The 904234-nt window shown below is 63.5% G+C and carries 867 protein-coding genes, 6 tRNA genes, 11 pseudogenes and 2 riboswitches (2 of these 886 only partly in view); of the genes and pseudogenes, 364 read left to right on the top strand and 520 right to left on the bottom strand.

The annotated features are described in order from the left end of the window. Nucleotides 1-685, top strand: the 3' portion of a protein-coding gene (gene rsmA / locus AIOL_RS09745; RefSeq protein WP_049642804.1) for a 16S rRNA (adenine(1518)-N(6)/adenine(1519)-N(6))-dimethyltransferase RsmA. Its footprint begins 152 nt before the window's first position; 685 of the gene's 837 nt are visible here — the last part of the coding sequence; its start codon lies off the left edge, out of view; the stop codon is at nt 683-685. A gap of 184 nt (nt 686-869) precedes the next feature. On the opposite strand, the gene AIOL_RS09740 is transcribed toward rsmA, so the two are convergent. Beyond that, nucleotides 870-2072 (bottom strand): MFS transporter, encoded by a 1203-nt coding sequence (locus AIOL_RS09740; RefSeq protein ID WP_049642803.1) that lies wholly within the window; start codon nt 2070-2072, stop codon nt 870-872. A gap of 82 nt (nt 2073-2154) precedes the next feature. Further along, complete coding sequence (locus AIOL_RS25875) at nt 2155-2370, bottom strand: hypothetical protein (RefSeq protein ID WP_235438955.1); 216 nt, start codon at nt 2368-2370, stop codon at nt 2155-2157. 4 nt (nt 2371-2374) lie between these two features. Here AIOL_RS25875 and AIOL_RS09735 point away from each other — a divergent pair, with 4 nt between their 5' ends. Further along, a complete protein-coding gene (locus AIOL_RS09735) occupies nt 2375-3340 on the top strand; it encodes a hypothetical protein (RefSeq protein WP_235438953.1) in 966 nt (321 codons plus the stop codon). A gap of 217 nt (nt 3341-3557) precedes the next feature. Beyond that, nucleotides 3558-4106: a hypothetical protein gene (locus AIOL_RS09730; protein WP_049642801.1), complete on the top strand. Its 549-nt coding sequence runs from the start codon at nt 3558-3560 to the stop codon at nt 4104-4106. A gap of 27 nt (nt 4107-4133) precedes the next feature. Here the strand turns inward: AIOL_RS09730 and AIOL_RS09725 are convergent, their stop codons facing one another. Next, entirely contained in the window at nt 4134-4910 is a 777-nt protein-coding gene (locus AIOL_RS09725) for a polysaccharide lyase (RefSeq protein ID WP_160314452.1), read from the bottom strand. Nucleotides 4911-4946: 36 nt separating this feature from the next. Further along, on the bottom strand, nt 4947-6098 hold the full coding sequence (locus AIOL_RS09720) for a deoxyguanosinetriphosphate triphosphohydrolase (protein WP_049645363.1): 1152 nt from the start codon (nt 6096-6098) through the stop codon (nt 4947-4949). A 77-nt stretch (nt 6099-6175) separates the two neighbouring features. Between AIOL_RS09720 and AIOL_RS09715 the strand changes: the two genes are divergently transcribed. The 3 genes from AIOL_RS09715 to xth all read left to right on the top strand — a co-directional run bounded on the left by AIOL_RS09715 (nt 6176) and on the right by xth (nt 8814). Continuing rightward, nucleotides 6176-6499: a HesB/IscA family protein gene (locus AIOL_RS09715; RefSeq protein ID WP_049645362.1), complete on the top strand. Its 324-nt coding sequence runs from the start codon at nt 6176-6178 to the stop codon at nt 6497-6499. 137 nt (nt 6500-6636) lie between these two features. After that, entirely contained in the window at nt 6637-7815 is a 1179-nt protein-coding gene (locus tag AIOL_RS09710; RefSeq protein ID WP_049642799.1) for a BaiN/RdsA family NAD(P)/FAD-dependent oxidoreductase, read from the top strand. Between the two features lie 219 nt (nt 7816-8034). Continuing rightward, nucleotides 8035-8814, top strand: a complete 780-nt coding sequence (xth, locus tag AIOL_RS09705; protein WP_049642798.1) for an exodeoxyribonuclease III — start codon at nt 8035-8037, stop codon at nt 8812-8814. Nucleotides 8815-8932: 118 nt separating this feature from the next. Here xth and AIOL_RS24360 read toward each other — a convergent pair whose 3' ends face one another. Then, a complete protein-coding gene (locus AIOL_RS24360; protein ID WP_082152511.1) occupies nt 8933-9538 on the bottom strand; it encodes a sulfotransferase family protein in 606 nt (201 codons plus the stop codon). A gap of 170 nt (nt 9539-9708) precedes the next feature. Then, nucleotides 9709-11550 (bottom strand): ABCB family ABC transporter ATP-binding protein/permease, encoded by a 1842-nt coding sequence (locus AIOL_RS09700; RefSeq protein WP_049642797.1) that lies wholly within the window; start codon nt 11548-11550, stop codon nt 9709-9711. A gap of 119 nt (nt 11551-11669) precedes the next feature. On the opposite strand from AIOL_RS09700, the gene AIOL_RS09695 reads away from it, so the two are divergent. Continuing rightward, the gene (locus tag AIOL_RS09695; protein WP_049642796.1) at nt 11670-13532 is read left to right on the top strand and encodes an SLC13 family permease; all 1863 of its coding nucleotides are present in this window, start codon (nt 11670-11672) and stop codon (nt 13530-13532) included. 62 nt (nt 13533-13594) lie between these two features. On the opposite strand, the gene AIOL_RS09690 is transcribed toward AIOL_RS09695, so the two are convergent. Beyond that, a complete protein-coding gene (locus AIOL_RS09690; RefSeq protein WP_152912458.1) occupies nt 13595-14344 on the bottom strand; it encodes a translation initiation factor 3 in 750 nt (249 codons plus the stop codon). A 239-nt stretch (nt 14345-14583) separates the two neighbouring features. Here AIOL_RS09690 and infC point away from each other — a divergent pair, with 239 nt between their 5' ends. The 3 genes from infC to AIOL_RS09675 all read left to right on the top strand — a co-directional run bounded on the left by infC (nt 14584) and on the right by AIOL_RS09675 (nt 16773). Beyond that, on the top strand, nt 14584-15075 hold the full coding sequence (gene infC / locus AIOL_RS09685; RefSeq protein WP_235438951.1) for a translation initiation factor IF-3: 492 nt from the start codon (nt 14584-14586) through the stop codon (nt 15073-15075). A 4-nt stretch (nt 15076-15079) separates the two neighbouring features. Next, entirely contained in the window at nt 15080-15745 is a 666-nt protein-coding gene (locus AIOL_RS09680) for a DUF938 domain-containing protein (RefSeq protein WP_200898748.1), read from the top strand. 323 nt (nt 15746-16068) lie between these two features. Next, entirely contained in the window at nt 16069-16773 is a 705-nt protein-coding gene (locus AIOL_RS09675) for a DUF899 domain-containing protein (RefSeq protein WP_049642794.1), read from the top strand. Here AIOL_RS09675 and dusA read toward each other — a convergent pair. Continuing rightward, nucleotides 16770-17792, bottom strand: coding sequence for a tRNA dihydrouridine(20/20a) synthase DusA (gene dusA / locus AIOL_RS09670; RefSeq protein WP_049642793.1), 1023 nt, complete (start codon nt 17790-17792; stop codon nt 16770-16772). The two genes, AIOL_RS09675 and dusA, sit on opposite strands and share 4 nt — an antisense overlap. 110 nt (nt 17793-17902) lie before the next feature. Here dusA and AIOL_RS09665 point away from each other — a divergent pair, with 110 nt between their 5' ends. After that, nucleotides 17903-19045, top strand: a complete 1143-nt coding sequence (locus tag AIOL_RS09665; RefSeq protein ID WP_049642792.1) for a site-specific integrase — start codon at nt 17903-17905, stop codon at nt 19043-19045. A gap of 52 nt (nt 19046-19097) precedes the next feature. On the opposite strand, the gene AIOL_RS09660 is transcribed toward AIOL_RS09665, so the two are convergent. The 38 genes from AIOL_RS09660 to AIOL_RS09485 form a co-directional block, all read right to left on the bottom strand. Then, nucleotides 19098-19550 carry a hypothetical protein gene (locus tag AIOL_RS09660; RefSeq protein ID WP_049642791.1) on the bottom strand — a complete coding sequence of 151 codons (453 nt, stop codon included), beginning with the start codon at nt 19548-19550 and terminating at the stop codon, nt 19098-19100. Further along, the gene (locus AIOL_RS25870) at nt 19547-19756 is read right to left on the bottom strand and encodes a hypothetical protein (RefSeq protein WP_152912457.1); all 210 of its coding nucleotides are present in this window, start codon (nt 19754-19756) and stop codon (nt 19547-19549) included. Before AIOL_RS25870 ends, AIOL_RS09660 begins: the two co-directional genes overlap by 4 nt. A gap of 31 nt (nt 19757-19787) precedes the next feature. Then, nucleotides 19788-20150, bottom strand: a complete 363-nt coding sequence (locus AIOL_RS09655) for a hypothetical protein (protein ID WP_049642790.1) — start codon at nt 20148-20150, stop codon at nt 19788-19790. Beyond that, nucleotides 20147-20407, bottom strand: a complete 261-nt coding sequence (locus tag AIOL_RS09650; RefSeq protein WP_049642789.1) for a hypothetical protein — start codon at nt 20405-20407, stop codon at nt 20147-20149. Before AIOL_RS09650 ends, AIOL_RS09655 begins: the two co-directional genes overlap by 4 nt. Before the next feature lies 1 nt (nt 20408). Continuing rightward, complete coding sequence (locus AIOL_RS09645; protein WP_049642788.1) at nt 20409-21098, bottom strand: NlpC/P60 family protein; 690 nt, start codon at nt 21096-21098, stop codon at nt 20409-20411. A 68-nt stretch (nt 21099-21166) separates the two neighbouring features. Next, nucleotides 21167-21595 (bottom strand): hypothetical protein, encoded by a 429-nt coding sequence (locus tag AIOL_RS09640; RefSeq protein WP_049642787.1) that lies wholly within the window; start codon nt 21593-21595, stop codon nt 21167-21169. 62 nt (nt 21596-21657) lie between these two features. Further along, nucleotides 21658-22695, bottom strand: a complete 1038-nt coding sequence (locus AIOL_RS09635) for a hypothetical protein (RefSeq protein WP_049642786.1) — start codon at nt 22693-22695, stop codon at nt 21658-21660. Between the two features lie 72 nt (nt 22696-22767). Then, complete coding sequence (locus AIOL_RS09630) at nt 22768-23061, bottom strand: hypothetical protein (RefSeq protein ID WP_049642785.1); 294 nt, start codon at nt 23059-23061, stop codon at nt 22768-22770. Further along, nucleotides 23058-23399 carry a hypothetical protein gene (locus AIOL_RS09625; RefSeq protein WP_152912456.1) on the bottom strand — a complete coding sequence of 114 codons (342 nt, stop codon included), beginning with the start codon at nt 23397-23399 and terminating at the stop codon, nt 23058-23060. The genes AIOL_RS09630 and AIOL_RS09625 overlap by 4 nt, the downstream gene beginning before the upstream one ends. A 14-nt stretch (nt 23400-23413) precedes the next feature. Further along, on the bottom strand, nt 23414-25825 hold the full coding sequence (locus AIOL_RS09620) for a host specificity protein J (protein ID WP_160314451.1): 2412 nt from the start codon (nt 25823-25825) through the stop codon (nt 23414-23416). 8 nt (nt 25826-25833) lie between these two features. Next, the gene (locus AIOL_RS09615) at nt 25834-26421 is read right to left on the bottom strand and encodes a tail assembly protein (RefSeq protein ID WP_082152510.1); all 588 of its coding nucleotides are present in this window, start codon (nt 26419-26421) and stop codon (nt 25834-25836) included. A gap of 1 nt (nt 26422) precedes the next feature. Further along, nucleotides 26423-27202, bottom strand: coding sequence for a C40 family peptidase (locus AIOL_RS09610; RefSeq protein WP_082152509.1), 780 nt, complete (start codon nt 27200-27202; stop codon nt 26423-26425). Further along, nucleotides 27202-27966, bottom strand: coding sequence for a phage minor tail protein L (locus AIOL_RS09605; protein ID WP_049642780.1), 765 nt, complete (start codon nt 27964-27966; stop codon nt 27202-27204). The genes AIOL_RS09610 and AIOL_RS09605 overlap by 1 nt, the downstream gene beginning before the upstream one ends. Beyond that, nucleotides 27966-28325 carry a phage tail protein gene (locus AIOL_RS24355; RefSeq protein ID WP_082152508.1) on the bottom strand — a complete coding sequence of 120 codons (360 nt, stop codon included), beginning with the start codon at nt 28323-28325 and terminating at the stop codon, nt 27966-27968. The genes AIOL_RS09605 and AIOL_RS24355 overlap by 1 nt, the downstream gene beginning before the upstream one ends. Then, nucleotides 28325-31666, bottom strand: coding sequence for a glycoside hydrolase family protein (locus AIOL_RS09595; RefSeq protein WP_152912454.1), 3342 nt, complete (start codon nt 31664-31666; stop codon nt 28325-28327). Before AIOL_RS09595 ends, AIOL_RS24355 begins: the two co-directional genes overlap by 1 nt. After that, nucleotides 31663-32205, bottom strand: coding sequence for a gene transfer agent family protein (locus tag AIOL_RS09590; protein WP_049642777.1), 543 nt, complete (start codon nt 32203-32205; stop codon nt 31663-31665). The genes AIOL_RS09595 and AIOL_RS09590 overlap by 4 nt, the downstream gene beginning before the upstream one ends. Beyond that, a complete protein-coding gene (locus AIOL_RS09585; protein WP_049642776.1) occupies nt 32205-32651 on the bottom strand; it encodes a hypothetical protein in 447 nt (148 codons plus the stop codon). Before AIOL_RS09585 ends, AIOL_RS09590 begins: the two co-directional genes overlap by 1 nt. Before the next feature lie 121 nt (nt 32652-32772). Next, the gene (locus AIOL_RS09580; RefSeq protein WP_049642775.1) at nt 32773-33186 is read right to left on the bottom strand and encodes a DUF3168 domain-containing protein; all 414 of its coding nucleotides are present in this window, start codon (nt 33184-33186) and stop codon (nt 32773-32775) included. After that, a complete protein-coding gene (locus tag AIOL_RS09575) occupies nt 33183-33575 on the bottom strand; it encodes an HK97-gp10 family putative phage morphogenesis protein (RefSeq protein WP_200898747.1) in 393 nt (130 codons plus the stop codon). Before AIOL_RS09575 ends, AIOL_RS09580 begins: the two co-directional genes overlap by 4 nt. 13 nt (nt 33576-33588) lie before the next feature. Beyond that, nucleotides 33589-33927, bottom strand: coding sequence for a head-tail adaptor protein (locus AIOL_RS23935; protein WP_053101229.1), 339 nt, complete (start codon nt 33925-33927; stop codon nt 33589-33591). Between the two features lie 4 nt (nt 33928-33931). Beyond that, complete coding sequence (locus AIOL_RS24350; RefSeq protein WP_082152507.1) at nt 33932-34522, bottom strand: head-tail connector protein; 591 nt, start codon at nt 34520-34522, stop codon at nt 33932-33934. After that, nucleotides 34512-35180: a hypothetical protein gene (locus AIOL_RS09560; protein WP_152912453.1), complete on the bottom strand. Its 669-nt coding sequence runs from the start codon at nt 35178-35180 to the stop codon at nt 34512-34514. The genes AIOL_RS24350 and AIOL_RS09560 overlap by 11 nt, the downstream gene beginning before the upstream one ends. Before the next feature lie 72 nt (nt 35181-35252). Next, on the bottom strand, nt 35253-36500 hold the full coding sequence (locus tag AIOL_RS09555; protein ID WP_049642771.1) for a phage major capsid protein: 1248 nt from the start codon (nt 36498-36500) through the stop codon (nt 35253-35255). Between the two features lie 66 nt (nt 36501-36566). After that, nucleotides 36567-37304 carry a head maturation protease, ClpP-related gene (locus AIOL_RS09550; protein ID WP_049642770.1) on the bottom strand — a complete coding sequence of 246 codons (738 nt, stop codon included), beginning with the start codon at nt 37302-37304 and terminating at the stop codon, nt 36567-36569. Beyond that, on the bottom strand, nt 37304-38644 hold the full coding sequence (locus tag AIOL_RS09545; RefSeq protein ID WP_082152506.1) for a phage portal protein: 1341 nt from the start codon (nt 38642-38644) through the stop codon (nt 37304-37306). Before AIOL_RS09545 ends, AIOL_RS09550 begins: the two co-directional genes overlap by 1 nt. Continuing rightward, entirely contained in the window at nt 38637-40418 is a 1782-nt protein-coding gene (locus AIOL_RS09540; protein ID WP_049642768.1) for a terminase large subunit, read from the bottom strand. Before AIOL_RS09540 ends, AIOL_RS09545 begins: the two co-directional genes overlap by 8 nt. A 3-nt stretch (nt 40419-40421) precedes the next feature. Continuing rightward, nucleotides 40422-40871 carry a hypothetical protein gene (locus AIOL_RS09535; protein ID WP_152912452.1) on the bottom strand — a complete coding sequence of 150 codons (450 nt, stop codon included), beginning with the start codon at nt 40869-40871 and terminating at the stop codon, nt 40422-40424. A gap of 629 nt (nt 40872-41500) precedes the next feature. After that, entirely contained in the window at nt 41501-42274 is a 774-nt protein-coding gene (locus AIOL_RS09530; RefSeq protein WP_049642766.1) for a hypothetical protein, read from the bottom strand. Continuing rightward, on the bottom strand, nt 42271-42852 hold the full coding sequence (locus AIOL_RS09525; protein WP_152912451.1) for a hypothetical protein: 582 nt from the start codon (nt 42850-42852) through the stop codon (nt 42271-42273). The genes AIOL_RS09530 and AIOL_RS09525 overlap by 4 nt, the downstream gene beginning before the upstream one ends. A 205-nt stretch (nt 42853-43057) precedes the next feature. Further along, nucleotides 43058-43678 (bottom strand): hypothetical protein, encoded by a 621-nt coding sequence (locus AIOL_RS09520; RefSeq protein ID WP_049642764.1) that lies wholly within the window; start codon nt 43676-43678, stop codon nt 43058-43060. Further along, the gene (locus AIOL_RS09515) at nt 43675-43989 is read right to left on the bottom strand and encodes a hypothetical protein (RefSeq protein ID WP_049642763.1); all 315 of its coding nucleotides are present in this window, start codon (nt 43987-43989) and stop codon (nt 43675-43677) included. Before AIOL_RS09515 ends, AIOL_RS09520 begins: the two co-directional genes overlap by 4 nt. After that, a complete protein-coding gene (locus AIOL_RS24975; protein WP_152912450.1) occupies nt 43989-44375 on the bottom strand; it encodes a hypothetical protein in 387 nt (128 codons plus the stop codon). Before AIOL_RS24975 ends, AIOL_RS09515 begins: the two co-directional genes overlap by 1 nt. Then, nucleotides 44372-45241, bottom strand: coding sequence for a DNA-methyltransferase (locus AIOL_RS09510; protein WP_049642762.1), 870 nt, complete (start codon nt 45239-45241; stop codon nt 44372-44374). Before AIOL_RS09510 ends, AIOL_RS24975 begins: the two co-directional genes overlap by 4 nt. Further along, entirely contained in the window at nt 45241-45474 is a 234-nt protein-coding gene (locus tag AIOL_RS09505) for a hypothetical protein (RefSeq protein ID WP_152912449.1), read from the bottom strand. The genes AIOL_RS09510 and AIOL_RS09505 overlap by 1 nt, the downstream gene beginning before the upstream one ends. 22 nt (nt 45475-45496) lie before the next feature. Continuing rightward, on the bottom strand, nt 45497-45835 hold the full coding sequence (locus tag AIOL_RS09500; protein WP_049642760.1) for a hypothetical protein: 339 nt from the start codon (nt 45833-45835) through the stop codon (nt 45497-45499). Then, nucleotides 45832-46344: a DUF1937 family protein gene (locus tag AIOL_RS09495; RefSeq protein WP_235438949.1), complete on the bottom strand. Its 513-nt coding sequence runs from the start codon at nt 46342-46344 to the stop codon at nt 45832-45834. Before AIOL_RS09495 ends, AIOL_RS09500 begins: the two co-directional genes overlap by 4 nt. Then, nucleotides 46344-46784 (bottom strand): hypothetical protein, encoded by a 441-nt coding sequence (locus tag AIOL_RS09490; protein ID WP_049642758.1) that lies wholly within the window; start codon nt 46782-46784, stop codon nt 46344-46346. The genes AIOL_RS09495 and AIOL_RS09490 overlap by 1 nt, the downstream gene beginning before the upstream one ends. Nucleotides 46785-46856: 72 nt before the next feature. Then, the gene (locus AIOL_RS09485; protein ID WP_049642757.1) at nt 46857-47072 is read right to left on the bottom strand and encodes a hypothetical protein; all 216 of its coding nucleotides are present in this window, start codon (nt 47070-47072) and stop codon (nt 46857-46859) included. 86 nt (nt 47073-47158) lie between these two features. Between AIOL_RS09485 and AIOL_RS09480 the strand changes: the two genes are divergently transcribed. From AIOL_RS09480 to AIOL_RS09410, 15 genes and pseudogenes are all read left to right on the top strand, one after another. Beyond that, on the top strand, nt 47159-47533 hold the full coding sequence (locus AIOL_RS09480) for a helix-turn-helix domain-containing protein (protein WP_049642756.1): 375 nt from the start codon (nt 47159-47161) through the stop codon (nt 47531-47533). A 172-nt stretch (nt 47534-47705) separates the two neighbouring features. Beyond that, complete coding sequence (locus tag AIOL_RS09475) at nt 47706-48152, top strand: YbjQ family protein (RefSeq protein ID WP_049642755.1); 447 nt, start codon at nt 47706-47708, stop codon at nt 48150-48152. Nucleotides 48153-48347: 195 nt separating this feature from the next. Continuing rightward, the gene (locus AIOL_RS09470; protein WP_152912448.1) at nt 48348-48704 is read left to right on the top strand and encodes a hypothetical protein; all 357 of its coding nucleotides are present in this window, start codon (nt 48348-48350) and stop codon (nt 48702-48704) included. Beyond that, nucleotides 48704-48919 carry a hypothetical protein gene (locus tag AIOL_RS09465; RefSeq protein ID WP_049642753.1) on the top strand — a complete coding sequence of 72 codons (216 nt, stop codon included), beginning with the start codon at nt 48704-48706 and terminating at the stop codon, nt 48917-48919. The genes AIOL_RS09470 and AIOL_RS09465 overlap by 1 nt, the downstream gene beginning before the upstream one ends. Then, entirely contained in the window at nt 48916-49275 is a 360-nt protein-coding gene (locus AIOL_RS09460; RefSeq protein WP_053101227.1) for a hypothetical protein, read from the top strand. Before AIOL_RS09465 ends, AIOL_RS09460 begins: the two co-directional genes overlap by 4 nt. 328 nt (nt 49276-49603) lie before the next feature. Then, on the top strand, nt 49604-49846 hold the full coding sequence (locus tag AIOL_RS09455) for a hypothetical protein (RefSeq protein ID WP_235438947.1): 243 nt from the start codon (nt 49604-49606) through the stop codon (nt 49844-49846). A 17-nt stretch (nt 49847-49863) separates the two neighbouring features. Continuing rightward, the gene (locus AIOL_RS09450; RefSeq protein ID WP_049642751.1) at nt 49864-50286 is read left to right on the top strand and encodes a hypothetical protein; all 423 of its coding nucleotides are present in this window, start codon (nt 49864-49866) and stop codon (nt 50284-50286) included. Nucleotides 50287-50319: 33 nt separating this feature from the next. Next, entirely contained in the window at nt 50320-50895 is a 576-nt protein-coding gene (locus tag AIOL_RS09445) for a DUF2303 family protein (RefSeq protein ID WP_082152503.1), read from the top strand. Between the two features lie 142 nt (nt 50896-51037). Beyond that, nucleotides 51038-51250 (top strand): annotated as a pseudogene (locus AIOL_RS25710) (DUF2303 family protein); the annotation flags it as partial. Nucleotides 51251-51311: 61 nt separating this feature from the next. Next, nucleotides 51312-52013, top strand: a complete 702-nt coding sequence (locus tag AIOL_RS25705) for a hypothetical protein (protein WP_049642748.1) — start codon at nt 51312-51314, stop codon at nt 52011-52013. Nucleotides 52014-52057: 44 nt separating this feature from the next. Beyond that, nucleotides 52058-52339: a hypothetical protein gene (locus AIOL_RS09430; RefSeq protein WP_152912446.1), complete on the top strand. Its 282-nt coding sequence runs from the start codon at nt 52058-52060 to the stop codon at nt 52337-52339. Next, on the top strand, nt 52339-52599 hold the full coding sequence (locus tag AIOL_RS09425) for a pyocin activator PrtN family protein (protein WP_049642746.1): 261 nt from the start codon (nt 52339-52341) through the stop codon (nt 52597-52599). Before AIOL_RS09430 ends, AIOL_RS09425 begins: the two co-directional genes overlap by 1 nt. After that, entirely contained in the window at nt 52592-53572 is a 981-nt protein-coding gene (locus tag AIOL_RS09420; protein ID WP_049642745.1) for a phosphoadenosine phosphosulfate reductase domain-containing protein, read from the top strand. The genes AIOL_RS09425 and AIOL_RS09420 overlap by 8 nt, the downstream gene beginning before the upstream one ends. Next, the gene (locus AIOL_RS09415) at nt 53569-53874 is read left to right on the top strand and encodes a hypothetical protein (RefSeq protein ID WP_049642744.1); all 306 of its coding nucleotides are present in this window, start codon (nt 53569-53571) and stop codon (nt 53872-53874) included. Before AIOL_RS09420 ends, AIOL_RS09415 begins: the two co-directional genes overlap by 4 nt. Before the next feature lie 108 nt (nt 53875-53982). Beyond that, nucleotides 53983-55026 (top strand): IS110 family transposase, encoded by a 1044-nt coding sequence (locus tag AIOL_RS09410; RefSeq protein ID WP_049641827.1) that lies wholly within the window; start codon nt 53983-53985, stop codon nt 55024-55026. Nucleotides 55027-55846: 820 nt separating this feature from the next. Here AIOL_RS09410 and AIOL_RS09405 read toward each other — a convergent pair. After that, complete coding sequence (locus AIOL_RS09405) at nt 55847-56464, bottom strand: Lrp/AsnC family transcriptional regulator (protein WP_235438945.1); 618 nt, start codon at nt 56462-56464, stop codon at nt 55847-55849. Here AIOL_RS09405 and AIOL_RS09400 point away from each other — a divergent pair. Next, a complete protein-coding gene (locus AIOL_RS09400) occupies nt 56463-57482 on the top strand; it encodes a 1-aminocyclopropane-1-carboxylate deaminase (RefSeq protein WP_049642743.1) in 1020 nt (339 codons plus the stop codon). The genes AIOL_RS09405 and AIOL_RS09400 overlap by 2 nt on opposite strands. Nucleotides 57483-57531: 49 nt before the next feature. Then, the gene (locus AIOL_RS09395) at nt 57532-59916 is read left to right on the top strand and encodes a 1-deoxy-D-xylulose-5-phosphate synthase N-terminal domain-containing protein (protein ID WP_049642742.1); all 2385 of its coding nucleotides are present in this window, start codon (nt 57532-57534) and stop codon (nt 59914-59916) included. 188 nt (nt 59917-60104) lie between these two features. Here AIOL_RS09395 and purC read toward each other — a convergent pair whose 3' ends face one another. Continuing rightward, entirely contained in the window at nt 60105-60866 is a 762-nt protein-coding gene (purC, locus tag AIOL_RS09390) for a phosphoribosylaminoimidazolesuccinocarboxamide synthase (RefSeq protein ID WP_049642741.1), read from the bottom strand. A gap of 153 nt (nt 60867-61019) precedes the next feature. Here purC and AIOL_RS09385 point away from each other — a divergent pair, with 153 nt between their 5' ends. The 4 genes from AIOL_RS09385 (at nt 61020) to AIOL_RS09370 (ending at nt 64837) form a co-directional block, all read left to right on the top strand. After that, nucleotides 61020-61334, top strand: a complete 315-nt coding sequence (locus AIOL_RS09385) for a DUF1476 domain-containing protein (protein ID WP_049642740.1) — start codon at nt 61020-61022, stop codon at nt 61332-61334. A gap of 156 nt (nt 61335-61490) precedes the next feature. Next, a complete protein-coding gene (locus AIOL_RS09380) occupies nt 61491-63395 on the top strand; it encodes a phosphatidylglycerol lysyltransferase domain-containing protein (protein WP_049642739.1) in 1905 nt (634 codons plus the stop codon). A gap of 110 nt (nt 63396-63505) precedes the next feature. After that, complete coding sequence (gene bmt / locus AIOL_RS09375) at nt 63506-64519, top strand: betaine--homocysteine S-methyltransferase (protein ID WP_049642738.1); 1014 nt, start codon at nt 63506-63508, stop codon at nt 64517-64519. A 54-nt stretch (nt 64520-64573) separates the two neighbouring features. Beyond that, nucleotides 64574-64837, top strand: coding sequence for a hypothetical protein (locus AIOL_RS09370; protein ID WP_049642737.1), 264 nt, complete (start codon nt 64574-64576; stop codon nt 64835-64837). 137 nt (nt 64838-64974) lie between these two features. Here the strand turns inward: AIOL_RS09370 and AIOL_RS09365 are convergent, their stop codons facing one another. Further along, the gene (locus AIOL_RS09365; protein ID WP_049642736.1) at nt 64975-66063 is read right to left on the bottom strand and encodes a PA0069 family radical SAM protein; all 1089 of its coding nucleotides are present in this window, start codon (nt 66061-66063) and stop codon (nt 64975-64977) included. Between the two features lie 168 nt (nt 66064-66231). Between AIOL_RS09365 and AIOL_RS09360 the strand changes: the two genes are divergently transcribed. After that, nucleotides 66232-66936, top strand: coding sequence for a corrinoid protein (locus tag AIOL_RS09360; protein WP_049642735.1), 705 nt, complete (start codon nt 66232-66234; stop codon nt 66934-66936). A gap of 2 nt (nt 66937-66938) precedes the next feature. Here the strand turns inward: AIOL_RS09360 and AIOL_RS09355 are convergent, their stop codons facing one another. Further along, nucleotides 66939-67577 carry a TetR/AcrR family transcriptional regulator gene (locus AIOL_RS09355; RefSeq protein ID WP_082152502.1) on the bottom strand — a complete coding sequence of 213 codons (639 nt, stop codon included), beginning with the start codon at nt 67575-67577 and terminating at the stop codon, nt 66939-66941. 172 nt (nt 67578-67749) lie between these two features. Between AIOL_RS09355 and AIOL_RS09350 the strand changes: the two genes are divergently transcribed. Together AIOL_RS09350 and AIOL_RS09345 are read left to right on the top strand one after the other, a co-directional pair. After that, nucleotides 67750-67932: a hypothetical protein gene (locus tag AIOL_RS09350; RefSeq protein WP_049642734.1), complete on the top strand. Its 183-nt coding sequence runs from the start codon at nt 67750-67752 to the stop codon at nt 67930-67932. Continuing rightward, nucleotides 67929-68570: a DUF1638 domain-containing protein gene (locus AIOL_RS09345; protein WP_049642733.1), complete on the top strand. Its 642-nt coding sequence runs from the start codon at nt 67929-67931 to the stop codon at nt 68568-68570. The genes AIOL_RS09350 and AIOL_RS09345 overlap by 4 nt, the downstream gene beginning before the upstream one ends. On the opposite strand, the gene AIOL_RS09340 is transcribed toward AIOL_RS09345, so the two are convergent. Then, a complete protein-coding gene (locus AIOL_RS09340; RefSeq protein ID WP_049642732.1) occupies nt 68567-68983 on the bottom strand; it encodes a SufE family protein in 417 nt (138 codons plus the stop codon). The two genes, AIOL_RS09345 and AIOL_RS09340, sit on opposite strands and share 4 nt — an antisense overlap. 118 nt (nt 68984-69101) lie before the next feature. On the opposite strand from AIOL_RS09340, the gene AIOL_RS09335 reads away from it, so the two are divergent. From AIOL_RS09335 to AIOL_RS09320, 4 genes are all read left to right on the top strand, one after another. Next, a complete protein-coding gene (locus tag AIOL_RS09335; RefSeq protein ID WP_049642731.1) occupies nt 69102-69560 on the top strand; it encodes a hypothetical protein in 459 nt (152 codons plus the stop codon). A 9-nt stretch (nt 69561-69569) separates the two neighbouring features. Beyond that, nucleotides 69570-69926: a hypothetical protein gene (locus AIOL_RS09330; protein WP_049642730.1), complete on the top strand. Its 357-nt coding sequence runs from the start codon at nt 69570-69572 to the stop codon at nt 69924-69926. Next, nucleotides 69923-70804, top strand: a complete 882-nt coding sequence (locus tag AIOL_RS09325) for a DMT family transporter (protein WP_049642729.1) — start codon at nt 69923-69925, stop codon at nt 70802-70804. Before AIOL_RS09330 ends, AIOL_RS09325 begins: the two co-directional genes overlap by 4 nt. 119 nt (nt 70805-70923) lie before the next feature. Then, entirely contained in the window at nt 70924-72069 is a 1146-nt protein-coding gene (locus tag AIOL_RS09320) for an OmpP1/FadL family transporter (protein WP_082152501.1), read from the top strand. Nucleotides 72070-72224: 155 nt separating this feature from the next. Here AIOL_RS09320 and rnd read toward each other — a convergent pair whose 3' ends face one another. The 3 genes from rnd to purM all read right to left on the bottom strand — a co-directional run bounded on the left by rnd (nt 72225) and on the right by purM (nt 75091). Continuing rightward, complete coding sequence (rnd, locus tag AIOL_RS09315) at nt 72225-73379, bottom strand: ribonuclease D (protein ID WP_049642728.1); 1155 nt, start codon at nt 73377-73379, stop codon at nt 72225-72227. Between the two features lie 69 nt (nt 73380-73448). Beyond that, nucleotides 73449-74045, bottom strand: a complete 597-nt coding sequence (gene purN / locus AIOL_RS09310; RefSeq protein WP_049642727.1) for a phosphoribosylglycinamide formyltransferase — start codon at nt 74043-74045, stop codon at nt 73449-73451. After that, a complete protein-coding gene (purM, locus tag AIOL_RS09305) occupies nt 74042-75091 on the bottom strand; it encodes a phosphoribosylformylglycinamidine cyclo-ligase (protein WP_049642726.1) in 1050 nt (349 codons plus the stop codon). The genes purN and purM overlap by 4 nt, the downstream gene beginning before the upstream one ends. Nucleotides 75092-75228: 137 nt before the next feature. Here purM and AIOL_RS09300 point away from each other — a divergent pair, with 137 nt between their 5' ends. Beyond that, nucleotides 75229-75870 carry a thermonuclease family protein gene (locus AIOL_RS09300; RefSeq protein WP_049642725.1) on the top strand — a complete coding sequence of 214 codons (642 nt, stop codon included), beginning with the start codon at nt 75229-75231 and terminating at the stop codon, nt 75868-75870. 54 nt (nt 75871-75924) lie between these two features. Beyond that, a tRNA-Ile gene (locus AIOL_RS09295) sits at nt 75925-76001 on the top strand. A 116-nt stretch (nt 76002-76117) separates the two neighbouring features. Here AIOL_RS09295 and AIOL_RS09290 read toward each other — a convergent pair. From AIOL_RS09290 to AIOL_RS25480, 8 genes and pseudogenes are all read right to left on the bottom strand, one after another. Continuing rightward, nucleotides 76118-77350, bottom strand: coding sequence for an NAD(P)-binding domain-containing protein (locus AIOL_RS09290; protein WP_160314446.1), 1233 nt, complete (start codon nt 77348-77350; stop codon nt 76118-76120). Nucleotides 77351-77361: 11 nt separating this feature from the next. After that, complete coding sequence (locus tag AIOL_RS09285) at nt 77362-78006, bottom strand: aspartate/glutamate racemase family protein (RefSeq protein WP_049642723.1); 645 nt, start codon at nt 78004-78006, stop codon at nt 77362-77364. A 17-nt stretch (nt 78007-78023) separates the two neighbouring features. Next, nucleotides 78024-78134 (bottom strand): annotated as a pseudogene (locus tag AIOL_RS25865) (IS6 family transposase); the annotation flags it as partial. A gap of 143 nt (nt 78135-78277) precedes the next feature. Beyond that, nucleotides 78278-78628 (bottom strand): DsrE family protein, encoded by a 351-nt coding sequence (locus tag AIOL_RS09280; RefSeq protein WP_049642722.1) that lies wholly within the window; start codon nt 78626-78628, stop codon nt 78278-78280. A gap of 193 nt (nt 78629-78821) precedes the next feature. Then, a complete protein-coding gene (locus AIOL_RS09275; protein ID WP_082152791.1) occupies nt 78822-79973 on the bottom strand; it encodes a cysteine desulfurase family protein in 1152 nt (383 codons plus the stop codon). Nucleotides 79974-80055: 82 nt separating this feature from the next. After that, nucleotides 80056-81501: a pyridoxal phosphate-dependent decarboxylase family protein gene (locus AIOL_RS09270; protein WP_053101225.1), complete on the bottom strand. Its 1446-nt coding sequence runs from the start codon at nt 81499-81501 to the stop codon at nt 80056-80058. Continuing rightward, nucleotides 81483-83039, bottom strand: a complete 1557-nt coding sequence (locus AIOL_RS09265; protein ID WP_326973093.1) for a cysteine synthase — start codon at nt 83037-83039, stop codon at nt 81483-81485. Before AIOL_RS09265 ends, AIOL_RS09270 begins: the two co-directional genes overlap by 19 nt. Before the next feature lie 31 nt (nt 83040-83070). Beyond that, entirely contained in the window at nt 83071-83238 is a 168-nt protein-coding gene (locus AIOL_RS25480; protein WP_160314444.1) for a hypothetical protein, read from the bottom strand. A gap of 66 nt (nt 83239-83304) precedes the next feature. On the opposite strand from AIOL_RS25480, the gene AIOL_RS09260 reads away from it, so the two are divergent. Then, complete coding sequence (locus AIOL_RS09260) at nt 83305-85377, top strand: BTAD domain-containing putative transcriptional regulator (RefSeq protein WP_152912445.1); 2073 nt, start codon at nt 83305-83307, stop codon at nt 85375-85377. Nucleotides 85378-85541: 164 nt separating this feature from the next. Here AIOL_RS09260 and AIOL_RS26415 read toward each other — a convergent pair whose 3' ends face one another. The 4 genes from AIOL_RS26415 to AIOL_RS09245 all read right to left on the bottom strand — a co-directional run bounded on the left by AIOL_RS26415 (nt 85542) and on the right by AIOL_RS09245 (nt 88710). After that, nucleotides 85542-86114 carry a transposase gene (locus AIOL_RS26415; protein WP_394298938.1) on the bottom strand — a complete coding sequence of 191 codons (573 nt, stop codon included), beginning with the start codon at nt 86112-86114 and terminating at the stop codon, nt 85542-85544. 24 nt (nt 86115-86138) lie between these two features. After that, nucleotides 86139-86435 (bottom strand): helix-turn-helix domain-containing protein, encoded by a 297-nt coding sequence (locus tag AIOL_RS26410; RefSeq protein ID WP_394298937.1) that lies wholly within the window; start codon nt 86433-86435, stop codon nt 86139-86141. Between the two features lie 95 nt (nt 86436-86530). Continuing rightward, on the bottom strand, nt 86531-87403 hold the full coding sequence (locus AIOL_RS09250) for a hypothetical protein (protein WP_049642719.1): 873 nt from the start codon (nt 87401-87403) through the stop codon (nt 86531-86533). Further along, nucleotides 87400-88710, bottom strand: coding sequence for a hypothetical protein (locus AIOL_RS09245; RefSeq protein WP_049642718.1), 1311 nt, complete (start codon nt 88708-88710; stop codon nt 87400-87402). The genes AIOL_RS09250 and AIOL_RS09245 overlap by 4 nt, the downstream gene beginning before the upstream one ends. A gap of 84 nt (nt 88711-88794) precedes the next feature. On the opposite strand from AIOL_RS09245, the gene AIOL_RS09240 reads away from it, so the two are divergent. Together AIOL_RS09240 and AIOL_RS09235 are read left to right on the top strand one after the other, a co-directional pair. Then, a complete protein-coding gene (locus AIOL_RS09240) occupies nt 88795-90924 on the top strand; it encodes a hypothetical protein (protein WP_049642717.1) in 2130 nt (709 codons plus the stop codon). An 82-nt stretch (nt 90925-91006) separates the two neighbouring features. After that, nucleotides 91007-92833, top strand: coding sequence for a hypothetical protein (locus AIOL_RS09235; protein ID WP_152912443.1), 1827 nt, complete (start codon nt 91007-91009; stop codon nt 92831-92833). A 35-nt stretch (nt 92834-92868) separates the two neighbouring features. Here the strand turns inward: AIOL_RS09235 and AIOL_RS09230 are convergent, their stop codons facing one another. From AIOL_RS09230 to AIOL_RS09215, 4 genes are read right to left on the bottom strand one after another with little or no spacing between them, the layout of a single operon-like run. Further along, nucleotides 92869-95457 (bottom strand): hypothetical protein, encoded by a 2589-nt coding sequence (locus AIOL_RS09230; protein ID WP_152912442.1) that lies wholly within the window; start codon nt 95455-95457, stop codon nt 92869-92871. Further along, nucleotides 95454-98993 (bottom strand): hypothetical protein, encoded by a 3540-nt coding sequence (locus tag AIOL_RS09225; RefSeq protein ID WP_152912441.1) that lies wholly within the window; start codon nt 98991-98993, stop codon nt 95454-95456. Before AIOL_RS09225 ends, AIOL_RS09230 begins: the two co-directional genes overlap by 4 nt. Further along, a complete protein-coding gene (locus AIOL_RS09220; RefSeq protein ID WP_049642713.1) occupies nt 98963-101002 on the bottom strand; it encodes a hypothetical protein in 2040 nt (679 codons plus the stop codon). Before AIOL_RS09220 ends, AIOL_RS09225 begins: the two co-directional genes overlap by 31 nt. Beyond that, entirely contained in the window at nt 100999-104415 is a 3417-nt protein-coding gene (locus AIOL_RS09215; RefSeq protein ID WP_049642712.1) for a tubulin-like doman-containing protein, read from the bottom strand. Before AIOL_RS09215 ends, AIOL_RS09220 begins: the two co-directional genes overlap by 4 nt. 220 nt (nt 104416-104635) lie before the next feature. On the opposite strand from AIOL_RS09215, the gene AIOL_RS24960 reads away from it, so the two are divergent. After that, nucleotides 104636-107155 (top strand): vWA domain-containing protein, encoded by a 2520-nt coding sequence (locus tag AIOL_RS24960; RefSeq protein WP_160314441.1) that lies wholly within the window; start codon nt 104636-104638, stop codon nt 107153-107155. Nucleotides 107156-107212: 57 nt separating this feature from the next. On the opposite strand, the gene AIOL_RS26315 is transcribed toward AIOL_RS24960, so the two are convergent. Continuing rightward, nucleotides 107213-107377, bottom strand: coding sequence for an integrase core domain-containing protein (locus tag AIOL_RS26315; RefSeq protein WP_082152498.1), 165 nt, complete (start codon nt 107375-107377; stop codon nt 107213-107215). 76 nt (nt 107378-107453) lie between these two features. Between AIOL_RS26315 and AIOL_RS09205 the strand changes: the two are divergent. Both AIOL_RS09205 and AIOL_RS26120 read left to right on the top strand, forming a co-directional pair. Continuing rightward, nucleotides 107454-107955 (top strand): annotated as a pseudogene (locus AIOL_RS09205) (transposase); the annotation flags it as partial. A 625-nt stretch (nt 107956-108580) separates the two neighbouring features. Then, entirely contained in the window at nt 108581-108712 is a 132-nt protein-coding gene (locus AIOL_RS26120; RefSeq protein WP_268760199.1) for a hypothetical protein, read from the top strand. Nucleotides 108713-108731: 19 nt separating this feature from the next. Here AIOL_RS26120 and AIOL_RS09200 read toward each other — a convergent pair whose 3' ends face one another. From AIOL_RS09200 to AIOL_RS09175, 6 genes are all read right to left on the bottom strand, one after another. Continuing rightward, nucleotides 108732-110057 carry a glycoside hydrolase family 28 protein gene (locus tag AIOL_RS09200; protein ID WP_049642710.1) on the bottom strand — a complete coding sequence of 442 codons (1326 nt, stop codon included), beginning with the start codon at nt 110055-110057 and terminating at the stop codon, nt 108732-108734. Nucleotide 110058: 1 nt separating this feature from the next. Beyond that, nucleotides 110059-111195 carry an HAD family hydrolase gene (locus tag AIOL_RS09195; RefSeq protein WP_152912438.1) on the bottom strand — a complete coding sequence of 379 codons (1137 nt, stop codon included), beginning with the start codon at nt 111193-111195 and terminating at the stop codon, nt 110059-110061. Between the two features lie 50 nt (nt 111196-111245). Next, entirely contained in the window at nt 111246-112979 is a 1734-nt protein-coding gene (locus AIOL_RS09190; protein ID WP_160314438.1) for an ABC transporter ATP-binding protein, read from the bottom strand. A gap of 10 nt (nt 112980-112989) precedes the next feature. Then, nucleotides 112990-114102 (bottom strand): ABC transporter permease, encoded by a 1113-nt coding sequence (locus AIOL_RS09185; protein WP_049642707.1) that lies wholly within the window; start codon nt 114100-114102, stop codon nt 112990-112992. A gap of 10 nt (nt 114103-114112) precedes the next feature. Next, a complete protein-coding gene (locus tag AIOL_RS09180; protein WP_049642706.1) occupies nt 114113-115099 on the bottom strand; it encodes an ABC transporter permease in 987 nt (328 codons plus the stop codon). 138 nt (nt 115100-115237) lie between these two features. Further along, complete coding sequence (locus tag AIOL_RS09175; protein WP_049642705.1) at nt 115238-117136, bottom strand: ABC transporter substrate-binding protein; 1899 nt, start codon at nt 117134-117136, stop codon at nt 115238-115240. 247 nt (nt 117137-117383) lie between these two features. Between AIOL_RS09175 and AIOL_RS09170 the strand changes: the two genes are divergently transcribed. After that, entirely contained in the window at nt 117384-118421 is a 1038-nt protein-coding gene (locus AIOL_RS09170) for a LacI family DNA-binding transcriptional regulator (protein ID WP_049642704.1), read from the top strand. 24 nt (nt 118422-118445) lie between these two features. On the opposite strand, the gene bglB is transcribed toward AIOL_RS09170, so the two are convergent. From bglB to AIOL_RS09095, 14 genes are all read right to left on the bottom strand, one after another. Continuing rightward, entirely contained in the window at nt 118446-119498 is a 1053-nt protein-coding gene (gene bglB, locus AIOL_RS09165; RefSeq protein ID WP_200898745.1) for a beta-galactosidase BglB, read from the bottom strand. Then, complete coding sequence (locus AIOL_RS09160; protein ID WP_152912437.1) at nt 119488-121866, bottom strand: hypothetical protein; 2379 nt, start codon at nt 121864-121866, stop codon at nt 119488-119490. The genes bglB and AIOL_RS09160 overlap by 11 nt, the downstream gene beginning before the upstream one ends. A gap of 633 nt (nt 121867-122499) precedes the next feature. After that, nucleotides 122500-123711, bottom strand: a complete 1212-nt coding sequence (locus AIOL_RS09155; protein WP_049642701.1) for a cysteine desulfurase — start codon at nt 123709-123711, stop codon at nt 122500-122502. Next, nucleotides 123711-124325: a YIP1 family protein gene (locus tag AIOL_RS09150; protein ID WP_049642700.1), complete on the bottom strand. Its 615-nt coding sequence runs from the start codon at nt 124323-124325 to the stop codon at nt 123711-123713. The genes AIOL_RS09155 and AIOL_RS09150 overlap by 1 nt, the downstream gene beginning before the upstream one ends. Next, nucleotides 124322-124810 (bottom strand): hypothetical protein, encoded by a 489-nt coding sequence (locus AIOL_RS09145; protein WP_049642699.1) that lies wholly within the window; start codon nt 124808-124810, stop codon nt 124322-124324. Before AIOL_RS09145 ends, AIOL_RS09150 begins: the two co-directional genes overlap by 4 nt. After that, nucleotides 124811-126100 (bottom strand): SufB/SufD family protein, encoded by a 1290-nt coding sequence (locus AIOL_RS09140; protein WP_049642698.1) that lies wholly within the window; start codon nt 126098-126100, stop codon nt 124811-124813. It lies immediately after the preceding gene. A gap of 1 nt (nt 126101) precedes the next feature. Beyond that, the gene (gene sufC, locus AIOL_RS09135) at nt 126102-126857 is read right to left on the bottom strand and encodes a Fe-S cluster assembly ATPase SufC (protein WP_049642697.1); all 756 of its coding nucleotides are present in this window, start codon (nt 126855-126857) and stop codon (nt 126102-126104) included. Between the two features lie 35 nt (nt 126858-126892). Then, nucleotides 126893-127810: an FkbM family methyltransferase gene (locus tag AIOL_RS09130; protein ID WP_049642696.1), complete on the bottom strand. Its 918-nt coding sequence runs from the start codon at nt 127808-127810 to the stop codon at nt 126893-126895. Beyond that, nucleotides 127810-128004 (bottom strand): hypothetical protein, encoded by a 195-nt coding sequence (locus tag AIOL_RS09125; protein ID WP_049642695.1) that lies wholly within the window; start codon nt 128002-128004, stop codon nt 127810-127812. Before AIOL_RS09125 ends, AIOL_RS09130 begins: the two co-directional genes overlap by 1 nt. Beyond that, a complete protein-coding gene (locus tag AIOL_RS09120) occupies nt 128004-128765 on the bottom strand; it encodes an FkbM family methyltransferase (RefSeq protein WP_049642694.1) in 762 nt (253 codons plus the stop codon). Before AIOL_RS09120 ends, AIOL_RS09125 begins: the two co-directional genes overlap by 1 nt. Before the next feature lie 29 nt (nt 128766-128794). Beyond that, the gene (locus AIOL_RS09115) at nt 128795-129253 is read right to left on the bottom strand and encodes a hypothetical protein (protein WP_049642693.1); all 459 of its coding nucleotides are present in this window, start codon (nt 129251-129253) and stop codon (nt 128795-128797) included. Nucleotides 129254-129263: 10 nt separating this feature from the next. Beyond that, a complete protein-coding gene (sufB, locus tag AIOL_RS09110; RefSeq protein WP_049642692.1) occupies nt 129264-130775 on the bottom strand; it encodes a Fe-S cluster assembly protein SufB in 1512 nt (503 codons plus the stop codon). Between the two features lie 13 nt (nt 130776-130788). After that, nucleotides 130789-131793 (bottom strand): cysteine desulfurase family protein, encoded by a 1005-nt coding sequence (locus tag AIOL_RS09105; protein WP_049642691.1) that lies wholly within the window; start codon nt 131791-131793, stop codon nt 130789-130791. Between the two features lie 444 nt (nt 131794-132237). Continuing rightward, nucleotides 132238-132699: a Fe-S cluster assembly transcriptional regulator IscR gene (locus AIOL_RS09095; RefSeq protein ID WP_049642689.1), complete on the bottom strand. Its 462-nt coding sequence runs from the start codon at nt 132697-132699 to the stop codon at nt 132238-132240. Between the two features lie 180 nt (nt 132700-132879). On the opposite strand from AIOL_RS09095, the gene AIOL_RS09090 reads away from it, so the two are divergent. Continuing rightward, a complete protein-coding gene (locus AIOL_RS09090; protein ID WP_049642688.1) occupies nt 132880-133533 on the top strand; it encodes an alpha/beta hydrolase in 654 nt (217 codons plus the stop codon). A gap of 81 nt (nt 133534-133614) precedes the next feature. On the opposite strand, the gene AIOL_RS09085 is transcribed toward AIOL_RS09090, so the two are convergent. Next, the gene (locus AIOL_RS09085) at nt 133615-134409 is read right to left on the bottom strand and encodes a class II glutamine amidotransferase (protein ID WP_049642687.1); all 795 of its coding nucleotides are present in this window, start codon (nt 134407-134409) and stop codon (nt 133615-133617) included. 3 nt (nt 134410-134412) lie between these two features. Further along, complete coding sequence (locus tag AIOL_RS09080) at nt 134413-134619, bottom strand: DUF6356 family protein (protein ID WP_049642686.1); 207 nt, start codon at nt 134617-134619, stop codon at nt 134413-134415. Between the two features lie 111 nt (nt 134620-134730). On the opposite strand from AIOL_RS09080, the gene AIOL_RS09075 reads away from it, so the two are divergent. Then, entirely contained in the window at nt 134731-135189 is a 459-nt protein-coding gene (locus AIOL_RS09075) for an Lrp/AsnC family transcriptional regulator (protein WP_049645352.1), read from the top strand. A gap of 79 nt (nt 135190-135268) precedes the next feature. Further along, nucleotides 135269-137089 carry a translational GTPase TypA gene (gene typA, locus AIOL_RS09070; RefSeq protein ID WP_049642685.1) on the top strand — a complete coding sequence of 607 codons (1821 nt, stop codon included), beginning with the start codon at nt 135269-135271 and terminating at the stop codon, nt 137087-137089. Between the two features lie 173 nt (nt 137090-137262). Here typA and AIOL_RS09065 read toward each other — a convergent pair whose 3' ends face one another. The 8 genes from AIOL_RS09065 to AIOL_RS09030 form a co-directional block, all read right to left on the bottom strand. Continuing rightward, the gene (locus tag AIOL_RS09065; RefSeq protein WP_049642684.1) at nt 137263-137736 is read right to left on the bottom strand and encodes an MOSC domain-containing protein; all 474 of its coding nucleotides are present in this window, start codon (nt 137734-137736) and stop codon (nt 137263-137265) included. Then, nucleotides 137733-138017, bottom strand: coding sequence for a DUF1330 domain-containing protein (locus AIOL_RS09060; protein WP_049642683.1), 285 nt, complete (start codon nt 138015-138017; stop codon nt 137733-137735). The genes AIOL_RS09065 and AIOL_RS09060 overlap by 4 nt, the downstream gene beginning before the upstream one ends. Nucleotides 138018-138020: 3 nt before the next feature. Further along, nucleotides 138021-140663, bottom strand: a complete 2643-nt coding sequence (alaS, locus tag AIOL_RS09055) for an alanine--tRNA ligase (RefSeq protein ID WP_049642682.1) — start codon at nt 140661-140663, stop codon at nt 138021-138023. A 421-nt stretch (nt 140664-141084) separates the two neighbouring features. Continuing rightward, complete coding sequence (gene recA, locus AIOL_RS09050; RefSeq protein WP_049642681.1) at nt 141085-142167, bottom strand: recombinase RecA; 1083 nt, start codon at nt 142165-142167, stop codon at nt 141085-141087. Between the two features lie 223 nt (nt 142168-142390). Beyond that, complete coding sequence (locus AIOL_RS09045) at nt 142391-144682, bottom strand: hybrid sensor histidine kinase/response regulator (RefSeq protein ID WP_053101360.1); 2292 nt, start codon at nt 144680-144682, stop codon at nt 142391-142393. 89 nt (nt 144683-144771) lie between these two features. Next, nucleotides 144772-145932: an RsmB/NOP family class I SAM-dependent RNA methyltransferase gene (locus tag AIOL_RS09040; protein WP_049642680.1), complete on the bottom strand. Its 1161-nt coding sequence runs from the start codon at nt 145930-145932 to the stop codon at nt 144772-144774. Nucleotides 145933-146113: 181 nt separating this feature from the next. Next, on the bottom strand, nt 146114-147562 hold the full coding sequence (gene guaB, locus AIOL_RS09035) for an IMP dehydrogenase (protein WP_049642679.1): 1449 nt from the start codon (nt 147560-147562) through the stop codon (nt 146114-146116). Between the two features lie 69 nt (nt 147563-147631). Continuing rightward, nucleotides 147632-148588: a TDT family transporter gene (locus tag AIOL_RS09030; protein WP_160314437.1), complete on the bottom strand. Its 957-nt coding sequence runs from the start codon at nt 148586-148588 to the stop codon at nt 147632-147634. A gap of 106 nt (nt 148589-148694) precedes the next feature. Between AIOL_RS09030 and speB the strand changes: the two genes are divergently transcribed. Further along, on the top strand, nt 148695-149657 hold the full coding sequence (gene speB, locus AIOL_RS09025; protein ID WP_049645350.1) for an agmatinase: 963 nt from the start codon (nt 148695-148697) through the stop codon (nt 149655-149657). Nucleotides 149658-149740: 83 nt separating this feature from the next. Further along, the gene (locus tag AIOL_RS09020) at nt 149741-150589 is read left to right on the top strand and encodes a hypothetical protein (RefSeq protein ID WP_049642677.1); all 849 of its coding nucleotides are present in this window, start codon (nt 149741-149743) and stop codon (nt 150587-150589) included. Between the two features lie 17 nt (nt 150590-150606). Here AIOL_RS09020 and AIOL_RS09015 read toward each other — a convergent pair whose 3' ends face one another. From AIOL_RS09015 to AIOL_RS09000, 4 genes are all read right to left on the bottom strand, one after another. Beyond that, entirely contained in the window at nt 150607-151452 is an 846-nt protein-coding gene (locus AIOL_RS09015; RefSeq protein ID WP_049642676.1) for a hypothetical protein, read from the bottom strand. Further along, nucleotides 151442-152005 (bottom strand): hypothetical protein, encoded by a 564-nt coding sequence (locus AIOL_RS09010; protein WP_049642675.1) that lies wholly within the window; start codon nt 152003-152005, stop codon nt 151442-151444. The genes AIOL_RS09015 and AIOL_RS09010 overlap by 11 nt, the downstream gene beginning before the upstream one ends. A gap of 36 nt (nt 152006-152041) precedes the next feature. Next, nucleotides 152042-153001, bottom strand: coding sequence for a lipoyl synthase (gene lipA, locus AIOL_RS09005; protein WP_049642674.1), 960 nt, complete (start codon nt 152999-153001; stop codon nt 152042-152044). Between the two features lie 63 nt (nt 153002-153064). After that, the gene (locus tag AIOL_RS09000) at nt 153065-153991 is read right to left on the bottom strand and encodes a hydrogen peroxide-inducible genes activator (protein ID WP_049642673.1); all 927 of its coding nucleotides are present in this window, start codon (nt 153989-153991) and stop codon (nt 153065-153067) included. A gap of 110 nt (nt 153992-154101) precedes the next feature. On the opposite strand from AIOL_RS09000, the gene katG reads away from it, so the two are divergent. After that, the gene (gene katG / locus AIOL_RS08995; protein ID WP_049642672.1) at nt 154102-156285 is read left to right on the top strand and encodes a catalase/peroxidase HPI; all 2184 of its coding nucleotides are present in this window, start codon (nt 154102-154104) and stop codon (nt 156283-156285) included. 440 nt (nt 156286-156725) lie between these two features. On the opposite strand, the gene AIOL_RS08990 is transcribed toward katG, so the two are convergent. From AIOL_RS08990 to AIOL_RS26210, 3 genes and pseudogenes are all read right to left on the bottom strand, one after another. Beyond that, nucleotides 156726-157352, bottom strand: a complete 627-nt coding sequence (locus tag AIOL_RS08990) for a glutathione S-transferase family protein (RefSeq protein ID WP_049642671.1) — start codon at nt 157350-157352, stop codon at nt 156726-156728. Nucleotides 157353-157503: 151 nt separating this feature from the next. Next, the gene (locus AIOL_RS08985; RefSeq protein WP_326973176.1) at nt 157504-158361 is read right to left on the bottom strand and encodes a DUF6456 domain-containing protein; all 858 of its coding nucleotides are present in this window, start codon (nt 158359-158361) and stop codon (nt 157504-157506) included. Between the two features lie 111 nt (nt 158362-158472). Further along, nucleotides 158473-158532, bottom strand: a pseudogene (locus tag AIOL_RS26210) (hypothetical protein); the annotation flags it as partial. A gap of 359 nt (nt 158533-158891) precedes the next feature. Between AIOL_RS26210 and AIOL_RS08980 the strand changes: the two are divergent. After that, nucleotides 158892-159185, top strand: coding sequence for a DUF6477 family protein (locus tag AIOL_RS08980; protein ID WP_049642669.1), 294 nt, complete (start codon nt 158892-158894; stop codon nt 159183-159185). A gap of 7 nt (nt 159186-159192) precedes the next feature. On the opposite strand, the gene AIOL_RS08975 is transcribed toward AIOL_RS08980, so the two are convergent. Then, entirely contained in the window at nt 159193-160725 is a 1533-nt protein-coding gene (locus AIOL_RS08975; protein WP_049642668.1) for a trimethylamine methyltransferase family protein, read from the bottom strand. A 589-nt stretch (nt 160726-161314) separates the two neighbouring features. Here AIOL_RS08975 and AIOL_RS08970 point away from each other — a divergent pair. The 9 genes from AIOL_RS08970 to AIOL_RS08935 all read left to right on the top strand — a co-directional run bounded on the left by AIOL_RS08970 (nt 161315) and on the right by AIOL_RS08935 (nt 168398). Next, on the top strand, nt 161315-161713 hold the full coding sequence (locus tag AIOL_RS08970; protein ID WP_049642667.1) for a hypothetical protein: 399 nt from the start codon (nt 161315-161317) through the stop codon (nt 161711-161713). Further along, nucleotides 161710-162252 (top strand): hypothetical protein, encoded by a 543-nt coding sequence (locus tag AIOL_RS08965; RefSeq protein WP_152912436.1) that lies wholly within the window; start codon nt 161710-161712, stop codon nt 162250-162252. Before AIOL_RS08970 ends, AIOL_RS08965 begins: the two co-directional genes overlap by 4 nt. A gap of 440 nt (nt 162253-162692) precedes the next feature. Then, complete coding sequence (guaA, locus tag AIOL_RS08960; RefSeq protein WP_049642665.1) at nt 162693-164261, top strand: glutamine-hydrolyzing GMP synthase; 1569 nt, start codon at nt 162693-162695, stop codon at nt 164259-164261. Between the two features lie 36 nt (nt 164262-164297). Further along, nucleotides 164298-164909: an FkbM family methyltransferase gene (locus tag AIOL_RS08955; RefSeq protein WP_049642664.1), complete on the top strand. Its 612-nt coding sequence runs from the start codon at nt 164298-164300 to the stop codon at nt 164907-164909. After that, the gene (locus AIOL_RS26115) at nt 164902-165027 is read left to right on the top strand and encodes a hypothetical protein (RefSeq protein WP_268760198.1); all 126 of its coding nucleotides are present in this window, start codon (nt 164902-164904) and stop codon (nt 165025-165027) included. Before AIOL_RS08955 ends, AIOL_RS26115 begins: the two co-directional genes overlap by 8 nt. A gap of 66 nt (nt 165028-165093) precedes the next feature. Further along, entirely contained in the window at nt 165094-165699 is a 606-nt protein-coding gene (locus AIOL_RS08950; RefSeq protein ID WP_049642663.1) for a YdcF family protein, read from the top strand. A 162-nt stretch (nt 165700-165861) separates the two neighbouring features. Beyond that, complete coding sequence (locus AIOL_RS24320; RefSeq protein ID WP_082152493.1) at nt 165862-166683, top strand: protein-L-isoaspartate O-methyltransferase family protein; 822 nt, start codon at nt 165862-165864, stop codon at nt 166681-166683. Nucleotides 166684-166770: 87 nt separating this feature from the next. Beyond that, nucleotides 166771-167397 (top strand): SH3 domain-containing protein, encoded by a 627-nt coding sequence (locus AIOL_RS08940; RefSeq protein ID WP_049642661.1) that lies wholly within the window; start codon nt 166771-166773, stop codon nt 167395-167397. A 98-nt stretch (nt 167398-167495) separates the two neighbouring features. After that, nucleotides 167496-168398 (top strand): DMT family transporter, encoded by a 903-nt coding sequence (locus tag AIOL_RS08935; RefSeq protein ID WP_049642660.1) that lies wholly within the window; start codon nt 167496-167498, stop codon nt 168396-168398. Here the strand turns inward: AIOL_RS08935 and AIOL_RS08930 are convergent. After that, nucleotides 168378-169277 (bottom strand): fatty acid desaturase, encoded by a 900-nt coding sequence (locus tag AIOL_RS08930; protein ID WP_049642659.1) that lies wholly within the window; start codon nt 169275-169277, stop codon nt 168378-168380. The genes AIOL_RS08935 and AIOL_RS08930 overlap by 21 nt on opposite strands. Before the next feature lie 83 nt (nt 169278-169360). Here AIOL_RS08930 and AIOL_RS08925 point away from each other — a divergent pair, with 83 nt between their 5' ends. From AIOL_RS08925 to AIOL_RS08880, 11 genes are all read left to right on the top strand, one after another. Next, complete coding sequence (locus AIOL_RS08925) at nt 169361-170557, top strand: alpha/beta fold hydrolase (RefSeq protein ID WP_049642658.1); 1197 nt, start codon at nt 169361-169363, stop codon at nt 170555-170557. After that, the gene (locus AIOL_RS08920) at nt 170514-171470 is read left to right on the top strand and encodes an ABC transporter permease (RefSeq protein ID WP_049642657.1); all 957 of its coding nucleotides are present in this window, start codon (nt 170514-170516) and stop codon (nt 171468-171470) included. The genes AIOL_RS08925 and AIOL_RS08920 overlap by 44 nt, the downstream gene beginning before the upstream one ends. Further along, complete coding sequence (locus tag AIOL_RS08915; protein ID WP_049642656.1) at nt 171467-172288, top strand: ABC transporter permease; 822 nt, start codon at nt 171467-171469, stop codon at nt 172286-172288. The genes AIOL_RS08920 and AIOL_RS08915 overlap by 4 nt, the downstream gene beginning before the upstream one ends. Nucleotides 172289-172397: 109 nt before the next feature. Beyond that, nucleotides 172398-173966 carry an ABC transporter ATP-binding protein gene (locus tag AIOL_RS08910; protein ID WP_049642655.1) on the top strand — a complete coding sequence of 523 codons (1569 nt, stop codon included), beginning with the start codon at nt 172398-172400 and terminating at the stop codon, nt 173964-173966. A 555-nt stretch (nt 173967-174521) separates the two neighbouring features. Further along, entirely contained in the window at nt 174522-174731 is a 210-nt protein-coding gene (gene rpmF, locus AIOL_RS24315) for a 50S ribosomal protein L32 (RefSeq protein ID WP_082152492.1), read from the top strand. A gap of 24 nt (nt 174732-174755) precedes the next feature. Further along, nucleotides 174756-175871, top strand: a complete 1116-nt coding sequence (gene plsX, locus AIOL_RS08905; RefSeq protein WP_049642654.1) for a phosphate acyltransferase PlsX — start codon at nt 174756-174758, stop codon at nt 175869-175871. Then, nucleotides 175868-176839 (top strand): beta-ketoacyl-ACP synthase III, encoded by a 972-nt coding sequence (locus AIOL_RS08900; RefSeq protein WP_049642653.1) that lies wholly within the window; start codon nt 175868-175870, stop codon nt 176837-176839. Before plsX ends, AIOL_RS08900 begins: the two co-directional genes overlap by 4 nt. 90 nt (nt 176840-176929) lie before the next feature. Next, nucleotides 176930-177232, top strand: coding sequence for an integration host factor subunit alpha (gene ihfA / locus AIOL_RS08895; RefSeq protein ID WP_049642652.1), 303 nt, complete (start codon nt 176930-176932; stop codon nt 177230-177232). Between the two features lie 12 nt (nt 177233-177244). After that, a complete protein-coding gene (locus AIOL_RS24310) occupies nt 177245-178222 on the top strand; it encodes a MerR family transcriptional regulator (protein WP_082152491.1) in 978 nt (325 codons plus the stop codon). A gap of 213 nt (nt 178223-178435) precedes the next feature. Then, nucleotides 178436-178512, top strand: a tRNA-Pro gene (locus tag AIOL_RS08885). 285 nt (nt 178513-178797) lie between these two features. Beyond that, nucleotides 178798-179874, top strand: coding sequence for a 2'-deoxycytidine 5'-triphosphate deaminase (locus AIOL_RS08880; protein WP_200898744.1), 1077 nt, complete (start codon nt 178798-178800; stop codon nt 179872-179874). 255 nt (nt 179875-180129) lie between these two features. Here the strand turns inward: AIOL_RS08880 and AIOL_RS08875 are convergent, their stop codons facing one another. From AIOL_RS08875 to AIOL_RS08855, 5 genes are all read right to left on the bottom strand, one after another. Next, a complete protein-coding gene (locus AIOL_RS08875) occupies nt 180130-181179 on the bottom strand; it encodes an ABC transporter ATP-binding protein (protein WP_049642650.1) in 1050 nt (349 codons plus the stop codon). Next, complete coding sequence (locus tag AIOL_RS08870; protein WP_049642649.1) at nt 181179-182450, bottom strand: MGH1-like glycoside hydrolase domain-containing protein; 1272 nt, start codon at nt 182448-182450, stop codon at nt 181179-181181. Before AIOL_RS08870 ends, AIOL_RS08875 begins: the two co-directional genes overlap by 1 nt. Continuing rightward, entirely contained in the window at nt 182447-183661 is a 1215-nt protein-coding gene (locus AIOL_RS08865; protein WP_049645348.1) for a carbohydrate ABC transporter permease, read from the bottom strand. The genes AIOL_RS08870 and AIOL_RS08865 overlap by 4 nt, the downstream gene beginning before the upstream one ends. Continuing rightward, nucleotides 183661-184905 carry a sugar ABC transporter permease gene (locus AIOL_RS08860; protein ID WP_049642648.1) on the bottom strand — a complete coding sequence of 415 codons (1245 nt, stop codon included), beginning with the start codon at nt 184903-184905 and terminating at the stop codon, nt 183661-183663. The genes AIOL_RS08865 and AIOL_RS08860 overlap by 1 nt, the downstream gene beginning before the upstream one ends. A 78-nt stretch (nt 184906-184983) precedes the next feature. After that, nucleotides 184984-186333 (bottom strand): ABC transporter substrate-binding protein, encoded by a 1350-nt coding sequence (locus AIOL_RS08855; RefSeq protein ID WP_053101220.1) that lies wholly within the window; start codon nt 186331-186333, stop codon nt 184984-184986. A 326-nt stretch (nt 186334-186659) separates the two neighbouring features. Between AIOL_RS08855 and AIOL_RS08850 the strand changes: the two genes are divergently transcribed. After that, on the top strand, nt 186660-187673 hold the full coding sequence (locus AIOL_RS08850) for a LacI family DNA-binding transcriptional regulator (protein ID WP_049642647.1): 1014 nt from the start codon (nt 186660-186662) through the stop codon (nt 187671-187673). Between the two features lie 192 nt (nt 187674-187865). On the opposite strand, the gene AIOL_RS08845 is transcribed toward AIOL_RS08850, so the two are convergent. The 10 genes from AIOL_RS08845 to AIOL_RS08800 form a co-directional block, all read right to left on the bottom strand. Beyond that, nucleotides 187866-188474 (bottom strand): carboxymuconolactone decarboxylase family protein, encoded by a 609-nt coding sequence (locus tag AIOL_RS08845; RefSeq protein ID WP_049642646.1) that lies wholly within the window; start codon nt 188472-188474, stop codon nt 187866-187868. A gap of 109 nt (nt 188475-188583) precedes the next feature. Continuing rightward, complete coding sequence (locus AIOL_RS08840; RefSeq protein ID WP_049642645.1) at nt 188584-189489, bottom strand: phytanoyl-CoA dioxygenase family protein; 906 nt, start codon at nt 189487-189489, stop codon at nt 188584-188586. 10 nt (nt 189490-189499) lie between these two features. Next, a complete protein-coding gene (locus AIOL_RS08835) occupies nt 189500-190507 on the bottom strand; it encodes a Gfo/Idh/MocA family protein (RefSeq protein ID WP_049642644.1) in 1008 nt (335 codons plus the stop codon). Nucleotides 190508-190864: 357 nt separating this feature from the next. Continuing rightward, nucleotides 190865-192364, bottom strand: a complete 1500-nt coding sequence (locus tag AIOL_RS08830) for a UxaA family hydrolase (RefSeq protein ID WP_049642643.1) — start codon at nt 192362-192364, stop codon at nt 190865-190867. A 9-nt stretch (nt 192365-192373) separates the two neighbouring features. After that, nucleotides 192374-193321, bottom strand: coding sequence for a phytanoyl-CoA dioxygenase family protein (locus AIOL_RS08825; protein WP_049642642.1), 948 nt, complete (start codon nt 193319-193321; stop codon nt 192374-192376). 69 nt (nt 193322-193390) lie between these two features. Then, the gene (locus AIOL_RS25850; protein ID WP_049642641.1) at nt 193391-195289 is read right to left on the bottom strand and encodes a TRAP transporter large permease; all 1899 of its coding nucleotides are present in this window, start codon (nt 195287-195289) and stop codon (nt 193391-193393) included. Further along, nucleotides 195289-196134: a TRAP transporter small permease subunit gene (locus AIOL_RS08815; RefSeq protein WP_049642640.1), complete on the bottom strand. Its 846-nt coding sequence runs from the start codon at nt 196132-196134 to the stop codon at nt 195289-195291. The genes AIOL_RS25850 and AIOL_RS08815 overlap by 1 nt, the downstream gene beginning before the upstream one ends. A 24-nt stretch (nt 196135-196158) precedes the next feature. Continuing rightward, nucleotides 196159-196863, bottom strand: coding sequence for a hypothetical protein (locus AIOL_RS08810; RefSeq protein ID WP_152912435.1), 705 nt, complete (start codon nt 196861-196863; stop codon nt 196159-196161). Nucleotides 196864-196918: 55 nt separating this feature from the next. Then, nucleotides 196919-198085, bottom strand: coding sequence for a mandelate racemase/muconate lactonizing enzyme family protein (locus AIOL_RS08805; protein WP_049642638.1), 1167 nt, complete (start codon nt 198083-198085; stop codon nt 196919-196921). 161 nt (nt 198086-198246) lie between these two features. Beyond that, entirely contained in the window at nt 198247-199260 is a 1014-nt protein-coding gene (locus AIOL_RS08800; protein WP_049642637.1) for a TRAP transporter substrate-binding protein, read from the bottom strand. A gap of 191 nt (nt 199261-199451) precedes the next feature. Between AIOL_RS08800 and AIOL_RS08795 the strand changes: the two genes are divergently transcribed. Further along, entirely contained in the window at nt 199452-200114 is a 663-nt protein-coding gene (locus tag AIOL_RS08795; protein ID WP_235438943.1) for a GntR family transcriptional regulator, read from the top strand. A 97-nt stretch (nt 200115-200211) separates the two neighbouring features. Then, nucleotides 200212-200865, top strand: a complete 654-nt coding sequence (locus tag AIOL_RS08790) for a pyridoxamine 5'-phosphate oxidase family protein (protein ID WP_049642635.1) — start codon at nt 200212-200214, stop codon at nt 200863-200865. A 72-nt stretch (nt 200866-200937) separates the two neighbouring features. Here the strand turns inward: AIOL_RS08790 and AIOL_RS08785 are convergent, their stop codons facing one another. Beyond that, nucleotides 200938-201879: a GlxA family transcriptional regulator gene (locus AIOL_RS08785; protein WP_049642634.1), complete on the bottom strand. Its 942-nt coding sequence runs from the start codon at nt 201877-201879 to the stop codon at nt 200938-200940. A gap of 85 nt (nt 201880-201964) precedes the next feature. On the opposite strand from AIOL_RS08785, the gene AIOL_RS08780 reads away from it, so the two are divergent. The 5 genes from AIOL_RS08780 (at nt 201965) to AIOL_RS08755 (ending at nt 216074) form a co-directional block, all read left to right on the top strand. After that, nucleotides 201965-203215 carry a sarcosine oxidase subunit beta family protein gene (locus AIOL_RS08780; RefSeq protein WP_049645346.1) on the top strand — a complete coding sequence of 417 codons (1251 nt, stop codon included), beginning with the start codon at nt 201965-201967 and terminating at the stop codon, nt 203213-203215. Nucleotides 203216-203291: 76 nt separating this feature from the next. After that, a complete protein-coding gene (locus AIOL_RS08775; RefSeq protein WP_049642633.1) occupies nt 203292-203576 on the top strand; it encodes a sarcosine oxidase subunit delta in 285 nt (94 codons plus the stop codon). Next, complete coding sequence (locus AIOL_RS08770) at nt 203573-206470, top strand: sarcosine oxidase subunit alpha family protein (protein WP_049642632.1); 2898 nt, start codon at nt 203573-203575, stop codon at nt 206468-206470. Before AIOL_RS08775 ends, AIOL_RS08770 begins: the two co-directional genes overlap by 4 nt. Further along, complete coding sequence (locus AIOL_RS08765; protein WP_049642631.1) at nt 206463-207014, top strand: sarcosine oxidase subunit gamma; 552 nt, start codon at nt 206463-206465, stop codon at nt 207012-207014. Before AIOL_RS08770 ends, AIOL_RS08765 begins: the two co-directional genes overlap by 8 nt. A 237-nt stretch (nt 207015-207251) precedes the next feature. Then, nucleotides 207252-216074, top strand: coding sequence for a DUF7933 domain-containing protein (locus tag AIOL_RS08755; protein WP_082152490.1), 8823 nt, complete (start codon nt 207252-207254; stop codon nt 216072-216074). 177 nt (nt 216075-216251) lie between these two features. Here AIOL_RS08755 and AIOL_RS08750 read toward each other — a convergent pair whose 3' ends face one another. The 3 genes from AIOL_RS08750 to AIOL_RS08740 all read right to left on the bottom strand — a co-directional run bounded on the left by AIOL_RS08750 (nt 216252) and on the right by AIOL_RS08740 (nt 218721). Then, a complete protein-coding gene (locus tag AIOL_RS08750; protein WP_082152489.1) occupies nt 216252-217307 on the bottom strand; it encodes a GGDEF domain-containing protein in 1056 nt (351 codons plus the stop codon). Continuing rightward, a complete protein-coding gene (locus AIOL_RS08745) occupies nt 217304-217888 on the bottom strand; it encodes a heme NO-binding domain-containing protein (protein WP_049645344.1) in 585 nt (194 codons plus the stop codon). The genes AIOL_RS08750 and AIOL_RS08745 overlap by 4 nt, the downstream gene beginning before the upstream one ends. 140 nt (nt 217889-218028) lie before the next feature. Continuing rightward, entirely contained in the window at nt 218029-218721 is a 693-nt protein-coding gene (locus tag AIOL_RS08740; protein ID WP_049642628.1) for a M48 family metallopeptidase, read from the bottom strand. A 145-nt stretch (nt 218722-218866) separates the two neighbouring features. On the opposite strand from AIOL_RS08740, the gene AIOL_RS08735 reads away from it, so the two are divergent. Together AIOL_RS08735 and AIOL_RS08730 are read left to right on the top strand one after the other, a co-directional pair. Beyond that, nucleotides 218867-219109, top strand: a complete 243-nt coding sequence (locus AIOL_RS08735; RefSeq protein ID WP_049642627.1) for a hypothetical protein — start codon at nt 218867-218869, stop codon at nt 219107-219109. Nucleotides 219110-219131: 22 nt separating this feature from the next. Further along, the gene (locus tag AIOL_RS08730) at nt 219132-220553 is read left to right on the top strand and encodes an FAD-binding oxidoreductase (protein WP_049642626.1); all 1422 of its coding nucleotides are present in this window, start codon (nt 219132-219134) and stop codon (nt 220551-220553) included. Nucleotides 220554-220590: 37 nt separating this feature from the next. On the opposite strand, the gene AIOL_RS08725 is transcribed toward AIOL_RS08730, so the two are convergent. Beyond that, a complete protein-coding gene (locus AIOL_RS08725) occupies nt 220591-221757 on the bottom strand; it encodes an amidohydrolase family protein (RefSeq protein ID WP_049642625.1) in 1167 nt (388 codons plus the stop codon). 242 nt (nt 221758-221999) lie between these two features. Between AIOL_RS08725 and AIOL_RS08720 the strand changes: the two genes are divergently transcribed. Next, nucleotides 222000-223748, top strand: a complete 1749-nt coding sequence (locus tag AIOL_RS08720; RefSeq protein ID WP_049642624.1) for an FAD-dependent monooxygenase — start codon at nt 222000-222002, stop codon at nt 223746-223748. A 362-nt stretch (nt 223749-224110) separates the two neighbouring features. Then, complete coding sequence (locus AIOL_RS08715; protein WP_082152488.1) at nt 224111-225214, top strand: Gfo/Idh/MocA family protein; 1104 nt, start codon at nt 224111-224113, stop codon at nt 225212-225214. Between the two features lie 56 nt (nt 225215-225270). Here AIOL_RS08715 and uraH read toward each other — a convergent pair whose 3' ends face one another. After that, nucleotides 225271-225621: a hydroxyisourate hydrolase gene (gene uraH / locus AIOL_RS08710; RefSeq protein ID WP_049642622.1), complete on the bottom strand. Its 351-nt coding sequence runs from the start codon at nt 225619-225621 to the stop codon at nt 225271-225273. A gap of 55 nt (nt 225622-225676) precedes the next feature. On the opposite strand from uraH, the gene puuE reads away from it, so the two are divergent. Continuing rightward, nucleotides 225677-227101 (top strand): allantoinase PuuE, encoded by a 1425-nt coding sequence (puuE, locus tag AIOL_RS08705; protein ID WP_049642621.1) that lies wholly within the window; start codon nt 225677-225679, stop codon nt 227099-227101. Beyond that, nucleotides 227098-227913, top strand: coding sequence for a bifunctional allantoicase/(S)-ureidoglycine aminohydrolase (locus AIOL_RS08700; protein WP_049642620.1), 816 nt, complete (start codon nt 227098-227100; stop codon nt 227911-227913). Before puuE ends, AIOL_RS08700 begins: the two co-directional genes overlap by 4 nt. A gap of 274 nt (nt 227914-228187) precedes the next feature. Here AIOL_RS08700 and AIOL_RS08695 read toward each other — a convergent pair whose 3' ends face one another. Further along, nucleotides 228188-229597 (bottom strand): FAD-binding oxidoreductase, encoded by a 1410-nt coding sequence (locus tag AIOL_RS08695; RefSeq protein WP_049642619.1) that lies wholly within the window; start codon nt 229595-229597, stop codon nt 228188-228190. A 66-nt stretch (nt 229598-229663) separates the two neighbouring features. Next, nucleotides 229664-229876: a hypothetical protein gene (locus tag AIOL_RS24945; RefSeq protein WP_152912434.1), complete on the bottom strand. Its 213-nt coding sequence runs from the start codon at nt 229874-229876 to the stop codon at nt 229664-229666. A 21-nt stretch (nt 229877-229897) separates the two neighbouring features. Here AIOL_RS24945 and AIOL_RS08690 point away from each other — a divergent pair, with 21 nt between their 5' ends. The 3 genes from AIOL_RS08690 (at nt 229898) to AIOL_RS08680 (ending at nt 232758) form a co-directional block, all read left to right on the top strand. Next, nucleotides 229898-230776 (top strand): LysR family transcriptional regulator, encoded by an 879-nt coding sequence (locus tag AIOL_RS08690; RefSeq protein WP_049645343.1) that lies wholly within the window; start codon nt 229898-229900, stop codon nt 230774-230776. Between the two features lie 25 nt (nt 230777-230801). Beyond that, nucleotides 230802-231464, top strand: a complete 663-nt coding sequence (locus tag AIOL_RS08685) for a DNA-3-methyladenine glycosylase I (protein WP_049645342.1) — start codon at nt 230802-230804, stop codon at nt 231462-231464. Between the two features lie 508 nt (nt 231465-231972). Further along, nucleotides 231973-232758 carry a DNA-3-methyladenine glycosylase I gene (locus tag AIOL_RS08680; protein WP_152912433.1) on the top strand — a complete coding sequence of 262 codons (786 nt, stop codon included), beginning with the start codon at nt 231973-231975 and terminating at the stop codon, nt 232756-232758. Here AIOL_RS08680 and AIOL_RS24940 read toward each other — a convergent pair. Next, entirely contained in the window at nt 232755-232919 is a 165-nt protein-coding gene (locus AIOL_RS24940) for a DUF4344 domain-containing metallopeptidase (protein ID WP_160314434.1), read from the bottom strand. The two genes, AIOL_RS08680 and AIOL_RS24940, sit on opposite strands and share 4 nt — an antisense overlap. Before the next feature lie 177 nt (nt 232920-233096). Next, nucleotides 233097-234350, bottom strand: a complete 1254-nt coding sequence (gene trpB / locus AIOL_RS08675; RefSeq protein WP_049642617.1) for a tryptophan synthase subunit beta — start codon at nt 234348-234350, stop codon at nt 233097-233099. 246 nt (nt 234351-234596) lie between these two features. Here trpB and AIOL_RS08670 point away from each other — a divergent pair, with 246 nt between their 5' ends. Next, a complete protein-coding gene (locus tag AIOL_RS08670; RefSeq protein ID WP_049642616.1) occupies nt 234597-236810 on the top strand; it encodes an NADP-dependent isocitrate dehydrogenase in 2214 nt (737 codons plus the stop codon). A gap of 87 nt (nt 236811-236897) precedes the next feature. On the opposite strand, the gene AIOL_RS08665 is transcribed toward AIOL_RS08670, so the two are convergent. Then, complete coding sequence (locus AIOL_RS08665) at nt 236898-237218, bottom strand: EthD family reductase (RefSeq protein ID WP_049642615.1); 321 nt, start codon at nt 237216-237218, stop codon at nt 236898-236900. A gap of 289 nt (nt 237219-237507) precedes the next feature. Between AIOL_RS08665 and AIOL_RS08660 the strand changes: the two genes are divergently transcribed. Continuing rightward, entirely contained in the window at nt 237508-238002 is a 495-nt protein-coding gene (locus AIOL_RS08660; RefSeq protein WP_049645341.1) for a DUF2244 domain-containing protein, read from the top strand. A 13-nt stretch (nt 238003-238015) separates the two neighbouring features. Next, the gene (locus AIOL_RS08655) at nt 238016-238990 is read left to right on the top strand and encodes a hypothetical protein (RefSeq protein WP_049642614.1); all 975 of its coding nucleotides are present in this window, start codon (nt 238016-238018) and stop codon (nt 238988-238990) included. A 181-nt stretch (nt 238991-239171) separates the two neighbouring features. Here AIOL_RS08655 and AIOL_RS08650 read toward each other — a convergent pair whose 3' ends face one another. Further along, nucleotides 239172-239630, bottom strand: a complete 459-nt coding sequence (locus tag AIOL_RS08650; protein ID WP_049642613.1) for a GatB/YqeY domain-containing protein — start codon at nt 239628-239630, stop codon at nt 239172-239174. Between the two features lie 187 nt (nt 239631-239817). Here AIOL_RS08650 and carA point away from each other — a divergent pair, with 187 nt between their 5' ends. Continuing rightward, complete coding sequence (gene carA / locus AIOL_RS08645) at nt 239818-241002, top strand: glutamine-hydrolyzing carbamoyl-phosphate synthase small subunit (RefSeq protein WP_049642612.1); 1185 nt, start codon at nt 239818-239820, stop codon at nt 241000-241002. A gap of 62 nt (nt 241003-241064) precedes the next feature. Continuing rightward, nucleotides 241065-243008, top strand: coding sequence for a glycosyltransferase (locus AIOL_RS08640; RefSeq protein WP_049642611.1), 1944 nt, complete (start codon nt 241065-241067; stop codon nt 243006-243008). Here the strand turns inward: AIOL_RS08640 and AIOL_RS08635 are convergent. Further along, nucleotides 242971-243609: a GntR family transcriptional regulator gene (locus AIOL_RS08635; protein ID WP_049642610.1), complete on the bottom strand. Its 639-nt coding sequence runs from the start codon at nt 243607-243609 to the stop codon at nt 242971-242973. The two genes, AIOL_RS08640 and AIOL_RS08635, sit on opposite strands and share 38 nt — an antisense overlap. A 114-nt stretch (nt 243610-243723) precedes the next feature. Here AIOL_RS08635 and AIOL_RS08630 point away from each other — a divergent pair, with 114 nt between their 5' ends. Both AIOL_RS08630 and AIOL_RS08625 read left to right on the top strand, forming a co-directional pair. Next, nucleotides 243724-244392 (top strand): pyrimidine 5'-nucleotidase, encoded by a 669-nt coding sequence (locus AIOL_RS08630; protein ID WP_049642609.1) that lies wholly within the window; start codon nt 243724-243726, stop codon nt 244390-244392. A gap of 9 nt (nt 244393-244401) precedes the next feature. Then, on the top strand, nt 244402-245577 hold the full coding sequence (locus AIOL_RS08625) for an FAD-dependent oxidoreductase (protein ID WP_049642608.1): 1176 nt from the start codon (nt 244402-244404) through the stop codon (nt 245575-245577). Between the two features lie 162 nt (nt 245578-245739). On the opposite strand, the gene AIOL_RS08620 is transcribed toward AIOL_RS08625, so the two are convergent. From AIOL_RS08620 to AIOL_RS08600, 5 genes are all read right to left on the bottom strand, one after another. Further along, the gene (locus tag AIOL_RS08620; protein ID WP_049642607.1) at nt 245740-246867 is read right to left on the bottom strand and encodes an alanine--glyoxylate aminotransferase family protein; all 1128 of its coding nucleotides are present in this window, start codon (nt 246865-246867) and stop codon (nt 245740-245742) included. Nucleotides 246868-247046: 179 nt separating this feature from the next. Continuing rightward, nucleotides 247047-247352: a PilZ domain-containing protein gene (locus AIOL_RS08615; protein ID WP_160314433.1), complete on the bottom strand. Its 306-nt coding sequence runs from the start codon at nt 247350-247352 to the stop codon at nt 247047-247049. A 94-nt stretch (nt 247353-247446) separates the two neighbouring features. Continuing rightward, complete coding sequence (locus AIOL_RS08610; RefSeq protein WP_049642605.1) at nt 247447-247812, bottom strand: cupin; 366 nt, start codon at nt 247810-247812, stop codon at nt 247447-247449. A 30-nt stretch (nt 247813-247842) separates the two neighbouring features. Continuing rightward, nucleotides 247843-248295 carry an Lrp/AsnC family transcriptional regulator gene (locus tag AIOL_RS08605; RefSeq protein ID WP_049642604.1) on the bottom strand — a complete coding sequence of 151 codons (453 nt, stop codon included), beginning with the start codon at nt 248293-248295 and terminating at the stop codon, nt 247843-247845. Next, on the bottom strand, nt 248292-248747 hold the full coding sequence (locus AIOL_RS08600) for an Lrp/AsnC family transcriptional regulator (protein WP_049642603.1): 456 nt from the start codon (nt 248745-248747) through the stop codon (nt 248292-248294). Before AIOL_RS08600 ends, AIOL_RS08605 begins: the two co-directional genes overlap by 4 nt. A 131-nt stretch (nt 248748-248878) precedes the next feature. On the opposite strand from AIOL_RS08600, the gene ilvC reads away from it, so the two are divergent. The 3 genes from ilvC (at nt 248879) to AIOL_RS08585 (ending at nt 251988) form a co-directional block, all read left to right on the top strand. Continuing rightward, nucleotides 248879-249901 (top strand): ketol-acid reductoisomerase, encoded by a 1023-nt coding sequence (gene ilvC, locus AIOL_RS08595; protein WP_049642602.1) that lies wholly within the window; start codon nt 248879-248881, stop codon nt 249899-249901. Nucleotides 249902-249905: 4 nt separating this feature from the next. After that, complete coding sequence (locus tag AIOL_RS08590) at nt 249906-250544, top strand: GNAT family N-acetyltransferase (RefSeq protein WP_082152487.1); 639 nt, start codon at nt 249906-249908, stop codon at nt 250542-250544. A 523-nt stretch (nt 250545-251067) separates the two neighbouring features. Continuing rightward, on the top strand, nt 251068-251988 hold the full coding sequence (locus tag AIOL_RS08585; RefSeq protein ID WP_049642600.1) for a DMT family transporter: 921 nt from the start codon (nt 251068-251070) through the stop codon (nt 251986-251988). Between the two features lie 107 nt (nt 251989-252095). Here AIOL_RS08585 and glmM read toward each other — a convergent pair whose 3' ends face one another. From glmM to AIOL_RS08545, 8 genes are all read right to left on the bottom strand, one after another. Then, nucleotides 252096-253451 (bottom strand): phosphoglucosamine mutase, encoded by a 1356-nt coding sequence (glmM, locus tag AIOL_RS08580; RefSeq protein ID WP_049642599.1) that lies wholly within the window; start codon nt 253449-253451, stop codon nt 252096-252098. Between the two features lie 14 nt (nt 253452-253465). Next, nucleotides 253466-254485, bottom strand: a complete 1020-nt coding sequence (gene folP / locus AIOL_RS08575; protein WP_394298923.1) for a dihydropteroate synthase — start codon at nt 254483-254485, stop codon at nt 253466-253468. Between the two features lie 2 nt (nt 254486-254487). Continuing rightward, nucleotides 254488-255399: a dihydroneopterin aldolase gene (locus tag AIOL_RS08570; RefSeq protein WP_049642598.1), complete on the bottom strand. Its 912-nt coding sequence runs from the start codon at nt 255397-255399 to the stop codon at nt 254488-254490. Nucleotides 255400-255485: 86 nt separating this feature from the next. Continuing rightward, on the bottom strand, nt 255486-256187 hold the full coding sequence (locus tag AIOL_RS08565) for a cell wall hydrolase (protein ID WP_235438936.1): 702 nt from the start codon (nt 256185-256187) through the stop codon (nt 255486-255488). A gap of 186 nt (nt 256188-256373) precedes the next feature. Further along, a complete protein-coding gene (gene ppdK, locus AIOL_RS08560; RefSeq protein WP_049642597.1) occupies nt 256374-258929 on the bottom strand; it encodes a pyruvate, phosphate dikinase in 2556 nt (851 codons plus the stop codon). A gap of 132 nt (nt 258930-259061) precedes the next feature. Then, a complete protein-coding gene (gene glyS / locus AIOL_RS08555; RefSeq protein ID WP_394298936.1) occupies nt 259062-261107 on the bottom strand; it encodes a glycine--tRNA ligase subunit beta in 2046 nt (681 codons plus the stop codon). A 103-nt stretch (nt 261108-261210) separates the two neighbouring features. Further along, nucleotides 261211-261894, bottom strand: coding sequence for an FkbM family methyltransferase (locus AIOL_RS08550; protein WP_160314432.1), 684 nt, complete (start codon nt 261892-261894; stop codon nt 261211-261213). Between the two features lie 4 nt (nt 261895-261898). Beyond that, on the bottom strand, nt 261899-262258 hold the full coding sequence (locus AIOL_RS08545) for a DUF6446 family protein (protein WP_235438934.1): 360 nt from the start codon (nt 262256-262258) through the stop codon (nt 261899-261901). A gap of 195 nt (nt 262259-262453) precedes the next feature. Here AIOL_RS08545 and AIOL_RS08540 point away from each other — a divergent pair, with 195 nt between their 5' ends. Next, nucleotides 262454-263281, top strand: a complete 828-nt coding sequence (locus AIOL_RS08540) for a glycosyltransferase (protein ID WP_049642594.1) — start codon at nt 262454-262456, stop codon at nt 263279-263281. 252 nt (nt 263282-263533) lie between these two features. Here AIOL_RS08540 and AIOL_RS08535 read toward each other — a convergent pair whose 3' ends face one another. Together AIOL_RS08535 and AIOL_RS25470 are read right to left on the bottom strand one after the other, a co-directional pair. Beyond that, the gene (locus AIOL_RS08535) at nt 263534-264457 is read right to left on the bottom strand and encodes a glycine--tRNA ligase subunit alpha (protein ID WP_049642593.1); all 924 of its coding nucleotides are present in this window, start codon (nt 264455-264457) and stop codon (nt 263534-263536) included. 65 nt (nt 264458-264522) lie between these two features. Beyond that, entirely contained in the window at nt 264523-265260 is a 738-nt protein-coding gene (locus AIOL_RS25470; RefSeq protein WP_160314431.1) for a glycosyltransferase family 25 protein, read from the bottom strand. A gap of 72 nt (nt 265261-265332) precedes the next feature. Between AIOL_RS25470 and AIOL_RS25465 the strand changes: the two genes are divergently transcribed. Both AIOL_RS25465 and AIOL_RS08520 read left to right on the top strand, forming a co-directional pair. After that, nucleotides 265333-266328 (top strand): hypothetical protein, encoded by a 996-nt coding sequence (locus tag AIOL_RS25465; protein WP_049642591.1) that lies wholly within the window; start codon nt 265333-265335, stop codon nt 266326-266328. A 177-nt stretch (nt 266329-266505) separates the two neighbouring features. Further along, nucleotides 266506-268293, top strand: a complete 1788-nt coding sequence (locus tag AIOL_RS08520) for a serine protease (protein WP_049642590.1) — start codon at nt 266506-266508, stop codon at nt 268291-268293. A 21-nt stretch (nt 268294-268314) separates the two neighbouring features. Here AIOL_RS08520 and AIOL_RS08515 read toward each other — a convergent pair whose 3' ends face one another. Then, nucleotides 268315-269901 (bottom strand): thiamine pyrophosphate-binding protein, encoded by a 1587-nt coding sequence (locus AIOL_RS08515; RefSeq protein WP_082152484.1) that lies wholly within the window; start codon nt 269899-269901, stop codon nt 268315-268317. Then, nucleotides 269901-271346, bottom strand: coding sequence for a TrkH family potassium uptake protein (locus AIOL_RS08510; protein WP_049642588.1), 1446 nt, complete (start codon nt 271344-271346; stop codon nt 269901-269903). The genes AIOL_RS08515 and AIOL_RS08510 overlap by 1 nt, the downstream gene beginning before the upstream one ends. Nucleotides 271347-271769: 423 nt before the next feature. On the opposite strand from AIOL_RS08510, the gene AIOL_RS08505 reads away from it, so the two are divergent. The 3 genes from AIOL_RS08505 to AIOL_RS08490 all read left to right on the top strand — a co-directional run bounded on the left by AIOL_RS08505 (nt 271770) and on the right by AIOL_RS08490 (nt 273973). Then, the gene (locus tag AIOL_RS08505) at nt 271770-272399 is read left to right on the top strand and encodes a hypothetical protein (protein WP_049642587.1); all 630 of its coding nucleotides are present in this window, start codon (nt 271770-271772) and stop codon (nt 272397-272399) included. Between the two features lie 33 nt (nt 272400-272432). Further along, nucleotides 272433-273391, top strand: a protein-coding gene (locus AIOL_RS24295; RefSeq protein ID WP_152912289.1) for an IS630 family transposase whose coding sequence is annotated in 2 segments (ribosomal slippage) — nt 272433-272774 and nt 272777-273391 — 957 coding nt in all. Because the reading frame shifts where the segments join, the coding sequence is not laid out codon by codon here. A 15-nt stretch (nt 273392-273406) separates the two neighbouring features. Beyond that, nucleotides 273407-273973, top strand: a complete 567-nt coding sequence (locus tag AIOL_RS08490; protein WP_049642586.1) for a hypothetical protein — start codon at nt 273407-273409, stop codon at nt 273971-273973. Nucleotides 273974-274013: 40 nt separating this feature from the next. Here the strand turns inward: AIOL_RS08490 and AIOL_RS08485 are convergent, their stop codons facing one another. Further along, nucleotides 274014-274877 carry an N-formylglutamate amidohydrolase gene (locus AIOL_RS08485; protein ID WP_049642585.1) on the bottom strand — a complete coding sequence of 288 codons (864 nt, stop codon included), beginning with the start codon at nt 274875-274877 and terminating at the stop codon, nt 274014-274016. Between the two features lie 115 nt (nt 274878-274992). Between AIOL_RS08485 and AIOL_RS08480 the strand changes: the two genes are divergently transcribed. Beyond that, nucleotides 274993-275067 (top strand) — tRNA-Val (locus AIOL_RS08480). 66 nt (nt 275068-275133) lie between these two features. Further along, nucleotides 275134-275259 carry a type B 50S ribosomal protein L36 gene (gene ykgO, locus AIOL_RS24290; RefSeq protein WP_005850168.1) on the top strand — a complete coding sequence of 42 codons (126 nt, stop codon included), beginning with the start codon at nt 275134-275136 and terminating at the stop codon, nt 275257-275259. 226 nt (nt 275260-275485) lie between these two features. Here the strand turns inward: ykgO and AIOL_RS08475 are convergent, their stop codons facing one another. From AIOL_RS08475 to argS, 6 genes are all read right to left on the bottom strand, one after another. After that, nucleotides 275486-275677: a hypothetical protein gene (locus tag AIOL_RS08475; RefSeq protein WP_152912429.1), complete on the bottom strand. Its 192-nt coding sequence runs from the start codon at nt 275675-275677 to the stop codon at nt 275486-275488. Between the two features lie 176 nt (nt 275678-275853). Beyond that, the gene (scpB, locus tag AIOL_RS08470) at nt 275854-276537 is read right to left on the bottom strand and encodes an SMC-Scp complex subunit ScpB (protein WP_049642583.1); all 684 of its coding nucleotides are present in this window, start codon (nt 276535-276537) and stop codon (nt 275854-275856) included. Then, the gene (locus AIOL_RS08465) at nt 276530-277333 is read right to left on the bottom strand and encodes a segregation and condensation protein A (RefSeq protein ID WP_049645338.1); all 804 of its coding nucleotides are present in this window, start codon (nt 277331-277333) and stop codon (nt 276530-276532) included. Before AIOL_RS08465 ends, scpB begins: the two co-directional genes overlap by 8 nt. Before the next feature lie 13 nt (nt 277334-277346). Continuing rightward, nucleotides 277347-278372 (bottom strand): glycoside hydrolase family 3 N-terminal domain-containing protein, encoded by a 1026-nt coding sequence (locus AIOL_RS08460; RefSeq protein WP_049642582.1) that lies wholly within the window; start codon nt 278370-278372, stop codon nt 277347-277349. Then, nucleotides 278372-279280, bottom strand: coding sequence for an SPOR domain-containing protein (locus AIOL_RS08455; protein ID WP_049642581.1), 909 nt, complete (start codon nt 279278-279280; stop codon nt 278372-278374). Before AIOL_RS08455 ends, AIOL_RS08460 begins: the two co-directional genes overlap by 1 nt. Before the next feature lie 94 nt (nt 279281-279374). Further along, a complete protein-coding gene (gene argS, locus AIOL_RS08450) occupies nt 279375-281093 on the bottom strand; it encodes an arginine--tRNA ligase (RefSeq protein WP_049642580.1) in 1719 nt (572 codons plus the stop codon). Nucleotides 281094-281724: 631 nt separating this feature from the next. Here argS and AIOL_RS08445 point away from each other — a divergent pair. From AIOL_RS08445 to AIOL_RS08435, 3 genes are all read left to right on the top strand, one after another. Continuing rightward, on the top strand, nt 281725-283113 hold the full coding sequence (locus AIOL_RS08445; RefSeq protein WP_049642579.1) for a trypsin-like peptidase domain-containing protein: 1389 nt from the start codon (nt 281725-281727) through the stop codon (nt 283111-283113). A 355-nt stretch (nt 283114-283468) separates the two neighbouring features. Then, the gene (locus AIOL_RS08440; RefSeq protein ID WP_082152483.1) at nt 283469-284827 is read left to right on the top strand and encodes an O-acetylhomoserine aminocarboxypropyltransferase/cysteine synthase family protein; all 1359 of its coding nucleotides are present in this window, start codon (nt 283469-283471) and stop codon (nt 284825-284827) included. Nucleotides 284828-284968: 141 nt separating this feature from the next. Then, nucleotides 284969-286795 carry a putative bifunctional diguanylate cyclase/phosphodiesterase gene (locus AIOL_RS08435; RefSeq protein WP_160314429.1) on the top strand — a complete coding sequence of 609 codons (1827 nt, stop codon included), beginning with the start codon at nt 284969-284971 and terminating at the stop codon, nt 286793-286795. A 57-nt stretch (nt 286796-286852) separates the two neighbouring features. On the opposite strand, the gene AIOL_RS08430 is transcribed toward AIOL_RS08435, so the two are convergent. From AIOL_RS08430 to prfA, 3 genes are all read right to left on the bottom strand, one after another. Continuing rightward, nucleotides 286853-287536, bottom strand: coding sequence for a DUF4167 domain-containing protein (locus AIOL_RS08430; protein WP_049642577.1), 684 nt, complete (start codon nt 287534-287536; stop codon nt 286853-286855). A 226-nt stretch (nt 287537-287762) separates the two neighbouring features. Then, nucleotides 287763-288605: a peptide chain release factor N(5)-glutamine methyltransferase gene (prmC, locus tag AIOL_RS08425; protein ID WP_049642576.1), complete on the bottom strand. Its 843-nt coding sequence runs from the start codon at nt 288603-288605 to the stop codon at nt 287763-287765. Continuing rightward, nucleotides 288602-289651 carry a peptide chain release factor 1 gene (gene prfA, locus AIOL_RS08420; RefSeq protein ID WP_049642575.1) on the bottom strand — a complete coding sequence of 350 codons (1050 nt, stop codon included), beginning with the start codon at nt 289649-289651 and terminating at the stop codon, nt 288602-288604. Before prfA ends, prmC begins: the two co-directional genes overlap by 4 nt. A gap of 92 nt (nt 289652-289743) precedes the next feature. On the opposite strand from prfA, the gene AIOL_RS08415 reads away from it, so the two are divergent. After that, complete coding sequence (locus AIOL_RS08415; RefSeq protein ID WP_049642574.1) at nt 289744-290025, top strand: hypothetical protein; 282 nt, start codon at nt 289744-289746, stop codon at nt 290023-290025. A gap of 155 nt (nt 290026-290180) precedes the next feature. On the opposite strand, the gene AIOL_RS08410 is transcribed toward AIOL_RS08415, so the two are convergent. The 3 genes from AIOL_RS08410 to AIOL_RS08400 form a co-directional block, all read right to left on the bottom strand. Beyond that, nucleotides 290181-291659, bottom strand: a complete 1479-nt coding sequence (locus AIOL_RS08410) for a carboxypeptidase M32 (protein WP_049642573.1) — start codon at nt 291657-291659, stop codon at nt 290181-290183. Next, entirely contained in the window at nt 291659-292804 is a 1146-nt protein-coding gene (ctaA, locus tag AIOL_RS08405; RefSeq protein ID WP_049642572.1) for a heme A synthase, read from the bottom strand. Before ctaA ends, AIOL_RS08410 begins: the two co-directional genes overlap by 1 nt. Nucleotides 292805-293224: 420 nt before the next feature. Next, nucleotides 293225-293953, bottom strand: coding sequence for an RNA methyltransferase (locus AIOL_RS08400; RefSeq protein WP_049645336.1), 729 nt, complete (start codon nt 293951-293953; stop codon nt 293225-293227). Between the two features lie 126 nt (nt 293954-294079). Between AIOL_RS08400 and AIOL_RS08395 the strand changes: the two genes are divergently transcribed. After that, on the top strand, nt 294080-294697 hold the full coding sequence (locus AIOL_RS08395) for a thiamine phosphate synthase (protein WP_049642571.1): 618 nt from the start codon (nt 294080-294082) through the stop codon (nt 294695-294697). Here the strand turns inward: AIOL_RS08395 and AIOL_RS08390 are convergent. The 3 genes from AIOL_RS08390 to AIOL_RS24285 form a co-directional block, all read right to left on the bottom strand. Next, nucleotides 294680-295513, bottom strand: coding sequence for a lysophospholipid acyltransferase family protein (locus tag AIOL_RS08390; RefSeq protein ID WP_049642570.1), 834 nt, complete (start codon nt 295511-295513; stop codon nt 294680-294682). The two genes, AIOL_RS08395 and AIOL_RS08390, sit on opposite strands and share 18 nt — an antisense overlap. After that, entirely contained in the window at nt 295510-296286 is a 777-nt protein-coding gene (locus AIOL_RS08385; protein ID WP_049642569.1) for a GNAT family N-acetyltransferase, read from the bottom strand. Before AIOL_RS08385 ends, AIOL_RS08390 begins: the two co-directional genes overlap by 4 nt. Nucleotides 296287-296427: 141 nt before the next feature. Continuing rightward, nucleotides 296428-296610: a DUF3553 domain-containing protein gene (locus AIOL_RS24285; protein WP_082152481.1), complete on the bottom strand. Its 183-nt coding sequence runs from the start codon at nt 296608-296610 to the stop codon at nt 296428-296430. A gap of 24 nt (nt 296611-296634) precedes the next feature. Between AIOL_RS24285 and AIOL_RS08380 the strand changes: the two genes are divergently transcribed. Further along, nucleotides 296635-297234 (top strand): histidine phosphotransferase family protein, encoded by a 600-nt coding sequence (locus AIOL_RS08380; RefSeq protein WP_049642568.1) that lies wholly within the window; start codon nt 296635-296637, stop codon nt 297232-297234. Between the two features lie 3 nt (nt 297235-297237). On the opposite strand, the gene AIOL_RS08375 is transcribed toward AIOL_RS08380, so the two are convergent. Beyond that, nucleotides 297238-298356 carry an anhydro-N-acetylmuramic acid kinase gene (locus AIOL_RS08375; protein WP_049642567.1) on the bottom strand — a complete coding sequence of 373 codons (1119 nt, stop codon included), beginning with the start codon at nt 298354-298356 and terminating at the stop codon, nt 297238-297240. Between the two features lie 58 nt (nt 298357-298414). Here AIOL_RS08375 and tyrS point away from each other — a divergent pair, with 58 nt between their 5' ends. From tyrS to AIOL_RS08355, 4 genes and pseudogenes are all read left to right on the top strand, one after another. Then, the gene (gene tyrS / locus AIOL_RS08370; RefSeq protein ID WP_049642566.1) at nt 298415-299668 is read left to right on the top strand and encodes a tyrosine--tRNA ligase; all 1254 of its coding nucleotides are present in this window, start codon (nt 298415-298417) and stop codon (nt 299666-299668) included. Nucleotides 299669-299713: 45 nt separating this feature from the next. After that, nucleotides 299714-299968, top strand: a pseudogene (locus AIOL_RS08365) (tyrosine--tRNA ligase); the annotation flags it as partial. A gap of 102 nt (nt 299969-300070) precedes the next feature. Then, the gene (locus AIOL_RS08360) at nt 300071-300268 is read left to right on the top strand and encodes a hypothetical protein (RefSeq protein ID WP_049642564.1); all 198 of its coding nucleotides are present in this window, start codon (nt 300071-300073) and stop codon (nt 300266-300268) included. Between the two features lie 181 nt (nt 300269-300449). Then, nucleotides 300450-301298, top strand: coding sequence for a hypothetical protein (locus AIOL_RS08355; protein ID WP_049642563.1), 849 nt, complete (start codon nt 300450-300452; stop codon nt 301296-301298). Nucleotides 301299-301332: 34 nt separating this feature from the next. Here the strand turns inward: AIOL_RS08355 and AIOL_RS08350 are convergent, their stop codons facing one another. The 3 genes from AIOL_RS08350 to AIOL_RS08340 form a co-directional block, all read right to left on the bottom strand. Then, a complete protein-coding gene (locus tag AIOL_RS08350; RefSeq protein ID WP_200898743.1) occupies nt 301333-302625 on the bottom strand; it encodes a hydroxymethylglutaryl-CoA reductase, degradative in 1293 nt (430 codons plus the stop codon). Nucleotides 302626-302780: 155 nt separating this feature from the next. After that, entirely contained in the window at nt 302781-303752 is a 972-nt protein-coding gene (locus AIOL_RS08345) for a DUF3179 domain-containing protein (RefSeq protein WP_049642561.1), read from the bottom strand. A 92-nt stretch (nt 303753-303844) separates the two neighbouring features. Then, nucleotides 303845-304369, bottom strand: a complete 525-nt coding sequence (locus AIOL_RS08340) for a peptidylprolyl isomerase (RefSeq protein ID WP_082152788.1) — start codon at nt 304367-304369, stop codon at nt 303845-303847. A 121-nt stretch (nt 304370-304490) separates the two neighbouring features. Here AIOL_RS08340 and AIOL_RS08335 point away from each other — a divergent pair, with 121 nt between their 5' ends. Both AIOL_RS08335 and AIOL_RS08330 read left to right on the top strand, forming a co-directional pair. Then, entirely contained in the window at nt 304491-305681 is a 1191-nt protein-coding gene (locus AIOL_RS08335; RefSeq protein ID WP_049645334.1) for a phosphoglycerate kinase, read from the top strand. A 58-nt stretch (nt 305682-305739) separates the two neighbouring features. Further along, nucleotides 305740-307326, top strand: a complete 1587-nt coding sequence (locus AIOL_RS08330; RefSeq protein ID WP_049642560.1) for a hypothetical protein — start codon at nt 305740-305742, stop codon at nt 307324-307326. Between the two features lie 4 nt (nt 307327-307330). Here the strand turns inward: AIOL_RS08330 and AIOL_RS08325 are convergent, their stop codons facing one another. The 4 genes from AIOL_RS08325 to AIOL_RS25460 all read right to left on the bottom strand — a co-directional run bounded on the left by AIOL_RS08325 (nt 307331) and on the right by AIOL_RS25460 (nt 310473). Next, nucleotides 307331-307897: an RSP_2648 family PIN domain-containing protein gene (locus tag AIOL_RS08325; protein ID WP_268760194.1), complete on the bottom strand. Its 567-nt coding sequence runs from the start codon at nt 307895-307897 to the stop codon at nt 307331-307333. Between the two features lie 343 nt (nt 307898-308240). Beyond that, nucleotides 308241-309443 (bottom strand): RSP_2647 family RNA methyltransferase, encoded by a 1203-nt coding sequence (locus AIOL_RS08320; protein WP_049642558.1) that lies wholly within the window; start codon nt 309441-309443, stop codon nt 308241-308243. Nucleotides 309444-309480: 37 nt separating this feature from the next. Beyond that, a complete protein-coding gene (locus tag AIOL_RS08315; RefSeq protein WP_049642557.1) occupies nt 309481-310176 on the bottom strand; it encodes a DUF6778 family protein in 696 nt (231 codons plus the stop codon). 138 nt (nt 310177-310314) lie between these two features. Then, complete coding sequence (locus AIOL_RS25460) at nt 310315-310473, bottom strand: RSP_7527 family protein (RefSeq protein ID WP_160314428.1); 159 nt, start codon at nt 310471-310473, stop codon at nt 310315-310317. Between the two features lie 211 nt (nt 310474-310684). Between AIOL_RS25460 and edd the strand changes: the two genes are divergently transcribed. Both edd and eda read left to right on the top strand, forming a co-directional pair. Continuing rightward, nucleotides 310685-312484, top strand: a complete 1800-nt coding sequence (gene edd / locus AIOL_RS08305) for a phosphogluconate dehydratase (protein WP_049642555.1) — start codon at nt 310685-310687, stop codon at nt 312482-312484. A gap of 13 nt (nt 312485-312497) precedes the next feature. Next, a complete protein-coding gene (eda, locus tag AIOL_RS08300; RefSeq protein ID WP_049645333.1) occupies nt 312498-313133 on the top strand; it encodes a bifunctional 4-hydroxy-2-oxoglutarate aldolase/2-dehydro-3-deoxy-phosphogluconate aldolase in 636 nt (211 codons plus the stop codon). Nucleotides 313134-313443: 310 nt separating this feature from the next. On the opposite strand, the gene AIOL_RS08295 is transcribed toward eda, so the two are convergent. Next, entirely contained in the window at nt 313444-314340 is an 897-nt protein-coding gene (locus AIOL_RS08295) for a LysR family transcriptional regulator (RefSeq protein ID WP_049642554.1), read from the bottom strand. Nucleotides 314341-314446: 106 nt separating this feature from the next. On the opposite strand from AIOL_RS08295, the gene AIOL_RS08290 reads away from it, so the two are divergent. From AIOL_RS08290 to AIOL_RS08265, 6 genes are all read left to right on the top strand, one after another. Continuing rightward, the gene (locus AIOL_RS08290; RefSeq protein ID WP_049642553.1) at nt 314447-315946 is read left to right on the top strand and encodes a CoA-acylating methylmalonate-semialdehyde dehydrogenase; all 1500 of its coding nucleotides are present in this window, start codon (nt 314447-314449) and stop codon (nt 315944-315946) included. 154 nt (nt 315947-316100) lie between these two features. Further along, complete coding sequence (locus AIOL_RS08285; RefSeq protein WP_049642552.1) at nt 316101-316430, top strand: cupredoxin domain-containing protein; 330 nt, start codon at nt 316101-316103, stop codon at nt 316428-316430. 72 nt (nt 316431-316502) lie between these two features. Beyond that, nucleotides 316503-317681, top strand: a complete 1179-nt coding sequence (locus tag AIOL_RS08280; RefSeq protein WP_049642551.1) for an acyl-CoA dehydrogenase family protein — start codon at nt 316503-316505, stop codon at nt 317679-317681. 57 nt (nt 317682-317738) lie between these two features. After that, nucleotides 317739-318761: an enoyl-CoA hydratase/isomerase family protein gene (locus AIOL_RS08275; RefSeq protein ID WP_049642550.1), complete on the top strand. Its 1023-nt coding sequence runs from the start codon at nt 317739-317741 to the stop codon at nt 318759-318761. 1 nt (nt 318762) lies between these two features. Beyond that, nucleotides 318763-319638, top strand: coding sequence for a 3-hydroxyisobutyrate dehydrogenase (gene mmsB / locus AIOL_RS08270; protein ID WP_049642549.1), 876 nt, complete (start codon nt 318763-318765; stop codon nt 319636-319638). A 195-nt stretch (nt 319639-319833) separates the two neighbouring features. Beyond that, nucleotides 319834-321006: a cytochrome P450 gene (locus AIOL_RS08265; RefSeq protein WP_049645332.1), complete on the top strand. Its 1173-nt coding sequence runs from the start codon at nt 319834-319836 to the stop codon at nt 321004-321006. 59 nt (nt 321007-321065) lie between these two features. On the opposite strand, the pseudogene AIOL_RS08260 reads toward AIOL_RS08265, so the two are convergent. After that, a pseudogene (locus AIOL_RS08260) lies at nt 321066-321376 on the bottom strand (Lrp/AsnC family transcriptional regulator); the annotation flags it as partial. Between the two features lie 17 nt (nt 321377-321393). Here AIOL_RS08260 and AIOL_RS08255 point away from each other — a divergent pair. Beyond that, complete coding sequence (locus tag AIOL_RS08255; RefSeq protein ID WP_152912428.1) at nt 321394-321699, top strand: hypothetical protein; 306 nt, start codon at nt 321394-321396, stop codon at nt 321697-321699. 128 nt (nt 321700-321827) lie between these two features. Here the strand turns inward: AIOL_RS08255 and AIOL_RS08250 are convergent, their stop codons facing one another. Next, the gene (locus tag AIOL_RS08250) at nt 321828-322289 is read right to left on the bottom strand and encodes an Lrp/AsnC family transcriptional regulator (RefSeq protein ID WP_049642548.1); all 462 of its coding nucleotides are present in this window, start codon (nt 322287-322289) and stop codon (nt 321828-321830) included. A 138-nt stretch (nt 322290-322427) separates the two neighbouring features. Between AIOL_RS08250 and cysG the strand changes: the two genes are divergently transcribed. The 6 genes from cysG to AIOL_RS08220 all read left to right on the top strand — a co-directional run bounded on the left by cysG (nt 322428) and on the right by AIOL_RS08220 (nt 328103). Then, a complete protein-coding gene (cysG, locus tag AIOL_RS08245; protein ID WP_049645329.1) occupies nt 322428-323813 on the top strand; it encodes a siroheme synthase CysG in 1386 nt (461 codons plus the stop codon). Next, on the top strand, nt 323813-324115 hold the full coding sequence (locus AIOL_RS08240) for a DUF2849 domain-containing protein (RefSeq protein ID WP_049642547.1): 303 nt from the start codon (nt 323813-323815) through the stop codon (nt 324113-324115). Before cysG ends, AIOL_RS08240 begins: the two co-directional genes overlap by 1 nt. 70 nt (nt 324116-324185) lie before the next feature. Beyond that, on the top strand, nt 324186-325853 hold the full coding sequence (locus AIOL_RS08235) for a nitrite/sulfite reductase (protein WP_049642546.1): 1668 nt from the start codon (nt 324186-324188) through the stop codon (nt 325851-325853). Next, nucleotides 325843-326607, top strand: a complete 765-nt coding sequence (locus tag AIOL_RS08230) for a phosphoadenylyl-sulfate reductase (protein WP_049642545.1) — start codon at nt 325843-325845, stop codon at nt 326605-326607. Before AIOL_RS08235 ends, AIOL_RS08230 begins: the two co-directional genes overlap by 11 nt. A 211-nt stretch (nt 326608-326818) precedes the next feature. After that, on the top strand, nt 326819-327187 hold the full coding sequence (locus tag AIOL_RS08225; protein ID WP_049642544.1) for a DUF934 domain-containing protein: 369 nt from the start codon (nt 326819-326821) through the stop codon (nt 327185-327187). Nucleotides 327188-327257: 70 nt separating this feature from the next. Then, nucleotides 327258-328103: a ferredoxin--NADP reductase gene (locus AIOL_RS08220; RefSeq protein WP_394298922.1), complete on the top strand. Its 846-nt coding sequence runs from the start codon at nt 327258-327260 to the stop codon at nt 328101-328103. Here AIOL_RS08220 and AIOL_RS08215 read toward each other — a convergent pair. Beyond that, the gene (locus AIOL_RS08215) at nt 328100-329272 is read right to left on the bottom strand and encodes a winged helix-turn-helix domain-containing protein (protein WP_049642542.1); all 1173 of its coding nucleotides are present in this window, start codon (nt 329270-329272) and stop codon (nt 328100-328102) included. The two genes, AIOL_RS08220 and AIOL_RS08215, sit on opposite strands and share 4 nt — an antisense overlap. Nucleotides 329273-329359: 87 nt before the next feature. On the opposite strand from AIOL_RS08215, the gene AIOL_RS08210 reads away from it, so the two are divergent. Then, nucleotides 329360-330022, top strand: coding sequence for a TIGR02453 family protein (locus AIOL_RS08210; RefSeq protein WP_082152787.1), 663 nt, complete (start codon nt 329360-329362; stop codon nt 330020-330022). Nucleotides 330023-330249: 227 nt separating this feature from the next. On the opposite strand, the gene AIOL_RS08205 is transcribed toward AIOL_RS08210, so the two are convergent. After that, nucleotides 330250-332592 (bottom strand): heavy metal translocating P-type ATPase, encoded by a 2343-nt coding sequence (locus AIOL_RS08205; RefSeq protein WP_049642540.1) that lies wholly within the window; start codon nt 332590-332592, stop codon nt 330250-330252. A 121-nt stretch (nt 332593-332713) separates the two neighbouring features. On the opposite strand from AIOL_RS08205, the gene AIOL_RS08200 reads away from it, so the two are divergent. After that, complete coding sequence (locus AIOL_RS08200) at nt 332714-334066, top strand: aminotransferase class III-fold pyridoxal phosphate-dependent enzyme (protein ID WP_049642539.1); 1353 nt, start codon at nt 332714-332716, stop codon at nt 334064-334066. Nucleotides 334067-334123: 57 nt separating this feature from the next. On the opposite strand, the gene AIOL_RS08195 is transcribed toward AIOL_RS08200, so the two are convergent. Together AIOL_RS08195 and AIOL_RS08190 are read right to left on the bottom strand one after the other, a co-directional pair. Continuing rightward, nucleotides 334124-334621 (bottom strand): anthrone oxygenase family protein, encoded by a 498-nt coding sequence (locus AIOL_RS08195; protein WP_049642538.1) that lies wholly within the window; start codon nt 334619-334621, stop codon nt 334124-334126. Between the two features lie 20 nt (nt 334622-334641). Further along, nucleotides 334642-335271, bottom strand: coding sequence for an NAD(P)-dependent oxidoreductase (locus AIOL_RS08190; RefSeq protein ID WP_049642537.1), 630 nt, complete (start codon nt 335269-335271; stop codon nt 334642-334644). A 77-nt stretch (nt 335272-335348) separates the two neighbouring features. Here AIOL_RS08190 and AIOL_RS08185 point away from each other — a divergent pair, with 77 nt between their 5' ends. Then, nucleotides 335349-335948, top strand: a complete 600-nt coding sequence (locus AIOL_RS08185; protein ID WP_049642536.1) for a TetR/AcrR family transcriptional regulator — start codon at nt 335349-335351, stop codon at nt 335946-335948. A 224-nt stretch (nt 335949-336172) separates the two neighbouring features. Here the strand turns inward: AIOL_RS08185 and AIOL_RS08180 are convergent. The 4 genes from AIOL_RS08180 to pdxH form a co-directional block, all read right to left on the bottom strand. Further along, nucleotides 336173-336249: transfer RNA gene (locus AIOL_RS08180), tRNA-Pro, on the bottom strand. Between the two features lie 101 nt (nt 336250-336350). Then, nucleotides 336351-336815 carry a DUF192 domain-containing protein gene (locus AIOL_RS08175; protein ID WP_049642535.1) on the bottom strand — a complete coding sequence of 155 codons (465 nt, stop codon included), beginning with the start codon at nt 336813-336815 and terminating at the stop codon, nt 336351-336353. After that, nucleotides 336812-337348: a cold-shock protein gene (locus AIOL_RS08170; RefSeq protein ID WP_049642534.1), complete on the bottom strand. Its 537-nt coding sequence runs from the start codon at nt 337346-337348 to the stop codon at nt 336812-336814. Before AIOL_RS08170 ends, AIOL_RS08175 begins: the two co-directional genes overlap by 4 nt. A gap of 123 nt (nt 337349-337471) precedes the next feature. Further along, on the bottom strand, nt 337472-338077 hold the full coding sequence (pdxH, locus tag AIOL_RS08165) for a pyridoxamine 5'-phosphate oxidase (protein WP_049645328.1): 606 nt from the start codon (nt 338075-338077) through the stop codon (nt 337472-337474). Between the two features lie 271 nt (nt 338078-338348). Between pdxH and fabI the strand changes: the two genes are divergently transcribed. Genes fabI through trpE form a run of 5 tightly spaced genes read left to right on the top strand, consistent with a single transcriptional unit; the run spans nt 338349 to nt 344300 of the window. Continuing rightward, nucleotides 338349-339155 (top strand): enoyl-ACP reductase FabI, encoded by an 807-nt coding sequence (gene fabI / locus AIOL_RS08160; protein ID WP_049642533.1) that lies wholly within the window; start codon nt 338349-338351, stop codon nt 339153-339155. A gap of 12 nt (nt 339156-339167) precedes the next feature. Further along, nucleotides 339168-339686, top strand: a complete 519-nt coding sequence (gpt, locus tag AIOL_RS08155) for a xanthine phosphoribosyltransferase (RefSeq protein ID WP_049642532.1) — start codon at nt 339168-339170, stop codon at nt 339684-339686. 27 nt (nt 339687-339713) lie between these two features. Next, entirely contained in the window at nt 339714-340898 is a 1185-nt protein-coding gene (locus AIOL_RS08150) for an aminotransferase (RefSeq protein WP_049642531.1), read from the top strand. A gap of 51 nt (nt 340899-340949) precedes the next feature. Next, nucleotides 340950-342788, top strand: a complete 1839-nt coding sequence (locus AIOL_RS08145) for a peptidylprolyl isomerase (RefSeq protein WP_049642530.1) — start codon at nt 340950-340952, stop codon at nt 342786-342788. Next, nucleotides 342789-344300 (top strand): anthranilate synthase component I, encoded by a 1512-nt coding sequence (gene trpE, locus AIOL_RS08140; RefSeq protein ID WP_049642529.1) that lies wholly within the window; start codon nt 342789-342791, stop codon nt 344298-344300. A gap of 241 nt (nt 344301-344541) precedes the next feature. Here the strand turns inward: trpE and AIOL_RS08135 are convergent, their stop codons facing one another. Both AIOL_RS08135 and AIOL_RS08130 read right to left on the bottom strand, forming a co-directional pair. Beyond that, entirely contained in the window at nt 344542-346506 is a 1965-nt protein-coding gene (locus AIOL_RS08135; RefSeq protein ID WP_049642528.1) for an oxidoreductase, read from the bottom strand. Nucleotides 346507-346612: 106 nt separating this feature from the next. Continuing rightward, the gene (locus tag AIOL_RS08130; protein WP_160314427.1) at nt 346613-348088 is read right to left on the bottom strand and encodes a divergent polysaccharide deacteylase family protein; all 1476 of its coding nucleotides are present in this window, start codon (nt 348086-348088) and stop codon (nt 346613-346615) included. 129 nt (nt 348089-348217) lie between these two features. On the opposite strand from AIOL_RS08130, the gene AIOL_RS08125 reads away from it, so the two are divergent. From AIOL_RS08125 to lexA, 7 genes are all read left to right on the top strand, one after another. Next, nucleotides 348218-348799 (top strand): anthranilate synthase component II, encoded by a 582-nt coding sequence (locus AIOL_RS08125; protein WP_049642526.1) that lies wholly within the window; start codon nt 348218-348220, stop codon nt 348797-348799. After that, on the top strand, nt 348796-349812 hold the full coding sequence (gene trpD, locus AIOL_RS08120; protein WP_049642525.1) for an anthranilate phosphoribosyltransferase: 1017 nt from the start codon (nt 348796-348798) through the stop codon (nt 349810-349812). The genes AIOL_RS08125 and trpD overlap by 4 nt, the downstream gene beginning before the upstream one ends. Nucleotides 349813-350242: 430 nt before the next feature. After that, nucleotides 350243-350908 carry a uracil-DNA glycosylase gene (locus AIOL_RS08115; protein ID WP_049642524.1) on the top strand — a complete coding sequence of 222 codons (666 nt, stop codon included), beginning with the start codon at nt 350243-350245 and terminating at the stop codon, nt 350906-350908. A gap of 21 nt (nt 350909-350929) precedes the next feature. Then, complete coding sequence (trpC, locus tag AIOL_RS08110; protein WP_049642523.1) at nt 350930-351733, top strand: indole-3-glycerol phosphate synthase TrpC; 804 nt, start codon at nt 350930-350932, stop codon at nt 351731-351733. Further along, nucleotides 351730-352203 carry a cyclic pyranopterin monophosphate synthase MoaC gene (gene moaC, locus AIOL_RS08105; protein WP_049642522.1) on the top strand — a complete coding sequence of 158 codons (474 nt, stop codon included), beginning with the start codon at nt 351730-351732 and terminating at the stop codon, nt 352201-352203. Before trpC ends, moaC begins: the two co-directional genes overlap by 4 nt. After that, nucleotides 352200-353360: a molybdopterin molybdotransferase MoeA gene (locus AIOL_RS08100; RefSeq protein WP_049642521.1), complete on the top strand. Its 1161-nt coding sequence runs from the start codon at nt 352200-352202 to the stop codon at nt 353358-353360. The genes moaC and AIOL_RS08100 overlap by 4 nt, the downstream gene beginning before the upstream one ends. A 293-nt stretch (nt 353361-353653) precedes the next feature. After that, nucleotides 353654-354349, top strand: coding sequence for a transcriptional repressor LexA (lexA, locus tag AIOL_RS08095; RefSeq protein ID WP_049642520.1), 696 nt, complete (start codon nt 353654-353656; stop codon nt 354347-354349). Here the strand turns inward: lexA and AIOL_RS08090 are convergent, their stop codons facing one another. After that, on the bottom strand, nt 354350-356377 hold the full coding sequence (locus tag AIOL_RS08090; RefSeq protein ID WP_049642519.1) for a ComEC/Rec2 family competence protein: 2028 nt from the start codon (nt 356375-356377) through the stop codon (nt 354350-354352). It abuts the gene before it with no gap. A 181-nt stretch (nt 356378-356558) separates the two neighbouring features. Between AIOL_RS08090 and gltX the strand changes: the two genes are divergently transcribed. From gltX to AIOL_RS08065, 5 genes are all read left to right on the top strand, one after another. Further along, on the top strand, nt 356559-357965 hold the full coding sequence (gltX, locus tag AIOL_RS08085) for a glutamate--tRNA ligase (RefSeq protein WP_049642518.1): 1407 nt from the start codon (nt 356559-356561) through the stop codon (nt 357963-357965). A gap of 67 nt (nt 357966-358032) precedes the next feature. Next, nucleotides 358033-359325 (top strand): citrate synthase, encoded by a 1293-nt coding sequence (gene gltA, locus AIOL_RS08080; RefSeq protein ID WP_049642517.1) that lies wholly within the window; start codon nt 358033-358035, stop codon nt 359323-359325. A 16-nt stretch (nt 359326-359341) separates the two neighbouring features. Next, entirely contained in the window at nt 359342-359860 is a 519-nt protein-coding gene (locus tag AIOL_RS08075; protein WP_049642516.1) for a GNAT family N-acetyltransferase, read from the top strand. Nucleotides 359861-360042: 182 nt separating this feature from the next. Further along, nucleotides 360043-360513 (top strand): hypothetical protein, encoded by a 471-nt coding sequence (locus AIOL_RS08070; protein WP_152912427.1) that lies wholly within the window; start codon nt 360043-360045, stop codon nt 360511-360513. Nucleotides 360514-360603: 90 nt separating this feature from the next. Further along, nucleotides 360604-361269 carry a hypothetical protein gene (locus tag AIOL_RS08065; protein ID WP_049642514.1) on the top strand — a complete coding sequence of 222 codons (666 nt, stop codon included), beginning with the start codon at nt 360604-360606 and terminating at the stop codon, nt 361267-361269. A gap of 34 nt (nt 361270-361303) precedes the next feature. On the opposite strand, the gene AIOL_RS08060 is transcribed toward AIOL_RS08065, so the two are convergent. From AIOL_RS08060 to AIOL_RS08050, 3 genes are all read right to left on the bottom strand, one after another. Beyond that, a complete protein-coding gene (locus AIOL_RS08060; protein WP_049642513.1) occupies nt 361304-362323 on the bottom strand; it encodes a molybdopterin-binding protein in 1020 nt (339 codons plus the stop codon). Beyond that, nucleotides 362320-363297 carry an XdhC family protein gene (locus AIOL_RS08055; protein WP_049642512.1) on the bottom strand — a complete coding sequence of 326 codons (978 nt, stop codon included), beginning with the start codon at nt 363295-363297 and terminating at the stop codon, nt 362320-362322. The genes AIOL_RS08060 and AIOL_RS08055 overlap by 4 nt, the downstream gene beginning before the upstream one ends. An 89-nt stretch (nt 363298-363386) precedes the next feature. After that, entirely contained in the window at nt 363387-364115 is a 729-nt protein-coding gene (locus AIOL_RS08050; RefSeq protein ID WP_049642511.1) for a DUF4386 domain-containing protein, read from the bottom strand. Between the two features lie 267 nt (nt 364116-364382). On the opposite strand from AIOL_RS08050, the gene AIOL_RS08045 reads away from it, so the two are divergent. Genes AIOL_RS08045 through AIOL_RS08035 form a run of 3 tightly spaced genes read left to right on the top strand, consistent with a single transcriptional unit; the run spans nt 364383 to nt 366992 of the window. After that, nucleotides 364383-365567, top strand: a complete 1185-nt coding sequence (locus AIOL_RS08045; RefSeq protein ID WP_049645327.1) for a pyridoxal phosphate-dependent aminotransferase — start codon at nt 364383-364385, stop codon at nt 365565-365567. Nucleotides 365568-365570: 3 nt separating this feature from the next. Then, the gene (locus AIOL_RS08040) at nt 365571-366170 is read left to right on the top strand and encodes a methylated-DNA--[protein]-cysteine S-methyltransferase (RefSeq protein WP_053101216.1); all 600 of its coding nucleotides are present in this window, start codon (nt 365571-365573) and stop codon (nt 366168-366170) included. A 9-nt stretch (nt 366171-366179) separates the two neighbouring features. Next, on the top strand, nt 366180-366992 hold the full coding sequence (locus AIOL_RS08035; RefSeq protein WP_049642510.1) for an isocitrate lyase/PEP mutase family protein: 813 nt from the start codon (nt 366180-366182) through the stop codon (nt 366990-366992). Nucleotides 366993-367283: 291 nt separating this feature from the next. Here the strand turns inward: AIOL_RS08035 and AIOL_RS08030 are convergent, their stop codons facing one another. Next, nucleotides 367284-368846, bottom strand: a complete 1563-nt coding sequence (locus tag AIOL_RS08030; RefSeq protein ID WP_049642509.1) for an acetolactate synthase large subunit — start codon at nt 368844-368846, stop codon at nt 367284-367286. An 81-nt stretch (nt 368847-368927) separates the two neighbouring features. On the opposite strand from AIOL_RS08030, the gene AIOL_RS08025 reads away from it, so the two are divergent. Continuing rightward, nucleotides 368928-369344 (top strand): VOC family protein, encoded by a 417-nt coding sequence (locus AIOL_RS08025; RefSeq protein WP_049642508.1) that lies wholly within the window; start codon nt 368928-368930, stop codon nt 369342-369344. Between the two features lie 223 nt (nt 369345-369567). On the opposite strand, the gene AIOL_RS24930 is transcribed toward AIOL_RS08025, so the two are convergent. The 7 genes from AIOL_RS24930 to AIOL_RS07990 all read right to left on the bottom strand — a co-directional run bounded on the left by AIOL_RS24930 (nt 369568) and on the right by AIOL_RS07990 (nt 378178). After that, nucleotides 369568-370680: a hypothetical protein gene (locus AIOL_RS24930; protein ID WP_152912426.1), complete on the bottom strand. Its 1113-nt coding sequence runs from the start codon at nt 370678-370680 to the stop codon at nt 369568-369570. Between the two features lie 187 nt (nt 370681-370867). Beyond that, nucleotides 370868-372808, bottom strand: a complete 1941-nt coding sequence (gene acs, locus AIOL_RS08015; RefSeq protein WP_049642506.1) for an acetate--CoA ligase — start codon at nt 372806-372808, stop codon at nt 370868-370870. A gap of 123 nt (nt 372809-372931) precedes the next feature. Continuing rightward, the gene (locus AIOL_RS08010) at nt 372932-373714 is read right to left on the bottom strand and encodes an ABC transporter ATP-binding protein (protein WP_049642505.1); all 783 of its coding nucleotides are present in this window, start codon (nt 373712-373714) and stop codon (nt 372932-372934) included. Continuing rightward, nucleotides 373714-374469 (bottom strand): ABC transporter ATP-binding protein, encoded by a 756-nt coding sequence (locus AIOL_RS08005; RefSeq protein ID WP_049642504.1) that lies wholly within the window; start codon nt 374467-374469, stop codon nt 373714-373716. The genes AIOL_RS08010 and AIOL_RS08005 overlap by 1 nt, the downstream gene beginning before the upstream one ends. Before the next feature lie 12 nt (nt 374470-374481). Further along, complete coding sequence (locus AIOL_RS08000; RefSeq protein ID WP_049642503.1) at nt 374482-375693, bottom strand: branched-chain amino acid ABC transporter permease; 1212 nt, start codon at nt 375691-375693, stop codon at nt 374482-374484. Between the two features lie 4 nt (nt 375694-375697). Continuing rightward, a complete protein-coding gene (locus tag AIOL_RS07995) occupies nt 375698-376720 on the bottom strand; it encodes a branched-chain amino acid ABC transporter permease (RefSeq protein WP_049642502.1) in 1023 nt (340 codons plus the stop codon). 105 nt (nt 376721-376825) lie between these two features. Then, nucleotides 376826-378178, bottom strand: coding sequence for a substrate-binding protein (locus AIOL_RS07990; RefSeq protein WP_049642501.1), 1353 nt, complete (start codon nt 378176-378178; stop codon nt 376826-376828). Nucleotides 378179-378401: 223 nt separating this feature from the next. On the opposite strand from AIOL_RS07990, the gene AIOL_RS07985 reads away from it, so the two are divergent. Then, entirely contained in the window at nt 378402-379718 is a 1317-nt protein-coding gene (locus AIOL_RS07985; RefSeq protein WP_049642500.1) for a helix-turn-helix transcriptional regulator, read from the top strand. Between the two features lie 46 nt (nt 379719-379764). Here AIOL_RS07985 and AIOL_RS07980 read toward each other — a convergent pair whose 3' ends face one another. Then, nucleotides 379765-380820, bottom strand: a complete 1056-nt coding sequence (locus AIOL_RS07980) for an AbrB family transcriptional regulator (protein WP_160314426.1) — start codon at nt 380818-380820, stop codon at nt 379765-379767. A gap of 154 nt (nt 380821-380974) precedes the next feature. On the opposite strand from AIOL_RS07980, the gene AIOL_RS07975 reads away from it, so the two are divergent. Continuing rightward, on the top strand, nt 380975-381289 hold the full coding sequence (locus AIOL_RS07975) for a bactofilin family protein (protein WP_049642498.1): 315 nt from the start codon (nt 380975-380977) through the stop codon (nt 381287-381289). Nucleotides 381290-381411: 122 nt separating this feature from the next. Next, nucleotides 381412-382263, top strand: a complete 852-nt coding sequence (locus tag AIOL_RS07970; protein ID WP_268760187.1) for a DMT family transporter — start codon at nt 381412-381414, stop codon at nt 382261-382263. A gap of 263 nt (nt 382264-382526) precedes the next feature. On the opposite strand, the gene AIOL_RS07965 is transcribed toward AIOL_RS07970, so the two are convergent. The 3 genes from AIOL_RS07965 to AIOL_RS07955 all read right to left on the bottom strand — a co-directional run bounded on the left by AIOL_RS07965 (nt 382527) and on the right by AIOL_RS07955 (nt 386005). Continuing rightward, nucleotides 382527-383318, bottom strand: a complete 792-nt coding sequence (locus tag AIOL_RS07965; protein WP_049642496.1) for a dimethylarginine dimethylaminohydrolase family protein — start codon at nt 383316-383318, stop codon at nt 382527-382529. After that, nucleotides 383315-385120 carry an ABC-F family ATP-binding cassette domain-containing protein gene (locus AIOL_RS07960; RefSeq protein ID WP_049642495.1) on the bottom strand — a complete coding sequence of 602 codons (1806 nt, stop codon included), beginning with the start codon at nt 385118-385120 and terminating at the stop codon, nt 383315-383317. The genes AIOL_RS07965 and AIOL_RS07960 overlap by 4 nt, the downstream gene beginning before the upstream one ends. Nucleotides 385121-385258: 138 nt before the next feature. Then, on the bottom strand, nt 385259-386005 hold the full coding sequence (locus tag AIOL_RS07955) for a GNAT family N-acetyltransferase (protein WP_049642494.1): 747 nt from the start codon (nt 386003-386005) through the stop codon (nt 385259-385261). 90 nt (nt 386006-386095) lie between these two features. Here AIOL_RS07955 and msrB point away from each other — a divergent pair, with 90 nt between their 5' ends. After that, entirely contained in the window at nt 386096-386509 is a 414-nt protein-coding gene (gene msrB / locus AIOL_RS07950; protein WP_049642493.1) for a peptide-methionine (R)-S-oxide reductase MsrB, read from the top strand. A 27-nt stretch (nt 386510-386536) separates the two neighbouring features. On the opposite strand, the gene AIOL_RS07945 is transcribed toward msrB, so the two are convergent. Then, the gene (locus tag AIOL_RS07945; RefSeq protein ID WP_049642492.1) at nt 386537-386992 is read right to left on the bottom strand and encodes an outer membrane protein assembly factor BamE; all 456 of its coding nucleotides are present in this window, start codon (nt 386990-386992) and stop codon (nt 386537-386539) included. Between the two features lie 82 nt (nt 386993-387074). On the opposite strand from AIOL_RS07945, the gene AIOL_RS07940 reads away from it, so the two are divergent. Continuing rightward, entirely contained in the window at nt 387075-387632 is a 558-nt protein-coding gene (locus AIOL_RS07940) for a YceD family protein (RefSeq protein ID WP_235438930.1), read from the top strand. A gap of 39 nt (nt 387633-387671) precedes the next feature. Here the strand turns inward: AIOL_RS07940 and AIOL_RS07935 are convergent, their stop codons facing one another. From AIOL_RS07935 to AIOL_RS07880, 12 genes are all read right to left on the bottom strand, one after another. After that, the gene (locus AIOL_RS07935) at nt 387672-388724 is read right to left on the bottom strand and encodes a Hint domain-containing protein (protein WP_049642491.1); all 1053 of its coding nucleotides are present in this window, start codon (nt 388722-388724) and stop codon (nt 387672-387674) included. A 229-nt stretch (nt 388725-388953) separates the two neighbouring features. Beyond that, the gene (locus tag AIOL_RS07930) at nt 388954-389730 is read right to left on the bottom strand and encodes an enoyl-CoA hydratase-related protein (RefSeq protein WP_049642490.1); all 777 of its coding nucleotides are present in this window, start codon (nt 389728-389730) and stop codon (nt 388954-388956) included. A 409-nt stretch (nt 389731-390139) separates the two neighbouring features. Beyond that, a complete protein-coding gene (locus AIOL_RS07925; protein ID WP_049642489.1) occupies nt 390140-390589 on the bottom strand; it encodes a cytochrome c-type biogenesis protein in 450 nt (149 codons plus the stop codon). Between the two features lie 169 nt (nt 390590-390758). Beyond that, nucleotides 390759-392717, bottom strand: coding sequence for a heme lyase CcmF/NrfE family subunit (locus AIOL_RS07920; protein WP_049642488.1), 1959 nt, complete (start codon nt 392715-392717; stop codon nt 390759-390761). Nucleotides 392718-392896: 179 nt separating this feature from the next. Continuing rightward, the gene (locus AIOL_RS07915; RefSeq protein WP_049642487.1) at nt 392897-393109 is read right to left on the bottom strand and encodes a hemolysin XhlA family protein; all 213 of its coding nucleotides are present in this window, start codon (nt 393107-393109) and stop codon (nt 392897-392899) included. Further along, nucleotides 393099-393632, bottom strand: coding sequence for a holin family protein (locus AIOL_RS07910; RefSeq protein WP_049642486.1), 534 nt, complete (start codon nt 393630-393632; stop codon nt 393099-393101). The genes AIOL_RS07915 and AIOL_RS07910 overlap by 11 nt, the downstream gene beginning before the upstream one ends. Further along, entirely contained in the window at nt 393623-394234 is a 612-nt protein-coding gene (locus AIOL_RS07905) for a holin-associated N-acetylmuramidase (RefSeq protein ID WP_049645324.1), read from the bottom strand. The genes AIOL_RS07910 and AIOL_RS07905 overlap by 10 nt, the downstream gene beginning before the upstream one ends. Nucleotides 394235-394323: 89 nt before the next feature. Then, complete coding sequence (ccmE, locus tag AIOL_RS07900; protein WP_049642485.1) at nt 394324-394767, bottom strand: cytochrome c maturation protein CcmE; 444 nt, start codon at nt 394765-394767, stop codon at nt 394324-394326. Between the two features lie 449 nt (nt 394768-395216). After that, complete coding sequence (gene argC / locus AIOL_RS07895) at nt 395217-396245, bottom strand: N-acetyl-gamma-glutamyl-phosphate reductase (protein WP_049642484.1); 1029 nt, start codon at nt 396243-396245, stop codon at nt 395217-395219. A gap of 71 nt (nt 396246-396316) precedes the next feature. Then, complete coding sequence (locus AIOL_RS07890) at nt 396317-397129, bottom strand: glutamate racemase (protein ID WP_049642483.1); 813 nt, start codon at nt 397127-397129, stop codon at nt 396317-396319. Nucleotides 397130-397135: 6 nt separating this feature from the next. Then, nucleotides 397136-398035, bottom strand: a complete 900-nt coding sequence (locus AIOL_RS07885) for a lysophospholipid acyltransferase family protein (protein WP_235438929.1) — start codon at nt 398033-398035, stop codon at nt 397136-397138. Nucleotides 398036-398272: 237 nt separating this feature from the next. Beyond that, nucleotides 398273-401659 carry an indolepyruvate ferredoxin oxidoreductase family protein gene (locus AIOL_RS07880; protein WP_049642481.1) on the bottom strand — a complete coding sequence of 1129 codons (3387 nt, stop codon included), beginning with the start codon at nt 401657-401659 and terminating at the stop codon, nt 398273-398275. A 160-nt stretch (nt 401660-401819) separates the two neighbouring features. Here AIOL_RS07880 and AIOL_RS07875 point away from each other — a divergent pair, with 160 nt between their 5' ends. Continuing rightward, a complete protein-coding gene (locus AIOL_RS07875; RefSeq protein WP_049645323.1) occupies nt 401820-402713 on the top strand; it encodes a LysR family transcriptional regulator in 894 nt (297 codons plus the stop codon). Nucleotides 402714-402902: 189 nt separating this feature from the next. Here the strand turns inward: AIOL_RS07875 and AIOL_RS07870 are convergent, their stop codons facing one another. Further along, nucleotides 402903-403232, bottom strand: a complete 330-nt coding sequence (locus tag AIOL_RS07870) for a hypothetical protein (protein WP_049642480.1) — start codon at nt 403230-403232, stop codon at nt 402903-402905. A gap of 111 nt (nt 403233-403343) precedes the next feature. Here AIOL_RS07870 and purL point away from each other — a divergent pair, with 111 nt between their 5' ends. The 8 genes from purL (at nt 403344) to grxD (ending at nt 412402) form a co-directional block, all read left to right on the top strand. After that, a complete protein-coding gene (gene purL, locus AIOL_RS07865; protein ID WP_049642479.1) occupies nt 403344-405506 on the top strand; it encodes a phosphoribosylformylglycinamidine synthase subunit PurL in 2163 nt (720 codons plus the stop codon). Between the two features lie 307 nt (nt 405507-405813). Further along, nucleotides 405814-406449 carry a CatA-like O-acetyltransferase gene (locus AIOL_RS07860; protein ID WP_049642478.1) on the top strand — a complete coding sequence of 212 codons (636 nt, stop codon included), beginning with the start codon at nt 405814-405816 and terminating at the stop codon, nt 406447-406449. A gap of 49 nt (nt 406450-406498) precedes the next feature. Next, a complete protein-coding gene (locus AIOL_RS07855; RefSeq protein WP_049642477.1) occupies nt 406499-406735 on the top strand; it encodes a BolA family protein in 237 nt (78 codons plus the stop codon). 177 nt (nt 406736-406912) lie between these two features. Next, nucleotides 406913-408319 (top strand): pyridoxal phosphate-dependent decarboxylase family protein, encoded by a 1407-nt coding sequence (locus tag AIOL_RS07850; RefSeq protein WP_049642476.1) that lies wholly within the window; start codon nt 406913-406915, stop codon nt 408317-408319. 112 nt (nt 408320-408431) lie between these two features. Then, nucleotides 408432-409118 carry a hypothetical protein gene (locus AIOL_RS07845; protein ID WP_049642475.1) on the top strand — a complete coding sequence of 229 codons (687 nt, stop codon included), beginning with the start codon at nt 408432-408434 and terminating at the stop codon, nt 409116-409118. Between the two features lie 239 nt (nt 409119-409357). After that, complete coding sequence (locus AIOL_RS07840) at nt 409358-410896, top strand: trimethylamine methyltransferase family protein (RefSeq protein ID WP_049642474.1); 1539 nt, start codon at nt 409358-409360, stop codon at nt 410894-410896. A gap of 63 nt (nt 410897-410959) precedes the next feature. Further along, nucleotides 410960-411712: an HpcH/HpaI aldolase family protein gene (locus AIOL_RS07835; protein WP_049642473.1), complete on the top strand. Its 753-nt coding sequence runs from the start codon at nt 410960-410962 to the stop codon at nt 411710-411712. Nucleotides 411713-412042: 330 nt separating this feature from the next. After that, nucleotides 412043-412402, top strand: coding sequence for a Grx4 family monothiol glutaredoxin (gene grxD / locus AIOL_RS07830; protein WP_049642472.1), 360 nt, complete (start codon nt 412043-412045; stop codon nt 412400-412402). Between the two features lie 203 nt (nt 412403-412605). Here grxD and AIOL_RS07825 read toward each other — a convergent pair whose 3' ends face one another. Next, nucleotides 412606-413007, bottom strand: a complete 402-nt coding sequence (locus AIOL_RS07825) for a cell division protein ZapA (RefSeq protein ID WP_049642471.1) — start codon at nt 413005-413007, stop codon at nt 412606-412608. Next, nucleotides 413000-413506 (bottom strand): hypothetical protein, encoded by a 507-nt coding sequence (locus tag AIOL_RS07820; protein WP_049642470.1) that lies wholly within the window; start codon nt 413504-413506, stop codon nt 413000-413002. Before AIOL_RS07820 ends, AIOL_RS07825 begins: the two co-directional genes overlap by 8 nt. A 231-nt stretch (nt 413507-413737) precedes the next feature. Between AIOL_RS07820 and tkt the strand changes: the two genes are divergently transcribed. The 4 genes from tkt to gap (AIOL_RS07800) all read left to right on the top strand — a co-directional run bounded on the left by tkt (nt 413738) and on the right by gap (AIOL_RS07800) (nt 419009). Beyond that, on the top strand, nt 413738-415759 hold the full coding sequence (gene tkt, locus AIOL_RS07815) for a transketolase (RefSeq protein ID WP_049642469.1): 2022 nt from the start codon (nt 413738-413740) through the stop codon (nt 415757-415759). Nucleotides 415760-416088: 329 nt separating this feature from the next. Further along, nucleotides 416089-417090 (top strand): type I glyceraldehyde-3-phosphate dehydrogenase, encoded by a 1002-nt coding sequence (gap, locus tag AIOL_RS07810; RefSeq protein ID WP_049642468.1) that lies wholly within the window; start codon nt 416089-416091, stop codon nt 417088-417090. A gap of 663 nt (nt 417091-417753) precedes the next feature. After that, nucleotides 417754-417897 (top strand): hypothetical protein, encoded by a 144-nt coding sequence (locus tag AIOL_RS25700; protein ID WP_049642467.1) that lies wholly within the window; start codon nt 417754-417756, stop codon nt 417895-417897. Between the two features lie 107 nt (nt 417898-418004). Then, on the top strand, nt 418005-419009 hold the full coding sequence (gene gap / locus AIOL_RS07800; RefSeq protein WP_049642466.1) for a type I glyceraldehyde-3-phosphate dehydrogenase: 1005 nt from the start codon (nt 418005-418007) through the stop codon (nt 419007-419009). Nucleotides 419010-419129: 120 nt separating this feature from the next. Here gap (AIOL_RS07800) and AIOL_RS07795 read toward each other — a convergent pair whose 3' ends face one another. The 6 genes from AIOL_RS07795 to AIOL_RS07770 all read right to left on the bottom strand — a co-directional run bounded on the left by AIOL_RS07795 (nt 419130) and on the right by AIOL_RS07770 (nt 424659). Next, nucleotides 419130-419417, bottom strand: coding sequence for an SH3 domain-containing protein (locus AIOL_RS07795; protein WP_049642465.1), 288 nt, complete (start codon nt 419415-419417; stop codon nt 419130-419132). A gap of 94 nt (nt 419418-419511) precedes the next feature. Then, on the bottom strand, nt 419512-420288 hold the full coding sequence (locus AIOL_RS07790) for an alpha/beta hydrolase (RefSeq protein WP_152912425.1): 777 nt from the start codon (nt 420286-420288) through the stop codon (nt 419512-419514). 6 nt (nt 420289-420294) lie between these two features. Continuing rightward, the gene (gene coaD, locus AIOL_RS07785) at nt 420295-420780 is read right to left on the bottom strand and encodes a pantetheine-phosphate adenylyltransferase (protein WP_049642463.1); all 486 of its coding nucleotides are present in this window, start codon (nt 420778-420780) and stop codon (nt 420295-420297) included. Between the two features lie 249 nt (nt 420781-421029). After that, nucleotides 421030-421464: a CBS domain-containing protein gene (locus AIOL_RS07780; RefSeq protein WP_049642462.1), complete on the bottom strand. Its 435-nt coding sequence runs from the start codon at nt 421462-421464 to the stop codon at nt 421030-421032. Nucleotides 421465-421581: 117 nt separating this feature from the next. Further along, nucleotides 421582-421848, bottom strand: coding sequence for a hypothetical protein (locus tag AIOL_RS07775; RefSeq protein ID WP_049642461.1), 267 nt, complete (start codon nt 421846-421848; stop codon nt 421582-421584). Between the two features lie 30 nt (nt 421849-421878). Further along, a complete protein-coding gene (locus AIOL_RS07770) occupies nt 421879-424659 on the bottom strand; it encodes a bifunctional [glutamine synthetase] adenylyltransferase/[glutamine synthetase]-adenylyl-L-tyrosine phosphorylase (protein WP_049645322.1) in 2781 nt (926 codons plus the stop codon). Between the two features lie 78 nt (nt 424660-424737). Here AIOL_RS07770 and AIOL_RS07765 point away from each other — a divergent pair, with 78 nt between their 5' ends. From AIOL_RS07765 to AIOL_RS07740, 6 genes are all read left to right on the top strand, one after another. Continuing rightward, nucleotides 424738-425220, top strand: coding sequence for a YbaK/EbsC family protein (locus AIOL_RS07765; RefSeq protein ID WP_049642460.1), 483 nt, complete (start codon nt 424738-424740; stop codon nt 425218-425220). 180 nt (nt 425221-425400) lie between these two features. Next, nucleotides 425401-426399 carry a pyruvate dehydrogenase (acetyl-transferring) E1 component subunit alpha gene (gene pdhA, locus AIOL_RS07760; RefSeq protein WP_049645321.1) on the top strand — a complete coding sequence of 333 codons (999 nt, stop codon included), beginning with the start codon at nt 425401-425403 and terminating at the stop codon, nt 426397-426399. After that, a complete protein-coding gene (locus AIOL_RS07755; protein WP_049642459.1) occupies nt 426399-427778 on the top strand; it encodes a pyruvate dehydrogenase complex E1 component subunit beta in 1380 nt (459 codons plus the stop codon). The genes pdhA and AIOL_RS07755 overlap by 1 nt, the downstream gene beginning before the upstream one ends. A gap of 7 nt (nt 427779-427785) precedes the next feature. Next, a complete protein-coding gene (locus AIOL_RS07750) occupies nt 427786-428046 on the top strand; it encodes a hypothetical protein (protein WP_049642458.1) in 261 nt (86 codons plus the stop codon). 1 nt (nt 428047) lies between these two features. Next, on the top strand, nt 428048-429355 hold the full coding sequence (locus AIOL_RS07745) for a pyruvate dehydrogenase complex dihydrolipoamide acetyltransferase (protein WP_049642457.1): 1308 nt from the start codon (nt 428048-428050) through the stop codon (nt 429353-429355). Nucleotides 429356-429486: 131 nt separating this feature from the next. Beyond that, the gene (locus AIOL_RS07740) at nt 429487-429972 is read left to right on the top strand and encodes a cupin domain-containing protein (RefSeq protein WP_049642456.1); all 486 of its coding nucleotides are present in this window, start codon (nt 429487-429489) and stop codon (nt 429970-429972) included. A 5-nt stretch (nt 429973-429977) separates the two neighbouring features. Here AIOL_RS07740 and cysE read toward each other — a convergent pair whose 3' ends face one another. Continuing rightward, a complete protein-coding gene (gene cysE, locus AIOL_RS07735; protein WP_049642455.1) occupies nt 429978-430799 on the bottom strand; it encodes a serine O-acetyltransferase in 822 nt (273 codons plus the stop codon). Between the two features lie 86 nt (nt 430800-430885). On the opposite strand from cysE, the gene AIOL_RS07730 reads away from it, so the two are divergent. Continuing rightward, nucleotides 430886-431224, top strand: a complete 339-nt coding sequence (locus AIOL_RS07730) for a TraR/DksA family transcriptional regulator (protein ID WP_049642454.1) — start codon at nt 430886-430888, stop codon at nt 431222-431224. Here the strand turns inward: AIOL_RS07730 and AIOL_RS26445 are convergent. The 23 genes from AIOL_RS26445 to AIOL_RS07620 form a co-directional block, all read right to left on the bottom strand. Beyond that, nucleotides 431166-431477, bottom strand: coding sequence for a DUF7742 family protein (locus tag AIOL_RS26445; RefSeq protein ID WP_449240103.1), 312 nt, complete (start codon nt 431475-431477; stop codon nt 431166-431168). The two genes, AIOL_RS07730 and AIOL_RS26445, sit on opposite strands and share 59 nt — an antisense overlap. Before the next feature lie 145 nt (nt 431478-431622). Further along, the gene (locus AIOL_RS07725; protein WP_049642453.1) at nt 431623-432333 is read right to left on the bottom strand and encodes a DUF2793 domain-containing protein; all 711 of its coding nucleotides are present in this window, start codon (nt 432331-432333) and stop codon (nt 431623-431625) included. Beyond that, the gene (locus AIOL_RS07720; RefSeq protein WP_049642452.1) at nt 432326-436255 is read right to left on the bottom strand and encodes a baseplate multidomain protein megatron; all 3930 of its coding nucleotides are present in this window, start codon (nt 436253-436255) and stop codon (nt 432326-432328) included. The genes AIOL_RS07725 and AIOL_RS07720 overlap by 8 nt, the downstream gene beginning before the upstream one ends. Further along, complete coding sequence (locus AIOL_RS07715; RefSeq protein WP_049642451.1) at nt 436255-436695, bottom strand: peptidase; 441 nt, start codon at nt 436693-436695, stop codon at nt 436255-436257. Before AIOL_RS07715 ends, AIOL_RS07720 begins: the two co-directional genes overlap by 1 nt. Next, nucleotides 436685-437596 (bottom strand): DUF2163 domain-containing protein, encoded by a 912-nt coding sequence (locus tag AIOL_RS07710; RefSeq protein WP_049642450.1) that lies wholly within the window; start codon nt 437594-437596, stop codon nt 436685-436687. The genes AIOL_RS07715 and AIOL_RS07710 overlap by 11 nt, the downstream gene beginning before the upstream one ends. Then, complete coding sequence (locus AIOL_RS07705) at nt 437596-438228, bottom strand: DUF2460 domain-containing protein (RefSeq protein ID WP_049642449.1); 633 nt, start codon at nt 438226-438228, stop codon at nt 437596-437598. Before AIOL_RS07705 ends, AIOL_RS07710 begins: the two co-directional genes overlap by 1 nt. A gap of 63 nt (nt 438229-438291) precedes the next feature. Further along, nucleotides 438292-438933, bottom strand: coding sequence for a phage tail tape measure protein (locus AIOL_RS07700; protein ID WP_049642448.1), 642 nt, complete (start codon nt 438931-438933; stop codon nt 438292-438294). After that, nucleotides 438926-439135, bottom strand: coding sequence for a rcc01693 family protein (locus tag AIOL_RS07695; RefSeq protein WP_049642447.1), 210 nt, complete (start codon nt 439133-439135; stop codon nt 438926-438928). The genes AIOL_RS07700 and AIOL_RS07695 overlap by 8 nt, the downstream gene beginning before the upstream one ends. Then, nucleotides 439128-439442, bottom strand: a complete 315-nt coding sequence (locus AIOL_RS07690; protein ID WP_049642446.1) for a gene transfer agent family protein — start codon at nt 439440-439442, stop codon at nt 439128-439130. Before AIOL_RS07690 ends, AIOL_RS07695 begins: the two co-directional genes overlap by 8 nt. Before the next feature lie 17 nt (nt 439443-439459). Next, nucleotides 439460-439873, bottom strand: coding sequence for a phage major tail protein, TP901-1 family (locus AIOL_RS07685; RefSeq protein WP_049642445.1), 414 nt, complete (start codon nt 439871-439873; stop codon nt 439460-439462). A gap of 28 nt (nt 439874-439901) precedes the next feature. After that, nucleotides 439902-440312 (bottom strand): DUF3168 domain-containing protein, encoded by a 411-nt coding sequence (locus AIOL_RS07680; protein ID WP_049642444.1) that lies wholly within the window; start codon nt 440310-440312, stop codon nt 439902-439904. Next, a complete protein-coding gene (locus tag AIOL_RS07675; protein WP_049642443.1) occupies nt 440309-440650 on the bottom strand; it encodes a head-tail adaptor protein in 342 nt (113 codons plus the stop codon). The genes AIOL_RS07680 and AIOL_RS07675 overlap by 4 nt, the downstream gene beginning before the upstream one ends. Next, the gene (locus tag AIOL_RS07670; RefSeq protein ID WP_049642442.1) at nt 440647-441246 is read right to left on the bottom strand and encodes a head-tail connector protein; all 600 of its coding nucleotides are present in this window, start codon (nt 441244-441246) and stop codon (nt 440647-440649) included. Before AIOL_RS07670 ends, AIOL_RS07675 begins: the two co-directional genes overlap by 4 nt. A gap of 158 nt (nt 441247-441404) precedes the next feature. Further along, nucleotides 441405-442607: a phage major capsid protein gene (locus tag AIOL_RS07665; RefSeq protein ID WP_049645320.1), complete on the bottom strand. Its 1203-nt coding sequence runs from the start codon at nt 442605-442607 to the stop codon at nt 441405-441407. 40 nt (nt 442608-442647) lie between these two features. Next, nucleotides 442648-443214, bottom strand: a complete 567-nt coding sequence (locus AIOL_RS07660; protein WP_049642441.1) for an HK97 family phage prohead protease — start codon at nt 443212-443214, stop codon at nt 442648-442650. Nucleotides 443215-443284: 70 nt separating this feature from the next. Further along, on the bottom strand, nt 443285-444460 hold the full coding sequence (locus tag AIOL_RS07655) for a phage portal protein (RefSeq protein ID WP_049645319.1): 1176 nt from the start codon (nt 444458-444460) through the stop codon (nt 443285-443287). A gap of 190 nt (nt 444461-444650) precedes the next feature. Next, nucleotides 444651-446024 carry a DNA-packaging protein gene (locus AIOL_RS07650; RefSeq protein ID WP_082152474.1) on the bottom strand — a complete coding sequence of 458 codons (1374 nt, stop codon included), beginning with the start codon at nt 446022-446024 and terminating at the stop codon, nt 444651-444653. Beyond that, a complete protein-coding gene (locus AIOL_RS07645; RefSeq protein WP_049642440.1) occupies nt 445948-446274 on the bottom strand; it encodes a hypothetical protein in 327 nt (108 codons plus the stop codon). The genes AIOL_RS07650 and AIOL_RS07645 overlap by 77 nt, the downstream gene beginning before the upstream one ends. A 232-nt stretch (nt 446275-446506) precedes the next feature. Beyond that, nucleotides 446507-447661 carry an endolytic transglycosylase MltG gene (gene mltG, locus AIOL_RS07640; RefSeq protein WP_049642439.1) on the bottom strand — a complete coding sequence of 385 codons (1155 nt, stop codon included), beginning with the start codon at nt 447659-447661 and terminating at the stop codon, nt 446507-446509. Nucleotides 447662-447769: 108 nt separating this feature from the next. Next, nucleotides 447770-449029 (bottom strand): beta-ketoacyl-ACP synthase II, encoded by a 1260-nt coding sequence (gene fabF, locus AIOL_RS07635; RefSeq protein WP_049642438.1) that lies wholly within the window; start codon nt 449027-449029, stop codon nt 447770-447772. 145 nt (nt 449030-449174) lie between these two features. After that, nucleotides 449175-449408, bottom strand: a complete 234-nt coding sequence (locus AIOL_RS07630) for an acyl carrier protein (protein WP_049642437.1) — start codon at nt 449406-449408, stop codon at nt 449175-449177. 183 nt (nt 449409-449591) lie between these two features. Continuing rightward, nucleotides 449592-450329, bottom strand: coding sequence for a 3-oxoacyl-[acyl-carrier-protein] reductase (gene fabG / locus AIOL_RS07625; protein WP_049642436.1), 738 nt, complete (start codon nt 450327-450329; stop codon nt 449592-449594). A gap of 105 nt (nt 450330-450434) precedes the next feature. Further along, a complete protein-coding gene (locus AIOL_RS07620) occupies nt 450435-451337 on the bottom strand; it encodes a hypothetical protein (RefSeq protein ID WP_235438926.1) in 903 nt (300 codons plus the stop codon). A gap of 351 nt (nt 451338-451688) precedes the next feature. Between AIOL_RS07620 and AIOL_RS07615 the strand changes: the two genes are divergently transcribed. The 4 genes from AIOL_RS07615 to AIOL_RS07605 are packed head-to-tail and all read left to right on the top strand — an operon-like array spanning nt 451689 to nt 454485. Beyond that, on the top strand, nt 451689-452270 hold the full coding sequence (locus tag AIOL_RS07615) for an alginate O-acetyltransferase AlgF (protein WP_049642434.1): 582 nt from the start codon (nt 451689-451691) through the stop codon (nt 452268-452270). Between the two features lie 4 nt (nt 452271-452274). Beyond that, a complete protein-coding gene (locus AIOL_RS25695) occupies nt 452275-452550 on the top strand; it encodes a hypothetical protein (protein ID WP_200898742.1) in 276 nt (91 codons plus the stop codon). Then, nucleotides 452534-453649 carry an MBOAT family O-acyltransferase gene (locus tag AIOL_RS07610; protein ID WP_200898741.1) on the top strand — a complete coding sequence of 372 codons (1116 nt, stop codon included), beginning with the start codon at nt 452534-452536 and terminating at the stop codon, nt 453647-453649. Before AIOL_RS25695 ends, AIOL_RS07610 begins: the two co-directional genes overlap by 17 nt. Nucleotides 453650-453657: 8 nt before the next feature. Beyond that, complete coding sequence (locus AIOL_RS07605; RefSeq protein ID WP_049642433.1) at nt 453658-454485, top strand: alginate O-acetyltransferase AlgX-related protein; 828 nt, start codon at nt 453658-453660, stop codon at nt 454483-454485. Here the strand turns inward: AIOL_RS07605 and AIOL_RS26440 are convergent. Further along, nucleotides 454436-454585, bottom strand: a pseudogene (locus AIOL_RS26440) (IS30 family transposase); the annotation flags it as partial. The gene AIOL_RS07605 and the pseudogene AIOL_RS26440 sit on opposite strands and share 50 nt — an antisense overlap. Before the next feature lie 160 nt (nt 454586-454745). Here AIOL_RS26440 and AIOL_RS07600 point away from each other — a divergent pair. Further along, entirely contained in the window at nt 454746-455528 is a 783-nt protein-coding gene (locus AIOL_RS07600; protein WP_049642432.1) for an alpha/beta fold hydrolase, read from the top strand. Between the two features lie 449 nt (nt 455529-455977). Here the strand turns inward: AIOL_RS07600 and AIOL_RS07595 are convergent, their stop codons facing one another. From AIOL_RS07595 to AIOL_RS07555, 9 genes and pseudogenes are all read right to left on the bottom strand, one after another. After that, nucleotides 455978-457180, bottom strand: coding sequence for an ABC transporter permease (locus AIOL_RS07595; protein WP_049642431.1), 1203 nt, complete (start codon nt 457178-457180; stop codon nt 455978-455980). Between the two features lie 5 nt (nt 457181-457185). Further along, on the bottom strand, nt 457186-458328 hold the full coding sequence (locus AIOL_RS07590) for an ABC transporter permease (RefSeq protein WP_049642430.1): 1143 nt from the start codon (nt 458326-458328) through the stop codon (nt 457186-457188). Further along, entirely contained in the window at nt 458325-459035 is a 711-nt protein-coding gene (locus AIOL_RS07585; protein ID WP_200898740.1) for an ABC transporter ATP-binding protein, read from the bottom strand. Before AIOL_RS07585 ends, AIOL_RS07590 begins: the two co-directional genes overlap by 4 nt. Then, a complete protein-coding gene (locus AIOL_RS07580; protein WP_049642429.1) occupies nt 459032-460027 on the bottom strand; it encodes an efflux RND transporter periplasmic adaptor subunit in 996 nt (331 codons plus the stop codon). The genes AIOL_RS07585 and AIOL_RS07580 overlap by 4 nt, the downstream gene beginning before the upstream one ends. 207 nt (nt 460028-460234) lie before the next feature. Further along, on the bottom strand, nt 460235-461290 hold the full coding sequence (locus AIOL_RS07575; RefSeq protein WP_049642428.1) for a helix-turn-helix domain-containing protein: 1056 nt from the start codon (nt 461288-461290) through the stop codon (nt 460235-460237). Nucleotides 461291-462285: 995 nt separating this feature from the next. Next, the gene (locus AIOL_RS07570; RefSeq protein WP_152912424.1) at nt 462286-463710 is read right to left on the bottom strand and encodes a hypothetical protein; all 1425 of its coding nucleotides are present in this window, start codon (nt 463708-463710) and stop codon (nt 462286-462288) included. A 109-nt stretch (nt 463711-463819) separates the two neighbouring features. Next, nucleotides 463820-464179, bottom strand: a complete 360-nt coding sequence (locus AIOL_RS07565; RefSeq protein WP_049642426.1) for a DCC1-like thiol-disulfide oxidoreductase family protein — start codon at nt 464177-464179, stop codon at nt 463820-463822. Continuing rightward, on the bottom strand, nt 464163-465227 hold the full coding sequence (locus AIOL_RS07560) for an acyltransferase family protein (protein ID WP_049642425.1): 1065 nt from the start codon (nt 465225-465227) through the stop codon (nt 464163-464165). Before AIOL_RS07560 ends, AIOL_RS07565 begins: the two co-directional genes overlap by 17 nt. Nucleotides 465228-466194: 967 nt before the next feature. Next, a pseudogene (locus tag AIOL_RS07555) lies at nt 466195-467190 on the bottom strand (IS110 family transposase); the annotation flags it as partial. 456 nt (nt 467191-467646) lie between these two features. Between AIOL_RS07555 and AIOL_RS07550 the strand changes: the two are divergent. Together AIOL_RS07550 and AIOL_RS07545 are read left to right on the top strand one after the other, a co-directional pair. Continuing rightward, nucleotides 467647-468039, top strand: a complete 393-nt coding sequence (locus AIOL_RS07550) for a TadE/TadG family type IV pilus assembly protein (RefSeq protein ID WP_160314424.1) — start codon at nt 467647-467649, stop codon at nt 468037-468039. Beyond that, nucleotides 468039-469208 (top strand): TadG family pilus assembly protein, encoded by a 1170-nt coding sequence (locus tag AIOL_RS07545; protein ID WP_082152470.1) that lies wholly within the window; start codon nt 468039-468041, stop codon nt 469206-469208. The genes AIOL_RS07550 and AIOL_RS07545 overlap by 1 nt, the downstream gene beginning before the upstream one ends. An 805-nt stretch (nt 469209-470013) precedes the next feature. Here AIOL_RS07545 and AIOL_RS24915 read toward each other — a convergent pair. The 5 genes from AIOL_RS24915 to AIOL_RS07535 all read right to left on the bottom strand — a co-directional run bounded on the left by AIOL_RS24915 (nt 470014) and on the right by AIOL_RS07535 (nt 473014). Next, nucleotides 470014-470376, bottom strand: coding sequence for a hypothetical protein (locus tag AIOL_RS24915; protein ID WP_152912422.1), 363 nt, complete (start codon nt 470374-470376; stop codon nt 470014-470016). A gap of 102 nt (nt 470377-470478) precedes the next feature. Beyond that, complete coding sequence (locus tag AIOL_RS24910; protein WP_152912421.1) at nt 470479-471123, bottom strand: hypothetical protein; 645 nt, start codon at nt 471121-471123, stop codon at nt 470479-470481. Next, entirely contained in the window at nt 471113-471322 is a 210-nt protein-coding gene (locus AIOL_RS24905) for a hypothetical protein (RefSeq protein ID WP_152912420.1), read from the bottom strand. The genes AIOL_RS24910 and AIOL_RS24905 overlap by 11 nt, the downstream gene beginning before the upstream one ends. A 325-nt stretch (nt 471323-471647) precedes the next feature. Next, a complete protein-coding gene (locus AIOL_RS07540) occupies nt 471648-472223 on the bottom strand; it encodes a YceI family protein (protein ID WP_049642422.1) in 576 nt (191 codons plus the stop codon). A gap of 143 nt (nt 472224-472366) precedes the next feature. Then, nucleotides 472367-473014 (bottom strand): hypothetical protein, encoded by a 648-nt coding sequence (locus tag AIOL_RS07535; protein ID WP_152912419.1) that lies wholly within the window; start codon nt 473012-473014, stop codon nt 472367-472369. Between the two features lie 224 nt (nt 473015-473238). Between AIOL_RS07535 and rpsF the strand changes: the two genes are divergently transcribed. From rpsF to AIOL_RS07510, 5 genes are all read left to right on the top strand, one after another. Beyond that, nucleotides 473239-473592 (top strand): 30S ribosomal protein S6, encoded by a 354-nt coding sequence (gene rpsF, locus AIOL_RS07530; RefSeq protein ID WP_049642420.1) that lies wholly within the window; start codon nt 473239-473241, stop codon nt 473590-473592. A gap of 19 nt (nt 473593-473611) precedes the next feature. Beyond that, nucleotides 473612-473839, top strand: coding sequence for a 30S ribosomal protein S18 (rpsR, locus tag AIOL_RS07525; RefSeq protein ID WP_013961325.1), 228 nt, complete (start codon nt 473612-473614; stop codon nt 473837-473839). 11 nt (nt 473840-473850) lie between these two features. Then, nucleotides 473851-474492: a 50S ribosomal protein L9 gene (gene rplI, locus AIOL_RS07520; RefSeq protein ID WP_049642419.1), complete on the top strand. Its 642-nt coding sequence runs from the start codon at nt 473851-473853 to the stop codon at nt 474490-474492. Between the two features lie 196 nt (nt 474493-474688). Further along, nucleotides 474689-475321 carry an alternative oxidase gene (locus AIOL_RS07515; RefSeq protein ID WP_049642418.1) on the top strand — a complete coding sequence of 211 codons (633 nt, stop codon included), beginning with the start codon at nt 474689-474691 and terminating at the stop codon, nt 475319-475321. 135 nt (nt 475322-475456) lie between these two features. Beyond that, the gene (locus AIOL_RS07510; protein WP_049642417.1) at nt 475457-477403 is read left to right on the top strand and encodes a sensor histidine kinase; all 1947 of its coding nucleotides are present in this window, start codon (nt 475457-475459) and stop codon (nt 477401-477403) included. 302 nt (nt 477404-477705) lie between these two features. Here AIOL_RS07510 and AIOL_RS07505 read toward each other — a convergent pair whose 3' ends face one another. The 11 genes from AIOL_RS07505 to AIOL_RS07460 form a co-directional block, all read right to left on the bottom strand. Then, complete coding sequence (locus tag AIOL_RS07505) at nt 477706-479064, bottom strand: sigma-54-dependent transcriptional regulator (protein ID WP_049642416.1); 1359 nt, start codon at nt 479062-479064, stop codon at nt 477706-477708. After that, a complete protein-coding gene (locus AIOL_RS26110) occupies nt 479061-479186 on the bottom strand; it encodes a hypothetical protein (protein ID WP_268760185.1) in 126 nt (41 codons plus the stop codon). Before AIOL_RS26110 ends, AIOL_RS07505 begins: the two co-directional genes overlap by 4 nt. A 4-nt stretch (nt 479187-479190) precedes the next feature. Beyond that, the gene (locus AIOL_RS07500) at nt 479191-480483 is read right to left on the bottom strand and encodes a c-type cytochrome (protein WP_049645316.1); all 1293 of its coding nucleotides are present in this window, start codon (nt 480481-480483) and stop codon (nt 479191-479193) included. A gap of 139 nt (nt 480484-480622) precedes the next feature. Beyond that, nucleotides 480623-481840: a formate dehydrogenase subunit gamma gene (locus AIOL_RS07495; RefSeq protein WP_049642415.1), complete on the bottom strand. Its 1218-nt coding sequence runs from the start codon at nt 481838-481840 to the stop codon at nt 480623-480625. Nucleotides 481841-481876: 36 nt separating this feature from the next. Continuing rightward, nucleotides 481877-482578 (bottom strand): FKBP-type peptidyl-prolyl cis-trans isomerase, encoded by a 702-nt coding sequence (locus tag AIOL_RS07490; protein ID WP_082152468.1) that lies wholly within the window; start codon nt 482576-482578, stop codon nt 481877-481879. A gap of 175 nt (nt 482579-482753) precedes the next feature. Then, nucleotides 482754-483347, bottom strand: coding sequence for a formate dehydrogenase FDH3 subunit beta (fdh3B, locus tag AIOL_RS07485; RefSeq protein WP_049642414.1), 594 nt, complete (start codon nt 483345-483347; stop codon nt 482754-482756). 12 nt (nt 483348-483359) lie between these two features. Next, the gene (locus tag AIOL_RS07480; protein WP_049642413.1) at nt 483360-486263 is read right to left on the bottom strand and encodes a formate dehydrogenase subunit alpha; all 2904 of its coding nucleotides are present in this window, start codon (nt 486261-486263) and stop codon (nt 483360-483362) included. 209 nt (nt 486264-486472) lie between these two features. Next, nucleotides 486473-486658, bottom strand: coding sequence for a twin-arginine translocation pathway signal protein (locus tag AIOL_RS07475; RefSeq protein ID WP_049642412.1), 186 nt, complete (start codon nt 486656-486658; stop codon nt 486473-486475). 57 nt (nt 486659-486715) lie between these two features. Then, the gene (locus tag AIOL_RS07470; protein WP_049642411.1) at nt 486716-487327 is read right to left on the bottom strand and encodes a TorD/DmsD family molecular chaperone; all 612 of its coding nucleotides are present in this window, start codon (nt 487325-487327) and stop codon (nt 486716-486718) included. Continuing rightward, a complete protein-coding gene (locus tag AIOL_RS07465) occupies nt 487324-487953 on the bottom strand; it encodes a DUF3306 domain-containing protein (protein ID WP_326973085.1) in 630 nt (209 codons plus the stop codon). Before AIOL_RS07465 ends, AIOL_RS07470 begins: the two co-directional genes overlap by 4 nt. Next, nucleotides 487950-488489: a DUF3305 domain-containing protein gene (locus tag AIOL_RS07460; protein WP_049642410.1), complete on the bottom strand. Its 540-nt coding sequence runs from the start codon at nt 488487-488489 to the stop codon at nt 487950-487952. Before AIOL_RS07460 ends, AIOL_RS07465 begins: the two co-directional genes overlap by 4 nt. A gap of 369 nt (nt 488490-488858) precedes the next feature. Here AIOL_RS07460 and AIOL_RS07455 point away from each other — a divergent pair, with 369 nt between their 5' ends. Continuing rightward, nucleotides 488859-490796, top strand: a complete 1938-nt coding sequence (locus AIOL_RS07455) for a 4Fe-4S binding protein (RefSeq protein ID WP_049642409.1) — start codon at nt 488859-488861, stop codon at nt 490794-490796. 188 nt (nt 490797-490984) lie between these two features. Here AIOL_RS07455 and AIOL_RS07450 read toward each other — a convergent pair whose 3' ends face one another. Further along, nucleotides 490985-491725 carry a hypothetical protein gene (locus AIOL_RS07450; protein WP_049642408.1) on the bottom strand — a complete coding sequence of 247 codons (741 nt, stop codon included), beginning with the start codon at nt 491723-491725 and terminating at the stop codon, nt 490985-490987. Between the two features lie 56 nt (nt 491726-491781). Between AIOL_RS07450 and AIOL_RS07445 the strand changes: the two genes are divergently transcribed. From AIOL_RS07445 to AIOL_RS26105, 8 genes are all read left to right on the top strand, one after another. After that, the gene (locus tag AIOL_RS07445) at nt 491782-491973 is read left to right on the top strand and encodes a DUF6494 family protein (RefSeq protein WP_049642407.1); all 192 of its coding nucleotides are present in this window, start codon (nt 491782-491784) and stop codon (nt 491971-491973) included. Beyond that, a complete protein-coding gene (locus AIOL_RS07440; protein ID WP_049642406.1) occupies nt 491974-493032 on the top strand; it encodes an Mrp/NBP35 family ATP-binding protein in 1059 nt (352 codons plus the stop codon). Then, a complete protein-coding gene (locus tag AIOL_RS07435; RefSeq protein WP_049642405.1) occupies nt 493029-493736 on the top strand; it encodes a biotin/lipoate--protein ligase family protein in 708 nt (235 codons plus the stop codon). Before AIOL_RS07440 ends, AIOL_RS07435 begins: the two co-directional genes overlap by 4 nt. Further along, a complete protein-coding gene (locus AIOL_RS07430; RefSeq protein ID WP_049642404.1) occupies nt 493733-494212 on the top strand; it encodes a DUF6505 family protein in 480 nt (159 codons plus the stop codon). Before AIOL_RS07435 ends, AIOL_RS07430 begins: the two co-directional genes overlap by 4 nt. Nucleotides 494213-494395: 183 nt before the next feature. Further along, nucleotides 494396-495844 (top strand): tetratricopeptide repeat-containing sulfotransferase family protein, encoded by a 1449-nt coding sequence (locus AIOL_RS07425; RefSeq protein ID WP_049642403.1) that lies wholly within the window; start codon nt 494396-494398, stop codon nt 495842-495844. A 460-nt stretch (nt 495845-496304) separates the two neighbouring features. Then, complete coding sequence (locus AIOL_RS07420; protein ID WP_082152467.1) at nt 496305-497342, top strand: zinc-dependent alcohol dehydrogenase; 1038 nt, start codon at nt 496305-496307, stop codon at nt 497340-497342. Then, entirely contained in the window at nt 497342-498109 is a 768-nt protein-coding gene (locus AIOL_RS07415) for an SDR family oxidoreductase (RefSeq protein ID WP_049642402.1), read from the top strand. The genes AIOL_RS07420 and AIOL_RS07415 overlap by 1 nt, the downstream gene beginning before the upstream one ends. Before the next feature lie 104 nt (nt 498110-498213). Then, complete coding sequence (locus tag AIOL_RS26105; protein ID WP_049642401.1) at nt 498214-498855, top strand: methyl-accepting chemotaxis protein; 642 nt, start codon at nt 498214-498216, stop codon at nt 498853-498855. 162 nt (nt 498856-499017) lie between these two features. Here the strand turns inward: AIOL_RS26105 and folE2 are convergent. Beyond that, nucleotides 499018-500016, bottom strand: a pseudogene (folE2, locus tag AIOL_RS07405) (GTP cyclohydrolase FolE2); the annotation flags it as partial. Nucleotides 500017-500351: 335 nt separating this feature from the next. Beyond that, the gene (metZ, locus tag AIOL_RS07400) at nt 500352-501533 is read right to left on the bottom strand and encodes an O-succinylhomoserine sulfhydrylase (protein WP_049642399.1); all 1182 of its coding nucleotides are present in this window, start codon (nt 501531-501533) and stop codon (nt 500352-500354) included. 48 nt (nt 501534-501581) lie between these two features. After that, nucleotides 501582-501660, bottom strand: a riboswitch (SAM riboswitch). A 117-nt stretch (nt 501661-501777) separates the two neighbouring features. Here metZ and AIOL_RS07395 point away from each other — a divergent pair. Next, nucleotides 501778-502725, top strand: coding sequence for an alpha/beta fold hydrolase (locus AIOL_RS07395; RefSeq protein ID WP_082152466.1), 948 nt, complete (start codon nt 501778-501780; stop codon nt 502723-502725). Between the two features lie 228 nt (nt 502726-502953). Here the strand turns inward: AIOL_RS07395 and AIOL_RS07390 are convergent, their stop codons facing one another. The 5 genes from AIOL_RS07390 to AIOL_RS07370 form a co-directional block, all read right to left on the bottom strand. After that, nucleotides 502954-503586: an inner membrane-spanning protein YciB gene (locus AIOL_RS07390; RefSeq protein WP_049642397.1), complete on the bottom strand. Its 633-nt coding sequence runs from the start codon at nt 503584-503586 to the stop codon at nt 502954-502956. After that, nucleotides 503583-504482, bottom strand: coding sequence for a DMT family transporter (locus AIOL_RS07385; RefSeq protein WP_049642396.1), 900 nt, complete (start codon nt 504480-504482; stop codon nt 503583-503585). The genes AIOL_RS07390 and AIOL_RS07385 overlap by 4 nt, the downstream gene beginning before the upstream one ends. Before the next feature lie 181 nt (nt 504483-504663). After that, nucleotides 504664-506313 carry a Na/Pi cotransporter family protein gene (locus AIOL_RS07380; protein WP_152912418.1) on the bottom strand — a complete coding sequence of 550 codons (1650 nt, stop codon included), beginning with the start codon at nt 506311-506313 and terminating at the stop codon, nt 504664-504666. Nucleotides 506314-506688: 375 nt separating this feature from the next. Continuing rightward, nucleotides 506689-508023, bottom strand: a complete 1335-nt coding sequence (gene ftsY / locus AIOL_RS07375; RefSeq protein ID WP_049642394.1) for a signal recognition particle-docking protein FtsY — start codon at nt 508021-508023, stop codon at nt 506689-506691. Nucleotides 508024-508086: 63 nt separating this feature from the next. Then, nucleotides 508087-508752, bottom strand: a complete 666-nt coding sequence (locus AIOL_RS07370; protein WP_082152464.1) for a lysoplasmalogenase family protein — start codon at nt 508750-508752, stop codon at nt 508087-508089. 93 nt (nt 508753-508845) lie between these two features. On the opposite strand from AIOL_RS07370, the gene AIOL_RS07365 reads away from it, so the two are divergent. Together AIOL_RS07365 and AIOL_RS07360 are read left to right on the top strand one after the other, a co-directional pair. Continuing rightward, complete coding sequence (locus tag AIOL_RS07365; protein ID WP_326973084.1) at nt 508846-509898, top strand: alkane 1-monooxygenase; 1053 nt, start codon at nt 508846-508848, stop codon at nt 509896-509898. A 56-nt stretch (nt 509899-509954) separates the two neighbouring features. After that, nucleotides 509955-510344, top strand: coding sequence for a hypothetical protein (locus AIOL_RS07360; protein ID WP_049645311.1), 390 nt, complete (start codon nt 509955-509957; stop codon nt 510342-510344). A 346-nt stretch (nt 510345-510690) separates the two neighbouring features. Here the strand turns inward: AIOL_RS07360 and AIOL_RS07355 are convergent, their stop codons facing one another. The 11 genes from AIOL_RS07355 to AIOL_RS07305 all read right to left on the bottom strand — a co-directional run bounded on the left by AIOL_RS07355 (nt 510691) and on the right by AIOL_RS07305 (nt 521861). After that, complete coding sequence (locus AIOL_RS07355; RefSeq protein ID WP_049642392.1) at nt 510691-511476, bottom strand: crotonase/enoyl-CoA hydratase family protein; 786 nt, start codon at nt 511474-511476, stop codon at nt 510691-510693. Then, the gene (locus AIOL_RS07350) at nt 511466-511981 is read right to left on the bottom strand and encodes a DUF6653 family protein (protein ID WP_049642391.1); all 516 of its coding nucleotides are present in this window, start codon (nt 511979-511981) and stop codon (nt 511466-511468) included. Before AIOL_RS07350 ends, AIOL_RS07355 begins: the two co-directional genes overlap by 11 nt. A 3-nt stretch (nt 511982-511984) precedes the next feature. After that, nucleotides 511985-512836 (bottom strand): hydroxymethylglutaryl-CoA lyase, encoded by an 852-nt coding sequence (locus AIOL_RS07345; RefSeq protein ID WP_049642390.1) that lies wholly within the window; start codon nt 512834-512836, stop codon nt 511985-511987. A 265-nt stretch (nt 512837-513101) separates the two neighbouring features. Next, nucleotides 513102-513758 (bottom strand): glutathione S-transferase family protein, encoded by a 657-nt coding sequence (locus AIOL_RS07340; protein ID WP_049642389.1) that lies wholly within the window; start codon nt 513756-513758, stop codon nt 513102-513104. Further along, a complete protein-coding gene (locus AIOL_RS07335; RefSeq protein WP_049642388.1) occupies nt 513755-514384 on the bottom strand; it encodes a glutathione S-transferase family protein in 630 nt (209 codons plus the stop codon). The genes AIOL_RS07340 and AIOL_RS07335 overlap by 4 nt, the downstream gene beginning before the upstream one ends. After that, nucleotides 514381-516333, bottom strand: coding sequence for an acetyl/propionyl/methylcrotonyl-CoA carboxylase subunit alpha (locus AIOL_RS07330; RefSeq protein ID WP_049642387.1), 1953 nt, complete (start codon nt 516331-516333; stop codon nt 514381-514383). The genes AIOL_RS07335 and AIOL_RS07330 overlap by 4 nt, the downstream gene beginning before the upstream one ends. A 222-nt stretch (nt 516334-516555) precedes the next feature. Then, nucleotides 516556-518154, bottom strand: coding sequence for a carboxyl transferase domain-containing protein (locus tag AIOL_RS07325; RefSeq protein WP_049642386.1), 1599 nt, complete (start codon nt 518152-518154; stop codon nt 516556-516558). Between the two features lie 3 nt (nt 518155-518157). After that, a complete protein-coding gene (locus AIOL_RS07320; RefSeq protein ID WP_049642385.1) occupies nt 518158-518673 on the bottom strand; it encodes a hypothetical protein in 516 nt (171 codons plus the stop codon). Then, nucleotides 518673-519167 (bottom strand): lysozyme inhibitor LprI family protein, encoded by a 495-nt coding sequence (locus AIOL_RS07315; protein ID WP_049642384.1) that lies wholly within the window; start codon nt 519165-519167, stop codon nt 518673-518675. The genes AIOL_RS07320 and AIOL_RS07315 overlap by 1 nt, the downstream gene beginning before the upstream one ends. Before the next feature lie 179 nt (nt 519168-519346). Then, nucleotides 519347-520510 carry an isovaleryl-CoA dehydrogenase gene (locus AIOL_RS07310; protein WP_049642383.1) on the bottom strand — a complete coding sequence of 388 codons (1164 nt, stop codon included), beginning with the start codon at nt 520508-520510 and terminating at the stop codon, nt 519347-519349. A 145-nt stretch (nt 520511-520655) separates the two neighbouring features. Next, nucleotides 520656-521861: a DegT/DnrJ/EryC1/StrS family aminotransferase gene (locus tag AIOL_RS07305; protein ID WP_049642382.1), complete on the bottom strand. Its 1206-nt coding sequence runs from the start codon at nt 521859-521861 to the stop codon at nt 520656-520658. Nucleotides 521862-521967: 106 nt separating this feature from the next. Here AIOL_RS07305 and AIOL_RS07300 point away from each other — a divergent pair, with 106 nt between their 5' ends. Further along, nucleotides 521968-523275 carry an MmgE/PrpD family protein gene (locus tag AIOL_RS07300; RefSeq protein WP_049645310.1) on the top strand — a complete coding sequence of 436 codons (1308 nt, stop codon included), beginning with the start codon at nt 521968-521970 and terminating at the stop codon, nt 523273-523275. Here AIOL_RS07300 and AIOL_RS07295 read toward each other — a convergent pair. Next, nucleotides 523260-523913 (bottom strand): HAD-IA family hydrolase, encoded by a 654-nt coding sequence (locus tag AIOL_RS07295; protein WP_049645309.1) that lies wholly within the window; start codon nt 523911-523913, stop codon nt 523260-523262. The two genes, AIOL_RS07300 and AIOL_RS07295, sit on opposite strands and share 16 nt — an antisense overlap. A 125-nt stretch (nt 523914-524038) precedes the next feature. Between AIOL_RS07295 and glmU the strand changes: the two genes are divergently transcribed. From glmU to AIOL_RS07275, 4 genes are read left to right on the top strand one after another with little or no spacing between them, the layout of a single operon-like run. After that, entirely contained in the window at nt 524039-525391 is a 1353-nt protein-coding gene (glmU, locus tag AIOL_RS07290) for a bifunctional UDP-N-acetylglucosamine diphosphorylase/glucosamine-1-phosphate N-acetyltransferase GlmU (RefSeq protein WP_049645308.1), read from the top strand. A 2-nt stretch (nt 525392-525393) separates the two neighbouring features. Beyond that, nucleotides 525394-527208, top strand: coding sequence for a glutamine--fructose-6-phosphate transaminase (isomerizing) (gene glmS / locus AIOL_RS07285; protein WP_049642381.1), 1815 nt, complete (start codon nt 525394-525396; stop codon nt 527206-527208). A gap of 26 nt (nt 527209-527234) precedes the next feature. Continuing rightward, nucleotides 527235-527783 (top strand): pyridoxamine 5'-phosphate oxidase family protein, encoded by a 549-nt coding sequence (locus AIOL_RS07280; protein ID WP_049642380.1) that lies wholly within the window; start codon nt 527235-527237, stop codon nt 527781-527783. Then, the gene (locus AIOL_RS07275; RefSeq protein WP_049642379.1) at nt 527773-528453 is read left to right on the top strand and encodes a DNA alkylation repair protein; all 681 of its coding nucleotides are present in this window, start codon (nt 527773-527775) and stop codon (nt 528451-528453) included. The genes AIOL_RS07280 and AIOL_RS07275 overlap by 11 nt, the downstream gene beginning before the upstream one ends. Before the next feature lie 42 nt (nt 528454-528495). On the opposite strand, the gene lon is transcribed toward AIOL_RS07275, so the two are convergent. Next, nucleotides 528496-530907 carry an endopeptidase La gene (gene lon / locus AIOL_RS07270; protein WP_049645307.1) on the bottom strand — a complete coding sequence of 804 codons (2412 nt, stop codon included), beginning with the start codon at nt 530905-530907 and terminating at the stop codon, nt 528496-528498. Nucleotides 530908-531185: 278 nt separating this feature from the next. On the opposite strand from lon, the gene AIOL_RS07265 reads away from it, so the two are divergent. The 4 genes from AIOL_RS07265 to AIOL_RS07250 all read left to right on the top strand — a co-directional run bounded on the left by AIOL_RS07265 (nt 531186) and on the right by AIOL_RS07250 (nt 532928). Further along, nucleotides 531186-531551, top strand: coding sequence for an SUF system Fe-S cluster assembly protein (locus tag AIOL_RS07265; RefSeq protein WP_049642378.1), 366 nt, complete (start codon nt 531186-531188; stop codon nt 531549-531551). Beyond that, complete coding sequence (locus tag AIOL_RS07260) at nt 531551-531928, top strand: HesB/IscA family protein (RefSeq protein WP_049642377.1); 378 nt, start codon at nt 531551-531553, stop codon at nt 531926-531928. Before AIOL_RS07265 ends, AIOL_RS07260 begins: the two co-directional genes overlap by 1 nt. Continuing rightward, nucleotides 531928-532257 (top strand): TfoX/Sxy family protein, encoded by a 330-nt coding sequence (locus tag AIOL_RS07255; protein ID WP_049642376.1) that lies wholly within the window; start codon nt 531928-531930, stop codon nt 532255-532257. The genes AIOL_RS07260 and AIOL_RS07255 overlap by 1 nt, the downstream gene beginning before the upstream one ends. A gap of 128 nt (nt 532258-532385) precedes the next feature. Beyond that, nucleotides 532386-532928, top strand: coding sequence for a hypothetical protein (locus AIOL_RS07250; protein ID WP_049642375.1), 543 nt, complete (start codon nt 532386-532388; stop codon nt 532926-532928). Between the two features lie 102 nt (nt 532929-533030). Here AIOL_RS07250 and AIOL_RS07245 read toward each other — a convergent pair whose 3' ends face one another. The 5 genes from AIOL_RS07245 to AIOL_RS07225 all read right to left on the bottom strand — a co-directional run bounded on the left by AIOL_RS07245 (nt 533031) and on the right by AIOL_RS07225 (nt 538697). Continuing rightward, entirely contained in the window at nt 533031-535442 is a 2412-nt protein-coding gene (locus AIOL_RS07245; protein WP_049642374.1) for a GcvT family protein, read from the bottom strand. Between the two features lie 18 nt (nt 535443-535460). Next, nucleotides 535461-535670, bottom strand: a complete 210-nt coding sequence (locus tag AIOL_RS07240) for a hypothetical protein (protein ID WP_049642373.1) — start codon at nt 535668-535670, stop codon at nt 535461-535463. Further along, nucleotides 535667-536821, bottom strand: coding sequence for an aromatic ring-hydroxylating oxygenase subunit alpha (locus AIOL_RS07235; protein WP_049642372.1), 1155 nt, complete (start codon nt 536819-536821; stop codon nt 535667-535669). Before AIOL_RS07235 ends, AIOL_RS07240 begins: the two co-directional genes overlap by 4 nt. A gap of 85 nt (nt 536822-536906) precedes the next feature. Then, nucleotides 536907-538004, bottom strand: coding sequence for a Gfo/Idh/MocA family protein (locus AIOL_RS07230; RefSeq protein ID WP_082152463.1), 1098 nt, complete (start codon nt 538002-538004; stop codon nt 536907-536909). Beyond that, nucleotides 538005-538697: a GntR family transcriptional regulator gene (locus AIOL_RS07225; protein WP_049642371.1), complete on the bottom strand. Its 693-nt coding sequence runs from the start codon at nt 538695-538697 to the stop codon at nt 538005-538007. It abuts the gene before it with no gap. Between the two features lie 85 nt (nt 538698-538782). On the opposite strand from AIOL_RS07225, the gene AIOL_RS07220 reads away from it, so the two are divergent. The 19 genes from AIOL_RS07220 (at nt 538783) to tolB (ending at nt 559806) form a co-directional block, all read left to right on the top strand. Beyond that, nucleotides 538783-539937 (top strand): LLM class flavin-dependent oxidoreductase, encoded by a 1155-nt coding sequence (locus AIOL_RS07220; protein ID WP_049642370.1) that lies wholly within the window; start codon nt 538783-538785, stop codon nt 539935-539937. Continuing rightward, nucleotides 539937-540827, top strand: coding sequence for an aldo/keto reductase (locus tag AIOL_RS07215; protein ID WP_049642369.1), 891 nt, complete (start codon nt 539937-539939; stop codon nt 540825-540827). Before AIOL_RS07220 ends, AIOL_RS07215 begins: the two co-directional genes overlap by 1 nt. A gap of 26 nt (nt 540828-540853) precedes the next feature. After that, complete coding sequence (locus AIOL_RS07210) at nt 540854-541348, top strand: flavin reductase family protein (protein ID WP_049645305.1); 495 nt, start codon at nt 540854-540856, stop codon at nt 541346-541348. 479 nt (nt 541349-541827) lie between these two features. Further along, nucleotides 541828-542496 carry an ABC transporter ATP-binding protein gene (locus AIOL_RS07205; protein ID WP_049642368.1) on the top strand — a complete coding sequence of 223 codons (669 nt, stop codon included), beginning with the start codon at nt 541828-541830 and terminating at the stop codon, nt 542494-542496. Further along, the gene (locus AIOL_RS07200) at nt 542496-544901 is read left to right on the top strand and encodes an ABC transporter permease (protein ID WP_049642367.1); all 2406 of its coding nucleotides are present in this window, start codon (nt 542496-542498) and stop codon (nt 544899-544901) included. The genes AIOL_RS07205 and AIOL_RS07200 overlap by 1 nt, the downstream gene beginning before the upstream one ends. Beyond that, a complete protein-coding gene (locus tag AIOL_RS07195; protein ID WP_049642366.1) occupies nt 544891-545913 on the top strand; it encodes a lipocalin-like domain-containing protein in 1023 nt (340 codons plus the stop codon). Before AIOL_RS07200 ends, AIOL_RS07195 begins: the two co-directional genes overlap by 11 nt. Continuing rightward, nucleotides 545906-546451: a pyridoxamine 5'-phosphate oxidase family protein gene (locus AIOL_RS07190; RefSeq protein WP_049642365.1), complete on the top strand. Its 546-nt coding sequence runs from the start codon at nt 545906-545908 to the stop codon at nt 546449-546451. Before AIOL_RS07195 ends, AIOL_RS07190 begins: the two co-directional genes overlap by 8 nt. A gap of 81 nt (nt 546452-546532) precedes the next feature. Beyond that, on the top strand, nt 546533-548680 hold the full coding sequence (gene selD / locus AIOL_RS07185; RefSeq protein WP_235438919.1) for a selenide, water dikinase SelD: 2148 nt from the start codon (nt 546533-546535) through the stop codon (nt 548678-548680). Between the two features lie 66 nt (nt 548681-548746). Next, a complete protein-coding gene (locus AIOL_RS07180; protein WP_049642364.1) occupies nt 548747-549355 on the top strand; it encodes an NAD(P)H-dependent oxidoreductase in 609 nt (202 codons plus the stop codon). A 4-nt stretch (nt 549356-549359) separates the two neighbouring features. Next, complete coding sequence (locus AIOL_RS07175; protein WP_049642363.1) at nt 549360-551366, top strand: cation:proton antiporter domain-containing protein; 2007 nt, start codon at nt 549360-549362, stop codon at nt 551364-551366. 123 nt (nt 551367-551489) lie between these two features. Continuing rightward, nucleotides 551490-552536 (top strand): tRNA 2-selenouridine(34) synthase MnmH, encoded by a 1047-nt coding sequence (mnmH, locus tag AIOL_RS07170; protein ID WP_049642362.1) that lies wholly within the window; start codon nt 551490-551492, stop codon nt 552534-552536. Between the two features lie 424 nt (nt 552537-552960). Further along, the gene (gene miaB, locus AIOL_RS07165; protein WP_049642361.1) at nt 552961-554295 is read left to right on the top strand and encodes a tRNA (N6-isopentenyl adenosine(37)-C2)-methylthiotransferase MiaB; all 1335 of its coding nucleotides are present in this window, start codon (nt 552961-552963) and stop codon (nt 554293-554295) included. A 271-nt stretch (nt 554296-554566) separates the two neighbouring features. Then, the gene (locus tag AIOL_RS07160; protein WP_049642360.1) at nt 554567-554896 is read left to right on the top strand and encodes a hypothetical protein; all 330 of its coding nucleotides are present in this window, start codon (nt 554567-554569) and stop codon (nt 554894-554896) included. A gap of 178 nt (nt 554897-555074) precedes the next feature. Beyond that, a complete protein-coding gene (locus AIOL_RS07155) occupies nt 555075-555698 on the top strand; it encodes a hypothetical protein (protein ID WP_049645303.1) in 624 nt (207 codons plus the stop codon). 8 nt (nt 555699-555706) lie between these two features. Next, nucleotides 555707-556090 carry a tol-pal system-associated acyl-CoA thioesterase gene (ybgC, locus tag AIOL_RS07150; protein ID WP_394298935.1) on the top strand — a complete coding sequence of 128 codons (384 nt, stop codon included), beginning with the start codon at nt 555707-555709 and terminating at the stop codon, nt 556088-556090. Between the two features lie 107 nt (nt 556091-556197). After that, on the top strand, nt 556198-556869 hold the full coding sequence (tolQ, locus tag AIOL_RS07145) for a protein TolQ (protein WP_049642358.1): 672 nt from the start codon (nt 556198-556200) through the stop codon (nt 556867-556869). Further along, entirely contained in the window at nt 556870-557352 is a 483-nt protein-coding gene (gene tolR / locus AIOL_RS07140) for a protein TolR (protein WP_049642357.1), read from the top strand. 10 nt (nt 557353-557362) lie between these two features. Further along, a complete protein-coding gene (locus tag AIOL_RS07135) occupies nt 557363-558490 on the top strand; it encodes a hypothetical protein (RefSeq protein WP_082152462.1) in 1128 nt (375 codons plus the stop codon). Further along, a complete protein-coding gene (gene tolB / locus AIOL_RS07130; RefSeq protein ID WP_049642355.1) occupies nt 558487-559806 on the top strand; it encodes a Tol-Pal system beta propeller repeat protein TolB in 1320 nt (439 codons plus the stop codon). The genes AIOL_RS07135 and tolB overlap by 4 nt, the downstream gene beginning before the upstream one ends. A 92-nt stretch (nt 559807-559898) precedes the next feature. On the opposite strand, the gene AIOL_RS07125 is transcribed toward tolB, so the two are convergent. Next, nucleotides 559899-560999 (bottom strand): hypothetical protein, encoded by a 1101-nt coding sequence (locus AIOL_RS07125; protein ID WP_152912416.1) that lies wholly within the window; start codon nt 560997-560999, stop codon nt 559899-559901. A 186-nt stretch (nt 561000-561185) separates the two neighbouring features. Between AIOL_RS07125 and AIOL_RS07120 the strand changes: the two genes are divergently transcribed. Further along, a complete protein-coding gene (locus AIOL_RS07120) occupies nt 561186-562298 on the top strand; it encodes a flavin-containing monooxygenase (RefSeq protein WP_049642353.1) in 1113 nt (370 codons plus the stop codon). Nucleotides 562299-562344: 46 nt separating this feature from the next. Here AIOL_RS07120 and AIOL_RS07115 read toward each other — a convergent pair whose 3' ends face one another. Together AIOL_RS07115 and AIOL_RS07105 are read right to left on the bottom strand one after the other, a co-directional pair. After that, on the bottom strand, nt 562345-563403 hold the full coding sequence (locus tag AIOL_RS07115; protein WP_049642352.1) for an aspartate-semialdehyde dehydrogenase: 1059 nt from the start codon (nt 563401-563403) through the stop codon (nt 562345-562347). A gap of 350 nt (nt 563404-563753) precedes the next feature. Next, nucleotides 563754-565124: a hypothetical protein gene (locus AIOL_RS07105; RefSeq protein ID WP_049642350.1), complete on the bottom strand. Its 1371-nt coding sequence runs from the start codon at nt 565122-565124 to the stop codon at nt 563754-563756. Nucleotides 565125-565739: 615 nt separating this feature from the next. On the opposite strand from AIOL_RS07105, the gene ileS reads away from it, so the two are divergent. Beyond that, nucleotides 565740-568709, top strand: a complete 2970-nt coding sequence (gene ileS / locus AIOL_RS07100; protein WP_049642349.1) for an isoleucine--tRNA ligase — start codon at nt 565740-565742, stop codon at nt 568707-568709. Continuing rightward, nucleotides 568706-569182 (top strand): methylated-DNA--[protein]-cysteine S-methyltransferase, encoded by a 477-nt coding sequence (locus AIOL_RS07095; RefSeq protein ID WP_049642348.1) that lies wholly within the window; start codon nt 568706-568708, stop codon nt 569180-569182. Before ileS ends, AIOL_RS07095 begins: the two co-directional genes overlap by 4 nt. 191 nt (nt 569183-569373) lie before the next feature. Here the strand turns inward: AIOL_RS07095 and AIOL_RS07090 are convergent, their stop codons facing one another. The 8 genes from AIOL_RS07090 to ybeY form a co-directional block, all read right to left on the bottom strand. Then, nucleotides 569374-570075 carry a CDP-alcohol phosphatidyltransferase family protein gene (locus AIOL_RS07090; protein WP_049645302.1) on the bottom strand — a complete coding sequence of 234 codons (702 nt, stop codon included), beginning with the start codon at nt 570073-570075 and terminating at the stop codon, nt 569374-569376. 339 nt (nt 570076-570414) lie between these two features. After that, entirely contained in the window at nt 570415-571314 is a 900-nt protein-coding gene (locus AIOL_RS07085; protein ID WP_049642347.1) for a tyrosine recombinase XerC, read from the bottom strand. 41 nt (nt 571315-571355) lie between these two features. Continuing rightward, nucleotides 571356-572066: a DUF484 family protein gene (locus AIOL_RS07080; RefSeq protein ID WP_049642346.1), complete on the bottom strand. Its 711-nt coding sequence runs from the start codon at nt 572064-572066 to the stop codon at nt 571356-571358. Nucleotides 572067-572230: 164 nt separating this feature from the next. Continuing rightward, nucleotides 572231-572944 (bottom strand): tRNA (guanosine(46)-N7)-methyltransferase TrmB, encoded by a 714-nt coding sequence (gene trmB / locus AIOL_RS07075; RefSeq protein ID WP_152912415.1) that lies wholly within the window; start codon nt 572942-572944, stop codon nt 572231-572233. Nucleotides 572945-573125: 181 nt separating this feature from the next. Continuing rightward, the gene (metK, locus tag AIOL_RS07070) at nt 573126-574292 is read right to left on the bottom strand and encodes a methionine adenosyltransferase (protein WP_049642344.1); all 1167 of its coding nucleotides are present in this window, start codon (nt 574290-574292) and stop codon (nt 573126-573128) included. Between the two features lie 3 nt (nt 574293-574295). Further along, nucleotides 574296-574345, bottom strand: a riboswitch (SAM-SAH riboswitch). A 12-nt stretch (nt 574346-574357) separates the two neighbouring features. Next, complete coding sequence (lnt, locus tag AIOL_RS07065) at nt 574358-575857, bottom strand: apolipoprotein N-acyltransferase (protein ID WP_049642343.1); 1500 nt, start codon at nt 575855-575857, stop codon at nt 574358-574360. Nucleotides 575858-575934: 77 nt separating this feature from the next. Further along, the gene (locus AIOL_RS07060; RefSeq protein WP_394298921.1) at nt 575935-576675 is read right to left on the bottom strand and encodes a transporter associated domain-containing protein; all 741 of its coding nucleotides are present in this window, start codon (nt 576673-576675) and stop codon (nt 575935-575937) included. Nucleotides 576676-576864: 189 nt separating this feature from the next. Next, on the bottom strand, nt 576865-577326 hold the full coding sequence (gene ybeY, locus AIOL_RS07055; protein ID WP_049645301.1) for an rRNA maturation RNase YbeY: 462 nt from the start codon (nt 577324-577326) through the stop codon (nt 576865-576867). A 116-nt stretch (nt 577327-577442) separates the two neighbouring features. Between ybeY and AIOL_RS07050 the strand changes: the two genes are divergently transcribed. Continuing rightward, complete coding sequence (locus AIOL_RS07050) at nt 577443-577712, top strand: hypothetical protein (protein WP_049642341.1); 270 nt, start codon at nt 577443-577445, stop codon at nt 577710-577712. Nucleotides 577713-577971: 259 nt separating this feature from the next. On the opposite strand, the gene AIOL_RS07045 is transcribed toward AIOL_RS07050, so the two are convergent. The 7 genes from AIOL_RS07045 to AIOL_RS07015 form a co-directional block, all read right to left on the bottom strand. Continuing rightward, nucleotides 577972-578271 carry a hypothetical protein gene (locus AIOL_RS07045; RefSeq protein ID WP_049642340.1) on the bottom strand — a complete coding sequence of 100 codons (300 nt, stop codon included), beginning with the start codon at nt 578269-578271 and terminating at the stop codon, nt 577972-577974. Nucleotides 578272-578295: 24 nt separating this feature from the next. After that, nucleotides 578296-578811 (bottom strand): OmpA family protein, encoded by a 516-nt coding sequence (locus AIOL_RS07040; protein ID WP_049642339.1) that lies wholly within the window; start codon nt 578809-578811, stop codon nt 578296-578298. A gap of 522 nt (nt 578812-579333) precedes the next feature. After that, a complete protein-coding gene (locus AIOL_RS07035; RefSeq protein WP_049642338.1) occupies nt 579334-580206 on the bottom strand; it encodes a 50S ribosomal protein L11 methyltransferase in 873 nt (290 codons plus the stop codon). Nucleotides 580207-580250: 44 nt separating this feature from the next. Further along, nucleotides 580251-580796, bottom strand: a complete 546-nt coding sequence (locus tag AIOL_RS07030) for a sugar O-acetyltransferase (RefSeq protein WP_049642337.1) — start codon at nt 580794-580796, stop codon at nt 580251-580253. Then, nucleotides 580793-581443, bottom strand: a complete 651-nt coding sequence (msrA, locus tag AIOL_RS07025) for a peptide-methionine (S)-S-oxide reductase MsrA (RefSeq protein WP_049642336.1) — start codon at nt 581441-581443, stop codon at nt 580793-580795. The genes AIOL_RS07030 and msrA overlap by 4 nt, the downstream gene beginning before the upstream one ends. 189 nt (nt 581444-581632) lie before the next feature. Continuing rightward, complete coding sequence (locus AIOL_RS07020; protein WP_049642335.1) at nt 581633-582412, bottom strand: gamma-glutamyl-gamma-aminobutyrate hydrolase family protein; 780 nt, start codon at nt 582410-582412, stop codon at nt 581633-581635. Between the two features lie 137 nt (nt 582413-582549). Then, nucleotides 582550-583101 carry a hypothetical protein gene (locus AIOL_RS07015; protein WP_049642334.1) on the bottom strand — a complete coding sequence of 184 codons (552 nt, stop codon included), beginning with the start codon at nt 583099-583101 and terminating at the stop codon, nt 582550-582552. 775 nt (nt 583102-583876) lie between these two features. Between AIOL_RS07015 and pepN the strand changes: the two genes are divergently transcribed. Beyond that, nucleotides 583877-586417, top strand: coding sequence for an aminopeptidase N (pepN, locus tag AIOL_RS07010; RefSeq protein WP_049642333.1), 2541 nt, complete (start codon nt 583877-583879; stop codon nt 586415-586417). Nucleotides 586418-586486: 69 nt separating this feature from the next. Beyond that, on the top strand, nt 586487-587017 hold the full coding sequence (locus tag AIOL_RS07005; RefSeq protein ID WP_049642332.1) for a hypothetical protein: 531 nt from the start codon (nt 586487-586489) through the stop codon (nt 587015-587017). A 200-nt stretch (nt 587018-587217) separates the two neighbouring features. On the opposite strand, the gene AIOL_RS07000 is transcribed toward AIOL_RS07005, so the two are convergent. The 4 genes from AIOL_RS07000 to AIOL_RS06985 all read right to left on the bottom strand — a co-directional run bounded on the left by AIOL_RS07000 (nt 587218) and on the right by AIOL_RS06985 (nt 590731). Further along, nucleotides 587218-587781, bottom strand: coding sequence for a transglycosylase SLT domain-containing protein (locus AIOL_RS07000; protein ID WP_049642331.1), 564 nt, complete (start codon nt 587779-587781; stop codon nt 587218-587220). 94 nt (nt 587782-587875) lie between these two features. Beyond that, nucleotides 587876-588874: a YcjF family protein gene (locus tag AIOL_RS06995; protein ID WP_049642330.1), complete on the bottom strand. Its 999-nt coding sequence runs from the start codon at nt 588872-588874 to the stop codon at nt 587876-587878. Further along, nucleotides 588871-589308 (bottom strand): GNAT family N-acetyltransferase, encoded by a 438-nt coding sequence (locus AIOL_RS06990; protein ID WP_049642329.1) that lies wholly within the window; start codon nt 589306-589308, stop codon nt 588871-588873. Before AIOL_RS06990 ends, AIOL_RS06995 begins: the two co-directional genes overlap by 4 nt. 10 nt (nt 589309-589318) lie before the next feature. Next, the gene (locus AIOL_RS06985; RefSeq protein WP_049642328.1) at nt 589319-590731 is read right to left on the bottom strand and encodes a YcjX family GTP-binding protein; all 1413 of its coding nucleotides are present in this window, start codon (nt 590729-590731) and stop codon (nt 589319-589321) included. A gap of 68 nt (nt 590732-590799) precedes the next feature. On the opposite strand from AIOL_RS06985, the gene truA reads away from it, so the two are divergent. After that, entirely contained in the window at nt 590800-591564 is a 765-nt protein-coding gene (truA, locus tag AIOL_RS06980) for a tRNA pseudouridine(38-40) synthase TruA (protein WP_049642327.1), read from the top strand. A 115-nt stretch (nt 591565-591679) separates the two neighbouring features. Here truA and AIOL_RS06975 read toward each other — a convergent pair whose 3' ends face one another. The 7 genes from AIOL_RS06975 to AIOL_RS06945 form a co-directional block, all read right to left on the bottom strand. Further along, on the bottom strand, nt 591680-594682 hold the full coding sequence (locus AIOL_RS06975) for an FG-GAP-like repeat-containing protein (RefSeq protein ID WP_049642326.1): 3003 nt from the start codon (nt 594680-594682) through the stop codon (nt 591680-591682). Between the two features lie 32 nt (nt 594683-594714). Further along, entirely contained in the window at nt 594715-595140 is a 426-nt protein-coding gene (locus AIOL_RS06970; protein ID WP_049642325.1) for a hypothetical protein, read from the bottom strand. Nucleotides 595141-595256: 116 nt separating this feature from the next. Continuing rightward, nucleotides 595257-596447, bottom strand: a complete 1191-nt coding sequence (locus tag AIOL_RS24900) for a tetratricopeptide repeat protein (RefSeq protein WP_049642324.1) — start codon at nt 596445-596447, stop codon at nt 595257-595259. After that, nucleotides 596444-597592, bottom strand: coding sequence for a tetratricopeptide repeat protein (locus tag AIOL_RS06960; RefSeq protein WP_268760227.1), 1149 nt, complete (start codon nt 597590-597592; stop codon nt 596444-596446). Before AIOL_RS06960 ends, AIOL_RS24900 begins: the two co-directional genes overlap by 4 nt. 30 nt (nt 597593-597622) lie before the next feature. Further along, a complete protein-coding gene (locus AIOL_RS06955) occupies nt 597623-597970 on the bottom strand; it encodes a sel1 repeat family protein (RefSeq protein WP_152912412.1) in 348 nt (115 codons plus the stop codon). Between the two features lie 94 nt (nt 597971-598064). Further along, on the bottom strand, nt 598065-598808 hold the full coding sequence (locus tag AIOL_RS06950) for a prepilin peptidase (protein WP_049642321.1): 744 nt from the start codon (nt 598806-598808) through the stop codon (nt 598065-598067). A gap of 20 nt (nt 598809-598828) precedes the next feature. Further along, nucleotides 598829-599350 carry a hypothetical protein gene (locus AIOL_RS06945; protein ID WP_152912411.1) on the bottom strand — a complete coding sequence of 174 codons (522 nt, stop codon included), beginning with the start codon at nt 599348-599350 and terminating at the stop codon, nt 598829-598831. 190 nt (nt 599351-599540) lie between these two features. On the opposite strand from AIOL_RS06945, the gene parA reads away from it, so the two are divergent. The 3 genes from parA (at nt 599541) to AIOL_RS06930 (ending at nt 603224) form a co-directional block, all read left to right on the top strand. Further along, nucleotides 599541-600179 (top strand): ParA family partition ATPase, encoded by a 639-nt coding sequence (gene parA, locus AIOL_RS06940; RefSeq protein ID WP_049642319.1) that lies wholly within the window; start codon nt 599541-599543, stop codon nt 600177-600179. Nucleotides 600180-600327: 148 nt separating this feature from the next. Then, entirely contained in the window at nt 600328-601008 is a 681-nt protein-coding gene (locus AIOL_RS06935) for an HdaA/DnaA family protein (RefSeq protein ID WP_049642318.1), read from the top strand. A 41-nt stretch (nt 601009-601049) separates the two neighbouring features. Next, nucleotides 601050-603224 (top strand): RNA degradosome polyphosphate kinase, encoded by a 2175-nt coding sequence (locus tag AIOL_RS06930; protein ID WP_049642317.1) that lies wholly within the window; start codon nt 601050-601052, stop codon nt 603222-603224. A 46-nt stretch (nt 603225-603270) separates the two neighbouring features. Here the strand turns inward: AIOL_RS06930 and AIOL_RS06925 are convergent, their stop codons facing one another. Then, complete coding sequence (locus AIOL_RS06925; protein WP_049645300.1) at nt 603271-604410, bottom strand: pyridoxal phosphate-dependent aminotransferase; 1140 nt, start codon at nt 604408-604410, stop codon at nt 603271-603273. Between the two features lie 54 nt (nt 604411-604464). Between AIOL_RS06925 and AIOL_RS06920 the strand changes: the two genes are divergently transcribed. Together AIOL_RS06920 and AIOL_RS06915 are read left to right on the top strand one after the other, a co-directional pair. Then, entirely contained in the window at nt 604465-605811 is a 1347-nt protein-coding gene (locus AIOL_RS06920) for a M48 family metalloprotease (RefSeq protein ID WP_053101214.1), read from the top strand. A 17-nt stretch (nt 605812-605828) separates the two neighbouring features. Then, a complete protein-coding gene (locus tag AIOL_RS06915) occupies nt 605829-606575 on the top strand; it encodes a DsbA family protein (protein ID WP_049642316.1) in 747 nt (248 codons plus the stop codon). Between the two features lie 6 nt (nt 606576-606581). On the opposite strand, the gene ispG is transcribed toward AIOL_RS06915, so the two are convergent. From ispG to AIOL_RS06895, 4 genes are all read right to left on the bottom strand, one after another. Continuing rightward, nucleotides 606582-607706, bottom strand: coding sequence for a flavodoxin-dependent (E)-4-hydroxy-3-methylbut-2-enyl-diphosphate synthase (gene ispG / locus AIOL_RS06910; protein ID WP_049642315.1), 1125 nt, complete (start codon nt 607704-607706; stop codon nt 606582-606584). 565 nt (nt 607707-608271) lie between these two features. Next, nucleotides 608272-609534 (bottom strand): helix-turn-helix domain-containing protein, encoded by a 1263-nt coding sequence (locus AIOL_RS06905; RefSeq protein ID WP_235438918.1) that lies wholly within the window; start codon nt 609532-609534, stop codon nt 608272-608274. Between the two features lie 83 nt (nt 609535-609617). After that, nucleotides 609618-610841 carry a 5-aminolevulinate synthase gene (gene hemA / locus AIOL_RS06900; protein ID WP_049642313.1) on the bottom strand — a complete coding sequence of 408 codons (1224 nt, stop codon included), beginning with the start codon at nt 610839-610841 and terminating at the stop codon, nt 609618-609620. A gap of 152 nt (nt 610842-610993) precedes the next feature. Beyond that, on the bottom strand, nt 610994-611638 hold the full coding sequence (locus AIOL_RS06895; protein ID WP_152912410.1) for a hypothetical protein: 645 nt from the start codon (nt 611636-611638) through the stop codon (nt 610994-610996). 255 nt (nt 611639-611893) lie between these two features. Between AIOL_RS06895 and AIOL_RS06890 the strand changes: the two genes are divergently transcribed. After that, the gene (locus tag AIOL_RS06890; RefSeq protein WP_049642311.1) at nt 611894-613285 is read left to right on the top strand and encodes a M20/M25/M40 family metallo-hydrolase; all 1392 of its coding nucleotides are present in this window, start codon (nt 611894-611896) and stop codon (nt 613283-613285) included. Here AIOL_RS06890 and AIOL_RS06885 read toward each other — a convergent pair. Next, nucleotides 613282-615579 carry a Hint domain-containing protein gene (locus tag AIOL_RS06885; RefSeq protein WP_049642310.1) on the bottom strand — a complete coding sequence of 766 codons (2298 nt, stop codon included), beginning with the start codon at nt 615577-615579 and terminating at the stop codon, nt 613282-613284. The two genes, AIOL_RS06890 and AIOL_RS06885, sit on opposite strands and share 4 nt — an antisense overlap. 165 nt (nt 615580-615744) lie before the next feature. Between AIOL_RS06885 and AIOL_RS25830 the strand changes: the two are divergent. From AIOL_RS25830 to AIOL_RS06850, 7 genes and pseudogenes are all read left to right on the top strand, one after another. Beyond that, nucleotides 615745-615911, top strand: a pseudogene (locus tag AIOL_RS25830) (cobaltochelatase subunit CobS); the annotation flags it as partial. A 153-nt stretch (nt 615912-616064) separates the two neighbouring features. Then, nucleotides 616065-617087, top strand: a complete 1023-nt coding sequence (locus AIOL_RS06875; RefSeq protein ID WP_049642308.1) for a hypothetical protein — start codon at nt 616065-616067, stop codon at nt 617085-617087. A 104-nt stretch (nt 617088-617191) separates the two neighbouring features. Continuing rightward, on the top strand, nt 617192-618175 hold the full coding sequence (gene cobS / locus AIOL_RS06870) for a cobaltochelatase subunit CobS (protein ID WP_049642307.1): 984 nt from the start codon (nt 617192-617194) through the stop codon (nt 618173-618175). A gap of 56 nt (nt 618176-618231) precedes the next feature. Beyond that, nucleotides 618232-619158, top strand: a complete 927-nt coding sequence (locus AIOL_RS06865) for a ketopantoate reductase family protein (protein ID WP_049642306.1) — start codon at nt 618232-618234, stop codon at nt 619156-619158. Between the two features lie 118 nt (nt 619159-619276). Beyond that, the gene (locus tag AIOL_RS06860) at nt 619277-619669 is read left to right on the top strand and encodes a hypothetical protein (protein ID WP_049642305.1); all 393 of its coding nucleotides are present in this window, start codon (nt 619277-619279) and stop codon (nt 619667-619669) included. 370 nt (nt 619670-620039) lie between these two features. Next, complete coding sequence (locus AIOL_RS24890) at nt 620040-620330, top strand: hypothetical protein (RefSeq protein WP_152912409.1); 291 nt, start codon at nt 620040-620042, stop codon at nt 620328-620330. Nucleotides 620331-620572: 242 nt separating this feature from the next. After that, nucleotides 620573-621025 (top strand): MucR family transcriptional regulator, encoded by a 453-nt coding sequence (locus tag AIOL_RS06850; RefSeq protein WP_049642304.1) that lies wholly within the window; start codon nt 620573-620575, stop codon nt 621023-621025. A 206-nt stretch (nt 621026-621231) separates the two neighbouring features. Here AIOL_RS06850 and recQ read toward each other — a convergent pair whose 3' ends face one another. Further along, on the bottom strand, nt 621232-623067 hold the full coding sequence (gene recQ, locus AIOL_RS06845) for a DNA helicase RecQ (protein WP_049642303.1): 1836 nt from the start codon (nt 623065-623067) through the stop codon (nt 621232-621234). 568 nt (nt 623068-623635) lie between these two features. On the opposite strand from recQ, the gene AIOL_RS06840 reads away from it, so the two are divergent. Beyond that, the gene (locus tag AIOL_RS06840) at nt 623636-624046 is read left to right on the top strand and encodes a hypothetical protein (RefSeq protein WP_049642302.1); all 411 of its coding nucleotides are present in this window, start codon (nt 623636-623638) and stop codon (nt 624044-624046) included. 263 nt (nt 624047-624309) lie between these two features. Here AIOL_RS06840 and AIOL_RS06835 read toward each other — a convergent pair whose 3' ends face one another. Further along, nucleotides 624310-625683 carry an FAD-binding oxidoreductase gene (locus tag AIOL_RS06835; RefSeq protein ID WP_049642301.1) on the bottom strand — a complete coding sequence of 458 codons (1374 nt, stop codon included), beginning with the start codon at nt 625681-625683 and terminating at the stop codon, nt 624310-624312. A gap of 89 nt (nt 625684-625772) precedes the next feature. On the opposite strand from AIOL_RS06835, the gene AIOL_RS06830 reads away from it, so the two are divergent. Beyond that, complete coding sequence (locus AIOL_RS06830; protein ID WP_049642300.1) at nt 625773-627458, top strand: chloride channel protein; 1686 nt, start codon at nt 625773-625775, stop codon at nt 627456-627458. Nucleotides 627459-627474: 16 nt separating this feature from the next. Here the strand turns inward: AIOL_RS06830 and AIOL_RS06825 are convergent, their stop codons facing one another. The 5 genes from AIOL_RS06825 to soxR all read right to left on the bottom strand — a co-directional run bounded on the left by AIOL_RS06825 (nt 627475) and on the right by soxR (nt 630635). Continuing rightward, a complete protein-coding gene (locus AIOL_RS06825) occupies nt 627475-627897 on the bottom strand; it encodes a GNAT family N-acetyltransferase (protein ID WP_152912408.1) in 423 nt (140 codons plus the stop codon). Nucleotides 627898-627980: 83 nt separating this feature from the next. Beyond that, complete coding sequence (locus tag AIOL_RS06820) at nt 627981-628922, bottom strand: pirin family protein (RefSeq protein WP_049642298.1); 942 nt, start codon at nt 628920-628922, stop codon at nt 627981-627983. Nucleotides 628923-629003: 81 nt separating this feature from the next. Beyond that, nucleotides 629004-629981, bottom strand: a complete 978-nt coding sequence (locus AIOL_RS06815; RefSeq protein ID WP_049642297.1) for a DMT family transporter — start codon at nt 629979-629981, stop codon at nt 629004-629006. A 68-nt stretch (nt 629982-630049) separates the two neighbouring features. Beyond that, nucleotides 630050-630125, bottom strand: a tRNA-Val gene (locus AIOL_RS06810). Nucleotides 630126-630161: 36 nt separating this feature from the next. After that, nucleotides 630162-630635: a redox-sensitive transcriptional activator SoxR gene (soxR, locus tag AIOL_RS06805; RefSeq protein WP_049642296.1), complete on the bottom strand. Its 474-nt coding sequence runs from the start codon at nt 630633-630635 to the stop codon at nt 630162-630164. Nucleotides 630636-630713: 78 nt separating this feature from the next. Between soxR and AIOL_RS25455 the strand changes: the two genes are divergently transcribed. Next, nucleotides 630714-630854, top strand: a complete 141-nt coding sequence (locus AIOL_RS25455; RefSeq protein WP_160314421.1) for a hypothetical protein — start codon at nt 630714-630716, stop codon at nt 630852-630854. A gap of 21 nt (nt 630855-630875) precedes the next feature. On the opposite strand, the gene AIOL_RS06800 is transcribed toward AIOL_RS25455, so the two are convergent. The 3 genes from AIOL_RS06800 to AIOL_RS06790 all read right to left on the bottom strand — a co-directional run bounded on the left by AIOL_RS06800 (nt 630876) and on the right by AIOL_RS06790 (nt 632072). After that, nucleotides 630876-631460 carry a histidine phosphatase family protein gene (locus tag AIOL_RS06800; protein WP_049642295.1) on the bottom strand — a complete coding sequence of 195 codons (585 nt, stop codon included), beginning with the start codon at nt 631458-631460 and terminating at the stop codon, nt 630876-630878. Nucleotides 631461-631588: 128 nt separating this feature from the next. Then, nucleotides 631589-631663, bottom strand: a tRNA-Val gene (locus AIOL_RS06795). 19 nt (nt 631664-631682) lie between these two features. Beyond that, on the bottom strand, nt 631683-632072 hold the full coding sequence (locus tag AIOL_RS06790) for an HU family DNA-binding protein (RefSeq protein WP_235438917.1): 390 nt from the start codon (nt 632070-632072) through the stop codon (nt 631683-631685). Between the two features lie 404 nt (nt 632073-632476). Here AIOL_RS06790 and AIOL_RS06785 point away from each other — a divergent pair, with 404 nt between their 5' ends. Continuing rightward, nucleotides 632477-633094 (top strand): hypothetical protein, encoded by a 618-nt coding sequence (locus AIOL_RS06785; RefSeq protein ID WP_049642293.1) that lies wholly within the window; start codon nt 632477-632479, stop codon nt 633092-633094. On the opposite strand, the gene AIOL_RS06780 is transcribed toward AIOL_RS06785, so the two are convergent. From AIOL_RS06780 to AIOL_RS23925, 3 genes are all read right to left on the bottom strand, one after another. Further along, the gene (locus AIOL_RS06780) at nt 633053-633766 is read right to left on the bottom strand and encodes a hypothetical protein (RefSeq protein WP_049642292.1); all 714 of its coding nucleotides are present in this window, start codon (nt 633764-633766) and stop codon (nt 633053-633055) included. The two genes, AIOL_RS06785 and AIOL_RS06780, sit on opposite strands and share 42 nt — an antisense overlap. Before the next feature lie 311 nt (nt 633767-634077). Then, nucleotides 634078-635688, bottom strand: a complete 1611-nt coding sequence (locus tag AIOL_RS06775; RefSeq protein WP_049642291.1) for an AMP-binding protein — start codon at nt 635686-635688, stop codon at nt 634078-634080. Between the two features lie 383 nt (nt 635689-636071). Continuing rightward, nucleotides 636072-636551, bottom strand: a complete 480-nt coding sequence (locus tag AIOL_RS23925; protein WP_053101207.1) for a hypothetical protein — start codon at nt 636549-636551, stop codon at nt 636072-636074. An 86-nt stretch (nt 636552-636637) separates the two neighbouring features. On the opposite strand from AIOL_RS23925, the gene moaA reads away from it, so the two are divergent. Next, nucleotides 636638-637645: a GTP 3',8-cyclase MoaA gene (gene moaA, locus AIOL_RS06765; RefSeq protein ID WP_049642290.1), complete on the top strand. Its 1008-nt coding sequence runs from the start codon at nt 636638-636640 to the stop codon at nt 637643-637645. A gap of 216 nt (nt 637646-637861) precedes the next feature. Here moaA and AIOL_RS06760 read toward each other — a convergent pair whose 3' ends face one another. The 8 genes from AIOL_RS06760 to AIOL_RS06725 form a co-directional block, all read right to left on the bottom strand. After that, a complete protein-coding gene (locus AIOL_RS06760) occupies nt 637862-639394 on the bottom strand; it encodes a hypothetical protein (protein ID WP_152912407.1) in 1533 nt (510 codons plus the stop codon). 510 nt (nt 639395-639904) lie between these two features. Next, nucleotides 639905-640768 (bottom strand): helix-turn-helix transcriptional regulator, encoded by an 864-nt coding sequence (locus AIOL_RS06755; protein WP_160314420.1) that lies wholly within the window; start codon nt 640766-640768, stop codon nt 639905-639907. A 257-nt stretch (nt 640769-641025) separates the two neighbouring features. Continuing rightward, nucleotides 641026-642309, bottom strand: coding sequence for a hypothetical protein (locus AIOL_RS06750; protein ID WP_152912406.1), 1284 nt, complete (start codon nt 642307-642309; stop codon nt 641026-641028). Nucleotides 642310-642383: 74 nt separating this feature from the next. After that, a complete protein-coding gene (locus AIOL_RS06745; protein WP_049642286.1) occupies nt 642384-643673 on the bottom strand; it encodes a hypothetical protein in 1290 nt (429 codons plus the stop codon). Between the two features lie 25 nt (nt 643674-643698). Continuing rightward, nucleotides 643699-644670 carry a hypothetical protein gene (locus AIOL_RS06740; RefSeq protein ID WP_049642285.1) on the bottom strand — a complete coding sequence of 324 codons (972 nt, stop codon included), beginning with the start codon at nt 644668-644670 and terminating at the stop codon, nt 643699-643701. Nucleotides 644671-644845: 175 nt separating this feature from the next. Continuing rightward, nucleotides 644846-645124: a hypothetical protein gene (locus tag AIOL_RS06735; RefSeq protein WP_152912405.1), complete on the bottom strand. Its 279-nt coding sequence runs from the start codon at nt 645122-645124 to the stop codon at nt 644846-644848. Nucleotides 645125-645137: 13 nt separating this feature from the next. Then, nucleotides 645138-645485 (bottom strand): hypothetical protein, encoded by a 348-nt coding sequence (locus AIOL_RS06730; RefSeq protein ID WP_049642283.1) that lies wholly within the window; start codon nt 645483-645485, stop codon nt 645138-645140. Further along, the gene (locus AIOL_RS06725) at nt 645482-646075 is read right to left on the bottom strand and encodes a hypothetical protein (RefSeq protein ID WP_152912404.1); all 594 of its coding nucleotides are present in this window, start codon (nt 646073-646075) and stop codon (nt 645482-645484) included. Before AIOL_RS06725 ends, AIOL_RS06730 begins: the two co-directional genes overlap by 4 nt. 255 nt (nt 646076-646330) lie before the next feature. Here AIOL_RS06725 and AIOL_RS06720 point away from each other — a divergent pair, with 255 nt between their 5' ends. After that, the gene (locus AIOL_RS06720) at nt 646331-647113 is read left to right on the top strand and encodes a tetratricopeptide repeat protein (RefSeq protein WP_049642281.1); all 783 of its coding nucleotides are present in this window, start codon (nt 646331-646333) and stop codon (nt 647111-647113) included. Nucleotides 647114-647118: 5 nt separating this feature from the next. Here the strand turns inward: AIOL_RS06720 and AIOL_RS06715 are convergent, their stop codons facing one another. The 7 genes from AIOL_RS06715 to AIOL_RS06685 are packed head-to-tail and all read right to left on the bottom strand — an operon-like array spanning nt 647119 to nt 652745. After that, nucleotides 647119-648150 (bottom strand): EscU/YscU/HrcU family type III secretion system export apparatus switch protein, encoded by a 1032-nt coding sequence (locus AIOL_RS06715; protein ID WP_049642280.1) that lies wholly within the window; start codon nt 648148-648150, stop codon nt 647119-647121. 3 nt (nt 648151-648153) lie between these two features. Further along, a complete protein-coding gene (gene sctT, locus AIOL_RS06710) occupies nt 648154-648978 on the bottom strand; it encodes a type III secretion system export apparatus subunit SctT (protein WP_049642279.1) in 825 nt (274 codons plus the stop codon). Continuing rightward, a complete protein-coding gene (sctS, locus tag AIOL_RS06705) occupies nt 648978-649232 on the bottom strand; it encodes a type III secretion system export apparatus subunit SctS (protein WP_049642278.1) in 255 nt (84 codons plus the stop codon). Before sctS ends, sctT begins: the two co-directional genes overlap by 1 nt. Nucleotides 649233-649241: 9 nt before the next feature. Continuing rightward, the gene (gene sctR / locus AIOL_RS06700; RefSeq protein ID WP_082152456.1) at nt 649242-649898 is read right to left on the bottom strand and encodes a type III secretion system export apparatus subunit SctR; all 657 of its coding nucleotides are present in this window, start codon (nt 649896-649898) and stop codon (nt 649242-649244) included. A gap of 10 nt (nt 649899-649908) precedes the next feature. Further along, on the bottom strand, nt 649909-650961 hold the full coding sequence (locus AIOL_RS06695; RefSeq protein WP_082152455.1) for a FliM/FliN family flagellar motor switch protein: 1053 nt from the start codon (nt 650959-650961) through the stop codon (nt 649909-649911). Nucleotides 650962-650970: 9 nt separating this feature from the next. Further along, nucleotides 650971-651426 (bottom strand): type III secretion system stalk subunit SctO, encoded by a 456-nt coding sequence (gene sctO, locus AIOL_RS06690; RefSeq protein ID WP_049642275.1) that lies wholly within the window; start codon nt 651424-651426, stop codon nt 650971-650973. Beyond that, nucleotides 651423-652745, bottom strand: a complete 1323-nt coding sequence (locus tag AIOL_RS06685; protein ID WP_082152454.1) for a FliI/YscN family ATPase — start codon at nt 652743-652745, stop codon at nt 651423-651425. The genes sctO and AIOL_RS06685 overlap by 4 nt, the downstream gene beginning before the upstream one ends. Before the next feature lie 544 nt (nt 652746-653289). On the opposite strand from AIOL_RS06685, the gene AIOL_RS06680 reads away from it, so the two are divergent. Genes AIOL_RS06680 through AIOL_RS06630 form a run of 12 tightly spaced genes read left to right on the top strand, consistent with a single transcriptional unit; the run spans nt 653290 to nt 661501 of the window. Then, entirely contained in the window at nt 653290-653544 is a 255-nt protein-coding gene (locus AIOL_RS06680; RefSeq protein ID WP_152912403.1) for an EscE/YscE/SsaE family type III secretion system needle protein co-chaperone, read from the top strand. A gap of 59 nt (nt 653545-653603) precedes the next feature. Further along, nucleotides 653604-653804, top strand: a complete 201-nt coding sequence (locus AIOL_RS24885; protein WP_152912402.1) for a hypothetical protein — start codon at nt 653604-653606, stop codon at nt 653802-653804. 43 nt (nt 653805-653847) lie between these two features. Then, the gene (locus tag AIOL_RS06675) at nt 653848-654903 is read left to right on the top strand and encodes a SctD/MshK family protein (RefSeq protein WP_049642273.1); all 1056 of its coding nucleotides are present in this window, start codon (nt 653848-653850) and stop codon (nt 654901-654903) included. Then, on the top strand, nt 654903-655313 hold the full coding sequence (locus AIOL_RS06670; RefSeq protein WP_049642272.1) for a hypothetical protein: 411 nt from the start codon (nt 654903-654905) through the stop codon (nt 655311-655313). The genes AIOL_RS06675 and AIOL_RS06670 overlap by 1 nt, the downstream gene beginning before the upstream one ends. Nucleotides 655314-655316: 3 nt before the next feature. After that, nucleotides 655317-655652: a hypothetical protein gene (locus AIOL_RS06665; RefSeq protein ID WP_049642271.1), complete on the top strand. Its 336-nt coding sequence runs from the start codon at nt 655317-655319 to the stop codon at nt 655650-655652. Beyond that, entirely contained in the window at nt 655649-657691 is a 2043-nt protein-coding gene (sctV, locus tag AIOL_RS06660) for a type III secretion system export apparatus subunit SctV (RefSeq protein ID WP_049642270.1), read from the top strand. The genes AIOL_RS06665 and sctV overlap by 4 nt, the downstream gene beginning before the upstream one ends. Next, on the top strand, nt 657688-658830 hold the full coding sequence (locus AIOL_RS06655) for a type II and III secretion system protein family protein (RefSeq protein WP_082152453.1): 1143 nt from the start codon (nt 657688-657690) through the stop codon (nt 658828-658830). The genes sctV and AIOL_RS06655 overlap by 4 nt, the downstream gene beginning before the upstream one ends. Then, nucleotides 658827-659060, top strand: coding sequence for a hypothetical protein (locus AIOL_RS06650; RefSeq protein WP_152912401.1), 234 nt, complete (start codon nt 658827-658829; stop codon nt 659058-659060). Before AIOL_RS06655 ends, AIOL_RS06650 begins: the two co-directional genes overlap by 4 nt. 40 nt (nt 659061-659100) lie before the next feature. Next, nucleotides 659101-659430 (top strand): hypothetical protein, encoded by a 330-nt coding sequence (locus tag AIOL_RS06645; RefSeq protein WP_049642267.1) that lies wholly within the window; start codon nt 659101-659103, stop codon nt 659428-659430. Between the two features lie 4 nt (nt 659431-659434). Beyond that, a complete protein-coding gene (gene sctJ, locus AIOL_RS06640; RefSeq protein ID WP_049642266.1) occupies nt 659435-660313 on the top strand; it encodes a type III secretion system inner membrane ring lipoprotein SctJ in 879 nt (292 codons plus the stop codon). After that, complete coding sequence (locus tag AIOL_RS06635) at nt 660310-660909, top strand: hypothetical protein (RefSeq protein ID WP_049642265.1); 600 nt, start codon at nt 660310-660312, stop codon at nt 660907-660909. The genes sctJ and AIOL_RS06635 overlap by 4 nt, the downstream gene beginning before the upstream one ends. A gap of 10 nt (nt 660910-660919) precedes the next feature. Further along, the gene (locus tag AIOL_RS06630; protein WP_049642264.1) at nt 660920-661501 is read left to right on the top strand and encodes a FliH/SctL family protein; all 582 of its coding nucleotides are present in this window, start codon (nt 660920-660922) and stop codon (nt 661499-661501) included. A gap of 32 nt (nt 661502-661533) precedes the next feature. Here the strand turns inward: AIOL_RS06630 and AIOL_RS06625 are convergent, their stop codons facing one another. Further along, nucleotides 661534-662067 (bottom strand): hypothetical protein, encoded by a 534-nt coding sequence (locus tag AIOL_RS06625; protein WP_160314419.1) that lies wholly within the window; start codon nt 662065-662067, stop codon nt 661534-661536. Between the two features lie 394 nt (nt 662068-662461). Between AIOL_RS06625 and AIOL_RS06620 the strand changes: the two genes are divergently transcribed. From AIOL_RS06620 to AIOL_RS06610, 3 genes are all read left to right on the top strand, one after another. Continuing rightward, nucleotides 662462-663868: a hypothetical protein gene (locus tag AIOL_RS06620; protein WP_049642262.1), complete on the top strand. Its 1407-nt coding sequence runs from the start codon at nt 662462-662464 to the stop codon at nt 663866-663868. A 73-nt stretch (nt 663869-663941) separates the two neighbouring features. Beyond that, nucleotides 663942-665576: a radical SAM/SPASM domain-containing protein gene (locus AIOL_RS06615; protein WP_160314418.1), complete on the top strand. Its 1635-nt coding sequence runs from the start codon at nt 663942-663944 to the stop codon at nt 665574-665576. Next, complete coding sequence (locus tag AIOL_RS06610; protein ID WP_049642260.1) at nt 665573-666454, top strand: hypothetical protein; 882 nt, start codon at nt 665573-665575, stop codon at nt 666452-666454. The genes AIOL_RS06615 and AIOL_RS06610 overlap by 4 nt, the downstream gene beginning before the upstream one ends. 332 nt (nt 666455-666786) lie before the next feature. On the opposite strand, the gene AIOL_RS06605 is transcribed toward AIOL_RS06610, so the two are convergent. Together AIOL_RS06605 and AIOL_RS06600 are read right to left on the bottom strand one after the other, a co-directional pair. Next, a complete protein-coding gene (locus AIOL_RS06605) occupies nt 666787-667587 on the bottom strand; it encodes a hypothetical protein (RefSeq protein ID WP_049642259.1) in 801 nt (266 codons plus the stop codon). 157 nt (nt 667588-667744) lie between these two features. Then, nucleotides 667745-668908, bottom strand: coding sequence for a M20 aminoacylase family protein (locus AIOL_RS06600; protein WP_049642258.1), 1164 nt, complete (start codon nt 668906-668908; stop codon nt 667745-667747). Nucleotides 668909-669007: 99 nt separating this feature from the next. Between AIOL_RS06600 and AIOL_RS06595 the strand changes: the two genes are divergently transcribed. Next, the gene (locus AIOL_RS06595) at nt 669008-670120 is read left to right on the top strand and encodes a M20 aminoacylase family protein (RefSeq protein ID WP_235438916.1); all 1113 of its coding nucleotides are present in this window, start codon (nt 669008-669010) and stop codon (nt 670118-670120) included. Nucleotides 670121-670253: 133 nt separating this feature from the next. Here the strand turns inward: AIOL_RS06595 and argE are convergent, their stop codons facing one another. Continuing rightward, a complete protein-coding gene (gene argE / locus AIOL_RS06590) occupies nt 670254-671408 on the bottom strand; it encodes an acetylornithine deacetylase (RefSeq protein ID WP_049642256.1) in 1155 nt (384 codons plus the stop codon). A gap of 221 nt (nt 671409-671629) precedes the next feature. Continuing rightward, entirely contained in the window at nt 671630-673453 is a 1824-nt protein-coding gene (locus AIOL_RS06585) for an ABC transporter ATP-binding protein (RefSeq protein WP_049642255.1), read from the bottom strand. Nucleotides 673454-673754: 301 nt separating this feature from the next. Between AIOL_RS06585 and AIOL_RS06580 the strand changes: the two are divergent. From AIOL_RS06580 to AIOL_RS06570, 3 genes and pseudogenes are all read left to right on the top strand, one after another. Beyond that, nucleotides 673755-675469 (top strand): annotated as a pseudogene (locus AIOL_RS06580) (peptide ABC transporter substrate-binding protein). A 77-nt stretch (nt 675470-675546) separates the two neighbouring features. Continuing rightward, a complete protein-coding gene (locus AIOL_RS06575; RefSeq protein ID WP_049642254.1) occupies nt 675547-676548 on the top strand; it encodes an ABC transporter permease in 1002 nt (333 codons plus the stop codon). Then, on the top strand, nt 676541-677512 hold the full coding sequence (locus AIOL_RS06570; RefSeq protein WP_049642253.1) for an ABC transporter permease: 972 nt from the start codon (nt 676541-676543) through the stop codon (nt 677510-677512). Before AIOL_RS06575 ends, AIOL_RS06570 begins: the two co-directional genes overlap by 8 nt. Nucleotides 677513-677546: 34 nt before the next feature. Here the strand turns inward: AIOL_RS06570 and AIOL_RS06565 are convergent, their stop codons facing one another. Beyond that, a complete protein-coding gene (locus AIOL_RS06565; protein WP_049642252.1) occupies nt 677547-678827 on the bottom strand; it encodes a DUF3422 family protein in 1281 nt (426 codons plus the stop codon). Between the two features lie 112 nt (nt 678828-678939). On the opposite strand from AIOL_RS06565, the gene AIOL_RS06560 reads away from it, so the two are divergent. Together AIOL_RS06560 and AIOL_RS06555 are read left to right on the top strand one after the other, a co-directional pair. Continuing rightward, on the top strand, nt 678940-679893 hold the full coding sequence (locus AIOL_RS06560; protein WP_049642251.1) for an NAD(P)-dependent oxidoreductase: 954 nt from the start codon (nt 678940-678942) through the stop codon (nt 679891-679893). A gap of 427 nt (nt 679894-680320) precedes the next feature. After that, a complete protein-coding gene (locus AIOL_RS06555; protein ID WP_049642250.1) occupies nt 680321-681664 on the top strand; it encodes an AAA family ATPase in 1344 nt (447 codons plus the stop codon). An 87-nt stretch (nt 681665-681751) separates the two neighbouring features. Here the strand turns inward: AIOL_RS06555 and AIOL_RS06550 are convergent, their stop codons facing one another. Continuing rightward, nucleotides 681752-682615 carry a glutathione S-transferase family protein gene (locus AIOL_RS06550; RefSeq protein WP_049642249.1) on the bottom strand — a complete coding sequence of 288 codons (864 nt, stop codon included), beginning with the start codon at nt 682613-682615 and terminating at the stop codon, nt 681752-681754. 78 nt (nt 682616-682693) lie between these two features. On the opposite strand from AIOL_RS06550, the gene AIOL_RS06545 reads away from it, so the two are divergent. Further along, nucleotides 682694-683248 (top strand): pseudouridine synthase, encoded by a 555-nt coding sequence (locus AIOL_RS06545; RefSeq protein ID WP_049642248.1) that lies wholly within the window; start codon nt 682694-682696, stop codon nt 683246-683248. 139 nt (nt 683249-683387) lie between these two features. Then, on the top strand, nt 683388-684440 hold the full coding sequence (locus tag AIOL_RS06540; protein ID WP_082152451.1) for a LacI family DNA-binding transcriptional regulator: 1053 nt from the start codon (nt 683388-683390) through the stop codon (nt 684438-684440). A gap of 121 nt (nt 684441-684561) precedes the next feature. On the opposite strand, the gene AIOL_RS06535 is transcribed toward AIOL_RS06540, so the two are convergent. The 5 genes from AIOL_RS06535 to AIOL_RS06515 form a co-directional block, all read right to left on the bottom strand. Beyond that, a complete protein-coding gene (locus AIOL_RS06535; protein ID WP_049642246.1) occupies nt 684562-685026 on the bottom strand; it encodes a cupin domain-containing protein in 465 nt (154 codons plus the stop codon). A 162-nt stretch (nt 685027-685188) separates the two neighbouring features. Beyond that, nucleotides 685189-686553, bottom strand: a complete 1365-nt coding sequence (locus AIOL_RS06530; RefSeq protein ID WP_049642245.1) for a multicopper oxidase family protein — start codon at nt 686551-686553, stop codon at nt 685189-685191. Nucleotides 686554-686685: 132 nt separating this feature from the next. Next, complete coding sequence (locus AIOL_RS06525) at nt 686686-687207, bottom strand: DUF4262 domain-containing protein (RefSeq protein WP_049642244.1); 522 nt, start codon at nt 687205-687207, stop codon at nt 686686-686688. Then, nucleotides 687207-688634, bottom strand: a complete 1428-nt coding sequence (locus AIOL_RS06520; protein ID WP_049642243.1) for an NAD(P)(+) transhydrogenase (Re/Si-specific) subunit beta — start codon at nt 688632-688634, stop codon at nt 687207-687209. The genes AIOL_RS06525 and AIOL_RS06520 overlap by 1 nt, the downstream gene beginning before the upstream one ends. Before the next feature lie 16 nt (nt 688635-688650). Continuing rightward, complete coding sequence (locus AIOL_RS06515) at nt 688651-690222, bottom strand: Re/Si-specific NAD(P)(+) transhydrogenase subunit alpha (RefSeq protein ID WP_049642242.1); 1572 nt, start codon at nt 690220-690222, stop codon at nt 688651-688653. Between the two features lie 251 nt (nt 690223-690473). On the opposite strand from AIOL_RS06515, the gene AIOL_RS06510 reads away from it, so the two are divergent. After that, nucleotides 690474-691229, top strand: a complete 756-nt coding sequence (locus tag AIOL_RS06510) for an SDR family NAD(P)-dependent oxidoreductase (RefSeq protein WP_049642241.1) — start codon at nt 690474-690476, stop codon at nt 691227-691229. Nucleotides 691230-691248: 19 nt separating this feature from the next. Continuing rightward, entirely contained in the window at nt 691249-691614 is a 366-nt protein-coding gene (locus AIOL_RS06505; protein ID WP_049642240.1) for an MmcQ/YjbR family DNA-binding protein, read from the top strand. A gap of 7 nt (nt 691615-691621) precedes the next feature. Here AIOL_RS06505 and AIOL_RS06500 read toward each other — a convergent pair whose 3' ends face one another. Together AIOL_RS06500 and mgtE are read right to left on the bottom strand one after the other, a co-directional pair. Next, nucleotides 691622-692164, bottom strand: a complete 543-nt coding sequence (locus AIOL_RS06500) for a 5-formyltetrahydrofolate cyclo-ligase (RefSeq protein ID WP_049642239.1) — start codon at nt 692162-692164, stop codon at nt 691622-691624. Continuing rightward, complete coding sequence (mgtE, locus tag AIOL_RS06495; RefSeq protein WP_049642238.1) at nt 692161-693546, bottom strand: magnesium transporter; 1386 nt, start codon at nt 693544-693546, stop codon at nt 692161-692163. Before mgtE ends, AIOL_RS06500 begins: the two co-directional genes overlap by 4 nt. 166 nt (nt 693547-693712) lie before the next feature. On the opposite strand from mgtE, the gene guaD reads away from it, so the two are divergent. Beyond that, nucleotides 693713-694999: a guanine deaminase gene (gene guaD, locus AIOL_RS06490; RefSeq protein ID WP_049642237.1), complete on the top strand. Its 1287-nt coding sequence runs from the start codon at nt 693713-693715 to the stop codon at nt 694997-694999. Between the two features lie 309 nt (nt 695000-695308). Here guaD and AIOL_RS06485 read toward each other — a convergent pair whose 3' ends face one another. The 3 genes from AIOL_RS06485 to AIOL_RS06475 all read right to left on the bottom strand — a co-directional run bounded on the left by AIOL_RS06485 (nt 695309) and on the right by AIOL_RS06475 (nt 697883). After that, entirely contained in the window at nt 695309-696643 is a 1335-nt protein-coding gene (locus AIOL_RS06485; RefSeq protein ID WP_049642236.1) for an 8-oxoguanine deaminase, read from the bottom strand. Beyond that, a complete protein-coding gene (gene hisN / locus AIOL_RS06480) occupies nt 696636-697445 on the bottom strand; it encodes a histidinol-phosphatase (RefSeq protein WP_049645295.1) in 810 nt (269 codons plus the stop codon). The genes AIOL_RS06485 and hisN overlap by 8 nt, the downstream gene beginning before the upstream one ends. A gap of 63 nt (nt 697446-697508) precedes the next feature. Then, nucleotides 697509-697883, bottom strand: coding sequence for a helix-turn-helix domain-containing protein (locus tag AIOL_RS06475; protein WP_049645294.1), 375 nt, complete (start codon nt 697881-697883; stop codon nt 697509-697511). Between the two features lie 312 nt (nt 697884-698195). Between AIOL_RS06475 and AIOL_RS06470 the strand changes: the two genes are divergently transcribed. Then, the gene (locus AIOL_RS06470) at nt 698196-699161 is read left to right on the top strand and encodes an NADPH:quinone oxidoreductase family protein (protein ID WP_049642235.1); all 966 of its coding nucleotides are present in this window, start codon (nt 698196-698198) and stop codon (nt 699159-699161) included. A 9-nt stretch (nt 699162-699170) separates the two neighbouring features. Here AIOL_RS06470 and AIOL_RS06465 read toward each other — a convergent pair whose 3' ends face one another. Next, nucleotides 699171-700055, bottom strand: coding sequence for a LysR family transcriptional regulator (locus AIOL_RS06465; protein WP_049642234.1), 885 nt, complete (start codon nt 700053-700055; stop codon nt 699171-699173). 184 nt (nt 700056-700239) lie between these two features. Between AIOL_RS06465 and AIOL_RS06460 the strand changes: the two genes are divergently transcribed. The 3 genes from AIOL_RS06460 to AIOL_RS06450 all read left to right on the top strand — a co-directional run bounded on the left by AIOL_RS06460 (nt 700240) and on the right by AIOL_RS06450 (nt 701791). Then, nucleotides 700240-700398, top strand: coding sequence for a DUF1127 domain-containing protein (locus AIOL_RS06460; protein ID WP_235438913.1), 159 nt, complete (start codon nt 700240-700242; stop codon nt 700396-700398). A 108-nt stretch (nt 700399-700506) separates the two neighbouring features. Beyond that, the gene (locus tag AIOL_RS06455) at nt 700507-701310 is read left to right on the top strand and encodes a Bax inhibitor-1/YccA family protein (RefSeq protein WP_049642232.1); all 804 of its coding nucleotides are present in this window, start codon (nt 700507-700509) and stop codon (nt 701308-701310) included. 79 nt (nt 701311-701389) lie between these two features. Continuing rightward, on the top strand, nt 701390-701791 hold the full coding sequence (locus tag AIOL_RS06450) for an MAPEG family protein (RefSeq protein ID WP_049642231.1): 402 nt from the start codon (nt 701390-701392) through the stop codon (nt 701789-701791). Between the two features lie 21 nt (nt 701792-701812). Here the strand turns inward: AIOL_RS06450 and AIOL_RS06445 are convergent, their stop codons facing one another. Next, on the bottom strand, nt 701813-702532 hold the full coding sequence (locus AIOL_RS06445; protein ID WP_049642230.1) for a haloacid dehalogenase type II: 720 nt from the start codon (nt 702530-702532) through the stop codon (nt 701813-701815). Continuing rightward, nucleotides 702529-702999, bottom strand: coding sequence for a MarR family winged helix-turn-helix transcriptional regulator (locus AIOL_RS06440; protein ID WP_049642229.1), 471 nt, complete (start codon nt 702997-702999; stop codon nt 702529-702531). The genes AIOL_RS06445 and AIOL_RS06440 overlap by 4 nt, the downstream gene beginning before the upstream one ends. Before the next feature lie 240 nt (nt 703000-703239). Here AIOL_RS06440 and AIOL_RS06435 point away from each other — a divergent pair, with 240 nt between their 5' ends. The 3 genes from AIOL_RS06435 to AIOL_RS06425 all read left to right on the top strand — a co-directional run bounded on the left by AIOL_RS06435 (nt 703240) and on the right by AIOL_RS06425 (nt 706706). After that, nucleotides 703240-704718 (top strand): aldehyde dehydrogenase, encoded by a 1479-nt coding sequence (locus AIOL_RS06435; RefSeq protein WP_049642228.1) that lies wholly within the window; start codon nt 703240-703242, stop codon nt 704716-704718. Between the two features lie 363 nt (nt 704719-705081). Further along, nucleotides 705082-706332, top strand: a complete 1251-nt coding sequence (locus AIOL_RS06430; protein WP_049642227.1) for an MFS transporter — start codon at nt 705082-705084, stop codon at nt 706330-706332. Further along, nucleotides 706329-706706 (top strand): cupin domain-containing protein, encoded by a 378-nt coding sequence (locus AIOL_RS06425; RefSeq protein WP_200898739.1) that lies wholly within the window; start codon nt 706329-706331, stop codon nt 706704-706706. Before AIOL_RS06430 ends, AIOL_RS06425 begins: the two co-directional genes overlap by 4 nt. Before the next feature lie 117 nt (nt 706707-706823). Here the strand turns inward: AIOL_RS06425 and AIOL_RS06420 are convergent, their stop codons facing one another. From AIOL_RS06420 to AIOL_RS25450, 6 genes are all read right to left on the bottom strand, one after another. Beyond that, complete coding sequence (locus AIOL_RS06420; RefSeq protein ID WP_049642226.1) at nt 706824-707312, bottom strand: GNAT family N-acetyltransferase; 489 nt, start codon at nt 707310-707312, stop codon at nt 706824-706826. Nucleotides 707313-707315: 3 nt separating this feature from the next. Beyond that, entirely contained in the window at nt 707316-707735 is a 420-nt protein-coding gene (locus AIOL_RS06415; RefSeq protein WP_049642225.1) for an HIT family protein, read from the bottom strand. A gap of 72 nt (nt 707736-707807) precedes the next feature. After that, nucleotides 707808-707975 carry a 50S ribosomal protein L33 gene (rpmG, locus tag AIOL_RS06410; protein ID WP_009572866.1) on the bottom strand — a complete coding sequence of 56 codons (168 nt, stop codon included), beginning with the start codon at nt 707973-707975 and terminating at the stop codon, nt 707808-707810. 101 nt (nt 707976-708076) lie between these two features. Beyond that, entirely contained in the window at nt 708077-708415 is a 339-nt protein-coding gene (locus AIOL_RS06405; RefSeq protein WP_152912399.1) for a hypothetical protein, read from the bottom strand. Nucleotides 708416-708734: 319 nt separating this feature from the next. After that, nucleotides 708735-708902, bottom strand: coding sequence for a hemin uptake protein HemP (gene hemP / locus AIOL_RS24260; RefSeq protein WP_082152449.1), 168 nt, complete (start codon nt 708900-708902; stop codon nt 708735-708737). Further along, nucleotides 708893-709045, bottom strand: a complete 153-nt coding sequence (locus AIOL_RS25450; protein ID WP_160314416.1) for a hypothetical protein — start codon at nt 709043-709045, stop codon at nt 708893-708895. The genes hemP and AIOL_RS25450 overlap by 10 nt, the downstream gene beginning before the upstream one ends. Before the next feature lie 235 nt (nt 709046-709280). Here AIOL_RS25450 and AIOL_RS06400 point away from each other — a divergent pair, with 235 nt between their 5' ends. From AIOL_RS06400 to AIOL_RS06385, 4 genes are all read left to right on the top strand, one after another. Further along, entirely contained in the window at nt 709281-710303 is a 1023-nt protein-coding gene (locus tag AIOL_RS06400) for a glutathione S-transferase C-terminal domain-containing protein (protein WP_049642223.1), read from the top strand. A 73-nt stretch (nt 710304-710376) separates the two neighbouring features. Further along, a complete protein-coding gene (locus AIOL_RS06395) occupies nt 710377-710760 on the top strand; it encodes a YciI family protein (RefSeq protein ID WP_049642222.1) in 384 nt (127 codons plus the stop codon). 113 nt (nt 710761-710873) lie between these two features. Next, on the top strand, nt 710874-711509 hold the full coding sequence (locus tag AIOL_RS06390) for a GntR family transcriptional regulator (protein ID WP_049642221.1): 636 nt from the start codon (nt 710874-710876) through the stop codon (nt 711507-711509). Then, on the top strand, nt 711506-712531 hold the full coding sequence (locus AIOL_RS06385; RefSeq protein WP_049642220.1) for an AbrB family transcriptional regulator: 1026 nt from the start codon (nt 711506-711508) through the stop codon (nt 712529-712531). The genes AIOL_RS06390 and AIOL_RS06385 overlap by 4 nt, the downstream gene beginning before the upstream one ends. Nucleotides 712532-712766: 235 nt before the next feature. Here AIOL_RS06385 and AIOL_RS06380 read toward each other — a convergent pair whose 3' ends face one another. Together AIOL_RS06380 and AIOL_RS06375 are read right to left on the bottom strand one after the other, a co-directional pair. Beyond that, nucleotides 712767-713966 carry an FAD-dependent oxidoreductase gene (locus AIOL_RS06380; protein WP_049642219.1) on the bottom strand — a complete coding sequence of 400 codons (1200 nt, stop codon included), beginning with the start codon at nt 713964-713966 and terminating at the stop codon, nt 712767-712769. Between the two features lie 37 nt (nt 713967-714003). Next, nucleotides 714004-715206: a pyridoxal phosphate-dependent aminotransferase gene (locus tag AIOL_RS06375; protein ID WP_049645292.1), complete on the bottom strand. Its 1203-nt coding sequence runs from the start codon at nt 715204-715206 to the stop codon at nt 714004-714006. 92 nt (nt 715207-715298) lie between these two features. On the opposite strand from AIOL_RS06375, the gene AIOL_RS06370 reads away from it, so the two are divergent. From AIOL_RS06370 to AIOL_RS06360, 3 genes are all read left to right on the top strand, one after another. Beyond that, complete coding sequence (locus AIOL_RS06370) at nt 715299-715727, top strand: helix-turn-helix domain-containing protein (RefSeq protein WP_049642218.1); 429 nt, start codon at nt 715299-715301, stop codon at nt 715725-715727. A 38-nt stretch (nt 715728-715765) separates the two neighbouring features. Next, nucleotides 715766-715987 (top strand): succinate dehydrogenase assembly factor 2, encoded by a 222-nt coding sequence (locus AIOL_RS06365; RefSeq protein ID WP_049645291.1) that lies wholly within the window; start codon nt 715766-715768, stop codon nt 715985-715987. Nucleotides 715988-716081: 94 nt separating this feature from the next. Then, on the top strand, nt 716082-716579 hold the full coding sequence (locus tag AIOL_RS06360; RefSeq protein WP_049642217.1) for a MarR family winged helix-turn-helix transcriptional regulator: 498 nt from the start codon (nt 716082-716084) through the stop codon (nt 716577-716579). A gap of 338 nt (nt 716580-716917) precedes the next feature. Here the strand turns inward: AIOL_RS06360 and AIOL_RS06355 are convergent, their stop codons facing one another. From AIOL_RS06355 to AIOL_RS06345, 3 genes are read right to left on the bottom strand one after another with little or no spacing between them, the layout of a single operon-like run. Then, complete coding sequence (locus AIOL_RS06355) at nt 716918-717619, bottom strand: DUF1194 domain-containing protein (RefSeq protein WP_326973083.1); 702 nt, start codon at nt 717617-717619, stop codon at nt 716918-716920. Between the two features lie 9 nt (nt 717620-717628). Continuing rightward, nucleotides 717629-718264, bottom strand: a complete 636-nt coding sequence (locus tag AIOL_RS06350) for a DUF1194 domain-containing protein (RefSeq protein WP_326973082.1) — start codon at nt 718262-718264, stop codon at nt 717629-717631. Nucleotides 718265-718320: 56 nt separating this feature from the next. After that, nucleotides 718321-718749: a VOC family protein gene (locus AIOL_RS06345; RefSeq protein ID WP_049642214.1), complete on the bottom strand. Its 429-nt coding sequence runs from the start codon at nt 718747-718749 to the stop codon at nt 718321-718323. Between the two features lie 268 nt (nt 718750-719017). Here AIOL_RS06345 and AIOL_RS06340 point away from each other — a divergent pair, with 268 nt between their 5' ends. The 6 genes from AIOL_RS06340 to AIOL_RS06315 all read left to right on the top strand — a co-directional run bounded on the left by AIOL_RS06340 (nt 719018) and on the right by AIOL_RS06315 (nt 725514). Then, the gene (locus tag AIOL_RS06340; protein WP_049642213.1) at nt 719018-719902 is read left to right on the top strand and encodes a 2-dehydro-3-deoxygalactonokinase; all 885 of its coding nucleotides are present in this window, start codon (nt 719018-719020) and stop codon (nt 719900-719902) included. A gap of 1 nt (nt 719903) precedes the next feature. Continuing rightward, nucleotides 719904-720506, top strand: coding sequence for a 2-dehydro-3-deoxy-6-phosphogalactonate aldolase (locus AIOL_RS06335; RefSeq protein ID WP_049642212.1), 603 nt, complete (start codon nt 719904-719906; stop codon nt 720504-720506). Next, nucleotides 720503-721351, top strand: coding sequence for an SMP-30/gluconolactonase/LRE family protein (locus AIOL_RS06330; protein WP_049642211.1), 849 nt, complete (start codon nt 720503-720505; stop codon nt 721349-721351). Before AIOL_RS06335 ends, AIOL_RS06330 begins: the two co-directional genes overlap by 4 nt. 195 nt (nt 721352-721546) lie before the next feature. Then, complete coding sequence (locus AIOL_RS06325; RefSeq protein ID WP_049642210.1) at nt 721547-723442, top strand: beta-galactosidase; 1896 nt, start codon at nt 721547-721549, stop codon at nt 723440-723442. Then, nucleotides 723439-724389 (top strand): aldose epimerase family protein, encoded by a 951-nt coding sequence (locus AIOL_RS06320; RefSeq protein ID WP_152912398.1) that lies wholly within the window; start codon nt 723439-723441, stop codon nt 724387-724389. Before AIOL_RS06325 ends, AIOL_RS06320 begins: the two co-directional genes overlap by 4 nt. A gap of 153 nt (nt 724390-724542) precedes the next feature. Then, nucleotides 724543-725514, top strand: coding sequence for a Hint domain-containing protein (locus tag AIOL_RS06315; RefSeq protein WP_049642209.1), 972 nt, complete (start codon nt 724543-724545; stop codon nt 725512-725514). Here the strand turns inward: AIOL_RS06315 and AIOL_RS06310 are convergent, their stop codons facing one another. Then, nucleotides 725515-726732 (bottom strand): urate hydroxylase PuuD, encoded by a 1218-nt coding sequence (locus AIOL_RS06310; RefSeq protein ID WP_049642208.1) that lies wholly within the window; start codon nt 726730-726732, stop codon nt 725515-725517. 262 nt (nt 726733-726994) lie between these two features. Between AIOL_RS06310 and AIOL_RS06305 the strand changes: the two genes are divergently transcribed. Continuing rightward, nucleotides 726995-727411: a hypothetical protein gene (locus tag AIOL_RS06305; RefSeq protein ID WP_152912397.1), complete on the top strand. Its 417-nt coding sequence runs from the start codon at nt 726995-726997 to the stop codon at nt 727409-727411. 250 nt (nt 727412-727661) lie between these two features. Here the strand turns inward: AIOL_RS06305 and AIOL_RS06300 are convergent, their stop codons facing one another. From AIOL_RS06300 to AIOL_RS06285, 4 genes are read right to left on the bottom strand one after another with little or no spacing between them, the layout of a single operon-like run. Beyond that, nucleotides 727662-729023: a phosphomannomutase/phosphoglucomutase gene (locus AIOL_RS06300; RefSeq protein WP_049642206.1), complete on the bottom strand. Its 1362-nt coding sequence runs from the start codon at nt 729021-729023 to the stop codon at nt 727662-727664. Nucleotides 729024-729056: 33 nt separating this feature from the next. After that, nucleotides 729057-729764, bottom strand: coding sequence for an RlmE family RNA methyltransferase (locus AIOL_RS06295; protein WP_049642205.1), 708 nt, complete (start codon nt 729762-729764; stop codon nt 729057-729059). Nucleotides 729765-729794: 30 nt separating this feature from the next. After that, nucleotides 729795-730229: a GNAT family N-acetyltransferase gene (locus tag AIOL_RS06290; RefSeq protein WP_049642204.1), complete on the bottom strand. Its 435-nt coding sequence runs from the start codon at nt 730227-730229 to the stop codon at nt 729795-729797. Nucleotides 730230-730278: 49 nt separating this feature from the next. Continuing rightward, a complete protein-coding gene (locus tag AIOL_RS06285; protein WP_049642203.1) occupies nt 730279-731391 on the bottom strand; it encodes a Ppx/GppA phosphatase family protein in 1113 nt (370 codons plus the stop codon). A 152-nt stretch (nt 731392-731543) separates the two neighbouring features. Here AIOL_RS06285 and AIOL_RS25825 point away from each other — a divergent pair, with 152 nt between their 5' ends. The 3 genes from AIOL_RS25825 to AIOL_RS06270 all read left to right on the top strand — a co-directional run bounded on the left by AIOL_RS25825 (nt 731544) and on the right by AIOL_RS06270 (nt 733406). Continuing rightward, nucleotides 731544-731738 (top strand): hypothetical protein, encoded by a 195-nt coding sequence (locus AIOL_RS25825; RefSeq protein WP_049642202.1) that lies wholly within the window; start codon nt 731544-731546, stop codon nt 731736-731738. A 415-nt stretch (nt 731739-732153) separates the two neighbouring features. Beyond that, the gene (locus tag AIOL_RS06275; RefSeq protein ID WP_049645289.1) at nt 732154-732450 is read left to right on the top strand and encodes a virulence factor; all 297 of its coding nucleotides are present in this window, start codon (nt 732154-732156) and stop codon (nt 732448-732450) included. Between the two features lie 29 nt (nt 732451-732479). Next, nucleotides 732480-733406 carry a methylenetetrahydrofolate reductase gene (locus AIOL_RS06270; protein ID WP_049645288.1) on the top strand — a complete coding sequence of 309 codons (927 nt, stop codon included), beginning with the start codon at nt 732480-732482 and terminating at the stop codon, nt 733404-733406. Between the two features lie 42 nt (nt 733407-733448). Here AIOL_RS06270 and AIOL_RS06265 read toward each other — a convergent pair whose 3' ends face one another. The 8 genes from AIOL_RS06265 to AIOL_RS06230 all read right to left on the bottom strand — a co-directional run bounded on the left by AIOL_RS06265 (nt 733449) and on the right by AIOL_RS06230 (nt 742334). Continuing rightward, entirely contained in the window at nt 733449-734402 is a 954-nt protein-coding gene (locus AIOL_RS06265; protein ID WP_049642201.1) for a nuclear transport factor 2 family protein, read from the bottom strand. Nucleotides 734403-734482: 80 nt separating this feature from the next. Next, complete coding sequence (locus AIOL_RS06260; RefSeq protein ID WP_049642200.1) at nt 734483-735238, bottom strand: SDR family NAD(P)-dependent oxidoreductase; 756 nt, start codon at nt 735236-735238, stop codon at nt 734483-734485. Further along, nucleotides 735235-735888, bottom strand: coding sequence for a hypothetical protein (locus tag AIOL_RS06255; protein WP_049642199.1), 654 nt, complete (start codon nt 735886-735888; stop codon nt 735235-735237). The genes AIOL_RS06260 and AIOL_RS06255 overlap by 4 nt, the downstream gene beginning before the upstream one ends. Continuing rightward, the gene (locus AIOL_RS06250) at nt 735885-736313 is read right to left on the bottom strand and encodes a VOC family protein (protein ID WP_049642198.1); all 429 of its coding nucleotides are present in this window, start codon (nt 736311-736313) and stop codon (nt 735885-735887) included. Before AIOL_RS06250 ends, AIOL_RS06255 begins: the two co-directional genes overlap by 4 nt. A 363-nt stretch (nt 736314-736676) precedes the next feature. Next, on the bottom strand, nt 736677-737564 hold the full coding sequence (locus AIOL_RS06245) for an alpha/beta hydrolase (protein ID WP_053101205.1): 888 nt from the start codon (nt 737562-737564) through the stop codon (nt 736677-736679). Then, complete coding sequence (locus AIOL_RS06240) at nt 737561-738901, bottom strand: MFS transporter (RefSeq protein ID WP_049642197.1); 1341 nt, start codon at nt 738899-738901, stop codon at nt 737561-737563. The genes AIOL_RS06245 and AIOL_RS06240 overlap by 4 nt, the downstream gene beginning before the upstream one ends. Nucleotides 738902-738968: 67 nt before the next feature. Beyond that, a complete protein-coding gene (locus tag AIOL_RS06235; protein WP_049642196.1) occupies nt 738969-739721 on the bottom strand; it encodes an alpha/beta fold hydrolase in 753 nt (250 codons plus the stop codon). Between the two features lie 225 nt (nt 739722-739946). Further along, complete coding sequence (locus AIOL_RS06230) at nt 739947-742334, bottom strand: hypothetical protein (protein WP_049642195.1); 2388 nt, start codon at nt 742332-742334, stop codon at nt 739947-739949. A 186-nt stretch (nt 742335-742520) separates the two neighbouring features. Between AIOL_RS06230 and thrS the strand changes: the two genes are divergently transcribed. From thrS to AIOL_RS06205, 5 genes are all read left to right on the top strand, one after another. Continuing rightward, nucleotides 742521-744467 (top strand): threonine--tRNA ligase, encoded by a 1947-nt coding sequence (gene thrS, locus AIOL_RS06225; RefSeq protein WP_049645286.1) that lies wholly within the window; start codon nt 742521-742523, stop codon nt 744465-744467. A 363-nt stretch (nt 744468-744830) separates the two neighbouring features. Continuing rightward, nucleotides 744831-745133, top strand: coding sequence for a BufA1 family periplasmic bufferin-type metallophore (locus tag AIOL_RS06220; RefSeq protein ID WP_049642194.1), 303 nt, complete (start codon nt 744831-744833; stop codon nt 745131-745133). A 127-nt stretch (nt 745134-745260) separates the two neighbouring features. Further along, nucleotides 745261-746121, top strand: coding sequence for an MNIO family bufferin maturase (gene bufB, locus AIOL_RS06215; protein WP_049642193.1), 861 nt, complete (start codon nt 745261-745263; stop codon nt 746119-746121). 4 nt (nt 746122-746125) lie between these two features. Beyond that, entirely contained in the window at nt 746126-746887 is a 762-nt protein-coding gene (locus tag AIOL_RS06210) for an HvfC/BufC N-terminal domain-containing protein (RefSeq protein ID WP_049642192.1), read from the top strand. Then, complete coding sequence (locus AIOL_RS06205) at nt 746884-747438, top strand: DoxX family membrane protein (RefSeq protein WP_049642191.1); 555 nt, start codon at nt 746884-746886, stop codon at nt 747436-747438. Before AIOL_RS06210 ends, AIOL_RS06205 begins: the two co-directional genes overlap by 4 nt. Here AIOL_RS06205 and AIOL_RS06200 read toward each other — a convergent pair. Further along, the gene (locus AIOL_RS06200) at nt 747427-747753 is read right to left on the bottom strand and encodes an arsenate reductase family protein (RefSeq protein ID WP_049642190.1); all 327 of its coding nucleotides are present in this window, start codon (nt 747751-747753) and stop codon (nt 747427-747429) included. The genes AIOL_RS06205 and AIOL_RS06200 overlap by 12 nt on opposite strands. Before the next feature lie 211 nt (nt 747754-747964). Between AIOL_RS06200 and AIOL_RS06195 the strand changes: the two genes are divergently transcribed. Next, nucleotides 747965-748171 carry a cold-shock protein gene (locus AIOL_RS06195; protein ID WP_049642189.1) on the top strand — a complete coding sequence of 69 codons (207 nt, stop codon included), beginning with the start codon at nt 747965-747967 and terminating at the stop codon, nt 748169-748171. Between the two features lie 59 nt (nt 748172-748230). Here the strand turns inward: AIOL_RS06195 and AIOL_RS06190 are convergent, their stop codons facing one another. The 3 genes from AIOL_RS06190 to AIOL_RS06180 all read right to left on the bottom strand — a co-directional run bounded on the left by AIOL_RS06190 (nt 748231) and on the right by AIOL_RS06180 (nt 749421). Beyond that, the gene (locus AIOL_RS06190) at nt 748231-748512 is read right to left on the bottom strand and encodes a hypothetical protein (RefSeq protein ID WP_152912396.1); all 282 of its coding nucleotides are present in this window, start codon (nt 748510-748512) and stop codon (nt 748231-748233) included. A gap of 174 nt (nt 748513-748686) precedes the next feature. Then, a complete protein-coding gene (locus tag AIOL_RS06185) occupies nt 748687-748971 on the bottom strand; it encodes a hypothetical protein (RefSeq protein ID WP_053101203.1) in 285 nt (94 codons plus the stop codon). 162 nt (nt 748972-749133) lie between these two features. Then, a complete protein-coding gene (locus tag AIOL_RS06180) occupies nt 749134-749421 on the bottom strand; it encodes a hypothetical protein (RefSeq protein ID WP_152912395.1) in 288 nt (95 codons plus the stop codon). Nucleotides 749422-749611: 190 nt separating this feature from the next. On the opposite strand from AIOL_RS06180, the gene AIOL_RS06175 reads away from it, so the two are divergent. Both AIOL_RS06175 and AIOL_RS24255 read left to right on the top strand, forming a co-directional pair. Then, nucleotides 749612-750070: a YHS domain-containing (seleno)protein gene (locus AIOL_RS06175; protein ID WP_049642186.1), complete on the top strand. Its 459-nt coding sequence runs from the start codon at nt 749612-749614 to the stop codon at nt 750068-750070. 363 nt (nt 750071-750433) lie between these two features. Continuing rightward, entirely contained in the window at nt 750434-751861 is a 1428-nt protein-coding gene (locus AIOL_RS24255) for an ATP-dependent nuclease (protein ID WP_082152448.1), read from the top strand. Here the strand turns inward: AIOL_RS24255 and thyX are convergent. The 3 genes from thyX to AIOL_RS06155 all read right to left on the bottom strand — a co-directional run bounded on the left by thyX (nt 751858) and on the right by AIOL_RS06155 (nt 754480). Continuing rightward, on the bottom strand, nt 751858-752766 hold the full coding sequence (gene thyX / locus AIOL_RS06165) for an FAD-dependent thymidylate synthase (RefSeq protein ID WP_049642184.1): 909 nt from the start codon (nt 752764-752766) through the stop codon (nt 751858-751860). The two genes, AIOL_RS24255 and thyX, sit on opposite strands and share 4 nt — an antisense overlap. A gap of 74 nt (nt 752767-752840) precedes the next feature. After that, nucleotides 752841-753065 (bottom strand): hypothetical protein, encoded by a 225-nt coding sequence (locus tag AIOL_RS06160; protein ID WP_049642183.1) that lies wholly within the window; start codon nt 753063-753065, stop codon nt 752841-752843. A 2-nt stretch (nt 753066-753067) separates the two neighbouring features. After that, nucleotides 753068-754480 carry a S8 family peptidase gene (locus tag AIOL_RS06155; RefSeq protein ID WP_160314415.1) on the bottom strand — a complete coding sequence of 471 codons (1413 nt, stop codon included), beginning with the start codon at nt 754478-754480 and terminating at the stop codon, nt 753068-753070. Between the two features lie 312 nt (nt 754481-754792). Between AIOL_RS06155 and AIOL_RS06150 the strand changes: the two genes are divergently transcribed. Together AIOL_RS06150 and AIOL_RS06145 are read left to right on the top strand one after the other, a co-directional pair. Further along, the gene (locus tag AIOL_RS06150; RefSeq protein WP_049642181.1) at nt 754793-755737 is read left to right on the top strand and encodes a hypothetical protein; all 945 of its coding nucleotides are present in this window, start codon (nt 754793-754795) and stop codon (nt 755735-755737) included. Beyond that, entirely contained in the window at nt 755706-757163 is a 1458-nt protein-coding gene (locus tag AIOL_RS06145; protein WP_049642180.1) for a hypothetical protein, read from the top strand. Before AIOL_RS06150 ends, AIOL_RS06145 begins: the two co-directional genes overlap by 32 nt. 256 nt (nt 757164-757419) lie before the next feature. Here the strand turns inward: AIOL_RS06145 and AIOL_RS06140 are convergent, their stop codons facing one another. The 4 genes from AIOL_RS06140 to AIOL_RS06125 form a co-directional block, all read right to left on the bottom strand. Then, on the bottom strand, nt 757420-757950 hold the full coding sequence (locus AIOL_RS06140; RefSeq protein WP_049642179.1) for a hypothetical protein: 531 nt from the start codon (nt 757948-757950) through the stop codon (nt 757420-757422). Beyond that, a complete protein-coding gene (locus AIOL_RS23920) occupies nt 757947-758705 on the bottom strand; it encodes a hypothetical protein (RefSeq protein WP_053101200.1) in 759 nt (252 codons plus the stop codon). Before AIOL_RS23920 ends, AIOL_RS06140 begins: the two co-directional genes overlap by 4 nt. Before the next feature lie 106 nt (nt 758706-758811). After that, entirely contained in the window at nt 758812-759303 is a 492-nt protein-coding gene (locus AIOL_RS06130) for a hypothetical protein (protein ID WP_152912391.1), read from the bottom strand. Between the two features lie 306 nt (nt 759304-759609). Further along, nucleotides 759610-760335 (bottom strand): 16S rRNA (uracil(1498)-N(3))-methyltransferase, encoded by a 726-nt coding sequence (locus AIOL_RS06125; RefSeq protein ID WP_049642177.1) that lies wholly within the window; start codon nt 760333-760335, stop codon nt 759610-759612. A 20-nt stretch (nt 760336-760355) separates the two neighbouring features. Here AIOL_RS06125 and ubiA point away from each other — a divergent pair, with 20 nt between their 5' ends. The 3 genes from ubiA (at nt 760356) to AIOL_RS06110 (ending at nt 763746) form a co-directional block, all read left to right on the top strand. After that, the gene (gene ubiA, locus AIOL_RS06120; protein ID WP_049642176.1) at nt 760356-761372 is read left to right on the top strand and encodes a 4-hydroxybenzoate octaprenyltransferase; all 1017 of its coding nucleotides are present in this window, start codon (nt 760356-760358) and stop codon (nt 761370-761372) included. Nucleotides 761373-761438: 66 nt separating this feature from the next. Next, nucleotides 761439-763427, top strand: a complete 1989-nt coding sequence (locus AIOL_RS06115; RefSeq protein WP_049642175.1) for an OmpA family protein — start codon at nt 761439-761441, stop codon at nt 763425-763427. Next, on the top strand, nt 763420-763746 hold the full coding sequence (locus tag AIOL_RS06110; RefSeq protein WP_049642174.1) for a hypothetical protein: 327 nt from the start codon (nt 763420-763422) through the stop codon (nt 763744-763746). The genes AIOL_RS06115 and AIOL_RS06110 overlap by 8 nt, the downstream gene beginning before the upstream one ends. Before the next feature lie 15 nt (nt 763747-763761). On the opposite strand, the gene AIOL_RS25445 is transcribed toward AIOL_RS06110, so the two are convergent. The 13 genes from AIOL_RS25445 to AIOL_RS06050 form a co-directional block, all read right to left on the bottom strand. Further along, entirely contained in the window at nt 763762-763917 is a 156-nt protein-coding gene (locus AIOL_RS25445) for a hypothetical protein (RefSeq protein WP_160314413.1), read from the bottom strand. Between the two features lie 204 nt (nt 763918-764121). Next, the gene (locus AIOL_RS06105; RefSeq protein WP_049642173.1) at nt 764122-764559 is read right to left on the bottom strand and encodes a molybdenum cofactor biosynthesis protein MoaE; all 438 of its coding nucleotides are present in this window, start codon (nt 764557-764559) and stop codon (nt 764122-764124) included. A 4-nt stretch (nt 764560-764563) separates the two neighbouring features. Beyond that, on the bottom strand, nt 764564-764812 hold the full coding sequence (moaD, locus tag AIOL_RS06100) for a molybdopterin converting factor subunit 1 (RefSeq protein ID WP_049642172.1): 249 nt from the start codon (nt 764810-764812) through the stop codon (nt 764564-764566). After that, nucleotides 764805-765482, bottom strand: coding sequence for a CDP-diacylglycerol--glycerol-3-phosphate 3-phosphatidyltransferase (gene pgsA / locus AIOL_RS06095; protein WP_049642171.1), 678 nt, complete (start codon nt 765480-765482; stop codon nt 764805-764807). The genes moaD and pgsA overlap by 8 nt, the downstream gene beginning before the upstream one ends. Before the next feature lie 80 nt (nt 765483-765562). Then, a complete protein-coding gene (locus AIOL_RS06090; protein WP_152912390.1) occupies nt 765563-766939 on the bottom strand; it encodes a sensor histidine kinase in 1377 nt (458 codons plus the stop codon). Nucleotides 766940-767051: 112 nt separating this feature from the next. Continuing rightward, nucleotides 767052-768938, bottom strand: coding sequence for an excinuclease ABC subunit UvrC (gene uvrC, locus AIOL_RS06085; protein WP_049642169.1), 1887 nt, complete (start codon nt 768936-768938; stop codon nt 767052-767054). 423 nt (nt 768939-769361) lie between these two features. Next, nucleotides 769362-770141 carry an SDR family oxidoreductase gene (locus AIOL_RS06080; protein WP_049645283.1) on the bottom strand — a complete coding sequence of 260 codons (780 nt, stop codon included), beginning with the start codon at nt 770139-770141 and terminating at the stop codon, nt 769362-769364. A 24-nt stretch (nt 770142-770165) separates the two neighbouring features. Further along, entirely contained in the window at nt 770166-771092 is a 927-nt protein-coding gene (locus AIOL_RS06075) for a calcium/sodium antiporter (protein ID WP_049642168.1), read from the bottom strand. Between the two features lie 7 nt (nt 771093-771099). Beyond that, complete coding sequence (locus AIOL_RS25440; protein WP_160314412.1) at nt 771100-771261, bottom strand: hypothetical protein; 162 nt, start codon at nt 771259-771261, stop codon at nt 771100-771102. Continuing rightward, a complete protein-coding gene (locus tag AIOL_RS06065) occupies nt 771258-772064 on the bottom strand; it encodes a S49 family peptidase (protein WP_049642167.1) in 807 nt (268 codons plus the stop codon). The genes AIOL_RS25440 and AIOL_RS06065 overlap by 4 nt, the downstream gene beginning before the upstream one ends. 334 nt (nt 772065-772398) lie before the next feature. Next, the gene (locus tag AIOL_RS06060; protein WP_049642166.1) at nt 772399-775059 is read right to left on the bottom strand and encodes a TRAP transporter large permease subunit; all 2661 of its coding nucleotides are present in this window, start codon (nt 775057-775059) and stop codon (nt 772399-772401) included. Nucleotides 775060-775074: 15 nt separating this feature from the next. After that, on the bottom strand, nt 775075-776067 hold the full coding sequence (locus AIOL_RS06055) for a TRAP transporter small permease subunit (RefSeq protein ID WP_049642165.1): 993 nt from the start codon (nt 776065-776067) through the stop codon (nt 775075-775077). A 125-nt stretch (nt 776068-776192) separates the two neighbouring features. After that, a complete protein-coding gene (locus AIOL_RS06050) occupies nt 776193-777281 on the bottom strand; it encodes a TRAP transporter substrate-binding protein (RefSeq protein WP_049642164.1) in 1089 nt (362 codons plus the stop codon). A gap of 440 nt (nt 777282-777721) precedes the next feature. Between AIOL_RS06050 and AIOL_RS06045 the strand changes: the two genes are divergently transcribed. Then, complete coding sequence (locus tag AIOL_RS06045) at nt 777722-778786, top strand: cupin domain-containing protein (RefSeq protein WP_049642163.1); 1065 nt, start codon at nt 777722-777724, stop codon at nt 778784-778786. Between the two features lie 303 nt (nt 778787-779089). Here AIOL_RS06045 and AIOL_RS06040 read toward each other — a convergent pair whose 3' ends face one another. Both AIOL_RS06040 and AIOL_RS06035 read right to left on the bottom strand, forming a co-directional pair. Beyond that, entirely contained in the window at nt 779090-779983 is an 894-nt protein-coding gene (locus tag AIOL_RS06040) for a sugar kinase (protein WP_049642162.1), read from the bottom strand. Continuing rightward, a complete protein-coding gene (locus AIOL_RS06035; RefSeq protein ID WP_049645281.1) occupies nt 779984-780871 on the bottom strand; it encodes an NAD(P)-dependent oxidoreductase in 888 nt (295 codons plus the stop codon). 106 nt (nt 780872-780977) lie between these two features. Between AIOL_RS06035 and AIOL_RS06030 the strand changes: the two genes are divergently transcribed. Together AIOL_RS06030 and AIOL_RS06025 are read left to right on the top strand one after the other, a co-directional pair. Then, nucleotides 780978-782078, top strand: coding sequence for a serine hydrolase domain-containing protein (locus tag AIOL_RS06030; protein WP_049642161.1), 1101 nt, complete (start codon nt 780978-780980; stop codon nt 782076-782078). A gap of 200 nt (nt 782079-782278) precedes the next feature. Then, a complete protein-coding gene (locus tag AIOL_RS06025) occupies nt 782279-783865 on the top strand; it encodes a SulP family inorganic anion transporter (RefSeq protein WP_049645280.1) in 1587 nt (528 codons plus the stop codon). Between the two features lie 508 nt (nt 783866-784373). Here the strand turns inward: AIOL_RS06025 and betA are convergent. The 7 genes from betA to AIOL_RS05995 all read right to left on the bottom strand — a co-directional run bounded on the left by betA (nt 784374) and on the right by AIOL_RS05995 (nt 790888). Beyond that, complete coding sequence (betA, locus tag AIOL_RS06020; RefSeq protein ID WP_049642160.1) at nt 784374-786029, bottom strand: choline dehydrogenase; 1656 nt, start codon at nt 786027-786029, stop codon at nt 784374-784376. A gap of 3 nt (nt 786030-786032) precedes the next feature. Continuing rightward, nucleotides 786033-786677, bottom strand: a complete 645-nt coding sequence (locus AIOL_RS06015; RefSeq protein ID WP_049642159.1) for a glutathione S-transferase family protein — start codon at nt 786675-786677, stop codon at nt 786033-786035. Nucleotides 786678-787023: 346 nt separating this feature from the next. After that, nucleotides 787024-788187 (bottom strand): alpha-hydroxy acid oxidase, encoded by a 1164-nt coding sequence (locus tag AIOL_RS06010; RefSeq protein ID WP_049642158.1) that lies wholly within the window; start codon nt 788185-788187, stop codon nt 787024-787026. A 108-nt stretch (nt 788188-788295) separates the two neighbouring features. Beyond that, nucleotides 788296-788754, bottom strand: a complete 459-nt coding sequence (locus AIOL_RS06005) for a thiol-disulfide oxidoreductase DCC family protein (protein ID WP_049642157.1) — start codon at nt 788752-788754, stop codon at nt 788296-788298. A 12-nt stretch (nt 788755-788766) separates the two neighbouring features. Then, complete coding sequence (locus AIOL_RS26100; RefSeq protein WP_268760182.1) at nt 788767-788895, bottom strand: hypothetical protein; 129 nt, start codon at nt 788893-788895, stop codon at nt 788767-788769. Nucleotides 788896-788910: 15 nt separating this feature from the next. After that, nucleotides 788911-789375 (bottom strand): DNA polymerase III subunit chi, encoded by a 465-nt coding sequence (locus tag AIOL_RS06000; protein WP_049642156.1) that lies wholly within the window; start codon nt 789373-789375, stop codon nt 788911-788913. 40 nt (nt 789376-789415) lie between these two features. Beyond that, nucleotides 789416-790888, bottom strand: a complete 1473-nt coding sequence (locus AIOL_RS05995) for a leucyl aminopeptidase (RefSeq protein ID WP_049642155.1) — start codon at nt 790886-790888, stop codon at nt 789416-789418. 184 nt (nt 790889-791072) lie between these two features. Here AIOL_RS05995 and lptF point away from each other — a divergent pair, with 184 nt between their 5' ends. The 5 genes from lptF to pdxA are packed head-to-tail and all read left to right on the top strand — an operon-like array spanning nt 791073 to nt 797695. Next, on the top strand, nt 791073-792215 hold the full coding sequence (gene lptF / locus AIOL_RS05990; RefSeq protein WP_049642154.1) for an LPS export ABC transporter permease LptF: 1143 nt from the start codon (nt 791073-791075) through the stop codon (nt 792213-792215). After that, a complete protein-coding gene (lptG, locus tag AIOL_RS05985) occupies nt 792212-793309 on the top strand; it encodes an LPS export ABC transporter permease LptG (protein WP_049642153.1) in 1098 nt (365 codons plus the stop codon). Before lptF ends, lptG begins: the two co-directional genes overlap by 4 nt. Next, nucleotides 793306-795477: an LPS-assembly protein LptD gene (locus AIOL_RS05980; RefSeq protein WP_049642152.1), complete on the top strand. Its 2172-nt coding sequence runs from the start codon at nt 793306-793308 to the stop codon at nt 795475-795477. The genes lptG and AIOL_RS05980 overlap by 4 nt, the downstream gene beginning before the upstream one ends. Before the next feature lie 8 nt (nt 795478-795485). Then, nucleotides 795486-796727, top strand: coding sequence for a peptidylprolyl isomerase (locus AIOL_RS05975; protein ID WP_152912389.1), 1242 nt, complete (start codon nt 795486-795488; stop codon nt 796725-796727). Further along, complete coding sequence (gene pdxA, locus AIOL_RS05970) at nt 796724-797695, top strand: 4-hydroxythreonine-4-phosphate dehydrogenase PdxA (protein ID WP_049642150.1); 972 nt, start codon at nt 796724-796726, stop codon at nt 797693-797695. The genes AIOL_RS05975 and pdxA overlap by 4 nt, the downstream gene beginning before the upstream one ends. A 388-nt stretch (nt 797696-798083) precedes the next feature. Here the strand turns inward: pdxA and ccmB are convergent, their stop codons facing one another. Genes ccmB through yajC form a run of 7 tightly spaced genes read right to left on the bottom strand, consistent with a single transcriptional unit; the run spans nt 798084 to nt 803474 of the window. Next, complete coding sequence (ccmB, locus tag AIOL_RS05965; protein ID WP_049642149.1) at nt 798084-798740, bottom strand: heme exporter protein CcmB; 657 nt, start codon at nt 798738-798740, stop codon at nt 798084-798086. Next, the gene (ccmA, locus tag AIOL_RS05960) at nt 798737-799345 is read right to left on the bottom strand and encodes a heme ABC exporter ATP-binding protein CcmA (protein ID WP_049642148.1); all 609 of its coding nucleotides are present in this window, start codon (nt 799343-799345) and stop codon (nt 798737-798739) included. The genes ccmB and ccmA overlap by 4 nt, the downstream gene beginning before the upstream one ends. Continuing rightward, nucleotides 799342-799695 carry an Mth938-like domain-containing protein gene (locus AIOL_RS05955; RefSeq protein ID WP_049642147.1) on the bottom strand — a complete coding sequence of 118 codons (354 nt, stop codon included), beginning with the start codon at nt 799693-799695 and terminating at the stop codon, nt 799342-799344. The genes ccmA and AIOL_RS05955 overlap by 4 nt, the downstream gene beginning before the upstream one ends. A 3-nt stretch (nt 799696-799698) precedes the next feature. Continuing rightward, nucleotides 799699-800442: a sulfite exporter TauE/SafE family protein gene (locus AIOL_RS05950; RefSeq protein WP_235438911.1), complete on the bottom strand. Its 744-nt coding sequence runs from the start codon at nt 800440-800442 to the stop codon at nt 799699-799701. Between the two features lie 52 nt (nt 800443-800494). Continuing rightward, a complete protein-coding gene (gene secF / locus AIOL_RS05945) occupies nt 800495-801463 on the bottom strand; it encodes a protein translocase subunit SecF (RefSeq protein WP_049642146.1) in 969 nt (322 codons plus the stop codon). A 10-nt stretch (nt 801464-801473) separates the two neighbouring features. Then, on the bottom strand, nt 801474-803147 hold the full coding sequence (secD, locus tag AIOL_RS05940; protein WP_049642145.1) for a protein translocase subunit SecD: 1674 nt from the start codon (nt 803145-803147) through the stop codon (nt 801474-801476). Between the two features lie 12 nt (nt 803148-803159). Beyond that, nucleotides 803160-803474 carry a preprotein translocase subunit YajC gene (yajC, locus tag AIOL_RS05935; RefSeq protein WP_049642144.1) on the bottom strand — a complete coding sequence of 105 codons (315 nt, stop codon included), beginning with the start codon at nt 803472-803474 and terminating at the stop codon, nt 803160-803162. 234 nt (nt 803475-803708) lie between these two features. On the opposite strand from yajC, the gene AIOL_RS05930 reads away from it, so the two are divergent. From AIOL_RS05930 to AIOL_RS24880, 4 genes are all read left to right on the top strand, one after another. Continuing rightward, nucleotides 803709-805613, top strand: a complete 1905-nt coding sequence (locus AIOL_RS05930) for a pentapeptide repeat-containing protein (RefSeq protein WP_049642143.1) — start codon at nt 803709-803711, stop codon at nt 805611-805613. A gap of 117 nt (nt 805614-805730) precedes the next feature. Then, nucleotides 805731-807020, top strand: a complete 1290-nt coding sequence (gene serS, locus AIOL_RS05925) for a serine--tRNA ligase (protein WP_049642142.1) — start codon at nt 805731-805733, stop codon at nt 807018-807020. Nucleotides 807021-807025: 5 nt separating this feature from the next. Further along, nucleotides 807026-807685, top strand: coding sequence for a phytanoyl-CoA dioxygenase family protein (locus AIOL_RS05920; RefSeq protein WP_049642141.1), 660 nt, complete (start codon nt 807026-807028; stop codon nt 807683-807685). 486 nt (nt 807686-808171) lie between these two features. Then, complete coding sequence (locus AIOL_RS24880; RefSeq protein ID WP_152912388.1) at nt 808172-808567, top strand: hypothetical protein; 396 nt, start codon at nt 808172-808174, stop codon at nt 808565-808567. 545 nt (nt 808568-809112) lie between these two features. Here AIOL_RS24880 and AIOL_RS05915 read toward each other — a convergent pair. From AIOL_RS05915 to AIOL_RS05895, 5 genes are all read right to left on the bottom strand, one after another. Further along, nucleotides 809113-810696 (bottom strand): chemotaxis protein CheW, encoded by a 1584-nt coding sequence (locus AIOL_RS05915; protein WP_049642140.1) that lies wholly within the window; start codon nt 810694-810696, stop codon nt 809113-809115. Next, nucleotides 810693-811178, bottom strand: coding sequence for a chemotaxis protein CheD (locus AIOL_RS05910; protein WP_049642139.1), 486 nt, complete (start codon nt 811176-811178; stop codon nt 810693-810695). The genes AIOL_RS05915 and AIOL_RS05910 overlap by 4 nt, the downstream gene beginning before the upstream one ends. A gap of 4 nt (nt 811179-811182) precedes the next feature. Further along, nucleotides 811183-812019, bottom strand: coding sequence for a CheR family methyltransferase (locus tag AIOL_RS05905; protein WP_049642138.1), 837 nt, complete (start codon nt 812017-812019; stop codon nt 811183-811185). A 29-nt stretch (nt 812020-812048) separates the two neighbouring features. After that, nucleotides 812049-813947: a methyl-accepting chemotaxis protein gene (locus AIOL_RS05900; RefSeq protein ID WP_049642137.1), complete on the bottom strand. Its 1899-nt coding sequence runs from the start codon at nt 813945-813947 to the stop codon at nt 812049-812051. 182 nt (nt 813948-814129) lie between these two features. Beyond that, nucleotides 814130-815692 carry a sulfatase family protein gene (locus AIOL_RS05895; protein ID WP_049642136.1) on the bottom strand — a complete coding sequence of 521 codons (1563 nt, stop codon included), beginning with the start codon at nt 815690-815692 and terminating at the stop codon, nt 814130-814132. A 189-nt stretch (nt 815693-815881) separates the two neighbouring features. Between AIOL_RS05895 and AIOL_RS05890 the strand changes: the two genes are divergently transcribed. Further along, a complete protein-coding gene (locus AIOL_RS05890; RefSeq protein ID WP_049642135.1) occupies nt 815882-816070 on the top strand; it encodes a hypothetical protein in 189 nt (62 codons plus the stop codon). 3 nt (nt 816071-816073) lie between these two features. Here the strand turns inward: AIOL_RS05890 and AIOL_RS05885 are convergent, their stop codons facing one another. The 3 genes from AIOL_RS05885 to AIOL_RS05875 are packed head-to-tail and all read right to left on the bottom strand — an operon-like array spanning nt 816074 to nt 817806. Then, nucleotides 816074-816595: a CBS domain-containing protein gene (locus AIOL_RS05885; RefSeq protein WP_049642134.1), complete on the bottom strand. Its 522-nt coding sequence runs from the start codon at nt 816593-816595 to the stop codon at nt 816074-816076. A gap of 20 nt (nt 816596-816615) precedes the next feature. Then, nucleotides 816616-816861, bottom strand: coding sequence for a (Na+)-NQR maturation NqrM (nqrM, locus tag AIOL_RS05880; RefSeq protein ID WP_049642133.1), 246 nt, complete (start codon nt 816859-816861; stop codon nt 816616-816618). A gap of 18 nt (nt 816862-816879) precedes the next feature. Then, nucleotides 816880-817806: an FAD:protein FMN transferase gene (locus tag AIOL_RS05875; RefSeq protein WP_326973081.1), complete on the bottom strand. Its 927-nt coding sequence runs from the start codon at nt 817804-817806 to the stop codon at nt 816880-816882. 275 nt (nt 817807-818081) lie between these two features. Here AIOL_RS05875 and AIOL_RS05870 point away from each other — a divergent pair, with 275 nt between their 5' ends. Genes AIOL_RS05870 through nqrF form a run of 6 tightly spaced genes read left to right on the top strand, consistent with a single transcriptional unit; the run spans nt 818082 to nt 823930 of the window. Beyond that, on the top strand, nt 818082-819428 hold the full coding sequence (locus tag AIOL_RS05870) for a Na(+)-translocating NADH-quinone reductase subunit A (protein ID WP_049642131.1): 1347 nt from the start codon (nt 818082-818084) through the stop codon (nt 819426-819428). A 3-nt stretch (nt 819429-819431) separates the two neighbouring features. Further along, nucleotides 819432-820631 carry an NADH:ubiquinone reductase (Na(+)-transporting) subunit B gene (locus AIOL_RS05865; RefSeq protein WP_049642130.1) on the top strand — a complete coding sequence of 400 codons (1200 nt, stop codon included), beginning with the start codon at nt 819432-819434 and terminating at the stop codon, nt 820629-820631. Then, nucleotides 820624-821436 (top strand): Na(+)-translocating NADH-quinone reductase subunit C, encoded by an 813-nt coding sequence (locus tag AIOL_RS05860; RefSeq protein ID WP_049642129.1) that lies wholly within the window; start codon nt 820624-820626, stop codon nt 821434-821436. The genes AIOL_RS05865 and AIOL_RS05860 overlap by 8 nt, the downstream gene beginning before the upstream one ends. Then, nucleotides 821436-822089: an NADH:ubiquinone reductase (Na(+)-transporting) subunit D gene (locus AIOL_RS05855; RefSeq protein ID WP_049642128.1), complete on the top strand. Its 654-nt coding sequence runs from the start codon at nt 821436-821438 to the stop codon at nt 822087-822089. Before AIOL_RS05860 ends, AIOL_RS05855 begins: the two co-directional genes overlap by 1 nt. Continuing rightward, a complete protein-coding gene (nqrE, locus tag AIOL_RS05850; RefSeq protein ID WP_049642127.1) occupies nt 822089-822697 on the top strand; it encodes an NADH:ubiquinone reductase (Na(+)-transporting) subunit E in 609 nt (202 codons plus the stop codon). Before AIOL_RS05855 ends, nqrE begins: the two co-directional genes overlap by 1 nt. 12 nt (nt 822698-822709) lie before the next feature. After that, the gene (nqrF, locus tag AIOL_RS05845; protein ID WP_049642126.1) at nt 822710-823930 is read left to right on the top strand and encodes an NADH:ubiquinone reductase (Na(+)-transporting) subunit F; all 1221 of its coding nucleotides are present in this window, start codon (nt 822710-822712) and stop codon (nt 823928-823930) included. A gap of 169 nt (nt 823931-824099) precedes the next feature. On the opposite strand, the gene AIOL_RS05840 is transcribed toward nqrF, so the two are convergent. After that, nucleotides 824100-824771, bottom strand: coding sequence for a LysE family translocator (locus AIOL_RS05840; protein WP_152912387.1), 672 nt, complete (start codon nt 824769-824771; stop codon nt 824100-824102). A 210-nt stretch (nt 824772-824981) separates the two neighbouring features. On the opposite strand from AIOL_RS05840, the gene AIOL_RS24250 reads away from it, so the two are divergent. After that, nucleotides 824982-825176, top strand: coding sequence for a DUF1289 domain-containing protein (locus AIOL_RS24250; protein ID WP_082152435.1), 195 nt, complete (start codon nt 824982-824984; stop codon nt 825174-825176). A gap of 149 nt (nt 825177-825325) precedes the next feature. Then, nucleotides 825326-826366, top strand: coding sequence for an IS110 family transposase (locus AIOL_RS05835; protein ID WP_049641990.1), 1041 nt, complete (start codon nt 825326-825328; stop codon nt 826364-826366). A gap of 275 nt (nt 826367-826641) precedes the next feature. Here AIOL_RS05835 and AIOL_RS05830 read toward each other — a convergent pair whose 3' ends face one another. Beyond that, nucleotides 826642-826851 (bottom strand): DUF2218 domain-containing protein, encoded by a 210-nt coding sequence (locus AIOL_RS05830; RefSeq protein WP_235438910.1) that lies wholly within the window; start codon nt 826849-826851, stop codon nt 826642-826644. 200 nt (nt 826852-827051) lie between these two features. On the opposite strand from AIOL_RS05830, the gene AIOL_RS05825 reads away from it, so the two are divergent. The 5 genes from AIOL_RS05825 to AIOL_RS24875 all read left to right on the top strand — a co-directional run bounded on the left by AIOL_RS05825 (nt 827052) and on the right by AIOL_RS24875 (nt 831183). Continuing rightward, on the top strand, nt 827052-827942 hold the full coding sequence (locus AIOL_RS05825; RefSeq protein ID WP_049642124.1) for a siderophore ABC transporter substrate-binding protein: 891 nt from the start codon (nt 827052-827054) through the stop codon (nt 827940-827942). Beyond that, nucleotides 827943-828902, top strand: coding sequence for an ABC transporter permease (locus AIOL_RS05820; RefSeq protein ID WP_235438909.1), 960 nt, complete (start codon nt 827943-827945; stop codon nt 828900-828902). A 49-nt stretch (nt 828903-828951) separates the two neighbouring features. Continuing rightward, a complete protein-coding gene (locus AIOL_RS05815) occupies nt 828952-829836 on the top strand; it encodes an iron chelate uptake ABC transporter family permease subunit (RefSeq protein ID WP_235438908.1) in 885 nt (294 codons plus the stop codon). After that, nucleotides 829833-830585: an iron ABC transporter ATP-binding protein gene (locus AIOL_RS05810; RefSeq protein ID WP_049642122.1), complete on the top strand. Its 753-nt coding sequence runs from the start codon at nt 829833-829835 to the stop codon at nt 830583-830585. Before AIOL_RS05815 ends, AIOL_RS05810 begins: the two co-directional genes overlap by 4 nt. Before the next feature lie 358 nt (nt 830586-830943). After that, nucleotides 830944-831183, top strand: coding sequence for a hypothetical protein (locus tag AIOL_RS24875; protein ID WP_152912386.1), 240 nt, complete (start codon nt 830944-830946; stop codon nt 831181-831183). A 458-nt stretch (nt 831184-831641) separates the two neighbouring features. Here the strand turns inward: AIOL_RS24875 and AIOL_RS05800 are convergent, their stop codons facing one another. From AIOL_RS05800 to AIOL_RS05780, 5 genes are all read right to left on the bottom strand, one after another. Next, nucleotides 831642-832274: a tyrosine-type recombinase/integrase gene (locus tag AIOL_RS05800; protein WP_049642120.1), complete on the bottom strand. Its 633-nt coding sequence runs from the start codon at nt 832272-832274 to the stop codon at nt 831642-831644. A 222-nt stretch (nt 832275-832496) separates the two neighbouring features. Then, nucleotides 832497-833594, bottom strand: a complete 1098-nt coding sequence (locus tag AIOL_RS05795) for an Ig-like domain-containing protein (RefSeq protein ID WP_049642119.1) — start codon at nt 833592-833594, stop codon at nt 832497-832499. Between the two features lie 4 nt (nt 833595-833598). After that, nucleotides 833599-834825, bottom strand: a complete 1227-nt coding sequence (locus AIOL_RS05790; RefSeq protein WP_152912385.1) for a hypothetical protein — start codon at nt 834823-834825, stop codon at nt 833599-833601. Between the two features lie 65 nt (nt 834826-834890). Next, on the bottom strand, nt 834891-835778 hold the full coding sequence (locus tag AIOL_RS05785) for an MBL fold metallo-hydrolase (RefSeq protein WP_082152444.1): 888 nt from the start codon (nt 835776-835778) through the stop codon (nt 834891-834893). Between the two features lie 22 nt (nt 835779-835800). After that, complete coding sequence (locus tag AIOL_RS05780; RefSeq protein WP_049642116.1) at nt 835801-836085, bottom strand: DUF2218 domain-containing protein; 285 nt, start codon at nt 836083-836085, stop codon at nt 835801-835803. 95 nt (nt 836086-836180) lie between these two features. Between AIOL_RS05780 and AIOL_RS05775 the strand changes: the two genes are divergently transcribed. Beyond that, nucleotides 836181-837125, top strand: coding sequence for a LysR family transcriptional regulator (locus tag AIOL_RS05775; protein WP_049642115.1), 945 nt, complete (start codon nt 836181-836183; stop codon nt 837123-837125). A 148-nt stretch (nt 837126-837273) separates the two neighbouring features. Here AIOL_RS05775 and AIOL_RS05770 read toward each other — a convergent pair whose 3' ends face one another. After that, nucleotides 837274-840066, bottom strand: coding sequence for a bifunctional aconitate hydratase 2/2-methylisocitrate dehydratase (locus AIOL_RS05770; protein ID WP_049642114.1), 2793 nt, complete (start codon nt 840064-840066; stop codon nt 837274-837276). 287 nt (nt 840067-840353) lie between these two features. On the opposite strand from AIOL_RS05770, the gene AIOL_RS05765 reads away from it, so the two are divergent. Next, a complete protein-coding gene (locus AIOL_RS05765; protein WP_049642113.1) occupies nt 840354-841388 on the top strand; it encodes a GlxA family transcriptional regulator in 1035 nt (344 codons plus the stop codon). Here the strand turns inward: AIOL_RS05765 and AIOL_RS05760 are convergent. From AIOL_RS05760 to AIOL_RS05745, 4 genes are read right to left on the bottom strand one after another with little or no spacing between them, the layout of a single operon-like run. Further along, nucleotides 841366-842298 (bottom strand): 3-hydroxyacyl-CoA dehydrogenase family protein, encoded by a 933-nt coding sequence (locus AIOL_RS05760; protein WP_049642112.1) that lies wholly within the window; start codon nt 842296-842298, stop codon nt 841366-841368. The two genes, AIOL_RS05765 and AIOL_RS05760, sit on opposite strands and share 23 nt — an antisense overlap. After that, nucleotides 842298-842999, bottom strand: a complete 702-nt coding sequence (locus AIOL_RS05755; protein ID WP_326973175.1) for an SDR family NAD(P)-dependent oxidoreductase — start codon at nt 842997-842999, stop codon at nt 842298-842300. Before AIOL_RS05755 ends, AIOL_RS05760 begins: the two co-directional genes overlap by 1 nt. Nucleotides 843000-843046: 47 nt before the next feature. After that, on the bottom strand, nt 843047-843850 hold the full coding sequence (locus tag AIOL_RS05750; protein ID WP_049642111.1) for an SDR family NAD(P)-dependent oxidoreductase: 804 nt from the start codon (nt 843848-843850) through the stop codon (nt 843047-843049). Next, a complete protein-coding gene (locus tag AIOL_RS05745) occupies nt 843850-844974 on the bottom strand; it encodes an aromatic ring-hydroxylating oxygenase subunit alpha (RefSeq protein WP_049642110.1) in 1125 nt (374 codons plus the stop codon). The genes AIOL_RS05750 and AIOL_RS05745 overlap by 1 nt, the downstream gene beginning before the upstream one ends. A 218-nt stretch (nt 844975-845192) precedes the next feature. Between AIOL_RS05745 and AIOL_RS05740 the strand changes: the two genes are divergently transcribed. Continuing rightward, nucleotides 845193-846239, top strand: coding sequence for a calcium-binding protein (locus AIOL_RS05740; protein WP_152912384.1), 1047 nt, complete (start codon nt 845193-845195; stop codon nt 846237-846239). A gap of 359 nt (nt 846240-846598) precedes the next feature. On the opposite strand, the gene AIOL_RS05735 is transcribed toward AIOL_RS05740, so the two are convergent. From AIOL_RS05735 to AIOL_RS05700, 8 genes are all read right to left on the bottom strand, one after another. Then, nucleotides 846599-847210 (bottom strand): TIGR02466 family protein, encoded by a 612-nt coding sequence (locus tag AIOL_RS05735; RefSeq protein ID WP_049642108.1) that lies wholly within the window; start codon nt 847208-847210, stop codon nt 846599-846601. A 69-nt stretch (nt 847211-847279) separates the two neighbouring features. Continuing rightward, nucleotides 847280-848347 carry a hypothetical protein gene (locus AIOL_RS05730; protein ID WP_049642107.1) on the bottom strand — a complete coding sequence of 356 codons (1068 nt, stop codon included), beginning with the start codon at nt 848345-848347 and terminating at the stop codon, nt 847280-847282. Nucleotides 848348-848474: 127 nt separating this feature from the next. Continuing rightward, complete coding sequence (gene rplP, locus AIOL_RS05725; RefSeq protein ID WP_049642106.1) at nt 848475-848888, bottom strand: 50S ribosomal protein L16; 414 nt, start codon at nt 848886-848888, stop codon at nt 848475-848477. 12 nt (nt 848889-848900) lie between these two features. Continuing rightward, nucleotides 848901-849617 (bottom strand): 30S ribosomal protein S3, encoded by a 717-nt coding sequence (gene rpsC / locus AIOL_RS05720; RefSeq protein ID WP_049642105.1) that lies wholly within the window; start codon nt 849615-849617, stop codon nt 848901-848903. Continuing rightward, nucleotides 849617-849997, bottom strand: a complete 381-nt coding sequence (gene rplV, locus AIOL_RS05715; RefSeq protein ID WP_049642104.1) for a 50S ribosomal protein L22 — start codon at nt 849995-849997, stop codon at nt 849617-849619. The genes rpsC and rplV overlap by 1 nt, the downstream gene beginning before the upstream one ends. 3 nt (nt 849998-850000) lie before the next feature. Then, nucleotides 850001-850279, bottom strand: coding sequence for a 30S ribosomal protein S19 (gene rpsS, locus AIOL_RS05710; RefSeq protein ID WP_049642103.1), 279 nt, complete (start codon nt 850277-850279; stop codon nt 850001-850003). 3 nt (nt 850280-850282) lie between these two features. Next, on the bottom strand, nt 850283-851125 hold the full coding sequence (gene rplB / locus AIOL_RS05705) for a 50S ribosomal protein L2 (RefSeq protein WP_049642102.1): 843 nt from the start codon (nt 851123-851125) through the stop codon (nt 850283-850285). Nucleotides 851126-851523: 398 nt separating this feature from the next. Further along, the gene (locus AIOL_RS05700) at nt 851524-852210 is read right to left on the bottom strand and encodes a class I SAM-dependent methyltransferase (RefSeq protein WP_152912383.1); all 687 of its coding nucleotides are present in this window, start codon (nt 852208-852210) and stop codon (nt 851524-851526) included. 107 nt (nt 852211-852317) lie between these two features. Between AIOL_RS05700 and AIOL_RS25820 the strand changes: the two genes are divergently transcribed. Next, the gene (locus AIOL_RS25820) at nt 852318-852515 is read left to right on the top strand and encodes a hypothetical protein (RefSeq protein ID WP_049642100.1); all 198 of its coding nucleotides are present in this window, start codon (nt 852318-852320) and stop codon (nt 852513-852515) included. 84 nt (nt 852516-852599) lie between these two features. On the opposite strand, the gene AIOL_RS05690 is transcribed toward AIOL_RS25820, so the two are convergent. From AIOL_RS05690 to AIOL_RS05525, 34 genes are all read right to left on the bottom strand, one after another. After that, nucleotides 852600-852896: a 50S ribosomal protein L23 gene (locus AIOL_RS05690; protein ID WP_049642099.1), complete on the bottom strand. Its 297-nt coding sequence runs from the start codon at nt 852894-852896 to the stop codon at nt 852600-852602. Next, nucleotides 852893-853510 carry a 50S ribosomal protein L4 gene (gene rplD / locus AIOL_RS05685; protein ID WP_049642098.1) on the bottom strand — a complete coding sequence of 206 codons (618 nt, stop codon included), beginning with the start codon at nt 853508-853510 and terminating at the stop codon, nt 852893-852895. Before rplD ends, AIOL_RS05690 begins: the two co-directional genes overlap by 4 nt. After that, complete coding sequence (gene rplC / locus AIOL_RS05680; RefSeq protein WP_049642097.1) at nt 853500-854243, bottom strand: 50S ribosomal protein L3; 744 nt, start codon at nt 854241-854243, stop codon at nt 853500-853502. The genes rplD and rplC overlap by 11 nt, the downstream gene beginning before the upstream one ends. A gap of 15 nt (nt 854244-854258) precedes the next feature. Beyond that, complete coding sequence (rpsJ, locus tag AIOL_RS05675) at nt 854259-854567, bottom strand: 30S ribosomal protein S10 (protein WP_035248435.1); 309 nt, start codon at nt 854565-854567, stop codon at nt 854259-854261. A gap of 165 nt (nt 854568-854732) precedes the next feature. Next, complete coding sequence (gene tuf / locus AIOL_RS05670) at nt 854733-855908, bottom strand: elongation factor Tu (protein WP_049644791.1); 1176 nt, start codon at nt 855906-855908, stop codon at nt 854733-854735. Nucleotides 855909-855968: 60 nt separating this feature from the next. Beyond that, complete coding sequence (gene fusA / locus AIOL_RS05665; RefSeq protein ID WP_049642096.1) at nt 855969-858086, bottom strand: elongation factor G; 2118 nt, start codon at nt 858084-858086, stop codon at nt 855969-855971. Between the two features lie 35 nt (nt 858087-858121). Continuing rightward, nucleotides 858122-858592, bottom strand: coding sequence for a 30S ribosomal protein S7 (rpsG, locus tag AIOL_RS05660; RefSeq protein WP_049642095.1), 471 nt, complete (start codon nt 858590-858592; stop codon nt 858122-858124). Nucleotides 858593-858604: 12 nt separating this feature from the next. Beyond that, nucleotides 858605-858976 (bottom strand): 30S ribosomal protein S12, encoded by a 372-nt coding sequence (gene rpsL, locus AIOL_RS05655; protein ID WP_049642094.1) that lies wholly within the window; start codon nt 858974-858976, stop codon nt 858605-858607. Between the two features lie 336 nt (nt 858977-859312). Beyond that, nucleotides 859313-860134 (bottom strand): glycosyltransferase, encoded by an 822-nt coding sequence (locus AIOL_RS05650; RefSeq protein ID WP_049642093.1) that lies wholly within the window; start codon nt 860132-860134, stop codon nt 859313-859315. Between the two features lie 52 nt (nt 860135-860186). Next, the gene (locus AIOL_RS05645) at nt 860187-861071 is read right to left on the bottom strand and encodes a DMT family transporter (RefSeq protein ID WP_049642092.1); all 885 of its coding nucleotides are present in this window, start codon (nt 861069-861071) and stop codon (nt 860187-860189) included. Nucleotides 861072-861430: 359 nt separating this feature from the next. Then, nucleotides 861431-865690, bottom strand: coding sequence for a DNA-directed RNA polymerase subunit beta' (gene rpoC, locus AIOL_RS05640; RefSeq protein WP_049642091.1), 4260 nt, complete (start codon nt 865688-865690; stop codon nt 861431-861433). Continuing rightward, nucleotides 865687-866265 (bottom strand): hypothetical protein, encoded by a 579-nt coding sequence (locus AIOL_RS05635; protein ID WP_049642090.1) that lies wholly within the window; start codon nt 866263-866265, stop codon nt 865687-865689. The genes rpoC and AIOL_RS05635 overlap by 4 nt, the downstream gene beginning before the upstream one ends. After that, complete coding sequence (gene rpoB, locus AIOL_RS05630; RefSeq protein WP_049642089.1) at nt 866262-870422, bottom strand: DNA-directed RNA polymerase subunit beta; 4161 nt, start codon at nt 870420-870422, stop codon at nt 866262-866264. The genes AIOL_RS05635 and rpoB overlap by 4 nt, the downstream gene beginning before the upstream one ends. 500 nt (nt 870423-870922) lie before the next feature. Beyond that, a complete protein-coding gene (gene derI / locus AIOL_RS05625; protein WP_049642088.1) occupies nt 870923-871378 on the bottom strand; it encodes a D-erythrulose-4-phosphate isomerase in 456 nt (151 codons plus the stop codon). Between the two features lie 18 nt (nt 871379-871396). Then, entirely contained in the window at nt 871397-872161 is a 765-nt protein-coding gene (locus AIOL_RS05620; RefSeq protein ID WP_049642087.1) for a triose-phosphate isomerase, read from the bottom strand. Then, complete coding sequence (locus tag AIOL_RS05615; RefSeq protein ID WP_049642086.1) at nt 872158-872340, bottom strand: hypothetical protein; 183 nt, start codon at nt 872338-872340, stop codon at nt 872158-872160. The genes AIOL_RS05620 and AIOL_RS05615 overlap by 4 nt, the downstream gene beginning before the upstream one ends. 4 nt (nt 872341-872344) lie before the next feature. After that, on the bottom strand, nt 872345-873277 hold the full coding sequence (locus AIOL_RS05610) for a sugar phosphate isomerase/epimerase family protein (protein WP_049642085.1): 933 nt from the start codon (nt 873275-873277) through the stop codon (nt 872345-872347). 12 nt (nt 873278-873289) lie between these two features. Next, nucleotides 873290-874120, bottom strand: coding sequence for a TIGR01459 family HAD-type hydrolase (locus AIOL_RS05605; RefSeq protein WP_049642084.1), 831 nt, complete (start codon nt 874118-874120; stop codon nt 873290-873292). After that, entirely contained in the window at nt 874117-875370 is a 1254-nt protein-coding gene (locus AIOL_RS05600; protein ID WP_049642083.1) for an FGGY-family carbohydrate kinase, read from the bottom strand. The genes AIOL_RS05605 and AIOL_RS05600 overlap by 4 nt, the downstream gene beginning before the upstream one ends. After that, complete coding sequence (locus AIOL_RS05595) at nt 875363-876373, bottom strand: class II aldolase/adducin family protein (protein WP_049642082.1); 1011 nt, start codon at nt 876371-876373, stop codon at nt 875363-875365. The genes AIOL_RS05600 and AIOL_RS05595 overlap by 8 nt, the downstream gene beginning before the upstream one ends. A gap of 12 nt (nt 876374-876385) precedes the next feature. After that, nucleotides 876386-877891: a glycerol-3-phosphate dehydrogenase gene (locus tag AIOL_RS05590; protein WP_049642081.1), complete on the bottom strand. Its 1506-nt coding sequence runs from the start codon at nt 877889-877891 to the stop codon at nt 876386-876388. 209 nt (nt 877892-878100) lie between these two features. Beyond that, nucleotides 878101-879141, bottom strand: a complete 1041-nt coding sequence (locus AIOL_RS05585) for a 2-hydroxyacid dehydrogenase (RefSeq protein ID WP_049642080.1) — start codon at nt 879139-879141, stop codon at nt 878101-878103. Next, nucleotides 879134-880699 (bottom strand): FGGY-family carbohydrate kinase, encoded by a 1566-nt coding sequence (locus AIOL_RS05580; protein ID WP_049642079.1) that lies wholly within the window; start codon nt 880697-880699, stop codon nt 879134-879136. The genes AIOL_RS05585 and AIOL_RS05580 overlap by 8 nt, the downstream gene beginning before the upstream one ends. Then, a complete protein-coding gene (locus AIOL_RS05575) occupies nt 880700-881824 on the bottom strand; it encodes an ABC transporter ATP-binding protein (protein WP_049642078.1) in 1125 nt (374 codons plus the stop codon). Then, a complete protein-coding gene (locus AIOL_RS05570; protein ID WP_049642077.1) occupies nt 881821-882921 on the bottom strand; it encodes an ABC transporter ATP-binding protein in 1101 nt (366 codons plus the stop codon). The genes AIOL_RS05575 and AIOL_RS05570 overlap by 4 nt, the downstream gene beginning before the upstream one ends. Nucleotides 882922-882927: 6 nt before the next feature. Continuing rightward, the gene (locus tag AIOL_RS05565) at nt 882928-883785 is read right to left on the bottom strand and encodes a carbohydrate ABC transporter permease (RefSeq protein ID WP_049642076.1); all 858 of its coding nucleotides are present in this window, start codon (nt 883783-883785) and stop codon (nt 882928-882930) included. Next, nucleotides 883786-884706: a carbohydrate ABC transporter permease gene (locus AIOL_RS05560; RefSeq protein WP_049642075.1), complete on the bottom strand. Its 921-nt coding sequence runs from the start codon at nt 884704-884706 to the stop codon at nt 883786-883788. Nucleotides 884707-884817: 111 nt separating this feature from the next. Next, entirely contained in the window at nt 884818-886260 is a 1443-nt protein-coding gene (locus tag AIOL_RS05555) for an extracellular solute-binding protein (protein WP_049642074.1), read from the bottom strand. 33 nt (nt 886261-886293) lie between these two features. Continuing rightward, nucleotides 886294-887238 carry a sugar-binding transcriptional regulator gene (locus AIOL_RS05550; protein WP_235438906.1) on the bottom strand — a complete coding sequence of 315 codons (945 nt, stop codon included), beginning with the start codon at nt 887236-887238 and terminating at the stop codon, nt 886294-886296. 267 nt (nt 887239-887505) lie between these two features. Continuing rightward, nucleotides 887506-888234 carry an SDR family oxidoreductase gene (locus AIOL_RS05545; protein WP_049642072.1) on the bottom strand — a complete coding sequence of 243 codons (729 nt, stop codon included), beginning with the start codon at nt 888232-888234 and terminating at the stop codon, nt 887506-887508. A 20-nt stretch (nt 888235-888254) separates the two neighbouring features. After that, nucleotides 888255-889013: an SDR family NAD(P)-dependent oxidoreductase gene (locus AIOL_RS05540; RefSeq protein ID WP_049642071.1), complete on the bottom strand. Its 759-nt coding sequence runs from the start codon at nt 889011-889013 to the stop codon at nt 888255-888257. 3 nt (nt 889014-889016) lie between these two features. Further along, nucleotides 889017-889301 carry a class II D-tagatose-bisphosphate aldolase non-catalytic subunit gene (locus tag AIOL_RS05535; protein WP_049642070.1) on the bottom strand — a complete coding sequence of 95 codons (285 nt, stop codon included), beginning with the start codon at nt 889299-889301 and terminating at the stop codon, nt 889017-889019. Then, entirely contained in the window at nt 889298-890278 is a 981-nt protein-coding gene (locus AIOL_RS05530; protein ID WP_200898737.1) for a tagatose kinase, read from the bottom strand. The genes AIOL_RS05535 and AIOL_RS05530 overlap by 4 nt, the downstream gene beginning before the upstream one ends. Nucleotides 890279-890327: 49 nt before the next feature. Then, nucleotides 890328-891308 carry a sugar-binding transcriptional regulator gene (locus AIOL_RS05525; protein ID WP_049642068.1) on the bottom strand — a complete coding sequence of 327 codons (981 nt, stop codon included), beginning with the start codon at nt 891306-891308 and terminating at the stop codon, nt 890328-890330. A gap of 210 nt (nt 891309-891518) precedes the next feature. On the opposite strand from AIOL_RS05525, the gene AIOL_RS05520 reads away from it, so the two are divergent. From AIOL_RS05520 to AIOL_RS05495, 6 genes are all read left to right on the top strand, one after another. Continuing rightward, a complete protein-coding gene (locus AIOL_RS05520; RefSeq protein WP_235438904.1) occupies nt 891519-892958 on the top strand; it encodes an extracellular solute-binding protein in 1440 nt (479 codons plus the stop codon). 130 nt (nt 892959-893088) lie between these two features. After that, entirely contained in the window at nt 893089-893964 is an 876-nt protein-coding gene (locus AIOL_RS05515) for a carbohydrate ABC transporter permease (RefSeq protein ID WP_049642066.1), read from the top strand. Between the two features lie 4 nt (nt 893965-893968). After that, nucleotides 893969-894805, top strand: coding sequence for a carbohydrate ABC transporter permease (locus AIOL_RS05510; protein ID WP_049642065.1), 837 nt, complete (start codon nt 893969-893971; stop codon nt 894803-894805). A gap of 4 nt (nt 894806-894809) precedes the next feature. After that, nucleotides 894810-895058, top strand: a complete 249-nt coding sequence (locus AIOL_RS05505) for a DUF2160 family membrane protein (RefSeq protein ID WP_082152443.1) — start codon at nt 894810-894812, stop codon at nt 895056-895058. A 3-nt stretch (nt 895059-895061) separates the two neighbouring features. Beyond that, on the top strand, nt 895062-896114 hold the full coding sequence (locus tag AIOL_RS05500; protein WP_049642064.1) for an NAD(P)-dependent alcohol dehydrogenase: 1053 nt from the start codon (nt 895062-895064) through the stop codon (nt 896112-896114). A gap of 13 nt (nt 896115-896127) precedes the next feature. Further along, nucleotides 896128-897189 (top strand): ABC transporter ATP-binding protein, encoded by a 1062-nt coding sequence (locus AIOL_RS05495; RefSeq protein WP_049642063.1) that lies wholly within the window; start codon nt 896128-896130, stop codon nt 897187-897189. A 785-nt stretch (nt 897190-897974) separates the two neighbouring features. Here the strand turns inward: AIOL_RS05495 and AIOL_RS05490 are convergent. Genes AIOL_RS05490 through AIOL_RS05480 form a run of 3 tightly spaced genes read right to left on the bottom strand, consistent with a single transcriptional unit; the run spans nt 897975 to nt 900948 of the window. Further along, entirely contained in the window at nt 897975-899582 is a 1608-nt protein-coding gene (locus AIOL_RS05490) for a dipeptide ABC transporter ATP-binding protein (RefSeq protein ID WP_049642062.1), read from the bottom strand. Further along, nucleotides 899582-900439 (bottom strand): ABC transporter permease, encoded by an 858-nt coding sequence (locus tag AIOL_RS05485; protein WP_049642061.1) that lies wholly within the window; start codon nt 900437-900439, stop codon nt 899582-899584. The genes AIOL_RS05490 and AIOL_RS05485 overlap by 1 nt, the downstream gene beginning before the upstream one ends. Further along, entirely contained in the window at nt 900436-900948 is a 513-nt protein-coding gene (locus AIOL_RS05480; protein ID WP_235438902.1) for an ABC transporter permease, read from the bottom strand. Before AIOL_RS05480 ends, AIOL_RS05485 begins: the two co-directional genes overlap by 4 nt. Before the next feature lie 185 nt (nt 900949-901133). Between AIOL_RS05480 and AIOL_RS05475 the strand changes: the two genes are divergently transcribed. Next, a complete protein-coding gene (locus AIOL_RS05475) occupies nt 901134-902177 on the top strand; it encodes an IS110 family transposase (protein WP_049641827.1) in 1044 nt (347 codons plus the stop codon). Nucleotides 902178-902598: 421 nt separating this feature from the next. Here AIOL_RS05475 and AIOL_RS05470 read toward each other — a convergent pair whose 3' ends face one another. Beyond that, nucleotides 902599-903087, bottom strand: a complete 489-nt coding sequence (locus AIOL_RS05470; protein ID WP_049645275.1) for an ABC transporter permease — start codon at nt 903085-903087, stop codon at nt 902599-902601. Then, nucleotides 903087-904234: the 3' portion of an ABC transporter substrate-binding protein gene (locus tag AIOL_RS05465; protein ID WP_049645274.1), read on the bottom strand. 454 nt of this gene lie beyond the right edge of the window; 1148 of the gene's 1602 nt are visible here — the last part of the coding sequence; its start codon lies beyond the right edge, outside the window; the stop codon is at nt 903087-903089. The genes AIOL_RS05470 and AIOL_RS05465 overlap by 1 nt, the downstream gene beginning before the upstream one ends.

Here is a 904234-nt window from a genome sequence, read left to right as displayed (position 1 = left end):
CGAGGTCGGCCCCGGCCCCGGCGGGCTGACCCGCGGGCTCCTGGCGGAGGGCGCGCGCAAGGTGCTGGCGGTCGAGAAGGACACGCGCTGCCTGCCGGCGCTGGCCGAGATCGCCGCCGCCTATCCCGGCAGGCTGGAGGTGGTGAATGGCGACGCGCTGGAGCTCGACCCGCTGGCGCATCTGACGCCGCCGATCAAGGTGGTGGCGAACCTGCCCTATAACGTCGGCACCGAGCTCTTGGTGCGCTGGTTGACCCCCGCCGCCTGGCCGCCCACCTGGAGCAGCCTGACCCTGATGTTCCAGCGCGAGGTGGCGCAGCGCATTGTGGCCGCGCCGGGCAGCAAGGCCTATGGGCGGCTGGCGCTCTTGGCGCAGTGGCGCACCAGGCCGCGCATTGTCATGGACCTGCCGCCCGAGGCCTTCACCCCCGCGCCGAAAGTCCGCTCTGCCGTGGTGCATCTCGAGGCGCTGCCCGAGCCACGTTTTCCGGCCGATCCCAAAGTCTTAGAGCGCGTTGTTGCGGCGGGTTTCAACCAGCGCCGCAAGATGCTGCGGGCCTCGCTGAAGGGGTTGGCGCCGCATATCGAGGAGGTCCTGGAAAGCGTCGGCATCGACCCGACCGCGCGGGCCGAGACGCTGTCGCTAGAGCAATTCTGCGCGCTTGCGCGGGCGTTGCAGCGGTGATGCCTGGTGCGACGCCGATTTCTTGAAGAAATCGGCAAAACTCTGAATTCAGAGTTTTGGACGCGCGTCGCCCGCGATCCGCCATCTTTCAAAAGCGTTACACCGATCCTCGCGCAACCAACTTCCTTGGAAGGAAGTTGCAAATCTCTTGCAAGAGATTTGGTCCGGCCGCGCGCGATCCGCTCTAGCGCAGCCCGCCCGCGATCCGCACCGCCTCGGGACGCGCCCGCAAGCGCAGCATCGCCCAGGCGCCCAGGATCGGCCCCGGCACCAGCACCAGGAAGGTCCAGCGCCAGCCCACCGTCTCGGCGATCTGCGGCACCAGCCAGATGGTGAAGATCGTGATCGCAAACCCCACGCCCATCTGGAAGGCCAGCGCCGAGCCGACAAAGCTCTGATCCGCCAGCTCGGTGACCGCCGCCGAGAACTGCGCGCTGTCGGCCACCACCGTCAGCCCCCAGAGCAAGGCGATGACCAGGAACGCCCAGGGCGCGCCGATGAACACCCCGATCAACAACGCGCACATGCCCGAGACCGCCATCGCCAGCGCGGTGGTGTAGCAGCGCCCGATCCGGTCCGCCAGCAACCCCGCCAGGACGCATCCCGGCGCCCCCATCGCGATCACGGCGAAGACCAGAACGGAGGCATTCCAGCCCCACTCGCCATGGGCGGTCGCCGCGCTGGCATAGGCCAGGAACCAGCCCCACATCGCGTAAAGCTCCCACATGTGGCCAAAATACCCCAAATTCGCCAGCATCACCGGGCGGTTGCGCAGGATCGCGCCCACCTGGCGCGGGTCCACTTTCGCCCTGGCGAACCCATGCGGGCCCTCGACCAGCGCAAAGGCAAAGATCAGCGCCGCAACCAGGCAGGCCAGCGAGGCCACGGCGACGACCAGCCGCCAATCCACGCCTGCGCCGGCAGCGCGCACCAGATGCGGCAGCGCGGATCCCAGGGTCAAGGCCCCAACCATGGCGCCCATGGCAAAGCCGCGCCCCTTCTGGAACCAGGTGGCGATGAACTTGAGCGATGGCGGATAGATCGCCGCCAAGGCCACCCCCGTTAGGCATCGCGCCGCGATAGCGGCGCCGCCGCCCGGCTCAAAAAGCAGCACGGCATTGGCAATTGCCGCGAGCAGCGCGGCCCCGGCCATCAGCCGCGTCAGCGGCACCACATCGGCGATGGCCAGGAGGCTTGAGACCAGCGCCCCCACCACGAACCCAAGCTGCACCGCATTTGTCAGCCACCCGGCCTGCTGCGCGCTGAGCCCCCAGGCGGCGACCAGCTCTGGCGCCACCGCGGTGGCCGAGAACCAGGTGGTCAGCGCCAGCACCACGGCCAGCCCGGTCAGCACCAGAGCGCGCCAGCGCGCGCCGGCCTCACTCATATCCGCTGCTCGTGTGGGTGTCCCGCATCCTCATCCAGATAGCAATCCAGCAAAGCCCACCACTTGGCAAGCCATTGCCGGGTTACGTTTGTTGCAGGATCGCGCCGCGGGCGTACTCAGCCCATTCCGGGGTGCCCTCGCGGATGAATACACCAACACATGATGGCGCGCAGTTTACGTGGGGTTCGTCCGCGCGCAACGCTGGCGGCGCAGGCGCAATTGTGTCTATAAAGGAAACAATTAAACCAAAGAGCAGCGGCAGCATGGCCAAGAGACCCGAAAATAGTAAAGATTTCAATGTTATGATCGTCGGACAGGCCGGGCGGCTGCAATATGAGGCGGTGCTCTTCGCGGCCAGCCTGCGGCACGCTGACCCCGGCTTCAAAGGCCGCTTGATCCTGGCCGAGCCGCAGCAGGGCGGCAAGTGGCCCAACAACCCCACCATCCGCAACCCCGAGATCCGCGCCCTGCTGGAGATGCTCGACGTCGAGATCCGCCCCTTCGAGGCGCGCCATTTCGGCGAGGGCTACCCGCCAGGCAACAAGATCGAGGCGCTGCAGGTGCTGCCCGAGGGCGAGCCCTTTGTCTTCTTCGACACCGACACGCTTGTGACCGGCGCCCTGAGCCAGGTGCCGTTCGATTTCGACCGCCCCTGCGCCTCGCTGCGCCGCGAGGGCACCTGGCCCGAGCCCGAGCTATATGGCCCCGGCTACGCCGAGATCTGGGGCGCGCTCTACGACAAGTTCGACCTGGATATCACCCCCACCATCGACGAGAGCGAGCCCGAGGAGTTCTGGCGCCGGTTCATGTATTTTAACGCCGGTTGGTTCTTTTATAGCTGCCCGAAGGCGTTCGGCGCGCGCTTTTTGGAGTACACGCTGGCGATCCGCCAGGACCCGCCTAAGGAGCTGATCGGACAGGCGCTTTTCCCCTGGCTGGACCAGATCGCCCTGCCCCTGGTGATCCATTCCCTTGGCGGCGCGCGGCGGACCATCCCAGAGGGTCTTCTGGACGGCGATGTAACCTGCCACTACCGCGTCTTCCCGCTGCTTTACGCCCGCGAAACGGACCGCGTGGTGGACATACTCGAGACCGTGTCGGCGCCCAACAAGATCAAGAAGGTCCTGAAGGCCTACGAGCCGATCAAGAAGATGGTCTATCAGCGCAAGGGGCACAAGGTGCGCGCGCTGTTTGACCGCGAGCACCTGCCCGGGCGCGAGCAGATGATCCGCAACCAGATCAAGAAGGCCAATCTCTGGATGCGCTGAGCCATGCGGCGGTGACCCGGTGATCGCGAAATCCTCTCGGATGGTGCTGATATAGCCCTTGCCTTGCCTTTTTGGGGGGGTCGTTGCCGGCACAGGCAAGATCGGAATGGTTACCTCTTTCTCCCACCCGCGGGATAAGTTAACGATTTATTCACCATTAAGTTGTGCAACCATTGGTAACGCCACGCCGAACCTCAACACATGAAAGGGATACCACATGCGACTGGTTCTATCGACTTTCCTGTCTCTGGGCCTCGCCGCCACGGCCTTCGCCGCCGAGCTTGCCGCGCCGCAGGGCCGCGTTCTGCTGACCGTGGCCGGCGACCTGCCCGCCGGAAACACCGACCCGCTGAAACCCGAGGCGGTCAACGTGTCCGGCTTCTTGGGGATTGAGTACGACAAAGCGGTCGCCTTCGATGACGCCATGCTAAGCGGGCTGTCCCAGCACGAGATCGCGGCAAAGCTTCTGGATACGGGCCGCGAGGTCACCTATTCCGGGCCGCGCCTCAGCGATGTGCTGGCCGCCGCCGGGGCGGAAGGCAAGCTGGCCAGCCCCACCGCGCTGGACGGCTATAGCGCCGAGCTGAGCTGGGACACCATCAAGCAGCACGAGCCCATCCTGGCCACCCATGCCGACGGCCGCCCGCTGGAGATCGGCAAGCTCGGCCCCGCGATGATCGTCTTCCCGGTGATCGACGACAAGGAGGCCTATGCGGAGTTCAGCGCGATGGAAGTGTTCGCGACCTTCTATATCGGCATCGAATAGCCGGTAGAGTGCACCGACGGCGCGCCCCTAAGGGATCGCAACCGAGGCCGCGCTTGGGCCGCGCCGAACCTCATCGAAGTAGATCACTTGCGTAGGCACCGTGGGGTTCACCCGCGCGCGATACTTGTCCAGGCCAGTTCGATAAAGCCCGAACTTGAACTTCGGCGCTACATTTCGGTTCAGGTTACGTCCTTGATGTTGGTGCACCAGCTTGTCCCCAAGCCACACCTGGATCACGCCGGAATCCTTTGCGGACCAAACCGCTCGCACGCGAAAATCGTGCCAGCGTCCACGCAGGCGGCTATTCGGTATGACCGTCTTGATCACCATCGGCTTGGGCGGCGCGCGGTCGTCGCTCTGCTGCGTCCTGGGATCGTCTTGCACCAGAATAAGCCCTTCGCGCCACATCTCGAACCCTAGCGTGATCTCGCCCGACCCTTTGCTATCCTGAAACTGCGCCAAAATCGTGCCCGAGGGGTCAATATGCGGCGTGCCCTTGGGAACCATGACGGAGAACGCATACCACTGCTCGCGTTCGGTCTTTATCGCCTTTTCATCGCTGATCTCGCTGCGCTCGCGCTGGCCTTTGCAGTCGTTGTAATTGCGGTTACCGGCGCATTGCCCGTTTGCGACCACAAAGGCGAGCGCCTTGGACCCGGCACGCACGGGGTGCTCTGGTGCCCGTACCGTCTTGGCCTTATTCTTAGAGTTCGCGTGGCGGATCTTAATCCCCTCCGCGGTGTCGGCCAGGGCCGAAAGCGGCAGGAAACACGTGAGGATGATCGCGAAGACTCGGAGTCTCAACCTAGCCTCTCCTGGCAGTTGACAGGTATTTGTATGTTAAGTGGCTCGGTTCTTTTCGGCAAGCCGCTCGTACTCCTGCAGCGCGAAACGGTCCGTCATGCCCGCGATGTAGTCCAGCACGATGCGCGCCAGCGCGGTCTCGCCGGTCGCGGCCGCCACGTCCTTGCGCCACTGCTTGGGCAGCAGGTCGGTCTGCGCCATGAAGAGCGGGAACAGCGCATCCACGGCCTTGGTCACCTCCTGGCGCATCTTCACCACCTCTGGCGCGCGGTACATGCGGTGGAACAGGAACTTGCGCGTGACCTGCAGCTTCTCCCAGACCTCGTCGGAGAACCGCACCATGGGCCGGCCCGCCTCGCGCACGTCCTGGGCGTCCTTGGGCGCGAGATCCGCCAGGCGCTGCGTCGCCTGCCCGATCACATCCTCGACCAGGAGCCCAAAGAACCGCCGCAGCGCCTCGTGCCGCCTGCGGTAGTAGTTCAGCCCCGGATAGAGCCGGTCGACCTCGGCAAAGCAGCCATCCAGCAGCGGCAGCTCGGCCAGCTCGTCGGTCGAGAAGAGTTCCGCCCGCAAGCCGTCATGCAGGTCGTGGCTGTTATAGGCGATGTCGTCGCTGAGCGCGGCCACCTGCGCCTCGGCGCTGGCATGGGTGTGCAGCTCTAGGTCGTGGCGGGCGTTGTACTCGGCCAGCGCATAGGGGATGTCGCCCGTGACCGGGCCATTATGTTTCGCAATGCCTTCAAGGGCTTCCCAGGTGAGGTTCAGGCCGTCGAAATCGGCGTAGTGCCGCTCTAGCGAGGTGACGATGCGGATCGCCTGCGCGTTGTGGTCGAACCCGCCATAGGGCGCCATCAGCCGCTGCAGCGCGTCCTCGCCGGTATGCCCGAAGGGCGGGTGGCCCAGATCATGGGCCAGCGCCACCGCCTCGGTCAGCTCGACATTCAGCCCCAAGGCCCCCGCGATGGTGCGCGCCACCTGCGCCACCTCAATAGAATGCGTCAGCCTGGTGCGGAAGTAGTCCCCCTCATGCTCGATGAAGACCTGCGTCTTGTGCTTGAGCCGCCGGAAGGCGCTGGCATGGATGATCCGGTCCCGGTCGCGCTGATAGCAGGACCGGAAGGTCGAGAGATCCTCGGGGAAGAGCCGCCCGCGCGAGGTTTCCTCCCGCGCCGCGTAATCTTGTGTCATCTGCGCGCCATTCTTGTCGTCCTGTCCCAGGGAGACTATATTGCGCCTAAGTTGAAACCCCAATGACGGAATGCGCGATGCTCCTGCCGCCGAAAGTCACACCCCGCGCCTTTGAGCGCCTGGCCGAGATCGGCGCCGCGGCCCAGGGCAAGGCCCTGCGCGTGGCCGTTGAGGGCGGCGGCTGCTCGGGCTTCCAATACGAGATCGACCTGGGCGAGCCCGCCGATGGCGACCTGGTGCTTGAGGGCGCCGGCGAGTCGGTGGTGGTCGACGAGGTGTCCCTGCCCTTTTTGGCGGACGCGGTGATCGATTTCTCCGAGGAGCTGATCGGCGCGCGATTCGTGATCGAGAACCCCAACGCCACCTCAAGCTGCGGCTGCGGGACCAGCTTTTCGATCTGAACGTGATCCAATTGAGTTCGCTGCGCTCACGCATGTTTAGCCCTTACGGGCGATGGGCGCCTCTCCGCGACGTCGCGCGCCCGGGCGGCGCAACAAGCCGCTAGGCAAGCCGCGCCGCTTCCGCAATAAGCGGCGCGATGCAATACGACACGATCATCATCGGCGCCGGCGCCGCTGGCATGTTCTGCGCCGCCCATTGCGGCGGGCGCGTGCTGGTGGTGGACCACGCCAAGGCCCCCGGCGAGAAGATCCGCATCTCTGGCGGCGGGCGCTGCAACTTCACCAACATGTATTGCGGGCCGGAGAATTTCCTCTCCGAGAACCCGCATTTCGCCAAATCCGCCCTGGCGCGCTACACGCAGTGGGACTTCATCGACCTGGTGGCGCGCCACGGCATCGCCTATCACGAGAAGACCCTGGGGCAGCTCTTCTGCGACGGCTCCGCCAAAGAGATCATCGCCATGCTGCGGGCGATGATGGCGCGCGCCGAGCTGCGGCTGCAGGTCTCGGTGACGGGGGTCGAGCAGCTGGGTGGGCAGTACCGCGTCGGCCTCAGCGACGGCACCGTGGCCCATGCCGACAACCTTGTGGTGGCCTGCGGCGGCAAGTCGATCCCCAAGATGGGCGCGACCGGCTTTGCCTATGACATCGCGCGGCAGTTCGGGCACCGGGTGACCGAGACCCGCGCGGGGCTCGTGCCCTTCGTGTTCTCGCCCGACGTGATGGCGGCGCTAAAGCCGCTCGCCGGTGTCGCCACCCCGGCCAGGGTGCGCGCCGGTGCGGGCTCCTTTCAGGAGGCGATCCTGGTGACGCATCGGGGTCTGTCGGGCCCGGCCTGCCTGCAAGCGTCCAGCTACTGGGCCGAGGGGGAGGCGATCTCTGTTGATCTGGACCCCGAGGGGGCTTTGCTGGGCCGGTTCCGAGAGGTTCGCGCCCGGCAGGGGCGCCGCGGCGTGACGGGCGTGCTGTCCGAGCACCTGCCGGAGCGGCTGGCGCGCCACATGGCCACCGAGGCGGGCCTTGTTGGCAACGTCGCCGATCTGAGCGACGCAAGGCTGGAGGAGGTTGTCGCCGGGCTGCGCGACTGGCAGCTCAAGCCCGTCGGCACCGAGGGCTACCGCACCGCGGAGGTCACCTTGGGCGGGGTGGACACGGCGGGGCTGAGCTCGAAGACGATGGAATCCAAGACTGTTCCGAGGCTCTACTTCATCGGGGAATGCGTGGATGTCACTGGCTGGCTTGGGGGGTATAATTTCCAATGGGCCTGGTCCTCGGCCTTTGCCGCGGCGACAGCGATCACGCAGCGGGCCGCATAGACCCCAGGATTGCATCCCGCGCGCGGCCCAAATTTCTTTTTGGAAGAAATTTGCCAAACTCTTTAAAGAGTTTGGTCACCCCCCCTTCGCCCCACATCTCGTTCGAAACCGCCCCGCGCCCATTTCCTTGCAAGGAAATGGCAAGTCTCTTCCAAGAGACTTGGACCGCCGCACGGTTTCGCCTTGATCCCCTCCCCGCAACCCGTCAGGTTCGCGGCCATGAAAATCGCGACCTTCAACATCAACGGCATCAAGGCGCGGGCCCAGGCCCTGCCCGATTGGCTGGACGAGGCGCAGCCCGACGTGGCGCTGCTGCAAGAGATCAAATCGGTGGACGAGGCCTTCCCCCGCGAGCTCTTTGAGGAGCGCGGCTATAACGTCGAGACGCACGGCCAGAAGAGCTTTAACGGCGTGGCCATCCTGTCGAAATACCCGCTGGAGGACGTCACCCGCGGGCTGCCCGGCGATGACAGCGACGCGCAGGCGCGCTGGATCGAGGCCACGGTGGTGAACGAGCGCGCGGTGCGCATCTGTGGGCTCTACCTGCCCAATGGCAACCCGGCGCCGGGGCCGAAATACGACTATAAACTTGCCTGGATGAAGCGCCTGAAGGCGCGCGCGCAAGAGCTTATGGCATCAGAAGAAATCGCGCTTATGGCGGGGGATTACAACGTCATACCGCAACCCGAGGACGCCGCCCGCCCGGAGGCCTGGGTCGAGGACGCGCTGCACCTGCCGCAGACCCGCGCCGCCTTCCAAGAGATCGTGAACCTGGGCTTCACTGAGGCCTTCCGCGCCCGCAACCAGGCGCCGGGGCAGTACTCGTTCTGGGATTACCAAGCCGGGGCGTGGCAGCGCAATGACGGCATCCGCATCGACCATTTCCTGCTGACGCCGCAGGCCGCGGATTTGCTAACCGACTGCCAGATCGACGCCCATGTAAGGGACCGCGAGAAACCCTCTGACCACGTGCCGGTTTGGATCGAGCTGGACGCATAGACCAGCGGATTTTGGCGGCGGTGCCAAGTCTATTCAACGGAAGCGTTGGGTCTGCTTTGAACCCTTTTAGCGGACCAAGGGACTCACCCACGACATGCCTGAAAAGGGCAATGGCGCGTTAGTCCGGTTCTGGTCGATGTGCAGGCTTGAACGAAGCGCCTGCGTTGGAGCTGGGATAGGGCGCGTCAGGAATGGCTACTCCAAGGTGCTTACACAGCGGTTTCCATCCATCACCCAGATTGTGAATTAACAACCGTTCTTTCGGAACCGTATCAAGAACCTCGCGAACATGCGCCTTGTAAACCGAGATACAGTGGTCGCGATCAAGCGGACGTTTGTCAAAGGTAAGATCCATCAGGCCTCGGGCCAAATCAGTCCCAGGCAAATGTTTCACCACCTTAAGCAGCGTCTTTTCATAGCTCAGCCACCAGCTTTCCGGGCTTCGATGGGTCAGAATTACACGCGCGTCCGGAAATGCGTCTATGAGATCACGCCAATAGAGCACGGAGGGCCAGTCCACCGCAGCCTGAAACCCTTCGAACAGCCGTTCCCAGTCCGGGGCTTGCCCCCGGACGGCGACATCTGCCCATAGTCTCATCTGAGTGTCGTCACGATACACTTGACGCATATGATGGCATGGATCGAAACCAAGCATTTCCAGGGCAAACCGCATTGACTCAGTGCCCGTCCGACCGAAACCAGTTCCGATGACCGCCAAAGTCATAGTTCGCGTCCTCCCAAAACGATAAGTGGCGCTAGTCTTGCATGTTAGGGAGCGGCTATCTAGTCAGCCATCTTAGCACGTCGGATGACCGCTTCGTCCCGCTAATCGTCGGGGTGTGAACTACAGACGACTTATAGCCACTTGAGCACTTACGCAGCGATGCAGCCCAGCTAGGCCGCGTCCTCCTCGGCCATCTGGCGGTGCCAGAGCGCGGCGTAGCGCCCGTTCTCTTCCAGCAAAGCGTCATGGCTGCCCACCTCGGCGATCACGCCGTCCTGCAGCACCACGATCCGGTCCGCGTGCACGATCGTTGACAGCCGGTGCGCGATGGTTAGCACCGTGCGCCCCTGCCCCATCTCGCGCAGCTCGTGCTGGATCTCGGCCTCAGTCTCGCTGTCCAGCGCGCTGGTCGCCTCGTCCAGCAGCAGGATCGGCGGGTTCTTTAGGAGCGTGCGCGCGATGCCCACGCGCTGCTTCTCGCCGCCCGAGAGCTTTAGCCCGCGCTCGCCCACCGTGGTCTCGTAGCCATCCGGCAGGCTGCTGATGAAGTCGTGGATCTTGGCCGCCTTCGCCGCGGCCTCGATCTCGGACCGGCTGGCCTCGGGGCGGCCATAGGCGATGTTGTAAAAGATCGTGTCGTTGAACAGCACCGTGTCCTGCGGCACCACCCCGATCTGGGCGTGCAGGCTTTCCTGGGTGACGTCCCGCACGTCCTGGCCGTCGATGCGCAGCGCGCCCCCGTTCACGTCATAGAAGCGGAACAGAAGCCGCCCGATGGTAGACTTGCCCGAGCCGGAGGGACCGACGATGGCGACCGTCTCGCCCGCTCGCACGGACAGCGACACGCCCTTGAGGATCGGCCGCGCCGCCTCGTAGCCAAAGACCACATCTTCCAGCGCGACCTGGCCCGCGGACACGTCCAGATCCTTGGCCCCCGGCTTGTCGGCAACCTCCTGCGGCTGGTCCAGCAGGTCGAACATCTCGCCCATATCCACCAGCGCCTGCCGGATCTCGCGATAGACCGTGCCCAGGAAGTTCAGCGGCATGGTGATCTGGATCATATAGGCGTTCACCATGACGAAATCGCCCACCGTCAGCGTGCCGTTCTGCACCCCCATCGCCGCCATCACCATCACCACCACAAGCCCCGTGGTGATCAAAAAGCTCTGCCCGAAATTCAGGAAGGCCAGCGAGTAAGAGGTCCGCAGCGCCGCCTTCTCGTAAAGCCGCATCGCGCCGTCATAGCGCCCCGCCTCGCGCGCCTCGGCGCCGAAATACTTCACCGTCTCAAAGTTCAGCAGGCTGTCGATGGCCTTCTGGTTGGCGTCGGTGTCCTGGTCGTTCATCTCCTTGCGGATCTGCACCCGCCACTCGGTGACCTTGAAGGTGAACCAGATATAGAGCGCGATGGTCAGCCCGATCACCAGCAGGTACCAGGCGTCCAGATACCAGGCCAGAAAGCCCGCGATCATCATGAGCTCTAGGATCAGCGGCCCGATGGAGAACAGCAGGAACCGCAGCAGGAACTCCACGCCCTTGACGCCGCGCTCCATGATCCGGCTGAGCCCGCCCGTCTTGCGCGTGATGTGGTAGCGCATCGAGAGCCGGTGGATATGCTGGAACGTCTCCAGCGCCAGCCGCCGCAGCGCGCGCTGGCCCACCCGCGCAAAGATCACGTCGCGCAGCTGCTGAAAGCCCACATTCATCAGCCGCGCCAGGCCGTAGGCGACGGTCAGGCCGACCGCCCCCAGGGCCAGCATCGCCGCGGGCCCGTCCAGATCCCCCGCCAAGGCGTCGACCGCGAATTTGTACAAAAGCGGCGAGCCCGTCGCCACCAGCTTGGACGCGATCAACGCCAGCATGGCGAACACCACCCGGTACTTCACCCACGCGTATCCCGGCTCTGACGGCCACAGATAGGGCGTCACACGGCGCACCGTTCGCCAGCCGCGCGCGCGCTGGGCGGCGGCTTGCTCCTTGTCATAGGAAGGCGGGGATGTGGTGCGTCGCATTGCGGCTACACCTATGTGTCCGGATTGCGAAATGCCAGCCTACCGGCGCCCTGCGATGTTTCTTTTTCAACCGCTTGATGCAACTATCCGGCACCAAACGACGAATGACGGGGTAAATCTTGGAAGCACTCGGCTTGACCTTTGAGATGTTGGTGGTCCTAGGGGTCCTGGCCTTCACGATCATGCTGTTTGTGACCGAGGTCGTGCGGGTGGACGTCGCCGCGATTCTGGTCATGGTGCTGCTGGGCTGCTTGACGATGCTGCCGGGGCTGGAGAACCTGGTGGACGTGCGCCATCTCTTCGACGGGTTCGGTTCCAACGCCGTGGTCTCGATCATCGCGGTGATGATCATCGGCGCGGGGCTGGACCGCACCGGCGTGATGAGCACCGTGGCGGCCTGGATCTCGAAGGTGGGCGGCGCCACCGAGAGCCGGATCATCGTGCTGATCTCGTCCACCGTGGGCGTGATCTCGAGCTTTATGCAGAATGTGGGCGCGGCGGCGCTGTTCCTGCCGGTGGTCAACCGGGTCTCGGTGCGCACCGGGCTGCCGATGTCGCGCCTGCTGATGCCGATGGGGTTCTGCGCCATCCTGGGCGGCACGATGACCATGGTGGGCTCGTCGCCCCTGATCCTGCTGAACGATTTAATCCTGTCGATCAACGGCTCCATCGGGGAGGAGTTCCAGATGGAGACCTTTGAGCTTCTGTCGGTCTTCCCCGTCGGCATCGCTTTGGTGGCCACCGGGCTTTTATACTTCGTGATCTTCGGGCGCTTCGTGCTGCCCACCGTGGCCGAGCATGAGGGCGCCAGCGCGCAGTCCACCCTGGACTACGTGAACGCCACCTACGGGCTGGACGGCACCATCCACGAGGTGCGCGTGCCCCTGGGCAGCCTGCTGGTCGGGCACACGATCGACGACATTCAGCAGGCCTTTGAGCTGCAGATCGTGGCCACGCATTTCCAGGGCCGCACCTACCCCGCCCCGCCGCGCGACACCGTGCTAGAGGCCCCCGCCGTCCTGGCCATCATCGCCGACCATCAGGCCATCGAGGAGTTCAAGATCAGCTTTGGCCTGACCGAGAGCACCGGGCTTGACGAGTTCGCCGCCACGCTGGGCGCCGACAAGGCCGGCATCGCCGAGGTGGTGATCCCGCCCGGCTCTGGCAATATCGGCAAGTCGATGCGCGAGATCTGGCTGCGCAAGGTCTATGGCCTCTCCCCCATCGCGATCCATCGCGGCGGCGAGACCATGCAGCGCGACGAGGCCAGCTTTGGCGACCTGACGTTCCAGGCCGGCGACACGCTGGTCTGCCACACGCCCTGGGAGGCCCTGGTGCGCTTAGAGAAGGACCGCGATTTTGTGGTCGTCACCACCGAGTTCCCGCATGAGGACCTGCGCCCCAAGAAACTGGGCTGGGCGCTGCTGTTCTTTGCCATCGCGCTGTCGCTGATCCTCTTCACCGACCTGCGGCTGTCTTTGTGCCTGCTGGTCGGCGCCGCAGGGATGATCGTCACCCAGGTCCTGTCGATTGACGAGGCCTACGAGTCGGTGAGCTGGAACACCGTGTTCCTCTTGGCCAGCCTGATCCCGCTGGGCCAGGCGGTGCAGGTCTCGGGCACGGCAGAGTGGATCGCCAACCAGGTCCTCTTTGTGCTGGACGGGATGCCGATCTGGGTGATCCAGGCCAGCGTGGCGGTGCTGGCGACCTTCTTTACTTTGGTGATGTCCAATGTGGGCGCCACGGTGCTGCTGGTGCCGCTGGCGGTGAACATCGCCATCGGGGCGGGCGGCAACCCGGCGCTTTTCGCGCTGACCGTGGCGATCTCGACATCGAACTCGTTCCTGATCCCCACGCACCAGGTGAACGCGCTGATCATGGGGCCGGGCGGCTACCGCGTGACGGATTTCATGCGCGCCGGCGGGATCATGACGCTGCTGTTCCTGGTGGTGTCGATGGGGATGCTGAACTTGGTGTTCTAGCGGGGGGCGCGACGCCCGGTGGCCCGTATGGAACCACCGCGCGCCGCCTAGGCTGTCAACGCTTAGAGGCCCAGGGCCTTGCTGGCCCGCGCCAGAGCCGCCTTGAGCAGCTCGGGATTGTCAGCCGCCGCCTCGATGGCGGTCTTCAGCGTGGCTTTTTCCAGCACGCCGAGCGAGGAGCCGTCGACATAGTCCAGCGTCTTGTCCAGAGCGAAACCTTCCGTCGTGAAGAGCGCGGCGGGATCGGCCTCAGCGGCGGGCGCTTCGGTGGAAGCTTCCTCCGTTGTGGTTTCCTCAGAAGCGGGCGCCTGGGTGCTAACCTCTTCGGTCCCGGTGTCTTCGGTGGCGCCGGTGACGCGCTCTAACGCCGTGCCGACACTCTCGCCCGCGGTGCCCGTGACGCTCTCGACCGCGTTTCCGACGCTCTCGGCGACGCCTTCCGCAATTGCTCCGGCGGCTTCTCCTGCGTTTTCGGTCACGGTTTCCGTCACCGTTTCAGTCACGGTTTCGACCACATCGTCGACCACGGCCTCGGCCTCATCGACCACGGTCTCAACCGCCTCTTGCGCGGCTTCCGCGGCGCCTTCGACGGCCTCTTCGGCCTGCTCGGTCACCGTTTCAATCACCTCCTCGACCGGGGTGGTCTCTTGCGGGTCCTCCGCCACGTCCTCGGCGGGCGCCTCGGGCTCTGGCGCGGGCGTTTCCGCAACCGGCTCTGGGGCCTGGGGCTCTGGCGTGTTCGATTGGAAGAAAATCACTCCGATGACAATGGCGGCCCCAACGACTAGGCCAATGATTAGATTTCTGTTCATACTACGTCCCTTGAACTCAAACGCCGCCAAACACCGGCGGCACGCAGGCGCCCTATGTCAGCGGCGCCAACCGCGTTGCAAGCAGAAACCGCCCGCGCGCAGGCGCAGCGGCCAGATTCCGGTTGAACCGGCGGGGTTCCGCCCGTATCTTAGGGTCTCGACGCCGCAATGATATAAGGACGACAGCCATAGCTCGCAGACCCCACAACGCCCCGCCGCAACGAGACACAGGACCCCGTGTGAACGACCGGATCAGGGCGCCCGAGATCAGACTGATTGGAGCTGAAGGCGAGAATGTCGGCGTGGTGCCGCCCAGCCGTGCCATGGTGCTGGCCGAGCAGGCCGGGCTGGACCTGGTGGAGATCTCGCCCAACGCGACCCTGCCCGTCTGCAAGATTATGGACTTCGGCAAGTTCAAATACGAACAGCAAAAGCGCGAGAGCGAGGCCCGCAAAAAGCAGAAGACCATCGAGGTCAAAGAGGTCAAGTTCCGCCCCAACACCGACACGCATGACTACGACGTCAAGATGCGCAACGTGTTCAAATTCCTCGAGAATGGCGACAAGGTGAAGGTCACCCTGCGCTTCCGGGGCCGGGAGATGGCACACCAGAACCTGGGCCGCGAACTGCTGGAGCGCGTCGCCGAAGACGTGGTGGAGCTGGGCAAGGTCGAGAACATGCCCAAGATGGAAGGCCGCCAGATGGTCATGATGATCGGACCGCTGAAGTAACGCCTTGACCACACCGACCAGCACCCACCAAGCCATCTACAAGACCGAGGAAGGGGCGCCCGACGGGCGCCTTTCTTCACCCGTGTTCGAGCGCAACAGCCCACCGATTGTGGCGGCACTTGTGCCGCTGCTGGGCGCGTGCCGGGGCACCGTCCTAGAGATCGGCTCTGGCACCGGGCAGCACGCGGGCGCGTGCCAGCTCGCCTTCCCGCAGCTCACCTGGCAACCCAGCGACCGAGAGCCGCAGCACCGCGCCTCGATCGCCGCCTGGCGTGCGCAGCTGCGGCTGGAGCCGCGCGCGGCCCTGGACATTGACGCCGCGACCGATTGGGCGCCCCTTGTGGCAGATCTCGCCCCCCTGGACGCGGTCATCGCGATGAACGTGATCCATATCGCGCCCTTCGCCGTGGCCAAGGGCATCCTGCGCGGCGCGGCGCGGACCCTGGGGTCGGGCGGGCTCTGCCTGCTCTATGGCCCGTTCAAGGAAGACGGCGCCCATACCGGCGCGGGCAATGCCACCTTTGACGAGCGCCTGCGCGCGGAGAACCCCGCCTGGGGCATCAGAGATATCGGCGAGGTGGCAGAGATGGCCGCCGCCGAAGGTTTCGCGCCCCCGGATGTGACGGTGATGCCCGCCAACAACCGCCTGGTTACGCTCCACCTTAGTTAGTGCGCCCCGCGGACGGTATTGGCCTGGGGCTGGCATTTTCGCGCTACAATTTTCTTCCAAGAAAATTGCGAAACTCTTGCAAGAGTTTCTTCAGCGCGCCCCAAAATGACCGCTCTATCGCAACCTCTTTCCGGCGCGCGGGGCCACTTTCCTTAGAAGGAAAGTGCAAATCTCTTGCAAGAGATTTGGCGCGCCCAAAAGACTGCTGTAGCCCAGAAACACCGGTTCTCTTAAGGAGCTACTAACTGAGCCCCAGCGCCTCTAGACTTTATTTCACATTTTGGTTAATCAATATCCATCCATCAAGAATAGGAGATTTCCCGATGCAAAAAATTGCCGCCTCCAAAGACGACTGGGTCACAGCAAGAACCGCGTTCCTCGCGAAAGAAAAAGCACATACCCGCGAGCGGGACGCCCTCGCCGAAGCCCGCCGCGCCCTGCCCGCCTTAAAGGTCCAACCTGGCTACAGCTTCACGGGGCCTGACGGCAGGATGTCTCTCAGGGATCTTTTCGGAGACAAGACGCAGCTGGCCGTCTTCCATTTTATGTTCGGCGACGGTTGGGCGGAGGGCTGCCCCAGCTGCTCTTTCTGGGCCGATAACCTAGACGGGGTCGGCGTGCATCTGGCGCATCGGGACCTGGCGCTGGTGGCGGTGTCGTCGGCGCCCTACCCTGACCTGGCCGCCTATCGGGCGCGCATGGGGTGGTCCTTTCCCTGGGTCAGCGCGCACGGATCTAGCTTCAACAGCGACATGGGCGTGAGCTTCACGCAAGCTGAGATCGACGCGGGCACGGCCATGTATAACTACGCGCCCAAGGGTTTCCCCTCGACCGAGGCGCCGGGATTTACCTTCTACCGGCGCGAGGGCGATGACATCTATTTGACCTACGCCACCTATGGGCGCGGTTTGGATCACTTTAACGGCGCCTACCAACTGCTTGATCTTGCGCCGAAAGGACGGGGCGAGGCCGACCTGCCCTGGCCGATGGCCTGGCTGCGCCGGCATGACCAGTATGACGCGCTTTAGACCGCCAACGCGCGGTGCGGGTCGCGCACGGGCTCAAGGGCGGCGTCGATGACCTCAAGGCCTGCGCTGGCCCCATGGCCCTGCTCTGACAGAACGCGCCGCCAGCCGCGCGCGCCGGGAAGCCCGGCAAACAGGCCCAGCATATGCCGCGCGACCTGGTGCAGGCGCCCGCCCTCGGCCAGATGCGCGGCGATATAGGGGCGCATGGCGTCAACCACCTCGAACCGGTCGAGCGGCGGCGTTGTCTCGCCGAAGATGCGTTGATCGGCGTCCAGAAGAACATCCGCGGGCGTGTGGTAGGCCGCGCGGCCGATCATCACCCCGTCCATGCAAGCGGCCAGATGCGTCTCAACCTCGTTAAGGCTGCTCACGCCGCCATTGATCGAGAGGTGCATGTCCGGGAAGTCGCGCTTCATCTGATAGACAAGCTGGTAGTCCAGGGGCGGGATCTCGCGGTTTTCCTTGGGCGATAGCCCCTGCAGCCAGGCCTTGCGCGCGTGGATCGCCATGCGGCGCACCCCCGCGCCGCGCATGGTCTCGATGAAGGCGGGCAAGATCTCGGCGGGCTCCTGGTCGTCGACGCCGATGCGGCATTTGACAGTGACCTCAGCGGGTTGCGCGGCGATCATCGCAGCGACGCAATCCGCAACAAGCGCCGGGTTCTCCATCAGCACAGCGCCAAAACAGCCCGACTGCACCCGGTCGGACGGGCAGCCGATATTGAGGTTGATCTCGTCATAGCCCTCGTCGGCGGCCATGCGCGCGGCCTCGGCCAGCTCCTTTGGCTCCGAGCCGCCAAGCTGCACCGCGACCGGGTGCTCGGCTGGATCGAACCGCAACAAATGCCGCGCCCCACCACGCACCAGCGCGGGCGCGGTCACCATCTCGGTGTAAAGCAGCGTCCGTTTGGACATAAGCCGGTGCAGATAACGGCAATGCCGGTCCGTCCAATCCATCATCGGCGCAACGCTCAAACGCGCCGCCCTGTAAATGTCTGATTTTTCTACCTTTTTATTCATATTCTTCAGTTTTCAACACGCCCGTTTAGCGCTTATTTTTGCTTGTTTTTGCCTATTTTGTGCTATTGGGACAAAAAAAGTTGTTCCGATTCTCGAAAAGTTGTTCCGCTATGGCCCATATCATCGAACGCAAGCGCAAAGACGGCTCTGTCGCTTATCTCGCACAGATAGCCATAAAAAGGAAAGGAAAATGGGTGCATCGGGAAGCCCGCAGCTTCGACCGGAAATCCGCCGCCAGCGCTTGGCTGAAGAAACGAATGAAGGAAATCGAAGCCGCCGGTGAAGACCTGTCATCGATCCGCAACCGGGGTCGCACCCTTGCAGATGCAATCGACAGATACACCCGTGAAAGCGTGAAAGAGATTGGCCGGACGAAAGCACAGGTGCTGCGGGCAATCTGCGAATATGACATCGCAGACATGGCCTGCAGCGACATTCAAAGCCACGACATTGTCGCCTTCGCCAAGGAAATCGGCGCAACGCGCACCCCATCCACCGTCAGCAACTACCTTTCACACCTTGGCGCTGTCTTCGCATTGGCACGGCCAGCATGGGGCATGGAATTAGATCAGCAGGCGATGAAAGATGCCTTTGTGGTCTGCAGTCGGCTGGGAATCACTGGAAAGGGCCGCAGCCGCGACCGTCGCCCGACATTGGATGAACTGGACGCCCTACTAACCTTCTTTGAAGACAAGCACACCCGCAGGCCCAGTTCGCTGCCCATGCACAGGGTTGTGGGCTTCGCCCTGTTCTCGACACGGCGACAGGAAGAAATCACGCGGGTTGCATGGGACGGCTTAGACACTGAACACAGCCGGGTGTTCATCACCGACATGAAGCACCCCGGCGACAAGATCGGCAACGATGTCTGGTGTGACCTTCCAGAACACGCGCTGAAGATCGCATTGGCGATGCCACGCAACAAAGACATGGTCTTTCCATATCACAGTGACACCATTAGCGCGTCATTCACGCGGGCGTGTAAGTTTTTGGGGATAGAAGACCTGCGCTTTCATGATCTGCGTCATGAAGGCGTGTCGCGGCTCTTCGAAACAGGACTTTCGATTCCGCAGGTTGCCGCCGTGTCCGGGCATCGCTCATGGTCTTCTCTTCAGCGATACACCCATATCAAACAGACGGGCGACAAATATGAAGGTTGGGAATGGCTGGATCGGCTCACCGTGCCACTACCAAAGAAAAAGGCGCAGCGGATTGCAAATCCAAAGGCATCCATAAACAAAACAGCCACTTAGGTGACTGCAGTTATCAGGACAAACACTGAACAAGCCGTGAACCTGACAACCTCTACTTTACCCGCTTATCCCAGGTCACGACATCAAACAGAAACTGCGGTGAGACGCGCTGTGGGTTGGGCAGGCCAAGCGCCGCTGCGCAAATCTCCGAACAAAACCAGCGCGATTCATCGTGACGGCCAAGGGCCAGCACCTGCGACAACAGAATGCCATTGTAGTCATACTGCGCGCCGATGCGGTCGCGGATGAATTGGGCGGGCTTATCGGCATCGATCCTCAGTTCGACCAAATCCCAGCTTTCCGGTTTCAGCAGGATGCGCTTGGCGCGGACACCGCCATCCCGTCCCGACGATGACAGGCACTGCGCGGTGTCGCCATGCTGTGCGCTGCCCGGTATCAGCTCCACATGACTGTAGACGCCGCCCGTGGCGAAACGGATGGCCCCGTCCTGCAGGCGCTGCCAGCGGGTCTTTCCTAGACCCTTGTAGAATGCCAGCGTGATCATTGAACCGCCCTCGCCGACGCATCAGTGCGCTGCTGGTCATACCAATCCGCACAGCGGCGCGTTCGGGCGTTCTGACGGGACAAGGCTTCATCCAGCTTCAGCACAGCCACATCCAGCCTATCGCCTTCGGTGATGCCGCCACGGGATGTGCGGCGGCAATCGTCGGGATACTCCGGCCAGATCGCAGCGGCGCGGGCTTCGCCCACAGCCTCGCCAGCGGCTTGGATACGGGCGCTGTCAGTTCGAGCGCAAGCGGCGCAGAAGATCGGTATCAACAACACCATCAGGATTGACTTGGGTTTCATGTTCAAACGCCTCCAATTCCGTGGCGAAGCGCAGGGCCTCGCCTTCCGCCACTTGAATCCGTTCCTGCAGCGCCCGATTGGCCTCAGCTGCAGCGGCCATGCGACGGCGCAGGGCGTCCAGTTCAGCCTGCGCCGCTGTCAGTTCGAATTGCTGGACAAAGCCTTCACGGGCAGCGTTGATTGCCTGCCGCTTGTCATAGACATGCCAACCCCACAGCAGAGCGCACAGCACCACGGCCAGACCGGCGCGACTGGACAGAAGCCGCCAGCCAAAGCGCAGACCAAGCCCCATCATTCGAGCGGCCCACCATTGTCAGCGCCAAAGCGGGTCTGGGTACTGAACCATTCCATGCCATGGGCAGCAGCCAGATTGATAAACACGGGCCAAAGTGCTGCGGACAGGATGGCTTGGGTGCCATCCACCGGGGCAGATGCGGCCTCTCTGACCGACATCCACACGAATGCCGCGCACCACAGCAGGAACACGGCCCATGCCTGTTCGCGCTTGCCCGATCTGCCGCCGATCACAAAGCGACCAAAATGCTTCAGCATGTCACGCCTCGTTTGTGGTGGTTTGGACACCTGCAGCGCTGACCTGCAGCCGCCTGCCAGACATCGGGAAGTCATTGGGCCAGCGCGCGGTCAGCAGACGCGATTTGGCGATGCGCGACACGGTGACAGCGTTCGATTGGTTGCCGCCCAGCACATGGAAATGGGTGGCGTCTTCGCCGTGATAGAAGCCCACATGCCCTTTCCAACCGGACTTGCTGCCCCGCCAAAAGGTCAGGATGGCTCCGAACTGCGGCTTGCAAGGCTGGCCGAACTTCCCCCAGTTGCGCGCGCCAAGCGGGTTTTCAGGGATGGCAATGTCGGAATCCCAGTGGCGCAGGCAGGTGGCGACAAAGGCCCCGCACCACGGCACGTCGCGCGGATCGATCCAACTGACCGATTTATCGAACCAGCTGCGCAAGCGGCTGTAGTTGCGCGCCTCATGCAGGCCCCGCACATCCGCCGCATGGGCCATCCACGGCAGTGCGGGCTGATCGGCTGCAGGTTGTTGTTTGCGGCCCATCAGGGCCTTTTGGGTCAGCGGCCCCAGATAGGGACGTGGCTTCAGGCCAACGCTACGCTTGAAGGCCACGATGGCTGCATCCGTTTTCGGGCCGCGCACCCCGTCAATCGGGCCGGGGTCAAAGCCTAGTTCTTTCAGCCGCGCCTGCACGGCCATCCAGTCGATGTTCATATCAATCTCCCACGAAAAAGGCCCGCACGATGGCGGGCCTTTGGTTTCGGGTTGGTGAAGTGCTGAGCCTATTCAGGCGGCGTCAGCGCTTCGGTCACAGCGGTGGCGCGGGTCTCGATCTCGGCAATCGTCGCCTCGATCCCCTTGGCCATGAAAGGCAACTTCACGTCGCCCGCCTCGACCTTGGCCAAGAAATCCGCTGACATGGCCGCAAACGGCTCTGCAGCGGCGCGGACTTCAGCCAGTGAACCCGCCGTGGACAGCTTCGCCACCAGCGATGCAAGGCCAAAGACGGCCAGCGCCGCCGCATCGGACGTGGTGCCCAGCCTGCTGAGGCTGTCACCCGCGCGTTCATCAATGCGCTGGCGAATTTGAGCGCGGATTTCATCAGGGCCGTAGGACACTTCCACGCCCAAAGGGAGTTCATCGGGAAAGTCCGCCAAATCCATGGCAGGCCCTTCATAGACGGTGCGTCCGTCTGGCAGTGTGATCTTCATGTTCGATCTCCAACTTCAAGGAATTGTTATGCGCGGCCAAAGACATTCAGCCGCGCTGCTGATCAGGTTTGGTTCAGGAAATAGGTGTCGTGCATCAAGAAGAGCGGGCTACGCGACACCTTGCCCGCAGACACCCATGGCCCGACGACCCAAATCTTCTGATTGTTGCCAGTGAATACGATGCGAAACGCATCAATATGGGCAAATCGGGTTTCGCTCCAAACAACATCTTCATGGACCATGCCAGCGTCCAAATCATGATAGTTCACCGAAATGCCGGACGCGCTGACCTGCGCGGCAATAAAGCCCGAACTATGCACCCCGCGCACTGGACGGTTGGGCAAGAGCGTTGCACGACCAGACCCGGACGCACCTTTCGAGCCAGTGATTTCAATGACATTGAAACTGTATTTCGGCGTCCCGGCATTCTGTGTGAACCCCGCAATCTCTGCCGGAATATCGGCGTGATCGGGGGCCAAAACCCGCTGTGTCACAACAGCTTCGGAATCGTTTGGAACATAGATACCGAGGGGCGAAACAAAGCCTCCATTGCTATCCGTGTCCAACGCACGCGCATTGCGCAGCAGATTGACCGCTGGATATTCTGCCCGCGCACCATCGGCAAAGGCATCCACCCGATCTTCAAGCCGCCCTTCCAAGCTGCCCACGTCGATTTCATTGGCAGAGGCCCGCGCAGACTGTGCCGCCATCTCAGCGCGCACTGCAGCATCCAGCACCTGACCCTCGACACCTTGTGCGCGCAGAACACCTGCCCCCAGAAGTTCGGCCAGATCAGCCGGACCAACTTCGGGCACCTGCAGCTTGCCAAACTCATAGGTGACCGCTTTGCCGTTTTCGTCGTTGGCATAGGCCCGCACATCGTAATGCGTGTTCTCGAACCCATTGGCATTCGGCCACAGATCGACGGCCACAGACCCGTCATTGCCGCTGACCACGTCAACCGGGGTGCGCACCAAAGCGGTGTTGGACCCCACATCCGCTGCCGTATGCGACAGCACAAAACGGAGGGTTGCGCCCGAAAGGGCAACACCATCCGGTCCCCGCAGGATGCCCTGCAGGGTTGTCGTTTGAAGCGCCATTGCTTCCTCCTTTTCATATATGCCGGAACCCCGGCAGGGACTTCAGCAGGTCACCCCGCCAAATTCTTCGCGTCAGCCTCGATCCGGGTCGGGGCCGTAGACAAAGGCCAGCCGCACCGCGACCACGCCCAAAGTGAATGTCAAAACCGTCTTGCCGAACAGCAGCGATGCGGGCAGCGCCGCTGCCAGTTCATCAACATGGCCGAACAGCAGACTGCCCAGCGTAGACATGGCCAAAAGCGCATAGCCGGTGGAAATCGTCTTCCCGAACGGCTCACGACCCGTGGCGTTTTGATGCGACAGCCACCAGCAGACTGCGACCAGCGCGACCGACACGGCCATATCGAACAGATCCAGGGCGGTCATTTCTTCACCATAAGCCGGTCTTGCATGGCTTTCACGGCCAATTCGCCACCGGACCCCATCAGGAAACCCGCCGCGAGATAGGACAGCGCACCCGCGCCGGTCATGGAGTCGATGACGTGGGCCAATACCCCACCAAGAAACACGGCAGACAACGCGCCGCTGATCCCTTGAATGACCCGCCGTTTCCACTGTTCTTCCGGCGCAAGGACCGCGCGAAAAAACGCACCCCCGACCCCAGCAAAAGCCAGCAAGGCCAGTTGTTCGCGCATGTTGTTGAATAGCTCTGCCAAGCTGTTTTGATCAGACATCTGCCCGCCTTTTTGTTGTTGATCCTTCATGGACGGCGCGCCCGTCACGCAATCCGATACCAAAGCGCCAGCACATCCGCTTCAGCGATCTGCATCGCCTGCCATGTGCCTGCGGGCCTGTCTGTGCCGCCCGGTTCATAGCAAAGCGTCGACCCATCTGCTGTCTGGCCCTGCTGCACGGCCACGCTGGAACACAGCATCGCATAGGTGTTGACCGCACCCGCTACGAGCGGGGCACTTTGCTGTTCAGCGCTGGCAGGCTTGGCCACGATGAAGGGCTTGGTGGCAAAATGCGATGTCACCCCAAGGTGGTTTTCGGCTGCGACGTGAACCGCAAACGCACCCGTCTGTGCGGACAAAAGCGGAATGTCGATTGCTTGGGTGCCGACCTCGCGGATATGGGTGCGAATGCCATCAGCGTCGGTCAGATCGACCCGGTAGCGCGCCACGGGTGATGCCCCGCCACGTTCCCAACCCACAGTGACCACAAAGCCCGCAGGCACATCGCGCCAAACAACCTGCACCGAAATGTTCTGCGGCGCAGCTGGCGGCGATGCGTCGGGCAAAAGGAAGGGCGCATCGTCATCGGCACGGATGCCCTGTTCCACACGGGCGAATTTGCCCGGATCATCTTCCAGCGCCACGATGTTGAACAGGTGACCTTCCGGGGTGTTCGACATGGCACGGAACTGGCGCGGCGGCAAATCCGACGCGGTCAGCACAAAGACACATCCGACCTTGATCGTCGGCGGAACCTGCGCCTGCAGCGTCAGGATAGTCGCCAGATCATCATCACCCGCATTGCTGCCCGCGACAGCGTATTCCCGGAACTCGCCCACCTCATTGGCCAGCAGTAGCGTGTGCGTCTCGCCAGCCCGCAGCAAGACGGGTGCATCGACCTCAATGTCGCGACGGTGCGCACTGATCGACAGAACACGGCCCCCCAGACGAAAACCGACCCGATGCTTGTCAGAAATCAGGATTTTGTCACCGGGCCGCAGCGCCGCATGATCAAAGCCCGCCTGATAGTTCACCGTTTCGCGCTGCGTGGTATTGGTGTCGACCAGCCATTTCGCATCGCGCAAGGCACCGCCCCGACTGGTTTGGAACGGCAAGGTGATGTCCGCTTGCCGCCGCCCATAGCGCTGGATGGCATCGGTGTCTTCAAAGACGATGCCCGCCTTGACCCGGAAATGGTCCGACTTGTCGCGGTAGCTGGCCACTACAGCCGTTTTTCGCGCCGTCAGCCCTGTGCCCGCATAGTTGAACGCACCATCGACCACATTGGCATTGGTGACAATCTTGACCGGATCACTGGGCGCATCCTGCACCGGAACCACAGCACCCGCGCCCCAATAGGTGACACCCCGAAACGCCGCCGAAAGCTGGGTGATGACCTGATAGGCCGCTTCGCGGGTGTTCATCACCCCGTTCATCGTAAAACGGGGCTCTAGCCCGCCCAGACCGTCATCGACCAGTTCATCGCAATACTTGCCGATTTGGTAGATGCGCCACTTGTCCACCAGTTCCGGCGCGATGCGTTCTCCAAGGCCCCATCGGTCTTCAAGAAACACCGTATAGGTGAAGAACGCCGGGTTATCGGTGAAAGCCAGCTTGAACGTGCCGTCCCAGATGCTGGTGTCGTCATATTCCCGCGTTTCCGGGTCATAATTGCTGGGCACCCAGCATTTCATTCCCTTCAGCCGATAGGACCGGGTGGGCACCCGACCGCCAAAGGCTTGCGCAGGAACCGCCAACGCCACATAGGCCGTGTTTGGGTAGCACAGCTTGGCGTCGATTATTTCGGTGTAGGACACGAAATAGATGACATCCTGAATGCTCGACACATCCGAATCCGGCATGGTGCGGCGCACCCGGATGGACACCGGGCGGACCTCTGGCAGTTCGACGCGGTAGCTGCGCTGATAGCCTGACGTGGTCTTGCCTGTGATCGAATACGCCCCGATCTCTTCCCAGCCCGCGCTGCCCGCCTGCATATCAATGGCAAAGGTGACCGTCGCGCCGGTCAGATCGCCGTTCTCGACATTCAGCGTCGACAAAGCCGACAAGCCGATCTTGATGCGAATGGCGTCAACATCCGCCGCCGCAATGGTGCGGGCAACGGGCAATGCCTCTTCGACCTCGACGCCGACATTCACTTCCGTCTCGACCGCTGAAAATCCGGGCACCGGCTCTTGATCCGGGGTGCCTGTGCGCAGCCAATATTCAACGCCCTCGAAATTGAACGACCCGTCTTCATTCTGAAGCGGCGTTTGATCGAAATAAATGCACTTGGCCGGGAAGTCTTCATCGGCCCAACCAGCGATTTCGCCTTCTGAGACGGCGTCAATCACATAGGCCGTCGAATCTGCCAGCAGGTTGTCCGGGTCTTCAATCGGTGTGCGCGTGGACCCGCCACCACCTTTCCCGCCTTTACGCCCGCCAATCGGTGTCAAATCAGTCATCACACTCGATCCTCGACATGAATGGCGGCGGAAATGACCACAGATCCAACCTCACATTCCCCCACCAGAACCGGCACCGGCACACCGGGCGTGGTGACGTTCACCGTACTGTTGAACAGGTCAGATGTGGGTTGTTCGCGGCTCTCATAGTCAGAGGCTCTTTGCGGGGCCAACATCTGAGACACACCGCCCAGAACCATCGCAACACCAACCTGCGCGACGATACCCGACACCGCCTTGCCCGCGATGGCCCAGCCCCCCGGAATGGCGAAGGACGCCGCAATCAAAAGGCCACCCAGAATGACCTTGCCCAACCCCTGACGCTTGGCCCCAATCGCCCGCGGAACAATGTGCAGCACCGCTTCATCGGTGGTGAAGGCCACATGCAGTTCCTGTGGCGACTGGTCCCGCCCGTCGATCTCTGCCCCCCGGAACACCTGATAGTAGCGGTCGCGGACATGCGCTTCGAACCCCTTCAGCATAGTGCAAAGCGCGCGCACAGCTTCTGCCGGGCTATCAACGGCCAGCCGGAATTCTTGGCCAAAGGTATCCCCCAAGGCCCCGTGAAGATGAATTGTTCGGATCATGTCAGCCCTTGGGTCGCAGCCAGTGGGTGATGTGTTTCAGTTTGCGGGCAATCGGTTCCCGATGGGACAGGTTGCCGTGCATGTGTTCCAACAGAAGGCCGTCACCCAGATAGATGCCCGCGTGATTGGGCACCTTGGACCGCACGGCCATCAGGTAGGCATCGCCCGGTCGCGCCAACTCTGCATATTCCTGCGGCGCGGTTGACAGGACTTCAAAGCCCTGCGCTTCCAGATTGTCCAGATAGAGGCCACCGGGCGTTTCGGGCGATGCCCACCATTCCCACTGTCGCGCAAACGCCGGAAGCGACGGCCCACCTTGTTCGGCGTAGTAGTCCGCCACCAGCGAATAGCAGTCGCTGACACCATGCAGAAACGCACGGGGCACATGCAGCCCATCGTGGAACACCGGCGGACGCGGCGCACCCCAGTGACACGCCAGTTCTGCACCATCGTCGCCCGGCACAAGGATGGCCCACGGGACGCCCGTTTCGATCTGCGCCGCCATATCCGCTTCAGACGGCCACCACGGCCCGCCGGGATGGGAATGGACAACGCCTTCCAGATCGCCCGCTGTATAGGCTTGCGCCAGATCCTTGGTCGGTACTTCAAAGGCGACCGAAGGGTCTTCTGCGACATTCTCGCAGGGCACAAATCTACCCGCGCGCACCAGCCCACAGGCTTCATTGGGCCGGGCTGCTGAAGCCCAAGCGCCCGCATCACGCAAAACATCCGCCGTGAACGGTGCGCACGGCTTTCGAAAGAACTCAGGATGAAACATCATTACCCCGTGCGGAATTTACCGGCCCCCGGAAAGCCGCCATAGGGCAGCTTGGCCGTAGCCCCAAATCTCAGTTTGCAGTCGGACAGTTGCCGCCCACATCGATCCTGCCCCGGCTCTGACACCGGATCGCCATTGGCATCGAAATAAGAAGCGCCCACGTAGGGACACGTCGCATTGGAATAGTCGAAGCCGCCATCGGCCAGCGCCCGGCGATAGGTCCACTGACAGTAGTTCAGCACCTGCCGACGCGGCAGATACACGTCTTCCAGATCCAGCGCCGACTGCAGTTGGAATTCGATCATGTCAGGCGTCTGATTAACCTTGCGGGCGACCGTATAGACCTCGACCCCCATATGAGCCTGCGGGTTCGGTTCCGAACCGTCATCCAAGAACTTGCGCAGGGTCTGCACCCGATGGACTTGCGCGCCCAGCAAATCGTCATGGGCCTCGACCATCGACATCAGATAGGCCGCGACTGACACCTGATCCCCGTCTTCGCGCGCCATCAAGAAGCGCACAGTCGGTTGCGGCAAGGTGCCACCAGCCGACCATTCCCAGCCTTCAGACTCGAACGGGATGACCGCATAGGTTTCGCCACCAAAGGCAGGCTGAACCTGCGCACCGTCCGCACCCGGCACAGGTGTCGGCGCGAAGCGGTACACATCGCCACCGATCACGCGCGCATCAACCGTGAACAGTTCAACGACATCATCGACCGCAAAGCCTTCCAACTCGCGGCGCATTGGGTCTTCAAACGTATCCATCAGACGATATCGAACTCTTGCCGGAAGGTCGCACGGATGCGCCACATGCGCTGACCGTTAAGATACCCCAAAGGAGACCGATTCCACTCAGCGCAAGACCAGATCAGTTCCTTGCCAGCCCACGGCAACTGATAGCGGAACGCTTCAACACCGCGCCGGTCAGTCAGGAAACTGTCGATATAGTCTGCTAAGTCTGCAGGCACATCCCATTGAACGGGAACTGACTGCACAATTGCATTTGGACCAGTGCCTGACCGCTGCGAATAGCCACCCTCGAATTCAGCGCGCCTGACACCTGCAGTCTTTTCGACCGGGGACTGATACAGTTGCGGACATTCCGCAGGGGCAAAGGTCAACATCACACACCTGCCTTTCGCTGATAGCGCGTGTCGATAACACCACCGGGGCGCATCGACTGACCAAGCTGCTGATTGAAAATCGAAACCATGACACCCCGCACAGCATCGGCAGTTTCACCCGCAACTTCCTGCGGCTGATCGCTTTGGGTGTGGACCTCGACCGACAGATTGATGTCACCCGATGACCCCATCATCACAGAGGGCGCGCCGCCGCCCACCAGACCGCCAGACGCATATTTCTGCGCCATGCCGAAATTCAGGGCATCCAGCAGCGGGCGATGTTTCTTGGTGGCCTCCGCGTTCATGACATATTCGCCATTGGACAGCATGGCAGGCACAAGGTCCGCACGCGGGCCACCCGGCCCGGTCACATACCCGCCCGACGCCAAGCGCTGCACCAGGCCACCATCCTTCAAGCCAAAGATCGAAGAAAAGATGCCCCCAAGAAGACCGCCACCGCCGCCGCCAAATGGACCAGACCCAAACAGTGCCGCTTCCAGTGCCGCGCGGGCCAGCATCTTGGCCACATTGGCCAGTACGTCCGCGAAGTCTTCGCCCGCGATAATGGCATCCAGCAGGCTGTCTTTGATGCTCTGGCCCAGATCGGCCAACTGCTGTTCCTGTTGCGCCAGACGCTCGTTTTGCGCCTCTTGCTCTTCCTTGGCCGCAACCACCCGACCGATTGCATCGGCCTGTTCGCGGATCAGTTCGGCATAGGTCTTTTCTTGCCCCGCCAGACGTTCATTCAAATCGATCCCACGCCGCTTGGCATCCTGCGTCAGCATATATTCCGCGCGCAGGCGCGCTTGCTCTGACGCGCTCTTCCCGATCAGAGCTGCTTCGAATTCGGCATCGGAAAGCTGCTGTTGTGCCGCCTCGACCAGCCCCTGTCGCAATTCCAACGCCCGTTCACGCTGTTCGATTTCACGTTCAAGCGCCCGCTGGCGTTCATCATCAGCCCGCTTTTCTTCAGCCTCTGCCGCCCGGCGCGCTTCGGCCAATTCACGTTCCTGACGCAGTGCTGCTTCCTCGACCCCCACACCATTGGAAAAGACCTGCGCTTCGGTCAGGCGACGGTCACGGTTGATGCCGCCGTTATGTCCAGCAAGCCCCCGAATGGCATTTGCGATTTCGTCTGAACTGCCAGACCGGACCACACTGGAAATCCCAGCACCTTCCGCGCCGATGGACCCGTAGTTGTAGGCAACACTGGTCAGCGCGGCCTGCTGGGCCGGGTTGAATTGGTTCCAACGGGCCATACCGATTTCATCAATGATGCCGCGCTGGAATTCGACAATGCGCCGAGCCAGATCGCGGTTGGCATCCTCGACACTAACGGTCATGCCCTGTGTGACGCGGCGCACCGACCCATCCGACAGCGTGACTGTGTCAGACCCGTAGCCCGCCCGATAAATGGGCGGACCCACACGATTGCCTTCGCCGTCGCGCCTGCCATCATCATAGGCACTGGAACTGAAACCCTCGAAACGGCGCAACAGCGCGGCAGAAGCCGTCTGACCATCAGATGACCCAGCAAGCGTTCCAAACACCGAACGCCATTCGTCTGGCACCTTGAATTCGGTGAACATGTCACGGGCTAACCCCAGCTTTTGCAGCAACCGATCAACAGCACCCAAGACGATGTCGAACTGGCCCTCAAGATTGTCCAGACGCACTCCATCCAGCTTCGCACCCTCTTCAGTGGCATCAGTGATCAAGCCAAGAAGTGTTTCGATGGCTGCGCGCGTTTCCCCACCTTCATCTGCCGGAATATGGGCCAGTAATTCCCGCATTTCACGGGCCTGTTCATTCAGTTCGCGGATGCGGGTTTCATGATCCCCGATCCGGGCAATCTCTTCATCAATCGCAGCGATGACCGCTTCAGCATCTGCCAACGCCTGATCATTGCCATCGGCGCGGGCGCTGTCGCGCATAGCCAACGCCGCATCCCGATCAGCTGCCAGTTCTTTCAGGCGCGCAGTGTCACGCGCATATTTCTCGACCAACTCCGAAAAGCGAAGCCCTGCTGCCCCAGCACCATCGCCCGTTTCATCAAGAGCCGTATCCAGACGGTCCAAGGCCGCAACCGCTTGCCGCAATTCACTTTCCACCGGGGCAAAGCCATCCGCCAATTTCGCCGCGTCGGCATTGTCCAGACCCTGCAGCCTCTCGCGCAGTTCATCGACAGCAACCAGCGCAGCGCGAATATCCCCCGATTCCGCGCCCGCACGAAACTGTTCAAACAGATCGACAACACCCTGCGCCTGATCTGCACTGACGCCGAAATCTAGTTCAATGTCTCTCAACGTGCCCAGCTCTTCCAAAAGGGCTTTCTGCTCTTCAACAAACTGCAAGTTATATTGCACGTTGATGCTCGCTTCGATCTGCGACTCCGCAGCCGAAATTTCGCGCTGAATTTCTGCGGCGATTTCATCACGACCGGACATGGCATCCTGAAGGCGGTCGATAAACGGGTTTTCCTCAATGAACTTCTGGATGGCCGTATCCGCCGCACCGATAGCCTGTTCTTCTTTCAGACGCGCCAAGGCGCGTGTCAGGTCGATGACCTCATCCGTGACTACCCCATACATTTTCTGAAGCTGTTCCAAGTCGGTGATCAGATCCGCCGCCTCATTCACATCTGCAACTGCTGTCGCAAACAGGTCCATGGCATCAGCGAAATCTTTGACTTCATCCTTCGCCTTGTCCGCCTCTTCACCTGTCTTCAGAAAATGCCCTGCCAGCGGGAACAAAACAGCAGCGACGGTCCCGGCCACAGCCCCAAACGCGCCAAAACCCGCCAGCAACTGCGGAAGCTGCTGCCCCATGATGCGCATGGGGGATGTGCCCATTTCGAACTGGACGGCCATGTCACCGACTTGGTTTGCCGCGTTCTGGATCATGAACCGCCCGTTGCGGCTGATGGTCCCCGTCCGCGCAACCGCCGTTCCGGTTTGCATGGCGCTGGTTTTCACAGCGTCATATTGCGCCTTCAGCAATTTCATGGCGCGGGCATGTTCTTTGGTGGTGATCTCCCCATATTTCAGGGCATCGGCCAACTTCTTTTCACCCTGCTGAAAGCGCTGTGTCGCAGCGAACACCGGGTCCATGGAAGCCATCAGGCTTTCATAACCCTTGCGGCGCTTGTCCAGTTCCCGCTGAATCGCATTGGCAGATGCCGATGCCGACTTCTGGGTCTTGCGCTCCATGTCGGAAAAGCGCTGTTCCATGCCGGTCGACATCTTCTTGGCTACACCATAGGCGCGTGAAAGCTGCTTTTCAAACTTGGCCAGCGATGCTTCCAACCGGACAGCAAGAAGTTGGGATTCACCCTCAGTCATGCGCCTTCCTTCGGCTCATACTTGTCCAGAATGGACAGGAATTCGTCTTCGCTCAGATGGTCAATCGGCGCATCTGGACGCGATGCGTTGTAGCCCCGCATCATGTTCACATAGTCGGAATAGCGCAGCCCCCGCACATCCTGCGGTGACATGTTGAACACCCGGCTGATCTGCGACACTTCGCTGAACTTGATCGGTTCTGGCGTGTCACCGTCAGATTTCTGTTCAGGCTCTTCCACGCCAACCATCAGGCTGGCCAGCAAATCGCTGGCAATGCCTGCATTGTCAGAAAGCCCGATCTTGTCGAAATGGGCATTCATCAGGCGCTTCGCGTCGATCACGCTTTCGCCGCCACCGATCAGGCCGATGCGCAACGTTTCATGCACATCCATGACAGAAAACTGACCACTGGCCAGCTTCTGGAACGTGACGCCAATGGCCTGTTTGGCCAATGCCTCTTCCAGATCCATGATCAGGCCAAGGCGTAGGCGGAAAAGACGCTCCTTTCCCGCCCAGTAGCGAATGACTTCACCGCCCATCAGGCTGCGTCAGTCCATTCGCGCTTGCCAGCGCCCTGCAGGTTCGCCGTGAAGTTCACCACGCCATGGCCCTCATTGCCGAATTCCAGCTGCTGCAGCATCATCGGCACGATCCAATGACCGCCATTGTTCGCGGCACTTTCGTCCATGAACAGCTTGACGTTCTTCACAGTGCCGCCATCGGCCCATTCACGCCATGTCGGCCACGCTTCCATGGCAACAGTCCCAGCGATGGTCGCGGACGTGTCCTGACTTTCCAGATAGCGGATGATGGTGGGTACCACGTCAAGCGGGTTGGCGCAGTCCAACACAGTGGTTTCGCCCAGATTGTTGGTCAGTGTCACGTTGCGAGAGTTAGCCCCGCAGGTGAAGGCGAAGGTTTCGTTTTGCTCTGCACCGTCACCCAATTGAATGACGAAGCGATGCGTCTGTTTTCCAGTGCCCATGGATCAATCCTTTCTTACTGGCTCTGCTGATTGAACGGACAGGCATGAAGCCGCCGCCCTGCTGTCGCCACCGCTTCGGTGACTTGGCATTTGATAAATCGCCATCTAACTGGCGCGAAATTCAGGTCTGGTCTTCCAGTTCAAATTCGAACTGCAGGATGGCGTGAGTAACGCCGTCTTTCGGATCGGGAATGATCCGGGATAGCGTGAGGTGCCCACGCACAAAGGCATTCTGATCAAGCGGCAACACCGCCTCACTGAACAAGTGCTTCAAACGATGGACGATGTCTTTGCATTCGACACGACCAACAGCGCGCGACCAGACATCCAACTGCACAACGTGTTTTTCGGCGCGCAAGCCCTCGAACTCCCCCAGATCCATCGTAGAAGGCCCAAAACTCACATAAGCCGTGACAGCGCCATAGGGGTCTTCGGGGACACCGTCATAGATGCCACCAATAAGCGCCATCAGACCTGCATCAACTTCGACCGCCGCCACGATGGCCCCCTGCAGTTCTACGTCAGGTGCGGTCATTGCATTCCCTTCTTGATGGCCTTGTTGATGTCCCGCGTGATGCGGCTGCGAACCCGGCGGCGCAGGCTGCGATAGGCCGGGAAAAAATATGGATGGGCGCGCTGATTTTGCGTCCCGAATTCTTGCCACGCCGCATAGAACGCATCGTCATTCCCAGCATAGACCGTGATGCGCAATGTGCCGTATTCCTGCCCGCCGACCGCGCCCAAAACCAGCGAACCCTTTGGGGCATCGCCCCATGTCCATCCGATGCTGTCACGCAGATCACCGCTGTCCACCGGGGCCAGCGACCGCGCCATATCCACGATTTCCTGCGCACCCTTTTCCAGCGCCGCCGTGGCCGATTTCCTTACCTCTTCCGGGACGGTTTGCGTGAACTTCCGGCGCAAGGCTTCCAGCCCCTTAACCACCGATCGGAACCGCCTCGACCAAGATTTCCAAGAACATCCGATCATCGGTCGGGCGCGGCTGCTCTTTGACTTCATAGGCACGGCCACCCGCAACGACCCGCCAGTGCGGCGCGATGGTCTTTGCCTGCGCAGTGCTACGCAACGTCAGGATAGCTGGCTGCTTTGACGCCAACCGCGATTCAATCACACCTTCGCCGCCACGCAGAAAGCGGAAACCACCCCAATCTCGGAAGACCTCCTGAAAGTCACCGCGTTTGTTGCCATAACCGTCATCAGCCTCGACACGCTCTTGCAGGCTGCAGACATGATCCAGATCCGTAATCTTCATCATTCACCTACATCGCAAACCGGCGATAACGCGCAGTCAGACGATCAACGCCGCGCATGATTTCGTCGGTCACACCATCTTCAGCACTCGCGCCACGGCAGTGAAAGAAATGCGCCATCAGAACCTTGGCTGCATCAATGATGTCGCCCGGAACAGATTCCACGTCAGGCCAACCAGCTGTGAAGCGCACTTCAACAGCATCTGGTCGGTCAGCCACTTGTGGCCAGCTGCTTCCAGAAAGAAGGGCAACGCGCCATTCGCGACCACGCTTGACCAACTGATAGTTCTGCGGTGCAAAAGTTCCTGTTTGCCCATCCGGGCCTGTGGAGCGGATTTCATCAACGGATGCGATGCGCGCAAAAGGCATGCGCAAAACCTGCGCGCCAAAGGATGCCCCCTTCATCGCCCATTGCTGTGCGACCAATGGAAAACCAAGACCACCAAAACCATCTTCATCCACATCCAAGAATGCAGACGCAGTGGAAATCGCCGCCTCGACCTCGCCACCAGTTTCATCGCTCAGGATGCGAAGATAATCCTTCGCATCCTGAAGTTCGATCAGATCGGCACCGCCACCTGAAATCCGCTCAAGCCACATGGTTTGCGCCTAAGTCCAGCTTCAACTGCGGCTCTGCCGAACCGTCGTCCGAAACATCAATCTGTTCCGGGAACATGTCGATCAGCGACAGAACCTCCCCCAGAAGCGCAACAGCTTCATCATCCAGCACGTCGCCGCTGTCCGGGTCAGGCTGGATCATGTCACGCAGCTTTTCAGCCTGCGCGCGCGCCGCCTGCATCTGCAATGCGGCCATCTGAAGTTCACCAGCCAGCGATGCAGTCTCTTTTTGCGCAAGATTGCGCTCTTCAATCGCCGCGTCACGGGCAGACAGCGCAGCCCGCGCAGTTTCGCCCTGAACCTTTATCTGGTCCATGACCTTCGGATCGTCATCAGTTGGTTCGCAATAACCTTCCGATTTCCAAGCCTCATACACATGCGGGGGAAGCCACGTTGTATCATGCGGCTTCAGGCTATAACGCCCGCCTTCGACCGCCGTTTTCATCTTCACAAAGATGCCTTCAGCGACAATGCCTTCCTTGGACATCGCGTCGAATTCCTTCTGCGGCAATTCCAACCGCCGCCCTTCGGTCAAGTTGACAGATTCATCACCTTCACCAGTCGCGCAATCCCGCAGCGCAAACGCCACAATCATCTTGCCTGCATCCTTGGCGGATGCCGCCGTTTTCTTAGCTGCCATTGTCAGCACCCTTTCTGTCAAAAGAAACCGCCGCCCGATCAAACGAGCGACGGCGTTTCAGTTCTTCGCCAATTAGGCGGCGGCGTGACGCATCTTCTTGATGGCCGCGTTGTTCGCCGCGATGGTCTTGCCATCGGTGCGAAGCATCGCAAGGAAGCCGACCTGACCCTTCTTGGTGTAGGCCGAGTCCGTGAACCGGAACAGCGTGATGTCCATCACGTCGCGGACCAGATACTTCGACATGTCACCGAAGAGCATGGAGTCAGCACCAGCAGCAGGTTCCGCCATGTCCTGATTGACGGTGTAACCGTAGTTCAGGATTTCGGCAGGCGCTTCACTGGAAATGCCCGGCACCCAGATCGGACGGCCCTCGCCATCCTTCATCTTCTTGGCCACCTTCAAAGCGGTGTCATGGAACATCCACGACCCGTCCCGGCGATAGATCGGATCAACCGAGTGTTCCAGCTCGACAAAGTCATCATAGGTGAAGCTGTCGACCAAACCCACTGCCGTGGTGTGACCCAGACCAGCACCGTTCACAATGCCCGTAGGCTTGCCGTTGCCGTCACCAATGGTGTAGCCGCGATTGGTCAGACGCGACAGCCGCGCCGCCAAAAGGCCATTCAGCATACCTTCCAGATTGCCGATTCCGGCATCCTGCAGCAGGGCAAACGGAATGGCCACAACCTTGGAACTGGCCAAATGCGCGCCGATGGAAATGGTGCCAAAGGAAACATCGCCATCCGCAGCCGCCGCATTTTCGGCAAGCCATTCACCCATCACTGCGGTTTCATCCACTGTCGGCCACTGGATGTTTTCACCGCTGGCCGTGGACTGCACATTCGCAACAGAACGGACACCGCCATATTCAGCCATGGCTTCCAGAAGGACGCCGCTGAACGTGGTCGGCACCAGATAGCCGCCTTCGCTGTCAACGCCGGTCGACTGTGCATTCTGAACCTGACGGCCATATTCGGCCAGGACGTTTTCAGGCAAGCGGTTGACGGCATTTTCACCGCCGCGAACATAGGCATCAAACACCATGGCCCGGACTTCATCGCCGGGGCGCGCAGGCTGCTGGCAACCGGAATTCTGATTGCCCGTAGGCGTGTCAGGGTCACTGGCCTCAGATTGCAGGCGGGCTTCTAGATCCAGCTGCTGCTGTTCCGCCTTGATCTTCGCGTCGATGCGCTCGATGTCGGCATAGATTTCATCAATCCGTTTCTGGTCGAACTCGCCAGTGGTTTCGTCCAGAATGTTCCGCGCTTCTTTCGCCAGCGCGTCACGCTGCTTTCGCAGTTCGGCAATGGTCTTGGGCATTCCCAATCCTCCATAAAAAAACCCGGCCAAAGCCGGGCGGTTTCGGTTTTGCGGACGCGCCGCAGGTCAGGGCGCAGTGCGTTCGAAGAACTCCAACTTGCGCATCTGGGCAGCACGATGTGCAGCCGCAGCTTTGTCGCCCGCATCCGGCGCATCTGCCGGGGGCGTTTTCTTCGGGGCATTCTTGTAAATGCTCAGGTCGAAACGGTCATTAGGACCGCCTTGCTTGTCATAGACGCGGTCGACCAAACCCATGTCCAAGGCTTCATCAGCCTCGAACCACGTTTCTTCATTCATCAGTTCGATGAATTCATCATCTGACTTGCCAGTTTTGGCGGCGTAGTCACGGCGGATACCATTGTCGATCTTCAACAGCAGATCCGCGCCTTTCTGATGCTCACGGTTGTCACCGATGGTCCAACCCCAAGCATTGTGGATCATGATCTGCGCGCCCTGCGCGATTTCGATCTCATCCCCGCCCATCATCAAATAAGATGCAGCCGACGCAGCAACACCGTCGATATGAACCACGACGCGGGCGCTGTGCTGCTCAAGAGCGGTTTTCATTGCTCGGGCCATGAACACATCACCTCCCGGACAATCCAAGCGCAGATGAATGACATCCGCCTCGATCCCATTCAGTTCGGTGCGGAATTCCGCAGAAGTCACACCCCAATAGCCGATGGCATCATATAGCATGACCTCGACCGCTGAATTGTCATCATCCATAGCCCGAACCTGCAGGCCATTGGCTTTCCCGTCTTTGGCCTGCAATGCGCGGGCCATGATTTCCTTGAAGTTCATCAGGATTCCTCTCGGCTGGTTTGGAAATATGGCGCGGGCGGTTGCGCGCCGCCGTCATCCGCCTCTTCCCCTTTGTCCGATCCGCCTTTGGGAACCGGGCGAAACACCTTATCGGCTTCCGGGTCATCAAGCGGCGCATCGCCCTCCTGTTCCCGAATTTCATTTTGCGACTTCCAGCCGGGATGCTGTGTGCCGCCCAAGGCGATTTTGTTCATCTCATAGCGCGCGCCGATGTCGGCCCGCAGCAGCGAGTCCAAATTGAACTTGATGCCAACGCCCGCCAGACGCTCTTCGCGGGTCAGCAGCTTGCGGGCCAATTCAGCCTCAAACCGCTTCACATGTTTGCGCAGGCCCAGAATGTAGAACTGGGCTGTCTGGGCATTGATCCCCGTACCCCAGCTGGTCGACTTTTCCGTCTCACCGATCAGATGCGGCGGAACACCATAGGCGCGTGCAACGTCCAGCACCTGAAAGGCGCGTGACTGGAACAGCTGCGCTGTTTCCGGGTCAGTCATCAAGCTGACGAATTTGCCGCCCTCTGCCAGAACAGCAGGCAAGTGCGAATTCTGCACCCCTGCCATTTTGCGCATCCAGTATTGGCGAACTTCATCTGCGACCTTTTCATCGACCTTGCCTTCATAGGTGATGTAGCCGCTTGGGGTGCCGCCCTGCTTGTAGAACAGACGGGCATATTCATCCGCGTCCAGCCCGATCCCGATGGACCGCCCAAAGCACTTCAGCGGTGACAGGGCTTCCAGCCCCTTCATCGTGGCCGATGCCCGGAAATGCAGGATGTCATCCTGATCACGGCCATAGGTCTTGCCGTCTTCCGTGATCTGATAAGCCGCCCGTGCGCCGCGCAGCCACGGCTTTACCATGGCGTCGAACAGCGGGCGCAAACCAATAGCTTCCCCCCGGCCATTGCGGATGATTTCCGCATAAGCGTTGCCTTCCAGAAAGGCCAAGGCGAACAAGCCTTCAAAGAACACTTCCGCAGAAAACAACGGATGCGGATCAACATGCACCAGATAATGCGCGGCATGATCGTTCAGGATTTCACTGCCCTTTGAAGCACCCTTATGGACCACCCGCACCGGCAATGTGCCGATTGTGCCCGCCAGCAGTGAGACACACCCGAACACAGCGGTCAGCTTCATAGCCGATTCCCGCGTGACAACGTCTTTCCCCATGAACCCGAAGAATTCCTGCCATTCCTCGACACTGGCCGAAGACTGCAGATTCATCGGCATGCGGTCAGGCTCTGCCGGGGCAGCGACAGCCGGTTCGACGCGGGGCGCTTCAGCAGCCTTTGGTCGCGATCCGAATATCCGTTCAAACATCAACAAATCCTCGCGTCACAACGCCCTTGCTTTCGCCTTCCTCGACAACCTGACACAGCGGCCACAAGCCATTGATCAGTGCATCGATCCCGTCGATCTTGTCTTCCGGTGCCAGTTTGGTCGGGAAAATGTAGTCCCCGCCCGGCACCTGTTTCAGCAGCGTATTGCCTGCCATCCACGTCAGAACCGCGTTGCCGTCATGCAGCAACCGATGATCATCAACAGCGGCAATCAGCTTGTTGAACGGCTCATTCGTGTTTGCAGCCCGCTTGCGCAGTTCGACGGCCAAAATCCCGGCCTCATCCCATGTCGCCGCCATCTGCTGCGCGAACTGCGCGTCATACACGACCATTTCTGCGTCCAAGACTGGAAGATCGCCCCAGCCCCATTCGTTTCGCGGATCATGGTCAGCGCCATGGCCGCACAACTGCATGACCAAGGCTTCAACCAATCGCAGATCCAGTTCAGCGCCGGGCGTTGTCTTGATCAGCCGCTTCTGCGCCCAACCCCAAAGATGTTCATTGCCCGGTGCATCCACGACCTTCTGCGGAAGGCAGTGCCAGCTGAATGCGGTCATCGGACCTTTCGCCGGATCATCTTCATCCGGGAAAATCACCACCACGCTTGACGGGTCATGGCGTGTGGCAAGGTCGACGCCGATGTAACAGCGTCGCCCGGCAAAATCTTCGATCTTCAGCGACGTGTCTTCGCCCGCGCGCCAGCCCTCCATGTCGATGGCCGATGCACCCACACTGGTCCAAATATCCAAGTGCTTGCGCAGGAACTCACCCATTGCCGCTGGGCTTGCCGCTGCTTTCTTCCATTCGTCCTGCATGTACTGCAGCGACTTGGCTGCGTGCAGGGAAGGATTGGCCTTTTCCCAAGCGACCGGATCGCCCGGATCATCCCCTTCATCGGCTTCGAAGATCAGCCCGAAATAGCTGTCATCCTCGAATGTCCCGTCCAAAATGCGCTGCAGATATTTCCGCTGTTCATAGCAGATCCCCGCAGTGTTGTAGCCCGCCGTGGTGATCGCAATCAGCAAAGGCTGTTCGCGGGCACCCAAAGCGCTGGCCATCGAATCCCACACATCGCGCTTTTCGTGTTCATGCAATTCATCGACAATCGCACAGTGCGGGTTTTTACCATCCTTCGACTTGGTCTGACTGGCAATCGGTTGGAAAACCGCCGCAGGGTCCGCCGTCTTGATTTTGTGTTCTTCCACATGCAGGCCAAGCAATTCATCAAGCCCCATGCCTTCGGCCCGGCCCGTCATCGCCATGACACGCGCTGCATCAAACACGATGCGGGCCTGATGGGTCGACGCCGCAGCCGAATAGACCTTCGCGCCCGGCTCACCATCCGGCCCCAGAAAGTAAAGACCGACGCCCGCCAGCAGCGTCGATTTTCCGTTCTTGCGCGGAACCTCGACATAGGCCGTGCGGAACCGACGAATGCCGGTGACCATGTGACGCCAACCGCCGATCTGACTGATCAGGAATGCCTGCCACCCCAGAAGAGTGATGGTTTCATTGCGCGCTGCCCAAGCCCCTTCGATATGGGGCAAGGCTTCCATGAAAGCGCACATATGTTCCGACGCCTCCATGTCGAAGACATATGGAAACTGGTCAGTGCCCGCGCGCTTCAGATCGGCCCGGAACCGCTTGCAGGCTTGCTTGATCCGCTTACAGCTGGGCTGCTTGTTCGACAGAATGTCATCGACCCAATCCAGCGCGCGCAGCGTGATCGGTGTTTCGACAGATGCGTCCAGCATGAATCAGGCGCGGCCCTTTTTCGCCATCGGCTTGAACGGCATCACCTTGGCCCCGCCACCATCTTCGGGCGGCTGATCATCCAGCAGATCCATGAAGGATGTCTGGGCAGACATGCCGTTCTTGGCCCGTGCATAGGGTGTGGCCAGCAGTTCGCGTTCCAGCGTCAGTAGCTTGTTTTCATGAAAGGCCCGGCTTTGCTCTTTCCCCGAAAGGTAGTTGCTGGCCGTGGCCTCGAATTCTTCTGCGGCGATTTCAGCAGACAGCCGATCATAGGCCGCGCGGTGCGCAGCGTAGCGAACCACGATGCCGAAGACCGCTTCATCCAGAACCCGATCACGACGCAGAACAGCCAGTAGGCTTTCACCGTGCTTGCGCTCTTCCTCTTCGAAGTGTTCGGGCCATCCACCCAGAAGGGTGACCAGCCGTTCCATGCCTGATGCCGGTGCGGTCATGAGACCCCCCCCTTAAACTTTCACGCGCAAAAATCTGATTACCGCCGCCGGTCCCCTGCGCTCAGGCTGTGGACTTTTGATCCCCCCTACCTGCGCGCCGTTCGGCCCGCTGCTTCTTGATGTCGTGGCAGGTCTTGCACAACGACTGCAGTTCACCGAACCAGAACAAGCCATGATCACCATTGTGCGGGACAACATGGTCCGCGATGGTGGCCAACTGCTTTGAATGCTCCGGGCACAGCGCGCACAAAGGTTCCGCCGCAAGCTGCCGGGCGCGCCGCCCATCCGGGCCGCACCATGCTTTGCGCTTATACCATTTGCGATAGGGAAGACTGGCCCGCTTTGCGTCCGCTGGCCGGTCTCTGTCCCTCTTGTCTTGCGCCGCGTGGGCTTCACAGTATGCCGACCCAAGATCGACCAGCCGGGAACAGCCCGGATGTGCGCAGGGTTTCTTCGGCACTGCAAATCCTTCGATGTGACGGAAGCACCAAACGAAAAACGCCCGACCAGATGTTGGCGGGCGTTCTTGTTGATGATGCACATTTAGTAGGCTGCTGACGTACTAAGCGTCAAGAACTATTTTATAAGCCACTGATCCTATAGTGAAAATCCGCGCTTTAATTGATTCCCTAAAAGACAGGAAGGCACCCAGTTCCGAAATGCGCCACAGATGCCCCGCCGCGCCGCACAGGCCCCATCATCCGGTCAAGGGCTTCGCGCAATGCAACCTGCAACGCCTTGATATGCTTGGCCTGTGCAGTCTCACCTTCCCGAACCCAGCCATGCGCGCGCAAAACATCTGTGATGCTGCCGTCTTCAATGCAGACAATGTCGACCAGCCGCCGGTCCATGATGCTGGCCCGCGACTCTCGATCCGAAGGTCGGATGCGCCGCACCACCATTGCCGACCCGCTGCCGATGCGCTTGCGCAGCACACCGATGCGTTCCCGATCACGCAACACCGCATCCATGAAATCACTGCCACTGCCCGCGCTGCGCTGTGACAGGCTTTCCAGCGATGAACACTTCACACCCGCGCTTTCGTGTTTCTCGACCAGATCCCGATAGAACCGGCCCATAGCCACCTGCGCCGGACTGAACGGGGATGCCCTCTTGTGCCGCGCCGCCATTGCCGCCATCACATCAAAGCTGTCAGCCCGCTGCAGCGTCTTGCGCCCCAGAAAACCAGCCGCCTTCATTTCAAAGTCATCATCGCCTTTCGGATAAGATGCCATCATGTCCAGCATCCGCACAGGTCCACGCGCCGGGGCCATCGGGATTTCCGGTCCAACCTCTGATGGGACAAAGCCCATGGCCCGGACCTCTGCCATCCGCGCGTGTTCTTCAATGCCTGTCTTCCGTTCGATCTGCGTGACCGCCGCCGCAATTCGGTCCCTGTTCATGCTGCTGCCCTTTCTTGTTTTGCTTTGATGATGTCCAGACAGCGCCGCCGCGTGTCCATGTAGCCCTGAAGCCATGCCAGATCGCGCGGGCTGGCCCGGCCATCTTCCCGGTCGCGCTCGACCTGCGCGCGCTTGCGCCTGTTGTCATCAGCCTGTTCGCGGATGCCGATGATGGAATAGTCATTGGGCGGCGCGCCGTATTTCTTCAGATAGAAGAACAGTTCAACCACATAGCCACCGGACAGCGCCGCATCACCCGCACCCGATTGCAGATAGGACCGCACCAGACGGGACTCCGATGCAGGTGGTTCTTGCAGCCGCCGCGCCCAGTTTGTGATCGACACTTCAGCAGGCCAAATGTTTTTCTTCGGACCTTCGGCATAGCGCTCGACAACTTCAGCCAATGCTGCCAGCCGATCTGCAGCCATATAGGCCAGACGCGCTTCCAGACTGTCCAGCATCTTCTGATGATCTTCGACCTTCTGGCCACGCTTGCGCACCATGCCCCTGCTGACCAATGGGTCAATCAGGTTCACCCCGACCCGTTCCTTACCGTCTTTCAGTTCCTGACCTTCCACTGCCCATCCCCCTTTTTCTCTGCAATTCCGACTTATCCACAGGCACAGCCGTTCAAAACTTGGCGCTGCCGGTAATGTCTTTTCTTTTCATTTCTTCTCTTTTCCTTTCAGCCGCGCGGTTTTTGGAAGAAATGAAAACTTCCAAAACAGCCAAATTCCTTCCGCGTTTTTTTTCAAAACTTCCGGCGGAAGGTTTGGGGAAGGTTTAGCGACGTGATGACAGGTCATTCACAGCCTCTTTCACACGCCTCAGCGTGGCGCTGCCGCCCGGATAGTGCTGGGCAATCCAGTCGCTTATGTCATTGACCAAGTCATCGCTGCGGGCGAGATGCGCCATGCTTTGCTGGGCCTTCAGGTGACCAACGATTGTGCCCAGCCGTTTGCGCATCCGATCATCGGCATTCTTGGCGGCATTCGCCCGACTGCCACTGAGCGCATCAAGAACAAAGTCCCTGACAACCGGATGCGCCCAACGGATTTCACCGTTGTCACATTGAGTCAGATACCAGTTCCTAAGCGGCGACAACTCACGCTTCAACAGACTCTGAAACTTGTCAGTCGACATGTGCAGCATGAAGGCCAAATCAGATTCATCGGTTGGCAAAGTGCCGATGGGCGTTTCGTCCTGACACTTGAAGAACAGTTCCATCGCGTAGAAGCCGACTTCAGGGTCTTTATAGGCTTTCTTTCGCGTGTCGCTTCCCCGCCACCGCTTCAGATGCCACGGCAGAAAATAGTGCGCATCCAAACGGTCTGCAGATGAAATCGGATAGATGTCGATGTCATCGGCATCGACAAGCTGAAGGGCACCACCTGAAGCACTCACAGTAGATCCCTCCAATTTCCGGCAATCTGATCATCCAGCGCGTAGGCCAAGTCACAGACAATCGTGCCACCAGCGTCCAAGCCGTAGGTTTCCCACGAGTCAGGATTACGCCCGAACCGGCGCGCAACATGGCCATCCAAGACAAAGCCGAATTGACTGAAGATCGCCCGAACGCGACGGTGCGGACCATGCCACGCAATTCGCCAAAAGGGCGGTTTTGCAAGCAGCCCCATCCAATCAAAAGGATGCGGAAACGCCCGTGACAATTCGTGGTAAAGGCGCTCAATCGCCTGTTGCTCTGCAGCATCCATCACTGCCCCCTTTCTGCTGCGCGGGCTTGCCGATCTGCCAACCATGCGGATTGCACTTGGCTAACATGCCGCCGTGCTGAGCGGGTCAGATCGCGGATGCCCGCGTCATGTTGTTCATATTTGCCCATGCGCCAAATCAGCGCCGACAAGGCCATGCGGTGGCCCCACTTGCGCAATTCTGCCGTGCCTGCGCGCTCACAGGCTGTGCAGCAGTAAATCTGCCAGCTGCGGCGCGGCTCAAATGCTGCCCCGCAGGATGGGTTAAAGCAGATCCCGCCCTGCCATGGGCTGGACGCCGCCAATTCCTGATGCGCGAAAGACCGGAAGTCTTCCGGCTCACTATGCCGTGCCACGGCATTTCCAGTTGTGGGCAGCAGCAGGGTCATAGCGCCAAAGACTCCTGCCGGGCGCTCACAGGCGCGCTGACGGGCATTTCCATCTGGTTGCGTTCTGCTGCTTCCGCGACACGGGCGCAGGCCACATCAAACCACTTTGGGTCTTTCTCGATCCCGATGGCGGCGCGACCCGTTCGGGCTGCGGCCACGATGGTGGACCCAGACCCCATGAACGGGTCGATGACCAGATCACCCGGATCGGTCGAATTGCCCATCCAATACGCCATCAGCGCCACGGGCTTTTCCGTTGCGTGTGGGCGGCGCTGATCTGGCGGCACATCTGCACCCAAAAACAGGTGCGACACATCCTGCTGTGGACAGCGGATCAGTGCCCTTGATGAACAGTCGGTGATGCGCCGGGCGCGGCCCTTATAGAGATACAGCCCGAATTCGCAGTTCGGCATATACCAGCGGTTTGGCGTGGCCGTAAGTTTGACCCAGACCAGCAGGCGGTGGAAGCCAAAGCCTGCCGCATCGAACGCGGCACGGGCGGCACCCTCTTCCCGATCTGACGTCATGATGATAGCATCCGCATCATCGGCCAGCGCACCATAGATCAGCGGGGCCATATCGGCCCATTCGACCATGTCGAACAACTCGCCTGAATTGTCATAGGCATCCTTGGCGAAACAGCCGCCCATTTCGCCCGTGCTATTGCCGCCAGACGTGATGCGATAGGGCGGGTCAGACAGGCATAGCTTGGCGCGTGACTCCAACGCAGGCAGCACATCACGCATGTCACCCAAGATCAGGCGGCAGCTGCCAATGGTGATGTCGCGCTGAATAGCCGCCCTCTCGGGCTGATGCTGCGCATCACCCTGCCGGGCCAACGCTGATCTGTTCAGATCATCTTGCATCACACCAACCCCGCCATCTGGAACTGGCGGCGAACGCCCCACAAAACCCAAGCGCCATCCAGCCCGGCCAAAGCACAGGCCATGAAGAAATCACGCGACCCAAACCAGCGGCGGGCGCTGTCAATCTCATGGGGTCGATCTGCCATGCGTGGCGACACGGCCAAGCGCAGCTGCTCTTCGATCACCGCACACCAAAGCGCCCGGCAAGCGCGCGGGCAAAGGTCATGTTCCATGATCTGATTGGCATTGCGGTCATCAAAACTCACGCGGCACCCCCAATCGCAAGGAAGGCTTGCCTTCGCGTGTGATGACCATGCCTTCGCGAAATACCGTGATGGGCAAGCCAAGCGGACAATCGAACAGAACGAAACACCAGCGGCCATCGGCCAAGCGGCAGACGAAAATGCGCCGCCCACTGCGGCTGACCCGCGCCACAGGGCGCAGCAGCTTCCAGTCTTCCGCCGCCAAGGCATAGGCCAAAGCGCGCCACAGGGTCAGGGCGTCCAGCCCCCCCCCGAAGCGCTCTTCCAGCCGCTTGGCAAAGTGATTGAAGATCCGGCGCTGGCTTTCTGCGGTCGCGGTCATGGCGTTCATTCATCACCCCCGAATTCTTCGCCGGGCTTGATCAGGAACACGCGCCGCTGCGTCCGCAGGGCCTCGCAAACCTCGACCCAAATGCCGTCGCTGTATTCCCAGCCGGAAATCGGCGGCACGATGACGGTGCCGGATGCGTTCAAAAGCGGGCGGCACCAGCCTTCCCAGAACTGCACATCCAGCGGGTCAAGCTGCTGGTCGATGAAATCGGCATGCACCATTTCCACCGCCTGAATGATCGGTGACACGGCGGTGATACCTTCCAGTGCCAATAACCGTGCCCACCGGGCTGCGCGCACCGCACATTCCAGTGACTCGGTCGGGTCAAACTCGCCATCGTCATAGCGGGCAATTTTGGAATAGGGGGTGGCCAGATAGGACAGCCGACCACGACAATGGCTGATCACATCCGCCAGCCGCGCATCCCGGTGAAACAGACAGGCCCCCGCATAAGCATCCAATGCAGGGGCGTCCCAGTTGCGCACATGAGGCAGGTCGAAGTCAGACATCATTCCGCCGCCTCCGCCGCATCAATGATGTCGGTCAGCACCTGACGCGCAGCACGCATATGCGCGATGACTTCCGCGCGCTCTTCCGCTGTCAGGCTTTCGCCGCCGGGGCTTAGGTGTGAAAAAGCCCGGATCAGCGACGAATGGGCTTGCCCACTGGCCACCGTACTTTGCGCCGCCAGTTCCTTCAGGCACCCCGCGCGAACGCCTTCACGGCCCGTGCGTTCGAACATGCGGTTGGTCAGCGGGAAGGCCCCGACAAAGTCTTCGACTGCAACCGCAGCATCAACCGTGACGCCAATCTGACCGGAACACATCTTGCTGACCGTGCCCTTACACCCAACGCCATAGCGGGCCTCCAAAACCGCCGCGACCGCTTCGACGCCGCCAGCGCGGCGAACAAGGCCATCGAAAATGCCGCGCGTTACCGGATCAGCCATCGGAAACCTCGTTTCCTTTGCCGTTCACGCGCAACGCCCGACAATCGGGATATGAGACATCAAGCCCAACCATCATTCCGCCGCCACCTGATCCGTTCCCGCAGGCGCAGGGTTGTCGGCCATGTATTGGCGGATTTTGTTCGCATCCCGATTCAGCGCGGCCAAACGGCGCTGGTGTCGCGCCACATAGCGGCTGTCATTCAGCGCCCGAACACAGACCGTGGACGGCTTCAGGCCCGTCGCGCGGCAATAGTCTTCAAGTTCTTTAATGATCGTTTCATGGGTCATGCCTCCATTTATTGGAAACAAACCCAATCAGTCAATGGGTTCCTTTCCAATGGCCGTTGGAAAACTACCCAAGTAGTATCAGCAGCATGAAAACATTCGCAGAAGCACTTCGGGAACACATTAAACGCACTGGCGCGACAGTCACCCAAATCGCGCGCGGGTCGGGCGTGAACCGTGACGCCCTCTATGCGTTGAAACAGGGCAAATCGCAGAACATGATCGTCGATGACGCAATTCGTGTCGCCAACTACTTCGGGCTTACCGTGGAAGAGTTCATGGGGCTTTCCCCTGCGCAGGTCCGCGACCAGCTTGCGGAACAGATCGACCGCCTGACACCGCAAGAGCAAGCGATACTGGAAGCGTCCTTAACTGCAATTCTCTCTCAGCGCGCCGATGCCGATCAGGTAGCGCCGCAAGATGCAGCGACAGCAAAGCAGCCTGCCGATCAGAAAGGCGACTGATTAATGCTGTGTTGCCGAAACCTTTACGAGAATCTACCATAAACAGAACATTACCAGAACAACCGCAAGAGGCAAACAGATGTCTGCATGCCATGGCTGCTACAATCAATTTAACTTTTCCGACTTAAATTCAAATGGTTACTGCAAGACATGCGCGGAAGAACGCGCACGTATGAAGGAACGCCTTTCCGCCGGGGTGCCGCAGGAAGAGCCAAAACCGAAGCGCCCCACACCGATGACGCGCCAAGAACGTCGCTCCAAAATGGTGATGACAACTGAAGCGGCTTTGGACATTCCGATCACGCGAAGGCTTGGCATCGTCACCGCTGAGGCTGTTGTAGGCATGAACATCATCAAAGACATGATGCAGGAAGTCCGCGACCTAGTAGGCGGTCGCAGCAAGACCCAACAGAGCGCCATGCGCGACATCAAGGAAGAACTGTTCGACCGGCTGCGGGATGATGCAGCCCGCCTGAACGCAGACATGGTTGTCGGTGTGGATCTTCGGTTTTCCGACTTCGGCAGCAGGGGAAACGCCATTCTGGCAACCGCCATCGGCACAGCCGTTCAGGTGCAAAAAGGACTGACCAGCGAATCCCGCAACAACCCACCACAGTAAACTGAAAGTGCGGATTTTGGGATCATTCCCAATTTAGGATTGACATTGGGAACATTCCCAATCTAGTTTCGGCCTCACCTAGTCGGAGGCCAACATGCGTTTTCATAACCCCAGCATACCACAGCGACAGGCTGACGCCCGGTCGATCATCACCGACCCAAAGCCAGACCATACGGCCAGCTTGCGCCTTCTGGCATGGGCAACCCTGAAAGCAGAGCGCGGCCAGACCGTTTGCCAGCGCCGCCTTCAGACCAAGCCAATCCAAGCAGATCGGCAGGTGGCGTGATGTCCAAACGCAAGCCCCTGAATGACACCGCCGGATATGTGGCAAGCCTTAAAACGCCATTTGGCTATGTCATGATCACCGACCGCGACAAGGGCGGCGATTGGATCGACAGCGAAGAACGCTGGGTGGTTTCCGCTTTCGATCATCAGTTGGCAAATCTGGCCTTGATCGAAGCCAGCAGTCTGCGGCGCGCCCGCGAGATCATGAAGGACGCCCGCCGGGATGGCTTTGCCACCGACTGGATCGACTTTTCGGAGGCAGCATAATGACCGATCTGCCCCAGTCCGCCCGCTTCTGGATGATCTGCCGGAAACCCACCGGCCCACAATCCAAGACCGAACCGCGCGCCCGGTATGAAACGCGCGCCGACGCCGCTGAAGCCGCACAGAAGGTGGCCGATCAGACTGGCAAGCGGATGCTCATTCTTGAACCCGTGGGTGAAATCGCACCCCGCGACAAAAATCAGGGGAACTTGCTATGAGTTTTCACGCCCAATTTGACCGCCTGCATGCCTTTTTACTGAACCTCGAATGCCTCGACATGGCAGGCCAGCGCGATGCGTTCATGAACGAAGTCATGGAAAGCGGTGGCAGCTATGTGCCCCCTGCTGGCGATGACTGGTCCAGCCATCTGTTCGAAATCTCATTGCATGGCGTGGTGGCCTATGGGTCATCCGAAGATGAAGCCATCCGCAACTGGAAGAAAGTCGCCCGCGCGCAGGTGCCGCTGGTCGAAGATGATGGCTTCATCACGGTCCACCCACCGTTCCCCAATCCGCGCAACCACGCGGAAGAGATTGCCAACGCCCAAGCGGCGGTTGGCGCAGGTGCATCCTGATGGGTGCGCATTTCCGATTTCTCCCAACCGGCGACCGCCTGTTTGCAGGTAAACTGGCCGGGCGCGGTCTGCTCGACGTGCCCGGCCTCTTTTCCTCAATCCGTCGCGGGCGTTTGGGACACGCCCCAGCCGGGGCGCGCGCAGCTGCCACCACTCACGATGAAACCCTGCGCGCGCCCACATTGGCGGTCGACAAAACCGCGACATTCCACTGCCCTTTGTGGCCGGGGTGCGGATGCCCCGGCGGAATGATGCGCCCGGAATGCCCCGGCCTGAAAGCACGGGTGGGTGTGGAATGAATGCACCTGTCCGCAAACGCTTTGACGACATGGACCCGGCCCAACAGGCAGGCATCCTGTGCAATGACCCACGCTTTCAGCAATTCGCAGCCAGCCGCTGCGGCATGCGCGGCCAGCAGTTCAGCACCAGCGCTGCCGCGCAATATCTGCGCGACTGCTGCCAGATCGACAGCCGCAAGCAGCTGACCACCAGCGAAGCGGCCCAACAGAAGTTCCAGATCCTGCGCACCGAATTCGACGCATGGACCGGCAAAATCGCAACCCCACGATAGAAAGGACCACGCCCGTGATGGCCAAAAAGAAAGATGAATCCGCCGAAGTTGTCGTGTCAGACGCACACGACCCCTATGCAATCCGCACCATTGAACACCTGTTCTCACTGTTCGATGGCGGCGATTTCCTTGCCGAAGTGCTGGAAGGGCACCGCCAGCTGCAGATTGACATGCTGGAACACAAGGAACTGCACGGCACCAAAGGTTGCAAAGGGTCCATGACCATCACCGTCAACTATGCGCTTGGCAAACAGGGTGACGTGGACATGGGCGCGACCGTCAATTTCAACGCCCCCAAAGCACCCCCTGCATCCGCATCGGCCTTCATCGACGAAAACGGGCAGATGACACTCTACAGCCCGCTCATGAAGCGCATGCACGGCGGTGTGCGCGATGTCACCCCGCACGACCCGGAAACGGGCGAAGTGCGCGACGTTTAACCCCGAAAACCAACCCCAAAAAAGGAACTGACCATGTCAGACAAGACTGAAATTCCGCAAATCCAGATGTCCACCGAAGGTGAGGTTGTCCGCGACCTTATGGCGGACATCGGACACCATGACCCCATCGAAACACCCGAAGGGCTGGACCTTACCAAATCGCACCTGATCACGCTTCCAAACCACCGGAAGGTCGAAAACCTCTTCGACGATCACCAAGCGGCGGCAGAGTTTCTGAAGCCCGCCCGGCGCAAAGGCACGGCCCGCTTTGCCGATCTGCAAAGCATCATCGCATGGGCCAACCGCTTCAAAGGCGACACATCGGCGCTGTTTGCCAATCCCGACATGGAAGCGCCGACGCTGACCTGCATTGCGGACTATCACGCCGCTGGCGCGGTCGACGTGACCACGGCTACAGGTGATGCCAGCGCGCGCCATTGCCACCCGCGGGCCATCTATGACTTTCCGCTGTCGGAAGAGTGGAAGGCATGGATGGGCGTGTCAGGTGAACCGCTCAAGAAAGACAATCTGGGCGAATTCATCGAAGCATGGTCCAGAACAACGCGGGGCGGCACCCAGTTCGACGGATTTCAGCTACTGGACAGCTGACCCAGCTGCTGGCGATGTCCAAGCAGTTTCAGGTGCATGAAACCAGCAACCTGACGGTAAAGACCAACCGGGACAGCGGTGAACAGGAAATCCAGTTTGTCAATGAACACAAAGCCCCGGACGGCAAGCCGCTGCAAATCCCGAGCATATCATCATCGCCATCCCCGTCTTCATGGGCGGCGCGCCTTATCGGATGCCTGTGCGCTTCCGCTATCGCAAGCTGGGCGGCGAAGTGCGGTTCATCCTGTCGATCTTCAATCCCGAAAAAGCGTTCGAAGCCGCCTTCAAGGAAGCGGTCGAAGCCGCAACCACCGAAACCGATCTGCCCACATTCATGGGCACCCCCGAAAGCTGATTTCTCTTTCTGGCCCCCCGGCAACGGGGGCCAGCGACGGAAATCAGAAAGGAATAGAGCAATGGGCAAACCGGCCTTCGTCCTCGACGCGGCCCGCATGTTCCGGGCAATGAAGATCGCCAGCGCAGACCCTTCACGTCACTTCCTTCAGGGGGTGCGCATCGAACCTATCGACGGCGGCGGCGTTTGGATGATCGCCACCAATGGCGCAATCATGCTGATTCAGCGCGATAGCGAAGGGCATGCAGATCACGCGGCCACCTTGGCTGTAACAGCACCGAAGGTTGAACCCATCTTTCACGATGATGGAACCTTCGAAGGCGACTATCACTGGTGCGGCGCTGAAATCGCTGTGGCCGCACTGGAACCCGGTGAAACCGTAGCCGCATCGGCAAGCTGGCAGATCGGATCGCCCAGCCCGCACGTCCTTGTCGAACGGCTGGAGGACAAATTCCCCGACTGGCGCAAAGCGATAGGAAAACCCGCAAAAAGGGACACGATGGGCCGTAAGTTTGACCCAAGGCAGGATGCAAACGGCGGCTTCATAACCCGATACCTCGATCCTCTGATCGACAATCGCCACTCATTTCGACTGCACGGCAATCTGGATGACATGAATCAGATGTTTCTGACCTATGCCGACGATACAGATAGCCTTGGCGTCTTGATGAAATGCGAAATCCGTGGCGAGAAGTGCCAACCAGACGCCATGCTGACAGCCATTGGGCGCAGTGATCTGGTTGCCGCGAAAACGGTTCACTGATCGCCATGGTCAAGACAGTCGAAATCGGCCACGAAGATGATCAGATGATCAACCAACTGGAAGCCAACATGGCCCAGTTCCTGATGGCCTATTCTGCGGCAACAGGCATCAACTACTGGTCATTGATGCTGATGGTTTTCGACATCAGCCATGGCGCACTGGCCCATGTCGACCGGCCCGCCACAGCCTCATTGCTGGACGCCACGGCGAAGATGACCAAGGCCAAGGCAAACCCGCCCGCGCTGATCGACCGCCGCCGCAAGGCCATGATCCGCCTTCTGGAACGGGGCGATTTTCTGTCATCCGCACCGCAAGGAACAGCCTGATGAACACCGCATTCCTTCTGATGGCCAAATACAACGGCACACCGATCATCCCGGCGCAGCAGGTGTGCGATGACTTCTTTCCGCACCTGACGCTGGTGAAGTTCCTGCGGAAGATCAGCGATGGCCAGATCCCGCTTCCACTGGTGCGCATAGAAGCCAGCCAGAAGAGCGCCAAGGGCGTCCACCTGCAGGACTTGGCCGAATACCTCGACGCGCGCCGTAGCGAAGCACAGCGCGAATTCCAGCAGATGTATGGGTGAAAACTTGACGCAACACATCGTCAATATCAGTGGCGGGAAAGATAGTGCGTCCTGCTACATGCTGGCCATTATGCGCGGGAAGCCCTTCAGGGCAGTGACAGCGGACACCGGCCACGAAAACGAAATCACATATGATTGGATCAGCAAGCTATCCGCGCGGACGGGTGGCCCTGAAGTCGAAGTGGCCAAAGCTGATTTCTCAGATCGCATCGCGCGAAAGCGGACCTTGGTTCAAACCAAATGGGTTTCCGAAGGTGTTGCAGATGAAATCATTCAGGCTGCGCTGGATGTTTTGCACCCCACCGGCATTCCCTTCTTGGACCTGTGCATCTGGAAGGGCCGCTTTCCTTCTGTCAAAGGGCAATTCTGCACAGAACACCTGAAAGCAGAACCAATTTTTGATCAGGTGTTCGCCCCAGCCCTAGCGCAAGGGAATGTGGTGTCATGGCAGGGTGAACGCCGCGCCGAAAGCCCAAACCGCGCAAAACTGCCGCGCCACCACCGCGTCAGATATGGCGGATTAGCCGATCTGCACATCTGGCGACCCATTTTACATTGGTCCGCCGCCAACACGTTTGCGCTGCATGACTATTTCGGACTGCAACCCAATCCCTTGTATCGGATGGGAATGGGCCGGGTCGGATGCTTCCCTTGCATCAACGCACAAAAAGGCGAACTGGCCGCTATCTTTAAGCGCTTTCCTGATGTGCTAGAAAAGCTGCGCCAGTTTGAGTTGCTGGTCTCGAAGGCCAGCAAGCGCGGCCAAGCAACCTTCTATGCCGCCTCGACCACCCCACAGGGAAAACGCCTTGTAGCAGCGCAGAAACAGGGGCTGCGCCTTGATGAACATCTGCCCGGCATTGATGACATCGAAGCATGGTCCAGAACAACGCGGGGCGGCACCCAGTTCGACGGATTTCAGCTACTGGACAGCGACAGCCTGTGCAGCAGCCAATACGGCCTATGCGAATGAAATTGGCAGATTGCCCCAGCTTCACCTACCGAATCTGGATTGCAGGTGACTACGCAACCGCTCACGCGGCCTGCAGGGCCTTCTGCATGAAAGGCTTTTGCGTCAGCCTTCAGGCAACAGATTACATCTACACGATGGGCGCGGAAGCGGGCATCTGCATCACCCTGATCAACTACCCCCGCTTCCCGGCAGATCAGGAAAGCATCGAAACCACTGCAATCGAACTGGGTCATCACCTTTGTGAAAGCCTTCATCAAGATACCGTAATGGGCCTCGGCGCGAATCTCGGTCGTTACGCTTGAAGCGGTGTCGCAGAGAGGGTGTCGTTGCCCTTTGATACGCATGATGCGTGTCTACGAGGTCTTGCCAGATGGCGCGCCTCAATTCCAAAGAATAGAAAGGACAACGACATGGATATCTTTATCGGACTGGACGTCTCTCTGGCAAGCACGGCTGTTTGCGTGCTCGGTGATCGCGGCAAGATCCTGAAGGAAACTGACGTCGCCAGCGAGCCGGAAGTGTTGGTCAGCTTCCTCAAGGCCTTGCCCTGCGAGATTACCGGGATTGGCCTGGAAGCGGGTCCACTGTCCCAATGGCTTCACAAGGGGCTGACCGAGGCCGGGCTACCCGCGATCCTGATGGAAACGCGGCAAGTGAAGGCGGCGCTGAAAGCAAGCCCGATCAAGACGGATCGGCGGGATGCACAGGGGATCGCGCATCTCCTGCAGATGGGTTGGTTCAGCGCCGTGCACTGCAAGTCGGTTCCTGCTCAGGAAACACGCGTGTTGCTGACGGCGCGCAAGGCGATCCAGAAGGTACTGATCCAGTTGGAACTGTCGGTGCGGGGCGTGTTGCGCAACTTTGGCCTGAAGATGGGACCCGTCTCGAAAGGTCGCTATGACCAGCGGGTCAGGGACCTGGCGGCGGGCAATACTGTGCTGAAAGCGGCTATTGAGCCGATCCTGCGTGCCCGCGCAGAGCTGCGAAGGGAACTTGCGGGGTTCGAGAAGATGGTGCGCGATCAGGCGAAGATCGATCCGATCTGTCGCCTGCTGATGACCATGCCCGGTGTGGGTGCCGTCGTTGCGCTGACGGTGAAGGCCGCGATCGATGATCCCACACGCTTCAAACGATCTCGTGATGTTGGCCCCTGGGTCGGGCTGACGCCGGGGCGGGATGAATCCGGCGAGCGGTCCATTGTGGGCGCGATCACCAAGGTCGGAGACGCAGGTCTCCGGGCGGCGCTCTACCAGGCGGCCAACGTGATGCTGCATCATGGCGGCCCGAACTGGCTCAAGTCCTGGGCGCTGCGCCTTGCCGAGCGTCGTGGGAAGAGACGTGCCACCGTGGCGCTGGCCCGTCGCATCGGCGTGGTGCTGCACCGGATGTGGGTGGATGGAACCGGGTTCCGCTTCACCCGTGACGAGGCGATGGCGCTCCGGCAGAACGCCTGAGCGCCCCGCATCCATGATTGAAATGTTTTCAGCACAAGGAGCGTTCGGCCGCACCTGACGGTGCCGGCCCACCAGTGTCCCAGCCGGGACGCGGTCCCCGATGATGTACGCAAGCTGCCATCTGCCGACCCGTTCCAGGGTTGAGCGCGCCCTGAAGATCGACACTCGGGAGCCGAACCGGACAAGGTATGAAGTTGGCAGCCATTGCGCTGACCACGGACGGAAGCACGAGCCCGGCGCAGACACATCACGGTGAGCAGGCATGCCGACAGGCGAGGCCAACAACACTGGCATATTCCCCATCGCCACAGCACAATCACTCCGCTGTGAACCTCACTGCGCCTGGCAGGCACCCCGGAAACCTTCGTCGGTTCCCGGGTTTTTGAGGGTGAAAACGCTGTCCTTGACATCAACTGGCCCATTACGGAAGGCAGCTTCACTGTAGAAGGACCAGCCCGAACCCGGTGGTTCAGCAGGCGACCGCAGGACCAATAAACAGCAATTTCAAGCCAATCGGGACAACATCTAGAACAACACGAGCCTGAACAACGCTACAAGACATTGATCTTTATGTTATTATTTTACAGCGCAATCCCATCCATCATGGGGGCCACGCTTAAACGCGCTGCTGTTTGTGCGTTATTTGTCAATGCGTTAGGTCCATTTTACCTTAAGCAGCGTGTAGCGTTACTTCCCCTGAATTCGCCGAGTTCCCGAGAGTTTTCGGTGGCTGTCGATTCGAGCGTGCCACCGTGTATCATATCTCGCAGGCCCAGAAAGAGGCCCAAAAACGGGCCAATCCGCTGCCGAGCCCCCGCGCTTAGAAAGCCAGCGGCGCATTCTCCTTGATCTCTTTGAGAACAAAAAACGTCCTGATCTGACGCACACCCGGCAACGCAATCAGCATCTTGTTGTGCATCGTATTGAAATCATTCATGTCGCTCACCCGGATTTTCAACAGATAGTCGAAATCTCCGGCAACCAGATGACAGTCCAGCAGCTCTTTCATGTCCGACACGGCCTCTTCAAAGGCGGCAAAGCTTTCTGGCGTGGAGCGGTCGAGAACGACGCCGACCATCACCAGGGTTCCGAGTTCGACCGAGGAGGGGTTCACATGGCCCATAACCTTCGAGATGTGGCCCGCTTCGAACAACGCCTGGGTGCGTCGATGGCAGGTCGCGGGACTTACATTCACCGAACTTGCAAGCTCGGCATTGGTTAGTCGCCCATCCGCCTGAAGGTGGCGAAGTATGTTGCGGTCGATTCGATCCAGCGCTGGCATGAGGGATTCTTCCGTTTTCTTCCACATTGCCTCTTTAAGGCAGAAAAGAGAGGCGTTGAAATGAATAAACTGAATAATCTGGCGCGCCAGTTCGAAAGCACCTTCCACGGTGTTTTTGATAACACTGCTGGAAACGCAAAACAGGAGATTGTCCATGTCGCTACTCGACAAATTCGAACGCTACCCGCTGACCTTCGGAAAAACCGCCATCGAGCATCTGCCGCGTCTGACCGAAGCGGTGGGCGCTGATGTCGAGTTTTATGCCAAGCGCGAAGACTGCAACTCTGGCCTGGCCTTTGGTGGCAACAAGCTGCGCAAGCTGGAATACATCGTGCCTGACGCCATCGCCAGCGGCGCGGATACGCTGGTGTCCATCGGCGGGGTGCAATCGAACCACACGCGTATGGTGGCGGCGACGGCGGCCAAGATCGGCATGAAATGCGTGGTGATCCAGGAAAAATGGGTGCCGCATCACGATGCCGTTTATGATCGGGTCGGCAATATCATGTTGACCCGCCTGATGGGCGCCGACAGCCGTCTGGTCGATGACGGTTTTGACATCGGCATCCGCAAAAGCTGGGAGGATGCGATCAAATCCGTCGAGGATGCTGGCGGCAAGCCCTATCCCATCCCAGCGGGCGCCTCGGTGCATAAATACGGCGCGCTTGGCTATATCGGCTTTGCTGAAGAAGTGGCCGAGCAGGAAGCGGAGCTGGGCTTTAAATTCGACTATATCGTGGTCTGCGTTGTCACCGGGTCGACCCAGGCCGGCATGATCGTGGGCTTCGCGGCACAGGATCGCGCCGACCGTGTGATCGGCATCGATGCCTCGGGCACGCTGGATCAGACCAAGGCCCAGGTGCGCGATATCGTGGACAACACGGCAGAGCTGGTCGGCCTTGGCCGCGAGGTGCGCGACGAAGAGATCCACATCAACCCTGATTATGCCTATCCGGCCTATGGTGTTCCCTCGGAGGAAACCAACGACGCGATCCGCCTGGCGGCAAAGACCGAAGCCATGATGACCGACCCGGTCTATGAGGGCAAATCCATGCAGGGCATGATCGATCTGGCGCAGAAAGGGTTCTTCCCGAAAGGCTCCAAGGTTCTCTACGCCCATCTGGGCGGCGCGCCTGCGCTGAACGGCTACAGCTATTACTACAAAGACGGCTGACCCCGCACCCAAACCCGAAACATAACGCACACCTAAGGAAGGTCGCCTGATGTCGAACACCCATCTGAAAACCATCGAACAACGGCTGTTGTGGCTGTCGCATTGGATGATCCACAATGCCAATCACATCCGCCCCAAGACCGATGGCATCAAGATTGGTGGGCATCAGGCGTCTTCCGCCTCGATGGTGTCGATTATGACCGCGCTCTATTTCTCGGCCCTTCGTCCCGAGGACCGAGTTGCTGTCAAGCCGCATGCCTCGCCGGTCTTCCACGCAATGCAATATCTGATGGGCAATCAGACGCGCGAGAAGATGGAGAACTTTCGTGGCTTTGGCGGCGTGCAAAGCTATCCAAGCCGCACCAAGGATATTGACGACGTGGATTTCTCGACCGGGTCGGTTGGCCTGGGTGTTGGGATCACGGCGCTTGCCTCGCTGGTGCAGGATTTCATTAAGGCAAAGTCATGGGGCGCGGAAACAGAGCTTGGCCGGATGGTTGCCCTTGTGGGCGATGCCGAGATGGATGAAGGCAACATCTACGAGGTGTTACAGGAGGGCTGGAAGAACGAGCTTCGCAACACCTGGTGGATCATTGATTACAATCGCCAGTCCCTGGACGGGATCGTGCGTGAAGGTCTGTTCGAGCGGATCGAGAAGATCTTTGAGGCCTTTGGCTGGGATGTTGTCAAAGTCAAATACGGCACGCTACAGCGCGCCGCCTTTCTGGAGCCCGGCGGAGAGAAGCTGCGCGCCTGGATAGATGCCTGCCCCAATGCCGAATATGCGGCACTGACCTATATGGGCGGCGAGGTCTGGCGACAGCGCCTGATGGATGATCTGGGCGATCAGGGAGACGTCACCGCCCTGCTTGAGAGACGCAGCGATGTCGAGCTGGCGGACCTGATGGAAAACCTTGGCGGCAATTGCGTTGAGACCATGGCCGAAACCTTTGCGGCCATCGATCACGACCGCCCCACCTGCTTTCTTGCCTATACGATCAAGGGTTGGGGGACGCCGATTGCGGGCCACAAAGACAATCACGGCGGGTTAATGACCAAGGCCCAGATGGCCGCGTGGCAAAAGAACATGGGCGTCGCTGAAGGACAGGAATGGGAGCCGTTCGCCGCGGTGGATGACGAAAACGGGCTGAAATCCTTCCTCTCTGCTGTGCCGTTCTTTGCCAAAGGGACCCGGCGCTACGCCGACACCAAACTGCCGGTGCCGCCCATCGCGTTCGCAACAGACCGTGAGACATCGACACAGGCCGCCTTTGGCAAGATCCTTGATGAGATGTCCAAGGGCGACAGCGACCTTGCGGCGCGGATCATGACCACCTCGCCAGATGTCACGGGCACTACAGGTCTTGGGGCCTTTGTGAACCGGCGCAAGCTCTTTGCCCGCGAGTCACAAAAAGACGCGTTCATCGAACACCGCATTCCTTCCACGGCCAAATGGAACTTCGCGCCAGAGGGCCAGCATCTTGAGCTCGGCATCGCAGAGATGAACCTGTTTCTGCTTCTGGGGGCGGCGGGGCTTGCCCATAGCCTCTGGGGCAAACGGATCATTCCCATCGGAACCGTGTATGATCCTTTCGTTCACAGGGGTTTGGATGCGCTGAACTATGCCTGCTATCAGGACGCGCGCTTCATGATCGTCGGCACCCCGTCCGGTGTCACGCTCGCGCCTGAAGGCGGGGCGCATCAATCCATCGGCACATCCCTGACCGGCATGGCGCAAGATGGGCTGGCAAGCTTCGAGCCTGCCTTTGCGGACGAACTGGCCGTCATCATGGAATGGGCGTTTGATTACATGCAGCGCGATGGGGGCGGCGACCCCGATGAACGCACATGGCTGCGCGATGAGACGGGCGGATCAGTTTACCTGCGCCTGACGACAAAACCTCTGGAGCAACCGGGCAAGCGCGCCGATGACGACTTTCGACAGGGCGCGATTGACGGGGCTTACTGGCTGCGCAAACCGGGACCGAATTGCGAGATCGTGATTGCCTACCAAGGGGCCGTCGCCAACGAGGCAATAGAGGCCGCCGGTCGCCTATCCGAGACGCATCGGGATATCGGAGTTCTTGCCGTGACCTCCGCGGATCGTCTGAACGCAGGCTGGACCGCCGCCCAACGCAGTCGCGCGCGCGGCCAGAGACAGGCGACGTGCCATGCCGAAAAACTCCTGCTCGGCCTACCCGGTCATTGCAAGATACTGACCGTTCTTGATGGGCATCCCGCGACATTGTCCTGGCTGGGAGCCGTTGCCGGGCACAGAACCATCCCCTTGGGTGTTGAACACTTCGGGCAGACCGGAACGATTGGTGATCTCTATAGCCATTTCGGCATCAACCGTGATGCAATCGTTGAGGAAGCCCGCAAAGCGCTGCCCACGGGCCTGGAAATCGCCCAGTCCATGCGCGCAGCTATCTAGCCTGAGTGTGACGCTCCGGCATAGCGGCGCCACATGCCGGGCCCGTTTTGTCCAACCAATGTCGCCGCTAATCCTGAGACGCTCGGCGTTGCCAATGACGCGGTCGAGCGTCTTGCACGGCACCGGAAATCGGTAGGGCTCTTGATCAATGCAGAGCCAGGCGCCCCCGCGCAGGGGGCGCTTGTCGCCTAGTTGATGACGTGGGGCTTTACCGCGTGGGTGACGTTCGACGGCAGCACGCCCAGGCGCCGCGCGACCTCGGTATAGGCATCCGCCAGCGAGCCCAGATCGCGCCGGAACACGTCCTTGTCCAGCTTCTGGCCGGTCTCGATGTCCCACAGCCGGCAGCTATCGGGCGAGATCTCGTCGGCCACGATCAGCCGCTGGAAATCGCCGTCCCATACCCGGCCGATCTCAATCTTGAAATCCACCAGCTTGATGCCCACGCCCAGCATCATGCCGGACAGAAAGTCGTTCACCCGCAGCGCCAGCGCCACAATGTCGTCCAGGTCCTGCTGGCTGGCCCAACCGAAGGCGATGATGTATTCCTCGGGCACCAGCGGGTCGCCCAGGCTGTCATCCTTATAGCTGAACTCGATGATCGGGCGCGGCAGCTGCGTGCCCTCCTCGATCCCCATGCGCTTGGACATGGAGCCCGCGGCATAGTTGCGCACGATGACCTCCAGCGGGATGATCTCGACCGCGCGGATCAGCTGCTCGCGCATGTTCAGCCGCTTGATGAAATGCGTCGGCACGCCGATATGGTTGAGGCCCTTCATGAAGAACTCGCTCAGGCGGTTGTTCAGCACGCCCTTGCCGTCGATGACGTCCTTCTTCTCGGCGTTATACGCCGTGGCATCGTCCTTGAAATACTGAACGAATGTTCCGGGCTCGGGGCCCTCATAGAGGATCTTTGCCTTGCCCTCGTAGATCTTCTTTCGCCGCGCCATGGGGTCTCCGATCGGTGGGGCCAGGGATGCGTGCGGCCCCTCTATTGGCGCGCTATAGGCCAAGACGTGGGCACCCGCAAGGCAAGCCCCTTGCAGAGTGGCCCCACGGGGGTCATATCCTTAGGCAACACCATTAAATTTGCGAGGAATCCCATGTCGACCTTTGAAGACCGCCAGAACGCCTTTGAATCCAAATTCGCCCATGACGCCGAGATGCAATTCAAAGCCGAGGCCCGGCGCAACAAGCTTTTGGGGCTTTGGGCCGCCGCGCTGCTGGGCAAATCCGGCGACGACGCCGAGGCCTACGCCAAGGAGGTGATCCGCGCGGATTTCGAGGAGGCCGGCGATGACGACGTGCTGCGCAAGGTGGCGGGCGACCTGGGCGACAAGTCCGACGCGACCGCGATTCGCGCCAAGATGACCGAGCTTATGGCCGAGGCGAAGGCGCAGTTGCTCGACGAGCTATGAATTCGTAAGCACTCCTTTCGAAACCCTAATAACCGCTAGAATCGGACGGAATTGGCGCCTCGCCGCCCCGCCCTGCCGCATTGTCGCCATGGTTGATTAACCTTGTAGTAAGGAATTTTACCCACCCTCCCTGACATGCCGTAAAGGGAGGGTGTTATGCGTGCCAAGAGTATACCGATAGAGCGGGATGACGGCGCCTGCCTGCGCGCCCTCCTCTCCAAGCAAGTTATCCCCTGCGCCCTTCTTTTCCTGTTCGGATGGATCATCTGGCAGAAATCGGGCGAGCTGGACTTTACCGCGATCCGCACGCAGGTCGGGGCGATCTCGCATTGGCAATGGGGCCTGGCGACCGCGGGCGCCGCACTCAGCTTCTGGGCGATTGGGCGCATGGATGCGGTCGTGCATCGGCTGCTGGATACCGGCGTGGGCGACCGCGCGGCGCAGCTGTCCGGCGTGGCCTCGGTCGCCACCGCGCAGATCACCGGCTTCGGCCTTTTGACCGGCACCCTGGCGCGCTGGCGGGTGCTGCCGGGGATCGGGTTGTGGAAGGCCGCGCAGATCACCGCCGCCGTGTCGATCACCTTCATGGTGGCGCTTGGCGGGCTGACCGCCGTGATGATCCTGCTGGCGGGGCCGGAGCTGGCCTGGAGCAAGCCCGCCGCCGTGTTGGGGCTGTTCTTTATTGCCGGGCTGGTGGCCGCGACCATCTGGAAGCCGCGTTGGCTGTTGAAGGCGGACCTGCCGCCGCTGCGCGCGCAAGCCACGCTGGCGGGGCTGGCGCTGCTTGATACGATGGCGGCGGCGCTGGCGCTTTACGTGCTGATGCCCGCGGATGTGGTGCCCGCGCCGATGGTCTTTTATGCGGTGTTCCTCATGGCGCTGGGGGTCGGCCTGCTGGGCACGACGCCGGGCGGGCTGGGGCCCTTCGAGATGATGATGCTGGCCTGCTTCACCCAGATCCCCGACGCCACGATCCTGGCCGCCATCGCCGCCTACCGCATCGTCTACTTTGCGCTGCCCGCCGCGCTGGCCGTGGTGGTGCTGGTCGCGGGGCCCTGGCTGCGGCTCTGCCAGGAGGTGCCGCGCGCGGCGCGCGTGCAATCGGGGCGCAAGACCGCGGACCGGCCCGTGGCCATGGGCGCGCTGACCTTCAACGCGCAGCGCGCCGAGTCCGGCCTGCTGCGCCAGGGCGAGCTGGACCTGTTGGTGAATGACCAGGACCACGCCGTCTCGTTGGTGGCGCCCGCGGGCCAGAGCCTGATCATGCTCACCGACCCCCTGAACCACAAGCACCCCACCGCCGAGACCCTGCACACGCTGAGATCCGCCGCCGCCAGCCGCTTTCTTGTGCCCTGCCTCTACAAATGCAACGCCCGCACCGCCGTGGCCGCGCGCCGCGCCGGGTGGCGGCTACTGCAGGTGAGCCAAGAGGCCGTTGTGGACCCCGCGCGGTTCGACCTGGGCGCGCGCGGCTGCCGGCAGCTGCGCCGCTATCTGCGCAAGGCCGCCGATGTCGTGATCGAGGACGTCACCGTCAACCCGCCCCTGCGCGAGATGCGCCAGCTTTCCAGGGCCTGGGCCGCCGGGCGCAAGGGGGCACGCGGCTTCTCAATGGGCCTCTTTGACGAGACATATGTGCGCGCGCAGCACGTCTACGCGGCGCGCCTGGACGGCAAATTGGTGGGCTTTGTAAGCTTCCACGAAAGCTGGCGCGAGCGCACGCTTGACCTGATGTGCATGGGCGCCCAGGCGCCCACGGGCACAGCGCACGCGCTCATCCACGCGGCGATCCTGGGCGCAAAGGCGGATGGGCTGGCGCGGCTGTCGCTTGCCGCGGTGCCCGGTCTGTCGGACCGGCTACGCCTGCCAAGCACCCTGGCGGGCCGGTTCCATCGCCTGTCGGGCGCCGAGGGGCTACGGCGTTTTAAGTCATGCTTTGACCCGCGCTGGGAGCCGCTCTACTTGGCCGCGCCTGGGGCGCTCAGCTTGGCGCTTGCGGGCGTGGACCTTATAGACCGGATCACGCGCCCACGGGCCCAACTTTATGCGCGGCGCTCATAATCTATATCGAAGTTATGAATTTGCCTAATCGGTACGGCGCTGTCATCTGAGGTAGCAACGCTACCTCACGCGCGCGCCGGCGCGAGCTCGAGCAAAGGAACCCCCGAGGCATGACCAGTACCCTTTTTGACGACCTACTTGCGCGCCGCGATTGGCTGTTGGCCGATGGCGCGACCGGTACGAACCTGTTCAATCTCGGCCTTGGGCCTGGGGACCCACCGGAGTTCTGGAACGAGGACGAGCCGGACAAGATCCGCGCGCTTTACCGCGGCTCCGTCGACGCGGGCAGCGATCTGTTCCTGACCAACAGCTTTGGCTCGAATGCCTCGCGGCTGAAGCTCCACCAGGCGCAGGACCGCGCGTATGAGCTGTCAAAGCTGGCCGCCGAGCTGGGGCGCGAGGTCGCGGATGCCGAGAGCCGTCCCATCGTGGTCGCCGGCTCCATGGGCCCCACCGGAGAGATCATGGCGCCGATGGGCTCGCTGACGCATGAGATTGCGGTTGAGATGTTCCACGAGCAGGCCGAGGGCCTGAAGGCGGGCGGCGCGGATGTGCTCTGGGTCGAGACGATCTCGGCCTTTGAAGAGCTAAAGGCCGCCTCCGAGGCCTGCGGCATGGCCGGTATGCCCTGGGTCGGCACGATGAGCTTTGACACCGCCGGGCGCACCATGATGGGGGTCACCTCTGCGGATCTGGCCAAGCAGGTCGAGAAGTTGCCGCATAAACCTGCGGCCTTTGGGGCCAATTGCGGCGTGGGTGCGAGCGACCTGCTGCGCACGGTGCTGGGCTTTTCGGCGCAGGGCACCGAGCGGCCCATCGTTGCCAAGGGCAATGCCGGGATCCCGAAATATGTCGACGGGCATATCCACTATGATGGCACGCCCGAGCTGATGGCGGATTACGCCGTGCTGGCCCGCGACTGCGGCGCTAAGATCATTGGCGGATGCTGCGGCACCGCGCCGGCTCACCTGCGCCAGATGCGTGAGGCGCTAGAGACGCGCCCGTCGAACGGGCGCCCCTCGCTGGAGGTGATCGCGGATACGCTGGGCGGGTTCTCCTCGGCAGATGACGGAACCGGCGATGCGCCGCCAAAGCCAGAGCGCCGCCGTCGGCGGCGGGGCTGAGCCGAGCCGCCGGGTTTAACCGACTGTTTACCGCGAATGTGACATGCTCTCTTTATGAGAGACGCATTCGCCCCTGCCCTTCGCAACCGCCCGACATCGCCAGCTCACCTGAGCCCGGAACGATGGATCATCCACCTCTTTAGCTCGCAGGCCGCCGCCAGCGGCGGCGTTGTGCGGCGCAAGTCCGCGGATGTTGAACGCATCGTTGGTTGGCCACGCTTCCGCCAGGAATTGAGCAAGCGCGGCTACCGCGCTGTGATCAACGCGGGACAGGTCGTGATCTTTTGCAACAAAGAGCCCGTTCGAATTTTCGAGTGACGCCCAAATCTCTTGCAAGAGATTTGCCAGAGCCTTCCAAGGCTCTGGTGAGGCGCGCGGAAGCTCACTGACTTGGCGCCAAAACCAATCCCTTCCAAGGGATTGGCAAAAGCCTTTGAAGGCTTTTGGGCCGCGTTCTAAAACAGGCTCAGCTGATCGCCAACACGTTCCGGAACGCGGAACTCATCCACTCGCAGCGCCGGAATTTTCCTCGCCAAACCAAGCCGTTGCGACGTCACCTTAAACCTCTGTGCCAGCAGTTCTGCGAATACGCCCTCGCCGCACATACGCTTGCCCCATTCGGGGTCGTAATCCTGCCCGCCATGGGTATCGCGCACCAGCCCCATCACGCGGTCGGCGCGGTCAGGGTAGTGCTCGGCCAGCCAATCCCGAAACAGCCCCGCGACCTCGCGCGGCAGGCGCAGCAGGACGTAGCTTGCCGCCGTCGCCCCCGCCTCCTTGCCCGCGGTCAGGATCGCCTCCAGCTCGTGATCGGTCAGCCCGGGCACCATCGGCGAGGCCATGACGCGCACCGGGCAGCCCGCCTCGACCAAGCGCTTGATGGTGCGCAGCCGCCGCGCGGGCGCCGGCACGCGCGGCTCCATCCGTCGCGACAATTCCGAGCCCAGCGTGGTCACCGAGATGCCCACGCGGGCCAGGCCCATTCGCCCCATCTCGCCCAGGATATCCAGGTCGCGCTCGATCAGCGTGCCCTTGGTTACGACGGCCACGGGGTGGCGATGCGCGTGCAGGACCTCCAGCAGGCCACGCATGATCCGCATCTCGCGCTCCACCGGCTGGTACGGGTCCGTGTTGGTGCCGATCGCGATCACCTTGGGGCGGTAGCTTTTGCGCGCCAGTTCCTTTTCCAGGATCTGCGGCGCGTCGGGACGCGCGATCAGCTTGGTCTCGAAGTCGAGCCCCGGCGACAGGCCCAGATAGGCGTGGCTGGGGCGCGCGAAGCAGTAGATGCAGCCATGCTCGCAGCCGCGATAGGGGTTGATCGAGCGGTCAAAGTCCAGATCGGGCGAGCTGTTCTTGGTGATCACGCTGCGCGGGCGCTCCACCGAGACCTCGGTGCGCAGCACCGGCCGGCCCTCGTCGCGCGCCCAGCCGTCATCCTCGAACACCCTTTGCGTCGCCTCGAATCGCACATCCGGGTTGCCCGCCGCCGCGCGCCCGCGCCGCTGGTCCTGGCTCAGCTGGTTGGTTCCTGGAATCTCCATGCTGCAACTAGAACATAAAGAGAACATTAATCAACCGCTAACCCGAAACGGTATATGCGATGGTCGGAAGCGACACGATGGATGTCGCAACTTGTCGAGTGCTGCGGTATCATTGCAGGAATAAGGGCTTAAATCACGCGCAGGCTTGCGCTTTTTGAAGGTGTCCCCATGGCTGACGAAGAAGACGACATCATCCTGAGCGAGCTGGACGACGAGGAACTCGTCGCACAGATGTTTGACGACCTATATGACGGCCTCAAGGAGGAGATCGAGGAGGGTGTGAACATCCTGCTTGAGCGCAAGTGGGAGCCCTATCGCATCCTGACCGAGGCGCTGGTGGGCGGCATGACCATCGTCGGCAACGACTTCCGCGACGGCATCCTTTTCGTGCCAGAGGTTCTGTTGGCCGCGAATGCCATGAAGGGCGGGATGGCGATCCTAAAGCCGCTGCTGATCGCAACCGGCGCGCCCCGCGTGGGCAAGATGGTGATCGGCACGGTCAAGGGCGACATCCATGACATCGGCAAGAACCTTGTCAGCATGATGATGGAGGGCGCCGGTTTCGAGGTGGTCGATCTGGGCATCAACAACCCGGTTGAGAACTACTTGGACGCGCTGGAGACCGAAGAGCCCGATATCCTTGGCATGTCCGCCCTGCTCACCACCACAATGCCCTACATGAAGGTGGTGATCGACACGATGGTCGAGAAGGGCATCCGCGACGACTACATCGTCCTGGTAGGTGGCGCGCCGCTGAACGAGGAATTCGGCAAGGCGATCGGCGCGGATGCCTATTGCCGCGACGCCGCCGTGGCGGTGGAAACCGCCAAGGAATTCGTGGCGCGCAAACACAACCAAATGGCGGCGGGCTAAGGCTAGGCCGCCTCAGCTGCGACGCTTAAGGCACCCGTTTCGGGTGCCTTTTTCGTGCCCGCCGCATGGTTCGGAAGCAGCCAGGCCCGCAGATAGGGGCGCAGGCGCGCGGCCAGGCCGATCTGGTTATGCAGCGCGCAAAACTCCAACGCCATGGATTGCAGCGCAAAGGCCTGCACGCCCTCGGCCAGCAAGCGCCGCGTGACATCGGTGCGAAAGGGCGCGCCCGACAGCCAGTCCGAGATCACATCGTAAAGCCGCTGGAACGCGATGGCCAAAGGGCCAAGATTGGCGATCCCCATTGCGGTGGAGTGCCGCGCGATCACGTCAAAGACATAGCGCTCCTGCGTCATCAGCGACCAGGCCGGCATCAGCGCCGCGATGAACCCGTCCAGGTCATGTGGCGGCGGCGCGGCCTCTAGCCGCTGAAGCTCTGCCTCCAGGCGCGCGGCGATCAGTTCCTCGATCAAGATCTCTTTGTCGGCGAAATGCGCAAAGAAGGTGCCCTTGGCGACCCCTGCCCGCCTCACCACGGCGTCGACGCGCAGGCCCTCAAAGCCCTGCGCGGCGATCTCGTCCTCGGCGGCGGCGATCAGGCGATTGCGGGTGCGGCGGCTGCGCGCCTGGGCTGGTTGGCTCATCTCGGGCCTCGGCGGTTAAATGACCACGGTCAAATCTGGTCAACTCGGGCGCAAGCGGTATCGCAAAATGGGTTTAGGACCCCTTAACGCGCCGGGAAATTCGCCCCGCAGGTCGCCCTTAGCCTTAAAATCCGCACTCAAGCCCCTTATCTTGCCAGCAAAGGAGCCGGGCATGCCTGCATATCGATTCGCGATCCTCATCGCCCTTGTGATCTGTGCCGCTGGCGTCACCGTGGCGTTCGGCTGGTGGCTCAGCGCGCAGCTTGGCGTGGCGCTGCCCGGTGCTGGCATCGCGGTCACCGCGGTCGCGGGCGTCGCACTTGCCGCGCGGCTGTTCTTTCGACGCGCGCCATGAAGCTCTCGGACGACAGGCTGACCCAGCACGGGCTTGCGCTTGAGGCGCCGCGCGGCAAGGTTCTGTTGATCGCCTGCGGCGCTCTGGCGCGCGAGATCCTGGCGGTCACAAAGGGCAACGGATGGGACCATATGGACCTGACCTGCCTTCCCGCGATCTACCACAACCATCCCGAAAAGATCTGCGGCGCGGTGCGCGACGCGGTGGAAAAGAACCGCGGCAGCTACGGCGCCATCCATGTGGTCTATGCCGATTGCGGCACTGGCGGGCAGCTTGAAAGGCTCTGCCAAGAGCTGGGCGTCGAGATGGTCGCCGGTCCGCATTGCTACTCTTTCTTTCAGGGAAATGAATATTTTGCGGCGGGAAGTTCAGACGAATTCACCGCGTTCTACCTGACGGATTTCCTGGTCCGCCAGTTCGACGCCTTCGTCTGGAAGCCCCTGGGGCTGGAGAAGCATCCCGAGCTGCGGGACATGTATTTCGGCAATTATGAAAAGCTAGTCTATCAGGCGCAGATTGACGACCCGGCGCTGACGGAGAAGGCCCGGGACTGCGCGCAGCGCCTGGGGCTCGCCTTCGAGCGGCGCTTTACCGGCTATGGCGACCTGAGCACGACGCTAGAGAAATGGGCCGGTTAAGCCGCCGCCGCCGCTGCGACCTGCTGGATGCGCTGCACCATCGCCTTTAGCCCGTTGGAGCGCTGCGATGACAGGTGGTCCTCTAGGTCAAGGCGTTTCAGCTCGGCCACCGCGTCGATCTTGCCGATCTCGGCCACCGGCAGGCCCGAGTAAAGCGCCACGAGCACCGCGATCAGCCCGCGCACGATCATCGCGTCGCTGTCGCCGCGAAAGCTCAGCACGCCACCATCCGAGATCTCGGGGACGATCCAGACCTGGCTGGCGCAACCATCCACCTTGGTTGCAGGCACGCGGAACGCGTCCTCGAGCGGCGGCATCGCCTTGCCCATGTCGATGACATGGCCATAGCGCTCCTCCCAGTCGCCCAGGAATTCAAACGTCTCGACGAGTTCCTCAAATTCCGCGCTGGCCATTGTCGCTCCCTTTCACCAATGGCGAGGTAATCCGGCCGGTGCAAAAGGTCCAGAGCATCGTTCCCTTTTCAAGCCACGCCGCATCGGCTAACCCTGTGGCGACGGCAAGGGGAGTGATATGGGCAAGCAATTCATACTGGCGCTATGCGTCGCGGGAATCGTGGCGGGCTGCAGCCGCATATCGGAATCACGCCTAAACCCGTTCAACTGGTTTGGCCGCAGCCAAGAGGCCGAGGTCGTGACCACCGCCCCCGACGCCGACCCGCGCCCATTGGTGCGCCAGATTGTCAGCCTACGGGTCGAGCAGGTGCCCGGCGGCGCCATCGTGCGCGCCACGGGCCTGCCGGAACAGCAAGGCTATTTCGACGGGGCGCTTATTCCCGTCGGTCGCGAGGTCGCCGAGAACGGCGCGCTGAACTACGAGTTCCGGGTGAACCCGCCCTTCGAGCAGACCCGCGTCAGCACGCCACGCTCGCGCGAGGTCATTGTTGGGCGCTTCGTGTCGGATCAGACGCTGGCTGGCGCGCAGCAGATCCGCGTGAGCGCTGCCGAGAACGCGCTGGTGGTGCGCCGCTGAGGCCCGCCCATGCGCTTGAACACCTGCCTCGCGGCCCTTGCCCTTAGCCTAAGCACCCTGCCCGCCTGGTCGCAGAGCTACATATGCTCGGGGCAAGCGCCCAATTGGCGCGTTGAGTTCGACGCCGTCCAGGGGCGCTTTTCCTTCCCCGCCCCGACCGACATGGATGTGATGCTCGTGACGACGGCAGAGGGCGCCGCCGATGGCTGGCCCCGCGCATTCACCCTGATCGGCGAGCGCGACACCGCGATCGTCCTGATCGAACAGGAGGCCTGCGGCGCGCAGCCCCTGCGCGCCCATGTCATGACCCAGCGCGGGCAGACGCCGATCCTCTTGACGGGCTGCTGCACAGCCGCCGCGGAATGACGCTTTCGGCCCCGGCCCGCGCCGCGGTCTGGATGACCGGCGCGATCCTGTCATTCACCGCGATGGCCGTGTCCGGGCGCGAGCTGGCGGGGATGCACGACACGTTCGAGATCATGACCTACCGCTCGCTCTTGGGGGTCGTGATGGTGCTTGCGGTCGCTGGATGGGCGGGCACGCTGGGCCAGATCACAACCCGGCGGCTTTGGCTGCATGGGCTGCGCAACCTGTTCCACTTCATCGGGCAGAACCTGTGGTTCTTCGCGGTGGGCGTCGGCACGGTGCCCCTGGCGCAGATCTTCGCCTTCGAGTTCACCACGCCTATCTGGGCGACCTTCCTGGCCGCCCTGTTTTTGGGCGAGCGCCTGACCCGGATCCGGCTCGCCGCGGCCGCCCTTGGCTTTGCGGGCGCCATGATCGTCGCGCAGCCGGGCGCGGATTTCGAGCTTAGCCCCGGGCTTGTCGCGGCGGCCCTGGCGGCCATCGGGTTCGCCGGAACTGCGGTCTGCACGCGGTCCCTGGTGAGGACCGAGACGATCACCTGCGTGCTGTTCTATCTGACGGTGATTCAGGCGGTGCTGGGGCTTGGCACCGCGTTCATGGATGGCGCCATGGCGCCGCCAAGCGGAGCCTCGCTGCCCTGGCTGATGCTGGTGGCGGTCTGCGGGCTGGTGGCGCATTTCTGCGTCACCAAGGCGCTGACGCTGGCGCCCGCGGGGGTCGTTATGACGATGGATTTCGCCCGCCTGCCGATCATCGCGGTGGTCGGAATGCTGTTTTATGCCGAGCCGTTTTTGCTTGCCGTCTTCCTCGGCGGGGCGTTCATCTTTGCCGCAAATGCCCTGAATATCCGAAATGAGGCACGTTCCCCGTCCAAATAGTGGCGCGAAAGACACGCTTCTTCGGTGTGGCAAATCGATTACGCGGGGTAAGACTATGGAATCTGCCTGGTACTGAAGTTTAATGGGCGCAGAACATAAATCATGCTTGGGAAGAGGACATGATGCGCTACCCACTCACAGCTACAGTGATATCCGCCGCACTGCTTACCGGCCATTTGGCCAATGCGGGCGGACTTGACAGAACCGGCCTTCCGATCGGGATCATCTTTCAAGATGGTAACTATGCCGAGATCACTTTCGCCAACACTAGCCCCTCCGTCACGGGCACAGACCTTCTTGGCAATCCAATCGGCAATGTCGGTGCCAGCTTTCGGAGTTTCGGCGGCGGGATCAAGTTGGATCTGTCGGACAGCATCTCTGTCGCATTGATTGCCGAGGAGCCCTATGGCTCGGACGTCACCTACCCGGGCTCCGGGGCCGCCACGCTTCTGGGCGGAACCTCGGCAGTTGCTAGCTCGCAGTCGCTGACCGCCGTGGGGCGGTACAAGTTCAACGAACGCTTCAGCGCCCACGCGGGTGTGCGTCACCAGAGCATCGAAGGCGACATCACGCTCTCGGGTCTCGCCTATGGTGGCCTGAGCGGCTACAACGTGGCCCTTAGCAAAGGCTCTGGAACCGGCTTCCTCGTCGGGGCCGCCTATGAGATCCCGGAATACGCCCTGCGCGTGGCCGTGACGTACAACTCCAAGATCGACCACGACTTGCCGTTTGTAGAAACCAACCTCCCGTCACCGCCACTCCCCCCGACGATTGCTGGGACGACGACGGTGACTTCTCCGGCATCGATCAACCTCGATGTGCAGACCGGCATCAACGAGAACACCCTTCTGTTCGGGTCCGTCCGATACGCCAAATGGTCGGACCTTAAGATCTCACCGACGGGCTTTGACGCCGCTGTGGACCCCACGATCCCCGGCTCCTCCATCAGCGACATTGAGGATTCTTTCAATTACACAGTCGGTGTCGGTCGCAAGATTAACGAGCAGTTCTCTGTGTCGGCCAGCGTGGGCTACGAGCCGGAGGGCACTGATGATTTGGTCTCGCCGCTCGCGCCGTCGAACGGAAATTGGTCCATCGGCCTTGGGGCGCAATACAAGACCGAAGCCGTGACGATCTCTGGCGGTGTTCGCTATACGAAGCTTGGCGACGCCCGCCCCGAAACCGGCACTCCGGACACGGCTCGGGCCAATTTTACCGACAACTCTGCGGTTAGCGTTGGGATGAAGATTGGCTTTAACTTCTGAGCCCAGCCTACGAAACGTAGGGCCTTTCCGATAGCGCCCGTCGTACCGAACCCCGCCCCTCACCCGGGCGGGGTTTTTCGCTCTCGCATGTACGTTTGGAAGGATTGGGCCGGGCCTTGGGCGCGCCCCAGACACCCGCGTAGCGGCGGTCTGGGTTAAAGCTCGATCACGTCGACCTTTTCGCCTTTGACCGCCAGGCCGACCTCGCCATTGCACAGCCGCAGCGCGTCCGCGCCGAACACATCGCGCCGCCAGCCGGTCAGTGCCAACCCGTCGCGCTCGCCGCCGGCGATGGCGTCCAGGTCCGAGGCCGTGGCGATAAGCTTTTGCGCCACGCCCACATTCTCGGCCTTGGCCTTCAGCAGCACCCGCAAAAGGTCGGCCAGCGCCGGGTTCACCGGCGCGTTATCCGCCGGGCGTGACGATCTTGGCAGCTTCTGGGGCGGCGCGCTCGCCGCGGCGGCCACCGCCGCCAGGATGCCGTCAGCGATATCGCCGCGCCGCGCCTCGCGCAGCAGCAGGCGCGAGCGGCCCAGGTCCTGATGCGACTTGGGCTTGGTCGAGGCCAGCTCTAGCAGCGCATCATCCTTGAACACCCGGTTGCGCGGCACGTTTTTGGTCTGCGCGTAGCGCTCGCGGAACTCGGCGAGATGCTGCACCATGCTCATGAACTTGGCAGAGTTCGTGCGGGTCTTGATGCGCCGCCAGGCCTCTTCGGGGGTGACCACATAGGTCTCGGGCGTGCGCAGGACCTGCATCTCTTCCTCGACCCATGGGGTGCGGCCGGACTCGGCCAATTGCTTGGCCAGCGCCTCGTAGATCACCCGCAGATGGGTGACGTCCGCCAGGGCGTAGGTCTTTTGCGCATCGGTCAGCGGGCGGCGCGACCAATCGGTGAAACGCGACGTCTTATCAAGCGGTTGCCGCGCGATCTTGCGCACCAGGGTCTCGTAGCCCACCTGCTCGCCAAAGCCGCAGACCATCGCCGCGACCTGGGTGTCAAACAGAGGCTCGGGGATCACCCCGCCTTCGATAAAGAAGATCTCGAGGTCCTGGCGCGCGGCGTGGAACACCTTGACCACGCCGGGCGCCACCAGCAGCTCGTAAAGCGGCGCCAGGGACAGCCCCTCGACCAGCGGATCCAGCAGCACGGCCTCGCCGTCGTCACCGGGCAGCGCCAGCTGCACCAGGCACAACTTGGAGTAATAGGTGCGCTCCCGCAGGAATTCGGTGTCAATCGTCACATAGGGCCCGTCCTTGGCACGGGCACAGAACTCGGCAAGCTCTTCAGTTGATTTGAGTGTTTTCATTCCGCCGCCATGACCGAAAGGGCCTAAAGTACCAGCCGCTATAGGCAAAATTGCGGAGAATGGGAAGCCTTAGGGCAGGAAAATCGGCGTGTGGTCGCCCACCGCGAAACGGCGCAGCACCGCGGGGTACAGGATGTGCTCCTGCCGCAGCACCCGGGCGGCCAGAATTTCGTCGGTATCCCCGGGTTCAACCGGAATGCGGGACTGGCCCAGAATGGGGCCCTCGTCCAGCTCTGGCGTGACCAGATGCACGGTGCAGCCATGCTCCGCGTCGCCCGCTTCCAAGGCCCGCGCATGGGTGCGCAACCCGCGATAGAGCGGCAGAAGCGAGGGGTGGATATTGATCATCCGGCCCGAGAATTGGCGGACGAACCCCTCGGTGAGCACGCGCATGAACCCCGCGAGGCAGTAGATGTCCGGCGCGTGGGGCTCTAGCTGTGCAAGCAAGGCGGCCTCGAACGCGGGCCGATCCCCGCCGAAGGGGCGATGGTCCACGACCTCTGTTGCCACCCCCCGCGCGGCGGCCTTGGCCAGCCCGCCCGCGCTGGGGTTGTTCGACACCACCACCGCCGGCACGGCGGCGTGGCCCGGCTTTGCCATGTCGTCCAGCAGGGCCTCCATGTTCGAGCCGCCGCCCGACACAAAGATCGCGACCCGCTTGGTCACAGCAGCGCGCCCTCGAAGCGCACGCCGCCCTGCCCAGCCTCGACGCGGCCCAGGGGGACAACGCTTTCGCCGGCCTCGCGCAGCGCATGCGCGACGGCCTCTGCGGCCTCCGGCGCCACCACCACGACCATGCCGATCCCGGCGTTGAAGGTCTTCAGCAGCTCCGCATCGGCAAGCCCGCCCTGCCCGGCCAGCCAGCGGAACACCGGCGGCAGCTCCCAGGCGCTCAGGTCGACGCATATCGACAGCCCCTCTGGCAAGACCCGCGGCAGGTTCTCGGTCAGCCCGCCGCCGGTGATATGGGCAAGCCCATGCACGCCGCCCGCCGCGATCGCCGCCAGCGCGGGTTTCACGTAAAGCCGCGTCGGCGCCAGCAGGGCGGCGCCCAGCGTCGCCTCGCCCCAGGGGCAATCTGCGTCCCAGTCGAGCCCCGCGACCTCGACGATCTTGCGCACCAGCGAATAGCCGTTGGAATGCACGCCGTTAGAGCCCAGCCCCAACAGAATATCGCCCTCGGCCACGCCCACCGGCAGCGCCGTGCCGCGCTCCATCGCGCCCACCGCAAAGCCCGCCAGATCGAAATCCCCCGCCTCATACATGCCAGGCATCTCGGCGGTCTCACCGCCGATCAGCGCGCATCCAGAGGCCACGCAGCCCTCAGCGATCCCCTCGATGACCCGCGCCGCGGCGTCCACGTCCAGCGCGCCCGTGGCGAAGTAATCGAGGAAAAACAGCGGCTCGGCGCCCTGGCAGACCAGGTCGTTGACGCACATCGCCACCAGGTCGATGCCCACGGTGTCGAAATAGCCAGTGTCGATGGCGATGCGCAGCTTGGTGCCCACCCCATCGGTGGCGGCGACCAGCACGGGGTCGTCATAACCGGCGGCCTTCAGATCAAAGAGCCCGCCAAAGCCGCCCAGCCCGGCCATAACGCCGGCCCGGTTGGTGCGCTTGGCGGCGGGCTTTATCCGCTCCACCAGGGCGTTTCCGGCGTCGATATCGACGCCCGCCTGTGCATAGGTCAGCCCGTTTTTCTGCTCGCTCATGGATCGCCTCCGGCTTGGTTGCGCCCCGATATCGGAAGGCGGCGCGCGTGTCTATGCGGCACGGGCGGCGGGTCGCGTCTTAACCAAGGTTAACAAATGATTAAAATCCAGGCCGATTCTCCTGTACCATTGCCCCTATGCGATTGATTCTTGTGCTTGCAGCTCTTGCGTGCTGGTCCGCTGGCCCGGCCGGGGCCCAAGACCTGCGCGTCATCGACGGTGATACCTTCGAGATGCGCGGCGAGATCCACCGCATCAACGGCATAGACGCCCCCGAGCACGGGCAGAAATGCGGCAAGTGGGCCTGCGGCAAGGCCGCGACCGACGCCCTGGCCGAGCTGTTGACCGGCGCCCGGGTCGACTGCGTGATCCACGGGCGTGACGCTTATGGGCGCGCCATCTCGACCTGCGTTGTCAACGGCGAGGACATCGGCAAGCTGCTGGTCGAACGCGGCGTGGCCTGGGCCTTCCTGCGCTTCTCGGACGCCTACGCCCAGCAGCAATTGGACGCCAAGTCCCGCAAACTCGGCATCTGGTCCGGGGATTATCAGACCGCCTGGGATTTCCGCGCCGAGCGTTGGTCGGCGGCGGCGCGCGCTGACGATGCCCCCGAGGGCTGCCCCATCAAAGGCAACATCTCTAAGAATGGCCGCATTTACCACGCGCCCTGGTCGCCGTGGTATTCGCGCACGCGGATCAATACCGCCAAAGGAGAGCGCTGGTTCTGCAACGAGGCCGAGGCCCGCCGCGCCGGCTGGCGCGCACCCTATTGGCGCTGACAATTCCGCAGCGATTGACGGCCTCGTAATTTCTGATAGCTATGCGATTCAGGCGGGCCTGTAGCTCAATTGGTTAGAGCAGAGCGCTCATAACGCTTTGGTTGCGGGTTCAAGTCCTGCCGGGCCTACCAGATTTTCAACGACTTAACGCCGGACAACGGGTGGCTTTAAGATCCGTTGAACCTAACATCGCCATTGTTTAGAGATTCCACCTGTTTCGCTACAGAGACATGCTGCCAGGCGATGGTCAAACACCTCGAAGCCCACTCGTTTGTCGGAGCAAGTGATCTGCAATTTCGTTGGCATCCTTCATTGCGCCACCAATGAATGTCGAGCTAGGGCGGATCATTGACGGCAGGCCAAGTGCGTAAAGTCCGGGCAAGACATACCCACCGTCATGCACGAGCGTGCCGTGCTCGTCGAATACAGGTAAGTCTAGCCAAGAATAATCTGGCTTGAGGCCGCTGGCCCAGATGACCGTCCCGAATTCACCGGTGTTGAGATCGAAGACGCCAAGTGAAGGGCTCGAAAACTGTATTGGGTCGGGTGCAGTGGGCGATATTGCAAGGCAGTCGTGATCTGTTTCTTCAATGAACCGATCAATCTCGGCCAGAAGCGCGAAAAGATCCGAGTCCGACGTGCTGCAGTCCTTCTCTCGATTGTTGTCCAATTCAATCAGGCCGTCCTGTATACCTGCAACACGTCCGACAATCTGCACACCGTCGCGTTGCAGCGTGTTAATGTCCAGTTGCTCTCCCGCGACCAGTTGAAACGAAGGCTCGTGACGCACAGCTTGCAGATTTTCGAAGCTGGTATAGTGGCGATCCAACATTCCGGTTTCTGTCAACCAATAAAGGATATCGCGACCGCGATAGCTGCGTGGCAACCTGAAGTGACGTCCCGCCGACAGGGTCACGGACCGTCCGGCCTTCGCGAGCTCGTTTGCGATCTGCGCGCCTGAGGCGGAAGCGCCGATGACCAAAACGCGCCCTTTGGGAATGTCATCTGCGCGCTTGTAGGTTTGAGTGTTGAATTGCGCGATCCTGTCAGGGATTTCTACCGCATAGGTCGGTATATGCGGTTTGGCGAACGCGCCGTTGGCAAGAATGACATTTTGAGATCGGAAGGTTCCACTGGTGGTCTCCGCTTTGAAGCCTTCGGTGTCCTGCGACAGGCGCGTGACCTCGGTGTCCGTCCAAATGGAGCCCGAGAGGTTTTGAGCAGCGCTGTCAAATTCTGATAGTAATTCCGCAACCGTCATGAACCCGTCGGGATCAGTGCCGACGTACCTTTCACCGTTCACGGTGTTCATCCAATTGGGCGTCAGCATACGCAGGCTGTCCCATCGCTCGGTGCGCCAACTGTTCGCAATCTGGCCGCGTTCGAGCACGATATTGTCAATGCCGCGTGCCTCTAGCGCAGCGCTGGCGGCAAGACCGCATTGGCCCGCGCCGATGATGATCGTGGTCGCTTGGATCATGTTGATCCGTGTCATCTCTGTACCAGGTCGACCACAGCATCAAGGACGCGATAATCTGGATCAATTCCGCTGAAGGCAAGGCCTAGATCAGTGCCTGCCATCAGCACGGCATCCGCCTCTTGTTCAGTGCAAAGCTTGCGTCCCTCTTCGATGAAAAGCGTTCGCGCGGCATCTGAATACTGCCCAGACATTGCCATTTCAATGTAGGTCATTCCGACCTGGTCGAAGTCTTCGGGAACGACAGTCCTTGTCGCACCAAGTTGGCCGTAAAGGTGTGTTGCCATCACGGATAGGCTGCCCAACAGACCGATGGTCTTCAGGCCTTGAGCCTCACAAAATCGATCAATCGGGTCGATTGCGCTGACCAGTTGGACCGAGGTCAAACTCTGCGCCTCTTGGAAGCAGAAGTGCCCAGTGAGCACCGAGATCGTCACAACGTCGCATCCTGCCGCGCCTAGCCGGTCAGCGTGGTCGGCCAAGACGGCACCTTGCACGGCTCGGTTGTCGACTGTTGCATTGGCCAGCAGAACTTTGATGTCAGCATGTGCGATGGTCAGGGACAGCGGTCGTTCCGCGCGTTGAAAGGAACGCACAAGCTTGTCGTAGTATGACAGGGTCGCTGCCGGTCCGATCCCGCCGATCAATCCAATATGCATGGCATGGTTCCTTTCCCAAGGTCTTCAACATTGCGAAGTGACAATGGCAACCGAACATACATCATCACCGCAAGCCGAATGATTTCTGGGCTGGTTTTGAAGTATCGGAGTGGGGAGCGCTTTGTCATCCGACGACGCGACAAATTCGCGTCCGACGCCTCAAGCTGGTTTAATCTGACAGCACCCTCCTGCCTTTTGAAGAGGGGTGTTGTTCTGAGGCCAGACCACACAAAGCATGATCTGGCCTCAGAGCTGAGTGAATTGAGCGATTTTACATCAGCACCTGCCCACCGTCTTCGAGGAAGCCCATAGTGTGGCCGGCGCCACCGATTTCTGCGCCGTCAATCAGGTCGTCTTGCGAGATGCCTTTGACATCGGCGCATGCCTTGCAGACCCAGATAACGCCGCCCTTTTCAACGAAACCGTTGATCAGTTCCATGATCGGCGCGTAGCCCTCGGCTTGCCAGGCGTCGGCCTTGCCGTTGACGGCGAGGTTCAAAGCCGCGTTTGCCAGAAAGATCCGCGCGGCGCCTTTTCCGGCTGCGGCGTTGGCAACTATGAATGCGACGGTTGCTTTTTCCAGGTCGTCGTTTCCCCAAGCGTTGTTGATCAAAAATGCCATTGTTTTTCTCCTAATGAATAGCGTGTTTCGATGACTGCAATTTGCCCCAGCACTGTGAGATGAGAGTAAGTTCAGGGAGAAATCAGACCGCAGTTTTGCGTCAATTGCGTGATTTCAGCGTGAGACCGTCGTATCTTACAAAAAAACCGGCCACGGGGGCCGGTCTTTGATCGCAACATATTGATTTTTATATCTACATCGCAGAGTCCAGCCTGGCGACGACGTGATCAATTTCGGCCTTCGTCGTCTCGGGTCCGAGCGAAAACCGGATCGTTCCAACCCCGATTTCCATTGACTTTCCCATGGCAATCAAAACGTGCGACATGTCCACACAACCTGCGTGACATGCGCTGCCGGTTGTCGCCGCCACATGAGGCATTTTCGCTAGGATTTCTGCCCCGACAAAGCCAGGAAAACTTACGCTCAATGTGTTGGGAACACGTTTCTGGACGTGCCCATTGAGGACAACCCTCGCGCCGAATTTTTGCTGAAGCGCGCCCCAAAAATAGTCTCGCATTGATCTAATCGCGTTTGGGTTCTTGTCATGAGCGACCCGCGCCGCCGCCCCAAGTCCGGATGCAAGAAGCGCGGATTCGGTCCCTGCGCGGCGCCCATTTTCGTGACCTGCGCCATGCAGCAAAGGGGTGAGTTTTTGGCCGCGTCGCACATAGAGCGCACCGATCCCATTTGGCGCTCCGAACTTATGGCCGGCCAATGATAGAAGATCGACGCCAAGCGACTTTACATCAACCGGGATCTTTCCAACGGCCTGCGCCGCGTCGGTATGAAGCGGAATACATCTGCGATTGGCAATTTCTCCAATCTCCGCAATCGGTTGAATTGTGCCGACTTCGTTATTGGCCAACATGATTGAAATCAGTTGTGTTTTGTCGGTGATCGCAGCCTCGACCGCGCGGGGGTCGACTATGCCGTCTGAGCTGACGGGCACCACAGTCACTTTCATCCCCTGCGCCCGCATCGCGCGGACTGGCTTTGCAACGGCATCATGTTCGATCGCACTGGTAATGATGTGGCCCGGCTTCGCAGAACAAACTCCCTTAATGGCCATGTTGTTGGCCTCGGTTGCGCCGGAAGTAAAAACGATCTCATCAGGCTCTGCTGCGATCAGTTTAGCGACGCTTTCGCGCGCATTTTCGATGACCGCTTTTGCAGAATGTGACGCCCAATGGCCGCTGGATGGATTGCCATAATCGTTGGCAAGAAATGGCATCATGGCCTTGATCGCGTCGGGATGGGTCGGGGTGCTGCCATTGTGATCGAGATAGATCATTGTGTCGGTGACCGCTTTGGCCGCAATGGGTGTTGGCTCAAGAAAATCGCGCATCTGAATGTCCTTTGATGTGTTGTCTTGGGACAATTCAAACGTGCTGCACTCAATTCGGCGTATGCTACATGTGAATTTGCTGTTAATTCTTCGCAAATACCGGGTTTTCCAGAACTTGTTTCAACGAGCTGCGTATCGCCTTGGATAGGAACTGCGTTTGGCTTGCCCCAGTTCCCTTGGTGATAAGCGAAAAACGCAACACGGTTCGGCCTTTCCATTCGGCAGTTCTAACAAACACGCCGTGATCGGAGTTAAGTATTCCGGCCAAGCTTTTTGTCATTGCGCATGGGTCAGCGAATTCGTGCGAAACAGCAAGGATGATCTGGTTCAACGTAACAGAGCCGATGACATAAACACCCGGGATTGCGTCAATTTGTTCGGCCAAGCCACGCGCGGATTCACAGTGCTCCGCGACAAGATCGCGGATGCCGCTTTTCCCCAGTGATCGCATGATGGCCCAAGCCGCAAATCCACGCGCCCGGCGCGACAATTCGGGGTTAAACTCGGTCGGATTGCGCCCGTCCTCATCGGCTTGGTTCAAGTAACCCGCAGATATGTCCATCGCTCGTTTGTGCGCTTGCGCATCTTTGACAATTGCGAACCCGGAATCGTAAGGGATTTGTAGCCACTTATGCCCATCCACCGACCAACTGTCAGCCCGCTCCAGTCCGCGCGTCAGATGCGCCATTTCCGGAAGTACGCGCGCCCAAAGCCCGAATGCGCCATCAACATGCAGCCAAGCGTTGTGCTCTTGGGCTAGGTCGGCAATCAGCTCGAAATTCTCAAATCCGCCGGAATTGATATGACCGGCCGTTGCAATGATAATTTTGGGGCCAACGGTTTGCACCATCGCCATTTTGAGGTCTTCAGTCGACATAAGCCCATCAGCATCGGATGGAATGCGCACAAGATTGGCCTCTCCAAAGCCGAGGTGACGTAGGGCAGCAAGGTTTGATGCGTGACTATCGTCGCTAATGTAGATTTGAATAAGCGGCGCGCTTTGAAGACCGTTTTGTTCGAAATCATGGCCTTGTCGGGCCAAGACTGTCGTGCGTGCGGCAGCCAAGGCAACAAACCCCGCCATTGTCGCGCCCGTTACAAACCCAACCGAACACGAGCGCGGCAAATCAAGAAGATCGAGAAGCCACTCGCTCACGGCCTCTTCGGCAATCGCGGCTGCGGGCGATGTTTGAAAGATCGCCGCGTTTTGCCCCCAAATAGATGTCAGCCAGTCCGCAGCAACGCCCACAGGGTCAGACCCACCCATAACCCAAGCATAGAAATTCGGATCGGTGTTTCCGACCAAGCCGGGTTCGGCAGCAGCTATCAATTGATCGATCACCGCCTCGCCCGGAGTAGGCATCTCGGGCAGAGGCTTACAGAACTGATCTCGAAGCTGCTGCGTGGTGGCTGTCGGATGCAATGGGCGCGGTTGACACCGAAAGGTCTGGCCATAGGCGGCAGCGCGCTCCAGCGGGAGTTGCTTACTCACTTTGATATGATCCTGTCTCACCGCGGGTGCAGCCATGTTGGAAGGAAGCCATAGGCATCCCGGGTCATGTTGGGATCGAATTTGACGTCGGCCTTGGCCAAGCGCGTCTTCAGTGAACCGTCATTGAACGCATCAAACGTTTCAGTAGCACCACCAATATGCTCACCGCCCACGAATATTTGCGGGATCGTTGGCGCGCCCGTCTTATCAAGCAAGACGGCGCGAATATCGGTGCCCAGCCCGTCCTTTTGATAAGCAACCGAGTCGAGATCAACCGTCTCGTAAGCGATCCCGGCGGCGTCAAACATTTTGCGCACCGACCAGCAGAATTCGCACCACTCCAAGGCGTACATAAGCACAGGCTTTTCCAGGATTGTCTTTTCCACCAGATCGACGATCTCGGGCTTGGTTTCGACCTTTGCAGGTGCCGCCGCTGCGCCGCCTCCGGACACGTCGAAGCGGTAGCCTTGGGTCGAGCGCGAGATATCGACCTCTTCCGCTGACATCGTCGTTTCGACATCTTCGAACAGCGTGGTCGTCATATAGCGCTCGCCGGTATCCGGCAGCATAGCGAGGATTTTCGAACCCGCTGGCGCTTGTTCCGCGACCTTCAGGGCTGCCGCAAATGTTGCGCCGCTGCTTATGCCGCAAAAGATGCCCTCATTGGCTGCCAATTGGCGTGCCGCTTGCAATGCATCGGCGCCCCCGACGGGTTGGAATGCGTCGATCAGTTCCTGTGATTGCGCATCTTCGGCCAGCTTCGGAATGAAATCGGGCGACCAGCCCTGCATCAGATGCGGACGGAACATGGGGTGGCTCTTTGCAGGACGGCCTGCGTCGTCGCGGTCTTGAAGCACACCACTTGACAGAATTGGCACATTGTCCGGTTCGGTCAGAACAATTTGCGTATCAGGGCTGCGCTCTCTGAGAACACGGCCGACACCTTTCAACGTGCCACCGGTTCCAAATCCGGTCACCCAGTAGTCCAAGCCACCAGCGCCAAAATCGTTCAGGATCTCAACGGCCGTTGTGCGGGAATGCATGTCAGCATTCGCTTCGTTTTCGAACTGACGCGCCAGGTACCAACCATGTTTCGCAGCCAGTTCTTCTGCCTTTGCGACCATGCCCGACCCCTTTTCAGAGGCGGGAGTCAGAACGACCCTGGCGCCCAGGAACCGCATCAGTTGGCGACGCTCGACGCTGAAATTCTCGGCCATGGTGATGACAAGGGGATAACCCTTTTGGGCGCAAACCATGGCAAGACCGATGCCTGTGTTGCCACTTGTGGCCTCTACCACCGTTTGTCCGGGCTTCAGTTCACCGCTCGCTTCAGCGGCCTCGATGGCTGCCAATGCAAACCGATCCTTAACCGAGCCAAGAGGATTGAACGCTTCAAGCTTCACGTAAAGCTCGACATGTTTTGGCCCGATGTTATTGACCCGAACAACGGGCGTATTGCCGATGGTTTCAAGTATTGAGTTTTTTGGGCCTGGCATTGGATTTGCCTCCTGCGTTGTCGGGCGTCCGACAGGGTCGTGGACTTTAAGTTGTTTCATTGAAAATGCCTGGGTCATTTGAATTTCCCTTGTTCCAAGTTTCTAATAATTAGGCGATCAATGGAAGACCGCAGTGCACGATAATCGCTGCAAGACCTGTCAGACCCACGATGATCGCTGTGGTCTTGCGGCGACGTTTGGGCCATTGGGAGTATGGACCAAATACGTCTTCGGTCTTCAGTGCTGGCGTCTTTTCGTGCCGGTTTGTCATGAACATAATGCTTTCCTCGTTCGGTGTATCTTGATGCCAACTGTTTGACGCCGACATGGTGCGCAGGCGTGATTGCCACGTGAGTTCCTGCGTGATTTCTCCATAAAAAGAGGCTTTGCGTTCGTTTTTCGCGGCTTTTGGGCAATTGCTCAGCCCATGTCGGGCGTGTACGCTGCAAGTTGGGGGAGTGAGCGGCGCATGATTTCAATCAATCTATTTGGCAAACTTTCAGTGAAAAACGCGCAGGGCGACGCAATAGATATCGCTGGCAACAAATCCCTCTGCCTCATCGCTTACCTCGCGCTCAATATGGAAATGCCACCGACGCGTGATCGTCTCATGGCGCTATTTTGGGGTGACAGGTTTACCGATCAGGCCCGGCAAAGCCTGCGTCAAGCCATCGCAAAGTTGAAAAAGACACTCTCGGAGTCGGGAGAAGATGTTCTCATCACCTCGCAGGACAGGATTGGATTTGATCCTAAGGCCGTGAAGGTTGATGCCGATCAATTTGAAACCTTCGCTCAAGGCGGCACGCCTGAGGCCACCAGAAAGGCCATAGCGCTGATGTCTGGGCCGCTGCTTGACGGGCTTTATGGTCAGCAGGCGGAATTTGACGACTGGCTCGCATCGGAACGGCAGCGGATTTCGACGATCTCGTTGTCGGTTCTTGAACGCGCAGCAGAGCAGCAGCTCAAACTTGGGGACACGCGCGGTGCGACAGAATTGGCGCGACGCTTGGTAAACATCGATCCGCTTCGGGATGCGGGGCAAGTTGTGCTGATCCGTATTCTGGCGCAACAGGGTGAACGTGCCGCAGCAATCAAACAGTTCAATGCTTACAACGCGACCTTGCAAAAGGAGCTTGGGGTTTCTGCCGGGCCCGGCCTGTTGCAGGTCGTGAACGAAATCAAAGGTGAAACGGGTGGTGCAAAGGTTTCCGATCCGATCGCCAAAGCAGAGGCGCCAAGCAGAAAAGGCAACACGTCTTCAAGAACCTCCATCGGTGTTTCACAGTTTCAGCTGGTTGGAGCGGAAACAGACGCAGCTTTTTTGACCGCTGGCCTCTCGGCGGATATCACGACAAACTTGTCCCGGTTCAGTTGGCTTGATGTGAAATCCAACTTGACGGATGACGCCGCTGAAAGTCATGACGCCGATTTTATTGTGCATGGAACCCTCCGTTCGCAAGGACAACAGTTCCGCCTCAATGTGCAATTGGCAGAAACTAAATCCGGGCGTTATGTCTGGGCGTCACGTTATGATCGGATCGGCGACGATCTTTTTGATATACAGGACGAACTATCGGCAACTATCGCGGCGTCGTTGGAGGCTGAACTTGAACGACTTGCCGGTCGAAGTATGCGTGAGTTGGCACTCGAGGATATGAATTCCTGGGAGTGCTACCACCGCGGTCTAGCCATTCAGTACGAATTCGACGCGAAAACGAATTTAGCAGCACAACAGCATTTCCGACGCGCTATAGAACTCGATCCTAACTTCGGGCTGGCCTATGCAAGGCTGTCTTACGCGATGGTTATCTCGGCGATCTATTTTGAAGCCGACAACGTTGCTGACCTTTTGGAAGAAGCACAAGGCTTCGCAATCAAAGCGGCGCGTTTGGAGCCGGATGACGCAGTTGCAAGGTTTGCACTTGGTCGCGTGCGTTTGGCCCGCGGAGACTATGGCCGCTCAATCACCGATCTCAAGTCTGTAATTGATCTCAATCCTGGCATGGCGCAAGCACACTGCGGCCTCGGGGATTCTATGGCTTACTCCGGACAGCTTGATGAAGCGATCGCGTGCTTCGAGGAAGCCGTTCGGATCAGCCCGTCGGACCCCTACCGTTGGGCTTTTTTGAATTATGGTGCCACTGCATTCTTGTTTAAAGGCGACTATGAGTCTGCCGCCAAATGGGCCACTGAGGCCGAAGCGGTTCCCAATGCGCATTATTGGGCGACCGCCATCCGTGCCGCAGCACTTGCGCATATGGGGCAGCTAGATCAGGCCCGCAGCGCGATTGATGATTTGCTACGTCAGCGCCCAGGAATCTCATGTGATTTTGTGCGCGAACGGCTGTTCTATCTAACGGACCCAGAACAGATCAATGTCTACATTTCGGGGCTGCAGAAGGCAGGTTTGTCATAGATTCAGGCGGGTTAGGTGGCAAACTCATCAAAAACAAAGAAATCTGACCCGTCGCGATCTAAATTGGTAGCCAAAAATCCGTAAAAAAGTACTGTCGTCGTCATGTAAAGTGGGACGTCAGAGCAGCTTGAGCATTGGAGGCTCTGGTTCGTTTGTGTGATTGATTATGCTGCTTGTTTTTGGTGTTGCAAGCGGAGCGTTCGGAGTGGCAATTTCTTGATCTTTTCCCTTTCTCTGAGAATGGCTTTGTCGCGCCCGAGGTAGACGTCGGCGGGCGTGACGTTGTTCAGGCTCTCGTGGTAACGCTGGTTGTTGTAATACTGGACGAAGGCCCCGATCTGGCGTTCGAGATCATCGGGCAGATAGTAATTCTGCAGCAAAACCCAGGTCTTCATGGTCTGGTGCCAACGTTCAATTTTTCCTTGGGCCTGCGGGTGGAACGGTGCCCCACGAACGTGGCTCATTTTCTGATCCTTCAGCCATTTTGCGAGATCGCCAGAGATGTAGCACGAGCCGTCGCCCATTGGGCTCGAACCAATGGCGCCTTCAATGGGCAACTCGCTGAGCAGGCGGGGCTTGTGGCGCATAACCGCCTGATCGCAGCCTGAAGCTTTCAAGGCCAACCCGATCGTGTCCGTCACATCCTCGGCCCGCATGTTTGTGCAGAGCTTCCAAGAGATGATGTAGCGGCTGTAATCATCCATTATCGTGCTAAGATAATACCACCCCCAGCCGATGATTCAGAGATAAAGTTGGAGGGATCAGGAAAGGCCCCAGTGGAGCGTTTCCCCCGAACAACGCTTCTCGTCTGTGTATTTGACCGCTAAATCCCGCGTCGTCAGCGCCTCATACTCCAATGCGAACTCGATCAGATCGTCGCGTTTGTCCTGAGGAATGCGGTTCCAGACAGATTTCGGACGAGGTGAGCGATCCGCCAAAGCATCAAAGCCGCCTTCAGCATATCGGTCATACCAGCGGTAGAAGGTACTGCGGGGAATGCCCAGCATATCGAGGATCCGCTTTGCGTGCAGATGGGAGCCCTCAACGGTGCGGATGATCTCCAGTTTCTCGGATGCAATGCTTGTTATTGATCTACACTCCTTGGTGTGCTCGACAAGAGCAGAAATGTCGGATCAATTCGTGCGCTCTAAGGCTAAACACATCTCTCGCGAATGTAACTTGGTGTCCCGCAACCGTAGTACTGGACGTCAAAAGGGTTTTTTCTATTTTCCGGAACCTCTTGCATACCAATGGTAAAGTTCAAACTATGCCCGAAATCCTCTGCGCCCACATTGAGATAGCGAGAAATGAGGAGTGTCTCGAGGGTGGGCTGAAACTCCAGGTCAATCTCATCATCCACATCCGGCACCCCATTTTCGACTGCCTCAAATATCTCGGCCTGGTTCTCTTTTTGGACCAGGATGCGCCACCAATCATATAAGTCCTGGATATGGTTATTGACCGAATACTCTACCTTTGGGAGAGCTTCACGATCCGACAAGGTCTCGACAATTGGCAAGACATTCGGATCTTTGGTTTCAGCACAAAGCGGTTGGAACAAGCGTCTTACAATGATTGGAGCTACCGCAATAACCCGCTCGTCTGCCGGACTGCACCAGCAAACCATATGTGAAAATGTTCGGCTTTGTGCCCGCGTGCCGTCTTCGGCCCAGGGCATTATTCGAGCGAAAGCATGATAAGGGGCACCATCGACATCAATGGTTCGAAAAATGAACCCGCCGACCGATTGCCACTGCGGCAAAACACTTGCTTTGGCGTCGATCCAACCGGGAAGCAAATTCGCCAGCCTGCACTGATAAACAAGCTCCTCCGAAGCGCCTTTAGTTATCCCCGTGAATCGATGCTCGTACTTGCCTACGATCACGCCATTAGGATCGTTGCCCTGCATAAGCTTACCGTAAGTAAAACTGTGAAATCTGAAGAGATTTATGTCGTACGGATCACCCTTAATCGCCGGCTCAAATTTGTCAGCCGAGTCTTCCTTAATAAAGTGACCGTGTATCATGGGGCACCTAACACATCAGCAAGATCAAAGGCCAGCGGTCCGGTCACCAAACCCGTGGCAGCGAAATAAAAAGGGGATCCCAAGTTAAAGGGGTACCAAAGTGACTGTGGCACCTTCGACGGCAAAGGATCAGGGAAATGGTCACGAAGCTCCGCATTCGCCACGTGGTCAGCCGCGTGAATCTGGCGAGTCAGCAGGCCCTGGAAGTCTTTGGCAGGGTAAAAGTTCGACGCGCCGTTGCCGCCGACAAACCCGTAAGTCGAGCAGGGGAACACGTAGACCTTCAAATTCCTTCGGTTTGCTACGGCGCTTTGCAACTCTTCCAGCGCAAAAAACGTTTCGGTGTAGCCAGATTTGCGAATGCGTCGCATCGCGGCCTCTGAACTTGTCGCATTTTTATAGGCGTTTCGACCCAAGTTCAGAAAGGCTAGCTCATATTTCGACAGACAAACGGCGATGTGCTCTAACTTGGTCTCATTGGCAAAAGCTTGCTGCTTGAACAGATTTTCAAGCCCGTCAATCTCTCGATCTTGAATTTCATCCTCATGGTCATCCTTATCTGCGTGGCGGCTGCGCCATGGCAAACAAATCACCGCTCCAATTGAGTCAAGAAGCGCGTCGTAATGCGCGTGGATGAAATTTCTTTCTTCTTTTTGGAGTTCGTACCGGTACCTGCCCATGGTCAGGTCGCCACCACGACCGTCTATGACCTTAAAGATTGTTCGTTTGTGTTCCGGCTCAGGCCTTTCGTCAAGAACCGCCTCTTTCCTGGGCCATCCCCAACCGTTATTTTCCTTTTGCGTGTCCACGCCGTCAAACACCGTAACAGATATTGTCATCTGATATTCAATGAGTTCCTGGGTAGCCGTGTTGCCAGATGGTTTTGCGAGCAACATCTCATCGAAGCGGTCCCGAAGGGCTCGCACTTCTGGGGTAGCCAGCGAGCCATCTTCTCCCTCGAGCGTAAAACTTCCTCTGGACACCCGATTGGGTCCGTTGGGGTGCCTCAAGTCATCACCAACCTTCCCAGAGAATCCGATCGCCGCGAGGATATGAGACTTTCCAGACTGAGTTGGCCCAACAAAAGTTACTGTTGCTTTTTTGCCGGCTTCGGTTTCTAGCTCTGTTTTTATTGCCGGCTCTTCAAAATCAGGCCGGCGCTTGCTTTCGCTTTCGTCTATTCCCGGCTCATCGGTGCTTTTGGCCTGGCTAGGCTCAACTTCTTCCGCGTGCACGTCCGACTTGCGCCAGCGGACATCATCGTCGTTTGGTTCCTCATTCGGCGCATTTGACTGTTGCTCTGCCATACAGACGTTATGTTTCTTTTAAAAAATGACTGACGCGTTTAGTGTACTGTAGACACAGAGTATCAACCAATTACTTTATTTTGCATGCAGTTTTATTTCGACAAGATTGACCAAAACCGCGCACTTTTGATCGTTGGGCGACCCGACGTTGAAAGCGATACGGACCACTTGATTGCCGCATGGCGTTTTGAGGGGTCGGCCAAACACGACCGGCAATCGCGTGTCCTATGCGTAGCGCCTAACATAAACTCAGACGAAAGCCAGATCATTGCGGTTGTCCCACTGAATCTGCGCGAAACCGACCAAGTCAAAATTGCGCCGGTCACAAAAGACTCGCGTTTTGATCGAACCTTCCCACCTATCGTTATCAACTTAGACGCGTCGGGCGAAAGCTATAGCGGCGCACAAATGATCACGCGAACGGCTTGGCATGTGACTGCTGCCGAGACGCCTGAATTGCAGCTGGAAAGTATAGGACCTGACTATGAATGGCTGGAAGACAACCCAGAAGTAATTTCATACGTTTCAGAGACTTCAGCTGCAAAACTCCGCCCCGGAAAACCGCTTGGAAACATAGCGTTCACGCCGCGTATTCGTATCACAACATCTCGGATCGACCTTCCAGACGACAGCGAGACTGAAAGCGAAGTTCGGTCCATCGTCGCCGACGAGTTGATGAAGCTGACTCTCACAGCGCAGCTATATGACGATGATGTCGATGTCGGCGAAGAGTTCGATTTGCATTTTGAGCACTTCTTGGCATCAGCGGATGTTTGCCCATTACTCGCGGACCAAGAAGCGATCCGCACGACACAAGAATTCGAACCCATCAGGTTGAATCCGGAAGTATCAGGACTGTCTGTAACCAGGAAAATGGTCAGGACAGACCCCAACGGCGACCCGCTCGGAATCGGCTTTTTGGACCGTATCGCAATTACCACACGTGAAGATTGCGTGTTGGAGTATTGGGTAGATAATCGGCTTAAATTTCAGAATTCGCATGGGTTGTTGGTGCTTTGCCACCTCGGCGGCGGCCGATTTACGCAGGAGACCCGCAAGGTCCGCACTTATTTGCATGACGAACTCATGGCAAATCGCAACCGCAATTTATCGCTTTTAGACCGCGTTCAGGATAACTTGGTCATGCCGCGAGAGAGCAGCACGCAGCAACTTAGCCATCCGCTTCAGTTCGCGTGCTTTGAACTTTGCAAATTCTTGTACTCGACGCCGCAAAATGTCGAAATCATTCCCTATTCAGTCGATCATTTTATCGACCGCCCCAGTTTGTTCTTTGCACTGAAGCATCCCAAGTTTGCCGAATATGCAGAGTTCCACGCCGAAATACAGTTTGATAATGAAGCGAGTGAAGAGATCATTCGTGAACTTTCAACAGCGATTCTTACGGAAACGCTGACCGCCTCATCTGGAGTCTTGCCGATTACAGTTGAAGCATGGTGTGCAATACCGAAACAGTACGCATGGAGCCTCTACGAAGCAGTGTTGAACGGAGATGCGGTTGAAATGATCAAACTCGGTGTTGAATTTGATCGAGAAAACCCGCGAATTTTCCTGAAGCAGTTTGCACGCAATAAAGACAGGTTAGCTAAGTTAACGCAAGACAAGGGAAGCCCCGCTCGGATACTGGCTGTGGAAGCGGTCAATGAGTTTCAACCACTAACAGATCGGTTGGCAGCGCTGTTGGCACGTGATCATTTATGGGATACTGTCGAGAAGATAGCGCTGCAGGCCGGTAAGGATTCAAAGTTATTTGTGAACAAGGGCGTTAAGAACGTCAAACGCCCGCGAAGTGGCGTTTCTGAGTTGGAAAACGACATATCTATACTTCACGAGGTCTTGCGCGAACATGTCCGAAAGAAAACTGCCGACACAATTTCAAGAATTTTGAGCGAACAAGACAAAGAGGGTGAGTTCGACTTGGAAACGACAAAAACTGTTATTCAAAGTTGGTTCGTTAATGATCATGTGCAAGACTTCAGCGCCTTACAGAGCCTGTTGGACAGACTAAGTATTTCGACGAAAACTGAGGATTTAGTTGAAACCTACACGAAGAATGGAGCACTTCCTCACGACATGTCGGTGCCCACGGTCAAAGGAAGCCAGTTTCACTGGTACGAACGCGAAGTTGGCACGGCACTCGCAAAGGAGCTGTTGGATATGTTAAAACAGAGAGCAGCGCCAGAAAGCGTCACCTGACGGGAAATCGCATGTGGTGAGAAATTTATCAATCTATTTTCGTCCGGGGCATATTGTCACCACGGTCCTATTCATCGCATCCTTGGCTCTTTCGGTGGCCTCTGCTGTAACGACTTACTTGGGGCTTAACAGTTTTACCGAGTTTTTCCTTGTTTCCGCAGGAGGCACATTCGGCATTCAAAGCCTCTTGTTCGCAATCAGTTGGTGGCTTGGCCAGAACTGGCGGCGCGGCTTTGGCTACATTTCCGTAGGCGCGATCGTCTTTTTGACTTGCGCGAGCGTTTCGGTCTTTTTCTCTTTCGCGTCTCTCTACGTGGCAATTGACAACGGTCGTAGCGATGAATCTGCCAAGTTGCGCATGCGGAGCCTGTTGAACTCGTTAGAGGTAGAACTCGAGGACAAAGTCGAAGCCAATCTCGCCGCTCAAAAGGGAAACTTTGTGGCTGATGATCCTACGCAGGCATGGATCCAGAACATATCGGAAGTCTTGAGCCTCGCTCGAGCTGCGCCGCAAAAACTGGAAACCGCGGCCCGGAACGAGCGGGATGAAAAACTACGCGAGCGCTTGGCGCAAGAAACGGAACTCCTACGTGTCGAGGCGGAAATCATTGCTGCCACCACTTCAAACGAATCATTCGCTGCGCAGGTCGCCCAATTGCAGTCACGATTAAACGACGCGAAAGCCGCTCGGGAGAGGTTAGAAGACGATATAGTTCAATTAACCAACGCAATTGATGCCAACCAATTGCGCCGAGATGATGAAGCGAGTCGCGGCGGATGTGGACCCAAATGCAAAGACATTGAAGAGGAAATGGAAGATCAAAGGCGGGATTTGATTGGGCTCGAAGCCAATCTAAGTCGCGCTGTCGAAGTAGAGGCCGCGCGTAAGCGCGAGGTTGACGACGTTGCAAATTCCAGCATCCAAGGCGCAGAGTTGGCACGGCTTAACGGTGAAAAGGCTGTCTACAACGCTCGAGTAAAAGAAATCGATCGAGATCTCGCGCTCATCGACGCCAAACTGGATCAGCCCGTGCTCGGCAACGTCGCTACGATCGAAGAGAAGTTGAACCGCTTTGCTGGATTGGATTTCAGCAAGTTCAACGAGACGGTTTCGGAATGCGACGACCTTCGTCAGAAACTGATTGATTCAAAGGCTGCAGACCCCTCGGTCATCCCAACTTGCCGTGGTTCAGCGTTGGTTGGAGAGATCCAGAAAATCGGCGATCAAGCAAAGATACTCGACACGCTGCGCCAGGATTGCGACATGCAGAAGGTCATTGGAAAGGGCCTGAGTTTTGCGCAGATGAACGAATTTGGCGCGATGTGTATCTCGCGCGCTCAGATCGTTGACCCGGACATTACGGCGATGCAAGATAATTTATTTCAGATAGCTCAAAGCCGCGGCCCAAATGCACATCCATTCGCCAAGACGCAGGCCGCCTTGTTTGTGGATAAGGACCCCCTTGCTTACCTCGCTCTGGCGCTTGCGATTGCAATCGATGCACTCATTCTCCTTTGTGCTTTGATCGGTACAAACGTCGGCAAGTCTCAACTCGTGCGCTCTGTCCAATACATGTTGGCACATCGGAACGACGACCCAAAGGAGGCTGACCTCCAAATGGTGCAGGAACCGCAGGACCGGCAAAACCGCCTTTTGTTCGAACACGCTGTGGAGTGGATCACCGCGCGTGGCGAGGGTAATTATGTTCTTGATGAGACCCGCGAGACACGGATGTTCAAGTTCCCCACTTCGCTTGTTGATCAGATGCGGGCGGTTCTTAGGGATCAAGATGGCTCAAACTCAGATATTGGCGCCCCGACCAACGCTGGTACAGGTAGCGCGCCTCCATCAGGTACGAGCAAACCCCAGGGTCCAGCGGGGAGAGTGCGAAAAATTAAGCGCCCGTAACACGATGCCGGGAAACGGAGATGCTTGTTGAAGCGCTAACGTGCTTCGCTAATATCTCGGAATAGGCGGATCTTTTCGCCGAAGCCATCTTTGCGTTGGAACTCTTCAAGCCACCCGATTGCGACCTGATCTTTCTTAGGGTTGTCCTCGCGGAATTCCTCAAGGTCGTCGTAGGTATCCGAGACATAGCCCAGATTGCTCCCAGTCAACAGCAAAAGGCACCCTCCCCTACGCGCCTGCAACGCAATGCCGCCAACGCTTGTGCGCTCGTGTGGCACACCAAAGATGGGCCATGCCAGCACTTTGAAGAAAGTCCGGTTGCGGCCTCGCAGGTGCTGCTTTTTAGTCACCTCGGAGTTATCGTCAATCTCGGCAATGGAGCGTTTCGGAAATCGCTGTGTCGCCAACCCGTTCAGCAGCGCTTTTAGAAGGTAAAGAAAGATCAGTATGGCCAGCAGAATTAACAGGCAACTTGTGATCGCCTCCCGCGCAGTCACGGTGACTTGCAGAGTTTGGCTTGGGCTCCGTGCTTGCTGCAATCCATTGCCATCATCGAACTCTACAAAGACCTGGATCGGTGCGTCGCGGAAATAGAGAATACAAGGGCACCACCAGGCGGTGGTGGGATAGGCCGATACAAGATCGCCATTGACCTCTGCAATGATACCAACCCCAAGCGGGGCATTCGTGATGACCTCTATGTTCTTTCCAATTTCCGGGCTGCTCAGTGCGTCTCGAATCTGGAAATCTAAACCGTTTATTTTCCCTGTGGTCTTGTGTTTATTCTCGCGCAGTTCGGTCCCATTCATAGGCAATGGGGTGGTGCCGGTTGGATCTTTGGAATGGCCGGCTGGGTTCAACACAACCGGCGCCACAACAGGCAGAATGGTGCCAGTCGCCTCAACTTCACCGATTACGGGGCTTGCGGCACGCGCCGCCAAAACGAAAGGCCACGTCTTGACTTGGTTGCCGCTTGTGATTGCGCTCCCGTCCACAACCAAGGTCAGACTCTCGGAAACTGGGACGGTATCACTCGGCTCCAAAATGTCTCCGTTTGCGCGCTGCAGTTCCGCCCAGCCTGGCAATTCACTCAATGTCATCGAGTATTCAACGGCTAGGCCAGTGGCATCATGAACGCTGATCACGGCTATGCGTTGCAAAGCGGATGTGCCGCCCGCCAACACGTCAAAGGTAATGTTGCCGGATCCGTCCTGGTTCGTCGGCACAATTGATATCGACATTTCGGCACGTCGATCCAGCACCCGCACGTTGATCGACTTGCTCGTGGGTGAAACGAACCCAGGCCAGCGAAGCACTGATCGCAAGGTGTGCTCGCCCACCTGAGTGAATGTGGCTTTTCCCTCCGCACGGTCGGCCGCGTCGTTCCGCGGCATTGGAATGGATGTTTGCGCATCGGTTGGATCACGCACATCGGTTTTGAACCGGGCATTGGAATCGATTTCCGAAAAAGGCACCGGAGTGGTTGTCGATTTCTCGGAATAAACTTGGGACTGAAGATCATACTCGGCATCCAAGGTGACTTCGATGACACCATCTGCGCCCGGTTGTAACATCTGACCGCTGGGGTCAAAGAGCCGCAAATCGACCACTGCATCGGCTTCGAAAAGTAGAAAGGATCCATTGTTTAGTTGCCGATCATATTCCAGCGTATGTTTTCCAGGCGAAAGCGCAGGGCGAAAAACGAAATGTTGGGTGTAGCCCTTTACGATTTTGTTCCATCCTGAGGCCCGGTCTGGTTCAGTCATGCCAGAATCAAAACTGAACGTGTCTGTTGCGGTGAACGAAGTCGAAGTAACACTAGGCGGCGGGCTTCCATCTTCGCTAGAGGAAACCGCAACGATGCGCGAAATGGAGAACGGGCTCTCCAGCGTCATCGTGGCACCTGACTTGCGGATGTTGTTGGCTTGGCCAAGGTCTTCCGTACCGGAAATACGAGCTGTGATGGCTTTGACGGCCTCGAACATCGCGTCGAAATTCGTAACATTGTGAAATCCATCGTCAGCCGAACCGTTGAAACTTGTGTTCAAGAAAGGGAACACATCTTGATCTCGAACGGACTGCACAAAACTGTCGCTATCGGAGGGATTTATCAGGACGAACTCGCTGCGGATCGGGCCTTTGGCGTCGCGCAGAGCGGCTTGGACCTGCCGCTGGAAACGGTTAAAGTCGCCACCGAATTGGCCATCCGTTATGACGACGAGATATACTTCTTCACCGTCCCTTTGCGCCGCCAAGATGGCATCAAGCATATCGCCGACCATCTTTATCGGAGTATTCCCCCCGCCCGATGTGAATTGCCGTTCGATCGTTTGAATGGCAGACTGCTGGGCACCGGTGGTATTGATGCCCGGCGATGACGGCCGAGATTGATTCAAACGCCCGTAGAACAGACGGTCTGGGTCATTTGGGTCGTTCCCCTCTAGGGTCGAAACGATAAACTGTGCCCCGAATGTCGGCAGATGCACAGTGCCCGCATTCGTCATGGAACCGGAATCATCATAGACGATCCCAATCACACGGGCCTGGGCTGCTTGTAAAAATACAATTGAAACAAGGACTAACCAAAGTAGAGTTCGCCACCGAAATAAAAGGCGGAAACTCATGCCCGCATCCAATCTAAAGCCGCTTCGAATTCGAATTGGCTAGCTACGCCCGCGGTGCCAAATGCATAGGGGTTTTCGGCATTGGGTATTTCCGCCAACCAAGCCAAATACTCTATCCAAATACGCTCTATTGTTGGCCACGTATGTTCCATGGCACGAACCACCCCCAGGTCCAGGCTCGCATCCTCAAACACAAGCAGGTCAATTCTATCCGACTTGGAATTGGCTTGTATCTGGTCGGGGTCAATGGACGTTTGCTCGCCAATAAATCCGTCGCCAAATAAGTCTCCGTATTTTTGCGACCAATCCAACGGAATGCCAATTTGTTCGTCTGGTTCCTCGTCCGGTTCACTAAAGTGAGGGTACGTAAGGTCCACATAGGCGTCCAGGTCCTCATCATGACGAATGCCCGACGATACATCTGCGCGGCGCATTTTAGGGAATTTAGGTTTAGCTTGAGGCGAAATCACTGCGATCCGATGCGCCTCTTTTGGAAAAAGCGAGGCAATCATGTCGTTCAGAGTTGCCGCAAGCGTGAAAGCCACCTTTTTGCGAATTTCCGGCGCCTTAGTATCCTTTTGATTTGAGAGGTTGACGGTTGACAGCACCAAACAAGGCTGATGAATGCGCGAAATCTTCACGCCGGTCGGTGTCCCCTGCCAATCGTCGTTGCCTCCCATGGCACTATAATCGATATGCTGTGCCTCCCCGAACGGCACATTATGTTCATGTCCGTAGCGCCCAAAGGTCTCGCGTTGGAAACTCAGGTGGACAAGCCTACGGGCGGTCTGACCAGGAGAAGGCCGCCTTTGATCCCCTTTCTCAATTAAGATCGCTGGGTATTTCTTTACGTCCTCAGCATAGTCGGTGCCCACAAATCGCTGATGCTCATTCAGAATTATGTAGTTTCGGCAAAATTTCACCAACGGGCGTGCATAATACCCTTCGGCCCGCGGGTCCTCGTCGCGAACCAAAATCTCGGTTTCAACCTGGAATGGTTCCTCAATACTCTTTACGCTCTTGACCTGAAAGGTGCCCCGACCAAACGAGAGGTAAGTGTTTTTTGCATAAGTCAGTCCATAGTCACCTGTGTAGATGTTTGCTATTGGGCGCCTGTGATCGCCTTCGGCCTCCCAATTGACTCGAGCAAGATAAAAGTTCTTGGGTGGCTCAGCATGATCCAACGCTATACTGCTTTTTCGATCATCAGGGTCCAGATCGCGTTTCACCTTGAGATCAAGTCCCAGAACACGCAGAAACAAAAACTCTAACCCGCGCTGTGAAGACGTCGCCCCGAGTTTTTTCAAGAGAGAAGGTGTTAGATCAGATGTCTCTCTATACAGAATGTTATGAATGCGGCGTTCAGCTACGCCGCCGCGCGATAAGGCGTCATATAGTTCGATGGCGACCTGTTTCACTCCGTGGCGCGGCCGAGGTTGGATCGGCTTTAGGTCCTCATTGGCCGTAAGATCATACGATTTTTCGCGATTTTCGCTTTGAAGTTTGTGGAACAAGAAATCCCGCATGGGATACCAGCTCGACACGATGTGGATCATAGTGTCGCCGCTATGCTCGAAATTCTTGTATCGCTGGATCGCATCAAAGATATTTGAGAAATCTTCTTGGAATACCACCTGTCCGACAGCCTTCCCGCGAAAAAGGCTAAACGGCTGAGCGCGTTGCACCATTCCAGCAAGCTTGCGGTAGTTACGTTTTGCACGGCCCTGAAGGACGGAAAACCACCTGTGCCGCCAATCACTCAACCTAATACGACCCGAGGGGTCATAGATGGCAGCCTGGAACCTTTGCGCAAAAGTGTTCAATAGCAATAGAGGCAATGTCTCAGAAAGTGGATTTTGTTCCTTTGTCAGCCCAGCGAACTTGGTGACACGTGCCATAAGTCCGCTTGAGTGTCGCCAAAGAAGCCAGAAGCGCCGGGTTTGGGCTGGGCCGGTAGAAGAGTACGGATTGAATGCATCTACGTCGTTGACCTGGAATAGATTTCTAAGCGTCTCTAGAAGCCCTTGCCGACCGTCGGATTGGCAATAAACCGAAACTTCTCTTTCGTCGGTCAAGCGGCGCAACCTTTGAATTTGTAAGGATATTACACCTGAGTCTAGCCGCTGAAATTCTACAAAGATGATGCAACGGATCCGCCTTAGTGCTTCATAGACCGAGTCCTGCGGCCCGCTAATGGCGTCCGCCAACTCAAACTCTGACCCTACGATCACGTTGTATTCTATGTCAGTTGCGGCGGTGCCGTCGCCCATAAATCGCACATTCTGCGTTACAGCAAAGACGGTCCCGCCCATCGAACCGCTGATATTCGAAATCAATTGTCGTCCGACATCGTCCGGATAATACAGTTCGTCTTCCACCGGCCGCTGGTCATCATGCTGACTTTGCGGACAAAGTATCAAGACCGTACCACCGTAGTCTTTCGTAACCTTTACGAGCTTTGCCAGGAAATCAAAGTCAGAGTCCGTTAACGTGCCTTCTTTCAATCTATAGAGCTTTTTCCCGACGCTAAAGGCTCCAAGGCCTGCCGCCGCCGCTTGGCGACCATGAGCCTCTTGAGCATTATACTCGGGCAAATCCGGGTCTGGGACAAATTCTTTCGAAAAGAGCCAGTCGGAATGACCATGCGACGTTTTATAGTCTGCAAAAAGCTGGGCTAGGCTATCGTCCTCCTCGGTTTCCGCGGCTTTCTGAAATCGCTCCACAAACCTATCAAAACGCCCCTTCTGCCGCACCGCATTAGTGAGTTCGCCGGTAAAAATAATCAGCCCGGCCCAATAGATATGCAAAATATCATCACGGATGCCCTGCCCTCGAAAACTAAGTGGGATAGACGTAATATGGTCCCATGCATAAGTGGCCAAACAGACACCCAATATACCGACGCTGATGCGATAAAAATACAGTGTCGCTGTTTTTACAGAACGGGTGTCAAACCACCATATGATGCCTTCGGCTTCGAAGCTGTCTTTCGAGGCTGCGGGATCCTCCTCATCTTCTTGCTCGTCAGAGGCCGTCGCCATCCTCCAAAAGACTGCCACCAGTTGAATCGCCCCAACCAAAAACAGCCGGACGACAACGTACGCGGCCACCAAAACCAAGTTCGCAAAGAACGCTAAACCGCCTACGCCCGCACCTACGGACAGTGGGTTGGAGATCATATCGTCGAAATTCGCCCAAGCGTTTTTGAATGTGACTGCTAGATTGGTTGCCCAATTAACGCCGAACACAGAACCAATCCAAGAGATTGCGGCATCGATTGATGCCCCTAGATTTCCGAAAAGGCTTTCGACAAAATTGGATACTTCAATTGGCGGTACGTTATCCACGTGGAACCAAATTGATATCAGCAAAAAGGCCATTGCGCCGATGACAACCCGAGGCAAGCGCTGATGACCCAAAGACATGCGAAAAGCCAGAGAAACAACAAACCACCATATGACGAAGGCAAAAACCGCAAATAGGTATTCAGCAAAAGCCGCCATTCTCAGGTGTTCCAATTCTCCAAAGATTGCCACTCGATCTCTATGTTTTCAAAGAGAATATCTGTAGTGATGGGACGCTCGTTCCCGAACATGGCGTCCCGAATAATAATTTCACGCCGCTTCAACTTTGGTACACTCTTGAAGTAATCCGGGATCCAGCGATGTGTCATTGCTTCGTCCTTTAGGATTTTCGCAGCGCGGTCAGGTAGTTCTGGTCGATCGCTTGAGGTTACCGCTTTCTGCGCCGCCGTTGACAACTGCAGCGCCGCTTCGGCTTCTGCGAACTTTTTCGCTTTGGTTCGTGCCTCTTGTCCTTCAATACATTGTAGCAACGCGTTGCGCAGTTGTAACCCACGCGCGCGTCGCCGATACTCTACGATATCGTGCAACAACTGACTGTATTCAGAGGCTACTTTTGCCGCACGGTCAACGAGGGCCGCATGCGCCCGTCGCGCCTGTTTTTGGTATCGGCGGAACGCCAACTTCGCGGCAAGCAGAAGAAAAGTGATAACCAACACGACGATGAAAATCAGATCAAATGAAGGCACATTGGGGTCTCGCTGCATCGCCAGAGCGAAGAATTGCCATACATCATAGTCGCTTAGCTTTGGCCCCGTGCTGCCGTTCCTTAAGGCAGGTTTAATATACGTCCCCCACATATAGGAGAATCCAACCGCATAAACGGCTAGACACACCCCGGCATATGTCGCGAAACAAAAGAGCCGCGTCGGCAAGCGTCTTGCGGCCGTCATCAATGCGTCATGCGCTCTCCAAAAACCCACCAGAGAACGCGCTGTTCCGAGTTGCTTCAGATCTAGCCCGTCGATAACTTTTTCGTTCTCAACCAATTCATCAATGCGTGGGTCACTCTCCAAACTAAAATAGCTTCCAATTCTCTCACGGAGCTCACTGACCTGCCCCGCTCTTTCGTTGCAGCTATCCTTGACCATTCGAGATAGGCTATTCTCGATGGCATTTACCAAGTTCTGTCGAAACTGGATTGGCGGAAAAATGATAGTGTCGATAAGCTCCCGCACATCTGCTTCTGTGCGTATGCCCTCAACCCCGTCATAACGCGCTGCTTCAACTTCGGAAGCCACGCGTTCTCGGACTGCTACCAGAGTTCCTCTGCTGTATTCTCTGCTCGCTTTGTCCAAATTGGAAAGTAGATCAGCCGACTTGAACCTCGGTGCCACGCCCACGATGTCGAATGGCTTAGTTTCCAACGGATCAACGCCAGATTTCTCCAGCGCAGTGACTCCTTCTTCAACCTGATCGATAATGTCAGCCAGCCCGGTGAACGCGGCACTGTCCCTTGCCGCAGAAGTAGTCTCACCTATGCCGGCTTCTCTCTTGCCTTGGACAGAGATGCAAAAGTTGTAACGAAGCAAGTTCGCCCGTGTGGCTTCGGAATTAGGAACGGTGAGCACGAAGGCATTGCGCGCCGCCCCCGTAAACAACATTTTAGCTTCAATGTCAGAATCGATCCGAGTTAACATGTCCAAGATTAAACGGACGCCCAGGTCAACTTCGCGTATATGCCGGTTGTCCCCTAATGCGACGATTGCGTCGATATTAGAGTCACCATCAATGAAGTTAACTGCAGCGTCACGCTGAATCGCGTTGTCTGGCCGCGACACACAAATCCCAATGAAGGGAATCTGCTGGGCTTGTCGTTCAGACTGCCTATCAATTACTTCATTGACATTCGCGATGGCAGTCTGTGCCACCGGGTCCGCCTCGTTTGTGTCTGTTGGAGTAAGATCGGCGATTTCATCGACAATAAGCGCGACGACTACTCGATTTTCATAATCCGTGTCAAAAAGAGAATGGTCAAGTACCTCGTCCGCGATTGTCTTCGGATCACGCTCGATCTGCTTCGGCCAGTCTTGCCATATCTCGTCATGCGCCCATTCTTGGTTTGCAGTCGAGTCAATCAGTGTTACCCCGCTTTCTGCGGGGAAAAGATCCACCGCATCGGTTCGAGCGAACCTTACGAAATTGAACTTCTTGGCAAGGTTGATGACCAATATACGGGTCATGCGGTACCTCGGCTTGCATAATATGCATCCATCGCCTGCCCAAAAGCCATTTCGAGCGCACGATGAGTTTCGCTACCGACATGTTTGCCAATGAGTTCCAACGAGGCGTGCCGAGTGCCCTCTACCAGGCGTTCCGCCTCTTGATTGCGTCCAACAATACCGAGATCACCGCGGTATTTTTCAACGATCTCACCCACAAGCTGAGCCCAGGCCTTTAGGCTTTCGGCGGTCTTCTTATCGCGCTGATCGGCATCAATTCGGTTCGTGCTGATTTCGAGCAATGTTGTAACAAACTCGGCATTAACTATACTCTCAAACGCAAAGGATTCATCATATGAATCGACAGGCCGCCGCATCTTGTCCGCCATAGTCAGCAGCGTCTCGTCCCAATACGCCAAAGCATCATCGGCCAGTGAGGCCTTGCGTTCGAATTCGCGGGTCGCCAGATACCAGTCCGCACCCTGGCAGAGGACATCTCGCACGCCATTGGTCTTCCGCTTCCCCACAGAGTTGTAGACAATTGCCGAGTTCCCATATTCGACCTCAACATTTAGTACGCCCAAACCGCGCGCGATGACCAATCCTTTGCTGATCTTGCTTACAAGGCTGTCCGCAACATCGGGGTCAATCTCAGGCAAAACGCCCGGCAAGTGCCAATCCCGGTGGATGTGCGGTGTAAACTGCCCAGTCTTCTTTTCAGAAGTTGCGTCGGCTATGAGACCCTCAATCATCTTCTCATATTCAACGTAGTACGACCCTTTGTTGCCGGGGATTCCCATGACGATGTCTTGCGTAGACAGTTTGGAAAGTTGGTTAAGATCCAGATTGACTAAGGTGTTAACGCATGTGAGTTCTTGGACCGAAAATTCTTCCAGAACGACGGGTGCTTCGCCTTGGTTCAACGTGAACATCTCTTGGAACATTGCTGGATCGTTGATCTGCTGCTCAAGAAGAGGATTGACAGACCAGAACATAATGCGTTGCCCGTTTCGGGACGGATCTTTGATCCCCAAGAGCGGCGTCGATTGTGCGCTGACCACGCGCACGATGTCCCGCAACTTGATGCGCCAGTCTTCACCCATCAATGCCGCTTCATTCTGTACGGCCTGCACAACGGTCATGTCATAAACTGATTTGTTCTCTTGAGTAACGCGTTGGCGCGCATAACCGTCGATCACAGTGTCTTGGAACAACTGCCTAATATTGGTAGGTTCTTCTGCGTTCACATTTTTTTTGTCCAACCGGTACTTACGGTATATTGCGTCCGTCAGACTCTCGTTCATCCCGGCCTCGTCACCGACCCCAGCAACACGCTCCGACATGGTCTCCCACAGCGCTTGCTTGGCCTTTGACGATCCGTAGACCCAATAGTTGCCATCCAAAGATGCCAGGGAATCGTAGGTATGCTCTTGCTCGGTGCAAGCCTTTTCAAGCTCAACGATCAGGCTCTCTATCTCGGTGAACACGCCCGTAACAATCTCTTCGAGCGCGTCAATCTCCTTGCGAAGTTCACGCAGCATGCCCAACTCAATTGCCTCTTCCGCAAAGCGACGCATCGCTTTTAGAGAGTTGTTGTAATATGTTACGTACTCTTCCACGAAGGCACCGGTTTGATTGCGCCCTATGAGTTTACCGATACCCTTGCCTTTGACCGCCTCCGTTGCCTTTTCCAGAACACCCGCGGTGCCGCGTTGGCTACGGGTCTTGTCCGGCTCTTCTTCAAAAACGTTGGCAAAACGGAATAGCTTTTGACGCTGCTCGCTCGGGTCCAAACCTTCCAACCGTTCCTCAATCAATTGCTGCAGGCGGTATAGGAAGGCTCGGACCTGAACAACATGCGGCCCGTTCTTTACGATATGGGATTGGATGTGATGATCGGCCCATTGGGCCTGACCCAGAGTATCTGCGAAAGAGAGGGAGTTGGTCAGAATATCACGCGGCTTATCCCGCAACACCTCATCGAGCTTGGCGAGGTCACGATCAAGCCCTCGCTCGAGATCTTTAACATCGCCCGCAAGAGAAGCCGGATTTCCCAACGTTTCCGGTACGATATTGGCCTTAGTTCCTGCGCCGTTCAAGTCTTTGCTATCCCAAAAATCGACAGAGACCTTGGCCAAAAGAGCTTTGAGGAACTCCGTGGGCATTGAGACCTCACGCACGTTCCCACGCTCGTCCTCGATCTTTGGGTTGAGATTTTCATTGATGGCAACAAAAAACGCGCTGCGTTCTGACTTTGCCAAACGGTCGAGATCCTCCAGATAGCTGTCGCGCTTTCTGGGCTCTGCCGATAGAACGTTTCCCGCGGCACGCTGCTGTTGGTAGTTGCGAACTTTCTCGTTGTATTGCTTGTCAAGACGAGTCCAGTCACCAGACAGCATTTCAAGCGCAAACCGATATGTAAGGTATGATCCATTATGCTCTGAGGGGTATATGATCGATGACAGCCCGACACCGGAGTAGATGTTGTGAATGCCTTCGGCCGCAGCAAAGAGGAGCGCGCGCGTATCATTCACCTCGATTGACCGCATTCGCCCCCCGATGGGAGAAAAAATCTGCTGATAGACGGCGCGCTCGCACATGGTGATGTAGGACGGCAAGGACCGCCCCAAAGACCGGCCGTCTACCGACTCAAAATCTATTAATGTCACACTTTCGAACGGAAAATTGGAGGTGCCGATAAATTGGTCGGGCGCGTATTCATATTTGAAGTTAAGATTTTTCTGCTTACCTTCTGCAAGCACATTCACAGCGTTCAGTTCCTTAAGGGCTGCATATCCCCCGCCTTTTACATTCGGGATCTGATCTACCGGCAAATTCGCAGCATTCGTGTAGACGTCCGGCATCAAGAAAATCCCTCGGATATCAATCTCGATGTTCCGCGCGGCCTGCTTGAGCATCATAGCAATCTGAATGAACGAGCCCGAGCCCGTGGCACCCGCGATCGAGCCGACCATCATAACGTTGATAAAGCCCTGAAAGTTCTCTGTGTTGTCCATGCGTGCTAGCGAGGAAAACACATTGGAAACTTGCTGCTCCATAGACTTGGAGGCTTGCGCCGTAAAGAACCCCATGTGAGACAGCATGCGAATCTGCCCAGCACCCTCAATCAAGGATTTATTCAAGAACCGCTGCGGCAAAGTGTTCTCATCCACCATAAAATCCGCAGTCAACGCGTGATGTTTGTGGATATAGTCGCGAATGCGGTCCTTCGACGAGAAACGAAATCGATTCGAGGGCTCGATGGCCTTTAGCTTGTTCATATCATTGAGATCAGTGTCGAAGCCAAGAACGGCAAGCTTGCCAGACAACCCCGTCTCTTGTGTCAGAGCTCTGCGGTAAACGCGTTCGGCTATACGGCAACCGGTTCCACCCACGCCTATCAGCACCGTAGGCCTAAAGGATTGATCGACCATGCTAATCCCTTTCAAAATTGTGTTTCTCAATAGCTAAGCGCTGTACTTATTAACTAAAAGTGCGTTAGCGATATCGTCCAGAACTTTTGACAGTGTTTCGCGGGTACTTAAGAATTGCAAGTCGTCAGCTCGGTGTTCGCTTTGAATAGCTTTCATTCAAAGTGCGCGAATGCCTCCAGTCCGGATCAAATTATGCGCCTGTACAGCCAGAAAAACTTGGATGCTTTGGAATTTTATGGAAACATGCAATGTGTTCCTGAAGACAGAAGATTGTTGGGTTGGATTCTTGAACCGATATTTTGAACGTGTGGCGCTTCTCGTAGCTTTTTTTGGGGTCTGTCTTGGTCAGGCAGCTACCGCTGACCTGTTCCCGAACCCGCATGTTACAATAATGTATTTGGATCTGAGGTTGGCCCACGGCGACGAACAACGACAGGCAGAACTGGCACAGTACATTGAGCAACACGCAGTTGGGCAGCGAGTGAGGCTGGAGACAATTACACATCCTCGTCCGCTTAACACAACCGTGACGGCAATTAAGAGTCCACCCGGAAAAGAGATGATCGCGAATTGGCTTTCGAATAACGCAAGGCGTGCGAATGCTAACCGAAGGGTATATCTCGTCAATCTAAACAAGCGCTTTCACGATTACCTACGAGAGCTTGAGGACGAACCTGACATCATTGCAAGTACCGAACCTCGCGCCAACATTCATTTTGTCGCCGCCAAAACAGAAATAGCGATTCCGGGAAAATACGTTTCGATGGATACTCATGAGGTCTCTGAATATTGCATGGTCCAGTCGATCGCGTCGAACGACGCGGCCGCAGAGATAGACCGCTGGGGCATAAAGGCGATCGGCCATATGCCCGGCGGCGCCATTCCCAACGGGAATGTGGGGCGCGCCTATGCCGCAATGATCTCACAAAACAACCCCGCCGGCTCCGGCCCAGTCCGCGAGTTTCTTGGGTTCGGCGACATGACATGCCCCGACGTGCCCCCGGTGAAGCCGCCGTTCCAAGCTTTGAACACCAGCGGCCCATGTTCCGCCGCGCCCGCTCAACCGGCCTCTGCGCCCTTCAATTGCGCGGCATCGGCAACCACTCCTATCACACCTCCCCATAAACCGCCTAGAACCACGCCAATTGTGCAAACAAGCCCGCCAGTTTCACCTGCGACAGGGCCCGCAACAGTGCCCAGTCAACCGCAAGGCAAGACATTCCTCAAGTCGGTCTCCGACTTGGCAATCAGACAAGGAAATGCCACCGTCACTTTGGTAACAACTGAACCTTTTGGGAAATCCAAAAAAGGGGAAACCCCCGCCGCGATCACGTTCGCGAGCAATAACATTCAAGCGAAACTGGGCCTAGGATCCGGCGGGATTGGCAATACGGTCACTAGATTAGACATCCAGCGTAAGCAAGGCGTAGCACCGCTTGAGTTAACACTAGAGAAGGGCGCAACTTGTAGAGCCGGGCGCGCGTTCTCGGCTCGGATCACGTGGATCCGGCGGGGCCTCATCCTGTCCACCAGAATTCAAGGTTACCTTGCTTCGTGCGACGGTGACACGCCGACGATTCTAAGACTTGATGATAACCTCAAGTCCATACCACGGGGCGCTGGGTTGACGTTCGGCGGCGCATCTTATCCTGACTTCGACGATATGGTTATTCTGCTGGACGCCTCAGGCAGCATGAATAAGAACCGCATAAAGTCTGGCCTGCTATATTGGAACGTCGCTAAGGAAACGTCCGAACAATTGCTGACCGGTTTGGCCGCACTGCCCAACGAGAACTTTGCTCTGGTGCATTTCGGGGCCAACCAGCAGGGCGTTGGCACGTGTAACACGGATCTAGAGTTTGGCCTGGGTGCCGCCAACACGACAATCACGGACGCGGCGATCGCGCGGATCAATCAGTTGAATGCCAACGGCAATACTTCACTCGCAGAAGGTCTTGAGTATTCCTGGCGCGAGCTTGAAGACACGGGAGGGGTCATTGCCGTAATAACAGACCTAAAAGAGCATACCTGCCCTGGAGACCCCTGCGAAACTGTCAGAAGCTTAAGAGCCGAACGCGAAAAACAGATGGCTGCAGATCCATCCCTGCGAGAGATAAGAGTCAAATATGTGGTGTCCGTCGGACTATTGGGACTTATAAATATTGAAGAATTCGCAAGATGCGCTGGGGCTGAGGTGTTGACAGCCGATGATGTCCTCAAAGTGGGACCGGCGACTGAACGCATCTTGCATGATATGAAACCCGCCCCGTCGGGCGCGTTGGATTTGGATGTTGAACTGAATAACACCACCACCGGCACCCTCACGGCACCCCAAGTCAACGCGGAATACACTGGTAGCGGCACGCCAAATCCATTGGACCCGCAACGGCTTGTTGGCCTTAAAACACAAGCAGTCGACGTAAAGGTCGGCGCGTTTCGTTCATCAGACCTGTCTGAGAGCGCCGTGTTGGTAAAAGACGGGTTCAAGACAGAAGTGCGGGCGATTTTTACGCCACCAAGATTCGACCTTAAGCTACCGCCCCACATAGGGCAGCCTGACGCCAAATGGGAAATCAAAGAGACTGTGTCCGGGGTATCGCACTACTTTGTGGGAGCGCGCGTGGTCACATATCTGCCGCCCGGAGACTACGAAATTCAGGCCTGGTCTGGGGAGACATACGTCAAGAACACCGCAACCGCGGATTGGAATGCTGTCATCGACATGCTGATCCAACCCTGATTCACTTCGTCAGACCATCAAGGCAAACGTGTATCGACCCAGTGGAAGCTGCTCAGGTTAAGCTGCTAATTTGAATGCCTGGTTTGGTGTGCGCATGGCAAGTGCCTGATGCGGACGATTTTGATTGTAGAACTGGAACCAGTCGCCGATAGCGTGGCTCGCGTGGCCCCAGCTTTCGAAGCGATGACGATGGACGCATTGTACCTTCACAGACCGGATCAAACGTACGCCCTTAAAAACCTATCGCTTTGAGCTGCGTATCGTGATTCCATTCTCTTGGGCTGCGATGGCGGATGGTATGGCTGATCAGCGAGGATTCTTTGATCTTGATGAGCGCTATGCGGCCCTTTCGAAGGCGGGCGACCCGTTGGAGCGGCTTCCTTCGGTTCTGGAATTCGAGATCTTCCGCATCGGTCTGGAGGTCGCGCTGAACCGCTCTGATGGCGCCAAGGGTGGCCGTCCGGCTTTCGACCCGGTTATGATGTTCAAGGCACGGGTGTTGCAGGCGGTCTATGGCCTTTCCGACGCGCAAACCGAGTTTCAGATCCTCGACCGGCGCAGCTTTGGCCGGTTTCTAGGGTTAGATGACGGCGACCGCGTTCCTGACGAGACCACGATCTGGCGGTTCCGCGAGGCTCTGGTGCGTGCGGGCCCTAGTGGATCGCCTGTTCGAATAGTTCGACACGCACCTGAAAACTGAGGGTTACCTCGCAATGGGCGGCCAGATCGTTGACGCATTCATCGTGCCCGCGCCCCGGCAGCGCATAACCGACGAGGAACGTGAGATCGTCAAGGGCGGCAGTGACGTAGATCAGGAAAACGGAGCCTAGAACCAAACATCCGAAACCATGACGACAGATCCGGTGGCATAGGTCGTCAGGAACCGAAAATCAAACCAAGACTCCCTACAAATCGGGGTTATTCAAGATGTCCGAATGCTTGATCATCCCGTTCTACTATGGGCAATGGGGCGTGATTTACGCCTGCTTCAATCCCTAGCTGCGGACAAGTTTGGTGTATGCGCGAGATGTGAACACCAAGCCATTGTCGCCGCGAAGAAGGAACGGCTCATAGACATTGCTCAGCTGTAAAACTCTAGATTTGATCTGACGGCCGCTCAGCTTGCGACGCCGAGATCGGGTTGTGCACTGTCCGATTGGTCGTGCGTTTTGATCGTCTTCTCGACAGAGATGTGTAGCGTTTCCCGGAAGGTCTGCATAGGCGTTTTGCCGTAGCAGTGACTTCCCGAATGCGGCCGCTGTTCGTCGTACCTGGCCAAGCACGCGTCCAGATGGGTCTGCAACTCTTCGACTTACCGATAAAGATTCTTGCGGAACACGATGTCGTAGAACTCATCTTCGATCCTCGAAGTCTACGATGAGCCGGAAACCCTCCGTTTCGCAACGGGCCTAGACTGTCCCAAGGGTGCTGACGTCAGACACAGGCAAGACGGATGCGGTAATCGACCCAAAGCACCCCTCGATCCACCTTGTCATCCACGACTACGGATGGAGCACGACGCTGGCCCTCGATTGGATCATCCGCGGCGAGGCCTGATCCTCACTCGGCCCGATCCTCACTCGGCCTGATCCAGAACATCTCGCGCCCAGCCTTGTGGCAACGGCGACGGCCGGTCGATCCGGACGCTATCGATGTGAACAGCGCGGGCATGGCGCACAAGCACCCCTGGAAGACCATTCGGGTAGGCATCCATGCCATAGATCCCGCCATCTGGCCGGCGCACGAAACAGTTGCGCCGCCCGAGCTCTGGATCGTCCAGATCGTTGACATCCTCGGGCACGGGACGCAGGTCGAGGAACAGCTCATGCCGGAAATCCCCGGGCTCTTGCCGCAGGTTCACCGCTGAGATCTGGACGTTCTCGATCGGCATGTCGGGGTCGCCATGCACCACAATGGCGCCCTCGCAGCGCCCGGTGATCCCATGCACCGCAATGTCGCGGACACGCGACGGCGTCGCCCCCCGCACCCGCGCATGGGCGTTGATTGTGATCGGCTCCCCGGATCCCCAGTAGGTGTGCGGCGCCTGACTGCAATCGACCGTAGAGTTGGCAAACCGAATGCGTTCAATCGTCCCGCCATCCCGCGCCATGATCCCAAAGGCGCGGTTTGTCCCGGTGATCGTCAGCCCGGACAGCACCACATCGCGCACGTCTTGATGGGTCTCCGTGCCGATCTTCACAGAGCAACTGCGCGAGGTGAAATGGCAGTTCGTCACGTGAATGCGCTCCGCCGGGCCTTCCAGCGCCGTGTCGAGCTTGGCGCAGGTCTTCACGCAGACCGAATCGTCCGCCGCCACGATCCGGCACCCTGACATGAAGACATCCCGGCAGCTGTCGAAGTTCACCCCATCGGTGTTTGGCATCAGCATATCGTTGAGGATAGACAGATCCGTCACGCGCACCTGGTCGCAGCCAATCAGATGCACCGTCCACATCGGCGCCTCAAGGAAGGTCACATCCCGGATCTCGACGTCCCGGCACGCCTCGAACACGACCATCCGGGGGCGGTGAAACTTGGCCCATTTCACGCCGTCAAACAGCCCCTCGCGCGAGCACCAGTTCGGACCGGAGCCATGTATCGTGCCTTTGCCGGTGACCGAGACGTTCTGGGCACCCCGCGCGACCAGGAACCCCCGGTCGCTGTCCTCGGCCACGACCGAGACCTGCCCGGTGGCGAAATCGTCATAATCCTCCGAGCAGGCCAGCGTGGCCCCAAGCGGGACATGCAGATCGATCCCCGACCGCAGCTGGATAGCCCCCGCTATCCATCGGCCCGCAGGGATCGTCACCCGGCCACCGCCCGCCGCCGCAGTGCGATCAATCGCCTCTTGCAGCTGTGTTGTGATGACATTGCCCACTTGCGGGGTCGTGATTTCGGTCATGTCAAACGTCCATGGTCAGTGAGAATTCAAAGGCGGTTAGCGCAGGGATAAGCGCGCTGAGCGAGGAGACTTGGAACGTCGGTGTGTCCGGCGGCCCCTCTGGAACGCGCCGCCTCCGGGGCGACCAGTTGAAGAACACACTTGGGTGGCCCGCCCGGTTGGCGCCAAGGATGTCGCGGTCAAGGTTATTGCCGATCATCGGCACAAAGCGCGCCTGGTCAGGCGACAGCCCCATCCTTTCGCGGGCGGTCTCGAACATCTTTGGGTCCGGCTTGCGAACGCCAACATCGCCAGAGATCACATGGGCCTCGAACAGCTCCCAAAGCCCGGCGGGTTTCAGAACATTCTCAAAGGTCTCCCGCGGGCCATCCGCCACCAGGCACAGCCGATAGCCAAGGCCTGAGAGCTGCCGCAAGACCGCCTCGGCATCGGGCAGCAGATCGGCCCGCAGGACCACATCGCTGCCATCGGTGCGCTTGACCTCGGTGCCCTCGTCGACAAGCGTATCACCGCAATCAAAGAAGATCGCCGGCATATGGGCCACGTCGCGGTGCAGCTTGGCGATGACGTGGCGCAGGCGCGCGGCGATGAAGTCCGGCATCTCGGGCCATGGCACCATGGGCGTGTCGTTCAGATCATGCTCCAGCGCGCGTCCGCCCGTTGTCGTGAATTGCAGGCGCGACAGGAACAGCCGCGCCAGACGGTGATCGTGATCGGACAGATCGCCAAAACCCGCCGAGAATGGGTTTGCGGTGTGAATGCCCCCGATCCCGGCCTGGGACCCGCACATCAGGCGCGTGGCCTCCGCCATGGCGTCGCGTTGCGCGCGGCTTTGCAAATGCGCGTGCTTGCCGGCCTCGACCCACACCAAGGGGCGCCCAGCGCGCAGGCACATCTCAACATCGTGGCGCTGCCCGTGGAACGAGGCCTCTACCGCCACAACCTCGCCTTTGGATTCATGCACCCAGATGTGCTCTAGGTCGTAAAGATGCCCGATATCATAGTCCCAGAAGATCGCGAATTCATAGCAAGCCTCGCCGCGTGGCGTGACCGTAAACTTCGAGGAAGGCGAAGGCGTCTCGGCGGCGAATGCGCTGAGCCCGATGCGCTGCGGGCGAAAGGGTTCTGCCCGGTCCATCAGCAAGATGGGGGCAAAACCCTTTGCGGTCTCGATCAACGCATCAGGGGTCAAGACGCCAAGGCCTCTTTGCGGGCCTGCCGCAGCGCCCGCGCGCGGCGAGGATCGGGGATCGGCACCGCGTTCAGCAGGCGCTTCGAATAGGGGTCTTGGGGATTGGCAAAGAAGGCCTCGGTCGGGCCTGTTTCCACCAGCTTGCCGGTTTGCATAACGCCAATATGGTCGGCGAAATTGCTGATCATCGACAGGTCATGGGTGATGAACAGATATGTCAGCCCCAGCCTGTCCTGCAGATCCTTGAGCAGGCTGATCGTCTGCGCGGCGATCGACACATCCAACGCCGAGACGCTCTCATCGAGCACCACAAAGGACGGGTTGGTGACAAGGGCCCGGGCGATCCCGATCCTTTGGCGCTGCCCACCGGAGAAGGCATGCGGGTAGCGGCTGAGCATATCCGGTTTCAGCCCCACCCGCTCCAGCAGGTCCGCAGCGCGCTCTTGCATCGGGCCGCTGCGTGTCTCGCCTTGATTGACCAGCGGCTCGGTGATCAATTGCTCCACCGTCATGCGCGGATTGAGCGACGAGTACGGGTCCTGGAACACCATCTGCATATGTGCCCGCATCGCGCGCAGCTTGTCGCCCTGGAGAGCGGTCAGCTCGTGATAGTCCCCATCCGGCGCCTTGAACTGCACAGAGCCCCCGGTCGGCTGGTAGGCCCGCAGGATGGACCGCGCCACGGTCGATTTGCCGGACCCGCTTTCGCCGACAAGGCCAAAGGTCTCGCCGCGTCGGATGACAAAGCTGACGTCGTCCACGGCCTTGAGTTCCTCGGTGACGCGGCCGGCCCAATCCTTCTTGGTGGGAAAGTGCATTTTGAGGTTCTCGACCCGGACAACCGTCTCTTTCGGGGGCGCCTCGGCCGTGGCGACCCGCGCCGGCGCCGCGCTTTGGCTGTCGGCCATGGCATAATCCGGCAAACGCGGGATCAGCCGCAGCAGCTTTTGCGTATACGCGACCCTGGGCGCGTAGAAGATGTCGTCAATGCTGCCGGTTTCCTCGACGATACCGTGGTTCATCACGGTGACACGGTCCGCAAGCTCCGCCACGACGCCGAAATTATGCGTGATGAACATCACCCCCATGTTGAACTGGTCCTGCAGGCCGCGGATCAGCTCTAGGATCTGCGCCTCGGTGGTGACATCCAGCGCGGTGGTGGGCTCGTCCGCCAGCAGCAGCGACGGGTTGCACGAAAGGGCCATGGCGATCATCGCCCGCTGCCGCATGCCGCCGGACAATTGGTGCGGGTACCTCTTGAGCATCCCGCGCGGGTCGGGCAACTGCACCAGGTCGAGCAGCTCGGTCGCGCGGTCCTCGAGCGCCTTCTTGCGCAGGTCGGTATGAAGCGTCAGCGTCTTCATCACCTGCTGCCCAACCGAGTGCACGGGTGACAGCGCCGTCATCGGCTCTTGGAAGATCATGCCGATCTGACCGCCCCGCAGCGCGCGCATCTCGCGGCTTTCGCGGCCATGGTCAAGGACCGACACCGCGCCCTGGCGCGCCCTAAAGCGCACCGAGCCGGACACAATCGCGGTGCGTGGCATCAGGTTGAGCACGGCCCGCGCCGTCAAGGACTTGCCCGACCCGCTCTCACCGACCACGCCCAGAACCTCGCCCGGCTTGATCGAAAGGTTGATGCCATTGACCGCGTTCAGCGTGCGGTCGCGCAGCGCGAAGGACACGTTCAGGTCCTCGATCTCCAGCAGGTTCTCAGAGTTCAGCATCATCGCCCCCCCCTCACGACTGATAGGGGTCGGCCGCATCGCGCAGACCGTCGCCAAGGAAGTTGAAGGCCAGGATGGTCACCACGATCGCCCCCCCGGGGGCCAGCAGCCACGGCGCCAGCGCGATCGACCGCAGGTTCTGCGCGTCTTGCAGCAGCACCCCCCAGCTGATGACCGGGGGCCGCAGCCCCAGCCCCAGGAAGGACAGGGACGTCTCGCCCAGGATCATCTCGGGGATCGCCAGCGTCACCGCCGCGATCACGTAAGAGGTCATCGAGGGCAGCATGTGGCGCGTCACCACCCGGCGCGGCTTTGCCCCCGAGAGCTGCGCGGCCAGCACGAAATCCTGGTTCCGGATGGTCATGAAATGGCCCCGCACCACCCGGGCCAGATTGGTCCAGCCAATCAGCGCGAGGATCAAGGTGATGAGCAGGTAGACAAAGATCGGATCCCAATGGATGGGCAATGCCGCCGCCAGGCCCAGCCAAAGCGGGATGGTCGGGATCGACCGCACGAACTCTGCCAAACGCTGGATGGCCGCGTCCACGCGCCCGCCGATCAGCCCCGCGACGGACCCCAGCGTGATCCCGATCACAAAGCTAAAGAACACGCCGATCAGCCCCACCGATAAGGTGACACGGCCCCCATAGGTCAACCGCGACAGCAGATCGCGCCCCAAACTGTCCGAGCCCAGCAGATAGATGCGGTCTCTACGGCCGCCTTCGATGCCGAACAGATGCAGGTCCGTCTCCCACAGGCCCCAGAAATGGTAGCTGTCGCCGCGATGGAACAGCTTGATGGGAAAGACCTTGTCGGTGTTCTCGGAAAATGACAGCCGAGCGGTCTCCGCATCGCGCTTGCGGTCCAGCCCATAGACAAATGGCCCGATGAAGTCTCCGTCATGGAACAGGCGCACCTGCATCGGCGGCACATAGGCGTGCAATTTGGAGGTCTTGAACGGGTCATAAGGGGCCAGGAACTCCGCAAAGGCCGCCACGAAGTACAAGAAGCCGATCAGATACAGCGAAAACAGCGCGAGCTTGTGTTTCTTGAACCGCCACCACATCAAGGTCAGCGGCTTGGCGGTGTCGATGCTGCGGCTCTCGGCCTGAGTCACATCGGTCATAGCGCGATCCTTAGGCGTAGCGGATACGCGGGTCTGTCAGGGTCAAAAGAATGTCCGACAGCAGCGTTCCAATGATGGTGAAAATCGACAGGATCAGGATAAAGCCCCCGGCCATATACATGTCCTGATTAAGCAGCGCGCGCAAAAGCAGCGGGCCGGTGGTGGGCAGGTTCAGCACGACGGCGGTGATCACATCGCCCGAGATAAGCGCCGGCAGCGCCCAGCCCACGGTCGAAAAGAACGGGTTCAGCGCCACGCGCACCGGATAGCGCCAAACGACCTCGCGCTCGCCCATGCCTTGGGCATAGGCGGTCTCCACATAGGGCTTGCCAAGCTCTTCGAGCATATTGGCCCGCATCACCCGCAACAGCCCCGCAGCGCCCCCGGTGGCAAGCACCACCACGGGCACCCATAGATGCCCCAGCAGGTCCAGGAACTTGGCGAGGCTCCAAGGCGCCTCGGCCATTCCGGGCGAATACAGCCCGCCGACATGGAAATTGAAATAGGCAAACCCCAGCCACATCAGCACCAAGGCCAAAAGGAAATCGGGGATGCCGCGCCCGAGAAAGCCCAGGACCGTGAAGACGTAGTCAAAGACCGAATACTGCCGCGTGGCCGCGTAGACGCCTATCGGGATGGCGATGGCCCAGGTCAGCAACAGCGACAGCGTCGAGATCATCAGCGTCAGCGCGATGCGGTCCCATAACAGGTCCGACACCGGCAGCTTCCAATCCAGCGACAGGCCAAAGTCGCCGCGCAAAACGATCCGACTGATCCAGTCCCAGTATTGCACCACAAGAGGCCGGTCGAGCCCAAAGGACTTGCGCAGCTCAGCCGCCTCAACCGCGGTGATTGACTCCCCGGTTTCTTCCAACTCGGCGATATAGGCCGTCACATAATCGCCCGGCGGCAGCTGGATGATTATGAAGGTGGCAATCGAGATCAGCACCATCGTGGGTACCGACCACAGGATGCGCTTGACGATGAACCACAGCATGACTCTGTCCTTTCAGGTCGAAAGCCGCATTTCTCGATGCCCTGGAAGCGGATTTAGTGAGTATGGCGAAAATATCGCCATACTCTAAGCCCAACATGAGGGGGGGGAGAGAAGGTCTGTTAGGCTTATCTTGGGGCTCTACTTGTCAATGTAGAACTGGGCCGACTGCGCCAGACCGATGCCGCGCAACGCGTCGTCGTCGATCAGACCCTCGGGGAAGTTCGAGAGGTCATTGGCCTTGACGTAGATCGCCGGGGTCTCGCCGATCAGGCCGATGGTCCACAGGTTCTCCTTGAAGATCGAGACCATGTCTTGCGCGTGGCCGTTGGCCTCTTCCAGTGAGCTGGCCGACTGCGCGCTTTCCCACGCGGTCCAGACGTCGCGGATCGGGTGATCCGCCGGCGGCTCAACGCCGTTTGTGCCGCCGCTGCTCCACCATTTGAAGTAGTTGTGGCCATAGCCATAGCGCCCCAGGAACCGCACTGGGTCCGCCGTGATGATCGAGGAGCGGTCAAAGCTATCCAGCACCATCTCAAAGTCGCCGGTCTCAACGTTCTGTGTCACCAGGGTGCGATCAAGGTTGCGCACCAGCGCCTCGACGCCGATCTCGGCCCAATCGGCCTGCACAAGCTCCAGCATGGACAGCAAGGCGTTGTGCCTGGTCTGGACGACCACGGTCATGCGCTTGCCATCGGGGCGCAGGCGATAGCCGTTGACGTCACGCTCTGTCAGGCCTGCCTCGTCCAACAGCGCATTCGCTTTGTCCGGGTCATAGGCCGTGCCGGCGACCTCAAGCTCGGCGTCAAAGAACGGAGAGCCCGAGACCGGCCCGGCCTGGCGCGCCTCGCCAAGGCCTGAGAAAACCAGCTCGTTGATCGTGTCCCGGTCGATCGCCACGTTCAGCGCCTCGCGGACGCGCTTGTCGTCGAACAGGCCACGCAGCGTTTCGTCGGGCGTGTTGAGGTTGGGATAGATCGTCCAGGTCGAGGCCTTGGTCCAGGTCACGACCTCATAATCGCCCGCGCCCTCGTTCTCTTTGAACAGGGTGAAATCGGCCGCGTTGAGGTGACGGGACTGCAGGTCAATCTCGCCCTGCACGACCATTAGGTTCATCGCCTCGGTGTCCTGGAACAGCCGGTGCTCGATCCGGTCAATATAGGGCAGCTGGTTCCCCTCGGCGTCGACCGCGTAGTAATAGGGGTTGCGCTCCATCACGACGGTGTCGGCGGGCGGCGGGGTGGCCACGCGCCAGGCGGTCAGAACCGGCATGTCGGGATTGAACCACCAGGCTTGAATCTGGCCTTTGGAGTCCCACAGGTCGGTCCATTTTTGCGCGCCGTTCTCTTCCATCACCGCCGCAAGCGCCTCCGGATCAGCATAGGTTGGGTGGAAGTTCTTGAGGTAATGGAAGGGCTCGATAAAGCCCGGGCGGTCCAGCCCCGGCTTGCCGGTGGATTCCTTGGCAAGGATCGTCAGGAACAGCGGGTAAGACCCTGCGAATGTCACCGTAAAGGTCAGCTCGTCGACAATGTCGATGATCATCGGCTCGCCGGCTGCGGTGTAGAGCGCGGGGACCGAGGGCATGATTTCGCGGTTTTGGAACACGTCCTCGTACCAGAACTGCACGTCGCGCGTGGTCACCGGTGCGCCGTCCGACCAGCGATGGCCCGCGCGCAGCTTGAAGGTGAAGACGGTTGAATCTTCGTTCGCCTCATAGCTTTCGACCCAGCCGGGCACGTAAGAGATGTTCTGGTCCGCGTCCATCACGGCGCGCAGCACGCGCTCTTCCATCAGCTTGGTCGGCCCCCAGCGATCCGACGGCCCCTTGAAGGCCCGCCGCCAGGTTCCGCCATACTCGCCAATCGCCTCGGAAACGCCGATGACGCGCGGGTTCTCGGGCAGGCGTTCTTCGACCGGGGGCAAGGCCCCTGCCGCAACTTGCTCGGCCAACATCGGGGCCTCTTGCTGCGCGACAGATGCCTGCGCCGCAAGAACCAACGCCAGGGCCGTCGTGGGCTTCAGCCATGAAAGTCGCATTGAATTCCTCCATCATCCAAAAGAGTGATCGGGGTTTCCGCAGACTTTGCGGCCTTCTCCAAAACGTCCCCTCACACGCATAAGGATTGACGGTGATCGCGACTCCCACAACAAACGTGTATAAAATTATTTTCATACTCTGGTCCCAGATCCGTCTCTCGGGTCGCTGGCGGATCGCACTAAGCTGAAAGTTAACGAGAAACGGCGCCGAATTTTGGCCCGCCTCCAAAAGTAAAAGATTCAAGAAATGTCCCAGGCACCTCGAATTGCAGATATTGCGCAGCTGGCGGGCGTTGCGCCAAGCACGGTCAGCCACGTTTTGAACGGTACGGCCCCCATCAGTCATGACGTGTCAGAGCGAATCCTCGCGGTGGCACGCGAGACGGGATATCTCGCGAATCGTCGGCGCAAGGCGTCCGTCGCGCTCTTGCCGACGGTGCTTCTGGCGGCCAGCGAGGCCAACTTTCCGAAGTCAGATCGCAACTACGTGTCGTGGAAGATACTGAACGCCTTTCGCCAGGAATGCCGCGCGCGCTCCATTCGATTGATCCCCGAGATCGAGAAGGGCGATAAGATCACCCCTGAGCACCTGGTCAAAGCCATCGCGCAACACAAGCCGCAGGGCGTGGCGATCATGCAGTTCGACACGACCGAGCTGATTGACGCGGTGCATGATCTGGACCCGTCCATCGTGATTTTGTCGGGGCAGGATCCGTCAATGCGCGTGGATACCGTTTCACCGGGCAATCGCTTCGCGGCACGCCTGGCGGTGGACTACCTGTTTCGCCTCGGGCACACGCGCGTGGCCCATGTGACCTACGGTCAGCGCCAGATCGGGCAGCTGCGTAAGCAGGGCTTTCTGGATGCCTATCGGGCCAGCCCGCACCGTATCCCGCGCGGAGCCATCATCGAGGTGGAAACCTTCCGCTCTGATGTGGTGGCGGCGAATATGGCGGACTGGCTTCAAGCGCAGCCGCGCCCCCTGCCCTTCACCGCCTTCTTTTGTTCCGCCGACAACGTGGCCATCGGCGTCATGACCGCCCTGGCCAAGGCCGGTTTGAACGTGCCCGAAGACGTGTCGGTCTTGGGGTTCGACAATGTCGAGATCGGCAGCCGCCAGGTTCCGCCCCTATCCACCGTGCATGTCCCGATGGAAGAGATTGGTCATGCCGCGCTGAACCTTCTGGAAGAGGCCCGCACCATGCCCAAGAACCTGCGCTCTGCGCGCCGGGTCGAGCTGGGCTGCAAGATCGTTGTGCGCGGCTCGACGGCTGGGCCCCTGTAAGCGCCGGACGCGCCGCATTGGCGTTTAGCGCTGCGCCTCCATCAGAAACAACATCCCCAGGGCCTGCCCATAGGGCGTGGGGAGATTGGGAATCTGGCGATAGAACTCCAGATCCGGCCCCATTGGGGTGCCGTCAGAGACGTCATGCAAGAAACCGTCCGGCCCTATTCGGGTCAAGATCGCTATCTTTGCGCGCTCCACGATTTCCAGATGGCTGTCGTCCAGAATTCCTTCGCGCACACCGGCCAGGACTCCATAGGCGATGCCAGCGGTGCCCGAGGCCTCGACGGGGCTCTCGGGGTCTGTCAGCAGGGTATGGAACATGCCCTCATCGTTCTGCAGACCGCGCAGCGCGGCGACCTGCGTGGTCAGCACCTCGCTGAGGTAGCGCGCGACGGCCCCCTGCGGCGCGGCGATCCGGAACAGCTCTGGGATTGCAATTGTGAGCCAAGCGTTCCCCCGCGCCCATAAGGCCCGCGCGTAATGGTGCCGCCCGATGAAGTTCCAGCCATGGAAGAACAGCCCGCTCTCAACGTCGCCCAGATGGCGCACATGGGTCAGAAACTGATAATGCGCCTCCTCGATCCAGTCGGCCCGCTCCAGGATCCTTCCCGCGGAGGCCAGAAAGAGCACCGCCATGAACAATGTATCGTCCCAAAGCTGGCGATCGTTGTCGCGTTCTTTGACCGTGTGCTGAAACCCGCCCTCTTCGGTTTTGGGCATCTCGGTCACCAGCCAGTCGGCCCATGTCTCGATGATCGCGCGCCACTCGGGCTTCGGCGTGCGCGCCGCCAACAGCGTCAGAGCCAGAAGCGGCGCCGTGGAATTGACCTGCGGGCGCGGCAATCCGCGCGAGATCTGCCAATCATACCAGCGCGCCAAGCGCTCCAGCTTGCGCTGATCGCCTTGGTCTAAAGCGGCCCTTGCCTCTCCGAAAAGCCCGACACCGACCTCCCAGTCCCATTCATCAAACGAGATCTCGGCGGCCTCCGCCTGCCCGGTATCGCCGATCCCTTTCAGGCGCCGAAATCCGCTTGAGAGCGCGTCTATATGTGATTGTATCGCGTCAACGCTCATAGGAAGCATCCCTGTTCTTGCGCCCGTTTAGTGGCTCGTTTCGGGTGATCTTGATATTCGGGGTTACGGGCAGAGCGGGCAGGCTCGATGCCCGATCAGAGGCATCCAGAACGGCGCTCCCCGCGGTCAGGCGTGGGCCAGCAAGCTGCGGGGCAAGCGCCCGCGCGGTCTCGATGAAGGCCGCAAAGCTGCCATGCAGCGCGGCATCGCCCGCATGTATGACCCAAGCAGACATTGGCCCCGCCTGGCGCCGTTCATACCCCGCATAGAGCCCATCCTGCTCGGGCTCCAAAGCGCCCGCCGACCAGATCGCGCCATAGCCCTGCCCGGCGCGCACAAAGACCCAATGCGCGTCGCTGAGGCATTCATCGAAATGGTCCTGCGGCAGAAACAGATGGGTGAACGGGATGTCGCCTGGGCGCAGCTCATAGAGCATCAGGGCGGTGTTCGCGCCCTGCGTGACGTCCGGCAGGCGCCCGTTCCCGGCCCAGAAGGACGGGCGCGCTTCGGCCCAATGGCGCAGCGTTCCGGGATGGTTCACCCAGATCCGCGCCAGGGGGTCGCTGGCGAATTGCAGGTCGATGACGTGCTGCTGATGCCCGGTTTGCCCCGGATTGTGATGCACCACCGACGACAATTGCACGGACGCAGTCTTGAAGAGGTTGAGGCGCGCCTGCCCCTCTAGGCCTTGCTGGTACTCGGCCTCGATACGCGCCCCGGGCTCGGGTCGCGCAAGGCCCGACGCCGCGTCTGGGGGTCGATAGGGGGACAGAGCCAGCATGACCGCGGCGGCGTCTTTGCCCGGCACATGCCATCCGCCGAACATCAGGCTGCCAAGGGCGCCCAGCTCCGTCATTGGCCCGGCCAGCAGTTCCTTCTCATAGAGACGCCCCTGGCTGCCGGCTGCGACCCCACCGGCCATGTGCAGCGCCACCATCTGGGACATCCGGTCCAGCAGCAGCTTTGCGCGCTGCTTCAGCGCGCTGTCCTGCGCGAGTGTAAACAGCGCGAGCAGGCCGCGGTAATTGATCGGGTAATAGGCCGTCGAATTCCATTCCGCCAAACCGTGCTCGTCGATCGCATCAAACCACATATGCAGCCGCGCAGCGCCAAGCCGCGCCTGGACCGCACCAGGGCGGCTTGAAGCGGTGAAGAGCTCCGCCGGCATCATTTCACCCGCAAGAAATTGGGCGATGTGGAAGCACAGCACGTGGTTCTCGCTCCAGAACCACATGACATCGTTTCCCGGCTCATCCATCCAATAGCGAAACCCCAAGATCGCCTGGGTCAGCCGCTCGGCCTGCGCGTCTGGCAATTGCTGGCGGTGGTGCTTCCAGATCCAAAGCAGGCTCATCATGCGGAAATCCGCACAATCGTGGCGCGCCTCGACCTCCCGCAGGGCCTGATCAAGGATCTGTTGCGCCGCCGCGTCCCAGCGCCCTTGCGCCAATGCCAAAAGCGCTTGCACGATATCCTCGCCGCTGTCTTGCCGTGCAAGCAGGGCGGATTTTCGGGCCTCATAGCTCTCGTCGCTCAGCGCGACCCTGTCTTGCAGCACTGTCATCCCGAGATGCCGGACCAGTTGCGTGCCGCCCAGATCGACCGCGCATCGCTGGACCGAGCAACCGGCGGGCGCGGTAAGCTCAAAGACAGGATTGTCCGCGCTCAACGCGTCTTCTTGGGCCTGCAGATCAGGGAAGCGTATCGCGATATCCCGGTCAGGTAGAGCGTCCGACGTAATCCCGACCTGATGCCGCATGTTGAAAACCTCCACCGTGCGCAGCCCGTCAAGCACGGCCAAGGCCGTGGCAACCTCGGCCTTGTCGGCGTCCACCTCGATCTCGGTCTGCAGCCCCTCACCCGCTACAAGCTCCAAACGGAACCCAAAGACGGTGTCGCGTTCGTGCAGGTCCTCAAAGCGCACGGTCAGATACGGCGCCCCGGCGACGGCGGGAAATTCAAACGCGTGGACCTGCGGCTGATTGCGCGTGAATGGCTCAAACCGCGCCACCAGGGCATTGCCGCACCAGATGTGCACGGCCCCGGCGGTTTTGACACGGGCCTGGATCACCTGCGCTTTGGGACAAAGCAGCCGCACCCGCGCATGGCGCACCCGCCATTCCGGCACATGGCAAAACCCCGAAAGGTCCACATCCCCCGAAGGCCCACCCAGATATACCTCGGGATAGCTCAGCTCAGGCAGGCTGATCACGCGATCCTCGACCTCTCGACGCAACGCCGCGCGGCACGGCAGATCGCCTGTGTCCACCCATCCGTTCTCAAACCTGTAGGTCACGGCATTGGGCATCGGGGCCGCGACGCCGGGATACACGCGGGCATCACCGGCAGAGAGATTCCACCGCGACACCGTTTCACCCAATCCCCAATCACTTTGCATCGCGACGCTGAATTCTCATCCGGTTGCTCACCATATGGCCCGCCGCGGCGCCCCATGCCCAACTATCCCCTGGCCAGACCGCAAAGCGCAAATGACGCGGGTAAAATAAATTTCATGACTGCGCGTTGGCCGATACTTCAGCGGCATGACGGCCCTCCGAGTCTGGCTCCAGATCGAAAGACTGTCTTCTTACGCTATGGGCGGTCGCGCATTCAGCGCTTGATGTGGCGGGTGTGGTCGTCTTGCCCAGGGTGATCTCAAGGACGCGCGCTGCCCGTTTGGCCGCCTCGCCGCCATTACGTCAAGCCACCGCGCGGTGTGTTAACCCCACCACTTGCCCGACAAGGTGCCGTACGCAAGGCCGACACTTTGCCGACGCTTTGCCGACCGTCGATTCTCCAGCAAAATAAGGCGTTAACGTATGAGTCGCGCGCCTTCGGGCAAAATCCCCCGCGCGGATGGGTAGGATCCTCTTAACCCCCCGCCCAGTCGCCGCCCCGTCGCCGCACAGATCGGCAACGGCCCCCGTCAGAGGCCCTGGCTCAACAGCTCGGTGTCGCAGTTGAAATGTAGATGCAGCGCCTCGCAGCGCCCGCAGGCGGTCTAACCAAGCAGGTTATTGGCCAGCTCCAGCGCCTCGACCAGCTTATCCACTTCCTCGGTGGTGTTATACATCCCGAACGAGGCCCGCCCGGTGGCGGTGACCCCGAAATGCTCCATCAAGGGCTGGGCGCAATGGTGGCCCGCGCGGATCGCCACGCCCTTTTTGTCAAGGATCGTCGAGATGTCATGCGCATGCGCCGCACCGTTCAGCGTGAAGCTAAAGATCGCCGCCTTGTCCGGCGTGGTGCCCTGCAGGTTCAGCCAGTTCAGCCCCTCCAGCCGCTCCTTGGTATAGCGCGCCAGCACCGCCTCATGCGCGGCCACGTTCTCCATGCCCAAGCCCATAAGGTAGTCCAAAGCCACGCCCAGCCCGATCATCTGCACGATGCCGGGGGTGCCGGCCTCGAACTTCATCGGCGGGTCGTTCCAGGTGACCTGGTCGCGATGCACCTCGCGGATCATGTCGCCGCCGCCCATGAAGGGGCGCATCTCGGCCAGGCGCTCGGCCTTGGCATACAGGGCCCCGGACCCAGAGGGCCCGTAGAGCTTGTGACCCGTTATGGCATAAAAATCGCAGCCCAAATCCTGCACGTCCACCGGCATATGCACCGCGCCTTGGCTGCCATCGACCAGCACCGGCACATCCGTGCCTTCGCAGATCGCCTTCACATCCACCACGCTGCCCAGCACGTTAGAGAGCTGCGTGACCGCGATCAGCTTGGTGCGGGGCGTCACCGCCGCCAGCACCTTTTCCGGGTCTAAATGCCCGGTGCTATCGCATTCGACCCAGACCAGTTTCACCCCCTGCCGCTCGCGCAGGAAATGCCAGGGCACGATATTGGCGTGGTGCTCCATCACCGACAGAACGATCTCGTCGCCCTCGCCCATGCGCGGCATCGCCCAGCCATAGGCCACGGTGTTGATGCCCTCGGTGGTGCCCGAGTTCATCACGATCTCGTCCTCGGAACCCGCGTTCAGGAACTTGGCAATCGTGCCGCGCACGCCCTCGTATTTCTCGGTCGCCAGGTTCGACAGGTAATGCAGCCCGCGATGCACGTTGGCGTATTCCTGGCTATAGGCCTGGCTGACCGCGTCGATCACGCATTGCGGCTTCTGCGCGCTGGCCCCGCTATCGAGATAAACCAGCGGCTTGCCGTTCACCTCGCGGCTGAGGATCGGGAAGTCCTTCCGGACGGCATCCACATCGAACATCACACCGGTCCTCCGGGCAGGATCACGCCCACGATTGTGAGCAGGAAAATAAGGCCAAAGAGACAGCCGAACGCCGTCATCAGGATCATCACAAAGATACGGAACAGCGAGCGGAAGCCGTGCAGCTCTGAGATCGCGCTGGTGAAGACCCAGAATGTCAGCACCAGCACCGCGATGCCCGCGAGGCTCGCCAGCGGCGGCGACAGCACAAAGATCGCAAGCTGGCCCAGGAACAGGACCGTATGGATGAAGTTCACATAGGCGATCAGCAGGATCCCCGCGCCGAACCCGCCCGTGCCGCCGCACATGCGGCTGACCCAGTAGAGCATGAAGACCGAGATCACCAACATGGACGCAAAAACAATGGCATGCACAAAGGGCTGCCGGGCCATCATCGTGGCGTTCTGCAGCACAAGCTCTTCGATCGGATCGCGCGGCGTGATCGAGAAATCCACCGTCATCAGCAGCCCGACATGGTTCGCAAGCGCCGCGATCAGCGCTGACAGCAGCAGCACCTGCCATTGGCCGCCGCGGCTCAGATCCAGCGAGGCGAGCCAGCGCATCGTGCCGCGCGGGTCGCGCAGCCCCTCATTCACTTGACCCAGAAGCGTCATGCCCCCGCCCCTTCCGCCTCGATCATCCCCGAGACCCAGAACCAAAAAAACAGCGCTATCCAGATCACCGAAAGCGCCTGCACCTGCAGGCCCGGCCCGACAAAGCCCAGCGTCAGCCCGATCAGCAGCGTCACCGGCGCCATGGCCAGCAGCGCCCAGAACAGCGTCAGCCGCACCTGATACGCGGTCAGCCGCCGCCCGGCGAGCTTTGAGAGGAACCAGACCATCATGCTCAGCACGTAGAACGCAAACGGCATGATGAACACCAAAAACATCGCGCTCCAATAGAGCCGCGCGCTCGAGGGCACCTCGGGGTCCAGATGCGCCACCCGCGATTGATAGGGCGCCTGCGCCACGAAGACCAAGATCATCGCAAAAAGCAGGAACAACAGCGCCATATCCTCGCGCCGGCCGCGCGCCAACAGGCGCCGCACCACCGCGCGCGGCCCCCGATAGGTCGCGACTATGTCATGCGTGACCGACATTTAGCCGCGATGCCGCTTTAGCCAGCCCCGCAGGCGATCCAGGATCTCTTCGGCGATGCCCTCGTCCTCGACCTCCTCGATGGCCTCCGCCAAAAAGGACAGCGCCAGCATGTCCTGCGCCTCGGCCTTGGGCACGCCGCGGGCGCGCAGGTAGAACAGCGCGTCATCGTCGATCGCACCCGAGGTGGAGCCATGGCTGCAGGCCACGTCATCGGCGTAGATCTCGAGCTCTGGCTTGGCGAGGAAATTGCTGTCCTCGTCCAACAGAAGCGATTGCGAGATCTGGTAGCCATCCGTCTTCTGCGCGCCCGGCTGCACCAGGATCTTGCCCTGGAAGATGCCCGTGGCACCGTTCTTGAGCACCTTCTTGAACACCTGGCGGCTCTCGCAATTCACCGCGTCATGGGTCACGAACACCGTGTCGTCGTGGTTGAACCCTGCGCCGTCCCCCAGAGCCGCGCCCGCCACATGGGCCGAGGCGTTGTCGCCGGTCAGCTCAAGGATGCACTCGTTGCGGGTCAGCACGCCGTTCACCGTCATGGTGAAGCTCTTGAACGTGCTCTCTTCGCCGAGCCTTGCATAGGTGGCCGTCACCGCGCGGCGCTCATGGTCGCGCCCCTGGGCGCGGATATGGTGAAAGGATGCCCTGTCGGCCACCTCGACCTCCATGACCTTGTTGAACCGCGCCGCGGCGGGCCCGGTCTCGAGCACGGTCAGCTCTGCGCCCTCCTCGAGCTTGATCGCGTGATGCAACATCACGTCGGAGGTCTCTGATTTATGGAGGTAAATGAAGCTCACAGGCCGCGAGACCTGCCCCGTGACGCGCACCAGCACGCCGTCGCTGGCAAAGGCGGTGTTAAGAGCGGCCAGCGGGCGCTCCACCGGGTCATTGCCGCGCGCCTCAAGCACGCCATAGAGATCCTTGGCCCAATGCACATCGAGGGTGGCCGCCTCTGCGAGGCGGGATATCTCGAGGTTCTCACCGGTCAGATCATCGGACTGCTCGGCGTCGAACACGCCATCAACAAAGACGATCTTGAGCCGGTCGCGATCCTCAAAGAGCGCGCCCTCATCGTTGTGAAACAGCGCGGCGGGGGTGACTTGGGCGTCGGCCAGAGTCTCGGGCCGGGTCCAGCGCCAATACTCATCGCGCCGGGTCGGAAGGCCCATGGCCCGCACGCGGGCCAGCGCGGACTCGCGCGCCTTGGTGGCCCAGGCGCCGCCCTCTGGCAGGGTCATCCCCGCCAGGCGCGCCTCGGTCGCGTCGATCTTTACTTGCGGCAGCGCCATCTTAAGCGGCCTCCCCGAGGATGTCGGCATAGCCGTTCTCTTCGACCTCAAGCGCCAGCTCCTTGCCGCCGCTCTTGATGATGCGCCCATCGGCCATGATATGCACCACGTCGGGCACGATGTGGTTCAGCAGGCGCTGGTAGTGGGTGATCACCAGAAAGGAACGCCCCTCAGACCGCAGAGCGTTCACGCCCTGGCTGACCAGCTTCATCGCGTCCACGTCCAGGCCTGAATCCGTCTCGTCCAGGATGCACATCTTCGGCTCAAGCATGGCCATCTGCAGGATCTCGTTGCGCTTTTTCTCGCCGCCGGAGAAGCCCATATTGACGGGCCGCTTCAGCATGTCGGCGTCGATGTTGAGATCCTTGGCCTTGGCGCGGATGATCTTGAGGAAGTCGCCGGCGCTCAGCTCGTCCTCGCCGCGCGCCTTGCGCTGCGCGTTCAGCGCGGTGCGCAGGAAGGTCATGTTGCCCACGCCGGGGATCTCGACGGGGTATTGGAAGGCCAGGAACAGACCGGCGGCGGCGCGCTCTTCGGGCTCCAGCTCTAGGATGTCCTCGCCCTCAAGCGAGGCGCTGCCATCGGTGACCTCGTAGCCGTCACGGCCGCTGAGCACATAGGACAGCGTCGACTTGCCAGAGCCGTTCGGCCCCATGATCGCATGCACCTGGCCGGTGCCCACGGACAGGTCGACCCCCTTCAGGATCACCTTGTCTTCTTCCTCAAGTTTGACGTGTAGATTTTTGATTTCCAGCACTTTTTTTACTCCTTTGGCGAGCCGCGCGTCGAGGGTTATCCCGTCTCGGCAGCGCGCCGCGCTTTTTCTTTTCGCATTTCGGGGGTCTCCCGCATCTCAGGCGGGAAGGTGTTCACGTATTCTTCGGGCAGTCTCGCGGGAACAGCGCCGCGCGCGACCAATTCATCCAAGCAGAACAGCGTCACGTCATGGGCGTCGAACACGCCCGAGGCCAGCACCGCCAAGTATATCAGCTGATCTTCCGTGTAGAGATCAACCTTTCCTAGGTCACGGATATAGACCGCATCCCCGTCGAGCATTTGGCTACGAAGCACAGGCCGGTTGATCGAGTATTGTTGAGAGTTTGGCGCGATCCGCGTCTTAGTCGCGTAGATCTTCAATAGCTGGAATCCCGCTGCGCGCAACGCCGTGTCGATCCCGCCAAACATCGGTTCGTCTTCGTATATTTGATAGAACCGAACCTCGGGGATCACCACCAACGCGTTCGAAAGGCATCGCTTGCCGCCCTCAAAAACCGCGACCTCTCCGCCTTGGATGTCGATCTTAAGCAGTTCGAAATCAGGCAGCTCCGGCATGTCGTCAAGCCGCTTGGTTTGCACCCGCAACGTTTCCCGCACGGTCATGTTCTTTCGCGAGCGTCCCAGGTAGCGAAAGGCGCCCTCATATGGCTTAAGCGTCGAACTCAATCCAGAGCTTCGGTAGAGGTAGAAATCGCGCTCCGAGCCATCGCCAACCGCATGCGGGAAATAGGTCTCTCTGTCGGTCTTGCTCTCCTGCAGTTTGGCGAAGGCGTCCCTATTGGGCTCAAAACCATACACATCACAGCCGTTCATGCGCATCAGTTTATAATAGGGCGGCCGTGATAGCGGGTTGGCCCCCACGTCAACCACGCGCGGAAGGCGCGGCAACGCAAGCGACCGCAACAGAAACTTGGTGCTTGCCCGCATCAGCATCACAGGTCCTCCTCATTCTTCTTGGCCTGGCGGCGTGACAGCCGCATCGCGCCAAGAAAACAGAGGCTTGAAAAGGCCCCCATGGCCGCACTGAAGGCAAGGTTCGTCAAGAACGCACCGCCCAGCCCCGTCACCCAGCCGACGAAGAACACCGCGACAAAGGTCGTAAGCCCGTATTTGATCGCTGGATGCATCACGCGGGCTCCATTAGGAAGTTCTGGTTCATGCGGCTCTTGGGGAACTCCAGCGCGCAGCGATAGGAATGCGCGTCCATCAGCGCGTCAAAGGCCTCGCGATTGCCGTGATCCACCTCGACAAAAATCTCCGGCTGGTCGCGTTCTATGGTGCGCTGCAACCCGGAAAGCGCAGCGATTTCCATGCCTTCCACATCGATCTTGATCAAGTCAACGCAGGCCTCATCCGCCAGCAAAGTGTCACCCTTGCGAACCTCGATATCACCGCCGCTGTCCTCCAGCCGCGCCCAACCCAGGTTGCCCTTGATGTCGCGGATCGCGAAGCCGCCCGCATCGGCCTCGCCGAGGCCATAGCCGAGTGCCGAGAGCTCCACCTGATCCTCGATCCGGTTCAGCCGCACCACCGACATCAGCAGGGCAATCGCCGCGGGGTTCGGCTCCATCGGGATCACCCGCCCCGCGCCGCCATGCTTGGCCATATAGAGCGTGTGGTTGCCAATATTCGCCCCGATATCCACGAAGGTGCCGCCATCGGGCATGTGCTCGGCCAGCTCGCCCAGTACGTCCTGCTCGTAGAACTGCCCACGCAGGTGGTTCTTATGGATGCGGTCGTTGCGGTTGTTGACGCAGAAATAGATCGGCTCGCCCAGGGGCTCGGCCAGGACGACGCGCGCGCCGCGGGGCGAGACATAGCTCGCCGCGCGCCGGTAGGCCCGCGCCACCTCCGGGTGGAGGTTGGATATGTCGGCGGGCGCGTTCATACCGGGCCGGTTTCCAAGGACGTCGCCACTTAGTCGTCCTTCCTGTCTTCAGGTGCGCGCGAATTCGCCTGCAGCATCTCGTCGATCTCTCTTTTCTCAGTCGCAGCCTCGGGATCGCGGCGGATTTCCTTGTTCATCTCAATCGCCCGCTCGATTTCCTTTTGTCGTTTGCGCTGCGCTTCGTATTTAAATTCGGCGTCGAGGTCTTGGGCCGTCCGAATGGACTTTCCAGCAAGCCGCATATGCACCAATGCCAATGGAATGCTGACTCCGAACGAACGAAGAAGCGCCGAAGCTAATAGGGACAATCCCGTCAGGCCCGCAAATGGAATGACGACCAACGGGGACATCCGAAACATTGCTACAAACAAGACCGCTCCGCCGAAGCCCCCGATTAACACGCCTTCGCTTGAAGCCTTGCGTCTCGCGATCCGCGCAATCTTGGCCCTTTCTTTCAGAGAGTATGAGTCCAAGCTTCTTGGGTTCATGGCGCTTCACCTACCCCACGCTCCCCTCAAGCGAGATCGCCACCAATTGCTGCGCCTCCATGGCGAACTCCATCGGCAGGGCCTGCAGCACCTCCTTGCAGAAGCCGTTCACCACCAGGGCCACGGCCTCTTCCTCGTCCATGCCGCGCTGGCGGCAGTAGAACAGCTGGTCGTCATCCACCTTCGACGTGGTGGCTTCGTGCTCGACCCGGCTCGAGTTGTTGCGCACCTCGATATAGGGCACCGTATGCGCCCCGCATTTGTCGCCGATCAGCAGGCTGTCGCATTGCGTGTAGTTGCGGCTGTCCTTGGCGCGCGGGTGCATGGTGACCGCCCCGCGATAGGTGTTCTGCGCCTTGCCCGCGCTGATGCCCTTGCTGACGATCCGGGACTTGGTGTTCTTGCCCAGGTGGATCATCTTGGTGCCGGTATCGGCCTGCTGGTAGTTGTTGGTGATCGCGATGGAATAGAACTCGCCCTGGCTTTCATTGCCGCGCAGGATGCAGCTTGGGTATTTCCAGGTCACGGCGCTGCCGGTCTCGACCTGCGTCCACATCACCTTGGAGCGGTCGCCGCGGCAATCGGCGCGCTTGGTGACGAAGTTATAGATGCCGCCGCGGCCTTCCTCGTCGCCGGGGAACCAGTTCTGCACGGTCGAGTATTTGATCTCGGCGTCTTCCAGCGCCACCAGTTCCACCACGGCCGCATGCAGCTGGTGGGTGTCGCGCTGCGGCGCGGTGCAGCCCTCCAAATAGCTGACATAAGAGCCCTTGTCGGCGATGATCAGCGTGCGCTCGAACTGGCCGGTATTCTCGGCGTTGATGCGGAAATAGGTCGACAGCTCCATCGGGCAGCGCACGCCGGGCGGCACATAGACGAAGGAGCCGTCGCTGAACACGGCGCTGTTGAGGGTGGCGAAGTAGTTATCCGACACCGGCACAACCGAGCTGAGGTATTTCTTCACCAGCTCGGGATGCTCTTTGATCGCCTCGGAGATCGAGCAGAAGATCACGCCCGCCTTGGCCAGCTCCGCCTTGAAGGTCGTGCCCACGGAGACAGAGTCAAACACCGCGTCCACGGCGACCTTGCGCTCTTCCTCAGGCATCTCGACGCCCGCCAGAATCGCCTGCTCCTTCAAGGGGATGCCCAGCTTCTTGTAGGTCTCCAGGAGCTTTGGGTCGACCTCGTCCAGCGACTTGGGCTTCTCGGCCATGCTCTTGGGAGCGGCGTAGTAATACTGATCCTGATAGTCGATCTTGGGGTAGTCGATCATCGCCCAATCGGGCTCTTTCTGGGCCTTCCAGCGCTCGAACGCGTCCAGGCGCCAGGCCAGCATCCATTCCGGCTCGCCGTTGCGCTCGGAGATCAGACGCACGATGTCCTCGTTGAGCCCCTTGGGGGCATAGTCCATCTCGATCTCGGTTTCCCAGCCGTATTTGTACTTGCCCGCGAGTGACTTAACCGCCTCGACGGTTTCCTCTTCGACGCCGTCTTTGACCTGCAGTTCGTCCAAAGCTGTCATCTCTTCTACCTCCTCAGGCGGCCCGGGCCCGGAACTTCCGGCAGGCCGCGCCCCAAGCGTCCACGAAACGCTCGATTTCATCTTGTGTTGTGGTGGGGCCCAGTGACACCCGCACCGCCGACCTTGCGGTCAGCTCGTCATATCCCATCGCGCGCAAGACGCGGCTTTCCTTAACCTTGCCGCTAGAGCAGGCGCTCCCGGCGCTGATCGCGAACCCGGCGAGGTCCATGCTCATCACCTGCGTCTCGCCCTTCCAACCTGGCGTGGCAAAGCACGAGGTGTTGGGCAGCCGCTTGGCATCTTTCCCTACAAAAATAGTCTGATCAGAGGCGGCTGCAATGCCTTTCTCTAGAATCGTTCTAAGTTTTTCCACGCGGTCCCAAACGCCCGCCTCCAGATCGCGCTGCGCGGCCTCGGCCGCGGCGCCAAAGCCCGCGATCCCGATGACGTTCTCGGTGCCCGCGCGGCGGCCCATCTCTTGCCCGCCGCCTATAAGCTGCGCCGGGATCTCGGTGCCGCGCTTGAGCACCAAAGCCCCCGCGCCCTTGGGGCCGCCCAGCTTATGCGCCGAGGCCAAGGCGCCCTGCGCGCCAAGCCAATTGAAGGCGATGGGCAGCTTGCCCCAGGCCTGGGTCGCGTCGCACAGCCAGAAGGCCTCTGGCAATTGCGCCAGCACGCCGGTCTCCGAGTTGGCGAATTGAACGACGTCCTCGCCATGCCGCTTCAGCCAGGCATCGACCGCGTCATGCTCAAGCCCGGTGCCGCCCAGGTCGCGCCCCGCAAGCGCCAGGCCAGCCGCCTCTGTGGCGCCCGAGGTGAAAACGATATCGGCGCCCACAGCCCCAAAGGCCTCTGCCACCTGCGCCCGGGCGCGCTCGATGATGGCCATGGCGGCGCGCCCCTCGGCGTGAACGGAGGACGGGTTGCCCACCGCGTCCATCGCCGCAACCATGGCGGACCGCGCCTCTGGCCGCAGCGGCGCGGTGGCGTTCCAGTCAAGATATACCCGATCAGCCATGCGCAGCACTGCGCCGCGGCGCCCACCCTGGAACGATTGTTCCGCGATTCTGCCTAAGAAAGCCTAAATATCCGCGCCCACATCCGCCGCCGCAGCCAATTCGGAGCGACGCCCTCGAGGCAACCCGGTCAGCGCTCCGCGCATTCGGACCTCGGTCTCCCCACCGGCGAGCCCGTCGCTGCGCGAACCGGTCGGCGCTCCGCGCATTCGGACCTCGGTCTCCCCACTGGGGAGTCCGTCGCTGCGCGAGCCGGTCGGCGCTCCGCGCATTCGGACCTCGGCCTCCCCACTGGGGAGCCCGTCGCTGCGCGAACCGGTCCTCATTCTTCTTGGCTAAAAATACGGAAAGCGCGCGCTTCAGACCAGCGCCGCGCAAAAGTTCCGCGTCGCCTACCGGCTTGCCTAATAAGAGCGTGCGGTAGCACTCATTTTGGCAGCGGGCCCTCACTCGTCGTCCACCATCTCGAACAGGTTGGGCACGGCGGGGCACGGCGCCAGCTCGTTGTCGACCACGTCCGAAAGCCGGGTCTGGTGCAGGAAGACGTAGACATGCGCCGACAGGCCCTCCCACAGCCGGTTGGTCATCGACTGCGCCTTCGAGCCCGACAGCCCGCCCGAGGCCCCTGCCCCGGTATGCATCGCCGAGACGGTCTCGTCCACGGCGCCCAGCACCTCGGCCACGCGGATCTCGCTGGCGGGTCTGGCCAGCTTGTAGCCGCCACCCGGCCCGCGCACGCTCTCCACCAGGCCGGCGCGGCGCAGCTTGACAAAGAGCTGCTCCAGATAGGGCAGCGAGATGTCCTGCCGCTTGGAGATCTCGCCCAGCGACAGCAGAACGTCGCCGGGCTGCCCCGCCAGATCCGCCAGCGCCACCATCGCGTAGCGTCCTTTTGTGCTAAGCTTCATCGCCCCTAAAACCTATCGCTAGACGCCATTTCCATTGACGTGCCCCAAGCCAGGCCTTAACTCAGCCCGGACGCGGCGTTGCGCCGCCATTAACTTAGAACCGTTCTAAAGTAGCCGCGAAATACCGTCAACCGGTCAGGCGCATTTCAGAGCGAGCACCAACCGAGACGAGGGGAACGCATGCCCGAGGTTATCTTTCCAGGCCCGGAGGGCCGTTTGGAAGGCCGCTACCACCCGCAGAAGATCAAGGACGCGCCGATCGCGATCATCCTGCACCCGCACCCGCAATTCGGCGGCACGATGAACAACCGCGTGGTCTACAACATGCATTACGCGTTCCACAACATGGGCTTCACCGTGCTGCGGTTCAACTTCCGCGGCGTCGGGCGCAGCCAGGGCGAGTATGACCAGGGCGTGGGCGAGCTCAGCGACGCGGCCAGCGCGCTGGACTACCTGCAGTCGATGAACCAGAACTCCAAGCATTGCTGGGTCGCGGGTTTCTCATTCGGCGCCTGGATCGGGATGCAGCTCTTGATGCGGCGGCCCGAGATCACTGGCTTCATCTCGGTCTCGCCACCCGCGAACATGTATGACTTCTCGTTCTTGGCGCCCTGCCCGTCTTCGGGGCTGATCATCAACGGCACCGCCGACCGCGTGGCGCCACCCAAGGACACGCATCTGCTGGTGGAGAAGCTGCACGAGCAGAAGGGCATCACCATCACCCATACCGAGGTCGAGGGCGCGGGGCACTTCTTTGAGGACCCGCATATGGAGGCGATGATCGGCGAGGTCGACGGCTATGTGCGCCGCAGGCTGACGGAGACCACGCGCTAATCTGGGCGGGCCCAAATCTCTTGCAAGAGATTTGCCGATTTCTTGCAAGAAATCGCCACCCTTACCTTTCGATGTTGCGCCCTATGCGGCCTGGCGCAACGCGCCGGGCGCGAAGGCAGCGGTTTCCATCGACGACCCGTCAAAGATCAGCGCCGTGCCAGACGGCACGGCCTGCCAGTCCCCCACGGCGTCGTCTAGGGGCTCGGACACGACCATGTACCCCGCGGCATCGCTGAGGTAGCGATAGTAAAGCGACGGCGCCCGCGCATCGGACGCATAGCGCACCGCGTAAAGCCGCGCGCCATCCGAGAAAGCCGCCGAGAATCGCATATGCGGCCCCTGCCCGTGCCGCTCCGAGAGGTCTTGCAGGTCGCCCACCGCGCGGGCCATGGCGCCCAACGGGTCCACGTCCAGCCCCAGCCCCAACGCATGCAGGAAAATGGCCTCGCTATCGGTCGCCCCGCGCCGCGCATTGTAGTGCGCGTCATCGATCAGCATATCTGCCTGCTTGCGGAAACAGTCGAACCCGCCGACCTGCCCGTTATGCATGAAGCTCCAGCGCCCATGGGTGAACGGGTGGCAGTTCTCGCGGCTGATGTTGGACCCGGTGGACGCCCGCACATGCACCAGAAAGAGCGGCGAGCGCACCTGATGCGCCAGGGCGGCCAAATTCGCGTCCGACCAGGCCGGATGCACATCGCGATAGAGACCGGGCTCGGGCCGGTGATTATACCAGGCCGCGCCGAACCCGTCGGCATTTATCGCGGTCTTGGTTTCCTCGGCGCGCTGGCTTTGGGCAATCAGGGAATGTTCGGGGCGGCTGATGACCTCCTCGAGGAACATCGGCGCGCCCATCCAGGCGGCCCAGCGGCACAAGGGCTACGCCCCGCGGTTATGGGTGCGAGCGTATAGATCGGCGACAATCTTGCTGGCGGTCTTCTCAAAGAGGCAGGGGATGACGGCATGCACAAGGGCGGCGCCCGCAGCGGCGAAGAGCTTTACCGAGAAGGTAAACGCGAAACGGGCGTGCTCGCCATAGGTCTCATCGACGCTCGCCGGGTGGTCTAGAAAGATGCGGTTGATCATGTGGGTGTCCTCTCGTTTGGGCGAACCTGCCGCAGATCGCGTGAGAACGGTTCCCATTCCTTCATGAATTTGGGCTTAATCTTGGGATACTATCCCTCTATAATGCGCATCATGGAGACAGTTGACACAATAGACCGCAGAATCCTCACCGAATTGCAACGCGACTGCGATATCAGCCTGGACGCCCTGGGCGCGCGGGTGAACCTGTCGCGCAACGCCTGCTGGCGGCGGATCAAGGCGCTGGAGGCCGCGGGGGTGATCCGCGCCCGCGTGGCGCTGCTGGACCCGGCCAAGCTGGGGCTCGGCCTTGCGGTGTTCATCCAGGTGCGCACCGACAGCCATGACCCCGAATGGCTGACGAAATTCGCCCAAGCCACCCGCGCGATGCCCGAGATCCTGGGCGCCTACCGGATGACCGGGGACCTGGATTACCTGATCCAGGCCCGCGTCGCCGATGTCCGCGACTACGACCGGCTCTATCAAAGGCTGATCGCGCGCGTGCCGATCTCTGACGTCTCCGCCAGCTTCGTGATGGAAGAGATAAAAGCCACGACCCAGCTACCGCTTTAACCGCGTTGAACTTATCTCTGGCTTTTTCTGCGCATGCATAATAAGGCCCGCCCAAACCCTGAAATCTGAGGCATTAGGCATGGACCTGCGGAATATCGCGATTATCGCGCATGTCGACCACGGCAAGACGACCCTGGTGGACGAGCTACTCAAGCAATCCGGCGTGTTCCGCGAGGGCCAGAAAGTGGCCGAGCGGGCCATGGACAGCAACGACCTGGAGCGCGAGCGCGGGATCACCATCCTCGCCAAGGCCACCAGCGTCGAATGGCAGGGCACGCGCATCAACATCGTCGACACCCCCGGCCACGCCGATTTCGGCGGCGAGGTGGAGCGCATCCTGTCGATGGTGGACGGCGTGGTCCTGCTGGTGGACGCCGCCGAGGGCCCCATGCCGCAGACCAAGTTCGTGACCTCCAAGGCGCTGGCCCTGGGCCTGCGCCCGATCGTGGTCCTCAACAAGGTGGACAAGCCCGACGCCGAGCCGGATCGCGCGCTGGACGAGTGCTTTGACCTCTTCGCGGCGCTGGACGCCAATGAGGAGCAGCTTGATTTCCCGCATCTCTACGCCTCGGGCCGCGCCGGCTGGGCGGATGCCGACCTGGAGGGCCCGCGCGAGAACTTGCACGCGCTGTTCGACCTGATCGTCGAGCATGTTGCCGCGCCCAAGCAGGTGGCACAGGCCGACGAGCCCTTTACCATGCTGGCGACCACCCTGGCCGCGGACCCCTTCGTGGGGCGCATGCTGACGGGCCGGGTCGAGAGCGGCACGCTCCGGACCGGCACCACGATCCACGCCCTGACCCGCGAGGGCAACCGGGTGGAGCAGTTCCGCGTCACCAAGATCCGCGCCTTCCGCGGGTTGGCGCAGCAGGACATTGACGAGGCGGTCGCAGGCGACATCGTCAGCCTCGCGGGCATGAGCAAGACCACCGTGGCGGACACGCTCTGTGCGACGTCGGTGCAAACGCCCATCGCCGCGCAACCCATTGATCCGCCGACGATCTCTGTGACCTTCGGGATCAACGACTCGCCGCTCGCGGGCCGCGACGGATCGAAGGTGCAGTCCCGCGTGATCCGCGACCGGCTGATGAAAGAGGCGGAATCGAACGTCGCCATCAAGATCGAGGACACGCCCGGCGGCGAGGCCTTTGTGGTCTCGGGCCGCGGCGAATTGCAGATGGGCGTGCTGATCGAGAACATGCGCCGCGAGGGGTTCGAGCTGTCGATCTCCCGGCCCCAGGTGATCATGCGCGACATCGACGGCCAGCAGCATGAGCCCATCGAAGAGGTCACCATCGACGTCGACGACGAGCATTCCGGCGCGGTGATCGAGAAACTCACTGGCGGGCGCCGCGGCGAGATGACCGAGATGAAGCCAGCCGGCGCGGGCAAGACCCGCATCATCGCCCTGGTGCCCTCGCGCGGGCTGATCGGCTATCACGGCGAGTTCCTCACCGACACCCGCGGCACCGGCGTTCTGAACCGCGTGTTCAACGGCTGGGCGCCCTATAAGGGCACGATCCCGGGCCGTCGCGCGGGCGTGCTGATCTCGATGGAGGCCGGCGAGGCCGTGGCCTACGCGCTGTGGAACCTTGAGGAGCGCGGGCGCATGTTCATCCCCGCCCAAACGAAGGTCTACCAGGGCATGGTGATCGGCGAGCACAGCCGCGAGAACGACCTAGAAGTGAACCCGTTGAAGGGCAAAAAGCTGACCAACGTGCGGGCCTCTGGCACCGACGAGGCGGTGCGCCTGACCACGCCTGTGATCTTCAGCCTCGAGGAAGCCATCGCCTATATCGACGATGACGAGCTGGTCGAGGTCACGCCGAACGCGATCCGGCTGCGCAAGCGCTTCCTGGACCCGCATGAGCGCAAGCGGCAGGCCCGCGCGGCGAGCTGAGGCACGTTGCCGCGGCAGGTGGATCTTAACGATTGATTCAGAAAACGCCCGCCCAATGAAATTGGGTGGGCGCCGATCAGGCGCGGCGGGACCCGCCCACCCAGGACTATTGTCCTGGGCGAATCGCTAATTTTCACTGAATTTTCTCGACAAATACCGGGCTAAACCGCAGGTCAAACCGACGCATTCCGGGATACCGCGTCCCCAATACAGACAAATCCCGGCGATACGACGCGGGCGCACCATCCCCCATGGCCGCGCAGCGCGTTATACCCGCCAGGGCCAAGCGCTTGGCTCATTCGCGAGCATGGCGCGCATGGCCCCGTGATCTCAAGCCGCGCGCCCCCAAGTTGCAGCTCAGCGCCGCGAAACGCAGAGAGGTTCAGACCCTCGACCAGAATGTTCCTGCGCAATTCCGCCGGCGCGACGGGGCGCCCGACAAAGCTCTCCAGAACGCTCAGATGCTCGGCCTGAAACAACGTGACCGCGCGTTTGTTCGCCCGCCCGTGGTCACCCACAAGACCCGCCTCGGCGATCTCAACATCCGCCATGTCCTGCATGTCTTGAAGCCGACCGGGACGCAGACCAATCCAGTGCACCCGCCCTGGCTTGGCATCCGCGACCAGCAGCTCGGCAAGCGGTGTCAAACTTCCTCGACGACCACGACCTCGCGCTCTGAGGCGCCAACCGCAAAGGTCAGCGCCTTCTGATAGGTCTCGGAATTATACACCGCCTCGGCGGCCTCCAGGCTGGGGTAGCGCACCACGACGTTGCGCGGACGGTCCGGCCCCTCAAGCTGCACATATCTCCCGCCGCGCGCCAGGATCTCGCCGCCGCCTGCCTTGATGGCCTCGGTCGCGAGTGCCGCGTATTTGGCATAGGCCTCATCGTCGGTGACCTTCACCGTCGCGATCCAGAGTGCAGACATATCTTATCCTCCCAGTAGGGCTTCGGCGGCCGCGATGGCGGCCTCGGCATTCTCGGCGCTGGCACCGCCGCCCTGCGCCATATCGGACCGACCGCCGCCGCCCTTGCCGCCCAGTTGAGGCGTCACTGCGCGCACGATATCGGCGGCGCTGATCTTGTCGGTCAGATCACCGGTGACCCCTGCGGCCACGGCGGCCTTGCCGCCGGTATCGGCGATCAAAAGCACCACGCCAGAGCCCAGCCGGGCCTTATGGTCGTCGATGATGCCGGGCAGATCCTTGCCCGACACACCTTGAAGAACCTGTGCCAAGAACTTGGTCCCGTTGACATCTTTCGCCTCGGCGCCGCCGCCAGCGCCTCCCGAGGCCAGCTCACGCCGCAGCTGCGCCACCTCGTTCTGCAGCGCCTTGCGTTCCTCCAGCAGCGCCTTCACGCGCTCGGGCACCTCTGCCCCCTGCGCCTTGAGCGCCAGAGCCGCCTCGGCCAGGCGCTGATCCTGCGCCCGCAGATGCGCGCGCGCCGCCTCACCGGTCAGCGCCTCGATCCGCCGCACGCCCGCGCTTGAGGCGCTATCGCCCAGCACCACGCAAAGCCCGATATCGCCGGTCTGGCGCACATGGGTGCCGCCGCAAAGCTCGATCGAGTAGGTCTCTTTGTCCAGGCCTTTGCCCGTCGCCGCGCGCCCCATCGAGACCACGCGCACTTCGTCGCCGTATTTCTCGCCGAACAGGGCTTGCGCGCCGATCTCGCGCGCGTCGTCCGGCGTCATGATCCGCGTCTCAACGGGCGAATTCTGGCGGATATAGGCGTTCACCTCGGTCTCCACCCGGCCCAGCTCCTCGACAGAGAGCGCCTTGGAATGGCTGAAATCGAACCGCAACCGATCCTGGGCGTTCAGTGAGCCACGCTGCGCCACATGCTCGCCAAGCTCCCCGCGCAGGGCCTCGTGCAGCAGGTGCGTGGCGGAGTGGTTGGCCCGGATCGCCGAGCGTCTCTCATGGTCCACGACCAGCTCTGCCCCCTGCCCCGCGGAGATCTCGCCCTCGGTGACCTCGGCGATATGGATGAACACGCCCGCCACCTTCTTGGTGTCGGTGATGGTCGCCTGCCCGGTCTCGGTCTTGAGCGTGCCGCTGTCGCCGACCTGCCCGCCTGATTCCGCGTAGAACGGCGTCTGGTTCAGCACGATCTGCACGGCACCATTGGCGCTGTCCACCTGCGCGCCGTCGCTGACCAGCGCCACGATCTGACCCTCGGCCACTTCCGTGTCATAGCCCAGGAACTCCGTGACGCCTTTGTCCTCGGCGATGTCGAACCACACCGACGCATCCGCGGTCTCGCCAGAGCCCGACCAGGCGGCGCGCGCCTTGGCCTTCTGCTCCTCCATTGCCGCGTCGAACCCGTCCGTGTCCACGCCGCGGCCCTTCTCGCGAAGGGCGTCCTGGGTGAGGTCCAGCGGAAAGCCATATGTGTCATAGAGCTTGAACGCCGCCGCGCCCGGCAGGTCGCTGTCCTCGGGCAGCCCCGCCAGCTCCTCGTCCAGCAGTCTCAGACCGCGCTCCAGCGTCTGCTTGAACCGCGTCTCTTCCAGCAGCAGCGTCTCTTCGATCAGCGCCTGCGCCTGGCCCAACTCGGCATAGGCCTGGCCCATATTGGAGACCAGCGCGGGCACCAGTTTGTGCATCACCGGATCCTTGGCGCCCAGCAGATGCGCATGCCGCATCGCGCGCCGCATGATCCGACGCAGCACATAGCCGCGGCCCTCGTTCGAGGGCATCACCCCATCCGCGATCAGGAAGGAGGTCGACCGCAGGTGGTCCGCGATCACCCGGTGATGCACGTTCTGGTCACCATCGGGGTCGACGCTGGTGGCATGGGCGCTGGCCTCAATGAGCCCGCGCATCGTGTCAGTGTCATAATTGTCGTTGCTGCCCTGCAGCAGGGCGCCGATCCTCTCCAGCCCCATGCCGGTGTCGATCGACTGCATCTCAAGATCGACCATCGAGCCGTCCTCGAACTGCTCGTTCTGCATGAAGACGATGTTCCAGATCTCGATGAAGCGGTCGCCATCCTCTTCCGGCGAGCCCGGAGGGCCACCCCAGATGTGGTCGCCATGGTCATAGAAGATCTCGGTACACGGCCCGCAGGGGCCGGTCGGACCCATGCGCCAAAAGTTATCATCCGTGTCGATGCGGATGATGCGGCTTTCCGGCACGCCGACCTTCTTCCAGATCTCAAACGCCTCGTCGTCGGTGTGGTAGACCGTGGTGTAGAGCCGATCCTTGGGGATGCCAAAATCCTTGGTGATCAGCTCCCAGGCAAAGGGGATCGCATCCGTTTTAAAGTAGTCGCCAAACGAGAAATTCCCCATCATCTCAAAGAACGTGTGGTGGCGCGCGGTGTAGCCCACATTGTCCAGATCATTGTGCTTGCCGCCGGCGCGCACGCATTTCTGCGCCGTGGTGGCGCGCACGTAATCGCGCCGCTCTACACCGGTGAACAGGTTCTTGAACTGCACCATCCCTGAGTTGACGAACATCAAGGTGGGGTCGTTGCGCGGCACCAACGGGCTGGAGGGCACAACCTCGTGCCCCTGGCGGCGGAAGTAGTCAAGGAATGTCGCGCGGATATCGTTAAGGCTGGCCATGTGCATCGTCCGAATACTGGGGTTGGCACGGTGTATCGCCGCGCCGCGGTGGTGTCCACGGGCAAGGCCGATTCCGCGCACGGCGCCGAGATTGGGGGATTGCCGGCGCTTGCGGCCCGGCGCGCGAATTGACGCAGCCTCGAAAAAATTCGGGATTTCTTAAGGAATGCGATGCCCAATGAAATTGGGTGGGTGCCGCAGGCACGTCCGAGCGGGGCTCCCACCCAGGACCATTGTCCTGGGCGAATCGCTAAAATTTCGTGGACATCGCCAGAAAAACCGTCGCCCCACAGGTAGCGCCCAAATCAAAGCCCGGACTGACGAAAGAAGGCGCAGCCGTCGCCGCGCCTTCTCCCGGAGTATTCTTCCCGCAAGCGTCCCAGCGGGCGGGGGTTTCTGCTGTCCCCTGCAGCGTCTCTGATTACGCCTCGAGCACGTCGTCGTCGTCGCTTTGCTTCGCGCCGGGTGGCATGTCGAAGTCAAGCCCGTGCGCTGCCCGGATCTTGTCTTCGATCTCATAGGCAATCCCGGCATTCTCGCGCAGGAAGGTCTTCGCGTTCTCGCGCCCCTGCCCGATCCGCTCGGAGCCGTAGCTGAACCACGCGCCGGACTTCTCCACCACGCCGGCCTTCACGCCGAGATCAAGCAGTTCACCATTCTTCGAGATGCCCTCGCCATACATGATGTCGAATTCCACCTGCTTGAACGGCGGCGCCACCTTGTTCTTGACGATCTTCACGCGGGTCTGGTTGCCCACAACCTCATCGCGGTCTTTGATGGCACCGATCCGGCGGATATCCAGCCGCACCGAGGAGTAGAATTTGAGCGCGTTGCCGCCGGTCGTGGTCTCGGGCGAGCCGAACATCACGCCGATCTTCATGCGGATCTGGTTGATGAAGATCACGGTGCAGTTCGAGCGGCTGATCGAACCCGTCAGCTTGCGCATCGCCTGGCTCATAAGGCGGGCATGCACGCCGACCGAGCTGTCGCCCATGTCGCCCTCAAGCTCGGATTTCGGCGTCAGCGCGGCCACGGAATCGACCACGATCATGTTCACCGCGCCGGACCGCACCAGCGTATCGGTGATCTCCAGCGCCTGCTCGCCGGTGTCGGGCTGGCTGATCAACAGCTCGTCGAGGTTCACGCCCAGCTTCTTGGCGTAAAGCGGATCCAGCGCGTGCTCTGCGTCCACAAAGGCGCATACGCCGCCCTTCTTTTGCTCTTCGGCCACGCAATGCAGCGTCAGCGTGGTCTTGCCCGAGCTTTCGGGCCCGTAGATCTCAATAATCCGACCCTTAGGGATGCCGCCGATGCCCAGCGCGATGTCCAGCCCCAGAGAACCGGTGGAGGTCGCCTCGATCTCCGGCAGCGCATTCTCGCCGCCGAGCTTCATGATCGAGCCCTTGCCGAACTGCCGCTCGATCTGCGCCAGAGCCGAATCGAGGGCTTTTTGTTTTTCGCCGTCGCGCTTGTTTGCCATTGTCAAAAGTTCTGCCGTTGCCATGGGATCGCCTTCCTTATTTCACAGCGCCTGCCGGTCGGCAATCACCGCTCATGTTCGCCTCTTGTTCTTGTTCGCCTTATGAGAACAAAACGCGGACATTTCAACTAAAATTTTCTGCAACGTCAGTCTGAGCCAGCTTGGTTAAGTTTGTGTTGACGTCAGAGATGAGATCAGCCGCTTGCCGCAAAAACCAGGCAAGTATTTGTTTTCAAAATACGAATACTCAACTGATTTGTGACTGGACCGTCTCTGTGAGCTGGCTGAGGGAAAAAGGTTTCGGCAAAAAGGCGGAGTTGGGGATCTTGGACCGGTTGTGGCTGACGCTTTCCTCGGCGTAGCCCGATACGAACACGACCTTCACGCCAGGCCGCTCCTCTAAGGCCTTGCTGACCCAGGTCGGGCCGTCCATGCCCGGCATCACAACATCCGTGACAAAGACGTCCACTTCCAGATCCTTGTCGTCGAGCAGCTCTAACGCGTCCTCGGCGCAGGCCGCCTCGGTCACGGTGAAGCCGCGCAGACGCAGCGCGCGGCTGGCGAATGCGCGCACCGGCGCCTCGTCCTCGACCAACAATACATGCCCGCCCTCAAGCCTGGGCGTGAATTTGGCCGCAGAGGCATCGATGGGCGCGGGCACCACCTCGGCCTTGTTATGGGCCGGGAAGTACATGGTGAAGGTAGACCCGGCGCCCAGCACGCTGTCGGCAAAGATGAACCCGCCGGATTGTTTGACGATGCCGTAGACCATCGACAGGCCAAGCCCGGTGCCCTCGCCGGTCTTCTTTGTGGAATAGAACGGCTCGAATATCTTCTGCAGCTTGTCCTCGGCAATGCCGCAGCCCTTGTCGCAGACGGTCACGACCACATACTCGCCGGGCGGCACCTCTGCGCGGTCGCGATACATCGGCTCCTTGAGGTGCTCGGCGTGGTTGTTGATCTCGACCTGGCCGCCATTGGGCATGGCGTCGCGCGCGTTCACCACCAGGTTCATCAGCACCTGCTCCAACTGCCGCTTGTCGGCGCGCACGCGTGGCAGGTCCGGGTCATGGGACCATTTCAGCGTGATGCGCTCGCCCACCAAGCGGTTGAGAAGATGCGTCAAATCCCCCAGCGTGTCGCGCAGGTCGATCAGTTCGGGCTGCATGTTCTGCTTGCGCGAGAACGCCAGGAGCTGGCCCACCAGGCTCGCCGCGCGGTTGGCGTTCTGGTTGATCTGCACCAGATCGCCATAGTTGGGGTTGCCGGGCTCGTGGCGCAGCAAGAGCAGGTCGCAATGGCCCGAGATCGCGGTCAGCAGGTTGTTGAAGTCATGCGCCACGCCGCCAGCCAGCTGCCCAATGGCCTGCATCTTCTGGCTCTGCACGAACTGGGCCTCCAGGGTTTTCAGCTCGGTCGCGTCGATGAGCACGGCAATGATCGTGACGTTGCCGCGGTCCACCAGGCGCCCCAGCGAGACCTGCAGGTAGATGTCCTGCTCGGGGCGGTTGGCGCGCACCACCTCGGTGCGGCCGATGCCGCGGCCTTCGGAGACGTCCAGCAGCCACTCGTCGATGGGCCGCCCGAGCCCCTCAATGACCTCACCGAACTTAATGCTCTGCGCGTCGTCCAGCGCCAGCAGCTTTTGCGCGCGCGCGTTGGCCGAGAGTATCTCGCCCTCGGCGGAGACGCGCATCATGGGGACCGGAATGGAATTGGCGTTCGCCTGCTGGATCTCGACCCCAGTCGCGGGCCAGAGATACACGTGTTGCACATCCGCGCTTTCGGACAGAACCGCCACCTGGCTTTCCACCGGGCCGTTGGCGGTCTGAAAGACCGCCGCGTCGCCGGATTGCAGCGGCAAGCGCGACACGATCCGGTCCAGATGCTTGGGGCGCGCGCCCAGGAATTGGTGCATCGCCTCGTTCATCTCAAGGATCTTATGCGGCATGGCCACGCGCATCATGGGCAGCGCGACCTGCGCGGCGGGATTGGTGTCGGGGATCGCCTCGCGCTCCTCGAAGCGCCAGAAATACCCCGCGCCGTCAATGCGATGCGCCGACACGCGCAAAGCCCGCCTTGTGCTGGCGACGTCCTCCATCGCGGCGCCCTGCGCGTCCGCCTTGTTCTGCAGGCGCTGGAACACCGCGCGCGGCGAGGCAAAGAGGTCGCCCACCACCTCTGACAGGAAATCGGCCCGCACCGGGAAGCGCGCCAGCGAGGCGGGGTTGCGATAGCAGATCACGCCGCTCTCGTCGGTGCCGAAGCAGGATGACAGGTCGTTCTTTCCAAGGGCTTTTGCGGCCTGCCAGATCATGTTCTGGGTGCTGCGGTAGCGCCGCGCGAGCCCGTATATCAGGCCCACCAAGCAGACCAGCGCGGCTCCGGCCAGAAGGAACGCAAGGCCCAATGTGCTGTCCGAGAAAACCACGGCCAGGGCGATGAGGGCGATCGCCGGGGCCAGCAGATGCCACAGGCGGTCGGCCGCTGACGCGGCCGCGCGCGCGATTGATTGGGACGCGTCGGCATAGTCTGACAAATCATACTCCAAGGGCCGTGCTCTGAACTTTTCCCGCGAAATGGTTAACCAGAGGTTAAAATTCCGTGGCCGCGATCACCAAGCCGCGCCTAATCTCGTTTCAGATGTGCAACGAAAAATCCGTCGCCCCCATCGAGCGGCGAGAAGGCCCTGGAAAACACCAGCCGCCATTGCGGGTGCCGCGCTTGGAACCGCGCGATGATCTCGTCATTCTCGGCCCGGAATAGCGAGCATGTCACGTAGCCAAGGCAGCCATCCGGCGCCACCAGCGGAGCGGCCTCGGTCAGGATGCTCAATTGGGTGTCGTGCAAGTCCCGAAGCCGGCCTTGTGTCAGCTGCCACTTGCCCGCGGGGGATCGACGCCAGGCCCCGCTGCCGGAACATGGCACGTCACAGAGCACCAGATCGAATGGCGCGCGCTTGCCCAGGTTTGGCGTCTGCACGCAGGCCACCGAGACCCCGGCGCGCTTGGCGCGCTCCGGCATGTCGCGCATCCGCTGCGGCTCTGCGTCATGTGCGGTGACCTGAGCGCCCCGCGCCGCCAGCGCCAGCGCCTTACCGCCGCCACCGGCGCAATAATCGAGCACTTTTGGGGCGTTGGGAAAGCTGTCCACCACCGCCTGGCTCGCGGCGTCCTGCAGCTCGACAAGACCGCCCAGAAAGGCGCGCGACTGCGCGATGCGGCGCGGATTCTGCGTGACCTCGATGGCGGTCTCGGCCAGGGCATGCGGCCTGCCCGCGATCTCATCCTCTGCCAGCGCCGCGATCGCCGCAGCCCGGGTGGTCTTGGCAAGGTTGGCGCGCAGGAAAACCGGCGCGCGCCTGCGCAGCAGACGGGCGGCCTCGCCCCACTGCGCGCCGAGGGCGTCTTGCATGAGCGGCAGAACCCAGTCCGGCAGATCGGCGGCCTCGGCCTTTGGCGCCGCGTCCAGATCGCCGCCCGCCAGCTCCTGATCGCTCAGAGGTTCGGGCGCGTGCCCCTCTCCGGTAAAGAGAGATGCCGGGTCAAGCCCGGCATGGCGCAGCGCGCCGATCATCCGTCCACGCCCGGTTTCGGCGCCGCCGAGATACGCGAAGGACCGCCAGCACCGCAGCGCATCGAACACGTGGTCACGCACCGCGGCGCGGTCCTTGGAACCGGCAAAGCGCGAGGCCCGCGCCCAGTTGGTCAGGGCCTTCTCGGCGGGGGTGCCGCCTGCGATCACGTCGAGGATCTGAATTGCCGCGGCCACCCGCGCGCCGGGGGTCATCTGCCTGCCCCGGACCGGCGTGACGCGTCGGGCGGGCCGAGCGATGCCCAGGCTGCGGCCAAAGTTAGAGGGATGGTAACTGAATCACCGGAAAATAAAGGGCGGGAGGGAGGGGGAATAACCATAATTTCTGGCAAATCACCCGCGCGCCGCATAACCCTCTGCCCCCAAACGCTTTTCGTCACATCGCGCGGTAGTTGGGCGACTCGCGGGTGATCTGCACGTCATGCACATGGCTTTCCTTCAGACCAGAGCCGGTGATCTTCACGAAGCTGCAATTTTTGCGCATCTCGTCGACTGTCGCGCAGCCGGTATAGCCCATGGCCGCCCGCAACCCGCCCACAAGCTGGTGGATCACCGTGCCGGCAGAGCCTTTATAGGGCACCTGCCCTTCGATGCCCTCGGGCACAAGCTTGTCGCTGGCCGCGTCCTTCTGGAAATAGCGATCCGCCGAGCCGCGCGCCATCGCCGCCAGCGAGCCCATCCCGCGATAGGCCTTGAACGACCGCCCCTGGTACAAGATCACCTCGCCCGGGCTCTCATCGGTGCCCGCGATCATCGTGCCGACCATGGCGCAGCTCGCCCCCGCGGCGATTGCCTTGGCGAAGTCGCCCGAGAACTTGATGCCGCCATCGGCGATCACCGGGGTGTCGCCTGCGGCGCGAGCGCAATCCATGATCGCGGTCAGCTGTGGCACGCCGACGCCCGCGACCATCCGCGTGGTGCAGATCGAGCCTGGCCCGATCCCCACCTTCACCGCGTCCGCCCCCGCGCCGATCAGCGCCCGCGCGGCTTCGGCGGTGGCGACATTGCCGGCCACGACTTGCACCTCGTTGGACAGCCGCTTGACGCGCTCCACGGCATGGGCGACGCCCTCGGAATGGCCATGGGCGGTGTCGATCACGATCAGATCCACATGCGCATCCACCAGCGCCTCAGAGCGCTCAAACCCGGCATCGCCGACCGTGGTCGCCGCGGCAACGCGCAGCCGCCCCAGATCGTCCTTGCAGGCGGTGGGGTTGAGCACCGCTTGCTCGGTGTCCTTCAGCGTCAAGAGCCCGGTCAGCTTGCCCTGCCCGTCGGTGACCAGCAGCTTCTCGATCCGGCGCGCCTTCATCAGAGACTTGGCCTCGTCCAGTTCGGCGGGCTCCTGCAGGATGGCCAGGTTCTGCGAGGTCATCATCACGCGCACGGGCGTGGCGTCATCCTCGGCAAAGCGCATGTCGCGGTTGGTGACGATGCCCAGCACGCGCCCGCCCTCGTCCACCACCGGGAAGCCGGTGATCTTATAGCGCTCCTGCAGGGCCTTGGCATCGGCCAGGGTCTGATCGGGGCGCAGCGTGATGGGGTTGTAGACCACCCCGCTCTCAAAGCGCTTCACGCGGCGCACCTGGCGGGCCTGCTCCTCGAGATCGAGGTTGCGGTGGATCACGCCCATGCCGCCGGCCTGGGCCATGGCGATGGCCATGCGCGCCTCGGTCACGGTGTCCATGGCCGAGCTGAGAAGTGGGATGTTCAACCCGATCGACTTGGTGACCTGCGTGCGGGTGTCTGCGGTGCTGGGCAGCACGTTAGAGGCCGCCGGGACCAGCAAAACGTCGTCGAATGTGAGGGCCTCGCGAATCTCCATGACCTGCTCCTTGGAGGATTTCGTTTGGCGCGTCCCTATCTCATGGCTGGGCGGGAATGGAAAGGGGCGTTACGCAATCGCGGCCCCGGTACCCTTGGCCAGGGCGCCGCGCGCCCACATCGCAAAGATGCGCCCGGCGATCAGCGGCACGACCAGCGAGGCGACCAGAAGCACGGCCAACCCAAGCCAGGCCACGAATGCGGCGGATTGCCCAAGCGCCAAGAGCATCCCCGCATAGGCTGCCAGCGGAAAGGTCAGCGCCGCCCAGGGCGGCGCGAACCCGGCCTCCAAGAGCCACTTTAAATTGGCCACCAACGCCAGGAAAACCAGGCTCGCAAGGATTGCCATGATCACCGACAAGCTGCCAAGGTTCAGCAAATAGGCGGCGGTCGCAAAGAGGCTCAGCGGCGCCACATGGATCGCCAGCAAGGGGCGTGCGGGCGCCGGAGGGCGCTTGGCTTTCAACTGCTCGGCGCTGATCCCAAAGATCACCATGGCGACCACCACCGTGGCCACGAAGATCGCCGCGGCCAGAACAAGATGCCCAAGCGCGATGGCGCCAAACGGCGCCACGATGAAGCCCACAAAGGTCAGGTGCCAGGCGGGCGTGGTCCGACGCTCGGCCCTGGGCAGGCCAGCCAGCACCCGCACGATCAGCACCATGACGCCAAGATGCCCCGCAAGGCACGCGTAAAGCAGCAGCGTCGCGGGCCCAGCGGCGAAGGGCGCGACCCCCGCCGCCAGGAGCATGCCCGACAGCATCGCCGCGCCCAGGCCCAACCGCCCCGGAACGCCGCGCAGATCCTCAACCAAAGTCGCGGGCCGCGCTATGAGCTTCGCAATGTAAGCCCCCAGCGCGAATAGGAAAATGGCCAAGACAAGGAACAGCAAGACCCGTCCCAGCCCGGCGCCAAAGCCCAAGGCCTCCCCGGCGCGTAGCCAGGCCATCGCCAAGCCGGTCAGGCCAAGAATCGGCGAGAACACCGCCGGGGGTGTCCGGCGCCAGAATGGAGCGGCGTCCTGCATGAAATTCCCCCAGATATGGTGTACGCACCGCCAGTATTCACACAATCTACACATTTCGCAAGCTTGCCCCTTGCACGCGCCCGGCTTCCTGGGCAGCTTCCACCGCATGAGCGAACATGGATATGAAAGCGGGCGGCTGAACCTGCCCTTCGTGGGGATCTCGACCTTCGGCAAGCGGCCCTATGTCGAGGATTGGTCCAAGATCGACGCGGATGTGGCGGTGCTGGGCGCGCCGTTTGACTTCGGCACGCAGTGGCGCGCGGGCGCGCGGTTCGGGCCGCGGGCGGTGCGCGAGGCCTCCACGCTATTCAGCTTTGGCCACGCGGGCGCTTATGACCACGAGGATGACGCGACCTATCTGGGCGGCGACGTGCGCATCGTGGATGTCGGCGACGCCGACATCGTGCATACGGACACGATCACCAGCCATGCCAACATTAAGACCGGCGTGGAAGCTATTCTAAATGCAGGTGCTTTGCCGGTCATCATCGGCGGGGATCACTCGGTGAACATCCCCTGCATCGAGGCCTTCGCGGGTCGCGGCGACATCCACATCCTGCAGATCGACGCGCATCTGGACTTCGTGGACGAGCGCCACGGGGTCACCCGCGGGCATGGCAACCCAATGCGGCGCGCCGCCGAGAATGACTATGTCACCGGGCTGACGCAGCTGGGCATCCGCAATGTCTCGTCCACCGCCAAGGAGGGCTATGCCGACGCCCGCACCATGGGCTCGACGATCCTCAGCGTGCGGCAGGTGCGCAAGGCGGGCGTGGCAGGGGCGCTGGCCTCTGTGCCCAAGGGCGCGCGGGTCTATGTGACCATTGATATCGACGCCTTCTGCCCCTCCATCGCGCCGGGCACGGGCACGCCCAGCCATGGCGGGTTCCTGTATTACGAGGTGCTGGAGCTGCTCCAGGCGGTGGCGCGCAGCCACGAGGTGGTGGGCATCGACCTCGTCGAGGTCGCCCCGGATTACGACCCCACGGGGTCCACCGCGATCCTGGCGGCGCAGATCCTGCTGAACTTCCTGGGCTTCATCTTTCATGAGCGCAACACGGCCTCGTGATTGGGCGCCGGTTTTCTTGGGGCATGACCTAGGGTAAACTTCCTGCAATCGAAGCAGGCAGTTTGATGAGAATTTTGTTAACTATGGCCGCCCTCGCATTGGCCACACCCGTTCATGCACAGAGCTTTCCCGATTGGGTCTCCGCCGAAGGCACCTTTGCGCTTGGCGTCACGGATCGCGTGCCGGGGGCGGATGCGTTCCTGGTGGGCGACGGCACGGTGCGGCTGTCCTTTGGGCGGTTCGGCGCCGAGCTGGGGGTCTATGGCCGCGCCGATGCGCTGGACACTCCGCATGAGACCTATGGCACGCTCACGCTGGATATCGGCGCGAATGGGCGGCTTTCGGTGGGCGTGCCCCGCCCCGCCTATGATGCCTTCGCCGTGTCGGCGCTCGAGACGCATTTCCCCTCGCTGGGCATCGACCGCACGCGCGCAACACGCAGCGCGGCGACCTTTGGAGCAATGTTCGCCGACTGGCTGCCCGTTGGCGCGCGTTTCACCAATAGCACCGGCGATCTGAGCTATGCCGTGTCGGCGCATAGCGCCGAGAACCCCGGCGCCACGGTTGTGGGCTTCGGCCTTGGGACGCGGGCCGGTGATTGGACCCTGTCCGGCGCGATTGAAAGCGTGGATGGCGATGTCAGCGCCAAGGCCGCGGTGTCACGCGACTTCGGCGCGTTCTCGGGCGGGCTGGCCTATTTTGCCCCCGAGGCGGCGGGGCTGAGCGACCTGGTAGAGGGCTTCGCGACCTATTCTATAAGCGACCAGTTGGACGTGACGGGCGTTGTGCAGGCGCCAGTCGATGGCGGCTCTGTCACAGGCGGGGTATCGGCGCGCTACAGCTTCACCGAGGCCACGTCCGTCTCTCTGGGCGTCGCGTCTGACGCCGGTTCAGATGCGGTTTACTCGGCCTTCCTGGGCCTTCGGTTCTAAACCCTGGCGGACGGGGGCTAACGCACAATCAGCTCGGTCTCTGGCCCGATCAGCCCCTTGCGCAGGCGCTGCCCCTCCGCAATGTCGGCCTCATAGGCGGTGCAATCCTGGGTCTCGTCGCGAAAATTGACGTTCCCGTTGGACATAAAATAGGCCCGGCAGGCCACGTCGGGGTGGAGATCGGAAGCGAAGGCGCTGTTGATCAGCGGCATCAGCGCCATGGCGGCCCAGACAGCGTTGGTCCCGCCAGAGGTGTCGGCCTGCGCCACAAGGTAATGCGCGATGGCGTCGGCATGGGCCTCTTCCGGCTTGCCCACCGTTTCCATGCGGTCGAGATGGCCCAGCACCAGATGGCCAAGCTCGTGGCTCTGCAGGGCCATGCCGATCATCTCATAGGCGGCAACGAACGTGACCTCATATTGCGGCGTGCCGCGCAGGTCGCAGGCGCCGGGCGCCTCTTGGATCAGCTTATAGGCAAAGGGGATGTGATCGCCCAGCTCGGTCGTCTTATAGGCCTGTGCGAAGGCGCCAAGCTGGGCGCAGTTGCTGCGCTCCATCGCGCAGACGGCAAAGGCATCGACCCAAGCCAGTGCGGGCAGGTAATAGCTGCGCGGAAAGATCGCCACCGCCTCTCCGTCGCGGTCATAGACCCGGGGGGCGCCCGCCTCGTCCCGAAAAGACAGCTCGATCTCGGCGCGCGCCCCGTTGCGCAGTTTGGGAAATGTGGCGGTTTGACTGCCTTCCCTTTGCTGCAGATCGGACAGAAGTTTGGGCTCTAGCTCCTCTAGGTAGGCGCAGCCCCAGCCCGCACCGCCGAGACCCGCCCAGATCAGGGCGCCTATCGCGCAAGCCTTACCGAGCATCGCTGGCGGCCTCGATGCGGCGCTGTATCTCGGCAAAGCTGAATCCGCTGACAAAGAGGTCGGGCTCAAACTCGCCCCGCGCGCGCAGCATGCTCAGCCTAGCGGCCAATCCCACAAGGAACTTGCTGTCCGAGACGCTCAATCTTTCTCGGTTTTCGCCCGCCTCCTGAAACGCGCGAAACAGGTCTTGATAATAGTTCTCAATCAAAGCGACGGTCTCGGTTCCGCCCAGCCCAATATAGCTATTCCCCGACGTCGTCACCGGCGTATCTTCCGGCGGCGAAATCGCAGCAATTTTAGTCGCTGTGTCCTGGATCGTGACGGGATTGGACAGACTGACCCACGCGTAGGCGACCAGGATTGCTAGTAGTAGCACCGGCAAGCTTATCGTAGCTACGATGTTGCCCAGGATGCCCTTTCCTTCGGTTATCAGAAGGGTCATCTCGTGCCCGCGCCGCGCAAAGACCACTATAAAAATCAGGCCAACGCCAAAGATGACCACGGTCATAAACAACCGCTCTAATACTCGGATCTCTACGAGATACTGTTCCATGGCCGCCCCCTTGTGGGGGAAAGCCTAAGCCGAGTTTCAACCTTTGGCAATCCGCGCCAGCCGCGCCTCGCGCAGGCGCGCGAAATCCTCGCCCGCGTGGTAGCTCGACCGGGTCAGCGGCGTGGCCGAGACCATCGAGAACCCCTTGCCCCAGGCGGCCTTCTCGTAGCCGGCGAACTCCTCGGGCGTCACGAACCGGTCCACGCGGTGGTGCTTGGGCGTGGGCTGCAGGTACTGCCCGATGGTCAGGAAATCGATATCCGCCGCGCGCATGTCGTCCATCACCTGCAGCACGGACTGGCGGTCCTCGCCGAGGCCGACCATGATGCCGGACTTGGTGAACATGGCCGGGTCCAGCTCTTTGACGCGCTGCAAGAGCCGCAGCGAATGGAAGTACCGCGCGCCGGGGCGCACCTCGGGGTAGAGCCCCGGCACGGTCTCCAGATTGTGGTTGAACACGTCCGGGCGCGCCTCAACAACGACCTCTAACGCGCTGGGATCGCAGCGGATAAAGTCGGGCGTCAGGATCTCGATCGTGGTCTTAGGCGATTGCCGGCGGATGGCGCGTATGGTCTGAGCGAAATGCTCGGCCCCGCCGTCCTTGACGTCGTCGCGGTCCACCGAGGTCACCACCACGTGGTTCAGCCCCAGCTTTTTGACCGCATCCGCCACGCGGCCCGGCTCGAAAACGTCCAGCGCCTCGGGGGGCTTGCCGGTGGCGATGTTGCAGAAGGTGCAGGCGCGGGTGCAGACCTCGCCCATGATCATCATCGTGGCGTGGCCCTGGCTCCAGCACTCGCCGACATTGGGACAGCCCGCCTCTTCGCAGACGGTGACCAGCTTGTGCTCGCGCATGATGTCGCGGGTCTGCTTGTAGCCGGCGGATGTGGGGGCCTTGACGCGGATCCAATCGGGCTTGCGCGGCTGCGCTTGGTCGGGCCGGTGGGCCTTCTCGGGGTGGCGCTGCTCGGGGATCTTCAGGTCGCGTGTCGTCATCGGGGCCTCCTCGCCTTAAGCGCCTTCTACCGAAAGGCGCGCGGCCTGTCTAACCGGTCATGGTTAAAGCCGCCCTGCGCCGCGCGCATGGCTGATCAGGTCCTCGCCCGCCTCGCGCAAAAGCGCGGCCAGATCGCTGACCCAGGCGGCCTCGGAGGTCTCGCGCCGCACCAACGCCAGGGTGCGCGCGGGCTCTGGCCCGGCGAATCGGCGCAGGCAGAGCTGCGGCGCGGCGGCGGTCTCGGCCGTCAGGGCGATCTCGGGCAGCAGGGTCAGGCCAAAGCCCTGTGCCACCAGACCGGTCAGCGTGGCCAGGGACGAGGCGCCCATATCCATCGGGCCGGGGCGCGCGTTCAGCCCGCAGACCTCAAGCGCCTGATCGGCCAGGCAATGCCCCTCGTCGAGCAGCAGCAGGTGGTCCTGTGGCACTTCCTTGGGGCGGGGCGCGCCGCCCGCAAACCGTGACAGCCGCGTCTCGGAGCCCGCCAGCACGAACCGGTCCTCGAACAAGGGCTCTGCCACCAGCCCGCCGCGCTCCAGGGGCAGAGACATCACCGCGGCGTCCAGCTGCCCCGCGGCCAGCGCCTCGACCAGCACCGCGGTCTGCGCCTCGCGGATGCGGATATCCAGCGTCAGGTCGCGCGCCCGGATGCGCGACAGCGCCTGCGGCAGCAGATAGGGCGCCACGGTGGGGATCACCCCCAGCGAGAGCCGCCCCGTCAGCCCCTGCTGCAACCGCACCGCATGTTCGAGATCGCGCAGGTCCGACAGCACCGCCCGGGCCCGCTCCAGCAAGGTCTGTCCGGCCCGCGTCAGGCGGATGTCGCGTGGCAGGCGCTCCACCAAAAGCGTGCCAAGGTTGAGCTCTAGCTCTTTGATCTGCAAAGACAATGCGGGTTGCGAGATATGCACCTTCGCGGCGGCCACGCCAAAGCTGCGCGCCTCGGCCAGGGCGACGAAATAGGTCAGTTGTTTGAGGGTCAGTGCCATAAGTTTTTCTTATCCCTATTCGCAGAAAAAGCAAATTGGAATAATTCTAAAACGGGCTCATATTTGTCTCAAACCCGACTCACCCACGCAAAAAAACCGGAGGATATGTCATGGACGGCAATGATATGGCAGCGGGCAAATGCCCAGTGATGCACGCAACGTCTAGCAACCGCACCAACCGCGACTGGTGGCCGAACCAGCTCAACCTGCGCATTCTGCACCAGAACGCGCCGGCGACCAGCCCGATGGGCGGCGATTTCGACTATGCGGCGGAGTTCGCAAAGCTCGACCTGGAGGCGCTGAAGGCGGACCTGACCGCGCTGATGACCGACAGCCAGGACTGGTGGCCTGCGGATTACGGCCATTATGGCCCGTTCTTCATCCGCATGGCCTGGCACTCGGCGGGGACCTACCGCACCGCGGATGGCCGCGGCGGGGCGTCCTCGGGCACGCAGCGCTTCGCGCCGCTGAACTCCTGGCCGGACAATGGCAACCTGGACAAGGCGCGGCGCCTGCTCTGGCCGATCAAGCAGAAATATGGCCGCCAGATCTCCTGGGCCGACCTGATGATCCTGGCGGGCAACGTGGCCATCGAATCGATGGGCGGCACCACCTTTGGCTTCGGCGGCGGGCGCGCCGACATCTGGGAGCCCGAAGAGGACGTCTATTGGGGCGCCGAGGCCGAGTGGCTGCAGGTGTCGGGCGGCGAGAACAGCCGCTACTCGGGCGAGCGCGACCTGGAGAACCCGCTGGCCGCGGTGCAGATGGGCCTGATCTACGTCAACCCCGAGGGCCCGGACGGCAACCCCGACCCGGCCGCTTCCGGCCGCGACATCCGCGAGACCTTCGCGCGCATGGCGATGAATGACGAGGAAACCGTGGCGCTGGTCGCCGGCGGGCACACCTTTGGCAAGGCGCATGGCAACGGCCCCGCCGAGCTGGTGGGCCCAGAGCCCGAGGGCGCGCCGATGGAGGCCATGGGCTTTGGCTGGCTCTCCTCGCACAAGTCCGGCAAGGGCGTGGACGCGATCACCTCCGGCATCGAGGGGCCGTGGACGGCCAACCCGACGCAGTGGGATAACGGCTATTTCGACGTGCTCTTCGGCTATGAGTGGCAGCTGACCAAATCGCCCGCGGGCGCCAATATCTGGGAGGCGGTTGACCTCAAGGATGGCGACCACGCCCCGCAGGTGGACGGCTCTGGCGAGACCGTGAAGCTGATGATGACCACCGCGGATATGGCGATGCGTATGGACCCGGCCTACGAGAAGATCTCGCGCCGCTTCCACGAGAACCCCGCCGAGTTCGCCGACGCCTTCGCCCGCGCCTGGTTCAAGCTGACCCACCGCGACATGGGCCCGATCGCCTGCTACCTGGGCAATGAGGTGCCCTCTGAAGAGCTGATCTGGCAGGATCCCGTCCCCGCAGGGGCGGCGCTGTCCGACGCAGATGTCGCCACGCTGAAGGGCGAGATCAGCGGCGCGGGCCTCTCGGTGGCCGAGCTTGTGGGCGCGGCCTGGGCCTCGGCCTCGACCTATCGCTGCACCGACAAGCGCGGCGGGGCGAATGGCGCCCGGGTGCGCCTGGCGCCGCAAAGGGACTGGGCGGCGAACAACCCGGCAGGCCTGGCCAAGGTGCTGGGCGCGCTGGAGAGCATCCAGTCGGGCTTTGCGGGTGATGTGTCTATGGCCGACCTGATCGTGCTGGCGGGCAATGTCGGCGTCGAGATGGCCGCCAAGGCCGCCGGTCACGACGTCTCGGTGCCCTTCACCGGCGGGCGCGGCGACGCCTCGGATGCGCAGACCGACGCCGAGAGCTTCGCCGTGCTCGAGCCCATCGCCGATGGCTTCCGCAACTACATGAAGGCGGAATACTCGGTCTCGGCAGAGGCATTGCTGGTCGATAAGGCGCATCTGCTGGGGCTGTCGGCGCCAGAGATGACCGTGCTTGTGGGCGGGATGCGCGCGATGGGGGCCAATTTCGACGGCTCCTCCCATGGCGTGCTGACCGAGACCCCCGGCGCGCTGTCCAACGCGTTCTTCGTGAACCTGCTGGATATGGGCGTGGAATGGTCGCCCATCGCGGACGCAAACGGCGTCTACGAGGCCAAGGACCGCTCTACGGGCGCGGTAAAATGGACCGGCACGCGGGTGGACCTGGTGTTCGGGTCGAACTCGCAGCTGCGGGCCCTGTCCGAGGAATACGCCTGCGACGACCGCGGCGCGGGTTTCGTGGCCGACTTCGTGGCGGCCTGGGCCAAGGTCATGGACGCGGATCGCTTCGACGCCGCCTAGGCGCGCCTGTCTTTACGAGGTGCTGAGGCGCCCCGCCGGGTTCGGCGGGGCGTTTCTTTTTTGGTTCTAACCGCGGCGGAAACGCTTGCGGATTTTGGTCTGGAGGGGACATTAGGAACCCACCCCGGACTTGATCCGGGGCCTCCCCCTTGAGCCACGCGCAACCCGGGCTGCGGCCGACCTGGAGGTCGCTTGCGCATCAGGCCAATCAGCGTCCACGTCTCTGAAAATCGCAACGTTTCAAGTAAATGCGCGGTTGCAAAAGCGGCCTCCTGGGGGAGGTCGGCCGCTGCCCGAGGCAAGCTCGGGCGGTTGCGTGGCTTGGCTTGCGTGGCGTCTGGTGTCGGCAAGCGTTGCTAGAGCGGGCCGCTTGATGCGCAAGTTCCGCCCCAGCCCAATACCAACACCTCTATCAACCCGCCCCCCGCCGGCCCTGGCCCTCACCCGGCCTGCGCCGCTAATACCGCCTGCACATTCGGCCGCTCCAGCATCATCGCGCGATGCGCCTCGACCTTGGGCGCGGCCCCCGCGGGCACGCCGTCGCCCTTCAGCCAGCGCGAGACCGTGAACAGGTAGGGATCGGCGAAGCTGTAGCTCTCGCCCATCACGAAGGGCGCCAGCTGATAAGTCTCTTCGATATAGGCAAAAGCCGCGCCGACGCTTTCGGGCACCTTGGCCTGCATCGCCGCGATGGCCTGCGCGTTGGCGGGGTCCACCCAGCGGTGCCCGCGCATGCGGTGCGCGTGGGCGACATGCAGGGTCGAGGCCACGTAGCTGGCGAATTCCTGCAGCTTGGCAAAGGCGAAGGGATCGCGGGGCGCCAGGCCCGCCGCCGGGAAGCGCTGCGCCAGATAGGCCAGGATCGCGGGCGTCTCGGTCAGCGCGCCGCCCTCGGGCGTGACCAGCGTGGGCACGCGCAGCTTGGGGTTCAGCCGCGCGTAATCGCCCTGCTGGTGCTCGGCGGCGGCAATGTCCAGCCGGTGAAGGCGCGGCTCCACGCCCGCGTCCAGAAGCGCGATGTGGCTGGCCAACGAGATCGTCTCGGGGGCATAGTAGAACTCAAACATCTCGGGCCTGTCTTTCTCTGATGGCGCGGCAAAGGGCGCGGCGACCGATGTGGTTCCGCGCCCGTAGCCTAGCCGCGCCCGCCCGGCCCGCAATAGGGCCAGGCCCGCGGCTTTGATCAGACCTGCCGGGGCGTGCTTTTGCGCGGCTGCATCAGCCGATCATGGCCGAGCCCGCGCCCTGGGCCTCGTAGTGCCGCGCCAGACGCTGCAGCGCGATCTTCAGCACGATCTTGCCCGAGCGCGCTGCCCAGCCCATGCGCTTTTCGGCCTGCTCCATGCCCTCCAGGAAGCAGCAGACCCGCAGCGCCACGTCGCCCAGCCCGGCGCCCAGCTCTTCCAGCGCGTCTGCCACGCGGGCGCGGGCGCCCTCGGGGCCCTGGGCCGGGCCGCCGCCGGGGCGCATCGCGTTGCGGTCCCCCGCGGTCAGGAATCGGTCCCAATTCTGCGCCACGCGCGGGCCGATTTGGGCCAGCTCGAAATCCTCGCGCAGGCGCTCGCCCGCCGCGACCAGCTCGGAGGACAGAAACGGCTTGCCGTCCTTGCCCTTGCGGCGCGCGATGGCGCTCAGCGGGCTCTCCAGCGCGTTGTAGCGGATCCGCTTGGTCTGCTTCGCCTCGCCCTGGCGCACCTCGCGCTCGGCGTAGTCGCGGTGCTGATCGCCGAAGGCGGCGGGGGCCTCGGCCAGGCCCTGGCGGCTGGCCTCATGCTCTGACAGCAGGCGCTTTAGCGCGGCGCGGCCGGCGCTGCTGATGCCGTAGCGCGTGACTTTGCCGTTGCCGGAAAGCTCGATCCAGTCCTTGACCACGAAGGCCTCGGCGATGGCGCGGTCCAGTACGGCGGTGCGAATCGTGCGGCCGTCGGGCAGCTCGCGCACAACGACGGCTTTTTCCATCTTCGGCGCGATGGCCAGGCAGGCCTCGGGCTCGCAGAGGCGGCGCAGAATGCGGCGGGCCTCGGTCTCTAGGTTGGCAGTATCGGGAAGGGTTTCGGCGCGTTTTGTTGCGATCATCAATTTTGAATCCTGGCTCGTGTTACTCGTAGAGATTCGGGCTTCTTTGGCGAGCCGATCAAAGGCGTCGTCTAGCAATGGGTCGTCTCGCCGGTTCTCGTGGCGACGCACTTGCCGTAGGATTGTGGAGGCGTGGCAGCCGGCGGCCCGGGCGAGGGCCCGGATCGACATGCCTTCTTCGGTATGCACCAAATAGTGGCGTACATCATGCGGGACCCAGGCCGGGTAGGCCTGGCGCCCGTTTATGTAAAGTTCTCCAACCATTATGCTCGCGTCCTGTCCCTTGGCAGCGTCGTATCGGGTGTGTTCGCAACGGCCGCCTTCCCCTGCGGACCGCTGCGAGCTCACCGCGCCTTAACAACTTATGAGCGAATTAGTTTCCAATCGGTTAAAATAGTAGAAAAAATGCTACAAAGTTTCCAATTCGTAAACAATGGCTTAACGCCGGGCGCGCGCCTTCCATCCACAGGCAACATCCCTCGATCATGGGCATCTTTGGGGGCACGGACAGGAAATGAACGAGGTGACAGATGCCCGAACTTATGGAACTTTTGCAGAATATGCGCCGCCCCGGCCTGCTCTTGCAGGCCGCCAAGCTGGGGATGAAGGACTACAACCGCGAGCGCACCCTAAAGCGCCTCGCGCTGCCCACCGCCGAGCAGAACGCCACCAACGCGGTGCACGCGCTGATGTCCACCGAGGACACCATGGAGCACGCCCGCCGCGCGGGCGACGCCTCTTACACGCCGTCGCGCCATGTCGAGGTGCTGGTGGCGCTGCTGGCCGAGATCCGGCGGCTGGCCGCGCCCCAGGCCCGCGCCTAGGCCGCGATCAGATGTAGCTGTCCGGCTCCTCTGCCTTCTTGCGCGCGACGTAGTCGCTGAGCGCCGCAGAGATGGCCGGATCCAGATAGGGCTGCTGATAGTCGCTCAGAAGCTTCTTCACCCGCAACGAAGCCAGGGTCTGCGTGTCACGCGCTCCTTCCTCGTCCCAGGTCTCGAAGGGTTTGTAGTCAAGCAGATCCGAGCGCCAGAAGGCGTCCTTGAAGTTGGCCTGGGTATGGGCGCATCCCAGATAATGCCCGCCCGGGCCAACCTCGCGTATGGCGTCCATCGCCTGCGCGTTTTCGTCCACCGACACGCCCTTGGCGAGGTGGTGCAGGACGCCCAGCTGATCGGCGTCCATCACGAATTTCTCGTAGGAGCTGACCAGCCCGCCCTCGAGCCAGCCGCAGGAATGCAGCATAAAGTTCACCCCCGCCGTCAGCGCCATGTTCAGCGAGTTCGCCGTCTCGTAGCCGGCCTGCGCATCGGGCAACTTCGAGCCGCAGAACGACCCGCCAGAGCGATAGGGCAGCCCCAGGCGCCGCGCCAGCTGGCCCGCGCCCTGGGTGATGTGGCTGGCCTCCGGCGTGCCAAAGGTCGGCGCGCCCGAGTTCATGTCGATCGAGGTCACAAAGCAGCCCATGATCACCGGCGAGCCCGCGCGAATCATCTGGCTGTAGGACACGCCCGCCAGCACCTCGGCCAAGACCTGCGTCAGCGTGCCCGCGACCGAGACCGGCGCCATGGCCCCGCCCACGATGAAGGGCGACACGATGCTGGCCTGGTTGGCGGCGGCATAGACCTCCAGCGCGCCCATCATCACGTTGTCGAAGGTCAGCGGCGAGTTGATGTTGACCAGCGAGGTCATCACCGTGCGATCCTCCAGCCCGCCGAACAGGATGTCGGCCATCTCGACGGAGTGCTGCGCGCGGATCGGCTCGGTGACCGAGCCCATGAAGGGCTTGTCGCTCAGCGTCATATGGGCGTGCAGCATGTCCAGGTGGCGCTTATTGACCGCCACATCGGTGGGCTCGCAGACGGTGCCGCCGGAATGGTGCAGCCATTTGGACATGTAGCCCAGCTTCACGAAGTTGCGGAAGTCCTCGATCGTGGCATAGCGGCGCCCGCCTTCGATGTCGCGCACGAAGGGCGGGCCGTAGACCGGGGCCAGCACCAGGCTCTTGCCGCCGATCTCGACGTTGCGCTCGGGGTTGCGGGCCTGCTGGGTAAAGCGCGACGGCGCGGTCGAGCAGAGCTGGCGCGCCAGCCCGCGCGGTATATGCACCCGCTCGCCCCGCACATCGGCGCCCACATCGCGCCAGCGCTCCAAGGCGGCGGGGTTGTCGACGAAGTTGACGCCGATCTCTTCCAGCACGGTCTCGGCGTTGTGCTCGATGATCTCCAGGGCCTCGTCGTTGAGGACCTCGAAATTGGGGATGTTGCGCTCGATGAACTTGGCGGTCTCGATGGAGACGGCGGTGCGCTCTGCGCGCCGGGCCGCGCCACCACCGCCGCGTCTGCGGGCTCTTGCTTCTGCCATGGGACAGACTCCTTGGGATAGGTTGCGCGGGTGATAGCGAATGCGCGGGGCGCCTGGTCACCAGTTAACGCCCTTTGCGGCGCAAAACCGACATGGCGTTGCCTTGCGAGCGCTCCAGGCCCCGCAACACGCCATTCACGCGGGCGATCCACTGCCGCTTTGCCACCGCCGCGCTGACAGCGTCGCCGCGGGCGAACCTCACCGAGGCCGCATCACTCTTGGAACATCAGTTATGCGGGACAAAACGGACCTTTGCTGCAGTCGCGACTATGGCCGCTCTTGCGCGCAGTGAAGATTATGTTAACTTGATGTCTGGTGCTATTGAGCCGTGATATCAATCGATAATCTGGGCATGCTGCCCCCCTTTCATGACCATTCAGGATACATGTTGGCTCCAATATTTCTACAAATGTTGTGGTATTGTTTACAAACGATCTTTTGAATCGCGGGGCCTGATTCAGCCCATTTGTCCGCTGTTGGGTTGGATGGCACCTTAGAACGATGACATCGACCACAAGAGTTGACACAAGCGAAGATTGTATGAAACGTTGATAAGCGTTCGTTCCAATCATTCTTCTATCGAGGTTCAATGAGCGACTTAGACACGGCAAAAGCACTGATTGAGAGTATCCAGAGTCAGTCTAGCTTACTTCTATCACTGACCACCGCTCTTATGGGTGGAACCGCTGCATTGATGGTTCAGTTAAAGGTTCGGGATGCGCAAATACTCCCGCTGAAGCTCAATAAATCGCTGATTATTGGTGTTTTTCTGCTCGGTATTTCCTGCTTGACCTCTTGGGCTGTCGTTGGCGCTCTAATCGACAAAATCCCAGTAATAATGTCTTTAGAATTCAACGGAGCGAATTTTTCAGAGATTAGTGAAGTCAAGGAATCTACCGCACTATCTCTTCTGGCCAACGTGCAATTCTTCAGCTTTATCATTGGGACCCTGCTAACAGTGTTCGGTCTAACGAGGTTGGAAAGATGAAAGCCACTCCAAATAGTTTACTCATTTCCATATTCCTGATATTCGCGTCATGCTTCTCTGCATTCGGACAGAATTTTTCTGAAGACCCACAAGGCGCAATTGACCGATCTGTTGGCTTGGCACAGGAGGCGCTTTCAGACCCGCTTAAGCTTGAAGGCCTTAACTCCGTGGTCTTCCGCTACAATAGAGCTCGTGTTGGGATTTCGCCAGCGGGGTACGAGGGTGAGGAATGGTTAAGCAGTCAACTCTTGGGCATCATTGGAGAGATCAACGGTAAATCCCTTTTTCTGACAGAGGCTATGCCCCTTCCCGACACAGAAGTTGTTGAAATGCTGGATGCCTTTAGTAAGAACAGCGATGCGTTCTATTCGTTCTATGACACCATTCAGGGTGAATTTGGGTTCCAGAAGATATCAGCGGACGAAATGCTCCTTTATCTCTCGGCTTACGCTGTTGTATCCAATACCACGAATAGCGGATTATGGGATGCCCTATCATCTTTCACCGGCGTCTGGCCCCTATGCTTTTGGCAAGGTTAGCTCCGAAAACGCCCTTAGAGCCTCTAGCTTCCGAGACAACTGCTTTCTTCAGTTTGCGTCGCGTCCGCTTCACGCGTCACGAAAGGCTACCAGACGTCATCGTAGCGCCAGAAACGGTCGTTTTTGTCACTCAAGTTAGCCTTTCGAGAAATCAATGGCATATCGGAACCAATAACCCCCGGCAAAACTAAAACGATTTTGGCACGCTTTTGGCAGGGACACAAATATGCCGACATTCGTGCGGATCGCAGCAACATGCACTTTGGGCTCACTACGGAACCCCAGGCCGTCTGCGCAGCCGCGGACTCTTACGACCCCACTGGCAGACCTCACCCACGCGCGTGCCTTTGGCATCGGCCGGCGGCTTCACCTTGTATGAAAATACGCATTCCAAGCACCGCCGCTTGCGCCGCCCTCGGCGGCGGCATAAACCGCCGCCCATGAGCAGCCATGACACACTCCTAATCGTAGATTTCGGCTCCCAGGTGACCCAGCTGATCGCGCGGCGCCTGCGCGAGCTGAACGTCTATTGCGAGATCCATCCCTATCAGAACGTCACCGACGCGGTGCTGGCCGAGATCGCCCCCAAGGCGGTGATCTTCTCGGGCGGGCCCGACAGCGTGACCCGCGCGGGCTCGCCGCGCCCCCCGGCCAAGGTCTACGAGCTGGGCGTGCCGATCCTGGGCATCTGCTACGGCCAGCAGGTGATGATGCAGGACCTCGGCGGGCGGGTCGAGGGCGGCAAGATCTCGGGCGGCGGCGGCACCGCCGAATTCGGGCGCGCCTATGTGACCCCGGCGGGCCCCCTGCCCCTGCTGGACGGCTGGTTCTCTGACGGCGACGAGCAGGTCTGGATGAGCCACGGCGACCATGTCGCCGCACTTGCGCCGGGGTTCGAGGTCTACGGCACCTCCCCCAACGCGCCCTATGCGATCACCGCGGATCCCGCGCGGAACTTCTACGCCGTGCAGTTCCACCCCGAGGTGCACCACACGCCCCGCGGCGCCAAGCTTTACGAGAACTTCGTGCGCATGGCGGGCTTTGCCGGCGATTGGACCATGGCGGGCTACCGCGAGCAGGCCATCGCCGCGATCCGCGCGCAGGTGGGCGACAAGCGCGTCATCTGTGGGCTATCGGGCGGCGTCGACTCAAGTGTCGCCGCGATCCTGATCCATGAGGCGATCGGCGACCAGCTGACCTGCGTCTTCGTGGACCACGGGCTGTTGCGCAAGAACGAGGCCGAGGAAGTCGTGGCCATGTTCCGCGACAACTACAACATCCCGCTGATCGCGGCGGACGAGTCAGAGCTGTTCCTGGGCGAGCTGGACGGGCAGTCCGACCCCGAGACCAAGCGCAAGATCATCGGCAGGCTCTTTATTGACGTGTTCCAGAAATACGCCGGCGAGATCGAGGGCGCCGAGTTCCTGGCGCAGGGCACCCTGTACCCCGATGTGATTGAGAGCGTCAGCTTCTCCGGCGGGCCCTCGGTGACCATCAAGAGCCACCACAATGTGGGCGGGCTGCCCGAGAAGATGGGGCTGAAGCTGGTCGAGCCGCTGCGCGAGCTCTTCAAGGACGAGGTCCGCGCCCTGGGGCGCGAGCTGGGCCTGCCGCAGAGCTTCATCGGGCGCCACCCCTTCCCCGGCCCCGGCCTGGCGATCCGCTGCCCCGGCGAGATCACCCGCCCCAAGCTGGAGATCCTGCGCGAGGCGGACGCCGTGTTCATCGACCAGATCCGCAAGCACGGGCTCTATGACGAGATTTGGCAGGCCTATGCCGCGATCTTGCCAGTGCGCACGGTGGGCGTGATGGGCGACGGGCGCACCTATGACTACGCCTGCGCCCTGCGCGCGGTGACCTCGGTGGACGGCATGACGGCGGATTACTACCCGTTCAGCCACGACTTTTTGGGCGAGACCGCCACGCGCATCATCAACGAGGTCGCAGGCATCAATCGGGTGACCTATGACATCACGTCGAAGCCCCCGGGCACCATCGAGTGGGAATGACGCACCAGGGGCCCATTGGGCAATTGCACGTTGAGAATGTTACCTTTAATCAAGAGCTTCTTTCGCCGCCGGATTGGCGCGCTGGATCTGGGGCGGATTTATCCCAGCTACGACTACGTCTCGAACGTTGCGATCTTCGGGTTGGCGCGAAACCTGCTGCAGGCCCCGGAAAACATCGAGCGGGTCTGCGTCGTGGGGGTGCATGACGGCGATGAGGCGCCGAAATTCCTGCGCCTTCACCCTAAGGCGCATGTACATCTCTACGAGCCCTCCGCACGCTACGTCCCCAAGCTGCGCCGCCGCTTCGAGCAAAATGCTCGCGTCACGTTGCGGCCCGTGGCCGCGTCGGATACGGCGGGACATGCGGACTTCTTCGAAAACAACCGGCACGGCGACGGAAGCCTCCTCGAGGTTGGAACCCAGGGCCGGGCGCTGTTTGGCCTGAAGCCCGCAGAGACCACCAAGGTCGAGACGGTGCGATTGGACGATGATTTCCCAGATAATCGCTGCGATTGCCTTTGGATCGACGTGCAAGGCGCCGAGATGATGGTGCTGCGCGGGGCAGAGAACTTGCTGCGAGGGACCGGCTGCATACATATCGAAGTCTCTGCCCATTCGGGCTTTTATCAGGGTGACAGAAATGTTTGACGAGATCGACAACCATCTGAACGCGCGCGGTTTTCGGTTGGCCGTGCTGGGGCTCGACGGGGTGCAAGGCAATGCGCTCTATATCAAGCAGCCCAGGCTCGGCGCCGATGGCGATTGAGGGCGCAAAATGCGATGGCTTCACAGTGCTTTTAGACTAGCGGTTTGGGCCGGCCTGGCGAGCGTCTTGTGCATTCTCGCCGGTGCGCTGCTTTCGCCGCCCTGCACCGGATATGCCGCGCGCGGCGACTTCGATGTGGCGGTTGTGTTGGGTGCGGGAATGGCGCCCGGCGGGCGCTTGTACCGCTCTAGCCTGGACCGTATCGCCGCGGGTGTCGCTCTTTATGAGAGCGGCGGGGCGCGAAGCCTGCATATGACCGGCGGGATCACCCGCAACGGCGGGCCCTCCGCCGGGGCGCAGATGGCGCGGGCGGCGATCTCGATGGGCGTGCCCGCCCAGGCGATCACCCATGAGGGCGCCTCGTATTCCACCCTGCAGAACGCGCTCTTCTCCAAGCCGATGCTGGCCGGGCGCGGCGGGTTCGTCCTGGTCACAGAGGGGCTGCACCTGTCCCGAAGCTACCTGAGCTTCTGGTGGGCGGGCATCAGACCCGCGAGCCTATGCCATTCGTCACGCTTCCGGGTGCCCGACCCGGACACGCGCATGGGCGCTGTCGGGATGCTGGTGCGCGAGGTGCTGGCGTTCTGGTTCAACGCGGCGCGCGCCAGCGCCTGGTCGGTGGCGACCTTGGCGGGCGCGCAGGGCCCCGGCCTAGATGCCATTTTGGAATAACGCGGTTCCGGGGTATACTAGGCGCAGATCTTTTTTTGATGGAGCGTCAAGGTCGGCTCTGAGCCCACGTCGACCGATGCTGCGCTTTGCACGAACGTCGGCTTCCGCTATCTTGACTGTGTCGGCTGATCAATTTCCGACTTTATTTGATGGAGGTATTTCGTGCACGCTGACCACTTCATCGACCAATTGCGTGTTCTTGCAGCGCTGGATGATAACCCGGCGACAAACCGCACCTTGGCTGCATTCAAATCGGTCGCGCGCGAAGACTTTGTAGGCAATGGGCCGTGGAAACTTCGTTCTGCCTTGGGCGACGTCACCTTTCCGCCTCGCCTAACGCCGGACGCTGACCCAAAGTGGCTTTATCATAGTGTCCTTGTCGTTCTGGATGAGGAAAAGGGAATAAATATCGGCGATCCTTCCCTGTGGGTTAGTCTCATAGCGCGCGCGGATGTTCAGCCCGGAGCGCGCGTTTTGCAGGTTGGTGCAGGTGTTGGGTACTACACCGCGATCCTCAGCAAACTTGTAGGCCCCACCGGTCACATCGTTGCTTATGAAGTCGAGGAGGCTTTGGCAGAACGCGCTGCGCGCAACCTTGCTGATTACGAGAATGTCGAGGTTCGTCACGGGAACGCTGCGACCGACCTGACAGCTATGGATCAGATAAATCTCGTGGTCGCCTTTGCCGGGGTTACACATGTCCCCGATCTCTGGACGACACGGCTGGCTTCAGATGCGCGGTTGTTACTGCCGCTCACGGGTGAAGAATGGTGGGGCGCGATGATCCTGGCAAAGCAAACCAATTGTGGTTTCAGCGCCATAACGCTTGGGCGATGTGGTTTCTATCCCTGCATCGGAGCTCGGCGTGATGATCTTGCCGCTAAGGTCTCGGCCTTGTTCGCTAAATCGGAGCGTCTGAGAGATTGGCCTCTCCGGATCATTGGCCGGGGTGACGAAATTCGATTGGAAGCAGCGGCGACATAGCCAAAGCGGACCTTGGCACGGTCGCAGCGAATTCACATCTTGTCCCGAAACTTGAGCCTTCGCACATTAAACAAAAGGGAGCACCAAATGCGAACCATTTTTCTTGCACTCCTTACCGCCTTCCTCCCCCTGAGCCTTGCGGCCCAGCCCGCCTATTTCCGGGTCACCGGGGTCGCCGCGAACGACTCGCTGAACGTGCGCGCCGAGCCGCGCTCCTCGAGCGCCGATATCGGCGACCTGCCGGCGCATGCCACCGGCGTCGAGGTGCATGGCACCGACGCGTCGGGCAAATGGGGGCGGATCATCTGGCAGGAGGGCCTCGGCTGGGTGTCGATGCGGTTCCTGGCCCCCGACCCCGTCCAGCGGGTCCCGGGCACCGAGCTGCCCGCCGGGCTGCTCTGCGCCGGCACCGAGCCCTTCTGGTCGCTGCAGCTCTCCGCCAGCTCGGCCGCCTATTCCGACGCCAATGACCTGTTCCTCAGCCTTGGCCTGACGGGCACCCGCGTGGCCGCGGGCCGGCCCAGCTTTCCGGTGCAGGTCTCGCTGTCCGGCGGCGGTGGCAGTGCGACGCTGCTGGTGCGGCCGAGCGCCTGCAGCGACGGCATGAGCGACCGGGCCTATCCTTGGCATGTCGACCTGTTGCTGGATGCCGGCGGCATCGGCGCCTATTACGACGGCTGCTGCCACCTGCCGCTGGAGGCCGGCAGCCAGTAGCGCCCAACGCCGCAAACCTGCTGCGCCCGACCGCGGCCCGCTAAGCAACGCGCAGCTTCCGGGTCGCCAATCCGCGCGCGGCCCGCTAGGCGGGCGGCATGACACCGCAGACCTCCCTCTCCGGCCGCGCCTGGGCCGAGCTTCTTTTGCTGTCGCTGCTCTGGGGCGGCTCGTTCCTGGCGATCCGCATCGCGCTGGACGAGGTGGGGTTCCTGACCTCGGTCGCGCATCGGGTGTTCTGGGCGGCGCTGGTGCTGTGGCTCGTGGTGCTGGCGATGCGCCTGCCGGTGCCGCGCGCGCCGCGCGTCTGGGGGGCGTTCCTGGTGATGGGCCTGCTCAACAACGCGCTGCCCTTCGGGCTGATGGCCTGGGGGCAGCTGACCATCGAGAGCGGGCTGACCTCGATCCTGAACGCCGCAACGGCCGTCTTCGGCGTGCTGCTGGCCGCTTTGTTCTTCCGCGACGAGCGCCTGACCCCGCGCCGCGCCTTGGGGCTGAGTCTGGGCTTTCTGGGCGTGGCCACGGCGATCGGATTGCAGAGCCTGCTGGCCTTCGACCCGCGCTCGCTGGCGCAGCTGGCGGTGCTGGCGGGCACAATCAGCTATGCCTTCGCCAGCGTCTGGGCGCGGTGGGCTTTGGGCGGTCTGGCGCCGCAGGTCGCCGCGGCGGGGATGCTGACGGGCTCGACGCTGATCATCCTGCCCATCGCGGTCCTCTATGAGGGCGCGCCCAGCCTGGCGCTGCAGACCGACACGCTCCTGGCCATCGCCTATTACGCGCTGGCGGCCACCGCGCTGGCCTATCTGCTCTACTACCGCGTGCTGGCCATGGCGGGCAGCGGCAACCTGCTGCTGTGCACGCTGATCATCCCGCCGGTGGCGATCCTGCTGGGCGCGCTGGTGCGCGGCGAGACCCTGCCGCCGCAGGCCTTCATCGGCTTCGCCGTGCTGGCGCTGGGGCTGTTGATCCTGGACGGGCGGCTATTGCGCCGCCGGTCCTAGGCCCTGCACATAGTCCCGCGTGAAGGCCCGGTATCCCGGCGCGGTCTCCTTGAGATGCGGCGCCATATGCGCGTGCAGCTCCGGCAGGCGGTGGAAGGGCACGTTCGGCACCGCGTGATGCTCGATATGGTAGGGCATGTTCCAGGCCAGGAACCGCACCACGCGGTTGGTGAAGGTGGTGCGCGTGTTGGACAGCATGTCGGCGACATGGGCGCAGCGGCCATGCTCGGCCAGCAGGTAGAGCCGCAGCGCCGGCTGGCCCAGCAGCGCCGGCAGCAGCCAGACCCAGAAGAGCAGCGGCGAGACCGCAAGCGACAGCGCCGCGGCGGCGTAGACCGCCAGGTATGCCCGCGCCTCCCAGGCGACGCGCGGCAGGGCGCGCTGCGGCAGGTAGCTGCCCCCTGCCCGCCCCAGCGCGTTCACCACCAGCACCCGCGCCGTGCCCGCCCAATAGGGCAGCCCCGAGACGTGCCAGAGATACGCCGCGCGGGTCTTGGGGTGCCCGCCCGCCAGAAGCTCGGGGTCGCGCTCGGGGTCGTTGGTGTATTTGTGATGCGCCAGGTGGAAGTAACGGAACCAGGTGAAGGGCAGCAGGATCAGCAGCCCGCTGAGATGCCCCACGGCCTCGTTCAGCCAGCCGCTGGCAAAGGGCGTCTTATGGGTGGCCTCATGCTCGAGCGTGAAGAGGAAGACGATCAGCACGCCCTGCAGCGGCAGCAGAAGCGGCCAGAGCGGCACGCGCAGCGCGATGCCAGCCCCCACGATCACGATCAGCCCCAGATGCCCCGCAAGGTGCCACAGCCCGGCGCGATTCTGGCGCTGGGTCAGGCGCGCCAGATCCTGGCGCGGCAAGGCTGCTATGACGTCCTTATGGTCCATTCATGGAGCTCTCACGCTGCGGTCACGGCCCTCATGGTAGGTGATTCGGACCCAAATAGAAACGCCATGTCACAGGGGGCATCATGACAGAATACCTGGTTACCACGCGCAACATCACCGGCTCCGCTGGGCAGCGGCAGTTCGGGCCCCGCAAGGCCGGGCCCTATTTTCTGGCCACCGAGCCGGGCGACAGGTTCTTTGATCCCGACAAGCGCGAGAAGGGTCCCGGGCGGCGGCTGCGCTGGGGGCGCAGGGTCGTCGCGGACGCGCAGGCGCGCTGGGCCGCGGCGCAGGACGCCGCGCCGCCTGTGGGCATGGAACACGAGGGCGACATCGTGGTGTTCGTCCACGGCTTCAACATCGACGCGCAGGACTGCTTTGAGGCGCATCGCAACCTCGCCGCCACGATCCGCAACAACGGCTTTGCCGAGGCGGTGTTCGTCAGCTTCTCCTGGCCCGCCAATGGCGAGGTGTTCGATTACTACGAGGACGACCAGGACGCGCGCGGCAGCGCGTTGGATCTGGTGAGCTCGGCGCGGGCGGTCTTTGCGCAGCTCTCGACGCCGGAATGCCGCGTGCGGGTGCATGTGATGGCGCATTCGATGGGGTCCCTGGTGGTGCGCGAGGCGCTGCGCGACGCGCCGGGGTCGCGCGTGGCGCGGCAATCCGCCTGGGGCATCGCCAACCTGATCACCTTCGGGGCGGATATCTCGACCCGATCGGTGCGGCGCAGCGAGGGCGCATCCATCCTGGAGAAATCGCAGCGCTGGACGAACTACTTCAACCGCCATGACGGGGTGCTGGCGACCTCCAACGCCAAGCGTTTCCTCAGCGCGCCGCGGCTGGGCCGCCACGGGGTGCCGCGCGAGCGCCGGGACGAGATCGCGGATGTGGACATGACCGCCCGCTGGGAGGCGGTGCAGGGCGACTACCCGGTGGACACGATCGAGCGCATCTCGGCCAGCCACAATTTCTACTTCACCGACCAGCGCTTTGGCGAGGACGCGGCCGCCACGCTGCGCGGGCTGCGCGACCGGCATATGATCGCCAGCCGCGCACCGCAGATGGTGGACGGGCGGTTCGAGATGCGGGCGTGGCTCGGGGCGGATCAGATCACCCCCGGCCCCGTGCCGCGCCTGGAGGGGGCGGGGGTGGGTGGGTGGGCCGACCCCTCTAGGTGGGGCGCGGGGCCGGTTCGCGGTGGCCAAGCGCGATCACCGCGCCTAAAGTCCGCCCATGGCACGGTATTTCCTGACGCGGCTGGGGTCGCTGGCGCTTAGCCTGATTGTGGCCAGCCTGGTCATCTTCGCGGTGATCGAGGTGATCCCCGGCGATCCGGCCTCGTTCATGCTGGGCCTGAACGCCGCCCCCGAGACAGTGGCCGCGCTGCGCGCCGAGCTTGGCCTGGATGGGTCGCTGACCGCGCGCTACCTCAGCTGGGTCGGCGGGCTGTTCGTAGGGGATTTCGGCACCAGCTACACCTACCGCGTGCCGGTGGCCGAGCTGGTGGGCGCGCGGCTCTGGGTGTCGCTGCCGCTGACGCTTTACGCGCTGCTTTTGTCCACGCTGATCGCCATCCCGGTGGGCGTGATCGCCGCGGCGCGCCGCGGCGGCCCGGCTGATTACGGCATCATGGGGGCCACCCAGCTGGGCATCGCGATCCCCAACTTCTGGTTCGCCATGCTCTTGGTGCTGGTCTTCGCGATCTCGCTGCGTTGGTTCTCGGCCGGGGGCTTCCCGGGCTGGGAGGCGGGGCTCTGGCCGGGGATCAAGGCGCTGACCCTGCCGGCGGTGGCGCTTGCCTTGCCCCAGGCCTCGATCCTGGCGCGGGTGATGCGCTCGAGCCTCATCGAGACCCTGGGCCAGGATTACATCCGCACCGCCCGCGCCAAGGGGCTGAGCCAGCGCCAGGCCATCGTTCGGCACGCGCTGCGCAACGCGCTGATCCCGGTGATGACCATTATCGGGCTGCAATTCTCGTTCCTGCTGGCCGGCGCGATCATCATCGAGAACGTGTTCTTCCTGCCCGGGCTGGGGCGGCTGATCTTTCAGGGCATCACGCAGCGCGACCTGGTGGTGGTCGAATCCGTGGTGATGCTGCTGGTCTTCGCGGTGATCCTGGTGACCTTCCTGGTGGACATCGCCTATGCGGCCATCGACCCGCGCCTGCGGCGCGGCGGGGGCGCGCGATGAGGCGCCTGCCGGGGCAGCTTTGGCTGGGTGCTGCGGTGACGGCGGTTTTCGTCGCCGCCGCACTGCTGTCGTTTCTTTGGGTGCCCTATGCGATTGACGGCATCGCGATTGCCAACCGGCTGAAGCCGCCGACGATGGCGCATTGGCTGGGCACGGATCAGTTCGGGCGCGACATCCTGTCGATGCTCATGGTCGGCGCGCGGGTCTCCATCGCCGTAGCGGTGGTGGCGGTGGGCATCGGCATCCTGCTGGGCGTGCCGCTGGGGCTCTGGGCGGCGGCCCACCGCGGCGCCTGGCTGGACGAGCTGATCATGCGCGGCAACGATCTGATCTTTGCCTTCCCCTCGCTGGTGATCGCGATCCTGATCACTGCCGTGTTTGGACCCTCGGCCTTCAATGCCATCTTGGCGATCGGGATCTTCAACATCCCCGTTTTCGCGCGGGTGACCCGCGGCGGCGCGCTATCGTTGTGGACGCTGGACTACGTGCTGGCCGCGCGGGTGGCCGGCAAGGGCCGGCTGCGGATCTCGGTCGAGCATATCCTGCCCAATGTCGCCAATCTCTTGATCGTGCAGGGCACCATCCAGTTCTCGCTGGGCATCCTGGCGGAGGCGGGGCTGAGCTATGTCGGCCTTGGGGCGCAGCCCCCCACCCCGAGCTGGGGGCGCATGCTGGCCGAGAGCCAGACCCTGATCTCGCTGGCCCCGCATATCGCGATCTTCCCCGGCCTGGCCATCGTGCTGACCGTGCTGGGGCTGAACCTGATGGGCGACGGGCTGCGCGACCATCTGGACCCGCGCCTGAGGCGTTTGCGGTGAGCCGTCTTGAGGAGGTTTTGCGCCGACTGCGTCGTCGCCAGGTCGAGGGGGGCTCTGCCCCCCTCGAGCTCCCCCCGGGATATTTCCAAACCGAAGAAGGGAGGACCGGGTGCTGAGTATCGACCGGCTATCCCTGCGTATCGGCGCGGCAGAGATCCTGCGGGACGTGTCCTTTGATATCGGCGCGGGCGAGGTGTTTGGCCTGGTCGGCGAGAGCGGCTCTGGCAAGTCGATGACCGCCCTGGCGGCGATGGGGCTTTTGCCGCGCGGCGCCGCGCCCTCGGGGCGGGTCGCCTTTGAGGGGCGCCAGATCCTGGCGGCCAAGGAGCGCGCGATGTGCGCCCTGCGCGGCCGCGAGATCGGCATGATCTTCCAAGAGCCAATGACCGCGTTGAACCCGCTCAAGACCATCGGCGATCAGGTGGCCGAGACCCTGCTGGTCCATGGCGCGGCCGGGCGGTTTGAGGCAAGGCGCGTCGCGGAGGCGCGCCTGGACCGCGTCGGGCTCGGCGCGGTCGGGGCGGAGCGCTTCCCGCATGAGCTCTCCGGCGGGCAGCGCCAGCGCGTCTGCATCGCGCTGGCCGTGGCGCTTCGGCCCAAGCTCTTGATCGCCGACGAGCCCACCACCGCCCTGGACGTCACCACGCAGGCGCAGATCCTCGACCTGCTCAAGGGGCTGGTCGACGAGGACGGCATGGCGCTTTGGCTGATCACCCACGACCTGGCGGTGGTCGCGGATGTGGCCGACCACGTGGCGGTGATGCGCGACGGCGCGCTGGTCGAGGCGGGCCGGACCGAGGCGGTGTTCCGGGCGCCCAAGGCCGCCTATACGCGCAAGCTGATGGCCGACAGCACCCATGTGCCCGACCGGAAAGCGGGCGCGCAAAGCGCGCCGATCCTAGAGGTCAGCGGCGCGGTGCGGGACTATCCCGCCGGGCGCGCCGGGCTCTTTGGCCCGCGCAAGAGCTTCCGCGCGGTGGACGGCGTCAGCCTGACCGTCCGGGCGGGCGAGAGCGTCGGGCTGGTGGGCGAGAGCGGCTGTGGCAAGTCAACGCTGACGCGGGCCATCCTGGGGCTGGACGCGCTGCAGGGCGGCGAGATCCGGCTGGACGGCGAGAGGATCGCGGCCCCCGCGGTGCCGCCGCCCCTGCGCGCCAAGATGCAGGTCGTGTTCCAGGACCCGTTCGGGTCCTTCAACCCCCGCCACAAGGTGGCCCGCCTGGTGGCCGAGCCGTTCCACCTGACCCCGGTTCCCGACATCGGCGCCCGCGTGGCGGAGGCGCTGGAGGCCGTTGGCCTCGCCCCGGGGGATGCCGAGAAATACATCCACGAGTTCTCCGGCGGGCAGCGCCAGCGCATCGCCATCGCCCGCGCCATCGTGATCCGGCCCAAGCTGGTGGTGCTCGACGAGGCGGTCAGCGCGCTGGATGTCTCGATCCGCGCGCGCATCCTGGATCTGCTGGCGGAGCTGCAGGCGCGCTTTGGGCTGAGCTACCTCTTCATTAGCCATGACCTAAGCGTCGTGCGCGCGGTCACCGACCGGGTGCTGGTCATGCAGGCCGGCCGCATCGTGGAGGAAGGGGCGACCGAGCAGGTCTTTGGCGCGCCCGCCCACGCCTATACGCGCGCGCTGATCGCCGCCGCGCCGCGCATCCCAGAGGGCTGGCTAGCGGCGTGACGGTCGGGCCGGGCGCTCATGCTGTGATCATCGGAGGGCGTGGTGCATTAAAGGGGCGGCGCCGCCGATACGTCTCCAGTGGGCTGACGCCCAAAGCGGTCCGGGGCCGGAATTTGCCGGACCCGAGGCTGATCGGACCGTCCCTGCACCCAATGAGGGGGTGGTCTGGGGGACCTGGATTGCAATGCGCAGGGCGTGAGACCCTGCGGATAGAAGCGCTTCTTGGGCAGGGTTTTACGCGGGCTTGGTTAGCAAGCGGTGAGCCCCGCGAACGGTGCGGTAACCGGGCGTTCACCCCAGGGGCGATCGCTCCAGGCCGGGCGGGGGGCGATTTCTTGAAGAAATCGGCAAAACTCTTGCAAGAGTTTTGGTTGCGCCAAGCCCCAGCGATCGCCAAAATAGCACCGCGGGCGACCGCATAGAGCTTTCGGTGCGGCGCGCAAAAAAGACCCTTGCGTATATGCAGAATCGCAGTATGTTCCGGCCCTCGCCCGCAACTGCGGGATACACGGATTCACATCAGGGCGACGGCCCTCCAAACCCCGAGGTTGAGACATGGCTGTCCCTCAGAACAGAGTTACCCGTTCCCGCCGCAACAACCGCCGTAGCCACGACGGTCTTTCGGCGAGCAATCCACAGGAATGTTCGAACTGCGGCGAGCTGAAGCGCGCGCATCACGTTTGTCCCGCCTGCGGCCACTATGACGACCGCGAAGTCGTGGCGATCAATGACGAGATCGACCTCGACGAGGAAGACGCGGCGTAAGCAGCAACCCGGGGGTGGGCGAAAATGGCGGCGGAAGGCGCTCTTCCCGCGACACGAACACCTACGCTAGGCTCTGATACAATCGTTATTTCGGTCGACGCCATGGGCGGCGACCTTGGGCCCGCGGCTGTCGTCGCGGGCTGCGCCGTATCAGCGCAGCGCAATCCGCGGATCGCCTTCATCCTGCATGGCGACGCCGCCGAGCTGGAGCGCCAGGTGGCGCGCAAGAAGCATCTGACCGGGCGCTGCGAGATCCGCGGCACCGACAGCGTCGTCACCATGGACGCCAAGCCCAGCTATGTGATGCGCCACGGCAAGGGTACCTCGATGTGGTCGGCCATCGACTCGGTCCGCAATGGCGAGGCCGAGGTGGCGATCTCCTGCGGCAACACCGGCGCGCTGATGGCGGTCAGCATGATCCGCCTGCGCAAGCTGGAGGGCATCAACCGGCCCGCCATCGCCTGCCTCTGGCCATCGCGCAACGCGGACGGGTTCAACGTGATGCTGGATGTGGGCGCCGATATCCGCGCCGACGAGGACGACCTGCTGCAATACGCCCTGATGGGCACCAGCTACGCCCGCAACGGGCTGGGCCTGGTGCGCCCGCGCATCGGGCTGCTGAATGTCGGCACCGAGGAGCATAAAGGCCGCGCCGAGCTGAAGGTCGCCAACGAGCTGATCGCCGCCGCCGCCCCGGCGGGCGAGTTCGATTACGTGGGCTTCGTCGAGGGCGGCGACATCCCGTCGGACCGCGTCGACGTGATCGTCACCGACGGGTTCACCGGCAACATCGCCCTCAAGACCGCCGAGGGCACCGCGGGGCTGATCCGCGAGTTCCTGCGCTCGGCCTTCGCGGCCACCCCGCTAAGCCGGATCGCCGCGATGATGGCCTTCACCTCGCTGCGGCGGCTGAGCAAGCGCATCGACCCGCGCCGGGTGAATGGCGGCGTTTTCCTGGGCCTGAACGGCACCGTGGTCAAAAGCCACGGCTCGGCGGACGCCACCGGCATCGCCGCGGCGATTAAGCTTTCCGTGAACCTGGCGGAATCGAAATTCAGCGAGCGCCTGGCCGCTCGAGTTGCATCTGTAACACTGGCGCGCCAAGATGCGTCAGATCAAGTCACCGAAAGTACAAAATGACAAGACGCGCCGTGGTCCGAGGGATGGGCCACTACCTGCCGGACCGTGTGGTCACGAATGCCGAATTCGAAGCCTCCGTCGACACCTCGGATGAATGGATTCGCGCCCGCACCGGCATCGAGCAGCGCCACTTCGCCGCGGAGGGCCAGACGACCTCTGATCTGGCGCGCCGCGCTGCCGAGGCGGCCCTTGAGAACGCCGGCCTGAAGGCCGATGACATCGACGCCATCGTGCTGGCGACCTCGACCGCCGATCTGACCTTCCCCTCCGCCGCCACCATGGTGCAGCACGCGCTGGGGATGACCCGCGGCTTTGCCTTTGACGTGCAGGCGGTCTGCGCGGGCTTCGTCTACGCGCTGACCAACGCCAATGCGCTGATCGTCTCTGGCCAGGCGGAGCGCATCCTGGTGATCGGGGCCGAGACCTTTAGCCGGATCATGGACTGGTCGGACCGCACCACATGCGTGCTGTTTGGCGACGGCGCGGGCGCGCTGATCCTAGAGGCGCAGGAAGGCCAGGGCAGCAGCGCCGACCGCGGCATCCTGGCCACGGATCTGAACTCGGACGGGCGGCATCGCGACATCCTTTACGTGGATGGCGGCGTCTCGACCCAGAGCACCGGCCATCTGCGCATGCAGGGCAAGGAGGTCTTCCGCCACGCGGTCGAGAAGCTGGCCAAGACCGCCGAGACCGCCCTGGCCCGCGCCGGGCTGGGCCATGACGACATCGACTGGATCGTGCCGCATCAGGCGAACCTGCGGATCATCACCGCCACCGCCAAGAAGCTGAACCACCCGATGGATCGCGTCATCGTGACCGTGCAAGATCACGGCAACACCTCGGCGGCATCGATTCCCCTCGCCCTCTCCGTTGGCAGCGCCGAGGGGCGCATCAAACAGGGCGATCTGCTGGTCACCGAGGCGATCGGCGGCGGGCTGGCCTGGGGATCGGTGGTTTTACGCTGGTAAATTCCACATTCAGGCGCCTCGCCAAGCCATTGATATTGACATTTAATTTCCGACCCCCCTAAGCTTCAGCAATATCATTAGGGGGATGGCATGAGCGACAAGACTTTAACGCGGATGGATCTAAGCGAATCTGTGTTTCGCGAGGTGGGACTTTCGCGCAACGAAAGCGCGCAGCTGGTAGAGAGCGTTCTGAGCCATGTCTCCGATGCTCTGGTCGCTGGCGAGACGGTCAAAATCTCTTCCTTTGGGACCTTCTCGGTGCGCGATAAATCCGCCCGCGTGGGGCGCAACCCCAAGACCGGCGAAGAGGTGCCCATCTCGCCGCGCCGGGTGCTGACCTTCCGACCGTCCCATCTTATGAAGGATCGCGTCGCCAAGGGGAACAAATCCTAAGGCCTTGACAACATGACAAAATCTCCCGACGCCTTCCGCACCATAAGCGAGGTCGCCGATTGGCTTGGGACGCCTACGCATGTATTGCGGTTCTGGGAATCGCGCTTTGCGCAAGTCAAACCCGTCAAGCGGGCGGGCGGCCGACGCTACTACCGCCCCGCGGATATGGCGCTCTTGGGGGGCATCAAGAAACTGCTGCATGATGACGGGCTGACCATCCGCGGCGTGCAGAAGATCCTGCGCGAGCAGGGCGTCAAACATGTGGCCGCGCTGTCGCTGCCCACCGATGGCGAGGGCTACGGCGCCGAGCCCAGTTTTGCCGACGAGGATGCCGCCCCAGAGCCCGCGAAAGACGAGAAAGAATCAGCACCGCAAGCCGCGCCAGCCGCCGAAATGCCCGCCTCTGAACCTGAAATGGCGGAACCCGCGCCGGAATCGGCTCCCGATCCGGTGGCCGAAGCAGAACTTGACCCCGCGCCGGAACCGGATCCAGAGCCCGCCGCCCCGCCAATGGCCGCGGACGACCCACCCGCCGCAACACCGGCGGAAGAGGAGGCGCCCGAGCTGCCAGGATTCCTGCAGCCCGCCGCGCCACCGGTTGCAGCGGACAGCGCCGCGCCCGACAAGGAAACCGCTAAGCCGCCCGCCAAAGTCGCCAAAGACGACAGCACCGCGGCGCAGCCATCTCTGGCGCTGAATATCGACACCGCGCCGGCGGCAGAGCCGAGCCCTGCCCCGGCATATGACGAACCGGCCCAGGCCGCGCCCGAGCTAGAGCCTGAGCCTGAGCCTGAGCCTGAGCCTGAGCCTGAGCCTGAGCCTGAAGTTGAACCCGAACAGCAGCCCGCACCAGCGCCACCGCCAGAACGTCCCGCATTGGCGCAAGACGTGCTGGAGCTTCTTGCCGCGGGCAAATCCGCGCGCTCGGACGATCTGGGTCCGCTCGCGGATCGGCTCAGCGCGCTGCGTGACAAGATGACGAGCGCCTAGCGCGCCCCACTTGGCACGCTGCATGGGAATGATCTTCGTGACGGGCCAACTTGTCCATGGAATTGCGTGCGTTGCCTGAGCGCTGCCTCCGGCAGCATCGGGATTGAAATGTCTGTGTCGATCCATTCGCCGGGACATTTCCCGCTATTGCCGACCAAGTAGCGCGTTTCCGCCCTTGCCCCGCCGAACATATCGGGTAAAAGGGCGGCTGTTCGGGCTATGGCGCAGTCTGGTAGCGCGTCCGTCTGGGGGACGGAAGGTCGCAGGTTCAAGTCCTGCTAGCCCGACCAATTCATCAAAGAAACGCAGCACCCCAGGGCGCGGTGAATTCGCGAGATTTTTGCGTTGATACCGCCTCCACCCACCCTAATTATTCTTCTGATTCGGCTAATGCGTCGTAAACACTCCCGAGTTTTCCAGCAAACCGACGCCGCCAGGACGCCGTCAACATGCCGCAAGGCTTGCCGGGGCTGCAGGTGCGGCAAGGGCGGCAAGGGCTACAAAGACCACCGAAAACCGGGGATGGCACTTTCGGGCCGCAAATGCTTTCTTGCGCGCAACAACAAGGGGACATCATGCAAAACGGCGTTTTGGCTGACAGCCAGATCGAGGCGCTTATCCAGGGCGGCGCCATTGGCGCGACCGAACCGATCCTGCCGGAGCAGGTGCAACCAGCCTCGCTTGACCTGCGCCTGGGCGACCGCGCCTACCGGGTGCGCGCCTCGTTCCTTCCCGGCGCCGGTCGCAGCGTCGCGGAGCGGCTGGACGAGTTGACGATGCACGAGATCCCGCTTGGGACCGGCGCGGTGCTGGAGAAGGGCTGTGTCTATGTGGTGCCGCTGATGGAGCGGCTCGCCCTGCCCGCTGGCATGACCGCCGCGGCCTCGGCCAAGAGCTCCACCGGGCGGCTCGACCTGATGACCCGCGTGATCACCGACCAGGGCATAGAATTCGATCGCGTGGCGGACGGCTATGAGGGGCCGCTATTTGCCGAGATCTGCCCGCAGAGCTTCTCGGTCGTGGCGCAACCGGGGCAGTTGCTGACGCAGATCATTTTCCGCCAGGGGCGCACCTTCCTAGACGATGGCGAATTGCGCGCGGTGCATGCGCAGACGCCGATCGTGGACGGCGATCCGGTGATCTCGGACGGGCTGGGCTTTTCGGTGGATCTGAGGCCGCGGGACGGCGACCTGGTGGGCTACCGCGCCAAGCGCCATACCGGCGTGGTGGATCTCGCCCGGGTGGGGCATTACCCGCCCGCCGACTACTGGGAGGAGGTGCGCACCAGCGACGGGCGCATCATCCTGGACCCCGGCGCGTTCTACATCCTGATGAGCCGCGAGGCGATCTGCATCCCCCCCGACTGCGCCGCCGAGATGGCCCCCTATCTAGCCATGGTGGGCGAGTTCCGCGTGCATTACGCGGGCTTCTTCGATCCGGGCTTTGGCTGGGATGGCGCAGGAGGGGCCGGCTCGCGCGGGGTGCTCGAGGTGCGCTGCCACGAGGCGCCGTTCGTGCTGGAGCACGGCCAGGTCGTTGGGCGGCTGGTCTACGAGCGCATGTCGCAGCGCCCCCGCGCGCTTTATGGGCGAGAGATCAAGTCGAACTATCAAGGCCAGGGGCTGAAGCTGGCGAAACATTTCAAGGGTTAGGCGCGTTTGAGTTGGGCCTGTTTGGGCCTGAGCGGGCCTTTGGACGGGCCAAATCTCTTGCAAGAGATTTGCACTTTCCTTCCAAGGAAAGTTGGGCCCGCAAACGGGCAAGAGGTCGCGCTAGAAGGAACATCTCGTGTCGCGCCAAAGAAACTCTTGCAAGAGTTTCGCAATTTTCTTGCAAGAAAATTGCCACCTGCCAATGTCCGCTCCACGCCAACGATTACGCCCGCAAGACCGCCCAGTACGCGCGGATCAGACGGCCTTGCCATCCGCGCCGAAGAAATGCAGCCGCTCGGGCGGGAAGCTCAGCCCCACATCCTGCCCCACGGCGTGCTCTTCTGCGCCGCTTACGCGCACGTTGACCACGCCAAGCGGGCCGCAATTGACGAACACATAGCTGTCGGCGCCCAGATACTCGACCACCTCGACGGTGCCGTCGCAATTGCCGCTGCCCGCCGCACCGAGCACGATATGCTCGGGCCGGATGCCCAGATGTGCGGGCGCGCCGCGCGCCATGTCAAAGGCGCTGCCGCGGCCGCCCTGCAGCATGAACGCCCCATCCGCCGCACCGCAGGGCAGCACGTTCATCTTGGGCGAGCCGATGAACTGCGCCACGAAGAGGTCGGCGGGGTGGTTATAGAGATCGCGCGGGGTGCCGACCTGGGCGATCCTGCCCGCGTCCAGCACCACGATGCGGTCGGCCAGGGTCATCGCCTCGACTTGGTCATGGGTGACATAGATCATCGTGGTCTTCAGCGACTGGTGCAGCCGCGCGATCTCTAGCCGCATCTCGACGCGCAGGGCCGCGTCGAGATTCGACAGGGGCTCGTCGAACAGGAACGCGGTGGGCGCGCGCACGATGGAGCGGCCTATCGCGACGCGTTGGCGCTGCCCGCCGGACATGTCCTTGGGGCGGCGATCCAGCAGGGGCTCTAGCTTGAGGACCCGCGCCGCCTCATTCACCTTCTCGGCGATCTCGGCCTTGGGCGCCCCGGCGGTCTTCAGCGAGAACCCCATATTGTCGCGCACCGACATATGCGGATAGAGCGCGTAGCTTTGGAACACCATCGACAGCCCGCGCTTGCTGGGCGGCTGGTCGGTCACATCCGTGCCGTCCAGCACGATCGCCCCGCGCGAGGTCTCCTCGAGCCCGCCGATCATCCGCAGCAAGGTCGACTTGCCGCAGCCCGAGGGGCCGACGAAGATGATGAACTCGCCGTCCTTGATGTCCAGGTCGATCCCTTTAATCACTTGCAGCTCGTCGAACCACTTCTCGACGGCCCTTAGCTCTATCGCGCCCATCACATGTCTCCCGCGTTCGGTGAGGCCCAGGCCAGCCAGACGGCGGCCGTCCAGGTGAAGGTCCCGCCCCCGGCAGGCTCGCCGGTCTGCGGGTGGAAATACTCGGCGAAGCCGTGCTGGGCGATCATCTCGCCGGTGCGGGTCCGCAGCAGCTCGGCCTCGGCCGCAAGCCCCATATCGGCCAGCCCCAGCCCGATCATCATATTCACCATCGCCCAGGTCGGCCCGCGCCAATAGCGCATCCCGTCAAAATGCGGCGAGTCCACCGCCAGGCTGGGCAGCGGGTAGCTGGACGAGGCCAGCCCCTCGGTCACCGCCGCGCGCATCCGCGCGTCATCCAGCCCGGCGTACCAGCACAGAAACGACGCCGAGGTCAGATGCCCGGTATGGGCCCCCGTGCGCAGGTTCACCGCATCGAAAAAGCCAAGCTCGGGGTGGCGCAGCGCCGCGCAGCCCGCCTCCAGCCGCATCGTCCAGCCGTCCACCTCGGCGGTGTCCATCCCATGCGCGGCCAGCATATGCGAAAGGTCCCGGTTCGCGCGCAGCAGGATGAAGGTCATGGTGGGGTCCGCCACCGCGAAGGGGCGGTCCTTGGCCATCTCGGCCTCGTCCCAGCCCATGTTGCGGCCCCGGTTCACCAGCCAGATATAGCGATCGTAATCGGCCTTGGTGGGGCGCATCTCGGCGTTCACATGGGCGGTGTCGCGGCGGGTGTAGTCGCCGACGCCCGCGGGCTCGATCATCGCCATGGCGCTGTCCCAGTCGGCGGTGTTGTCGCGCCCGGCCTCCCAGGGGTGGGTGACAAAGATCGCCCCCTCTGGCGTGCGGCGCCAGTCCATGAACCACCTGTGCCAAGCCTTGATCCCGGGCAGCAGCGCGCGCAGGCGCGCATCCCCCGCGGCCTTATCGGCCTGCCAGATCGCCCGGATCGCGGTGGCCGCGACGGGCGGCTGGCTGATCCCCGAGGACGGGATCGGGCCGATCCCCTGCGTGCCCCAGACCGTCGGCCCGGGGAAATAGCCCGGGTCATCGCTGCGGAACAGGATATGCGGCACCATGCCGTTCGGCCACTGGCCGGAAAACAGGCTCTCCAGCTCTTGCCAGGCCCGGTCCAGATCGAAGCTTGCGAAGCCCCAGCCCGCAAAGGCGCTGTCCCAGTTCCACTGGTAGGGGTAGAGCCCCTCCGTGGGCAGGGTGAACCCGCCGCGATCATTGGCGCGCAGGATCGCCCGCGCCCTCTCGTCGAGCGAGATATTGTCTAGTCCACTCATCCTTTGACACTCCCGGCGGTGAGGCCCTTGGTCATGAACCGCTCCAGCCCCAGGAACAGGGCCATGATCGGTATCGTTGCAATCACCGCGCCCGCCATCAGGTGCTGGCGCGGAACCTCCGACGAGTTCAGCGACGCCACCCCGCGGGTCAGCGTGAATTTCGCCGGATCATCCAGCAGCATGAAGGCCAGCAGGAACTCATTCCAGGCGATCATGAACACGTAAAGCGAGACCGACGCCAGCGCGGGCAGCGCGAGCGGCAGCGTGATCTTCCAGATCACCTGCAGCCGGTTCAGCCCGTCCATCAGCCCGGCCTCCTCGACCTCGGCGGGCAGCCCGCGGAAGTAGCCCTGTAGCATGTAAAGCGCCACCGGGATCGTCGTGACCGGGTAGATCATCACGATCCCGATGATGGTGTTGCGCAGCCCGGTCATCGAGAACACGATATAGATCGGCAGCGCCAGCACGATCATCGGCACCATGTAGATCAACAGGATCGAGCGCCCGAACGCCGCACGCCCCTTGAACCGCAGCCGCGCCACCGCGTATGCGCCGGGGATCGAGAAGGCCAGCGTGATGAACACCGTCAGCACCGAGACATAAAAGCTGGTCCACAGGTAGGACCCGAAGCCGAAATCCCCGAACAGCTCGAAATAGCTGCGCAAGAGGCCCCAGCCCTTGGAGAAATCAATCGTGAAATCCAGCGGGTTCTGCAGCAGGTCCTGCTGGTTCTTCAGGCTGGTCATGATCATCACATAGAACGGCACCAGCACCGCCGTGGTGAAGAAGATGTAGCCAAAGCCGGTGAGGAACCGGATCACGGCCTCCTCCCATTGGTGCTTGTCCACCGGGCCCGGTACCAGGCTGCGCAGGATCACCACCAGCGGCCAGGCGGCAAAGAGCGCAAACCCCGCATTCGCAAGCGCCAGGGCGGTCAGCGAGACCCCCTCGCCCACCAGGATCGCGCCGGCGCCCGCCGCGCCCAACCCCACGGAGATCACCGCAAGGGCCGCCACCAGCACCCGCGCATCGCGGTAATAGAGCGTAATCAGCCCCGTCACAGCACCCAGCCCCAGCGACACCCAAAAGAACGGCCGGAACGCCTCGCCGGTCGAAAAGGACATCACCACGGCCACGATGATCGCGATGGTGAAGGCCCAAAGCCCGCCAATCACCGCGGCGGTCAGGGGCCCGTTGCGAAGCGCGCGCATCATAGCCCCTCCTCCCGGCTCATGTATTTGAAGAAGAAGATCGAGAACGCCAGCAGGAAGCCAAAGATCACCACGGCCACCGCCGCCCCCGCGCCGATATTGCTGACCGCAAAGGCCTGCTCGTAGACATTTACCGTCAGCGTGCGCGTGCCCGCCGAGCCCCCGGTCAGCAGGAAGATGTCGTCGAACTTATTGAAGGTCCAGATAAAGCGCAGCAGGAACAGCACGCTTAGGATGCCCAAGAGCATCGGCAACGACAGGTACCAGAACTTCTGGAACGGGCTCGCCCCGTCCATATCGGCGGCCTCGTACATATCCGTGTCGATGCTCTGCATGCGCGCCAGGATGAACAGGAAGGACAGCGGGAAGTAGCGCCAGATCTCGAACACCGTCACCATCACCAGCGCCTGCGGGCGCTGCCCGAAGAAGTTGATCGGGCTCTCCACCACGCCCATCTGCACCAGCAGCGCGTTCACCGAGCCCGAGAAGGGGTCGAACAGCGTCACCCAGGAAAACGCCACCGCGATCACCGGCGCCACATATGGGAACAGGTAGAGCCCGCGCACGAGCCCCTTGCCGCGGAACTCCTTGTTCAGCAAGAGCGCCGCAAAGAGCCCCACCACCAGCGCCCCCACCGTGCCCACGATGGTGTAGAACATGGTGGCGTAGAGCACGGCCCAGAACTCGTCGCCGTCAAAGATGCGGGCGAAGTTCTCTAGCGTGAACTCGGCATTGGTGAGGATGTTCTTGCCTTTGCCCGTGACGATGGCGGGGGTGTCGTCCAGATCGGGGTCGGCATCCAGGAAGGCCTGGCTGACGGTCACCTCGATCTCGATATTCTCGCGCTGTCCGGGCGCGAAATCGCCCAGGTCGCAGAACAACGCCAGCCCGTCGAGGTCGCAGCGCGCGTCCACCGACATGATCGCCAGCCCCTCGGGCAGCCTGTCGGTGATCGTGACCCCGGTGATGGGCTCTTTCTGGCTGGAGTTGCGGATCCGGTAGCGCAGGGTCGCGGCGTCGCCATCGGCGGCGGGGCGGCCGCGCAGCTGCTCGCGCACCACGCTTTCGGGGGGTCGCAGGTCCTCCAGGCCGATGGGCTTAAAGCTGACCCAGAAGATCGCCAGGAGCGGCAGGAGCACCACAAGGGAGACTGAGAAAATCGTGGGAAACAGAAGTCCCCAGGCCAATCGTGCCTCACGTTTGGCAAGCGGACCCGTACCCGTCGGCGGCACCGGGGTCGTCATCGTTCTCTCCAAAGTCGGGCGTTTGGGGTCAGGCGGCGGGCGCGCCGCCGCCTGGGAAGTCGCAAAGCTGGCGGATCGCTACTCGATCTTGCTCAGCTCGTCGTTCATCTTCGCCACGGCCGCGGCCGCTTCGATGTCGCCGTCCAGGAACTCACGCGTGACGCGGTTGATCGCCTGGCTGTTGATGATCTTGGACGCCAGGCCCAGCTGGCCCTCGGCCACGCCCCAGCGCTGGCCCACATCGAGACCGGCCACGATGTTCGAGATCACATCCGCCGGGTAAAGATCGCTGAGCGGCGCGCGGCGATCCACGCCCACATCCAGCTTGGACCAGCCGTCGATATACTCGGTCGGGTTCTCGGAGGTGCCGTTGCGGCTTGGGAACTTGCCCTCGGGCGCGATGGCCAGAGTGTCCATGTAGCCGCCGCTGACGGCGAACTGCACAAAGTCCTGCGCGGCCTCGGTATCGGCATCCGCGGTGATCCCGAAATAGCGGCTATCGGCCCAGGCGGCGCCATCGGGGTTCGACGGACCCGCGAAGTTGGTGATAAAGCCGGTGGCCGCGGCCAGATCGCGCGTGGTCGGATCATCGTTGATCGTCACCGGGGCGGCGTCGCGCAGCCCGGCCAGCTCGTCCATGATGAAGGGCGACCAGATGATCATCGCGGCCTGACCGGCAAAGTAGAGCTCGCGCGATTGCTTCCAGTACAGCTCGCCCGGGGGCGAGGCGGCGGCGATCTCTTTGTAGAACTCAAGCGCCTCGACGGTCTTGGCCTCGTCAAAGCCCGCAAAGCCATTGGCGTCCACCGGGGTGGCGCCATTGGCCAGCAGCACATGCTCGAGCACCTGGCTCATAAAGCCCTCGTCCACCTTGGTGGCGGCCACGAACCCGAACATCTCTGGCGGGTTGTGCAGCTTACCCAGCGCGGCCACCACATTGGCATAGCTGGTGGGGGCCTCAAGCCCGTTGGCGTCGAACAGGTCCTTGCGGTAGACGACCATCTGCGTCCAGCCATCCACCGGCACCCCGGCCACGCCGTCAGAGGTCTGCGCCATGGCGACCGGGCCGGGCGCGAAGGTGTCGGCCCCCAGCGCCTCGAGCACCTCCTGCGAGGCCTCGGCGTCCAGGATGCCCGCCTCGACCCATGGCAGCGCGTATTGCAGCGGGTAGTAGATCACGTCCGGCAGGTCGCCCGCGGCGAAGGCCGCGGTGGCGCGGGTGCCGTATTCCTTCTCGTCGACGGGGATCATCTCGACCTTGACGCCGGTGGCGGCCTCGTACTCGGCCGCCATGTTCTGTTGGCGCTCTAGGCGCGCGGGTTGGGTCTCGGTGGTCCAGACGCGGATCTCCTGCGCCACGGCGGCGGCGGTGGACGCCAGCAGGGCCAGCCCGGAGACGGCACCAACCAATCTAAAGTTCAAAAACATTATTTCCTCCCTGAGTGTGGCGCCGCACATGCGGCCCAACGCAATCCAAGACCGCCCCGGCGGGCCGATGCGATCCCATCCTTTGCTCGACCCTGACCGACCGCGAAAATGCGGAGGGCGACTCGAATTGGATGGTCAGGATTTTGGTATAACGTTTTATCCCTGTCAACGAATTTTGGGCCGCAACGACGAGAAGCGTCCGAATATCAGGAAGTTATTCACTTGAAAAATTGGCCCCTTTGGAGCAGAATGTGGTGCAACGTTAACACTAAAAGAGACCAAATGCCCGCAGCCACGCGCCCGCTCCCCGCCCTGCCCCGGCCCGGATGAGCAAGAAACCCAAACTGGAAACCGTCGCCAAGGAGGCCGGTGTCTCGGTCGCGACCGCCAGCCAGGTGATGCGCGGCGCGGGACGGATCTCTGAGCTGACCCGCAAGAAGGTGCGCCTTGCGGCCAAGAAGCTGAACTATGTGCCCGATGGGCGCGCGGCGGCGATGCGCTCGGGCGAGAACCGCGAGATCGGGCTGTCGATCCACAAGATCGCCAACCCGTTCAACGCCGAGATCATCAGCGGCGCCAGCGACCTGTTCGAGTCAGAGGGCTACCTGCTGTCGGTGCTGGACGCGCGCGACGACGCCGAGCGCCAGCGCAACCAGCTGGAGGCGTTCATCCGCTCCACCCGCGGCGGCGTCCTATGGGTGCCCGCCGAGGACACGCCCAAATCCACCTTCGAGCTGCTCACCACGCATCAGCTGCCCAGCGTGACCTTCCTGCGCCGCTCCGAATTCGCCGATCTCGATCACATCGGCATCGAGAACGCCAAGGCCACGGCGGAGGCCACGCATCATTTGGCCGAGCTGGGGCATCGCCGCATCGCCTTTCTGGGCGGCACCGCGCGGGTCGCGGTGCGCTCGGAGCGGATCGAGGGCTATACGTCCGCCCTGGCGCAGCTCGGGCTCGGCGCGCCGATCGTATGGGACTGCGAGGATGGGCGCGTGGCCGGGATGCAGGCGATGGACGAGATAAGGCGCCAGCATCCGGACGTGACCGCGCTGGTGTGCAACGGCGACATGGTGGCCATTGGCGCCTGCCTGGCGCTGCAACGGCGGGGCGAGATGCCTGGGCGCGAGGTCTCGGTCGTGGGGTTCGACGACATCCAGGACGCCGAGCTCGCCGTGCCGCCCCTGACCACAATGGCGGTCTCGCCCTATATGCTGGGCCGCAAGCTGGCCCGCGTGATGCTGGAGCGCATCCGCGAGCCCGACATGCCGATCACCGTCTCGCATGTGCCCGCGCGCATGGTGCTGCGCGAGACCACCAAGCCGCCGATGCAGCGCTAGTCGCGCGGAACTGGAATACGCCGCAATGCATACGGCGCGGCTCGCTTACGATCTGGCGCGCGCCCGCGCCTGCCCCCAAGACGGGCGCGGACCTTGCGTGCAGCATTCCCACGAATGACGCGCTCAGATGACTAAAGCGTTACGCGTCAGAGCCTTAACAGAGTTCCGGCGACGCGGCGCACCGACAGAACCCTAGCTGTGGTTCCAGTCGTTGGGATCATCAGAATTGTTAGGCGACAGCCCGATAATGTCGCCCTCGGTATTCACGCCCAGCCCCAGCACCGTGCGATTGGCGTAAGAGAAATAGGACGAGACCTGGTTGATCTCTAGGATCTCGCCATCCTCCCAGCCCGCGTCGCGCAAGCCTTGCACATGGGCCTCTGTCAGGGCCGAGGGATCCTCGGTCAGCACCCGCGCGTAATCCATCGCCAGCCGCTCGCGCGGCTCCAGCGGCGCGCCCGCCACGTCGCGCGCCTCAATCGCGGCCCGGATCGCATCCGCGCGCGCGTCGTCGCCGACCAACCGCCGCATGCCGCCAAAGTGATGCTCGACGCAGTAATCGCAGCCGTTCAGCGCGCTGACCCAGACCCCCAGGCATTCCAGGAACCATTTCGGGATCGTGTTCCCCGAATGGTGCAGCACGTATTTGTAGATCGCCATATGCCCCTCCATCGAGTGGGGACGCAGGCTGTGGGCCATCATGATGTTGTCGACATTGTTGTCGGGGCCGGTCACGCGGTCATAGAGCTTCCTCAGCTTCCCGGTGGCGGCCTCGTAAGCGATGGTGGTGATCCAGGTCATGCGGGCTCCTTGGTGGTAAGTGATGCGCGGGTGGTGATGCGCTGGAGCAGCTTAGGGGACCGCTGCACGGTCTACCAGACCGCGCCGCGCCAAGGACCTCATCCGGCGCCTAGCCGGACCCCTCATCGGTGTCATAGATCGAGAACCCGCGATGCTTCAGCCCCTTCTGGATCTCATAGATCGAGCCGCGATCCGAGGGATGCGGCAGCGGGATGCGCACCGGCCAGTCCGTCAGGCGCGGCTGGATCGTGGGCTGCCCGCAGAGCATCCGCGTGTCGTATTCCTCCAGCGAGGCGAAGCCCGTCATCGAGCCCATCACCGGGAAGCTGTCGGCGGCCATCATCTCGTAGAACAAGAGCCGCCGGTCCCGGTCGGAGGTGTTCAGCCCCGAGCCATGCAGCACCCGCCCGTGATGGATCGAGACCGACCCCGCCGGCCCGGTCAGCATCTTCGCCTGCCCCAGGTCCAGGCCGTTCGCCGCCAGGTCCACCGCGCCCACGAACACCCCATCCGCGTGGTGGTCCAGCGTCGGCCCGCGATGCGAGCCGGGGAAGATCATCAGTGGGCCGTTCTCGGCTTCCATGTCGTCGATCATCACGCCCATCGCCAGCACGTCGTCATTGGTGTGCGGGTAGAAGGCCATGTCCTGGTGCCACTCTACCGCCGCGCCATAGCCCGCCATCTTCATGTTCAGCTTGGTGGTGTGCAGCCGCAGGTTCGGCCCGATCAGGTCGCGGGCGGGCGCCAGGATCGCGTCCGAGGTCATCAGCCGCTGGAACACCTCGTATTGGGTATGCGGCAGCTTGATGCGGCGGATGCGCGGGTCGTCGGGCGCGTGGCTGTCCTCTAGGTCCAGCCTGTCCGTCGAGGCAGTCAGCCCGCGCGCCTCCTCGTAGGACTGCGCGATGGCGGCGCGGATCTCGGCGAGGTCCTGCGCGCTGAGGCGACCCTCGACCACGATCCCGCCCGTCTCGCGGTACTCGTCGATCTGCGCTTGGGTTAGAACTTCTGTCATTTGCGTCTCCCTATGAGGCTCTTGCCTGGGCAGCGCCCTGCGCCACCTGGCGCTCGACCTCCAGCGTGGCGGCCAATGTCTGGCGGGCGTCCTGCGCGGTGATCAGGGGCGCCGCCCCGTCCAGGACGTCAAGGAAATGCGCGAGCTGGGCCTCAAGCGGCACGGTGTCGGCGGCAGGAGCGCGCCGCTGATGCGGCGCCTCCCCCCAATGCGCCGCACCCGTCCAGACGGTAAGCGACGGGAAGGACACGCCCCCCTTGGTGCCCATGATCCACATGCAGTCCTGCCCGGAGCCCGCGATATTGGGGTTCTCATAGGTCCCGGCCTCGAAGCCCCAGGGGCTGGGGCAGGTATCGGCGAAGGCGATGGAGGCCATCGCGCCGCTCTCAAAGCGCAGCGTCACCACCCCGCTCTCGACGCGGGGGGCGGCCCTGACGGGCCGCGATCCTTGCGCCGAGACCACGGCGATCTCCCCGAGGATGAACCGCAGGAAGTCAATGTCATGCACGGTGTTGATCATAACCGGCGAGCCCGCGCCGCCGGCGCGCCAGTTCCCCTGGAAATACTCGTCGGGTTTCTTCACCGCCCAGATCACATTGGCCAGCACCGGCTGGCCGATCTCTCCGCCCCGCACGATCTCGCGCAAGGCCTGCGCGCTTGCGTGGTAGCGCCGGTGGTGCCCGGTCAAGACCGGCAGCCCGGCCCACGCCGAGGCCGCAACGATCCGGTCCGCCGCCGCCAGCGAGACCTCGATCGGCTTCTCGATCAGGCAGGGCCAGCCACGGTCGAGGCAGATTTCGGCGTGATCGGCATGCAGATGCGAGGGCGTGGCCAGGATCGCGCCGTCCACGGCGCCGTCCACCTCGGCAAGCGAGGCGTAACCGGGCACGTCCCATTGGGCACGCAGCGCGGGATCGGGTTCCACCACAGCGGCCAACTCCGCGCCCGGATGCTCAAGGACCGCGCGTGCATGCCGCGCACCGATCAGCCCCAGCCCCGCAACTGCGATCCGCTTCATAGGCTGGGCCTCTCACGCGAAACTGGGCGGGCGGCAGGATTTTGCAAAATCCTGCGACAAAACTCTTGCAAGAGTTTTGCGCCGTCCAGAGTAAACCGCATCATATAACCGCACTGATCTGCCAGGGCACGAACTTGGACACCTCGCCCGAGGCAGATCTCGGCGTGATCGGCATGCAAATGCGAAGGCGCGGCTAGGATCGCGCGCGGGTGGCACGCGCCGATCAGCCCCAGCCCCGCAACTGCGATCCGCTTCATAGGCTGGGCCTCTCGCGCGACACTGGGCGGGCAGCAGGATTTTGCAAAATCCTGCGACAAAACTCTTCTAAGAGTTTTGCGCCGTCCAGAGTAAACCGCATTACATCACCGCGCCGATCTGCCAGGGCACGAACTCGTAATCGCCCAGGCCCTGCGCCTCGGATTTGGAGACCTCGCCGGAGGCCACGCGCAGGATCAGCTCGTAGATCTCGCGCCCCTTCTGTTCCAGCGTCACGCCGCCGGTCAGCATCTCGCCCGCGTTCACATCCATGTCATCGGGCATACGCACGGCCAGCTCGCTATTGGTGGCGACCTTGATCGTAGGCGCGGGCTTTGACCCAAAGGCCGAGCCGCGCCCCGTGGTGAAGACCACCATGTTGCAGCCCCCCGCGATCTGGCCCGTCACGCTGGCCGGGTCGTAGCCGGGGCTGTCCATGAAGGTGAAGCCGCGCGCGGTCACCGGTTCGGCGTATTTATAGACCCCCGCCAGCGGCGAGGTGCCGCCCTTGGCCGCCGCCCCCAGGGATTTCTCCAGGATCGTGGTCAGCCCGCCCTTCTTGTTGCCGGGGCTGGGGTTGTTATCCATCGAGCCCTTATTGCGCGCGGTGTAATCCTTCCACCACTCCACTAGGCCGATCAGCTTCTCGCCGGTGGCGCGGTCAGCGGCGCGGCGGGTCAAGAGGTGCTCGGCGCCGTAGATCTCAGGCGTCTCCGCCAGCACGCCGGTGCCGCCCTGCGCGGCGAGCAGGTCGCAGGCATAGCCCAGTGCCGGGTTCGCCGTGACCCCCGACCAAGCGTCAGAGCCGCCGCATTGCAGCGCCACCATCAGCTCAGAGGCCGGGCATGGTTCTCGCTGGGCCTGGTTGGCGATGGGCAGCATCGCCTCGACCTTCTGGATGCCCATATCGATGGTCTTTTGCAGCCCCGCCACGTTCTGGATGTTCATCACCTGGAAGGTCTCGGACTGCTTGAGCCCATAGGCCTCCAACAGCCAGTCGATCTGGTTCATCTCGCAGCCCAGACCCACCATCAGCACGCCCGCGTGGTTGGGGTGGCGCGCATAGCCCCACATGACGCGCTGCAGCGCCTCGAACCCCTCGCCGTCGCCCGCCATGCCGCAGCCGGTGCCATGCACGAACGCCACCACACCATCCACGTTGGGATAGTCGCTAAGCCGGTCGGCGGTGAAGTGGTCGGCGATGCGCCGCGCCGCGGTGGCCGAGCAATTCACCGACGTCACAATGGCGATGTAGTTGCGCGTGCCGACCCGGCCGCTGTCGCGTCGATAGCCCATGAACGTATCACCGCTGGACGGTTCGACGGGCCGCAGGTCGGTGCCGAATTCGTAATCGACCTCGGTGGCGCGGAACTCCAGGTTATGGGTGTGCACGTGGTCGCCCGCGGCGATGTCCTCGGAGGCCAAGCCGATGAACTGCGCGTATTTGCGCACCTGCTCGCCCGCCGCGATATCCCGCGTGGCGATCTTATGCCCCGAGGGGATCAGCGCGCGGGTCGCCGCGCCCTCGACCTGATGCCCCGCCTGCAAGGCGCGGGTCGCGGTCACGACATTGTCGGCGGGGTCTAGGCGCACATAATCCATCTTATCTCCTTAGGCGCAGTACGGCGCGCCTGACGTCCAGCGATGCAGCTCAACATGCGGCGCCTGGGCCAGGCGCGTGCGGGCGTCCTCCCACATGCCGCGCCAGGCCCGCCAGTCGCGCAAAGCGGTCTCGGGGCGGGCGCGCGAGCGCGCCACGAATTCCGGGAAATGCCCACGGCCAGAGGCCTGCCCCGTCACGTGGTAGCGCAAATCAAACGACCAGCGGAAGCCGTCGGTGGTGTTGGCCAAAGAGCCATGCGGCGTCAGCGGGTGAAAGATCACCGCGCCGCCTGCCCGCACCGGCAAGGGCACCGCGCGCGCCTCGTCCACGAACCCATCGGCGATGCCGGTCTGGGTCTTGGGGCAATGCGGCAGCATCTCTTGCCCAGCCTCCTGCGGCAGCACCTGCAAGCAGCCATTCTCGACCGTCGCATCCGTCACCGCCAGCCAGACGGTGACCATCTGCGTCTGGTCGGCCTCCGCCAGCGCCACGGCGCGGTCCTGGTGCCAGTCCGTGGCGGTGATATGCGCACGCACCTCGTCGCTGTCGAGATCGACCGCCGGCGGCTTTATGCGCACATGCTGGATCGGGTTCGAGGTGATCTCGGCCCCGATCAGGTCTTCGACCATGTCCAAGAGCCGCGGCGAGGTCACCATGTCGAACACCGCGGGGCCGAAATGCATCGGCGTGTCCGCCTGGATGCGGTCGCCGGGCAGCGAGATGTCCATCGGCTGGAAGTAGTCGCATCTGGCCTTATAGGCGGCCAGAAGCTTGCCCCAGAAATCCAAGCCCCTGGGCGCGGGCACGCGCCCCTCGCGGTGCCAGCCATCGTAGAGCCCATCGAGCAGCTGGCTGTACTCCGCGCGCACCGCCTCCAGGCGCGCGGGCTCTAACACGTCCTCGACAACCAGATAGCCTTGCTTCTGGAACGTAGCGATTTGGTCCTGGTTCAACATGATGCCACCTCCTTTGCGGCTATGGGTCGGGCGGGGCGGCCCCAGGATGAGCCGCCCCGGACCAGCGGCTTACTCCAGCAGCAGCTCGACAATCGGCGGCCAGATCAGCAGGACCGACAGCGCGCAGAGCTGGATGCAGATGAAGGGCAGGAAGCCCTTGAAGATATCCGTCAGCGAGATATGCGACGGCGCCACCGATTTGAGGTAGAACGCCGCCGGGCCGAAGGGCGGCGACAGGAACGACACCTGCATATTCATGCAGAACAGCACGCCGAACCAGACGCTGACATATTTCGGCTCCAGCTGCCCGATAAAGCCGATCTCCTCAATGGGCAGCTTCTTCACGATGGGCAAGAAGACCGGGATGATCAGCAGCACGATGCCCACCCAGTCCATGAAGGCGCCCATGAAGAGCAGGATCACCATCATCGACAAGAGCACCAGCATGGTGGGCATCTCGGAGCCCACGATCATGCTGGCGATGTGGTTGGGGCCACCCGCCAGCGTGTAGGCCCCCGCCAGCGCCGCCGCACCGATGGTCACCCAGATGATGGTGCCCGTCGAGCGCAGCGTGCGCATCATGCTGTCCCACAGCCCCTGGCGCACGACCTCGATCCGCGTCGTCAGGTATAGCGGCGCGACCAGCGTCAGCACCGATTGGAACAGCACCAGGTTGCCAAAGGGCAGCGCCAGCGGCAGCAGCCAGACCACGGCCAGGAACACGACGATATGCACCGCGTGGCCGCGCACCAGCGCCACCCACTCGGCAAAGTCCTTCTGGAACATCACCATCAGCAGGTAGACCGCCAGGGCGCCCATGCCGGCGGCCTCGGTGATCCCGGTGATGCCGCCATAGATCGAGCCCAAAACGACCCCGATCACCACGAACGGCGCCACCAGGCCCTTGCCATAGCGCCAGCCAAAGGACAGCCGGTCCATGCCAAAGAGCCCAAAGGCCAGGCCCAGCCCGACCACCAGAAGCCCGCCGAGATAGGCGATATGGATCGGCATGCCCAGCCCGATGGGGTCCTCGCCCTCCTCCAGGATGTTCTGCCCGGTGGCGGTAAAGAACAGCACCCGCGCCAGCAGCACCACCATCGCGGCGGTGAACAGGATCGACAGGAAGGCGCCGAACATCGCCGCCTTATCGCCGCCCTGCGGCTGCACCGCCATGGCGTCCAGCTCGCCCTGGATGCGCGCCCGCGCGGCGCTGTCGTCGGGGCCGAGCGCGGCCAGGTCACTGCGCAGCCGCTCCTCGGGCAGCGGCGCCAGCTTGGGGTTAATGTTCGTTCGGATCAGGATGTAGGTGATGATGAACGAGGCCAGCATGAAGCCCGGGATGAACGCCCCGGTGAACAGGTTCTTGATCGAGGTCTCGGTGATCAGCCCGTAGATGATCAGCACGATCGAGGGCGGGATCATCGTCCCCAGCGAGCCCGAGGCGCAGATCGTCCCGATGGCCAGGTTCTGGTTGTAGCCCAGCCGCAGCATCTGCGGCAGCGCGATCAGCCCCAGCAGGACCACCTCGCCGCCGATGATGCCCGACATCGCCGCCATGATCACCGCCATCAGCGAGGTCACAACCGCGATCCCGCCGCGCATCCGGCTCAGCCAGTAGTTCAGCGCGTCATACATCGACTTGGCGATGCCCGAGCGCTCTAGCAGGGCGGCCATGAAGATGAACAGGGGCACCGAGAGCAGCACATATTCGGTCATCAGATCGAATATCTTCTGCAATAAGAGGTAAAGCGCCCCCGTGCCCGGCCTCGCCGTGAGCATTCCGGGGATGCGCTGCCCCTCGCACTCCGCCCAGAAATAGCAGGCGGTATGCGTGAACATGGTGGGTTCGAATTTCAGGATCATGACCACCAGCGCCAGCGCGCCAGAGGCCAGGCCCAGCGGCATGCCGATGGCAAGCAGGATGATGAGGCCGAGGATGACGACCAGTGATATTGTGCCGACGTCCATTATTCTGCCCCTACGCTGCGTTTGATGGCCTCGAGCTCTTCCTGGTCGATATCATCGACCGAGTGGACCTCGGGTTCTAAGTTCCAGTCGCTGATCAGGTTCAGCACCGATTGCAGCGCGACCAGGCAGATGATGATCAGCACGGCGGGCTGCACCGTCGCCGGGATCGGCGGGTCAAAGGCGGTGCCGAACATCTCCCAATTGTAGAACTTGGTGATGAAGACCTGCTTATAGCTGCCAAAGACCAGCCCCACGGCGAAGAGCACGAAGATGATGGTCCAGGTCGTGTCAAAGACCTTCTGCAGCCAGCGCGGCACCGCGTCATAGAGCAGGAAGATGCGGATATGGCTGCGCTGCTGCATGCCGTAGAACCCCGACAGCAGGAACACAAAGCCGCCGATCCAAAGCGTCAGCTCGTTGGCCCAAAGCGTCGGCTGCTCGAGCGCGTATCGCACGAAGACCTCGTAAAGCATCACCAGCGTCATCGAGATGATCAGCATCATGGTGACGCGCCCAAAGAACAGCGCGATGCGGTCGATGGCGCGCCAGTGCTGGAACTCCATCTGCGCGACCTTCACCGTGCGCATGCCGATCAGGATAAGCACCGGCAGCATCGCCACCGCCAGCCAGTCGACGATATCGGCCACGCCGCCAAACAGGCCCGGCAGGTTCGGCGTGACGTCCTTGGTCTGGTGAATCGCGTTGACCTGGCCCAGCTTCGAGGCGTTCTCGTGCGGGGCGATGGTCAGGATATAGGCCGGGAGATGCCAGATGGCCCAACTGGCGCAGACCACGAAGGAGAATGGCACCACCCATTCCCAAAGGCCCCCTGTTTGCTGTTTCATCTCTCCCCTCCCTAATTATTTCTGTTATCCGCCCTCAAGCCAAAGGCTCGTGGCGTCTGTTGTCTGAAGCGCCTCGGTCACCCGAACGCGGTGTTCCGGATAGCCGCCATATGCGTCGCGAAGCGCCGACCTGTCGTGATCCTTGGGATAGGCGCCGATGGCGTTTGCGTCCTGCGCGCTGGTCGGACCAAGCGCGATGTAATCGGCCAGCCCCTCGCGCAGCCACGCCTCGGCCATCAGGTATCGCAGCCGCCCGGCGGCCTCCATCTGGGCCAGATGCACAAGCTCATGGCGGCCATAATGGGTCAGCGTCCGAGGCGGCTCGATCATGCGCTGCCCCTTGATCAGCCGGTCCGCCGCAAAGTCGGCGCCCGACAGGAACACCGCGCGCCGGTTCATCGGGTAGACCACGCCGCCCGCAAAGCGCACTGGAAGGAAGAACAGCGTATATCTCCACCCGGGGCCGGTGACGTAGATGTCGTACCGGTCCTGGGTCAGCGGGATCGGGCTGCTCTGCATCCCTTGCAGCAGGGCACGCGCCCATTGGCGCGTGGCCTGCTCTGGCAGCGGAGCGGGCGCGTGGATCGACAGCCCCTTGACGCTGACAGAGTGCGGGAAGGCCCAGCCCGGCTTTGCGATCACCAAAGCGAAGGCCGCATTCACAGCCACCACGAAGCCGAACGCCACCGCAGTCAACCGGATCGTCCATCGCTTCAGTCGCTGTTTCACAGCGCTCCTCCCTGTCTTCGGCCCTCACGCGGCGCGGCTTTGGGATATGCCGCGCTCATGCGATCTTGTAGCGCTGGATGACGTCGCGATCTGGCGCCACCCCTAGGCCCGGCCCCATGGGGATTGCGACCGTCCCGCCGCTTGTCCGAACCTGTTGCTGGATATTAAGCGGCTCTTGGAGCAGCTTGTCACGGAACTTGTTGTCTGTGGTGTCGAATTCCAGCCAGGGCTCGCGCGGATGCAGCCCGCCGGGCAGCGGTGGCATGGCCGCCAGAAGCTGCAGGTTCGCGGCCACGGCGATGCCCGAGCCCCAGACATGGTTCACCACGGGCGTGAAATGCGCGTGGCAGAGCGCCAGGACGCGCAGGTATTCCGAGATCCCGCCCAGCGCGCAGACCTCGGGCTGGGCGATGTCCAGCCCGCGGCTCTCTAGCAGCCCGCGCCAGCCCCAGCGGTTGAACTCCGCCTCGCCGCCGGCGATGTTGGTGCGCAGCCCGGCGCGCAGCTCTTTGTAGCCATCGAGATCCTCGGGGGCGACGGGCTCTTCGAACCAGTAGCAGCCCAGCTCGTCCAGCGCGCGCCCGACATAGAACGCGTCCGACGTGGTGTAGGCGTGGTTGGCATCCGCCATAAAGTCGAAACCCTCGCCCACGCCCCTGCGGACCGCCTCGGCCAGCCGGACATCGTCGCGCGGGCCCATGCCGATCTTCATCTTGGTGGCCTGGAACCCGGCGGCCTTGATCGCGGCGGCCTCGTCCACGAAACGCGCGGCCAGGTCCTCGACCGGCTCCGGCCGCAGCATCATGCCATAGCCGTAGACCCCCACGCTGTCGCGATGCGCCCCGCCGATCAGCTTGGCGATCGGCTGGCCGGTGGCTTTGCCGGCGATGTCCCAAAGCGCGATGTCCACGCCGGAAAGGGACTGCAGCGGCATGCCCTTCTGTCCATGATCTCGCAGAAGGTTGTAGACCTTGTGCCAGATCACGTCGCGATCCATCGGGTCCAGCCCGAGGACCATGGGCTGGATCACGCCCTCGACGATGGCCTTATTGGCCAGCGCCACATTGCCCGGACCAAAGCATTCGCCCCAGCCGGTCACGCCCTCGTCCGTCTCGACCTCGACGAGATGCGCGCTGCGCTTGGCGTAGTACTGCTGCGAGTAGCCCAGAGGCTCGGGCATGTCGTAGGACAGCACATGGCTGGTGATGCGGGTGACTTTCATCGGTGCCCTGTCATGCGGCTCCTCGCGCCCTGATCGGGTTCCCCGATCTTCGGGCAGCACGCCTCGCCAGATATCCGCGGCGAGGCGCAAGCCGTTTGCTGAGACAAAAACGGCGGCGGACCCATTGGCACCGCCGCCGCCCGTTTCAGTAGGCCAGTGCTTTATTCAGACATCAGGCCCATGCCGACCAGGAAGCTGATGTGGCTGTCCAGCAGCGCCTTGGCTTCCGGGGTGGTGGCGAACTCGGTCCAGCCAGCCTTCACCGCGGCGCGGTACTTGTTCAGCTCTTCTTCCGACCAAGCGTAGAGGTTGATGCCCTTGGCGCGCAGCTCGCGCGCGTTCTGGTTGTTCTTCACCTCGTTGAGCGTCGCGTTGTGCAGCGCCAGGCTGTCCATTGCCACTTCCATGATCTTGCGGTGATGCGCGGGCATGCCTTCCCAGACGTCGGTGCGGCAGGCCAGGTGGTCAGCCGGCATCGAGTGGAAGCCCGGGTAGTTGGTGTGCTCGCCGATGTCATAGAGGCCCAGACCGATGTTGTTGGTCAGGTTGGCGGCGTCGGCGCCGTCGATGATGCCGGTCTCAAGCGCGGTGAAGATCTCGTTGAAGTCCATCACGATCGGGGAGGCGCCAAGATTTGCGAACACCAGCGTCGCAAGGCCCGGAGGCGAGCGGAACTTCCAGTCTTTGAAGTCTGCCACGCCGCGGATCGGGCGGGTCGAGGTCAGCGATTCAGGACCAGGGATCCACCAGCCGACGAAGGACATGTTGTGCTGGTTGTAAAGCTCGTTCACCGCGGCGCGGCCATCGCCGTGCAGCAGCCAGGCCATTTGCTGGTAGGGGTTGGTGTAGCCGCCCAGAAGGTCGCCGGTGAACTGGAACGCGGGGTTCTTACCGGTCTGGTAGGCGCCGCCGGTCATGTCGCAGTCCAGGATGCCCGTGGCCGCCGCGTCGAAGGTCTCTGCCGACTTCACAACCGAGGAGGCATAGAACATCTCGACGGTGATCTCGCCGTTGGACATCTCTTGGATGTCGTTGATGTACTTCTCGGCCAGCTGCCCCGACAGGGTCTCTTGGCTGAAGTGTGTCTGGATGCGCAGGTTGGTCTGAGCGCTGGCCGCAACGGCGCCGACGGCCGCGATGCCTGCCGCCATTGCGACTGTTTTCATTAGTTTCATACTTTTCCTCCCAAAAGATCTTTGTCGTGTCGCTGCGCGCCGGACTTATCTAGACCGGTCAAACGCAATGCTTTGGAGCGTAGCAAGGGTCCAACACGGTCACAAGAAAATTATCAAATTCTTAAAAATTTCGAAATTATTGCATTTTGATGAAATTCCGCTACCCTTGGTCGACATCAACGGGGATGGGCTTGGCACAAAACCACGACATTATGACCGCGCTGCGCGAGCGGCTGACCTGCGGGCATTTCGAACCGGGCCAGCGGCTGCGCCCGGATCTGCTGCGCGACGAGTTCGGCTGCTCGGCCTCCACCCTGCGCGAGGTGCTGTTTCGGCTCTCTACCGAGGGCATCGTCGATGCGCTGGACCAGCGCGGCTTTCGGATGCCGCATCTGAACCGGGAGCGGCTGCACGAGCTGACGCATCTGCGGATCCTGCTGGAAAGCGAAGGCGCCTGCCTGTCGGTGCGCATGGGCGGCGTGGCCTGGGAGGCGCAGCTTTCCGCCGCGCATCACAAGCTCAGCCATATCGAGACCCGCATCCGCGACGAGCCCGACCCGGGCGGCCTTGTCCCGCTCTGGAGCGACGCCGAGCTTGAGTTTCACCAGACTTTGATCGCGGCCTGCGCCTCGGAGGCGCTCAAGCGGACGCATTCGCTAATCTACCACCAGTTCCGCCAGCAGCTGATCATCTCGGACCTGCAGTTCGGCGCGGTGCCAGAGAATGTCCGCCAGCACCAGGCGATCCTGGACGCCGCGCTGAGCCGCGACGAGCCCGGCGTTCGCCAGCGCATCCACGAGCATCTCGAGCGCAACTTCCAGTCGCAGCGCGGCACGAAAGCCGCCGCCGAGTAAGCGCGCCTCAGGAATGAAAGAAAACCAAACCCGCGGTTGAGACCGGCCCGCCGGCCCCGTAGGCTTGCGGCAATTGACCAGCACGGAGACGCGCAACATGCAAGCGACTACACCCGTTCGACCCGAGTTCATTATCAGTGACGAATCTGATCTGCGAGACCACTTCCCGCCGACCCATGATCTGGCCGCCCGCAAATGCCTGGACCACCTGGACCCGCATGCACGGGCGTTCCTGGCCCGCGCGCCCTTCCTGTGCATCGGCACGCAATCCGCCGATGGCGCGGCGGATGTCAGCCCGCGCGGCGACCCGAACGGCTTTGTCACCGTGCTGGATGACCGGACGCTGCTGATCCCCGACCGGCCCGGCAACAACCGCCTGGACACGCTGGCAAACATCCTGGCGCAGCCCGCGGTCGGGCTGCTGTTTCTGGTGCCCGGCTATGACGAGACCCTGCGCATCAACGGCACCGCCCAGATCAGCCGCGACCCCGAGCTTTGCGCTTTGACGGCGATGAACGACCGCCCCGCCCTCGCAGTCATCGTGGTGCGCGTGCAAGAGGTCTATCTGCACTGCGCCAAGGCGCTCCGTCGCTCGCGGCTTTGGGACGCGACGGCGCATGTGGACCGCGCCGAGATGCCCTCGCTGATACGGATGTTGCATGACCAGGTCGGCGAGACGCCCCAGGACCCAAAGGTGATGCAGCAGCTCGATGAGGCCCTGGAGGCGGGCTATAAGCGCAGCATGTATTAGGGTCCCGGAAATCGTAACCCGCCGCATTGCTGTTTCGCGCAGCGGACGGATCGCAAGCAATCCGGGCACCCGCTAGCGCCGCGCGCGGCTGGGCGGGCGACCGTTTCGGGCGGCGTAGCTCTTTGAGAAATGCGAGGAATTCGCGAACCCCACCGCCAGGGCGATCTCGGTCAGCGGCATCGCCGAGCCGACCAAGAGCCGCTCGGCCACATCCAGGCGCAGGTCGCGGTAATAGGCCATCGGGCTGGCGCCAAGCCGATCACGAAAGAGCCGCGTGAGCTGCCGCGCCGAGACCCCGGCCAACGCCGCCAGGTCGTCCAGCACCAGCGGGTCCGCCACGTGGTTCTCCATCGCCTCGACCGCGTCCAGCACCGGCGCGGCGGTGGTCCCCACGCGCTCGACCAGCCCGGCGCGCTGCGGCCCGCCAGAAGGCCGGATGTCGGTGTGCAGGAACCAGTCGCTGACCAGCCGCGCGAAGACCGCGCCATGGTCGCGCGCGATCAGCGCGTGCATCAGGTCCAGCGGCGCGGTGCCGCCCGCGCAGGTCACCCGGTCGCGGTCGATCACATAGAGCGAGCGCTCGATCAACAGCCGCGGGTCCATCTCGGCCAGCGCCGCGGCGTGCTCCCAATGCACGGTCATGCGCCGCCCCTGCATCAGCCCGGCGCGGGCCAGCACCGCCGGCCCGCCCGAGACCCCGCCCAGCAGCACGCCCTGCCGGGCCAGGCGCCGCAGCCAGGCAAACAGCGCCGGGTCCTCGACGGCCATGGGATCACCGCCCGCCACAACGAACAGAACGTCCACATCCAGAGGATCGCCGACCGCATGGTCGGCCGCCCCTTGCATCCCGCCAGAGCTGGCGGCGCCCCCAATCTGCAAGACCTCATAGAGCCTGCGGCGGCTCAGTAGGTTGGCGGCGCGAAACGGCTCCACCGTACTGGCATAGGACATCAGCGCAAAGCCCGGCAGCGCCAGCACACCAATTCGGGTCGAATTTGAACCAGTTCCGTCCATATTTGAAATCTATACGTCCGTTTTGGGAAAGCGGCAACTCCGCCGCCCCGGCATCCTGGGCCTAAGCTGCACCAAAGGGTCGCCCATGGGATATAACGCCTTTCAAATCTTCTGGCAGGGCCTGACCGGCAATAAGGGCTGGAAGCCCGTCTGGCGCGAGCCCGAGCCGAAATCCGAATATGACGTGATCATCATCGGTGGCGGCGGGCACGGGCTGGCGACGGCCTATTACCTGGCCAAGGAGTTCGGCGTCACCAATGTCGCCGTGGTCGAGAAGGGCTGGATCGGCTCCGGCAATATTGGCCGCAACACCACGATCATCCGATCGAACTACCTGCTGCCGGGCAACCAGCCCTTCTACGAGCTCAGCCTGAAGCTCTGGGAGGATCTGGAGCAGGACTTTAACTACAACGCGATGGTCAGCCAGCGCTCGATCCTGAACCTGATCCATTCCGACCCTCAGCGGGACGCCTTCGCGCGGCGGGCCAATGCGATGCGGCTGTCTGGTGCGGATAGCGACCTACTGGGCCCGGAAGAGATCCGCGAGTTGTGCCCCTTCCTGGACTACGACAACGCGCGGTTTCCGATCCGCGGCGCGCTGCGTCAGAAGCGCGGCGGCACGGTGCGCCATGACGCGGTGGCCTGGGGCTATGCGCGCGGCGCGGATAGCCGGGGCGTGGACATCCTGCAGAACTGCGAGGTCACGGGCATCGATGTCGAGGACGGCGTGGTGCGCGGCGTGCAGACCTCGCGCGGGCCGATCCGCGCCACGAAGGTCGCGATGTGTGCCGCGGGCAATGCCGGCCGCGTCGCCGCCCTGGCGGGGATGCGCCTGCCGATTGAGAGCCACGTCTTGCAGGCCTTCGTCTCTGAGGGCCTCAAGCCCACCCTGCCCGGCGTGATCACCTTTGGCGCGGGGCATTTCTATGTCAGCCAGTCCGACAAGGGCGGGCTGGTCTTCGGCGGCGATATCGACGGCTACAACACCTATGCCCAGCGCGGCAACCTGCCGGTGGTCGAGGATGTCTGCGAGGGAGGCATGGCGATCATGCCAATGATAGGCCGCGCGCGGCTGCTGCGGATGTGGGGCGGGGTGATGGATATGTCGATGGACGGCTCACCCTTTATCGACCGCACCCATATCGACGGGCTCTTTGTGAACGCGGGCTGGTGCTATGGCGGGTTCAAGGCGACGCCCGCCAGCGGCTATTGCTACGCGCATCTGCTGGCCCGGGGCGCGCCGCAAGAGACGGCGCAGTATTTCCGCCTGGATCGCTTCCGGCGCGGGGCGATGATCGACGAAAAGGGCCAGGGCGCCCAGCCGAACCTGCATTGAGGACCGCGCAGATGCACCGACGCGATACCGACGCAATACCGACCTTTTACTGGCAAGTCCTTTCGGGGGAATTGGGATGATCATCAACCACCCGCTTCTGGGGCCGCGCGATGCCGCCGAGTTCACCTATCTCGGCGACGCCAGCCTGATCCACCGCCCCGACGGCATGGAGGCCAGCCTCGACGAGATGCACGACTTCACCTATCTGCGCGACAACCCCGCGGGCGCGCATCGCGAGCTGTGGTATCACGAGCAGGGCGACCGCTCCTGGCTGGTGGTGACGCGCAACACGCTGACCCATGAGATCACGCGGGTCGAGATGGCCCGCGAAGTGGCCCTTGCCGAGGGGAGGTCGCGATGAGCCAGGACAATCGCCTTAAGGGCGGTCTGATCGACCGCTCCCACCGGCTGAACTTCTCGTTCAACGGCAAGAATATGGTTGGTTTCCAGGGCGATACCCTGGCCTCGGCGATGCTGGCCAATGGGCAGCGACTAATTGCACGCTCGTTCAAATACCACCGCCCGCGGGGGATCTTCAGCGCCGGATCAGAGGAGCCCAACGCCCTGGTGCAGCTGCGCCGGGGTGCCGCGCAGGAGCCCAATACGCGCGCCACGATGGCCGAGCTTTTTGACGGGCTTGCGGCGACTTCGCAGAACCATCGCGGCTCTTTGGAGTTCGACCTTCTGGCCGCCAACGACCTGCTCTCGCCCTTCCTAAGTGCTGGTTTTTACTACAAAACCTTCATGTGGCCCAAGGCGTTCTGGGAGAAGGTCTACGAGCCCTTCATCCGCTCCGCCGCCGGTCTGGGCAGGCTAAGCATGGAGCCGGACCCGGATGTCTATGACCACGGGTTTCTGCATTGCGACGTGCTGGTGATCGGTGCCGGGCCCGCGGGGCTGTCGGCGGCGCTTGCCGCGGCACGGTCCGGGGCGCAAGTGCTTATAATGGATGAGGATTTCTTGCCCGGCGGGCGCTTGAACTCAGAGACCTACGAGGTGGATGGCCAGCCGGGGCATGCCTGGGCCGCCTCCGCCTGGGCCGAGCTGCAAGCCATGCCGAACGTGCGCGCCATGACCCGCACGACGGTGTACGGCGCGTTCGATCACGGCATCTACGGCGCTTTGGAGCGGCGCACCGACCACCTCGCCAGCAGCGGCGGCAAGCCGCGCCAGGTGCTGTGGCGGGTCTATTCGAAACGCGCGATCCTCTGTGCGGGCGCCACCGAGCGCTCCATTGCCTTCCCCGCGAATGACCGCCCCGGCGTGATGCTCGCGGGCGCGGTGCGGACCTATGTGAACCGCTACGGCGTGACGCCCGGCCAGCGCGTTGCAGTCTTCACCAACAATGATGACGGCAAGTCCACGGTCGAGGCGCTGAAGGCGCAAGGCGTTGAGGTCACAGGGATAATCGACACCCGCCACGGCGAGATGGTCACGGCGACGAACGGCCGGAAGGGCCTGAAGAGCCTCACCGATGGCCAGGGCCGCACGATTGAGGCAGATTGCCTCGCGGTCTCCGGCGGCTGGTCACCGAATGTGCATCTGACCTGCCACCAGCGCGGGCGACCGACCTGGCGCGAGGACATCGCCGGTTTCGTGCCCGGCCCCGACCTGCCGCCCGGCATGTCCGTGGCGGGCGCTGCGAATGGCGAGATGACCCTCGGCGCTGCATTGAGAGGCGGCGACCGCGCGGCGGTCACGGCCCTTGAGGATCTCGGGCTTAAGCCAGCCAAGGCCGACGCGCCGAAAGGCAGCGACGAAGGCTTTGAAATCAAAGCCTTCTGGCAGGTCGACGCCCCAGGACGCGCCTGGGTCGACCTGCAAAACGACGTCACCACCAAGGACATCAAGCAGTCCCAGCAGGAAGGCTTCCGCTCGGTCGAGCACCTGAAACGCTACACCACGCTGGGCATGGCCACCGACCAGGGCAAGACGGCGAATGTGTTGGGGCTGGCGGTGCTGGCCAAGGCCTCCAGGAAGTCGATCCCCGAGACCGGCACGACCATCTTCCGCCCGCCCTATACCCCGGTGCCCATCGGCGCCTTCGCCGGTCGGGCCCGCGGCAAGGATTTCCGCCCCACGCGCCAGACCCCCAGCCACGCCTGGGCGCAAGAGAACGGCGCGGATTTCGTCGAGGTCGGCGCCTGGCTGCGCGCGCAATGGTTCAAGCAACCAGGCGAGCAGGGCTGGCGCGACAGCGTGGATCGCGAGGTCATCGCCACCCGCGCCTCGGTGGGCATCTGCGACGTGACCACTCTGGGCAAGATCGACATCCAGGGGCGCGATGCCGCTGAATTCCTGAACAAAATCTACGCCAACGGCTTCGCCAAGCTGCCCGTGGGCAAGGTCCGCTATGGGTTGATGCTGCGCGAGGACGGGATCTGTTACGACGACGGCACCACCGCGCGGCTGTCCGAGACGCATTTTGTGATGACCACGACCACCGCCAATGCGGTGCTGGTGTTCCGGAACATGGAGTTCGCGCGGCAATGCCTGTGGCCGGACCTGGACGTGCATCTGATCTCGACCACGGACGCCTGGGCGCAATTCGCCGTGGCCGGGCCGAACGCGCGGGCCCTGCTGCAGAAGGTCGTGGATATCGACATCTCGAACGAGGCCTTCCCCTTCATGGCCTGCGGCGAATGCACCGCCTTTGGCACGCCCGCGCGGCTCTTCCGGATCAGCTTTAGCGGCGAGATGGCCTTTGAGATCGCCGTGCCCGCCCGCTATGGCGACGCGCTGATGCGCAAGCTGATGGAGGCGGGCGAGGAATTCGGCGTGGTGCCCTATGGCACCGAGGCCCTGGGCGTGATGCGCATCGAGAAGGGGCATTTCGCGGGCAACGAGTTGACAGGGCAGACCACGGCGCAGCAGCTGAACCTGGGCGGGATGGTCTCGAAGAAAAAGGACTCGATCGGCTCCAAGCTGAGCGAGCGCGAGGAGATGAACCGCGACGACGACCTGCGGCTGGTGGGGTTCCATCCCGTTGATAAGGCGGCCAAACTCGACGCGGGCGCGCATTTCATCAACGCGGGCGAAACCGCGCCCGATATGTTCAACGACCAGGGCTGGATGACCTCGGTGGCCTACTCTCCCGAGCTGGGGCATTCCATCGGGCTTGGGTTCCTGAAGAACGGCAAAGCGCGCATGGGCGAGACCCTGCGCGCCTATGATCCGGTGCGCGGCAAGGACACCAAGGTGGTCGTGACCTCGGCCCACCATATTGACCCCGAAGGAGTGCGGCAGCGTGCTTGATGCGATCTCTCCCCTGAACGGCTTTGATGAGACGCGCGGCGGGATCCGCCTGTGGGAGCGGGCCGAGCTGGCTCTGGTGTCCATCGCCCTGCCCCGCGGCGGCGAGGACGTCGGACGAAAGGCCATAAAGCAGGCCTATAAGCTGGATCTGCCAGAGGTCGGCCTTTCGACGGCGGATAAGCGGCACCGCCTGATACGGCTCTCGCCCGATCAGGCGATGCTGGTCTTTGCCGATGACGCTCCGCTCGCCGAGCCCGCGGTGCAGGCCAAGCTCAAGGGCGCCTGTTACACCACCAACCAAACCGACGCCTGGGTCGCGCTGTCCATTGAGGGCCCGACCGTGCGGGACGCGCTGGAGCGGCTCTGCCCGCTGGATATGCATCCCGACCGCTTCGCCATCAACGCCGCCCAGCGCACGGTGATGGAGCATATGGGCGCCGTAATCTGCCGCGAGGCCGAGGACCGGTTCCTGCTGCTATCCGCCAGCTCCTCGGCTCAGTCGTTCCTGCACGCATTCACAACCTCGGTCCAGTACGCAACCTAAGCGCGCCTTGAATTCGCCACGCTCGCCCGCTTCGTGCGACTGTACCAAAATTGCCAACTGGGTCGGAAACCTTGGGTTTTGCCGCCCAATTTTCTTTGGAAACAAAACCAGCCCATGCAACATTTACGTCAGATCTAGGGGTCAACAGTTCGTATGAGTTGAGGTGGTGCAAGATTTAGTGTGTCGACCCCATCAAGCCAAAGCCCCCATACTCAATGTTTTGATTTAGGGGCACGGATGTCGATTTTTTCCAAACTGAACAGAGCGCTTTCCGCAATTTTCTTTGTTGCCGTCGCGGCTGCAGGCTCACCGAGTTGGGCGCAGCCAGCCTTCACGGTGGGGTTCACCCCAAATTCGATCGCGCCCAGCGGCACCACACGGATGATCTTTACGATCGACAACTCCAGCGGCGGCGCGGTGACCAGTATGGATTTCACCAACGCTCTGCCCGCAGGCATTACGGTTGCGGTGGCCCCGAACGCTTTCACATCCTGCGGCGGGGCAAGCGCATCGAGCGCCACAGTCACTGCCATGGCCGGCGGCTCGTCGATCGCTATGGCAGATGGCCAGCTTGCCCCCGGCGCGACTTGCACGGTGGAGGCCAACGTCACAGCGACCGCCACGGCCACCAACGGCCCTGCCACGCTGAACACTTCTAACGGCAGCAGTGCCTCTGCCAGTGTCGGCTTGACCGTGGACGCCGCGGCAACGGCTGTCGGAAAGGCGTTCGCGCCCACCACAATTGGCATCGGCGGGGTCTCTCGGTTGACGCTAACCGTCGACAACAGCGCCGGCGCGAATGCGCAAAACTTCACACTGACTGACAACCTGCCCGCCGGGATGGTGCTGGCCGATCCGCCGAACACCGCAACGACTTGCCCGGTGGCGCAAAGCCAAACACTAACCGGCGTCGGCGGCGGCAGCATACTGGAACTGCAGTCCACCGGCGGCTTAGTGTTTACACCCTCTTTCATGGTGGTGAACGCTCTGCCCGCGGGTACGGTATGCACGGTTTCCGCCGATGTGACCGCCAGCGTGCCCGGTAGCCTGCAAAACGTCACCGAGCCCTTCCTTGATTCCGGCAGCGCCGCCGCGACCCTGACAGTGACGGGCGCGCCCGCAGGAGCGCCGCAGCTTACGAAAGAATTCACCGACGACCCCGTCGCGGCGGGCGGCAGCGCGACGCTGGAATTTGAGATCCTAAACCGGTCGCGCTCGGACGCTGCCAGCAACATCGCCTTCACCGACGACATGTCAGCGCTGTTCGGCGCCTTGGCAGGCACGGTCACGGCCATCGGCACGAATACATGTGGCGGCACCCCCTCTGGCGTGGGGACATCCTCGCTCAGCTACAGCGGCGGCACGGTCGGTGCGGGCTTGCGATGCAACATCACTGTTACCATCAGCGTCCCGGCGGGCGTATCGACGGGCAGCTACACCAACACATCCACCGCGGTTACGGCAGATGTGGGTGGCATGTCGCTTACCGGCAACGCCGCGACGGCAAACCTTAGCGTACTCGCAGCGTTGGACCTGCCCCCGGTCCTGAGCTTTACGACACCTGACGGCAATGCTGGCGGGGTTTCGACCTGGTCCTTCACGCTGAGCAATGCCGCGAGCTCTGCGCTTACAGACGGCACGTTCGATGTGCAGATGAACCCGCCCCTTCCCTTCCCAACCAACGCCAGTCTCCCGCCGATGCCGGATCCCCCCTGCGGAGTCGGCTCGTCTCTTTCATTGGCCTTTTTGGACACTGATCAGCAGGCGCTAAGGCTAACGGGCGCGAGCTTGGCGACCAGCGGTGCCGCAGGAGACAGCTGCACCTTTGATGTCGATATCGGGCTAAACTCCGATCTGCCGCCGCTGCAGTACAACTTCACCTCCGGTGCGCCATCGGGCACCGTCAATGGGGCCACGCGAACCGGCACCCCGGCGTCCAGCTCCATGACGGTCGGCACGAACCTGAACCTGAGCTTTGCTAAGTCCTTCCTGGCCACGGCAGTTCCTGGCGGCACGGTTGACCTGGAATTTGTGATCACCAGCAGCGGTGACAGCACGGATGCCACAGCGATCTCGTTTACCGATGACATAAACGCTATGCTGGCGGGCACTTCGCTGAACGCCGTGATCTCTAACGAATGCGGCGGCAACCTGACTGGCACGACCAATCTGTCTTACACCGGTGGCTCCCTGACCGGAGGTACTAGCTGTGCCATCGTCACCCGGCTCGACGTGCCTGCGGCCGCCGCCATTGGGACCTACACCAATACAACCTCCGCTCTTTCGGCGACGCCGAGCGGCAGCAGCACAGTGGAGACTTTCGGCACCGCAAGCGCTGACTTGACCGTGGCCGGACTGACCTTTGAGAAAGAATTCCTGACCAATACTGTTTTGGCGGGCGATACCACGACCCTGCGCTTTACCATCAGCAACGTGCACCCCACCGCAGACGCGACGATCACATCCTTTACGGATAACCTACAACAGAATTTGACCGGGCTTGCGGCGACCGGTGGCCCCTCTGGCAACACCTGTGGCGGTACTCTGTCTGGCACCACCTTCCTAATTTACACCGGCGGCAGCGTTACCTCGGGCATGTCGTGCACAATAGATGTTGAGGTTTTGGTTCCTGTTGGAACGGCAGATGGCTCTTACGGCAACACAACAAGCACGCTGTCGGCCACTCAGGGCGGCGGCCCTGTTGTTGTGGACCCAGCAACAGACATTTTGAACGTGCAAGGCCTTCAGATCGAATTGTCCAAAGCCTTCACGGATGACCCCGTCGCGCCCGGCGACAACGCGACGCTGGAGTTCACGCTGAGCAACCTGTCCTCCACCGAGGCGATCAGCAACATAGCCTTCACCGACGATCTGGCGGCGATGCTGCCCGGTACGACCTTCGCCTCGGTCGCCGGGAACGACTGCGGCGCGACGGTCGGAGGCACGGGTACCAGCACGATATCCGTCTCGGGCACCAGCCTTGCCGCCTCTGCTACCTGCACGATCACCGTTGCGGTTACAGTGCCGGGCGGTGCAGTGGACAATACCTACACTAATACGACATCAAGCGTGACCGGCGATATCGGCGGCCTTGCCGTGACTGGCGACCCCGCCACCGCGCAACTCAGCGTGTCCTCGATCCTGCCGCTGGCCTTTAGCAAGTCCTTCAGCGGCTCCGTGGCCTCCGGCGAAAGCGGGACGCTGACCTTCACACTGAGCAACCCGAACACGACGGCGCTGAGCGACCTTGGCTTCACCGACGATCTGAACGCGATGCTGACCGGCGTTGTGGCGACCTCGCTGCCGAGCGCGCCCTGCGGACTTGGCAGCAGCATCACCGGCACGTCTTCGCTGACGGCGTCGGGCTTTTCGTTGGACGCGTCGGGGGGAAGCTGTACCTTTGATGTCGGCTTCTCGGTGCCGGTTACGGCCACAGGCGCGACGTATCTCAACACAACCTCTGAATTGGTTTCCTTTGGGCTGTCCCTGGCGCCCCCGGCGACCGCGAACCTTATCGTGACCGATCCCGTCGCGGACCTGTCGCTGGCCATCGCGGACAGCCCCGACCCTGTGACCCCGGGTCAGAACTTGGTCTATACGGTCACGGCCTCGAATGCCGGGCCCCAGACGGCGCAGAGCGTTGCAGTGAACCTGCCCGTGCCGACCGGCACCACGCTTGTGTCGACCACCGGCTGTGCCGAGGACCCCTCGGGCGCCGCGACCTGCTCGCTGGGCAACATCGCCTCTGGTGGCAATGCGCAATACACCCTGACCGTCACAGTGGACGCAGCGACCTCTGGCACGGTCTCGGCAAGCGGCACGGTTTCCTCCAGCACCTCCGACCCCGTTGCGGGCAACAACACCGCAACCGCAAGCACCTCGGCCCCGGCGACGGCGGATATCTCGATCACCAAATCTGACGGCGTGACTTCGGCCAATTCGGGTGGCACGACGACCTACTCGATTGTGGTGGCCAATGCGGGCCCCTCTGCGGATCCAGCCGTGAGCGTGGCGGACACGTTCGCCGCTGACCTGGGCTGTGCGACCACTTCGGTCGCCGCGGGCGGGGCCACCGGCAACACGGCGGCCTTCTCGGGCGATATCGCCGAGACGCTGAGCATGCCTGCGAGCAGTTCGGTGACCTATACCGCGACCTGCGACATCGCCATCACCGCGACGGGCACGCTGTCGAACACGGCGACGGCCACGGCCTCGGTCCTGGACCCCAATGCGACGAATAACTCGGCCACCGACAGCGACACCGCGCTGGTCGCGCCGGTCGCGATGGGCTTCTCCAAGGCGTTCTCGCCCGCCACCATCGACCAGGGCGCCAACACCACGCTGACCTTCACCATCGACAACACGGCCAACGCGGTTGCGGCGGATAATCTGAACTTCACGGACGGCTTCCCACTGGGCGTGGACCTGAGCGTTGCCGCGCCGGTGGTGTCGTCGAGCACCTGCGGCGGCACATTCAACCCGGTGGCGGGTGGCGGCAACCTGGTCTTCTCGGGCGGCTCTGTGGCGGCGGGCGCGACCTGCACGGTCTCGGTGCTTTTGAATGCGCGCGGCTCTGGCACGGCGACCAACACCTCTTCGCAGCTTGGGTCGTTCTTTCCAACGCCCAGCGCCGCGGCAACCGCCGACATCACGGTGAACCCCGCCGTGGCGCCGACCTTCGCCAAGGCCTTCGGCGCGGCCACCATTGAGCAGGGCCAGACCACCACGGCGACCTTCACCATCAACAACAGCGCGAACTCGATCGAGGCCTCCTCGCTGCAGTTCAGCGACACTCTGCCCGTCGAGCTTGTGGTCGCGGCGACGCCCAATGCCAGCACGACCTGTACTGGCGGCACGATCACCGCCACCGCGGGCAGCGGCAGCATCCTCTACTCCGGCGGTGAGGTCGCCGCTGGCGCGACCTGCACAGTCACCGTAACCGTGGACAGCCTGGGCTCGGGCAGCATCGCGAACCCGAGCCTCAACCTGACCTCGTCGCTGCCCACGGCGACCGCAGCGGCCACCCCGCTGACGATCAATCCGGCGACAGCGCCGGGCGTGGCCAAGACCTTCACACCCAGCGCGATCACCCAGGGCGAGACCTCCGCCTTGTCGATCACCATCGACAATAGCGCGAACTTCCTGGAGATGACCGGCGTCGCCTTCACCGACGCGTTCCCTTCAGGGATGGTCGTGGGCCCCACCCCGGGGGCGAGCAACACCTGCGGCGGCACGTTCAGCGCGAGTGCGGGCTCTGGCACGATCTCGCTTTCTGGCGGCACCGTCGCGGCGGGTGCGACCTGCTCGGTCGGCGTCACCGTGCGCGGCAACGCGGCGGGCACGCTGACCAACCCCGCCTTTGACGTGACCTCCAACATCGCCACCGGCACTGCCGCGGCGACCGATTTGGCGGTGAACCCCGCCGCAGCACCTGGCTTTGCCAAGGCCTTTGGGGCCGGCACCATCAACCAGGGCGGCACGGTTGTGGCCACAGTCTCGGTCGACAATTCAGGCAACGCCGCTGACCTCAGCGGCATGGGTTTCACCGACACGCTGCCCGCGGGGCTGGTCATCGCGGCAACGCCCGCCGAGACCAACACCTGCGGCGGCAGTTTGACAGCAAATGCGGGCGCGTCCACGTTTGCGCTTTCGGGCGGCGCCCTGGCGGGCGGTGGCACCTGCGCGGTGTCGGTGACGCTGCGCGCGCTGGAGGCCGGATCGCTGACCAACCCGATGTTTGATCTGACGTCGAACATCGCGACCGCAACGGCGGCCTCTGCGATCCTGACGGTGAACGCGGCATCCGCTCCGGTCGTCGCCAAGGGCTTTGCGCCCGCGATTATCAACCAGGGCCAGACCACCACGGCCACGGTCAGCATCGACAACGCGGCCAATCTGATTGAGGCCACCGGCGTCGCCTTCACCGACGCCCTGCCCTCGGGGCTGGTGGTTGCGCCGACCCCGGCGGGCAGCAACACCTGCGGCGGCACCTTGACGGCGAATGCGGGCGCGTCCTCCTTCGCGCTGTCCGGAGGCACCATCGCCGAAGGCGCGAGCTGTCAGGTCACGGTGGCGCTGCGCGCGCTGGATGGCGGCACGCTGACCAACCCAGCCTTCGACGTGACCTCGTCGATTGCCACCGGCACGGTGGCGGCCACGGATCTGACCGTGAATGCGGCGGCGGCGCCGGGCTTTGCCAAGGCGTTCTCGGTTAGCACGCTTGACCAGGGCCAGTCGCTGACCGCCACGGTGACCATCGACAACGCCCCCAACGCGATTGAAGCAAGCAACCTGGCCTTCACCGACGCCCTGCCCGCCGGGCTCGTGATTGGGACAGCGTCGGGCGGGGGCTCTCTGATCAGCACGACCTGCGGCGGGACGGCCTCTGCGACAACCGGCGCGAGCAGCTTTAGCCTCAGCGGCGGCACCTTGGCAGAGGGCGCAAGCTGCACGGTTGTGGTGGTGCTGCGCGCCGTAGGCGCGGGCACGCTGACCAACCCGGCGATGGACCTGACCTCTAGCATTGCCACGGCGACCTCGGCGCCGGTCTCGCTGACCGCCAACGCGGCGGCCGCACCGGTCGTGACCAAGGTCTTTGCGCCTGCCACGATCGAGCAGGGCCAGACGACCACGGCGACGATCACCATCGACAATGCGGGCAACAGCATCGAGGCGGCCAGCCTGGCCTTCACCGACACCCTGCCCGCGGGGCTTCAGGTGGCGGCGGTGCCGAATGAGAGCAACACCTGCGGCGGCACATTGACGGCGGCGGCGGGCACTGGCGCGGTGTCGCTATCGGGTGGCACATTGGCCGAGGGCGCAAGCTGCGCCATCGCGGTGGACCTACGCGCCACGCTGCCCGGCACACTGACCAACCCGGGTTTTGATGTGACCTCGTCGATTGCGACGGGGAGCGCGGCTGCCACCGATCTGACGGTGAACGCGGCGGCGGCGATGGGCTTTGCCAAGGCGTTCGCGCCCGCAACAATCGATCTAGGCTCGTCCAGCACGCTGACCTTCACCATCGACAACTCCGCCAACGCGATCGAGGCGGCGTCGATGGCCTTCACCGACAGCTTCCCCGCGGGGCTGATCGTATCGTCGGCGCCTGCGGCGACCAATACTTGCGGAGGCACCTTCACCGCGACGGCGCTGAGCGGCTTGGTGAGCCTCAGCGGCGGCACGCTGGCGGCGGGCACGACCTGTACCCTCTCGGTGCAGGTCCAGGCGCTGACCACGGGTTCGCTGGACAACACAAGCAGCGAGCTGACCAGCGATCTGCCCAGCGCCTCGCCCGTGGCGACGGCCTCGCTGACGGTCAACGCGGTGCCGATCACCTCTGCGGCCTCGTTCAACCCGCCAATCATCGAGCTGTTTGAGCTGACCGAGCTGGTGTTCCTGTTCCAAAATGACGCCGATATCGACCAGATCCTGAACTTCATCCAGAACCTGCCGGCGGGCCTGAACGTGGGCGGGGCGGCGACGTCGCGGGCGAACGCGATGGCGGGCACGAACGTGTCGACCACCTGTTCGGGCGGCACGGTCACGGCGGTGGAGGGCAGCACCCAGGTGCAGATCTCGGGCGCCACGGTGCCTGCCAATGGCAGTTGCGAGCTGAAGGTCAACGTGATCGCGAACGCGATCGGCGACTTCTCTAACCTGGTGGGTGATGCCGACTTGGTGGTGAACACCATCGCGCGGGCCTTTGTGACCTATGTGGTGACCGGCAGCGATGGCAGCTATGCCTTCTCGTCCAGCGCGACAGAACTGAACGCGACGGTGGCGGTGGCTGGCGGCACGGGCACGCAAGGGCCGCTGCGCAGCAGCGAGGGCAGCTATTCGGTTGCCATCGCGCCGCCAACGGGCGTCGCCTTCGATAGCGGGGTCTGCGACGACGGCGACAGCAGCGTGGACTTGGCCAACAACGCGATTGCGTTGACGCTCTCGCCGCTCGAGAGCGTGACCTGTACATTCACCGCGCTCAGCCCGGTGCAGCAGACCGTCGACGTGATCAACCAGTTCCTGACAAAGCGGGCGGACCTGATCCTGTCGACCGAGCCGAACCTGGGCGCGCGCGGGCGCGACCGGCTGGGCCGCGGCTTTGGCAATGCAAGCGCGTTGAGCTTCGCCAATGGCGATCTTAAGGCGATGCTGCCCTTCACCGCGACGATGCAGCCGGGCAATTACAGCTTTAAGTCCAGCCTCTTACAGGTGCGCCAGGCCGCGGCCAGCGTGCAGCTTGCGCATGGCTCGACCAAGGACGCCATTTACGTGCCAAACTACCGGTTCGACGCCTGGTTCGAGGCCCATCACAAGGAGTTCGACACCGGCACCAACGGCACCGGGCATTTCACGGCGGCGCATATCGGCGCGGATTACGTGCTGAACGAGAACCTGCTGATCGGCGCGATGGTGTCCTTTGACTCGATGGAGGATGACACGGCAATCTCGTCGGCCAGCGGCTCGGGCTGGCTCATCGGGCCCTATATGACCGCAAAGCTCGCGCCGAACCTCTACTTCGACGCGCGCCTCGCGGGCGGGGCCTCTAACAACAAGGTGAGCCCGTTCAACACCTATACCGACAGCTTCGACACCCGGCGATTGCTGGCCTCGGCCAGCCTCAGCGGCGACTTCCAGCAGGGCAATTGGACGATCTCGCCAACCGCCAGCCTGTCCTATTACCGCGAGACGCAGGACAGCTACATCGACAGCACCGGGGCCTCGATCCCGTCGCAGACGGTGGAGCTGGGGCAGCTGAAGATCGGGCCGACCTTCACCGGGCGGTTCCTGGGCGATGATGGCGAGATCATCGCGCCCTATTTCAGCGTCGATGCGATCTATAACCTCGGCCAGACCAGCGGCGTGACGGTGACCAACCCCGACACGGCCTCGACCAGCGGTTGGCGCGGGCGCCTCAAGGCCGGGGTGACGGTGACCGAAGAGAACGGCACCAAGCTGGGGATCGGCGCCACCTATGACGGGCTGTTTAGATCGGATTTTGACGCCTGGGGCCTGAGCTTCGAGCTTGAGATCCCGCTGCAAAAGCCGACCGCGCGGTAGCGCCCGCCGGGCGCATCCACGCAGGCAAAGAGCGCGCGCCCGGGTCTGGGCGCGCGTTTTCTTTTGCAGGGGCCTTTGGAATAATGAGGGCGCCCCGAGCCTCGGAAAATCGCGCGACATCAGAATGTTGCGCGGCGGTTTGGTGCCAAGCCGCTCCCTGGTGAAACGCGAAACGCGTTAGCCGGTACGGTAGCGCGGATGCGCGTCCGATAGCGACGAGGCCGACTGCCCCACCCCGCCAATCTCGCGCACGAAAGTGTACTGCGCCCGGCCCGCCGCCTTTGAGGCATAAAGCGCCACATCGGCATCGACCATCATTTGCTCGATATCAATCTCGGAATATTCGTCCGACATCGTGATCCCCATCGAGCCGGAAATCTGGCAGACCTTGTCCTCAAAGGCGATCGGCTCGGCCAGCCGGTCCAGGATGCGCCCGGCGACCTTGCTGAGGCGCACAGGGTCGGTTTCGCGGTGCAAGAGCAAGACGAACTCGTCACCGCCGCAGCGGATGACGGAATCCTCTGTCCGTGTCTCTTCAAGCAGGATCTGGGCGGCGCGGCGCAGAACAAAGTCGCCCGCGGCGTGGCCCATCGTATCATTCACCGGCTTGAAGTGGTCCAGATCCATCTGGATGAGGCTGAACTTCTCGCGGCAGGAGCGGTAACGCGCCAGGATCAGCTCCATCGCGCGGCGGTTCTTTAGCCCGGTCAGCGGGTCCGAATGCGCCTGCTCCTCGGCGGCGGATTTAGCGCCCTCCAGGCGCATGTTGAGATCGCGGCTCTCTTCCATGACGGCGTTCTTGACCTCGATCTGATAGAGCAGCTCGATGGCAAGATCGGTGGCGGCGAAATCCGCGCTGCTGAGATCAAATGCGGTGATGGCCTCTACCGAGGACACCCCGAATGACAGGTTGACCAGGATGCCGCCGGTCTCGGGCATGGGCACCGCCAGCCCCTTCACCGGGATGTCATCGCGGCGGCGCAGACGCAGGTTTAGCCGCTGGTGGCCGCCCTGAGCCAGCTCTGCGATCAGGCTCACCGCCCGGGGGCGGCGCAGTTCGAACTCCTCAAGGAACCGCGTGCCTTCAAGGCTGCCCCCTGGCGCGAGCTTGTTCAGCGTGGGCCCGGCGTGGCGGATATGCCCCGTATGCGTCACGATGGCATGCATCGGCATCAGGGCGTCCAAAGCCGCGAGTGGCATGCCCAGGATATCTGCGTTTGCGGCCGCCTTCATGCGGTTGGCGCCAAGGCAAAGTCGCGGCCCTGCGCGTAACTTACCTCTATGAGGTCGATCGAGATCGTCTCTACCCCGTCGCGGCGCCCGCGATGCTCCAAGAACACCAGCGCGCCGTAATCGTCGGCCATGCCACGCAGCATACCGACCAGCACATGGCCGAACCCCGGCTGCTGCGACGTCACCAAAAGCGTGTAGGCGCGCGAGGAGTGATCCAGCAGCTCCAGCAATGGGAACTCCAGATCCGGAACGGCCAGCCGCACGCGGCCCCGCAGCTCGTCCAGCGAGAACAGGAAATCAACGAAGGACCCGCCGCCGAACCGCAAGAGCCGTCGCGGCGCGTGCAAATTGGGGTGAGACACGAGGTAGCTGCCGATATCCTCCAGTATCATCGCGCGCGGGCTGTCGAGATGAGATTCGGCGCTGGCCAGAATTGCATGGGTGATCGCGGGGTCGTATCGCAGCAAAGCCTCGAACCCGTCATCGCCAATATTTGCAGCAGCCGCAACGGCTTGCCAGGCTTCGACACCATAGCTGTCGCGGACGAAACATTGAATCGATCGGTTTATCAGGCCGTGCATATTCTTCACTCGTGATTCTTTATCGGACGGATTAGCCGCTAGGCCTTAAAAAAATGAAAATAGTGGAAAGAAACGGGCCCCGAACTCTCCCTTGGGGCGAGCACTTTTGTTCAAATGTTTGTCAGGTAGAGCAGCCCGCCTCAGCGCAGCGTCTCCAGCGTGCGTTGCACGGTTTGGATGCGCTGCGCGTTCGGGGGGTGCGTGCCCAGGAATTGATTGCCCGGATCCGCGATTCGCGTGAAGAAAAGCGCCCCGATGCTGGGATTGAACCCGGCGCGATAGGCGATCACCGTGCCCAGCGCATCGGCCTCTAGCTCGAACTCCTTGGAGTAGACCCGCGCGCCCACCGTGGCGCCGACCTCTTGCGCGCTGCGCACGTCGCCCGCGTTGCCGCCGCCGATCCCAGCCAGGATCCCCGCCACAAGCGCGCCGCGCAGGGCGGTGTCGCGCTGCCGCGACAGGTGACCGGCGATATGATGCGCCGCCTCATGACCCAGGATAAAGGCCAGCTCGTCGCGATTGCGCAGCTCCGCGACAAGTGAGGCGGTGAAGCCGATGATCGGGCGGCCATTGCGATCAACGGTCTGAAAGGCGTTGGCGGGCAGACCCGCGCGCCGGTCCACAAAGATCTCGAAGTCGCAATTCAAGCGCGGCGCGCGTTCGCGGCAGACCTGCTCGGCCACCGGCTCGACCCGGGCGACGACGGCTGAGAAGCTGTTGATGGGCGCCGCATTGGACGCATTGCCCGGCGCGGGAGCCGTCGCGGGCGGCGACGTCACGGTCGTGCAGGCCGCCAGCGCAAGGCCCGCACATATCACGAAGAATGGGCGCATCACCTGCCGTTCTCCCAAAGAAGTTAGGCGCAATCTAGCAGACATGCCGGCCGCGGCCAGACGCGATTGCGCGCATGCGCAAAAGATCGCGCCTCAGGACCGCGCAGGGCCTTGCAAACCGAACCCCGCAGGCTAGGCTGGTGCCATGTTCACCATCGAGCACGAATTCGACGCCACCGTGATCACCCTCGTTGACGAGGTCGCCTCGCACCGGCAAGAGGACATCACAATCAACGCCTTCGAGGATTGCGTCACCATAGAGCAGGCCGATCCCGATAGCGGCGAGGTCTCGACGGTCACGCTCTCGAACGCGCAGCTGCGTGATCTGGGCGCGGCGCTGGATCTACCCGAGGGGATCTATCAGATCGCCGCAGCCAAGGACCGCTAAGCGGGCGCACGGAGAACCTACAATGCTGAACGACGCCGACGCGCAGTTTGCCGAGGCCCTGCGCGCTGACTTGCCCCAGGCGGCATTTCGCGAGGTCGCGCCGCGCTATCTGGAGGAGCCCCGCGGCGCTTATCGCGGCCAGGCGGGGCTGGTCCTGGCGCCGGGCTCCACCGAGGAGGTTGCCACGATATTGCGCGCCGCTGGCCGCGCCCGGGTGCCGGTGGTGCCCTATGGCGGCGGCACCGGGCTGGTCGGCGGGCAGGTCCTGCCCGAGGGCCCCGCGCCGCTGCTGCTTTCGCTCGAGCGCATGACCGCGATCCGCGCCACCTACCCCTCAGAGAACGTGCTGGTGGCCGAGGCGGGCGCTATTCTGGAGACCGTCCAAGGGGCCGCAGAGCAGGCCGGGCGGCTCTTTCCGCTGACGCTGGCCTCGCAGGGCTCGGCGCGCATTGGCGGGCTCTTATCCACGAATGCGGGCGGGGTGAACGTGCTGCGCTACGGCAACGCGCGCGAGCTGTGCCTGGGGCTCGAGGCGGTGCTGCCGGACGGGTCGATCTGGCACGGGCTCAAGCGGCTGCGCAAGGACAACACCGGATATGACCTGCGCAACCTGCTGATCGGGGCCGAGGGCACGCTGGGGGTGATCACCGCCGCGGCGCTGCGGCTCTACCCCCTGCCCGCGGCCACGGGTGCCGCGCTGATGGTGGTGCCCTCGCCCGCCGCCGCGCTGGAGCTTCTGGCAATGGCGGGCGACGTGATCGGCGAGGGGATCTCTGCCTTCGAGCTGATCTCGGGCCAAGGGCTGCGCTTTTTGGCAGAGACGGTGCCCGAGCTGCGCCAGCCATTTGCTGACCCGCCGGACTGGATGGTGCTGGTCGATCTTGGGCTTGGCCCGGGACGCGCGCCGCAGGACGCGCTCGAGGCGCTCTTTGCGCGCGGGCACGAGGCCGGGCTGGTCAGCGACGGGCTTATCGCGCAATCCGAGGCGCAGCGGCGCGACTTCTGGCACATCCGCGAGACCATCCCCGAGGCCAATAAGCGCGTCGGCGCCATCGCCTCGCATGACATCTCGCTACCGCTATCGGCCATACCCGACTACATCGCCCGCGCCTCCGAGCGGCTTGCCCAGCACGGCGCCTATCGCATCAACTGTTTTGGCCATCTGGGCGACGGCAACCTGCATTTCAACGCCTTCCCGCTACCGGGCGAGGCCAAGGCCGACCGCATCGCCGAGAAGCCGCAGGTGCAACGCATCGTGCATGACCTGGTGCACGAGATGGACGGCTCTATCAGTGCCGAGCACGGGATCGGGCGGCTGAAGGCCCCGGATCTAGAGCGCTACGGCGACCCCTCCAAGCTTGCCGCGATGCGGGCGATCAAATCCGCGCTTGACCCGAACGGGATCATGAACCCCGGCGCGGTGCTGCGCGCCGGCCCAGGCTGAAACCCAGCTTGCTCGTCCCGCCGCTCTGGCGGCTTGATCACGAAATGCATTCGGGCAGGCGCTGTGCGGGCGGCGTATTGCGGCTACGCTCGGATCGGATCACCCCGTCGATGATCGTCATGCCAACGCCGGGCAGGTTGCCCTGCTGGACGCTTTCGAGCATGGTCTTGCCCGGCGCGTGCTGCGCCTGGTCCAGCAGCACGAAATCCGCCGAATAGCCCTTCTCGATCAGCCCCACATCCAGGTCGCGCTGCCGCGCGGTGTTGCCATTGCCAAAGCAAAAGGCAATCTCGGCGGGCACGTTCCCAAACGCAGAGAGCATCGCGATCATCCGCAGGATGCCCAGCGGCTGCACCCCCGACCCCGCGGGTCCGTCAGTGCCCAGGATCACCTGATCCAGCTTGCCCAGCTCGCGCGCCGTGTTCACCGTCAGCACCGCGGCGCGCTCATTGCCGTTATGCACGATCTCGAAGGCCTGCTTGGTGCAGCTCTCGCAGAGGCAGATGATCTGGTCGTCGGGCAGCGCCGAGTGGCCGCCGTTTATGTGCCCGATCACATCGGTGCCGGTCTCCATCACCATATCGGCATCAATGAGCCCCGAGCCGGGGATCGACGGCCCGCCGGTATGGATCGTGCTTTGAATGCCGTATTTGCGCGCCCAATCGACCATCTGATTGGCGGTCTTGCCATCCTTGACCGTGCCCAGGCCGACTTCGCCCAGATATTTCACGCCGGATTTCGCCAGCTCGGCAAAATCCTCCTCGACCATGCCATGCTCGATCACCGGCGCGCCCGCGTGGACCTTGACGCCGGAGGGGCGGAAGTTCTCGTACCAGCGCTGCGCGGCGATCGCCATCGCCTTGAGCCCGATGATGTCCTTGGGGCGGCCGGGCATGTGGACCTCGCCCGCCGAGATCATGGTGGTCACGCCGCCATGCAGCGTGCTGTCGATCCAGTGTAGCTGTTGCTGGCGTGGGGTGTAATCGCCCACGACCGGGTGCACATGGCTGTCGATCAGACCGGGCGCCAGGGTCACCCCGTGGGCGTCCACCACGCAAGTCGCCCCCTCGGTATCCAGGTCCGCCTCCCTGCCCCAGGCGCTGATCTTGCCGTCCACCGCTACCAGGCAGTCGCCATCAAAGATCGGCTCCTCCATCTTGCCAGACAGGATCTGACCGATGTTCTTGATCACGAGCTTTTCCATCGCGTTCCTCCCCTGGATATCATTTGTATGCAAATAGGTTTGGAGCGCCGCGTCAAGCTTGGTGTTTAGCTTGGGTCGATCACCCTGGACGGCGCGACGAGTGTTCCGGTCGGGATCACCTTGCCCAGCGCGGCCCAGATCGGCCTTGGACCGAGCATGTCGGCTGAGCGCGACACGCCTTTGGCTGTTGTTCACCGCCGCAAGTTTTGCAAACCTCACAGGTGAATTGCGAGGGGAGGCATATGCAGTTTCACCGGGACGGGTTCCGAACGGGCGATCCGCGCGTCGCGCCGCAGGTCGAGGCCGGGGCGAAGGACGACGTCGATGTTCTGATCGTCGGCGCCGGGCCTGCCGGGCTGACCCTCGCCGCCTATCTGGCGCAGTTCGGCGACATCAACTCCCGCCTGGTGGAGGCCAAGGACGGCCCGCTAAAGCTGGGCCAGGCGGACGGCATCGCCTGCCGCTCGATGGAAATGTTCCAGGTCTTCGGCTTCGCGAACCGGGTGATGGAAGAGGCCTATTGGGTCAACGACACGGTGTTTTGGGGGCCCTCAGAGGCGGGCGGCATCCAGCGGACGGGCCGCATCCAGGACGTCGAGGACGGGCTGTCTGAGATGCCCCATGTGATCCTCAACCAGGCGCGGGTGCATGATTTCTACCTGGAGGTCATGCGTAACGGCCCGCGGAGGTTGGCGCCGGATTACGAGACGCGCTTTGTGGGCTATGCGCGCGATGGGGGTGGCGTGTTTGTGGCGCTTGAAGGCCCGAACGGGCCGGAGAGCTGCCGCGCGAAATATCTGGTGGGCTGCGACGGCGCGCGCTCTGCCGTGCGCGGCGCCATGGGCCTGGCGCTGGAGGGCGAGGCCGCGCACCAGGCCTGGGGCGTGATGGACGTGCTGGCGGTCACGGATTTCCCCGACATTCGGTTCAAATGCGTGATCCGCTCGGGCCCAGGCAATATCGTGTTGATCCCAAGGGAGGGCGGCAACCTGTTCCGGGTCTATGTCGAGCTGGACAGGCTGGGCGCGCAGGAACGCATCTCGGCCCGCAATATCACGTTGGATCAATTGGTTGCCGCCGCCAACCGGATCTTTGCGCCCTACTATATCGAGCCCAAAGAGGTGCCCTGGTGGTCCGTCTATGAGATCGGCCAGCGGCTCTGCCCGCGCTTTGATGACGGCCCCGATCCGCGGGTCTTCATTGCGGGGGACGCCTGCCACACCCACAGCCCCAAGGCGGGGCAAGGCATGAACGTGTCGATGGGCGATGGGTTCAATCTGGCTTGGAAGCTGGCGGCGGTGCTACGCGGGGATGGCACGCCGGGGCTCTTGCAGAGCTACAACGCCGAGCGGCATCAAGTGGCCGCCGATCTGATCGGCTTCGACCGGCATTGGGCCAAGCGGTTTGCGGAACGCCCGGCGGCGCGTGAGAGCCAAGAGTTCCAGGAGTATTTCTCGGCGCATCAAGGGTTTACCGCCGGGGTCTCGTTTCGCTACGCGCCGTCTTTGATTGTCGGCGATGGCGCGCATCAGGGCTTGGCCGAGGGGTTTGTGGAGGGCACGCGAGTCCACTCCGCGCCCGTGCGCCGTGCCGCCGATGGCAAGCTGATGGAGCTGGGCCATGTGGTCGAAGCGGACGGGCGCTGGCGGCTCTTTGCCTTTGCGGATCGCGCGGAGCATGCCCTTGGCGCATTCTGCCACGGGTTTGACGCAGCGCTTCCGGTCGATCTGCGTGTCGTGCTGCAGCACGACTACCGCGAGGTTGAGGTGACCGGCCTGCCGGAGATGCTCTTGCCCTGCACGGGTGCATTGGGATTGCAGGATTTCGAGAGGGTTTTCTGCGCCGAAGCGACTTCGGATATTTTCCAGATGCGCGGCGTTGACCGAGACGGCGGTGCGTTGGTCCTCGTGCGACCGGATCAGCATATCTCGCATGTTCTGCCCTTGGAGAACCGGTTGCCGGAGACCGTTGTCCGGTGCATCACTGGATAGATTTTCAAAGCGGGCTGCGCTAAAGCCCGTAACATTTCGTGATCGCGTTAACCCGTCCGCAACCGATTCGCATGAAGCATGCCAGGGTGGCGGGTGGGGGCCCTTTTGCGGAGGGTTTACCCCCATCCACCCACCCTTATTATTTGGTGAGTCGCCCTAATATATTATGAACGCGCCCAGATCGCCGGCCCCATGTGATGCGTTCTGAAACATTGTGAGGGCCAATGCGGGAACCAAAGACCGAACCGTTCAGGGCTGCAAGTAAACCGCAGCCATAGACTTTCCACCTTGCAAATCCGTCCCTGGGCGGCATCACTCCGCGCAGCACAACGCGCGGCGCGCAAAACTCTAAAGGGGGCACCATGAAAGAGATCGGCATCGGCATCGTCGGCGGCGGCTATATGGGAAAGTGCCACGCGGTGGCCATGTCCGCGGTGGGTGCGGTGTTCAACACCGCACTGCGCCCGCGCCTTGTGAGCGTGGCGGCCTCCACGCCGGAAAGCGCGGCGCGATACCGCGACGCCTTCGGCTTTGACCGCGCCGCGCCGGACTGGCAGGCGCTCGTGGCCGATCCCGCGGTGGAGGCCGTGGTGATCGCCTCGCCCCAGGACAGCCACCGCGCCATTGCAGAGGCGGCCTTTGCGCTTGGCAAGCCCGTGCTCTGCGAAAAGCCCTTGGCGGACACGCTGGAGAATGCACGCGCGATGACCGAGGCCGCAGAGGCCGCCGGCGTGGCCAACATGACGGGCTTTAACTACATCCGCACGCCCGCCAGCCAGTTCGCGCGGCAGCTCATTGCGGACGGCACTTTGGGGCAGCTGACATGGTTCCGCGGCGAGCATACCGAGGACTTCCTGGCCGATCCGACGATCCCCTACAACTGGCGCTGCGAGGGGCGCGCGAATGGCAATATGGGCGACCTGGCGCCGCACCCAATCAACGCCGCGCTGGCGCTGATGGGGCCCATCACAGATGTGATGGCCAGCGTGGAATGCGTGCACGAGCACCGCACCGGCGGGCGCGTGACCAATGACGACCACGCGCAAATCATGTGCCGCTTCGCAGGCGGCGTGCAGGGGCATATCTATTCCAGCCGCCTCGCGACGGGGCGCAAAATGGGCTACGCTTACGAGATACACGGCACCCAGGGCGCCATCCGCTTCGACCAGGAGGACCAGAACGCGCTCTGGCTCTACCGCGCCGAGGGGCCGGAGGCAGAGCGCGGCTTTCGCAAGATCCTCACCGGTCCCGCGCATCCCGATTTCGAGCCCTTCTGCCTCGGCCCGGGGCACGGCACCGGCTATATGGACACGATCATCATCGAGGCGAAAGATTTCCTGCGGGCCATCGAGACCGGCGAGGCCGTCTGGCCCACCTTCCGGGATGGGTTGGCGGTGGCCGAGGTGGTGGACGCGGTCTGGCGATCCTCAGAAGCCGGCGCCTGGTGCGAGGTGACGCAGGTCTAGGCCCGGCCCAGGCACCTCACCCAAACAGACACCGCAACCCTGGCAAAGGTCCCGCACTAGCTTCCGCGATAGGTGCTCATCGCGTGCGGGCTCAGAAGAAGCGGCACGTGATAGTGGTCGTCCTCCGCCATTCCGAAGCGGATCGGCACCTGATCAAGAAACAGTACCTCGCCCGCGGCCTGACCCGTGGCACGCAGGTAGTCGCCTGCAAAGAAGATGAGCTCGTAGCTGCCCAGCTTAAACTTCTCCTCACCCAGGATCGGCGCATCCGTGCGCCCATCCGCGTTGGTCACCGCCTCGGCGATCTTGCGGTGGCTGTTGCCCGAGACCCGATAAAGCGCGATCTTGATCCCCTCCGCCGGGCGCCCCCGCGCGGTGTCCAGAACATGCGTCGTGAGATATCCCATTGCAGAGCCCCTGTGGTTTCGGTCAAATACCACTGAAAACAGAAAGTTGCGAGCAATGCCAGACCGATACCCGCGCGACCTGATCGGCTATGGGCCGACGCCCCCGGACCCGCAATGGCCCGGTGGGGCCAAGATCGCGGTGCAATTCGTGGTGAACTACGAGGAGGGCGGCGAAAACAACGTCCTGCATGGCGACCCGGCCTCCGAGGCGTTCCTGTCCGAGATCACCGGCGCCGCCGCCTGGCCGGGGCAACGGCACTGGAACATGGAATCGATCTACGAATATGGCGCGCGCGCCGGGTTCTGGCGCCTGCATCGGTTGTTCGGCGAGCTCGCGATCCGGCCCACGGTCTATGGCGTGGCCACGGCACTCGCCCGCTCGCCGGAGCAGGTCCGCGCCATGCAGGACGCCGATTGGGAGATCGCGTCGCACGGCCTGAAATGGATCGAGCATAAGGACATGCCGGAGGACGAGGAACGCGCCCAGATCGCCGAGGCCGTGCGCCTGCACAGCGAGGTCACCGGCGCCGCACCCCGCGGCTGGTACACGGGACGGTGTTCGATTAACACCGTACGGCTCGCCGCCGAGCAGGGCTTTGACTATATCTCGGACACTTACGACGACGACCTGCCCTATTGGAAGCCCATCGGCGCGCGCGAGCAGCTGATCATCCCCTACACGCTGGACTGCAATGACATGCGCTTTGCCATTACGGCGGGGTATTCGGCGGGCGATCAGTTCGAGACCTATCTGCGCGACACGTTCGACGCGCTCTATGCCGAGGGGGCCGCGGGGGCGCCCAAGATGATGTCCATCGGGCTGCACTGCCGTTTGGTGGGGCGGCCTGGGCGCGTGATGGCGCTGCGGCGGTTTATGGAGTATATTCAGGGACATGAAGGCGTTTGGTGCCCGCGCCGGATCGACATCGCCGAGCATTGGCAGCGGGCGCATCCCGCCGTAGGGCGGGACTTGTCCCGCTTGCCCTCACAGATGGGCGCGACTGCGTTTGTTGAGGCCTTCGGCGGCATCTTCGAGCATTCTCCCTGGATTTCTGAACGCGCGTTCAATTCCGAGCTCGGGCCCGCCCATGACCGCGCCGCGGGGCTGCATAACGCGCTCTGCCGCGCCTTCCGCACCGCCTCGCAAGACGAGCGCCTGGGCGTGTTGCGCGCCCATCCCGACCTCGCGGGCAAACTGGCCGCCGCAAAAAGGCTCACCGCTGAGAGCACCGCCGAGCAGGCCAGCGCCGGGCTCGACGCGCTGACGGATGACGAGCGCGCGCGCTTCACCCAACTCAACGCCGATTATGTGGCAAAGCACGGCTTTCCCTTCATTATCGCGGTGCGCGACCACGACAAGGCGCGCATCCTGGCCGCCTTTGAGCGCCGCTTGGAGCAAGCCACCGACGCCGAATTCGCTGAGGCCTGCGCGCAGGTCGAACGCATCGCCGAACTGCGGCTAAAGGAACTTTTGCCATGAGCTACGCCTTCCCCCCCGGCGGGCTGCCGCGTCAGGACGCCGATCCTGAAGGCGCGTCGGTCTTCACCACCGCCTACGCGTTGATCCCCGCCTCGGTGCAGCGCGATATCGTCACCAGTTTCCTGCCCGGCTGGCACAACGCTCGCGCCTGGATCCTGGCGCGCCCCATGAGCGGGTTCGCCGAGACCTTCGCGCAATACGCGCTGGAGATCGACCCAGAAGGCGGCAGCGACAGCCCAGAGCCCGACCAGGATGCGCAGGCGGTACTTTTCGTGGCGCATGGCACGGTGCAGCTTTCCATTGGCTCCGAGCGCCATGACCTGCGACCGGGCTCATTTGCCTATATCCCCGCGCGCGCGCCATGGACGCTCTGGAACACCGGCGCCGAACCGGCGGGCGTGCATTGGGTGCGCAAGCGCTATCAACCCGTGGACGGCATAACCCCGCCGGACGCTCTCGTGACCCATGACGAAGATGTGCCCGCGGTGCCCATGCCCGATTGCGACGGCGTCTGGGCCACGCAGCGCTTCCTCGACCCGCTGAATCTGGCGCATGATTGCCACGTCAACATCGTGACCTTCCAGCCCGGCGGGCGCATCCCCTTCGCCGAGACCCATGTGATGGAGCATGGGCTCTACGTGCTGTCGGGCACCGCGCGCTATCTTTTGAACACGGATTGGGTCGAGGTCGGCGCCGGCGATTTCATGTGGCTGCGGGCGTTCTGCCCGCAGGCCTGTGTTGCGACCGGCGACGCGCCGTTTCGCTACCTGCTTTACAAGGATGTGAACCGGCATCCCGCGCTGGCGATCTGATCGATCTGGGCCTCGGCTCTGGCTGACTTGATTGACCGGTGATGTGTTTTGGCTGGCCTAGCGCCGACCTTTGGACCAGCCAAATCTCTTGCAAGAGATTTGCACTTTCCTTCCAAGGAAAGTTGGGCCCGCAAGTGGGCAAGGGGTTGCAATTAACGGATCACTTCGGGGCGCGCTGAGGAAACTCTTGCAAGAGTTTCGCAATTTTCTTGCAAGAAAATTGCGGCGCGCCAAGATCCGCCGGAAACCAAACGCAGGAAATCGCTACATTGCCTTAATCCGGCAGCACCTTGCCGGGGTTCAACACGCCGTTCGGGTCCAAGGCCGCCTTGAGCTTGCGCATCACATCCAGCGCCACGGGGTCCTTGCGCCGCGCCATCGAGGCCTTCTTCATCAGCCCCACGCCATGCTCCGCCGAGAAGGATCCGCCAAGCTCAAGGACCTCGCCCTCGATATGCTCCACGATCGCGTTGTCAGTCTCGGGGCTGTCGGTCGCCGGGAACACGGCATAATGCAGGTTGCCATCGCCGAGATGGCAGACCCAGGAATCCGTGGCCCCGGGATCAAGCCGCGGCAGGGCGGCCTCCATGCGCTCCAGGAAAACGGCCACCTTGTCGGTGGGCACGCAGATGTCGGTGCCGATCTTTCTCCCCTCGCCGCGGCCGACCTCGGCGGCGTCCTCGCGGCGCTTCCAGATGGCGCGGCGCTGCTCCTCGGTCTTGGCCAGCACCGCGTCCAGGATCGCGCCCTCCTCCATCAGGTCGGCCAGGGTCTGTTCCAGGCGCTCGACCACGGGGATGGAGCCGTCCTCGGCGGGCGCGGCGTCCCGCGGGGAGGTCGCGGCGACCTCGAGCATGATATTGACGTCGTAGCTCTTCTCAAAGGGCGGCTTGGCGCCTTCGATGATCCGCAGGTGGTTCTCGATATAGCTACCGGCCATGAACTCGAACGCCTCGACCGCACCGCCGGTCTCGGCCTGTAGGCGGTTCAAGAGCCGCAGCGCCTCGGGCACGCCCGGGGTGGCGATCATCGCCGTGGCATAGGCCTGCGGTTTCGGGAAGAGCTTGACCACCGCGGCGGTGATCACGCCAAGGGTGCCCTCGCCGCCAATGAACAGATCCTTAAGGTCATAGCCCGTGTTGTCCTTATGCACCTGGCTCATAAGGTCCATCACGCGGCCATCCGCCAACACCACTTCGAGCCCCAGGCAAAGCCCGCGCGTCGAGCCATAGCGCACAACGTTCGAGCCGCCCGCGTTGGTCGACAACGCGCCGCCGATCATCGCCGAGCCGCGCGCGCCGAAGGTCAGCGGGAACACCAGCCCATGGGCCTCGGCCGCATCGTGCAGATTGGACAGGATCACACCGGCCTCAACGATCCCCAGCCGGGCATCCGCGCGGATCTCGCGTATCTTGTTAAGCCGCTCCAGCGACAGCATCACCGCGCCCTCGGCATAGGTCGCGCCGGTCAGCCCGGTATTGCCCCCGATGGGCACAATCTTTATCCCCTGGTCATGGGCCAGCGCCATGACGCGGCTCACCTGCTCGGTGGAACCGGGGCGCACAACGGCGATGGGCTCGGCGATATAGCGCCCCATCCAGTCAGAGCCGTATTTCTCGGTGTCCGCGCCCGTCAGCACATGACCCGCGCCGACGATTTCCTTTAGTCCCTCAATCACGCTCACACCGGCCTCCCCTGAATTATTTACCCAAGGGATGCCGGGTTTTTTGGCGCAGGGCAAGAGGTTACGTTAGCGCGTGCCTGTGTCCCGCCAGTGCGGCGGCGCGTCCCAGCGCCGCAACTGCTGTTGCGACGGATGGCGCGGCAGCGCGCGGTCCAAACGGGCGGCGATCATGAAAGATGTAGCATATGGGTTGATCATCTGACTTGTCCTCTTGGAGTTCTCTTCTGGTAATGAATATTGCCATTCGGAGGGATTCATGCCAGTCAGCAATAATTCCATTATGTAAGCATGGATTACATTATGTCGCTGCGAAACCTTCCCCCGTTGGCCCAGCTGCGCGCCTTCGCGGCCCTGGCCGAGAGCGGCGCCATCTCTAAGGCCGGCGCGCTGCTGAATGTCAGCCACGCCGCCATCAGCCAGCAGGTCCGCGCGCTAGAGGCGCATCTGGGTCAGCAGCTGATCGAACGCGACGGGCGCGGCACGCGGCTGACCGACGCCGGCGCACGGCTAGGCGAGGCCCTGACCGAAGGCTTCGGGCGCATGACCCGCGAGATCGAGGCGCTCACCGGCGCCGATGCGGACCGCGCCCTACAGATCACCACCACGCCGATGTTCGCGCAAGCCTGGCTCATGCCCAGGCTGACAAGCTTTCGCGCCCAGCATCCCGACATCGACCTGATGATGAACCCCACCGCCGAACCGCTGGCGCTGGAGCCCGGCGGGCTCGACCTGGCGATCCGGTTCGGCAACGGTACCTGGCCGGGGCTGGAGGCTCAGCTCTTGGTCGCGACGGATTTCGTGATCGCGGGCGCGCGCAGCCTGGTTGGCGATTGCGACGTGCAGCGCCCCGAGGACCTGCTGGATTTCCCCTGGCTGCAGGAATTCGGCACCACCGAGATCAACGATTGGCTGTCCCGCCATGGCGTGGTGAAGGGGCACGTCAAGAGCCTGACCACCCTGCCCGGCAACCTGGTTCTCGACGGGCTGCGCTCTGGCCAGGGCATCGTTGCCGCGACCCGCGCCTTTATCGAGCCGGACCTGGAGCGCGGCGATCTTGTCGTACTGTTCCAGGGCAACGACCTGGGCACGGGCTATTTCCTGGTGCACCGCCCCGGCGTGATGCGCCCAAAGGCGCGCGCCTTCGCGCGCTGGCTTCGCAATGAGGCCAAAGCGGGCTAAGCTCGGCGACAAACAGGAGGCGCTGATGCGCAGTTTCGATGAGATCTATCAGATCGCCGCAGAGCGCCACGGCGGCGCAGAGGCGCTGCGCGCCAAGATCGGCAGCCTTGCGGACCCAACCGGGCTGACCAATGATCGCGTTCTGTCCGAGCTCAGCAAGAACGTGTTCCGCGCGGGGTTCAACTGGAAAGTCATCGAGGCGAAATGGGCCGGCTTTGAGGACGCCTTCCACGGCTTCGACGTCGGACGCTGCGCGATGATGGATGACGCCTGGTTCGACGCGCTTGTGCAAGACACCAGGATCGTGCGCCACGGCGCCAAGATCCAATCGGTGCGCGACAACGCCGCGATGCTGCAAGAGCTGGCCGCCGAGCATGGCAAACCCGCCGCCGAGGTCATCGCCAACTGGCCGCGCGAGGACTTCATTGGGCTGCTGCAGGTGCTAAAGACGCGCGGAACACGCCTTGGCGGAAACACCGGGGCCTACGCGCTGCGGTTCATGAAAGTGGACGGTTTCATACTCAGCCGCGACGTGGTGGCGCGTTTGGTGGCAGAGGGGGTCGTGGACAAAGCACCGACCTCCAAGGGCGCGATGCGCAAAGCCCAGGACGCGTTCAACGCCTGGTCACAGGAGTCCGGGCGCTCGCTTACCGAGATAAGCCGCGTCTTGGCACTGAGCATTGGCTAGGTGATCTGCGTCAGAGCATTCCGAGCGTATCTGCGTTTGCCCAGACAGTACCCCAACCACCACCCGTATAGGGTGTGGTGAGTCGGGTTGAGATTTCGTGAAGATCGGAGAGGTATGGCGGCGGGTATTGGCCTGGAACGTGCCTTTGGGCCCGCCAAATCTCTTGCAAGAGATTTGCACTTTCCTTCCAAGGAAAGTGGCTCCGCACTCCGGTAAGAGGTTGGGATAGAGTGATCATCTCGTGTCGCGCTGAAGAAACTCTTGGAAGAGTTTCGCAATTTTCTTGCAAGAAAATTGCGGCGCGCCAATGCCCGCGTCAGGCCAAACAATTCCATTCTGTCCAGCAATGCGCGGCATCGACAGGTCATTGACGCGGACGACATCGCATTACGCACGGCACCCCATGCCCGCCTTCGTCAGCCCGGCCAGCGTTTGCCTCCAATTTGATGTTCATTAAATCTTAATGCGCGGCGTGTTTTCTGGCCACATAATGGAGCAAGGGCGGCATATGCGCAGCTTTGATGAGATCTACGACATGGCGCAGCACCGCCAGGACGGCGCCGAGGCGCTGGAGGCGCGATTGGTCGCCCCGCGCGAGCCCTCGGAGCTGGCGCAGATCGGCGACGACCGCTGGCTCGCCCAGATCAGCAAGTCGATCTACTCTGCGCGGTTCAGCCACGCTCTGATCGACCGCGTCTGGGGCGATTTTGAAGAGGCGTTCCACGCCTTTGACATCGAGGCCTGCGCGTTGATGGACGACGCCCAACTGGATCGCATGGCCGAGGACAAGCGGCTCTGGCGCAGGGGCACGCAGCCGCATGCGGTGCGCGACAACGCGGTGATGATGCTCAACCTGGCCGAGGAATATGGCACCGCGGCGGAGTTTTTCGCGGATTGGCCCTCGGACGATTTTGTCGGGCTGCTGCACCTGCTCAAGAAGAACGGGCGACGCCTGCTTGGGCTGCACGCCCAGCGCGCGATGCGTGAGATGGGTGTCGACGGCTTTATCCTCGACCACCACCTGCGCGCCCGGCTGATCACCGAGCGCGTGATCGACGCCAACCCCAAGACCCGCGCCGAGATGCAAGACGTGCAAGACGCGCTCAATATCTGGTCGGCGCAATCGGGGCGCTCGATCTCGGAGGTCAGCCAGGTCTGCGCGCTCAGCATCAACAGCCATTTCCGTGGGCGGCAAACGCCGTGGAAGCGCTTCCACAAGGGGCGCCAATCGACGATCTGGATGGAGAAAAAGGCCCAGGCGCAGCGCCGCCGACACGCGGCGGCAAGCGCCTAGTTCAGCTGCTTGGCCATCTCAAAGAGGTGGTCTTCGAACGCGCTGCACATGATGATCGCGCGCGCGTCCAGATCGTAAAACCCATTGGGCTCGCCGCAGCTTTCGACTGTGACAGTCAATGGCGCCGCAAGGCTCAGCTCGTCGTTCAGAGCGTCGATCACGATGATCGAGAAGACGTCCGCCGCGTCCTATTCCTGGCCAAGTTGGGCGCCCCCCCCCGATGTCGATCACCGCGTGGCCCAGCTCATGGTAGAAGATGCCCAGGATGTTGGCCTCGACGAACGCCTCGTCGGCAACGACGGGCCCCGCCAGACAAGCCGCAAATGCAGCGGCGCGGATCATTCCATCTCGCGACCCTCGGTATCCGACATATCAAACCCAAGGTGCTTGGCGACGGTGAAGATGTCCTTGTCGCCGCGCCCGCACATGTTCATCACGATGATATGGTCGGCGGGCAGCTCGGGCGCGATCTTCTGGACATGGGCCAGCGCGTGGGACGGCTCCAGCGCGGGGATGATGCCCTCGGTCTCGCAGGACAGTTGGAACGCCGCCAGGGCCTCCTTGTCGGTGATCGAGACATATTCGGCGCGGCCCGTCTCATGCAGCCAGGAATGCTCCGGTCCGATGCCGGGATAGTCCAGACCGGCGGAGATCGAGAAGCCCTCTAGGATCTGCCCGTCGCCGTCCTGCAGCAGATAGGTCCGGTTGCCATGCAGCACGCCCGGGCGCCCGCCGGTCAAAGACGCGCAATGCTCGAACTTGTCATCCACGCCCTTGCCGCCGGCCTCCACGCCGATAATGCGCACCGATTTGTCGTCCAGGAACGGAAAGAACAGCCCCATCGCGTTCGACCCGCCGCCAATGGCCGCGATCACCGTGTCCGGCAGGCGGCCCTCGCCCTCCTGCGCGGCCAGCTGCCAGCGCACCTCCTTGCCGATGATCGACTGAAAGTCGCGCACCATCGCCGGGTAGGGGTGCGGCCCCGCTACGGTGCCGATGCAGTAGAACGTGTCGCGCACATTGGTCACCCAGTCGCGCAGCGCGTCATTCATCGCGTCCTTCAGCGTGCCGCGGCCCGAGGTCACCGGCACCACCTCGGCGCCCAAAAGGCGCATGCGGAACACGTTGGGCGCCTGGCGTTCCACGTCATGGGCGCCCATATAGACGATGCATTTCAGGCCGAACTTGGCGCAGACCGTAGCCGTGGCGACCCCGTGCTGGCCCGCGCCGGTCTCGGCGATGATGCGGGTCTTGCCCATGCGCCGCGCCAGGATGATCTGGCCCAGCACATTGTTGATCTTATGCGCGCCGGTGTGGTTCAGCTCGTCGCGCTTGAGATAGATCTTGGCGCCGCCCAGCCGCTCGGTCAGCCGCTCGGCGTAGTAAAGCGGCGAGGGCCGGCCCACGTAATGCTTCCACAGGTCGTCCATCTCGGCCCAGAAACTGTCGTCGGTCTTGGCCTTCTCGTATTCGGCCTCCAGGTCCAGGATCAGCGGCATCAGCGTCTCGGACACAAAGCGCCCGCCGAACTTGCCAAAGCGCCCGCCCTCGTCGGGGCCAGTCATGAAGGAATTAATAAGGTCTTCGGCCATGGATCGGGTCCTCTCCTGCGTCAGGGATGCGTTATAGCCCAAGTGCGGGCGCGGTAAAGCGGTGGCGGGCGAAAGCTGCACGAAAATCTGGGCGGGCCAGGCCGCGCCGCCAGGCGGCCGCGCGCATCTGCCCCGTTGCACATTCTTGGGATTCCTTTAAGGAAGGGCGCGATAAACACGCGCCGGGGCCCCTATCCCCATGGCGCGAACCGCACCAGCCTCTGACTCGCAAAGGACCCTAGGATCATGGCCGAGACCTCGAAGCCCGACATATTGTATACCATTGTAGACGAAGCGCCGGAGCTTGCCAGCGCCTCCTTCCTGCCAATCATCCGCAAATTCGCCTCGGCCGCGGGGATCAGTGTCGGCACCAAGGACATCTCGCTGGCCGGGCGCATCCTGGCCACCTTCCCCGAGGCCCTGACCGAGGCGCAGCGCCAGTCCAACGACCTGGCCGAGCTAGGCGAGCTGGTGAAGACGCCGGACGCCAATGTCATCAAGCTGCCCAACATCTCGGCCTCCGTGCCGCAGCTTGTCGGCGCCGTCGAAGAGCTGCAGGCCCAGGGCTACGCCCTGCCGGACTACCCCGAGGACCCCTCGACCGACGAAGAAAAGGCGATCCGCGCCAAATACGACACCATCAAGGGCTCGGCGGTGAACCCAGTCCTGCGCGAGGGCAACTCTGACCGCCGCGCGGCGCGGGCGGTGAAGAACTTCGCCCAGGCCAACCCGCATTCCATGGGTACATGGTCCGGTGACAGCAAGACCAAGGTCTCGTCCATGCCGGGCAATGACTTCTACGCCAACGAGAAATCCGCCACCATCACCGCCGCTCAGGCGGGGGATGCCCGCATCGAGTTCGTGGGCGCGGGTGGCACGACCGTGCTTAAGGAGGCCTGGCCGCTCGAGGCGGGCACCGTGGCCGATGCGACCTTCATGTCCGTCGCCGCCCTGGCCGAGTTCCTGGACGGCGCCATCGCCGACACTATGGCGGATGGCACGATGTTCTCGTTCCATATGAAGGCCACGATGATGAAGGTCTCGGACCCGATCATCTTTGGCTACGCGGTCAAGGCCTGGTTGGGCCCGGTCTGGGACAAGCATGGTGCGGCGATTGAGGCCGCGGGCGGGATGCCGAATTCCGGCCTGGGCGACGTGCTGGCCGCCATCGCGGCCATGCCGAACGGCGCCGAGATCCAGGCCGAGATCGACGCGCTGGACCGCCCCTCGATGTATATGGTCGACAGCGACCGCGGCATCACCAACCTGCACGTGCCCTCGGATGTGATCATCGACGCCTCGATGCCTGCGGTGATCCGCGCCGGCGGCAAGGGCTGGGACCAGACCGGCGCCAAGGGCGACACCAACTGCGTGATCCCCGACCGCTGCTATGCGGGCGTCTATGACGAGACGGTGAACTTCTTTAAGGCCAATGGCGCCTTGAACCCCGCCACGGCGGGTGCTGTGGCCAATGTCGGCCTGATGGCGCAGAAGGCCGAGGAATACGGCTCTCACCCGACCACCTTCCAGGCCCCCGGCGCGGGAGAGATGCGGGTCGTGGCGGCGAATGGCGACGTGCTGCACTCCCACGCGGTCGCGGCGGGCGACATCTGGCGCGCCTGCACCGTCAAGAAGGCGCCGATCGAGAACTGGATCCAGCTGGCGATGGACCGCCAGCGGCTGACCGGGTCCGAGGCGATCTTTTGGCTGGACGCGAACCGCGCCCATGACGCCGAGCTGATCAAATACGTGGCCCCCGCGTTGGAGGCCGCTGGCGTGGCCGATAAGTTCCAGATCATGGCGCCGCGCGAGGCCACGGTGCAGTCCCTGCAGACGATCACCGCGGGCAATGACTCGATTGCCATCACCGGCAACGTGCTGCGCGACTACCTGACCGATCTCTTCCCGATCCTCGAGCTGGGCACCTCCGCCAAGATGCTCTCGATTGTGAAGCTGATGCAGGGCGGCGGGCTGTTTGAGACCGGCGCCGGGGGCTCCGCCCCCAAGCATGTGCAGCAGCTGCAGGCCGAGAACCACCTGCGCTGGGACAGCATGGGCGAGTTCTGCGCCCTGGGCGAGAGCCTGAACTTCCTGGCCGATGCGCAGGGCAACGCCAAGGCGGGCGTGCTGGGCGCGGCGGCAGAGGCGGCCACGCAGGGCGTGCTGGACCATAACCGCTCGCCCTCGCGCAAGGTCGGCGAGCCGGACAACCGCGACAGCCACTATTGGTTCGCGCGCTACTGGGCCGAGGCTCTGGCCGCGCAGTCCGATGATGCCGAGATGGCGGCGCATTTCGCGCCCATCGCGGCGGCCCTCGCCGAGGGCGAGGCCGCGATCCTGTCGGAACTGGCCGCCGCACAAGGTCCCAAGGCCGATATGGGGGGCTACTACCACCCCGACGCCGACAAGGTCGCCGCGATCATGCGCCCCAGCGCCACGCTGAACGCGATCATCGGCTAGGCTCTCGACGGTCTAAGATATGCAAGCGGCGCGCTCGTTCGCGCCGCGGCACGCCCCGATCCGCGGGCGCTATGGCTTTAAATTAGCCTACGCCCCGGCGCCGACCAGGATCACCGGCGCACCGCCGGACGAAATGCGCGCCGCATCCGCCGCGACCTCCTGCATGCCCGCCGTGGCCATGGCGGCCTGCAGCGCCTCGCCCGAAGCGAAGGGCATCGAGAACATCTGATAGAACGGCGCCGCACTGCCGTCGGGGTTTGGCGCGAACCGCATCACGGAATAGGGCGTCTGGTCCTCCGGGATACCGGCGTGCTTGCGCAGCAAGGCCACATGCGCCTCGTAGTCGGTGTTGAACTGCGCGGCATCGCTGGGCTGCGGATAGAGCACGACAAGAGAGACTTGGGTCATAGAAATACCTCCTTCAGTGGCTTGGCTTTGTGAAATGCCGTCAAGCATGACGGCGCCACTCGCGGCGGTCAAGCGCAGGCAAGTGGTCAATCTCTCGCAATTGGGCGAGGCGCGCGCCTATCACGACGGCACCTAGCACGTAGCTTCGCATATTCACGGTGCAACGAGCGTCGCGATCCCGTTCTGCTTGGCGCTCGCCCTTTTCCCCAGCGCTGGTCTGGGCAAGCGCTCCAACCGCCGCGCCAATATGTCCCTTTTTTCGCGCCGCCAACAGGCTACGATGCCAGACATGCCCTATCGCTGGTCCAGCACCGAGCCGCCGCAACGCCTAGAGCTATGGCCGCACCGCTCCCTGCCGCCGCAGGGCTTCGCGACCTTCATCATTGTGACCGCCTGCATGCTGCTGATCCCGCTGCTGGCGGTGCTGGGCTCGCCGGTCCTGTGGGGGCTCTTGCCGTTCCTGGGCGGCGCGCTTTGGGCGATCTGGTACGCGCTGCGGCGCTCGGACGCGGACGGGGCGCTGCGCGAGGACCTGACCCTGGCCGCCGACACCATGGAGCTGGTGCGCTGCAACCCGCGAGGCGACCAGCAGAGCTGGCAGGCCAACCCCTATTGGGTGCGCGTCGAGATGCATGCCACGGGCGGGCCGGTCGCGAACTACCTCACGCTGAAGGGCGGCGACCGCGCGGTAGAGCTGGGCGCCTTCCTCAGCCCGGAGGAGCGCGCCGCGCTCTTTGCCGAGCTGCAGGACCGGCTGCGCGCACTGAACCGAAACGCCCATTGACAGCGCGGCGGTCATGCCCGACGCATCGGCCATGACCGCGATCCTGATACTGCTGCCCTTTGCGCTCTTGGCCGGCTTGGCCGTCTGGCTCCATCACCTGTTTGAGGGCGAGTGGCTGCCCCATGACCTTTTGCGCGAGTGGCACCTGTCGCGGCGCAGCCTGACCGAGCTGGACGCCGCCTGGGCCGCCGCGCCCGAGCGCTCGGAAATCGTGATCACGCTCACCACCACTCCCAGCCGGATCGGCCTGCTCAAGCACACTTTGCGCAGCCTCCTGGACCAGTCCCGCCCGCCCGCGCGGATCGTGCTGAACGTGCCGGGGTTCAGCCTGCGCGAGCAGCTGCCCTACCAGATCCCGCCCGAGCTCCATGCGCTGCGCGCGCTAGAGATCCGCCGCAGCGAGGATCTCGGCCCCGGCACCAAGCTGATCCCGACCCTGGCCGCGGAGGCCCCCGACACCCCGCTCCTGGTGTTGGACGACGACCGCATCTACCCCAAATGGCTGGTGGCCTGCTACGAGGCGATGGCCGCGCGCCAGCCCGACTACGCGCTCACTATGGGCGGCTGGGTGGTGCCGGCGGACCTCACGGACCGCTTCACCACGATCCGCTCGAACCTGCTGATGCAGCCCCCCGCCCCGATCCGCGCGCCGCGGCTCAAAAAGCCGCGCGAGGTGGACGTGATGCTGGGGGTGTTCAGCTACCTGGTGCGGCCGCGCTTCTTCGACCTCGCAGAGATCAGCGCCCTGGAGGGTCCCGAGGCGCTGCGCTATGTGGATGACGTGCGCACATCCGCGCTGTGCTGCGCGCCGAAATTCGTGATCCCCGCGCCCAGCCTAAGCTTTGTGCCATGGTCGAAACGCCGCGCCTTCCAGTCCACGCGGCTGGGGCTCTTCAATCGCGGCATGGGCGGCGGCACGCGGCACAATACCGTCGCGATCCAGCACTACGCGGACCGCTGGCGGGTCGGCGGCCCCAAGGCGCCCTGATCTTCACCTTGTCTGAAATACGCATCGCGTCGCGGCGCCCATACCCGCCCTGCGAACGACACGTCGCCTTGCGGCTTGCCGCGCCCGCACGCAGGCGCCGCTGAGGTTTTGCTCTGCAAAACCCAGTGCGGCGAGTACGGGCTCAAAAGAGCGCGCCGAAGGCGCTCCTTTGGATCACGCTTTAGCCCAGGCGGTCCTTGACCATCGGCCCCACGGCGCCGAAATCCATCCGGCCCATATACTCGGCCTTCAGGGCGCCCATCACCTTGCCCATGTCGCGGATCGAGCCCGCGTCGACCGCGCGGATCGCCTTGTCGACGGCGGCGGCGACCTCGTCCTCGCTCAGCTTCTGCGGTAGGAACTGCTCGATGACCGTGACCTCGTGGCGCTCGCCCTCCGCCAGGTCCAGCCGCCCGCCCTCTTCATAGGCGCGCGCGCTCTCCTGGCGCTGCTTGATCATCTTGCCGAGGATGCCCAGCACGTCGTCATCGGACACGCCCGCGGCGTTGCCATCGCCGCGCAGGGCGATGTCCTTGTCCTTGATCGCTGCGTTGATCAGTCTCAGCGTTGCCAGGCGCGGCTTGTCCTGGCTCTTCATCGCCTCTTTTAGACCTGTGGCGATACGGTCGCGAATGCCCATCGGATGAGTTGTCCCCATAGCCGTTGCGAAGTCCCTACCCTACCGCGGCGCCCGCAAAGAGGCAACAGCCCAGATCCTCGATTAATCCCTTGAAATTCAACGATTTTAAAATTCCGCAACCACCCTTGACCCAAACCGCCGCGCTCACTAGGTTCCCGGCAATTTGACGACCGAGGAGTCGCTTCCCATGCCCGCATCTAAAGGCCCCAACGGGGCAACCGCCTGTCTGGCTCTCGCCGACGGGACGCTGTTTTTCGGCCAAGGCTTTGGCGCGACAGCACAAACCCAGGCCGAGCTGTGCTTCAACACCGCCATGACCGGCTATCAGGAAATCATGACGGACCCGTCCTATGCGGGCCAGATTGTCACCTTCACCTTCCCGCATGTCGGCAATGTCGGCGTGAACCCCGAGGATGACGAGACCGCCGACCCGGTGGCCGCGGGCATGGTGGTCAAATGGGACCCGACCGAGCCCTCCAACTGGCGCGCCGCCGAGCGGCTGACCGACTGGCTGGCCAAGCGCGGTCGGATCGGCATCGGCGGGCTGGACACGCGGCGCCTGACCCGGGCGATCCGCCAGCAGGGCGCGCCGCATGTGGCGCTGGCCCACAGCCCGGACGGGATGTTCGACATCGAGGCGCTGGTCGCCAGCGCCCGCGCCTTCCCCGGGCTGGAGGGGCTCGACCTCGCCAAAGAGGTCACCTGCGCGCAAAGCTACCATTGGGACCAGATGCGCTGGGCCTGGCCCGAGGGCTACGCGCCTCAGACCGCGCCCGTGCATAAGGTCGTGGCCGTGGATTACGGCGCCAAGCGCAACATCCTGCGCTGCCTGGCCTCGGTGGGCTGCGACGTCACCGTGCTGCCGGCCACCGCCACCGCCGAGGAGGTGCTGGCGCATGACCCCGACGGCGTGTTCCTCTCGAACGGCCCCGGCGACCCGGCGGCCACGGGCGCCTATGCGGTGCCGATGATCCAAGAGGTGCTGGCCAAGACCGACCTGCCGGTCTTCGGCATCTGCCTGGGCCACCAGATGATGGCGCTGGCGCTTGGCGCCAAGACCATCAAGATGAACCACGGCCACCACGGCGCCAACCACCCAGTGAAAGACCTAGAGACCGGCAAGGTCGAGATCACCTCGATGAACCACGGCTTCACCGTGGACAGCCAGACCTTGCCCGCGGGCGTGGTCGAGACGCATGTGTCGCTCTTTGATGGCTCCAATTGCGGGATCCGCATGGCGGACCGGCCTGTGTTCTCGGTGCAGTACCACCCAGAGGCGAGCCCCGGCCCGCAGGACAGCTACTACCTGTTCGAGCGCTTCGCGGCGGCCATGAAAAACCACAAAAACGCGGCGGCCGCACCCGTTTGTTAACTTGCGTTTAACCATTCTGAACAACCCTGTCGCCGAGAAGGTTAATCGGAGCGGTCACTTAGATGCACGCCGTGGAGTGTTCCACCCACGACAGCGCGGGCGCTGTTGCCCTGAACGTGCGCGCGCCACCGCAGGCGGCGCCGCCGGCGCTGCGGCGCCCGCTTGGGCAGATGCTGGTCGAGCGTGGGCTGCTCTCGCCCGAGCAAAAGCTGCACTCGCTGGCGCTGCAGGCCGAGGTCGACGCGCGCCTGGGTGACATCCTGCTGGCGCATGGGCTGATCGACAAGGACGACCTGATCCACACAATCGCCGATCAGTTCGCCACCGAGGTGGCCGACTTCACCTATGAGCCGCCCGACCCCAAGCTGATCGACCGCCTTGGAATGGAGCGCTGTGTGACCGAGGGCGTCCTGCCCTGGCAGCGCCGCGACAACCGGGTGCTTGTGGCCTCCGCGCGTCCGGATCGCTTCGCCGAGATCGAGCCCGAGCTGACCGCGATGTTCGGCCCGGTCGAGATGGTCGTCACCACCGATCTAGAGCTGCACCAGGCGGTGCTGAACCGGCATTCGCGCAGCCTCGCCCGCCGCGCCGAGACCCGCGTGCCCGCCGAGGATAGCTGTCGCCACTGGTCGGCGGCCGGGCCCAAGCTGGGGCTGTTGCTGGCGATGGCGGCGGTGCTTGCCTGCGTCGCTCTGGCGCCGAAGGCGGTGTTCCTTACGCTGCTGGTTTGGACGCTCCTGACCCTGGTGGGGCAGACGCTGCTAAAGCTCGCCGCCTGGCGGGTCTCGGTCAAGGCCGCGCGCCTGCCCGCGCCCGCGCCGGTCAACACGGCAACCACGCGACTGCCCACCGTGTCTATCCTGGTGCCGCTCTACCGCGAGCGCGAGATCGCCAGCCGATTGGTCAAGCGCCTGTCGCGCCTGGACTACCCAGAGGAGCTGCTGGATGTCTGCCTGATCGTGGAATCCGACGACCAGGTCACCTGTGACGCGCTGGACCAGGCCGCGCTGCCGGGCTTCATTCGGCGCATTGTGGTGCCCGCCACGCAGCTCAAGACCAAGCCCCGGGCGCTGAACTACGCCCTGGATTTCTGCCGCGGCTCCATCGTGGGGGTGTATGACGCCGAGGACGCCCCCGCCCCGGACCAGATCCGCCGGGTTGTGCAGCAGTTTCAGGAGGCCCCGCCAGAGGTCGTGTGCCTGCAGGGCGTGCTGGATTACTACAACGCCGACGCCAATTGGATGTCGCGCTGCTTTACCATCGAATACGCCTCGTGGTTCCGGGTGATCCTGCCAGGGCTGCTGCGCCTGGGCATGGTGATCCCGCTGGGCGGCACGACGCTGTTCTTTCGGCGCAAGGTGCTCGAGGCGATCGGCGGCTGGGACGCCCATAACGTCACCGAGGATGCCGATCTGGGCATCCGGCTGGCGCGGCGCGGCTTTCGCACAGAGCTGCTGGATTCGGTCACCGCCGAGGAGGCCAACTGCCGCGCCTGGCCCTGGATCAAGCAGCGCTCGCGCTGGCTGAAGGGCTACGCGGTGACCTGGGGGGTGCATAACCGGCGCCCGGTGCGGCTCTGGGCGGATCTGGGCGCCTGGCGGTTCATGGGGGTGCAACTGCTGCTCTTGGGCACGCTGACCCAGTTCGCCATCGCGCCGGTCTTGTGGTCGTTCTGGCTGATTACGCTGGGGTTCGGGCATGCCGCGCCCGCGACCTTCGGCGCCCCGGTGATCTGGGCGATCGTGGCGATCTTCGTGGCGTCCGAGGCCACCAGCATCGGCATCCGCGCCCACGCGGTAAGCCGCACCGGGCATCGCGGGCTGATGCGCTGGGTCCCGACGCTCTATTTCTACTTCCCGTTGGCCACGCTGGCCTCTTACAAGGCCGCGCTGGAGCTGCTGACAAAGCCGTTCTACTGGGACAAGACGGCGCATGGGCAGACGCCCGCGCCGCGCGCGCGCCGGCGCGCTAGCCCTGCGTTTCGATCCGTGCGGCGTCGAGCTTAAGCCGCGTCTCATAGGCCTTTGAGATATGGACCTTAAGCGCCGCCTCGGCCGCCTCGCCGTCGCCCTCTCGGAGCGCCTCAACGATGTTGGCGTGCTCGGCCAGGGCGTCCTCGCCGCGCCCCTCCGCCGCCAACGAGGTAGAGGCCAAAAGCGCCATGGAGCGATGCACCAGGTTTAGCTGCTGCACCAGGTAGCGGTTATGCGAGGCCAGGTGGATCTGCGTGTGAAAGCGGCGGTTGGCGCGGCTGAGCGCCGAGGGGTCGCCGATCAGCGCGCGGTCCTCCTCGACCATGTCGCCCAGCACCTTGACCTCCTCGACGGTGGCGTGGCGCGCGGCCAGCCGCGCGGCCAGCCCCTCCAGCTCGGCGCGCACGATGTAGAGCTCGGCCAGCTGGTTATGATCCAGCGAGGCCACGATCAGCGACCGCCCGTCCCGCGTCAGAAGGCCCTGCGTTTCAAGGCGCTGCAGCGCCTCGCGGATCGGGGTGCGCGACACCCCAAAGCGCTCGGCCAGCTCGTTCTCCACCAGGCGTTCGCCGGGCCGGTATTGCCCCACGTCAATGGCCTCTAGGATGAGCCCATAGGCATCTCGTTGTTGCATCCGTCCACCGCCCCTTTGATCCCCAGACCTTCGGTCGCCTATGCTAGAGCGCTACCGCCTTGGAATTCAAGCTAAACCATTGCCGCCGCCGCCGCCGCGCGCTACCAAGCCGCCATGCCGCACCGCGCCTTCCAGGATGTCACGACTTGGGTCTTCGACCTCGACAACACGCTGTACCCGCCCTCCGCGGACCTGTTCGGCCAGATGGAGCGGCGCATGGAGGCCTGGATCACCGCCCGCCTGGGGGTGCCGCTGGCCGAGGCCCAGCGGATGCGCAAGGTCTACTGGGCAGAGCACGGTACCACGCTGGCGGGGCTGATGGCCGAGCATGACATCGACCCCTGGGACTTCCTGGGCGACGTGCATGACATCGACATGAGCCCGCTCGACCCCGAGCCGGCGCTGGCGCGATCGCTGGCCGCGCTGCCCGGCCGCCGCATCGTCTACACCAATGGCGATGCGCCCTATGCGCGCCGGGTGCTGGCGGCGCGCGGCCTGGAGGGGGCCTTCCACGCGGTCTACGGCATCGAGCACGCGGGCTGGCAGCCCAAGCCCACCGCCGCGGCCTTCGATGCGGTCTTCGCCGCCGACGGGCTGGACCCCACTCGCGCCGCGATGTTCGAGGACGACCCGCGCAACCTACTAGAGCCGCATCGCCGCGGCCTGCGCACCGTGCATGTCGCCCCGCAGCGCGGCGACGGCGCGGCGCATGTGCATTTTCATACCGACGACCTGGCGGGCTTTCTGTCGCAGCTTCTGGTCGGCATGGCCGCGGGCGACTAGGTAGGGCCCATGGAACGGGTCGATATCCTGATCTCGGGCGGCGGCATCGCCGGGCTGATCGCGGCGGCAGCACTTGGCCATCGCGGCCATGCGGTGCTGCTTGTGGATCCCGCGCCGGGCGGCAAGACGGACCTGCGCTCCACCGCCTATCTGCAGCCCGCCCGGGCCCTGTTCGAGGCGATCGGGCTCTGGCCAGAGCTGGCCCCGCATGCCACGCCGCTCAACGCGCTGCGGGTGGTCGACACACAGGGCTGGCCGCCCCAGATCACCGAGAGCCGCACCTTCTTGCCCCAGAGCCTGGGCGAGGAGACCTTTGGCTGGAACATCCCCAACGCGCTGGCGCATGCGGCATTGCTCGCGGGGCTGCGCAAGCAGCCCAATGTCGACATCGCGCTCGGCGTGGGGTTCAAATCCATGCTCACCCGCACCAGCGAGGCCCGCCTGCGCCTCAGCGACGGGCGCCAGGTCGCCGCAAAGCTGGTGGTCGCGGCGGATGGGCGCGCCAGCCCGGTGCGCGCGGCGGCCGGGATCGCCGCCAGCACGACGCGCTACGGGCAAAAGGCGCTGGCCTTCCACGCCACCCACGCGCAGCCGCATGAGAACACCAGCATCGAGATCTACAACCAGGGCGGCGCCTTCACCACCGTGCCGCTGCCGGACCACCAGGGCCAGCCCGCCTCGGCGGTGGTCTGGATGCAGGAGGGAGCGGCGGCCCTCCGAGCCGCAACCCTCGATGAACAGGCGTTCAATTCCGAGATGACCGCGCGCGCTTGCGCCCAACTGGGCGCGATGCACCGCCTGAGCGCCCCCAACCTCTGGCCCGTGGTGACGCAGACCGCCTCGCGGCTCACCGCCGAGCGCGTGGTGCTGATCGCCGAGGCCGCCCATGTGCTGCCCCCGATCGGGGCGCAGGGGCTCAACAGCTCGGTCCAGGACATCGCGGCGCTCTACCGCGTCGCCGCTCCGGGTGCGGCGCCGCTCGGCTCGCCGGAGCAGCTGCAACAATACGAGGCCGCCCGCGCCCGCGACACGGCCTTGCGCGCCCAGGCCATCGACCTCTTCAACCGGGTCTGCAGGTCCGGCAGCCCGCTGACGCAGGCGCTGCGCTCCACCGGCCTGCGCGCCGCGCATGACATCGCGCCGCTGCGCCAGATGCTGATGCGCGCCGGGATCGGCCAAAGCTGACCACCCCCTTCACCTTGTTGCAAATACGCAAGCGCGCGCCTGCGGCAGCTCCGACGCGCGCCGAAGAAGCGTCGCCTTGTGCCCAACCGCGCCCGCACGGAGCCGGAGGCGAGTACGGGCTAAAAGAGCGCGCCGAAGGCGCTCAATTTGACAGCGGCCCGCCTAAAAGACCTGATCCAAGGCTGCCTCAAGCCGCGCCACAGAGGCGTCCACGTCATAGAGCTTGTCCAAGCCGAACAGCCCCAGCCGGAACGACTTATACTCCGGGCCCTCGTCGCATTGCAGCGGCACGCCCGCGGCGATCTGCATGCCCAGCGCGCCAAAGGCGCGCCCCGATTGCACCTCGGCATCGTCGGTATAGCTGACCACCACGCCCGGCGCCTCGAACCCCTCGGCGGCGACCGACTTGATACCCCGCGCGGCAAGTGCCGCGCGCACGCGCCGCCCCTGCGCCCATTGCGCCTCGCTGAGCTTGTCAAAGCCAAATTGCTCGGTCTCCAGCATCGTGTCGCGGAAGGCCCGCAGCGCATCCGTGGGCATGGTGGCGTGATAGGCGTGCCCGCCGCCCAGATAGGCCTCCATGATTGCCAGCCACTTGCCCAGATCGCAGGCAAAGCTCGACGATTGCCGCGCCTTCACGCGCTCCACGGCGCGGGCGTTCATCATCACCAAACCGGCCGAGGGCGAGGCCGACCAGCCCTTTTGCGGCGCCGAGATCAGCACGTCCACGCCGCGCGCCCGCATGTCCACCCAGGCGCAGCCCGAGGCGATGCAGTCCAGCACGAACAAGCCGCCCACGGCGTGCACGGCCTCGGCCACCGCCTCCAGATAGCCATCGGGCAGGATCATGCCGCTGGAGGTCTCCACATGCGGCGCAAAGACCACCTCCGGGCGCTCTTCGGCGATCTTGGCCACGACCTCGTCGATGGGGGCGGGCGCAAAGGGCGCGTCCACCGCGTTGCCGGTGCGGCGCGCCTTCATCACGATCTCCTCGCTCGGCAGCGCGCCGGCCTCAAAGATCTGCGTCCAGCGGTAGCTGAACCAGCCGTTGCGGATCACCATGGCCTTGGCGTCGCCCGCAAGCTGGCGCGCCACGGCCTCCATCGCATAGGTGCCGCCGCCGGGCACCAGGGCGACCGCGTCGGCGCTGTAGACCTCGCAGAGGATGCGGTGGATGTCGCGCATCACGCCCTGGAAGGCGCCGGACATGTGGTTCAGCGAGCGGTCGGTGAAGACCACCGAGAACTCCATCAGGCCGTCGGGATCCACGGTGTCGAGTAGGGCGGGCATCGGGCGTTCTCCTCAAATCAATCCAAAGCCCAATATCGGGGATCACACGCGCATGCAAAGTCTACTTTGGTATGCCGAATTCGGCCCGGTGGCGCGTTGGGGGCGGCCGTGGCCCCCATCTCGGCCGGCGCCCTTGGCGGCGCCAGGCAAGCCAGGTTAGCGTGTCGCCGCGCGGTACCCTATCGCCGCTTCGGCATGCTCTTGGGCGTGGTCAGCGCCAGCACCGCCTCCTCGTTTAGCACCTCATCAAACCGGATGCCCGCCCGGCCGTCCTTCAACCGGGTGACATGCGCGGCGCAAACCTCTCCGAGGATGAACACTAACAGCATCGACCCGATCGGCACGCGCGCGTTCATCCGCAGCAATGCGCCCGAGGTGCTGATATTCTCTATCGTGGCTGGCATCGCGCGCGCGCCCAAAACCACGGTGGTGGGGCGGCGGCAGGCGCGGCGGCGGGCGACGTTCTGCAAGCGTAAACCTCTCATTAAGAGTCGCCCCATAGTTTCACATACGAATTAATGTCTCGTGAATCATAGGCACGTCACCTGCCCCCGTAGAAACGCACAGCGGCGCAGGCGCTCATTCATGCTGTACGATCACGCATTCAAAATCCTGGTCCGAGATCACATGGGTGCGGTGCCCTGCCCCCGCCTTGTCCTCCATCAACCAGACGTCGCCGGGGCCAATCTCGCGGGTGCTGCCGTCGCTCGCGGTGACCCGGACGCAGCCGCGCAGGCAGATCAGCGTCTGAGCCACGGGCGTGGGATGGATCGGCTCGTCCCAACCGGCGCGCAAACGTAGGAACAGCATGCCGGTCGCGGCGCGCGTCTGCGAGGTTTCGATGGCCTTCGCGGGCGGCGCAAAGCTTCGCTCCTGCAGTGCTACGGCCACGTCGCTCCAGCGGGTCTCGCCGTCTTCGCCATCAAACAGGTGGTGATACCGCATCTCTACCGATCCTTTCGCTCGCCTTCGGATTTAGATCGGCCCCGGCCGCCGCTCCTCGCTCAATAGCACATTCGCCTCCACGTCGCCCACGCCGGGCAGCATCATGATGCGCCGCCGCAGCACGCGCTCGAAGTCGCTCAGATCGCGGGCCACGACGCGCAGGCGGAAGTCATAAAGCCCCAGCACGTGCTCCACGGTCTGCACCTCGGGGATGGCGGTCACGGCGCGCTCGAAATCCTCCAGGCTGACGCGGCCCTTGGTGGCCAGCTTGACGCCAAGGAACACGGTGACGCCAAAGCCCAGCTTCTCCAGGTCCAGGTCCAGCCGCCGCCCCGCCAGCACCCCCGCCTCGCGCAGGCGCTTGATGCGCCGCCAGGTGGCGGGCTGGCTCAGCCCGACGCGCCGGCCCAGCTCTGCCGCGCCCAGCGTGGCGTCCTCGGCCAAAGCGCGCAGCAACCCGATATCCAGCTCGTCCAGGGTCACAGCGGCAGACGCTCCTCGGATTTGACCACGGCGACATGCATCAGCGCCTCGATATCGGCGATATGCGGCAGGGCCAGGATGCGCGCGCGGTAGAGCCGCTGGTAGTCGCCCATATCAAGCGCGATGACGCTCAGCCGCACGTCCACCTTGCCCAGGAAGGTCTGGATCTCGACCACCTCCGGCACGTCGCGGGCCGCCGCTATGAACTCGTCGAAGGCGCGGGGCTCGGTCTTGTCCAGGGTGAACCGCAGCGAGACCTCCACCTCATAGCCCAAGGCGCGCCAGTCGATCACCGCGCGGATGCCGCGCAGCACGCCCTGCTCGCGCAGCCGGTCGAGCCGCCGCGCCACCCTTGCTGCGGCCACGCCCAGGGCGTCGGCCACCTCGCCGGGGGCCAGCATCGGGTCGTCCTGCATGCGCCGCAGGATGCGCCTATCGAGATCATCCAGCATGATTTCTCCGCATTACTCCAAAACAAAGAATAGTTCCATCTTCATCTTGTCAAAAATACGCAAATCCATCGCTGACACCCCGCGCCGACGCCGCTAAAAAGGCGCCAATCTATCAACCCGGAGGACAATCCATGCGCGTTTACTATGACCGCGACTGCGACATCAATCTCATCAAGGACAAGAAGGTGGCCATCCTGGGCTACGGCTCCCAGGGGCACGCCCACGCGCTGAACCTGCGCGACTCGGGCGCCAAGAACGTGGCCGTGGCACTGCGCGAGGGCTCGGCGTCCGCGGCCAAGGCCGAGGGCGAGGGCCTGACGGTCATGGGCATCGCCGAGGCCGCCGCCTGGTGCGACCTAATGATGTTCACCATGCCCGACGAGCTGCAGGCCGACACCTGGAACAAATACGTCAAGGATAACATCAAGCCCGGCGCGGCGATTGCCTTTGCCCACGGCCTGAACGTGCATTTCGGCCTGATCGAGGCGCCCTCGAATGTCGACGTGATCATGATGGCCCCGAAGGGCCCCGGCCACACGGTGCGCGGCGAATACGTCAAGGGCGGCGGCGTGCCCTGCCTGGTGGCGGTGCATAACGACGCCTCCGGCAAGGCGCTCGAGATCGGCCTCAGCTACTGCTCGGCCATCGGTGGCGGGCGCTCGGGCATCATCGAGACCGACTTCAAAGAGGAATGCGAGACCGACCTCTTCGGCGAGCAGGCCGTTCTGTGTGGCGGCCTAGTCGAGCTGATCCGCATGGGATTTGAGACCCTGGTCGAGGCGGGCTACGCCCCCGAGATGGCCTATTTCGAGTGCCTGCACGAGGTGAAGCTGATCGTGGACCTGATCTACGAGGGCGGCATCGCGAATATGAACTACTCGATCTCCAACACGGCCGAGTATGGCGAGTATGTCTCTGGCCCGCGCATCCTGCCTTACGACGAGACCAAGGCGCGGATGAAGGCCGTCCTGGACGACATCCAGCAGGGCCGCTTCACCCGCGACTGGATGCAGGAATGCATGTCCGGCCAGGCCTCGTTCAAGGCGATCCGCCGCAACAACGACGCCCACCAGATCGAGGCCGTGGGCGAGACCCTGCGCGGCATGATGCCCTGGATCTCGGCCGGCAAGATGGTCGACAAAGAGAAGAACTGATCTAATGTCAGAGCCCGGGGACATCCGCATTGTGCCTGCTCCTCGGGCTCTGAAAGACTTCATCCTGCGCGCGGCGCATGAGACGTATGAAGCCCACAACAAGCGCCAGCCATTCGCATTCCCGCGAAATACATTCGATGCTTTGATCGCCGAGGACATTGAATTCTCGTTTCTTCACAAAAGCCGCGCGTTACCCGAAAGCCCAAATATCTTTGCCGCCTATTTGGGCGAGACCCCCGTCGGCTATATCCAACTTTCTAAATGGGTGAGCGCAGATTTCCCTCTCATGCCTGATATCTCGATTAATGACATCTATGTTGACCCAGAACATCGCGGCAAAGGCGTGGCCAAAGCGATGTTGACCCATGTCAAAACGCTTTGCGACGAACGGGGCTGGAGCAATCTTTCCGCAACTGTTTGGGACGGGAATATCGCGTCCGAAGCGCTGTTTCGCGACGCCGGTTTTACCGTCCAAAACCAAACCTTCCGTTACGGTCCACAGGCGCAGGCCATCGATTACCCTGACGCGCCGTCGCCTAGGGTGTTCCGCAGCATTTTTATGCCCATGATGGTCGTCGTTATCCTTGCGATCGTCGGGTCCTATGCGCTGTCATTTGTTCTGGAACGATGGTTTGGCTCATGACGCCTTGGAACAAACAAAAATCTCACCTCGAATCTGGATCATGGTCGACAAAGAGAAGACCCAAGCGATCCAAGGTACCCCTGGGCTTACCCAGAGGCACCGACGCTACGGCGCAGATATTGGCCTCCAGCGGAGCTTGGCGCGTCGCAATTTTCTTGCAAGAAAATTGCGAAACTCTTGCAAGAGTTTCTTCGACGCAACCCGAATTGATGCGCTTGTCAGCCTGCGCGCCCAACTTTCCTTGCAAGGAAAGTGCAAATCTCTTGCAAGAGATTTGCCGCATCCAAAGAACCGCTCCACGCCGAAACCGGTCACATCTGCAGGTCAGAGTTCACTCCGCCCGCCCTCCGCGCGCTCTGTTAACCATGGGATCTCGCAGACCCGTGCCCGACGCAAGTCCGACACTTTGCCGACGTTTTGCCGACAGGCCATTTGCCTTATTTTCTTGGGGTTAACCCACGATTCGCGCGCCTAGAAAGATCGCGGCGTTTACCATCTGTTCATAACTCGATAGGCAAGCCTCATGCCCTCTCCCGAAATCACCCCGCGCAGCTGGATCATGGTCGGCCTCCTCGGCCTGACCTGGGGCAGCACGTTCCTGGTGATCGAGCTGGCACTAGAGGGCATCACCCCGGCCTGGCTCGCGGCGGGGCGGTTGGGCTTTGCGGCGGTGCTGATGCTGGGCGTGCTGGCCTGGCGCCGGGCGCCGCTCTTCCTGCAGCCTCCCACCGCTAAGGACCTGATATTATTGATGGTTGTGGCGCTGCTCAGCTCGATCATCGCCTTCCTGTTCCTCAATTGGGGGCAGCAATACGTGACCTCTGGATTTGCCGGGGTCTCGATGGCCGCGGTGGCGCTGATCGTGCTGCCGCTGGCGCATTTCCTGATCCCGGGCGAGCAGATCACGCTGTTGAAATCGCTGGGCTTTCTGGTGGGGTTCGCGGGGGTCTGCGTGCTGATCGGCGCGCAGGCCTTTGACAGCACCGGCTCGCCGCTGGAGCCCTGGGGCCGCGCGGCCACGCTGACCACGGCGGCCTGCTACGCGGTCAGCTCGGTCCTGATGCGGCGCTTGCCGCCCATGGACCCGATCACGCTGGCCGGCGCGATCCTGTTTATCGGCACGGCGGTGGCCGTGCCCGCGGCATGGGTGATGGAGGGTCCGCCCGTAGCGCCTTCAAAGGAAACGCTTCTTTGGATCGCCCTGCTTGGCCTCGTGCCCACCGCCGGCGCCAATGTCTTGCGCGTTCTGGTGATCCGCAGCGCGGGCCCGACCTTCATGTCGATCACCAACTACCTGGTGCCGCCCTTCTCGGTCCTCATCGGCTGGCTGATCCTGGCCGAGCCCCTGCCCGGCAGCCTGCTCTGGGCCTTGGCGCTGATCCTCAGCGGCGTGGCGTTAAGCCAATACAAGACCTTGAAAACGTTGCTGAACGGACGTTCTTGACGCCAACCGCCCGCACGGAGCCGCGGCTGAGGTTTTGCTTTGCAAAACCCAGCGTGGCGAGTACGGGCTAAAAGAGCGCGAGCGTAGCGAGCTCATTTTAACAGCGGTTACCCGGCCACCGCCTCGACCTCTGCGACGATCCCGTCTACGACCTGTGCCAGCAGCGCCTCGTCCTCGCATTCCGCCATCACGCGGATCAGCGGCTCGGTGCCCGAGCGGCGGATCAAGAGCCGCCCGGTGCCGTTCAGCCGCGCCTCGGCATCCGAGATTGCAGACTGAACCGAGGCCGCCTCCAAAGGCGTCTGCCCGGCCCCATAGCGCACGTTCTTCAGCAGCTGCGGCACCCGCTCGAACTGGGCCGAGAGCTCTGAGGCCCGCTGCCCCGTCTCCACCATCGCGGCCAGGAATTGCAGCCCCGCGATCAGCCCGTCACCGGTCGTGGCATAGTCGGTCATGACGATGTGGCCGGATTGCTCGCCGCCCAGGTTCAGCCCCTTTTCGCGCATCCTTTCAACGACATAGCGGTCGCCCACCGGGGTGCGCTCCAGGCCGATAGAGCTGTTATTCAGATGCCGCTCCAGCCCCAGATTTGACATCACGGTCGCCACCAGCGCGCCGCCCTGCAACCGCCCGGCCTCGGCCCAGCGCGTCGCCAGAAGCGCCATGATCTGGTCGCCATCGGCCACGGCACCCGTCTCGTCAAGGATCATCACCCGGTCGGCATCCCCGTCCAGGCATATGCCCACATCCGCGCCCACAAGGCGGATCGTGTCCGCCGCCAGGTCGGTGCTGGTCGAGCCGCAATTGTCGTTGATGTTGAACCCGTCCGGCGACACGCCAACCTGCACCACCTCGGCGCCCAGCTCCCACAGGACCTCGGGCGCGGTGCGATAGGCCGCGCCGTTGGCGCAATCCACCACCACCTTCAGCCCGTCCAGGCGCCGCCCGCTGGGGAAGGTCGTCTTGGCGTATTCCATATACCGAAAGCGGCCATCGTCGATGCGCCTTGCGCGGCCGATATTCTCTGGTTTCGCCGGTGTGATGGCAGCGCCCAGCACCAGCGCCTCGATCTCGGCCTCCGCCGCGTCGCTCAACTTGAACCCATCCGGGCCAAACAGCTTAATCCCATTGTCGTGATGCGGGTTGTGGCTGGCCGAGATCATGATGCCCACATCGGCGCGCATCGAATGCGTCAGCAAGCCCACCGCCGGCGTGGGCACCGGCCCCAGCAACAGCACGTTCATCCCCGTCGAGGTCAGCCCCGCAGTCAGCGCATTCTCCAGCATGTAGCCCGAAAGCCGCGTGTCCTTGCCGATCACCACACGGTGCCCGGCAGAGCCATCACTGCGAAAGAAGCGCCCCGCCGCCGCGCCGAGCTTTAGCGCCATATCCGCTGTCATCGGATAGGTGTTGGCCTGCCCCCGCACCCCGTCCGTTCCAAAGAGCTTTCTGTCGCCACCCATCAATCTATGCCTTCTTATCCTGTCATTGCCTGCCACAACTGCAGGGCCTGCACCGTCTCTGCGACATCGTGCACACGAAGAATATGCGCGCCTTGGGCCGCCCCGTGCAAGCCCACAGCCAGGGATCCCGGCATGCGCACCTTCGCCTGCGATGCGCCGCCCAAGGTGCCGATGAACCGCTTGCGCGACGCGCCGAGCAGCAACGGCACCCCAAGCCCGTGGTAGAGTGACAGCGATTGCAGGATCGCCAGGTTGTGTTCAAGTGTCTTACCGAATCCGATGCCCGGGTCGGCGATGATCCGCGCGGGCTTTATGCCCGCCGCCTGCGCCACTTCGATCCGCCCGGCGAGGTAATCATAAACGTCAAGCACCACGTCATCATAGCGCGGGTCGTCCTGCATCGTCTTGGGGTCGCCGAGCGCGTGCATCAGGCAGATCGGCACGTCGCGCTCTGCCACCAGCCCCGCCATGGCGCTGTCAAAGCTCATCGCCGAGACGTCATTGACCAGATCCGCGCCGGCGTCCAGCGCCGCCGCCGCCACCGACGCCTTGCGCGTGTCGATGGATATCGGGGTTGAGACGCCCGCCGCGCGGATCGCTTCGATCACGGGGACGACACGGGCGATCTCGTCAGCCTCAGGCACAAAATCCGCGCCGGGGCGGGTGCTCTCGCCGCCGATATCCAGGATATCGGCGCCCTCCATGCCGCGCACGGCCTCCAGCGCCGCCGCGACCGTGAACCGATCGCCGCCGTCCGAGAAACTATCGGGGGTCACGTTCACGATCCCCATCACCCGTGGCCGATCGAGAGGCAGCCCGCAGATATCTGCCCGCCGGTCGCTGAGGCGGGCGCGCAGATCCTCGGGGAGCTCCACCGCCAGTGGATACTCCCAAAGGCCATCCTTGCCGCGCGTGTTCACCTCTTCGAACCAAGCATAAGCGCTTCCCGCCAAAGGAAAATCGCATTCCGCCCCGTCATATTCGGGCTCGGTGCGGGGACCTGTGCGCGCAATGGGCCAAGCGTAATCGTGCAAGCCTAACCCTCCAGCGCGATCTCGCGCGTGGGCATCGGGCCGCGCGGCGCGGCGGCGCCGATGGTCACCATCTCCGCGGCCTGCATTTCGGTAGCGAACCAAAGCGCGAGGCCCAAAGTGTCCTGCGGACCAACGCTGGGCCCGTCCACCGCGTCCAGCACGAGCTTTGAAGGCGCCCAGACCGTCGTCTGGCCGTTCTTCATCGCCCAGTCCAGTTCCGTGCGGGTGCCGACCACCACGTATCTGTCATCGCGGGCCGCAAGCACCCAGGCGTTCTGCTCGATGGCCAAGAGCGCGATGCGGCGATCCGTCGGCCCGTAATCAGAGACCGGCGCCTGTGTGTCCGGCAGACCGACGCAGAAGATCAAAGGCGTGCCATCCCCCGACAGCGCGTCGAGACGCGCCGGCAGGTCCGGGGCCGCGATGGCGGCGTTCGACAGGTAGACCACGCGCGGGTGCGGTGCGTCCTCTTCGGTGTCGTCATCCGCAATATCCGCAACACGGGCGCGCACGATCTCGACGCCCAGCGCGCCGGGGCCGCGATCAAGCTTCTCAATGCGCACAAAGACCCGCCGGGCCTGCGGCTCGTGCAGGATCCGGTCCGCGACGCGTTCGGCCAGCGTTTCCAGCAGGTTGACCCGCTCGGCGGCCAGCTCGTGGCCAATGGCCCAGGTGATGCGGTCATAGCTGAGTATCTTGTCGACATCGTCGTCAACGGGGCAGTTCAGCGGCGCGACCTCGACCACGATGTTGAAACAGATCGTCTGCGTTGTGCCCCGCTCGGCCTGGAAGGCGCCGATCTCGACCTCGACCGCGTAGTCGCGCAGCGAGATGCGGTCCAAGGGCGTCGCCGCGGCGGTGGCCGCCGCCCGTGCCTCGGGATGCTCAAAGGCCAGCCGGATATCTGCTGTCATGTGATTGCGCCCTTCGTCCAGGCCCCATGGCCCTCACAAGGAGCGCCTAGCACGGGACGCGACCCGTGCGAAAGAGCGTGCCTTTGCTACTTTTTCGCCGCGGAGAGCTTTGTCGACATGCGATAGAAGTGATGCACCCCGATCGTGGCGGTGCGCGGGAACTTCCGCGCCCAGCGCGGGTTCACCCACTTGGCGTGGTAATGCGTCGCCCCGTCGGTGAGCATGCGCGGCGCGCCGTCCAGCATCGCCCGAGCCACCTTACCGACGCGCTCGAAAGAGCGCTTCTCGTGGATCACCTCGTCATAGCCGTCGCAGGTGTAAGTGAACTGGCACTGGTACTTCCGCCCGGTGCCCTGGTTGATCACGCCGCAAACCGAGCCGGGGAAATAGCCATGCTCGACGCGGTTCAGGATCACCTCGGCCACGGCGAACTGCCCGGCCACGCTTTCTCCGCGGGCCTCAAAGTAGAGCGCCTCGGACAGGCATTGCCAGTCCTTGCCACCCGCGGCTTTTGGCTGGGCATCGAGCCATCTCAGGCTATGCGCGAAATCAGGCACAGGGGCTTTCTCGAAGGTGCTGGTCTTTGGCAGGGCCGCAAGGCGCTCCAGCTTGGCGGCGCGCAGCTTGCCGAGCGCGACGCGCTCCTTGGACAAAAGCTGGGAAAGGCGGCTGGTTGGCACCACGCCGGGATCGTTCGATTCCGACAGCACGATGTCCGCCGCGACAGGCATCGCGGCCACACCAAAGCCCAAGACGAGGGCTGCTTTTAGCAGTCCACTGACCTTCATACCTTCCCCCAGGTGCGCCGGAGTCAGACTCCCCAGCACTCTGCCAGCGGAAATTGGCCGACGCCCGGTCCGCCTGTCGAGTCGCGAAGGCGGTTCCATCGCAGAGTGTGTCAGAAATGCAAGACTAAATTATTGTTAACACTTCGGTTTCTTAAGACTTCAAAGCCCCCACATCCTGTGTCCCGGCTAAGATTTCGCGGCCTTCCCCTGCTGGATCGCAAGATGTGCTGCGGCCAAACGCGCCACCGGCACCCGGAATGGCGAACAGGACACATAGTCGAATCCAGCGCGGCGGCAGAACTCAATCGACTCGATATTGCCGCCATGCTCGCCGCAGATCGACAGCGTGATTCGCGAATCGGTGTTGCGGCCCCGCTCCGCGGCGATGGTCAAAAGCTCGCCCACCCCGTCCTGGTCCAGGATGTGGAACGGGTCCTCTTGGTAGACGCCCTGGTTGACATAGTTCGACATGAACCGCCCCGCGTCGTCGCGGCTTAGACCGTAGGTCATCTGCGTCAGGTCGTTGGTGCCAAAGCTGAGAAAGGCCGAATGCGCGGCGATCTCGTCGGCTCGCAGGCAGGCGCGCGGCGTCTCCACCATCACGCCCAGGCGGTAGGTGAACTGCGTGCCGGTCTCCACCCGCACCGCGGCGGCCACCGCATCGATGCGCGTCTTGACGATCTCGACCTCGCGCTTGGCGCTGACCAGGGGGATCATGATCTCGGGCACCACGGCCTCGCCGCGCGTGCTGGCCTCGATCGCCGCCTCAAAGATCGCCCGGGCCTGCATGTCGTAGATCTCGGGGATGGTTATGCCCAGGCGGACGCCGCGCATGCCCAGCATCGGGTTGAACTCGCTGAGCTGGTCCACCCGCGCGGTGACCTCGGCGATGGGCAGGTCCAGGCTCTCGGCAAGCTGGCGCATATCGGCGCGCTCGCTGGGCAGGAACTCGTGCAGCGGCGGGTCGAAGAGGCGGATCGTCACCGGCTTGCCGGCCATGATCTCGAAGAGCTCGACGAAGTCGTTGCGCTGCATCGGCAAGAGCTGGTCCAGCGTCGCCTGCCGGTCCTCGGCGGCGTCGGCAAAGATCATCTCGCGCATCACCGTCAGCCGGTCGTCTTCGTAGAACATGTGCTCGGTGCGGCAGAGCCCGATGCCCTGGGCCGCGAACATATGCGCCATGCGCGCCTCGGCGGGCGTGTCGGCATTGGCACGCACCCCGATGTCGCGCGCCGCATCCGCCCAGGTCAAAAGCTTCTGGAAGGCGTCGCCCAGCGAGGGTTCCAGCATGGGCACCGTACCCGCCAGCACCTCGCCCGTCGCGCCATCCAGGGTGATCTCGTCGCCTTCGCTAAAGCTGCGCCCGTCGTCGATCTTGAGCCGCTTGGTGCTGTGGCGGATCGAGATGCCCTGGGTGCCCACCACGCAGGGCGTGCCGATGCCGCGGGCGATCACCGCGGCGTGGCTGGTCTGCCCGCCGCGCTCGGTCAGCACACCAGCGGCAGAGTGCATGCCGCGGATATCCTCTGGATGGGTCTCGCGCCGCACCAGGATGCAGGGCTCGCCGCGGGCGGCACTGGCCTGGGCCGCCGCCGCGCTAAAGACGATCTTGCCCACCGCGGCACCCGGGCTTGCGGCAATGCCGCGGGCGAGCACGTCGCGCTTGGCCAGCCGGTCCACCTGCGGGTGCAAAAGCTCGTTCAAGGCGCCCGGCGGCACGCGCAGCACGGCCTCTTCGCGCGGGATCACCTCGTCCTCGGCAAGCTTCACCGCGATGGCCAGCGAGGCACGGCTGGAGCGCTGCACGCGCACGGCATCCAGCACCGCCAACTCGCCCGCCTCTATGGTAAACTCAATCTGCATCTCCTCGCGCAGACGCTCGCGGCAGACCCCGCCATATTCGATCAGCTTCTCGAAACTGGGCGCACTGAGCTCCTCCAGCGAGGCCCCGCGCGGGTCCTTGGTGAGGTAGATCGCGCCTTTGCCCTTGGCCAGCGCGTCCCGGCCCTGGCTCTGGCTGAGGTAGCGCCCGGTGATCTGCGCCTCGCCGGTGGCCGGATCAACGAACTGGATCACGCCAGAGCCGCTCTCGTCCCCGCCGACGCCCAGCGCCATCTTCTGCACCACAAGTCCCAGCCCCGCATCCGCGGGCGCGCCCTTGGCCTGACGCAAGAGCCGCGCGGTGGTGCCCTCCCAGGCGCGGGCCATCGAGCGCAGCACCTCGGCCAGCTGCCGCCCCGGGTCCTGCGGGAAGGGCTCGCCGGTCTCGTCCTCGTAATCCTCCAACGCCTGCCGCAGCGCCGCCTCGGTCGGGTCGCTAAGGTCGTCGAACATGTCCGGATCCAGCCGCGCCACATGCACCGCATAGGACTGGATGAAGCGCAAAAAGAGCGCCGTCGCCGCCGCGGCCCCGTGCGTCTTTACCATCGCAGCATGGCGCGCGTCGTTCATGCCCACATTCAGGATCGCGCCCGGACCGCCCCAATCGGGGTCCTCGCTAGAGGGCCGCACCGAGAGCAGCGGATCGGGGTCAAACGCGTTCAGCACAGAGCCAATATCCGGCAGATGCCCCGCCGCGATCTGGTGCACCGTGTCAAAGCTGAGCGAGACGGTCGTGGGCACCGGCAGCCCCAGCCGGATCAGCCGCTGCAGGCATTTTGCGCGCCCCCCATGGGTGGCCGCCGTGATCGACGCGGTGGGCGTGATCAGCGCGTATGGCTTGAGAGTGACGACTTTCTGCACCGCAGCACCCCTTGCTGTGTCGCGGCATGATAGCTTTGGGGGCGCAGTGTGCAAGGAAAAGGTAACGTTATTCTAAACGGGCGGCTTATTCGCCCTTCCCTGCCGGGGTTTCCCGCCCCGGGCACGAGGAGCCTAGCCCTCGAGCCTATTGAGATCCGCCACAGAGAGGCAGATCTGGCGTATCCGATGCAACAGGTTCAGCCGGTTGCGCCGGATGATCTGGTTCTCGGTGTTGATCTGCACCGCCTCAAAGAACGCATCAATCGGCGCGCGCAGGCTGGCCATCTGAGTCATGGCCGCGGCGAAATCCTCGGCCTCCATGGCGGGCTTGATCTGCGCCTCGGCCTGATCCAACGCGGCAAATAGCGCCTTTTCGCTGTCCTCTTCGGCCAGCTTGGCGTCGGGGCCATAGCTATACTCGACCCCGTCCTTCTCCTCGGCCTGGGTGAGGATGTTGTTGGCGCGCTTGAAGCCCTGCACTAGGTTGGTGCCGTCCTCGGTCTTGAGGAACGCCGCCAGCGCCTCTGCCCGCTTCACCAGAAGCGTCAGATCGTCATTGCCCGGCATCGCCAGCGAGGCGTCGATCACGTCATGGCCCAGCCCTGCGTCGCGCAGATGCACCTTGAGACGGTCGTGGAAGAAGGAGAGAAGATCTGAGGACACCGAAGTGTCCCCGCTCAATTTCGCTTGAACTACGTGCATAACAACGGCTGGTTTCCAGCCCTCAACGAGCTTCAAACGCAGGCCATTTTGCAATATCAACCGAATAACGCCCAGCGCGGCGCGGCGCAGCGCATAGGGGTCCTTGGACCCCGTTGGCTTTTCATCAATCGCCCAGAAGCCGGTCAGCGTGTCGATCTTATCGGCCAGGGCCACAGCGACCGAGACGGGTTCGGTCGGGACGTCATCCGAGGGACCGAGCGGCTGCCAATGCGCCTCGGCGGCATTCGCAACCGCCTCTGGGTGGCCCGCCCGCTGGGCGTAATACTTGCCCATGATCCCCTGCAATTCTGGGAACTCATAGACCATCTCGGACGCCAAATCGGCCTTTGCGATCTGCGCCGCGGCCTCTGCCTGGTCGGGATCGGCGCCCAGAGCGGGCGCGATCTGCCGAGCAAGGGCCGCGATGCGGGCGATCCTTTCGGCCTGGCTGCCCAGCTTGGCGTGGAAGGTGACATTGCCCAGCTTGTCCAGCCAAGGCGCCATCTTCTCGCCCGTTGCCACGCGCAAATCGTTCTCCCAGAAGAACTTGGCATCCGCCAGCCGCGCCGACAGCACCTTTTGGTTGCCCGCCAGGATCGTCGCGCCCTGGTCGGCGGTCTCGACATTGGCGACGGTGACGAATTTCTCGATGCGCCCGGTCTTGGGGTTGCGGACCGAGAAGAATTTCTGGTGCTCCTTCATGGAGGTCTGCAGCACCTCGGGCGGCAGTTCCAGGAACGCCGCACCAATCTCGCCCATCAGCACGACCGGCCATTCCACGAGCCCCGCGACCTCGCGCAGAAGGCCTTTGTCTTCAACGACTTCCAGCCCCTGGGCGAAGGCCATATTGCTGGCGTCCTGCCAGATATGCTCGGCACGCTCCTCGGCGCGCAGGACCACGTGGCGGGCCTTGAGCTGCGTCTCGAAATCGTCGAACCCGGTCACAGAGAAGCGACCCGGCCCCATGAAGCGGTGGCCCTCGGTGGTGTCGCCCGCTTTGATGCCCTCGACCTCCAGCGGCACAACCGACGCGCCGCCCTCATCGCTGAGGATGCAGAGGATCGAATGCAAAGGCCGCACCCAGCGCAGCGAGCCCGCGCCCCAGCGCATGGATTTGGGCCAGGGGAAGTTCCGGATGGTCTTTTCAAGCTGCTCGCCTACGATCTCTGCCGCCGGACGGCCCGGTTTGCTGATCGTGGCGAACCAGACCTGGCCCTTCTTGTCGTCGCGGGCCTCAAGCTGGTCCTTGGTGAGCCCCGTGGCGCGCAAGAAGCCCTCTAGCGCCTTCTCAGGCGCGTCCACGCGGGGGCCTTTGCGTTCTTCGCGCAGCGCAGGGCTCTCGGCCAAGAGCCCCTCGACGGCCAGCACCAACCGCCGCGGAGTCGAGAAGGCATGCGCCGAGCTATAGGTCAGGCCGGCCTCGACCATACCATCGGTCATCAGCTTCTTGAGGTCCTCGGCGGCGCGGGTCTGCATGCGCGCGGGGATTTCTTCTGAGAAGAGCTCGATCAGCAGGTCAGGCATGGGGGCGTCCTTGGTCGGGAAGTCGCGCGCTTCCTAGCGCCGCGCCCGGGGGAATTCAAATCCAATCGAGCCAAACGCGCGTGTCGGGATAGCGCGCGGTGATCGTCTTGCGCAAAGCTTGGAACTCGGGGCGCAGATGCGGGAACTTATAGGCATGCATCTCGGCCACGGTCAGGCGGATCTGCGAGAAGAGGTCAAGGCGCAGCATCTCCGTAAGCAGGTCCAGCTCTGCCCCTTCGATGTCCAGCTTGAGAAAGGCGATGCCGCGGTCGCGCTTGGCCCATTCGGTCAGCCGCGCGGGCAGGTCGATCACCGGGGTCTCGATACTGTCGCCGCCGTCGGACATCCGCACGCCGCCTGCAAGGACCGTGCTGCGCCGGGTGGCCTTGACCGGGTCGTCCGCGAAGGTATCGCCGCGAAAGAGCCGGGCCGTGCCCTCGGCGATACCAACCGCCGCGGCGTGCAGATGCACGTTGTCAAATGCCGCGGTGGCCTTTTGCAGCTGGGTGAAGGCGACCGGGTCAGGCTCGAAGGCGTGCAGCTCGGCGCCGGTCCGGGCCAGGGGCACCGCTACGGCGCCAACATTCGCGCCGCAATCAACCACCAGATCGCCGGGCCCGATCTGCGAGATCACCCCGCGCATAAGGCCCCTTGCTTGCTCCTTTCGGCGCTGGTGATGGGCGCGCTGGCGCGCCTTGCTCTCGGCCCGTTCCTGGGCGCTGTCCCCTGCCCCGGCCAATGCGCTAGTCCTTGTATTTCTCGTTGAGCTGATGCCAGGCGAACCCCCGCCCGTCATCGAAGATCGCGATCACCCGGTCCACCCCGTCCGCGATCTCGGCCTCGCCAAGATAGGCGATGGCTTGATCCGCCTCGAGCGCGGCCCCGATCGCCTTTGCGTCAAAGCAGTCGAACCAGCCGGGCGCGATCAGCGGCTCGGGCGCGGTGTGGACCACATAGGTCACGGTCAACATCGCGTGGTCATGCGGCGTCTCAAAACAGGCCCGGAACCGCAGCGGCGAGCTGCTGCCGTCGATGGCCTGCACGTTCTCGGCCAGGATAAGATCGGGCGTGTCGGTGGCCACAAGCGTCAGCTTGATCTGCACGCTGTCGGATGCAACCTCTTCATAATAGGCGAAAACTTGCAGGTAATAGACCGCAATGCCCGCGATGATGCCATCGCCACAATGGCCCCTCCGATCAGTTTCCCATTCAATGTAGCGCCCTCCGCCGCCTGGTCCCGCATGTCCCCTTTGCGCCTAAGCAATTGCGCGCGGCCCTGGAAGAGGTAATTTGCGCGCATGCGCGTGGAATTGATCATCTCGACCTATAACTGGCCATGGGCGCTGCGCCTATGCCTGCTGTCCGTGCTGGGCCAGGCAAGGCGCCCAGACAGCCTATGCGTGGCCGATGATGGATCGGGCGCGCCGACGCGGGCGATGCTCGAGGCGTTTCAGCTTGAGCATCCCGAACTGCCCCTACGCCATGTCTGGCATGAGGATAACGGGTTCCAAAAGACGGCGATCCTGAACAAGGCGGTGGCGTCCTCAGAGGCGGACTACCTTGCCTTCACCGATGGGGATTGCTTGCTGTCCCAAGGCTTTGTGGCGCGGCATGCGGCGGTGGCGCGGCGGGATCGCTTTGCCTCGGGCAGCCTTATCCGGCTGAGCAAGGCCGCAACCGAGGCCGTCGCCGAAAGCGATGTTCAATCCGGCGCGGTGTTCCGGCAAGACTGGCTGCGCGCCCGTGAGGCCTTTGACAGGACCACCACGCGGCTGAAGGCAATGCCCTGGCCCCTGCCCGCTCAGGCCGCGCTGGATGCGGTGTATCCGATTCGGCGGACCTGGATGGGCTCGAACGCCTCCGCCTTCCGCGAGGCGATCCTGGCCGTAAACGGCTTCGACGAGACGATGGTTTGGGGCGGCGAGGACAAGGAATTCGGCGTGCGGCTGGCCAATAGCGGCGTGCGCGGACGGCAGCTGCGCTTTACCAGCCCGGTTGTGCATCTTGATCACCCGCGCGGCTATCGCGACGAGGAGGCCGTGCGGCGGCAGCGTGACATGATCCAAACCGCGAGACGATCCAGGAAGACCTGGACAGAGCATGGGATCAATCCGGGCTCAGGATGATGTGACCTGCGGCCGGTCGGAGGCGGGTCGCGAAAGACACAGATCAGGTTTTGCAGCGGGATGCGGCGCCAATTTCTTGCAAGAAATTGGCGAAACTCTTCCAAGAGTTTCCTATGCCCGCCGCAACGTTGCGTTTGATCTCAATGCGCTCTGGTGCGGCCAGGCGCACTTTCCTTTCAAGGAAAGTGGCAAATCTCTTGCAAGAGATTTGGGCGCACCAAAAATCCGCGCCTCTCTAAACCTGCCCTCACGCTATGCCGCCCAGCCGCCCGCCTCGGTCTGTACAAAGGCGTCCGCGCATTGCTTGGCCAGCGCCCGCACGCGCCCAATATAGGCCTGCCGCTCGGTCACCGAGATCACCCCGCGCGCGTCCAGCAGGTTGAAGATATGGCTGGCCTTGATGCATTGGTCATAGGCGGGCTGCGCCATGACGATGCGCTTGCCGGTCTTGGGGTCCTCGGCCGGTTCAGCCAGGATGCGGGCGCATTCCGTCTCGGCGTCTTCGAAGTGCTTCATCAGCATCTCGGTATCCGCCACATCGAAATTCCAGCGCGCATATTGCGCCTCCGCCTCGCGGAAGACGTCGCCGTAAGTCAGCGGGATTGGGCACTGCGGGTCGTTGAACGGCATTTCATTGCCGTCCTCATAGCCCAGAACATACATCGCCAACCGCTCCAGCCCGTAGGTCAGCTCACCGGATACCGGATGGCAATCATGTCCGCCCACCTGCTGAAAATAGGTAAACTGGCTGACCTCCATGCCGTCGCACCAGACCTCCCAGCCCAGGCCCCAGGCGCCTAGCGTCGGGCTCTCCCAATCGTCCTCGACGAACCGGATGTCGTGCAGTTGCATGTCGATGCCGATGGCTTCTAGTGACCCCAGATAGATCTCTTGCAGGTCCGGAGGGCTGGGTTTGATCAGCACCTGGAACTGGTAATAGTGCTGCCAGCGGTTCGGGCTGTCGCCATAGCGGCCATCGGTCGGGCGCCGCGAGGGCTGCACATAGGCCGCGGCCCAAGCATTGCCGCCCAGCGAGCGCAGCGTGGTCGCGGGGTGGAACGTGCCCGCGCCGACCTCCATGTCATAGGGCTGCAGCACGGCGCAGCCTTTCGCGGCCCAGTAATTCTGCAGCCGCAGGATGATCTCTTGGAAGGAACGCGGGGCGTCTTGGGCCATGGCTCTCACCGAATGCTAAAGTTGGGTGCCTGATAAGCCCGGCGCCCCGCCGGGTCAACGCGGCTCTAGCTAATCTTGCGCGCCCGCAGCTTGCGCCACTTGCGGCGCAGATAGCTGGGGCTGAGCATCCGCCCCATCGGCGGCTTTGGCTTCGCGCGCCCCGCGGCCAGGGCAGAGCCCGCGCCCATCGGTGGATGGCCCACAATCTGGGGCGTCACGGCGACCGCGCCAAGATCGGAGAGGTCCAGCGGCCAATCCGCCAACCGCTGCACCGGGGTTTGCGCCCTATCGAGCGCTGCGGCGCAGTTGCGGTTTAAAGCATAGCCCACCGCCATGAAGGGCGACATCGCCAGGTCATGCGCCACCACGCCCTCCATCAGCGGGCGCGCACCAAAGACCCGCGCATTGCTGTGATGCAGTAAGGTCATGGGCGCGCGGGCATAGGCCCCGCTTTGCAGATAGGCCACGAACTCCGCGCCGATCAGAGCATCATCCTCCAGCACAACAGCCCATTGCGCGTCCGAGGCCAGAAAGTCGCGATACACAGCGCGGTGGCTGAGCGCGCAGGCAAGCTCGCCATCGGTGAGGGGCCGTCCCTGTTGCGCATTGGCCGCCGCGCGGTCCACATCTGCCGCATGATCCCCCAGGCCTTCGCGGCCATCGACCGCGTCAATCAAGATCGCGTCGAGCCCCAGCTCCTTGAGCCGCGCCGCAATCTGCGCGCGCCTGGCGTTCCTGGTCGCCAAAGAAATCACGTAGAGCCGAGCGCTTTCCATGCGCACAGAGATTTCAACTCGGCGCATTCCTGTCCAGCCCAAAAAACGCCCGCGCTGATTGTGGTTCCGATCCTGCGACGCAGCGGATAGATCATTCAGATGCGGATTCTTTTCCACGAGAATTGTCTTGGGCTGCGGGGCACCACCCAGGCGGTCTATGATTACGCCCATCACGCCGAGCGGCTGCTGGGCCATGAAAGCATCGTGTGTTTTCAGGCCGACCATCCCGAGAACGATCCCTCCATCCAGGCGAAGTTCGAGGCGCGCTTTCAAACGGTGCCCTATCGCGACGCCGAGGCGCTTTTGGATCTCAACGCGGACCTGGGGTATTACATCAAGGTTGGTGCGCCCTCGCCGCTGCCCGCGCCCCTGCCCTTCGTGGTGCATGAGGTCTTTCAGCGCTACGAGCCGCATGGGGCCAGCTACGCCTATGTCTCGGAATGGCTGGCGGCGTACCGCACTGGGGGGCGCCTGCCTTTTGTGCCGCATATGGTCGACTTGCCGCCCGGCGAGAGCCAACGCGACGCGCTCGGTATCCCGCAGGAGGCCTTCGTCTTTGGTCGATATGGCGGTCACGAGACCTTCGATCTGGGCTTTGTAAAAGAGGCCGTGGCCGAGCTGTTGCAGGATCCGCAGACCTGGTTCGTCTTCGTCAACACCGAACGCTTCATCTCGCACCCGCGGGCGCTGTTTCTTGATCCCATCACGGAACTGCAGGGCAAGTCGGATTTCATCACCACCTGCGACGCGATGCTGCATGGGCGCAAGCGCGGCGAGAGCTTTGGTCTGGCGATCTGCGAGTTCTTGTTCCACGGGCGGCCGGTTCTGGCCTGGCAGGGCGGCAAGGACGGAAACCACCGCGTGATCCTGAAGGACGCCCCGGGTGCGCTCTACCGCGACAAGGCGGATCTTTTGGCCAAGGCCCGCGCGCTGCAGCATGGCGGCGGCTTCGATTGGGCGAAACTCGTCGCGCCCTTTGCCCCCGCGCCGGTCATGCAGCGCTTTGACGAGGTGTTTCTGCGCGGCGCGGCGCGGCCAAGCCCGTCCCGGCTTGTGGTGAACGCCGAGTATCGGCTGCGCAGGCTGCTTGGCTAACCTTGTTGCTTGCGCAACAGGTCACCAAAAAACAAATTGTTTCTGCCCGTCTTTATTGCGCAACAGCCGCCGATGGCTCACTCAACTGTGTCGCTTAAGATATTGACCTCGCGCTCGTTCCGGCCTTGAAAGAGGCAATCATGCGCTAAGGGCGGCAAGGATTTGGGAAAAGGTCGAATGAAGCAGTTTGTTGCGGTTTTACTATTGGGCGTTGGCTTGCTGGGTTTTGGTCCCGCCGCGGCGCAGAGTGTGTTCGTGCAGATCGAGGCGCATCCCAACCTGCCCGACGCGGAAGACGCCGTGCGCGACTTTGCCTCCGACCTGCCGGATGTGAACGGGTTCCGCTTTGCCTCGGGCTGGTACGCCGTCGCGCTTGGGCCCTATGACCTGGCCACCGCCGTGGCGCGGGTCAACACGCTCAAGAGCCGCCGCGCGATCCCCGCCGACAGCTATTTGGTGGACGGCTCGACCTATTCGCAGCAATTCTACCCCATTGGGGCCAGCGCCCTGACCGCCCCGGCCGTCACCGCGCCCGCGCCAACGGCACCCGCCGCGCAGGTAGAGGTGCCCGCCCTTCAGGGAGGGACCGAGACGGCCGCCGCCCCGGAACCCGAACCCGAGCCCCTCATCCTCGAAGAGACCCGCCGCGAAGCCCTGCGCAGCGAGGGCCGGCTGTCCCGCCAGGACAGGTTCGACCTGCAGATTGCCCTGCAATGGTTCGGCTTCTATGAGGGCCGCATCGACGCCGCCTTTGGCCCTGGCACGCGGAACTCGATGGCCCGCTGGCAGTCCTCCAAGGGCTACGACGACACCGGCGTGCTGACCACCCGGCAACGCCAAGAGCTGATCACCGACTACACGACCGTACTGGCCTCGCTAAACTTGCAGCCCTGGCGCGATGACAGCGCGGGTATCGAGATGGAGCTGCCCACGGCGATGGTCGCCTTTGACCGCTACGAGCCGCCCTTTGCGCATTACAACGCCATCAACGACAGCGGCGTGAGGGTGCTCTTGATCAGCCAGGCCGGGAACGAGAACAGCCTGCTGGGCCTCTACGACATCATGCAGACGCTCAAGATTGTGCCGCTTGAGGGCGAGCGCGAGCGCCGCGCGAACCGCTTCACCCTGACCGGCGAGAACAGCGAGATCACCAGCTACACCCATGCGGTGCTGGATAATGGCGAGATCAAGGGCTTCACGCTGATCTGGCCCGTGGGCGAGGACAAGCGCCGCGAGGTGGCCCTAAAGGCGATGCGCGACAGCTTCACCCCGGTCAGCGGCACCGTCCTGCCGGACGTCGTCGGCGACGGCGCCTTAGAGCAGTCGCTGGACCTTGTCAGCGGCCTAGAGATCCGCCGCCCGATTGCTTCGCGCTCTGGCTTTTACGTGGACGGGCGCGGCACGATCCTGACCTCCACCGCCGCTGTCAATGGCTGCCAGCGGATCACCGTAGACGAGATCTATGACGCCGATGTGGTGGCCCGGGATGCCGCGCTTGGGCTGGCGCTTTTGCGGCCCAAGGAACGCTTGGCCCCCATCGAGTTCGCGCGCTTCCAGCCAAGCGTGCCGCGGCTGAAGTCCGAGGTGGCGGTCGCGGGCTATTCCTTCGAGGGCGCGCTTGGGTCCCCAACGGTGACCTTTGGCACCCTGGCCGACGTCAAGGGCCTGCGGGGCGAGCGCACCATGAAGCGCCTTGCGCTCAGCACCAGCCCCGGCGACGCGGGCGGCCCGGTGTTTGACGCCACGGGCTCTGTTATGGGGATGCTGCTGCCCAATGACACCGAGGGCGCCCGGCAATTGCCGGGCGACGTGAACTTTGCCACCGATAGCGCTGCAATCGCAGAGTTTATGTCCAATAACGGCATATCCGCGGCGGCGTCGGACGCCTCGACCACGGCGTCGCCAGAGGCCATCACCACGCGCGCGCAGAACCTGACCGTGCTGGTGGGCTGCTGGGACGAGTAAACCGGGTATTGGCGGGCGACCTCACCCGTCAAGCATCGCCGGGGTCATGTGCACAATCGTTGGCCCGTCGGCGGCAAGCGCCTCTGTGACCGCCGCCGCCAGCCCCTTCAGATCCGCCGGGCGCATGTATCCCGCGCCATAGGCCGCGGCCAGCGCGCCGAAATCGGGGTTCCTGGCATGCACGGCGATCGGCGCGATCTGCGCCTGCACCATGCCATCCTCGATCTCCTTGGAGGCCTCGTTGTCCCACAGAAGGATCGGCAGCGAGAGCCGCTCTTCCACCGCGGTGCCCAGCTCTTGCACGGTGTATTGAAAGCCGTAATCGCCCGCGATGGCCAGCACCGGCGCGTCGCCGACGCCGATCTTGCCGCCGATGGCGGCGGGCAGCGCGTAGCCCAGCGTGCCGAACCCCGTCGGATGGTGCCAACGCGCGGGCATGGACAGGTCCCAGACCTCCTTGGCCACATATGCGAACTGCGTCATGTCGGAATAGATCAGCGCCTCGGACGGGATCGCCCGCCGCAACGCGTCACAGATCGGCACGATTCCCGGGCGCTCGGCATCGGTCTCGGCGCGCCAGCCGGCGCGGGCATCCAAGACCTGCGCCTCGGTCCACTTGGTGTTCGCCTCCCAGCCATCCGTCGCCTCATAAAGCGCGAGGAAGAAGTCGTGGCTGTCCGCCAGGATCGGCACATCCGCGCGATGGTGGTCGACGAGCACCTCTGGGTCGATATCCACCCGCACCAACGGCGCGGCATGGCCCAGCTCTGTGCGCCAAAGGTCGGTCTCGGACAGCTCTGTGCCCACCGCCACGACCAGATCCGCGCTGGCGATCACATCGACAGAGCTGGGGCGTCCCAGATAGCTGCCGAAATGCAGCGGGGCAGAGGCCGGGATCAGTCCGCGCCCGGCATAGGTGGTGAAACTCGCGGCGCCAAAACGCTGCATCAGCGCGGGGCAAAGCAAGGATTGCGTGCCGCCGCCCAGGATAAACAGCGGCCTCTTGGCGGCGCGCAGATAGGGCAGCACCTCTTGCGCGATCTCGCCGCCCTGGGTCATGCGCTGCGGTGCCTCCAAGGCGGCGGGCGCCGCGGGTGCCGGCGCGCTCGCCAGAGATATCGGCACATGCAGCGCCTTGGGCCGGGGCCGCGCGCTTTCAAACTCCGACAGGGCGCGGTCAATCAGGCCAAAGGCGGCCTGAGGCGTGCGCGCGGTCTCGGACCAATCGCAGAACGTGCGCCCTGCCCCCTCCTGGTCGCGCATCTGGTGCAGCTGTCCGCGCGTCAGGGCGGTCTCGTCCAAGCAGGCAACCACGGCCAGCACCGACACGCTGTCAGAATAGGCCTGTCCCAGCGCCGTGGCCGCGTTCAGGAACCCCGGCCCAGTGATCAGGTAACACACGCCGGGCTGGCCCGTAGCGCGCGCATAGCCGTCCGCCATAAAGGCCGCTCCCTGCTCGTGCCGCGCCAGCACATGGCGCAAGCCCGACTGGTCGATGCCGCGATACATCTCGATATTATGCACGCCGGGGATGCCAAAGATCACCTCGACGCCGCGATCCGCCAGCATCGCCGAGATTTGTGCCCCCAAAGGCCGTTCTGTGCCCATTACGCTCTCCAGAAAGTTCCACCCAGGATGACGAAGACCGCCATCAATTCCAGCCGCCCGATCAGCATGCCCGCCGACAAGATCCACTTGGCCGTGTCGCTGAGCGTGCCGTAATAGCCCGCGGGGCCGATGATCTCGCCCAATCCTGGGCCTATATTCGCCAAAGCCGCCGCCGCGCCAGAGACCGAGGTCGTCAGGTCCAGCCCGGTCGCGCCCAGCAGCACCGACAGCACCCCCAGCGAGACGATGAAGGCCACAAAGAACACCATCACCGAGGACAGCACGTCGTCGCTGACCGGGCGCCCGTCATAGCGCGGCGTGAAGACGCCGTGCGGGGCGTGGATCTTGCTGATCTGCGCCCGGATGGACGCGATCAACAGCTGGTAGCGGAAGACCTTGATCGAGCAGCTCGTCGAGCCCGCGCAGCCACCGATCAGCCCGATGAAGAAGAACAGCACCACCGCGAACGGCCCCCAAAGCTGGTAATCCGTGCTGGCGTAGCCCGTGCCGGTGAAGATCGAGGTCACGTTGAACACGGTCGTGCGTATCGCCACCGGCCAGTCCACCCCGCCCTGCACCTGATAGGCCGCGATGGCCGCAAACAGCACCACCGAGATCGCCGCGAACCCGCGCACCTGTGGGTCGCGCAGCATCGGCGCGGTGCTGCCCGCCATCATCTGCACGTAGCGCACGAAGGGCAGGCTTGCGAGCGCCATAAAGACCGCGGCGACGTATTCCGCCGGGCCGCGGAACACTCCGAACGAGGCGTCATAGGTCGAGAACCCGCCCGTCGCCACCGTGGTCAGCGCGTGATTGAACGCGTGAAAGGCGGGCATGCCCACGGCGAAATAGGCCACACAGCAGGCCGCCGTCAGAAGGAAGTAAGCCACCGAGATCCGCGAGGCGATCTGGGCCGCGCGCGGCAGCACCTTGCCGTCGGTATCAAAGCTCTCGGAGCGGAAGATCTGCATCCCCCCCACCCGCAGCTCGGGCAGGAACACCATCGCCACCACGATGATCCCCACCCCGCCGAACCATTGCAGCATCGAGCGCCAGACCAGCACGCTGCGCGGCAGCTTCTCAAGCCCGATGAACACGGTGGAGCCGGTGGTGGTCAGGCCGGACATCGCCTCGAAAAACGCGTCGACGATGCGCGCATTCGGTTCGCCCAAAAGGAACGGGATCGCGCCGAAGACCGGCAGCAACAGCCACACGCCCGTGGTCAACAGAAAGGTCTGCTGCAGCGACAGCTTCGAGCGCACCGCGTTGGCCGAGGCCAGCGCCGCCAGCCCGCCCACCGCCATGGTCAGGATCGCCGATTCCAAAAACACCGGCCAATGGTCATCGCCGTAATAGAAATCCACGGCCAGCGGCACCAGCATCGCCGCGCCCAGCGCGGCCACGAGCAGGCCGGAGACATAGACTACGGGGCGCAAGTCGAACATGGGCGGCAGGCTTGGCGCGGGCGGCGCGCACTGTCAAGCGCGCAAGATCAAGCGGCCCGGGCTTTGGGTCGACTTCACCGCTTCACCGCGCGCGGGTCTTAGCCCAACTCAAAGCGGTGACACGGCCCGGATGGCTCCTTCACAAAAACTGGCCCGGCACCGGGCAGCGCCCAGGGGCGCTCCCTGCCGAGATGGCGGCGCAGCAGGGCGAGGCATTAAGACGACACTTTCCGGTTGTTCGGTGATTGGCCGCCATGGACCGGCCTCGGGCGCAAGATTCTCTTGTTTTTAAGACCCCGATGCGCTTTCGTTCTCAAAACCCTTTGGCGTAACCCTGTGCTGGGCGAAGTGTTTTTTTAAGGAATTGAGGTAGTTTGGGTTGTTTTGTGCAATTCACAAACCAGTAACTGACCGCGCGCGGCCATGTTAACCCGCCCAGAGCGCCTGCGGTGGAGCGGCGCGGTGCTGGTCTCGGTGCTGCTGGTCGCCGCGCTTGTGGCGCTTTGGTCGCGCTATGATTGCTGCTCGCTAGAGGATGTGGGCGCGGTCGACAGCTTTGATGACGTGCTGGCAGAGCTGAAGGCCGCGAAGTCGGACGAGCTGTTTCGCCTGACCACGGGCGTTTTTGTGCAGTCGCTGGCCTTTGAATCGGCCAGCGATGTGCGCGTCACCGGGCGGCTATGGCAGCGATTGCCGCCCGGGCGCGAGATGCCCGGGCGCGCCAAACTGGGCGTGATCTTCCCCGATGCGATCACCAAACACACCGCGAACCTGGAGAGGATCTACGCAGATTTTCAGCTTGAGGACAGCTCCACCCTGAACGTTTGGAACTTCCAGGTCGTGCTAAGGCAGTATTTCGACTACTTGGATTATCCGCTGGACGGCAAGCTGGTCTGGATCCGCTTCTGGACCAACGATGTCGAGAATCAGGTGCAGCTTATCCCCGATCTTGGCGCCTATGCGAGCACCGCTCCGGGGTCGCTGATGGGGATCTCCTCCAGCCTAAAGCGTTTCGACAAAAGTTTGAATCGGTTGGATTCCCACAGAGCTTGAACTGTGATTCACCTTGATAGGGAGGATCACATCATGCCAGCACCATTGTCGACAGAACTGCGCGACCGCTTTGCGCGTTTGATCAGGGAAGGACTGTCCGGGAGAGAAGCCTCACGCCGCCTTCAGGTTTCTGCCGCCACTGGCGCTCGATGGGCCGGTCGAATCCGGAGTACCGGGGCTGCCACTGTTGCACTGATGGGACGTCCTGCGGGATCGGGCAAGCTGGCCGACCATATAGAGTTCTTTAGGGAGTTGGTGACGCAGGACCCGGACATCACGTTATTCGAACTGCGTGATGCACTCGCTGATGCGGAAGGGGTTGCGGTCCATCATTCCGCCATTGCGGGGTTGCTCAAGCGCCTCGGCTTCACGCACAAAAAAAGTCGTTGGTGGCCTCCGAGCGCCGCCATGCCAAGGTAAGGCGACGGCGGGCTGATTGGTTTGCTCATCGCATTCCGGCCGTCGGGGCCTCACCGGATCGTGTTGTCTTCATTGACGAAACCGCCGTGAAGACGAACCTCACGCGGCTACGGGGCTGGGCGTCACGCGGCGAGCGCCTGACCATGGACGCGCCCTTCGGCAGTTGGGGGACGCAGACACTGATTGCCGGTCTGAGCTATGATGCGCTGATCGCACCCTGGGTCATCAAAGGCGCAATGGACGGTCCTGCTTTTGCCGCCTACATCCGCGAAGTGCTGGTGCCCGAAATCACACCCGGCACGGTGGTGATTCTCGACAACCTGGCCACGCATCGCAACAAGGAAGCAGCAGCCGCGCTAAAGGCGCATGGCTGCTGGTTTCTGTACCTGCCGCCACACTCCCCAGACCTCAACCCGATTGAACAAGCTTTCTCGAAGCTCAAGGCCCATCTCCGACGGATCGGAGCACGCTCGTTCACATCCGTCTTCAAAGCCATCGGTGAAATCTGTGACCTGTACGATCCGGAAGAATGCTCGAACTACTTCAAGGCCGCTGGATATGTCTCAAACTAATGTCGAAACGCTCTAGTGGCGGGCGAATGGTCCGTGGTCGACAGCTTTTTTGGCTACAAGCAGATGCATTACGGCACGGATTTCGGGCGCAACACCGGCGGCGCGGTGATGGGGCAGAGCACCCGGCCCGAGCTGCGGTTCCACGTCTTGCTTAGGCGCAACTTCACCGACGCATTCCTGGTGAACCTGGTGCCGCTTTTGGTGACCTATGGGCTGCTCTTCGGGCTGATGATGTCGGTGACGCGCAGCCCGCAACGGGCCGGGCGGCTGGGATTTACGACGCTGGCGGTGTTCGGCGCCTGCTCGGGGCTGTTCTTCATCTCCTTGGTGGGCCACATCCAGCTGCGCCAGGAGTTCGCGGGCTCGCAGATCGTCTATATCGAGTATTTCTACATCGTGTCCTACGTGGCGCTTCTGGTGGTGTCGATCTTCTCGTTCTCGGTCACCAGCGGCGAGGAGGCGGCGGATAACTGGTTCATGCGCGACGACGGGATCAATATGAAGCTGGGCTTCTGGCCGGTGCTTTTGACGGTGCTTCTGGCGATATCCTATTGGCGGCTTGGCCAGGGGATCTCTTTATAGGCCGGGCGCGAGGGCCTGGTACATCGGGCAGCGATGGGCGTCACTCCGCCGCCAGCGGGACCTCGTGCCGGGTCATTCCGGACAGGTGGTTGGCCACCACGCGGTCGATCAGCGCCTTGAAGGAGCCGAAATTCCCGTTGGGGCGCACCAGCGTTTCGTTCATGTAAAGCGCGCGGTCGATCTCGACCTGCACGACATGCTGCCCGCGGGACGGGCGCCCGTAATGCTGGGCCGTGTAGGCGCCTGCGAAGGGCGCGTTGCGCACCACGCGCAGCCCCTCTTCGGCAAAGGCGGCCTCGATCGCCTCCACGACGCCATGGTCCGCCGCCGCGCCAAAGCGGTCGCCCAAAACGATCTGCGGCTTGGGGTCCGCGGTGGTCACCGCGGCATCAATGGCCTCATGCGGCATCGAGTGGCAATCGATCAGGATGGCCTGCCCGTGTATGCGGTGCGTCTCGTTCAGCAGCTGCTGCAGCCGGTCGTGATAGGGCCGCCAGTAAGTGCTGATCCGATCGCGCGCGGCCTCCATCGAGATCTTGCCGCGATAGATCGCGCGCCCGTTCGACACCACGCGCGGGATCACGCCCAGCCCAGAGGTCACCCGCGGGTTATGCGCCACCTTGCGCACGCCCTCGATCAGGGCGGGGTCCAGCTCTTCGCTGGAGCGGTTGAGATCAATGAAGGCCCGCGGGGCGTTCGCCACCAGCAGAGCGGCGCCGAACTCGGGCGCCTTGTCGAACAGGATGTCGACAAACGCGTCCTCAGAGGACCGAATCGCGCGCTCGTCCAAAATGCTGTCGCGCAGGAAGGACCAGGGATAGTCGCGACCGCTATGCGGGCACGCGAAAATGACCGGGCTGGCCTGCACTTGCGGCATATTAAGCGAATAAGGCGCCTTTGGCATCTGCTCTCCTCTTGGGCGCAATATAGACCCTCGGAAGAATATTCAAAAGGCCTTGAACCGCGCGCGCTTCCCTTTTATACGCCAGCGGACCGGTCGGGCCTGCCCGTTCCAATCCGGGCGATTAGCTCAGCGGTAGAGCACTTCGTTGACATCGAAGGGGTCACTGGTTCGATCCCAGTATCGCCCACCATCCGCCCGCTCGCGGGCACAGAGTTTCACCCGGCGCAGCCAGGCGCCGCACGATAGGAGAGAGCGCATGAAGGTACGTAACTCGCTTCGTTCGCTGAAGAACCGCCATCGCGATTGCCGCGTCGTGCGCCGTAAAGGCCGCGTCTACGTGATCAACAAGACCCAGCGACGGTTCAAAGCGCGCCAGGGCTAGGCGCAAGCCACCTGGAAATAGCACATGCAGGGGCCGCCCGTGGGGCGGCTTTTTGCGTTTATGCCCACTGTCTACAGCGGATCTTGAGTCTGCAGCGGATCGCGAGCAACCTGTCATGCAGGTTTGCGCGGAATGCGCCAGAACCCGTTGATTTTGTGAGCGCCCGCCCGGCTACCCGTCCGGCCAGACGCCAAACGCGGTTCACCAATCGAGCGCCATGCGCCGCCTACTCGGAGCGATTGCGCATATCGCGCCCGTCCTCGTCCCGGCCGCGACCGGCCTGGGGGTCCTGCGGGACCGCGCCGCGTTTCTTCGACATCCTGCCCGATGCGGCGTTTATGCCCGCGTTTATGCCGCGCCCGATAAGCTGCCGCATGACGATGCGCATGACCATGTTTATCAATTGATTGACGTTCATTTTCGCCGCCTCCACTCTGCCTCTGGGGCGCTATAGCACGGAATTCTGGCGAATTTGAGGTATCTGCGAAAAAGTGATCGCAGGGGGCGATCTTGGCACGGCGGCCCGCGCCGCTTTCTGGAGGGAAAGCGGGTGGGTGGGTGGGCTTTCCCTTCAGAAGGCGCGCCGGGCCGCCCCTATTCCTCGAACATCTCGCTTTGGCCACGGGCGTCGGGATCGTCGTCCTCCTCCGCGCTGCCCAGGGGCAGATCGCCCGGCGGCGGGCGGTTGTCCAACAGACCGGCCTGGCGCAGCTCCTTCAGCCCCGGCAGGTCGCGCGCCGAGCCCAGCCCGAAATGGTCCAGGAACTCCTCGGTGACCACATAGGTCACCGGGCGGCCCGGAGACATGCGCCGCCGCCCAAAGCGAATCCATTCCAGCTCGAGCAGCTGATCCACGGTGCCGCGGCTGACCGAGACGCCGCGAATCTCTTCGATCTCGGCCCGCGTCACCGGCTGGTGGTAGGCGATGATCGCCAGGGTCTCGATGGCCGCGCGGCTCAGCTTGCGCGTCTCAACGACCTCCTTTTGCATCAGAAAGCCCAGATCGGGCGCGGTGCGCAAAGCCCAGGCATCCCCCACGCGGATCAGGTGCACGCCCCTGCCCTCATAGCGCTTCTTGAGCCCCACCAATGCCTCGGCGGCGTCAGAGCCATGCGGCATGCGCGCGTTCAGTTCGGCCACTTTCACCGGCTCGGCGCTGGCAAAGAGGATCGCCTCGACCATGCGCTCTTGCTCGCCCAGGGGCGGTGCCTCGAACAGGCTCTCTTCGCGCGCTTGGTCCTGCGCGTCATCGGGCGGCGGGGTCGTTATGTCAGTCATCGGTCGTCTCTTTTCGCCTGATCTGGATCGGCGCGTAGGTCTCGGCCTGGCGCAGCTCGATCCGGCCCTCTTTGGTCAGCTCCAGCGAGGCCGCGAAGGTCGCGGCGGTGGCCGAGCGGCGCAGCGCGGGGTCCCCGCCCCAGCCATCCGGCAGGTAGCTGGTCAGGTCGGTCCATTCCCCCGCAAAGCCGATCAGCGGGCGCATCCGGTCCAGCGCCTGCTCGAGCGTCAGGATGCGGTCGCGGTCCATCACATAGGGGCGGAACTCGTCCTTGGTGCGGATGCGCGCGTAGCCCTGCATCAGGTCCAAGAGCGTCGCGGTATAGGTCACCGTGCGGATGCGGGCCACGTCCTCTGGCACGCCGCGCACGAAGAAATCGCGCCCCTTCTGGTCACGGGCCATCAGCTTGGCGGCCTGCTCGCGCATCGCCTGAAGGCGCTCTAGCTGGAAGGCCAGATGCGCGGCCAGCTCCTCGCCCGAGGGGCCCTCTTCGCCGGGCTCCGGCGGCAGCAGCAGGCGGGATTTTAGGAAGGCCAGCCAGGCGGCCATCACCAGGTAATCCGCCGCCAGCTCGAGGCGCAGCTTCTTGGCCTGGTCGACGAATTTCAGGTATTGCTCGGCCAAGTCCAGGATCGAGATCGCCCGAAGGTCGACCTTTTGCGTGCGCGACAGCGTCAGCAGCAGGTCCAGCGGCCCCTCGAACCCGTCCACGTCGACAATCAGCGCCTCCGCCGCGCGGCGCGCGTCAATCGAGGTCACGGTGTCGGTCTCGATGTCGGTTTCCGGCTCTGCCATATCCCCGCCGCGGTCAGAGGCGCGCGATCTCCGCAGTTCCGCGCGCCAGAAGCGCCTCAAGCTCGGCCTCAACGGCCTGGATGTCAATGGGGTTTGGGGTTTGCCGCTCTGCCAGAGCGGCCTCGGCGCGGGCCAATGCCGCGCCCTCAAGCGAGCCGGAGGCGGCCACAATCTGGCGCATCTCATCCAGATCGCCATTGCAATGCAGCACCAAATCGCACCCCGCCGCGCGGCTGGAGCGGGCGCGGTCGGTCAGCGCGCCGTCCAGCGCCTCCATCGAGATGTCGTCGGTCATCAGGAGCCCGTCAAAGCCGATCTCTTCCCGGATCACCCGATGGATCGCCGGGGACTGCGTCGCGGGGCGGTCCGGATCGAAGGCGGTGAACACCACATGGGCGGTCATGCCCATCTTAAGATCGCTCAGCGCCTTAAAAGGCGCAAAGTCATGCCCCCGCAGCACTTCGGCATGGTCCTCGACCACGGGCAGATGCAGGTGGCTGTCGACAAAGGCGCGGCCATGGCCCGGCATATGCTTGAGCACCGGCAGCACGCCGGCGGCCTTCAGCCCATTGGCCACCGCACGGCCCGCGGCGGCCACAACGCCCGGCTCCATGCCGTAGCAGCGGTTCTTGAGGATGGGATGCGTGCAGGGTTCCGCCACATCCGCCATCGGGGTGCAGTTGACGTCGATGCCAAGCGCGCGGTGTTCCGCGCCGATCAGCATCGCGCGCAGCTCCATCGAGCGCGCCCCGCCCGTGCCCGCCCGCGCCATCTGGTCGAGCGGCGGCAGGTGCTGGCGCCAATGCGGCGGCGACAGGCGTTGCACCCGCCCGCCCTCTTGGTCGATGAGGATCGGTGCCTCCCAGCCCACGGCGTTGCGCAGACCGTCGGTCAGACGCCGGACCTGATCCGGCGTCTCAAGGTTGCGGGCAAAGAGGATGAAGCCCCAAGGCTGGGCCTCGGCAAAAAACGCGCGCTCCTCGGCCCGCAGGCGCGGCCCGAGGCAGCCCAGAATGGCGGCGCTGCGCGGCTGCGGCATTAGCGCACGACGACCGGGATGCAGGCCTGACGGTCGGCCTCCATCGCTGCGCAAAAGCGCCGCGCCTCGCTGATATCGGCAAAGCCCATGGCCCGCAGGCGATAGAAGGTCTTGCCGCCGGACACGGCCTCTTGCACCACGCGGGACTTGCCGCGCATGAAATCGGCGAAGCGCGCCAGCAGGACGTCCCAGGCCTCGCGGGCCGCATCGGGGCTGTCATAGGCGCCGAATTGCACCAGGCGGGTGCCCGCGGGCACGCGGCTTGGCTCGACCTCGACGGTAGGGCGCGCAGAGGCGATCGCCACGGACGAGGCCACGGCCTCGGCGGTCAGATCGGCAATAGCGGGGCGCGGGCGCGGCACCAAAGAGCGCTTAACCCCCGGCACATCGGGAGAAATCACCGGGGTCAGGGTTCCGGCCAGCGGGGTCACGCCCGAGGCCAGCTCCTCGGCCATGGCCTGCAGTTCTTCGCGAGACGGGCGCACCAGCGGTGCGACGTCACCGGCGGTGTCGACTTCGGCGTCGACGATTTCGACCTCTGCCAATTGCGGGCGCGGCAGGTCCTCTTGGGTCAGATCCAAAGGCGCGGGCGCCAGCACCAGCCGCTCTGGCGGCGCGGCGGCGCCGCCCTCGGCTGCGACAGAGTTCACCGCCAGCCCCTGATGCGCGGCCTGATAGCCGCCCGGGTCCTCGGGCGCGATCCGCATCGGCCCCTCAAGCGCGCGCACCACCGGCACGCCCGAGACGTCACGCATCGCCAGCTGATAGCCCCACACGGCCAGCCCAATCACCAGGGCGACTGACAACAGCGCCCCGACCCAACTAAGCAACATAGAAATCAGGCCAGCGCCGTCATCGGCCTCGCCAAAGGGGACTCCCCCCGCGTCAATCTCTGCAAAATCTGCCATCTCTGCCTCATTGCCCACGGCTTATATGCCGCCGGTCACTCTTGCCTGCTCGTGACCCGCTGATGGACGAGATGCGGTCTGTTCGCCGCGCGCTTTAGCGCATTTCTTCGACCGGGGTCACGCCTAGGATACCCAATCCGGCTGAAATAACAACGCCAACGGCCTCTGGCAGCGCAATTTTTTCCGAAGTGGCACCTGGGGATTGCTCCTGGAAGAAGCGCAAATCGGGGTTGTCGTTGCCCTTATTCCACAGCGCGTGGAAATTCCCGGCCAATTCATAGAGATAGAAGGCGATCCTATGCGGCTCGTTGGTGCGCGCGGCGATTTCGACCAGGCGCGGCCACTCGGCGAGCTTCTTGGCCAGGTCGATCTCGGCGGCGTCCTCGATGCGTGGCGCAGCCGCCGCCAGCCCCGCGGCCTCGGCCTTGCGCAGCACCGAGCGCACCCGCGCATGGGCGTATTGCACGTAGAAGACCGGGTTGTCCTTGGACTGCTCCAGCACCTTGTCAAAGTCGAAATCCAGCGGCGCGTCGTTCTTGCGCGTCAGCATCACGAACCGGGTCACATCCGGACCCACCTGCTTGACCACGTCGCGCAGGGTCACGAAGGTGCCCGCCCGCTTGGACATCTTAAAGGGCTGGCCGTTCTTGAACAGCTTCACCAGCTGCGTGAGCTTGATGTCCAGCGAGACCTTCTCGTCCGACAGCGCCGCCACCACGGCCTTGAGACGCTTCACATAGCCGCCATGGTCCGCGCCGAACACATTAATGATCGCCTCGAAGCCCCTGGAAACTTTGTCATAATGATAGGCGATGTCCGGCGCGAAATAGGTCCAGGCCCCGTCTGACTTCATGATCGGGCGGTCCACATCGTCGCCATAGGCCGTGGCGCGGAACAGCGTCTGCTCGCGCGGCTCCCAATCCTCGGGCGCCTTGCCCTTGGGCGGCTCCAGCACGCCGCGATAGATCAGATCCTTGGCCTCAAGGCTGCCAATCGCCGCCTCGATCTTGCCGGTGTCATAGAGCGACTTCTCGGAGAAGTAGTTGTCCATCTCGATGCCGAGCTGCGCCAGGTCCTCGCGGATCAGCGCCATCATGGCCTCGGTTGCGAACTCGCGGACCTCTGTCAGCCAGAACTGCTCGCCCTTGTCGACGAAGGCGTCGCCGACCTTGGCCTTCAGCGCCTCGCCTACCGCGATCAGGTAGTCGCCGGGATAGGTGCCATCCTCGAAGGCGACCTCCTGGCCATGCGCCTCCAGGTAGCGCAGGTAGACCGACCGCGCGAGCACATCGACCTGCGCGCCGCCATCGTTGATGTAGTATTCCCGCGTGACGTCAAAGCCCGCGTAATCCAGCAGCGAGGCCAGGGCGTCGCCAAAGACCGCGCCGCGGGTGTGGCCCACATGCAAGGGCCCGGTGGGGTTGGCCGAGACATACTCGACCATGACCTTGCGGCCCTGCCCCATCTGCGAGCGGCCAAATCCGGGTGCCGCCAGCACGGAGCGCACCACATCGGCCCAGATCCCCGGCGCCAGGCGCAGGTTCAGGAACCCCGGCCCGGCCACCTCTGCGCTCACCACGCGAGGATCGCCCGCCAGCCGAGCCGCCAACGCCTCGGCGATATCGCGGGGCTTCATCTTGGCGGGCTTGGCCAGCACCATCGCGGCATTGGTCGCCATATCGCCATGGGCGGCGTCACGCGGCGGCTCGACCGTCACGTTCTTGGTGTCCAGCCCCGCGGGCAGCTCCGCTGCCTCGGCCATGTCGTCCAGCGTGGAGATCACCAGCGCGCGGATCTCGGCGAATAAATGCATGTGCCATGCCTCTCTTGGTTGGCGCGGGGTTTAGCACCCCCCGCCCGGAGGTCAACGGTTGGCGGGCAGGCAGGCCGCGGCTTCTGTCGGCCACGCCGTGGCGCGGAGCGGTTGTTAACGAGGGGTGAACGATGCGGGCGGCGGATTTTGCCGTGGGGACGCGATTCGGGCGGTTGATGGCTTATTTTGTTGGCAAACCCGCTGTCGGCAAAGCGTCGGCAAAGTGTCGGCCTTGCGTATGGCACTTGGTCGGGCGGGGGGCGTGGTTAATGACCCGTGCGGTGGTGGGGGCGATGCGGCTTCGTTGGGGAGCGGTGCGTGAGACCCCGTGCCCTGTGTTTGCGTCAAAAAATAGTGCCCTATGATCGCGGTGGGCAGATTGCCCACCCTACAGCGCGCTGGAGGGCCGCGACTTCCGGCCTCAATATCCGCGCAACTCCCGTTCGGAGAGGTGATCTGCGCGCCGTTCTCGTCAGTGATCAGCCCACCGAGCCCAGCTGGTCGGTATGGATCGCCTCGCAGCCGTGCTCCGCCGCCCCGCCGGGCCTATAATGCGCCAGCTTGCTCGCCAGAAGACGCTTGAAATTCCAAGGCCGAGCACAGAGGTATTGCCCGCAAGGGAGGTGCGCGGATGAAACGGATTGCGATGCTGATGGCCCTGGCGCTGGCCGGGGTGGGCGCTAGCGGCGCGGCGGGGGCCGAGACCAAGGTTCCGGGCAGCGATTTGGAGGTCAAGCTCTCCTACGCGCCGGTGGTCAAGGCCGTGGTGCCCTCGGTGGTCAATATCTACGCCAAGCGCGTGGTGGAAAGCCGCGCCTCGCCTTTTGCCAACGACCCGTTCTTTCGCGAGTTCTTCGGCGATTTGCGCGCCCGGCCGCGGCTGCAGAACTCGCTGGGCTCTGGCGTGATCCTGGGCGACGGGCTGGTGGTGTCGAACTTCCATGTGGTGGGTAACGCCACCGACATCCGCGTGGTGCTGGCCGATAAGCGCGAATACGATGCCGAGCTGGTGCTGGGCGACGCGCAGACCGACCTTGCGGTGCTGCGGATGCGCGACGCGCCGGACCTACCCGCGCTGGGTTTTGCCGACAGCGACGCGGTGGAGGTGGGCGACCTGGTGCTGGCCGTGGGCAACCCGTTTGGCGTCGGTCAGACCGTGTCGAGCGGGATCATCTCGGCCCGGGCGCGCACGGGCCAAGTCGCTGGTCGGAAAGGATATTTCATCCAGACGGACGCGCCGATCAACCCGGGCAATTCCGGTGGCGCCCTGGTGGATATGGCCGGGCGTTTGGTGGGGATCAACAGCGCGATTGTGACGCGCTCCGGCGGCTCTAACGGGATCGGCTTTGCCATCCCCGGCAACCTGGTGCGGCAATATGTGCGCCAGGCGGAGGCCGGGGCCGAGGCGCTGGAGCGGCCCTGGGCGGGGGTCACGGTGCAGCCCATCGACGGCCCCCTGGCGGAAGCCCTGGGGCTGGATCGCCCGCAGGGCGTGCTGATCTCGGCGCTGCATCCGGCCAGCCCCTTTGCCGCGGCGGGCCTGACGGTTGGCGACGTGGTCACCGCCATTGGCGGCCATCCCGTGGATGGCGGGCCCGAGATGCTGTTTCGGCTTATGACCATGGGCGTGGGTGGCACGACCGAGGTCGGCTATCTGCATGATTTCGAACCGGAAACCTCTGAGGTCGCGCTGATCACCGCGCCTGAGGATCCGCCACGCGAGCCCATCACCGTGACCAGCCAGAGCGTGCTGCGCGGGCTGAGCGTGGCCAATTTGAACCCGGCGCTGATCTCGGAGATGGGCCTGGGCTTCGAAGCTAAGGGCGTGGTGGTGGTCGGCGTGGATGGCGAGGCCCGCCGGGCGCGCCTGCGCAAGGGCGACATCCTGCGCGCGGTGAATGGCGAGGCGATCGAGCGCTCGACCGATCTCAGCCGGATCACGCGAGCGCGGCCCCGGGTGCTGGAGATCACCTTCGAGCGCGGCGGGCAGCGCGGGGTGCTGCGGCTGCGCAATCGTTAGCAAGATGTGAAGGCGGCGGGCGGCGCGGGCTCGCTCCAACCCGCGAATCGGTGCGTTAACGGCTTATTCTGTTGGCAAATCCCCGGTCGGCCATGCGTCGGCAAAACGTCGGCCTTGCGTATGGCACCTGTCGGGTGGGTGGCCATGGTTAACAGGGCGCGCGGTGGGTGCCGGGTGGTGCGTGAGATCACGCGCCGTCCACCGCTCTGTCGGGCAAAGATGGGTTGGAAACCCATCCTACGCCCTTGCAGATGTTGCGCGCGGGGACGCCCCATAGGGCGGAGGAGCGGCCTGCCATTGTGCCCTCTGACGCGATGGCCTATCTCTGCGGGCAAACCGCTCAATGGAGGCTCCCATGGACGAACCCACCGATTACGGCTTTGACACGCTGCAGATCCACGCCGGTTCCCGCCCCGACCCGGCCACCGGCGCCCGCCAGACGCCGATCTACCAGACCACGGCCTATGTCTTTCGCGACGCCGACCATGCCGCGGCCCTGTTCAACCTCCAAGAGGTGGGCTTTATCTACTCGCGCCTGACCAACCCCACCGTCGCCGTTCTGGCCGAGCGCATCGCCGCGCTTGAGGGCGGTGAGGGCGCGGTCTGCTGCTCTTCGGGGCACGCGGCCCAGCTTATGGCGCTCTTCCCGCTGATGGGGCCGGGCAAGAACATCGTCTCGTCCAACCGCCTCTATGGCGGCACCGTCACCCAGTTCAGCCAGACCATCAAGCGCTTCGGCTGGGGCTGCACCTTCGTGGACACTGACGATCTGGACGCGGTGAAGGCGGCCATCGACGAGGACACCCGGGCGATCTTCTGCGAGACCATCGCCAACCCGGGCGGCTACATCACCGACCTGGACGCGCTGGCCAAGATCGCCGATGCCGCGGGCATCCCGCTGATCGTCGACAACACCTCGGCCACGCCCTACCTTTGCCGCCCCATCGAGCACGGCGCCACCCTGGTGGTGCATTCCACCACCAAGTACCTGACCGGCACCGGCACCGTGACCGGCGGCGCCGTGGTGGATAGCGGCGCCTTCAACTGGTCGGCCAATGACAAGTTCCCCAGCCTCAGCCAGCCCGAGCCCGCCTATCACGGGCTGAAGTTCCACGAGACCTTCGAGCACCTGGCCTACACCTTCCATGCCATCGCCGTGGGCCTGCGCGACCTGGGCATGACGATGAACCCGCAGGCGGCGCATTACACGCTTCTGGGCATGGAGACGCTGAGCCTGCGCATGGAAAAGCACGTCGCCAACGCGATGACGGTGTCGGAGTGGCTGGAGGGCCATCCCGCCGTTGAGGCGGTGACCTATGCGGGGCTGAAAAGCTCGCCCTATTACGACCGGGTCGAGAAGATCTGCCCGCGCGGCGCCGGCGCGCTGTTCACCGTGTCGCTGAAGGGCGGCTATGACGCCTGCCTGAAGCTGGTGGATAACCTGGAGCTGTTTAGCCATGTGGCCAACCTGGGCGATGCGCGCTCGCTGATCATCCACCCGGCCTCGACCACGCACCGGCAGCTGACCGCCGAGCAGCAGGTCGCGGCGGGCGCCGCCCCCAATATCGTGCGCCTGTCGATTGGCATCGAGGACCCGCGCGACATCATCGCCGATCTCGAGCAGGCGCTGGCCAAGGCCGGATCGCCTGGCAAGGCGACCTCGCCGCACTCCAAAGGCACGCCCGCGACCTCGATCCAGAAGAAGGCGGGCTAAGACCCGCGTAAATAGACAAAAATTTGACGCAGAAACCGCCCCCAGACGCATCGTTTGGGGGCGGTTTTTGCGTGGAACATGTCATATGTTAACGCCCGCTTAGAGGTTGTGGGTCAAGCATGGTCAACCAGGAGTGGTGCCATGCCTTTTAGAGACGACTCAACCCTTGCCGTGCCCTTCGAGTTCCTCGATGCCGTGTCGCATTCCGAGGGCGTGGAGGCCGTTCAAAAGACCGTGGTGGAGTGGCTGCCGCAGCTTCTGCCCGCCCAGCGCGCCTCGAGCAACTTCGTGGACGGGGATCGCATGATCACCACCACGCATTGGACCGACCTGCGCGCCGACCCGCTGGACCTGACCGACCGCGAGACCACGCGGAACTCGCCGCGCGCGCATATCATGAAGACCAGGGAGCGACGGATCCTGTCCGACCAGGACCTGGCGCAAAGCAACATCCCGATCTTCCAAAAGCTGCACAAGGCAGGGCTGCGGTCGCTTATGCTGGTGCCGATGATCAGCGGCGGCGAGGCCGTGGGCATGCTGAGCGTCGGGCATTCCGAGCCCGACCGGTACAACGCGCAGCACGGGATGATGCTGCAGATGATCGGCAAGTGCATCTCGGCGCAGCTGCGGCTGATGCAAGAGATCCGCAACACGGCCCGGCGGGCCGAGACCGACGCCCTGACCGGGCTGGCCAACCGCGCGCGGCTGATGCGCGTGCTGGACGGGCCCGGCGCGCTTTCGCAACAGGACAGCTCTGGGCGCATCGTGGGCGTCCTGCATATCGACCTCGACCACTTCAAGGAGGTCAACGACACGCTGGGCCATGCCGCGGGCGACGCCATTCTGAAACACGCCGCCAAGGCGATGCGCGAGGCCGTTGGCCCCAAGGACCTGGTGGCCCGCATCGGCGGCGACGAGTTCATCGTCGTCAGCCGCACCGACCCGCAGGGCCAGCAGATCGGCAAGCTGAGCAAAAAGATCGCCGCCGCGGTGTGCAAGCCGCTGCGCTTTGGCGATGTCGAGGCCAGCGTCGGCGCGAGCGTCGGCATCGCGCTGGCCACCGGCGACGACCTAAACGCCGAGCGCCTTATCGGCAACGCCGACATCGCGCTCTACCAAGCCAAGCGGCACGGGCGCGGCCGGGTGCGCGCCTTCACCGCCGACATGCGCGCCGCCACCGAGCAGCGCGTGCGGCTGCTCTCTGACCTGCATGAGGCGGTGGAGACCCGCGCCTTCGAGCCGTATTTCCAGCCGCAGGTCTCGCTAAAATCCGGCAAGTTCAACGGCTTTGAGATGCTGGCCCGCTGGCCGCATCCGGAACTGGGGGTCCTGGATACCGGCAAGTTCCTGGACCTGGTGAACGAGGCCGGCCTGGCCGAGCAGATCGACGCGATCGTGCGCCGCAAGGGGCTGTCGGCGCTGCGTGACCTGCGCAAGATGGGCTGGGACGAGCCCAGAATGGCCTTTAACGCCTCGTTCAAGACGCTGGACAGCAAGGACCTGGTCGAGACCCTGCTGGACGACGTGTTGGAGTTTGGGCTGCACCAGATGGATCTGGTGGTCGAGCTGCGCGAGGCCGATATCATCGAGCTGGGGCGGCTGCGGGCCTTTGAGATCATCCAGCAGCTCAGCGCGGCGGGCTTTAGCGTTGAGCTGGACGATTTTGGCGCGGGCCTGGCCTCGATGGCCACGCTGGCGCGGGTACAGGTCAGCGGCATCAAGCTGGACGGGTCCATGATCGCCTTGCTGCCCGATAAGCGCGCCACGATCATCCTACGCTCGGCCATCCGGCTGGCGCGCGACCTGCGCCTGCAGGTGATCGCCGAGGGCGTGGAGCATGATGCGCAGCTGGACCAGCTGCGCCGCCTGGGCTGCGACGCCGCGCAGGGCTACCTTATCTCGCAGCCCCTGCCCTTCGGCGAATTGGTGCAGTTCATAGACGGAAAGCCAAAGCACAAGGCCGGATAACGCCGTGCTTTGGTCGCTGTCGCGTCTTGGCTGGGACGCCGAGGGGCGCGATGGATGCTATTCCGCCGCTTCCGCCGGGCCTGAATCGTCGCTCGTAGGCGCAGGCGCGGGCTCCGTCGCGGGCGCAGGCGCAGGCGCGGCCTCTGCCGGCTTCTTGCGCGGGCGGCGGGTGCGCGGCTTGGGCGCGGGCTTGCTTTCGGGTGTCTCCACCAGCCCGGTATCGGCGCCAGCATCCACGTCGGGGCCGTCGACCACGTCGAGCACGGGCTGCGGTACGGAGGCGAGATCGGGCTGCGGGGCCGCGTCAGGCTGTGGCGCCGAGCCGGGATCCGGCTGGCCACCGCCCATAGCGGGCTGCGGCGCGCTGTCGGGCTGCGGTTGTCCACCGCCGCCGCCGCCCTGCTGCTGGTTGCCGCGCTGATCGTTGCGATCCTGGTTGCGCTGCTGCTGGCGCTCGCGGTGCTGGGCCTCTTGCGCCTCGCGGCGGGCCTCCTGCTCGCGCGTCGCCTCGGCGAGCATCCTGGTGTAATGCTCGGCGTGCTGCTGGAAATTCTCTGTTGCGACACGGTCACCAGAAAGCTGCGCGTCGCGCGCCAGCTGGTTGTACTTGTCGATGATTTGCTGCGGCGTACCGCGCACCTTCCCCTCGGGACCCGAGCTATCAAAAACCCGGTTTACGACATTCCCGACGGAACGGTTGCGGTTCTGCTTCGACCGCGAACGTTGCTTAGACGATCTCATTGGTTATCTTGCTATCCGGCCTTTGTTTGGCTGCGTTGCTGCCTAACCCAGTCGCGCGCTTACGATGCGATGGGCCGCGAGGCCCCTGGGTAGAAAATGTTCGGCATAAGCGCGCTTTGGGCAAGTGCCCCCAGGCTGCGCTTGTGGTCGAGTAAACATCTCTTCCCGCATATGACAAGGCAAATCTTACAGATTTGATTAATTTGCGGCACGAAATGCAGGATTGTCACGCGGATTTCGGCATTCTGGCGCCGACCACCCGATCCCTACCGTCCAGATCGGCATGCGTCTCAACCTTTTCAAGCCCCGCCGCGCGCAAAAGCTGCGAGACCGCGTCGGCCTGGGTCGGCCCGATCTCTAAAAGCACCCGCCCGCCGGGGGTCAGATGGTCGGCCAAGCCGCCCGCGATCTTGCGATAGGCGCCCAGGCCATCGCCCTCGTCGGTCAGGGCCATGCGCGGGTCATAGTCGCGCACCTCGGGCGCCAGCCCGCCCATCTCGTCCGCGGCAATATAGGGCGGGTTCGACACGATCAGGTCATAGCGCCCGCCCACATCGTCCCACCAATCCGACATCGGCAGGGTGATCCGGTCCGCCACGCCGATGGCCTCGGCGTTCTGGCCCGCGATCAGCACCGCCTCGGCGCTGTCATCGAAGCCCACGCCGCGCGCCTCGGGGCGCTCTGCCAGCAGCGAGATCAGGATGCAGCCCGAGCCCACGCCCATGTCCAGCACCTTGCGGAAGGGCTCTTGCAGGGCCAGCTCCACCAGGATCTCCGTCTCGGGGCGCGGATCCAGCACATCGGTCGTGATCAGGAAGTCGTGCTTCCAGAAGGCCCGCCGCCCGATGATCTTGGAGACCGGCATGCCCTGCTTGCGCGCGGTCAGGCATTCGTCCAGCCGGCGCTGATCGGCGGTCGAGCCTAGTGGCTCATCCGGCATCAGCGACAGCTGCATCGGGTCGATGCCCCTCACCTTGGCCACGAGGGCGCGCGCGTCGCGCTCGGGCGTGGCGATGCCCGCCGCGCGCAGCTCGGAGGTGGCCCAGGCCAGCGCCTCGCGCAGGGTCACGCCTCGATCTCGGCCAGCATCGTCGCCTGGGCGTCCGAGATCAGCGCGTCGATCACCTCGTCCAGGTCGCCCTGCATCACCTGGTTCAGGCTGTAGAGCGTGAGGTTGATGCGGTGGTCCGTCATGCGCCCCTGCGGGAAGTTGTAGGTGCGGATGCGCTCGGAGCGGTCGCCCGAGCCCACCTGGCTGGCGCGATCCGCCGAGCGCTCGCTGTCGATGCGCTGGCGCTCCTGGTCGTAGAGCCGCGCCTTGAGCACGTTCATGGCGATCTCGCGGTTGCGGTGCTGGGATTTCTCCGACGAGGTCACCACCAGCCCGGTGGGCAGGTGGGTGATGCGCACCGCCGAATCGGTGGTGTTGACGTGCTGCCCGCCGGCGCCGCTGGCGCGCATCGTGTCGATGCGCAGGTCGTTCTGGTCGATCTGGATGTCCACATCCACCGCCTCGGGCAGCACCGCCACGGTGGCCGCGCTGGTGTGGATGCGCCCGCCGCTCTCGGTCGTGGGCACGCGCTGCACCCGGTGCACGCCGCTCTCGTATTTCAGCCGCGCGAAGACGCCGGAGCCCGCCACATTGGCCACCACCTCTTTGACGCCGCCCAGCTCGGTGGCGGCCTCTTCGATGATCTCGAACTTCCAGCCCTGGCCCTCGGCGTAGCGCTGGTACATGCGCAAAAGGTCGCCCGCAAAGAGCGAGGCCTCGTCGCCGCCCGTGCCGGGGCGGATCTCTAGGATCGCCGAGCCCGCATCGGCGGCGTCCTTGGGCAGCAGGGCCAGGCGCATGGATTGCTCCAGCTCCGGCAGGCGCGCCTTCAGCTCTGGCAGCTCCTCCTGCGCGAGCTCTGCCATCTCAGGGTCGCCGAGCATCTGCTCGGCCTCCCCAATATCGTCCAGGAGCTGGCGATAGCTGCGGATCTCTTCGACCACGGGGCGCAGGTCGGCATATTCCTTGCCGAGCGCTGCGATGTCGCCGCTGCCGGCCGCCATCGCCGCCTCGAGATACTCGAAACGCTCGGTGATTTGGGCGAGTTTTTCTAATGGAACCATGGGCGTGACATGTGCCGAAAGGGGCGGAGTGCGTCAAGGGTAGCGAAGTCTTCAGATTTATGGCTATAGTGGTGACCATGAAAGGCGTATTGATGGCGTTTCTGCTATTGCCCAACGCGGCGATGGCACAGGGCAAGTCGATGGCAGAGCTTTACCCGCCCCTGCCGGGCGTCGAGTATTACTGCACCGACAGCCATGGCGAACGGGTGGAACTGGGCCAGGTGATCTGCGTCTCGGCCAGCTGCTCCACCTGGATGGCACGCTGCGAGATGACCGCCTCGAACCGCATGGCAATGTGGCGCAAGATGCAGGATGGCTGCCCGATGGCCTCCGCAGGGACTGTGCTGGAGCGGTTGCGCCGCGCAAATTTCTGATATCAGAAATTTGCCAAACTCTTCAAAGAGTTTGCCGCCGCGGCGCTCCAAGAGCCGAACCTAGAAAAGCGGCACATCTGAACCCAAGCGGGACCCATTTCCTTACAAGGAAATGGCAAATCTCTTGGAAGAGATTTGTCCCGCCAGACGCAATGTCAGAGCCCGTATAGCTCGGAGAACTTCGCCTCCAAGTAGCCAAGCAGCGGCTCCACCGACGGCTCGGAACCGGTCGCATGGATGATCGTATCCCGCGGCTCCCGCAAAGCGCCGAATTGTTGCAGATGCTCCCGCAGCCAACCCGTGGCCGCAGAGCTGTCCCCCGCCGCAAGCTGCCCGTCGAGATCCGGCACCGCGCGGCGCAACGCCTCATGAAGGCAGCCCGCATAGACATTTCCCAGGCTGTAGGTGGGGAAGTAGCCAAAGAGCCCCGCCGCCCAATGCACATCCTGCAGCACGCCATTGGAGGGCTTGTCCACCGCGACGCCGAAATCCGCCTCGAAGCGGTTGTTCCAGGCCTCCGGCAAGTCGTGCACATCCAGGTCGCCGGCCACCAGCGCCCGCTCCAGGTCGAAACGCAGCATCACATGCAGGTTATAGTGGATCTCATCCGCCTCGGTGCGGATGTAGCCGCGGCGCACGCGGTTCACCGTGCCATAGAAGGCCTCGGCGTCACCGATATTGAGATCCGCGAACTGCGCCCGCATCCGCCCGAAGAGATGCGCCGAGAAGGCGCGGCTGCGCCCCAGCTGGTTCTCGTAGATCCGGCTCTGGCTCTCATGCACGCCCATGGACACGCCCTGGCCCAGCGCGGTCAGCCGATGCGCCGCATCGACCCCCTGCTCGTAGGTGGCATGCCCGACCTCGTGGATCGTGGAGTAGATGCAGTTGAAAGGATCGCCCGAATCGGTGCGCGTCGTGATGCGCACATCCGCGCCGCTGCCCGAGCTGAACGGGTGCACCGCCTTGTCGATGCGCCCATGGGTCATATCGTACCCGAAAGCCTGCGCCACCTCGGTAGAGAGCGCGATCTGCGCCGCCTCGGGGTAGTCTCCCGTCAGCGCGGCGGGCTGCCGCTCGGCGCCCAGCACCTTATCTGACAGGGCCACCAGGCGCGGGCGCATCGCGTCAAACATTGCCGCGATCTCGGCGCCGCTGGTGCCGGGCTCGTAATCCTCAAGCAAAGCGTCATAAGGATCGCCGCCCGACGCCAGGGCGGCCGCCTCTTCGCGGCGCAAGGCGATGATCTCGGCCAGGGTGGGCGCGAAGCCGTCATAATCCTCCGCGGCGCGCGCCTTGGCCCAGACGCCATGCGCCAGGCTGGTGGCGCGGGCCAAGGCGGCGGCAAGCTTTGCGGGGACCTTGCTGGCGCGCTCAAAGCTGCGGCGGATCTCGCGCAGGTTGGCGCGGCCGGTGTCATCCAGGGCGGCAGGATCAATAGCGGCCAGCCACTCCCCGATGCGCGGGTCCACGCGGCGGGCGTGCAGCACGCCCTCCATCGCGGCCATCTCCTCGCCGCGCTGCGCAGCGGCGCCGGCGGGCATCATGGTTTCCTGGTCCCAGCCCAAGCGCCCTGCGACCGCGCCGAGGGCTTGGGTCTCGCGCACGAACCCCATCAAGTCGTCATAGTTGGTCATCACACTTCCCTTACAGATTGCGCCAGCGGAAACTGCGCCCGGTGCCGCAGTCGCAGCACCAGCACCCAGAGCGCCACCGCCCCGAGCTGGTGCAGCAGCGCCAGCCCCAAAGGCGAGGAATACATCACCGTCACCACGCCCAGCACGATCTGCAGGAGCGTCATATGCAGCATCGCCGTCGCGGAGACCCTGCTTTTGCGGTAGGACGAGCGCCGCGCCACGAACCAGACCCGCAGCACCACCGCCAGCGTCAGGTAGCCCCAGACCCGGTGGATGAACTGCACCGTGCCGTCATTCTCAAAGAGGTTGCGCCAGACGGGCTGGATCTCCCACATGCCCGGCGGGAAGAGCCCGCCCGCCATGAGCGGCCAGTCGGTATAGCTGCGCCCCGCGTCAATGCCCGCCACCAGCGCGCCCAGCAGGATCTGCACAAAGACCACCCCGATCAGAAACGTGCCATGTCCCTGCAAACGCGGCTCGCGGGCGCGGCGCGCCTGCATGAGATCGCGCTCGGGGCGCGACAGGTGCAGCATAAACCAGGCGATCAGCCCCAGGATCACGAAGGCCAGCCCCAGATGCGTCGCCAACCGGTAGCTGGCCACGTCCAGCATCGTGCCGGTCAGCCCCGAGGACACCATCCACCAGCCGATCGCGCCCTGCGCCCCGCCCAGCGCCCCAAGCGCCAGGAGCCGCGGTATCCAGCCCGTGGGGATCCGCCGCGTGGCCAGAAAGAAAAAGAACCCGGCCGCCCAGACCAGCCCCACCAGCCGCCCCAGCTGGCGGTGCCCCCATTCCCACCAATAGATCACCTTGAACTCGGCGAGACTCATGCCCTTGTTCTGCAGCTGATATTCCGGGATCGCGCGGTACTTCTCGAACTCGGTGTCCCAGGCCTCGGCGCTCATCGGCGGCAGCGCGCCAGAGACCACGTTCCACTCGGTGATCGACAGCCCGCTATCGGTGAGCCGCGTGAGCCCGCCTATCGCGATCATCAGCACCACCATGGCGAAGAGCACCGCCAGCCAGGCGCGGATCATCCTGCGGGCCCCGTCCGTGCCGCGGTCGATCAGCCCCGCCGCGGGCTTGGCGGTCTCGGCGGGCGCCTCGGCGCCGACCTCCTCGAAGATGGATCGCTTTTGGGTCATTATGGGGCTTTCTTGCTTGGCTCTGCGTTACCTAGCTTTCCCGGACCAGGTCTTCAACGTTGCCGCGTCGTTGCGGCTTGCGGCGGGACGGATTGCCGCGGTCTGGAAGTATGGGGTTTGGGGGGCGGTGAGTATCTGGCGTCCCGGTCTTGATCCGGGGCCTCTACCTTGAGCCAAGCGCAACGCGGGCAGCGGCCGACCTGGAGGTCGCTTGCGCTACGGCTCTGTGTGGCGAGCGATCTTCCAAAACGCTAGCGTTCCAATGGGTTGTGACGTTGCAAGAGCGGCCTCCTGGGGGAGGTCGGCCGCTGCCCGAGGCAAGCTCGGGCGGTCGCACTGCTTGGGTTTCGTTGCGTCTGGGGTCGGCAGTCGTTGTCGGGGCGGCGGGTTTCTATTGCCCACTCCAGGCCAGAACCCTGCCTACCCGCGCTCCTTCCAGCGCACCATCTGCCGCATAATCCCATGCAAGAGCTGCACATCGGCCCGGGTGAGCGGCATGCGGCTCCATAGGTTGCGCAGTGTGACCTTCATGCCCTCGGCCTTCGCCTCTGGATAGAACATCCCGGCGGCGTCGAGCTGCGCCTCGTAATGCTCGGCGAGCTTTTCGACCTCCACCCCCGTCGCCGGTTCGGTCTTGGCGTAGTCCACGCGGTCCGCGGTGATCTCGGCGGTCTGGCGGCGCCATTCATAGGCGGTCAGCAGCGCGCATTGCGCCAGGTTCAGCGAGGCGTAGCCGGGGTCCACCGGCACCGAGATAATCGCGTTCGCCCTTGCGATGTCGTCATTCTCGAGCCCCGCGCGTTCTGGCCCGAACAGAACCGCCACGCGCTCGCCCGCGGCGATCTTGGCCGAGGCCTCGCCCATTGCGGCCTCGGGCGTCAGCACGCGCTTGGTAAGGCCGCGGGGTCGCGCGGTGGTGGCATAGACGGTGGTGCAATCGGCCAGGGCAGCGGCGGTGTCCTCGGTGACCATCGCGGCGTCCAGGAGCCGCCCGGCGCCGCTGGCCATGGCCACGGCCTTGGGGTTCGGCCAGCCGTCCCGCGGCGCCACGATCCGCATGTTATCCAGGCCGAAATTCGCCATGGCCCGCGCGGCGGCGCCAATGTTCTCACCCATCTGGGGGCGCACTAAGACAAAAATGGGCTGCATATCGGCCTTCTCCACAAGCCCGCGGGGAGATACGCGCCTCCGCCCCCAAGGGCAAGCCGCATAAGCCACGCGTTGCTTCGCCCCGCCGGGACGCCTATAGGGACCGAAACCACGACGGAGCCACCCATGGCGGACGCAGAGCACCCCCAGATCTACCTCATCACCCCGCCGGAGTTCGCCCTTTCGGGCTTTACCCAGAGTTTGGCGCGGGTTCTCGACACGGTCGAGGTGGCCTGTCTGCGCCTGGCGCTGTCCACCGCAAACGAGGATGACGTGCTGCGGGCCGGGGACGCGCTGCGCGAGGTCGCCCATGCCCGCGACGTGCCCCTGGTGATCGAGCGCCACGTGCAGATGGCCGAGCGCCTGGGCCTGGACGGCGTTCACCTGACGGACGGCGCGCGCTCGGTGCGCGAAGCGCGCAAGGCCCTTGGCGCGGACGCCATCGTCGGCAGTTTCTGCGGCGCATCGCGCCATGATGGCATGGGTGCGGGCGAGGCTGGCGCCGATTACGTCGCCTTTGGGCCAGTTGAGGCCGGCGCGCTTGGCGATGGCCGCGCGGCGGAGCATGAGCTCTTTGCCTGGTGGTCGGAGATGATCGAGGTGCCCGTGGTGGCCGAGGGCGGGTTGACGCCCGACGCCGTCGCCGCGCTGTCGCCGGTCGCGGATTTTCTAGGCATCGGCCAGGAGATCTGGGGCGCGGATGACCCCGCCCAGGCGCTGCAGAGCCTAGTCGCCCGGATCTAGCTCTTCAAACCCCGCGCGCACCGCCGCCTCTGCCGCCGTGGCCAAGGCCTTGCGGTCGGCGAACTCCGCTGCCTTCAGCGCTGCGTGGTACCGCACCGCGACGCCGCCCGGCGCGCCCGAGGCCAGCAGCTTGAGCAGGTGCGGACCGAAATCCATGTCGCCCCACCAGCCATAGTATCGCGGGTCGAGACCCGCCGGCGCCGCGTAGCGCACGGAAACCGGCTGAATGGCCAGGTCCTGCGGCGCATCCCGCGTGAAGAAGGCCGCAAAAAGCGTTGACTTAAAAGGCAAAACCCGCGCGCCGTCGGTGGACGTCCCCTCTGGAAAGAACAGCAGGTGATGCCCGACGCGCAGCCGGTCCTCGAAGACGCCGCGCTGCGCGCGCGCCTGCATTGGGTCACGCGAGATGAACACCGTGCCCGTTGCCCGCGCCAGCCAGCCGATGCCGGGCCACCCCGCGACCTCGGATTTTGACACGAAATACACACGCGAGGAGGCGTTCAGGACAAAGATGTCCAGCCAGGAGGAATGATTGGCGACCTGCCCGCCCGCGCCGCGCAAGGGCTCACCGCTTACGGTCAGGCGGAGCCTTAGGATGCGCAGCGCCGTGCGGCAAACGAACTGCGTGATGTAGGGCGTCCAGGGGCGCGCCGCGCCGTGCAGCGGGCGCTCCACCAGCCGCAGCAGCAGCAGGAGGGCGAGGCAGCCAAACACCACCACCGCAAGCGCGCCGCCCCGCAACGCCACGCGGGCCCAGCCCAGCGGCGTGATCCGCGACCCCGTCACCGGCGCGTCTGCGGAGCGCCAGGTCGTCACAGCTCTAGCGGCGCGGCGCTGTAGCGCGCCTGGGCCTTGTTGGGCATCCGCGCCACGTCCAGGATCATGCAGACATCGGTGGTGTTAAAGGCGTGGTCCACCCAGGCGCCATCGCCGACCACCCCGCCCAGGCGCAGATACCCTTTGATCAGCGCCGGCACGCGCAGCACGGTGTCGCGGCGATCCAGATCGCGGGCCGCCAGAATATCCATCCGCTGCCGCGCTTGCCCCTTGGCGCGCACCCGCAGATCCGCGGGCGCAAGGTGGTTATGGTGCAGATAGGATAACGGGCCCGAAAGCGCCGCGACATCCGTTCCATGGAACGAGGCCACGCCGAACATCAGCTGCGTGCGCTGCGCCCGCGCATAGGCGGCGAGCCCCAGCCAAAGCTCGTGCATGGCCGTGCCGCCGCGATAGGCCGGGTGCACGCAGGAGCGGCCCAGCTCGAGCAGCCGCAGCCCCGTGGCCCGCAGCGGGTCGAGGTCAAACTCGCCGGCGGAATAGAACTCTTGGCCGTTTTTGAGGCGGTCCTGGGCGAGCAAACGATAGGTCCCGACCACGCGGTCGCCCTTTGGTCTATTCGCATCCATCAGCAATAGGTGGTCCGAGACGGCGTCATATTCGTCACGCTCCAGGCGCAGCCGCTGCTCTGATTCCGGCGCCCGTCCGCCAAGTTCCTCTACGAAGATCGTATACCTAAGGCGTTGAGCGGCCTCCCTTTCAGCGGCGCTCTGCGCGATTTTCAGTTGAAACTGGGGATCGGTTTCGGACATGTTTCCTTAGGCCCAAAGAGTGTCGCGACGTTCATATTGTGGGCACGCTCGGCTTGCAATAATGCCACATTATCTTAACGACACGTGGCGTTGATAAGGATATGTTAACTTTGTTTGTGGACGAAGGGCAAAATGCGCGGGTCACAGATGCTCGAGCAGCAACTCAACGAAACGGCCATCAATAACGACTTTGCCTTGATGTTCAAAATTCACCGTTATCCGTTCCGCAATGTTGGACTGGACCTGCCCCAGGCCCCAGCCCGGCTCGGTCGGATGGCGCACAAACATGCCGGGCTCCAGCAAGGCGTTTAACCCGGCACTCATGCCGCAGGCTCGCAAGGAACAGCCATGACTTCGCCAACAAATAACATCGCGGCCCTCCTAGGCTCTCGCATCTGCCACGATCTGGTATCCCCAATCGGCGCCATTTCCAATGGCGTTGAGCTGTTGCAGATGTCGGGCGACGCCAGCGGGCCGGAAATCGAACTGATCCATGAGAGCGTCGAGAACGCCAATGCCAGGATCCGGTTCTTCCGCATCGCCTTCGGCGTTGCCTCGCCGCAGCAGGTGGTCGGCGCCAACGAGGTCCGCGACATCCTCACCAGCCTCACGCGCAACACCAGGATGGAGATGGACTGGCAATCCGCCGCCGATCACACCCGGGCGGATGTGAAGCTTATCTTCCTGCTGCTGCAGTGCTTTGAGGCCGCCATGCCCTGGGGCGGGCACATCACCATCACCCATAGCGGCGGGACCTGGCAGGTCAGCGGCACCTCGGACCGGATGAAGATCCGCGCCGAACTTTGGGACGCCCTGCAGAACAAGAACCAGAACGCCGAGATCAGCGCATCGGAAGTGCAGTTCCTGCTGCTGCCCGAGCTTTTGGCCATGGCCGGGCGCAGCTTGCAGCTTGAGGTCAGCGAGACCGGGATCACCGCGCGCTTTTAGGCCTCACCCCAGATTAGACGTCAGAGCGCCGATGGCGGAAGGCGGCTGGCTTACCCTGCCGCCGCCCACCGCGGCGGCCACCCCCGTGGTGCGCGGGCTGGAGGTCGGCATCCCCCGCGCCACCCGAACGGCGAGATAGGCAAATGCCTGCGCCTCGAGCATGTCGCCATTAAGGCCCACCGCCTCCACCGGCTCCACCGGGCAGGGCAGCGCCGCCGCCAAACCGCCCATAAGCGCCGCGTTATGGCGCCCGCCGCCGGTGACCAGAAGGCGCGCGGGCGGCGCGGGGCAATGCTCCATGCCCTTGGCGACCGAAGCCACGCAGATCGCCGCCAGCGTCGCCAGCGCGTCTTCGGCGCTTTGCTCTGGGGGCAGCTCGAAGGCGGATGAAAAGTCGTTCCGGTCTAGAGACTTCGGCGGCATTCTTGAGAAATAGGGATGGTTTAGGAACGCCTCGACCCGCGTTTGATCCGCGGTCCCGGAGGCCGCAAATCCCCCCCCGTTGTCATAGCGCGCGCCAAGATGCGCTTGCGCATAGTCATCCATCGGCGCGTTCGCGGGGCCGGTGTCGAAGGCCAGGCAGGCCTCCTCCACGGGCAGGCTGGGATCGAGCCAGGTTAGGTTGCCCACGCCTCCCAGGTTCAGGATCGCGACCGGAACGGTCGCCCCCGCCCAGCGCGCGCAGGCGTGGTGAAAGAACGGCGCCAGGGGCGCGCCCTGCCCGCCCAGCTGCACGTCGGCGGTGCGGAAGTCCCAGACAACCGGACGCCCTAGGACCGCCGCCAGCACCGCGCCGTCCCCGGCCTGGTGGGTGCCCCGCCCGCCGGGGTCATGGGCCAGGGTCTGGCCATGGAAGCCCGCAAGGTCGCAGTCAAAGCGGCTGAGCAGCTCGGCATGGGCGGTCTCGACCACCTCTGCGGCCTCGGCCACCCCCGCCGCGCCCGGCCAGCGCCCCTGGGCTGCGCGGATCAGACCGCGTTCGGCCTCGGAATAGGCGCGATAGCCGCTCTCGCCGAACTCGAATATCTCCTCGCCATCGGTGCGCAGCAGCGCCGCGTCCACCCCGTCCATCGAGGTCCCTGACATAGCGCCCAGCGCCCAAACCGGCCCGTCAATCTTCATGGCTTCCCCTCCGTTCCTACGCTGAGTATACCACGCCAAAACCATGGACTGACAGCGCATGACCTACCACCCGAAATCCGAGTTCCTGACCGAGCTCTCCGCCCGCGGCTTCATCGCGGATTGCACCGACCTGCAAGGGCTGGACGCGCGGCTCTATGGCGGCGTGATCACCGGCTATATCGGGTTCGACCTAACGGCCACCAGCCTGCATATCGGGAACCTGGTGCAGATCATGCTCTTGCGCTGGCTGCAGAAGACCGGGCACCGCCCGATCACGCTGATGGGCGGCGGCACGACCAAGGTGGGCGATCCGTCGGGCAAGGACGAGATGCGCAAGATGCTGTCGCTGGACCAGATCAACGCCAACGCCGAATCGATCCGCCAGGTGTTTGCGAAATACATCTCTTACGGCGACGGGCCCACCGACAGCCCGCTGGTCAACAACGCCGAGTGGCTGGACAAGCTGGGCTATATCGATTTCCTGCGCGACATCGGCAAGCACTTTACCATCAACCGACTGATGGCGTTCGAGAGCGTGAAGTCGCGGCTGGACCGCGAGCAGGCGCTGAGCTTTATCGAGTTCAACTACATGCTGCTGCAGGCCTATGACTACCTGGAGCTGCACCGCCGCTACGGCTGCTGCTTGCAGATGGGCGGCTCGGACCAGTGGGGCAACATCGTCTCGGGCGCGGACCTGATCCGCCGGGTCGAGGCGACGGAGGCCTTCGGGCTAACCACGCCCCTGGTGACCCGCGCCGACGGCAAGAAGATGGGCAAGTCGATGGACGGCGCCGTCTGGCTGAACGAGGACATGATGAGCCCCTACCAGTTCTGGCAGTGGTGGCGGAACGTGGACGACGCGGATGTGGGCAAGTTCCTCAAGCTCTTCACCGAGCTGAGCGTCGAGGAATGCGACCGGCTGGGCGCGCTCGGCGGGGCCGAGATCAACGACGCCAAGGTGATCCTGGCGGACGCGGTGACCACGCTGAACCATGGCGCCGATGCCGCCGCCGCGGCGCAGGCCACCGCCCGCGAGGTCTTTGAGAAGGGCGGCGTGGGCGACGACCTGCCCAGTGTTTCGCTGAGTGCCGCGGAGCTCGGCGAGGGCATCTCTGTGGTGCAGCTTTTCGTGCGCGCGGGCCTCGCCAAATCCGGCAAGGACGCCAAGCGGCTGATCACCGAGAACGGCGCGCGAATCGATGACGTTTTGGTAGAAAACGCTGGTCTGATCTTAAGCGCGTCGGACCTTCAGGAACCGCTGAAGCTCTCGGCCGGGAAGAAGCGCCACGCGGTCGTAAACCTGGAAGGCTGATTTAAATCAATCAGGTGCAGACCGTTCTGCATCATGTAATTCTCAGGCGACGACCTGCCCAGTGTTTCTCTGAATGCCGCGGAGCTCGGCGAGGGCATCTCTGTGGTGCAGCTTTTCGTGCGCGCGGGCCTCGCCAAATCCGGCAAGGACGCCAAGCGGCTGATCACCGAGAACGGCGCGCGAATCGATGACGTTTTGGTAGAAAACGCTGGTCTGATCTTAAGCGCGTCGGACCTTCAGGAACCGCTGAAGCTCTCGGCCGGGAAGAAGCGCCACGCGGTCGTAAACCTGGAAGGCTGATTTAAATCAATCAGGTGCAGACCGTTCTGCATCATGTAATTCTCAGGCGACGACCTGCCCAGTGTTTCTCTGAATGCCGCGGAGCTCGGCGAGGGCATCTCTGTGGTGCAGCTTTTCGTGCGCGCTGGCCTCGCCAAATCCCGCAAGGACGCCAAGCGGCTGATCACCGAGAACGGCGCGCGTATCGGTGACGTTTTGGTAGAAAACGCTGGTCTGATCTTAAGCGCGTCGGACCTCCAGGAGCCGCTAAAGCTCTCGGCTGGGAAGAAACGCCACGCGGTCGTAAACCTGGAAGATTGATTTAAATCAATAAATTAAAGATCTTTCTTTATCTTAACATTCACACTTGAACATTACAATTGTTGTATAAAAATCGCACCCGCACAGCGAACCTTTGAGCCATTTGGTTCAGGCCCGCCAATCCCCGAGAGTTCCCCTAATCAGCCGCAACAGAATCGCAATCTAGCAGCGGGAATACAGCATGCGGAACCTTACGAAATCGATCGTCATCGCGGGCCTCACCTTGGCCCCCTTCTCTGTTCAGGCAGAGGGCCTCTACGGCTACACATCCCTGGGGATGACCGCCAATGACGTCACCGACGACGGCGCGGCCGAAGGCACGTCCAACGGTCTGAAGGGCACCGGTGTGGTGGGCTACAGCTTCACCAACGGGATGTTCTTTGAGGGCGAAGGCCTTGTCCAATTTGCGTCCGCCGGACCAAACACCCCACAGAACAACGACTCCCTCTCAAGCGGCAATGTGCTTGGTTTCCGGGCAGGCCAGACCTTCGGCAACGCCTCTGCGGAACTCGCCTTTGGCATCGCGCAGGGCGTCACCGACGAGGGCTCAACGGATCGTCACTATATCGCTCTTGGCGGCGGCTATGCGTTCAACGAGCAGTTTAGCGCGACCGGCTTGCTCGGTTACCTCGATGGCACCGGTGGCACCGATCGCGACGGGCTGGACGGTATGCGCCAGCTCACGCATGTCGCGTTGGGACTGGAGTACCTGGCCACCGATCAGCTTGGGGTCAACTTCGGCGCCGCCTATGGTGAAGGCATCATGGACAATGGCATCCCGGAAGATATGGACGTGACGCAGGTTTGGCTTGGTGCCGATTACGCCGTGAACGACGCAATCGACCTCTATGGCAAGGTGAGCTGGTTGGAGATCAATCAGGCAAGAGAGGACGACGTGACCCAAGAGACCCGCGTTGAGATTGGGTTGCAGTGGACCTTCGGCGCCACCGAATCCCGCCCCAGCCGCACGCGGCCCGATCTTCCCGACTATTCCGATTGGCTGGCCCTGTCGGCTGGCGTGACCGAATAAGTCACCCCGCAGAAAGAACCGGTTAAAGGGGGCCTCAGGCCCCCTTTTTTCTGTCCTGCGCGACAAGCCGCTGGGCCTGCGCGGCGGTGACCTCTCGGGCGGCGACCATGCTGGCCGCGATCCTATCGACCTCGGCGCCGACGGCCCCCGCCGCGATGGCCAGGTTGCGCGCGTGCAGCGCCATATGCCCGCGCTGGATGCCCTCGGTGGCGAGCGCCCTAAGCGCGGCCATGTTCTGCGCCAGCCCTACGGTGGCGATCACCTCGGCAAGCTCCCCCACGGTCTCCACCCCCATCAGGGCCAGCGCCGCCTGCGCGCCGGGATGGGTCTTGGTCGCGCCGCCAACCAGGCCCACGGCCATCGGCAGCTCGATCTCGCCGGTCAAGCGCCCCTCGGCCACCCGCCAGCGCGTCAGCGCCGTATAGCGCCCATCCCGCGCCGCAAAGGCATGCGCCCCGGCCTCAATCGCGCGCCAGTCGTTACCGGTGGCGAGCACAACGGGGTCGATCCCGTTCATGATGCCCTTGTTATGCGTGGCGGCGCGGTAGGGGTCGACCTCAGCAAAGACGCAGGCCTCCATGATGCCCTGCGCCACGCGCGCGCCCGTAAAGCCCTCCATATCGAGGGCCCCCTCCGGCAGGGTGACCCGCGCCCGCACCAGCCGCCGGTCGGCGAGGTTCGACAGGATGCGCAGCCGCGCCTGCCCGCCGGTCAGCCGCTCGGCCAGGGGTGCGACCGCCTCGGCCATCGTGTTCACCGCGTTGGCGCCCATTGCGTCGCGCACATCCACCAGCAGATGCAGAACCAGCATCGGCCCCACACCGGTCTCGGCAAAGGCGTGAACCTCGATGCCGACGCAGCCCCCACCCAGGCTGACAAGCACGGCGTCTCGGGCGTTCGCGGCGGCGATGATCTCGGCCTCTGCCGCGCGTAGTGCAGCCTCCCCCGCCGCCAGATCGGCAACACCCAGGATCTGGACCTGCCCGCGCATGACCGGCGCGTCCGCCTCGGCGATGAACCCGCCGTGGTCCCGCGCGATGCGCGCCATGTAAGAGGCCGCCGCGACCACGGACGGCTCTTCGACCGCCATCGGCACCAGCATCTCGCGCCCGTTCACGACGAAATTCGTGGCCACGCCCACGGGCAGCTCGAACGTGCCAACGACGTTCTCGATCATGCCGTCGGCCAGGGTCACCGGCAGGCCCGGCGCCCCTGACAGCGCTCCCAACGCCCCCTGCCCCAGCCCCGAGGCGACCCGCGCCGCCTCCAATCTGCCATCCGGCGCCAAATCTCGCATGCCTTTGATGCGCGATGTCTTTTGGGCCATGCCCGCCTCCCTCATTCACCTTGTCTCAAATACGCATATGCGCATCAAAAGCGAAAGACGCCCCGACAGCCAGTGCGCGTCGCCTCAAATCTTGCTTAAAAAGAGAGCGCCCGGTAGGGCACATTTTGGTAACAGCCCGCTGAGGCTGGCGGACCCTAGTTCAACATCCATTCGCCATCGGGAAAGAAGGCGTGGAAGGCGAAGGCGAACATGACGTCATGCGGCACATCATCCCCGCTGGCATCGCGCACCCGGATCGTGCCCACGTCCTTGCCTTCACCGATGCGCGCCGAATCAAGCGCCGAGGCCTGCCCGGCGGCCCAGCTCAGCGTGATCCCCGCCTCAGAGACCTCCCCCGCCGCCGCCAGCCGGGTGATCGGCCAGGCGCGCGCGCCCACGCGCACCACCCGCACCAGGGGCGGGATGTCATGCGGCGGCATCTCGCCACTAAAAAGGAACGGCCGGTGCGCGCTGTCATAGCTCACATAGGGGTTGCGGCCATAGCTGCGCCGATAGGGCGGCTCGGCCATCACCAGCCCGTCGGGGTTGCGGTTCTTGAACTCGGCCCAGCTTTCCATCCAGGTCGGCAATTGCACCAGCCGATCGCCGGTATGCACACCCACGATCCCCTCGCCCACGGCCTGCTGCCACCAGCTTTCGGTCTCGCGGTCATACATCACCATATCAGAGTTGCGCAGCTTGCCCGAGACGCCAAAGCTGCGCAGCTCGCCATTGACGCGCCGGTCGAAGGTGATGCCGGAATTGCAAAGCGGGCAGAAGGTCACCGCCACCGGCACCCCGCCCACCGTGTCGTTGACGATCTCATGCCAGGTCAGATATCGGATCGGATAGGCGCGCGGCGCGGCGCCGTCGATCTCGACGGTGATCACCGGCTCGCGCTCTGCGATGCGGCTCTCTTGGTCGGCACGGATGAACTGCGGGTCCGAGAGCGCCGGGATGCCGTCCTTGGGCGGCCCACCGGAAAGGATCTCGCCCCAATTCTCGACAGACGTGGTCGCAAAATCGGTGTTCGGCCATTCATGCTGCCAGAATTGCGGGCTGGCCTCGGGGGGCGACGCCAGGGCCAGCGATAGGGCCGCCGCCGCGATGATATGCCTTGCGCGCATGGGAATTCCTCCTCCATTGCGCGCAAACTGGCAGGCCTTGGCCGGTCCGGATAGCCCCGCTCACGCGGGTTTGACCGAACCGGCGCGAGGCTTTACTCGGTGACGGTCACCGACACCATGTGGTCGGGCTCGCCCGTCACGCCGACGGTCGAGCTGTCGCCGCGCTTGATGTCATCCAGCACGTCCAGACCCTCGGTGACGCGCCCAACAACGGTGTATTGGCCGTTCAGAAACGCGCCCTCAGCGAACATGATAAAGAACTGCGCATCAGCGCTGTTTTCTTCTTGGCTGCGAGCCATGCCGACCACGCCGCGCTCGAACGGGATGTCCGAGAACTCGGCGACGATAGTGCCCAGATCCGAGCCGCCCGTGCCGGCGCGTGAGCGCGCGCGGGGATCAAACTGCTCGACTACCTTGCCATGCTGCCCGTCGCCGGTCTGCGCCATGAAGCCGTCGATCACCCGGTGAAAGCAGACGTTGTCATAGGCGCCCTCGCGCGCCAGCTCCTTCATGCGGTCGCAATGCATCGGCGCGACATCTGGCAAGAGCTCGATGGTGACGGTGCCGTCCTTCAGCTCGATCAGGATTGTGTTCTCGGGGTCTTTGATTTCGGCCATCTTGGTCCTCATGCGTAAAGTTGCGGCAACTTAGGCGGGGGAGCGCGAAAGGGAAACCCCGCTGTTGACCTTCGCGGTGAAATGGCGTGCAAGGCCCGCAAGGCAAGCATTGGAGGCCATCATGGGCTGGAAAACGCTCGACGATATGGAGCTGGACGGCAAGACCGTCCTGACACGCGTGGATATCAACGTGCCCATCGAGGACGGGAAGGTCACCGACACCACCCGGATCGACAGGATCCTGCCCACAATTCGCGATATCCTCGGCGCGGGCGGCAAGCCTGTGCTGCTGGCGCATTTTGGCCGCCCCAAGGGCGCGCGCGTGCCGGAGATGTCGCTGCAGATCGTGCGCCCCGCGCTTGAGGCCGCCCTTGGCGTCCCGGTGCGCTTTGCCGAGGACTGCATTGGCGGCCCCGCCAAAGAGGCCGTCGCCGCCCTGCCCGCCGGCGAGGTGCTATTGCTGGAGAACACGCGCTACCACGCCGCCGAGACCACGAACGACCCGGTCTTTGCCGCGTCCCTCGCCGCGCTGGGTCAGGTCTATTGCAACGACGCCTTCTCTGCGGCGCATCGCGCGCACGCCTCCACCGAGGCCGTCGCAAAGCTGCTACCCTCTTGCGCAGGGCGGCTGATGCAGGCCGAGCTGTCGGCGCTGGAAGCCGCGCTTGGCGACCCCGCGCGCCCGGTGACCGCCGTTGTGGGCGGGGCCAAGGTCTCGACCAAGCTCGACCTTCTGGGCAACCTCGTTGCCAAGGTCGACCGCCTGGTGATCGGCGGCGGCATGGCCAACACCTTCCTGGCCGCCCAAGGCGTGGCGATTGGCAAATCCCTGGCCGAGCACGAGATGACCGGCACCGCCAGCGAGATCATGGCCGAGGCCGAGGCCGCGGGCTGCCGCATCATCCTGCCCGTCGACATTGTGGTCGCCCGGGAATTCGCCGCCGGGGCCGCGCATGAGACCTTGCCGGTCGACGCCTGCCCCGAGGACGCGATGATCCTGGACGCGGGACCAGATACCGTGGCCGCCGTGGCCGAGACCCTGCAAAGCTCGAAGACGCTGATCTGGAACGGCCCGCTTGGCGCCTTCGAGATCGCGCCCTTCGACGCCGCCACCAACGCCGCCGCACAAGCTGCGGCGGGGCTGACCCGGGACGGCGCGCTGACCTCTGTTGCGGGCGGCGGCGACACAGTGGCGGCGCTTAACCAGGCCGGTGCGGCAGATGATTTCACCTACATCTCCACCGCGGGCGGCGCGTTCCTGGAGTGGATGGAAGGGAAAACCTTACCCGGAGTCGCGGTATTGGAGTCTTGATTTAGGCAAGCCGATCGGGCCTAGATCGGGATGTCATTTCCGAACATAGGATTATCCGATGCGCCGTTTGCTGTTCTCCGCCATAACCGCCGCAGCCCTGCCTGGGCTCGCCGCCGCGCAAGAGCGGCCCAGCCTTCTGGACTTCTTCTCGTTTGACATCCTGGCGCAGCGCATTCTGCAGTCGGGCGTATTGGCGCTGCGCACACAGGTGGATCTGCAATACTCTGATATGTCGGTGGACATCTTCACCGGCAAGGTGACCTTGCTGGATATTGCCGCCTGGCCCTACCCCGACTGGGACCAAGAGGGCACCTGCAAGGTAGAGGTCGATCGCGTGACCCTGCGCACCGGCGCCCTGGACCAGCCCGACCGGCTGCGGCTTAAGATGCAGCTCAGCGGCCTGAAGATGCCCGGCAGCTGCCTGCCCAGACCAGCCCAGGAGGGCCTGAAGATGGCCGGGCTTTCGCGCGTGGACGTGCCGCGCCTGACGGTCGAGTTTGACTATGGCCTGCCCGCCTCGGACGCCGTGATCCGCGCCCACGCCTGGGTCACGGATGTCGCCACGGTCGATGTTGCGGCCGAATTCTCGTATCTCTTTGTTGACGGGCGCGACGACATCGAAGAGCCCCTGCCTGTCATGTTCCTGAGCCACGCCTCAGCTGCCATCGAGAATCGCGGGATCTGGGAGGCGCTCAAGCCCCTGGTGCCGCCGCCCTTCACCGGCGAGGGCGCCGGATTGGTCATCGAGGGCGGCCTGGGGGAACAGATGCTGCGCGAGAACCGCCCGCCCGAAGGCGGCGGCGAAAAGCAGCTGACGGAAAGCCAAACCGCGTTCCTAAAATCGCTCGCCACCGTCTGGCCGGCATTCTTGGCAAGCCCCGAAACGCTGGTGCTGGAGACCTCGTTTGACGGCGACGTGTTCCTTGACCTCGAAGAGATGGACGGCGATCTGGCGTTGGTCTTTGACACGTTGATGCCCATCGCCAGCCTCGCGCCAAGCGCACGCCAGGACATGCTGCCGACCGATCTGCTTCTGGCCGCGCGAGATGCGCCCGACGGCCTCTCGCCAGAGGACCTGCGCCGCGTTGGTATCGCGTTTACAACGGGCGTGGGCGCACCGCAGAATCGCAGCGCCGGGATCCAGTTGCTGAACGATTTCGCCATGCAGGGAGACGCCAAGGCCGCGATGGTCATGGCCGAGGCCATCGCAGACGCCGAGCCCGAAAGCGCCTATCGCTGGGCTCTGCTTGCAGGCCGCGGCGGCGAGATCGGCGCAACGGCCCTGCTGGACCGGATCGAAAAGAAGCTGCCTCTGGCGCGCATATTAGAGCTGCAGGACGATGTGTCCGGCAATGACCAGCTTGACCGTGACGCCCTGGCCGAGATTTCGATGGTCCGCGAGAAGGCCGCGATGCGCCTGTCGGGGCGCGGCTTGGCGCGGTCTTACGGGTTTGCCGCCATGTGGGCGATGATCGGGTCTGCGGCCGGTGACGCAGAGTCGGGTGACATGCTTAATGACGTGCTGGAGCGCGTTCGCCTCGGCGGGGCCTCCGACGCCTGGCGCGACATCGAGACGCGCGCCAGCACCATCGCAACCGAGCTCTGGCTTAGCGAGGACCTGCCGGCGCGCTACGGTAGGAACTAGCGCCCTAGGACATAACTGCTTTTTCAAGCGCCTTGCCCAAACGGGGAAGGCGCGCCTTCTTAAGCAAGGCGCGGATGGGCTGGGCCGAGCCGGACAACGCCTCCGCCTGTTGCCGCACGGGCTCGATTGCCTCTGACACCGTTTGTGGGTTCTGGTGGTACATCCCCAAAAGGAACTCATCGGGGTGGATCGCCTCGACGCTTTCCATGGCCAGGGTGGTGCGCGGAAAATCACGCAGGTTCAGGGTGATCACGGCCGCCGCATCGCCCGCAATCGCGCTGGCCAGCACATGCCGGTCATTCGGATCAGGCAGCCAGAGCCTGGCCTCCAATGCGCCGTAATCCGGGACAATCGCATCGGGCCAAGAGCTTCGCAAAAGCGCAATCTCGCCACGCGCAATAAGCTCGCCATCGGGGCCAATCTTGCGCGCGGCGCGGGCCCATTCCTCTAAGATCCGTTCCGACCACACCGGCACAAAAAGGCCCGCTCTCGCGGTGGCCAATGTAACCTCGCGCATCACCGTTGGATAAAGCACGCAGGCGTCCAGAAGAGCTGTGCGTTGCGGTGCCACTAGGTGTTCGAAAGCCCATGGGAGCCGCTGCAGGCCCATGGAATTCTTCTTAATTCGTTAACGTGGCGCCAGCGCAAGTTACCCCCTCCCTACCGCCCTTTATCCTTTGGCGATTCGGTTAATATTCAGCCAATGGCGGCAATTATTCAAACCGTTCCTCACATCCGGCCAATGAGCAGCTTTCAACGAAACGCTCATCAAGTAGCGCAAGGGCCAGCGCGCGCAATCACCACACAAAAGGGGCGCGTCGCGTCGCGACTTGCCCACCCGCGCGCGCAAGGCCTTGGCCTGAGCACGTGGGGAAAACATGCATGCCGCAGGCATTCCTTTTGGGAACAGCTGCCTAACCGTCGAGACGGAAGAAAACCGCCTTAAGGTAACCGCTTTCCGCCAATTGCGGCATCTGCGGATGATCCGGCCCTGCAAACCCGGTGTGGATAATCTGCCCGCGCCGCCCGGCCCGACCAATGCCGCGGGCGCTGGCGTTGCGGAACTTCGAAAGCTCAGCGGCGTGCGAACAAGAGCATAGCCCCAGATAGCCGCCCGGGCGCACCAGCGCCGTGGCCATCCGCGCCACCCGTTCATAGGCGCGCAGGCCCCGCTCTAACGCGTCCTTGGAGGGCGCAAAGGCCGGAGGATCGCAGATCACCACATCAAAGGTCTCGCCCTCTTCGGCCAAGGCCTCCATCACTTTGAACGCGTCCCCGCGGCGCGTCGTGAAGGACGGCGCAAGCCCCATCGCCGCGGCGCCGCGCTGCGCCAATTCGAGCGCGGGTTCAGAGCTGTCCACCGACAAGACGCCCGCCGCGCCATTGGCCAGCGCCGCCAGCCCAAACCCACCGACATGGCTGAACACGTCCAGCACGCGGGCGTTCACTGCAAGACGCGCGGCGAAGGCGTGATTCTCGCGCTGGTCAAAGAACAGCCCCGTTTTCTGCCCTTCTAAGACGTCTGCGAAATATGTCGCGCCGTTCATCTCGACACCCACCGGCCCGGCGACGTCGCCGCGCGCGACCTCCAGGGTCTCCTCTAGCCCCTCGAGCTTGCGCGCGCGCCCAGTGCCGTTCTTGACGATGGTCGGGTTTGGGCTTGCGGCCTCAATCGCGGCGACCAGCGCGTCAAAATGCGTGTCGGCCCACGCGGCGTTGGGCTGGATCACGAACACATCGTTGAAACGGTCGATGACGACGCCCGGCATTCCATCCGCCTCCGCATGCACCAAGCGGTGGGCCTGTGTGTCGCCATAAAGCCGCGCGCGATGCGCCAAGGCCCTCTGCAAGCGCGCGCCGAACCAGGCCGCGTTGATCTCTTCCTCAGGATCGCGGTCCAGCATCCGGCAGATGATCTTGGAGTTCGGATTGACCGTCACCAGCCCCATCGGGGTGCGATCCGCGTCCTCCAGAACCGCCAGGCTGCCCGGCGCAAGGCTTTTAGAGCGCCGGTCAAGCACCAGCTCGTTTGCATAAACCCAAGGAAACCCGTGCCGAATGGCGCGGGCATTGGCGTTGGGACGCAGGCGTACAATAGGATAAGAGGGCGATGTCATGCCGCCCTCTTAAAAGCTCCCGTCGTGAGGAGAAAGCTTAAAGCTGGTTCACGGCACCAACCAAACCAGTATCCTGCGCGATATAGCCTTCCGGCTGCGTCAGCTCCTGCTGAATCACGTAGGCGAGATGCTGGGTGATGCGCACTTTTTGCGTTTTGCCCGCGGCCTCGGCCTGAATGGCGGCCTGTCCGCCCAGGGCGTCGAAATCCGCCTTGATCAGTTTGGGCTCCATGACGACCTCGTTGGTTGCCGCATCCCGCAAACGGACGTGGAACTGGATCGCGTGCACCCCGCCCACCGTATAGCGGGCTTTTTCGGTCAAAGCGTGGAACCGGCGCACGGTGACGTCCAGATAGACCTCGCGGTCGCCGTCCAGGTTCGACACGCCCTGGGTCAGGGCGTCAGAGATGATCGTTTTGACCTGCTCGTGGCGGTTGCCAATCGGGTCCTCGCGCCAAACGATATCGCCGCTGGGATAGTAACGGTTCTTTTCGCTGACGATCAGGGTCTGGGGCACGCTGACATTCACAGCCAGAACTTTGTAGGACTGGGCGCGCTCAAGCGGCGCCGTGGTGACCGGCGCTGCAAGCACCGGCTCAACGGGTGCGGCGCGAGAGGCCGTGTCGAGGTAGCCATTATAATCGACTTGGTCCACAGAGGCGCAGGCCGACAGGCCTGCGGCGACCGCAAGGGCCAGCACCGGTCGTAGAATTCGCGTGTGAATGGGGTACATGACCCACCTCCAGGGCTTCTGCCCGTTTGTTCTCGGTGGGTAAGGATTTGCTAACCATTGGGGCTAAAATGTGAAAATCCCGGAGCATTTTCCGGGATTTCCTACGATCTTCAGCTATTTTTGCAGGACTTGCGCCGATTATGTGGCGTCTGCGACCCGGGCGCCGCCGCGCTGGAACGGGGAAGCAACCCAAGCGAAGGCCGCCTTCAGACCGCTGTTGATGACCTGGGCGCGCAGGCGGCGGGCCTCAAGTTCGATGCGTTCGAGTTCGGCGTAGTCGAAGAGTTGCTTGTCCATTGTGCTGGCCTCATGCTTTGAATTTCTGCGCTGCAGCATAGATAGGTGGGCCCGCCCGCTGTAACGACCCCCAATTCCGCAACCCCGCTATGCGCGCCGCGCAACTGGGCCACGCGTTAAGTTATGCACGCTCGGTGATATTGCTATTGTTAGCGCTAACGTAAAATGCTAAAATCGCCGCAAGCTCTGGCGAGAATGCAAAGGCGACCCCATGCACCCGACAGTCCAATCCGTAACTGACCGCATCATCGCGCGCAGCGCAAAAACCCGCGCGACCTACCTAGACCGAATGCGCCGCGCCGCCGATGACGGACCGCGCCGCGCGCATCTAAGCTGCGGCAACCAGGCCCATGCCTATGCCGCAATGGGCGGCGACAAGGATGCGCTGGTGGCCGAGCGCGCCGCCAATCTGGGCATCGTCACCGCCTATAATGACATGCTGAGCGCGCATCAGCCCTTCGCCAGCTTCCCCGATCAGATCAAGGCGGCGGCCCGCGCGGCGGGCGCCACCGCGCAGGTCGCAGGCGGCGTGCCGGCGATGTGCGACGGCGTCACCCAGGGCCAGCCAGGGATGGAGCTGTCGTTGTTCTCGCGCGACGTGATCGCCCTGGCCGCGGGCGTGGCGCTGAGCCACAACACCTTTGACGCAGCACTCTACCTGGGCGTCTGCGACAAGATCGTGCCCGGCCTGGTGATCGCCGCCGCCACGTTCGGGCATATCCCGGCGGTGTTCCTGCCCGCCGGGCCGATGACCTCCGGCCTGCCCAATGACGAGAAGGCCAAGGTGCGCCAGCAATTCGCCACCGGAGAGGTGGGCCGCGACAAGCTGATGGAGGCCGAGATGGCCTCTTACCACGGGCCCGGCACCTGCACCTTCTATGGCACCGCCAACACCAACCAGATGCTGATGGAGCTGATGGGGCTGCACCTGCCCGGCGCGTCCTTCGTGAACCCCGGCACGCCGCTGCGCGATGCGCTGACCGCCGCGGGCACCAAGCGCGCGATCGAGATCACCGCTCTGGGCAACGACTACACCCCGGCGGGCGAGGTGCTGGACGAGCGCGCCTTTGTGAACGGCATCGTGGGGCTGATGGCCACCGGCGGCAGCACCAACCTAGTGCTGCACCTGCCCGCCATGGCCCGCGCGGCGGGGGTGATCCTGGACATGGAGGATTTCAACGACCTCTCCGCCGCCACGCCCCTGATGGCCAAGGTCTATCCAAACGGGCTGGCCGATGTGAACCACTTCCACGCCGCGGGCGGGCTGGGCTATATGGTGGGCCAGCTCTTGGACGCGGGGCTTTTGCATGAGGACGTGCGCACCGTGGCCGGGCCCGGACTGGCGCGCTACTGCGAGGAGCCGGTGCTGGAGGGCGATCAGATCACCTGGCGCCCCGGCGCGCGGCATACGCTCAACGACCGCGTCCTGCGCCCCGCGGGCGAGCCGTTCCAGCCCAGCGGCGGGCTGCGCGAGCTGAAGGGCAATCTTGGGCGCGGCGTCATGAAGGTTTCCGCCGTGAAAGAGGCGCATCGCGTGATCGAGGCCCCCGCCCGGGTGTTCGAGACACAAGACGCGGTCAAGGCCGCCTTTAGGGCTGGCGAGTTCACCGAGGATTGCATCGTGGTGGTCCGCTTCCAGGGCCCGCAGGCCAACGGTATGCCAGAGCTGCACGGGCTGACTCCGGTGCTGGCGGTCCTGCAGGATCGCGGGCTGAAGGTGGCTCTGGTGACCGATGGGCGGATGTCCGGTGCCTCTGGCAAGGTGCCCGCCGCGATCCATGTCTGCCCCGAGGCCGCCTGTGGCGGCCCGCTGGCCCGCCTACGCGACGGCGACGTGCTGCGGGTGGACGCGGTCGCGGGCACGCTCGAGACGCGGGCGACGGACCTGGCGGTCCGCGATCCTTTCGTTGCCGATCTCTCCACCAATGAGCACGGCATCGGGCGCGAGATGTTCGCGCTCTTCCGGCGCGCCGCCGGGAACGCCGATGACGGCGCCTGCGCTTTGCTATAGGACGACTGCCATGATGACGCCTGAAGAGAACAACGCCCGCACCCTAGAGATCATGCGCAAGGCCCCGGTGATCCCGGTGCTTGTGGTCGAGGACGCCGCGACCGCCTCGCCCCTGGCGAAGGCCCTGGTCGCGGGCGGCCTGCCCGTGCTGGAGGTCACCCTGCGCACGCCCGCCGCCCTGGACGCGATCCGCGCCATGGCCGAGGTGCCTGGCGGCATCGTCGGCGCGGGCACCGTGCTGTCTGCCGCGGATGTCGCCGCCGCCAAAGCGGCCGGCGCCACTTTCGCCGTCTCCCCCGGGGCCACGCCCGCCCTGCTGGAGGCCTGCGCCGCGGCGGACCTGCCGCTCCTGGCCGGGGCCGTCACCGCCAGCGAGGTCATGGCGCTCTTGGAGCGCGGGTATCAGACCGGCAAGTTCTTCCCCGCTGGAAGCTCTGGCGGGGCCGCCGCGCTGAAAGGCCTTGGAGCGCCGCTGCCACAGATGACCTTCTGCCCCACAGGCGGCGTCAGCCCCGGCAACGCAGCCGACTACCTGAAGCTGGCCAATGTGGCCTGCGTGGGGGGCTCATGGGTGGCGCCAAAGGACATGGTCGCCGCCGGTGACTGGGCCGGGATCGAAGCATTGGCGCGGGACGCGGCGGGGCTTTAGGGCTTCGAGGAGCCAATTGGCGTCTGCCTGGGTTGGCCGTGGGCGGGCGTTGGGCATCAAGCGCACCGCCTCAGCGACGCTTGCCGACACCAGACGAACCAGGACCCAAACAGCGCAACCGCCCGAGCTTGCCTCGGGCAGCGGCCGACCTCCCCCAGGAGGCCGCTTTTGCAACCGCGCAACCCAATGGAACGCTGGCGCTTTCAAAGATCGCTCGCAAGACAGAGCCGCTGCGCAAGCGACCTCCAGGTCGGCCGCTGCCCGGGTTGCACTTGGTTCAAGGCGGAGCGCAGGACACTCAACGCCCCCTTCACCCAGAAACCAGCCCCTCCAGCCGCGCGACCTCGGCCCGCACGCCCTGCACCAATAGCCGGGCCACGCGAGACAAACGCTCGGCGCGCGCGTCATCCTGGTGCCGGATCAGGTAAAAGCCACGGCGCAGCGAGACCTGCTCGACCAAGACCCGGCGCAGCTCCGGCGCGAAGGGCAGGATGAAGTCATGCGTGACCCCGATCCCGCCGCCATTGCGCACCATGCCCAGCTGGACCGAGACCAGGTTGGACGCCAGGCCCAGCGTCGGCTCTCCGAGATCGGGCAGGAAGTCCAGCTCGGGGTAAAAGATCATGTCCTGGATATAGCCCACCATGCGATGCGCCTTGAGGTCATCGCGCCGCGTCAGCGGCGGCGCGCCCTTAAGGTATCCCTCACTGGCGGCCAGATGCAGGTGGTAGTCGGTGATCTTCTGCGTGGTGACCCGGCCCGTGGGCGGCGGCGAGACGGTGATCGCCATATCCGCCTCGCGTTTGGACAGGTTGATCACCCGCGGCAGGGCGACGATCTGCAGCTCGAGCTCGGGATGCTCGCCGGCGATCGCGGCGCAGACCTGCGGCAGGATGAAGCTCGCGCAGCCGTCGGTGGCGCCGATGCGGACCTGCCCGGCCAGGCGCTCGCCCTGCCCCGCGATCTCATGCGCGCCCTCGGCCAGGGCCTGCTCGGCGCGCTCGGCATGGGCCAGCAGGCGGGCGCCGGCCTCGGTGAGGCCATAGCCCTGCGGCGATTTCGCGAACAGGGCCGCGCCCAGGGCGTCCTCCAGCCGCGCCACGCGGCGGCCCACCGTCGCGGGGTCGCGTTTCAGCACCCGGCCCGCGGCAGAGAGGCTCTCGCCCCGTGCCACGGCCAGGAATACGCGCAGGTCATCCCAGTCCATTTCGCCCTCGTACACGCAATTTCGCAAAACGCTTTTGCCAAACTGCCCCTTCCCCCTGCAAGGATGCAAGCCTATTGTGCCCGCCAAATTCCCTGGAGGAGATCCCATGCAAGAGCTGACCCATTTCATCGACGGCAAAATGACCAAAGGCGCCTCGGGCCGCTTTGGCGACGTCTTCAACCCCGCCACCGGCGAGGTGCAGTCCAAGCTGCCCATGGCCACCGCCGACGAGACCAATGACGTGATCGCCCGCGCCGCCGCGGCGCAGCCCGCCTGGGGCGCCACCAACCCGCAAAAGCGCGGCCGCGTGATGATGGCCATGGTCGGGCTGATGAACCGCGACATGGACAAGCTGGCCGAGGCGCTGAGCCGCGAGCACGGCAAAACCATCCCCGACGCCAAGGGCGACCTGCAGCGCGGGCTGGAGGTCATCGAGTATTGCATCGGCGCGCCGCAGATGCTGAAGGGCGAGTTCACCGACAGCGCGGGCCCGGGGATCGACATGTACTCGATGCGCCAGCCGCTGGGCGTGGTGGGCTCGATCATGCCGTTCAACTTCCCCGCGATGATGCCGCTCTGGCATGTCGGCCCGGCGCTGGCCTGCGGCAACGCGGTGGTGCTCAAGCCGTCCGAGCGTGACCCCTCTGTGCCGCTGATGCTGGCAGAGCTCTTCGTCGAGGCGGGCCTGCCCGAGGGTGTCTTCCAGGTGGTCAACGGCGACAAAGAGGCCGTGGACGCGATCCTGGACAGCGAGATCATCCAGGGCGTCAGCTTCGTGGGCTCCACCCCTATCGCGCAGTATATCTACAGCCGCGCCACGGCGACCGGCAAGCGCGCGCAGTGCTTTGGCGGCGCCAAGAACCACATGATCATCATGCCGGACGCCAATTTGGATCAGGCCGCTGACGCGCTGATCGGCGCGGGCTACGGCGCCGCGGGCGAGCGCTGCATGGCCATCTCGGTGGCCGTGCCGGTGGGTGACGAGACCGCGGATGCGCTGATCGAAAAGCTGGTGCCGCGCATCGAGAACCTCAAGGTCGGCCCCTACACGGCGGGCGACGACGTGGACATGGGCCCCGTGGTGACCCGCGAGGCGCAGCAGCGCATCCTGAGCCTGATCAACCAGGGCGTCGAAGAGGGTGCCGAGCTGGTCGTGGACAACCGCGACTACGCGATCCAGGGCTACGAGAACGGGTTCTTCGTGGGCCCGCATCTGTTCGACAAGGTCACGCCGGACATGGAGATCTACCGCCAGGAGATCTTTGGCCCGGTGCTGAGCACCGTGCGTGCGGGCAGCTATGAAGAGGCGCTCAAGCTGGCCATGGACCACGAATACGGCAACGGCACCGCGATCTTCACCCGCGACGGCGACACCGCGCGGGACTTCGCCAGCCGCGTGAATATCGGCATGGTGGGCATCAACGTGCCGATCCCGGTGCCGCTGGCCTACCACACCTTCGGCGGCTGGAAGAAGTCCATGTTCGGCGATCTGAACCAGCACGGGCCGGACAGCTTCAAGTTCTACACCCGCACCAAGACCGTCACCTCGCGCTGGCCCTCGGGCATCAAAGAGGGCGGCGAGTTTAACTTTAAGGCCATGGACTGATCCCCGCCGCATCTGCGGCGGATCGGCAAGGTTTTGGCGCGCGCCGGGCAGGTCTGTCCGGCGCGCGCGCTCGTATGGGCATTGACAGAGCGCCGAGTGTTCGCCCACCGTGGTGGCATGTTTTGACGGATCCATATTGAAAGGAATGCCACGCATGCCGAGAATTTCACGCCGCTCCGCAATCGCAGCCCTCGCCCTGGCCCCGATGGTCTTCGCCGCCCAAACGGCGCTTGCCGCCACCCATGAGGTGTCGATCCAGGGCTTTGCGTTTAGCCCCGCCAGCCTGGAGGTCGCCGTGGGCGACACGGTCGTCTTCACCAACCAGGACAGCGCACCGCATACCGCCACCGCCAACAATGGCGCCTTCGACACCGGCCGCCTGGGCAGGGGCGACAGCGCGGAGGTCACGATCACCGCCGCGGGCAGCTTTGACTACTTCTGCAACATCCACCGCAGGATGCAGGCGGTGATCACCGCGCAATAGCGGGCTTGCCCCGCCGCGCGGGGTTAATTAAACATCTGTTCAATTCCAGTCGCGCGTAGGGAGGCAGCAGACATGGACTTTGCCCTGTCCGAGGAACAACAGGCCATCTTCGATATGGCCCGCGGCTTTGGCGAGGGGCATATCGCGCCCCACGCCCGCCAATGGGAGGCCGAGGGCACCATCCCCAAGGAGCTCTGGCGCAAGATGGCCGAGCTTGGCCTGGCGGGAATCTATGTCTCCGAAGAGAACGGCGGCTCGGGGCTGTCACGCCTGGACGCCACGCTGGTATTCGAGGGGCTGAGCCGCTCCTGTGCGGCCACCGCCGCGTTTATGACCATCCACAACATGTGCGCCGGCATGATCGACAAGTTCGGCTCTGACGAGTTGAAGGCGCGGTACCTGCCCAAGATGGTCACGGCCGAGATGTTCTTTAGCTACTGCCTGACCGAGCCGGGCTCTGGCAGCGACGCCGCCGCTTTGAAGACCCGCGCCGAGCGTACGCCAACGCCCTCAAGTAGCGAAGCGGTAGGGCACAATAGCTGGGGTTACAAGCTAAACGGCACCAAGGCCTTCATCTCCGGCGGCGGCTATTCCGACGCCTTCCTGACCATGACCCGCACCGGCGAGGACGGCCCCAAGGGGATCAGCGCGATCATCATCGAGCACGGCACGGACGGCATGAGCTACGGCGCGCCCGAGGACAAGATGGGCTGGCGCGCCCAGCCCACCGCGCAGGTGCAATTCGACGACTGCCATGTCGGCGCCGAGCAGCTGGTGGGCGAGGAAGGCAAGGGCTTTGCCTACGCCATGGCCGGGCTGGACGGCGGGCGGCTGAACATCTCGTCCTGCTCGCTGGGCGCCGCCCAGGCCGCGCTGGAGCAGACGCTGACCTATATGGGCGAGCGCAAGACCTTCGGGCGCAGCATCGACAGCTACCAGGCGCTGCAGTTCCGCCTCGCCGAGATGGAGATAGAGATGCAGGCCGCGCGCACCTTCCTGCGCCAGGCCGCGTGGAAGCTTGACCAGGGCGCGCCGGATGCCTCCAAGTTCTGCGCAATGGCGAAGGCGTTCGTGACCGAGACCTGCTCCAAGGTCGCCGACCGCTGCCTGCAAATGCATGGCGGCTACGGCTATCTGGGCGATTACGGCATCGAGAAGACCGTGCGCGACCTGCGCGTGCACACGATCCTAGAAGGCACCTCCGAGGTCATGCGCCTAATCGTGTCGCGGCAATTGCTGGCGGAGCGCTAGGTTGCGGGTGTTGCGTTTGCGTATTTGGAACAAGATGAAGCAGGGGGCCCGCGCCTCATGAGCGACATTTGGGTCCGCCAGGAAGGCCGCGCCGGGCGCATCACCCTGCAGCGGCCCGAGGCGCTGAACGCGGCGACCTATGACATGCTGCGCGCCATTAAGGCCGCGGTGGATGGCTGGGCCGAGGATGACAGCATGGAACTGGTGATCCTGGACGCCGAGGGCGAACGCGCCTTCTGCTCGGGCGGCGACATCGCCGATCTTTACGCGGCGGGGCGCGCCGGGGACTTCGCCTTTGGGCGGCAGTTCTGGGCCGACGAGTACCGCCTGAACGCAAAGCTCGCCGAGTATCCCAAGCCGATTTATGCCTTCCTGCAGGGCTTTACCATGGGCGGCGGCGTGGGCCTGGGCTGCCACGCGCGGCACCGGATCGTGGGCGACACAAGCCAGATCGCCATGCCGGAATGCGGCATCGGGCTGGTCCCGGATGTGGGCGGCTCCCTGCTGCTGGCGCAGGCGCCGGGGCGGCTTGGCGAATACCTTGGCCTGACCGGCGCGCGCATGGGCGCGGGCGACGCGATCTATTGCGGCTTTGCGGATCACTACGCGCCGGAAACGGACTGGGAGGCGCTGAAGGCCAGTTTGATCGCCACCGGCGCCCTGCCCGACCTGACCGACGCGCCCGCGGCGCCCCTAGCCGCGGCGCAGGCGGAATTGGACGGCTTCTTCGCCCGCGAGACCCTGGGCGATATCATCACCGCGCTGGACAGCACCGACAGCCCCGCCACCGACCCCGCCCGCAAGGCGCTGTTGCGCAACTCGCCGCTCTCGATGGCCGCGGCTCTGCACGTGATCCGCCGGGTCCGCGCCGCGCGCACGATCCGGGACGCGCTGCGCGAGGAGTACCGCTTCACCTGGCGCGCCTCCGAGCAGGGCGACTTCCTCGAGGGCATCCGCGCCGCGATCATCGACAAGGACCGCCGGCCGAAATGGCGCCACGGGCCCATGAGCGTGACCCAGGAGGACGCGCTTGCCATGCTGGCGCCCCTGGGCGAGAACGAGCTGAAACTGGAGGGATAACATGCAGATCGGATTCATTGGGCTCGGGAATATGGGCGGGCCGATGGCCGCGAACCTGGTGCAGGCGGGGCACCACGTGACGGGCTTTGACCTGGCCGCACCGATGCCCCAGGGCGTGACCGCCGCCAGCAGCGCCGCCGAGGCCGCCGAGCGCGCCGACGTGGTGATCACCATGTTGCCCAATGGCGCGATCCTGCGCGCGGTGGCCCAGGAGATCATCCCGGCCATGGCCGAGGGCGCGGGGTTTGTGGACTGCTCCACCGTGGATGTGGAAAGCGCCCGCGCGGTGGCGTCCCAGGCCGAGGAGGCGGGGCTCTTGCCGGTGGACGCGCCGGTCTCTGGCGGCGTTGGCGGGGCCGCGGCGGGCACGCTGACCTTCATGGCGGGCGGCTCTGAGCAGGCGTTCAATAAGGCCCAGCCGCTCTTTGAGATCATGGGCCAGAAGGCGGTGCATTGCGGTGGCGCGGGCAATGGCCAGGCGGCGAAGATCTGCAATAACATGATCCTCGGGATCACCATGATCGGCACCTGCGAGGCTTTCGCGCTGGCCGATAAGCTGGGGCTGGACCGGCAGGCGATGTTCGACGTGGTCTCGACCTCCAGCGGGTATAGCTGGACGATGAACGCCTATTGCCCGGCCCCAGGCGTGGGCCCGCAATCGCCCGCCGACAACGGCTACCAGCCGGGCTTTGCCGCGGATCTGATGCTCAAGGACTTGCGCCTGTCGCAGCAGGCCGCCGAGGCCGCGGATGCCGACACGCCCATGGGCGCCGCCGCGCGCGACCTCTACGCGCGGTTCGTCGAGGCCGAGGACGGCGCGGGCAAGGACTTCTCCGCCATGTTGCCCAGGTTCGAAAAACGCGGCCGCGGCGCCTGACGCAGGGTTTAGAATGCGTATTTTTGACAAGATGAAGGGGAACCCGCGCGCCCTTCCTTCACCTTGTCCGCAAATACGCAATCCCGACCGGGCGCCCGGCGCATCGCGAGCGTTTCGCGTCGCCTCGCGGCATGCCTTCGAAAGAGCGCGCGGTAGCGCACAATTGGATCACGCCCTATAGCAGAAGTGATGACGCTGCCGACGATCTCTCAATCGCCCACCGATCCCGCCTTTGTGCAGGACCCCTACCCGTTCTATGCCCGGGCGCGCGCCCTGGGCCCGCTGGTCTATTGGGACGACTACGCCCTGCCCTGCACCACCGCACTCGCCGCCACCAGCGCGATCCTGCGCGACCGCCGCTTCGGGCGCGAGCCGCTTGAACCCACCACACCAGAGCCGCATACCGCCGCCTTCTACGCGGTAGAGGCGCATTCCATGCTCGAGCTGGAGCCACCGCGCCACACGCGCTTGCGTGGCCTCGTGCTGCGAGCCTTCACCTCGCGGAGGATCGCCGCGCTGGCGCCGGAGATCGAGGCGCTCTGCGCAGAGTTGATGGGCGCCTTCCCGCATGGCGACTTCGATCTGCTGCCCGCCTATTGCACGCCGCTCCCGGTGCGCATCATCGCGCGGCTCTTGGGCGTGCCCGAGGACATGGCGCCGGATCTGCTGGCCTGGTCCAACGCGATGGTCGCGATGTATCAGGCCCGCCGCACGCATGAGATCGAGGCGGACGCGGCGCGCGCCGCGCTAGAGTTCTCTGACTTCCTGCGCCTCTATGTCAAAGAGCGCCGCTCACGCCCCGCCGACGACCTCATCACCCATCTGATCGCCGCCGAGGAGGACGGCGAGAGGCTCTCGACCGACGAGCTGATCACCACCTGCATCCTGCTCTTGAACGCCGGCCATGAGGCCACGGTGCACACGCTGGGCAATGGGGTAAAGGCCCTGCTAGAGCACGGCCCAGACCTCGACTGGCTGACCGGCGCAGGCATCGACCAGACGGTCGAGGAGATCCTGCGCTTCGATCCGCCGCTGCATATGTTCACCCGCTATGCCTATGAGGATATAGAGCTTTTCGGGCACGCGTTCCGGCGCGGCGACGAGGTCGCCTGCCTCCTGGCCGCCGCCTCGCATGACCCAGCGGCCACGCCAAACGCACAGGCGTTCGACCCCACGCGCCGCCCGCAGCACCTGTCCTTCGGGGCCGGGCTGCATTTCTGCGTCGGCGCCCCGCTGGCGCGGCTAGAGCTCAAGATCGCCCTGCAGGCGCTCTTCGCGCGCCACCCAAAGCTGCGCCTTGCGGCGCGCCCAAGCTACGCCAATCTCTACCACTTCCACGGGCTCGAGCGGCTGATTGTCCGCGCCTGACCGCCTTTTGGCGGAAGGGGGCGGGCGGGTGGGCCTTTCGCCAAAAGGCGGTCAACGCCTCACAAAGGCAGCATTGTGGTCGACTTGATCTCTTCCATCGAAAGCAGTGCTGTGACGTTGTAGATCTTCACCTCCGAGATCAGCGCCTGGTAGAACACGTCATAGGCGCGCGCGTTGGCGACGCGGACCTTCAGGATATAGTCGATATCCCCCGCCAGCCGGTGCGCCTCCATCACCTCAGGTCGCGCGCGCAGGGCCTGTAGGAACCGCTCTTGCCAGTCGGCCTCATGCTCGGACGTGCGCACCAGGACGAAGAAACAGGCTTCGAATCCAAGGGCTTGGGGGTCAAGGATCACCGTCTGCTGGCCGANCTAGCGGCGGCTGGATATGCAGCAAATCGCCATGGTGAACATCCGCAAGGGGGATGTGAAGCCGCAAGGGGATCAGATCCCAACAGCCGCAGAACGCAATGAGATTGACGCATGGGTAGTGGAACGGCGCAAGGTGATCGAAGAACGACGGATCGATGATTTGATCCGCACAACGGATCATTTGAACCTGACAGCACAATGGGTGCAGTCCAAGGCCACGGATGAGCAGATCGACAAATTTGCGGATGATTTGCTGATGGCGATGCACGATCTGCGCAGCGTGATTGTCCGCCGCAAGGCAGATGGGCTGATGAAGAAGTAAACTCTTTAAGGTCCTTTAGGTATTTGCGGCGTTTCGGATTTGCTGGACGGTGCTTTAGGTATTTTTAGAACATTGAAGCATGGGAGGTCGCACTTTTATGCACAGTATGGATCATACAGCCCGCTTTGTTACACAGGCAGCACTGTGGTGCTTTTGATTTCTTCCATGGACAGGAGCGCTGTGACGTTGAAGATTTTCACTTCTGATATCATCGCTTGGTAGAAAGTGTCATAGGCGCGCGCGTTGGCGACGCGGACCTTCAGGATATAGTCGATATCCCCCGCCAGCCGGTGCGCCTCCATCACCTCAGGTCGCGCGCGCAGGGCCTGTAGGAACCGCTCTTGCCAGTCGGCCTCATGCTCGGACGTGCGCACCAGGACGAAGAAACAGGCTTCGAATCCAAGGGCTTGGGGGTCAAGGATCACCGTCTGCTGGCCGATCACCTTGGCCTCGCGCATCTTCTTGATGCGATTCCAGACCGGCGTCTTCGAGGACCCCACCGCGCGGGCGATATCGTCCAGCGATTGGCTCGCGTCGCGTTGCAGCGCGGCAAGGATTTTCCGGTCTAAATCGTCCAATCGGACTTCCATTCGCGTTTCCCCTTTTGGGCGATGGTTTCGTTCCGCCCCGCGCCTCGGATAGAACAAATGTCCTTATTCGTCCAGGGCCCTGGCGCTTAAGCGGAACAATTTCCTATATTGGAGCCAGATGCCACAAAGGGCGATCCGATGCAGCACTTCCCGATTTTCCTCGACATGCGCGGTCAGCGCGTCGTCCTGTCCGGCGGCGGCGAGGCGGCATTGGCCAAGCTGCGCCTGCTGGTCAAGACCGAGGCCAAGCTCAGCGTTTACGCCCAAGACGCGCATCCGGATCTGGTCAAGTTGCTGGACGGCCATGGCGACACCCTGACGCCGCGCGCATTGGATCGGGGCGACGTTCTGTGCGCAAAGCTGTTCTACGCCGCCAATGAGGACGCCGCAGAGGACGCCCGCGTGGCCGAGATCGCCCGCGCCGAGGGCGCGCTGGTCAATATCGTCGACAACCTGCAGGACAGCCAGTTCATCACCCCCGCCATCGTAGACCGCGACCCGGTGACCGTAGCCATTGGCACCGAGGGGGCCGCCCCCGTGCTGGCCCGCGCGATCAAGCGCGACCTGGAAGAGCGCCTGCCCGCCCGGCTGGGCCTGCTGGCGCGGATCGGCAAGGCCTTCCGCCCGATGGCCGAGAGGCTGCCCTTTGGCCGCGCCCGGCGGGACTTCTGGGCCGAGTACTACTTCAACGCCGGCCCCCGCGCCGAGGATCCCGAACAGGCGCTGGAGGCGCTGCTCGACCAGCATCTGAGCGCTGCGCCGCGCCAGGGCCGCGTCGACTTCGTCGGCGCCGGGCCGGGCGACCCCGAGCTGCTCACGCTGAAGGCGCGCAACGCGCTCGATAGGGCCGATGTGGTGATCCATGACCGGCTGGTGACGCCCGAGATCCTAGAGCTTGCCCGGCGCGAGGCGGTTCTGATCGATGTCGGCAAGACCGGCTTTGGCCCCTCGGCTTCGCAGGACGACATCAACGCGCAGATCGTCGCCCAGGCGGCCCAGGGCGCGCATGTGGTGCGGCTCAAGGGCGGCGACCCTTCTGTGTTCGGGCGCCTGGACGAAGAGATCGACGCCGTGGAGGCCGCGGGGCTCGACTGGCAGGTCGTGCCCGGCATCACCGCCGCCAGCGCCGCCGTCGCCGGGATCGGGCAGAGCCTGACCAAACGCGGGCGCAACTCGGCGGTGCGGCTGATGACCGGGCATGACGCCAAGGGGCTGGCCGAGCAGGACTGGCGCGCCCTCGCCCAGCCTGGCGCGGTGACCGCGATCTACATGGGCAAGCGCGCCGCGCGCTTTGTGCAGGGGCGGCTGATGATGCATGGCGCAGCACCAGAGACCCCTGTCAGCGTGGTCGAGAATGCCGCGCGCGCCGACCAGCGCGTCGTGGAGACCAGCCTGGCGCATATGGCCGAGGATATCGGCGCGGCGGGGCTGGATGGCCCCGCGATAACCTTCATGGGTTTGGCCCCGCGCCAAGCCGTGCACGCCGCGCAAACCGCAACGGATATCTCAGAGGAGATCGCCTAATGCCCAAGCCCTTTTCACCCAAAGTCGTGACCGCCAACGCGCTGCTGGAAGGCGACGTCGTGTACCTGACCGCCGGGGATGAATGGACCCGCCATTTGCACGAGGCGGAGCTTCTGCAGGACGAGGCGCAGGCCTCGCAGCGGCTCCTGGACGCCGAGATGCGCCCTTTGGAGGTCGTCGGGCCCTACCTGGCCGACGCCCGCGCCAGTGACGCAGGGCCCCGCCCGGTGCATTTCCGCGAGGAGTTCCGCGCCGCGGGGCCGTCCAACTACAACCACGGAAAACAAGAGGAGCATGCGTGAGGGGCGCGGAATTCTTTAAGAATTCCGACCCGAAATCTTTTTAAGATTTCGCCCCCCGCCAGGATCGAGCATGTATAAATACAACGACTTCGACGAGGCCTTCGTGCGCGAGCGCGTCGCCCAGTTCCGCGCTCAGGTGCAGCGTCGCATCGACGGTGCGCTGACCGAGGACGAGTTCAAGCCCCTGCGCCTTATGAACGGGCTCTATCTGCAGCTGCACGCCTATATGCTGCGGGTCGCGGTGCCCTATGGCACGCTCAATCCGGGGCAGATGCGCCAGCTGGCGATGCTGGCCGAGCGCTTTGACCGCGGCTACGGGCACTTCACCACCCGACAGAACATCCAGTACAACTGGCCCAAGCTGCAAGACGTGCCCGACATGCTCGACGCGCTGGCCGATGTCGAGATGCACGCCATCCAGACCTCTGGGAATACCATCCGCAATGTTACGAGTGACCATTTTGCCGGTGCGGCAGCGGATGAGATCGAGGACCCGCGACCCTATGCAGAGCTTCTAAGGCAGTGGTCCACCGATCACCCCGAGTTCCAGTTCCTGCCGCGCAAGTTCAAGATCGCCGTCACCGGCGCCCCTAATGACCGCGCCGTGGTGCGCGCCCATGACATCGGGTTGCAGATCGTCAAGAACGACTCGGGCGAGACCGGGTTCAAGGTCATCATCGGCGGTGGCCTGGGCCGCACGCCAATGGTGGGCAAGGTGATCCGCGACTTCCTGCCCAAGGCGGACCTGCTGCCCTATGTCGAGGCCATCGTCAGCGTCTACAACCTGCTGGGCCGCCGCGACAACAAGTACAAGGCCCGCATCAAGATCACCGTGCACGAGAACGGCCTCGACAAGATAACCCGCCTCGTCGAGGCGCGCTTTGTCGAGCTGCGCCCGCACTTCCAAGGCGCGGATGTCGCGCTGCTTGAGAGGATCGCGGCGCAGTTCGCGCCGCCGCCCCTGCCGGAGGTCGGCCTGGGCGCATTCGAACAGGCGTTCGACAGCGACCCGGTGTTCCGCGCCTGGGTGGACAGCAACGTCGCCGAGCATCGCGTGCCGGGGCACGCCATCGTGACCATCTCGCTGAAGGCGCACGGGCAAACCCCCGGCGACGCCACCGCCGAGCAGATGCGCGTTATGGCGGATCTCGCCGAGGCCTTCGGCCACCACGAGCTGCGCATCTCCCACGAGCAGAACGTCATCCTGCCGCATGTCGCCCGCGCGGATCTCTACGCGATCCACGCCCGCCTGCGCGCCGCGGGGCTGGCCACCGCCAATGCCGGGCTGATCAGCGACATCATCGCCTGCCCCGGCATGGATTACTGCGCCCTGGCCACCGCGCGCTCGATCCCCGTGGCGCAACAGATCGCCACCCGCTTTGACGCGCTTAAGCTCGAGCATGACATCGGCCCGCTCAAGATCAAGATCTCGGGCTGCATCAACGCCTGCGGGCACCACCATGTGGGCCATATCGGCATCCTGGGGCTCGACCGCGCGGGGGTGGAGAACTACCAGATCACCCTGGGCGGCACCGGCACCGAGGACATGGTTGTGGGCGACCGCACCGGGCCGGGCTTCGCCTATGACCAGATCGTGCCCGCCATTGAGCGCATCATCGCCACCTATCTCGACCAGCGCGAGGCCCCCGAGGAGACCTTCCTCGACGCCTATCGCCGGCTGGGGATGGCGCCGTTCAAGGCGGCCCTTTACCCCGTGGAGAAGGCTCATGCCGCTTGATATCCCCGATACGCCCCTGGCGGACCGCGTCGAGGCCTGGAACCGCGCCCTAGAGGGCGCCGACCCGGCCGAGGTGGTGCGCTTTGCGATGACCGCGCCCGAGATCGGGCGCATGGCCGCGGTCTCAAGCTTTGGGGCGGACTCCATCGCCCTGCTGCATATGATCGCGCGGGCCGGCCCCGGCCTGCCGATCCTCTTTCTGGACACCGGCATGCTCTTCCCCGAGACCCTGGCCTATCAGCGCGCGGTGGCGGCGCATCTGGGCCTGATGGACGTGCGCGTGATCCAGCCCGACCGCCTGGAGCTCTTCAAGCGCGACCCCGACGGCGTGCTGCATGTGATGGACCCCGACGCCTGCTGCCGCCTGCGCAAGGTGGAGCCGCTGGAGAAGGCGCTGCGGGGCTTTGACGCCTGGATCACCGGGCGCAAGCGCTTCCAGGGCGGGCGGCGGGCGACGCTGCAGCTGTTCGAGATCGAGAACGGCCGGGTCAAGGTCAACCCGCTGGCGCATTGGTCCCCGGACGAGGTGCAGGGCTATATCGGCGCGCATGCGCTGCCCCGGCACCCGCTGGCGGGCAAGTCGCTGCCCTCGCTGGGCTGCCTGCCCTGCACGTCCGAGGTGGCGGCGGGCGAGGATGCCCGCGCCGGGCGCTGGCGCGGCCGGGAGAAGGACGAATGCGGCATCCATTTCGTGGACGGCAAGGTGGTGCGCGGCGGAGCGGCTGGACCTGATCGCCAGGGCGCGGTGGAATGACCGGGCCCTGCGACAGAGCGCCGCTGCCCGGGCACATGTTAGGGGCCTATTCACCGAATCACCGGAACAATGGTGCCCGGGTGGGCGACGTCGTCGCGTCTAAACGGGGGCCTGCGCCCGGACGCGCGGCCTGGATTTGCGTATTTTTGACAAGATGAAGCATGGGAACGGGCCGCGGCGGCCGCGCTCCCCAATGAAGGAACACGAGGCTATGGCTGTTGTTGTAACGGATGCCGGGTTCGCGCCCGACGATTGGGCGGGGACGGTGCTGGAGCTTGCCCCGGATGCCGATCCCAATGAGGTGGATCTGCAGGCGCCGCTGATTTGCGTGCGTTTTCCAAGCTTTGCCGATGGCCGCGGCTTCACCATCGCGCGGCGCCTGCGCCTTGCGGGCTATGCCGGGCGGCTGCGCGCCAAGGGGCACGTGATTGCCGACCAATACGCCATGGCGCGGCGCGCGGGGTTCGACGAGGTCGAGATCAGCGACGACTTGGCCGCCCGACAGCCGCAGGAGCAGTGGCGCGCCCGCGCCGACTGGCGGGCCCATGACTACCAGGCGCGGGTGCGGCAAGGCGTCTGACTTCTCATTTGCACACTAACGACATAAAAGGGGCGTGCAGAATCACGCCGTTCCAGACATGACCAAACAGATGAACATCGCAAACCAACCCGCCAAAGCCGTGCCCGCCCTGCCCGACGCGCAGAAGGTGCTCGAGGTGCAGCACTATACCGACCGGCTGTTTCGCTTCCGCGTCACCCGCCCTGCCAGCCTGCGGTTCCGCTCTGGCGAGTTCGTGATGATCGGCCTGATGGGCGAGCCGCACCCCGAGACCGGCAAGCAGAAGCCCCTGCTGCGCGCCTACTCCATCGCCTCGCCCGCTTGGGACGACGCGCTGGAATTCTACTCGATCAAGGTGCCCGACGGCCCGCTGACCTCAAAGCTGCAGCACATCCAGGTGGGCGACGAGATCATCCTGCGCCCCAAGCCCGTGGGCACGCTGGTGCATGACGCCTTGCTACCCGGCAAGCGCTTGTGGTTCTTCTCCACCGGCACCGGGATCGCGCCCTTCGCCAGCCTCCTGCGCGAGCCGCAGACCTACGAGGATTACGACCAGGTCATCATCACCCATACCTGCCGCGACGTGGCCGAGCTGACCTATGGCGCCGAGCTGATCCAATCGATCCGCGAGGACGAACTGCTGGCGGAGCTGATCGGCGAGGGCTTTGCCGATAAGATCGCCTATTACCCCACCACCACCCGCGAGGAGAGCCCCAAGATGGGCCGGATCACCGACCTTCTGCGCGACGGCACGGTGTTTGCCGAACTGGGCATCGAGGGCATCTCGCCCGAGACCGACCGCGCCATGGTTTGCGGCTCGATGGGGCTGAACACGGATATGAAAGAGATCCTAGAGGGCTACGGCCTGCGCGAGGGCGCGAATTCGGAGCCAGCGGAATACGTGGTCGAGAAGGCCTTTGTGGGCGACGGCATCTAGCGAGGGCGCGCCGCGCCCCTCTCGCAGCACCAGCGCAGCGCGCGCACGCCCACGAACCTTGCCAGCCGCTCTAGCTCGGCCTCCAGCTTGGCCCAGCGCGCCGCTTGCCATTTGACGCCGGGCTCCGGCCAGACCCGCAGCACGTCCAGGCGGTCCTCGGCCCGGAACGCCTTCGCCTCGAGCCGCCCCACCAGGCGGTCGCCCTCCAGCAGCGGGAACACGTAGTAGCCCCAGATCCGCTTGGCGGCGGGCACGAACATCTCGTTGCGATAGTCGAACCCGAACAGGCGCTCCAGGCGCACCCGATCGCGGATCACCGGGTCGAACGGGTTGAGGATGCGCAGCCGCGAGCTGGGGCGCTGCAACCCCGCCAACCGATCCTCGATATCCGCCGCGCCCACCGCGTCATACCAGCCCCCATCGGCGGTCTGCACCCGCAGCGGCACCACATCGGCAGTCTCGCCCCAGGCCTTGACCTCTTTGACCTCGGTGGCCTCCCAGTATTTGCGCACCTCGCCCAGCGTGCCGAATGCCATGCGGTCCAGCGCCGCGCGATGCAGCCCGTCGACCTGGGCGGCCTCGCTCAGGGCCGCGCAAGGCGGGAACACCCGCTCGCCCAGATCGTACATCTTGGTGAAGCCGCGCCGGTGGCAGGTGGCCAGATCGCCGGCGTACCAAAGGTAGTCCAGCGCCTTCTTATGCGCCGGCCGGGCCCACATCTCTTTCGATTTCGGCGCCTCGGCCTCGAAATCCGCCGAGCAGAGCGGGCCGTCCGCCGCGATCCGGTCCCGAACGGCGGCGATCTCGGGGTTGTCCGCCGTCATCCCCCACCAGTTGGAGCGCTCGATCTTGCCCCGCATCCGCGCGAACTGCCGCTGCCACAAGGGCAAGAGTGACATCGGCAGGATCGAGGCGTCATGGGTGAAATGCTCAAAGACCTGCCGCGCGTGATAGAGCCGGTCGAGCTGCTTTTCGCGGTAGTTCTGGTTGCGGCTCCATAGGATGTGGTGATGCGCGCGCGCCACCACCTGGATCGTGTCCAGCTGCACCAGCCCGAGGCGCTCGACCAGCCCCGGCAGGTCCAGACGCCCGGTGGGCGTCGCCCCCAGCCCCTGCGCGCCAAGCCAGAGCCAGCGCGCCTCGCGGTTCTTAATCTCCAGCCTTGCCACGATTCCCCCTTGATCGGTTTCGCCAGGATGGCAGACTCGCACCGGGCGCGCGACCCGTTTCCTGCGCCCGGTTCTTGGGGGGTGATCATGTCGGATGGGTTTGTCGCGCTGGTGGACCGCTCCGTGGCGTTCTTCGCCGAGCTGCGCGACAACAACACCAAGGATTTCTTCGAGCCGCGCAAGGATTTCTACACCAGCGAAATCAAGAAACCCGCCGAGCTGCTGGCCAAGGTGCTGGGCGGCGAGATCGGCCGCGCCACGGGGCGCGCGCTGAAGCCAAAGCTCTTTCGCATCTACCGCGACGTGCGGTTCTCTAAGGATAAGACGCCCTATAACGCCCATCTGCATCTCAGCTGGACCGAGCCGCAAAGCGGCGCGCCCGCCTGGTTCTTTGGGGCCGCGCCAGATTACCTGATCCTGGGCATGGGGCTGATGCAGATTGACGGCCCGGCGCTGACGCGGTTCCGCGCCCTGGTGGACGCCCAAGGCGACGCGCTGGCGGCGGATCTCGCCAAGGCCGGGGCGGAGGCCGGGGTGACCATATCCGACTGGGGCCCCGCGCCGTTAAAGCGCGTGCCCAAGCCCTATGAGCAAGACCATCCCCATGCCGCGCTTCTAAAGCGCAAGGCCTTTGCCGCGCATGGGCCGCTTGCGCCAAGCTGGCGCGAAGAGGGGCTGCTGCCCGCCGTTCTGCGGAACGTGTCGGCGATGCTGCCGCTGTGGAAGCGCTTGCGCGATGGGATGTGCTGAGCCCGTTTGAGGCTCATCCGGGCGCGCGGCTGTGATCTGGCCTGGGCCGGGCGTTGGCGCGCCACAATTTTCTTGCAAGAAAATTGCGAAACTCTTGCAAGAGTTTCCTCAGCACCGCCCCGAAATGATCCTTCTGCCGCAACCTCTTGCCGCTCACGGGGGCCAATTTCCTTCCAAGGAAATTGCAAATCTCTTGCAAGAGATTTGGTGCGCCCCAATCGCCGCGCTCACCCAGCCCTTCGCAGCCGCACCGCGTTGCTCACCACAGCCACCGACGACAGCGCCATCGCGCCCGCGGCCAGCCCCGGCGACAGCAACAAGCCAAACGCCGGGTAAAGCGCGCCCGCCGCCACCGGGATCAGCAGCACGTTATACCCAAAGGCCCAGCCAAGGTTCTGGCGGATGTTGCGCATCGTGGCCTGGCTCAGCCGGTGCGCCCGCGCGACCGCCATCGGGTCGCCGGTTGTCAGCACCACATCCGCCGCCTCGATGGCGATATCGGTGCCCGAGCCCATCGCAATGCCCACATCCGCGGCCGCAAGGGCGGGCGCGTCGTTGATGCCGTCTCCGACGAAGGCCACAGAGGCCGTGTCGCGCAACGCGCCGACCAGATGGGCCTTGGCGTCCGGGCGCAGTTCCGAATGCAGCTCGGTGATCTGCAGCTGCTCGGCGACGGACAAAGCCGGGGCCTCGGCATCGCCGGTCAGCATATGCACCTCAAGTCCCATCGCGCGCAGCGTCGATACGGCGCCTGAGGCCGTGGGCTTGATCTGGTCCGACAGGCTGATCTGCCCGATCACCGCGCCACCCGAGCTGACATAGACGGTGGTGAGCGCCTCTGTGGCCCCCTCCGCGCCGACAAAGCGCGCATTGCCAACCTTGATTTCGCGCCCCTCGACCCTGGCCGACACGCCGCCGCCCGGCGCGGCCTCCAGGCCAGAGGCCTCTGGTATCGCCAATCCGCGCGCCTTGGCCTCGGCGACAATCGCGTCGGCGATGGGATGCTCAGAGGCGCTCTCGACCCCGGCCGCCAATCGCAAGGCCTCGTCGCCGGAGAACGCCTGCACGGCCATGCGGCCCTCGGTCAGGGTGCCGGTCTTGTCAAAGGCGATCACGCGGGCCGCCGCAAGGCGCTGCAGCGCCTCGGAGCGGCGAAACAGCACGCCCAGCTCCGCCGCGCGGCCAGAGCCCACCAGGATCGAGGTCGGCGTGGCCAGCCCCATCGCGCAGGGGCAGGCGATGATCAGCACCGCGACCCCCGCCGCCAGGGCCGCGGACACGCCCCCGCCAAGGGCCAGCCAGGCCGCAACCGTGACCAGGGCCACGACCAGAACGGCGGGCACGAACCAGTAGGTCACCCGGTCCACCAGGGCCTGGATCGGCAGCTTGGTGGATTGCGCGGCCTCAACCATGCGCGCGATCTGCGCCAGCATGGTCGCCTCGCCCACCGCGGTGGCCTGGTAGACCAGCGCGCCCTGCCCGTTCAGCGTGCCGCCGACCACCGCGTCGCCGGCGGATTTGGCCACCGGCATGGGCTCGCCGGTCAGCATGGCCTGGTCGACATGGCTCGCGCCCTCGCGCACGATGCCGTCGACCGCGATGCGGGCCCCTGGGCGCGCGCGCAGCGTCGCACCGGCGGTGATCTGATCGAGCGGCACATTCACCCAGGCGCCATCCCGCAGCAGCTCGGCCTCTGCCGGGGCCAGGCGCATCAGCCGCCGCACGGCCTCGCCGGCGCGGCCCTTGGCGCGCGCCTCCATCCAGCGGCCCACCAGGATCAGCGTCACGATCACGGCGGCGGATTCAAAGTAGATCGCGCGGGCGTCCAGCGGCAGCGCCTGCGGCGCCAGCACGACCAAGGCGGAATAGAGATAGGCCGCCCCTGCGCCCAGCGCGACCAGCGAGTTCATATCCGGCGCCCGGCGCAGCAACGCGGGCACGCCGACGGCGAAGAACACCCGCCCAGGCAGCGCCAGGATCAGCGTGGTCAGCGCCCATTGGATCCAGGCCGAGGCCCCGTGGCCCATAATGGCCCCGATCCAGTGGTGCCAGGCCGGAATCAGATGCCCGCCCATCTCCAGCGCAAAGACCGGCAAAGCCAGCAGCGCCGCCAGGATGAAGCGCCGCCGTGCGACCTCAGTCTCGCGCGCGGCCAGGTCGCCCCGGGGGGCGCCATCGGCGACGCGGGCGCTGTAGCCGGCTGCCTTTATGGCCTCCTTGAGGGCATCTGAGTCCGCCGTGCCCGTCACATGGGCCATCCCGCTGGCAAGGTTCACCGCCGCGTGTGACACGCCGGGCAGGCCCGCCAGGGCCGCCTCGATGCGGCCCACGCAGCTGGCGCAGTGCATCCCCTCGACCTGTAGCGCCACGTCCCGCGCCTGGGGCGCAAAGCCGCCCTCGGTCAGCGCCCGCACCACCGGCGCCATATCCGCGGCGGTCACCTGGACCTGCCGCGTCGCCAGGTTCGCCACGCCCGAGGCGCCCGGCACGGCGGCGATAATGCGCTCCACCCGCGCAACGCAGCTGCCGCAATGCATCGCGGGCAAGGTGTATGTGGCGGCCTGGGTCATCGCTGCCGATATATGCCGGGCTTGGCCCCGCTTGAAGGGCAATTGCGCGCGCGGGCTTGCTTGGGGCCGGATTTGCGGACAAGACTGGGCGCGACATAGAAGCCCACCGGAGACCAGGCGCATGAAAGACTCAAATTTCCTGAAGGAACGCAACGCGCGCAACATCTGGCACCCGATGGCGCATCCCGGCGACATGCAGGCCAACCCGCCGACGATCATCACCGGCGCGCAGGGCACGCGAATCACCGATATCGACGGCCACGAGGTCGTGGACGCGGTCGGCGGGCTCTGGAACGTGAACCTGGGCTTCTCCTGCCAGCCGATCAAGGACGCCATCGCGGGCCAGCTGGACCGGCTGCCCTATTACTCGGCCTTCCGCGGCACCACCAATGACGTGATCATCGAGCTCTCGGAGGTCCTGCACGACTTCTTCGCCCCCGACGGGCTGGCGCGGGCGTTCTATACCTCCGGCGGCGGCGATTCGGTGGAGACCTCGCTGCGGCTGGCGCGGCAGTACCACAAGCTGAAGGGCGACGAGGGGCGGTTCAAGTTCCTGTCGCTGAAGAAGGGCTATCACGGCACGCAGTTCGGCGGCGCCTCGGTGAATGGCAACGCCAATTTCCGCAACGCCTACGAGCCGCTCCTGCCCGGCTGCTTCCATATCCCCGCGCCCTACGCCTATCGCAACCCGTTTAACGAGACCGACCCCGAGCGCCTGGCGCAGCTCTGCCTGGCCGCACTTGAGGACGAGATCGCCTTCCAGGGCGCCAACACGATCGCCGCGATGATCATGGAGCCGGTGCTGGGCGCGGGCGGCGTGCTGGTGCCGCATGAGAGCTTTATGCCCGGCGTGCGCGAGATCACCGCGCGGCACGGCATCCTCTTGATCTCGGACGAGGTCATCACCGGCTTTGGCCGCACCGGCGACTGGACCGGTGCGCGGCATTGGGGCGTGCAGCCCGACATGGCCACCACCGCCAAGGCGATCACCAATGGCTACTTCCCCTTCGGCGCGGTGATGATCTCTGAAGCCGTGGCGGAGGTCTTTGAGAAGGACGAGACCGGCAAGGCGATGATCGGGCACGGCTACACCTATTCCGGCCACCCGGTGGGCGCGGCCGCGGCGCTGGCCTGCCTGGACGAGACGATCAAGCTGCAGGTGCAGGCGAATGCCGCCGCCCGCGGGGCAGAGCTCTTTGCCGGGCTCAACGCCCTGAAGGAGAGGTTCGACATTATCGGCGATGTGCGCGGCGGGCACGGGCTGATGCTGGGCACCGAGCTGGTGGAGGACCGCGCCAGCAAGACGCCGCTGGGCAAGCCCGCCGTCGAGCGCATCCACCAGGCGACCTATGAGGCGGGCGCGATGGTGCGCATCTCTGGCCATAACGTGCTGATGTCGCCGCCTTTGGTGCTGACCAGCGAGGACGTGCAGGTGATTCTGACCGCGCTGGAGAAGGGCCTGGCCGCGGCCTAGGACTAGATCAGACAAGGGCCGGGCGGGAGCAACCCCGCCCAGCCCAAAGGCGCCAATCTACAGCTCCATCGCCAGCAGCACCGCCGCCACCGTATAACAAGCCGCCGCGCCAAAGGAGGCCGCCGAACGGATGTGGTTCCACCGCAGCCAGCCGCGCACATAGTCCGGCCAATAGGCCTGCGCGGCCTCGGCCCCCAGGGGCAGCCTGTCCAGGCGGTTGTTCATCGGGATGTTGCCCACGGCTGAGACCACAAAAACCCCCACCACGTAAAGCACCCCTGCCCCGGCCAAGAGCCAGGCCACCCAGCCCGTCAGCGCGTATAGCGCATAGGCGCCCACCAGCGCCGTGACCGGGATCAGCCCGATCAGCAGCGGGATGAAGATCGACCGAAAGATGACGCGGTTCAGCACCGCCATCGCCTCTGCCCCGACCTCGGCCCGCGCCGCCAAGAGCGAGCGCATCACGAAATCCGAGAAGGTAAGGAACGTCCCGGCCACCGAGCCCACCAGCAGCGACAGCACCACCAGGCCCCAGATTGTCAGTTCAACAGACATGTCAGCCTCCTCCCCCGCGATCAGTTCGAGATGCCGACGGCGCGGCCCCGATAGGTCAGATCGGCCACCTGCCGCGTCAAGAAGGCGGCCACATCCGCGCGCGTGATCTTCAGCTTGAGGTCGCGGGCGGTGGGCGGCACGTCCTCCTTAAAGGCGCGCGTGGCGGGGCCGTCCGCAAAGGCGCTGGGGCGCACGATGGTCCAGTCCAGCCCGCTGGCCTCCACCAGCCGCTCCTGCAGCTCGTGATCCTTAAAGACCGGGCGCAGCAGCGCGCCGAACATGATGCGCTTCCAGAAGAAGTTGAGGTTCGACCAGCTTTCGCGGGCCCCCATGGTGGATTGGCAGATCAGGCGGCGCACACCGTGGCGCTGCATCCCCTTAATGACGTTCAGCGTGCCCTGCGAGCGCACCAGGCTCTTGCGCTTCATGCCCGAGCCCAGCGTGATCACTGCGGCGTCCTGCCCCTGCAGCGCGCTGGCCACGCTGTCTTCGGACATCACGTCGCCCGAGAATAGCGTTAGGTTTTCGTGGCTTACGCCCAGCTTTTGAGGCGAGCGCGCAAAGGCGGTGACCTGATGGCCCGCGGCGAGCATCTCTTGGACCGCAAGTTTTCCGACGGTTCCGGTAGCTCCGAAGACGATGACTTTCATGACGTATCCTTTTCTCGCAAATTTAACTTTACACCATGTAAAGTTGACACGGTGTAAATAAGTGCTAGGTTGACACTATGTCAAGTACGCAACCCCCCACCCGCATCAAGATTCTCACAGCCACTTGGAATCTCTTGGAAAAAGAAGAGACGCCCCAGGTGCGCATGTCCGATATCGCCAAGGCCGCGAAAGTCAGCCGCCAGGCGGTCTACCTGCATTTCGAGAATCGCGCCGACCTGCTGGTCGCCACCGCGCGGCATCTGGACGACGTCTACAAAATCGGCCCGACCGTGGAGGCCTTGCACGGCCTGCCCGCACTAGAGCGGCTCTCGGGTTGGGTCGGCATCTGGGGCGACTATATCCCCAAGGTCTACGGCGTCGGGCGCGCGCTTATGGCAATGATGGACGGTGACGCCGAGGCGCGTGCCGCCTGGGACGACCGCATGTCCGCGGTGCGGCGCGAGACCGGCTTTGCCATCGACGCGCTCGCCGCCGAGGGGCTCTTATGCGATCACATGACGCGCGACGAGGCGCGCGATTTCCTCTGGACGCTGCTGTCGATGCGCAATTGGGCCCAGCTCCGCCACGAGGCCGGCTGGAGCCAGGACCGCTACATCACGCATATGCAAGCGGTGGCGCGGCGGGTCTTGCTGAAGGGCGCGCACGCGCAGGCTTAAGGCTGGGTCAGCGCTGGGGTTAAGAAAGCCCCCGCCGCAGCGCGACCTGCGCGCGGTTTGTTAACCATAGCCCATCGGGCGCATGTGCCCGACGGAAGTCCGACGTTTTGCCGACAAAAGTCCGACACCGGAATTTCCAATGAAATAAGGCGTTAACCCCCGATTCGGGTCGCAATGCGCGCCCCGCGGTTACACATCGTTAAGAAACGGCTTGGGATTTTCCATGGTCGGGGCGGCGAGATTCGAACTCACGACCCCCTGTACCCAAAACAGGTGCGCTACCAGACTGCGCCACGCCCCGACGCAGGCCTCATAACCGAGCCCCGCCCCGGTGGAAAGAGAGAAAAAGCGCGCAATGCGAGGATGCCCATAAGGGCGGACCGAGCGGCGCCCGATAAAGGGCTACTCGCAGGGCCAGGCGGCCACGGCTTGGTTCACGCCGGGATGGCGCAGCTCCGTGCCGGTGGTGATCCCCAGCCGTGCGGACATGCCGCCGTTAATCTCTAGGACGTATTGGATGTTGTCGCCGCCCAGGATGACGGTCTCGTCCAGCGGCACCGCGTTCTGGTGGATCTTCTGCACCACGCCATCCGCGGACATGAACAGCATATCCAGCGGAATCAGGGTGTTACGCATCCAAAAGCCGACGCGCTGCGGGGCCTCGTAGAGGAATATCATGCCGGAACGGGCAGGCATTGAGGACCGGTTCATCAGCCCGACAGCGTGCTCAGCGGCCGTGTCGGCGACCTCCACGTTAAAGCGCACGGCGCCCCAGTCGCCGCGCAGTTCCACTTGATCATCGCGGCACGCCGCCGCCACTGATCCTGAAACAGCGGCCCAAAAGAGGGCCGCAATTACTAATTTCAACCTTTGGCCCTCAGCACTGTATCCCAGGCCGCGACCTGGGCCGCCATGCGGCCCCGCGCCCCGTCTACCACCCTGATTGCCACGGCCTCGCCGGGCTGTAAATCCGCAAGCTCCGAGCGGCGCAACACTTCGACGTGAACAAACACGTCCTCTGCGCGCCCGAACACATTCGCGAACCCAAAGCCCTTGGCCTTGTCAAACCATTTGACCCGCGACGGCTCAAACGGCACCTGTTCCAGCGCAAAGTCGTCATCCGCAAGCGGTATGTCGTCCAGCGCCGGTGTCCCGTCATCCTCCGGCGGCGTTATTGATAAGACATCCACGGCCTGTACGCCGCGCGGTGTCTCTTGGATGGTTAGCTCGATCATCGATCCGTCAGCGACGGAGCTTTGACCGAAATTTCGGAGTACATTGGCGTGCAAAAGCACATCGGGCCCGCCACTGTCGGGCACAACAAAGCCAAACCCTTTTACTGGGTCAAACCACTTCACTTGACCCGAAATCGGCTCCACTTCTTCGTCGACGTTCGTCATTCCTTCCCCGTCTGCCTTGAGCAGGTTTGGTTTTTGTTAACTTATTTTCACAGACACGTGAGACAAAGGAAAGAGAAAAAGCACCTTTTTTCCGGCACTTGTGTTTCTAACCCCAACGCCTCGCTACGGGTACAACCTAGTAACGCACCACTCAGCGTTAACCTTTTTTCGCCGCCATAGGAAGCGGTTGTGAAGCCGATATTCGCCGTCGGCCCAGAACTCGACCTCAAGTGGGGTAACGCGAAACCCACCCCAGAACGGGGGGCGGGAGGGCGCAGAGCCGTGTTCGGCCTCTGCGTTTGCGACGTCCTGCATGAGGACTTCACGCGATGCCAGCGGGCTGGATTGCTTAGATGCCCAGGCGCCGATGCGGCTGCCGAGCGCCCGAGAGGCGTAGTATTCGTCCGCGACTTGGCCGTCTTCCTTGCTGACCAGGCCGCGCACGCGCACCTGTCGGCGCAGGCTCTTCCAATGGAACACCAAGGCCGCCTTGCCCGCCGAGAGCAGCTCCTGACCCTTGGCGCTCTCGTAGTTCGTAAAGAAAACAAAGGACTGATCGTCGATCCGGCGCAAAAGGACAACGCGAACATTCGGCAGCCCGTCCTGGTCAACCGTCGCCAGCGAAACGGCGTCGGGATCATTGGGCTCCGTGCGCCGCGCCTCGTCCAACCAGGCGCGGGTTATGGTGAAAGGGGTGTCACCCCTAAATATACCAGTTCTATCGTCCATATCGCTCATGGTTGTATTTTCCCTACGTTCGCTAAAGCGGATTCAACTGCTTTACAAGTCAATTGCTCACTTAAGCTGTTTCAATTCGGCATCGCTTTGCAAAAAATATTGCACCGGCCTTTGGCGTTCAAGCGCGCGATTCGAGCCGCGGTGCGGAGGAATCGTCCCCCGCGCTGGCGCTGTTTACGAATACCGACCTTCGCCGTCGCGGTTACTTGATGCCATTCGGTGAATGGCCTACACGGGCGCAACCAGTGTCGAGGGATAGGGCATGTCGAACCAGTTGATGGCAGGCAAGCGCGGGCTGATAATGGGCCTTGCGAATGATAAATCGATTGCGTGGGGAATAGCCAAGGCTTTGGCTGATGCGGGCGCTGAGCTTGCGTTCTCCTATCAGGGCGAGGCGTTAAAGAAGCGCGTGGATCCGCTGGCCGCCCAGCTGGGGTCGGATTTTGTGGTCGAATGCGATGTCGCCAATGCCGAGAGCATCGACGCGCTGTTTACCGCGCTGCAGGAGCGCTGGGGCAAGATTGACTTCGTCGTGCATGCCATTGGGTTCTCGGACAAAAACGAGCTGCGCGGCCGCTACGTAGACACCTCGCCCGAGAACTTCGCGATGACCATGGACATCTCGGTTTACTCCTTCACGGCCGTCTGCCAGCGCGCCGCGGCGCTGATGCCGGATGGCGGCTCGCTGCTGACGCTGACCTATTACGGCGCCGAGCGGGTCATGCCGCACTATAATGTCATGGGCGTGGCCAAGGCCGCGCTGGAGGCCAGCGTGCGCTACATCGCCGAGGACCTGGGCAAGGACGGCATCCGCTGCAACTCGATCAGCGCGGGACCGATCAAGACCCTTGCGGCATCTGGCATCGGCGACTTCCGCTACATCATGAAGTGGAACGAGTATAACTCTCCGCTGCGCCGCAACGTGACCACGAATGACGTGGGCAATTCGGCGCTGTATCTGCTGAGCGATCTCGGCGCGGGCGTCACCGGTGAGACCCATCACGTGGATGCGGGCTATCATATCGTCGGGATGAAGGCGGTGGACGCTCCGGATATCACCAAAAGCTAAGGAGAGGCTGCGATGACCGACCGCCTGCCACATGAGAAGGGCTTTCACGTCAGCTGGGATCAGATCCACCGCGACGCGCGCGCGCTGGCCTGGCGGCTGGACGGGCACGGGCCGGACGATGGCGCCTGGCGGGCCGTTGTGGCGATCACCCGGGGCGGCATGGCGCCCGCTATGATCGTCAGCCGCGAACTTGATATTCGCACCGTGGACACGATCAGCGTCAAGTCCTACCACGCCGGCGGCGGCAAGGCCGATCAGCAGCGCGACGCCGAGGTGCTCAAGGGCCCGAATGCCGAGCTGATGGGCGACGGCGAGGGCATTCTGATCGTCGATGACCTGGTGGACAGCGGCAAAACGCTGGAGCTGGTCCGCCATCTCTACCCCAAGGCGCATTTTGCAACCGTCTACGCCAAGCCCCAGGGCGAGCCGATGGTCGACACCTTCATCACCGGGGTCAGCCAGGACACCTGGATCTTCTTCCCCTGGGACATGGCGCTGCAATATGTGGAACCCTATCGCGGCAAGGATTAAGATGCGGCTCCTTGTCCCCTTGGGCGGATGAGCATGCCCCTTAACCCAGACATCCTGGCCACCGACACGCCAGCGATCATGCAGGCCTATCGCTGGCTGGACGCCGCGACGCTGCCAGAGGACAAACCGTTCCTCAATGTGAGCCAGGCCGCCCCCGCCCTGCCCCCGCCGGAACCCCTGCGCCAGCACATGGCCGAGCTGGTCCTGTCGGACACCAGCGCGCATCTTTACGGGCCCGATCTGGGCCACCCGCCGCTGCGCGCCGCACTCGCCGCCAATATCAGCGCGCATTACGGCGGCGGCGTCGCGCCCGACCAGATCGCCATCACCGCGGGCTGCAACCAGGCCTATACCGCCGTGATCGCCACCCTGGCCCAGGCGGGCGACGAGGTGATCATACCGACGCCCTGGTACTTCAATCACCAGATGTGGCTGACCATGAACGGCATCCGCCCGGTGCCCCTGCCCTGCGGCGCGTCGCTTATGCCCGACCCCGACGAGGCCGCCGCGCTGATCACCGAGCGCACCCGCGCCATCGTGCTGGTCACGCCGAACAACCCCACGGGCCAAGAATACCCCGCCGACCTGATCCGCGCTTTCCACGCGCTCGCGCAGCGCCATGGGATCGCGCTGATCGTGGACGAGACCTATCGCGACTTCCACGCCGCATCGGGCGCCCCGCATGATCTGTTCACGGACCCCGACTGGGCCGAGACCTTCATCCACCTCTACAGCTTCTCCAAGGCCTACCGGCTCACCGGACACCGGGTCGGCGCCATCGCCACCAGCGAAGCCCGGCTGGTCGAGGTCGAGAAATATCTCGACAGCACCACGATCTGCGCCCCGCAACTGGGCCAGCGCGCCGCGCTTTGGGGGCTGGAGAACCTCGGCCAGTGGGTCGCGGGCGAGCGTGCTGAGATCCTGGACCGCCGCGCCGCGATGACCGAGCTCTTCGACGCGCTGCCCGGCTGGCACCTGCGCGGCTGCGGCGCTTATTTCGCCTTTGTGGACTACCCGTTCGACGCAGATGGCGAGACCGTCGCCAAGGCGCTCTTGCATCAGCAATCCGTGTTGAGCCTGCCCGGCGCGATGTTCGCCCCCAAGGGCGATTTGGGCGCCGCGCGCTCGCTGCGGCTGGCCTTCGCCAATATCGACCGCACCCAGATCGGCCAGCTTCACGACAGGTTCAGCGCGCTCTCCCTTGCCCCCTAGTGCGCGACCCCTTACACGTGCCTGAAACAACGCATGTGACGGGGTCAATCCATGGCGAAACGCGGCAAGGGCAATCAGATCGGGCTATACATCATCGTGGGTCTGATCTGTGTGGCGATGCTGGGCTTTGGCACCGGCCAGTTCGGCGGCACGGTCAGCTCGATCGGCACCGTGGGCGACCGCGAGATCGGCACCAATCGCTACTTTAACGCGATCCGGCAGCAGATCCGCCAAGTCTCACAGCAGATCGGGCAGCCGGTGACCTTCGCGCAGCTGCAGGAGTTCGGGCAGGACCAGGCCGCGCTGCAACAGCTCATCTCGACCGTCTCCCTAGAGGCCGAGGCCAGTGCGCTGGGGCTTTCGGTGGGCGACAGTGAAGTCCGCGCAGAGATCCTGCGCATCCCCGCCTTCCAAGGGCTCGACGGGCAGTTCGACCGCGAGGCGTATTCGGCCAACCTGCGCCACAGCGGCTCCAATGAGCGCGACTTTGAGAATGACCTTCGCGCCGAGATCTCGCGCACGATTGTGCAGAGCGCGGTGCTGAGCGGTATCGAGACCCCAGAGGCCTATACCGAAGCGCTGATGCAATTCGTGGGCGAGCGGCGCAACTTCGCCTGGGCCCGGCTTGGCGCCGAGGACCTGGCCGCGCCGGTCCCTGAGCCCACCGAGGCCGAGGCGCGCGCCTATTTCGACGCCAACGAAGATGCCTTTATGCTGCCCGAGACCCGCGACATCAGCTATGTCTGGATCACCCCGGCAATGCTGGCGCCCAGTATCGCGGTCTCCGAGGAGGACGCGCGCGCGCTTTATGAAGAGCGCATCGACGAATTCGTCACCCCCGAGCGCCGCCTGGTAGAGCGCCTGATCCTGGGCAGCGCCGCCGAGACCGACATGGCCCGGATCGAGGCGGAGGAGCTGACCTTTGACGAGCTGGTCGCCGAGCGCGGGCTGGAACTGACCGACATTGACCTGGGCGACGTCACCGAGGCGGACCTGGGCAGCGCCGGTGCGGGCGTCTTCGCACTTGAGGAATTGGGCCTCGCCGGCCCGCTGGACACCGACCTTGGCCCCGCCTTGTTCCGCGTGAACGCCATCCTTACCCCGCAGGAAACGACCTTTGAGGACGCCCGCGCCGGTCTTGAGGCCGAGCTGGCCGCCGAGGACGCCGTGGATCAGATCGCCGGCATGATCGAGAATGTCGACGACCTGCTGGTCGGCGGCGCGACCTTGGAAGAGGTTGCCAGCGAAACCGACCTGGAACTGGCGCAGCTGGACTGGGCCCTTGGGGCCGCTGGCGGCATTGCCGACAACGCCACATTCCGCTCCGCCGCGGCCGCCGCAGAGGTTGGCGACTTCCCCGAGATTGCAGACCTGGGCGACGGTGGCATCTTTGCCTTGCGCATCAACGAGGTGATCGCGCCGCGCCTGGAAGACTTCGCCGACGCCCGCCCGCGGGCCGAGGCCGCCTGGCTGCGCCAGGCCACGGTGGACGCGCTGGCGGCGCAGGCCGAGACCATGGCCGAGGGGCTGCGCGGCGGGCAAAGCGCCGAGGCGCTCGGCGTGACCCTGACCGAGCAGACCGATATCACGCGCGAAAGCTTCCTGCCCGACACCTCCGTCGACTTCATCGAGCAGGTGTTCGAGATGGAGAAGGGCACGGTCGCGGTGATCCCCGGCGACAACGCCGTGCAGATCGTGCGGCTGGACGACGTGCTGCCGCCCGATCCCGCGGATAACCGCCTGACCGCGCGGCGCCAGCTTTTGGCTGACGCGATGTCTCGCGGTTTGAGCACTGATATCTTGGTCGCCTACGCCCGCGCGGTGCAGGAGAACAGCGGCATCTCGCTGAACCAGGCGGCGATCAACGCCGTGAACGTGCAGATCCCGTAGATGAACCTCACGCCCGGATATGACGCCTTCGCCGCCGGGTATGAGCGCGGCGAGAACCAGGTGGTATACGCGCGGCTGGCGGCGGACCTCGACACGCCGGTGTCGCTGATGCTCAAGCTGACCGCGGCGCGCAAGGACAGCTTTGTGCTGGAAAGCGTAACCGGCGGCGAGGTGCGGGGGCGCTACTCTATCATCGGGATGAAGCCCGACCTGATCTGGGACTGCCGGGGCGAGGGCTCGCGGCTGAACCGCTCGGCGCGGTTCGATGCGGAGGGCTTTGAGGCGCTGGACGGCGACCCGCTGACCACCCTGCGCGCCCTGATCGAGGAATCGCGCATCGACCTGCCGGATGACCTGCCCGCTGCCAGCGCCGGGCTTTTCGGCTATCTGGGCTATGACATGATCCGCCTGGTCGAGCATCTGCCCGATGTGAACCCCGACCCGCTGGGCCTGCCGGACGCGGTGCTGATGCGGCCCTCAGTCGTTGCGGTGCTGGACGGGGTGAAGGGCGAGGTGACCGTGGTCTCGCCCGCCTGGGCGGCCTCAGGCCTCAGCGCGCGCGCCGCCTATGCGCAGGCCGCCGAGCGCGTGATGGACGCCGTGCGCGACCTGGAGCGCGGCACCGCGGAGACCGCCCGCGACCTGGGCGACGAGGCGCAGATCGCCGAGCCCGTGTCGAACTTCACCAAGCCGGACTACCTGGCCGCGATCGAGAAGGCCAAGGAGTACATCCGCGCGGGCGACATCTTTCAATGCGTGCCCTCGCAACGCTGGGCGCAGCCCTTCGCGCTGCCGCCCTTCGCGCTCTACCGCTCGCTGCGCCGCACCAACCCCTCGCCGTTCATGTTCTTTTTTAACTTCGGCGGCTTCCAGGTGATCGGCGCGAGCCCCGAGATCCTGGTGCGGGTCTTTGACAAAGAGGTCACCATCCGCCCCATCGCGGGGACCCGCCCGCGCGGCGCGACACCCGAAAAGGACCGCGCCTTGGAGGAGGACCTGCTGGGCGACGAGAAGGAATGCGCCGAGCATCTGATGCTCTTGGACCTGGGCCGCAACGACGTGGGCCGCGTGGCCAAGATCGGCACCGTGCGCCCGACCGAGGAGTTCATCATCGAGCGCTACAGCCACGTGATGCATATCGTCTCGAACGTAGTGGGCGAGCTGTCGGATGAGCATGACGCGCTGTCGGCGCTGCTGGCGGGGCTGCCCGCGGGCACCGTCTCTGGGGCGCCCAAGGTGCGCGCGATGGAGATCATCGACGAGCTAGAGCCGGAAAAGCGCGGCGTCTATGGCGGCGGCGTGGGGTATTTCAGCAGCGGCGGCGACATGGATGTCTGCATCGCGCTGCGCACCGCGGTGGTGAAGGACGAAACGCTCTACATCCAGGCCGGCGGCGGCGTGGTCTATGACAGCGACCCCGAGGCCGAGTTCGAAGAGACGGTGAACAAGTCCAAGGCGATCCGAAAGGCCGCCGAGGATGCGGGCCGGTTTGTGCGGGACGGCAATCGGTAAGAATACCGCCCGCCGATATTGGGGCTTTCCGGGATTGGCCTCCAGCGGTCATTTTGGGCGCGCCAAATCTCTTGCAAGAGATTTGTACTTTCCTTCAAAGGAAAGTTGGGCCCGCAAGTGGCCAAGAGGGCGCCCTAGACGGATCATCTCGTGTTGCGCCCAGGAAACTCTTGCAAGAGTTTCGCAATTTTCTTGCAAGAAAATTGTGACGTCCAAAACCCGCTCCAGCCCAACACCTGCCTTAGACCGCCATCCCGACCTTGAGCCCCTCAAAAACCGCCTCCTCCGCGGTGCGGGGCGCGATGCAATCCCCCGCCAGGTGGTGCGCGACCCCCATCTCGCGCAGCATCTCCTCGACCGAGTTGACGGGCTCGTGCCCCTGGCACAGCACCAGCGTGTCCACACCCTCGCAGATCACCGGTTCATTGTTCATGATGTGCTGCAGGTAGACGCTGTCCTCGTCCGCCCCAAACAGCCGGACATAGGGCACCATCTCGACCCCCAGGCTGTGCAAGCGCCCGATGCTGGCGTCGCGCACATACATCTGGATGGTCTGCCCCGGCATGTAGCCGTTCACCGCCAGTTTCACCGCGTGCCCGTTCTGCGCCAAAAGCTCAGCGATGCCGATGCCGATCCAATCGGCGCGCCAATCGGCCACGACCACCGACTTGCCCACATTGGCTTGGTTCAGCAGCACCTGCCAGGCGTCCACCACATGGGCGTCGTCGCGGCCCTCGAACTCGGGCCAGCGCGGCGCGGCGCCGGTGGCCACGATGACGGCGTCGGGCGCGTGTTCGCGGATCACAGCCTGGGTCACCTCGACCCCGGTTTGCCACTGCGCCCCGGCCAGTTCCATCTCGCGCGTGAGGTTGGTGATGATCCCGCCGAACTCGGCGCGATGCGGCAGCATCTGCGCCAGCCGGGCCTGCCCGCCAAGCTGCGGGCCCTTCTCGAGCAGGGTCACCGCGTGGCCGCGCGCGGCGGCGGTGGCGGCGGCCTTCATCCCGGCGGGACCGCCGCCCACGACAAGCACCCGGCGCGGGGTGTCCGCGGGCGTCATCTCGCCATAGACCGTCTCGCGCCCAGACACCGGGTTCTGGATGCAAGAGATCGGGTAGCCCGCGTGGAAATGCCCAATGCAGGCCTGGTTGCAGGCGATGCAGGCGCGGATGTCGTCCAGCCGGCCCGTTCGGGCCTTCTCGCCAATCTCGGGGTCGCAGATCATGGCGCGGGTCATGCCGCACAGATCCGCCTGCCCTGAGGCGATCACCCGCTCGGCGTCTTGAGGCTGGTTCAGGCGCCCGGTCACGATCGTGGGCAGGCCGGTGCGCTTGCGTACCGCCGCGCCCAGGGGGGCGGTATAGCCGACCTCCTCATACATTGGCGGCGCGATATGAATTGAGCCCGCCAGGGTCCCAGAGCTGCCCGCCACGACGCTCAGATAGCTGACATCGCCACCCTCTGCGATGCGCGCGCAGGCCTCAAGCGCCTCGCCTTGCTCAAGCCCGTCATGGCTTTTCTCATCCCCCGACAGGCGCAGGCCGATCACGAAATCAGGGTCCGTCTTGGCGCGGATATCCGCGGCGATCTCGCGAATGAACCGCGTGCGGTTCTCCAGCGAGCCACCATAGGCATCCGTGCGCCGGTTCACATGCGGGTTGAGGAACTGCGCGGGCAGGTAGCCATGCGAGCCCACGATCTCGACCCCGTTCAGCCCCGCGCGCTGCATGCGTCGCGCCGCGTCGCCGAAGGCGGATACGACCTCTGTGATCATCTCCAGCGGCATCTGGCGCGGCATCACGTGAAAGCGCTCGTTGGGCGTGGCCGAGGCGCTGTAGGACACCGGCTCGGTCCCGTCCTCGGAGGCCAGCATCTCTCGCCCAGGGTGGAAGAGCTGCGCGACCAGCGCCGCACCATGCCCCTGCACCACCTTGGCAAGACGCGCGTATCCGGGGATGCAATCGTCGCTGTCGACACGGATCGGATCGGCCACGAACACGCCCGAGCGATGCGGCAAGGCCACCTCGACAATGATCAGCCCGGCGCCGCCGCGGGCCCGCGCCTCGTGATAGGCCACGATCTCGTCGCCCAGCGCGCCGCCATGCGCCAGATGCGTCTCGTGCCCGGTCGAGACGATCCGGTTTCGCAGCGTCGTACCAGCGATTGTAAGGGGCGAGAAAAGATGCGGGAAATGCGCCTGTGTCATCGTCTACGGGTTCCGTGCTCGGTTCATTCCTGGCCGTGCGGCCCGCCGAGGCGGTCGCTCATGACACAAGTGTAACGCAAGTCCACGGCGCCGCAAACGCCCAGATTTAGTCGCCGCGCAGCACCGCCGACACGGGCGCGAGCGTCACCTGCCGCGCCCGCGACCCGAAGCTCCATTCGGCCAGAACGGCCAGGGCTTCGGGGCGCAGCTGACCCACCAGAACGGCGGCTTTTTCTTGCCCGGATCGGAACACGCCTTGATTGAGCGCGCGGCGCATGCCGCCAGCGTCCGTGGAGCCATCGTCGAACACGCGGCTCAGCTTGGCCGCGGCCACGCCTTCCCGCTCGGCGATGCGCAAGGCGGCGTTCAGGCCCTTGTTATAGGTCACCAGGCCGTGCCCGGTTTCCTTCAAGATCTCAACGACCTGCACCGCGCGCGGTCGCGATTCTTGCAGCACGGCCTGCGGCAGGTCCATCACCGCGACGGCTTGCGGTACGGCGGTGAAATAGCTTTGGAAGGCCACCTCGACATCCGCCGGCGCAGCACCCTTGGGCAGCGGCGTGAGCACCAGAACCTCGACGCCAGCGGCACGAAGCGCCGCCATGCGCCCTGCGGCGCCATCATCCAGCGGGTCGACCGCCACGGCCACCGGCAGCGGCAGATCCGCAAGCCCATCCAGCGCGGCGACGCCGTCATCAATCAACACGATTGCCAAGCGGGGCGTATCGTTCTCCGGCTCAAAGGGCGCGGCGTAGCGCAGCAGTGCTGGCGCGGCTTCGACCTCGGCGGGCGTCTCTGGCCCCGCGCCGATATTGGGCAGGCTGTCCTCTGCCGCGTTCGAAGCGATCGCGCCGAAGGACGGCGCCGAAATAGAGGCATCCGCCGTGGTGGGCAGGTTGGGCGCGTCAACCGAAAGGTCTGGCGCCACGATGCGGCCCGGCCCGTCGGCGGCGACGGGCGCCTCGGCGCTCTCGGCGGTCGCGGGGGCAGGTTCCAACGCGGGCGCGGTGGCAGACGCGGCAAGATCGGTCTCGAGCGCGGGATCGCTGGGCGCAGATATCTCTGGGGCGGTCTCTGTCGGGCCCGCGGATGGGGCCGTCACGGTCTCGGGCGTAGGCGCTGCGGGCGTCGCCAGCGGCGCGTCCACTTGGGTGGGCGTTGTCTCTAGCCCCGGCTCCGACGGTTGCGCCGTGCCGGGCAGCGAGACGACCCCTTCTTCGCCGCTCACGTTCAGCCCAGCGGTGCTGCCGCCCTCCGAGGAGGGGCTGGAGATATCCGCCTCGACCTGCATCGCCTGCGGGGTCGCGACCGGGCTTGTGTCCACGCTTGGCGCGGAAAGGCCGGTATCGACACTTCCTAGGGTTCCCGCCTCGCCAGCGGGTCGGCCCTCGGTCTGCGGCAGGATGGGGTCCGTGTCCGGGCGCTCGGCGTTGAACTCAGAGCCCGCCGGCACCGCAACCTCTTCGGCAGACGGCTCCGGCAGGGACAGCTCAATCCGCGGCGCGACCATCGAGAGCGCGACAAGCCCTGCTCCGCCGACAACCGCGCCTAAAACGGCTCCTGACAACATTCTCAACATCATGGCACTGCTCCCCCGATGCATGGCCGAGGCGTCGTTTTCTATACCGGCGCTTGACCCTCGCGCCTGGCTCTGAGCATGTATAGCGCGACCCGGGGTCGGGATGCACCCCCTATTCATAAGGCCGGCGCGATGCTGCTGTTGATCGATAACTATGACAGCTTCACCTACAACCTTGCCCATTATCTGGGCGAGTTGGGGGCCGAAGTGGTGGTGCGGCGCAACGATGCGCTGGACGTGCAAGAGGCGATGGGGCTGCGCCCGGATGGGATCGTGCTGAGCCCCGGGCCCTGCGACCCCGACCAGGCGGGCATCTGCCTTGGCATGGTCGCCGCCGCCGCCGAGAGCCGCACGCCCCTGCTGGGCGTCTGCCTGGGCCATCAGACCATCGGCCAGGCCTTTGGCGGCAAGGTGGTCCGCGCCGGCGAGATCGTGCATGGCAAGCTCGGCGCGATGCACCATTCGGGCGCCTCGGTCTTTGCCGGGCTGCCCTCGCCCTTTGACGCCACGCGCTACCACTCGCTGACCGTCGAGCGCGAGAGCCTGCCCAACTGCCTAGAGATCACCGCCTGGCTGGACAGCGGCATGATCATGGGGCTGGCCCATCGCGACCTGCCGATCCATGGCGTGCAGTTCCACCCCGAATCAATCCGCACCGAACACGGGCATAAGATGCTGAAGACCTTCCTAGATATCGTCCCGGTGGCAGCATGAGCGACGCGCTGAAGCCCCTCATTGGCGCCGCCGCCGACCGCCCGCTGACCCGCGACGAGGCCGAGACCGCCTTTGGCATCCTCTTTGACGGCGAGGCCACGCCCAGCCAGATCGGCGGCTTGCTGATGGCGCTGCGCACCCGCGGCGAGACCGTCGCGGAATACGCCGCCGCCGCCGCAGTGATGCGCGCCAAATGCAACAAGGTGCGCGCGCCCCAGGGCGCGATGGACATCGTCGGCACCGGGGGCGACGGCAAGGGCACGCTCAACATCTCCACCGCCACGGCTTTCGTGGTCGCGGGCGCGGGCGTGCCCGTGGCCAAGCATGGCAACCGCAACCTTTCGTCGAAATCCGGCGCGGCGGACGCGCTGGGGCAGATGGGCATCAAGGTGATGATCGGCGCGGATGTGGTTGAAAAGGCCCTGGAAAGCGCGGGCATCTGCTTCATGATGGCGCCGATGCACCACCCCGCGATGGCCCATGTGGGCCCGGTGCGGGCCGAGCTTGGCACCCGCACGATCTTCAACATCCTGGGCCCGCTGACGAACCCCGCCGGCGTCAAACGCCAGCTCACCGGAGCCTTCACGCGCGACCTGATCCGGCCCATGGCCGAGGTGCTAAAATCGCTCGGCTCGGAATGCGCCTGGCTGGTGCACGGCTCGGACGGTACGGACGAGCTGTCCATCGCCGGGCCCAGCTGGGTCGCCGCACTCGAAGAGGACGGCAGCATCTCTGACAGCGAAATCCACCCCGAGGACGCGGGCCTGCCCGTCCACCCGTTCGAGGCCATCCTGGGCGGCACCCCCGAGGAGAACGGCAAGGCCTTCGCGGCCTTGCTGGATGGCGCGCCCGGAGCCTATCGCGACGCGGTGCTGCTGAACGCCTCCGCCGCGCTCTGCGTGGCGCGCAAGGCGGGCACCCTGCATGAGGGCGTCGAAATGGCGGCGCAGAGCATCGACAGCGGCGCGGCCAGGGCCAAGGTGCACGCATTGGCTGCGGCGACGCAGGCCTGAGCGGTGGCGCTGGCGGCTGAGACCGGATAAAATCGGCCAGTATTGGCCTGGCGGGGACGTTGGCTATCTGCCACCCTGGGCTTGACCCGGGGCCTCTACTTTGAACCAAACGCAACACGGGCTGCGGCCGACCTGGAGGTCGCTTGCGCATCAGCTCTACCATCAACGACATCTCTGGAAACCGAAACGTTTCAATTGGATGCGCGGTTGCAATTGCGGCCTCCTGGAGGAGGTCGGCCGCAGCCCAGGCAAGCTGGGCGGTCGCTCGGCGTGAGTCCCGTTTCATCTGGTGTCGGCAAGCGTTGTCAGGGCGGTGCGCTTGATGCTCAACGCCCTTTCCAAGCCACCATCGCCCCTCAAGGAACTGCAGAAGCCCCCAACGGCAAAGTCAATTTGAAAACCCCGCGAGAACGCAATACCCCTGGCCATCATGCCCTTCTCAACAGATAAACTCGGCGACTGGTCAGACCTGCCCTTTTTCCGGACCGAACTCGCCAAACTAGAGACCGCGTTGCGCGCGGAGACTCGCCCGATCCTGCCGGCATCGACACAGGTCTTCGCGGCCCTGGAACTCTGCCCTCCCGCAGACACCCGCGTCGTGATCCTTGGCCAGGACCCCTATCCCACACCGGGCCACGCCCATGGGCTGGCCTTCTCCGCCGAGCCGCATGTCACTCCCCTGCCCCGCTCTTTGGCAAACATATACAAGGAGTTAGAGGCCGACCTCGGCGCGCGCCCACCGAATGCCGATCTGCGGTTTTGGGCAAAGCAGGGCGTTTTGCTGCTCAACACGGTGCTGACCGTGCCCGCGGGCGAGGCCAACGGGCACAAGGCGCTGGGATGGCAGGCGCTGACGCATCAGATCCTGGCGCATCTGGACGACACGCCGCGCGCCTTCCTGCTCTGGGGCAGACCGGCGCAAAAGCTCGGCGCCAGCCTGGCCGCGCATCACCTCAAGATCGAGACCGCGCATCCCTCCCCGCTATCGGCCCGCCGTGGGTTCTTTGGGTCGCGCCCCTTTAGCCGCACCAACGCTTGGCTCTCTAAACGCGAACAAACACCGATCAACTGGACCGACCCGTTGCAAGCCCCTTAGGAGCCGCGTATCCAGGGCGCCATGACCCAAAACGTGCTCGACAAGATCAAAGCCTACAAGCTCGAAGAGATCGCCGCCGCCAAGGCGGCCCGCCCGCTTGCCGAATTGGAGGCCGCAGCGCTTACCGCCGCGCCTCCGCGGGGCTTTTATTCCGCCCTGCGATCGGCCTCGGCCACCGGCTATGGCCTGATCGCCGAGATCAAGAAGGCCAGCCCCTCCAAGGGCCTGATCCGGCCTGATTTTGACCCGCCCGCTCTGGCGCGAGCCTACGAGGCGGGGGGGGCGACCTGCCTCTCGGTGCTCACGGACACGCCCAGCTTTCAGGGCGCGCCGGAGTTCCTGACCGGCGCGCGAGACGCCGTGTCCCTGCCCGCGCTGCGCAAGGATTTCATGTATGACACCTACCAGGTGGCCGAGGCCCGCGCCTGGGGCGCCGATTGCATCCTGATCATCATGGCCAGCGTCACCGACACCCAGGCCGCGGAACTCGAATCGGCGGCGTTCGAATGGGGCATGGACGTGCTGGTAGAGGTGCACGATGCCGAGGAGCTTGACCGCGGGTTGCGGCTGAGATCGCCGATGATCGGCGTGAACAACCGCAACCTGAAGACCTTTGAGGTCACTCTGGACACCACGCGCGCGCTGTCCAAACGCCTCCCCGAGGACCGAATGCTGGTCTGTGAGAGCGGTCTGTTCACCCCCGCCGACCTTGCGGATATGGCCGATTACGGCGCCCGGAGCTTCCTGATCGGCGAGAGCCTCATGCGCCAAGACGACGTCGCGGTGGCCACGCGCACGCTGCTGGCCGACCCGGTGCCCGCATGACCGGCGCGCTGACCCATTTCGACGCCCAGGGACGCGCCCATATGGTGGACGTCTCGGACAAAGACGTCACCAGCCGCGTGGCCGTGGCCGAGGGCTTTGTGCGCATGTCGGCGCAGACCCTGGCGATGATCACCGAGGGCCGCGCCAAGAAGGGCGACGTGCTGGGCGTGGCGCGGCTCGCCGGCATCATGGGCGCAAAGAAGACCGCCGACCTGATACCGCTCTGCCACCCGCTGCCAGTGACCAAGGTCGCGCTGGAATTAGAGCCCGTCTCGGACGGCATCCGCATCGAGGCCATTGTGAAGACTACTGGCCAGACGGGCGTGGAGATGGAGGCGCTCACGGCGGTCTCCACCGCCGCGTTGACGGTCTACGACATGGTCAAAGCGGTTGAGAAGTCCATGGTGATCGACGGCATCCGACTTGTCCTTAAGGATGGCGGCAAATCGGGCCGCTATGAAGCCACATGATCTCTGTCGATGAGGCGCTAACGGCACTCTTCGCGCTGGTGGAACCGCTGGACGCAGAAATTGTGCCTCTGGCGCAAGCGAATGGGCGCGTGTTGGCCCGGCCCGTTGCGGCGCGGCGCGATCAGCCGCCCTTCGCCGCCTCCGCCATGGACGGCTACGCGGTGATCGATGGGTCCGGGCCCTTCACTGTGATAGGAGAAAGCGCGGCGGGCCATGGCTTTGGCGGCGCTGTGGGCCTGGGAGAGGCCGTGCGGATCTTCACCGGCGCCCCGGTCCCCGGCGGCGCCAACCGGGTGATCATCCAAGAGGACGTGACCCGCGACGGCGACACAATCACCCTGCGCGAGAACATGGACACCGCGCCCTATATCCGCCCGGCGGGCGGGGATTTCGCGGCGGGCGCCGAGATCGCGCCGCCGCGGCTGCTCCGCCCCTCCGATCTGGCCATGCTCGCCGCGATGAATGTGTCCGAGGTGCCGGTCACGCGCCGCCCGACGGTGGCCATCATTGCCACCGGGGACGAGTTGGTGATGCCCGGAGAGGACCCCGGTCCCGACCAGATCATCGCGTCCAACGCGGTCGGACTGGCCGCCATGGTGGCAGAGACCGGCGGCCTACCGCGGGTGCTGCCAATTGCGCGCGATAACGCCCCCAGCCTGCGCACCGCTTTCGAGATTGCGCAGGGCGCGGATCTCATCGTGACCATTGGCGGCGCATCGGTCGGCGACCATGACCTTGTGGCACCGGTGGCGGAGGCGCTGGGCATGGAGCGCGCGTTTTACAAGATCGCGATGCGCCCCGGCAAACCGCTGATGGCCGGGCGCATTGGCCAAAGCGCCATGATCGGCCTGCCAGGCAACCCGGTCTCTTCGCTGGTCTGCGGCACTATCTTCGTGCTGCCCATGCTGCGTGCGATGCTGGGCTTGGGCGAGCACCCTGCGCCAAGGCAGCGCGCGGAACTGGCGGTCGATATCGGTCCCAACGGCCCGCGGGAACATTACATGCGCGCGCGCCTGACGCATGAGGGCATAGCGCCGTTCGAGCGCCAAGACAGCTCGCTTCTGTCGGTCCTGGGCGACGCAAACGCGCTTTTGATCCGCCCAGTCAAGGACGGCACGCGCAGGTCAGGCGATGCGGTGGAGTATGTTCCCATCTAAGACGCCCATCGGGAGATTGCGTTGAGCCGTTAAATAAATCTCAAACCGAATCGCACCACCCTACACGGGTGGCGGTTGGGGAACCGTTTGAGTTACAAGCGCCTCCAGCGCCCACCCAGTTTCATATTGTCTCCCGTCCAGTTAACAAAGCATGAAGATTCTTGCAGATCCGCGAAGCCAAATCGTTGCAGCCCCAGAACCCTCCCCGTTTGACACGAAACAGGAACACTGGTAGAACATACCCTGAACAGGCCCATCGTAAAGGCCGCCAATAAATAGACAGGGTGCGGAACATGCTCACCAAGAAGCAACTGGAATTACTGGATTTCATCAACAAGCGCATGATGCGCGACGGCGTGCCGCCCTCGTTTGACGAGATGAAAGAGGCGCTGGACCTGCGCTCTAAGTCGGGGATCCACCGCCTGATCACCGCGCTGGAAGAGCGCGGCTTCATCCGGCGGCTGGCGCACCGCGCCCGCGCCATTGAGATCGTGAGGCTGCCGCAGCCCTTGGCCGATGCGACGCCGCAGGGCTTCACCCCGCGCGTGATTGAGGGCGACAGGGTCGATCCGCCCCAGGGTGCTGCGCCGGTCGAGGCGATCCACGCCTCAGAGGTGCCCCTGATGGGGCGCATTGCCGCAGGGGTCCCGATCGAGGCGATCAGCCACGTGCAGACCAATGTCGCCGTGCCGGGCGGCATGATCGCCGATAAGGCCCACCACTACGCGCTTGAGGTGAAGGGCGATTCCATGATCGACGCCGGGATCAATGACGGCGATGTCGTCGTGATCCGCGAGACGGACACCGCCGACAATGGCGAGATTGTGGTGGCCCTTGTCGAAGGCCATGAGGCGACGCTTAAGCGCTTTCGTCGGCGCGGGAATGCCATAGCGCTCGAGGCCGCGAACCCTGCCTACGAGACGCGGGTGTTCCGTGACGATCAGGTGCGGGTCCAGGGGCGCCTTGTCGGGCTGATTCGCACCTACTAGCTAGCGCGCGCCCGACCAGGGCCGCACACCGGCGCGTTCCTTCGCGCCTTGCAGCTTGAGCGCGCCCGCCTCGAACGTCACCGACAAAGCCCCGACCTCGCGCAGACGCGCTTGGTCATACACATCGCAGGGCACCGGGCCCTCAAGGCGCTTTGCCACCACGATGACGTCGGCAGAGCGACAGGCCTCCGCCACGCGGGCCTCAAGGCCGCGACCGCTGAGCAACGCGATGCGGTGCCCGCGCAACTCCAGGCGCATGTCGCCCTTTGGGCCCAGAAAGCCGTAGCGCTCGAAAGCGGTTTCCTGCGCCACCGCGTCGCCGTCATTCTCCAACCAGACCTCGGCGGTGAAGCCATCCCCTTTCGGCTTGGAGAGCGCGCGCCCCTGAGCCGTCAACACTCCCACCAATCCACCGGATTCCGCGACCAGGACCTGCGGCCGGTCAGCCAGCGCCCAAAGCACGAATGCCGCCGTTATCGGCGCCAGCCCCAGCGCGCGCGCCGGCCCCCGCCAGAGCACCAGCCAAAGCGCGCCCAATGCCAGGATGGGCAGCACCCAGCCGGAGGGCGTCACCACCGGCGTTACCGCTCCCTCCAGATTTGCCACCCAGCCGGCGACCCCAAGGATCCAGTCAATGCCGGGCCGCATCACTGCCAGCCCCACCCAGGCCAGGCCCAATGGCGCCAAGGCCGCCGCAAGAACCGCCCCCGGCATCACCACCAGGCCCATCATGGGCACCGACAAGACATTCGCCAAAAGGCCGAAATCCGCCAGGCGATTGAAATGCGCCGCCGCCACCGGCGCCGTGGCCAACCCCGCCACCGCCGAGGATAACACCACCGCCAGAACCGGACGGCTCCACTTTGGCAAGACATGGCTGTTCCATTCGCGCAGCGCCCCGAAGACGGCAACCAGCGCGGTCGTCGCCGCAAACGACATCTGAAAGCCGGGCGAGATCAATGTCTCGGGTCGCAGTAACAGCACGATCAAGGCCGCAATCGCCACCGCGCGGATGGTAATCGCGCGGCGATCCAGCAGGATCGCGGCAAACATCACGCTGACCATAATAAAGGCCCGTTCCGTCGCCACGTTTCCGCCCGACAGCAGGTAATAGAACGCACCGGCCAAGAGCGCCGCCACAGCGGCGATCTTTTTGACCGGCAAACGCAACGCCAATCGCGGCACCAAGGCCAGCGACAAGCGGAACCCGGCAAAAACCACGCCCGTCAACAGCCCCATATGCAGCCCGCTGATCGCCAGCAGATGCGACAGGTTTGACGATCGCAGATCCTCAATCACCGCGCGATCCATGCCAGAGCGATCCCCCGTCGTGACCGCCGCGGCAAAGGCCCCGGCACGCCCCGGAAGCGCATCTTGAACCGCCAACGAGATCCGCAGGCGCAGCCGGTGCACCCAAAGCTCGAACGCGCCCTGCTCTGCCGGTGCGGCAATCAGGGCCGGGGTGCGGGTATACCCCACAGCGCCGAGCCCTTGGAACCAGGCCATCAATCGGAAATCAAAGCCGCCGGGCTCCACCGGCCCCTGTGGCGGCGACAAATGCCCCGTCATCATCACGCGCAGGCCCGGCACCGGGTCAAAATGGCGCTCGCCATGCAGCGACACGCGTACCTTCGCGGGGGTGCGCCCTGGTCGCACGCGGTCCAGCCTGACCTGATCAAGCGTCAGGCGCAGCTTGTCGGAATGCGAGCGATCCACCGCCACAATGCGCCCCTCAATCGGGCCATAGTAGCGAAAGCCCAGCACCGGTTCGGCGACCGAATGCGCGCGCGCTCCGGCCAGCAAAAACCCCAACAGGAACAGGGCACTGCCTATGGGGATTGGGCGCGTCTCCGGCGGCGTCACAGCGGCGATCAGCAGCAGACATGCCGCCAGCCCGGCGATCGCGCCAAAATGCGCAAGCGATGGCTCAAAGCGCAGCGCAAAGTAGCAGCCGATTCCCATCGCCAGCAGGACCGGCGCCCAATAGAACAAATGCCCCCGCTGCGCATTAAGAACACGGGCTAACATCGCATTCCGATGCACGAAATGGCGCGAAGAAATTGCTCATGCGAAATGGCGCGGTGGCGATTTTCGCTTTGCCTTGAGCTATATAGACGCATTTACGAGCCTGCTCTTGTCCTCGCATTCGTGATTGAATAGACCGCGTGAACATCTAGGCACTCATAGTTTCCAGAAGGTTAACGTCGGCATGTCTCACACCGAAGTGGTCACACGAATTGCCCCATCTCCGACCGGCTACATGCATATCGGCACGGCGCGCACCGCGCTTTTCAACTGGCTCTTTGCCCGCAAGCACGGCGGCACGTTTCTTTTGCGCGTCGAGGACACCGATCGCGCCCGCTCCACCCCCGAGGCGACCGAGGCGATCTATCGCGGCATGACCTGGCTGGGGCTTGATTGGGACGGCGACACGGTCAGCCAGTTCGCGCGCGCCGACCGCCATGCCGAGGTGGCGCATCAGATGCTCGCCGATGGCGCGGCGTATAAATGCTTCTCCACCCAGGACGAGATCGCCGCCTTCCGCGAGGCAGCCCGGGCCGAGGGCCGCTCGACGCTTTTCCGCTCGCCCTGGCGCGACGCCGACCCCGCCACGCATCCCGACGCGCCTTTCGCGATCCGCGTCAAGGCGCCGCAGGAAGGCGCGACGGTCATAAAAGACAAGGTGCAGGGCGACGTAACCATCCAGAATAGCGAGCTGGATGATATGATTTGTTTACGATCTGACGGTACGCCCACCTACATGTTGGCTGTTGTTGTGGACGATCATGATATGGGGATCACGCATGTGATCCGGGGCGACGACCATTTGGCCAACGCGGCGCGGCAGATGTCGGTCTACAACGCGATGGGCTGGGACGTGCCGGTCTGGGCGCATATCCCGCTGATCCACGGGCCCGACGGCAAGAAGCTTAGCAAGCGGCACGGCGCGCTTGGGGTGGAAGAATACCAGGCAATGGGCTACCCGGCGGCGGCGATGCGCAACTACCTTGCGCGGCTCGGATGGAGCCATGGCGATGACGAATTCTTCACCGACGCGCAGGCCCGGGACTGGTTCGACCTGGACGGAATCGGGCGCTCGCCGGCGCGGTTTGACCTCAAGAAACTCGAGAACTTATCGGGCCAGCATATGGCCGTGGCCGACGATGCTGCACTCGTAGCAGAAATAGAGGCGTATCTGGCCGCATCCGGTCAGCAAGAGCTGTCCGACCACCAAAGAAACGGGTTGGAATCCGCGATGTACTGCCTCAAAGGTGGGGCGAAGTCCTTCGGGCAACTCGTTGATAAGGCGCGCTTTGTTCTGAAGTCCAGGCCGATGGAGCCGGATGAGAAATCGGCGAAGGCACTGGATGATGTATCCCGTGGTATACTGCAGCAATTGACGCCGCACCTGCAAAATGCTAGCTGGAACCGCGACCTTTTAGAGGAAGTTGTCGCGCAGGTCGCCGAGCAAAACGGCACCAAGATGGGCAAGCTGGCGCAGCCATTGCGCGCGGTTCTCGCCGGGCGCACGGTGTCTCCGAGCGTGTTTGACATGATGATGGTTCTGGGCCGCGAAGAAACGCTTCTACGCATCCAGGACGTGACGGGTACTTAGGCACCCGCCCATACTGCTGTGGCACTCCCCCAACACGGGCCGCAGCGCTTAAATGAAAGGGAAGACGATGGCAGATAGCAAATCCGCGACGCTTCGATTGGAAGACAAAGAAATCGAGCTACCGATCTATTCACCCACCGCCGGCCCAGACGTGCTGGATATCCGGAAGCTCTACGCGCAAGGCGGTGTTTTCACCTATGATCCGGGCTTTACCTCCACGGCAAGCTGCGATTCCACGATCACCTTCATCGACGGCGACAAGGGCGAATTGCTGCATCGCGGCTATCCGATCGACCAGCTCGCCGAGAAAAGCCACTATCTAGAGGTCTGCTACCTGCTGCTCTATGGCGAATTGCCCACGGGTGAGCAGCTGGAAGAGTTCGAGAACCTGGTCACCAACCACACGATGTTGCACGATCAGATGACCTATTTCTTCCGCGGCTTCCGGCGCGACGCGCATCCGATGGCGATCCTGGTGGGCGTCGTGGGCGCGATGTCGGCCTTCTACCACGATTCCACCGATATCAGCGACCCGCACCAGCGCGAGGTCGCCTCGATCCGCCTTATCGCCAAGATGCCGACCATCGCGGCCTGGGCGTATAAGTACCATATCGGCCAGCCCTTTGTGTATCCGCGCAACGATCTGGATTATGCCTCGAACTTCCTGCGCATGTGCTTTGCGGTGCCCGCCGAGGAATACGAGGTGAACCCGATCCTGGCGCGCGCGATGGACCGGATCTTCACCCTGCATGCGGATCACGAGCAGAACGCCTCGACCTCGACGGTGCGGCTGGCCTCGTCCTCGGGCGCGAACCCCTTTGCCTGCATCGCGGCGGGCATCGCCTGCCTCTGGGGCCCCGCCCATGGCGGCGCGAACCAGGCCTGCCTGGAGATGCTCGAAGAGATCGGCTCGGTGGATCGCATCCCCGAATATATCGCCCGCGCCAAGGACAAGTCCGATCCGTTCCGCCTGATGGGCTTCGGGCACCGGGTGTACAAAAACTTCGACCCGCGCGCGACGGTGATGAAGCAATCCGCCGACGAGGTGCTGGAGCTTCTGGGTGTTGAGAACAACCCCAAGCTTCAGGTGGCCAAGGCGCTGGAAAAGCAGGCGCTGGATGATCCCTATTTCGCCGAGAAAAAGCTGTTCCCGAATGTGGATTTCTACTCGGGCATCATTCTAGAGGCGATGGGCTTTCCCACCTCGATGTTCACGCCGATCTTCGCGCTGTCGCGAACGGTGGGCTGGATTTCGCAATGGAAAGAGCAGCTTGAGGATCCGCACCACAAGATCGGGCGCCCGCGGCAGCTGTACCAGGGCGACACGACGCGCGACTATATCGACGTCGAAAAGCGGTGACCTGGGGCGAACTGGTTTGACCCGGCTCACCACCAAACGACTGGTTCTACGGGCGGCGCGAGAGGAAGACCTCGCGCCGCTTTTTGCCATCTTCAGCGACCCGCGCGCGATGCGCTATTGGTCCAGCCCGCCGCATAAAAACGCTGAAGAGACCCGCCCGATCGTGGAAAATCTTAAGGCGGACGGGCCGCGGAGCTATTTCGTGTTCGATCACAACGAGACGGTGATCGGGCTCGGTGGGGTCCATTCGGGCAGCGAGATCGGCTATCTGCTGCACCCGGATTTTTGGGGCAAAGGCCTCGCCAGCGAGGCCCTCGGCGCGATCATCTCCCATTTCTGGGCAACCACCGATGTGCCCCAGATCACCGCGGATGTGGATCCGCGCAACACAGGTTCGGTCATGCTGCTGACCCGGCTCGGGTTCCAGGTCAGCGGCTTTGCCCGCGACACATTCTGCATAAGCGGCGAGTGGTCAGACAGTGTGTATTTCTCGCTCCAAAGACCGGCAAAGGCATCTTGTACTCCGCCCACATAAATTTAAAAAAAATTTACATGTACACAGAGTCATAGTACCCATGTATTGATCACGGATAAATATTTCTAATTATGACGGGAAATCTAATGCGTCGCGCTTTCGTTACAATCGCCGCAATCTTGCTCTCCGCAAACTCTACGCTGGCTCAGACATTCCAGGGGCCGAACATAGATCGCAGCTTTGTGCTGCATCCCGCGGTAGAGCTATCGGAGCGCCTGGCCGGAAAGAGTAACCTGTGGGAGGCGCTGTTTTTTGTGAAGTTGGTCGAAAAAGACGGCAAGATCGCCGTGTGCGGCGCGCGTGTCGGCCACATCTTTGCCGGGCGCAACAACAGCCAGTTCCTAAGGGTCAGCGACGTCCACGATTCAGGGCGCGAGCGCAACAACCGCGGCGTGTATGTAAGGAACCTCAGGTTTTTTACAGACCTGACAAAGGTTTCTCAGAACTGGCGAAAGGATTGGGCGACGGCAGAGAAAAAGAAGGACCTGCGGCCCATGCTGGGCCTCAAGCCGGATTACCGCTACGCACTTGGAATGCCAAGCACGTGCAAGTTCGCGCGATACAGGCTGAGGGACTGGACTGCAGAGAACCAGCCCAAAGGCAAGCTAACGGTATTTGTGAAGGAAAAGATCATCCGGGTCGTTCGCCGGTAGATATAGAGATTTTGAGGGCTGGGGTTCCTTTTGAACCTTTCGATCCGGGGCCACGACCTATGGGTGTTAAACCCAATAGGAGCCCAACCCATGATTTCGCTTCGTAAAACCGCCGCCATCGCCACTTTTGCCACGCTGATGCTCGGCCCGCTGGCCGCCGCCGCGGCCACCATCGCATGCCCCCATACCCAGATCCGGCGCGAGGTGACGACCGCCCTGCCCTCTGGCTGGTGGAACACGCCCATTGTGAACTCGCTCAAGAGCACCCGCGTGCAGAACATCGGCGGCAAGCCCGCGCTGATCTGCGACTACGGCCCCGCGGGCACGATCCAGCGCTACGCGCCCGAGGGGCAAAGCTGCACCGCCCGCGGTCGCGGTTTCACCTGCGCCTCGGCCGGCCCGCGCACCCATTCCACCGGCCCGTTGGACATCCCGCAGACCTATCTGGCCGATCTTGATCGCGGGCAAGTCACCCAGCACGGCGCCGATATCTGGTTCCAGGCCGAGACCGCCTCGCGGCTTTACCTCGTGCCGCGCAACGGCGCCAAGCTTGGCGTTGGGAACCGTCGCAACCGCGGCTATGCGGGCTGCTCGGGCGCGCGGTATTCAAACGCGCGGGTCTCGCTGGGCGACATCCCTGTGGGGTCCTATGTCTGCGTGCGTACGAATGAGGGCCGGATCAGCCAGTTCCGGGTGAACGGCCTGACCGGCGGATCTCCGAAGACGCTCAAGCTGGGCTACACGACCTGGCAGTAGGCCGAACCAAAAGCACCAAACAAAAAAGGGCGCCCTACGGGGCGCCTTTTACCGTCTTGCGCTCGCGGGGTTGCCCGCGGGCGGGGCTTTCCTTCAAAAGCCCGCCGACCCCCATACCCATGATATCGCGGGGCGAGACCTCTATCCCGCAGATCACCCGCTCCAGAACCCAATCCGCGCCATTCATCGCCAGCGAGCGCGCGCAGCCCGGCAGGCCTATAACGGGCTTGCCGCCGAGATGGCCCAGAAACAACAGGTTCCCCGGATCCACCGGCATGCCGTAATGCTCGACGACGCCGCCGGCGGCGCGCAGCGCCTCTGGCGCCACGTCGCGCGGGTCAGAGGTGGCCGAGCCGGTGAGGATCATCAGAACCTCTCCGGGGGCCTGCGCCAGGGCGTCCGCGATCGGCGCCACCTGATGCGGCACGACCACGCGCGGGCTCAGCTGCGCGCCAAGGCGCGCCAGGCGCTGCGCTATCGCCTCGCGCCCCTTCAGCGGCAGCGCCTTAGAGCCCACCTGCGTCTCGATCAGGCTCGCAGCCGCGATCTGGGCGCCGCGCAGCCCCATGGCACCGGCGGCCTTGTCGCAGGCCAGCCGCAACCCTGCATCAGGCACTGCGTAGGGGATGATCTTGATCGTCGCCACCAGGCCGTTCTCGGCCATGCGCTGCAGGGCGGGCACGGTCGCGACCGTGATGCCTGGGTCAATATGGTTGGCCGCGGTCACGGCGGCGACGTCCATCTCGACCAATCCCGCATGCTCGGCGCGCAGGTTAACGCGGCCCCGCGCGGCCCCGCCCAGCCGCAGCCCGCGGCGCCCGGCCACCAGCGCCTGCGCAAGCCGCTGCGCGGCCATGTCTTCCTCGACATCGCCCGGCTCTGGCCGCGCCACCACCACCTCGGCCACGCCGCGCGCGCTCAGTTCGATCACATGCTGCCGCGTCAGCCGCGTGCCCTTGGCAATCCGATGGCCCTGCCCCTGCGGGCCGGCCTCTGCCGAATGCGCCAAGATGGCACCGGCGGCCTCGGCAATGGGTACGGGCCCAAACCTCATACGCGCTTGCGCAGAGTTTCAGTGATCTCAGCCATGACCGAGACGGCGATCTCCGCCGGGCTTTTGGATCCCAGATCGAGCCCCACTGGTGCATGGATGCGCGCCACGTCCGCGGAGTTGAACCCGTGTTCCGTTAGCCGCGCGACGCGCTTTGCATGGGTGCGCATGGAGCCCAGACAGCCCAAATAGAACACGTCCGAGCGCAGCGCGGTGATGATCGCCGGGTCGTCCAGCTTTGGGTCATGGGTCAGCGTGACCACCGCCGTGCGCGCGTCCAGCCCGAAACCCGCCAGGGCCTCGTCCGGCCAGTCATGCAGGATGGTCTCGCCGGGAAAGCGCGCCGCCGACCCGAAGGCCTCGCGCGGGTCGATCAGCACGGCGTCATAGCCCGCCAGCCGCGCCATCACCATCAGGGGCTGCGCGATGTGGACCGCGCCGACGACCGCCATGCGCAAGGGAGGGTTGTGGATGGCGATGAACTCGGCCTCGTCAAAGCCGGACTTATCGGCGCGGAAGCGTGCGGGGTAATCCGCCACCCCGGCCAGCCGCCGCGTCCAGGCGTCTGTGTCCACCACATAGGCCATGGCGCGCCGGTCTGCGCGTGCGGCGCAGAGTTCCTCTAGGATCGCGGCCCGTAGGGCCTGCGCCGCGTCCCCGATAGGCTCCACGAGAACCCGGATCGTGCCGCCGCAGGCCAGCCCGACGGCAAAGGCCTCGTCGTCGCTGACGCCGAACTCTAGGATGCGGCTCTTGTGGTCCTCCAGCGCGTCCATCGCCTCAACCACAACGGCGCCCTCAACGCAGCCGCCCGAGACGCTGCCCGCGATCTCGCCGGCGCCGCTGATCGCCAACTGGCTGCCGACGGGCCGGGGCGCCGAGCCCCAGGTCTCGACCACGGTCGCCAAGGCCGCGCCCTTGCCCGCCTGATGCCAGGCCAGCGCGGTCTCGGGGATGTCGTCAAAGCTCTGCGTCATAGCAGGTACATAGTGCATGGCCACGCGCAGGAGAAGTGCGGAACCAACAGGACATGGAACCGCCCCTCCCCCATGCACCATGATTGCGGCTACGCGGGTAACGCCCCTGGGTCCCGCGCCGCCGCGCGCGGACCAACCGCCAGCAACCAGATCGCAAAGCCGATCTCGGACAGCGTCACGATCACCAAAAGCCCCGCGCGGGCATATCCCAGCGCCGCGAAATCCGGGAAGGCGAAGGCGAACACGCTGTCCAGCAGGTACCCAAACGCGCCCACCATCAGCCCGGCCCCCAGCAGCCTGGGATAGGCGCCCGGCCGCAGCACCAGCGCGCCCAGAACCACCAGATGCGCAAAGAAGAAGACCTGCCAGATCCAGACGCCCGCATCGTGCATGGTCAGCATCACGCCCGCGAAGGCCAGCCGCTCTGGCATCGCGACCCCGGCCATCGCATAGCTCGGATCCGCCAGCGCCAGCGCACCCACATGAAAGAACAGCATCGCCGCCATGACCGCCACCATCGCGAACCGCGCCAGGGCGGCGGCCAGTGACAGGACCGGCTGCACCGGGCGGAACATGAAAAAGAGCATCGCCGTTACCGCGATCTCCGCCAGCATCATCACCACGTCGCCGGCGATCCCGGCCAGAAAAAAGCCCCGGTGAGCCAGTATATTTTGCACAGATGCGGCGGGGTCCCCCGCCACGTACAGAACGCTGGGCACATAGGCGATCGAGAAGCCTCCCGCCACGGCGATGGTCAAATAGGCGGCGCCGGTGAGGCGCGCAAAGCCGCGCGATTGCGGATCGTTCAGCGAGGTCATGGCTCTACTCCATTAAAAAGGCGAAGGTTCTCGGCCCTGCCGCGAGAGGGCGACGGGTTCCATTGCGTGCAATTCCAGAAGGCGCGCCGCGAAGTGCGCAAGCGCGATGGCGACGTTCTAGCGGCGCGGCGCCACGGGCGGAATTCTCTAAATGCGTGCATCACCCATGCGTTCACGCATGGATCGGCGGGTGCGCCCTGGTCCGACCCAGGCCCGCCCGCATTTGACGAATTGACAATCCCCGCGCTCCATGACCACTTCCGCGCAATGCAGCTATCACACAGAATAACCGGCCTTCTGGGGGGCGCTGAGGACGACGGTTGGGGCGTCTTCATGCGCGCGCGCGACATGATCGCCGCGGGCACCCCTGTGATCGAATTGACCATCGGCGAGCATGACATCCGCACCGATCCGCGCATCCTGGACGAGATGCACCGGCGCGCGAAGGCCGGGCATACCGGCTATGCCTCGGTGCCCGGCACCAAGGCCCTGCGCGATGCGGTGGCCGCGCGCGTGACGGCGCGAACCGGCGTGCCCACGACGCGCGACAATGTGGTGGTCACGCCCGGCGGCCAGGCCGGGCTCTTTGCCGCCCATACCGCCGTTTTGGACCCCGGCGACACCGGGCTTTTCATCGACCCCTATTACACGACCTATCCCGGCACGGTGCGCGGAGTGGGCGCTAAGCCCCGCGCGATCAAGGCCCGGCCCCGCCACGGCTTCCAGCCCCAGGCCGCGGACATTGCGGCCCAGGCGGACGGCGCCCGGTCGCTGCTGATCAACTCGCCCAACAACCCCACCGGCGTCGTCTACACGCCGGAGACGATGCAAAGCATCGCCCGCACCTGCGCGGATCACGACCTCTGGCTGGTCTCGGACGAGGTCTACGACACGCAGATCTGGAACGGTACGCATCTCTCGGCCTGGCAGCTTGAGGAGACCCGCAACCGCACGCTGGTGGTGAACTCGATGTCCAAGAGCTTTGCCATGACCGGCAGCCGCATCGGCTGGATCTTGGGCCCCGAGCATGTGATTGCGCATCTCATCGACCTCTCCACCCACACGACCTATGGCGTGCCGGGCTATATCCAGGACGCGGCGCTCTTTGCGCTGCAGGCCGGCGAACAGCTCGAGGCGGATATCGCCGCGCCGTTCCGCCGCCGCCGCGCGATGGCCGTGGAGCTGCTCGCGCATACCAACGCGGCGAAATCCGCGCCCTGCGACGGCGCGATGTATCTGATGCTGGACATCCGCGCGACGGGTCTGAGCGGCGAGGGTTTCGCCAACCGGCTGCTGGACCAAGAGAGGATCGCGGTGATGCCGGGCGAGAGCTTTGGCGAGGCCGCCGCCGGGCATGTGCGCGTCGCGATGACCGTCGCCGACGAGATGTTCGCCGAGGCCCTGGGCCGGATCATTCACTTCGCAGAAGCTCTCACCCCACGGGGGCCCTAAGCTTTGCCCGGGGGCGCCCAGGCAACCTTCAACAGCGACAGCGCGTTCTCTGGCGCGCTCCCAAAGCTTCTTTCGATCCCGCCCGAGCGCATAACGCCGCGCGCAGGGCGGTTTGCGCATTGGATCGACACGCCCATCGGCGCGCTGATCGCGATTGCGGATGATAGCGCGCTGAACATTCTGGAATTCCCCGAGCGCAGGGCGCTTCCCGGCGAGGTCAAAAAGCTGCTTGGGGCGCATGGCACTTTGCGCATCGGCGCGAATGCGGTGATCGACCAGGCGGCACACGCGATGGAGCTTTACTTCAGCGGGCAGGACCCCGGTCTGGACATGCCCATCGCGCCGCGCGGCACCCCGTTTGAGCATCGCCATTGGGACGCTCTGCGCAAGATTCCCATCGGGCGAACCCGCAGCTACGCCGCGATGGCCGAGGCTCTGGGCACCGGACCGCGCGCGGTGGGGCGCGCCAATGGCGCGAACCCTATTGCCATCGCGGTGCCTTGCCATAGGCTGGTGGCGTCGGACGGCGCTTTGACCGGCTATGGCGGCGGGCTATGGCGCAAGCGCTGGCTGCTGGACCACGAGGCGAAGCATTTTCTGTAGGAGCTTGAAATGACTGATGATATCGGCGCCACCTTCCGCGCGCTCCATGTCCCCGGCAAGCCCTTTATCCTGGCCAATGCCTGGGACATCGGCTCGGCCAAGATGCTGGCGGGGCTGGGGGCCGAGGCCATCGCGACCTCGTCGGCCGCCCATGCGTTCACCCTGGGGCGTCCCGACGGCGGCACGGTGACCCGCGACGAGGCGCTGGCGCACGCACAAGACCTGGTGGCCGCGGTGGATGTGCCGGTTTCGGGGGATTTCGAGAACGGCTTTGGCGACGCCCCCGAGACCTGCGCCGAGACCGTGCGCCTTTCGGCAGAGATCGGCCTGGCTGGGATCTCCATCGAGGACGCAGATTTCGAACGCAAAGGGCTCTATGCCTTTGAGTTCGCGGTCGAACGCATTCGGGCGGCGGCCTCGGCGGCGCGCGCGCTTCCCGGCGATTTCGTGCTGGTGGCCCGCGCCGATGGGATCATCAACAAGCAATACGGTATGGAGGAGGCCCTAAAGCGCATCCAGGCCTTCGACGAGGCCGGGGCGGATTGCCTGTACGTGCCGCTGCCGCCGGGCATGCAATCGCTCAAGAACGTGGTGCGCGCGACCGAGAAGCCAGTGAACGCGCTGGCTGCCGGCCAGTTCTCCAAGTTCAGCCGTGAGGAGTTCGCCGCCGCCGGGGTGGCGCGGATCTCGCTGGGCTCGGCGCTGGCGCGGGTGACCCATCGGGTGATCCACGATATCGCGGGCGCGATGTTCGAGGCGGGAGACTTCTCGGCGCTCGGCGCAGGGATCAGGGGCGACGTGGTGGACAAGCTGCTGGACTAAGGGAATGTGTCGTCAGAGGCGCTTTTGGACTCCAGTGAACCTTGGCGCGACGCAATTTTCTTGCAAGAAAATTGCGAAACTCTTCAAAGAGTTTCTTTGGCGCGCCCCGAATTGATCCCTGAACAGCGACCGCTCACCGGTCTGCGGGCCCAACTTTCCTTGGAAGGAAAGTGCAAATCTCTTGCAAGAGATTTGGCGCGCCCAACGAACGGTGCGGGCCAAAAACACACAACCTCGCCCGTTCTCTGATGCCCTGAACACCGCCACGGGCACGCCGCCAACGCGTAGGGCTTAGTCGCAGACCAGCTCGATCAACGCGGGCCCGTCGCTGGCAAGCGCGGCTTGCAGCGCGCTGGTGTATTGCTCCAGCGTCTCGGCGCGGCTGGCGGGGACGCCGTGCCCCTTGGCCAGGGCCACGAAATCGAGGCTCGGCCCCTCAACATCGAACATCGCGCGGGCGTTCGCGCCATAGCTCTGCACGCCGACATTTTGCAGCTCGTCGCGCAGGATCTGGTAGCCGCGATTCGCAAAGACGATCACGGTGACGTCCAGCCCCTCGCGCGCCATCGTCCAGAGCGACTGGATCGTGTACATGGCCGAGCCGTCCCCCGTCAGCACCACCACCTTGCGGTCCGGGCAGGCCGTGGCCGCGCCAACGGCCCCCGGCAGGGACCAGCCGATGGCGCCGCCGGTGCCGCCCAGCATCTCATGCGGGCGCGCCTGCGTCAGCGGCGGCGCGAAGCGGAAGCCGGAGGTGATGGCCTCGTTGCAGACGATCGCGCCCTCGGGCAGCAGATGCGCCAGCGCCGCGCCCGCGGATTCCAGCGTTAAGGTGCCGCTGGGCAATGCGGGCAAGTCCAGCGGGTAGACGCGCGGCTGGGCCTTGGTGGCATTGGTGGCCTGCGCCAGCGCGTCCAGCGCAAAGGCGATGTCCATCTCGGGGCGGCAAAGCTCGGCGATCTCGCAATTGGCGGGCTCGGGCAGGCTGGGCTTGCCGGGATAGGCAAAGAAGGTGACCGGGCGCTGCGTGCCCAGCAGCGTAATTGAACGCGTGTTCACGAGCGCCTCGAGCTTGGGCTCCACCGGGTATGGCAGATGCGCGGCGGTGGCGGTGCCCGCCCCGCGCGAGGCCCGCGGGATCAACGTGTCGATCAAGAGCCGCGCGCCGGTGGCGGCGCAGATCTGCCCCGCCAGCTGGCGCAAACCGCCGAAAAGAGCCGCTCCGCCGATCATCAGCGCGGCACCGGGCAGGGTGAGCCTCTGGGCGGCGGCCTCGATGGCGCGGGTCTCGGGGCGGTGCAAGGCGGGGGGCTGCTCCGCCCCGGTCGGATCTCCCCGACCTGCGGGCGTCCTCGCCGCCTCCCAAGCGGTGTTTGCGGGCAGGGCCAGCGTGGCGATCTGGCCATTGAGCGACCGCGCCGCCCGGATCGCCGCCGCCCCGTCCCCCGCGACCGAGCCCGCATCCGGAGACCAACGATACCAATGGCTTATCGACTGGCTGACGCCCTGGATGTCGCCCTTCAGCGGGCTCTCATAGGCCAGGTGATGCGTGGCGTGGTCGCCCACGATGTTCACCAGCCCCGAGCCCGCCTTGCGCGCGTTATGCAGGTTGGCATAGGCGTTGCCGAAACCCGGCGCGAGGTGCAGCAAGGTGCCCGCCACGTCGCGCTTCATGCGGAAATAGCAATCCGCGCCGGCGCTGGTGCCGCCCTCGAAGAGGCAGAGCACGCAGTTCATCTCGGGGTACTGGTCCAGGGCGGCGCAGAAATGCATCTCGGACGTGCCGGGGTTGGCGAACACGGTGTCCACGCCCGAGGCCAGCATCGTTTGCACCAAGCTCTCCGCGCCGTTCATGGTTGATATCCTTGACAATCCCCAGCCGCTTCACCTTGTTCGAAATACGCAAGAGCGACAACCGCAAAGCAGGGGCAGCGCATGAAACTGGAGTTCCACCATATCAATTATGTGGCCGAGGACGTGGACCGGATGCACGACTTCTACACGCGCGTTTTGGGGCTGGATGATATGCCAGCGGAGCAGTTCCCGCGCACAGAAGAGACGGAAGATCAGGGGTTTAGCGGCAAGATCCGCTTTGCCACGGATGGCGGGATGCAAATGCATTTGGCGGAGCGGGACTTTCGCGTGGCCTTCAAGAACGGGCAGGTAATCAACCCGGTAGAGCGCGGCCATATCGCGTTCCGTACCGACGATCTGGCCGGGTTCTTGGGCGTTTTGGACGCCGAGGGGGTGCCCTATTCAGACTACGGCCATGCCTTCAGCGCCGAGTGGCACCAGGTGTTCTTTCAGGACCCCGAGGGCAATGTGATCGAGGTGCATCAGGCGAGAGGGTGAGATGGGGTGAAACCCCATCCTACGGATGTGTTAACGTACCGTGCGGTGCGGGCGGGCATTTATGCCCGCGACCCCGCCCATTGGCCTTGTTTTCCTGGCAAAAACGCTGTCGGCGAAGTGTCGGCAAAACGTCGGACTTCCGTCGGGCAGTGAGCGCCGATCCTGAAAGGCAATCGGTCCAGTGGACCGATTGAGGTGCAAACGGGCGGAGCCCTATCCCCGTCTAGTCCTTCTTGCAGAAATATAACGCGATGTAGGGCGGCATATTGTTGTGCGGCTGATTGCCACCCACTTGGTCGGTTAGAAGATTTCGCCCCGCTTGACCACCCTCCGCCTCAAAGTCAATTCTGTACTGTCGGTCGTCGGGCACATCGCCTCGAGTGCCATTGAGAGTGATGGTGTGCAGGACGCCAGAACTGCTCCACCCGACTTTGTGCACATGACTTGGCATTTGTTCGGGAGTCAGCTTCACACTTTCTTCTCCACCGCGATCACCTGGTTCGTATTTGTTTTCTCGAGCGCCCAAAATAAATCGCCCGTTGGCCTCTGAAAATTGACGCCATCCTTCCGGACAAACACGTGAGCCAAATTCTCCAGGCAAAAAGGCTGCTACCATACCGACTGGGATTTCCACATCAGTTCCATTCCTTCCATCTATGCCGGGCAGCCCTCTTGGACCTTGCGGACCCGCGGGCCCAGGCTCACCACGAACTCCAATCGGTCCGATTGGCCCTCTTTGACCGCGATAGCCGTCAATCTCAGCTTCCACTTGGGGGACGATGATATTCAACGCGATATCGGTTAACAGCGTCGCTACATTTTCGTCTAGTTGAGTAGGATCTCTTACGAATTCGTTCTCAATTCGCGCCTTCAGTTCATCCTTGATGATCGCGCTGATATTCACGCCAATTAACTCCAGAACTTCGGGGCTTTCGAACGCGTGATCAACCGCGGCGCTCGCTCTTTTGACTATGTCGGCCCTAATGGTGCGATCCGTCCACAACGCAACCTCTGTTTCACTAAGTCGTTCCTCTATTTCGGAATTGATTCCAGAAACTTTTTCGTTCGCTTCTTCAATAAACGAGGCAAGATCCGCTTCCGCCCGTGTTATTTTCGCGCTTATTGTGTCGTCGAACTCATTGATGCTGCTCCCAAAAAAATAAGCGATCAGTGCAGCTAAAGCGGCAAATAGTCCACCCGCCACAAATCCAGAGAGTCTAAGAAACCCTAGCGCATCTGAGCGAACCTTTGCTGTTTCGGCTTGGTAAAGTTCGTGGATCTTCTGAACTTCTTCCCCGGATAGTGGCAAATCAACACTTTCGCCCTCGTCAACCATCGAAAATCTCCAACTCAAATATTTGATGGCGATAACATAAAACCCCGCCGCAATCGACGGGGTTTTTCAATTTGACGGGGCGGCGGGACAAGTCCCGCCCTACAGATGGTTGGAGGTCCCGGGTCAAGCCCGGCACGGGGGTCGTTTTGACATGTAGGATGGGGTTAAACCCCATCCTACCACAGGATCAGCGGTTCATCCGGTTCGCGATCAGCTCGTCCACCACGGACGGGTCGGCGAGTGTCGAGGTGTCGCCCAGGGCGCCGTAGTCGTTCTCGGCGATCTTGCGCAGGATGCGGCGCATGATCTTGCCGGAGCGGGTTTTCGGCAGGCCTGGCGCCCATTGGATCAGGTCCGGCTTGGCGATGGGGCCGATCTCTTTGCGGACCCAGGTCGACAGCTCGGCGCGCAGCTCGTCGGTGTATTCCTCGCCCGCCATCAGCGTCACATAGGCGTAGATGCCCTGGCCCTTGATCTCGTGCGGGTAGCCCACAACGGCGGCCTCGGAGACCTTTTCATGCGCCACCAGCGCGCTCTCGACCTCTGCGGTGCCCATCCGGTGCCCGGAGACGTTGATCACGTCGTCCACGCGCCCGGTGATCCACCAGTCGCCGTCCTCGTCGCGTTTGCAGCCGTCGCCGGCGAAGTAATAGCCCTTATAGTCCGAGAAGTAGGTCTTCACGAAGCGCTCATGGTCGCCATAGACCGTGCGCATCTGCCCCGGCCAGCTGTCCTTGATGCAGAGCACGCCCTCGGTGGGGAAGCTGTCGATCTCGGCGCCCGACGTGGGCTCTAGCACCACCGGCTGCACCCCAAAGCAGGGCTTCATCGCCGAGCCGGGCTTGGTCGCGTGCGCGCCGGGCAGCGGGGTCATCATGTGCCCGCCGGTCTCGGTCTGCCACCAGGTGTCCACGATGGGGCAGCGCCCGCCGCCGACCACGTCGTTGTACCAGGTCCAGGCCTCGGGGTTGATCGGCTCGCCCACCGTGCCCAGCACCTTGATCGTCGATAGGTCATAGCCCGTCACAAAGTCGTCGCCCTGCGCCATCAGCGCGCGGATCGCCGTGGGGGCGGTGTAGAACTGGTTCACCTTGTGCTTCTGGCAGACCGCCCAGAACCGCCCCGCATCCGGGTAGGTCGGCACGCCCTCGAACATCAGCGTGGTGGCGCCATTCGCCAGCGGCCCATAGACGATGTAGCTGTGCCCCGTGACCCAGCCCACATCCGCGGTGCACCAGAAGATGTCCCCGTCATGGTAGTCGAACGTGTACTGGTGCGTCATCGACGCGTAGACCAGGTAGCCGCCGGTCGTGTGTACCACGCCCTTGGGCGCGCCGGTGGAGCCCGACGTATAGAGGATGAAGAGCGGGTCCTCGGCGGCCATCTCCTCGGGCGGGCACTCGGCGGAGGCCTCGGCCATCAGCGCCTCATAGGAATGGTCGCGCCCCGCCTTCATGCCCGGCCCGCCGCCGGTGCGGCCCACGACCAGCATCGGCACGTCGCCGCAGATATCCATCGCCTTGTCCGCGTTGGCCTTCAGCGGCGTGTTGCGCCCGCCGCGCGGCGCCTCGTCGGCGGTGACCACCAGCGAGGCCTTGCAGCCCGCGACCCGCGCCGCCAGGGCGTCGGGCGAGAAGCCGCCGAACACGATGGAATGCACCGCGCCGATCCGCGCGCAGGCCAGCATCGCGTAGGCCGCCTCGGGGATCATCGGCATATAGAGGATCACCCGGTCGCCCTTGCCCACGCCCAGGCCCTTGTAGACATTGGACAGCTTGCAGACCTGCGCGTGCAGCTCGTTATAGGTGATGTGCAGGCTGTCGGCGTTCGGGTCGTCCGCCTCCCAGATGATCGCCGTCTGATCGCCGCGGGTCGCCAGGTGCCGGTCGATGCAGTTCGCGGCGACGTTCAGCGTGCCGTCCTCGAACCATTTGATCGAGACATCCGGGTGCGCGAAGCTGGAGTTCTTCACCTTGGTGAAGGGCTTGATCCAGTCCACCCGCTGCCCGTGCTCGGCCCAGAAGGCATCCGGGTCGGCGACGGAGGCGGCGTACATCTCGTTATACTTGGCCTCGTCGGCATGGGCGTTGGCGGTGAAATCCGCTGAAGGAGCATAGGTTTCAGACATGTGTTCCGTCCCATTACTTCATGTTTTTTTGTGCGTATCCGTCTGCGGTGGGGCCGCGGGATTTTTCAAAAATCCCGACCAAAAATCCTTCGAGGATTTTTGCCCCCAGCCGCAGAATCGCGTTTAGATCGCCAGATACTCGGCGCGCAGCTCGGCGTTGTCGAGCACCTCTTTGGCGGTGCCGTCGAACACCACCGTGCCGGTGTCCAGGATCACCGAGCGGTCGGCCAGGTTCAGCGCGCGCACCGCGTTCTGCTCCACCAGCACCGTCGTGATGCCCTGCTCCTTGATGATGTTGAGCGTCTTCTCGATCTCGTCCACGATCACCGGGGCCAGGCCCTCATAGGGCTCGTCCAGCAGCAAAAGCTTGATGTCCCGGCAGAGCGCGCGGGCGATGGCCAGCATCTGCTGCTCGCCACCGGAAAGCGTCACGCCCTCCTGGGTGCGGCGCTCGCCCAGCCGCGGGAAGAGGTCGTAGACCCGGTCAAAGGACCAGCCCTTGGGCTCGGCGATCTGCGCCAGCTTGAGGTTCTCCTCCACCGTCAGGCCGGGGATGATGCGCCGGTCCTCTGGCACCAGCTGGATCCCCGCGATGGCCGCCTGGTGGCTGTTCATCTCGTGCACGTTCTGGTGGTCCAGGTGGATCTCGCCATGGGTCAGCTGCGGGTCATCCAGCCGCGCGATGGTGCGCAGGGTCGAGGTCTTGCCCGCGCCGTTGCGGCCCAGGAGCGCGAGGATCTCGCCCTCGTGGATGTTAAAGCTCACGCCTTGGACGATGTAGCTTTCGCCGTAATAGGCGTGGATGTCCCACACGTTGCAATAGGCCGGGGCGGTCGCCGCCTTGTTGGCATGCGCCGAGAAGTCCTTGGGCTCATGCGTGCTCAGCTGGTCTTCGGTCAGGGTCATCAGGTGCTCTCCCCAAGGTAGGCTTCGCGGACCTTCGGATGGCCCTTGATGTTGTCCGGCGTGTCCTCGACCAGCGGCGTGCCCTGGGCGAGCACGGTGATGCGCTGCGCCAGCGAGAAGACCACGTGCATGTCATGCTCGATGATCGCGATGGTGATGTCGCGCTTCTCGTGGATCTCCTTCAGCAGGTCGATCGTGTTGTTGGTGTCGGCCCGCGCCATGCCCGCGGTGGGCTCGTCGAGCAGCAACAGGCGCGGGTTCTGGCTGAGGCACATGGCGATCTCCAGCCGGCGCTTGTCGCCCCGGCTAAGCGAGCCCGCATGCACGTCCAGCTTGTCCTGCATGTTCAGCTCGGCCAGCATCGCCTCGGCGGCGTCGTTGGTCTCGCCATCCTTAGAGGTCATCTCCCAGGCGCGCATCTTGAACGCCCCGTCCCGCTTGGCCAGGACCGGGATCATCACGTTCTCCTTGACCGAGAGATCGGCGAAGATCTCTGGCGTTTGGAACACGCGGCTGATGCCCATCTGGTTGATCTCGTGCGGCTTGCGCCCCAGCACCGACTGCCCGTCGAACATCACCGAGCCCGTATCCGGCACCAGCTTGCCCACCAGCACGTTCAGCAGGGTCGACTTGCCCGCCCCGTTCGGCCCGATGATGGCGTGCACGGAGCGCTCCTTCACCGAGAGGTTCACGTCGCCGAGCGCCTGCAGACCGCCGAAGCGCTTGTTGACGCCTTTAACTTCGAGGATACCCATAGCTTCCTCTCCTTATTCCGCAGGTGTGGATTCGGGGCGATGGCTGCCGTCATCCGCCGGTTTCTTGCCGCGCCCCGTGACCCAGCGCCCGATGCGCTGCCCACCCTCGACCAGCCCGCCGGGCAGGAAGATCACCACGACCATGAACAGCAGGCCCAGCGTCAGGTGCCAGCCCTTGCCCACGAAGGGGTGAATGACCGCGACCAGGAAGTTCTCGATACCCTCGGGCATGAAGGCGAACCAGCCATGCAGCACGTTGTCGTTGATCTTCGAGAAGATCGCCTCGAGATACTTGATGAAGCCCGCGCCCAGGATCGGCCCGATTAGGGTGCCCATGCCGCCAAGGATCGTCATCAGAACCACCTCGCCCGAGGCCGTCCACTGCATCCGCTCGGCGCCCGCAAGCGGGTCCACCGCCGACAGAAGCCCACCGGCCAGGCCAGCATACATCCCCGAGATCACGAAGGCCGCCAGCGTGTAGGGCCGCGTGTTCAGGCCGGTATAGTTCATCCGCTGCTGGTTCGACTTCACCGCCCGCAGCATCATGCCGAAGGGCGAGCGGAAGATCCGCACCGAGACGTAAAAGCACAGCAGCATAACGACCGCGCACAGGTAATACCCGACCTGGAACTGGAACTCCCATCCGCCGATCTGCAGCTCGTAGATGCTGCGCAAGGAGAGCCCGAAGAGATGCGGGAAGTCCGGCGCGTTCCCGAATTGCAGCACCTGCGGGTCATCCGCATAGACCTGCAGCCCGGTCTCGCCATTGGTCAGGTTGAACTTCGGGTTCGACAGCACCGAGTAGGCCAGCGCGAAGGACATCTGCGCGAAAGCCAGCGTCAAGATCGAAAAGTAGATCCCCGTCCGGCGCAGGCAGAGCAGGCCGATGCCCACGGCGAAGACCCCGGACACGATCACGCTCAGCGCGATCCCGGGCACCACATTGTAGCCCAGGAGCTTGAACATCCACACGCAGCTATAAGAGCCCACGCCCAGGAAGGCCGCGTGACCGAACGAGAGGTAGCCCGTGAGGCCGAACAGGATGTTGAACCCGATCGCGAAGATGCCGAAGATCACGAATTTCTGCATCAGGTCCGGGTAGCCCGCGTTGAACTGCGCCATGCCGCTGTTCGACGGGAACGGGTTGAGGATGAAGGGCGCCAGCATCGTCAGGATCGCGACGATAATGACCAGCGAGGTGTCTCTGCGGTTAAGTCCCAGCATGTTCTTACTCCTCCATCACGCCTTTGCGCCCCATCAGGCCGCGCGGACGCAGCAGCAGGACAACAATGGCCACAAGGTAGATGATGACTTGGTTGATCCCGGGCAGCGTGGTGGTGGCCCAGGTGGTGGAGGCAAAGCTCTCGAGGATGCCCAGCAGGAAGCCCGCCAGCACCGCCCCCGGCAGGCTGCCCATGCCGCCCACAACAACCACCACGAAGCTGAGCACCAGAAAGTCCATGCCCATGTGGTAATTCGGCGGGTTGATCGGCCCGTACATCACCCCCGCAAGCCCCGCCACCGCGGCGGCGACCCCGAACATGATCGTAAAGCGCCGGTCGATATTGATGCCCAGCATCTGCACCGTCTCGCGGTCGGCCATGCCAGCCCGCACGACCATGCCGAAAGTGGTGAACTGCAGGAAGGCAAACACGCCGCAGATGATGATCAGCGAGAACAGGAAGTAGGTGATCCGCCAGATCGGATAGGGCAGGTCCAGCCCCACCGCGGCGCCCACGTTCAGCACGCCCATCATCGCATCAGGCGGCGGCGTCTGGATCGGGTTGGCGCCGAAATTGGCCTTGATGATCTCCTGCAAGACGATCGCCAGGCCAAAGGTCACGAGGATCTGATCCGCGTGCGGGCGCTTGTAGAAATGCTTGATCAGCCCGCGCTCCATCACGAAGCCGATCAGCACCATCACCGGGATGGTGACCAGGATCGCCAGCGGGACCGCCCAATCTATGATCGACGTCCCCAGCGCCTTGCCGAATATGCCCTCGACATAGGGCACCTCGACCTTGAGCGGGTTGCCCAGGAAGTCCTTCTGGGTCTCGTCGATGACGATGTAGCTCAGCGAGAGCAGCTTTTGCACCGAGACCGCGCAGAAGGCGCCGATCATGAACAGCGCGCCATGCGCGAAGTTCACCACGCCAAGCGTGCCGAAGATAAGCGTCAGCCCCAGGGCGATCAGCGCATAGGCCGAGCCCTTGTCGAGGCCGTTTAGGATTTGCAGGATAAAGGCGTCCATTGTCCCCACCTTGGATGGCTGGAAGAGGTTCCCCCCGGCCTGTGCCGGAGGAAACATTTACTTTGGAGAAGCGCGGGCGTTGCCCCGCGCCGCGTGCGATTGAGCTTAAGCGCCGGGGTTGCAAGCACCCAGGCTGGCTTCGTCGCCGCCGAACATCGGGTGGTTCGGCGCGTAGGTGACGTTCTCCACCGGGGTGATCTCGACGATCTCCAGCGTGTCATAGGCGTTGGTCGGGTTCTGCGCGCCGCGCACAACCAGAACGTCCTTGAAGCACTGGTGATCGGCACCGCGATACAGCGTCTTGCCGTTGCCCAGACCGTCGAACTCGAAGTCCTCGAGCGCCTCGGCCACCCCACAGGGGTTGAACGTGCCCGCACGCTCGCAGGCGTCCGCGTAGAGCAGAACCTGCGCGTAGCAGGTCTGCGCCGAGTTCGAAGGCGGCTTGCCGTACTTCTCGCCGAACGACTTGACGAACTGCTGCGAGCCCTCGTTGTTGAGCTGCCAGTTGTAGTTCATCGAACCCAGCACGCCCTTGATGTTCTCGCCCGCACCAGCGGCCATCAGCTCGGAGTAGAGCGGCACGACGATCTTGAAGTCCTTGCCGTTCACCTGCTTGTTGAGCAGGTCGAACTGGATCGCGTTGGACAGCGAGTTCACCATGTTGCCGCCGTAGTGGTTCAGCACCAGCACGTCCGCTCCCGAGTTCAGAACCGGGGTGATGTAGGACGAGAAGTCGGTCGATGCCAGCGGCGTCTTGACCGTGTTGACGGTCTCCCAGCCCATGGCCTCGGTGGAGGCCACGATCGATTCCTCCTGGGTCCAGCCCCAGTTGTAATCGGCGGTCAGGTGGTAGGCGCGGCGCTCGTTGCCCATCTCGTTGGCCAGCACCGGCGCCAGAGCGGCACCCGACATGTAGGCGTTAAAGAAGTGGCGGAAGCCGTTGGCCTTGCGGTCCTTACCGGTGGTGTCGTTGGCGTGGGTCAGGCCGGCCATAAAGATGATGCCCGCCTCTTGGCAGAGGCCCTGAACCGCAACGGCCACGCCCGAGGACGAGCCGCCATTGATCATGATCGCGCCGTCTTTTTCGATCATCGACTTGGCCGATGCCCGCGCGGCGTCCGACTTGGTCTGGGTGTCGCCGGTCACGTATTCGACCTTCTTGCCCAGGATGCCGTTGCCCTTGAGTGCCTTCGAGGTGAAGGTGTTCAGGCAGCCGCCATCGCCCTCGCCGTTAATGTGCTCGACCGCCAGCTGCTGCGCCAGCAGCTCGTCAGCGCCTTCGTCCGCGTAGGGACCGGTTTGCGGCACGTTAAATCCGAGCGTCACCGAGCTGCCCGTGGGCGCGTTGGTGTAGCCCGCGTGGCTTGCCGCGGTCAGAATAGTTGGCATCGCAAGGCCCGTACCGGCGGCTGCACCGGTCTTGAGCACACCACGACGTGTGAGATGAAGTCTGGACATATAAATCCTCCCATTGAGTACTGTCCTGCGGCCCGCGCTTCTCCTCAAGCCACGCACCGCACACCTTTTCAGGGTGCCATAATAATGAGCAGGGATTGAAAACTACGCAACAAGAGCCTCATACGAAAGAAAAATTCTGTAAATTAATATACATTGACGATCTGGATTTTGTAAAAACTTTAACTTACCTTAGGGAAAATGCTGCGTTTCAAGGAGGCTAGTCATGGCGACGCAGGTTCTCACCGGCTCCCGCATCCGCGAGCGCAGGTTAATCGCGGGTATGAAGCAGGCCGGACTCGCCCGTCAAGTCGGCATCTCCGCGGCCTATCTCAACCTCATCGAGCACAACCGCCGGAGAATCGGCGGCAAGCTTCTGTCCGACATCGCAACCGCCCTGGAGGTCGACCCCAACACCCTGGCCGAGGGCGCCGGCGCGACCGCCCTGCTGGCGCTGCGCGACGCCGCCGCGGACCACGCGGGTGCCGGCGCCGAGGTGGACCGCGCAGAAGAGCTGGCCGGGCGCTTCCCCGGCTGGGCCGCGGTCCTGGCCGCGCAGCAGCAACGCATCGGCGACCTGGAACGGGTGGTGGCGGGTCTGTCCGACCGCCTGACCCACGACCCGCAGCTGGCCGACGCCCTGCACGAGCTGCTGTCCACCGCCACCGCGATCGGCTCGGCCGCCTCGATCCTGGTGGACACCGCAGAGATCGAGCCGGAATGGCGCGACCGGTTCCACCGCAACATCCACGAGGACAGCCAGCGGCTGACCGCCTCCAGCCAGGAGCTGGTGACCTATCTAGAGCAAAGCGACGCCCCCGAGGGCGGGCCGGACACGCCGCAGGACGAGCTGGAGGCCTGGCTGAAGGCCCAGGGCCACCACATCGAAGCGCTGGAGCGCGCGCTTGGCCCCTCCGACGAGCTGCTCTTTGCCACGGCGCCGGGGATCGCCAGCCCGCAGGCCCGCAGCCTGGCCAAGGCCATGTTCGCGCGCTACCGCGCCGACGCCGCCCGCATGCCGCTGGCCGCGTTCCAAGACAGCGCAAAAGAGACGGGCATGGACGTGGCCCGGCTTGCCGCGGCCTTCGACGTGGATCTGGCCAGCGCCATGCGCCGCGTGGCGATGCTGCCGACGCCTGAGGGCGCGGGCAGCATCGGGCTTGTGGTCTGCGACGCCTCGGGCACCCTGACATTCCGCAAGCCGGTTGACGGCTTCCCGCTGCCCCGCTTCGGGGCCGCCTGCCCGCTCTGGCCGCTCTACCAGGCCCTGTCGCGGCCCATGACCCCGGTGCGCGCGGTGGTCGAGACCGCGGGGCGCGATCAGATGCGGTTCTTGACCTACGCCGTCGCCCAGCCCATGACCCCGGCCGATTTCGACGCCCCCATGGTCTATGAGGCCACCATGCTGATCCTGCCGCCGGACCGCGCGCGGCCGCCGGACGCCGCCCCGCAGCCGGTGGGCATGAGCTGCCGCATCTGCCCCCGCGACGGCTGCGCCGCGCGGCGAGAGCCGTCCATCCTGGGCGCGGCGGCCCCCGTCTAAGGCCTGTCTAAGGCCCCGCCAGTCCAGGCCCGCCCCGGCCCCGCGCCTATCGCCGCGCCGCCACCCCCACCAGGCGCCGCCCCATCCACTGCGTCACGAACACCGCGCAGCTGATGCGGATCAGGTGATGCACCGAGACCACCACCGGCGAGGTGTTTAGGCTGAGGGCGATCAGGCTCATCTCGGTCACCCCGCCGGGTGCGAAGCTCAGAAACATCGTCACCGGGCTGGCCGGCAGCCACGGCGCCAGCGCCAGCGCAAAGCCCAGCCCCACCACCAGCATATAGGCCACCGCCACGACCCCCACGCCCAGCCCGCGCAGCAGCACCCGTGCCGTCAGCCCCGAGAACTGCGCCCCCAGCGACACCCCGACCACCAGCTGCGCCGCGTGCAGCATCCAGGGCGGCGCGCTGACATCGACCACCCCCAGCGCGTGCAGCGCCGCACTTAGGATCAAGGGGCCCATCAGGTGCCCCGCGGGCAGCCGCGTGAGCCTGCCCAGGGCCAGCCCGACGGGCGCGAGCCCGATCACCCAGGCCACGTCGCGCCAGCCATAGCTGGCCGAGCCAAAGCCCTGCCCCGACGCGCTGCCCACCACCGCCCCGGTGTACAGCCAGAACAGCAGCGGCACCGTGAACACCACCAGGATGATCCGGATGAAATGCTGCACCGAGATCAGCCGCCCGTCCGCGCCGGCCTGCTCGCCCAGGATCGCGGCCTCCACAAGGCCGCCCGGCATCGAGGCATAAAGCGCGTCGACCGGTCTATACCCGCCCAGGCCGCGCATGATCCAATAGCCGCCCACCTGCGACACCGCGATAAAGCCGATCACCGCCAGCGCCGACGGCCAGAACCCGGGCATCACCGCCAGAAGCTCGGGCGAGAAGCTGGCCCCGATCATGATCCCAATGAGCGAGACAAACGCCTCGCGCAGCGGCTTGGGCATGCGCCGGTCCTGCGCGCCGTGGCGCGCCTCCAGCACCATCACCCCGGCGCCCGCGCCCGCGATCGCGCCCAGCATGAACGGCATCGGCAGCCCGGCCAAATAGGCCAGCAGCCCGCCCAACGCGCCCAGCCCAAACAGCGGCCAGAGTTTCGCCAAACCTTGCAAGCCCGTGATACCCCGCCGCGCCATTGCCCAATTCCGCCGATCTGCATCTAGCATCTCGCCAGTCTCGTGCTACACGTGTAGGTTATTGGCAATCGCAAAGACAATGGCGGCCGCGCCTGGCGCAGCGCTCAATTAGGAAAGACACATGGCTGGAACTGTAATTGAATCCGATCTCACCGTGGACGGGAACATCTCGTCGCCCGAGGGCGCGATCAGCGTGAAGGGCAAGGTCACCGGCGACATCACCGCCAAGGCGGTGGACGTGGCCGGGGGCGGCCAGGTCAACGGCGCGGTGAACGCCGATACGGTCAGCATCCAGGGCTCGCAATCCGGCAGCGTCAGCTGCGGCGAGCTTTCGCTTGGCGCGACCTCGAAGGTCAACAGCCAGGTGACCGCCAAGACCATGACCTCTGAGAAGGGCGCCAAGCTTGTCGGAGAGGTTAAGATCACCGGCGGCTAGGACGCTTTGGCCGCCGCGGCGGCGGCCGGTTTCATCGGACCGATGACATCCCGCAGCCCAGCGCGCCTCTGAACGCTCCCTCTCCGGATGCCCCCAGCCGCCCGAACCGGGCGGCCCTGGGCGTGCTGTGCATGGCCGGCGGCATGTTCATCTTCTCGGCGGTGGACACCCAGGCCAAGTTCCTCACCGACACGCTGCACCCGTTCCAGATCGTCTGGTTCCGCCAGCTCGGGCTGGTCCTGGGGCTGGTGTTCATGCTGAGCTACCACGGCGCCTCGATCCTGCGCACCGCGGCCCCTGGCCTGCAGGTGCTGCGCGGCGCGGTGGCGGCGGGCTCGGCCACGCTGTTCATCTTCGCGGTCAGCTACGTGCCGCTGGCGGACGCGGTGGCGGTCACCTTTGTGGCCCCCTTCATGGTGACGCTGATGGGCGCGCTGATCCTGCGCGAGCCGGTCGGGATGCGGCGCTGGACGGCGGTGATCATCGGCTTCCTGGCGACGCTGATCATCATCCGCCCCGGCACCGGCGCCATCCACCCGGCCGCCTTCCTGGTGATCCTCGCCGCGGCGCTCTTCGCCGTGCGCCAGATCGTCAGCCGGGCGCTGGCGGGCAGCGACAACACCATGACCACCGTGGCCTATACCGCGCTGGTCAGCGTGGCGCTCTTATCCGTGCCCCTGCCCTTCGTCTGGCAATGGCCCACCGAGGGCTGGCAGATCGCCCTGCTGATCAGCATGGCGCTTATGGCCGCCCTGGCCGAGACCCTGGTGATCAAAGCGCTGGAGCTGGCGCAGGCCGTGGTCGTGGCGCCGCTGCACTACACGATCCTGATCTGGAGCACCTTCTACGGCTGGCTCATCTTTGGGGACCTGCCCGATCTCTGGACCTGGGTCGGCGCGGCGATCATCACCGCGACGGGCATCTATACGCTCAATCGCGAGCGCCTGGCGGCGCGGAAGCCACCTCAGACCTAAAGCGTTTCGCTGTACAAGCTGATGCTGGCTTTTTTGCCGATCCGCTGTAGCTGTTCTTGGCCCTCCAGCGGGTCTTGGCGCGGCGCAATTTTCTTGCAAGAAAATTGCGAAACTCTTGAAAGAGTTTCTATGGCGCGCCCCGAATTAACCCCCTGAAAAGCGACCGCTCGCCAGCTGCGGGCCCCACTTTCCTTGGAAGGAAAGTGCAAATCTCTTGCAAGAGATTTGGCGCCTCCAAAGGACCGTTTCAGGCCGAAACCAACCTATCCCGCAGGCGAGAACCGCAGCGACAGGCAGGACATCCCGCCATCGAGCTTTGCGGCCTCCGAGTTGCCCACCGGTCGGACGGTGTAGCCCGCCGCCTCAATAGCCTCTTGCGTGCGGGCAAATCCGGAGGGCATGACCACCAGGTCGTTGAAGCGGATCACATTCGCCGCGGCCTCCTCGCCCTCGCCGGTATGGATCACCCGGTAGCCTTCGAAGCAGCCCGAGGCGGCCAGCCGCGGCGTCGCCAGCACGGTCTCTTCATCCAGCAGCGCGCAGTCAGTCTTGAAATGCAGCACGCCGGGCGGGGTCTCGACCACGCGCAGGGCGTATCCCCAGCGCGCGACCAGCCGCGTCAGGGTTGCGATCCCCGTCGCGTCGGTGCGCGCCGAGGTGCCCACCAGGATCTCACGCTCGGTCACCAGCACGTCGCCGCCCTCGATGAACCCGTCCTCGACCCAAACGACATCCTCGTAGAACCCCTCCAGGACCGGCGCCATCGCCGCCGCCTCGCCCAGGCGCGACGGCGCTCCGGGCCGGGTCACCACCGCGCCCTCGGCCAAACAGATTGCCGCATCCTCCACGAAAACGCCGTCCGGAAACGCCTCCAATGCGGGCAGCACGGTGACCTCCGCGCCCGTAGAGCGCAACACCGCGACATAGTCGGCATGGTCAGCGCGGAACTGCGCCAGGTCCGGCGCGCCAATGTCCACGGCGCGCAGGCCCTGGGTGGCGCTGGCGCTGACCTCGCGGCAGATCGCGTGGGTGAAGCGATAGGATTTCCCGTTCATTGTGCCTTCTCCTCAAGTTCCAGCCATTCCGTTTCCGCCGCCGAGAGTGCCTGTTGTCGCTCCACCAGCGCGGCGCTGGCTTTCTCGAACTTCTTTGGCTGATCGGTGAAGAGCGCCGGGTCCGATAGGAATTCGCTGAGCTTGGCGATCTCGGCCTCCAAGCGCTCGATCTCGCCCGGCAGCGCCTCCAGCCGGTGCTTCTCGGTGAAGCTGAGCGCGGCGCGTTGCGGCGCGGGTTGCGGCTTGGTGGGCTTGTCCTTGGCGGCGGGCCTCATCCGCCCTTGCGGGCGATCCTCGGCCTGTCGTGGCGGCAGATCCGACCAGCCCCCCGCGTGCACCACCGCGCGGCCATCGCCGGACATTAGCACCGTCGTGGTCGCCACGCGGTCGATGAAGTCCCGGTCGTGGCTGACCAAAAGAACCGTGCCCGAGTAGTCGCCCAGGATCTCCTGCAGCAGGTCCAGCGTCTCGATGTCCAAATCATTCGTCGGCTCGTCCAGCACCAGCAGGTTCGAGGGCTTGGCCATGATCTTGGCCAGCACCAGCCGCGCCTTCTCGCCCCCCGACAGCGAGCGCACTGGCGCCCGCGCCTGCTGGTCGGTGAAGAGGAATTCCTTGAGATAGCCCACAACATGCTTGGGCGCGCCGCGCACCATCACCTGGTCGGCCTTGCCGCTAACGCCGATCTCATTGTCGCCCGCCAGGGCGTCCCAGAGCGTCACGTCGGGCGCAAGGCTCTCGCGGTTCTGGTCGAACACCGCCAGTTCCAGGTTGGTGCCCAGGGTCACGCTGCCGGTATCCGGCGCCAAGGCCCCGGTCAGCATTTTGATCAGTGTGGTCTTGCCGACGCCGTTCGGGCCCACAAAGGCAACGCGGTCGCCGCGCAGCACGCGCAGGTCAAAGGGGCGCAGGATGGCCTTGTCGCCAAAGGCCTTTGATATCCCACGCGCCTCGATCACGCGCTTGCCGCTCTTGCTGCCCGCATCCAGCGCCATGGCGGCGGCGTCCTGCCGCCTGATCTGCGAGGCGCGCTCGGCCCGCAGGGCCTGCAGGGCCCGCACGCGCCCCTGGTTGCGCTTGCGCCGCGCGCTGATGCCTTCCACGGCCCAGCGCGCCTCGGCCTTGATCTTGCGGTCCAGCTTGTGGCGCTTGAGGTCCTCTTCGGCCCAGATCTCGTCGCGCCAGGCCTCGAAGCCGCCGAACCCAAGCTCGCGGCGGCGCACCGCGCCGCGGTCGATCCAAAGCGTGGCCCTGGTCAGCGCGTTCAGGAAGGCGCGGTCGTGGCTGATCAGCACATAGGCGGATTGCGCGGCCTTCAGCTCGGCCTCAAGCCAGGCGATGGCGTCGATGTCGAGATGGTTGGTCGGCTCGTCGAGCAGCATCAGCTCGGGCGCCTCCGCCATCAGCTTGGCCAGGGCGGCGCGGCGGCGCTCGCCGCCGGAGGCCACGTTCACCGCCGTCTCGGCCTTAAACTTCAGCCCCTCGGCGGCCATCTCGACCTTATAGGCCTCGCCGGGCTCCAGCCCGCTGGCGGCGAAATCGCCCAGCGTCGCAAAGCCCTCCATTGTGGGGTCCTGCTCCATATAGCCCACCGAGACACCGGCGGGCAGTACCCGGGCGCCGCGGTCCGCCTCGACCAGGCCGGCCATGACCTTCATCAGCGTCGACTTGCCCGAGCCGTTGCGCCCGACCAGCGCGACGCGATCCCCCGGTTGAACGACCAGATCCAGACCGTCAAAGACGGGGTCGCCGCCGAAGGTCAGCGCGATATCAGAGAGTTGTAAAAGCGGTGCCCGAGCCATACCCCGCGCCTACCTGCGCGCTTATGGAAGGTCAATGCAGGGCGTGCCCGGCGGGTTCTGGATGCCAATCGCCCGCACGCAGGCGGAGCCGAGTACGGGCTAAAAGAGCGTGCCGAAGGCACTCATTTTAACAGCGCTCTACCCGGCCACGCCGCGCAGCAGCCGGGCGCGGGTGGGCGGGATCGCCGAGATCTCCAGCCCGGTGAACACATGCAGCGTGTTCAGGTCGCGGTCGACCACCGCGTGGTCGCTGACCCAGCCGCCCATCAGAAGGTAGGTCCGCAAGAGCGGCGGCATGGTCAGCATCGCGCGCTTGGCGTCGGGGCGGCGCCCCACTAAGCGGCGCGCAAAGCGGAACACGTCCGGCGCCTTCACCCGCGGCAGCCAGCGGCTGGGCGCCAGGTGGCGCTCGCGCAGCATCGCAAAGGCGTCTTGGTAGCTGTCGGTCACGGTGCCCGCGAAGGACGCGCAGCCAAACAGCATCTCCACCCCCTCGTCATCGACGAATTGCGTCATCGCGCCCCAGGCGACGCGCAGGATGTCAGGGTCGACGGCGAAATCAGGATCTATGCAGAACCGGCCCATCTCGACCATCTTGCCGCGATACCCCGCCAGGGCCGAGAGGTCGTAATACTGAGCGGCGTAGCTGCGCGTGATCTCTGTGCCATCCGAGAGCGGCAGCAGCCGAAAGCAGCACACCAGTTTCGCGTCCCTTGCGCGCTCGACCAGGATATGGGTGCAGAGCGCGTCAAAACGGTCGCTGTCGCGCCCCGCCTCGCCGTCCTCGGCGCGAAAGGCGCGGTAGCGCAGCGCCTGCGCTGCGGCGATGTCGGCCTCGGTCTGAGCCGAGCGTGCCACGTATTGGCCCTTTTGCAACCGCAACATCCGCGCCTCGCCCTTTCAACGCGCCCACCCTTACCTTCTACGCCTAGCATATTATATATGACAGCGTGCTGACAAAGAGGGAGGCGGGACATGGAAAAGGTGGTGAAGTCGGACGCGGATTGGCGCGCGGAGCTGAGCGATCTGGAATACAAGGTCGCACGCAAGCACGGGACCGAACGCGCCTTCTCGCATGAGGACTTCCCCGAGGGGCCCGGCACGTTCAACTGTACCTGCTGCGGGGCGCCGCTTTTTGACAAGGCGCATAAGTACGATTCCGGCTCCGGCTGGCCGTCCTTCTACCAGCCCAAGGACAGCGAGACGGTGGGCGTGCAGACGGATAACTCCTGGTTCATGCGCCGCACCGAGGTGCATTGCAACCGCTGCGACGCGCATCTGGGCCATGTCTTCCCGGACGGGCCGCAGCCCACAGGCATGCGCTATTGCGTCAACGGCGTAGCGCTGAAGTTCGAACCCGAGAGCGAGAGCGAGAGCGACGCGGATTAATCGGCGTCGCGCCCGGCGAAAGATGACTTAGTTGACCAACTGATCCGCGGCAAAGTTGCCGATGCTGCCAAAGAGCTGCCGCAGGAACCCGACGCCCTTGATGTTGCTATCGGTCACGCGCCGCGAGATGGCGATCACGTTGCCATCCTCCAGCCCAAAGCGCTCGACATTCTCGACCGTGCCATCCTCGGCGAAGGAGATCGCCACGACCTGGCGGTCCACCTCGCGCTGCTCGCGGATACCATAGACGCGAAACTTCGAGGCCACGTAGTACCAGCCGCTGGTGTCCAGCACGCCGCTTGCGGTGGGGGTGCCCACCAGCTCGGCCACGGTGTCCTTGCTGTCCACGCCGACGACGATCTGTTCTAGGTCGGTGTCCTCCGGCACGTAGCCATGCTTGCGGTCGATGTTGCTGCAGGATGCCACGGCGGCCAAAACGATCGCCGCGCCCAACAGTCTCAACACTCTCAAGGGTTTCCCCATGCCACCCCTCTTGCCATGGCTTGGCTCTACTCTCCAACCGGCTTACATAAGAGGCGAGCTTTGATCAAGAATGGAACGCGCGATGGGCATAACGCCAGATAGCGATCACGTGTGGCGGATGGGCGACCTGGCGCCGGGCCAGGCAAGGACGTTCGCGCTGCTGCCAGAGCCCGAGGCGCGCGCCCAAATCGCGACGGCTTTGGGGTTTCGCGGGCTGCGCAAGCTGCGGTTTGAGGGCGCGCTGCGCCCCTCCGGCAAGCGCGACTGGCAGCTTGCGGCGCAGCTCGGCGCCACCGTGGTGCAGGATTGCGTGATCACGCTGGAACCGGTGGTCACCCGCATCGACACGCCCGTCGAGCGGCTCTATGTGGCCGAGCTGCCTGAACTGTCCTCCGACGCCGAAGAGATCGAGATGCCGCAGGACGACACGGTCGAGCCGATCCCGGCCGAGCTGGACCTTTTGGCCCTGCTGCACGAGGCCCTTGCCATCGCCGCCCCGGACTATCCCCGCAAGGACGCCGCCGAATTGGAAGACACAAACTTCGCCGCCCCCGGCACCGAGCCCCTCAGCGACGAGGCGGCCAAGCCCTTTGCGGGCCTGGCGGGTCTGCGGGATAAACTGCAGGACGGCACGGGCTAAGCGCTTTCGCGCGCGCGGCTGGCCCGCCGCGGGGCCGCGCTACTTGCCGATCGCGCGCACCTCATGGCGCTTTAGGATGCGCCGGGCGGGCGCAAAGCCGTCGACCTTCGGCGCATCGGTGCCCAGCTCTGGGAACAGGCTCAGGATCTCTTGGTGCTGCGCGAACTCCAAAGAGCCAAGCGTGTAGTCGCCGGGCAGGAAGCTTTCGGACCAGACGCCGTTCGACAGAATCGCCTCGTGGCGGTCGAATAGAAGATGCACATAGGTCACCTGGGCCGGCTTCTGGCGCCCGATGCCGCGCTGCTTCAAAAGGTCCTTGGCGGCGGCGAAAACCTCGTTCTCAGAGTAAAGCAGCCCCAGTTCGGGCGAGGTCAGCAGCATCCGATGGTTGGGCGAGACCGGCATGTCGCGATGCGGCTGACCGGGCCCCAGCGCGTCCTTGCGGATCACGATGGGGCGCTTGTGGCGGTCGCGCCGCTGCGCGGCGGCGCCCACAATGCAGGTGCCGATCCAGCGCAGCTCTTGGTAGCCATTGTCGCGGGTGACCAAGCGGTCGCCCTCGCGCAGCTCCTCAACGGGTCTCTCGCCCTGCGCGGTCGCGATCAGGGTGCCCGCGGTGAAGCAAGGGATGAAGCTGTCATAAAGCGAGTCGCCGTTGTTGGAACCGCCGACCTTGACGTATTTCGCCCCGTCGATCAGCGGCGTGTCGGTCGACATCCCCCAGATGTTCGAGGTCTGCCCGTTCTGCGAAAAGACCGTCACCGTGATCCGCGGCCCGAACGGGTCGCCATTGGCGTCCAGCGGGCGCAGGAAGTGGTAGCTTTCGGATTCCACCTCTGCCCCGTTGGCGACCAGATCCTTGCCGTCGGTGATGACATGCTCGTCCTCTTCGTCGTCGTTGAAGATGTCGGGCGTGTCTGACGTGTCATTAAGGACGATATTGCGGACCGGGAAACCGTCGGAATACTGGAAGATCGTCCCAATCGGCGTGCTGGAGTTGTTGATGATGGGGCTGCCCGACGGCAGGAAAGGCGAATCGCCGGTAACGGTGAAAGCTTCGTTGTCGAAGGCTCCGAAAGCACGAAGGACCATTGCACCACCCAGAAAACGTAGACTTAAAATGAACTTGGAGCAGTATCACAGATATCGCGGCCCGGCGGAACCCAGGCGCGGGCCGCCGCGGCTGAAACTCACCGATTTTGTTGAATATTTCCGGCTATTGTCGCGCGCCTGGAAACATTCCGCCGATCACGGCGGAACTGTTCAGCAAGAAGGGCGCCCCAAGCGGGCGGTTTGCGCAAGAGTTGGGCGCCAAGCGAACTCAGCGGCCCTCATAGCTGGGCGCGCGCTTGTCCAGAAACGCCGTCACGCCCTCTTTGAAGTCACGCGTCTTGCCGCATTGCCCCTGCAACTTGGCCTCAAGCTCAAGCTGCTCGTCCAGCGAGTTGCCATAGGTCCCGCGAATCGCCTGCTTGGCGCTGGCATAGGCCACGGTGGGGCCATGGGCGAGCGCCGCGGCGCGGGCCTGCCAATGCGCCTCGAACTCGGCGTCGGGGATGGCCTCCCAGATCATGCCCCAGGCCTCGGCCTGTCGCGCGGTGATCGGCTCGGCAAAAAGGGCCGCGCCCATGGCCTTTGCGAACCCCATCTGGCGCGGCAGCCAATAGGTGCCGCCCGCGTCGGGGATGAGCCCGATGCGCGCGAAGGCCTGCAGGAACTTGGCGCTCTCAGAGGCGATCACCACATCGGCGGCCAGCGCTATATTGGCCCCCGCCCCGGCGGCGGCCCCGTTCACGGCGCTGATCGTGGGGACCGGGCAGTCATAGATCGCGCGCAGCAGGGGCTCGTATTCGTCCCGCAGGGTGCGCTCTAGATCCACCTGCGCGGCGTTGGCGCGATCGCCCAGATCCTGGCCCGAGCAGAACGCCCGCCCCTTGCCGGTCAGCACCACCACGCGGGCGCTCTTGCCGCTTTCCTTGACCGCGTGCAAAAGCTCGGCCCGCATCTGCGTGTTCAGCGCGTTCATCACGTCGGGCCGGTTCAGCCGGATCGTTGCGGCGCCGTCGGCGTTGGTGACCTCGATTGTCTCGTAATGCATCGGCTGGGCTCCTCGTGCTTGCCGCGCAGCATAGCGCCGCCTGCGGCGGGGAAAAGGGGAACGCGGCGTTATGGCGATCTTTTGGCCTGGAGCGGTCCTTTGGCCTCAAACGCACCGCCCTGACGACGCTTGCCGACACCAGACGTTCCGGGACCCAAACAATGCAACCGCCCGAGCTTGCCTTGGGCAGCGGCCGACCTCCCCCAGGAGGCCGCTTTTGCACCCTGGCAAGTTCCTGAAACAACTGTTTTTGTAGAGCGCGTGTGCCAAACGGCGAGGTAGCATGAGCGACCTCCAGGTCGGCCGCTGCCCATGTCGTGCGAGCCTCACGGCGGTGCCCCGGATCAAGTCTGGGGCGGCAACCACACGAAGCCCGATCAGGCTGTAACTCTACCAAGAAAAAGTGGGGCTATTCGTCCAGAATTTCACGCAGCCGCGCCGCTTCCGCCTCGCTCAGGGCCTCACTGGCGGGCGCGGACGCCCGCTGCCGCATATAGACGAAGCTGATCAGCAGCCCCAAGAGCAGCATCGCAGGGCCCGCGACCCAAAGCACGATATTGGCGCCGCGGGTGGTGGGCTTGAGCAGCACGAACTCGCCATAGCGCGATTCCACGAAGTCCATCACCTCTCGGTCGCTGTCGCCGGCCACCAACCGCTCGCGCACCAGCACGCGCAGCCGCTTGGCCAGATCGGCATTCGATTCGTCGATGTTTTCATTGCGGCAAAGCAGGCAGCGCAATCCCTTTGACAGCTCGCGCGCGCGCTCCTCCAGCGCCGGATCATCCAGCATCTCGCTCGGCTCCACCGCCCAAAGCGGACCGGCCAGAACGAGCAGCACAAGAAGGAGGCGCTTTAGCATTACGCTGTCACTCCCGGTTCTTCTTGCCGCTTTGGTTCCTCGTACCGCACCCAATTGCTGTAATGTGACACCAGAATCGCGCGGCTCTCAAGCGCCGCGTCGGCTAGGAGGCTCTGCGCGCTCGCCGCCAGCGGCGCCGCGATCAAACACAGCAGGTAGGCCGCGCATCTCATTGCGCCGGGACGCCCTGCTGAGGCGCCTTGCGGGCGCCCGCCGCCACGCGGAACCGACGGTCGCTGAGGCTCAACGCGCCGCCCAGAGCCATGATGATGCAGCCCGCCCAGATCCAGTTCGCGAAAGGCTTCACATAGACCCGCACGGCCCAGCCGCCGCCCTGCTGCGGATCGCCGATCACCACATAGAGATCGCGCGTCACGCCATTGTCGATGGCGGCCTCGGTGGTGGGCATCTGCGCCACCGGGTAGACGCGTTTCTCGGGGTAGAGCAGCTTGCCGCCCATCTCGATCTCGGCCCGGATATAGGCGTAGTTCGGCCCCTGCCCTTCGGTCACATCGTTCAGCGCCACCGGATAGCCCGCGACCTCGTAGCTGTCGCCGACCTGTGCGACGCGGATATCCTCGGTCTGCCAGGCCAGCAGCGCGGCCACGCCGAAGATCGTGATGCCAAAGCCGGAATGCGCGACCGCCTTGCCCCAATCGGCCCGCGGCAGCCCGCGCAGCCGCGCGAGCTTCCTGGACAGATCGCCTTTCCCGGCGCGCTGGTAGAGCTCTGCCACGGCGCCGCCGATCAGCCAGACCACCAGCACCATGCCAAGCGGGGCCAGAATCGTACGACCGGTCTGCAGGCTCCACACCAAGCCGCCCGCCGCCATGGCCAGCGCCAGCACCGGGCCAAGCTGCGCCGCCACGCGGCCAATCTTGGCCCGCTTCCACGGCAGCAGCGCCCCGACGGGCAGCACAACCGCCAGCGCCACAAAGAACGGCGTGAAGGCGGCGTCAAAGAACGGCGGCCCGACCGACAGCTTGCGGTCCCACAAAAGCTCGGCCACCAGCGGCCAGACCGTGCCCACGAAGACCACGAAACAGGCGACGGCCAAGAGGATGTTGTTTAAGACCAACGCGCTCTCGCGGCTGACCATGGAAAAGACGCCCTTTGACTCCATGGCGCCCGCGCGCGCCGCGTATAGCGTCAGCGCGCCGCCCATGAAGATGCCGGTGATCGCTAGCAGGTAGGCGCCGCGCTCTGGGTCGTTGGCGAAGGCATGCACCGAGGTCAGCACGCCCGAGCGCACGATGAACGCCCCGATCAGCGAGAAACCAAAGGCCAGGATCGCCAGCAGGATAGTCCAGGCCTTCAGCGCCTCGCGTTTCTCGACCACGATGGCGCTGTGCAGCAAGGCCGCCGCGATCAGCCAGGGCATGAACGAGGCGTTCTCCACCGGGTCCCAGAACCAGAAACCGCCCCAGCCCAGCTCGTAATAGGCCCACCAGGACCCCAGCGCGATGCCCACGGTCAGAAATAGCCAGGCCGCCAGCGTCCAGGGCCGCACCCAGCGCCCCCAGGCCGCGTCGACGCGGCCCTCGATCAGCGCCGCGACCGCAAAGCTGAACGACATGCTTAGGCCCACATAGCCCAGGTAGAGAAACGGCGGATGAAAGGCCAACCCCGGATCCTGCAAGAGCGGGTTCAGATCCTGGCCATTCATCGGCGGGAACGGGAGGCGCAGGAACGGGTTTGACGTGAAGATCAGGAAGGCGAAAAAGGCCACCGCGATGGCGGATTGCACGGCCAGCACGCGGGCGCGCAGCGTCGCCGGCAGGTTCTGCCCGAACCAGGCCGCGCAGGCCCCAAACAGCGTCAGGATGAGAATCCACAGCAGCATAGAGCCCTCGTGGTTCCCCCAGACCCCCGTCACCTTGTAAAGCATCGGTTTGTCGGTATGCGAGTTCGACCAGACCAGCCGCACCGAGAAATCGCTGACCACAAAGGCGTAGGTCAGCGCCGCGAAGCTCGCTAAGGTCAGGAAGAACTGCGCCGAGGCGGCGGGCTCTGCCACCGCCATCCAAGAGCGCCAGCCCTTTTGCGCGCCCACAAAGGGCACCACCATCTGCACGATGGCCACGACAAAGGCGAGGATGAGGGCGAAATGGCCAAGCTCTGCAATCATAGCAACGAGCATAGGGCGCAGCGCTCGCCACGCCAATACTTGCCGGCCCGCCTATCAGAGGTGTGATGTCGCAGGCCTTGATATCCAGCGGGCAAAAGAACTGACCGCAAGAGATGTTTCGGCAGGAACGTAACGTCGAGGGCGCGGCAGATGCGTCAGCTGCCGCGCCCCCGGATCATTTATGCGGTAAAGGCCAAAAGGCCGCCCTTCATCACATAGGCCACCGCCCCCATCAGGAAGGCGCCAATGATCAGCCGCACCAGCCATTTCAGGGTCTCCTCGATGGCGTGCAGCCGCCCCTCGACATTGACCCGGTGGACCTCGTCGACGGCGCTGCGCAGCTCTAGGCTTTGCAGGCGCTTCTCGACGGCGCGGCGCCAATCATCCGTCATGGGACCGCCTCCACGCGTTGAGCGCCGGGTTGTCAGCGCTCGGCGCGTCGGCCCCTGCCTCTAGTGCCTGGAGCGCGCCAATATTGCGCGTCACCTCCGGCGCATGCGCCATTGTGGCCGCGATTGAGCGCTGAAAGTCCTGCCCCTTGGCCTGATGACGCGCGCCGAAGTAAAAGCTGACGATCGCGCCCAAAAGCCACCAAAGCGGCTCTGGCACCAAGGCGATCCCCTGCATGCGGCTAGCAAACCAAATCGGATCAACCATCGCCATCACCAAGAGGCCAAGAACGCCAAGCGCCATTGCCGGGCGCGGCACGCGGTTCAGCCCGTCGATGAACTGGTCGAACCAGCCCTTCCTTGGATGCGCGAACTCGGACGCGAATTGCTTGAGCGCGGCCTGGTTATAGGTCGCGTCGCGTCCGGCCTGGGCCTCGGCATTCACGCGGAACACCTCGGCGGTTTCGCGGATGACATTGCGCCCGCCGCCGAAGAGGTTGCCAAAGAGCAGCTCGATCATCCCCATTTCGCGACCCTCCGGCGATGCTCGCCCTCGGACAGGTGATAGCGCGGCGAGATGAACTCTTCGGCGCGCAGGATCCAGCCGCCCTTTCCGCCATCGCGACGCCGGGCATATTTGCGGCTCTTGGGGCGGCGATCGGCGAGCCCGTAATAGTAGTTGCGCCGCGCGATGCCGTAGGCGTCGGCCAGGTGGCCTGGGGCGGCGCCAAAGGCGATATGGGCCGCCTCGACGGTTTGCGGGCCGATGGCGCCGTCCACCGAGATGCGCTGGCCCATGTCGTTCAGCAGCCGCTGCAGGATCTTCACCGCGTTGGCGCCCGCGTTGACATACATGTCAAACACGCTGGCCTGCAGCACATCCGGAAGCCGGGCGATGCCGGGCCTGTGGAAGTAGTGATTGACGAAGATATCGCGCGCCTGCTCGCGGGAAAGCTGCTTGACGTCACGCGGGGTCACCCGCCCGTCTCCGTCCAAGTCCATGCCCAGTCGCGTCATCGTGCCGATGGTCACGCCGAAATTCGTGGCCCCGCCTGGATCATCCGGGTCGTTCACATAACCGCCCTCGCGGGCGATGATGTCATCTGCAATTTTTGTAACCGTTATCATTTTGCTCATGCCTCAAATGTTGAAACAGGCATGAATGTCTCGAATTTTCATTAAATCCGATGCAACCGCACGGGCGGCGCGTTAACAATTTAGTCGGCGTTGGGCTTGTAGACCCCTTGCTCTTTGAGCGCGTCCACGACTTCTTTTGGCATATAGGTCTCGTCATGTTTTGCCAAAATTTCAGTAGCTTGGAACGTACCATTCACGTAGGATCCCAGGCCGACCATACCCTGACCCTCTTCAAAGAGGTCGGGTAAGACGCCCGTATAGGCCACGGCCACAACAGCCCCGCCGTCCGTGACATTGAAGGTTACGGTCTTCCCTTGGCCGCGGTTGAGACTACCATCTTCCACCAGGCCGCCGATGCGAAATACCTCGGTCGACTTGGGCGGCTCCGCAAGCACCTGCGTCGGCGAACGGAAGAAGTTAATACCATCCTGAAAAGCATAGACTATCAACGCGGTGGACATCGCCAACGCAACAATCGAGAGCCCGATGATCTGGATACGGCGCTGTTTTTTAAGACTTTTCATTTGAGGCCCGACAACTCCACACACTCAATCCATTAGATAGGGTGCCTTGGCCCGGTCTTACAGAGCAATCCTGTCGCAGTGCCCGAAATTCATATGCTGCAGCGCTGGGGTATGGGTCAGCTTCGCTGATGGTGAAAAAATATATCTAATTCAAATGCTTAAATAGATGCACCCCACGCATAGCGAAAGAAATTTTCACCTCCCACCCCTTAAGAATTGGTAAACGGGCCTGCGTGGTAGTTCCCCCGTCCACCCTCCCCTATCCTTCACCCGAATCACTTTCGAGGAGGTTAACAGAAGAGGTGTTTTACGTTTTAGTTCATGACCTTACGGAGCTCCCAACAATCGCGCACAGCCCCTGTCGGAACACCGACAAAAGCCCATCTCGAAGCAAGTCATCCATGGTTCTGGTTAAGACCAGGTAAACTCTGCAGCTCACGCGGCCATTTTTACGGGTAGATCGGCGCCAGCATCAGCCCCGTCGTCTCCTCTAATCCAAGCATCAGGTTTGCGTTTTGCAGCGCCTGCCCAGACGAGCCTTTCGTGAGGTTGTCCAGCGCGGCGATCACGGTAACCCGCCCCGGCTTGCGGTCACCCACCACGCCAATATGCACGAAGTTCGACCCCCGCACGTCCTTCATCATTGGTGCCTCGCCCATTGGCAGGACCTGAACGAAGGGCTCATTCGCATAGGCCTCGTGATACGTCCTAAGCACCTGTTCCGCATCGCCTTTTAGGTAGCAGGTGATCAAGATGCCGCGCGAAGACGGCACAAGATGCGGCGTGAATTGGATCTCGACCGGCCGCCCCGCGAGTTTGGAAAACTCTTGGTCGAACTCAGCTTGGTGCCGATGCACGCTCCCCAGGGAATAGCCCTTAATGTTCTCAAACATCTCGGCAAAAAGCAGGTGCTCCTTGAGCGCGCGACCGGCCCCTGATGCGCCGGCTTTGAGGTCCACGATGATGTCATCAATGTCGATCACACCTGCCGCGATGAGGGGCCGCAGGGCAAACTGCCCCGTGGCCGCGTTGCAGCCGGTGCCGGCCACAAGCCGCGCCGATTTGATATCTTCGCGATAGAATTCTGTGAGGCCGTACACCGCCTCGGCCTGCAGCTCGGGCGCGGCGTGGGGCTGGCCGTACCACTGCTCGAACGCGGCAGAGTCGCGCAGCCGGAACCCGGCGGAGAGGTCGATCACCTTCAAGTCCCGCGGCAAGGCTTTGACAATCTCCTGGCTCGGGCCGTGGGGCAGCGCGGCAAAGACCAGGTCTATCCCAGAAAAGTCAGTGTCTTCAATGCGTTGCAGCGCGGGCAAATCCAGGTGACGCAGATGCGGAAAGACCTTGCTCATCTGCTGACCGGCCTTGCGGTCGGCACAGAGCGCGCCGATCCGCAGGTTCGGGTGGGTTGCGATCAGCCTCACACATTCGGCGCCGGTGTAGCCCGAGGCGCCCAGAATAGCGACGGTGTAGGTCATGGGACCATCCTTAAGAAAAAGTCGTGGTTGTTTAGGGGGATGCGCGCCCGAGGGCAATCGGGCAGGCGCAATCAGGCGGAAACGAAAGTGATCTTTCGTCGCAAAAAGCGCGTGGCCTGGTCAGAGACCCGCGCCGGGTCGCCTGTGGTGAGGAACATTGCCTCTTCTCCCGGTCCCAGCATGTCTGGGTGCCTTTGCAGATAGTCGATCAGGCTGGCCGAGACAAGCTCTGGCTGGCTGAAGACCTTCACATCGGGCCCCAGGGCCTCTTGGAACGTGTCCTGCATGATCGGGTAATGCGTGCAGCCCAGGACCGCGGCCTGCGGGTCCGGCATCTTACGCTTCAGCGCCTCAACATGGCTACGCACCAGCGCCTCGGCCAGCACCATGTCGCCATCCTCGATCGCGTCCACCACGCCGCCGCAGGCCTGGGTTTCGACATCCACACCGATGGCGCGAAAGGCCAGCTCGCGCTGGAAGGCGCGGCTGCGCACCGTGGCGGGGGTGGCAAAAAGCGCCACATGTTTGACATCGACCTCGCGCGGGGGCGAGTTATCGCCCCATTGCCGTTCGGTCAAAGCCTCGATCATCGGCACAAAGACCCCCAGCACGCGCTTGTCGCGCGGCACCCAGTTCTCTTGCATGCGCCGCAGGGCCGCCGCGCTGGCGGTGTTGCAGGCCAGGATCACCAGGTCGCAGCCGCGCTCGAACATCGCCCCCACCGCCGAGGTGGTCAGCCCATAGATGTCGTCGGCATCGCGCACGCCATAGGGGTTATGCGCATGATCGCCGAAATAGACGAAGGGCGTGTCGGGCAGCGCCCGCGCTGCGGCGTCCAGAACGGTCAGCCCGCCCAGGCCGGAATCAAAAACGCCTACCGCCATGTCGAATCAAGCCTTCCAATGTTCCTCGAACTCGAACCCGTATTCGGTGGAGTTTAGCGGTTTCGGGCTGAGGCGGTAGGTCTCTTGGCGCAGAAAATCCATGAGCGCCTTGGGGTCCTTGATTGCTTCAAGCTTTTGGCGCGGAATCGGCTCTCCAATCGCGATGCGCACGGGCTCATCGACCCGCATGCGAAACTCGTTGATCAAGAAGGCCATGCGCAGGGTGTAGTGCAGATGGCTCATCAGTTGGAACAAACGCGAGCAGTGACCGTCGAAGTAAATCGGCACCACGGTTGCGTCGGACTTCATGATCATCTTCGCGGTGAAGGTCCGCCAAGCCGGGTCCAGCGGCTGGCTGAATGGCGTTTTTGAGGTGGCCACCGTCCCGCCAGGAAAGATCCCAATTGCGCCGCCATCCGACAAATAGCGCAGCGATTCCTTGCGCGTTTTGATGTTCAGCGCCATCGCCTCTTTCGTCTCATCGAACGAGATCGGCAGGATGATGCGATCCAGTTCCTCCGCCTTGCGGAAGACCCGATGCGCCAGGATACGGAAATCACCGCGCACGCGACTGAGGATATGCCCCAACATCAGCCCATCGAGGATGCCGTAAGGGTGGTTTGAGATCAGGATCAGCGGCCCCGTCGAAGGGATATTGCTCAGGCTGCCCCCCACCACGTCCAGGCTCAGCCCGTAGCGCTCGACCATGACCTGCCAAAAGTCTCGCCCCTGCGCGACCTCCTTCTCATAGCCATCGGCACGCTTGATCAGCCGCAGCCGCCCGGTCGCGTTCTCCAGCACTCGGATGAAGGCCCGCCCGCCTTTCGACTTGGCGGAACTGGCATAGGAGATCTCGCGCGCCGCATGGCGCTTGGCCCTAAAGTCGCTGCGTTTTTGCTTTACCACGTTACGGAGTGACGGCATCGCCCGCGGTCCTTGATTCGATATCGGCCAGTGATACTCTGGTCCATGGGTCGTAGCGAGCGTTTATGACGGAACCGCGACGATTGTCGCAAAACCTTCGCTCGGCAGTAGCAAATTCTTTATGCGCCGCGGCTCCCACCCGGATCTATGATCCGGGACGAATCACCAAGATTTCCTTAATTTTCTCTCCCGCAATTGTCGCATTCGCGCAGATCCCGCCTATTCCGCCGCCTCCGGCATGGTGCTGGTGCTTAATGCAGCAAGCAATTCCTCGCGGCGCTTCGCGGCTTTGGCCTCGTTCTGCGCCTTAACCGGACCGAAGCCGCGGATCTGCAATGGCAGCTCGGCGAGCGCCACGGCGGCATCAAGCCGGTGCGGTGCCAGATCCGTCAGAGCGCTTAGATCCTGCTCGTATTGTTTGATCAGGGCGCGCTCCATGCGGCGTTCTGTCGTGCGCCCGAAGAGGTCCAGCGGCGTGCCGCGCAAAGGCTTCATGCGCGCCAGGAGCTTGAACATCCACCTTGCTTTGAACTCGCGTTTGACCGGGCGGCCATCGGGACCGTCCTTGCTGAGCACAGGCGGGGCAAGGTGGTAGGACAGCTTGAGGTCGCCGTCGAAGGCCTCACGCGCCTTGGCCTCGCTGCTCAGCAAGAGCCGCGCCACCTCATATTCATCCTTATAGGCCAAGAGCTTATGGTAGCCCTTGGCCACCGCCTCTTTCATCTTCGGATCGGAGAACTGGTCGACAAAGCGCCGATAGCGCTTGGCCAGGCGCGTGCCCTGGTAGGCAACCAGGTGATCGGCGCGGAAGGCGATTTTCTCGTCCAGCGACTTGGGCAGCTCCACCACATTTGGCGTGATCACCCGCGCGGCGTCTTCAGGGTGCAGCACCGCCCAGCGGCCATATTCGAAGGCGCGCTGGTTCTTTTCGGCGGCCGCACCGTTCAGCTCTATCGCGCGGCGGATCGCATCCCGGCTGATCGGGACCAGCCCCTGCTGCCAGGCCGCGCCCAGCACCATCATGTTGGAGAAGATCGAGTCGCCCAAGAGCGCCTTGGCCAGGTCCGAGGCGTCAAACAGCGCCATCCGGTCCTGCAGCCGCGCCCGCAGGGAGACCTCTAACCTGTCAGAAGGAATGGAGAATTCCGTGTCCTTAGTGAAGGCGCCGGTGATGATCTCGTGGCTGTTGACCACGGCGCCGGCTGTGCCCGCACGCAAAAGTCCGATGGTCTTGGCCCCGGCGCTGACCACCAGATCGCCGCCGATCAGCGCGTCGCATTCGCCGGTTGCCACGCGGATCGCGCTGATATCCTCGGGCCGTTCGGCAAGGCGCACATGGATATGCACCGCGCCGCCCTTTTGGGCGAGCCCAGCCATCTCCATCATGCCCGCCGCCTTGCCATCGACATGCGCGGCCATAGACAGCACCGCGCCAATGGTCACCACGCCGGTGCCGCCGACGCCTGTGATCACAACGTTATGGGTGCCGTTGATCGCGGGCAAAGCGGGCTCGGGCAGCGCGCCTGTATCCACGCTGACCGTGGTCATTTTCTTGGGCGTGGCGCCTTCGACGGTCACAAAGGACGGGCAGAAGCCCTTCACACAAGAAAAATCCTTATTGCAGCTCGATTGCTCGATCGCGCGCTTGCGACCCAGCTCGGTCTCGACCGGCACGATCGAGACGCAGTTCGATTGCACGCCGCAATCGCCGCAGCCCTCGCAGATATCGGTGTTGATAAAGACCCGCTTGTCGGGGTCCGGGAAGAGCCCGCGCTTGCGGCGACGGCGCTTCTCGGCGGCGCAGGTCTGGACATAAAGAATGACCGACACGCCCTTGAAATTGCTGAACTCCTCTTGAACGGAGGGCAACTCAGCACGTTCAAACCGACGCAGTTCCGAGGGAAACTGACTAAGGTCAAGTTCTTCCTTGTCGTCATAGACCAGCGCGATATTGCGCACGCCCATCGCCACCATCTCGCGCGCGATCTGCGGCGCGGAGAGCCCGCCATCATTGCCCTGCCCGCCGGTCATGGCGACCGCGTCGTTAAACAGGATCTTGTAGGTGATGTTAGTCCCCGCCGCGAGGGCGAAGCGGATCGCCTGCACGCCGGAGTGGTTATAGGTGCCGTCACCGAGGTTCTGGAATACGTGATCACGTTTCGAGAACGGCGCCTCGCCAACCCAATTTGCCCCCTCGCCGCCCATATGGGTGTAGCCTAGCGTGTCGCGGTCCATCCACTGCACCATGAAGTGGCAGCCGATGCCCGCATAGGCGCGCGAGCCATCCGGCACTTTGGTCGACGAGTTATGCGGGCAGCCAGAGCAGAAATAGGGCAGCCGGGCGGCGATTTCCTCGGCATTGTCGGCACGGGCGGCCTCGTCGAGCCGTGCAAGAGCAGCCTGCAGCTGCTCTGTGTTCCGGCCCTCCTCGGCCAGGATCGCGCCCAGTTTCTGCGCGATCATGATCGGGTCCAGCGCCCAGCGGGTGGGGAATAATTCGTTCCCCTGCCCGTCCTTCCAGCCATAGACCCGGCGCCCGCGGCGGTCGTCAAAGATCGCCTCTTTGATCTGCACCTCGATCAGCTTGCGCTTTTCCTCGACGCAGATGATCAGGTCGAGCCCCTCCGCCCAGTCGTGAAAGCCCTTCATATCAAGCGGCCAGGTCTGCCCGACCTTATAGGTGGTGATGCCCAGTCGCGCTGCCTCTGCCGCATCCAGCCCCAGCAGGTCCAGAGCGTGGGTCAGGTCCAGCCAGTTCTTGCCCGCGGCCACCAGCCCGATCTTGGCGCCGGGCTTGCCCCAGATCCGCCGGTCGATCTTATTGGCATGGGCAAAGGCCTCGGCGGCGTAGCGCTTGTAGTCGATCAGCCGCGCCTCCTGCGGGACGCGGTCATCCACCAGGCGGATATTCAGCCCGCCCTCGGGCATCTCAAAGGGCGGCGCCACGAATGTGGCGCGATCCTGGACGCCGTCTATGACGGCGGTGGCCTCGACCGTGTCCTTCATCAGCTTCAGCCCGGCCCAGAGGCCAGAAAAGCGTGACAAAGCATAGCCGTAGAGCCCGTAACCGATGATCTCCTGCACGCCTGCGGGGCTCAGCACCGGCATATAGGCGTCCACCATCGCCCAGTCGGACTGGTGCAAGGTGGTCGAGCTTTCGCCCGTGTGGTCGTCGCCCATGGCCATCAACACGCCGCCATGCTGGGACGTGCCCGCCATGTTGGCATGCCGCATCGCGTCGCCCGAGCGGTCCACGCCGGGCCCCTTGCCGTACCAGAGCCCGAAGACGCCATCAAAGCGGCCCTCGCCGCGCAGCTCCGCCTGCTGGCTGCCCCAGATCGCGGTCGCGGCCAGGTCCTCGTTCAGCCCCTCTTGGAACCTGATATCGCTGGCCAGAAGCTGCTCGCGCGCCAGGTTCATCTGGAAGTCCACCGCGCCCAGCGGCGAGCCGCGATAGCCGGTGACATACCCGGCCGTGTTCAGCCCCGCGGCCCGGTCGCGCGCCTTTTGCGTCAGCATCAGGCGCACCAGCGCTTGCGTGCCGTTCAGAAGGACCGGCGACTTACTAAGGTCATACCGGTCGGCTAGGGTTATGTCCTGGCGCATCTACGGCACCTCTCTTGCTTGGGCCCGTCACGGCTGATTATAGGTCATAAATTCTGACCTACAAAGCAAAAAACCATTCACGCTCTGGTATACCTTTGATAATAACCAGGGGCTAACAAAGATAAACCAACGCGTAACGATGGGTAACGGGGCGGCGGGCATGGACTGGGATAAGCTTAGAATATTTCACGCGGTGGCGGATGCCGGCAGCCTGACGCATGCCGGCGAGACGCTGCACCTGTCGCAATCGGCGGTCTCGCGCCAGATTCGGGCGCTGGAGGATTCGCTGAACGCCACGCTGTTTCACCGCCACGCCCGCGGCCTGATTCTCACCGAGCAGGGCGAGCTGCTCTTTGATGCCACCAATGCGATGAACCGGCGCCTCGACACCGCCGAGGCGCGCATCCGTGACAGCAAGGAAGAGGCGTTTGGCGAGCTGCGCGTGACCACCACCATCGGCCTGGGCACGCTGTGGCTGGCGCCGCGCCTGCCCGCGCTCTACGAGAAATACCCCGACCTTAAGATCGACCTCATGCTTGAAGAGCGCGTGCTGGACCTGCCGATGCGCGAGGCCGACGTCGCGATTCGCATGAAAGAGCCCAGCCAGGCGGACCTGATCCGCCGCCGCCTGATGTCGGTGCGCATGCGCCTCTACGCGACGCCGGACTACCTGGCGGAGCACGGCACGCCGCACAGCATGCCCGAACTGTCGCCGCACCGCCTGATCTGCCAGAACCCGAACTCGTTCCAGGTCTCCGCCGGCGCCAGCCTGGTGGCAGAGCTGATGACCCATGACATCAAGTCCTTGCTGTCGGTTAACAACTACTACGGCGTGCTGCAGAGCGTGCGCAGCAATCTCGGCATCGGCGTGCTGCCGGACTATATCACCGAGGGTTTCCCCGAACTGGTGCGGGTGTTGCCGGATGTCGAATCGAACGAGGTGCCGGTTTTCCTGGCCTATCCCGAGGAGCTGCGGAACTCTAAACGCATCGCCGCGTTCCGCGATTTCGTCATGGACGAGATCGTCGCCTATCGCAAAAGGCACAGAGAATAGGCGGCTAATTCTGCGGATGCTCAGTTATGCGACGAATGCATAGCGGCATTGCACCCAATCTTCGCAATTTGCCTTGAAGGGCGGCATTCGGGCTCTTATTTCAGCCTCAACGCCCGCGACGATACACTGTCGCACTGGCGTTTACCTCCCTGTTGGACTGGGCCGGGCTTGACCCGGCCCTTTTTTTGTTCACCAGAAGCGCCACCAGGGATCATTGCGTCGGGTTTGTCGCAGGACCTGCGCGCGCCCGGCCGCGTCACGCGCGGTGGCGCCGCCTTGCAGCAATGGCGAGAGCTCATGCACCTGCGCCGCAGAATCAGGCGGCGCCCAATTGGCGGGCCGCATCGCGTCGAGCCGCCGCGCGTGACCGCCGAAATCCGCCCACAGCACCGCGTTCTCGGGATCGGGAGACTGGGGGTCCGGAGCGGCGCGCAGATGCCCCAACCATTTCGATGCCTCGAGCGCATCGGCAGATTTCGCTGCGGATACCGACCGTTCTGGCCGCGTGTTGGATAGCATCGTCGCACCTCTTCCAGACCTGTCCCGCTTATCCGCCATTAACCTTAACAAAGGGTTTCTTTCACACACCGAAAGCTTGCCCTATAAGCGCCCCCAAATTGGGGAACGAGCATGACCGAACCAGCCATCACCGAAGAGATCGTCGCGGCCCACGGGTTCACACCCGAGGAGTACCAAGAGGTGATCCGCATCCTGAACCGCGCACCAAACTTCACCGAGATGGGCATCTTCTCGGCGATGTGGAACGAGCATTGCTCGTATAAGTCCTCCAAGAAATGGCTGCGCACCCTGCCCACCGAGGGCCCGCAGGTGATCTGCGGCCCCGGCGAGAATGCAGGGATCGTGGATATCGGCGACGGGCAGGCCGTGGTCTTTAAGATGGAGAGCCACAACCACCCCTCCTATATCGAGCCCTACCAGGGCGCCGCCACGGGCGTGGGCGGGATCCTGCGAGACGTCTTCACCATGGGCGCGCGGCCCATCGCGGCGATGAACTCGCTGAGCTTCGGCAGCCCCGACCACCCCAAGACCAAGCAGCTTGTGAACGGCGTGGTCGAGGGCGTCGGCGGCTATGGCAACGCCTTCGGCGTGCCCACCGTGGGCGGCGAGGTGCGGTTCCATCCCGCCTATAACGGCAACTGCCTGGTGAACGCCTTCGCCGCGGGGCTGGTGGATTCCGACAGCATCTTTTACTCCGCAGCCTCCGGCGTGGGCATGCCCGTGGTCTATCTGGGCGCCAAGACCGGCCGCGATGGCGTGGGCGGCGCGACCATGGCCAGCGCGGAGTTCGACGACACCATCGAAGAGAAGCGCCCGACCGTGCAGGTCGGCGATCCTTTCACCGAGAAGCGCCTGCTCGAGGCCTGCCTGGAGCTGATGCAGACGGGCGCGGTGATCTCGATCCAGGACATGGGTGCCGCGGGCCTGACCTGCTCGGCGGTGGAGATGGGCGACAAGGGCGGGCTGGGCATCAAGCTGCAGCTCGACGACGTGCCGCAGCGCGAGGCGAACATGACCGCCTATGAGATGATGCTGTCTGAGAGCCAGGAGCGCATGCTGATGGTGCTCAAGCCCGAGCTTGAGGCCGAGGCGAAAGCGGTGTTCGACAAATGGGACCTCGATTTCGCCATCGTCGGCGAGACCATCGCCGAGGACCGCTTCTTGATCCTGCATGGTGACGAGGTGAAGGCCGACCTGCCTCTGTCCAAGCTCAGCTCGACCGCGCCGGAATACGACCGCCTCTGGGAGCCGACCGCGCCCTGGAAGGGCGAGACACCCGATGTGGTGAACGTGGACCCCATCGACGGGCTGCGCGCGCTGCTATCTAGCCCCAACTACTGCTCCCGCGAATGGGTCTATGAGCAATATGACAGCCAGGTGATGGCCGACACGGTGCGCCAGCCGGGGCTCGGAGCGGGCATCGTGCGCGTGCATGACACGGGCAAGATGCTGGCCTTCACCTCTGACGTGACCCCGCGCTACGTGCTGGCCGACCCGGTCGAGGGCGGCAAGCAGGCGGTGGCCGAGGCCTTCCGCAACCTGGTGTCCGTCGGCGCCAAACCCCTGGCGACCACGGATAATATGAACTTCGGCAACCCCGAAAAGCCGAGCATCATGGGGCAGTTCGTTGGCGCCATCAACGGCATCGGCGAGGCCTGCCAGGCGCTTGATATGCCGATCGTTTCCGGGAACGTCTCGCTTTACAACGAGACCGACGGCGCGGCGATCCTGCCCACGCCCACCATCGGCGCGGTGGGGCTGATCGCCTCCGAGGCCGACCTGATCGGCGGTGAGGTGCGCGAGGGCCATGTGGCGCTTGTTGTGGGCGCGACCCATGGGCATCTGGGGCAATCGGCGCTGATGGCGGAGGTGTTTAACTCCGAGGACGGCCCCGCCCCAGCCGTGGATCTGGAAGCCGAGCGCCGCAACGGCGATTTCATCCGCAAAAACAGCGCCTTGATCAAGGCCTGCACGGATCTCTCCGATGGCGGGCTGGCCCTGGCGGCCTTCGAGATGGCCGAGGCCGCTTGCGTGGGCGTCTGCCTTGACAGCGGCGACACCGCAGAGCTCTTCGCCGAGGACCAGGCGCGCTATCTGGTGGCCTGCAACTTTGACCAGGCCGAGGCGCTGATGATCGCGGCGGGCCAGGCCGGGGTGCCGATTGCCAGCGTGGGGCGTTTCACCGGAAGTTCAGTGCGTTACGGCGCGTCCGAGGCCCCGCTGGAGGAGCTTTCGGCGGTGTTCCGCGGGGCGTTCGCCGCCGCATTAGGCTGACCTTAACCAATCATTGGGGATCTCTGGGTAGCCTCCCCCCGTCGCGAAACATCGCGGCGGAAGGAGGTGATTTATGTGAGTCCGAAGACATTTCGTACTGCGATTGTAACATTGACGGCCTGCAGCCTGATCGTTGCAATCGTAAGACTCTATTTTGGGCTCTAGCCTGAGATAGAAGAGGCCCGGGAGATACCACCTCCCGGGCCTCACTATAGAAGATGATTGTGAAACCACCAACACTTCGCTCTTATCAATTATCAACGAATTGCTAACGTTTCAATAACGCCCCACCGTAGGGAGCACCCGCATGCCCGACGAAAACGCGACCGAGATCGACCAAAGCGCCTGGCCCGGCGCGGACCAGTTCCGCTTCTTTCGCACCTATGAGCGCCCGCATTATGCGGTGACGGCGCGGGTGGATGTCAGCCGCCTGATGGCGCGGAAATCAGAGCTGCCGGTGTTTCGGACCTGCCTCTGGGCAATTGGCGCGGGTCTGCACGCGGCGCCGCAACTTCGGCTGCGCTTTCAAGGCGATGTGGTGCGAAGCTATGAGCGCCTGGAGCTCTCGCCGACCATCGCCACCGAGGGCGGCGACTTTCGCTACACCTACCTGACCTGGCAGGCCGACCGCGCCGCGTTTGATGCCCATGCCGCCGAGGAGATCGCCAAGGTGCGCGCGGGCGTCCCTCTGAACGCCAACACTGGCCAGCGCGCGGCCGTGGCTTACCTGTCCTGCCTGCCCTGGCTGGACTATACCTCTGTCGACAACGCCCTGCCCCATGCGGATGACTGCATCCCGCAGGTCTCTTGGGGCAAGATCGTGCCCAGCGTCGCGGGTCACGACATGGCCATGACCATCCAGGTGCACCACGCGCTGGTGCATGGCTACCATGTCAGCCAGTTCTTAGCCGCCACCCAGGGCGCTTTTGACGCGCTTGCGTAGCCCCGCGCCGGGGCCTATCTCTGAGGGTAAGCCACAAGGAGAGCCACCTATGCCCATGTACGCCAAAGAGATCGAGGAGTTGCTGCGCGAAAGCTTCCCCGAGGCGGAGATCACTGTGCAGGGCGAGGACGGGGTGCATATGTCGGCGATGGTGGTGGACCCCAGCTTTGCGGGCAAGAACCGGGTGCAGCAGCAGCGCGCGGTCTATGCCGCGCTCAAGGGCAAGATGGACGGGCCCTCGGGCGAGCTGCACGCGCTGGCGCTGACGACGCGGGCGCCGGACTAGTGGACGAGCCCGCCGGCGACCGCCGAGATGGGTGAGCTGAAGTTCATAGTGATCGGTGTCGCGCTGGTCCTGGCCTTGGCATTCGTCCTACTCGCCACCGGCGGCAGGCGAGACCGCGACGATTAGGCGCTCAATATCCCGCTTGCCAAAGCGCGGCGGCATGATCACCCTAGCGTCATGAACCACAATGATTTGCGTAATTGGTCCAAGCGCACCGCCGATTGGGCTCACGAGTACCACCGCGACTTGCGGGACCGCCCCGTTCGGGCCCAGACAAAGCCCGGCGCCACCGCCGCCAAGCTGCCCAAAGCCGCGCCCGAGGCGCCGGAGAGCCCCGAGCAGATCTTCGCGGATTTCGAGGCGATTGTGCCCGACGCCATGACCCATTGGCAGCACCCGCGCTTCTTTGCCTATTTCCCCTCCAACGCCGCCCCGGCAAGCCAATGGGCCGAGCAGCTGGCCAACACGATCTCGGCGATGTGCATGCTGTGGCAGACCTCGCCCGCGGCGACCGAGATCGAGCAGGTGATGGTGGCCTGGATGCGCCAGGCGCTGGGGCTGCCAGAGAATTTCACCGGCACGATCCATGACAGCGCAACCACGGCGACCTTCTCGGCGGTGCTGACCATGCGCGACCGGATCTCGGACTGGGAAAGCGTCCATACCGGCATCACCCATGGCCCAACCATGCGGATCTACGCCAGCGCGCATACCCACAGCTCGGTGGACAAGGCGGTGCGCATGGCGGGGATTGGCCAGGACAACCTGGTGAAGGTCCCCACAACGGATGACTACGGGATGGATCCCGTGGCGCTGGTGAGCATGATCGAAGAGGACAAGCGCGCGGGATTTGCACCGTCCGGGCTGGTCCTTTGCACCGGGGGCACCTCGATCGGGGCGTGCGACCCTATCGCGGCCTGCCTGGAGGTCGCCGAAGAGTATGACCTCTACACCCATGTCGACGCCGCCTGGGCCGGCAATGCGATGATCTGCCGAGAGTTCCGCCACCTTTGGTGGGGCGTGGAGCGCGCCGACAGCGTTGTCATGAACCCTTATAAGGGGCTCGGCGCGCAGTTCGACGGCGCGCTGCAGTTCCTGCGCGACCCCGCGCCGCAGATCCGCTCGCTGGGGCTGCGGCCCGACTACCTGCAGACGCTGGGCGAGGACGACACCACCAACTTCAACGAGTGGACGGTGCCGCTGGGGCGCCGCTTCCGCGCGCTGAAGCTGTGGTTCGTGCTGCGCGCCTACGGGCTGGAGGCCCTGCGCGGGATGATCCGCAACCACGTGGCCTGGACGGCGGAGCTCTGCACGGCGATCCGCGCCCTGCCCGGCTTCGAGATAACCTCCGAGCCGAGCTTGGCGCTGTTCTCCTTCCGCTACGCGCCGGCAGGGGCCAAGGATCTGAACGCGCTGAACGCGGACCTCTTGCGGCGGATCAACGATGACGGGCGGATCTACCTCACGCAGACCATGCATGAGGGGAAGTTCGTGATCCGCTTCACCGCCGGGACCTTTGATTGTACGCGTGAGGATGTGATGTCGGTGCTCGACGTTCTGTCCGAGCTCTCGCGCAAGGCCTAAACGCAAAAGGTTCTGTTGGTCGATTAATACCCACTAGGGCCCGACCGACGTCACGTCGGCCCCTGTCCCGCCTCGATCATGATACGATGGCGGCCTGAATGGAGCACGCGTTATGGCTGTTTTTAATGGAATTTGGGTCGGCTGGAGCGGGGATTTCACCGGGATCGACGCCGACACCTACCTTATTCGTATGACCGCGCGGCCCGACACGGTGCTGGACATGTCCCGCGTGACCCCTGTGGCGTTGCCAAGCGCCAACGCTGTGATGCTGAACGTCGGCGGGATGTGGAGCGGCGGCGAACAGAACAATTGGGCGCCCTTCTTTGAAACCTACTCCAGCGGAAACGCGCTCCAGGGCGTCTTGGGGGACGCTTATTGCGGCATCGTGCTGGACCTGGAGACCGCCGACGGCGAGGAACCGAGCATCGACTTTGCGCAATTGCAGGCCTTTATCGCCCACGCGAAATCGCAGGGCTACCTCTGCTTTGTTGCATGTTTTGCAAGCGTCGTTGAAATGGACCGCGCCAATCTGGCCGAAAGTGAGGTCGATGCTTTGGTGCCGCTGCTTTACAACGGCACTTGGACCGAGGCCTTCCAAACGGGGTGGGAGGACGCCTATAGCGGCTCCGGGGCGCCGCTTGCCGCCGGGATCGCGGTCAAAGATCAGCAACACTATGGGTTCCTAAACCAGTCGCCACCCCAGGCGGGCGCATTTGTCTGGGGCATTGGCAATGGCGGCGGAGATGCGACCGGCGCCGAGTGCCAGGCGCTCCTCGACACATACGCCCCGGCAAAATAGGCCCGCTCCAAACGCGAATGTCGCAAATAGAACAGGCTGACGCATTCGGGTAAGAATGTGGAAAACTTGCTCTGGCATGCTCAATTCATGAGCACTTGGCCAAACAACAACTGGAAGATCGCCCTGGTGAGCCGCACCATCGGCGCCGATCGGGGCCGCGCGGCGCGGGGGCGCCCCTAGCGGACCAGCGGACCGCCGCCCGTTGCCTTTCCCAGTTCCAGTTTCAAAGAGCCCGCCCCATGAATGACCAATCCCCTCGCCGCTCCGGAGGCCGCGCCGCGCGTCGCGCCGCCCGCGCAGCCCCCCTCGCCGCAGCTGACCGCCCCATCCGTGCGGGCATGCCCGGCGGGCGCTACAGGCCGCTGACCGATGCGGATGTGCAAAAGATCCACCACGCAGCCCTTGAGGCGCTAGAGACCATCGGCCTCGCCGACGCGCCCCCCAGCGGCGTCGAAATCCTCACCAAGGCGGGCGCTGTGCAGGGCGATGACGGCCGCATCCGCTTCTCTCCCGCGCTGGTCGAGGACAGCCTGGCCCTGGCCTGCAAATCCTTCACCCTGCACGGGCGCGACCCGCGGCATGATCTGGAGCTGGGCGGGGCGCGAGTGCATTACGGCACCGCCGGTGCCGCGGTGAACATGGTCGACGTGGATGGGCGCAACTACCGCCACTCCACCGTGCAGGACCTGCATGACGCCGCCCGCATAGTGCAGCAGCTGGATAACGTGCACTTCCTGCAGCGCCCCATGGTGTGCCGCGATATCGAAGACAACCGCGAGATGGACCTGAACTCGATCTACGCCTGCTGCGCTGGGACGACCAAGCATATCGGCATGTCCTTTAGCGAGCCGGATTTCGCGCTGTCGGGGCTGGAGCTCTTGCATATGATCGCCGGGGGCGAGGACGCCTGGCGCGCGCGGCCTTTCATGTCCAACACCAACTGCTTCGTGGTGCCGCCGTTGAAATTCGCGACCGAGGCTTGCCAGGTGATGGAGAACTGCATCCGCGGCGGCATGCCGGTGCTGTTACTGTCCGCGGGCATGGCGGGCGCCACGGCGCCCTCGACCGTGGCCGGGGCGATCACCCAGGCGGTGGCGGAATGCCTGGCGGGCGTGGTCTATGTGAACGCGGTCAAGCCGGGGCATCCGGCGATCTTTGGCACCTGGCCCTTCGGGCTGGATCTGCGCACCGGCGCGATGTGCGTGGGCTCTGGCGAGCAGGCCTTGCTCAGCTCAGGCTGCGCGCAGATGCACCAGTTCTACGGTATCCCCGGCGGCGCCGCGGGCGGCGCCTGCGACAGCAAGCTGCCGGACATGCAGGCCGGGTGGGAGCAGATGTGCTCGAACGTCATGACTGGGCTGGCGGGGTTGAACATGGTCTACGAGGCCGCCGGGATGCATGCCTCGCTGCTGGGCTTCTGCCACGAGAGCCTGATCCTGAGCGACGACCTGATCGGCCAGGCGATGCGCTGCGTGCGCGGGATCGAGGTGGATGACGAGACGCTGGCGCTGGACCAGATGCGGGAGGTCTGCCTAGGCGGGCCGGGGCATTACCTGGGCACGGGCCAGACCATGGCCCGGATGGAGCGCGACCACGTCTACCCCAGCCTCGGCAACCGCATGAGCCCCAAGGAATGGGACGAGATGGGCAAGCCAGATCTCATCGCCAATGCCATCGCCAAGAAAGAGGCCATCCTGTCCCAGCCCTCGCCCGTGGCCTTTGAGCCCAGCGTGGACCAGGACATTCGCGCGCGGTTCAACATCCACCTGCCGCGCTGATTTTCCTTGTGACGGCCAGCCGCCGGCCTATCCTGCGAGCCATTGGTTCAGTGGAGGTTTGGCATGGCAGGTCTGAAGCAGAAGCTCGCGCAGGACGCGCGATTGACCGGGCATCTCTGCACGATCCCCTCTGCCACAGTGACCCAGGCCCTCGCCGCGGCGGGCGCGGACCTGGTGGTGATCGATATGGAGCATGGCGCCGTCGACTATGGCAGCGCGCATGCGATGATCGCCGCCACCGCCGGCACGGACTGCGCCCCGCTGGTGCGGATCACCGAGAACGACCCCGCACAGGTCAAGCGCGTGCTGGATCTTGGGGCGGAGGGCATTGTGTTTCCGCTGATCCGAGACGCCCAGGACGCCGCCAAGGCCGTGGCCAGCCTGCGCTATCCCCCTGACGGCACGCGCGGCTTTGGCCCCTTCATCGCGCAGTCGCGCTGGGGCACCGACTTGATGAGCTACCGCGAAACGATGCAGGACCGTCTCGTCTGCGTGTTGACCATCGAGACGCGCGAAGCGATCGACAATGTCGAGGCGATCTGTGCCGTGCCGGGGATCGATATGATCGTGCCCGCGCCGTTCGATCTGTCGACCGAACTGGGTGTCTCCGGCCAGTTTGAACATCCCGCGTTCGTCGCCGCGATTGCCAAGGCCGAGGCGGCGGCCAAGGCCGCTGGGATCCCGCTGGGCGGGGTGGCGCTGCAGCAGGGGCAGGCGAAGGCGCTATTCGAGCGTGGCTACCGATTGATCGCAGGTTTCGACATCCTGTGGCTGAGGGCCGCGACGCAGCAGATGGCGGGTTGGGCCGAGAGTTAGGGGCGGTCTTGACCCGGAACGCCTTTTGGGCGCGCCAAATCTCTTGCAAGAGATTTGCACTTTCCTTCAAAGGAAAGTCCGGCCCGCGGGCCGATAAGAGGGCGCGCATAGAGCAACAGTTCGGGGCGCGCCGACGAAACTCTTGGAAGAGTTTCGCAATTTTCTTGCAAGAAAATTGTGACGCGCCAAGACTTGCTGGGGGCCAGACCAGCGCGCTTAGCAACGCCCCCCAAACCCCTTAAACGCCGCTAGCCCCTTGTCTCGGCCAGCATCCGAAAATACATATACCGCGACCCGCGCGACCAACCCGCGCCAGATGGAGTGAACCCGATGTCCGCCCAAGAGCAAATCCAGTCCACCGTGGAAGCCAACGACGTGGTGCTTTTCATGAAGGGCACCAAGACCATGCCGCAATGCGGCTTCTCTTCTCGCGTGGCGGGCGTGCTGAACTACATGGGCATCGACTACCAGGACGTAAACGTTCTGGAGAATGACGAGATCCGCCAGGGCATCAAGGACTTCTCGGACTGGCCCACCATCCCGCAGCTCTACATCAAGGGCGAGTTCGTGGGCGGCTGCGACATCATCACCGAGATGACGCTTTCGGGCGAGCTGGACACCATGTTTGAGACCAACGGCGTGGCCTATGACAAGGAAGCGGCGGACAAAATCCGCGAGGCGAACGCTTAATGGGTGCAAATCCAGCGGTTAAAGTTACGGGGCAGCTTCGGCTGCCCTTTTTCATTACCAAGGACTTTGCCCCATGGAAATTCTTGTCGTTGTTGTATTGGTGATCGCCTCAATGGCAGGCACCGCGCTGATCGTCATGGCTGTGCGCGCGGGCCAGAAGTCTCGAGAGGCAATCAAGGCGCTCGCGGATGAGCGCGCCCGCTTTAGCTCGCCGCCTTCTCTTCGACCTCTGCCGCCAGCGCCTCGGCCCGCGCGGCCAGCTCGGCCATCGTGTCGGTGACGCTGTCTGGGATGACCTCCACCGGCACTTCGATGCGCTCCGGCCCGGCGCCGCCCGCGCTCTTGAGCTGCGCGACCTCGGCCTCAAGCGCCTCGATCCTCTCATTCGCGGCCTTTAGCTGGTCGTCGGCACCGGCGGTCTTGTCAGCCAGCAACAGCCCGGACATCAAAAGCATGCGCGCCTCTGGCAGGCCGCCGATTTGCGCCGTTAGCGCCGAGGCCTCTTTGTCCAGCAGCGCCGCTGCGGAATGCAGGAAGTGCTCCTCGCCGTCCTGACAGGCCACGGAGAACTCGCGCCCCCCGATTGAGATCATCACATCAGGCATCGTTCGCGGCCTCCGTCAGCAGGGGCTTCATCGCGCCCAGGATGTCGTCCATCTCGGCCACATCCGCCGTCCGGACGGCACGCAGCGCCTCCAGTTCGGACATCATGGCCTGGTTCAGCATATGCGGCTCGACGCCGTTGGCGCTGGCTGCGCTCAGCGCCTGCAGGCTGGCCTGCAGCTTTTGCGTGGCCTGGTTCAGGCTGCGGTTTTGCGCCTTGGCCTCTTGCAGCTCGCCGCGCAGCTTGTCGCGCTCGGCCTCCGCCTCTGCGACGCGCTCGGCAGCGCTGCGCTCAAGCTCGTTGAGCTGCGCCTCGTTCTGCTCTCGCAGCGACTTCACGCGCTCCTCAAGCTGCGCGTTGGCGACCTTCTCGGCCTCCAGCGCCTCTTCCAACGCGGCGGGATCGGGCCCGGCAGCCCCGGCCTTCAACTGGTCCACCTGCGTGCCGATACGATCCAGCGCGGCGGTGATCCGCCGCTCAAGCTCTGTGATATCGCTCATTCACCCCTCCTGGGCTCATCGCCCGGCTCGTTCCCGCCCGGCCCAGCGCTCGAATCACGTCAAGCCTGAGACTTTCGCCGATTTTAGACAAGGGCGGCGGGAAATGCCCCCCTTTTTACGCAAGGGTTTAGCGGGCCCGCTTGATCTTCCGCCTGACGCTGCTATCAGGCCTGCGGGCGCGGGTAAGACCGCGAACGCCTAATTGACCCCTTAGATGAGGACCTGCGCGCCGTGGAAATCTCTGATCTCAAAGCCCAGCACCCCGATCATTGGATGAAGGCCGCGGCGATCCGCACGCTGGCGATGGACGCGGTCGCGGCCGCCAATTCCGGCCATACGGGCATGCCGATGGGCATGGCCGACGTGGCGACGGTTTTGTTCGAGAAGCACCTGAAATTCGACGCCACCGCGCCGGATTGGGCCGACCGCGACCGGTTCATCCTGTCGGCGGGGCATGGCTCGATGCTGATCTACAGCCTGCTGCATCTTTGCGGCTACGAGGACATGACGCTCGACCAGGTGAAGAACTTCCGCCAATGGGGCGCGATCACCGCAGGGCATCCCGAATACGGCCACGCCAAGGGCGTCGAGACCACCACCGGCCCGCTGGGCCAGGGCATCGCCAACGCCGTGGGCTTCGCGCTCGCCGAGGAGATCCTGCGCGCGCGCTACGGCAAGAAGGTCGTGGACCACCACACCTATGTGATCGCCGGCGACGGCTGCTTGATGGAGGGCGTCAGCCAGGAGGCCATCGCCCTGGCGGGGCGCCAAAAGCTAGAGCGGCTGATCGTGTTCTGGGACAACAACAACATCACCATCGACGGAACCGTCGACATGTCGGACATCACCAACCAGTCCAAGCGCTTCGAGGCCTCGGGCTGGCATGTGCAAGAGATCGACGGGCACGATCCAGAGGCCATCGACGCCGCGATCGAGGCCGCCAAGAAGGCCCACCGCCCCTCGATGATCGCCTGCAAGACCCATATCGCCCTGGGCCACGCCGCGCAGGACACCTCCAAGGGCCATGGCGCGCTGACCAACCCCGACCAGATCATCGAGACCAAGGCGCTCTACGGCTGGGAGGGCGGCCCGTTCGAGATCCCCGCCGATATCAAGGCGCAATGGGAAGAAATCGGCGCACGCGGCGTCGGCGCACGCGTGGCCTGGGAGGAGCGCTTTGCCAACCTTTCCAGCAACCGCCAGGCGCAGTTCACTCGCGAGCAATCCGGTGAGGCGCCCAAGAAGCTCTCGGCAACGATCAAGCGCTTCAAGGCCGAGATGTCCGAGACCGCGCCCAAGCTTGCCACTCGTGCGGCCTCCGAGAAGGCGCTGCAGGTGATCAACCCCATCATGCCCGAGACCGTGGGCGGCTCGGCGGACCTGACGGGCTCCAACAACACCAAGACGCCGGATATGGGCGTGCATGACACCGAGAACCGCAAGGGCCGCTACATCCATTACGGCGTGCGCGAGCACGGCATGGCCGCGGCGATGAACGGCATGGCGCTGCATGGCGGGGTGAAGCCCTATGGCGGCACCTTCATGGTCTTCACCGATTACGCCCGCCCCGCGATGCGGCTGGCGGCGCTGATGGGGATCGCGCCGGTCTATGTCTACACGCATGATTCCATTGGCCTGGGCGAGGACGGCCCCACCCACCAGCCGGTCGAGCAGCTCGCCATGCTGCGCGCCACGCCGAACATGCAGGTGATCCGCCCCGCCGATGCGGTCGAGACCGCCGAGGCCTGGGAGATCGCGCTGTCGACCTCCACCACGCCGACCACGCTGTCGCTGACCCGCCAGGGGCTGCCCACCGTGCGCACCGAGCATAAGACCAAGAACCTCACCGCCCAGGGCGCTTACGTGCTGGCCGAGGCCGAGGGCAAGCGCCAGGCCATTCTGATGGCCACCGGCTCAGAGGTCTCGCTGGCGATGGCCGCGCGGGACATGCTGCAGGCCGAAGGCATCGGCACCCGCGTGGTCTCGATGCCGTGCTGGGAGCTCTTCGAGCAGCAGCCCGAGACCTACCGCCGCCGCGTGCTGCCCGGCGGGCCGGTGCGGGTGGCCATCGAGGCGGGCATGCGCCAGGGCTGGGATCGCTGGCTGATGGGCGAGCGGGGCCGCGAGGCCAAGGCGGGCTTTGTGGGCATGTCCTCGTTCGGGGCCTCGGCGCCGCAGGAGGAGCTTTACCAGCAGTTCGGCATCACCGCAGAGGCGGCAGCGCAAAAGGTCAAGGACCTGCTCGGGCTTTAGGCTCTCGGATTTGCGTATTTAGAACAAGGTGAAATGGGAAGGACGCGCTCCTTCCTTCACCTTGTCCACAAATACGCAATCCCGCCCGCGCGCCCAATCCGGACATTGCGGTTTCGCGTCACCGAGCGCCCATCCCCGAGCGCCCGCAGCCGCTTGTCGGCGAGGACGCTCGTCAAACCTGCATGCCGCAGGCATTCCTTTTGGCAACAGAGGACTGTTAGCGCAAACCTGGAATGTTTACGCTAACACCCCGGAAATGCGCCGTTTTTGCCCTTGGGCCGACTCGCTTCCCCTGTTAATCGGGCCGCGAGGCAGCAAGGGGTGAGACCATGGTTACTTTGGGTATCAACGGCTTTGGCCGCATCGGGCGCGCGACGTTGGCGCATATCCACGAGGCGGCGCGCAATGACGTCCAGGTCGTCAAGATCAACGCCACCGGCCCCATCGAGACCAACGCGCATCTGCTGCGCTATGACAGCATCCATGGCCGCTTCCCCGGCACCGTGACCACCGAGGGCGACCAGATGGATCTGGGCCGCGGCCCGATCAAGGTCTTCTCCACCTATGAGATGGACGAGCTTGACTGGGAGGGCTGCGACATCGTCCTGGAATGCACCGGCAAGTTCAATGACGGGCTGAAGGCGAACACCCACCTCGACCGCGGCGCCAAGAAGGTGCTGATCTCAGCACCGGCCAAGAACGTGGACCGCACCGTGGTCTATGGCGTGAACCACCGCGACATGCTGGCCGAGGAGCGCATGATCTCCAATGGCTCCTGCACCACCAACTGCCTGGCACCGCTGGCGAAGGTGCTGGACGAGGCCATCGGCATCGAGCGCGGCATCATGACCACGATCCACAGCTATACCGGCGACCAGCCGGCGCTGGACCGCCGCCACAATGACCTCTACCGCGCCCGCGCCGCCGCCATGGCGATGATCCCCACCTCCACCGGCGCCGCTAAGGCGCTGGGAGAGGTGCTGCCGAACCTGCGCGGCAAGCTGGACGGCACCGCCATGCGCGTGCCCACGCCGAATGTCTCGGCCGTTGATCTGACCTTCGAGGCCTCCAAGGACGTCACCGAGGCGGATGTGAACGCGGCCGTCGCCGAGGCCGCGGCCGGCCATATGGGCGCCGTGCTCAGCTATGACCCCGAGCCCAAGGTCTCCATCGACTTCAATCACACGCCGCATAGCTCGATCTTCGCTCCCGAGCAGACCAAGGTTGTCGGCGGGCGCACGGTCCGCGTCCTGGCCTGGTATGACAACGAATGGGGCTTTAGCTGCCGGATGGCGGATGTGGCCGCGCTGATGGGGCAACAGCTGCACTGACGCGCGCCGCATCAATCTGCGCAGAGGGCCCGGCATCGCGACCGGGCCTTTTGATTTTGCACGCGTCTATCTCCGCTCCGTCATCCAGGCCGGCACGCGGCTTAAATACGATCTGATCGCGGCCTCGCCGCCGCCCCGCGACGGGCTACCAGGCGCGACGGCTCTGCGACCCAGCTTTGGGCCACCCGTCGTCGGAACTTTCCGGCTGTTTCGCGATAGACGGGCCGGTTGCACCGCCCGGAATGTGCATTTCGATGCGCAGCTTGCAACCGATCGCGCGGCCAAAATCTGACCCCGCCTTAATCGCTACGCTAGTTGCCCAAACGTCCAAGGGCGTCCGCAGGGGCCATGCTGATTCCAGGGAAAATCCCCCCCAACCTGACAGAAAGGTAAGCCGTCAGGCCTCGAATCTCAGGTCGCCTAAAATCTTTCACTTCAAATGTTATCTAAACCGAAAGATGCGACAAGTACCGGAAAAGAAGAAGTTAAATATGCATTTCACCCTGAGGTACCCGCCAAATTGGCAGCGCCCCTCGGGCCACGGAGACCGGTTTTTTGCGCGCGATCCGTCCCAGGCACTGTCACAGCGCGGCGCTTTGCAGTAAAAAGAGCACAAATCAACAAGCTGGCCGTGGAGCCCGCGACAAAAATGACGAGCAAAACTTGACCAACACAATCGCAATCATCCTTGGTCTTACGATTATCGGACTGGTCGGCTTGGATATGTACCTGACCGGCGGCGAGACGCTGGTGTTCCTGGGCAGGAAACTCTTGGACCTCATCGACTACATCGCGTTCTGGCGGTGACCGGATCGGCCATCAATCTTGCGAGATTTGCGGGCTAATCCGGTTGACTTTCGCTGCCCAATAGCGATGTTAGCGCCAACATCCACAATCTCAGGTAGGACAGCAACATGGCCGTCAAAGTTGCCATCAACGGATTTGGCCGCATTGGCCGCAACGTTCTGCGCGCGATCATCGAATCCGGCCGCACCGATATCGAGGTCGTCGCGATCAACGACCTCGGCCCGGTAGAGACCAACGCGCATCTGCTGAAATATGACAGCGTGCATGGCCGCTTCCCGGCCACGGTGACCACCACCGAGAGCACGATCGACGCCGGCCGCGGCCCCATGCGGGTCACTGCGATCCGCAACCCTGCCGACCTGCCTTGGTCGGATGTGGACGTGGCGCTGGAATGCACCGGCATCTTCACCTCCAAGGAGGCCTGCCAGCCGCATCTCGCGAACGGCTCTAGCCGGGTGCTGATCTCGGCGCCGGGCAAGGACGCTGATAAGACCATCGTGTTTGGCGTGAACGATGGCACGCTGACCGCGGACGACCTGGTGGTCTCGAACGCGTCCTGCACCACGAACTGCCTGGCCCCGGTGGCCAAGGTGCTGAACGACACGGTGGGCCTCGCCAAGGGGCTGATGACCACGGTGCACAGCTATACCGGCGACCAGCCGACGCTGGACACGCTGCACAAGGACCTCTACCGCGCCCGCGCGGCGGCGATGTCGATGATCCCCACCTCCACCGGCGCGGCCAAGGCCGTGGGGCTGGTGCTGCCGGAGCTGAACGGCAAGCTCGACGGGGTGTCGATCCGCGTGCCCACGCCGAATGTCTCGGTGGTGGACCTGACCTTCGAGGCCGGCCGCGCGACCTCGGTTGCAGAAATCAACGACGCGATGCGCGCCGCGGCCGCTTCTGGCCCGCTGCAGGGGATCCTGGGCGTCACCGACGAGAAACTCGTCAGCCAGGACTTCAACCACGACCCGCATTCGTCGATCTTCGCCACCGACCAGACCAAGGTCATGGAGGGCACCATGTGCCGCATCCTGACCTGGTACGACAACGAGTGGGGCTTCTCGAACCGGATGTCCGACACGGCGGTGGCGATGGGCAAGCTGATCTAACGACAGAGCATTGCCAAGAGCCTGGTGCACCGCTTAACGCGGTGCGCCCACAGGATCAGCAGGTCGCGCGCGCCCAGCCTTTACCCCGCATCCCGGGTCAAAGGATGGGCGCCATAGGGCTCAGCCGCAGATCTCCAATCTGTCTCTAAGCACCCACCCTTCTAGACCGGCGCCCCATCTTCCTGCGTCGATATTATCAAAGGCGACCCGGACCCAGGCCCCCTTCGTGTCGCCATCCTCGTCAAACAGAGAGACCACTGTGCCACATGGCAGCGCGAGCAGCGCCTCGGACATGGCCGATGGCTCTTCCATGAGCTCCGTCCCGCCCTCTTTCACCTGGCAATAGAAGGTCGCCCAAGCCGGGGACGCTGATATGAGTGCGGCGACGAAAATTGCTTTGAACTGCATAAAATTCTCTCCCGATCAGGTGACAATTTTTTCCGCTAGGAACAGATAATCTTGGCGCGGTGCTAAGCATTCTAACCCAAATGGAGGCAAAGCGTTATAGACCTTCGGCGAATTCATCTATTTCGACTAGATAGCTGGGAAAGCGCATCAGGTCGGTGTGACCCGCGCCATCGATTCTCACAAAGCGGCTTTGGCTTGGCAGGAAAGAGGCCAAGAGCTCCCCTTCGGCAGTCGGAATAAGGCGATCAGCACCGCCATGCAGCACCAGTGACGGCGCTCGGATGTTTTGCGCATCCTCCTGGCTGTTCCACTTCTGCACCCCCGGCAGCAGACAGGCGGGCAGATAGCTGGCCTGCGCCATCAAACGGCACAGCTTGGCGTAGGGGGCGGACAGGATCAGGCCATCGACCGCGCGCCGCGCGGCCACATGCAGCGCCAGCCCGGTGCCCAGCGAATAGCCCTGCACGATCACCGCGCCGGGATCGGCCACCAGCCCAGGGGCGGCATCGAACGCCGCCAGCGCATCCGCCTTCAGTACGGGCTCAGAGGGCGCGCCCGGCAGCCCGCCGCCGCCGCGAAAGCCCATCGCCACAACGCTGCGCCCCGCCGCGCGGTGATGGTCGAGCATCGCCACGAACAGTTCCAGCGACCCGGCATTGCCCATGATGTAGACCACCAGCGGCGCGCCGGTCCCGGCGTCATGGGCGTAAACCACCGGCCCGTCCGAAAGGTCATGGCGCGTATAGCCGGCATGCGCAAAGGGCTGCTGCGAGAAGGGGTAAATGAACCGCGGATGCAGCCAGATCATCAGCGCGGCATAGGCCATGTAGAGCCCCAGCGCCGCCAGCACTATGCCCTTCAGCGCGGCCATGGCCACCTAGCTCAGCTTGCCCATCAACGCGCTGTTCACGCCCGGGGTGACGAATTTTGTCACGTCGCCATCCAACCGTGCGATCTCCTTGACCAGCTTAGAGGCGATGGCCTGATATTTGGCCTCCGCCATCAGGAACACGGTCTCGATGCTGGCATCCATGGCGCGGTTCATGCCGACCATCTGGAACTCGTACTCAAAATCGGCAACCGCGCGCAGCCCGCGCACGATCACGCTGGCGCCCACATCGCGGGCGCAATCGATCAGCAGGTTCTCGAACGGGTGCACGACGATCTCAGCGGGCACCTCCAGCTTGGCGCATTCGGCCTCGACCATGGCGACGCGCTCGTCGAGGTCAAACAACGGCCCCTTGTCGCGGTTGATGGCCACGCCGATTACCAGGCGGTCGACCAGCAGGCAGCCCCGGCTGATGATGTCGAGATGCCCCAGGGTGATGGGATCGAACGTGCCAGCGTATAGCCCGGTGCGCATGGGCGGTCCTCCTTGTCTGGGTGCACGCAACAATATTGCGCGGCAGGATGCAAGACCCCGCGGCGATCTGACCGGTCCGCGCAGAACCGCGCGTCGCTTTTGCCAAAGGTCCCTGGTTCTTCTTGGCCAAAAATACGGGCTGCGCCACCGCAAGGCGGGCATGACGATGCCGTTGGGCGTCGCCGCAAGCCCAACTTAAAAAAGAGCGTGCGGAAGCACCCATTTGGATCACCTGCCGCCGAGCAAAAGCTAATGCCCCATGATCATGCCCTGCAGCGCGTCCTTCTCCATCGACAGCTCGCTGAGCCGCGCCTTGACCACGTCCCCGATAGAGATCAGGCCGATCATCAGCCCGGCCTCCTGCACCGGCATATGGCGGAACCGCCCCTCGGTCATCTTGCTCATCACGGCGTCCGCGGTGTCGTCGCGGGCGCAGAACACCAGCTCTGTGGTCATCATGTCCGAGACCTCGTCGCGGAGGCAGGCCGTGCCGCGCCGCCCCAGCTCGCGCACGATGTCGCGCTCTGACAGGATCCCCAGCGCCATCTTGCCGTCCTCCGAGACGATCACGGCGCCGATCTTGCGGCTCGACAAAAGCTCAGCGGCTTCCTGGACCTTCATGCTAGGCGAGATTGTGACAACCCCATCGTCGGGTTTACCCTTTAGAATTTGATGCACGAGCATGGCTTGCCTCCAAAACAATCATGAACCCCATAAGGGTCAGCCTCGCCCAGGGTGCGACATTATGTCAAGCGCGCTGGTGCAGGGGCACAATTCTGCGCCGTATTTCGTCAGCAAGTCCTAGTTCACGCGCCCGCGCCGCCCGCCGCGGCGCTTGGGCGCCGTCGGGGCCACCATGCCGTCTTTAAGCACCTGGCTCATCGGATGGTCCGGCGCGGCAGCGGCATAGGCCTCGTAGAGCACCGCAATGGCTTCCTGAGGCACGATGTCGGCGGGCAGTTTCAGCGCCCAGTCGACAAAGATCGTGCGGCATTCCTCGGCCGAGATGCCCTCGATCCGATAGCTCTCTTTGATGAGCTGCGTCTTGTCGATGCGGTCGAGTTCCATTTGCCTCTTCTCCCTGCCTCCGGCGGCGCGTTAACCCGCCTTAGGCGGATGCTCAAGGCTGCGTGTGACCAACGCCGCCAGGCGATCGGCCACGCGGGCGATTTCTCCTTGCAGCGCGGGGGCGTCCTCCCACGCGGCCTGTGCCAGCACAAAACCCCGTCCCTGATCGCCAAGCGCGTCTAAATCCGGCGCATCGCCGGTCAAAAGGCGACCTGCCGCCTGCAAGGCCCAAAGCCAGCCATGGCTGGCGCGCAGCTCGGCCACCTCCGCCGGCGAGGCCCAGCCCAACCGTTCCAGCAGCGCCAACTGCTGTGCCGTGGTCCGCGCCGGGTCCCCCGCCAAGAGCGCGGCCGCTTGCCCCAAGAGCTCGATATCCTGCAATCGCCCGGCGCCGCGCTTGACCTCCCAGGCACCAGACGCTCCCGTCGCCTCGGCGAGCCGCCCGCGCATCTCGGCAACATCCGCGCAGATCTTCGCAGGCTTGCGCGGCGCCGCCAAAAGCCCGCGGCGGAAGGCCTCAACCCGCGCGCCAAGCGCCTCGGATCCCGCAACCGCGCGGGCGCGCGTCAGCGCCAGATGCTCCCAGGTCCAGGCCTCGTCGCGCTGATAGCTCTCGAATGCGGTGACCGCCGTGGCCACGGGCCCCTGCCGCCCCGAGGGGCGCAGCCGCATGTCCACCTCATATAGCGCGCCCTCGGCGGTCTGCGCCGAAAGCGCCGTGACGAAGGCCTGGGTCAGCCGGGCGTAATAGGCCCGCGCGGCCAGGCTGCGCGGCCCGTCAGAGGCCTCAACCCCCGCCGCATCGTAGATCACGATCAGGTCCAGATCAGAGGTCGCAGCAAGCTGGGCCGCGCCCAGCGACCCCATGCCCAGCACGACAGCGCCCGCGCCGGGCGGGGACCCGTGCTTGCGGGCGAACTCTGCCACCACCACCGGCCAGAGCGCGCGCAGCACCGCCTGGGCCAGCTCGGCATAGTGCTGCCCGGTCTGGCGCGCATCCGCGACCCCGCGCAGGTGATGCACGCCGACGCGGAAGTGCCACTCCTTGTGCCAGCGCCGCGCGGCGTCCAGCTGGCGTTCGTAATCGCCGTCCTGCAGCCGCGCGACAAGATCCTCCAATAGACCCGAAACCCCGGGCCAGGGCGCAAAGAAATCGCCCCCGATCACCGCGTCAAAGACCTGCGCGTTGCGCCCCAGATAGCGCGCCAGCGCGGGCGCGGTGGTGACGATATCCGCGATCAGGTCGATAAGCTGCGGGTTCGCCTCGAAGAGCGAGAAGACCTGCACGCCCGCGGGCAAACCGGCCAGGAACAGGTCGAAATGCTCCAGCGCATCCGAGCCGCCGCCATGTGTCAGCCGGGCCAGCAGGTCGGGCTTTAGCCGCTCAAAGATCTCCACCGCCCGGGCCGAGCGCAGCGCCGGGTAGCTGTACCAGCGCTCGACCACGCTTTGCGCGGCATCCGGCACGTCTGTAGCCGCCCCCTGCCCCTGCGGCCCGGGCTGGCCCGGCGCAAAGAACCCCTCGGTCTGCGCATGCACCATCTCCAACCGCTCCACCAAGTCCCGCCTCAGCGTATCGGCGCCCTCGCCCATGAACGCCGCCAGCCGGTCAAAGCCCTTGGCGTCCCCCGGCAAGGCATGGGTCTGCGCGTCGGCGGTCATCTGCAAACGGTGCTCGACCTCGCGATGCGCCCGGTAGGCCGCCGTCAGCTGCGTTGACAAGCCCGCGTCGATCCAGCCGCGCTCGGCCAGCACCGCCAACCCCGCCACGGTGCCGCGCACGCGCAGCGCCGGATCGCGCCCGCCCGCAATCAGCTGCCGCGTCTGAGTGAAGAACTCGATCTCACGGATCCCGCCGCGCCCCAGCTTCATGTCATGGCCCGGCAGCTTGATCGGCCCGAAGAGCCCCTTATGCGCCCGGATCTTGAGCCGCATGTCATGGGCGTCCTGGATCGCCGCAAAGTCCAGATGCTTGCGCCAGATGAAGGGGGTGAGCCGTTTCAGGAAGGTTTCGCCGCCCGCGACATCGCCCGCCGCGGCCCGCGCCTTGATATAGGCCGCGCGCTCCCAGGTGCGCCCCACGCTCTCGTAATAGGCCTCCGCGGCGTCCATCGACAGGCAGACCGGCGTCACCGCCGCGTCGGGCCGCAGGCGCAGATCAGTGCGGAAGACATAGCCGTCCTGGGTGATCGCCGAGAGCATCCGCGCCATGCGCCGCGTCGCCCGGACCAGGGCCGCGCGGGCCTCCTCGTAGCTGTCGCGGTAAAGATCGCCGTCAAACAGCATGATCAGGTCGATGTCGGACGAGTAATTCAGCTCACCCGCCCCCATCTTGCCCATCGCCAGCGCCACCGCGCCGCCTGCAGGGCGGTCAGTCTCCGGCAGTGCCCGCTTTCGGATCTCGGCCGCCACGGTGGTCTCCAGCGCGCGCGCCACGCAGTGGTCCGCCAGCCGCGAGAGCGCGCCGGTGCACTGCTCCAGCGACCAGATCCCCGCCAAATCCGCCAGGGCGATCAGCAATGCCGAGCGCGCCTTTGCCTGCCGCAGCCCTTGCTCCATGGCCTCGGGCGCGACCTCATCCAGCCCGGCCAGGACGGCCTCGAACGCCGCCTCGGGACCGCTGTCGAGCGCCGCCTCCAGCCAGTCCGCGTTCCGCTCGATCAGCCCCTTCAGATAGGGGCTGCACCCGGCGGTCCCGGCGATCAGCCCCCGCAGTTCAGCGGGCTGGTCGGCGAAACGGGCGGCGGTGCTTTGCCCTAGCTCGGCGTCATAGGGCTCGGGGCTGCGGGTCATACGGGCGGCAAAACTCATGGCCACAGCGTTGCGGGTCGCGATGGGCGCGGTCAAGGGGGCTTGCGGTCGCGCGATGATTGCCGCAGATCTGGCGCCATGAGCAAAAGTCTGAAACGTGTGCGCGCCGCGCTAGAGACCGCCGGTGTCGCGGCCGAGATCGTCGAGATGGCCGATGGCACCCGCACCGCCGCCGATGCCGCCGCGGCCGCGGGCTGCGAGATCGACCAGATCGCCAAGTCGATCATCTTTGCTGGGCTGGAGAGCGGCCAGGCGATCCTCTTTGTCACCGCCGGCGGTAACCAGGTGGACGCCGCCAAGGCCAGCGCCGCGGCGGGCGAGCCGCTGGGCAAGGCGGATGCGGGATTGATTCGCACCCAAACCGGCTTTGCCATTGGGGGCGTGGCCCCGATTGGGCACCTAAACCCCATCCGCGCCTTCTGGGACGCGCGCCTTTCCGAGTTCGCCACGGTCTATGCGGCGGCGGGCACGCCAAGGCATATCTTCCCGATTTCACCCGTCGAGCTAATGCGGCTTTCAGGGGCGCAGGCGGCGGATTTCATCTCTGCATCAAAGGCATAAGCCTGGCGATCTGGCGCGTGGCGCAGGCGTGCCACGCGGGCGCGGCGCTTGATATTCGCCAGTTGCATAGCTGCTAGGCGCGATCTTAACCAAAATTTTATCGCTTTGCCGGCCATACTGCGCTATTAGGTAGTTTAACATTAAACTACTTTCATGGGACAGCAGGAGGAGATGCCCCAGATGGCCGCCAAAAAGCCCGCAAAATCCCCCAACGTGTCAAAGGACGAGCTGCTCGGGTATTACCGAGAGATGCTCTTGATACGCCGCTTCGAAGAAAAAGCCGGCCAGCTCTATGGCATGGGCCTGATCGGCGGCTTCTGCCACCTTTATATCGGGCAAGAGGCCGTTGTGGTGGGGCTCGAGGCCACGTCACAGGAGGGCGATCAGCGCATCACCTCTTACCGCGACCACGGGCACATGCTTGCCTGCGGCATGGATCCCAACGGCGTGATGGCCGAGCTGACCGGGCGCGAGGGCGGCTATTCCAAGGGCAAGGGCGGCTCGATGCACATGTTCTCCAAGGAAAAGGAGTTCTATGGCGGGCACGGGATCGTCGGCGCGCAGGTGCCCCTGGGCGCAGGGCTGGCCTTCGCCAACAAGTACCGCGGCAACGACAATGTTAGCTTCACCTATTTCGGCGACGGCTCGGCCAACCAGGGCCAGGTCTACGAGACCTTCAACATGGCCGCGCTGTGGAAGCTGCCGGTGGTCTTCGTGATCGAAAACAACCAATACGCCATGGGCACCGCGCAGAAGCGCTCGACCTCCTCGCCCGCGATCTACACCCGCGGCGAGGCCTTCGGCATCCCCGGCGAAAGCGTCGACGGCATGGACGTGCTGGCCGTCAAGGCCGCCGGTGAGAAAGCCACCGCGCATTGCCGCGCCGGCAAGGGGCCGTATATCCTAGAGGTCATGACCTACCGCTACCGCGGCCACTCGATGTCCGACCCGGCCAAGTACCGCACCCGCGAGGAGGTGCAGAAAATGCGCGAAGAGCGCGACCCGATCGAGGGCGTGCGCCAGATGCTGCTGACCGGCAACCACGCCACCGAGGACGACCTCAAGGCCATCGACAAGGACATCAAGGCCGTCGTTAACGAGGCGGCGGAGTTCTCCAAGGAAAGCCCCGAGCCCGCGCTGGACGAGCTCTACACCGATATCTACGCGGAGGCTGTGTAATGGCAACCGAACTCTTGATGCCCGCGCTGTCCCCCACGATGGAGGAGGGCACGCTCGCGAAATGGGTCGCCAAAGAGGGCGACAGCGTCAACTCCGGCGACATCATCGCAGAGATTGAAACCGACAAGGCCACGATGGAGTTCGAGGCCGTGGACGAAGGCATCCTGCTCAAGATCCTAGTGCCCGAGGGCAGCGAGGGCGTGAAGGTGAACACCCCCATCGCGGTGATCGGCGAGGAAGGCGAAAGCGCTGGTGATGTGGCGCAACCGGCGGCGCCCGTCGCCGCCGCGGCCGAGGAGGTGTCCCCGCAAGGGGCCGCCGAGGAGGCCGCCCCCCTCGCCCCGGCGCAGGTCGCCGTGCCCTCGGTGGACGTCACCCCAGACTACCCTGCCGACGCCGCGCTGAAGCCCACCACCGTGCGCGAGGCCCTGCGCGACGCCATGGCCGAAGAGATGCGCGCCGACGCGGATGTCTTCGTCATGGGCGAGGAGGTCGCCGAGTATCAGGGCGCCTACAAGGTCACCCAGGGGCTCTTGGACGAGTTCGGCGACAAGCGCGTGATCGACACGCCGATCACCGAGCATGGTTTCGCGGGCATCGGCACCGGTGCGGCCTTCGCGGGGCTCAAGCCCATCGTCGAGTTCATGACTTTCAACTTCGCCATGCAGGCGATCGACCAGATCATCAACTCCGCGGCGAAGACGCTTTACATGTCCGGCGGGCAGATGGGCGCGCCGATGGTGTTCCGCGGCCCCAACGGCGCCGCCGCCCGGGTGGGCGCGCAGCACAGCCAGGACTACGCCGCCTGGTACTCGGCCATCCCCGGCCTGAAGGTGGCGATGCCCTACTCCGCCGCCGACGCCAAGGGCCTGCTCAAGGCCGCGATCCGCGACCCCAACCCGGTGATCTTCCTCGAGAACGAGATCCTTTACGGGCGCAGCTTTGACGTGCCGCAGATCGACTACACGATCCCCTTCGGCAAGGCGCGCATCTGGCGCGAGGGCTCGGACGTGACCCTGGTGAGTTTTGGCATCGGGATGCAATACGCGCTTGAGGCCGCCGACAGGCTGGCCGAGGACGGCATCTCGGCGGAGGTGATCGACCTGCGCACCCTGCGCCCGCTGGATTACGGCACGATCCTGAACTCGGTGATGAAGACCAACCGCTGCGTGACCATCGAGGAAGGCTTCCCCGTGGGCTCCATCGGCAACCACCTGTCGGCCTATATCATGGAGAACGCCTTTGACTACCTGGACGCCCCGGTGATCAACTGCACCGGCAAGGACGTGCCCATGCCCTACGCGGCAAACCTGGAAAAGCTGGCGCTTGTGACCACCGACGAGGTGATCGCCGCCGTCAAACAGGTCACCTATCGCTGAGGGCGCCATGGAGATCCAAGGCAGAGATATCGCGACCGAATGCTACCGAGTGGTCGTCGACGTGGACGGCCACAACGTCACGGGGCTGGTGCCGGAACGGCACGCCCCGGCCTTCCTCGGTATCGGCGGCCGCCCCAGCCACCAGGACGCCTATGTCTGGATCGCCCGGAACAAGGACAAGATAGAGGCCGCCATCGCGATGCTCGCGCGCGGCCAGGGGCGCCCCAAGGCGCCGTTCAACGAAATCACGCTGATCGAGGAGCACTAAGATGCCCACGGAAATCCTGATGCCCGCGCTCTCTCCGACAATGGAGGAAGGCACGCTCGCGAAATGGCTCGTCAAAGAGGGCGACACCGTAGGAAGCGGTGACCTGATGGCCGAGATCGAGACCGACAAGGCCACGATGGAGTTCGAGGCCGTGGACGAGGGCGTGGTGCTCAAGATCCTGATCCCCGAGGGCAGCGAGGGCGTGAAGGTGAACACCCCCATCGCCGTGATCGGAGAAGAGGGCGAGAGTGCTGATGATGTGGCCAGCGCCTCCTCGAGCCCGTCCGGGCCCTCCTCGGCAGATGTGGCGAAAACGCCCGCCAAGGCGGATGAGCCGCCCGCCCAAACCGCACCCGCCCCTGCGGCGCCGGTCGCCGCCGATGGCAACCGCATTTTCGCCTCGCCTTTGGCGCGGCGCATCGCGGCGGATAAGGGCTTGGATCTGGCGCAGATCAAGGGCTCTGGCCCGCGCGGACGCATCGTCAAGGCGGACGTGGAAAGCGCGACCGCGCAGCCTGCAGCGGCGCCCGCCGCCGCCCCCGCGGCCAGCACGCCTACGCCTGCCGCCGCACCCACCGGGCCGTCGACGGATGTTGTGCTGAAGATGTATGCCGACCGCGACTTTGAAGAGATCCAGCTCGACGGGATGCGCAAGACCATCGCCGCGCGCTTGGGCGAGGCCAAGCAGACCATCCCGCATTTCTACCTGCGCCGCGACATCCACCTGGACGCGCTGTTGAAGTTCCGCGGCCAGCTCAACAAGCAGCTTGAGGCGCGCGGCGTGAAGCTCTCGGTGAACGACTTCATCATCAAGGCCTGCGCGATTGCGCTGCAGCAGGTGCCCGCGGCAAACGCCGTTTGGGCGGGTGACAGGATGCTGCAGCTGAAGCCCTCGGACGTGGCCGTGGCCGTGGCCATCGAGGGCGGGCTGTTCACGCCCGTGCTCAAGGACGCGCATATGAAGTCGCTCTCCGCGCTGTCGGCGGAGATGAAGGACCTCGCCGGTCGGGCGCGCGACCGCAAGCTTGCGCCGCATGAATACCAGGGCGGCAGCTTTGCGATCTCCAACCTCGGCATGTTCGGGATTGAGAATTTTGACGCGGTGATCAACCCGCCGCATGGCTCGATCCTGGCGGTCGGCGCGGGCGCCAAGAAGCCGGTCGTGGGCGAAGATGGCGAGCTGACCGTGGCCACGGTGATGAGCGTGACGCTCAGCGTGGACCACCGGGTCATCGACGGCGCGCTTGGGGCCGAGTTCCTGACTGCGATCAAGGAGAACCTTGAGAACCCGGTCGCGATGTTGGCCTAGCATTCTCAAAATTGCCGTCGCGGAGCACTTCCGCGGCGGTTGCCTGGAAAATCAGCCACGACTTAACCGAATCCTCACGCTAGATGGGCTAGTCGACCTCACGTGCCAAGTTAAGAGGGCGACTGAGCAGGATGAGTAAAGACACCTACATCGTCACCGCCAAGGAAATCGCGGCGATGCCGCCTCAGACACGCGTTCATTTCCTGAACCCAAATGCGCGCCGTAAAGAGCGCGACGTCGGAGCTTTAACCGGGCTTAGTGAGATCGGATTTCAGTTGGTTGAGGTCCTTCCAGGCCATGAAAGCACCGAGCATCACGTGCACCACCATGAAGAGGAGTGCCTGTTCGTGTTAGAAGGCGAGGCGACCGCCCGCGTCGGCGCGGACGTGTATCAGCTCAAGCCCGGCGACTTTATGGGCTGTCGCAAAAGCGGCCTCGCGCATTCCCTCAAGAACGATTCCGATAAGCCATTCCGCTGCATCGCCATCAGCCAGCGCAAGGACCACGACGTGTCCGACTACCCGCGCGCCGGAAAGCGGCTGTTTCGCAACCGCGATCTGACATGGAACATGGTGGACAAGCGCGTGATCGATCGCCCCTTCGGGGTGAAAACGTAGCCCTCCTAGGCCGCGTCGCCGCCGGTGGCGTTCAACAGCTGATCCATCGTGACCGAGGGCTGGTCGCACCCCGCCTCGCCCACGATTTTGGCCGGCACGCCGGCCACCGTCTTCATCGGCGGCACCTCGTGCAGCACGACCGAGCCCGCCGCGATGCGGCTGCAATTGCCGATCTTGATATTGCCCAGCACCTTAGCGCCGGCACCGATCAGCACGCCGCAGCCGATCTTTGGATGCCGGTCCTCTTCCTCTTTGCCGGTCCCGCCCAAGGTGACCGAGTGCAGCATCGAGACATTGTCACCGACAACGGCCGTCTCGCCGATCACAATGGAATGCGCGTGGTCGATCATTATGCCCTGGCCGATCTTGGCCGCGGGGTGGATGTCGACGCCAAAGACCTCGCTGCAGCGCATCTGCAGGAAATAGGCCATATCTTTGCGCTCCTCGCGCCAGTACCAATTGGCGACGCGGTAGGCCTGGATCGCTTGGAAGCCCTTGAAATAAAGCAGAGGTTGCAGGAACCGATGGCAGGCGGGGTCGCGATCAAAGGTCGCCACGATGTCGGCGCGCACGGAGGCGCCGATCGCCGGGTCGGCGATATAGGCCGCGTCGGCCATCTCGCGCAGGAGTTGCTCGGAGACCTCAGCCGAGGCCAGCTTTTGCGCCAACCGGTAGGCCAACGCACGCTCTAGCGTGTCATGGTGCAACACCGAGGCATGCAGAACGGCACCCAAAAGCGGTTCTTTCCCTATGGCCTCCTCCGCCTCAAGCCGGATCCGGCTCCAAACGGGATCAACCGCCGCCATCTTCTTGCGAGTCTCAGCCATCGAACTATCCTCCGATACGGGTTCTCATATATATCACATAGGTGCCGCATCGGAATAACAATATGCCGGGGGGATGATTTTTCGTGATGGACGATATTGCGCTGGCTGAACTTCGTGCATCTCTATTGGATATCCTGGCCGAGATTGACGCCGGGGACGCGCTCGGCAGCGCGGGTCAGAAAACCGTCGAGCTTGACCAGCAATCCGTTGGGCGATTGAGCCGGATGGACGCGCTGCAATCGCAGGCCATGTCCAAGGCGACACAGGCGCGCCGCGATCAGCAGAAATCTCGGGTCGCCTCGGCTCTGGCGCGCATGGATGACGGCGAATACGGGTATTGCGCCGAATGCGGCGAGGATATCCCGCTCAAGCGCCTTGCGCTCGACCCAACAGTCCCAACCTGCGTGACTTGCGCACGCGGTTGACCAGCGCGTCGAAAACCTGCGCGAGGCACGCGCAATATTCGGTATCCTCCAGCGGGGGCTCCGGCGGCGGTCGCTTGCGCAGCGCCACCGCCATAAGCGAGCCGTCGCCCCAAAACGGATGGATTGCGCCCTCTGAACGGCGATAAATATCCGCACGCTCCGCCTGGCTGAGCAACCGGTCCAAGATCAACGGTCGCGCCGCCTGCGGAGCATCGTAAAGCACACGAGCTGCGGCCACGATATCCCCATGCATCACCGGGCGCATAATGCGTTCCAGTTCAAGGCGTTAGAGGGCAAGATGGACCCCGCGGGTCCCACCCATGTCCCATGGTAAGGTGATTCTGTGAAGAAACCGTTCACAGGGACATGGGCACCCAGCCCCACCGAATGCGCCCCCATCAGACGCTCGGCACCGTCGGCAGGTAGTAATGCAGCGCCAGCCGCACCTCGCCCGCGGCGAAGTCGCCGCCATTCGCCGTCAGCTCAAGCGGCGTGTCCGCATAATAGGTCACCGGCTGCCCCGTGATGCCCACGAACCAGCTGCCCTGCGCCAGCCCGATCCCGCCGCCATAGCGGTTCACAGCACCGCTGACGCCAATGTCAAAGCTCGTCACCGCGCCGGTGATCGCCGTCTTCACCCGCCCGGTGACCGCAAATACCATCGCGTATTGCGGGATCTGCGTGCCCGGCGTCGAGACCGCCTCAGCCCCGAAGGCGTGATCGAACTCCACCACCTGAAAGGTCGAGGCCGCGCCGTTGGGCGACACCGCCAGCGCCGCGCGCACCCAGCCGCTGCCGTCAAAGGTCGCCGCGGTGCCCTCGTCGGCGATGTAGCCGCGCCAGCCCAGGCTCGGCGTCGAGAACACCCAGCCGCCATTGGACCAGACCGCGACCTGCCCCTCCTGCCCGGCCCAGGCGTTCACCGCCCCCACCGGCACGAAATACGCCTCGCCATCGACGGCGGCCAGCGGCGGCGTGACCACCGTCGCGCTGGCCAGCACCAGCTGCGTCAGCCCGTCCAGCTTGGTCAGCGCCTCATTCACGGTCACATGTTTCTGCGCCTGCGCGGGCTGCAGCAGCGGCAGCCCCAGTTGCAACGTCTCAGCCATCGATCTCGATCCTCCTGAAGGGCCCGGGGCCAAAGCGGTCAGAGACCTGGGCCACGGCAATTTGATAGGCGCCGGTAACGCCATCGGCGGCTTTCTCGGCGGCGGTGTAGGTAAAGTTCGGCGCGGTCACCTCGGCCTCGCGCAGCAGGGTCGCGCCGTCGAGAACCCTCACCGCGTATAGCTCGCGCCCCTCGCCCAGCGGCACCTCAACGGATTGCCAGCTGTCGCCGTCGATCCTTGTGCGCCGGACCCAGCCGAGCGTGACGCCGCCAGAGCCATCGGGCGTGGCCCGCAGATGCGCCGGCGCGAAGGGCCGCAGCCCGACCCCGTCAAACGCCTCGACACGGTGCTGATAGGACGGGTCCTCGAGCGGCCGCTGCGCCGGACCGATGCGATAGTGCCGCGCCAGCCCGCGCGCCGATTGCGCCAGCTCTATCTGCTGCAGCGCGGGCGTCAAAAGCACGAACACGCTGCCAACGGGCCAGAACTCTGGCATCAAGCCGTCGGTGCCGGCCTGCCCGCGCAGGCGCGCGGTCAACTCATAGGTGCGCGGGCCCACCAGCGCGGCGTCCCGGAACTGGAACACCTCCCAATTATCCGCGCTGCCATCGCCGATTGCGGCGGCATTGGCGCCATTCAGCAGCGCCTCTTGGGGGACCGAGGCCAGATCGCCGTAAACCAAACGCACCCGCAAGCCCGCGCCGCGATCCAAAACGCCCGACTTTGCGGCGCCCATCTGGGTCTCGGTCACGCCGATCACCGCAGCGCCGGCCAGAAGCTGGTTCAGCTCATAGCCGTTATCCTGAGCCGCGCTGTAAACGGCGACCGTGCCGGGCCAGGGCCGCGCGGTGGCGGCGATATGCGGGGCGTGCTCGACCTCCTGGCCGGTCAGCAATGGCAAGTCCAGGAACACCGGCTCGACCGGGACCGGCGCCACGAAGGGCCGCGGGCGCACCACGGCCTCGACGCTGTCAGAGAAGTCGTAGGTCTCGGGCTCCACCCGCACCGCCTCCAGCATCTGGAACTCGGCCTGCTCGACGCGGTCCACGCGGTAATGCGTGGGCCCGCCATCGAGCGGCAGCGCCACCACATCACCGGCGCGTATCGCCATCTCCGACGGCGGCAGCGCGAAATGCGCCACGTCGCGGGCCACGCGCGACTCGCTCAACCAGCGCTCCACGATGGCCCGCGCCTCGCGCTTGGTCAGCACCAGCGGCAGATCCGAGCGCGCCACGCTGGTCGCAGCCTCGTCGGGAAAGATCGCCTCCTCGGCGCGGGCATCGAAGGCACCGTCCGCCTCGACAAAGCTCAGCCGCAGCCGCCCCGCGATCTCGGCCTCCGGCGCGCGCGACAGCACCAGATCGCCATCCGCCTCCGGGGACACGGCCACGCGTTCGGGGTCAACATCCGCCACCGCGCGCCCGTCGCGCGACCGGAACACCAGCTGCCCCTCGCGCTCGATCGCGTCAAAACCATAGGCCAGCATCAGGGGCTGCAGCCGCTCGCGCGCCGTGCCGGTGTTGCTGGGCATGAAGCCGCGCACGATGCCGTAGAGCTCCGAGACGTCATAGGCGTCCACGCCCGCCGCCACGCAGATCTCGGCCACCAGCACCGGCAGCGACCGCGCCGAGCCACGCCCGTTCAGCCAATGCCCCTGCAGATAGTTCTCGGCATCGGTCCAAAGCCCGTCATTGCCCGGGAAGTATGGGTAAGGACGCGCGTCCCAGGCCCAGACATGCGCGCGGCTCATATCCACCATCGGCCCGCCATAGAGGATCGAGCTGGGGTTGTTCTCGGCCGCGCCCCAATAGGAGTTCATCGCCCGCAGATACTGCGCCTGGATCACATCATCGCGCCGCCCGTTCGAGTAATGCGGCAGCTGCGATTCCGAGGATTTCGGGTCGAGGAACTTATTGGGCTGGTTGGTGCCCTTGTCTATCGCCGCGCAGCCGTATTCGGTGAACCAAATGGGCTTGGATTGCGGCTGCCAGCCGGTGGGGTCGGTCTGCCGCACGCCCGCGATTCGGTTGTGATGCGTGTTCTCCCACCAGCCGCGCAGGTCCTTGTAGCGAAAGACCCAATCCTCGCCATGGGCGCCATCCTCGATCGGGTGGCGGTCCTGCACGGACCGCGATCCTTCTGACGGATAGTACCAGTCATAGCCCTCGCCCCCGGCCACGTTCGCGCGCAGGTAATCGAGGTTGTAGATCGCCCCATGCGCGGCATCCGCGTGCTCGCGCCCGTCGCGCCAATCGCTCAGCGGCATGTAATTGTCGATGCCGATGAAATCGATCTCGTCATCCGCCCAAAGCGGGTCGAGGTGGAAATACACGTCGCCGGAGCCGTCCTGCGGGTGGTAGCCGAAATACTCGGACCAATCGGCGGCATAGCCGATCTTGGTCTCCGGCCCCAGGATAGCGCGCACGTCCGCGGCCAGCGCGATCATGGCCTCCACCGCCGGGAACCCCGTCGCGCCGCGGATCTGCGTCAGGGCGCGCATCTCAGACCCGATGCAGAATGCCTCGACCCCGCCCGCCTTCGCGCAGAGATGCGCGTAATGCAGGATGAAGCGGCGATAGGACCATTCCGCCGGGCCGGTATAGCCGATGCCCTCGGCATGGTTGGCAAAGTCGGCGACCGCCGCGCTGCCAAAGAAGGCCGCGACCTCGGCATCGGCGGCGGCGGTGCCGTCTGTGGACCCCGCTTGCCCAGGGGCCTTGCCGGTGGTGATCCGCCCGCGCCAGGGCAGCACCGGCTGATCCGGCGCGTCCGAGTACGGGTCGGGCAAGCCGTTGCCGGCAAGCTGCTCCATCAGAATGAACGGGTAGAAGGTCACCGCCTGCCCCGCCGCTTTGAGCGCCGAGATCGCCTCGATCACCGAACGGTCGGTGGGCGTGCCACCATAGACCGGGCGGTCTTCGTCGCGCGGCACCTCCTCGGCGGTGGTGCGGTTCAGGCCCGAGACGAACCAGGGCATGCCGGCGCCCTCTTCCAGCTTATGCTCGACCTTCGGCTTGAGGTCGCAGGTCTCGCAGCGCAAATCGTCTCCAAACCAGGACGCCACCAGCACCGTCGCGCCGCAATTGGGCAACTCGCTCGCCAGCCCATCCAGGGACGCCAAGAGGTCGGTCTTGCCGCTGGCAGAGTTGACGTTGGCGGGCCGGTTCTCGCCAAAGCCCGCGTGGTAATGCACCGGGGTGGTGGCCAGCGAATACTCCCCGGTCCCGGGGATCAGCGCCACGCCCTGCACCGCCTCGGCCACGTCGTCGGCAACGCCCGGCAGGTCCACGGGCGCAGGCCGCGTGACCTCGAAGGTCAATTGCGGGATGCGGTTACCGAAGCGCGTCAGATCCAGGTCCTCGATCACAACATAGGCCAGCCCGCGATAGGCCGGCACCAACCCAGAGCCTTCCACGGCCTCGATCTTGGGATCGGGCATCTGGTCCTCGGTGCCGTGATAGACCCGCATCGTGACCGAGGTGTTCTCGATCAGCTGGCCATCCGCCCAGATGCGGTTCACGCCGCTGATCTCGCCCTCACACAGCGCAACGGCAAGGCTGATCGAGTAGCTGTACTCGCGCGTCGTCGGCGTGGCCGGGCGCGGTGCGCCCTTGCCGCCAGAGCCCTCTGTCGTTGTGACATGCTCTTGGAACCGGGTGGCCCAGATGACCTGCCCCGGCACGCGCACGCGCCCGTATAGGGTCTGGACCGGCGTGCCCTCGCTGGCGCTGGTCAGGCGGAAGCGATCCACCTGCCCGGTCTCCACCACCTCGGATCCGCGCCCCATGATGCGCTGGTCGATCACCTGGCCGATGGTGGCGCCAATGGCCCGCCCTATGATCGCGGTCGACAGCCCAAAGACCGTGCTGTTGATGGCGCTGCCCGCCGCGAAACCGACTGCAGATAAGACAATCGTGGCCATCAATCGCTCCCTTCCGGAAAGGAGAACCGCGCCACGATCCGGCGCCGCCAGGGCGCGGAGAGCGGGCTCTCGATCACCCCATGCCTGGAATAGGCATGGACAAAACTTGGGCGGGGCGCGGTCGCGCCCTGCAGCCCTAGATGTTTGGCGACACCGCCGTCGCGCATGCGAAACAGGATCACGTCGCCAGGCGCCTCGGCGCCCAGTGGTTTGGCCTCTAGGGCGCGCTCCGCTGCGGACCAAAGGCGCTCCTCGCGGGCGGCCTCGCTCCAATCGGCGGTGTAGGCGGGCACCGGTTCCGGCTCGGAGCCGTAAAGCGCCCGCCAGACCCCGCGCAGCAGGCCCAGGCAGTCACAGCCCGCGCCCTGAACCGAGGCCTGGTGCACATAGGGCGTGCCGATCCAGGCCCGCGCCTCCGCCAGCGCCGCCTCAGCCCGCAAGGGCGGTGCTCGTCTCGGCGGTCAGGCTGCCGCCATCCATGACCTGCCCGGACGCGGGATAGGCCATCAGCCAGTCCTCGCCGGGGATATGCGGGAACCCTTGGAAGTTCAGCAGGTTGTTGAACTTGAGCCGGCAGGTGCCCGGCCGCTTGTCGCAGCCCGCGTCAAAGCGCACCATGTCGCCGGTCTCGACCGCGTCGCCCAGCGCTTCCCAAAGCTCGACCACCCGGCCGTCCGCGCTCAGCCGGTCGTTCTTCACCAGCCCGATCAGGCCCGCCGCAGGCCCGGTCAGCACCCGCGCGCGGCCGCCCTCGAACCATCGGTCGTCGTAGTTCTCCAGCCCCGCGAAGCGAAAGAGCTTGCGGTCCTCCACGATCTCCACCGGGCCCTCAAAGAAGTAGCCCGCCTGGTTGAGATCGAACTTGCAGCCCGCGTCGCCCAGCACGGCGCCGCAGGGGCCCTGATAGGCGCGGCCCTGCGGTTGGTTAAGATGCTCGGTCAGTCCGCGCAGCTCGGCGTTGAAGGCGCCATTGGCGCGGGTGATCTCGCCCAGCGTGCCGCGGAATTGCAGCCAGCGCTGGTTGACGTCCTGCCAATTCACCAGCCAGGCGCGGATCTCCGCGCCGTCAAAGCGGCCCGCATGGATGTCCTCCTCGCGGATCGCGGCGTCGTTCAGCACGCCCACGGCCTCCGTGTTGTCCACCGCAAGCCCGGTGGCTTGCTGGATGGCGCGTGCGGCCAGGCCGGTATCGGCGCGGAAGGAGATGTTCTCGAACGAAAATCCCAGGTCGTGATCGGTGAACCCATAGGTGGTGCCGTCACGGCGGGTCAGCGCCCAGGCGCGGCAGATCGTGGTGGCGCCGGTCTTGAGATGCGCCTCGAATGCTTCAGGGATCGCCATTAAACCCGCACCTCCACGATTGGAACGCTGGGCACATCGCCGGCCTGGAACGAGGCCACCGAGGTCTGGATCCGGTCGGTGTCAAAGCGCACCGGCACGTCGAACTCGAACCCTGCGGTGACCTGCGCGCCCGCCCCGGGAGCGGTTAGGATGGTCACCAGCCCGGCGTCGTAATCGGCGTTGAAATGCACGGTCTCCACCAGGGGGTCGCCCTGCAGGCCCAGGCGCAGCGTGCCCGGGACCAGCTTTGTAATCGGCCTGGTGTAGGATTGCGCGCCGGAGGCATAGGTCTTGCAGACCTGAAAGACCTGCGTGACGCCGTCCCCCACCGCGATGTCCTGGTCCTCAAAGGTCACCTGCTTTGAGGCGGCACAGGACTTGTAGTCCGACCAGTCCTTCCAGCGGAACCCGTTCAGCTGCCCCTGGCGCGCCTCGAAGAAGGCGATCAGCGTCTCGACATCGTCCAGCGAGCGCATCGAGACGCCCGCGTCATAGCGCCTGCGCGCATGGGCCCAGGGGCTGTTGCGCTCCTCAAAGCCATTGGCCAACGTCACGATCTCCGTGCGCCGCTCCGGCCCGCCGACCGAGCCAAAGCTCAGATTGGCGGGAAATCTCACCTCATGGAATCCCATGGCACTCTCCTCGTCCGAAGAATTTCTCTGCCCAAGCCAACGCGTATTCGTCGAAGGTTGGACTTATCGGTTGCGCTGCCCGCGCGACAAAGCCCGGCTCATCTGCGCGGCGACCTGGCTTTGGCTGCGGCGGAAGCCCTCGACATCGGGGGTCTGGATGTTCATCACCACGCTGACCGGTCTGCCGCCGCCCCCGGCGCGCACGCCAAGCTTGCCGTCGGGGCCGCGCGACAGCGGCATGATTGCCTCGGGTCCGGCCTCGCCCATCAGGCCCATGCCGCCCCGCATCGGGAAGGTCACGGGCGAGGACACCACCCCGCCGCGCGCGAAGGGCATGACGCGGCCCTGCGCGAAGGCGCCGCCATCGCGAAAGCCCAGCAGCCCGTTCACAAACCCCGAGATGCCGCTGCCAATGTGATCGGCCACCGGCTCGATGGCGGCGGCAAAAGTGGCCTCCGAGATCGACAGCGCCAGGTTGCGCAGCACATCGCTCAGCTTGTCGCCATCCTGGATCAGCCCGCGAAACGCGCGGGAGACCTGGTTGCTGATCGTGTCGGACGAGATCCGGTAGCTATCCGCGGCACGGCGCGATTCCTCGCCATTGCGCGATACCTCTTGCGTCAGCGTCGCGACCGAGCGCGCCGCCTCTTCGGCGTTCAGCTCCAGCGGCGCTATGGCGCTGCCCAGCAGGTCATCTTCATCCATCTCCGTCTCCTTTTGCTCGGTCGGGGAAGTCGCGCAGAAGATCCTCCAGCCGCGACCGGCCCAGCGCGGCGGCACCGCCGCCTTCGCGCCCAAGCATCAACATCAGCTCCACCGGGGTGAGCGCCCAAAACTCCTTTGGGCGCAGCCCCAGCCCGTGCATCCCGGCCCGCATCAGGCCGGGCCAGTCCAGCCCCTCAGCCATCGACGGCAAAGGCGCGGCGCAGCAGCTCGCCCGCGGCGCGGGTGGCCGCGGTGGGCCCGCCCTCAATCTCGGCGGTCATCAGATCCGCCTGCGCGCCCTGCCAGCCGCCGCCGCGCAAGCCGGCCACGATCAGCGCCAGCACGTCGCGCGCCGAGACCTGACCGCCCTCGAACCGCTCGACCATCTCGATCAACGATCCCGCCGCCAGCCCGGCCTCCAGTTCCGCAAGCGCGCCAAGCGTCAGCTTCATCACCCGCGGCTCCCCATCGATGGTCAGTGTGACCTCGCCCGTCCAAGGGTTCGCCATCTCTCGCCTCGCTCTCTCTACAGCGCCGTGAAGGTCAGAACGCCGGCCGAGGCCAGGCTCATCTCGAACGTGGCCTCGCCGTTATGCGTGCCCGCATACTCGATCGAGGTGATCTGGAACGGGCCCTGGACGGTGCCAAAATCGGGGATGATCACCTGGAAGGTCGGCACCTCGGCGTCAAAGAAGATCTGGCGCGCGCGCTCGTCGGTGGTCGCGTCGCGGAAGATGCCCGAGCCCGAGATCGAGGCTGATTTGACCCCCGCCCCGCCCAGCAGCTCGCGCCAACCGCCCTGGCTCTCCAGGCTGGTGACGTCCACGCTCTCGGCGTTGAAAGAAATCCGCGAGGCGCGCAGCCCCGCAATGGTCTCGAATAGACCGGCCCCGGTCATGTCGAGCTTGATCAAGAGATCCTTGCCGTTCTGGGCGCCCATATGCGTCTCTCCACTTCAAAAAGGAAATTTACGTGTCTTCCACCAGCGCTCGAAAGCGCAGGTCGATCTTGCGTTGCGTACCGCGGCTCATGCGGTCGGCCTTGGCGCGCACAAAGCGCAGGCTGATCAGGCGTCCGCGGCTCAGAACCAGGTCGGCATCCACCAGCGCGTCAGAGACGACGGTGGCCACGTTCTTGGCGTTCTGAAATCCGGCGCCGTCGCTGACCACGGTCACGATGAAATCATGCGCGGCCCCGGCCTGGGACGCGTCAGAGCGGTCCCGGACCTCCTCTGGGCCCAGAACCAGGTAGGTGCCTGGTATGGTGCCCGGGGGGGCGGCGTCGTAGATCGCCGTGCCAACCAGCGCGGTCAGGCTTAGGTCCGTCTCCAGGCGCTGAAAGACCGCCGTCTGCAGCGCCGCCGCCATTGCATAGCTCATGTGCTCACCTCCTCTGCGCGGGCAAAGCACACCAGATAGCGGGCGTCGAAATCCGCCTCCGTGACCGCCAGCAGCGAGAAAATGCGCTCGCCGTCGCGCATCCGCTGGCCGGGCTTGGGGCGGCTCGGCGCGCCAAAGGGCGCGGCGCGCAGGGTGATCTTGTAGGGCACCGTCGAGATCGACAGCCCGGCCTGTTCCGCATCGCGCCCCGTGCCGGCCTTGACCGAGGCCCAAAGCGTGCCCGCGACCTGCCACGTCTCGGAATAACCGCCGGCGTTATCGCGGGTCCGATACGGCACCTCTAGCCGCAGTTTCCGGTTCAATTGCGGGCGTTTCATTTCGCCGCCTCGCCGAACAGGCGCACGGTGCGGTAGCGGTCGATCAGCAGGCTCACGCCAAAGGGCATGGGCTTCTCGCCGGCCACCATGGCAGAGCGGTTCTCGTAGTAATGCGCGGCCAGCAGGAACACCGCCTGGCCCAGGTCGGGCGGCAGATCGGCCCAGGTGGCGCCGAAGCCCGCGGTAAAGCGCAGCTCGACGCTGCCCTGGTGCGGGATCGTCGGCAGGTGGTGGCCCACGGCCGTCAGGCAGGGCCGCTGGCTGTCGGGCGCCAGGCGGTAACTGGCCGGGTCAACGATGGTCGCGCCGCCGTCGCGGTCCAGCAGCTTGATCTCGGTCAGCGCCGCGACCGGTGCCACCGGCAGGACCTGCCGCGCGGGCTGGCGCCAGGCGGTCAGGGACCAGGAATAGCTGCGCGTCACCAGGACCTTGCCGGTGCGCGCCTCAATGGCGGCCATCGCCGCGCGGACATAGCTTTCCAGCACGATGTCTTGCACGCTGTCATCGGCGAACCCCGTGCCCAGGCGCAGATGGTCTCTGAATTCTGTGACCGGCAGGGCCTCGATGGGCACTGTGGTCTGCTCGACTAACATCATATGTCGATCTCCGTGTATCCGGCCCCCAGGTGTCTCAAGTTGATGGACGCGCGCCCCCGCGTTGCTCGGACGGAGGGGAGCAGCTAGACAACGCCTCGTTTGATTGGCGCGCGTCCACCTGGCCGGGCCTGCTCAGACCCGGCCCGTCTCGGCCTGTGTTAGACCGAGAACTTCAGCAGCTTGATCGCGTTAAAGTCCGTCACGTCGCCGCCCACGCGCTTGGAGGCGTAGAACATCACATGCGGCTTGGCCGAGAACGGATCGCGCAGGATGCGCAGGTCGGGGCGCTCGGCGATGGTGTAGCCGGCGCCGAAGTCGCCCAGGGCGATCGACAGGCTGCCGATGCCAATGTCGGGCATGTCCTCGCAGACCAGCACCGGGTAGCCCAGAAGGCGCGGCGGCTCGCCCGCAGCAAGGCTGTCGGCCCACAGGAAGCGGCCATCGGCGTCCTTGATCTTGCGCACGGCGCCCACGGTTTTCGAGTTCATCACGAAGGTCGCGTTGGCGCGGTACTGCGAGCCCAGCGCAAAGACCAGATCGACCAGGGCGCTGGCGGGATCCACAGCGTCGAAATCGCCATTCACACCGGTGGCGACATGCCCCAGCTGGCCCCAGGTGTCGGTGCCTGCGGCGACGGTCGGGTAGGTCAGGAACCCGGTGGGCTTGTCGATGCCGTCGCCCGAGATGAAGGCGGCGCTCTCGGCGCAGGCGAACTTCTCGGCCACACGGTCGGCCAGCCAGGCCTCGATGTCGAAGGCGCTGTCATCCAGCAGGCGCTGCGAGATCTTGGGCAGTGCGGAAAGCTCGTGCAGCGGGATCGAGATGCGCTCGATGGCGGGGGTGGAGGTCTCGGCCGCGTTGGCGGTCTCGGTGGCCCAGCCCGCGCCGGTCTCGGTGATGTCGATCAGCACGTCGTAAGAGGCCGCCTCGACATTGACGATTTTCGCAATCGAGCGGCACGAGGCCGTCGAGCGCAGAACCGCCTGGATCTGCTGGCTGGTCTTGGGGTCCACCAGATAGCCGCCATCGGCGTTCACCGCGGTGTTGAGCGCCTTGCCCTCAAGCTCCAGACCGCGCAGCGCGCCGTCATCGCCGGACCGCACATAGGCCTCAAAGGCCTTCTGGTGCGGCGCCTCCACCTCTGCCGAGGTCGCCAAAGCCGGGCGCGCCCGGGTCAAAGATTTCCGATCAAGCATCATCAGTCGCTCTTCCTGCTGTTGAAATTTCGTCTTCATTTCGGTCTGGAACGCCCCCAGATCCGTTAGGAACCCGGCCAGCGCGGTCTTCACCTCGTCCGCCGGGCTTGCGGCGGTGAAAGGCACAGCCTCTCCGCCCCGAGCCTTGCTCTCGGTCTCACTCATCATCGATTTCCCTGATTGATAGAGTTGTGGCTGTGCTGGCTTAGCTGTTGGCCAGCGCCTGGCGGGCGTCCTGAATGGTCGCCGCCAGCTCTCGCAGCAGATCGTTCTGTGCGGCCTCGGGCGCGTCATCGCCCTTGGCCCCGACCCGCGCGTCCGGAAGCATCGGGAAGGTCACCAAAGAGACCTCCCAAAGCTCCAGTTCCGACAAAAGCCGCTGGCCCTTGCCATTCTTCTGGGCGCGCACCGTGCGGTAGCCGATGGACAGCCCGTCGATGGCCCCCGCCTCGATCAGCGCCACCGCCTCGCGGCCCTTGTCTACATCCGCCAGGATCCGTCCCTTCACGAACAGGCCGCGCGCGTCCTCGCGCACCTCGTCCCAGACGCCGATGGGCTGGGCCGGGTCATGCTGCCAGAGCATCTTGACCGACCGGTTGGCCTCGGTCAGCGTCTTCAGCGAGTGCGCATAGGCCCCCGGCTCGACCACGTCGCCGCCCTGATCGGTCTTGCCGAAAAGCGAAGCATAGCCCGCGATCTCAACCCCGTCGGTGACCTGAATGTCCTCCCCGAGGCGGCAGAATTTGTGCTCAAGGCTTGGCATCGTATCCATGTGTTTTCCTTTCAAATGACCGCTCGGTCCGCCCTGGCGGGCGTCCTCGCTTTGGCAGCGCGCACGATCTTCAGGCGTCATCGGCAATCTTGGGCAGGCCCAGCAGCATCCGCTTCTCGGCCTCCGTCAGGAAGGTCGCCGAAGAGATGCGCATCCATTGCTGGTCGCGCTCCGCGGCCAGCGCCGGCACCTGGTCAAGGTCGGGCTTCAGCGTCACCGCCTCGCCGCTGAACTCGCCCAGCCAGTGCGAAATCGCCGCGGTCACCCGCGTGGCCAGGGGCAGCACCGTGAGCCGATAGAAGGCGCGGTTCGCCTCGGCGTAGTTGGCGTATGTGGCGTCCCCCGGGATGCCTAGGATCATCGGCGGCACCCCAAAGGCCAGCGCGATCTCGCGGGCGGCGGATTCCTTGGTCTTCTGGAACTCCATATCGGTGGGCGAGAAACCCATGGGCTTCCAGTCCAGCCCGCCCTCCAGCAGCATCGGGCGGCCGGCGTTGGCCGCGCCCTGGTGATAGCTCTGCATCTCGTCCAGCAGCCGGTCATACTGATCCGCCGCCAGCGAGCCCATCCCGTCCGCGCCCTTATAGACGATGGCGCCCGACGGGCGCGCCGCGTTGTCCAACAGCGCCTTGGACCAGCGCGAGGCGGCGTTGTGCACGTCCAGCGCGGCGGCGGCGGCCTGCATCGGCGAGAACCCGTAATGATCGTCCTGCGGGTGGAAGTTCTTGATGTGGCAGATCGGCGACGGGCCCTCGCCGACATGAAAGCGATGCTTCTTGCCCGACACGGCGTATTCGAAACCAACGGGCCAGCCGTCCGGCCCCGGCACCACCGACATCCGATCCGAGCGCAGCACATGCAGCTCCAGAGGCAGCCCCATATCGCCGCTCACCGCCTCGACATAGCCGTCGCCGCTGAGCAGAAGCTGCGCGTAGAGCGCCTCAAGCAGCTCGGCCCGCCCCTGCGCGCCGTTCGGGCGCGCGATCAGCGACAGCAGCGGATGCACGTCATAGCGCCGCTCCTGGTCTTGCAGGTTCAGCGGCAGCGCCGCCGCGGCCTCGGCGATCAGCTTCACCGAGCGAAAGCCGATCGGGTTCGCCGCAAAGCCCTGCCGCGTCAGCGACCCGGTGTCTCGCGGCGTCCAGGCCACGCGCCCGGACGAAGAGGACAGCGCCGCCAGCCGCCCCGTGGCCGAGGCCTTCTTTTCCGGCACCGCGGCCCGGTCTCGCTTTAGAAAGTCGAACATCTGCGTCAGCTCCTCATCGTCGCTCATCTGGCGTCTTTCAAAGGCCCCCGCACCGGCTCATGGCAGTCCGGTGCGGGGGCAGCAGCGGAAGGGGGCGCTCCCTGGGTCGCTTCGCCCCGCAGGGGCGCCCCACCCTTCCGATCTCAGTCTTGTCGGGCTCGCTAAGCGTGCCCAGGTTCCGTTGACCGCGTTACTGCAGGGCGCGTATCTGCGGCCGCCGGTACTGCGCGGCGGGCGCGATCATGAGGTCATGGATCGCCCAGACCAGCGCGTCCACGCGGTCCGGAGAGCCCTTGCCCAGAAAGCCCTGCGCCGTCATCTGGCACATCTGGTCCTCTAGCGCGCCCAGGTCCGCGGCGTGCTTCACCCGGCCCTGCTCATAGAGCGCGGCCACCGGCTCGGCCCGCGCGGCCTTGCCGCGGCTGGCGCGCACCGCGCGGTAGGGCACCATCGGGTCGATCCCGTGCACGATCTCTTGCACCATCTCGCCGCCCTGGTTCACCTCGGCAACCAGCCGGTCGGCGCCCCAGCGCTCGCGCGCGTCGATCGCGGCCTGCGCCCAGGCCGACGGCGAGGCCGCCGCGACCGTGGCGTCCTCCAGAACGTAGCCGCGCCAGTCCTGCGGCGGGCCCTGCGTGACCGCGCCCACCACGACGATGCCGCAGGCGTCGGACCGCTTGCCGCTTGTCACCGGCGGGTCGACCGCGACCACGATCCTGTCCAGGGGCGGCGGGTCCTCGACCCGCGATCCCTCCAGCATCTGACCGGTCCACAGCGCCCCTTCCGCGTCATCCAAAAGCACCCCGTCCAGCTCCTGCCGGCCCAGCCTGGTGCCCGCGTAGCGGGCCCGCACCTCCTGCAGAAAGCTCGCCGCCAGATAGGCGCGGTTGGCCTCGGTGGCGGCATGGGTGGTGACCGTGGACGCGTTGCCCAGGATCGACTTCAGCACGCCCACATTGCGCGGCGTCGTGGTGACCACCTGCCGCGGCGCCTCGCCGAGGCGCAGCGCGAATTGCAGCATGTCCCAAGCCTCGCCGGCGCGCTTCCACTTGGCCAGCTCGTCCACCCAGGCGGCGTCGAATTGCGGGCCCCGCAGGCTTTCCGGCTCATGCGCCGAGAAGACCTGCGCCACCGCGCCGTTCGGCCAGACCAGGCGCCGCCGCGTGGCCTCCCATTTCGGGCGCCGGTCGGGCGGCGAGCAGGCAAGGATGCCGCTCTCGCCAAAGATCATCACCTCGCGGGTCTGGTCCAGCGTCTCGCCGACCAGGGCCAGGCGCCGCGCCGCGCCCGGCGCGGTCGGGGTCGCACCCTCGACCTGCGCGCGGACCCACTCGGCGCCTGCGCGGGTCTTGCCCGCGCCGCGGCCACCCAGGATCACCCAGGTGCGCCAGTCGCCCTCCGGCGGCAGCTGGTGCTCCAGCGCCCAAAACTCGAACAAAAAAGGGAGCGCCAAAAGCGCTCCCTCACTTAGCTCATCCAAGAAGGCCTCAGCCACTCCCGGCGGCGCGCAGGCGAGCCAGGCGGCGCCCGATCTCAGATCGGGCGGCGGCGTAATCGACCGCATAGGATCCTTCAATCCCGGCGGTTTTCTTTCGCTCATCTGCAACGCGGTTCCTTTCGGTCACGGCCATCTTCCAGCCCTCGGCAAGCTCCTTAAGAGCGGTGCGAGCGCGGCCGATGGCCTCGTCATCATCCTGTCGTGCTTTAGAAAGCAATCGGCCAAGGATCACCCCGGCCTCTTCAAATAGTTGTTCGGCCACGGCCAGGCTCTCGTCCTGGTCCGCGCCCTCTTCAAAGGGTTTGATTAAAGTCATTTTTTGTAAGCCTGCCTCATGCTTGGCCCCTCTTGGGGCAGGCGCCCCGAAAGGGGCGGGACCTCCGCACGAGAGAAACGAAAAAGCGGCCCACGGGGGGTGTCCCCGGCGACCGCTTGCCCATTTCTTCCAGCTTGACTGATTTCTACTTTGGACCGTCCCGAAAGTCAAGAAGTTTAGTGTTAACAGTATGTTAACCGGGCGCGCGTTAAGAGAGTGTTAACCTCGCACCCTAGTTATTATTGCGCTCGGCCTCGATCGCGCGCCACTTGGCGACGTTTTTGTTGTGCTCCGCAAGGGTCTCGGCAAAGGCGTGCCCGCCGGTCCCGTCGGCTACGAAGAACAAGAACGGGCTGCTCTCGGGGTTCAGCGCCGCCTCGATGCTGGCCACGCCGGGGTTGGCGATGGGCGTGGGCGGCAGCCCGTCGATCACATAGGTGTTGTAGGGCGTCGCCCGGCGCAGCTCGCTCTGGCGCAGCCCGCGCCCCAGCACCCCCTGCCCCTTGGTGATGCCGTAGATCACCGTCGGGTCGGTCTGTAGGCGCATGCCGCGGTTCAAACGGTTCACGAACACCGCCGCCACGGTGCCGCGCTCCGCCGCGACGCCGGTCTCTTTCTCGACGATGGAGGCCATGACCAGGGCCTCCTCCGGCGTCTGGTAAGGCAGGTCCGCGGCGCGCGCGGCCCAGGCCGCTTCCAGGCGGCGGGTCTGCGCGGCCTCCATCTGGGACAGAAGGTCGCCGCGATCATCGCCCACCACGACCTCGTAGCTGTCGGGCGCCAGGCGCCCCTCGGGCGGTACAGCCGCCACATCGCCGGTCATCACGTCCACCGCGCGCAGGCCCTCGACGATCTGCCAAGAGGTCACCCCCTCGGCCAGCGCGACGCGATAGCGCGTGTCCGAGCGGTCGCGCACGGCCACAAACTCGGCGGGCGGCTCGGCGTCGGAGGGCGTGAAGGCCACGGTCTCGACAAAGCGATTGGTGGCCGGGTCCAGCTCGCGCACCTGCACGCCGATGCGGTTCACGCCGATGCGGTACACGATCTCGGTCCCGCAGGTGGATTGCCCGCCCCGGGTCACGATGTCGACGATCTCCTCCATCGAGGCGCCCCTCGGCACCAGGAAACTGCCCGCCTTCAACTGGTTGGCTTTATTGGCATAATCGGCGCCGATGCGGAAAATTCTTGAGCTGCTGACCGCGCCCTGCTCGGCCAGGTCTTCGGACACGGCCCCCATGTTCGACCCCGGGGTCACGCGCACGCAGATCGGGGCCTCCAGCGGCCCGGCATTGCTGTATTGCGCCTTGCCCCAGCCCACGGCCGCCCCCAAGGCAATCATCGCAACAATGATCAGCGTCAGCCCATTAGAGGCGATGGATTTCCACATTGGCGATGTCCTTGGTACCTGCTCCGCACATAGTATAGCGCCCGACGCGCGGCGCAAAAACCCCGCGCGCGCGCAAACGCAGTCTTGGCAAAAACCCGCAGGGGAGGCTCAGGACACCTGCCCCAGAACCAGCGAGGCATTGGTGCCGCCGAACCCAAAGGAGTTGGACAGGGCCACCTTGATCTCGCGCTCCTGCTTGACCAGCGGGGCCAGGTTCAGCGTGGTCTCCACGGCCGGGTTCTCTAGGTTGATCGTCGGCGGGGCCACCTGGTCGCGGATCGCCAGGATCGAAAAGATCGCCTCAATCGCGCCGGCGGCGCCCAACAGATGCCCGGTGGCGGATTTGGTCGAGGACATGGTGGCCTCGGGCGCCTTGTCGCCGAGCAGGCGTTCTACCGCGCCAAGCTCAATCGAATCCGCCATGGTCGAGGTGCCATGGGCGTTGATGTAATCCACGGCCTCGGGCGCGATGCCCGCGCTCTTGAGCGCGGCGGCCATCGAGCGGAACGCGCCGTCGCCATCCTCGCTGGGGGCGGTGATATGGAAGGCGTCGCCGGACATGCCATAGCCCAGGACCTCGGCATAGATCGTGGCGCCGCGTGCCACGGCGTGGTCGTACTCTTCCAGCACGACCATGCCCGCGCCCTCGCCCATCACGAACCCGTCGCGGTCGGCGTCATAGGGGCGGCTGGCGCGCTGCGGCTCGTCGGCCCACTTGGTGGACAGCGCCTTGCAGGCGTTGAAGCCCGCGATGCCGACCTTGCAGATCGGGCTCTCGGTGCCGCCCGCGACCATCACATCCGCGTCGCCATACATGATCATCCGCGCCGCGTCGCCGATGGCATGCGCGCCGGTCGAGCAGGCGGTGACCACCGAATGGTTCGGGCCCTTGAAGCCATACTTGATCGAGACCTGCCCGGAGACCAGGTTGATCAGCGATCCGGGGATGAAGAAAGGCGAGGTCCGCCGCGGGCCTTTTTCTTCGACCTGAAGCGACATGTCCTGGATCCAGGTCAGCCCGCCGATGCCAGAGCCGATCATCACGCCCGAACGGTGCTTGTCCTCGTCGCTTTCCGCGACCCAGCCGCTGTCCTCGACAGCCTGCGTGGCCGCGGCGATCCCGTAGAGGATGAACGCGTCGATCTTGCGCTGCTCTTTGGGCTCAAGCCAGTCGTCGGGGTTGAACGTGTCGCCGCTGCCGTCGCCGCGGGTCACCTCGCAGGCGTAGCTGGTGCCAAAGGCCGTGGTGTCGAACTTTGTGATCGGCCCGGCCCCGGACTTGCTGGCAAGGATGTTCGACCAGGTCGTGTCCACCCCTGTGCCCAGGGGCGTGACCATTCCTAATCCGGTGACGACAACTCGACGCATGACCGCCTCATTTTATTAGCTTGGACATTGTTCGCCCTGATACACGGGCGAGCGCGGGGGGGGCAAGGCCCCAGGCGAAGGGCCCGGGCCCAGATATGCAAAACGGCGCCCGCTTGGACGCCGCGTCGCCGAATGACCCAGGGTGCTACTTGGCGTTGGTGATGAAACCAACCGCATCACCGAAGGTCTGGATCGTCTCCGCCGCATCATCGGGGATTTCGATGCCGAACTCTTCCTCGAAGGCCATGACAAGTTCAACGGTGTCCAGGCTGTCGGCGCCCAGATCGTCGATGAACGAGGCGCCTTCGACGACCTTCTGTTCCTCAACACCCAGGTGCTCCACAACAATTTTCTTCACGCGTTCGGCGATGTCGCTCATTGGTGGTCCTCACGTTCTTTGGGGTCACTGCCCGCAGTTAATTTGCGCCCTCGTTGGAGCGGGTTGTCCGGGCCGCGATCCCTCGCCGCCTAATGCCAAGCGCAGCCGCCCCCGGCAAATCTGCGCCGCCTATAGCATATCGTTCCGTTAACGCAAACGCTTTGTGCCAAGGCATACGCCCGCCTAGAACATGGCCATGCCGCCGTTCACATGCAAGGTCGCGCCGGTCACATAGGACGCTTCGTTGCTGGCAAGATACAGCACCGCGGCGCCGATCTCGTTGGCCGCGCCCATGCGCCCGGCGGGGACCTGCTTTAGAATGCCGTCCTTTTGCTCGTCCGTCAGCTTGTCGGTCATCGCCGTGGCGATAAAGCCCGGCGCCACGACGTTGGCGGTGATCCCGCGGCTGGCGGTCTCGTAGGCGATGGACTTGGTCAGCCCCACCAGCCCGGCCTTGGCGGCGGCGTAGTTCACCTGGCCGGGGTTGCCCGTCGAGCCCACGATCGAGCCGATGTTAATGATCCGACCCCAGCGGGCCTTCATCATCGGGCGCATCACGCCTCGGCAGAGCCGCATATTCGCGGTCAGGTTGACCTCTAGGACCTGCGCCCACTCCTCGTCCTTCATGCGCATGAAGATCTGGTCGCGGGTGATGCCCGCGTTGTTGACCAGGATGTCCAGGCCGCCCATGGCCTCCTGCGCCTGCTTGGGCAGGGCGTCCACCGCCTCGGCATCGCCAAGGTTGCAGGGCACGACATGCGCCCGCTCGCCCAGCTCTGCGGCCAGAGCCTCTAGCGGCTCCACACGCGTCCCGCTCAGCGCCACGGCGGCGCCCGCGTCATAAAGCGCCTTGGCGATTGCCCCGCCAATGCCGCCCGATGCGCCGGTCACCAGCGCGGATTTTCCTGTCAGATCGAACATAACCCATCCTTGCCTTGGCCCCGGGCGCAGCGTCCCTGCCCTTGGGGCAAAATCCATGCTCGACCTATCCCAATCCCGCCAAAGCGCACAATAGGGGCGGCGCGTTTATTTCCGCACCACGACGGGAACGCTGGGGTCGCAGGGAAGCTCATCATACCGCGGCGCGCTGTATTTGGCGCGCAGCGCCTCGGGGTCGCTGGCCGCATCAAGCGCCTCCTGGGCATAGCCCAGCTCCTTGGCTAGGGCGTCCACCTGCGCCTTAAGCGCGGGGTCGACCGAGAACTCCAGCGGCCAGGGGCTGGCGCGATGCACGCGGTCAAACGGCTCTGGCGCCTGCGCCGAGACCTCGCGCCCCATCAGCCGCGTCAGCAGATCATCCAGGTCCCCGCCATCCGGTCGGCAGACGTCCTCAAAGCGGTAAAGCCCCTGAAAGCTGGGCAGCTCGGCGCCGCAGTCCAGGCCATATCGGGTGACCTCAAGCCAGTTGAAAAGCTGCCTCTCGAAGATGTTGAATGCCTTTGAGCGCTCGGCGAAGTCACCGCAGGCCACTTTGGGGTCATACCCAAAGATCTTGCTGCTTCGCGCGAACGGGTCGGTGAAATTGTCGACCATCCTCTGATGCGTGGCATGCGAGGCGGCGCAGTGATAGGGGTTCCGCACCAGGTGAATGAACGCGAACCGATCCGGAAAGCGGGCGTGGAAATAGTTCACCCAGGCAAAGGCTTGCCAGCCAAAGTGGATGTAGCGCCGGTCTTGGTTGGTGAAGTGCTCGATATGTATCAAATGGCGCTGCATGGCGGGCACACGACCCACATGCTCGAACTGCGCGCGCTTACTCCGAAACACAGCCCGAGATCCGAACTCATGTGACATCGCCTCGTGCACGACCACCTCGGTGTCCGCCAGAGCGCCCATTTGGCGCGCCAGGAACTGCGTGCCGCAGCGCCCGTTCGACATTACGTAGACGCATTTTTCGATGGCGCCGCCCCCCTCTCGCTTTAATCCCACAAGCTTACCCCAGAATCGGCGCAAAACTCATGGAGATTGTGCATAGGCAGGGCAACTCCTTCCATTTTGCATTTAAAAACAAAAGGTTAGGTGCGACTGCTACCACCCTTGGGGAACCGATCTTGAGTTCGCGAAGCATAAAGCCCGACACCCAGATTGCCGCGCCATAAATCTGCGGCCCTCGACGCTCGACACCCGGTTTGACCTATAGGAAAGGCAACCGGCGGGCCGGAATCCTCGGCATTGCTCCTGCTACACCAATGCGGCCTTGCCGCTATACCATTGCGCAAGCCACGTCCTTGCGGAACTACGGTATCCCGTCCCAAGACCGATTTGGGACAAGGTGCCGTCATGCCAAGCTATTGGAAGTTCTTGCTGTTCATCGCCGCGACGGCGTGGCCATGTTTTTCGAGCGCCCAAGACGGCACCCTGTACAAAGAGCCGCCGCCGCCGGACGCCGCATTCCTGAGATGGGTGGACCCATCGCCGGCCCCTATCGTGCTGGGGTTGGCGGGCATCGATTCCGAGGGCGCGGCCTATCGCGCGATCTCCGCCTCTGAAATTGTGGGCCTCAGTGAGGGGCATTTCTACACCGCAGGACGCGCAGCCGACGGCGAGGTGGTGATCATCGAAGAGCCCGCCCGCCTGGACCGCTCCAAAGTATATGTCACCGTGGTCAATCTGTCCCAAAGCGCCCGGCAATTGGAACTGGCGCGCGACGGGCGCCGCGTGATTGGAGCGACCCAGACGAATAGCGCCAAGACCCGTGCGGTGAACCCGGTGACGGTGGCGCTAAATGTCGTGGGCGGCGCGGGCAGTAACGCTGGCACTTTTCAGATCACGCTCGGTCGCGGGCAGAACGTGACTTTTGTGGCGCGCCCGGACGGGGTGGTGATGCTCCAGGACCGCTTTGGCAGCAACCTAGAGAAGTAGTGCGATGATCTTCTCCTCGCCGATCTTTGTCCTTGGGTTTCTGCCGGTGTTTCTGAGCGCCTACTACCTGGCCCCGCACAGCGCGCGGAACTGGTTGATCCTGCTGGCCAGCACGGTTTTCTACGCCTGGTGGCGCGTGGACGCGCTGGTGATCCTGTTCGCGATTGCGGGGGTCAGCTATGCCGCGGGCCAGGTCGCCGCGCACCCGCGACCCTGGAACCCGTCTTTGGGCGGTCCGGCTTGGCGTTGGCTTCGACCTGGGGATGCTTGGCGTTTTTAAGTACACCACCTTCGTTCTGGGCAACCTTAACACCGCCCTGGGGGGCGCGGCGCTGACCGTCCCAGAGATCCTGCTGCCGATTGGGCTATCCTTTCTGACCTTCCAATCCATCAGCTACATCATCGACGTCGCGCGCGGCGATGCCCAGCCGGCGCGGCGGCTGTCTGACTTCTTGGCGTTCTCGACGCTGTTCCCGCAGCTCATCGCCGGGCCTGTGCTGCGCTACAAGGATCTGGCGCGCCAGTTCGAGCGCCGCGCCTACACGCTGGCCAGCTTCTCGATGGGCGTGCAGCGCTTTGTGCTTGGCCTGGGCATGAAGCTGATGATCGCGGACAGTGTGGCCCCGCTGGCCGACCGGCTCTTTGCGCTGTCGCAGCCCACGATGGCCGAGGCTTGGCTGGGCGCGTTGGCCTTCTCGATCCAGCTGTTGTTTGACTTCGCGGGCTACTCGGCAATGGCGATTGGCTTGGGCCTGATGATCGGGTTCCGCCTGCCCGAGAATTTTGACCGCCCCTATACCAGCAGGTCCATCACCGAGTTCTGGCGGCGCTGGCACATCAGCCTGTCCACCTGGCTGCGCGACTACCTTTACGTGCCCTTGGGCGGCAACCGGGGCGGGCGGATCAGGACCTATCGGAACCTGCTGCTGACAATGGTGCTGGGCGGGTTGTGGCACGGCGCGAACTGGACGTTTCTGGTTTGGGGCGCATGGCATGGCGGTCTGATGGCGCTTGAGCGCGCTTTGGGCGCCAAGACACGCGCCTCGGTTTGGCCGAGCCTGGTGGCATGGCCGCTTACCATGGTCCTTGTGATCCTAGGTTGGGTGGTCTTTCGGGCCGAGAGCCTGGGCCAGGCCATAGAGGTTTATCTGGGCATGTTCGGAGCGCACGGCATCCCCATGCGCGCCGAACAGCTGCTGCTTCTGGCCCCAACCGAGGCGCTCTTCCTGGCGCTGGGGATCACGATCTCCATCGCGCCACGTTGGCGCTGGCCTGACCCCGCTTGGTTGCCCGCTTTGCGCACCGCGGCGCTGTCGGGATTGTGCCTGCTGGTGATGCAGGCGCGCACCGATAGCCCGTTCCTCTACTTCCAGTTCTGAGAGAGACCATGACCAAGCTCTACGACACCGCACTTGTGCTCGGACTAGGCGCGATCCTGATCGCGCTCTCCGCCCTGGCCTTTCGCGGCGCGGGCCTTGGCGACCCGGCCAAGGGGCTGTGGCGCGGCACCTACCAAAGAGCGTATGAGCAACGCTTCGAGGCCGCTGCGCCGACCCATAAGATTGCCACCGAAGCCTGGGCCGCACTGCGCTGGGGACTGCTGCGCGAGCCTGCGCGGGGAGCGATTGCCGGGTACGGTGACTGGCTGTTCTCAGAGGAAGAGTTCCGCGAACCCGACGCGCCCCGCGCGTTGCTGGGCGCGTTGCGCAAGGCTCGTTTGGCCCTGTCCGCAGAGGGCATCCACCTGCTGCCCATCATTTTGCCGGACAAGGCCCGGATTCACGCGATGCATTTGCCTCGCGCACGGTCCGCGGGATTTGCGCAAAGATATGACAGGGCCTTGGCCCAGATCGACGCGGCCGGGCTGCCGGTGGTGGATCTGCGCAGCGCGCTGACGCTTGCCCAAAGCGTGCAACAGGCCTTGCCGGACGCGTTCCCGGGCGCCCGAACGCTTGCGCATCGCCCAAGGGCGGCACGCGCGTTGATCGAGGAGCCCGGCTCTTTGACGGCAATCGTCGCTAAGACCTGCGGTTTGGAGGGCAAACCAGAGCAAGCGGCGGTTTTTGAGCTGCCCGCCAGCGCCGGGATGGACCTCTTGGACGACGCGCCGGATCGGCCCCGCGTCGCGTTGTTGGGCACCAGCTTTTCCGACCGCTATCAGCGCGACCACCAAATTGCGCCAAATGAGGGAAGACTGAAGAAGACGCGCGATTGAAGTGACGCCCAATCGAACTCATTGACTCACCGCGTTGCCAGCGGTCCCACATCTCTGACTTCTGTTTGTTCGTGTAAAATGTCCACGTCCGGCACTTCATGATCAACACTCCATCTTTCCAAGAAGATTAAAGTGTTACGTCGACCCGTTGAAACCGCCGGACCAACCCGCCCATTCGTCCGAGTGCAGCGGATGGCGGCTTCACGGTTTTGCGCGAGGTATGGTATCAGCCTGATAAGTGCCAAAGAGAGCTTTCGCGTATGCTGCATCATCGGATCATCGGAACTGGGTCGCCTATCGTTCTGCTGCACGGCGTATCGCTTGACCATCGTTACATGATGGATGTGATGGAACCGGCCTTTCGAGGATCAGGTGCATGGAAACGGATATATGTGGACATGCCCGGACACGGTGAAAGCCCCGCTCGCGATAGCATCCGATCACAGGATGATCTGCTGAGCGCGGCGCTGGACTTTGTTAACTCGAAACTGCCGAATGAGCCTTTTGCAATCGCCGGTTTGTCGCGGGGGAGCTACATTGCTCGGGGACTGGTCCACACCATACCGGAGCGCATCTCGGGCGTCGCCCTGATCGTTCCCGGGGGCAACCCCTCCGCCGATCCAGATAGGCTTCCCGATCCACAGGTCATAAAGGCGGATGCATCTATTCGACCGGAATTGGCCGAAGCCGAAGTCTGGGCGCACGAGAATTTGTCCGTTGTCCAGCGTTGGGACATTGTCGAGAAGCGGCGGCAGATCATCGCGCCCTCTCGCGCCAAGTTCGATGCAGAACAGGACGCGCGCGTCATGAGCGCCTTTGATTTCAGCTTTGCGAAAGCGGAAGAGACGGCGACAGTAACTGTGCCAAGCTTGATCGTCGTCGGCAGGCAGGACAGCGTCAGCGGGTATCTGGATGGTGTCGACTTGATGCGCCGGTTCCCGCGCGCGACGCTGGCTGTATTGGATGCTGCTGGCCACGCTTTGGCTTGGGAGCGTCCCGAAGTGTTCCACTCTTTGATCCGCGATTGGCTGGATCGAATATGAGGCAATAGCAGACGTCTATGAGATGTCCGCTTCGCCTGCGGATCGACCATTAGCACCGGCACAAAAAGAAAGGAGCCGCGCAGGCGGCCCCTTTCCCAGTTTCTTGGCGCAATGGCGGCTTACATCATGCCGCCCATGCCGCCCATGTCGGGCATGCCGCCGCCCGGCGCACCGGCGCCCGGCTTCTCGGGCTTGTCGGCGACCATGGCCTCGGTGGTGATCGGCAAACCCCCAACCCAAGCAGCGCCTCGCAGAGGAGTGGAAAGGACCAGTGAGAGCCCTGAGTGCCAATTGCTGCAGTCGGTCGACACGGATGCAAAAGGAACAAAGCGGCCATTGAGACTGACAGGGGCCTCATTCTTCGAGGCCCCGCCAAACTCCGATCCGACCGAGATGGTGCGTACCGCTTCTGCGCATCTGCTTCACTGCAAATCGCTGGAATAGGCGCGCTATCCACGCGCCCTCAAGGCCACAGTAAGCGGCACGCGTGCGGCTGCAATCGCAGGCAGGGCGCCGCCAATGGCACCGATGGCGATCCCGACCAAAGCGGCCGTTGCCATCACATCACCGTTGACCACAAGCCGGAAGGACATTTGGGCGTTGTTGGCGCCTAACGTGCTGGTCTGCCAACCATTTAGTGTCAGCCAAGAGAGAACGAGGCCGAGGCCAACACCGACCGCGGAGAGCAAGAGCGCCTCCAACCAGGTCGCGACAAAGGCAGAAAGACGATTGAAGCCGAGCGCGCGCGCGGTGGCGATCTCAGCGGTTCGGTCAGATAGTGAGCTCATCATGGTGTTCAGCGCGCCAGCCGTGGCGCCAATCGCCATCAACAGGGCAATCGGCCAGCCGAATAGCTGGATCAATCGCGACGTACCCTGGGATTGACTGGCGTAGAGATCAGCTTCGGAGAGGACTTTGAGTTGTGCGCCGGCAAGCGGATCGACCGCCATTGCGAGCTGTTTAATCGCCGAGGGTTCCGTCAGCCGCAGCCGAAGGCTCTGCACCTCACCGACCCGGTTGAAAGCCGCGCGGACAGCGTCGATGTCGCCCCATAGTTCGGATTCAAACGCGCTGCCTTGGGCCGAAAAATGGCCACTGACCGTCCAGACAACCGGGCCTAACCGCACGTCTTCTCCAATCCCAAAGCCAGGATATGTTGCAGCCAGCTGCGCGCCAACCACGATCTCGCGTGTTCCAGGCGAGGCATATTTGCCGGATGACAAGATCACCTCTCGGCGGATATCGGGACCCGTCGGATCCATACCGCGTAGCGCCAGCATTTCGCCCGCAGCATCCGGATGGTCGCGATATTCAACCGGCACAATAACTTCGTTCGAAAGAAGGGGTGTGCCCCGAGAGTCGCGAACGACGCTGATACCTTCGCTCATTGCCATGATCGTACGGGCGACCTCAGCTGGGATCTCCGAGTTTGTTTCCTCGCGTGTGCCCCCGCCGAGAATGACCGCGACTTCTGGCGATCCAGCGCTTTGAAGCGTGATCTCAAAGCCGCGCGCCATGGCGAGAAAGCCGCATAAAACGCAGACGACCAACATGATCGAACCTACCATGGAGAGTGAAATGGCCAGGCGCCGCGGAAGACTAAGCAGTGTTGCACGGCTCATTGACGTGATTTGTCTGATGGAAGAGATCATTGAGTTTACCTCGTTCTGAACGCTGCAAGGATTGGCGTGCGCATAGCTGAAAGCGCGGGGAGGAGCCCGGCGACAAAGCCAAGTAGGAGAATGAGAGCAATGGTCCGGAGCGACACTTGGGCGCCGATGACCAAGCCGAGAGCGGGCGGTGTCGCGAGACTGATCAGCTTGGCAACGACAAGGCCTATGGCTCCGCCAACCACAAATACGAACAGTGCTTCGGCAAGAACCAGCAGCAATATCTGGGGCGAGCGAAAGCCCAGGGTCTTTAGCACACCGATCTCGAAACGGCGTTCGCGTAGGGCGAAGACCATCGTGTTGATCACGATCATCAAGAGCGTCACGAACGAGACGCCGACGACCAGCGTTATCACGCGTTTGACGTCGGCATACTGGCTTAGGAAAGCGCTTAGGAACTGCTTCTCGGACATGGTTCTGGTGGGTGCCGCTGAATTGGCAAAAAGCGCGTCGATCTGGGGTGCCAGATCCTGAGCCGCCATACCGGGCTCCGGGCGCAGCGCGAACGCCCAGACTGTGTCAATGCCCCGCGCCCGTGCCTTGTTGATGTATTCGTATTGGGCGAGGATAAAATGCGTGTCCGTGCTGGCATTCTTCCCCTCAAAAATGCCGGCAATCTCGAACCGCCAATCGCGACTCCCGTCATCTTTTTTGGTGCGGAAGGCGGTGACGGTCAGGCTGTCGCCGGTCTTCCATCCCTGCGCCTGCGCAAGGGATTGGCCCACAAGCACCTTGTCGCGCCGGCTCTTTAGCGCGTCGATCAAGGACGGGGTCAGTCCGAGATCTGCACCGCTTACCGCCAGTAGTTTGTCCGGGTCACCCGCGCTGACTGCCACGACGTTGCGCGCATCGCCAACGCTGCCGCGCAGACGGGTGATCGGGCTCACATCGGCCACACCGGGCAACGCCGCGATACGTGATAGATAGGCCATTGGCAGGGGTTGGCCTCGGCCAGCGGCGTTCATGACGCCGAGGAGTTCGTCACTGGCCGCAGCTGTTCCTTGCGATCCTGCCACGAAACCGGCGGTCAGCCCGTATATCAGAAAGGTCATGGCGACGGAGACGATCAATAGAGCGCTGCGCAGTGGTTTGCGCAGCGCGCTCTTGCGGGCGAAGTTCCAAAAGGTCATGCCATCACCTGTTCGTCTTCGACAAAGACGCCCTTGTCTAGGTGAAGGGTGCGCCCGGCCTGCGCGGCGGCTTCCGGATCGTGGGTCACCATAATGATGGTCTTGCCAAGCTCGCGGTTCAAAAACCCCAGCATTGCCAGCACCTGATCGGCGGATTTTCGGTCGAGATCTCCGGTCGGTTCGTCGCACAGCAGCAAGGTCGGATCAGCGACAATGGCGCGGGCGATGCCGACACGCTGCTGCTGCCCACCAGACATCTTCGTGGGGCTTTGCCGACCGCGCCCGTTTAACCCGACAATATCCAGAACCTTGGAGACCCGCTCGCGCCGGACACGGCCGGAGATGGACTTTAGCAGGAGCGGCAGTTCGACATTCTCTGCGGCGGTCAGCATCGGCAGAAGATTGTAGAACTGGAACACGATGCCCATGTGCTGCGCCCGCCAGGCGGAACGCGCAGCCTCGCCCATCTGGTCCAGCCGCTGACCACCGATCTGTATGCTGCCGCTGTCTGCCTGGTCGATGCCCGCAAGCAGGTTGAGAAGCGTTGACTTGCCGGATCCGGAAGGACCCATCACGGCTATGAATTCACCCTTGCCAATAGACAGGTCGAGACCGGCGAAGATCGGCAAGCGTTCGCTGCCCGATCGATAGGTTTTGCTTACGCCGTTGAGGGCAATGAAAGGAATGTCTTTCTCGGATATCGTCATTGAAGGTTTGCTCCTTGGTGATTGGTGGATTGTGAATTCGGTGGGGGCAGCGCAATTCGGACGCGCACGGCCATGCCGGGCCGAATTCCGGGTGGAGGATCAATTGGAGTGAGACGCAGCCTAACGGTGCCCTTGGCGGCATTGACTTCAGGCGCAACGCGCAGGAGCGCGAAGGTGAAGGGGCGATCAGGAAAAGCGTCCAGCACCGCTTCGCCCTCAAGATTGGTCTCCAGACCGATAATCGCCTTTTCGGCAACGTCGGCATCAATCGCCAAACTGTCCAGACGGGCGATGGTGAGCAGGCCGACGCCGTCATGGATGGCATCGGTCCGGTCCAGCACCGCACCACCTACATGTGCGGATAGCCGGGTCACTGTCCCCGCAATCGGCGCGCGCACCGTCAGGTCAGAGACCCTGTCTTCTGCGACCTGAACGGCAAGACGTGCTTTGGCGACAGCGGCCTCGGCTTGTTCGACACTGTTGCTGGCCATAAGGAACGCGGTTTCGGCATCTTCCAGATGATGGCTGGCAACAACTCCGCGCCGGTTCAATTCGGACTGACGACCCAAAATAGCCTTTGCCTGCCGTTGCGAGATGCGCGCCGCCGCGAGGGATATCTTTGCGGAGCTATATGTGAGCTTCGCCTCCTCGGCGGCCAGTTGGGTGGCCGAATCCTCGACCACAAGAAGAGGTTGCCCCGCTGTCACCGTGTCTCCGGGCTCGACAAAGATCGTCGTGATCAACCCGCCGCGTTCGGCATAGACGACAGTCATATCCGGCGCGACGACGTAGCCTGAGCCAGTGATCTCCCGAATGACAGGCGCGACGGCCAGAGACTGCGGGTTCGGTAAGGCTGGCGGTGGTTCGGCGCCGCTGGTCGCATCCTCATAAGATGCCAAAGACGATGGCTTGCCGGCGCTCAGACTATCTATGCTTAAGATACCTGTCGCTCCTGCCAGCAGAGCGACACCGCTCACGAGCGCCACCATCATTGATGGAAAGCGTCTCCCAGTAGCTTCTACTGGAGCGGCGGACGAGGTGACCGGAGGCGCTGAGAGATCTCTCAGGGTCTCGGTCATTATGCGGTTATGATCGGCAATCGTGTTCATGCCGCCAAGATCGGTGGCGGCGCAGGCTCACGCGACCTGGATCGCGATTTGGTACGTTCGATATCGCGATTTAGGACGTTGCGGTCGCGGTCAGGATTGCCCGTCGGACGTCAAGCCCGAGTGTTTGCGCCATTCTATTGGGGCCATGCCCGTTACACGGCGGAACTCTCGGTTGAAATTCGATTTGGTTTGAAACCCAACATCGAACATGATCTCCGTCACGGAACGCGTGCCAGTCTCCAGCTGCTCACAGGCGTCCTTGATGCGAAAATCATTGACATATTGCGAGACGTTTTTGCCCGCCGTCCGGTTGATTGCCCCAGATATCTGCCGGGACGGGATGACCGCCCGGCGCGCAAGCCTATCGAGGTTAAGATCGGCGTCCCGGTAGATGCGCGATTGGGTCATCAAGGCTTCGATGCGCGCCATGACCTTGGAATCATCGGTCAGAGCTGCTTCTGGCTGTGGCTTGTCCAATGTGTCGGTCGCGCGATCTGGAGCGCTGTCGGCGAGAGCTCGGCCTCTGCTGGCGACTGCGGCGGCGACAGAAAGGAACAGCAAAGTGGCAACGTTGCCGATTGAAACCAGCTGCGTCAGATGGCGGGCATCCATAAGCGCGATGTCTAAGGTGATGAGCGTATCCACTGCCGCCGAGAACACCAGGACAAGTGCCACGAAGACAAGCGCGCGATGCGTGGTCCCGGCGCCATCAAGTGCTGCAAGCCGCAGCGCATCCGTTCCTGAGCGCAACAGGAGCAAAGTCAGGATCGCGTAGGCAACGAATGCCCCAATAATGATCGCGTCAAGTGCGAGCGGCCATGCAACCAAAGACAGCGAGACGAGCGCTAGCGGAATACCGTGGGGGGCAAGGGTTCTGGCGGTCATCAATGGTCGCGGGCCAACGAGATACAATGATCCAAAGTAGACCAGCGGTGCCATCACGCTTGCGAGCAGCGGAGAGAGATACCGCACCCACTCAACCCCGTAGCCAAAGCGCAACCCTATAAGCGCGGACTGAATAGCGGTGAGGGCGATGAGGGCCAGAAAGGGCGGGTTCGCGAAGTGATCATCATCCCTGCGCGCAACGCTCATGAAGAGTAGAGCCAACAAAACCGTGACGACGAAAGGCACTGGGACAAAGATCATGATATAGAATCGACTCTCTGGCTGGTGGATCGGGTATCTAACAGAAAGACGCAGCGCCAGCTGCCATTGGCCTTGTGCTGGCAGGCTATTTTACATGTGGTTGTCTATATGATCTGCTTTTTGTTTACCACCAACGCGATGCACATAAATCAGCCATTGGCGCGAACGCAGCGAAGGATCTAATTGTCCGCGAGTGGTGAATTCGACCAAAGATCGATGCTGCGGTTTACACCAATGACCGGCTTCTTCGCTGCGCGGCGGCGCGGGTTTTTTTGCGGATGCCGCATTCTGCGCGCTGCGAGCGTAGGCAGTACAAAATCATAATGGCCGGGTCGGGCTCGACCCTGGCCCGCAAAGACCGAAAAGCGTCCTTAGCGACTACCCTCCGGTTTTCTGGAGGGGAGGCATAGCATCTGGCCGGTCCAACGGCGCGGCGGGCATTTCCGAGGGGTTAACCCTGCGCGCGGTGGTTCCGGGGGTGGGGCCGCTCATCGGTGGGTTAACGCCTTATTTTGTGGAGAAAATCCGCGTCGGCGAAGCGTCGGCAAAACGTCGGCCTTGCGTATGGCACCTTGTCGGGCAAACCGCTGGATTAACGCAGCGCGCGGTGGGTTTGAGGTTTGTTGGGGATCTGAGGGGGGATGAATGAGATCATGCAGCCTACGTTTGCTGGAAGATGTTTGGATGCGGCTATTGAGGGTGGTGGGCACATTGCCCACCCTACGCTTGCTTAGATGGCGGCTCTGTGGACATAGCCGACCTTGGATTTCGAAACTTTTCTACCGCAGCATCCTCTAGCGCTTGCAGCGTGACGTCCGCGGTCGGGCAGCACATTCCTGGCTGCAGTCGACTTGCGGCCGGGACCGGGTGCGGGATTGCTGCAACCCTGATGCCGCTTCGCTGCAAGGCGGCAGAAGAACCGGCCATCGCTCTTTGTGACTTCTGACGTTGGCGAGCGGTGGCGAGAAGCGTGCCTCAGCCATGTGAACGCGCAATCAGTGCGAGCAGACTTTGGGGTGGTTCAAGTCCACCGGTTTGAATATCAGAAAATTTTGCGCGATCGGATTCGACGTCAGGTAGGTATTAACCCAGCCCGCATCGCTGGAAACAATTCCCTCCGTTGTCGCGACCGTCACGCTGGGCCCCGGCTGGGTGGCCAGCAACCTGTCGAACTCATAGCGCACGAGCGCGAGACCCGTGCCGATATAGGCGGCGTCGAAGGCTGGACTGTTTGAGCTGACCGGAGTCACTAGGTCGTTCTGGTAGCTCCAGGTGGCGGGAATGACGCCATGGATCAGATGGTTGGTCTGACCGCCTTCAGTGTGCAGGTTCGAATACATCGAAATGCTAGATTCGGTCTTGAGACCTAGATACGGGCTCCAGCCATTCAGAAAGTATATTAGAGGTACCACCATCAGCCAGCCAGCGGCGCGTTTCGGGGCCAGGCTGCCATGGCGCGGGGTGCAGATCACCGCGAACAAGTAGAAGCAGATGCCGTAGATCGCAAAGAACGGAACCATGATTTCGTGGGTTGGCATGAGACCATGCGCGTCGCGCATGGCTCCGGTGATCACATAGGCACAAACGAAGCCTACCAGCGCCCACCGGCCCAACCGCAGAGCCAGATTGCCATTGCCGCTGTAGCGCGCAATCGCCGCAAATGCGGCCGCATAGGCCGCGCGTGGGATAAACAATGAGTAGAGCACCAGAACGATCGTCGAGAAATCCTTGTAATAAGCATATCCTGTGAAGCCGATGATCAAGTGGAACGGTATCCCGATCAACATCCCGTAGACCTTGAGCCGCGGGATGAAGAGGGCAACCATGGCTATGCCTTCGAACACGAACGTCGCGTGGATGGCGCCGTACTGCCCGAAGTTCCAATTCGACAGCCAGGACCCGTTGAACAGCGCCTCGTAGAGCACGACAGCGCAGCTAACGGCGGGGTCGAGAAAGTCGGTGTTGATCTTATGGTAGATGCCGAAGAAATACATGCTCGGCAGCAGCCAGCGCCCCGCCCGTGCGATCAGTTCGAAATGGTCATCGCGGCTGCCGCTTTGGCGTCCCGCCCAAAACGTGGTCCACGTCGCGCCAAGAACCACCAAGGCAAAGAAAAAGGCAGTGGTCTGGTTGTTCGAAGCAACCGGAGAGGCCATCAGATAGATCGTGGCAAATGAGAGCGAATTTGCGACCAGAATACCCTTCAAGCGCGGTAGCAGGATGCCTATCCCGCTGATCGCCATCATAGTCATATGCCAGGCGGCCGGCATCGGGCTGGTCGCGAGCGTGAGACTCCAGATCTGAAAGAAATAGATGGAGGACAACAGGGTGACGAGGCCAAGCGCATCCAGCGGCTGCGCTGCGAGCAAGGACGCCCCTGAGATAGGGGAATTGCGGCTAGGCGAAAGGGTGCGGGCCACCGTTAGACTCCAGATCTGATTAATTACCCGGCTACGCGCTGATTACGGCAAATTTCGGAAACAATTCTGTTTCGATAATGATTTCAGCGCAATGAGGCCGGACCAGCGCCTAGATCGGGGAACGGCCCAAAATGCGTAAGGTCGCGTTCCTGCCGGCGCGCAGGATCGGGTACAGCACCCGGGACAAAAGAGGCGAAGAGAAAATCAGAGCATTGGCGCGGTTGAAGACCCCCGACGGCGTGCTAAGCAAGGCCAGCCGGTGTATGCAATCGGCGCCAAAGATAATGCGGTCATCCTCGACCAGCGCCATGCCGTCATTCAGATCATAGCCGGCCTCTCGCACGGTAGCTACGACGGGATGATCGCTGCGCGCGTCCACCAGCTCAACCTCTTTCACTGCCTCGCGTAGCCGGACCATGGCCACGTAGCGTGAGCAGAAGGGGCATTCACCGTCATAGACTATTTTCATGGGGCACCCTTGTCGTTTTGGCCGAAAGACCCGGACGCCGCCCCAGCGCGAAGCGGATCGCCCGGCGCCCGGGCGCTTCGATCAAGGTATAAGACACATGCGCCCAGACCACTACCAGGGCTACGGACGTGGCAGCAATAGTGGTTGGGCCAAGCGCGGGCGATGCCTGCTGCATCAAGACGATCGCGAACCAGTGCCACAGATAGATGCCGAAGCTGAGCCGACCCAGCATGACCAGAAGATGGGTCCGGCAAAGCTTCACGACCGGCCCTGAGCCACAGACCATGGCCCAGACAAGCAGTGCGAATAGAAGAATGATGCCGAAGGGTGCGCCGCCCAACGCCACCAGCGCCGCAATGCCGAAAAACGAACCTATCTGCATACCCGCCGCAAAACGGCCTTGCGGCAAATTCCCCATATCGCCGAGCCGCCAAAGGCCCAGCCCCATCGCAAACCCAAATGCAGCGCGTATCGGTGCCATGCCGTCGATGGTATGAATGCCGGGGCCGAAGGCCGCCAAACTCGCATATCCCAAGACGCCCAGGGCGATCAGGGTGGCGGCGCGCGCCGCAGTTCGGGTCACCCCGGACCAAAGCAGCAGCGGAAAGGCCAGATAGACTGCCGCCTCGGCGCTGATCGACCAGGCCGGCGCGACCGGAACGGTGCACGCCAGCGGTCCCCAGGTGAAACTGAGCGTCAATAGCTGCGGCAGACAATCGCCCAGTCCCGTCCAATCCACCGCGACACCCAGCAAGGGCATAACCACATACCATGCCAGCAGACTCGTCAATAGCAGCGGATAGAGTCGCGCTGCGCGGGCCACGAAAAACTCATATGCGGCATCGGGCCGCGTGGCTAGCCGGTTGTGATAGACATGCCCCACGACCCAGCCGCTGAGAATGAAGAAAAGGTCCACAAAGACCCAGCCAGTGCCGAAAAACCCCGGCAAGCGTTCGGTGAGCGGGGCCAGCGCCGGGACGTGATGAAAGTGGTAGAAGAAGACCGCAACAGCCGCGACACCCCGCAACCCCTCGAATTGCAGGACCATAGCGGGTTCGCGCATTGTCGTATCGTTACACTCTGTCACGGTGGTTGTGTAAGCCAGGAATATGGCTGCATTGTGGAACATCCCGATCTGCCGGGCGTGTGCGTTCTTGGAAGGCCAAGGTAAGAAAAATCCTGGGCCTCGGTGATCGCCAATAGGCCAACAGCGTCATGAACAAGGTCGGCCGTCCAACAAAACGGCAGACCATTCACAGTTAAGTTGTCGCAAACCGCCTCATGATACACAGCCGCATACAGAGAACCGCTTTCCTCGCGGAGCCGTCGAAAACAAAGGCCAATGAAGTTTGGCAGGACGACATCACGATGTCGATCTTCCATTTGGGTCTTCTCGCGAGACGCGGAAATCAGCAATTATGCCGGGTTGGCTCAATGACCGGAGATGCCGCGACTTGCCTGTCGATCCTAGGCGCAGCGAAAGTGCGATTTGGATTTACCCAGTTTAATTCCGGATGAATGTCTGCAATCGGAAATCGTGATGCACTGCAGAAACTAGCCCGCTGCACCCGCGAATGGATGCCGCATTAGCGTAGGTAGAGAATCCAAGGTCGGGAAAGTCCGCACATTGTGAGTTCGACCATCTTCGATCTTCGCAGGAGCAGCGAAGGGCCGCTAAGCGGGCTGCGACCGCAGCATCCGGTAGCGGAGCTGAGAGTCCTGTGTGGATGGCTCCTGCATTGCAAGCGATTTTTGCGATTGCGATAGTCTGTCAGTACAGTCGTGTGTCCGGCCTGTTTGCGTGGCGGGTGCCACTGGCCCTGATGAGTTCCGCGAGCAAGGCTCCTATCGGGAATACGACCTTTGAGGGCCGCGACATTCATCGGAGTGTCCTTACTCTTGGTTGACTTCGTTTCGCATCATCACATCAAACGTCTTGCATTTCTTGGCAGGATCAGGCGATCGGCTGCCGGTATTCCTCTCCCTTGGTCAGGATTGCCCAGAGTGAGGCATTGACCGCCATTGGTTCGAGAGAAATGCCGAACCCGGGCGGATTTGTTGGCCATTGCGACGGTGGCGAGCCTGAAGGGCTTCTGGTCAAGTAATTTCGCTGTCCAGATGTCTGCCTTCTCAGGCTTGTTCCTCGCCATGAGCGCCCGTGATGTCATCCCAACAATCAGCAGCTTTCGGATATAGCGATTACCTTTCTTGGTGATCCGTCCAAGCCGCTCTCGGCCGCCACTGGATTTGTTCAGCGGCGTCAGACCCAGCCAAGCTGCCAAATCGCGTCCGGTCTCAAACTGTTTTGCATCGCCAATGGTGGCGACGATGGCCGAAGCTGTTATTGGCCCGATCCCTGGCATACGCATCAGTCGTCGCGCATCGGCATCCAGCCATGCGTGCTGTTCGAGCAGTTTGGTCAGCCCGTCGATCCGAGCATTGAGGCCGTTCAGCTGATGGCACATCACGCCGAGAATACCGTCCGCGATCTCGGGCATTTCCAACTGCTCTTCGGTGCCATGCTCTCTGGCGAACGTGGACACAGCCTCAATGCCCGTTGGCAGGATGTGCCCAAACTCACGCAGGATGCTGCGGATCATGTTCACAACCTGAGTACGCTGACGAACAACCAGATCCCTGGCACGGTGTATGGCAAGAACCGCCTGCTGGTCTTCCGATTTGATCTCAACGAAACGCATGGTTGGGCGGCGCACAGCTTCGCAGATCGCTTCTGCATCGGCCGCGTCGGTCTTGCCACGCTTCACATATGGTTTGACGTATGCTGCAGGCATCAGGCGAACATCATGACCAAGCTTGTGCAACTCGCGACCCCAGTGATGAGCCGAACCGCATGCTTCCATGCCGACAACACATCTCGGCAACGTTTCGAAGAACGCCAGTAGCTTAGCGCGCTTGATCTTTTTGTTGATGATCTTGCGACCAGTCGCTGAAACGCAGTGTACCTGAAAAACGTCCTTGGCCAAATCCAGGCCCACGGTCTTTACTGTCATTGGGTGGCTCCTTTCCTAGCAGTCGATGACAACTGCACTTTGGCACGTTCGATGCCGGTGGAGCAGGAGCCATCCACCTCATCCGGTATGGGCTCGAAGCGGCCATTCGATGCCAGAAATCCTGATCAAATTAATCAGATGACTGAACCGAGCCTAGACGCACCGTAGGCGGCCTGCGCGGAAATTATCGCGAAGGGTGGACATCTTGCATTCTCCGCCGCGGCGAAATGAACAAGCGCAAACCTGAAAAACAGTCGTTCAGGCCGACACCTTGTGCTGCGAGGCACCGAATGACCGAACCACGACAAAGATCTCCGCAATTCCCGTCCGGGTTTCGAACGATTTCTGCCATACTCAGGCCTCATTCGAACCCTATTGTTCAAATTATAGACGTTTGTGAATGGTTTCTTTTTATCTCGTGCACCGATGGTGAGGATTAAAGAGAGGATCAAAGCATTGCTCCGCACAAAACGAAATTACTTCAGCGAAGGCGAAGCTGGCGGCATTACGATCGAGTATGTACTTTGGCTCCCGTTCTTTCTTGCGCTTATTCTTTTCTTCGTCGACGTGTCCCTGACAATGTCAGCACACGCGCGCATGTACGATGCGGCACGTGATGCTGCGCGCGCAATCGTTACCGGAAAGAGCACCGCATCTGAGGCGAGCGCCGATGCCATATCCTTGCTGCAGGGCGCCGGAAGCTTCATCGTCAACGTCGACAGTTCGGCTTCGGACCGCGTGGTCGTCTTCGTCACCGGCGACAATGTAGGTATCAATGGATCTCCTTTTGACATATTCCGCGCGCCGACGCTGCAGGCCCGATACGTGATGCGCAAGGAGGGTGTGTGATGAACCTCTCTGCATTCCGCCATACACCGCGACGGTTCTTGAGCAACGACGACGGCGCGGTTTCCGTCCAGAACGTCATTTATTTGGTCCTTTTCTTGGCCGTAGGTGGCCTTGCGGTTGACGTTGGCAACGCCTATCGCATGCGCACCATTATGCAGGCTGCTGCCGACGCCGGTGCCCATGCCGGGGCGCAGGAGTTGCCAGCGGCCGCCGCTGCGGAGACCGCGGCGCTGAGCTTCGTCGAAGCCAATATGCCGGCGGCCGCCTATGGCAACATAGCCTCCGCCACCGACATCAGCGTTGGTGCTTGGGACAATTCGCACCGTACGTTTGCGCCGGGCGCCACACAATCTAACGCGGTAGCAGTCCGGCTGCGCCGCGACCAATCACGCGGCAACCAGGTCGCGACCTTCCTGCTCCGCTTTGTGGGTTTCAACTACTGGGAGATCGAGACACGTGCCATCGCCTACTCTTCTTCTGACTGCGTCGGCATCAAGGCCCAGGGCAAGATCCGTATGGGGCAGGATGTTCGCATCGGCCCCGGCGTTTGCGTCTACGGCCGCAATGGTATTTCCATGGGCCAGGACCCGGTTGTCCATCCTGATGGCCGCATCGGCACGCTGGCGGATCCGCCCAACATCACCACCGGCCAGGACCCGAGAATCAGTAATGACTCATTGTTCTCGAGCGACATGAACGCCGACCGGGCGCGAAACATATCATCCACCATCAACACATGGGAGGCCGTTGGGTTCCCTGGCTACATTGTTAAGACTGTGAAAAAATTGCCGAAAAACCTAAAGTCCAACACACTCTATATCGTCAACGGCAACGTCAAATTCGGGCAGGACTATCGCGTCGCCGACGTTATCATCGCGACCCGCGGCAATATCAGCTTTGGTCAAGACGGCGCCTTTCGCAACAGAAATGACTGTAACAACGGCAAGGCCCTCGGCCTTTACGCCACCGGCCAGATCAAATTTGGGCAAGATGCGAGGGTTGAAGGCGTCGACCTCATCGCTGGAGGCGACTTGATTATTGGCCAGGACGTGCGCTCGCTCAGCGCCCACATGGAGACCGGCGGGGATGCCCGTATTGAGCAGGACCCACACTTCACCACCTGCCGCCCGCTTTTTGGTTCTGCCAGTGGTACGACGCTGGTTTACTGAAATGTGACACAGCCCCATCGACCGTTGCGGGTTCGTCGCGTCAGCGCGCTTCGCGCTCGACAACGATAGCAGGGACGCCGATGCCACATCATCGCCTGCTGTCAGCTTCAACTCGATCTCACGGAACAGCTTCCATACGTCTTCGTCTGAATGCCTCTTTCGTGCCGATCCGCGTCCGCCTCTTGTGACCATCCTGGGGTCACAGTTTTTGGGGGGCCAAGACAGAAAATGTTCTTGGCCAAATCCAGGCCGACGGCCTTGGGCGCCTCGATCGGGCTCGACCCTGGCCCGCAAAGACCGAACAGCGTCCATGACGACTACCCTCAGGTTCCTTTTTTGGGGGGCATAGCATCTGGCCGGTCCAACGGCGCGGCGGGCATTTCCGAGGGGTTAACCCTGCGCGCGGTGGTTTTGGGGGTGGGGCCGCGCATCGGTGGGTTAACGCCTTACTTTGTTGAGAAAACCCGCGTCGGCGAAGCGTCGGCGAAGTGTCGGCCTTGCGTATGGCACCTGGTCGGGCAAATGGGTGGATTAACGCAGCGCGCGGTGGGTTTGGGATTTGTTGGGGATTTGCGGGGGGATCCGTGAGATCACGCGGCTTACGTTTGCTGGAAGATGTTTGGGTGCGGCTATTGAGGGTGGTGGGCACATTGCCCACCCTACGCTTGCTTAGATGGCCGCTCTGCGGACTTTAGCGCCATTTGGCCATCGGCCGCTTTTGATCCGCCCTTCAGCCTGTGGTTGTTCCTGTGGAACATACTGTGTTTGGCGACTTCACAGATCAGGAAAATATGAAAAGCTGTTCCTACCAACGCCCGCGCATCTGGTTGTTTAGTTCATCAAATACATTCTCTGCGAATTCAAAATTTAGATCGCTTTTACTATCGGACATCGAAACCGTCATTATAGCTTGTGTAAGATTTGAGTTGGCTAGCTCTACGCACCAAACAGAAGCATAAACCGAGCCGTCTCTCGAGGATCCATAAACGTAGTCATCATCGACAATTGCTTGAAATCCAATAATTCCGAAGGAGGCTTTAGCTGCTTCGACGCAAGTATAAACACCATATAGCGTATTCGTCCTGAAACCGGTAAACGACCTTGCGCTATCTGCTGATACTGAATGAGTTCCAAACACTAAAATCAGCAATGAAAATAATATTCGCATCTAAAGGAAATCTCCCTTATTGACTGTCAAATCCGCGTGCGGGTCGCCGTCATCGGGCGGCGGTCGGTCAAGATCGTTTGCACATCAGCAAAGAGCGTTAAACTATCTGCAACGCGTAGTGACAGTCATCTGAACAATGCCTGCGCCTGGGTTTTTTGATGCAACAATCATGTAGTAATTTCCTGGACCCACCTGCGTCTGTCGAGGTGGAATATTCGTACCAAGGTAAGATTTGACAATTTGAGAGTCATTCTCTGTCCTTAGAGAAAATTGCCACCTCCCCCCCGGCATAAACTGCTTTGGCCAATTCAAATCGACATTACAAAAACGGATTACACTGAACGGGTGCAATTCCTTGTTAGAGCCATTTGAGTCGATAAAGGTTTCTATAGTCAGGGTCTTGTTCGTCAGGTCAGGAAAATTGGTGTTGTTGCCCGTAATCGTGCCGGTTGGGTTAATGCCTCCAGTCGGCGTATCCGGAAATTTCGGTGCTAGGCATTCTAGCCATGCAAGAGCCACTTTTGACCTTTCAGTTTCCGGAAAAACCAACAGAAATTCGATTAGGTCAACATCGGTTCTGCCCGACAACCTCTGAATCTCTGATTCAGCATTTCTGCTTATCTCAATATCGTAGCCAAGAGCACACTGAGTTGCGATTTGACTAAAAGAGCCTTCTGCGTGCGCTAAAGGCGCAGAAAGCATCAAGCCGCACGCGAAGAAAGCTCTTTGAATTAGGTTACTTATCATTCTTTACTCCTGTCAAAATGACCACGACTGCGCCCAAAAGAGTTGAAAATGCTCCAAATGAAACTTTTAGCATGTCCAAGAAGACGTTGACTGCCGATCTTCGGATTTCTGGGTCTTCCTGTCCGCTAGCCCAAACAAGACCAACGGCCAGACCAACCATCAAGGCAAGATACAAAAGACCGATATAGAGAAAGTTCACCCGCATAAATTCCCCACAGCCTGAACCCATCCGCTCTATTGATCGTTAAATCCACGCGCACAAAACCGCCCCAAACCGGGGCATCCTGACACTCTGCTTGCTCAGAAGCTTTACCGATCACCTGTGATCTGTAAAGCCCACGATTTGCCCGCTTGGGTTGTAGCTCAGGCCGCGGGAAAATCTGATATGCCACTCGCTGCGCCGCATCTGAGGCACAAGTTGGGCTCAGAACAGCCATTGCGGAGGGTCCTTTTTAGACCAAATCGGAAGCGAAAGAGGCCGCCCGAACCAACGGGCGGCCTCTGGCTGTCGAATGGATGTCCGCTTAGCCGTCCGCTTTGGAGGCCTCGATCGAGATCATCACCTGGACCTCGTCGCTGACGAAGGGCGCGAACGCGCCGACGCCGAAATCGCTGCGCACCAATGTGGTGGTCGCGTCGAACCCGGCCCAGGGCGTCTTGGCCATCGGGTGGTCGCCGGACTGGTTCATCACCGCGTCCAGCACCACCGGCTTGGTCACGCCGTTCAGCGTCAGATCGCCGGTGATCTTGGCGGTGTTGTCGCCGGTGACCTCGATGCCGGTGGAGGCGAAGGTGACCATCTCATCCTCGGCGGCGTCAAAGAAGTCGGCCGAGAAGAGATGCGCGTCGCGCTTCTCCCAGCCCGTGAACATGGTCATCACCGGGAAGGACACGCTGACCGAGGAGGCCGCGGGGTTGGCCTGGTCGAACATGATCTCGCCGTCGAAGCCCGAGAACATACCCCAGGTGGTTGAGTAGCCCAGGTGGCTGTAGTTGAACACAATCTGGCTGTGGCTGGCGTCCAGCACATATTTCTCGGCCTCCGCAAAGGCAGGCGCCGCGGTGAGGGCGACCGCGGCGGCGAAAAGGATGGTCTTCATCGGATGACTCCAAGTTGAATAGGTTGCGCACATGTCATGTAGCGCCGCAGGCCGCGCAGCAACCCGACAAAGCCCCACATGAGCTGTTCGCAATTCAACACTTGGTGAGCTGGGCGGGCGCGCGGACCGTCCGCGCCGCCTGGCTAGGCCTTCTCGGGGCCCAGGACCGGGAAAACGCGCTGGGCGGCGCTCTCGGGCCGCGTTGCGTGAAAGCGGTGGCCGGCGATGCGCTCTTCCAACGGGCGCAGGTCCTGCATGAGCCGGTCATGCAGCGTCAGCAGCGTGGCCTCGTCGCCAACCGCGACGGGCACGACCTCTTCCTCGCCAACGATGCGAAGGCTGAGGGCGCGGAGGTCGCTTTGCGGGCGCGGGCTGCTTAGGAACAGCTCGGAGACATCCGTGAAGCGCGCGCTGGTGCGGATCCAGATCTCGCCCGAGGGCGTGCGCGCTGCCGAGCGCATCTCGCGCCGATTGGTGTCGACATGCAGCTCGGACCCGGCGCCGGAGCGGCGCAGCGTCACAAGCGCCAGGCCCGCGGCCACCAACAAGACCAGCGTGAGCGCAACATTGATCGCCACGGGCATATACGCCCCGGGCGCCCACCAGACCGCAACGATCGCGATGCCCAGCGCGGCCAGCGCCACCAGGCAGTTACGATCCTGCAACACGCTGCCATCGGCGCCGGGCTCGGACTTGATGATGTAGCCAAAGTTGGTCTCGCGCACCGCGATCACGCCCTTGCCGCTGGCGCTGTTCATTAGGGTCTGCCAAAGGAGGCCTAGTTTTGTCATGCCTGTCGCCGTTCAAACACCCACCGCCACTGGGATAGGCACAGAACATGTCCCGAATGCGGCCCCCGTGGTGCAATTTCGCGAAACCCTTGCGCCACGCGCGCGCCCGTGTATAAGGCGGCTTCCCTTCGCGACACGTTGCAACGGCGCAGCCTCTCGTGATCCGGCAGCGGAGGGCCACACCGCCGGGTCTTTGAAATGCGCTTTATATAAATGGAGATCGCATGCCGCTTTATGAGCATGTCATGATTGCGCGTCAGGACCTGTCCAACACGCAAGCCGAAAGCCTCGTCGAACATTTCAGCACCGTACTCTCGGATAACGGCGGCACCGTCGTCAACAGCGAGTACTGGGGCGTCAAGACGATGGCCTATAAGATCAACAAGAACCGCAAGGGGCATTACGCCTTCCTCAAGACCGACAGCCCGGCGCCCGCCATCCAAGAGATGGAGCGCCTGATGCGCCTTCATGAGGACGTGATGCGCGTGCTGACCATCAAGGTCGACGAGCATGCCGAGGGCCCCTCGATTCAGATGCAAAAACGTGACGAACGCGGCGACCGCCGCGAGCGCCGCTAATAGAAGGGAGCGCTAAGATATGGCTACCAAACCATTTTTCCGCCGCCGCAAGGTCTGCCCCTTCTCGGGCGACAACGCGCCGAAGATCGACTACAAAGACACCCGTCTGCTGCAGCGCTACATCTCTGAGCGCGGCAAGATCGTGCCTTCGCGCATCACCGCCGTCTCGGCCAAGAAGCAGCGCGAGCTGGCCCGTGCGATCAAGCGCGCCCGCTTCCTGGCCCTGCTGCCTTACGCCGTGAAATAGGAGGAAGACCCATGGACGTTATCCTTCTCGAACGCGTGGCCAAGCTGGGCCAGATGGGCGACGTGGTTTCCGTCAAGGAAGGCTACGCGCGCAACTTCCTGCTGCCGCAGAACAAGGCGCTGCGGGCCTCCCAGGCCAACATCGCCAACTTCGAGGCCCAGAAGGCGCAGCTTGAGGCGCGCAACCTGGAGAGCAAGAAAGAGGCCGAGGACATGGCCGGTCGCATCGACGGCCAGCAGTTCATCGTGATTCGTTCCGCCTCGGATGCGGGTTCGCTTTACGGCTCGGTCACGCCGCGTGACGCGGCAGAGGTGGCCACTGATGGCGGCTTTAGCGTTGACCGCAAGCAGGTCATCCTGACCGCGCCGATCAAAGAGCTGGGCCTGCATGACGTGATCGTGCGCCTGCACCCCGAGGTCGAGGCCGGCATTCAGCTGAACGTGGCCCGCTCTGAAGAGGAAGCCCAGCTGCAAGCCTCCGGCAAGTCCATCCAGGAGCTGGCCGCCGAGGAAGAGGCAGAGGCCGAGTTTGAGATCGCCGAGCTCTTCGACGACATCGGCAGCGCCGCCGCCGATGACGAGGATCTGATCTCGACCCCCGAAGGCAATTCCGACAGCGACGACCAGCCCGAGGTTGGCGGCGACGACGACTAAGCGCCTTTGCATACCAAGATCTAAGGGGCCGCCTTTTGGGCGGTCCCTTTTTTTATGGCCGGGGGCGGATTGCGGGCGGCGCGGCCTTCGGCCGGGCACCGCGCAGATTTAATACGCAATTCAGATGCGCATTATGCCGCATCCCCTTCCCATCACGCTCAGAGATACTATCTCCTTAATGAAAGGAGACGGTCCCATGACCCACATCGCTGATTACACTGCCATTGACCTTGACGCGCATACGCTCCCCCAGAACCTCTCTGACCGGATCGCGCTGCGCGTGGTGAAATTCATGCGCGTCTTCGCCGACGCCTTCTTTGCCAAACGCTATGGGCACCGCGCCGTCGTGCTGGAAACCGTGGCGGCCGTGCCGGGCATGGTGGGCGGGCTGCTGCAGCACCTTAAGGCGCTGCGCCGCATCCGCGATGACGAGGGCTGGGTGCGTGAGCTTCTGGACGAGGCCGAAAACGAGCGCATGCACCTGATGACCTTCATCCATGTGGCCCAGCCCACCTGGCTGGAGCGGATGCTGATCATGTGCGGCCAGGCGGTCTTTTTTAACCTCTACTTCTTCCTCTACCTCTTCGCCCCCAAGACCGCGCACCGCGTCGTGGGCTACCTGGAGGAGGAGGCGGTGATCAGCTACACGCAATACCTGAACGAGATCGACGCGGGGCGGCACCCGGACGTTGCGGCGCCGGAGATCGCCATCGAGTATTGGGACCTGCCCAAGACCGCAACTTTGCGGGACGTCGTGATCGCCGTGCGCGCCGACGAGGCCGGGCACCGCGACCGCAATCACGAGATGGCGGACGCCCTGGCCGCCTAGCCCCCGCAACGCCTGCGCAGGAACGGCCGCCGCCCGGCGGCCGTTACCGGTCCCAAGCACCGCCCAGGCCAGAGTTCCAATTTACCGCGACCATGCTAGACTACGCTCTACCGCGCCCGAATAACAGGAGAGCGGATGAGATCTGTTCGCTTACGCCTTTTGATCTTGGCGCTCTTGCCGCTGATCGTTTTGATGCCGCTTCTGCTGCTGCTGGGCGGGTCGCGCTGGACCGCGGATTACGACAAGGTGCTGATCGCCAATGTCGAAAGCGATCTGCGCATCGCGGAACAGTATCTCTTGCGGATCATGGAGGGCACCGGCACGGATCTGGGCTCGATGGCGTCATCGACCGACTTTGCCGACGCCCTTGACGGTGGAGAGACCGCGCGCGCCGAGTACCTGGACGCGCAGCGCAAGGCCCTGCAGCTTGATTTTCTGTACTACCTCCCCCGCCCCGCCGCGACCGGCTCCGCCCATTGGCCCGTTATCGCGCGCGCGCTTGGCGGCGACGGGAGCACCGAGATCGACATCTTCTCGGCGCAGGACATGGCCGCGCTGCCCGGGGATCTGTCGGCAAGGGCGCGCTTTGACCTGATCGACACGCCCAACGCCGTGCCCACAAACCGCATCGTCGAGGACCGCGGCATGGTGGTGCACTCTGCCAGCCCGATCGACATCGAGGGCCATGACGGGGTGGTCGTAGGCGGCATCCTTTTGAACCGCAACCTGCAGTTCATCGATACGATCAACGCGCTGGTCTATCTCAACGCGGTCACCGGGGGCGAGCGGCAGGGCACGGCGACCCTGTTCCTTGAGGACGTGCGCGTGTCCACCAATGTGCGCCTGTTCGAGGGCGGGCGGGCGCTTGGCACGCGGGTCTCGGCGGTGGTGCGGCAGGCGGTGCTGGATGAGGGGCAGACCTGGCTGGCGCGGGCCTTTGTGGTCAATGACTGGTACATCTCGGGGTACCTGCCGCTGGTGGACAGCCATGGCGCGCGGGTGGGCATGCTCTATGTGGGCTTTCTGGAGGCGCCCTTCACCGCGGCCAAGCGCGCCGCGGTGACCTGGATGCTGGCGGCGTTCCTGGCGGTGCTGGCGATCTCGGCGCCGCTGTTTTTGTGGCTGGCCAAGGGCATCTTCTCGCCGCTTGAGCGGATGACGCACACGATGAACAAGGTCGAGGCCGGGGACCTGTCGGCCCGCAACGGCAAGGTCGGATCGCGTGATGAGATCGGCCAGGTGGCGGCGCATCTGGACGAGCTGCTGGACCAAGTCCAGGACCGCGACCGCGAGCTGAACGCCCGGGTCGAAGAGCGCACCGCAGAGCTGCGCGCCGCCAACGCCAAACTGGAGACCACGTTCAAGCAGCTCGTGATGTCCGAGAAACTCGCCTCGATCGGCGAGATCACCGCCGGCGTGGCGCATGAGATCAACAACCCCGTGGCGGTGATCCAGGGCAATGTCGACGTGATCCGCGAAGAGCTGGGCCCCGCCGCGGAGCCGGTGAAGACAGAACTGGGATTGATCGACCGGCAGGTCATGCGCATCGGGGCCATCGTGGGCAAGCTGCTGCAATTCGCCCGCCCGGGCGAGTATTCGGGCTTTGACGAGACGGTCTCGATGTCCGCGGTGCTCGCAGATTGCCTGGTGCTGGTCGATCACGTGCTCTCGCGCAAGGAGATCGAGGTCAGAAGCGCGCTGCCTGAGGTGCCGGTCGTGCGCATAGATCCCGGCGAGATGCAGCAGGTGGTCATCAACCTGCTCGTCAACGCCACGCAGGCCATGGGCGACGCCGGCGTCTTGTCGCTGCGTGTTGGCCCCGAGATGCGCGACGGCCTGCCAGGCGTGGCCCTGTCGGTCCAGGACACCGGGCCCGGCATTCCCGAGGGCAAGCTCGCGACGGTGTTCGACCCGTTCTACACCACCAAGCTTGGCGAGGGCACGGGGCTGGGGCTGTCCATCAGCCAGACCCTGATCCAAAACGCTGGCGGGTTGATTTCGGTGACCAACGGGCAGGACGGCGGGGCCATATTCGTCGTTTGGTTGCCCGAGGCGAAGGCCGAAGAAACGGCGGCGGCGTAGCTGCGCCGGAATAGGCCACAGGGTTTATCGAAACATTAAACCCCCATTAACCACCCGCGCGCTAATCTCAGCCCGTCTCACTGCAGAGACGCGCAAACCCGAAAGGTCTCAATAAACCCACATGTTGCAGCGCAGCCTACATCCCCAACTTGGCCGCTTGGAGCTGCAAGAAACTTTGGTTTCTTAATCGTTTCTTAGCCACCCGGGCGGAACAATAGGGGTGGGTGGTCGGGGGAATTAAGCCAGGGGTTAACAGAACGTTAAGAACCTCGGAATTCCACGCCCAACCCCCTGAAAAATAACTATACTTCGCCCCCGCCCCAACTGGCGAACTTCCGATCAACGGTTTTGCGGGACACGCCCAGCCGCCGCGCGGCCTCGGCCCGGTTGCCACCACAGCGATCCAATACATGCATAATGTGGCGCTGCGTGACCAATTCCAGATTCTCCACAGCCTGATCGCCGGTGATCCGGCCGTGGCCCTCAAATTCCGGCGGGAAGGCCCCCAGAATAACCGAGCGTTCGATCAGATTGCGCAACTCGCGCACATTGCCCGGCCAGTCATAGCGGCGCAAACGCAGCAAGGTCTCTTCATCCAAATCGAGCGCAGGCATGCCCAGCGCCTTGGCGAATTGGCGCATGAAGAGCGTTGCAAGTTCGACGATATCCTCGGCGCGATCCCGCAATAGAGGCATCTCGACATTCACCACATTCATCCGGTGATAGAGATCAGCGCGGAACCGCCCCTCTTCCACCGCGCGCGGCAAATTGTCATTGGTCGCGAACATCATGCGCAAATTCAACGGGATCTCGCGCTCGCCGCCCACTGGCCTTATGCGTTGATCCTCAAGAACCCGCAGCAGGGACGCCTGAAACGCGTCCGGCATCTGCGCCACCTCGTCCAACAAAAGCGTGCCGCCATCCGCCAGCAGGAACAGCCCTGACCGGCGATGATCCCCCTCCTCGACCACACCGAACAGATCGCGCGCGATTTGGTCCGCGGAAATCGCGGCGCAATTGACCGCAACAAAGGGCTGGTCCGCGCGCGGCGACATTGCGTGCAGCATGCGCGCGGCCACTTCCTTGCCGCTGCCGCTGGCACCGGTAAAAAGCACAGGCGTCGGCAAGGGCGCCAGCTTGCCCAGCATGTCGCGCACCGACACCAGGGCCTCTGAGCTTCCGATCAACGAGCCCCGCGCCGGATCAATCGACAATTCATGGCGCAGCAATGTGTTGTCGCGGCGCAGATTGGTCCGGTCCAGGGTCCGAGACACCGCGTTCAGGATCTGATTGGCGCGAAACGGTTTGAGCACGAAATCACTCACTCCGGCCCGCAGCGCCTCGATTGCCGTCTCTAGATCCGCGTAGGCGGTGATCAGGATCGTGTCGGCAAAAAAGCCCAACCGCTTCTGCTCGATCACCCATTCCAGCCCGGTCTTCTTGGGCATGATGTTGTCGAGGATGACCAGATCGAACTGGGCCTCGTCAAGATGGCGCGAGGCCTCGTCGGGCGAGGCCGCCTGCTCGACCCGTTTGGCCCTGGGCCCCAGAATCTTCATCAGGAAGTTGCGCATGCCCGGCTCGTCATCGATCACAAGGATCGAGGCCTGGCTAAGCGCGGGTCCGTATTCATCGCCCGTGATGTTATGGGCTTTGTTCATTCCAGGCGCACCGCAGATCCCGCGCTGCGATCCTGCGACGAGAACCCGATCTCTTGCATCCCGAAATGCGCCGCCACGCCGATCAAGACGATCGCGGCAAAACCTGCGAGCATGGCTCTCATGTCTCTAGTCTCCCTTCGTTGCGGTTTTTAGGAACGCGACCAGATCGGCGCGATCCGACGGCTTTGCGATCACCTGCATCGGCATTTTAGAGCCGGGGATGTAGTGATCTGGGCCGATATCGAACAGCGCGTCAATGGTGGTCTCGTCCCAAACAATCTCGGACCCGTCCAGGATCGCCGAGTAGCGATAGCCCGGCACCGTGCCGGCGCGACGCCCAAACACCGCGTGCAGCGTCGGGCCCGCCTTGCGCGAGGGTCCTGGTTCCAGCGCGTGGCAGATCGAGCATTTGCGCATGAACTGCCGCTCGCCATTGGGCATGCTCGCCGCGTCGCGCAGGAAGCTGCGCGCGTCGCCCCCCGCCGGGTCGTATTGGTCCAACAGCGCCACCGGCCAAGCATAGATCACGTCGTCGATCCCGCCCACATGGATGATGGCCCCGTCATTCGAGAACGCCAGCGCCCAGACCGGCCCCTTGCGCATAGCACGGAAGTCCCGCGTGATCTTCCAGGCCGCCGTGTCGATCATCATGATATAGCCATGCCCGTCGCCCACGGCGAGCTGGCCGGTGTCGGCGTGGTAGTCCATCGCCAGGATCGGTCGCCTGTCGAGGGTGAAATCCGCGATCTGCTGCCCGTCGTGGTCGATCACCCGCGTGGCCCCGTCCACCGCGCCATATGCGGTCCAGTCTTCGGTGACCACAATCTCGTTGATGCCGAACCCGTGCTTGACCAGCACGCGAGAGGTCGTGCCCGTCTCTGGCCCCTCCCAAACCCGGATCGTCCCGTCCGAGGAGGCGGAGTAAAGCGTGCCATTGGGTGCGAATCCGACCGAGGTCACGTTAGAGCGATGGCCAAGAAGTTCGAATGTTCTGAAGTCGAGCGGTACCGGCATATCGTTCGTCGCCAGAAACTTGACGACATAATGAAGCTGAATCGATCCATCCCAACTGGCGGACGCAATCCGGTCACTGGTGGCATCGACGGCAATTCCGCCGATCTTGCCTTTGTGTTTCGTGATCTCAAGCGGTGTTTCCAGCTCTGGGTGCAAAAGCAAGACGCGAAAGTCGTCGCCACCGGACAGGACGGCAGGTGCTTGGGAGGCATCTAACGCGGTCACCGCAGCGTCATGGCCCTCTAGCCAAACAGGCCCCGGCCAGAGCCCCACCGAATTGTCAAAACTGGCCGAGGCAAGCCGCCCGTCCGGCGAGACATCTAGCGCCATGATCGGGCCTCCATGGCCTTTATAGGTGGTGAACTCCTCTGCCCTGACGGGCGTCCTCGTCAGGGGCAAGATCATCGCGATCGCGACCAAAATCGCGACCCATCGCCCCAAAGCACCGGAAAGCCTGGCACCTGTTCGGGAAATCTTCACCGAATCGCCCCAGGATTGAGGGCGGTAGGGAGGGGGTAACTCTGACACCGCGTTAATCAAATGTTTACTCTGCGGGCGTGGCATCAGAGGGCGCGGTTTTGCCCGTCGCGGCCTCCTTGGCCTTCACCTCTTCTAGCCACAGCGAATGGTGCTGATGCGCCCAGGCCTCGTCGACCTCGCCCGAGCCCATGGCGTCAATCGCGCCCTCCATCCCCAGGGTCCCGATATAGATATGCGCGATGATGATCGCCATCAGCACGAAGGCTACGATGGCGTGCCAGGCCTGGGCGAATTGCATCTCTTCCTGCGGGCTCAGCCGCTCTGGGAAGGGCGCCATGCCGACCCATTCGTTCATGCCCCATTGGTTCATGATCGCGAAGGTCTTGGCGAACATCGGCATCTCGAAGGGGAACAAGAGCGACAGGCCGGAGGCGCTGATCGAGGCGCCCAGGATGATCACCGACCAGAAGATGACCTTTTGGCCCGCGTTGAACTTCTTGGCGGGCGGGTGCTTCTTGCCGACGATCCCGCCAAACTGCGCGATCCATTTCAGGTCGTGGCGCGAGGGAAAGTTGTGCACCACCCAGAAGACGAAGACCATCACCAGCGCCAGCATGAACGCCCAGGCCACGTTGTTATGGATCACCTTGGACCAGGTGAGCAGGAGCGAGTTGAAATCCTTGCCCATGTAAGGCGCGATGAACTTGCGCCCCATCAGCACCACCAGCCCCGTCACCCCCAAGAGGATGAACGACCCCGCCAGCAGCCAATGGGCAAAGCGCTCTACCGCGTTGAACCGCACCACCAGGCGCCCCGTGGCGGGCGCGTCGACGCGGATGCGCCCGCGGGCCAGAAAGAACAGCGCCAGAAGCCCGATCATGCCCAGAAGCAGATAGCCGCCATAGGTGAGCAGCGGGCCCTGGCGGAACTGGTACCAGGCCATGCCGCCGTCCTGGACCAGGACCTTGGCGACGTCCCCCCCGGAGGACACGGTTACATCCGCCTCGCCATAGCGAAGCGCGCGCCACAGATCGGGGTCAGAAGCGCCACCCAGCGTGCCAAGCTGCCCGGCGATCCCCGCCGCGCTGTCAGGGTCGCCGAATTGGCGCCGAAACTCTGTATCCACCCTCTCGCCGCGCTGTCGGGCCAGGATGTCCTCCAGCGTCTGCGCCCCGCCGGTGGCGGAGCGGTCGATCTCGACAGGTGGGGCACCGGCCTCTTGCGCCAAGGACACCGGCGCGAGCCCTAGAATAACAACAAAGGCCAAAATTACTCTCAGCATATCCTGTTCCTCCTAAAGCCGCACCGGTGCGCGGCGCTAATTGCTGATCTCGATCAGCTGGATGGTGAAGTTCAGCACTTCATTGGGGCCGATATCCGCGCCCGCGCCGCGGGCGCCATAGGCGATCTCGGACGGGATCCAGACCTCCCAGGTCGCGCCGGGGCGCATCAGCTGCAGGGCCTCCTGCCAGCCCGGGATCACGCCCTTGACGGGGAAGGTTGCCGGTGCGCCGCGCTCGACGGAGCTGTCAAAGACGGTGCCGTCCAGCAGCCGCCCGGTATAGTGCACGGTGACCATCTGTTCGGAGTTGGGCGGCTCGCCCTCGCCGGCCTCGCTGATGAGGTATTGCAGACCGCTTTCGGTGACGACAACACCCGCGCGGTCCTTGTTCTCTTGCAGAAAGCTCTGCCCCTCTTCGATTGCCAGCTGACCGCGCGCCTCCCGCACGGCATCCTGCTGGGCCTGCAGCTCTTGCATCGCGGCCTGGATTTCCTCGACCGTGACGGGCAAATCCTTGCCCTCGATCTCTTCGGCGATGCCAAGGGCGAGTTTTTCGAGATCGAGCTCAAAGATGTCCTGCTGCAGCAGGCTGGCGCCGATGCGGCGCCCGATGGCATAGCTGGCGATTTCCTGTGCGCTGTCCAGCGCGGGGCCCTCTTGTTGGGCCAGCGCCGGGGCCGCGAGGGCCAAGGGCAAAGCGGTGGCGCAGAGCGCCAGGGCGGGGAGGAGACGTGTCATAGACGACCTTTCTGGTGTGCGTGTCGGTTTACCAATTTGTCTCTATCGCCCTCTGCTGCCGAGGCAAACAGTCGCTGCGCAGTCCAAACGTTCACGTGATCGCAGGAGGGGCGGCAAACGCCGCCTCTCCATGTCTTTTGAAGGGACGGTGCGTGGAGACCACGCACCCTACCCCTTAGCCGCCCTTCTGGTCATAGGCCGTGCCCCAGCCCCAGGCGCCCGAGCCGAAGCCCCGGGCCACCACGCGCTCGCGGTAGATCGCCGACACGATGTCGCCGTCCCCCGCCAGCAGGGCCTTGGTCGAGCACATCTCGGCACAGATCGGAAGCTTGCCCTCGGCGATCCGGTTGCGCCCATATTTGGCGAACTCGGCCGTCGAGTGGGTCTCTTCCGGACCACCGGCGCAGAAGGTGCACTTGTCCATCTTGCCGCGGCTGCCGAAATTGCCCGCCTGCGGGAACTGCGGCGCGCCAAACGGGCACGCGTAGAAGCAGTAGCCGCAGCCGATGCACAGATCCTTCGAGTGCAGCACGACCCCTTCCTCGTTCTGATAGAAGCAGTCGACCGGGCACACCGCCATGCAGGGCGCGTCCGAGCAATGCATGCACGCCACCGAGATGGACCGCTCACCAGGCTTGCCGTCAGCGATCGTCACCACGCGTCGGCGGTTGATCCCCCAGGGCACCTCGTGCTCGTTCTTACAGGCGGTGACACAGGCGTTGCATTCGATGCAGCGCTCGGCGTCACATAGGAATTTAGCTCTCGCCATCTTTCTTCCTCCTTACGCTGCTGAGATTTTGCAGAGAGTCGCTTTCGTCTCTTGCATCTGCGTGACCGAGTCATAGCCATAGGTCTGAGCGGTGTTGGTGCTCTCGCCTAGGACATACGGATCCGCCCCGTCGGGGTATTTGGACCGCTGGTCTTCGCCCTGGAAATGGCCGCCGAAGTGGAAGGGCATGAAGGCGACGCCTTCCCCCACCCGCTCGGTCACCATCGCCATGACCTTGACCTTGCCGCCCTCGGGCCCTTCGACCCAGACCTGCGCACCATCGCGCACGCCCAGATTGTTGGCGTCCCTTGGGTGGATCTCGACGAACATGTCCTGCTGAAGCTCAGCCAGCCACGGGTTCGAGCGCGTCTCGTCCCCGCCGCCTTCGTACTCCACCAGGCGCCCCGATGTGAGAATGATCGGGTAGTCCTTTGAGAAGTCCTGCTTTTGGATCGACTCGTAGAGCGTCGGAAGACGGTAGTGTGTCGTCCGGTCCGCATAGGTCGGGTAGTCCTCGACCAGATCGCGACGGTTGGTGTAGAGCGGCTCGCGGTGCAGCGGCACCGGATCCGGGAAGGTCCACACCACAGCCCGAGCCTTGGCGTTCCCGAAGGGCGCGCACTCGTGCTGGATCGCGACCCGCTGGATGCCGCCCGAGAGGTCGGTCTTCCAGTTGGTCTTGGGCCCGGCCACCGCGTCGATGGCGGTGCGTTCCGCGTCCGTGAGGTCCGCGTCCCACCCCAGGTCCATCAGCATCTGCATGGTGAATTCCGGATACCCGTCCTGGATCTCCGAATTCACCGAGTAGACGCCCTCGGCCAAGAGGTTGTCGCCGTCCCGCTCCACGCCAAAGCGCGCCCGGAAGGTGAGACCACCCTCGGAGACCGGCTTGGACATGTCATAGAGGTTCGGCGTGCCCGGGTGGCCCATCTCGGCGGTGCCCCAGCTTGGCCATGGCAGGCCGTAGTAATCGCCATCCGCCGGACCACCGATCGCCTGCAGCGTCGTGCGGTCGAACGTGTGCTGGTTCTCCATGTGCAGCTTCAGCCGCTCCGGAGACTGGCCGGTATAGCCGATCGTCCACATGCCGCGGTTGATCTCGCGCAGCGTATCCTCGGAGTTCGGCGTGATGCCGTCATCCTCGAGCGCGATGTTGCGGAAGAACCGGTCATGCCAGCCGAACTTCTGCGCGAAGAGGCCGATGATCTCCTGGTCGGGCTTGGACTCGAACAGCGGATCAATGACCTTCTCGCGCCACTGGATCGACCGGTTTGACGCGGTCACCGAGCCCTGGGTCTCGAACTGGGTCGAGGCCGGCAGCAGGTAGACCCCATCGGTGCGGTCATGCAGCACCGCCGAGACCGTCGGGAAGGGGTCGACGACAACCAGCATGTCGAGCTGCTCCATCGCCGTCTTCATCTCGGTCATGCGGGTCTGCGAGTTCGGCGCGTGGCCCCAAAGCACCATGGCCCGCACCTTGGCAGGCTGGTCCATGTTATCGGGATCCTCCAACACGCCATCGATCCAGCGCGAGACAGGGATGCCGCTGAGGTTCATCAGCTTCTTTTCCTTGCCGTCCACGCCGGTGGTCGTGTCGAACTGGCCCTGCAGCCACTCCAGGTCCTCGCCCCAGACGCGCGCCCAATGGGCCCAGCTGCCCGCAGACAGGCCGTAATAGCCCGGCAAGGTGTGCGAGAGGACGCCAAGGTCCGTCGCGCCCTGCACGTTGTCATGGCCGCGGAAGATGTTGGTGCCGCCACCAGAGGTGCCCATGTTGCCCAGCGCCAGCTGCAGCACGCAATAGGCCCGCGTGTTGTTGTTGCCGTTGGTGTGCTGGGTGCCACCCATGCACCAGATCACGGTGCCGGGGCGGTTGTTGGCCATGGTGCGCGCCACGCGGCGCAGCTGCGAGCCCGGGGTGCCGGTCACGCGCTCGACCTCCTCGGGGTTCCACTTGGCGACCTCTTCCTTGATCTGGTCCATCCCCCAGACGCGGGTGCGGATGAACTCTTTGTCCTCCCAGCCGTTCTCGAAGATGTGCCAAAGGATGCCCCAGATCAGCGCCACGTCAGAGCCGGGGCGGAAGCGGACATACTCGTCGGCATGGGCCGCGGTGCGCGTAAAGCGCGGGTCGCAGACGATCAGCGGCGCGTTGTTCTGCTCTTTCGCGCGCAGGACATGCAACAGCGAGACCGGGTGCGCCTCGGCGGGGTTGCCGCCGATGATGAAGATGGCCTTGGAGTTGTGGATGTCGTTGTAGCTGTTCGTCATGGCGCCGTAGCCCCATGTGTTCGCCACGCCGGCCACGGTCGTCGAGTGACAGATCCGCGCCTGGTGATCCACGTTATTGGTGCCCCAATAGGCGGCGAACTTGCGGAACAGGTAGGCCTGCTCGTTGTTATGCTTCGCCGAGCCGAGCCAGTAGACGCTGTCCGGGCCGCTCTCGTCCCGGATCTGCATCATGCCGTCGCCGATCTCGTCGATCGCCTGCTCCCAGCTGATGCGCTTCCACTCGCCATTCTCCTTTTTCATCGGATATTTGAGGCGGCGCTCGCCATGGGCGTGCTCGCGGACGGCGGCCCCCTTGGCGCAATGGGCGCCGAGGTTGAACGGGCTGTCCCAGCCCGGTTCCTGGCCCACCCAGACGCCGCTGGCGACCTCGGCGATGACCGTGCAGCCCACCGAGCAATGCGTACACACAGATTTCTTTAGATCCACGGCGCCCCGGATGGCCGCGCCCTGCGCGTCCGCCTGCTGCACCGTGCCGCCGGTTGCGGCGATTGCGGCCAGGCCACCAATGGCCAGGCCTGACCCGCGCAAAAAGGCGCGCCGGTCAACCGAGGCATTTGCCGCCTCGGACAGGATCGAAGTCCGCTGGGGGCGTCTCGCAACCCCGTTGGTCTTTTTCCTAAGCATTTCAGTACCTCCCTTGCTTGCGTAGCCCTCCTCCGGGCTTTGCTCGCTTGGTTCTCCCTATTTTGACATCAAGCGCCTGGGCGTCACGCAACCGTTTGCTCTTTGCCGCTCTGCCGCGTCCCCGTGGGGGCGCCTGCGGTTTTTGTGGGGGGCCGAAATCTTTAAAAGATTTCGTCGCGGAATTCTTGAAGAATTCCGCCCCCGTCGCGCTAGAATTTCGCCGACGCGTAGTAGGCGCGGGTGTGCAGCGTGTCCTGCATCGTCTCCGATGACAGGTCAGGCTCCTGCGCCTCCGCTTGCGTACCCGACGCCACCGCCACCGCTGCCAGCGGCGCCGTGGTTCCGGCGATCTTCAGAAAGTCGCGGCGCGTGGCACCATCTTCTTTCTTCGACATGTGAGCTCCTTTCGTCCCACTGGTTCCGGCGGTTGCCCGCCGCTTTGATGCGCGGCGTTAATCCGCGCGGCTCATCCGAAAGGCCTCGGCCTCGATCTCCATAAACGCCCGGCCGACCGTGCCGACCGAGGCGTAAAAGACCGAGTTCTTGGCGCCCTCGAGATCCGAATAGAAATGCCCCGCCCAGGGGGCGATATGGGCGTTAAAGAACGTCTTCTGCGTCGCAACAGGCTCCGGCGTGCCAAAGCGCCCAACGATCATTGCCGCCATCATCTCCATCAGGCTGGCGATGTTGTCCTCGGGCTCAAACACCGTGTCGGAGCGCTCCAGCCCGCGCGCCGACATGTCCTGGCGCAGCGTGGCGAGCGGTTTCTCGTTGAGGAACCCGGTGAGGTAGTAGCTGGCATAGGGCAGCAATTCGCCCCGACCCAGCCCGATGAAGAGCTTGTTGAACTCGCTCTCGACCGCCTTGGGTTTGCTGATCTTGGCAAGCTTGGCCAGCGTGGCGATCCCCTGGCCCAGATCGGTCGCATCCCCGGACAGGCCCGCGGTCTGGTCCAGAATGATCTCGTCCGGCGGCGCTGACAGCAACAGCCCCAGAAAATTGTAGAGATCGGCGCGCAGCCGGTCCTCTTGGGCGATCTGCGGCGCGTCGGCCAAGGCGTTCATGCGGCCCCCTCTGTCTCAAAGCTGAATTGCATGCGGCGTCTCGTGGGCGCGGCGGCATGCGGCGCATCATCGAGCCCTTGCGGGCCCTCTTCGGCAGGCGCGGCCGCTTCCTGGACTTGATCTGGGATCACGTCCTCCGACGCTTCCAGGGCGAGAGACTCGGCATCGGCGTCCGGCGCGGCATCGTCCCCACCTGCCTCGGCCAGTGCTTCGGCCTCGGCCTCTGCCTCGGCTTTGCGGGCCATCGCCTCAACATGGGCCAGCATCCCCTTGCCGACCTGATAGGCGGTCTGAAGGTTCTCCACGACCATGGCCGCATCTGTGAAGTCCTGGCCGTAATCCACCAGCCCGTCGAGATTGGCCAGCACCGGGTTCACCCGCCAGAGCCGGCGCAGCGCGCGGTTCTTGAGACGGGCGGGCACCGCATCGCCAAGGAAGCCCTTGAAGTCATCGCCCTCCACGAGACTGTCGGGATCCGGCAAGCCTAGTTCTTCGAGCAGCTCCGCGTCGGTCTTTTCCTCTTGGAGCGCCGCCTCCTCTGCCCTCAGGGCATCCTCGGCCTGTTGCGCCTCGGCGGCCTCTTCCGCGGCCACCGCCGCGCGGCGTTTGCTCCACACGTCCATCATTGCAGCCGCACCTTCCGCGCCGAGCCCGGCGCGCGGTAGACATCCGCGGTCTGCGAGATGCGGGCATCGCCGATCCCGTCCTCGACCAGGTCCACGCGCGTCTTGTCGCGCTTGCGCTTCACAAAGGCCTCGTCCTGGTGGAACGCTTCGACGAAGTCCCAAATCCAGGCGCGCAGCCCCGGCGGCATGGGGATCTTCTCGACGATCTCTTCGCCGCTATCGGTGTAGTCCTGCGCCTCGTAGGGCGAGGCCGTGACCGTCACCACCTCTAGAGGGCAGTCGCCCTCGGCCCCATCACGCAGGATCACATAGATGCTTGGTGTCTCGGAATGGAGCCCGTGCAGGTAGGCCTCGGTCTCGGCGCCGTGCAGCTCGAGCACCGGCGTGGCGGCGTGGTATTCCACTGCCTCGCCCTCGCGGCGCAGCTCGCGCCAATCGGCGGGCCCCGCGCCCGGCAGCACCGCCGAGGCCGTCCAGGAATAGCGCTGCCACCGGGTTACCCCCGGGGCGCGACGCAGGACGATGCCCAGCGGCAAGCTCCGATGCTCCCTTGGATTGCGGATCAACGATGTCTCCTCCTGGGGGTACTGTGCGGCACCGGCCTTGTTTCGCAAAACAAGAAGTGCAGTTTTCCGGCTCTCGCGGACCGGACCGGACAAATTGGGGCGCCACCGGGTGGTCACCGAGAACCGGTGGACGAATTGTCTATCTCGACCAAAATACTTGGTTAACCGCGCCAGCAGTCTGGCGCGAATCACCGCCCCGAAATTCCCGCGCAAAGCGCCGAACGCGCCGCCACATCGGCGCCGGAAATTGGTTGTCGCGCCATCCCTTTCGTGTCTAGCTAGACCTTAGAGAGCCAGCGTCGGCCCCGTCGCAGACGCCAGCAGGGGACACAGATAATCATGCCTAAGTCTTTGATAACATGCAGTTGCGCAGGCAGCCTGGACATCGACACAGAGCGCCTCTCACAGGCAACCGGGCTGGACGTCACCGCCATGGGCGAGACGCTCTGCATGCGCCAGATCAGCCGCCTGGAGGAGGCCGTCCAAGACGAGGACGCAATTATTTGCTGCACCCAAGAGGCCCGCCGCTTCACGGCCCTGGCCGAGGAGTTCGATGCGCCCCCACCGGCGGTGCTTGACCTACGCGACAGGGCTGGGTGGACCGCTGACGAGGGCGATCTGATACCCAAAATGTCCGCCCTGGCCGCCGAAGCCGTGCTGCCCCTGCCCGGCGAGAAGACCGTGGATATCACCTCGGAGGGGATCTGCCTGATCCTGGGACCCTACGAGGTCGCAACCTCTGCCGCCGAGCAGCTCAAGGACCTGCTGAATGTAACCGTGGTGATCGGCCCGGATGATCCCTTCCCGGACACGCGGGCCTATGACGCCGTCGTGGGCACCGGGATGAAGGCCAGCGGCACATTCGGCGCCTTTGAGGTGCGGTTTGACCGCGTCGGCCTGGCGTTCTTGCCGGGCGATGGCCCGTTTGAGGCCGATGTTTCCCGCCCCGACGCGCGCTCGGCCTGCGATATCATCCTGGATCTGACCGGAAGCACGCCGCTCTTCCCGCCGCATCGCGAGGGATACCTGCGCGCCGACCCAAAGCACCCGCCCTCGGTCTTTCAGGCCATCCTGGAGGCCAGCCATTTGACCGGCACCTTCGAGCAGCCGCTTTACGTCAAGACCGAGCCGCTGCTCTGCGCCCATTCCCGCGCCGAGCAGACCGGCTGCACGCGCTGCCTGGACCTCTGCCCCACCGGCGCGATCACGCCAAACGGCGATTACGTCAAAGTCGATCCGCTGGTCTGCGCGGGGTGCGGGGCTTGCTCGGCGGTGTGCCCCTCGGGCGCGATCAGCTATGACGCGCCGCCGGTGGACTTCACCATGCGCCGGGTGCAAACGCTGGCCAAGGCCTACCAAGACGCCGGTGGCAGCGCCCCCCGCCTGCTGGTGCATGACGCGCATGGGGCCGAAATGATCCGGCTCGCCGCGCGGCACGGGCGCGGCCTGCCCGCCGATGTGATCCCGCTAGAGATGGGTACGCTGGGCGGTTTTGGCCATGCCGAGATCGTGGCCGCCTTGGCCGCGGGCTTTGCGTCGGTCACGATGGCCCCCGGCCCAGAGACCGACCGCGCCGCAATGCAGGCGCAAATCGACCTGGCAAGCGCCCTGGGTGGCGCGGTCTCAACCTTCGACGAGGCCGACCCGGACGCGCTGTCCGACATGCTCTTTGCTGAGGCGGCGCCCACCCCGGTGGCCACGCCCGTCCGCCCCATGGGCACGCGCCGCCAGATCACCCGCGCCGCGACCAAGGCGCTGAACCCAGAGGCCGAGGCCGTCGCCCTGCCCGAGGGCGCGCCCTACGGCGCCGTCCTGGTCAACACAGAGGCCTGCACGCTGTGCCTAAGCTGCGTCTCGCTCTGCCCGTCCGGCGCGCTTGGCGACAACCCCGACCTGCCGCAGCTGCGTTTTCAGGAGGATGCCTGCCTACAATGCGGGCTCTGCGCCAGTGTTTGCCCCGAGGATGCAATCGCTTACGAGCCGCGGTTGAACCTAAACGACGCGGCGCTCAGCCAGCAGGTGCTGAACGAAGAGGAACCCTTCGCCTGCGTTGAATGCGGCACGCTCTTTGGGTCGAAATCGACCATCGAACGGATCACCGAGAAGCTGAAGGGCCACTCCATGTTCGCCGATCCCGAGCGGCTGCGCATGATCCAGATGTGCGACAATTGCCGCGTCAACGCGCAGTATCACAGCACCGATAACCCCTTTGCGGGCGGCGAGCGCCCGAGGGTGCGCACAACGGATGACTATCTGTCAAAGCGGCGGGACCACTGAGGGATGCATGAGGATTTGGGGATAGGCACGCGCCCCATCCGCGCCATGGCCATGGCCATTCGCTCGGCAGCGCTCGGCCAGAACCTGATGAACTCTGGCGAATTAGCTGTATCTTCACCGAATCGCCAAACAATAAAGGGTGGTAGGGAGGGGGAATCTTGGATTTCCCGTTAACAGATCGTTCAGCCTTATTCCGTCTGCAACGGTGCCCCCAGATCCGCCGGCGCGAGCGCCTGGACATAGGCCAGAATCGCCTCCAATTCGTCCAATGTGACCTCTATTGGCACGATGGGCGACGGGCGGTCCTCGGGGAACGGATCGGTCACGTCCTCGACCTGGGTGAAGGCCGGGTGCGGTTTCAGCAGGTAGAAGCCAGAGAACCGGGCGTCCCAATCCTCAAAGGCGCGCAAGATGAAGAAGCTTGGCGTCGACCCGATGGTGCCCATCCGAGAGGCCTCGTCGACGGCATGACATCGGGCGCATTTCACCCGCGAGACCTTGTGACCAAGCTGCGCATCGCCGTCCATCTCGACCTCTACCGCAACCACGGCCTTTGCGGCGGGCGGCGCGAACAGGGCGACCCCGTCCGGCGCGAAGCCAAAGATCGTGCGGCGGCCCACATCCGAAGTCAGCCAATCGGCAAGGCGTGCGGTCGGCTTGTGATCCTGCGCCACAATCTGCATGTGCCAGGCCTGCCCCGCGCCCTCGAATATCGCGCGCCCTTGGGCGCCAAGGACCATATCGGCCGCCGCGGGCGTCTCGGCCAGCGCGACCTTCACTTGCGTCTTCAGCGAGAACCGCGGCAGGATGTGTTTCATCAGCCCGGTTTCAACCAGGGCCTCCGGCGCGTAAAGCCGCACCAGCCGCTCCTGCTGCGCCGCAACACCGATTGGCAAGCCGAGAAGAACAAGCAACACCAGATACCGCATTCCGCAAGCCTAGGCGCAGAGCCGGGCTTGCGTCAAACCCTATCGGGAGGACCCAGATGAGCGATGATTTCAACATGTCGATGCGCAAGTTCCTAAAGCAGGTCGGCGTGACCTCGCAACAAGCCATCGAAGCTGCTGTGCGCGACAAGGGCGCGGCGGGCGCCAGCTATGCCGTCAAAGCGGTGATCACCATCGAGGAGCTCGGCTTGGCCCATGAGGTCAAGGGCGAGATTAAGGGAGACGGCTAAGTGACTGACCGTGAAACGGTTCTTGAGGTTCTAAAGGGCATTAAAGGCCCGGATGGCGACGTGGTATCCGCGGGCGTCATGCGCGCGCTCACCGTGGATGGCGGCGCGGTGCGCTTTGTGCTGGAGATCGCGCCGAGCCAGGCCGAGGCCTATACAGCGGTCAAGACCGAGGCCGAGAGCAAACTGGGCGCGCTCAGCGGCGTCGACAGCGTGTCGGTCGTGCTGACCGCCCATAGCGCGCCGCAGGCCCCGCCCGATCTCAAACCAAAGCGCAGCGCAGAACCAAAGGGCCCTCAGAAGATCCCCGGCGTCGACAACCTCATCGCAATCGCCTCGGGCAAGGGAGGCGTGGGCAAGTCCACGGTCTCGGCCAACCTGGCCTGCGCCCTGGCGCAGCAGGGCCGCCGCGTTGGCCTGCTGGATGCGGATGTCTACGGCCCCAGCCAGCCGCGCATGCTGGGCGTCTCTGGGCGGCCCGCCAGCCCGGATGGCAAGACCATCCTGCCGATGCGCAACCATGGCGTGACGATGATGTCCATCGGGCTGATGACCAACGAGGGCCAGGCGGTGGTCTGGCGCGGTCCGATGCTGATGGGTGCGCTGCAGCAGATGATGATGCAGGTGCAATGGGGCGGGCTGGATGTGCTCTTGGTGGACCTGCCCCCCGGCACCGGCGACGTGCAGATGACGCTGGCGCAGAAGGCCGAGGTCACGGGCGCGATCATCGTCTCGACCCCGCAGGACGTGGCGCTCTTGGATGCGCGCAAAGGCGTGGATATGTTCAACCAACTGAACGTGCCGATCCTGGGGATGATCGAGAACATGTCGACCCATATCTGTTCCAACTGCGGCCATGAGGAGCATGTCTTTGGCCATGGCGGCGTGGCGGCGGAGGCCGAGAAACTGGGCGTGCCCTTGCTGGCGGAGATCCCGCTGGATCTGCAGATCCGTCTGGCCTCGGACGGCGGCGCGCCGATTGTGACCAGCCAGCCCGACAGCGCGCAGGCCGCGGCCTTCCAGAGCGTCGCGAAAGCGCTCGTCGATCAAGGGGTTGCATGACAGAGCTCACCTTCCCCCCTCTGATGCATGGCGAAGCCTGCACCGCCGATCCGATGGATCATGCGGCGATGCGGGCCGTGCAGGGCTGCGACGCGGGGCTGATCGCGCATCGGCTGGGCGCGAACACGCTGGAGGCCGCAATCGTGTTCGCCCCGGAGGTGCCCTTGGAGCAGGCCGCAATAATCCTGCCGCTCTGCGGGATCGGGTTTCAGAACGCGCTTGGCGCTTTGGCGCCGCCCGAAGTCGCGGTGCATCTGGAATGGGGTGGCGGGCTCCGCGTGAACGGCGCGTCTTGCGGGCGCCTGCAGGCGATGTCTGACACCGGCGATCCCAGCGCCCTGCCCGACTGGCTGGTGGTTTCGCTGAGCTTGCCGCTTTGGCCCAGCGATGACGACGCGGACGCGGCCGGGCATGCGCCAGACCGCACCACACTCTATGCCGAGGGCTGCGCCGATGTCGAACCGCCCCGCCTGCTCGAGGCCTGGGCGCGCCACACGCTCAACTGGATCGGGCGCTGGGAGGATGCCGGCACCAAACCCGTGCATGCGGAATGGCGCGGCCTGGCCCATGGGGTCGGCGAGGACGCCCGCCAGGGCGGATCGAGCGGCACCTTCCTGGGCGTAGACGAGCATTTCGGGATGCTGCTGCGCGACGCCGAGACCACGCATCTCATCCCGCTTTCCAGCCTTGTGAGGACGCCATGAAGCTCGCCCGCGCCATCCATTTCGACGAGAGTGACCAGCGTGTCTACGCCAACCCCGCCCGCACCGGCGAATGGTGCATCTCGGGCGGGTTCGAGTTCTCGAACTGGACCGAGGCCGATCTGGCGGGCAAGGCCCGGCAGGCCTTTGCCAATGGCTGGCTCGGGCTCGAGACCGGCGGGCGGGTGACCTTCGTGGCCGTGACGCTGATCGAGCCGGGCGAGCTTGAGGCGCTGACCCACGCCCTGGCGCAGCATTTCGTGACCTATTATGGCGCGCCCTCGCAAGAGGCCGCCGCGCCGGTCGCCGCCGAAGAATTGGCGCAGATGGCCGAGCTTTGCGACGACCACACGCCAAACACATTACTGACCGTGGCCCGCGAGATCACCGAGGCCGGTGTGCGCGAGGCCTTCCGCGTGATCGAGGCGCAGGACGCCGGGCTGGAGCAATTCGCGATCCACGGCGATCTCGAGAGCTGACTTGGACGAAGTACGAAGCGGGCCAATGAGGAGCGTTTCGGGCGCCCATTGCCCGCCCAGCCGAGGGGCACCGTCCGGCAACAAGCATTTTCAAGGGTGAAACCGAGGCCGCGCCAAGGTCTTTGCTTCGAATTGTCCACACCCCCTGCCCGCTTAAGCCTTTGGTCACATATCCCACGTAGCGTGACCGGTGGTGGGAAAGACAACTGGGGTGGCATCGTGGTCTCACGGTCAGATATTATCGCACATCACAAGGCCGGACGGCTGAAATACGTGATCGCCTTTGGCTCGGATTACGTCGCCCAGAATCCGCTCGACTTCGAGGTTCTGACCCTGATGGCCGAGGCCTATCTTACGCTGCGCTTCGTGAACGAGGCGGAAACACTGTTTCAGATCCTCTACACCCAGCAGCGCTCGGCCCGCACGGTGGCCGGGCTTGGCCTGGCAAAGAGCTCGCTGGGCAACTTTAAGGAGGCGCGTACGCTCTTCAAAGAAGCGCTGATGCTGAACTCGGACTATCTGCCCGCCTGGTCGGGCCTGACCGAGATCCATCGCTACAGCCGCCAGGATCCGGTGCTCAAGCGCCTGCAAAGGGCGATCACGCGCAACAAGAGGCGGCCAGAGGTCGAGGGCACCCTGCATTACTTGATGTGCAAGGCCATGAACGACATGGGAAAATGGGCGCAGGCCTGGCAGCACGCCGAACGCGGCGCGGCGCTTTTGAACAAGACCAACGACCCTTCCGGGCTGTGGTCCTGGCAGACCGATCAGGCCGCCGTCGCGACCGCAGACTTGCTCGCCGCCGCGCCGCAGACCCAGGTTGACAGCGAGGGGCTGATCTTTGTGGTCGGCATGCCCCGCTCTGGCACGTCGCTTTTGGAGACGATGCTATCGAACGCGCCAGGCGTGTTCGGCTGCGGCGAGCTTTGTTTTGTGTCCGACGTGGCGCGCAACATGTCCGCCGGGGACATTGCGGCGGGGCGCGAGCATGCCAGCCATGCCTGGCTGCGCGACTGGTCGGTTGAGTCCCGCGCGCAGGTCGCCGAGGCGTATGTCAGCGACCTCTACGCGCGCTCTGGCAAGGGCAAGTACACCCGCTTCATCGACAAGTTCCCCGGCAACATCATCTGCCTGCCGCATATCTCGCTGCTCTTCCCAAAGGCGCGCATCATCCGGATGCACCGCAACCCGGTCGACAGCTGCATCTCCAACTACCTGGGGCAATTCGCCGGCGGCAACACCTATACCTACAACGTCGATGACCTGGCCGAGACCTACGCCGCCTACCAGGCCTGCGCCGACACGATCACGCCGCGCCTGCCCAACCCGGTGCTGGAGGTGCGCTATGAGGACCTGGTGGGGCAGCCCGAGAGCGAGATGCGGCGCATCCTTGGCTTCCTCGACCTATCCTGGGACGCCGCCTGCATCGCGCCAGAGCAGTCGACCACCCCCTGCGTGACGCGCTCGCGCGGGCAGGTGCGCTCAAAGATCTCCAGCAAGGCCGTGGGACGCTGGCGCCGCTACGGCGATCTGGCCCGCCCACTCGCGCAAGCCCTGGATGGGCACGGCATCGACATCGAAGACGCTGGCGAGTTGCTTGCGGCGGCGGGCTCTGCCCGAGGGGCCGCATAGAGAATTTGGCCAGGGCCGTCCGGTGGGGGGTATGGCTTGGAGTGGGCACTGGAAACCCGCCCCGGGCTTGACTCGGGGCCTTCACCTTGAGCCAAGCGCAACCCGGGCAGCGGCCGACCTGGAGGACGCTTGTGCATCATCTCCTAGGGGCGCCCGGTTCAAATAAACGCAATCGTTTCATTGGTATGCAGCGTCGCAAAAGCGGCCTCCTGGGGGAGGTCGGCCGCTGCCCGAGGCAAGCTCGGGCGGTTGCGCGGCTTGGGTTTTGTTGCACCTGGTGTCGGCAAGCGTTGCCAAGGCGGTGTACATGAGGCGAACGTCCACTCCAGGCCAAAACCAACTTGAGCTCGTTCGTCGCGGACCCCAAACACCCCCCTCATCCATCACACTGAGAGCGCCCGCATGGACAGCCCCCGCCGTTCCGCGTAAACGCGAAGACAAGCGTGATCGGGAGGACAATATGAGCGCGCAGACCATTACCGCTGCGATCTACCGCGGCGACAAGAGCTTTACCGTTGAAACAGTGCCCGCCCAGGCGCCAGGGCCCAGCGAGGTCGCGGTTCGGACCGCGTTCTGCGGCATCTGCGGCACAGACATGCATGTCTATCACGGCAACATGGACGCCCGCGTCGGCTTTGAGCGCGTCATTGGGCACGAGATGTCCGGCGTGATCGAGGCGCTGGGAGACGGCGTCGAGGGCATCGCGCCCGGCCAAAAGGTCGTCGTGCGCCCGCTGGATCATTGCGGCGAATGCCCCGCCTGCGCCGCCGGGCATCAGCACATCTGCCACAAGCTGAAATTCCTGGGCCTGGATACCAACGGCGCCATGCAGGAAATCTGGGTCGTGCCGGCGCATACGATCCACGCGCTGCCGGATGATATGCGGCTGGACCACGCCGCGCTGATCGAGCCGGTGGCCGTGGCCTGCCACGACGTGCGCATGTCCGGTCTGCAAGCCGGCGAGGACGTTGTGGTCATCGGCGGCGGGCCCATCGGCGTGCTGGTCGCCATGGTGGCGCGCGCGGCCGGCGGCAAGGTGCTGCTGTCCGAGGTGAACCCAAACCGCTTGGCCATCGCCGAGAAGCTGGGCTTTGAGACGATCAACCCGGCCCAGGCGGATCTGCAGGCCGAGGTGAATGCCCGCACCGGCTCCAAGGGGGCGGATGTGGTCTTTGAGGTCTCGGGCTCGCAGCCCGGCGTGGACGCAATGACCGCCGTGGCGGCAACGCGGGCGCGCATCGTGATGGTCGCCATCCACGCCGCGAAGCCGCAGATCGACATGTTCCAGTTCTTCTGGCGCGAGCTGAAGCTGATCGGCGCCCGGGTCTATGAGCCCGAAGACTACGACAAGGCGATCGAGATCGTGGCCTCTGGCGGCGTCGATGCGGAGACCTTTATCACCGATGTCGCGCCGCTCTCAGACATCCAGGCCGCGTTTGAGTCTCTCGACCGCAGCCCCACCGCAATGAAGAGCCTAATCAAAGTGGGGGACCTGTGATGAACGCGCTCAAGAGCTTTGATCTGACGGGAAAAACCGCGCTGGTGACCGGCGCCAAGCGCGGCATTGGCCGCGCCATGGCAGAGGGTCTCGCCAGCGCAGGCGCAGATGTTGTGGGCGTCAGTGCCTCGCTTGCCCCTGGCAGCGAGGTCGAGGCAAGCATCACCGGAATGGGCCGCAATTTCACGCCATACGCGTGCGATTTCTCCGACCGCGCGGCCCTCATGGCCCTGGTGAAGCAGCTAGAGTCCGACGGCGTGAAGCCCGACATCCTCATCAACAACGCCGGCACAATCAAACGCAAGCCCGCCGCAGAGCATCCCGACGAGTGGTGGGACGAGGTGATCGAGGTTAACTTAAGTGCGCAGTTCATCCTGTCGCGCGAGATCGGCCGCGGCATGATCGCGCGCGGGTCGGGCAAGGTCATCTTCACCGCCTCGCTGCTGACCTTCCAAGGCGGGATCACCGTGCCGGGCTATTCGGCCTCCAAGGGCGGCATTGGCCAGCTGACCAAGGCCTTGGCCAACGAGTGGGCGGGCAAGGGCGTCAATGTAAACGCGATTGCGCCCGGGTATATCGCAACCGACAACACCCAGGCGCTGCAAGATGACACGGCGCGCTACAACGCAATCCTAGAGCGCATCCCGCAGGGGCGCTGGGGCGCGCCGGAGGATTTCGCGGGCCCGGCCGTGTTCTTGGCCTCCTCGGCCTCAGATTACGTCAACGGCGAGATCCTGACCGTTGATGGAGGCTGGATGGGGCGCTGACCTTATATCGCGCCAATCCAGTCAATATTGGATTGGCGTAACACCTTCTTCAATTTTCTGTCCTATCGCTGTCGACAAGTAGTGTGACAACCTGGGGCTAACGAATGAGCACAGTCTTCGAAAGCGTATTCTCCTCGATTGAGGCCTTCGTCTATCGCTGCCGGAATGACGAAAGCTACACAATGGGGTTCATCGAGGGCTCGGTCGAAAAGATTCTGGGCTATGCGCCGGATGAGCTGTTAGAGAACCAAGTCGTCGCCTTCGCGGATCTGATTGTGGCCGAGGACGCAGAGAAGGTTGAGGCGGCAGTGGCCGCTGGCATCAAGACCAAATCCTCGTGGGACGTGTTCTATCATCTGACCCATAAGGACGGCAGCCATATCCCGGTTCGCGAGCGCGGCAGCGCCGTCTTTGAAGAGGGCGAGCTAAAGTACCTACAGGGGCTCGTGTCCTTCGCGCGCGGCGAGAAGAAGCTTACCGACGACATCGAGAACATGCTGAACAGCTCGATCGAAAAGTATTCTGAGATCGCGAATCTGACCCAGAGCGTGATCAAATCGCTCAGCATGCTGCAGATGCTGTCGATAAACGCCAATATCGAGGCCGCGCGCTCCGGTGACGCGGGTCGTGGCTTTGCCGTCGTGGCCAATGAGATCAAGCGTCTCGCCGATGAGAACCAGGGCCAGATCGAAAAGATCCAAAGCAAGCTGGACCAGCACCAAAACCAGCAGGAAAAAGCGGCCTAAAGCGGATCGCGAAGTCCCTAAGTCAGGTCTCTAAGCGGTCGGCGCAACTTTGGGCAAGCCGAGGGCGCGCATGCCGTAATTTGGCGGGTTGTGGCCCCACCAGTCATCGGCGCGTCTCCGGGTCCGGCACTGCGCGCCCGACCCAGCGTGCCCGATTTCCCGCTAGCCTATATGGAACATTGACGCAAAAAGCCGCGGATCAAGGCTCTCGGCTGAAAATGTTGGCCCCTCGGTCAGTACGCTGACCGCATCGTGGCTGTGCAGGCTTTCCTGGTGGCTGGCGACGACGCGAAAATCAGAGACGCGGCGGTCGCGCATAAGCTGCTCGGCATAGAGCCGTGCGGCGTCCTCGACAAAGATCGGGTTGGCGGCGTTCAGCTCGGCAAAGGCCTGTTCGTCTTCCCGCTTGACCATGACCTGCGTCTCAGTGGGCACAGCATCGCGGCACATCTCGATCAGGTCCTCGAACCACATAACATCCTCGCCCTCGGTCAGCACCGCCGACAGCCGCGCAACCGAGCGCTGCGAATGCGGCGTCGCGAGCTGCCCGCGGGTCCGGCGCGCATGCTCGCTAAGCTCCAGCGAACAGGGGCAGGTCGAGGAGTAGACATAGTCCAGATGCAGGATCTTCTTGCGCACCCCGGCCTGTTCCACCAGCTCAAGCGTGATGTCGTAATACTGATAGCCCTCCAGCCCTGAGCGCAGGGACGGCACCTTCATCGGGAAGGAAAAGCGCATCTGGATGCGCGCATCAAAGCTCTCTAGGTCCGATTTGTAATCGTCCAGCGCGCATTCCATTACCTCAAAGCTAAAGGTCTGCTCGGCGTGGCGGTAGAAGCTGCGCATGATGCGCGACATGTTGATGCCCTTCTTCTCGGCCTCCAGGCTGACCGTGCCGGTCACCGAGGTCTCAAGCGTAAGGTCGCCGTTGTCGCGGGTCCGGTAGCGGATCGGTAGGCGAAAATTCGAGATCCCGACATGTTGGATCGCGCGGTGCGCGCCTTTGATCAGGCTCTCCGGGCCGTTCTGCAGATCTGGGAGCGACGCCTTATAGGCCGCGTCCACCTCGAAATCCTCTGGGTAGCTGCGCGACAGCGCGGGGGCAGCCTCGTCGCGGTCGGGGCAATCTTGATCAAGGGGAGAGTGGGTGCTCATCGCGCGTCTTTCTGTTTGTCAAAGTTATACATAGGGACTGGCACGCAAATTTTCTATGCACTGATAAATACAGTTAAAGCTAGCGCTTGGATCAGTTAAATTTCGGTTAAATCGGTGAGCCTTGGTACCGCATAGATTGCGCCCCTTGAAACGATCTCACGACTCACACGGCGTAATGCGTTGAAGTTACTCACATTAGTTCCAAGCAAGTAAACCGAAAGTTTTATACGCCGGAACCGCCGCGGGTCCGGGTGCGCTCGGTGCAGGCTGGTTATCAAGCTGTTTTTGTCGGGCGCGCCTGCCCCGCCTGCACGGCTTGCATGCGCGGCGCAGAAGGCGGCCTAGGCGGCCGCCAAAGCTGTCTCTAGATCTGCCAAAAGATCGCCAACATCCTCGAGCCCCACGCTGACCCGGATCAGGCCCGGCGTGATCCCCAAAGCGTCCCGCTGCGCCACGTCCAGGCGCTGATGCGTCGTGGTCGCGGGGTGGGTGATGATGCTCTTGGCATCGCCAAGATTGTTGGAGATCGTGAAGATCTGCAGCGCGTTCAGCACCCGAAAGGCCGCCTCCTGGCCGCCATGGATATCCAGCGACAGCACCGTGCCGCCCTGTTCCATGTCCCGCAATGCGAGCGCGTGCTGCGGGTGCCCCGAAAGGTGCGGGTAGATCACCCGCGCCAGCTTGTTATGGCCTGCCAGCGCATGCGCGATTTTATGTGCGCTCTCGGACATCGCCCGCACCCGGAGGTCCAGCGTCTCTAGGCCCTTGAGCATCACCCACGCGTTGAAAGGCGACATCGCCCCGCCGGTGTGCTTGAGATAGGGCTCCAGCACCTTGCGGATATACTCCGCCCGGCCCAGCACCACGCCGCCCAGGCAGCGCCCCTGCCCGTCCACATGCTTGGTGGTCGAATAGACCACCACGTCGGCGCCAAGATCGAAGGCGCGGCTGAAGATCGGCGTCGCAAAGACGTTGTCCACCACGACTTGCGCACCGACCGCATGGGCCAGGTCGCACACCGCCTTGATGTCGATGAGCTCTAGCGTCGGGTTCGACAGCGATTCCAGGAACACCGCCTTGGTGTCGGGCCGGATCGCCGCCCGCCATGCCTCGATATCGGTGCCATCCACCAGGGTCACCTCGACCCCGAAACGCGGCAGGATGTCCTCGACGATATAGAGGCAGGACCCAAACAGCGCGCGCGCCGAGACCAAATGGTCCCCCGCCCGCAAAAGAGACATCAGCGCCCCGTTCACTGCCGCCATGCCAGAGGCTGTGGCGAATGCCGCCTCGGCGCCCTCGATCCCCGCCATCCGGTCCTCGAACATGCGCACCGTGGGGTTGCCGTAGCGCGCATAGATGAACTCATCCTCGCCGGCTTGGATAAAGCGCGCCTCGGCCGCCTCGGCGCTCTCATAGGCAAACCCCTGGGTCATAAAGATCGCCTCGGCCATCTCGCCATACTGGCTGCGCCGCGTGCCGCCATGGACCAGCTTGGTCCGGGTGTTCCAGGTGTCACTCATCTGAGCCGTCCTTCCAAAACAAAACCCCCACCGCAAAGAGCGCCGGGGGTTGCAAGAACCTCGACCTCTTTAGCAGCATGTTTAACGTGGCCCGCAATCCGGTGAACAAATCGCCACGGTACGCGTTGCGTAGCCCCGCCCGCCGCCGAGGTCAAGAGCGTCACGCAACTGTAACCCATTGTTCACCGAATTGTCGTAGGTTTCCGGCATCACGCAGCCACAACATGTTGTAGGGTCGACGGGCATGTCATTGTTGAAAGTGAATGTTGTCAACGGCCTGCCGCAGCCGCAAAGCCACGAAACCCTGGATGCCGCTATTGCAAGAAACTTGGCGCAGGTGCCGCCGCGCGCCCCCATCATCGTCCTAATCCACGGCTACAAATTCTCGCCCGCGACGTCCCTGTCCGACCCGCACCGCCATATCTTTGCGCTGCGGCCCCGGCGCGGCTGCTGGAAGGCGCTCAGCTGGCCAAAGCATCTAGGCTTTGGCAAGGGCCACCAGAACGAAGGGCTTTGCATCGCGCTCGGCTGGGAGGCGCGCGGCTCGATCTGGCGGGCCTGGCGCAACGCGCAGCAGGCCGGTGACGTTCTGGCCCGCGTCATCCAATGCGTGCGCGACCACCGGCCCTGCCCCGTGCATATCGTCGCGCACAGCCTGGGCGCCCGCGTCGCCCTGGCCGCGATACCCGCCCTACCGGCGGGCAGCATCGGGCGCGCCGTTCTGATGGCCCCCGCCGAGTTCCAGAGCACCGCCGCCGCGATGCTGGGCACCCCCGCCGGCCAAACCGCCGAGTTCATCAACATCACCAGCCGCGAAAACGACCTCTTCGATACGCTTGTGGAGTGGCTGCTGCCAGCGCCCTCGCAGGGCGACCGATGTCTTGGCGCCGGGCTTTGGCTGAACGCTGGGAACTGGTTGGACATCCAGATGGACTGCCGCCGCACGCGAAGCGAGATGAGCGAGTTGGGCTACCGCACACCGGCACCAACCGCGCTGGTCTGCCATTGGTGGGCCTATCTGCGCCCTGGGCTGCTGCGCTTCTACGGCGATCTCATTCGGGACCCGGAGCGGTTGAACCTCGCGATGCTCAAGCACGCCCTGCCGTCCCGCACCCGGCCGCGCTGGTCGCGGATCTGGGAGGCCGTGGTAACGCTGAGACCCAATCCAGGGCGGCGGCGCGGCGTTTTATAAACGGGTTAGACTTGGAGCTGCTCTGGCCTGGAGCAGGCGTTTGGAAGGGCCAAATCTCTTGCAAGAGATTTGCACTTTCCTTCCAAGGAAAGTGGCCCCGCGCGCCGTTAAGAGGTTGCGATAGAGCGATCATTTCGGGGCGCGCTGAAGAAACTCTTGCAAGAGTTTCGCAATTTTCTTGGAAGAAAATTGCCACCTGCGAAGGTCCGCTCCAGGCCAAAACCTGCCCTAACCCTCTTCGCCGTCCGCCGTCTCGATCCCATAGGTCTGGAACAGCCGCGATTGCAGCATGAAGAACACGAACACGCCGGCGGTCAGCCCGAAGGTCTTGAAGTTCACCCAGGCGTCGGTCGACATCGTGCGCCAGATCACCTCGTTCAACAGCGCCAGGAACACAAAGAACCCTGTCACCCGGCGCGTGAGGATCATCCAGCCCTCATGCTTCATCGGCAGGACCTCGGACATTACAATTTGCAGATAGGAACGCCCCTGCAACAGCCCAACGCCCAGCACCGCCGCGAAGAGCGCGTAGATCATCGTCGGCTTCATCTTAAAGAAGCGCTCGTCATTGAACCAAATCGTCAGCCCGCCGAAGAACACCACCAAAACCAGCGTCATGATCTGCATCTTCGAGACCGTGCCGGTCAGCCGGTAGAGGATGAACGTGGTCAGCGCGAGCAGCGGGATGAAACCGGCCGTGACCAGGATGAAGCCGGAATACTCGGTGCCATTGATGGTGAAGACCTCGTCGCGCAGCCGCAAATAGGCCACGAAGAACGCAATGATAGGGCCCATATCCAGCGCCAGCTTGAGCATGGGGTTGATCTTTTTCTCTTCGGCCATGTCGATCTCTTCTGTCATCCGAACTCAACTATGATCGCGCCCGCCGCAATCAAGACCATAAGCGCCGCACGCCCCGGTCCAACCGCTTCTTTCAGGAAAATCCAGCCGATGATAGCCGCAAAAACCGTGGAGGTCTCGCGCAGCACCGCCGCCTCGCCGACCTTGTCGAGATAGGTCGCCAGCATCACCCCGCCGAAGCTGACAAATGCCACCAGCGCGCCGAAAAAACCGTTGCGCATGATGCGCGCAGCCCGCGGCGGCGCCTCGGCGCGGCGCCAGCGCAGGTAAGAGATGATGGGGAAGTCCAGCGAGCTGAGAAAGAAGAACCAGGCCAGGAAAACGAAGGGCGTCTGCGCTGTGCGGATCCCCCAGGCGTCCCAAGTGGTGTAGGCGGCCACAAAGAGCCCGCACAGAAACGCAATCGCCAGCCCGCTCAGGAGCGGCCCCCGTGCGGTCTCGCCCCGCGCGATGTTCAGCGCCGACAGCGCCAGGATGCCGCCGGACACAAAGGCGATCCCTAACCATTGCGTGGCCGAATAGCTTTCGGCGAAGAAGATGCTCGCCGCGATCACGGTGATCACCGGGCTGGTCCCGCGCACCACCGGGTAGACCGTCGTGTAGGGCGCGCGAACATAGGCCAAGGTCATGGTGAGCTTGTAGAAAAAATGTATGACCATGGCGCCTGCCAGGATCAGGAAGGTCTGCGCGTCCGGCCAGGGCACCACGAACAGCGCCACCGGCGCCGCCAGCACCGCCATCCAGAAATCGAACGCCCCGCGGCTGATCCAGGGGTCCATGCGCCCCTTCTGCATCGACCCAAACAGCGCGTGCATAAACGCCGAGACCAGCGCGCACACAATCGCGAGCTGCTTGCCGGTCTCGGTGCCCGGCAGCGACATGAGCCATTCGGTCATGGCTTGGTTCGATCCTGATTTCGGGTGAAGTGCAAGGGGGAACCATCGCCGATTGGCGAATGATCATGTTGGGAACCCAGGCGACATTCGCAGATAAAATCCACCGCCCCGATCGCGGTAGAGGAGCTGTATCAAGCAGCGCCTAGCCGGTGCCCCCCAGCAAATAGACCTCTTTAGCACGCTATTGGTTTGGTCTCGAAAGCAGTCGAGATGACAGAAGATCGCCGGTATCTTCGACAATTGGATACCCAACATAGGCGAACAAGGCGTTGATCTGCTTCAACACACGAAGCGCTTCCTGGTGAATATTCGTGGTCTCGATACTCGCCATATTGCCCTTGCGAAGGCGCCTCAGATGGCGTTTTTGAAGCCTCTGCTCCTCGGCCCGGACCATGTCTTTTTCTTCGACCAACTGCCGTGACGCATCCGCGTCTGAGGTGACCAACACATTCAGCGACAGTTGAAGATTGGCAAGAACGCGGGCGTGAAAATCGCTTAATTCCCGCAATCCCGCATCGGAGAAGGACAAGCCGTCAATGCTAAGCTTGCGAGCAAGATCCACGAGGTTGCCAGAGACCAAATTCGCGGCCTCCTCCAGATTGCCCGCGATCTTGGCCAATTCCATAGCGCGTTTGGATTGTTGCTCGGTCAATTTGGCCTTCTGGATCTGCGCGACATAGAGTTTTATCGCAAGATGAAGCTCGTCCACCTCCTGTTCGGCTTCTCCGATCTGATCTGCATTTTGCGGCTGCCACGCGTGGATCAATGCAACCACAGAGGCGGCCATATCGACCACAGTCTCGCCCATGCGAATTATCTCTCGTGTGGCGCAGGCAAGGGCTTGATCTGGCGAGTCCAACACGCGGTCGTCAAGTGCAGATGTCCGCTGGGCCGGTTCGGCGACATCAACGCGAACGAAGAACGCAGACATTTTCAGCAAAAGCGACAATACCGGCAAGCCCAACAAAACCACGCCAAGATTATAGGCCAAGTGAAGGTTGATCGCCTGTCCCCCCGCGGTTTCCCCCAGATAGCCCAAAGCCGATGGCACCAGATTCAAGGCAAACAAGACCACCGCGGCGCCAACACCGCGTGCCAGCAAGTTTGCAACCACAATGCGCCGAACATCCATTTTTTCAGACAATGTCAGCGTGAAAGGGATCATCGACCCACCAAGGTTTGCCCCCAAAACCAACGCAGCGGCGCCTTGTGCCGGCAACATGCCCTCGGCGGCGAATGTGACGATCATAAGCACGGCTGCCACGCTGGAATGCACGGCCCAGGCCAGAACGGCCCCAATCAGGAAAGCAGCATAAAGATCGCGTCCCAGGTACTCCACGATGTCGCCGACCAGCTTCGCCTCGCGCAAAGGGACGGTCGCATCTCTGATCAATCCAAGCGCGAGCAGCACCAGCGCGAGACCGACAAGTATGCGCCCGGCCTGTCGCCGCTTTGGCGCATGCTTGGAAAGATAGAGCGGCACGCCAATCACCAAGAGAAAGGGAATAAGAGCGCCAATTGGAGCCAGCAAAATGCGCGCCGCAATCGCCGAGCCGAGGTCGGCGCCCAATAGCAGCGCCAAGCCCGCAGGCATGCCCAGCGTGCCAAGCGACACGAAAGCGGCCATTAGCATGGCGACTCCAGTGGCGCTCTGCAGGGCGACCGCCGTTCCCGCCCCGGCTATCCCGGCCATCCAGCGCGAGGATGTTGCCACAGTTAAGCCCGATCGCAACTCGGCCATGAAGGCGCGTTGAACCCCGGTTTGAATCTGACGCACGGCCCAAAGCAAAAGCGCGACGCCCCCACCAAGATTAAGGAGAAATACGATCAAAGTGCGGCCGATCCTTTCCGAAAAGTTGCCTATGGCGCAGCGAACAGGAGATATTCCACTAATGAAGTAGACGTGCAATAGCGCTTTGCCGCGTTTTAGGATCCAGCCTCTGAAGCAACCAAGTGATTGCCCACGCGCAAAGGATCGCGTCTCTAACGCTTCAAAAAACCACCCAGATCGTCGGAACGCCCTAGGAAACCTACGCCACAGAACACCATTCCGGGAGGCCTATATGCGGGCGTTTGTTTGTCTAGAGGCCATGGTCGACAGCCGTTCGACTATTTCAACTCTCCGTTCAAGCTGGGCTCAGATAGCGCTTTCGGCAGGCCTGGCCCAAATGTCTGGCCTTGCTCAAACCGCCTGGAACCCAAGCTTTCACCCCGTCGCGCCGGTCAGCGCCTGGGCGAACTCCTCGGGGTCGAAAGGCGCCAGATCGTCGATCTGCTCGCCCACCCCGATGGCGTGGATCGGCAGGCCGAACTTGTCGGCCAGCGCCACCAGCACGCCGCCCTTGGCCGTGCCGTCGAGCTTGGTCATCACCAGGCCCGACACATCTGCCACCTGCTGGAAGACCTCCACCTGGGTCAGCGCGTTCTGCCCCGTCGTGGCGTCCAGCACCAGCAGGGTGTTATGCGGCGCGCTTTCGTCGCGCTTGCGGATCACGCGGACGATCTTGGCCAGCTCCTCCATCAGATCGGCGCGGTTCTGCAAACGCCCCGCGGTGTCGATCATCAGCAGATCCGCGCCCTCGGCCTCGGCCCGCGCCATCGCGTCGAAGGCCAGGCTCGCGGGATCCGTGCCCTCCGGCGCGGTCATTACCGGCACGCCGGCGCGCTCGCCCCAGACCTGGAGCTGCTCGACGGCGGCGGCGCGGAACGTGTCCCCCGCCGCGATCACCACGCTCTTGCCCGCCGCGCGGAACTGGCTGGCAAGCTTGCCAATCGTCGTGGTCTTGCCAGAGCCGTTCACGCCCACCACCAGCACCACCTGGGGGCGCTTGTTGTAGATCGGCAGCGGCTTTGCGACATGCTCCATAATGCGCGATATCTCGGCAGAGAGCAGCCCCTTGATCTCGTCCGTCGAGAGCCTGCGTCCCATGCGCCCCTCGGCCATATTTGCGGTCACCCGCAGCGCCGTGTCGACGCCCATATCGGCGGTGATCAGCAACTCCTCGAGGCTTTCCAGCATGTCGTCGTCAAGCGCCCGGCGCATGACGGTCTTTTGTTCGCCACGCCCCAGCAGGCGCCCGATGAGACCGGGCCGCTCTGCCTTTTCAGCGGTGGCGGCCTTGCGGGCTTCGGCCTCTTGCTGGGCCTGCGCTTCGGCGGCGCGTTTGGCGTCGGCTTCCTGGCGCGCGGCCTCTTGCTGGGCCCGGGCGGCGGCGGCTTCGGCCTCGGCGCGGGCGCGTTCTTGGTCCGCGGCCTCTGCGGCCTGGGCGTTGGCACGTTCTTCGGCCTCGGCCTGGGCCCGTTCCGCGGCGGCCTTCGCCGCTGCTGCCTGCGCGGCGGCTTTCAGAGCGGCTTGCTCCGCCTCTTGCGCTTGGCGCGCGGCAGCCTCCTTAGACTGGTCTGCGTCGATCTGCGGCGCCTCTTCGGTCTGCGCGTCGACCGCATCCTCAGAGCCGCCATCCTCGACGATCGCGTCCAGCCCTTCCTCTAGCTTAGAGGAGGACCGGAGCAACCTGTCCTTGAGTTTCCCAAAAAATGACATCGCCGCCCTGCTCTTTCCCAATCCCGCTCCGAGGTAATGGGTTCGCGACCGCTTTGAAAGGGGTCAGAGCCCAGATGCCCCCAGGAAGATCGCCGCCACCGCCGCAATATAGAGCACCCAAAGCGCCCAGCTGCCCCAGCGATGCGCCGCGCCGCCGGCGGCCAAGCGAAAGAACACCAGCGACAGCACCCCATCAGAGGCCATGAAAAGCACCGCGCCAAGCGCCACCAGCCCGAACCCGGGCGGCAGGCTGAACGCTGTCAGCCCCATCACGGTGATCAGCGCCACATAGAGCCGCACCGGCCAGCGCAGGCGCGCGGTGTAAGGCGCCAGCCAGATCTCGCTCGACAGCGCCGCCGCCAGCATCGCCACCGCCACCAGGGGCGTGATCGCGAAGGCCTCCCACGCGGCGCCCGCGCCAAGATGCTGAAACAACAGCACGAAAACCAGATGCGCGAGCCCAAAGCTGGACAAACCGTAAAGGAAATACGCGCGCCCCTCCCGCGACAGCGCCGCATCCCCCAGCGCTGAAAGGACCAAGGCCACGGTCAGGAACGCAGGAGCGCCCCCCGCGGCCGCGGCCGCAGCGAACAAGCCCAGCGGCGCGGTCTTCACCGCGCTTTTGACCCAGCTCTCAGGCCGCAGTGTCAACCAGAGATAGGCGGGCGAAATCGCCAACCCGCAAAGGAAAAGCACCCAAGGCAAGGTCACGTCTGCTAAGGCCTCCACAGTTTGGCACCAATCCCGTCATGATGACGGCCAAGTGTTAACGTTCTACACTCCCCAGTCTGCCGCGTCTGCACGCGGCCCGTGAGAGGAAGAATGATGCTGCGATCCGGTGCCGGTTTCGCTTTGGCCAGCCTGACGCCCGTGCCACTTTTGGTGCTGGGCGCCACCTTGGGCGGCGCCTGGGCCTGGGGCGCGCTCTTATATCTGACGCTCTTTGCCTTTGCGATGGACGAGCTGATCGCCTGGGCCGATGCCCCCGACAGCGAGTTCCCCGCGGGCGACCTGCTGGCCGCCGCCCTGGCCGTGGCGCATTTTGCCGTGTTTGGGCTCGTCGTCTGGGCCTTTGGGCGCGGCATCGCGCCCGTCCAGGGCGCTGCCTTATTTCTCGGCGCGGGGCTGTTCTTTGGGCAGATCAGCAACGCAAATGCACATGAGTTGATCCATCGCGGCAGCAGGGTTTTGCACGGGCTGGGCAAGTGGGTCTATATCTCGCTGCTCTTTGGGCATCACAGCTCGGCCCATCCCTTGGTGCATCACCGCCATGTGGGCACCGCGCGCGACCCCAACACCGCGCGGGCCGGCGAAGGCTTTTATGCGTTCGCGGCGCGGGCCTGGCCCGCTGGCTTCGGCGCCGGGCTTCGGGCCGAGACTGCCCGCCGGGGCGACGCGCCCGCGTGGCGCCATCCCTACGCGCTTTATCTGAGCGGCGCCCTTGGTTTTATGGCCCTGGCCTTCCTGATCGGCGGCTGGACCGGGCTCGCCGCGTTTCTGGGGCTTGCGCTATTTGCGCAGTCCCAGCTGCTGGTCTCCGACTACGTCCAGCATTACGGCCTGGTCCGGCGCGAGGCGGACGGCAAGCCCGAGCCCGTCGGCCCAGAGCATTCCTGGAACGCCCCGCATGTGTTTACCGGCCACATGATGCTGCATGCGCCGCGCCATTCGGCGCATCACCTGCACCCCGCCCGCCGCTTCCCCGAGCTTGACGTGCCTGACGTGCAAATCGCGCCGCTTTTGCCGCTCAGCCTGCCGGCGATGTCGTTTATCGCGCTGGCCCCACCGCTCTGGCGCTGCATCATGGACCCTCGGCTGGCCTATTGGCAAAGCGAGCCACTGGGTGATCCGCACGGGCAACCTCTCGCCGCCTGAAACCAATCCGCGGGGTTTCACTGGTGCAAGCCGTCGGCATCTGCCAGACTGCGCATATGCGCCATCTCGCCATACTTTTCGCGGTTCTCGCCGCCCCCGCCAACGCCGGCATGAGCGCCGAGGAGTTCGAGGCCTATGTCACCGGCCAGACCCTGACCTATGCCGAGAGCGGCGTGACCTACGGCATCGAAGAGTACCTGCCCAACCGGCGCGTGCGGTGGTCCTTCATTGGCGACGAGTGCCAAGAGGGGTACTGGTACGAGGCATCGGGCGAGATCTGCTTTGTCTACGAGCACAACCCCGACACCCCGCAATGCTGGATCTTCACGCAGGAGGCCGGGCGGCTGACGGCGCGATTCATGGGCGCCTCGGATGGTCGCGAGCTTTACGCAGCGGAGCGTTCCAGCGAACCGCTGCGGTGCTTGGGACCGGAGGTCGGCGTTTAAGGGGCCTCGTTGGTGTTGGACTGGGGCACCCTTTGCCTTCAAGCACTCCGCTTCAGCAACGCTTGCCGACACCAGATGGAACCGAACCCAAGAAATGCAACCGCCCGAGCTTGCCTCGGGCAGCGGCCGACCTCCCCCAGGAGGCCGCTTTTGCAACCGTGCATCTCGTTGAAACGGTTCGGTTTCCAGAGATGTTGTTGTTGCTAGACCTGATGCGCAAGCGACCTCCAGGTCGGCCGCTGCCCGGGTTGCGCTCGTTTCAAGGGGGAGGCCCCGGATCAAGCCCGGGGCGGTAGGTCTTCGACGTCAGCACCAGGCCAAACCGGCGCCCCGCAGCGCCCCGCCGCTACTTCGCCCAACTCGGGCGGCGTTTTTCAAAGAAGGCCGCGACCCCCTCTGGGGCCTCGTCCCCCTCCCATTGCGAGATCAGCGCGGCCACGGACATGTCGATCACCGCGTCGTCGATCGGCGGGCCAAGCCGCCGCGCCAGGGCCTTGGCCGCAGCAACCGCGCCCGGTGCGCAATCTAGATAGGGGGCGACCTCGGCCTCCACCGCGGCGTCCAGGTCGTCCGGCGCAACAGCCTTGGACAGGATGCCAAGCGCGGCGGCCTCCTCGGCCGCAAAAATCCGCGCTGACATGAAGACGCGCCGGGCCATTGCCTCGCCCAAGCGGGCCAGCACATAGGGGCCGATGGTGGCAGGGATGAGACCGAGCCGGGTCTCCGTCAGGCCGAATTTTGCATCCGCAACGCCAATGGCGACATCGCACACGCAGGCCATGCCCACACCGCCGCCAAACGCCTGGCCCTGTAATCGCCCGACGACGGGTTTGGGGCAGGTGTTGATCGCAAACAGCATATCCGCCAGTTTTCGCGCCTCTGCGCCGCGCTCGGCGGGCGTGGCTGTCATCTGCGCGCGCATCCAGTCCAGATCACCGCCCGCGCAGAAACTCTTGCCCGCCCCAGTCAGCACAACAACGCGGATGGCCGGATCGGAACCCAGTTCGGCAATGGCCGCCTGTATCTCTTGGCACATCGCACCGGACAGAGCGTTGTGCTTCTCAGGCCGATCCAGGGTCAGCGTGGCCACGCCCCGGGCGTCGGCAGTGACAGATATCATCTCATAGCTCATGCGCGTTCATCCCCGGCACGTCGCGGCCCTCGCGGCGCCAATCCTCAAATATCCAGACCATGCGGTCCACAAACCAGATCTTCGGCAAACCCGCCAGGATCGCGCCGAAGACGGCGCCCTCCCACCAAAGCGCGATGAGGCCCCATATCATCACAAGCGCTCCGGGAAGGCTTAGGAGGGCAAGCACCAGGGCCGCCCGTCGATGGTGCGCGGCGATCTCGGAACGGTGCTCCAAATAGACGCGCTCGCCCAGCACCCCGCGGCTCATCCAGGCGTCGAAACGCTTGGGCTCGCGAAAAGCGCGCGGGTTCCACCAGATCCAGGCCAGGGCCAGGAAGATGGGAATGAGCGCGCCCCAGCCGAGCCAAACGCGGCTCCATACGGCCAAAACCAAAAGCGGCAGCGCAGTCAGCATCCGCGTCCAGCCGGACCAGGGGTTGCAATGGCGGCGCCATGTGCGGTCGTCCATGGACATCATCCGCTCGGCACGTTTCATCAAATCCATGGCTCAACTCCGCATCGCGCGGGCCATATCGGCGGCTTGGTCCAGCACGCCCATATCGAGACCCGTCCGGTAGCCCAGGTGCGCAAGATGTTTGGCCAATGCCTCGGTCGCGACATTGCCCGCCGCGCCGGGCGCATAGGGGCACCCGCCAAGACCACCGACGGCGGCGTCAAACACACGCACTCCGTGTTCCAAAGCCACATCCACATTCTCCAGCGCCCGCCCGCTTGTGTCATGAAAATGCCCGGCAAGCTTATTTGCGGGGAGGATATCTAGCACCGCGGCGAGCATCGCCGCCACCGCATCAGGCTGCCCGCGCCCAATCGTATCACCTAAGGAAATCTCATAACAGCCCATGGCGTCCAGGGCCTCGACCACCCTTACCACCGCGTCCGGGGTGACCGGCCCGTCATAGGGGCACTCCACCACACAGGACACATAGCCCCGGACAGGAATGCCGCGCGACTGCGCGGCCTCGGCGACCGGAACGAAGGCCTTCAGGCTGTCGGCGATACTCATATTGATATTGGCGCGGCTGAACCCCTCGGACGCGGAGCCGAAAATGGCGATCTCATCGGCCCCTGCCGCAGTGGCGCGTTCAAAACCGCGCATATTGGGGGTTAGCGCGGCGTAGGACACGCCAGTCGCACGCGAGATGCCCGAAATAACCTCGGCGCTGTCGGCCATCTGGGGCACCCATTTTGGCGACACGAAGGAGGCGCATTCAATGCGTCGGAACCCGGCCCGAGACAGGCAATCAACCAGCGCGACCTTGTCGAGCGTAGATATTTGAGCGGGCTCATTTTGCAGGCCGTCGCGGGGCCCGACTTCGAATATTTCGACCGAGCCTGTCATACTGCGACCTCCGAACGCGTCTTTTCGCAAAGGCGCAAGTAACGATACGTGATGCTAATGAAACGCCCCTGTTTCGCGTCGCCTCGCGTCTTTCGCGCCCGCGCGCGCAAGGCCTTGGCCTGAGCACGTGGGCACAACATGCGCGGCGCAGCCGCCCCTTTTGGAAACGGGTTCGATCGAACCCACCCAGGTTCATTTTCCACCGATTCGCCGAATATTTCCCTAATTTTCCAATGAACCTGGGGCCGCGCGCCGATCCGTCGCATCACGCCTCCCAGGGCGCGTAGAACGCCTCGCGGTACAGCAGCTCGGCCCCCGCAGGCGGCAGGGCCGCGCGAAAGCCTGGGCGCTTGGTGATCCGGCCATACCACGACGCCAGCGCGGCAAAGGGCTCCAGCCGGGCGAAATGCCGCGTCATATAGAGCGCCTGCCCCACCGAGATATCCGCCGCCGAGAAACCAGCATCCAGCAGATAGTCCCGCCCTTCCAGCCGCGCCTCGATGGCGCCATAGCATTTCTCTAGCCGCTTCGCCTCCAGCCGCATCACCACAGGGGATCGCATCGCGTCATCATAGAGCGCGATATGCTGCTGGGTCAGCGCGGCGCCGTGCTGGCTGAGCGTCTCGGAGAAATGCACCCAGATCAGCCAGTCCGCGCGCTCTGCGTCTCCGGCGGCGCGGCCCAGGCCCGCCTGCGGGAAGCGTTCGCACAGGTATTCGGTGATCGCGCCGGTCTCCCAGATCGTGCGCCCGTCGATCTCCAGCGCGGGCACCCGGCCCGCCGGGTTAAGCGCCAGATATTCCGGCGAGCGCAGCGATTTGTCAAAGGGCCGGATCACCGTTTCGAAGTCAACGCCCAGCTCGTTGAGCAGCCACAGCGTGCGCATGGAGCGCGTCTGGTGGGCGTGGTGCAGCCGGATCATGCGGAACCCTCCGTGAATATAGGCGGCCGCGTCGACAGGTAACTTTCCCTCCCCGAGACGGCGTCGAACCACCGCGATAGCGCAGCGTGGCGCGCCAGGAGCGCCCGCGCGCCGGGCGTCATTGCGAAATAGCCGATCATCGGGGCCAGGTGGCAATCTGCCGGTCCGACCTGGTCGCGGGCCAGCACCACGCCCTCCGCGGCGATCTCGTCCAACGCTGCCAGAATTCTTGGCGCTTTGTCCAGGCCCTGGGCCAGCACCTCAGGGTCGGGCGCCTCGCCAATCCACGGCCGGAAAGCGCCATGGGCGAAGGCCCCGCGCACCAGCGCCAAGTAGGCGTAGTTATCAACGATCCCGGCCACTTGCCGCCCCCGGGCGGCCCGCAGCGGGCTGGCCTGCTCGGCAAAGAGATAGGCGAGTATTGCGCCGGTCTCGTAGATCCGTGTCTCGCCGTCCCAAAGCACCGGCACGCGCCCAAACGGGTGGTGCGGCGCCAGCGCATCCGCGTCCTCGGGCGCGAAAGGGTCCAATTCGTGCCACTCGGCCTGCTGTCCGAGCTCTGCCAACGCCATGCGCACGGCCCAGGCATAGACGCTGTGGCGATATCCGACCAATCGCAGGGTCACGCGTCGTCCTCCGTCAACTGGATCAGCGCCGCCCCGGCCTCGACCTGCGCGCCGGTGGCGACCAGCACCTCGGACACGTCCCCATCGCGCGGCGCTGTCAGCGTGTGTTCCATCTTCATCGCCTCTAGGACCGCGAGGCGGTCGCCTCGCCGCACCTCTTGGCCCGCCTCCACGAACACCGCCTTCACGAGCCCCGGCATGGGCGCCTCGATAACGTCCCCCCCCGCCGCGTCGCCCGCGGCGACCGCCAACGGATCCGGCACCGTGAAGTGATAGCCGTTGCCCCAGAAGACGCTGACATGCCCCTCGCCGGTGACCACCAGCTCTGCCGAGACCTTGCCGCCGTCGATCCACCAATCCTCGCCCTCGCGCCGGATGTGATGCGCGGCCTCGCCGCCGTCGAGGCGCACCAGGTAGCCGCCGCCCTGGCACTGCACGCGGGCCAGGATCGCCTCGTCGCGCCAGTCAAGCCGCGCCTGATGCTCCATCGGTTGCCACAGCGCGAACCCCTCAGCCGCGCGCCGCGGCGCGACCCCCAGCCCCAAAGCGCCCAGCGCGGCCAGCGCCCGCGACTTGCTGCACGGCACCGGCTCTTGCGTCAGCGCGTCCAGGTCCCGCCCAATAAGGCCGGTATCCACCGCGCCCTTCGCAAAGCCCGGATGCGCCGCCAGGCGCCGCAGAAACGCCAGGTTGGTCACGGTGCCGGCGACCTGTGTCGTGGCCAGCGCCTGGCGCAGCTTCTGCAAGGCGTGCTCGCGATCCGACCCATGCACGATCACTTTGGCGATCATCGGGTCGTAGTAAGGGCTGATCTCGTCCCCGGCCCGCACGCCAGTGTCGGCGCGCGCGCCTGCGGGGAAGGACAGATGCGTCAGCCGCCCGGTTGCGGGCAGGAACCCCTTTGGCACGTCCTCGGCATAAAGCCGCGCCTCAAACGCGTGGCCGTCTATCGCCAGCTCGTCTTGCCGTGCGGGCAATGGCGCGCCAGAGGCCACCAGAAGCTGCCAAGCCACCAAATCGAGCCCGGTGATGAACTCGGTAACCGGGTGCTCGACCTGCAGGCGCGTGTTCATCTCCATGAACCAGAACCCGTCCTCGCGCAGCGGGCCGGAGCCGTCCACGATAAACTCCACCGTGCCCGCGCCCTTGTACCCAATGGCCTCGGCTGCGCGCACGGCGGCGGCGCCCATCGCGGCGCGGACCGCCTCGGGCATGCCCGGCGCGGGGGCCTCCTCGATCACCTTCTGGTGGCGGCGCTGCAAAGAGCAGTCCCGCTCGAACAGATGCACCGCGCGGGTGCCGTCGCCGAAGACCTGGATCTCGATATGGCGCGGGCTCTGGATGAACTTCTCAACCAGCACGGCGTCATTGCCGAAGGCGCCCTTGGCCTCGGCGCGCGCCGCCTCCAATGCGGATCCGAACTCCGATGCGGCCTCGACCAGCCGCATGCCCTTGCCGCCGCCGCCGGCAACGGCCTTGATCAGCACCGGGTAGCCGATCTTGTCGGCCTCCGCCGCCAGCCGCGCATCCTCTTGACCCGCGCCATGATAGCCGGGGACCACCGGCACGCCGGCCTCAACCATCAAGGCCTTGGCCGCGTCTTTCAGCCCCATGGCGCGGATCGCTTGCCCCGAGGGGCCGATAAATGTGAGCCCCGCCGCCTCCACGGCCTCCACGAAATCGGGGTTCTCCGACAGGAACCCATAGCCCGGATGGATCGCCTGAGCGCCGCTGTCCAACGCGGCCTGGATGATGCGCGCGCCGCGCAGGTAGCTTTCAGCGGGCAGTGCTGCGCCGATATGCACCGCCTGATCCGCCAGCGCCACATGGCGCGCGCCGGCGTCGGCGTCGGAATAAACCGCGACCGTGCCCACACCCATCTGGCGGCAGGTCTCGATGATGCGGCAGGCGATCTCGCCCCGGTTGGCTATTAGGATCTTGTCAAACATGTCGCCTCTTGATGGGACGTCTCTGGTGATGTGCAACCGCCCGTCCGAGAAGGCCGCAGGATCCGCGGCGGGAGAAGCGCTCGAAGGTGATGGCGCTCTCAGGCGATGGCCCTGTCAGGTCGGGGCGGAGATGGATATCCAAGGCCGCCAAATGCGCGACACCCCCGTGCCCTTTGGGGCGCCGGGGTGGGCGGGTGGGAGGCGCGCCAAAGGGCACGGCCGCTACATCCGAAAGACGCCGAACCGCGTCTCTTCAATGGGGGCGTTCAGGCTGGCGGCCAGCGACAAACCCAGTACCTGGCGCGAGCGGCGCGGGTCCACGATGCCGTCGTCCCAGAGCCGGGCGGAGGCATAAAGCGGGTGGGATTGTTCCTCGAACATCTCCTCGGTGGGGCGCTTGAACGCGGCCTCTTCGTCAGCGCTCCAGCTGCCGCCAGCGCGCTCTACCGCCTCGCGTTTGACCGTGGCCAGCACGCCCGCGGCCTGGGCGCCGCCCATGACCGAGATGCGGCTGTTGGGCCAAGTCCACAGGAATCGCGGGCTGTAGGCCCGCCCCGCCATGCCGTAATTGCCCGCCCCAAAAGAGCCCCCCACCAGCATCGTCACCTTCGGCACGGCGGTGGTGGCCACCGCGGTCACCATCTTGGCACCATGGCGCGCGATGCCCTCGTTCTCGTATTTCCGCCCCACCATGAATCCGGTGATGTTCTGCAGAAACACCAGAGGGGTCTTGCGCTGCGAGCAGAGCTCGACAAAATGCGCGCCCTTCTGCGCGCTCTCCGAGAATAGCACGCCATTATTGGCCACGATCCCGACATCCTGCCCCATAACCCGCGCGAAGCCGCAAACCAGAGTCTCGCCAAACCGCGGCTTAAACTCGTCAAAATATGAGCCGTCCACCAGACGGGCGATCACCTCGCGGATGTCATACGGCGTGCGCAGATCGCCGGGGACCACGTCGAGGATTTCCTCGGGGTCGTAGGCGGGCGTTTCGCCCAGTAGGGCGGGACTTGTCCCGCCCCCGCCAAGGGACGCAACCGCACGGCGCGCAAGCGCCAGCGCGTGGGCGTCATCCTCCGCCAAGTAGTCCGCCACGCCCGAGAGCCGCGTGTGCACGTCGCCACCGCCCAGGTCCTCGGCGCTAACAACTTCACCGGTGGCCGCTTTGACCAATGGGGGACCGGCTAGGAAAATGGTGCCCTGCTCGCGCACGATGATCGAGACATCCGACATCGCGGGCACATAGGCCCCGCCCGCGGTGCAGGAGCCCATCACCACGGCGATCTGCGCGATGCCTTTGGCGCTCATCTGCGCCTGGTTGTAGAAGATGCGCCCGAAATGCTCGCGGTCGGGAAAGACCTCGTCCTGGTTGGGCAGGTTCGCGCCGCCGCTATCGACCAGGTAGATGCAGGGCAGATGGCACTCGGCGGCGATCTCCTGCGCGCGCAGGTGCTTTTTGACCGTCATCGGGTAGTAGGTGCCGCCCTTCACCGTGGCATCGTTGCACACGACCATGACCTGGCGGCCCATCACCTGCCCCACGCCCGCGATCACGCCCGCGCAAGGGGCGTCGCCCCCATAGAGCCCATGCGCCGCGGTGGCGCCGATCTCTAGGAAGGGCGCGCCGGGATCAAGGAGCCCCGCCACGCGGTCGCGCGGCAAAAGCTTGCCGCGATCCAAGTGCCGTTTTCGCGCGCGTTCCCCGCCGCCAAGAGCCGCGCTCTCGGCCGCCTCTTGCGCCACGCGCAAAACCTCCAGATGCGCCGCGCGATTGGTCCGCGCAGCCTCGGAGCCGACGATGAGTTGTGACTTTAGTTTCAAAACCTACTCCTGCCTGACGCAGTAAGGCGCTTGAGAGCGACCCTCGCGACAATCCACCAGCTCGGCGACCAGCGATACCATCTGGGACATCTCGCACCCCACTTGGGCGGTGTCGGCGCCGGTTTGGCCCTTGCCCGCACCCACCTCGGCGCATTTGTTGCCGACATATCCGAACCACTGGTTCATCAACTGTCCAAGTTCAATCGCGCCCTTGCTTGAAACGACCGCGTTGACGGCCTCTTGCTCGCCCGCGATCACGCTGAGCCAGGTCTCGCGCTCGGCCAGAAGGCAGGTCAGATGCGGCGACGAGCCCACCTCTGTGGCCGCGCAGGGCTCGAAGAGCAAAGCCATGCACTCGCCCCAGGTCCTGCCATTGTCGAGCGTGCCGATGCAGGCCACGGTGGGCGCTTTAGCGGCGGGCAAGAGCTGCGGCTCGATTGGCGGCAGCTCATCCGCCCAGACGGGCGTCTTCGCCGCCCCCAGCAGCAGCGCCACGGCAAGAAGGATAGGAAACCGCATCAATTGTAACCCATTGCTTGCTCGAGATAGATCGTTTGCTTGGCCGTCTGCACCATCAGGCAGTTGGTATAGGCCGGGCCGCCGCCGGTCCCGCCGCCCCATTGCGCGCGCTCATAATCGCATGTCCGGTCGCGGAAGGTGATCCAGGCGCGCTGCATGTCGCGCAGCAGGTCCGCCTGGCGTGGCGCGCCCTTGGGCGTGCCGCCCGAGGCATCCTCGCGGCGTTCCTGCGCGCGCAGCTCCCGGTACATTGCGTTTAACCTGACATCCCAAAAGGTCAATTCGCGGTTGAGGCACTCTGACATCCCAATTGTCGTGCCGCCCATCGGGGTCGCCGACATGCACGACCCCGAGGAGATCCCAATGCAGCGCTCCTGCGCGCCCGAGGCCCCGGCTCTGTTCAAGCAGGACAGCGTTCCGGCGTCGCTATAGCTTATATCCTGCGCCGCGGCCGGCGCCGCCAATATGCCCAGAAGGGTCACCCATCTCCACATCAATCGTTCTCCAATAACTCTTTGTGGCCCATGCTTAGCATCATCTTCCATGCTCCAGAACCGCCTCTAAAGGCGATGTCCGGCCGTGCCTTCTGCCCGGGCTCCGCGCGCGGCGATCACGCCCAAGCGCGTGGAACGCGCCGCGCCCACAGGCGCCCACCAAAGACGGCGCGTATGCGTCACCCCATCTTCCCCATCAGCTCACGCCCGATCAGCATGCGCCGGATCTCGGACGTGCCCGCGCCGATCTCCATCAGCTTGGCGTCGCGGAACATGCGCGCCACGGGCGCGTCGTTCAAGAACCCTGCCCCGCCCATTGCCTGCACCGCCTGATGCGCGACCTTCATCGCCTCCTCTGAGGCGTAAAGCACGCAGGCCGCGGCGTCCTGCCGGGTCACCTGCCCACGGTCGCAGGCCTTGGCCACCTCGTAGACATAGGCGCGGGTGGAGTTCATCGCGGTGTACATATCCGCAATCTTGCCCTGCATGAGCTGGAAGTTCCCAATCGGCTGCCCGAACTGCTTGCGCTCGGCCATATAGGGCATGACCTCGTCCAGGCAGGCCGCCATAATGCCCGCGCCGATCCCGCTGAGCACCACGCGCTCGTAATCAAGCCCCGACATCAGCACCGCCGCGCCGCGCCCCTCCTCTCCCAGCACGTTCTCGAACGGGACCTCCACGTCCTCAAAGATCAGCTCGGCGGTGTTGGAGCCGCGCATCCCCAGCTTGTCGAAATGCGGGCTGGTGGAGAACCCGGCCATGGTCTTTTCGATCAGAAAGGCTGTCATGCCCTTGCTGCCCGCCTCCGGGTCGGTCTTGGCGTAGACCACCAGCGTGTCCGCGTCGGGGCCGTTGGTGATCCAGTATTTGTTGCCGTTCAGCCGGTAATAGCCGTTCCGTTTCTCGGCGCGCAGCTTCATGCTCACGACGTCCGACCCGGCGCCCGCCTCCGACATGGCCAGAGCGCCGACATGCTCGCCCGATACGAGCTTGGGCAGGTATTTGGCCCGCTGCTCGGGCGTGCCATTCAGCCGGATCTGGTTCACGCAGAGATTGGAATGCGCGCCATAGCTCAACGAGACCGAGGCGCTGGCCCGCGCGACCTCCTCGACCGCGACGGTATGGGCCAAGTACCCCATGCCCAGCCCGTCATATTCCTCTTCGACGGTGACACCGAGCATGCCCAGATCGCCCATCTCGCGCCAAAGCTCGGGTGGGAAGTTGTTCTCGGCGTCGATCTCGGCGGCGCGCGGCTTCACCCGCTCTTGCGACCAGCGGTGCACGCTCTCGCGAAGGGCGGCGATATCTTCGCCCAGGTCAAACTCCATGGATGCCAGAAACATAGCGCGGCCTCGCGGTTATTGAACGCTTGTTCATTTACTAATCAGAATCGCCGCACCTGTCAAAACAAGAAATGCCTCCCGGCTTCACCTTGTCGAAAATACGCAATCCCGGACCCGCAGCGCGCGCCGCGCCTGCGATGAGGCGCTACTCTGCGGCCAGCCCGGCCTCCTGAGCGCGGGTCACCTCGCTGGCGATGATGCGCGCGATCAACTGGCAGTCCTCGACCGAGAAGGTCAACGGCACCCGCATGTCCAAGAGCCCCGCAAGCACTCGGTCCGTCACGGGCAGCGGCGCGGGGTTGGCATAGGTCCAGCTGGAGTATTTCGAGGTGAAGCCCGCGGGCTCCGGCGCGCCGAACCACTTCAGCTCTACCCCGCGGTCCAGGCAACCCGCAACAACGGCCTCCATTGCGGCGGGCCCCCAGCCTGGCAACAGGAACTGGAAGGACGAGCCCACATAATACTCGTCATTCGGGCGTTCGATCACTGTCAGGCCCGGCACCCCGCGCAGCCCATCCTCCAGCGCGCGGTAGCGGGCATTCCAGCGCTCGCATTGATCGGCAAGGATCGCGATTTGCGGCCGCAAAATCGCCGCGCGTAGATTGTCCATCCGGCCCGACATGTTGGGCGTCTCATACTTGATCTGCTCAAACGCCTCAGCCGGTGGCGACGCCCGGTGCCGGGCGTAAAGCATGTATGAACCCGACAGCATGATCGCCCTCGCGGCGATCTCTGCATCATCGGTCACCAGGAACCCGCCTTCGCCGGAATTCATATGCTTATAGGTCTGCGTGGAATAGCAGCCAACAATGCCGTGCCGCCCCGAGGCCACACCGCGCCAGGACCCACCCATCGTGTGTGCGCAGTCTTCGACCACGGTCACATTCGCGTCACGGCAGATCTCCATCAGCCGGTCCATGTCGCAGATATGCCCGCGCATATGGCTTAACAGCAGGACATCCGCCTGGTCCGCCTTCGCGGCCAGGTCGTCTAGGTCTATGGTCAGTTGGTCGGTGACCTCCACGAAAACCGGCGCGGCGCCGACCGCTGCGATAGCGCCAGGCACCGGGGCCAGCGTGAAGGCGTTTGAAAGGACCCTATCGCCGGGCTGCACCCCTACCGCGCGCAGGGCGGTCGCCATGGCGTAGCCCCCCGAGGTCACGGCCAGGCAGTAGCGCGCGCCGATGAAGGCGGCGAATTCTTCCTCCAGAAGGGCGGCCTCGCCCGCCTCATCCTGGGTGACGTTATAGCGATGCAGGCGCCCGTGACGCAGCACGTCAAGCGCCGCCGCAATCCCCGTCTCTGGGATCGGCCCCTGCTGCGTGAAACTGCCGGTGAATCGCTCTACCATATGCCCTTTTTGCGTTGGGTATCATCGCGCGTCAATCGTCCCATTTGCGTCGTGCGGTGTCGCGTTTCGCAACGCGCGCGTGCGGCAGGCACCCCAGACTGCCCGTATGGACCCCAATGACTTCATTCACTCTTTAACTTTGGATGACCTTTGCGACGCGCTTGTGAGCCAAGCAGAGCTTTGCATCTTGGACCTGCTGGGGATCGCAATTGGCGGGCGTAGGACAGGTTTGAGTCAGATCATCTGTGATCACGCCGCGGACCAATTCGGTGGCAATCTGCCGATGATATTTGATGGGCGCGGCGCCAGTGCGGCGGGGTTCGCGCTTGCCGGTGGCATGACAATTGACGCTTTGGACGGGCATGACGGGTTCAACGCCGCCAAGGGGCATGTAGGCTGCGCGCTTCTGCCGGCCCTGCTTGGGTTAACAATTGACCGTGGTCAATTTTCAGGGCCGGAGTTTTTGACCATGGTCATTTTGGGTTACGAACTCGGCTCAAGGCTCGGACCTTCCTTGCATTTGTCGTCTCCAGACTACCACACATCTGGCGCTTGGATGGCAGTCGCCGTGGCGGCAATTGGCGCGAGAGTGTTAAAACTTGACCGCGGTCAAACCGCGCATGCGCTTGGCATTGCGGAGTATCACGGCCCGCGCAGCCAGATGATGCGCTGCATTGATCACCCTACAATGCTCAAAGACGGCTCTGGCTGGGGCGCTATGGCCGGGGTCTCCGCGGCCTATCTTGCCAAAGCTGGGTTCACCGGCGCGCCGGCGATCACGGTCGGGACGCCGGACGAAATATGGAGCGATCTGGGCACGCGGTGGTTGATCCCAGAGCAGTATTTTAAGCCCTACCCTGTTTGCCGCTGGGCCCAAGGCTCCGTGGCCGCGGTGTTGGATTTGATACAGACGCATGGGTTCGCAGGCAAGGACGTCACAGCAATCAAAATCCTCACGTTCCACGAAGCCACGCGGTTGGCCACATCAGAGCCAAAAACCACTGAGGAAGCGCAGTATTCCACATCGTTTCCGGTCGCGGTCGCCTTGGCGCGCGGCGGTGTGTCTCCGGCGGATATCGCAGATGACGCCCTTCGCGACCCAGAGATCCTGCGCTTGTCTCGGGCAACGACCTTGCGCGAGGACGAATATGCGAACACGCGCTTCCCGCAACAACGCCCCGCCAAGGTCTCTATCCGCTTGACCGACGGCTCACATCTCGAAAGCGCATGGACGGAACCGGCTTGGAGCGCGGATACACCGCCGACTGAGGCCGAGTTGCGTGCCAAATTCCGCGGGATTGCCGAGCCAATTGTCGGAACGCACCGCGCTGCGGCAATCGAGACCGCTGTGAATGACATTCGCAAAAAAGGCGTGAGGCCGCTGATCGACCTCATTACTCAGCCGATTAAATGACGAACCACGTCATCGAGTTCCGCGTAGTTGGGCAATACCGCGTCGCATTCCAGCTCGGACACATCCGACGGACCGAACGCCACCAGCACTGACGGCACTTTCGCGGCCCGCGAGGTGTCTCGGTCGGTGACCGTATCTCCCACCAGCAAGGACTGCGCCGCCGCCCCACCGGCCAAATTGACCGCGGTCAAAAAAGGGGCCGGATCTGGTTTTCGCACAGGCAGGGTATCGGCGCCGATAAGCGAGTGGAACAGGGATCGCACGCCTAGATCCTGCATCAATAACTCCGCCAAAGCCTCTGGTTTGTTGGTACAAATTCCGGTTCTGTACCCACGATGCAAAAGTTGTTCCACGGCCTCAACCGCACCGGGCAGCATATGGCTGTGAACCGAGATAGCGGCGCGGTAATGCTCAATCAGCACAGGGAATTGCGCCTCAATCTGTTCGTGCCCACCGTCGAGCCTGTCAAAGCCCAACCGGAGCATGGCGCGCGCGCCGCGCAGGGCGACGGCCTGGTCCTGGCCCGGGTCCAACATGACCCCTTCCCCAAGCCCTTGAAAACAGGCATTCGCCGCGGCGATCAGGTCGCCGCTTGTGTCGGCAAGCGTACCATCTAGATCAAAGATAACCGTTCGCATCCGCTGCCCCTTGGCGATGTACCGCCGATTGCTGTAATAGCAAGACATCAGAATTGATAGCCCCGCGGATTGCTCTGCGGCTCACGTCGGTTAAAAACGCGTTAACAACACAGCACGAGCAGCCCATGCCAATCGCACTAATCGTTCTCGCCGCGGGTCAAGGCACGCGGATGAACTCTGATCTGCCCAAGGTCATGCACCCTCTGGGAGGGGCGCCGCTCTTTGCCCATTCGATCTTTTTCGGCCAAGCGCTAGAGCCAGAGCGCGTCGTGCTTGTCACCGGGCACGGCGGCGAACAGGTCGCCCAAGCGGCGGTAGAACTTGGGTTCGAAGTCGATTTTTGCGTTCAAAAAGAGCAGCTTGGCACAGGCCACGCCGTCGCCCAGGCGGCCCCTGCCTTGGCGGGTTTCAGCGGCGATGCGGTCGTTCTCTACGGGGACACTCCCTTCATATCCGCGCAAACCCTGCAGGCCATGCGGGACGCTCGGAACAACCATGACGTGGTGGTCTTAGGTTTTGACGCCGCCGACCCCGGTCGATACGGGCGTTTGATCCTGAATGGCGAGCGCCTGGACAAGATCGTCGAGTTCAAGGACGCCGAAGCCGAGGAACGATTGGTCACGCTTTGCAACAGCGGTGTCGTGATGGCCAATGCTGCGCAATTGTTCGATTTGGTCAATTCTGTCGGCAATGACAACGCGAGCGGCGAGTACTACCTCACCGACATTGTGGAGATTGCGAACGCGCGCGGCCTAAGCTGCACTGTTGTGCGCTGTGACGAGGCCGAAACCCTGGGCATAAACACCCGGGCAGAGCTTGCGGCGGCCGAGACGATTTTCCAGAATAGCATGCGAAAATCCGCGTTGGAGATTGGCGTCACCCTGTCCGCACCTGAAACTGTTTTCTTCAGCCATGATACAACTCTAGGGCGTGATGTTCATGTAGAACAGAACGTCGTTTTTGCCCCGGGCGTGACGGTTGAGACAGGGGCCAAGATCCGCGCTTTCAGTCACCTAGAGGGGTGTCATGTCAGCGCCGGCGCCATCGTCGGACCCTACGCGCGCCTGCGCCCTGGCGCTGAGATTGGCAATGACGCGCGAGTTGGCAATTTTGTCGAGATAAAGAACGCCACCCTTGGCGAAGGGGCCAAAGCAAATCACCTAACCTATATTGGCGACGCCACCGTAGGGGATCGCACGAATATTGGCGCGGGAACAGTGACTTGCAACTATAATGGCGTCGAGAAATTTAGAACTGAGATTGGTGCGGATGCCTTTATCGGCTCCGATACAATGCTGGTTGCTCCGGTCAAAATCGGGGCCGAGGCGATGACGGCCAGCGGTTCTGTGATCACAAAGGACGTGCCCGAGGCAGCCCTTGCATTGGGCCGCGCCGAGCAGGTCACAAAGCCAGGCGCCGGACGGCGATTGTTCGATATGTATAAGCTTGCGAAGGCCAATAGGCAGAGGAAGACTTAATTATGTGCGGAATTATTGGAGTTTTGGGAAACCATGAGGCGGCGCCTATCATGGTCGAGGCGCTCAAGCGTCTGGAGTATCGCGGCTATGACAGCGCCGGGATTGCCACAATCGACAGCGACCGGCGGCTGGCTCGACGCCGCGCCGTCGGAAAGCTGGTCAATCTCAGCGACCTTCTGGTGCATGAACCGCTCGCCGGGAAATCCGGTATCGGCCACACACGCTGGGCTACCCATGGCGGGCCCACGGTCACCAATGCGCACCCGCATCGCACAGGTCGGGTTTCGGTCGTACATAATGGAATCATTGAGAATTTCCGCGAGCTGCGCGCCGAACTTACAGACCGCGATGTGGTTTTTGAGACCGAAACGGACACCGAAACCGTGGTCGCGCTGACCGAGCACTTCCTGGGTCAAGGCCTGTCTCCTCGCGACGCCGTTGAGCAAACGATTGCCCGGCTTGAGGGCGCCTATGCGCTTTGCTTTCTGTTCGAGGGAGAGGATGATCTGCTGATCGCGGCGCGCAAGGGCTCGCCTTTGGTCATTGGCCACGGTGAAGGAGAGGTTTTTGTGGGCTCCGACGCGATTGCGCTTGGCCCTTTGACGGACCGGATCACCTATCTCGAAGAGGGCGACTGGGCCGTACTGCGGCGTGACGCGGTCGAGATCATTGACGCCAAAGGCAACCTCGCCAATCGCCCGGTGCAGACCATCCAAATTGATGCTACGCGCGTCGATAAGGGCGGTCACAAGCACTTCATGGCCAAAGAGATCGCAGAGCAGCCCTTGGTTATTGGCGAATGCGTCGAGGCTTACCTGCGTTCCGGAGCCTTGGTGCTGCCCGAAGACCTTGATTTCAAAGCGTTTGATCGGATCTCCATTGTCGCCTGTGGCACCGCCTATCTTGCCGGCTGTGTCGCGCGTTATTGGTTCGAGCGCTATGCGCGCCTGCCCGTGGAAATTGACGTGGCCAGCGAGTTCCGCTATCGCGAGCCGCCGATCCCCGCCCGAACGCTGACCATCGTGCTGAGCCAATCGGGCGAGACCGCCGACACGCTTGCGGCGCTGCGTTATTGCGAGGGCAAATCGCAAGTGCTGTCTATCACCAATGTCGAAACCTCCTCGATTGCGCGCGAGGCGGATGTGAACCTGCATATTCATGCGGGCACGGAGATTGGCGTGGCCTCCACAAAGGCCTTCACCTGCAAGCTGACCGTCCTGGCCGTGCTCGCGCTGAAAACCGCCGTGGATCGCGGCGAAATGGACGCAGACACGCAAGCGCGGCACCAGATGGAGCTGCGGCGCGTGCCCGGCTTGATCAACCAGGCGCTTGAGGCCTCGCAAGAGATCGCCCGGGTCTCGATGCAGCTGTCCGAGGCGCAAGATGTGCTGTTCTTGGGGCGCGGCCAGATGTACCCAATCGCGATGGAGGGCGCCCTAAAGCTGAAAGAAATCAGCTACATCCACGCCGAAGGCTATGCGTCCGGAGAGCTGAAACACGGCCCCATCGCATTGATCGACAATTCCGTACCTGTGATCGTGCTTGCACCCAGCGACGGGCTCTTCGATAAGACCGTCAGCAATATGCAAGAGGTCATGGCGCGCGACGGGCGTGTTCTGCTGATCACCGACGCCAAGGGCGCCGCTTTTGCCAAGGAGGGCGTTTGGAACTGCGTTGTCATGCCCGACGTGCCAGAGCTTTTAGCGCCCATCGTGTATGCGGTCCCCGCCCAGCTTCTGGCCTATCACACCGCCGTCGCCAAGGGCACGGATGTGGATCAGCCCCGGAACCTGGCAAAATCGGTGACGGTGGAATAGTCTGCACCGGTCGCAAGGAGCATATCATGGCCGATCAATTCCCAAGCATAGACAACAGGCTACAGACTTTTATTGAAGCGCAGCAGATGTTCTTTGTCGGCTCCGCGGCGCCGGACGGGCGGGTGAATGTCTCGCCCAAGGGTATGGACAGCCTGCGCGTCATGGGGCCGAACAGGATCCTTTGGCTGAACGTCACCGGCAGCGGAAACGAGACCGCCGGGCACCTGCTGCGCGCGAACCGTATGACGCTGATGTGGTGCTCTTTTGGCATCAAACCAATGATCCTGCGGTGCTATGGTACCGCGCGGACGGTGCATCGCCACGACGCGGATTGGAACGATATGGTTGCGCATTTCCCCGAGCATCTGGGCGCGCGCCAGGTCTACGACGTCTCGGTCGAGCTGGTGCAGACGTCCTGCGGCTACGCGGTGCCGCGCATGGAATTCCAGGCCGAACGCGACACGCTGACCAAGTGGACCGCCGACAAGGGCGCGGACGGCGTCGCGGATTACTGGGACACGCGCAACCGGCAGACAATCGACGGCTTCCCAACGGGCGTGTTGGATGACGCCTGACACCGCCCTGTCCCAATTGCGCGCAAAGGCCGTGCCCGGTAAGGGCGCCGAGATGGCGGCCTACCACAAAGTACCGCGCGTATATCTGGGTGTGAGTAACCCGGATATTGACGCGCTTACAAAGGCGTGGAGGCCAAACCTAACATTGGAAGAGCGGTTGGCGCTTTGCGAAGGGTTATGGCAGAGCGACATCCACGAGGCCCGGGTTGCCGCCGCCAAGCTGCTGACACAGGCGCGTATCCGCCCCGATGACAGCGGCGCTTGGGCGCTGATCGCCTCTTGGGTACCGAGCTTTGACGCCTGGGCCATCGCCGATCACGCCTGCATGGCCGGGCAAAAGCGACTGGTCTGGGACCCCGCACGGCTGGACGAGGTCGAAGCCTGGGCAACCAGTGATCACATGTGGACCCGTCGCGCGGCACTTGTGATCACGCTGCCCTGGACCAAGCAGAACCACCCCAAGCCCGCCGAGCTCGCCGCGAGGGACCGCATCCTTGGATGGGCGGCGCGGTATGTCGACGACAGCGAATGGTTCATCCAGAAAGCTGTCGCCTGGTGGGTGCGGGACCTCTCGAAACATGATCGCCCGCGTGCGGAAGCTTTTCTGAACGAATACGGCCCGCGGATGAAGGCCTTCGCCCGAAAAGAAGCAGGGCGCCACCTGGGGTAGCGCCCTGACTTAAAACAATTTTCCGTCGATAGTTAACGACCGTTAGTGCGCCGTCGCGCCCGCGCCACCATCCGTGGCCATCGCGGCCCTGGCCGCGGCGGCCTCTTCCTCGGCGATCTCGTCCCACTCCACCGCTTCCGGCACAGCCGTCAGCGCGTGCTTGAGCACTTCCGACACGGATTCGACCGGCACGATCTCTAGCCCATCTTTGACGTTATCGGGGATCTCGGCGAGATCCTTCTCATTCTCCTGCGGGATCAGCACCTTGGTGATGCCACCGCGCAGCGCGGCGAGAAGTTTTTCTTTGAGCCCGCCAATAGGCAGCACATGGCCGCGCAGGGTAACCTCGCCGGTCATGGCGATGTCCTTGCGCACGGGGATGCCGGTCAGGACCGAGACGATAGAGGTCACCATGGCGATACCCGCGCTCGGCCCGTCCTTGGGCGTCGCGCCCTCTGGAACGTGCACGTGGATGTCCCAACGGTCGAAGCGCGGCGGCTTCACCCCGATCTCCGGCGCGATGGAGCGCACATAGGACGAGGCCGCGTCGATGGATTCCTTCATCACATCGCCCAGCTTGCCGGTGGTCTTCATCCGGCCCTTGCCGGGCAGGCGCAGCGCCTCGATCGACAACAGATCGCCGCCCACAGAGGTCCAGGCCAAGCCCGTCACCACGCCGACCTGGTCCTCTTGCTCGGCCAGGCCATAGCGGAACTTTTTAACGCCCAGAAAATCCTCAAGATTGTCGGCGGTCACCTGGACGGTGTCGGCCTCTTTCTTGATGAGTTTCGTGACCGCCTTGCGGGCCAGCTTGGCGATCTCACGTTCCAGGTTCCGCACGCCCGCCTCGCGGGTGTAGTAGCGGATGATGCCCTGCAGGGCGTCATCGGTGAGATCGAACTCGCCCTTGCGCAGCCCGTGGTTCTTGACCTGCTTGGCCAGCAGATGCTGGCGCGCGATCTCGGATTTTTCGTCCTCGGTGTAGCCGGCAAGCGGGATGATCTCCATGCGGTCCAGCAAAGGCCCGGGCATGTTGTAGGAATTGGCGGTGGTCAGGAACATCACGTTGGAGAGGTCATATTCGACCTCCAAGTAGTGGTCCGTGAAGGTGCCGTTCTGCTCTGGGTCCAGGACCTCCAGCATCGCGGACGCCGGATCACCGCGGAAGTCCTGCCCCATCTTGTCGATCTCATCGAGCAGGATCAGCGGGTTCGTCGTCTTGGCCTTCTTCAGCGCCTGGATGATCTTGCCAGGCATCGAGCCGATATAGGTCCGACGGTGGCCGCGGATCTCTGATTCGTCCCGCACGCCGCCCAGCGAGATGCGGATGAACTCGCGCCCGGTCGCCTTCGCGACCGATTTGCCTAGCGAGGTCTTACCCACGCCCGGAGGCCCCACAAGGCACATGATCGGGCCCTTGAGCTTCTTCGAGCGCTGCTGCACCGCGAGGTATTCCACGATCCGTTCTTTGACCTTCTCCAGGCCATAATGGTCGTCATCCAGCACCTTCTGGGCGCGGTTGAGGTCCTTTTTGACGCGGGATTTGGTGCCCCACGGGATCGACAGCATCCAATCCAGGTAGTTGCGCACCACGGTGGCCTCGGCGCTCATCGGCGACATGTTGCGCAGCTTCTTCAGCTCGCCCTCGGCCTTCTCGCGCGCCTCTTTGGACAGATCGACGCCTTCGATCTTTTCCTCAAGCTCGGCGATCTCGTTCGAGCCGTCCTCGCCGTCGCCCAGCTCCTTCTGAATGGCCTTCATCTGCTCATTCAAATAGTATTCGCGCTGCGTACGCTCCATCTGGGATTTGACGCGGGTCTTGATCTTTTTCTCGACCTGCAGCACGGACATCTCGCCCTGCATCAGGCCAAAGATCTTCTCCAGCCGCTCGCTAACGCTAAGCGTCTCTAGAAGCTCTTGCTTTTGCTGGACTTCCACGCCCAGATGCCCGGCGACCAGATCGGCCAGCTTCTCGGGTTCGGTGGTCTCGGCCACGGCGCCCAGCGCCTCTTCGGGGATGTTCTTTTTGACCTTGGCGTAGCGCTCGAAATCTTCGCTAACAGATTTCACCAGCGCCGTGACGGTCGCCTCGTCGCCAAGCTCTTCGGCCAGCAACTCGGCGGTGGCTTCAAAGAAATTGTCGTTGTCGAGGAATTTGTTGATCTTCACGCGGCTGCGGCCTTCGACCAGGACCTTCACGGTGCCGTCGGGCAGCTTGAGAAGCTGCAGCACATTGGCCAGAACGCCGGTCTCAAAGATGCCGTCGGTGGTAGGCTCATCAACGCCGGGGTCGATCTGCGAGGACAGCAGGATCTGTTTGTCGTCGGCCATCACTTCCTCAAGCGCGCGGACGGACTTCTCGCGCCCAACAAAGAGCGGCACGATCATGTGCGGGAAGACCACGATGTCGCGAAGCGGCAATACGGGGTAGGACTGGCTCAAATGCTCTTGCATCTTGTTTTCCTTGATGTTGGCAAGAAGACCGCGGCCCCGAGCAATCGGCAGCACCTGGTCCTCTCCTGTCTGGCCTCAACATGTGGGGCTTGCGCCCTTCTGGTTCAAGTTGGTGCAGTGTGCCGAATCTACGGGACCGGAACAACCCAAGAAACGCGGGCGATCCGCATCTCATTTTCGCAAAATTAGCGCGGGTCGGGATCCCTTGCAGAGCATGCTCCCTTGCGGCGGGCCCTACAATCCTTGTATCTTTGCTCGGGATCACCACTGGACAAGCCATGACCGCAGAGACACCTGAACAGCTTGAGGGCGCGCCGCTGATCCGGCCGTCAACCACCGATCACCCGCTCTATGACGGGATCGTCGAGGCGTGCCGATCGGTCTATGACCCCGAGATCCCGGTCAACATCTATGACCTGGGCCTAGTTTACACGATTGATATCAACACCGAAAACGAGGTCGGCGTCATGATGACCCTGACCGCTCCGGGCTGCCCGGTGGCCGAGGACATGCCTGGCTGGCTGGCCGACGCGATCGAGCCCCTGCCCGGCGTGAAGCAGGTGGACGTGCAGATCACCTGGGACCCGCCCTGGGGCATGGAGATGATGTCGGACGAGGCCCGGCTTGAGTTGGGATTCATGTGATGTTCGGCATTCCAGGCAAGCAGGCGGTCACTATGACCCCCGCCGCGATCGCGCAAATCGCCAAACTGATGGCCAAGGACGGCCATGAAGGGCTGCGCATTGGCGTCAAGAAAGGCGGCTGCGCGGGCATGGAATACACCATGGACTACGTGTCCGAAGTCGATCCGTTGGACGAGGTCGTCGAACAAGACGGCGCCCGGGTGATGATCGCGCCTATGGCGCAGATGTTCCTGTTTGGCACCGAGATCGACTATGAGGTCTCGCTGCTGGAGGCGGGGTTCAAGTTCCGCAACCCCAACGTGGCCGACGCCTGCGGCTGCGGCGAATCGATCAAGTTCAAGGATGTCGAGGAGCTTGCCGCCGAGCGCGACGCCTAATGAGCATCGCGCAAGCGGATATCGATTTCGCAACCGAGCTTTTTGCAGAGCTTGGGGCCCTGACGACCCGCAAGATGATGGGCGGCCTGTGCCTCTATCACGACGGCACGATCTTTGCGATCATCCACAGCAGCGGGCAAATTTTTCTCAAGGGGGCTGGTGACTTCCAGGCGGTTCTTGATGCCAAGGGCCTGACACGCTGGACCTATTCCCGCGACGGCAAGAAAGAAACCGCCATGCCCTATTGGGCTTTGCCCGAGGCCGCGCTGGACGACCCGGAATTGGCCTGTGACTGGGCGCGCCGGGCTTTGGCGCACCTACACCTATAGGCGCCACACCCCTTTGTTGCCTGCTTCCACGTTAACCGCGCGGGTCACTTTTGCCCTGTGCCTTGGACGCGGATTTTGCTATAAAGGCGCGCGAGAGTCGTCCATGTTTAGCGACCTGCGAGACGAGTATGATCAGTTATCGGTTGGACAAGTCGAATGTCATCCTTTCGCTCAAGGGCGATTGGGACGCGTTTTCGACGCAAAATGGCGGCCCGAGCAACTCCGCCGAAAGATATGTCGGGCGCCCGCTCTGGGACTTTGTGAGCGGCTTTGAGACGCAAAGCTTCCTCAACACGCTGACATTCTTTGCCCGGCAGCAGAATCAGCCCGTTTCCATCGGCTATAGATGCGATTCCATGGATGTTGCGCGAGCCTTCAAGATGGAAATCACTCCGGCCCAGGACGGGGTTCTGACCGTCGCGCACCGCCCTTTGGTCATCCCTACGCCGGTCACCGACCCCGACGTTGCGGACCTAAACAACCGCCGCGAGCATACGCTGACCTGCTCGCAATGCCTGCGCGTGCAACGGAACGGGACCTGGCTTGAGGCATTCGGGGTCAGGAAGGGCACCGGATTTTTGGTGCGGTACACCATCTGTCCCGACTGCCGCGACATCGCGGACCAGAAGATGAGCGAAGACAGAGGCATCGTGCGAATTTTCGGCACTTAAAGCGGATCGCGAAGAGCCCGCATCAGGTTCCGGGCGTTTGCCTTCAACTTGATGCCTCAAGTTAAAGGCAGAACGCTTTGGAATTCCGCCGACGCGTCGGCCTTACCCGCGCATGCGCTCTGCCATGGGATCGAACAGAGGCGCCATCTGCACCGTCGCCTTGCGCCGTTTCCCAAGGATCTCGATCTCGAACGTGGCGCCCTCGGCGATGCGCTCGGAGGGCAGGAATCCAAGAGCCACGGATTTCTCGCTGAAATGCGCGTAGCCGCCCGAGGTGCAGAACCCAATCACCGCATCGCCCTCAAAGATCGGCTCATAGGCCACGACATCGGCATCCTCGGCATCGACGACAAACGTGGTCAGCCTGCGGTCTGGGGGATTGTCGCGGGCCGCCATCGCCGCGTCCCGGCCAATAAAGTCGTTCTTTTTAAACGAAACGAAACGGTCCAGGCCGGTCTCGGCGGGCGTGTAATCAGGCCGGTATTCGCGCATCCAAGAGCCAAAGGACTTCTCCAGCCGAAGCGACATCATCGCGCGCATCCCAAAGGGCCGCATGCCCTGCGCTTCGCCCGCCGCCCGCAACGCCTGATAGAGCGCCACTTGGTGGTTGCTGTCGCAGTAGATCTCGTAGCCGAGATCGCCGGTATAACTGACCCGCGCCACCACCACGGGAACGTGGCCCACAATCAACTGCCGCACCGATAGGAAGGGGATCGCCTCGTTGGAGCAATCAGCGCCCGTCGCCGCCTCCAGCACCGCGCGCGCATGCGGGCCCGCAATCTGAAAGCCGAGCCGCTCTTGCGATACGTTCTCGATGCTTACGCCCGGCTCTTGATGTGACAAGAACCAACGCATGTGGAAGGCCTGCGCCGAATAGCTGGCCGTCAGCTGCACCGCGTCCGGACCGAGCCGCATCATCGTGAAGTCACCGATGATCTTACCTTTGGGCGACAGCATCGCGGTCAGGGTCATCTTGCCCTCGCCGGGCACCCGATTGGCCATGATCCGGTTCAGCCACGCAACGGCCTGCGGCCCGGTGATCAGATACTTGCCGAAGTTATGGATCTCGTTGATGCCCACGGCGCTGCGCACCGCGCGGGCCTCGTCGCCGGTCGGGCCGAACGCGTTAGAGCGGCGAAAGCTTGGCTCTTCATAGCGCGGCGCGCCCTCTGGAGCGAAATAGTTGACATGTTCCATGCCATAGCCCGAGCCAAACACCGCGCGCTCGGCGTCCCACAGCCCATAGGCCGGGGTCGTCTCAAGCGGCCTACCCACCGGAAGCTCTTGATTCGGATACACAATCGAGAACCGCATCTGATAGTTCTCGACCACCTTCTTGCGGGTCCAATCCTTGTTCGTCCAATCGCCGTAACGCGCGACGTCCATGGCGAAGACATCCGTTTCCGGCTCGCCCTCGACCATCCACTCGGCCAGAGATTTGCCGACGCCACCGCCCTGGCTGAAGCCCGCCATAACCGCGCAGGCGGTCCAATAGCCTGGCATGCCGGGCACCGGACCCACCAGGGGATTGCCGTCCGGGGCAAAGGTGAAGGGCCCGTGGATGACCCGCTTGACCCCGGCGCGCTCTAGTATCGGGTAGCGGTGATAGGCATGGGCGACGCTTTCCTCGATCTTCTCGAATTCATCGGGAAGCAGCTCATGGCCGAAATCCCATGGCGTGCCATCCACGGCCCAGGGGCGGCAGGGCTGCTCGTAGAATCCAATGCAAAGCCCCCGACCCTCTTGGCGCAGATAGCTTTCCCCTGCGGGATCAACGACATGCGGGTATTCGACGGCGCGCTCCATGATCTCGGGCAGGTCGTCGGTCACCAGGTATTGGTGCTCCATCGGATGCAGCGGTAGGTAGAGCCCGGCCATCGCGGCCACCTCGCGCGCCCAGAGCCCGGCGGCGTTGACGACATGCTCGGCGTGGATGGTGCCCTTGTCGGTCACCACGTCCCAGGTGCCATCGCCGCGCGGGTTTGTCTCGACGACGCGGCAATGGGTCTCGATCTGGGCGCCACCGATCCGCGCCGCCTTTGCATAGGCGTGGGTTGTGCCGGAGGGATCAAGATGCCCGTCCAGCGGGTCATAGAGCCCGCCCAGCACGCCATCGACATTGGTCAGGGGCGCGATTTCCTTTATCTCTTCGGGGCTTAGGATCTGAGTCTCCAGCCCCATATAGCGGTGCTTCGCCCGCTCGGCGGTCAAGAGATCCAGCCGGTCCTGATCCGTCGCGAGGGTCACGCCGCCGACGTGATGCAGCCCGCAGGACTGCCCGCTGATCTTCTCTAGCTCATCATATAGCTTGATCGTGTAACCCTGGAGGGCGGCCATATTCGTATCGGCGTTCAGCGTGTGAAACCCGCCCGCCGCGTGCCAGGTCGATCCGCTGGTCAGTTCCGAGCGCTCCAGCAGGATCACGTCCGACCAACCCATTTTGGTCAGGTGATACAGCACCGACGCGCCGACAACCCCGCCCCCTATGACCACAACGCGCGCGTTCGATTTCATGGGCTTACACTCCGTTCTTTAAGATTCTCGACCGTGGTCAATTAGGCGGGCACGCAAGGCCTGCGCCCGAGGATCGTCCGCGTCAAGCGCGAAGACATAGGCGTGGGTGAGAAAGAAACACTCCTGGTCGACATCCTCGGCCGCATCTGCGGCGGCTGTGTAGAGTTCGACCAACTTCTCTTTATCCCCGGTTTCATGGGCCGCACGCAGCGACGCATCCAGCGTCATTCCGCCGCCAGCGGGCGGATCATCTGAGATGCGACCCAATGGTGGAAGCAATGGGTCGGGCCGTCCATGGCGGGGCTGAACTTTCCGCCGTCGAACATATGCGCGCGTCGGCCTTTCTGCATGCCCTCCACAACGAAAATGTCCTCTTTGAAGACTTCGCGCCACATCTCGGTGTTTGCGCTGCGCATATCGCTCCATTCCGGACCCGTCGCGGCCTCTTCGCTGGCGTAATAGAGCGCGATATGCTCGACCGTTTGGTCCTTGGCCTTGGGTTCCAAGAGGATGGCAAAGGCGTGGTCGCGATGCACGCCCAACAGGACATTGGGGTAGATGGACAAGTATTCCGCCCCGGCGTCCCACTTGTCCGAGAGCCCGATGAAATCGGGAAAACGCTGCCCGCTTTCGGTGATCATGGGCCGGTAGACCATCGTGCCTTGGCCTGAGAACGCCCCCGGGGCCTCGATGTTGTAGTGGTCCTCTAGGCGCGAGTAGCTGTTCAGGCCCGGATGTATCCACGGCAGATGGTAGCTTTCGCAGTAGTTTTCCACCGCGAGCTTCCAATTGCAGGCCACGTCGAACTTAAACTGGCTGTCCTGGGCGCCGTAGACGGGTTGCCCCTCATATTCCTGCCATCGCGCGATTGCATCCGCAGCATAGTCCTCGAATTCAGGGGCTTGCGCGTTGACGTTCACGAAAATCACGTCGCGCCAAACATGGCTGCGCACCTCGTTAAGGCCCAGCTCTTCGCGCCGAATTTCCGCGTGGGTGTTGTGGCCGGGCCCGCCAACATGGGGAGTGGCGACAAGCTCGCCGGTCAGCGCGTAGCACCAGGAATGGTAGGGGCAGCGGATCACGCCGCCGACCGCCTTTTTCTCTTCCACCAGCACCATGCCGCGATGTCGGCAGGTGTTCTGAAAGACCTTGATCGTCCCCTCTCTGGTGCGCACGGCAACCAGGGGCAGCCCCACAAAATCAATCGGCATCGCCTCGCCCGGCGCAAGGTCCTGCGCAAAGCCGATCCCGGCCCAATTGTCGAAAAGGACCTTCTGACGTTCTTCGGCGAAGGTCTGATCACATGTGTAATGCGCGTTCGGCAGGCCCTTCGCAGAGGCGACGGGCTGAAGCACGCTTTGCAGTTCAGAGTTTGGCATGGGGCAACCTAGCGGTTCTCTAACTGCCCCCAGATTGCGCTCGCGCCGCGACCGGCGTCCAAGCCAGCCGCGACATGGGTCTTTCTCACAGCGACACAGATTGCCCCGTAAGCGCCGACTGCTGGGCGGCCATACCCATCTGGACCGCCTTCGCGCCGTCGCTCAGCGTCACCTCTGGCGCGGCCTTGCCCCGCACGACATCCAAGAAACGCTGATGCTGATAGAAGGTTGCGCCGTTGTGGTCGCCCGCCGTCAGAAGCTTGGGATCAACCGGGATATCCAGGATGTCACGCTGCTTGGTGTGGCGCGGGCTGAGCACGAGCTTTGGGATCGGGTTCGGCTGATTCTCCGGCCAGAATCGGCCAGGCCCGGGAACAAAGCACTCAATCTTGCCCTCGGGGCCCACGGCAGACAGCTCTTCCTGATACTCAGAGCCCTCCGCATACATGCACAGATCCAACATCGCGCGCGTCCCGGACGCAAAGTCGACAATCACATAGGCGCCGTCCCAGATATCCGAGTTCTCGCCGTCATACACCTCGTCCAGGTGGTTCACATCCTGGCCGCCACTGGCCATCACGCGGACCGGCTCATCCTGCAAAATGACCCGCATCAGATCGAAGAAGTGACAGCATTTCTCCACCAGGGTCCCGCCGGAGTTCTTGTTAAAGCGGTTCCAATTGCCAACCTTTGGCAGGAACGGAAAGCGATGCTCGCGGATCGTCAGCATCTTGATACCGCCGGTCGCCGCCTGCGCCCGCTGTATGAACGCGGCGATGGGCGGCATGTACCGGTACTCCATCGCGACCCAAATCGGCGAGGGATACTCGGCACTTAGGCTCTCGATCAACGCGGAATCGCCGGGGTCCGTATAGAGCGGCTTTTCGACCAGGATGGGAAGCGGGCGGGTATTGGCGATCTCGGACAACTGACGCGCGTGCACCTGGTTAGGGCTTGCGATCAGCAACGCGTCCAGGTCGCTGCGCCGCAGGAGGTCGGACATCGACGCCTCGATCTGCACCTCGGGCGCAAAGGCGCGCAACGCGCCGCACATCCCCGCATCGGGCTCGTAGGCCGCCGCGATTTCGGCGCCATCAATCAGGGCTACATTCCGGATATGCTCTTGCCCCATCATACCCGCGCCGATGAGGCCGTACTTACACGTATCCAACTTTGTCTCCATTCAGGTTAATCGTGCCACATAGCGCACAGTATTGGGGTCAAACCAGGTGCGCGAGGCTTCAACACTGGCGCCGGTTTGGCTCCAAGAGACGCGGTCCACAAGCCCCATTGTGCCGTCGAAACCATGCGCGCGCGCCCAGTTCGGGGCGTCGCCCACGCCAACCCGGTCCTCCGCGCGCTGGATCCAAATATTCAGACTGTTCTTATAGAACAGGTAAAGCGATTCAGAGAGGTCTTCGGCATTCAGAGCCGCGCACGCACTTGCATCCAGCCAAATCTCCTCGACCGCCGCTGGCGCACCACCTAAATGTCGAAGTCGCCGAATGCGATGCGCCATAGGCCCGTCGCCAAACGCGGGTAAACAATCCGGTTTCTCGCGCAGTTCGACGGAAAGGATCTGCGCCGTGGGCAGCCCGCCGCCCTCGATCCGCTCCAGGCGAAAAAAGGCGTAGACGCTGGAGGGCGCCGCGCCATGGCGCACGTAATTTCCAGAACCTTGGCGGCGCTCCAAGAGGCCTTTCTCGGACAAATCCGCCAATGATTTCCGCAGCGTGCCGACCGAAATGGATAGATCCTTGGCCATCTCACGCTCTGGCGGCAGGCGCTCTCCGTCCCCCAGCCGCCCGGACTGGATGTCGCGGATCAGCATTTCGCTGATCTGCACGTAAAGCGGCAGGGCATGTGTCTGTACCATGGTGTCTCTCGAAATTGATACAGCATTGATGCACAGCGCAGGCAGTGCTAGGCAAGGGGAAATTCCGCCACCAACCAGAGAATCAATGACCGTAGTTCCCGTTACCTCCCCGGACCTGGATGCCAGTGAAATTTCATGGTTCTCAGCACTTTGCAGCGACGACTACGCGCAGCTTGGCGTGCCTGAAGGCGATCTGCGCTCGAGCTGGGCGCATTGCCGCGACATCCTGCTTGAGGCGGAGGCCCAAGGTTTTCGCAACATTCTGTGCCCCTCTTCGTTCCAAGTCGGCCAGGACACGCTGAGCTTTGTCGCCGGTTGCGCCCCGCTGACCAGCAAGATCAACATGTTGGCGGCTGTCCGCTGCGGCGAGATGCAGCCCATTATGCTGGCGCGCACGATCGCCACGCTGGATCACATGCTTGAAGGCCGGCTGACGGTGAACATCATCTCGTCGGACTTCCCCGGAGAGCAGGCCCCCAGCGACTATCGCTATCAGCGCTCGCGCGAGGTGGTCGAGATCCTAAAGCAGGCCTGGACCCAAGAGCACATCAACTATGACGGGCAAGTGTATCAATTCAAAGATGTTTGGACTGATCCCGCCAAGCCCTTTCAGACCGGCGGGCCGCTCTTGTACTTTGGCGGCTACTCACCCGCCGCGGTCGAGCTTTGCGCCCAGCATTGCGACGTTTACCTGATGTGGCCGGAGCCGAAAGAGAACATCGCCGAGCGTATGAAGGCGGTGAACGCCCGCGCCCAGGACTACAATCGCACCTTGGATTACGGGCTGCGCGTCCACATGATCGTGCGCGACACCGAGGCCGAGGCCAAGGAATATGCCGAGCACCTCACCGCGCAATTGGACGACGAATACGGCAAATTGATCCGGGAACGGGCACATGACTCGATCTCGCTGGGCGTCGCGCACCAGGCTAAGGCGCGGGAACTGGCCGACAAATTCGGCTATGTCGAGCCGCATCTCTGGACCGGCGTGGGGCGCGCAAGATCCGGTTGCGGCGCAGCCCTGGTCGGGTCCGCGGACCAGATCCTCACCGAGATCGAGGAATACCGGAAAATGGGCATCCGCGCCTTTATCTTTTCGGGCTATCCTCATATCGACGAATGTAAACACTTTGGAAGGCTCGTAATGCCCGAACTAAAAACCTGCTCGCTGCCGCATGCCTATGGGCGCGTGCCTAGCAGCACCCCCAAGACACCGCTTGGCATGGGGGCTCGGGTCTGATGGAGCGTATCCGCCTTTCCGACAGTCTAGAGATGAGCCGCGTTGTCTATGGCATGTGGCGGCTGGGGGACGTTGATGACACCTCGCCCGGGCATATCCAGGAAAAGATCGAGGCCTGCCTTGAACAGGGCATCACCACGATGGACCAGGCCGACATCTATGGCGGCTATGAGGCCGAGGAGTTGCTGGGAACCGCCTTGACGTCTTCGCTGCGCGATCAGATCGAGATCGTGACGAAATGCGACATCGTTGCCCCGGTCGGGCGGCATGCGAACGCGCGCGTGAAATACTACGACACCAGCCGCGAGCATATCTCAACTTCGGTCGATATGTCCCTGAAACTTATGGGGATCGACTATGTAGACCTCTTGCTTATTCACCGCCCGGACCCGATGATGGACGCCGAAGAGACCGGCGCGGTCTTGGACGCGCTGGTGAAGGCCGGCAAGGTGCGCAATGTCGGCGTGTCAAACTTTAAGCTGCACGACTGGACGCTGCTGCAATCAAGCATGTCCAACACGCTGGTCACCAATCAGATCGAGATCAGCCTCCTTTGCCACGCCCCCTTCAGCAATGGCGATGTGGCCTTTCTGCAGGAGCGCAAGACACCGATCATGGCCTGGTCGCCGCTGGGCGGAGGCGCGCTGGTGGCGGCTGCCGCCGAGACCGGGCTCGTGGCGAAGATGACCGAGGTGGCCGAAAGGAACGGCGTGGACCGCTCCGCCGTGGCTGTGGCCTGGCTCTTGGCACATCCCGCGCGCATCCTGCCTGTGATGGGGTCCAACAACCTGGGCCGGATACGTGCCTTCTCGGACGCGTTTAAGGTCGACATGGACCGCCAGACCTGGTTCGAGTTGTATACCGCGGCGCTGGGTCACGAGGTGGCTTGATGCCCGATGGGGTTGAAAGGATCACGATGCAAAGCATCACCCCCTGCTCGGAGACCACGCGCGAATTTCGCGACGCGTTGGGGCGCTTTGCAACCGGAGTGACCGTGGTCACCACCGACAGCGAGATCGGCCCGCTTGGCATCACCGCCAACAGCTTTGCCAGCGTCTCGCTGGATCCGGCCATGGTGCTTTGGTCGCCTGCGAAATCCTCGCGTCGCTACCAGGCCTTTGCCTCGGCCAAGCATTTCGCCATCCACATCATCGGCGCCGAGCAGCGCGAGATTTGCGAGGCATTTATCCGCGACGGAACGGCGTTTGACGGGCTGGATTGGTCGCCAAACGAACATCAAACCCCGTTGATCAACGGCTGCTTGGCGCGCTTTGAATGCGCGCATCTGGCGACCCATGACGGCGGTGATCACGGAATCATTGTCGCGCGCGTAGACCGGGTGAGCTGGCGCGAGGGGCCGCCGCTAGTCTTTAGCCAAGGCGCCTATGGAGACTTTGAAGGCTCGGCATAAACGTCGGGAAACTCTGTAGCATTCCGGGGCGGTGTTTTTAGACATGCTGCCACCGCAGCCGCGGCACGCGAATGGAAAATGCCTGGTCCTTCAAGTCGTTGGGTCCGCCGGTCACATATTCCACCCGAGAATGTGCTTGCCCGCCGGCACGCAACCCATTTCGACATGTGTGGAGATTTGCAACACTTTTGGTCGCCGATAGGTAAAGTTTGCGCCCAAATCTTGAACAATTGCTCGGACTTCGGGACATTGTTGAAAAGTAGAACATCTACCTCCCAGCATCCTAAGGCGGCGCAACGCGGGCGCCGCCCTTCTTTTGGCAGCTCTGTCCTAGCGAAATGGGGCGAGCCAGACCGCGCGGATCGACATCCACCTGCCGCAGCGATGCCAAGCCCAGCGGCCCGCCGGTAGATTGAAGCAACTGCGGCAGACCGCCTCAGGGGCTGTCTATTGCGGCGCAACACGATAAGTCTAACAGCATGACGCGCGCCGCAGTTTTGACCATCTCTGATGTCTGGAAGAGTTTTCCCGGCGACACTGGCCCGATCGAGGTTTTGCGAGGCGTCAGCCTGGACTTGCCCGGCGGCGACACGCTCGCGCTGACCGGCGAAAGCGGTAGCGGCAAGAGCACATTGTTGCACCTGGCCGGTGCGCTGGATGCGCCAAATAAGGGCCAGGTCTCTGTTCTGGGTCACGCAACCCATGGCCTGGGCGACAGCCAGCGCGCCGCGCTGCGACGTGATCACATTTCTGTTGTTTTCCAGCAGTTTAACCTGATCCCGTCCTTGAATGTGAGGGACAATATCAGCTTTCAGGCTAGGTTGGCCGGACGCGGCGCTCCGGAATGGTGCGCCACTTTGGCCGATAAGCTGGGCCTGGCGGACCACCTGACAAAGTTCCCAGAGCAGCTCTCGGGCGGGCAGCAACAACGCGTGGCCATTGGGCGTGCTTTGGCCGGGCGGCCCGCATTGGTTCTAGCTGACGAACCGACCGGCAATCTGGACGAGGCCACGGGCGATGCGGTTCTGGACGTCATGCTGTACCTGGTGCGCGAAACGGATGCGGCGCTGTTGATGGTCACCCACTCAAAGCGCGTGGCCGGTCGAATGGCGCGGCGGTTGCACCTGCGTGGCGGACAGCTGGTCTGATGCTCGGCGCCGGTCTTCAGGCCCTCTGGTCCCACTGGCGGCACCGACCTTTGCAACTTTTGACCATGGTCATTGGGCTGGCCCTGGCGACCGCGCTTTGGTCCGGCGTGCAGGCCATCAACGCCGAGGCCCGGGCCAGCTATGACCAAGCAGCTCGCGCTTTGGGAGAAACACAGTTCACCCAGTTGATCCCGGAAGAGGGCAACACGATCCCAACCGAAACCTTCGTGGCATTGCGTCGGGCCGGTGTTCTGGTCTCGCCCCTGCTTGAGGGGCGCCTACAATTGGACGACGAGAACTACCAGCTCGTAGGGTTCGACGCGCTCACCGCGCCTATGGGATTGGTGCCCAATGAGGCGCAGCAGCAGGTTGATATTGTTTCGTTTTTCGCACCACCATACCAGATTATTGCCAATCCGGAGGACGCCGGCCGGATACGGGGTTTGACCGATGCCACAGTCATCGCGGTGGACACGGTGTCTCCCGGTGTCTTGTTGACTGATCTTTACGCGGCGCAGGCAATGCTTGTGCGGGGTGATGAGGTCTCTCGCCTCTTGCTGCTTCCCAATCAGCCGCGCAACGGCACACCCCCTGACCTAAAACAACTTAAACTTGTGGCCCGCTCGCCCAGTCAGGGCAACGACATCTCTCGACTGACAGGCAGTTTCCACCTGAACTTGACAGCCTTTGGGCTGCTCAGCTTTGCGGTGGGGCTTTTCATTGTACACGGCACAATTGGATTGGCGTTCGAGCAACGGCGCGGGTTGTTCCGCACACTTCGTGCGCTCGGGATGCCGCTTCGGATGTTGCTTGTCTTGCTCATGGTCGAGCTGCTCTTTGTGTCGCTGGTCGCCGGTGGGGCGGGAATGGTCCTGGGATATGTCATCGCAAGCGTGCTTTTGCCGGATGTCGCGGCGACGCTCCGCGGCCTCTATGGGGCCGAAATCGACGGGACCCTCTCAATCAGGCCGATTTGGTGGGCGGCGGGCATGGCGATCGCGGTGCTCGGAACGGCGGTGGCCGCGGCGGGCTCGATCGCCAAGATCATCCGGATGCCGATCTTGGCGCCGGCGCAGCCCCGCGCATGGGCGCTCCTGTCGGAACGGCGGATGTGGCTGCAAGGCATCCTTGTCCTCGCGCTGCTGGCGGTCGCGCTGATCGCATCGCAGCTTCAAGGGCTCGTTGCAGGCTTTGCCCTATTGGGCGGGCTATTATTGGCGGCGGCGCTGGCCTTGCCTATCATATTGTCTTTGCTTCTGTTTTTAGCGCAACACTTGGCCAGAGCCCCGATACCAAGCTGGTTCTGGGCGGACACACGTCAGCAGCTTCCCGGCCTGTCGCTTGCGCTTATGGCGCTGCTGCTGGCCCTGGCCACGAATATCGGTGTGGGCACGATGGTGGGCAGCTTTAGGACCACTTTCCTAGGCTGGCTGGATCAACGGCTGGCCTCGGAGCTTTATGTGAACGCGCGTTCAAATCAAGAGGCCGAGGTGCTGCAATCCTACCTTGCGCCGCGCGCGGATGCGGTGCTGCCGATCTGGAACATCGAGGCGCGCGTGGCCGGTTTGCCGGCCGAGATTTATGGGATCATCGACCATGCGACGTATCGCGATAACTGGCCGCTCCTTGAAGCAGCCGACAGCGTTTGGCAGCGCGTTGCCTCCGGCGACGGCGCCTTGGTGAACGAGCAGCTTGCGTTGCGTGAGAACCTGCACCCCGGGGATTCCCTAGAGCTACCAGGGGCTTGGCAGACCATCGTCGCGGGGATCTATAGCGATTACGGCAACCCGAACGGCCAGGTCATCGTCGGGCTTGACGCGCTGGTCAAGCGGTTTCCCGACCTCCAGAGGCAACGCTTTGGCATCCGGATCGCACCCGACAAGGCACGCGCACTTGCCAGGACCATTCGGGACGAGTTTGGCCTGCCCGCAGAGCGCATTATCCACCAAGCAGAGCTAAAATCCTTCTCGGTTCAGATATTTGAACGAACGTTCACCGTGACCGCCGCGCTGAACGTGCTGACACTCGCCGTGGCGGGTTTCGCTATCCTGACAAGCCTGCTGACACTTTCCGCAATGCGCGCAGCCCAGGTCGCGCCGCTCTGGGCGATGGGGCTCACCCGGCGTCGCCTGGCATTGCTTGAATTACTCCGCAGTTCAGCCTTGGCTTTGATGACACTCGTGCTCTCGATCCCGGTTGGGATCCTGCTGGCCTGGGTCCTGTTGACCGTCATCAATGTCGAGGCCTTTGGATGGCGTTTGCCGATGCGGCTCTATCCAACCGACTGGGCCTGGCTTGCGCTTTGGTCGCTGATTGCGGCGATGCTTTCCGCCGCATGGCCCGCGTATTTGCTGTCGCGCAAGCCCCCAGCAGAGCTGTTAAAGGTCTTCGCCAATGAGCGTTAGAGCTTTGATATTCATGATATTATTCGCGCCATCCGCGCTGGCGCAGGGCTTTGCCGGGCTGGGCTCCGAGGCCGAGGGCTATCTCTTGCCGAACCCCGATACGCGCTTTGAGTTTCCCCGCGATCATGGCCCGCATCCGGGGTTTCGCGTGGAATGGTGGTATCTTACCGCGAACTTAACCGGCACGGATGGGCGCGACTACGGCCTGCAGTGGACCCTCTTTCGCTCCGCCCTTTCGCCCGACGACCGCCCCGCGCCGATCTGGATGGGCCACGCCGCGGTGACCACGCCCGACGCGCATTTCGCCACCGAACGGTTCGCCCGAGGCGGAACCGGACAAGCCGGCGTGACCGCGGCCCCCTTCGAGGCTTGGATCGACGAATGGCAAATGACCGGAATTGACCGCGGTCAATTACGCGCAAGTGGCCCGGATTTTGCCTATGAACTGACCTTCGCCGCGGATGCACCCTTTGTTCCGCAAGGCGCCGCGGGGTATTCCGTAAAGGCAGAGACCGGCCAGGCCAGCCATTATTATTCGCAGCCCTTCTACGACGTGTCGGGCGTCCTGCAGCTGCCTGGCGGCGCGGTGGATGTCAGCGGCCAGGCGTGGCTGGATCGCGAATGGTCAAGCCAATTGCTAAGCGCCGATCAAAGCGGTTGGGACTGGCTGTCCCTGCACCTTGATACGGGCGAAAAGCTGATGGGGTTCCGGCTGCGGTCTGATCTGGGCAGCGCCTACTCCACAGGCACTTGGATCGAACCTGATGGCACGCCCGGCCCGCTTGCCCCCGGCGCCTTTGTGGCAAAACCCCTGCGGTTCCATCGCGTTGCCGGTCGCGAGATTCCGGTTGAATGGCGCGTAGAAGTCCCAGAACATGCAGTCGATGTGACGGTAACGGCGCTCAACCCAGACAGTTGGATGGATCTTTCCGTCGCCTATTGGGAGGGTCCCGTGCGCGTGACCGGAACGCATTCAGGCCGCGGCTACCTGGAGATGACGGGATATGAGTGAGTGGCACAAGACCCTAAGCGGGATCTGGTCGAAATCCTGGGAGGCGCTTGGCGATAGGTCGCGCAACCGCCTGGTTAACCTGGCCACGATCGGCCAAGATCGGACCCCGCAATCGCGGTTGGTCATGCTGCGGGAGGCCTCAGAAGAGGCCGCGCAGCTGCAGATTCTCACCGACTTGACCACGGTCAAAGTAGAAGAGATGCGGCGAACACCCGATGTCGCGGTACTGCATTGGACCCCAGAGCTTGACCTGCAATTGCGTCTGAACGGCACTGCGCATGTCACCTCGGGATCCGCGCTGGACGAACTTTGGGCGCGTTTGCCAGACGAAGCGCGCCAGAATTACGGCGTGCGCCCGCCGCCAGGAACCAAGATCCCCGCCTCAGACGCCTACGAGCGCATTCCAGACCCCGCGCAGTTCGCGCAGATAACCATTCAAGTTCAAAGCCTTGACGTTGTGAAGGTGGGCGCTGCGCCGCATCAGCGCGCCCTATTCCAACGCGCAGATGGATGGGCGGGCGGCTGGCGGGCGCCCTGACGGGATATTGACGGACTGGGCAACATTTTGGGCGCGCGCCGGGCGGTGGGTTTTGCTAACACCGCTCTGATGCAAACGCCCATGCCCATAACAAAGGACCTGGTGCTGGTCGGCGGCGGCCACACCCATGCCCTGCTGCTGCGGCGCTGGGGCATGCGGCCCCTGGCGGGTGCGCGACTGACCGTGGTCAATCCGGGTCCGACCGCGCCCTATACGGGGATGCTGCCGGGACATATCGCCGGGCATTATTCCGAGGACGACCTGTCCATCGACCTGATAAAGCTCTGCCGGTTCGCGGGCGCGCGCATTATCTCTGGCGCCGTGACCTCGCTGGACCCTCAGGCGCGGCAGTTACACATGCCAGATCGGCCCCCCATTGCCTATGATATTGCGTCGATCAATGTCGGCATCACCTCGAACCTGCCCGACTTGCCGGGGTTTCAGGAGCACGGGGTTGGGGCCAAACCTTTGGGTCGTTTTGCCACTAAGTGGCGCGAATTCCTGTTATCAGACCAACCACGCGAGATCGCCGTCATCGGCGGAGGCGTGGGCGGCGTGGAATTGGCGCTCGCGATGGCACATGCTTGCAAGGGCTCGGCCAAGGTCACGTTGATCGAGCGCGCGGCACTGTTGCCCGGCATCTCCGATGCGGCGCGCGACACGATCTTGCGCAAACTGCGCGATTACGATGTGACTTGGGAAGAGGGCAAAGAGGTCGCGAAGGTCACGGATCGCGCGGTGTATCTATCTGACGGCGCGGCCATTCCCGCCCGCTTTGTTGTGGGGGCGGCCGGCGCGACGCCGCATGAATGGCTCTCGCAGATCGGCCTGGCCCACCAGGCCGGCTTCCTGTCCGTCGACGAGAATTTGCGTACCTCCGACCCGAATATCTATGCGGCGGGCGACTGCGCCGCCCTGCCCGCCCCCCGCCCAAAGGCCGGAGTTTTTGCGGTTCGAGAGGCGCCGATCCTTTATCACAACCTGCGCGTCGCGCTGAGTGACCGCGGTCAATTCCGGCCATTCAAGCCGCAGAAACGCTATTTGAAACTGATCTCGCTTGGCGCAAAATCCGCCGTCGCGGACAGGCGCGGCGGCGGTCTGCATGGCCCCTGGGTGTGGCGCTGGAAGGATTGGATCGACCGGCGCTTTATGAACAAGCTGACCAAGTTGCCAGAAATGACCGCGGTCAGTTTGCCCCGCGAGCGCACCGCCGATCTGGCCGAGGCCCTGGGGCCGAAACCAATGTGTGGCGGATGCGGCGCGAAGGTCGGGCAGGACGCGCTTTCGGCCAGCATAGGCGGCCTCGCCAGCGGGGCGCGCAGCGATGTCACGCATCTGCCGGGCGATGACGCAGCGATCCTGACCAACGGCGGCTCCCAGATTGTGATCACAACCGATCATCTGCGCAGCGTCACCGAGGACCCCTGGCTAATGGGCAAAATCGCGGCCAACCATGCGCTCGGCGATATCTGGGCAATGGGCGCCGTGCCGCAGGCGGCGCTGGCGACCGTGATCTTGCCGCGCCTGTCAGAGAATTTGCAGCGGCGATGGCTGGACGAGATCATGCAAGGCGCGCAGGAGGTCATCCATGCCGCCGGGGCCGAGATCGTTGGCGGCCACACCAGCCAAGGCACTGAAATGACAATTGGTTTCAGCCTGACGGGGTTGATGGACCGCCCGGCGATCACACTCGCGGGGGCTAGGCCGGGCGATTGCCTGATCCTGACCAAACCGATCGGCTCTGGCACGATCCTGGCCGCCGAGATGCAGATGAAGGCGCGCGGCAATTGGGTGCTGGGCTGCCTGGATCTAATGGTGCAGCCGCAGGGGGAGGCCGCGAAATGCCTGGCAGAGGCGCATGCCATGACTGACGTCACCGGGTTTGGGCTGGCCGGGCATCTGATGAACATCTGTGAAGCCTCTGGGGTCGGCGCGGAACTGAACGTCGGGTCAATTCCCGTTATGGAGGACGCACTTGAGCTTGCGCGGCAGGGCGTGCGCTCTAGCCTATTTGCGCAGAACGCGGCGACGCGCGCCAAAATGACCGCGGTCAGTTCCGCGCAAACGGACTTGCTCTTCGATCCGCAGACAAGCGGCGGCCTGCTGGCCGCTATGCCCGCTGAGATGGCGGCGGACGCGATCACAACGCTCCGCAAGGCGGGGTATCACGCCGCCCTGATCGGCCAAATCATACAGGGTCCCGCGCATATCATCGCGCACGCCCCATAGACACGCCCCCCAACGCGCCCTAAGTCTTGGGCAAATCCGCCACGGCGGCGGAGCGGGGGATCGTTCATGCCGAAGGTTATTGTCTATTTCGCCCATCCCGGTCAGCAGTTCAGCCATGTGAACACCAAAATGTTGGACGTGGCCACGAGGAACCAAGAATTGACCGTGGTCGATTTGTATGCCGAGTACCCGCGCTTCGACATCGACCCCGACAAAGAGCAGCAGCGCCTGCTGGATCACGACATCATCCTGTTTCAGTTCCCGCTCTTTTGGTACTCGACCCCGTCGATCCTGAAGGAATGGCAGGATATCGTGCTAGAGCACGGCTTTGCCTATGGCGCGGGCGGCGATGCGCTGGCGGGCAAACGCATGGGGCTGGCGATCACCGCGGCGGGCCCGCAGGACGCCTACACACCGAACGGCTACCAGCATTACCCTTTGCGCGACTTCCTGCGCCCGCTGGAGCAGACCGCGAACCTTTGTAAGATGCGGTTTCTGCCGCCCTACGTGCTTTATGGATCGCTGAAGGCTCCGAATGAGGGCCGGGTCGAGCCGCATCTGCACGGCTACCGCCGCTACATAGAGGCGCTGCAGGATGGCGAGTTCGACAGCCATGAAACCAAGCCGGACGAAGTTTGGACCGCTGACGCCATGCAAATGAAAGCGGAGGCATAGGCCGATGGATTTCCTTTCCCTTGCCTTCATCTTCCTGATCGCGGGCGTTGTGGCGGTGCCGATCGCCTCGAAATTCGGGCTGGGCTCGGTGCTGGGCTATTTGATCGCAGGCATCGCGATCGCGCCGGTGCTGAACGCCGCGGGCGTGGACGTCATTAGCCTGCAGCATTTCGCGGAATTCGGCGTGGTGATGATGCTGTTCCTGGTGGGGCTGGAGCTGGAGCCAAAACTGCTCTGGCAGATGCGCAACAAGCTTTTGGGGCTGGGCGGGCTGCAGGTCTGCGGCACCGCGGTGATTGTGATGGGCGTGGCCATGCTCTTTGGCCTGGAATGGACGATCTCGCTGGCGATTGGCCTGATCTTCGCGCTGTCCTCGACGGCGATTGTGCTGCAAACGCTGAATGAGAAGGGGCTGATGAAGTCCGACGGCGGGCAGTCGAGCTTCTCGGTATTGCTGTTCCAGGACATCGCGGTGATCCCAATGCTGGCGCTGATCCCGCTGCTGGCGATGCCCGACCTGATGGAGCAATACGCCGCGCCCGCGCCGGTGGAGATCCATGCCGAGGAGGGACACGGGACCGAGGAGGCCGCCCATCAGGATGCCCACGGCGGTGGGCATGACGCCCATGATGACGGCCATCACGGGCCCTCTGGGCCGACCTGGATCGAGACCCTGCCCGGCGGCCTGCGCGCGCTTGTCACCATCGCCGCCATTGCCGCGGTGATCGTCGGCGGCAGCTTTCTGACGCGCCCGATCTTCCGCTTCATCGCCCTGGCCAAGCTGCGCGAGCTTTTCACCGCCACTGCGCTGATGATGGTGATCGGGATCGCGCTGTTGATGTCGCTGGTGGGGCTCTCGCCTGCGCTTGGGACCTTCCTGGCGGGGGTGGTTCTGGCCAATAGCGAGTACCGCCACGAGCTGGAAAGCGACATCGACCCGTTCAAGGGGCTTTTGCTGGGGTTGTTCTTTATGACCGTCGGCGCGGGCATTGATTTCCAGCTTCTCTTTGGCAACTTCGCTGTGATCCTGGCGCTCACGCTGGGACTGATCGCGCTTAAGGCCGGCGTGCTGCTGGCGCTGAGCTTTGTCTTCAAGATCGAGGGCGCGGACCGCTGGCTGTTCGCGCTGGGGCTGGCGCAGGCGGGCGAGTTCGGCTTTGTGCTGCTCAGCTTCACCACCGCCAATAACGTGGTCCCGCCGGTGATCGCCGACCAGCTCTTGCTGATCGTGGCGCTCTCGATGCTGCTGACGCCCGCGCTCTTTATCGCCTATGAGCGGCTGATCCTGCCGCGCTATACCGGCGCCGAGGAGCGCGAGGCGGATGTGGTCGACGACGAGGCGCCGATCATCATCGCGGGAGTGGGCCGCTTTGGCGGCGTGGTGAACCGGATGCTGCTGGGCGCGGGGTACAAGACCGTGGTGCTGGACCACAGCTCTGAGCAGCTGGATGCGATGCGCGCCTTTGACGTGAAGGCCTTTTACGGCGACGCCTCGCGGCCGGACCTGCTGCACGCGGCGGGGCTGCACGAGGCCAAGCTGCTGGTGGTGGCCATTGACGACCGCGAGCAGGCCAACGCCATCGTGCATCACGTGTCGCAGAACCACCCGCATGTGCATATCATCGCCCGCGCGGTTGACCGGCACCAGGTTTATGAGCTCTACGCCGCTGGCTGCCGCAACATCATCCGCGACACGTTCGACAGCGCGGTGCGCGCCGGGCGCTCGGCCTATGAGGCGCTGGGGGTGCACCCGTTCCAGGCGCAACGCATGGCGCGCGGGTTTGAGGATCACGACCGCTACATGCTGCGAGACCTGGCGCAGCTTTACCGCTCTGATATCCCGCAGACCGAGAACCCGGAATACATCCAGCGCGCGATGGAGCTGCGCGACGAGATGGACGAGGCCCTGCGCAATGGCACGAGCGCGTTCCATGCGCGGGTGGATCGCGGCTGGTCACCGCCGGGGACCAAGGATGTGGACGCAGAGGAGGCGCAGGCAAAGGAGAGCTAAGCTTACGTCCAGGCGCGACGCAAAACTCTTCGAAGAGTTTTGCAAATCCCTTGGAAGGGATTTGGGTCGCACCAAGACCGGCTGGCAGCTTTCCATCTCACCGCCTTCGCGCTATTGCGCCCTATGCCCATCGCCTTCGACAGCCTGGCCGATATCTACGCCGCGTCCTTTGACGATCTGATCGACGTGCGCTCGCCCGCCGAGTTCGCCGAGGACCACGTCCCGGGCGCGATCAACCTGCCCGCGCTGTCCAATGAAGAGCGCGCCAAGGTGGGCACGATCTATACGCAGGTCTCGCCCTTTAAGGCGCGCAAGATCGGCGCCGCTTTGGTGGCCCGCAACGCAGCAGATCATATAGAAGGGCCGCTGGCGGCGCATGACGGAGCATGGCAGCCCCTGGTCTATTGCTGGCGCGGCGGGCAGCGCTCGGGCTCGTTTGCCTCGATCCTGCAGCAGATCGGCTGGCGCGCCGAGACCCTCAAGGGCGGCTATCAGAGCTACCGGCGCCTGGTCGTGGCGATGCTGCACGACAGCGCCCTGCCGCATCGGCTGGTGGTGCTGGACGGCAATACCGGCACCGCTAAGACCGAGCTCTTGCACCGGGCCTGCGCCCAGGGCGCGCAGATCCTCGACCTTGAGGGGCTGGCCAACCACCGCGGCTCGCTCTTTGGCGCGATGCCGGGCGGGCAGCCCGCGCAGAAGGGCTTTGAGAGCCGCATCGCAGAGAAGCTGACCGCGCTCGACCCCGCCCGCCCCACGCTGGTGGAGGCCGAGAGCAGCAAGGTGGGCGAGCTGATCGTCCCGCCCGCGCTGTGGAAGGCCATGTGCGCCGCGCCTCGGATTACGGTGGCGGCGCCCTTGCAGGCAAGGGCGCGGTACCTCACCCAGGCCTATTGCGACATGCTGGAGGACCCCGCGCGCCTCGCCGCCACGTTGGAACAACTCATCCGCTTTCAAGGCCGCGAACAGGTCGCCGCCTGGACCGCACTTGCCCAGCAGGGCGCCTACGAGACCCTCGCCGCAGAGCTCATGGAGCGCCACTACGACCGCCGCTATGGCAAGTCCCGGGCGGACAAGCCGCAGGAGAGACTGGCAGAGATCGCGCTTGGCGCGATGGATAGCGCCGATCTCGACCGCGCTGCGGCGGCGATTTGCAACGCAACGAAGTGATGCATCTCTTGGCCTGGAGTGGACGTTTAGCATCAAGCGCCCCGGACTTGCCCCGGGGCCTCCGCCTTGAACCAAGCGCAACCTGGGCAGCGGCCGACCTGGAGGTCGCTTGCGCAACACCGCCACTTGGCGGGCGCGCTCTACAAACGCAGTTGTTTCATTAGTTTGCAGCGTCGCAAAAGCGGCCTCCTGGGGGAGGTCGGCCGCTGCCCGAGGCAAGCTCGGGCGGTTGTGCTGCTTTGGTTTCGCTGCGTCTGGTGTCGGCAGGCGTTGTAGGGGCGTTTGGTTTAAGCCCGAATGCCCCCTTCAGGCCAAAACCAATCCTCCTAGTCGCCCTTGCAAAACGCCCGCCCCAAAACCCTCCGATTGCCCCGCCGCGCGGCATCCTCTATACGCCGCGCTGACCCACCCGATTGGACCCGACATGGCCGCGCCCAAAAAGCTCTACATCAAGACCTATGGCTGTCAGATGAACGTCTATGACAGCGAGCGCATGGCCGAGGCGCTGGAGGGCTATGAGGAGACCAGCACGCCCGACGACGCGGATATGATCCTGCTCAACACTTGCCACATCCGTGAGAAGGCCGCCGAGAAGATCTATTCCGAGCTGGGGCGCTACAAGCACCTGAAGGCCGAGAACCCCGATCTGAAGATCGGTGTGGCGGGCTGCGTGGCCCAGGCCGAGGGCAAGGAGATCATGCGCCGCCAGCCCATGGTGGACCTGGTGGTGGGCCCGCAGAGCTACCACCGCCTGCCCGAGCTAGAGGCCAAGGCCCGCGGCGGCGAGAAGGCGCTCGACACCGATTTCCCCGAGGAGATGAAGTTCGACCACCTGCCCAAGCGGGCGGGCCTGGGCGCCAAGAAGCTGCCAAAGCGCGGCCCGACGGCTTTCCTGACGGTCCAAGAGGGCTGCGACAAGTTCTGCGCCTTCTGCGTGGTGCCCTATACCCGCGGCGCTGAGGTCTCGCGCCCCGCCGCGCGGGTGCTTGAGGAGGCCCGCGGGCTGGTGGAGCGCGGCGTGCGCGAGATCACCCTCCTGGGCCAGAACGTGAACGCCTATCACGGCGCGGGGGAGGACGGCGGCGACTGGTCCCTGGCGCGGCTGATCTGGGCGCTCGACAAGATCGACGGGTTGGAGCGGATCCGCTTCACCACCTCTCATCCCAACGACATGTCCGAGGATCTTATCGCGGCCCATGGCGACTGCGCCAAGCTGATGCCCTATCTGCACCTGCCGGTGCAGTCCGGCTCGGACCGCGTGCTCAAAAAGATGAACCGCAAGCACACGGCGGAGCAGTACATCCGCCTGATCGAGCGTATCCGCGCCGCGCGGCCGGATATCCTGATCTCGGGCGACTTCATCGTGGGCTTCCCCGGCGAGAGCGATGCGGATTTCGAGGACACGATGAGCCTGGTGCGCGAGGTCCGCTATGGGCAGTGCTACAGCTTCAAGTACTCGCCCCGCCCCGGCACCCCCGCCGCCGAGCGCGAGATGGTCGACACTGGCGTCGCCAGCGAGCGCCTGACCCGCCTGCAGACGCTTTTGACCGAACAGCAGCGCGCCATCCAGGACGATATGGTCGGTTGCGAGGTCAAAGTGCTCTTCGAGCGCAAAGGGCGGCTCGACGACCAGATGGTCGGCAAGTCGGAATACCTGCACGCCGTCCATGTGACCGCCGAGGGCGTCGCAATGGGGGACTTGCGCCGGGTGCGGATCACCGAGAGCGGCCCGAACTCGCTGGGTGGCGTGCTGGCCTGATCGGCGGCGCAGGCAGCGCTCGCCGGGTCGCTTGCCCTGATTCTACCTTCGATTCGTCTAAAATTGCGCGTCTCGGAAGGGGCTGGCGAAACAGTCAATCGCTTGATTCGCCATTGTTACGCTACAGTTTTCATAAAATCCGCCATATCGCCTGATTAAGGCCATTTTGCCGTGTTTGGCGGGCCCTGCCCCATTTCCGCCACATTTCAAACCAATCTTCGCCCTCAGAAAAGCTGCTAAACCTCTTCCATGCCTGGGGGCTAAAATGGATATGAACTTAAGAGCGCAAGAGACTGCCACCTTCACATACGCTCAGCGACCCTTCAAATCGCTTGAGACGTTCAACCACGACGGCATAGAGCTGGTGCGTGTGCGGCCGCAAAAGCGCCGCGAGTTGCCCATCCGGCAGTTCTTTCTCTTCGCGCTGGCGGTGCTGTCGTTCAAGGTCTTTCTGTTCCTGAACATGGGCGGGGCCGCCTACGGCGCCAAGGTCGAGGAGTTCGCGCAAGGCAACACCGTGGAGCGCGCCGCCGCCTGGCTTATGCCGCTGGACCCCGGTTCGGAGTGGGTGGTGAATTGGTTGCAGCACGGCAACCTCTAACGACCAGCCTTCCCTGGCCCCGCAGGCACGGGGGTCTACCCAGAGCGATAAACGACGGGGCCCGCACCGCAATTTGGGTGGCGCGGGCTGCATGCGTCTCTTAGGACATTGCGCCCGGGGCCCGCGCGGCGCTATGCGTGTCCCAGAAGAGACGACGCACCGGGGGGACCCGCCTTTCATGATCGCCGAGGACATACAGCCGCTATTCACCCGCACGGACGGGTCGTACCTCTTTGCCCGCTGGGGGCGGCCTATCGCGCCGGTCGTCTTCGGCGTGGACGACGCCACTCTGAGCGTGGTCAAGGGCGCCTGCGAGGCGGTTGTGACCCTGGCCGGGCATCACATGGCCGAGACCGACCCCGAGCTGGGCGTGAACCTGATGGTGTTCTTTTTCCGCGACTGGGCGGAGCTTCTGGAAGTGCCGGACCTGGACCGGCTGGTGCCCGACCTTGCGCAGCTGGTGGCGCGCCTGCAAGCGGCCGATGCCAACCAGTACCGCGTCTTCCGCTTTGACGAGGCGGGTGCCATCAAGGCCTGCTTCGTGTTTCTGCGCATGGATGACGAGCTCTCCGCCGTGCCCGCCGAGACCCTGGCGCTTAGCCAGATGGTGCAGTCGATCCTGCTTTGGTCCGACCAGGCGTTCAAGACGCAGTCCCCCCTGGCGGTGGCCGAGGGGCACACCGTGCTGCGCCCCGACATCGGAGACCTGATCCGCGCCGCCTATGACCCGGTGATGCCCGCGGTGGCAGATGATGCCAGTCATGCCCTGAGGATCGCGGCCCGAATGGGCCGCCTCTCGTGACCCACCGCATGGACATACGCGTCTATTACGAGGATACCGACCTTGCGGGGATCGTCTATTACGCCAATTACCTTAAATACATAGAGCGGGCGCGCACGGAGTATGTGCGGGAGCTGGGCGTGGATCAGGGGCAACTTAAGGCCGAGCAGGGGATCGTCTTCGCGGTGCGCCGGGTGGAGGCGGATTACCTGCTCCCGGCCCGGTTCGACGACCTGCTGTGCGTCGAGACCCGGCCCCTCAAGCTCACCGGCGCGCGCATCCTCCTGGAGCAGGTGGTCAAGCGCGGCGGCACGGTGCTCTTCCAGGCAGAGGTCACGCTGGTGGCCCTCACTGACACAGGCGCGCCGGCGCGGATACCGGCGGAACTCCGCCAATCCATGACAATCGGGTGAATTCCTGCGCAATCCGCGCGGTTTTCTTGGCATTCGGTGCGCGCATCCGCTAGGATCGTTCGCAACACGAGCCCCCCCAAAGGGGCCGCCACCTATGAGCAGGACCTATGGAAGCAGACTTCTCATTCCTCGCGCTCTTCCTGCGCGCCTCTATCGTCGTGCAGCTTGTCATGCTGATGCTGATCGTGGCGTCCGTCTGGGCCTGGGCGATCATCATCAACAAGATCATGGCCTATCGGCGCGCGCGCTCTGAGAGCGCGGTGTTCGATCAGGCCTTCTGGTCGGGCGAGCCGCTGGACGAGCTTTACCAGACCATCGGCGAGGTGCCCGAGGGCGCCTCGGAGAAGATATTCGCCGCGGGCATGCTGGAGTGGCGGCGCTCGCACCGCCAGGACGGGGCGCTGATTGCGGGGGCGCAGTCGCGCATCGACCGCTCGATGGATGTGGCCATCGCCAAGGAGGCGGAGGGGCTGAACAAGGGGCTCTCGTTTCTGGCCAGCGTGGGCTCCACCGCGCCCTTCATCGGGCTTTTCGGCACCGTTTGGGGCATCATGCGCGCCTTCATCGAGATCGCCGAGCAAGAAAGCACCAACCTCGCCGTCGTGGCACCGGGCATCGCCGAGGCGCTCTTGGCCACCGGGCTGGGCCTGCTGGCCGCCATCCCCGCCGTAGTCTTCTACAACAAGCTCAGCGTGGACAGCGACCGCATCGTGGCGGGCTACGAGGCCTTCGCGGACGAATTCGCCACCATCCTCAGCCGCCAGTTGGACGGCAAGTAGATGGGCGCCTCGGTCCAGCAATCGGGCGGCGGCGGGCAGCGCCGCGGCCGCGGGGGGCGCCGCCGCGGCAAGCACCAGGCGGTTTCCGAGATCAACGTCACGCCCTTCGTCGACGTGATGCTGGTGCTCTTGATCATCTTCATGGTCTCCGCACCGCTCCTGACCGTGGGCGTGCCGGTGAACCTGCCCGAGACCGCCGCCGAGGCCCTGCCCGTCGAGAACGAGGAGCCGCTGACCGTGACGCTCACCGCCGAGGGCGCGATCATGATCCAGACCACCGAGACCCCTTCCGCAGAGCTGCTGCCCAAGCTGCGCGCCATCGCCACCGAGCGCGCCAGCGACAAGATCTTCCTGCGCGCCGACGGCGCCATCCCCTATGCCCAGGTCATGCAGGTCATGGGCGCGCTGAACGCCGGCGGGTTCCGCAATATCGGGCTGGTGACGGATACCGGCGGCCCGCGCCTGCCCGAAGACGACGGCTAAGGGCGCGCGCTTGTCCCCCGGCACGACCATATCCAGCGTTGGCCATGGCGTATTGTTCCTGGGCGTTGTGCTCAGCGGCTTCTTCGAAAGCGCGCCGCCGCCGCCCGTGGACGTGGCGGATGTGTCGCTGATCTCCGCCCAGGACTTCGCCGCGCTGGCCCTGCCCGACGTGGCCGTGGACCCGCTGCAAGAGGTGCCCGCCCTGCAAGCCCCGAGCGAGACGCAGGCCCCCGAGCCGCCCGCACCAGAGGACCCCGCGCTTGACACCGCGCAGCCCGAGCCCACCGCGCCGGACGTTCCGGACACAGCGCCCGAGGTGGTGCCAGATCTGAACACGCCGGACCCAGAGATCGCCCCCGACGCGCCCCAGATCGTCGCCCCGGACATCCCTGTGCTGGACACGCCCGTTGTGGCCCCGCGCAGCGACACGCCGGCACCGCTCGACGCGCCGCGCGTGGCGCCCACACCAACGCCCGAGGCTCCGCCGGCGCCAGAGATCGCCGACGCCCCCGCACCGCCGGTCTCTCCGGAGGCCGAGAGCACCGAAACCGCAGAGGACCTGCCCGAGGCCGCCCCCGAGCAAGCCACGACCGAGATCGTGACCGAGGCCGAGACCCCCGGCGCTGGCGCGCCTGCCGCATCCGTCCGCCCCACCGCACGGCCGCGGCGCGCCTCTGCCGAGGCACCGCCTGCGCCGGAGCCCGAGCCAGAACCCGAAAACAATCGAAGCAACGCGATCAACGACGCGTTGGCCGACGCCTTGGCCGAGCCCGAGCCCGAACCTGCACCCGCAGCCCCCAGAGCCCCGAGCGGCCCGCCGCTGACAAGCTCGGAAAAAGAAGGGCTGCGCGTCGCCGTGCAGCAATGCTGGAACGTGGGCTCGCTAAGCTCGGAGGCGTTGAATGTCACCGTGACCGTTGACGTGGCGATGAACCGCGACGGCACGCCCGACACCAGCTCTATCCGCATGACCGGCTTTACCGGCGGCGCCGAAAGCGCCGCGCGCCAGGCCTTCGAGGCCGCCCGCCGCGCCATCATCCGCTGCGGCGCGCGCGGCTTTGAATTGCCACCCGAGAAGTTCGAACAGTGGCGCGACATAGAAATGACGTTTAATCCTGAAAGAATGAGGATCAAATGAAACGGCTTCTGATCTCCCTCGCGGCGACCCTATGGGTCGCGATCCTTCCGGCCTTCGCGCAGGGCAGCGGCCCTTTGCGGATCGAGATTACCGAGGGCGTGATCGAGCCCCTGCCCTTCGCGGTGCCCGCGTTTCTGCCCGAGAACCCCGGCGCCAGCCAACTGGCCGAGGAGATCACCCGGGTGATCGCCGCCGACCTGGCCAATACCGGGCTGTTCCGCGAGATCCCCAAGCAGGCGTTCATCTCGCCGGTCACCTCGTTCTCCAGCCCGGTGCAGTTCTCGGATTGGAAGGCGGTCAACGCCCAGGCGCTGATCACCGGCGCGGTCTCGACCGCGGGCGGGCAGGTCACGGTCAAGTTCCGGGTGTTTGACGTGTTCTCGGAGAACCAGCTGGGCGATGGGCTGCAATTCGCGGGCACCGAGGCAAGCTGGCGGCGCATGGCGCATAAGGTGGCCGACGCGGTCTATAGCCGGATCACCGGCGAGAGCGGATACTTCGACAGCCGCGTGGTGTTCGTGTCCGAGACCGGGCCCAAGAACGCGCGGCGCAAGCGCCTGGCGATTATGGATTACGACGGCGCCAATCTGCAGTTCTTGACCGACAGTTCCTCGCTTGTGCTGGCGCCGCGCTTCTCGCCCAGGGGCGACCGGGTGCTTTATACCTCCTACGACACCGGCGTGCCCGAGGTGTTCATCCTGGATGTGGCCAGCGTTGGACGGCGCAAGCTGGCGAATACCGGCGGCATGACCTTTTCGCCGCGCTTCTCGCCGGACGGCAGCACGGTGGCTTTCTCGCTGTCCCAGGGCGGCAATACCGACCTTCACTCTGTGCCGGTCAACGGCGGCGCCGTGACGCGCCTGACCGCCACCACGTCGATCGACACCGCGCCCAGCTTCTCGCCCGACGGCAGCCAGATTGCCTTTGAAAGCGACCGCTCAGGCACGCAGCAGTTATACGTGATGCCCGCCGGAGGTGGCGAGGCGAAACGGATCAGCTTTGGCCAGGGGCGCTATGGCACGCCGGTGTGGTCGCCCCGCGGCGACCTGATCGCCTTTACCAAGCAAAACAAGGGCCGGTTCCATATCGGCGTGATGCGCACCGATGGCAGCGAGGAGCGCCTGCTGACCGCGAGCTTCCTCGACGAGGGGCCGACCTGGTCCCCCAATGGCCGCGTGATCATGTTCACCCGCGAGAGCCAGGGCGCGAATGGCGCGCCCGCGCTCTACTCTGTGGATATCTCGGGCCGGAACCTGCGGCGCGTGCCCACAAACAACGCCGCGTCCGACCCGGCCTGGTCGCCGCTCTTGCCATAATGGTGTAAGAACATGATCGGTTCAACAACACCACACAACCAAAGATCCCAACGGCATCACACACCGGAACTGAGTGAGCCGAAGAGTGGTCCCTAAAGCAGCGCCGATAGGAAATCGAACAGCATTATAAATGGGGAATCCTGAGGAACAGCGACCTCCAGAGCAAGATTGAACAATGGCATTGCAGCGGAGAAAGCAAACAACCTGCCAAGATTAGGTGCAATGGGGTAATTTGGAAGCTGCTGGATAAGCGCTGCATTTCGCTGCTCACTCAATATTCGCTCATGGTTGTTTTTGTTTTCCGCTTCCTCAATGGCCGCGAAACTGAATTCCAGAAGCTGTAATTTTTCCGCTCTATACCGACGTGTGAATGCGAAAAACGGCCTTAGGAAGGCGAAATAGAAGAAGAATGAAGCGACGGCAAACTGCGCCAGAAATGGCAAAAACCAATCGCGGTAGCGTTGGAATTCCGGCGCGTCTTGCAAAACAAGCCCTGACCAGACCGATAGCCACATGATTGGAACGCTTACCAAGATGCCCTGATAGGCGATCAGTCCACCAAACTTAGCGAAACCGCCAACCCCATCGCTATGGGCAGGGTCAACTCTTATGGTGATGTCTGCGTCTTCAACCATCGAGTTCAGGTTGCCCAGGGCCCCCATCGTTCCCAGCCGGTGCCCTACCATGCATGCCAATAAGGCGGACACGAAAATGAAGATGGCTACTTGTCCTATCCAGTCCAGATATCCAGAAATCTGCAATTCCTCACGGCACTCCGCTCCAAACAAGCTAAAAAGACCTTGGCAAGTGTTGTGGTGGCCAAAAACTGGCAACAGGAAATAGAAGTAACCGTAGCCAATTACGACTACGCCACCAACACAAATAGCGCCATTCCTTTGCCAGATACGAATGCGGCGGAGCCAACCACGGTAAATGTCGGTAAAGTGGCCGTCCGGCCCAAAAATCAGATGATCGCGCTCAATTTGTAAGGCAAGCACGTTGAATTTAGCGTCTACGCGCAATGAAAGCCAAAGCGCGGGAAGAATCGTAAGGAAGCCACTGAAGTACATCGCATCGTCTTGGACATTGAAGCCACTCAATGTACGATAAAGACCGGCCCACTGCGTCAGAAACATAACCGTTAGAATGAATAGAATGGTCAAAATACCAAAGAAAACAGTGGGCGGCGTCACTCTGTCGACGACCATAACAAATCTCGGCTGCGCAAATACCAGGCAGGATTCTACCGCATTTCCGAGTTATGTCCAGAACAAGGTCTTTTCTGGTAAGCGGGGCAATCCCTCGCAGATGCAGATGGGGCTGCGGCTTCCGTCGGCAAAGAATGAGACCCTGGATCCCTCCTGGTCGCCGCTCTTGCCGTGACCCGTGCGGTGGTCATCGGCGCCGGGCCCGCGGGGCTGGCCTGCGCGGCCTGCCTAAAGGACCAGGGCGCTGAGGTTGAGATTCTGGAGCGCGCGGATTGTGTGGGCTCCAGCTGGCACGGGCATTACGACCGGCTGCATCTGCATACCGTCCGGCAGCGTTCTGGCCTGCCGCGGATGGCGATGCCCGCGCGCTTTGGCAAGTTTCCCTCGCGGGTCCAGATGATCGAATACCTAGAGAGCTACGCCGCGCATTTCGGGCTAGAGCCGCGCTTTGGCGTAAGCGTAGCGGCCGCTCGTCCGAGCGGCGATACCTGGTGCGTCACCCATAGCGCAGGCGAGACCTTCGCCGACGCCGTGGTCTTTGCCACCGGGTTGAACGGCACGCCGTTCCGCGCGCCATTGCCGGGGCTAGAGAGCTTTCCCGGCCCGGTGCTGCATTCCTCGGACTACAAAGGGCCGACGGCCTTTGCAGGCCAGCGCGTGCTGGTCGTGGGCTTCGGCAACTCCGGCGGGGACATCGCGCTGGACCTGGCCGAAAACGGCGCGCATCCCATTCTGTCGGTGCGCGGGCCGGTCAATATCCTGCCGCATGACCTCTTTGGGGTCCCCATCACCTCGCTGGGCGGGCTGCGCAAGGTGCTGCCCTATCGCTGGGCCGACGCGATCACGGCGCCCATCCTGCGTGCCAAGATCGGGCGGCCCGAGGATTACGGGCTGCAAAGCGCGGGCAAGGGCCCCGCGGCCCAGGTGATCGAGGATGGGCGGGTGCCGCTGATCGACATAGGCACCCTGGGGGCCATCCGCGCCGGGAAGATCGAAACGCGCCCCGGCATTGAGCGGAGTGACGGCGCCGAGGTGTCCTTCGGCGACGGCAGGGCGGATGTTGTGGACGCCATCCTGCTTGCCACTGGCTACCGTGTGGACCTGCGTGACATGCTGCCCGACACGCCCCAGGCGCTGGACGCGGCGGGTCGCCCGCGTGCCTCCGGCGCCCCCGGTCCCATGCCGGGGCTCTATTTTTGCTCTTATCGCGCGAGTGCGGACGGGCAGCTGCGCCAGACCGGGATTGAGGCGCAGGCGATTGCAGACGCGGTGATCGGGGCGTAGCCTGGGCGCGATGCACATGCCCGGGCCTGCCCCCTCTGACTGTGGATTAAGGCGCCCGTAGCGCCTCGGCGATCTGCACGGCGTTCTGCGCCGCCCCTTTCAAGAGCTGATCCCCCACGATGAACATCGCCAGGGTGCGCCCCGTTGGGTCGGCCTGATCCTGGCGAATGCGCCCTACCAGCACATCCTCTTGCCCAGAGGCATCGGAGGGCATCGGAAAGCGGTTCGCCGCGCGATCATCCACCACGCGGATGCCCGGGGCACCCTCCAGCGCGGACCGCGCCGCATCGGCGCTGACATGGTCCTCGAACCGTACCGAGAGCGCGATGCCATGCGCGCGCAGGATCGGCACCCGGATGCAGGTCACCCCAATCGGCAGGCGCGGCTGGCCCAGGATGCGGCGGGTCTCGGCGATGACCTTGGCCTCCTCGCCATTATAGCCCGTCTCTGGGTCCACATCGGAGTTATGCGAGAAGATGTTGAACGCGTAGTCATGCGGCAGCACCTGCGGCTGAAAGGCCACGCCGTCCAGATGCGCGCGGGTGGCGTCGCGCAGCTCGGCCATCATCTCGGCCCCGCCGCCCGAGGCCGCCTGATAGGTCGCCATCTGAAGCCGCGTGATGGACCAGCGTTGGTGCAGCGGCGCCAGCGCCACGGTCAGGATCGCCGCGACGCAGTTTGGGTTGGCCACGATCGGCGCGTCGCTCAGCATATGCGCGTTGGCCTCGGGCACCACCAGCGGCACCTCTGGCGCCATGCGAAAGGCCGAGGAATTGTCGATCACCTGCGCACCCGCGGCCACGGCGATGGGCGCGAAGCGGCGCGAGATGCTCGCGCCGGCGGAAAAGAAGGCGATGTCGACGCCGTCAAAGCTCTGCTCGGTCAGCTCCTCCACCGGGACCGTCGCGCCGCGGAAGGCCAGCGTCTTGCCCGCGGAGCGCGCCGAGGCCAGCAGGCGCAGCCCGCCCATGGGGAAGCCACGAGCCTCAAGGCAGTGGATAAGCTCGATGCCGACCGCGCCGGTGGCGCCCACGATTGCGATCACGGGGGCGGCGCGCGCGGGCACGGGTTCGGATGGGTCCACGTTTGGGCTCTGGGCGTTCATGGGTCTGGTCCTCTTCGGTGTCTGGCCGAGGAACGGGACCCTGCAGAAAAGCAAAAGCCCCGTCCGGTCCGGCGGGGCTTTGTTGCTTGGCTGGCTCTTAGATGCTTAAGCCCATGCCGAACACACCCCCGCCGGAGCGGTGGTCTTTGTGGTCATGGTTTTGGTCATCATTTGTGCCATCGCGATCCGTTTAGCAATCCGGGCCGCACCGCGCAACCCCTGCGCATGATCCGCCGAGCCCTGCCTAAACCAAATGGAATGCGCCCGGAGCCTATCGGCCCCGAACGCATACTGTTCTAGCACTTCGTGCAGGACTGGGGGCTGCCCCCCAGACCCCCAATCCGCGCAGGTTACGCGTCCTCGGGTACCGGCTCGGCATCCTCGATCTCGCCCGCCGGGCAGCAGCGATAGTCGTGATGCTTGTCCAGCAGCGCGATCTGGCGCTCAAGCATCTTATTCTCCAGCGCCTTGCGTTCATTGGCGAGCTTCATGGCCTCGCGGCGCGGCTCCTCGCAGGTGTTGCAGTCGTCCAGGCAGCCCTTCACGATGATCGCTTGGGTCGGCAGGCAGCTGGTCACCTCAAAGCTAAGCTCGGCGGCGATCTCGGCGCGCAGGTTGCCACCCACCTTGTCGATCACGCCGGCCTTGACGAGTTCCTCGTCGGCCTGCTGCAGCGCCTTCTGCCGAACCTCCTCGTTCAGCGGGCGGGCGCGCAGATTGGTGACCAAGCCGCCCCGGGTTGGCGCGGCGATCAGGCTGCCGGTCGAAAGCGCCAGACCGCCCCCGCGCCCAGCCGGGCTCGCGATATTACTCACCAGGTTCGCCTGCTTAGAGACCGCAGCCGTGCGGCCCGCGGCCTCCACCTCGATCCGGTTGGCATCGGTCGACAGGATCCCGTTCGGGATCACTGCAACGCGGCTGCCGGGACGCAGCGCGCGCGTCGCCACCCCGGCGTCGCCCGCGGGGTCCCTCACCCGCCGCACGATCGACTTGATGCTGAACTTCATCGTCTGCCGCTTCATCAGCTGATAGGCGAGATAGGTCACCGAGTGGCATTCGTTGCGGTTCTCCAGGATGCGCGTCGCCGCCTCATAGGCGCTTTCCGTCTCGCCCTCGGCATGGGTGCGGCTGGAGACCTCGCCCATAGAGACCGAATTCGCCGCGCGGGTGCCCTCGACCGAGCGCTCATGGCTGGCCTCGGCGTGGCGCTTGATGTCGCGCATGAAGTCAAAGCTGGACTCGCCAGAAAAGCTGCCCTCGACCTTGGCGTCCGGGCGTCCAAATATGGCGTCGGTCCAGTTCGACACGCTGCCCTCGGTCTCGAACTCGCTGGAGCTTTGCGCGCTGCCGCCACCGTCCTCGTTGATGGTAAGGTCAGACATGAAGCGGTCCATCGAGGACATGTAATAGGTCTCCTCAGAGGCCTGCTCGTGGCGATAGCTCACCTCGCTTTCCGCGTCATAGCTGAAGCGCGTGTTGCGGCTGGCTTGATAGAGCCGCACCTTCTCGCCGGGCAGCAGCGTGGTGGAATAGACCACGTCGCCCAGCGACAAAGGACCCGGGCAACGCTCCAGCACCGCGGTGACGACGAACTCGACCGGCGCGTCGGCGAGGTTGTAGTCCAACCGGTAGGTGAACTGCAGCCGGTTACAGCAAGGGTCCACCGTGATGTCCGGGCAACATGGAATATCGTTAAAGTTGATAAGCTTGGGGTCGTCCATAGGAGATCCTCCAGGTAAATGGATACCATTGAATTCAAGCACACTGGGGCGCGGAAGCGCCGCGTGCGCCCGCTAGACCACGGCGTAATCTGCCGCGTGCGGAGAGGATGCGTCGACTGCAAACCTCGCTCAATGGTGGTATTCCATGCTGCCGACCGAATGGGCCAAAACTGGCCGATGGTGCCCCAGCCCGGGGCGCCAACACGACCGTGCCCGCCAGTATGCAGGCGAACAGGCGCGGATTGTCGCGGTGCGTGATTCTTCATGATTTCTTAGTGATTCGGGTCCAATTCTGGAGTTGGGTGGGCGCCGGAGGCGCACGCACAGGCCGTGCCCACCCATTTACATATTCGCGCCTATCACCCTAACAATTCGCTAAATTCCACGCCGCCGCGACACCGCGCCACGCCGCAACTGGCCCGGCCCGCCGACCCAGCAACCGCCTTGTTCTCTGACCCGCCCCGGCCTATAAGCCGCACCATGCGGACCGCTTGCCCAAACATCCGGCGAATTATAGGCCCGGCGCTCTGACGCAGAGCCGCCGGGACACCAGGCGTATGCCCTTTCGCGCCGCCACCCGCCCTTCCCATTACGACCCCGAAAAGGACGCCCGAGATGTGCGCCGAAACACCCGAACTGCCCGATTATAAAGACACGCTGAACCTGCCGCAGACCGACTTCCCAATGCGCGCGGGCCTGCCAAAGCGCGAGCCCGCCTGGCTGGAGCGCTGGGAGCGGATCGGGGTCTATGACCGGCTGCGGGCGGCGGCCCATCCGGGCCGCGATCCTTTCACCCTGCATGACGGGCCTCCCTACGCCAACGGGCACCTGCATATCGGCCACGCGCTGAACAAGACCATCAAGGACATGATCGTCCGCTCGCACCAGATGATGGGCTATGACAGCCGCTACGTGCCCGGCTGGGACTGCCACGGGCTGCCCATCGAGTGGAAGATCGAAGAGCAATACCGCAAGAAGGGCAAGAACAAGGACGACGTGGACGTGGTGGAGTTCCGCCAGGAGTGCCGCGACTTCGCCGCGGGCTGGGTGGACGTGCAGCGCGCCGAGTTTAAGCGCCTTGGGATCACCGGCAACTGGGACGACCCCTACCTTACGATGAACTTCCACGCCGAGCGGGTCATCGCCGAGGAGTTCCAGAAGTTCCTGATGAACGGCACGCTCTATCAGGGCTCCAAGCCCGTGATGTGGTCGCCCATCGAGCAGACGGCATTGGCCGAGGCCGAGGTGGAGTACCACGACAAAGAGAGCTTCACGATCTGGGTGAAGTTCAAGGTGGATATGTCCGGCGCGAGCTCGGGAACTCCGGCCGAAAACGCCGCCAGAGCCGACCTTACGACCAACGCGTATGTAGTTATCTGGACTACAACGCCTTGGACAATCCCTTCAAACAAAGGCGTCGTGTTTGGACCGGACATACAGTATGGCGTCTATGAAGTGACCAAAACTCCGGAAGAGTGTTGGGCCGCCGTTGGTGAAAAGTACATTCTTGCAGATAACCTGGCAGCTGACGTAATGGCGCGCGCTCGATTGGGTGACGGAATGTATCGCCGGCTTGGCGATATAGATCGAGATCAACTCGAGCACATTAGCCTCCAACACCCCCTTGCGGGCGCTGAGGGCGCGGACGGGCATTGGGATGACACCCGCGACTTCCGCGCCGCGGACTTCGTGACCGACACCGAGGGCACGGGGTTCGTGCACTGCGCGCCGTCCCACGGGATGGAAGAATACGAGATGTATCGCGACCTGGGCATGCTGCAGCAGGTCATCACCTATAATGTCGAGGATGACGGCAAGTTCCGCGACGACCTGCCGTTCTTTGGCGGGCATTACATCCTCAGCCGTAAGGGTGGCGAGGGCACCGCAAACAAAGCGGTGATTGACAAGCTAGTCGAGACCGGCGGGCTGCTGGCACGCGGCAAGATCAAGCACTCCTACCCGCATAGCTGGCGCTCCAAAGCGCCGGTGATCTACCGCAACACGCCGCAATGGTTCGCCGCGATCGATCAAAAGGTCGGCGACGGTCAGGACACCCATGGCGAGACGATCCGCCAGCGCGCGCTGACCGAGATCGACAACGTCAACTGGACCCCGCAATCGGGGCGCAATCGCCTGCATTCGATGATGGAGGCGCGGCCCGACTGGGTGCTGAGCCGCCAGCGCGCCTGGGGCGTGCCGCTGACCTGCTTCACCAAGAAGGGCGCCCTGCCCACGGATGCGGACTTTCTGCTACGCGACCCCGCCGTGAACACCCGCATCAACGAGGCCTTCGAGGCAGAGGGCGCGGACGCGTGGTACAAACCCGGCGCCAAGGCGCGTTTCCTGGGCAACGACCACAATGCCGAGGACTACAACCAGGTCACGGACATCTTGGATGTGTGGTTCGACTCCGGGTCCACGCATGCCTTCGTCCTGCGCGACCGCGAAGATGGGACCGCGGACGGCATCGCGGATGTCTACATGGAGGGCACCGACCAGCACCGCGGCTGGTTCCACTCCTCGCTGCTGCAATCCGTGGGCACCACGGGCCGCGCGCCCTACCGCAACGTGGTGACGCATGGCTTCACGCTGGACGAGAAGGGCATGAAGATGTCCAAGTCCATCGGCAACACCATCGTGCCCGAGGAGGTGGTCAAGCAATACGGCGCCGACATCCTGCGGCTCTGGGTGGCGCAGACCGATTACACCGCCGATCAGCGCATCGGGCCGGAGATCCTCAAGGGCGTGGCCGACAGCTATCGCCGCCTGCGCAACACGATGCGGTTCATGCTGGGCAATCTCAACGGGTTCACAGAGGATCAGCGGGTCGCGCCCGCGGACATGCCCGAGCTTGAGCGCTGGGTGCTGCACCGGGTGGCCGAGATCGACGCGCAGGTGCGCGCGGGCTACCGCGCCTTCGACTTTCAGGGCGTCTTCCGCGCGGTGTTCGAGTTCGCCACGCTGGACCTGTCCTCCTTCTACTTCGACATCCGCAAGGACGCGCTTTATTGCGACGCGCCCTCTGCGCTGCGTCGCAAGTCGGCGCTGACGGTGCTGGACATCCTGTTCCACCGGCTGACGACATGGCTGGCGCCGATCCTGGTCTTCACCTGCGAGGAGGTCTGGTTGGAGCGCTTCCCGGGCGACGACAGCTCGGTGCACCTGCAGGACATCCCTGAGACGCCCGCCACCTGGCGGGACGAGGCGCTAGCCGCCAAATGGGCCGAGATCCGCCGCGTGCGCAGCGTGGTCACCGGCGCTCTGGAGGTGCAGCGGCGCGACAAGGTGATCGGGTCCTCGCTGGAGGCCGCCCCCATCGTGCATGTGGGCACGGATCTGGAGATGCTGCTGAACTCGGTGGAATTCGAAGACGTCTGCATCACCTCGGCGATCAACATCGACACCGGCATGCCCCCCGCCGAGGCCTTCACCATGGACGGTGTCGACGGCGTGGCGGTCACCTTCGCTAAGGCGCAGGGCCAGAAATGCCAGCGTTCGTGGAAGATTCTGCCCGATGTGGGGCAGTACGAGTATCCAGGCGTCAGCAAGCGCGACAATGACGCGCTGAAAGAGCTCTACGGATGAGCACCGGGACGCTTCCGAGCCCGCTCGGGCGCGTCACGATCACCGCCGAGGACGGCGCCGTCACCGCGCTGTCCTGGTCACGCCTCGGGATCGATGGCGAGGCCGGGCAGGCTGCGCCTGCCGATCCTGTGCTTGCAGGAGCCATCGCGCAGCTGACCGCCTATTTTGCCGGAGACCGCGCGGCCTTCGACCTGCCCCTTCGCGTTGACGGCTCTGACCTGCAGCAGCAGGTCTGCGCCGCGATGGCCGCCATCCCCTTTGGCGAGACCCGCACCTATGGCGACATCGCGAACGATCTGGGCGTGCCAGCCCAAGCCATCGGGCAGGCCTGCGGCGGCAACCCGATCCCGATCATTATCCCCTGCCACCGCGTGCTGGGCGTGGATGGGCTGGGCGGGTTCTCAGGTTCCGGCGGGATCGAGGCGAAGGTCTGGCTTTTGAAGCATGAGGGCGCAGCGTCGCTATTGATCTGAAGAATGCGCGACGACGATTTCTTGCAAGAAATCGGCAAAACTCTTCGAAGAGTTTTGCTTTTCTGGTTGCCACCGGGTCATTGGCAAGAATGAGACTACCGCCTAGCCTCGCGCAACCAACTTCCTGATCTCAGGAAGTTGCAAATCTCTTTCAAGAGATTTGGTCCCGCGCGGGCGCATCCGACCTCCTTCTAGGCGCTTTCCGCGCGTGCCGGGATGAGTTGCTGCACGATGCCCGCGAAGACCAAGTAAAGTGATGTCACCACCAGCCCCCAATGCGCCCAGCTCTGCGGGTCGAAGTCGACCCAGGCCGCCCACCCCGCAAAGAAGGTCCAGGCCAAAGCGATGGGCAGCGACACCGACCGCCAGCGCTCTGTGCGCACCGGGTGGATGAATTTCAGCGGCGTGAACATCGCCACCGCCAGCACGATCACAATGCCCAGGATCGCCCAGAAATTCGGCTCCAGCGCGAAGAGCACGATCACCAGCATGTTCCAGCATCCCGGGAAGCCCGAAAAGGAGTTATCCTTTGTCTTCATGCGGTTATCCGCAAAGTAGACGACGCTGGCGAAGGTGATCAAGATGATCGCCAGCCATCCCGTCCAACCCGGCAGCAGCCCGGACTTAAACAGCGCATAGGCCGGGATGAACACGTAAGTGAGGTAGTCGATGATCAGGTCCATCAGCACGCCGTCATATTGCGGCGCATTGACCTTGACCTCGTAGTGCCGCGCCAGCGGGCCGTCGATGCCGTCCACCACGAAAGCCACCACCAGCCAGACGAACATCAGCCCCCACTTCTCGTCCACCGCCGCCAGCATGGCCAGCATCGCGAAGACCGCGCCGGTTGCCGTCAATAGATGAACAGAAAGGGCTTTGATTTGAAGCGTCATGAACCCGTCATGAAGCAACGCTGAGGGAAGTGCAATCCGAACGGGCCGCTTAAGCGGCCTTGCATTCGAAAAGACAGCGGCCAATGAGTGTTGGGTAAACCTGGCGCTGCCCCAGGTTGTGAAGGGCGGTTTGGACCGCATGGAGCTATCAAAAAAACCTTGCATTTGGCGAAATGGGAGAAGCTTGCACCAAGTCTCAGGGCAAAGCTGATACCCGATATCGCCACAACCCTGGCGTTAATGTTTAGGCCGGTCGCGGTGAATGCTCAGAATTACCACGGCTCGACCGGGCCGTATGACATCCGCGGCGCCACCCGAGCCCAGTCCAACGGCGGCACCTCAGGCGCGGGGATGCGCCTTATCGTAGACCTCCATCAGTCGCGCGGTGTCCACCGCCGTGTAGGTCTGGGTGGTGGAAAGTGAGCTGTGTCCCAAGAGCTCTTGGATCGCGCGCAGATCGCCGCCCGCCGACAGCAGATGCGTCGCAAAGCTATGCCGCATCGCATGCGGCGTGGCGGTGGCGGGCAGGCCAAGCTGCATCCGCGCGGCCTGCATGACCTTCTGCACCAGGCGTGGCGACAAGGGACCGCCGCGGATGCCGCGAAAGATCGGTTCCTTGGCCCCAGCCTTAAAGGGCACCTGCCGCAGGTAGTCCTTCACCGCGTGCCGCGCGATGGGCAGCACCGGCACGATGCGCTCCTTGCCGCCCTTGCCGGTGATGCGCAGCACGTCTTGCAGGGGCATGTCGTCGCCGGTGAGCCCCAGCGCCTCGGAAACCCGCAGCCCGCAGCCATAAAGCAACGTCACCACCGCAAGGTCCCGCGCCGCGACCCAGGGGCGCTCCGACTGTAGCTCGACCGTGTCCAGCATCGCCTGCGCTGCGTCCTCGCTCAGCGGGCGTGGAAGCTTCTTTTGGAACTTGGGCGTGCGCGCCGAAAGAACATGCGTGGCGTCAAACCCCTCGCGTTCGGCCATCCAGCGGGTGAAATTCTTAACCGCCGAAAGCGCCCGCGCCAGCGAGCGCGCCGAGAGGCCCCTGCCCCGCGCATGGGCCATCCACGAGCGCACATCGCGCTGCGACACCCGGGCCATCATCGCCACCCCCATCGGGCCGCCGAAATGCTGCCCCATGAAGCCAAGATAGCCCGACACGTCGTGGCGATAGGCGTCGATGGTGTTCTCAGAGGCCGCATTTAGCGCGCGGCGCTGGTCAAGCCAGAGGCTGAGGGCGTCCGCCATGGCGGGCGACGGTAATGGAACTGCGGCGTCGGCGCCGGCCGTCACGACAGCCAGCGGCGCATGGCGCGCTCGAACACCCCGGCAAAGAAGGTCAAAAGATCGGTGCCATGGGCCGGCTTGAACTGATGCGGGTCCTCAGAGCCCAGCACCAGCATGCCCGGCAGCCGTCCTTTGCCAAGGTCGAGCTTTAGGCAGCCCTCCGAGCGGATCCACTCGGCGTCTTGGCCATAGATGATCTGGCTGTCGGGCTGCACCTGGCGCAGGGTGACCTGGCGCACGGGGATGTTGCGGCCCTGGGTCAGGTAGCCCTCGATGAAGCCCGGCTCGGCGACGGTCAGGACCTTGCTGAGACGCTGCACCGCGGGGTCGTCGGCGCTGACGGCGCTTTCCAGCACCAATTGCATGGCGTCGATGCGCAGGATCTCGGGCAGGACCTCGTTGAGGTTCTCTAGAAAGCTCTCGAACTCGGACGGATCCAACAGCCGCAGCACCGCGCGGTGGATCTGGTTCATGCCCGCGAGGTTCTCGTAGGCGGCGGCGATCACGTTGCGGTGCGTCTCTTCAAGGCGGTCGAGCCGCGCCTCTAGACGCTCCATCGCGATGCCGCGCAGGTCGACGATGTTGTCGCCCATCACCTGCTCATTGGCGGCGACAAGCGCGCCCATGACGTCGCGGTCCTCTAGGATAATGCCCGGATCGGAAAGGATTTTCTCCCGCAGATCATCATTGATCACGGCGGTGTCGCCTGTCATTCGTGCTGCCTCGTTCTTCTTGGTGCCGGGCGCATGCGTTGTGCGCAGGGCTTGCTGTTGGGCCGTTTATGGCCCGGCGGCGGGCGCGCGGTCCAGAACTTCTCTGGCCGATCTCGCTTTGCCCCGGCGGGCGGTGGCTTTGGGGCCACAATCGTTTGTGAGGCTCAGCGGGCGCGGAAGGTCAGGTAGTGCGGCACGCGCCCCTCGCGCAGCGCCTTCTGTTCGTAGCGGGTAGAGATCCAGTCGCCCCAAGGCTGGCGCCAATCCGCCGCGCTTTCGGCCAGCCAGTCGAAACCCGCCTTGGGCACCTCCTCAAGCGCCTGGCGCACGTAGTCGGGAATGTCGGTGGCAATGCGCAACTCTGCCCCCGGTGCCATGACATGCGCCAGCGGGCCCAGATATTCCGGCGTCACCGCGCGGCGCCGGTGGTGGCGCTTTTTCGGCCAGGGGTCGGGGTAGAGCAAGAAGGCCTTCTGCACCGCACCCTCGGGCAGCACATCGAACAGGTCGCGCACGTCGCCGGGATGGATGCGGATATTCTCTACCCCCGCCTGGCTGATCTTGCGCAAGAGCATCGCGACGCCGTTGATGAAGGGCTCGCAGCCGATGAAGGCGACATCCGGATGGGCCGCGGCCTGGTGCACCATGTGCTCGCCGCCGCCAAAGCCGATCTCTAACCAAAGCGGGCGCCCGTCCAGCCAATCAAGGTCCAACGGCGCGCGCGACGGGTTGTCCGACGGGTCCACTCCGGGCAGCGTCAGCGCACCAAGATCCTCCTCCAAGGCCACGACCTGCGCGGGCTTGAGCGTCTTGCCGTGGCGGCGGCCATAGAAGTTTCGGTGCGGCGAGCTAGGGTGATCGGTCATGGCCCGCCGCATAGGCCGGGCGCGCGTCTGAGGTCAACAGGCGAACCGCAAATCTGGGCGCCGATCGCCCGCACGGAGCCGATGCTGAGACTTTGCTTGCAAAGTCCAGCGCGGCGAGTACGGGCTCAAGATAGTATCCCCCGCGGGCGCCAGCCTGCGGGGGATTCAATTTAACAAAGCCTCCCCGACGGGGTCAGACCGCGTTTTTGATCGCCTCGGCCAGGTCGGTCTTCTCCCACGAAAAGCCCCCGTCCGCGTCCGGCGCGCGCCCGAAATGGCCATAGGCCGCGGTGCGCTGGTAGACGGGCTTGTTCATGCCCAGATGCTCGCGAATGGCGCGCGGGGTCAGGTCGATCGTATCCGCAATCGCGGCCTCGATCTTGGCGTCCGGCACCGCGCCGGTGCCGCCGGTGTCCACGTAGATCGACAGCGGCTTGGCCACGCCGATCGCATAGGCCAGCTGCAGCGTGCAGCGGCGCGCAAGCCCCGCGGCGACCACGTTCTTGGCCAAGTAGCGTGCCACGTAAGCTGCCGAGCGGTCGACCTTGGTGGGATCCTTGCCCGAGAACGCTCCGCCGCCATGCGGCGCCGCGCCGCCATAGGTGTCGACGATGATCTTGCGCCCGGTCAGCCCGGCGTCGCCGTCGGGTCCGCCGATCACGAACTTGCCCGTTGGGTTCACGTGCCACTCGGTGGCATCGGTCACCCAGCCTTCGGGCAGCGTCTCTAGGATATAGGGCGCGACCATGTCCTGCACATCCGCGCTGGTCATGTCGGGGTCCAAGTGCTGCGTCAACAGCACGATCGAGGAGACGCCCACCGGCTTGCCGCCCTCGTAGCGCACGGTCAGCTGCGATTTGCTATCGGGGCCCAGGCGGCTCTCGGTGCCGTCTTTGCGCACCTCTGCCAGGCGGCGCAGGATCGCGTGGCTGTAGAGGATCGGTGCGGGCATAAGCTCTGGCGTCTCGTCCACGGCGTAGCCGAACATGATGCCCTGATCGCCGGCGCCTTCGTCCTTGTTGCCGGCGGCGTCCACGCCCTGGGCGATATGCGCGGACTGGCCGTGCACGACGTTGCGCACCTCCATGGTGTTCCAGTGGAACTTGTCCTGCTCATAGCCGATGTCTTTGACGCATTCGCGCGCGATCTCTTCTATGCGCTTCAGCACGGCCTCGGGGCCGCGGGTCTCGCCGCCCACGACCACCAGGTTGGTGGTGGCAAAGGTCTCTACTCCGCAGCGGGATTCTGGATCTTCTTGCAGATAGGCGTCCAACACAGCGTCGGACACGCGGTCACAAACTTTATCTGGGTGGCCCTCTGAAACGGACTCAGAGGTAAAAATGTAATTCTGTCGGGACATAGACGCTCCATTGGATTAAAGCCCGCCACGTCAGGAAGCCGTTGTGGGGGCAGGTGCTAACCGCGTTAATCTTGGTGACCGCTAAGGTCAATGGGTTTCCGCCCGCATGCGTAACCAAGGGTTAAGAGACCGAGGATCAAGAGCAACGCCATGGGCGCATCCCCCGTGCGGCTGTAGAGCGTCGGCGCGGTGGCATGCGGCAGGAGCACATCCAGATATCCGGCCTCGTTCAGCGGCAGCGCGGCGGTGACCTGCCCAAGCGGGCCGATGACCGCCGAGACGCCCGTATTGGCCACGCGCACCATGGGCAGGCCCTGCTCTACCGCGCGCAGCCGCGCCTGGGCCAGATGCTGATAGGGCCCGACCCATTCACCAAACCAGGCGTCATTGGTGATCTGCAGCAACCAGTCCGGTCGCGGCTCGGCTCGGCTATATTGCGGAAAGATCGCCTCGTAGCAGATCAGCGGCATCGGCCTGCCCAGATCGCCCAGATCGAGCACGCGTGGGCCTGGGCCGGCAGAATAGCCATTGCCCGCCTGGCTGGCAAAGGCGGTGATACCGATGCGTGCCAGCAGGTTCCCTGCCGGGATGTATTCCCCAAACGGCACCAGGTGGTGTTTGTCATAGATGTCGGACAACGCGCCATCCGGCCCAAGCACCACAAGGCTGTTGTAGTACCGCCCCTCTTCGCCGCGCTGAATGCCAAGCACCACGGGAACGCCGCCTGCGGCCTCGGCGATCCGGGCCAGCGCCGGACCGGCGCGTTCCAGCAGCGTCGGCACGGAGGTCTCGGGCCAGATGATCAAATCGGGCTTGGTCTCGGCGGCGGCAGAGGTCAGCTCTAGCCCCCGTTCGTAGAAACCACGCACGTGGTCGGGATGCCATTTCAGGTGCTGCGGCGCGTTGGGCTGGATCAGGCGAAGGGTCGGGCTGTCGGCGGTCTGCACGAATGGCGTCTCGCGCGGCAGCCCGGCGGCGAAGACCGCTATGAATGCGGCGACGGTTATCCACGCCAGCACGCGGCGCCCGCGCCAAGAAGCCACAACAAGCGCCGGCACCAAAACCGTAAGCAGCGTCAGCCCATGCGGCCCGGTCCAGGCGGCGACATGCACCAGCGGCCAGCCAATCCAGACGTGCCCAATCAAAGCCCAGGGGAACCCGGTCAAGACGTAGGACCGCGCCAGCTCAGCCGCCGTCAGCGCCAATGCAAAGGCAATGGCACCTAAGGCGGCGCCCGGCGTCAACCGCTTTGCCAGCGCCAGCGCCGCCGCCCAGAACAGCGCCAGCCCGCCAGACAGGAACACAAGCGCGAACGGCGCCATCCAGCCGTGCCGCCAGGGGTCAACAAAGAAGGGCTCGACGATCCAGTTCAGAGCGACCGCGAAATAGCCCACACCAAAGAGCCAGCCGCGCCAAGCAGAGGCCCGTGGGCCGCCCGAGTGGGACTGGGCATAGAACAACCCGCCCATCGCGAGCAGCGTCAGCCAAGGCAACGACACAGGCGCCTGACCCAAAGCGGCCACACCGCCCAATAGAACCAACCAGAGGCTAGAGAACCGCGGCATCAGGCGCGAGCCATATGCAAAACACCCGGAATCTGTGCGCTTTGCCGATGGAACCGCGCCGCCGCGCCGTCATGGCGCTAGGGCCCCTCAGCCATAGGGACGCGCACGCGCAAGCGCTTGATCCGGCGAGGATCCGCGTCGACGATCTCAAACTCGGTGCCGCCCGGATGCGGGATCACCTCGCCGCGCGCGGGCACCCGCCCGGACAGCATGAAGACCAGCCCGCCCAGCGTGTCGATCTCTTCCTCGTCCTCGGCCTCGACCAGGCGCTGCCCGATCTCGACCTGGAATTCGTCCAGCGGCGTCTTGGCCTGGGCAAGATAGCAGCCTGGCTTTTCGAGCAGCCACAGCTCATCCTCTTCGATGTCGTGCTCGTCCTCGATCTCGCCGATGACCTGCTCGATCAGGTCCTCGATCGACACCAGCCCGTCAACGCCGCCATATTCGTCGATCACCAGCGCCAGATGCATCCGCTGGCTCTGCATCTTCTGCAGCAGCACTCCGATGGGCATCGAAGGCGGCGCGAATAGCAGCGGCCGCAGCATCTTGCGCAGCGAGAACCGCCCGCCGCCGCCATTGAAGCCATGGAACAGCGCGAAGTCCTTGAGGTGCACCATGCCCAGCGGGCTATCCAACGTCCCCTTATAGACCGGCAGCCGGGTCAGCCCGCTTTCGCGGAAGACCTTCACCAGATCATCCTTGTGGATGTCCACAGGGACAGAGACGATCTCTGCCTTAGGCACCGCCACGTCCTCCAGCTGCATGCGCCGCAGGTTAAGCATGCCCAATGTCGCCGCCGCGTTGGCGGTGCCGTTCATACCCGTATCTGGGTTCTCAGTTTTGGGAGTGTCGTCTCCTGGCGCCCAAAACGCCCCAACGAGCCGCCCGAGCAATCCGCCCGTGCTCGTCTCTGTCTGATCCTGCGCGCTTTGCGCTGCGCTAGAGGACCCGCTTTCCGCGTCGCCCATCTTACCTTTCCAAAATATGCAGACCGTTACGGCCCCAGACTAATATGGGTCAGCCACACCCAGTTTTGCAAGTATCTCCACCTCGATACGCTCCATCTCTGCGGCTTCCTTCTCACACATGTGATCGTAGCCCAGTAGATGCAAAATTCCATGAACCAGCAGATGCGTCACATGATCGCTGAAGGGTTTGCCCTGATCCGCAGCTTCGCGAGCGCAGGTCTGGAAGGCGATGGCAACGTCGCCAAGCTCTTCACCGGCGGGGGGCGAGCCATTCGGGTCGCGATCCTCGCTGGGCCAGCTGAGCACGTTGGTGGGCGCCGCCTTGTCCCGGAAATCGCCATTCAGCGTCGTGATCCGCGCGTCGTCGCAGCCCAGCACAACGGCCTCGCACCCGGCACCAAGCCCAAGATGTTCCGCCAAGGCCTTGGCCGCCCACAGTGCCAGCGCTTCCAGCCCGGCCTCGCGCCACTCCGGCGCCTCGATGATCACGTCGATCTCCATGCCCGCCATCCATCCCAAAGCCCCGGCATTGTCCAGCGGGAAAAAACTTTGAACCTTTCGCGCCGCCGCAACGACCCACATCCACAAGCACACCAAAGCCCCCAGGAGGACGCCAGATGTTCAAGTCGAAACTCACCACAGCGATCCTTGCGGTCACCGCCTCTGCGCTGATCGCAACTTCAACCAACGCAAACCCACGTGCTGGCAGCAGCGCGCCTTCCGGTATCCAGGACCCAGGTGCTGCGGTTGGCTTCAACCCCCAACCGGAGCCGCCCAAGACCAAGTACAGCTCTGGAAACTCGGTCAACCCGGCGTCGAAGTTCTTCTTTAACCCCCAGCCCGAGCCGCCCCCGCAGGCGATCCCCCAGCAGAACGCCCTGAAATAGCTCTCGCCCCTCCCGTCCTTGCGAGAGTCAACGGGGTCGGCCCCGTCCCCAATTGGCCGACCCCGTGCATTTCTTGAAGCGTTCCGTTTTTGAATAGAGACATCAAGTTGAAGGCAAACGCCCACAACATCGTTCAGTTCTGCCGCGTTTCGAATGAAGACCTGTCCAGTTCTTTTCGATCCGCTATAGGCAGTGATTCCAAAAGGAAAGGGCCGCCAAGCATCCCCTTGGCGGCCCTATTTTCTACACGGAGTCGTGGCTAGATTGGATCCGAGATCGGCGAGCCCGCCTTATAGGGCCCAATCGCGGTGTTCGGCGGCGCCGCACCCGAGCAGACCGGCTTGCCGTATTTGTCGAGCCGGGCGGAGAGGTAGCCCTCGGCCCCGTCGTCAATGATCCAGTGATCGCAGCCATTCGGGTCGATCCAGATCCCTGCGCGCAACTGGCTAAGGTGCTTGGTGTCGATGCCGCGGTCCACGGTCTTGTCTTCTTTGTTGTCCGCGCAAGCGCTAAGCCCGGCAGCAAGGGCAATCAGCGCGGCGCCTTTCAGAATTCTCATCTCAGTTCCCTTAATGTACCGCTGCTAGCGCAGGCAGATAATCTCAACACGGCGGTTCTTGGCCATCCCGGAGCGCGAGCCGTTCGAGGCCCGCGGGAAGCGCTCGCCATAGCCGCGCACATCCGCGATGCGCGCGCCGGTCGATTGCGCGATGGCAGCCACGGCATTGGCGCGGTTCAGCGAAAGCCGCATGTTGTACTCGTCACTGGCGCGGCTGTCGGTATGGCCCGCGATGATATAGCTCGTGGCGCCCGCACCCTGGAAGAACTGCTCCAAACGAGCCTTGCCATTGCGCGAGACACGGTGGCTGTCGGTCTTAAAGAGCTGATCTGAGTTCATAACCGCACAAGTATTGCCGCGACGGCAGACCGGGATGCCTTGGCGGGTCACGTGCGGGGTCATATACCCCTCCCAGCCGTCATCCATGACCCAGTGCTCGCACCCATCCGGGTCGACCCAAATGGTGGGCACGTAAGCCTCGCCAATAACTTCTTGCGCTTGCGCGGCCCCGGCGCTGCCCAGCGCGACGAGCGCGGCCATGGCAGCCCCAGCAAAACCTTTACGGAGAGCTTTGGAAATCCCTGTTACCACTGCTATCAATCCTCTGCCAGTGACTCTGTTTAGCAACTACAGACGCCGCATATGGCAGTACCACTCACAGCATCCCCCTTATGATGGGGAGTGTAGCAAGTTTGGGTGATTTGTGATGGGTCTTTTACTATATGTGGTCCAGAAAGTTAGAATCTTGGCAGTGCCTTGGCTCTAAGCTCGGCACACAAGTCGCGGAAGTTTCGCCCCTTTCCGCGGTTTCCCACAGGACAGCTTTGCGCGACCGAGAGCGCCGGCATGTGACCAAAGCCAAGGGGCCGCGCCTTGGAAAGCGCGGCCCCTCGTTTTGAGAGAGTGAGAGAAGTGCAGCTCGATCCGGGTGCCGCCTTGGCGCTGCTCAGCGCTGTCTTCGCTGGCGTCTGGCCCGTCTCGATTTGTGACTAGAATGGCGCGAAATGTGGCGAGAATGTGGCCGTCCGGCGCGATCAGGGCAATTCGGCCCTATTTGCCTGGCTATCGCCGAAAAACCAGCGTCAACCAGTCAACAATCTCCTCGGAATACTCCAGATTGAAGCCAAGATCGCCATAAGCCTGGCGAATCTCCTCGCCTTGATGCGTGAGGATGCCGGAAAGAATCACCACACCGCCGGGGGCGGTCGCCGCCCAGATGCTCGGCGCTAGATCCAGAAGCGGGCCTTTGAGGATGTTGGCAAAAATCAGGTCGAACGGCGCGGCGGCCTGTAGTTCGGGGTGGTCGAGCCCGACGGCCTCGACACAGCGCACGCGACCGGTGAGGTCGTTGGCGGCCAGGTTCGCCTCGGCGACCTCCACCGCGACCTGATCTATATCGCTGGCCCAGGGCGTGACCTCGGGCCAGACATGCGCCGCGCCCATCGCCAGCACCGCGGTGCCGCATCCGAGGTCCAGCACGGCCTGAGGCGCGGCGTCGCTGCGCGCTGCGATCCTATCCAGCGCCCGCAGGCAGCCCAGCGTCGTGCCATGATGCCCCGTCCCGAAAGCCATCGCGGCCTCGATCAGCAAAGGCACCCGGCCTGCGGGCACCTTATCCGCGTCGTGGCTGCCATAGACAAAGAACCGCCCCGCCTCGACCGGCGCCAGCTCGCGGCGCACATGGGCGACCCAGTCGACCTCGGGCAGCTCCGAGACGGCAAAATCCTTCGCCCCGAACGCCGCCGCCAGCACCGCGAGCGCCGCCGCGTCTGGGACGTCTTCGAAATAGCCGCCGACCTCCCAAAGGCCGGACCCGTCCTCCACCTCGAAGACGCCCACGCCGGTAGGTTCGGGATCAAGACGCTCCATGGCCTCGCCAAGCGCTTCGGCGGGCGCGCGTCCGGTCAGGGTCGTGAGTGCTGTATATGTTGTCATGCGCGCGCCCTACGCCGCACGGGCGAGCAGGTCAACCGGCGCGGCTAGATGGGCCGCGCTGGCACCCCTGCGACGCGCGCCCCCGGAGCGACATCGCGGGACACAACCGCGCCCGCCGCAATGATCGCGCCATCGCCCACCGTCACGCCCGGCAGGATCACCGCGCGCCCGCCGATCCAGACGTCAGCGCCGATGCGCACGGGCAGCGCCCGCTCGATCCCCTGCCCGCGCTTGACCGGATCACGGTGGTGGTCGGCGCAGTAGATATGCGCCCCGGGCCCGATCATGCTGCGGTCGCCAACCCGCACCGGCGCGCTGTCCAGCACCACGCAGCCCGCATTGAAATAGACCTGATCACCCAGATGCAGGTTGACCCCGTAAGAGCAATGAAACGGCGCCTCGACAAAACAATCCTCGCCGAAGCGCCCCAGCAAAGCCGCCAGCGGCGGCGCGCAGGCGCCGCGACCCCGAGGCTCCATGACCCGATGCGCATGGCAGGCATCGCGGGCCCTGGCCCGCCGCCCCTCAAGCGCATCCGTCAGGCAGGAATACCAGGCGCCGTTCTCGACCCCTGGCAATGCGTTTTTCACGCGTCGACGCCCGCCGGGCAGGTCACGCCGGTGCCGCCGATCCCACAATAGCCGGCCGGGTTCTTGGCCAGGTACTGCTGGTGGAAGTCCTCAGCGTAGTAGAATTCCGGCGCGGGCAGGATCTCGGTGGTGATGTCGCCATAGCCCGACGCAGTCAGCCGGGGCTGGAAGTCGGTCTTGGCCCGTTGCGCCGCCGCGGATTGCGCCTCGGAATAGGTGTAGATGCCCGAGCGGTACTGCGTGCCCATGTCGTTGCCCTGGCGCATGCCCTGGGTCGGGTCGTGGCCCTCCCAGAAGACCCGCAGGAGCTGCTCGTAAGAGATCACCGACGGATCGAACACCAGATGCACCACCTCATTGTGGCCGGACTTTCCGTCGCAGACCTCCTCGTAGGTGGCGTTTGGCGTGTAGCCGCCCGCATAGCCCACGGCGGTCATCCAGACGCCTTCAAGCTTCCAGAACATCCGCTCGACGCCCCAGAAGCAGCCCATGCCGAACATGGCTTGCTCGAACCCGGCGGGGATCGGCGCCTTGAGCGCGCGTCCGTTCACGAAATGGGTCTCGGCGGTGGGGATCGGCGTGTCGCGTCCGGGCAGCGCCGCGGATCGCGTCACCATCTCCATCTTCTTGCGTTGGAACTGGAACATATCGCTCTCCCTTTTAGCTTACTTAACAATATGGGTGGAAAATGGCGTTCCCGCCAGTGCCAATGCTGCGGACCCACGGCGTCGTGATTTATGCGCCATCACGGAACAGCTCGGCGGCCTGAAGTTTCAAGCAGTCGGAATATCTGACCCTGCACCCCGCCCGACCTGGGGCGGTTCGCGCATGTTTTCTCAGGCGCTCTTGAGCATTGGCCGCACCGCGCCGCCCTCTGACCACGCGCGCGCCGCATCACCGAAGGCCCCAAAGAGCGCCTGGCTCACCGGGTCCTCGGTCGAGTTGAACTCTGGATGCCACTGCACCGACAGCGTGAAGCCCGGCGCGTCCTTGACGTATAATGCCTCGGGCGTGGTGTCATCCGCGCGCCCATCAATCACGATGCGCTCGCCGGGCTCTTCGACCCCCTGCCCGTGCAGCGTGTTGGTCATGACCTGGGTCTTGCCAAAGAGGCGATGGAACACGCCACCCTCGGTGAAGGTCACGCGCTGGCGCAGCTCGGATATCTCCTCCCACGTGCCCTCAGGCGGCATGCGGTGGTTCATCCGCCCGGGGATGTCACGGATCTCGGGGTGCAGGGTGCCGCCGAAGGCGACGCTCACCTCTTGGAAGCCGCGGCAGACGCCCAGATAGGGCTGCCCGCGCTCGGTCAGCGCCTTGATCAGGGGCAGCACCACGGCGTCGCGCTCACGATCAAAGTCGCCATGCGCCTCGGTCGGTTCATGCCCGTATTCCTCGGGGTGCACATTGGGGCGCCCGCCTGTCAGCAGAAAGCCGTCGCATTGCTCCATCAGGTCGCGGTAATCCACCAGATCGGGGTCGGAGGGGATGATCAGCGGGGTGCAGCCCGCAGACTTTGCCACCGCCTGGGACGACATGTAGCCCCCCGCATGCACCTTGTAGGTGTCCGAGATCATATGGATGTTGCCGATGATGCCAATGATGGGCCGGGGCATGGGTCCTCACGAAATTTTGTTCAGTACTGTGTAATACCAGAACTTCATTAATGAAAGGCGCAGTGGCGCACAGCGCAACCGCACCCTTTGTTTTCTGGGCGAACGCCCGATTTTTTGGCATTCGCCGGGGCAATGTCCTAGCGGAACAGCGCGTTGATCTCCGCCGCGCTGATCGAGCGGGAGTTGTCATTGCGGCGGCAGTCATCATTAGCCGGGTTGCCGTCGATATAGATGTCGGGGTCATAGTTGATCGACGCGCGGAAGCCCGAGGGGAACTCGTTCGCGAGATTCCAGTTCACGTCATGGCGCAGCACGAAGTGGCTGCCTGCGTCCAGCCGCGTGAAGTCGCGGCGCGCGTTGGCGCGGCCGAAGTCGTCGCCGATCATCGCGGTCTGCTGGTTGCGATTGGACACCCAGTTGATGCCGCCGACATTCTTGATGACGGCCTCGATGCGCACCCGGTTGCCGCCCATGCGGCGCGCGGTGATGGACTGCACGCCGGGCGCCGGGCAATTCACGCCGATCCGGCCAGTCAGCGCGGGCAACGGCCGGCCCTGGTTGATCAGGCTATCGCCGAGGTTCACGCCATTCAGCTTGCTCAACGGAATGAGGTTCTGCGCTGAAGCAGCCGAGGCGCCTGCAATAAGCGCGGCGGCAGTGACGAGGGTGGCGAGGGTCTTGCGGTACATGCGATTGCTCCATTGGCTAAGTTAGTGGTCCTTGCCGGGAGCTGTATGTCTTCTCAGTAGAGCTCCCCAACGCACATAAGTCGGGGCGACTCTGGTTAGGGTTCAATTATCTATCTGATACCCATCCGATTTCTATCTGATCACAAACCTGCATTAGGGACACGCAAGCGACTCCCCGGCGTCCCAACAAGGACACCGGGGTCGAACGTGTATAGCTCAAATCTAGTCGCATTGAGCCCGTTGGGTGGTCCTGTCCTAGGGTTGCCCGGTTGCGCCGGGAGTACCGCCACCAGTTGTCGGCGTACCGCCACGAGTTTGAGACGGATCGTCCCGACCATTAGGGGGGGTCTGGGGCGGTGGGCAATTTGGATCATACGTCGTCAGGGTTGTGTCACAATCGTCCGGAGGCAAACACTGCTCCGGGGGCGCCGCCCCGGGAATGTAGACACCCTCAACGCAGCCTTCGGGTTCACCAAGCTTGTTGTAGAAAAGCTCTCCCCGGATGGGTGTTGGGGCCTCCGGCTGACCACAGCCCCAAAGCACCATGGGCGCCAACAATATTATTGAGTATGTTTTCTTTCTCATTATTCGCTCCACATTTGATACCAAAGTAATTGTCACCATCATGCACAAACTTCGTCTTCTATCAATGTGTATTAATGATCTATGTGCTATGACCAGCGGCAGACAATACGACTCTTGACGCCCTATTGAAGCTTCCCCGCGGGGCCCCTACCCTGCGCTGACCCCCAATTCAGCGCCGGAGCCCCCCCCGATGAAAGACGCCGCCCCTAAGACGATCCGCCTCTCGGACTACACGCCCTTCGGCTATCTGATCGACCGGGTGGACCTGTCCTTCGCGTTGCATCCCAGCGCCACGCGGGTGCGGTCGCGCATCGCCTTCCGCCCGAACCCCGAGGCCACGGACAGGCGGTTCTTCCTGCATGGCGAAGAGCTTTCGCTGATCTCGGCCAGCATCGACGGCGTGGCCGTCACCCCGCGCGAGGTCCCAGGCGGCATCGAATGCGATGTGCCAGACGCGCCCTTCACTTGGGAGGCCGAGGTGGAGGTGAACCCAGAGGCCAACACCTCGCTGAACGGACTTTACATGTCCAACGGGATGTATTGCACGCAATGCGAGGCGGAGGGCTTCCGCAAGATCATCTACTACCCCGACCGGCCCGACGTGATGGCGCCCTTCACCGTCGAGATCGAGGGCGACACGCCCGTCAAGCTGTCCAACGGCAACCCCACCGGGCCCGGCGCCTGGGATGACCCCTGGAAGAAGCCCGCCTATCTCTTCGCGCTGGTGGCGGGGGACCTGGTGAGCTTTGACGATCAATTCACCACCATGTCGGGCCGCAAAGTGGACCTAAGGATCTGGGTGCGTTCCGGGGACGAAGGCAAATGCGCCTATGCGATGGACGCCCTGAAGCGCTCGATGAAATGGGACGAGGAGATGTACGGCCGCGAATACGACCTGGATATCTTCCAGATCGTCGCCGTGGATGACTTTAACATGGGCGCGATGGAGAATAAGGGGCTGAACATCTTCAACTCCAAATACGTGCTCGCCAGCCCCGAGACCGCCACGGATCGCGATTACGCTTTCATCGAGGGCATAATCGCGCATGAGTACTTCCACAACTGGACGGGCAACCGGATCACCTGCCGCGACTGGTTCCAGCTTTGCCTCAAAGAGGGGCTCACGGTGTTCCGCGACCAGCAGTTCTCGGGCGATATGCGCAGCCACGCGGTGCAGCGGATCGAGGACGTGCAGCAGCTGCGCGCGCGGCAGTTCCGCGAGGATGCCGGGCCGCTGGCGCATCCCGTGCGGCCCGAGGAATACATAGAGATCAACAACTTCTACACTGCGACCGTGTACGAGAAGGGCGCCGAAGTGATCGGCATGCTCAAAACGCTGATCGGCGAGGAGGCCTATTATAAGGCGCTGAACCTCTACTTTGAGCGCCATGACGGGGATGCCGCCACCATCGAGGACTGGCTGAAGGTGTTTGAGGACAGCACTGGCCGGAGCCTCAAGAAGTTCAAGCATTGGTACCAGGAAGCGGGCACGCCCAGGCTGTCGGTGGAGGAGAATTTCCACGATGGTCGCTACAAGCTGACCTTCCGCCAACAGACCCCACCAACGCCGGGCCAACCGCAAAAGAAGGCCCGCGTGATCCCCATCGCACTTGGGCTTCTGGGCACGGACGGCCAGGAGGTGCTGCCGACCACCGTGATCGAGATGGACAAGCCGCAGCAGAGCTTCACGGTGGAAGACCTAGCAGCCAAGCCGGTGCCCTCGATCCTGCGCGGTTTCTCGGCGCCGGTGATCCTGGAGCATGAGGTCTCAAGCGCCGACCGCGCCTTCCTCCTGGCGCATGACACCGACCCGTTCAACAAGTTCGAAGCTGGGCGCGCCCTGGCGAAATCGGTGCTGGTTGCGATGCTGACCGAGGGCGCCGCACCGGACTCTTTGTTCCTGGGCGCGATGCATGACATGGTGCGCGACGAGACACTGGACCCGGCCTTCCGGGCCTTGGCGCTGGGGCTGCCCTCGATCGACGACATCTGCCAGACGCTGCACGAGGGCAGCGTGGTGCCGGACCCGCAGGCGGTCTACACGGCGCGCGAGACGCTGGGCGCGGCTTTGGCCGGGGCGATGGGCGAAAGCCTGCGCGGGCTCTACGCCCAGCACCAGGTGGCCGGGGCCTATAGCCCCGACGCGGGCGCCGCGGGCCAGCGGGCTCTAACGAATGCCGCGCTGGGGCTGCTCACGCATCTCGACGGCGGCGCGCTGGCCGCAGAGCAATTCTCCCAGGCTGACAACATGACCAACCAGGTGGCCGCGCTGGGCTCGCTCATCCAGAATGGCTCGGGGAATGACCAGACCGCCGCCTTCTATGACCAATGGAAGTCCGACCGGCTGGTGATCGACAAGTGGTTCGCGCTGCAGACCAGCATGACGCCACCGAGCCGCGCGATTGAAGTGACGGCTGCCCTGACTGAACACGCCGATTTTGATTGGAAGAACCCTAACCGATTTCGTTCGGTGCTGGGCGGGCTGGCGATGAACACGGCGGGGTTCCACCGCGCGGATGGGGCGGGCTACGCGTTGCTCGCGGATTGGCTGATCCGGCTGGACGCGCTGAACCCGCAGACAGCGGCGCGCATGACCGGCACGTATGAGACCTGGAGGCGCTTTGATGCGGACCGGCAAGGGCTGATCAAGACCCAACTGGAACGCATCGCGGGCACCGAGGGGCTGAGCCGGGACACGACAGAGATGGTGACCCGTATCCTGGGTGCCTAGGCCGCAGGCGTGACAAGCCTGACCGCCTGTGCCAGATTGGCTGCATAGATCGAGCTCTAGGGTATCGTTATGCCATTTTTGATCGCATTATTGGGCATCGCGGGTGCGGTGATCTTCTGGATGTATCGCGCGCGGGACGCGGCGAACGCGGCCTCGGACCTGGCCGACATGGCCGGTGATGTGGTCTCGGCGGCGCGGCGGTTCGGGTTCCGGCGGCGCTATAACACGCACCCGGTGGACTCCATAGAGGACGCAGACCTCGCTGTGGGCGGGTTGGGCGTGGCCTTCTTGCAGCTCGGCGGCACGCCGACGGCAGAGCAGCGCGCGGCGCTCTTGATCAGCCTGCAATCGCAGCTCGGCCTGGACCGCGAGAAGGCCGAGGAGCTGGACGTTCTGGGCCAGTGGTTCGTGAACGAATGCAACGGCCCAGCCCCGGCCGTATCCCGACTGAGCAAACGGCTCTTTAAGCTCTCCGGCGCAGAGCAATTCGAGACAGTCATTGGCGTGGCCGGCGATGTCGGCGCGGCGAATGGCGGTGAACTGAGCGATCAGCAGCGCGACGCGCTGGGCGATATCAAGAACGCGTTTCGGATCCGGTAACACGCCATGCAGCACTCCCGCGCCCGCCCAGTTTCGATTGTTCCACCGATTCGGTTAACATTCACCGAAGATCCGCCTGCGCCAAAGCGCCCCATACCTGTTCTGGCGTCGCCGCGCCCCTTGCCCCGAGCGCCCGCAGCGGCTTGTCCGCGAGGACGTTCGTCAAACCTGCGCGCCGAAGGCGCTCCTTTTGGCAACAGCTACCGCGCGCAGTAGGGCTGCGCGCGGGTCCAGGCGGACATCTCGGCGCGCTTGCTCGCGGAATGGAACGGCCCCCAGTCGCGCATCCCGCGCGTCACCGAGCCGCGCTTGGGCACCTGCCGCGCGGCGATGCGCACCGCGCAGCGCAGGTTCGCCTCACCGTCCAGCAGGGCTTGCCCGCTGGTCACCGCGCAGCCATGGAACCGCGCCGTCGCCGGCGCGATCTGCACCAGCCCGAACCAGCGCCCGCCACCGCCAACCGCGGCAGGATTCCACGTGCTCTCATGCTTGGCCAGCGCCGAGAAGAGCCCCGCCCAGAACGCCTGCCGCGCCTCGACAGAGGCGCCCTCGTAGCCAGGGCACCACTCGGCGATGTCACTCGGCACCAAAGCGGGCAACGCCGCGCCATGCCCCGCCAGGGCCTCCAAAGTGGCCGCGGTCCAGGCAGGGCCCTCGGCGCGGAAGTCCCAGCGCATGGGCGGCGCCTGAGAAACCTCGACCGGCTCGGTCCGCGCACCACAGGCCGCGATGCCAAGAGCAAAGAGGATGATGAGGTTTCGCATGGCACCCCTGATCGCCCGCGCCGGTCGCGATGGCAACAGCGCAGCTCCCACCTCGGCGGAAACCCGACCATTTCTGCCCCGGACCCGCCGCGGCTTATTCGGGATCCTTTGCCGCCGAGAAAAGCCCCGTCAGAGCGCGCCGTACCAACCCAGTCACCCGCGGCGGCGCCTGCGCCTCGAAGGGCAGCGGACGGCAGACCTCCATCGCCGCCACGCCGACGCGTGCGGTCAGGGCCCCGTTCACCACGCCCTCACCGAAGCGGCGCGAGAGCTTGCCCAGAAGGCCACCGCCGGCGACCGAGCCGATCAGGTCGTCGCCCACCGCCACCGCGCCCGTAGCCACCAGATGCGCCATCACCGCGCGAGTCAGCCGCCAATTGCCCAAGGCCCCGCTGCGGCCGCCATAGATCTCGGCGATGCGCCGGATCATGCGCAGGTTGGCAAAAAGTGCGGCGGCCACATCGGCGAAGGCCAGGGGCACCACGGCGGTCACGGTGGCAACCTGGCGGGCGGCGGCCTCGATCTCGCGGGTGGCGGCTTGATCCAGCGGTGCCAGCAGCACCTGCTCGGCCAGCGCCAGATGGCCGCCCGTGTCGAACACATCGCCCTGCCGCTCGGCGAAGCGCGCCAGCGCCCAGTCCATCTCGGCCCGCCCGCGATAGAAACGGGCCACGCGCGCCGCCACAGCGCGCGCGGCGTCAACGTCAGACGCCGCCGCTGCGGCCTGGCGCAACCCGTCGATCCGGCGCAGACGGGCAAAGCCCGCGGCCTCCCGCACCGCAAGCGCGCAGGTCACAAGCGCAAGGATCGCGACCAGGATGGTCGCCGCCCCTCCCAAGAGAGCGTTGCGCGCCAAGAGCCCCGCGACGAAATCCCACAAAGCCACCGAGGCCACAAACCCCACCAACGCCAGAAGCAAAGCCCAGAACCAGCGCCCAAGCCGAGAGCCGGGTCGCGCCGCCACCTGCACTGCGCGTTCCATGGCAGCGGCGGGCCGCGGCGCGGCCTCGACCAAAGGCGCCTGAGCCGGAGAGACCTCTGGCGCCGCGTCCAGCTCGATCAGCACAGGTCCTGCCGCTTTGCTGTCGCTCATCCCGACCGCTCCCATATCAGCCGGACATCCGGCAGCTTCTCGTCATTGCGCGCGCCGGCGGTCAGCTCGACCTCGCGGAAGCCCTCCCGGGCGTAGAAAGCCCGCGCGCCGGTGTTGGCTTGGAAGGTCCAGAGCTCTAATTCCGGCACCTGCGCCTTGGCGTGATCCAAGAGTGCCTTTCCATATCCCTGCCGCTGTGCCGTCGAGGCAAGATAAAGCGCGTGGACCACACGCCCCTGCCGCGCCAAAAACCCGTGCACCCCGCGCCAGTCCTGCAATACTTGGACGTCACAGATCTCGATGAGATGGCGCAGGAAACCCAGATCCTCCTTGGGTGTATGTAGGTTGGGCATCCATTCGGTCTCGCGGATCCACTCCCCGAGTATGCGCGCCAGCCGCGGCGCGTGGCGGGGCTGCGCCGCCGCGATCCTCATCGCCCAGTCCTCATAGCTTGTCCCCGATCAAGAATTGAATCGCCTGGTCCAGGCGAATATGGGGCGGGCCCTCGCCGGGCTTGAGCGAGAGCGACGCAGGCGCGAAACTCATGGCTTGGTAATCCGCATCCAGCCACCTCTCGGCCCCCTCGCGCGCCGGGGACAGGATACGCGCGGGGTCCTGCGGCAGGTCACCGGGATGGAACGCCGCTTGCCGCCCGTCGGCCAGGCGCCCGCGCACCAGATCCAGTTGCTTGCCTTGGTGATCGCGGCGCTCCTGCACGGTTGCGCGCAGGCTGGCGATGGCCATGGCCGCGGTCTTTGCCCCGGCGAAGTCCGCACGGGTCTTTGCGTCTTTCAACAGCGCCTCCATGATGGCCGCCAGTTGCCCGTGCTGCGCCTGATGCAGATGATCGGCCTTGGTGGCGGCGAAGAGGATGCGCTCTACCCGCTTGCCCAGGAAGAGCTGGCTTAGAAAGCCGTTCCGGCCGGGCCGGAAGGCGGCCAGGATATCCGCCATCGCGCGGCGCAGGTCTTCGGTGGCGCGGGGCCCGTGGTGGATCGCGCCCAGCGCGTCCACCAGCACCACCTGACGGTCGATCCGCGCGAAATGGTCCCGGAAGAAGGGCTTCACCACGCCGCGCACATAGGCGTTGTAGCGCCGCTCCATCTCGCGCCAGAGGCTGCGGCGCGGCGCCCTATCAGGTTGCGGCAGTGGCGCAAAGGTCAGCGCAGGCGAGCCCTCCATCTCGCCCGGCAGCAGGAAGCGCCCAGGGGTGCAGTCGGAATAGCCCGCCACGCGCGCCGCATTTAGATAGGCGGTGAAGGACGCGGCAAGCGCTCGTGCCGTGCCCTCGTCAAAAGGCGTGGCAGGGTCGGTGGCCCCGGCAGCCTCAATAAAAGCGGCGGCCGAGCTGCGCTCGGCGATCCTTTCCAGAACCTGCCGCGACCACTCGGCATAGCTGAGGTCCAGAAGCTCTAGGTCAAGCAGCCACTCGCCGGGATAGTCCACGATATCGAGGTGGATCGTGCGCGGGTTTTGCAGGCCCGCCAGAAGCCCGTCGGGCTTGACCCGCAGGCTGAGGCGCAGCTGGCTCACGGCGCGGGTGGAGGCGGGCCAGTGCGGCTCGGGCGCGGTGAGCGCGGCCAGATGCGTCTCATAGTCAAAGCGCGGCACGGTGTCGTCGGGCTGCGGCTGAAGATAGGCCGCCTGGATGCGCCCTTGCTGCGCGGCGGCCAGCCCGGGCATCCGGGCGCGGTCCAGCAGGTTGGCCACCAGCGAGGTGATGAACACCGTCTTTCCCGCGCGGCTCAGCCCGGTGACGCCCAGACGGACCGTGGGCTCGAACAGCGCGCCGCTGATCGCGTCCGAGGTCCGCTCGACCCCGCGGGTCAGCCCGTCTGCTATGTCGCCAAGGATCACGCTGTCGCCCTCCTGCGTCCTAGATAGGGGTGCTGGACGCGGCGCGCCAGAGCGGATAACCCGCCGCCATGCCGCGTTACGCCTTGAAGATCGAGTATAATGGCGCCCCCTTCGCCGGGTGGCAGCGCCAGGCCGAGCATCCATCGGCCCAAGGCGCGATTGAGGCCGCACTGGCCAGGCTTGAGCCGGATGTGCCCTCGATCGCCGCCGCGGGGCGCACCGACAGCGGGGTGCACGCGCTGGGCCAAGTGGCCCATTGCGACATGGCCCGCGATTGGGAGCCGTTCCGTCTGTCCGAGGCGCTAAACTACCACCTAAAGCCGCTGCCCGTGGCCGTTGTGGACTGCGCCGAGGTGGACCCGGAATGGCATGCGCGGTTCTCGGCGGTCGAGCGGCGCTATCTCTACCGGATGATCTGCCGCCGCGCGCCGCTGACCTTCGAGGCAGGGCTGGCCTGGCGCGTCTCGAAAGAAATGGACGTTGCCGCCATGCAGGCGGGGGCGGATTTCCTGCTGGGCCAGCATGATTTCACCACCTTTCGGGCGTCGGAATGCCAGGCCAAAAGCCCGGTGAAGACGCTGGACGCGCTGCGCGTGGAGCGGTCCGGCTCGGAAATCCGGTTCCACGTGCGCGCCCGCTCGTTTTTGCACAACCAGGTGCGCAGCTTTGTCGGCACGCTCGAGCGCGTTGGCGCGGGGGCCTGGGCGCCAGAGCAGGTGCGCGACGCGCTTGAGGCGCGAAACCGCGCCGCCTGCGGACCCGTTGCGCCGCCCGATGGGCTGTATCTGGCCGGGGTCAGCTATCCCGAGGATCCCTTCCTTAGCGGCGCGTAATCCAAATGTGCGCTTCCGCGCGCTCTTTCTTAAGTTGGGGTCCAGGCGACGCGTCCCATCGGCGTGGCGCGCTGCCGCGGTCTGGATATGGGTATTTAAGATGAGAGGAAGCCTATTAGCGCGTGATCACATAGGTCGCGCCCGCGGCGAGATTGGACAGAGCGGTTGTGCCGCCATTCGCCCAATGCACCGTCAGCTTGGCGATCTCCGGCGCCGCGCCCAGCCCAAAATGCGCGACCGGCGCATCAAAGGACATGAAACCGCCGCCGGATTGGATCTCGCGGTAGAGCTTCGTGCCGCCCGGCAGTTCCGCGATCAGACGCGCGCCGATCCCGTGACTGTTCCCTTTGGTATCGCGCAGCGCGATCTGCACCGCGTTGCCGTCCTGGCTGGCGTTCTCGAACAGCACCAGCGGCCCGTTCACCGGGTGCGTCAGCACGTCCAGGTCGCCGTCATGGTCCATATCAAACGCCACGGCGGCGGCGGTCATCAAGTAGTCCTCGAGCCCGAAGGGGCCGGAGACTTCGGTGAATCGCCCGCCCTGGTTGTGAAAGAAAAGGTTCGAGGGCGAGACCTCGTTCGGCACCCAGGTGCCGTTCACGATATAGACGTCCTGCAGCCCGTCATTGTCGAAATCCGCCACCTTGGTGTCCCAGGACCAGCCGCCGACCTCCAGCCCCTCTGCCGGGGCGGTGTCGGCATAGCCCGCGCCCTGCGGCGTCAGCAGGACGTTCGACTGGCGGATCTGCTCGAGCGTTGTATTGAAAACCGACATCAACGGCGCCTCGAAGGGCTTGAAATGGATGTCGCAATAGGCGCGGGGCTGGGTCTGCCCCGCCGGGATCAGCCCGCAAAGCGAGGGATCTTGCTTTTGGATGGCGAGGTCCTTGACCAGCATCGCCTTGCACTCTGCCTGCAATTCCCCCTCCAGAGCCTGGCAGCGCGCGGCATAGGTTGGATCAAACCGATTGCCAGATTTGTACCAGTCTTTAATCGCCATGTTGCGCTGGCAAAGAGCTTTGTCCGATGGATCCTCCACCGCGTTGCAGTATTTGTGCAAGTCCTGCATCTTCAGGCGATCCGAGACGCCCGAGGAGCGCCCCGCAATTTGCGCAAAATACAGCTGTACTTTTCCTACATTGTGCAGATCCGCGGTCTTGATCGCCATGGTCGTGTTGGTCGTGTAGGGAATTTGCGCATCTGACCGCGTGATCGGCACTAGGCCTCCGGCCCCGTCGCCGCGATAGACGTAATCGGGCAGCTCAAAATCATTGCCCACCAGCAGATCCGCCGCGCCATCTTGGTCGATATCGGAAAACAGCATCGAGAGCGTCTCGCCCGGCAGCCCGGGCAACTCGACAAACCCGTCACCATAGCCCGCGCCGTCGTTCAGCACCACGCGGTTGCGGCTCTCTTCGCCGGGGATGCGCCGGTACCAGCCCGCGGCCCAGTTGCCCAGCCCCGCGTCCAGGTCGCCATCACGGTCGAAATCGGCAAAACTCAGCGCCAGGGATAGCATCGCATCTTCGCGGTTGCGCACGGGCTGCGCCGCGGCGAAATCGAACACGCCTTCCAAGTTGCGCACCCAGAAGTTTCCCTCCAGATAGCTCGCTAGGAACAGATCCAGCCAGCCGTCATTGTCGATATCCACCAAAGCGGCGTTGAAGATGTCCTTGCCCCCGAACCCCGCCAGATCCGCGCCGGTCTGCGAAAACAGCCCCGCGCCGTCATTCTGGTAGATGTATAGCCCCAGCTCTGTCGAGGCGATCACCACGTCCAGGTCGCCATCGCCGTCGATATCGCCCGTCGAAAGCGACCGCCCCTCCCAGAACGGCGGCCACATGTCCTTCATCGAGAACTCTAGCGGTTTGTCGATGCCCCGCGTCTTGGCCTCCACGCGCCGAAAGACCGTGTCATGCGCAGGCGAGCGCGGCGAAAAAGGGCGGGCCTCGACGGTCGCCTCCTGCGCGTAGGCCGCGGGCAAGATCAGTCGTTCGAACCCCAAAAGCAGCTCCAAGGCCCGGTTCGTCTGCCAAGTGTGGTAGCTATGCGCCGCCACCCCGCCCAGAACGCCCAGGGCCACCACCGCCGCCGCCAGCAAGTTGCCCGCGCGGGCCGAGATCGTGCTGGCCACGATCAGGTAGCTGTAGATGCTGAATGTCCCCAGCGTGAACAAGAGCGCGAAGACGTAGCCATGGCTGAGCCCGCTGGACAAGAGCACCCCCGCCAGCACGACGTCAAAGGCGATGGGCACCGGCAGGAACGTGCCCACCAACGCGATCAGCAGCAGCACACCCAGCGAGAAGCCCAGCCCAAGGATCAGGTCCTGCGGCAGCAAAGTCCCCGCCGTCGCGCCCAAGAGCCCCGCCAGAAACATCAGCGGCACAGTGGTTTTGATGATGAACCACAGATTCGCGCCGTAGCTGCGCATGAAGGCATAACCCGCCTCGGACCAGCTCTCATCCGCCCCCAGATCCCAGCCCTGCGGCGCGATGACCTGCGGTTCGCGCTGCACCTGCTCGGGCGGTAGAAGGCGCGCAATCAGCGGTACCGCCACCAGGATCACCAGCAGCGACAGCGCGATCTTGGCCACGCCCATGTAGAACGGCAGCAGGCTGAAGGTCATCGTCAGCACGATCACATTCAGCGTGGGCGAGGCGATCATGGCGCTCAGCGCGGTCTCGGCCCGCAGCCCCCCCGCGTAAAGCCCGCGCGCAATCGGGGCGGCGCAGTTCACGCAGACCCCCAGCGGCGCCCCCATGGCCAGGCCAAGCATCGAATTCGAGAACCCGCCCCGGAAGGACCGCTTTTGCAAATAGCCGAACAGGGTCAGGAACGCCGCGGCGATCAGCACGCCAAAGGTCATGCCCTTCTTGTTGGTGTCCAGCCAGTTCACCGTGGACTTGGCGATGCGCTCGTAGACGGGCATCTCGGGCGAGACCGGGAAGACGATATCAAAGCTGATCGGGTCCTCCAGCTGGATCGCGCCCGACATCATCGCCTTCTCGTCCAGCTGCGGATAGCGCGAGCCGGTCCAAAATAGCACCGCCAGCACAGCGACCAGCAGCACCGCCAGGGCCAGACGTCTCTCGGTGAAGCGTGCCACGAGGCTTGTCATAAGAGTTCCTGCGATGTGGCGCGTGGCGGGCTTTACTCGGTCCCGTCTAGATCAGCGCCGGACTTGGTCTCTTTCAATGGCACGATCGTGCCCCGCGATACCTCAAAGATCCCGCTCATATGAAAGGGCTTCAACGTGTAGTCCCGCGCATCGCCGCCGCGGCCGTTATCAATTGGCTTTTTGATCTTGATCTTCTCATCCGTCGCCGCGCTCAGTGTGTATTGGTAGAACCCGTCGCGCATCCGCCCGCCGCGCACGCGGAACACGGGCAGACCACGGCTGGCGGTCTCGACGGCCTCGAAATCGTCGGGGCCGAGGATTGTCAGCGTCGCATTGGTAAAGCCCAACCCGCCGCTAAAGGACAGCGCGCCGGCCTGCAGGCGCGGCTCCACATCGGCCGCGAGCGCCGCGCCAGACGCAAAGATCACCGAGAAAATCGAAAGTAATGCTTGTTTCATAGCCAGATACCTTCCTAAACATTTCAAACGCGCCTCAGGGGGCAACAAATCATACGCCCCACGGTTGCGATAATACGGCGGGCGCGGGCGCATTTCAATGAAAGTCCCGCTTGCCGCTACGGGCGCCCCTCAACAACTTCAGCCCACAGTTGCTCGGCCAAAGCCTGTGCCGCGTTGACCTGCGACACCGGCATCTGAAGCGCGAATTTGTCGCGCAGAGATATCATACTCGCATCCCCCAGCGACCCCGCCAGAGTAAGCCAGGCATAGCCCGTCTCAAAGTCCTGCAAGACGCCGCGCCCGCCAAATAGCAGCATCCCGTAATTCGCCATAGCGGCGGGCAACCCGGCTTGGGCCGCCAACTTAAACGCCCGCGCCGCTTCGCGGTAGTCGCCGATATCCGCTGCCTCGGCGCTCAGCAGGTAATGCCCCAGATAGTAATTCGCCAAGGGATCGCCCAGTTCGGCGCCGCCCACATAAAGCTCTAACTTATCCGCCGAGATCGGCTTTAGCCTTGCGTCGAAAACAAGCTGCAGCTCCTGCGCCGCGGTGTCCGCAACGGCCATGCGCAGCAGCTCTGCCGCGCGATCCTCGTCCACTTCGGTCCCAAACCCGTTCTCATACATCACGGCCAAATTCTTCATGCCCTCGGGCAGGCCCAGTTCTGCGGCCTTTTGGAACCAAGCGAAAGCCGCGTCGTAATCTGTGGCCACCCCGTCGCCGCGCACATAGAGCAGGCCGAGGTTGTTTTGCGCCCGGGCGTGGCCGCGCTCTGCGGGGCCCTGGTAAAGCTCTAGCGCCCGCGTGAAATCCTGCGCAACGCCGCTGCCCTCTTGGAGCAACAGCCCCAGCGAGACCATCGCGTTGTCATGGCCCAGCGCCGCGGCGGCCCGGAACTGCTCGGCCGCGGCCGCAGGCTCGGGCGCGCCATGCAGCCCCTGGTTCAGCGCGCTGCCGAGCTGAAACATAAAGCCCGGATCACCCGACGCAGCCGCATCCCTGAGCAAGGCGATGCCACGCTTTGGGTCCTTTTCCACGCCGAGCCCGACCAGCAACATTCCGCCCAAAGCATTCGCCGCGCGCGGCTCGTTTTGGGCCACGGCCCGTTCGTACCAGGCCGCCGCCGCTGCGTTGTTCTGCAATACGCCCGCGCCCGTTCGGTAGCGTTCGGCCAGGGCAAACTGCGCGCCTGCGTCGCCGGCATTGGCGGCCGCGCGGATCTCTGAGAGCGATTGTGCGAAGCCGGGAGCCGCGATCAGATAGACCGCCAAGGCGATCGCAAAGGAAAGCGCGGGCAGGAGCTTCATTGCGCGCGCATAAAGGCCTTGGCGCGTGCCTGCGCCTCCGCCACCTGCTCGGGGGTCATCAGACTGGCCAGGGTGTCGCGGCGATCCACCGCCGCTTCGCTGCCATTCGCGGCGGCGAGGTTGGCCCATTTATGCGCCTCGACATAGTCCTGCTCGACCCCGGCGCCGCCCGCGTAGATATCTGCCAGGCGTTCCTGCGCCGGGCGCATGCCGCCCTGCCCCGCCGCCAGGATCAGCGGCAAGGCAGCCGCCGCGTCGGCGTCAACGCCCAGCCCGTCCGCAAAGATCAGCCCAAGTCGCAGCGCCGCGTAGGGTTCGGCGCTTGCGCGATCCTTCAGCCAGTCGCGCGCCGCGGCATTGCCCGTCTCCGCCGCTGCCGCCACCCAGTGAATGGCGCGCTCGGGCTCTTCCTGGTTGGCAAAGACGCCCTCCAAGACCATCTCTCCCAGGCGCATCTGCGCGATCTCACTGCGGCCAAGCTCGGCAATTTGGTAGTACTTCAGGGCCAGATCCGGATCTGGGGCGATGCCCTTGTCACCGCTGTAGAGGTCTCCCACCACAAGGGCGGCGCGGGTCAGCCCTTGGTCAGCGGCACGCGTGTACCACTCCAGGGCCTGTTCCACATCTTGTTCCAAGCCAACGCCGGTCATGTAGGCATATCCCAAGTTCGACTGCGCGCCAGCCTCGCCCTTGACCGCGGCCCTGCCCAGCAGGTCCAGTCCCATTGCCAGGTCTTCCTCGGCGGCATTCTCGGCAAACAACAGCGTCGATCCGTGGACACGCTGCGCCATGGTATGGCCGTTGCTCGCAGCCTGTATCAGCCACTCCTGCGCGGTCTCTTCGTTCTTGGGAAAGCCAGTGCCGCGCGTGTAGTTGTAGTATAGCGACATCTGCGCCTCGGCATTGCCACCCTCCGCCGCTTGCAGCAGCCAGCGCGAGGCCTGCGCGGGATCAGCCGCGGTGCCCTCGCCGCGCGAATACATCTGCGCCACGTCCAGCTGCGCGGGCGCGAACCCCGCGCGCGCCGAGGCGCGCAGCAACTGGAACGCGCGTTCGACGTCGCCCTCCACCCCGCGCCCAACGCGATGCAACCGCCCCAGGTAATAGAGCGCATCGGCTTCCCCTGCCTCGGCCCCGGGCCGCAGAAGCTCCGCCGCTCGGACGTAGTCGGGCTGCTAGGGATTGCCGGACATGTAGACCCGCGCCAGCAGCGTGTGCCCCTCGGCGTGACCTTGTTGCAAGGCGGCCTCTAACCATTGCGTCGCCTCAGCGCGGTCAAAGGGGCCGCCCTCGCCATTGGCGATCATGTAGCCCAGGCGGAATTGTGCAAGCGCGTTCCCAGCCTCTGCATGCGCACGAATGCCCTCGCGCGCGGCAGTATGGTCCCCGGCCTGGTAGGCCGCAGAGACCACCCCCAAGGGGACAAGCTCGCCCTCGGCGGTTTGCTGCGCATGCGCCGCCATCGCCGCGGTTAGCGCGAGCGCGCAGGACATCAAAGCAACGGTGGATGCAGCTTTACTCATTTTCATGGCTCTACGTTTATCGGTTCATGCAATGTATTCCAGCCCAAAGCACGCGGGCGTTTATGCGGCACCAGACCCAAGGACACGGGTTCCCTTATACAACCATTAAGACGACAAATGTAGCGCCGATCAAGTATGTGCCAAATGGGATGCGCGCCTCGGGATGTGATACCCCGCCACCCCGCCATCGCTCGACGGCGGTCAGCACCAAGGCAAGCATCGCCGCCACAAGGGTCACCCATGGCATCGCGGCCCAGCCGACCAGAGCGCCCAGCCCGGCGGCGAGTTTCACATCCCCCAGGCCCAGCCCCTCGCGCCCGCGCCATTGGAAGTAGCCCCAGCGCACAAGCCAGAACGCGGCCAGGGCCCCCGCCCCCGACAGCAGCGGCTCGATCAGGCTGCGGGAGGGGTCCTGGATCGCCCAGCAATAGGCCAGAAGGGCCAGCGCGCCGGTTAATGGGTCAGGTAGGCGGAGCGTGTGCAGGTCGGTGTAGAACAGCGCCACCAGGCACCAGAACGCCCCCGCCAGCATGGTCAGCGCCACCGGGCCCGATGCGATAGACCCCGCCAGAACCGTCACCAGCACCGCCGCCAGCTCTATTCGCAGCAAATGCCCCGGGTAAGGCGCGCCGCAGGCCGCGCAGCGCTGCCGTAGCGCCAGTGCCGACGCGATCGGCACCATGTGCCGCCAGCGCAGTCGCACGCCGCAGGCCGCGCAGCTAGATGGCTCTAATAGGGACCGCCCCGCGGGCAGGCGCTCCACCAGCACGCCAAGAAAAGACCCGACGGCGGGGCTGAGCAGCAGCAAAAAGGCGAACCATGCGGATTGCAGCGTCATGTCAAGCGCAGGCGCGCGACCTAGCGGATCGTCGACAGCTCGACATCAATGGTCCTGCGGCGCAGGGCCATCGCGCCAAGCGGATCCAGGTCGGGATGTTTCTGAAGAAGCTCGTCGAAACCCGCCCTCGCGGCGACCAGGCGCTCGATCGCGTCGGCATCGGCCACGCCTTTGTTGATGGCGCGCCGGGCGATCTCTTGATCCGCGGTGGCCTGCACCGCCAGCGCGGCAGAGCGCCCGCGCCCGTCCAGCACCGAGGCCACGACGCGAGCCTCGGCCGAGGCCTTCTCGTACTTGCCGCCCCGCAGCAGCGCATGAGCGTATTCCAGCCGAAGACGCGGCTCCAGCGGACCGGCCTTCTTTAGCAGGTTGGCATAGCCGCGCTCGGCCTTGCCGTATTGGCCGCGCTCTAGCGCCGTTCGGGCGACAACGTAATTGTCGCGAAACCCCGCCTTGCTGGCGGAGGGCGCAAAGGACGCCCCATTGGTGTTGCAGCCCACAAGCAGCATACTGGCAAGCAATAGCCCGGTTACCCGTTGCATTTTCCCCAGTCGCCTCACGCTCCATCCCTTTCGAATCAGCGCCTTAAGTCTAGCACGGGCGCGCGCAAAGGTCATAACCCGCATCCAGGCCCATCTCGCGCGCGCAGCCGCGCAATTGCCGCATAGCAGCATTTCATTGTGCAGGCGCAGCATTTCAGGCATACTGGCCGAGATTTCATTGGGGGATTCCATGCCAGGCCACGTCATCACACTTGCTCAGCAAAAGGGCGGCTCCGGCAAAACGACACTTGCGGCGAATATCGCGGTCGAGCTCGCGTCACGGGGCTCAAGCGTCGCCGTGGTGGACACCGACCCGCAAGGCAGCCTGGGGCGTTGGTTCATGACCCGCCTGGAGCAGGTGGACGCGCCGGGCCTGGACTTTGCCACCGCCTCGGCCTGGGGGGTGAGCTATGAGGTCAAGAAGCTTCTGGACAGCCACGATTTGGTGCTGATCGACACCCCGCCCAAGGCCGACAGCGACGCCCGCCACGCACTGCGGGCCGCGGACCTGGTGGTCGTGCCCGTGGCAGCCTCGGCGGTGGACCTATGGGCGACGGACAGCGTGCTGGAGCTTTCCGAGCGCGCAGATGCCCCGGTGATGACCGTTCTGAACCGCGCGCGCGCCGGCACTAAAATTGCGGACGCCATGGTCGGAGAGTTGGCAAATCTAGGGGCAACAGCGGCCAAGACCGTCATCGGCAATCGGGTGGTCTTCGCGGAAACCCTGGGGTTGGGGCTGGCCGCGCGAGAGAAGCAATCGACAGGGCCCGCCGCACAGGAGATCTCGGCCCTCGCCAGCGAGATTCTGGGGCGCCTCGCCAAAGGCTAGGACGCGCGTGCCCCCCGATGGCCCCTGGAAGGCACAGGCGTAGACGCATATGTTAAGCAAATCGCGCCATACTGGACCGACAAAACCGGTCGCACCCCTCTAAACGCGGGTTTCAAACCCCGACAGATCCGCTATACTCTGCGCCCTCATGAGCGAGCAGCTGACATTAAACCTGCCTTCGGAACCCGCCCTGGGGCGTGGCGATTACTTTATCGCGCCCAGCAATGCGGCGGCGGTGGAGGCGATCCAGTCCTGGCATGATTGGCCACAGGGCAAAATGCTGCTGGTCGGTCCGGCCCGGTCCGGCAAGACCCATTTGGCGCATGTCTGGGCGGCGATGGTCGGCGCGCGGATTGCGCCCGCCGCGGAGGTGCCCGGCCAGGTCGAGGCGCTGGCCGCCGGCCCCATCGCCGTTGAGGATGCCGACCGTATCGCGGGGGACAGGGCTGCCGAGGAGGCGCTGTTTCACCTTCATAACCTGGCGCTACAGAACGGCGCCCCGCTTTTGATCACCGCCGCGACCCCTCCCGCGCGCTGGGACTTGTCCCTGCCGGACATCAAGAGCCGCCTGCAGGGCACCGGCATGGTGAGCCTCGACGCCCCCGATGATCAGCTGCTGGCGGCCGTCTTGGTAAAGCTCTTCGCGGATCGTCAGATCGCGCTGGATGCAGATCTCTTGCCCTACCTCATGATACGTATGGAGCGCTCGTTTGCGGGCGCGGGCCGCCTGGTAGACGCGCTCGACCAGGCCGCGCTGGCGCAGAAACGGCGCATCACCAAGGCTTTGGCCGGGCCGGTACTGGACAAATTGGCCACCGAGGCGTCATAACTGTCACTCCTCCGTAACATTAGCCTCCTAGCTGGGTGTGTATGACTTTTTCCGATTTTCTCAGGGCCCCGTTTCCGCCCGCTGTTGAGCTTCCCGACGAGGACTTCGCCGGGTCGAGGCGCTTCTTTAACCGCGAGCTTAGCTGGCTGGGCTTCAACTGGCGGGTGCTGGAAGAGGCCGAGAACCCGCGCGCGCCGCTGCTGGAGCGGCTGCGGTTCCTGTCAATCTCGGCCGCCAACCTTGACGAGTTCTACACAGTGCGCGTGGCCGGTCTGCGCGAGCTGGCGAACGCGGGCAACACAACACCGGCCGCCGATGGCCTTTCGCCGGCGGACCAGTTGAAACTCATCGACGAGGACGCGCGCGGGCTGATGATGCGCCAGCAGGCGGTATGGGACGGGCTCAAGGCCGAGATGGAGGGCGCTGGGATCACGCTGGTCCGGCGCGACCAGCTGACCGAGGCAGACATCGCGCATCTTGACGAGGTGTTCATGGCGCAGGTCTTCCCGGTGCTCACGCCTCTGGCCGTCGACCCCGCGCACCCATTCCCCTTCATCCCCAACACCGGCTTCACCCTGGCGCTGCAACTGGAGCGCAAAAAGGACCGGCGCGACCTGCGCGCCTTGCTGCCGATCCCGCAGCAGATCGACCGCTTCGTGGCCCTGCCGTTGGAGGATGGCGGGCGCCGCTTTCTGCCGCTCGAAGAGCTGCTGCTCTTGCATGTCGGCACGCTGTTTCCCGGCTACAAGCTGAAGGGCCACTGCGCCTTCCGGGTGCTGCGCGACAGCGATATCGAGGTCGAGGACGAGGCCGAGGACCTGGTGCGCGAGTTCGAGGTGGCGCTAAAGCGCCGCCGCCGCGGCGAAGTGATCCGGCTAAAGCTCTCGTCCGGCGCGCCAAGCGCGCTGCGTCGCGTCATTATGGCCGAGCTTGGCGTGGACGAGGCCGAGGTGATCGAGTTCGACGGGCTGATCGGGATGGCCGACGTGAAAGAGTTGGTGCTGGACGACCGCTCGGACCTGCAATGGCCGGTCTTCACGTCGCGGGTACCCGAACGCGTGCAAGACCACGAGGGCGACATGTTCGCTGCCATCCGGCAGAAGGACATGCTGCTGCACCACCCCTACGAGACCTTCGACATGGTCATCCGCTTTCTGCAACAGGCGGCCATCGACCCAAATGTCGTGGCAATCAAGCAGACGCTCTACCGGACCTCGAATGAAAGCCCCATCGTGGACGCGCTATGCGAGGCGGCGGAGGCGGGCAAGTCCGTCACCGCCCTGGTCGAGCTTAAGGCGCGCTTTGACGAGGCCGCGAATATCCGCCAGTCCCGCAAGCTAGAGCGCGCGGGCGCCCATGTCGTCTATGGGTTCCTCAACTACAAGACCCACGCCAAGATCTCGACCGTGGTGCGGCGCGAGGGAGAGAAGCTGGTGACCTACACGCATTTTGGCACCGGCAACTACCACCCAATCACCGCGCGGGTTTACACTGATCTGTCGCTCTTTACCTGCGACGCGCGGCTGGGGCGCGACGCCACCAAGGTCTTCAACTATGTCGGCGGTTACGCCCCGCCAGATGGGATGGAGAACCTGGCGATCTCGCCGATTTCCCTCAAAGGCAAGCTTCTAGAGCTGATCGCGGCAGAGGCCGAGCATGCCGTGGCTGGTAAGCCCGCCGAGATCTGGGCCAAGATGAATTCGCTCGTCGAGCCCGATGTGATCGACGCGCTTTATGCGGCCTCGCAGAAGGGCGTTAAGATCAGCCTCGTTGTGCGCGGCATCTGCGGGCTGCGCCCGGGCATCAAAGGCCTAAGCGAGAACATCCGGGTGAAATCCATCGTCGGCCGCTTCTTGGAGCATTCGCGCATCGTCTGCTTTGGCAACGGGCACGGGCTTCCGGCGAAAAGGGCGCGCGTGTTCATCTCGTCTGCGGACTGGATGGGGCGCAATCTCAATCGTCGGGTGGAGACGCTGGTAGAGATCCAGAACGCCACCGTGAAGGCGCAGATCGTCGGGCAGATCATGGCGGCGAACCTCGCGGATCAGTCGCAGAGCTGGGTGATGGCGGCGGATGGCAGGTTTACGCGCGAGGACGTCGCCGCAATTGAACACCCGTTCAATTGCCACCGCTTCTTCATGGAAAACCCCTCTCTTTCCGGGCGCGGCACCGCCGGCGCCGCGGATGTGCCAGAGCTGACGCACACGGAAGAGTAAAGACCAGGCGCGCAGCGGCGCCCCCTACGTGGTCCACCGACCAGGCTTACCGCCGCTGCATGAAGTCCCGCAACCGCGCCAGCCCTTCGACCATGTCCTCGGTGGAGCGCGCGTAAGAGAAACGCAGCGTCCCGGCCCCGCGCTTGGCGTCGAAATCCAGCCCCGGGGTCACTGCCACGCCCGCCTCTGCCAGGATCTCGGCGGCGAAACCCCGACTGTCCTGGGTCAGTTCGCTCACATCGGCGTAGACATAGAAGGCGCCATCGGGCGGCGCGAACTTGTCGAACCCGGCCCCCGGCAGTCCGTCGATCAGGAGGCGCCGGTTCTCGCGATAGACATCCAGATTTCCGCGCAGTTCTTCGTCGCACTCCATCGCGGCCAGCGCGGCGACCTGGCTGACATGCGGCGCGCAGATGAACATGTTCTGGGCCAGCCGCTCGACGGTGCGGATGTGGTCCTCTGGCACGACCATCCAGCCGATGCGCCATCCGGTCATGCTGAAGTATTTCGAGAAGGAGTTGATCACATAAACATCGTCGCTGATCTCCAGCGCGCTGACCGCCTTCCGCTCGTATTCCAGCCCGTGATAGAGCTCGTCCGAGATGAACGCCGTGCCCTGCCCCTGCGCGGCCTCGATCAGCGCCGTCAGGGCGGCGCGATCCAGCATCGTGCCGGTGGGATTCGCCGGGCTGGCCACCATCACGCCGGCCAGATCACCGGGCAGATCGCCCGGCACCGGCTGCAAGCGGTTTTCCGCCGCGGCGTCGATCATCACCGGCGTCAGGCCCAGCGCAGTCAGGATGTGCCGGTAAGACGGGTAGCCGGGCGCGCCGATGCCGACGTGGTCGCCGCTGTCAAACAGCGCGTTGAAGGCCAGCAGGAACGCCCCGGAGGAGCCCGAGGTGACGATCACGCGGGCGGGGTCCAGGTCAAGATTATACCAGTCTTTATAGAGCCTTGCGATGCGCGCGCGCAGCTCTGGCAGTCCCAGCGCCACGGTATAGCCCATAGGATCGCGGCCCATCCGGGCCGCCACCGCCTGTTGCGCGCCGAGCGGCGCAGGTGTGCCGGGCTGGCCCACCTCCATATGGATGATGTGCCGACCCGCAGCCTCCGCCTGCCGGGCGGCCTCCATCACATCCATCACAATGAAGGGATCGACCTGGCTGCGCCTTGAGTTCCGCATCTCTGTCTCCGAATATGCCCGTGTCACCTGCACCCCAAAAATTGCGAGAGGTCAATGGCGGGCATTTTTCGAGCGCATAGCCTAGTTTCGATTAAAATCCTTCTAATCGCAGCGGTGCTGATGGCGTCGGCCCTGCCCGGACGCGCGGTCACGATCCTGCGAGACCCCGATATCGAGCACGCGCTGCGGCAATTGGCGCTGCCCTTGATCAACGCCGCCGGGCTGTCGACAAACATCCGCGTGCTTGTGGTGCGCGATCCAAAGCTGAACGCCTTCGTGGTGGATACCAAGCATATTTTCATCCATTCGGGACTGATCCAGAAGGTGAAGACCGCCGAGGAGTTGCAGGCGGTTTTCGCGCATGAGCTGGCCCATATCGCCAATGGCCACCTCACGCGGCGGCTTGCCAACCGCCGGGCCGCCTCTGGTGCGGCGCGGTTCGGGCTGCTCTTGGCCTTGGCCGTTGGTGCTGGCACTGGCAATGCCGAGGCCGCGGCTGGTATCGCGACCGGTTCGGCCAGCTCCGCCAGCCGGGTGTTCTTGGGCCACACGCGGGCCGAGGAATCCTCTGCCGACCAGGCGGCGCTGCGTTACATGGCGCAGAAAGGGATCAACCCCAAAGCCATGGCGGATGTGCTGGACTATTTCCGCGGCCAAGAGGTGCTGAACGCCGCGCGGCAGGACCCTTACATCCGCAGCCACCCGCTGACCCGGGACCGCATGCGGGCAGTGCATGGCTATGCCGCGGCCTACAAAAACGCCGCCAAGCCGAACCCAGAGGCGCAGTATTGGTTCGCGCGCGCCAAGGGCAAGCTCTCGGCGTTTCTGAACGCCCCCAGCTTCACCCTGCGCAAGGTGAAGAAGAAGGACGGCTCTGATATCGCCGTGATGCGCCGCGCCATCGCCTATCACCGCAAGCCCGACACCAAACGCGCGATTGCCGAGATCAACAAGCTGGCCGCGATGCGCCCGAATGACCCCTATGTGCACGAGCTGCGCGGGCAGATCCTTTTGGAAAGCCGCAACTACGCCGCCGCCGCCCAGGCCTATCAAAAAGCCGTGAGCTTGGCGCCGCGCAACGCGCTGATCCTGGCCGGTCATGGGCGGGCGCTGGTGGCGCTGAACACGCGCAGCTCCAATGCCCAGGCGCTGAAGGTGCTGGTTGCGGCAAGGGCGCGAGACGCCCGTGATCCAAGGATGATGCGCGATCTGGCCACGGCCTATGCGCGGGCTGGCAATAACGGCATGGCCTCGCTGATCACCGCCGAGCGCTACGCCATCACCGGCAATCTCAAGACGGCGGCGGTGCATGCCAAGCGCGCCGCCGGATTGCTGCCGCAGGGTTCCGCGGGGTGGAACCGCGCCCAAGATGTGCTAGGAGCGGCTAAACGCGCCGGTTAACCAAAGGAACTTTGCTGATGCTCACCCGCCTGCTCTCTGCCACCGCCCTGGCCCTGGTTGTTGGGGGGCCGGTCGCCGCCTTTGACATGAGCGCGATGAGCGCTGAAGAGCGGGACGCGCTCCGATCAGAAATCCGCGCCTATCTGCTGGACAACCCAGAGGTGCTGATGGAGGCGATCCAGGTTTTGGAGAGCCGCCAGGCCGACCAGCAGGCCGCCGATGACATCGCACTCTTGCAGGTCAACGCCGACGCGTTGCTGAACGACCCCACAAGCTGGGTCGGCGGCAACCCGGATGGCGACGTGACCATCGTGGAGTTTCTCGATTACCGCTGCGGCTACTGCAAGCGCGCCCACCCAGAGGTTGCCGAGCTGATCGCATCCGACGGCAATATCCGGCTGATCGTCAAAGAGTTCCCGATCCTGGGCGAGGAATCGGTGCAAGCCTCGCGATTCGCCTTGGCGGTGCGCGAGGTCGGCGGCGATGAGGCCTATAAGGCCGTGAATGATGGGCTGATGACCATGCGCGGCCAGATCAGCGAGCGCAGCCTGCGGGCGATGGCCTCGGATCAGGGTCTTGATGCGGATGCGGTGATGGCCGCCATGTCCAGCGAGGCCGTGCAGCGGATCATCGCGCAGAACCGCGCCCTGGGGCAGCGCCTGTCGATCAGCGGCACGCCCAGCTTTGTGTTCGGGGATCAGATGGTGCGCGGTTACGTGCCGCTGGATGCCATGCGCGAGATTATCGCCGAAGAGCGCGGCTAACGCGCGCTACTCCGCAGCGGCGGCGGGCGCGGCCTCAATCGCGGCGGCCCGCGCCTCGACCTGCTCGACGATATGTTCGATCATTTGGTCGTTTGACAATTTGTGGCTCTGCTTGCCCGCCAGATAGACCATGCCGGACCCGGCCCCGCCGCCGGTAAAGCCTACATCGGTCATCAGCGCCTCGCCGGGCCCGTTCACGACGCAGCCGATGATGCTCAGCGACATGGGCGTCTTGATATGCTCCAGCCGCTGCTCGAGGATCTCGACAGTCTTGATCACGTCAAAGCCCTGGCGCGCGCAGGAGGGACAAGAGATAATGTTCACACCGCGGTGGCGCAGGCCGAGCGCCTTGAGGATCTCATAGCCCACGCGGACCTCCTCGACGGGGTCCGCGCTAAGGCTTACGCGCAGCGTGTCGCCGATCCCCATCCAAAGCAGGTTGCCCAAACCGATGGCGGATTTCACCGTGCCCGCATTCAGCGTGCCCGCCTCGGTGATCCCGAGGTGGATCGGTGCATCTGTGGCCTCGGCCAGGGCCTGATAGGCCGCCGCTGCGAGGAAGACATCAGAGGCTTTGCAACTGATCTTGAACTCGTGGAAATCATTGTCCTGAAGGATCTTGATGTGATCGAGACCGCTTTCGACCATCGCGTCCGGACAGGGCTCAGCGTATTTCTCCAGCAAGTGCTTTTCCAGACTGCCCGCGTTAACGCCAATGCGAATAGAGCACCCATGATCTTTGGCCGCCTTGATCACCTCCTTGACGCGTTCGGCAGAGCCGATATTGCCAGGGTTGATCCGCAGGCAGGCCGCGCCGGCCTCCGCCGCCTCGATGGCGCGTTTGTAGTGGAAATGGATATCCGCAACGATCGGCACCGGACTTTGACGCACCACCGCGGCCAACGCCTTGGTAGATGCCTCATCGGGGGTCGAGACCCGGACAATGTCAGCGCCGGCCTCGGCACAGGCCCTTACCTGTGCGACGGTCGCGGCGACATCCGCGCTGTCGGTGTTGGTCATTGTCTGCACCGAGATCGGTGCGTCGCCACCAACGGGAACATTCCCGACCATGATCTGGCGAGATTTGCGCCGATAGATATTGCGCCAGGGGCGGATGTGATTGTGGTCCATGGATGCGCCTCAACGCTGCCGCGTTCACGTCTTAGATAGGTCGCCTCCGGACGCCAAGCAACCGCGAATCCTTGCAACTCTTTCGCGACGCCAAAGCTGTTCGCGAGCAACGTGAACCGGGCATTGAATCGGACTCCGACGGAAGGCACTGATACAGCGGGCGCTTGCCTTCGGATTGATGCCGCAAGTTAAAGGCGGACCGCTGTGATGACACGTCTGATTCCGGTGTGAAGAGCCCCTTAATACTGCCTAACCTTTGGTTAACAGCGCGATCAGAAGTTCCCCCGTCCACCCTCCCCTATCTTCCGGCGATTCGCCTTAAGGGGAGGTAAAGAAACATGTTATCTTCTCGGGCGAGCCCCTTGAATTTCCATAGCCTTCATCATCGCGCCAAGCTCCGCTGAGAGTCGTATGCATGTCCCAGCAATATTCCAAGATAAAAGCTAACAAACGGTAATTGATTGGCCAAAGCTTTCTGCCGCGTTCCGCTTGAAAACCTGATTCAGATTCTTTGCGATCCGCTCCAGTATTGCGCATGCGCCAAAAAAGACTGCGTCAAAAGTCGCTACTGCGCGTCCCGCTGCCGCACCGCATCCTGAATAATCGCATCCAGATCTATGTCTTCCAGGTCAGACGTGACCCCGTAGACCGATTTCAAGTCATTGGCAGAAAGCGCGATATTCTTACCAACCGTCGCGCCCTTGCCCGCCGGTCCGTAGGGCTGGCCATCAACCAGGAAGTAGATCGCCCCCGCATACCCCGTGCGCAAAAGCGGGGTGACCTCAGTCTTTGGAAGCGTCCAGGTCTCGTTGGCGTCCATTATGCGCTCAAAGAGCGTTGTGCCATCGGCCGCCGAGACGCGCACCCAGGCGGGGTTCGAGGCGTACATAACAACCTCTGGGATGTCCTTCTCGGTCACTTGCACCGCCGGAGCCTCGGGCAGGTCCACGCCCAGCGCCTCGGCCAGCGCAATCGACACCGGATCCGCCGAAAGCGGCGCCACATCCGTGGGCGTGCTGTCCGGCACCTCCACAAGGGTGGCGATTTTGGTCGGGTCCAAGCTGGCGATCGGCGCATCACGCGCGGTCATAACCGGCACGTCCAAGGCCTGCGGGCGGTAAAGGCGGTCAAGCCCTTCGGTCGGGGACGGGCTGGACAGGAGGGTGCCCGCGGTGTCCACCGCGAGCTCAGGCGAGGCGGTAAGCGGGTCGATCTCGGCGGTCACACCCGGCGCTTGGTCCACCGGCGCGAATTGCACGCGCTGGACCTCCTGCAGCACGGTCCAGCCACCATAGCCGATCACTCCGATCAGCGCGACCAGAACCGCCGCCGATCCCAGGGCACCGGGCTCGATCCGGCTAAAGATGCTCTCGGCGCGCGGCACAAACGGCGTATTCGGCTGCTCGAACGGGTCGCGGCCCAAACCGGTGGAGCGCGAAGCCTCTATCTTTGCGGTCCGCGGCCCCGAGGCAGCAGGCGCCAAGCCATGCGCCACAGTAAAGTTGCCCTCTTCGCAGAACTTGGAGAAGGCCCATTCCGGGTCCAGGCCAAGATAGCGCGCGTAGGACCGCACATAGCCCGCGATGAAGCCGGGGGTCTCGAATGCGGAAGGATCAGAATTCTCAATCGCGGCGATATAGCTCGCCTTGATCTTCAACTCGCGCTGCACGTCTAAGAGCGACTTGCCCAGGGTGGCGCGCTCGCCGCGCATGATATCGCCAAGACGCAGGTCAAAATCGTCGAACCCTTTGGGTTCGTCGATCTCTGGGTTTTCAGGGGGTGCATTGCGCCGCCCGATCATGCCCTTTGCCCCGCGTTCTCTTTTCATCCCCTCGAGCGCCGATTCGCGCTTTGGCGACTCTCTTACGCTTAAGTTAGCATAGGTCCAGAGCTATTGCACCTGTGGACAAATTATCCGGTGAGGTCTTGGCGGTTTAACGCGCAGTGGGACCAGAGCGTGTCCAATGCGGCAACAAGTCGGTCCATCTCATCCGGTCCGTGGACCGGAGATGGTGTGAACCGAAGCCTTTCGGTACCTCGCGGCACCGTGGGGAAGTTGATTGGCTGCACATAGATGCCATGCTCTTCCAACAGCATGTCGCTCATCAGCTTGGTATGCACCGGATCGCCCACCATCACCGGCACGATATGGGTGCCGTGGTCGATCAGCGGCAAGCCGAGCCCCTTTAGGCGGAATTTCAAGATCTTGGCCTGGGTCTGGTGCTGATCGCGCAGCTCCTGGTGGGTCTTGAGATGCGCGACCGAGGCCGCAGCACCCGCAGCAACAGCCGGCGGCAGCGATGTGGTAAAGATAAAGCCAGGCGCGTAGGACCTTATGGCGTCACACATCTTCGCGCTCGCGGCGATGTAGCCCCCCATCACGCCATAGGCTTTGGCGAGGGTCCCGTTGATGATGTCGATCCGGTCGAGCAGCCCATCACGCTCGGCCACGCCGGCGCCGCGCGGGCCGTACATGCCGACCGCGTGCACCTCGTCAAGATAGGTGAGCGCGCCGAATTCCTCGGCCAGGTCGCAGATCTCGGCCATGGGGCTGATGTCGCCATCCATGGAATAGACGCTCTCAAACGCGATCACCTTGGGCGTGGCGGGGTCGTCGGCCTGCAAAAGCTCACGCAGATGCGCGACGTCGTTGTGCCGGAATATCCGCTTTGCCCCGCCATTGCGGCGCACGCCCTCGATCATCGAGGCATGGTTCAGCGCGTCGGAGTATATGATCAGATTTGGAAACAATCGCGGCAATGTCGAAAGTGTCGCATCATTCGCGACATAGGCCGAGGTGAACAGCAGCGCCGCCTCTTTTTGGTGCAGATCGGCAAGCTCGGCCTCCAAGCGGTTGTGATACACCGTGGTCCCCGAGATGTTGCGGGTGCCGCCAGAGCCCGCACCGGTGGCGTCTATCGCCTCGTGCATCGCGGCCAGAACGACCGGGTGCTGCCCCATGCCCAGGTAATCGTTGCCGCACCAGACGGTAACCGGGCGCTCCGATCCGTCCGGGTGGCGCCAGATCGCATGCGGAAAGGCGCCCTTCTGGCGCTCGATATCGATGAACGTGCGATAGCGGCCTTCGTCGTGCAGTCGCTGGATCGCCTGATCGAGCTGCTGGCTATAAGTCATCACGTCCCCCAGAACTAAAAAGGCGTATCCTACATAACTACCCGCGCAAGTTTCTTAAAATGCTTAATGCAAGATGATACAATTTGACGCCGCTTGCGGCAACCTGCACGCGACCGCGCAGGCAGCATTTAGGGTCATAGGTACGGAATCGCCTACTCGTCGGCGATGACGACCACGCAGTCGCGCGGCTGTTCCTGCTCGATTAGGCCGTTGCAAGCGCCAAGGGCCTCGTCCGCGGCGGTCGCGCCCTCTGCCAGGCCAAACGCCTGAGACGAAGGCGAAATGGCAAAGGCCTTTGGCGCGTCGGCGCCGCGATAGAGCTTGAAATTGGCCGTGGCGGCAAAAGACATCGTCAAATCGCGCTCCGAGAAGCGCTTGGGCAGGATGCGCGCCGCGATCACGCATTCCTTTTGCTCGCCGCGCACCTGCGCGTTGCACGCCTCGAGCGACGCGGCATCCGCCGCGCCCGGGCTGTGATATCCCGTCGCGAACTGGAACGGCACCTCTTCAGGGGTCAGCAGCAGCGCGCCAATATCGCCCTCAAAAATCGACGGGGACACGGTGATCGCGCCGTAATAGCGCGCCAGGGTGCCAAATTCTTGGCGCGAGTCCCGCCCCTCGACCAGGATCTTAAAGAAGCCTTGCTGTTGCTCGGTCAGGCCGCTGTCCTCGACATACTCAACCGAGAACCCTTTCGGTTTGAACAGCTGCTTGCGCGCGGTGCGCTCATCCACCGGCTCGGCGGTGGTCGCGGTTGCCAGTGACGCGATCGACAGGGCGAGCAGGGTCTTCTTCATGAAAGTCTCCATGCGTTTGATCTCGACCGTTTATTCTAGTTGCCGGGCAATTGGAATCAATCTTTGTGATGGCCTTTCAGTAGCCCGCAGCAAGGTCGGTGCGGTCACAGATGACCGCGCGCCCGGCACCCAACAAAGGCACGGTCGGGCCTGGACCAATAAAGTGCTCCCGTGCGTCGTTTCTGGTGGCCCGCGCCTATGGACACTGCGCCCGCGACTGTTAGCTTCGCCCGTGACAAACACGGAGCGCAGAACATGAGCAACCTCAACGCCGTCCTTTCCCGCATTGATGCGGAGCTTGATCCCGCCTTGGATCGACTGATGGACCTTCTGCGGATCCCTTCGATCTCGACGGACCCGGCGTTCAAGGGCGATTGCCAGCGCGCGGCGGATTGGGTCGTGGCGCAGCTGCAGTCTTTGGGCGTCGACGCCGAGGCCCGCCCCACCCCCGGCCATCCGATGGTGGTGGGCCATATCGACGGCCCCGCTGACAACCCGAACTGCCCGCATCTGATGTTCTATGGGCATTACGACGTGCAGCCGGTGGACCCGCTCGATCTTTGGGACAAGCCGCCCTTCGAGCCAGAGCTCCAGGACACGCCCAAGGGGCGGGTGATCCGCGGGCGCGGCTCGTCCGACGACAAGGGCCAGTTTATGACCTTCATCGAGGCCTGCCGCGCTTGGAAGGCCGTGCATGGCGCGCTGCCCTGCAAGCTGACATTCTTTCTGGAGGGCGAGGAAGAGAGCGGCTCGCCCTCGCTGGTGCCCTTCTTGAAGGAGAACACCGCCGAGTTCAGCACGCCTGACCTGGCGTTGATCTGCGACACCGGGCTTTTCGGCCATGACACGCCGGCGATCACCACCATGTTGCGCGGGCTCCTGGGCGAGGAGATCACGATCACCGGGCCCAACAAGGACCTGCATTCGGGCATGTATGGCGGGATCGCGATGAACCCGGCCCGGGTGCTGGCGCGCATCATCGCCAGCCTGCATGACGAGACGGGCCGCATCACGGTGCCGGGCTTTTATGACGGCGTGCCCGAGCTCAGCGCGGAGCTGCGCAACCAGTGGCAATCGCTGGGCTTTGACCCGGCGGAGTTCCTGGGCGAGGTCGGTCTGTCAGAGCCTGCGGGCGAGCAGGGCCGCTCGGGGCTCGAGATGATCTGGTCGCGCCCCACCTGCGAGGTCAATGGCATGTGGTCGGGCTACACGGGCGACGGCTTCAAGACGGTGCTGCCAAGCGAGGCCTCCGCCAAGATCAGCTTTCGCCTGGTGGGCACGCAGGACCCGCTGGCGATCCGCGAGAGCTTCCGCGCGATGGTGCGCGAGATGCTGCCGCCGGATTGCGAGGTCGCGTTCAAGCCGCATGGCGCCTCGCCGGCGGGCCATATGAGCACCGCGAACCCGATGTTCGAGAAGGCCCGCGTCGCGCTCAGCGACGAGTGGCCCAATGCGGCTGCTTTCGTAGGCTGTGGCGGCTCGATCCCCATCGCGGGCTACTTCCAGTCCATCCTAGAGGTGGACTCGATGCTGATCGGCTTTGGCCGCGACGACGACCAATTGCACAGCCCGAACGAGAAATACGACGTAGAGTGTTTCCACAAGGGCATGCGCAGCTGGGCGCGGGTGCTGGCCGCGGTCGCCTAGGGCGCGTTAAGGGCGCCCAGGGGAGGCTCAAGGTTCATGCGGGTTAGGCCTTGGCCAAGCCGTGCACGGAATTGGGCCCGGCCCCGGGCGCGCAAATTGACCAAGCACTTGACCTCCTGCGCGCGCAGATAGGGGCGCGCCGTGGGGCCGTAGATGTCCCCGACCGGCTTTGACCCGATGCCGGGCAGAATGCGCTCCAGCGTCGCGATCTGATCCAGGCCGAACAGGCACAGCGATTCCGGGCCGGGATAAAAGCTCTCTGTCGCCGCGCCATTGGCGAAGATCACCGCATGCTGCGGCAAGAGCACGTGGTTGTAGCGCACTGCGCGCTTACCCTTGGCGCGGCGTACCGCGCCGGGCACTTGCATCAGGTCCTTGGCCCGCGCGAACCCCTCGCCCAAGAGCCCCTGATCGGGGCCCACCAGCATGCCATGCAGGGGCGACACCAGAAGTGGGCTGTGGTTGCCCAGCGCGCCCTTGCCGATCAGGATCGGGCGGTGCTTTGGGTGCTGGCGCAGCGTCTCGGCGTCATAGCTGCGCTGGCCGATCCAGCGCACCGGCTGCTCGCCGTGATCCAGGGTGCGCACCATGTCGCCGGGCCGCAGCTCCTGCACCGGCACTTCGCCCTTGCGGGTCGCAATCAGCGTGTCATCGCAGAAACAGGGGATGCCCGCGGCGAAGAGCTCCTGCGCCTCATCGATCTGCGCCGGGGCGACGCCCTCCAGCAGAACGGTCTCGCCATTCGGGAAGGTCAGCAGGGCGTTGCCGAACCCATCATCGGACACGGTGACATCCCAGGCGTTGACGGGGTTGCCGTCCGCATCCGTCAGGGCAGAGACATCAATCTGGTCGTTAAAGAACCCGTCGCTGTCGTCATCGCCCAGGTCGAAGTCAGAGATCGTGTCCGCGCCGGTGCCGCTCTGAAAGGTATAGACGTCCTCCCCCGCGCCGCCGGTCAGCAGGTCGTCCCCCTGCCCCGCCGTTATGCTATCGTCGCCCGCCCCCCCGTCGATGTTCAGCCCCGCCGTGTCGGCCGAGCCGTCGACCGTGTCGGCGTTATCGCCCAGCACCAGGTTCTCGATCTCGCTGAAGGTGGTGACATTGCCGTTATTGGTCCCGGTCCCCGCCTCGTCCCCGCTATAAGTGACGTCGATCCCAAGCCCGTTATTGTCAACGAATAGTAAGGTGTCGCCCGCGGTCTCGTCGGTCTCGCCGCCGACCACCAGGTCGTCCTGGTTATCGGTGTCGACTTGGATGTAATCGTCGCCGCCCTCGCCATAGAGCGCGTCCGCGCCGCCCTGGCCATGGAGGGAATCGTTGCCCGTGCCCCCGTATAGCGTGTCATTGCCCTGCTCGCCGATCAGGCTGTCATCGCCCGCATCGCCATAGATCAGGTCATTGTCGGCCCAGCCATTGATCGAGTCATTGTCGTCGCCGCCACGAAGCAGGTCGTCGCCGCTGCCGCCGGAGATCGAGTCATCGCCCGCACCGCCCTCCACGGTGTCGTCATGCCAGCCCGATTGCAGCGTGTCATTGCCGTCGCCGCCATCCAAAGAATCCAAGCCGCCGCCGCCGACCAGGCTGTCGGCGCCATCGTCGCCCAGCAGCGTATCGTTGCCAGACCCACCATCAAGCGTGTCGTTGCCGATCCCGCCATCCAAGGAGTCGTCGTCATTCTCGCCAAGCAGGGTGTCGTCGCCGCTGCCGCCGATCAGCGTGTCGTTGCCGTTCTCGCCGGTCAGGCTGTCATTGTCGGCGCCGCCATCGATGCTGTCATGCCCCGCATAGCCGTCGATCGTGTCGCTGCCCGCGCCGCCCAGCACCGTGTCGTCGCCGAACTCGGCCTGGATGCTGTCATCGCCCGCGCCGCCTTCGATGCTATCATTGCCCGCATAGCCATTGATCGTATCATTGCCATCCCCGCCCAGGACCGTATCCGCCCCGCCGCCGGAGTTGATAGAGTCATTCCCACCGCCGCCGTCGAAAAAGTCCGCACTGCCGGACGTGGCACCCTCAATGGTGTCGTCTCCCTCGCTGCCGATCACGCAGTCGAAGAGGTCAAGATCGGTGCTACCGCCGAAATTGGCATCCGCGCCGCCATCGCCAGGCTCGCCTACGATGAACGTCGTCGTACCATCCGAGATGGTAACGCGACCGGAACCATAATCCGCAAGAACACTGTAATTCGAGGGGAGCGCGCTAAAGTCTAACGTGTGCCCATTGGTGGTCTCACTGACGGATGACCAAAAGGCCGCGTCGTTCCAGTTCGACGTTGTAATCCAGTAGGTTGCCAACGTGCCGGCTCCTTCCCCTCAACCAAATCCGGCGGCTTGCACACGCAACGCCGCCGTATTCACCACTTAACGAGGCACATAATTGCGCGGGAACGGCGCAAAGCCTTGGCCTTTTTGTGGCGGAATTCGGGTTTCTTCTTAAAATTGGGGATAACCCCGCTTGCGCGGCGCGTGCCCGAGGTGGATCCGACCTATGAGTTCGACCCCGACATGACCAAGGCGATCCTTGCCAGCTTTTCCTATAACCGCCGCCCGATCACCCAGGGCTACCACGGCACCGGCAAGCCCAGACCGGCAAGACCAGCCGTATCGAGCAGGTCGCCGCGCCCTGCGGCGGGGCGCGGCAAATCGCGGTCAAATTGTGGGGCCGAATTTGCGCAAGACATTGCCCATAAGTTGTGACAAACAAACCCGACAGGTTTTGACCCCCAATAGGTTGCGGCATCGCTGAGGATCACCCAATAATCGACAGCCCCGCCGCGGCGTTGCGTTGGACCAGGCTGCTTTTGCAGTCGCTTTGGAACGCGTTTCAGGCCGTGCTGCCAAGCCCCTTGCCGAAAGCGCTGGCACCGATCCGGGAACCCGCCGACACCGTCGTTCTGGTTACGCTGGACGGCGTGCGCCCAAGAGAACTTCTGACCGGGGCGGATCCCGAACTCACTGCCGACCGCCGCCCCACCGCCATGCCCTTCCTGATGCAAGACCTGCTCCCGCGGGGCAGTTTCATCGGCAGCGACACGCGTCGTCCGGATTTTCGCATCGGCAGCCCCGTGGGGATTTCCATGTCGGGTTATCACTCGATCTTTGCCGGGCGGCTGACCCGCTGCACCGAGAACGAGGACCCACCGCCGCGCGGAACCACCCTTGCAACGAACATCCAGGACGCCTTCCCCGAGGACCCCGCGCCAGTGGCCGCCATGACCACGTGGGATCTGGTGGTGGACTGCCTCAAACTGGATCCCGCGCGCGCGGTGATCCTGCGCGGGCGCGCCGAAGCCGTCAGCCGCGCCCCGAACACCGCCGACGGCGCGACCGACGCGCCGATCTTTCACGCGGCCCTCCAGCAGTTGCAAGAGGACCCGCCAAGGCTGCTCTATGTCGGCTTTGACGAGACCGATGACGCCGGGCACCGCAACGATTACGCCCGATATCTGAGGGTGCTGGAGCGCTATGACGGCTATCTGCGCGCCTTCGAGGCAGAGATCGCCAAGCAGACAGCCCAAGGGCGCCGCATCACCCTAATCGTGGCCACGGATCACGGGCGCGGCTTTGGGCGCGAGTGGGTGCAGCATCGCTGGAACATCGACGGCACGGTGCGGGCGTGGCTCTTTGCGATGGGTCACGGGATCGCCGCGCGGGGCCATATCGCGCCAAGAAAGCCGCGCTCACACTACAACATCCGCCCGACGATCGCGCATCTGCTCGGCCTGCCGCCCAGCCGCAGCCCCTGGCATTCCGGCCCCTTAGAGGAACTTGTAGAAACGAACCCGCCACCACGGCCCCTTTAGCACAGCCTATGCGTTGACCTTGCCCGAGTTATCCGACATGAAGGCGTGCGGTCGGGCCGCAGTTTGGTGGCCCCAAATGAACCCCCAACGGTCAGAGAGCGAAGATGGCGGACGGAACGATGGAACTTGGCAAGCCCACCGAAGAGATCTCGGTTCGCGATGTGTTCGGGATCGAGAGCGACATGCATGTCAAAGGCTTCGCCGAGCCCACAAGCCGCGTGCCCGAGGTGGACCCGACCTATAAGTTCGACCCCGACACGACCAAGGCGATCCTGGCCAGCTTTTCCTATAACCGCCGCCTGATCATCCAGGGCTATCACGGCACCGGCAAGTCCAGCCATATCGAGCAGGTCGCCGCGCGGCTGAACTGGCCCTGCGTGCGGGTGAACCTCGACAGCCACATCTCGCGGATCGACCTGATCGGCAAGGACGCCATCAAGATCCGCGACGGCATGCAGGTCACCGAGTTCCACGAGGGCATCCTGCCCTGGGCGCTGCGCAACCCCACCGCCATCGTGTTCGACGAATACGACGCCGGCCGCGCGGATGTGATGTTCGTGATCCAGCGCGTGCTGGAGAGCGACGGCAAGCTGACGCTGCTCGACCAGAACGAGGTGATCACGCCGCACCCCTATTTCCGCCTCTTTGCGACAGCCAACACCGTGGGCCTGGGCGACACGACCGGGCTCTATCACGGGGTGCAGCAGATCAACCAAGCGCAGATGGACCGCTGGTCGCTGGTGGCCACGCTGAACTATCTCAGCCACGACGCCGAGACGCAGATCGTGCTGTCCAAGTCGCCGCATTACAACACCGAGCAGGGCCGCAAGGACATCGGCCAGATGGTGACCGTGGCCGACCTGACGCGCACCGCGTTCATGTCGGGCGAGCTGTCCACCGTGATGAGCCCGCGGACGGTGATCAACTGGGCCCAGAACGCCGAGATCTTCCGCGACATCGGCTATGCCTTCCGGGTGACCTTCCTGAACAAATGCGACGAGCTCGAGCGCGAGACAGTGGCCGAGTTCTACCAGCGCTGCTTTGACGAGGAACTGCCCGAAAGCGCAGCAAGCGTCAGCCTGGGCTAGGGCCTACCCAAAAAACCGAAATTATGAGACACTCCCTTTCACGGGAGTGTTTTTTTATGAAAATTGCGATTATGGGCGCCGGCGGGATCGGCGGGTATGTTGGCGGACGATTGGCAGAGGCGGGGCACGAGGTGCACCTGATCGCGCGCGGGGCGCATCTGGCGGCGCTGCGCTCTGATGGCCTCCGGGTAGAGACGCCCGACGGGCCGCTCTCTATCCCAGACATTCATGCCGCCGAGGACCCCGCCGAGATCGGTCCGGTGGATATCATCTACTTCGCAGTGAAGCTCGCCGATACCGATGCCGCCGCCGCGCGGCTTGCCCCTCTGCTGGGCCCTAACACGCGGGTCGTCACCGTGCAGAACGGTATCGATAGCAAGAACATCATCGCCGCCCATACCGGCGCGGAGCGGGTCAGCGCTGGCATCATCTACATGGCGGCCAACATCACCGCTCCGGGTGTTATTTCCTTCCTCGGAGGGGTCCAACGAATGGTGTTTGATGGGCAGGGCGGGAACGCCGTGCTCGCGGCATTCGCCGAGGCCTGCAACGCGACCGGGCATCTGCAGGCAGAGACCACGGAGACGCCCGACATGCTCGTTTGGCAGAAATTCGTGGGGCTCTCGTCGTTTTCTGCCTGGACCAGTGCCGCGCGCCTGCCGAGCGGCGCGTTGCGGACCCATCCCGAGGCGCGCGCCATGTTTCGCCAATTGCTTGAGGAGGCGCATGCCGTGGCCCTGGCCGTCGGGCACGACCTAAACCCGGGCGTGATCGATCACACGATCTCGCTCATCGACACCCAGCCCCCCACGATGAAGTCGTCGCTGCTTGTCGATATCGAGGCGGGCAAACCGAACGAGGCCGCTTGGCTTTCCGGGCGCGTGCACCAGTTGGGCCAGGAACTCGGCGTGCCGACGCCGGGCCATTCGGCGCTCTGGTCCATCCTGGCGCCTTGGGCGGACGGGCCGCCGGGCCCCGCCTAGCGCCCGCCGCGCTGCGGCACAAATTCTGCATGCGCAGCCGTGGCAGGACCACAACATCTAGACGTTCTTTTTATCTTGCCTAATAGATAGTTCATATTCCTGCGGTATCGTCCAATTTATGGGCAGTTTGAAAACCATACTCTGCGCAACTCTTCTCACAACCGGGCTTCTGGCGCCCCAGGCGCGCGCCGTGGACGGCGCGGACGCGCAGCTTCATGGGTTTGCGACCTGCGCCGGGCGGCTCTCGGCGCTGATGGAGCATCAGTGGATGTTCGACGGCGCGGCCTCCGAGGAGACAGAGCACAGCCGCGCGCTGGTGATCGACATCCTGGATGCGATGATGCCCGCCGACCGGGGGCGCGACGTGCTGAGCTGGCGGATCGAGGCGAAGGTCGCCCATTCCGCCCTGCTGACCCGCGCCAGCTTTGCGCAGGAGCCGCGCGACCGGATCTGGGCCGCGCGCACCGCGCTGCGCCTGACAGAGGACTGCCAGAGGTTCCTGCTGGGGTAAGTTGTGGCCTGCATTGGGCGTTGAACATCTTCCGCCCCAAACTTGATCCGGGGCCTCTGCCCCAATGATCCCTCACATAATACGCAAATAACCCCAAAAACCCTGTTTTCCTCAGAAACAGCATCTAGCTGAAAATGAAAATTACATCTCAAAGCGCAAGATACGCAATAAAACGCAACCAGAATGTTGGTCACCCCCCCCTGACCAAAGAGGCTTTGGCCCCGAGGCAAACCAGAGGAATCAATCATGTCGAATGTAGAAGGTGTCAGAGCCGTGAGGCCGGGACCGAAACGCCAGCGCGTAAGCACGGCGGCGGCATGTTCTTGGAGATCGCCCCGAGCGGCAGGAAAGTGCTCAACCAGACGGAACGATGGACCCTGCGATCCCGCCGGGTGGGAATATGTACATTGGCGCCCCGCGACCTGATCTGCTCCACCAGCGCCATCGCATCGCAGCCCCGGTCGGCAACGACATGCATTGTTCGGCTGAGGCTGTCGATCAGGGCCGGAGCAGCGGCTTTATACGAAGCCTGTCCCGCGCTCAGCGAGAGGCGTATATAGCTTTCTATCTTGCGAAAGGTTTTGAACACGTCGGCGAGACACACTTTCGCATTGATGATCTGGGCTACCTGAACAACGTCTATCGGTTTTCCCTGCTCTGAATAGACGCTGTGGGACTAACGGCAGCTTCGTCCGCGACCCGGTCTCTGACGGATCGGAAGTGCTGCACAATGCGCGAATGTCTGGTCTGATGAAGCCGCATTGCAGCGAGCCATGCATCGGTGAATGGCTCTTAAGGGCCGTTTGCCGAATTGGTTTTACAGCGACACCGATTAGCAATCAGAACGCTTCGAACTAACTGGTTGGACGCCACATCCGACCGCATCGAAAGTTAGGGAATCCCATGTCTAGCACTCTAGAGGTAGAGCGTGGGTCACACGCCATTGTTGGTCTGGCCGCTGAGATCGTCTCCGCATATTCGTCCCGGAACCAGATTGCGCAAGGTGGACTCGCGGACTTGATCCGATCCGTGCACGCCACGCTGAACGGGCTGTCCGGCGGCGCTCAGGGAACTCAGGAGACTGCGGATGACGTGCGCCCAAATCCTGCTGTTCGGATTGACGCATCGGTGACCCTTGATGCCATCATCTGTCTAGAGGACGGGAAGAGCTTCAAGACGCTTAAGCGCCACCTGCGTTCGGCCTACAACATGTCGCCCGAGGAGTATCTCGAGCGCTGGGGCCTGTCGCCGGACTACACCTTGGTTGCGCCTAACTACAGTGCCAAGCGGTCAGGCACGGCCAAGACAATCGGATTGGGGCACAAACCAGGCAAGAGAACCAAGAACAAGAAATGAGTGCTGACTCAAGGCGACCTGCTCAATTCATGGGTGCCGTCGAAGGTTTGAGTTGATCAAGCAACCGACATGCGGAGATGCGATGCTGCGTCGCCGCAGGACAGCTTTGGGCCAAATGTATGTTTCGCCCCAAAATGTAACCAATGTTGCGGCATTTGCGTCGAGGCATATTGAAACAAACCTAAAATCAAGACCCTAGATTCCATTCAATCGGTTTGGTCATGCAGAGCTTCGCAATGTTGCACGATCGCTTCCAGGAACGGTTTTCCGTAGCGCTCCAGCTTGGCCTCTCCAATGCCGCCGATTTCGAGCATTTTTGTCCGAGACGTTGGCTTGTGGAGCGCAAGCTCAACCAGAGTCTTGTCGTGGACAATGACGTATGCCGGTACGTTCTGCGACCGTGCCAGGTCACCGCGGGCAGAGCGAAGGGCCTCATAGAGCGCCTGATCGCCCGGCGCCGTCAGCACCGAGGCGGGTCTGGCGGGACCGCGCCCAGATCGCTTTGACGCCGCGGGTTTGACCGCGCGGCGCATCGACAGCACGGGCTTTTCCTTCAGAAACGCGCGCCCTTTTGCGGTGATCTGCAAGCCACCGTAGTTTTCCGCGTCCGGGGTCAGAAGATTTGAAGCCACGAGCTGGCGAAAGATATTCTGCCACTCCGCTTTGCTGAATTCCTTGCCAATCCCATAGGTAGAAATCTGCGCATGACCGAACTTCTCGATACGGTCATTGTCCGTGCCGAGCAGAACCTCAATCAGGTACGACACGCCAAAGCGCTGCCCCGTCCGATAGGCACAAGAGATCGCCTTTTGCGCGGCGATTGAGGCGTCAAACGTCTCGGGCGCCTGGTCACAGGTATCGCAATTGCCGCAAGGCTCGCAGCTGTCATCGAAGTAGTTCAGCAGGACCTGGCGGCGGCAGGTGGCTGTCTCGCAGAGCCCCAGAAGCGCCCCAAGTTTCTGGTGTTGGATACGCTTTTGCTCGACCGGCGCATCAGAGCCGTCAATCCATTGGCGCTGCATCGCGGCATCCGCCATGCCATAGACCATATAGGCGTTTGACGGCAGGCCATCCCGCCCGGCACGCCCGGTTTCCTGGTAGTAGGCTTCGATGTTCTTGGGGATGTTCATATGGACCACAAAGCGCACATCGGGCTTGTCGATCCCCATCCCGAAGGCAATCGTGGCGACGATGATCACGTTCTCGCCCTGCAGAAAATGGCGCTGGTTCTCGGCGCGCATCTCGGGTGGCAAGCCGGCATGGTAGGGGCGCGCATCGACGCCTTTCTCACGCAGCCATGCGGCCATCTCTTCGACCTTCGCCCGCGATAGACAGTAGATGATGCCGCTGTCCGTCGGGTGCTTGTCCTGGATGAACTTCCAGACCTGTTGTTGCGGCGATTGGCGCAGCGTGATCTTGTAATGGATGTTCGGGCGATCAAATCCGCTGACGAATGTCCGCCCCTGCGTTAGCCCGAGCCGTTCCACGATGTCTTTGCGCGTGGGCGCATCCGCGGTCGCCGTCAGCGCGATGCGGGGGACCTCGGGGAACCGCTCCGCAAGCAGGCTGAGGCCCGCATAGTCGGGGCGGAAGTCATGGCCCCATTGCGACACGCAATGGGCCTCATCAATGGCGAACAATCCCAGCTTGCATTGATCCAGAAAGCCCAGGAACTCGGGCATCAGCAACCGCTCGGGCGAGACATAGAGCATGTCCAACGCGCCGGCCCGGACCTGTTGCCGGGTCGCGGCGATCTCGGCGTTGCTCATGGAGGAATTGATCGCGGCGGCCTTAACGTTCATCTGCGCGAGCGCGGCGATCTGATCCTGCATCAGCGCGATCAAGGGCGAGACGATAATGGCAACGCCGGGCCGGCACATGGCAGGGATCTGATAACACAAGGACTTGCCACTGCCGGTGGGCATCAGAACGAAGGCATCTCCGCCCCCGATCACATGGTCGATGATCTCCGCCTGCGCGCCGCGGAACGCGTCGTAGCCATAGTGATCCTGCAGGATCGAGAGAGGGTCCGTCAGGGTCATTATGCGTCCCGGATTGCACGTGAAAGGCGGGCCAGACAATTGGGTGATCTCACTGCGCTCAAGCCAACCCAAACCGATCCCAACAGCGCCATAACGCGCGGGGTTTTGCACTTCAATGTGTCTTGCGCATAGCGAATGCGCAATGCTCCGAACTCCTGGCGGACGACAAAAAAACAATCCGGTCGCCAAGCAACGGAAAACACGCCTGAGGTGTGTTAGGGCGAAGGCCGCTATCGCCTGGCTCGCCTTACACAATTGAATTGGAATGCAGCGCGACGCGAGCGTGCCTTAATTGCAAAAGCCCCGCAGCACCACGATCACTTTAAGTGTAAAATTTTAGACTTGATCTGACGGCCGCTCAGCTTGCGACGCTGAGATCAGGTTGTGCACTGTCCGATTGGTCGTGCGTTTTGATCCTCTTCTCGACAGAGATGTGTAGCGTTCCACGAGATGTCTGCATAGGCGTTTTACCGTAGCAGTGTCTTCCCGAATGTGGCCGCTGTTCGTTGTACCTGGCAAGGGGATGTTTCACCCAAAAAATGAAGAGTGAGGTTTCATCGCCGGAGTAATGAAGGCGAACGCGGTGCAGGCCCATGGCGCGGTCCTCCTGGTTGCGGGCCTGATCGAGGTCAAAGGGGGGCGGGTGACATTCCCCTCGGAGGAGGAGGCAACGCCGCAATTGTGGGCGAACATCAACGGCGCGCAGTTCGGCGTGGTCGCCGTGGCCCCGCAGAGCCGCGACGGCCAAACGATCTCGTTCATCATACTGGAACCAATGGGGCCGCACCGTGTCCTGGGCGTCATCGCAGCAGGGTCGTCCCTTTCTATCGACCTTCTCGATCTTACGGACGTGAAACGCCAGAACCACGGAGGGTTCAGGATCGTGACGCTTGAAGCGAGAAAGGGCAACAAAATTAAAGCCCCAGACCTACACAATCTGTTGGCCCCTTTGGCCTCCGTGGCCGATTTGACGGCCTAACGGATTGTTGGTCAAATGTTGGTTTCGGGGCGCCTCGAAAGCCAGCCCCCTGAAAGGAAACAGAAAATGATCTGAGGCCTCCGCCTTGAGCCAAGTGCAACCCGGGCAGCGGCCTCCTGGCCGAATGGCCGCTGCCCAAGGAAAGCTCGGGCGGTTGCATTGCTTGGGTTCCGTAGCGCCTAGTATCGGCTAACGTCGCCGGAACGTAGCGCCAGATAGCCAACGCCCGCTCCACGCCAAACGCCAAGCCGCTTGTCGCGCCCTCAATTCATCCGCACGACCTTGCCGGGGTTCATGATGTTCTGCGGGTCCAGCGCGCGCTTGATCTCGCCCATGACGTTCCAGCCGTCGCCATGCTCGGCGGCCATGTAGTCCAGCTTGCCGATGCCGATGCCGTGCTCGCCGGTGGAGGTCCCGCCGAGCCGCAAGGCGCGCTCCACGATGCGGCGCGAGAAGTCCATGACCGCGGCGACCTCGGTCGCGTCCTCCTCGTCGAACATCAACGAGGCATGGAAGTTCCCGTCGCCCACATGGCCCAGGATGGTCCCCGGGAAGGGCGCGGCGGCGATGTCGGCGCGGGTCTCTTCCACTGCCTCGGCCAGGCGCGAGATCGGCACGCAGATATCCGTCACCAGGGCCCGCGCGCCGGGGCGCAGCGCCAGCGAGGCGTAATGCGCGCTGTGGCGCATCTTCCAGAGCGCCGAGCGGTCCTCGGACTTCTCGGCCCATTCGAACCCAGAGGCGCCCATATCCTCGGCCAGCTCGCGGAACCGCGCCACATCGCCCGGCATGCCGTCCTCGGAGCCATGGAACTCCACGAAGAGATGCGGCGCCTCGGGCAGGCCCGCCCCGGAATAGACGTTAAAGCCCTTGGCCATGTTGGGGTCGACGAACTCGATGCGCGCCATGGGGATGCCCATCTGGATCGTCATGATCACCGTGTTCACCGCCGCCTCCATATCGGGGAAGGCGCAGACCGCGGCCGACACCGCCTCGGGCTGGCCGTGCAGCTTCAGCGTGAGCTCTGTGACCAGGCCCAAAGTGCCCTCGCTGCCCACCATCAGCCCGGTCAGGTCGTAGCCCGCCGAGGTCTTCTTGGCCCGCGAGCCGGTGCGGATGCGCCGCCCGTCCGCCAGCACCACCTCCAGCGCGCGCACGTTGTCGCGCATCGTGCCGTAGCGTACCGCGGTGGTGCCCGAGGCACGCGTCATCGCCATCCCGCCCAGCGAGGCGTTGGCCCCGGGGTCGACGGGAAAGAACAGCCCAGTGGCGCGCAGCTCCTCGTTCAGGGCCTCGCGGGTCACGCCGGGCTGGATCACCACGTCCATGTCCTCGGCATTCACCTGCAGGACCTTGTCCATGCGGGTGAAGTCCACCACCACGCCGCCCTGCGTGGCCAAGGCGTGCCCCTCCAGCGAGCTCCCGGCGCCCCAGCCCACCACCGGGCAGCCGTGCTGGGCGCAGATCCGCACCAGCGCCTCGACCTCTTCCGCGCTTTCGGGATAGGCCACCGCATCGGGCGGCGTTAATGGAAAATAGGACTCAGAGCGGCCATGAATGTCCAGATCGGACTTGGAACGGCTCAACCGCTTGCCTAACAAGGTATGTAGCTCGGCCACGGCGGCGTCGATGGTCATTTGGGGGGTCTCCTTTTGGTCCGGGCGGAGACTAGGCCAAACCCGCGCAACAGGAAAGCCCCGCCACGCGCACGAAGAATGGAGCAACGATGCCCAACCCGAACCAGCCCGAGCGCGCCAACCCGATCCAGGCGCTGACCCGCACCACGCGGGAGGGCTGGCGGGTGATCAAAGAGCGCGGCCCGGGGCAGGTGCAGTTCTGGTTCATCGCCCTGGCGATCGGCATCGCCGCGGGCACCGCCGCGCTGTTCTTTAGGATGGGGATCGAGGCGCTGCAGGCTTGGATCTATGGCACCGAGGACATCCTGACGCTGCACAGCTTCGCCGGCACCCTGCCCTGGTATTGGCTGGTGCTGATCCCGGTCTGCGGCGGGCTGACCGTGGGGCTGATCCTGCACTGGTTCACGCCCACCGCGAAGGTCGAGGCGGTGGCCGAGGTGATCGAGGGCGCCGCACTCAAGGACGGGCGCGTCGATATCAAGCCGGGGCTGGCCGGCGCCCTGGCGTCGTTTATCACGCTCTCCACTGGGGGATCGTCGGGGCGCGAGGGGCCGGTGGTGCATATCGCGGCGATGCTCTCCTCGGCGGTCAGCAACATCATCCGGGCGGACGGGATCACCGGGCGCGACCTTCTGGGCTGCGCGGTGGCGGCGGCGGTCTCGGCCAGCTTCAACGCGCCGATTGCGGGCGCGATCTTTGCGCTTGAGGTGGTCTTGCGCCACTTCGCGGTGCATGCCTTCGCGCCCATCGTGATTGCCAGCGTGGCGGGCACGATCATCAACCGTTTGCAGTTCGGCGGGGTGACCGAGTTCACCCTTGCGGGCGAGACGATGCTGAAATTCTATGTCGAGCTGCCCGCCTTCCTGCTGCTGGGCCTGCTCTGCGGGCTGCTGGCGGTGGTGCTGATGCGTTCGATCTTCTGGGCCGACGAGGTCGGCACGCAACTGCAAGAGGCCACTGGCGTCCCGCGCTATCTGCGCCCCGCCGTGGCGGGGTTGATGCTGGGCGTGCTGGCGGTGTTCTTCCCGCATATCATCGGCGTGGGGTACGAGACGACGTCGATGGCGCTCACCGGCCAGCTGCTGCTGTGGCAGGCGGTGGTCTACACGGTGCTCAAGGCGGTGGCGGTGGCGATCACGCTGGGCGGGCGCATGGGCGGCGGGGTGTTCTCGCCCTCGCTGATGCTGGGGGCGATGGCGGGGCTGGCCTTCGGGCTGGTGGCCACCAGCGTCTTCCCAGAGGTCTCCGGCTCGGTGACGCTCTACGCCCTGGCGGGCATGGGGGCGCTGGCCGCGGCGGTGCTGGGGGCGCCGATCTCGACCACGCTGATCGTGTTCGAGCTGACCGGCGACTGGCAGACCGGGCTGGCGGTGATGGTGGCGGTGTCGATGTCCACCGCGCTGGCCTCGCGCCTGGTGGACCGGTCGTTCTTCCTGACCCAGCTAGAGCGGCGCAACGTGCGCCTGGCCGCGGGCCCGCAGGCCTATCTCTTGGGCATGGTGCGCGTGGCGACCCTGCTGAAGCCCCCGGTCGAGACCGGTGTCGCCACCCAGGCCGCCAGTTGGGAGCTGATCGAACAGGGCGTCTATATCGACGGCGCCAAGACACTGGAGGAGGCGATGCCGATCTTCGACCAGGGCGGCGCGGCGTTCCTGCCGGTGGTCACGCTGTTTGAGGACCGCCCGCCCGAGCTTCTGGGCGTGCTCTACCATGTGGACGCCTTGAAGGCCTTTAACCGCGCCCTGGCGGATACCGCCGCCGAGGAGCATTCATAGCCCCCGGGCGACGCCGTTAATCCAAGCGCAGCCGCCGCAATCCCTCGCCGGTCCATTCCACCGGCAGGTCGCGGACCGCTTGCCCGTACATAACCTGGGGCTTCTCTGCGCCCTCGATGCCGCCGATACGCCCATAGAAGCCCCGCGCGCCGTGGTTGTCGGCCAGGACCGTCAACCAGAGCCGCTCTATCCCCGCGCCCGAGACCACCATGGCGGCCCGCCGCATCAGGCCGTGCCCGACCCCCTGCCCCTTCTGGTCCGGCGCCACATGCAGGTTTTCCACATAGGCGCCGCCCTCTGCCGCCAGATTGAGGGCCACGAACCCCAGCAGTCTGGCGCCGCCCCAGCCGCAGATCACCCGCCAAGAGGCGCCAGGCATCGCGGCCCAATTGGCCGTCAACCGCTGCGGGACATCCACGTCCAGGAAGGCATCCGACACCAATCCGCGATAGGCCGACTGCCAGCTTGCGATCTGCAGGTCGCGGATCGCGGGCAGGTCCGCCTCCTCCGCGCTACGATAAGTTACTTGGGTGGTAATGGGATGAACTCCTGATCGTCTCCGGGCGGCAATTGGAACCGAAGGTTATCGCCCCAGGCCTCGCGGCGCCAGTCCTCCTTGGCCTGCTCGATGCGCTCCTTGGAGGACGCCACGAAGTTCCACCAGATATAGCGCGGGCCCTCCAGGGTCTCGCCGCCCAATAGCATCACCCGCGCGCCCTGCCCGCCGGCGCGTATCGACACGCGGTCGCCGGGGCGAAAGACCATCATCTGCCCGGTCTCATAGGTCTGCCCCGCGACCTCCACCGCGCCCTCGACCACATAGGCGCCGCGGTCCTCGTGGTCATCGGGCAGCGGCAGGGCCGCGCCGGGCTGCAGCACGGCATCGGCATAGAACATCTCAGAGGCGGTCTTGACCGGCGCCCGCTCCCCATAGGCGCTGCCCAGGATCAGCCGCACCTCCTTGCCCTCACCCTCCATGAAGGGCAGCGCGTCCTTTGCGGCGTGCTCGAACTGCGCCGGGCGGTCCTCGTGGTCCTTGGGCAGCGCGACCCAGGTCTGGATGCCAAAGAAGGGCATCGGGTCGACCTGGGTGGCGTCATCGGTGCGCTCGGAATGGGTGATCCCCTGCCCCGCCACCATCCAGTTCACCGCGCCGGGCTCGATCCAGGCGTCGGTGCCCAGCGAGTCGCGGTGGTGCATGCGCCCGCGGTAGAGATAGCTGATCGTGGCCAGCCCGATATGCGGGTGCGGGCGCACGTCCATCCCGCGCGAGGGCAGGAACTCGGCGGGGCCCATCTGGTCGAAGAAGATGAAGGGCCCGACCATCTGCCGCTTGGGCGCGGGCAAGGCGCGGCGCACCTCAAAGCCGCCCAGGTCGCGGGCGCGGGGCACGATCACGGTTTCGACGCTGTCGATGGCGTCGCCGGTGGGGATATCGGGGTCGAGGGCGGGGTTCCAACTCATGACGGGCTCCTAGGCTTGCTTGCCTTAGAACCTAGCGCCTCGCAGCCGCGCACCAAACGCCAAGGCGCGCGCAGGGTCGGTTCAATCCTGCACAGTCGCCGCCACCTGCCGCGCCCGGATGAACACGAAGACGCCGGAGCCCAGGATCAGCAGGATCCCCAGCGCGGTCGACACCCCCGGCAGGGTGCCAAAGATCACCCAGCCCCACATGATCGCCAGGGGCAGCGAGGCGTACTCGTAAGGCGCGATCGTGGCCGCGTCGCCCAGGCGGTAGGCCTGGCTGAGCGTATAGCCAATCGCCGCCGACATCGCCCCCAGCACGCCAAAGGCCCACATGTCCTCCGGCGCGGGCCAGGCCCAGGCGCGCAGCACGAAGACCAGGCTCTCGTTCTCCAAGCCCTCGGCATAGCGCCCGTCGCCTGCGATCAGGTACATCACGCCGCCGACCAGCACGAAGGTCAACTGGATATAGACCGCCATGGCCGAGGCCTTGGCCGTCATCCGCAAGGCCCGCGTGAGCACCTGCATCATCGCATAGCCGAAGGCCGCGACCACCGGCAGCGCCAAGACCCAGAGCGGCACGCCCGCAAAGGCCGCCCGCCCGGGCCCGACGATGACCAGCACGCCCAGAAAGCCCACCAGCACCGCGCTCAGGCGGCGCCAACCCACCTTCTCGCCCAGCAAGGGCACTGACAAGAGCGTGATGAACAGGGGCGCCACGAAGAATAGCGCCGTCGCCTCGGCCAATGGCATCACCGCCAGGCCCATGAAGAAGGCCATATTGGCCATCACGATCATCAGCGCACGCACGATATGCAGCACCGGGCGCCGCGGGCGCAGGATCGCCAAGCCGCCCTCGAGATAGACGAAGACCATCGAGACGATGATCCCCAGGCCAGAGCGCACGAACACCATCTGATGCAAAGGGTAATCGCCCGAGAGGCGCTTGATCGTCATATCGTTGACCGAGATGCAGACCATGGCCACCAGGACAAAGGCGATCCCAAGCGCGGGCCGCGCCGTCGGATCGCCCACGGAGGGCGTATTGCTTGAGGACATGGGCCCAGCCTTTCACGAAACACCCGCGGCGGCAATGGGCCGCGTCGCGCAGATCAAGGGGGGGGATCTGGTGGGTGGTGAGGGGCTCGAACCCCCGACATCTTCGGTGTAAACGAAGCGCTCTACCAACTGAGCTAACCACCCGCCGAGCCGGTCTCTTACGCCAGGCTTTGGCGCGGATCAAGGGGGGTCGGCGCGTTCTTCTGCCGCGCCGGTCCAGCGGCGCGGGCCGGGGCCGTTGTCCCCCATCGCGTCGCCCGCATTGTAAAGCGGGCAGTTGTCGACCGAAAGGCAGCCGCAGCCGATGCAATGGCCTAATGTTTGGCGCAGGCGCAGCAGCATCTCGATGCGGTCATCCAGCTCCTCGGCCCAGACCTCAGAGGCCGCGGCCCATTCCGCCGCCTTCACGGTGCGCCCGCGCGGGATCTTGTCCAGCACCGGCCGCACCTGCGCCAGCGGGATGCCCAGGGTCTGCGCGATGCGGATGATCGCCACGCGGCGCAGCTCGCGCCGGTCATAGCGGCGGTGGTTGGCGGGGGTGCGCCAGCTCTCGATCAGCCCTTCGGCCTCGTAGTAATGCAGGGTCGACACGGCGACCCCGGCGCGGGCGGCCATCTCGCCCACGCTCAGGTCATTCGGCACCGCTTTCTTCATATCGCAAACTCCTTGACCTCAAGTCCACTTGAGGAAGCACAGTGCGAATCATCGGAACAGAAATCAAGGAGAAAGAAGATGCTTGGATTACGTAAGAATTGGAGAAAGTACGAAGAGCGCCGCTTGCTGCGCGAGCTGCGCCGCGACCCGCATATGGCCAAGGATATCGGGCTGCCGCCGCTGGCGCCTGAACCGAAGATCACGCGGGTGCTCTGGTGACCTGCGCGGCGGGCGCGCGCGCTACCCCAGCCGCACCTGCTCGCCGCCCTTGAGGTGGTAGACGACCCCCTGCCCGCCCGGCAGGTCCGCGAGCTGCGGCAGGTCCAGCCCCAGCCAAAGCCCGCGCAGCACCCGCGAGGTGATCCCATGGGCCACGATCACCGCGGGGCCGTCCAGATCGTCAAGGAAGGCGCGCAGACGGGCGCACATCGCGTCATAGCTCTCCCCGCCCGGCGCCGAGAAGGTCCACTCCATCAAGTCCTGTATATCGTCGGACCAGGGCCAGCCGGCCTCGATCTCGGCACGGGTCTTGCCCTCCCAGGCGCCGAATCCGACCTCCATCAAGCGGTCATCGGCCACCGGGGTCAGCCCAACCGCGGCCAGCGCGATCTCGGCGGTGCGCCAGGCGCGACCCTGCGGCGAGGCGAAGGCACGCACGCCGCGGTCGGCCAAGCCAGCATCGCGCAGGAGCCTGCCCTGCGCCGCCGCCTGGGCCAGGCCCGTCTCGGTCAGGGGCGAATCCAACCGCCCCTGGTGGCGCCCCGCTGCGTTCCATTCCGTCTGCCCGTGCCGCAGCACGAATAGCTCAGGCCAATCGTTTTTCATTCACGCACCATTTGCAAGCATCCCGGACCGGCGCGTCGGCTCCGGCTGCGGCGTTGGACAATCCACGTCATGCATATCCGGCCTGCGGAGAGATCCGCAACCAGCCCAAGGCAACGCAAAAGCTTGAATGGTGGGTGATAACGGATTTGAACCGCTGACATCTTCGATGTGAACGAAGCGCTCTACCACTGAGCTAATCACCCATCGGGCGGCGGTTTAGCGCTACTCTGCGGCCTCCGCAAGGGGGTCCGATGCGTCATCTGCCCCGTCGGCGGTGTCGCCGGCCTCTGCCGCGGCCGCAGCGGCCATGGCCAGGTGCGAGCGCCGTAGCCGCAGCTCGATCACCTCGGCGTTCTCCAGCACCTTGCGGGTCTTGACGATGCCCTTGCCAAAGGGCTGCAGATTAAGGGTATCGCCGCGCGACAAGGCGTCCCCAAGCTCGCGCAGCATCGCCTCGACCACGGGCTTGGCGGCCTTCTTTTTGATGCCAGAGCTCTCCACCACGCGGTCGATTAACTCACGCTTGCCCAGGGCCGTGACCAGCTCCGGGGCGTCCAGAATCTCGGGTTTCGCCTGCGGCTCTTGCGGTACTGGATCTGCCTCGGGCGCCACGGGTTTGGCCTTTGCGGCGGAGCTGGTGGGTTTTTTGCGGGTTGTTGCCTTGCGCGCCATATCATTGAACTCGTTTTGTTAACATTGCGTGGAAGTTTAGCCATAATGGTTAATGAATGCTACTAATGATTGTGGATAACTTTCTGATTTATGCTAAATACAGTGATATCAGCCACATACGGACGGGTATCCGGGCGCGACGGACTCCGGCTGCGCGTGCTCGGACAACAAGGCGCACACGGGCGACGGGCTGACCCTGACGCGAGCACCTGGCTCAATTTTCGCGTAATAATCACCATCACACCGGTTGACTGCGCCAGATTTACCGACTTTACGTACTCAACGTTCAACAGGTGTAGAGTTTGATGCGCGGGATCGAACGGCTGCGAATGCGGGTGTCTCGAATGGCTCAGGAGCACCTGCGCCAGCTGAATGCGCGTGGCTTGGACGTCTATGTCCCCGAAGATTTCGACGAGGTTCCTGCGCTGGTCGCGGCAACAGGCCGGGAAAAGAGCACGCCCATGCTCGACCTGCACCGCAACGACTTCCTAAGATCCAACGCGTTCTGGCTCTTTCTGATGCAGGGAGACGATTGTGTCGGCGGGTGCGCGGCCCGCTACTACGACTTGGCAGGAGAGAGCCTGGAGAACTACCTACGGCGCACCTCGCAGGCCCAGTACAACCGCGAAACCGACCCCATAAAGAGCGTGGCACGGCCCACGGACCGCATCTCTGGTCGTTTGATCTACATGGGGGATCTGCAAATAAACCCGGCGGCGCGCAGCAATGTCACCGTTCGCAGTGCGTTCTTCCAGCTTGCGCAGGCGCTCGCGGTGCTGGAATGGGACTTCGACTGGATCTATGCCTTTGTGGACTATCAGCATCGGCGCCTGGTGCCCGACTATGGCTTTAACTACTACGTGACCGATGCGATCACCTGGCATGATCCCATTCCTGAGGGGCGGCGGAACGATCACGTTCTAGTCGCGATCGACTTCGAGAGCTTCTCGCATTTCTGGTGACCCGTAGATGCGGCGCGCGAACACCAGGTTGAACTTATTGCCATATACGTCCCGCACCGGCGCGATGAGCCGGCGGTAAGCAACCGCCACGTGCTCGCCCGCGATCAGGACCTTGATCGCCCGGTCAGACAATAGGTAATCGCGCGAGGCGGCCTCCATGTGATCGGCCACAACGGATTCAATGAGGCCCTTGTCAAAACCGTTGACGATCTGCTGGTAGTGGTCCTCATCCTGGGCGCCAAAGCTGCGCGTGGCAAGGCTGTAGGTGCCGATCTGGTGCGGGCGCAGGCCGTAATCCGCGCCGATCACTTGGTGGTACAGGTCCACATGTTGCCGGATGCCGTCAAAGTCTTGGATCACGCCGCCATTGGCGCGCAGCCAATCCAGCACGTCATCGGTCCCGATCGAGTAGCCGGCCCGCATCATATCCATGCTTTGTTCGCGCACCGCGATCTCTAGCGCTTTTGCGACGCGTTGCTGCAACTCCGAGCTGCCCTCCGGCGAGCGGATCGCCACGTTCGGGCGGAAATCCGAGAAGTATTCCAGCGGCAGCCCGCTATAGCGACTGATCTTATCTATCGTGGGGAACGGAATCTCGCGCCCGTGGGTAAGCTGCGCGTGCAGTGTCTTATAGTTAACGCCCGCCTCTCGGCAGGCCCGCGAAAGGGACACGCCTTTCGCTTTTAATGCTGATTTTATCCGCTCTTCGAGCATTTCCATATAGTTATTTCCACATATGTTGACTGACCTGACAAGAACTAAACCAAAGCAAGCCCGGGAAAGACAATGCAGGATTGCAATCCTTAACCGGCAACTCGCGCCTTGGTATGCGAAATCACGGGAGGCGCCAAAATCTTTTGCACCCTTAGGTTAATAAATCTACATATGTAGAGAGAATTATGGTTAACATGCGTCACAACCGGAGGTTTTGCGCACAGAGCGAGCAAACCAGCGTCTCCTAGGTGACATAGCCTTGCGCCGCCCTATGATTGCTCGCGCAGCTGGCGGCGCATTACCTTGCCGGTGGCCGTCATTGGCAGCGCGTCGATGCGCTCGACCAGGCGCGGCGCCATATGCGGGCTGACGCGGGCGCGCACGCGCTCCACCAGCTCGGCAGGCAGCCCCTCCCAGTCGGCCCCCTCACGCAGCACCACATAGGCCTTCACGGCCTCCGTGCGCGCGGGATCCGGCACGCCCACCACGGCGGCGTTTACAATATCGGGGTGCCCCACAAGGCAGTTCTCGATCTCGGTCGGCCCGATCCGGTAGCCCGCCGAGGTGATCACGTCATCGTCCCGGCTCTCGTACCAGAAATAGCCATCCGCGTCGCGCCGCCCCAGATCGCCGGTGCGCATCCAGTCGCCGACGAATTTCTCGGCCGTCTTTTCGGGCTTGTTCCAGTAGCGCTGGAACATGACCGGCGTGCCCTTGCGCACGGCGATCTCGCCCAGCTCCCCCGCGGGCAGCTCCTGCCCGGCGGGGTCGATCACCGCCACGTCGTGGCCCGGCACCGCTTGGCCCATGCTGCCGGGCCTGACCGGCATCGAGCCCGCCGAGGTCGCCAGCACCAGGTTGCACTCGGTCTGGCCATAGCCCTCGTTGATCGGCGCCCCCAGCACCTCTGTGCCCCAGCCCAGCAGGTCCGCGCCCAGGCTCTCCCCGCCCGAGAACACCGCCTCCAGCGCCAGGCCCTTGGGCGCGGGCGCCTGCCGCATCAGTTTCAGCGCGGTGGGCGGCAGAAACGCGGCGCTGACCGCCTCGCGGCGCATCAGGTCATACGCCGCCTCGGGGTCGAATTTGCGCATCCGGTGACTGACCAGCGGCACGCCGTAGTAAAGGCATGGCATCGCCAAATCCATCAGCCCGCCGATCCAGGCCCAATCCGCCGGGGTCCAGCCCACCGCGCCGGGGCCCGCAAAGCCCCCGTAGAGCGCCTCGATCGCGGGCAGATGCCCGATCAGAAAGCGCTGCGCGTGCAAAACGCCCTTCGGATCGCCGGTTGTGCCAGAGGTGTAGATCAGGCACGCCGGGTCCTCGGCCCCGGTGCGCGCAGGGGTCAGCCCCTGCGCGGCCTCGATCTCGTCCCAGAAGGCGCGCACCGGTTCTGCGGCGGCATCGGTGCAGTAGACCTCGCTTAGCGAAGGCAGCTCCGGGCGCAACGCCATCAGCTTATCCAGGTTCGCGGCGTCCGTCACCACCGCAGCCGCGCCGCTATCGGCCAGCCGGTAGGCCAGCGCGTCCGCCCCAAAAAGCGTGAACAGCGGCAGGATGATCGCGCCCAGCTTATGCGCCGCCAGGTGGGTGATCAGCACCTCCGGCGATTGCGGCAAGAGCACCGCCACCCGGTCGCCCTGCCGCACGCCGCGCGCGCGCAGGCTCGCCGCCAGGCCGTCGCTGGCGCGCTTGAGCTGGCCATAGGTCCACTCGGCCCGCGCGCCGCCCGAAAGGTCCACAATGGCAACCCGGTCCGGCTGGCGCGCCGCCCAGCTGTCACAGCAGCGCTCGGCGATGTTATACGCGGCGGGGATGTCCCAGGAGAAACCGGCGCGCATAGCGGCCCAGTCGCCCAGGTGAGGCAAAACACGTCTGGTCATGGCGCCATTCTTATGGCTTGGAACGGGGAATGGAAGCCCCGTTGATCAGCGAAAGCTATGGTCTGGGGTGGTCATAAGAAACCCGCCCCTAACTTGATCCGGGGCCTCTACGGTGACGCTCGCACAACCCGGGCTGCGGCCGACCTGGAGGTCGCTTGCGCATCAGGCCAATCAATCACATCATCTCTGGAAATCGAAACGTTTCAACTAGATGCGCGGTTGCAATTGCGGCCTCCTGGGGGAGGTCGGCCGCAGCCCGAGGCAAGCTCGGGCGGTCGCTCTATGTAAATCCCGTTGTATCTGGTGTCGGCAAGCGTTGTGAAAGGGCGCGCGCCAGATAGCCAACGCCCACTCCAGTCCACAACCAACATCTGAACGCGCGTTCAATTCTCGAAGACAACCACCTCGATCAGGTCGGTGATCGACGCGCCCAACAGCCGCATCGCGGCCAGCGAGATCTGGCTACCGCTGCCACCCGCGCCGCCCGACGGGCGCAGCTCGACCTGCACCGAGCGCCCGGTCCTCTCATAGACCACCCGCCCCTGGCGCACCGTGCTCACCAGCGGGGTCTTCAGCCAGAAGCCCTCCGCCACCGGGTCGCCAAGCGACGCGATGGTGGTGCCCAGGCGCCCGTCCGCGGCGGTGACCGGCGGCGGGGCCGGCTCCACCGGCGGCGTGACCGAGGCCAGCTCGGTCCCGTCAGGCCCCAGAACCGCCGGCTCCCGCTCGGCGCGCGGCGGCGGCACGAAGACCCGCGGCTCCGCGCGGGGGCTGTCGCGCCCGAAGCGGTCGAGGAATTGCGGGCTAAGATCGGCGCAGCCGGACACGGCAAGGATCAGCGGGAGGGCAAGGTAAAAACGCATGCCCCGGACGTTACGGTCAAATTGTCTACCAATCAACTGTGCCAATGTGCTTGTCGCGGTCATCCGCCCGCCCTAGGTTAAACTTCATGAACACGCCGCAGCTCATCGACCCCTTCGCCCGCGCCATCACCTACCTGCGCGTCTCGGTCACCGACCGCTGCGACTTCCGCTGCGTCTACTGCATGTCCGAGAACATGACCTTCCTGCCCAAGAAGGAGCTGCTGACGCTGGAGGAGCTGGACCGCATGTGCTCGGCCTTCATCGGGCTGGGCGTGGAGAAGCTGCGCATCACCGGCGGCGAGCCCCTGGTGCGGCGCGAGATCATGACCTTCTTTCGCGGCATGACCCGGCACCTGGAGAGCGGCGCGCTGCAGGAGCTGACGCTGACCACCAACGGCTCGCAACTGGCGCGCTTCGCCGATGACCTCTATGCGGCGGGGGTGCGCCGGGTAAATGTCTCGCTGGACACGCTGGACGAGGAGAAGTTCGCCCGCGTGACCCGCTGGGGCCGCCTGCCCCAGGTGCTTAAGGGGATCGACGCGGCGCAGAAGGCGGGCCTGCGGGTCAAGCTGAACGCCGTGGCGCTGAAGGGCTTCAACGAGGAGGAGCTGTTCAGCCTCACCGAATGGTGCGCCGGCCGCGACATCGACCTGACCTGGATCGAGGTCATGCCGATGGGCGATCTGGGCAACGAGGACCGCGTGGGGCAGTACTGGCCCGTCTCCGAGATCCAGGCGCAGCTGGCGCAGCGCTACCGGGTCACCGAGCTTGCGCATAAGACCGGCGGCCCGGCGCGCTATGTGCGGCTGGAGGAGACCGGCCAGCAGATCGGCTTCATCACGCCGCTGACGCATAACTTCTGCGAGAGCTGCAACCGCGTGCGCCTGACCTGCACCGGACAGCTCTATATGTGCCTGGGCCAGGAGGACATGATGGACCTGCGCGCGCCGCTGCGGTCGTCCGAGAGCGACGCGCCGCTGGTGGAGGCGATCCACAAGGCCATCGGGCTCAAGCCCAAGGGCCACGACTTCGACTATTCCCGCCAGCGGGCGGACGGCCAGGTCTCACGGCATATGAGCCATACCGGCGGGTAACCCGTCCCCGATCGCCCCGCGCCCCGCACCGTCGCCACAAGCGTTCTTTCGCGGTTCAAGGACGCATTGGGGTTCCTACATCTGAGGCGGGGGCAAGGTGGGCTTGGATTCCAAAAGTCACCGATGCTTTGCTTTGCCTAAACGTCTGCAAGGCGCCGGGAGCGGAGTTTGCAAAGTCCACTCGGGTCCACAAAATTCCGTCGGTAAAGGACGGGACTACTCTTCTGCCTCAATGGGTGCCTCTGTTAGAACCTTTTCGTCATACAGCTTTCTTTCCATCAGGCGTACAATACGCGGGTCCGCTATTGAATACTCATTGGACGGCTTGCCTCCTACTCCGCCTTCCGCTTCCCGCTTTCCGCTTTGACTTATTGCACCCGCGTCCTGCCATTTTACGATACGGTTGGTCGCGCCGGGAGCACTGATTTTGAAGGCAGCTTGCACTTCTTTGTTGATGAATGTGGATTTGTTGAGCCGTAGGATCTGACTAAGGACTTCTTTATCGTATACCGACCAAATGACATCAGATACGTATTTGTCCATGCCGTTCTCCAGATCTTCGGCCTCGAGATAACGATGACCTTCCTGCGCAGAATACTTGGAGTCGAATTCTCGCACGACTGTATCCAACAACCGGATTGTTTCGCGTGGAGACTTCACCGCCAGATCGATGATCTCGCCAATCTTTTCATGAGTGACGGTTTCGTCGGCACCTAATTCCGAAAAACTGGATAGGCATTTTGAACTAAAAAAGGACACACGTGAGTCAATCATTTTGCGGAGGAACTCAACCGTCCAAGAAACCTCGCTATGTGCCAGTTTGTCCAGCCGAACTGAAAGCTCACCATCGGCAAAAATGGCCTTAACTCTATCCCACAAAAAGAACTGCCAACCTAAGCCTTCTACCTCCATCAACTGAACGTGCGACAGCAACGGAAAAATAAGGCGCGCAGAGGATTCGGGCGAATTTTGGGTCACAGGATGTTCGTCAACCTTATCTACAAAGACAGAAACCCCCGAAAAGCCAAAAACTCGCGCTACTTCAACCAACTTCGCAAGCAAAGCAGTTCCTGAGATAATGGCACCATTTTCGTTGAACATTTCGGCAACTTGAGACTTCATGCTCTCGGTATCGGCGTGTTTCTCTGATAGGCCAGAAGCTACCTCGCTGACGATTTCAGTAATCGCAGACCATTTTTTCTGAATCCAATTTGCTGTTCGACTCTTCCAATTTTGCCTAAGAATTGCCATGGCTTGCGCCTGACTAACTCTTCGATTTGCCTCGGGGACTCGCAGGTAAAAGGCCTGTACCAGCACAACCATCAGATTTAGCTCTTCGGGCACCAAGAGTTCTACTATGTCCTCAGCGCTATCTTGATCGGAGATCCATAGCAAAAGTGTCTCAATGACCCGAAAGGATAGCTCCTTAAGCAGATCATCAGACGAAATTTTGTTTACCGTACCACGCTCCAGAACTCTGGAGAAATCGATGTAAGGAACAGCAAGAGGGACATTTACGCCATCAGCGTGCAGTTTCCAAAGCTCTCGCTCAGTAGCAAGCCGCGTAGCCGACTTACCTCCGCCCCGAGCACCGAATAGCAAATGTGTGGATGGCGTAAGCGCGCGCTTTTTGGCGACTTCAAAGTATGGAGGAACCACCGCATAATCGAGGATGTCTGGTTCATTCTCAGCGACGTATTGCTCAAATGGACTTGAGTCAAATTTGAAATTCTCTTCGAATGTTGGCACACGATCTCCCCAACCTAACTTGGAAACTAAGAATTTGAATTTCTAGGGTCATGAACAAGCACGAGCAGTGCAATGTCAATTACTGCTTTGGGCTGGGACCGGTCCGTCGACAGCAAAATACGAACGGCAACAAAGTCCGCAGAGCCGCCATATAAGCACCCACCGCACGCTCTGTTAACCCACCTGTTTGCCATACGAGGTGCCATACGCAAGGCCGACGCTTTGCCGACGCATAGCCGACACCGGATTTCTCTACAAAATAAGGCGTTAACCCCCGATTCGGGCGGCTTGCGTGACGGACTCGCCGCACGCGTCGTTAAGGCCTTGGTAAGGGCCCCCTGGCCGTCAAGATGAGCCGCCAGGAGACCGGCGCCGAGATGTCGTCGATCTCGGCGCGCGGGATGGAACGCTTACCGCGCAGCGGCGGTATCGGATCACCCTCGCGCCGCCTCAAATCCGCATATCAGCACTCCTTGGCGCGCCCGAAGTGGATGCCGCAGCAGCACCCTTTCAGATGCCCGCCATCCGGGTCGCAAGACGGTTTTCACTCCGAAAGCGGGCTGGCGTGTTGTCAAACCAAAGGCGAAACGCACGGTAGAAGGAACTGAGCTCGACAAAGCCCAGATCCTCGGCGATTTCAACGATGCTGAGCGGCGAGCACAGCAACAGGGACAGGGCCTGCTCCTTGCGGGCCTGATCCACGATTCCATTGAAGGATGCGTTCTCGTCGCTGAGGCGGCGCTGCAAGGTGCGCCCGCTCATTGCCAGTTCCCGTGCCACGGCCGATAGGGTCGCATTGACCCCCATGGCATCGGGTCGCAACAAATGGGTCACCTGCTGCGTGATGCTCGCCTCGCGGTCCTTCTGGCCCAGGCGCTGTGCCAGAGTCTCAATGCTCTGCGCCAGAATATCGTCATGATCCGGCAGCGGCGCTTCCAGCACCGATTTATCCAGATAGACCGTCGGGCAAATGCCGTCGAAGCTGACATTGCCCTGCATGAATTCCCCCAGTGTATCGCAATATTGGCCCATGCCGCTGCCCAGCGTGAAATGCCGGATCTTTTCGGGCCCGAAGAAGGCGGAAAGGCTGCGGTAGAGATGCACCGATTTGAGCGCGATATCCGCCGCATCATTGCGCATATCCACATTGCGGATCAGCTGGATCACCACATCTTCGCCGGAGCTGTCGATCATGAAGCGCTCAAAGGAGGTGGACAGGAACCCATACTGCCCCAGCTTCCGCAAAAGCGCCTGCCCATCCGGCTGCGAGCGGAGCAGATAGCCGAATGACCCGGTGCAGCGCGGGTCGTAATTGCTGCTTAGCTGGACCAGGGCTTTGGGATCCGGGAAGGCTTTTAAGAAGCGGTCCAGCAACCGGTCATAGGATGTCAGCGCGTGCTGGGTGACTTCGGATCCGGAAGTGGCCTTGGAGATGTCCAAAAGCGTGACCGACCCAAGGGGTCGGTCCGCATCGTCCATTTGCAAGGAAAGCAAGCGCCAACGCGCAGTTTCTGACGATATGACATCCATCTGGCCAAACCTGCTCCACTTACTACGGCGCTACACTCAAGCGCGCCCCGATATCACGATGATGTTGCCGGAGCATGAAAAGGATCGCTTCGGCCCGCATCTCAGGAGAAGTACCCGCCATTCGGATCCGTGCGCGATGCGCCCAGATAGAAGCCGCTGAGCAAAGAGTCATCCTCTTTGGGGGTCAGCGCGCCATCCTCGTCGACCAGTTCGACCTCTTCGATGCCTTCCATCGTCCAGAAACGATGTTTGCCATCGTCTGTTTCGCCAAGATAGATAACGTTCCAGCCCTGGTAATAGCTGCTGGCGTCGCCGGCCTGGTCAAAATAATAGATGTCGCCCGGTATCAGCTCATCGCCCCTGTCAAAGGAGAATGGCGCCAGGTCACCGTTGACTGTTTCCTTGCCCAGGATGGTCTCGCCCGGCTCGGCGCGTCGGTTCACCTCTGCGCCGCTGATAGCGCTGTCTTCCCAACCGTTGATCACCAGCCCATTTTCGTAGACCTCGTTGAAACGGTCCTCTCCGAGCACCTCCAGCTGCGCCTTCAGCGACAGGGCAACAACCGAGGAGGCACATTCAAACGAGTATTCATCCGGATTGGCAAACATATCCTTCACCGCGTCGCTGGGTTTGACCCCGTCGCGAATTTTCATCCCGTCGCCTTCGTTTTCCCAATAGGCGTTATCCTCGGTGACATTGGCAATATGGTCTTCGGTGAAGACCCCAAAGCCATCGGAATACTCATCGGAAATACTTACAAGCGCCTGCCGCAGCTTGCCGTTGAGGCCTTCGATATCGACCTTTTCATTGGCCAGATCGGTTCCAACGGAGGCGCCACCTTCGGCGGGGCCGCTGATCTCATCGGTCTTCTTCTCAGGCTCGCCGGTTTCTTTGTTGTCGGCGTCCTTCGGAGCCCCGAAGGTGGTTTTCAGCTTGCGGAAGGCTTCGATGATGCGGGTGAATGAATCCAGCGGCGCGGCGGTTTCGGTGGCACCATTCGCCCGATTGCCACTGGTGGCAGGGGGCGGGCCGGCTTCGGGGTTGAGGCTTTTGCTCGCCTTCTCAAGCAGATCCTCAAAACCGGCGGGCTCTTCGGCATTGGCAGCATTGCCGGTTTTTTCTTCCGTTTGCCCGCCAAGCAGCTTCAGGAACGCGTTCAGCCGTTGCTTGGCTTCGGGCGACAAGCTATCCGCGAAGGAAGACCCCAGAAGCGACTTGAAGGCTTCCGAAACAGTGTCTGGCTTTTGTGCCGGACGATCTTTGAGCTCGTCGAGCAGAGCTCTGAAAGATGCCGGAGCTCTATCACGGAAGCTCGCAGCTGTCGGCGTGTCAAAGGTGCTTCTAGCAAGTCTCGAAGCATCTGAAATTTGGGCAGCCCGTTCCATGTTGTCGCTCTTTTTCTTCCATATCAGTGGGAAAAAGGCCGGCGCTCACTTCAGAGCGCCGACCAGGTGACGCCTTAAAGGGCGTCTTTTGTATCTTTCAGAAGGTCGATGACCGCTTCCGCTTCCGGGGAGTCGACCGCCGAGACCTTTTCGATCATCTGGTCGAGCAATGCCGCATCGGGGGTCTCACCCTCGTTCACAGCAGTCTCAAGCAGCTCAACCGCTTCCTCGATGGCCTTGCGCAGCTCAGCGCTTGGCGCGACGGCGGCAATATCGGTCAGAGCCTGAGCCAGCTCACCAAAGAAGGCTTTCTCTTCATCGCTACCTTGCTCGGCTGCTTTCGTCGGGGTGGTCCCTTCGGTTGCGAGTGAACCGATCTGGTCCGCAAGATAGACGACGTGCTTTTTCACATCCTGCTGGTCCATATCATCAGCGATGTCTTCCAGCTTGGCCTCAAGCGCTTGTGCAGTTTTTGCATCCAGCTTGTCTTCGCTGATCGCGGTGCGCAGTTCAGATTGAACGGCGGTCAGCTTGGCCGCGGCGACCGGGTCAAGCACGCGGTTGATGGTGGTGCCCAGCTTGTCGGCCAGCATGTCCGCTTTTTTCAGGTCGACCGAGCCGCCATTGGCAGGCGCCTTTGTGTCCGCAGCTTTGTCGGCGGCTTCGCCTTCATCCGTACCTTTGGCCTTTGGCGCCTCTGGCGTGTCCGCAGCTTTGCCTTTGCCCTTGGCCGCGGTTTCCTTCACGGCCTCTTCTTTTTTGTTGGCCGCGTTACCCGTCTTCGAGGCTTTGGCGTCCTTGGCATTGGGCTTGTTGCCCATCTTATCCTTCGCGGCTTCCGCCGGGTTGGATGCGTTGCCCTTGTCTCCGTTCAGCAGGCTCATCAGCAGCTGCAGGATCATGGTCATCATCTCATCGCTGGACAGGTCTTGTTCCAGGATTTCGCGCATGCCGCCGATGAAGTCGTCCGCGGGGATTTCGCTTTTGGCGTCGGTCTCGGCCTTTGCGGCAGATCTCGGCGTTGCGACAGGGTTGGCGCTGTTGCCCGATTTGGTCTCTGTCTTTCTGTCGGCCCATTTCTCGGCAAGCTTGTCCGGCATGTTGCCAAAGGTCTTGGACTTGTCCGCTTCGGACTTTGGCGTCTCGCCCTCAGTCTTCGCCGTCTCTTTCTTGTCAGCGGAGTTGCCGCTCACGGTCTTGGACGCGTCGTTCAGCCATTGCTGCAACAGCTGCATCAGTTTCTTCAGATCGGCGTCTTCCACCTTGTTGGGCAGATTGCCGGCGCTTTTGGAGTCGAAGCGGTTCGCGAAATTGCCAATTGCGGATTCGGCCAGCCGCGCACGGGCAGGATTGAAGTCGTTCATTTCGGAGTTCCTTTGGGGGAGTGGATTAGGAGTCTAGAGCCGCGATATAGGCAAGCAGTCCTGTTTGCCCGGCTTTGGTTTCGACGAGGTCCTTGGCCAGCTCAGCGCCTGGAGCGCCGGCCTTTTGTGCGACAGCAATCAGGGCGGAGCCATGTTTGGAGCCACGAATTTTTTCGACGAAGGCCTCTTTGTCTTCAGGGTCGCCTTCAGGTTGGCTCAAGATCCCCTCGAGCAACGCAACAAGCGCTTGCTGGCCCTTGCCGGACTCATCGCCAAGCAACGCGCTCAGCAGCTGCTTACCTTCATCGCTTGCATCGAAGTATTCAAGCAGAGCGGCGCCTTCGCGAGAAGAGCCGATGGCCTCGCGGAACTCCTCTGGCCCCATTGCGGCCTGTGCCCCTTGGGCGTTGCCCTGGGCACCAGATTGAGGCGCCTGCGCACCGGAGGCCGCGCCAGTACCAGAGGTCTGGTTCGCCGCGCCACCCGTCGCTGCCGTCGCGCCAGGGCCGCCGCTGGTTGCACTGCGGGTCTGGCCATTGCTGCTGCTTCTGGCCTGCGCGAAATTGCCGGACGCACCTTCGCCGGACTGCTGACCACCCTGGGCCTGTTGCTGTCCGCCGCCCATCTGCTGCAGAAGCTGCATGATGCTCTGCAGGAATATCGCCAGTGAATCCTGACCGCCCGGGGTGCTCGCCAGCGCTTCCAGCGCGGCCGAGCCTTCCTCGGTGCTGGCCAGTGCCTGCACCAGCGCATTGCCCGCCGGGTTCTGCTGCAAGATCTCGAGAACATTTTCCACGGGAGCCGCAGGAGCCTGTTCGGCACCACCGCCAAGGAACAGGGCGCGCGGAGGTTCGCCTCCGCCCTGCGCCGCGCCAGCACCGCCTCCTCCTCCGGCGCCACCGCCGCCGAAGCTACGTGCGGCACCGTCCAGAATATGCTTCATTTGCGGGCCCATGAAACCTTTCATGGAGCCCATCATCTGTTCGATGCCGGGCATAGGTCCATGCCCGCCCGCGCCTCCGGCCCCTCCGGCTCTGAACGACCCGCCTGCGCCGCCAGCATGTCCTGCTCCGCCATGCGAACCAGAGCATCCTTGCCCGCCGCAGGATTGTGATGACCGGATTGATACCATCTGTCTCTTCCTTCCTATGCGTGATGTGCGGTCCGGCAGCTCAGGCTGCGCGGGCTTCCGCAAGTTCAGCAATCATGTTTCTGATCTGGACTGCCTCGTGGACCGCTTCCTGGCAGGTCTCTTCTACCTGTCCCAAGGTCTCGATGGCGTCGGTGACGTCCCCTCGGCTCACCTGGATGAGCGCCGAACCAATCGCGCCGCAGGCATTTTCCGGGCGCATTTCCGACAGAGCTGCAAAGATGCTGCTCGCGTCGCGCCGCAAACCGCGGCGAACGCTTGCAAATCCAATCTCACATAAGAGCTGAAGATCATCATTCATGTCGTTCTACTTCCTAGAATCTGCGCAGGCTGGCCGGCCCGCGCGGGATCGGTTTGGGTTTTTCGGTGGGCGTGTCGAGATCAGCGAGGATCTCCTGCACCAGCTCCGCGCGGGCGATGTCCGGTGCGCAGGCCTTCAGAAGCTCCTTGGCCCCTTCGCGATCCCCGCGCCCGGCGAGACCAAGAGCGGCCCCCATCGGGCCCAACCCGTCACCCGGTACAAAGCTGCTCCAGGCCGAGAACACGCTGGAGGATTCCGTGGTAAGACCACGCCGGCCCGCCAGAACGGCAAGGCAGAGCGCATTTGACAGCGCCTGATAGAGATCGTGATCGAGTTTGGGCGTTGTGGCTTGCGGGATCATTGCGCGACCCTCCCGCGGAAGATGGTGATGCCCTTGGGGTCTTCGATCGTTGCAACCTGGGCTTCAGGCTCATCATCGACGATGCGGCCGCCTTCGAGTTCGACGATTTCCTTCACGATGCGCAGAAGATTGGGCGCGCCGGATGCAAAGGCGATCCGCCCGCCCGGCCCATACATCAAAATCGGCCGCGCGCCCTGTTGCTCTAGCGAGCTCAGCGCGTGATCCAGCTCGGATTGATCCACGCGCGCCACATTGAACACGATCTGCTCCACGTCCGAGAGCGGGGTCATGTAGATATAGCCGTTGCTGTGGAACCAGGTTGCAGACAGCGCATTGGCGACACGATCCAGGAACCGCCGCGCCGACAGGTTGGGGTCCATCTGCCGGACCGACCCGCTCAGCTCGCGATCAACCACGACGGTGACATCAAGATCCTTGGAGAACTCGCGCATCACCACGTCTACATCCTGATCCAGAACGATCTTGGGATAGGCTGTGTCCAGCACTTCAGACTGCGCAGAGGCCAGTTGACTGGCGCAGAGCAGTGCTGCGGCTGAAAATGCGGCAAGTTTCGATGCGTGAGCGATCATCGTTGTCTCCTTGTGTGGCTTTTCTATGGGAAGGGGGGCGGGTGTGTCTTTGTCGTGGCGCGTCAAGAATGACGGTTGTTCCGAAACCCCCAAGCAGCGGGGTGCCGTATCGATGCAACATGGTGAATCTTTATAGAATCCACAGCCATGTAAAACTTGCTCAACACGGCGTTGGCATAGTGCTAAAGAACCCGAGCAGTAGCTGGTGACAGGTGGCGAATGAGTTTGTGTCTCGGAAACGCAGGCAAGACCCCAATGGTTGGTCTGGTGTTGACGGCGATGCTCTGGGTGAGCGGCTGTTCCCAGTCCCCTGATCGGTTTGGGATTGCCCCGAATTCCGAGCACCGGCAACGGCTTGAGCTGGCGCAGAATCTTGCCAGTCAGAATAGAAACGCCGAAGCTGCTGAGGTGTATCGCCAATCTGCCGAAGCCGCCACATCCCAGAAGCAGCGTGTCGAGGCGCTTTACCAGCTCGGCCGGCATGAGCTTGGAAACGACAACCTGACGGGCGCGGAAGCCGCGTTTCGTGAGGTTGTCCTGCTCAGCCCAGAGAACTCCAGTGCCCTTATCGGGATCGGCATGTCGCGGGCGCTCAATGATGACCTCAAAGGCGCGGAGCCCTTCTTGCGCGATGCGGTCGAGCTTCGAGATCAGGCCGCTTTCTCGCCTTTGGGCGTGACGCTTGATCTGCAGGGGCGGCACGTCGAGGCGCAGGCGATCTATTCCCAGGGACTTGAACTGCGCCCAGGGGATCGTGAATTGGTGGCGAACCTGTCGCTTTCCTATGCGCTCGGCGGGGACTACGACCGTGCCATTGGCTTGGCGGACCCGCTCGCCCGGTTGATTGTGCCGGGACGGTATAAACGCAACTACGTGCTTATTCTTGCCCTCGCGGGCCGGCTTGCCGAAGCTCAAAGGACGGCTTCCAGCCTTGAAATTGACGCCAAGGAAGTCAAACAGATCTTCGAAGTCGCCACGAAGCTGCGAAATGGCAGTGCCGCGGGGCGCCTGAGCGTCTTGCGGGAATTGACCGTCTAGAGGCATCAGTACAGCCCATTCCGGGACATCAGCTGCGCCAGCGGGTGGATATCATCCTGCCGCACCGGGCTGCCAATCGGCGGTCGGACAAGCTGTAGCGCAAGCTTGTCGCGGATAACCGGCGCGCGTTCCGGAAGATTGCCCCTCAGAAGCCGCACCCCATCCGCCGAACTGGTCTTGGCCACCAGAACCGGCACCGGGGTCTCTCCCTGCACCCAACGATAGGCGACCATGACAGGCCCTTGCTGAACCGCGAAACTGGCCTGTCTTGCGCCGGTGGGGTTCTCGATGTCTTCCCGCGCGATCTCCTTGCGACGGGACCGCCGCAGCGGGTCCCCTTCCTGCTCTTTCGATTCATTCTTGGTTTCCGTCCGCGTCATCTTGGCGTTCTCAAGAAACACCCCACGCTGGATCAGGAAATCGACGAGGCCAATCACCAGCATGATCGCCATCATCACGCCGACAAGCCGCGGCAGCAGGTAGACGAGCAGCGATATTCCACTGCCAAAGGAATTGCCGCCGCGCGTGAGAAAACCAAGATTGAAATAGATAAAGCCGATCAGGAGCCCCACAAAAACGATGACTTTCACCAGGCTCATCAGGAATTGCAGGAGCGCCTGCTTGCCAAAGAGCCTCTTGAAGCCCTCCTGCGGGTTGATCCGTTCAAACTTTGGGACCAGTGCCGCAGGCGAGAATTTGATCCCGCCCCCGATCACGCCACCCGCCAACAACGAGGCGACCAGCACCGCCAGGAACATCGGCAGCGTCAGCAGCAGCACCTGCGCCAGATCCAGCAAAAGCACCTCTAGCAACCGGTCCGAATACCCGTTCTGGATCCCGCGAAAGGCCAGATCAAACAGAGCCATAAGCTTGTTCGCCATAAGCGGCAGCGCCAGGATGACATAGACCGCCCCCGCGGCGGTCACAAAAAAGCTCGACAGGTCGCGGGACTGCGCGAACTGGCCCTGCTCGCGCATCTTCCTCAGCTTGCGGGCGGAGGCCGCGAATTCTTTGCGTTCGCTGGTGTCCTCAGACATGCGCTAGCCGCCGACCAAGCCGTGGAGGATGCTTCCCCGAAAGTCGGCGAAGCCCAGGAAATGATCGATGAGAATGGGAAAATAGAGGACCAGAAGGATGGAAACGATCATCACCTTGCTCCCCATGCTCAGAAAGAACGGGTTGATGGAGGGCACAAACCGGGTGGCAAATGCCAGACCGATATCAATCAGCAGCATGGCGATGATGAACGGCATGGCAAGGCCGGCCGCCGACACGATCAGACCGCCGAAAAGCCGCATGAAAAAGTCCAGAAGCGGCCCCAGACCCGTCGGCGCGAATGTCGCCACCGGCCAGGCGCCGTAACTGTCGAGCACCGCAGGCAGCAGCACATGGCTGAAGAAACCGACCTCCACGAAAACCGCCAGCAGGGTCAGCATCAGAAACGTGCCATTGGGCGAGCCCTCTTCTCCGCTTGAAGGGTCGACAAACCCGTTCATCTGCTCGCCGGACTGGGTGTCGATGATGTTGCCCATCGCCGATGCAATCCAGAACGGGGCAGAAAGGGCAAAGGCAATCAGCAACCCGATGAACAGCTCTTTGCCGACGATCAGAAGGATCGGCGTCTCCGCGATCGGGCTCATGGGATGTGGCCTGTCTTGCACCAGCGGCCAGAGAATGGGGATGTGAAACAGGCTCAACCCCAGCATCAGCCCGCCGCGCAGCAGCCCATTTGGCAGACCCACCAGGGTAAAAGCGGGCAGCAGCATTATGACGGGCAGCCAGCGCAGGCCCGCCAGCAGGAACGCACTGAGCGCTGTAAACAGCAGCGGGACCAGGTTGTCTTCGATGCCCAGGTCCGTCAGCATCAGTTCAGCCTGGATATGCCGTCAAACGCATCGACGGTGAACCGCATCAGCAATCCACCCAACAGATACCCCGTCCCCACGAGGCTAATCGTGACCACCACGAGCTTGACACCATGCGGCAGCGTCTGGTCCTGAATTTGGGTCAGGGCCTGAAACAGGCCGATGAGCAGCCCGACCAGCGTCGCCGCAGCAATCGCCGGCAGCGACAGCCACATCACGAGCAGTATCGCCTCAAGGGCTTTGTCAGTGATCATGAAACCGCCTCAGGCATAGGAAAGCACCAGCCCGTCCAACAGGCGATACCAGCCATCCACCAGCACAAAGAGCAGCAGCTTGAAGGGCATAGAGATCATCGCCGGGGACACCATCATCATCCCCATTGCGGTCAGAATATTGGCCACGACCAGATCGACGACCGCAAAGGGAAGGTAGATCAAAACGCTGATCTCAAAGGCATTCGTTAGCTCCGAGAGCAGAAAGGACGGCACCATGATCAACAGGCTGTCTTCGGAGAGTTGATTGCGGAAATCTTCCGGCCAGAGCGTGGTCGCTCGGGAGCGGAAGAGGTCAGCGGTGCCGACATCCGTATTATGATTCAAAAAGCTGGCCAGCGGCTCAAGCAGAACACCACCACGTTCTATGAAACTTGTCAGCGATTGAAAGCCGCCATCCTGTTCTAGCGCCGCTGCCGATCCCAGGATCGCATCCCCCATGGGGGCCATGATGAAGACGCTCAGAACCAACGCCACTGTATAGAGCGCCATGTTAGGGGGCGCCTGCTGAATGCCCAGGGCGTTTCGTATCACCAGCAGAACGATGGCGATCTTTATAAAGCTGGTCATTGCCACGACCGCAAAGGGCAGCGCCATAACAGCACCCACGAGCAGGAGCGAGGCGTAGGGTCCATCCAATCCGTCCACGTCTTCAGCCTCAGCAGCGTTCGGTGATGCGCAGCCCGCAGCCGTCGCCCAGAGTGATGATTTCGCCGTAACCGATGGTGCGGCCGTTCACGCGCATACGCACCGAGCGCTCCGGGTCGAGCTCGAAATTGAAGACATAGCCCTTAGTCAGCTGGCTCAATTCCGATACCGGGATATCGATATCTCCCACCGAAAATTCGACCATAACCGGCAGCTCATCAATGCTCTGCTGGTCCAGACCGGCATCGCGCGTTTCATCCTGTGGATCGGTGTTTTCCATGTTTGGCATCTCTATCATCTGTGGGGGCGGCAAACGGCGCGGCGCCTGTTGCAGGGCGTATCCGCACTCGGTGGGTTTCAGCGGCGCCCAGTACCGGCCGCGCAGGTTGAGGTAGGGCTGCTTGGGCGCGGGCACCGCACCGATCACGATCAGATCGCCCGGTTTAGCGCGCGCCAGATCGGCGAAGGACACCCGACAGCTGGCAAGATCCAGGCTCGCCACAAAGGGGATGCGCAAACCATCACGCGGTGGTGCGACCAGGTTCCAGATGCTCCTGACCATCTCCAGATGTTCGTCAGGAATGATCAGCGCGATGCTGTAGAGAGATCCGTTATCGGCATATTGCAGCATCAGATCATATCGTTCCGGCGGATCAATACGGCGAATTTCCAACCCTGTCCGCGGGATCTGCCTGAATTGCTCATCCAGCACTGTGTCCAGATGCACGCGCAAAAGCTCGCAGATGATGTCATCGCCAACCATGTCCGCGCATTCACCCGGGGGCATATCCGTCAAGGCCGCAAGCGCGTCCCGGCTGACCCCCGCGTGCACCACATAGAGCCCAAAATCGAGCGCCACCCAGAACCGTTCAGAGCTTCGTTCGGGTGAAGGCGATCCCAGCGTCAAACTGCGTTGCTGCCCCAGGGGGCCGGACCACTGCGGTATGGCTCTGGGGAGGTCGAGAAAGATCTCGGATTTGGCACGTTTCGCATGACGGCCATTAAACATCCGCAGGCGGAGTTTATTGGCTGCGGCCCCGGGGGTATGGATTTCCTGGTGCATGGCAGAGTTCTATTCACAAACCTGTTCGGCGCGGATTTCTGCCGATTTCGACTCGCGCTGAATCAGGGTCTGCGCCAGTTCTTCTCGCTTGTATTTGCAGGCCGTCAGCTCTGCCCGGCGGGCGAGGCAATCCCGTAAAAGGCATTCCGCCGCCTCGCGTGCCATTTCCGCCTGCGCCTGGCTGTCCGCCAGTGGTGCGCGCTCATCCTGAAGCGCCGCAACAGCTGCCCGCAGATGGTCAAGGTCTTCCGACAGGTACATGCGCGTTCCGAAACTCGCGGACAACTCTGCCCGCTTTTGGGGGTAGCCCGCGTCGAAATCCGCCACGGCGCGCTGGGCCTGCGCCACCAAAGCATCGGCCTGCAGGCACGCCTTTTGCGCTGCGGCAACATCGCGTTCCGCCCCAAGCAGACGCAGATCCGTCACCCGGGCCAAGGCCTGCATCTGCGTGCCGCCGACCGTCACAGCACCGCCTCTTTCATCATCCAGGACATTTCATCGAATTCGGTGGGTTCCAGAGAGCCCGGGTAGAGGAAGGCCTCGAGCTTGCTGCGATTGCGCAGCGCTTGGTCGGTCAATGGATCAGCACCCTCCTGATACTCGCCGACCTTGACCAGCAATTCGACATCGCGCAGCGCTTCCAGCTGAGCGCGAAAATCCCGTGCGGTTGTGCGCTGCTCGTCATCGACCAGCTGATTCATCAGCCGCGACACCGAGCGCGAGACATCGATCGCGGGGTATTGGCCGCGCGCCGCAATGGTTCGCGACAGGATGATATGACCGTCCAGCAACCCGCGAAGCTCATCCGCGACAGGGTCTTGATCATCGTCATCCCCTTCGACCAGAACCGTGTAGAAAGCGGTGATGGACCCGACAGAAGCCGTCCCGGCGCGCTCAACCAATGCGGGTAGCATGGAAAAGACCGACGGAGGAAAGCCGCGCCTTGTCGGCGGTTCTCCGGCGGCCAGGCCGATCTCGCGCTGCGCGCGCGCAACGCGCGTGACACTGTCAATGATGAGCAGCACATTCTTGCCCTGATCCCGGAAGAACTCCGCGATGGTGGTGGCCGATTCGGCGGCGCGCAGCCTTTCGAGCGCCGGACTGTCAGAGGTTGAAACGACCAGAGTAGCACGCGCGCTAGCGTTGTCTGCCATGACATGTTCGACAAATTCGCGGACCTCTCGGCCCCGCTCGCCCACCAGCCCAAGCACGACAACATCCGCCTTCGAATGGCGCAACAGCTCGATCAGAAGCGTCGATTTACCCGTACCCGCCGACCCGAAGATGCCGATTCGCTGTCCGACCCCGCAGGTCAAAAGGCCATCAATGACCCGAAGCCCGGTTGGCATGATCCGGTCAATCGGGGCGCGGGTCATAGCGTTCGGAGGGCGCGCCAGCACCGGCCTCATCGGGGCATCAGGCAGGGCGCCTTTCCCGTCAATCGGATTGCCGAAAGGCCCCAGAACACGTCCCAAAAAAGCATCGCTGACGGCCAGCTGTGCGGTGTGACCAAGCGCATTCACTTCGCAGCGACATGAGATGCCCCTGGTATCCCCGAGAACCGTTAAAAGCGCCTCTTCTCCATTTATTCCAACGACTTCCGCTATCCTGCGATCCTCGGATTCCGGATCACGAAGCTCCACCATTTCACCAATTCTAAAGTTTCGGAGCGTCGCGCGAAGGATCGTTCCTGTCAGGCCGCGAATCCGCCCCTTATGTGGTGCGAATGCCCCGGCGGCCCATACCGGCTCATTTGTGAGAACGCTTTCATTCGCGTCGGACATGGCCACTCGCAACCCCGGTTCACTCGTTCATCATTGCCCTTGCCGCAGACCGCTCGGGCAGCACTCGAGAGCTTCATCTTCGCGGCACCTGTCGCATATTCACCGGGTGCTAAGGCAAGAAAAAAATTCTAAATTGGTGAAGAAATCGAAAGTTGGCAGCAAGTGAAAAAGAATCACAAAAATTCACATTAGTGTTACAAGTGAACCGTAGCCCCGGGGCTCACGAGGCTCAGGAACGGTGGTTCCGCGGCTCTCGTTGATGTGTGTGAATGAACTGGGGACCCTTTCAAGGGGCGGTGTCTGTAATGATCGGCATGCTGAGTGCATGCAGCGAACTGCCGCTGCGCGGTTCGACTTGTGCAGTGGGTGACGGCTTGTTGGCTTCCGCTGTGCAAATGGGCTTGGAAAGAGCTCTCTCAAATTCCGCATTCAGATTGTCACGGCCATGCGGGATGGCACGCGCCAAAACGCCGAGCTCAACCTATGCGGTATCCCTGGGCCGAGACGCAGTCACGCACAACTCCACTCAACGACGCTCGGAACCATGACAGACACACAGCAAAACGCTCCGCTTCCTGAAGGGGCCATCGAGAATTTTGAAGACAAGCTCGCGGGGCCAGATGGCGCCACCTTCTATCGGGATTGTCTCAAACAGTTGACTGAAGCTGAATCCAAGCTGCGCCAGCAGCTGGCGCGGGGTGTACCGCGCAGTCAGGCAGATCAACTGAAGGGTCTGAGCCGCGCCCTCGCTACGGGGCGCGAACTCCTAGACGACGTATGGAACGACATACGCAAATAAGCCAACATCGCCTCAATCAGAGGCCGTCTCTCACTCCACCCCTCCGAAAGGAAATCTAAATGTCTATCCCTGGTGTATCTGGTCAAAGCATCGACAGCATCTCCACTTCGCTGGCTTCCGAAGTGAACTTCGCGCAATTTGCGGACACGCTGCACTCTGCAGCCGAGATGCAGATGGCATTTGCCGAGCGTTCCTCGGTCACCAACACGGTCATCGCCGAAGCACAGAACATCAAGGACGCGTTCAACAAGCTTCGCTAAAGGATCCCGCCTCTCTGGGGAGAGGCCTGCAGGAGTTGGGTCAATGACCTCACAGACAATCAAACTGATTGTTGCTGAGGGTGTACATCGCGGAGCCCAGGTTGAATTCGGGTTGGGCTCCGTCTTGTCGCTCGGACGCGATACAGAAAATGACATTGCGCTGAGCGACCTTCCAGAAATTTCCGAGGCAGAGCATCTGCGTGTCGCCTTTAGCAAAGCCGGGCGCGTGGACGTTTATGCTGTTGGCAGTGACGTGACCGTCGAAGGCGTGTTGCTGACAAGCGGTGAGGCCGTTTCGGCCCCCTTGCCCTGTTCCCTCTCGGTTGGGCCGGTCGGGATCACCATGGCCGCCGGACGAACCTCGGCGGTGTCCGGCGTGCAGGAACGCCGCAAATCGGATCTGCAGATTTGGCCACGCTTCAAGACCCCAGCGCTATTGGCGGCGCCGGTGCTTGCTTTGCTGATCATGAGCAATGCCTATGCCACAACCGAAGCGGCGAGCGACCAAAGCGGCGAGCCGAATATGCTCACCGAGTATCGCATCCAACCGGGTGTTCCGAAGAGCCTCCCAGGCTTGGTTTCGCCCCCTCCGGCCGATCGGATAGACCGTAGCGTCGAGATCGCCAGCCGGTCACCATCCACCGAAATCATCGAGATGCTCAGCCCCAGCACGCAGGCCCCGCCAGCCCCTCAAGACGTGGCAGAGCGTTTTCTTGCGGAGCGGCTGAAGGCGCTTGATCTCGAAGATATTGCGTTAGAATTCAACGGCAAAGTCATCATCGCTTCCGGGGAGCTTAGTCAGGCGGATCGGGAGCGCTGGAAACAAGTCGCCCCTGATCTGGATCAGGAATTCGGCGCTGATTACATCCTGATCACGGATTTCTCGGATAAGATCGCGTCGGTTGAAATGCCTCAGCGCCCCACCGCAGTCTGGCTTTCGCAGCAGCCCTATTTTGTGGACAGCCGCGGTTCGCGTTGGAACGTGGGCGACACGACCTCCGAGGGATGGACGGTCCTCGCCATTGATTTCACCGGAGTGAAGGTTACGCAGGGAGACCGTGAGGTTCTGATACCGCTGGATCTTGAAGGTCAGAACTGATGCCGATCATTCGCAGACCTTCTTCCGACGATCTCGTTCCCGCGCGACCGCAGCGGGTTGGGGCCCAGCCCTCAATTGAACGCCGCGATATCGTCGAGCTGGATGCGGATTTCTTTGGCGACGACCTGCGACATCTTCAGGACACCGGGATTTCCGAGCCGGAGAACGGCTTGCCCGATCCCCGCCGCCCGCTGGGCATGAGCGCCGTCATTGACGAATCCGCCGCCTCTATCGAGCGGAAAACCTATGACCAAATGCTGCGCTCCCTGGCAGTTGCGCAGGAGTTTGTTGCACGCGAAGGCGGCAGCCTGCCGAAGGAACTGACCGGGGTTGCGGCAAATGTTCTTGAGGAGGAAGTCCTGCGCACGCGCATCGCTGCCGACAGGGCGCTCGGTTTGATCGAGGTCTGAGCGTTGGACGATGAGCTTGCAACAGCCTGCGACGACCTCTGCTGTCTTGCCCAAGGGTACCTGCGCTTTGGCCAGCCGCAACGCGCGTTCGTTTTGCTGATGATTGCGATGCACATGTGCGCGCCGTCTGCCCGGCTGTTGTTGCTTTGTGCGAAATGCTTCTTCGCTCTGAGGCAGGCCGATCAGGCCCAAGCGGTGCTGGACCGCCATGACAGATCCTTTGGCCCCACACGGGCCAGCCGGTTCTATCAGGCCCGCGCGCGTAAGGAGCTGCAGGCCCGCCCAAGCCTCGCGTCGCACTCGACGGATGTCGCGCAGTTGACGGAGCAGCGGGTATGAGCCTCTTGATCAATCGGCTCCTCAGCACCGCGGCGGAACGCAAAGATGTTCTGCTGATCATTTTCCTGGCGCTGGTGGTCTTCATGATCATCATCCCGCTGCCAACCTGGCTGATCGACGGCATGATCGCGCTGAATTTCATGCTGGCGCTGCTTATTCTGATGGTGGGTCTCTACCTGCCGTCCGCGGCGGAGTTCACCACCCTGCCGGCGGTGATCCTGATGACCACGCTGTTCCGCCTGGCCATTTCCATCAGCACGACGCGTCTGATCCTTCTGAACGCGGATGCCGGTCAGATCGTTGAAACATTTGGCCAATTCGTGGTGGGTGGCAGTCTCATCGTGGGGATTATCATCTTTTTGATCATCACCATCGTCCAGTTCATCGTGATCACCAAAGGTGCCGAACGTGTGGCCGAGGTGGGCGCGCGTTTCTCGCTGGATGCGATGCCGGGCAAGCAGATGGCCATCGACAGCGATGTCCGCTCTGGCGACATGTCCCAGGACGACGCCCGCGCCAGCCGCGCCCGAATTCAGACCGAAAGCCAGTTCTACGGCGCGATGGACGGGACGATGAAGTTCGTCAAGGGCGACTCGATTGCCGGTATCGTGATCATTCTGGTCAACCTGCTGGGCGGCATGGCCATGGGGGTGATCAATGACGGCATGAGCACGGCCGAGGCCGCGCAGGTCTATACGATCCTGACCATCGGGGACGGGCTTGTCAGCCAGATCCCGGCTCTGATCATCGCGATCAGCGCCGGTTCCATCGTCACGCGGGTCAGCTCTTCGAAATCGGTTGATCTGGGCAATGAAATTGTCACGCAGCTGTCCAGCAATACGATCTCGCTCCGGTTTACCGCCGTGCTGCTGGCGCTTTTCGGCCTGATCCCGGGCTTTCCCACCATAACGTTCTTCATCGCGGCCATAGTCGTGCTTGGCACCAGTTTTATGGTCTCGCGCAAGAAGCAACAGCAGGATGCCGAAGAGGCCTCGCTGGAACAAAATGCCCTGGACGAGCAGGAACAGATCTCACCGGTTCAGCTTTGGGTCGGCGCGTCGCTGTATGAAGAGATCTCGGCGGCGACGTTCCGGGACGCGGCGCTGCGCGAGCGGCGGGTTCTGTTGGCCAATCTGGGCACCAGCTTCCCGCATTTCGTGCTCAAGAAATCGGACGGGCCGGATCGCGAAGTTGATCTGCGCATCAAGGGCATAAGTGTGCTCAGACGCCAATACCCGGACACAACGCAAGCGATCCTGGCGCTTGATACGGCCCAGAACCTCTCGGTGTTTGACATCGACATCCTGGACCATGAACGGCCCTGGGACGGGGCGGCCTGTGCCTGGGTGAACCGCGACGCAGCGGGCCGCTTGCTGAATGAAGAGATCCCCTTTCTGACCCTCGAAGATGTGCTGTCGCGGATGACGGCCTATATCCTGCCGCGCCATATCGACTATTTCCTTGGCATTCAGGAGACCCGCCTGCTGCTGAACAAATCCGCGCGGCAGTATCCCGATCTGGTCGAAGAGGCCCTGGAACAATGCAAGCTGCCTATCATCTCCGAGCTCCTGCAGGATCTGGTGCGCGAAAGCGTGTCGATCCGCGATATGCGCTCTATCCTCGAAGGGGTGGTGCGCTGGGCGCCAAGGGAGAAAGACACCGAAATGCTGGTGGAATATGTGCGCAGCTATCTGGCCAAGCAGATCTCAGCGCAGGTTTCACCGGACACGCGCACGATCTACGGCTTAATCTTTTCGCCAGAGACCGAGGACATGCTGCGCAATGCCACGCAGGTGACCAATGTCGGCAGCTACCTGTCGCTGCCCGGGGAAACGCGGGAAAGAATTATCGATGCGCTTAACCAAAGGCTCAATGAGCTTGAGGATGCAGAGGGCAGCCCGACGCTAATTACTTCAATGGACATCCGGCGTGTGTTAAGAAGATTCATGTGGACAAGTCACATCTATCTGCCGGTCATATCCCAGCAGGATATCGCTCCGGAATACCGCATCCAACTTGTTGGAGAAGTGTCTGTATGAAGTATCTAGTAATACTGTTCTCAATGTTCCTAGGGACGGTGGCGCTGGCCCAGGGTTCCAATACCGGCAGCCGCATCGATATCGCACGCGGGACCGGCCTGATCATCGACCTGCCCGCGCCTGTCCATCACGCCTTTGTCGCCAACCCCGGGGTGGCCGACATCGAAGCAGTGGGTGAAACAGCGATTTACGCCTATGGGGTCGGGACAGGGGTGACAACGCTGATCACCACGGATGCCGAGGGCAGGCTGATCGCCGAATACGAGTTGCGCGTCTTTCGCGACACGGCGCAGGACCGGCAGAACCTGTCGCGCCTGGGGCTGGGTAACTCCGTTGGGATCACCTATCTGGGGGATCGCGCCACGATTTCGGGGTCAATCAATTCACCTGAGGAGGCGCGCCGCCTCGATGCGCTCAAAGGCCAGCTTAGCGGCGACGATACGGTTGCAGATCTGACCGAGTATAAAGGCGACACCCAGATACGGCTCGATCTGCGCATCGCCGAGGTCCAAACCGCCGGGCTTCGGCGCCTTGGCATTCGGCTGGGGGGCATTCGCAGCTCTGGCCTGCTGAATGCGCTGGCAAGCCAGGGCATCGCCCAGATCCTCGCCGAACCCAGCCTTGTCACCACGAACGGACAGGCCGCCGAGCTTTTCTCCGGCGGGGAATTCCCTGTCGCGTCGGGGGAGGATAACAGCCAGACCAGCGGTCGGCGCTATGGCGTGACGCTCGCCTTTACCCCGACACTTTTGAGCAATGACAAGGTTTCGGTGGATCTTTTTGCCGAGATCAGCGCGCCCGTAGCCGCGCAAGCCACCGATACGGCTGGCGTTCCCGGCAGGACCGTGCGGAGCCTCACCAACACGGCCGAAATCGAAGACGGTCAGACCTATGCCATGGGCGGGCTCTTCCAACAGACCAGCGATTTCAACGCCTCCCGGATCCCCGGCCTGTCAGAGATACCGGTCTTTGGCCCCTTCTTCCGCGCTGAGCGCCACGAGGCGACCGAATCCGAACTGCTCATCCTGGTGACCCCGACCATCCTGGGTTCGGATGACAGCGAAACGGCGCGTGTCGCGCCGTCCAAGCCGGTGAATGATCTTGTGGGCTTCACCGTCAGACCGGAGCTGTTGAAATGAGAATGCTCTCGATCCTGGCGCTGTGCACGGGCGTCGCCGCATGCAGCACCACGGCGCCCCAAAGCTACGTTTTTGACGAGCCCCGCGCATCCGATATCGTCCATATCGATGACGGGCACGGGGGCACCCTGGCCGTGGCCAAGCGCTGCATCGATGTCACCAGCCCGTCCCATGTCAGAAGCGCGCGCCGCTACGGCGCCGGGTGCCACTTCACCAAACTGCCCCACTGACCCAAGCGTCTGAGTTAAAGTAAGTTACGGAAAACGAAACATGTCCGGCATCGAAATCGCACCGCTCAACCTTCTGCCATCCAGCACGAACTATGATAACTTCTCGAAGCTGACCGACAAAGTGCTGACCTCGGTTCAGCAACTCGATCAGGAATCCCGCGGTCTGATCGACAAGAGCGGCAACATCGCCAATGGCGTGGAGGGACCGGCGCGCAATTCTGCATTGACCAATGCGGATATCATCGCGTCGCTCAATCGAACGCTCAATGTCTCGGTGGAAATGAACGAGAATCTCGTGCGTTTCTCTGCGCTCTCCTCAACGCTGACGTCTTTTGGGAATACGCTCAACAGCTTCCTGAAGGGGCAATGAGCCCATGATCTCGGCCTTCCGTTCGTTCTTCAGCATGCGCCTGATCGCGGTTCTCTGTGCCGCTTTGGCCCTGGCAGGATGCAAGACCTCACTCTATTCCGGTCTGGCCGAGAATGAAGCGAACGTTATCGTGGCGCTGCTCTCCGAGAACGGCATTTCAGCCAGCAAGGAGCTCGATTCACGCTCGGGCGAGGCCACCATCCTGGTGGAGGAAGCTGACTTTTCCCGGGCAGTCTCATTGCTAGAGCTGCACGGCTTGCCGCAGCGTGACTATGCAACGATGGAAAAGATCTTTTCTGGCGGCGGTCTTGTAGCCTCGCCAATCGAAGAAAACGCCAGGCTGAACTACGCGATCACGCAGGAATTGTCGCGCACCATTGCAGAGCTGGACGGCATCCTATCGGCGCGGGTGCATATCGTCCTGCCCAACGAAGAATCCAAGGGCAGCCTCAGAAACACCCCCCAGAACAAGGTCCGAACCAGCGCATCGGTGGTGATCCGGCGACGGGAGAATCTCGATCTCGAAGACCTGCTCCCCCGGCTAAAACATATGGTGTCCAACTCGGTCGAAGGGCTGGAATATGGCGACGTCGCCGTGGTGGATTTCCCGGTGCCCGACACAGCTATGGAAACCCGGCCAATGCGGGCGGCATTGCCGTCCAATTCAACCGCCGGCGACCTGACAACCCTTGCGATGGGCGCGGGTATCGGCACCTTGTTCACCACGCTTGTTCTGCTGGCGCTTTGGCAATTCAAACTGCTGCGTTTTGGATTTGCGCAACCTCACGATGCCGCCCCTTCGGATGACATCTATGCATCTGAAATGCCCACGAAAAGCCCGCCGGATCGCAAGCTTGTTCGACTGGAAGACATGGCTAAATGAGCGCAATAGCCTGCCTCGCTGAGGACACCATTCCCGCCAGCGAAAGCCTGATGCGGGATGTGCACAGAGAGGCCATCCCGAAAAATGTCCGTGAGCTGGACATCGATATCTCGATGGTGGGGCCAGTGCTGGGTTTACCCGACGCGATCACAACCCAGCTCACCGCCACCCGTCGTGGAACGCTCATTCTGTGGCGCCGAATGTCGGAAGCGATCGCCCTGGCGCGCGCCGAAAAGATCCTCTTGCCGCCCGCGAATGAGACGAACCGGTTGCGACTGCTCGCTGGACTATTGCCTCAGGCATCCCGCCTGCGCTGCACCATCTTGGCGGCAGACCTCGCGCCCATCCTTAAAGTCCTCGACGCTGCGGATCATAAATGGCTCTTAAGCCAGGGCGGATCAACCAGCGACGGGCAACCTGTCGATTTGGAGCTGGCCCAGACCCAGGGACAAGCAGCCCAGGCCGACTGGCTTCTGGACAAGCCAGACTGGATCAAACGCTACCTTGCCCTGCCGGAAGATGCAGCAACCCCATCCACCGAAGGGATGGCGCAATACTATGAAAAGGCGATGGAATATGTCCTCATCCCCCGTTGATCCGATCATATTGCAACCCGGGGCGCTGATACCCTCCGATATCGTTGAAAGCTATCTTAGTCTGGATGCGCAATGGCGGGATCTGCATCAGGATCGCGCGCGTCTTATGTCGCGGGCGGAAGAGATCACTCAAGAAGCTGAGAGCAAGGGTTTTGAAGAGGGTCTTTCGCGCGTCGTCGCCAAAGCTGTCGACTATACCGCAGAGCTGAACACGCTTCTCAACGCCCGCACCGATGCGCTTGAACAGGACCTCACAGAGCTCGTTGCCGGAGCGTTGGAGGAAATCCTGGGAACGCAAGAGCAGACAGCGCTGGCCCGTCAGGTTGTGCAAAGCAAGCTGGAGCAGCTGCGCCGGTTTGACACGCTGATCTTCTCGGTCGCCCCCGGCTTGGGCCCGGCGATCAAGGCGGCGCTGAGCGACATGGATATGCCTCTCAACCTGTCCGTGATCGAAGACGAAACCCTCAAGAACGGGCGCATACTGGTCGAAACGCCCGAAGGTTACTTCGATTTGGGCGTGGCCGAACAGGGCGTTATCGCCCGGCGGCTAATGGCAAAGCGGATCACCGCCCTGTTGCGGTCGAAACTCTGATCCGTAACCCCCGGCACGGCATCGGCCTAGGGCTAGCTCCGGAAGTAACCGCGCGCCATCAGCTCTTCGATGGGCAGGGCAGCGCTCTTTCCCGCAGTCGCTTCAACCTGTTGCAGTACATGCGCGTCAACCGGCGGCACCATTTCTTCGTCCGTGGAGTGAAGCCCGGCAGCCGCTTGAACCACATGGCGTAGATAGCACAGCATCGCGCCGCCTTCGATCTCGAAGTCGATCAGCGCCTCGCCTGTGGCTTCATCATACGGGATATCCCGAAACGCCATAACGCGATTGCAGATATCGAGAATGGAGAACTCGCCAATGTCGGTCACGCGGAACGAAATGCGCCCCCCCAGACTTTTGAGGTGCTTCACATCATAGTAGATAGGCAGCATGTCCTGGATCAGGATCTGGAAAATGTGGCCCAGAGAATCGGCCTCATTCAGATTTGGCAGACCTTGCCATTTGCTTTCATCGACCGTGAAAGAGAGCCCCGCGATGAAGCTGGCGAATCCCTCGGGATTGTGCAGGCGCGGCGCGCCAAGTGCCATGACCTGACCTGCGCTCATTGCGGTCCCGCTAAAATAATCTACGGGTATCAATGACTTCTCCTCGTTCCTTCCTGGGGCAAGCTGCTCCCTAGGGTTACGTCTGTGTGTGTGTTTCGCCGCCTTATGGCGCAGGCTTCACGCTTCGAACATGGCGCAGGGCGACAAAATTAACGCATCGCGACAAGCCGGGCGGCCGCCGCGGGGCCCGCCTGTTATCTTGCGTCATTTCTGTCGTGCAGCAGCATGTTCCCAGGCGTCCGCTTCTCTTACTCCCCCCGGAATGGAAGTCCTTTGATGTCTGAACCGAAGAGGTCGGAATGCGCGTGTCAGCCCTCTGCAGAGCAAGCAGATCCGGAAAGCTCCCGGTAGTCAGACCAGACGATTGCCTTCGATGGAAACACAGGAGACAGTCATGGAATTAGAAAACAGATCTGTGCTGGGCAGTGCCTCCGGTGCTGCGGGCGTAAAGGGCGTGTCCGGCCTGATGCCCAGTGTCGCGACAGACCTGGTCGCAAACGAGCAAGAGCTTGGCCAGGTCGTCATCACCTTGGTCCGCCTGGAACTGGCAAACCGCGGGCTTGATCCGTTCGCGATGACCACAGCAACATCTTCAACCCTGCGCGACGTGGCGAGCAATCCGGCACCCACCGAAGACTCCCTGCGCGCAGCGGCCAAGAAGGCCGGGTTCAAGCTGGAGATCGTTGACGGTCTGAAAGCGGATGACGGAACCAAGCTCGACGGCTTTGCCACCAAAGACGGAATCAAGCTGGACAAGAGCCTGTTCAAGCCCGGCAACGAGGCCAAGCTGCGCCAGGTTGCCTTGGAAGAATTCGCCGATGCAGGGTATCAACGCGACGTGGGCGGCGGCTCGAAGGGCGATTTCGGTCAGGCTGTGGCCGCCAAGACGCTGGGCCACAAGCCCGGTGCCGACGCCAAGGAGAATGACACTGTCGTTGTGAACGGTGTCAAAGGCGAAGCCAGCCGCGCTGACGCCGTTAAAGCAGCCCGAGAGAACAATGGGGCCAGCAACAGCTGCGGCAATAATGATTCCCGCGGCGCGCATGTTGCAGAGCAGCGCAAAAATAACGGCGCGAACAATAGCTGCGGCAACAACAATAAAGGCCCCACCCAACACCGCGCGCTTCTGACAAAGCATAAGGGCTGCTCAGGCGACCTTTACTATGTTCTGGACAAAGAGGGCTATCTTAATAACGACGGTTCGGTGAACTATGATCGCGTTAACAGGGATTGCCCGCACAACAACTTTGGCGGCGGTGGCAACGGAAGAACGAAATGCGCGCAAAATGCCAGCGCGTGCCGCGGGAAAGAAGGCAAAAGCAGCACCTGCGGTAAAAACGCCAGCGGATGTTCAGGCAACGCCTCGCGCGGCGGTCATTGTCAAAACAACGCCAGTGGCTGTTCCGGCAACGCCAGCTTCAAGGCCGGCTGTCTGGCCAAGGCCAGCGGCTGTGGCGGCAACGTCAGTGGCACCAAGGGCTGTGCGGCCGACAGCAGCCAATGCGCCGGCAAAGTGGGTGCGATGAAGGTCTGCGTTATTAAAAATTCGAATTGCGCAGGCAAGCTGGAGGGTATGGTCGCCTGTGGCGCCAACAACTCGCAATGCATTGGCAACGCCTCCGGTGTTGCCGCCTGTGGTGCCAAGAGCGGCATCTGCGTTGGCAAGGTTCAGGGCGCCTGCGGCTTTGACGTCAGCAACTGTGTCGGCAACGCCAACATTGTCTGCGGTCTGGACCTGAGCCAGGGGCCCGATGCCGGCCTCTGTGCGATCAATATTCTGCCATTCGCGCCAAGCTGTTGATGGAACGATCGCGCCGCCCGCAGCACCCGTAACCCTAAGACAAGCAACATCCTCGACGAAGGAGACTGAACCGATGAATGACATGAGCCCACCCCCTGATCTGGGGCAAGGTCCGATCAGCAATGTTACTCCGATCATCGGGCGTACTTTGAAAGTATCGCACTATACCATTCCGGTTCGTCTCAAGGATGGGGGGATGTTGCTTTTCAATTCCCGCACCCGGAACCTGCAGGGTCTGACCGCCGAAGAAGCGGTTCAGTTCAGCAAGATTCAGGCCCTGCCGAATTTCCTTGTCAAGGAACGGACGCCGGTTCTGAACACGCTCTACAGTGATGGGTTCCTGGTCGAATCCCATCGCGATGAGCTGCTGGAAGTGGGCGAGGATTACTTCTCTGCCCGCAATGATGATACCTCCATGGGGCTCACCATTGCGCCGTCGATGGGGTGCAACCTGGCCTGCGGCTACTGCTTTCAAGGCCTGAACAAGGACAATGAAAAGATGGACCGGCAGTTGCCGGATGCCATCCGCGAGGTTGTGGCCGCCAAGATCTATGATCTCAATTCGCTGTCGGTCACCTGGTATGGCGGCGAGCCGCTGATGGGCAAGCAGGCGATTTTTGACATCTCCGATGATCTCATGGCCATGTGCGATATGCATGGGGTGAATTACAGCGCCTCCATCGTCACCAACGGGTTCCTGCTGTCACCGCGGATTTCCAAACGGCTGCATGCCGCCCGGGTGGATTTCGCCCAGATCACCATTGATGGCCTCAAGAAAACCCATGACCGGATGCGCCCGCTGACCTCGGGGCGCGGCTCCTATGAAACCATCATGCACAACATCGAGACGTCACTGAACCAGTCGCCGATGCATATTCAGGTCCGGATCAATGTCGGCGCCGAGAACATCGATGAAGTGCCTGACCTGATTGATGAATTCATCGCGCAGGGCTTTGATCAGTACCCGCATTTCTCGGTCTACTGCGCGCCGATCCACGCCTCGACGACCGAATCCGGCGAGGCGTTCGACATGAGCGTCGCCAAGGCCGATTTCACCAAGAAAATGATCGCCGTGGAACGCAAGGCCCGCGCCGCAGGCCTGATGAGCGAAGTCGCTCCGTCGATGGGCTTCGATGGGCTCTGCGTTGCCGCCACCAAAAACGGTCTGGTGATCACCCAGAACGGCGACGTGCACAAATGCTGGGAAACGGCCCATGACCCGAAAAAGCGCGTCGGCAGCGTCTATAACATGGAAGATGTCGACAAGAGCCCGACGGCAAAGATCTGGGACGAATGGACCCCGTTCACCAGCGAAACCTGCCGCTCGTGCAAAATCCTGCCCATGTGCGGCGGGTTCTGTGGCCATAAGTTCGTCTATAATGGCGCGGGTGATGAGTTCAATCTGCCCTGCCCGGATTGGAAATGGCGCACCGCGGAATACGTCTTTGAGCGCGCCATGACCCACGGCGCCGTGGAAGAGGACCAGTGGCTGCCCGAAGAAACAACCGAGACCGCCTGCCAGTCCGGGGCCCGTCACACGATGGAAAGCCTCAAAGCCTCGCAGGACGAGGTCATTGAACGGGTCAACCGCGTGCACGGGTTTGAGATCGACCGCGATTTCCTGCTCAACGGCGACATTCGCGATTGGGAAAAGGAAAACCTGACCCGCGAGGACCAGAAAGCCGATCAGGTGGAGTTGGCGAAATGATGACCTGGCATGACGTCCGCGAAAAGCAGCTTGATCGCCGGGTCATGGGCATCCTGTCCCATGGCGCGAGCCCGATTGAGGCGCGCCGGTCGCTGATCGAGATCCCGCGTCAGATCGGCTCGGTGGACTATCAGGACCTCTCCACGTTCCTACCCAAGCTGGAGCTGACCGAGGAAGACAAGGATCAGGCCCGCTGCAATGTGGTGAACTATTTCATCGAGCGCGAGGCGTTCACCAGCATGCCCGATGATTACGCCGACCGCTATCTGCGCGACATCCGCAGGACCATGGAATTTGACATTGATGCAGCGGCCGAGGCGATCAATGCGCAGCCCGGTCAGGCCGTGCTGGAAACCGTGCATCACTGGGCCAACTTCTCGGTACTTTACGAGACCTGCGATCAGATCAAGCGCAAAGCCCCCCGGGTGGACCGGTTCATTCTGTTCCACAACCGCCCGGATGTGGACCCCCGGCTGGTCATGCTGGAATCCCTGGCGCTGTCGCGGGTAAAGGTAGAGTTCATCCTGATCTGCATCACCTCGCCGATCTTCAAATATTTCCGGCAGCTGGTGACCGAGAACACGGTCTTTCTCTGCATGGGCGATATGCCCATCGAGGATGCGCAGACCAAAACTGCGGCGGGATCATTTGCCACCCTGAACCTCACTGACGGCTCCGGCAATGTCGCGGCGCAGCAGACCCTTTCCCTGGGCAGCCGGTTGGCCCGCATGTTCAAGGCACGTCACTACAAGCTGGATTACCCGGACACCAACCGCGTGGAAATGCGCCCGGTGGATAGTGAGCTCACCTTGCGGGTTCCGGCCAAAGACTGGATCTTCTGGCCGATTTTGGGCTCCTACGTCACCACGCAACACTAGCTTGAACTCTGGCGGTCAAGAGTAAGGACGCACACTGCGCGCCGATGGCAGGCATGGCCTCCCGCAGCAGCGGGCGGGACAGATCCCACACGTCCCAGTTGCTGCAAGTTGACCAATGTCAGCGTCGGCTTTGCATGTGAGACATTTGCGAAACCCACCGCGCGCTCTGTTAACTCGGGCGTTTTCTGCCCACTTGCCATACGAGGTGCCATACGCAAGGCCGACGTTTTGCCGACGCTTTGCCGACCGGCGATTTTCCAGCAAAATAAGGCGTTAACCTATGATTCGCGTGCCTTCGGGCAAAATCCCCCGCGCGGATGGGTAGGACCCTCTTAACGCCCCGCCCAGTCGCCGCCCAGATCCTCTCGCGCCCGCTCGATCCAGTGCTCGCGCAGCCACCCTGTGGGCGGGCAGCCACGGCGCCAGTTCCGCCAGCCCTCTACAGCCTGGGGCATCTTGGGATTCCCGTGGAAACAGACCACCTTGGCGGGCTCGGGTAGGCGCGGCTCCACCCAATGGCTCAGCGGCCAGGGCGCGTAGCAGTCATGCTTGAACGAGACCACCCAATCCTCTGGGATATAAGCGAAATCCCCGCGATCCATGGCCTTGTGCGAGGTATAGCGCTGCTCGGATCCACGGGCCCGCTCGACCTCCGCATAGGCGTCTGCGGCCAGGTCCTCATAGAGGTAGCCATGAAGCGCCGGGTCGTAGCGAAAGACCGAGCCATGCCCGGTGGGCCGCCCCTTGCGCTTCTCAACCCAGTCATGGCGCATGGCCACTTTTCCGGTTTCGAAATCAAGCAGCTCGTCCAATGACCCGGTGATCACCACGTCCAGGTCGAACCCCAGAACGGGCCCCTCCAGGTCCGGGATCACGCCGCGCCGAAACAGCGAGACCTTGCGCATCGCGCCCTGCCGGTTGGCCACGGCCAGGGCGGCGGCCATGGGCTCGGCGAAGGGCTCCACCGGCAGCGGCAGAGCCTCGATATCCCCATGAAATCCCTGCGCATTTTCGGTCATGCACAGGAACCGCACCGGCCCCGACAGATTGCGGCGCACCCCGCTGTAAAGCCGGTTGACATATTCGGGCCCAAACAAGGTGCCCCACTTGATGCAGGCGACGGTCGCTACCATAGCGTCGCGATACTCCGCTCAGCGTCTGACCGCAACAGTCGGGCTTGACGGCCCGAGGAGGAGCGCGAAGCCGCGACGACGAGACATAAAGCGTGAGCGCGTTGACAGTTTTCGCCAGAAAACTGTCAACGCGCGAACTCCGTTTGGGAACAGCCGCTTAGCTTACGGGCAGCCGCGCCTCAACCATGCCCGCATACCAGCTGCAGCCCGCCGGGATCACCTCGTCGTTGAAGTTATACTCCGGGTGGTGCACCGGCGCGCTGTCCCCGTTGCCGACAAGGATGTAGGCCCCGGGGCGCTCCTCCAGCATGAACGAGAAATCCTCCGCCCCCATGGTGATATCGGCATGGGCGCAGTCGCCGGACACCGCCCGCGCCACCTCGGCGGCATATTCCGTCTCGGTGTCGGCGTTCACCGTGGCGGGGTAGTTGCGGATGTAATTCACCTCCGCCGTGCCGCCATGCGCCGCGGCAATGCCATGGCATATCTCGGAAATCCGCGCCTCGGCCATGTCCTGCACCTCTTTGGACATGGAGCGTATGGTGCCCTTCAGCAGCACGGTCTGCGGGATCACGTTATGCGTGGTCGTAGAGGTCTCAAACGAGGTCACCGAGACCACCAGCGTGTCCACCGGATTGGCGTTGCGGCTGGCAATCGTCTGCAGCGCCAGCACGGCTTGGGCGGCCATCACCGTGGTGTCCACCGCCTCGTTGGGCTTGGCGGCGTGGCCGCCCTTGCCCTCAAAGGTGACCTCCAGCACATCGGCCGCGGCAAAGAATGGCCCCGGCCGGATGCCGAAGCTGCCCAGCGGATTGCCCGGCCAGTTGTGCATGCCATAGACCTCATCGATGCCAAAGCGGTCCATCATCCCGTCGGCGCACATCTCGCGCCCGCCGCCGCCGCCCTCCTCGGCGGGCTGAAAGATCACCACCGCCGTGCCGTCGAAATTGCGTGTCTCGGCCAGGTACTTGGCCGCCCCCAGCAGCATCGCCGTATGCCCGTCATGGCCACAGGCATGCATCTTGCCTGGGGTCTTGGAGGCATAATCGAGCCCCGTGGCCTCCTCGATGGGCAGCGCGTCCATATCCGCGCGCAGGCCCACGGTGCGCCCCGAGCCATCGCTGCGCCCCTTGATCACGCCGACCACGCCGGTGCGCCCGATGCCCTCCACGATCTCATCGCAGCCAAATTCGCGCAGCTTCTCGGCCACCAGGGCCGCGGTGCGGTGCGTGTCGAACAAAAGCTCGGGGTTCTCGTGGATGTCGCGGCGCCATGCGGTGATCTCGGGCAGCAGTTCGGCAAAGCGATTCTTGACGGGCATAGGGGTTTGTCCTTCTGTGGGGTATGGTATCAAAGTGCCGTAAAATCCAGAAAGGTCAAGGCGATGGCGGTCGAGATCCCAAAAGACTTGGTTGCGCAGATGACAACTTGGCGCCAGCATCTGCACCGCCACCCAGAGTTTGGCTTCGAGGAGCATCAGACCGCCGCCTTCGTGGCCGAGGAGCTGCGCGGTTTCGGTTTTGACGAGGTCACCACAGGCGTCGGCGGCACCGGTGTCGTGGGCACGCTGCGCGCCGGCACCGGCAACCGCGCCATCGGGTTTCGTGCGGATATGGACGCGCTGCGGATCGAAGAGCAAGGCGCGCGCCCCTATCGCTCACAGGCGCCGGGCGTGATGCATGCCTGCGGCCATGACGGGCATACCGCGATGCTGCTGGGCGCGGCCAAGCACCTGGCGGAGCACAGGAATTTCAACGGCACGATCCGCTTCATCTTTCAGCCGGCCGAGGAATGGGGCCAGGGCATGCAGGCGATGCTGGACGACGGCCTGCTAACGCGCTTCCCCATGGAAGAGGCCTATGGGCTGCACAATATGCCCGGCATGGAGGTCGGCAGCTTCGCCACCCGCCCCGGCGCGATCATGGCCGCAGAGGACAATTTCGAGATCGAGATCACCGGCTCCGGCGGGCATGCCTCGCAGCCCCATGTGACCTCGGACGCACTGCTGGCGGGCTGCGCAACGGTCACGGCGCTGCAATCCATCGTGTCCCGCGGCACCGATCCGGCAGAGCTGGCGGTGGTCTCGGCGACCGAGATCCGCACCGATGGCACGGTGAACGCGATTGCCAGCAATGCGCGCATCCTGGGCGATTGCCGCAGCTTCTCGCCCGAGATCAGCAAGAGCATCGAGACGGCGATGGAAAGGATCGTGGCGGGCACCGCCGCCGCCCATGGCTGCGCGGCCAAGCTCAGCTACAAGCGCGTCTTCGTGCCCACGATCAACGATCCCGAGATGACCCAGCACGCCATCGCCACGGCCCGCGCACTCGGCCCCACCGACGCCAACACGGCGCCAATGGGCGGCTCAGAGGATTTCGCTCGCCTCACCGCGCAGATCCCTGGCAATTTCATTTTCATCGGCAATGGTGACAGCGCCGCGCTGCACCACCCGTCCTATGATTTCAACGATGCCGCCCTGCCCCATGGCGCCGGTTACTTCGCCCGCCTCGCGCGCCGCCGCCTGCCAGAATGAAAGCGTCCCTCGCTTCTTTTCGGCCATAAATACGGCAAGGCGCCACCGCTCGCCCCGCACGGCGCCAGCGTTCAAGCGTCGCCTCAAACCTTGCTTAGGAAAGAGCGTGCGGCAGCACTCATTTTGGTAAGGGCTACGTCGCCAGGTCCTCAACGAGGTCTTCCATGAACTTCCAGCCCGCCTCGAATTGCGCCACCGAGACGAACTCGTTGGGCTGATGCGCCTGTGCGATGTTGCCCGGCCCGCAGACCACCGCCGAATAGCCGCGCTCCTGGAACTGCCCCGCCTCGGTGCCGTAGCTGACAACATGGCTGCCGTTATCGCCGGTCAGGCGGCGCACCAGCGCCTCCGCCTGGCCGTCCTCCTCCGGGCGCAACCCTTTGACGTTGAAGACTTCGCGCAGCTCAATGCGCGTCTCGGGGACCACGGCCTGCATCTCGGCCTCCACCTCGCGCACCCGCGCCTCATAGGCCTGCAACCATTCCGCGTGGCTCTCGCTTGGCAGCACCCGGAAACCCATGACGAATGTGCAATCCTTGGCGGTGATATTATTGGCCGTACCGCCCGAGATCACGCCCACATGGGCGCTGCTCCAGGGCGGCTCGAACATAGCATCCACCGCGCTGGGCGCCTTCGCGGCGTTCGCGGCATTCATCTCATCGGCCCAGGTGATCAGCTTGGCCGCCTCATGGACCGCCGAGACGCCGGTATGCATCAGCGAGCTGTGCACCTCAAAGCCATGGATATGCGTGTGATAGCCACAGCCGCCCTTATGGCCGGTCACCGCCTTCATCATCGAGGGCTCGCCGATCACCGCCATCGAAGCGCGCGGCATGCCCGAGGCCACCATGTGGTCGATCATCTCCGGCGCGCCAATGCAGCCGATCTCTTCGTCGCGGCTCAGCGCGATTTGCAAGGGCCGCTTGATCCCGCGTTCCAGCGCCAAAGGCACCGCCGCCAGGGCCAGCGCGTCGAACCCTTTCATGTCGCAGGTCCCGCGCCCGAAAAGCTTGCCGTCCCGCTCGACCACGGTGAACGGGTCGGTGTCCCAGGCCTGCCCCGCAACGGGTACGACGTCGGTATGCCCCGACAGAACCACCCCGCCTTCGACCTCAGGCCCGACATGCGCGTATAGCTGCGCCTTTTTGCCATCGGCGCTCGGAACGATGGTCGACGCAACACCGAGAGATTTGAGGTATTCTTCGACCCAGCCGATAAGCTCAAGATTGCTTTCGGTGCTGACGGTTGGAAAGCTGACCAGCTTTTCGAGAATTGAACGGGCGTTCATCGGTGCGGCTCCTTCGAGTTTCTTTGCGATTTGACCTGCATGGGTCGGTTGCGGCAAGCCATATTGCGCGCGGCGAACTCATCCACTGTTCATCATATCTTCACCGAATCGCCCAAGGATCAAGGGCGGTAGGGAGGGGGTAACGCGGGAGGTTAACAAACCGTAAACCTCCCCAAAAACAGTTTAATAACAAGTCTTTACACGAGACTCGCGGCCAGATCCTAATAGCCGCTTTCCGTCACCAACACCTGATGGCCCGGAGAGACCTCGCGATAAACCGACGGCTCCGGCGTGTAGCCGATGGGATGGATCGGTGAGGGGATTGGCTTAAAGTTCAGCTCTCTTTCGCTCTTGCGCCGCGTCGGATCAGCGACAGGCACGGCGGACATCAGAGATTTTGTGTATGCGTGCTGCGGGTTCTCAAAAATCGCGGCACGCGGCCCGATCTCGACGATCCGCCCCAGATACATCACGCCCACATGGTGGCTGACGCGCTCGACCACCGCCATGTCATGGCTAATGAAGAGCATCGCAATGCCCAGATCGTTCTGCAGCTCCAGCAAGAGGTTGAGAACTTGCGCCTGCACGGTGACGTCCAAAGCCGACACCGCCTCGTCGGCGATGATAAGCTTGGGATTCAGCGCCAAGGCCCGCGCGATGGCGATGCGTTGCCGCTGCCCCCCCGAAAGCTCGTGCGGAAAGCGCCGCATGAACGACCGTGGAAGATGCACCCGGTCAAAAAGCTGCTCGACCCGCGTTGCGATCTCTTGCGGGCTTGATGTGCCATAGTTCTGCAAGGGCTCGGCCACCTGCGCCATCAAGGTCATCTGCGGGTTCAGCGAGGCGAAGGGATCCTGAAAGATCATCTGCATGTCGCGCCGCGCGTCCCGCAGCGCGTTTGGTGACATCGACACCACATCGCACCCGTCTACGCGCACCTTTCCGGAATGCGGCTCGACCAGGCGCAAGATAGAGCGGCCACAGCTCGATTTACCGCAACCCGATTCGCCCACAAGGCTCAGCGTTTCGCCCTCGCGAACCGCAAAGGATACGTCCTCGACGGCATGCACATTCGCCACAGTCCGCCGCAGCAACCCGCCCTTCACCGAGAAGCGCGTGGTCAGATTCTCGACCTCTAGAATCACCTTGTCGGATTTCGGGCGCACCGGCGCCGCCTCGCGGAAGTCCTCGCCGGGGATCTGCATCGGCTCGGGATGCGCCTTGCCCGTCATCTCGCCAAGCTTGGGCACCGCGGCCAGAAGCTGTTGGGTGTATTCCTCGCGCGGATTGGCAAAGATCTCTTCGACCGTGCCCTCCTCGACCTTCTTGCCGCGGAACATCACCACCACGCGGTCGGCCATCTGGGCGACCACGGCCATGTCGTGTGTGATAAATAGCACGGCGGTGCCGGTCTCGCGTTTGAGCCGGTCGATCAGGGCCAGGATCTCGGCCTGGATGGTCACGTCCAGGGCGGTGGTCGGCTCGTCGGCGATCAGCAGGCGCGGCTCGCAGGCCAGGGCCATGGCGATCACCACGCGCTGGCGCATGCCGCCCGAAAGCTCGTGCGGGTACTGGTTGAGGCGCCGCTCGGGCTCGGGGATGCGCACCTGGCGCAGCAGCTCGATCGCGCGGGCCCCGGCCTGGGCCTTCGACAGGCCCTTATGTACGCGCAGCCCCTCGGTAAGCTGCCGTCCCACGGTGAAGACCGGGTTCAGCGCGGTCATCGGCTCTTGAAAGATCATCCCGATCTTATTGCCGCGGATGGTGCGCATTAGATCGCCTTCGGTCTCGGCCAGGTTCTGCCCGCCGTTCCCGTCCGGATCAAAGATCAGCTGCCCGCCCGCGATGGAGCCGCCGCCGAATTCGACCAGCCGCATCAGGCTCAGCGAGGACACCGACTTGCCCGAGCCGCTTTCGCCCACCACACAGACCGTCTCGCCGGGTTTGATGTCGAACGAGATGTCCTCGACCCCCACGACGGTGCCTTCATTCGTCTCAAATTCAACTCGAAGGTTTTCTATCGAGACAAGCGGGTCGTCGAGCATGGCATTTCCTCATCAGGTTTCGGTGAAAGCTAGGTTGAGTGGCCGGGACTTGTCAAACATGTTGACCTATTTCTGCGCAACCAGCGTGCATCTGATTTTTTTTTAGCCACTTTCGCGGTCACAGGCTTGCAATTGGTTAAGAATTGGACTGACATCAGTTGCATGCGTTCGGACAATGACGTGCAACCACAAATGAGAAGGCGCAGAGCCCCAACTTGACGATTGCCTTGTATCCCAATCACATGCGCGGCAAGGCTGACCTTGTCGCCGGTCCGAACCGAATAACAACATGGAGAGGAAGATGAAGAAAACTACAGCAATGATGGGTGCCGTATCGGCCCTCGCACTTGCGCCGATGGCATTCGCCGACGGGCATGAGGGCGAGCGCGGTCGCGACGGTGAAGTCAGGATCATCTATTGGCAAGCGCCATCGATTCTGAACCCCTATCTGTCCGGCGGCACCAAGGACCTCGAAAGCGCCTCTTTGGTGATCGAAAGCCTCGCACGGTTTGATCCCGATGGCGCGATCGTAGCCTGGCTGGCGGAAGATATCCCGACCGTCCAAAACGGCGGCGTGTCCGAAGACAAAACGTCGATCACCTGGAAAATCGCGGAAGGCATCGTCTGGTCGGACGGCTCGGCGCTGACCTCCGGCGACTTCAAGTTCACCTATGACTACTGCACGCACCCCGAAAGCGGTTGCGCCCAGGGTCCTAAATTCGAGAACGTGGCCTCGGTTGAGACACCGGACGATCGGACCGTGGTGGTGAACTTTAAATCCGCCACTCCAAACCCCTACATCCCGTTTGTCGGCTATGAGAGCCCGGTCATCCAGGCCGCGCAATTCGCCGATTGCTTGGGTGCTGCGGCACCGGAATGCACCGAAGCGAACTTTGGTCCCATTGGTACCGGCGCGTTCAAGGTCGTCGACTTCAAGCCCAACGACGTGATCATCATGGAAGCCAACGAGAACTTCCGCACCGAGGGTCAGCCGGCCTTCTCGCGCGTGGTCTTCAAGGGCGGCGGCGACGCCACCGCGGCGGGTCGTGCGGTGATGGAGACGGGCGAGTACGACTACGCCTGGAACCTTCAGCTTGCCCCCGATGTGATCAAGCAGATGGCCGCTGGCGGCAAAGGCAAGCCGTCGCGGCCTTCGGCACATCGGTCGAGCGCATCATGCTCAACCACACCAACCCCGACCCGGCGCTTGGCCCGGACGAGCGCGCCGTGGTGCGCCCGCACCCGTTCCTGCAAGAGCCCGCCGTCTACAAGGCGCTCTCGCTGGCCATCGACCGCGTGCTTCTGGCCGAGGTCGGCTATGGCGAAGGCGGTCAGGTCACCTGCAACTGGGTCCCGGCGCCTGCGGCGTTCAACTCCGACAGCTTTGACTGCTCGACGCAGGATATTGCTGGCGCGAATGCGTTGCTGGACGAGGCCGGGTTCGTGGACACCGATGGCGACGGCATCCGCGAGGCCAACGGCGTTCCGATGAAGCTGCTCTTCCAGACCTCGACCAACGCTGTCCGCCAGGACTACCAGGCGTTGATCAAGAGCTGGTGGGCAGAGATCGGCGTCTCGACCGAGCTGCGCAACATCAACGCGTCTGTGTTCTTCGGCGGCGACCCGGGCTCGCCCGACACGTTCCAGAAGTTCTATGCGGATGTGGAGATGTACACCAACAACTTCTCCGGCACCGACCCGCAGGCCTATCTGGGCAACGGGCTATGCTCCGCAGCGCCTAGCCCGGCCAGCCAGTGGCAGGGCTCGAACGTCACGCGCTTCTGCATGGAGGAGTTTGACGAGCTCTGGCAGGAGCTTGCCAACACCGCGGACCTGAACGAGCGGGCCCGTATCGGCAAAGAGCTCAACGACATGGCCATCGGGAACGGTATGATGATCCCGCTGACCCACCGTGGTACGATCTCGGCCCATTCGAACTCGCTCGGCGGGGTGGCCCTGAACGTCTGGGACACTCAGCTGTGGAACGTCCACGAGTGGTACCGTATCGACGGCTAAAAGAAACGTAGGATGGGGTACAACCCCATCCTACCCTTCCAATTCTCCCGCAGAGACCTGACCCAAGGCGCCGCTTAATGCTAACCTTCACGATCCGACGGCTGATCCTGGCGGTCCCGACGCTTCTGTTCATATCTCTGGTGATCTTTCTGATCCTAGAGCTATCGCCTGCAGAGCCGGTCTGCCCGCTCACCATGCCATCCGATGTCTGCGCAAGCTGGAAAGCGGCGATGGGCGTGGGCCAACCAATCTACATCAGCTTCCCGAAATGGCTCTATCAGTTCATGGTTGTCGAGCCTTTGGTGCTGGTCGATTACATGTTCGGCACCTCCATCACCGACGGCCAGTTCCGGGTGATGTCGTGGCAGACCCGCTCTCCGGTGATGGATATCGTTGCCCAGCGCATCCCGCAGACGCTCTGGGTCGTGGGCACGGCCTATGTCGTGGCGATCCTGATCGCGATCCCGGTCGGGGTGTACTCCGCCTACAAGCAGTATTCGATCTTCGACAATATCGGCACTTTCATCACGATGGTGGGCTTCTCGGTGCCGCCGTTCTTCTCGGGCGTGCTGGTGATCGTGATCTTCTCGGTCTACCTCGGCTGGTTCCCGTCGATCTATGACACCACGCTGGTGGTGAACGACTGGGCGAGCTTTAAAAAGCAGCTCTTGCAGATGGTCATGCCGGTGATGGTGCTGGCGCTGCAGATCACCAGCCAGATCAGCCGCTTCATGCGGGCGTCGATGCTGGATAACCTCAACCAGGACTACGTGCGCACCGCGCGCGCCAAGGGGCTGGGCGAGAAGACCGTGGTGCTGGTGCATGTGCTGCGCAACTCGATGATCCCCGTGGTGACCGTGATCGCGCTGGGTATCCCGAACATCTTTGGCGGCGCGATCATCACCGAGGTGGTCTTTAAGGTGAACGGCATCGGCCAGCTTCTGATCACCGCGATTCAGGCGAACGACCTGCCCATGGTGCAGACCCTGGCCTTCGTGTTCGCCGTTCTGATCGTGCTCTTTAATCTGATCGCCGATATTCTCTATGGCATCTTAGACCCAAGGATACGCTATGACTGAGCAAACCGTGGACCGACTGGCGGGCTCGGAGGGCGCATCGCGCAGCCAATGGGGCGACGTCTGGCACCAGTTTAAGCGGCATCGCGGCGCGTTGATCGGCGCGATTACGTTCCTGGCGATTATCGCGGCGGTCTATCTGGGCCCGCTGGTCTGGACGACGGACCCGCAATATGTCCCGCCGACCGTTGAAATGATCAAGGCGCGGGACTTCAGGCCGATCTATGTCGCGCTCGTCGATAGCACGGCCAAGACCTCCTGGGCGCACCCGCTTGGCACCGACAACCTGGCGCGGGATCAGCTGGCGCGGTTGATGTCGGGCGGGCAGATCTCGATCGCGGTGGGGCTTGCCGCGATGATCGTATCGATCGTGGTGGGCACCTTCGTTGGCGTCGTGGCGGGGTACTCGCGGATGCTTGACGGGCCGCTGATGCGGTTCACCGACCTAATGCTGTCGCTGCCGCTTCTGCCGCTTTCGCTGGTGGCCGTGCTGTTGTTCCGAGAGAGCTTGGCCGCACGGTTCGGCCCCGAGGGCGGGATATTCGTGCTGATTGTGGGGCTGGTAGGCTTCACCTCGTGGATGCAGACCGCGCGCATCGTGCGTGGCGATGTCTTGGCCCTAAAGGAGCGCGAGTTCGTGCTGGCCGCGCGCTCCATCGGCACCAAGGACAGCAAGATGATCACCCGGCACATCCTGCCGAATGTCATGTCGCCGATCATGGTCTCCGCCACGCTGGGCATCGCCGCCGCAATCATCACGGAAAGCGCGCTGAGCTTTCTGGGGCTCGGATTTCCCCCGGATTTCCCGACCTGGGGCAAGCTGTTGAGCGACAGCGTGGACCGCATGGTGCTCTACCCCGAAAGGGTGATCTGGCCGGGGGCGCTGATCTCGGTGACGGTGCTGGCGGTGAACTACATGGGCGACGGCATCCGCGACGCGCTGGATCCGCGCATTCGGGGGCGCTAGCGGGGCGGCTTATCCGCCCTTGCGGGCGTCGCCCCTATTTCATCGCCCGGCGGATGCGGCGCACCAAGAGGAACACCGCCAGGATCACCGCCGGTGTCAGCGCCGCCGTCGTCATCGGTTTCGACAGCCCCGCGCTCGCCGCAAGCGGGTAGAGCGCATAGCTTGCCAGGTTGACCGCGTAATAGCTGATCGCCACGACGCTGAGCCCCTCGACGGTCCGCTGCAGCCTAAGCTGGGTGTCCGCGCGCCGGTCCATCGAGGCCAAGAGCTCTTGGTTCTGCGCCGAGCGCTCGACATCCACCCGCGTGCGCAGCAGGTCCCCTGCCCGCGCGGCCCGCGATGACATCGCGTTCAGCCGTGCCTCGGTGGCGGCCACCGTGCGCATCGCCGGATCGAACCGACGCATCATGAACTCGCGGATTGTCTGCCGCCCCTCAAAGCGCGCCTCGCGCAGAACCTCGACCCGCTGCACCACGATCGCCTCATAGGCGCGCGTGGCGCTGAAGCGGAAGCTGGACTGCGCCAGCAGGCTCTCCAGTTCCGAGGCGATGGCCAGCAGCGCCGAGAGCGTCTCATCCGCCGCCGTGGCCTGGCTGGCCATGTCGCCGGTCAGCTCCTCCAGCGCGGCCTCGATCTGTGCCAGACGCCCGCCCATGCGACGGGCGCGTTCCAGCCCCAGCATCGACATGGTCTTGTAGGTCTCGATCTCGCAGATGCGCTGCACGATGCGGCCCACCCGGCGCGGCCCGGTGGCCGGGTCTACGAACACCGCGAACCGGGTGTTGCCGCCGGCATCAATGCGGAAGTCGCCCGCGATCACCGCCGCCGCATCCAGCACATGGCTGACCACCAGGCTCTCCGACACGAACCAGGACGCAAAGCGCTCGGCCAGCTCCTGCTCTGTCGGCATCTCCTCGATGCGAACCAGCGCGGATGTTATCCGCAGCCCCGGCGCGTCGGCCAGCCAATCTTGCGGGAAGACATCCATCGCCGCCTTGTCAAAGGGCCGATCCGCAACGCCGCCGACAAAGGCGGTGTAGGTGACGAACTCGGTATGGCTTTCCCATTTCAACCGAAAGGGCCCCAGGTCGCCAAAGTAATGCGTTGCATCGGGTTGCGGGTGCGGCGCGCCGAAGCGGTCCAAGAGCTGGATCAGATGCGCGAGGTCCTCGGCCCGGTCCTGGGCGCCGTTGACGCCCTGCCGCTTGAGGGCCAAGAAGGCCGCATGCGCGGGGGCCGCCAGCGACGGGAAAGGCCGGGCGTGCAGCTCATTGGCCAACGCATAGCGCGAGGGATGGTCTTCGATCTGCACCAATTCAGCCCCCTTCTCCTGACGCCAATTGCGACATCCCAAGTGCCGTAATCAGATAGGACGCACCGCGCAACCCCCTGTAAAAATGAATACATTCGCATACTGGGAGGACGTCATGCGCATCGGTTTCATCGGGCTTGGGAATGTGGGCGGCAAGCTTGCGGGGTCGATCCTGCGCAACGGGCACGACCTGGTGGTGCGCGACCTGGACCGAGACGCCGCGCAGCCCTTCCTGGACCAGGGCGCGGATTGGGCGGAAAGCCCGCGCGAGATGGCGCAAGGCTGCGACATGGTGATCACCTGCCTGCCCTCGCCCAGCAGATGCTCGGCGGTGATGGAGGCCGAGGACGGGGTGATCGCAGGGCTGAGCGCCGGCAAGATCTGGGCCGAGATGTCCACCACGGACGCCGGCGAGATGAAACGCATCGCCGCGCTGGTGACCGCCACGGGCGCGGGTGCCATAGACTGCCCCGTCTCCGGCGGCTGCCACCGGGCGGCCACGGGCAACATCTCGATCTTCGCCGGCTGCACCCGCGAGACCTTCGAGGCCGCCCTGCCCGTGCTGACCACATTGGGCCGCCGCGTCCTGCATACCGGCGAGGTCGGCAGCGCCTCGGTCCTGAAGGTCATGACCAACTACCTGGCCACGATCAACCTCGTCAGCCTCGCAGAGGCGCTGACCACGATGAAGGCGGCGGGGCTGGACCTGAACACCACCTTCGAGGCGATCCGGATCAGCTCTGGCAACTCGTTCGTGCATGAGACCGAGAGCCAGGTGATCCTGAACGGCTCGCGCGACATCAACTTCACCATGGACCTGGTGCTGAAGGATATCGGGCTCTTCGATCAGATCGCGCAGGAGAACGGCGTGCCCCTGGCGCTGTCGCCGCGGCTGGTGGAAATGTTCCAAGAGGCCATCGAGGCCTACGGCCCGCGCGAGCTGTCGCCCAACATCATCAAGCGCTACGAGGAGCCCACCGGGCTGGACATCCGCGCGCCGGGCTTTCCGGCGGAGATGGTGGACGATGAGCCCGAGGAGCCGGGCTATGAGGTGGTACCGCCGCGGTAATGGATGGTTCCTGGTTTGGAGTGGACGTTGGGCTTCAAGCGCACCGCCCCATCAACGCTTGCCGACACCAGATGCAGCGGGACTCAAGAAATGCAACCGCCCGAGCTTGCCTCGGGCAGCGGCCGACCTCCCCCAGGAGGCCGCTTTTGCAACCGCGCATCTAGTCGAAACGTTGCGATTTCCAGAGGCGATGTGATTGCTTGACCTGATGCGCAAGCGACCTCCAGGTCGGCCGCTGCCCGCGTTGTGCTTGGTTCAAGGTGGAGGCCCCGGTTCAAGCACGGGGCGGTAGATCCTCAACGCCACTCCATGCCAAACACCGAAGTCAAACGCGCCATTTATTCGAATTTTCCGCCCATCCCGTTGACAACTCGAGCGCTGTTGAGATTGGTGCGGCTATTACAGGGCAATCGCCATTGGGGGCAGCATGTTTTGGAAGTCGGACCGCATTGACGAGACCTTGCGCAGCCTGCTGGGGCGCGGGGCGCAGGTCATGGTGGCCTATACCGCCTCGCTGCCCAGCTACCGCTTCGTCGATCTCTACCGCGCCATCGAGCGCCGCGTGGCGCAATACGAGACCCGCCATGTGATCGACAGCCAGGCGCCGGAGGCCCTGACCGACCTGCTGCACAGCCCCGGCAACCAGTACCAGCCGCGCGACCTGGTGAAGCCCGACCGCATGCCCTGGCAGGTCGGCGCGGGCCAGGAGGAGCATATTGCGCGCGACCGCTTCTGGGTGGCCTTCACCCCCGGGCATGAGCGCCGCCTGGCGTTCCGGCTGCGCTTTGACGCCTTCCAGCGCAACGCCCAGCTTGAGGTGGGCGTCTCTCCCGGCACCGGCGGCGAGGCGGTGCTGAAGGCGCTGATCAGCGATGCCGGCGCGAACTCCATCTACCGCAACCAGGTGATCAGCCTTGGCTACGAGGCGGGCACCAAGGACGAGTATGGCGATGTCGAGAAGATGGAGCAGCTGCATGTGACCTTCTCGGGGATAGAGACCGTCGAGGAGCACCAGATCGTGCTCAGCCAGGACCAGATCCGCCTTTTAGAGCGCAACATGATCTCGCTGTCAGAGCGCCGCGCGGTCCTGAAAGAGCACGGCGTGCCCACCAAGCGCGGCATCCTGCTGCACGGGCCGCCGGGCACGGGCAAGACCTATGCCTGCCGCCATATCTGCCACCGAATGCCCGACACCACGCGCATCTTCCTGACCGGCAGCGCCTTGGGCAATGTCGGCGCGGCGTTCTCGCTGGCGCGGCTCTTGCAGCCCGCGGTAATCTTAATCGAGGACGCGGATCTGATGTTCTCGTCGCGGGACGTGAACCTCTATAGCTCGAACTTGGGCGAGCTGATGGACCAGATGGATGGGCTGCGCCCGGACGAAGAGGTCTCTATCGTGATGACCACCAACGCGCTGGACCGGATGGAGGCGGCGCTGAAGGACCGCCCGGGCCGGATCAGCCAATGCATCTTCATGGGCGCGCCAGGGGCGGATATCCGCGAGGTGTTCCTGCGCAAACAGCTTGAGGGCTACGACAGCAGCGAACTGGACATGGCGGCATTGGTGGAGGACAGCCGCGGCGCCACCCAGGCGTTCTTGACGGAATGGGTGCACCGCTCGGTGCAGGTGGCGACCGAGGCGCTGTCGCCGGGCGATGCCCTGGCTCTGGACACGGGGCATTTCCGCGAGGCCCTGGCCGAGATGCGCTCGAGCCAGGATGAGAACGCAAACCGGATTGTGGGCTTCCAACCCGGGCGCGGCAAGAGTTAGCGCGCCTTTGTTAAAATGAGTGCGCCTTGCGCACGCTTTATGAGCCCGTACTCGCCTCCGGCTCCGTGCGGGCGGTTGGCGCCAAGATCAACCCTCCACCCCCATCAGCTGCGGCAGTGCTGTGCCGCGCTCGTGCTGCAAGCGCTGGCTTTCCGCCGCAATTTTCGCCAACTCGGGCAGCAGGACCGTCTGATCGGCAAAACCCGGCTCCGCGTGCAGCTTGTCCAACCAACCCGAGACACGTGGATGCAATTGCGCCAGGGGATAGCCGCAGCGCCTTAGCCGTAGGGCGTAGACATACCAGGCGATGTCGAGCAGGCTCAGCGCGTGGCCCAGCAAGTATTGGCTGCCCTGCAGGCGCTCCTCCAACCCGTTCAGGGCGGCGCGAAATCTGCCCGCCGCGGCGCGCACTGCCGCATCGGTGATGCCCTGCTCGGCGGCGCTCTGCCAAAACGCGATCTCCCGCGCCTTGGCGCCGTCCTCGGCCCCGCCGACCGTGCCGCTGCCACCTGCGCGATACTTGTCGAGCCCTTCGGCGGATTTGCCGACGGGCCCGGGCAGGCGCGTGTAGCGAAAGGTGATCGTGCGCAGGTCGAGATGCAGATCGTCCTCGTGGCGCAGCAATTGCGCGATCCGGGCGCGATCCGGGATCAGGGGCGGGCCGCCCAGGCGATCCTCTAGATGCAGCAGGATGTCGTTGCTCTCGATATGCACCGCGCCATCATCCACCAAGCAGGGCACCAGCCCGCGCGGGTTAATGCCCAGATACCAGGTGGAGAAGTTCTCTTGCTTTGGCAGGTTAACCTCGTGGCCGGTCCAGGCGGCGCCCTTCAAGCTCAGATAAATCCGCAGCTTCTGCGAGCAGGACGAGCCCCAGAAATGGAACAGGTGCAGACCCTGCCAGGTCAGGACCTCGGTGGTCAGCACGTCCTGCTCTGCGAGCTTCACCATCCCTACCCCCCATGTTTTTGGCGCATTTGCACAACAGGCCTTATAGCGGCGCGGGGGATCCCGTGCTAGCTGCGGTGCATGCCGCGCGTGATCCTCTTCAACAAACCCATGGGCGTGCTGTCGCAGTTCACCGACGCGCGCAGCCCCACCGAGAGACCCACCCTATCAGGGTTCGGCCTGCCCGCCGGGGTCTATGCCGCCGGGCGGCTGGACCGCGACAGCGAGGGGCTCTTGGTGCTCACCGATGATGGCAAGCTGCAATCGCGGATCACCTCGCCCAGGGCCCGCACCGAGAAGACCTATCTGGTGCAGCTAGAGGGCGCGCCAAAGGAGGCGGACCTGGAGCCGCTGCGCCGTGGTTTGACGCTTAAAGACGGCCCGACCCTGCCCGCCCAGGCGCGGCTGATCGACCCGCCCGACCTCTGGGAGCGCGACCCGCCGGTGCGGTTCCGCAAATCCGTGCCCGATAGCTGGGCCGAGATCACCATCACCGAGGGCCGCAACCGCCAGGTGCGCCGCATGTGCGCGCATCTTGGCTTTCCCTGCCTGCGGCTGGTGCGCTGGCGCGTCGGGGTTTGGAACCTGGATGGTTTGGCACCGGGCTCCTGGCTTGAGGCCGACGGGGCTCGATGAGCCGGGAGGTCTTTGGGCCGGCTTACCGTTAGGTCTGGGGTCTCCACGCCACAAAGTGATGCAATCACATCGTATTGCGGGCGAAATGATGTAATGCCCCCAGATTAGCGTTGGAACTCCCAACAACAATCAGAACACTATGGACAAAAAAGCGATTGAAAACATGCCACGTAGACCAAGTGTTTCTGAAATTGCCTCACGCGCTGGCGTGAGCACAGCCACCGTAGATCGTGTACTACATGGTCGAAGCGGTGTAAGCGCGCTATCGCGTGCAAAAGTTCAAAAGGCCCTGCAAGAGATAGAAGGCCTCGCGCCGAATGCCTTATCTGCAATCGACGGCGCGCAGCGCAAATTTCGGTTCACAACATTTGTGCCCGCCCTGGAGAGCTACTTTCAGCAGTCCATCATTTCCAATGCACATTGGGCCGCATCCAGGTTGCGCGACACGAAGATCAACCTGACGATCGGCTATATCGATCTCAGCAGCGGGCAAGGCACCATCAACGCCCTGCGCGATGTCGACCCGCAGCGGACCGATGCGGTGTGCCTATTCGCCGTCGACGCGCCCGGCGTGCGCGAAGAGATCAATCGGCTGGTGGATCAAGGCGTGCAGGTCTGCACCATCGTCTCGGACGTCTCCTCGTCAAGGCGCAGCAGCTTCATCGGATTTGACAACGTCGCCGCAGGGCGGACCGCGGGCCGCATGCTGGACCAGATGGTGCGGCGCAGCACTGGCACCGTCGGCGTGATCACCGGCTCCAACCAGATTCGGGACCATATCGAGCGCTATATGGGGCTCACGCAATCGATGGCGCTCTACCGGCCCGGCCTGCGTGTGCTGCCTGCTGCCGAGGGCCACAGCCGAAACCACGAGAACCAAGAGCTTGTGGCGCAGATGATCCGCGAGCACCACGATCTGGTCGCGGTCTATTCCATCGCCGGCGGCAGCATTGGCGTGATCGACGCGCTGCAAGAGGCCGGCGTGGGCAAGGACATCGTCGCCATCGTGCATGAGCTCGAGCCCCGGGTCCGAGAGGCCCTGGCGGATGGCACGATCAACCTCGCGCTGCACCAGAACACCCGCAGCATGATGCGGCTGGCGACAGAGGCCATGATCGCGGCCTGCGAGGGCAGGCCCGGCCCAGAGGAGAAGCTGGTGATCGAGATGTATGTGGCCGAGAACCTGCCCTAGCGGCCACGACCGGGGCTCCTCCACGTGCTCTGTTTGAGACCGCCCCCATCGTCATAGAACGCGAAAACGTGTGGACCGGGAGAAGCAACTCTCACCGTTTCGGCGACTGCCGCAGGACGGCCTATGGCTCCAACGGCGGCCCCACGAACTCCTGACCATGCGCGCGCGCAATTCGTGCCATGTCATCCATCGACGGGACGCCACCATCAGCCGCATCGAACATCGCACGAAACATGGCTTCGACATCGCCTGCGGGCGTGAAGGCGTAGCGCAGACGCCCCTCGGCGTCTCCCACATTGCGGAAGGCGTGCACGGAGCCGCGCGGCACAAAGGCCACGTCGCCCGGCCCCGCATGGTGTCGCACCCCGTCAATCTCGACGTCGAACCGCCCTTCGAGCACAAAGAACGTCTCGTCCTCGCCATGGTGGATGTGCCGCCCCGGCCCTACGCTGGGCTGCACCACGTCCTCAAAGACCGCAATCGCGCCGCCCGTGTCGGCGCCCGCGAGCATCACCCGCAGCGCGATCTGAGGCGGGAATTCCAACAACTCGGCGGTGGCGTATTTGGTGTGAACTGGCTGTGGCATTGGAAGTCTCCTTTCTCAGACCAGCATCAAAGGGCCAGCCCGCGAGGGGAATTCCGTATCTGCGCACAGGCAATGTGGGCCTCGTCGATCGGTGACGAAACCGAGTAGTTCGCCTTTAGACGGAGTGCCTTCGGCACGCTCGATAACCCGCCTGCGGCGCCCTCAGCCCACCTCGATCCAGGTCACCATCCCACCCGCGGCATGCTCTAGCATGTGGCAATGGAAGAGCCACTTGCCTGGGTTGTCTGCAACAAAGGCGATCTCGGCACTCTCCCGGCGGTCCAAGAGCAGCGTATCCCGCCAGGGCCCCGGCGTGCCGCTGTCCACCCGCCGGAAGTGATGCCCGTGCAGGTGCATTGCGTGCGGCCAAGCAGTGTCATTGCGCAGCGCGATCCGCACCGTCTCGCCGAGCGCCGCGCGCAGGAACGGCGCCTCGGCCAGCATCGCCACGCCCTCCAGCGCCCAGAACGCGCCCTGCCCCGCCAGCGCGCGCATATCCTGGCGCGTGCCGTTCAGTTCCGCGCTCAGCATCCCGCCCATCGCCCCGCCTTGCATCCGCATCTGGGCCACCTGCGCGCCATCCAGCGCGCCAATCTCAGGCAGCGCATTGGGGGGCAAGGCGGCGGGCGGCTCCAAGTCGGCGCTGCGGGCCACGCCCTCAACCGGGAAGTCCGCCAGCGCCAACTCGCCCTCACGATCCCGCTCGGTGATGCGCGCGGTGCCGCCCGCGGCGGCGGTCACATCAACGATCAGGTCGCAGCGCTGCGCCGGGGCCAGCGTGACTTCGGACACCGCGTAGGGCCGCTCCACGGGCTGCCCGTCTAGCGCCACCACATGCGCGCGCATCCCACTCAGAGCCAAGGGGAAGATCCGCGCGTTGGCGCAGTTGATCAGCCGCAGCCGCAGGCGCGCGCCCTGCGCGACGCGGTGCTGCCAGTCCGGCCTTCCGTTGACGGTCACCCAGTTCCCGATCCGCCCCGCATGCGCCCAGTCATGCGGCGCGCCGAAGCTGTCATGCAGCGTGGCGTCCGCCGCAAAGCGCCAATCGTCCAGCATCAGCACCAGCTCCTCGTCGACCTCCGGCGGCTGGGCCTCCTCGACGATCAGCGGACCGTAGAGCCCGCGGGCCATCTGCTCCCAGGTGCGGTGATGCGGGTGGTACCAGTAGGTCCCCGCGTCGGGCAGCGCGAAGTCATAGTCAAAGCTGCCACCCGGCGGGACGGCCTCTTGCGTCATGCCGACGACACCGTCCATTGCGTTCTCGATGCGAATGCCATGCCAGTGGACCGAGGTGGGCTGCGGCAGCTCGTTCAGCAGCCGCCGCGTCAGGCGTGCTCCCTGCGCCAGCCGGATTTCCGGGCCCGGCACCGCCGCGTCATAGCCCCAGATCGGCGTGGGGTCATACTCGGGCGGCGCGAGCTGGGCTGTCCCCGCGGCGGCGCGCAGCACCGGCATGGGGCTTGCAAAGGAGGGCACCGCCGCCATGGCCACGGCCCCTGCCAAAACGTCCCGGCGTCGCAATCGCATCGCTCACCTCCTTGCGGTCCGCTTCAGCATATGGCGCTGAGGCGCCCGCAGGCAAGCGAGGCGACATTATGCGGCGGGTGCGTGCGCCGCTCGTTAGTTCCGTCAGATCAACTCTTGCCGAAGAACACGTAACTACGCTGCTTCCGGAGGATGGCCCAGCCAATTTCTCTCTGTCAGGTCCGTCTGCTCCGGAATGCGCGTGGCATCCACCCCGGGCTGCCAAGGAAACTTCCCGCACGCATCGGGAATGACCATCTGTAGGCAGTCGAACGCGTCACCGGCGTAGAACCACCTCGACCAACCCAAATGTTCCGCATACCTCTTCTTGGGCACAGGCAAGAAAACCACCGGTAACTCGGTGAGGATCCCGTCAATAAAGCGACCCACAGGCAGCGTGTCTTGCGCCTCTAAGAACTCCCAGATTGTCCAGCCCATGTCACTGCCCGCGTCCGGGGGCAGACCGAAGAACACCACCTCTGGCCCGCGCTTGGAGTAGTCAAAGCCCGTCGTGTACGAAAACCCAGGGCCCGACGCGTCGGTGAACACATTCGTCATGGTCCAACCATGCTCACGAATGCGCGCTAGAAAGTCCGCGTCCCCCCTTTCGTAGGCGTCCTCTGGCAGATCGAAGGCCGTTATGCCATCCGCTCGCACTAGTCGATCAGCGGCAAGAGCTTGTCCAGCGAGGCCTTCGCATCGCCATAGAACATCCGCGTGTTCTCCTTAAAGAACAGCGGGTTCTCGATGCCCGAATAGCCCGTGCCCTGCCCGCGCTTGGACACAAACACCTGCTTGGCCTTCCAGCACTCCAGCACCGGCATCCCCGCGATGGGCGAGTTCGGATCGTCCTGTGCGGCCGGGTTCACGATGTCATTGGACCCGATCACGATGGCCACATCCGTCTCTGGGAAGTCCTCGTTGATCTCGTCCATCTCCAGCACGATGTCGTAGGGCACCTTGGCCTCTGCCAGAAGCACGTTCATGTGCCCCGGCAAGCGCCCCGCCACGGGGTGGATCGCAAAGCGCACGGACTTGCCCTTGGCGCGCAGCTTGCGCGTAAGATCCGCCACCGCGGCCTGCGCCTGCGCCACCGCCATGCCGTAGCCGGGGATGATGATCACGCTGTCGGCCTCGTTGAGGCTGGTCGCCACGCCGTCGGCCTCGATGGCGATCATCTCGCCCTCCACGGCCATTTGCTCGCCCGCCGGGCCGCCGAAGCCGCCCAGGATCACGCTCACGAAGCTGCGGTTCATCGCCTTGCACATGATGTAGCTCAGGATCGCCCCCGACGAGCCCACCAGCGCGCCCACCACGATCAGCAGGTCATTGCCCAGCGAGAAGCCGATCGCCGCCGCCGCCCAGCCTGAGTAGCTGTTGAGCATTGAGACCACCACGGGCATGTCCGCCCCGCCGATCCCCATGATCAGGTGATAGCCGATGAAAAGCGCCGCCAGCGTCATCAGCAACAGCGGCAAGAAGCCGCCCGCATTCAGGTACCAAAAGAGGCAGATCACGCTCAGCGCCGCGGCGCCCGCGTTCAGCAAATGCCCGCCCGGCAGCTTCGTGGCCGCCGAGGACACCCGCCCCGCAAGCTTTCCATAGGCGATGACCGACCCGGTAAAGGTGATCGCGCCGATGAAGACGCCCAGGAACAGCTCTACCCGCAGGATATTGATCTCGACCGCGTCCTTCTTGGCCACCAGCTTGGCGAAGTTGCCCAGGCTCTCCGTGTCCAGCGTGGCGCCGATCTGGCCGATCACGAAATGCGCGTTAAAGCCCACGAAAACCGCCGCGAGCCCCACCAGCGAGTGCATCGCCGCCACAAGCTCTGGCATCTGGGTCATCTGCACCCGGCCCGCCAATTGCAGGCCGATGACGCCGCCCGCGGCGATCAGGATGATCGACAGCCACCAGAGCCCGCCGCCGGGCCCCACAAGCGTGGCGAAGACCGCCAGCCCCATGCCCACGATCCCGTACCAGACCGCACGCTTGGCGCTCTCCTGGTTCGACAACCCGCCCAGGGCGAGGATGAAAAGAACAGCCGCAACGACGTAGGCGGCCGTGGTAAATCCGAAATCCATTATGACCTACCCCGTCTTATGATTTTTGGAACATCGCAAGCATGCGACGCGTGACGGCGAAGCCGCCGAAGATGTTGATGCCCGCCATAAAGACGCTGAGCGCGGCCAGCAGGATCACCAGGAAGTTCCCCGAGCCGATCTGCATCAAGGCGCCGACGATGATGATCGAGCTGATCCCGTTGGTGATCGCCATCAGCGGCGTGTGCAGCGAATGCGCCACGCCCCAGATCACCTGGAAGCCCACAAAAACGGCCAGCACGAAGACGATGAAATGCTGCATGAAGCTTGCGGGCGCATAAAGCCCGGCCAGCAGGATCAGCGCCCCGCCAATGCCCAGCAGGGCGACCTGGTTGCGGGTCTGCTCGCGGAAGGCCGCGGCCTCTTGGGCGCGGATCTCATCGGGCGTGAGCTCTTTGACTTCCTTTTTGGGTTGCGCGGCGATGGCCTGCACCTTGGGCGGCGGCGGCGGGAAGGTGATATCTCCCTGGTAGGTCACCGTGGCGCCTCGGATCACGTCATCCTCCATGTCGTGCACGATCTGGCCGTCCTTCTCGGGCGTCAGGTCGGTCATCATGTGGCGGATGTTGGTGGCGTAGAGGCTGGAGGCCTGCGCGCCCATGCGGCTGGCGAAATCGGTATAGCCCACGATCGTCACACCGTTCTCGGTCACGATCTTCTCGTCCTTCACCGTGCCCTCGGCGTTGCCGCCCTGCTCGGCGGCGAGGTCCACGATCACCGAGCCCGGCTTCATCGCCGCGATCATATCGGCCAGCCAGAGCTTGGGCGCGGGACGGTTCGGGATCAAAGCGGTGGTGATGACGATGTCGATATCCGGCGCGATCTCGCGGAACTTGGCCAGCTGCGCGTTGCGGAATTCCTCGGACTGCACCGAGGCGTAGCCGCCGGTGGCGGCGCCGTCCTGAGCGTCCTCCTCAAAGTCGAGATAGACGAACTCGGCGCCCATGCTCTCGACCTGCTCGGCCACTTCGGGGCGCACGTCGAAGGCGTATGTGATCGCGCCCAGCGAGGTGGAGGTGCCAATGGCGGCAAGCCCCGCCACACCGGCGCCCACAACCAGCACCTTGGCCGGCGGGACCTTGCCCGCCGCGGTGATCTGCCCGGTGAAGAAGCGGCCAAAATTGTTGCCCGCCTCGATCACCGCGCGGTAGCCCGCGATGTTGGCCATCGACGACAGCGCGTCCATCTTTTGGGCGCGGCTGATGCGCGGCACCATCTCCATCGCGATGACGTTGGCGCCCTTCTTCTTGGCGGCCTTCAACCCGTCCTCGTTCCCCGCGGGGTTGAAGAAGGAGATCAGCGTCTTGTCCTTGGTCAGGCGCTTGAGCTCGGCGGCATCGGGCTGGCGCACCTTGGCGACAATGTCGGCGCCCTTCCAGAGCGCGGCGGCGGTCTTGACCACCTCGACGCCCGCGTCCTTGTAGCTCGCATCCGAAAAGCCGGCGGCCTGGCCCGCACCTGTTTCAATCGCGCATTCATAGCCCAGCTTCTGCAATTGAAGCGCGCTGTCCGGCGTCATGGCGACACGTGCTTCGCCCTCGAAACTCTCTTTTGGCGTACCGATCTTCACGTCGCGAATCCCCCCTCAATGATTTGGCCGTGTTTGGGCGCTAACAGGCCGAAATTGGCCGCTTTTGAACGACGGGTGTTAACCTCTCCTTCGCAAAATCACAAGCAACGACGTTACGGAAAACTGACGCAAGGGCCTTGTTTTGTGGCTTCTTCGGTATGCGTGTGCATGCAATAGGCGCTTGGGCGCGGAGTGTTTGTGTATTTTCGCGCGCCGCTCCATTGTGACCGCGCGGTTTAGGAGGAGAGCCCATGCTAGAGGGAAAGCACGCCTTGGTCACCGGCGGCGGGACCGGAATCGGCCTGGCGGTCGCACAGGCCCTGGCGGCGCAAGGCGCCCAGGTCACGATCACGGGAAGGCGCCTAGGCGTGCTTGAGGCCGCCGCGCAGAACGCGCCGGGGCTGCACTCGCTGGCCATGGATGTGGCGACCGCCGAGGAGGTCCAGCAAGCGACCGAGGAGGCCGTCGCCGCAAGAGGCCCCATCGCGATCTGCGTGGCCAATGCGGGCGTGGCCGAGGGCCGCTCGATCTTCAAGACCGACGAAGAGTTCTGGCGGCACATGATGTCGATCAACCTCGATGGGGCGTATCGCACGATCCGCGCCGCGATGCAGTCGATGTCTGGTCTGGACTGGGGCCGGGTGATCGCCATCTCGTCCATCGCGGGGATCAAGGGGCTGAAGGGCGCGCCGGCCTACTCGGCCAGCAAGTTCGGCGTGATTGGGCTGATCAAATCCCTCTCGCAGGACTTCGCGGGCAAGGGCATCACCTTCAACGCAATCTGCCCGGCCTATGTGGAAACCGAGATCATCGACCGCAATGTGGTCTCGATCTCGCAGCGCGCGGGCGTCTCCGAGGAGCAGGCTCGCCAGATGATGGTCGGGCTGAACCCGCATGGGCGGCTGATCACTGTCGATGAGGTCGCCGCGGCGGCCACCTGGCTCTGCGGGCCGGGCTCGGGCAGCACCAACGGCCAGGCCGTTGAGATATCCGGCGGCGTGATGTGATTGTCAAACCGGGCCGCTCATGACGCGTGACGAGTTCAACGCCTATTGCGGCGGCCTGCCCGCCACCAGCCATGTGGTGCAATGGGGCAATTCCGACGTGTGGAAAGTCGGCCCGAAACTCTTTGCCGTCTGCGGCTGGGCGGACAAACAGGACGCCTTCACCTTCAAGGTCTCGGACCTCGCCTGGGAGGTTCTGGGCGACATGCCAGGCATTCGCCCCGCGCCCTATCTGGCCTCGCGCGGGCTGAAATGGATGCAGCACTACGCCGCGCCGGGGCTAAGCGATGACGAGCTTAGGGCGCATATTCTGGCGAGCTACCATCTGGTGGCTGCGGGGATCTCAAAGAGGAAACGGGCCGAGCTTGGCATCCCCGACCCGGGCTAGGCGGCGCCTAGAACCAGGTCACGCCCGCATCGGTGACCATCGCGTCCAGCGGCTGATCGGTTGGCTCTAATGGTAGCTCTGCGGCCTCTTGCGCGGCAAAGGCAAAGCCGATGGCCACGACAGGGCCGCGCGCGCGCAGCCCTTCCAGCGTGCGGTCGTAGAACCCGCCACCATATCCCAGCCTGAACCCGCGCGCATCGAACGCCACAAGCGGCACGATCAGCACCTGGGGCACAACGGGCTCTTGCGCGGCGGGGACCCGCGCCCCAAAGGGCCCCTCGACCATGTCGCAGCCTTGCGTCCAGCGATGGAACAGCAAGGGCTGGCCGGCGCCCTGGATCACCGGCACCCCAACCGGCCCGTCCCAATCCGCCATGACCGGCACCGGATCGACTTCAGTGCGGATCGGCATGTAACCCGCCAGCGGCTTGCCGCGGTGCTGCGATAGGCAATCGCGCAGATGCCTCTGCGCCGCCGCGTCGAGCCCCGCGCCATGGGCCGGCTTGCGGCGCGCAAAGGCGGCCTTGCGTGCGGCGTCCTTGCTCATCATAGCAGCACCAGAACGGCCAGGCCGAGGAAGGCCAAAAAGCCCACCACATCGGTCACCGTGGTCACAAACGCGCCCGAGGCCAGCGCCGGGTCGATCCGCATCCGGTCCAGCGCCACCGGAATCACCGCGCCCGCCAGCCCTGCGACCACGAGGTTGATCACCATGGCGATGGCAATAACGCCCGCCAGGGCGAAAGAGCCGAACCAGACATAGCCCACGGCGCCCATCACAAGCGCAAAGAGCACGCCGTTCACCAGCCCCACCAGGGCCTCCCGGCGGATCACCCGCCAGACATTCGAGCCCGTCAGGTCCTTCGTCGCGATCGCGCGCACCGCCACGGTCAGCGACTGCGTGCCCGCGTTGCCGCCCATGCTGGCCACGATGGGCATCAGCACCGCCAGCGCCACCAACTGCGCAATCGCGTCCTCAAAGACCGCGATCACCAGCGAGGCCAAAACCGCCGTCACCAAGTTCACCGCCAGCCAGGGGAAGCGGCGCTTGGTGGTGGCGATCACCCGGTCGGCAAGGCTCGATTCCTCGCCCACACCCGCCAGTCGCAGCATGTCCTCCTCGGCCTCGTCCTCCAGCACCATCATGGCGTCGTCGATGGTGATCACGCCGACAAGCCGCCCGTTATGGTCCACCACCGGCGCCGAGATTAGGTGGTACTGGTTGAAGGCATAGGCGACCTCGCCTTCGTCCTCGGTGACCTCGATGGTCTTAAAGCTGTCCTCGGTGATATCCAGCAGCTTCTCTTCGCGCTTATGGCCCAGAAGCTTGCCCAGGGTGACGTAGCCGGTGGGCTTAAAGGCCAGGTCCACCAGGATCATGTGATAGAAATCCTCTGGCAGGTCGTCGCGCGCGCGCAGATAGTCGATGGCGTCGCCGACGGTCCAATGCTCGGGCCCGGCGACCAATTCGCGCTGCATCAGGCGGCCGGCGGAGGTCTCAGGATAGGCCAGCGCCTGCTCGACCACGGCGCGGTCGTCATCCTCCAGAGCGTCCAGGATCGTCTCTTGCTGGGCGTCGTCGAGATCCTCGATCAGGTCGACCACGTCGTCGGATTCCAGATCGCGCACCGCGTCTTCAAGCACGCCCGGCTCCAGGGCCTCGATGACCTCCTCGCGGATCGATTCGTCGATCTCGGTCAGGATCTCGCCGTCGAACTCGGTGCCATAGACGCGCAGGATCGCCTCGCGCTCGTCGGTCTCGACCTGCTCCAAAAGGTCGGCGAAGTCGGCGGCGTGGACCGGCTCTATCAGCTCGGAGAGCTGCGCGGCATCCCCGGCCTCGGCGGCCTCCACGATGGCGCGCACCGTGCTCTTGTCCAATTCATAGCGGTCGTCTTCTCGGGTCTCGCCGGTTGCCAGATCCTGTGCCATCTCAGACCCCTCGCGCCGCTAGGAATTCGCGTTGCCTTTTCACCAGAAACGCGGGCCAAGCGCAAACCCCAACAGCGCCTCGCCGCTGTCGCAGGCGCAGCAGACCATTGACCCCGGCCCCGCAACATCGGACTCTAGGAGGCCCACACCAAGGACCGAACACCAAATGCCCCAAAAAACCCTGCTGCTTGGCCAAACGCTGCGCTTTCACGATGACCCCTTTCGGGTGCCCGTCGAAGAGGCCGCGCTGCATGATAGCCGCGGCGGCGTGGTGATCGAGGGCGGACGCATCGTTGCCCTGGGCGGCGCGGACGAGATGCGCCGCGCGCATCCAGATGCTGCGGTGACGGATATGGGTGACGCGCTGATCACCGCGGGGTTCGTGGACGCGCACGCGCATTACCCGCAGACGGCGATCATCGCGAGTTGGGGCAAGCGGCTCATCGACTGGCTGAACACATACACGTTCCCCGAAGAGATGCGCTTTGGCGACCCTGACTACGCCGCGCAGATCGCTGCGCTGTATTTCGACCTGACCCTTGCGAACGGGACCACCACCGTGTGCAGCTATTGCACGATCCATCCCGAGAGCGTCGAGGCGTTCTTTGCCGAGGCGGCGCAGCGCGGGCTGCGCGCCGTGGCAGGCAAGACCTGCATGGATCGAAATGCGCCGGACGGGCTGCGCGACACCGCGCAATCGGCCTATGACGACAGCAAGGCCTTGCTGGGGCGCTGGCACGGGCGCGACCGCCTGGGCTATGCCATCACCCCGCGCTTCTCGCCGACCTCCTCTGAAGAGCAGCTTGCCGCCCTTGGCGCGCTCTGGGCCGAGCATCCGGGCTGCCTGATGCAGACACATTTGTCCGAGCAGACCGACGAGGTCGCCTGGGTGCGGGACCTGCACCCCCAGGCGCGGGACTACCTGGACACCTATGAGGCCCATGGGCTGGTACGCGAGGGCGCGTTGTTCGGCCACGCGATCCACCTGACCGAGCGCGAGCGGCGGCGCCTCGGCGAGGCGCGATCCTCCTTAATCCACTGCCCCACTTCGAACAGCTTCATTGGCTCGGGGCTCTTTGACATGTCCGTGGCGGAGGACCTGCCCGTGGGGCTGGCCACCGACACCGGCGGCGGGTCGTCCTTTTCGATGCTGCGCACGATGGCGGCGGCCTACGAGATCGCCCAGCTGCGCGGCCAGGCCCTGCACCCTGCGCAGCTTTACTGGCTGGCCACCCGCGGCTCGGCCACGGCGCTGCACCTGCCGATGATCGGCAATATTGAGGTCGGGGCCGAGGCCGATTTGATCGCGCTGGATCTGGCCTCCACCCCGGCGATCTCGCAGCGCGCCGCCCGGGCCGAGACCGTTTGGGAGGCGCTTTTTCCGACGATCATGATGGGGGACGACCGCGCCATCTCTCAGGTCTGGGTCGCCGGTCGCGCGCTTTCGGGCTAAGATCAGAGAACTGGCGAAGTAATCCTTCGTGGACGTCGCAATTGGCCTGGAGCGGGCCTTTCGGGGCGCCAAATCTCTTGCAAGAGATTTGCACTTTCCTTCCAAGGAAAGTGGCCCCGCGCGCCCGTAATGGGTTGCAATAGAAGAAGCAATTCGGGGCGCGGTGAAGAAACTCTTGCAAGAGTTTCGCAATTTTCTTGCAAGAAAATTGTGGCGCGCCAAGGTCCGCTGGAGGCCAGTTGACACAACTCCTTCCGTTCAATTCAGCAATACCGTGTACATCAATTTGCCCTGGACACCGCTCTACACTCATTGCGCCAGCGACCGCGCGAGCTCATTCTGTCGTTCAATCGCTCGGCCCAAATCTACGGTCACCATGTGCCCGTCGCGCACGATCTGGCGGCCTTCCACCAGCAGGTCGCGCGCCCGGGTCGGCCCCGCCAGTGCCAGCGCCACGGCGTCCCACGAGCCCGCGGCCTCGATGCCAGACACATCCCAGATAGCGATGTCGGCCCGCTTGCCCACGGCCAGCCGCCCGCAATCTGGCCGCCCCAATACATCCGCGCCGCCGCGGGTGGCGATCTCCAGCGCCTCGCGCGCGCTCATGGCGTCCGCGCCCTGCGCCACGCGTTGCAGCAGCATGGCCTGGCGCGCCTCCGCCATCAGGTTGCCCGCGTCGTTAGAGGCCGAGCCGTCCACGCCCAGGCCTACGCGAACGCCCGCGTCGCGCATCGCGCGCACCGGCGCGATCCCCGACCCAAGCCGGCAGTTCGAGCAGGGGCAATGCGCCACGCCGGTTTGCGTTCTGGCAAACAGATCAATCTCTTGCCCGTCGAGCTTGACGCAATGCGCGTGCCAGACATCCTCGCCGACCCAGCCCAAATCCTCGGCATATTGCCCCGGGCGGCAACCAAAGGTCGCCTCGGAATAGCGCACATCCTCGTCGTTCTCCGCCAGGTGGGTATGCAGCATCACCGCCTTGTCGCGGGCCAGCAGGGCGGTGTCGCGCATCAGCTCCCGCGATACGGAGAAGGGCGAGCACGGCGCCAGCCCGACGCGCACCATTGCGCCCGGCGCGGGATCGTGGAACGCGTCCACCACGCGGATCATGTCCTTTAGGATCGCCGCCTCGTCCTCCACCAGGCTATCCGGCGGCAGACCGCCGTCGCTCTCGCCAATGGACATCGCGCCGCGCGTGGGATGGAACCGCAGCCCCAGCTCGGTCGCGGCCTCGATCGTGTCCTCCAACCGCGCGCCATTGGGGTAAAGATACAGGTGATCAGAGGTCAAGCTGCAGCCAGACAGGGCCAGTTCCGCAAGCCCGATCTGCGCCGAGACGCGCATCTCTTCCGGACCGAACCGCGCCCAAATGGGATACAGCGTCTGCAGCCAGCCAAAGAGCAGTGCGTCCTGACCGCCGGGCACCGCGCGCGTCAGGGTCTGGTAAAGATGATGATGCGTGTTCACCAGCCCCGGCGTCACCACGCAGCCCGTGGCCAGCAATGTCTCGCCGTCCGAGTGCAGCCCCGCGCCGATCTCTGCGATCACACCGTCACGCACTCGGATATCGCTGTTGCAAAGCTCGCGGCGATCATCGTCCATCGTGACGACGACATCCGCGTTTTTGATCAGCGTTTCAGGCACCTGCGTTCAATATCTCCAGCGCCGCGGCGTGGAGCTCGGGTGTCGCGGCGGCCAGGGCCGTGCCGCCACTATGGGCCGGGTCGCCCTGCCAGTTGGTCACAATGCCGCCCGCGGCTTGGATGACCGCGATGGGCGCCTGGATATCATAGGCCTGCAGGCCCGCCTCGATCACCAGGTCGACCTGCCCCGCCGCCAAGAGCGCATAGCCGTAGCAGTCCATCCCGTACCGCGTCAGCTTACAGCGCTCGGCCACCCGGTGAAACGCCGCGCCCTCTTGCGGCGTGCCGACCTCTGGGAAGGTGGTTAGGATCGTGGCAGCGGCGAGGTCGCGCGTGCCGCGCACGGCCAGCGGCGCGCGGCCCAGCGGGCCGTCGACCTGGGCCAGCCCGAAACCGCCCACAAAACGCTCGCCAATATAGGGCTGATCGATCAGGCCGAATTCGGGACCGTTCTCGTCGCCCACGGCGATCAGCACGCCCCAGGTCGGGGTGCCAGAGATGAACCCGCGCGTGCCGTCAATGGGATCAAGCACCCAGGTCAGCCCGCTGCTGCCGGCGACGGTGCCATGTTCCTCGCCAAGGATGCCGTCATCCGGGCGACGGCGCGCCAGCACGTCCCGCATAGCCTGCTCGGCCGCGCGATCCGCAACGGTCACAGGGTCGAACGCGTCTTGGGACTTGTTCTCCGCCGCCAGTTCTGCACGGCGGAAATGCGGCAGAATGGCCGCGCGCGCGGCCTCTGCCATCTCATGCGCCGTAGAGACTAGTGCGTCATGCTCTGATTTCTTCACACCTGTCGCCATCATAGAACTCCCGCGCCAATTAAGGCGCGGGTAAATCGTCCTTTAGGCTCGGTCAAGCGGATGCTAGGCCGCATCCTCGCTGATCGCGCGTGCCAGTTCGAACAACCGACGGCGCTGAACCTCAGGGATCTGGTAGTACGAGCGCACCAGTTCCAAAGCCTCTTTGTCGGCCAGGATGTCGCCCGGAACGCCCTCGCCGGAGCCATGGGTCTCCATTGGAGTGTCCAGTCCCTCGAAGAAAAAGCTGATCGGTACATCAAGCGATTCCGCGATGTCCCAAAGGCGTGACGCGCTGATGCGGTTCATGCCTGTCTCGTATTTCTGGATCTGCTGGAACTTGATTCCAACTTTGCCAGCCAGCTGCTGCTGCGTCATCCCGACCATCCACCGGCGGTGACGAACCCGCTTGCCGACGTGTACATCCACTGGATGCTTCATTTCAACCGACTCCTTACAACTTACGACGGTACGTTCTAAGTCTTCCACCGCTGCCATTTTCTCAACCTGTCCTTTTCGGCAGGCTTTTCGTAATATGATGAATAATAATAGTAAAACTTGGAATTTTGAGTTAATTTTCGCCGGAAATCTACACCCGTTGACACGCAACACAGGGTTGAACGCGTTTTTTGAGACCAATGGCAGGGATTTTGGGCGGCGATGGGGATGTTTTTCGCAATTCCCCCTAAAGGCGATTCGCTGTAAATTCGTTAACGGCTTGAAAGCCAAAGACCGCCCTCCTAAACGAGCGCTATGAAGTGCTTTCAGATCGCCAGCTACGGCGCCGAGCCAAGACTTGTTTCTACCGATCGCCCCGTTCCGGGCCCTGGCCAGATCGGCGTGCGGATCTTGGCGGCGGGCTTGAACTTCGCCGATCTTTTGATGGCGCAGGGCCGCTATCAGGAACGCCCGGAGCCGCCCGTCACCTTGGGCATGGAGCTTTCCGGCGTTGTGGACGCTGTCGGCGCCGGGGTGGACGGTTTTGACGCCGGGGACAGGGTCGCCGTCTATTCTGGGCAAGGCGGGCTGGCTGAGTATGGCGCCTTTCCTGCTAACCGCGCCGTCAAGATACCGGACGCGATGCCGTTTGACGCCGCCGCGGGCCTTCTGATCGCGCATGGGACCAGCCATCTTGCCCTGGCGCGCCGGGCGCGCCTGAGCGCGGGCGAGACGCTGTTGGTGCTTGGCGCCGCGGGCGGCGTCGGCCTGACCGCGGTCGAGATCGGCAAGCGCATGGGCGCCCGCGTGATCGCCTGCGCCCGCGGACCTCAGAAGCTGGCCGTCGCAAAGGCCGCCGGGGCCGATCACCTGATCGACAGCGAGACCGCCGACATCACCGAGGCGGTGCGGGCGCTGGGGCGCGCCGACGTGGTCTATGACGCCGTCGGCGGCGACCAGTTAAGCGCCGCCCTGCGCGCAGTCAACCCCGAGGCGCGCATCCTTGCCATCGGGTTCGCCAGCGGGGACGTGCCGCAGATCCCGGCCAACCACCTGCTGGTCAAGAATGTCGACGTGATCGGCGTGAACTGGGGCGGCTACTTGCGGTTCAATCCGGACGCCATGACGACAACCTTCGCGCAGCTCTTTGACTGGTACGCCGCCGGCGAGCTGAACGTGCATATCAGCCACCGCTTCCCCTTGGCGCAGGCCGCCGAGGCGCTGGAGACGCTGCGCGCCCGCAAGTCGACCGGGAAGATCATTGTGACGATGGGCGACTAAGGCGCGCGCCTACGCCGACAGCTTCGCCAGCTCCGCGCCCCGGCCTTGTGTCCGATAGGTCAGCCGGATCAGGTCGCGCAGGGCGACGCGCACCGGGTCGTTGTGAGCGTCAAGATAGAGGCAGATCCGCGACTCGCCCGGATCCGGCAGCGTGCCGCCGTGGTTCACCGGCGCCGTTTGCGGGATGTCCGCGCCGTCAATCGCCACGGTCACCGCCAAATCGGCGCTGATCATCGCCTCGACGGCCCGATCTTGCGCGGAATCCAACGCCATGTCCCAAGCCACGCCCGCATCGTCCAGGCAGCGCAGCGAGGGCGTGCGGAAGAAGCAATTTGAGCAGAAAGCGATCGGCAAGGGGGTGCGGCGCCAAGCGACGCCGCCCTTTGCCCCGATCCACACAAGCGGCAATTGCACCAGGCTCTCGCCGCCGGGACCCGGCTGCGCCTCTGTGGTGACGATCGCATCGACCTCGCCGCGCCCGTATAGCTCGCGCAGTTGGGTTGTCGAGTGCGAGACCAGGCGCAACTGCATTCGTGGGAACTCGGTCTGCATGCGCCGTAACACCGGGGGAATGTAGGGATAAATGACGTCATGCGGCACGCCCAGGACCAGCTCGCCCTCGAACTCCTGGTTGGTCAGCCGCGTCCAGGCCTGGTCGTTGGTATCAAGCATGCGCTTGGCGTAGCTCAGCAACTGCTCGCCGGCCGCGGTCAGCGCGATGGTGCGGGCCGAACGGTCAAGAAGCTGCAGGTTCAGCGACTCCTCCAGCCTCTTGAGCTGCATCGACACGGCAGATTGTGTCAAATTCAGAAACCCCGCGGCGCGGGTGACGCCCCCTGTCTCGGCGACGGTTACAAAGCTGCGCAGCGCGGTCAGGTCTAGATTTCGCGGCATATCACACTTCCTGATGGGTTGCGTCATAAACATTCATTTGAGGAATACAGCACGGAATGGCATATACATCAAGCAAATTGATCCTTTGCGGATGATGAATCAATTAACGAGAAGGAACAGCGCCATGACCGCGACGACCAAAAACAGAAGCCACTCCTGCCAACCCGCTGCAAACAAGGGTTTCTTGGCGCGACTCATCGCTTGGAACGGCCTTTTCCGGCAGCGCCACGCCCTTAACACGCTGGACGATCACGCGCTGAAGGATCTTGGCCTGACGCGCGAACAGGCCGAGGCCGAGGCCCGGCGCGCGGTCTGGGACGCCCCCAGTCACTGGCGGCATTAACATATTGCCAAGAACTCGGTCCTTGACGCTTGAAATTTCGAGCGAAAACGCCAATATCTATTGCCAACGGCGGGTGTGACCCGCCGCTTGGATCAACTGGAGGCATAAATGGCTGAGTATCAGACCTACCGCGCGGCAACCGCCGGGGTCCGCACGGCAGAAATCGACGCGGGCCTACGCGCCCATATGAACAAAGTTTACGGGACCATGTCCGGTGGTCTCTTGATCACGGCCCTGGCCGCATGGGCCATCGCTGGATTGGCCGTGACGTCGGATATCAACTCGGCGGCCGTGAACTCGGAAGGTTTCGCGCTTATGCTCCGCGAGGGCCAGTTTCTGACCGGCCTGGGCGAGACGCTTTACGCCACGCCGCTGCGTTGGGTGATCATGTTCGCCCCGCTGGCATTCATCTTCTTTGGCTGGGGCGCGCTCATGCGCCGTGGTTCCGCCGCGACCGTGCAGCTTGGCTTTCTGATCTTCTCGGCGGTGATGGGACTTTCGCTGTCGTCGATCTTCCTGGTCTTCACCGGGGCCTCGATCGCGCAGACCTTCCTGGTGACGGCGATCGCCTTCGCCAGCCTGTCGCTCTACGGCTATACGACCAAGCGCGACCTGTCGGGCATGGGCACGTTCCTGATCATGGGCGTGGTTGGCCTGATCCTGGCGATGATCGTCAACATGTTCCTGGGCAGCGCCCCTCTGATGTTCGCGATCTCGGTCCTGGGCGTGCTGATCTTCGCCGGCCTGACCGCGTTCTACACGCAGGACATCAAGACCACCTACGTCTCCATGGCGCATCACGGCGACCAGGAGTGGCTGGACAAGGCGGCCTATGACGGCGCGCTGAGCCTCTACATCAGCTTCCTGAACATGTTCCAGTTCCTGCTGATGTTCATGGGCCAGCAAGAGTAGCCCTAGGGCAGAACCAAAGACGACCACAGGGCCGGGCGCGCATGCTTCCGGCCCTTTCTTTTGAGCGAAGGGGGCAAGGATGCCACTGATCACCGCCTGGGCCGCGCTTATCTGCGGCACGTTCTTCATGTTCCAGACGCTGCAGGTCATCCGCGCGCGCGGCAGCGCAGGGGTCTCGCTGGGGGACGGCGGCGACAAGCTCTTGATGCGGCGCATGCGCGGCCAGGCCAACGCCGCCGAGCAGATGCCCCTGACGCTGATCGCCATGGGCCTGGCCGAGATGCTGGGCGCGCCGGGCTGGGCCCTGCTGCCCCTGGCGGCCGTGTTTACGGTGTCGCGGCTGGCGCATGGCTACGCCTTCGGTTGGCTCGAGCATAACCGCCCGCTGCGGTTCTACGGCATGGCCGGAAGCGCGTTCTCAACGTTTTGCATTCTGATCCTGTTGGGGGTCATGGTGCTTACGCGCAGCCTCGGCGGGTAAGCTAGCCTCAAGCGGCGGAACTCAGGCGCGCGCAAGCAAGTCGGCCAGTTCCTGCATCGAGTGCGCCGCGTAATCCCAATCCCCGTCCGGTGCCAGATCGACCTCTTGGCCGGGGCCATGCTCGGTCGGGCGGCAGACAAAGGCAGTGGCCATGCCCAAGCGCTGCGCGGCCCGCAGGTCCTCATTATGCGCCGCCACCATCATGCAGTCCCCGGGCGCCAGCCCAAGCGCGGCGGCGGACCCCAGATAGGTCGCCTCTGATGGCTTGTAGCTGCGGGTGATCTCTGCCCCCAGGATCACATCCCACGGCAAGGAACCAAACCGCGCGAGATTGACCATCAACGCGATGTTGCCGTTCGACAGGGTGCCCAGGATGAAGTCGCGTTTCAGGCGGCCCAGCCCCGGCACGCAGTCCGGCCAGGGCCGCAAGCGGTGCCAGGCTTCGTTGAGTTCGATCAGCTCAGCCTCGGAAAGCCCCGTGACCCCGAAGGCCCGCAGCGTGGCGTCCAGGTTCTCGCGATGCAGCACGTCCAGAATGGTGTAGCCGCGGGCGCCGGACCGGATCGCCTGCATGGCGGGTTGGTAGCGCCCGCGCCAGTCGTCGGCCATGGCCTCCCAATCCAGCTGGTGCCCGCGCGGGGCCAGGGCGGACTGAAGCTCGACCGCGACAGAGCTGCGCCAGTCCACAACCGTCCCGAACACATCAAACAGCAGCGCCTTGACGGCGCGGGGCTGTGTCACAGGCAGGGTCTTTCCAGGATCCGCTCCAGCTTGTCGCAGGCGGAGAAAAGCGACGCGAGTTCGTTCGGCGTCAAAGCATCCCGCAAAGCGGCCTGTCGCTTTTGCATATGCGGCAGGGTTTTCTCAAACAGCGCCTGGCCCGAGGCGGACAGGCGCAGCATCTGGCGCCTGTTATCCGTCGGATCGGACTCGGCCAAAACCAGCCCGTCCTCAACCAGCGTCTTCAGTTTGCGGCTAAAGAGCCCCTTATCGATCTCGGCCAAGCTGGTCAGGACCGCCGCCCGCTCTGGTCCGAAGCTCGCGATCAGCGCGATCACCCGCCACTGCGCAAGGCTCAGCCCCGACTTGTCCTTAAGGATGCGCGTCGCCTGCGCGTTCAGCTTCGCCTGCACCCGCGCCAGGCGATAGGTCAGGAACTGCTTCATCTGCAGCTCTTCTGCGTGCTCAACTTTTGCGTCGTTGCTCATTATATTTCCGGCTGTGAGTTGTGCCAAAGGTAAGATGTGACACCGCAAAGCGCAAATAAAGCGTTTCGTGTTAAACTTGAAGCAGGTTTAACGCCAAATTACCGCGTAATATTTAAGCGATGGGCGACGCTCGAAATTCAGGTTGGTTCAGGCTTTCGAAAAACGCTGCGGGACGCGGAAGTGATTTCCCGTGGCCGCAACTTACGCTAAGCGGGAGGCATTGCAGGGGAGGAACTTGGGATGGGCTCCATCGAGCGTTTAGAGATGCTGATCGGCGGTAATTGGGTGCAGGCGTCGGACGGCGCGGTGTTTGAAAGCCGCGAGCCCGCCACCGGCGCCGTTTGGGCCGAGGTGCCAGAGGCCACCGCCGAGGATGTTGACCGCGCCGTGCGCGCCGCCGACGCCGCGCTGCGCGGGGAATGGGGCGCGCTGACCGCCACCCAGCGCGGCAAATGCCTCGCCCGGCTGGGCGATCTGCTGGCCGCGGCCTCCGAGGATCTGGGCCGCATAGAGACCCGCGACACCGGCAAGCTTTATTCCGAGACCGCCTGGCAAGCGAAATACATCGCCGAATACTACCACTTCTTCGCCGGCGCCGCCGACAAGATCGCAGGCGAGACCCTGCCCATCGACAAGCCCGACATGTTCGTGTTCACCGAGCGCGAGCCGATGGGCGTGGTGGCCGCGGTGATCCCTTGGAACAGCCAGCAATTCCTGGCCGCGACCAAGATCGCGCCCGCGCTGGCCGCGGGCAACACCATCGTTTTGAAGGCCTCCGAGCATGCCTCGGCGCCTTTGCTAACCTTCGGCAAGCTCGTGGCGCAGGCCGGCATCCCTGACGGCGTGGTCAACATCGTGACCGGGCACGGCGCGCCCTGCGGGCAGGCGCTGACATCGCACCCTTTGGTGGCCAAGGTGGCCTTCACCGGCGGGCCCGGTGCCGCGCGCCATGTGGTGCGCAACACGGCGGAGAACTTCGCCGAGGTCAGCCTGGAACTTGGCGGCAAGTCACCCTTCATCGTCTTCGAGGACGCCGACATAGAGAGTGCCGTGAACGCCAGCGTGGCTGGGATCTTTAGCGCCAGCGGGCAAAGCTGCGTGGCGGGCTCGCGGCTTTACCTGCATGAGGACATCGCGGACGATTTCCTGGCCCGCATGGTGGAAATTGCCGAAGCCATCCAGATCGGCGACCCGCAGGACGCGGCCACCCAGATGGGCCCCTTGTGCACCGAGGGGCAGCGCGCGCATATCATGGCGCAACTGGAGCGGGCGGTGGCGCAAGGCGCCACGATCCTCACCGGCGGCACGCCGCCGGAGGGTCTGGGCGGGCTCTATATGCGGCCCACCATCCTGGACTGCCCGCGCCAGGACCTAGACATCGTCGACACCGAGCTCTTCGGGCCGGTGTTGGCCGCGCAGCGTTTCTCCACCGAAAAGGAGGTCATCGGGCTGGCCAATGACACGGTGCACGGGCTGGCGGCGGGGATCTTCACCCGCGACGGCGCGCGCGGCATCCGCATGTCCAAGGCCATCCAGGCTGGGATTATATGGCTGAACACATACCGCGCGATTTCGCCGATTGCGGCCTTCGGCGGTGTGAAGGGCTCGGGCTTCGGGCGCGAGGCGGGCATGCAGGCGATGTATGACTACACGCGACCAAAGACGGTCTGGATGAACCTCTCGGACGCGCCGATGGCCAATCCATTCCGGATGCGCTGAGGCGGGGTTGGGCCCCTAAGACACATCCGGCGGGTGGCAGCACGAGTTTTCGGGAAGGCACAGGATTGGCCCGGAGCAGGCGTTTTGGCGGGCCAAATCTCTTGCAAGAGATTTGCACTTTCCTTCCAAGGAAAGTTGGGCCCGCGCGTCGGTAGGAGGTTGGGATAGAGTGATCATTTCGGGGCGCGCTGAAGAAACTCTTGGAAGAGTTTCACAATTTTCTTGAAAGAAAATTGCGACGCGCCAATGTCCGCTCCAGGCAATAAAGATCGTCCGGCCAAGCGCTGCCCGATCTTGCAAAACCCAAGGCTGCCCCGACACCTTCGGCTGGTCATTCGCAAGCCGGAGGCGTAAGGGTCAAACATGCCACAGGCGGTCACCCTAGCGGACGCGCAATCGCTGCCATACTGGCGGCGCCCGGTGGCGCTGCTGTTTCTGATGGCGTTTGCAATGCCGTTGGCGTTCTCCACTTGGTCGGCGCTCTTGAACAACTTCGTGATCGAGGCGGCGGGGTTCACCGGCGTGGAGATCGGCTGGTTGCATTCGATCCGCGAGGTGCCGGGCTTTTTTTCCATTGGCGTGATCGTGCTGATCTGGGTGCTGCGCGAGCAGACATTGGCGCTGATCTCGCTCGTTATGCTGGGCTTGGCCAGCGCGGTGACCGCATGGTTCCCCAGTTTTGGCGGGCTGTTGATGGTGACGCTGTTCGCCTCGATCGGGTTCCACTATTACGAGACCGTGGTGCAGTCGCTGCAGCTGCAATGGATCGACAAGGACAAGGCCCCGCAGACGCTTGGCATCATAGTGGGCATCGGCTCGGGCGCGTCGCTCTTGGCCTATGGGCTGCTGGTGGTGACCTGGAAGGCCTTTGATCTGAGCTACAACTTCGTCTACCTGACCTCCGGTGGGATCACCGCGGCGATCGCGGTGTTCTGCTGGCTGGCCTATCCGCAGTTCGAATCGCCCACCCCGCAGCGCAAGGAGTTCGTGCTGCGCCGGCGCTACTGGCTTTACTACGCGTTGCAGTTCATGTCGGGGGCGCGGCGGCAGATATTCGTGGTCTTCGCGGCCTTCATGATGGTCGAGCGCTTTGGTTTTGAGGTGCATGAGGTCACGGCGCTTTTCTTGATTAACTACCTGGCCAATATGATCTTTGCGCCGCTTATGGGCCGCGCCGTGGCCCGCTGGGGCGAGCGCAACGCGCTTGGGTTTGAGTATGTCGGGCTGATCTGCGTGTTCCTGGCCTATGGCGGGATCTACTACTTCGGCTGGGGCGTGGTGCTGGCGGCGTGCCTATACGTGCTGGACCACCTGTTCTTTGCCCTGGCCTTCGCGCTAAAGACCTACTTTCAGAAGATCGCGGACCCTGCCGACATCGCGCCCACCGCCGCGGTGGCCTTCACGATCAACCACATCGCGGCGGTGTTCCTGCCCGCGCTGCTGGGGTATCTGTGGATCGTCTCGCCTGGCGGGGTTTTCGTGCTGGCGGCGGGGATGGCGGCGACCTCGCTGGCCCTGGCCCTCATGATCCCGCGCCACCCGGAACCGGGCCATGAAACGGTGTTCTCGCGCCCGATTGCGCAGCCCGCGCAGAGCCAGGGGCCCGCAGAGTGAGCGACCTGGTCAAAACCCTGCCCGCCGCGCCGGATGTGCTAGCGCCGGACGGGCTGGAAGTTCGGGTGCTGATGTTTGGCGAGAAGGGGTCCATGTGCCACTTCCATTTGCCGCCCGGAAAGACGGGCCGCGCGGTGGTGCACAAGACCGTGGAAGAGATCTGGTACTTCACCGAAGGCGCGGGCGAGATGTGGCTTTCCAGCGAGGGCGTCTTGCCCGTCGCGACGGGCACGGCGCTGCGCATCCCTGTGGGCACGCAGTTTCAGGCGCGCGCCGGTGGGTTGGGCCTAACGGCGGTTGCCATCACCATGCCGCCCTGGCCGGGCGATGACGAGGCGGTGGTCGTGGCGGGCCATTGGGACGTCGATCTCTAAAGCGTTCCCATTCCGCTTTGGGGTCTGAAACGGCGCTTTTGCGCGTTCAGATGGCCTTGAACCTGCGCATGAAGCGCCGCCCGCTGGGCGCTGGTAGCACCGACGCTGCGTCAACCGTCAGAGGCTGCGATGCATCTGGATCGCCGGAAAATGGATACCTGGCCTGAGTTCCATCTCGAACGCGTCCAGGGCTTTAAAGCCCATGGCCTCATAGAAGGGCACGGCGGTGCGCGTGGATTTGCACTGCAGGGCGGTGACCCCGGCGGCCCTGGCCTCCTCAAAAACCCGCGCTACGATCGCGCGGCCTACGCCGCGCCGCACCTGGGAGGCATCCGTGATCACGTGGCGGATGTCAGCGCTGCCGCGGCGGCGCCCGCGGGTCCACCCTCCGGCGCCAATCAGCGTGCCGTCCGCTGTTTCCGCCACATAATACGTGCCCGAGCGCAGCAGCGCCGGCTGAGCCTTAGAGATCAGCGGCAGCGCTGTCACCAACACGCTGGGCGCATAATCCGCCTTCAGAAGCTTGGGGTAGCTGCGCGCGAAGAGCTCGTCGAGCGGCGCGAGGTCATAGGGCTCACTGCAGCGGATCGTGATCACATCTGTCATGGCTTACAAGATAGGCGCTCCGAGCGCCTCTGCCAAATCCTGGGCCACGCGGCGCTGCTGGCGCAGCGCGATCCTTCCGCCCGCTCGGTGTTCGCGGAAGCGCGCCGAGGTGATGTCGTCAGCGGCGTGCAGCGGCAACACATGGGCATGCACATGTGGCACCTCATTTCCGGTGAACACGAACCCCACGCGGTCCACCCCGTAGAGCCGCTTTTGCGCCTTGGCGATGCGCTGGCCGAGATGGATGATCTCGGCCGCGAGATCCGGTGCGAGGTCGTCGAACACCTCGACATGCGCGCGCGGCACGATCTGCATATGCCCCTCGCGGATGGGGCGGTGATCGGCAAAGACCACCAGGCGCGGGTTCGACCAGGCGATGGCGGCATCGCCATTGGCCAGGAGATTGCAGAAATCGCAGTGCATGGGATGGGTCTCCAAAACGAGAAAGGCCGCGTCCTTGCGGCGCGGCCTTTGCGAAATCCATGTGGAAGGGGCTTACTTGATCTTGCCTTCCTTGTACTCCACGTGCTTGCGCGCCACCGGGTCGTATTTCTTCACGACCATCTTTTCGGTCATGGTGCGGGCGTTCTTTTTGGTCACGTAGAAGTGGCCGGTGTCGGCGGTGGAATTCAGCCGGATCTTAATTGTGGTTGGCTTGGCCATCTCATCTGCTCCATGCGCGGGCGGCTCAACGGCCGGGCCCGTGAAAACTGTAAGGCCCGCCTTTTACCGCCCCAGAACGGGGAGTCAACAGCTATCGTGCCTTACTTGGCGGTTCCGAATTTGCACGTGACCGCCGCCTTGGCATAGTAGCACCCCTCGGCGCCGCGGGCCAGGATAACACCGGCCTTAACGACACGCGGCTTGCTGGCCCTGCCCCGCAGGTACTCGCAGCGCGCGGTGGCCTGATCGCAGGCCATCTGGCGGACCTGCTTTTTGTGGCCCTTGCACATATGCTCCAGCCCGACGGCCTCGCCGAAGAGCGTTATGGCCGAATTCGGGTCCACGCGCATCATCTCTGGCGGCAGTTGCTTGGGCGGCGGGTAGTCATGCGCGGCCACGGGCAGCGCGGCGCAGATCATAAGGGCGGGTAACAAATTCATAAATATTCGCATCACAAAGTCCCCCAGACTTGAGGGGACTACCATACCGCGCTTGCCCTGGCTTCTCAACTATCAGGGGAAACAGGGCGCTTGGCGCGCCGTTTGCGCGGCGTGATGTGCTAGGCGCGCACCCAATGGGTGGGCGCGAGTGGCCAGCCTTGCGATCGCCGAATCCGCAACGCCGTATGGAGTGCCTGCTATCGCTCCCCGGCGCAGCCGCCACGCAGGTGCGGCCAAACGCGCAATTCTAAAGGGGATGTTTTTCGCCGGGCCGCCTGATGCCCTGGGCCAAGGCGCTGCCCGGATGCGGAAGGCGCCCCTATTTGGTTAGGATCAGCTTGCCCGCCCGCGTGATCCGGAGCGTGTAGAGTTGATCCTCGAGCTTGATCTGCGCCAGGCCGCCACCCTTGGTCAGGTCGTTGGCGTCATAGACCGGCGTGCGCTGCTCGGGCGGGAATTTGATCTCTTGCGCCACGTTCACCACCATAGTCCGCTCCATTCTTGCCGTTCAGCTTTGTCGATCAACCATTCCAAACTAAAGATGCGGGGCAGGCCCAAGTCGCTGGCAACCGCGAGGGTCTCTTGCCAGTCGAAAACTGCCCGGTCCGCATGTGTATAGACCAGGGTCATCAGCCTATCCTCTTGCGTTTTCAAGGTTTCCGGCTTGCCCCAGAATCGAAGGCTGGCTGATAGTTTTATACTTGAGTGAAACACTCGGAATTGTCAATTAGATAAACCCGACCGCAAGAATCGCTGTAAGAATTGCCTAAAATTTAACCCGACCGGCGGAGCTGCACAGTGGCTGCACAGTATCTGTGCCCTGCCGCCGATAGCTTGACGCACAAGATGCGCGTAGAACGCCGCCATGAGCAAAGACGCCGCCACGCAAGAAGACCAAACCAAAGCCAGCGCGCGCCGCGCCCGCGGGGAGTTCGTGCGCGGGGTCAGCGGGTTCCGCCACGCCATCGGCGATGGAGATTTCCCCGCAGAGCCGAACCGGTACCACCTTTTCGTGGCGCTGAACTGCCCCTGGTGCCACCGGGTGACCCTGGCGCGCGCGGTGCTGGGGCTGCAGGACAGCATCACGCTGGACGTGGCCTTTCCCAACCGCACCGGCGAAGACGACCCCGTGGGCCCGAACTTATGGGAATTCGCGCCCAACCGCATCGCGACGCTGACCGGCGCCACGCTGCCGGAATGCACCACCGAGACCGCGACGGGGCGCGGCCTGCGCCTGGCCAAGGAGGTCTATCGCCAGGAGGGCTCGGAGGAGCAATCCGTGCCGATCCTCTACGACAAGCGCACCCAGCGCATCGTCAGCAATGAGAGCGCCGAGATCATTCGGATGCTGGACCAACACACGGGCGCGCTGGGCAGCGCCTTGCCAGATGCGCGCCGGCCGCGCTTGTTCCCGGACGACCCCGCCCTGCGCGCAAAGATCGACGCCCTGAACGAACGCATTTATGTCGCCATCAATAACGGCGCCTACAAGGCGGGGTTCTCCTCTGACCAATCGGTGTATCAGGCGGCGTTCGACACCTATTTCGACGCGCTTGGCTTCCTCGAGGGCCTGCTCTCGGATGGACGGGACTTCTTGCTGGGCCACGCGTTCACCGAGGCCGATTTGCGCCTATTCCCAACGCTCTACCGCCATGACCCGGTGTACTACCTGCGCATGAAGCTGAACGGCGCGCGGATCCTCGACTACCCGCATCTGTGGCGCTGGTTGTGCCGCGTCTACGCGCTGGACGGCGTGGCCGACGCCGGCTCGCTTGTGCATTGCAGGCAGGGGTATTTCGGGCGCTCTTGGAACGGGGTGGTGCCTGCCGGGCCGCGCCACCCGATGCCCTATCCCGAGGCGTATCTGCACCCCGAGCTCGCGGAATAGCCCGGGCTTAGGTGTTTGACACCCGCCCTGGCAGGCATAAGCTCTGGCTTGGAGCATCCAGGGAGGGGCCATCATGCCATCATGGGCGGACTATAAGGCGCATGCCAAAGAGCGCGGCGCGCTGGCCTTTGAGGCCTATGTCGCGGTCAGCACACCGGCAAAGCCCCCCGAGGAGGTCGCACAGGTGCTGCCCGACCACCTGGCCTATCTGCAGCAACTTGAGCGCGACGGGGCGCTGATGTTCGCCGGTCCGCTGTCTGACGAGACCGGCGAGAAGATGGAGGCCATGGGGATGCTGATCCTGCGCGCCGCCTCGCTGGAAGAGGCCCGCGCGCTTGCCGAGGGCGACCCGATGCACATGACCGGCGCGCGCAGCTTCGTTCTGCGGCGCTGGCTGATCAACGAGGGATCGCTGAATGTCGGGCTGGGCTTGTCGACGGGTGCGATCACGCTTTAGCGACGGCAAGTTCGGCTCATGGCGCCTATGGACATGTCGAAGGAGCCCATGGGGCTGGGCATTTTGTATCCGCTCGGATACAAGACCGGTGAGCTGAGCAATCCAGGCACAACATGTCCAAACTATCCAGCGGCGAGACCGCGTTTGAGGCGCTCGTCTCAAGCATCAGATCAGGCACCTACCGCCCAGGCGACCGCCTGCGCGAGGAGGAGGTCGGCGCCCGCCTAAACCTGTCGCGGACGCCCGTTCGCGAGGCCCTGAGGCGGCTGGAGGCCGAAGGCATTGTCGAGCACCGCCCTCGGATCGGCGCCGTCGTGCGCGCGCTGAGCCATGCCGAGATCGTCGAGCTCTATGAGATGCGCATCGTGCTGGAACGCACTGCCGCCGAGATGGCCGCCAAGCACGGCGCTCAGGCCGAATTCGACGCGCTCGACGATATCAACCAGGCCATCGAGTCAGTTCGCGAGGACCCAGCCCAGGCCGCGGCGCTCAACCAGGACTTTCACCGCGGGCTCTATCTGGCGGGACGCAACCGCTTCCTGATGGACGCCGCCCGGGCACTGAACAACGCGCTCTTGTTGCTGGGGCCCACGACCTTCACCGACCCGGAACGGATCGACGAGGTCACGCGGCAGCATCGCGCGATTGTCGAGGCGCTGCGCTCCGGCGACGAAAAGGCGGCGGGCGCGGCAGCCGAGGCGCATCTGCAGACATCGCTGCGCCATCGGATCAAGGCGCTGGGCGCATGAGGCCGGTGCTTTACGCCTTCGCCATCGGCTTGCTGGGCGTGGCGGTGTTTTCGCTGCTGGCTTTGCCGCTGCCATGGCTTCTGGGGCCGATCTCGGCCTGCCTGATCGCGGCGCTGATCGGCGTGCCGATGCGCGGGATCGCTGTGGTCAATGACGGGATGCGCGCGGTGCTGGGTGTGGCCGTGGGGGCCACGCTGACGCCCGCCGTGCTGGCGACATTGCCGGGGATGTGGCCGACTTTGGTGCTGGTGCCGGTCATGGTGGTCTGCATCGGCCTCATTGGCGTGCCCTATTTTCAGCGCGTCTGGGGCTACGACTTTCCGACGGCCTACTACGCGACCATGCCCGGCGGGCTGCAAGACATGCTGGTCTTCGGCGAGGAGGCGGGCGGGAACATCCGCACGCTGTCGCTGATCCACGCCACGCGGGTTGCGGTGATCGTGGTGGCCCTGCCGTTCCTGCTGCGCGGGATATGGGATGTGGATCTGAGCAACCCGCCGGGGCGCCCGATGGTGGATCTGCCCTGGAGTGACATCGCGGTGATGGTGATCTGTGGCGGCGTCGGATGGCGGGTGGCCAAGCGCGTGGGCCTCTTTGGCGCCTCCATCCTGGGGCCGCTGATCGCGACCGGGCTGGTGACCGCCGCTGGATATTTGGGCAACCGCCCCCCGGCCGAGGCGATCTGGGCGGCGCAATTCTTCATCGGCATGACCATCGGCTGCAAATACGCCGGCGTAACCATGACCGAGGTGCGCCGCGACCTGCTGGCGGGGATTGGGTTTTGCGGCATATTGATCGTGCTGACGGTGGTCTTTGTCGAGGCGATTTACGGCTTTGGGCTGGCACCGGGGCAGGAGACGCTCTTGGCCTTCGCGCCCGGTGGGCAAGCAGAGCTGACGGTGCTGGCGCTGATCGTGGGCGCGGATGTGGCCTTTGTGGTGGCGCATCATACGCTGCGCCTGTTCGTTGTGATCCTGGGCGCGCCGATTGCGGCCCGCCTGGTGGGCGCGCGGTCTCGGTAAAACGGTGGCACTTGGAGGGGCTTAGTTGCGGGTTTTGGCCTGGAGCGGGCATTGGCGCGCCGCAATTTTCTTCCAAGAAAATTGCGAAACTCTTGCAAGAGTTTCTTCAGCGCGCCCCGAAATGATCGCTCTATCGCAACCTCATGCCGGCGCGCGGGGCCACTTTCCTTAGAAGGAAAGTGCAAATCTCTTGCAAGAGATTTGGCCCGTCCAAACGCCTTCTCCAGGCCAATTGTCATCCAAAATCCTTGGCTGTTTTGTCAGCGGGCAGCGATCCGTAGGGCGGCATAAGGTCTCCGCAGACCAGGCGGCTTAGGACGCGTGGGATCGGCGGCACTAGGCTGAGCGGCATGAACACCCGATCCCGTAGCACCGGCAGCACCACGCGGCTGTCGGATTGGTACAGCGGGGTGAAGGCGGCGCTCATCGCCTGATAACACAGCACATGCCAGCGCCGCGCCTTGGCGTAGCCGGAGAGAGCATCCGGCAGGTGATGATTGCGCGCAACAGCCAGCCATAGCGCGTGCGCGTCCAGCAGGGCCATATTCGCGCCCTGGCCAAGCTGCGGGCTGGCGCGATGCGCGGCGTCGCCAATATGGGCAATCCCCTCGCCAATGGGGCGGGCAAGCGTGCCGTGGGAATATCTGGCAAGCGTCATCTGCTCGTGCGAGGTAATGGTCGCCAGGAAGGGCGCGAATTCCGGCCACAGGGTCGTGGCCTCGGCCTTCCAATCCGCAATCGGGGCGGCGCGCCAGCGCTGATAAGCGCCTGGACCCAGCGACCAGAAGATCGCCGCAAGCGGTGTCTGCGCGCCCGGCATGCGCCCGATGGGCAGAGCGCCGATCATGCAGTCCGCGCGCCGGTAGCGCTGCGTCAGCTGGTTGCGCGGCAGGCCGGTTTCTGGCCAGGGGACCGTGCCCCAGATCGCACAGTAAGGTAGCATGCGCGCCTTAAGCGGCGATAGCGGCGATCCGGCCCCAAGCGCATCCACGATCAGATTAAACGGCCCCGCCTCGGAGCCATCGGCAAAACGGACGCGCGAGCCACGGCGACCCGAGACCTTGTGACCAGAGCGCAACTCTGCGCCGGCCGTCTGCGCGGCCCCCAAAAGGGACTGAAACAAGCTAGAGCGATGGATCGCCAGCCCGAAGCGATCCGACCCGCCATGATCGTAGGAGACGTCAAGCACCCGCCGCCCGCTGGTTTCGTCGCCCTGCATCCGCCGAATAGGCTGACCAAGATCGAAGGCAGCCTGCGCGCCGACGGCGCGCAACACCGCCTGCCCGACGGGTTGGATCACCAAGCCCGAGCCGAGGGGCCGAGCGGTCTCAAATTGATCGAACACCCTGACCTGGCGCCCAGCGCGCGCGGCAAGCGCCGCGAATGCGAGCCCGCCGATACCCGCGCCCAGAACGGCTATGCTGTCTGTGGCCATCGCGCGCCTCCGCCGCGACCCAGGCTAGCCCATAGGGCTAGCTCAGCCCGGCGCAGAATTCCTGGATGCGGGTGCAGGCATCCGTCAGCTCCTGGTCAGAGGTCGCATAGCTGATGCGGAAGTTGGGCGATAACCCGAAGGCTGCACCAAAGACCACCGCAACGCCGGCTTCCTCCAGGAGCGCGGTGGCAAAGCTCTCGTCATCCTTGATCGCCGCGCCGCCTGGGCTGGTCTTACCGACGCAGCCCGCGATGGAGGGGTAGACGTAGAAGGCGCCCTCCGGTGTGGGGCAGCTGATCCCCTCGGCGGCGTTCAGCATGCCCACCACAAGGTCGCGGCGGCGCTGGAACAGCGCCTTGTTGTCCTCGATGTAACCCTGCGGGCCGTTCAGCGCCTCGACCGCCGCCCATTGGCTGATCGAGCAGGGGTTCGATGTGGACTGGGACTGGATCTTGCGCATCGCCGCGATCAGGTGCTGCGGCCCGGCGGCGTAGCCGATGCGCCAGCCGGTCATCGCATAGGCCTTCGAGACGCCGTTGACCGTCAGCGTGCGGTCATACAGGGCAGGCTCGACCTGCGCGGGAGTGCAGAATTCGAAGTCGTCGAACACCAGATGCTCGTACATGTCATCCGTCATCACCCAGACATGCGGGTGGCGCAAGAGCACGTCGGTGAGGGATTTCAGCTCGTCCCAGGTGTAGCCCGCGCCGGTGGGGTTGGACGGCGAGTTGAAGATCAGCCACTTCGTCTTGGGCGTGATCGCGGCCTCTAGCTGCTCCGCGGTCAGCTTGAACCCGGTCTGCAGGCTCGCCTCGGCGATCACCGGCGTGCCGCCCGCCAGCAGCACCATGTCGGGGTAGCTGACCCAATAGGGCGCGGGAATCACCACCTCGTCGCCCTCGTTCAGCGTGGCCATTAGCGCGTTATAGAGGATCTGCTTGCCGCCGGTGCCGATGGAGACCTGCCCGGGCTGGTAGTCCAGCCCGTTCTCACGCTTGAACTTGTCGCAGACGGCCTGCTTGAGCTCGATGATCCCATCCGGCGCGGTATATTTCGTCTTGCCCGCGGCGATGGCGGCCACCGCGGCATCCTTGATGTTCTGCGGGGTGTCGAAATCCGGCTCGCCGGCAGAGAGCGAGATCACGTCATGACCGGCGGCCTTCATCTCGCCCGCCTTTGTGTTCATCGCAATCGTCGGGGAGGGCTTTACGCGGTCTAGTGTCGCGGAGAGAAAGGACATGGTCGCCTCTGGGTGGAAGGTTGGGACGTCCCGTTCTAGGATGCGGGCCAATGACGAACAAGAGAATTTCCCACTAAGAGAAAGAGCGCCCAATGGCTGACCTGAATGCCGTCGCGGATGTCGACGCCGAACAAGAGACCGATTGGTATTCCAATGATGCCGCCACCTTTGGCGACCGCGTGGCCGCCGCCCGGGACGCCCTTGGGATGAGCCAGGCAGACCTGGCCAAGCGGTTGGGTATAAAACTCAAGACGTTGCAGGGCTGGGAGGACGACCATGGCGAGCCGCGCGCCAACAAGCTGCAGATGCTATCCGGCGTTCTGAATGTCTCGCTGACCTGGCTCTTGAACGGCGAGGGAGAGGGCCTGACCGAGCCAGAGACGGACGCGGCACTTGACGCCGACATCACCGCCCTGCTGGCGGAGCTGCGCCAAATCAAAAGCGCGCTGACCCAAACGGGCGAGCGCCTTGCCGCCGTAGAAAAGCGCCTGCGCCGGGCCGTGCGAGCGCGCAACCCGTGACCGTTGAGCTGCCCGAGCACCGGCTAAAGCGCCTCAAAATGCGGTCCATGCGCCGCGGGATCAAGGAGATGGACGTGGTTCTGTCGGCCTTCGCCGAGGACCGCCTGGCGGTGATGAACGAGGCCGATTTGCAGACCTATGACCGGCTGCTGGGCGAGAACGACCAGGACATCTATTCCTGGGTGCTGGGCAGGCAGGACCCACCGGATCAGTTTGCAGCCTTAATGCAGGATATCTCGGCGCATGCGCGCGGGCGATGAGCGCGCCTGTTCGATATATTCAAGCTTAACTAAATATTGGGAAATCCGCCCTATTGACCTCTTCTGAGGCAGCAAAAACAGGCGGAGACCTAACATGAGTGTTCATTCCCAGATCGGCGGAGTGATCGAGCGCGGGTTCATGACCCAGTATCTCGAATCGCTCTCTCTGGTGGAACGGCTGCACCGATTGCTCTTGGATGTGATTAAGGATGAGTTTGAACGGTTAGGGATCTTAGAGATCAACTCGGTGCAGGCGTTGTTGTTGTTCAACGTGGGCGACAACGAAGTCACGGCGGGCGAACTGAAATCGCGCGGCTACTACCAGGGCTCGAATGTCAGCTACAACCTAAAGAAGCTGGTTGAGGCGGGCTATATGCACCACCAGCGCTGCGAGATCGATCGGCGATCCGTGCGGGTACGGCTGACGGAGAAGGGCCGCAACGTGCAAGACATCGTCTCGGAGCTTTTCAGCAAGCACGCCGAGGGGCTAGAGAGCCGCGCGGTGCTGGACCTGAACGGCATGGAAGAGATCAACACCGCGCTGCGCCGTATGGAACGGTATTGGAGCGACCAAATCCGGTATATCTACTAGCGGGCCGTGACCTAAAGGAGCGCCCGGAAACGTTCCGACCCCATGTTGCGACAGACCGTGCCCTCTCGTGGGCCCAAAACGGGCTTTGCTTTGTCAGCATGGCGCTACGAAAGGGGTCGAAACGAACCGGGCGCGCTGGTCTAGCACTTCGTGCGAATGGGGGGCGACGAGTTCAGCACTTGTTGGCCGGCGCAGCGTCCGCCCCCCAAACCCCCAAGCCGTCCCTCTGCCATGCCAGGCGAGATCAAGCAGCCAACGGGATTGCGCCGCGCCTTGCATGCCTTCGGCATACGCGAGCGCCGCGGCGGGGCCTCGCTGCGCTCGGCTAAGAACCTCCTCTACGGACGAAGCTGGCTTACGGCGCGAACTTGAAGCTCTCTCAAGAGCTTGCGCGCCATCGCCGCCTCGAAATCCTGAAACCCCAGGGCCACCTCCACGAAGGCATCCGGGCCGAGGATAACATCCGCCCGGTAATAGGCGGACAGCTCCGCGATCTCCATCTGGCGCTGGTCGCCCGTGACCGGCGCGTCCGCACCGATCACCAATCCGTTGATCGTAATGCCCGCCCTGGCGAGGCTTTCGCGCACCCCCCGTGGCTCGGGGCCGGTGTTAGACTTGCCATCACCAGAAATGTCGAGCGTTCGGCGCCAGCAATCTGGCTGCGACCGCAGCGCCGTCGCGCCAAAGACCATCGCACCGCCCAGCGCGGTCGCGGGGTTCTGCGGCACGCGCTGCGTTGCGCGCAGCTGCGCGGCAATGTTTTCAAGGTCGTCGCCGGTCGCAATCTCGGTCCAGCCCAGCACGGTGCGCATTCGCGACGAACCCGCCCATTCATAGACCATCAGCCGCACAGGCACGCCGGGCGCGGCCAGAAAAGCCCCCCGCACGTCCGGATGCAAAAGCGCCCCGGCCAGCCCGTCCAGCTGCAAACGGTACTCGGTCGCATCGACCGATCCCGAAACATCCAAACCAAGCGCCAGCGCCTGGCGGCAGGCCGCCTCCGCCGCACCGCCTAGGATCGCGGCCAGAAGGACCGCCACCCGCAGCACCTAGCCGCCCGAACCAGCGCCCGCCAGGGGCGCCATGCCAATGGCCAGGGCCCGCGTCTCGCGCACCAGCTTGCGCTGCATCGCGCGTTCGAAATCGGCGAAATCGCTTGCCTCCTCCACGAAGGCACCGGGCCCGCGGATCAATTCGCGCAAGTAGTAACCCGCCAGGTCATCAGACTGGCCACCGATGGTCAGCCCATTGACGGTGACGTCCTCCAGCGGGAAATTGGCGTAGGCCAGCCGCGGCGGGAAGCCCTCGTTGTTCTTGCCATCGCCGGAGACGTCAAGCGTGCGCGCCTGGCAGGGCGGCGCCTTAGCAAAAAGCGCCGCGGCATATCCAATGGCATAGCCAATGGCGGTCGGGTACTCGCGGTGCGGACGCCGCGAGCCAGAGATATCCGCCGCCGCCGTGAGGATATCAGAGGAGGTGGACAAAAGCCGCCAGTCCAGCGTCACGAATTGCTGGTAGCGCCCGGACCACTCATAGACCGCAAGCGCCACGCTTTGGCCCGGCACCGACAGGATCGCGGCTTGCACGTCCTGCGAGGATAGCGCCCGCGCGAGCCCGCGGCGCTGGAGCGCGTCCTCTTCGGCATCCACCGAAGAGGACACATCCAGCGCCAGAAGCAGCGCCAAGCGGCACTCCATTGCCGCCGCTGGCGTTGCCCAAAGCAGGATCGCGAGCGCCAGCCTTACCAATGGCCGGTATTGCCCATGCTGGCCCAGGGCTCGGCAGGCTCCAGCGCATCGCCCGCCTGCAGCAGCTCCACCGACACGTTATCGGGCGAGCGCACAAAGGCCATACGCCCATCGCGCGGCGGGCGATTGATCACAACCCCGGCCTCCTGAAGCTTGGCGCACATGTCGTAGATGTTGTCCACCGCGTAGGCCAGATGCCCAAAATGCCGGCCGTCCGAGGGCAGGCCATCATCGCCATCCCAGTTATAGGTCAGCTCGACATGCGCGTTCTCTTGCCCCGGCGGGGTCATGAAAAGCAGCGTGAACCGCCCGCCCTCGCTGTCATGGCGGCGCGTCTCTTCAAGGCCCAAAAGCTCGTAGAAGGCCTTCGATGCCTCCAGGTCCTTCACCCGGACCATTGTGTGCAGATAAGTGATGCCCATATTAGTTCTCCTTGCGCATATGGCGTTGTTGCTGCGACGAGGTGCCCTAGCGCGCGCCGCCCACGCACAACATTAGCACGGGCGCGGTGAAGCGCCAGCGCATTGCCGCAATCCCCTCAGCCCTGCGAGAATTGCCCGCCTCGCGCCCCGCTGCGGCAAAAGAGACGCCAAGGCGCCCTTGCGGCAGGTCGCGAATTGGCCGACCTTACGGCCAGTGGATAACGGGGCATCACGCCCCGCCGCGCAAGCAATTCAAGGGGATCGAGCTGTGGCAAACTGGGTGGCAGTGGATTGGGGCACGTCCAATTTACGGGCCTGGGCGATGCGCGGCGCGGTCCAGGTCGATTTCGAGCAGTCCGAGCAGGGCATGGGCGGGCTGACGCCCGGCGCCTTCGAACCTGCCCTGATGGACCTGATCGGCGATTGGATCGAGGGCCCCACGCGGGTGATCGCCTGCGGCATGGTCGGCGCCCGACAGGGCTGGGTCGAGGCCGCCTATCGCCCCGTCCCCTGCCTGGTCACCGCGCCCGACGCGCTCACCAAGGCACCCACGCAGGACGCAAGGCTGGACATGCGCATCGCGCCCGGGATCTGCCAGGCCGAACCGCCCGATGTGATGCGCGGCGAGGAAACGCAGATCGCCGGCTACCTCGCGCAGAACCCCGATTTCGACGGCATCCTCTGCCTGCCCGGCACGCATACCAAATGGGTGCATATCAGCGCCGCAGAGGTCGTCAGCTTTCGCACCTTCATGTCCGGAGAGCTGTTTGCGCTTTTGTCTCAGCACTCGGTCCTGCGGCACTCCGTGGGGGCAGACGGCTGGGACGCGGAGGCCTTCGCGGACGCCGTCGGCCAAACGCTGTCGCGGCCTGAGCGCCTGGCCGCAGAGCTCTTTGGGCTGCGCGCGGCGGGCCTGGTTGGGCCGCAAACCCCAGAGGCGGCAAAGGCGCGGCTGTCCGGCCTGCTTATTGGGGCCGAGCTTGCCGCCGCCCGCCCCTATTGGCTGGGCCAGGACGTGGCCGTCTTGGGCGATCCCAGCCTGACCGCGCATTACGCCGCCGCGCTGCGTTTGCAGGGCTTGGCGCCACGAGAGGCTGCGGGCGACGCTCTGGCGCTCGCCGGGCTCACAGAAATTTACATGAAAGGACAGTGACATGCGCCCATTGATTGCCATCCTGCGCGGGATCGCACCGGATGCAGCCGAAGCGGCCGCCGCGGCGCTGATCGAGGCCGGGATCTCACGCATCGAGGTTCCGCTGAACTCGCCGGATCCCCAGGCCAGCATCGCGGCCATGGCAAAGGCGTTTGGCGATGTGGCGCAGATCGGCGCGGGCACGGTCCTGTCCGCCGAGGAGGTCGCGCATGTCTACCGCTCGGGCGGCACGCTTGTGGTCTCGCCCAACGCAAACCAAGAGGTGATCGAGGCCACCGTTAACCTAGGCATGCAGAGCTTTCCGGGTGTCTTCACCCCAACCGAGGCCTTCGATGCGCTGCGCTGGGGCGCCACGGGGCTAAAGATCTTTCCGGCCTCGATGATGGGCACCGGCGGGCTAAAGGCGATCCGCGCCGTGCTGCCGCCGGGCGCCCAAGTCTACGCCGTGGGCGGCGTCGGCCCAGAGGATTTCGCGGACTGGATCGCGGCCAGCGCCGATGGGTTCGGCCTGGGGTCGTCACTTTACAAACCCGGCATGAGCGCCGCAGAGATCGGAGCCCGCGCCCGCGACACGGTCGCCGCCTATGACGAGGCCATCGGATGAGAGTATATGACGAACGCCAATGCCGCCTGGGCGAAGGGGTGCTTTGGCACCCCGAACGGCAACAGCTGTTTTGGTTCGACATCCTTGCAAACCAACTTCTAGGCCGCGACGGCGACACACCGCTGACCTGGCAATTCGAGGAAAACGTCTCTGCCGCCGGATGGACAGGGCGCGACACGTTGCTGATCGCCTCCGAGACGCGGCTCTTTGAGTTCAACCTCCAGACCGGCGCCGAGACTTTCGTGGCGCATCTTGAGGCGCAAGATCCCGGATCGCGGTCCAATGACGGGCGCGCAGATCCGCAGGGCGGGTTCTGGATCGGCACGATGGCCAAGCGCGGCAATGACCGCCCCGGCGCGATCTACCGCTACTATCGCGGCGAGCTGCGGATGCTATTTGCGCCGGTCACGGTGCCGAACGCCATGTGCTTTACGCCCGACGGTGGGACGGCCTATTTCTCGGGCACGCGCGACGGCAAGATCTGGCGTGTGCGCTTGGATGCGCAGGGCTGGCCGGTCGGCGATCCAGAGCTGTTCTTGCATCACGAAGGGCGGCTGATCGACGGGATGGTTTGCGCCGCGGATGGGACCTTGTGGAACACGCATTACAAGGGCGGCAGCGTGGCGGTCTATGGCGCGGATGGCGCTTTGCTGACCGAACATGCGGTCCCGGCGCGCCACACGACCTGCCCTGGGTTTGGCGGCGAGGATATGACCACGCTATACATATCGTCGGCTTGCCAGGACTTGGCCCCTGAGATTTGCGCCAAAGAACCCGCCCATGGACAGACTTTCATGTTGCAGACCGAAACGAGAGGCCAGACAGAGCATCGGGTAATTCTGTGACGAAGAGTACAATAGTAAAGGGTGCTCGCGCCAAAAACTGACCGAGTTTCCCCCTCCCTACCGCCCCTAACCCTGAGCCGATTCGGTAAATTCGAGGTTTACACTGATGAAAGTTGAGCCTGTCTCACCTCCCAGAATTTGGTCATTGGCTGGTCCATTCAATCCTCCATTCCCACTCGCCCCGCGAGGCCGCACATGACCCCGGCGCTTGGTGTTTGCTACTACCCCGAGCACTGGCCCGAGGACGTCTGGCAGGATGATGCCACAAGGATGGTTGATGCCGGGTTAACCTGGGTGCGTATTGGTGAGTTCGCCTGGTCGCGGCTGGAACCAAGCCCCGGCGACCTGCAATTCGACTGGCTGGACAAGGCGATTGACGTGCTTGGCGGCGCCGGGCTGCGCGTCGTGCTGGGCACGCCCACCGCAACGCCGCCGCGCTGGATGCTGACAAAACACCCCGACATGCTGGCCGCCGATGCCGATGGCAGGCCGCGCAAGTTTGGGTCGCGGCGGCACTATTGCTTCTCGCATCAAGGTTACATCGCGGAATGCCGCCGGGTCGTCACGCTTCTGGCCGAGCGCTACGGGCATAACCCGCACGTGCAGGCCTGGCAGATCGACAACGAGTACGGCTGCCATGACACAACGCTGTCTTACTCCCCGGCCGCGCAAGATGCCTTCCGCGACTGGTGCGCCCAGCGCTATCAATCGCCCGACGCCCTGAATCGCGCCTGGGGCAACGTATTTTGGTCGATGGATTACGCCGATTTTGACGAGATCGACCTGCCTAACCTTGCCGTCACCGAGCCCAACCCCGCCCATGTGATGGCCTTCCGGCGGTTCTCTAGCGAGCAGGTTGTGCGTTTCAATCGCGCGCAGGCCGAGATCCTTCGGCGCCACACCGATGCGCCGCTGATCCACAACTATATGGGCCGGGTGTTGGATTTTGACCATTTCGATGTGGGCGCCGATCTCGATATCGCCAGCTGGGACAGCTACCCGATTGGGTTCTTGTCGGACCGTTTGGACGCGCCGGAGGACCACAAGCTGCGCTTCCTGCGGCAGGGTGATCCGGATTGCCAGGCGTTCCATCACGACCTTTATCGCGCCGTGGGTCGCGGCCGCTGGTGGGTGATGGAGCAGCAGCCAGGCCCGGTGAACTGGGCGCCATGGAACCCCGCGCCGCTTCCCGGGATGGCCCGGCTATGGGCCTGGGAGGCCTTTGCGCATGGGGCCGAGGCGGTGTGTTATTTCCGCTGGAGGCAGGCGCCCTTCGCGCAGGAGCAGCAGCATGCAGGCTTGCTGCGCCCCGACAGCGCAGATGCGCCAGCACTGGCTGAGGCCTGCCAAGTCGCGCAGGAAATGGAGGACCTGGAAACCGCCCAATCACGCGCGCCGGTCGCCATCATCTTCGACTACGCCTCTGCCTGGGCTTGGGAGACGCAGCCGCAGGGCGCGGACTTTCACTATTTCAACCTTGTGTTCGATATGTACAAATCGCTGCGGCGCCTGGGCCTGTCCGTGGACATCTTGCCGCCCGACACCGACGCCGCCGCGAATTACCGCCTGGTGCTTGCGCCGGGGCTTGCGACCCTGCCCGACCGGCTCATGCAGGCCCTCTCCGACCCAACACACACCTCGCTCATCGGCCCCCGCAGCAACGCCAAGACCGAGGAGATGTCCATCCCCGCCCCGCTGCCGCCGAACATCCCCGGACTGGATGCCCGCGTCAGCCTGGTCGAGAGCCTGCCGCCCGGCGCGAACATCCCCGTCGGCGCGGGGCACATCCACAAGTGGTTCGAGCATCTTGAGGGCAAAGCGGAGCGGCTGGTCTCTACCGCCGAAGGGCAGCCGGTCGTGGTTCATGCGAACAACTGCTTCTACCTGGCGGGATGGCCGGACGGCGACCTGGCCGCGGAGCTCCTGAGCAGGCTTTGCCAGCAAGCCGGGGTAGAGACGACGCCCCTGCCCGAGGGGCTGCGCGTTCGCGACACTGCCACGCATCGCTTCTATTTCAACTACAATGCCGCGCCGGTGACCCATCAAGGGCGCACGATCCCCGCGGCGGGCGTGCATTGGGAGGACCTATGATCGAGGTTTTTGGCACAACCAAGACGGGCCAGCCCGTGCATCGGCTGGGGCTGGACAACGGCACGCTTCGCATCTCTCTCCTGACGCTTGGTGCGGGGCTGCACAGCGTTCGCCTGGCCGGGGTGCCGCATGATCTGACGGTCGGCCGCGACAACCTGGCGCCCTATGAGGGCAAACTGTTCCATCTCGGCACGATCATGGGCCCGGTCGCCAACCGTATGTCCAATGCGCGGGCCGAGATCGCCGGGCGCAGGCATCAGTTCGACAGGAACTTCCTTGGCGCGCACACGCTGCATGGCGGCAGCGCGGCGGTGCACGCCAAGCTGTGGGAGGTCACGGACCATACCAAGACAAGCGCCACGCTTTGCGTCAAACTGCCCGATGGCGAGGGCGGCTTTCCGGGGCACCGCGACATCCAGGCAAGTTTCGCGCTTGAGGATAACGCCCTAACCCTGACATTGACCGCAAGGACAGACGCGCCCACGATCCTCAACTTGGCCAACCACAGCTATTGGAACCTCGGCCCAGAGCCGACCACGCGCGGGCATCTTCTGCAGGTGCACGCGGACCGCTACTTGCCGGCCGGTGACGCTAACATCCCCACCGGAGAGATCGCACCCGTCGCCGGCACACGGTTCGACTATCGCCAGCCGCGGGCGATCGAAGCGGGCGACGAGGGCCTGTTGGACAACAATCTGTGCCTCTCCGATGCCCGCCAGCCGCTGCGCGACGTCGCCACACTGACGGGGCCTACCGGGGTGGAGATGACAATGGCCACGACAGAGCCTGGTCTGCAGATCTTTGATGGTCACATTCTAGACTATGCGGGCCTGGCCCTTGAGGCGCAGTTCTGGCCCGATGCGCCGCATAATCCCGCATTCCCACGTATCGAAACACACCCAGGAGAGACTTGGGTTCAAAGGACTCGGTGGCGCTTCACCGGGTAGTCAACTTCGGCTCAAAAAAGGTAAAGTCAGCAATTTCGTTGCAAAACTGCTTCACGGATTCACATTTAACACAAATCCTCCCTTTCTGCGCTTGATCCACGCGTCCAAAGATTTTTAGCTTTCTGATATCAAAAACAAGATTTTGGGGGAAAGATGGCTGATTATACGGTTGGCGCGATCTACGAATACACCAACAACATGGCCATACTGACGACTGGCGCCGGGCTCACCGACCCGTTTAACCTAGTTTATATGGACGCCGACACCACCTTTGTTGACGGCGAAGACCTGACCGGTTCGGGCAACAATTACGCGGGATTCGTGACGCTTGACGTGCACACCTTCGGCGGCGTGGTGCAGATGGATTTCCCAATGGTGACCGGCACAGGCGGCGACCTGGGTGATATCAACATTGTGATTCCGTTCGGACTTGCCGCAAGCGTCGTCGTATTCCCAAACACACTCGATGGCACGATTATCGGTGAAGGTGGACGAGTCTTTTTCTCCGGACCTAATGGTTTAAACTCGTTCACGCATTGCTTCGCCGCGGGCACGAAGATCCGCACGACCGAGGGCGAGATTGCTGTCGAGGCCCTGACCAATGCCCACCGAGTGATCACCGCCCAGGGCAATGACGAACCCGTTAAATGGGTTGGACGTCAGACGATACGCCGCCAGTTCCAAGGTGAGGCCGCCCAGAATATGGTTAGAATCACGGCGGGCGCGCTTGGCGACGGGTTACCAACGGCGGATCTGACCGTCACCGGCGACCATGGCATGGTGCTTGACGGCATGGTCGTGAACGCCTCCGCGCTGGTGAACGGCACCACGATTACGCGCATTCCGGCATCGGACCTGCCAAGCCGCTTCACCGTCTACCATGTAGAGACAGAGGCCCATGACGTGATCCTTGCAGAGGGTGCTCCGTCCGAGACCTTCATCGACACGACCGGGCGCAGGAATTACGACAACTACGCCGAGTATCTAGAGACCTTTGGCGCCGAGCGGATGATTAAAGAGATGCCCCTGCTGCGTATCTCGACCCCGCGCCTGCTGCCCCGGGCCCTGCGCGAACGTCTGGGCATTGCGACCTATAACGATGCCGCACACCGTATGGCGGGCTAACTAGCCGCCCGCCTGACGGAACCAAGACACGATGGCAGCCCGCTCTTCGGGCTCCATCCAGCTGACATTGGCCGGCGGCATCGCGTGGCTCATGCCAGAGTGCAGATAGATGCGCTCTGCCTCGCGCGCCACCTGAGCCTGGGTCTCCAGCATCACGCCCTTGGGCGGCCAAAGGATCCCGTCCCAGACCGGCTCGGCGGCGTGGCACATCGAGCAGCGCCCCAGCACGATGTCATAGACCTCGTCAAAGCCCTCCGCCGCCGCGAACCGCTCTGCGCGCGGGCCCATCACCCCGGCTTCGGCCTGCATGCCCGACCGCGGCCCCGTCGAAAGCCACACGATCATCAGAAACAACATCACCGTCACGATCCAGGTCCAGTGCGGGTTCCCCGCGCGGGCGTGCAGGCTGTTGAAGTAATGCCGGATCGTGACCCCCATCAGAAAGACCAATGCCGCGATCACCCAGTTCCACTCGGTGGCAAAGGCCATCGGGTAGTGGTTCGACAGCATCAGGAAGATCACCGGCAGGGTGAGGTAGTTGTTATGGGTCGAGCGCAGCTTGGCGATTTTGCCATACTTGGCGTCCGGGCTGCGCCCGGCCTTCAGATCCGCCACCACGATGCGCTGGTTCGGCATGATGATCAGGAACACATTCGCGGTCATGATCGTGGCCGTGAAGGCGCCCAGATGCAGCATCATCGCGCGGCCGGTGAAGATCTGGTCATAGGCCCAGCCCATCACGACCAGAAGGACGAAGAGCAAAAGCATCAGCGCGGTGGGGCGCTCGCCCAGCGGCGACTTGCACAGGAAATCATAGACCAGCCAGCCGATGGTCAGCGACACCGCCGAGATCACGACCCCCTGCCAAACCGCCAAATCGGCTTTCTCGGCGTCGATCAGGTAAAGTTCCGCGCCCGCGTAATAGACCAGGATCATCAACGCCGCGCCCGACAGCCAGGTCGAATAGCTCTCCCATTTGAACCAGGTCAGATGCGCGGGCATCTCCTTGGGCGCGACCAAGTATTTCTGGATATGATAGAAGCCGCCGCCATGCACCTGCCACTCCTCGCCATCCGCCGGGCCGGGGATGTCGCGGTTCAGGCCAAGATCCAGCGCGATGAAATAGAAAGACGACCCGATCCAGGCCATCGCCGTGATCACATGCAACCAGCGCAGCGCGAACTCCGCCCAGCTTACGAAGATGACCCAATCCAACATCACTGTCCCGAGACTTGCCTAACGGCGCGAGACTAAGGCGCGCGCCTGCCAGGAGCAAGTCGCGGCTAAGGCGAAACCCAAGCCCGATGCGCACATGCCGGGGATTTTTGGCCCCGCCGCCAATGCGCCCAAATAATTGCCGCAGGTTTCCACGATCGCGCCCTCATTGTGCCCGAATTCACGGCCAATCCTGTGATCAGACGCCCACTGGCGTTGCAAAGGCAACAATACCGCGGATCACGCGGATATACAGGGGCAAGCCATGGACAAGCTGAAGGTCTTCGCCAGAGCCGTTGCTCTTCAAGGGTCGGATGGAGCACTCAACATCCTCCCCATTGAGGTGCAACCCGTTGTGGCGCTGAGCTTCATCACAGACGGGCTTGACCGACTGACCCCCGCCGCGACAAGCGGCGAGGGTTCCCTACCGACCGGCATCGTCCGTGTGAATGGCGTGGAACGTTACTTCTGGGTGGAGTGCATTGGCAGCATTGGCCGCGCCCGGAAACTGCGCGGGCAACCCGCCACCGTCATCACCACAGATGACGCACGGCAATACGTCTTCTTTGCGAATGCCAGATTCCGCCCGCGCGTGCTGGCCGGCCTGCCCGCCGGGCCAAGCCCTCATTGGCAACCGGTCTCGTTGCTTTTGGATCCGATGCAAGACAAGATCCCCGCTTAGCGAGCCCGATGGCGCTCCAGCTAGTGTGAGTCCGCGAAGGCGACCACTGCAATGAAAATGGCCCGAAGCGGGCATTGGCGCGCTGCAATTTTCTTGCAAGAAAATTGCGAAACTCTTCCAAGAGTTTCTTCAGCGCGACCCAAAATGCTCGCTCTATCGCAACTTCTTACCAGCGCGCGGGCCCACTTTCCTTGGAAGGAAAGTGCAAATCTCTTGCAAGAGATTTGGCAGGTCCAAAGCCCAAATGCGGTCAAGCAAACCGCTCTATCACTGAACGCAGCATCGCAGTCTTCTCCGCCAGCAGCCCCGGATCGCCCAAGGTCTCGACATTCAGCCGCACCACGGGCTCGGTGTTGGACTTGCGCAGGTTGAACCGCCAGTCCTCGAAGCTGGCCGACAGCCCGTCGAGGCGGTCGATTTCGGCGCCGGTCGCGCATTCGGCCTCAACGGCGGCCACCGCAGCGTCCGCATCTGCAAGCCGGAAATTGATCTCGCCCGAGGACGGATGTTGCGCGCGCATATCCGCCACCAGCGCCGAAAGGGGCAGGCCTGTGGCGCTCATATGTGCCAGCACCAACACCCAGGGGATCATGCCGCTGTCGCAATACATGAAGTCGCGGAAGTAGTGATGCGCCGACATCTCGCCGCCATATACGGCGTCCTCGGCGCGCATGACTTCTTTGACCAGCGCGTGCCCGGTGCAAGAGGCCACCGCCCGCCCGCCGGCCGCGCCCACGATGCGCTGCGTGTTCCAGATGATGCGCGGGTCATGCACGACGCGCTGCCCCTCGCTGCCCGCAAGGATCGCCGCCGACAAGAGCCCCACCACATATTCGCCATCCACGAAAGCGCCGGTCTCGTCAAAAAAGAAGCAGCGGTCGAAATCGCCGTCCCAGGCGACGCCCAGATCGGCGCCATGCGCGCGCACCGGATCTGCGGTCGCGGCGCGGTTTTCCGTCAGCAAGGGGTTCGGGATGCCGTTGGGAAAGCTCTCGTCCGGCGCATGATGGATGCGGATGAACTCAATGGGCGCGTCGGCCAAGGCCGCGGCAATGGCATCGAAGGTGGGGCCCGCGGCACCGTTGCCCGCGTTGACGACGACCTTCATGGGGCGAAGCGCGCCCATGTCGGCGAAAGAGAGCACGCGTTCGACATAATTGGATCGCGGGTCGACGACCCGCCGCGCGCCGGGCTTGGCGGCTTTTTCGCCCAGATCGCCCTGCTCGACTTTCTCTTCCATCAGCGCCAGCCCAGAGGCGCGGCTGATCGGGCGGGCGCCCGCTGCGATGACCTTGGCGCCGTTATCTCCCATCGGGTTGTGGCTTGCGGTGATCATGATGCCACCACCGGCCTTCAGGTGATCGGTGGCGAAATAGACCTCCTCGGTGCCGCATAGCCCAAGATCCAGCACGTCCACACCGGCATCCATCAGCCCGCGCGCGATCGCATCGGTGAGCTCGGGCGAGCTATCGCGGGCATCATGGCCCACAACAACGGTTCCGGGGTTTTGCACCTGGGCAAAGACGCGGCCCAGTTTGTAGAACATTTCGGCATCCAAGTCGGTGCCTACCGTGCCGCGTATATCGTAACTCTTAAATGCACTCAGGGCCATCTGCTCACCTCTCGAAGGGTTTTGAGAGATGACCTAACCGTGAAAACCCGTGGCCACAACGAATTTCTCTGAGCTGTCAGACCGGCTGGCCGGGGGCTTCACATTTGCCACTTTGGCAAAGCGCCGCTTGAGCGTTTTTTGCAGGTCGCCTTCGGTGCCGCCGGCCAGGACCTTGGCCACGAAAGTGCCGCCCTCAGCAAGCACGTCAAAGGCGAACTCTGCCGCCGCCTCGCAAAGCGCGATGATGCGCAGATGGTCCGTTTGCTTATGCCCGGAGGCCGACGCCGCCATGTCCGACATCACCACGTCGGCCTGCCCGCCCAGCCAGTCCTTGACCTTGTCGTCCGCGCCGTCTTCGAGGAAGTCGAGCTGGTGCAATTCGCAGCCCGCGATTGGCTCGACCTCTTGCAGGTCCACGCCCAGGATTGTGCCCACCGCCTTGCCCGATTTCTCGCCCAGCGCGTTCACCCGCTTCACGGCAACCTGGCACCAGCCGCCCGGCGCGCAGCCCAGGTCGACCACGCGGGCGCCGGGCACCAAAAAGCGGTACTTGTCGTCAAGCTCTAGAATCTTGTACGCGGCACGCCCCCGAAAGCCGTCCGTCTGGGCGCGCTTCACATAGGGGTCGTTGAGCTGCCGCTCTAGCCAGCGCGTTGAGGACAGCTTGCGCCCCCGCGCGGTCTTGACCCTGGTGCGCAAGTCGCGCTGCCCGCGCCCTGATGTATTCCCCGATTTTGCCATGCGCTTCCCGTATCAGGCCTGATGCGCAAGCTAAAGTGCTATCCGATAGAAGGTGACGCCATTTGGGTCGGTCTCCGCCCTCTCAAAACCAGATTTCAGGAGAACCTTGGCCGAGGCAGGGTTCTTGGCGACCACGCCGCCGGTGACTTTGCCGCGCCAGTCTTTCGCCCGCAAATGCGCCAGCAGCCCGGCCACCAGCTCGCTTGCATAGCCCCTGCCCCATGCATGCTCGGCGAAGAGATAGCCCAGCATCAGCTCTGTCTCTGACCCGGCCCCCAATGTCAGGAACCCGACCAACGCGTCGGGATCACGCACCGTGCAGACGGTGCTGCGCTCGGCCAGCCGGGCCAGCCAGGCCGCGGGCTCCGCCGCGCCCGTTACGACGAGATCCTCCGGCAGATGCGCCGTCACCGCCGGCGTCACCATCGGAGCCGCCTCCGCCGTTACGCTGGCAGACAGCTCCATCGGTGCGACGCGCAGCCGCGCGGTGGCAAAACCAATGCCGTCCAGCGTCTCAATAGGCCCCGTCCTCTAGCACTCCGTCCGCGCTCATCTGCGCATAAAGCAGCCCCTCGCGCAGCCCGCGATCCGCCACAGAGAGCCGGTCTGTCGGCCACACCCGCAACAGCGCCTGCAGAATCGCCGCGCCGGACATAATCAAGGCGTGCCGATCACGACCAATGCGCGGGTCCTGCCGCCGCCCGTCCGGCCCCAGCGAGAGATACTCGCGGATCACCTTGTCGATCTGCTCGGACGTCATGCGCAGCCCATCCACTTTGTTGCGGTCATAGCGCTTGAGCCCAAGATGGCTGGCCGCCACGGTCGTCACGGTGCCGGAGGTGCCAATGATCTGGAAACCCTCCTTGGGCTGGGTCGCGTCATAGGGCGAGAAATTCGCCAGACTCTCCTCGAAATGGCACGACATCAACGCAAATCGCCCGGCGTCGTCTTCCACATCGTTGAACTGGTCGCGCAGGGTTGCCACGCCGAGAGGGACCGAGATCCAGTCGACCACCTTGGCATGCGGGAAAGGGCTGTCGCCTGGCTTGAAACCATTATGTAGCCGCATGATCGCGCGGGGCCGGTCCAGCTTGGGCACGTTGGTGAGGTCGATCCAAACAAGCTCTGTCGAGCCGCCGCCGATATCCACCACCAAGAGCTGCTCTGTCTTGGTCGAGACCAGCGGCGCGCAGGAGACGACCGCAAGCTGCGCCTCCTCCTTTGGGATGATAATGTCGAGCTTAAGCCCGGTCTCGTTGCGGATCATCCGCATGAACTCATCGCCATTGGTGGCGCGGCGGCAGGCCTCTGTCGCCACCAGGCGCATCCGGCGCACGCTGTGCTTTTCCAGCTTTTTGCGGCAAATGCGCAGCGCTTGCACGGTGCGCGCCATGGAGGCGCGGCTCAAACGCCCGGAACGCTCCAGCCCTGAGCCAAGCTGCACTGATTTAGAGAAGCTATCAACGACATGGAACTGGTTGCCCTTTGGCTGGGCAATCAGCATGCGGCAACTGTTGGTTCCCAGATCCAACGCGGCATAAAGCTCTGCCGGATCAGGGCGTTGGGGCGAAGGCGGCTCGACCGGTTTCGGGAACGCGCCCGCACCCTCGGGACGCTTGGGCGCCATAGGATCGCCCTCCAATTCGTGGTTGGTTCGACGCTACGCGACAGAATGCCTCACGCGCAAGCGCTGAGTTTCGTGGCCATGCTTTCGAAGGTGCTGCCCGCGGTTATCTGCCGGCCATTCAGACCGCGTTTCTGCGCACCGCAACGGTCTATGTGGCCACATTCGACAAGCTTCTCGCCAAGCTGGCGCCCGAAGTGACACGTGTCCATGATGCGGCCGAGGAGCTTATGACCGATATTGGAATACCGGTGCTTTGCTCACCCGAGACCGTTGTGCGGCATGCAATGGCGGAGGCGGCAATTAGTGCGCAAAGCCGCATGGACCGCCAACCAATAGAAGATGAATGAAACCTTAACGCGCCGTTCGCGGTGTTTCCCCCGTCCACCCGCCCCTATCTTCGCCCCGATTCGGCAAAGATTTCGTTAAGCTCAAAGCAAAAGAGCGAGTCCGTCTTGGTTCAAAGTCCGGCAGTCTTGGTTCCAAACGGCAAAGTGTTGGTTCAAAACGGGGTCGTCTGGGCCCAAAGCCCGGCCGTCTTGGTTCAAGGCCCCGCAGTTTTGGTTCATAACCAGTTCCTTCTTGGTTGCTCGCCAGATCCTAGAGGTGCATTGCTTAAGCCTGGGTTAAGCAATGATACAATTCGCGCCTTTTGCGCTGCCTTTTCACCCTACGTCGCCATTCAGCACGAAGATGTCGAAAATCGGCGCAAAGCGACCCATTTATCCGCGTAGAAGCGGCCAACACCCGAATAGGATGCTCCACATGGCTCAGGTCACCATCGTTTACTGGCGCGACATGCCTGCGCAGGTCATTGTCGGCAAGGGCCGGCGTGGCGCGAAGGCGCCCCTGCCCGAGCGCTTCGAGCAGGCCATCGACCGCGCCGCGATGAAATCCGGTGCCGCCGAGACCGACGACTACCTCTCTGGCTTCCGCAAGGCCGCGCCCTATGAGGCGGATGGCGCAGACGCCGATGTGGCCACCGCAGAGGCCGCCCGCATTGACGCTGAATACGACCAAGAGCGCCTTAAGGCGCTGATCAACAACAACGGATGGGCGTGACACACGCCCGTAGCTTTATGGAGGCCGCCATGGCCCTTTTGAACTTTCGCAAGAAGACCGCGCCTGCGACCTCCACCCCGGATGTGGAGGCCTTTCTGAGGGGCTACTCGATCGAGGTCATGCCCCGCACCGCCACCAAGGTAGAGGATTTCCGCGAGATCCTGGCCCCAGGCACCCGCGTCTACATCGCCCATATCGAGGGCACGCCCATCGAGGACATGGTCGAGACCGCAAAGCGGATCGCCGATGAGGGCTTTGACGTGATGCCGCATTTCCCGGCGCGCATCATCCAGGACGCGGCGACCTTGGCGGATTGGATCGCGCGCTATCAGGGCGAGGCGGGCGTGCGCCAGGCCCTGTTGCTGGCGGGGGGCGTGGCCCAACCGCATGGCGACTTCGACAGCTCGATGCAGCTTCTGGAGACCGGGCTCTTCGACAAGGCGGGCTTTACGCATCTTCACGTCGCAGGGCACCCCGAGGGCAACAAGGACATCGACCCGGACGGCTCGGACAAGAACGTGATGGAGGCGCTGCGCTGGAAGCAGTCCTTCGCCGAGCGCACCGACGCCAAGATGGCGCTGGCCACGCAGTTCGCCTTCGAGGCCGGGCCCATCATCGAATGGGTCGACGCGCTGCAGGAGGCGGGCATCACCCTGCCCGTCCATATCGGCATCGCCGGGCCCGCAAAGCTGCAGACGCTGATCAAGTTCGCCATCGCCTGTGGCGTTGGCCCGTCGCTTAAGGTGCTGCAAAAGCGCGCCATGGATGTCACCAAGCTGCTGCTGCCTTACGAGCCGACCGAGGTCATCGCCGAGCTGGCCGCGCATAAGGCCGCCAACCCCGGCTTTGGAATCGAACAGGTGCATTTCTTCCCGCTGGGCGGGATCAAGACCAACGCGACCTGGGCAATCGAGAATGGCGGCGCGTCCACGGCCCCGCTGGCGGCCACGGCGTAACGTCAGGGGGCGGCAAGAACGCGCCCGGACTGGGCGCCGCCCCTAACCGGCGCGCAGGATCTGCCGCCAAACAGAGGTCTCGTCAAAGAGCGTGTACTCGCGCCGCAGGCCGCGTCGCCCGAACTCGGCATGCGTGATGCCCATGATCCGGACTTCGGCGCCTGTGGCCGCGCCGAAGGCCCCCGGACCGTCATGGCGCCCCTCCAGGACCCAGCGCACGGCCGCGCGGGGCGGCATCATCGGGTCCTCGCGCCCGATCTGATGCTGCACCGTCAGCTTCGCCGACGGGAAGGCCGCCCGCAGCCCAAGCCAGAACCGCGCCGCCGACGCGTGACCATGCCCGGTCAGCCCGCCCGTATATTCTAGATGGCAGGCCGGGTCATACTCGCCCGAGACCGCCGAGAGATCCGAGCCCAAGATGCGTTGCAGCAGATGCGCCAGCCTGGCGCCCCACTCATTGTCATTGCCGCGCCCGGCATATCTTGCCTTGGGCTCGACTGCATTCGTCGGCGGCGGCGCGCCATCCGCACCCAGCTGCGCCTGAACCCACGCGCGCGGCTCCAGGCCGAGCTGCCGCAGGATCGCGCCGGTGTCGCGGATCAGCCATTCCTCTTGGATCTTGTTCTCGATGGCGAAGCTCTCAGAGACCGTCCGGAAGGTGACCGGCAACCCGCCGGTTGCGCCGAACCCACCCGCGCCGGAATAGGTCGCCGTGGACAACACCCGATGCGAGGCCAGCATGCCCGCATCCGTGTCGCCGGACCAGATCACGTCCTCGCCCAGCATGGTGCGGTCCGGGAAATCCACCAGAACGGCCAGCGCCGCCGCGGTCTTGGCGGCGGCCCCTGTCACAACGCCGCCGGGGCTGCGCAGAATCACATCCGCGTCATAATAGGTGTCGATCTTGGCACCAAGACCGCGCTCGTCCCAGATTTCCTGGGTTACGCCTAAGATGTATTGGGGAAAGCCTTTAAACTTGGGGTCGAAGCCGCGCATTTAGTCCTCGTTTAGGAACGCCTGTCGCGCAGCCGAGCTCACCCCATCCGACCACGCGCGCGATATGTGTTGTATAGGATTTAGTCCGCCGTCCAGCCGCCGTCTATGAGCAAAGATGTCCCAGTCACCATCGCGCTGGCGTCAGAGGCCAAAAACTGCACCGCGCCCATGATGTCCTCGACCTCGGCCACGCGGCCCAGCTTGATCTTGCTTTCCACCCAGGCGCGCTTTTCCGGATCGTCGAAGGTCGGCCGTGTGAGGGCCGTGCGGACGAAGGTCGGGCAGATCGTGTTCACACGGATGCCCCGCGCGCCCCACTCGATGGCCATGGCCTTAGTGAAGCCCTCCACCCCGTGCTTGGTGCCGCAATAGACCGCGCGCTCGATGCCGCCGACATGGGCCATCTGGCTAGAGATCTGGATAATTGAACCACCGTTCACCATGCCGCGCGCGGCCTCTTGGGCCAAGAAATACGCGCCCGTGAAATTGATCGCCGCCACCGCGGCAAAGTCTTCCGCCACCGTGTCGATCGCAGGGCCATGCCGGGCCAGCCCCGCAGAGTTCACCAGCACGTCGAACGGCCCATGTTCCTCAAAGAAGGCGCGGATCGCGGGCACATCCGCGACATCCAGCCTGTGGCCCTCTGCGGAGAACCCCTGCGCCTCTAAATCGGTCGCGGCCTGCCGCACCTGATCCTCCGAGCGGGCGGCAATCACCACATGCGCGCCAAGCTCGGCCAGCGCCGCGGCACAGCCCAGCCCGATCCCGCGAGAGCCGCCGGTCACCAAGGCGCGCTTGCCGTCGAGGCGGAAACTGGGGGTCCGGGGTAGGCTCATGGCGTCTCTCCTGGGATATCCGGGTAGCTTATGCCCCGGAATTCCGGGAAGTCTGTGTAACGACTGCCACGATCCGGGTCAGGTGTCATCCCCGGTTTCACCAGCGTGCCCTTGGGGCGGGCATAGCTGAGGATGCGCTGTTGCCGATAATCCTCGCGCCAGGTGATGTTGAAGGCGGCATTCTTGGGGAAGAAATACACCTCCTGAAAGTCCAGATGGTCGTAGAGCCACCAGGCCAGGTCGCGCCAGTCCCGGCCCTTGTTATACTGCGCCGCGAACCAGGGCACGCCCACGGTCGCACAGGCTCCCATGCGGGCCTTGCTGTCGCGGATATCCCAGATGTGATGGGCATAGTTCGCCTCGTTGCGGGCGCATTTCTGCGGCGTCAGTTTCGAGCCGAAATCGTTCATCTGCGGGTGGCGATAGGCCGAGCGGATGTCGATCGGCCCGAATGTCTCCACCAGCGGGTCCAGGCAATGCTCGGCCAGCTTGCGCCCTGCCGCCAGCGCCAGTTCGGGGTCGTCAGGGAAGTTCTGCATCGCGTAGAAATTCGCGATCTCGGAGGTCATGAAATTGCGCATCTCGAAATGGCGGCTCAGGCGCTGCCGCCCCAGCGCCTCCAACGCGGTATAGCTGCGCGGTTTTCTCATCCGCCCCACTGAAAGCTGCCATCCTCACGCGGCGGCGAGAACGGGTTCCAGGCGATCTCCCAAACATGCCCGTCCAGGTCCGCGATATAGCTCGAGTAACCGCCCCAGAAGATCTCATGCGGCGCCTTTAGGCCGCGCCCCCCGGCCTCCTGCGCGGCCCTATAGATCGCGTCCACCTCACCCTTCTGGCGCACATTGTAGCCCAGCGTCACCCCCGAGAAGCCGCCAATCTGGGACGGCTCCAGCCCCATATCCTTGGCAAGCCCCTCCTTCGGATAAAGCCCCAGCGCCTGACCCAGCAGGTTGAAGACGATGATACCGTCCTCTTCGATCTTTTTACGGGACCAGCCCAACGCCTCGTAGAACGCGGCGGCCTTGGCCAGATCGTCGACCGCAAGGGTGATCAGGTTGACACGTTGTTCCATCGGCTGGAAATGCTCCCGAGTTCTAAAAATGAGCGCGTGAACAAAGATAGAACACAGCGGGGCCGGGATTGCAAACCCAACTTGTTCGGCGGGTACCGGCCTGACGGTCAAGTGGTCGTTATGGCCTGGGGCGGAAATTGCCCAAGACGCTCGACGCCGGCCTACGCTTGCCGACCCCAGACGCAACGCTGCCCAAGCAATGCAACCGCCCGAGCTTGCCTCGGGCAGCGGCCGACCTCCCCCAGGAGGCCGCTTTTGCCACGTTGCATACCAATGAAACGATTGCGGCTATCAGAACCGGGCGATCTTCGGAGATGATGCGCAGGCGACCTCCAGGTCGGCCGCTGCCCGGGTTGCGCCTGGCTACAATGCCGCCAACCAATCAAGCATATAGCGTGTGGCGGCGCCGGTGTTGCCGGGGCTGGTGATGTCCCCCGCGATCACGTGATTGGTCGGCGCGTCCCCGCTTGGCGCAAGGATCGGCACGCGCCGGGTTGGCCCGCCCCAATCCGCTGCGATCTTCTCGACCGCCTCGGGGTCGATCACCGTGTCAAACGGCGAGTAAAGAAACAGCGCGGGCAGTTTGGCCCGACGGAAATCCTGCGCGTACATATGCTTGACCAGACGCGCCATCGGCAGCAGGGCCCGAGAGGGGTAGCGCATCGTCCAGAAATTCGCGTGCGCCTCGTTGAGCGGCGCAAAGGTCCGCTCTGCTCCCGCGACCCACGGCCCCCAGGTCTCAACGCCTGGCCAGGTCAAAATGCGGGCCAGGGCTGGCTTGAGCTGGAAATTGGGGGAGACAAAGACGATACCCTTCAGCGCCTTTGAGGCCTCGGGGTCCAGCGCCGCCAGCGCCGCCAATGTCCCGCCGGTCGAGGTGGTGATCGCCACGACCTCGTCCCCCGCGGCGCGACCTGCCGCCAGGGCCTCGGCGGTGTCGTGCAGCCAGTCCTGCTCGGTCGCCTCGGCCAGGGCCGCGCCGGTGCGGCCATGCCCGGTCAGGCGCGTGTAGATCAGGTTCGCGCCCAGCGCATGCGCCACGCGGTCCGGGATGGGGCGGATCTCTTCGGAGGTGGCAGAGAAGCCATGGATATAGACCACGCTTAGGGGCGTCTTGGCGCCGGCCTCGCCCGCCCAGATCACCCGCTTCTGCGTGCCGGGCGTGATGTCGTCGAACCGCCCCTCGGCCCTCGCAAAGTAAGCGTCCAGATCGCCGCCGAACGCCTCAGGATCGAACGCAGGCAGGGTCACGGGCGCGCCACCACGGCGCGGGCCCGCGGGCGGTAGATCGCCAAGAGCCCCAGGATCGACAGCACGAAGATCCCAATCGGCACCAGCGTCACTGTCATCCGCAGCGCCTGCAACGCGCCCGCGCCTTGCTCCACCACCGCGCCGCCCGTGGCCTCTTGCCAGCCATAGGCGCCCAGGATGACGCCCACGAGACCCGGCGCCAGGGCGTTGGCGACCTTCTGCCCGAAAAGCCAGATCGCCGAGAAGGCGCCCTCGACCGCGCCGCCCTGCTCGCGCCGCGTGGCGTCGATCAGGTCTGGCCACATCGCCCAGGGGATCTGCTGGTAGGCGCCGTTGGTCATCCCCGCGAGCACGAAGATGCCCGCCATAGCGGTCACGTTCACGCTGGGCAGGCGCGTGTAGAGGAAGGCCAGCACCGCCATGTAGAGGCAGAGCCCCAGGATCAGCGCGCCGGTCTTGCCTAGCCGCCCAGACAGCATCACCCAGACCGCCTGGCTGAGGATCGAGCCGATCACAAAGCCCGCAAAGAGCAGCGGCATGGTGCCCAGCCCATTGGCCGCCCCCGAGAGCGCCGAGCTTCCCGCATCGTTGATCAGATAGAGCGCCGCCAAGGGCAGCCCCGCGGTGATCATCGCCACCGCCAGGGTCATCACCCCATAAAGCACCACCAGCCAGGTGAAGGGCGGGTTCGACAGCACCAGCCGCAGCGCCGCGCCCAGCGACAGCGTGCTCGGCGCCTCCGTCTTGGGCGCCCGGCGCGTCAGCCAGAGCGAAGCCCAAATCGGCAGCACGATCAGCGGCGCCGAGATCAGCATCGCCGTGGGGTATCCCATCCCCGCTGCCAGCCCCGGCAGCACGCCGCCGCCGATCAGGATGCCCACCGAGGCGAAGACCATGCGCCAGCCTACCATGGCCGAGCGCTCCTTGGGATCCTGGGTCATCTCCGCCGCCGTGGCGCCGTAGGGGATCGCCAGCATGGTGAACCCGATCGTGGCCACCACGAACATCGCGGCGAACCAGATCAGCCCGCCCTCGGGGTTCTGCGGCGCGTTGAACATGCCCAGGCAGCCCAGCGTCATCACGATGGCGCCCAGGAACATCCAGGGCGCGCGGCGCCCCCAGCGGGTGTTGGTGCGATCCGAGAAATACCCGATCAGCGGGTCGGTCACGATGTCAAAGACCAGAACGCCCGTGGTGATCGCCCCCGCCACCGCCGCGGGCACCCCCATCACGGTGGTCAGGAAGGTGAGGATCAAGAGTTGCTTGATCATCACGAAAACGACGATGCCCATATCGGCCAGGCCCCATCCCGCCTTCTGGCCTTGCGTCAATGCCATGCGTTCCTCTCCCAAAGCTGCGGGCTAATACCGCAGCTTGGGCCGTTGCGCCTAGAGAAACGCTGCGTCAGCAGCGCGCCAGGACCTCCTCGATGCTGGCCTCGATGAGCTTGAGGCAATCGGGCGTCGAAAACCGGTGGTCGGCGTCCTTGACCAGCGTCAGGCGGATGTCATCGCCCTCGACATGCTCCAGCAGGCGCATCGCGACCGAGACCGGCACGTCCTCATCCGCGGTGCCCTGCAAGAGGCGCGTCGGGAAATCCAGGGTCAGAGGCGTGCGCAGCACCAGGTTTTCGCGCCCGTCTTCGATGAGTTTCTTGGTGATGATATAGGGCTCGTCGGAGTATTCGCTCGGAAGCGCCAATTGTTCGTTTTGTGCAAGCTCGTCGCGCTGCTCCGGCGTGAAACCCGCCCACATGCTGTCCTCGGTAAAGTCCGGCGCCGCGGCGATTCCGACAAAACCGGCGATTTTCAGTTGAAACCGCGCCATCAGGTTCAAGGCGATCCATCCGCCCATGGAGGATCCCACAATTACAACATCTCCAGGGATCAAGGCCGAGACCACCTCGAATGCATCATTTGTCCAATCGCCGATGCAGCCATCCAGGAAATTTTCCGACGATTGACCATGCCCTGAATAGTCAAACCGCAGGAAGGCGCGGCCCGTCGCCTTGGCCCAATCCTCTAGGTGGATCGCCTTGGTCCCCTCCATGTCGGACTTAAAGCCGCCGCAGAAAACCACCGTGGGGCCTGCGCCAGCGGTCATGTGATACGCGATGCGGCGGCCTTGCGGTGTGTCGATGAAATCTGGTGCGGCCATGGATGCCCCCTGTTTTTCTTGACGATCTGCCATAGCGGCGCGTGGGAATCCATTCTCAGTTTGAAAAATCAACGGGCGACTATCTTATCACGTGACCACTCGGTCACTTTTAAGCTGGGCCCATGGACGCGATTTTGAATGCGCCTCTCTTCCAGGAGGCAATTGATCGCTGGATCGAGCCGCGCGCTGTGAACCCTACGGCCCGCACAGCGCGGGCCGTCTTCGTTAGACATCCACCAGCTTGAACCCGATCCGCTTGCTGAAATGCTGCCACACATAGGGGTCGGTGAAGTAGCCCGGATGGCCGCCCGCGGGCACCATCAGGTTGTACTCAGATTTCTCAACGGGCTGGTTCGGCTTGCCGTTCAGCGCGTCGAGGTTCTCGATATAGGTCCCCACGAAGTCATCCGTGCGGCCAATGTTGAACCATCTGACGCCCTCCCAATCCGCTGGCTCGATGCGGAAGTCTCGGGGGAAGTACTTGCGGTAGAGATGCGTGACCGGCGAGCCCATCGTCACCACCGTCACGTCAATCCCATCGAACACGCCCGCCGCCTTCAGGCGACGTACATTGCGCGTCGACACCACCGTGCCCTGCGAGTGGCAGATCACCGTCAGCCGCTTGGGCTTCACCTGGTTGATCATCAGCCTGGCCACGCGCTCGAACCGGCCCTCGATCTGCTTGCGCGGCGGGAAGTTGTTGCGGTTCTTCTCCTCCGAGCCGAAATCCGCCTTAAGCTTGTTGTTATTGGCATAGACCACGATGTCGCGGAACGCGCCAAGGCCGCCCGCCACCAGGTCGCGCATTTGGTAGACGATAAGCGCGATGGCCAGAAGGATCGGCGGCACGAACTGCACGACAAAGGACAAGGTCTCTGACGAATCCTTGTCCAGCGTGTACCAGTCTAGACGGAACAAGAGCGCGACCACGAACAGCACCACCGTTGAGACGGCAAAGATCACCTGCACCCCGCCGTTCAGCAGCAGCCGCCCGATCAGCGGCTTGGACTGTGCCATCATGAACAGCACGTGCTTGTTCATATGCCGCAGGATCACGATCGCGCCTCCTGCCACACCCAGAACGAACAGAAACAGCACCGCCACGGCCATCGTCGGCGCCACGCCCTCGATAAAGTCCTCGAACACATGGGTCAGAATGCCCGTGGTCTCGTGGCAATGATGCTCGGCCTGCTCAGCCACCGGAAGGGCCAAGCATTGTTCGGCGCCCAGCTCTTTGAAGTTCAAGCTGTCCGTGGCGGAATGCATCCCCACCCAGAAGGACGACGCCATGATCACCCACAACAGCACCAGGCCCGAGCAGATCGTCGCATACATCCGGCGCTGCTGTGGGGGGGCGCTGTCTTCGACCTTATCCTTGTCCAGCGCCCAGGCCAGATAGGTCAGGAAGCAGGCGACCATCGAGGCCATCAGGGCATAGGCCAACACGTGCATGAGCAAGTTCACGAAGAAAAAGATCTGCGTGGCCTCAGGTCCAAAGTTTCCGCCGTTTATGGATTTACAGAACGGAGAGACCGACTCCGTCGCCGCCTTGCAGCTCGCAAGAACCGCTTCCGGGTCGGGCAAAAAGGGGATGTAGATCAGCACGATAAGACCCCAGCCCCCCGCGCCGATACTGTTCATGCGCCATAGGCTAAGCGCCCAGCGCGCCTTGTTGCGCCCGATCATGCGCCCAAAGAGGATCGTGAAGATGCCGGTGAGCGCCAAGGCGGTCTCGGGCGCGCTTAGCGAGAGCGCCCCCGCGAAATTGGGAATTAGGCCGAAAATCACGCCGACTGCCGCAATGATCATCGCAAAATCCGTCACCCGGCCGAATAAGCTCCACGCTTTCTCGTTGCCCGTGACATTGGCGAATAGGCCGAAGACACCGGCGATCACCGAAATAACCATCACCGCCGGGCCCATTGCCCCCGCGGCGCCGGTCCCGCCGCTGTCAAAGGAATAGAGTCGCCCCTCCAGAAGCAGCGCGACCACCCCAAAGAGCAGCGTCGCGTTCAGCGCCGCCACGCCTCCGATGATCAACCACAGGAACAGGCACACGGCGTTATAGCCGCGCTTACTGCCCACATTCGCGGCGTTATCCAGCGCCAGGTAGCCAATGGAGGCGACCACCTTGATCAGGTCAAAGATCGTGGCAAAGGCGCCCTTGGGCTCGGGCGAGAGGTCGGCCCAGTAGACCTCGGCCATGACCGTCTCGACCTCTTGGCGGTACTGCTTGCGGACGCGCTTGACATGCATAGAGAACTTCTCTTGCACGCCTTCGCGCTCTGGATCGTCATTTGGGGCGTCGTGGACGGGGGTGTCCACCTCGTCGGGCAATACGCGCTGCGAGCCATCGGGGAAGGTGATCGTGCGCGCGCCGCCGGGGTATGTCTTGCTCTGAGGTTTGGCGGTGCCGTCATAGCTGGCATATTCGTCCTCAAAGAGCGTCACGATGGTCTCGTCGGCAACGACCTGGCTGTCGGGGTAGACCCGGTTATGCTCGGCCAGCGCGCCGCCCAGCACGTCGTCCACGGTCTCTCCTTCGCGCTGGTTGCCGATCCCATGCACGCACAGCACCAAATGATCCGAACGCGGTTCCTTTTCTATGGTCATTGTCCCCCCACTCACACTCTAAAATCGCTCTTCGACGAAACAATGCAACGTTAGCACAACCCATGCGGATATCTAGCGCGGTTTTGAAATTCAGGCTTGACCTGATGCCTCACCGGCGGCACATCGGCGCCACGATATACCCGCAACCGGGCGTTCCGTGGGCGCCAAACTGACGAGGAGGCTATGATGGCCCAGATCTCCCTCACCTTTCCCGATGGCAATGCGCGTGAATACCCCGCCGGCGTGACCGCCGCCGAGATCGCGGCGTCGATCTCTAACTCCTTGGCGAAGAAGGCGATCTCTGCCTCCGTCGACGGCGCGCATTACGACCTGCAATGGCCGATCGAGGCCGACGCCCGCATCGCAATCCACACCATGGCCGATGACGAGCCGGCGCTGGAGCTGATCCGCCACGACGCGGCGCATATCATGGCCCGCGCGGTGCAAGAGCTGTGGCCCGACACCAAGGTCACCATCGGCCCGGTGATCGAGAACGGCTGGTATTACGATTTCGACCGCGCCGAGCCCTTCACGCCCGAGGACCTCGGCACCATCGAAAAGAAGATGCGCGAGATCATCAACAAGCGCGAGCCGGTGCGCACCGAGGTCTGGTCGCGCGCCGATGCCGTGGCGCATTACGAGGACGCGGGCGAGCCCTTTAAGGTCGAGCTGATCGACGCCATCCCCGGCGACGAGCCGCTGCGGATGTACTGGCATGGCGACTGGCAGGACCTCTGCCGCGGGCCGCATCTGCAGCATTCCGGGCAGGTGCCCGGCGACGCCTTCAAGCTGATGTCCATCGCGGGCGCCTATTGGCGCGGCGACAGCAACCGCGAGCAGCTACAGCGGATCTACGGCGTGGCGTTCAAGAACAAAAACGACCTCAAAGCGCATCTCCACATGCTGGAAGAGGCCGCCAAACGCGACCACCGCAAGCTGGGCCGCGAGATGGACCTCTTCCACATCCAGGAAGAAGCGCGCGGTCAGGTCTTTTGGCACCCCAATGGGTGGCGCATCTACACCACGCTGCAAGACTACATGCGCCGCAAGCAGGATTCCGGTGGCTATGTCGAGGTGAACACGCCCCAGGTCGTGGACCGCAAGATGTGGGAAGACAGCGGCCACTGGGAGAAGTATCAAGAGAACATGTTCATCGTTGAGGTGGACGAAGAGCATGCCGCGCAGAAGGCGGTGAACGCGCTCAAGCCGATGAATTGCCCGTGCCACGTGCAGATCTTCAACCAAGGGCTCAAGAGCTACCGCGACCTGCCCCTACGCATGGCCGAGTTCGGCTCATGTAACCGTTATGAGCCCTCCGGCGCGCTGCACGGGATCATGCGGGTGCGCGGGTTCGTGCAGGATGACGGGCATATCTTCTCCACCGAGGGGCAGATCGAAGACGAGTGCAAAGAGTTCATTCGGTTCCTCAGCGAGATCTACGCGGATCTTGGCTTTGAGAACTTCTCGATCAAGTTCTCTGACCGCCCAGATACGCGCGCCGGTTCAGACGAGGTTTGGGACAAGGCCGAGACGGCCCTGCTCTCCGCGACCCGTGCCGCTGGGGTCGAACCAGAGTTGAACCCTGGCGAGGGCGCGTTCTACGGACCGAAACTGGAATTCGTGCTGACCGACGCGATTGGCCGGGATTGGCAATGCGGCACGTTCCAGGTGGACTTCGTGCTGCCAGAGCGTCTGGACGCCACCTATATTGGCGCCGATGGGGCCAAGCACCGCCCGGTGATGTTGCACCGCGCCTGCCTGGGTTCGTTTGAGCGCTTCCTCGGCATCCTGATCGAGAACCACGCGGGCAAGCTGCCCTTCTGGCTGGCCCCGCGGCAGGTCGTGGTGGCCGCGATCGTGTCGGACGCGGATGAGTATGTGCACGAGGTCGTGGCGGCGCTGAAGGCCAAGGGCATCCGCGCCGAGGCCGACATCCGCAATGAGAAGATCAACTATAAGGTCCGCGAGCACTCGCTGAGCAAGGTGCCGGTGATCCTGGCCTGCGGCATGCGCGAGGTCGAGGAACGCACGGTGTCCGTGCGGCGCCTGGGCGAAAAGCAGTCCACCGTCGAGGCGTTGGACGACGTCGCAACCGCCCTGGCGGCGGACGCAACGCCTCCGGATATGCGCTGAGCGCTCCAAGAGAACGCGCCGCGATTCCCGGCGCGCCTCACGAAATGTTACAAAATTGGCTGCGGCGCGTTGGATCAGCCGCCGCGGACCAGGGCTTGTAACAATTCCGATGCGCCAAGCCTCGCCTAAAGCGGGCGCAGACCGCGACCCAGCGCCGCCAAGCCGAAACCCCTTGCAAAATAGGGGGTTGCGCCGCGACACACGCCGCCAAAAGCCCGTCAATTTCCCCGATCTATATTACCGCGAGATAACACACATGTGCGTAACGTGGCTGTTATTGGAACACTCGCGCCGCATCCTATAAATCTTGTCTCATCGCATATCGCGATGCTCGGATTACCGTAACTCTGATGGGAGACCCACATGTCCACCACCGTTAAAACCCTCGCCGTTGCTGGCGCCGTTGCCGCCGCCGTTGCTGGTCACGCAACCATCGCGAACGCTCAGTCGCAGGAAAAGTGCTACGGCATCTCCTTGGCTGGCGAGAATGACTGCGCCGCTGGCCCCGGCACCACCTGCGCCGGCACCTCGACGGTTGACTACCAGGGCAACGCCTGGACCCTCGTCGACGCGGGCACCTGCGCCGATATCGAAGTGCCTGCCATGGCCGACGGCACCGCGCGCGAAGGCTCGCTGGAAGAGCTGGACCGCGACCTGCCGGCGTAAGCCAAACGAATGCGTAGGATGGGGTTTAACCCCATCCTACCTCCGATTGCCCACCCCACCCAATTGCCCGGGCCGCGCCCAGGCTCTATGATCCACACATCATCGAACCAAAAAGGACGTTCGACACATGCTGGACGCCACGTCGCATCGCTTTGACAAGCTGCCCGACGCGCCGGGCGTGGGCTACAAGCCGCAGCATTTCTCTGACCTCCTTGACGCGCCCGGCCCTGTGGCCTGGCTCGAGATCCACGCCGAGAACTATATGGGCGATGGCGGGCGTCCCCTGGCGCAGCTGCGCCACCTGGCCGAGCGCTTCCCCATCTCGGTGCATGGCGTCGGGCTTTCCATCGGCGGCGAGGCCCCGCTGGACCGCGACCACCTTGCACGATTGAAACATTTGCTGGGCTGGCTGAACCCCGCGTCCTTTAGCGAACACCTTGCCTGGTCTACGCATGACAGCCATTTTCTGAATGACCTGCTGCCGCTGCCTTACACAAAGGCAACATTGGATCGGGTCTGCGACCATGTGGACGAGGTGCAGAACGCGGTCGGTCGGCGCATGCTGCTGGAGAACCCCTCGACCTATCTGGCCTTTGAAGAGACCACCATGCCCGAGGTCGCGTTCCTGGACGAGATCGCCCGGCGCACTGGCTGCGGGCTGTTGTTTGACGTCAACAACGTCTTCGTCAGCGCCACCAACCAAAAGACCGACCCGTTGAGCTATATCGACAGCTTCCCGCTGGACCAGGTGGGCGAGCTGCATCTAGGCGGCCATGACGAGGACCAGGATGAGACCGGCGCGCCGCTGCTGATCGACAGCCACGGGCGCGAGGTCGTGGATCCCGTGTGGGCCTTGTATGAACACACCATCGCGCGCGGCGGGCCCAAGCCGACTCTGATCGAGTGGGACACCGACGTGCCGGACTGGCCCACCCTGCGCGCCGAAGCGGAACGCGCCGCGCCGATGCTGGCCGCGGCCCTCGCCTGATCCGATGGGTGTCACCCAAACAGAATTCACCCAAGCGATGCTTGATCCGGCGCGCGCCGCGCCGCAGGGGTTGGTGAACCCCGATGGGGCGCCTGCCACCAAGCGCTTTGACGTCTACCGCAACAACGTGGCCGTCAGCCTGACCGAGGCGCTCGAGACCGCCTTTCCGGTGATCGCCAAGCTGATCGGCGCCGAGAACTTTAAGAAGGTCGCCGGTGTCTACCTGCGCCAGCACCCGCCCTCCTCGCCGCTGATCATGTTCTACGGCGACCGGATGCCGGATTTCCTGGCCGGGTTCGCCCCGCTGCAGCACCTACCCTACCTGGCAGATGTGGCGCGGCTAGAACAGGCGCTGCGCCGCAGCTACCACGCGGGCGATGCGGCGGCGCTGGACGCTGCGATCCTGCAAGAGCTGCCCGCGGACCGTTTGATGACCGCGCGCCTAGAGATGGCGCCCGCGGTGCATCTGATCCGCTCGCGCTATCCGATCCACCAGATCTGGCGCTTCAACATGGAGCAAGGCGCGCCCAAGCCCGCCGGCCAGGGCGAGAACGTGCTGATCACCCGGGCCGAGTTCGACCCGCAGATGACCACCCTCTTGCCGGGTGGTGGCACTTTCGTGGCCGCGATCCTAAGCGGCCGGACCTTCGGCGAGGCGGTCGAGGCCGCAACCGCCCAGGTGCCAGGTTTTGACCTAACACAAACCCTCGGCGTGCTCCTGGGCACCGCCGCAATCATAAGACTTAACGAGGAACAAGACCGATGAACGCCCTTATCAACCTGCACAACGGCATATTCTCTAGGATCGAGCGCCTGTCGCCCGTCGCGCTGCCGACCCTGGCCCGGCTGGCCTTCGTGGCCACGCTTTTCGGCTATTACTGGCAATCCGCGGGCACCAAGGTCTGGGACCGCCGCGGCAACGAGGGGATCTTTGACTTCTTCACCCTCGAAAGCGGCGTCTACGCCCAGATGTTCCCCAAGGCGTTCGAGGCGGTGACCTATGACCCCTCGCAGCTTGGCTTCATCTACAAGCTCGTCGCCTTCGCGGGCACCTATGCGGAGTGGCTGCTGCCCTTGCTGATCCTGATCGGGCTTTTCACACGGCTGGCGGCGCTTGGCATGATCGGGTTCATCGCGGTGCAGACCTGGGTCGACACCACCGGCCACGGGGCCGAACTGGGCGCGCTTTTCGACGGCAGATACGCTCTGATCGACGAGCGCGTGTTGTGGGTGTTCCTGATGGCCTATCTGGTCTTTCGTGGCGCCGGCCCGCTATCGCTGGACCGGCTGTTCTTGGAGCGCAAATCAGCCGAGTAGCGCGGCCTGCACCGCCTTATCCCAGCCCAAATAGAGCGCCCCGTTGTCGTCGATAACGGGGCGTTTCATCAATGTGGGATGGGCTTTGAGCAAGGCGATCGGCTCTCCGGCGCGTTCCGTTTCGGTGAGGCCACGCCAGGTTGTGGACCGCGTGTTGATCAATTTTTGGCCGAACGCCTCAAAAAATCGGCGTAACTCCGCTTCTTTTACGCCATCTGACCTTACGTCAACCTTGGTTAATGCCAAACCTTTGTCCCGTAACGCCTTTTCCGCCTTACGGCAGGTGTCGCACGTGCCTAACCCGTACATTTTCATCGTGATTTCCCTTTATTTACAGGGCCTGAGCCGTTGCCCTGTCATCATTAATTCACTTGCGTTTTGCGCAAAAGAGGTAATCCTTAACGCCGTGACGACAGACTTTCTTTGACGACCGCTCCTCTCCTGAAGAGCAGCCTAAGACTAAGAAGACCTGGCAACACCGGCCCGTCACAACTCTGTGGGCGGGATTGTTTTAAGGAGAGGTGGTATGGCTACTGGTACCGTCAAATGGTTCAATACAACCAAAGGTTACGGCTTTATAGAGCCTGATGGGGGCGGCAAGGACGTGTTCGTGCACGTGTCCGCCGTGGAGCGCGCCGGGATGACCGGACTGGCCGACAATCAGAAGGTAGAGTTCGAGATCATCGAGGGCCGCGACGGCCGCACAATGGCCGGCGATCTAAAGGCCCTCTGACCCCATACGTGAAAAGACTGTAGCGCGGCCCGGCAACCGGGCCGCCGACGCGCCAAAGGCTACTGCTTCTCCCAATGAAACGGCTGGTGCCCCGTGCCGTTCTGGTAGAGGTAGACCCGGACGTCATAGCCATTCCCATAGTTCTTATAGACCCCCGGCGTGCCCACCGTGGGCAGGTTACGGGACGTCTCCGTCAGATCCTTCTTGCCCCGAAAGGGCACCGGCTTTGGGCACAGGATGGAAACATCCGCCCGGCTGTCGGTGCAAAACGCGTGTGCTGTATGTGCGGACGCAAAAAACGCTACGCCCGTGGCAAGCACGAGACCAAACTTATTAACCATCATCCTAACCCCTCAAGATGTGTACAGTGAACTCTTAAATTAACCATAAACATACACCCCCGCCGGCCAAGATCAATTCCCCTGCCCAAAACAGACTGTCCTCGAATATGAAACGCCGCACCGGAAGGCGCGGCGTTCGGCCCGTCAGACCAGTCAAACCTGTCAGAGAAAGGGCTACTGTCCCTTTTCGTACACCACCACCGTGCCCGGCGAGGCGTGGCTGGAATGCGCGCGGTGATGGCTGGACGCCGAGTGGCTTTCGTAGTGACCGTTCGGCGTGCCGCAGCAGATCACGCCGCCCACGACCACAGGCTGCAACCCGGTGGGGCAGTAGTTATGCTTGGTCTTATAGGCGTAAACCAGCATGTTATCCGTCGCGGGCTGGGTTTCGTTCCAGGCCAGCGCGGGGGCCGCAAATGAGACCGCGCCCATCAGAGCCGCGGAGAAGAGAATACGCATGGATGCCTCCAAATTGGCGTTCAATACAACAAGGTCGGGTGGCTTACCCTATCACGCCCCTGTGGATAACTCCAAAACCTAGATGCGCAACGCGATGCTTCGGCCAGATGTTGTGGCGAATGGGACTCAGAAGTCGTGGCGCGGCCGCTTGCGGCGCGCCTGTCAGGCGGGCTCCGAAGGCCCCAGCTCGACCCAATCCTCGCCCGTCGCCACGATGCAGCTGCGCCCATCGGCGTAGCGCTGCACGAGGGTCCAGGTGCCGCGGCGTGACTGCCAGAGCTCTAGCAAGCTGTCGGGGTCGCGCACACCGATGCCGGTCTTGGCCTCACCCATGCGCTGGACCAGCGCCTCGGTGATGGCCTGGTGGCTGGCGCAGAACCCGTCCGCGGCGGGCAGTGGCCCGGCCAGGAGCGCCATCGCGCAGGTGAGAGCGAGTATCCTTGATCGCATGTGCCCATTGTAACAGCATTATGACGATATGTATATACTTTTCATATACCAATCTGGGGCGCTTGCCAGCTTTTGAAACAAGCCCTCCACCGCGCACACGGGCGCTCACAAACCGGTGTAGCTGGTTGTTTTCGCGCCTGTTTATGATCAGCTAGGGTGCAGGAATTGACCCGGAAATAGGAGACATATCATGCTCACCCGCCGCGCCACGATCGGCCTGCTGGCCGCCGCGCCCGTCGCCACATTTTTTGGCACCCACGCCGCTCGGGCGGCCGAGCCGCTGACCTTTCAGACCAATGGGATCGCCATCAACGGGATCGACCCGGTGGGCTATTTCACCGATGCCGCGCCGGTGCCTGGATCGGCCAATTTCGCCTATGATCACAACGGCGCCACATGGCATTTCGCGAATGAAAACAACAAGATGGCCTTTATGGGCGACCCGGAGAAATACGGCGCCAAGTTCGGCGGATACTGCGCCTATGCGGCCTCGCTGGGCTATCTGGCGCCGACGCAGCCCGAGGCCTGGACGGTTTACGAGAACCGCTTGTATCTAAACGCAAATCTGCGCGCGCGGAAGCTCTGGCTGCAGGACGTGCCGGGCAATATCGCCAAGGGTGAGGCGAACTGGCCGGGCATCCTCGGTTAGGTCGAAAATCGCCGCCAAAACCGCGTCGGCAAAGTGTCGGCAAAACGTCGGACTTTTGTATGGCACAACGTATGGCACCCCCGGCCCTGCCCGGCTGGGGGTTTTTGCGTTTTGGCGAGTCCGGACCGGGTTCCCCCGTTGGCGATTGACTGGTCGTTTGAGTTGAGAACGTCGCGCCCGGCACGAAGTGGGTGCGAATTAGGGTTTGCGGTGATGCGAGCAGCGGGAGGGTAGGTCAGCATGAGAGCCCAGCATAGGCTTCATTTGCGTTCCGGCACTAAGTAGCTCAAGTTGCGTAAATGGTATAAGAGGTTCAGATTATCCCAGTCGGAGTTTTGGAGTGTTTCGGTGAATTCCAATGAGATGAGAAGGCTTGAACGCAAATGGCGAACAAATTCAGGTGCGTCATGGCCAAAGCGGTTAGAGTGGTTGGAAATCAAAAACATCCGAGGATGGGAAGAGCAAAGAATCGATTTCGATTTTCCGATTGTTGCAATCGTTGGCGAAAATGGTTCCGGGAAGAGTACAATCCTTCAATCCGCCGCCTGTTCATTTAGAAATCAAGGCGGCGCGAATTACTTTCCAACTGAATTTTTCCCAGAGACTGCGTGGGATTCTTTGAACGATGCAGCTATTCGAGTCGGAATCAAACAAGGACCAAATCACTCCAACCATTCTATTCGCAAACCATCTACAAGATGGCTAGGCCAACCCGAAAGACCGCTTCGACCTGTTCGATATCTTGACTTGAGCAGGTTGCAGCCAGTGGGAACACGAGTCGGCTATGCGCGAATAGCTAAGACCAGGCACAACGAAGCCCACGCAGTTAACTTCGATGAGCAACAAATTCATCGGATGTCGGCGATAATGGGCCGGACGTACAACGACGCGAAGATGGCCAAAACTTCAATTGATCCCAACAGAGATATTCCAGTTCTGACAAAGGAGCACCGGCCATACTCCGGGTTTCATCAGGGCTCAGGCGAAACGACTGTAGCAGAACTCCTGCAAACAGACTTGCCAAAGCATGGGTTGGTTTTAATCGACGAAATCGAGTCATCACTGCACCCTAGAGCGCAACGGCGACTCATGCGTGACTTGGCGACTGTGACACGAACGCAAGAGTGCCAAGTCGTCATCACCACACATTCTCCATATATTCTCGAAGAACTTCCCTTGGAAGCAAGAATTTACATCCTGGAAAACGCTGGAGAAAAAACGATCGCCCGCGGCGTAAGCCCTCAGTTTGCAATGACAAAGATGGATGACGAGAACTATCCAGAAGTGGAGGTTTTTGTTGAAGATGACCGCGCCAAAATTTGGTTGGAGAGTATACTTAGCGTCCATCATCAAGACGTTGTTCAAAAGGTGTCAATCATTCCATTTGGTTCAGCGAACCTAGGTGTTGCGCTTGGCCAAATAACGTCACAGGGAAGATTTCCACGCCCTACAGTAGTCTTTTTGGATGGCGACCAAGATGACGCTACTGGCTGCAGCCTGCTGCCTGGAGATGACGCCCCTGAAGTCGTCGTCTTTGAGCGTTTAAAAAGAGAAAACTGGAGTGATCTTTGGACGAGAGTCGCACGCGACCTATCTTACGTGGCAGATGCGTGCTCGAAATCGATGACTTCCTTAGATCATCATTCATGGGTGAACCAGGCCGCAAGCGAATTGCTGTTGAGTGGAGATTTCTTGTGGCAATGCATGTGCCTTGAATGGGCCAAGACCGTGCGACCCAGAGACACTCAGTACATTCGCGACGACATTCAAGACGCGCTGCGCACCATCTAACTTCCAATAACCCCCTCAAACTCCCGCCACTCGCCCTTGGACATGCCGGAGGTCTCTTGCGTGACCGCCTCGCCCGCCAGCATCCGGCGCAGGCAGTCCAGGGCCTTGGCCGAGAGCGTCGCGCCGCCCATGCGGTAGTCTTCGAAGGCCCCGTAGGCGAAGGGCACCCAGTCGGCGACGACCTTGCAGATCGCCTCGGCATAGACCCGGATCTCCATCTGCGCATGCGCGTCGGCGCGCAGCCGCAGGAAGTGGAACAGGTTATGCAGGTCCACCTTCCAGTACCATTGCGTATAGATATTCGCGGGCAGGTTCATCCGCGCCAGCTCGCGCGCCAGGCCCTGCTGGCCGTCCTCGGACAACATCTCCTCGTAGTGGTCATAGGCGCGGTCGCTGTCGGACTTGAGGATCTCCAGCACGCGCTCGGCCTCGCGCCCCGTCAGCACCGCGCCGCGGCCCTGGTTGTTCGTGGTGGACTGCGCCGCCAGCGCGTCGGGCTGGGGGATGTAGAACTCGCGGTCCAGGATCGAGTAGCGGGCGGAGTACTCGTTCACATTGGCGGTACGGTGGCGGATCCACTGCCGCGCCACGAAGACCGGCAGCTTCACATGCAGCTTGATCTCGCACATCTCGAACGGCGTGGAGTGCCAGTGCCGCATCAGGTAGCGGATCAGGCCCTCGTCATTGCTGACCGACTTGGTGCCCTTGCCGTAGCTGACCCGCGCCGCCTGGCAGATCGCGCTGTCGTCGCCCATATAGTCCACCATGCGGATGAAGCCGTGGTCCAGCACCGGGTGCGCCGTGTAGAGATGCGCCTCCGCCCCCGGGGCCACCGCGCGCAGCGTGGGCTGGGGGGTGGCGCGCAGGGCGTCGATCTCGGCGGCTTGTTCGGGCGTCAGGGGCATTTGGGCTCTCTTCGAATCGCGGCGGTGGGTTCAAGCCATAGTAGCGCCGCGACACATGCACACAAGATCGCGTGTCAGAAAGTCGACATATCCGAGGAGGGGAACACGCCCTGCACCCCGTCGATCGCCTCGATCCGGTCCAGGGCGCCCCGCTCTGTCGTGATCTCGATGGAGAGCTCCTGGTCGGAGAGCGGGATCGGCTCCGCCCCCTCCACCAGATGCGCCCCGATCTCGGCGAGACAGGCGCGCAGCTCCTCCAGGTCGAGACCGCGCCGGTATGTCACGATCCAATAGCCCACCGTTACGCAGTGCCCGCCCCGGACGCGCCGCCGCCATAGCTGCTGATGATCATCGCGTTGCGCTGCTGCGCATAGGCCGCCGCAGCGTTGATCACGCCCGCACCATGGTCGCGATCCCAGCCCACCGAGCCGCCCACATCCGTCGCCGTGCGCATCAAGAGCTCCTTTAACTCCGCCGGCGACAGGCCCGGGAAGGCCGAGAGCAGGGCCGCGCCCACCCCCGCCGCCACCGGAGTCGCCGCCGATGTCCCATTATCATAGGGCTGCGCCGTCCCGCCAGGGCGCCCGGGGCCGAAATTGCCGAAGAAATGCGTGTAGCTGACCAGGTCCGGCTTCTGCGCGTGGAAGATGCCCGGCCCCTGCGCCGAGTAGCCCACCCTCTCGTGCCGGCTGTTCACCGCCGCCACCGTGACCACGTCCTCCATGCTGTTGGCCGCGCTGATCGAGTTGCCCGGCCCGATCCCCGAGGGGTGGCAGTTGCCCGAGGGGCAGTCCCGGCCGCAATTGCCCGCCGCGAAGAAACACGCGATCCCGGCGGCCACCACCTCGCGCACCTTACGGTTATAGGGGTGGTTGAAGTTGTTCACCTCGTGGCGCGGATCGGTGATCGCCGACGGCCCCGCGGTGAAACCGTAGGAGTTGTTGGTGATCTGCGGCGTGCCGTCCTGCGAGAACTGGTTCAGCGCCGCCTGCATCATCTGCAGCGCCGGACCCGAGCGCGGCACGCCCAGGAACGGGTAGTCATAGAGCCGCGCCGCGGGCGCCGCCACCAGGATGTCGGCGGCACACATCGAACCGTGGCTGGTCACCGGCGCCGAGCCCGGCTGGCGCGCCGAGTTCGGGCGCGCGAAGCCGCCGATCACCGGATAGGTGCTGCCGTCGATGCCCTCGTCCAGCACGCCCACGACGATGTTCTGCCCCTGCGCGCCCTCCTTCCAGAGCGCCGCAACGCCCAAGAGTTCGCGGATCGTAGCAATGTCAACGCCGGGCCGGAACGGGCGGCAATCCACCCCGCCCCGGGACGAGGCGAGGTCAAACGCCACCGCCCCCTCGTCCAGCAGCGCCATGGGCGAGCTTGGCCAGACCTGGATATCGGGGGCCTCCAACAGCTCGCCCATGCGGGTGCGACTGACCTCGGCCTGCACGACATGGCTCTTGGTTTTCTTGCCGCGCCCGGTGCTGCCCGCGAGCCCCAATGCAAAGGCGCTCAGCGCCTGGTCGTCCTCTGCGGTCGCGGCAAACATTGGGATCGGCGGCGCGTCCTCCTCGATCTCGATGCCAACGCCGCCAACGGCGCCCATCATCTCTGTTGCCTGCTTCTGCGCCTCCTCCGCGGATTCCAGCCCCGCGGCGTGCCGCGAGAAGGCATCGTTTTCTTTGGATGACATTTCCAGGAGTACGTGAAGTCCGGCCATAAAAGCCTCCATCAATAAACTACAAAAAAGTTGTTGCTGGCTAAAGATTGCCAAGCACAGCTTACCATAATCTAAGTTGGAAGTCCCGCCCCCTAATCCCCGCACAATTAGAACCCGGCACCACATATAGAAGCAGAAAAAAGCCCGCTTCCAATATAGCGCCATTCCAGGGACTTATCCTGTGTAATTAAGCGCGGTATTTGCGCATCACTTCGCCAATGGGTCGCGCCGATTCGTTGACTTGTGGATAACTCGCAGGCAGGTTGTGGATAAAACAATAGGCAGGCTTCGAGCAGAGTTATGCGTAAACCGATGATGGCTTTGGCCGCGGTGTTCGTTTTCACCGCGTGCGACGGGAATCCCTTCGTTGCGACAACCGCACCGACGACCCCCACTCCAACCACCCCCACCCCCGCCGCCGGCGGGATCCCCGCGGCGGTCGCCAGCGACGTCACGCAGCTGGCCTTTAACGCCACGGCGCAAACGCTGACGGTGGAGTTGTCGGGCCTCGATTCGACCCCCACCACGGTGACCACCTTCATGCGCAACCTGGCCGTCGAGGCCGCTCTGCCCGCGGGGCACCTGGCCTACACGCTGCAGGAGGACCCGCTGGACCGGGCCTTCATCGCGGTCGCCTCCCAAAGCGCCAACGGCGTCGTGCGCGGCGGCGTGGCCAGCGATGGCGGGCAGTTTAACAGCTTCTTCTCGGGCGTTTACTACGAGCGCGATGGCGGCTTTGATCGCCCCGCCAGCACGACCTCGCCGGGGACAGGCCAGGTCTCTTACGCGGGCGGCTATACGGGCCTCGACAACTGGTCCGGCCCCAACCCCCCGCTGCCGCCCGGCACCAACCCCGCGAATCAGCCGCAGGCCCCGGGCCGCGTGGTCGGCAATATCTTCCTGAACGTGAACTTCGACGACATGCTGGTGAATGGGGCCGTTTTTGACCGCGTCCTTGTTGACCAGGGCGGCATCGCCCACCAGTTGCCCACGATCGTTTTGACCGCGACCAACATCACCGCCGACGGGACCTTCCAAGACGGCGTTGTCGAGGCCGCGGTGGGGGCCTCGACTCTTGGCATCGGCACCTATGCCGGTCTCTTCGGCGGCACCAACGCCACCGCCATGGCAGGCGGGCTGGTCATCACCGAATGGGATCCAACTCGCGAAAACGAAAGCGAGCACGGCTTCTGGGTGCTAAACCAATGCGGATCGGCGGGCGAAGATGCAACGCTCTGCACCGGCACGGCGCCGTAGCCGCTGGGCCGCGGCGCTGGTTTGCGCCGCGCTCGCGATTGGGATCAGCGGCGGCGCCGTCCCGGCTCAGCCCGCGCAGCAGCTCACCTTCACCCTGCCCGAGGCCCGCGCGCTTGCATTGCAGGCCGCGATGGGCGGGCGGCCTGATGTCGCGCTGAGCCTCACTCAGCAGCTTCTGGACCAGGACCCCGAGGACGCCCAGGCCCACCTGGCCCGCAGCGCCGCCTTCCTGGCCAAGCGCGATTGGGGCGCGGCCTACAAGGGCGGGCGCATGGCCTTCCGCTTTGCCCAAACCAAGGACCAGAAATTCCAGGCCGCCCGCGTCACCTCGACGGCCGCCTTGGGCGGCGAGCGGCAGATGCTGTCGCAGTTCTGGATGCGCCGCGCCGGCGATCTTGCCCCGACCGAGGTGGACCGCAAGAAGATCGAGCAGCAGTTCAACTACCTAAAGGCAAAAAGCCCCTGGAACCTGCGGTTCCGCTTTGGCGCCACGCCGTCGTCCAACGTCAACGGCGGCGCGGACAGCGCGTTTAACACCATCGACGGGGCCTATATCTATCTGGCGAATGGGCAGGGCGAGATCATTGGGGTCGCGCCGCTCCCCGCTGGCACGCTGAGCCCCAGCGCGCAGGCCCTATCCGGCGTGGTGACCCGCGCCTCGGTCTTTGCCAGCTACCGGCTGAACCGCACCGAGACCAGCCAAACCCACCTCACGGGCCATCTGTCCGCCCGAGAGGTCTTCCTGTCCCAGGAAGCCAAAGATTTTGCGCCCGGTTTCGACGCCGGGCTGCTCTCCGAGCAGAACCTGTCGCTGGGCTTCGCGCATAGCCGGGCGCTTGGGGACGCGGGCAGCATCCTGGGGCTGAGGTCGACCCTCAAGCGCCACATGCAAGGCGGGGCGCATTCCTTCCACGCGATCTCGGCGGGCGCGTCCCTGCGGCATCCGCTTAGCGACGCGCTGACCTTTGATGCCGGCTTCAACCACGAGGCCCGCAAGTATGGCCGCGGCGGGAATGGCGAGGTCCAGTCGGCCAATCTGGGCCTGACCTACCGCTTCGCCAACGGCAATAAGCTGTCCGGCGCGCTGTTTGGCACCCAGAACGCGACACCCAATATCGTGCTGGAGAATGACACCATCGCCGCGCAGCTGCGCTTCAGCCTGGGCGAGCCGGTCCTGTCGATGCTGCTGTCTGCCGGGCTGGGCTATGCCGAGACGCATTATCCCAACTACTGGGTTGGCGTCCCGGTGCCCGGCGGGCGCAAGGACGAGGCGGTCTTTTTTGACATCAATGCCACCTTCACAAAGCTTGAATACGCCGGCTTCTCGCCCAGCGTGAAGCTGCGACGCAAGCGCACCGATTCCAACGTGTCACGCTTTGATACCGCCGAATGGGCGCTATCCTTTGGCCTTCAGTCAAACTTTTAGCGCGCGTATTGGAGGTTTGGTTGTTTCGGCGTGGAACGCCCTTTAGGCGCGCCAAATCTCTTGCAAGAGATTTGCACTTTCCTTCCAAGGAAAGTCCGGTCCGCGGGCTGGCAAGCGGTCGCATTTCAGGGATCAATGCGGGGCGCGGTAAAGAAACTCTTTCAAGAGTTTCGCAATTTTCTTGCAAGAAAATTGCGTCGCGCCAAGATCCACTTGAACCAAACCACCCCCAACGCGCCGCACATAACAGACGAAACTATCCCTCCAGGCGCAGCTGCGCGTCCTCCCAGACCAAAAAGCTGGCATCCTCGGTGTGCGTGTTGGCCTCCACGATTGCCTGGAAGTCGGCGCCGTCAAAGACCGCCAGCGCGTCGAATATCTTCTCCGCCCCCACCGCGTCGCCGGGGAACACCAGGCGCAGCCCTGAGCGTTCGGTGAACTCCCAATACAGGTCCGCCATGAACGGGCCCTGGTCGGTCGTGTTGATGCGGATGCGTGCCACGTCGTTCAGCGAGACCGAGCTGCCGCCATCGGGGCCGTAATATGTGATGCGGCGCTCGTCGATCTCCACCACGCCGGACCCATCCCCCGAGGCCGGGAAGCGCGCGCGCCGCGCGCCGTCCCAAAGCAGCACGCCGCCAAGGACGGCCAGACCCGCGCCCACAAAGCGCATCACCCCGCCGCCATCCACCAGCCAGTAGAGCCCCAGCAGCAACAGCCCGGCGCCAATCGCAAATGGTCTCGTCTTGGCAAGCTTCTCTTGCACCTCTGGGCGAATGAAGCTCATGCGCCTGCCCCATCCAAGGGGTGCCAGCTAGGTTCACCCTCTGTCGCGCCCGTTTCACCGCGCCAGTCATAGGGCGCGCGGATTGGCTCGAAAGCCATGTCGGTGAAATCTCGGATCAGCGCTGCCTGGCCGGAGCCGTCACTACGGTACAGCTTGCCGCCGTCGCAATGATACGCCGCGCCGAGATGTGCTGAGGCGTGCCGGAGTTGATACCGCATGGCCGAGCGGCTGGTGGGCACCGGGTCCTCAAGCAGGAGTTTTGTCGCCTGGCGAGACAGCGGCGCAGGGAGGCCGGAACGCAACCGGATGTCCGTCGTGCATCCTTTGGGGTCGGGCTTGCCCAGCTCCACCCGCGACAGGCCCGCGGCTCGCCCAATGATGTCCGGGTCGCCATCGACGAAAACATGGTGATTGTCCACAAAAAAGGCACCGCCGCCCGACCAGGTGTCGCCCACAGGAAAGAGCGCGAGCGCCGTAAAATAGGGCGGGCGCGATATCCCGGTATAAGAGCCCTTCGTCTCGCTGTCCCAGTGGGCATCCAAAGCGAAATAGATGAAATGCTGACCGTCCGGAGATAGGTGACAGCAGTCTGGGTAGACCCTCTGCTTCAGCCACTGGCCGTCCTCGAACCTGTCCGTGTCGCGATGCCATAGGATCATGCGACACTGCTTCGACGGGCCCTGACGCAGAATCACCGCGCGGTCGCTTTGCGACGCGAAGAAAAGATGGAGCTGGATCGTCGGCTTCGTGTTCATCCCCAGGACCCTGCCGCAACAAGCGAACCGCGCCAAGCGCGGCGCGGCCCAGCCTACGTCAAGCCCGTGATCGCTGGCAAGCCGCCGCCGTCAACATCTGTCGGGATCAGTGCAGGCGGCGCTGGCTGGCATCCCAGATCGGCACCGGCGCATCGGGATTGCTGCGCAGCGTGGACAGCATGTTTTTCGTCCGGATCCCTTCCAGCGAGGCAAAAACGTCGAAGAGCTTCTCGGCGTTCTGGGCGTTGGTCGGCACGCTCAGCGGCAGGCCGCCCACCTCTTTCAGAATCCAGCACGCCGGTCTCGCCGTGGCATCAAGCTGCACCGATTCCAGCGCGTCCACCGCGATGGTCCCGCCGTCCTGGCGCCCGTAATAGATGATCATGCGGTCGCCGATCTGCACATGCCCCGGCCCCTCGGCCCGCACCCGAAAGCGCGTGCGCTGTATGCCCGCGAAGATGATCAGCGCGCCCACAATCGTAAGCGACGTGCCGATCACCGCCAGAACGCCCTGCTGCGAGACCGCCCAGAAGAGCCCGCACAACGCGAAGAAGAACCCCAAAACCGCCTCGCGCCAACGCCAAACGCTACTGAACAAATCCGGCGAAATCATTGCCATACCAAACACCTGCTTCCTAGTCCCCCAAAGACCGACCCCCTGTTGTGTCCTGAGCTAAGAGGTAATCAGGGCCAAAATGTGGAGTTTGGGTGCCGTTTGTTCACCAAATCCTGGGGAATAGGAAACGGTTCCGGCAGCGCCCACAAACTGGGCGCAATACCGGGCAAAGTGACTGAATTTTTGGCACAATGACGCCGCCGCGGATGCCGTAACGTCAACCAGGCTCCAGGCCGCGACAGTGGCCGCGCCCAGTCCGCCGCTCAGCCCCCCAGTTCAGTCCCCAGTTCAGGCCCCTGGCCAGTCCCCCGCCCCGGCCTGCCAGAGGGTCAAAGCAGCAACCGCGGCGGTGTCGGCGCGCAGGATCCGCGGGCCAAGGCTAATGGGCAGGGCCTGGGGATGCGCGCGGATGCGGGCGCGCTCGGTGGGGCTGAACCCGCCCTCCGGACCAATGAGGATCGCGACCGGACCGGTCGCCGCCCGCAGGTCCGCCTCGGTGGCGCCAACCAGCGCCTCGTCGCAAAAGATCAGCCGCCGCGCGCCGGGCCAGTCGTCGAGCACGCGCGAGAGCTTGGCCAGCTCGGCCACCTCCGGCACGAAGGTGCCGCCGCATTGCTCGGCGGCCTCCACGGCATGCGCCTGCAGGCGGTCGCGGCGGATGCGCTCGGAGTTTGTGAACTCGGTTTGCACCGGGCAGATCCGCGCCGCGCCCAGCTCGGCCGCCTTCTCGACGATGAAATCGGTGCGCGCCTTCTTGATCGGCGCGAATAGCAGCCAGAGATCCGGTGGGTTCATCTGCGGCCGGGTGCGCTCCTCGGCCCTGATCTGGCCGCCGCGCTTGCTGGCCGCCTCGACGGTGGCGCGCCATTCCCCATCGCGCCCGTTGAACACCAACAGATCGGCCCCCACGCCAAGCCGCATCACCCCGAAGAGATAATGCGCCTGGTCACGCGACAATGCGAGCGATTGCGACGGCCCAAGGGGCTGATCTACATAGAGGCGAATGCGAGCCATGGGGGGAGCATAAAGAGCACATGAAACAGACGCCAGAGACCTCGACGTCGAAATCGGCACCGGGCCAGGACCAGGGCAAGGACCGGGCGCAGGGCAAGGGCCAAGTGGCCGATGCCGAGAAGGGCAACTGGGTGGACAATCGCGCGCCCGCCTGGACGCGGCCCTACCTGCGGCTCAGCCGCGCCGACCGCCCCACGCCGGTGACGCTGTTGCTGTGGCCGTGCTGGTGGGGCGCGCTTCTGGCCGCGGGCCAGCAGGGCGGCTTTGGTTGGGGTGAGGCCTGGGTGCTGCTGGGCTGCGCCCTGGGCGCCTTCCTGATGCGCGGCGCGGGCTGCACCTGGAACGACATCACCGACCGCGAGATCGACGGCAAGGTGGCGCGCACCGCCTCGCGCCCGATCCCGTCGGGCCAGGTCACGGTGCGCGGCGCGGTGATCTGGATGGGGCTGCAGGCGCTGGCGGCCTTTATGATCCTGCTGACCTTCGACCCGCTGGCGATCTGGCTGGGCGTCGGCTCGCTGGCGGTGGTCTGCATCTACCCCTTCGCCAAGCGCTTCACCTGGTGGCCGCAGGTCTTTCTGGGGCTGGCCTTTAACTTTGGCGCGATCCTGGGCTGGGCCGCCGTGGCGGGGTCGCTGGACTGGCCGCCCTTCGCGCTTTACGCCGCCGGGATCGCCTGGACGCTGTTCTACGACACGATCTACGCGCATCAGGACAAGGAGGACGACGCGCTGATCGGGGTGAAGTCCACCGCGCGGCTCTTTGGCGACGAGACCCCGCGGGCGCTGCTGGCCTTCATGGTGCTGTCGGTGGCGCTGCTGGGCGCGGCGCTGATCGGGGCGCTGCTGGAGACCGCCAACGTGCTGGCGATGACGGTGGCGCTGGGCGGGCCCTGGGCCTTCGGCTGGCACCTGTCCTGGCAGATGCGGCGGCTCGACATCGACGACCCGGACAATTGCATGGCGCTTTTCCGCTCAAACCGGGACGCGGGGCTGATCCTGGTGATCTTTCTGGGCCTGAGCCTGGCCTTGTTGTGATTGCCCCGCCGCCCGCGGCCCATTAAGAACGCCCCAAGGATCGCGTAAGGAAGAATTCACCGCCCCATGCGTCTGTCGAACTATGTTCCCGCCATCGCCGTGTTCCTCGGCGCCGCGCTGCTCTGCATTGCGGCGGCGATGCTTGCCGTGGCCCAGATCGAGCGCAGCTCGCAGGCGGCGGTCAAGCGCGTGCTGATGCTGGACGGGCAGGACTGGGTCTCGGTCGCGGTGGACGGATTGCAGGTCAAGCTGCGCGGCACCGCCGAGGACGAGGCGACGCGGTTCCGCGCCGAGCGCCTGGCCAGCACTGTGGTCGATGCGGACCGGGTGATCGACGCCATGGACGTCAAGGCGGTCGCGGCGATCACGCCGCCCCGCTTTGCCATCGAGTTCCTGCGCAACGACGCGGGGGTGTCGCTGATCGGGTTGATCCCGGGCGCCATGGACCGCCAGGCCACGGCGGCGCAGATCTCTGAGATCGCCCAGGGCGCGCCGGTGACCGACCTGCTGGAGAGCGCCGACTTCCCGGTGCCGCCCGGCTGGGCCAGCGCGCTGGGCTTCGCGCTGGACACGCTGGGCCGGCTGCCGCGCTCTAAGATCTCGGTGGCCGCGGACCGGGTCGAGATCACCTCGGTCGCAGAGAGCGCCGCCGCCAAGCGGCAGCTCGAGAACAGCCTCAAGAGCGCCGTGCCGGACGGGGTGAACCTGGTGCTGCGCATCTCGGCGCCGCGCCCGGTGATCTCGCCCTTCACGCTGCGCTTTGTCATCGACGAGGCGGGCGCGCGCTTTGACGCCTGCACCGCGCATACCAAGGCCGGAAGCGCGCGCATCCTTGCCGCCGCGGCAGAGGCCGGGCTGCAGGGCGAGGCCGCCTGCGTGCTGGGGCTTGGCGTGCCCACCCCGGAATGGCCCGACGCGGTCACCACCGGCATCGGCGCCCTGGCGCGCATTGGCGGCGGCGCGCTGACCTTCTCGGACGCCGACGTCTCGCTGGTGGCGCTGGAAAGCACCGACAGCGCGCTGTTCGATCGGGTGGTCGGCGAGCTTGAGAACGCCCTGCCGGATGTCTTCTCGCTATCGGCCACCAAGCCAGAGCCCGTGGTGATCGTGGGCACCGGCGAGGCGCCCGATAGCGGGCCGCCGGAATTCGTGGCGACGCTCAGCCCCGAGGGGCTGCTGCAGCTGCGCGGCCGGATCTCGGACGAGCGGCTACGCGCCGCGGTGACCGGCTTTGCGCGGGCGCGGTTCAGCACCGCCGAGGTCAGCGGCACCATGCGCCTGGACGACCGGCTGCCCGACGGCTGGGCGGCGCGGGTCTTTGCCGGGCTCGAGGCGCTGGCCATGCTGTCCAACGGCAGCCTCGTGGTGCAGCCCGACATCGTCGACATCCGCGGCGCCACCGGCAACATCGCCGCCCGCGCCGAGGTCTCCCGCATCCTGTCATCGCAGCTGGGCGAGGCCGAGAACTTCTCGATCGACATCGCCTATGTCGAGGCGCTTGACCCGAACGCGGCCCTGCCCAGCCCGCAGGAATGCGTGGACGCCATCAACGCCATCCTGGCCGCGCAGAAGGTCACCTTCGAGCCCGGCTCGGCGGATATCGACGCCGAGGAGGCCGGCACCATCGACCGCATCGCCGAGGTGATGGGCGATTGCGCCGACGTGCCGATGGAGATCGCCGGGCACACCGACAGCCAGGGCCGCGAGACGATGAACCAGGCGCTCAGCCAGCAGCGCGCCCAGGCGGTGCTCGTGGCGCTGCAGTCCCGGCGCGTGAGCACCCGCAACCTCAGCCCGCAGGGCTACGGCGAGGCCAACCCGATCGCCGATAACGGCACCGAAGAGGGCCGCGAGGAGAACCGCCGCATCGAGTTCACGCTGATCATCCTGGGCGACCCAGAGGGGCTGAACGACCCGGACGCAGAGCCCGAGACCGACGGCGCGCAGCCCGGACCGGAAGCCGAGACGCAGACCGAAACCGGGGCCGAAACCGGGACCGAAAATGGGGCCGAAACTGGGACCGAGACCCCGGCGGCGGAGGAAACAAATGAATAGAACAGAGATCATCGCAACCACCGCCGTCATCCTCTTTGTCGCCTTCGTGCTGGGGTGGTTCGCGCATTGGCTGGTGCACCGCTTCGCGCGGGTCAAGCAGTCCGAGATGGGCGAGCTGGATAAGCTCGCACAGCAGCTCCACGAGGCGGAGGAGGAGCGCGACCGCACGGTGACCTACATGCAGCAGCGCGAGGCCGAGATGTCGAACCAGCTGCAGCAGACCGAGGCAGAGCTGCGCGCCGCCATGGAGGGGCTGCGCGAGGCCCGCCAAGAGGCCGAGGAGCTGCGCGCCTATATCGAGCGCCAGAACCAAGGCTAGCCCCGCCCGGCGCTGTCACCAACCGGTAAGGCGCACGGGCCAGTTGCCGCCAAGCTCTGCTGTTGGGGCGCGCGCGGGTCCCTTCATCGAAAAGGCAGAGGCTGTGGCGATGACCGGCTGGTCGTCAGTGGCCGCCGCGCGGGGGGTCATGTTGGACCTGGAGCGGTCCATTGGGCGCGCCAAATCTCTTGCAAGAGATTTGCACTTTCCTTCCAAGGAAAGTTGGGCCCGCGTCCGGTGAGAGGGTGCGCATAGCGGATCATTGCGGGGCGCGCCAAAGAAACTCTTGCAAGAGTTTCGCAATTTTCTTGCAAGAAAATTGCGTCGCGTCCAGGTCAAGCGCGGCACTCATAAAGCACCGCCGCATTCCCCCAACTACCAGCGCTCCAGCGCGTCCTCATCGGCATCCTTGGCCGCGACCCAGCTTGCGCCATCGGCGCCGGTTTCCTTCTTCCAGAACGGGGCGCGGGATTTAAGGTAGTCCATCAGGAACTGCGCGGCCTCAAAGGCCTCCGCCCGGTGCCCGGCCGCGGTGGCCACCATCATGATCTTCTCGCCCGGCTCCAGCCGCCCGTAGCGGTGGATCACCAGGCTGGCCTTCAGGTCCCAGCGCGCCACGGCCTCGGCCTCGATCTTGGCCAGCGCCTTCTCGGTCATGCCCGGGTAGTGCTCGATCTCCATCGCCGCCAGCCCGCCATCGTCGCGCACCACGCCGCTGAACGAGACCTCGGCGCCCACGTCCTGGCGCCCGGCGGCGAAGGCTGCCAGCTCGGCGCCCACATCGAAGGGCTCGGCCTGCACGCGCACGACCACCGGCTCAGCCGCCGGTCATCGGCGGAAAGAAGGCCACCTCGCGCACGCCCGCCAGCGGCGCGTCGAAGCCAGCCAGCTCTTGGTCCAGCGCCACCCGCAGGGCCGAGACGTCCGAAAAGGCCATGTCATAGCGGTCCTCGCGCGCGCGCAGCTCAGCCACCAGATCGGCCACGGTCGCGGCCTGGGTCTCGATGCTCTCGCGCGGCAGGCCGATGCGCTCGCGCACCCAGGCAAAGTACAGAACCTCAATCATGCGTCCCCTCCTCCTCGCGGAAGAACGGCAGGGATTTGGCGAAGTAGTCAACCCCGGTGATCAGCGTCAGCGCCGCAGCGATCCACAACAGGATGGTGCCGATCCACCAGCTCCACCAGGCGCCGGTTTGATGCCAGACCAGCCCGATATCGTCGGGCAGCTGCCCGGTCATGATCAGATGCAGGGTGCCCTCGTCCATGCCGATGGTGCGGTCCAGGAAGTTATGCTCGAAGATGCCCGTCGCGAACAGGAAGGTCAGCGCGATCATCTGCGCGAAGGTCTTGTACTTGGCCAGGTTGGTGACCTTTAGGGTCGAGGATTTCTCTTGCAGGAACTCCCGCAGGCCCGAGACGAAGATCTCGCGGAACATGATCACCGTGGCGGGCAGCAAGATCCAGGGGTTCATGCCCGAAAATCCCGTGTTCACCAGCAGCGCGATGATCACCATCGCCTTGTCGGCGATCGGGTCGAGCATGGCGCCAAAGCGGCTCTCTTGCTTCCAGAGCCGCGCCAGGTAGCCGTCAAAATAATCCGTAATCGCCGCGCCCACAAACAGCAGCATGGCAAACCAGTCCGCCCAGGGCCGCACGAAATACAAGAACATCACCGCCACGCCCGGCGCCGCCAGGAGCCGCAAAGTGGTGAGGATATTTGGGATATTCCACTTCATGGCGCCTTCCTAGCGGCTTCGCGCGGGACAGGGAAGACGCCGCGCGCGCACGCGCTCGTGAACGCGCAAACTTTGCGCATCTACGTCGCGGTTGCGGCGCGTGTTGCGGCAGGATCGGCGGCGGTCGCGGAGGCAGAGGCGGCGGGCGCGGCGGCTTCGGGCAGGATGATGCGCGCATCGGTCCAGGCGCCCTGCTCAGACAGGATCGAGAGGCAGCCGCCGCAGCTCTCGGCGAGCCCCAGCACCATCGGCAGGCCAAGACCGGTGCCCTCGCCCTCCTGCTTGGTGGTGTAGAACGGCTCGACGGTCTTCAGCAGGTCCTCGGGCGCTATGCCCACGCCGGTATCCTTCACGGATAGGACGACCCAGTCATTGGGCGGCAACACGCCGCCGGTCGCGCAGGCCACCGGCTCGTCATTGTGGTACCGGCTGACGGAGACCTCGATGGTGCCGCCCTGCACCACCGCGTCCCGCGCGTTCACAAGCAGGTTGATCAGCGCGGTGACCAGCAGGTCGCGATCCGCCTCGACCCAGATGTCCGGCGCGCCGATCCGGAAGGTCACGTCAATCGATGCGGGGATGACGCGCTTTGCGAAGGCCGCAAGCTCCTCGACGACGCCCCGCGCCTCGAGCATTCTGGGCGAGACATCGGCGCGGCGCGCGAACACAAGAAGCTGCTTGGTCAGGGCCTCGGCGCGCAGCGAGGCCTCCAACGCGTCCCGCACCAGCTCGGCCCGGTCCGCGTCGGTCTTTACCTCGTGGTAGAGCTCCAGGCTGCCCGAGATCCCGACAAGCGCGTTGTTAAAATCATGCGAGACCCCGCCGACCAGACGGCCAAGTGCGGCGAGTTTTTCCTGCTGCGCCGTGACCTTAGAGCGCTGGTCCGACTGCAGGCGCAGCTGCCGGGTCACCCGCACCGCCTCTACGAAGTAAAACACCGTGACGCAGAAGAGGCAGCCCACAATCACCTGCTGCGCCAGCAAGTCGAGCCGCGGCAGCCACACCCACAGCACCACCCCCACCGCGAAGACGATCAGGCCCACCTGCGACAGCACCGTGGGCAGATGCGTGTCGCAGCGCCGCACCTGCGAGATGAAAGAGGCCGCCAGCACCGCCGCCCCAATCAGCACCATGCCGGGGTCGCGCTGCAGCACCAGATAAAGCGGCAGGCTCTGCAACGTCAGCAGCCCGGCAAAAGACAGAAGCGTCGAGATCAGCAGGCCCAGGCGCTGATCGCTCAGCCGGACATAACGCAGATAGCCGTAGTAAACGAGGCGCAGCAGCACATAGACGCCAAACCAGATGATTCCAATCAGCCAGCCGGCGCTTACGTAAAGGTAAATTGCGATCAGCAGGCCGGCCCCGAAGCGAACCATCAGTTCGCGGCGATTCCCGGTCTCAAGCTCCAGATACCGGTCGAGTTCAGCGTGCCCGTTCATATATGCGTCACTCGTCAACAAAAAAATTGTTACACCTCAATGATTAGCGCGTGCGGCGCGCGGCTCAAAGGGCAAGTTTGCAACTTTTTGTTAATTTTTGCCCGCCGCAACCCAAGCGGGCATAAATCCGCTACCCACTCTCGTGAAAGAAATTGTAGATTTTTTCGGCCAGATTGGCGGAAACCCCGTCGACCGCCTTTAGATCCGCAAGGTTCGCGCGGCTCACGGCCTTTGCGCTGCCAAAGTGCTGCAAAAGCGCGCGTTTGCGGGCGGCGCCGACGCCGGGCACATCGTCCAGCGGCGTGGCCCCGATGGCCTTAGAGCGCTTGGCGCGGTGGGTGCCGATTGCGAAGCGATGCGCCTCGTCGCGCAGCCTTTGCACAAAATAGAGCACCGGGTCGTTGTGGCGCAGCGCCATGGTGCGGGCGCCGATCCGGTGGAACTCTTCCTTGCCCGCGTCGCGGTCCACGCCCTTGGCCACGCCGACCATGGCGATGTCCGCAACCCCCAGCTCGGTCATGATCTGGTGCACGGCGCTGACCTGCCCTGCCCCGCCGTCGATCAGCAACAGGTCCGGCCAGATGCCGTTCTCGCGGTCGGGGTCCTCCTTCAGCAGGCGCTGGAAGCGCCGGGTCAGGACCTCCTTCATCATGCCGAAATCGTCGCCGGGGGTCAGGTCCTCGCCCTTGATGTTGAACTTGCGGTAGTGGTTCTTCATCAGCCCCTCGGGGCCGGCGACGATCATCGCGCCCACCGCGTGGGCGCCCTGGATATGCGAGTTGTCATAGACCTCGATGCGCCCCGGCGGCTCCTTTAGCCCAAAGGCCTCGGCCAGCCCGGCCAAGAGCTTGGCCTGGGTCGCGGTCTCGGACATCTTGCGCGCCAGGCTTTCGCGGGCGTTGCGCAGGGCGCCGGTGACCAGCTCTTGCTTTTCGCCGCGCTGCGGCACCAGGATCTGCACCTTGCGCCCGGCCTTCTCGGCCAGCGCCTCGGCCATCAGGTCCATGTCCTCGATCCCGTCCGAGAGGATCAGCATGCGCGGCGGTTCCTTGTTGTCATAGAACTGACCGACGAAGGCCTGCAGCACCTCCGCCGGGCTCTCGGTGCCGCCCAGGCGCGGGTAGTAGTCGCGGTTGCCCCAGTTCTGGTTGGAGCGGATGAAGAAGACCTGCACGCAGGCCTGCCCGCTATCCATATGCAGCGCGATCACATCCGCCTCGGCCACGCCGCGCGGGTTGATGCCCTGGGCCGACTGCACCGAGGACAGCGCCTGGATGCGGTCGCGCAGGGCGGCGGCGCGCTCGAACTCCATCGCGTCGCTGGCGGCCTGCATCTGCTCGGCCAGCTGCGCCTGCACCTTGTTGGTCTTGCCCTGCAGAAAATCATCCGCCTCGCGCACCAGCTTGGCGTAATCCTCCTTGCTGATCTTGCCGCCGCAGGGGCCAGAGCAGCGCTTCATATGGTAGTTCAGGCAGGGCCGGTCCCCGGCCTCGACCTCGCGGTCCGAGCAGGTGCGCAGCAGGAAGACCTTTTGCAGCGTGTTGATGGTGCGGTTCACCGCGCCGGCGCTGGCAAACGGCCCATAGTAGCGCCCCTTGCGGGTCTTGGCGCCGCGGTGCTTTTCCAGCCTAGGGAAGTCATGCTCGGACGAGATGAAGATATTCGGGAAGGACTTGTCGTCGCGCAAGAGCACGTTGTAGCGCGGCTTGAGCTGCTTGATCAGGTTCTGCTCCAGCAGCAGCGCCTCGGTCTCGGTGCGCGTGGACAGGAACATCATCGCCGCGGTGTCGCGGATCATGCGCGCGATGCGCGGGCTGTGGCCGGTGGGCCGGGCATAGCTGGAGACCCGCGCGGTCAGGTTGCGCGCCTTGCCGACGTAGAGGACGCGATTCTGCGCGTCCAGCATCCGATAGACACCGGGCGAGTTGTCGATGGTCTTCAGGTAGCTTTTGATAACCTGATGCCCGGTGGGGGCGTCCTTGTCTTCGGCCACGCGTTCACCCTTCTTGCGCGTCATGTTGCGGTGTTAGATCAAATACCCAACGCGCGCGGGATTGGCGAGGCGCTGCGGTCACATCGGCCGCATCGGGGGCGGCGCGGCCTGCGCGCGGCGCCAGATGCGATCAGCGCGTTAACCATTGATTCTGTTAGATGGCTGCACCGACTTGGGGGGCTGTGACAAGAAAAAACAAATCCACCGTTTCTGTGGATAAACCTGATGGTAAGTTTTCAGGACGTGGAAATTTCCCTTAATTTTCTGCCCCTTTTTCACTTTGCCTATATTTTGGGCAATCTCGCAAGTGATTGAAATAATTCAGAAAGAATATAAACATTTTGTAAACGCCTGTTTTTACTGCTAGAATCGTAACGCGTTTGGAGCCGTCACGCGACCGGTGCAAAAGTCAAGCGTATAGACAAGCAATATACCTAGTTTTTGGCCTCATTCGACGCCCAAAATGTCGGGGGTCTGCCACCCCAAATGCTGCCCCCCGTCCACGCAAATTAACTGCCCGGTGACCCCCGGAGAGGCCAGGAAATAGCGCATCGCCGCGGTGATATCCTCTGGGTTGGCGCCGCGTTGCAGGATGGTGGCGGCCCTTTGCGCGGCAAAATGCTCGGCCGATTGCCGCCCGCCCTGCAGCGTCGGCCCCGGCCCGATGGCGTTCACCCGCACGCGGGGGGCCAGCCCCTGCGCGGCGGTCTGCGTCAACGCCCAAAGCCCCGCCTTCGCGATGGTGTAGGTCGAGAACTCGGGCGTCAGCTTGCGCACGCGCATGTCGATCATGTTCAGCACCATGGCCTCGGCCAGGGGCTCGCCCTGGGCGTCCGTGGACGAGGCGGGCGCCTGCGCGGCCAGCGCCTGGGTCAGGAAGAACGGCGCGCGCAGGTTGGACCCGATATGCCGCTCCCAGCTTTCGGCGGTCGCGGTGGCGATGTTGTCATACTCAAAGATCGAGGCGTTGTTGATCAGCACGCTGATCGGCCCGCCCAGCGCCTCGGCGGCGGCGGGCAGCAGGGCCTCGGTCGCGGCCTGGTCCAGCAGGTCGGCCTGCAGGGCCGCGGCGCTGCGGCCCATGGCGCGGATCTCGTCCACAACCGCCTCGGCGTCGCCCGAGCCGCCGTGGTAGTGCACCGCCACGTCGAACCCGTCCTCGGCCAGGGCCAGAGCCATCGCGCGGCCCAGCCGCGCCGCCGCTCCCGTTACCAATGCCCGCTTGATCCGCATGCGCGCGCCCTCTCTCCCCTAGCTCAGTACCCAGACTATGTAGGCCACGTAGAGCGCCGTGAACAAGACGCCACTCATGCGCCCCATGTCGCGCCGCATCAGCACGAAGGGCGCCAGCAGCAGCGACGCCCCCAGCATGATCCACAGATTGAAGCTCAGAAAGTGCGGGTCCACCGGGATGCTGCCAAACAGGCTCGCCGCGCCGATAATGGCCAGGATGTTGAAGATGTTCGACCCGATCACGTTGCCCAGCGCGACCTCGGCCTGGCGCCGTATCGCGGCGACGACCGTGGTGGCCAGCTCTGGCAGCGAGGTGCCCAGGGCCACCAGGGTCAGCCCGATCACCGTCTCGCTGACGCCGAACCGCGTGGCGATGCTGACGGCGCTGTCGACGAAGATCTCCGCCCCCAGCGGCAGCCCAACGAGCCCCAGCGCCAGGAACAGCGCGATGCGCCAGCCCGGCATCGACGGGTCCGCCCCCTCCGGGGCCTCGGTCACGCGCTGCTTCATCGCGATGCTGAATTGATCCACCATCACCAGGCTCAGCACCGCCAAGAGCAGCAGCCCATGCACCAGCGTCAGCGGGCCCAGAAAGCAAACCGTTATGAAGATGACCGAGGCGCTGAGCATGCTCAGATAGGACCGCTTCGTCTCGGTCTGGCGAAAGGACATCCCGGCGAATAGCGCCGGCACCCCAAGCACCAGCAGCACATTCGCGATGTTCGAGCCCACCACATTGCCCAGCGCGATCCCCGGCGAGTTGCTCAACACCGCGTCCACCGAGATCACCAGCTCCGGCGCGGAGGTGCCAAAGCTGACCACCGTGAGGCTGACAATCAGGGCCGAGATGCCCAGCCGCAGCGCCAGGTTCACCGCCCCGCGCACAAGCGCGTCCCCCGCGAGCAGAAGGATGATCAACCCGAGGCCGGCGTAGACGAAATCCATCAATGCTCTATCCCTTGCCGCAGGAGCACGGCCCCTTGCCGATCCTGTACCGCCCGCAGCCGCGGCATTTCATTGAGGCCAGTTTCTTCTGCCCCGGAAAGCGCAGCCGCCCCAGCATGGCCAGGATGGCCATGCCCGCCAGGAACAGCACCATGATCTTGAGGATCACAGCCCGTATCTCGCGTAAAGGCTGCGCTCCTCGACCAGGCCGAAGGCGTCGCTGGCCATCTGAGCGCCGAAGCGCGACAAGAGGCCCCGCTTGGGGCCGAAGACCTGGAACCGGACCTTGTCGCCGAAGATCTCTTTCATCTTGGGCACCACATGCCCGACCCCATCCGCCAGGCCCACATCCACGGATTTCTGGCCCACCCAGATATCCCCGGTGAACATGTCCTCGCCGTCAGGGGCGGCGAGGCGTTCGCCTCGCGATTGCCTCACATGGTCAATGAAGACCTCGTGCATCTGCCCCTGCCAGGATTTGAGCTTGTCGATATCCTCGGGCTTTTCGGCGCGGAACGGGTCCAGCATCGACTTGGACTTGCCCGCGGTATGCACCCGGCGCACCACGCCGTGCTTGGCGATCAGGTCCTGAAAGCCAAAACCGGCATAGATCACGCCGATGGAGCCCACGATAGAGGTCGGGTCCACCCAGATCTCATCCGCCGCGCAGGCCAGCCAGTAGCCGCCCGAGGCGGCGATATCCTCGACAAAGGCGTAGACCTTGATGTCCTTCTCCTCGGCCAGCCGCCGCACCCGGGCGGCGATCAGCGAGGATTGCACCGGCGAGCCGCCCGGCGAGTTGATCACCAGCGCCACGGCGGCGGGCTTGCCCTTGGCAAAGGCACGCTCGACCAGCGGCGCCAGGCCCTCGTCGTTCAGGCGCTGCCCGCGCCCCCCCGCGGCGATCGCCCCGGACATGCGGATGACAGAGACGCGCGGGGCGCGTTTGCGGAAAGGGATGGGAATTCTCATGAGTGGCATTTAGAGCCTATGCCGCCCCGGAACAAGGAAGGCGGGGATATCTTTTGCGTCAGGATGCGCGCCCGCGTGCAGCCCGTCGCGCCACATTCGACCGATGGGCTTCGGCGGACACGGGCGCGTCGCAATTTTCTTCCAAGAAAATTGCGAAACTCTTGCAAGAGTTTCTTCAGCGCGCCCCAAAATGATCCCTTAATCGCAAACCCTTGCCGCTTGCGGGCCCACTTTCCTTGGAAGGAAAGTGCAAATCTCTTGCAAGAGATTTGGCGCGCCCGCTCAACACCCGAACCTCAGGCCAAGCTGGCGGGACGCATCCCGCCAGCCCAGATCAGAAGTTCAGCGAGATATCCCGGTGCGCGGCGTTACAATTCGCCAGGAACAGCGCCTGCTCGCGCGTGATCGCGGGCTGCTGACGCGCGCCAACGGTGTCGCTGACCCCGGCGATATAGGCCTCGAGACCCACCTTCGCCGGGCCCTCCGCCGCCTTGCGCCAGACCAGCTGCTCTTGGAACTCCGCGACGGCGTCGCCCCATTCCTTCAGGGCCTTCTCGCGATCCTCCTTGCCCTCGCGCAGCGCGCGCCGCGCCTTGGAGAGCTCCGAGCCGACCTTGTTGGCCCCCGCGATTGCGTTGAACTCCGAGCCCAGCCCCTTGACGGTCTCTTCCAGCGTGGCGCGGTCGCCCGCCGGCAGCTCCGCCTCCAGCGCCATCAGGCGGCCCTCCAGCGCCGCGAAGGCGGCGTTGGCGTTCAGCACGGCCAGGAAGGCCTGCACGTCCTCGACCGAGCCGTCGGCGGCGCGGCGATAGGTGGTGCGGGCCTTCTGCTCGGCGGTGGTGAGCTTGGCGAAGACGTCGTGGACCTCGTCCCATTCGGGCGGGATCTGCGCCGCGACCGCGGCGCGCTCCTCGTCCAGATGCGCGGCCTCAGCCAGCATGTCCGCCACGCGGTCGCCATTCGTCTCCCCGTTGAGGAAGCCCGCCTGCTTGCGCAGCTCCTTGGCCTCGGCCTCAAGCTTGCGCATCCGCTTCTCAAGGTGGCGCACCTGGCGCAGCAGCGGGCGGTACTCGGGCGCGGCCGCCTGCACGGCGGCCTCGGCGATCTTGACCTCCTCGATCAGGCTCAGCGCCTTCTCGCCCTCGTCAAACGCGCCCTCAAGATCCCCCGCCACGCCCTTGGGCAGCAGCGACAGGTCCAGCCCGCGCGCGGTGTTGATCACCGAGAGCACGTTGGAGCGCTCCGTTTGCAGGCGATCATGCACGTAGTTCTCCAGGCAGTACTGCAGCTTGGGGTTCCGCGGCGGCGGTGCGGCGTCGCCCAAGAGCGACACCCGGTTCGGCAGGTAGTTCACCAGCTGCGGGTGGTAACCCACGATCCCCAGCGCCAGCAGCTGCAGGCAGATGAACGCGATCACGCCCTTATAGATCTGCACCGTCTTCACAATCGCCGGGGCCACCCCGCGCAGGTAGAACAGCGCGAAGCCGAAGGGCGGCGTCAAAAACGACGTCTGGATGTTCAGGCCGATCATCACGCCCAGCCACACCGCGGTGATGTTCGCCGACGGGTCCGACAGCAGGATCGGCGCCACGATGGGCACCACCACCACGGCGATCTCGATGAAGTCCAGGAAGAAGCCCAGCACGAAGATCACCGCCATCACGATGATGAACTGCGTCCAGAACCCGCCCGGCAGCGCGTTGAGGAACTCGCGCACCAGCTCCTCGCCGCCGAAGGCGCGGAAGGCCGCGGTCAGCATCGCCGCCCCCAGCAGGATGATGAACACCAGCGAGGTCGTCTTGGCGGTCTCGATCATCACCTCATGCATGGTGTTGTCGATCCGCAGCACCCGGATGCCCGACCAGATCAGCGCCAGCACCACCAGCACCACGCCGGTCACGCCCAGCCAGATGCCGGTCATGTCGCCGCCCACCACGATGAGCGCCTTGATGTTCATGTTGTAGGTGTTCAGCGCGAAGGCGATCAGGGCCAGGCCGATAATCGCCATGAAGGCGGGCAGGAAGGTGCGGCTGTTCTGATCCACCAGCCGGTAGCCCGCCATGATCAGCGCGCCCGCGGCACCGATGGCGCCGGCCTGGTTCACCGTGGCGATGCCCGAGATGATCGAGCCCAGCACCAGGAAGATCAGCGCCAAGGGCGGCACCAGCGTCAAGAGCACGTTGCCCCAGAACCGCGCGTCCCGCGCGCCCTCGTAAGGCACCGCCGGGGCGGCCTTGGGGCGGATCAGCGCGAAGATCAGGATGAACGCCATATAGAGCAGCACCAGCACGATGCCGGGAATGAAGGCGCCCAGGAACATCTCGCCCGCGCTGGTCGAGGTCACGTCGAAGACCGATGGCATCGACAGCTCGCCCGTGGCCTCCTTATGCAGCGACTTTCGCAGGGTCGAGGCCTGGTCGGCGGCGCTGGCCAGCTGGTCGGCCAGGATGATCAGCACGATCGAGGGCGGGATGATCTGCCCCAGCGTGCCCGAGGCCGCGATGGTGCCCGTGGCCAGCGATTGCGAGTAGTTGTTGCGCAGCATGGCGGGCAGGCTGATCAGCCCCATCGCCACCACCGTGGCGCCCACGATGCCCGTGGTGGCGGCCAGCAGGGCCCCCACGAACACCACCGAGATGCCCAGGCCGCCCGGCACCGGGCCGAACAGGCGCGCCATGGTCACCAGCAGGTCCTCGGCGATCTTAGAGCGCTGCAGCATGATCCCCATGAAGATGAACAGCGGGATCGCGATCAGCGTGTCTCGTTCCACCTCCCAATAGACCCCTCGGAGGTTCGTCACCCCCGCCGAGATCCACTGCCCCGGGCCGCCAGAGTGGAAATAGGCGTCCATATTGCTTTCGAAGGCCCAGCCGGCAACGGCCGCGGAAACGATAGAGATCAGCGCCGCCCCCGGCAGCGCGAAGGCCACCGGGTAGCCCGAGCCCAGGGCCACGGCCATGGTGATGACGAGAACAGCGAGAAAGAAAAGTTCCATGGGTCTGCGCGGTCCTTAGTGAGAGATGGGCGCGGCTTCGCGCTTGCCAGGTTCGTCGCGGGTATCGGCGACGGCTGCGAAATAGTAACTGACAAACTCGATCAGCATGGTGATGGCGAATACGGCCAGGAAGGCAGCCATCTGGTACTTGGTGTACATGCCGGCGGTGCCGGTCTGGCTGACCTCGAAATTGGTCACCGCGGAGTTCACGATGGATTGCTTGCCATTCATCGACACGATGATGATGCCCCAGGCGGTGACCATGCCCAGGAATATGGTGCCAATGGCGTTGACCTTGCCCTTGCCGCGGCGGCTGAGCCCGGCAAAGAACACGTCCACGCGCACATGGCCCTCCTCCTTGAGCGTGTAGGCCGAAGCGAACAGGAACAGCGCGGCGTACCAGTAGCGCACCAGGTCGCCCATCATCGCCTGCTCGTAGCTGAACACGAAGCGCGAGAAGACGATCAACAGCTCGGCCAGCACGATCAAGAGCGCCAGCCAGATGAAGCCCAGCGAGCGCGAGAAGCCGGCCACCACGAAGCCCAGCACCAGCAGCGGCCCGTGCACCCATGGCCCGATAAAGCGCGAGCGGATCAGGTCCTTGGCCAGGGCCTCGGAAAACAGCTGCTCCAGCAGGCCCTCGACCCGCAGGAACGCGATCGCGGCGTCAACGATCCCGGTGAACAGCACCGCAAAAAAGCAGCCGCGGATCAGGTAGGCGTTGAAATCACTTATGATCTTTGAGTCGTAGCGCAGCGCCCGGTTCGGCGTGCGCAGCACGAACAGCGCCGCCGCCCCGATGCCGATCAGGTAGATGGCAATCAGCAGCCAGGCCGCGGTCTCGCCGTTCCAGGCGCCGGTGACCTGCGGTAGGCCAAAGGCCACATTCAGGATGTTGTTGATAAAGAAGGCGGCCAGCACCCCCAGCGATATCCATCCAAACAGGCGCGCGCCGATGGCCGGCGGCCCGATTGGAGACAAGGTGTCCGGGTCGGTGGATGTGCTCATGGTTTTTCCCTGGTCTGCGCAGGCCGATTTTCCGGCTCATCGCGGGCGCAACCGCGCCTATTCCCCCACTTGCACGGAAGCCGACCCAAGGGCCGGCTTCCGCTATGATCTTAGGCGTCCAGGCCTTAGCCGATGCCCAGGATACGGTTCCGCTGGTTCGAGAACTCGACCTCGGCAGCACCGCGCCAGGCGCCGATGTCGCGCAGCGCGGCCTGGAAGTGGTCGTTGACCTCGGCCGCCAGGGCCGAGTGATCGCGGGTCTCTTCAAAGACCTCCTCGGCGGCCTCGCCGAAGGCGTCCCAGACGTCGTCGTTGAAGGCGCGCAGCTTGACGCCATGGTCGTTGACCAGGCGCGCGAGGTAGGTGCCGTTATTGGCGCCGGCCTCTTCGGGCTGAGCGGCGTGCTCTTCCATGCAGCAGGCCTCGATCACGGCCTTCTCGTAGTCGGAGCGCTGCGCCCACCACTCTGCGTTCATGCCAAAGGCCAGACCGCCGCCGGGCTCGTGCATGCCGCCGGTGTAGTAGAAGCTGGCCGCCTCGTAGAACTTCATGAAGTAGTCGTTATAGGGGCCAACCCACTCGGTGGCCTCAACGGCGCCCGAGACGAGGTTCTCGTAGATCTGGCCGCCCGGCAGCGAGACGGTCGAGACGCCCAGCTTGGACATCACGGTGCCGCCAAGGCCCGGGATACGCATCTTCAGACCGTTCAGGTCGTCGGGCGAGTTGATCTCTTTGTTGAACCAGCCGCCCGCCTGCGCGCCGGTGGCGCCGCATGCCAGGGCCTTCAGGCCGAACTCGCCGGACACCTTGTCCCACATCTCCTGGCCGCCCGCGAACTTGATCCACGAGTTCCACTCTGGCGTGGTCATGCCGAAGGGCACCGAGGTGAAGTAGGCGAAGGCCGGGTGCTTGCCGATCCAGTAGTAATCGGCGGCGACATAGGCCTGGCTGTTGCCGGATGCGACTTCGTCGAACACGTCGAACGCACCAACGCGCTCGCCGGCGGCGAAGTACTCGGTCTGAATGGCCCCGTTGGACACTTCAGGGATGCGCGCGGCCAGCCGCTGCGCGGAGAGGCCGAGGCCGGGGAAGTCACGCGGCCAGGTCGACACAATGGTTAGCGTGGTGGCGTGGCTGCCGGCAACCGCCGGAGCGGCCAGAGCCGTGGCTGCCCCGCCAAGGGCTGCGCCTTTCAGAAAATTACGGCGTTTCATATAGGTCGTTCCTCCCAGTTGTTTGCCCCGTGGGGCTCAAATAGTGGTCCCGCGTGTGCAGCGGCCCCGTTCGTCCCCCCCCAGGTAAGGGCGGAGACTAATTCCAATCGTCTGGTTTGCAACAATTATGTTCGCAAAGAGTCTCGTCCGGGGGCGCATGTCTGCGCTCGCCTTAGCAAATTAGGCGAAACCGTTGATTGCGTCGATAACAATCGAGCAATCTGCGGTGGTTGGGGGCAATAATATTCCGCGCCGTGCCGCATGGAGGGGCGGCGGTGCCTCTTTCTTGGGCGAATCGAGTCGGAAACTTTACCAATTCAGAACCGAATGCGGCGGCACACAGATTTCTGCCCCCCGCCCCGCGGCGGCGCATCCGGCCATTGCGCCGCCCCGGCGCATCTGCCTAACCTTGGGTGCAAGACAACCACCGAGCGCCAGACATGACCCAGACCCTCGCCGAGATCCGCCTGCCGACCGCCGAGCTGCGCGACGACATCCCGTTCTACACCAAGGTGCTGGGGATGCGGATGGACATGATCTACCCCGCCGACGACCCCACCGTGGCGGTGTTCTCGGGGCACGGGCTAAGGCTGCGCATTGAGAAGGACGCGCCCGAGCCCCCCGGCACGATCCGCATCCGCTGCGCCGACCCGGACGGCTTTGCAGATGGCGCGCGGGAACTGACCGCGCCGAACGGCACGCGGGTGGAGATCGATGAGATTAACCCGCCGATGGTGATGCCCGAGACGGTGCATAGCTTTGTGGTGCGCCGCCTCGCCGACCAAGCGCCCTGGATCATCGGGCGCGCGGGCATGCACTACCGCGACCTGATCCCCGACCGACTGGGCGGCTCGATCATCGCCAGCCATATCCGCATCCCCGACGGCGGCCCGGTGCCGGACATGGTGCATTACCACACGGTGGGGTTCCAGCTGATCTTTTGCTACCGCGGCTGGGTGGACCTTGTGTATGAGGACCAGGGCCCGCCCTTCCGGCTGTACGCGGGCTGCTGTGTGATCCAGCCGCCAGAGATCCGGCACCGCGTGCTGTTTGCCTCCGACAATATCGAGGTGATCGAGATCGGCGTGCCCGCCGAGCACGTCACCACGATCGACCACGAGATGGAGCTGCCGAACCCGGTGGTGAACCCCGACCGGCTGTTCCAGGGGCAGCGCTTTGTGCATCACAAGGTCGAGGACGCCCTGTGGCAGCCGCATGACCGCCCCGGTTTCACCTGCCGCGACACCACGATCGCCGCGCATACCGGCGGCGTGGCGGGGGTCCGGATTTTGAAAAAATCCGACACGAAATCAATGGATTTCGTGCACCGCGCCGACATCCACTTCACCTTCGTCATGGAAGGCAGCATGACCCTGGAGGGCGAGGGCCGCGACGCGTTCGAGCTGGAACCGGGGGATGCCTTTGTGATCCCGCCCGGCATGGCCACGCGCTATGCCAATCCGTCAGACGATATCGAGTTGCTGGAGGTGACCCTGCCGGGTTGATCCGAACAAAGCCGAGCTGTGTTCGTCTGCGGTTTGTCCCCCGGCGGGGCTTGGCGCGGCACAATTTTCTTGCAAGAAAATTGCGAAACTCTTGCAAGAGTTTCTTCAGCGCGCCCCAATATGATCCCTAAATCGCACCCCCTTGCCGCTTGCGGGCCCACTTTCCTTGGAAGGAAAGTGCAAATCTCTTGCAAGAGATTTGGCGCACCCAACAAGCGCTTCAGGCCAAGACCTAACCTCGGTCACAGCCTCCAGATCTGATTGCACCCGCGGGACAAAGAAACCGACCCAAGCGCACCCCGCCTATCCTCTTGGCAGGATCGCGCCCTTTACGCCAACGACCCGCGCCGCCAGGTTATGCCCCGCCATCAGCGCCTCGGCTTGGGGCGCGCCGGTCAGCCGCGCGGCCAGGTAGCCGCCGTTGAAACTGTCCCCCGCGGCGGTGGTGTCCACGACCGTCGCGGCGGCGGGGTACGCGGCCTCAACCGGCTCGCCCAGCGAGATCGGCCCGCCGGGGCCGCATTTCAGCGCGCCGTCCCGCGGCCCCCAATCCCGCCACCTTGACGCCACGTCATCCACCGAGTTTTCCCCATAGATCTGCATCTCGTCATCAACGCTTGGCAGAGCAAAATCAGCGAATTTCGACCAACGGCCGATTTCTTTCTTTGCAACCGCAGAATTTGTCCACAGGGCGGGGCGATAGTTCGAATCGAACGCTATCCGCCCGCCAGCGCCGCGAAACCCGCCCGCCCAGTTGTAAAATTCCGACCTAACGCGCTCCGGCAGGATCGCCAGGGTGATCGCCGACAGATACACCACGTCGAAATCCTGCAGCGCGGCAAAATCGCAGCCCGCGCCCTTTTGGAACATCTGCCGCGCCGCGGAGGTCTCGCGCCAATAGGTGAACGAGCGCTCGCCCGCCGCATCGGTGCTGATCGCGTAAAGCCCCACCCGGCGCGCGTCGCTGATCTCGACGCAATCGGTGTCGATCTGCTCGGCCCGGATGAACGCCAAGAGCCGCGCCGAGAACGCATCGCGCCCCAGCCGCGTGACGTAGGAGACCTCCAGCGACGGCGCGGCCCGCTTAAGATAGATCGCCGTGTTCAGCGTGTCCCCGGCAAAGCCCACCTGCGCGGCCTGGCCGGACGCCTCCAGCGACAGCTCCACCATCGCCTCACCGACGCAGGCGACCCGCATCTACGCGCCGAATTTCTTGGCGTAGAAGTCGAACATCTGCGGCACCATGTCCTCGCCCTGCCCGCTCTGGGTGGCCTCGGTGAGCGCGGTGAACACATCGCCCGCCATCACGCTGGGCGCGCCCGCGTCCTCGGCCATGCGGCGGTAATAGCCCACATCCTTCAGCGCGTTCTTGATCGAAAACGCCAGCATGTTGGGGTTGCCCTCGCAGGCATAGGCGCGGATGAAGTCCATCATCGGCGAGCTATTCGGCCCCGCGTTGATCACATCGAACACGGCCTGCTTGTCGACGCCGGTCTTGTCGGCCATGGCGAAGGCCTCGGCCATGGCGTTGGCGACGCATTGCGAGAAGAAGTTGTTCATCAGCTTGATCTTGTGGCCAGTGCCCAGCGCGCCGAGGTGAAAGACGTTCTCGCCCAGATCGTCCAGCACCGGCTTGACCTGGTCATAGGCCGCGCGGTCCCCCGAGCCCATGATGTTGAGCAGGCCATCCTTGGCGTGCATCGGCGTGCGCCCCAGGGGCGCGTCCAGCATCTGCGCCCCCGCGGCGGCGACCTCCGCCCCCAGCGCGATGGTGCTATCGGGCAGCGAGGTGCCGAAATCGATCACCACCTTGCCCGCCGAGAGCCCCGCGATCACGCCCTCCGCGCCGCGCATCCGCCCCTCGACCTGATCCGAGGTGCCCACGCAGAGCATCACGATATCGCTGGCCTCGGCGACCGCCTTGGCGCTGCCCGCCTCGGAGGCGCCGCGCGCCAGCGCCGCCTCGATCCCGGCGCGGTTGCGGTTGCCCAGCACGGTCAGGGCGTAGCCCTTGTCTTGCAGCCGCCCCACCATCGCGGCCCCCATCAGGCCAAGTCCAATGAATCCAATTTTGGGTGCACTCATGATAAAATCCTCTTTGCTGTTGGGCATTGGAATACCGCGAAGCTTTGTGCTTGTCTGCACCGTTTTCCGCGTTGCGCTCGCCGGTGCGGGCGCTAGGCTCCGCCGGATGGAACAGCACGCACACAGCCTGCCGCATTGGGCGGCCCCGCAAGAGGCCGGGTTCGCCGCAGAGGCGCTCGCGACGGCCCTGCGCTTTGCCCAGGACAACGACTCCGCAATGGACCGCGACATCGGCCAGGCCCTGCGCGCGGGGCATTTCGGCGAGCCGATGCCGCTCGGCGCGCCCATCGGCCCCAGCACCCCCCGCGGCGGCCCGGCGGGGGTGATCCTGCGCGGCGGCAAGGTCGCGGCGCAGTGGGGCGACCCGGCGCGCGTGGACATGAGCTTTTCGATCTCAAAGAGCTATCTGGCGTTGCTGGCCGGGATCGCTGTCCAGGACGGGCTGATCTCTGACCTGGACGCGCCTGTCTCGGCGCAGATCGACAGCCCGCATTTCGACAGCCCGCAGAACCGGCCCATCACCTGGGCGCAGCTCTTGCAGCTGACCAGCGAGTGGCAGGGCGAGCTGTGGGGCAAGCCGGACTGGATCGACCATTACCGCGACCTGAGCGCCACCGGGGAGCGCCCGCCGATAGGCACGCGCCACCCGCTGCAAAGCCCGGGCAGCTTCTGGGAGTATAACGACGTCCGGGTAAACGCGCTGGCGCTGGCCCTGACCCTGCTCTTTGGCCGCGCGCTGCCCGAACTGCTCAAGGAACGCATCCTGGACCCCATCGGCGCGTCCGACAGCTGGGCATGGCACGGCTATGACAATTCTTACGTCGAGATCGACGGCCACCAGGTCCAATCGGTCTCGGGCGGCGCGCATTGGGGCGGCGGGCTGTGGATGTCGAGCCTCGATCACGCCCAGGTCGGGCAATTGATGCTGCAGGGCGGGGCCTGGCAGGGGGCGCAGATCATCGACGCCGCCTGGGTGGAGGCCTGCCGCGCGCCCTGCCCGCTGAACCGCAATTACGGGCTGCTCTGGTGGCTCAATACCGGCGGCGCGCAGTTCCCCGGGGCGTCCGAGGCCTCCTATTTCGCGCTTGGCGTGGGCAGCCAGATCATCTGGATCGACCCCGAGGCCGACATGGTCGTGGTGGCGCGCTGGGTGGAGAAATCCGCGCTGCCGGAGTTTATCCGACAGGTCACGGCCGCGCATAGCTAGCCAAATTTTTGCCCCCCGCCGCAGCGCCCCGGCAAGGTGGGGGCNCGGGGTTAACGCATTCTACGACAATATGGGCGTATCCTTGGCCATGACCCTTTCGCATCCGCAGCATCCATGTTAGCGCCCGCAGCACCCTCTTTTCCGAACACCGAGTTCCCGCAGTGACCGATAACGTCTACACCGCGTTCGCGCGCAATCTTATGTCCGGCATCAAAGTTTCCGGGCCGCGGCCGACGCCGCTTTTGCTGAAGACAGAAATCCTTTCCGGCCTCACCGTGGCCCTGGCGCTGGTGCCAGAGGCGGTGGCCTTTGCCTTTGTGGCGGGCGTGCATCCGCTGGTCGGGCTTTATGCGGCCTTCATCGTGGGGCTGATCACCGCGGTGATCGGCGGGCGGCCCGGCATGATCTCGGGCGCCACGGGCGCGCTGGCGGTGGTGATGGTCAGTCTGGTGGCGCAGCACGGGGTGGAGTACCTCTTTGCGACCGTGGTGCTGATGGGCATCCTGCAGATCGGCGCGGGGATTATGAAGCTGGGGCGGTTTATCCGCCTGGTGCCGCATGCGGTGATGCTGGGCTTTGTGAACGGGCTGGCGATTGTGATCTTCCTGGCGCAGATGAGCCAGTTCAAGGTGCCGGGCACCGCGGTGTCTGACGGGCATGGCGTCTCTGGTGGCGAGTGGCTTTCGGGTTGGCCCCTGGTGGTCATGCTGGGCCTGGTCGGGCTGACAATGCTGATCATCTGGCTCCTTCCGCGGGTGACCACAGCGGTGCCGGCGCCGCTGGCCGGGATCGCCATCGTGGCGCTGATCGTGATCGGGTTTGGCATCGACGTGCCACGGGTGGGCGACATGGCCTCGATCGAGGGCGGGCTGCCGCTGTTCCACATCCCCATGGTGCCGCTCAATCTTGAGACGCTAGAGATCATCCTGCCCTACGCGCTGATCCTGGCCGCGATTGGCCTGATCGAGAGCCTGCTGACGCTGAACCTGGTGGGCCAGATCGTCGAGAAACGCGGCGGCGCCAGCCAGGAATGCGTGGCCCAGGGCGTGGCCAACACCGTCACCGGGTTCTTCGGCGGCATGGGCGGCTGCGCGATGATCGGCCAGTCAATGATCAACGTGAAATCCGGCGGCCGCACCCGCATCGCGGGCGTGGCGGCGGCGCTGTTCCTGCTCAGCTTCATCCTCTTCGCCTCGCCGCTGATCGAGCAGATCCCGCTGGCCGCGCTTGTCGGGGTGATGTTCATGGTGGTGATCGGCACCTTCGCCTGGAACACCTTCCGCATCATGCGCCATTCGACCCGGTTCGCGGGCTTCGTGACGCTCTTGGTGACCGTGGTCACCGTGCTGGAGGACCTCGCGGTGGCGGTGATCGTGGGCGTGATCGTCTCGGCGCTGCAATATGCCTGGGTGAATGCCTCGCGCATCTCCGCCCGCACCGAAGAGGCCAAGGACGGCGCCAAGATCTACCGCATCCAGGGCCCGCTATTCTTCGGCTCGGCGGCGGGGTTTGACGAGCTTTTCACCCCGCGCGCCGACCCCGACATGGTGATCGTGGACTTCGCCGAGAGCCGCGTGGCGGACCAGTCCGCGCTGAGCGCGATCGAGGGGGTCGCCACGCGCTATCAAGACCTCGGCAAAGAGCTGCATATCCGCCACCTCAGCCGCGACTGCCGCCAGATCCTGGGCCGCGCCGGGTTGATCGTGGAGACAAGCGAGGACGACCCGGATTATCAGGTCGCCGCCAATTACGCGGTGCGCACCGGGCTTTTTGCCGGCGGTCACTGAGTTCGGTTGCAGGCGCGCCGATTGGGACGCCCGAGATTTCCTCGGGGCCCTATATCAGGTCGCTCAATCTGGGAAAGCTGCCCGCCGGGAGGACCAAGCGGGCGGTTGGGAATGCAACGGCGCCGCCGCAAAGGGCGTCCGTGATCCGAAGGGTATTCCGCGGAAGGGTCGGACGGGACAAAGTGAGCGCCCCTGATCGGACTTCGCGAGTGCTTGGCCAAGCAGCGGACGTTCTACAGGTCAGCGGTTAACTGCTCGATAACCCCGCGTACGGTCGCCTAAGATTTGGCCTTGAGCGAGCGTGTGGGCGCGCCAAATCTCTTGCAAGAGATTTGCACTTTCCTTCCAAGGAAAGTCCGGCCCGCGAGCCGGCAAGAAGGTGCGGTTAATGGATCACTTTGGGGCGCGCTGAAGAAACTCTTGCAAGAGTTTCGCAATTTTCTTGCAAGAAAATTGCGTCGCGCCAATACCCGCCGCAGGCCAGAACCTACCAAACGACATAACGATCTTACCGCTGCTGGGTCTGCCAATCCGGGTGTATCCAGGGCTCGTCATTGGCGGCAGCCAGCGGCGCGCGGCCCAGGATGTGATCGGCGGCCTTCTCGCCGGTCATGATCGATGGCCCGTTGAGGTTGCCGTTGGTGATCTGCGGGAAGACCGAGCTGTCGGCCAGGCGCAGGCCATCGACCCCAATGACGCGCATCTGGGGATCCACCACGGACATCGGATCACTGGCGCGGCCCATCCGGCAGGTGCCGCAGGGGTGATAGGCGCTCTCGGCGTGCTCGCGGATCGCTGCGTCCAGCTGATCGTCGCTCTGGAGCTGCGCGCCGGGTTGGATCTCTTCGCCGCGATAGGGCGCGAACGCGTCTTGGGCAAAGATCTCGCGGGTCAGGCGGATGCCGGTGCGGAACTCCTCCCAGTCGTCGGGGTGAGACATATAGTTGAAGCGGATCACCGGGTCGTCCGCCGGGTCGCCGGAGCGCAGGGTCACCGCGCCGCGCGACTTGGACCGCATCGGGCCGACATGCGCTTGAAAGCCGTGCCCCTGCGCCGCCGCCTGCCCGTCATAGCGCACCGCGATGGGCAGGAAGTGGAACTGGATGTCGGGGTATTCGATCCCCGCGCGCGAGCGGATGAAGCCGCAGCTCTCGAATTGGTTCGAGGCGCCGGGCCCGGTGCGGGTGAAGAGCCAGCGCGCGCCCACATAGGCCTTGCCCAGCAGGTTCCAGTAGGTGAACAGGCTGACCGGCTGCGTCGCGGCCATCTGGATGTACATCTCCAGGTGGTCCTGCAGGTTCTGCCCCACGCCGGGGCGGTCGGCGGCCACCGCGATGCCGTGCTCGGCCAGATGCGCGGCGGGGCCCACGCCCGACAGCATCAGAAGCTTGGGCGAGTTGATCGCCGAGGCGGCGATGATCACCTCGCGCCGCGCCCGGATCACCCCGCGGCCCTTCACCGCCACGCCCACCGCGCGGCCCTCCTCGATCACCACCTTTTCGACCAGCCCTCGGACGAGGTCGCAGTTCTGCCGCCGCAGCGCGGGCTTGAGATAGGCGTTGGCGGCGGACCAGCGCCGCCCCTTCCAGATGGTGGCCTCGAAGGCGCCAAAGCCCTCCTGCTGGCGGCCGTTATAGTCCTGGGTGACGGGGTAGCCCGCCTGGTGCCCCGCCTCGACAAAGGCGCGGGTCAGCGGGTTGTCGCGCGGGCCGCGCGAGATGTGCAGCGGGCCATCCGTGCCGCGCCAGCTTGGGTCGCCCTCGCCCTCGGTCTCTGCGCCGTGCCAGGTCTCCATGCGCTTGAAATAGGGCAGCACGTCGGCATAGGCCCAGCCATCGGCGCCCATCTCGGCCCAGGTGTCAAAGTCGCGGGCGTGGCCGCGCACATAGACCATGCCGTTGATGCTCGACGAGCCGCCGATCACCTTGCCGCGCGGGCAGACCAGGCGGCGCCCGCCCAGATGCGCCTCGGGCTCGCTCTCATAGCCCCAGTCGTAGCGCCGCATATTCATCGGAAAGGACAGCGCCCCAGGCATCTGGATGAACGGCCCCGCATCGGTGCCGCCATGCTCTACCACCAGCACCGAGGCGCCGGCCTCGCTCAGGCGATACGCCATGGCCGAGCCCGCAGAGCCCGCGCCGACGATCACAAAATCTGCTTCCAAACGTCAGGCCCCTTCGACCCTCAGCGCGCTGTAGTCGACCATCACATGCTGCCGGTAGGCCGGGCGATGGCTAAGCCGCTGGTAATATTCTTCCAATCGCGCCCTGGGGCGCCGTGGCACGTCAATATCATACCAGCGGTAAAGCACGTGGCCAATAACGACATCCGCGGCGGTGAACCTGTCGGACGCAACGTAATCTTGGTGGGCGAGCTGCGCCTCGAGGATGTCCAGCGCGCGCTCGAACTGGGCGAGGCTGCGGTCCAGCGCCGCCTGGTCCCGGTCCTTGGCCGCCGTGCGCACGCGGGCCCAGAAGATGGGCACGGTGAAGCCCAGCGTGAGGTTGATCTTGCCCCACTCGGCCCATTGATCCACCGCCGCCCGCGCCGCCGGATCTCTGGGCCAGAACGCCTCATCGCCATAGGTCCCGGCGAGATAGCGCAGGATCGCGCAGCTCTCCCAGACCACCAGGTCGCCATCCTTCAGGGTTGGCACCGTGCCGTTGGGGTTCAGCGCCAGATACTCGGGCGTGTCGACGCCGCCGAAAACGTGGCCGTAGTCCAGGCGGCGATGCGCGAGCCCAAGCTCGCCCACCGCCCACATCACCAGTTGCACATTTGAGGACGTGGCGCGTCCATAGACCGTCAGCATGGCTGGCTCTCCTTGTCTGCTCGCTGGCCGTGTGGGGCCTTCTCGCCCGCGAGGTGCGCCGGGGAACGGCCAGAGGGCGGAGCGTGATTGCTGAGAGCTACACCAAATCTTGATGATTCGGAGCGAAAAATGGACCTGGGAGGGCCGGTTTCCGGCGCGCCGTACCGGCGCCCACCCATTTCTATCTGTCGCGCATATTCTTGAAGATTACGTCAATTTTTTACAGCCCGCGTCAGTCTGCGCACCGTCAAAGCGCGAGGCGAAGCCGAGCGCCCGGCGACAATTCGGCAAGCCCGAAGGGCGCAGGCGAATTGGCGCAAAGCCTCCCCAACAAACGCCGAAGCCCTCAGGCCCAGCGCCCGGCGAAGCCCTCCGGGACCTGCAGGTTCGAGCGGTCCAGATCCGTCACTCGGGTGCGTCCGCAGAGCGCCATGGACGTGTCCAGCTCCTTGTGGATCACCTCCAGCGCCTTCGCGACCCCCGCCTGGCCCATCGCGCCCAGCCCGTGGTTGAAGGCCCGCCCGATATAGGTCCCCTGCGCGCCCATCGCGAGCGCCTTCAGCACGTCCTGGCCCGAGCGGATGCCGCTATCGAGATGCACCTCTACCTTGCCGCCCACCGCGTCCATGATCGGCCCCAGCGCGCGGATCGACGACAGCGCGCCGTCCAGCTGCCGCCCGCCATGGTTGGAGACGATGATCGCATCCGCGCCGACGTTCAGCGCCAGCTTTGCGTCCTCGGGGTCCAGGATGCCCTTCAGGATCAGCGGCCCGCCCCACATCTCCTTGATCCTCTTGACCATCTCCCAGTCCATCGACTTGTCAAAGCTCTCCGCGGCCCAGATCGCCAGCGAGGTCATGTCGCTGATCCCCTCCACATGGCCCACGATATTGCCAAAGCTGCGCCGCTTGGTGCCCAGCATGGCGCGGATCCAGGCCCATTTGGTGGCGAGGTTCACCAGGTTCGGCACGGTCGGCTTGATCGGGATCGACAGCCCGTTCTTGAGGTCCTTGTGCCGCTGCGCCAGCAGCTGCAGGTCCAGCGTCAGCACCAGGGCCGAGACATTGGCCGTCTTACAGCGCTCGATCACCCGCTTCACGAAGTCCCAGTCGCGCATCACGTAGAGCTGGAACCAAAAGGGCTTTTGCGTGTGCTCGGACACGTCCTCGATCGAGCAGACCGACATGGTCGACAGCGTGAAGGGCACGCCGAACTCCTCGGCCGCCTTGGCCGCCAGGATCTCGCCATCCGGCCATTGCATCCCCGTCGAGCCCACCGGGGCCAGAGCCACCGGCATCGCCACGTCCTGACCAATCATCGCCGAGGCGGTCGAGCGCCCGGTCATGTCGATCGCGACCCGCTGGCGCAGGCGGATCTGGTCAAAATCCGAGGTATTCTCGCGATAGGTCTGCTCGGTATAGCTGCCGCTGTCGCAATAGTCGTAGAACATGCGCGGGGTGCGGCGCTCGTGCAGGCGGCGGAGGTCTTCGATGCAGGTGATCACGGGCATGGCGCGGGCCTTCCTGGCGGGATTGGTCAAAAGTTGTTACCAATCCGCCGCCACCGCTGCAACGCCCGAATGCAAGGCCCGAATGCAACGCCCAAATTCTGGCCCCCGCTATGGCATGAGCCGCCGCAGCACCTCTGGATCCGGCAGCGCGCATAGATCTGCCCGCCCGAACAGGCGATAGCGGTTGCGCGCGACCAGCCGGTAGGCCGTGTCCGGCAGCGCCCGCGGCACCAGCCGCAACACAGCCAGCCACCGCCAGCGCCAGCCCATATGCCGGGCGGCCTGCGCCGCGGCCTCCAGCGCACCGAAGCCGCGCCCGCCCTCGATCACAATCCAGGTCGCCGGGTCGTCCGGCGAGACGCCGTAATGCGCCGCAAGCGCGCGCCCCAGCTCGGATTGCAGCGGGATCAGCCGGAACACCTCGGCATGGTCGTTGCGCGCGATCCATCGCGCGCCCCGGGCGCAGAGCCCGCATTGCGCATCTAGGACCGCAACCGGGCCTGAATCGTCGAACTCCGGCACCGCGAGGTCGCGGCGATAGGCATAAGGGGCGCGTTCGGTCAGCATCTCCTGCCATATCTAGGATGGGCGCAGGCCAAAAACACCCCAAGAGCCGGGACGGGCCCAGGCCGACATTGCAAGGCTGACCGCGATATAGACGATGTTGGTGCGCAGCTGCGCCGCCGGCGGCCCCACGAGCAACGGCATCAACTTGCCACATATTCAGCCGCTGGGATGCTGCGCCTTCATCTGCCAGGAGCCGCTTTCTTGGCTCCAGTACTGCGCCGCGCAGCCCGCGCCGGTCAGCGCCTTCCATTGGCCGCGGGCGTGGTCCACCGCCGCCGGGTCGTTGCCGTCAAAGAGGATGCAGACCCGTTCCAGCGCGTTGACCTCCTCGGGCGCGACGGCGGCGCCGTCGACGGACATCACGCAGCCAGGGTCGTTGCCGCCCACGCCAGAGGTCAGCAGGATCGGCTGGTCGGCATCATGCGGCCCGCCCGCCCGGCCATGGGGCAGGAACCCCTCGTCCGGGCCAAGCCAGAGCTTCTCGTCCAGCCAATCCAGGCGCTTCTCATCGGCGCCGCGCACGACCACCGCCCAGCCCGCCTGGCGGGCCTTGCCCAAGAGCATCGGCAGCACCGCCTCAAGCGGTTGCCGGGTCAGGTGGTAGAAATATGCCGCGCCCATGTGAACACCCGTAGGATGGGGTTTAACCCCATCCTACCCGTTAGCCCTCGTAGCCGTCTGCGATCAAACGGTTCAGCGCCAGGATGCCCCAACCCGAAGCGCCCTTGGGCGCCATCGCGGTCTCTTTCGGGGTCGAGGCCACGCCCGCGATATCCAGGTGGATCCACGGCGTGTCCTCTTTCACAAAGCGCTGCAGGAACTGCGCCGCCGTCACCGACCCCGCCGCGCGGCCGCCGATATTCTTCATATCCGCCACGTCCGACTTCAAGAGCTCGTCATAGGCGTCCCCCAGCGGCATCCGCCAGGCGCCCTCCTGCTCGGCCCCGGCGGCCTTAAGGAACGCGTTGCACAGCGCATCATTGTTAGAGAACACGCCCGCGTTCTCATGCCCCAGCCCGATAACGATCGCGCCGGTCAGCGTTGCCAGATCCACCATGCCGGTGGGCGCAAAGCGGTCCTGGGCGTACCACAACACGTCGCAGAGCACCAAGCGCCCCTCGGCATCGGTGTTGATCACCTCCACCGTGTCGCCCTTCATCGAGGTCACCACGTCGCCCGGGCGTTGCGCGTTGCCGTCGGGCATGTTCTCGACCAGCCCGACCAGGCCCACCACGTTTGCCTTTGCCTTGCGCAGGGCCAGCGTTTTCATCACGCCAGAGACGACGCCAGCGCCGCCCATATCCATCGTCATGTCTTCCATGCCGCCGGCGGGCTTGAGGCTGATACCGCCGGTGTCGAACACCACGCCCTTGCCGACCAGCGCGAAGGGCGCCTCGTCTTGGCCGCCCTTCCACTGCATCACCACAACCTTAGAGGGGCTCACGCTGCCCTGGCCCACCCCCAGCAGCGTGCGCATGCCCAGGCGCTCCAGCACCGGCTCGTCCAGCACCTCGACCTCGATGCCGAGGCTCTCCAGCTCTTGCAGCCGGTTGGCGAATTCGGTGGTGGTCAGCACGTTGGAGGGCTCGCTGACCAGGTCGCGGGTGAAGAACACGCCGCTGGCCAGGGCCTGCGCCTCTGCGAAAGCCGCCGCCGCCGCCTCGGGCGCCGAGACCAGCAGCGTCACGCCGCCATCGGCGGGCGTGGTCTCCTCGCCGGTCTTATGGTCGGTGAAGGCGTAGTCGCGCAGCAATACCCCCAGGGCCAGCTCGCCCACATGCTTGAGGTTGCCCGCCAAGATGCTGACATCCTTGCCCTTCTTGGCCTTGCCGATCGTCGCGCCGGCGGCGCGCGCGTCCAGGGCCGGCGCGCGCTTGGTCAGCTTGACCACCTGCACCGCGTCGGCGGCCATGCCAGCCGGGAAAGCCATCTCGAGCGCGCCCGCGGTCTTGGTCTTCTCAAACGCCTCGGATGCGACCAGCCGCGCCAAGGCGCCCTTGGTCAGCCGGTTCACGCGGCGCCCCGCCTGATCAAGCTTGCCCGCCTCGTCCACAAACACAGCGACCCGGCCGGTCAGGTCCGCGATGGCGTCCAGGTTCAGTTCCGTAACTGTGGCGTTGGTGAGTTCAGTCATCTTGGTTCTCGCGTCTAGGGGGTTTTCCCATTCCTAGGCGCTCGCCAACGGATTGACCACCGGGGGCGCGCGAAATCCCCGGATTTCGCTGATCCGCCCCGCGGGCCAGTTAGCAGTTTTATGCCCCCGCAAACTCCGATAAACTCACCCAACCAAGGAAAAAGCAGCGCGGTGGGGCGGCCATTTGACCCGATTTGACAGATATGTCCTTTCGCAGCTTTTGATGCTGTTCGGGCTGTTCTCGCTGATTCTGGTGATGGTCTACTGGGTGAATCGCGCGGTGGTGCTGTTCGACCAGTTGATCGCCAACGGGCAATCGGCGGGGGTGTTCTTTGAGTTCACCGCGCTGACCCTGCCGAATGTGATCCGCCTGGTGCTGCCGATCTCGGCCTTTGCGGCCTCGCTTTATGTGGCCAACCGGCTTTCCTCGGAAAGCGAGCTTTTGGTGGCCAAGGCCGCGGGCCACAGCCCCTACCGCCTGGCGCGCCCGGTGCTGGCCTTTGGTGTCATCGTGGCGCTGATGGTGGCGCTGCTGACGCATTTCCTGGTGCCGCTGAGCATCGCGCGCCTAGCCGAGCGCGAAGCCGAGATCTCTCAGAACATCACGGCGCGGCTGCTCAACGAGGGCCAGTTCCTGCACCCCACCGACGGCTTCACCTTCTACATCCGCGAGGTCACGCCCGCCGGCGAGCTTAAGGATGTGTTCCTCAACGACGCGCGCGGCGACACCGAGCATGTGACCTATACCGCGCGGCAGGCCCTGCTGGTGCGCCACGAATCCGGCCCCAAGCTGGTGATGTTCGACGGCATGGCGCAGACGCTGAACGTGGCCGACAACCGCCTATCCGTCACCCGGTTCGAGGATTTCGCCTATTCCATCGCCACCCTGATCGGCTCGGACGAGCGCACCGCGCGCGGCGTCAAGGAGCTGTCGACCCGAGAGCTGGTGGCCCCCAGCCAGGCGGTCTTGGACGAGGTCGGGCTGCCCTTGGCGCGTCTGCTGTCAGAGGGGCATGGGCGCAGCCAGCAGGCGCTGCTGGCCATCGTGGCCGCCTTGGTGGGCTTTGCGGCGATGATGATCGGGTCGTTCAACCGCTTTGGGCTGTGGCGGCAGATCATTGGCGCGCTGGTGGCGATCATCCTGCTTAAAAGCGCCGACAACGCATTCGCGGATATGGCGCGCTCGGACCCCGGCCTCTGGCTGGTCTCCTATGGCGCGACGCCGCTTGGGATCGCGATGACGCTGATCCTGCTATGGATCTCGGACAAGCCCATGCTGTTCAAGCGCCGCCACAAGCCCGAGACCGACGCGGAGCAGAAACCATGATCTTGCACCGCTACTTTGCTTGGCGCTTCTTTTTGGTCTTCTCGGCCGTGTTCATGATCTTCTTGGGGATCTTCATCCTGCTGGATATGGTCGAGCAGATCCGCAAGTTCGACAGCGACAACGTGGGCTTCTTTGAGATCGTGAAGCTGACGCTTCTGAACGTGCCGCAGGGCATTTACCGCATCCTGCCACTGATCATGATCCTGGCGACCCTGGCGCTGTTTTTGTCGCTGGCGCGCTCGTCAGAGCTGGTGGTGACGCGCTCGTCCGGGCGCTCGGCGTTGCGGGCGCTGATCGCGCCGATCCTGGTGGCCTTCGCCATCGGGGTCTTTGCCGTGGCGGTGTTCAACCCGATCGTCGCCGCCACCTCCAAGCAGTACGAGATCCAGGCCGCCAAGCACAGCCAGGACATCTCGAGCGTGCTGTCGATCAGCCGCGAGGGGCTTTGGCTGCGCCAGGGCGACTCGGACGGCCAAACGGTGATCCGAGCGGTGCAGTCGAACCTGGATGGCACGCGGCTATTCGACGTGACCTTTATGGCGCTCGGGCCGGATGGCGCGCCGCGGTTCAGGGTCTCGGCAGACATCGCCCAGCTTGGCCCCGACGGCTGGCAGCTGACCAACGCCAAGCGCTGGTCCTTCGCGGGCGAGGCAAACCCAGAGCAGTCGGCCACCACCCATGCCAGCTTTCAGATCGCCTCGAACCTGACAACCGAGCAGATCCGCGACAGTTTCGGCACCCCGGCCTCGATCCCGATTTGGGAGCTGTGGGGCTTTATCAACCAGCTCGAACGGGCCGGCTTCTCTGCCCGCAGCCACCGCGTTTGGCTGCAGATGGAGATGGCCCTGCCGCTGATGATGGTGGCGATGCTGCTGATCGGCGCGGCCTTCACGATGCGGCACACGCGCTTCGGTCGGACGGGCGTGCTGGTTTTAACCGCGCTTGGGCTCGGATTTGCTATGTATTTCATTCGCAACTTCGCGCAAATATTGGGTGAGAATGGACAGATTCCCATATATCTGGCCGCCTGGAGCCCACCGCTTGCCGCGATATGCCTATCGCTGGGCATCCTGTTGAACGTGGAAGACGGATGACGCGCGCGCTTCTTCTTGCCCTTTCGCTTTGCCTGGCGCCCCTCTGGGCGCTGGCGCAGAACGCGACGCTGATCGCCGACACAATCTCGTTCGGCGGCGAGGACGTGGTGATCGCCGAGGGCAATGTCGAGATCCTTTACGGGGATCAGCGCATTCAGGCCGACCGCATCGTCTTTGATCAGGCCGCCGATGAGCTGCGCATCGAGGGCCCGCTGACGATCATCGACGAAACCTCCGGCGCGGTGCTGACCGGCCAGGACGCGGTGCTGACCCAGGACATGCGGCGGGGCATCATCCGCGGCGCGCGCTTCCTATTGGCGGACCGGCTGCAGATCGCCGCCGCCGAGCTGAACCGTGTCGACGGGCGCTATAACCAGCTTTACAAGGCCGTCGCCTCGTCCTGTAACGTTTGCTCTGAAACCTCCACGCCGCTCTGGCGCATACGCGCCAAGCGCATCGCCCATGACCAGGAAACGCGGCAGCTATACTTCGACAATGCCTGGTTCGAGGTCGCGGGCGTGCCGGTGGTGTACTTTCCAAGGCTGCGGATGCCCGACCCGACCCTGCGCCGGGCGACGGGCTTTCTGATCCCGGAGCTGCGCAATTCGACCACGCTGGGTGTGGGGCTGAAATTCCCCTATTTCATCGCCATCAATGACCAGTCCGATCTGCGGCTGCGGCCCTATATCTCGTCCCGCACCCGCACGTTAGAGGCCCGCTATCGGCGCGAGTTCTCGTTTGGCTCGCTGATTGTGGAGGGCGCGGTCAGCAGCGACAACCTGACCGACGACCCGCTGCGGACCTATCTTTTCGCAGAGGGGCGTTTTCGGCTGCCGCGCGATTTCGCGCTGAATGTGGATCTGCGGCTGGTCTCGGACCCGTCCTACCTGATCGCCTATGGCTATTCCGATGTGGACCGCCTGCCCAGCAAGATCGAGCTGACGCGCACGCGGCGCGACGAGCATATCTCGCTTAGCGTTGAGAAGCTGCGCAGCCTGCGCGACGTCGAGATCCCTATTGAGGACACCCTGGCCACGCTTCTGGGGCGCGCCACATACGAGCGGCGCTACTTTCCGGCCATGGTGGGCGGCGAGGCCCGGCTGACCTTTGACTTAGAGGGCCACCAGCGGGCCGCCTCGGGCATCGACCCCGCGCTGTCGGCGGCCTGCACCGCCGCGGGGCTGGACCTTGTTGACGACTGCCTGTCCCGCGATGTGCTGCGCGCCGGGGTCGAGGCGAACTGGCGCAAGGGCTGGACCTTTGGCCCCGGCATTCAGGGCGCCGTCGAGGGCCAGGTCGCCGCGGATTACTATTGGATCAGCCAGGACAACCAGTTCGACGACCTGCTTGGCCATGTGACGCCCACCGCCGCGGCGGAATTCCGCTGGCCCCTGGCGCGCACGACCGCAGGCGGCGCACGCGAGGTGCTGGAGCCCGTGATTCAGATCGCCTGGACCGACACGCTGGGCGCGAATGTGCCCAACGAGGACAGCCAACTTGTGGAATTCGACGAGGGCAATCTGTTGGCGCTCAGCCGCTTCCCGGGATCTGACGTTTACGAGCGCGGCTGGCGCGCGACGATGGGATTGAACTGGAACCGCCTAGGCGCGAACAACAACAGCTATTCGGCGACGATTGGGCGGGTGTTCCGGCTGGATGATCTGGGGCAATTCAGCACCGCCTCGGGGCTGGACGGCGCGGTGTCCGATTGGCTGGTGGCGGGACAGGTCAAAGTGCAGCGGCTGACGCTGACCAACCGCTCGCTCTTTGACGACAGCTTTGGGTTCTCGAAATCCGAGACGCAGCTTGCCTATCATGGTGAAAGCGTCTCTGCCGGGGCAAGCTATATCTGGGTGCAGAACGACCCGGACGAGGGCCGCACCGGCGACACCTCGGAGTTGAAGTTCAACGCCGATTACCGTTTCGCCCGCAACTGGACCGCAAACCTAAACGGCCGCTACGACGGCAACACCAACCAGGCCACCGAGGCCGGGTTCGGGCTGGGATACGCGAATGAATGCGTGAACATCGATTTTTCGGTCTCGCGCCGCTTCACCACTTCGACTAACTTGACCGCATCTACCGAGTTCGGCCTTGATGTGTCCCTGAGCGGGTTCGGCCAAGGCGGCTCGGGCCAGGCGCGCGCCTGCCACCATAAGCAGGGGTGAAAGATCACATGAGCAGACGGAAGACCACCGATATGGCACAGCTTCGCATCATGATCCTTGGGCTCCTTGTTGCCCTCGCAGGACCGGCCCTGGGCCAGAGCAACCCCTTCGCCCCGGCGGTGCAGGTCAATGACCGGGTGATCACCCAATTCGAGCTGGACCAACGCATCCTGTTCTTCGAGGCCCTGCGCGCCCCGGGAGATCTAGAGCAACAGGCCCTTGACCGGCTGGTAGAGGAGCGCCTGCAATACGACGCCGCCCAGACGCTGGGCCTGTCAATCGGAGATGAACAAGTGCAAGCCGGCATGGAAGAATTCGCCGGACGCGCCAACCTGACCGCCGAGCAATTCGTCGCGGCCATGGGGCAAGAGGGCGTGGCGGAGGAGACATTCCGGGATTTCGTCCGCGCCGGCATGCTGTGGCGCGAGGTTGTGCGCGCGCGCTTCGGCCCGCGCACCGTCGTCACCGAGGCCGAGATTGACCGCGCCCTAGAGCTGGGCAGCGCCACCGGCGGGGTTCGGGTTCTAATCTCAGAGATCTTCTTGCCCGCCGACACGCCGGAACGGCGCGCCGCTGCGCAGCGCCGCGCGGAGGACCTCAGCAAGATCACCACGCTTGGCGCCTTCGCCTCGGCTGCGCGGCAGTACTCGGCAGCGCCCTCTCGCGGGCGCGGTGGCCGGCAGGACTGGATCCCTGTGGGGAACTTGCCGCCCGCCATCCGGGCGCAGATCCTGACCCTGGCACCGGGCGAAGTCACCGACCCAATCGAGGTGCCGAACGCCATCGCCTTGTTCCAGCTTCGCGACCTCGAAGAAACCGACGCCGCCGATGCAGAGGCGGTGTCTGTCGAATTCGCGCGCTATTTCATCCCCGGCGGGCGCAGCGGCGCCGCGCTGGCGGAGGCCGATAAGATCATGGCCGAGGTGGACACCTGCGACGATCTCTATGGCGTCGCCCAGGGCCAGCCCGAGGACCGCCTGCTGCGCGACGTGTTGCCGGTTGCAGAGATCGCCGGCGACATTGCAATTGAGCTGGCAAAGCTGGACGAGGGCGAGGTCTCGACCGCGCTGAGCACGGGCGACGGGCAGGCCTTGGTCTTCCTGATGCTGTGCGGGCGCACCCTGGAGGTCAACGCCGAGGCCAACCGCGAGGCCGTTCGGCAATCGCTGATCAATCAGCGGCTGGCCTCCTATGCCAGCGGCTATCTTTCGGAACTGCGCGCCGACGCGGTGATCCAGCGCCTGCAATGACCGCGCCCATCGCGCTGACCGTCGGCGAGCCCGCAGGCATCGGCCCAGAGATCGCGGTGCAGGCCTGGGAGGCCTTGCGAGGCGAGCTTGCGTTCTTTTGGATCGGCGACCCGCGGCACCTGCCGCAAGGGGCAAACTGGCAAGAGATCAGCGCCCCCCGCGCGGCGCATGACATCATGTCATCGGCCCTGCCGGTCCTGCGCCACGATTTCGCCGGCGATCGCGTGCCGGGTCAGCCCGACGCCAGCAACGCCCAGGGGGTCATTGACGCAATCGCCCGCGCCGTGCGCCTTGTGCGGTCCGGCGATGCCGCGGCGCTCTGCACGGCGCCGATCCACAAGAAGGCTCTGAAGGACGGCGCGGATTTCGCCTATCCCGGACATACCGAGTACCTTGCGGCATTGGCAGGGGCGCAACGCGCGGTGATGATGCTGGCCTCGGACCAGCTGCGCGTCGTGCCCACCACGATCCACATCCCCTTGGCAGAGGTCCCCGCCGCGCTGACGCCTGAGCTCTTAGAGGACACGATCCGGATCACCCATGCGGCGCTGCAGAAGGACTTTGGCGTGAAAGCGCCCCGTATCGCCGTGGCCGGGCTGAACCCGCATGCGGGCGAGGGCGATGCCATGGGCCACGAGGATTCCCAGCGCATCGCGCCCGTGCTCGAGACCCTGCGCCGCGAGGGCCTGGACCTGCGGGGGCCGTTGCCCGCGGACACGATGTTCCACGCCGCCGCGCGGGCGCGCTACGACGCCGCCGTGGCGATGTATCACGACCAAGCGCTGATCCCGATCAAGACGCTGGATTTCGATCGCGGCGTCAACGTGACGCTCGGGTTGCCCTTCATCCGCACGTCCCCCGACCACGGCACGGCGTTCGATATCGCGGGGACGGGCACGGCCAACCCGACCAGCCTGATCGAGGCGCTGCGCCTGGCGGCGCGGATGGCGAAGACGCGGGCCGACTGACGGTGGGCCGCCGCAACCGGGGCACGGCCTCGGTCGTGGCTTGAGCGCGGTCCCTACAGCGGATCGCAAAGAAACTGATTCAGGTTTCATGCGACACGCGGCAGAACCGGACAATGTTTTGGGTACTTGCTCTCAACGTGATGTCTCAAGTTAGAAGCGAAACGCTTTGAACCAGGATTAACGACGATTTAAGGAGCGCCGTTCTAGGCTGCACATCGGCGGCACGGGGAGCGCGCGGCGACGCGTTTTTGACCACAATATATGGCGGGGAATCCCCCCTACCTCCACCCATGGTGGACCGATTCGCGTTACCAGAGGGTTAAAATTCTGCGCCGCAGCAAACCCACGCAGCAAGCCTACGCAGCAAGCCTCGGGTCAGCTCTCGATCTTACCGCAAATTCACCCGCAGCACCGCGGCCGTGGCAAAGGGCAGGCAGGCCCACGCGCCCAAGGTGATCCCCGCCAGCAGCGCCAGCGGCGTGCCCAGCGGCAGCCCTTCCGCCCCGCGCCGCGCCGCCTCGGCGCCATAGATCAGCGTCGGCACGTAGAGCGGCAGCACCAGCAGCGACAGCAACAAACCGCCGCGCTTGAGGCTGACCGTCAGGCCCGCTGCGAACGCCCCGATCATGCTCAGCGCCGGAGTGCCGAGGGCCAGCGAGGCCGTCAGCCACACATACCCCCCGGGCGCCAGGTTCAGCATCACGCCCAGCGCCGGCGCCGCCAGCGTCAGCGGCAGGCCCGTGGTGAGCCAATGCGCCACTGCCTTGGACAGCACGACCCCCTCCATCGGGATCGGCGCGGTGGCCAAGAGGTCCAGCGAGCCGTCCTCGAAATCGGTTTGAAAGATCCGGTCGAGCGACAATAGGCAGGCCAGCAGCGCCCCGACCCACAGCACCCCCGGTGCGATTGCCCGTAGCATCTCGGGCCTTGGCCCGACGCCCAGCGGGATCAGCACGGCGAGCACCAGAAAGAAGGCAAGCCCCAGCCCAAAGCCACCGCCCGCGCGCACCGCCAGGGTTATGTCGCGCAACACCAAGCGGATCAAAGGAGATCCCCCTGCCCCACCATCGGCTTTGCGCGATACTCCGACAGATCGAAGCTTTGCGCCTCGATCCCCAGATCTATGTGGGTCGCGATAAGCGCCGCGCCGCCGCCTTGCAGATGCGTTTGCAGAACTGAGGCAAAGAGCTGCACGTTAAAGGCGTCCAGCGACACCGTGGGCTCGTCCAGCACCCAGAGCGCGCGCCCGGTGACCAAGAGCCGGGCCAAGCCCAGCCGCCGCTTTTGCCCTGCAGAGAGGCTCTGCGCCGGGCGGTGCCGCAGCGGGTCCAACGCGAAGGTCTGCAGCGCCGCGTCGACCTTATTCGGCTCCCCATAGGCTCCGGCCCAGAACGCCAGGTTCTCGGTCACCGTCAGCGTGGCTTTCAGCCCATCCGCATGCGCGCCGTAAGCGATGGCCTCTGGGTCCACCTCAATCGCGCCCGAGAGCGCGGGCTGCAGCCCCGCGATGGTCCGCAACAGAGTGGTTTTGCCGCAGCCGTTGGGCCCACGCAAAATCAGCGCCTCGCCCGCCCTGACCGAGAGGCTGACGCCCTCCAGAATGGGCACGCCGCCGCGCGCGCAGGCCAGGTCATGCAGCGCAAGCATCAGACCGTCAGCAGTGCCGCGCCGATGCGGCGGCCCTCGCCCAGCAGAACGTTGTATGTCCGGCAGGCGGGCGGCGAGGCCATGACCTCCAGCCCGATCCCCGCGCCCTCTACCGCAGCGCGGAAGGCCGCGGGCGCGTGGGAGATCTCGGCGCCGGTGCCCACCAGCAAGACGTCTATCTCGCCCGCGCAGGCCAGCACGGCCTCTAGATCGTCATAGCCTCCCCAGCTCACCGCGCGGGACGGCAGCACCAGGGTGCTGCCCTGCACCACCTGCCCGCCGACGCGGAAGAAGCCCGGACCATAGCCGTCGATCGGCGTCGCGTCGGTGTAGGTGACCTCGTTCAACTGCATGTCCTAGCCCCAGAATGGCAGGCCGCTCAGCGCGCTGGCGGCGATGATCGCATATGCGACCCTGCGATAAACCACCTCGCGCGCCGGGTCAAAGATCGCCGTGCCCACCAGGATGCCGACGATGTAGAGCGGCAGCAGCAGCGCGCCGATCACCAGTGGCTCGGGCACCAGGAAGCCGCGCAGCCAGAAGATCAGCAGCAGCGACAGGTCCGAGAGCCACAGAAACAGCAGCACATTGGCGCGGATCACCTCTGGGGGCAGCGGGCGCGCCATGTAGAACAGGATGACCGGCGGCCCGGGCAGCCCCGCCGCGCCGGCGAGAAACCCCGCCACCCCGCCGGTCCCAAAGACCATCGGCGGGCCGACGCTTCCGCGCCAGCGGAACCCGCTGATCAGGATCGCCAGCAGGCCAAGCGCCAGGACGGAGACCACGTAGCGGAACACATCCGGCGAGAGCTGCGTCAGCACCAGCACGCCCAGCGGCATGGCGATCAGCGCGCCCAGCGCCAGGCGCCCCAGATCGGCGCGATGCGCCGCCGCCCATGCCCGCGGCGCCGCCGGCAGCGGGCCAAAGAAGTCGAAGACCAGCATGGTGATCAACACCCAGACCGGCGGCAGCACCTGGCCCGCGATGGGCAGGTAGATCATCGCCGTGCCAAAGCCCGAAAAGCCCCGGACAAGCCCGGCCAGGGCGACGCCGAGCGCCAGCAAGCCAAGCCCTTCCGTTGCCCAGGCCTCTGCGATCACCTCCTCCACCCCTCATAGCGAGGACGCCCACAAAGGCGGAGGAGTGCGCGCGTCACGCGTCTACGTTGCCGAATTGGTTGCCCTGGTTGGCGTCAGGCTTGGACCAATCCCGCTTGGTGCCCAGCATCAGAAGGATGTTGGACGCCACAAAGACCGAAGAGTACGTGCCCACCACGACGCCCCAGGTCATCGCGAAGACGAAGCCGCGGATCACGTCGCCGCCCAGCACCAAAAGCGAGATCAGCGCGATCAGCGTGGTGCCCGAGGTCATCACCGTGCGGCTTAGGGTCTCGTTGATGGAGAGGTTCAGCACCTCCTGCATGGGTCGGACCTTGTACTTCACAAGGTTCTCGCGCACCCGGTCGAATACCACCACCGTGTCGTTCAGCGAGTAGCCCACGATGGTCAGCAGCGCGGCAATAATCGCCAGGTCGAACTGGATCTGCAGCAGGCTGAACACGCCGATGGTGATGATCACGTCATGCACCAGCGCGGCCACAGCGCCGAGCGAGAACTGCCACTCGAACCGCAGCCAAATGTAAAACAGCACTGCCCCGATGGCCGCCAGCACCGCCATAACAGCGGTCCAGATCAGCTCTCCCGAGACCTTGGGCCCCACGCTCTCGACGCTTGGGAAGGTCATATTGGGGTCAATCACCCGCAGGGCGTCTTGCACGGCGTTGACTGTCTCCGCCGCGACGCTCTCGTCGCCCTCCTGGGCCTGGATCTTCACCGTGGCGACGTTCTGCTCTGGCCCAAAGGTGGGATCGAAGACCTCGGTGATCGACACGTCGCCTAGGTCCAAGGGCGCAATCGCCTGGCGGTAAGTGCCCACGTCTACGGGCTGCGCGCTCTCGGTGCGGATGGTCGTACCGCCCTTAAAGTCGATCCCGTAGTTCAGCCCGATCACCGCCTCTAGGACCAGCGACAGCGCCACAAGGAAGATCGAGAAACCGAAGGTCAGCCGCGCGAACCGGAAGAAATCCCAATTGGTGTTCTCTGGAACAAGTCTCAGTCTCATGCCTCGTTCCTCACACGTTGATCGTTTTCGGTCGGCGCCGTTCGTACCACATCACGATCAGCAGCCGCGTCACGAAGATCGCGGTGAAGACGGATGTGATGATGCCAAAGCCCAGCGTGATCGCGAAACCGCGCACCGGGCCAGAGCCCATGACCCACAGGATGATCGCGGCAATGATGGTGGTGATATTGGCGTCGATGATCGCGCTCAGCGCCTTCTCATAGCCCAGCTCGATGGCGCGGCTTGGCCCCTTGGCGGTCTTCAGCTCCTCTCGAATGCGCTCGAACACCAGCACATTGGCGTCCACCGCCATGCCGATGGTCAGCACGATCCCGGCGATCCCCGGCAGGGTCAGCGTGGCGCCGATGGCGCTCAGCAGGCCAAAGATCATGCCCACATTCAGGATCAGCGCCACATTGGCCAGCAGGCCGAACCAGCCATAGCTCGCCGCCATGAAGATAAGCACCGCCGCAAAGGCCACCAAGCAGGCGATCCGCCCGGCCTCGATGCTGTCAGCGCCAAGCTCGGGCCCGATGGTCCGTTCCTCAAGGAACACCATCTCGGCGGGCAGCGCGCCGGCGCGCAGAAGCACCGCCAGCTCGGTGGAGCTTTCCACCGAGAAGTTGCCCGTGATGATGCCGGACCCGCCCGGGATATGGCTTTGGATCGTCGGCGCGGTGATCACCTCTTCGTCCAGCACGATGGCAAAGGGGTTGCCGATATTCTCAGCCGTGTATTGCCCAAAGATGCGGCCGCCGGTTGGGTTGAACTGAAAGTTCACCGCGGGGCGCCCGTTCTGGTCAAACGCGGGCTGCGCGTTGGTCAGGTTCTCGCCGGTGACCACGGGGGTTTTTTCCAGGATATAGAACTGCCCGTCATCGTCCAGCGAGGGGTAAATCACGTTGCGCGCGCCGGGGCTCTGGTCGCCGTTGCCGGTGACCGAGACCACGCTGTGAAACGTCAGCCGCGCGGTGGTGCCGATGAGGCGCTTGAGCTCCTCGGCGCTGCCAATGCCGGGCACCTGGATCAGGATCCGGTCGGCGCCCTGGCGCTGGATGGTGGGCTCGCGCGTGCCGACCTCGTCGATCCGGCGGCGCACGATCTCTAGGCTTTGCAGCAAGGTGCGCTCGGCGATGGCGTCGCGCTCGGCGTCGGATAGGGTGATCAGGATGTCGTTGCCGTCCGAGGAGACATCCAGGGTCTGCGCGCCCACCCCGGTCAGGGTGACCACGGGCTGCGACAGCGCACGCACGGCCTGCAGCGCGGCGCTCATGCCCGCGGGCTCGCTGATGCGCACCCGCAGCACGTCCAGTTTGCCGTCCTGGCGGCGGATGCTGCCCACCTGGTCGCGGATCTCGCGCAGCGCGTCGCGCACGCTGGGCCAAAGCCCGTCCAGCGTGCGCTCGTAGACGTCCCCCACCTGCACCTCGGCCAGAAGATGCGCGCCACCGCGCAGGTCGAGCCCGAGATTGACCAAGGTCGCGGGCAGAAAGCCCGGCCAGGCGTCCCGCGCCGCGGCCAATTCCGCAGGGATATCAGCGCCTTCCGGCAGCAGCTCGATATCGGCCAGCGCGTCGTTATGGCGCTCCACGGTGGTGTAGTTGAGGTTCGGCATGGCGAACCACAGCCCCATCGCGACCAGAAGCCAGATGAGAACGCGCCGCCATAGGGGGATCTGAAGCACGCGGGCTTACTCCTAAGCGGGTTCGGTCTTGCTGAGCACCTGGGCGATGGTGGTCTGCACCACGCGGACCTTCACGCCCTCGGCCAGCTCGACCTCTAACTCGTTGTCGTCCTTGACTTTTACGACCTTGCCGATCAGCCCGCCCTGGGTGACCACCTGGTCGCCGCGGCGCAGCGCCTGGACCATGGCCTGGTGCTCTTTGATCTTCTTTTGCTGGGGCCGGATCATGAAGAGGTACATGATCGCGAAGACCAGAACCATGGGGATGAGGATGCCGGCGCCGCCACCGGCTCCGGCGGCCTGGGCATAGGCGGGGGTTGCAAACATTAGTCGGTCCTTCGTTGTCAGGGGGCCCCGTCAGACGCGCTTGCCCCCCCTTTAGATTGGCGCGCACCCTAGGGTGTGCAAGGGGGGGACGCAAGACGAGTCGGGGCGAGAATCCGACGTCTGCAAAGCGTCGGCAAATCGTCGGACTTTTGTCGGGCAAGTGTATGGCACCGCCCCGGCTTGCCGAAGCCCCCCGGATCGGGCAATCTGGGGTTGTTTTCGGATGACCAAGTGATGAGCGACCACGCCCAGACCATCGAGCGGATCAACCAACTGACCCGTGCCGCGCGCGGCGGCTGGCTGAGCCTGCTGACCTTCACCGCCTTCGTGGGCGTGACGCTGATCGGGGTGAAGGACGCGGATTTTTTCGTGCCGGGCCGCCAGACCGACCTGCCGCTGATCGGCGTCTCGATCCCGACCTATCTGTTCTTCGTGCTCGCCCCGCTGCTAACCGCCGCGCTCTACGCCAACCTGCATTTCCACCTGATGAAGCTCTGGGACGCGCTGGCCCCGAACCGCGCCCCGGCCTTTGCCACGGGCAAGGAGCTGTCCGAGGCGATCGCCGCCAGCTTTATCGCCGACATGGCCCTGGCCTTTCGCCGCGACAAGGCGCTGCGCGCGCGCCCGATGCGGGGGATCACCGCCGCGCTGACCTTGGTGCTGGTCTTTGCCGCCGTGCCTGTGGTGCTGGGGTTTGTCTGGTGGTTTTCTTGGCCCGCCCATAACGAGCTTTTGACACTTATCGGCTGCGGCGTGCCGTTGCTGTTCACCTGGACCGTTGGGTTTGTCAGCTTTCGCCATATGCGGCGAATGATGATCGGGGGCACGGTCAATGGCCTGACGCATTCGCTCTGGGCGCAAACCTTGTTTGTTTTGATCGCCGCCGCGGTCGGTTGGTGGGGCTTTATCAAGACCGAGAACACGGTGGACCACTATGAACGCGTCTTGGCGGGCTATTCGGGCCTGCGTGAGGGGCAGAGCTCCCGCTGCTCTGACGAACCAGATCAATGCGTCGAGAATAAAGATGATTTTGACGAGACACTGAAAGCGAGAAGCTGGTCCGGTGTCATCTATACCAACAAAAAGGGCAAGAGCCTGCTCTACCCGACAGATTTGCAAGATGTCGATCTGGTCGGATTACCTGAGGACTGGCTAGACTACCAAAGCGCCCGGGAGGCTTATCGCCGAGATTGGTGCAAATCCCGCGCCGTGCCGCTGCCGATCTGCGGGGCGAAACCAGACGCCGGCGAAGAGCCCTCGGACCTTGGCAAAGAGGTTTTGGCCTCACGTCGCGCGGCTTGGTGCCAGCGCGCCATGGATAAAGAAAGTCCAAAGCACTGCGCACAGATCTTTGCGGATCAGGCGGCGGATTTTACCCAAGATTGGGAAACCCAACGACGGTTACAGGTTCAAGCCCTGCCAGATACCGACCTGCGCCGAAGAGACTTGCGCAACGCAAACCTCTCAAGCGCGCGGATGGAAGGGGCAGACCTCTCATTTGCGCGGATGGAAGGGGCAGACCTCTCAGCGGCGCGGATGGAAGGGGCAAACCTCCGAGAGGCGCGGATGGAAAGGGCAATCCTCTCACGCGCGCGGATGGAAAGGGCAATCCTCTCAAGCGCGCGGATGGAAGAGGCAATCCTCTCAAACGCGCGGATGGTAGGGGCAAACCTTTGGGGCGCGCGGATGGAAGGGGCAAACCTCACATTGGCGCGGATGGAAGGGGCAGACCTCTCAGGGGCGCGGATGGAAGGGGCAGACCTCACAGCGGCGCGGATGGAAGGGGCAATCCTCTTTGGGGCGCGGATGGAAAGGGCAATCCTCACATTGGCGCGGATGGAAGGGGCAATCCTCGTAACGGCCAAATTTAGTGAAGACACAGATTTCACCGGTGCAGCCGTCCAGTATGCAGCGATGAAATGGGGGAACTATGAGAGGGTAAACCTTAGTCAAGATCAAGTGAACGCGATGTTTGGTGATCGCTCGGTGATTTTGCCCGCAGGGATGAAATTCGAGGGACCGCACTATTTTGATGTGACGGGTTATCCGGCGCATTGGCTGGATACGGATGCGAATTACATAACCGAGTTCCTGCCCGCCTGGCGCGCCTGGCAAAAGGCGCAGGGCTACGCGCCGTAATCTTAAGGGCGGCGGCGGGACAAGTCCCGCCCTACGGGCGTCGCGGTTAGATCGCGCGTTGTCATCCTTGGTTAACCGGATTATGCGACGGCTACCGTATTCTAGGAGGCCAAGACGATGCACGACATCCGCATGATCCGCGACAACCCCGCTGCTTTTGACGCCGCTCTGGCGCGGCTTGGGGTCTCGGGCGCGTCGTCGGAGGTCCTGGCCGTGGACGGCAAGCGGCGCGAGGCGATCTCTGCCGCCGAGGCCGCGCAGGCCGAGCGCAACGCCGCCTCCAAGCAGGTGGGTGCTGCCAAGGCCAAGGGCGACGAGGCCGAGTTCGAGCGCCTGCGCGCCCTGGTGGGCGAGAAGAAGGACGAGATCGCGCGCCTGGAGGAGGAGGCCAAGGCGCTGGACGCCGCGCTGCGCGACCTGCTTTTGGGTCTGCCCAACCTGCCGCATGAGGACGTGCCCGACGGCGCGGACGAGGCGGATAACCGCGAGATCCGGCGCTGGGGCGAGGTGCCGGAGTTCGGCTTTGCACCCAAGGAGCATTACGAGCTGCCCTGCGCGCAGGGCCTGGATTTCGAGACCGCCGCCAAGCTGAGCGGGTCGCGCTTTGTGGTGATGACCGGCGCCATGGCGCGGCTGCACCGGGCGCTGGCGCAGTTCATGCTGGACGTGCACACCGAGGAGAACGGGCTGACCGAGGTGATCGCCCCCGTGCTGGTGCGCGAGGAGTGCATGTACGGCACCAACCAGCTGCCGAAGTTCGCCGAGGACAGCTATCAGACCACGAACGGCTGGTGGCTGATCCCCACCTCGGAGGTCACCCTGACCAACACCGCGCGCGAGGAGATCGTCGACGCCAGCGCCCTGCCCCGGCGCATGACCGCGCATTCGCAGTGCTTCCGCTCGGAGGCGGGCAGCGCCGGGCGCGACACCGCCGGCATGCTGCGCCAGCACCAGTTCGAGAAGGTCGAGATGGTCTCGGTCACGCACCCTGACGCTTCTATGGAGGAGCATGAGCGGATGACCCGCTGCGCCGAGGGCATCCTGGAGCGGCTGGGCCTGCCCTATCGCACCGTGGTGCTGTGCACCGGCGATATGGGCTTTGGCGCGCGCAAGACCCACGACATCGAGGTTTGGCTGCCCGGACAGGACACCTATCGCGAGATCTCGTCGGTGTCGGTCTGCGGCGACTTCCAGGCGCGGCGCATGAACGCGCGGTTCCGGCCCGAGGGCGGCGGCAAGCCCGAGTTCGTGCACACGCTGAACGGGTCGGGGCTGGCCGTGGGGCGCTGCCTGATCGCGGTGCTGGAGAACGGGCAGACCGCGGAGGGCGGGGTCACCCTGCCGCAATGCCTGCATCCCTATCTGGGCGGCAAGTCGCGGATCACGCCCGAGGGCGTGCTGGAGTAGCCTGAGTGGCGTCCACGCTCGCGACGGAGTTCGAGCGCACCGGGCGGCTCTGGCTGCGGCAGGCCATTGGCACAGATGCGGTGGAGGCACTGCGTCGGGGCTTGCCCGAGAACCCCGGCCCTGGGCAGAGAGTTGCGCGGGGCCATCCGTTGTTCGAAGCGTTGGAAGCGCAGGGCGTGAACCGGGCGGTGCGGCAAGGCTGGCCCGGGATGAAGCCCGTGCGGGTCCTGTGCTTCAACAAATCAGAGCGCACGAACTGGACGCTGCCCTGGCACCAAGACCGGGTGATCGCGGTGCAGGATCGCCATGACCTGCCAGGCTTCAAGAATTGGACCCGCAAGGACGGGATTTGGCACTGCGAGCCACCCTTCGAGATCCTCTCGCGGATGCTCTTTGTGCGCCTGCATCTGGACCCGAGCACGGAGCTGAACGGCGCGATGGAGATCGCGCTTGGGCACCATAGTTCGATCATCGCATCGCACCAGATGGGCGCAGCGGTGGAGCGCGGATCCCGAGAATTGACCACTGCCGCGGCGGGGGACATGTTGATCCTATCGATGCTCACACCGCACAGATCGCGCCCGGCACAATGCGCCGAGACGCGGCAAGTCGTGCGCATTGACTACGCTGACAGAGACTTACCGGACCCGCTGGCCTGGTGTTAGTTACTACCTGAGTTGAACGGGTCGGGGCGCGCCGGGGAGAGTACCTGAACGCGGCGCGCGAGAGAACGGGCAGACAGCGATGGGCGGGGTCACCCTGCCGCAATGCCTGCATTCCTGTCTGGGTGGCACGTCGCGGATCACGCCGGAGGGCGCATTGGTCTGACGCCAAGCCGAGGGCAAGCGCGTATCCAAGGGCTGGGCAGTGTCCGCGTTGGGCCCATCTTCACCGATGCTGCTCCCTGCCCGGATGACCGGTTTTTGAGGTGCGGCACCACAACCAAAACACGAACGCGTGCCACATATCAAACCGAGATTATCGCAGAAAGGGTTTTATTTTTGCAAGGCTGGGTTGAAACGAGCGGGCTAAATAGAAACTCGCGCCTAGCCAGCGAGTGCCATCATTTACTTGTGAATCGTTGTATTCGATGTTAGCAGTCTTTTTGTTCAGCATCTGCTGATTTAAACAAGAATGAAGGGCCATTAGGAATGAAAAACACGTATCTGGGTTTTCCACTTTTAGTTGTTTTGACTGCTTGTGCAGCAGGTCCATCGGCGAACAGCCCAGTGGCTTCAAATCGAGTGGTGACTGACGTTCTTTCCGATGGCGCCACAATTCTGGGTAGATATGATCCTGCGAGCTTCACAACAGCAAATGCCCGCAAAATGGCGTCATTTAGTTGCGAACGCGCGATCTTGGCTTCTTTTGGCGAGAGCGACGTGGATGGTCAAAGAGTATTTCAGGCGACGTGTCGCGATGGTACTGTTCATGGTGCGGGTTCCGGCGTGAACTTTGAAAGAACGGGTCCTAACAGTGTAACTTATTCTTCCGTTTTCAGCCTTAATGGCAAAATTACCTTCGCTGAAGGTGATTTTCCACTCTGATGCGCTCTGTCAGTTAAAAGTTGATTCGTAACTTCCTCCTAATGCAACTGTGGCAGGAGTTTCGTTCGGGCCTTCATCTTTCGGAACGCGGTTGATCATGGCCTGAACGCGGCGCGAGAGAACGGGCAGACGGCGGCGGGCGGGGTCACCCTGCCGCAATGCCTGCATCCCTATCTGGGTGGCACGTCGCGGATCACGCCGGAGGGCGCATTGGTCTGACGCCGTGTCGCCACGCGGGCGCAAATCTAGGAACTGGGCAATGTCTGCGGGGACCTCAAGGTTATTATGGCTTGGCACATCGGTTTCGTCTGGTAATCCGCTGGGCTGAGATGTAACGCACGCGACTTGAACTGACGGACATTCAGCTTGCGACGCTGAGATCGAAGATCTGGAGAGGTCTCTTATGGAGTTTCTCCGAAGAGCAAATTCCGATCCGGTCGAGTTCCTGACACTGCAATCTCTTTTGCAGCTTCAGGACGGCAATAGAAGACTGCCCCCCAAGCGCGCCATCCGCGGGGCCGCCAGCAAAGGACTAAGATCGCGCCTTAGGTCAAAGTGGCCGCCTGCGCCTTTGCCAAGCTCCGTGCGACCAATGCCGACGGATCCAATACCATTATGATGTCGGCATCATCGCTGTCGCCGAGGCTGAGGCAGCCCTCCATATCCCGCGAGATCTCCTGACCGGAGCTGCCGTCGCCAATTTTTGGCGAGTTCATAAGTTGCTGGTCGTTCGTCATCATGATCTCGTCGATCGAGTCCACCAAGATCGCGTATTTTGTTCCTTTATGTGTGAAGATTAGGATCTTCTCTTCGCCGCTTGTGACGGGCTCCATGCCATATAGCAGCCTGGGGTTGATAAGCGTTATCAGCTCGCCGCGCAGCTTGATGATCCCTTCGACGAAGGGCAGCCGATAGGGCGGGGCAAGCAGTTTCTCCGGTCGGTTGATGACCTCGCTCACGCAGGTCATGTCAACGGCGAAGGCGGAACCGATACTGACAACGATGAATGTCTTGCGCTGGACGTTTACCTGGCGCGTCGACTCCTTCTCGCTCTTGTGATCCACGACGTAGATCTGGCGGCATGCCTTGGCGGTTCTGGCAATGCTGTCATTGTTCACCAGCTTGTCGGGGTCGATCATCAACACCAGGCCGGCCTCATCATCGACGATGCAGCCACCGACGATGTCATTCCGCGGGAGCGCTACCTTCGCGAATGCCACAATATCCCGCTCGTAATAGGGTATGATGCTGTCGATCGAGTAGACCATGAACCCAATCGGTCCGTTGGGCGAGTTCAATATGATAATCTTGCGACCAACAAGTTTCTTGAGGTTAAGATTACTGGATGACTCGCCGCCCACATGTCCGCGAAAATCAACCACAGGCAATACCGTGCCGCGCAGGTTGGCGGTACCAAGCACCGCCCCATGCGCAAAATGGGATTGGTCAATCTCCATCATCTCGGTGATTTCTTGGACGTGACGCAGGTCAAGCGCAAAGCACGTGTGCCCGAGTTGGAAGGAGATACAGTTCCGTCTGGTGCCGAGCATGTTTCGGGCTGACGCCGTGTCCTTAACCGCCGGCGCCCGTGGCACTTTCTCGAGGCAAAGTATCTCATGCGGGTCGATGATCTGCACGATCCTCTTGCCGTCGTCAAAGCGCAGCACCCCCTCGACGACAACGTCTTTGCGCTCTCGTTCGATCTTGCGGAAATCGGTGTGCACGGCGTCCTTTTTGTGGAGCAGCTCGCCGGTGGCGTCAAACATCAGGCCAATGCTCAGATCGCCATTGCTGATGATCGCGACCTTGCGGATCTCTGTTGAATTGACCTCTGGAAAGCCAAGGAACCTTCGCAGATCTACAATCGGGATGATGTCGCCGCGCAGGTCGAACAATCCCAACAGGTGGTCTGGCGCCAGGGGGACAGCGGATACCGCGTCGGGTTGGTTCACCACCTCTTGCAGGGAATCCGCCGGAATGGCGAATTCGGTGTCCTCGATCCAAAATGAGCCGTAAATCTCGTCCAGAACCTCGGCAGCACCCGCCGGGTCGGCGGGTGGATCCGCCGGCATATCCACGCGGGTGGCGCCTTCGATCATGGCAATGGGCGTGTTCATATCAGCGGTCATTCTTTCGTTCCCAGTCTAGGAATCGTGGCGATCGTGTATTCGCGGGTTGCACAGTCGATCGAGACCTGCCGGCCCAAAACGCCGCCAAGATCCTCATGTGTCAGCCTCAGCCCCGCTGCCTTTATCGCTTTACGCGCGAATTCGGCGTTGGTCGTCCCCACAAGTCGCTTTGGATCAGTGTCCGCCGGTAGGGACATATTCGCGCCGCCGCAGAGCACGACTTGCAATCGGCGCCGCTCGCTGTCTTCCACCTCCATCAAAGACAACAGCGACACAATCGCCTGGTCGACATGGCGCGCGCCGATCTTTTCCGTGACATCCCCTTTGCTGGCAAGCAGGCAATGCGCCAGACCGCAGATGTTCTTGTCGCGATGAATGAACATAACCCCAACGCAAGAGCCGAGGATTGCCGTCAGGATGTCGCCCGGCTGTCCGGTATGCACCTGGCCAATCTGGACGTGGATCTTCTTTGCGCGCTCCATGGCACTAAACGGCGCCGGGCCGATAGATCATCGGCGCTATCTGGTGGAATTGTGTGCGCATTCCTTTGAGGGTTTCACTCTCGCCGATGATCAAAATCCCATCAGGGTGCACCGCATTATGGACATGGGCCAGGATCTTTTCCTGATCCTCCTGCTTGAAGTAGATCAACACGTTGCGCAGAAAGACCGCGTGAAACGGGCCGTCCTTGCTTTGCGCGTCAATCAAGTTGTGACGCTTGAATGTGATGCGCGATTTGATCTCTGCAGTGACCTTATAGCCGTCCTGATCGTTCCCATGCATGTGCTGGGCGAAGAGATCAGGCTCTAGCTTTCGGAACCGCGCGATGGAGCGGCCGTTATAGACGCCGTTCTGAGCCGTTTCCAAAACCCGCGATGAGATGTCGGTGCCAACCACCCGGTAGTCAAACCCTGGATGCGCCTGACGCTGATCCTCCAGCACGATGCCCAGAGTGTGCCCCTCTTCCCCGGTTGAGGACGCGCCCGACCAGACCTTGACCGTGCCGCTTGAACGTTTCGACAGGATCCCGGGCAGGTATTCCTGCCGGAAATACTCCCAGACCCGCGGCGTCCGATAAAAATAGGTCTCATTCGTTGTGACCCGATTTATCATCTGCTGCACCTCGGATTGGTCTTCCGAAAGGCGCGAAATATAGGCCTTAAAGTCCGGCTCATCCGTCTCGCGCAGTCGCGGGCGCAATCTGCTATGCAGCATCGACTTGCGGCTCTCGCCAATCGTGATGCCTGTGTGTTGATGAATGATCTTGCACAGCTTGGCAAAGTCTCCTTCGCTTAGAGCTGCGTCGGGTTGGGTCTGCTCCATAGTCGTACTCATTCGCTGTTTTGACTGGCTTACGGCGCCAGTTTCTGGATTTCGGTCATCAGCGAGTCCGCGCCATTCTTGAGGTCATCCGTCGATGTGACGATTGCATCAGAGGCGTTCACCGACTTTTCGGTGGCTTCAACGATGCTTTGGATGGCCTCGGTGACGTCGCGGGCAGCGGTCTGCTGCTCGCTCGCGGCGATAGAAATTTCGTTGATGGAATCTGTCGTGTCGTTGATTCCCCGCAGAATTTTCTTGAAGGCCTTGCCGGCCTCGCGCGAGACCTCGCTGCCTTGCGCCACGCGCTTGACCGTCTCGTTGATCAGCTTGCTGATCTCTTTGGTGGCCTGCGACGATCTCTCGGCCAGTTTACGTACCTCGTCCGCCACAACGGTGAACCCAAGACCGTGTTGGCCCGCGCGCGCGGCCTCAATCGCGGCGTTGAAGGCCAAGAGATTCGTCTGGCCGGCGATCTCACTGATGACCTTAACGATCTCGCTGATCTCCTCGGAGGACGCATTGATAAGGTCCATGGATTCGATCGAACGTTCGATCGCCTTGGAGCCGACATCAGCCTCTTCTTTGGTGTTTTGCGCAATCGTGTCGGAGTTGCGGCTGTTTTGCGCGATGGAATCGATGGACGCGCTCAGCTCCTCCACCGACGCGCTGATCTCTTCGGTTGTGCAGCCGAGTGTCTGAGCGCCCCCGGCCACAAACCTGGCTTGCTCCGAGATGTCTTGGGATTTCGTGGTGAAGTCTGCCGCGATGGCGATCACCTTCTGCTCCACCTGCTTTTGCGCCGAGATATTCGTCGCGAACTTCACCACCTTGTAGGGCTTGCCGTCGGCATCGAAGATCGGGTTGTAGGACGCGTTGATCCAGACCTCTTCGCCGGACTTGCTGAAGCGCTTGAACTCTCCGGTTGCGAAGTCGCCCGCCGCCAAGCTTGCCCAGAACGCGCGGTACTCGGCGGTATTGACATATTCGGGGTCGCAGAAGATGCGGTGATGCTTGCCCTGGATCTCGTCCAGCCCGTAGCCCACCGTCGCCAGGAAGTTCTCGTTGGCCGTCAGGATGGTGCCGTCCAGCTCGAACTCGATAACAGCCTGAGCCCGCCCAATCGCGACAATCTTGCCATCTTGGTCGGCGTGGCGGAGCTTTTCCTCGGTGATATTCGTGGCGAATTTCACCACCTTATAGGGCTTGCCGTCAGCATCGAAGATCGGGTTATAGGACGCGTTGATCCAGACCTCATCGCCTGACTTGCTGATGCGCTTGAACTCGCCGGTCGCGAAATCGCCCGCTGCCAAGCTTGCCCAGAACGCCCGGTACTCCGCCGTCTTGGCATAGTCTGGATCGCAGAAGATGCGGTGATGCTTGCCTTGGATCTCGTCCAGACCGTAGCCCACCGTCGCCAAAAAGTTCTCATTGGCCGTCAGGATCGTGCCGTCGAGTTCAAACTCGATGACAGCCTGGGCCCGCCCAATCGCGGCAATCTTGCCGTCCTGGTCGGCATTGCGGAGCTTTTCCTCGGTGATATTCGTCGCGAACTTCACCACTTTGTAAGGCTTGCCGTCGGCATCGAAGATCGGGTTGTAGGAGGCGTTGATCCAAACCTCTTCCCCGGTTTTGCCGATGCGCTTGAACTCGCCGGCAAAGAACTGCCCGGTGGCAAGCGTCATCCAGAAGTCCTTATAATCCTCCGACTTGGCATAGTCGGGGTCGCAGAACATGCGGTGATGTTTGCCCTGAATCTCGTCCAGCCCGTATCCCACCGTCGCCAAGAAGTTCTCATTGGCCGTCAGGATCGTGCCGTCGAGTTCAAATTCGATGACAGCTTGCACACGATCGATGGCTTCTGAAATCGCCTGGTACTCGTTGTCGCCCGCCGCGTCATGCGCCGGCGCCGCTGATTCGAGCTTTCCCACTGCTCTCACCCCTTTGTTAATGCCTCACTGGGGCGCACCGTACGACCAAAGGGTTCACAAAGCGTTTCCACGGCAAGGTTGAAGATGTCGCTCCGCTCATAGGTCCCGAAGAACGGGCATGCGGCGCAGCGCGGGGCCGGCTGGCCCATATGGTGCCACGCGCGCCGGTGTGAGCGCCGTCCTTAGGCCACGCGATGCGGCCGGGGGCCGGGTTCGATGGCCTCCAGCATCGCTTGACCCAGGGCGAACATCATCTGCGCCTTGGCCTGGGCGGCCTCGGGCTTGTCCCACAGGTTGTTGGTCTCGTTCGGGTCGCTGCGGCGATCGTAAAGCTCGCCCCGCGTCAGCCCCTTGTAGACGGTCATCCGGTGGCTGTCGGTGACCAGGTGGCGCATGTTGGGGCGCTCTGGCAGGCCGGGATAGGGCTTGTTCTCTTCATGCTCGATCAGCGCATAGTCGCGCGCCGCGGGGGCGCCGCTCAGCTGGCCAAGAAAGCTTTTGCCCTGCATGCCAAAGTAAGGCGCGATCCCGACGCGCTCTAGCAAGGTCGGCGCGATGTCCACCGAGGCCGCCAGGCCATCGGCGGTCTCGACCGCGCGCCCCTTGGGGTCCACCCAGATGAACGGCACGCGGTTCACGCTGTCATGGCCAAAGGGGCCCTTAAGCAGCAGGTTGAACGCGCCCATATAGTCGCCGTGGTCGCTGTTGAAGATGATGATCGTGTTGTCGGCCTTGCCCGATGCCTCCAGCGCGGCCAGGATCTCGCCAATGGCGTCATCGATCATGCTGATCATGCCCGCGGTCAGGGCCATGGCCTGCTTGATGTCGCCATCCGAGGCCAGGAAGGCCTGTTGCAGGGTCGCGGGCACCACGCCGGCCTCCATCAGCTCCTTCCATTTCACCAGTTGCTCGGGCGGGTTCTGATGCGCCTCATAGGGCAGGTCGACCGAGAAATCCTCGGGGTCATACATGTCCCAGTACTTGCCCGGCGGCGTGAACGGGTGGTGCGGATCGGGGAAGGACACGAAGGCAAAAAACGGGTCCTCGCTGTCCTTTTGATCGGCCAGATAGGCCTTGGCCTCTTCCTTGATATAGCTGGTGGGATAGAGCGCCTCGGGCAGCGGCGTGCGCACCGCCTGCGGGCAGGTGTAATCGTGCGGCAGCTGGTTGTCCCAGTCGCGCAGCGCCTGCCAGTCATCGGTCTGCCCGCGCAGCCATTGCAGGTAATGCCCGCCGCATTTGTCGGAATGGCTGGTAACCAGGCGCACATGCTGGAAGCCGTAATAGCCCTCGGGGAATTCGGTCGGCTCGAGCCCCTCAAAGTTGGAGCCCTGCTCGAGCCCGTAGGTGCCCACGCCGGGGGCGCTGGTCGCCTCGGGGAAGCTTGGATGCGCGCCGCCGGGCGCGGGCAGCGGGTTGGGGTTGAAGGGCTGCAGGTGGCTCTTGCCGATCTGGGCGGTGCGGTATCCCGCATCGGCCAACAGATCGACAAAGGTGTGGGCGTCCCTCGGCAGCGGCAGCCCGTTATGGCGCAGCCCGTTCACCGACGGGTAGCGCCCGGTGAAAATGGCGCCGCGATTCGGCATGCAGATCGGCGTGGTCACGTGGAACTGGGTGAACCGCGTCCCGCGCGCGGCCAGGCTGTCGATATGCGGCGTCTTCACCACCGGGTGCCCCGCGCAGCCCAGCCAGTCGGCGCGATGCTGGTCGGTGATGATGTAAAGGATGTTGGGCTGGTCGCTCATAATCTGGTGGCCTCGCTGCCGTTCTAAGGACCATAATGCAGGAAGAAGCGCGCGAAGGAAGCCGGAACCTTAACACCTGAAGCTGTCATCTGCGGGCGGAGCCGCGCCGCTGGACAATCCGGCGCCCACCTGCCAAGCGAGCGCGCGGACGGGGCGCGCGGCCCCGTGCCCATCTGAAGGCGCGCAAGCATGGATTTTGGAAGCCTCTCCCTGAGCCCCGCGGTCGCAACGATCCTGTTTTGCGTGACCTGCCTGGCGGGCTATCGCTACCGGCAGGTCTGGAAAGCCGAGGGGCCGCGCTATCAGTACTGGATCTTCGGCGGGATCGCCGCAGCGGGGCTGTTGGCGCTTGGGTTCATCCCGCTCGACCTGCCCTAGCGCCTAGCCGACGATCAACTGCTTGAGCTGCAGCGCCTCGTGTTCCAGCTGCGTCAGGCGGTGGTGGATCACGTCGCCGATGGTGACAACGCCGATCAGCTCCTCGCCCTCGCCCTCGACCACGGGCATGTGGCGGAAGCGCCCCGCGGTCATGCGCTTGAGCACCGACAGCAAGGGGTCATCGGGCGCGCAGGTCACGACCTTGCGGGTCATCACGTCGCCCACCTGCTGCGGCAGGGTCTGGCCCGGCGTCTCGGCCAGTTTGCGCACGATGTCGCGCTCTGACAGGATGCCCGCCAGCTTGCCCGCCCCGTCGGTGACCACCAGCGCGCCGATCCGGCGGTCGCGCAGCTCTTCGACGGCGCGGCCCAGCGTCTCTGTCGGGGTGATCGAGAAGACCTCGCCGCCCTTGCCGCCAAGGATATCGGCGACGGTCGGGTGGGCGTTCGATAGGTTCACGGATTGGCTCTTGGAGCCGGGCGCGGCCTGATCTTGCCGCATGGGAGACTGGTAAGACGTTGGCATGGCTAAAATCCCTTTCGGGATCAGCCTAGGCCATCTGCGCCCGCCCGCTCAAGCATCTTTCGCGCCCTGGGGCAGTCCGCCAGCCGCTCGCGCAGCGGCGAATCGGGGTCGATCTCTTTCTTGCAAACCAGGCACTGATCCGCGTCGCCGATGGCGTTCAGCCCGCCGCAGCTGCCCTTTATGCGCTTGTTCATCAAGATCACGCCAAGCGCCATGCCAAGCATGATCACCAGCAAGAGCACAAAGGACAGAACGAAGGTTTCCACTGGGTCAGGCCCCTTGGGTTAGGCGGTTAGTTTGTCGAAGGCCGGGCTCGAGAAGGTCTTGAACTTCAAGCCGTTGGCACCACCCGCGTCGCGCGCGACGAACTGCACTGCGATGTCATGGCGCTCGGCGATCTGAAGCCCGCGCTCGCGGCCCAGGATCAGCATCGCGGTGGACCAGGCATCCGCCAGCATGGCGTTCTCGGCCAGGACGGTGGCCGAGGCGGTGCTGTGCTGCACCGGCCGGCCTGTCGCGGGGTCGATCAGGTGCGAAAAGCGCTCGCCGTCCCGCTCAAAGTAGTTCCGGTAGTCGCCCGAAGAGGCAAGCCCCATCCCCGAGACCCCAACCACGCCCAGAACGCCCCGATTCGCGGCGTTGGGTGATTCGATGCCGATCTGCCAGGGCTGACCCTCGGGATTGCGGCCCGCGGCGTAAAGATCGCCGCCGATTTCGACCAGGAAGTCCTCAAGGCCCAGGGCCTGCAACGCGCGGCCCACATGGTCCGCGCCATAGCCCTTGCCGATGCCCGCCAGATAGACCTGGGCGTCGGCACGGGTCTTTTGCACCGCCCCCGCGCCCAGCTGTAGGCTGTTTTGATGGCCCGACCTGTCGCGCGCCTCGGCGATTGCGGCCTCGCTGGGCATGGCCTGCTCGCCCGGGGCGCCAAAGCCCCATAGCTCGATCAGCGGCCCCAAAGTGGTGTCGAACCGGCCCTCGCTGGCCGCGTTGACCTCCGCCGCGGCGGTCATAACCTGCGACAATTCCGGCGACATTTGCGTGGCGACGCCGGCGGGCGCGGCATTGAGTCGCGAGATCTCCGACCCAGCATCCCAGTTCGACATCGCGGCGTTCACATCGGCCAGCGCGGCGCTCACCGCGCGCTTGATGTCGGCCTCGTCCAGGCGGTTATCGTGGTCAACGGCCACGACCTTGTAGGTCGTACCCATGGAAAGCCCTACGATTTCAAGGACTTGCTGTCGGTTGATACAGGCTGCCAGCGCAAGCGGCATTACCATGAACGCGCGGCGAGAGAACGTATTCAGAGTGCTCACAGGCGGACCTTTCTGCAAAATTCGCGGCGTCGTAGTCGAATGTTTGACGTTTCTTCAAGCGCAATATCGTCATTCTTACAAAAATGCACTAGCAGTTTGGTTAATGCCTTTGTAAGCGACGGCATGCCGCGAGCAAAAATAAGAACGACACAGACTGGGGTTTGATAGTTTTGAAGCACTTCAAACTGCGCAAAGGCCTGGACCTGCCCATCACCGGGGCGCCTCGGGGCGAGATCGGCCCGGCGCCGACGGTCAGAACCGTCGCGGTTCTGGGCGATGATTACCTGGGGCTAAAGCCACGCATCACCGTCGAGGAGGGCGCCGCCGTGGTGCCCGGTACGCCGCTGATGTTTGACAAGAACATGCCCGAGGCGCAGGTCGTCTCGCCTGTTGCCGGACGCGTGCGGGCGATCAACCGCGGCGCGCGGCGCAAGCTGATCTCGATCGAGATCGACATTGATTCGGAAAACGGCGGCGCGCCGGTGGATTTCTCGTCCCTGGGCGACGCGAGCACCCGCGAGGGCCTCACAGAGCGGCTTTGCGCCGCGGGCCTGTGGACCTCGCTGCGCACGCGGCCCTATTCCAAGGTCCCCGCGCCGGGCTCCGCCCCGTCGGCGATCTACATCACCGCGATGGATACCGAGCCGCTGGCCGCCGATCCCGCGCTGGCGATCACTGAGAGCGCCGAGGCCTTCGCCAAGGGCGTCGAGACCGTGGCGCGCCTCAGCGACGGGCCGACATATCTCTGCCAGGGCGAGGGCGCGCCCCTGCCCGGCCATGACCTGCCCGGCGTCGAGGCCGCGCAGTTCAGCGGGCCGCACCCGGCGGGGCTTGCGGGCACGCATATGCATTTCCTGACCCCGCCCTCGGCGGACAGCGCCGTTTGGACCATCGGCTATCAGGACGTGATCGTGATCGGGCGGCTGATGCTGACCGGGCATTATGACGCCGCCTGCCTGGTGGCGCTGACCGGACCGGCCTGCAAGGAGCCACGGCTGGTGCGCAGCGTGATGGGCGCCTCGATGCTGGACCTCACGCAGGGCGATCTGCCCGAGGACCTGCCGGTGCGGCTGATCTCGGGCTCGGTGCTGAGCGGGCGCGCGGGCGCCGGCCCCAGCGCCTATCTGGGGCGCTACGCCCGCCAGATCACCGTGATCGAGGAAGACAAAAAGCAGATCCCGCTGGGCTGGATCCGGCCGATGTTTGCCAAATACGCCTTCCAGCCGGTGCTGGGCTCGGCCATGGCCAAAAAGCTCTACCCGCTGACCTCCAACCTCAATGGCGGGCGGCGCGCGATGGTGCCCCTGGGCACCTTCGAAGAGCTGATGCCGCAGGACTTCCTGCCGACGCAGCTTCTGCGGGCGCTGCTGGTGATGGACACCGATCAGGCGCAGCTGCTGGGCGCGCTGGAGCTGGACGAGGAAGACCTCGGGCTTGTAGGCTTCGCCTGCCCTGCGAAATACGAATACGGGCTCGCCCTGCGCGACTGCCTCACCAAGATCGAGAAGGAGGGCTAACCCATGGGCCTTCGCGATTTCTTTGACCGCATCGAGCCGCATTTCGAGAAAGGCGGCAAGTGGGAGCGCTACTTCCCCATCTACGAGATGGTCGAGAGCTTTCTCTACACCCCCAAGACGGTGACCACCGCCGCGCCGCATGCCCGCAGCTACATCGATATGAAGCGGATCATGACCTATGTGGTGCTGGCCACGGTGCCCTGCATCGTGATGGCGCTGTGGAACACCGGCTATCAGACGAATGTGGCGATTGCCGAGTTTGGGCCCTCGGGCTGGCGCGCGGCGATCATCGGCGGTCTGGGGATCGGGTTCGACCCGGCCAACCCCATCGCCTGCATGCTGCATGGGCTGCTCTATTTCCTGCCGATCTACATCGTCACGCTGGTGGCGGGCGGCGTCTTCGAGGTGATCTTTGCCACCGTGCGAAAGCATGAGGTGAACGAGGGCTTCCTGGTCTCATCGATGCTCTACGCGCTGATCGTGCCCGCCACGACGCCGCTGTGGCAGGTGGCCCTGGGCATCATCTTTGGCGTGGTCATCGGCAAGGAGGTGTTCGGCGGCACCGGCAAGAACTTCCTGAACCCGGCGCTGACGGGGCGGGCGTTCCTCTATTTCGCCTACCCCGCGCAGCTTTCGGGCGACGCGGTCTGGGTGCCGGTGGACGGCTTCACCGGGGCCACGGCGCTGGCGGTCTCGGCGGCGGACGGGTTTCAAGAGCTTGCCGCGCGCGGCATGACCTGGTGGGACAGCTTCCTGGGCTTCATCCCGGGCTCGATGGGCGAGACGTCGACGCTGGCCTGCGCGCTGGGGCTGGTGTTCCTGCTGGCCACGAAGATCGCGAATTACCGCATGGTGCTGGGCTGCTTGGCGGGCATGATCGCCTTCTCGGCGCTGCTGAACTGGATCGGGTCCGAGACAAACCCGATGTTCGCCATGCCCTGGTACTGGCACCTGGTGACGGGCGGCTTCGCCTTTGGGCTGGTGTTCATGGTGACCGAGCCCGTGTCGGGCGCGCATACCAATATGGGGCGCTATATCTACGGCGCGCTGATCGGCTTCATGGTGGTGATGATCCGGGTTATCAACCCGGCCTTCCCCGAGGGGATGATGCTGGCGATCCTGTTCGGGAATGTCTTTGCGCCGCTGATCGACTATTTTGTGGTGCAGGCCAATATCAAGCGGAGGGCAAAGCGACATGCCTGACGAGAACGAACAGCAGCCCAAGGGCTTCATACGCCGCTTCCTGGACGCGCCGCCCGACAGCGTCGGCAAGACGATCTTTGTGGCCGTCGCGGTCTGCCTTGTGGCCTCGATGGTGGTGTCGGCGACGGCGGTCTCGCTGCGCCCGATCCAAGAGGTCAACGCGCTGAAGGACAAGCAGATCAACATCCTGCAGGTGGCCGGGATCTACGACCCCGGCACGGATGTGATCGAGGCGTTCCAGGCCTTCGAGCCGCAGGTGCTCGAGCTTGCCACGGGCAGCTTCACCGACCAGTTCGACCCGGCCAGCTTTGACGACCGCGCCGCGGCGGATGACCCGGCGACCTCCGTGGCGCTGGAGGACGACCCGGCGGGCATCGTGCGCCAGGGCAAGTTCGTGACCGTGTACCTGCTGCGCGACGAGGCGGGCGCCATCGACAAGGTGATCCTGCCGCTGCATGGCTACGGGCTTTGGTCCACGCTCTACGGCTTCATCGCCCTGGAGGAGAACGGCAACGACATCTTTGGCCTGCAGTTCTACGAGCATGGCGAGACGCCGGGCCTGGGCGCCGAGGTGGACAACCCGCGCTGGAAGGCGCTCTGGAACGGCAAGAAGCTGGCCGATGCGGCGGGCGAAATGCAGATCACGGTCGCCAGGACCGCGCCGCCCGCAGGCCCCGAGCACCATATCGACGCGCTGGCGGGCGCGACGCTGACCACCGTCGGCATCGACAACCTGGTGAAATTCTGGATGGGTGAGGCAGGGTATCAACCCTTCCTCGCCAACCTGAAAGCAGGAGGCATCTGATGGCCCATAAACGCAGGGAAATGCTGCTCGATCCGCTGGTTGATAACAACCCGATCACGCTGCAGGTGCTGGGGATCTGCTCGGCGCTGGCGGTGACCTCGTCGCTGCAGGTGGCGTTCGTGATGTCGCTGGCGGTGATCTTCGTGACCGGGTTCTCGTCGATGTTCATCTCGTTGATCCGCAACCAGATCCCGGGCTCGATCCGGATCATCGTGCAGATGGTGATCATCGCGAGCCTGGTGATCCTGGTGGATCAGATCCTGAAGGCCTACGCGTTCGAGATCTCCAAGACGCTCAGCGTCTTCGTGGGGCTGATCATCACCAACTGCATCGTGATGGGCCGGGCCGAGGCCTTCGCCATGAAGAACCCGCCGCTGGAGAGCTTCATCGACGGGGTCGGCAACGGCATGGGCTATGGGCTGATCCTGATGATGGTGGGCGTGATCCGCGAGCTGTTCGGCTCGGGCAGCCTGTTTGGCACCACCATCTTTGAGACGGTCAATAACGGCGGCTGGTACGTGCCCAACGGGCTCTTGCTGCTGCCGCCGTCAGCGTTCTTCATCATCGGGCTGATCATCTGGGGCTTCCGCGCCTGGAAGCCGGCCCAGGTCGAGGAGCGCGAGTATAAGATCCAAACGGTCGAGGCGCACTGATGGAAGAGCTGATCTCCCTCGCGGTCAAGGCGATCTTTGTCGAGAACCTGGCGCTGTCCTTCTTTCTGGGCATGTGCACCTTCATTGCGGTCAGCAAGAAGATCTCGACGGCCATTGGCCTGGGCATCTCGGTGATGGTGGTGCAGTCCATCACGGTGCCCGCCAACAACCTGATCCTGGGCTACCTGCTGGCGCCGGGCGCGCTGGCCTGGGCGGGATTCCCGGATGTGGACCTGACCTTCCTGGGGCTGATCAGCTATATCGGCGTGATCGCGGCGCTGGTGCAGATCCTCGAGATGGTGCTCGATAAGTACTTCCCGCCGCTCTACAACGCGCTGGGGGTGTTCCTGCCGCTGATCACGGTGAACTGCGCGATCCTGGGCGGCTCGCTGTTCATGGTGGAGCGCAGCTATGACTTCACCGAGAGCGTCACCTACGGCGTCTCCTCGGGCTTTGGCTGGGCGCTGGCGATCACCGCAATGGCGGGCGTGCGCGAGAAGCTGAAATACTCTGACATCCCCGACGGCCTGCAGGGCCTCGGCATCACCTTCATCACCGCCGGGCTGATGGCCATGGCGTTCATGTCCTTCTCTGGCGTGAAACTGTAAGGGGCGCGTTTCATGGCGACATTCGGTCTTGGTATCCTGCTCTTCACCCTGATCGTGCTGGCGCTTGTGGGGGTGATCCTCATGGCGCGCTCGCGGCTGGTCTCGACGGGCAATGTGAACATCACCATCAATGGCGAGAAGACCATCAGCGTGCCCGCGGGTGGCAAGCTGCTGCAGACGCTGGCCGAGCAGAAGCTGTTCGTGCCCTCGGCCTGCGGCGGCGGCGGCACCTGCGCGCAGTGCCGGGTGCGGATCCACTCCGGGGGCGGCTCGATCCTGCCCACCGAGGAGAGCCACATCACCAAGCGCGAGGCCTCCTGCGGTGACCGGCTGTCCTGCCAGGTCGCGGTCAAGCAGGACATGGAGGTCGAGGTCCCCGAGGAGGTCTTTGGCGTCAAGAAATGGGAGTGCACCGTGCGCTCCAACGACAATGTCGCGACCTTCATCAAGAACCTGGTGCTGGAGCTGCCCGAGGGCGAGGACGTGAACTTTCGCGCCGGCGGCTACATCCAGATCGAGGCGCCCAAGCACAGCCTGGAATACACCGAGTTCGACGTGCAGGAGGAGTACCGCGAGGACTGGGACAAGTTTAACCTCTGGCAGTACAAGTCCACCGTGGATGAGCCCATCGAGCGCGCCTATTCCATGGCCAACTACCCCGACGAGAAGGGGCTTATCATGCTGAACGTGCGGGTGGCCTCGCCGCCCCCGGGCTCTGATGTTCCGCCGGGGCTGATGTCCTCCTACATCTTCAACCTCAAGCCCGGCGATAAGGTGACCATCTCTGGCCCGTTCGGCGAGTTCTTCGCCCGCGAGACCCAGAAAGAGATGGTCTTCATCGGCGGCGGCGCGGGCATGGCGCCGATGCGCAGCCACATCTTCGACCAGCTCAAGCGGCTGAAGAACCGCGACCGAAAGATCACCTTTTGGTACGGCGCGCGCTCGAAGAAAGAGATGTTCTTTGTCGAGGATTTCGACAGCCTCGCCGCGGAGTTCGACAACTTCACCTGGCACGTGGCTTTGTCAGACGCGCTGCCCGAGGATGACTGGGACGGCTATACCGGCTTCATCCATAACGTGCTGCATGACGAGTACCTCAAGGACCACCCGGCGCCTGAGGATTGCGAGTTCTACATGTGCGGCCCGCCGATCATGAACTCCAGCTGCATCAATATGCTGGTCGAGCTCGGCGTGGACCGCGAGGACATCATGCTGGACGATTTCGGCGGATAAGCCGGGCCTCGCAGCTTGGAACCGAAAGGCGCTGCCCACCAGGGCGGCGCCTTTTGCGTTCTACGATCCGAACATACACATCCGTCAAGGGGCGGTGAACGTCCGGCCAGAGCCCTCTTTGACCGATGCTGCAACCTGAATGAACGTCAGCTTTGTAGCTCGGCTCTATTTAACCCGAGCGACGCTGTGACGCTGCCAGTGCGCCTCCAAGCGCGATCAGGATGCCGCCGCCTACCGCTTCTATCAATTCAATGACACGCTCCTTCATGAGGCGTGCAGACAGCGCGGAAGCAAAGCCGTAGAAGACAAGTATTGGAAGTTCCAACAGAACCGAGACGACGCCAAGAATAACTAGCTGGGCGGCGACATTCCCGTCAGGTGATATGAATTGCGGGAGGATCGCCACAAAGAATAAGATATTCTTTGGATTTGATGCCTGAAGGGTGAATCCCTGCCAATAAGATTTGACCGGAGTTTGCGGAACCTTTGGCGCAGCGGCTTTCGCGTCTGACAAGTCCAGGCCTTCACCCAAGGATCGTTTTTGCCAGAGGTGTTTTGCCAGTGGCATGATCATTCCAACGCCAAGAAACACTAGATAGGCAGCGCCTATCCATTTGATTATGGTAAAAAGGGTGGCGCTAGCGACAATCAAGGCCCCGATCCCGAGTGCGGACAGTGTGAAGAAGATCGCGTTCGTTGACAGGATCCCCAACGTCGCCATGAAGCCGATGCGAAATCCCTGACGCATGGACAACCCAATCACCAGCAGCACCGCCGGTCCCGGCGTGAGCGAAAGCAGGAACTCAGTCAGAGCAAACAAAGCCAGTGTGTTGAGGTCCATTAAAATCTCCACTCAGTATTCCCAATAAGCATCTTGGATTTCAGTGAAATTGACCAGACTAAAACTTTAAAAGCCGACATTGGCGTGCTCGCAGCGAAGGTTGAAAAAGTCCGCACAGCAGTCATTTAGGCCCAAAGCGACGCCACCTCTTGTAGCAACGCGGTCATTGCAATTATTGACCTCCCGCGCCCTTACGGTAAACACACGGCCATGAAAAAACGCAAAAGTCCCTGCATCGATGTTTGTGAGTTTACTGGCCCTAGCGGGTGGTGTCTCGGCTGCGGCCGCACACGAGAGGAATGCGTAAAGTGGAAGAAAATGAAGCCTTACGAAGCAAATATCATCGAGAAGGAACTAAACCGTCGCATGGCTAAAATGACCCAAACACCGCCTAAGCTGCACTGAGGCTGTTGCGGCATGGCCGCTCTGAGCCCAATTTGCCGAATCTCTGCGCAGCGGTTAAAGACATGGTGTGATTGCGGCGGTCGCTCTCCCAAGGCGAACGAGGTCCGATAGTATCAGCCTCACAAAACCAGCCGTGAAGGAGAACGACCTTGTCACATTATGTAGGCCTTGATGTTTCCGTCAAAGAAGTTTCGATCTGCGTGGTGAACATCGAAGGCGATGTTATAGCGCGGGGATCGGTCGCGACCGACCCTGACCAAATATCCAACTTCATTGCAGAGCACGCCGCAGCAGCCGAACGGGTTGTGCATGAGAGCGGGATTTTGGCGATCTGGCTGACCCGCGAACTCGACAAGCGCGGCGTGCCGATCATCTGCATTGATGCCAGATTGGCGCATAAGGCCTTGTCTGGTCGCATCAACAAGACGGATCGAGGCGATGCTGAAGGTCTTGCGCATCTGGCTCGGACCGGTTGGTTCACCCCTGTGCATATCCGCAGCGAAGCTTCGGAAAGGGTTCGGGTTCTGATCGGCACACGAGAGCGCCTGATCCGGATGCGCAAGGACCTGGAGGCCCATGTCCGCGGCGTTCTCAAGACCTTCGGCATCCGGATGACCGCAATCCAGCGATCAAACCAGCGCGGTGGGTTCCGCGACCAGCTTGCTCAGGCCGGGCAAACCGATCTGGCGATTGAGCTCATGGCGGACGCCTTCAACCCGATCCACAGGGCGCTCTGCGCGGCAGCAGACGCGATGGAAGACGAGCTGCGCGAGATCGCGCGTGGCAGTGACCTCGCTCAAAGGCTTATGACTGTTCCGGGAGTAGGACCCGTGGTGGCCCTTTCCTACATCGCCACGCTGGACAATGAGGCTCGTTTCAAGCGCGCGACCGACGTCGGGGCCTTCCTCGGCCTCACCCCGAGGCGATTCCAATCCGGCGATACAGATTGGTCCGGGCGGATAAGTAAGTGTGGAGATCGCGACCTCCGTCGCCTCCTGTACGCAGCGGGGTTCACCCTGATCAGCCAGGTGCGCCGCGCCTCGCCACTGCGAGCCTGGGCCGTTCGATTGAGTGAAAGGAAAGGCATCAAACATGCAGCCGTCGCCGCAGCCAGAAAGCTTGCTGTGATTATGCTGCGTATCTGGCGAGACGGCACAACCTTCCACGCAACAAGGGAGGTGCGAGCCTAGAAACCTCAACAGAAACCTCGCCTAAGGGCGGGTCAGACGTCCCTCGGGACGGTGGCAGATCGAGCCAGCCAAAGCGGTCGCGGTGGTCAAACGAAGACCAACCTCGTGAATGACATTTTGGACGATCAACCCCGAACGCCATCATGAAGCGGCACGACCGACTTCGAAGAGAACCACGACCCCGGCGGACACGCGACCCAATCAACTTGACACAGCCGCAAACAGAGAACCGCTTTAGGCAAAGATAAGAATGGCGCGATGTCGAAATCTGGCGATCAATTGGTGTTGGTCCAGTCCATCGCTTTAAAGTCTTCCCGGAATGCGAACTTTTTCAGATGGCAATCTATGATTGATTGTGCCCTTGGGCGATCATCGAGATCATTCAATTCGATGGAGATGCGCAGGCCCTCTCTATTCGCTGTCATCTGTGCCGCTCCGACGGGCAATGCGGCTTGACCGGTGGTTTCATCATGTACCACATCCATTCTATGGCCAAAGTGTTGGCACAACTGGGAGATATTTCGAAGCGTTCGGTGTGGCGAAGTAACCAATGATAAGCGGCATTTCTTCCATTCCTGACTTTAACACTCAACCACTCTGGACTCGCCTACTCCTTCGGAATAATCGAGCCCAAATCGCGACGCCAACCGCCCCGGCCAGCCACGCGCAACCATGAGGGAATCAAATGCTTCGTACCGCAATCTTCGCCAGCGCATTGGCGGCCGCACCGGCTCTTGCAGAAACAATCACAATCGATACCTACACCGGCCCAGTCGAGGTTGAGGCCCAGCCCGCCAAGATCGCCGTTTTTGACATCGGCGCTTTAGATACGCTCGACGCGCTTGGGGTCAACGTGTCGGGGGTCGTCGGACCTTTGTTCGTCGACTACGTCACCGACACGGCCGAAGATGCCGACAAAGTCGGTTCTTTGTTTGAGCCGGATTATGAGGCTATCGCAGGCGGTGACTATGACCTTTTGATCGCCGCAGGCCGGTCCTCACGGGTCGCGCCTGATCTTGCAAAGATTGCCCCGACAATTGACATGACCATCTTGGACGACACGGTTGGCGAAGGTCTCGATCGTCTTGATGCCTATGGTGAAATCTTCGGCAAACAGGATGAGGCCGCGGCCCTGCGGGCGGATTTTGATGTTGCACTATCGGACGCGAAAGAAGCTGTTGCCGGCCAAGGCAATGCACTGATCGTGATGACCAACGGTCCGACTGTGTCAGCTTATGGTGCGTCCGGCCGGTTTGGTTGGCTGCATACGGCGCTGGACCTGCCAGAAGCTGTGGTAGAAGTCGAACAGGCCACGCATGGCGAGGCAATCAGCTTCGAATTCATCCGCGAAGCGAACCCCGATATTCTGATTGTCGTGGATCGTGCGGCTGCCGTCGGTAAAGACGCCGAAGCTGCCGCCACTACGCTGGATAACGCGCTGGTGCAGGAAACGAACGCGTGGCAATCGGGCAAGGTGATCTACCTCGATCCGGCACCGCTTTACATCGCGCGGGGCGGGATCCAGTCCATGATCGGCACATTGGGGGAAATCACTGCCGCCTTCTCGGGCAGCTAATTGGCACCGAAACGCATCTTTTGGGCGGGCCTTGTCGGGCTTGCCCTTTTTTCTATCCTGTCCCTCTTTGTGGGGGTCATAGAGGTGTCACCCATTAGCCTTTGGCGGGACCCAGAGGCGTTAGAAGTCCTGATCATCAGTCGCTTTCCCAGAACAGTCGCGGCATTGATCACCGGTGCAACACTGGCGATTGCAGGGGCGATCATGCAGATGCTGGTGCGCAACCGCTTCGTTGAACCGATGACGGCAGGCACTGGGCAGGGGGCAGCACTTGGCATCCTTCTGGTGACGCTTTTCCTGCCGAGCGCCCCGATTTTCACGAAAATGATGATCGCAACAAGCGTTGCATTGATCACAAGTCTTGGTTTCCTGGCGATTGTACGAAAGCTGCCTTCGACCCAGCCAATGCTGGTCCCCTTGGTGGGGCTTATCTACGGCGGCATTCTGGGAGCCGGCGTAACCTTCGTCGCCTATCAGGCCGACCTTCTTCAATATATTGGCGTCTGGATGAACGGCGAGCTCTCTGGCGTCTTGCAAGGCCGCTATGAGTTGCTTTGGATTGCAGCGGCAGTTGGCGCATTAACCTATTTTGCTGCGGATCAATTTGCGATTGTGGGCCTTGGTCGCACGACGTCCGTAAATCTGGGACTGAATTATGGACAGGTTGTTCTGATCGGGCTGCTCGCGATTTCTCTGGTGTCGGCCCTGACGGTGACGACGGTGGGCATGATCCCCTTTGTCGGCCTTGTGGTGCCCAACATCGTCTCGCGCCTTGCCGGTGATAACCTTCGCGCAACGCTGCCAATCGTGGCCTTGATCGGCGCAGTCCTGACACTTGTTTCAGACATCTTGGGACGGGTTCTGCGATTTCCGTTCGAGATACCCGTTGGCACGGTCTTTGGTATGATTGGCGCAATCCTCTTTCTTTGGCTTTTGTATCGGGGTCCCCGCCATGGCTAGGCGCTTATGGCTATTGGTGGCGCTGCTGGGGCTGTGTTGCATGCTCTACATGACCTGGGGCGCCCGCGCGCCGTGGGGTTTTGTGCTGCCTTTTCGGGGAACCAAACTCGCGGCCCTGCTGCTGGTGGGCGTTTCTGTGTCCACGGCGACATTGATGTTCCAAACGATCACGCAGAACCGCATTCTAACGCCCTCGATCATGGGCTTTGATGCGCTCTATGTCTTCTTACTGACGTCGGCGGTCTTTGCTTTTGGGGGCATGAACTTTGTGCAGGTGCAGCCTCAGATAACGTTTCTTGTGGCAGCCGTCGCGCTCACCTGTGCGTCATTGCTGCTGTTCAGCACAATGCTGATCACAGCACGCTCGGACCTGTTGCGCATGGTTCTGACGGGCATCATCTTTGGGGCGTTGTGTCGGTCGCTGACATCTTTCTTGCAACGGATGATGGACCCAAACGAATTTGCTGTGGTCCAGGTCGCGTCCTTCGCGCGGTTTACGCAGATTGAAACAGATCTTTTGGCGCTGGCTGCCGTCATCACATCTTTCGTCTTCGCGCGTGCCTGGCAGCTGCGACACCGGCTGGATGTTCTGGCGCTTGGTCGGGGAACCGCCATAACGCTGGGCGAACCCCCACGCAGGTTGGAACTAGAGGTCCTGATCCTCATCGCAATCCTTGTCTCAGTCTCGACCGCCCTTGTGGGACCGGTCGCGTTCCTTGGGCTTCTGGTGGTCAGCATCGCCCGCCTTATCACTCGGACCGAGACACATCGCTATCTGTTCCCATCGGCAGCCTTAATCGCGGGGGTCACACTTGTCGGGGGGCAATTGTTGATGGAGCGCGTCTTTCAGCTCACGACGCCGTTGTCGGTTGTAATTGATCTGGTTGGCGGGCTGGTTTTTTTGATGCTTCTTCTGAAAGGTCTACGACGTTGATCAAGATTGAAAACCTGTCCCATCAGATCGGGGGCAAGCCGATCTTGTCCGGCATCAATGCCGACATTCCTCGCGCTGGCATAACGGCGCTTATCGGCCCCAACGGCGCGGGAAAATCCACCCTGCTATCGCTGATTGCACGGCTCGAACGCATTCAATTGGGCACTGTCCATGTGGACGATTTACAGATCGGGCAGTGTTCCGACCGAGAACTGGCGCAGCGCCTGTCGATCCTGCCGCAAATGCCTGATCAACCGCTGCGGCTCACAGTGCGCGAATTGGTGAACTTTGGACGCCATCCTTATCATGCAGGCCGTCCCAGCGCAGCTGATCATGCGAAAGTCAAAGAGGCGATTGAAGTTCTTGGGATAGAAGATCTGGCCGATCGGTCTCTTGAAACTTTGTCCGGTGGACAGCGTCAACGTGCCCAAATCGCGATGATCTTTGCCCAAGACACAACGTACATGCTTCTCGACGAGCCGCTCAACAACCTCGACCTCGCTGGCAGCCGAACCTTGATGCGAATATTGAGAAGAGTAAGCGACGATCATGGCAAAACAATCGTCATTGTTGTCCATGACATCAATATCGCTTCGCGGTACGCGGACCGAGTCGTCGCCATGAAAGGTGGTCGGATTGCGAGGCAAGGATCTCCAATAGAAGTGATTGATGCAGCCCTTATTCGGGATGTTTTTGAAACTGATGCAGAATTAATTGAAATAGACGGCGGCCGGATCGTACTAAGCTAGAGCCTCAAATAGTGGGTCTTGCAGCTCTTCTCTGCAGTACTAAGCGATCGCCAGACGGTGTTGCGATTAGTATGTGATTAAAAGTCTGCGAACATCGACAATCCAGCAAAATCCGTTGCCACGACGCAAAAGCGGCCATTAGCACAGCCGCAGCGGAAGTGCGCTATGTCCGCGACCCGGTCATTTCCAAATTCGATGTTCTGCCGATGAGCGCCAATGTCCGCAATGCGGGCTGCGACTGCAGCATCAGAACGCCGTGATCAATGTCGGTTTTGGGCCGTTGCAATCACTCCGGTAAGGACGATACCTTTTAGGGGCAAATAGGAATTTCGCTTTTACCGAATACGAAGGTTTCGAAATGGCAAGAGACATAGAAGCATTGACAACCGTATATGACGAAGTCTGCCGCGCACATGACGGAATAGCGGACTTTCGCGCAAAACTCTTGACCGTCCTTCCATTCGCTTCTGGGAGGGGCATCAATCTTCTCCTTGGTGGCGAAGACGCAAATGCTAACGAACATCTTGGTGCAATCGGACTTTTTGGCGCATTTGTTACGATTGGTCTGTTTATCTATGAGCTGCGCGAAATTCAGTGATGCAATTCTCTAAGCAATTGTGGTCGTAATCTGGAAAATGAACTCCTTTGACAAGAAAACCATACAGGCACTTTCATTGGGGAGCCGGACTCCGCGTACTTTTTTATTGGGAACACTTGGGCTTCGATTCTCACATACAGTTCTGTTATCAGCGCGTGGGTCTATGTCGCTCTGGTTGGAGTGCACGTCCAGCACGTCTTGCTACTCACGGTTGTTTCCTGGACCCTATTGGTTTTCGTCGGCAACTGCATTCGCGTTCGTCAGAACAATATTCTTAAAAAGCGAATTGCCGATGCAAAGAAAAACGCAATGCAGGGTCAATCAGCCGTCTAGAGTCACTGATCCATTCGCAGAACGTTCACAAGCAATGGAAACAACCTCAATGGCAGCCTTGTCGTGCCGCGGTGCAACGTCAGCGGGTAGCGGCTTTGGGCCGCCCTTGCGAACGGCCCAAATGCTTAGATTTCAATAGCCTCCGCGATAGCCAAGGCATCTTCCAACTCAACTCCGAGATAGCGGACGGTGCTATCCATCTTCGTATGACCGAGCAGCAATTGGACTGCGCGCAGGTTGCCGGTTTTCTTGTAGATCTGCGTCACTTTGGTTCTTCGCATCGAATGTGTCCCGTACGCACTTGCCTCAAGGCCAATGGACGTGACCCAGTCGCGGACGATCCGAGCGTACTGACGGGTCGATATATGCAGTCGTTCATGGAAACGGCCCGGCCAAAGATACTCTGAGCCAACCATGAGCCGATCCTCCATCCACTTCTCAACGGAAGTCCGAGTGCCCTCGGAAATCTCAAAGCGGACAGGTTTCTGAGTTTTACTTTGCAGGACCGAGGCGCGTTCTTTCATTTGCCCCGATGCCATCACGTCGACGACCTTCAGCTTCACAAGATCACAGCCGCGAAGCTTGCTGTCGATCGCCATGTTGAAAAGCGCAAGGTCGCGATGGTTCTCTGCTAATTCAAGTCGGACGCGGATTGCCAAGACATGCTTGGGCTTCAGTGGTCGCTTTTGACCAACAATACGGCCCTTGTTCCAAGCAGGGCGAAGCGCGCGAATGGCAGGTAAGTTTGGTGTTTCCATAACTGATCCTCCGATCCGCCGTACCCTCCCACAACGACAACCCGACGTTGACGGAGGCAACTTATCACAGGATGCTGCGCTGCCTCCGATGTCGGCGAAGAGCCCAAATCGACAAATGCTTCAGAGTGCACCAATGGCCGCAATGTATAAGACCGCCGCAACGTGGAAGGCGGTCTAACTTAGTCGAGCTTCAATCCCAAATGTCCCAAAATAACACCGCCCCTAATCAGTGACTTCCACGGATGGCAATAAGGCCACCGGCACAGATATTCGGTCAATTTCCAGACCGTCTGTACCCACTGCATGGTCCAGGAGTTCTCTGAAATTGTTCCCGGCGACGTCTTCAAGAGTGGGGTTTATTGACAATGTAATATCCGTTGCCCAGTTACCCGACGGCACAAAAGTCCAGGTTTGTCCCGAGTTGTTGACATGTGATGTTCCGGCTCGGGCTAGGCTGGATCCTGAATGCACCTGGATTGCGGCCTGCAACTGGATGGAATCGAAGGGCCTGTCAAAGTTGACCACTATGGGATCGGTGGTGCTCGACCTGGGAGCCGAAACGGCCCAATTCGCGACGTCGGGCAGTGTCCGCAACGGCGCGGTCACTGCAAACGCCTTTTCGAACCTGTCCGTCTCGCCGCTGCCCGACGCGGTCGGCCATCCGCCCTCTACAACCAGCTTATAGCTTTTACCCTCTTCCAGCGCGGGTCCAAGGGTCACGTTCTGCGCCACACCGCGCTTGATCCGTCCGGGGTCCATCAGCAGAGTCAGACGGGTGCGGTCGGGACTCCAAAGTTCTTGTTTGAACTGCATAAAGGCGGCATCATCAATGTTTCCTTGGGCGTCCTCCAGCCGAATGTAGTCCTGCGCCACATGAGGTTTCATTGGCTGAGAGAAATGAATGTAGAAGCGCAGCGTGTTCTCGGGCAGCGTGTCGCCCGTAGGGGCAACCGCAGTCACTTGCGGTGGCTTGACAGCGCTGGCAAGGGCAAATTCCGTGAGGTGCCCCGTCTTAGCATGACGCAGCACATAAGGCTGCCCAGGTTCAAAGCCAAAGCTTGGGGTGAAGGCCAGGCCGCTTGGGCCGGACTGATAACGCCCGGTGATGGGCCTTCGCCCGTCGCAGCAATCACCTGCCGCGCCGACAAAGACCTCGAACGCGTCGGTGGTCTCGGCACCTTGCAGGACCACCGGGTCCGTGGGTACGGTCGGAAAGGTAATGCTGCCCTGGTCCCCCAGGGCAGCAGTTCCGATCCCGCCGGTGAGAAACACACTTGCACATAGGGCACGTAACAGTCTCAGCGGGATCGAAAAACGCATGGCGCTAGCCGTCCTTTTCGGCATGGTACTGCGGAAAGTCGAACTCCGCAGTCAGGTTATGCAGCCGATTGGGGAACATACTGGCATTCGAATCCAGGTTCAGGCTGCCCGTGTACATGTCGCGCGTGATCGACACAAAGAGCTGTTCGCTCAGCTGGTCGATATGCATGGACATGCCGTCGAACATCACCGCTTTGCCAACCGGGCCGAACGGCATCTCGGGCGAGAGGTCGAACTTGCCACCGCGTTCAAAATCGGCATCCGTAACGACCTTTGCATCCTGCAACGCTGTCATAGGGATCACCTGGGGCGAGCGGCTGTTGCTGGTCAGAAACAGAGCGTCCTGGCCAAAGAGGCTGTACGACACCATGTCCAACGGCTGACCGTTGCCATAATCGGCAATGGTGCGCGCGGCGATCTTTTCACCGTCTTGGATGTCCTCAAGCGGGATCAGCACAATTGGGCTACAGGTATAGGCCGCGACTAGCTGCTCTTTGCCGTCGATCATCTCGACCGACATCGCGCGCACAGGTGCACGGGTCTCGTACTGGTCATGGGCGATGTGATACATCTCGACGCTGGCGGTGCTTTGCGCGCCATCAAATGGATAGGACATGCGCCGCAGCGTCGACAGGAAGCTGTCGTAGGCCACGCCGGATACAAAGAGCTCACCGTTGTGGTACTCCATGTCCATGATCGCCATTGAGCTGAGCGGTATGTCGCCCTTCGCCAAGTCCCTCGCCATGGGCGGTTGGCCCATGATGCCGCGCGGGCGGAACTTGGTCTCCTCCTCAGGGAAGTGCTGCAGCGGCTGGGTGGTCGAGGCGGTCTGAGTAAGATCCACCAGCGCGATCTCACCGGCTTGTGTGACGCGGACCAAAACGGCGCGCGAGCCATGGGCACTAATGCGCGTCACCGAGATATAGATCTCCCGCGTGACTGGGTGGACAGCCATGTCATTGATCTCAACTGCGTTCGGGCCAACCCCGACCGCATCGGCGATCTGCTTGTCGATGTCGCCGATGAAGACCGGCTTGACCGCCTCGGGAGCGACCGCGCTGGTCAGATCCAGCGCAACGATGGCGCCAGCGTGGTTGTCGCCCACAAACAGCACGCCGTCGTCCGAGAATTCCAGCGCCCCGGCGAACTTGATGTCCGTTCCGGCAGAGGCCGCAAAAGGCATCAGCGCAGCAAGCGTCGCGCCCATCAGTTTGGATTTTAATCTGTTCATGTTTTGGTTCTCCTTATCGTTTTTAAAAAAAGGAACGCGGCGCAGACCACGTCCCGAACTTGGTCTCACCGATCCCAGTATTCTGCGATCAAGCTGAGCAGGAAGTCGCCGCCGTAGCCTGGGTAGGCCGCTTTGATCTGTGCCGAGGCCTCTTCAGGGTTGGCCGCCGTGGCCAGCACTTCGTCCATCGCCTTGACATAAGCGATCGCGGTATCCAGCTCGCCCCGCGAGGTCGGCAGGCCGTGGCCAACCAAGAGCGTCTCGCAGGCCGGGTCATCGCGCAGCTCCTCAAGCGTGGCGATCCAGTTCTTGCGGTTCACACCAGGGGCGAAGAACACGCCGTTATAGACAAGGTCCTGAACGATCGCGACCTGCTGCTCCGGCAGCACCGCCACCAGCATATGCGGAGCCTCGTTGTCACGATAATGGCGGAAATCAACAGGCACGCCCGCGATCTCGGTCATGCCAGGGATGATGTCGCCGCCGTCCAGCACGTTGGTGGGCGTGCCAAAATCGCCGCCGGATTCAGCGCGAATGCCCTCCCGAATCTCTGGCAGCGTGTCAAAGGTGATGCCCTCGAATGCCGGCGCGCCGCCCCAATGGTCAGGATGCTCGTGGCTAGTGATCGCCTGAGCGACAGGTTTGCCGGCTGCGGAAATCAACCCCGCGACCTCCGCCGCGGTGGGTGGCATAAAGGTGCTGTCAACGAGCATCAGTGCGTCGTCGAACTCGACCACATGGGCGGTTACATTCACCACCATCGCGGGTGAAACGTAACTGTGGAAGGTGACGCCGCCTTTGGCAAAGCTGTGCACGGTGCCGGGGGGCATGTCGCCCTGCTGGGCCAAGGCTGGGGTTGGCTTGAACGCGGTGCGCAATAGCGCCGCAGCGCCGACGGTCAGGGTCGCGCCTTGCAACAATGCGCGGCGCGAAAGCTGTGGTGTGCCAGTCATAACATACTCTTTCTGTTTGATTTTAAATCGATCTTTGCCATTCGATGGTCGGGTTTTCGCGAAAGGCAAACCGTGCCAGATGGTTCTCAAGAAAGCGTTCTAAGCGTGGCAAGTTGTCAGCCTCCGACGCGCCGGACATCGACAGATGCTCGGGATCAGCAGACAAGCGGCAGGTGCCGAAGGGCAGTGTGACGGTGCCCTCTGCGCGGGTGAACTCGACCTCGACCTTGTGCGCAAAATGCTTGCAGAGCTGTTGAAGGTAGCGGCTGGCGTTCTTGGTGGCGACGATGGCAGTGGTCTGAGACATGTCGGTCCTTCTCGGTAACTGCGGTCAATCTAGACTCGGCGCAGCGTTTCGATTAGCGGTATATTTCCGAAATCATTGTTCGATGGATTGCAAAGATGAATGACGAGTATCGCGGCCTGGCCATTTTCGTTGCTGTCCATGAGGCGGGCAGTTTCAGCGCTGCGGGCCGACGTTTGAAGCTTTCGACCTCGGTGGTGAGCCATCACATCTCGAAACTCGAAGATCGTTTGGGCGCGGCGCTGTTCTTTCGTTCCACGCGCTCGCTGAAGCTGACGCGCGAGGGCGAACGGATCCTCGATGCCTCGCGACGCATGGTCTCTGCAGGGGCCGAAGCCATGGACCTCCTCAGCGACGAGGCAGAGCAACCTGTCGGCGCGCTGCGCGTGACAATGCCCGCATTTGGGATGAACAGCTCGTTACATGACGCGATTTGGCAATTCGCCAAGGCGCATCCCATGGTCGCGTTATCCATACACAGCAGCGATAAGGCCGTCGATCTGGTCCGGGATGGCTACGACCTGGCCATTCGCCTTGGAACATTGGCAGATAGCTCCCTCAAGAGCCGCCGGATCGGCACGTTCCACCGCAAAATCGTCGCCACGCCGGACTTCCTTGTAAGGCGCCCTGAGTTGACGGACCTAAACGATCTGGCGGCTGCGGAATTTGTCTCACTCTCTGTGGTGCCAGACACGATCTCGCTGCGCTACAAAGATGAGGACGTCCGCGTGACGTTGCAAAATATCCGGGTGGAGGTCGACGCCGTGACCGCAGGTCGCGCGGCGGTCTTGCAGGGGTTGGGCTTGATGAGCCTGCCGCTGAATGAAATTAAAGACGATCTGGAGACCGGTGCTCTGGTCGAAGTTTGCGAGGACTGGCAATTGCCCTCGTTCGGGATCTACGCGGTCTGGGCGGATACCGGGTCGCAAAAAAAACTGACACGGCGGCTGATCGACTACCTCGCGGAGCACTCGAAGCAATCTACAGAGTGGCGTCTGAACAAACAACTTGAAGTGCCCGGAACGGAAAGAGCGCCCATGTAAGCCGGACCAGACATTCATACGAACACTTCGAAAGGCTGTTTTGTCCCGCATAGCCGACAAGCCCAAATTTAACACCCGCGGAAAAATTCGCGGGAGGTTCACAAAAAAAGGCCCGCACAGTGGCGGGCCCTCTTGCAACGCGTTCGGCTCAGAAATGCACCGAGCGGGTCATGCCTGGCTTCTCCATCGGCGGCGCGAATTTGGTGAGGTCGATGCCCTCCACCGCGACCTTGTACTCCTCCAGCGTGGGCGTGCGGCCCAGGATGGCCGACAGGACGACAACGGGCGTTGACCCCAGCAGGGACTCGCCCTTCTTGGTGTCGCTATCGCCCACCACGCGGCCCTGGAACAGCCGCGTCGAGGTCGCCAGCACGGTGTCGCCCTTGGCGGCCTTCTCTTGGTTGCCCATACACAGGTTGCAGCCGGGGCGCTCCAGGTAGAGGATGTTCTCGTACTCGGTCCGGGCGACCCTTTTGGGCGCGCTGTCGTCGAACTCGAACCCGCAGTATTTCTGCAGGATGGCCCAGTCGCCCTCGGCCTTCAGCTCGTCGATGATGTTGTAGGTCGGCGCGGCCACGACCAGCGGCGCCTGGAAGGACACCGCGCCATGGGCGGCCTCTAGGTTGCGCAGCATCTGCGCCACGATCTTGATGTCGCCCTTATGCACCATGCAGGAGCCGACAAAGCCCAGGTCGACCTTCTTCTCGGCGCGGTAGAACGAGATCGGCCGGATCGTGTCATGCGTATAGCGCTTCGAGATGTCGGCGTTGTTCACATCCGGGTCCGCGATCATCGGCTCGACGATCTCGTCCAGGTCCACCACGACCTCGGCAAAGTACTTGGCGTTGTCGTCCGGCGACAGGGCGGGCTTCTCGCCAGAGCGGATCTGCGCGATCCGAGCCTCGGCGATGTCGATCAGCCCCTGCAGCATCTGCGCGTCGTTCTCCATCCCCTTCTCGATCATGATCTGGATGCGGGACTTGGCGATCTCCAGGCTCTCAATCAGCGTCTCGTCATTCGAGATGCAGATCGAGGCCTTGGCCTTCATCTCGGCGGTCCAGTCGGTGAAGGTAAAGGCCTGGTCGGCCAGCAGCGTGCCGATATGCACCTCGATGATGCGGCCCTGGAACACGTTGTCGCCGTGCTGCGCCAGCATCTGCAACTGGGTGGCGTGCACCACGTCGCGGAAGTCCATGTGCTCGGCCATCTGGCCCTTGAACGTGACCTTCACGGATTCCGGGATCGGCATGGTCGCCTCGCCGGTGGCCAGCGCCAGCGCCACGGTGCCGCTATCGGCGCCAAAGGCCACGCCCTTGGACATGCGCGTGTGGCTGTCGCCGCCGATGATGATCGCCCAGTCATCCACCGTGATGTCGTTGAGCACCTTGTGGATCACGTCGGTCATCGGGTGGTAGACGCCCTTGGGGTCGCGGCCGGTGACCAGGCCGAACTTGTGCATGAAGGCCATCAGCTTTGGCGTGTTGGCCTGCGCCTTGAGGTCCCAGACCGAGGCCGTGTGGCAGCCGGACTGATACGCCCCGTCCACCGAGGGGGACAGGATGGTGGCCGCCATCGCCTCGAGCTCTTGCGCGGTCATCGGGCCGGTGGTGTCCTGGCTGCCGACGATGTTGACCCTGGCGCGCACGTCCGAGCCCGCATGCAGCACGTTGCCCGGCGTCACGCCCACCGCGTTGGCGTTAAAGATCTTCTCGACCGCGGTCAGGCCCTGGCCCTCGTGGCTGATCTCCTTGGACGGCGCGAAGACCAGCGGCGCCTCGATGCCCAGGGTCTCGGCGGCGAAAGTCTGCAGCTTCTTGCCGAAGACGATCGCGTAGGACCCGCCCGCCTTCATGAACTCCACCTTCTGCGGGGTGAAGGAGGACGCCATATCGACCAGCTCCTCCGAGCCGTCGGCGTTGTAAAGCTTCTTTTGCTTGGTGTTGATGGTCAGCACCGTGCCCGTGGCGACCGAATAGCGCTCCTCCAGGACCGGGTTGCCGTCGTTGTTGAGGATGGGGTTGCCGTCCTGGTCGACCTTCTTCACCCAGTTCTTCAGGTCCACCCCGATGCCGCCGGTGACGCCCACGGTGGTCAGGAAGATCGGCGAGATGCCGTTGGTGCCCGCCACGACCGGGGCGATATTCACGAAGGGCACATAGGGGCTGGCCTGCGTGCCGGTCCAAAGCGCCACGTTGTTGACGCCCGACATGCGCGACGAGCCCACGCCCATCGTGCCCTTCTCAGCCACCAGCATCACGCGCGCGTCCGGGTGCTGCAGCTTGAGGTCCTGGATCTCTTTCTGGGCGCGCTCGGTGATCAGGCACTTGCCATGCAGCTCGCGGTCGGCGCGCGAATGCGCCTGGTTGCCGGGGCTCAGCAGGTCGGTCGAGATGTCGCCCTCGGCGGCGACATAGGTGACGACTTGGACCTCCTCCTCGATCTCGGGGAGCTTGGTGAAGAACTCGGCCTTGGCGTAGCTGTCCAGAAGCTCCGCGGCGATGGCATTGCCGGCCTTATGGGCGGCGGCGATGCGGTCGGTGTCGGCCTCGTAGAGGAAGACCTGGGTCTTCAGCACCTCGGCGGCGTCCTTGGCAAGCGCGGCGTCGTCTCCGAGCGCCAGGTCCAGCAGCACCTCCACCGAGGGGCCGCCCTTCATATGCGACAGCAGCTCGAATGCGAAGTCCGGCGTGATCTCGGCGACCATTGCCTGGCCCAGCAGGATCTCCTTGAGGAAGGCGGCCTTGGCGCCCGCGGCACTCGTGGTGCCGGGCAGCGTGTTGTAGATGAAAAAGCGCAGGCAGTCTTCCCGATGGGCGCTGGCGCTGTCCTTGATATGGCCAATGATCTCGGTCACCAGGGCGCCATCGTCGATGGGCTTGGGGCTGAGCCCCTGCTCTTTGCGGGTTTCGATTTCAGCGAGGTACTCGGCGTATGCGGTCATGATCAGGTCCGGGATTGGCGTGGGTTTGCGCGGGAAGGAAGGCCCCGACGCGCCCAGTTGGCTTTGGTATACTTCTGTATGCAATGGCGGCGGGCATTTCAAGCTTTGTTCACGCGGCATTCTAGGGCAACACCCTCAAAATAGGGTAACCACGCGCCATCTGGCCCAACGCAACCGCGTCTGGGGAGTGCAATGCAGGGCCGACACGGATCTGTCAAACATAATTGCCGTGGGGTTAGTGCCCAAGCGGGCTTGATGAATTCACCCAGCGCTATACAAATTTGGCCATGCCCCAAGATCCCAACGCCGCCCTGGAGATCGCGGTTCTGGTGGCGCCGCATTTCAACGTCTCTGCGACGACCTCCTTCGTCGACCCGTTCCGGGTGGCGAATTACCTGTCGGGATCGGCGCGGTTCTCGTGGAGCTATCTGTCCCAGGCGGGCGGCGCGGTGGAGTCCAGCAGCGGGCTTGTGGTGCAGACCGGCGCGCTTAGGGACTACCCCGCCAAGGAGACCCCCTGGCTGGCGCTGGTCAGCACAAGCTGGTCACCAGAGCGGCACGGGTCCAGCCTGCTCAGCGCCAGGCTGGTGCGATGGGCCCAGGGCGGCGCCATCATCGGCGGCCTGGACACTGGCGGGATCGTTCTGGCCCGCGCCGGGCTGCTCAAAGGCAAGTCCGCGACGGTCCATTACGAACATATCGACGCCTTTATCGAGCTGGCGCCCGAGACCAGCGTGACCGAGACCCTGTTCGTGGTCGAGGACGGCGTCTTTACCTGCTGCGGCGGCACGGCGGCGACCGACATCGCGCTGCGGCTGTTGCGCTCCGCGGCGGGAGAGAGCATCGCGAACGCCGCGGCGCGGTATCTCTTTCACCATGACGTGCGCGACGAGGACCACTCGCAGAACCCCAAAGGGTTCGAGCCGATGGGATATGTCACGCCAAGCCCGGTTCGCGCGGCCATCGACATGATGGAGGCGCATCTGGAGGCGCCGCTGACGATCCCCGACATCTCGGCCCGCCTGGGGCTGTCGCAGCGGCATCTGGGGCGGCTCTTTCGGCGCTACGTCCGAAAATCACCCGTCGCCTATTACCGCGACATCCGGCTGGACCGGGCCCGCGGGCTGGTGACGCAAACAGAGCTAAGGCTCAGCGAGATCGCCGCCGCCGCGGGGTTCAACAGCCAGGCGCATTTCACGCGGGCCTATCACCAGCGCTTTGGGCTCGCGCCAAGCGCCGACCGCGTGCAGGGGCGCGTGCCCTTCGAATTCCGCGCCTGGCCGATGCACCAGCCCGGCCTCAAGAGCGCAGGCTCCGCGTAGCCGCCTGCAGCGCCGTTAGCATCCGGTCGCGTTCCGCTGACAGCTCCTCGGGGCTGCGCCCGCGCGCCTGCGCGTCCATGCCCGCGACCAGCTTTTTGATCACATCCGCGTCCAGGCGCGGGTCGCCCAGCCCGTCCCACCAGCCGTTGAACGTGTCCTTGAAATGCGCGCAGAACGCCTCTAGCCCGCCATCCCCTGCCCCCAGATGGAACAGCATCGTCGGGCCCATGGCGGCCCATCGCAGCCCCGGCCCCGCCCACATCGCCTTGTCGATATCCTCGACGCTGGCCACGCCCTCCAGGGCCATATGCACCGCCTCGCGCCAGACCGCGGCCTGCAGCCGGTTGGCGACATGGCCGGGCAGGCCCTTCTTGATGCGGATCGTGACCTTGCCGATGTCTTGATAGAACGCCTCGGTGCTCTCCAGCACGCCCGCGCCGGTGCGCGCATTCGCCGTAAGCTCGACCAAGGGGATCAGATGCGGCGGGTTGAACGGGTGCCCCAGGATTAGCTTGCCCGGGTCGCGCCAGCCCTCCTGCAAGGCCTCCAGGGTCAGCCCAGAGGTGGCGCTTGAAACGATGGCGCCCGCGGCCAGGGCCGGCTCGATCTCTTGGTAGGTGGCGTGTTTGATGGCCAGGCGCTCAGGCACGTTCTCCTGCACGAATTGCGCGCCCGCGACCGCCGCGCTTGCGGTCGGGGCAAAACGGATGGCGTCGGACGTGGCCCGCTCGGTAAGGCCCAGCTCTTGCAGGGCGGGCCAGGCCCTTTTGATGTAGGCGCGCGCGGCGTCCTCGGCGCCGGGATCGGGGTCGAACACCGCAACGCTGCGCCCGGCGGCCAGGAACAGGGCCGCCCAGCTGGCCCCGATCACGCCCGCGCCCAGCACGGCGATATGCTTGATCTCGGTCATCAGAACAGCCCCGGGTTCAAAGGCGAGGCCGCCGTCATGCCGCCATCCAGCGTATAAAGCTGCCCGGTGGCGAACCCGGCCTCGTCCGAGGCCAGCCACACCGCCATCGCGGCGACATCGGCGGGCTGCCCGAACCGGCGCACCGCGTGGCGGGCCAGCGCATCGCGCCGCGCGGCCTGCGGATCGCGCGCCAGGTCGAACCCGGCCTCCAGCATGCCCGTCTCGATCCAGCCGGGGCAGATCGCGTTGCAGCGTATGTCGGGCCCGTGATCGACGGCGATGGACCGCGTCAGCCCGTGCACAAAGGCCTTCGACGCGTTGTAAAGCGCCATGGACGGGTCCGCGACATGGCCCGAAATCGAGCCGATATTGATGATCGAGCCGCCCTTGGGCATCCGCGGGATGAACGCGCGGCAGCAGTTGAAGACCCCGCGCGCGTTGACCCCCATGACGGCGTCCCAATCCGCGTCGGTGCTGTCGACCACGGTCTTTTCGACCTGCACGCCGGCGTTGTTGACCAGGATATCCACCGCTTGGCCCGCCTCTGCTACGGCCTGCTCTGCGGCCCGCGCCACGGCTTCCGGGTCGCTGACGTCCAGGCTTACCCACTCGGCCGGGAAGGCCTCTGGCCGCGGCCCACGCCCGCAGGCCGTGACCTGCGCGCCCTCCGCCAGGAAGCGCTCGACAATCGCGCGGCCGATCCCCTACCGCCCGCCGGTCACAAAGGCGCGCTTGCCTGCCAGCCGGGTCACAGGCGCATCTGCTGCACCTGCGCCGACAGCCCCCCGTCCAGCACCCAGAGCTGCCCGCTGGCATAGCGCGCCTCGTCCGAGGCCAGCCAGTTCACCAGGTTGGCGATGTCCTCGGGCGTGCCGTAGATGCGCATCGGGTGCACGTCGCGCACCGCCTTTTGCAGGGTCTCGATGCTGCCGCCTGCGCCGCCGGACCCGTCGCCGTTGAAAAAGCTCTGCAGCATGGGCGTGTCGATATAGCCGGGGCAGATGGCGTTGACGCGGATGCCCTCGGGGCCGTGGTCACAGGCCATGGCGCGGGTCAGGGCATGCACCGCCCCCTTGGTGGCGCAATAGGCGGCCAGGCCGGGGTCGGCGATGAACCCGTCGTAGCTGCCAAAGTTGATCAGGCTGGCGCTGCTGCTGCCGCCGCCCCTGCCCCCGCCCCTCGCGGCCGCGCGCATCAAGGGCAGCGCGTGTTTCGAGGTCAGGAAGGTGCCGGTCGCGTTGACCGCAAAGCTGCGGTTCCATTCCTCTAGCGAGGTCTGCTCGACGGTCTTCTCGATCTCGATGCCCGCGGCGTTCACCAGGATGTGCAGATGCCCCTCTTCGTCCTGAACCTGGCGCATCGCGGCAATAACCGACCCCTCGTCGGTCACGTCCATGCGCAGGAAATGCCCCGCGCCGGGGCCGTCAAGGGACCCGCCTTCGGACAGGTCGGTGGCGTAGACCTTGGCGCCCTCGCGCTCGAACCGGGCGCAGATGGCGCGCCCGATGCCGCCCCGCGCGCCGGTGACCAGCGCGATCTTGCCCTCCAGCATTATGGGGCGGCCGCCGACGCGTAGGCGTCCAGCACCAGCCCGTGAAAGTGATGCACCGCGTGCTCGGATTTCCCCGAGCCGTCCGGGTCGTGCACGATGCGGCCCTGGGTGAAGGCGGGGGTGCGCATGCCGCGCTGCACGCTCTCGACCAGGCCGATATCCTCGACCTGCAGGACCTCGTCCAGGTATCGGATCGCGTCCAGCTCCATCGGGTCCGGCTCGGGCGTCTCAAGGAAGAAGTCATAGGTCTCTAACGTGCGGTCCGGCCCCACGGGGATGACGTTGAGCACGATCATGCTGGAGCGGCCCGGGTAGCGCATCAGGCAGGTGGTCGGCCAGAGCCACCACACGGCATGGGTCTTCACCGTGGCGTTCGAGACGTCATAGGCGCTGTTTGAGGACCGCCCGGCATCCGCCATGTGGCTGGAGTAGATACCGTAGGTGGTGACCTTGTAGGTGTCCATGTCCACCAGGTCGCAGAAATCCTTATGCGCCGTGGGGCAGTGGTAGCATTCCAGGAAGTTGTCCACGACGTTCTTCCAGTTGGACCTGATGTCATAGGTCAGCCGGTGCCCGAAGGTCAGCTGGTCCACATCCGGGGCCCAGTGGCGGATCTCGGTCTCCAGGTCGCCGGATTGCTGGACCAGGGGGGCGGCGTGCGGGTCGAGGTTGACGAAGACGAAGCCGCAGAACTCCTCGACCCGCACCGCGTCCAGGCAGATGTCCTTGACGTCGAACTCGTGCAGGTTCTCGGTATGCGGCGCGCGGGCCAGCTGGCCGTCCAGGCGGTACACCCAGGCGTGGTAGGGGCACATGATGCGGCTGGTGTTGCCCTCGCCCGATAGCAGGGCGTGCGCGCGGTGCTTGCAGACGTTGTAGAAGGCGCGCAGGGTGGCGTCCGCGTCGCGGACGATGGCGATGGGGTGGCCGGCGATCTCGGCGGTGACGTAGGACCCCGGCGCGCGCGTCTTCTCGACATGGCAGACCCATTGCCAGCTCTTGGACAGGATCGCGCGCTGGTCGGCATCGAACCACTCCGCGCTGGTATAGGCGGCGGCCAGCAAAGACCGAGACCGCGACGGGTCCGGGTCATAGCCCGCAAAGATGGGTTTCGTGTCCGGCATGATGGCACCTCTTACTCGCGCTTCAGACTATGACAGCGCGGCGGCCGCGGCATAGCTTTTTCGCCACGCGGTTTGGTTTTTTGGCCATTTCGAACGGCGCAAGAGGGCCTGCCCCTACATGGCTCCGCGGCAGGAAACAGTTTTTTTCCAAATCAAAGATGGTTTTGGTTAACATGACCGCTATCCTCCGGCCCGGGGGAGTGTCGAGGGATTTTGAAGTGATTGCTGTATGGATCATGCTGGGGCTTGGCCTCGGGGCCGTTGCCCTCGATCTACTCGGCGACGACGAAAGCAGCGATGATACCCCCGACGATACCCCCGAAGATTCTGACGGCGAGCTTTTCTTCGTGGACGACGGCGAGACGGTCACCGGGACCGACGGGACCGATCTCTTCACCTACGACCCAAGCGCCACGGGCCTGGCCGGGGCCACGGCCTCGGGAGGCGCCGGGGACGACGTCTTTATCTTCGACACCGGCGGGCTGGTCCTCAATAGCAGCGCGCTCGATGGCGGCACGGGTAACGATCTCATGCGCGTGAACGCCAACGCTTCCACAATATCAGGCGGAGAAGGCGACGATACAATAGAGGGTGCTCTAACTGGAGGCCGCGTGTTCGGCGACGCGGGGGATGACCAGATCACAATCGTGACCCGCGGCGCGGACAATCCAGAATTAGATGGTGGCCTCGGCAATGATACGATCGATGCCCGCGGATCAAACAACATAGGACTGTTCGGAGCAGAGGGCGACGACCTTCTGATAACGGATGGGTTCGGCGTAGGTGGGGCGGCGTATCTGATCACGGCGGATGGCGGCGAGGGCGATGACACGCTGCGGCACGAATACTCATACTCCCCACCGCGAGTCGATGCCGAGCCCGGGGTGGACTTGCCCGCGCAATTGACGGGCGGATCCGGCGCGGATGTGTTCGAGATCGGATTGATTGCCGGCAACGGGGGCTTCACCGGCAATGGATCAGAGACCGTGACCGAAACGATTGCCGTGGTTCAGGACTTCGCGCCGGGCGAGGACGTGCTCACGATCGATCTCGGCGGGCTCGGCCTGGGATACACCGCGACCGAGGCCACCCTGGTCGAGAACACCGCGGACGGCACCACGACGTTTCAAATGACCCTAACCTCCGCGACGCTGCCGACGCAGAACCTCAGCGTGACGATGAACAACGCCACGGGGGTAAGCTGGGACGATGTGGTCTTCACAAACGGAACGCCGCCGACATTGGTGCCGCCGGCGGTGGTCTAGCGCGTAGTGTGAAGTCTGCCTGTGCGGCGCGGAGGGCACCGCGCGGTCTGTTAACCGCCCCGTTTGCGGGCATGTTGCCCGACGGAAAGCCGACACAATGCCGACGTTATGCCGACACCGGTTTTACCCGCAAAATAAGGCGTTAACCCCCGATTCGGCGCCCATACGGGCTCGCGTCGGTAAGATCCCGTTAAGATTTGCCGTAGGATGGGGTTCCACCCCATCACCCCGAGTAGGTAGGATGGGGTTCTACCCCATCACCCCGGATAGGTAGGATGGCGCTCCACCCCATCACCGCAGTTAGGTAGGATGGCGTTCCACCCCATCGCCTCACATGGGTAGGATGGGGTTCTACCCCATCACCCCCAGCCGTAATTGAAGCTCACCGAGATGCGCTCCCCTTCGGCCATGTTCATCGGCACCTCATGGCGCAACCAGCTCTCCCACAGCAGCACGTCACCGACCTTGGGCGCCACGTAAACAAAGCTCTGCCGGTCCTCCGGGGCGTCCTTGCGGCGCGGCGGAGCGGCCATCATCATCGCGTGGCGCGGGTCCTCCAGCTTCAGCGCCGAGGCGCCGTCGGGCATGGCCACATAGGTCGTCCCCGAGATCACCGAATGCGGGTGGATATGGCTGGCATGGGCGCCGCCCTCGGGCAGGATGTTGATCCAAATATCCTCTAGCTTCAGCGGCTTACCATCCAGGTCAAAGCCCAGATCCGCAGCGAACTCCGCCACGCTTTCGTCCAGCGCCCGCACCAGATCGGCAAAGATCGGGAACCGCCACGGCAGGTCCGTCAGGCTGGCATAGCTAGTATAGCCGGGAAAACCGTTCTCCTCGGACCAGGCCTGCCCGGCCTCATCATCCTCGTAGATCGCGTAGCAGGAGTTCTCCAACTCGTCATAGTCCACGCCCGCAACATGGGCCTGGTAGAGACGGGTGACAAAGAGGGATCGAATATCAGCAGCCATGGCGGGACACTTACCGCACCGGGACAGATGTTGGGAACCCGCAACCGCCCTTAATTTCCCTGTGATGCGCTAAGAGCGATACCGGCGATCAAAGCGCTTGTAGAACGCCTCCGGCGTCATCCCAAAGGCCGCTTTGAAGGCCGCCTGCCAGGACGCCCCGGTCGCCAGGATATCCAGATACCGGCCATAGGACTTCGCCCCCTTCAGACCCACCAGATCAATCGCCGCGATCGTCCCCGCGTCGTAAACATCGCTGTAATGCGAGTGCAGCGCGCTGCGCTTTTCAAGCGTCTTAAGGCTCGGGATGCGCTTGCCGTCATAAAAGGAATTTGAAAACAAGAACCCCTCCGCAGCACTGATGCCGGTCCGCCCGCTGATCGCATAGGCGTTGGCGAAACCTTCGACCAGCCAAACCGGGCCATCGCGCTCTAGCTTGGCGGCGGCAGAGCTGCCCGGCGCGGATGTCCCGGCCACTTGGGTCTGCACCAGATGCACCAGCTCATGGGCCGTGACAAAGTCGATCTCGCGCTGCCAGTTCTCGTTCTTGCTGCGGTATCCGGGTTGCACGCAGAAGACCGCCAAGCCCGGTAGAACAAAGGCGCCGATGCCACCCTTGTTGCTGCAATGGCGGCGGGCGACGGAGGCGATAGAACGCCCAGGATACTCGGTGTGCTGCTCGACCAGCCCCCCAATCACCCCCGCGCTAGCCCCAATGACGACCTTGTCGCGGCCCGGCAATTCCAGCTTGAAAAACTTGGCCATGCGCGGCCGCGCCTTCTTGAGCTGGCTCTGGATCCGCTTTGCAACTTGCCGGTCCACACCCTTGCCCACGTGAAAGTCGAAGGCCCCCTTGCGCGACGGCCATTGCCGCTTCAGGCGCGAGATCTTCAGCCCAATCTGGCGGCAATAGCTCATCGCAGAGAATTCATGCAACGGCACTTTGGCGCGCAATCCGCGCTTGGCCGCGAAGCTGGCGAAGGCCTTTTTCGTGGCGTCGTCAATCTTGCCATCCACCGGGCCGGGGTCGAATTTGGCGGCGGCGAGTTGCTGCTCCACGCAGAGCGCGCCGGGCGATGCCTGGGCGGCGGAGCTCAGCGCCAGACCCAAGGCCAGGAAAAGGAAACAAGTGAATCTCATGCCTGAAGTCTAGAACCGCTAGGGGCGATTGCAAGACACCAATGTACCGCAAAAGAAAAGCCCCCGCTGATCACTCAGCGGGGGCTCAATTCTTAGGATCGCGGCCCGCAGGGCCGCCGCCCAGAGCTTACCAGTCTTCGCGCTGAACGATCCGGCATTTCACCGGCAGCTTCATCGCGGCCAGGCGCAGGGCCTCGCGGGCGACCTCGTCGGAGACGCCGTCGATCTCGAACATGATCCGGCCGGGCTTGACCTTGCAGGCCCAGTAATCGACCGAGCCCTTACCTTTACCCATCCGGACTTCAACCGGCTTGGAGGTCTCGGGGGTGTCCGGGAAGATCCGGATCCAAACGCGGCCCTGACGCTTCATGTGGCGCGTCATGGCACGACGAGCGGCCTCGATCTGGCGCGCGGTGACACGCTCCGGTTCGGTGGATTTCAGCCCGTAGGAGCCGAAGTTAAGGTCCGAGCCACCCTTGGCCAGGCCGCGAATGCGGCCCTTCTGGATCTTGCGGAACTTGGTGCGTTTTGGTTGTAGCATCTATCGTTCCTCCTAGCGGTCTCGGCGGCCGCCACCGGCGCCACGTGGGGCCGGGCCGTCCTGCAGCTCTTGCTGCTTACGATCACGAGCCGACGGGTCGTGCTCCATGATCTCGCCTTTGAAGATCCAGACCTTGATGCCGATGATGCCGTAGGGCGTGACCGCCTCTACCGTCGCATAATCGATATCGGCGCGCAGCGTGTGCAGCGGCACCCGGCCCTCGCGGTACCATTCGGTCCGGGCGATCTCGGCGCCGCCAAGGCGGCCCGCGACGTTCACGCGGATGCCCAAGGCGCCCATGCGCATCGAGTTCTGCACCGCCCGCTTCATCGCGCGGCGGAAGCTGACCCGGCGTTCAAGCTGCTGGGCGATGCTGTCGGCCACCAGTTGCGCGTCCAGTTCCGGCTTGCGGACCTCGACGATGTTGAGGTGCAGCTCGCTGGCGGTCATCGCGGCCAGCTTGCGGCGCAGGCCCTCGATATCGGCGCCTTTCTTGCCGATGATCACGCCGGGGCGCGCGGTGTGCACCGTCACCCGGCACTTCTTGTGCGGGCGCTCGATGATCACCTTGCTGACGCCGGCTTGCTTGCACTCGGTCTCGATGAACTTGCGGATCTTGAGGTCCTCCAGAAGGAGGTCGCCATAATCCTTGGTGTCGGCGTACCAGCGGCTGTCCCAGGTGCGGTTCACCTGCAGGCGCATGCCGATCGGATTGGTTTTGTTACCCATTAGGCTTGCTCCTCGACCTGGCGGACCTTGATTGTCAGCTCCGCGAACGGCTTCACGATGCGGCCATAGCGGCCCCGGGCACGCGGGCGACCGCGCTTCATGGTGAGGTTCTTGCCCACCCAGGCCTCGGCAACGATCAGCTCGTCCACGTCCAGGTTGTGGTTGTTCTCGGCGTTCGCGATCGCGGACTGCAGGCACTTCTTGACGTCCAGCGCGACGCGCTTTTTCGAGAAGGTCAGGTCGTTGAGCGCGCGCTCGACCTTCTTGCCGCGGATCAGCGCCGCCAGAAGGTTCAGCTTCTGCGGGCTCGTTTTGAGCATGCGCAGTTTCGCCATCGCCTCGTTATCCGCCACGCGGCGGGGATTTTTATCCTTGCCCATGGCTTACTTCCTCTTCGCTTTCTTGTCCGCCGCGTGACCGTAATAGGTGCGCGTCGGGCTGTACTCGCCGAATTTCTGCCCGATCATATCCTCGGAGACGTTCACCGGGATGTGCTTGCGGCCGTTGTACACACCGAAGGTGAGCCCAACGAATTGCGGCAGGATGGTGGAGCGGCGCGACCAGATCTTGATGACCTCGTTGCGGCCCGACTCGCGGGTCTTCTCGGCCTTCTTCAGGACATAGCTGTCGACGAAGGGGCCCTTCCAAACAGAGCGGCTCATGTTCTAGCGCCCTTTCTTCTTGGCGTGACGCGAGCGGATGATCAGCTTGCTGGACGCTTTGTTCTTGTTCCGGGTGCGCTTGCCCTTGGTGGGGACGCCCCATGGGGTGACCGGGTGGCGGCCGCCCGAGGTCCGGCCCTCACCGCCGCCATGCGGGTGATCGACCGGGTTCATGACCACGCCTCGCACGCTGGGACGCTTGCCCATGTGGCGCACGCGACCGGCCTTGCCGAGGTTCTGGTTGGAGTTGTCGGGGTTCGACACGGCGCCCACGGTGGCCATGCATTCCTGGCGCACCAGGCGCAGCTCGCCAGAGCTGAGGCGGATCTGCGCGTAGGAGCCATCACGGCCCACGAACTGCGCGTAGGTGCCCGCCGCGCGAGCGATCTGCCCGCCCTTGCCCGGCTTCATCTCCACGTTATGGACGATGGTACCGATGGGCATGCCGCTGAAGGGCATGGCGTTGCCCGGCTTGATGTCGGCCTTCTCGGAGGCCACGACCTGATCGCCGATCGCGAGGCGCTGCGGGGCCAGGATATAGGCCTGCTCGCCGTCCTCGTACTTCACCAGCGCGATGAACGCGGTGCGGTTCGGGTCATATTCGATGCGTTCAACCGTGGCGGCGACGTCGAACTTGCGACGCTTGAAGTCCACGATTCTGTAGAGGCGTTTCGCCCCACCGCCGCGGCGGCGCATCGTGATCCGTCCGGTGTTGTTCCGGCCCGCCTTCTTGGTCAGACCCTCAGTGAGGGACTTGACCGGGCGGCCTTTCCAAAGCTCCGAACGGTCGATCAGCACCAGCCCGCGCTGGCCAGGCGTCGTAGGTTTGTACGACTTGAGTGCCATGCTTGCTCTCTTCCGTTAGCTAGACGGCGGGCCATGTTAGAAAGCCGACCCGCCTATGTTAAAGGGCCCCGAAGGTCCCCAAATTCGAAAACCAAACAGCCCCGGACGAATCCGGGGCGGCTAGACGGATGCGGTATAGCGGGGTCGGGTGGGGGTGTCTATAGGTTCAAACGGTTTTTTGGCGCTGGCATCGGGTGTCTATCCTTGGCCTTGCATCTGACTCGCCGGGGTCAGGAGATCGGGCAGCCGGGACTTATGTGCGTGACATTTCTACCTGTCGATTATTCGGGCCTGTTCCCGCCGGGTGGTGGGCGACATCCTTAGGGATATTGACCGCGAAACTCTATGCGCGCGGGCAGAACGTCCTGAGATACAAGGCCTTGGCGCAACCATAAGCGTCATTTCAGCAACCACGTTGCCCCTACCGCGACCACTTCTTTGCGGTGCTTCTGAGAAAACCTGTTGACGTTATCCCGCATCTGAAAAACCCCTTCTTCGTTACGCCAATCCCAGTCATCACCGCACAAAACGGCGTTTGGGAACGCGGCAAAGGCAGCGTCCAAATCCTCCGGGGTCTTGAAGGCGTCTATATAGATTATGTCAGGCTTGATTCCGCGGCGTTTAAGATCGTCAAACACGTCCGGGGATTTTTGCCTGACGGGAATGAAACGATCCTTGAATTTCCTCAAATTGTTCAGCGCGATACAAAAGTTTCCATGCTTCCTAATAGCGCTCGCAATCTCGAGAATATCACGGCCTTCTGGCAAGTGTTTCAGAAAACTCGGATGCGTCTTCATCTGTTCGACATAGGGACCCCAATTACCGCCCCATGGGTCGACCCCAATTACACGAAGACGGTCCGACGCATTGAGCCATCGAATTGCGGATCCACCCAAAAAAGTGCCAATTTCCACGAGTATGCCGTCCGGATTTTCCTTGATTTTGTCCGTAACCAGATGCCTGCCACCACCGTCCAGAGCCAGCGAAAATGATTCAACGCTCCCCCATTCAAATTCCGGCCAGGGGTTGTCCCGTTGCAACGCCCCCCAGCCTTGCATTACTCCAGTATTTGCCACTTCCGCCACATCAATTCCCCTCAGCCTACATTCCGCAATTGGTATGCTATGACGCTCACAACTAGCAATTGTCAATCGGCGCAATAAAGCAATCATGCCAGCCGTGCGTATGTCGGATGCCGCATTCCCAGGCCAGAAACGCCGTTAAGGGCGGCTGGGACAATCACCACGAGGAATTTGTGAAGTTTGTCTCTTATGAGGTGATCAAAACCGGCGGAGACATCTCGATGACCAAAGGCGGGCCCGTGCCGGGTTATAGCGCCACCGTGGCCATCTCTGCGATCCACCGCGAACACGGGCATGGCGACCATTAAGCGCCGGTAAAGCAAAAAAAGGCCCCCGCTTCACGCGAGGGCCTCTCTGATTTCGTAGGATGGGGTTTGACCCCATCGCCCGGCCTAGAGACCGGTGGACACGTCGATCGTGTTGCCCTCTTCGAGCGTCACATAGGCCTTCTTGACGTCCTTGCGGGTGCCGAGGCGCCCGCGGAACCGCTTATGCTTGCCCTTGGTGATGGTGGTGTTCACCGCCTTCACCTTGACGCCAAAGAGCGCCTCGATGGCCTCCTTGATGGCGGGCTTGTTGGCCTCCATCGCCACCTCGAAGACAACCGCGCCGTTCTCGGACGCCATGGTGGCCTTCTCGGTGATGATCGGCTTGCGGATCGTGTCGTAGTGCTTGGGTTCTGCGCTCATTTCAGTCGAGCCTCCAGAGCTTCGACACCCGCCTTCGTCAAGACCAGGGTCTCGCGCTTGAGGATGTCATACACGTTGGCGCCCATCGAGGGCAGCACGTCCAGGCCGTCGATATTGGCGGCGGCCTTGGCGAAGCCCTCGTTCACGGCGGCGCCGTCGATGATCAGGGCCTTCTTCCAGCCCAGCTCGCGCATCTGCTTGGCCAGGACCGAGGTCTTGCCGTCGCTCTCGGCGCTCTCGATCACCACCAGTTCGCCCGCCTGCGCCTTGGCGCTCAGCGCGTGCTTGAGCCCCAGCTTGCGGAACTTCTTGGGCAGGTCGTGGGCATGGCTACGCGGGGTCGGGCCCTTGTAGATGCCGCCCTTGCGGAAGATCGGCGCGTTCCGGTCGCCGTGGCGTGCGCCACCGGTGCCCTTCTGGCGGTAGATCTTCTTCGTCGAGTAGCTGGTCTCGGACCGGGTCTTCACCTTGTGCGTACCGGCCTGCGCCTTGTTGCGCTGCCAGCGCACCACGCGGTGCAGGATGTCCGCGCGCGGCTCCAGCCCAAAGATGGCGTCGTCCAGGTCAACCGACCCGGCCTTGCCGCCGTCCAGTTTGATGGCATCAGCTTTCATTGGCCTCGCCTCCTTCTTGTGCGGCGGCCTCGGCGGGCGCCTCGGCAACCGGAGCGGCGTCGGATTTCAGCCCGGCAGGGGTCGGCAGATCGGCGGGCGCGGATTTCTTAACCGCGTCCTTGATCGTCACCCAGCCGCCCTTTGATCCGGGCACGGCGCCCTTGATCATGATCAGGCCGCGGTCGGCGTCGGTCTTGACCACCTGCAGGTTCTGCGTGGTGACCTTGGCCGCGCCCATGTGGCCCGCCATCTTCTTGCCCTTGAACACCCGACCGGGGTCCTGACACTGGCCCGTCGAGCCGTGCGAGCGGTGGCTGATCGACACGCCGTGCGAGGCGCGCAGCCCGCCGAAGTTGTGCCGCTTCATCGCACCGGCAAAGCCCTTACCGATCGAGGTGCCAGAGACATCCACGAATTGACCGGCCAGGTAGTGATCCGCCGAGATCTCGGCGCCCACTTCGATGAGGTTCTCAGGGGCGACCCGGAACTCTGCGACCTTCCGCTTGGGCTCTACCTTCGCCGCGGCGAAGTGCCCACGCATGGCCTGCGAGGTCCGCTTGGCCTTCGCCGAGCCCGCGCCGAGCTGCACGGCGGTGTAGCCGTCCTTCTCGGCGGTGCGCTGAGCGACCACCTGCAATTTGTCCAACTGAAGCACGGTCACAGGGATCTGCTTTCCGTCCTCCATGAAGAGCCGGGTCATGCCGACCTTCTTCGCGATAACACCAGAGCGCATGTCTGTTTGCCCCCCTTAGACCGAGATCTGCACGTCGACGCCCGCGGCGAGGTCGAGCTTCATCAGCGCGTCCACGGTCTGCGGCGTCGGGTCCACGATGTCGAGCAGGCGCTTATGCGTCCGGATTTCCCACTGATCACGGGACTTCTTGTCCACGTGGGGGCCGCGCAAGACCGTGAATTTCTCGATCTTGTTGGGCAGCGGGATGGGCCCGCGCACCTGGGCGCCGGTCCGCTTGGCGGTGTTCACGATTTCCTGGGTCGACGCGTCGAGAACCCGGTAATCGAACGCCTTAAGGCGGATCCGAATGTTTTGGCTTTGGATGGCCATTTTGTTTTCCTTTCAGTTGAGAGGAGGGGCGGGCGCTCCGCCCCTCGTCGAACCGGTTTCTATAGTGTGGCTGCTCCGCCGCCCTGCTGGGCGGCATCGCCGGCCGAGGAGTGCCCGTTGGGCGGGGTGACCCGCCCGGGGCGCGAGGAAGCCCCGCTGTTACTCGATGATCTTCGCGACGACGCCGGCACCCACGGTGCGGCCGCCCTCACGGATGGCGAAGCGCAGGCCCTCCTCCATCGCGATCGGCGCGATCAGCTCGGCCTCAAAGCTGATATTGTCCCCAGGCATCACCATCTCGGTGCCCTCGGGCAGCTTGAAGTTGCCGGTCACGTCCGTGGTCCGGAAGTAGAACTGCGGCCGGTAGCCTGAGAAGAACGGCGTGTGGCGGCCGCCTTCTTCCTTGGTCAGGATGTAGGCCTCGGCGGTGAACTTGGTGTGCGGCTTCACGGAGCCGGGCTTGCACAGCACCTGGCCGCGCTCGATCGCCTCCTTGGCCACGCCGCGCAGCAGCGCGCCGATATTGTCGCCGGCCTCGCCCTGGTCGAGCAGCTTGCGGAACATCTCCACGCCCGTGCAGGTCGTCTTCTGCGTGTCCTTGATGCCGACGATCTCGATCTCTTCGCCGACCTTGATCACGCCGCGCTCCACCCGGCCCGTGGCAACCGTGCCGCGGCCCGAGATCGAGAACACGTCCTCGACGGGCATCAGGAAGGGCTGGTCCACGGCGCGCTCGGGCGTCGGGATCGCCTCGTCCACCGCCGCCATCAGCTCTTTGATCTTCTCCTCGCCGATCGCCGGGTTGTTGCCCTCCATCGCGGCCAGGGCCGAGCCCGCCACGATCGGGATGTCGTCGCCGGGGAAGTCGTAGGAGGACAGCAGCTCGCGGATCTCCATCTCGACGAGCTCCAGCAGCTCCTCGTCATCCACCTGGTCGACCTTGTTCATGAACACCACCAGCGCGGGCACGCCCACCTGGCGGGCCAGCAGGATGTGCTCGCGGGTCTGCGGCATCGGGCCGTCGGCGGCGTTCACCACCAGGATCGCGCCGTCCATCTGGGCGGCACCGGTGATCATGTTCTTGACGTAGTCGGCGTGGCCGGGGCAGTCGACGTGGGCGTAGTGGCGCGCCTCGGTCTCGTACTCCACGTGCGCGGTCGAGATCGTGATCCCGCGGGCCTTCTCCTCGGGCGCGCCGTCGATCTGGTCATACGCCTGGAAGTCGCCGAAATACTTCGTGATCGCCGCCGTCAGCGTCGTCTTGCCGTGGTCCACGTGCCCGATCGTGCCGATGTTCACGTGCGGCTTGTTACGCTCAAACTTTTCCTTTGCCATGATGGCCTCCTCTTGTTCAGAGGGGTGGGGCACTGCCCCACCCAAATTCCGTTGTTTCGTTTAGGCGAACTTCGCCTGGATTTCTTCGCTGATGTTCTGCGGCACCGGATCGTAATGGTCGAACTGCATCGTGAACTGCGCGCGGCCCGAGGACATGGAACGCAGGTTGTTGATGTAGCCGAACATGTTCGCCAGCGGCACGAAGGCGTTGATCGCAACGGCGTTGCCGCGCGGCTCCTGCCCGCTCACCTGGCCACGACGCGAGGTCAGGTCGCCGATGATGCCACCGGTGTATTCCTCCGGCGTGATCACTTCGACCTTCATCACCGGCTCAAGCAGTTTGGCCCCGCCCATGCGCATGCCTTCACGCATGCCCATACGACCGGCGATCTCAAACGCCAGCACGCTGGAGTCCACGTCGTGGAACTTGCCGTCCACCAGAGCAACCTTGAAGTCGATGACCGGGAAACCAGCCAGCGGGCCGCTATCCATGACCGACTTGATGCCCTTTTCGACACCGGGGATGTATTCCTTCGGCACCGCACCGCCGACGATCCGGCTCTCGAACGAGAAGCCCTCGCCCGCCTCGGTCGGCGTGATGATCATCTTCACCTCGGCGTACTGACCCGAACCACCCGACTGTTTCTTGTGGGTGTAGGTGTGCTCGACCTCTTTCGAGATCGTCTCACGATAGGCCACCTGTGGCGCACCGATATTGGCCTCGACCTTGAACTCGCGCTTGAGGCGGTCGACCAGGATGTCCAGGTGAAGTTCGCCCATGCCCTTCATGATGGTCTGACCGCTCTCCATGTCGGTCTCGACGCGGAAGGAGGGGTCCTCGGCAGCCAAACGCTGCAGGCCCTGGCTCATCTTCTCTTGGTCGTTCTTGGTCTTCGGCTCGACCGCGATCTCGATCACCGGATCGGGGAAGGTCATCGTCTCCAGCACGACCGGCTCTTTCTGATCGCACAGAGTGTCGCCCGTGGTGGTGTCCTTCAGACCGGCCAGCGCGATGATGTCGCCGGCAAACGCCTCTTCGATCTCGTCGCGCTTGATCGAGTGCATCATCATCATACGACCGATGCGCTCTTTCTTGCCCTTGGTCGAGTTCAGAACGGTGTCGCCCTTGTTCATCGTGCCCGAGTAGATCCGGGTGAAGGTAAGGGAGCCCACGAAGGGGTCGTTCATGATCTTGAACGCAAGGCCCGAGAACGCCATGTCGTCATCCGCACGGCGGGCGATGTCACGGGTCTCTTCTTCGTCGCCGGGCTTAAAGCCCATGTAGTCGACCACGTCCAGCGGGCTGGGCAGGTAGTCGATCACGGCGTTCAGCAGGGGCTGCACACCCTTGTTCTTAAAGGCAGAGCCACCCAGAACCGGCACAAAGCTCATCGCCAGCGTGCCCTTGCGCAGCAGTTTGCGCAAGGTAGGCACGTCGGGCTCTTCGCCTTCCAGGTAGGCTTCCATCGCGTCGTCGTCTTCTTCGACGGCGGCCTCGATCATCTTGCCGCGCCATTCGTCGGCCATGTCCTTGAGGCTGTCACGCACGGGCGCTTTCACCCAGGACGCGCCAAGGTCTTCGCCCTGCCACAGCCACTCTTCCATGGTGACCAGGTCGATCAGGCCCTCAAGCTCGGTCTCGGCCCCAATCGGGATGCCAACCGGCACGGCGCGGGCGCCGGTGCGGTCCTCGATCATCTCGACACAGTTGAAGAAATCGGCGCCGATCTTGTCCATCTTGTTGACGAAGACCATCCGCGGAACCTTGTAGCGGTCGGCCTGGCGCCAAACGGTCTCGGTCTGCGGCTCAACGCCAGCGTTGGCGTCGAGCACGCAAACAGCACCGTCGAGCACCGCCAGCGAGCGCTCCACCTCGATGGTGAAGTCCACGTGGCCGGGGGTGTCGATGATGTTCAAGCGGTGCTTGGGGCTTTCGGCGTTCTGGCCGTCCTCGGTGCGCTCCCAGAAGGTGGTGGTTGCCGCCGAGGTGATCGTGATGCCACGCTCCTGCTCCTGCTCCATCCAGTCCATGGTTGCGGCGCCGTCATGCACCTCGCCGATGTTATGCTCTTTGCCCGTGTAGTACAGGATCCGCTCCGAGCAGGTGGTCTTGCCTGCGTCGATATGGGCCATGATGCCGAAGTTGCGGTAAAGCTCGAGAGGATATTCGCGTGCCATGGGTCTGGTGCCTCTAGGTCAATAGGAGAGTTCGGTTACCATCGGTAATGGCTGAACGCTTTGTTAGCGTCGGCCATCTTGTGGGTGTCTTCGCGCTTCTTCACGGCGGTGCCGCGGCCGTTCACTGCGTCCAGCAGCTCGCCGGCGAGGCGTTCTTCCATCGTGTTTTCGTTGCGGTTGCGGCTGGCGGTGATCAGCCAGCGGATCGCCAGGGCCTCGCGGCGCTCGGGGCGAACCTCGACCGGCACCTGGTAGGTGGCACCACCAACCCGGCGCGAGCGAACCTCGACCGACGGCTTGATGTTGTCCAGCGCTTCGTGAAAGACCTCGATCGGCTCTTTCTTCAGCTTGTCCTGGACCCGGTCCATCGCGTGGTAGACGATGCGCTCGGCGACCGACTTCTTACCGTCGATCATCAGGTTGTTCATGAATTTCGTCAGCACGATATCGCCATACTTGGCGTCGGGCAGGACTTCGCGTTTCTCAGCAGCGTGACGGCGGGACATCTGTAATTCCTCTTACTTCGGACGCTTGGCGCCGTACTTCGAACGACGCTGCTTACGGTCTTTGACGCCCTGGGTATCCAGAACACCACGCAGGATGTGATAGCGCACACCGGGAAGGTCTTTCACACGACCGCCGCGGATCAGCACAACGGAGTGCTCCTGGAGGTTGTGGCTCTCACCGGGGATGTAGCTGATCACCTCGAAGCCGTTGGTCAGGCGCACTTTGGCGACCTTCCGCATGGCCGAGTTCGGCTTCTTGGGCGTGGTGGTGTACACGCGGGTGCACACGCCGCGCTTTTGCGGGCAGCTCTCGAGGTGCAGGGACTTCGAGCGTTTTACTTTTGGCTGCCGCGGCTTGCGGATCAGCTGTTGAATCGTTGGCATGCACGTTCCTCGTGTTGCACTATGTCAATACTCGCCCCGCGCATCGGGACGCTTCTTCTCGACGGCGCCTTGCGCGAACCGCAAAACACCAAAACCGCAGCCGCTCCCTTGCGCGGGAGCGTCGCGGTGGAATTCCAGAGGATCGAGGCGGGTTAGGCCTGGATCGTGACCACTTAAGATTTGGATCGGGCGAAGCGCTCCGCCCAAGTGCGCGCCGTATAGGGTGAGTCTGACCCCTTGTCAACGCAGTATGAGCGACGCGCCCGGCGCATGGTGAACGCGGCGCCCGTCACGCTAGCCCGTCCGCCCTACCCTGTCCGCCCCATCCTGTCCGCCCTACCCCGCCGCGCTGCGCGCGCGCTGCATCGCGGCCAGGTCGATGCCGAAGGCACGCTGTAGAAGCTGCGCGGGGTTGCCGATCTCGTCGTCGGTGCAATGCCGGTCCCAACGGTTCGAAAAATTGCTGACATTGTCCTCATGGGCGCCGCGTAGGAACATGTTGCGCTTTGGCACGCTGATGACGGGCATGTGCTGCCAAAGCTTGAGGTGGTCGATCCGGCGCAGCACCGTGGACTTGCTTGGTGGGCGGAAGGTCACCAGCCCCGGCGTCCATAGGCGGCATTGCGCCATGCGCAGCTCGTGCCCGCTGGCGTCCATGCGCAGCACAAGCCCGCGGCTGAAATCCAGGCTGGCCCAGTTCGTGTCCACCAAGAGACCCATCATCAGCGGCAGATGGGCCCGCGTCTCGGCGATGAATTCGCGGTGCACGGCGTCATCGTCATCCAGCTGGAACTCGGCCACGAAATCAGCCCCGGGGTCGGAATGCCCGTCCATCAGCGCCTTCACTGCCTGGCGGTGATTCTGGCCCTCCTCCTCAAAGCAAACCTTGATCTGCGGGACCTGATCCGCCAAGGCGACAAGCCGCCCCCGGAAGGGCTCTGGCAACTGATCCCCGACCAGCAGCAGGCACTGAAAGTCTGGGTCGGTCTGGCCGCGCAGGCAGGGTATGACGACGTGCTCGAACCAGACCAGGCGGCGTTCCAGCCGCCGGGGTTCGTATAGCTCGGCGCGCCGGGCTGCGAAATCGTCCAGGCCCTTCTGATTGTAAATCGAGGGGTACGAGAACCGAAGTAGCCCGAGGATCTGCAGCCGTGCCATGAATTACTGCCCTTGTTTGCCGCACCCTACCCCGCGCCACTCGGCGCGGCAATCAGGCGGATGGTTGGCCCGCGAGCGCGCGCTCGCGCGAGAACGTGTAGACGCCCATCGCAACCACAATGCCCGCGCCAAGCAGGGTGATGGCGTCCGGCCGCTCTCCGAAGGCCACAACGCCCAGAAGCAGCGCCCAAAGAAGCGCGGTAAAGCGGAATGGCGCAATCACCGCCACCTGGCCCACCCGCATCGCCGACACCGCACAAAAATAGGCGCCGATGATCAGCACCGAGGCCGCGCCGAGGTTCAGCAGCGCCCCGCCTGAGACCGGCTGCCACTCGGTGAACAGCGTCACCAGCCCAAAGGCCACCGTGACTGACACCGCGTTCGACAGGGCCACAAAGAGCGTCGGCACCTGTGCAGAGATCTTGCGCGACAGCAGGTCCCGCATGGTCACCAGGCAGACCGTGATCAGCACGTAGAGCGAATAGATGGTGAAGCCATCGAAGCCTGGCCGCACGATCAACAGCACCCCAAAGAAGCCCACGAGAATGGCCGTCCAGCGGCGCAGGCCCACCTGCTCGCCCAGAAACAGCGCCCCCCCGAGCGTGATCGACAACGGCAGGACCTGCAGGATCGCCGTGGCGTTCGCGATGGGCATGTTGAAGATCGCGGTAAGGAAAAAGTATGCGGCGCCAATCTCGGTGAGGTTTCGGATGGCAATCAGCTTGCGGTCGCGGGCCGGGAAATCGAAGCGCAACTGGCCGAGCGCCCAGGCGAGTACCAGCATCATCACGACTGTCGGCACGCCGCGCATGAAGATGGCCTGCGCCAGGGGCAGCTCGCCGCTGAGGCCCTTCATGCAAGCGTCGTTGAGGGTGAACGCGGCCATCGACCCCATCATGAAGAGGGCCCCGCGGGAGTTCTCGGCAAGTTTCGTCATTCAGCCTGTCTATGCCGAGCGACGACGCGAGGCCATGCGGTTTGCGAGAATTCGTCGATTCAGTTGTTAATTGTGCTCTGGCTGGGCTGCCTAGGGCGTGTAGCCGTCCTTGGCGCGAGGCAAATCTCTTGCAAGAGATTTGCACTTTCCTTCCAAGGAAAGTCCGGGCCGCGCGCGGGCAAGAGGGCGTGATTAAAGGGTTAATTCGGGTGGCGCCGACGAAACTCTTGGAAGAGTTTCGCAATTTTCTTGCAAGAAAATTGTCGCGCACCAATACCGTTTCAGTCCGATCCTACCCCATACCCAAAAGAAAAGGCCCCGCGCATTGGCGGGGCCTTTTGACTTATTGTGGCGAGAGATCAGTCGCGGCTCTCGGGCGTGTCCACCAGCCCGTGATCGGCGCTGAACCCGTCATCGACCTGGTTCGACATGAAGTCGTCGGTGGGCGCGGCAAGCTGTGCTGCGGCCTCCGCCTCGGCGCGCGCAGCCTCGATGACCTCGTTGTCGCGCTCTTGGGCGATCCGGCGCACGCGCTGCGCGGCCCCGCCGGTCCCGGCCGGGATCAGGCGGCCCACGATGACGTTCTCCTTGAGGCCCACCAGCTTGTCCTTCTTGCCCTGCACCGAGGCCTCGGTGAGAACGCGGGTGGTCTCCTGGAAGGAGGCCGCCGAGATGAACGAGCGCGTCTGCAGCGACGCTTTGGTGATGCCCAGCAGGATCGGCTCGCCCGAGGCGACGCGGCCGCCCTTGGCGATGGCCTTCTCGTTGGCCTCGTCGAACTCCGCCTTGTCGACATGCTCGCCCTTCAGAAGCGTGGTGTCGCCGGAGTCCAAGATCTCCCACTTCTGCAGCATCTGGCGCACGATGACCTCGATGTGCTTGTCGTTGATCTTCACGCCCTGCAGTCGGTAGACGTCCTGGACCTCATCGATCATGTAGTCGGCCAGCGCCTCGACGCCCATCACCGCAAGGATGTCATGCGGCGCGGGGTTGCCGTCCATGATGTAGTCGCCCTTTTGGACGAAGTCGCCCTCGGCCACGGGGATGTGCTTGCCCTTGGGCACCATGTACTCGGCGGGCTCCATGCTCTCATCCGACGGCTCGATGGAGATCCGGCGCTTGTTCTTGTAGTCGCGCCCGAACCGCACGTAGCCGTCGACCTCGGCGATGATGGCGTGATCCTTGGGGCGTCGCGCCTCAAAGAGTTCCGCCACCCGTGGCAGACCACCGGTGATGTCCTTGGTCTTGGCGCCCTCGCGTGGGATCCGTGCCACCACGTCGCCGGCTTTGACCTCGGACCCGTCCTCGATCGAGAGGATGGCGTCCACGGACATCGCGTAGGTGATCGGGTTGCCCGCATCGTTGCGCACCGGCTCGCCGTCGCCGCCCACCAGCAGGATCTCGGGCTTGAGATCGTTGCCCTTGGGCGCGGCGCGCCAGTCGGACACGATGCGCTGGGTCATGCCCGTCGCCTCGTCGGTGTCCTCGCGCACCGAGATCCCCGAGACCAGGTCCACGAATTTCGCGGTACCGGCCTTCTCGGCGATAATCGGCAGCGTGTAGGGGTCCCACTCGAACAGCTTGTCGCCGCGCAGGATGCTTGCGCCTTCCTTGACGTGCAGCTTTGAGCCGTAGCCCAGCTTGAAGGTCGCCCGCTCGGCATCGTTGTCGTCAACGATAGCGATGGACATGTTGCGGCCCATCACGACCAGATCGCCGGCGTCGTTCTCAAGAACGTTGGCGTTCTGGTAGACGACCTTGCCCTCTTGGCTGGCCTCCTGGAAGGACTGCTGGCCACCCTGGGCTACGCCCCCGATGTGGAAGGTCCGCATCGTCAGCTGCGTGCCCGGCTCGCCGATGGACTGCGCCGCGATGATGCCCACGGCCTCGCCCTGGTTCACCATCGTGCCGCGGGCCAGGTCGCGCCCGTAGCACATCGCGCAGACGCCCTCTTCGGCCTCGCAGGTCAGCGGCGACCGGATACGCACAGCGGCGATGCCCGCGGCCTCGATCGTGTCGGCCTTGCGCTCGTCGATCAGCTCGCCCTTGGCCGCCAGCACCTCGTCGGTGCCGGGGCTCAGGATGTCCTCGGCCGCGACGCGGCCCAGGATGCGCTCGCTGAGCGAGGCCACGACCTCGCCGTCATTGACGGCGGCCTCTGCGGTGATGGAGGTCTCGGTGCCGCAATCGACCATGCGCACGATGCAGTCCTGCGCCACGTCCACCAGACGGCGGGTCAGGTAGCCCGAGTTCGCCGTCTTCAGCGCCGTGTCCGACAGGCCCTTACGCGCGCCGTGGGTGGAGTTGAAGTACTCCAACACGGTCAGGCCTTCCTTAAAGTTCGAGATGATCGGCGTCTCGATGATCTCGCCCGACGGCTTGGCCATAAGGCCCCGCATGCCGCCCAGCTGCTTCATCTGCGTCACCGAGCCCCGCGCCTTGGAATGCGCCATCATGTAGACCGAGTTCGGCTCTTGCTCGACGCCGTCCACGACCCGGTTGGCCGAGATCGTGTCCATCATCGCATCGGTGACCTTGTCGTTACACTTCGACCAGGCGTCCACGACCTTGTTGTACTTCTCACCCTGGGTGATCAGGCCGTCCATATACTGCTGTTCGAAGTCCTTAACCTGGTCGCGCACCTCGTTGACGATGCCCCACTTGCTGTCGGGGATCACCATGTCGTCCTTGCCGAAGGAGATGCCCGCCTTGAAGGCCTCGCGGAAGCCGGTGGTCATGATCTGGTCGCAGAAGATGACCGACTCCTTCTGACCGCAATAGCGGTAGACGGTGTCGATGACCTGCTGCACCTCGCCCTTCTTGAGTAGGCGGTTGACCAGCTCGAACGGCGCCTTGGCGTTATGCGGCAGCAGAGCGCCCAGCATCACGCGGCCCGGCGTGGTCTCGAAGCGGCGGTGGACCTCCTGGCCCTCCTCGTCGATCTGCGGCACGCGGCAGGTGATCTTGGCGTGCAGATGCACAGCGCCCTGGTCCAGCGCGTGCTGTACCTCTTCGACGCCGGAGAACACCATGCCCTGGCCTTCCATGCCTTCACGCTCCAGCGTGAGGTAGTAGAGCCCCAGAACCATATCCTGCGAGGGCACGATGATCGGCGCGCCGTTGGCGGGCGACAGAACGTTGTTCGTCGACATCATCAGCACGCGGGCTTCCAGCTGCGCCTCCAGGCTCAGCGGCACGTGCACGGCCATCTGGTCGCCGTCGAAGTCGGCGTTGAACGCCGAGCAGACCAGCGGGTGCAGCTGGATCGCCTTGCCTTCGATCAGCACGGGCTCAAACGCCTGGATGCCCAGGCGGTGCAGCGTCGGCGCGCGGTTCAGCAGAACCGGGTGCTCGCGGATCACCTCGTCGAGGATGTCCCACACCTCGGGGCGCTCTTTCTCGACCAGCTTCTTGGCCTGCTTGACCGTCGAGCTGAGGCCCTTGGCCTCCAGCCGCGAGTAGATGAACGGCTTGAAGAGCTCGAGCGCCATCTTCTTGGGCAAGCCATATTGATGCAATCGCAGCTCCGGCCCGGTCACGATGACCGAACGGCCCGAGAAGTCCACGCGCTTGCCCAGAAGGTTCTGGCGGAAGCGGCCCTGCTTGCCCTTGAGCATGTCGGACAGCGATTTCAGCGGGCGCTTGTTGGTGCCGGTGATCACGCGGCCGCGGCGGCCGTTGTCGAACAGCGCGTCGACGGATTCCTGCAGCATCCGCTTCTCGTTGCGCACGATGATGTCGGGCGCGCGCAGCTCGATGAGCCGCTTGAGACGGTTGTTCCGGTTGATCACCCGGCGATACAGGTCGTTGAGGTCGGACGTGGCAAACCGGCCCCCGTCCAGCGGCACCAGCGGGCGCAGCTCTGGCGGGATCACCGGCACGACGGTCAGCACCATCCATTCCGGGCGGTTGCCGGATTCGATAAAGCTCTCGACGATCTTCAGGCGCTTGATGATCTTCTTGGGCTTCAGCTCGCCGGTGGCCACGGCGAGTTCCTCGCGCAGCGTGGCGGCCTCGGCCTCCAGGTCGATCGCGGCCAGCATCTCACGGATGGCCTCGGCGCCGATATTGGCCTGAAACGCGTCAGAGCCATAGGCATCCTCGGCGTCCATGAACTCTTCTTCGGTCATCAGCTGGCCGTAGGTCAGGTCGGTCAGACCCGGCTCGATCACCACGTAGTTCTCGAAGTAGAGGATGCGCTCAAGATCGCGCAGGGTCATGTCCAGCATCAGACCTATGCGCGAGGGCAGCGACTTGAGGAACCAGATATGGGCCACGGGCGCGGCCAACTTGATATGGCCCATGCGCTCGCGGCGCACCTTCTGCAGAGTGACCTCGACGCCGCATTTCTCGCAGACGACGCCGCGATACTTCATGCGCTTATACTTGCCGCAGAGGCACTCATAGTCCTTGATCGGCCCGAAGATACGGGCGCAGAACAGACCGTCGCGCTCGGGCTTAAAGGTCCGATAGTTGATGGTCTCGGGCTTTTTGATCTCGCCGTAGGACCATGACAGGATCCGCTCGGGCGAGGCCAGCGAGATCTTGATCTCGTCAAAAACCTTCGGCGGGGTCAGCGGGTTGAACGGGTTGTTACCGTGGGTCAGTTCCTGGTTCATTTTGTGTCCTTCCACCGGCTCGGTGAGCTCTCATCGTCGTCCAACGACGCTATGCGCATCGGACCCGAATTAAGTAGTTGTTCGATATCCCCCTGAAAGCAGTGAACTAATCCCTGCTGTTCAGAATAGGCCTCTCGAGTAGATTTTGAGTCCTGGATCACGCGTTGGCACGCGATGATGCTGTCAGCGTCAAACGACACCGTTCCCAAGAAGGGCTGATGATCATCTTCTATGCAGCGAAGATAGGCGGGTGCGTCGAAGGCAAACACCAATCTATCGTCAATCTCCACGTTCAGAGCCCAACTATTCGGCCAAGCACCGCATTTTCCCAACGGGTTCCTTACCACGACAGGTACAATTGAGACGCTAAGTTCGCCTTTTTCCAAGTTGCAAGTCGCGGTTCGGTAGTCGCCCATTATCTCAAGGCGGCTTACATCGCGCAAAGCAACTGTGAAATTCGCAAAAGGAAGATCCTGGTCGCAATCGCTTGTGACCAGAACGTCCCATTCACTGGCATGCAATGACGGCGAATAAAACATCGCCGTCAGCAAGATGGATGCGAACCCGATTTTCATTCTGCCGCGATATCCGACGGATCGTCGTCCTCAATCGCATCCAGGAGTTCCATGTTGAGGCCGAGGCCCCGTACCTCTTTGACGAGCACGTTGAACGATTCCGGCACGCCGGCCTCGAAGTTGTCCTCGCCCTTGACGATGCTCTCATAGACCTTAGTCCGGCCCGCCACGTCGTCCGACTTCACCGTCAGCATCTCTTGCAGGGTGTAGGCGGCACCGTAAGCCTCAAGGGCCCAGACCTCCATCTCACCAAAGCGCTGACCGCCAAACTGCGCCTTACCGCCCAGGGGCTGCTGGGTGACCAGCGAGTAAGGCCCGGTCGAACGGGCGTGGATCTTGTCGTCCACCAGGTGGTGCAGCTTGAGCAGGTACTTGATGCCCACGGTGACCTTGCGTGCGAACTGCTCGCCGGTGCGGCCATCGAAGAGGTCGGACTGACCGCTGTCGCTAAAGCCCGCCCGGATGAGCGCGTCGTTGACATCGGCCTCTTTGGCGCCGTCGAAGACCGGCGTGGCAATCGGCACGCCGTTGGTGACGTTGCCGGCGGCCTCCAGAAGCTGGTCGTCGCCCATACCGGCGATGCCCTCTTCATAGACCTCGTCGCCATAGGCGATGCGCATCGCCTCCTTGACCGGGGTCAGGTCGCCAGAGCGCTTATAGGCACCAATCGCGTCATCGATCTGGATGCCCAGACCGCGCGCCGCCCAGCCCATATGCGTCTCGAGGATCTGGCCGACGTTCATCCGGCTCGGCACGCCGAGCGGGTTCAGCACGAAGTCCACGGGAGTACCGTCCGCAAGGAACGGCATGTCCTCGATCGGGACCACCTTAGAGATCACGCCCTTGTTGCCGTGACGACCGGCCATTTTGTCGCCGGGCTGCAGCTTGCGCTTCACCGCCACGAAGACCTTGACCATCTTCATCACGCCGGGGGGCAGATCGTCGCCGCGGCGCACCTTCTCGACCTTGTCCTCAAAACGGGCGTCCAGGGCGCGCTTCTGCACCTCGAACTGCGCGTTCAGGGCCTCGACCTGACCGGCCTGCTTGTCGTCGTCCAGCGCCAGCTGCCACCACTGGCCGCGGCTGAGGCTTTCCAGCAGGTCGTCGTCGATGACCGAGCCCGGGCGCACCCCCTTCGGGCCTTTGACGGCGGTCTTGCCAAAGATCATGCCCTTGAGGCGCTGGTAGATGTTGCGCTCCAGGATCAGCAGCTCGTCGTCGCGGTCCCGCGCCAGGCGCTCGACCTCTTCGCGCTCGATCTGCAGGGCGCGTTCGTCCTTCTCCACGCCGTGGCGGTTGAAGACGCGCACCTCGACCACGGTGCCGAAGTCACCGGGCGGCAGGCGCAGCGAGGTGTCGCGCACGTCGCTTGCCTTCTCGCCGAAGATGGCGCGCAGGAGCTTCTCCTCTGGCGTCATCGGGCTTTCGCCCTTGGGCGTGATCTTACCCACCAGGATGTCCGCGGGGCCGACCTCGGCGCCGATATAGACGATGCCCGCCTCGTCGAGGTTGCGCAGGGCCTCTTCGCCGACATTAGGGATGTCGCGGGTGATTTCCTCGGGCCCGAGCTTGGTGTCACGGGCGGCGACCTCGAACTCCTCGATATGGATCGAGGTAAAGACGTCGTCGCGCACGATACGCTCGGAGATCAGGATCGAGTCCTCATAGTTGTAGCCGTTCCAGGGCATGAAGGCGACGACCACGTTCTTGCCCAGCGCCAACTCGCCCAGATCGGTCGAGGGGCCGTCGGCCACGATCTCGCCCTTCTGCACGGGGTCACCCACCTTCACCAGCGGGCGCTGGTTAATGCAGGTGTTCTGGTTGGAGCGCTGGAACTTGCGCAAACGGTAGATGTCCACGCCCGGATCGCCCGGCTCGAGGTCCTCGGTGGCGCGGATCACGATCCGCTGCGCGTCGACCTGGTCGATCACGCCGGCCCGCTTGGCCTGGATCGCCGCGCCGCTGTCGATGGCGACCTTGCCCTCGATCCCGGTGCCCACGTAAGGCGCGTCGGCCTGCAGCAGAGGCACCGCCTGGCGTTGCATGTTCGAGCCCATCAGCGCGCGGTTCGCGTCGTCGTTCTCAAGGAACGGGATCAGCGAGGCCGCGACCGAGACCAGCTGTTTCGGCGAGACGTCGATCAGGTCCACGCTGTCGCGCTGCGCCATGGTGTAGTCGCCCGAGCGGCGGGTGTTCACCAGGTCGTTGATGAACTTGCCGTCCTCGTCGAGGGTGGCGTTCGCCTGGGCCACGGTGTGGCGCATCTCCTCGGTGGCGGACATGTAGTGCACCTCGTCGGTGACCTTGCTGTCCACAACCTTACGATAGGGCGTCTCGATGAAGCCGTATTTGTTCACGCGGGCGAAGGTGGCCAGCGAGTTGATCAGGCCAATGTTGGGCCCTTCCGGGGTCTCAATCGGGCACATCCGACCATAGTGGGTCGGGTGCACGTCGCGGACCTCAAAGCCCGCGCGCTCGCGCGTTAGACCGCCCGGCCCAAGCGCCGAGAGGCGCCGCTTGTGGGTGACCTCTGACAGCGGGTTGGTCTGGTCCATGAACTGAGACAGCTGCGAGGAGCCGAAGAACTCGCGCACCGCCGCGGCGGCGGGCTTGGCGTTGATCAGGTCCTGCGGCATGACCGTGTCGATCTCGACGGAGGACATGCGCTCTTTGATGGCGCGCTCCATGCGCAGCAGGCCAACGCGGTACTGGTTCTCCATCAGCTCACCGACCGAGCGCACCCGGCGGTTGCCCAGGTGGTCGATGTCGTCGATGTCGCCCTTGCCGTCGCGCAGCTCCACCAGGGCCTTGACGCAGGAGACGATGTCTTCCTTGCGCAGGGTCCGCTGGGTGTCCGGCGCGTCCAGCGCCAGGCGCATGTTCATCTTCACGCGGCCAACGGCGGACAGATCATAGCGCTCGCTGTCGAAGAACAGCGTGTCGAACAGCGCGCTGGCGGCCTCGACCGTGGGCGGCTCGCCCGGGCGCATGACGCGGTAGATATCCATGAGCGCGGTGTCGCGGTTCATGTTCTTATCCATCGCCATGGTGTTGCGCATGTAGGGGCCGACATTGATGTTGTCGATGTCCAGCACGGGGATGGTGGTGACGCCCGCGTCGATCAATTCCTTGAGCGTACCGCCAGAGACCTCGCCATCCTTGTCCAGCTCCCAGGTGAGCTCGTCACCGGCCTCGACATAGATGGCGCCGTTCTCTTCGTTGATGATGTCCTTGGCGGCGAATTTGCCGACGATGTGGTCAAAGGGCACCAGCAGGTCGGTGACATCGCCCGTGTCGATCAGCTTCTTGACGGCACGCGGCGTGACCTTCTTGCCCGCCTCGGCGATCACCTCGCCCGACTTGGCGTCCACCAGGTCGAAGACTGGGCGCGTGCCGCGCACGCGCTCGGGGAAGAACTTGGTGACCCAGCCCTTGTTCTTCTTCAGCTTGAACTCAACGGTATCGTAATAGGCATCCGCGATCGCCTCTTGGTCCAGGCCCAGAGCGTAAAGCAGCGTGGTGACCGGCAGCTTGCGGCGGCGATCGATGCGCGCAAACACGATGTCCTTGGCGTCGAACTCGAAGTCCAGCCAGGAGCCGCGATAGGGGATGATACGGCAGGCGAACAGAAGCTTGCCCGAGGCGTGGGTCTTGCCCTTGTCGTGGTCGAAGAACACGCCGGGCGAGCGGTGCATCTGGCTCACGATCACGCGCTCGGTGCCGTTCACGATGAACGTGCCGTTCGGCGTCATCAGGGGCATGTCGCCCATGAACACGTCTTGTTCCTTGATGTCCTTGACGGACTTGGCGCCGGTGTCCTCGTCGACATCGAACACGATCAGGCGCAGGGTGACCTTCAGCGGGGCGCTGTAGGTCATGTCGCGCTGCTGACACTCCTCTACGCCGTATTTCGGCTTCTCCAGCTCGTACTTGACGAACTCAAGCACGGCGGTTTCGTTGAAGTCCTTGATCGGGAAGACCGACTGAAAGACCCCCTTGATGCCCTCGTCATCCATGGGCTCCAGCTGGTCGCCAGAGTTCAGGAACAGGTCATAGGAGGATTTCTGCACCTCGATGAGGTTCGGCATCTCCAGAACTTCGCGGATTTTGCCATAGTATTTACGTAGACGTTTTTGGCCAAGGAACGACTGTGCCATGCGGTTTTCGCACTCCATCTTTGCGCGGGACGCGCACGGGCGGGGCGAGCCGCGCGCGATCCCTCAAAGACCAGAAAAGGGGGTCTATCCTTGCGCAGCTGCCCATGCTGCGCGCCCGACCACTTCCTTCCCAAGAGAAGCGCCGGTGAGAAATACCTTGAGTTTCAAGGTAAACCCGGCGACTCTCTACGAAAGGCGCGACGATCATGTGTGTGATGCGGTGCCTGCTGCTGCCCCTGTCGTGCTGTGAATCATGACGCAAAAAGCCGGGCACGAATCACTCGTCCCCAGCGGAAGTGTTCATTTAGGCGCGATCTTGGGGATGTGCAAGCGACATAGTGGGATTATTGGCCTCTGCGCAAGGCGCCGCCACAGACCAAGACAATACCACGCCATTGTTAACCGGCAACCCGCTGCGGAATGATTAACGCAGACCGTTACTGGACCTGTCGCGGTATGGTGCCGCCCCAAATTCTCATTTACGCCGCCTGAGTTTCGGATCACGCCCCGTGGTACTTGGCGTCAACCGCGTTGATCGCGCTCACGTTCCCCGCCGAGCGCCCCTCGGGGTCGAATGACGCAGAGAGGAAGGCCGCAGCGATGTCTTTGGCCAGTTCGGCACCAATGACGCGCGAGCCCATCGTGATGATCTGAGCGTTGTTCGAGGTCGCCGCCTTGCCCGCGGAATAGGTGTCGTGGCATTGCGCGGCGCGGATACCGGGGACCTTGTTGGCAGAAAGGCAAACACCGATCCCGGTGCCGCAGACCAAAATGGCGCGCTCATAGGTGCCCGCCATGACCGCCGAAGCGACCCGGTCAGCGAGTTCGGCATAGAAGGCATCGGGCCCTGCCTCGGTGCGCGACACTTCCTCGACCTCGTAGGTGCCCTTCAGGTGGTCGGCAATGACCTTGGCCAAGCCTTCCCCGGCACTATCTCCGGCAACAGCAATTTTCATGTCTTATGTCCTTTCATGTCAGATCACGGCGGCGCATTTCGCCAAAATGTTCAGATAGCCATCCACGTTCCACGCCGAACGCCCGATGAACAGCCCGTCGATATGAGGGCATTTTATGAGCTCTTCGCAATTATCCGGGCCGACCGAGCCGCCGTAAAGGCAGGGGATGGGCCGGCCAAGCAGGTCTTCGGCCACAGCGATGATCTCGCCCTGGCGGGCATCGGCGTAATCCGAGGTCGCGGGGATGCCACCGTCGCCGATAGCCCAGACCGGTTCGTAGGCCAGAAGCACCGGCGCCGATTTCTGATCCCCCATCAGATGGGCAAACGCGGCCCGTGTCTGGGCCTCCAGAACTTCCGCAGCGCGGCCGGCTTCGCGTTCCTCGAGCGTTTCACCGATGCAGATCAGCGGGATCAGCCCATGGCGTATCGCCGCCGCCGTTTTCAGCCCGACCGTCTCATTGGTTTCGCCAAAATGGGCCCGGCGCTCTGAATGGCCGAGCTCTACCATGTGCAACCCGCAGTCGGTCAGCATCACCGGTGAGATTTCGCCGGTCCAAGCGCCTGCATCGTCCCAATGCATGTTCTGCGCGCCCGTCTTGACCGAGCTGCCGGACAGGATCGCGGCCACCTCGCGCACCGCAGTGAAGGGCGGGATCACAAAGCGCTGAATGCGTGGGTCGCGGGTGTCCTCGGCCTGGGCAAGCGCACGGGCAAAGGCCTGCGCCTCGGCCAGCGTCTTGTTCATTTTCCAGCTTGTGCCGATCCAGAAGTCAGCGCTCATGGTTTTGATCCTTGCTCGTAGACGGCGTGTTCCATTGCTTCGGCCTGGGCGTCCGAAGCCAGCGGTGCCAGCTTCGCTTTCCTCCAAGACGAGGCCGCAGCAGCGGCGTGGTTTCCAGCGGCAACACCGCGACCAAAGCGGAACTCGGTTGCGGTCATGAAAAAGAAGCGCGCCAGCATCGTGTCAGACCTTCAGATCTTGTGCGCCGCTGTCGATATGCGGCGCCCAGAAAGCTACGGATTCCGCGATCTGTGGGATCACCTCGCGGTCATCGGGGTCGCGTTCCTTAAAGCTCAGCTCCAGGCAAATCTCGTTATTCTTGCCGCCCCCAGCACGGATCGCCTCCAGCAAGGGTTCGGGTTGAACCCGACCCTTGGCATTGAACTCGGCCGTGAAGGGGCGATGCCCGCCCTTGTCCATCAGGCTTTGCTTGATGTGGATGATCGGCGACACCGCAGGCACGGCGCGCGCCCAGGCATAGGGGTCATAGTCGTCGGGGTTGGCGCTGGTCACATCGCCGTGGTCGATATCGGCCATCATCCACATGGGCACGGCCATATCCGCCGCGGTCAGCCTGTCCTGTAGCTCTAGGGCCGCCGCAATAGTCTCGCCGAATTCCCGGCCAATGCTCATCGGTTCCCAGAAGACGAAGGACAGACCCGCGGCCTTCGCATGCTCGGCCACCTCGGCCCAGCAGTCGATGGCGATGCGGATCAGATCTTCGCGCCGCGCCGGATCGTCGTAGTCGCGATAGGGGAAGATGGCGAACTGCGTGCCGACCGAATGCCCGCCAAGATCGCCGATGATGTTGGCGAAGGTCTTGAACCAGTCCACATAATACCGCCGCACCTGCGGATCGGGATGGCCGAAATGGTTGAGCCGGCCATAGGGGCCCGTCATGCCGCTGGTCACCCGGACGCCCGTGCGCTGCAGCGCGCGATCCATCCGGCGGGTCATTTGGTGGATCACCGGCGCGGGCCAGCTTGGGTTGATGAACTCATGCGTCAATTGCAGGTCGCGCAGTCGGATCGCGCGCGCAACCGTATCGATCAGATCGTCGGGGTCGGCAAAGCGGTTCACCAAAGGGTTTGTGTTCAGCGAGAGCGTGAATGGCATGACCAGCGGACCCTACAAGGCGAAACTGGGAATGACAAAGTCAGGATGATCGCCAGGCGGGGCATCGGCCAAGACCTGGTCCAGGGGCTCGTCCGCGTGAATACCGGTGCGCACCAAAGCCGCCCTGCAACCCGCGCCATGGGCGCCACGGATATCATGCGCGGGACTGTCTCCGATGCAAAGCACGCGCGCCGGGTGAGCGGCCCCGAGGCGATCAATGGCCACCTGGTAGATCAGCGGGTGAGGCTTGCCGACCTCGTCAACCTTTCCACCCAGCTCGCGATAAAGCTGGGCAATGCGACCGGCCCCGAATGCCGGGCCGCGCTCGGTCAACATGGTCATGTCCGGATTGGTGCAAAGCGCGGGGATGCCGCGTGTCGCCGGTCCTTTCAGAAGGTCTGCGTATTGGTCCAGCGATATCTCCTCGCCGCGGCTTCCGGTGATCAGGACCAGCTCGGCGATGGCGGTGTCCTCGGTCGGGGTCAGGTCCAGCCCTTCGATGCAGGAAACATCGCCGCCGCGGGACAACACCAACACCTTAGCTGACCTTGCAAGGCTGCTGCCGATCCTGCCCGACAGAACGGCCCGTGCGGCCTCGCCCGAGGAAATCACCGCATCAATATGGGAAGGGTCGAACCCCATGGCCTGCAACCGGTCGGCGTTCGGCCCGGCCCGCTTGCCGGAGTTGGTCAGAATGCCCACGCTCTTGCCCCTGCGGGAAAGCTCGGCCAGCGCCTCGGGCGCGCCGGGATACGCCTTGGCCCCGTCCAGCAGCACACCGAACTGGTCCAGCAGGAACGTGTCGAACCTATCTATCAGCGCGGTCAGGGACGTCTGCTTCACATCACCCCCCGTCGGGCAAGAAGCGCCGAGCCATAGGCGGCCTCGGTGCTGGCGGGCGCGATCAGTGGCACACCCAGACGGCGCGCGCGCAATCGGGTCCAGACGGCATTCTGGGCGCCTCCGCCCACCGTGCGCACCGAGGCAAGCTCTGGCGCGCCCAGTTCCTTCAGCCGCCCATAGGCCAGTGCCTCGATCCGCGCGATCCCGTCGAAGAGCCCGCACAGGAAATCCGCGTCGTTGTCCGGCCGTGGCTCAAGCCGTGGGGGCAGCGCGGGGTCGGCAATCGGAAACCTCTCCCCCGGTTCCGCAAGCGGGTAATAGTCCAGCGGGCAGTCCGTTTCGGGATCGATGCGGCCAGACAGCTCTGCGATTGTGTCGGCGTCGAAATACTTCAACAGGACGCGCCCGCCCGTGTTCGAGGCCCCGCCCGCCAGCCATTGGCCGAAGATGCGGTGCGAATAGATCCCGTATTGCGGGGCCGAAATGGGACGGTCCGACAGCAGCTTGATGGTCATCGTGCTGCCCAAGGCCGTGACGCCCGCGCCGGGCTGCTGCGCGCCGGTGGCCACAAAACTGGCGCATCCATCCGTGGTGCCCGCGACGACCAATGCGTCAGGTGGCAGGCCGAACGCCCGCTGAGCGGTTGCCGTGACCGGGCCGATGGGCGTTCCGGGCTCCACCACGTCAGGCAAAAGCGAGACGTCAATGCCCGTCGCGGCGATCCAGTCTGGCCAGGCCTGCGCCATCAGGTCAAATCCGGTCTTCAGCGCGTTGTTTTCGTCACTGACAGCGCGGCCGGAGAATTGAGAGGCGATCCAATCCGCCTGATGCAGGATCTGCGCTGGACGGATCTCGCTCAAGGCCACGGCGCGGGCCAGCGCGCTATTGGCCCCTAAGGCGGCGCTGTTATCGGGCGCGGCAGAGCCGATGCGGTCGATCAATGCCGTATCGCGGCAGGCGTCGTTATACATCACCCCGTCGCCGAGCGGCGTCAGCTCCTTGTCGACCGCAAGCATCGTTCCCGAGGTGCCATCAACGGAGAGGGCCTTGACGCGGCCCGGATCGACCTTGGACAGCGCACCGGCGACTGCGGCCCTGCCGGCCTGCCACCAGACATCCGGCGCGCGATGGTTCACTCCGAAATCCGCCATCGCCGCCTTGCATTCGCCCCTTACGACCCCCTCATCGTCAATGACGATGGCGCGCGCGCCCGAGGTGCCAATGTCGAGGCCAAGGAACAGGTCAGGCATTGAGCCTCTGCCGGTACTTCTCGGCATCCCAGTCCAGCAATTCCGCGTTTTGCTCTAGGGTCAGGTAGTTCAGTTCGGCCTCGGGCGGCACCCGCACCAAGACATCGCCCAGACAGTTCATCAAAGCTTGCGCGCCGTTTGAGGCGTCGGCGCGCATGACGGCCCCCTTGCCCGGCACCAGCAAGAAGACGGGCGCATCTGACGGGTCCGGCAGATCGTCCTTAAGCACTGTGGCACCGATCCCGCAGAAAATCACATGATCAGGGTAAAGGCTGCCGCCGCTGGCCTGGTTCATGCGCGCCGGATCGAGTGCCAGTTGATGGACCGAGGCCGACGCCTCGGGCACGCACCACCCGGAGGTGGCGAGGCTTTCCAACGTAGCCATATCGACCGCTCCCATAGCCGCCGGGGCCACCTTCAATGCCGTGACCACGCGGTTCAGGAGGTCTTCGGCCTCGGCCACGGTATCGCCCGCCACAATAAGCCCGTGGTTGCCCAGCAAGACCACATCCGTGCCGGGACGCATCGCGTGCCGAACCAGTTCGGCCAGCTTCGCGCCGGGTTTGGTATAGGGCACAAGGCACCAATCGAACTCGGCAAGCCGTTCCTCAAGAACCACTTTCTTATCTCGCCGTATGACATGGGCCAGCGTGTTCACGCAGTGCACATGCACCACGACGCGCTGAGAGAAGACCGCGTGCAGGCTGGTCTCGATTGAGGGGCGCAGGGTCGCGCCGCCCAGGATGAACTGCGCCGTCTGGTCGGCATCCGCGGTCGCGTCGTCCAGCGCGGCGCGCATGGCCGGCAGGTCCACGGGAACAAAGATTTCCTTCGTCCCGGCTTCGGCCAGCAGCGTGCCCGAGGCTTTGATCCACATCACGTCACCGCTCTTGACCGAAGTGTTGCCGCCCGCCGCCTGGATCAAAAGCGGATCGGATCCGACCCGCACGGACAGCTGCGCCAGGTCAGCAAGATCGCCGGGCGTCTCAAGGTCCTCTGTCATTTCTTCATTCCCTCAAGCGGATTTGGCCAAGGTCCCATCGAACCAATCGGTGAAGGCGCGCTGCTCGGTCTCGGTCAAATTCAGGTATTCTTTGGTCCGGCGGTACAGAATATCCTCTGTCGTCATGGCCCATTCGTTCTCGGTCAGATAGCGTACCTCGGCCTCATAGAGATGCCCGCCAAAGAACCGCCCCAGCCCTTCCAGCGAGGTCGCCCCGCCCGCAATCCGATCCGTTCGCGCGCCATAGGTTCGCCCGTAGCGGGCCCGCAGCGCCGGCGGCATCCACGGATAGTCCATCTTCAGCTTGTTCGAGAATGTAATGTAATCGGCGTTCTCGATCTCGCCGCCCGGCAAAGGGGTGCCATGGGTCCAGTCGCCGCGCATGTCTGGGAAGAACCCGGACAGCTTCTGCATGCCACGCTCGGCCAATTCGCGGAACGTGGTGATCTTGCCGCCGAAGATGTTCATCAGAGGCGCGCCTCCGGTCTCGTCGATGTCAAAGACATAGTCGCGGGTCACCGCCGAGGGGTTGCCCTTGCCATCATCAAACAGCGGGCGCACGCCCGAGAAACTGGCCAGGACGTCGGCGCGGCCAAGTTTTTCCTTGAAGTACCGGTTTACGACGGCGATCAGATAGTCGATCTCGTCGGTGGACACCGCCACATCTTCGGGCGCGCCGTCAAAGGCCACATCCGTGGTGCCAATCAACGCCTTGTCGCCCTCGTATGGGTTGACGAAGATCACCCGTTTATCGTCGTTCTGGATCAGATAGGCCTGCAGGCCGTCCCAGAATTTCGGCGTTATGATGTGGCTGCCCTTGACCAGGCGGACGCCGCGCGAGGAGTTGGCCCCGGCCACCTGCGTCACCACGTCGGTTACCCAGGGCCCGGCGGCATTGACCAGCACGCGCGCCCGGTGCGTGCTGGTTTCGCCGGTGAACTCGTTGCGCACCGAGATCGTCCAGGCGCCGTCCTCGCGACGCGCGCTGACCGCGGCATGACGGGTCAAGATTGTGGCGCCGCGCTCGGCGGCATCCAGGGCGTTCAGCACCACAAGGCGCGCATCATCCACCCAGCAGTCGGAATACTCAAACCCGTGCGTGTAGCGATCAAGCAGCGGCGCGCCTTCGGGATCGCGCTGCAAATCAAGGCTGCGCGTGCCCGGAAGCTTCTTGCGCCCGCCAAGATGGTCATAAAGAAACAGCCCCAACCGCACCAGCCAGCGCGGACGGTCCGCCGGGCTGTGGGGCAGAACGAAACGCATTGGCCAGATGATATGGGGCGCTGCATTCATCAGCACCTCGCGCTCGATCAGAGCCTCGCGCACCAAGCGGAATTCGTAATACTCAAGGTACCGCAAGCCGCCATGCACCAGCTTGCCGGATCGTGACGAGGTGCCCTCGGCCAGGTCGCCCTTCTCGCAAAGCGTCACCGAGAGCCCCCGCCCTGCCGCGTCCCTGGCGATGCCCGCGCCGTTGATGCCGCCGCCGATGACGAAGAGGTCGACCATGTCGCTCATGTGATCTCCTTCGCTTCCGGCGAGCACAACCCGTCGCTTCTAAGGCCTGGCACGGTCGGCATCTCAGGCATCCCGTAGGCATGGCGGGAAGGCGTATTGCCCTTGCCGCCCCGGTTGAGCCCATCCCCCCCTGGTCGGCGCTGACCTGCGACGATGCTCTGCCTGGCTTGACTTACTACGTTACTCATTGCTCTCTCTTGGGTCCGGGTTCAGCATGGGTTGCGCGGCGGCTCTCCCGCCAGAAAGCGCCGCACCTCCTCGGCCGCTTGTTCGGCAGCGAAGGTCACGGTGCGGACCGAGGCTCCGGCGATATGTGGGGTCAGTGTTACGTTGGGAAGGCGCAGAAGCTCCCAGTCCTCCGGCACAGGTTCGACCGCGAAGGTTTCCAGCATAGCGCTGCCCAGAGGTCCGGTCTTCAGGGCCTCGGTTAGAGCGTCGTAATCCACCAAAGGCCCACGGGCGGTGTTGACGAGCAGCGCGCCCTTTTTCATCGCGGCCAAGGCGGCGGCGTCGATCATGCCTTTTGTCTCATTGGTCACCCGTGGGTGCAGGGTCACCACGTCGCTCTCCGCGAGCACCCGTTCGAAGGACGCCAGCTCTACGCCCGCGGCCACATCGTCGGGGTCAAGCTGCACATAGGGATCGCAAACAAGGATCCGGCAGCCGAAGGCGCGCAGCAGCCGCACCACCTTCGTGCCGATGTTGCCATAGCCGATCACGCCCACGGTCATCTCGTTCAATTCGCGCCCCGTGACATCGGCGCGATAAAGATCGCCGCGCCAGACGCCGCGGCGCAGGTCTTCATGGCCTTCGCGGATCTTCCGGGTCTCGGCCAAGATCGCGCCTATGGTGAACTCCGCCACAGCCGAGGAATTGCGCCCCGGCGTGTTGACCACCAGTACGCCGTGATCCTTTGCGGCGCCCATGTCGATATTGACCGGACCGCCGCGCGATACGGCAATCATCTGCAGCCCCGGCAAACGCTCGAACATGCCCCTGGACATCGGGGCCAGGTGAGTGACAAGGATCTGCGCGTCGCCGACAAAATCCACCACCTCGTCGGCGGTGCCAAGATATTCCTTCAACCCATCCATGCCAGCAACCGCATAGCCGTGCTCCATCGGGACGTCCGGCCAGGCGTCTTTGCGGGTTCGCGTCACCACGCGGTCGCCGCAGGCGTCCTGGAGCTTTTCGTCAAATATCTCGGGCAACATGAAGTGATCGCCGATGATGGCAACTTCGCTAGGCACTCGCGTCTCCGTTTTTTGATAGGGCGGCCCAGATCGGGCCAAGGGCCGTGCGCGCTGCCCGATAGGCAGGATAGGTCCGGTCGTATACGGCGGCCAGGGCCGCATCTGGCGCTTCTGGCGCGCCAAGGCGCGGCGAGACCCAATCCGCAATGCAGGCTTCCATATCTGGATAGACCCCGATCGCCACGGCGGCCATCATGGCGGCACCGGCAGCACCCGCTTCCTCGCGGGTCGATGTGCGCACCGAAGCCCCAACCGCCGCCGCGAACACACGTCTCAGCGCATCCGAGCGCGCCGCCCCTCCGGTCAGCCGGATGTCCTGCGGGGTCCCGCCCATGGCTCCGTAGCAATCGCGCGCCGCCAACCCGAGCCCCTCGACCACGGCGCGCACCATGTCGGGGAACTGGTGCTCGGTCGACAGCCCGATAAAGCTGGCCCGCGCAGCCGGGTCCACGAAGGGCCCGCGCTCGCCGGCCTCAGAGATATAGGGATGGTACAGCAACTGCCCGGGAACGCTTGCCGCAAGCCAGCCCTCGATGCGGTCGATCAGGTCGGCCTCGGTCACGCTGTGACCGAATTCCCTCAAAACGCCGGCAGCCACATTCAACAGCCAGTCGATGTTCAGCGTTGACGCCATGTTCGACTGGATTTGCGCGACCATGCCGGGGATTGGCAGCGGCATGATATAGCCGGTGAGATCATCGTTAAAGAAGGCCTGATCCTGCAGGGTGGCGCGCATGTGCATACCGGTCGAGCCGATAATCGTGCAGCCCGCAGGCGTGCCGTGGGTATAGATGCCGCCGCCCAGCGCCGTGCAAGAGACATCAAGAAAACCGAGCGCCACAGGCGTGCCCGCCCTGAGGCCCGTGGCCGCAGCGGCCTCGGCGCTCAGAGGATGGGTGGTCTGAGTGCCGTCCACGATCTCCGGCAGCAACCGCTTCTCGGGCAAGAGGCCCAGGGCCTCGATCACCCGGTCATCATAAGCCCGCCTGCGGAAATCGCCGAAGGTGAAAACCGCCTCGCAAGGGGCGGTGGCGCGCACGCCCGTCAGGTTCAGATAGAGCCAGTCCTTGCAATGAAGCGCCGCATCCGCGGCCTGAACCATCTCAGGCGCGGTGTCTTTCATATGCGCAAGCTGCGTGCCCATCTGACACACATTGAGCCCGGCTCCCGTAATACCAAAACGCGCACGATCCGCCGCGCCGCCGCGTTCGCGCTCCACCACGGGCGCGGCGCGGGCATCGAGCCAAAGCCAGGCCTCGGTCACCGGGCGATTGTCGCGGTCGATCAACCATGTGCCGTCGCCCTGCCCGGTGACGGCCACAGAAACGGTCCGCGTGGCAAGATCATCGACCTTCGCGCCCAGATCGCGCAGCGTCCGCGCGCAATCCGTCCAGGTATCGTCCATGGATTGAACGGCCGCGCCGTCGGGGCGGGTCTGATAGCGGTTCGGCACCGAGGCCATGGCGACCTGGTTGCCCTGCAGGTCAAACGCGATCGACTTGATCACCGAGGTCCCGGCGTCGATGCCAATCAGGATGTCACCGCCAGCGCTCATTCAAGCCAGCTCCTGCCCGTGGCTGATCGCGTCACCGGTGTCAGGGTCGAAGATGTGCAGGTCGCGCGGGTTCAGCTCTACGCCGATCTGGTCGCCCACGCCCACCCGCGCGCGGTCATGTTCCACCAGCACCAGCGTGCCCTCGGCAAAGCGCGCCGCGATGTGGCTTTGATCGCCCAGCCATTGGTTGGTAACCACCTGGGCGGGCGCGCCGCCCTCAACGCGCCGCACCGCATAGGGGCGCACCCCAAGCGCCACTTCGCTCTTGCCCAGGATTGCCTTGTGCAGCTCGGCCGAGAAGACCTCTGCGGGATAGATGAGCGCCAGGTCGCCCGCCAGGTGAAAGCCGATCCGCCCATCCGCCCGACCGACCTTCGCTTGGAAGACATTCATCGGCGGCTCGCCAATGAAGGTCCCGGTGAAGAGGTTCGCGGGGCGTTCCTTGATCTCGGCGGGCGAGGCGAATTGCTGCATCTCGCCATCCTCCATAACCGCGATCTTGTCGGCCAGCGCATTGGCCTCGGTCTGGTCATGGGTGACCAGCACCGCGGTCAGTCCGCGTTCCTTGATGAAGTGCTTGATGCGCCCGCGCAGAAGCGTGCGCAGCTGCGGCTCAAGCTGGCCCATCGGCTCGTCCAGCAGGTAGAGATCGGCGTCGCGGATCAGCGCGCGCGCCAGCGATGCGCGCTGCTGCTGCCCGCCAGAGACCTGCGCCGGGATCCGGTCCAGGATGTCGGCGATCTCAAGCATCTCGGCCACCTCGTTCACCCGGGCGTCCACCTGGGCCTGCGGCAGCCGCTTGGCCTTGAGCGCAAAGGCGATGTTGTCGCGCACGTTCACCGTTGGGTAAAGCGAGTAGCCCTCAAAGGCCATCGCCACATTGCGCTGCACCGGCGGCAGGCGGTTCACCTCGCGGTCCGCGATCTTGATCGAGCCCCGGCTGACCTCCTCAAACCCCGCCACCATCCGCAGCGTCGACGTCTTGCCGCAGCCCGAGGAGCCCAACAGCGCCACGATGTCTCCGCGCGCCACGTTCATGTCAAAGCTCTTCACCGCATGCACGCCGGTGTCGATGGGGCCATAGAACTTGTCGACGGCGGTGATCTCCAGCGCCAGATCGCTCATGCCACCTCTCCCTCTATAGCCTTGCCCGCCATGGGCAGAAGCGCCCCGCTGGCGCGGTCAAAGAGCAGCGCGCCAGAGGCGTCCATCGCGATATGCGCGGTGCCCGAGACCGGGCCCGGCGTGCCCGCGGGCCGCGAGATCAGGATCTCGCGTTGCGCCTGCGTGGCGGCCAGTGTCACGGTCTTCTCGTTCAGCGGCGTCTCGGCCTCGATCTCAACCGGGAAGGCGCCCGGCGCGTCGGCGGGGACGAACTTGATGGCCTCAGGGCGGATGCCCAGGATGCAGTCCTGTCCCACCGCGCCTGTATGGGCGGCATCCAGCACCACTTCGGCCCCTGAGAGCGCGATCTTCGGCCCGGCCTGCACCGTGACATCCAACAGGTTAATCGCCGGGTCCCCAAAGAGCCGCGCGATCTGCGTGTTGGCGGGCGAGAGATAGATCTCCTCCGGCGTGCCCACCTGCGCGATGCCGCGATCGGACATCACCGCGATGCGGTCGCCCAGCGCCATGGCCTCTTTGTAGTCCTGCGTGACGTAGATCACCGTGGCGTTCTGCTCCCGCAGCAGGCGCGGCAGCTCCAGCCGCATCTCGAACCGAAGCTTGGCGTCCACGTTGCGCAGCGGGTCGTCGAGCAGCAGGATCGAGGGCTGCGCGGCCAGGGCGCGCGCCAGCGCGGTGCGCTGCTTTTGCCCGTTGGACAGCTCCTTGGGCTTATGCCCCAGCACGTGGTCGATCTTGAGCAGGTGCGCGACCTCAAAGACGCGCTCCTTCAGCGTGGCGTCCGGCACCTGCCGGGCGGTCAGGGGGCTGGCGATGTTCTCATGCGCATCCATATGGGGAAAGAGCGCGAAGTTCTGAAAGGCCATGCCGATGCCGCGATCCTCGGGCTCCACGCCCGCCATGTCCTGGCCGCGCAGGGCGATGCTGCCCTCCTCGGGGTCGATCACGCCCGCGATCAGACGCAAGAGCACCGTCTTGCCCGCCCCGGACGGGCCAAACAGGACCAGCGTCTCGCCCGTGGGGATGTCCAGCGACACGCCGTCCAGCACTAGGTCCTTCTTGAAGCGCTTGACGATATCGGTGAGTTGGATGGACATGCGCTGCTACCCCTTCACCGCGCCGAGGGAGAGCCCCTCGACCAGATACCGCTGCGCATAAAGCGCCAGCGCCAGCGTGGGCAGGATCGATAGCACGATCCCGGCGGCGATCTGCCCATACTGAATGCCCGAGGCCGTCACGAAGGCCAGCGCCCCCACCGTCACCGGCTGCTTGTCCGCCGAGGCCAGGACCAGCGCGAAGATAAAGTTGTTCCAGGCGAAGATGAACGCCAGCAGGCCCGCCGCCGCGATCCCCGGCATCGCCAGCGGCAATGCGATCTTGCGGAAGGTCGCCCAGAACCCGTGCCCCGCGATCCGGTAGGCGTATTCGATATCCGCGGGGATGTCCTCGAAATAGCCGCGCACGATCCATAGGATCAGCGGCAAGACGATCAGCTGATAGACCCATATGAGCCCGAAATAGGTGTTCGCCAGCCCGATCTGCTGGAAGTAGATCGTCAGCGGCAGCAGCACCAGAAGCGGCGGCGCGAAGCGGAAGCTGAGCAGGGTGAACGCGATGTCCTCGGACCCGCGGAACTTGAGCCGCCCGAACGCGTAGGCCGCAGGCACGCCCAGGATCAGCCCCACGATCACCGCCATGGTCGACAGGTAGGCCGAGTTGAAGAGGTTCGACATGAACTCGATCTCCAGCGCGCCCGCGGTGCTCTCCAGCCGCCCGGTGATCAGCGCCTTGTAGTTCGTCAGCGTCGGCTCGAACACGATGGAGGGCGGCACCCGCAGGATCGTCTCATTGGTCTGGAAGCTCATCAGGAAGATCCAGAAGATCGGGAACATGAAGAACAGGATCACGGCCGTGATGGCGATGCCCCGCAGGACCTTCTCAAGGGTGGATTGGGTGTCCATTTACGTCTCCCCCCGCTGGCGTTCGCGCAGCTTGAGCCATTGTTTGATGAAGATCGTCGACAGAATGTAGGTGATCACCCATAGGATCATCAGCAGCGCCGCCGAGCGCCCGACATTGGTCGATTGGAAGAAGTTCAGATAGGCCTCGACCTGGAACACCGTCAGCTTATCGCCCGGCCCGCCCTGGGTCATCGCATAGATGATGTCGAACTGCTGGATGCTCTCGATCACGCGGAACAGCACCGCGGTCAGCAGGAAGGGCGTCAGCATCGGTAGGGTGATGCGCCAGAAGACGAAGAGGCGCGGCACCCCGTCCAGCGCGGCGGCCTCGAAGGGCTGCTGCGGCAGCGACCTGAGCCCCGCCAGCAGAAGGATCATGATGAACGGCGTGTAGACCCACATATCGACCAGCACCACGGTCAGCATCGCGGTCTGCGGCGACGAGGCCCAGCGAAAATCCTCAAGCCCGATCAGCGCCGCGAAGTAACTGAGGATGCCAAAGCCCGGATTGGTCATCAGCTTCCACATCAAAGACGCCAGCGCCGGCGCCGTCATCAGCGGCATCAGCAGCATGATCGAGACGAAGTTGTTGAACCGGGTGCGCTTTTGCAGCAGCAAGGCGATGCCCAGGCCAAGCAGCAGTTCAAGCCCCACCGTCAGGAACGCGTAGGTCATCGAGACCCGCAGCGTGTTCCAGAACGAGGGGTCGGACATGAAGTTGAGGTAGTTCTCGCCCCAGTTCCACTTATGCGCCCAGGGCTGGCTTAGGCGGTAGCGCTGCAGCGAGTAGGCGACCGCCGTGAAGAACGGGATCAGGATACCGATGCAAGCCAAAAGCGCGGGCAGGCTCAGCACATAGGGCAGCCAGCCCCGGCTGATGCGCAAGCCCCGCCGCCGTGGCGGTCCGGCGATGTCGGCCATTCGAAATCCCTCCCATTCGCCCGGTGTTGCTCACCGGATCGTACACTAAATTCGATGTTTGTCTGCCTGGTTGGGGCGCCCGCGACCTGCGCGCGCGCCCCGCCGTTTTGGCTAGCCCAGCCCGGCGTCCTTGAGTTGGGAGTCCACAGAGGCCGCCAGCTGGTCCAGCCCCTCGTCGACCGGCACCTCCCCCGCGACCATCTTCTGCATCGAGGCCGCCCACTCGGTGGTCAGATCGAAGAACAGTGGCTGCGCGGTGAACTTGATCGAGGCGCCCGGTGCTGACAGGTCGTGCATCTCGACATAGCCAGGATACGACTTCGACAGCTTGTCGCGGAACATCTCGTCAGCCCAGACGCTGGAGCGCGCCGGGTTCACAAGATCCATCTCGCGGGCGCCGAACAGGTCATGCTCTGGGCCGGTGACCCACTGCATGAAGTACCATGTGGCGTCTTTCTTTGTCGAAGCCGAGGCCATCGACATCGCCCAGATCCAGATGTTCGGCGTGGGGGCCGCGGCATCCGGGTTGGCGGCGAAGGGTGCGAAGGCCAGGTTGCCAGCCTCGGCGGTGCCGCCGTTCATGAAGTAACCAAGGATGTCGGCGTCAAACATCATCGCCGATTTGCCTGCGCCCACATCCGTGCCAACCTGGTACCAGGTGTGGGTCGACCAGTCCGGCGCGCCGCTGTCCTGGATCATCTTAACCCACTTGGCGTGGTAATCCTTGGACACATCGGTGTTCATCGCCGCGCTGAGCTTGCCATCGTCAGAGACGTTGAGGTCCTTCTGGCCAAAGTTGGCATAGCCCGACAAGAAGCCCGGGTGGATTGTCGCCCAGGAGCGCGAGCCGCGCACGCCGATGCCATAGCCACCGTCCATGGCCGCCTTTGCCGCCGCGGCCGTCTCGACAAGCTCGTCGATGTTGCCAGGGACCGAAAGCCCGGCACTATCGAACACCCGCTTGTTGTAGGTCAGGTTGTTCTGCTCGTATGCCAGTGGGATGCACCACTGCTTGGCGTCGTCGGACCCAAGCGCGCCACCCGGACGGCCGTTCCAGGCACAGGACTTACGCACACCCTCCAGCACGTCCTCCCAGTTATAGTCCGGGTTCGTCTTGGAGTCGTCCATAATGTATTCGTTCAGGTCGTCGACCCAGCCTGCCGGACCATAGGTCCAGGTCATATAGGCGCCGGTCATGAACGCGTCATACTCGGTGGAACCCGACGACAGAGCCGCCGTCACCTTGTCAAAGTAAACGTCCTCTGGGAACACGTCGTATTCGACGTCCATGCCTGTCAGTTCCTTGAAGTTGTCAAGGTTCGCAATCAGTGCGTCGGCATAGGGGTGCTTGTTCAGCAGGAGCTTCACTGTGGTGCCGGAATGCTTCTTCCAGTCAAAGCCGTTTTGCGCCAGGGCCCGTGTCGCGGCGGCGTTCACCAGCACGCCCGCGGTGGCCGCGGTCACGCCCAGCGAGCCCAACCCGCGGATCAGCGAGCGCCGGCTCATAGATCCCGCCATATAGGCGTCGATTAACTTCTTTTCCTTGTCATACATTTGGGTTCCTCCCTTAAAAGATCCGTTATCGGATTAGTTTTGGTTGATCAGCGCAATTGCGGTGCGCTCATCGGTGATAATACCGCTTAAAAATTTACTCATTAATGCTGATCGAATCGCGCGGGTCTTCTCCTCTCCCCCCGCGACCGCGACGAGCTGCGTGTCCTTGAGCCCAGCAAGCCCAACCGACATCGTGCGATCCGTCAGCGGCGTTTCGATTATTGCGCCGGTGTCATCGAAAAAATGCCCCAGCAACTCGCCAACGCCGCCCTTGGCCTTGATGTCTTCAATCTCGGCAAGCTCGATCATCCCGCTCGAGACAAGATAGGCGTCAGGTTCCACCGTGCCGATGCCGACCAGCTTGACCGACGAACTCGCCGCCATCTCGAGCACATCGCGCACGCCGCGCTGCGCCAAAAGCACCTCGCGGTCGCCCTGGCTGTTGGCGAAGAAGGGCACCGGCATGAAATAGGCCTCGGCGCCGGTCTTGTCCGCAAGGCGATGCATGACATCATGCGGGTTGGCGGCGTAGTTCCGGTTCAACCCGCCCAAGAGCGAGACGAATTTGGTGTCCCCCGCGCTCATGCGCGGCAGCTGACCGACAACGGCCGCCAGGGTTCGCCCGTGCCCGAAACCAACAAGGTCGCTCTGCCCGCGCTCCAGCTCGCGCCGCAAGTAGCCCGCACCTGCAGTGCCGAGCGCGCGCAGAGGAAGCCCCTCCTCCAGCAGATCCGGCACCACCTCGCAGTAGGACAGATCGTAGAGCTCCGTCAGCTGGCTCTCAAGAGCCACGCATTCGGCAATTTCACCGTCAATGGTGACCTTGACCGCCCCGGCCTGGTTGGCGCGCGATATCAGCCGGTGCGCCTTGACCGAGGGGATGCGAAGCCTCTTGGCGACCTCGGCCTGGGTCAACCCACCCGCATAATGCAGCCACGCGGCACGGATCGCCAAACCGTCCTCGTCAATGCTTTGCACAGCCGGTCGCATGGTCCTTGAGATGCTCGCTGAATTATTTTTCACACGAAGCAAAATGTTACAATGCCAGCAACCTGTCAATACCTGTTATGGCCCGCGTTCCACCCCTGGCGGCAAACCACACGCTGTGATCTGCCGGCACCGAAACGAAACACCAAACCCGATCCGCAGGAGCATCGGATAGCTTCATCTACGCCGGGACCCATCCAACACATGCCGAGCGGCTCACCTGCCCGGGGGCTTTTTTCTCTTGGAAGTGATGGCGGGCTAGATGTCAAAGCCAGTCGGCAAGACGACCATGTCGCGAATGGTAACGTTGCGCCCACGGGTCAGGGCAAACACCAGCGCATCCGCCACTTCGGATGGCTCGATCAGCGACCCGCTTTCCTTTGCCTTGCGCAGATTTTCGGCGGGCCAATCGGCCAACAGGGCAGAGACAACCGGCCCCGGCGAGAGCTGCCCGACCCGGATGCCATACTCCCGCAACTGCCGGCGCATGGTTTGAACAAAACAGGTCATCGCCCATTTCGAGCCGGAATAGACCGGCTCCCAAGGCACCGCGGTATGCCCCGCGACCGAACAGGTCACCCAGATATCGCCCACTCCGCGCTCTTTCATATGCGGGATCACGGCATGAACGTTCTTCATCACGGCGTTGACGTTGAGGTTCAGCATCCGGTCGATGGTGTCCGGATCGGTCTCATCCAGATCGCCGCCGATATAGGTGCCCGCGTTGCAATAGAGGATATCCAGGTGGCCGACCTTGCCGAGGATCTCCGGCAGCATGGCCTTGCAGCTGTCTGGGTCCAGAAGGTTCGTGACCTGTGCGATCGCCGCGCCGCCGAGGCGCGCGGCGCTCTCCGCCAGGGCGGCTTCGTCCCAATCCACCATCACGACTGTCGCGCCCTCCGCGATGAGCGCCTCTGTGGCCGCCAAGCCGATACCAGACGCGGCCCCGGTGACCGCCGCGATCTTTCCGTTGAGCCTGTCCGCCATATCGATCCCCCCGCTTGACTTCAGTGCGTGATGTAGCCGCCATCCGCGACCAGGGTCGTGCCGGTGACAAAGGATGCGGCCTCCGAGGCCAAGAACAGCGCGCAATGGGCCATCTCTTCGGGCGTGCCAAAGCGGCCCATGGGCGTATTGTCGGCCCAGACCTTGCTGATCTCGGGGTCTTCCATCCCGTCAATCGCCATGCGCGTGCGGATGTAACCCGGTGCCAGCGCGTTCACCCGGATGCCCCGGCTGGCATATTCAAAGGCCATCACCGTCGTCATCTGGTGGACCGCCGCCTTCGACGCGTTATAGGCGACCTGCAGCTGCGGTTTGTTGGCCACATGGCCCGAGATGGAACCGATATTGACGATGCTGCCCGCGCCCTGCTCCAGCATCGGGCGCATCGCGGCCCGCGCCACCCGGAACGGCGCGATCAGGTTGGTATCCATGATGCGGGCCAGGCGCGCGTCATCAAAGTCATGAAAGTCGCCGCCGTCTGCCACACCGGCATTGTTGACCAGGATGTCGAGCTTGCCGAACGTCGCCAGCGTGGCGGCCACCAGAGCATCCGGCGCGGCAGGGTCGGTGATATCGGCGGCATGGAACGCGTGGGCGCCCGCTTCGGTCATCGCGCGGGATTGCTCGGTCTCGGACCTTGCCGACAACATGCACCGCGCGCCCGCCTCGGCAAAAAGCTGGGCGGTCGCCAGGCCAATGCCGCGATTACCGCCGGTGATCAGGGCGATTTTGCCGTCGAGCCGGAATTGCGAAAGCGTCATGCGTCATCTCCTTATTGGCAAGCTGTGGCGTAGGTCGTCAGGCTGTCGCGGATGCGCCTCAAAGACGAGGTTCGGGTGATGCTCTGGCACGCGCGCCAGGCCCTGCGCCCTGCCGGGCGCGAATGGAACGACGTTGTGGTTGCCGAACGCGACCCCGGGCTGGGCGACAAGACCGACGACGCGGCCCAGGACGTCTGTCACGCCAGTGGCCGCAAAGACCGACGTGATCCCGCGCGGCGTGCCAGCGACGCGCAACGCGGCGAGCCTGGTCAGCTTATCCGCGCTCATGCCAAGCGCTCCGTATTGGCGATGAACGCGTCCAATTCGGCCCGACTGCCCGCCCCTTCCATGGGGCCGCGCCGGGTGACGTTCCGCGCGCCCGCCGCATTTCCGTAGGTCAGCGCTTGTTCCACCGACAGCCCCAATCGGCGCGCGGTCACGTAGGCCCCGCCAAAGCAATCACCGGCGCCCGTCGGATCGACCTCCTCCACCGCGAAGGCCGGGGCATGCGCTTGGGCCCCTTCCGCAGAATGGCACTCCGCCCCCTTCGCGCCGCGCTTGACGACGATCTCCTTTACCCCGCTTGCAAAGAGCTGCTCCAGCGCCTGCGCTTCATCGGCGCTGGGGCCCAGCCCCGCCGCGCCCAAAAGCTCTTGGTCCGACGGCAAGAGCACATCCGTCATCGCGACCATCTGGGCGTATCTTTCGGCAGCATCCTGATCGGCGCGCAGCTCGGGGCGCAGGTTGGGATCAAAGGACACCGTGCCGCCTCGGGCTTTGACGGCCGCAGCCGCGCGGGCGATCATCGGCCAAAGCGTGGCGTTGGGCAAAAGCGTGCCCATCACATGAAGATGTCCCGCAGCAGACACGACCCGCTCGACCGGGTCGCGCCAGGCCAGTTGCCCAGCCGCCGAGGTCCACATGTTGAAAACGAAATCGCGGGCGCCATCGTCGCGGTAGCGCACAAAGGCGGTGCCCGTTGGAAGCTCGGCGTCCACATGAACGGCTGAAACATCGACCCCGTCGCGGCGCAGCCGGCGCAGCACCGAATGGCCAAAATCATCGTCACCAACCGCGCCTATCATCGCCGCGGCCCCGCCCATGCGCCCGCATTGGTCAATGAAAATCGCGGGAGCGCCGCTTGGGTATGGCCCGACCATCGGAACCGGCTCGTTAAAGCCTTCTCCGCGGGAGGTCGCCATGATCTCGGCGAGGATTTCGCCAATTGCGATGGTGGGCCCCAATGCTTCGGGTGCAAGCGGCATGGCTATGCGGCCCTTGCGATGGCGGAGTGCGGGGCGCCACGCATCCGGGCTATTCCGCCGCGGCTTGTTTGGCGGGGCTATCCGCGATCAGAAGCCGTGCCGTCACATCATCGGTCACCAATGTGTCGACCAGCCCGCGTCGGCAGGCGGCCTTGATAATCTCGGTCTTATGCGGCCCTGCCGCGGCCATGATCTTTTCGGGCACATCGAGCACCCGTTCCAGCGTCATCCCCATAGTGCGCTCTTCGACCTCGGCCGAGACCGAATTCCCGTCCCGGTCCAGGAAATGCCCCAGCACATCGCCAATCGCGCCCGCCTCGATCAGCGATTTTGTCGTCAGCCCTTTGGGCAGGCCGTGCTGGATCAGAAACGACTTCTCGGAGACGTTCGAACAGGTCAGCAGGACCGCATCAAGGCTGTTGAACTTCTCAAAATGGTCCTTCAGCGCGTATTGCGACAGAAACACCTCGCGATCGATCCCCTCGGTCAAATAGATCGGCGCGGTCAGGACCGAGTAATGCGCCCCCAGAACATTCGCGAGCCCCGAGGCGATCCCAAATGAATTGAAGGTCGACCCGCGGGCCGTCCCGCCCAGGATCGAAACCACTTCGACACCGGAAAAAGACTGCCTCGACAGCTTCCTTATGGCCGCCTCAAGCGTCAGCCCCCAGGACACGCCAAAGGTGGTCCAATCGCCCGTCGCCAATCGCTCCTTAAGCAGCGCGGCAAGGCCGGCCCCGACCGATTTGTGATAGTCATACGCGGTTGGGTTGGCTGGGCTGACCAGCGCGCGTTTCAGACCCAGCTGGTCCTTCAAGGCCTCCTGCATTTCGATGCGCGGCAGGAAGGGGGATTCGATGCTGATCTTCACGAACCCCTTGGCCTTGGCCCTCTTAATGGCCTGATTGACCCGCAAACGCGTGACATTCAGCATCGCCGCAACTTCGGCCTGGGTCATCTCACTGATAAAGTAGTGCCAGCACACCTCGGTCACAAAGGCGTCGCTGTCTTCGATAGGTTCTCTTCCCAAGAGGGCCCTCCTGTTCGGCCAAGTCTTAGCGTTCAGTCTAGCTTGCAAGACTGGCAGCATTACATTTGCTTTGCAACGCATACAGATGAATATTAACACTTGCATGATAACCGATGCAGATGCACACTTTGACGCACCAAGGCGCGAGTCGCGCGCAATTACCGCCCGACAACGCGCCCATTTTTGGTCAACAATAGCGGGAGGAATACTGTGAGAATTATTAGTCTAATGGGCGCATCCGCGCTCGCGCTCGCAGCCGGGACGGTCATCGCATTCGCCGGTGGCCATGCCGAGTTCTGGAAGAAAGCCGCCGAGCCCTTCCAAGGCGTAACCATTCGAGGTGTGACGGAATCGTCCCCGCCATCGCTTTATATCCGTGAAGTTCTGGCCCCTGAATTCGAAGCTCTGACAGGCATCCGCGTCGATGTCGAAACGACGTCCTGGGACCAGATGTTCGACAAGGGCATCAAGGACATGGAGGCCGGCACCGGCATCTATGACATGGTCTATATCGAGCAGGACATCATCTATTCCTATCTTGCACGCGACTTCCTGACCAATCTGTCGGGCTTTTTGGCCGACAACCCCGAACTGCAAGCCCCCACCTATGACGAGGCGAACTTTACGACCTTCGCCGACTACTTCAAGGATGATGACGGGAACCTCTATGGCGTGCCGATGGAGGCCTTCCTAAAGGTCTATCTCTATCGCAAGGACCTGTTCGCGGATCCTGACATTCAGGCCGCCTTTAAGGCAAAGGCCGGCCGGGATCTGGTGCCCGCCACGACCCATGCGGAATACGCTGAAATCGCGCAGTTCTTCACGGATTATGGCCAGGAAAACGACCTTAAGCTTTGGGGCACAACGGCCCAGGCGCATACCGGTCACGTGGCGTCCTGGTACGAGTATTTCGAATCCGTGGCGCCGACCTTTGGGGTCTATAACTGGGGCATCGACGCCGGCAATAACTTCTCGGCCTCTACCGCCAACGGCGGCACGATGAATGGCCCAGAAGCCGTCGCGGCGATGGAATGGTGGCTGTCGATGCGCGACATCGCTCCGCCCGAGGCTCCGGCCTCCACCTGGACCGAAGTCGGCACGACCTTTGGTGCCGGGCGCGCGGCCCAGGGCCTCGTCTATGGCGAGAACGCGGGCTGGATCGCGGCCGATGAAACCAAGTCCTTGGTTGTCGGCAAGGTGGGCGTGGCCCTGCCGCCGCTGGCCGATGGTGTCATGGCAGCCGCTGAATCCGGTGACGGCTATATCGGCTACTATGACGGCGGCGCCTTTGGCATGCCGCATTCGTCAAAGAACAAGGCCGCCACCGCGCTGTTTCTGCAGTATATCGGCCAGAACGAGGTCCAGCCGGATTGGGCGGTTGCCGCACCTCGCGTGACCAACACCGCGACCTATGACGATCCCAAGGTTGTGGCGTTCAACGAGGAGCTGGGCGGCTATTACGACCTGATCAAGGACAAGGGCTACCTCTTTGCGGGGGCCCCGGCCTATCCGTTCCACGCTCAGGTGCGCGAAGCAACGGCGCCGATCTTCTATCAAATCCTGCTGGGTGATCTGTCGCCGCAGGATGGGCTCGACCAGATGGCCGCCGCCGCCGAGGCGACGCTGTCCGAGCTGGGCTATCGTCAGTAAGCACTGACCCCCAATAGGTTGCAAACCGGGTCGCCGTTTCGGCGGCGACCCACCCCGTCGCTTCCAAAACAGATTGAAAGAAGGCCAGGTTAGTGTCGTAGTAGGCGCCACCAATTGGGCGAGGTGCACCATGCAATCTAAAAGACTTGGCTGGATCCTTCTGGCTCCGACGCTGGCCATTCTTTTCCTCTTCGGCGTCGTGCCGTTCTTTTATGTGGTCTATGTTTCGTTTCACTCCTGGAACCCCTTCGCCGTCAATCCCGAGATGATCTTCAACGGCGCGGATAACTTCCGCCAGATCGTCTTCGACCAGGCGTTCCTGAATTCGGTGGGCGTGACGGTGATGTTTGTCTTCTTCGCGGTGGTGTCAGAGCTTATCCTTGGCTATTTTCTCGCCCAGGCCTTCATGCGGGACTTTCCCGGCAAGGCGATCTTTCGGACGATCCATACACTTCCATTGATCATGGCCCCCATCATCGTGGGCTCGGTCTGGAAGCTGATGACCACGCCGTCGATCGGGATCATCCCGCATTACCTTGACGAATGGTTCGGGATCACGATGAATATCGGCACCTCGGTGCCCGCCGCGTTCGCCACCATCGTCATCATGGACATCTGGCACTGGACGCCGCTGGTCACGCTCACCCTGATCGCGGCCCTTGTGTCGCTGCCGCCGGACCCGTTCGAGCAGGCCCAGATTGATGGCGCCGGCAAGCGCCAGATCTTCTGGCACATCACCTTGCCGATGATCGCGCCAGCCGTCGTGGCCACCGTCTTTATCCGCCTGATGGACGCGCTCAGGACCGTGGACGAGGTGTGGATGCTGACCGGCGGCGGGCCGGGCTCGGCCACCCGCTTTGTGGGGGTCCACATCTTCAAGGAGGTCTTCCCAAAGACCAATTACGGCTATGGCTCAACGATCTCGGTGATTGTGCTCTACCTGACAATCGTGACGTGCTGGCTTTTATACGTGACGATGCTGGCGCCCCGGAACAAGAGGGATTGAGGCGATGAGAAAGCAGAGCCCGATCATTGGCATCATCTTTTGGACCCTTGTCAGTTTTCTGACGCTGTTCCCGATCTATTGGCTGTTCGTCATCTCGGTGAAACCGGCGGTGCAGCTCTTCTCGACGCCCGATATCTGGGTCAGCGACCCGTTCTGGGGCAACTACGCCAAGGTCTGGGGCGACCGGCTGTTGCGCAGCTACATGCTGAACTCCATCATCATATCGACCGGCAACGCGGTGCTCTGCACGACGCTTGGCTTCTTTGCCTGCTACGCGCTGTCGCGCTTCAACATGAGCGGCAAGGAATCGATCTTCTTCTGGACCATCACCAACCGGATGGCGCCGCCGGCCGTGTTCCTGCTGCCATTGTTCTTGCTGATGACCCAGGTCTACACGCTGGGCGAATGGAAGCTGCTGGACACGCGCATCGGCATGATCCTGGTCTATTGCACCTTCAATCTGCCTTTCGCGATCTGGACGCTCAGGCCCACGGTCGACGGCATTCCCAAAGAGCTGGACGAGGCGGCCTATGTCGACGGCGCAAGCTCGTGGAAGGTGATCACCGAGGTGGTCTTCCCGCTCTGCCGCCCGGGGCTTGCCGTGACGCTGATCCTGACCTGGGTCTTCGCCTGGAACGAGTACCTCCTGGCCGCGACGCTGACCAACTTTAACGCCCGCACCCTGACAACCGGTCTCTCCGAATACGTGACGACCACCGGCACCGAATGGGGGATCATGGCGACGATCTCGGTCTTCACGCTGATCCCGGCGCTTATCGTCTTCGGGATGGTGCAAAGGCACATCGTGGCCGGGCTGACCTTTGGCGCGGTGAAAGGATAACCGGATGAGTGAGCCCGAAGACACCAAGCTTGTCGCCGCCCAGCTCGAGGACGACATCCCCGACCTGCCGCGCCCGAAATCGGGCTTCCTTCCGATTGAGACGAACTGGTTTGACCGGCTGTTTATCTCGGTCGTGATCTGGATCGCGCTGTCGCTGTTCTGGTTCCGGTTCGTCGAGCCCGCGGGTCTTTCGATCTGGATCTCGAACGCCATATCCGCGGCGTTGGCATTTTTTATCATCAAGAAAGGCTAAGCCATGCAATCGCTTGTCCTTGAACGAAAAGACGAACTCAGCCTGCGGGACTTCCCCGCGATTGACCGCGAGGAAGAGGTGCTGGGCCGCCGCGACGTGCGCATCAAGATGCACACGGTCGGGATCTGCGGGTCGGACGTGCATTACTACACGCATGGGCGGATCGGCCCCTTCGTCGTCAACGCGCCAATGATCCTTGGGCATGAGGCCTCCGGCACGGTGATCGAGGTCGGCGCCGACGTGGCGCGCCTTCGGGTCGGCGACCGCGTCTGCATGGAGCCGGGCCTCCCCGACCCCAACAGCAAGGCCACGCAGCTGGGGATGTACAACGTCGATCCGGCGGTGCGGTTCTGGGCGACCCCGCCGGTTCATGGCATTCTGCGGCCCACCTGCGTGCATCCCGAGGCCTTCACCTTCAAGCTGCCCGACAATGTCAGCTTTGCCGAAGCGGCGATGGTCGAACCTCTGGCCGTGGGCGTTCACGCCGCGACCAAGGCCAAGATCAAACCCGGCGACAATGCCGTCGTGCTGGGCGCGGGGCCCATCGGGATGGTCACCGCCCTGTCGGCCCTCGCGGCGGGCTGCGCCAGGGTCTTCGTGACCGATCTGGCCGAGAAGAAGCTCCAGATCGCCGCCACGCTCAGCCCGGCCATCACGCCGGTGAATGTCGGGGCCCAGGACCTGGTGGACGTGGTAAAACCCGCGACCGACGGCTGGGGCGCGGATGTGGTGTTCGAGGCCACCGGCTCACCCCATGCGGCCAAGACCGTGTTCGAACCGCTCGCCCCCGGGGGATGCGTTGTGATGATCGGCGGCCAGCCCGACCCCATCCTGTATGACGCCGGCGCGGCGATGATCCGCGAGGCCCGGGTCGAGAACATCTTTCGCTACGCCCATGTGTTCCCGCGCTGTGTGGGCATGCTCAGCTCGGGGGCGATCGACGTCAAACCCCTGATCACGCGCACCTTCGAGTTCTCGGACTCGGTTCAAGCCTTCGACATCGCCGCCTCTGCGCCCGTTGCAGACGTGAAGATGCAAATCGAACTGCCGCAATAAAGGACACCGGCTTATGGCCAATGTGAGAATTGACAATGTGATCAAGCGGTACGGATCGGTGCAGGTCATGCACGGGGTCAGCGTCGACATCGAAGACGGCGAGTTTGTCGTCCTGGTGGGCCCTTCGGGTTGCGGCAAGTCCACCTTGCTGCGGATGTTGGCGGGCCTCGAAGAGATCAGCGCAGGCGAGATCTCCATCGGCGACAAGGTGGTGAATGACGTCCTGCCGAAAGAGCGCGACATCGCCATGGTGTTCCAAAGCTACGCGCTCTACCCCCACAAAACCGTCTATGACAACATCAGCTTTCCCTTGAAGATGGCAAAGCGCAGCAAGGCCGATATCGCAGAAAAGGTCACCAAGGCGGCCGAGATCCTCGACCTGACGAAGTACCTCAAACGCTACCCAAAGGAACTCTCGGGCGGCCAGCGCCAGCGGGTCGCCATGGGCCGCGCGATCGTGCGCGACCCGCAGGTGTTCCTGTTCGATGAACCGCTCTCAAACCTTGACGCAAAGCTGCGCGTGACGATGCGTATCGAGATCAAGGAACTGCATCAACGCCTGGGCACCACGGTGGTCTATGTCACCCACGATCAGATCGAGGCCATGACGATGGCCGACAAGATCGTGGTGATGCGCGATGGCCGGGTGGAACAGATCGGCTCGCCGCTCGACCTATACGACATGCCGAACAACACCTTCGTCGCGGGCTTCATCGGCTCGCCGGCGATGAATCTGATCCATGGCAAGATCGCAGTGCAGAACGGCGCCAAGGCCTTTGTCTCTGACGGCGGGCTGCGCTTGCCGCTGCCCGAAACCGATGCGCCAGAGGGCCATGCGGTGACCTATGGGATCCGGCCCGAGCATATCGGCGTCGGCGGCGGCGGTGTCGATATGGAAGTCGTCGTGGTCGAACCCACGGGCTCGGAAACCCAGATCTTCGCAAAGTCCGGCAAGGACCTGATCGACGCCCTGATCAAGGACCGGATCAAGGCCCGCCCCGGCGCCAAGCTTGGCTTCGTGATCAACCCCGCCGATGTTCACCTTTTTGATCGGGCCAGCGAACAGCGCATCTGACCCCACTAGCTGCGCCGTCCTCGGAAGGGGAGCCGGTAGCATAACCAACCTCACATCTGTGATCTTTGACCTCCACGGGTGTTTGGTCGATAGCGAGCCCCCGTCGCTAGGGGCCATCGCCGCCACCGTCGGCTTTGTCGGCGGCAGCCCTCTGCGCGGCAAGCGTGAGGCACATGGCGCGACCCTGCGCGCGGCTGGGGCCATGGCGGTGGTCGACAGCCTGAATTGGCTGGCACGCATTGCCGCTCAGAAGCCAAGGCGGGGATCGGCCAATGGATGGCCTATTACAACGCTGAGCGCCCTCAGAGGGTGGCTCATTCAGACCGCCTCTTCAGCAAGCGTAGGGTGGGCAATTTGCCCACCGCCCTCAATAGCCGCATCCAAACATCTTCCAGCAAACCTAGGCTGCATGATCTCATGCATCCCCCCTCAGCCCCTCAACAAACCCCAAACCCTCCGCGCGCTCTGTTAACCCCACCAGTTGCCATACGAGGTGCCATACGCAAGGCCGACACTTTGCCGACGCTTTGCCGACGCGGGTTTTCTCAACAAAATAAGGCGTTAACCCACCGATGCGCGGCCCCATCCCCGGAACCGCCGCGCGCAGGATTAACCCCTCGGAAATGCCCGCCGCGCTCCTGGCTCAAGCTGATCTCGACCGGGCTCGGCGCCGAGCTGCAACAGCCAACCTCCGGAGAGTGCGGGGCCGCCCTTGGTGCGGCGCGGCGGCGCATCATCGCAGCCAACGGGGCAACCCCCGAAAGCATCGTCAGCGCTCCAGGCCGTTAGTGTGCAGGACTGGGCATCGCATCCAGCAATTGTTGCGTATAGGCGCTTTGCGGCGATGCAAGGACGTCTCTGGTTGGCCCGATCTCTTCCATTTTGCCGCTTCGCATGACCACCACGTTGTCGCAGAGCATCTGCACCACGGCCAGGTCGTGGCTCACGAACAGATAGGTCAGGCGCAGCCGGTGTCTGAGCTCCGCTAGAAGGTTCAGCACCACCGCCTGGATCGACACGTCCAAGGCCGCGGTGGGTTCATCCAGGATCAGCAGCTGCGGCTCGACCGCCAGCGCGCGCGCGATCCCGACGCGAGCCTTCTGGCCGCCGGACAGCTGGTGTGGCAGGCGGCTGAGAAGCGTGTCTGGAAGGCCGACGAGACCTGCGATCTCTTGCACCCTGTCCCGTCGGGCGCGGCGTCCGATCCCTGCGAGATGGCGCAGCGGCTCTTCGATGCATTGCGCGGCGGTGTGGCGCGGGTTCAGGCTGTCGGTGGCGTCCTGAAACACCATCTGGATCTGGGACCGGCGCGGATCGCTGGCAAATTTCGCGGCGGGGACGTCGAACAAGGATGCCCCCGCGAACTGCACGTCGCCCGTGGTGGCGTCCTGCAAGCGCGCGATGATCGACGAGACCGTTGATTTGCCGGACCCGCTTTCCCCGACCAGCCCCAGGCAGCCGCCCTTGTGCAGATCAAAGCTGACGCCGCGCAGGGCATGGACCGCGCCGGACTTGCCCTCATAGGTCTTGGTGACATCTTGCACCGAGAGCAGCAGCTCGCCCTGCGCAGGCAAAGGCTGGGCCGTGCCGTCAACCACCAGCTCGTGCAGCATTTTCCCCTTGTGGGGTGTCGCCGCCAACAGGCGCTTGGTGTAGGCGTGTGCCGCAGATTTCGTGAGAACGCCCGGCGCGCCCTTTTCGACGATCTCCCCGTCCTTCATGACCACCAGCTGATCGCAATACATGCCCGCAAGCCCAAGGTCATGGGTGATCAAGATCACGCCCATTTGCCGGTCCTGGGCGAGGGCTTGGATCAGGTCCATCACCGTCTTCTGCGTTGTCACGTCCAGCCCCGTGGTGGGCTCATCGGCAATCAGAAGCTGCGGGCGGCAGGCCAGGGCCAGCGCGATCACAACCCGTTGGCACATGCCGCCGGACAGCTCGAACGGATAGGCGTGATACCGGGCCGCGGCGTCCTTGATCTCGACCTCTTGCAGCGCCGCGATCGCCTTGTCGCGCGCATCCTGAGCCGTGGCCTGCGCGTGCTGGCGCAAGACGTCCTCGATCTGGTGCCCGACCTTGCGGACTGGGTTCAGGGCGGCGCGCGGGTTCTGGAAGATCATCGAGATCTCGCGCCCGCGTATGTCGTTCATCGCCGCGTCATCGGCCTGCGCCAGGTCAATGCCGCCATAGCTTAGGCGGCCTGACGCGATCTCGCCGCCCGCGTCCAGGATCCGCAGCATGCTGAAGGCTGTGACGGACTTGCCCGAACCGCTCTCCCCGACGATCCCAAGCGTCTCGCCGCGCGCCAGATCAAGATCAATGCCGCGCACGGCATCGACCGTTCCGTTGCGGGTCTCAAACTGCACGCGGAGGTCTCTGATCTCCAGCATCAGCGCCGCTGCCTCGGGTCGACCATGTCGCGCAGCCCATCGCCCAGTAGGTTGAAGGTGAACACCGCCAGCATCAGCCAGAGCCCGGGGAACACGGCCAGCCACCACTCGCCCGAGATGATGTAATTGGCCCCTTCCGCCACCATGATCCCCCATTCTGGCGTCGGCGGGCGCACGCCCAGCCCGATAAAGCTCAGCCCCGCGGCGTTCAGCACCGCCCACCCCATGTTCAACGAGACCTGCACCATCATCGGCGGCAGCGCGTTGGGAAAGATGTGCAGCGCCACGACGCGCAGATCGGAATTGCCCGCCAGCTTGGCGGCTTGCACGAAACCGGCCTCGCGCCGGATGTTGACCTCTGCCCGCACCACCCGGGCGTAGAACGGCGTGTTGATAACAGCCGTCGCATAGATCACGTTCTCGACGGTGTTACCAAGTGCTGCCACGATCCCCATGGCCAGCACGAAGAGCGGGAACGCCATGATCATATCTAGACCACGGCTGATGATGGAATCGAACCACCCGCCCCAATAACCGGCGACGCAGCCAAGGATGGAACCGGCGACAAAGGATAGCGCCACCGCCCCGATGGAGATCACCATATCCAACCGCGTCGCGACGACGACGCGGCTAAAGACGTCGCGGCCCAGATGGTCCGTGCCGAACCAGTGGCTCGCGTTCGGCGGTTGCAGGATCTTGTCGCTTGAGGCGAGCGGATCGTAGGGCACAAGCGACGGGCCGAAGACCGCACAAAAGACAAGCGCGGCCAGCATGCCAAACGCGATCATCGTGACCGGGTTTTGACGCAGGACGTAGCCCACATGGCCGATGAAGGATTGCTGTTCCGCGGTGCTCATCCGGCTTCAAACCCGATGCGCGGATCAATCACGGCGTAGAGCAGATCGATGATCAGGTTCAACGCGACGAAGAGCAATGCCATCGCCAGGACAAAGCCCTGCACCGCGGCGTAGTCTGACGCGACCAGGGCGTCGACCGCGTAGGATCCGATGCCCGGCCAGGCAAAGACCTTCTCGACAAGGACATTCGCGCCCAGGGCAAAGGAGAACACCATGCCCAAGGTGGTCACGACCGGCAGCAACGCATTGCGCAGCGCGTAGCCAACCAGGATCTTGCGCGGCGCCAGCCCGGCGGCGCGGGCGGTGCGAATGAAGTCGGACGACAGGGCCTGCAGCATCGCCGCGCGTGTCATGCGCGCAATGGGGGCCAAGGTGAAGATCGCCATGGTGGCGGCGGGCAGGACCAGCTGCTTGGCCGCGCCGCCAAAGGTCTCCCAATCGCCAGCAAGCGCCGCGTCGATCAGGTAGAATCCGGTGATCCGTTCTGGCTCGATATACAGAAAACCCAATCGGCCAAGCGGTGACGGCGCGATATCCAGAAGATACCGTAATGGGCCTCGGCGCGAATCTCGGTCGTTACGCTTGAAGCGGTGTCGCAGAGAGGGTGTCGTTGCCCTTTGATACGCATGATGCGTGTCTACGAGGTCTTGCCAGATGGCGCGCCTCAATTCCAAAGAATAGAAAGGACAACGACATGGATATCTTTATCGGACTGGACGTCTCTCTGGCAAGCACGGCTGTTTGCGTGCTCGGTGATCGCGGCAAGATCCTGAAGGAAACTGACGTCGCCAGCGAGCCGGAAGTGTTGGTCAGCTTCCTCAAGGCCTTGCCCTGCGAGATTACCGGGATTGGCCTGGAAGCGGGTCCACTGTCCCAATGGCTTCACAAGGGGCTGACCGAGGCCGGGCTACCCGCGATCCTGATGGAAACGCGGCAAGTGAAGGCGGCGCTGAAAGCAAGCCCGATCAAGACGGATCGGCGGGATGCACAGGGGATCGCGCATCTCCTGCAGATGGGTTGGTTCAGCGCCGTGCACTGCAAGTCGGTTCCTGCTCAGGAAACACGCGTGTTGCTGACGGCGCGCAAGGCGATCCAGAAGGTACTGATCCAGTTGGAACTGTCGGTGCGGGGCGTGTTGCGCAACTTTGGCCTGAAGATGGGACCCGTCTCGAAAGGTCGCTATGACCAGCGGGTCAGGGACCTGGCGGCGGGCAATACTGTGCTGAAAGCGGCTATTGAGCCGATCCTGCGTGCCCGCGCAGAGCTGCGAAGGGAACTTGCGGGGTTCGAGAAGATGGTGCGCGATCAGGCGAAGATCGATCCGATCTGTCGCCTGCTGATGACCATGCCCGGTGTGGGTGCCGTCGTTGCGCTGACGGTGAAGGCCGCGATCGATGATCCCACACGCTTCAAACGATCTCGTGATGTTGGCCCCTGGGTCGGGCTGACGCCGGGGCGGGATGAATCCGGCGAGCGGTCCATTGTGGGCGCGATCACCAAGGTCGGAGACGCAGGTCTCCGGGCGGCGCTCTACCAGGCGGCCAACGTGATGCTGCATCATGGCGGCCCGAACTGGCTCAAGTCCTGGGCGCTGCGCCTTGCCGAGCGTCGTGGGAAGAGACGTGCCACCGTGGCGCTGGCCCGTCGCATCGGCGTGGTGCTGCACCGGATGTGGGTGGATGGAACCGGGTTCCGCTTCACCCGTGACGAGGCGATGGCGCTCCGGCAGAACGCCTGAGCGCCCCGCATCCATGATTGAAATGTTTTCAGCACAAGGAGCGTTCGGCCGCACCTGACGGTGCCGGCCCACCAGTGTCCCAGCCGGGACGCGGTCCCCGATGATGTACGCAAGCTGCCATCTGCCGACCCGTTCCAGGGTTGAGCGCGCCCTGAAGATCGACACTCGGGAGCCGAACCGGACAAGGTATGAAGTTGGCAGCCATTGCGCTGACCACGGACGGAAGCACGAGCCCGGCGCAGACACATCACGGTGAGCAGGCATGCCGACAGGCGAGGCCAACAACACTGGCATATTCCCCATCGCCACAGCACAATCACTCCGCTGTGAACCTCACTGCGCCTGGCAGGCACCCCGGAAACCTTCGTCGGTTCCCGGGTTTTTGAGGGTGAAAACGCTGTCCTTGACATCAACTGGCCCATTACGGAAGGTAGTAGAATATATAGATCAACAGGATGCCGGTGAAGAAGGTCGGCAAGGACACTCCGGCCGTCACGGCGACGCGGCACAGGTGGTCGCGCCACGAGCCCGGCTTGGTCGCGGCCATGACGCCAAGGGGGATCGCTATGGCACAGGACAGGATCAGCGACAGCAAGGTCAGTTCAAGCGATGCCGGCAGGCGCCGCGCCAGATCGGACAGCACCGGCTGGCCGGTGGACAGGCTGTTGCCCCAGTCGCCGCGCAGCAGGTCGCTGACATAGATCAGGAATTGCTGCGGCAGGGGCTTGTCCAGCCCCAGCGCCTCGCGCACTTGCTGGATCGAAGCCTCATCCGCCGCGTCGCCCGCGAAATAGACCGCCGGGTCACCGGGCAGCGCGCGGGTCAGGACAAAGGTAATGATGACCACCCCGATGATAACCGGGATGGCCTGAGCCAAGCGCGCAGCGATGATCCTGGCGCGAGGTGACATTACGCTGGCTTGATTGGACGCACGTCCAATTGCCGATGGAACCAGAACTCGTAATCCGTGGCCCCGTTCAAGGCGACGTTCAGCGCAGGTTGCCAAAGCGGGATGCGCGGCAGGTCCTCCAGCGCGATTTCAAGCATGCGCTTCACGTTCGGCTCATAGTCGGGATGGTCGACCTCCATCGGCAGGGTGACATCCACCAGCGCCTCGATCTCTTCGTTGTGGTAGTTGGACGAGTTGAACAGGTGCCCGTGCTTATAGGCCCAGAAGAAGTAGTAGTCGGGCGTATCAAGCCAACCGCCGAAGCCCTCAAGGTGGAAGGCCAGCCGTTTCTCCACCAGCGAGGCCGTGCGCCAATCCGCTCCGGGGATCTTGTCAATCGTGACGGTGATCCCGATCTTGCCAAGGCTTTCCTGGATCAACAGCGCCGTCGGCTCCATCCAGTCAAGCTGGTTCAGGCTGATCGAGAACGGCACTTCAAAGCCGTCCGGGAACCCCGATTTGGCAAGGTGCTCTTTGGCTTTGTCGAGGTCTTCCACATAGCCGGTCTTGCGCGGCCAGGCGATGTCCCCGCGCTCGGTCTCTTCCCCCCAAAGCGGGGCGCCACGGCCATAGGCGGCGGTCTGAAAGATCGCCTCATAGGGGATGGCATAGGCCACGGCCTTGCGCACGTCGGCGTCCTGGAACGGCTCGAATTTGGTGTTCAGGCCGATGCAGTTGATGCAATTGGCGATCGGGGTCGAATTGACCTCCATCAGCTCCGACAGCTCCAAAGCGTCCTTGCTGGGGATGTTGAACGACACCTGCGCGTCGCCCCGTTCGATCACCGCGCGGCGGGTCGCCGCCGAGGGCACTTCGCGGATCACCACCCGCTTATAGGCGGGCAGCGGGCCGCTGGCCCAATCGTCATTGCGCTCGTAGATCAACTGCTCGCCCGGCGTCCAGCGGGCCACCTTAAAGGCGCCTGACCCGATTGTGTTGAGGTGCAGATACTCCGTGGCCCACGGGTCCTCCTCGGTCGCATTCGCCATCGCAAGTTTCGAGTTGATGACAAAGGGGATCGGCACGGCAAGGTCGGGAATGGCCAGTTTCGAGGGCGCATCCAGATTGATCTGAAAGGTCTTCTCGTCAATCGCGGCAAACTGGTCGG

Origin of the sequence: Candidatus Rhodobacter oscarellae, assembly GCF_001078595.1 — a bacterium.
Taxonomy (GTDB): Bacteria; Pseudomonadota; Alphaproteobacteria; order Rhodobacterales; family Rhodobacteraceae; genus Rhodobacter_B; species Rhodobacter_B oscarellae.
The sequence above is the reverse complement of the archived record's forward strand: the minus strand, read 5'-3'. Positions and strand labels throughout refer to the sequence as shown.

What these genes read in the sequence shown, in the direction of transcription:
- AIOL_RS09740 (WP_049642803.1), bottom strand. Translation starts at nt 2,072, where the DNA reads ATGAGTGAGGCCGGCGCGCGCTGGCGCGCTCTGGTGCTGACCGGGCTG.
- AIOL_RS09735 (WP_235438953.1), top strand. Translation starts at nt 2,375, where the DNA reads ATGATCGTCGGACAGGCCGGGCGGCTGCAATATGAGGCGGTGCTCTTC.
- AIOL_RS09730 (WP_049642801.1), top strand. Translation starts at nt 3,558, where the DNA reads ATGCGACTGGTTCTATCGACTTTCCTGTCTCTGGGCCTCGCCGCCACG.
- AIOL_RS09720 (WP_049645363.1), bottom strand. Translation starts at nt 6,098, where the DNA reads ATGACACAAGATTACGCGGCGCGGGAGGAAACCTCGCGCGGGCGGCTC.
- AIOL_RS09715 (WP_049645362.1), top strand. Translation starts at nt 6,176, where the DNA reads ATGCTCCTGCCGCCGAAAGTCACACCCCGCGCCTTTGAGCGCCTGGCC.
- AIOL_RS09710 (WP_049642799.1), top strand. Translation starts at nt 6,637, where the DNA reads ATGCAATACGACACGATCATCATCGGCGCCGGCGCCGCTGGCATGTTC.
- xth (WP_049642798.1), top strand. Translation starts at nt 8,035, where the DNA reads ATGAAAATCGCGACCTTCAACATCAACGGCATCAAGGCGCGGGCCCAG.
- AIOL_RS24360 (WP_082152511.1), bottom strand. Translation starts at nt 9,538, where the DNA reads ATGACTTTGGCGGTCATCGGAACTGGTTTCGGTCGGACGGGCACTGAG.
- AIOL_RS09700 (WP_049642797.1), bottom strand. Translation starts at nt 11,550, where the DNA reads ATGCGACGCACCACATCCCCGCCTTCCTATGACAAGGAGCAAGCCGCC.
- AIOL_RS09690 (WP_152912458.1), bottom strand. Translation starts at nt 14,344, where the DNA reads ATGAACAGAAATCTAATCATTGGCCTAGTCGTTGGGGCCGCCATTGTC.
- AIOL_RS09675 (WP_049642794.1), top strand. Translation starts at nt 16,069, where the DNA reads ATGCAAAAAATTGCCGCCTCCAAAGACGACTGGGTCACAGCAAGAACC.
- dusA (WP_049642793.1), bottom strand. Translation starts at nt 17,792, where the DNA reads ATGAATAAAAAGGTAGAAAAATCAGACATTTACAGGGCGGCGCGTTTG.
- AIOL_RS09665 (WP_049642792.1), top strand. Translation starts at nt 17,903, where the DNA reads ATGGCCCATATCATCGAACGCAAGCGCAAAGACGGCTCTGTCGCTTAT.
- AIOL_RS09660 (WP_049642791.1), bottom strand. Translation starts at nt 19,550, where the DNA reads ATGATCACGCTGGCATTCTACAAGGGTCTAGGAAAGACCCGCTGGCAG.
- AIOL_RS09655 (WP_049642790.1), bottom strand. Translation starts at nt 20,150, where the DNA reads ATGATGGGGCTTGGTCTGCGCTTTGGCTGGCGGCTTCTGTCCAGTCGC.
- AIOL_RS09650 (WP_049642789.1), bottom strand. Translation starts at nt 20,407, where the DNA reads ATGCTGAAGCATTTTGGTCGCTTTGTGATCGGCGGCAGATCGGGCAAG.
- AIOL_RS09645 (WP_049642788.1), bottom strand. Translation starts at nt 21,098, where the DNA reads ATGAACATCGACTGGATGGCCGTGCAGGCGCGGCTGAAAGAACTAGGC.
- AIOL_RS09640 (WP_049642787.1), bottom strand. Translation starts at nt 21,595, where the DNA reads ATGAAGATCACACTGCCAGACGGACGCACCGTCTATGAAGGGCCTGCC.
- AIOL_RS09635 (WP_049642786.1), bottom strand. Translation starts at nt 22,695, where the DNA reads ATGGCGCTTCAAACGACAACCCTGCAGGGCATCCTGCGGGGACCGGAT.
- AIOL_RS09630 (WP_049642785.1), bottom strand. Translation starts at nt 23,061, where the DNA reads ATGACCGCCCTGGATCTGTTCGATATGGCCGTGTCGGTCGCGCTGGTC.
- AIOL_RS09625 (WP_152912456.1), bottom strand. Translation starts at nt 23,399, where the DNA reads ATGAAGGATCAACAACAAAAAGGCGGGCAGATGTCTGATCAAAACAGC.
- AIOL_RS09615 (WP_082152510.1), bottom strand. Translation starts at nt 26,421, where the DNA reads ATGATCCGAACAATTCATCTTCACGGGGCCTTGGGGGATACCTTTGGC.
- AIOL_RS09610 (WP_082152509.1), bottom strand. Translation starts at nt 27,202, where the DNA reads ATGATGTTTCATCCTGAGTTCTTTCGAAAGCCGTGCGCACCGTTCACG.
- AIOL_RS09605 (WP_049642780.1), bottom strand. Translation starts at nt 27,966, where the DNA reads ATGGATACGTTTGAAGACCCAATGCGCCGCGAGTTGGAAGGCTTTGCG.
- AIOL_RS24355 (WP_082152508.1), bottom strand. Translation starts at nt 28,325, where the DNA reads ATGTTGACCTTTGCCCCTGCGGAATGTCCGCAACTGTATCAGTCCCCG.
- AIOL_RS09595 (WP_152912454.1), bottom strand. Translation starts at nt 31,666, where the DNA reads ATGACTGAGGGTGAATCCCAACTTCTTGCTGTCCGGTTGGAAGCATCG.
- AIOL_RS09590 (WP_049642777.1), bottom strand. Translation starts at nt 32,205, where the DNA reads ATGGGCGGTGAAGTCATTCGCTACTGGGCGGGAAAGGAGCGTCTTTTC.
- AIOL_RS09585 (WP_049642776.1), bottom strand. Translation starts at nt 32,651, where the DNA reads ATGGGCACTGGAAAACAGACGCATCGCTTCGTCATTCAATTGGGTGAC.
- AIOL_RS09580 (WP_049642775.1), bottom strand. Translation starts at nt 33,186, where the DNA reads ATGACCGCACCTGACGTAGAACTGCAGGGGGCCATCGTGGCGGCGGTC.
- AIOL_RS23935 (WP_053101229.1), bottom strand. Translation starts at nt 33,927, where the DNA reads ATGATGAAGATTACGGATCTGGATCATGTCTGCAGCCTGCAAGAGCGT.
- AIOL_RS24350 (WP_082152507.1), bottom strand. Translation starts at nt 34,522, where the DNA reads ATGTGGCTTGAGCGGATTTCAGGTGGCGGTGCCGATCTGATCGAACTT.
- AIOL_RS09560 (WP_152912453.1), bottom strand. Translation starts at nt 35,180, where the DNA reads ATGGCAGCTAAGAAAACGGCGGCATCCGCCAAGGATGCAGGCAAGATG.
- AIOL_RS09555 (WP_049642771.1), bottom strand. Translation starts at nt 36,500, where the DNA reads ATGCCCAAGACCATTGCCGAACTGCGAAAGCAGCGTGACGCGCTGGCG.
- AIOL_RS09550 (WP_049642770.1), bottom strand. Translation starts at nt 37,304, where the DNA reads ATGAACTTCAAGGAAATCATGGCCCGCGCATTGCAGGCCAAAGACGGG.
- AIOL_RS09545 (WP_082152506.1), bottom strand. Translation starts at nt 38,644, where the DNA reads ATGTTTGAACGGATATTCGGATCGCGACCAAAGGCTGCTGAAGCGCCC.
- AIOL_RS09540 (WP_049642768.1), bottom strand. Translation starts at nt 40,418, where the DNA reads ATGCTGGACGCATCTGTCGAAACACCGATCACGCTGCGCGCGCTGGAT.
- AIOL_RS09535 (WP_152912452.1), bottom strand. Translation starts at nt 40,871, where the DNA reads ATGACCGCACCGGCATCAGGCATGGAACGGCTGGTCACCCTTCTGGGT.
- AIOL_RS09530 (WP_049642766.1), bottom strand. Translation starts at nt 42,274, where the DNA reads ATGAACAGGGACCGAATTGCGGCGGCGGTCACGCAGATCGAACGGAAG.
- AIOL_RS09515 (WP_049642763.1), bottom strand. Translation starts at nt 43,989, where the DNA reads ATGGATGCTGCAGAGCAACAGGCGATTGAGCGCCTTTACCACGAATTG.
- AIOL_RS24975 (WP_152912450.1), bottom strand. Translation starts at nt 44,375, where the DNA reads ATGACCCTGCTGCTGCCCACAACTGGAAATGCCGTGGCACGGCATAGT.
- AIOL_RS09510 (WP_049642762.1), bottom strand. Translation starts at nt 45,241, where the DNA reads ATGCAAGATGATCTGAACAGATCAGCGTTGGCCCGGCAGGGTGATGCG.
- AIOL_RS09505 (WP_152912449.1), bottom strand. Translation starts at nt 45,474, where the DNA reads ATGGAACATGACCTTTGCCCGCGCGCTTGCCGGGCGCTTTGGTGTGCG.
- AIOL_RS09500 (WP_049642760.1), bottom strand. Translation starts at nt 45,835, where the DNA reads ATGAACGCCATGACCGCGACCGCAGAAAGCCAGCGCCGGATCTTCAAT.
- AIOL_RS09495 (WP_235438949.1), bottom strand. Translation starts at nt 46,344, where the DNA reads ATGTCTGACTTCGACCTGCCTCATGTGCGCAACTGGGACGCCCCTGCA.
- AIOL_RS09490 (WP_049642758.1), bottom strand. Translation starts at nt 46,784, where the DNA reads ATGGCTGATCCGGTAACGCGCGGCATTTTCGATGGCCTTGTTCGCCGC.
- AIOL_RS09485 (WP_049642757.1), bottom strand. Translation starts at nt 47,072, where the DNA reads ATGACCCATGAAACGATCATTAAAGAACTTGAAGACTATTGCCGCGCG.
- AIOL_RS09480 (WP_049642756.1), top strand. Translation starts at nt 47,159, where the DNA reads ATGAAAACATTCGCAGAAGCACTTCGGGAACACATTAAACGCACTGGC.
- AIOL_RS09475 (WP_049642755.1), top strand. Translation starts at nt 47,706, where the DNA reads ATGAAGGAACGCCTTTCCGCCGGGGTGCCGCAGGAAGAGCCAAAACCG.
- AIOL_RS09470 (WP_152912448.1), top strand. Translation starts at nt 48,348, where the DNA reads ATGGGCAACCCTGAAAGCAGAGCGCGGCCAGACCGTTTGCCAGCGCCG.
- AIOL_RS09465 (WP_049642753.1), top strand. Translation starts at nt 48,704, where the DNA reads ATGACCGATCTGCCCCAGTCCGCCCGCTTCTGGATGATCTGCCGGAAA.
- AIOL_RS09460 (WP_053101227.1), top strand. Translation starts at nt 48,916, where the DNA reads ATGAGTTTTCACGCCCAATTTGACCGCCTGCATGCCTTTTTACTGAAC.
- AIOL_RS09455 (WP_235438947.1), top strand. Translation starts at nt 49,604, where the DNA reads ATGGACCCGGCCCAACAGGCAGGCATCCTGTGCAATGACCCACGCTTT.
- AIOL_RS09450 (WP_049642751.1), top strand. Translation starts at nt 49,864, where the DNA reads ATGGCCAAAAAGAAAGATGAATCCGCCGAAGTTGTCGTGTCAGACGCA.
- AIOL_RS09445 (WP_082152503.1), top strand. Translation starts at nt 50,320, where the DNA reads ATGTCAGACAAGACTGAAATTCCGCAAATCCAGATGTCCACCGAAGGT.
- AIOL_RS25705 (WP_049642748.1), top strand. Translation starts at nt 51,312, where the DNA reads ATGGGCAAACCGGCCTTCGTCCTCGACGCGGCCCGCATGTTCCGGGCA.
- AIOL_RS09430 (WP_152912446.1), top strand. Translation starts at nt 52,058, where the DNA reads ATGATCAACCAACTGGAAGCCAACATGGCCCAGTTCCTGATGGCCTAT.
- AIOL_RS09425 (WP_049642746.1), top strand. Translation starts at nt 52,339, where the DNA reads ATGAACACCGCATTCCTTCTGATGGCCAAATACAACGGCACACCGATC.
- AIOL_RS09420 (WP_049642745.1), top strand. Translation starts at nt 52,592, where the DNA reads ATGGGTGAAAACTTGACGCAACACATCGTCAATATCAGTGGCGGGAAA.
- AIOL_RS09415 (WP_049642744.1), top strand. Translation starts at nt 53,569, where the DNA reads ATGAAATTGGCAGATTGCCCCAGCTTCACCTACCGAATCTGGATTGCA.
- AIOL_RS09410 (WP_049641827.1), top strand. Translation starts at nt 53,983, where the DNA reads ATGGATATCTTTATCGGACTGGACGTCTCTCTGGCAAGCACGGCTGTT.
- AIOL_RS09400 (WP_049642743.1), top strand. Translation starts at nt 56,463, where the DNA reads ATGTCGCTACTCGACAAATTCGAACGCTACCCGCTGACCTTCGGAAAA.
- AIOL_RS09405 (WP_235438945.1), bottom strand. Translation starts at nt 56,464, where the DNA reads ATGGACAATCTCCTGTTTTGCGTTTCCAGCAGTGTTATCAAAAACACC.
- AIOL_RS09395 (WP_049642742.1), top strand. Translation starts at nt 57,532, where the DNA reads ATGTCGAACACCCATCTGAAAACCATCGAACAACGGCTGTTGTGGCTG.
- purC (WP_049642741.1), bottom strand. Translation starts at nt 60,866, where the DNA reads ATGGCGCGGCGAAAGAAGATCTACGAGGGCAAGGCAAAGATCCTCTAT.
- AIOL_RS09385 (WP_049642740.1), top strand. Translation starts at nt 61,020, where the DNA reads ATGTCGACCTTTGAAGACCGCCAGAACGCCTTTGAATCCAAATTCGCC.
- AIOL_RS09380 (WP_049642739.1), top strand. Translation starts at nt 61,491, where the DNA reads ATGCGTGCCAAGAGTATACCGATAGAGCGGGATGACGGCGCCTGCCTG.
- bmt (WP_049642738.1), top strand. Translation starts at nt 63,506, where the DNA reads ATGACCAGTACCCTTTTTGACGACCTACTTGCGCGCCGCGATTGGCTG.
- AIOL_RS09370 (WP_049642737.1), top strand. Translation starts at nt 64,574, where the DNA reads ATGAGAGACGCATTCGCCCCTGCCCTTCGCAACCGCCCGACATCGCCA.
- AIOL_RS09365 (WP_049642736.1), bottom strand. Translation starts at nt 66,063, where the DNA reads ATGGAGATTCCAGGAACCAACCAGCTGAGCCAGGACCAGCGGCGCGGG.
- AIOL_RS09360 (WP_049642735.1), top strand. Translation starts at nt 66,232, where the DNA reads ATGGCTGACGAAGAAGACGACATCATCCTGAGCGAGCTGGACGACGAG.
- AIOL_RS09355 (WP_082152502.1), bottom strand. Translation starts at nt 67,577, where the DNA reads ATGAGCCAACCAGCCCAGGCGCGCAGCCGCCGCACCCGCAATCGCCTG.
- AIOL_RS09350 (WP_049642734.1), top strand. Translation starts at nt 67,750, where the DNA reads ATGCCTGCATATCGATTCGCGATCCTCATCGCCCTTGTGATCTGTGCC.
- AIOL_RS09345 (WP_049642733.1), top strand. Translation starts at nt 67,929, where the DNA reads ATGAAGCTCTCGGACGACAGGCTGACCCAGCACGGGCTTGCGCTTGAG.
- AIOL_RS09340 (WP_049642732.1), bottom strand. Translation starts at nt 68,983, where the DNA reads ATGGCCAGCGCGGAATTTGAGGAACTCGTCGAGACGTTTGAATTCCTG.
- AIOL_RS09335 (WP_049642731.1), top strand. Translation starts at nt 69,102, where the DNA reads ATGGGCAAGCAATTCATACTGGCGCTATGCGTCGCGGGAATCGTGGCG.
- AIOL_RS09330 (WP_049642730.1), top strand. Translation starts at nt 69,570, where the DNA reads ATGCGCTTGAACACCTGCCTCGCGGCCCTTGCCCTTAGCCTAAGCACC.
- AIOL_RS09325 (WP_049642729.1), top strand. Translation starts at nt 69,923, where the DNA reads ATGACGCTTTCGGCCCCGGCCCGCGCCGCGGTCTGGATGACCGGCGCG.
- AIOL_RS09320 (WP_082152501.1), top strand. Translation starts at nt 70,924, where the DNA reads ATGATGCGCTACCCACTCACAGCTACAGTGATATCCGCCGCACTGCTT.
- rnd (WP_049642728.1), bottom strand. Translation starts at nt 73,379, where the DNA reads ATGAAAACACTCAAATCAACTGAAGAGCTTGCCGAGTTCTGTGCCCGT.
- purM (WP_049642726.1), bottom strand. Translation starts at nt 75,091, where the DNA reads ATGAGCGAGCAGAAAAACGGGCTGACCTATGCACAGGCGGGCGTCGAT.
- AIOL_RS09300 (WP_049642725.1), top strand. Translation starts at nt 75,229, where the DNA reads ATGCGATTGATTCTTGTGCTTGCAGCTCTTGCGTGCTGGTCCGCTGGC.
- AIOL_RS09290 (WP_160314446.1), bottom strand. Translation starts at nt 77,350, where the DNA reads ATGATCCAAGCGACCACGATCATCATCGGCGCGGGCCAATGCGGTCTT.
- AIOL_RS09285 (WP_049642723.1), bottom strand. Translation starts at nt 78,006, where the DNA reads ATGCATATTGGATTGATCGGCGGGATCGGACCGGCAGCGACCCTGTCA.
- AIOL_RS09280 (WP_049642722.1), bottom strand. Translation starts at nt 78,628, where the DNA reads ATGGCATTTTTGATCAACAACGCTTGGGGAAACGACGACCTGGAAAAA.
- AIOL_RS09275 (WP_082152791.1), bottom strand. Translation starts at nt 79,973, where the DNA reads ATGCGCGATTTTCTTGAGCCAACACCCATTGCGGCCAAAGCGGTCACC.
- AIOL_RS09270 (WP_053101225.1), bottom strand. Translation starts at nt 81,501, where the DNA reads ATGGCTGCACCCGCGGTGAGACAGGATCATATCAAAGTGAGTAAGCAA.
- AIOL_RS09265 (WP_326973093.1), bottom strand. Translation starts at nt 83,039, where the DNA reads ATGACCCAGGCATTTTCAATGAAACAACTTAAAGTCCACGACCCTGTC.
- AIOL_RS25480 (WP_160314444.1), bottom strand. Translation starts at nt 83,238, where the DNA reads ATGTTCATGACAAACCGGCACGAAAAGACGCCAGCACTGAAGACCGAA.
- AIOL_RS09250 (WP_049642719.1), bottom strand. Translation starts at nt 87,403, where the DNA reads ATGATACACGGTCACTTTATTAAGGAAGACTCGGCTGACAAATTTGAG.
- AIOL_RS09245 (WP_049642718.1), bottom strand. Translation starts at nt 88,710, where the DNA reads ATGGCAGAGCAACAGTCAAATGCGCCGAATGAGGAACCAAACGACGAT.
- AIOL_RS09240 (WP_049642717.1), top strand. Translation starts at nt 88,795, where the DNA reads ATGCAGTTTTATTTCGACAAGATTGACCAAAACCGCGCACTTTTGATC.
- AIOL_RS09230 (WP_152912442.1), bottom strand. Translation starts at nt 95,457, where the DNA reads ATGAGTTTCCGCCTTTTATTTCGGTGGCGAACTCTACTTTGGTTAGTC.
- AIOL_RS09220 (WP_049642713.1), bottom strand. Translation starts at nt 101,002, where the DNA reads ATGACCCGTATATTGGTCATCAACCTTGCCAAGAAGTTCAATTTCGTA.
- AIOL_RS09215 (WP_049642712.1), bottom strand. Translation starts at nt 104,415, where the DNA reads ATGGTCGATCAATCCTTTAGGCCTACGGTGCTGATAGGCGTGGGTGGA.
- AIOL_RS24960 (WP_160314441.1), top strand. Translation starts at nt 104,636, where the DNA reads ATGCTTTGGAATTTTATGGAAACATGCAATGTGTTCCTGAAGACAGAA.
- AIOL_RS09200 (WP_049642710.1), bottom strand. Translation starts at nt 110,057, where the DNA reads ATGACCGAAATCACGACCCCGCAAGTGGGCAATGTCATCACAACACAG.
- AIOL_RS09195 (WP_152912438.1), bottom strand. Translation starts at nt 111,195, where the DNA reads ATGGACCGGGCAGAACCCTTTCGCCCGCAGCGCATCGGGCTCAGCGCA.
- AIOL_RS09190 (WP_160314438.1), bottom strand. Translation starts at nt 112,979, where the DNA reads ATGATGCTGAACTCTGAGAACCTGCTGGAGATCGAGGACCTGAACGTG.
- AIOL_RS09185 (WP_049642707.1), bottom strand. Translation starts at nt 114,102, where the DNA reads ATGACCGATGTGACTCAGGCCGAGAGCCGCAGCATCGACACCGCCAAG.
- AIOL_RS09180 (WP_049642706.1), bottom strand. Translation starts at nt 115,099, where the DNA reads ATGCTGTGGTTCATCGTCAAGCGCATCCTGTGGTCGGTACCCACGATG.
- AIOL_RS09175 (WP_049642705.1), bottom strand. Translation starts at nt 117,136, where the DNA reads ATGCGACTTTCATGGCTGAAGCCCACGACGGCCCTGGCGTTGGTTCTT.
- AIOL_RS09170 (WP_049642704.1), top strand. Translation starts at nt 117,384, where the DNA reads ATGTCCCAGGCACCTCGAATTGCAGATATTGCGCAGCTGGCGGGCGTT.
- bglB (WP_200898745.1), bottom strand. Translation starts at nt 119,498, where the DNA reads ATGAGCGTTGACGCGATACAATCACATATAGACGCGCTCTCAAGCGGA.
- AIOL_RS09155 (WP_049642701.1), bottom strand. Translation starts at nt 123,711, where the DNA reads ATGTTCGATGTGGATGCCGTCCGGAAGGACTTCCCGATCCTCAGCCGC.
- AIOL_RS09150 (WP_049642700.1), bottom strand. Translation starts at nt 124,325, where the DNA reads ATGACGCTTCTGGGTCAAGTGAATGAGGGGCTGCGCGACCCGCGCGGC.
- AIOL_RS09145 (WP_049642699.1), bottom strand. Translation starts at nt 124,810, where the DNA reads ATGTCGGTCACGCATGACATAGTCGCGACCTATCGGGGGCCGCGCGCG.
- AIOL_RS09140 (WP_049642698.1), bottom strand. Translation starts at nt 126,100, where the DNA reads ATGGCGCTGCCGCAAGTAAAGATCGACGCGACCGAGGCGCGCCTGGCG.
- AIOL_RS09130 (WP_049642696.1), bottom strand. Translation starts at nt 127,810, where the DNA reads ATGCTGATGCGGGCAAGCACCAAGTTTCTGTTGCGGTCGCTTGCGTTG.
- AIOL_RS09125 (WP_049642695.1), bottom strand. Translation starts at nt 128,004, where the DNA reads ATGCATCCAGCGATCAAATACGGGCTTACGACCTTTGTCGCGGTGTTC.
- AIOL_RS09120 (WP_049642694.1), bottom strand. Translation starts at nt 128,765, where the DNA reads ATGAACGCGCCCGCCGACATATCCAACCTCCACCCGGAGGTGGCGCGG.
- AIOL_RS09115 (WP_049642693.1), bottom strand. Translation starts at nt 129,253, where the DNA reads ATGAACCCAAGAAGCTTGGACTCATACTCTCTGAAAGAAAGGGCCAAG.
- sufB (WP_049642692.1), bottom strand. Translation starts at nt 130,775, where the DNA reads ATGACAGCTTTGGACGAACTGCAGGTCAAAGACGGCGTCGAAGAGGAA.
- AIOL_RS09105 (WP_049642691.1), bottom strand. Translation starts at nt 131,793, where the DNA reads ATGGCTGATCGGGTATATCTTGACTGGAACGCCACCGCGCCGCTGCGG.
- AIOL_RS09095 (WP_049642689.1), bottom strand. Translation starts at nt 132,699, where the DNA reads ATGAAGCTTAGCACAAAAGGACGCTACGCGATGGTGGCGCTGGCGGAT.
- AIOL_RS09090 (WP_049642688.1), top strand. Translation starts at nt 132,880, where the DNA reads ATGCCCGAGGTTATCTTTCCAGGCCCGGAGGGCCGTTTGGAAGGCCGC.
- AIOL_RS09080 (WP_049642686.1), bottom strand. Translation starts at nt 134,619, where the DNA reads ATGATCAACCGCATCTTTCTAGACCACCCGGCGAGCGTCGATGAGACC.
- AIOL_RS09075 (WP_049645352.1), top strand. Translation starts at nt 134,731, where the DNA reads ATGGAGACAGTTGACACAATAGACCGCAGAATCCTCACCGAATTGCAA.
- typA (WP_049642685.1), top strand. Translation starts at nt 135,269, where the DNA reads ATGGACCTGCGGAATATCGCGATTATCGCGCATGTCGACCACGGCAAG.
- AIOL_RS09060 (WP_049642683.1), bottom strand. Translation starts at nt 138,017, where the DNA reads ATGTCTGCACTCTGGATCGCGACGGTGAAGGTCACCGACGATGAGGCC.
- alaS (WP_049642682.1), bottom strand. Translation starts at nt 140,663, where the DNA reads ATGGCCAGCCTTAACGATATCCGCGCGACATTCCTTGACTACTTCCGC.
- recA (WP_049642681.1), bottom strand. Translation starts at nt 142,167, where the DNA reads ATGGCAACGGCAGAACTTTTGACAATGGCAAACAAGCGCGACGGCGAA.
- AIOL_RS09040 (WP_049642680.1), bottom strand. Translation starts at nt 145,932, where the DNA reads ATGACCCCCGGCGCGCGGGTGGCCGCGGCAATTCAGATCCTCGACGTG.
- guaB (WP_049642679.1), bottom strand. Translation starts at nt 147,562, where the DNA reads ATGGAGATTCGCGAGGCCCTCACATTCGACGACGTTTTGCTGGTCCCG.
- AIOL_RS09030 (WP_160314437.1), bottom strand. Translation starts at nt 148,588, where the DNA reads ATGCAGGACGCCGCTCCATTCTGGCGCCGGACACCCCCGGCGGTGTTC.
- speB (WP_049645350.1), top strand. Translation starts at nt 148,695, where the DNA reads ATGAGCGAACATGGATATGAAAGCGGGCGGCTGAACCTGCCCTTCGTG.
- AIOL_RS09020 (WP_049642677.1), top strand. Translation starts at nt 149,741, where the DNA reads ATGGCCGCCCTCGCATTGGCCACACCCGTTCATGCACAGAGCTTTCCC.
- AIOL_RS09015 (WP_049642676.1), bottom strand. Translation starts at nt 151,452, where the DNA reads ATGCTCGGTAAGGCTTGCGCGATAGGCGCCCTGATCTGGGCGGGTCTC.
- AIOL_RS09010 (WP_049642675.1), bottom strand. Translation starts at nt 152,005, where the DNA reads ATGGAACAGTATCTCGTAGAGATCCGAGTATTAGAGCGGTTGTTTATG.
- lipA (WP_049642674.1), bottom strand. Translation starts at nt 153,001, where the DNA reads ATGACGACACGCGACCTGAAGATCCCCGAGCAGCGCCACCCCGAGAAG.
- AIOL_RS09000 (WP_049642673.1), bottom strand. Translation starts at nt 153,991, where the DNA reads ATGGCACTGACCCTCAAACAACTGACCTATTTCGTCGCCCTGGCCGAG.
- katG (WP_049642672.1), top strand. Translation starts at nt 154,102, where the DNA reads ATGGACGGCAATGATATGGCAGCGGGCAAATGCCCAGTGATGCACGCA.
- AIOL_RS08990 (WP_049642671.1), bottom strand. Translation starts at nt 157,352, where the DNA reads ATGTTTGAGTTCTACTATGCCCCCGAGACGATCTCGTTGGCCAGCCAC.
- AIOL_RS08985 (WP_326973176.1), bottom strand. Translation starts at nt 158,361, where the DNA reads ATGATCGCAACAAAACGCGCCGAAACCCTTCCCGATACTGCCAACCTA.
- AIOL_RS08980 (WP_049642669.1), top strand. Translation starts at nt 158,892, where the DNA reads ATGCCCGAACTTATGGAACTTTTGCAGAATATGCGCCGCCCCGGCCTG.
- AIOL_RS08975 (WP_049642668.1), bottom strand. Translation starts at nt 160,725, where the DNA reads ATGGCAGAAGCAAGAGCCCGCAGACGCGGCGGTGGTGGCGCGGCCCGG.
- AIOL_RS08970 (WP_049642667.1), top strand. Translation starts at nt 161,315, where the DNA reads ATGAGCGACTTAGACACGGCAAAAGCACTGATTGAGAGTATCCAGAGT.
- AIOL_RS08965 (WP_152912436.1), top strand. Translation starts at nt 161,710, where the DNA reads ATGAAAGCCACTCCAAATAGTTTACTCATTTCCATATTCCTGATATTC.
- guaA (WP_049642665.1), top strand. Translation starts at nt 162,693, where the DNA reads ATGAGCAGCCATGACACACTCCTAATCGTAGATTTCGGCTCCCAGGTG.
- AIOL_RS08955 (WP_049642664.1), top strand. Translation starts at nt 164,298, where the DNA reads ATGTTACCTTTAATCAAGAGCTTCTTTCGCCGCCGGATTGGCGCGCTG.
- AIOL_RS26115 (WP_268760198.1), top strand. Translation starts at nt 164,902, where the DNA reads ATGTTTGACGAGATCGACAACCATCTGAACGCGCGCGGTTTTCGGTTG.
- AIOL_RS08940 (WP_049642661.1), top strand. Translation starts at nt 166,771, where the DNA reads ATGCGAACCATTTTTCTTGCACTCCTTACCGCCTTCCTCCCCCTGAGC.
- AIOL_RS08935 (WP_049642660.1), top strand. Translation starts at nt 167,496, where the DNA reads ATGACACCGCAGACCTCCCTCTCCGGCCGCGCCTGGGCCGAGCTTCTT.
- AIOL_RS08930 (WP_049642659.1), bottom strand. Translation starts at nt 169,277, where the DNA reads ATGGACCATAAGGACGTCATAGCAGCCTTGCCGCGCCAGGATCTGGCG.
- AIOL_RS08925 (WP_049642658.1), top strand. Translation starts at nt 169,361, where the DNA reads ATGACAGAATACCTGGTTACCACGCGCAACATCACCGGCTCCGCTGGG.
- AIOL_RS08920 (WP_049642657.1), top strand. Translation starts at nt 170,514, where the DNA reads ATGGCACGGTATTTCCTGACGCGGCTGGGGTCGCTGGCGCTTAGCCTG.
- AIOL_RS08915 (WP_049642656.1), top strand. Translation starts at nt 171,467, where the DNA reads ATGAGGCGCCTGCCGGGGCAGCTTTGGCTGGGTGCTGCGGTGACGGCG.
- rpmF (WP_082152492.1), top strand. Translation starts at nt 174,522, where the DNA reads ATGGCTGTCCCTCAGAACAGAGTTACCCGTTCCCGCCGCAACAACCGC.
- plsX (WP_049642654.1), top strand. Translation starts at nt 174,756, where the DNA reads ATGGCGGCGGAAGGCGCTCTTCCCGCGACACGAACACCTACGCTAGGC.
- AIOL_RS08900 (WP_049642653.1), top strand. Translation starts at nt 175,868, where the DNA reads ATGACAAGACGCGCCGTGGTCCGAGGGATGGGCCACTACCTGCCGGAC.
- ihfA (WP_049642652.1), top strand. Translation starts at nt 176,930, where the DNA reads ATGAGCGACAAGACTTTAACGCGGATGGATCTAAGCGAATCTGTGTTT.
- AIOL_RS24310 (WP_082152491.1), top strand. Translation starts at nt 177,245, where the DNA reads ATGACAAAATCTCCCGACGCCTTCCGCACCATAAGCGAGGTCGCCGAT.
- AIOL_RS08880 (WP_200898744.1), top strand. Translation starts at nt 178,798, where the DNA reads ATGCAAAACGGCGTTTTGGCTGACAGCCAGATCGAGGCGCTTATCCAG.
- AIOL_RS08875 (WP_049642650.1), bottom strand. Translation starts at nt 181,179, where the DNA reads ATGGGCGCGATAGAGCTAAGGGCCGTCGAGAAGTGGTTCGACGAGCTG.
- AIOL_RS08870 (WP_049642649.1), bottom strand. Translation starts at nt 182,450, where the DNA reads ATGAGTGGACTAGACAATATCTCGCTCGACGAGAGGGCGCGGGCGATC.
- AIOL_RS08865 (WP_049645348.1), bottom strand. Translation starts at nt 183,661, where the DNA reads ATGCGCGCGCTTCGCAACGGGCCCCTGACCGCCGCGGTGATTGGCGGG.
- AIOL_RS08860 (WP_049642648.1), bottom strand. Translation starts at nt 184,905, where the DNA reads ATGACGACCCCGGTGCCGCCGACGGGTACGGGTCCGCTTGCCAAACGT.
- AIOL_RS08855 (WP_053101220.1), bottom strand. Translation starts at nt 186,333, where the DNA reads ATGTTTTTGAACTTTAGATTGGTTGGTGCCGTCTCCGGGCTGGCCCTG.
- AIOL_RS08850 (WP_049642647.1), top strand. Translation starts at nt 186,660, where the DNA reads ATGAGCAAGAAACCCAAACTGGAAACCGTCGCCAAGGAGGCCGGTGTC.
- AIOL_RS08845 (WP_049642646.1), bottom strand. Translation starts at nt 188,474, where the DNA reads ATGACCTGGATCACCACCATCGCTTACGAGGCCGCCACCGGGAAGCTG.
- AIOL_RS08840 (WP_049642645.1), bottom strand. Translation starts at nt 189,489, where the DNA reads ATGACAGAAGTTCTAACCCAAGCGCAGATCGACGAGTACCGCGAGACG.
- AIOL_RS08835 (WP_049642644.1), bottom strand. Translation starts at nt 190,507, where the DNA reads ATGAAGCGGATCGCAGTTGCGGGGCTGGGGCTGATCGGTGCGCGGCAT.
- AIOL_RS08830 (WP_049642643.1), bottom strand. Translation starts at nt 192,364, where the DNA reads ATGGATTATGTGCGCCTAGACCCCGCCGACAATGTCGTGACCGCGACC.
- AIOL_RS08825 (WP_049642642.1), bottom strand. Translation starts at nt 193,321, where the DNA reads ATGTTGAACCAGGACCAAATCGCTACGTTCCAGAAGCAAGGCTATCTG.
- AIOL_RS25850 (WP_049642641.1), bottom strand. Translation starts at nt 195,289, where the DNA reads ATGGACGTCGGCACAATATCACTGGTCGTCATCCTCGGCCTCATCATC.
- AIOL_RS08815 (WP_049642640.1), bottom strand. Translation starts at nt 196,134, where the DNA reads ATGAAACAGCAAACAGGGGGCCTTTGGGAATGGGTGGTGCCATTCTCC.
- AIOL_RS08805 (WP_049642638.1), bottom strand. Translation starts at nt 198,085, where the DNA reads ATGAAAGTCACCCGCATCACCAGCCATGTGCTGTCCTACGACATGCCC.
- AIOL_RS08800 (WP_049642637.1), bottom strand. Translation starts at nt 199,260, where the DNA reads ATGAAACTAATGAAAACAGTCGCAATGGCGGCAGGCATCGCGGCCGTC.
- AIOL_RS08790 (WP_049642635.1), top strand. Translation starts at nt 200,212, where the DNA reads ATGCAAGCGACTACACCCGTTCGACCCGAGTTCATTATCAGTGACGAA.
- AIOL_RS08785 (WP_049642634.1), bottom strand. Translation starts at nt 201,879, where the DNA reads ATGGACGGAACTGGTTCAAATTCGACCCGAATTGGTGTGCTGGCGCTG.
- AIOL_RS08780 (WP_049645346.1), top strand. Translation starts at nt 201,965, where the DNA reads ATGGGATATAACGCCTTTCAAATCTTCTGGCAGGGCCTGACCGGCAAT.
- AIOL_RS08775 (WP_049642633.1), top strand. Translation starts at nt 203,292, where the DNA reads ATGATCATCAACCACCCGCTTCTGGGGCCGCGCGATGCCGCCGAGTTC.
- AIOL_RS08770 (WP_049642632.1), top strand. Translation starts at nt 203,573, where the DNA reads ATGAGCCAGGACAATCGCCTTAAGGGCGGTCTGATCGACCGCTCCCAC.
- AIOL_RS08755 (WP_082152490.1), top strand. Translation starts at nt 207,252, where the DNA reads ATGTCGATTTTTTCCAAACTGAACAGAGCGCTTTCCGCAATTTTCTTT.
- AIOL_RS08750 (WP_082152489.1), bottom strand. Translation starts at nt 217,307, where the DNA reads ATGAAGGCGGCCGCAAACGCAGATATCCTGGGCATGCCACTCGCGGCT.
- AIOL_RS08745 (WP_049645344.1), bottom strand. Translation starts at nt 217,888, where the DNA reads ATGCACGGCCTGATAAACCGATCGATTCAATGTTTCGTCCGCGACAGC.
- AIOL_RS08740 (WP_049642628.1), bottom strand. Translation starts at nt 218,721, where the DNA reads ATGCGCCCATTCTTCGTGATATGTGCGGGCCTTGCGCTGGCGGCCTGC.
- AIOL_RS08735 (WP_049642627.1), top strand. Translation starts at nt 218,867, where the DNA reads ATGTTCACCATCGAGCACGAATTCGACGCCACCGTGATCACCCTCGTT.
- AIOL_RS08730 (WP_049642626.1), top strand. Translation starts at nt 219,132, where the DNA reads ATGCTGAACGACGCCGACGCGCAGTTTGCCGAGGCCCTGCGCGCTGAC.
- AIOL_RS08725 (WP_049642625.1), bottom strand. Translation starts at nt 221,757, where the DNA reads ATGGAAAAGCTCGTGATCAAGAACATCGGTCAGATCCTGTCTGGCAAG.
- AIOL_RS08720 (WP_049642624.1), top strand. Translation starts at nt 222,000, where the DNA reads ATGCAGTTTCACCGGGACGGGTTCCGAACGGGCGATCCGCGCGTCGCG.
- AIOL_RS08715 (WP_082152488.1), top strand. Translation starts at nt 224,111, where the DNA reads ATGAAAGAGATCGGCATCGGCATCGTCGGCGGCGGCTATATGGGAAAG.
- uraH (WP_049642622.1), bottom strand. Translation starts at nt 225,621, where the DNA reads ATGGGATATCTCACGACGCATGTTCTGGACACCGCGCGGGGGCGCCCG.
- puuE (WP_049642621.1), top strand. Translation starts at nt 225,677, where the DNA reads ATGCCAGACCGATACCCGCGCGACCTGATCGGCTATGGGCCGACGCCC.
- AIOL_RS08700 (WP_049642620.1), top strand. Translation starts at nt 227,098, where the DNA reads ATGAGCTACGCCTTCCCCCCCGGCGGGCTGCCGCGTCAGGACGCCGAT.
- AIOL_RS24945 (WP_152912434.1), bottom strand. Translation starts at nt 229,876, where the DNA reads ATGGAATTATTGCTGACTGGCATGAATCCCTCCGAATGGCAATATTCA.
- AIOL_RS08690 (WP_049645343.1), top strand. Translation starts at nt 229,898, where the DNA reads ATGTCGCTGCGAAACCTTCCCCCGTTGGCCCAGCTGCGCGCCTTCGCG.
- AIOL_RS08685 (WP_049645342.1), top strand. Translation starts at nt 230,802, where the DNA reads ATGCGCAGTTTCGATGAGATCTATCAGATCGCCGCAGAGCGCCACGGC.
- AIOL_RS08680 (WP_152912433.1), top strand. Translation starts at nt 231,973, where the DNA reads ATGCGCAGCTTTGATGAGATCTACGACATGGCGCAGCACCGCCAGGAC.
- trpB (WP_049642617.1), bottom strand. Translation starts at nt 234,350, where the DNA reads ATGGCCGAAGACCTTATTAATTCCTTCATGACTGGCCCCGACGAGGGC.
- AIOL_RS08670 (WP_049642616.1), top strand. Translation starts at nt 234,597, where the DNA reads ATGGCCGAGACCTCGAAGCCCGACATATTGTATACCATTGTAGACGAA.
- AIOL_RS08665 (WP_049642615.1), bottom strand. Translation starts at nt 237,218, where the DNA reads ATGACCCAAGTCTCTCTTGTCGTGCTCTATCCGCAGCCCAGCGATGCC.
- AIOL_RS08660 (WP_049645341.1), top strand. Translation starts at nt 237,508, where the DNA reads ATGCCCTATCGCTGGTCCAGCACCGAGCCGCCGCAACGCCTAGAGCTA.
- AIOL_RS08655 (WP_049642614.1), top strand. Translation starts at nt 238,016, where the DNA reads ATGCCCGACGCATCGGCCATGACCGCGATCCTGATACTGCTGCCCTTT.
- AIOL_RS08650 (WP_049642613.1), bottom strand. Translation starts at nt 239,630, where the DNA reads ATGGGCATTCGCGACCGTATCGCCACAGGTCTAAAAGAGGCGATGAAG.
- carA (WP_049642612.1), top strand. Translation starts at nt 239,818, where the DNA reads ATGCCCGCATCTAAAGGCCCCAACGGGGCAACCGCCTGTCTGGCTCTC.
- AIOL_RS08640 (WP_049642611.1), top strand. Translation starts at nt 241,065, where the DNA reads ATGCACGCCGTGGAGTGTTCCACCCACGACAGCGCGGGCGCTGTTGCC.
- AIOL_RS08635 (WP_049642610.1), bottom strand. Translation starts at nt 243,609, where the DNA reads ATGCAACAACGAGATGCCTATGGGCTCATCCTAGAGGCCATTGACGTG.
- AIOL_RS08630 (WP_049642609.1), top strand. Translation starts at nt 243,724, where the DNA reads ATGCCGCACCGCGCCTTCCAGGATGTCACGACTTGGGTCTTCGACCTC.
- AIOL_RS08625 (WP_049642608.1), top strand. Translation starts at nt 244,402, where the DNA reads ATGGAACGGGTCGATATCCTGATCTCGGGCGGCGGCATCGCCGGGCTG.
- AIOL_RS08620 (WP_049642607.1), bottom strand. Translation starts at nt 246,867, where the DNA reads ATGCCCGCCCTACTCGACACCGTGGATCCCGACGGCCTGATGGAGTTC.
- AIOL_RS08615 (WP_160314433.1), bottom strand. Translation starts at nt 247,352, where the DNA reads ATGAGAGGTTTACGCTTGCAGAACGTCGCCCGCCGCCGCGCCTGCCGC.
- AIOL_RS08610 (WP_049642605.1), bottom strand. Translation starts at nt 247,812, where the DNA reads ATGCGGTATCACCACCTGTTTGATGGCGAAGACGGCGAGACCCGCTGG.
- AIOL_RS08600 (WP_049642603.1), bottom strand. Translation starts at nt 248,747, where the DNA reads ATGCTGGATGATCTCGATAGGCGCATCCTGCGGCGCATGCAGGACGAC.
- ilvC (WP_049642602.1), top strand. Translation starts at nt 248,879, where the DNA reads ATGCGCGTTTACTATGACCGCGACTGCGACATCAATCTCATCAAGGAC.
- AIOL_RS08590 (WP_082152487.1), top strand. Translation starts at nt 249,906, where the DNA reads ATGTCAGAGCCCGGGGACATCCGCATTGTGCCTGCTCCTCGGGCTCTG.
- AIOL_RS08585 (WP_049642600.1), top strand. Translation starts at nt 251,068, where the DNA reads ATGCCCTCTCCCGAAATCACCCCGCGCAGCTGGATCATGGTCGGCCTC.
- glmM (WP_049642599.1), bottom strand. Translation starts at nt 253,451, where the DNA reads ATGGGTGGCGACAGAAAGCTCTTTGGAACGGACGGGGTGCGGGGGCAG.
- AIOL_RS08570 (WP_049642598.1), bottom strand. Translation starts at nt 255,399, where the DNA reads ATGACAGCAGATATCCGGCTGGCCTTTGAGCATCCCGAGGCACGGGCG.
- AIOL_RS08565 (WP_235438936.1), bottom strand. Translation starts at nt 256,187, where the DNA reads ATGAAGGTCAGTGGACTGCTAAAAGCAGCCCTCGTCTTGGGCTTTGGT.
- glyS (WP_394298936.1), bottom strand. Translation starts at nt 261,107, where the DNA reads ATGCAGACCCGCGCCGCCGAGGACCTCAAGAAGCTGATGACCGATGGT.
- AIOL_RS08540 (WP_049642594.1), top strand. Translation starts at nt 262,454, where the DNA reads ATGCGCGTGGAATTGATCATCTCGACCTATAACTGGCCATGGGCGCTG.
- AIOL_RS08535 (WP_049642593.1), bottom strand. Translation starts at nt 264,457, where the DNA reads ATGGCCCAAGACGCCCCGCGTTCCTTCCAAGAGATCATCCTGCGGCTG.
- AIOL_RS25470 (WP_160314431.1), bottom strand. Translation starts at nt 265,260, where the DNA reads ATGCGCCGAGTTGAAATCTCTGTGCGCATGGAAAGCGCTCGGCTCTAC.
- AIOL_RS25465 (WP_049642591.1), top strand. Translation starts at nt 265,333, where the DNA reads ATGCGGATTCTTTTCCACGAGAATTGTCTTGGGCTGCGGGGCACCACC.
- AIOL_RS08520 (WP_049642590.1), top strand. Translation starts at nt 266,506, where the DNA reads ATGAAGCAGTTTGTTGCGGTTTTACTATTGGGCGTTGGCTTGCTGGGT.
- AIOL_RS08515 (WP_082152484.1), bottom strand. Translation starts at nt 269,901, where the DNA reads ATGGGCACAGAACGGCCTTTGGGGGCACAAATCTCGGCGATGCTGGCG.
- AIOL_RS08510 (WP_049642588.1), bottom strand. Translation starts at nt 271,346, where the DNA reads ATGTTCGACTTGCGCCCCGTAGTCTATGTCTCCGGCCTGCTCGTGGCC.
- AIOL_RS08505 (WP_049642587.1), top strand. Translation starts at nt 271,770, where the DNA reads ATGTTAACCCGCCCAGAGCGCCTGCGGTGGAGCGGCGCGGTGCTGGTC.
- AIOL_RS08485 (WP_049642585.1), bottom strand. Translation starts at nt 274,877, where the DNA reads ATGCCAAAGGCGCCTTATTCGCTTAATATGCCGCAAGTGCAGGCCAGC.
- ykgO (WP_005850168.1), top strand. Translation starts at nt 275,134, where the DNA reads ATGAAGGTACGTAACTCGCTTCGTTCGCTGAAGAACCGCCATCGCGAT.
- AIOL_RS08475 (WP_152912429.1), bottom strand. Translation starts at nt 275,677, where the DNA reads ATGAACGTCAATCAATTGATAAACATGGTCATGCGCATCGTCATGCGG.
- scpB (WP_049642583.1), bottom strand. Translation starts at nt 276,537, where the DNA reads ATGACTGACATAACGACCCCGCCGCCCGATGACGCGCAGGACCAAGCG.
- AIOL_RS08465 (WP_049645338.1), bottom strand. Translation starts at nt 277,333, where the DNA reads ATGGCAGAGCCGGAAACCGACATCGAGACCGACACCGTGACCTCGATT.
- AIOL_RS08460 (WP_049642582.1), bottom strand. Translation starts at nt 278,372, where the DNA reads ATGCCGCAGCCGCGCAGCGCCGCCATTCTGGGCTGCCTCGGGCCGCGC.
- AIOL_RS08455 (WP_049642581.1), bottom strand. Translation starts at nt 279,280, where the DNA reads ATGGCAGATTTTGCAGAGATTGACGCGGGGGGAGTCCCCTTTGGCGAG.
- argS (WP_049642580.1), bottom strand. Translation starts at nt 281,093, where the DNA reads ATGCATTTATTCGCCGAGATCCGCGCGCTGGTGATCTCCACGCTGGAC.
- AIOL_RS08445 (WP_049642579.1), top strand. Translation starts at nt 281,725, where the DNA reads ATGAAACGGATTGCGATGCTGATGGCCCTGGCGCTGGCCGGGGTGGGC.
- AIOL_RS08440 (WP_082152483.1), top strand. Translation starts at nt 283,469, where the DNA reads ATGGACGAACCCACCGATTACGGCTTTGACACGCTGCAGATCCACGCC.
- AIOL_RS08435 (WP_160314429.1), top strand. Translation starts at nt 284,969, where the DNA reads ATGCCTTTTAGAGACGACTCAACCCTTGCCGTGCCCTTCGAGTTCCTC.
- AIOL_RS08430 (WP_049642577.1), bottom strand. Translation starts at nt 287,536, where the DNA reads ATGAGATCGTCTAAGCAACGTTCGCGGTCGAAGCAGAACCGCAACCGT.
- prfA (WP_049642575.1), bottom strand. Translation starts at nt 289,651, where the DNA reads ATGGTTCCATTAGAAAAACTCGCCCAAATCACCGAGCGTTTCGAGTAT.
- AIOL_RS08415 (WP_049642574.1), top strand. Translation starts at nt 289,744, where the DNA reads ATGGCGTTTCTGCTATTGCCCAACGCGGCGATGGCACAGGGCAAGTCG.
- AIOL_RS08410 (WP_049642573.1), bottom strand. Translation starts at nt 291,659, where the DNA reads ATGACCAACTATGACGACTTGATGGGGTTCGTGCGCGAGACCCAAGCC.
- ctaA (WP_049642572.1), bottom strand. Translation starts at nt 292,804, where the DNA reads ATGACCCAAAAGCGATCCATCTTCGAGGAGGTCGGCGCCGAGGCGCCC.
- AIOL_RS08400 (WP_049645336.1), bottom strand. Translation starts at nt 293,953, where the DNA reads ATGCAGCCCATTTTTGTCTTAGTGCGCCCCCAGATGGGTGAGAACATT.
- AIOL_RS08395 (WP_049642571.1), top strand. Translation starts at nt 294,080, where the DNA reads ATGGCGGACGCAGAGCACCCCCAGATCTACCTCATCACCCCGCCGGAG.
- AIOL_RS08385 (WP_049642569.1), bottom strand. Translation starts at nt 296,286, where the DNA reads ATGTCCGAAACCGATCCCCAGTTTCAACTGAAAATCGCGCAGAGCGCC.
- AIOL_RS24285 (WP_082152481.1), bottom strand. Translation starts at nt 296,610, where the DNA reads ATGAGTGCCGGGTTAAACGCCTTGCTGGAGCCCGGCATGTTTGTGCGC.
- AIOL_RS08380 (WP_049642568.1), top strand. Translation starts at nt 296,635, where the DNA reads ATGACTTCGCCAACAAATAACATCGCGGCCCTCCTAGGCTCTCGCATC.
- AIOL_RS08375 (WP_049642567.1), bottom strand. Translation starts at nt 298,356, where the DNA reads ATGAAGATTGACGGGCCGGTTTGGGCGCTGGGCGCTATGTCAGGGACC.
- tyrS (WP_049642566.1), top strand. Translation starts at nt 298,415, where the DNA reads ATGACCTACCACCCGAAATCCGAGTTCCTGACCGAGCTCTCCGCCCGC.
- AIOL_RS08355 (WP_049642563.1), top strand. Translation starts at nt 300,450, where the DNA reads ATGCGGAACCTTACGAAATCGATCGTCATCGCGGGCCTCACCTTGGCC.
- AIOL_RS08350 (WP_200898743.1), bottom strand. Translation starts at nt 302,625, where the DNA reads ATGGCCCAAAAGACATCGCGCATCAAAGGCATGCGAGATTTGGCGCCG.
- AIOL_RS08345 (WP_049642561.1), bottom strand. Translation starts at nt 303,752, where the DNA reads ATGCGCGCAAGGCATATCATCGCGGCGGCGGCCCTATCGCTGGCCCTG.
- AIOL_RS08340 (WP_082152788.1), bottom strand. Translation starts at nt 304,369, where the DNA reads ATGGCCGAAATCAAAGACCCCGAGAACACAATCCTGATCGAGCTGAAG.
- AIOL_RS08335 (WP_049645334.1), top strand. Translation starts at nt 304,491, where the DNA reads ATGGGCTGGAAAACGCTCGACGATATGGAGCTGGACGGCAAGACCGTC.
- AIOL_RS08330 (WP_049642560.1), top strand. Translation starts at nt 305,740, where the DNA reads ATGCGCCGTTTGCTGTTCTCCGCCATAACCGCCGCAGCCCTGCCTGGG.
- AIOL_RS08320 (WP_049642558.1), bottom strand. Translation starts at nt 309,443, where the DNA reads ATGACATCGCCCTCTTATCCTATTGTACGCCTGCGTCCCAACGCCAAT.
- AIOL_RS08315 (WP_049642557.1), bottom strand. Translation starts at nt 310,176, where the DNA reads ATGTACCCCATTCACACGCGAATTCTACGACCGGTGCTGGCCCTTGCG.
- AIOL_RS25460 (WP_160314428.1), bottom strand. Translation starts at nt 310,473, where the DNA reads ATGGACAAGCAACTCTTCGACTACGCCGAACTCGAACGCATCGAACTT.
- edd (WP_049642555.1), top strand. Translation starts at nt 310,685, where the DNA reads ATGCACCCGACAGTCCAATCCGTAACTGACCGCATCATCGCGCGCAGC.
- eda (WP_049645333.1), top strand. Translation starts at nt 312,498, where the DNA reads ATGACGCCTGAAGAGAACAACGCCCGCACCCTAGAGATCATGCGCAAG.
- AIOL_RS08295 (WP_049642554.1), bottom strand. Translation starts at nt 314,340, where the DNA reads ATGGACTGGGATGACCTGCGCGTATTCCTGGCCGTGGCACGGGGCGAG.
- AIOL_RS08290 (WP_049642553.1), top strand. Translation starts at nt 314,447, where the DNA reads ATGCAAGAGCTGACCCATTTCATCGACGGCAAAATGACCAAAGGCGCC.
- AIOL_RS08285 (WP_049642552.1), top strand. Translation starts at nt 316,101, where the DNA reads ATGCCGAGAATTTCACGCCGCTCCGCAATCGCAGCCCTCGCCCTGGCC.
- AIOL_RS08280 (WP_049642551.1), top strand. Translation starts at nt 316,503, where the DNA reads ATGGACTTTGCCCTGTCCGAGGAACAACAGGCCATCTTCGATATGGCC.
- AIOL_RS08275 (WP_049642550.1), top strand. Translation starts at nt 317,739, where the DNA reads ATGAGCGACATTTGGGTCCGCCAGGAAGGCCGCGCCGGGCGCATCACC.
- mmsB (WP_049642549.1), top strand. Translation starts at nt 318,763, where the DNA reads ATGCAGATCGGATTCATTGGGCTCGGGAATATGGGCGGGCCGATGGCC.
- AIOL_RS08255 (WP_152912428.1), top strand. Translation starts at nt 321,394, where the DNA reads ATGCAGCAAATCGCCATGGTGAACATCCGCAAGGGGGATGTGAAGCCG.
- AIOL_RS08250 (WP_049642548.1), bottom strand. Translation starts at nt 322,289, where the DNA reads ATGGAAGTCCGATTGGACGATTTAGACCGGAAAATCCTTGCCGCGCTG.
- cysG (WP_049645329.1), top strand. Translation starts at nt 322,428, where the DNA reads ATGCAGCACTTCCCGATTTTCCTCGACATGCGCGGTCAGCGCGTCGTC.
- AIOL_RS08240 (WP_049642547.1), top strand. Translation starts at nt 323,813, where the DNA reads ATGCCCAAGCCCTTTTCACCCAAAGTCGTGACCGCCAACGCGCTGCTG.
- AIOL_RS08235 (WP_049642546.1), top strand. Translation starts at nt 324,186, where the DNA reads ATGTATAAATACAACGACTTCGACGAGGCCTTCGTGCGCGAGCGCGTC.
- AIOL_RS08230 (WP_049642545.1), top strand. Translation starts at nt 325,843, where the DNA reads ATGCCGCTTGATATCCCCGATACGCCCCTGGCGGACCGCGTCGAGGCC.
- AIOL_RS08225 (WP_049642544.1), top strand. Translation starts at nt 326,819, where the DNA reads ATGGCTGTTGTTGTAACGGATGCCGGGTTCGCGCCCGACGATTGGGCG.
- AIOL_RS08220 (WP_394298922.1), top strand. Translation starts at nt 327,258, where the DNA reads ATGAACATCGCAAACCAACCCGCCAAAGCCGTGCCCGCCCTGCCCGAC.
- AIOL_RS08210 (WP_082152787.1), top strand. Translation starts at nt 329,360, where the DNA reads ATGTCGGATGGGTTTGTCGCGCTGGTGGACCGCTCCGTGGCGTTCTTC.
- AIOL_RS08205 (WP_049642540.1), bottom strand. Translation starts at nt 332,592, where the DNA reads ATGACCCAGGCCGCCACATACACCTTGCCCGCGATGCATTGCGGCAGC.
- AIOL_RS08200 (WP_049642539.1), top strand. Translation starts at nt 332,714, where the DNA reads ATGAAAGACTCAAATTTCCTGAAGGAACGCAACGCGCGCAACATCTGG.
- AIOL_RS08195 (WP_049642538.1), bottom strand. Translation starts at nt 334,621, where the DNA reads ATGTCTGTTGAACTGACAATCTGGGGCCTGGTGGTGCTGTCGCTGCTG.
- AIOL_RS08190 (WP_049642537.1), bottom strand. Translation starts at nt 335,271, where the DNA reads ATGAAAGTCATCGTCTTCGGAGCTACCGGAACCGTCGGAAAACTTGCG.
- AIOL_RS08185 (WP_049642536.1), top strand. Translation starts at nt 335,349, where the DNA reads ATGTCAAGTACGCAACCCCCCACCCGCATCAAGATTCTCACAGCCACT.
- AIOL_RS08170 (WP_049642534.1), bottom strand. Translation starts at nt 337,348, where the DNA reads ATGACGAACGTCGACGAAGAAGTGGAGCCGATTTCGGGTCAAGTGAAG.
- pdxH (WP_049645328.1), bottom strand. Translation starts at nt 338,077, where the DNA reads ATGGACGATAGAACTGGTATATTTAGGGGTGACACCCCTTTCACCATA.
- fabI (WP_049642533.1), top strand. Translation starts at nt 338,349, where the DNA reads ATGTCGAACCAGTTGATGGCAGGCAAGCGCGGGCTGATAATGGGCCTT.
- gpt (WP_049642532.1), top strand. Translation starts at nt 339,168, where the DNA reads ATGACCGACCGCCTGCCACATGAGAAGGGCTTTCACGTCAGCTGGGAT.
- AIOL_RS08150 (WP_049642531.1), top strand. Translation starts at nt 339,714, where the DNA reads ATGAGCATGCCCCTTAACCCAGACATCCTGGCCACCGACACGCCAGCG.
- AIOL_RS08145 (WP_049642530.1), top strand. Translation starts at nt 340,950, where the DNA reads ATGGCGAAACGCGGCAAGGGCAATCAGATCGGGCTATACATCATCGTG.
- trpE (WP_049642529.1), top strand. Translation starts at nt 342,789, where the DNA reads ATGAACCTCACGCCCGGATATGACGCCTTCGCCGCCGGGTATGAGCGC.
- AIOL_RS08135 (WP_049642528.1), bottom strand. Translation starts at nt 346,506, where the DNA reads ATGACACAGGCGCATTTCCCGCATCTTTTCTCGCCCCTTACAATCGCT.
- AIOL_RS08130 (WP_160314427.1), bottom strand. Translation starts at nt 348,088, where the DNA reads ATGATGTTGAGAATGTTGTCAGGAGCCGTTTTAGGCGCGGTTGTCGGC.
- AIOL_RS08125 (WP_049642526.1), top strand. Translation starts at nt 348,218, where the DNA reads ATGCTGCTGTTGATCGATAACTATGACAGCTTCACCTACAACCTTGCC.
- trpD (WP_049642525.1), top strand. Translation starts at nt 348,796, where the DNA reads ATGAGCGACGCGCTGAAGCCCCTCATTGGCGCCGCCGCCGACCGCCCG.
- AIOL_RS08115 (WP_049642524.1), top strand. Translation starts at nt 350,243, where the DNA reads ATGCCCTTCTCAACAGATAAACTCGGCGACTGGTCAGACCTGCCCTTT.
- trpC (WP_049642523.1), top strand. Translation starts at nt 350,930, where the DNA reads ATGACCCAAAACGTGCTCGACAAGATCAAAGCCTACAAGCTCGAAGAG.
- moaC (WP_049642522.1), top strand. Translation starts at nt 351,730, where the DNA reads ATGACCGGCGCGCTGACCCATTTCGACGCCCAGGGACGCGCCCATATG.
- AIOL_RS08100 (WP_049642521.1), top strand. Translation starts at nt 352,200, where the DNA reads ATGATCTCTGTCGATGAGGCGCTAACGGCACTCTTCGCGCTGGTGGAA.
- lexA (WP_049642520.1), top strand. Translation starts at nt 353,654, where the DNA reads ATGCTCACCAAGAAGCAACTGGAATTACTGGATTTCATCAACAAGCGC.
- AIOL_RS08090 (WP_049642519.1), bottom strand. Translation starts at nt 356,377, where the DNA reads ATGTTAGCCCGTGTTCTTAATGCGCAGCGGGGGCATTTGTTCTATTGG.
- gltX (WP_049642518.1), top strand. Translation starts at nt 356,559, where the DNA reads ATGTCTCACACCGAAGTGGTCACACGAATTGCCCCATCTCCGACCGGC.
- gltA (WP_049642517.1), top strand. Translation starts at nt 358,033, where the DNA reads ATGGCAGATAGCAAATCCGCGACGCTTCGATTGGAAGACAAAGAAATC.
- AIOL_RS08065 (WP_049642514.1), top strand. Translation starts at nt 360,604, where the DNA reads ATGATTTCGCTTCGTAAAACCGCCGCCATCGCCACTTTTGCCACGCTG.
- AIOL_RS08060 (WP_049642513.1), bottom strand. Translation starts at nt 362,323, where the DNA reads ATGAGGTTTGGGCCCGTACCCATTGCCGAGGCCGCCGGTGCCATCTTG.
- AIOL_RS08055 (WP_049642512.1), bottom strand. Translation starts at nt 363,297, where the DNA reads ATGACGCAGAGCTTTGACGACATCCCCGAGACCGCGCTGGCCTGGCAT.
- AIOL_RS08050 (WP_049642511.1), bottom strand. Translation starts at nt 364,115, where the DNA reads ATGACCTCGCTGAACGATCCGCAATCGCGCGGCTTTGCGCGCCTCACC.
- AIOL_RS08045 (WP_049645327.1), top strand. Translation starts at nt 364,383, where the DNA reads ATGCAGCTATCACACAGAATAACCGGCCTTCTGGGGGGCGCTGAGGAC.
- AIOL_RS08035 (WP_049642510.1), top strand. Translation starts at nt 366,180, where the DNA reads ATGACTGATGATATCGGCGCCACCTTCCGCGCGCTCCATGTCCCCGGC.
- AIOL_RS08030 (WP_049642509.1), bottom strand. Translation starts at nt 368,846, where the DNA reads ATGAACGGCGCGGAGAGCTTGGTGCAAACGATGCTGGCCTCGGGCGTG.
- AIOL_RS08025 (WP_049642508.1), top strand. Translation starts at nt 368,928, where the DNA reads ATGAAACTGGAGTTCCACCATATCAATTATGTGGCCGAGGACGTGGAC.
- AIOL_RS24930 (WP_152912426.1), bottom strand. Translation starts at nt 370,680, where the DNA reads ATGGTTGACGAGGGCGAAAGTGTTGATTTGCCACTATCCGGGGAAGAA.
- acs (WP_049642506.1), bottom strand. Translation starts at nt 372,808, where the DNA reads ATGTCTGAAACCTATGCTCCTTCAGCGGATTTCACCGCCAACGCCCAT.
- AIOL_RS08010 (WP_049642505.1), bottom strand. Translation starts at nt 373,714, where the DNA reads ATGACCCTGACCGAAGACCAGCTGAGCACGCATGAGCCCAAGGACTTC.
- AIOL_RS08005 (WP_049642504.1), bottom strand. Translation starts at nt 374,469, where the DNA reads ATGGGTATCCTCGAAGTTAAAGGCGTCAACAAGCGCTTCGGCGGTCTG.
- AIOL_RS08000 (WP_049642503.1), bottom strand. Translation starts at nt 375,693, where the DNA reads ATGCTGGGACTTAACCGCAGAGACACCTCGCTGGTCATTATCGTCGCG.
- AIOL_RS07995 (WP_049642502.1), bottom strand. Translation starts at nt 376,720, where the DNA reads ATGGACGCCTTTATCCTGCAAATCCTAAACGGCCTCGACAAGGGCTCG.
- AIOL_RS07990 (WP_049642501.1), bottom strand. Translation starts at nt 378,178, where the DNA reads ATGTCCAGACTTCATCTCACACGTCGTGGTGTGCTCAAGACCGGTGCA.
- AIOL_RS07985 (WP_049642500.1), top strand. Translation starts at nt 378,402, where the DNA reads ATGGCGACGCAGGTTCTCACCGGCTCCCGCATCCGCGAGCGCAGGTTA.
- AIOL_RS07975 (WP_049642498.1), top strand. Translation starts at nt 380,975, where the DNA reads ATGGCTGGAACTGTAATTGAATCCGATCTCACCGTGGACGGGAACATC.
- AIOL_RS07965 (WP_049642496.1), bottom strand. Translation starts at nt 383,318, where the DNA reads ATGAACGGGAAATCCTATCGCTTCACCCACGCGATCTGCCGCGAGGTC.
- AIOL_RS07960 (WP_049642495.1), bottom strand. Translation starts at nt 385,120, where the DNA reads ATGGCTCGGGCACCGCTTTTACAACTCTCTGATATCGCGCTGACCTTC.
- AIOL_RS07955 (WP_049642494.1), bottom strand. Translation starts at nt 386,005, where the DNA reads ATGTTGCGGTTGCAAAAGGGCCAATACGTGGCACGCTCGGCTCAGACC.
- msrB (WP_049642493.1), top strand. Translation starts at nt 386,096, where the DNA reads ATGGAAAAGGTGGTGAAGTCGGACGCGGATTGGCGCGCGGAGCTGAGC.
- AIOL_RS07945 (WP_049642492.1), bottom strand. Translation starts at nt 386,992, where the DNA reads ATGGGGAAACCCTTGAGAGTGTTGAGACTGTTGGGCGCGGCGATCGTT.
- AIOL_RS07940 (WP_235438930.1), top strand. Translation starts at nt 387,075, where the DNA reads ATGGGCATAACGCCAGATAGCGATCACGTGTGGCGGATGGGCGACCTG.
- AIOL_RS07935 (WP_049642491.1), bottom strand. Translation starts at nt 388,724, where the DNA reads ATGGTCCTTCGTGCTTTCGGAGCCTTCGACAACGAAGCTTTCACCGTT.
- AIOL_RS07930 (WP_049642490.1), bottom strand. Translation starts at nt 389,730, where the DNA reads ATGCATTACGAGACAATCGAGGTCACCAACGCCGACGGCGCCGCAACG.
- AIOL_RS07925 (WP_049642489.1), bottom strand. Translation starts at nt 390,589, where the DNA reads ATGCTAAAGCGCCTCCTTCTTGTGCTGCTCGTTCTGGCCGGTCCGCTT.
- AIOL_RS07920 (WP_049642488.1), bottom strand. Translation starts at nt 392,717, where the DNA reads ATGATTGCAGAGCTTGGCCATTTCGCCCTCATCCTCGCCTTTGTCGTG.
- AIOL_RS07915 (WP_049642487.1), bottom strand. Translation starts at nt 393,109, where the DNA reads ATGACGGATGATTGGCGCCGCGCCGTCGAGAAGCGCCTGCAAAGCCTA.
- AIOL_RS07910 (WP_049642486.1), bottom strand. Translation starts at nt 393,632, where the DNA reads ATGGGGATGATCGAGCTGCTCTTTGGCAACCTCTTCGGCGGCGGGCGC.
- AIOL_RS07905 (WP_049645324.1), bottom strand. Translation starts at nt 394,234, where the DNA reads ATGATAACGGTTACAAAAATTGCAGATGACATCATCGCCCGCGAGGGC.
- ccmE (WP_049642485.1), bottom strand. Translation starts at nt 394,767, where the DNA reads ATGAAAAGTCTTAAAAAACAGCGCCGTATCCAGATCATCGGGCTCTCG.
- argC (WP_049642484.1), bottom strand. Translation starts at nt 396,245, where the DNA reads ATGACCTACACCGTCGCTATTCTGGGCGCCTCGGGCTACACCGGCGCC.
- AIOL_RS07890 (WP_049642483.1), bottom strand. Translation starts at nt 397,129, where the DNA reads ATGGCGGTAGGCGTTTTTGATTCCGGCCTGGGCGGGCTGACCGTTCTG.
- AIOL_RS07880 (WP_049642481.1), bottom strand. Translation starts at nt 401,659, where the DNA reads ATGCGCCAGGACATAACCCTAGCCGACCGGTATGACCTTAGTAAGTCG.
- AIOL_RS07875 (WP_049645323.1), top strand. Translation starts at nt 401,820, where the DNA reads ATGGACTGGGATAAGCTTAGAATATTTCACGCGGTGGCGGATGCCGGC.
- AIOL_RS07870 (WP_049642480.1), bottom strand. Translation starts at nt 403,232, where the DNA reads ATGCTATCCAACACGCGGCCAGAACGGTCGGTATCCGCAGCGAAATCT.
- purL (WP_049642479.1), top strand. Translation starts at nt 403,344, where the DNA reads ATGACCGAACCAGCCATCACCGAAGAGATCGTCGCGGCCCACGGGTTC.
- AIOL_RS07860 (WP_049642478.1), top strand. Translation starts at nt 405,814, where the DNA reads ATGCCCGACGAAAACGCGACCGAGATCGACCAAAGCGCCTGGCCCGGC.
- AIOL_RS07855 (WP_049642477.1), top strand. Translation starts at nt 406,499, where the DNA reads ATGCCCATGTACGCCAAAGAGATCGAGGAGTTGCTGCGCGAAAGCTTC.
- AIOL_RS07850 (WP_049642476.1), top strand. Translation starts at nt 406,913, where the DNA reads ATGAACCACAATGATTTGCGTAATTGGTCCAAGCGCACCGCCGATTGG.
- AIOL_RS07845 (WP_049642475.1), top strand. Translation starts at nt 408,432, where the DNA reads ATGGCTGTTTTTAATGGAATTTGGGTCGGCTGGAGCGGGGATTTCACC.
- AIOL_RS07840 (WP_049642474.1), top strand. Translation starts at nt 409,358, where the DNA reads ATGAATGACCAATCCCCTCGCCGCTCCGGAGGCCGCGCCGCGCGTCGC.
- AIOL_RS07835 (WP_049642473.1), top strand. Translation starts at nt 410,960, where the DNA reads ATGGCAGGTCTGAAGCAGAAGCTCGCGCAGGACGCGCGATTGACCGGG.
- grxD (WP_049642472.1), top strand. Translation starts at nt 412,043, where the DNA reads ATGTCCGCCCAAGAGCAAATCCAGTCCACCGTGGAAGCCAACGACGTG.
- AIOL_RS07825 (WP_049642471.1), bottom strand. Translation starts at nt 413,007, where the DNA reads ATGCCTGATGTGATGATCTCAATCGGGGGGCGCGAGTTCTCCGTGGCC.
- AIOL_RS07820 (WP_049642470.1), bottom strand. Translation starts at nt 413,506, where the DNA reads ATGAGCGATATCACAGAGCTTGAGCGGCGGATCACCGCCGCGCTGGAT.
- gap (WP_049642468.1), top strand. Translation starts at nt 416,089, where the DNA reads ATGGTTACTTTGGGTATCAACGGCTTTGGCCGCATCGGGCGCGCGACG.
- gap (WP_049642466.1), top strand. Translation starts at nt 418,005, where the DNA reads ATGGCCGTCAAAGTTGCCATCAACGGATTTGGCCGCATTGGCCGCAAC.
- AIOL_RS07795 (WP_049642465.1), bottom strand. Translation starts at nt 419,417, where the DNA reads ATGCAGTTCAAAGCAATTTTCGTCGCCGCACTCATATCAGCGTCCCCG.
- AIOL_RS07790 (WP_152912425.1), bottom strand. Translation starts at nt 420,288, where the DNA reads ATGGCCGCGCTGAAGGGCATAGTGCTGGCGGCGCTGGGGCTCTACATG.
- coaD (WP_049642463.1), bottom strand. Translation starts at nt 420,780, where the DNA reads ATGCGCACCGGGCTATACGCTGGCACGTTCGATCCCATCACCCTGGGG.
- AIOL_RS07780 (WP_049642462.1), bottom strand. Translation starts at nt 421,464, where the DNA reads ATGCTCGTGCATCAAATTCTAAAGGGTAAACCCGACGATGGGGTTGTC.
- AIOL_RS07775 (WP_049642461.1), bottom strand. Translation starts at nt 421,848, where the DNA reads ATGGAACTCGACCGCATCGACAAGACGCAGCTCATCAAAGAGAGCTAT.
- AIOL_RS07770 (WP_049645322.1), bottom strand. Translation starts at nt 424,659, where the DNA reads ATGAGTTTTGCCGCCCGTATGACCCGCAGCCCCGAGCCCTATGACGCC.
- AIOL_RS07765 (WP_049642460.1), top strand. Translation starts at nt 424,738, where the DNA reads ATGAGCAAAAGTCTGAAACGTGTGCGCGCCGCGCTAGAGACCGCCGGT.
- pdhA (WP_049645321.1), top strand. Translation starts at nt 425,401, where the DNA reads ATGGCCGCCAAAAAGCCCGCAAAATCCCCCAACGTGTCAAAGGACGAG.
- AIOL_RS07755 (WP_049642459.1), top strand. Translation starts at nt 426,399, where the DNA reads ATGGCAACCGAACTCTTGATGCCCGCGCTGTCCCCCACGATGGAGGAG.
- AIOL_RS07750 (WP_049642458.1), top strand. Translation starts at nt 427,786, where the DNA reads ATGGAGATCCAAGGCAGAGATATCGCGACCGAATGCTACCGAGTGGTC.
- AIOL_RS07745 (WP_049642457.1), top strand. Translation starts at nt 428,048, where the DNA reads ATGCCCACGGAAATCCTGATGCCCGCGCTCTCTCCGACAATGGAGGAA.
- AIOL_RS07740 (WP_049642456.1), top strand. Translation starts at nt 429,487, where the DNA reads ATGAGTAAAGACACCTACATCGTCACCGCCAAGGAAATCGCGGCGATG.
- cysE (WP_049642455.1), bottom strand. Translation starts at nt 430,799, where the DNA reads ATGGCTGAGACTCGCAAGAAGATGGCGGCGGTTGATCCCGTTTGGAGC.
- AIOL_RS07730 (WP_049642454.1), top strand. Translation starts at nt 430,886, where the DNA reads ATGGACGATATTGCGCTGGCTGAACTTCGTGCATCTCTATTGGATATC.
- AIOL_RS26445 (WP_449240103.1), bottom strand. Translation starts at nt 431,477, where the DNA reads ATGCATGGGGATATCGTGGCCGCAGCTCGTGTGCTTTACGATGCTCCG.
- AIOL_RS07725 (WP_049642453.1), bottom strand. Translation starts at nt 432,333, where the DNA reads ATGGCTGAGACGTTGCAACTGGGGCTGCCGCTGCTGCAGCCCGCGCAG.
- AIOL_RS07720 (WP_049642452.1), bottom strand. Translation starts at nt 436,255, where the DNA reads ATGGCCACGATTGTCTTATCTGCAGTCGGTTTCGCGGCGGGCAGCGCC.
- AIOL_RS07710 (WP_049642450.1), bottom strand. Translation starts at nt 437,596, where the DNA reads ATGGCGATCCCTGAAGCATTCGAGGCGCATCTCAAGACCGGCGCCACC.
- AIOL_RS07705 (WP_049642449.1), bottom strand. Translation starts at nt 438,228, where the DNA reads ATGGGATTCCATGAGGTGAGATTTCCCGCCAATCTGAGCTTTGGCTCG.
- AIOL_RS07700 (WP_049642448.1), bottom strand. Translation starts at nt 438,933, where the DNA reads ATGGATGAAGATGACCTGCTGGGCAGCGCCATAGCGCCGCTGGAGCTG.
- AIOL_RS07695 (WP_049642447.1), bottom strand. Translation starts at nt 439,135, where the DNA reads ATGGCTGAGGGGCTGGACTGGCCCGGCCTGATGCGGGCCGGGATGCAC.
- AIOL_RS07690 (WP_049642446.1), bottom strand. Translation starts at nt 439,442, where the DNA reads ATGGCGAACCCTTGGACGGGCGAGGTCACACTGACCATCGATGGGGAG.
- AIOL_RS07685 (WP_049642445.1), bottom strand. Translation starts at nt 439,873, where the DNA reads ATGGGCGCCCAGAACGGCAAGGATCTCTTGATCAAGCTCGACATGACC.
- AIOL_RS07680 (WP_049642444.1), bottom strand. Translation starts at nt 440,312, where the DNA reads ATGAGCTATGCAATGGCGGCGGCGCTGCAGACGGCGGTCTTTCAGCGC.
- AIOL_RS07675 (WP_049642443.1), bottom strand. Translation starts at nt 440,650, where the DNA reads ATGAAACGCCCGCAATTGAACCGGAAACTGCGGCTAGAGGTGCCGTAT.
- AIOL_RS07670 (WP_049642442.1), bottom strand. Translation starts at nt 441,246, where the DNA reads ATGATGTTAGTCGAGCAGACCACAGTGCCCATCGAGGCCCTGCCGGTC.
- AIOL_RS07665 (WP_049645320.1), bottom strand. Translation starts at nt 442,607, where the DNA reads ATGAGTGAGACCGAGAGCAAGGCTCGGGGCGGAGAGGCTGTGCCTTTC.
- AIOL_RS07660 (WP_049642441.1), bottom strand. Translation starts at nt 443,214, where the DNA reads ATGGATACGATGCCAAGCCTTGAGCACAAATTCTGCCGCCTCGGGGAG.
- AIOL_RS07655 (WP_049645319.1), bottom strand. Translation starts at nt 444,460, where the DNA reads ATGTTCGACTTTCTAAAGCGAGACCGGGCCGCGGTGCCGGAAAAGAAG.
- AIOL_RS07650 (WP_082152474.1), bottom strand. Translation starts at nt 446,024, where the DNA reads ATGCGGTCGATTACGCCGCCGCCCGATCTGAGATCGGGCGCCGCCTGG.
- AIOL_RS07645 (WP_049642440.1), bottom strand. Translation starts at nt 446,274, where the DNA reads ATGACTTTAATCAAACCCTTTGAAGAGGGCGCGGACCAGGACGAGAGC.
- mltG (WP_049642439.1), bottom strand. Translation starts at nt 447,661, where the DNA reads ATGTGGAAATCCATCGCCTCTAATGGGCTGACGCTGATCATTGTTGCG.
- fabF (WP_049642438.1), bottom strand. Translation starts at nt 449,029, where the DNA reads ATGCGTCGAGTTGTCGTCACCGGATTAGGAATGGTCACGCCCCTGGGC.
- AIOL_RS07630 (WP_049642437.1), bottom strand. Translation starts at nt 449,408, where the DNA reads ATGAGCGACATCGCCGAACGCGTGAAGAAAATTGTTGTGGAGCACCTG.
- fabG (WP_049642436.1), bottom strand. Translation starts at nt 450,329, where the DNA reads ATGTTCGATCTGACAGGAAAATCCGCGCTGGTGACCGGCGCATCGGGC.
- AIOL_RS07615 (WP_049642434.1), top strand. Translation starts at nt 451,689, where the DNA reads ATGCCAAGCTATTGGAAGTTCTTGCTGTTCATCGCCGCGACGGCGTGG.
- AIOL_RS25695 (WP_200898742.1), top strand. Translation starts at nt 452,275, where the DNA reads ATGATCTTCTCCTCGCCGATCTTTGTCCTTGGGTTTCTGCCGGTGTTT.
- AIOL_RS07610 (WP_200898741.1), top strand. Translation starts at nt 452,534, where the DNA reads ATGCTTGGCGTTTTTAAGTACACCACCTTCGTTCTGGGCAACCTTAAC.
- AIOL_RS07605 (WP_049642433.1), top strand. Translation starts at nt 453,658, where the DNA reads ATGACCAAGCTCTACGACACCGCACTTGTGCTCGGACTAGGCGCGATC.
- AIOL_RS07600 (WP_049642432.1), top strand. Translation starts at nt 454,746, where the DNA reads ATGCTGCATCATCGGATCATCGGAACTGGGTCGCCTATCGTTCTGCTG.
- AIOL_RS07595 (WP_049642431.1), bottom strand. Translation starts at nt 457,180, where the DNA reads ATGATCTCTTCCATCAGACAAATCACGTCAATGAGCCGTGCAACACTG.
- AIOL_RS07590 (WP_049642430.1), bottom strand. Translation starts at nt 458,328, where the DNA reads ATGACCTTTTGGAACTTCGCCCGCAAGAGCGCGCTGCGCAAACCACTG.
- AIOL_RS07585 (WP_200898740.1), bottom strand. Translation starts at nt 459,035, where the DNA reads ATGACGATATCCGAGAAAGACATTCCTTTCATTGCCCTCAACGGCGTA.
- AIOL_RS07580 (WP_049642429.1), bottom strand. Translation starts at nt 460,027, where the DNA reads ATGATGGTGGCGCTCGTGAGCGGTGTCGCTCTGCTGGCAGGAGCGACA.
- AIOL_RS07575 (WP_049642428.1), bottom strand. Translation starts at nt 461,290, where the DNA reads ATGATCTTTGTCCCAGTGCCTTTCGTCGTCACGGTTTTGTTGGCTCTA.
- AIOL_RS07565 (WP_049642426.1), bottom strand. Translation starts at nt 464,179, where the DNA reads ATGAAAATAGTCTATGACGGTGAATGCCCCTTCTGCTCACGCTACGTG.
- AIOL_RS07560 (WP_049642425.1), bottom strand. Translation starts at nt 465,227, where the DNA reads ATGGTCCTGCAATTCGAGGGGTTGCGGGGTGTCGCGGCTGTTGCGGTC.
- AIOL_RS07545 (WP_082152470.1), top strand. Translation starts at nt 468,039, where the DNA reads ATGAACCTCTCTGCATTCCGCCATACACCGCGACGGTTCTTGAGCAAC.
- AIOL_RS24915 (WP_152912422.1), bottom strand. Translation starts at nt 470,376, where the DNA reads ATGCGAATATTATTTTCATTGCTGATTTTAGTGTTTGGAACTCATTCA.
- AIOL_RS24910 (WP_152912421.1), bottom strand. Translation starts at nt 471,123, where the DNA reads ATGATAAGTAACCTAATTCAAAGAGCTTTCTTCGCGTGCGGCTTGATG.
- AIOL_RS07540 (WP_049642422.1), bottom strand. Translation starts at nt 472,223, where the DNA reads ATGAAGACCATCCTTTTCGCCGCCGCGGTCGCCCTCACCGCGGCGCCT.
- AIOL_RS07535 (WP_152912419.1), bottom strand. Translation starts at nt 473,014, where the DNA reads ATGACAAAACTAGGCCTCCTTTGGCAGACCCTAATGAACAGCGCCAGC.
- rpsF (WP_049642420.1), top strand. Translation starts at nt 473,239, where the DNA reads ATGCCGCTTTATGAGCATGTCATGATTGCGCGTCAGGACCTGTCCAAC.
- rpsR (WP_013961325.1), top strand. Translation starts at nt 473,612, where the DNA reads ATGGCTACCAAACCATTTTTCCGCCGCCGCAAGGTCTGCCCCTTCTCG.
- rplI (WP_049642419.1), top strand. Translation starts at nt 473,851, where the DNA reads ATGGACGTTATCCTTCTCGAACGCGTGGCCAAGCTGGGCCAGATGGGC.
- AIOL_RS07515 (WP_049642418.1), top strand. Translation starts at nt 474,689, where the DNA reads ATGACCCACATCGCTGATTACACTGCCATTGACCTTGACGCGCATACG.
- AIOL_RS07510 (WP_049642417.1), top strand. Translation starts at nt 475,457, where the DNA reads ATGAGATCTGTTCGCTTACGCCTTTTGATCTTGGCGCTCTTGCCGCTG.
- AIOL_RS07505 (WP_049642416.1), bottom strand. Translation starts at nt 479,064, where the DNA reads ATGAACAAAGCCCATAACATCACGGGCGATGAATACGGACCCGCGCTT.
- AIOL_RS26110 (WP_268760185.1), bottom strand. Translation starts at nt 479,186, where the DNA reads ATGAGAGCCATGCTCGCAGGTTTTGCCGCGATCGTCTTGATCGGCGTG.
- AIOL_RS07500 (WP_049645316.1), bottom strand. Translation starts at nt 480,483, where the DNA reads ATGATCTTGCCCCTGACGAGGACGCCCGTCAGGGCAGAGGAGTTCACC.
- AIOL_RS07495 (WP_049642415.1), bottom strand. Translation starts at nt 481,840, where the DNA reads ATGCTGAGAGTAATTTTGGCCTTTGTTGTTATTCTAGGGCTCGCGCCG.
- AIOL_RS07490 (WP_082152468.1), bottom strand. Translation starts at nt 482,578, where the DNA reads ATGACACGTCTCCTCCCCGCCCTGGCGCTCTGCGCCACCGCTTTGCCC.
- fdh3B (WP_049642414.1), bottom strand. Translation starts at nt 483,347, where the DNA reads ATGGCGAGAGCTAAATTCCTATGTGACGCCGAGCGCTGCATCGAATGC.
- AIOL_RS07480 (WP_049642413.1), bottom strand. Translation starts at nt 486,263, where the DNA reads ATGCTTAGGAAAAAGACCAACGGGGTTGCGAGACGCCCCCAGCGGACT.
- AIOL_RS07475 (WP_049642412.1), bottom strand. Translation starts at nt 486,658, where the DNA reads ATGTCGAAGAAAGAAGATGGTGCCACGCGCCGCGACTTTCTGAAGATC.
- AIOL_RS07470 (WP_049642411.1), bottom strand. Translation starts at nt 487,327, where the DNA reads ATGAACGCCTTGGCCGACGCGCCGCAGATCGCCCAAGAGGACCGGCTG.
- AIOL_RS07465 (WP_326973085.1), bottom strand. Translation starts at nt 487,953, where the DNA reads ATGATGGACGTGTGGAGCAAACGCCGCGCGGCGGTGGCCGCGGAAGAG.
- AIOL_RS07455 (WP_049642409.1), top strand. Translation starts at nt 488,859, where the DNA reads ATGCCTAAGTCTTTGATAACATGCAGTTGCGCAGGCAGCCTGGACATC.
- AIOL_RS07450 (WP_049642408.1), bottom strand. Translation starts at nt 491,725, where the DNA reads ATGCGGTATCTGGTGTTGCTTGTTCTTCTCGGCTTGCCAATCGGTGTT.
- AIOL_RS07445 (WP_049642407.1), top strand. Translation starts at nt 491,782, where the DNA reads ATGAGCGATGATTTCAACATGTCGATGCGCAAGTTCCTAAAGCAGGTC.
- AIOL_RS07435 (WP_049642405.1), top strand. Translation starts at nt 493,029, where the DNA reads ATGACAGAGCTCACCTTCCCCCCTCTGATGCATGGCGAAGCCTGCACC.
- AIOL_RS07430 (WP_049642404.1), top strand. Translation starts at nt 493,733, where the DNA reads ATGAAGCTCGCCCGCGCCATCCATTTCGACGAGAGTGACCAGCGTGTC.
- AIOL_RS07420 (WP_082152467.1), top strand. Translation starts at nt 496,305, where the DNA reads ATGAGCGCGCAGACCATTACCGCTGCGATCTACCGCGGCGACAAGAGC.
- AIOL_RS07415 (WP_049642402.1), top strand. Translation starts at nt 497,342, where the DNA reads ATGAACGCGCTCAAGAGCTTTGATCTGACGGGAAAAACCGCGCTGGTG.
- AIOL_RS26105 (WP_049642401.1), top strand. Translation starts at nt 498,214, where the DNA reads ATGAGCACAGTCTTCGAAAGCGTATTCTCCTCGATTGAGGCCTTCGTC.
- metZ (WP_049642399.1), bottom strand. Translation starts at nt 501,533, where the DNA reads ATGAGTGACACCTGGAACACCCGGACCAAGCTGGTCCATGGCGGCACG.
- AIOL_RS07395 (WP_082152466.1), top strand. Translation starts at nt 501,778, where the DNA reads ATGTCATTGTTGAAAGTGAATGTTGTCAACGGCCTGCCGCAGCCGCAA.
- AIOL_RS07390 (WP_049642397.1), bottom strand. Translation starts at nt 503,586, where the DNA reads ATGACAGAAGAGATCGACATGGCCGAAGAGAAAAAGATCAACCCCATG.
- AIOL_RS07385 (WP_049642396.1), bottom strand. Translation starts at nt 504,482, where the DNA reads ATGACCGAATGGCTCATGTCGCTGCCGGGCACCGAGACCGGCAAGCAG.
- ftsY (WP_049642394.1), bottom strand. Translation starts at nt 508,023, where the DNA reads ATGTCATTTTTTGGGAAACTCAAGGACAGGTTGCTCCGGTCCTCCTCT.
- AIOL_RS07365 (WP_326973084.1), top strand. Translation starts at nt 508,846, where the DNA reads ATGATGCTGCGATCCGGTGCCGGTTTCGCTTTGGCCAGCCTGACGCCC.
- AIOL_RS07360 (WP_049645311.1), top strand. Translation starts at nt 509,955, where the DNA reads ATGCGCCATCTCGCCATACTTTTCGCGGTTCTCGCCGCCCCCGCCAAC.
- AIOL_RS07355 (WP_049642392.1), bottom strand. Translation starts at nt 511,476, where the DNA reads ATGAGCTATGAGATGATATCTGTCACTGCCGACGCCCGGGGCGTGGCC.
- AIOL_RS07350 (WP_049642391.1), bottom strand. Translation starts at nt 511,981, where the DNA reads ATGGATTTGATGAAACGTGCCGAGCGGATGATGTCCATGGACGACCGC.
- AIOL_RS07345 (WP_049642390.1), bottom strand. Translation starts at nt 512,836, where the DNA reads ATGACAGGCTCGGTCGAAATATTCGAAGTCGGGCCCCGCGACGGCCTG.
- AIOL_RS07340 (WP_049642389.1), bottom strand. Translation starts at nt 513,758, where the DNA reads ATGATCCGGCTGCACCACGCCCACCAGACGCGCTCCATGCGCACGCTG.
- AIOL_RS07330 (WP_049642387.1), bottom strand. Translation starts at nt 516,333, where the DNA reads ATGTTTGACAAGATCCTAATAGCCAACCGGGGCGAGATCGCCTGCCGC.
- AIOL_RS07320 (WP_049642385.1), bottom strand. Translation starts at nt 518,673, where the DNA reads ATGCGGTTTCCTATCCTTCTTGCCGTGGCGCTGCTGCTGGGGGCGGCG.
- AIOL_RS07315 (WP_049642384.1), bottom strand. Translation starts at nt 519,167, where the DNA reads ATGTGGAGATGGGTGACCCTTCTGGGCATATTGGCGGCGCCGGCCGCG.
- AIOL_RS07310 (WP_049642383.1), bottom strand. Translation starts at nt 520,510, where the DNA reads ATGTTTCTGGCATCCATGGAGTTTGACCTGGGCGAAGATATCGCCGCC.
- AIOL_RS07305 (WP_049642382.1), bottom strand. Translation starts at nt 521,861, where the DNA reads ATGGTAGAGCGATTCACCGGCAGTTTCACGCAGCAGGGGCCGATCCCA.
- AIOL_RS07300 (WP_049645310.1), top strand. Translation starts at nt 521,968, where the DNA reads ATGGACCCCAATGACTTCATTCACTCTTTAACTTTGGATGACCTTTGC.
- AIOL_RS07295 (WP_049645309.1), bottom strand. Translation starts at nt 523,913, where the DNA reads ATGCGAACGGTTATCTTTGATCTAGATGGTACGCTTGCCGACACAAGC.
- glmU (WP_049645308.1), top strand. Translation starts at nt 524,039, where the DNA reads ATGCCAATCGCACTAATCGTTCTCGCCGCGGGTCAAGGCACGCGGATG.
- glmS (WP_049642381.1), top strand. Translation starts at nt 525,394, where the DNA reads ATGTGCGGAATTATTGGAGTTTTGGGAAACCATGAGGCGGCGCCTATC.
- AIOL_RS07280 (WP_049642380.1), top strand. Translation starts at nt 527,235, where the DNA reads ATGGCCGATCAATTCCCAAGCATAGACAACAGGCTACAGACTTTTATT.
- AIOL_RS07275 (WP_049642379.1), top strand. Translation starts at nt 527,773, where the DNA reads ATGACGCCTGACACCGCCCTGTCCCAATTGCGCGCAAAGGCCGTGCCC.
- lon (WP_049645307.1), bottom strand. Translation starts at nt 530,907, where the DNA reads ATGCAAGAGCATTTGAGCCAGTCCTACCCCGTATTGCCGCTTCGCGAC.
- AIOL_RS07265 (WP_049642378.1), top strand. Translation starts at nt 531,186, where the DNA reads ATGACCGCAGAGACACCTGAACAGCTTGAGGGCGCGCCGCTGATCCGG.
- AIOL_RS07260 (WP_049642377.1), top strand. Translation starts at nt 531,551, where the DNA reads ATGTTCGGCATTCCAGGCAAGCAGGCGGTCACTATGACCCCCGCCGCG.
- AIOL_RS07255 (WP_049642376.1), top strand. Translation starts at nt 531,928, where the DNA reads ATGAGCATCGCGCAAGCGGATATCGATTTCGCAACCGAGCTTTTTGCA.
- AIOL_RS07250 (WP_049642375.1), top strand. Translation starts at nt 532,386, where the DNA reads ATGATCAGTTATCGGTTGGACAAGTCGAATGTCATCCTTTCGCTCAAG.
- AIOL_RS07245 (WP_049642374.1), bottom strand. Translation starts at nt 535,442, where the DNA reads ATGAAATCGAACGCGCGCGTTGTGGTCATAGGGGGCGGGGTTGTCGGC.
- AIOL_RS07240 (WP_049642373.1), bottom strand. Translation starts at nt 535,670, where the DNA reads ATGACGCTGGATGCGTCGCTGCGTGCGGCCCATGAAACCGGGGATAAA.
- AIOL_RS07235 (WP_049642372.1), bottom strand. Translation starts at nt 536,821, where the DNA reads ATGCCAAACTCTGAACTGCAAAGCGTGCTTCAGCCCGTCGCCTCTGCG.
- AIOL_RS07230 (WP_082152463.1), bottom strand. Translation starts at nt 538,004, where the DNA reads ATGGAGACAAAGTTGGATACGTGTAAGTACGGCCTCATCGGCGCGGGT.
- AIOL_RS07225 (WP_049642371.1), bottom strand. Translation starts at nt 538,697, where the DNA reads ATGGTACAGACACATGCCCTGCCGCTTTACGTGCAGATCAGCGAAATG.
- AIOL_RS07220 (WP_049642370.1), top strand. Translation starts at nt 538,783, where the DNA reads ATGACCGTAGTTCCCGTTACCTCCCCGGACCTGGATGCCAGTGAAATT.
- AIOL_RS07215 (WP_049642369.1), top strand. Translation starts at nt 539,937, where the DNA reads ATGGAGCGTATCCGCCTTTCCGACAGTCTAGAGATGAGCCGCGTTGTC.
- AIOL_RS07210 (WP_049645305.1), top strand. Translation starts at nt 540,854, where the DNA reads ATGCAAAGCATCACCCCCTGCTCGGAGACCACGCGCGAATTTCGCGAC.
- AIOL_RS07205 (WP_049642368.1), top strand. Translation starts at nt 541,828, where the DNA reads ATGACGCGCGCCGCAGTTTTGACCATCTCTGATGTCTGGAAGAGTTTT.
- AIOL_RS07200 (WP_049642367.1), top strand. Translation starts at nt 542,496, where the DNA reads ATGCTCGGCGCCGGTCTTCAGGCCCTCTGGTCCCACTGGCGGCACCGA.
- AIOL_RS07195 (WP_049642366.1), top strand. Translation starts at nt 544,891, where the DNA reads ATGAGCGTTAGAGCTTTGATATTCATGATATTATTCGCGCCATCCGCG.
- AIOL_RS07190 (WP_049642365.1), top strand. Translation starts at nt 545,906, where the DNA reads ATGAGTGAGTGGCACAAGACCCTAAGCGGGATCTGGTCGAAATCCTGG.
- selD (WP_235438919.1), top strand. Translation starts at nt 546,533, where the DNA reads ATGCCCATAACAAAGGACCTGGTGCTGGTCGGCGGCGGCCACACCCAT.
- AIOL_RS07180 (WP_049642364.1), top strand. Translation starts at nt 548,747, where the DNA reads ATGCCGAAGGTTATTGTCTATTTCGCCCATCCCGGTCAGCAGTTCAGC.
- AIOL_RS07175 (WP_049642363.1), top strand. Translation starts at nt 549,360, where the DNA reads ATGGATTTCCTTTCCCTTGCCTTCATCTTCCTGATCGCGGGCGTTGTG.
- mnmH (WP_049642362.1), top strand. Translation starts at nt 551,490, where the DNA reads ATGCCCATCGCCTTCGACAGCCTGGCCGATATCTACGCCGCGTCCTTT.
- miaB (WP_049642361.1), top strand. Translation starts at nt 552,961, where the DNA reads ATGGCCGCGCCCAAAAAGCTCTACATCAAGACCTATGGCTGTCAGATG.
- AIOL_RS07160 (WP_049642360.1), top strand. Translation starts at nt 554,567, where the DNA reads ATGAACTTAAGAGCGCAAGAGACTGCCACCTTCACATACGCTCAGCGA.
- AIOL_RS07155 (WP_049645303.1), top strand. Translation starts at nt 555,075, where the DNA reads ATGATCGCCGAGGACATACAGCCGCTATTCACCCGCACGGACGGGTCG.
- ybgC (WP_394298935.1), top strand. Translation starts at nt 555,707, where the DNA reads ATGGACATACGCGTCTATTACGAGGATACCGACCTTGCGGGGATCGTC.
- tolQ (WP_049642358.1), top strand. Translation starts at nt 556,198, where the DNA reads ATGGAAGCAGACTTCTCATTCCTCGCGCTCTTCCTGCGCGCCTCTATC.
- tolR (WP_049642357.1), top strand. Translation starts at nt 556,870, where the DNA reads ATGGGCGCCTCGGTCCAGCAATCGGGCGGCGGCGGGCAGCGCCGCGGC.
- tolB (WP_049642355.1), top strand. Translation starts at nt 558,487, where the DNA reads ATGAAACGGCTTCTGATCTCCCTCGCGGCGACCCTATGGGTCGCGATC.
- AIOL_RS07115 (WP_049642352.1), bottom strand. Translation starts at nt 563,403, where the DNA reads ATGAACGCCCAGAGCCCAAACGTGGACCCATCCGAACCCGTGCCCGCG.
- AIOL_RS07105 (WP_049642350.1), bottom strand. Translation starts at nt 565,124, where the DNA reads ATGGACGACCCCAAGCTTATCAACTTTAACGATATTCCATGTTGCCCG.
- ileS (WP_049642349.1), top strand. Translation starts at nt 565,740, where the DNA reads ATGTGCGCCGAAACACCCGAACTGCCCGATTATAAAGACACGCTGAAC.
- AIOL_RS07095 (WP_049642348.1), top strand. Translation starts at nt 568,706, where the DNA reads ATGAGCACCGGGACGCTTCCGAGCCCGCTCGGGCGCGTCACGATCACC.
- AIOL_RS07090 (WP_049645302.1), bottom strand. Translation starts at nt 570,075, where the DNA reads ATGACGCTTCAAATCAAAGCCCTTTCTGTTCATCTATTGACGGCAACC.
- AIOL_RS07085 (WP_049642347.1), bottom strand. Translation starts at nt 571,314, where the DNA reads ATGGCGGACGCCCTCAGCCTCTGGCTTGACCAGCGCCGCGCGCTAAAT.
- AIOL_RS07080 (WP_049642346.1), bottom strand. Translation starts at nt 572,066, where the DNA reads ATGACAGGCGACACCGCCGTGATCAATGATGATCTGCGGGAGAAAATC.
- trmB (WP_152912415.1), bottom strand. Translation starts at nt 572,944, where the DNA reads ATGCGGCGGGCCATGACCGATCACCCTAGCTCGCCGCACCGAAACTTC.
- metK (WP_049642344.1), bottom strand. Translation starts at nt 574,292, where the DNA reads ATGTCCCGACAGAATTACATTTTTACCTCTGAGTCCGTTTCAGAGGGC.
- lnt (WP_049642343.1), bottom strand. Translation starts at nt 575,857, where the DNA reads ATGCCGCGGTTCTCTAGCCTCTGGTTGGTTCTATTGGGCGGTGTGGCC.
- AIOL_RS07060 (WP_394298921.1), bottom strand. Translation starts at nt 576,675, where the DNA reads ATGAACGGCACCGCCAACGCGGCGGCGACATTGGGCATGCTTAACCTG.
- ybeY (WP_049645301.1), bottom strand. Translation starts at nt 577,326, where the DNA reads ATGGAGATCGACGTGATCATCGAGGCGCCGGAGTGGCGCGAGGCCGGG.
- AIOL_RS07050 (WP_049642341.1), top strand. Translation starts at nt 577,443, where the DNA reads ATGTTCAAGTCGAAACTCACCACAGCGATCCTTGCGGTCACCGCCTCT.
- AIOL_RS07045 (WP_049642340.1), bottom strand. Translation starts at nt 578,271, where the DNA reads ATGAGAATTCTGAAAGGCGCCGCGCTGATTGCCCTTGCTGCCGGGCTT.
- AIOL_RS07040 (WP_049642339.1), bottom strand. Translation starts at nt 578,811, where the DNA reads ATGGCCGCGCTCGTCGCGCTGGGCAGCGCCGGGGCCGCGCAAGCGCAA.
- AIOL_RS07035 (WP_049642338.1), bottom strand. Translation starts at nt 580,206, where the DNA reads ATGACAACATATACAGCACTCACGACCCTGACCGGACGCGCGCCCGCC.
- msrA (WP_049642336.1), bottom strand. Translation starts at nt 581,443, where the DNA reads ATGTTCCAGTTCCAACGCAAGAAGATGGAGATGGTGACGCGATCCGCG.
- AIOL_RS07020 (WP_049642335.1), bottom strand. Translation starts at nt 582,412, where the DNA reads ATGCCCCGGCCCATCATTGGCATCATCGGCAACATCCATATGATCTCG.
- AIOL_RS07015 (WP_049642334.1), bottom strand. Translation starts at nt 583,101, where the DNA reads ATGTACCGCAAGACCCTCGCCACCCTCGTCACTGCCGCCGCGCTTATT.
- pepN (WP_049642333.1), top strand. Translation starts at nt 583,877, where the DNA reads ATGAAAGACGCCGCCCCTAAGACGATCCGCCTCTCGGACTACACGCCC.
- AIOL_RS07005 (WP_049642332.1), top strand. Translation starts at nt 586,487, where the DNA reads ATGCCATTTTTGATCGCATTATTGGGCATCGCGGGTGCGGTGATCTTC.
- AIOL_RS07000 (WP_049642331.1), bottom strand. Translation starts at nt 587,781, where the DNA reads ATGCGAAACCTCATCATCCTCTTTGCTCTTGGCATCGCGGCCTGTGGT.
- AIOL_RS06995 (WP_049642330.1), bottom strand. Translation starts at nt 588,874, where the DNA reads ATGAGCGACAGCAAAGCGGCAGGACCTGTGCTGATCGAGCTGGACGCG.
- AIOL_RS06990 (WP_049642329.1), bottom strand. Translation starts at nt 589,308, where the DNA reads ATGAGGATCGCGGCGGCGCAGCCCCGCCACGCGCCGCGGCTGGCGCGC.
- truA (WP_049642327.1), top strand. Translation starts at nt 590,800, where the DNA reads ATGCCGCGTTACGCCTTGAAGATCGAGTATAATGGCGCCCCCTTCGCC.
- AIOL_RS06975 (WP_049642326.1), bottom strand. Translation starts at nt 594,682, where the DNA reads ATGACAAGCCTCGTGGCACGCTTCACCGAGAGACGTCTGGCCCTGGCG.
- AIOL_RS06970 (WP_049642325.1), bottom strand. Translation starts at nt 595,140, where the DNA reads ATGAAACAAGCATTACTTTCGATTTTCTCGGTGATCTTTGCGTCTGGC.
- AIOL_RS24900 (WP_049642324.1), bottom strand. Translation starts at nt 596,447, where the DNA reads ATGAAGCTCCTGCCCGCGCTTTCCTTTGCGATCGCCTTGGCGGTCTAT.
- AIOL_RS06955 (WP_152912412.1), bottom strand. Translation starts at nt 597,970, where the DNA reads ATGAGTAAAGCTGCATCCACCGTTGCTTTGATGTCCTGCGCGCTCGCG.
- AIOL_RS06950 (WP_049642321.1), bottom strand. Translation starts at nt 598,808, where the DNA reads ATGACGCTGCAATCCGCATGGTTCGCCTTTTTGCTGCTGCTCAGCCCC.
- AIOL_RS06945 (WP_152912411.1), bottom strand. Translation starts at nt 599,350, where the DNA reads ATGCAACGGGTAACCGGGCTATTGCTTGCCAGTATGCTGCTTGTGGGC.
- parA (WP_049642319.1), top strand. Translation starts at nt 599,541, where the DNA reads ATGCCAGGCCACGTCATCACACTTGCTCAGCAAAAGGGCGGCTCCGGC.
- AIOL_RS06935 (WP_049642318.1), top strand. Translation starts at nt 600,328, where the DNA reads ATGAGCGAGCAGCTGACATTAAACCTGCCTTCGGAACCCGCCCTGGGG.
- AIOL_RS06930 (WP_049642317.1), top strand. Translation starts at nt 601,050, where the DNA reads ATGACTTTTTCCGATTTTCTCAGGGCCCCGTTTCCGCCCGCTGTTGAG.
- AIOL_RS06925 (WP_049645300.1), bottom strand. Translation starts at nt 604,410, where the DNA reads ATGCGGAACTCAAGGCGCAGCCAGGTCGATCCCTTCATTGTGATGGAT.
- AIOL_RS06920 (WP_053101214.1), top strand. Translation starts at nt 604,465, where the DNA reads ATGGCGGGCATTTTTCGAGCGCATAGCCTAGTTTCGATTAAAATCCTT.
- AIOL_RS06915 (WP_049642316.1), top strand. Translation starts at nt 605,829, where the DNA reads ATGCTCACCCGCCTGCTCTCTGCCACCGCCCTGGCCCTGGTTGTTGGG.
- ispG (WP_049642315.1), bottom strand. Translation starts at nt 607,706, where the DNA reads ATGGACCACAATCACATCCGCCCCTGGCGCAATATCTATCGGCGCAAA.
- AIOL_RS06905 (WP_235438918.1), bottom strand. Translation starts at nt 609,534, where the DNA reads ATGAAAAGAGAACGCGGGGCAAAGGGCATGATCGGGCGGCGCAATGCA.
- hemA (WP_049642313.1), bottom strand. Translation starts at nt 610,841, where the DNA reads ATGACTTATAGCCAGCAGCTCGATCAGGCGATCCAGCGACTGCACGAC.
- AIOL_RS06895 (WP_152912410.1), bottom strand. Translation starts at nt 611,638, where the DNA reads ATGAAGAAGACCCTGCTCGCCCTGTCGATCGCGTCACTGGCAACCGCG.
- AIOL_RS06890 (WP_049642311.1), top strand. Translation starts at nt 611,894, where the DNA reads ATGAGCAACCTCAACGCCGTCCTTTCCCGCATTGATGCGGAGCTTGAT.
- cobS (WP_049642307.1), top strand. Translation starts at nt 617,192, where the DNA reads ATGGCGGACGGAACGATGGAACTTGGCAAGCCCACCGAAGAGATCTCG.
- AIOL_RS06865 (WP_049642306.1), top strand. Translation starts at nt 618,232, where the DNA reads ATGAAAATTGCGATTATGGGCGCCGGCGGGATCGGCGGGTATGTTGGC.
- AIOL_RS06860 (WP_049642305.1), top strand. Translation starts at nt 619,277, where the DNA reads ATGGGCAGTTTGAAAACCATACTCTGCGCAACTCTTCTCACAACCGGG.
- AIOL_RS24890 (WP_152912409.1), top strand. Translation starts at nt 620,040, where the DNA reads ATGGACCCTGCGATCCCGCCGGGTGGGAATATGTACATTGGCGCCCCG.
- AIOL_RS06850 (WP_049642304.1), top strand. Translation starts at nt 620,573, where the DNA reads ATGTCTAGCACTCTAGAGGTAGAGCGTGGGTCACACGCCATTGTTGGT.
- recQ (WP_049642303.1), bottom strand. Translation starts at nt 623,067, where the DNA reads ATGACCCTGACGGACCCTCTCTCGATCCTGCAGGATCACTATGGCTAC.
- AIOL_RS06840 (WP_049642302.1), top strand. Translation starts at nt 623,636, where the DNA reads ATGAAGGCGAACGCGGTGCAGGCCCATGGCGCGGTCCTCCTGGTTGCG.
- AIOL_RS06835 (WP_049642301.1), bottom strand. Translation starts at nt 625,683, where the DNA reads ATGACCATCGACGCCGCCGTGGCCGAGCTACATACCTTGTTAGGCAAG.
- AIOL_RS06830 (WP_049642300.1), top strand. Translation starts at nt 625,773, where the DNA reads ATGCCCAACCCGAACCAGCCCGAGCGCGCCAACCCGATCCAGGCGCTG.
- AIOL_RS06820 (WP_049642298.1), bottom strand. Translation starts at nt 628,922, where the DNA reads ATGAGTTGGAACCCCGCCCTCGACCCCGATATCCCCACCGGCGACGCC.
- AIOL_RS06815 (WP_049642297.1), bottom strand. Translation starts at nt 629,981, where the DNA reads ATGTCCTCAAGCAATACGCCCTCCGTGGGCGATCCGACGGCGCGGCCC.
- soxR (WP_049642296.1), bottom strand. Translation starts at nt 630,635, where the DNA reads ATGAAGAAAGCGGTGCCGAATGACCTGAGCGTGGGCGAGATGGCCGCC.
- AIOL_RS25455 (WP_160314421.1), top strand. Translation starts at nt 630,714, where the DNA reads ATGCTTGGATTACGTAAGAATTGGAGAAAGTACGAAGAGCGCCGCTTG.
- AIOL_RS06800 (WP_049642295.1), bottom strand. Translation starts at nt 631,460, where the DNA reads ATGAAAAACGATTGGCCTGAGCTATTCGTGCTGCGGCACGGGCAGACG.
- AIOL_RS06785 (WP_049642293.1), top strand. Translation starts at nt 632,477, where the DNA reads ATGGCTCAGGAGCACCTGCGCCAGCTGAATGCGCGTGGCTTGGACGTC.
- AIOL_RS06775 (WP_049642291.1), bottom strand. Translation starts at nt 635,688, where the DNA reads ATGACCAGACGTGTTTTGCCTCACCTGGGCGACTGGGCCGCTATGCGC.
- AIOL_RS23925 (WP_053101207.1), bottom strand. Translation starts at nt 636,551, where the DNA reads ATGCGTTTTTACCTTGCCCTCCCGCTGATCCTTGCCGTGTCCGGCTGC.
- moaA (WP_049642290.1), top strand. Translation starts at nt 636,638, where the DNA reads ATGAACACGCCGCAGCTCATCGACCCCTTCGCCCGCGCCATCACCTAC.
- AIOL_RS06750 (WP_152912406.1), bottom strand. Translation starts at nt 642,309, where the DNA reads ATGGAACGGGCTGCCCAAATTTCAGATGCTTCGAGACTTGCTAGAAGC.
- AIOL_RS06745 (WP_049642286.1), bottom strand. Translation starts at nt 643,673, where the DNA reads ATGAACGACTTCAATCCTGCCCGTGCGCGGCTGGCCGAATCCGCAATT.
- AIOL_RS06740 (WP_049642285.1), bottom strand. Translation starts at nt 644,670, where the DNA reads ATGCCCGGCATCGAACAGATGATGGGCTCCATGAAAGGTTTCATGGGC.
- AIOL_RS06735 (WP_152912405.1), bottom strand. Translation starts at nt 645,124, where the DNA reads ATGAATGATGATCTTCAGCTCTTATGTGAGATTGGATTTGCAAGCGTT.
- AIOL_RS06730 (WP_049642283.1), bottom strand. Translation starts at nt 645,485, where the DNA reads ATGATCCCGCAAGCCACAACGCCCAAACTCGATCACGATCTCTATCAG.
- AIOL_RS06725 (WP_152912404.1), bottom strand. Translation starts at nt 646,075, where the DNA reads ATGATCGCTCACGCATCGAAACTTGCCGCATTTTCAGCCGCAGCACTG.
- AIOL_RS06720 (WP_049642281.1), top strand. Translation starts at nt 646,331, where the DNA reads ATGGTTGGTCTGGTGTTGACGGCGATGCTCTGGGTGAGCGGCTGTTCC.
- AIOL_RS06715 (WP_049642280.1), bottom strand. Translation starts at nt 648,150, where the DNA reads ATGTCTGAGGACACCAGCGAACGCAAAGAATTCGCGGCCTCCGCCCGC.
- sctT (WP_049642279.1), bottom strand. Translation starts at nt 648,978, where the DNA reads ATGCTGACGGACCTGGGCATCGAAGACAACCTGGTCCCGCTGCTGTTT.
- sctS (WP_049642278.1), bottom strand. Translation starts at nt 649,232, where the DNA reads ATGATCACTGACAAAGCCCTTGAGGCGATACTGCTCGTGATGTGGCTG.
- AIOL_RS06695 (WP_082152455.1), bottom strand. Translation starts at nt 650,961, where the DNA reads ATGCACCAGGAAATCCATACCCCCGGGGCCGCAGCCAATAAACTCCGC.
- AIOL_RS06685 (WP_082152454.1), bottom strand. Translation starts at nt 652,745, where the DNA reads ATGTCCGACGCGAATGAAAGCGTTCTCACAAATGAGCCGGTATGGGCC.
- AIOL_RS06680 (WP_152912403.1), top strand. Translation starts at nt 653,290, where the DNA reads ATGACAGACACACAGCAAAACGCTCCGCTTCCTGAAGGGGCCATCGAG.
- AIOL_RS24885 (WP_152912402.1), top strand. Translation starts at nt 653,604, where the DNA reads ATGTCTATCCCTGGTGTATCTGGTCAAAGCATCGACAGCATCTCCACT.
- AIOL_RS06675 (WP_049642273.1), top strand. Translation starts at nt 653,848, where the DNA reads ATGACCTCACAGACAATCAAACTGATTGTTGCTGAGGGTGTACATCGC.
- AIOL_RS06670 (WP_049642272.1), top strand. Translation starts at nt 654,903, where the DNA reads ATGCCGATCATTCGCAGACCTTCTTCCGACGATCTCGTTCCCGCGCGA.
- sctV (WP_049642270.1), top strand. Translation starts at nt 655,649, where the DNA reads ATGAGCCTCTTGATCAATCGGCTCCTCAGCACCGCGGCGGAACGCAAA.
- AIOL_RS06655 (WP_082152453.1), top strand. Translation starts at nt 657,688, where the DNA reads ATGAAGTATCTAGTAATACTGTTCTCAATGTTCCTAGGGACGGTGGCG.
- AIOL_RS06650 (WP_152912401.1), top strand. Translation starts at nt 658,827, where the DNA reads ATGAGAATGCTCTCGATCCTGGCGCTGTGCACGGGCGTCGCCGCATGC.
- AIOL_RS06645 (WP_049642267.1), top strand. Translation starts at nt 659,101, where the DNA reads ATGTCCGGCATCGAAATCGCACCGCTCAACCTTCTGCCATCCAGCACG.
- sctJ (WP_049642266.1), top strand. Translation starts at nt 659,435, where the DNA reads ATGATCTCGGCCTTCCGTTCGTTCTTCAGCATGCGCCTGATCGCGGTT.
- AIOL_RS06635 (WP_049642265.1), top strand. Translation starts at nt 660,310, where the DNA reads ATGAGCGCAATAGCCTGCCTCGCTGAGGACACCATTCCCGCCAGCGAA.
- AIOL_RS06625 (WP_160314419.1), bottom strand. Translation starts at nt 662,067, where the DNA reads ATGAGCGCAGGTCAGGTCATGGCACTTGGCGCGCCGCGCCTGCACAAT.
- AIOL_RS06620 (WP_049642262.1), top strand. Translation starts at nt 662,462, where the DNA reads ATGGAATTAGAAAACAGATCTGTGCTGGGCAGTGCCTCCGGTGCTGCG.
- AIOL_RS06615 (WP_160314418.1), top strand. Translation starts at nt 663,942, where the DNA reads ATGAATGACATGAGCCCACCCCCTGATCTGGGGCAAGGTCCGATCAGC.
- AIOL_RS06610 (WP_049642260.1), top strand. Translation starts at nt 665,573, where the DNA reads ATGATGACCTGGCATGACGTCCGCGAAAAGCAGCTTGATCGCCGGGTC.
- AIOL_RS06605 (WP_049642259.1), bottom strand. Translation starts at nt 667,587, where the DNA reads ATGGTAGCGACCGTCGCCTGCATCAAGTGGGGCACCTTGTTTGGGCCC.
- AIOL_RS06600 (WP_049642258.1), bottom strand. Translation starts at nt 668,908, where the DNA reads ATGCCCGTCAAGAATCGCTTTGCCGAACTGCTGCCCGAGATCACCGCA.
- AIOL_RS06595 (WP_235438916.1), top strand. Translation starts at nt 669,008, where the DNA reads ATGACAACTTGGCGCCAGCATCTGCACCGCCACCCAGAGTTTGGCTTC.
- argE (WP_049642256.1), bottom strand. Translation starts at nt 671,408, where the DNA reads ATGAACGCCCGTTCAATTCTCGAAAAGCTGGTCAGCTTTCCAACCGTC.
- AIOL_RS06585 (WP_049642255.1), bottom strand. Translation starts at nt 673,453, where the DNA reads ATGCTCGACGACCCGCTTGTCTCGATAGAAAACCTTCGAGTTGAATTT.
- AIOL_RS06575 (WP_049642254.1), top strand. Translation starts at nt 675,547, where the DNA reads ATGCTAACCTTCACGATCCGACGGCTGATCCTGGCGGTCCCGACGCTT.
- AIOL_RS06570 (WP_049642253.1), top strand. Translation starts at nt 676,541, where the DNA reads ATGACTGAGCAAACCGTGGACCGACTGGCGGGCTCGGAGGGCGCATCG.
- AIOL_RS06560 (WP_049642251.1), top strand. Translation starts at nt 678,940, where the DNA reads ATGCGCATCGGTTTCATCGGGCTTGGGAATGTGGGCGGCAAGCTTGCG.
- AIOL_RS06555 (WP_049642250.1), top strand. Translation starts at nt 680,321, where the DNA reads ATGTTTTGGAAGTCGGACCGCATTGACGAGACCTTGCGCAGCCTGCTG.
- AIOL_RS06550 (WP_049642249.1), bottom strand. Translation starts at nt 682,615, where the DNA reads ATGGTGAAGCTCGCAGAGCAGGACGTGCTGACCACCGAGGTCCTGACC.
- AIOL_RS06545 (WP_049642248.1), top strand. Translation starts at nt 682,694, where the DNA reads ATGCCGCGCGTGATCCTCTTCAACAAACCCATGGGCGTGCTGTCGCAG.
- AIOL_RS06540 (WP_082152451.1), top strand. Translation starts at nt 683,388, where the DNA reads ATGGACAAAAAAGCGATTGAAAACATGCCACGTAGACCAAGTGTTTCT.
- AIOL_RS06535 (WP_049642246.1), bottom strand. Translation starts at nt 685,026, where the DNA reads ATGCCACAGCCAGTTCACACCAAATACGCCACCGCCGAGTTGTTGGAA.
- AIOL_RS06530 (WP_049642245.1), bottom strand. Translation starts at nt 686,553, where the DNA reads ATGCGATTGCGACGCCGGGACGTTTTGGCAGGGGCCGTGGCCATGGCG.
- AIOL_RS06520 (WP_049642243.1), bottom strand. Translation starts at nt 688,634, where the DNA reads ATGGATTTCGGATTTACCACGGCCGCCTACGTCGTTGCGGCTGTTCTT.
- AIOL_RS06510 (WP_049642241.1), top strand. Translation starts at nt 690,474, where the DNA reads ATGCTAGAGGGAAAGCACGCCTTGGTCACCGGCGGCGGGACCGGAATC.
- AIOL_RS06505 (WP_049642240.1), top strand. Translation starts at nt 691,249, where the DNA reads ATGACGCGTGACGAGTTCAACGCCTATTGCGGCGGCCTGCCCGCCACC.
- AIOL_RS06500 (WP_049642239.1), bottom strand. Translation starts at nt 692,164, where the DNA reads ATGATGAGCAAGGACGCCGCACGCAAGGCCGCCTTTGCGCGCCGCAAG.
- mgtE (WP_049642238.1), bottom strand. Translation starts at nt 693,546, where the DNA reads ATGGCACAGGATCTGGCAACCGGCGAGACCCGAGAAGACGACCGCTAT.
- guaD (WP_049642237.1), top strand. Translation starts at nt 693,713, where the DNA reads ATGCCCCAAAAAACCCTGCTGCTTGGCCAAACGCTGCGCTTTCACGAT.
- hisN (WP_049645295.1), bottom strand. Translation starts at nt 697,445, where the DNA reads ATGGCGACAGGTGTGAAGAAATCAGAGCATGACGCACTAGTCTCTACG.
- AIOL_RS06475 (WP_049645294.1), bottom strand. Translation starts at nt 697,883, where the DNA reads ATGAAGCATCCAGTGGATGTACACGTCGGCAAGCGGGTTCGTCACCGC.
- AIOL_RS06470 (WP_049642235.1), top strand. Translation starts at nt 698,196, where the DNA reads ATGAAGTGCTTTCAGATCGCCAGCTACGGCGCCGAGCCAAGACTTGTT.
- AIOL_RS06465 (WP_049642234.1), bottom strand. Translation starts at nt 700,055, where the DNA reads ATGCCGCGAAATCTAGACCTGACCGCGCTGCGCAGCTTTGTAACCGTC.
- AIOL_RS06455 (WP_049642232.1), top strand. Translation starts at nt 700,507, where the DNA reads ATGGCTGAGTATCAGACCTACCGCGCGGCAACCGCCGGGGTCCGCACG.
- AIOL_RS06450 (WP_049642231.1), top strand. Translation starts at nt 701,390, where the DNA reads ATGCCACTGATCACCGCCTGGGCCGCGCTTATCTGCGGCACGTTCTTC.
- AIOL_RS06440 (WP_049642229.1), bottom strand. Translation starts at nt 702,999, where the DNA reads ATGAGCAACGACGCAAAAGTTGAGCACGCAGAAGAGCTGCAGATGAAG.
- AIOL_RS06435 (WP_049642228.1), top strand. Translation starts at nt 703,240, where the DNA reads ATGGGCTCCATCGAGCGTTTAGAGATGCTGATCGGCGGTAATTGGGTG.
- AIOL_RS06430 (WP_049642227.1), top strand. Translation starts at nt 705,082, where the DNA reads ATGCCACAGGCGGTCACCCTAGCGGACGCGCAATCGCTGCCATACTGG.
- AIOL_RS06420 (WP_049642226.1), bottom strand. Translation starts at nt 707,312, where the DNA reads ATGACAGATGTGATCACGATCCGCTGCAGTGAGCCCTATGACCTCGCG.
- AIOL_RS06415 (WP_049642225.1), bottom strand. Translation starts at nt 707,735, where the DNA reads ATGCACTGCGATTTCTGCAATCTCCTGGCCAATGGCGATGCCGCCATC.
- rpmG (WP_009572866.1), bottom strand. Translation starts at nt 707,975, where the DNA reads ATGGCCAAGCCAACCACAATTAAGATCCGGCTGAATTCCACCGCCGAC.
- AIOL_RS06405 (WP_152912399.1), bottom strand. Translation starts at nt 708,415, where the DNA reads ATGAATTTGTTACCCGCCCTTATGATCTGCGCCGCGCTGCCCGTGGCC.
- hemP (WP_082152449.1), bottom strand. Translation starts at nt 708,902, where the DNA reads ATGGTGGTGAACGTGGCGCAAGAGATCAAATTCCCGCCCGAGCAGCGC.
- AIOL_RS25450 (WP_160314416.1), bottom strand. Translation starts at nt 709,045, where the DNA reads ATGACCCTGGTCTATACACATGCGGACCGGGCAGTTTTCGACTGGCAA.
- AIOL_RS06400 (WP_049642223.1), top strand. Translation starts at nt 709,281, where the DNA reads ATGAGCAAAGACGCCGCCACGCAAGAAGACCAAACCAAAGCCAGCGCG.
- AIOL_RS06395 (WP_049642222.1), top strand. Translation starts at nt 710,377, where the DNA reads ATGCCATCATGGGCGGACTATAAGGCGCATGCCAAAGAGCGCGGCGCG.
- AIOL_RS06390 (WP_049642221.1), top strand. Translation starts at nt 710,874, where the DNA reads ATGTCCAAACTATCCAGCGGCGAGACCGCGTTTGAGGCGCTCGTCTCA.
- AIOL_RS06385 (WP_049642220.1), top strand. Translation starts at nt 711,506, where the DNA reads ATGAGGCCGGTGCTTTACGCCTTCGCCATCGGCTTGCTGGGCGTGGCG.
- AIOL_RS06380 (WP_049642219.1), bottom strand. Translation starts at nt 713,966, where the DNA reads ATGGCCACAGACAGCATAGCCGTTCTGGGCGCGGGTATCGGCGGGCTC.
- AIOL_RS06375 (WP_049645292.1), bottom strand. Translation starts at nt 715,206, where the DNA reads ATGTCCTTTCTCTCCGCGACACTAGACCGCGTAAAGCCCTCCCCGACG.
- AIOL_RS06370 (WP_049642218.1), top strand. Translation starts at nt 715,299, where the DNA reads ATGGCTGACCTGAATGCCGTCGCGGATGTCGACGCCGAACAAGAGACC.
- AIOL_RS06365 (WP_049645291.1), top strand. Translation starts at nt 715,766, where the DNA reads ATGCGGTCCATGCGCCGCGGGATCAAGGAGATGGACGTGGTTCTGTCG.
- AIOL_RS06360 (WP_049642217.1), top strand. Translation starts at nt 716,082, where the DNA reads ATGAGTGTTCATTCCCAGATCGGCGGAGTGATCGAGCGCGGGTTCATG.
- AIOL_RS06345 (WP_049642214.1), bottom strand. Translation starts at nt 718,749, where the DNA reads ATGGGCATCACTTATCTGCACACAATGGTCCGGGTGAAGGACCTGGAG.
- AIOL_RS06335 (WP_049642212.1), top strand. Translation starts at nt 719,904, where the DNA reads ATGCGCCCATTGATTGCCATCCTGCGCGGGATCGCACCGGATGCAGCC.
- AIOL_RS06330 (WP_049642211.1), top strand. Translation starts at nt 720,503, where the DNA reads ATGAGAGTATATGACGAACGCCAATGCCGCCTGGGCGAAGGGGTGCTT.
- AIOL_RS06325 (WP_049642210.1), top strand. Translation starts at nt 721,547, where the DNA reads ATGACCCCGGCGCTTGGTGTTTGCTACTACCCCGAGCACTGGCCCGAG.
- AIOL_RS06320 (WP_152912398.1), top strand. Translation starts at nt 723,439, where the DNA reads ATGATCGAGGTTTTTGGCACAACCAAGACGGGCCAGCCCGTGCATCGG.
- AIOL_RS06315 (WP_049642209.1), top strand. Translation starts at nt 724,543, where the DNA reads ATGGCTGATTATACGGTTGGCGCGATCTACGAATACACCAACAACATG.
- AIOL_RS06310 (WP_049642208.1), bottom strand. Translation starts at nt 726,732, where the DNA reads ATGTTGGATTGGGTCATCTTCGTAAGCTGGGCGGAGTTCGCGCTGCGC.
- AIOL_RS06305 (WP_152912397.1), top strand. Translation starts at nt 726,995, where the DNA reads ATGGACAAGCTGAAGGTCTTCGCCAGAGCCGTTGCTCTTCAAGGGTCG.
- AIOL_RS06300 (WP_049642206.1), bottom strand. Translation starts at nt 729,023, where the DNA reads ATGGCCCTGAGTGCATTTAAGAGTTACGATATACGCGGCACGGTAGGC.
- AIOL_RS06295 (WP_049642205.1), bottom strand. Translation starts at nt 729,764, where the DNA reads ATGGCAAAATCGGGGAATACATCAGGGCGCGGGCAGCGCGACTTGCGC.
- AIOL_RS06290 (WP_049642204.1), bottom strand. Translation starts at nt 730,229, where the DNA reads ATGGAGCTGTCTGCCAGCGTAACGGCGGAGGCGGCTCCGATGGTGACG.
- AIOL_RS06285 (WP_049642203.1), bottom strand. Translation starts at nt 731,391, where the DNA reads ATGGCGCCCAAGCGTCCCGAGGGTGCGGGCGCGTTCCCGAAACCGGTC.
- AIOL_RS06275 (WP_049645289.1), top strand. Translation starts at nt 732,154, where the DNA reads ATGGCTCAGGTCACCATCGTTTACTGGCGCGACATGCCTGCGCAGGTC.
- AIOL_RS06270 (WP_049645288.1), top strand. Translation starts at nt 732,480, where the DNA reads ATGGCCCTTTTGAACTTTCGCAAGAAGACCGCGCCTGCGACCTCCACC.
- AIOL_RS06265 (WP_049642201.1), bottom strand. Translation starts at nt 734,402, where the DNA reads ATGCGCGGCTTCGACCCCAAGTTTAAAGGCTTTCCCCAATACATCTTA.
- AIOL_RS06260 (WP_049642200.1), bottom strand. Translation starts at nt 735,238, where the DNA reads ATGAGCCTACCCCGGACCCCCAGTTTCCGCCTCGACGGCAAGCGCGCC.
- AIOL_RS06255 (WP_049642199.1), bottom strand. Translation starts at nt 735,888, where the DNA reads ATGAGAAAACCGCGCAGCTATACCGCGTTGGAGGCGCTGGGGCGGCAG.
- AIOL_RS06250 (WP_049642198.1), bottom strand. Translation starts at nt 736,313, where the DNA reads ATGGAACAACGTGTCAACCTGATCACCCTTGCGGTCGACGATCTGGCC.
- AIOL_RS06240 (WP_049642197.1), bottom strand. Translation starts at nt 738,901, where the DNA reads ATGGCATTGACGCAAGGCCAGAAGGCGGGATGGGGCCTGGCCGATATG.
- AIOL_RS06235 (WP_049642196.1), bottom strand. Translation starts at nt 739,721, where the DNA reads ATGGCCGCACCAGATTTCATCGACACACCGCAAGGCCGCCGCATCGCG.
- AIOL_RS06230 (WP_049642195.1), bottom strand. Translation starts at nt 742,334, where the DNA reads ATGACCATAGAAAAGGAACCGCGTTCGGATCATTTGGTGCTGTGCGTG.
- thrS (WP_049645286.1), top strand. Translation starts at nt 742,521, where the DNA reads ATGGCCCAGATCTCCCTCACCTTTCCCGATGGCAATGCGCGTGAATAC.
- AIOL_RS06220 (WP_049642194.1), top strand. Translation starts at nt 744,831, where the DNA reads ATGTCCACCACCGTTAAAACCCTCGCCGTTGCTGGCGCCGTTGCCGCC.
- bufB (WP_049642193.1), top strand. Translation starts at nt 745,261, where the DNA reads ATGCTGGACGCCACGTCGCATCGCTTTGACAAGCTGCCCGACGCGCCG.
- AIOL_RS06210 (WP_049642192.1), top strand. Translation starts at nt 746,126, where the DNA reads ATGGGTGTCACCCAAACAGAATTCACCCAAGCGATGCTTGATCCGGCG.
- AIOL_RS06205 (WP_049642191.1), top strand. Translation starts at nt 746,884, where the DNA reads ATGAACGCCCTTATCAACCTGCACAACGGCATATTCTCTAGGATCGAG.
- AIOL_RS06200 (WP_049642190.1), bottom strand. Translation starts at nt 747,753, where the DNA reads ATGAAAATGTACGGGTTAGGCACGTGCGACACCTGCCGTAAGGCGGAA.
- AIOL_RS06195 (WP_049642189.1), top strand. Translation starts at nt 747,965, where the DNA reads ATGGCTACTGGTACCGTCAAATGGTTCAATACAACCAAAGGTTACGGC.
- AIOL_RS06190 (WP_152912396.1), bottom strand. Translation starts at nt 748,512, where the DNA reads ATGGTTAATAAGTTTGGTCTCGTGCTTGCCACGGGCGTAGCGTTTTTT.
- AIOL_RS06185 (WP_053101203.1), bottom strand. Translation starts at nt 748,971, where the DNA reads ATGCGTATTCTCTTCTCCGCGGCTCTGATGGGCGCGGTCTCATTTGCG.
- AIOL_RS06180 (WP_152912395.1), bottom strand. Translation starts at nt 749,421, where the DNA reads ATGCGATCAAGGATACTCGCTCTCACCTGCGCGATGGCGCTCCTGGCC.
- AIOL_RS06175 (WP_049642186.1), top strand. Translation starts at nt 749,612, where the DNA reads ATGCTCACCCGCCGCGCCACGATCGGCCTGCTGGCCGCCGCGCCCGTC.
- AIOL_RS24255 (WP_082152448.1), top strand. Translation starts at nt 750,434, where the DNA reads ATGAGAAGGCTTGAACGCAAATGGCGAACAAATTCAGGTGCGTCATGG.
- thyX (WP_049642184.1), bottom strand. Translation starts at nt 752,766, where the DNA reads ATGCCCCTGACGCCCGAACAAGCCGCCGAGATCGACGCCCTGCGCGCC.
- AIOL_RS06155 (WP_160314415.1), bottom strand. Translation starts at nt 754,480, where the DNA reads ATGGCCGGACTTCACGTACTCCTGGAAATGTCATCCAAAGAAAACGAT.
- AIOL_RS06150 (WP_049642181.1), top strand. Translation starts at nt 754,793, where the DNA reads ATGATGGCTTTGGCCGCGGTGTTCGTTTTCACCGCGTGCGACGGGAAT.
- AIOL_RS06145 (WP_049642180.1), top strand. Translation starts at nt 755,706, where the DNA reads ATGCAACGCTCTGCACCGGCACGGCGCCGTAGCCGCTGGGCCGCGGCG.
- AIOL_RS06140 (WP_049642179.1), bottom strand. Translation starts at nt 757,950, where the DNA reads ATGAGCTTCATTCGCCCAGAGGTGCAAGAGAAGCTTGCCAAGACGAGA.
- AIOL_RS23920 (WP_053101200.1), bottom strand. Translation starts at nt 758,705, where the DNA reads ATGAACACGAAGCCGACGATCCAGCTCCATCTTTTCTTCGCGTCGCAA.
- AIOL_RS06125 (WP_049642177.1), bottom strand. Translation starts at nt 760,335, where the DNA reads ATGGCTCGCATTCGCCTCTATGTAGATCAGCCCCTTGGGCCGTCGCAA.
- ubiA (WP_049642176.1), top strand. Translation starts at nt 760,356, where the DNA reads ATGAAACAGACGCCAGAGACCTCGACGTCGAAATCGGCACCGGGCCAG.
- AIOL_RS06115 (WP_049642175.1), top strand. Translation starts at nt 761,439, where the DNA reads ATGCGTCTGTCGAACTATGTTCCCGCCATCGCCGTGTTCCTCGGCGCC.
- AIOL_RS06110 (WP_049642174.1), top strand. Translation starts at nt 763,420, where the DNA reads ATGAATAGAACAGAGATCATCGCAACCACCGCCGTCATCCTCTTTGTC.
- AIOL_RS25445 (WP_160314413.1), bottom strand. Translation starts at nt 763,917, where the DNA reads ATGGACCGCTCCAGGTCCAACATGACCCCCCGCGCGGCGGCCACTGAC.
- moaD (WP_049642172.1), bottom strand. Translation starts at nt 764,812, where the DNA reads ATGATTGAGGTTCTGTACTTTGCCTGGGTGCGCGAGCGCATCGGCCTG.
- pgsA (WP_049642171.1), bottom strand. Translation starts at nt 765,482, where the DNA reads ATGAAGTGGAATATCCCAAATATCCTCACCACTTTGCGGCTCCTGGCG.
- uvrC (WP_049642169.1), bottom strand. Translation starts at nt 768,938, where the DNA reads ATGACGCGCAAGAAGGGTGAACGCGTGGCCGAAGACAAGGACGCCCCC.
- AIOL_RS06075 (WP_049642168.1), bottom strand. Translation starts at nt 771,092, where the DNA reads ATGGATTTCGTCTACGCCGGCCTCGGGTTGATCATCCTTCTGCTCGCG.
- AIOL_RS06065 (WP_049642167.1), bottom strand. Translation starts at nt 772,064, where the DNA reads ATGAGAATTCCCATCCCTTTCCGCAAACGCGCCCCGCGCGTCTCTGTC.
- AIOL_RS06060 (WP_049642166.1), bottom strand. Translation starts at nt 775,059, where the DNA reads ATGGAACTTTTCTTTCTCGCTGTTCTCGTCATCACCATGGCCGTGGCC.
- AIOL_RS06055 (WP_049642165.1), bottom strand. Translation starts at nt 776,067, where the DNA reads ATGAGCACATCCACCGACCCGGACACCTTGTCTCCAATCGGGCCGCCG.
- AIOL_RS06050 (WP_049642164.1), bottom strand. Translation starts at nt 777,281, where the DNA reads ATGAAACGCCGTAATTTTCTGAAAGGCGCAGCCCTTGGCGGGGCAGCC.
- AIOL_RS06045 (WP_049642163.1), top strand. Translation starts at nt 777,722, where the DNA reads ATGACCCAGACCCTCGCCGAGATCCGCCTGCCGACCGCCGAGCTGCGC.
- AIOL_RS06040 (WP_049642162.1), bottom strand. Translation starts at nt 779,983, where the DNA reads ATGCGGGTCGCCTGCGTCGGTGAGGCGATGGTGGAGCTGTCGCTGGAG.
- AIOL_RS06035 (WP_049645281.1), bottom strand. Translation starts at nt 780,871, where the DNA reads ATGAGTGCACCCAAAATTGGATTCATTGGACTTGGCCTGATGGGGGCC.
- AIOL_RS06030 (WP_049642161.1), top strand. Translation starts at nt 780,978, where the DNA reads ATGGAACAGCACGCACACAGCCTGCCGCATTGGGCGGCCCCGCAAGAG.
- AIOL_RS06025 (WP_049645280.1), top strand. Translation starts at nt 782,279, where the DNA reads ATGTCCGGCATCAAAGTTTCCGGGCCGCGGCCGACGCCGCTTTTGCTG.
- AIOL_RS06015 (WP_049642159.1), bottom strand. Translation starts at nt 786,677, where the DNA reads ATGCTGACGGTCTATGGACGCGCCACGTCCTCAAATGTGCAACTGGTG.
- AIOL_RS06010 (WP_049642158.1), bottom strand. Translation starts at nt 788,187, where the DNA reads ATGCCCGTGATCACCTGCATCGAAGACCTCCGCCGCCTGCACGAGCGC.
- AIOL_RS06005 (WP_049642157.1), bottom strand. Translation starts at nt 788,754, where the DNA reads ATGCTGACCGAACGCGCCCCTTATGCCTATCGCCGCGACCTCGCGGTG.
- AIOL_RS26100 (WP_268760182.1), bottom strand. Translation starts at nt 788,895, where the DNA reads ATGCCGTTGCTCGTGGGGCCGCCGGCGGCGCAGCTGCGCACCAACATC.
- AIOL_RS06000 (WP_049642156.1), bottom strand. Translation starts at nt 789,375, where the DNA reads ATGGGCGCGGCATATTTCTACCACCTGACCCGGCAACCGCTTGAGGCG.
- AIOL_RS05995 (WP_049642155.1), bottom strand. Translation starts at nt 790,888, where the DNA reads ATGACTGAACTCACCAACGCCACAGTTACGGAACTGAACCTGGACGCC.
- lptG (WP_049642153.1), top strand. Translation starts at nt 792,212, where the DNA reads ATGATCTTGCACCGCTACTTTGCTTGGCGCTTCTTTTTGGTCTTCTCG.
- AIOL_RS05980 (WP_049642152.1), top strand. Translation starts at nt 793,306, where the DNA reads ATGACGCGCGCGCTTCTTCTTGCCCTTTCGCTTTGCCTGGCGCCCCTC.
- AIOL_RS05975 (WP_152912389.1), top strand. Translation starts at nt 795,486, where the DNA reads ATGAGCAGACGGAAGACCACCGATATGGCACAGCTTCGCATCATGATC.
- pdxA (WP_049642150.1), top strand. Translation starts at nt 796,724, where the DNA reads ATGACCGCGCCCATCGCGCTGACCGTCGGCGAGCCCGCAGGCATCGGC.
- AIOL_RS05955 (WP_049642147.1), bottom strand. Translation starts at nt 799,695, where the DNA reads ATGCAGTTGAACGAGGTCACCTACACCGACGCGACGCCGATCGACGGC.
- secF (WP_049642146.1), bottom strand. Translation starts at nt 801,463, where the DNA reads ATGAGACTGAGACTTGTTCCAGAGAACACCAATTGGGATTTCTTCCGG.
- yajC (WP_049642144.1), bottom strand. Translation starts at nt 803,474, where the DNA reads ATGTTTGCAACCCCCGCCTATGCCCAGGCCGCCGGAGCCGGTGGCGGC.
- AIOL_RS05930 (WP_049642143.1), top strand. Translation starts at nt 803,709, where the DNA reads ATGAGCGACCACGCCCAGACCATCGAGCGGATCAACCAACTGACCCGT.
- serS (WP_049642142.1), top strand. Translation starts at nt 805,731, where the DNA reads ATGCACGACATCCGCATGATCCGCGACAACCCCGCTGCTTTTGACGCC.
- AIOL_RS24880 (WP_152912388.1), top strand. Translation starts at nt 808,172, where the DNA reads ATGAAAAACACGTATCTGGGTTTTCCACTTTTAGTTGTTTTGACTGCT.
- AIOL_RS05915 (WP_049642140.1), bottom strand. Translation starts at nt 810,696, where the DNA reads ATGACCGCTGATATGAACACGCCCATTGCCATGATCGAAGGCGCCACC.
- AIOL_RS05910 (WP_049642139.1), bottom strand. Translation starts at nt 811,178, where the DNA reads ATGGAGCGCGCAAAGAAGATCCACGTCCAGATTGGCCAGGTGCATACC.
- AIOL_RS05905 (WP_049642138.1), bottom strand. Translation starts at nt 812,019, where the DNA reads ATGGAGCAGACCCAACCCGACGCAGCTCTAAGCGAAGGAGACTTTGCC.
- AIOL_RS05895 (WP_049642136.1), bottom strand. Translation starts at nt 815,692, where the DNA reads ATGAGCGACCAGCCCAACATCCTTTACATCATCACCGACCAGCATCGC.
- AIOL_RS05890 (WP_049642135.1), top strand. Translation starts at nt 815,882, where the DNA reads ATGGATTTTGGAAGCCTCTCCCTGAGCCCCGCGGTCGCAACGATCCTG.
- AIOL_RS05885 (WP_049642134.1), bottom strand. Translation starts at nt 816,595, where the DNA reads ATGCCAACGTCTTACCAGTCTCCCATGCGGCAAGATCAGGCCGCGCCC.
- AIOL_RS05875 (WP_326973081.1), bottom strand. Translation starts at nt 817,806, where the DNA reads ATGGGTACGACCTACAAGGTCGTGGCCGTTGACCACGATAACCGCCTG.
- AIOL_RS05865 (WP_049642130.1), top strand. Translation starts at nt 819,432, where the DNA reads ATGGGCCTTCGCGATTTCTTTGACCGCATCGAGCCGCATTTCGAGAAA.
- AIOL_RS05860 (WP_049642129.1), top strand. Translation starts at nt 820,624, where the DNA reads ATGCCTGACGAGAACGAACAGCAGCCCAAGGGCTTCATACGCCGCTTC.
- AIOL_RS05855 (WP_049642128.1), top strand. Translation starts at nt 821,436, where the DNA reads ATGGCCCATAAACGCAGGGAAATGCTGCTCGATCCGCTGGTTGATAAC.
- nqrE (WP_049642127.1), top strand. Translation starts at nt 822,089, where the DNA reads ATGGAAGAGCTGATCTCCCTCGCGGTCAAGGCGATCTTTGTCGAGAAC.
- nqrF (WP_049642126.1), top strand. Translation starts at nt 822,710, where the DNA reads ATGGCGACATTCGGTCTTGGTATCCTGCTCTTCACCCTGATCGTGCTG.
- AIOL_RS05840 (WP_152912387.1), bottom strand. Translation starts at nt 824,771, where the DNA reads ATGGACCTCAACACACTGGCTTTGTTTGCTCTGACTGAGTTCCTGCTT.
- AIOL_RS24250 (WP_082152435.1), top strand. Translation starts at nt 824,982, where the DNA reads ATGAAAAAACGCAAAAGTCCCTGCATCGATGTTTGTGAGTTTACTGGC.
- AIOL_RS05830 (WP_235438910.1), bottom strand. Translation starts at nt 826,851, where the DNA reads ATGGATGTGGTACATGATGAAACCACCGGTCAAGCCGCATTGCCCGTC.
- AIOL_RS05825 (WP_049642124.1), top strand. Translation starts at nt 827,052, where the DNA reads ATGCTTCGTACCGCAATCTTCGCCAGCGCATTGGCGGCCGCACCGGCT.
- AIOL_RS05815 (WP_235438908.1), top strand. Translation starts at nt 828,952, where the DNA reads ATGACCTGGGGCGCCCGCGCGCCGTGGGGTTTTGTGCTGCCTTTTCGG.
- AIOL_RS24875 (WP_152912386.1), top strand. Translation starts at nt 830,944, where the DNA reads ATGGCAAGAGACATAGAAGCATTGACAACCGTATATGACGAAGTCTGC.
- AIOL_RS05800 (WP_049642120.1), bottom strand. Translation starts at nt 832,274, where the DNA reads ATGGAAACACCAAACTTACCTGCCATTCGCGCGCTTCGCCCTGCTTGG.
- AIOL_RS05795 (WP_049642119.1), bottom strand. Translation starts at nt 833,594, where the DNA reads ATGCGTTTTTCGATCCCGCTGAGACTGTTACGTGCCCTATGTGCAAGT.
- AIOL_RS05790 (WP_152912385.1), bottom strand. Translation starts at nt 834,825, where the DNA reads ATGAACAGATTAAAATCCAAACTGATGGGCGCGACGCTTGCTGCGCTG.
- AIOL_RS05785 (WP_082152444.1), bottom strand. Translation starts at nt 835,778, where the DNA reads ATGACTGGCACACCACAGCTTTCGCGCCGCGCATTGTTGCAAGGCGCG.
- AIOL_RS05780 (WP_049642116.1), bottom strand. Translation starts at nt 836,085, where the DNA reads ATGTCTCAGACCACTGCCATCGTCGCCACCAAGAACGCCAGCCGCTAC.
- AIOL_RS05775 (WP_049642115.1), top strand. Translation starts at nt 836,181, where the DNA reads ATGAATGACGAGTATCGCGGCCTGGCCATTTTCGTTGCTGTCCATGAG.
- AIOL_RS05770 (WP_049642114.1), bottom strand. Translation starts at nt 840,066, where the DNA reads ATGACCGCATACGCCGAGTACCTCGCTGAAATCGAAACCCGCAAAGAG.
- AIOL_RS05765 (WP_049642113.1), top strand. Translation starts at nt 840,354, where the DNA reads ATGCCCCAAGATCCCAACGCCGCCCTGGAGATCGCGGTTCTGGTGGCG.
- AIOL_RS05760 (WP_049642112.1), bottom strand. Translation starts at nt 842,298, where the DNA reads ATGACCGAGATCAAGCATATCGCCGTGCTGGGCGCGGGCGTGATCGGG.
- AIOL_RS05750 (WP_049642111.1), bottom strand. Translation starts at nt 843,850, where the DNA reads ATGCTGGAGGGCAAGATCGCGCTGGTCACCGGCGCGCGGGGCGGCATC.
- AIOL_RS05745 (WP_049642110.1), bottom strand. Translation starts at nt 844,974, where the DNA reads ATGCCGGACACGAAACCCATCTTTGCGGGCTATGACCCGGACCCGTCG.
- AIOL_RS05735 (WP_049642108.1), bottom strand. Translation starts at nt 847,210, where the DNA reads ATGGCTGCTGATATTCGATCCCTCTTTGTCACCCGTCTCTACCAGGCC.
- AIOL_RS05730 (WP_049642107.1), bottom strand. Translation starts at nt 848,347, where the DNA reads ATGAGATTCACTTGTTTCCTTTTCCTGGCCTTGGGTCTGGCGCTGAGC.
- rplP (WP_049642106.1), bottom strand. Translation starts at nt 848,888, where the DNA reads ATGCTACAACCAAAACGCACCAAGTTCCGCAAGATCCAGAAGGGCCGC.
- rpsC (WP_049642105.1), bottom strand. Translation starts at nt 849,617, where the DNA reads ATGGGTAACAAAACCAATCCGATCGGCATGCGCCTGCAGGTGAACCGC.
- rplV (WP_049642104.1), bottom strand. Translation starts at nt 849,997, where the DNA reads ATGGGCAAGGATAAAAATCCCCGCCGCGTGGCGGATAACGAGGCGATG.
- rpsS (WP_049642103.1), bottom strand. Translation starts at nt 850,279, where the DNA reads ATGAGCCGCTCTGTTTGGAAGGGCCCCTTCGTCGACAGCTATGTCCTG.
- rplB (WP_049642102.1), bottom strand. Translation starts at nt 851,125, where the DNA reads ATGGCACTCAAGTCGTACAAACCTACGACGCCTGGCCAGCGCGGGCTG.
- AIOL_RS25820 (WP_049642100.1), top strand. Translation starts at nt 852,318, where the DNA reads ATGCCGCATTCCCAGGCCAGAAACGCCGTTAAGGGCGGCTGGGACAAT.
- AIOL_RS05690 (WP_049642099.1), bottom strand. Translation starts at nt 852,896, where the DNA reads ATGAGCGCAGAACCCAAGCACTACGACACGATCCGCAAGCCGATCATC.
- rplD (WP_049642098.1), bottom strand. Translation starts at nt 853,510, where the DNA reads ATGAAAGCTGATGCCATCAAACTGGACGGCGGCAAGGCCGGGTCGGTT.
- rplC (WP_049642097.1), bottom strand. Translation starts at nt 854,243, where the DNA reads ATGCGCTCTGGTGTTATCGCGAAGAAGGTCGGCATGACCCGGCTCTTC.
- tuf (WP_049644791.1), bottom strand. Translation starts at nt 855,908, where the DNA reads ATGGCAAAGGAAAAGTTTGAGCGTAACAAGCCGCACGTGAACATCGGC.
- fusA (WP_049642096.1), bottom strand. Translation starts at nt 858,086, where the DNA reads ATGGCACGCGAATATCCTCTCGAGCTTTACCGCAACTTCGGCATCATG.
- rpsG (WP_049642095.1), bottom strand. Translation starts at nt 858,592, where the DNA reads ATGTCCCGCCGTCACGCTGCTGAGAAACGCGAAGTCCTGCCCGACGCC.
- rpsL (WP_049642094.1), bottom strand. Translation starts at nt 858,976, where the DNA reads ATGCCAACGATTCAACAGCTGATCCGCAAGCCGCGGCAGCCAAAAGTA.
- AIOL_RS05650 (WP_049642093.1), bottom strand. Translation starts at nt 860,134, where the DNA reads ATGGCACGGCTGCAGATCCTCGGGCTACTTCGGTTCTCGTACCCCTCG.
- AIOL_RS05645 (WP_049642092.1), bottom strand. Translation starts at nt 861,071, where the DNA reads ATGACGAAACTTGCCGAGAACTCCCGCGGGGCCCTCTTCATGATGGGG.
- rpoC (WP_049642091.1), bottom strand. Translation starts at nt 865,690, where the DNA reads ATGAACCAGGAACTGACCCACGGTAACAACCCGTTCAACCCGCTGACC.
- AIOL_RS05635 (WP_049642090.1), bottom strand. Translation starts at nt 866,265, where the DNA reads ATGAAAATCGGGTTCGCATCCATCTTGCTGACGGCGATGTTTTATTCG.
- rpoB (WP_049642089.1), bottom strand. Translation starts at nt 870,422, where the DNA reads ATGGCACAGTCGTTCCTTGGCCAAAAACGTCTACGTAAATACTATGGC.
- derI (WP_049642088.1), bottom strand. Translation starts at nt 871,378, where the DNA reads ATGAAAATTGCTGTTGCCGGAGATAGTGCCGGGGAAGGCTTGGCCAAG.
- AIOL_RS05620 (WP_049642087.1), bottom strand. Translation starts at nt 872,161, where the DNA reads ATGAGCGCTGACTTCTGGATCGGCACAAGCTGGAAAATGAACAAGACG.
- AIOL_RS05615 (WP_049642086.1), bottom strand. Translation starts at nt 872,340, where the DNA reads ATGCTGGCGCGCTTCTTTTTCATGACCGCAACCGAGTTCCGCTTTGGT.
- AIOL_RS05610 (WP_049642085.1), bottom strand. Translation starts at nt 873,277, where the DNA reads ATGCCATTCACGCTCTCGCTGAACACAAACCCTTTGGTGAACCGCTTT.
- AIOL_RS05600 (WP_049642083.1), bottom strand. Translation starts at nt 875,370, where the DNA reads ATGCCTGACCTGTTCCTTGGCCTCGACATTGGCACCTCGGGCGCGCGC.
- AIOL_RS05595 (WP_049642082.1), bottom strand. Translation starts at nt 876,373, where the DNA reads ATGACAGAGGACCTTGAGACGCCCGGCGATCTTGCTGACCTGGCGCAG.
- AIOL_RS05590 (WP_049642081.1), bottom strand. Translation starts at nt 877,891, where the DNA reads ATGAGCGACATGGTCGACCTCTTCGTCATCGGCGGCGGCATCAACGGC.
- AIOL_RS05580 (WP_049642079.1), bottom strand. Translation starts at nt 880,699, where the DNA reads ATGAGCGCTGGCGGTGACATCCTGATTGGCATCGACGCCGGGACCTCG.
- AIOL_RS05575 (WP_049642078.1), bottom strand. Translation starts at nt 881,824, where the DNA reads ATGAGCGATCTGGCGCTGGAGATCACCGCCGTCGACAAGTTCTATGGC.
- AIOL_RS05570 (WP_049642077.1), bottom strand. Translation starts at nt 882,921, where the DNA reads ATGTCCATCCAACTCACCGATATCGTCAAGCGCTTCAAGAAGGACCTA.
- AIOL_RS05565 (WP_049642076.1), bottom strand. Translation starts at nt 883,785, where the DNA reads ATGGACACCCAATCCACCCTTGAGAAGGTCCTGCGGGGCATCGCCATC.
- AIOL_RS05560 (WP_049642075.1), bottom strand. Translation starts at nt 884,706, where the DNA reads ATGGCCGACATCGCCGGACCGCCACGGCGGCGGGGCTTGCGCATCAGC.
- AIOL_RS05555 (WP_049642074.1), bottom strand. Translation starts at nt 886,260, where the DNA reads ATGTATGACAAGGAAAAGAAGTTAATCGACGCCTATATGGCGGGATCT.
- AIOL_RS05545 (WP_049642072.1), bottom strand. Translation starts at nt 888,234, where the DNA reads ATGGCGGACAGGCTCAACGGAAAGATCGCGGCGGTCACCGGGGCCGCG.
- AIOL_RS05540 (WP_049642071.1), bottom strand. Translation starts at nt 889,013, where the DNA reads ATGACGCTTTCGCAATTCCGGCTCGACGGCAAAATCGCCCTGATCACC.
- AIOL_RS05535 (WP_049642070.1), bottom strand. Translation starts at nt 889,301, where the DNA reads ATGAGCGCGGATAAGCTGACCAGGCTCGCCGCGTTGCGCGTCGCTGGC.
- AIOL_RS05530 (WP_200898737.1), bottom strand. Translation starts at nt 890,278, where the DNA reads ATGCCGCTTGCACCCGAAGCATTGGGGCCCACCATCGCAATTGGCGAA.
- AIOL_RS05515 (WP_049642066.1), top strand. Translation starts at nt 893,089, where the DNA reads ATGCAATCTAAAAGACTTGGCTGGATCCTTCTGGCTCCGACGCTGGCC.
- AIOL_RS05510 (WP_049642065.1), top strand. Translation starts at nt 893,969, where the DNA reads ATGAGAAAGCAGAGCCCGATCATTGGCATCATCTTTTGGACCCTTGTC.
- AIOL_RS05505 (WP_082152443.1), top strand. Translation starts at nt 894,810, where the DNA reads ATGAGTGAGCCCGAAGACACCAAGCTTGTCGCCGCCCAGCTCGAGGAC.
- AIOL_RS05500 (WP_049642064.1), top strand. Translation starts at nt 895,062, where the DNA reads ATGCAATCGCTTGTCCTTGAACGAAAAGACGAACTCAGCCTGCGGGAC.
- AIOL_RS05495 (WP_049642063.1), top strand. Translation starts at nt 896,128, where the DNA reads ATGGCCAATGTGAGAATTGACAATGTGATCAAGCGGTACGGATCGGTG.
- AIOL_RS05490 (WP_049642062.1), bottom strand. Translation starts at nt 899,582, where the DNA reads ATGCTGGAGATCAGAGACCTCCGCGTGCAGTTTGAGACCCGCAACGGA.
- AIOL_RS05485 (WP_049642061.1), bottom strand. Translation starts at nt 900,439, where the DNA reads ATGAGCACCGCGGAACAGCAATCCTTCATCGGCCATGTGGGCTACGTC.
- AIOL_RS05475 (WP_049641827.1), top strand. Translation starts at nt 901,134, where the DNA reads ATGGATATCTTTATCGGACTGGACGTCTCTCTGGCAAGCACGGCTGTT.
- AIOL_RS05470 (WP_049645275.1), bottom strand. Translation starts at nt 903,087, where the DNA reads ATGTCACCTCGCGCCAGGATCATCGCTGCGCGCTTGGCTCAGGCCATC.